We start from the raw sequence: 918161 nt of genomic DNA, 5'->3' as shown, positions 1-918161 counted from the left end.
TGGCCGAGACCGACGACAACTGGCGCGGCCGGCTGCGCGCGCTGCTGGTGACGCTGCTGTGCTTTGCTTTGGCGGCGTTTGCGGTGCAGGCCCTGTTTCCGCACCCCTGGCTGTTTGTGCTGGGCATGGTGCTGTCGACCTTCTGCCTGACCATGCTGGGCGCCATCGGCCCGCGCTACCAGGCGATTGCCTATGGCACGCTGATTCTGTCGATCTACACCACCATCGGCATGGACCAGCGCGCCAACAGCGACCAGGCCTTCTGGCTGGAGCCGGTGCTGCTGCTGGGCGGCGCCACCTGGTACGGCCTGCTGTCGGTGCTGTGGAGCAGGCTGTTCACCCACCAGCCGGTGCAGCAGAACCTGGCCCAGCTGTACCGCGTGCTGGGCGGCTACCTGCAGCTGAAAGCCTCGCTGTTCGAGCCGGTGCGCGGCATCGACCAGGAGGTCAAGCGCCTGGCCCTGGCCCAGCGCAACGGCCAGGTGGTGACCGCGCTGAACGCCACCAAGGAAAGCATCTGGAGCCGCATGGAAGCCGTGCCCAGCCACCGCATGCAGCATTACCTGCAGCTGTACTTCATCGCCCAGGAGGTGCATGAGCGGGCCAGTTCCTCGCATTCGCCGTATACCGAGCTGACCGAGACCTTCTTCCACAGCGATGTGCTGTTCCGCTGCCAGCGCTTGCTGAAGCTGCAAGGCCATGCCTGCGAGCGGCTGGCCCGGGCGGTACTGCTGCGCGTGCCGGTGTTGCCCGAAACCGCCAGCGCCCAGGCGCTGCAAGACCTGCAGGACGCGCTGGCCCATCTAGAGTCGCTGCAGCGCCCCCAGTGGCAGCGCCTGCTGGCCACGTTGACGGCGCTGGCCAAGAACCTGGGCACGTTGCAGGCCCGGCTGGCCCGCGCCAGCCAGCCCATCGCCGACACCGAGCCGCAGGACCTGAGCCTGCTGGACCGCTCGCCGCAATCGCTGCGCGAGGCCTTCGACCGGGTCTGGCTGCAGCTCACGCCGTCGACACCGCTGTTTCGCCACGCCGTGCGGCTGGGCCTGGCGCTGGCCATTGGCTATGGCCTGCTGCACTGGATCCACGCGCGCCAAGGCTACTGGATTCTGCTGACCACGCTGTTCGTCTGCCAGCAGAGCTTTGGCGCGACGCGCCGGCGCATGGTGCAGCGGGTGGTGGGCACCATGGCCGGGCTGGTGGCGGGCTGGGCGTTGTTCCGGCTGTTCCCCAGCCCCTTGCTGCAGGCCATGTTCGCGGTGGCGGCCGGGGTGGTGTTCTTCGGCAACCGCACGCGCCATTACGCGCTGGCCACTGGCGCCATGACCCTGGTGGTGCTGCTGTGCTTCAACCAGATCGGCGACGGCTACGGCCTGATCGTGCCGCGCATGGTGGACACGCTGCTGGGCAGCCTGATCGCCGGGCTGGCGGTGTTCCTGATCCTGCCCGACTGGCAGGGCCGGCGCATGCACGAGGTGGCGGCCCGGCCGCTGGCCGCCTGCAGCAAATACCTGCGCGAAATCATGGCCCAGTACCACAGCGGCAAGCGCGACGACCTAGCCTACCGGCTGGCCCGGCGCAATGCGCACAACGCCGATGCGGCGCTGTCCACCGCCTTGTCCAACCTGTTCCAGGAGCCGGGCTTTCTGCAAGGCCGGGGCGACAGCGGCCTGCGCTTTCTGCTGCTGTCGCATACCTTGCTGAACTACCTGTCGGCCCTGGGTGCGCACCGCGAGGCCTTGCTGGACCCGGCAGAAGATGCGGCCACGGCCCAGACCGCCGAGCTGATGGCCAGCGCGCTGGAACAGCTGGCGCGCAGCCTGGCCCAGCGCCAGCCGGTGCCGCCGGCCAGCGCGGACGAGCGGGCGCTGGTGGCGGCGCTGGAGGCCGAAACACCGGGTACGGATGCGGCCCACCAGGTGGTGCAGACCCAGCTGGCGCTGATCGGCCAGCTGCTGCCGCCGCTGCGGGTACAGGCCGAAAAGCTGCTGGGACTGGACCCTGCGGCAGCGGCATGAAACCGCTTTGTTCATTTAATGCATTTTTTGCATAGATTGGTTTGAAGCTGGCCTTGGACAGACGCGCTGAGGGCTTCTAAGCTTGCGGCTTCCAACTTCAATTAGGGAATTAAACCTATGGCTACCACCGCGCCTACAGCCCATGCGCTGCCCTCTTACCTCAATCCCGACCACGTAGGCCCCTGGGGTATTTTTCTCCAGCAGGTAGACCGGGTCGAACCTTATCTGGGCAATCTGGCCCGCTGGGTGGAAACCCTGAAGCGCCCCAAGCGCATCCTGGTGGTCGACGTGCCCATCCACCTGGACGACGGCACGGTACGCCACTTTGAAGGCTACCGCGTGCAGCACAACACCTCGCGCGGCCCGGGCAAGGGCGGCGTGCGCTTCCACCAGGACGTGACCCTGTCCGAAGTGATGGCGCTGTCGGCCTGGATGTCGATCAAGAACGCGGCGGTGAACGTGCCCTACGGCGGCGCCAAGGGCGGTATCCGCGTCGACCCCAAGACCTTGTCGCGCGGCGAGCTGGAGCGCATGACGCGCCGCTACACCAGCGAGATCGGCATCATCATCGGCCCGAACAAGGACATTCCGGCGCCCGACGTGAACACCAACGAGCAGATCATGGCCTGGATGATGGATACCTATTCCATGAACCAGGGCTCGACGGCCACCGGCGTGGTCACCGGCAAGCCTGTGGATCTGGGCGGTTCGCTGGGCCGGCGTGAAGCCACGGGCCGCGGCGTCTACACCGTGGGTGTGGAAGCCGCCAAGCACATCGGGCTGGACATCTCCACCGCCCGCGTCGCCGTGCAAGGCTTTGGCAATGTGGGTGGCGTGGCCGGCAAGCTGTTTGCCGAAGCCGGCGCCCGCGTGGTGGCGGTGCAAGACCATGGCGGCACCATCTACCGCGAAGCCGGGCTGGACGTGCCTTCCCTGCTCAAGCATGTGCAGGCCACGGGCAGCGTGGGCGGCTTTGACGGCGCCGAAGTCATCAGCAACGACAAATTCTGGGAAGTGCCTTGCGACATCCTGATCCCTGCAGCCTTGGAGCAGCAAATCACGGCGGCGAACGCCGGCCGCATCCAGGCCCGCATGGTGATCGAAGGCGCAAACGGCCCGACCACCCCCGAGGCCGACGACATCCTGCATGAACGCAACATCCTGGTGCTGCCCGATGTGATCGCCAATGCGGGCGGCGTGACGGTCAGCTACTTTGAGTGGGTGCAGGACTTCTCTAGCTTCTTCTGGGACGAAGACGAGATCAATGCACGCCTGGTGCGCATCATGAAAGAAGCGTTCTCTGCCGTCTGGCTGGTCGCGCAGGACAACAAGGTGAGCCTGCGCACCGCAACCTTCATCGTGGCCTGCAAACGGATTCTGCATACGCGCGAACTGCGCGGACTGTATCCCTGAGATTGGTACCCCCCCAGGCTGCAGTGCTATGCACGTTTCGCCCCCCTTGCAGGGGGCGATACCTGCAGCCCGGCAAAGCCGGTTCTGCGGTATCTCTGGAAGGGGAATCATTGCGCCGGTTTAGGGCCTTTTAGGCCGCTGGCGCTTATTTAGCATGCGGTAGCAGCTATTAAATATATAGCGCCGCTAATTTTTACTGCAGAGGGCGTTTGAGGGCCGCAGGAATAGGCAGGGGCAGCACATCTATACCCTCATCCAACAAGGCTTCGGTTTCTTCGGCCGTGGCCTCGCCCCGGATGTTGCGCTCCTTGCGCTCGCCGTAGTGGATCTTGCGCGCCTCTTCGGCGAACTGGCTGCCCACGTCTTCGGTGTTGGCGATCACATGGCGCACCATCTTCATCCAGGCGGCTTGCATATCGGGATCTGCCGGCGCTGCCGTTGCTGTTGCAGGCACACGGCTCGGTTCGGTTGGCGCAGCAGGTGCATCGGCCACGGCGGGTTGCACTGCGCCCAGATTCAAGCGCGGCGCGCTGAGCATCTTGGAAATATGGGTGTCGCCGCACATCGGGCATTCCACCAGGCCGCGGCCCAGCTGGCTCTGGAAATCATCTTCCGAGCCAAACCAGCCCTCGAACCGGTGCTGGTGTGCGCATTGGAGATCCAGAACCTTCATGGGCCGATTATCCCGCGGCTGCGTGGGTGGCTGCTGGTTGCCAGTCCAATGTCCATGCGCCGCTTGCCAGGTTTTGCAACCACAGAGCGGCGCTCAGCGTCTTGCCGTCGGTGACCTGACCGTCGCGGCACCAGAGCAGCAACTCGGGCAAGCTGGCGGTGAATACATCCAGAAACTCGCCCGCATCCAGGCGGCGCTCGCCCAGGCTGAGTCCACGCGCAAACCAGATCTCGATGAATTCGGTGGAATAGGCAATCACCGGGTGCAGCACGCCGGCGCGGGCCCACTCGGTGGCGGAATAGCCGGTTTCTTCCAGCAGCTCGCGCTGGGCGCAGGCAAACGTGGATTCACCTGCATCCAGCTTGCCGGCCGGAAACTCGACCATCACCTGCTGCAGCGGATAGCGGTACTGCCGCTCCATGACCAGTCGGCCATCGTCCAGCATGGGCACGACCATCACCGCACCCGGATGCTGCACATATTCGCGGGTCGCCATGCTGCCGTCGGGGAGTTGCACGGTATCGCGGAAGGCATGCAAAAAGCTGCCCTTGAGCAGCTCGGCGCTGTCCACTTTGCGTTCAATCAGGTGCTGGTCTTGGATGTGCATGGTGGGCGATGAGAAAAGACAAACGGGCTTGTCGCCCAAGCCAAGCCCGCAGCCGCTAGCTACGCTGCTTGAGCAGGTAGCGGACTACAAAGCCAGGGAATGCCAGGGTAATGAACAAGGTGCCGGTGATGGCATAGAACTCCCAGCCCTGGGGCGCGATCTGGCCAGCATGCTTTTCCAGCAGCAGGCCGAGGCCGCCTACGGCAAAGTAGTACACCACCAGCTCCAGCAGACGCCAAGCCAGCGATTTGGACTGCGACAAGGGCCAGACGGCAAACAACCGACTGCTCAGAAATGGCAGGTTGGCGGCGCATACCGCCACCAACAGGAGCAGGAATACGGAAACAGTCTGCGTCACTGAAGCACTGCCCTTGCAGGCATCAGGTACCCAGCGTCAAAACAATGGCGCGCGCGCAGAGGGTCATCAAACCGCCGGGCACAATGCCCAGGATCAAGACCAGGGCGCCATTGACAGTCAACACAGCCCGCACATCCAGCGGCGCAGACACGGTGCTGACGGTGATGGGCGCATCGAAGTACATGACCTTGACCACGCGCAGGTAGTAGAAGGCGCCAATCAGCGACATCACCACCGCGAATATCGCCAACGCGATGTAGCCGGTATAGCCCGAGGCGATCAGCGCCTGCAGCACCGACAGCTTGGCGTAGAAGCCGACCATGGGCGGAATACCGGCCATGGAGAACAGGCAGACGGCCATGACCGCTGCGTACAGCGGGCTGCGCTCGTTCAGGCCGGCCAGATCAGAGATCTCTTCGCTTTCAAAGCCTTCGCGGGCCAGCAGCAAGATCACACCGAAGCCTGCCAAGGTGGTGAGCACATAGGTGATCACATAGAACATTGACGAGCTGTAGGCATTGGCGGCCGACAAAGTGTTGCCGTTGACCACACCCGACAGCAGGCCCAGCAAGACAAACCCCATCTGGGAAATTGTCGAATAGGCCAGCATACGCTTCAAATTGGTTTGCGCCACAGCGGCCAGGTTACCGATCAGCAGCGAGCCAATCGACAGCACCACCAGCATTTGCTGCCAATCAATAGCCAGGGGCAGCATGCCCTCGACCAGCAAGCGGATGGTGATGGCAAAGGCCGCCAGCTTGGGCGCACCACCGATCATCAGGGTCACCGCGGTAGGAGCACCTTGGTAGACGTCTGGAATCCACATATGGAACGGCACCACGCCCAATTTGAATGCCAAGCCGGCCACCACAAACACCAAGCCGAATACCAGCACCTGGTGCTTGACCTGGCCCGAAGCGATGACCTTGAACACCTGGCCGACTTCTAGCGTGCCGGTAGCACCGTAGAGCATGGACAAGCCATACAGCAAGAAGCCCGAAGCCAAGGCGCCCAGCACAAAGTACTTCATTGCGGCTTCGCTGGCCGTCGCATTGTCGCGGCGCAAAGCCACCAGCGCGTAGCTGGACAGCGTTAACAGCTCCAGCCCCATGTAGATGACCAGGAAGTTATTGCCCGAAATCATCACCGACATGCCCAACAGCGCAAACAGGCTGAGGGTGAACATCTCGCCGCCCTGCAGCATGCCGCGGTCGCCCGCGTAGGGGCGACCGTACACCAAGGTCACCATGACCGAGATGGTGGCAAAACACTTCAGCCAGTTACCCATGGGGTCGCTGACAACCATGTTGCCAAAGCCGTACAAAGTGGTATTGCCGTTTGCGTAAAGGCCTTGCAGGAAGGCGACCACGCCCAGGGTCAGAAGCGTCAAGGCATAAGTGCCTGTGCGGCGAGGACTTTTCACGGCCAGATCTACCAGTGCAATGATGCAAGCCATCGCCAACAGGACGATTTCTGGGTAGACCGTGATCCAACTGATTGTGTCAATCATCTTATCGTTCTCAATTCAGTGGGTCAGTTCAGCTTGGAAACTGCAACATGCTTGATTAAATCGGCCACCGAAGCGTCCATTACGTCGGTGAAAGGCTTGGGGTAGAGGCCCATGGCGAGTACGGCGATCGCCAGCAGCAGCAACATCAAAAATTCGCGGGCATTGATGTCCTTCAACTCTTTCACGTCGTCGTTGGCCACCGGCCCCAGATAGACGCGCTTGAACATCCACAAGGTGTAAGCCGCGCCAAAAATCAAGGCCGTGGCGGATGCAAAACCAATCCAGAAGTTGAATTTAACCGCGCCCAGAATCACCATCCACTCGCCCACAAAACCTGCGGTACCCGGCAAGCCGCAATTGGCCATGGCAAACAGCAAGGCAAATGCAGCGAACTTGGGCATGGTGTTAATCACGCCGCCATAGCTGGCGATCTCACGCGAGTGCACGCGGTCGTACAACACACCAATCGACAAGAACATCGCGGCGGAGACAAAACCGTGGGCAATCATCTGCACGATACCGCCGGAAATCCCGAGGTCGTTGAAGATGAAGAAACCCAGGGTCACGAAACCCATGTGGGCGACGGAAGAATACGCCACTAACTTCTTCATGTCTTCCTGGACCATCGCGACCAGACCGACATACACCACCGCGGTCAGCGACAGCGCAATCATCAGCCAAGCCCATTCGTGGGCGGCATCGGGTGCAATGGGCAAAGAAAAGCGCAGAAAACCGTAAGCACCGAGCTTGAGCATGATCGCGGCCAGCACAGCGGAGCCGCCCGTAGGCGCCTCGACGTGCACATCCGGCAACCAGGTATGCACCGGCCACATCGGAACCTTGACTGCAAATGCCGCCAAGAAAGCGAAAAACAGCAGGGTCTGGGTAGGGCCGTCCAAAGGCAGCTGCTGCCAGGTGGCGATATCAAAACTGCCGCCCGACTTGGCATACAAGAAGATCAAAGCAACCAGCATCAGCAACGAGCCGAGCAAGGTATACAGAAAGAACTTGAACGCCGCGTAAATCTTGTTCGGACCACCCCAAATACCGATGATCAGGTACATCGGTATTAAGGTAGCTTCGAAGAACACGTAGAACAAGATGCCGTCCAGCGCGCAGAACACTCCGATCATCAAGCCGCTGAGGATCAAAAATGCGCCCATGTACTGGTTCACACGGCTGGTGATCGATTCCCAGCTAGCAATCACAACGATCACGTTGATGAAGGCCGTGAGGATTACGAACCACACCGAAATGCCGTCCACGCCAAGGTGGTAATTGACATTGAAGCGTTCAATCCAGCTGGTATTTTCTACAAACTGCATCGCCGAAGTTCCAAGCTGGAAGCCACGGTATAGCGGCAAAGTCACCAGCAGACTGACCACAGAACCAATCAAGGCGATCCAGCGGACCGCCCCTGCCTGCTCATCACGGCCTAAGGCCAAAAGTACAACGCCAAAGAATATCGGTATCCAGATGGCAAGGCTCAACAATCCCATTTTTCTTATTCCTCTACTTGTTGAGCCAAACGAAATACGTCATCAGCACAAAAATACCCACAATCATGGCCAAGGCATAGTGGTAAATGAAACCGGTCTGAACCCAACGCACTGCGCCGGAAATCCAACCCACGATTTTCCATGAGCCATTCACGACAGCACCGTCAATAATGGCGCGGTCACCGATTTGCCAAAGACCTGTACCCAAACCGCGTGCACCACGCGCCAAGACGTTTTCATTGAACCAATCGAGGTAGTACTTGTTTTCCAGCAAGGTGTAGATGGGCTGGCACGCGCGCTTGATCGCAGCAGGCAGCGCGGGATTGACCATGTACATGTAGTAGGCCGTGAGCACACCCGCCAGCGCCAAGATAAACGGCGCGGTCGTCAACGCATGGATGGCCATTTGCAGAGGTCCATGGAATGCGTGCGCAAGCTCTTCCATCGCGCCGTGCTTCTCATGGTCCACAAAAATTGCACCCTTGAAGAACTCGCCATACAGCATGGGTTCAATCGTCAGGAAACCCAATACCACCGACGGGATAGCCAGCAAGACCAAAGGCAGGGTCACCACCCAAGGTGACTCATGGGGCTTACCGTCACCATGGTGTCCGTGGTCATCATGGTGGTGATCGTCATGGTGGGCATCCGGATTCTGGTCGAACCGCTCCTTGCCGTGGAAGACCAGGAAGTACAAGCGGAACGAATAAAAGGCCGTCACAAAGACACCTGCCAACACGGCGAAGGATGCAAAACCGGCACCTGGCAGATGGCTCTCATGCACCGCCTCAATGATGCTGTCCTTGGAGTAAAAACCCGAAAACAACGGCGTACCGATCAAAGCCAAGGAGCCCAGCAACGAAGTGATCCAGGTAATCGGCATGTACTTGCGCAGACCACCCATCCAGCGGATGTCCTGGTTGTGGTGTACGCCCATGATCACGGAGCCCGCCGCTAGGAACAACAGCGCTTTGAAGAACGCATGCGTCATCAAATGGAACACCGCGACCGAATACGCCGAGGCACCCAAGGCCACCGTCATGTAACCCAACTGGGACAGAGTGGAATACGCGACCACGCGCTTGATGTCGTTCTGGATGATGCCCAGGAAGCCCATGAAGAGCGCGGTAATCGCACCAATCACCATGACGAAGTTGAGTGCGGTCTCACTGAGTTCAAACAGTGGCGACATGCGCGCAACCATGAAAATCCCAGCCGTCACCATGGTGGCTGCGTGGATCAGTGCGGAAATGGGTGTTGGGCCTTCCATCGAGTCCGGCAACCAAACATGCAGAGGGAACTGGGCTGACTTACCCATCGCACCGATGAACAGGCAAATGCACACCACGGTTACCAGCATCCAGTCAGTGCCTGGGAATGCCAGTTTGCTGAGGTCGTCGGCCTTGGCGAAAGCTTCAGCATAGTTCAGCGTACCTGCATATGCTGCAATCAAACCAATGCCCAAGATGAAACCGAAGTCACCGACACGGTTAACCAGGAAGGCCTTCATATTGGCGAAGATGGCCGTAGGACGGTTGAACCAGAAGCCGATCAATAAATAGGAGACCAAGCCAACAGCTTCCCAGCCAAAAAACAGCTGCAGCATGTTGTTGCTCATCACCAGCATCAACATCGAGAAAGTAAACAGGGAAATATAGGCAAAGAAACGGTTATAGCCGTCGTCCTCTTCCATATAGCCGATGGTGTAGATGTGCACCATCAGCGACACGAAGGTCACGACGCACATCATCATGGCGGTCAAGCCATCGATGAGGAAGCCGACCTCCATGCGCAAGCCGCCAACCACCATCCAGGTATAAAGGGTTTCGTTGAAACGCGCGCCATCCAGCACGACGCTCTTCAGCGTCATGGCCGACAAAATGAAGGCGACAAAAACACCCAGAATCGTGAGGCTATGGCTTGCGCGCCGACCGATGAGGTTGCCACCGAAGGCGGTTCCCAGAACACCCGCCAACAAGGCGCCTGCCAAAGGTGCCAGCGGTACCGCCAGCAAAGTAGAAGCTGTAAGGGTTTGACTCATTTTTATTAACCCTTGAGCGTATTGAGTTCATCCACATTGATGCTGGACTTGTTACGGAACAGGAGCACCAAGATAGCCAGACCAATTGCGGATTCGGCTGCAGCCACGGTCAAGATAAAGAACACAAAAATCTGACCATGCATGTCATTCAGGTAATACGAGAACGCTACGAAATTCATATTGACCGCCAACAGCATGAGCTCGATGGCCATCAGCAACACGATGAGGTTTTTACGGTTCAGAAAAATACCAATTACCGACAGAGCAAACAAAATCGCCCCCAGTGATAGAAAGTGTCCTAGCGTTAACGTCATGCTTTTTTCTCCACACCTGCAGCAGCAGCCACCTCTTCCACTGCGGGCTGGGTTACCTTCATCTTGATGATTTCCACGCGGTCCCGTGCCCTGACCCGCACCTGTTCGGATGGGTTGGTGTGTTTGCTATCTTTGCGCTGGCGCAAAGTCAAAGCGATCGCAGCCACGATGGCCACCAACAAAATCACAGCCGCAATTTCCAGCGGATACAGGTATTCGGTATACAGCAGCTTGCCCAATTCCTTGGTATTGGAAATCTGGGCACCGATAGGGGCCGCACCAGCCAAATTGCGCGACTCTTCACTGACCCGGAATCCACCCATCAGAACGGCAGCCATCTCAAGAGCGATCAAAGCACCTACAGCTGCGGCAAAGGGGAAATGCTTCCAAAAACCCTGGCGCATAGAGTCGATGTTGATATCCAACATCATCACCACAAACAGGAAAAGCACCATCACCGCGCCGACATACACCAGCACCAGGGCAATAGCCAGGAACTCTGCTTTGAGCAAAATCCAGATAGCTGCCGCCTGGAAGAACGCAAGCACCAAATATAGCGCTGCGTATACCGGGTTACGCGAGGTAATGACCCGAAATCCTGCAAACAGCAGAACTGTTGCAAAAAGATAAAAAAGGCCGGTTTTAACGTCCATGGATCAATTCTTGTTATAGGGGGTCGGGGGCTGTAAACAGTCGCACTTAACGGTACTTCGCATCTGCAGCACGGGCTGCGGCGATGTCTTTCTCGTACCGATCGCCAACTGCCAACAACATGTCTTTGGTGAAGTACAGATCGCCGCGCTTTTCACCGTGGTACTCGAAAACATGGGTTTCCACGATGGAATCGACCGGGCAGCTTTCTTCGCAAAATCCGCAAAAAATGCATTTGGTCAAATCGATGTCATAGCGGCTGGTACGGCGTGAACCGTCTGCACGCACGTCAGACTCAATCGTGATGGCCATGGCCGGGCAAACTGCTTCACACAGTTTGCAGGCGATGCAACGCTCTTCGCCATTCTCGTAGCGGCGCAAAGCATGCAGGCCACGAAAACGTGGCGAGATCGGTGTTTTCTCTTCCGGGAACTGTACCGTGATCTTGCGTCGGAAAGCATGCTTACCGGTAAGCGCCAAGCCCTTGAAAAGCTCCGCCAACATAAAGCTGGACAAGAAGTCTTTGAGCGAAAAGGCTGGAGAAGCCAATGTGGACATAAACGACTTTCCTTACTTCCAGATATTAAAAGGTGTTTGCATCCAAGCGCCCACCACGACCAGCCACACCAGGGTGACCGGTATGAAGATCTTCCAGCCCAAACGCATGATCTGGTCGTAACGGAAGCGAGGAAAACTAGCCCGAACCCACAAGAACATGGTCACAACAGCAAAGGTCTTGATGCCCAACCAGATCCAGCCCGGCACCCAGTTGAACAGCACGCTGTCAATCGGAGAAAGCCATCCACCCAAAAACATGATCACGGTCAAGATGGAGACCAGCCACATATTCGCGTACTCGGCCAAGAAGAACATGGCGAAACTCATGCCTGAATACTCAACCATGTGGCCGGCAACAATTTCCGACTCCCCTTCCACCACGTCAAACGGATGGCGGTTGGTTTCTGCCAGACCAGAGATGAAGTACACCAGAAATACCGGCAACAAAGGCAACCAATTCCAAGACAAGAAGGTCAAGCCCTTTTCAGCAAACATGCCTTTGGCCTGCCCCATGACAATATCCGTCATGTTGAGACTGGCAGAAACCATCAGCACGATCACCAGGCAAAAGCCCATGGCGATTTCGTAGCTCACCATCTGGGCCGACGCCCGCAATGCACCCAGAAACGCATACTTCGAGTTGGACGCCCAACCGGCGATGATCACGCCGTAGACTTCCAAAGAAGTGATCGCCATCAAGAACAGCAGACCTGCATTGATGTTCGACAACGCAATTTCAGGTCCAAACGGCACTACCGCCCATGCAGCCAAGGCCGGCATGATGGTCATGATGGGGCCAAGAAAAAACAGTCCCTTATTGGCTACGGTGGGAAGAATAATTTCCTTCGTCAACAGCTTCAGGGCATCTGCAATAGGCTGCAACAAACCCAAAGGGCCTACACGGTTTGGACCAATGCGAATCTGGGTCCAACCAATGGCCTTGCGCTCCCACAGCGTGAGGTAGGCGACGCAACCCATGAGTGGCAAAAGTACCAGCACGATCTTGAGCAGAGTCCAGATGACAGGCCAAACACCGCCCGTCCACCAGCCAGCACCCACCAAACCCTGGCCAAAACCAAAAATAGTGTCAATCATGCGGCCACCTCTTGTGCAGCAACTGCATTGCGCGCATCTGCCGTCAACTGCAAAGACGTTGCACGGCGAACAATACCGTCCAGCTGGTACAGGCTAGCCACCACAGGGGCAGCCTTCTCGGTATGGGAAAGCTTGATACTTGTTTGTGTCAAATTGTTCAATTTGTCCGCAGCAACATGCGTTGCATCTTCCGAAAAACCGGAACGCAAAGAATTCAATACATCTTGAGAAGATTCGAACTCAAATCCAGGCAGGTCCAACAAGTTGGCCAACACACGCAGTACTTTCCAGGCAGGACGGGCATCCCCCAAAGGCCGTACCACCGCATGGAAACCCTGCACCCGCGCTTCCGCATTGACAAAAGTTCCAGAGGTCTCGGAGAACGGCGCGATCGGCAACAGCACATCGCTAAAAGCCATATTCGCCTTGAAGGGGCTCAAAGTAACCACCATCTCGGCCTTGCCCAAGGCTTGCGCTGCCTGGACACCAGCGGCCGAATCGAACACCGGTTCGTTGTTCAGCAACATCACCGCCTTCAGCGCACCAGACAACATCTGGGCCGCATCTAAGCCACCTGCGCCCGGCTGTGCACCAGCCAGTTGCGCACCGACCGTATTGGCGGCTTCGGTCAGATAACCGACCGTCGCACCGGTTTGCGCAGCAATCCAATTCGCAACTGCCAGCAAGCTAGACGCCTCGGCGTGGTGGGCTGCCGCATTGCCCAGCAAAATAGCCTTGCGTTCGCCACCCAACAGCGATTTAGCAATCGCTTTCGCTGCAGCAGTCGCTTCGCCAGCCACTGGAGCTGTAACAGCTTTATCCTCGGCGACTGCAGCCGCCACGTCGGCCAAGGCCTGCAGCCATTGGGTAGCTGGAACCTGCACAGAATGCACCACACCCAGAGCCCAGGCATCAGGCTTCGCCAGTTCCACTACAGAATTAATAGCACTCACCGCACAGCCCTTGCGCACCGCCTGCCGAATTCTTTGTGCAAACAAGGGATGGTCTTTACGCAAGTTCGAACCCACTACCAGCACGCGCTGCAATTGGCTTAACGACGCAATCGAGGTGCCCAAATAGCGTATGCCTTCAGCCGGCACAAACTCGGCATTGCGCAAACGGTAGTCGATGTTTTCGCTACCCAAACCACGCACTAGCGCTGCAGCAAGGGTTAGCTCTTCCAAGGTGCTGTGTGGACTGACCAAGGCGCCAATGCTCGCCGCACCGTGCTGCGTCTTGATCTGCTTCAGACCATTGGCTACGTATTCGAGCGCGCTTTGCCAATCGACCGTCTTCCATTCACCGCCCTGCTTGATCATGGGGCTGGTAAGACGCTCTTCACTGTTCAAGGCTTCGTAAGAAAAACGATCACGGTCGGCAATCCAGCATTCGTTCACCGCTTCATTCTCCAGCGGTACCACGCGCATGACCTTGTTGTTCTTGACCTGCACCACCAGATTCGCACCTGTAGAATCATGCGGGCTGACAGACTTGCGACGCGACAGCTCCCAAGTCCGCGCGCTGTAGCGGAATGGCTTGCTGGTCAATGCACCCACCGGGCAGATATCGATCATATTGCCGGACAACTCGGAGTCGATGGTCTCCCCGAGAACTGTCGTGATCTCGGAGTGTTCACCCCGGTGGATCATGCCGAGTTCCATCACGCCAGCCACTTCCTGGCCGAAGCGCACGCAGCGGGTGCAATGTATGCAGCGGCTCATTTCCTCCATGGAAACCAGCGGCCCTACATCCTTGTGAAACACAACCCGCTTCTCTTCCTCGTAACGGGAAGAGGAACCACCATAACCTACAGCCAAATCCTGCAACTGGCATTCACCGCCTTGGTCGCAAATCGGGCAGTCCAAAGGATGGTTGATCAGCAAGAACTCCATCACCGACTGCTGGGCCTTGATGGCCTTATCGCTCTTGGTGCGCACAATCATGCCTTGCGTCACAGGAGTGGCGCAGGCAGGCATGGGCTTGGGAGCCTTCTCCACATCAACCAAGCACATGCGGCAATTGGCCGCGATGCTCAGTTTCTTGTGATAGCAAAAATGGGGGATATACGTCCCCGCCTTTTCGGCCGCATGCATGATCATGCTGCCTTCTTGAATGTCGACCTTCTTGCCGTCGAGTTCGATTTCTACCATGTGGTCCTACCTCGATCAGGCGTGCGCCGCAGCCCGTGGATTTTTGTTCTGGATCAACGCCTCAAATTCAGGGCGGAAATGCTTGATCATGGCGCGCACCGGCATAGCCGCCGCGTCGCCGAGCGCACAGATGGTGCGCCCCTGGATGTTGTCGGCAACGGAATTGAGCAGATCCAGATCGGCTGGACGTCCCTGCCCGTTCCAGATGCGGTCGATGACACGCCACATCCATCCCGTACCTTCACGGCACGGGGTGCACTGCCCACAAGACTCGTGCGAATAGAAATACGACAGCCGCAGCAAACTCTCCACCATGCTGCGGGAGTCATCCATCACGATGACCGCTCCCGAGCCCAGCATGGAGCCGGCCTTGGCGATGGAGTCGTAATCCATCGTGCATTGCATCATGATGTCGGCAGGCAGCACGGGCGCAGAAGATCCGCCCGGAATCACCGCCTTGAGGGTGCGGCCGGTGCGAACGCCCCCAGCCAGCTCCAGCAACTTAGAGAAAGGCGTACCCATGGGAATCTCATAGTTACCCGGACGCTCGACATCGCCGCTTACCGAGTAAATCTTGGTGCCACCATTGTTGGGCTTGCCGCACTCCAGATAGGCAAGGCCGCCATTACGGATGATCCACGGCACAGCCGCAAAGGTCTCCGTATTGTTGATGGTCGTAGGCTTGCCGTACAGACCGAAGCTAGCCGGGAATGGAGGCTTGAAGCGGGGTTGGCCCTTTTTACCTTCCAGTGACTCCAGCAAAGCCGTTTCTTCACCGCAGATGTATGCGCCAAAACCATGGGATGCGTGCAACTGGAACGAGTAATTGCTGCCCAGGATGTTGTTGCCCAGCAAACCGGCAGCGCGCGCTTCTTCCAGGGCTTCTTCAAACCGCTCATAGGTACCGAAGATTTCGCCGTGGATGTAGTTGTAGCCCACCGAGATACCCATGGCATATGCCGCAATCGCCATACCCTCAATCACGATATGCGGGTTGTACTGCATGATGTCGCGGTCTTTGCAAGTACCCGGTTCGCCTTCATCAGAATTGCAAACCAGGTACTTCTGCCCCGGAAACTGGCGCGGCATGAAGCTCCACTTCAGGCCAGTCGGAAAGCCCGCACCGCCTCGTCCACGCAAGGCAGACTCCTTGACGGTCGCGATGACCTGGTCCTGCGTCATGCCCTCGCCGCCATCCTGGCCGAGGATCTTGCGCAAGGCTTGGTAACCGCCGCGCGCTTCGTAAGATTTCAGATTCCAGTTGGTTCCATCCAGGCCCGCCAAGATCTGCGGATTGATGTGCCGGTCATGGAAACAGGTTTGGACACCGGTCGCCTTGAACTGCGACAGAATTTGCTCTGCAGACATTATTTGACCTCCGCAGATGCAACACTGGATGCACGCAAACCATCCACCAACTGGTCTAGTTTGTCGTTGCTCATGAAACTGCACATGGTGCGGTCATTCACCAGCATCACTGGCGAGTCGGCACAAGCCCCCAGGCATTCACTTTGCTGCAAAGTGAACAAGCCGTCTGGCGTGGTCTCGTTCATCGAGATACCCAGCTTGTGTTCGAGATGCTTCAGCGCTTTGGCGCCATCACGCAACTGGCATGGCAAATTGGTACAGACGTTGAGTTTGAAGCGCCCGGTCGGTGCCTGGTTGTACATGTTGTAGAAGGTGGTCACTTCGTGCACGGCGATGGGCGGCATGCCCAGGTACTCCGCAACGACGTTTTCACTTTCTGCACTGACGTAGCCCAACTCTTGCTGGACGATGGACAAACATGCCATCACGGCCGACTGCTTCTGGTCGGCCGGAAATTTTGCGACTTCGCGCGCAAAACGGGATTTGGTGGATTCAGAAATCATGCTTGCATTACCGGTCAATTTCACCAAACACGATGTCCATCGTGCCGATAACAGCGACAGCGTCCGCGATCATATGACCGCGTGACAATTCATCCATTGCAGCCAAATGGGCAAAACCTGGCGCGCGGATTTTCAGTCGATAAGGCTTGTTCGCACCATCGCTGACCAGATAGATGCCGAACTCACCCTTGGGGTGCTCCACAGCCGCATAAGCCTCGCCCAGAGGCACGTGGAAGCCTTCGGTGAAAAGCTTGAAATGGTGGATCAGCTCCTCCATATTGGCCTTCATGGATTCACGTGCCGGCGCCGCCACTTTGTGGTTGTCGGTGATCACAGGACCCGGATTGACGCGCAACCAGTCTACGCACTGCTTGATGATGCGATTGGACTCGCGCATCTCTTGCACGCGCACCAAGTAACGGTCATAGCAGTCACCGGTCTTACCTACAGGAATATCGAAATCCATCTTGTCATAGGCATCGTAGGGCTGCTTCTTGCGCAAATCCCAGGCCACACCGGAGCCCCGCAACATGGGGCCGGTAAAGCCCAGATTCAGAGCCCGCTCTGGCGTCACCACGGCGATGCCCACAGTACGCTGCTTCCAGATACGGTTCTCTGTCAGCAGAGTTTCATATTCATCCACGCATTTAGGGAAACGGCTGCTGAAATCGTCGATGAAGTCCAACAGGCTTCCTTGCCGGTTTTCGTTCAACTGCGCCATGGCCTTGGCATTCTTGATCCGGCTTGCCTTGTACTGGGGCATGGTATCCGGCAGATCGCGGTACACGCCACCTGGACGGAAGTAAGCCGCATGCATGCGTGCACCACTGACGGCCTCGTACATGTCAAACAGATCTTCGCGTTCGCGGAAGCAGTAAATCAGCACATTCATGGCGCCGCAATCCAGCCCATGCGCCCCCAACCACAGCAGGTGGTTCAGCAAACGGGTGATTTCCGCAAACATGACACGGATGTACTGCGCACGCACGGGCACATCGATGCCCATCATCTTCTCGATTGCCAAGCAATACGCCTGCTCATTGGCCATCATCGACACATAGTCGAGACGGTCCATATAAGGCAGTGACTGGATAAAGGTCTTGGTTTCGGCCAGCTTCTCTGTCGCGCGGTGCAGCAAACCGATGTGCGGGTCTGCACGTTGGATCACTTCACCATCCAACTCCAGCACCAAACGCAAAACACCATGCGCAGCAGGGTGCTGAGGCCCAAAATTGAGCGTGTAATTTTTAATTTCAGCCATGAGCCGTACTGCGCTTAATGCAGCCCCCCGTAATTGTCTTCCCGGATGATTCTTGGCGTAATCTCGCGCGGCTCAATGGAAACCGGCTGGTACACGACGCGCTTTTGTTCTGGGTCGTAGCGCATCTCAACATGTCCCGAAGTTGGAAAATCCTTACGGAAAGGATGACCAATAAAACCGTAGTCGGTCAGAATGCGGCGCAAATCGTTGTGTCCTTCGAAGATGATGCCGAACAAGTCAAAAGCCTCGCGCTCGAACCAGTTGGCAGCATTCCAGACGTCGTTGATCGAATCCACAACAGGGAAACCATCGTCGGCACATAGCACCTTGAGGCGCACACGCTGGTTCAGACTGACGGACAGCAACTGCAGCACAACGCCGTAACGCGGACCTTCGTAAGCACCATCTTGGTACGACGAGTAATCCATGCCACACAGATCAATCAGCTGCTCGAACTTCAGCCCCGGTGCATCACGCAGCAGAGTGGCAACAGCTGAATAGTTATCAGCAGCAACCAATACCTCGACTTCACCCAATGCCACCTTGACATGGCGCACCTGGTCACCCAGTAGACTGAGGAGAGTCTCTCGCAAAGCTTCCGGCTGGACAGCAAATACAGTCATCTCAAGCCCTCGCAATCGTGTTGGTGCGGCGAATCTTTTGCTGCAACTGGATCACGCCGTACAGCAAGGCTTCTGCGGTCGGCGGGCAACCAGGTACATACACATCCACCGGCACGATGCGGTCGCAGCCGCGAACCACCGAATAGCTGTAGTGGTAGTAGCCACCACCATTGGCGCATGACCCCATGGAAAGAACCCAGCGTGGCTCCGGCATCTGGTCATAGACCTTGCGCAGAGCAGGCGCCATCTTGTTGCACAGCGTGCCGGCCACAATCATCAAATCACTCTGACGCGGGCTAGGACGGAACAACATACCAAAGCGGTCTATGTCGTAACGGGCGGCACCAGCGTGCATCATTTCGACCGCGCAACAAGCCAAGCCAAAAGTCATCGGCCACAGCGAGCCGGTTTTTGCCCAATTCACCACCGAGTCGTATGACGTAGTGACGAACCCTTCTTTCATGACACCTTCAATCATCGCATTACTCCCAATCGAGGGCGCCTTTTTTCCACTCGTAGACAAAGCCCACGACCAGAATACCCAGAAAAATCATGACCGCCCAAAAACCAACCACACCGACCTCCTTGAGCGCTACGGCCCAGGGAAACAGGAAAGCGATTTCCAAGTCAAACAAGATAAACAAAATAGCCACGAGGTAGTAGCGCACATCGAATTTCATGCGCGCATCCTCGAAGGCTTCAAAGCCGCATTCGTAGGGAGAGTTTTTGGCGCTGTCAGGGCGGTTGGGGCCAAAAATATAGCCGAGCACCTGGGGTGCCACACCGACACCCACGCCGACCAGGATGAACAAAAGGACGGGGAGGTACTGGTCGAGGTTCATCTTGAGGTTCTGATCACCGCTAGAACCTGCCGAACGCGTGTTCGACAGGTTTTTATGTTGGTGCCGTCGGCGAGACTCGAACTCGCACAGCTTTCGCCACTACCCCCTCAAGATAGCGTGTCTACCAATTTCACCACGACGGCGGTTTTTCTGTACAGATGGCATGAGGAACCTTGCGGCTATGTGGCTTTCTGTACAGACATAGAGTTTACCCGAAACACCCCCAATTTCTGGAGGCGAAACGGAAATTCAGCACAGATTATTTGGTCGGAATCTGGCCTGCGCCCGAAGCCGCAACCGCAGGTGCAACCGGCGCTGGGGCGGCGCCAGAGGCTGCCAGCTCGGGGGCAGGTGCGCTGCTCGCAGCTCGCTCCAGCACACTGCCCGAACTGGTCGGACGTGCACTATTGAAATACGCCAGAGCCAAGGTGCAAACGAAAAACACAGCCGCTAATACACCGGTGGTACGCGACAGGAAGTTGGCACTGCCACTGGCACCAAACAGGCTGCCAGAGCTACCACTGCCAAAGGCCGCACCCATGTCAGCACCCTTGCCGTGCTGGACCAAAATCAGGCCAATCATGCCGATAGCGGCAAGCATCTGAACAGCCAGAAGAATGGTCAATAAAAAATTCATCTCAATACTCCTAAATCTAACGCACGAATGTTGAACAAGCACGACCCACGCCGCTGGCGCAGGTGCAAATAACTATTGGGCTGCAGCAATGATGGCCAGGAAGTCAGCCGCCTTCAACGCAGCCCCACCTACCAAACCACCATCAATATCAGGCTGGGCCAGAAGCTGCGCGGCATTGGCGGCGTTCATGCTGCCACCGTAGAGAATCTGGATGCGATCCGACTGGTTGCTGGCCGCATGCAGCTGTGCACGCAGCAAAGCATGCACCTGCTGGGCCTGCTCAGGCGTAGCGGTTTTACCCGTCCCTATCGCCCACACTGGCTCATAGGCCAGCACAATTTCGCTGATGCAGTGGCCATTGGTATGGACCACGGCGGCCAGTTGGCGCTTTACTACTTCTTCGGTATGGCCGGCTTCACGCTCGGCCAAGGTTTCACCTACACAGACGATGGGCGTAATGCCATTCGCCAGAGCAGCCTGGGTTTTAGCCGCCACAACCGCATCGGTTTCACCGTGGTAGAGCCGACGCTCCGAATGGCCAACGATGGCATAGCGCACGCCAAATTCTTTCAGCATGGCTGCAGACAGTTCACCCGTAAAGGCTCCCACGGCGTGCTGCGATACGTCTTGCGCTCCCAAATCAATAGCACTAGACGCAAGTAAATCCTGCGCCTGAGCCCAATATGGGGCAGGAACACAAACCGCGACACCACATGCCGGAGCACCCACACCAGCCAACAAAGCCTCGATCAAGGCCTGATTGGCAGCCAGGCTGCCATTCATCTTCCAGTTGCCGACAACCAGTTTCTTCTTCATAGATTCACCATGTCAAAACAATCTTCCCCACATGCTGGCCCGACTCCATCAAGGCATGCGCCTGCGCTGCCCCGCTGGACGCCTGTCCGCCATCCGCCGCAAACACACTGTGGACCACCGGCTTGATGCTGCGGTTTTCCAGCAAAGGCCAGACATGCAACTTCAAAGCCTGCGCAATCGCACCCTTAAACGCCACGGAACGGGCGCGCAGGGTTGACCCAGTAATGGTCAGGCGCTTGCGCAGCACCAAACCCGCATTGATTTCACTCTTGACGCCGCCCTGCACCGCGATGATCACCAGACGTCCATCTTCGGCCAAACATTGGACTTCACGCGCCACGTAGCTGCCGGCAACCATGTCCAGGATCACATCCACACCTGCGCCGCCGGTGATGGCTTGCACCGCCTCAGCGAAATCGCGGGTGTTGTAATTGATCGCGTGGTCCGCCCCAAGTGCAAGACAAGCAGCGCATTTTTCATCGCTGCCCGCAGTTGCCAGCACCGTCGCACCCATGGCTTTGGCCATCTGGATTGCCGTCACCCCAATGCCGCTTGTGCCACCCTGCACCAACAAGGTTTCACCCCTTTGCAGGCGCCCCCGGTCAAACACATTGCTCCACACCGTGAAGAAGGTTTCCGGCAGCGAGGCCGCCTCCACATCACTCAAACCGGCAGGGATGGGCAAACACTGGGCCACAGGAGCCACGCACATTTGTGCATAGCCACCGCCAGCAACCAAGGCGCAAACCCGATCCCCCACCTGAAAACCCGCTTGCGCCATGGCCAGGGCGTCACCGCCCTCCACCACGCCCGCCACTTCCAGCCCAGGAATATCGGATGCACCGGCCGGCACAGGATAGTTTCCCGTGCGCTGCAGCACATCCGGCCGATTGACCCCGCTGGCGGTCACGCGGATCAGCAACTCGCCCGGGCCAGGCACAGGCACAGGCCGCTGCACGACGCGCAAAACGTCGGGCGCACCAAAAGCGGTGATTTCTATGGCATTCATGGCGAGATCAATGGCATGCAGGCAACTTTCCTACTGCAAGGCCGCATCGCTGCAGCCCCGCAGATGGAATGGATCAGTGTTGCGCTTCTTGGGCGTAGCCAGCAGGTGCTGGACGGTCCAGCAAGGCCTTCATGGACAGCTTGATACGGCCTTTTTCATCCGTTTCCATGACCTTGACCTTGACGATCTGGCCTTCGCTCAAATAGTCGGTCACTTTTTCGACGCGTTCGTGGGCGATCTGGCTGATGTGCAGCAGGCCATCCTTGCCTGGCAGCAGGTTGACCAAAGCACCGAAGTCCAGAATCTTGGTGATTGGACCTTCGTAAACCTTGCCAATTTCGACCTCGGCCGTGATCTGCTCGATGCGGCGCTTGGCTTCTTCGGCCTTGGCTGGATCGCTGGAAGCGATGGTGATGGTACCGTCTTCTTCGATATTGATCTGGGTGCCGGTTTCTTCGGTCAGCGCACGGATCACCGCACCGCCCTTGCCGATCACGTCACGGATTTTTTCCGGATTGATCTTCATGGTGAACAGGCGTGGCGCGAAAGTCGAGACTTCGGTCTTGGCTTCCGACATCGCATCCATCATCTTGCCCAGGATGTGCAGGCGGGCTTCCTTGGCTTGCGCCAGTGCAACCTGCATGATTTCCTTGGTGATGCCCTGGATCTTGATGTCCATCTGCAGCGCGGTAATACCGTTGGTGGTACCGGCCACCTTGAAGTCCATGTCGCCCAGGTGATCTTCGTCGCCCAGGATGTCGGTCAGCACGGCGAAACGGTTGCCGTCCTTGATCAGGCCCATGGCGATACCGGCCACGTGGGCTTTCATCGGCACACCAGCGTCCATCAGCGACAGGCAGCCGCCGCAGACCGAAGCCATCGACGAGGAACCATTGGATTCGGTGATTTCCGACACCACACGCATGGTGTAGGGGAAGTCTTCCTTGCTCGGCAGCACAGCGACCAGAGCGCGCTTGGCCAGACGGCCGTGGCCGATTTCGCGGCGTTTCGGCGTACCCACGCGGCCGGTTTCGCCGGTGGCGAACGGAGGCATGTTGTAGTGCAGCATGAAGCGGTCTTCGTACTCGCCAGCCAAAGCGTCGATACGCTGGGCATCGCGCTCGGTGCCCAGGGTGGTCACCACCAAAGCCTGGGTTTCACCGCGGGTGAACAGGGCCGAACCATGGGTACGTGGCAGCACGCTGTTACGGATTTCAATGGCGCGCACGGTACGGGTGTCGCGGCCGTCGATGCGTGGCTCGCCGGCCAGGATCTGGCTGCGCACGATCTTGGCTTCAATGTCGAACAGCATGCCTTCAACCGCCACGCTGTCGAATGCAGCGCCGTCGGCCTTCAGGGCGGCCATGACTTCAGCGTAAGCTGCGCGGCAGGCTTGGGTACGGGCTTGCTTGTTGCGAATTTGGTAGGCAGCAGCCAGTTTGTCGCCAGCCAATGCACCGACCTTGGCAATCAGGGGCTCGTCCTTGGCAGGAGCCTTCCAGTCCCACACCGGCTTGCCGGCGTCACGCACCAGTTCATGGATCGCGTTGATGGCAATATTGCCTTGCTCATGGCCGAACACCACGGCGCCGAGCATGATTTCCTCGGACAGCTGCTGGGCTTCGGACTCGACCATCAGCACAGCGGCTTCGGTACCGGCCACGACCAGATCCATGATGGAATCCTTGCGGGCGGTCTGGCCAGGGTTCAGCACGTATTCGCCGTTGACGTAACCCACGCGGGCTGCACCAATCGGACCGTTGAACGGCACACCGCTGACCGACAGAGCGGCGCTCACGGCGATCAGGGCGGCGATATCGGCGTCGACTTCAGGGTTCAGCGACAGCGTGTGGACCACCACATGCACTTCATTGAAGAAGCCTTCAGGGAACAGCGGACGGATAGGACGGTCGATCAGGCGGCTGGTCAGCGTTTCGAATTCGCTGGGACGGCCTTCGCGCTTGAAGAAGCTACCAGGGATCTTGCCGGCGGCATAGGTCTTTTCCAGGTAATCCACAGTCAGCGGGAAGAAATCCTGGCCGGGCTTGCCTTCGGTCTTGGCGACCACGGTGGCCAGCACCACGGTGCCGTCCATGTCCAGCAGCACAGCGCCACTGGATTGGCGGGCGATCTCGCCGGTTTCCATGGTGACGGTATTGCTACCCCATTGGAAGGTCTTGCTTACTTTTTTAAACATAGTCATTTCAGTCTCCTGGAAGGAAGGCAGATCACAACGATCTGCCGGTGGTTTGCAGCCCGCACGGGCTGGCTAGGGACAAAGAGGGTTCGGCCATACGATGCCATTCCATAAAACACCACTAGCCCGGTGTTTTATGGAATGACACAGCGCGTACGGGGTAAACAGCCTCTGAGTGAAAAATCAAACAAAAACGCCTGAGCTAGTGAACTAACTCAGGCGCTTGTGCATTCGGAACAGGGATTACTTACGCAAGCCGAGTTTGGCGATCAATGCGGTGTAACGGTCGTGGTCCTTGGCGTTCAGGTAATCCAACAGCTTACGGCGACGGCTGACCATGCGCAGCAGACCGCGGCGGCCATGGTGGTCCTTGGCGTGGGTCTTGAAGTGGGGGGTCAGTTCGTTGATACGGGCGGTCAGCAGTGCAACTTGCACTTCTGGACTACCGGTGTCGGTTGCGCTGCGCGCGTTGGCCTTGACGACTTCGGCCTTGATAGAGGATGCGATCATGTTTTATCCGTTAAATGTGACTTGCGTTGGCAGAGGAAAATCCACCAACGTGCGCTCTGCGGTATGCAAAGCCTTGAAATTATAGCCCGGAACGCACAGCCGTCACAATTGGCGGGCACTGAAGGTGTCGCAGGACTTCACCACGCCGGTCTGAAAACCGGTGCTGAACCAGCGCTGGCGCTGGGCACTGGTGCCGTGGGTGAAGCTGTCGGGCACCACTTCGCCACCGCCGGCGCGCTGCAAGGCATCGTCGCCGATCTTGGCTGCGGCATTCATGGCCGACTCGATATCGCCGTTTTCCAGGATCTGGCGGGCGTTCTGCGCATGGTGGGCCCAGACGCCGGCAAAACAATCGGCCTGCAGCTCCAGCCGCACGCTCAAGGCGTTGTACTGGGTCTGGTTGACGCGGCTGCGCATGCCGTCGACCTTGGCGCTGATGCCCATCAGGTTCTGCACATGGTGGCCGACCTCGTGGGCGATCACGTAGGCCTGTGCGAATTCTCCCGGCGCGCCGAGTCGGTTTTTCAGGGTTTCATAGAAGCCCAGGTCGATATAGACCTTCTGGTCACCCGGGCAGTAGAACGGCCCCATCGCCGCCTGCCCCTGGCCGCAGGCCGTGCGGGTGGAACCGCGGAACACGACCAGCGTTGGCTCTTTGTAGGTGCCACCGGCCTTGGCGAACACGCCCGTCCAGACGTCCTCGGTATCGGCCAGCACCACGGAAACGAACTTCTTCAGCTGGTCGTCCTTGGGCGGCCGCTGCGCTGGCGCCTCCTGCACTTGGGCCGAAGGCACGCCGCCACCGCTGAGCAGGCTGATGATGGTCATGGGGTTGATGCCGAACATCCAGCCGCCCAGCAAGGCGATCACGATGGTGCCGATACCGACACTGCGCCCACCCAGCATGCCGCCACCCGAGCCGCCACTGTCCCCGTCGCGCCGGTCTTCGACGTTGCTGGACTCTCGATTGCCTTCCCACTTCATATCGCGCTCCCGGTGTACTAGGGCGCGATGGTACCGCGCCCCTGCCCCGTTAACGCAACATCGCAGACATGGCTGACAGGCTGTTGAGGGTACGCACCACATCCTGCACCGTCGGACCACCAAAACCCAGCGTCACGCCATCCAGGCGCTCCACCCCGGGCAACACCGCAAACAGGTCGGCCAGGCCCGGGCTTTGGGTCTGCAAACGGCAGCGCGCCGGCAAGGCCGCAGGCTGCGGCACGGGCAGCGCCTGCGCCAGCACCTCGCGCGCCGCTGCCTCGATGGCGGCGCAGGCAGCTTCGGGTGACAGCGACACGCCGCTCGCATGGCCTTGCGCGGTCTTGGTGACCACAAAGCGGGCCCGCGGAAACAGCGGCGCGGTCTCGGCCTGGAATACGTCGTCGCCGCTGGCCAGCAGCACTGGCACACCCAGCTCGGCCGCCAGCGCGCCGTACAGTCCGGCCTCGCCCAGCTCCTGGTCGTTCAGCCAGATGCGGGCAAAGGCGAAGCTGTTGATGGTGTGGGCTAGCACGCCGCGGCTCTGCGAACGCGCGTGGTAGCCCACCATGAACACGCCGTCGCAGCCCTGCTCCAGCCCGCCCATCATGCCCAGCACGCGGGGTTTGCCCCAGACAGCCTGGGCGCGCGGGTCCAGCACATCGGGCAGCAGATTGCGGAAGCCGCCGTGCGAATCATTGACCAGCACGCTGGTGGCGCCACCGGCAAACGCGCCGCGGATCGCCGCATTCGCCTCGGCCGTCATCAGCCGGCGCGCGCGCTCGTACTCGGTGTTGCCGGCCCGGGTTTGCTCGGCGTGGAAGACCCCGGCCACGCCCTCGATATCTACCGAAATCAGAATTCTCATACTGTGCAAATCCTAGTGGAAACCTCGTGGGACATCAGGGCACGCCAATCTGGCGCTATATCTTTAATAGCTGTTCGCACATGTCCACCATGCCCCAACACCGTTTCTGCTGCAAATAATGCGCGGACGATGGCCTGCTCGGTAGCCTGGGCGGCGGCGGCAAACAACGGGTCCAGTGCGCTCTCGTGCAGCAGCGCCTGCGGGTGCAGCGGCCCCGCGTCCAGCTGCGGCACGGTGTAGGCGGTGGAAAACGCCAGCGCGATGTCGCCGCTGCCGTGGCCAAAGTCCGAGCCAGTACGCGCCAGGCCGGCCCCGGCCCGCAGCGCCAGCCGCCGCAGTTGGCGTGCATCCAGCGGCGCATCGGTGGCCAGCAGCATGATGATGGAGCCGCGCTCGGCCACGGGCGGGCCTGCCTGCAGCCGCTGTGCCAGTACCGGGCCGATGCACTTCCCTGCCAGGATCAGCGCGTCCGGCCGGCCAAAATTGGCCAGCACCAGCGCCCCCAGGGTAAAACGGCCGGCGCGGGTGCTAGCTATCCTGGATGCCGAACCGATACCGCCCTTCAATCCAAAGCAGGACATGCCGCGGCCCGCGCCCACTGCGCCTTGCGCAAAGTCGGGGCTGCAGGCGGCATAGGCCTGCGCGTAATGGGCTTCGGCCACCGCAAAGGCCTGCAAGTCATTCAGATAACCGTCGTTGCACTCCAGCACCAGCGGGTTCACGGTCGGCAACTGGCGGCCAATTTCAGGGTTGGCGGCTACCGCCGCGCGGGTCAGCGCGGTGGCGATCGTGCCAACGGCAAAGGTATTGGTCAGCGCAATCGGCGACTCCAGCACACCCAGCTCCTGCAGCTGTACCAGGCCGGCGCTTTTGCCGAAGCCATTGATCACCGCCAGGCCCGCCGGCGTCTTGTGCAGAAACGGGTCTTGGGCATGGGTGCGGATGACGGTCACGCCGGTTTGCACCGCGCCCTGGGCCAACGTGCAATGCCCGACCCGCACGCCGGCCACATCGGCCATGCTGTCCAACGCGCCGCTGGGCAGGTCGCCGATACGCGGAGCCTCCAGCATGGCTAGTTGTCGAGCTTGGGGTCGAGCGCGTCGCGCAGGCCGTCGCCCAGCAGGTTGAAGGCCAGCACGGTAAAGAAGATGGCCAGGCTGGGGAACAGCGCGATATGCGGCGCGCTCATCATGTCGGCGCGGGCCTCGTTCAGCATCGCGCCCCACTCGGGCGTCGGCGGCTGGGCGCCCAGGCCCAGGAAGGACAGGCTGGCGGCGGTAATGATGGAGGTGCCGATGCGCATGGTGAAGTACACCACCACCGACGAGATCGTGCCCGGAAAGATGTGCCGGGTGATGATGGTCCAGTCGGACGCGCCGATGGAGCGCACGGCCTCGATATAGGTCAAATGCTTGATCGACAAGGTATTGCCGCGCACCAGCCGCGCAAAAGCCGGCACGCTGAACACCGCCACCGCGAAGATCACGTTCACCATGCCGCTGCCCAGGATGGCCACGATACCGATGGCCAGCAAGATGCCGGGGAAGGCGAACAGCACGTCGGAAATGCGCATCACGATGCGGTCCCACCAGCCCTCGTAGTAGCCGGCCAGCAGGCCCAGCACCGTGCCGATGACCGCGCCCACCGCCACCGAGATGAAGCCGGCGGCCAGCGAAATGCGCGCGCCCATCAGGATGCGGCTGAAGATGTCGCGGCCCAGCGAGTCCACGCCGAACCAGTGGGCGGCCGAGGGCGTGGCGTTCAGCGCGTCGTAGTCAAAGAAGTTCTCGGCATCGAAAGGCACGATCCAGGGTGCGAGCACCGCCACCAACACCAGCAGCAGCACAAAAAAGCCCGCCACCAGGGCCACGTGCTGGCGCTTGAACTTGCGCCAGAACTCGCTCCAGGGCGTGCGCACCCGCTCATTGGTCAAAACCGGGCTTGGCGCAGGTGAAGCTTGCATGGGTAGCTCTATTATGTATAGCGTTACTTGTAACGAATGGTCGGATTGATGACCGCATACAGCACATCCACAATCAGATTGATCAGGATGAATTCCAGCGAGAACAGCAGCACCTCGGCCTGGATGACCGGGTAGTCGCGCATCTCCACCGAGTCCACCAGCAGCCGGCCCATGCCCGGCCAGTTGAACACCTTCTCGACCACGATGGAGCCGCCCAGCAAGAAGCCGAACTGCAAGCCCATCATGGTGACCACCGGGATCAGCGCATTGCGCAGGCTGTGCTTGACCACCACCACGAACTCGTTCAAGCCCTTGGCGCGTGCGGTGCGCACATAGTCCTCTTTGAAAATATCGATGAACGACGAGCGGGTGAAGCGCGCCATCACCGCGGCCACGCCGGCGCCCAGGGTCAGCGATGGCAGGATGTAATGCCGCCAGCTGTCCGCGCCCACCGTCGGCAGCCAGCCCAGTTGCACCGAAAACACCTCCATCAGCACCATGCCCAAGGCAAATGAAGGGAAGGAAATGCCGGTGATTGCCAGGGTCATGCCCAGACGGTCCGGCCATTTGTTGCGCCACACGGCCGACACCGTGCCTATCACCAGCCCCAGCAGCACCGACCAGCCCATGGCCGCCACGGTGAGCCAGAAGGTCGGCATGAAGCGCTCGGCAATCTCGGTGGACACCGGGCGCTTGCTGCGCAGCGAGGTACCGAAGTCGCCCTGCACTGCATGGCTGATGAAGCGCCAGAACTGCTCATGCAGGGGCAGGTCCAGTCCCAGATCCTTGCGGATCATCTGCACCACCTCCTCGCCCGCCTCCGGGCCTGCCGCCAGCCGCGCCGGGTCGCCCGGCAACAAGTGGACGAACAGGAACACCAAGGCCGCCACGATCAGCAGAGTCGGCAGCAGGCCCAACAGGCGTTTGAGGATGAAATTCAGCATGGTGCAGTCAGCAAGGCGGCTTACTTCAATTCGACTTCATCGAAGTTGAAGGAAGCATCCGGCATCATGTAGAAGCCGTTCAGGTTCTTGCTGCGCGCGGACAGCAATTGCTCGGTCACCAGGAAGATCCAGGGTGCGTCTTTCCAGATACGCTGCTGGGCATTGGCATACAGCTTGGTTTTCTCGGTGGTGTCCACCGTAGCCAGCGCCTTGGCGATATCGGCATCCACCTCAGCGTTTTTGTAATACGCCGTATTGAATGCGTTGGGCGGGAAGGACTCGGACGCCAACAAGGGACGCATGGCCCAGTCGGCCTCGCCGGTCGATGACGACCAGCCCACGTAGTACATGCGCACCGGTGCGGTCGCCGGGTCTTGCCAGCTTTCGACGCGCTCCACACGTTGGCCAGCTTCCAGGGCCAGCACCTGGGCTTTCACACCCACCACACTCAACTGCTGCTGCAGGAACTGGATGATCTTCTGCCCGGTACTGTGGTTGTAGGCCGACCACAGCGTGGTTTCAAAGCCGTTCGGGTAGCCGGCTTCTTTCAGCAGTTCCCGCGCCTTGACCGGGTTGTAAGGCCAGGGGCCCAGCTTGGTGGAATAGGCCACATCCTTGGGCACCACACCTTCGGCGGGGATCGCATAGCCGCCAAACACTACCTTCACCAAGGCTTCCTTGTTGATGGCGTAGTTCAGCGCCTCACGCACCTTGGGGTTGTCGAATGGCTTTTGCTGGGTATTCAGCGAGACATAGCGGTGCACGATGGACGGCGCTGCCGTGATTTCCAGATTCGGCTTGGTCTTCAGCAGTTCGGCCTGCTCGGGCGGCACCGGATAGGTGAAGTTGGCTTCACCGGTCTGCATCATGGCGGCACGCGAATTGTTGTCGACCACCGGACGCCAGGTGATGGTGTCCACCTTGGGGTAACCCTTGCGCCAGTAGCCGGCAAATTTCTCCACCTTGATGTAGTCGGTCTGCTTCCATTCAACAAACTTGAAGGGACCGGTACCCACGGGGTTTTGACCGATGGTCTTGCCAAACTTTTGCAACGCCGCAGGCGAAATGATCACTGCCGATGGATGGGCCAAGGTGTTCACAAAAGCAGAGAACGGCTCCTTCAAGGTGAAGCGCACCGTGCTGGCGTCCACCGCCTCGGTCTTGGTGATGTTCTTGTACAGGGCGTAGCGCTTGAGCTTGTTGTCAGGGTTGGTCACGCGGTCGAAGTTGGCCTTGACCGCCTCGGCATTGAAGTCGGTTCCGTCCTGGAACTTGATGCCCTTCTTCAGCTTGAAGGTGTAGCTCAGCCCGTCTTTGCTGGCGGTATAGCTCTCGGCCAGCACGGGGGCCATTTTCATGTTCTTGTCAAAACCCATCAGCCCCTGGTAGAAGGACTTGGCGACCGCTTGCGACAAGGTGTCTTGCGAGTCATACGGGTCCATGGTGGTGAAGTTGGAGAACACCGCCACCACAACATCCTTGGCAGCAAAAGCGTGGGGCACGAACGCGGCGGACAAGGCCAGCGCGGCAGACAGTTTGGTCAAAGCGTGTTTCATACAAAAGCTCCAGGGTTACAAAAAATCCCGACCATCGGGAACCAGAAAATCAATAGATACCGCCCACTTTATGCCGGGCCACGAAATGGCCGGGCCCGACCTCGTGCAGCGGCGCCACTTGCGGCAGATCATTCAATGCGCGGATCGGGCTGGGTATCTCGCCGGCCAGCAGCTCGCGTTTGCCATGCCGGCGCGCCGGGTCGGCCACCGGCACGGCCGCCATCAGGCGCCGGGTGTAGGCATGCTGCGGGTTTTCGAACACCGCGCGGCGCGGGCCGATCTCGACGATCTGGCCCAGGTACATCACCGCCACCCGGTGGCTGATGCGCTCCACCACCGCCATGTCGTGCGAAATGAACAAGAAGGCAATGCCGAACTCGCGCTGCAAATCGAGCATCAGATTCACGATCTGCGCGCGGATCGATACGTCCAGCGCCGACACCGCCTCGTCGGCAATCACCACCTTGGGGTTCAGTGCCAGGGCCCGGGCAATCGCAATCCGCTGGCGCTGGCCACCGGAAAATTCATGCGGGTAGCGCTGCGCCGCTGTGGCCGGCAGGCCGACGCGGTACAGCAACTCGGTGACGCGCTTCTCGGCGTCCGCGCCCTTGGCCACGCCGTGCACCAGCAGCGGCTCCATGATGGCAAAGCCAACGGTCAACCGCGGGTCCAACGAAGCGAACGGGTCCTGGAAAATAAACTGCACATCGCGGCGCAGGGTTTGCAGCGCACGGCCTTGCAAGGGCGCAATCGGCCGGCCCGCCACATCCACAGCACCCGAATCGAACTGCACCAGCCGCGCCAGCGAACGGCCGGTGGTGGACTTGCCGCAGCCGGACTCGCCCACCAGCGCCAGCGTCTCGCCCGGCTGCAGGCTGAAGCTGACCTGCTCCACCGCGCAGACCTGGCGTGTGACCCGGCCAAACAAGCCGGTGCGCACCGGGAAACGGGTGGTCAGGTTCTTCACCCGCAGCACCGGCGGCATGGCGTGCTGCACGGTATCGCGCACCGGCCAAACCACGGCATCGGCCCCATCGGCAGTGTCCAGCAGCGGAAAGCGCGCCGGGATATCCGTGCCCTGCATCGCGCCCAGGGTCGGCACCGCCGCCAGCAGCGCCTGGGTATAACTGTGCCGGGGCGCGGCAAACAGCGCTGCGCAATCGCCCTCTTCCACCTTGTCGCCGCGGTACATGACCAGCACGCGGTCGGCCATCTCGGCCACCACGCCCATGTCGTGGGTGATGAAAACCACGCCCATGTGCATCTCGTCCTGCAGCATGCGGATGATGGCCAGCACCTGGGCCTGGATGGTCACGTCCAATGCCGTGGTCGGCTCGTCGGCAATCAGCAGGCTGGGCTTGCACGACAAGGCCATGGCAATCATCACCCGCTGGCGCATGCCGCCCGACAGCTGGTGCGGGAAGCGGTCCAGCACGTTCTTGGCTTCGGGGATGCGCACCAGGTCCAGCATGCGCAACGCCTCGGCGCGGGCGGCGTTGCGGCCCAGGCCCTGGTGCAGGCGGATGGATTCGGCAATCTGCTCGCCCACCGGGAACACCGGGTTCAGCGAGGTCATGGGCTCCTGGAAGATCATCGCCATCTCGGCGCCGCGGATGCCGCGCATGGTGGCGCTGCTGGCCCGGGCCAGGTCCAGGGTGGAGCCGTCGCGCCGGTGAAAGTCCATGCTGCCGCTGAGAATGCGGCCGCCGCCGTTTTCCACTAGCCGCATCAGCGCCAGCGAGGACACCGACTTGCCGGAGCCTGACTCGCCGACGATGGCCAGGGTTTCACCGGCATTCACGTGGAACGACAGGTCGCGCACCGCATCGACCACACGCTCCTTGGTCTCGAAGCGCACGCTCAGATTCTTGACATCCAGCACCCGCCGCGGGCCGGAACCCTGTGCCACCACGCCCTGGCTCATACCGCGACGCCCTGCACCGCGCGGATCGAGGTGGCGGTCGGCGGCTTCGGCCGGGCCGGCCGCAAGGGCCGGGGCGGCCGGGCGGGCAGGCTGGTGCTGCTCCAGACCTGGGCGCCTTCGACAAACACCTTGAGCTCACCCGGCTCGAACTTGGCCCAGGGCTCGTCGGCCGTCAGCGGCTCGGTGGCGATCAGCACCATGCGGTCACTTTCGCTATTGGTCTGGCGCAGGTCCAGCGTCATGTCGCAGTCGATCAGGCGCGCAGTCTGGAACGGATGCTGGCGCGACAGCCAGCTCAGTTGGGTCGAGCAATGCGCAAACATGGCCTCGCCATTGGACAGCAGGAAATTGAAAGTGCCATGGCTGGCGATACGCCGCGACAAATCGGCCAGCACCGGCGCCAGCTGCTTCCAGCTCGGCGGGCAGGCGTCCTTGAAGGCGCTGCGCAGCTCTTGCAGCATCCAGCAAAAGGCTTTTTCACTGTCGGTGGTGCCCACCGGCAGGTAGTTGCCGCGCAGCCGCGGGTGGTAGTTCTTCAGGTCGCCGTTGTGGCAGAACACCCAATGCTGGCCCAGCCATTCGCGCTGGAACGGGTGGCAGTTGGACAGGGTGACCGCACCCTGCGTCGCCTTGCGGATGTGCGCGAGCACCGACTTGGACTTGATCGGGTAGCTGCGCACAAAGTCGGCCAGGGCCGAGTCGCTGGCCCGACCGTCGTCTATGAACACCCGGCAGCCGGTGCGCTCGTGGAAGGCAATACCCCAGCCATCGGCATGCTCGCCGGTCTGCCCGCCGCGGGCCGAGAAGCCGGTGAACGAGAAGTTGATGCTGGCAGTGCTGTTGCAATTCATTGCAAGCATTTGGCACATGGTGGTTTCTTTCCTTGCTTTCCTAGGTCTAGCCGAATGCCCTGCAAGAATCAGGCCCTGGAACTGCGCAGCCCGGGCCTACGCTCTGGGCAGTGTCACGCCGCTCTGGCCCTGGTACTTGCCGCCACGGTCTTTGTAGCTGACCTCGCAGACCTCGTCGCTTTCGAAAAACAGCACCTGGGCGCAGCCCTCGCCCGCGTAGATCTTGGCCGGCAGCGGCGTGGTGTTGCTGAATTCCAGCGTCACATAGCCTTCCCATTCGGGCTCGAACGGGGTTACGTTGACGATGATGCCGCAGCGCGCGTAGGTACTCTTGCCCAGACAGATGGTCAGCACGTTGCGCGGAATGCGGAAGTACTCGACGGTGCGGGCCAGCGCAAAGCTGTTCGGCGGGATGATGCAGCTGTCGCCCGAGAAGTCGACGAAGCTCTTTTCGTCGAAGTTCTTCGGGTCGACCACGGTGCTGTGGATATTGGTGAAGACCTTGAATTCAGGCGCGCAGCGGATGTCGTAGCCGTAGCTGCTGGTGCCGTAGCTGATGATCTTGTGGCCTTCGCGTTCGCGGATCTGGCCGGGCTCGAAGGGTTCGATCATGCCGGTTTGCTCGGCCATGCGGCGAATCCATTTGTCGCTTTTGATTGTCATACGGAAATCTCTCAGTAAGGCGGGATTGTAACGCGCAGAAACGACATTTTGCTACCAAATCAATAGCTATATCGATATGACCTATCTGCAGCAAGGGCTTATTGGGCTTGGGAAATCACGGTGCGCTCGACGGCCCGGTCGTCGGCCAGGATGATCAGCGAGAACAGCAGCTCGTCCAGGCTCTGGGCGCGCGCCGTCTTGCGCGCCAGCAGCGGCGTGGCCTGCGGGTTCAGCACCAGGAAATCGGCCTCGCAGCCCACCGCCAGATTGCCCACCACCCCGCCCAGGCCCAGCGCCTGGGCCGCGCCGGCCGTATGCTGCCACCACAGATTTTGCGGGTTCAGCGACAGGCCGGGCTTGGTCTGCCCTTCCCGGCCCACATAGTAGGCCGCACGCATGGTGTGGAACGGGCTGAAGCTGGTGCCGCCGCCCACATCGCTGGCCAGGCCGTAGCCAAAGCCTATGCGGTCCGCGCCCTCGTAGTCAAAAAAACCGCTGCCCAGGAACAGATTGCTGGTCGGGCTGATGGCCGCCACCGTACCGCTGTCGCGCATCAGCGCGCGGTCGGTGTCGTCGAAATGGATGCAGTGCGCATAGACGGCGCGCGGGCGCAGCAGGCCGAAGTCTTCATACACGCTGAGGTAGCTGCGCGCATCCGGGTAGAGGTCGCGCACCCAGGCGATCTCGCCCAGGTTCTCGGCCACATGCGACTGCACCCAGACATCCGGGTAGCGCGCCGCCAGCTCGCCCGCGCCGCGCAGCTGGGCCGCGCTGCTGGTCGGCACAAAGCGCGGTGTGATGGCGTAGCCCAGCCGGTCCACGCCGTGCCAGCGCTGGATCAGCGCCTCGGTGTCCAGCAGGCTTTGCTCGGTCTCATCGCGCACGCCGTCGGGGGAATTCTGGTCTTGCAGCACCTTGCCGGTGATCAGGCGCAGCCGCTGCTGCTGGGCTTCGGCGAACAAGGCGTTGACCGAGCTGGGGTGCGAGGTGGCAAAGGCCAGCGCGCTGGTCACGCCGTTGCGCAGCAGCTCTGCTATGAAAAACCTAGCTACTTCCGCAGCGTATTCGGGCGCTACAAAGCGTTTTTCTGCCGGAAACGTGTAGTTCTCCAGCCAGGGCAGCAAGCCGTCGGCGGGCGAACCGATGATGTCGGTCTGCGGGTAATGGATGTGCATGTCGACAAAGCCCGGCGCCAGGATGCGGCCGGGCAGATGTTCGATGGCCAGGCCCGGGAAATCCTGGACCACGGTGCGGTAGGCGCCCACGGCCTGGACCACCTGGGTGCCTTGGCTATTCGGTCCGACCACCAGCAGGCCATCTTCCTCGTAGATGGCGGAACGGTCGGGGGCAAAACGGAGGATCGCGGCACGGTAAGCTTTCATACCCCCCGAGCTTACGCATAATTCAGCCCGTTTGACATCCACCCCGCATCCACCCCCATCGACCCCGCCCATGCCCGCTACCGCCCTGCCCCCTATTCCGACCCGCACTGCCGAGCTGGCCCACGTCACCCCCGCGCAGTGGGCCGCCGTGCTGGCCAGCCCGGCCGACCAGGCCGGCCCCTGGGTGCAGGCCGCCGCCCAGCTGGGCAGCGCCAATGCGCAGGCCGTGCTCGGCCAATGGCTGCTGGACGGCCACGGCCTGGAGCGCAATCCGGCGCTGGCCCTGCAATGGTTTCTGCGCGCCGCCGCCCAGGACCACCCCATGGGCATGAACATGGCCGGCCGCTGCCTGGAAAACGGCTGGGGTGCCCCCATCGACATGGCGCGCGCCGTGGCCTGGTACCAGAAGGCCGCCGCCACCGGCCTGGACGCCGGCCTGTACAACCTGGCCAACCAGCTGGCCGCCGGCAAAAGCATCGCCCAAGACCATGCCGCCGCGCTGAAGCTGTACCAGCAGGCCGCCGACCTGGGCCATGCCAAGTCCATGACCAAGATCGGCCTCTATTACGAAAACGGCCAGGTGGTGGAGAAGGACGAGGAAGCCGCCTTCTTCTGCTACCAGGAAGCCGCCCAGGGCGGCGACTTCCGCGGCCAGTTCAACTATGCGGGCATGCTGGCGGCGCGCGGTCGTCTGGCCGAGGCGCTGGAATGGCTGGAAAAAGTGCCTAAAACCGCCACCCCGGCCTATCTGCAGCAGGTGGGCGCGCTGCTGGAACGGTCCAGCTATGCGGAGTTCCGGCAGATAGGCGAACGCATGCGCGCGCTGGCCGACAGCAAGAGCGCCGCCTGACCCACAGGCCGGGGGTGACTACACTCCAGCCCTCCCCGCCTCTATTTACATACTCCCCCATGGACTTTTTCATCCTGGCGATCCTGGTCGCCATTGGCATCTTCGTACTCAACGGCCAGGACCAGCGCCGGCGCATCGCGCTGCTGGGCAGCCACCTCAGCCAGTACCAGATCGAAAAGCTGATGGAAGCCCTGACCCAGGGCTATCTGCGCGCGCTGGGGGAAAAAGACGAGGAACGCCGCACCCAGATCTGGAACCTGCTGAGCACCACCGAAACCCAGCTGTGCGACCAGTTCAGCCGCTTCGCCACCAGCTTTGCCCGGGCGCCGGCCGAGGAAACCCGGGTCAGCAAGATCGCCTTTGCGATTCCCTACATCGACAAACTGCTGCCCCAGGCCACCTTCGACCTGCGCCAGGCGTTCGCCATCCACGCCAAAGGCATGGCCGAAACGGTGCAGAACACCGCCCAGCGTTCGCCCAAGGACAAGGCCTTCACCATGTCGGCCGAGCTGTTCCTGATGCAGCACACCTGCCACTGGTTCTGCAAATCCAAGGTCGTGGCCTCGGCCCGCATGCTGGCCCGGCACCAGACAGCCTATGCGCAGCTGCTGGATGCCGTATCGCCCGCCACGCGCAAAGCCTATAGCAGCTTGATTGAGAGCTAACTGCTATCTAAAAAGTAGCTGCTTGCGCTGGTGGAATAAGCGCTAGAGCCCTAAAACACTTAGATCTCGTCGATGGCCGTACTGCGCGCCGCGGCCTGGGCCTCCAGCGCATAGCGCTCATTCGTCTTCACATAGAAGCTGGCGCCAAAGCGGCCCACCGGCTGGTAGTGCTGCAGGCGCACGCGCCAGTTCTCGGTGTCGATCAGCTCGTCGCGCGCATGCATCCAGCGCACCTGGCCGATGAAGATCTGCCGGCTGGTGGTTTCCAGCGTCTCCCACAGCGTGCACTCAAACGCCACCGGCGCCTCGGCGATGCGCGGCGGCGCCACCGATGACGAGGATGCCGTGGTCAGCCCCACTGCGTCCAGCTCGCTCACATGCACCGGAAAGTTCTCGCCGCAGCGGTGCATCTGCTCGGCTAGGTCTTCGTCGCACATGTGGACCACGAACTCTTTGCTGCGCTGGATGTTCGCCGCCGTGTGCTTGAGGTGGCCGTCTTTCAGGCGGTTGATGCTGAGCATCACGATGGGCGGCTCCTCGCCCAGCATATTGAACATGCTGAAGGGTGCGGCATTGACCACCCCGTCTTCGCCCAGGGTGGTCACCAGCGCAATCGGCCGCGGCACGATCAGGCTGGCCATCATCTTGTAGCGCTGGTATTCGGTGAGGGTGGCGAAGTCGATATTCATGGGACGCAATGGAGTAGTTGAGAGAGGGCCGGCGTGCCGACCGCGCCGGCCTGAGCGCAGCAATATGCATACCCGAACCTTGCCCGGCGCCCCCACCCTTCGCAAGACACGGCAACAGCCATCAATCTATCAAATATAGTTTTTCTATCAAATTAAAGAAAAATCTCCCACACAGTGGCTTTTTGGCCTTGGTACCAATAGTTCACAGCACGAACATTATTGAAAACACTGAAGACGAGGCACTGGAAAGTGCATTTCAGTCTATCAGATTCATTTTTACGTGTCATTTTTCACATTAACAATGAAATCAAATAAACCATTTTTATCAAATAAATCTAGAATTCACACGTCGCCACCCCACTCGGAAAACAACAATGAACACCTTAGCCACCGCTCCGGCCAGCATCGCCCCTACAGCGATAGGCGCTACCAGTGAATTCCTTTCCTTCCGGCTCGGCGCTGTGGAATATGGCATCGATATTTTGAAAGTGCAGGAGATCCGCTCCTACGCCAAGCCCACGCACATCGCCAATGCGCCCGACGAATTGCTCGGCGTCATCAATCTGCGCGGGGTGATCGTGCCGATCATTGATTTGCGCCTCAAGCTGCACTGCCGCACCGTCGCCTACACGGCATCCACCGTCGTGATTGTTTTGAACCTGCGCCACCAAGTCATCGGTGCGGTGGTCGACTCGGTCTCGGATGTGGTGCAGCTGGAGCCCGGCAGCATCAAACCGCCTCCCGATCTCCATGCCGGCACCAATGCCAGCTTCATCACCGGCTTGGCCAATCTGGGAGAGCGCATGTTGATCCTGGTGGATACCGAATCCTTCCTTGGCAACCCCGAACTCAGTCAGAACCCCACGGTTCACTAGCAGTAGCCCGTCATTTCCGAGCATTTCATCCTAAAGAGGCATCCAAATGAACTTCAAGAACTTCACCGTCAAAGGCCAGCTGAGCTTCGCCTTCGGCCTGATGGCCGCCCTGGTATTGGTCGTATCCCTCGCGGCGATGCACTCGCTCAGCGATACCAATGACCATTTCACGGACTACAGCCATGTCAATGTGGCGCAGGCCCAACTGGTTACGGATGTGCGAGCCGCGGTCAACCGCCGGGCCATCGCAGCACGCAACCTGGTGCTGGTGTCCGCCCCCGAGGATCTCGCTGCAGAGAAGCAAGCAGTGACCCAAGCCCACCAGGACACCCAGGATTCTCTGCTCAAGCTGAACACGGCCATCAAGCAAAACCCCCAAGTCAGCGCCGAAGAACGCCGCCTGGTGGATGAGATCAACCGGGTGGAAAGCCTGTACGGCCCTGTCGCGCTGAACATTGTGAAACTGGCCGTAGACGGCAAAAAAGACGAAGCCATTGCCAAGATGAACAAGGAATGCCGCCCCCTGCTGAACGCCTTGCTCACAGCCGCCAGAAGCTACCAAGCGTTCAGCACCAAGAGCGGCGCCGAAAGTATCGCCAAGGCGGAAGGCGACTACAACATGGCAAAGTTGCAGCTGATTGCCGCCAGCTTGCTGGCCATCATTGCAGCCGCAATCCTGGGCTTCCTCATTACCCGCAGCCTGGTAAGCGCCTTGGGCGGCGAACCCGGCACCGCGGCCGACTTGGCCCGTGCCGTGGCCCAAGGCGACCTGACCATGCCGATCACCGTCAAGCCTGGCGACAGCAGCAGCCTGATGGCCCAGCTCAAAGCCATGCAGGACAGCCTGGTGGGTGTGGTGTCCAATGTCCGTCAGAGCGCCGATGGCGTGGCCACCGCCAGCGCCGAGATTGCCCAGGGCAATAGCGACTTGTCCAGCCGCACCGAGCAGCAGGCCAGTGCCCTGGAAGAAACCGCCGCCTCCATGGAAGAGCTCTCCAGCACCGTGCGCCAGAACGCCGACAGCGCCCACCAGGCCAACCAGTTGGCCGTGAATGCATCGACCGTGGCCGTACAAGGCGGCGAAGTGGTCAGCCAGGTGGTGGACACCATGAAGGGCATCAACGACAGCAGCAAGAAGATTTCCGACATCATCAGCGTGATCGACGGCATCGCCTTCCAGACCAATATCCTGGCGCTGAATGCGGCCGTGGAAGCCGCCCGTGCCGGCGAACAAGGCCGCGGCTTTGCGGTGGTGGCCAGTGAAGTGCGCAACCTGGCACAGCGCAGTGCTGCCGCCGCCAAGGAGATCAAGACCTTGATCGACAACAGCGTGGCCCAGGTGGAGCAAGGCACGACGCTGGTGGCCAAAGCCGGCAGCACCATGACCGAAGTGGTCACGGCCATCCGCCGGGTGACCGACATCATTGGTGAGGTCAGCTCGGCCAGCAACGAGCAAAGCCAGGGCGTGGCCCAGGTCGGCGAAGCGATCACCCAGATGGACCAGGTAACGCAGCAGAATGCCGCCCTGGTCGAAGAATCGGCTGCCGCTGCCAGCAGCCTGCAGAGCCAGGCCGAGCATTTGCTGCAATCGGTGGCGGTGTTCAAGCTCGCCGCCAATACCGGTAGCTATGCCGCTCCGGCCGCCCGCCCCCAAGAACAGCGCAGCCCTGAGCGTGCCAAGAATGTGACCCGCCCTGTCTTCGGCGCCAGCAAGCTGGCCTCACCCAAGCTCGGCATGCCCAAGCTCGGCATGCCCAAGACCGCGCTGGCCGCAGCCGGCGGCGGCGACTGGTCCAGCTTCTGAAACCCCGGCGGCCGCCTGCGCGGTACGCCATCCCTAAACACCGATGTCCCTGCAAGCTGTTGAACCAGCAGCTTGCAGGGACATCGGTGTTTGCGCCGGGTGCACGCAGCGGATTTACTATCTATTTCATAGCTGCTAGCGCAGGTTTTATCTGCGCTACAGCCCTAAAAAGCTTGAAACTAGCCCTCGAACTGCGGGTGCAGCTGGCGGATCTTGGTCATGGCCACGCCCGCCGCCGCGGTGCGGGTTTCCACACCGAGCTTGACGTAGACGCGCTCCAGGTGCTTCTTTACCGTGGCCGGGCTGCTGCCCAGGATCTCGCCAATGTCGCGGTTGGTCTTGCCCTTGACCACCCAGTACAACACCTCGGCTTCGCGGGTGGTGAGCTTGAAGCTCAGGCTCATGGCCTCGATCACCGCCGCGTCCGACACCTCGCGCATCACGATCAGCCAGTCGCCGCCACCCTCGCTGTCGCCGGTCTGTTGGTGCAGGCGAAAACTGAGCCGGCGCGCGCCCTGCTCCACGCTGAGGCGTGGCGGCTCGACCTGCTGCTGGGCGGCCGGTAGGTGCTGCTGCAGCCAGTCGACCACCAGTTGGGGGGTCTGCGGAGCGCTGGTGCCGAAATAGTCCAGTAGTAAATCGCGGGCCAGCGCGGTCTGCCACATCAGCTTGCCGTCGCTGGCACGCACGGTGATGCTGGCGTAGCCAAACGCGTCCAGCGCATTGCGCGCCTGGCCGGCCTGGCGCACCTGCTGTCGCGCCTGGCGCGCGCCCTGCAGATGCACGTTCATGCGGGCCAGCACTTCTTTGGGCTTGATCGGCTTGGTCACGTAGTCCACGCCACCGGCCTCCAGCGCGGCCACCAGGTGCTCGGTCTCGGTCAGGCCGGTCATGAAGATGATCGGGATGTGGGCGGTGGCCGGATTCGCCTTGAGCTGGCGCGCCACTTCGAAGCCGTCCATGCCGGGCATCATGGCATCGAGCAGCACGATGTCGGGCAGAGCCTGGGCGGCACGCTGCAGCGCGGTTTCGCCACGGGTGGCGACCAGCACGGTGTAGCCGGATTCGTCCAGCGCGTCGTGCAGCACGGCCAGGTTGTCGGGCACATCGTCGACGATCAGCACCAGGTCGCTGTTGCTGCGGTCGAGCATGGCTTTGGGTTCAGGAAGCATGGGTGGTATCGGGGCTAGCAGGAGCCTCGGCCAGCAGGCGGCCTATGGCTTCGAACTGGAATTGTTGGGCCAGGCTGCGCACCTCTTGCGCCAGGCCCCGGCAGGCGGGCTGGTCGGCCTCAAGCGCGGCCAGCTGGTTGAGGATACCGCGGTAAAAGCCCAGCTCGGCCACCTCGCGCAGCGCACGCAGGCTGGCCGCGTCGGGCCAGACCCGCTGGGCCGCCGCTGGTGCGGCCGGTTCCTGGGTGGCGACGTCGGACCACTGCAGAGTCAGGCGGCGCTCCAGCCAGTCCAGCAACTCGCTGTGCCGCACTGGCTTGGTGATGAAGTCCTCGGGGCGGATGCCGACGTCGTTCTCCAGGCCCTTGTCGAAGGCGTTGGCCGAGACGATAGCCACGTGGGCACCGTGGTGGCCGTCGGCGCGCAGCCGGCGTATCGTCTCCCAGCCGTCGATGCCGGGCATGGCCAGGTCCATCAGCACCACGTCGGGCTGGTAGCCGGCGGCCAGCAGGTCCAGCGCGTCGTGGCCGCTGGCGGCGGTGCGCACCTCAAAGCCCAGGGGCTGCAGCAGCTGCACCAGCAGCTCGCGGTCGGGCTCTTCGTTGTCCACCACCAGCAGCTTGCGGCGCGGCCCCAGGTAGGCGCGGCGGGAGCGCGCGGCCTTGGGCCGCACGGCCTGCAGGTCGGCACCATGGACTTCGGGCAGGAACAGCTTGACGCGGAACACCGAGCCGCTGCCCGGCGTGCTGGCCACGGTCATCTCGCCGCCCATCAGATCGGTCAGCATCTTGGCGATGGTCAGGCCCAGGCCGGCGCCCGGACTGGTCGGCGCGGCCAGGGTGCCGCGGGCAAAGGGCTCGAAGATCTGCGCCAGCTCGTCGGCCTGCATGCCGGGGCCGGTGTCTTCGATCTCGATGAAGGCCATTTGCAGCGCATAGCGGGCGCGCAACCGCACCCGGCCGCTGGCGGTGAACTTGATGGCATTGCCCAGCAGGTTGATCAGGATCTGGCGCAAGCGTTTTTCGTCGGCCCGCACCTGTTCGGGCAGCACGCCCTGCGGGTCGAAATGGAAGGCAAGGCCCTTGGCGCGCGCCTGGGGTTCGAACATCTCGGCCATCTCGTGCAGCAAGTCGGCGAACGGCATGGCACGGGTGGCCAGGGTCAGCTTGCCGGACTCGATGCGGGCGATGTCCAGCGTACCTTCGATCAGCGACAGCAGATGCTCGCCGCCGCGCTTGATCACACTCACCGCCTGCTGCCGGTGCGGCGGCACGCTGGCATCCTCGCCCATCAGCTGGGCGTAGCCGAGGATGCTGTTCAGCGGTGTCCGCAGCTCGTGGCTGATGGCGCTGATGTAGCGGCTCTTGGCCTGGTTCGCGTGGTCGGCCTGGGCCCGGGCCTGCTCGGCCACCAGCCGGGCGGCTTGCAAGGCCTGGTCGGTCTGCTGGTGCGAGGCGATTTCGCGCTGCAGCAGATGGGTTTGGCGGTTCGATTCCTCCTGCGCGACCTGCCGGCTCTTGTGCGCCAGCACCAGCCACCAGGCGACGATGCCGGCGATGACGATCAAGGCCATATAGGCTTTGACGAAACCCGAGCGCAGCGACTGGCCTGTATCCACATCGGCATCCAGCGCAGACTGGGCCAGCGCACGCAGCTCTTGAAAATATAGCAAACCGAACAAGGTGGCCAGCACCGGCACCACCACCAGCATCAACAGGATAAAGTGCGCCAGGCCGGTGTCGAGGTACGGCCAGATGCGCTGCGGCAACAGCCATCGCAGGGCCGAGGCCCACTGCACCGACAGGCTCGCCTGCGGTTTGCACAGGTCGCCGCAGCGCGCATCCAGCGTGCAGCACAGCGAGCAGATGCTGCCCTGGTAGGCCGGGCAGTGGGCCATGTCGGGCGCTTCGTATTCGCGTTCGCAGATCACGCAGCGCTGCAGCCGCTGGTAGCCGCCCACGTCCAGCGGCTTACTGGCGCCGCGCTGCACCCAATCCGATTGCGGGCCGCGGGCGATGTAGTAGCGCCCCTTGGTCCACCAGGCCAACAGCGGCGAGGCCACTAACGCTGTGCCCAGTGCGATCAGTGCCGAAAACGCCTGCGCCATCGGCCCCAGCAGGCCCATGTAGGCGAGCATGGACAGGGCCGAGGCCAGGGCCATCGCACCGACCCCCACCGGGTTGACGTCATACAGATAGGCGCGCTTGAATTCGATGCCGGGCGGCGAAAGGCCCAGCGGCTTGTTGATCACCAGGTCGGCCACCACGGCCATCATCCAGGCGATGGCCAGGTTCGAATACAGGCCAAGCACATCGCCCAGCGCCTCGAACACATTCATCTCCATCAGCATGAAGGCGATCAAGGTGTTGAACACCACCCAGACCACCCGGCCCGGATGGCTGTGGGTGATGCGCGAGAAGAAGTTGGACCAGGCCAGCGAGCCCGCATAGGCATTGGTGACATTGATCTTCAGCTGCGACAGCACCACGAACAGCGCGGTGACCGCCACCGCCCAGCCGTACTGCGGAAACACGTATTCGTAGGCCGCCAGGTACATCTGGTTCGGGTCGACCGCGCGCTCGGGCGGCACCATGTGGGTGATGGCCAGGTAGGCCAGCAACGCGCCGCCCAGCATCTTCACCACCCCCAGCAGCACCCAGCCGGGCCCGCCAGCCAGCACGCCCAGCCACCAGCGGCGCCGGTTGTGCGCGGTCTGCGCGGGCATAAAGCGCAGGTAGTCGGCCTGCTCCCCCATTTGGGTGATCAGCGCAATGCCCACAGTCAGCGCCGCACCAAATGAGAGCATATTGAAGCTATCACCCTTGCCAGACACACCAGCGTAGTGCGTGACGGCCGCAAATGCACCGGGTTCGCGCATCCACACATAGACGAAGGGCACGACCAGCAACAGCAGCCACAGCGGCTGGGTCCAGACCTGCAGCCGGCTGATCATGGACACGCCGTGCGTCACCAGCGGAATCACCACCAGCGCGCAGATCAGATAACCCCAGCGCGGCGGTATGCCCAGCGACAGCTCCAGCGCATAGGCCATGACCGCGGCCTCCAGTGCGAAGAATATGAAGGTGAAGGACGCATAGATCAGCGAGGTCAGCGTGGAGCCGATGTAGCCAAAGCCCGCGCCGCGGGTCAGCAAGTCCATGTCCACCCCGAAGCGGGCCGCGTAGATGCTGATCGGCAGGCCGGCCAGGAAGATGATGAGGCCGGTGGCGACGATGGCCCAGAAGGCGTTCACAAAGCCGTGCTGCACCAGCAGAGTCGCGCCCACGGCCTCCAGGATCAGGAACGAGGCCGCGCCGAAGGCCGTGTTAGCAACCCGCCATTCCGACCACTTGCGAAAGCGCTGGGGTGCGAAACGCAGGGCGTAGTCTTCCAGCGTCTCGCTGGCCACCCAGCTGTTGTAGTCGCGCCGGACCTTCACCACATGCTGCGGTGCGTCGTTCAGAGGGGGGTTGTCGGGGTCAAACACCGGCTGATCTTCGCAGCTTTCAGGCCAGGCCTGGCCGCGCTCAGCAGCGCCGATCTGCGCCCGATGGCGTATGTGCAGGGCACATTGCTTGCTTAATAATGGTGATCGAACTTACGCCGTCTATCTAGCGAGCCTCCATGGAACTTACGCCCCGCGTTCGGCCAGCTTTTGCGGCCGCACGAGCTAACTAATCAACTATCGAGTGAAACGAGATGGAACTGACTCCTCGCGAAAAAGACAAGCTGCTGATCTTCACCGCCGCCCTGCTGGCCGAGCGCCGCAAAGCCCGCGGCCTGAAGCTGAACTACCCCGAAGCCATTGCCTTCATCAGCGCGGCGGTGATGGAAGGCGCACGTGACGGCAAGAGCGTGGCCCAGCTGATGAGCGAAGGCCGCAACATCCTGGGCCGTGCCGACGTGATGGACGGCATCGCCGAGATGATCCCCGACATCCAGGTCGAAGCCACCTTCCCGGACGGCACCAAGCTGGTCACCGTACACCAACCCATTGTTTAACCCACCGGACGCCCACACCATGCGCACGCCCTCTCTACGCACTATTGTTTTAATAGCTTCTGCCGCAGTATCTACGGGCGCTAGCGCCCATTTAGGCACAGATTCTGGCGTGCACCACTCGTTTCTGGACGGGTTGATGCACCCCTTGACGGGCATGGACCACATGGCTGCCATGCTGGCCGTGGGCCTGTGGAGTGCGATGACAGCGCGCCGGGTCTGGCTGGCACCGATCTCCTTTGCCGGCATGCTGATGGTGGGCGCGCTGCTGGGCCTGGGCGGGCTGCAGCTGTCGGGCGTGGAGCCGATGATCGCCGCATCGCTGCTGGTGCTGGGCCTGCTGGTCGCCACCCAGGCCCAGCTGCCCAGCCTGTTGGCGGCGGGCGTGGTCGGCGTGTTTGCCGTATTCCACGGCATCGCCCACGGCACCGAACTGGCCGGCGGCAGCAACGGCTGGGCACCGCTGGTCGGCATGCTGGTCGCTACCCTGGGCCTGCACCTGGCCGGCGTGGCCATGGGCTTGGCGCTGCGCAGCTACCCCGCCTGGATGCGGCGCGTGGCCGGCGGCCTGGTGGCCGTGGTGGCGGTTCTTCCCGTTCTGTAAGGAGCTACAGCATGACCCCAGGCGAATTCTTGGTTGATGCGGGCGAGCACGCCCTGAACACCGGGCGGCGCAGCCTCACCCTGGTGGTCAGCAATACCGCAGACCGGCCGATCCAGGTCGGATCGCACTACCACTTTGCCGAAACCAATGGGGCGCTGGGCTTTGACCGTGCCGCCGCCCAGGGCATGCGGCTGAACATCGCCTCGGGCAGCGCGGTGCGCTTCGAGCCCGGCCAGCAACGCACGGTGGAACTGGTGGATTTCGCGGGCGACCGCACGGTGTATGGCTTTCGCGGCCTCACGCAAGGAAAACTCTGATGGCAAGCATTGGTAAACGCGCCTACGCGGAAATTTTTGGCCCCACCGTGGGCGACCGGGTGCGCCTGGCCGACACCGACCTGCTGATCGAGGTCGAAAAAGACTACACACTGCTGGCCGGTGCCTACGGCGAGGAAGTGAAGTTCGGCGGCGGCAAGACCATCCGCGACGGCATGGCCCAAAGCCAGCGCATGAACAGCGAGGGCGCGGTGGACTGCGTGATGACCAACGCGCTGATCCTGGACCACTGGGGCATCGTCAAGGCCGACATCGGCCTCAAGGGCGGGCGCATCGTCGCCATCGGCAAGGCCGGCAACCCCGACGTGCAACCCGGCGTGGACATCGTCATCGGCCCGGGTACCGAGGTCATCAGCTGCGAAGGCAATATCGTCACCGCCGGCGGCATCGACAGCCACATCCACTTCATCTGCCCGCAGCAGATCGAGGAAGCCCTGGCCAGCGGCGTCACCACCATGATGGGCGGCGGCACCGGCCCGGCGACCGGCACCTTTGCCACCACCTGCACGCCCGGCCCCTGGAATATCGAGCGCATGCTGCAGGCGGCGGACGCCTTCCCCATGAACCTGGGCTTTCTGGGCAAGGGCAACGCCAGCCTGCCGGCCGCGCTGCACGAGCAGATCAACGCCGGCGTGATCGGCCTGAAGCTGCACGAAGACTGGGGCACTACGCCGGCCGCCATCAGCAACTGCCTGGATGTGGCCGATGCCACCGACACCCAGGTCGCCATCCATTCCGACACGCTGAACGAGAGCGGCTTTGTCGAAAACACCATTGCCGCCACCAAGGGCCGTGGCCTCTGCGCTTTCCACACCGAAGGTGCGGGCGGCGGGCATGCGCCCGACATTCTGCGGGTGGTGGGCGAGGCGAACTTCCTGCCCAGCAGCACCAACCCCACCATGCCCTACACCGTGAACACGCTGGACGAGCATGTGGACATGCTGATGGTCTGCCACCATCTGGACGCGAGCATCCCCGAAGACCTGGCCTTCGCCGAAAGCCGCATCCGCAAAGAAACCATTGCCGCCGAAGACGTGCTGCACGACCTGGGCGCCATCAGCATGATGAGCAGCGACAGCCAGGCCATGGGCCGGGTCGGCGAAGTCATCCTGCGCACCTGGCAAACAGCACACAAAATGAAGACCCAGCGCGGCTCGCTGCCAGAGGATTCCTCACGCAACGACAACTTCCGCGCCAAGCGCTACGTCGCCAAGTACACCATCAACCCGGCCATTGCCCACGGTATCAGCCACGAAGTCGGCAGCATCGAAGTCGGCAAATGGGCCGACCTGGTGGTGTGGAAGCCAGCCTTCTTCGGCGTCAAGCCGGCGCTGATCCTCAAAGGTGGCTTCATCGCCATGGCCGCCATGGGCGACCCGAATGCCAGCATCCCCACGCCCCAGCCGGTACATTACCGGCCGATGTTCGGCGCCTACGGCAGCGCCCTGGCCCGCGGCTCGCTGACCTTTGTGTCGCAAGCCGGGCTGCATGCCGGCATCAAGGAGCGCTTCGGCCTGGCCAAAACCCTGAGCGCCGTGCGCAACATCCGTGGCGTGCGCAAGCAGCACATGGTGCACAACAGCTATTTGCCGAAGATGGAAATTGACGCCCAAACCTATAGCGTGCGGGCCGACGGACAATTGCTGACCTGCGAAGCCGCAGTAAGCTTGCCCATGGCCCAACGTTACTTTCTCTTTTAATGCTCCAAACCTCCAAACTCATCTCCCAAGGCAAGGGCTTGGCCCCTGCCCTGCTGAAACGCGCCAGCACCGTCGAGCTCGACTGGGACGTGCGGCAGAAAAGCCGCTTCGACGCTACCGATTCGCTGGGCCGCCAGCTCGGCGTGTTCCTGCCACGTGGCACCCTGGTGCGCGGCGGCGACGTGCTGGTCGCCGAAGACGGTTCGCTGGTGCGGGTACTGGCCGCGCCGCAATCGGTGCTGTTGATTACCGCCTGCGCGGACCACGGCACGCCCTTCGACCTGACCCGCGCCGCCTACCACCTGGGCAATCGCCATGTCCCCATCGAGCTGCAACCCGACCATTTGAAGATCGAGCCCGACCACGTGCTGGCCGAGATGCTGCGCGCCATGCACCTGGACGTGGTGGAAGCCAGCGTGGCCTTCGAGCCCGAAGGCGGCGCCTACGCCTCCGGGGGGCACAGCCATGGCCACGAGCATGCGCACGCCGCGCCCAAGCCCATCACCATCCCGATTGCGGCCGCACCCCACGTCCACGGCCCCGGCTGCGGACACGACCATGGGCATGGCCATTCCCACTGATCCGATGATGGTGCGCAGAGTCCGCCCGCTGATACCACCACTACGCCGCCGCCCTGCCAGAACCGCTCAGCACAGCGCCAGTTCGCCAGAATCGGCCACGCCCAGCCTACTGCAGCTGATCTGGCTGGCATCGCCGGCCTTGCCCGTGGGTGGTTTTTCCTACTCAGAAGGGCTGGAAGCGGCCGTAGACCGTGCGGGAGTAGCTACAGAAAGCAGAGCATCGGACTGGCTGGTCGACCAGTTGCACATCACGCTGATGCGCGGCGATCTGGCGGCCATCGCCAAAGCCATCCCGGCCTGGCGCCGCGGTGCCATCGATACCGTGGCCGAGCTCAATGCCTGGGTGCTGCAAACCCGCGAGAGCAGCGAGTTCCGCGCCCAGGCCGAACAAATGGGCCGTTCCCTGCTGGACTGGCTGCGCAACCACAACACCGCCACGCCAGAGCATATTGCGGCCTGCGCCCAGATGCAGCCCACCTACCCCATCGCCTACGCCCTGGCCGCGGCCGCCACCCAGGCCCCGCTGCGCGACTGCCTGCTGGCCTACGCCTTTGGTTGGGCCGAGAACATGACCCAGTCGGCCATCAAATCCGTGCCCTTGGGCCAGAGCGCCGGCCAGCGCATACTGGCACGGTTGGCCGCCGACATTCCGGCCGCCGTAGACCAGGCCATCCAGCTTCCCGACAGCCAGCGCCAGGCGTTTTCGCCCATGCTGGCCATTCTTTCATCCCAGCACGAAGTGCAATATTCCAGACTGTTTAGATCATGAGCACACTGCACCACATCGCAAATCGCACCAAGAAACTGCCACCGCTGCGCGTCGGCATCGGCGGCCCGGTCGGTTCGGGCAAAACCACCTTGCTGGAAATGCTATGCAAGGCCATGCGCGACAAATACGATCTGGTGGCCATCACCAACGACATCTACACCAAGGAAGACCAGCGCCTGCTGACCGTCAGCGGCGCCCTGCCCGCCGACCGCATCATGGGCGTGGAAACGGGCGGCTGCCCGCACACAGCGATCCGCGAAGACTGCTCCATCAACCTGGAAGCCATTGACCGCATGCTGGTCGAGCACCCGAATGCCGACATCGTGTTTGTAGAAAGCGGCGGCGACAACCTGGCCGCCACCTTCAGCCCGGAGCTCAGCGACCTGACCATCTACGTGATCGACGTGGCGGCGGGCGAAAAAATCCCGCGCAAAGGCGGCCCCGGCATCACCAAGAGCGACCTGTTCGTCATCAACAAGACCGACCTGGCGCCGCACGTGGGTGCCAACCTGGACATCATGGAATCCGACACCCGCCGCATGCGCACCAGCGGCCAGGGCCTCAAGCCGTTTGTGATGACCAATCTGAAAACCCTGACCGGACTGGCCGAGGTGGTTTCCTTCATCGAGACAAAGGGCATGCTGGCCTCGTAAAATCAAGGGCTTAGCAAGTTTCACCGCTGACAGCGGTGCTCACACATGACCTATAGCGTCAAAGAGATTTTCTACACCCTGCAGGGCGAAGGCGCCCAGGCGGGCAGCCCTGCTGTGTTCTGCCGCTTTGCCGGCTGCAACCTCTGGACCGGCCGCGAAAGCGACCGCGCCACCGCAGTCTGCCGTTTCTGCGATACCGACTTTGTGGGCACCGACGGCCCCCTGGGCGGCAAATTTGCCACTGCCGACGCGCTGGCCGACCTGATAGAAGCCCAATGGCCGGCGGGCGAAACCCAGAACCGCTTGACCGTTTTAACCGGTGGAGAGCCGCTGCTGCAGGTCGACACCGAGCTGGTTACCGCCCTGCATGCGCGCGGCTTCCGCATCGCCGTGGAAAGCAATGGCACGGTACGCGCCCCCGAAGGCATAGACTGGCTCTGTATCAGCCCCAAGGCCGGAGCGCCCTGGATACAACAGCAAGGTCAGGAGCTGAAAGTGGTCTGGCCGCAATCGGACATGGACCTGGGCACACTGGCCAGCACCGGCCAGTTCACCCACCGCTTCCTGCAACCCATGGACGGCCCCGAGCAGGCGGCCAATACGGCCCTCTGCATCGACACCTGCATGCAGCACCCCGCGTGGCGCCTGAGCATCCAGACCCACAAGATCAGCGGTATCCGCTGATTTGCCTATCTTCATTTGCGAGTGACACCCATGCAGCTGACCATCAGCCAACGCTTCTACTTCGACGCCGCCCACACGCTTCAACGCGAAATTGAAACCGAAGGCAGCCGCCGCATCCACGGCCACACCTACCACGCAGAGGTCAGCGTGACGGGCCCGCGCGACCCGGTGAATGGCATGGTGCTGGATCTAGGCTTTTTGCGTCAACGTTTGCAAAGCGTGCGCGAGCAACTGGACCACCATCTGCTGGACGATGTGCCCAAGCTCGGCACACCCACCCTGGAGAACCTTTGTAGCTTTATTGCGGAGCAACTTTCCGATGTCCATCCCCCTGTCAGCCGGGTCCGGGTTTGGCGCGACGCCATTGGCGATGCATGCACTTTGGACATCCCCTAATTAGCGTACGTTTCGTAACGCTGGGGTAAATACCAAGGTTAGAATCGTGGGCTTGGAAGCGTGGCAGAGTGGTCGATTGCACCGGTCTTGAAAACCGGCGACCCGCAAGGGTCCGTGAGTTCGAATCTCACCGCTTCCGCCATATCTGGCATAACTCCATAGTGTGCAAGGAAAGCTAAATCTGCGTGACTTGCCCGTGGCGTCTTCACTTTCCTCATCAAGCATATCCTGCTCATTAGCGTGCCATATGGGTTTAATGAGCCATGCTCCAAAGCAGCCATAAACAAGCAAAAACAATATAGACACTGGATGTGCAGATGGTTGAATCCCATTCTCTTAAAGAAATTTCGCCGCAATGAGTCTTCCGCTATCCCGCACGCTTGAGCCCTTTTACCCAGAGCCCCCCACACCCATCCGCCCATCCGGCTTTCTCCCCTCTACGCCTAAGATGCCGCTTGTATGAATCCGCATGCTGCGCATCCCATCTCGCTTGCAGCTTTGGCACGCAGCCTCTGGCTTCATCGCCAACTCATTCTGCAAATGACCAAGCGCGAAGTGCTGGGCCGCTATAAAGGTTCAGCACTCGGTATGGCATGGTCGTTTTTCAATCCAGTGTTCATGCTGGTTGTCTACACCTTCGTATTCTCTGAGATCTTCAAATCCCGCTGGGGCGGGGAAGGCGGAAACGACAGCAAGACCCAATTCGCCGTATTGCTGTTTGTAGGCATGATTGTGTTGAACTTGTTCAACGAAGTCTTGAATCGCGCTCCGGGCTTAATAGTGGGCAACGTCAACTACGTCAAAAAAGTAGTTTTTCCCGTAGAAATTTTGCCCGTTGTCGCAACAGGAGCGGCCTTGTTTCATAGCCTAGTAAGCCTCGGCGTATTGCTCATGGCATTTGCTATTTTCAACGGCTACGTGTATTGGACTGCAGCTTTAACCCCGTTTGTGCTGCTTCCCCTCGTAATCCTGGCCACCGGTATTGCCTGGATGCTTGCATCTTTAGGTGTATTTTTGCGTGATATCGGCCAAACTATCGGCGTATTTACGACTGTTCTGATGTTCCTCTCGCCTGTATTTTTTCCGGTATCCGCTGTTCCGGAGCGATTTAGGCCATACATCATGGCCAATCCTCTGACATTCATAATCGAGCAGGCACGTGAAGTGCTGATTTGGGGACATATGCCAAACTGGGCGGGCTTAAGTGTGTACACCGCCGCGGCTACCGCGATAGCTTGGGCAGGCTACGCTTGGTTTCAAAAAACCAAGAAGGGCTTTGCGGATGTCCTCTAACAATATTGTGATTCGCGTTAAAAATCTTAGTAAATGTTACGAAATTTATAACGCGCCAAGAGATCGACTAAAACAATTTCTTCTACCCCGCTTACAGGCCCTAATCGGTCGCTTGGTCAAGCAGTATTTTCGCGAATTTTGGGCAATCAAGGACTTATCGTTTGAAATCAAAAAAGGCCAAACAGTAGGAATTATTGGGCGCAATGGTGCCGGCAAGTCAACCCTACTGCAAATAATTTGTGGAACGTTGGCGCCAACGAGTGGGTCGATTGAAATAATTGGTCGCGTCGCGGCTCTGCTGGAACTGGGTGCGGGTTTTAACGGTGAATTTACCGGTCGTGAAAATATTCAGATGTATGCCGGGGTTCTAGGACTGAGTTCTGAGGAGATAGCGGCACGCTTTGATGACATTACCGATTTTGCCGATATCGGTGATTTTCTGGATCAACCGGTCAAAACGTATTCATCGGGCATGTACGTCCGCTTGGCCTTTGCTGTAGTAATCCATGTGGATGCTGACGTGCTGATCGTTGATGAAGCATTAGCGGTGGGAGATATTGCATTCCAGGCAAAATGCATGATGGCGTTGAAACGCCTTATGGACGATGGGGCTACTGTTCTGTTTGTAAGCCACGATACCTCTAGCGTGCGGAACCTTTGCCAAAAGGTTCTGTGGTTGGACGCTGGAAAGTCCAAGGCTTTCGGCGATCCAGAACAAATTATTGGAAATTATGTGGCGGAAGCACATTTAACGATCAATAGCCACCTCGCTAAAGTGCGTCCGACAACGAATGAGCGCGTAGTAACTGAAACCGCCAAGCTCGAGGATCCATTGCTCTCTATGGAGCCGCATATCTCATTCGTCAAAGGCTGGCGTCGCTATGGAGATGGTAGAGCCCATATTAGAAATGTGTTGTTCTTGAATGAGCAGGGAAAGCCATTTGAGACGTTGCAACTGCACGAGAAATTTGTTATCAGGTTCTCTGTTTTCTCCGAAAGCTATATAGAGCGGCCGGTTTTTGGGTTTTCTTTTCGAGACCTAAAAGGCAATCAAGTCATCAGCTCTATGACCACCAACTACCGAAATTGTCACGTCCCTAGTCTGCCAGCCGGCCAGGCTTTCATCGTGGAAGTTTCCGGTGAAAATGTGTTGGCACAAGGTACCTACACACTTACATTGGGTATGGAAAATATGGTTGAGCGAAATTTGGCACATGAATATATTGATGTTATTGAAAATGCCATCACCTTTCAGAGTAGTTTTGGTAGTGACACTCACGATATTTTCCCCGGGCTAGTGTGGAAGCAAATGGAAATTCAAATAAAAAAAGCAGGTGTATTTTCGGCGTCAACTGATCATATTGCGCTTGCCTGAGATTATCTTGAATCTAGTAAGTTTTTTTTGGATTTTCCATGCCTAAGGACTATAAGTTTTTTGAAAATCTGACATATGAGGATTTTCAGGCAATGGCGCTGAATCAAGAATTATCGTCTTTCGAAAAGATAGGATTTCCTGACGCGTATCGCGATTTGTACGAGCAGCATATTTTTGAGGATGTGCAACTAAAAATGCCCGCCTTATTGCAGCGTGACTCGGTTGTTTTTGATATTGGCTGCGGCTGCAGTACTCTGCCAAATCTGCTGATTCAGAGTGCAAGTAAATTGAATCAGAAACTTATTTTGCTTGACTCGTTTGAAATGCTGAGTCAATTGCCGGAGAGTGGATCACCATTGATCAGGAAATTTCCCGCCCGATATCCAGACTGCCCTGACCTTCTGCAGGAGTTGAAGGGGCGTGTCGATGCTGCTATTGTTTATTCTGTCATTCAGTATGTATTTGCCGAGGGGAATATATTTGATTTCCTCGATCGGACGCTTGAGCTCTTAGCCCCGGGTGGTCGAATTCTGATTGGGGACATACCTAATATCTCTATGAGGAAACGTTTTTTTTCTAGTGAAACTGGAATTAAAAGCCATCAAGAGTTTACGAACTCAAATGATATTCCAAACATTGAATTCAATAAGATTGAAGCAAAGCAGATCGATGATTCAATCATGATGAGCATCGTGCAGCGGGCGCGTTCTGCTGGATTTCATGCATTCTTATTGCCACAGGCAAAAAATTTGCCTATGTCAAATCGAAGAGAAGATATTTTGATTGTCCGACCTTGAGAACAACATGGTGAAAACAAAAAAACTGATCATCGTTGGCGATTCCGCTTTTGCCGAAGTAGCACATGAGTATTTTGATGAGGACTCTGAGTACGAGGTAGTAGCATTTAGCGTCGAGCAGGCATATCTCAAGAACCAGGAAATGCGTGGTCTGCCTGTTGTGTCATTTGAGACCTTGGAAACCCGCTTCGATCCAGATACGCATGAGATTTACGTGGCCGTGGTGTATACCCAACTCAATCGCCTGCGTTCTCGGTTGGCGCAGGCTGCCAAAACCAAGGGTTTTAGGTTGGCGTCCTATGTCAGCTCTCGTGCCTTTGTCTGGAGAAATGTAAAAATCGGCGAGCATTGCTTTATCTTTGAAGACAACACAGTGCAGCCCTTTGTGTGCATTGGTGACAACGTTGTGCTCTGGAGTGGCAATCACATTGGGCACCATTCCAAAATAGGCAGTAACTGTTTTATCTCCTCGCACGTGGTGATTTCGGGTTTTTGCGATGTTGGTGAAAATTGTTTTATCGGCGTCAATGCCGCCATTGCCAATAACGTCGATATTGGATGTGACAATTGGATCGGCCCCAGTTCAACCATTATGAAAAGCACCGAAGCAGGTGCTTTGTTCGTGACGAAGCAGTCAGAGGTGGCTAAGGTGTCAGCCCCGCGCTTTTTCAAGCTGAGGGACTAAGGTATGCGTTGGGAAAAAATGGGACTGATTTATGGTCCTGATGGATCGTTACCGTGGGCTCACTCCCATGCCATGTTGCCCACGCCGATCCAGTTAAGTCCAGATGTCGTGCGTGTTTTCGTCACGTGCTGTGACTCTCTGGGCGTAGGACGGCCGGGTTACGTGGATATCAGTTCTAAGGATCCATTGAAGGTTTTGCGAGTGTCCCAAACGCCGCTACTTGATGTGGGAAAACCTGGAACCTTTGATGAGAATGGCGTTGCTGCCTGTTCTGTCGTTCGAATGGATGATGGCCGCATGCTGATGTACTACGCCGGCTTCGAGTTGGGTACCCGGATTCGGTATCGGTTATTAACTGGCTTGGCCATCAGTACTGATGGTGGTGAGTCCTTTGTTCGGCATTCGCAGACGCCTATTTTGGAGCGCACTGCGGACGAATTGTTTTTTCGATGTGGCCCCTATTGTATTCAGGATGCTGGGCTCTTTCGTCTTTGGTATATCGCGGGGAGCGCTTGGGCGGAAGTTGATGGAAAAGACATGCCGATTTACGACGTCCGTTATGCGGAGTCTGAAGACGGACTTCATTGGCCATCGAAGGGCGAGGTTCAAATGGAAATCACCGATCCAGACGAACATGGTTTTGGTCGGCCCCATGTTTCGAAAAAGGCGGATGGCACGTATCAAATGTTCTATTCGATACGGCGCAGATCTTTGGGGGCTTACCGCTTGGGTTATGCCACGTCTGTCGATGGTAGACATTGGCAACGTATGGACAAGCAGCTCAATCTTGATGTTTCGCCCACAGGCTTTGATTCAGAAGCCATCATGTACGCGGTGCCCTTCGAAATAGGTGGCGAGACCTATTTGTTTTACAACGGCAATAACTTTGGATCTCAAGGTTTTGCCGTGGCGCGCCTGGAGACCGCATGACGATCCAGGTGCGGCCTTTCGAGGCCAGGGATGCCGACGCATGGGATTCCTACTGCGGCCAAGCCTTGCAGGGAACCTTTCTGCATACTCGCCGATTTCTGTCCTATCACGGCGATCGCTTTGTCGATCAATCATTGATTCTGGAGTGCGACAAGAAATGGGTTGGTCTGTTTCCAGCAGCGTCTGACCCTGTCCGTCGTGAGTGCATCATTTCCCACCCGGGTATCACCTATGGCGGCCTGCTTCATTGCGGGCAGCTGCAGGGGAGCTCTGCCATGGAGTCTCTGCGGCAAATTCAGGCCTACTACCGGCAACAGGGTTTTCAGGAAATCTTGTACAAAGCTGTGCCCGCGATTTACCACAGAGCACCTGCACAGGACGACTTATACGCGCTGTTTCGGTTGGGGGCGGTCAGGGTGCGTGCTGATCTCAGTTGCACGATCGATTTGCAGCAGCGACTGCGAATCAGTTCCAGGCGAGGGCGCGGTCTAAGAAAGGCGCTTGCGGCCGGGGTTGAAATGGCAGAGGGGCACACCTTTCTGCCTGCTCTTTGGGAGGTGTTGGCTGACAATCTGCAGCGCAAACACCAAGCTGTGCCTGTTCATAGTTTGGCGGAGATCAGCCTTCTTGCGGAGCGTTTCCCGCAAAACGTCCGCTGCGTCGTCGCCCGTTGGCAGCAGAAAATCGTTGCTGGCGTGTTGTTGTTCAACACCCCCAGTGTGCATCACGCCCAATACATCGCCTCCAGTGCTGAAGGTTATCGATTGTCTGCGCTCGATGCCATTTTTGACAACTGCATCACCATGGCCATCGAGGCCGGGTGTCGTTGGTTTGATTTTGGTACCAGCAATGAACAGGGCGGGACGATCCTGAACAATAGCTTGTATGAATTCAAGTCAGAGTTCGGTGGGGGCGGTGTTGTTCATGAGTTTTATACATTGCGATCAGCTGAGGGATTGTGACCATGTCTATTCAACAATGTAATTTGATCGAACTTCCTAAAATCACTGATCCGCGTGGGAACTTGTCATTTATTGAAGGCGAAAAGCATATCCCGTTTGATATTAAGCGGGTTTTCTATTTGTACGATGTTCCCGGCGGGTCTGATCGCGGATCCCATGCGCATAAAACCTTGCATCAATTCATTGTCGCCATGTCGGGAAGCTTTGATGTGGTGTTAGACGACGGCTACCAGCAAAAAAGAATAACGCTTAACCGATCCCATTATGGTCTTTATGTATGCCCCATGATTTGGAGCTTTTTGGATAACTTCTCGTCAGGCGCCGTCTGCATGGTTTTGACATCCGCGTATTTTGATGAGGCTGACTACATTCGTGACCATACTAAATTTCTAGCCGAGGCCAAAAAAGCATGAGAGTTCCGCTGCTGAACATGAAGGCACCGCATGAAGAGCTGGCCGATGAAATGCAGACCGCGTTCACGCGGGTATTGAAATCCGGTTGGTACATCCTCGGTCAAGAGGTTTCAGCGTTTGAGGCCGAGTTTGCAGGGTACTGTGAGTCCCAGTACTGCGTCGGTGTCGGTAATGGCCTAGACGCTTTGCATTTGCTGTTGCGCGCTTACGATGTTGGCGCCGGTGACGAGGTGATCGTGCCGTCGAACACCTACATCGCCACTTGGCTGGCCGTTGAATATGCTGGTGCAACGCCTGTCCCCGTCGAGCCAGACGACCGAACCTACAATATCGACCCAGCCAAGATTGAGGCTGCCGTTTCGTCGAAAACCAAAGCCATCCTCGTGGTACATCTATATGGTCAGACGGCTGATATGGATCCGATTAATGCTATCGCTCAAAAGCACGGCTTAAAGGTCATAGAGGACGCGGCGCAAGCCCATGGCGCGAAGTACAAAGGTCGTCCTGCAGGCTCGCTGGGAGATGCTGCTGGTTTCAGTTTCTATCCGGGGAAAAATTTGGGGGCGTTGGGGGATGCCGGGGCCATCACCACCAATGACGCCGGAGTTGCCGAAAAAGTCAGAGTGCTGGCGAATTACGGCTCCGAAATAAAATACAAAAACAGTGTGAAGGGATTTAATTCGCGCCTGGACGAGCTACATGCGGCTTTTCTTCGCGAGAAACTGAAAGTTGTTGAGGCATGGAATACACGGCGTCTATTGGCCGCTGAACGTTATATCCATGCGCTGCAAAAAACAGCCTTGAAGCTGCCATATGTGCCGGAGACATGCAAGCCTGTCTGGCATCAGTTTGTGATCGAAGCGCCGCAGCGCGATGCGTTGCAAAAATATCTCACTGACGCCCAGATCGGCACCTTGATCCATTACCCCATTCCGCCCCACCTGCAAGAGGCATATGCCTCTTCGGGGTGGCGTCGCGGTGATTTTCCGCTTGCCGAGCGTATGGCTAAGCACGTTTTGAGCCTGCCCATGGGGCCGCATCTGGCGCCAAACGAAATTGACTACGTTTGCCAGAAACTGATTGATGCCATTTAAATGCAAGTCGTAGAACAGAGAAAAGGTCTGATTTCTGTGCTGAAATCGGATGTATATGCGAGTGTGGGGAAGAGGGAGTTTGGTAAAGCACTCGAAGCCGTTCGAACTTTTGCAGAAGACATCATCTTCGACCCTGCATCGGTGGCGAAGGTATTTGTTAGTCCCGAACTGGACCTCTTGTGCAAGCATATTGGTGAGGCCAAAGCCCGCAACTTAGTGACCGAGCAGGTAGAGGCACGGGCTGGCACGCTGATCCTGGCGAGCGAAATATCGAAAACCGGGGGACACAACGAACTTATCAAGGATATCGTTCGGCTACATCTCTTTGACAGCCCTGTCAGCCTCGTGCTGACCGACTGTTTTTCGCGACTGGATTCTAAGCTTTCTGCCGACTTCTCACTCGGACATCAGATCCCAGTGGACGTACTAACGGGCCGTGACGAAGAAGAAAAATTTTCGAATATTCTTCAACTGATTTACTCGCGACCAATTAAAAATCTGGTTCTGCTCACCCACAATCAAGATGCCCTGGGTGTTGCGGCTGCCTTTGCCGCAAAGACGTCGGGTTGGGCCCAGGAGGTGGTGTTTGTCCACCATGGTGATCACCATTTGAGTCTGGGTGCTGCGACCACGGAGTTCATTCATGTGGACCCACATCAGATGGGCTACTTCCACTGCAAGAATGAGCTGGGTCATGCGCGAAATCGTTACTGGCCCTTGACGGTGAATCTAGAGGCCGTTCGGCCGCGTAGCGTCCCTTTCATGAGCGAAGGCCGCTTGGTGACGTGCTCCAGCGGCCGACCAGAGAAGTTCGAGCAGGGTGCGTACCTGTATAGCTATTGGGCGCTGATTCCACAGTTGTTGGCTCGTAGCCGAGGTGTTCACGTTCACATCGGTGAAATGCATGAAGAGCAGCGGGAAAGACTACTCGCTGACCTGGTTGCGCTGGACGTGCCCGCCGAGAATTTCATCCATGTGCCGTGGGTAGACTCGGTAGCGAATGCGCTGGTGGAGCATAAGGTCGACCTCTACATCTCTTCGTTTCCTCTTGGCGGGGGCAAGGCGACGCTTGAAGCCATGGCGGTGGGCACACCTCTTCTTATGCACGAGAGCTATCGTTCGCGGTTTCACGGAGGCGTGGATATCGCTTACCCGGGCGCCTTGGTCTGGCGCGACGAGGCAGAGTTTTTGAACGCCATTGAAGGGCTCGATGCCGACGTATTGCGCTTGCATTCCGCAATGGCGAAATCTCATTATGAGAAATTCCATGATGAACAAGTCCTGGTCCGTTGTTGTGACTTCTCCCGACCCGTTGATGCACAGCTAATTCCACCACTGCGTGTCTACCGCGAAAATTTTTTTCAGCGCTTTCTGGACGAACTCAGAGTCAAGGAACTCGGGCTGCAATCCAAGGTGCGTTTAATCGATGCGCAGCGCGAGGAACTGGTCAAGTACGAAGTGCAATCGCAAACCTTGAGTGCGCAATGGGAGCAAGCGGAGCGGGGAGCGCGGGTGCTGGAGCTTGATCTTGGCATACAGCGCAGCCAGGTCGCACATTTGGAGACGCAAGTCGCCGCCATGGCAAATAGCATGCTTGCCGCCAAGGCCAAAGCACAGTCCGATGGCGAGCGTATTTATGGGCTGACCAGCGAGGTGTCGGCCCTACGCAGCTCGACGAGTTGGCGCATCACGAAACCGATCCGAATGCTATCGGACCTACGAAAAAAACGTCCAATAATCTTAAATATTCGCCATTTGATTTCGCGGGCCGGGATTGCGCGGGGGGTCAAAATGCGGGTGAAGCGCTATTTAGTGGCGGAAAAGAACCTACCACCAAGTTTCGATGGCGCAACCTATCTGAAGTTGAATCCGGATTTGGCTGCGGCCGGTGTCGACGCGGGTGATCACTTTTTGCTGCATGGCCGCAACGAAGGCCGGCTCTGGGCACTCCCCGCGGTTGATTTTTCAAAGAGCTCGCAGTTCGTAACAGGACGAGAGGCGGTGCTCGTGGTGAGTCACGAGGCATCGCGCACCGGCGCCCCTATCCTAAGCTTCAACTTGGTGCAATCGCTGGTCAGGAAGTACAACGTTGTGGCGCTACTGCTAGGAGGTGGAGACCTGCTCGACGCCTTTAAGGCCACTGGCGCAACGGTTTGTGTCGCGCCCTCAGTGCGTGGTAATCCTTTTGTGGCGCATCATGTAGGTAGTCAGTTATGCCAAGGGTTCGATTTCAAGTTTGCGTTGGTCAACAGCATCGAGTCGCGTTACCTGCTGCCGGTTCTGGCTGAGCATTTTGTGCCGACCATTAGCCTGGTGCATGAGTTTGCGTCATACACCCGGCCAAAAAGTGCTTTCGGAGACGCCTTGTTCTGGTCGAGCGAGGTGGTGTTTTCTGCCAACGTAACTAAGGAAAATGCGTTCTCAACCTTCCCCGATCTAGATGCGGTGGCGGTCCATGTCATGCCCCAGGGCAAGTGCTTGTTGCCGGCTTCAACGCAGAACACCGCAGCGGAGCAGCAAGAAACGACAAAACTACGCCGGCTGATGCGGCCTGGGGGGCTCGATGAGGGCACTCTGGTAGTGTTGGGCGCCGGTTTTGTGCAGTTGCGCAAGGGCGTGGACTTGTTTCTCGAATGTGCAGCACGTGTCCAGCGCCTAGCCGGAGTGCGCAAAGTTCGCTTTGTCTGGATCGGCAGCGGTTATGACCCAGACCATGACGTTGCCTATTCCGTCTACTTGCATGACCAGATCCGACGAGCCGGGCTAGAAAACCACGTCGCCTTTCTCGGTGAGACTTCTGCCATTGAGGCGGCCTACGACGAGGCGGATGTGCTACTACTTTCCTCGCGGCTGGATCCTCTGCCCAATGTGGCAATTGATGCCATGTCAGTCGGTGTGCCTGTGGTCTGCTTCGACAAAACCACAGGCATTGCCGACTTTCTGCAGGCCAGCGGGCTAGCGGAAACCTGCGTCGCCGCTTACCTGGATACCACCGATGCGGCCGAGAAAATTCTTCGTTTCGCTTCCGTGCCCGGTTTGCTCGAAGAGGTTGGTGCTAAATGCCGCGAAGCGGCGCTGCAGTATTTCGACATGGAGCGCTACGTTCAGAATCTTGAGGCGCTTGCCCATGCGGTTGGCCAACGCACGCTACGCGAAAAAAGTGACTACCAGGCTGTGCTTGCCGCAGAGGTGTTGCGCTCCGATGTGGCCTGCTACCCGGATGCACTCTCCTCATCACAGTTAGCGCGTCGTTACGTGCGCGCCTGGGCCAGCGGCATTGGGCGGCGCAAGCCGTTCCCCGGGTTCCACCCGGGCATCTACCAGGAACTGCATGGTCTGGCCGCGTCCGGCGCGGATCCATTGGCCGACTATTTGCAGTCTGGCCAGCCTGATGGGGCCTGGCGTTACCCTGTGATCACGCCCCTCGATGGGCCGGTCACCTTAGCCCACGATGGCCTGCGGCTGGCGCTGCACGTCCATGCCTACTATGTTGACCTGCTGCCAGAGATCATCCAGCGTCTGGGCCTGAATCAGCGACGGGCGGATTTGTTCATCAGCGTCAAAGATGAGGCAGCGCTCGAGCTGGCAAAGACATATCTGGCGACCTATCCTGGCCGCGTGGCTGCGATGCGGGTGGTGCCAAACCGTGGCCGGGATATCGGCCCATTTTTGACGGACTTCCTGCCGGAAATACTGACGTCCTACGACCTGGTGGGCCACATCCACACCAAGAAGAGCAAGGATGTCAAAGACGAAAACATGGGGAAGACCTGGTTCCATTTTTTGATGGAAAACCTGATTGGCGGCGCCTCCGGGCCGATGATGGACATCATCATCGGCCGTTTGCAGAAAGATGCGTCCATTGGCATGGTCTTTCCGGACGACCCATATATCACCGGCATCGAAAAGAATGGAGACATCGCGGTCGCCGTCGGCAAGAGCATGGGCATCACCAGCATTCCCATGCATTTTGTCTACCCTGTCGGAACCATGTTCTGGTCCAGAACGGCCGCCTTGAAGCCGATGGCTGATCTGCAATTGAGTTGGGAACACTATCCTGAAGAGCCGCTTCCTTATGACGGAAGTTTGTTGCACGCCCTGGAGCGCTTGGTCGCGCTGGCGTTGCCGTCTGGTGGCTGGAAAATCGCAGCCACGAACATCCACGGTGTATCACGATGAAGATTGCTATTTTTGGCGGCGGTGGATTCATCGGCTCGGCCATTGCGGACCGCCTGCTGCAGGATGGTCACGAACTGCGTGTGTTCGAACGCCCTCGCGTGGCGCCGTATCGCGCGTTCGCTGCCGATGAAAAGGTTGAATGGCTCACGGGCGACTTGATGAGTGTGCATGACGTCAGCACCGCTATCAACGGCGTGGATGTGGTTCTGCACCTGGTGTCGACCACGTTGCCCAAGAGTTCAAACGACGATCCGATCTACGACGTGCAGAGCAACCTGGTGGCCACCCTCCAGCTGTTGAACGCAATGGTGGCGCAGAAGATCAAGAAGATCGTTTTCATTTCATCGGGCGGCACGGTCTATGGCAATCCGAGCTACCTGCCGATCGATGAAAAGCATCCGACCGAGCCTCTGGTGTCTTACGGCATCACCAAATTGGCGATCGAGAAATACCTCCTGATGTACCAGGGCCTACATGGCATCAAGGCCAACATCATGCGGGTGTCCAATCCCTTCGGCAATCGGCAGCGCGTGGAAACCGCGCAAGGTGCGGTGGCAGTGTTTCTGAGTAGGGCCATCCAGGGTCAACCGATTGAGATCTGGGGCGATGGCAGCGTGTCGCGGGATTACCTATACGTCAGCGATGTGGCGGACGCCTTTGCAAAAGCAGTGACCTACAACGGTCCGAAATCCGTGTTCAACATCAGCTCGGGTCAAGGCACTAGTCTCAACGACGTCATTGGATTGATTGAGCAGGTATTGGGGACACCGATGGTGAGAAACTACCGCCCAGGGCGCGCGTTTGATGTACCCGTCAGCATTCTGGACAACACGCTGGCCCGCAACGAGTTGGGTTGGTCACCAAAGATCAGCCTAAAAGAAGGTATTGTGCAAACGGCGGCGTACATGCGGCGTTTGATTGAGAAATGAGTGTTTTCATGCCTTTTAAGGCCTCAATCGTCATCCCGACCAAGAATGCGGGTCTCCCCTTGAAGGCTGTTTTGGACGCCGTGGTGCGCCAGGAGATTGACGGTGCATTCGAGGTACTTGTCGTAGACTCCGGTTCTTCCGACGGCACTGTCGAATTGGTTCGGCAATATCCGCAGATTCGGCTGATCGAAATCGAATCGCGCGAATTTGGTCATGGCAAGACGCGTAATTTCGCCATCAGCAACACCACGGGTGAGTTCATCGCCATGATCACCCACGACGCACTGCCCTTGCATTCCCGTTGGCTCGCAGAGCTACTCAAGACGGCTGAAGCCGACGCGCGGATTGCCGGGGTCTTTGGCCGGCATGTGGCCTATCCTGAGGCAACAATCTTCACACAGCAGGAGTTGGTGACGCACTTTCAGGGTTTTTTGGCGCGGCCCGTGGTGGAACTCGATGACCCGGTGCGCTATGCAAACGAAGAGGGCTACCGGCAGTATCTTTATTTCTTCTCGGATAACAATGCCTTGCTGCGGCGGACAGTCTGGCAGGAAATCCCCTACCCCGAGGTCGATTTTGCGGAAGACCAGGCTTGGGCGCGGTTGATCATCGAGGCCGGCTACCGCAAGGCCTATGCGCCCGACGCCGTCGTAGCCCACTCCCACGACTATGGCTTTGTCGAGCGCTTTCAACGCAGCTTTGACGAATCGTATGCGCTGCGTCGACTGTTCGACTATCAGCACGGCACGGGCCTACGGCATGCGTTGCGTGCCTTTGTCGGCCTCACTCTGCGAGACGTTCGTTTTGCCTACAAAACAAAACTCTACAAGAGCCATTGGAGACAAGTTGCTGCCATGCCTGTGAGTAATTTCATGCGCGTGATGGGATACTTCTTGGGGAGTCAGGGTTCTCGCATACCAAGACCGATACAGCGTTGGCTGTCAAGAGACCAGCGACTTCTGGCCATATCGTCTCTGAAACACGCGGAATGAACGTTGTGTTGCGTAAATTTTTGGTAGCCGTTCGATACCGTAGACAAAACGGTTGGAGTGCGTTGGCACGTCTTATCCACATGCGCTTACTGCACGAGAGCAGATTGTTCGGTAGGGTTTTTAACCCTCCAAAGATCGAAGTTACTGAGGGTAATTTTAAAAAAGAGCGTGCGACTATTTTGATAGTCAGCCATGAGGCCTCAAGAACTGGAGCTCCGATATTGAGCCTGAACATCGTTCAGCATTGCATTAAACGCTACAACGTGGTCGCGCTGTGCCTAGAGCCAGGAATACTATCTGAGTCCTTTCGTCAGGCGGGAGCTATCACCATTATCTCGTCGGAGATACGGCGACATTCGGTGCTGGTCCAGGAGGTTCTAGAGGATCTATGTGGTCGGTTTAAATTCAAATATGCGCTAATTAACAGCATAGAGTCACGTGAAGTGTTGCCAGCGCTGGCCCAGCATTTCGTGCCAACAATCAGCCTGATCCATGAATTTGCGTCTTACACGCGGCCGAGATCTGCGTTCAGGGATACGTTGTTGTGGTCTACCGATGTAGTGTTCTCCGCTAGAGTCACCATGGAGAACGCGCTGATCGAATGCCCGGATTTTGGCAAGCGTTCGGCGCAGATCTTGCCACAGGGGCGATGTCTAGTGCCGGTCGGTGAGTTTGGCGCAGAGCATCAGCAAGTCGAGAGTATTCGTATTCGGCAGCTGATCAGGCCCACACATCTAGCCAAGGACACTGTTGTTGTGCTGGGGGCGGGGTTTGTGCAGTTACGCAAAGGGGTGGATCTATTCATCGAATGCGCCGCGCGAGTGCTGGGGTCACCAGATGGGGTGCAATACCGGTTTGTCTGGGTCGGCAAGGGTTACGACCCGGAGCACGATGTGAACTATTCGGTGTATCTGGCTGATCAGGTTCGGCGCGCTAATCTGCAAGATCACGTGGTGTTCATCGACGAGACAACGGCCATCGAAGCGGCTTACGAAGAAGCAGACTTACTGCTGCTGTCGTCAAGACTCGACCCTCTGCCTAACGTCGCGATTGATGCCATGGTGCATGCAGTGCCAGTTCTGTGTTTTGACAAGACGACCGGGATTGCAGACTTTCTCATCGAAAGTGGGTTGAAGGACGCTTGCGTGGCACGATACCTAGATTGCGGGGAGATGGCCGAAAAAATTCGAGCTTTAGCACGATCGCCCCAAGAGCGGGCGGCCGTGGCTGATCTCACGCGTATAGCGTCCAGTGCCTTCTTCCAAATGGAAGACTACGTAGCACGCTTGGAGTCATTGGCTCAAAACGTGTGCGAGCGCAACCGTCAAGAACAAGCGGACACGCAGACCATTTTGGATTCCGGGCTATTCCAGCGTGACTTCTGCTGCCCACCGCACGCACAAGGGCGAACGGTCGAAGCAGAGGTACGCGCTTACGTACGGGCGTGGGCGAGTGGGATTGGCCGGCGTAAACCACAGCCCGGATTTCACCCCGGCATCTACCTGGAGCAGCACGGATTGACTGCGAAGACGTCCGACCCATTTGCTGACTATTTAAGAGCTGGTCGACCTGAGGGGCCTTGGCACTACCAGGTGATCGAATCGGGCGTAGAGCAGCGACCAGTAGTGATGGGGCAATCACGTGTGGCCTTGCATCTGCACGTGCATTATCCGGAGCTCCTCGTCCAGATTCTCGAAAGGTTGAAGCACAACCACGTCCGGCCGGACTTGTTTGTGAGCGTCAACTCTGAGGAGGTACGTAATGCGGCCATTCAAGAGTTAAAGGCTTATGCAGGGAAGGTGGTAGCGGTGGAGTTAGTGCCCAACCGTGGGCGAGACATCGGACCGTTATTGACCACATTTGCATCGAAATTGCTGGGGCAGTACGACATCATCGGTCATTTGCACACGAAGAAAAGTGCAGACGTGAAGGATGTACGCATGGGGCAGTCGTGGTATCAGTTCTTGCTAGAGAACTTGCTCGGCAGCGCGGCGGCAGGATCGATGGCAGATGCTATTTTGGCGGCGATGCAAGCAGACACCTCTATTGGCATGGTGTTCCCAGACGATCCGCACATTCTGGGGCTGACGGTTAACCGGCAGGAGACTGAATTGCTCGCACCGAGGTTAGGTGTTCAGGCGCTGCCGGAACACTTCAACTTTCCAGTAGGGTCAATGTTTTGGGCTCAAACGGCGGCGTTGGAGCCGCTAATGCGATTGGGATGGACTTACGCAGACTATCCGGAAGAACCATTGCCCTACGACGGCACGAGGCTGCACGCAGTGGAACGGTTGTTTGCTTTGGGACTGACTCCGCTGCGGTTACGCAGTGCAAGTAGCCACGTGACGGACCTGACTCGATGAAGATCACGATATTTGACGACGGAGGCTTCGCTGGATCCCCGATCGCGGACCGGTTACTTCGCAATGGGCATGCGTTGCGCATCTTTGAGCGACCCCAGATGGCGCCATCCGGAGCGTTCACGACGCGCGATGACCCAATCTGCGACGCGCGGAGTAACTTGATGGCGATGCTGCCGTTGCCTAAGGTGATGTTGCACTACTTGAGGCAGCGCTGCGCATTCAACATCAGCTCAGAAACAGGGACCAAACGGCGTACGTTCATCAGTATGCAGGAGTTGGTGCTACAGCTGCAACGGCGCTACCTACCGGGACGCCGATTCGATATACCAATGAGCGTGCTGGACAACAATTTAGCGACTAACCAGCTGGGGTGGGCACCAGAGGTGGCACTCGAAAACGGGACTACCCGGACCGCTGCATACATGAAGCAGTTTTTAAGAAAATGAGCGCCGCCGCCAATATGTCGAGAAAATTAGTGCAAGCCGTACGGTATGGTCAGCAGAATGGGTGGGGCGCGTTAACCCGTCTTCTTCGCAGGCGCCTTAGAGAGGGAGGCAGGTTCTTAGGTAAAGCTTCTGTGACCCGTCCTTACGACGAGTTGTTGGGGGCGTTTTTTGGATTGGAGTCGTTAGCACAATGTGTGCCTCCGATGACCATCAACTGGTTTATTCCTCCCGTTGGCAAGGGATCGGGTGGGCACCTAAATATTCTTCGATTCATTAAGAATTTAGAGGATTTAGGCTATACGAATCGGATTGTCATCGTAGGCCAACCATCACCACCTTCAGCCGCAGCCGCGAAGCGGGATATCGAAAAATGGTTCTTCCCCCTTAAGGCCTCGGTACATCTTGGGGCCGATGACGCTACGCCAGCCGCATATTTTGCAATGGCCACATCCTGGCAGACGGCTTACTACGTCAGACGCTTTCAATCTTGTAAGCAGAGATGTTATTTCGTGCAGGATTACGAACCGTGGTTCTACCCCGCAGGCAGTAACGCGATGCTCGCGGAGGCTACGTACCGTTTTGGCTTTGCTGCTTTCACTGCAGGCGACTGGCTCGCACAGAAGTTGCACCAAGAGCATGGCGCTCGTACACGCTCTATTGGGTTCTCATATGATCGTGATTTATATCGCCCTATGCCAGAGCTACGCGGTGGCGATGGCTTTCACCGAGTCATGTTCTATGCTCGTCCACCGACACCTCGTCGTGCATTTGAGTTGGGCATTCTTGTACTAAGAGATGTGGCAAAGCGGGTGCCGCAAATGAGGGTTGTATTGGCAGGATGGGACGTGAGGGGTTATGACATCCCTTTTCCTTGCGAGTACGCCGGGTTGGTGGAAATCGACAAACTACCCGCGCTATACGCGCGCTGCGACGCGGCGTTAGTTCTCTCCTGCTCTAATCTTTCTCTGCTGCCGCTTGAATTAATGGCGTGTGGTGTGCCTGTCATTAGCAATCGTGCCCCCTATACACAGTGGTTGCTCAACGATGAAAATGCCAAACTAGCCGACCCCGATATCCAGAGCCTGGTAGACGCCGTGGTGGAGGTGCTGGAAACGCCGGCCGTGGCACAGCGTATACGGCACGCTGGCGCAGCGTTTGCGGAGGCGACATCGTGGGAGCGCGAAGCCGCCCGCATGGCCGAAGGATTGGCAGCACTGGCGGGTGGGCAGCCATGAAACGCGGGCGCATGTTGTGGCTCCTGGTGTCGGTCGTTGTGATGCTCCGCCTTTACCTAACGGGTGATCGAAATATCCTAGCGCTGAACTCGCCGCATGACGAGTATTGGTACATCGAGAACGCATTTAATCGGGTTTGGGGTGGTCACTACAACGAGATGACATTGATCCATCTCCCTGTATATTCGGCGTGGCTGACCATGCTGAAGATGTTTGGTATGCAAGCGCGACTGGCGATCGATGTCGGCTGGCTTCTGGCAGGCGGTTATCTGGCGTATGCCATTGGCCGGCTCACTCGATCCACATGGACGGGGTTTGTGCTGTTCGCCATCCTGGCGTTTCACCCCTACATCATCCGCATCTTCGACCGCGCGTTGGCAGAAACTCTGTTGACCGTGCTAAGCGCTGCGGTACTCGCGGCCGGCATCGAACTGTGGAATCGCCGGGCTGAGGCGCCATCGCCCGGCCGTCGCCTCGCCTGGGTGGTGTATGGCCTCGGCTTCTCGCTCGCATACTACACGCGCACCGAAGGCATCGTACTGTTAGCGCCCTTATGTCTGCTGGCCTGCTGGTCGCTCTATAAGCGCGACGTTTGGTGGAGCAGCCAGGGCCGTTCCACCCAGGTGGCACCTCTGCTGGCGTTGCCACTGGTCTCCATCCTTTTTCTGGGAGGTGTGCTGTCGGCAGGTAACTACTTGAAATGGGGTGTCTGGGTCAGTCAGGAGCTTGCCGCGCCGGGCTACAAAAGTGCAATGGAGGCGTTAAGTAGCATCGATACGGGACCGACACCCAAACAAATCACGGTCACGCGCGAGATGATGATGCTGGCTTTCCGTGAAAGTCCCACGTTCCGCGAGTTGCAGTTGGCCATGGAGGGAGACGTCGGTCAACAGTGGGTCGCCATTGCCAAGCCCTATGTGGCGGCTCCGGGCGAGGTCGGCAATGGCTGGTTCTACTGGGCGCTACGTGACGTGGCAGCGCATTCGGGCTGGCATCAGAACGCGCGGCTGGCAGAAAGCAAATATTCCTCGGTCGCAGCCGAGCTGCAACAGGCCTTCGTCGTTGGGCGGCTCAAAAAACGTCTGATGATCGCTTCATTCGTAGACCCAGATTACGCAAAATGGCTACCCGACCTGCCCGCTTCACTTGGCGGCGTTGCTCGGCTGCTGGTACAGCCTAAGTTCGAGTACGTCGAGACTCCGTCCGAAAATGCATCTGTAGATCAGTTCGACCGATATGCCGCTATGACAGGTCGCAGAGGGACCTTGCCGCGTACAGCGGTCACTGGTTGGGTGGTTGCCCCGCAAGGGACGCTGATCGGCTTGGCGGCGTCGAATGCTCCACCCGCTTGGCAGCCGCTTGGACCTTTGCGCTCAGATGTGCCGAATGCATTCAGCTTCAAACTGACGGAGCGCGGCTATCTGGCATTTAGAGAGCTAGTCGTGCAAATGCCAGATGGGCGCCAAGGCGCCGTGGATCTTGCAGCGCTTGCTGTAGGGAAGACTGCCACTATTCGGGGCCCCACGCCGCTGCTGCTGGGCGTTGACCAGTTAGAGGTCGATACCGTACAGCAACGTGCCAATCGGCTCCTCCCCAAGCTGGCGAGCGTCTATACCGTTCTTGGCTATTTGTGCTGCTTGTTCATTGCCGTCGTAGCCTGCTATGCGTTATTGGTTCGTCGACAGGCCCACGGCCTGACACCATTGGTGTTTCTGATGGGCGCCATGATCATCGCGCGCATTGGGCTACTGGCCATTCTGGATGCCAGTTCGTGGAATGGTACGCAGGCGAGATACCTGATGCCGGTTATTCCATCGTTTATGTGCGCCGGGGTATTGAGTTTTTTTGTTTTGTTAGGTAATTTAAAAAAGAAACTTTGAATTAAATTATTCAAAGAATTTGTACATGAAAAATATAAATATATTTCATTCTTTCTTCCTTGGCAAGGAGAAAGAAAGGAAGTCAAACGTTCTACTGTTGTTGGTTGGTGTATTCCTGGTTTTTTCGTATGTAAAGAATTCGGTCGTCATTTTCGATGACCTTTATATTCCAAGACACTATTCTGATATCGTGACCGGTGAAGGATGGCTCCGAGCTGCAGTGACAATTTTTACCGGAGGGGATCTTTCCCGAGAATATCGAACCTACGGACTCTCGAGATTGATGCAATTTAGTATCTGGAGTATTTTCGGGGGGAAAAGTTTAATTTATCCAGTTCTGATTTCAATATCGCAAATATTGACTTCACTTTTACTCATCCGCTTTTTTCGGAAACTCAAAACATCCGAGCCCATGGCTCTTTTTGTTGCGCTCGCATGGTTGGTTTCGCCATTTTTTATCACATGGACATTTCATCATTACTCCTACTTGATTTTTCCATTTCAAGTATGGATTTTTACAGTATATTTGGCCATATATGCGGGAGAGCGTAATTATTATTTTTGGATCCCTACTGGACTGGGGGTTGCCTGTGCGTTAACGGGTGAGATGCATCTCCCAGCAGCACTACTGTCATTGCTATTTCTATCTATTTTTCCCAAACAAACAGCCGTCAGGAAATTTGCGATTTTTGCATTGTTGGCTTTTTTAGCAGCGCTCTTTCTGCATCGATTAAATTGGGTATTTTTCATCCGGGACAATAATCTGCCGCAGCGATTTTCCTTTCAGGTCAATAATTTTGACATATCGAAAGTTTTCGACAGCGTGTGGTTGTCCATATACTCCATCTATCTGTCTTTCGCGCGACAGATCGCTGACATTTCAGGCGAAGGATTGTGGTGGGGAGGGCTCTTAGCAATATTCTTGGTCATAGCATTTCTGTTGTGCATTGCAAAAGAAAAAGATATCCCAGGCGAAAAAAAGATAGAAATACATATTGCATCAGGCTTGCTGCTTGTCGCTATTGCTTCATTTTCTCTTTATGTACTAATTTCGGTAACTTTGGGGGAAAAGGCACCGATCATGCCGCGGCGCTATGGCTACATACCATTAACATTAATTGCCATTGCAATATCCATTTTATTGGCAGAAGTCCTAAATCTGTTGTCATGGCCTTCGCGAGGTTATCAACGCATTGGGTATGCCATCGCCTTAGGGGCATTCCTAGCACTATCTGGGCAATTTCAGGCGGTTGTTCTGACGAAGCAGCGAAAAATTGATGCAAAACTAACCACGGCATTGCTGCAGGCGAAAATGACTTCTGAGAAGACAGAAAATAAAAATAAATCTGTTTTATTTTTTGTTGCCAGTGATTCAAAATACTGGGAAGGCCTGGGTGATGGCTCTGTTCTGGGGCCAAAAATGGAATCTTTTGAAAGACGAGAGTTATTTGAGTCGCCCTGGGGAATTTACTGGACAGCAAAGTCTTATTCTGTTGATTTTCTAGGATTTGAATACTCCGCTATGGTGAGTCATTGCAAATCTGACTCATTGAACGGTTTGATTCGGAGCTTGTCATGTGATTCTGAATGGGCCTATCCCATGGCAAAAAAAACCATTGATGCCAAAAACGTTATTGTTATGGCGAATTTAAGTCTAGAGAAATTTGATCCAAATGGAGAGTGGATCAAGATTTTTCATAATTATGCAGAATTTGAACCGAATAATTTTTCCCGTCGCATTGAGAGAGATGCCCTGAAGATCGCAACAACATTTTCAGAAGATTTTTCGGTGGATTTAGGCCAAAAAGACCCCTCCCTCGTAGTTGGGCGAGGTGTAGTTGTGGATAAGCTTTTTACCGATCATGTCGCGATACCAAGTGATTGGGTAGCCAATTATGGGTTGATCGATGGCGGTGACGCCGTTTATTCCCATCCTGACATCAGAAGCGATCTTGCTTCTTACAAAACTAATCGAAACGGTGCTTTTTCTTATGAAGTTGAATTCAAGAGACCAACCAACGTTGAGGTGAGTTTGGATTTTTGGGAGCAATGGGGGCGCAAACAGGGCGAGCGAGTGTTCTATCTTCAAGTGAGCTGGGATGGCGTTCGGTGGGCCGACGTCGGTGCCATTGATATGGCTGCTATTAATCAAGATGCACCATTTTCGATTATTCTAAAGAAAAAAGATATCACACTTTTTTCTTTCAGATTGAAGCCTGCAGAGGGAACCAAGGATGTTCCGGTCATTCAGAACATTCGGCTACGGAGGATTTAAATTGATAACTTTTTCGCTTTATAAGTCATTCGTCAAAAAAGGAAATAAATTTTGAAATATATATTGACGTGGCGGCGTGCATCTTCAATATTGTTGTTCGTTTTTTTTGTACTTTCCATCCGCTGGTCTTTGTTGGACAACAGTCCACCTGCCTGGGATCAAGGCTTGTATTTGTATCAGTCTGCCGGTTTGCACCATGTTCTGCAGGAAAGTGGTTTTTGGAATTTCTGTACCGCCGTTTTCAATGTCGATAGGGGGCGGGTTCCCTTAATACTCATGCTCGTGCAGCCCGCATTCTACTTTTTTGAAATAAGCCTGGATGCTGCAGTTATTAGTCTAAATTTTAGCTGGCTTATTTTGGCTTGGTCAATTCATGGGATTGTTCAGCGGATAGGTAGAAATATAAATACCGAAAAAGCATATTTTTTTGCCTTCGCTTTTTTCGGTTTCTATCCACTCACCGTGATGTTGTCACATAACTTCTTGGTTGAACTTTCACTTTCCGCATGGGTTTGTGCTTCCATTTACTCCATCTTGATGCTACAGCAGACAAAACAAGTCCGATGGTCGTTTACCGCAGGCTTATTCATTGGCTTGGGGTTGTTGACGAAAGTGACGTTTGTTGTTTTTGTATTTCCAATGGTCGGCCTTGTTTTACTACGCTTAATGAAAGAGATGACATATCGAGAATTGACAACATTAATTCTTCCAGCATGCGTAATCACGGCGATAATTTCGTGTCCCTATTATTTATATAATATCAAACCCATTTTTTCGATGACAACTTTCTTGTCATCCAAAGAACTGGCGAAATTGTATGGTTTTGGTGACGTATTTGATTTTTCAACCATCATTAATTATTGGAGCTCCGTTTTTATTTCTCCAGTTTTCTTGATTACAGCTTGTTTATTTATTTTCGGCAGCCTCAGGCTTTCCGGAAAAATAAAAGGATTTCTATATTTTTTCAAAAATTGGAATTTCCTTTTGATGTTGGCTTGGTTCTTTATCCCCTTTGTTTTGGCTACATTTGGAGAAATAAAAGATCCGCGTTATTTATTTCCGGCCTTGATCCCGATTTTTATTATCTCAGGCATCGCCGCCGCATATACTCTTGAATCCAATAGGATTCTTATTTTCGGTAGCGCTATCTTTTTGATCTTGTTGCTCCCGTCCTATTTGTACAGCAATGCCTTTCTGGGCGAGAGACAGTTCACTAATTTCGTGAACGTTTTGGGTATACATATGCTGAGACAGAGTGATCAACCCCCAGATCCTAGGGAGTGGAAAACGGATCAATTAGTACGCCACATCGGAGGCTATTTCGACAAAAAATGGGCAAACAACAAAGTTGTATTTTTGGGAGGAGGCAGATACTACCACCTAAGATTATTAGATTACGAGGGGTTAATAATTGGGGTAGCGCCTCATTATTTAACTTTGCCATATTACGAAGACCCTGATATGTCGTTAGAAAAAGCCCTGAACTTTATTTACACGAGTGGCTCCAGCGGCGTTCTATTTAAGAGCGGTGAGAATTGGCCAAAATTTTCGTCCCGACTTGATTTGAAAATCATAGAAATATTAAAAAACGATCCGAGGTATGCAGCTTATGACCTCGGTATCGAGCAGCCAGATGGAAGCCGGTTCACCTTCTTCCAGAACAAGGCTTTTCTCACCGTGCCAATCCATTCACCGTCCGAGGTAACTGGGGGTTGGAAAGTTGGCGGAGGTGTAGCAGCAATCGACGCGCGTGATGAAAAAACAGTCACGGTTACAACCGAAACGGGTGTTCGAGCCCTCGCCGTTATACGAGATGGCTCAATCTATGTCCAAGACTGGGGTGTTTCCGGGACGATTACGGCCGACGCTGAATCTATTCGCTGGAGCAATGGATCCATTTGGCGCAAGACGGCCGCGAGATGAGCTGCTGATACTCTAAAATTTAAGGTTTTTTGGTCGAAATTATGAAAAAAATTAAATATCTCATTCTGGGCGCCGGTCCCAGCGGGCTGACGCTCGCCCATTCCTTGGTCGATGCGGGTTGTCCACTTGATCAGATCCTCGTGGTCGAAAAGGAAGCCGTCTCCGGCGGCCTATGCCGGTCCGAAATGGTGGACGGCGCCCCGCTGGACATCGGTGGCGGTCACTTTCTGGACCTGAAGCGCAAAGAAGTGCTGGACTTCGTGTTCCGCTTCATGCCGCGTGAAGAATGGGACCTCTACGATCGCGTGTCGAAAATCCGCATCCGCGATGTCGAGGTGGACCACCCGCTGGAAGCCAATCTTTGGCAACTTCCTACTGAGGTTCAGGCTGACTACCTTGAGTCGATTGCGCAGGCTGGTTGCATCCGTGGTGAAGAGATGCCTGAGTCCTTCGCCGCATGGATCAATTGGAAGTTGGGTGATCGCATTGCGCAAGAATACATGTTGCCCTACAACCGCAAGATCTGGTCGATGGACCCCGACGCGCTGGGCACCTATTGGTTGTACAAGCTTCCCAACGTCTCTTTCCGGGAGACCTTGCTGAGTTGCCTGGAAGGTAAGCCGATGGGAGCGCTACCGGCCCACGGCACCTTCCTGTACCCAAAGAAATTCGGCTACGGGGAAGTGTGGCGCCGCATGGGCGAGGCGCTAGGCGATTCGCTGGTGAGCAATTGCACGGTGGAAACGATCGATCTGGGCACCCGCACGGTCAATGGCCGCTGGCAGGCAGAAACCATCGTGTCGTCCATTCCCTGGACGTTATGGCCAGGCTACTGCCCTATTCCTGAAGATGTCAAAGCGGCGATCTCTTGCCTGAAAAATGCACCGATCGACGTCGATTATCATCAGGAGACGTTGGACAGCAGGGCGCATTGGACTTACGAGCCAGACGAGTCGGTTCCGCACCATCGCTTGTTGCTCCGTTCTAATTTCTCAACGGGTGCGCGCGGTTACTGGACAGAGGCTAACGCCTCACGTTCGACTCCCGCCCAGGGACCTCGCTTTCATAACGAATTTGCGTATCCAATCAACACGCTCGGCAAGCCAGAAGCGGTTGAGAAGATTTTGACGTGGGCCAAAGCTAATGGTGTGATCGGACTGGGCCGTTGGGGCCGCTGGGAACACATGAATTCCGACGTCGCTGTGGCCGAAGCGCTGCAGATGGCCAATCAACTGAAAACTGGGTCGTAGTGTGAAAATTTCTTTGTGTTTGATAGTTTGGAATGAGTTACAGGGTTGTCAGGCTGACGTACCTAATCTGCCAATCAGTGAGTTCGATGAAGTATTTGCGGTTGATGGGGGCAGTACCGACGGCACCGTTGAATACCTGGAAAGCCAGGGCATCAAGGTTCATCGCCAACCCAAGCGTGGATTGAATGCCGCATACGTTCACGCTAATGAAGTGGCAACAGGGGACGCGGTAGTCGTCTTTTTCGCAAAGGGCACATTACCGACGGGCGACCTTCTCAAATTCCGGCCGCTTTTTGATAAAGGCAATGATCTCGTGATCGCCAGCAGGCAACTACCGGGGTCTGTGAACGAAGAAGATGCGCACTTTTTCCGCCCACGCAAATGGGCAGTCATGGGTCTTGCAGCTGCCGCCGCGTTGGTTTGGCGTCGCGAAGGCCCGTGGGTACGAGATGTATTGCATGGATTCAAGGGCTGGAAACGTGAGGCCTTTAAACGGATGAAAGTTCTCGATGTGGGGCTATCAATCGACATCGAAATGGTGGTTCGTTCCTACAAACTCAGAATATCGCGAGTTGAATTCCCAACGCAAGAAATCTCACGGGGTTACGGTGAGACACATTTCAAGATATGGCCGACAGGTAAACGCTTGCTGGGTTATTTGTGGTTTGAATTGCGACGAAACGATTAAGGAAGCATGTGAATAATCCCCCTAGCATGCTTCGTAGAATTTTAAACTCCATATGGTTTAAGTTAGCAATTGCATTTTTTATCATAGGATTGTTAATCTATTTCAATCGCATTGATATATCTGTAATCATTGCATTAACCAAAACCTGGCCATGGCTTGTGGGCGCACTGTTACTGACTTTACCGCCGTTCTGGATCGTCTCTTATCGCTTCAAGATCATACTTTCGAGCCAGGGTATTGATGTTTCTCACCCTCAAGCATTGCGCTGGACAATGATCGGTTCTTTTTTTGATCTTGCCATGCCAAGCTCCAATGGGGGCGATTTTGTGAAGGCCGGTTATGTGGCCGAACATGTTGGTGCAGGCTTGCGAACCCGTGCGGTCATGGCTGTAGCAATAGATCGCGTTGTAGGTTTATTGGGGCTTTTTTTACTTGCTGCGATAGTTAGTGTCATCGGATGGAATTTATTGGTAGACCTGCCTTCCCGTCTTTTAGTGGTAGGCCTGTCATTTTTAGCTGGAATTGGCCCCTTGATTTTTCTCCGGATTGCTGGAGCACGCCGTCTTTACAACAGCAGTCGCATTAACCGTTGGTTGATGGACCATTCATGGGGGCTTCGTTTAAAGCAAATGATTGGCTCTTTCAATGCATTACGCGAAAATCCTAAGGTACTTATTGCAAGTTTAGCACTTTCTATTCTGAATCATATTTTTTGGTGTACTGCATTGCTTTTTATTGCTTATGCAGTCGGAGACACCATAGATCCATTGAAAGGATTTATAGTTTTCCCACTCGCCATATTTGGTGGAATTTTTGGTGTTGCCGGGGGTTTTGGCTTGGGGACTGCAGCATTTGATTTTTTGCTGTCACATTTATTGCTTATTCAAAACGGGGCCGTTATCGGTCTGCTTTTTCAAATCATCGGAGCACTTTCCCGGCTACTCGGCCTACCGTACTTTCTAAAGAGTCACCATATCCCACATTAGTTGCTTAGTGGCGCACCAGTTCTGTGAAAAAGTAGTTTCTTTATTTCAAAAGCATTAGTTTGATAGCATCCGAAGCATCTAGCGGTTAAAATTTCAGGCTAAATTTAGCCGCCCTCCCGGCCGTTGCCGTACTTTAAAAATTGATTACCAGGAAATTAAATTGAACCACCCAAAAGTTGCACTGATTACCGGCGTCACAGGCCAAGATGGCGCTTACTTGGCCGAATTGTTACTGAAAAAAGGGTACATCGTGCACGGCGTAAAGCGCCGTTCCTCGCTGTTCAATACAGATCGTATTGACAACCTCTACCAGGATCCACATGTTGACAACGCAAAGTTCAAGTTGCATTACGGTGACCTGACGGACTCCACCAACTTAATCCGCATCATCCAGCAGGTGCAACCTGACGAGATATATAACTTGGCGGCGATGAGCCATGTTGCAGTGTCGTTCGAAACCCCTGAGTACACGGCCAATGCAGACGGTATCGGCACCCTGCGTATTCTGGAAGCCATCCGTATCCTGGGCCTGGAAAAGAAGACCCGCTTTTACCAAGCCTCCACTTCCGAGCTGTATGGCCTGGTGCAGGAAACTCCTCAAAAGGAAACCACACCGTTCTACCCACGCAGCCCGTATGCAGTTGCCAAAATGTATGCGTTCTGGATCACCGTGAATTACCGCGAGGCCTACGGCATTTACGCCTGTAACGGTATTTTGTTCAACCACGAAAGTCCAATCCGTGGCGAGACCTTCGTGACGCGCAAGATCACCCGCGCCCTGGCGCGCATCAAGCTTGATCTGCAGGACTGCCTGTATCTGGGCAATATGGACTCTCTGCGCGACTGGGGCCATGCCAAAGACTATGTTGAGATGCAATGGTTGATGCTGCAGCAGGATAAGCCTGAAGACTTCGTCATCGCCACAGGCGTGCAGTACAGCGTGCGTGACTTCGTCAATGCTGCAGCCTTGGAACTCGGTATCCAGATGCGCTGGGAGGGCCAGGGGGTGGACGAAAAGGGCTACGATGCATCCACAGGAAAATGCATTGTTCAAGTAGACCCTCGCTACTTCCGCCCCACCGAAGTCGAAACGCTGTTAGGCGATGCCACCAAGGCAAGACAGAAGCTCGGCTGGACACCGCAAATCAGCTTCCAGGAGTTGGTCTCGGAAATGGTGCGCTCCGACCTCAAGAGTGCACAACGCGACGAACTGGTCAAAAAGCACGGCTTCACAACATACGATTACCACGAGTGAAGCAAGCCTGCCATGGATAAAACTAGCAAGATTTATATTGCAGGTCATCGTGGTTTGGCCGGTGGTGCCATATTGCGTGCGTTGCAAGAACAGGGCTACTCCAACCTTGTAACCCGCACCCACGCCGAACTTGATCTGGAAGACGCTGCCGCCACGCAACATTTCTTTGAGCAAGAACACCCGGAGGTGGTCTTCCTGGCTGCGGCAAAAGTCGGCGGAATCCACGCCAACAATACCTATCCAGTTGATTTCTTGATGAGCAACCTGCTCATTGAAGCCAACATCTTCCGTGCGGCACATGCCAGCAAAGTGGATCGACTGATCTTCCTGGGTAGCTCCTGCATTTACCCGCGCGATTGCCCTCAGCCAATCAAGGAAGAATATTTGCTGACCGGTGTACTGGAAGCAACCAATCGCCCTTACGCCCTGGCCAAAATTGCCGGTATTGAGATGTGCTGGTCGTACAACCGCCAGTACGGTACAAAATGGTTGGCGGCCATGCCCACCAATCTGTATGGCCCTGGCGACAACTACGACCTGAACAACTCACATGTCCTGCCCGCGTTAATCCGCAAGATGCACGATGCCAAGCAGGATGGTCTCAAGGAAGTCGTACTCTGGGGCAGCGGTACGCCCAAACGCGAATTCCTGTACGTGGACGATCTGGCCAAGGCGCTAGTATTCCTCGCGAGCCTGGACGCTGCGCGATACAACGCGCTCACCCATCCTTCGCTGTGCCCTCTCATCAACGTGGGTTCTGGCGAAGACCTGAGCATCCGCGCGCTGGCCGAAACCATTGCAGAAGTGGTGGGTTACACCGGCGAGTTCGTACAGGACACCAGCAAGCCTGACGGCACGATGCGGAAAATCATGGATGTATCCAAAGTCCGTAATTTGGGATGGACGCCCACGATCGATTTGCGTACTGGCATCCAAAAGGCCTACGACAGCTATTTGTGCAGCCAGGCGTAAACGACGTGGCGGTTCGGATGTGAAGCCCTCTGTTTCTGTTGCCTTGTGCACCCACAACGGCGCGCGTTTCATCCTCGACCAGGTCAACAGCATTGGCCAGCAAAGCGTTTTGCCAGCGCAGATTGTGGTATCGGACGATGCATCCAGCGATCACTGCGTCGAAATCGCCCAGGCAGCCATTGCAGAGCTGCAATCCCAATCGGACTTGCAGCTACAGATATTGCGCAACAACCCACCCCTCAAGGTCGTCAAGAACTTTGAGCAGGCGGTGTCGGCTTGTACCGGCGATCTAATTGCCTTGTGTGACCAGGACGACGCCTGGCACCCAGACCGGCTGGAGCGCATGGTGGCTGAATTTGAGCGCCGCCCTGACCTGCTGCTGCTGCACAGCAATGCGCGGCTGATCGACGCCCAAGGGGCGGATCTGTCCGAGTCATTGTTTGATGCCATAGAAGTTCAGCCTTTTGAACTGGCATGGATACACGGCGGGCGCGCCATCGATACCTTGCTGCGCCGCAACGTGGTGACTGGAGCTACCACGGTATTTCGCCGCTCGCTGCTGCAGTACGCACTACCCTTCCCGCCCGAGTGGCTGCACGACGAATGGCTGGCTATGGTCGCAGCTGCGGTGGGCCGAGTCGATGTGCTGGAAGACCGGCTGATTGACTACCGCCAGCATGCGGCCAACCAAGTCGGGGCTCGCCGAGAAACCCTACTTGCGAAGATGCAGAAAGCGCTGTCCACGCGCGACCATACGCTGGCGGCCCGTGCCGTCAGGGTCGAGGTGCTGCTAGACCGCTTGCTGCAGTTCGGCGATGCGGTACCGCCCGAAACCATCGAGAAAGTGCGGAAGAAACTGGCACACCAGCGTTTTCGGGCCTCGTTACCGCAGCGCCGTATGGCCCGCTGGCTACCGGTAGTGGGTGAGCTTGTCACCGGCCGCTACAACCAGTTTGGCCGCGGCCTGCATTGCGTAGCGCGTGACTTGCTAGAGTCTGGCGGCGGGTGAGCCCTGCAAGCGCCACACCCGGTACGCACACCCAATAGCTATCAAACTCATAGCTAGTGACGCCCAGTAAACAAGCGCCAGGCCATACTTTGAGCTTAAATATCCGCCGGCAAGAGCCCCCAGCACACCCGGGCAACCGTAGCCGAGCACGGTGTACAGCGCCTGTCCTCTTCCACGCAACCGGCCAGGGAAGTGGTGCGACAGCAGGCTGATGCACACGCCGTGGTGTGCGGCAAAGGTCAAGGCATGCAGGGTCTGGGCCAGCACCAGCACCCACAGAACACTGGCACTGCTGGCGGTCAGCAGCATGCGGATGGCCATCGCCGCGGCGCTGAGCATCAGCCAAGCCGGTAGGCTGAAGCGCGACAGCCAGCGGCTTTGGGTGAAAAACCAAGCGACCTCGGCCACCACCGATACAGCCCATAGCAAACCAATAGTGGTTTTGCTGTAACCCAGAGAATCCAGGTACAGCGAAAAAAACACATTGATACCGGTATGCGACAGCACCTGGAAAAAGCAGCTGACAAACAGCCACTGCACCGGCCGTTCACGCAAGATGGGCCACACTGGCGGCCGCGGCTGGCGGGTGTGCACGGCGTCTTTGGTATTCGGCATCCAGGCAGTGCTGGTCGCCAGCATCAGCAAAGTCCCCCAAGTCAGCATCGGAAAGCTTTGCATGCCGAAGCGGTCGAACCACATGCCGAACAGCAGCACCGACAGCATGAAACCGACCGATCCCCACAACCGCACACGGCCATAGCGACGGGCGTTGAATCCGCCGTCCCGGCTGACCAGTTCGGCCAGGGCGGCCTCGCTCAGCGGTGTCATCGAACTGGTATGCGTGTAAATCAGCAACAGCACCGCCCCCAGCCAGGCATAGCCCCAGCCCAGCGCCAACCCCAGCGATGCCACCAAGGCGGCCACCGCGCAGTAGCGCAGCAAAGCCACCCGCTCACCCGTGTGGTCGCTCAAGGCACCCCAGGCATACGGCGCAAACAGGCGCGTCGTGGCTTGCACCGATGTCAGCACCGAAATCGCCAACAAACCCATGCCCTGGCTCTTCAGCCACAGCGGCAGGTAAGAGGTAAAGAAACCTACGTGGGCGAAATAGCAGGCCGAAAACAGTGCAAACGGGGCCAGCTGGCGGCGGCTAACCGCCTGCGCACTGGCCGCCGCGGGCATCAGATCGCCGAAGCAGCGATGGGTGCTACCGGCTGCACCACGTCAGCGTTCTGGGCGCGCTGGCGCAGGGCATGCTCCATCACCACCAGGGCCAGCAGCGCCTCCACGATCGGCGTGGCACGGATGCCTACGCAGGGGTCATGGCGGCCCTTGGTGACCACATCGACCGGCTGGCCTTGCGTGTCGATGGACTCGCGCGGCGTGATGATGGAACTGGTGGGCTTGATCGCAATGGAAACTTCCAGGTCCTGGCCGGTGCTGATGCCACCAAGCACGCCACCGGCGTTGTTGGACTTGAAGCCTTCTGGTGACAACGAGTCGCCATGCATGCTGCCGCGCTGGGCCACGCTGGCAAAACCCGCACCGATCTCCACGCCCTTGACGGCATTCAGGCCCATCATGGCAAAGGCGATGTCGGCATCCAGCTTGTCGTACAAGGGCTCGCCCAGACCGACCGGCACGCCGCTGGCCGTGACCCGGATACGCGCGCCGCAGGAGTCACCGGCTTTGCGCAAGGCATCCATGTAGTCTTCCAACGCCGATACATCGGCGACCGGCGCGTAGAAAGGGTTGTTCGGCACATGCTCCCAGCTCTCGAACGGAATGGGCAGATCCCCCACCTGGGTCATGCAGCCGCGGAAAGACACACCGTATTTCTCGGCCAGCCACTTCTTGGCGACGGCGCCGGCGGCCACCGTGGGCGCGGTCAGGCGGGCCGACGAACGGCCACCGCCCCGCGGGTCGCGGATGCCGAACTTGTGCCAGTAGGTGTAGTCGGCATGGCCAGGCCGGAAGCTCTGCGCGATGGCGCTGTAGTCCTTGCTGCGCTGGTCGGCATTGCGGATCAGCAGGGCAATCGGGGTGCCGGTGGTTTTACCCTCGTACACGCCGCTCAGTATCTCGACCGTATCGGGCTCGTTGCGCTGGGTCACGTGGCGGCTGGTGCCGGGGCGGCGGCGGTCCAGGTCAGCCTGGATGTCGGCCTCACACAAGGCCATGCCCGGGGGGCAGCCGTCAATCACGCAGCCAATGGCCGGGCCGTGGGATTCACCAAAGTTGGTGACTGCGAATAAGGTTCCGAAGGTATTGCCGCTCATAGCCTGAATTATCCCCCACGCGGCAGGAACAGTTCATGCTTATGCGGCTCTACACACTGCCGGTGTTTACGCACTTTTTTCAAGGAGAGGCCTATGCTGCAAGCAACCACGACCGAGTTCTCCCACGTCAAGCCAGAGGACACGCAGTATGTCAGCGGCGGTTTGCGCGACTTCTTTCTGTACCGCGATCTGGGTATTGCCGAGGCCACGCACGGAAAGGTGATTGCGCACCTTGTTAAAGCCAATATGGCGCCAGAAAAGGGCACGGGCTGGCACCGGCATGAAGCGGAATTTCAAATCGTGATCATGCTCAAGGGCTGGGCCCGCTTCATGTACGAAGACAAGGAAACCCTGGTGCAGGCGGGAGACTGCGTACACCAGCGCCCTGGCATACGCCACTACCTGTTCGACTACTCGCCCGACATGGAATACCTGGAAATCGTGTCGCCGGCGGACTTCAAATCGATCGACGTGGAGCCGGTATGCGACATCCCGGAGCCAACGCCCTGGAACTGAGCACTTGCAGGGGATGCTGAGTCCCCTGCCCTTCAAAACTCGGCGTCCAGTTCGTCGATATCGTCGGGCTCCTTCAGAGCCTCGGCGACCCACTCCTGCATGGCGGGCAGCTCCATGATGCGCTGGCAGTAGGCGGCACACACCGGATCCAGCGCCACGTTGTAAGTCAAAAAGCGGGTCACCACCGGCGCATACATGGCGTCGGCCAGGCCCACCTGCTGGCCAAACAGATACGGACCACCGTAGTTGGCCAGGCATTCCTTCCAGATTTCCACAATCCGATCGATATCGCTCTGGGCCCGCGACCAGATTTTGAAGTCGGCGAAATGCGCCTTGATGTTCATCGGCAAGGCCGTGCGTAAGGACGAAAAGCCCGAATGCATCTCACCGCAGATCGCCCGGCAATGGGCCCGGGCCGCCTGGTCGGCCGGCAGCAGGCCCGCCTTGGGCTTGATTTCGTTCAGGTATTCGCCAATCGCCAAGGTGTCCCACACCTTGATCTTGTTGTGCTGCAAAGACGGCACCAGCATCGACGACGACAGCAGCATCATCTCGGCCTTCATGGCCGGATCGTCCGGGGAGACCACTTTCTCGGTGAACTCCAGCCCCGCCAACTTGGCTGCCAACCAACCACGCAAAGCCCAGGCACCATAGTTTTTGCTGCTGATCGTCAACTCTGCTTTGCGCATGGATGCTCCTTGTGTGGTGAGCCTGTTGAGCAAGGGCTGTGCCAAAGCCGGCGCTGGTTTCATCCGCTTCCACACAAATGGGGATGGATGGCCCGTAACTTGCCTGCAGTGATGTATCTCGCTTCGAGCCAGGAACCTTCCCCATGCTTTACCAGGCCTATCAACTCCAATCCGACTTGATGTCGCCTTTTCGCCTGATGGCCCAAAGCCTCAGCGCCAACCTGTGGTTCAAGGACACCGACCGCAGCCCGGTGCGGCGTATCGCAGCGGCCTGCGACGTGTTTTCACGCCTGCGACTCACCCATACCCGGCCCAGCTACGGCATTGCTTCGGTGAAGGTGGGGGACAAAGAGGTCGAAGTGGTCGAGGAAGCCGCCCTCAGCATGCCTTTTGGCACTCTGCTGCACTTCAAAAAGCCCGGCGTCGCCGACCAGCCGCCGGTGCTGCTGGTCGCGCCCTTGTCGGGCCACTTTGCGACCTTGCTGCGCGAAACCCTGCGCACCCTGCTGCAAGACCACGATGTCTACATCACCGACTGGCATAACGCCCGGGATGTCGCCCTGACCCACGGCGCGTTTACGCTGGACGACTACGCCGAGCACATGATCCGATTTATTGAGGAAATCGGCCCCGGCAGCCATGTCGTCGCCGTCTGCCAGCCCTGCGTGGCGGCGCTGGCGGCCACCGCCATCATGGCCGAGGACAACCACCCCAGCCAGCCGCGCAGCCTGACGCTGATGGCCGGCCCGGTCGATTGCCGCGTCAACCCCACGGCCGTCAACACCCTGGCCATCAGCAAGCCAATCGAATGGTTCGAGAAAAACCTGATCAGCCACGTGCCGCTGCCGCACAAGGGCTTTATGCGCCGGGTCTACCCGGGCTTCATCCAGCTCAGCGCCTTCCTGAGCATGAACCCCGAGCGGCACAAGCAGCAGTTCAAGGACATGTACAAATATCTGCTGGAAGGCGATATCGACCAAGCCGACAAGATCCGCAACTTCTACGACGAATACCTGGCGGTGAACGACCTGCCGGCCGAGTTCTACCTGGAAACCGTGGCCAAGGTGTTCCAGACCTACGACCTGCCGCGCGGCGTGCTCAGCTACAAGGACCGCATCGTCAAGCCCGCCGCCATCCGCCGCACCGCACTGATGACGGTAGAGGGCGAGCGCGACGACATCTGCTCGGTCGGCCAGACCATGGCCGCACAAGACCTGGCCAGCAGCGTACGGCCCAGCATGCGCACCCACCACATCCAGACTGGCGTGGGCCACTACGGCGTGTTCAGCGGCAAGAAGTGGAACCAGCAGATCTACCCGCGGGTACGCGACATGATTTACGCCAACCAAATTTGATCACCCCCAGGCTCCAGTGCTACGCACTTTCCGCCAACCCCCTTGCTGGGGGCGATGCCAGTGGCCCGGCAAAGCCGGTTCCACGGCATCTCTGAAAGGTGAATGGTCCAGTTGGATGGGGCAAGATGCGTAGTTGACATCCAAAAACAAAAAAGCCCAGCTGTACCAGCCGGGCTTTTTTTATGCGCTGATGGGAAATCAGCCTTCTTTGTCTTCATCGCCCGCGGGCCAGTCGCGGATGTAGGCCTTGAGCATCTTGTTCTCGAAGTTCTGGCTGTCCACCACGGCCTTGGCCACATCGTAGAAGCTGATCACCCCCATCAGCATCTTCTGGTTCATCACCGGCATGTAGCGGGCGTGGCGCTCCAGCATCATGCGGCGCACTTCGTCGAGCTCGGTTTCGGGGGTGCAGGTCAGGGGGTGGTCGTCCATGGCGGTACGCACCAGGGTCGAGCCCAGGGCGCCGCCATTCTTCACCACCAGCTGGATCACCTCGCGAAAGGTCAGCATGCCGACCAGATCGCCGTGGAACATCACCACCAGGGAACCTATGTCCTTCTCTGCCATCAAGGCAACCGCGCTAGAGAGAAGCTCGTCGGGATTGGCGGTATAGAGCGTGCTGCCTTTCACACGCAGGATGTCGCTAACTTTCATGGGTTTCTCCTCGTAACACGGTAGGGGATGGATGTCGTTGCAATATAGCCCACAAAAGCCTGTTCTATGGCAACAAATGCCTGCCACCGGCATTGAAACAAGCTGTTACCGCTTTGGGCACCCCATCTGGGCCATGTTGCGCTGCAATAAAATCCGCGAATGGACTATTTCATCGCCAAAGCCCCGTACTGGATCACCCGTTTTGGCGAGATGGGCATCGTGCTGCCGATTGCGACCGCCCTCTGCCTGTGGATGCTGCTGTCGGCGCGCAGGCTGCGGCCGGTGCTGGCCTGGCTGCTGCCGTTCGGCGTAGCCATCTTCATCACCTCGCTGTCCAAGATCGCCTTCATCGGCTGGGGCCTGGGGATTGCGGCGCTGGACTTCACCGGTTTCTCCGGCCACTCGATGTTTGCGGCCGGGGTCTATCCGGTGCTGGCCTATACCTTGGCCGCGCAGTGGACGCAGTCCCGCCGCACCCAGCGCCTGGTCATGCTGGGCGGCTATGCGTTTGCCGCGCTGATCGCCTGGAGCCGGATCGAGATCCAGGTGCATTCCTGGTCCGAGGTAATTGCCGGCTTCGCCCTGGGTGCGGCCGCCAGCGCCTGGGCCATCGCCCACATGGGTGCGGTGCCTGCGCGCCCGCCGCTGCTGCGCCTGCGCTGGGCCCTGCTGGGGCTGGCCGGCTGGCTGAGCGTGATGCCGCTGCAGGCCGCGCCCTCGCGCTCGCACGACATGGTGACCCGGCTGGCGCTGGAACTGGCCGACCACGAGCGCCCCTTCCGCCGCGCCGATCTGCACAGCAGCACCCTGCCCGCCTCCTAAATTTAGCCCCACCATGACCACCGCTGACCAACGCTTCCAACACGCGGCCACCGCTCTCGGCTACTCCTTCGACGGTGAAATCAAGATCGGTGGCAACTATGTGCCGCTGCTGCGCAATGGCCGCGACGTCTACATCAGCGGGCAAATCCCGCGGGTCGACAGCACCGTGGTGGTCACCGGCCGGGCCGGCGCCGATGTGGACCTGGCCCAGGCCCAGCACGCGGCAAAGGTGTGCGCGATGCGGGCCCTGGCGCTGCTGCAGCGCGCCCTGGGCAGCCTGGACCAGGTAGCGGCCGTGCTGCGCATCACCGTCTATGTGCAATGCAGCGCCGACTTCACCCAGCACAGCGAGGTGGCCGACGGCGCCTCCGAAATCCTGTACCAGGTGCTGGGCCCTAGCGGCGCCCACACCCGCACCTCGGTGGGCGTGCTGCAGCTGCCCAAGAACGCCACGGTGGAGCTGGACATGGTGGCCTGCGCACGCTGATAGCTATATTTTTCATAGCTTCTGGCGCATGTATAGATTACGCTACAGGCACTTTCTTGCAAATATCTCACCAGCAAACAGCCCCTTCCCCCATTCATTGCAGCTTCATGCGCGCACGCTAAGCTGACCGCCATGGACATTGACCCCACCGTTTACAAAACCCTGCTCGAATCCACCAAGGCCATCCCCTGGAAGATCGACTGGAAGACCCTGAAGTTCGCCTACATCGGCCCGCAGATCGAGCAGCTGCTCGGCTGGTCGCCCGAGAGCTGGGTCAGCGCCCAGGACTGGGCCGAGCGCATGCACCCCGAGGACCGGGATGAAACCTTCAACTACTGCGTCAGCCAGTCGCAGGCCGGGGTCGACCACGAGGCCGACTACCGCGCGCTGACCAAGGACGGCGGCTATGTGTGGATACGCGACGTGGTACACGTGGTGCGCAAGGACGGCGAGGTCGAGGCCCTGGTGGGCTTCATGTTCGACATCAGCGAACGCAAGAAGACCGAAGAAGAGCTGATCACCCTGCAAAAAGAGCTGGAAGAGCTGTCCTTCAAGGACGGCCTGACCGGCATTGCAAACCGGCGCCTGTTCGACTCCATCATCGACATCGAGTGGACCAACGCCCGGCGCAACCAGCAGCCGCTGTCGGTAGTCATGCTGGATATCGACTACTTCAAGCAGTACAACGACCACTACGGCCACCTGAAGGGCGACGACACCTTGAAACAGGTAGCCCAGACCCTGGCGGCCGCGGCCACCCGCGCGCGCGACTTCGTGGGCCGCTACGGCGGCGAGGAATTCATCCTGGTGCTGCCCGAAACCAATGAAGCCTCGGCCCTGAAGCTCGCCGAGCGCTGCCGCACCATGGTCAGCCAGCTGCAGATTCCGCACGCCGGCTCTCCCCAGCAGCCTATCCTGACCTGCAGCCTGGGCGTGGCCACCACCGTGCCGGCGCCGGATGCGGACATCGCGGCGTTTATCGACAGCGTCGACAAACTGCTCTACCAGGCCAAGCAGAACGGCCGGGATCGGGTGGAAAGCGCCCCGCGCAGCCCCGCCGCACCCACGCCACCCGGACCCCGGACGCGCTAGTTATTTCATAGCACATCGCACAGGTACATGCTGCGCCGGTCGTTGTTTTTCCATAAATTTTCCAGCGCCGGGGCCGGGGTCAGCAGCAGCTGTTCGACCAGGGGCAGCAGCAAGGTGCGGTCGGGGTCGACCAGCAGCAGCCAGCGCGGCTCGCGGACGGTGGCCGAGCCGTCCAGCGGTTCCAGCTCTTCCAGCCGCCCCACCCAGTCCATCGCCGCCAGCACGTTGAGCACCGGCTCCAGCTGCAGTGTGTCGACCTGCACCGCTAGCTCCAGCTGCGGCATGCTCAGGCCCTTGTCGCCCGCGGCCCGCGCCCGGTGCAGTTGCTGCAGCACCTCGATGGCCAGCAGGAACGGCCAGCCGTGGGTGGTGGCGCGCCGGGCCACGCCTTGCAGCAAGCTGGGCATGTAGGCGGCAATCACCGCTCCCAGCAGCACCACCACCCAGGCCAGGTAGATCCAGACCAGCAGAATCGGCAAGGTGGCAAACGCGCCGTAGACCATGGAATAGGTAGGCACCATCGCCAGATAGGCGGTCAGCAAGCGCTTGGCGGCTTCGATGCCCAGCGCCACAAACACACCGCCAGCCCAGGCATGCGACCATTTGACCCGGGTATTCGGCACATAGCGGTACAGCGCGGCCATGCCAGTGGCCAGCAAGGCCATCTGCAGCAGGCTGAACAGCAGGCGCACGCCACCGGGCAGGCTGTCCACCACGCCCTGCGAGCTGGACACCAGGTACGAGGTCAGTGCCAGGCTGGCGCCCAGCAGCAACGGCCCCAGGGTGATGGCAGCCCAGTAAATCAGCACCCGCTGGCCCAGCGGCCGGGCCCGGCGCACGCGCCAGATGGCGTTCAGCGTGTGGTCTATGGTCAGTATCAGCGCCAACGCGGTGAACAGCACGATGGCCAGGCCCACCGAGCCCAGCTTGCTGGCCTGGCTGGCAAACTGCGTGAGGTAGCCCTGCACCTGGCGGGCAATGCTCTCAGGGATCAGGCTTTGCACCAGCCACTTCTGCAGCACCACCTGCACCTTGGCAAACATCGGGAACGCGGTAAAGATGGCCAGCGCCACGGTAAAGAACGGCACCAGGGCCAGCGAGGTGGTGAACGTCAAGCTGCTGGCTGTCAGGCCCAGGTGGTCCTCGCGAAAGCGCTCGCGCAGCGTGTGGGCGGTGGTTTTCCAGGGGAAGCGGGACAGGTCTTTCAGGAACAGGTCGAAGCGCTGGGACAAAGCAAAAAGGGACAAAGGCATGGCCGCTATGATGCCATCGCTATGCACCCCCTTAAAAATACCGCGAACGAAAACTCTGTGTCCTGGACCCGCACCCTGGCCGTCGGCAGCCTGCTGGGTCTGATCGGCCTGAGCCTGGCCTGGGAGCTGGTGCTGGCGCCGCTGCGCCCGGGCAGCGTGATCCTGGCGCTGAAGGCGCTGCCATTGTGCATTCCCCTGGTCGGCCTGCTGAAGAACCGCATGTACACCTACCGCTGGGTCAGCCTGATGGTCTGGCTCTATTTCACCGAAGGCGTGGTCCGCGCCTACAGCGATGCCGCACCCAGCCGCTGGTACGCGCTGGCCGAGGCCCTGCTGTGCGTGGTCTTGTTCGCCGCCTGCGCGCTGCATGTGCGGCTGCGCTTCAAGCACGCCAAAGCCGCGGCAGCCGCTGCGGCGATTTAACTGGGAGACACCACCATGCAAGCCCTGCTCGACAACCTGCGCCAGCTGATCGGCGCCCAACATGTACTGACCGACGGCGACCTCAGCGCCTATGAACACGACTGGCGCAAGCGCAGCCGCGGCAAATCGCTGGCCGTGGTGCGCCCCGGCAACACCGCCGAAGTAGCGGCCGTGGTCAAGGCCTGCGCAGTCACCGGCGTCAGCATCGTGCCCCAGGGCGGCAACACCGGCCTGGTGGTCGGTAGCACGCCGGACGACTCGGGCACGCAGATCGTGCTGAGCCTGCAGCGCATGCATGCGGTGCGCGCGGTGGACGCGGCCAACCTGACCATGACGGTAGAAGCCGGCTGCATCCTGCAAAGCCTGCAGGAAACCGCGGCCAACGCCGGCTTCCTGTTCCCGCTGAGCCTGGGCGCTGAAGGCAGCTGCACCATAGGCGGCAACCTGTCCACCAATGCCGGCGGCACCCAGGTGCTGCGCTACGGCAATGCGCGCGAACTGTGTCTGGGGCTGGAGGTGGTCACCGCCCACGGCGAGATCTGGAGCGGCCTGAGCGGCCTGCGCAAGGACAACACCGGCTACGACCTGCGCAACCTGTTCGTCGGCAGCGAAGGCACGCTGGGCATCATCACCGCCGCCACCATGAAGCTGTACCCCCAGCCCGCCGCCCAGCTCACCGCCTGGGCCGCCGTACCCAGCCTGGAAGACGCGGTTACCCTGCTGGGCCTGGCGCACCAGCACCTGGGCGCGGGCCTGACCGGCTTCGAGGTGATGGGCCAGTTCGCCCTGAGCCTGGTGGCCAAGCACTACCCGCAGCAACGCGTGCCGCTGTACCAAGACACGCCCTGGTGCGTGCTGCTGGAGAACTCGGACAACGAATCCGAAACCCATGCGCGCACCCAGTTCGAGAGCCTGCTGGAACTGGCGCTGGAGCAAGGCTGCGTGACCGATGCCGTGGTGGCCGAAAACCTGGCCCAGGCCCATGCGCTATGGCATGTGCGCGAAAGCATCTCCCTGGCCCAGGCCGAGGAAGGGCTGAACATCAAGCACGACATCTCCATCCCGGTGTCCCGCATCCCCGAGTTCGTGCGCAGCACCGATGCGCTGCTGCAAGCCAACATCCCCGGCGTGCGCCTGGTCAATTTCGGCCACCTGGGCGACGGCAATCTGCACTACAACGTGCAGGCCCCGGCCGAGGGTGACCCAGCCCAGTTCCTGCGTGCGCAGGAGGAGCGCGTCAATACCCTGGTGTTCGATGCGGTGATAGCGCATGGCGGTTCGATCTCGGCCGAGCACGGCGTAGGCAGCCTGAAGGTCGGCCACCTCGAACACTACAAATCCCCGGTGGCGCTGGAGATGATGCGCGGCATCAAGCAGGCGCTGGACCCGCAAAACCTGATGAATCCGGGCCGAGTCGTGCAGGTGGGGAACGCGGGGTTCTAAAATCGCGGGGCTGCGACTGCAGCTCTTTTTTTGATCTGACCCCGACATGACCCGCCCCATCCGCTCCCAGTACGAAGATTTCATGCGCCTGGTGCACACCACCGGCACCGCCAAGACCGACCGCACCGGCACCGGCACGCGCAGCGTGTTCGGCCACCAGATGCGCTTTGACCTGAACGAAGGCTTTCCGCTGGTCACCACCAAGAAGGTGCACCTGCGCTCCATCATCCAGGAACTGCTGTGGTTTCTGCAGGGCAGCAGCGACAACAACTGGCTGAAGGAACGCGGCGTCAGCATCTGGGACGAATGGGCGCGGCCCGACGGCAGCCTGGGCCCGGTGTACGGCGTGCAATGGCGCAGCTGGCCGACGCCCGATGGCGGCCACATCGACCAGATCGCCCAGGTGATACAGACCCTGAAGACCAACCCCGACAGCCGGCGCATCATCGTCAGCGCCTGGAACGTGGCCGAGCTGGACCAGATGGCACTGATGCCCTGCCATGCGTTCTTCCAGTTCTATGTAGCCGACGGCAAGCTCAGCTGCCAGCTGTACCAGCGCAGCGCCGATATCTTTTTGGGTGTGCCCTTCAACATCGCCAGCTATGCGCTGCTCACACACATGGTGGCGCAGCAGTGCGACCTGGCGGTGGGCGACTTCATCTGGACCGGTGGCGACTGCCACATCTACAGCAACCATGTGGACCAGGTGAACGAGCAACTCAGCCGCGCGCCCTACCCCTACCCGACCCTGCACATCAAGCGCAAGCCGGCCGACATCTTCAGCTACGAGTTTGAGGATTTTGAGGTGCTCGATTACCAATGCCACCCGGCCATCAAGGCACCGGTGGCGGTATGAAGCTGAACCTGATTTTTGCGCGTGCCGCCAATGGCGTGATCGGCGTGAACGGCGCCCTGCCCTGGCATCTGCCGGAGGACATGGCGCACTTCAAGCGCACCACGCTCGGCTGCCCGGTGATCATGGGCCGCAAGACCTGGGATTCGCTGCCGGCGCGCTTTCGGCCGCTGCCGGGACGCGTGAACATCGTGGTGACGCGGCAAGCCGATTGGCAGGCCGAGGGCGCGTTGCGGGCCGGCTCGATTGCGGAAGCTGCAGCACTGTGTCCGGCCGATACCGATGCCTGGGTGATAGGCGGCGCTGAGATCTATGCGCAGGCCTTGCCGTTGGCGCAATCCGCGGTGGTCACCGAGATCGGCCAGGCGTTTGATGGCGATGCGTTCGCGCCGAACTTCGGCCCTGAATGGGCCGAGACGGACCGCGAGGCGCACACCAGCAGCACGGGCTTGCCGTTCAGCTTTGTGCGCCTGCAGCGCGCCGCCTGAATACTAGGCTTTTGATAGCACCTCCCGCTTATTCCATAAGCGCCAGAGGCCTGTTTCATCTAAAGATCAGCGTGCAATAGTCTTGCCGCTGTCGTCCGACAGCACGATCTCCACGCGCCGATTCAGCTGGCGGTTGGCGGCCGTATCGTTGGCGGCCACCGGGTGGGCTTCGCCGTAGCCGCGGATGGCCACACGCTCGCTGCCAATGCCCATGCCCGCCAAAGCAGTGCGCACGGCGCCGGCGCGGCGGTCCGACAGTTCCTGGTTGTAGCCGGAGGCGCCGGTGCTGTCAGTAAAGCCTTCGACCAGCACCTTGCGCTGCGGGTTCTGCTGCAACACATCGGCCAGCTTTTGCGCGGTGCGCATGCCGTCCGGGGTCAGACGCGCCTGGTCGGTGCCGAACAGCACGTCGCCCAGGGTAATGACCATGCCGCGCTCGGTCTTCTTGGCGGCCAGGTCGGCGAGCTGGGCTTCGAGCTGGGCGTTGCGGGTCTGGGCTTCGGCGGCGATACGGCGGGCTTCTTCGGTCTTGCGCTGGGCATCGGCGGCATCGCCTTGGGCGACCAGGGCATTTTGCTGGGCGGCAATCGCATTGGCCTTGGCCTGGTCGGCTTCGTTCGAGCGTTGCTGCAGGCGCAGTGCATCGCTTTCCTTGCCGGCCTTCACGACCTCGGTTTCGGCCGCCTTCTGGACCGCGGCTTCACGTGCCAGCGCGATCTTCTGCTTGGCCAGGTAGGCCAGCTGGTCGACCTTTTCCGGCTTGTCCTTGTGGTCGGCAGAGGCATTGGCCTGGGCCAGCGCGTCACCGGCCTGCTTGAGTTCCAGCGGGGCGTAGCGGTTCACATCGGGATTGGCCTGGGCCATCCGGTAGTCGCTGCGGGTTTGCTCCAGCAGGCTGGTGCTGGTGGGCATGGAGCTGCAGGCGCCGAGCAATACAGCAAGGGCCAGGGCGATGGGGGTGGCGTAGAGTTTTTTCATGGTGTTCTTTCTTGGGATTTACTTGCTGGCGCGGTCGAGTTCTTCGCGCAGAACGCGCACGCTGTCTTGCAGCGCATCGGCTGCGGCCTGGGACTTGGCCGAGTTGGCCTTGCCCTGGGCCAGCTTGGCGTCGGCCTGGGCCTGGTTTGCCAGCACGGCCGCCAGCTTGTAGTCCTTGCTGGCCATGGCTTTCTGGGCGGCGGCCATCTTCTCGCGGGCCGAAGCCATTTCCAGCGGCGCAAATTCGGCCCCGCCGGCACCGGCCGCGCTGTCCACCGCGGCTTTGGATACCGCGACATCCGCGGTGGCCGGGGTTTTCATGCTGCTGCAGCCGACCAGCAATGCCAGGGCGGCAGCGGTCACGGCCAGGGGCCAGGTGTTTTTTGTCATAAAGATCTCCAGTGGAAAAAGGAATTCAGAAAGCCTGCGCCTGGCCGTCGGTGGACAGGCCATGCGGTACGTGCTGCGGCAAGACCAGCTTGCCGAGCGCATTGGGTATTGCCTCGATATGCACCACGGGCGCGCTGCTGGTCACGCCGCCAAACATGGTGGCAAAGGCCGAGTCGGCGGCGTCGCGGCCTATGCCCAGGCGCACAAAGCCCATGGGAATGGCCACGCCGGAGGCGTCAAAGATGTACCAGCGGTCGCCCAGGAAGACCTCCACATAGGCGTGGAAGTCGGTCGGGCCCAGCGCCGGGTCGGCGCCGTAGTCGATGCCGGTGGTGAAACGGGCCGGGATGTTGACGGCGCGGCACAGCGCGATCATCAGATGCGCAAAGTCGCGGCACACGCCGACCCGGTCCACCAGGGTGTCGATGGCGGTGGTGTTGCCATCGGACGAATTGGACTGGAAGTTGACCCGGCTCGTCACCCAGTCGTGGATGGCCTGCACCCGGCTGTAGCCCGGGGGCAGTTCGCCAAATTCATTGAGGGCCAGGCGGTGCAGGCGGTCCGACGGACAGTAGCGGCTGGGGTAGAGGTACTGCAGCACCTCGCCCGGCAGATCGGCCACACCGACCTCGGGGATGTTCTCGGGCAGCGCGGTGAAATGGCTGAGGTCCACCGTCGCTTCGTAGTGCACGCTCAAAGCGCCAGTGGCCGCGGTCAGCCGCAGATAGCGGGTCTGCGTCACCGGGTCGGTGTACAGAACATGGGGCACGGGCTGGCTGATCTTCAGAGCCTCGGATACCACGGTCTGGTGGGCAGTTTTGGCGGCGTGGATATTGAACACAAAATCGCAGGCAGGTGCTGTGATGTGGTAGTCCAGGTCGATCGAAAATTGGAGCCGCAGCGTAGGCGGCTTGGTAGAGGTTGGGGTGTTTTTCATAGCGAGGCGGTGGTGTAGGGCCAGTCTAGGTACCTGCCCCTCACCCGGTAAGCGGACAGCAACGCGGCCCGCGGTAGGACAAGCACAGCCACCGACCATGGCCATGCGCCTACAGGGTTTACATCCGATGGCCCAAAGTAGCTGCGCTCTAATTTCTATAGCTGCTCGCGCTTATAAAATCTGCGCTAGCGGCACGAAACGCATAAAAAAGCCACCCGAGGAAAAAACCAGGGGTGGCGGATGGGACAGAAACGCCAGAGGCTATTTCTTGATGGTCATTTCGTTGCTGACGCTGTGCACGTCTTCCGTGGCGCGGGCGACCTGCACTGCGCGGTCGATCTGCGCCTGGTTGTCGACAAAGCCGCTCAGCTGGACTTCTCCCTTGCGTGTCACCACGCCGATGTCCAGGCTTTTGATGCTGGCATCGGCCAGCAGCGCGGCCTTGACGCGGCCGGTCACAATGCCGTCGTCGACCTTGTTGCCGACGGTGGTATCGGCCACCTTCAGGCTGAGCTTGTTGTCCACGCTTTTCACGCCCGACACGCCTTGGACGATGGACGTGGCGCGATCGATCTGCGCCTGGCTTTCTACAAAGCCGCTGAGCTGCACTTCGCCCTTGCGGGTTTCAACCTTGAAGTCCAGGCTCTTCACATCGGGGTCGGCCAGCAGTGCAGACTTGACGCTGGCGGTGACGACCGTGTCGTCGATCTCGGTGCCGACGGTGGTGCCTGGGGCCGCAGCGCCGGTGGCATCCACCTGCTTGCTGCAGCCCACAACGGACAGGGCCAGCACGGCGGCGAAAATGATTCCCACTGAGCGGGATTCAAAATAGTTTGTCATAAATACTTCCTCCTTACCAACATGCGCACGGGGGTAAGCCCCCGGCGCTGACTGCTTGTTTCTTGCTTACTTCTTCTTGACGACTTCGTTACCGATCACGCCGCCGACAGCGGCACCGGCCGCTGTACCCAGCACACCGCCGCCGGCGGCTGCACCGGCAACGCCGCCAATCGCGGCACCGGTGGCGATACCCTTTTCTTGCCGGGTCATGCCGGCGCAACCGCTCAGAATGACCAGGGCAGCCGCTGCCAAAGCGCTAGCTGCATAGTGACGTGTGGTTTTCATAATGCTTCCTTGTGTTGGCTTTTCAAAAGGATCAAAAAGCTCAAGACTTACCGAACTTGACCTTGGCTGCGCTCACGCAGCTGGTCTTGGCATCGCCGGCCAGGGTGTCGCACTTCTGTACGGCCACCTTGTAGTCGGCATCGCGCTTTTCGTCGGCGTTTTCGGTTTTGGCTTCGCCAATTTGCTTGGCGGTGCGGGCATCGGCCAGGGCCTTGACCTCGACGGCCTTGGCTTCCTTCACGCAGACGGACTTGTCGTTGCCAGCCTTGTCATCGCACTTTTCCTTGGCAATCGCATAGTTGGCTTCGGCCTTGGCTTCCAGTGCCTTGGTGTGGTCGGCTGGCTTGCCGGAATGGGCGGCTTTCAGCTCGGCCGTGGCGATCTTTTCCTTGCCCTTGGCTTCTTCCATGCACACGTCCTTGGCGTTGTCGGCCAGCGATGCACAAGCCGCCTTGTCGGTCTTGTAGTCCGCGCTGATACGGGTCTTGCCCACCTGGTATTCGTCCTTGGACATGGTGGCGGCCTGGGACACCGAGGCCAACATCATTGCAGCGACGAGGGCAGAAGTTTTGAGATTGAAAAACATGTTCATGGAAATCCTTTTTTCGGTAAATGGGATAGTTGCAGTGTGCGTGGCCATGCCCGCAGCGCACAGCAGACAGTGCCGCCAATTGCCGTAGTAGATGTCCTACGCGATCCGCTCGGCGCCCTGCATGGCCCAGAAACAGCAACGGCCCCGAAGGGCCGTCTGAAGCTGCGCAGGCAGGCTTATGCGCGGGGTTCGCCGCGGCGGTTCACGGTGACCGTGCGTCCGGGTGGCGTGGTCATCTGGATGCGGTGCTCCTGGCCGCGGAAGTTGTAGGTCACGTCCCAGTACTCAGGGCGGGTCGACGCCGGCTCGGTGGCACAGCGTTGCACGTCCTGGGTGGTGGGCTGGCCGTTGCGGCCTACATTGGCACCCACGGCCGCGCCGGCAACAGCACCGCCGGCGGTGGCGATGTCCTGACCGCGCCCACCACCAACCTGGTGGCCCAACACGCCACCCAGCAGGGCGCCGACCACGGCACCGCCGATGTTGGCATTGCCGCGGCTTTGCACTTCTTCCTTCTCCATCCAGCAGCGCTGTTGGGGCGTACCCAACACAGCGCGTACCGAGGTCACATCGGCTTCGAACAGGCGCTCGTTGTTGCGCCGGCGGTTGTCGTAGACCGGCATGGGCGGCGGCGCATAGCGGTTGTCGTCCACCCGGGCATTGCGGTCTACCGTGCGCACTGACGACACGCGGTCGTTCAAGCCCATGGCACTCAATGAAGGGTAGCGCCCGGCACGCAAGACCACGCAGCGGCCGCGGAACTGCGAGTCTTCACAGACCTCCTGGCGTTCGCCAAACACAATGACCGATGAAGCACGGTCGTTGAATCCCGCACGGTCGAAGTTGCGGACCTCGTTCTGGGTTGTGAAGGACCGGCCTTCAAAATTTTCGTTCTCGTAAAAAGTGACCTGGGCGGCTACCTGGGCCGCGACCGCCATGGCACTGATGGCAAGTGTGGTTTTAAGTATATTTTTCATGCGTGTCTCCTGTGGAGTAGCGGAGCCCGCCAAGACGGCGAGCCCCTAAGGCAGCCACAGTGTGCGGCGGGGGTTTGGCCGGCACCAGCAGACGGCACCGCGGGCTACGGTAGTTGCTGTCCTACACGCAGCGCCCTGTAGGACAAATCTGACAACCGACCGCGCCTATGCCCGATGGATTTGTGCCCGCTTTCAATGCACACTGGTGTCCAATCTAGTGTTTAACACCTTACGTAGCGTGCATTGTTTGCACACAATACACGTTACCAACACAGGGCGGGGCCGCTGGCTCTGGACTCTCAGGAATTAGTGCCGCGCTCATGCCCCAGCTTAAAACCTATATCGTTGAAGACAGCCCGGTGATCCGAGAAAGCCTGATCGCTACGCTGGAAGAGCTCGTGCCGGTTGCGGTCATCGGCACCGCCGAAGATGAACTCAGCGCCGTACAGTGGCTGACCCGTCCCAGCAACCATGTCGATCTGGTGATCGTCGATATTTTCTTGAAAGCCGGCTCCGGCCTGGGCGTGCTGCGTGCAGCACATGGACTGCTGCCACCGCGCAAGCTGGTGGTGCTGAGCAATTACGCCACCAAGGATATGCGGCGCAAATGCCTGGACCTGGGAGCCGACCGGGTGTTTGACAAATCCAACGAGATTGACGCACTGATCGACTACTGCGGCGAGTTGGCCAACGGCCACTCGGGCAACACCGCTTCCGGTGCGCTGGCCTGAGCGCGGGGCCGTGCGGCCTACTGGATCAGGCCGTTTTTCAACGCGTAATAGGTCAGGTCGCTGTTCGACTCCAGCTGCATCTTTTCCATCACCCGGGTGCGGTAAGTGCTGACGGTCTTGACGCTGAGCGACATGCTCACCGCCATATGGCCTATGGTTTCGCCCTTGGCCAGCCGCAAGAAGACCTGCAGCTCACGTTCAGACAGCTGTTCATGAGGGGGTTTCTCGCCCCCGCCGCCCAGGCCATCGGCCAGCCGCTCGGCCATGCCGGGCGTGATGTACTTGCGCCCCCGGCAGACCGTGCGGATGGCCTTGACGATGTCCTCGGGATCGCAGTCCTTGTTCAAGTAGCCGCTCGCGCCCTGGCGCAGCAAGGTGGTGGCGTAATGCTCTTCGGCAAAGCCGCTGAGGATCAGCACCGGCAGATCGGGCGCACGGGCCTTGATGGCCACCAGTGCGTCCACACCGCTGTGGTCGGGCATGGAGATATCCATGATCATCACGTCAATTTCGCCTTTGCGGACAATGTCCAGCGCTTCGCGACCGTTGGTGGCTTCAGCCACCACCGCGAAGTCGATCTGGTCGGCAAAAAACTGGCGCAATCCAGCGCGGACCATGGCGTGGTCGTCAACAATAGCAATTCGGATCATGGTATTTGGCGGAACATTCTGCAGCATGTTCCCACACTTTCGGTTGAAGGCTGAAGATGAACTTTATCAACGTTGTCAAACGCAACCGTATCGTATTCGTACTGGCATGTACTGCGGCACTCTCGATTGTGCTGATCAGTGAGGGGTCGTACCTCCAGTCGGTCGCGATACTCGACAAATTGGGCAGCGTGGGAGAGGCCCGCACCACGATACAAAGCCTCACAAAAAATATTCTGGACGCCGAAACCGGCCAGCGCGGCTACCTGGTCACCAATCGCAAGGAATACCGTGAACCTTACGACACCGCGCTGCAAAAAATCGGCGAGTCACTGCAGTTTCTGGACGTCTACTACCGGGGCCAGCGCCTGCCCAACGATGTGCTGGGGAAGCTGCACAGCGTGACGGACACCCGCTTGTCCGAACTGGCCCTGACCATCAAGATGCACGACGAAGGCAAGGACGATGCGGTCAAGGACATCGTCATGTCCGATATCGGCAAGGAGCAGATGGACACCATCCGCAAGCTCACCGAAGAACTGCTCGAATACGAGACCCAGAACGTGACCAAAGGCCGCAGCGAAATCTACGGCATGCTGATGTTCAACCGCGGTGGGGTCGCTGCACTCACGGCCCTCAGCCTGCTGGCCTTGTTCATGTACTTCCGCCAGATCTTTTTGTTCCGGGAGCAGCAGCTAGAAATACAGCGCATGGTGCAGGTCGAACGCGACCGGCTGGAGGTGGAAGTGGTCCAACGCACGGCCCAACTCACCGAACTCACCCACCATCTGCAGACCGCCCGCGAGGACGAACGCCACCGCCTGGCGCGCAATCTGCACGACGATCTGGGTGCGCTGCTGACCTCGGCCAAGCTCGATGCGGCCCGCATCCGATCGCGGCTGGGCGGCACGGCGCCGGAAGCCCTGGAGTTGCTGACGCACTTGGTGGGCACCCTCAACTCCGGCATCGCACTCGGACGGCGCATCATCGAAGACCTGCGCCCCTCTGCGCTGAGCAACCTGGGCCTGGTCTCCACCCTGGAAATTCTGGCGCGCGAGTTCGCCGACCAATCCACCGTGCAAGTACATTGCTCGCTGGAACCGGTCGAACTGAAAACCACCGCCGAACTGATGGTCTACCGTCTGGTGCAAGAGGCCATTACCAATATCACCAAATACGCCAAGGCCCAGAATGTCTGGGTCACACTGGGCACGCGCGATGGCCAGGTGGAGGTGTCGGTGCGCGACGACGGTGTGGGCTTTGACACCAGCACCAAGCCGCAATCGGCGTACGGGCTGGTGGGCATGCGCTTTCGGGTCGAAGCCGAAGGCGGGGTGCTGACCATAGTGTCTGGCCCCGGTCGCGGCACCTTGATCCAGGCCCGGCTGCCGATTTCCGTGGCCACCCCCCCGGCCGCAGAAGCCAGCGCCTGAAATCCACCCGGCCGCGCCATGCGGCCGGTCTGTCGGCGCAGTCCTACGCCGGCTGGGGCCCTCTCCCGACAAGGCTACGGCAAAGCTGCCTATCGCCACGCCGTGCGCCAGAGCAGACACTGGGTCCATCGCAACCAAAGGCTTGCGAGCCCCAGAAACCAAGGATGGCATTCCATCCGCCAAGCAAGGAAACACCATGTTGCACTACGCCGTCGTCTTCTTCGTCATCGCTCTGATCGCCGCACTGTTCGGCTTCACCGGTATTGCTGCCAGCGCAGTGGGCATTGCCAAGATCCTGTTCATTGTGTTCGCCGTTCTGGCTGTCGCCAGCTTTCTGTTCGGCCTCATCAAGAAAAGCTAGGCCAGCCTGCTGGCCCCACCGATCCCAACCACTATCAAAGGAATACCCATGTTTGACAACCAACTTGAACAACCAACCAACAAGCTTGCCGACCAGGCCGCCGCATCTGCCGACAGCGTGATCAAATCCACCCAACGTGTGGCCAATGACACGCTGGACCACCTGGCCAACACCGTGCACGGCCTGCGCGCCCAGGCTGCGCCATTGCTGAACCGCGCCAGCGAACAAGCCAGTGCACTGCTGCAGCAAAGCAAGGAGGCAGTGCAGGACAGTTCGGCGAAGGTCAAGGCCCAGGCGCAACGCGCATCCGACTCGACCCTGAACTACATCAAGGACGAACCCGTCAAGGCCGTACTGATTGCCGCCGTGATTGGCGCCGGTCTGGCTGCCCTGGTGCACCTTGCAGGCCGTTCGCGTGATGACATCTAAAGCCCTGGCGTAGCCGCAGATCGCGCGCCATGGTGCCTCCCCTGCTTCGCCTGATAGCGACCCAGCCGCAGCTGCTACTGAACCACGCCGAGGCCTATGCCGAGCTGCTGTCCGAGGAGCTCGGCCAGGCGACCGGGCGCTGGAAACAGCGCACAGTATTGTTCAGCGTAGCCCTGGTTTGCATCGCCATCTCGGCAATGCTCGCAGGGGTGGCTCTCATGCTATGGGCCACCACGCCCATAGCGGATATCCATTCCCTGTGGGCTTTGCTGCTGGCGCCCATGCTGCCACTGGCGATCGCTGTGTGTTGCCTGATCGCCGCCCGCAGCTCTGCCAACACCAGCAGCTTTGGCAATGTGCGGCAGCAAATCAAGAACGATATGGCGATGTTGCGCGAGGTAGGCACGCCATGAGTACCCCGTCTACCGCATTCCTGGCACTGCCCACATCTTCAGCCGTTGAACGCCTGGATGTGTCGCGTGCCTTGCTGCGCCAAGCCCTCCTCAAAGGGACGTACACACCGCCCCCCGGAACAAGGGTGGATGCAGCCAGCCCCCCATCTGCTTGGCTGGACAGTCTGCGCTCCATTCCTTTGGCCAATGTGTTGATCGAGGCGATTGGCAGCTGGTGGACCCAGCATCCTCTGCGCATCGCCTGCATTCTTGCCGCCGACACCACCAAAGCCATCGTGCAGCCCATGGCCCGGCGCAACCCGCTGGGTCTGGCATTGGGTGCTGTGCTGGTGGGCGGCCTGCTGGTCTGGGGCCGACCATGGCGCTGGATACTGAAACCCGCACTGTTTGCCGGCCTGAGCACGCAACTGCTCTCCAAAGGCATCGCCCATCTGCCCCTGCAGTCCTGGATGACCACGCTGGTGACGGCGTTGCAAGCGCGCAAGCCAGAACCTGCGCCGCCGCCAACGGAAACGCGGGCCAACCGCCCTCCAATCCGCTAGTTTGCCCGCGTGGCTTGCCTGCACCATCAGGCCTTGCTACGGCCCAACACCCGCTTGCCGGCGGTGGCGGCTGCAGCACTCAGCAAGCTGCCCCACAGAATATCCAGCAGCGACAAGCCTACGGGCCAGTCGCGCAAGGTCGCGAGGTTGGACAAGTCGTAGGTGGCATAGGCCACGCACCCAAAAAATGCAGCCGCCAGCGCCGTACTGTGCCAGCCGGGCTGGGCCGCACGGGGCGCCACCGCAAACACCAGCAAACCTGCGGCATACACCAGGTAGAACGCCACAGCCGCCACAAAATTGGGCTGGGCGGCCATCAAATGTCCTATGCCTTGCTGGTACAGCGGCATGGCAAGCAGGCCCAACCACAGCCCGTCCAATACCAACAACACCACGATGGTGGCCAGGTAGGCCGCAAGGTACTTCTTCAATGCGGGCATCGCAGCGGCTACAGCCAGTACTCCCAGGCCCTTGAAAAAATCTCCTTCAGCCGCTGGTCGATTGGGCGGCGCAGCCACTGCTCCAGCGTCACCTCGTCGGAGGCCTCCAGATCTTTGGCGAACATGGCCTGCACCTGGCTGCCAAACTCGGCACCCAGCACCACCGCATTCAGCTCCTGGTTGTGCAAGAAGCTGCGCCAGTCCAGATTGGTCGAACCCACGGTCGCCCATACGCCATCGATCAGCGCTGTCTTGGAATGCAGGATCACACCGCGCCGCTGGTAGATCTTGATGCCCGCGCGCAGCAGCCGCTCGTAGTAGCCGCGCCCCGCATGGAACACCAGCCAGGAATCGGTCTGGCTTGGCAGTATCAGGCGTACATCCACACCACGCCGGGCCGCTGCCTCCAGCGCCTCCAGCAACTGCGGATCGGGGGCAAAGTAGGCATTGGTCAGGCTCACGCTTGTTTCGGCACTGCCAATCGCCGACAGCAGCGTGGCGTAGATATGGCTGAAGGGTTCACCGGGCGCGCTGCCAATCGCCCGCACCACCTGGTTGCCGGCGCGGGTGGGCGTTGGGAAGTAGTTTTTGGCGGCCAGCGGCGGGCCTTTCTGCTGTTCCCAGGTCGCGATGAACAGCTTCTGGAACTCGGCCACCACCGGGCCTGTCAGCTGCAGATCGGTATCGCGCCAGGCCAGGCGGTTTTCATCGGGTGGCTGGACGCTGCGTCTGCGCGAGCCCCCCGAGTACACGCTGCTGATATTGATGCCGCCCAGGAACGCGGTGCGGCCGTCGACCACCAGCAGCTTGCGGTGGTCGCGCTGGTTCAATTCCCAGGTGGTGCGCGCCAGCAAAGGATTCACCGGGTTGAACTCCAGCACCTGGATGCCGCTGTCTACCAGCCGCTGGAAGAAAGCCGCCGGCGTACCCAGCGTGCCCACACTGTCGCGTATCAGGTTGACCTGCACACCTTGCTGCTGCTTGGCGATCAGCACCTGGGCAAAGCGCTGGCCTACCTCATCGTCCTCCAGGATGTAGGTTTCCAGGTTGATGTGGTCTTGCGCGGCCTCGATGGCGGCAAACATGGCGCGGTAGGTGGCCGGGCCGTCCTGCAGCAGTACCACCGCATTACCTGCCGTCAACGGGCTGCCGACAATCGCTTCTTCCAGCGCCAGGTGGCGGTCGAAGATATTGGTTTCGGTGCCACGGCTGCGCAGACCGTCCAGAATGGCCTTGCTGCGCGCCGCCGACAGCGGTCCATGCGTGCCCTCCAGCTGGGGCGGTGGACCGCGCCGTTGCGCCAGGTCGGGGGTGATCCGCGGCAGGCTACTACAGCCCGCCAGACATACAAGGCCCAGGGCCAGGGCATAGCGCACACATTGGTTCAGCATGCGCATAGGCTACTGCCTCAAGGTGCAGAAGTCACGCGCCAAACCACATTTCCGACATCATCGGCCACCAACAGCGCACCGCGGGTGTCCAGCGCCACTCCCACCGGCCGGCCGGACGCATGGCCCTCGGCGGTCAAGAATCCGGTCAGCACGTCCACCGGCGGACCTACCGGTTGGCCGGCCTTGAAGGGCACAAAAATCACCTTGTAGCCACTGTGCGGTCGGCGGTTCCAAGAACCGTGCTGGCCGATGAACATGCCCACCGCAAACTCTGCCGGCAACGAGGTACCCACGGAGGACGCCAAACCGAGCGAGGCAGTATGCGGCCCCAGCGCATAGTCCGGCACCAAGGCCTTGGCCACCAGTGCAGGCTGGGGTGGCTGCACCCGCACATCGACGTGCTGGCCATAGTAGCTGTAGGGCCAACCGTAGAAGCCGCCGTCGCGCACCGAGGTCAGGTAGTCGGGCACCAGGTCGCTGCCGATCTCGTCGCGTTCGTTCACCACCGTCCACAACGCGCCTCCCTCGGGCGCCCAGGCCAGCCCGACCGGGTTGCGCAAGCCAGATGCAAAGACCCGGTGCGCACCCGACTGCGTATCCACCTGCCAGATCGCGGCCCTCTCGGCCTCGGCCTGCATGCCACGCTCGGCCACATTGCTGTTCGAGCCTACGCCCACATACAGCTGCTTGCCGTCCGGGCTGGCCAGCAGACTCTTGGTCCAATGGTGGTTGATCGGCCCGCCGGGCAACTCCACCAGGCGGCTGGCAGATGCCGTGATGCGGGTCTGGCCGGTGACGTATGGAAAGCGCAGCACGCCATCGGTATTCGCCACGAACAGGCTGTCGCCCACCAAGGCCATGCCAAACGGTGAATTCAGCCCGTCCAGCAGCACCGAACGCATGTCGGCCACGCCATCGCCGTTGGTGTCGCGTAGCAAGGTGATGCGGTTGGCGCTGGGCGTAGCCGCACCCGCTCGACCCATCACCCATCGCATGACCCAGCCCTTGATGCCCTTGCCATCGTCCGGCTTGGGCGGTGCATTAGTTTCGGCCACCAGCACATCGCCGTTGGGCAGTACATACAGCCAGCGCGGATGGTCCAGGCCGCTGGCAAATGCGTTCACCTGGGTACCGGCCGCAGCAATGGGCTTCGTCCCATCAGGCCAGGGCTTTGCGGGTGCAATGTTGACGGTGGGGATCAGGGTGGGATTGGGCGCAGGCAGGCTGGGCTGCGGCCCCGTGCCGGCCGAAACCGGCAGCTTCGCGACTTCGCCGCAGCCGCCCAGCAGCAAGGCCGCGGCGCTTGCGAGCAGCGCGATCCCACCGGCCCCATGCATGGCTATATCCGACCCATCAACAGCAGCACCACGATGATGACCAGCACCAGGCCGATACCGCCGGTAGGGCCATAGCCCCAGCTGCTGCTGTGCGGCCAGGTCGGCAACACACCGATCAGCATCAACACCAAAACAATCAGCAAAATAGTTCCTATACCCATGGCGTACTCCTAGTAGTTATAAAAATCGGCGCCTATCGCCCTGCATGCAATTTAGACGCCGGCCCGGCATCCATCGGTGCGATACCGCACATAGGCTTGGAACAGGTCTTTTAGGCCATATCGGTGCGGGTTTGCGCCAAAGCGGTCCGCGCGTCAAACAGCTCCAGCGCCAGGCGCTGCTGCGCGCTCCAGGCCTGGTTGTGTGTGGCGCGCAGTTGCTCCAAGGCTTGCAGGCAGTCGAGCACACAGGCGTCCAAGGCTTCGCCCCGTCCCGGCCGTAGTGGCGCAGATGCCACGGCACTACGCAGCCGGTCGGTCACGGCGCCAAACAGCAGGTCCCAGTCTTCCATGGCGACCACGGGCACGGGCAGGGACTGCTGCTTGCGCACCATCGGCGTAACGCGGGCCGTGTCTTCCTTGCCAGGGGGGCGGAACACCTGCGCATGGCCGGCCTGTGCCGGTGGACGCAGCCTTGCCGGCGATGGCGTGTAAAAACGGTATACCTTGGGCGCCATGGGGTTCGGGCCATGGGCCACAGGGAGGCATGTCGGCGCAGATCGGGGCATGTCAACAGTCTCGCTAAAAAGAAGGCGAAAACAGCCCATGCCCAGAGCTGCCAAGCGATAAGATCCCAGGCAGCTGCAACAGGCAGGGCATACGCCTGCAATGTACGAGTGCCCTGCCCCTGCAGTTGTGTCAAAAGACACAAGCGTCAAGCCACTAGAACCACGAGAAAGGCCAGCCATGACCGAAGTTCGCTGCAGCGCCTGCCCGCTGCGGCCACTGCCCTTGTTCCTGCGCAACGATGACGATGAAGTGGCCATCGTGCAGTCCCTGAAGCGGCGTGAAATGCAGATGGGCCCCGGCGAAACCCTGATCCACGAAGGGCAGACCAATGCCCCGCTGTACACGCTGCGCGAAGGCTGGGCCTTCCGCTACAAGACCTTGAGCGACGGCCGCAGGCAGATCCTCACCTTTCTGCTGGCCGGCGACTTCATCGGCGTGCAGCAGAAAATGGGCGACGCCGCGGCCCACGGCGTGATGACCCTGACCGATAGCCTGTTCTGCGTATTCCAGCGCGACTCCCTGTGGGAGCTGCACCGCCAGTCACCCGCCATGGGGTTCAACATCACCTGGCTGACCGCGCACGAGGAATCGCTGGTGGACGACACCCTGCTGTCGGTAGGCCGGCGCAGCGCCGAGGAGCGCATCGCCACGCTGCTGATACTGCTGTTCAAGCGGGCCGCTGCGCTGCAAGACGACGGGGGGGCGGCCGGCGTACCGTTTCCACTGACCCAGCAGCACATTGCCGACGGCCTGGGCCTGTCGCTGGTGCACACCAACAAAACCCTGCGCAAGCTGGAGCGGCGGGGCTTGCACCACATCGAAGACGGCCGGCTCTGGCTGCGCGACGTGAAGGCGTTGGTCCGCCTGGCCGACCTGTACGGCGACGGCCGGCCGCCGCAGCGCCCGCTGGTCTAGCGGCTTATTTTTTGACAGCCGGGGGCCGGGCGGCCGCCACCGCTGCCACGCGCTGTTTCAGGCCCCGGCAGCCGACTGCATCGCGCTCGGCTTCCTTGTTGTCGCCTACGTCGATGAATGGGATCAGCGCCGCAAACGGATTGACCAGGCCCAGCAAGACCGCAGCGGCAACCTTGGCGCCCAGCGGGCCTTTCTCCAGCGAGGTTTGTGGATCGCTGAAGCTGCCACGCACCCGCAAAGGGGTGCGCAAGGTCAGGGGGCTGAAGTCCTTGGGCACCACCACCGCCCGCAGATCCATCTCCTCGGTTGCCAGCGACAACGAACCATCGATCCAGACCGCCGAGTCCACGGTATCCACCACCATCGCCCGCGGCCGGAACACGCCGCCATCCACCGCCAGATCGGCCACCGCGCACTGCACCGGCAAGGCATCGTCGCCCTTGATCAGCATGCCCAGGCTCTCGGCCAGATCGATGCCGGCCAGCTCCACGCCCAGGTGCGATACCGCGCCGTCGCGCAGCTCGGTGCGGAACTGCCCTTTCAGGCTGGCCAGAATTTCAGCGGTCGAACGGCCCTGCCCTGTCAATACTGCGCGACCTTGCAGCTTGCCCGCCACATACGGCGGCAAGCCCTTGGCCCGGGTCTGCTGCAGCCATTGCTCCAGCCGCACGCCGTCCCAGCGCAGATCGGCACTCCACAAGGCGGTGGCCGCCCGGCCGTCCAGCGTCAGGTCGCCGCGCAGCTGCCCCTGGGCGGTGCGCGCCACCAGGTCGCGCAAGGTGAGCACGCCGCCCACCAGTTGCAGGTGCAGACTCAGCGGCTTCAAAGGCTGTAACAGCTTGGTGTTGAGATCGACTTCGCCGATGTCGATCAGCACATTCGCATCCATCGCCCGCATGGCCGGCAGATCGAATGGCCGGTCGGGCAAGACCTTGCCCTTGCCACGGGCCTTGACTTGCAGCGGTTCGGCCGTGTCGGCCGTGGCCGCAGGCGTGGTACCGACCACCGGCCCCAGGTCGGCCAGCAGCAAGCGGCTGCCGCCCAGCCGGCCCGACAGCAGCGGCGTGCTGCGCCCCGCATCATAGGTAAAAGCCCCCTTCAAACGGCTTGCACCGACGGTGGCATCGTCCACCACCACCTGCCAGTTGCTACCCTGCTTGACGAGGCTGCCCTCGCTGCGGAAAGCCGGCGTGGTGGGCAAGGTCACGCCCACCGGGTCGCCCACAGCGGCCAGCGACGGGCCTTTGATGCTGAAGCGACCGGCAAAGGTATCGGGCTTCAGCACATCCTTGGCGCTGCCCTTGAAGGTCAGCTGCGCGCGGCCCACGGTGGCGTCGAGCGCCAGCGCCACCGGCAAGGCCTGGATATCGTCGGTCTCGGTCGACGGCAGGACTGCCGTGGTCGCCAGCATGATCTTCAGCGGCTGGTTGCGGTAACGGCCATCGGCCTGCACCTTGAGCACGCTGGTGGGTTCCTGCGTCTGCGGCCCCACCGCATCACCCGGGGCCAGCTGCGCCAGCGATATGCTGGCCTGCAGGTCGGCACCCAGCGGCACGTCCTTGTAGCGCACCACCCCATCGTTCACCAACAACTGGCCAAACAGCGGCAAGCGGGTGCGTTCAGTGGGCGTATCGGAGGGTGGCTTGGAGCCAAACTGCCATGAGGCGCGGCCATCGGCCTGGCGCTCCAGGTTGCCATCCAGGGTACGGGCCTGCAAGCTCTCTATGCGCACCGGCTGGCCACGGTAGGCGCGCCACAGGTCCACATAGCGCAGCTTCAGCGCCACGCCCTGGGCGACCAGCATATGGGGCGTGGTGCTCCAGGCGGGTGCGGCAATTTCCAGCCGTGGCGTGGTCAGCCGCAGTCCACCCAGAAAGCGCACCTGAAAGCCGCTCGCATCCGGCGTTTCCGGGCTGGCGGCGGAATCAATGGTGATGCGGCGGTCCAGCGCGCTGGACAAAGCGTTCTGCAGCGGCGCCGCCAGAAACGGCCAACCCAGCCACTCGCCGACCCCGCCGGCCACCAGCACGCCCAGCAATACGGCGCCAGCGGTGCGCCAGCGGCGGCGGCGGGTGGTGGGCATGGCCAAGGGCTTCATACGGGCTGCGGGTAGCGGGCCGGCTCGGACAAATCGGTCAGCACCGCATGCTCACCCAGGGCCAGGGGCTTGCCCGCCACCGCCGAGGCGGCCATGGCAAACATGCGCACCATGCGGCTGTGCGGCGCATCCCAGTACTCGGCCTCGTGCGGCACGACCTTCAGCAGGCCCAGGTGGGTGGACTCCACGCCATCGGGAAACCAGGGCCGGGCCATGGGCGTCCACAGGCGCTCGATGCGAGCGGCATCGGTATGGATCTCGCCATGGCCAGAAATCGACACATAGGTGCTGTGCGGCACATCACCAAACGCCAGGTTCAGCACCTGCAGATGCTCGACCTTCTCCGAACGCAGGTCGGTGAAGAACCACAGCGCACCGGTCTCGTCCATCTCCAACGGCACCATGGGCTGGCTCACCAGGGCGCCATGGGTGTCAAACGTGGTCAGCATGGCGATCGTCATCGGTTCCAGCAACTGGCATAGCTGCGCCAACTCGGCAGTGGGTTGGGTTTCGGTTTTCATCGGTAGCTCCAGAGCGGGTAAGCGGCCATCATGGAGTTAAAGCAGGATACGCGCCATCGGTGGCAACCGGCTTTGTCTGTCGGCCACTTCCTACAACGTTACTACACGGTGGGCTGCGATCTTGGCAGAGACAAATCACTCAGCCATTGGCCACAAACCGGTCGGCCCGGGCCGCATCCAGCACGCCTGCCGCATCGCGGCCCAGCCGGTCCGCTGGCGTGGCGCCCTGCAACCAGGCGTTCGGCTCGGTAAACCACTCGGCCAGCTCCCATGCGCTGTACACGCCGGTCAGCTCGGCCAGCACCGGCCGCAGCTGCGGCAGCGGGCGCATATCGGCCGGATCGAACTGGAACAAGGGCATCCAGTTGTCGGTATGCCAGTCGAAGCTCAGCACATCGCGCTGCACCACCCAGCGCGCCAAGGTGGCGACATCGGGCCCGCCGCGGCGTACAAACAGCTCCAGCACCTCTTGCGCGCGCGCCAGCCCGCCGCTGCTGCGGTAGGCATTCATCAGGGCCACAAACTGCTGGTCGTCCTGCCAGCCAGCCGTGCTGCGGGGTGCGGCATGGCCGGCCCAGGTCATCTGCCGCAGAATGGCGCCGGCCATGGAGAGCCCGGGCCACTGCGCGGCCAACGGGGGGACAGAAGGCGGCACGAACTGCTGCATGGGTATCTCCGCGAGAAAACCAAAGCCGCACCTTAGTGAGCGCGCTGCAAGCCGGTCTGTGCGCTACCCCACATAAGACTGGAGGTACGGCAGCTGTTCATTCATTTTTAATAGCAGCTTGTGCAGGTGCTGCATGCGCAAAACCCATATTTCTCTTAAAAGTTGATGCACCAAAAAATGAGCGCAACAGCAGCAGACTCGGGTACATTCTGATTTCAAATCGGTGTGAGACAAAAACCGTCCCTCAGACGCCAGCGAGACAACAGCGCTATGGACCAACAACCGCCACCTTTTGAGCCCAGCGCAGCTGCGGCCAGCGCACTACCGGTGTTGCGCGCCGTGGCGGAAACCCTCGACAGCCTGGGCATAGGTACCTGCGTATTCGACGAAGCCGACCGCGCCCTGGTGTGGAACCGCACCTTCCTCAAGCTGTTTCCCGAACATGCGGCCCACATCCACGTGGGCGAACCCTACCAGGCCAATCTGCGCCGCTTCTACCAAAACCGCCTGGCAGCCGGCGAGCTGGCGGCGATGGAACGCTACGTGGCCGACGGCCTGGCCCGGCACCGCAACCAGCAACGCCCGTTCGCCTTCGAGCACCTGGGCGTGCGGCTGTGGGCGGCCTCCCTGCCGCTGCCCAAGGTGGGCCGCATCCGCATCTGGCAGGTGCGCACGCCGATTGCCGGGCCGCAGGGCGCGCAGATCCTCAGCGCCCTGGGTACAACGCCGATCCAGGACGACGCCCTGTTCGAACACGTGGCCGACGGCGTCATGGTCACCGGTACCGACGACCGCATCGACTGGGTTAACCAGTCCTTCGTGCTGATGTACGACCTGCCGGACCGCGAGGCGGCGCGGGGCCAGCAGTTCGAATGGGCCTACCGGGCCGCCTGGCAGGGCCAGATCACCGATGGCGGCGTACTCTTCGAAGCCGGCCTGGCCACCCTGGCCGACAGCATGGGCTTCGTCGGCGCACCGTTCGAGTTGCCGCTGCCGCGCGACCGCTGGAGCCGGGTCATCGCCCAGCGCAGCCCCGACGGCAAGGGCTATTTCGCCCATGTGGACATCAGTGCGCTCAAGCACCAGCAGCGGCTGCTGCAGGCGGCAGAGCGCCGGGCCCGCGAGAGCGAAGCCATCCTGAAGGAAAAATCCACCCTGCTGGAAGCCACGCTGCAGCGCATGGAGCAAGGCGTGCTGATGGTCAGCGCCGAGCGGGTGGTCGAAGTCTGCAACCGCCGGGCCCGCGAACTGCTCGACCTGCCCCAGGAGCTGATGGAGCGGCGCCCCACGGTGGACGAGGTGTTCGCCTACCAGGAAGCCAGCGGCGAATTTGCCCACACGCCGCCGCAGACCCTGTCCCTGGTCCGCGCGGTCGACGGGCTGCACGTGCCCCATGGCTACGACCGCAAGCGCCCGAACGGCCGGGTCATCGAGGTGCGCAGCGTGCCGGTCGAAGGCGGCGGCATGCTGCGCACCTATACCGACATCACCGAACGCCGGCTGGCCGAGGAGCGCATACGCCACGTGGCCAGCCACGACGGCCTGACCTCGCTGGTCAACCGCGAGGCCTTCCTGGAAAGCCTGGCCAGTACCGCACAAACCGCACGCAGCCTGGGCGTGGGCTTTGCCGTGCACTTCATCGACATCGACCGCTTCAAGCCCATCAACGACAGCTTTGGCCATGCCGTGGGCGACAAGGTGCTGGCCCTGCTGGCCGAGCGGATGCGCCGCATCGCCCGCGACGGCGACCTGGTGGCCCGCATGGGGGGCGACGAGTTCGCCGTGCTGCAGTACCCGGTAGAACAGCGCGACCGCGCGCTGGGCCTGGCCTACCGCCTGCTCGAAGGCATCAGCCAGGCGATGGAGATCGAGTCGCACAGCCTGCAGGTCGGCGCCTCCATCGGTATCGCGCTGTACCCGGAAGCCGGCGGCGACGCCGACACCCTGCTGCGCAATGCCGATGCCGCCATGTACGCGGCCAAGGCCGCCGGGCGCGACTGCGTGCAGGTCTACGACAGCGGCACCGAGCTCGACCCGGACCCGGATTAATCCTGATTTGATAGCAGCTTGCGCAGGTCAGATAAGCGCCAGCGCCCTTATTTCCTCTTAATAGCGTAAATGTGCGCCAGCGCACTGACGGGCCATTGCCTACCGTTTTAAGGTGCCTCCATGCCGCCGCGATTGACCCCGGCCTTCAGGAGACAGCCATGCCCACCCGCACCCGCAAACCCACCCCTGCCGTCCAGCCCGCCGTCAAATCGGTGGATACCAGCGCGCCGCGCCGCAAAGGCTCGGCACCCGACAGCCCACCGCCCGATACCCACCCCAAGCTGCCGCACGAGCGCGACCAGTCGGTAGAAGCCACCGACGGCACGCCCAGCGTGGAAGTCGAGCAGGCCTACCGCGATGTCAGCCGCGGCCTGCAAGACACCGACCGCGGCCCCGAGGCCGACCGCACCTACAAAAAACTCCAGCGCTGAGCCCGCATCCGGCCGCGCACCCGAATACCCAAGGACTTGACCATGGCACCCCGGACCCCCGCAAAAAACCAAAGCCCCAAAACCAAAACCCCAGCCGCCAAACCATTGGCCCAGGAACATGCCGACTTCACCGCCGAGGGCGCGCCGCCGCCAGGCAAGGTCGCCTTGGGCGAGCCCGTGACCCGCCGCAGCCACCAGCCCCGGCCCCCCGAGCCCACCGCCCAGAGCCTGACGACCAACCAGGGTCTGGCCCTGCCCGACAACCACAACTCGCTGAAGGCCGGGCTGCGCGGCCCGACTCTGCTGGAAGACTTCATCCTGCGCGAGAAGATCACCCACTTCGACCACGAGCGCATCCCCGAGCGCGCGGTGCATGCACGCGGCGCGGGCGCACACGGCTTCTTCCAGGTCTATGAAAACATGGCCGGGCTCACCAAGGCCCAATTTTTGTCCGACCCGGCGCTGCAGACCCCGGTGTTCGTGCGCTTCTCCACCGTGGCCGGCTCGCGCGGCTCGGCCGACACGGCGCGCGACGCCCGCGGCTTTGCCGTCAAGTTCTATACCGCCGAGGGCAACTACGACCTGGTGGGCAACAACATCCCGGTGTTCTTCATCCAGGACGCGATCAAGTTCCCGGATCTGGTCCACGCCGTCAAGCCCGAGCCGCACAACGAGATCCCGCAGGCCGCCAGCGCCCACGACACCTTCTGGGACTTCGTGACCCTGATGCCTGAGTCCACCCACATGCTGATGTGGGTTATGTCCGACCGCGCCATTCCGCGCAGTTTTCGCATGATGGAGGGCTTTGGCGTGCACACCTTCCGCATGGTCAACGCCCAGGGCGATGCCAGCTTCGTCAAGTTCCACTGGAAGCCGCTGCTCGGCACCCACGGCCTGGCCTGGGACGAGGCGCAGAAGCTGGCTGGCAAAGACGCCGACTTCCACCGCCGCGACCTCTGGGAAGCCATAGACAGCGGCAACTTCCCCGAGTGGGAGCTGGGCGTGCAGGTGGTGCCCGAGGAAGACGAGTTCCGCTTCAGCTTCGACCTGCTGGACCCGACCAAGCTGATCCCCGAAGAGCTGGTGCCGGTGCGCCGCATCGGCCGCATGGTGCTGAACCGCAACCCCGACAACTTCTTTGCCGAAACCGAGCAGGTGGCCTTCCACCCCGGGCATCTGGTGCCGGGCATCGATTTCTCGAATGACCCGCTGCTGCAGGGGCGCTTGTTCTCGTACACCGACACCCAGCTGTCGCGCCTGGGCAGCGCCAACTTCCACGAGCTGCCGATCAACCGGGCCCAATGCCCGATGCACAACTTCCAGCGCGACGGCATGCACCGCCAGCAGGTCAACACCGGACGCGTGGCCTACGAGCCGAATACCTTGGCCAGCGGTAATGAATTCCGCGTCGACGGCACGCAGGCCCAAGCCAAGGGCTTCAGCAGCGTGCACGAGGCCCTGGAGTCGCCCAAGATCCGCCAGCGCAGCCCCAGCTTTGACGACCATTTTTCGCAGGCCCGCATGTTCTGGCTGAGCCAGACCGAGCCCGAGCAGGACCACATCGTGGCGGCCTTCCAGTTCGAGCTGTCCAAGCTCGAAACCCCGGCCATCCGCCAGCGCATGGTCGACAACCTGGCCCATGTAGACGGCCAGTTGGCGGCAAGGGTGGCCGCGCCGCTGGGCATAGGTGCGCCCAACAAGCAGGCCGCCACCCTGTGGTCGGGCTTTCGCGCGGCGCCGCACCCGGTGGACGTGCAGCCCTCGCCTGCGCTCAGCATGGCGCAAGCGCCAGGCGGCAATATCGCCACCCGCACGGTGGCGATCCTGGTGGCCAATGGCGTGGACGCCACCAGCGTGCAGACCATGCAGCAGGCGCTGGCCGATGCCGGTGCCAGCAGCAAGGTGGTGGCAGCGGCGCTGGGCACGGTGCAGGCGGCCGACGGCACACCGCTGCCGGTGGACTGCAGCTTGCTGACCACACCCTCGGTGGTGTTCGACGCGGTGTTTCTGCCCTGCATGGGCCTGCACGCGGCGGCCATGGCAGCCGATGGCGACGCGGTGCACTTCGTGCTCGAAGCCTACAAGCACTGCAAGACGATTGGCGCCTGCGGCTCGGGCGCCGGCCTGCTGGCCAGCCTGGGCGCAGGCCAGGTGACCGAGCCCGGCGTGGTGCTGCCCTTGCCCGGCGTGGTGCTGGCGGCCGCGGGTGCGCTGCCGGCGGGTTTCGCGCCGGCCTTCATCCAGGCCATGGGCCAGCACCGGCACTGGAGCCGCAGCGGCCTGGCCACGGTACCGGCCTGAGCCATGGGGCGGTGCCGGCCCAGCGGGAGAAGTGCGGCCAAAATTTGGGTAAAAAGTGCTGCCAGCGCATATTCCACCTGCGCTAGCAGCTATATTTTTAGGAGTTTTTTACTTTGGACCATCCAGGGACTACACTGAAGTCCGCTGAAGCGCCCGCCTGACTCTTCGTCGTAACAGGAGAGAACCATGGCAAGCAAGGGACCCGGCTCCAAAAAGAGCCCCAGCACCGCAGCGGCACCCGCCACCCCCACTCTCCCTGGCCCGCAATTCCCCATCGTCGGCATTGGCGCGTCGGCCGGCGGGCTGGCGGCGTTCGAAGCCTTTTTCTCCGGCATGCCCGACCACAAGGACCCGGGCATGGCCTTTGTGCTGGTGCAGCATCTGGCGCCCGACCACAGCAGCCTGCTGACCGAGCTGATGCAGCGCCACACCCGCATGCAGGTGGTCGAGGTCACCGACGGCATGCTGGTGCAGGTGAATTGCGCCTACATCATCCCGCCGAACCGCGACATGGCCTTCCTGAACGGTGCGCTGCACCTGCTGGAGCCGAGCGCGCCGCGCGGCCACCGCCTGCCGATCGATTTTTTATTCCGCTCGCTGGCGCAAGACCAGCATGCGCGGGCCATCGGCATCGTGCTGTCAGGCACCGGCAGCGACGGCACGCTGGGCCTGCGCGCCATCAAGGACGAAGGCGGCATGGTGATGGTGCAGAACCCAGCCTCCGCCGAATACGACGGCATGCCGCGCAGCAGCCTGGCCACCGGCCTGGTGGACTACGAACTCCCCCCGGCCGAAATGCCCGCCCAGCTGATGGCCTATGTGGCCCACGCCTTTGGCCGGCCGCCCCGACCCGTCACCTCGACCAGCGCACCGCAGACCGAAAACGCCTTGAAAAAAATCTTCATCCTGCTGCGCACCCATACCGGCCACGACTTTTCGCAGTACAAGCCCAGCACCATCTACCGGCGCATCGAGCGGCGCATGGCGGTCCACCAGATCGAGGCGCTAGACGACTACGTCAAATTCCTGCAGCACACCACCACCGAGGTGGACGCGCTGTTCAACGACCTGCTGATAGGCGTGACCAATTTCTTCCGCGACCCCGAGGCCTTCGAGGTGCTGGAAGCCCAGGTGCTGCCCAAGCTGTTCGAGGGCAAGCCCGCGGGTGCCGTGGTGCGCGCCTGGTCGGCCGGCTGCTCAACCGGCGAAGAGGCGTATTCCATCGCCATCCTGCTGCAGGAGCGGCTGGAGGCCTTGAAGCTCAGCTACAAGGTGCAGGTATTTGCCACCGACATCGACAGCCGCGCGATTGCCACGGCCCGCGCCGGCCTGTACCCGGCCAGCATTGCCGACGACATCACGCCCGAGCGGCTGGCCCGCTTCTTCACCGCCGAGCCCGATGGCAGCGCCTACCGGGTGCACAAGAGCATCCGCGACATGCTGGTGTTCTCCGAGCACAACCTGGTGAAGGACCCGCCGTTTTCCAAGCTCGACCTGATCAGTTGCCGCAACCTGCTGATCTATATGGGCTCGGACCTGCAGAAGAAGGTGATGGCCTTGTTCCATTACGCGCTGCTGCCGGGCGGCATGCTGTTCCTGGGCAGCTCGGAGACCGTGGGCGAGCTGGGCGATGTGTTTGCCGTGCTGGACCGCAAGGCCAAGGCCTACCAGCGCAAGGAAGACTTCCAGGGCGCCCAGCGCGCCGCGCTGGGCCGGTTTCTGCCGCCCACGGCCATCAAGGACGTGGTGCTGCCGCCGGCCTCGGGCAAGCTGCCCACGCCGCTGAAGCTGTCGCTACGCGCACTCACCGAGCAGACCCTGCTGCAGCAGCTGGCCCCGGTGGCCGCGCTGGTGAATGCGCAGGGCGACATCCTCTACCTGCATGGCCGCACCGGCATGTTCCTGGAGCCGGCTCCCGGCGAGGCCGGCATCAACAACATCGTGAAGATGGCGCGCGAAGGCCTGCGCCGCGAGCTGACCACCGCGCTGCACAAGGCGGCCAACAGCAAGGAGCGGGTGCAGATTGCCAATCTGCGGGTCAAGACCAATGGGCATTTCACCCCGGTCAACCTGAGCGTCTGCCCGGTCGACACGGGCCCACCGTCGGCACTGGAATCGCCGCTGTACCTGGTGGTGCTGGAAGAAGCCCCGGCGCTGGAGCTGCCGGCACAGACTCCGCCGCTGTTGTCGGCCAGCAGCCATAGCCAGGATACGCAGGCGCAGATCGCCGAGCTGAACGAGGAGCTGCAGGCCAAGGAAGAGTACTTGCACGCCGCCAACGAGGAGCTGGAAACCTCGAACGAAGAACTCAAGTCATCGAACGAGGAGATGCAGTCCATCAACGAGGAACTGCAGTCCACCAACGAAGAACTGGAAACCTCCAAGGAAGAGCTGCAGTCCATCAACGAAGAGCTGGCCACCGTCAATACCGAGCTGCAAACCAAGGTAACCGACCTGTCGCGCGCCAATAACGACATGAACAACCTGCTGGCGGGCACCGGCATTGGCACCATCTTCCTGGACCACGGGTTGCACATCCTGCGCTTCACCCCGGCGGTGACGCAGATCATCCACCTGATACTCAGCGATGTGGGCCGCCCTGTCGCCCACATCGCCTCGAACCTGGTGGGCTACGACCGGCTGGTGGCCGATGTGCAGCAGGTACTGACCAGTCTGCAGGCCTACGAGATCGACGTGCAGACGGTTGACCGCAAGCACTACACCATGCGCATCCTGCCCTACCGCACGCAAGACAATGTGGTGGAGGGCGTGGTGATCACCTTTGTCGACATTACCGAGATGGTGCGTACCCGCGAGGCCCTGCGTACGGCCAATGCGCAGCTGCGCCTGGCGGTCGTGGTGCGCGACGCCTTCGATGCCATCACGGTGCAAGACCTGAACGGCAGCATCCTGGCCTGGAATCCCGGTGCGGTACGGATGTACGGCTGGAGCGAAACCGAAGCGCTGGCCATGAACGTCAGCGCCCGCATCCCGGCCGCAGAGCACGGCATTGCGCTGGAGCGGGTGCAACAGCTCAGCCAGGCCCAAACGCTGGAGCCGTATGTGACCCAGCGCCTGGCCAAGGATGGCTCGGTGATCGAAGTGTCCCTGACTTCCACGGCCTTGCTGAACGCCAGCGGCCAGGTCTATGCCATTGCCACGACCGAACGCGCAAAAGAGTTCGAAACCGGTCAGAAAAACGGAGGTGGACTGTGACCCCCAACAGTAAAAAAGAGAGCAGTGTTCGCCCGCCAGACCAAGCGGTAGAGGACTTGCGCCAACGGGCCGAAGACCAGGTGCAAGCCGCACAGCCAGGCCTGCACCACAGCCCGCATGCCATGTCGCTGGAGGCCATGCGCAAGACACTGCATGAGCTGCAGGTACACCAGATCGAACTGGAAATGCAAAACGACGAGCTGCGGCGCACCCAGGTGCTGCTGGATGTGGCGCGGGCCCGCTATTTCGACTTGTACGACCTGGCGCCGGTGGGTTACTGCACGGTAGATGTCAACGGCCTGGTGCTGGAGGCGAACATCGCCGCCGCCAAGCTGCTGGGCGTGGCGCGCAGTGCGCTGGTGGGGCAGCGCATCAGCCGCTTCATCGTCAAGGCCGACCAGGACAGCTACTACATGTGCCGCAAGCAGCTGTTCGACTCCGGCATGCCACAGACCTGCGAACTGCAAATGAGCCGCAGCGACGACAGTACCTGCTGGGTCGAACTGACCACCCGCGCCGGCCATGACGACCAGGGCGCGGCACTGCAACACATGGTGCTGCATGACGTGAGCGAGGCCAAGATCATGGCGGCCGCCATGCGCGAGAGCGAAGCCCGCTACCGGGCGCTGGCCGAGCAGCTACCGCCGGGCGACCATGCACCGAACGTTTGAGACTCAGGCAGCCAGGGCCAGAGGCGCAGGCAGCAGCCGGTCGTGCTCTTTTTTGGTGACCGCGTAGCACTCGCAGCTGCGTTTTTCCAGCTGTGCACGGTCTAGCACCATGATGTGGCCGCGCTGGTAGCGGATCACGCCGGCCAGCTGCAGCTTGTGGGCCGCGCAGGTCACGCCCTCGCGGCGCACCCCCAGCAGGCTGGCGGCCAGCTCCTGCGTCATGTCCAGTTCGTCGGACGCCACCCGGTCCAGCCCCAGCAACAGGCGGCGGCACAGCTGCTGGTCGATGGAGTGGTAACGGTTGCACACCGCCGTCTGGGCCATCTGCGCCATCAGCGACTGGGTGTAGCGCAGCAGCATCTGCAGTACCGGGCCGCCTTGCAGCATGGCGCTCTTGATCCACGAGGCGCGCAGCCGGTAGCCCTCGCCGGCGCTTTGCACCACCGCCTGGTTCGGCGTGGCACCTCCGCCCATGAACAGCGAAATGCCCACCACGCCCTCGTTACCCACCACGGCGATTTCGGACGACGCCCCCTCCTCGGTTCCGTACACCAGGGAGACGATGGCCGTGGTCGGGAACACCGCATAGACGGGCGCCTGGCCAGCCTCGCACAGCACCTGGCCCAGGCTGAGATCAACCGGCTCCAGGTAGGGCTCCCAACGCGCCAGGTCGGCAGCAGACAAGGCCGCCAGCAAGTGGTTTTGCTGTGGATCTGGGCTAAGGCGGGTCGGGATGTGCATACGGTTCTCTTGGTGTGTTGGGTACTCCTTATGGTCGGCGCTGGGCGCCCCACCCGGTATCGGCGGCGACCCGTTTCGACTGCCGGACCTGTCCTACAGTGATAGGCCTGCCCGATGGCCACTTAGATCTGAATAGCCGCCGTCCTACCCCGCGAGCGGCGCCCTGTCCGACAGACTTAAGCGCCCTCCCGACCTAGGATGCTTACACGGGGTTACTGCTTCGGCCGGCCCCCTGTAATCCTTTATTCATAACTCGGCTTTAGCCGTGCGGCAGGAGAAAACCCGATGCGCAACCCCATTATTCCAACTGCCTTTGCCGCTCCCAACTGGAGCACATCGTCGTTTGGCGATGCCACGGAGACCTCTCCCATGGAGCTGGCGGCGCTGAGCGACCATCTGAGCCTGTGCCAAGGTGCGAACCGCCGCCTGACCTACCTGCAATATGTGGGCGAAATCCTGCACCGCTTTGTGGCCACCCGCTTTGTCACCACCCTGGCATTGGCGACCCTGGTGATTGGCGCCGGACTGCTGGCGCTGTAAAGGATGGCTACATCCGAGCTGCTGCACCTGGTTCCCCGCGCCCCCCAGGCCCTGCGCGAGATTCTGGACGGTGCCCGCGGCCCGGTACAGCCCCCCATTCGGTCCGAGATCTTCGGCCTGCAGCGCTTTGCGCAACATGGCCGCAGCCTGGGTGAAACCCACCGTGCGGCCCGGCCCACCATCGGTGCAGCCCGCTTCTTCCCGCATCTGCGCAGCAATATCGCCACGCTGCGCGAAGCCCACCGCTATATCGGCCTGCAGGCCGCCACTGGCTACGACGTCAGCCCGGCAGCCGAATGGCTGCTGGACAACTTCCACCTGATCGAAGCCCAGCTGGAAGAAATCCATGCCGGGCTGCCGCGCAGCTATTTCCGCGCCCTGCCGGTGCTGCTGGACGAGCCGCTGGCCGGCCTGCCGCGGGTCTACGGCATTGCCTGGGCTTTTGTGGCGCATACCGATGGCGCTTTTTCGGAGCCCTTGCTGGAGCAGTTTCTCAGCGCCTACCAGGAAACCCGCGAGCTCAACCTGGCAGAACTCTGGGCGCTGCCCACCACCTTGCGCGTGCTGCTGGTGGAAAACCTGCGCCGCCTGGCCGAGCGCGTGGCTACCAACAAGGCCGCCCGCGAGGTGGCCAATCTCTGCTGCGACAAGCTGAGCGACTACAGCCTGGAATCGCTGGACCAGCTGCTGGCCCTGATGAACCAGCGCGGCGTGGGCCGCATGTTCCTGACCCGCATGGCGCTGCGTCTGCAGGACAGCCGCCTGCAGGTGGATGCACGCTACACCGCCTGGATGCAGGCCGCCCTGCCCGACTTTGCCGCCGCCCAAACCCAGCAAAACGCCGACCAGGCGGCCGACAACCTGAGCGTGAGCAATGCCGTGAAATCGCTGCGCGCGATCGGCGACGCCGACTGGCCCGACATGGTGGCCCGTACCAGTGTGCTGATGCAGCACATGCTGACCTCCTCGGTATTCGAAGCCGAACACCCGAGCACCCGCGACCAAACCCTGCACGGCATCGAACGCCTGGCCCGGCGCAGCGGCCACAGCGAAGCCGCGGTGGCACAAACCCTGCTCGGCCTGATGCAAGCCAATGCCGGCGAACACGGCGTGGCCAGCCACTGGCTGCGCGGCCCTGGCCGGCCGGCGCTGGTCCATGCCCTGGGCCTGCATGAAAACCCCTTGTTGCTGCTGTGGCGGGCCCGCAAGCGCCGCGCCGCGCTGCCGGTCTACCTGGGCGCACTGCTGTTCGGCAGCATAGGCCTGGTGGCCTGGATGTTGCCGCACCACACCGCGGCCGGGCCTGTGCTCTGGCTGGCCGCCGCGCTGATGCTGTTTCCCGCCTCCGAGGCGGTGGTGGCGGTCATCAACCGGCTCATCAGCGAGTCGGTGCGCCCCCAGCATCTGCCTCGCCTGGGCCTGCTGGACGGCATACCGCCCGCACACCGCGTGCTGGTGGTAGTGCCGGCCATGCTGACCGACAGCGCCTCCACCCAGGCGCTCGCGCACCGGCTGCACCTGCACCATATTGCGAACCCCGAGCCCAACGCCCAGTTCGCCGTGCTCAGCGACTGGGGCGATGCGGACAGCCAGCACATGCCCGGCGACGACGCACTGCTGGCCACGGCCAGCGCGCAGATCGACGCGCTCAACCTGCGCTACCCCAGCGGCCCAGGGCTGCCACAGCGCTTCATCCTGCTGCACCGGGCGCGGACCTTCAGCGATACCGAGCAGCGCTGGATCGGCTGGGAGCGCAAACGCGGCAAGCTGGAACAGCTGATCCAGGCCCTGGCCACGGGCGAACACACCGCCTTTCTGGACCTGGGTGAAAACTCGCGCATCGCCACGCCCACGCCCTACATCGTTACCTTGGACAGCGACACCCAGCTGCCCCCCGGCCGGCTGCGCGAGCTGGTCGGCGTGGCCGCCCACCCGCACAACCAGCCGCAGCTGGACGCCAGCGGCCGCCGCGTGGTGCGCGGCTATGGCATCCTGCAGCCGCATGTGGCGACCCCGCTGCCCGCGCGCAAAGAGGTCACGCTGTACCACTGGCTGTTTGCCGGCCAGTGCGGCATCGACCCCTACAGCGCCGCCAGTTCCGAGGTCTACCAGGACTTGTTTTCCGAAGGCACGTTCACCGGCAAGGGCCTGCTGAACGTGCAGGCCATGCACGCCGTGCTGTCGGGCCAGCTGCCCGAAGGCCAGGTGCTGAGCCACGATCTGCTCGAAGGCTCGCTGGCGCGCTGCGCCGCGGTGACCGACATCACGGTGATCGAAGACGCACCGTTCCACGCCGATGTGGCGGCCTCCCGGGTGCACCGCTGGACCCGGGGCGACTGGCAGCTGCTGCCCATTCTGCTGCGCCCCGGCCGCTATCCGCTGCGCGCCATCAACCGCTGGAAAATGTTCGACAATCTGCGCCGTTCGCTGGTGGCGCCGATGTCGCTGGCCTTGCTGGTGTTCAGCCTGTGCAGCAGCGTGCTGTCGCCCTGGGCCGCGCTGGTGCTGGTGCTGGCGGCGTTTTCTGCCGGTCCGCTGATGGGCGCGGTGGCGGGCTTTTCGCCCAGCCGCGACGACCTGGCCAAGCGCCACTTCTACCGCCAGGCCGGGGCCGACATGGCGCGCACGCTGTGGGCCGGGCTCTGGCATCTGGCGCAGCTGCTGGTGCAGGCGCTGTCGGCGGTGGATGCGGTGACGCGGGCGCTGTACCGCATGCTGGTCAGCCACCGGCACCTGCTGGAATGGACCACAGCCGCCGCCGCCCAGGCCCAGGCCAAGACCCATCTGCCAGCCCTGCTGCGCGCGCACTGGAGCCTGCCGGTGGTGGGCTTGCTGCTGCTGGCGGCCCTGCTCTACCTGGGCACACCGCACCCGGTGCTGGCCAGCGTGCTGTGCCTGCTGTGGGCCGCGTCGCCGGTCTGGACCTGGTGGGCCAGCCGCACGCACCGGGCCCATGAAGGCCATGCAGTGCCGGCCGATAAGCTGGCGCTGCTGGAAGGAGTTGCGCGCGACACTTGGCGCTGGTTCGAGCGCTGCATTTCACCGCAGGACAACTACCTGCCGCCGGACAATCTGCAGGTGCAGCCCTACGACATCGTGGCGCACCGCACCTCACCGACCAATATCGGCCTGTACCTGCTGAGCGTGGCCTGCGCCCGGCAGTTTGGCTGGATCGGCACGCAAGACCTGCTGACCCGCCTGGAGGCCACCTTGGCCACGCTGGGCCGTATGCAGCGCCATCGCGGCCACTTCTACAACTGGTACGACACCGAAACCTGCGCGCCGCTACTGCCGCTGTATGTCTCCACGGTGGACAGCGGCAACCTCTGCGGCCATCTGCTGGCGGCCGCCCAGGCCTGCCAGGAACTGGCCGCCGCGCCCTACAACACCACGGCCGCGCGCCGCGCCACCCGCAATGCCCGCGAGCGCCTGACACCGTTGCTGGCAGCCCGCAGCAGCCTGCCCCCCGAGCAGCGGGCCCAGCTGCGCTGGCGGCTGGCCGATCTGCGCGCCACCCGGCGCTCGGCTGCACTGGATACCCAGGCCCAGGCTGCGCGGATGACCGCCGCTACGGCGCAGCGTCTGCTCAGCCTGGCACAGGCTTTCGAAGCCCTGGCCTGGGAAGCCGACTTCCGCTTCCTCTACCACCGCAAGCGACATCTGCTGCACATCGGCTACCGGGTGGCCGAGCAGCAGCTGGACGCGGGCTTCTACGACCTGCTGGCCTCCGAGTCGCGCCTGACCAGCCTGCTGGCCATTGCCAAGGGCGATGTGCCGGTGCGCCACTGGGCCTCGCTGGGGCGTCCGTTCTTTGCCACAGGCGCGGATGCGGGCCTGCGCTCCTGGTCGGGCTCGATGTTCGAATACCTGATGCCGACCCTGGTGCTGGTCGAGCCGCCGGGCAGCGTGCTGCAACAGGCCTGCCGGGCCGCACTACAGGAGCAGATGGACTACGCCAAGGCCCACAAGGTGCCCTGGGGTATCTCTGAATCGGCGTACGCCGGGCAAGACCACACGCTGGCCTACCAGTACGCACCGCAAGGCGTACCGCGGCTGGCGCTGCGCCGCACGCCGGCCGACGAGCTGGTCATCGCCCCCTATGCCACCGGGCTTGCAACGCAGGTATCACCTGCGCTAGCAGCTACAAACTTTATAGCATTAGAGAAATTCGAAGCCTACGGCCGCTACGGCTTCATCGAGGCGCTGGACTTCACCCCGGCACGGCAGGCCGACGGCGACGCGTTCACACCGGTGGAAACCTATATGGCACACCACCAGGGCATGAGCCTGGTGGCGCTGGCCAATGTGCTGCTCGATGGCCCGGCCCAACGCTGGGGGATGGCGAATGCCTACATCGAAGCCGTGGCTTCGTTGCTGCACGAGCGCGCACCGCGCGAGGTGTCGGTGCTCAGCGCGCCCCCGGTGGGCCCGCCACCGCAGAGCATGCAACAGCGCGCTCCCGGTTTGCTGCGCGACGTGGTGCCCGGCGGCACCGCCGTGGAGCCCACGCATCTGCTGTCCAACGGGCGCTACCACGTGGCCTTGCGCGCCAACGGCGCCGGCTGGAGCCGCTGGGGCAATACCGGCATCACCCGCTGGCGCGACGACGCGCTGCGCGACGCCTTTGGCAGCTTCTTCTACCTGCGCTGGGCCCAGCAGCCACAGCTGGTGTCGACCACCCAGCACCCGGCACCCGATCCGGCGGCCCACTACCACAGCACCTACCACGCCGACCGGGTCTGCTTCGACGCCGAATGGCCGTCGGTACAGGTGCACACCACGGTCTGGGTCAGCCCCGAGGACGACATCGAGTTCCGCAAGGTGGAGCTGCGCAATATGGGCGATCAGCCGCTGGAGATCGAACTGATTTCGGCCTTCGAAGTGACCTTGTCTGACCCGCGGGCTGACGAAGCCCATCCGGCCTTCACCAACCTGTTCGTGCGCGCCACCTGGCAGGCCGAAGACCAGGCCCTGGTGTTCGAGCGCAAACCGCGCCTGCCCACCGAGCAAGGCATGCAGGCGGCGCACTTCCTGGTCGATACCGGCCCGCAGGTGCAAGGGGTGCGCATCCAAACCGACCGCCAGCTCTGGCTGGGCCGCAACCAGACCAGCAGCCAGCCGCTGGCATCCTTCAACGCCCTGCCCGAGCCCGGTACGCCGCTGGACACCGGCCTGGACCCGGTCTGCGCCATGGCGGTCAAGCTACTGATTCCGCCGCAGGGCAAGGCCTGGCTGACCTTCGCCACCGCCGCCTCCAACCACGACGCCACCCTGCAGGCGGTGATCGACAAATACCGCCAGCCCAGCCACGTCAAACGGGCCTCCCTGATGTCGGCCACGCTGACCGGCATCCGCCTGCGGACGGTCGGCCTGAACCCGGAAAACTTTGCCGCCATCCAGACGCTGACCAGCGCCCTGGTGCTGAGCCTGAGCCGCCCGCAGACCCAGACCGCGGCGGTCAGCGACAAGCGGCTGCTGTGGCGTTTCGGCATCTCGGGCGATCGGCCTATCCTGCTGGTCAGCATCGGCGCCATGGAAGGCATGGGCCTGCTGCGGGCCTTGGCCCAGGGGCTGCGCCAGTGGTCCTGGGGCGGCGTGGGCTGCGACCTGGTGGTGATCAATTCCGAACCGGCCTCGTACCTGATGTCTGTACAGCGCGAGGTCGGCATCCTGCGCGACCGCCATCTGTCCGAACGCGGCCCCGAATCCGTGCCCACCACCATGTACCTGCTGCGGGTCGAAGAGCTGTCGCCGGATGAACTCAGCACCTTGCATGCCCAGGCCCGGGTCCGCCTGCAGGCCGATGGGCGGCCGCTGTCACACCATGTGCAGGCCTGGACGGCGCTGCACGAACAGGCGCAAGAGACGCGGCACAGCCTGTCCACCCAGGATGTGCCGCTGCTGCCCCGGCCCAGTGGCCCCGTGCCCGCACCTGTGGGCCTGTTCCAGCCGAACGGCGAATTCCGCTTCAACGTCAGTCCGCAGCTGCGCACCACCCGGCCCTGGACCAATGTACTGGCCAACCCCGGCTTTGGTGCACACATCACCGAAGCCGGTGGCGGCTACAGCTGGGGGCGCAACAGCCGGATGAACCAGCTCACCGCATGGTCCAACGACCCGGTGGGCGACACGCCGTCGGAATGGTTTTTGCTGCAGGACTGCAAGACGCTGGACGTCTGGAGCGTGGCCCCGAATGCCTGGGGCGATCCGCTCGCCCAGTACCACGTATCGCACAGCCAGGGCAGCACCAGCATCCGGCACCGGCGCGGCGATGTCGACGTCAGCGCCACCTGGTGCGTGGACGCCGACACGGCGGTCAAGCAGGTGCGGCTGTACATCATCAACCGCGGCCACAGGAACCTGCAGCTGCGCGTCATCGGCATGGCCGAATGGATGATGGGCGCCAACCGCAGCGACCGCAGCAGCGTGCAGACCGCTGCGCTGCAGCAGGACCGCTTCACGGCCTTGCTCTGCACCCAGCGCGAGCGCTCGGCCGGCTTTGGCGAAGGCACGGCCTTTTTGGCCCTGACCCAGACCAGCGACGACTGGACCTGCGACCGCCGCGAGTGCTTTGACGCCCGCGGCCGGCTGGTGGTACCCGACCACTTTGGCCATACCAGCGGCGCCGGGCTCGACCCCTGCGCGGCCATCTCGACGCAGATGAACCTGGCCGCGGGCGATACCGCCGAGCGGGTGTTCCTGCTGGGCTATGCCGACAACCCCTTGCTGGCCGCGCGCCTGCTGGCCGAGACCACCACCCTGCCCGCCAGCAAGCGGCTGGAAACGGTGCACCAGCGCTGGACCCAGTTGCTTGGCGCTACCAGTGTGCAAACGCCCGACCCGCTGTTCGACGCCATGGTCAACCATTGGCTGATGTACCAGACCGTGGCCTGCCGCCTGTGGGCCAAAGCCGGCTTCTACCAGGCCGGCGGCGCCACCGGCTTCCGCGACCAGCTGCAGGATTCCATGGCGCTGGCCTGGGCCGCACCCGACATGCTGCGCCAGCAGATCATCGTCTGCGCCTCGCGGCAGTTTGCCGAGGGCGATGTGCAGCACTGGTGGCACGCGCCTACCGGTGCGGGCGTGCGCACCCATTTCTCGGACGACCTGCTGTGGCTGCCGCATGCCTGCGCGCACTATGTGCGCAGCACGGGCGACACCAGCTTGCTGGATGAACCCGTACCCTTTCTGGAAGGCGCGGCCATTCCCGCCGGGGCAGAGGATGCTTACTACACCCCGGGCACCAGCGCCGAAATCGCCTCGGTCTACGAGCATGCAGCCCGCACCATAGACCGCAGCCTGGCCGTGGGCATACACGGCCTGCCCTTGATGGGCAGCGGCGACTGGAACGACGGCATGAACCGCGTGGGCATCGAAGGGCGCGGCGAATCGGTCTGGCTGGGCTGGTTCATCTGCCAGCTGGTGGACGACTTTGCGCCGCTGGCCCGGGCCCGCGGCGACAACGCACGCGCCCAGGCCTGGGAGCAGGCCGCCGAGGGCTGGAAACAGGCATTGATAGGCCCCGCCTGGGATGGCCAGTGGTTCAAACGCGCCTTCTTTGACGATGGCCAGGCGCTGGGCTCGCATGCCAACCCCGAGGCCAAGATCGACCTGATCGCCCAGGCCTGGGCCGTGCTGTCCAAGACCGCGCCAGTGGCCTCGCAGCGCATGGCGCTGGCGGCGGTGGAAGAACATCTGGTCGACCCTGAGGCCGGACTCATCAAGCTGCTGGACCCACCACTGGCCCAAGCCGTGCCCAGTGCCGGCTACATCCAGGCCTACCCGCCGGGTGTACGCGAAAACGGCGGCCAGTATTCGCACGCCGGCGTGTGGGCATTGATGGCACAGGCCGAGTTTGCCAAGCAGCAGCCCGACTCCAGCGCAGCGGCCGACACCGCCTACCGCTACTTCACCTACCTGAACCCGGCGCACCGGGCCAACACCCCCGCGCAGGCAGCGGTCTACGGCATCGAGCCCTATGTGATGGCCGGCGATGTCTACACCCAGCCGCCATATGTAGGACGGGGCGGCTGGAGCTGGTACACCGGCTCTGCGGCCTGGATGCACCGGGCGGCCGTCGAGTCGATCTTCGGCCTGCAACAAGGCGCCCACACGCTGAGCTTCACACCGTGCCTGCCATCGCATTGGCCACAGGCCGAGCTGACATTGCGCCGCGGCGAGCGCAGCATGCGCTTCATCCTGGTCCGCGGCAATGCCGACGCGGCGCTGGCCCAGGGTGCTTCGGCCCAGGCCCAACTGCTGCTACCGGGCCAGCCATTGGCTTGGTCGGAGCTGCCTGCGCAAACCTGTTTCGTGGTTCCTCTGACCGATTACTCCCATGAAAAAACCGACTGATACGGCCGAAAAACTGCTGGGCCTGCGCTACGACGCAATGGATGAACGCACCCAGAAGGTGGCGCGCCACCTGGCTGGGCGCAAGCACATTGCGCGCAATATGGCCTCCGACCAGGACATCGACACCTCGAGGGGCGCCAAGGCCGCTGATGCGGTGGCGCGCTTTGGCGGCTCATGGACCTTCATCCTGATATTCGCCGCCGTCCTGGTGGTCTGGGTCGTCTTGAATACGCTGTTGCTGGTGCGCTTTGACGCGGTGTTTGACCCCTACCCCTTCATCCTGCTGAACCTGTTCCTGTCGATGCTGGCATCGGTGCAGGCGCCGATCATCCTGATGTCGCAGAACCGGCAGGCGAAGAAAGACCGGTTGAACGCCGAGCACGACTACGAGGTCAATCTCAAGGCCGAGCTGGAGATCATGCTGTTGCATGAAAAGCTGGACCAACTGCGCGAGAACCAATGGACCGAGCTACTGCAAATCCAGAAGCAGCAACTGGATCTGCTGGCCCACCTGATCGACAAGAACACGGCGGCACCGTCCACTCCGGCTCAGCCTTAGCCCACAGAGGCGCGCGGCATCCTCCTACACGCCGTAGCGGCGGATGCCGATGCCTTCCCAGAGCCCTCGGTTTTAAAGTTCAGTCATCGGTTTGTTGCACCCACGCAGCAGTTGAACCGGATAACCAAGGAACCCCGATGGTCGCTAACAACACAAGCAATAACGTCACGCAACTGCCTACCGCTGAAGGCGAACGCATGGTATTGAATGAAGCGGCCCTGGGTGCCGCCCGCCGCAGCCTGGACAAGGGCGCTGTGACGCCGAGTTCCGGCCCCTGGCGCGAAGACATCATCAAGCTGCTGAACGACTCACTGGCCACCGAGCTGGTCTGCGTGCTGCGCTACAAGCGCCATTACTACACCGCCGATGGCGTGGCCTCTGCCGGCATTGCCGAAGAATTCTTGGTCCATGCCAATGAAGAGTCGGCGCATGCCGACCGGCTGGCCCAGCGCATTGTGCAACTGGGCGGTGAACCGGATTTCTCACCCGACTCGCTGACCAAGCGCAGCCATGCGGCTTACGACGATTCGAAAGATCTGAAAGAGATGATCAAGGCCAATCTGGTGGCAGAACGCGTCGCCATCGAAGCCTATAGCCAGATGATCATATTGATCGGCGACAAGGATTCGACCACCCGCCGGTTGCTGGAAGACATCTTGAGCGACGAGCAAGAGCATGCCGACGAGCTCAAGGACTGGCTCGTAGCCTGACCCCGCGTTTCGCCCATGGATGGTGGGGCCTATCACCATCTATTGATTCACCCTTTTTTCTTACCAACTGGAGCTAAAAATGAAACTGACTATCCGCAACACCCTCGCCGCAACCGTTACCGCTGTAGCACTGCTGACCATCACCGGCTGTGCCGTCACCCGCGGCCAGGAAACCGTAGGCGCCTATGTGGACGACACCGCCATCACCACCAGCGTGAAGGCCCGCTTTGTCGACAACAAGGAAGTCGACGCATCGGCCATCAGCGTGGAAACCCTGAACGGCACCGTGATGCTGTCCGGCTTTGCCAAGAGCCTGCGCGAAAAGAGCACGGCCGAAAGCATTGCCCGCAACGTCAAGGGCGTGAAGGCTGTGAAGAACGAAATCTCTATCCGTCCTTAAACCGGACATCTGATTTTCAACCGCAAGTAAAGGAGATTTGCATGAACTGGGACACTATCCAAGGCAACTGGAAACAAGCCACAGGTAAAGTCAAAGAGCAGTGGGGCAAGCTGACCGATGATGACCTCGACGTCATCGCCGGAAAGCGCGACCAGCTCGCAGGCAAGATCCAGGAGCGCTACGGTATTGCCAAAGACGAAGCTGAAAAACAGCTGTCCGACTGGGAAAAGAAATCCAAAGACGACACCTGGTTCAAATAAAACCTGCTTCGCCTAGCCCCCAATGCCCCGCCCATCACACGATGCGCGGGGCATTTCAACGTGCGATGCGCGCTGCCTGGCGGATGGCATCCAGGGTCACCCGGCCCTGCGGCGCGCCGTGGGCATCGGCCACGTGGGCATCGCCCGTGCCCGCATCCAGCATGGCCGACAGCGCATCGCGCAACGGCGTGCTGGCCAGCAAAGTCGGAGCTTCGGCAGTTGCCGCTCCGGCTTGGGTGTAGGCTCCCACGGTCAACAGCGACAGCCGCTTCAAAGAGCGGTCGCCGCCAACAAAGGCCTGCACAAAGGCATCGGCGGGTTGCGCCAGGATGCGCTCAGGTGTGTCGTACTGCACCACCTTGCCAGCGCGCAGGATGGCAATGCGGGTGCCCATGCGTATGGCTTCGTCGATGTCGTGGGTCACGAACACAATGGTCTTGCCCAGCTCGCGCAGGATGCGCAAGAACTCGTCTTGCAGACTCGCGCGGGTGATCGGATCGATGGCGCCAAACGGCTCGTCCATCAGCATTACCGGCGGGTCGGCCGCCAGCGCGCGGGCCACGCCGACACGCTGCTTCTGACCGCCCGACAGCTCGCGCGGATAACGGTTGCGGTACTGGCCGGGCTCCATGTGTACCAAGGCCAGCAGCTCGTCCACCCGCTTGGCAATCCGCGCTGCATCCCAACCCAGCATTTTCGGCACCGTGGCCACGTTCTCGCCAATCGTCATGTGCGGAAACAGACCGACCTGCTGGATCACATAGCCGATGGAGCGGCGCAATTCCACCGCGTCGATCTGCATCACGTCGCGGCCGCCGACTTCGATGTGGCCGCTGTCGGGCTCGACCATGCGGTTGACCATGCGCATGGTGGTGGTCTTGCCACAGCCCGAGGGACCGATCAGCACACAGATCTCGCCGGTCTGCACGGTCAGGGACAAGCGGTCTACCGCGTACTGCCCGCTGCTGAATTGCTTGGTAAGGCTTTCAAGTGTGATCATGGTGCGCGAAGCCCTTGGGGAGTCATGCGGCGCTGCAAGGCGCCAAAAAGAAAGTCGCTGGCCAGCGCCAGCAAGGCCACCGGCACCGCGCCCACCAGCAGCTGCGGCACCGCCATCATGGCAACGCCGGCGGTAATGAAGTCGCCCAGCCCACCGCCGCCGATGAAAGCCGCCAGCACCGCACCCGAGATCACCTGTACCGCGCCCGTGCGCAGGCCCGCAAAGATCACCGGCAGCGCCATTGGCAACTCCACCTGCCACAGCAAGGCAGAGCGCGTCATGCCCATACCGATGGCAGCGTCCACCACATCCGCATCCACGCCGCGCATGGCAGTGATGGTGTGCGTGACGATGGGCGGCAAGGCGATCAGGGTCAACGCAAACAAGGCCGGCGCAAAGCCGGTGCCCAGCAGCGGCATGACCAGCGCCAGCACCGCCAGCGAAGGCAGGGTGCGCGCCACATTGGCGATGTTCACCACCGCCAGCGACCAGTTGCTGCGCCGCGCCACCGCAATCCCGGCGGGAATGCTGATGGCGGCGGCCAGGAACAGGGCCGAGGCCGACAGCGTGATGTGCACCCACAGCGCCCGGGAGAACTGGGCGGGGTGGGCGAGCAGGTAGTTCCAGGTATCGGCAAGCATGGGCATTCCTAGGGCGTCAGGCCGCGTGGCCGGCTTTAAGGCGGCGCTCGAGCCAGGCCAGCAGCAGGTCGACGGTCACCGCCAGTGCGCAGGCTGTGAGCGCACCGGCCCAGATCTTGGCCGGGTGGTCGCTGGCAATGCCGTTGAAGATCAGCGTGCCCAGCCCGCCGGCATTGACATAGGCGGCCACCACCGTCACGCTGATCACCGTCACCGCCGATACCCGCAGGCCGGCCACGATCAGTGGCAAGGCCAGTGGCAGCTCGATCTGGCGCAGGATCTGGCGCGGCGCCATGCCCATGCCGCGCGCCGCATCTATCACTTCGGCAGGCACTTCGCGGATGCCGGTGGCCACGCTGCGGATCAAAATCATCAGCGAAAAAGCCACCATGGTGATGATGGCGTTGCTGCGGCCCAGCCCCACCAGCGGAATCAGAAAGGCCAGAAAAGCCAGGGTCGGTATGGTGTACAAAACCCCCGACACCGTCATCACCGCGCCGTACAGCCGGGCACGCCGGGCCGCCAGCACGCCGATGGCCAGCGACAAGGCAAAGGCGATCACCAGAGCGGTGAAAGAGATCGCAATATGCTCCCACAGGGCATACAGCACATCCGGCCAGTTACGCAGAAACCAGGTCATGGCAATGTCACGCGGCCTTTGCTAGAGATAGGTTGAACAGGTTGAAGTGGCCCGCGGCCACCGCCTGGTAGACGCTGTCGATGTCCGGGCCCAGCGGCCGGTCTTCGTCCAGCACGGGCACGATGGCCCGCAGCCGGGTATAGGCCGCCAGCGCGCCCTCGCCCATCTCGGCCGTGGCCGTGCCGCGCAGGTCTACCGCCTGGGCCGCGACCAGCAGCTCGGTGGCGATCAGGTAGTGCACACGCTGCAGCAGCTCACCCAGCTTGTCTACCACAGTCCAGGCCATGCATGCATGGTCTTCCAGACCCTCGGAGATGGGGATGAAGTCCAGTGAAGCCGGGTTGGCACGCAGGCGGATCTCGGACCACAGCGCAGTCAGCGTCTTCTGCACCGCGGCAAAGCCGGAATGCGCAGGCCCATGCCGCGTCAACTGCAATGGCAGGTCAGTCAGCGCAGGCGACATGAAGCGCAGGCAGCGTGCCACCGCCATGCTGGAAGTTTGCGCCAGCGCCAGCGCGCAGGCATCGACCGACAGCGCCAGGGCCGGCAAATGGAAGTTGCCGTTGGACAGCATCAGGCCTTCGTCGGCCAGCACCAGCGGGCTGTCGGCCGCACTGTTCAATTCGATTTCGACCTGGGCCCGGGCCGATTGCACCATGCCCAGCGCCGCACCATGCACCTGGGCCACGACCCGCATGGACACCGGGTCTTGCACCCGGCGCGCCGCCCCCGGCAGCCACAGCACGCTGCCCTGCAGCAAGCTGCGCAACTGGCTCGCCACCTCGATCTGCCCGGTGGCTGGCCGGGCCGCTACCGCCGCGGCGTGCAGCGGCGACAGATTGGCCCGAAAACCCTCGAAGCCCAGCGCAATCGCCGCCAGCCAGCTGTGCAGCGCCGCACTCACATCGTGCAGCACCAGGGCTGCGCGCGCCGTGGTGGCAGCGTTGGCACTGATCAGCGCCAGGCCGTCCTTGGCGCCCAGCACCACGGGCTGCAGGCCGGCGCGCTGCAAGGCTATCGCGCCCGGCAGCACATCGCCCTGCCATTCGGCCTGGCCCTCGCCAAACAAGGGCAAGGCCAGGTGCGACAACTGGGGCAAATCGGCCACGCTGATGGACCCCATGCGGGGTACCTGCGGATGGACCTGGTGGTTCAGCAAGGCGATGCAAGCATCCAGCACCGCCGGCGAAATGCCCGAGCCGCCCCGCGCCAGGCCGGCAATCCGGGCGAACTGCATGGCGCGCACGGTCGCCGTGTCCCAGGCCGGCCCCACGCCCACTGCGCGCGCCCGCACGGCCCGGCGCTGGTAGGCTTCCAGGTCGCCATCGGCCAGCACCGCGCCAGTGTTCGCCCCCAGGGCCGAGTTCAGGCCGTAGACCGGCTGGCCCGATGCCGCCAGGCGCTCGACCACCTGGCGCGCAGCCACCACCCGGCCCCGCGCCCCCGGGGCCAGTGCCACCGGCTCGCGCTCGCGGGCTACCCGTACCAGCTCATCGATACCCAGCCACTGTTCGCCAACCTCGCATGCCATGGCCGACTTACTTGACCAGGCCCTTGGCCTTCAGGAAGTCGTGGGCCACGTCCTTGGGTTCGAGCTTCTCGCCGTCCACCTGGTAGTTCATCTGGGCCATGCTGGTTTCGTCCAGCAGCGCGCTCACGCGGTTCAACACTTCGCCGACCTTGGGGTTGGCGTCCAGCGCTTCGCGGCGGATCACCGGCACCACAAAATACGGCGGCCACAGACTCTTGTCGTCGCGCAGGCGCTTGAGCTTCATGGCGCTGATCAGGCCGTCGGTGGAGTAGCCGTTGACGACCTGGATCTGGTCGTTCTTCAGCGCCTGGTAGCGCAGGCCGATGGCCATTTGCAGGTCTTCGCCGAACACCATGTCGTACTTGGCTTTCAGGCCGGGCAGGCCGTCCTTGCGGTCACGGAACTCGGGGCCGGCGCCGATCTTCAGCTCCTTGGCCACCTTGGTCAGGTCGGAAAGGGTTTCCAGCTTGTACTTTTGCGCGGTTTCAGGCCGCACCACCATCACATAGCCATTGTTCAGGTTCGACTGGTTCAGCAGCACAAAACCCATCTTGGCGTAGGCCTCCTTGACCTTGTCGTACACCGCCTTGGGGTTGGTCATGGGCTCGGCCTTCAGCACGGCCAACAGCATGGTGCCGGTGTACTCGGGGTAGAAATCGATCTGCTTCTCCTCCATGGCTTTTTGCGCAATCAGCGTGCCGCCCAGGTTGAGTTTCTTCTCGGTCTTGATGCCCGCGGCTTCCAGGGCCTGGGCATAGATTTCCGCCAGCACAAACTGTTCGGTGAAGTTCTTCGACCCCACGCGCAGCGCCTGCTGGGCCTGGGACGCGAGCGGCAGCACGGCGGCCAGCGCCCATGCAGAGACAGCCAAAAGTTTCTTCAATCGCATGGTGAACTCCAGAAAAAGGTGAGAACAGAAAAAAAGCGAATACTACCGACACATCCAGCCGTGCCGGCCACGTCTTAAGTTAAAAAATCAACTTGTATATACAACATTGCGATAAGCACGCATGCAGAGTTCATGCCAAATTCGGCCCCGCAGTGCCAAAACACCCGGTAGCCGCTACAGCCTAGCGGAAACGCAGGCGCTGGCCCAGGCCCATGCGCTGGGCTTTCTCCAGCATGAAGGCGCCCAATGCAATGTCCGACAAAGAAAGGCCGCGGTGCCAGAACAGATTGGTCTCTGCGTCGCTTGCGCGGCCCGGCTTCAGGCCGGCGACGATCTGGCCGAGTTCGGCATGCAGAGTCTGCTCCGACAACTTGCCTGCGTCCACGTGGGCGCGCAGCGCGCCCAGCGGTCCGGCCTTGGCCTGGCCCCAGTCGTCCATCACCATCTTGTCCATGATGTCGGTCAGCGACAGCTCGACCGCGCTCATGGTGCCATAGGGAATCACGCAAGCGCCCTTCTTGATCCACTCGGTCTTCAGCAGGGGCTCGGGCTTCTCCAGCCGCGAGGCCTCGACCACGATGTCGGCGCCGCGCACGCAGGACTCCCAGTCGGTGGTCACGGTGATCTTCTTGCCCAGGTCTTTTTCCAGCTTGGCCGCAAACGCGTTGCGGCTCTCGGGCCGGCGCGAATGCACGCGGATCTCGTCGAAGTCGTAGATCGAATCCAGCAGCCGCACATTCCAGTACGAGGTGCCACGCGCACCGATATGGCCCAGGATCTTCGAGTTCTTGCGCGCCAGGTGCTTGGCGCCCAGGGCAGTGATGGCGCCGGTGCGCATATCGGTCAGGTCCGACGCGTCGATGATGGCGATGGGCGAGCCGTTCTTCGGGTTGAACAGGTTCAGCACCGCCAGCTCGGACGGCAGGCCGATCTCATAGTTACGGTAGAAGTCGCCCACCACCTTCACCCCGGCCAGGCCCATGGGGCGGATGTAGCCGCGCAGCACATTGAAATGGCCCGGGTAGTCCTTCTCGGGTACCAGGTGCATGCGCGGCTCGATGGTGGTCTGCTGGTTGCCCTGGGCATGCAGAGCCTGCTCCACGGCGGCCAGGATTTCAGCATCCGTCAGGGCCAGGGCCTGCACATCGGGATGGTTCAGATAAGTCAGGTAAATTTCGGCGGTGCTATCGGACATGGGGAGGGGCTTTCCAGATCGGGCGGTGGGGTGCTGGGCCGTAGACGGACGGGCCGCGCAAATCATAGCTGTATAGACAACCAGAATCAACGCCGCTGGCCGGGCATGGGGGTCAGTGCCATGAAACGCGGCCAAAACAGCGCACCGTGGGGCACGCACTGGTGGCAAATCCCCTCTGCCCGGCCTGAACGGCGCAGTGGTTGCAGCGGCATCGGATGTGCGCACGACGTGAAGCTGATGACGCCGCGCTTGACCATTTGATTTCGGTCGCTATCAACTCGCGAGGAATCCACCGTCAGCCGACAAAATATGGCCGACGATGTAGGAGGAGGCATCGGAAGCAAGCCAGATGACGGCCTCGGCCACCTCGTGAGGCTGCCCCATTCGGCGCAGGGGAAGGCCCGCTGCCACGCTCGCCATGTCGGCAATACCCGAAGCCAGCATCATGTCCGTCAACACCCGACCTGGCGCGACTGCGTTGATGCGAATACCCCGCGGGGCGTTTTCCATGGCGGCCGACCGCACCAGCGAAATCACAGCCGCTTTGGAGGCGGAATATAGACTGAGGCCGGGATTGGGGTTTCGAATACCGCTCACGGACGCATTCACCACAATCCGTCCGCCACCCTCTTGGAGCATCGCATCGATTTGGTGCTTCAGACACAAGAAGACCGAACCGACGTTCGAATCAAACACAGTCTTGTATGTTTCCATGCGCTGCGCCTCCAGGGGGGCTCGCCGTTCCTGTACCCCGGCGTTATTGAACGCCACGGTCAGACGACCAAACTCACCAACCGCAGTCTGCACCGCCCGTGCGACGTCTTCTTCTCGTGTTACGTCGGTCTGGACGTAGCGGGCTTTAGCTCCTAGCGAACGGCACTCGGCCGCAACCGCTTCGCCGTCTGTAACACGGCGACCAGCGATGACAATCCCGTCGGCGCCTTCGGCCGCCATCCGCAACGCAGTTGCCCTGCCTATCCCACTGCCACCGCCCGTGATAAGCGCCACATGGCCCGTCATTCGCCGCTCAAGAATGGCACATTCAGCGGCCGAAGTGCCACCTATTTCGGAGCCCATGTGCATAGATGTCCTTTGAAAATAAGTTGCATAATACAACTTATGAGCAAAAAAAGGACATCCGTCGCGTCGTCTGACGGCGTACTGGTTGACGCAATACGCGCCGCTTCGCGGCAGATGGTGCGCGAACTCGGTTTTCTGCAAACAACACTGGCGGCTACCGACTATCCGCCGTCGGCAGTGCACACGCTGATAGAAATTGGGGCCCGCCAGTCGATGACCGCCAGCGAAGTGACGGAATTCCTGGGTCTTGAAAAGTCCAGTGTCAGCCGCATGCTGCGCAAGCTCATCACTGCAGGGGAGCTTATGGAGTCGACGAGCGCGGCAGATGCCCGGATAAAGCACCTCAAGTTGACCCGCAAGGGCCAGAAGAGCCGCGCTGCGATCGAGGCATTCGGCCGTCACCAGGTCTCGTCGGCACTTGCCCATCTGACACCACCCGAGCAGGAGGCAGTGCGCATGGGCCTTACGATCTATGCCGGCGCCCTCGCGGGACGGCGAGAGAGGCATATGCCCGCAGCCGCGAAGCTACAGATTGCCCAGAGCTAGCCTCTCAGTCCAAGTGCACGCAGGCCCGCATCGACCTGCCTCAAGGCGTCCCGCTGCCACTGCTCCAGACTGCGGTCAGCGAGTACATTCGATTCTTCGAGCAAGCGGTGCGCACATGCTGGTCCGTCCCCCAGCGCGGTTCGGATTTTCCGGCAGTGGAGCCGTCACCTGCCGCACCGTGGATAAAAATTAAATTCTTTCAACACCAAGTTAGGAAAACAATGCGTCTTGCCACCTGGAACGTCAACTCCCTCACCGTACGCCTGCCCCAGGTACTGGACTGGCTGGCCGCCAACCCGGTCGATGTGCTGGTGCTGCAGGAAACCAAGATGACCGACGACAAGTTTCCGCACGCGGCTTTTGCCGCCGCCGGTTACCAGGCGCAGTGGTTCGGCCAGAAGACCTATAACGGCGTGGCCTTGCTCAGCAAGACCGAAGCCACCGATGTGGTGAAGAACATCCCCGGCTTCAGCGACGAGCTGGCCCGCGTGATCACCGGCACGGTGAACGGTGTGCGCGTCATCGGCGCCTACTTCCCCAACGGCCAGGCGCCCGGCACCGAGAAGTTTGAGTACAAGATGTACTGGCTGAAAGCCCTGCGCGACTGGATCAAGGCCGAGATGCTGCTGTACCCACAGCTGGTGCTGATGGGCGACTACAACATCACCTTCGACGACCTGGACGTGTGGGACCCGGTGCTGTTGAAAGACACCATCCACTGCACCGACGAAGAGCGCTACCACCTGCAGGCCCTGGTGGGGCTGGGCCTGACCGACACGCACCGCATGTTCCCCCAGCCGGACAAATGCTATTCGTGGTGGGACTACCGCGACTTCGGTTTCCGCCGCAACCGCGGCCTGCGCATCGACCACGTGCTGGTCAGCCCCGCGCTGAAACCGCGGGTGACGGCCTGCGTGATCGACACGCTGCCGCGCAAGAACGAGCGGCCCAGCGACCACGCGCCGGTCGTCATCACCCTTAGCTCACTATAGTTTTAATAGCTGGTTGCGCAGGTAGTACCTGCGCCAGCAGCCTATTTTTTATAAATTTCAGCCATGAGCACACCGCAGGCCCTTCAGGGCGTCAAAGTCATAGAGATGGGCCAGCTGATCGCCGGGCCGTTCGCTGCCAAGACACTCGGCGACTTTGGCGCCGATGTCATCAAGATCGAACCCCCCGGTAGTGGCGACCCGCTGCGCAACTGGCGCATGGTGCAGAACGGCACCTCGGTCTGGTGGCAGGTGCAGTCGCGCAACAAGCGCTCCATCGCGCTGAACCTGCGCAGCGCCGACGGCCAGGACATTGCCCGCAAACTGATCGCCGAAGCCGATGTGCTGGTGGAGAACTTTCGCCCGGGCACGCTGGAAGCCTGGGGCCTGGGTTGGGATGCATTGCATGCGCTAAATCCTGGCCTGGTGATGCTGCGCATCAGCGGCTACGGCCAGACCGGCCCGTACCGCGATCGGCCGGGCTTTGGCGTGGTCGGCGAGGCCATGGGCGGGCTGCGCCACCTGACCGGCGAACCGGGCCGGGTGCCGGTGCGGGTCGGCGTATCCATCGGCGACACGCTCGCGGCGCTGCATGGCTGCATCGGCGTGCTGGCCGCGCTACACCACCGCAAGGCCAACGGCGGCCTGGGCCAGGTGGTCGACGTGGCGCTGCACGAAGCGGTGTTCAATGTGATGGAAAGCCTGATCCCCGAGTACAGCGCGTTTGGCGCGGTGCGCGAGCCGGCCGGCAGCGCCCTGCCCGGCATCACGCCCAGCAATGCGTACAACTGCACCGACGGCTGCGTGCTGGTCGCCGGCAATGGCGACAGCATCTTCAAGCGGCTGATGCTGGCCATAGACCGTCCCGATCTGGCCCACGCGCCGGACCTGGCGGTGAACGCCGGGCGCAACCAGCGCGCCGCCGAGCTGGACGCCGCCATCGGCAGCTGGACGGCCCGCCATACGGTCGAGGAAGTCATCACCACCTTGCTGGCCGCCGACGTGCCGGTGGGCCGGGTCTACACCGCCAAGGACATTGCCGAAGACCCACACTACCGCGCGCGCGACATGCTGCTGCAGCAGACCACGCGCGACGGCGACACGCTGGAAGTGCCGGGTATCGTGCCCAAGCTGTCGGCCACGCCCGGCGCGATCCGCAGCGCGGCGCCGCATCTGGGCGGCGATACCGACGCGGTGCTGCGCGGCATGGGCTTGTCGGATGCGCAGATCGCCACGCTGCGCGCGCAGGGCGTGGTGGCCTGAGCTACAGCGCCACGTCGCAAGCAGAAAACGCTGGCGCAAAAAAAACGGAGGCTGAATGGCTTCAGCCTCCGTTCTTCAGCCAAGCCGTGGGTTTATTTGGCGGCGGAAGCAGCGGGAGTCGCTGGCGTAGCAGGAGTCGCTGGAACAGCGGCAGTCTTTTCCTCTTTCTTGGCGGCGGGCTTCTTCGCCACATGCTTTTTCACCGGCTTCTTGGCGTGCGATGCAGCATCTGCGGGTGCAGCGGCCGCAGGCGCGGCGGCGTCTTTGGTGGCAGCAGGTGCCTGGGCAAACGAAGCTGCAGCCAGGGTAGAAATCAGGGCAGCGGCGAAAAGAGACTTGATCGTGGTCATGGCAAATAATCCTTGTTAGCAACAGTCGCAGTGGGCTCCGACTTCGTCGAGCAAGTCCGATACATATTCAGACCTGTACCCACAACGCCGGCTGGAATTGCGCGTTGACCATCTATACATTTCTTTATACAAATGCAGCCCAACAGGCCTGCAGCGCAGTACTTTCTTGCGCAGCCTGCTATCAAAACAATAACAAGCCATACTATGCTGCGTAGCGACGTGACGGCCTAGGCGGCCTTCACCTCGTCCACAGAAGCCGGCTGCGCACTGCCCAGCACAAAGGCTTCAAACGCGGCCACCGGCACCGGCCGACTGAACAGATAGCCCTGGTAGACATGGCAGTGGCAGCGCGCCAGAAAGTCCTTTTGCGCTTCGGTTTCCACGCCTTCGGCCAGCACCTCGAGACCCAGGTTGTGCGCCAGCCCGACGACGGTGCGCACGATGGCTGCATCGCTGGGGTCGACGAGCACATCGCGCACAAACGACTGGTCGATCTTCAGCTCGTCCAGCGGCAGCCGCTTGAGGTAGGACAGCGACGAATAGCCGGTGCCGAAGTCGTCCAATGCAAAGCGGATGCCGTGTGCGCCCAGGGCCGCCATCTTCTCCACCATGTCGTCGAGGTTGTCGGCCAGCATGCTCTCGGTCAGCTCCAGCTTGAGCCGCCGCGGGTTGGCGCCGCTGCTGTGCAGCAGGGCCAGCACGCCGCTGGCGAAGTCCGGGTCGCGGAACTGCCGGGCGCTGACGTTCACCGCCAGCACCAGCCGCCCCAGCACCGGGTCCTGGGCCCAGGCCACCAGCTGGGCACAGGCGGTCTGCAGCACCCAGCGGCCCAGGGGCAGGATGTGGCCGGTTTCCTCGGCCAGCGGGATGAAGTGCACCGGCGGCACCATGCCGCGCGTGGGGTGCGGCCAGCGCAGCAAGGCCTCGGCGCCGGTGACCCGGCCTTGCGCATCCACCTGCGGCTGGTAGTACAGCAGGAACTGGCCGAGCGCCAGGCCTTGGCGCAGGTCGGCTTCCAGCGCGGCGCGCGCATTCACCACGGCCTGCATCGCCGGGTCGAAGAAGCGCAGGCCATCGCGCCCCTCGGCCTTGGCCTGGTACATGGCCATGTCGGCCTGCTTGAGCAGCTCCTCGGCCGGCGTGCCCTGGCCGCTGTACATGGCGATGCCCACGCTGGCCGTGCTGTTGTAGTCCAGGTTGCCCAAGCGGTACAGCTGGTGCAGCTGGGCCACGATCTTCTCGCTGACGGATTTCACGTGTGCGGCCGCATGGGCCGCTGCGGCGTCCAGGTCTTCCAGCACCACCAGGAACTCGTCGCCGCCCAGGCGGGCCACGGTATCACGGTCGCGCACGCAGGTCTGCAGCCGCTGTGCCACCTGCTGCAGCAGCAGATCGCCTTTTTCGTGGCCCTGGGTGTCGTTCAGGGTTTTGAAGTGGTCCAGGTCGACGAACAGCAGTGCCCCGGTGCGCTTGTTGCGCTCGCTGGCGGCCAGCGCGCGCTGCAGCCGGTCCATCAACAGGCGCCGGTTCGGCAGATGGGTCAGCGGGTCGAAGAAGGCCAGCTGGCGAATCTGCTCCTCGGCGGCCTTGCGCTGGGTAATGTCAACCAGGGTGGCGATGTAGTGGCTGACCCCGCCCGCCTCGTCATGCACCGCGTTGATGGTGACCCACTGTGGAAACTCCTCGCCATTCTTGCGCCGGCTCCAGATCTCGCCCGCCCATTGGCCCTGGCTGCGCAAGGCCTGCTGCAGTAGCTGGAAGCTGGTGGCGGTGTCCGGCCCGGCCTGCAGCAGCGCTAGCGTTTGCCCCACGGCCTCGGCATCGGTATAGCCCATGCTCTGGGTGAAGGCCCGGTTGGCGCGCAGTATGACCTGCTGCGGGTCGGTCACCAGCATGCCTTCGCGGGATTCAAACGCGGTGGCGGCAATGCGCAACTCGGCCTCGGCGCGCACCCGGGCCGACAGGTCGATGTCGATGCAAAACATCTCCGCCGGCCGGCCGCGCGCCTGCACATAGGCATGGCTGGAGAACACCGGCACCCGGCTGCCGTCCTTGTGCAGCAGCAACAGCTCGCCGGCCGGAATCGCCTGGCGGGTGCGGAACATCTGCTCCATCGCCTCGCGCACGCCTTCGCGCATTTCCTGTGGAATGATCAGGTCGCGCAGATTGCGGCCCAGGGCCTCCTCGGCGCTGAAGCCGTACAGCTGCTCGGAGGCCTTGTTCCAGTAGCGGGTGGTGCCGTCGGGTGCATAGGCCTGGACCGATACCGCCGGAATGTCCTGCAGCAGGCTGCGAAAGCGCGCCTCGGACTCGCGCAGCGCCAGGTCGATGGCGTCGCGCCGCTGGCCTTCTTGCAGCACGCTGCCCAGCAGCAAGGTGGCCGGCGTAAAGATCAGCAGCAGGGACAAGGCCATGGGCGTCCACTGGGCGGCGGGAATCGGCTCGGGCAGCAAGGCCAGGCAGGCCAGGTGGATCCACTGCAGCAGCATGCCGAAAGCCAGCAGCGGCAGCGCGCCCAGGGTGGCCCAGCCCCGCGCCACCGCGGCCCGGTACAGCAGGCCCAGCGTGGTGCAGGCCGCCACCAGTACCAGGCCCGCCAGCATGTCGGCATGGCCCAGCCACAGGCTGTAGCCGCCGGCCAGCAGCGCCGCAATGCCGGCCACCAGCAGGCCGCCAAACAGGCCGGCGATGCCCAGCACCACCGAACGCCCGTCCAGGGCCACGCCGGGCATGTCGATAAACGGGTCCATCATGCCCAGAATGCAGACGCCGCCGAACAGCAGACCACTGGCCCACTGGCCGGCCCGCCGGTGCTCGGTCCACAAGCGCAGATGCAGGCATTGCAATACGCCCAGCACGAGCATCCAAGCCACGTCCTGGGCCAGGTGAAGCACCATGGCGGACCCTCCCCGTGCGCCCCTGGCAGCGGCCGTACGGCCGGGCTACAGAGGTCAAGCTAAGGCGCAGCACCGGCAGGCCAGCGCGGCTGGCTCAGCATGTCGGGCGCCTTTGTTACAACTCGGGATGACTTTAGTACGCTTTGCGCGCGCCAGGCAAGAGAATTTTCGCGCCGCAGCCTGGGCGCGAAATCATCAAAAACAGTAGCACCCTGCGCTTATGGAATAAGCGCAGGGTGCTTATTTCATTCCAAACCCAGTTCCTGGATCTTGCGGGTGATGGTGTTGCGGCCTATGCCCAGCTTCTGCGCGGCCTCGATGCGCCGGCCACGGGTGTTGTGCAAGGCGGTCAGGATCAGCTTGGACTCGAAACGGCGCGACAAGATGTCCCACACGTCATGCCGGTCGTGGGCCAGCAGCTCCAGCGCCTCGGCCTCCAGGCCCAGCTCCCAGCCGCTGCTGGCAGCCAGCGGCGCCGGGCCGGCCACCGGTGCTTCCAGGCTGGGGATCTTCAGCATCGGTTCGTCTTCGGTGTCCAGCGTGGCCTCGGTCAGCGGCAGCGGCACGCCAACGATGCGGGTCGCCGTGGTGTGGCCCAGGCTGGCCGGCGGCACGGCCACGCCCACGATCTCGGGCGGCAAGTCCTTGGGCTCGATCACCTGGGCCGGCGCCATCACGGTCAGCCAGTGGCACAGGTTTTCCAGCTGGCGCACATTGCCAGGGAAGGAGAACAGCGCAATCTGCGCCAGCGCCGCATCGGAGATGCGCTTGGGCTCGACGCCCAGCTGCTTGGCGCTTTGCTGCAGGAAGTGCCGGGTCAGCATGGGCACGTCTTCGACGCGCTCGCGCAGCGCGGGCAGGCGCAGGCGGATCACATTCAGGCGGTGGAACAAATCCTCGCGGAACACGCCGTCGCGCACGCGCTGCTCCAGGTCCTGGTGGGTGGCGGCGATAACCCGCACCTGGGCCTTGACGGCATTGTGGCCGCCGACACGGTAGAAGTGGCCATCGCTCAGCACCCGCAGCAAGCGGGTCTGCAGGTCGAACGGCATGTCGCCGATTTCATCCAGGAACAGCGTGCCGCCATCGGCCTGCTCGAAGCGGCCGCGGCGCATGGTCTGCGCGCCCGTGAAGGCGCCGCGCTCATGGCCGAACAGTTCGCTTTCCAGCAAGTCCTTCGGGATAGCCGCGGTGTTGATGGCCACGAACGGGCCGTTGGCGCGCGGCGAATGCTTGTGCAGCGCGCGGGCCACCAGTTCCTTGCCGGAGCCGGATTCGCCGGTGATCATCACCGTCACATTGCTCTGGCTGAGCCGGCCGATGGCGCGGAACACGTCCTGCATGGCCGGGGCCTGGCCCAGCATTTCGGGGGCCGCGGCCATGCGCTCTTCGGCGACTTCTTCGCGCTGGCTTTCTTCGACCGCACGGCGGATCAGCTCGACCGCCTTGGGCAGGTCAAACGGCTTGGGCAGGTATTCGAAGGCGCCGCCCTGGAAGGCCGACACCGCGCTGTCCAGGTCGGAGAAGGCGGTCATGATGATCACCGGCAGGCCGGGATGCAGCTCCTTGACCTTCTCCAGCAGATCGAGGCCGGAGCCGCCAGGCATGCGGATGTCGCTGACCAGGATTTGCGGGCCGTCTTCGTCGGTGGCCTGTTCGAGTGCCAGCAGCACGTCGCGCGGGTTGGTGAAGCTGCGGGTCGGCAGGTCTTCTCTGAGCAGCGCTTTTTCCAGCACAAAGCGGATGGATTGGTCGTCGTCTACTATCCAGATCGGCTTCATGTCGGGGGTCACCTCGGGTCAGGCTGCCTTGGCTTTTTCAAGGCAGCGGTATCAATAATTTAAAGTCCGTGCGGCCCGGAACACTGTCGCATTCGATCAAGCCATGGTGTTGCTGGACAAAGGTTTGCGCCAATGTCAGCCCCAGCCCGGACCCGCCTTCCCTGCCCGACACCAGCGGGTAAAAAATACGGTCCTTGATCGACTCCGGTACACCCGGGCCGTTGTCGATGACATGCAATTCCAATGCCAATCGGTAGCGCTGCTTACCAAAGGTAACTTGGCGCGCAATCCGCGACAGAAAAGTGATCTGCGCATCGCCATCGGCAATCCGTTCGCTGAGGGCCTGGGTGGCGTTGTGGGCCACGTTCAGCACCGCCTGGATCAGCTGTTCGCGGTCGCCGCGGAACTCAGGAATCGACACGTCGTACTCGCGTTCGATCTTCAGCCCACGCGGAAATTCGGCCAGGATCAGGGAGCGCACGCGCTCGCAAATTTCGTGGATGTTCACGTCGCCGACCACGTGCGGGCGCCGGTGCGGTGCCAGCAGCCGATCGACCAGGCTTTGCAGACGATCGGCCTCGTGGATGATGACCTGGGTGTATTCGATGAGTTCGCGCGACTCGATCTCCATCTCCAGCAACTGGGCTGCGCCGCGGATGCCGCCCAACGGGTTCTTGATCTCATGGGCCAGATTCCGGATCAGCTCCTTGTTGGCCTGGGCCTGGTCGATCAGGCGTTCCTCGCGGTCCTGCTTAGCCTGCTGTTCCTGCGGCAGCAGCTCGATGATGACCTCGCCCTGCCGTTCGGTCTGGGCCAGGATCACATGCACCGGCACCGGGTCGTGGTTCAGGCGCTTGAGCCAGGCGTCGTAGCGCAAGGCCGCAAACTCGTTGCTGCCCGCCCCTTCCAGCGCGTTCTGCAGAATCAGCGGCTCGGTAAAGCAGTCGGGGAAATGCGAGCCTTCGATGGTGCGGCGCGAGGTGCCCAAGGCGTCTTCCAGCGCCGCATTGGCAAACAGCACCGCGCCATCGCTGCGCAGCACGGCCACCAGGGTGGCCAACAAATCAAACGCCTGGAAGCGCGCGATATAGGGGTTGGGAGGGTTGTGCGGCATAGTCGATGCGGAACCTGTACGGCGTAGGGATCAGGGGGTGGCGCGCGCCGGGGGCAAGCGGGCCAGTTCGCGCTTGAGGCCGGCGATATCGCTGTCGTTGCGGGCAATGCTGGCTTTCAGCTCGGCCACGCGGTCCAGGTACTTCTGGTAGTTGCGGGCTTCGCCGCCCTGCTTCTCCGGCTCGCCGCCGTTGTACTCTTTCAGCAGCTCGGCTTGCCGGGTTTCGGCTTTCTTCAGCTCCGACTCCAGGATCATGCGGGCATCCGAGTCGCGCGCGCGCTGCTCTACGCCATCGCTGCGCGGCGGCGCCGGCGCGCGCACCGGGGCCGGGCTGGCGCCATTGGGACGGGCCCCCTGGATCACGCTGACATTGCCGCCTTCGACCAGCTTGCAGCCGCGGGCCTTGGCCTCCTTGGCGTCCTTCACGGCATTCGTGTACTCGTTGCCGCAGCGGTACACCGCCGCGTCCTGCGCAAAAACAGACACTGCGGCAATTCCCAAAATCAGACCAGAAAGATATTTCATGCGTATCGGATAGGCCCTACAGGGCTTGAACAAATGGAATGAACACAACGGTACTCCGTTTCCACAGCATCTCATGGCCATAACGCAAAAAGGACGGCTTGCGCCGTCCTTGTGAGAGCTCTGGTACAGCAGTAAGTGCAGTCCCAGAACTGTATCCGCTATTACAGCGAATAGTACATGTCAAATTCCACCGGGTGGGTGGCCATGCGCAAACGCGTGACTTCCTGCATCTTCAGGTCGATGTACGCATCGATGTACGCATCGGTGAACACGCCGCCCTTGGTCAGGAACGCACGGTCTTGGTCCAGGCATTCGAGCGCTTGGTCCAGGCTGTGGCAGACGGTAGGGATCAGCTTGTCTTCTTCGGGGGGCAGATGGTACAGATCCTTGGTGGCGGCTTCGCCAGGATGGATCTTGTTTTCCACGCCGTCCAGACCTGCCATCAGCAGAGCCGAGAAGCCCAGGTAGGGGTTCATCAGTGGATCGGGGAAACGTGCTTCCACGCGGCGACCCTTGGGGTTTGCCACGAAGGGAATACGGATCGAAGCCGAGCGGTTCTTGGCCGAGTAAGCCAGTTTCACAGGCGCTTCATAGCCAGGCACCAGGCGCTTGTAGCTGTTGGTGCCGGGGTTGGTGATCGCGTTCAAGGCACGGGCGTGCTTGATGATGCCGCCGATGTAGAACAGCGCGTATTCCGACAGACCTGCATAGCCGTCGCCAGCAAACAGGTTCTTGCCGTCTTTCCACACGGATTGGTGCACGTGCATGCCGGAACCGTTGTCACCAACGATGGGCTTGGGCATGAAGGTGGCGGTCTTGCCGTAGGCATGGGCCACGTTCTGGATCACGTACTTTTGCAGTTGGACCCAGTCGGCGCGCTGGATCAGCGTGCTGAACTTGGTACCCAGTTCCATTTGGCCGGCGTTGGCCACTTCGTGGTGGTGCACTTCGACAGGAATGCCCAGCGATTCCAGCACCAGGCACATTTCCGAACGCATGTCCTGGAAGCTGTCGACTGGAGGCACGGGGAAGTAGCCGCCCTTGACTGCAGGACGGTGGCCGGTGTTGCCGTGTTCGTATTCCTTGCCGGTGTTCCAGGAAGCTTCTTCCGAATCGATCTTGGAATAGCAACCCGACATGTCGTTTTGCCAACGCACGCTGTCGAATACGAAGAATTCTGGTTCTGGTCCGAAGTAGGCGGTGTCGCCCAGGCCGGAGGCCTTCATGTAGGCTTCGGCGCGCTTGGCCAGCGAGCGAGGATCGCGCTCGTACGGCTTGCCGTCGGCTGGATCGACCACGTCGCAGGTCAGGATCATCGTCGTTTCTTCGAAGAACGGGTCGATGTTGGCGGTGTTGGCATCGGGCATCAATTGCATGTCCGAAGCTTCAATACCCTTCCAGCCAGCGATCGAAGAGCCGTCGAACGCGTGGCCCGATGTGAACTTGTCTTCGTCGAAGTGCGAAACCGGCACGGTGACGTGCTGCTCCTTGCCGCGGGTATCGGTGAAACGGAAGTCAACAAACTTGACTTCGCTTTCTTTCACCATCTTCATCACGTCTGCGACGGTCTTTGCCATCAAGAATCTCCTGGTAGGGTTGGTTGCGTTGGACTGAAATTAATCAACTTTATGGGGAATGCAGTTTCTGTGCCATCCAGCGGCACGCCCGGCAACTGCCTCCACCCGCCTATTTTGCCTTGGCTGGCAGCGGTATTCTGCGCCAAACGTCCATCAGACCGGCAACAGAATGCACCAAACTTGAGCGCAATGAAACCGCATCAATTTGGTGCATTTATGTACGCACCAATTCGGGACCCAGCTGCGCGCCGAAACCCTGCAGGCCTTCCAGCAGCGCCGGGTAGGCATGGTCTATCTGCGCGGGCGTACCTTTGACACCCAGCTCGATATGCCGGCCAAACTCCGGGTGGTCGACGCTGGGCAGGCTGAACACCTTGACGCCGTCAAAGCGCTGCTCCAGTGCCTGCATCAGCGGGGTCAGCGCAGCCTCCATGGAGCCAAACACGATGACTGACTTCTCGACCCAGGCCGCGCGCTGGAACCACTGCGCATACTGCTGGTCCAGCACCCACTCAACCATGGGCCAGGCCATGACCGGGAAGCCAGGCACGAAATGCACATGCTGGACGCTGAAGCCGGGGATCTTGTTATAGGGGTTGGGGATGATGCGCGCGCCCTGCGGAAACACGCCCATGTTCAGCCGGTGGATGTTGTCCGGATGGTTCGGCTCATACACCGTGCCCTGGTCGCGCGCCGTGTCCTGCATGCGCTCGCGTATCAAGGCCTCGGCCTGCGGGTGCAGGGCCAGCGGCAAACCCAGCGCCCGCGCCGCACATTGGCGGGTGTGGTCGTCGGGCGTCGCGCCTATGCCGCCGGTGGAAAACACCACGTCGCCCGAGGCAAATGCGCGCTGCAAGGTGGCGGTGATGCGCGCCGGGTCGTCCCCCACGTAGTCGGCATAGCCCAGCTGCAGGCCGCGGGCGGACAGCAATTCGATGACCTTGGGCAAATGCTTGTCGGCCCGCTTGCCGGACAAGATTTCGTCGCCAACGATGACCAGCCCGAAGGTGGGCGCACTCTCAAGGCGCGGGGAGGATGGAGTTTCCAGAGTCATAAGCAGGCTTTACGTGGAGGGGTTCCAGAAGGGTCACGGGCTCCTCGGCAGGGGTGCTGGGCGGCGTGGGCGCCACCGGCGCTACGGGCAATTCAGCCCGCAAGGCTTCCAACGCGGCCAGCACATAGTGGGCAAACCACAGCGACGAGAAAGCAAACACCAGGGTGTAGATCCAGATGGCCAGCGGCACCAGGATCACGAAGGCCGCGGCAAACAAAGCCCCCGAGGCCCAGACCAGGCTGGGCGCGGCGCCCAGGTAGCCGGTCAGGATGCCTATGCCCAGCAGCGACAAGCGGTGCCGGCGGAAGATCTCGCGCCGTTCGTCCTTGCTGGCATGCAGCGCCAGCGCGTCGTACGACATCACGCGGTAGGTCAGCCAGCCCCAGATCAGCGGCGGCAGCACCAGGATCAGCGGCGGCACCAGCCACAGCGGAATCGACACGATGATGGCCACCAGCGCCAGCAGGATCGAACCCAGCGACCAGAACAGGCCGCCCAGAAAGGTACCGCCCTTTTTCTTCTCCAGCTGGGGAAAGCGCCGTTCGGCGACCAGGGCCACCAGCGCCGGCGTCATCATCAAGGCCACCGCCAGCAGGGACAGCACCACCAGGAAGGGCGTGACCGCAAAAATCACCAGCAAGGGCGCGAGCGCCACCTTGAGCTGGCCGACACCGGCGGTTTCCAACCAGGTCCACAGCCGCGACACCCATTCCGACGCGTCCAACATGGTGCGCACCGAGTCCAGCGCCGGCTCCCAATAGAAGTAGCCCAGGCCTAACGACAGCGCGACCAGCAGCACCAGGGGCAGAAACGACAGCGCGATCACGCGCGGGTGCATGCAGTACGCCACCGCACGCCAAAAAGAGTTCAGAAGCAGTTTCATGGGCAGGAGGATACCCGCATCATGTCAACGCAGACTGCCCCACAGCCGGCGCACGCCCAGCCACTGCTGGCGCCAGAAACCCCGGCCGTAGTCGCGCCCGCCCTCCTCGGGCAACTGGTCGCGGATGCCCGTAGGGTCGTAGCGCAGCTCGAAGTTGGCGGTGCCGAACAGCATGTCCCACCAGGGCAGCAGGATGCCGAAGTTGTGCCCGCCCAGGGTGTTCTTGCCCGCCGACTCGTGGCCCAGGCCGATGCTGTGGTGCAGCCGGTGGAAGCGCGGGCTGACCCACAGGCGCTCGCCCACCTTGCCAAACCAGAGCCGCAGGTTCGCATGCTGCAGGCTCTCGCTGAGCTGGGTAAAGGCCACGATGGCGATGAACTGGCCGGGCGCCACACCGATCAGCTGCGCGGCCAGCACCACGATCACGTCGCCCAGGATGTCGTCGAGCAAATGGTTGCGGTTGTCGCTCCACAGCGTCATCTGGCGCTGCGAATGGTGTAGCGCATGCAGGCTCCACCACCAGTTGAAATGGTGCTGGCCGCGGTGCACCCAGTAGCCCAGAAAGTCGAACACCACCAGGTACAGCGCAAAACTGAGCACCGGCTGGTCGGTCACGCCCGGCCAGAGCGCATCCAGATGCCAGGTGCCCATGCCGGCCACCCGTAGCGCGCCAAACATCTCGTCCATCAGCGGATCGAGCGTAAAGAACAGCGCCAGACGGAACAGGCCCAGCCGGTGGATCAGTGTGTACAGCACATCGGTGCGGATGGCCGCCCGGTCGTGCACTGGCTCGGCCGGGCGCCAGCGCTGCAGCGGACCGAACACCGCCACCAGCACCACGAGCTGCAACACGCCCACCAGCAGCCAGCCGGTGGCGGTATAGGCGTCTTCCACCCAGCCGCCAAAACCCAGGCCAAACACCAGGGGCTGGATGAGCGCCTCAAACAGCCATTGCTGCGCGTCGGAAAACAAGTTAGTCAGAAAGTCGATCATGGGCAATTATTTGCTGTGGGCCGATATCCAGGCTGTGAAGTCAGGATGCTCGCGCAGGGTGCGGAAGCAGAAGCCGCGCTCCTTCAGACCGACGATCAGCGGCTCCAGCACCGCCGGCGCCCACGGGTCTTTGCGCGACCAGATGCCCAGGTGGGCCAGCAGGATGTCGCCGCTGCGGATGGTCTTGAGCGCCTGGGCCAGCAGCGCCGGGTTGCTGGCACGCTCGCTGGACAGCTCATCGCCCAGAAAACCGGCCGGGGCCCAGCCCACATGCGCATAGCCGCAGGATTGCGCAGCCGCCAGCAGCGCCGGCGAGGTCTTGCCGCCCGGCGCCCGGAACAGCGGCAGCGGCGCCTGGCCGGTCATGGCCTGCAGGCGCTGGCTGGCGCGGCGGATTTCCTCGCAGTACTGCGCGGCGGTCCAGGTAAAGGTCTTGTCGGCATCTGGGCCAGCCGAGGGCTTGACGCGGAACTGCGGCGGGTTACCGGGCTGACTTGGTATGTCGCCCTTCCAGTACACGTGGTCGTAGGTATGCGAGGCAAAGGCATGGCCTTCGGCGGCGCGGGCCTTCCACCAGGGGGCCCAGTGCTCGCCCAGGCTGCCGTCGCCCTCCTGGGTGCGCTCCTGGGCGCCGAAGAAGGTGACCTTGACCTGCTGCCGGTTCAACACATCGGCGATCAGCGGGGCCACGCCCATGTGGCCGGTGTCGAAGGTCAGGTACAGCGGCTTTTCACAAGGTTTTTGGGCTGTAGCGCTGATAGAACCTGCGCTAGCAGCTATTAATACCGTAGCAACAACGTATTTAACGGGGTGCGTGGTCCAGTGTCCAAACGCCATGGGGAGACCTTCCAACATTGATTTGCCGCACCACTTTCTTGGACTCCAGGTCGATCACTGTCAGCTTGCGGGCCCAGCGGGAAGTGACCATCAGCAGCTTGCCGTCGGCCGACACGTCCATGCAGTCCGGGCCGCCCGGCGCAGGGTAGGTAGCCACCGACTCCAGGGTCTGCAGGTCGATCTTGCTGATGGTATTGGCCACGCGGTTGCTCACGAATACATGGCGCTTGTCGCCCGCGGCGCGGAAGGCGTGCGAGCCCTTGCCGGTGGCGATGACCTTGGTGCGCACCGGCGTTTTGCCCGACACGTCGTACACCTCGACGCCGTCGCCGCCGGTCAGGCCGACCAGCAGGGTCTTGTCGTCGGCCGTGCCGTACACATCGGCCGGCATGGCGCCGGTGGGGGTGCGCCATTTGATGGTCTGGGTCGCCAGGTCCACCGCGACCAGCTCGTCGCTGTCCTGCATGGTGGAGTAAATCGTCGTGCTCTTGCTGTCTATCCACAAATGGCTGGGCGTCTTGCCAGTGGCCACGCGCTTGGCCAGCACAATGTCCTTGCCGTCCCAGCGGTAGATGTCGATGTGGTTCAGCCGGTTGGCAGCAGTCACAAACCACTTCATGTTGGGCGAAAAGCGCAGCTGGTACGGGTCCAGGATGTCGCGTACCACGTGCTGCACTTCGGCGGTCCTGGGGTCGATGAAGGTCAGCGTATCGGACAGCGCATTGGCGATGATCAGCGACTTCTCGTCCGGCGTCAGATACATGTGGTGCGGCTCTTTGCCGGTGGTGATCCGCTTGGTCTCGGTCCAGCTGCCGGGGTCGATCACGCTGACGCTGGCATCCAGCGAGTTCAGTACAAAAATCGGGGTGGACTGGGCCAGGGCCGCCGACGGGGCCGCCACAGCAAACGCAAGGGCCAAAACGGGGGCCAAGAAGGCAAAACTACGGACAAACAACTTCACGGCGCACCAGAGGTAGAAGGCTTGCGTCAGCCTTCAGCCCGGGGCTGAAAACTCTGTCTGGAGAAGGGCGCAAGCCGGAGTGACTGACAGCCCTCAAGTGTAGCCGCCGCAGCGGGACCACTCGGACAGCGCCGGTAAAGCAAATGCAAGCAAAGGAAACCCGCAGGCCGCAGACGGGGGCAAGCGCCAGCACCCGCAATTGATGCATAGCACACACCAATCGATTAAAAAAGTGCAATTTACTGCAAGCCCTGCAACACCAACAATCGCAGCTGTGGTGTGTACCACGCACTTTTGCCCCCTAGGAGACACGTATGTTGAAAAGATTGATTTCCGGTTTGCTGCTGCTCGGCAGCGCCAGCCTCGCCCTCGCCGCTAGCGACAAGCCCCTGACCATCGTGGTGCCCACTGCCGCTGGTGGCGGCAACGACGCCATGGCCCGCACCATAGGCCAAAAGCTCGGCGCCATCCTGAACCAGACCGTCATCGTGGACAACAAGGCCGGGGCCAACGGCGCCATCGCCGCCGAGCTGGTGGCCCGCGCCGCGCCCGATGGCAACACCATCATGTTCGGCTACGTGGCCACCCACGCGATGAACCCGGCGCTGCAAAAGCTGCGCTACGACCCAATCACCAGCTTCGAGCCCATCGGCCGGGTCGGCTATTCGCCCACCCTGATGGTGGTCAACCCCACGGTCAAGGCCAAGGACGTGAAGGAGCTGGTCGCCATGCTGAAGGCCACGCCGGAAAAATTCAGCATCGCCTCGGCCGGCAATGGCACGGCCCCGCACTTTGCGGCCGAACTGTTCAAGCTGGCCACCCAGACCAATCCTCTGCACGTGCCCTACAAGGGCTCGGCTCCGGCCATCACCGACACCATTGGCGGCCAGACCCAGATCATGTTCCCCAGCCTGTTTACCGCCCTGCCCTATGTCAAGTCCGACAAGCTCAAAGCCCTGGCCGTCGCCGGCGCCAAGCGCTCGGCTGCCCTGCCGAACGTACCCACGCTGAAGGAACTGGGCATAGACGGTGTGGAGGTCGACCAGTGGTACGCGTTCTTCGCACCGGCCAAGACCCCCAAGGAGGTGATCGTCAAGCTGAACGCCGCGCTCAACCAGGTGCTGGCCGACAAGGAAACCATCGCCCGCATCGAAGGCCATGGCGCGGACGTCGAGTCCAGCACGCCCGAGCAACTGGGCGAACTGGTCAAGTCGGACCTGGCCCGCTGGAAGCGCGTGGTCCAGCAGGCAAAACTCCAAGCCGACTGAAGACCGCCCCATGATTAATCGCAACATCCCCTGCGTGCTGATGCGCTCCGGCACCTCGCGTGGGCCGTTCTTCTTGCGCGAATGGCTGCCCGAGGGCACCGAGGCGCGCGACCAGGCGTTGATCGGCGCCATCGGCGCGTCCGACCCGCTGCAGCTCGACGGCCTGGGAGGCGGCAGCACGCTGAACAGCAAGGTCGCCATCGTCTCGCGTTCGCAGCAGCCGGGCTGCGATGTGGACTACCTGTTCGCCCAGGTCGGCGTGGGCCACCAGTCGGTCGACACCCGGCCCAACTGCGGCAATATGCTGGCCGGCGTGGTGCCGTTTGCCATCGAACAAGGCCTGATCGCCGCCCAGGACGGCCACACCACGGCCCGGGTCTACAACGTCAACACCGGCGCCTGCATCGACGTCACCGTCTGCACCCCGGGCGGCGTCGTTACCTACGAGGGCGATGCACGCATTGACGGCGTGGCCGGCACGGCCGCGCCCATCCTGCTGAACTTTCTGGATGCCTGGGGCGCGGTCACCGGCCATTTGTTTCCCACCGGGAATCGCATCGACAGCATCGACGGCATCGAGGTCACCTGCATCGATGCCGCCATGCCCTTGATGATCCTGCGCGCCGCCGACCTGGGCTTGACTGGCCGCGAGCGCCCGGCCCAGCTGGATGCCAATACCGCGCTGCTGGAGCGCATAGAAGCCATGCGCCGGGTGATGGGCGCGCGCATGGGCCTGGGCGACGTGTCGGACAGCGTGGTGCCCAAGCCGGTGATCGTCAGCCCCGGCGACGATGCGAACAGCATCACCTCGCGCTACTTCACGCCCCGCCGCTGCCATGCCTCGCATGCCGTCACCGGCGCGATTGGCGTGGCGACCGCCTTCGCCCTGCCTGGCACCGTGGCCAGCGGTGCCAGCACGCCCGCCGGCAAGCGCCCGCTGGTGGTGCTGCACCCGGCCGGCCAGATCGATATCGAAGTGGAAGTCGTTGGCACAGGCGAAGCCGCCCAGGTCGAACGCGCAGCCCTGGTGCGTACCGCGCGCAAGATTCTGCAAGGCCAGCTGCAACTGCCCAGTTACGTGTTCCCGCCAGAAGAACAGCGGCCCGCGCCAGCCGCTGCGGCCCCGGCCGCCAGCCAATCGATACGCATCATCGTGCCGACCAGTGCCGGCGGCGGCAACGACACCATGGCCCGCGCGCTGGCGCGCAAGCTGGCGCCGCTGCTCGGCCAGAACGTGCAGATCGACAACCGCGCGGGCGCCAACGGCAGCGTGGCCTGCGAATACGTGGCCTCAGCCGCCCCCAACGGCCAGACCCTGCTGTTCGGCTACATCGCCACCCACGGCATCTACCCGGCGCTGGAAAGCCTGCGCTACAGCCCATTGAAGGACTTCTGCCCGGTCGGCCTGATCGGCTATTCGCCGACCCTACTGGTGGTGAATCCCGCACTCGACATTACCGACGTGCGCGATCTGGTCCGCCAGGCGCGCGACACCCCGTTCAGCTATGCGTCGGCCGGCACCGGCACTGCGCCGCACTTTGCCGCCGAGCTGTTCAACCTGAACGCCGGTACCTCCCTGCAGGGCCGCACCTACCCGGGCGCGGCGCCGGCAATTGCCGACACGGTGGCCGGCCATACCCAGCTGATGTTCCCCAGCCTGTTCACCGCCCAGCCGTATCTGCAGAGCGGCAAGCTGCGCGCCCTGGCCGTGGCCGGGCCGGAGCGCCTGCCCAATATGCACGGCGTGCCAACCCTGGCCGAGCAAGGTGTGCCGGGGGTGGATGTGACCCAGTGGTATGCCTTGTTTGCCCCGGCCCATACGCCGCCCGAGCTGGTGGCCGAGCTGAACCAGGCCCTGAACACCGTGCTGCGCGACCCCGAGCTGGTAGCCCGCATGGCCGCGGACGGCGCCCGGGTGCAGACCAGCACACCGGCCCAGCTGCAGCAGATGGTGGGCGACGAGATCGCCAAGTGGGGCCGGGTCGCCCAGCGCGCCCAGATGCAGGTCGGTGGTGTGCTGGAAGAAGCCTAATTTAGGTATTAAATTGGCCTCCAGCGCAGTATCTACCTGCGCAAGCAGCTATTCTTTTTGAAGAAAATCGAGAGGCCTGGGGCTGGTCAGCGCATCGCGCAAATGCTGGTGGAAGGCTGCCGCCGCGGGCCGCAGGCTGGCGCCGTGCCGGGTCAGCAAGCCCAGCTTGCGCACGATGGGCGGATCGCGTAAAGCCACGCCGACCAGGCTCGCATGCTGGCGCGGCAAGGCCATGCGCGGCACGGCGGCCAGGCCCAGGCCGGCGTCCACCATGCCCAGCAGCGTGGCGATGTGGCTGACCTCGAACGCGAAGCTGGGGTTCACCCCGGCCTTGGCCAGCGCATCGTCCTGCAGCTGGCGGTTGCCGCTGCTGCGGGCCACCGAAATCAGCCGCTCGGCGCCCAGCTCGGCCCAGCGTATGGCTTTGCGCTCGGCCAGCGGGTGGCTGCGCGGCATGGCCAGCACAAACGGGTCGTCGTGGATGGACTCGAACGCCACCTCGGGCACCTGGGTGCTCATGAAGCCGATGCCGAAGTCGGACTCGCCCGAGATCACGCTGGACAAGGTCTGGTTCACGCTCTCGTCCACCACCCGGATGCGGATCGCCGGGTACTGCTGCAAAAAGCTGCGCAGCGCCACCGGCAGAAAGTACAGCGCAGCCGACGGCACACAGGCCACCGTGACCCGCCCGCCCCGGCTCGGCGCCAGGTCGGTGATGCCCAGCAGGGCCGACTCCAGGTCGTCCAGCGCCGAACGCGCACGCTCCAGAAAGACCCGGCCCAGGCTGGTCAGTTCGACCTCGCGGGTGGTGCGGTTGAACAGCCGGTGGCCGAGGATGGTCTCCAGCTTGTCGATGCGCCGGCTCAGGGCCGGGGGCGACAAATGGATCTGGTCGGCCGCCGCGCGGAAGCTGCCGCGCTCGGCCACGGCCACAAAAGCCTGCAGCTGCTGCAAATCGAAATTGATGCGTGACATGCAGCAATCATATTAAAAGTTGCACTTGGCGAACAGGGCCAGCCTGGGCACCATCACCGTATTCACACCAAGGATGCCGAGATGGAGACACAGCACATCAACCTGAGCGACTGGATTGGCCGCAGCGAGACGGTCACCGACATCGCCACCGCCACCCCCTACGCCGCGCTGTCGGCCACGCTGGACTGGCCCGCCGAGCGTCCGGCCGCCGGCACGCCGCTGCCCAGCCTGTGGCACTGGCTGTACTTTCTGCCACTGCACCGCCAGTCGGACATTGGCCCGGACGGCCATGCCAAGCGCGGCGGCTTCATGCCCCCGGTGCCGCTGCCGCGCCGCATGTGGGCGGGCAGCGACTTCGTGTTCCACAGCCCGCTGCGGGTCGGCGACACGCTGGAGCGCACATCCACCATCGCCGACGTGCAAGAGAAAACCGGCCGCAGCGGCAGCCTGATCTTCGTCAAGGTGCGCCATGAAGTACGGCGCAACGGTGCATCCGCCGTTGCGCTGACCGAGCACCACAACATCGTCTACCGCGCCGCGGCCTCGCCCGATGACGTAGCGCCACCACCCGCGCTGGCCCCGGCCACAGCCGCCTGGAGCCGGGCCATCGTGCCCGACGACGTACTGCTGTTCCGCTACTCGGCCCTGACCTTCAACGGCCATCGCATCCACTACGACCGCCAGTACGTCACCACGGTTGAGGGTTACCCCGGCCTGGTCGTGCACGGCCCGCTGATCGCCACCCTGCTGATGGACCTGTTGCGCCGCCAGATGCCGGATGCGCGGGTGCAGCAGTTCGCCTTCAAGGCGGTGCGGCCGACCTTCGACATCCACCCGTTCTCAGTCCACGGCCAACCATCGGCCGACGGCAAGACCATCCATCTGTGGGGGCGTGACCACGAGGGTTACCTGACCATGGATGCCACCGCGACCCTGGAGTAAGCACAGCATGCAACCCCTGCAAGGCATTACCGTCGTCACCCTGGAGCACGCCATCGCGGCGCCGTTTGCCACCCGCCAGCTGGCCGACCTGGGTGCCCGTGTGATCAAGATCGAACGCCCGGGCGTGGGCGACTTTGCGCGCGGCTACGACGAGCGGGTGCGCGGCCTGGCATCGCACTTCGTCTGGACCAACCGCTCCAAGGAGAGCCTGACCCTGGACGTGAAAGATGCCGAGGCGCAGAAAATCCTGCTGCGCCTGATCACCGAAGAAGCCGACGTGGTGGTGCAAAACCTGGCACCCGGCGCGGCGGCCCGGCTGGGCCTGTCGTTTGATGCCCTTCGCAAAGTGCGGCCCAACATCATCGTCTGCGACATATCCGGCTACGGCGGCGACGGCCCCTACCGCGACAAGAAGGCCTACGACCTGCTGATCCAGAGCGAGGCCGGCTTTGTGTCGGTCACCGGCACGCCGGACACGCCGTCCAAGGCCGGCCCGTCGATTGCCGACATCTCGGCCGGCATGTACGCCTATACCAACATCCTGGCCGCGCTGATGCAGCGCCAGCAGACCGGCCAAGGCCAGCACATCGACGTGTCCATGCTGGAATCGCTGACCGAATGGATGGGCTACCCGCTGTACTACGCGTTCGAAGGCGCGGCACCGCCACCGCGCTCCGGCGCCAGCCATGCCACCATCTACCCCTATGGCCCGTTCCCGGCCGGCGACGGCAAGACCGTGATGCTGGGCCTGCAGAACGAGCGCGAATGGAAGGGCTTTTGCGAGCAGGTGCTGCTGCAGCCGACGCTGGCCACGGACGAACGCTTCACCAGCAACTCCAAGCGCAGCGCAGCCCGCGCCGAACTGTCAGCACTGATCGTGCAGGCCTTTTCCACATTGACCGCCGCGCAAGTCGTCGAACGGCTGGAACAGGCCAGCATCGCCAACGCCCAGGTGAACAGCATGGCCGAGGTCTGGGCGCATCCGCAGCTGCAGGCCCGCAATCGCTGGACCGAGGTGGACACGCCCCAGGGCCGCGTGCCTGCCCTGCTGCCGCCCGGCTCCTGGCACACCGCAGCGCCGCGCATGGATGCGGTGCCGGCGTTGGGCCAGCACACCGAGGCCATCCTGGCCGGCCAGGGCTATAGCGCCGAACAGATCGCCACGCTGCGCAGCGCCGGCACGGTGTAGGCCATGGCCCAGACCTATCTGTTCGTGCCCGGCAACCGCCCCGAGCGCTTTGCCAAAGCGCTGGCCAGCGGCGCCGACTGCGTGATCGTCGACCTGGAAGACGCCGTGCTGCCCGCCGACAAGCCGCTGGCCCGCCGCGCGTTTGCCGAATGGCATGCCACGGCAGACACATCGCGGGTGCTGCTGCGCATCAACGATGCCCACAGCCCACACTACGCCGACGACATCGCCTTGCTGCAAGCCTGCGCCCTGCCTTGCGTGGTGCTGGCCAAGGCCGAGTCGCCTGCGCAGATCGCCGACTTGAAAGCCGTACACAGCGGCACGGTGCTGGCGCTGATCGAAACCGCGCGTGGCCTGCTGGCCGCCCAAGCCATTGCATCCGCACCCGGCGTAGCCCGGCTGGCGTTCGGCAGCATCGACTACGCGCTCGACCTGGATCTACCCGCCGACAGCCCGGCGCTAGACATGGCGGCGGTGCAGATTGCGTTGACCAGCCGCGCCGCCGAGCTGCCGCCTCCGGTGGCCGGGGTGACAGTGGCATTGGACGCCGCCGTGGTGGCGGCCGACACAGCCCTGGCCCGGCGTCTGGGCTTTGGCGCCAAGCTGTGCATCCACCCCAGCCAGATTACCGCTGTACGCAGCGCCCTGGCGCCCAGCGCCGCCGAGCTGGCCTGGGCGACCCGGGTGCAGGCGGCCTACAACGCCAACCCCAGCGGGGCGCTGCAACTGGACGGAAAGATGGTTGACCGGCCGGTACTTCTCAAAGCCCAGCGCCTGCTGGCCAACGCATCCCCCACTTCATAAGGAGAGACATCCATGGCATCCATCATCGACTCACGCATCTTCGGCGACATCTTCAGCGACGCTCGCATGCGCGCCGTCTGGTCCGACGAGAACCGCACCGCCAAATACCTGGACATCGAGCGCGCGCTGGCCAAAGTACAAGGCCAGTTGGGCATCATCCCGCAGGAGGCGGCGGACGAGATCGTCCAGCACTGCAATATCGAGATGATTGACTGGGCGCAGCTGAAGGCCAAGACCGAGCAGATCGGCTACCCCATCATCGCCGTGGTCAACCAGATCAACGCCAACTGCCGCGACAAGCTGGGCGAGTACTGCCACTGGGGCGCGACCACCCAGGACATCACCGACACCGCCACCGTGTTGCAGATGCGCGAAGGCCTGGCGCTGGTGGAGGCGGATCTGCAAGCCATCTCGGATTCGCTGGCCGATTTGTCCCGCACCTACCGCGACACGCCCATCATCGGCCGCAGCAATCTGCAGCAGGCAATACCCATCACCTTCGGCTTCAAGATGGCCAGCATCCTGGCCGGCATCGAGCGCCACCGCGAGCGGCTGGAGCAGCTCAAGCCCCGGGTGCTGATGGGCGAGTTCGGCGGCGCGGCCGGCACGCTGGCGTCCATCGAAAAAGGCGCGATGGAAACCCAGGCCGGGCTGATGGCCGAGCTAGGCCTGGCCTGCCCGCCCATCGCCTGGCATACGGTGCGCGACACGGTTGCCGAGGTCGGCGCCTTCCTGGCCCTGGTCGGCGGCTCGCTGGGCAAGATCGCCATGGACGTAAAGCTGATGATGCAAACCGAGGTGGCCGAGGTATTCGAGCCCTACGCCCCCGGCCGCGGCTCGTCCAGCACCATGCCGCAAAAGCGCAACCCCATCTCCTGCCTGTACATCCACGCCAACATCTCGGTGGCGCGCCAGCACGCCGCCGCGCTGATGGACGCGATGGTGGCCGACCACGAGCGCTCCACCGGCCCCTGGGAGATCGAATGGGTGTCGCTCCCCGAAATCTTCTGCCTGATGTCGGGCGCACTCAAGCAAACCAAGTTTGTGCTGGCCGGGCTGGAGGTGGACACGGTGCAGATGCGCCGCAACATCGACATGACCCACGGCCTGGTGATGTCCGAGGCGGTGATGATGGGCCTGGGCCCATTCATCGGCCGTGAATACGCCCACGATCTGGTCTACGAACTGTGCCGCGACGCGCTGAAACAGCAGCGCCCGCTGGTGGAGATCCTGGCCGAGCACCCCGAAATCAACGCCCATGTGAGCCGGGCCCAGTTGGATGCCTTCTGCGACCCGGCCAACTACCTGGGCCAGGCCGGGGTGATGGTCGACCAGGTGCTGGCGCTCAGGCGCGCCTGAGGGTCACACCAATTGCGGCGACGACAGCTGGGCCAGATCCTCGGCGCTCAGCCAGCGCCACTGGCCGGGCAATAGATCGGCGGGCAAGGCAAAACCGCCCTGCTGCGAGCGGTGCAGACCCTCGACCCGGTTGCTCACCGCGGCCAGCATGCGCTTGACCTGGTGGTACTTGCCCTCGGTCAGCGTCAGGCGCAGGTGGTGGCTGTCGATGGCCTCACAGGCCGCGGCGCGCACCGGCTTGGGGTCGTCGTCCAGCACCACGCCGGCCAGCAGGCGGCTGACCTGGGTTTCGTCCAGCGGGTGCTTGGTGGTCACCTCGTAGACCTTGGGCACATGCTTCTTGGGCGAGGTCATGCGGTGGATGAACTGGCCGTCGTCGCTGAGCAGCAGCAGGCCGGTGGTGTCCTGGTCGAGCCGCCCGACGGCCTGCACGCCTTGCAAAGCGCCCTTTTGCGGCCGCAGGCGCAGCGGCGACGGTAGCAAGGTGTAGATGCTGGGATAGGTGGACGGCTTTTGCGAGCATTCGGTGCCTGCCGGCTTGTTCAGCAGCACATAGGCCTGGCGCTGGTAGGGCCAGTCCACGCCCTGGACCCGGAAGCGCAGACCTTCGGCTTCAAAATCCATAGCTGACTCCGTACATAGGACGGGCGCCAGAGCCGTATTTTCTGTGTAAACCTCAACCAGGCCTTGTTGAACCAGGCCCGCGCACACACGGCGCGTGCCAAAGCCTTGCGAATAAAGAATGTCTTGGAGCTGCATGGCCCGAGTATCGCAAACGCCACGCCCCACCCCAGGCGCCCGGCGGGCGCCAAACATCCACAAGATGGCGCATAAACCGTGAACAACCACACGCAGATGTAAGGCTATTGCGGCTAAAAATAAGGCTTCACCGGAGCTTTACATGCGCGAATTGTTCACCACCCTGTTTGTCTTTGCCGCAGCCTTCATGCTGTGGCGCACGATGCGGCCGCAGCAACGCCACGACGTCTACCAGGTTGCCACCCCTTCCCGCCTGCCCGCCATCGACGCCACCGATGCCGACCTCTACAAATGGCCTTCGCTCGGCCTGTTCCACTTTCCGGTGGCGGACAGCAGCCGCTACCAGCAGGCCCTGAAACAGGTCGCCGACGGCACCCCCATCGGCCTGAACGGCACCCGCGTGGTGGTGCAGCTGCACACCGGCGTCAACAACCCCGACAGCTGGAAGCCGGTGGAAGTGCGAGCCCATGGCAAGCGCGTCGGCTTCCTGTCGCAAGGCGATGCCAGCCGCTTCCAGCGCCGCCTGGCCTACGAAGGCCGGGCCGGCCAAACCACCTGCTGCGACGCCCTGATCACCATGGTCGATGACAACTACGACATCCGCCTGGATCTGAAAGAGTTTCGGCACTGAGGGCACGATAAGGGCATTCGGCCCACCCCTCCCCGGCTGGGGCGTTTAAGAATCGCCTAAGCCAGCATCCCGATAGTTGGGGCATCTCCACTGCCCAACCCAAGGATGCTTCCATGAACGTACGCTCCCTAAACAACACCAAACTCGTGCTTGCCCTGGTCGCTGCCGGAGCCATCGGCGGCATGGGTGGATCGCTGGTGCACAACCTGGGCGAGGTCCACGCCGCCGCCCCGGTGGCTGCCCTGTCCAGCCCGGCCGCCGCACCCATGGGCCTGCCGGACTTCTCGCAAATCACCGCCCAGTACGGCCCGTCCGTGGTCAACATCAGCGTGACCGGCTCGGCCAAAGATTCGGACGACAGCGAAACCGCCCAGCGCGCGCCGCGCGACGACCCGTTTGGCAATGACCCGTTCTTTGAATTCTTCCGCCGCTTCCAGCAAGGCCAGGGCGGTGCCCAGGCGCAGAAGGAAGCGCCTACGCGCAGCCAGGGCTCGGGCTTCATCGTCAGCCCCGACGGCATCATCATGACCAATGCCCATGTGGTGAAGGGCGCCAAGGAAGTGGTGGTCAAGCTCACCGACCGCCGCGAATTCGTGGCCAAGGTGCTGGGCGCCGACCCCAAGACCGATGTGGCGGTGCTGAAGATCGACGCCAAAAACCTGCCCGTGGCCACCATTGGCAAGACCAGCGATCTGCGGGTTGGCGAATGGGTGCTGGCCATAGGCTCGCCGTTCGGCTTTGAGAACACGGTGACCGCCGGTGTGGTCAGCGCCAAGGGCCGCTCGCTGCCCGACGACAGCGCCGTGCCCTTCATCCAGACCGATGCGGCAGTGAACCCCGGCAATTCGGGCGGCCCGCTGTTCAACACCCGCGGCGAGGTAATCGGCATCAACTCGCAGATCTACAGCCGCACCGGTGGCTACCAGGGCGTGTCTTTCGCCATTCCCATGGACCTGGCCGGCAAGATCAAGGACCAGATCGTGGCCCACGGCAAGGTCGAACATGCGCGCCTGGGGGTGGCGGTGCAAGAGGTCAACCAGGCCCTGGCCGAGTCCTTCAAACTCGACAAGCCCGAGGGCGCGCTGGTCTCCAGCGTCGAAAAAGAAGGCCCTGCCGCCAAGGCCGGGCTGGAACCGGGCGACGTGATCCGCAAAGTCGACGGCCAGACCATCGTGTCATCCGGCGATCTGCCGGCCGCCATCAGCCTGGCCCGGCCCGGCGAGAAAGTGCGGCTGGACGTATGGCGCAAGGGCTCGGCGCTGCAGCTCGACGCCAAGCTGGGCAATGCCAATGACAAGCCGGTGCAGGTCGCCAGCAGCAAGGACGCCGCCTCCCAAGGCCGCCTGGGCCTGGCTCTGCGCCCCTTGCAGCCCGAAGAGCTGCGCTCGGCCGGGGTGGACAACGGTTTGCTGATCGAGTCCGCCGCCGGTGCCGCCGCCAATGCCGGCGTGGAAGACGGCGATGTGCTGCTGGCCATCAACGGCACGCCGGTGAAGAGCGTGGAACAGGTGCGTGCGGCGGTGGCCAAGTCCGACAAATCGATCGCCCTGCTGATCCTGCGCGGCGGCGACACGATTTTCGTGCCGGTGCGCATGGGCTAAACGCGGGTACGGCGGATGGCGGCCAACCATCCGCTGTGCCAAGCGGTGTAGGCCCTGTCCGACAGCGGCGCGTGGGCTTTTCCGCTAGCCCCGTGGCCGCCGGCCGCCGATCATGCAAGCTCCACCGACTCGATCCCCTATGGCATGTCCAACCCACTCGCCACTTCACTTGCCGACTATTGGGCCTTGCTGAAGCAGGTTGCGCAGTCCTGGCTCGACGACTACGCGCTCAGCATGGGCGCGGCCCTGGCTTACTACACCACCTTCTCGCTGGCGCCCTTGCTGCTGATCGCCATCTCGGTGGCCGGGCTGGTGTTTGGCGAAGATGCGGCCCGCGGCGAAATCGTGGCCCAATTGCGCGCGCTGATGGGCGAGCAAGGTGCCAGCGCGGTACAAGGCCTGCTGGTCAGCGTCCACAAGCCCACCGAAGGCACGCTGGCGACGCTGCTCGGCGTGCTCCTGCTGTTCATAGGCGCTACCAGCGTGCTGGGTGAACTGCAGAACGCGCTGAACCGCATCTGGCGCACGCCACCCCGCAGCCAAAACGGCGGCTGGATGTCGCTGGTGCGGGCCCGGCTGCTGTCCTTCGGCATGATTCTGGCCATGGGCTTTCTGCTCATCGTGTCCTTGCTGGTCAGCGCGGTGCTGGCCACCACCGGGCGCTGGCTGGAGCCCATCTTTGGCGAATGGGTGGTGGTGGCCGCCACCATCAACGCCGTCGGCGGCTTTCTGCTGGTGGCCACCATGTTCGCCCTGATCTACAAAGTGATGCCGCAGGCGCGGGTGGAATGGAAGGACGTGTGGATTGGCGCCATCTTCACCGCCCTGCTGTTCACCCTGGGCAAATCGCTGATCGGCCTGTACGTGGGCCGCAGCGGCGTGGCCTCGGCGTTTGGCGCGGCCGGCTCGCTGGTGGTGATCCTGGTGTGGGTCTACTACTCGGCACAAATCTTCCTGGTCGGCGCCGAATTCACCTGGTGCTACGCCAATGCCTTCGGCTCCCGCCGCCGGATGACCCCGCCAAAGCCTGCCGTGATGCCGCCGTGAAGTTCGGCCCGGTACGCAAATAGCACCACCTGGAATGCAGTTATCGCCCAGCAGCTGCTCGATACCACACTAAGATGGTGCTGCGGCATTTTTGAAAGGACAGGCTCCATGGCACGCTCTGCGACTCCTTACTTCCTGCGCTTTGGGCGCGCCCTGGCGGTAGTGGTACTGGCCCTGCTGGCGGTCTCGGCGCTGGCAGCGCCGGTCAGCGCGGCCGACGAGAAAAATGTGCGCGGCGTGGTGCAGGCCCAGCTGGCCGCCTTTGCCGCAGACGATGCCGACAAAGCCTTCTCCTACGCCGCCCCGAATATCCGCAAATCGGTGGCCTCGGCCGCCCACTTCATGGCCATGGTGCGCGGCCACTATGCGGTGGTGTATCGGCCGGCCTCGGTGGCCTTCATGAAGCCCGAGCGCGATGGCAATGAAATCGTCCAGCCGGTGCAGATGTCGGACGCCGAGGGCGCAACCTGGGTGGCCATCTACACCCTGGAGCGGCAAAAGAACAAGCTCTGGCGCATCACCGGCTGCTTTGTGCAGAGCACCAACGGCCGCATGGTCTGAAGCTGCCACGCAGCTCTTACTATACTTTTGATAGCTGCTTGCGCAAACTGTATCTGCGCCAGCGGCCTGTTTTTCTTATAAATCCGGCAAACCGATGGCTTGCGGCCACGGCCAGGTTCACGCGACCCGCGCCCCATGCTCGGCCAGCAGCGCGCGCAGCACCGAGCGATGGCAGTGCGCCTCGTGCTCGCAGTAGCAGCCCACCGAGAAATTGCTGCTGTGCGACAGCAGCGCCAGCAGTTCCAACGCATGCCGCGCATCCGGCTCAGCCATCTCGGCCCGGTACTTCTTGGCGAACGCAGCCCACTGGGCCGGCGTGCCGGCTTCCTGGCCCAGCTTCATGGTTTCCACACTGGGCGCAAGGTTCGGAAACCAGCTGTCGTACCAGTTCTGGGATGCGAACTCGGCCTTAGGCACACCGCGCGGCGGCCGGCGCACCGTGCCTATGCGCGGGCCTTCGCCCTCGGCCCGTGGGCTGCCTAATTTGACGATACGAACGACCATAGATAAATGACTCCGAATGAATGCACCGCTTCCCGTGTTGGCCAGGCAGGCCGCCCCGGTCCCAGAGCTAAGCCCCCGTCAGCCGTCGCGCGCCAACAAGCAGCCAGCCCAGGCAGAGCAATATTCCCAGCGACAGCAGGACAGCCTTGCCCCTGGGCCCGAAGGCGTCTTCCAGGTAAGACGTGCGCATCTTCTCGCCAAAGGACCAGATGTCCCACACCATGACGACGGTGAACACCACCATGCCAAGCGACAACTGCGCGAGAGTCAGATCGCCCAGTACGGCAGCGGATTTCCCCGACTCGCCCGCCAGGAGCTTGGCGATGGCGAAGGCGCCGCCGTGAACCGAAAATAGCAAGCTGTAGCGGCGATGCTTGCCGTCTTCGTAAAGATCGAACGCATCCTTCAGCGTCAGCTGTGCAGGCTCTTGAAGTTTCTGCATGCCATCCTCCTGTGGCTAACGGGCGTGGGAACCCGGTCTTCCAATGCAAGCGGTCCAAAATGCATGCTACTCCCCTTGCACTGGATCTGGCAAAGCCCGGCTTGCAGCGCGCTACCGGCGATGCAAGCAGGGATACCGGGGCGGACAAGCCTAGATATACTGGATGGATGAACAGTCGAAAACACTCCACGCCCGGTTGATTGCGCACGCAAACCACCGTGTAGCCCGCAATGAGCACCAGCCCCGTCCGCCGCATCGCCCACCTCGATATGGACGCATTCTTCGCGTCCGTCGAGTTGCTGCGCTACCCGCAGCTCAAGGGCTTGCCGGTGGTGATTGGCGGAGGCCGGCGCCAGGAGGACGATGCGCTGCGCCAGACCTATGGCCAGGACTTGTCGCAGATCCCGGTGGCCGCCTTCCCGCTGCTGAAGGACTATGTGGGCCGCGGCGTGATCACCACCGCCACCTATGCGGCGCGGCAGTTTGGCGTGGGATCGGCCATGGGGTTGATGAAGGCTGCCAAGCTGTGTCCGCAGGCGATCCTGCTGCCGGTGGACTTTGAGGAAATTCGCCGCTATTCAAAGCAGTTCAAGGCCATCGCCAGCGACATCGTGCCGCAGATGGAAGACCGCGGCGTGGACGAGATCTACCTGGACTTCACCGATGTGCCCGGCGGCCAGCGCGAGGGCGGGCGGGTGCTGGCCCGGCTGATCCAGAAAGCGGTGCTCGACGCCACCGGCCTAACCTGCTCGGTCGGTGTGGCGCCCAACAAGCTGGTGGCCAAGATGGCCAGCGAGTTCAACAAGCCCAACGGCATCTCCATCGTCCACCAGGGCGATGTGCCGGCCATGGTCTGGCCCCTGCCCTGCCGCAAGATCAACGGCATCGGCCCCAAGGCCAGCGAGAAGCTGACCGGCCTGGGAATCCACACCATAGGCGAGCTGGCCGCGTCCGACCCGCAGTGGCTGATCGCGCACTTCGGCAAAGCCTATGGCGCCTGGATGTACGAGGCTGCGCACGGCCGCGACGACCGCCCGGTGGTCACCGAGAGCGAGCCCGTGTCCATGAGCCGCGAAACCACCTTTGACCGCGACCTGCACGCGGTGCACGACCGGGCCGAGCTGGGCGCGGTGTTCACCCGACTGTGCGAACAGGTGGCGGCCGACCTGCAGCGCAAGGGCTATGTGGGCCGGACGATTGGCGTCAAGCTGCGCTATGACGACTTCAAAATCGCCACCCGCGACACCAGCCTGGCCCAGCCCACGGCCGACGCCGCGCGCATCCGCCAGGCCGCCGGCCAGAGCCTGAAGCGCGCGCCGCTGGACAAGCGCTTGCGCCTGCTCGGGGTGCGCGTGGGGGCGCTCAGCAAGCTGGGCGAAAGTTCAGATAAAAATACGGCTCCAGCGCAATCTACACCATCGCAAGCAGCTACATTTTTGGAAGCAAAAACCGGCTGGCTGTTTTAGGCGGCTACACGCAGCTCGCGGCGCAGCACCTTGCCCACCGTGGACTTGGGCAGTACGTCGACAAACACCACGCTGCGCGGGCGCTTGTAGCCGGTCAGTTGGGCGGCGCACACGGCCTGCAACTCGGCCAGCAGCGCGGCCTCGTCCAGGCTGGCGTGCTTCTTGACCACAAACAGCTTCACCGCCTCGCCGCTGGCCGCGTCGGGCACGCCCACGGCCGCGCATTCCAGCACCTGCGGGTGACCGGACACCACGGCCTCGATCTCGTTCGGGTAGACGTTGAAGCCGCTGACCAGAATCACGTCCTTCTTGCGGTCGATGATGCGGACGCTGCCCTGCGCGTCCATCACGCCGATGTCGCCGGAGCGGAAGTAGCCATCGGCCGTCATCGCCGCGGCCGTCTCCTCGGGGCGGCGCCAGTAGCCGGCCATCACCTGCGGGCCGTGGATGGCGATCTCACCGGCTTGGCCCAGCGGCACGGCATTGCCGGCGTCGTCGACGATGCGGATGTCCACCCCCGGCATCGGCAGGCCGATGTGGCCGGTAAAGGTATCGGCATCGGTACGGTTGCAGACCACGGCACAGGCGGTTTCCGACAGGCCGTAGCCCTCGGTGATCGGGCAGCCGGTGACGGCCAGCCATTTACTGGCCACGGTGGCCTGGATGGCGCTGCCGCCGCCATTGGACAGGCAGAGTTCGCTGAAGTCCAGCTGCGCAAAGTCGGGGTGGTGCAGCAAGGCGTTGAACAAGGTGTTGACCGCCGGAAACATGTGCAGCTTGTAGGGCTTGAGGAGCGCAATCATGGCCGTCTGGTCGCGCGGGTTCGGGACCAGGATGTTGCGCGCGCCGGCCCGCATGCCCAGCAGGCTGCAGACCACGAACGAGAACACGTGGTACAGCGGCAGCGCGCAGACGATGGTGAACTGCGTCGTGCGCGGCTTGCGCTGCAGACCCGGCTGCATCCACACCTCGGACCCCAGCAGGTTGGCCACCAGCGTGCTGTGCAGCAGGGTCGCGCCCTTGCTGACGCCGGTGGTGCCACCGGTGTACTGCAGCACTGCCGGGTCGCTGGGCGCAATCTGCGGCGGGCTGAACGGCAGGCCATGGCCCAGGCGGATCGCATCGGTAAAGCGCAGGCGCTCGCCGCCCGCCATGGGTGCGGCCAAGAGAGCGGGCAAGGCCGACCCGGCGGGCAGGCCCAGCAGGTCGGCGCCGGCCACCACCACCACGCTGGCGACTTCGGTGTGCGACACGATGGCATCCAGCGTGGGCAAGAAGGCATCCAGCACCAGGATGGCTTTGGCGCCCGAATCCTGCAGCTGGTGCTGCAGCTCGCGCGGGGTGTACAGCGGGTTGATATTGACCGCCACCAGGCCGGCGCGCAGCACCGCCGCCATGGCCACCGGGAAGCTCAGCAAATTCGGCAGCATGATGGCCACGCAGTCGCCCTGCTGCAGCGGCTGGGCCTGCAGCCAGGCGGCCAGCGCGCTGGATAAGGCATCGACATCGCCATAGCGCAGCGCATGGCCCATGAACACATAGGCTTCGTCGTCGCGGAACTGGGCAAAGCTGTGCTCCAGCAAGGCCACCACCGAGGGCATGGCCGAGGTGTCAATGGCGGCAGGAACACCGGCGGGGTAATGGGCAAGCCAGGGGCGCGGCATGGAGTACTCCTAAGACGGTGCGCAAGGGCTGGGGCATGTAGCAGCCCGGTGGCACACCAACGGTTTTTCAGGTATTTTCGATGTGTACAAATGTAGCTTTATGTTGCATTCACGGCACCAATCTCCCTTTACTTCCGGAGTCTTTATGCGCTTTCTCCCCCCTGCACTGGCCGCCGCCACGCTAGCCCTGTGCAGCCCCTGGGCCCTGGCCGACACCGGCAAACTGCTGCTGACCGGTGGCGTCAGCAGCATCGATGGCGCCGCCGGCGGCGGGCTCACGCCCTGGGCCGTGATCGGCAGCAATGCCACGGCGCGCGAAATCGGCGCCAGCGCCGCCGCCACCCGCGTCAGCACGCAGGACTACGGCCTGAGCGTGGTGGGCGCGGCAGTCGGCGTGTTTGAGCGGCTGGAGCTGTCGGCCGCCAAGCAGGACTTCAATGCCGGGCCGACCGCCGCCCTGGCGGGTTTGGGCGTCACGCCGGGCCAGCACATCAAGATGGACATCTTTGGCGCCAAGCTGCGCGTGGCCGGCGACGCCGTGCTGGACAGCGACAACTGGATGCCGCAAATCGCCGTGGGGCTGGAGCACAAGCGGGTGCACGCCGGCAGCATGGGTCCGGTGCTCAGCGCCCTGGGCGCCAAGGACCGCGGCACTGATGTGTATGCCAACGCCACCAAGCTGTTCCTGGCCCAGAGCCTGCTGGTCAACGGCACGCTACGCTATACCAAGGCCAACCAGACCGGCCTGCTGGGCTTTGGCGGCGCGCTGGGCAAAGACAGCTACCGGCTGATGCCCGAGCTGTCGGTCGCCTACCTGCTACGCAAGGACCTGGCCATTGGCGCCGAAGTGCGCTTCAAGCCGAACAACCTGGAGCCGGTGGGCAACGCGGTGTTCGGCGCCAATTCGGGCGCGCTGCGCGAAGACAGCTGGAAAGACCTGTTCGTCGCCTGGGCACCCAGCAAAAACTTCTCACTGACCCTGGCCTATGTGGACCTGGGCCGCATCGCGCCGGGCCTGGTGTCGGGGCGCAAGCAAACCGGCGGCTATCTGTCGGCCCAAATCGCATTCTGAGGACACGCCCCATGAAAACCCTTGCCATCTGGATCTCCGCCCTGCTGCTATGCGCCAGCGCCGCCCACGCCCAGACCGCTCCCGTGCCGCAGGCACCGCTGGCACCCCTTTACCAGGCGCTGGGCGAAAAGCCCGGCATCGCCGCGCTGATGGGCGACTTCGTCGACCGCATGAAGGCCAATGCGCGCATCGGCAAACTGTTCGACGAGATCAAGCCCGCCTATTTGAAGGAGCAGCTGACCGACCAGATCTGCGAGCTCAGCGGCGGCCCCTGCAAATACGAGGGCGAGGAGATGAAGAAGTCGCACGAGAAGCTGGGCATAGACAAAGCCCAGTTCAACCTGGTGGTCGAAATCCTGCAGGCCGCGATGGACGCGCGGGCGATTCCGTTCAGCACGCAGAACCAGCTGCTGGCCAAGCTCGCGCCCATGCACCGCGACATCATCACGGTGCAGTGACATATAGAAAACAGGGCTCTGGCGCATATTCCACCTGCGCCAGCAGCTACTGTTTTGATAGTAAACGCGTGTACATCCTCCAATTGAAGGATGTAGAAAGCCGGTACGCCTCCTAAATTGAACCTCAGCCGCGGGGCACACCGCCCCGCCCAGGAGGTTCCCATGGCCACAGCATCCAGCCCCGCCCCCACCCACGCCCTGCGCTACTGCGCCCAGCCGCTGCAGCGGCCGCGCGAATTTGCCGCCGATGTGTCGGCCAACCGCACGCGCGCCATCATCACTTTCAGCAAAAAATGGGTCAACGGCACCCAGCTCACCTACTACTGCTTCAAACCCGGCGACGCGGTGCCGGCCGCCTGGCAGGGATCGCCGGCCGATATCGCCGAGGTCGATGCGGCGTTCCAGAAATGGTTTGCACTGAACATCGGCATCAGCTTCAAGGCCGTGGCGCGGCCCGAGGACGCGCAGGTACGCATAGGCTTCGACCCCGACGATGGCTCCTGGTCGTACGTGGGCCGCGACGTGGCCTCGGTGCGCGACCCGGCCGAGCGCACCATGAACTTCGGCTGGCCGCTGAACACCGTCTACGGCCGCGACACCGCGCTGCATGAAATCGGCCACACCCTGGGCCTGGAGCACGAGCACCAGAACCCGTTTGCCGGCATCGTCTGGAACGAGGCCGCGGTGCGCAGCTACTTCCGCGGCGCACCCAACTTCTGGAACGACGACGCGATCAACCACAACATCCTGAACAAGATCGCCACCAGCTCGGTCAAGGGCACGAAGTGGGACCCGGACTCGGTGATGGAATACCAGTTCAGCGAAGGCCTGATCCAGGAGCCTGCACCCTACCGCGCCGGCCTCAAGCCGGCCGGCGGCTTGTCCACATTCGACCAGACCTGGATGCGCGAGTCCTACCCCGGCGTTGCGGTAGAGCAAATCCCGCAGCTGCAGGTGGCGGTGTCGCAAAAGCTCAACCTGGGGCCTGGCAAGACCCGGGTGTTCGCGTTCCAGCCGCCGCGCACGCGCACCTACCGCATCGGCACCTTTGGCGACTCGGACACGGTGCTGGTGCTGTTCGAGGCCACGCCCGGCGGCAATGTGCAGCTGGCCGGCGACGACGACAGCGGCGTGGACCGCAACGCGCTGATCAAACAGCGCCTGAGCACCGGCCGCAAGTACCAGATCGGCATCCGCCTGTACTACGCGGATTCCACAGCCGAAACTTCGCTGATGGTCTGGTAGCGGCCGCTCAAAACACCCGCTGCCAGACCCAGTAGCTGGCCAGCAGCAGCAGCGCGCGCGAGCCGCCGCGCACCACGATGCGCTCGTACCAGGGCTGGCGCACCACCAGCTGCGACAGCAGCACCCACCCGGCCACGGCGGTCAGCTGGCCGGCTTCCACCCCCAGGTTGAAGCCTGCCAGCGCCCAGGGCAGCAGGCCGGCGGGGGCCGCAGCTTCGATCAGCAGGCCGGCAAAGCCGTAGCCGTGCACCAGGCCAAAGGCCAGCGCCAGTCGCTCGGGGCGCAGCACCGGCACCGGGTACAGGTTCAGCAGCGCGGTGACGCCGATGGACGCGGCAATCACCGGCTCGACCCAGACGGGAGAGGCCTCGGTCACACCCAGGGTGGCCAGCACCAGGGTGATCGAATGGCCGATGGTGAAGGCGGTGATGGTGCGCAGCAGCGCCCACCAGGGATTCGTTTGGCCGGCCACACCGCGGGCCAGCCGCAGCTGCAGCGGCAACACCAGGGCCAGCAGAAAGGCCATGTGGTCGTAGCCCTCCAGCAGGTGGTGCATGCCCAGGGCCAGGTAGTCGAACATGGTGGCCAAGATGCCGCGCGGCGTGGCGGCGCTGGCCTGGCGCAACGGCAAGGGCGCTGTCTGCTGCGGCGAGGTGGTGGCCAGCAAGTCGCGGCCGTCCAGCTGGCCGGTGACGATGAGCCTGTGGTTCGCATCCTCGGCTTGGAACAGGCTGTAGCGCCAGCCGAGGGCCGCACCCGCTGCACAGTGGGCCGGGCTGCTGGCGCGCAGATAAGCGCCATCGCTGCGCCGCTCCAGGCCATCAAAGCGCCATTGCAGCGCGCAGCCCGGGGCCGGCGCGTCCAGGCCGGTGTGGGTCTGCAGCAGGGCCAGCACCGCCGGTGTCGCGGCCTGCACCTCGGCCCAGGTGAGCAGGCCGTCGGCATTCGCGTCAATGGGCAGCAGCAGGTCCAGGTCCTTCAGGGCCACCGACAGCTGCAGGTTCAAAGCGCCCTCGGTCTGGCGCACATCCAGGTAGGCATCGCTGCCCTTGTGGGCCCAGGCGGGGTTGGCTAGCAGCGCGGCGCAGAGAATGGCAAGCAGGTATTTCATGGGGAACTCCTGGCGTCGACCAGGCCGGTGGCCTGCATCTCGGTCTGCAGCTGCTGCAGGGCGCTGCTGTCCTTGGCCTGGCGGGCGCTTTGCAGGGCCACCCACCAGTCGATAGGTTCGCGCTGCAGGCCCAGGTTGCGCCGGGCGATGGCCAGCGCGGCCGGGGCGTCATCGTCCAGCCACAGCGCGACCAGGGCTTGCTCGCGGCCGTGCAGGCCCAGGTCGTCGCCACGCCGGGCCAGCTCGCCGTTCCATTCGCGCAAGGTGCTGCGCAGCGGCTTCCAGGCCGGGTTGCCGAGCCGGCGCATGGCGGCCGCCTGGCGCAGCAGCACCGCATCGGTCTGCGGCAGCGGCTGCAGCACGGCCAGGGCGTCGGCGGCCTTGCCGGTGCGCAGCAGCAGGTCGGCCAGGGCGATGCTGGTGTACAGGTCGGGCTCTTGCTGCAGGCTGCTCTGGTAGGCGGCCAGGGCGGCGGCGTCGTGGCCGGCGCGCTCCTCGCTCTCGGCCAGCAGCGAATCGAGCCAGCTGCGCTGCCCCGTGTCCTGGGTTTGCGCGCGCAGCGCGACCAGGCCTTTGCGGGCCGCGCCGGTCTGGCCTTGCAGCGACTGGGTCTCCAGCTGGCAGGCCTGGGCGTAGAAGTTCTGCCCGGCGCGGGCCACGGCCTCGCAGGCCCGCAAGGCCTGCGGGTACCGGCCGGAGAGCCGCTCCAGCGCGGCCAGGTTCAGCCAGCCCTGGGCATGGCCAGGGTCCCGCTGCAAAGCGGCCTGCAGCACGCTGCGCGCGGCCTGGAACTCATGCCGGCCCTGCTGCACCGTGGCCTGCAGCACAGCCAGCGCCACCGGCGCCTCGGCCTGGCCCCACCAGGGCGCCAGCGCGGCCTGGGCCCGGCCCCAGTAGCGGGTGTCGCCGGTCTGGCGGGCGGTGGCAATAAAGGCACGCGCCTGGGCCGCGGCCGCCGCCGGGTCGGCCATGGCTGTCTGCGCCAAGCGCACGCGGGTGATGGCCGGCAGCTGCTCGATGACTTCGTCGCCGCGGCCGGGACGCAGCTCGGTCACCGCCTGGGCCGCGCCGCACAGTAGCAAGCCGACCAGGCAGAGGAATGGGGTGGTGCGCATGGTGGGTACCGGTTGGAGTTGCGCTATATAAACAGGAGCTGCTCGCGCAGGTGAAATATGCGCTACAGCCCTTTTTTCTTTGGATTTCTCAGACTACCCCAGACTGCTGAACGCAGCCTGGGGGGTGTCCGTCAGATGTCAGTAGGTTCATCCGACTCGCTGGTCGCCAGCACCGCATCGCCGATCAGCACCGGGTCGCGGCTGTCGCTGGTGTCAGCGATCTGTGCCTGGCTGAAAGCAATCACGTCGCCGACCCGCGCTTCCACGCCGACCGGCAGGTCGGTGCCCGGCACGTACTGCGTGACCGGGGCGCCATCGCCCCCACCGCCGCCGCAAGCCACCAGCAAGCCCATCGCCACCGCAGCCGGCGCCGTCCATTGTTTGAAGTGCAACATGGTGGCTCCTTAGTAGCTGGCCGAACCGGAGTTCGGGGTGTTCAGGTAGGGGAAGCGGGTGAGGAAGGGCACGGTTGCCTGGTCCACCGCGTCGTGGATGTTGGCCGAGCTGGCGCCCAGCGGCACGCTGGAGGTCTTGCAGGCCGAAGCCAGGCTGGGTACGCCGGGTACGCTGTTCAGGCCCAGGCTGTTGTTGTCGTCGTTGATCACGCACAGGCCGCCGAGCACGGCCACCAGGGCAATGTCGACCACGTCGTCCTTGGGCCGGCGGCCGTTCGGAAAGCCGGCCAGGTCTACCGCCTGCGACAGATTCGCGGTGCCGCCTACGCGCAGCACTTCGCCCGCCACGCCGAGCCGGTTTTGCGAGGCAAACGGCACGGGCGCAATCGCGGTGTTCAGGCGCAGCACCTCGGACGGCGTGGGCGTGGCGGGCTTGTTCACGCCGGTGATGCCGGTGAGGAACACGGTGGCCAGGTCGGTGCGCGGCAGGTTGGTAGGCGCCACGGCAGTAGCGCTGCCGGCCAGCACCACGCCCAGCAGTGCGGGCAAGGTGGGGTTGGTCACGTAGCTGAGGAACTGGGTGTCGTCCTGCGGCTTGGAGGCGTTGAACTTGTCTTTGTCGGGCAGGCCGATAACCAGCTCGTTGACCAGCGGGTTGCCCAGGCGCGAGACCTGCACCCAGGCGCCGCCGGCCTTTTCAGTGGTCTGGTGGCCGGAGCCGGGTTTGCCGTTCAGCAGCCGCGCCTGGCGCATGCTGGCCGTGGTCCAGCCGCCGATCACCGGGTCGGTGCCAGCCGTCAAACAGTCCTTGTGCACTTCGAGCGAGATGGTGGTGACGTTGGCCTTCTGGATCACATGCTGGCCGCCGTTGCCGGCCGCGTCCTTGTTGGCCGGGTCGAGCAGGAAGGACGCAGGCGCGTTGACCAGATCGAACACCGTGCCCAGGTTCACCGCAAAGCCTTCCTGGCGCTGGCCGACGAAGACCTTGCCCATGTCCTTGCCGGCCGGGCAGCCGGGGATCTTGATGCTGTGGATGTGCTTTTGCGCGTAGGTCTCGTAGGCGTTGGCATCGCCCAGGGTCTTGCTGCCGATGTAGTCCACCGGCTTCTCGAAAGTCTTGCTGCCGTCGGCCTTGGTCACCGGCGCGCCATTGCCCTTGCGGCGGTCGCCGCGCACCAGGTTCACGGTATAGGTTTCGTTCAGGTTCAGGTTAGCGTCGTTCAGGTTCGCCACGGCGCCGGCCTGGATCAGCGGAATCGCCACGTTCGCGCCGCCGATCGGCAGGGCCACGTTGTTCAGCTTGTTGTTGAAGCGGAACTGGAAGGTCAGGTCTTCCTTGGCGTCGCCGTTGTTGTCCAGGTGGATCTCGTACAGCGCGTTCGGGTCGAGCGAGAAGTAGTTGGGGCCGCCGTAGGGCGACTGCAGCGGCTGGTAGTTGGCGATCAGGGTCACGTAGTCGGAGCGTCCGCCCGTGCCGTTGCTGGCCACGCCTTCGTAGCTGCGGAATATGTAGAAGTCGGTGCCGTCCACCTTCGGCGCCGTGGTGATGAAGGGCGCCTCGCGGTGGCTGGAGGCGAACGCCGCGCCGCCTATGGCTAAGAGCAGGCAGGCTGCGGTGACTGGGCCGGTTTTGAATTGCATGGTGAGCTCCTGTGGGTCATGTCCATTGGTGCCGATTGGCCAGACAGATACGCAGGCGGCTTTACGCCGGATTCACATTTCTTCAAACAGGCGCCGATTTATTTCTATTTGCTATGACTTGTGTAGCTGCTCGCGCAAGCACCACAAGCGCCAGGGGCATGTTTCAGTAAAAACCCTTGGGCTGGTAGCGAACCCGCGCCGTGGGGCCGCCGCCGCAGTGCCTGGCGGATTACTTGATCTGCATCAAGCAAGCCGCAAACAGGGGGCGCGCAAGCTTGATGCAGGCGGATCGCTGCGGCCTAATCGAGACTGTTACTGGATGTAGTTCTAGCCACTACAAAACTATGCGAACCAATCTACCTGTCACCCAACAAGAATACGACTACCCGTCCAGCGAGATGCTGGTGTCCACCACCAACACCCAGGGCGTCATCACCCACTGCAACAGCGCTTTCGTGCAGGTCAGCGGCTATGCCTACGAAGAGCTGATCGGCCAGCCGCACAACCTGATCCGGCACCCCGACATGCCGCCCGAGGCCTTCAAGGACATGTGGCAGACCATAGGCCGTGGCCGGCCCTGGACCGGCATGGTGAAGAACCGGCGTAAGGACGGCAGCTACTACTGGGTGCAGGCCCACGTCACCCCCATCATGGAAGGCGGCAAGCCGCGCGGCTATATGTCGGTACGCACCAAGCCCACGCGGCAGCAGGTACAGGATGCCGAACAGCTGTATGCGCGCATCCGCAGCGAGCGCGCGTCCGGCCGCCACAGCTTTGCATTGCAGGCCGGCGCGGTGCGTCTGCTGGGCTGGCGCGGCGCGCTGGCCAGCCTGGGCCATATCGGCTTCACCCAGCGCTACATGGTGGTGCTGGCCGGCATGATCGCCCTGGGCCTGCTGCCGCTGCTGCTGGGCGTGCAGGGCACGGGGGGAATGCTGCTGCAGGTGGGCCTGCAGCTGGCCGGGGCCACGGTGATGGTGTGGTGGTTCAAGCGCCATGTGTCGGACGTGATCGCCGAAGCCGAGCGCTTTGCCAGCGACCTGTCGGGCTGCAACCTCAACACCCGTATCCGCCTGGACCACCCGGCGCCGCTGGGCACGCTGATCCGCTGCCTGTGGCAGATCCAGATCAATCTGCGCGCCGTGATTGGCGATGTGCGTACCGAGATCCATGGCTTTACCCAGACGGCCGCCGAGATCGCCGCCGGCAGCCTGGACCTGTCGTCCCGCACCGAGTCGCAGGCCAGCAGCCTGCAGCAGACCGCCGCCAGCATGGAAGAGTTGTCCAGCACCGTGCAGCAGACCGCCGACACCGCCCAGCAGGTGGCCCAGCAAGGCGAAATCAGCAGCAGCGTGGCGACCCGCGGCGGCCAGGCCGTGCACCAGGTCGGCCTGGCCATGCAGAACATCAATGCCTCGTCGAAGAAGGTGCAGGAGATCATCGGCGTGATCGAAAGCATTGCCTTCCAGACCAATATCCTGGCCCTGAACGCGGCCGTGGAAGCCGCCCGCGCGGGCGAGCAAGGCCGCGGCTTTGCGGTGGTGGCCACCGAGGTGCGGGCCCTGGCGCAGCGCAGCGCCACCGCGGCGCGCGAGATCCGTACGCTGATTGCGCAATCAGCCGAGCAGATCGCCGCCGGCACCCACCAGATGGACGACGCCGGCCGCACCATCGACGAAGTGGTGGCTTCGGTGAAGCAAGTCGACACGCTGATCCGCCAGATCACCCAAGCCACCCAAGAGCAGTCGCTGGGCATCTCGCAGGTCAACGAGGCCGTGACGCAGCTGGATACGGTAACCCAGCAGAACGCCGCCCTGGTCGAGCAGTCGGCCGCCTCGGCCGAAGGCCTGAGCGACAGCAGCCTGAGCCTGGCGCGGGCGGTACAAGTCTTCCACCTGCCCTGAGGCGCAGTGCTAGCAAGATTTATACAAAACAGGCCGCCAGCGCATATTCCACCTGCGCCAGCAGCTCCTATTTAAATAGCACTACCAGTTCACCAGCGTGCCGTCGTGCTGCAGCCGGTTCACCGGCAGGTAGGCGCGCTGGTACGGGTACTTGGCGGCCAGTTCTTCGTTGATCTCCACGCCGTGGCCTATGGTCTCGCCGCAGTGCATGTAGCCGTCCTTGAAGCTATAGCTGTGCGGGAATACCTCATCGGTCAGCTCGGTGTGGCGCATGTATTCCTGGACACCGAAGTTCGGTACCCAGGTGTCGAAATGCAGGGCCGTGCCCATGCACACCGGTGACAGATCGGTGGCGCCGTGGCAGCCGGTGCGCACCTGGTACAGCGAGGCGAAGTCCGCAATCCGGCGCAGATGCGTGAGGCCGCCCGCATGCACGATGGTGGTACGGATGTAGTCGATCAGCTGGTTCTGGATCAGGTCCTTGCAGTCCCAAATGGTATTGAAGATCTCGCCCACCGCCAGCGGCGTGGTGGTGTGCTGGCGGATCAGGCGGAAGGCATCCTGGTTCTCGGCCGGGGTCGCGTCTTCCATCCAGAACAGGTGGAAGGGCTCCAGCGATTTGCCCAGGCGCCCGGCTTCGATGGGCGTCAGGCGGTGGTGCACGTCGTGCAGCAAATGGATGTCCGGGCCCACGGCCTGGCGCACCGCATCGAACAGCTTGGGCGCGTGCAGCAGGTATTTTTCGCTGCTCCAGTCGTGCTCGCTGGGCAGGTTGCCGTCGGCCGGCTCGTAGAACATATTGCCCTTGCCCACGCCGTAGACCGCTTCCAGGCCGGGCACGCCACTTTGCGCGCGGATCGCCTTGTAACCCATCTCCTTGTAGCGCAGCACTTCGTCCACCGTGTGGGCTATGTCCTTGCCGTTGGCGTGGCCGTAGACCATCACGCCAGAGCGGCTGCGGCCACCCAGCAACTGGTACAGCGGCAGGTTGGCGGCCTTGGCCTTTATGTCCCACAGCGCGGTGTCCACGGCGGCAATCGCGCTCATGGTCACCGGGCCGCGGCGCCAGTAGGCGCCCTTGTACAGGTACTGCCAGATATCCTCGATCTGGTGCGCATCGCGGCCGATCAGGCAGGGAATGACGTGGTCAGTCAGGTAGCTGACGACGGACAGCTCGCGGCCGTTCAGCGTGGCGTCGCCGATGCCGGTCAGGCCTTCGTCGGTTTCGATCTTCAGGGTGACGAAATTGCGGCCGGGGCTGCAGACGATCACGCGGGCGTTGGTGATTTTCATAAAGTGTGTGGGTGGTGAAAGAGTGGGTACGGGGTTGGAACCGGCCTCAGCCATTCCAGCCAAGGTGGCCTAAAAAGTCGCGGGTGCGCGCCACGGTGGGGTTGTCGAAGATCTGTGCGGGCGGGCCTTCTTCCATGATGGCGCCGTTCTCGAACACCACCACCCAGTTGGCCACGCGCTGGGCGAAGCTCATCTCGTGGGTGACGACGATCATGGTCATGCCCTCTTGCGCCAGCTTCTTCATCACGTTCAGCACCTCGCCCACGGTCTCCGGGTCCAGTGCCGAGGTCGGCTCATCAAACAGCATGACCTCCGGCTCCATGGCCAGGGCCCGGGCAATCGCCACGCGCTGCTGCTGGCCGCCGGACAGATTGGCCGGGTAGTTCTGCGCCTTGGACGCCAGGCCTACCTTTTCCAGCAGCTTCATGGCGCGGGCGCGGGCCTCGGCCTCCGGCATGCCGAGCACGGTGATCGGGCCCATGGCCACGTTGTCCAGCGCCGTCTTGTGCGGGAACAGCTCGAAGCTCTGGAACACCATGCCCATGCGCTGGCGCACCTTGCGCACCTCGGATTCCTTGGTCGGCAGCGGCACGCCGTCGAGCAGCACGCGGCCGCCGTTCAGCGTCTCCAGCGCATTGGTACAGCGCAGCAAGGTGGACTTGCCCGAGCCCGAGGGGCCGATCAGACACATCACCTCGCCCTTGTTGACCTGCAGCGAAACGCCGTTCAGCGCCACGAAGTCGCCGTACATCTTGCGCACGTTTTCATACACCAGCACGGGCGGCTGGTCGGCACCCTTGCGGGCCAGTGCACGGGGCACAGTCGTTGTGTTCATTCCTTGACTCCGTATTTCTTGTGAATCCAATCGACCAGCTTGGCCTGGGGGTAGCCCATCAGCCAGTACAGCGCGGCCATGGCGGTCAGCATCTCCAGCACGCGGAAGGTCTGCGCGCGGATCTGCATGGAGGTGTAGGCGAGTTCGCTGACGGCGATCACCGAGACCAGCGAGGTGTCCTTGAACAGCGATATCCAGGTGCTGGCCAGCACCGGCAGAATGCGCCGGCCGGCCTGCGGAATCACCACCTTGAACATCGCCTGGCGGCGCGACATGCCCATGGCCAGCGCGGCTTCCATCTGCCCCTTGCGGATCGAGTTGATGCCGGCGCGGAAGGTCTCGGCGTTGTAGGCCGAGATGTTCAGCACCAGGGCCACCAGCGCCGTCGTCAGGGCCGAGAACTGCACGTCAAACGCCATAGGCATCACGTAGAAGGCCCAGTAGATGACCAGGATCAGCGGCAGGTTGCGGAAGAACTCGACGAAGGCCAGCGAAACGTGGTTCAGCAGCTTGTTGTTTGAGAGGCGCATCAGCGCCAGCAGAATGCCGCCTGGCACGGCCAGCAGCATGGTCACGACCGTCAGGCCGACCGTCATCGCAGCGCCTTCCATCAGCGCGCTGCGGTGTGTCCATATGACGTTCCAGTCGAAGTTCATGAGCGCCCCAGGTGTGCGAGTTTGTGGTAAGCGCGGTCGACCACGCGGGTCACCGGGAACAGCAGCAGGAAGTACAACACCATCACCGCGGTGAACACCTCCACCGGCCGGTAGCTCTGGCCGGCCACGGTCTCGGCGCGGTGCATCAACTCGGGCACGGCGATCACGGTGGCGATGGCCGTGTCCTTGATGGCCATGGTCAGCACCGAGCCGAAGGCCGGCAGCATGCGTATCGTGGCCTGCGGCAGGATGATCTTGCGCAGAATCTGCGCCCGCGACATACCCAGCGCCAGTCCGGCCCGGGTCTGGCCGGGGCGGATGGACTCGATGCCCGCACGGATGATCTCCGACGCGTAAGCGGCAATGTGCAGGGTCAGCCCCACCAGCGCCGCCCAGAACGGCGGAAAGGTCACGCCGGCCAGGATCGGAAACGCGAAGTAGATCCACACCAGCACCACCAGGATGGGGATGGCGCGCATGGTGTCCACATAGAACACCAGCAGCCGGCTGAGCCAGCGCGGCCCGTACAGGCGCAGCAAGGCGATCACCAGGCCCGCCAGCAAGCTGGTGATAGCGCTGATGACGCTGAGTGCCACCGTGACGCCGAAACCGCTGGCGAAGAAGCGCCAGTTGTCGATCAGCGGGGAAAAGTCGACGTCCATGGGGCAGTCCTCAGGTTGCGCCGGCGCTTACTTCAGCGCTTGCGTCATGCGAACTTCTTCGGCGGCCAAAGCAGGCTCCATGCGCTTCTCGACCTCACGCAGCCAGTCCAGATAGACCTGCTCGTTCTTGTTCACGCCCATGCCGGTCTTGATCTCGAAGATCTTGCTGTCCTGGCAGTTGTTTTCCTTGGGGAACACCGCCAGGCCCTTGACCTTCTTGCTGATGTTGGGCCACAGCATGCGGTTCAGCGGCGCCACGTCGGAGCGGCCGGCCAGCACTTCTTCGATGGGCGCGACAGAGCCGGAATTGGTCACACCGCGCAGCTTGGCATTCGGGAACTGGGCGCGCACCATGGGTTCTTCGCCAGCGCCCGAGAAATAGGCCATGGTGATCTCGGGCTTGTTGAATTCTTCCAGCGTCTTCACATTGGTGAACCTGGGGTTGTCGGCGCGGCCGAACATGCAGACGCCGGTGCTGGAGAAGGTCACGAAGTCGATGATCTTGGAGCGTTCGGCGTTCTGGTTCAGCGGGCCGATCATGATGTCCATCTGGTTGGCGATCAGCGCCGGCACCTTGGTTTCATGGCTCACCGGCACGGGCTCGATCTTCACGCCCAGCAGCTTGGCGAACTCCTTGCCCAGCAGCCACGATGGGCCGGCCCAGGGTTCGCCCTCGCCGGTGGTGTTCTGTGCCAGCCAGGGCGGGTTGTTGACCACGCCGACGCGCAGCACGCCGGCCTTGCGGATCGCGTCGATGCGCGGGCTGGCACCGGGTGCCGGTGGGGTCTGGGCCAGGGCGGCGCTGGAAGCGGCAGCCAGTACCGCGGCGGCGGCGATGATTTGGGCCGCGCCAAGGCGGACAGCGTGTTTCTGCATGTTGTGTCTCCGATAGATGTGTGGATGCGGGAAACCATCGCGGTCCCGCGCCGCGGCTTACTGGGTGCGTGGCCGCACCCAGCTCACTTGATGTTGTCGATGACGCGCTTTTCGTCTGCGGTCAGCGTGGCCTGCAGCGTCTTTTCTACCTGGCGCAGCCAGTCCAGATACACCTGCTGGTTCTTGTCTACCGCCAGGCCCACGGGCGAGGCTTTTTCCTGGCTGCCCTGGCAGTTGTTGTCCTTGGGGTAGACCACCAGGCCCTTGACCTTCTGGTTCAGGTTCACCCAGGGCACGCGGTTGATCGGCGCCGCGTCGGCCCGCTTGGCCATGATCTCTTCCACCGGCGCGGTGGCGCCCGAGCTGGCCACGGCGCGCAGCTTGGCTTTGGGGAAGCGCTCCTTGACCCAGTTTTCTTCGGCGCCGCCGGTGAAATAGGCGATGGTGATGTCGGGGCTATTCAGGTCGTCCACCGAGTTCACCTTGGCCAGCTTTTCGTTGCCGGCGCGACCGAACATGCAGACGCTGGTGCTGGAATAAACAACGAAGTCCACCACCTTCAGGCGTTCCGGGGTTTCGCCCAGCGGGCTGATCGTCATGTCGACCTGGTTGGCCGCCAGCACCGGCACCTTGGTTTCATGCGACACGGCGACGGGCTGCAGCTTGACCTTCAGCAAGCGCGCGTATTCGGTGGCCAGCAGCCAGGCCGGGCCGCTCCAGGCCGGGCCATTGCCGGTGGTGTTCTCTACCAGCCAGGGCGAGTTTTGCAGCACGCCTACACGCAGCTCGCCGGCCTTCTGGATCGCATCGATGCGCGGGCTGGCGCCCGGGGCCGGCGGGGCCTGGGCCAGCAGCGCAGAGCTGCCGGCGGCCAGCAACAGGCCGGCCAGCCAGTGGCGGGCGGACGTGGAATGCAAGGGCTTGAATCTCATGTTGTCTCCTGTTGTTCTGTGCGCGAGAGGCCTAGCGCCAGGCCTGGGCAAATTCGCCGATCACGCGCTCCAGATGGGCGCGCATCGCCGCCCGGGCGGCGATGGGGTCGCGCGCCAGCAAGGCCTTGAAGATGCGCTGGTGGTCCGCATGGGAGGCCATACGCAGATCGGGGGTGTGGAAATGGTGTTCAATCTTGGTCCAGACCGGGCCGCGGGCCTGGGCCCACATGGCGGTCACCATCTGCAGCAGCACGCTGTTGCCGGTGGACTCGGCGATGCGCAGGTGGAACAGCTGGTCCGCCGCTTCGTTGGCCTCTTTGTCGTCCATGTTGTCGTGCATATCGGTCAGGGCCGAGAAGATCCGGTCCAGGTCGCTGTCCTTGCGGGTCTCGGCCGCCACCGAGGCGATTTCCGACTCGATCAGGCAGCGTGCGCGCAGCAGCTCGAAGGGGCCGGGGCCGGTCTCGGGCATGTAGGCCGGGGCGGCGCTGGTGCTGCTGGTCTGGGTCACATAAATGCCCGAGCCGCCGCGCACTTCGACCACGCCTTGCAGTTCCAGCGCAATCATGGCCTCGCGCACCGAGGTGCGGCTGACGTCAAAGCGCTCGGCCAGCGCGCGCTCGGACGGCAAGCGCTCGCCCAGCTTGAATTCGCCCTGCGCAATCAGCAGCAGCATTTGCGCTGCCAGGCGCTGGTAGGAGCGGTCCGAGCCGAGTTTCTCGGTTTTGTCGGTCTTTGGGGAGGCCGAGCCATCGTCGCTGGGTTGGATCAGTTGCAGTGCCATGGTGTTCTTCAAAGTGGTTGGACCAAATATTAATTGGTAAACCAAAATTTGGTTTAATGGTTTACCACTATGGGCTAATTGGTTGGTCCAGTTGTCCAATGACATCCTTTTTCGCTCTGTCCCTACCAGCCCATGCGCGCACTTTCCCAAGCCTCTCTTGCTACCTTGACCCCATCCCCCCCATCGCTGCAGCTGCCGCAGTACCAGCGCAGCCCCTTGCCGATAGGCTTGGTGCACCTGGGCCTGGGGGCCTTCCACCGCGCCCACCAGGCCGTCGTGTTCGACGCCTTGCTGGGCCAGGGCGACCCGCGCTGGGGCGTGCTGGGCGTGGCCATGCGCAGCACCGAGCTCGCCGATGCACTGGCCGCGCAAGACGGCCTGTACGCGCTGCAGATCGCCAATGCCGAGGGGCGCCGCTGGCAGGTGGTGGGCGCGCTAAGCCAGACCTGCGTGGCCGCGCGTGAACCTGGGCAGGTGGTAGCCGCCATCGCCGCACCCAGCACCCGCTGGATCACGCTGACAGTCACCGAAAAAGCCTATGGACCCGAACTCGCCACCCTGCTGGTCCAAGGCCTGGCCGCACGGCAGGCGGCGGGCCTGGGCGGACTGACCATCGCCTCCTGCGACAACCTCACCGGCAACGGCCACAAGCTGCGCCAGCTATGCCTGGACGCGGCGGAGAAAACCGACCCCGCGTTGGCGCAATGGATAGACCGCCAGTGCCGCTTCCCGAACAGCATGGTCGACCGCATCGTGCCAGCCGCCACCGCGCAACACCGCGCCGACGCCGCCCAGGTGCTGGGCCTGGAAGATGCCTGCGCGCTGGGCACCGAAGGCTTCTGGGAATGGGTGATCGAAGACAACTTTGTCGACCCACAAGACGCCGCCTTGCTGGCCTCTGCCGGCGTGCAGGTGGTGCAGGAGGTGCTGCCTTTCGAAGAGGCCAAGCTGCGCATGCTGAATGGCAGCCACACGGCCATCGCGCTGATGGGCGCGGTGATGGGCCTGCCCACCGTCTCCGACTGCGTGGCCCAGCCGGACATCCACTGGTTCGTCCACCACCTGATGACCGAAGTGGTGATGCCGCAGCTGCAGCGCCCGGGCTTGCCGGCCTACCGCGACGCGCTGCTGGCGCGCTTTGCCAACCCCGACCTGCGCCACAAGGTGCACCAGATCGCCTCCGACAGCTCGCTGAAGATTCCGCTGCGCTGGCTGCCGACCATCCAGGCCCGTCTCGCCGCCGGCGCGCCGGTCGAGCCCCTGGCCTTTGCCAGCGCCGTGTGGCTGCGCTACCTGCTGGCCGAAGACGATGCCGGCCAGCCGTATGCGATCTCGGACCCGATGGGCGCCATGCTGCAGGCGCTGGCGCAGCAGCACCGTGGCGACGCTGCAGCCACGGTCCAAGCCGTGTTGGCCCTGCCCTCCGTCTGGGGCGCCGACCTGCCCCGCAACCCGCAATGGACCGCCCGCGTGACCCACTGGCTGCAGCGCATCCAGACCGGCAGCGTGACCGCCGCACTGGCCGAGCTGCGCAGCAGCCTCCCATCCTGAATTTCCACCAACCCGAGTCTCACCCATGCTGAACAACACACCCCCTATCCAAGACCAGGTCGCCCTCGTAACCGGCGCCAACGCCGGCATGGGCCTGGCCACCGTCCGCGCGCTGCTGGAGGCTGGCTACCGCGTGGCCGCCACCGACCTGCACACCGAGCAGGTAGCCAGCAGCCTGGCCGCGCATGGCGACCGCCTGGCCTGCTTCGTCATGGACGTGAGCGACTACGCCCAGGTGCAGACCGCCTGCGACCAGATCGAGGCGCACTTTGGCCGCATCGATGTGTGCGTCAACAACGCCGGCTTTCTGCAGTACGCCAACTGCGAGCAAACCACGCCCGAGCTCTGGCACAAAACCCTGCGCATCAACCTGGACGGCGTGTTCTTCGTCAGCCAGCGCGTGGCGCCCGGCATGAAGGCGCGCGGCTTCGGCCGCATCGTCAACATGTCGTCGTACGGCGCCAAGACCGGCGGCCTGTCACCGCTGCCCGCCTATGCGGCCAGCAAGGGCGGCATCATTTCGCTGACCTTCAGCTTCGCCCGCGAGTACGCGCCGTTTGGCGTCACCTGCAACGCACTGGCGCCGACCTTCGTCAAAACCCAGATGCTGACCGAGCAGGTCAGTGCCGAGCGCCAGGCCGAGCTGCGGCAGAAGATCCCGGTCGGCCGCTTCTGCGAGCTGGAAGAGCTGGCGCACAGCGTGCTGTTCCTGGCCCATCCGCTCAGCGGCTTCATCACCGGCGAGGTGCTGGACCTGAACGGCGGTCTGCAGTTTGATTGAAGATTCAGCATAAAACCGGCCTCTGGCGCATATAGATCCTGCGCAGCAAGCTACCATTTATGTAGCATGCTGCCGCAAGAACCTCTGCTTACATCCTGGTGTAGACGCTGCCCGGCATCGGTTCTAGCATCGCTGCTGTGGATGCTTTCCACGCCCCACAGGAGACTTTATGCAAGTTCAACCCTATCTGTTCTTCAACGGCCGCTGCGAAGAGGCCCTGGCTTTCTACACCGAGGCGCTGGGCGCCGAGGTCACCATGCAGATGCGCTATGCCGAGAGCCCCGAGCCCTGCCCCGAAGGCATGCTGCCCGCGGGCTTCCAGAACAAGATCATGCATGCCAGCATGCGCGTCGGCGAAGCGGTGGTGATGGCATCGGACGGCAACAGCACCGAGCCGCCCAGCTTCAAAGGCTTCTCGCTGTCGCTGGACGCCAAAGATGGCACGCATGCCGAAAAGCTGTTCAACGCGCTGAGCCAGGGCGGCCAGGTGCAAATGCCCCTGGGCAAGACCTTTTACGCGTCCAGCTTCGGCATGGTGGCGGACAAGTTCGGGGTATCCTGGATGGTGATCGTCATGCCCTAACAACAACTTCGACAGGAGACTCGGTATGGTCTACACCGGCAACTGCCACTGCGGCAAGATCCGCTTCACCGTGGACGGCGAAATCAAAGGCGCCATGGAATGCAATTGCTCGATCTGCGTGCGCAAGGGTTCGCTGATGTGGTTCGTGCCGCGCGAGCAGCTGCAGCTGCAGACCCCCGAGGAAAACCTGAGCACCTACCTGTTCAACAAGCATGTGATCAAACACCACTTCTGCGCCAGCTGCGGCATCCATCCGTTTGGTGAAGGCACCGACCCCAAAGGCAATCGCATGGCCGCTGTCAATATCCGCTGCCTGGAGGGGCTGGACCTGGCGGCTATCCCGGTGCAGCACTACGACGGGCGGGCGGTCTGAGCTGGATTGCTGGCGCGGTGTGCAGATGTTGGGCGGCGGCGTACCGAGGTAGTTGAAGCGTTGCAGCCGGAGTGCACGGTGTCCGCTCCGCAGCGATTGCTGACGTTTAGCGTGCCGACCGCAAGGGGCAGGTTCCGCATAAAGGCTGCCACTTCCCATTTTTGAGGCTGGACGTTCAACGCCCGAGTTAACCGACGCCGGAGCGCGAAGCGCACAGGGCACCAACATTGGCCATCAAAATCGCGAAGCGATGGCCAATGTTAGCGTCCGCGTTGAACGATTCGTTAGGCGAGGGCGCGTAGGCAGGGTTTGGCAAGTTCACTCCAACTGCGTTAGGTTCAAGTGTCCACAAAAATGGGGCAACCGCCCAGGCGAGTAACTCATGAAGGAGACGATGCGGAGGTCGCGGGCATCGAAGGTCGCTGTCGCTTCAGGCTTTCATAGTCCAACGGGTGCGGACAACGTCGGGCATGGATTACGAACGGAACCTCACGACCGAGCTTTTCGTTAAAACGTGCGTCCGAACAGGTACTGTCAATGATGTGTTGCACGTTCTGGGCGGCATCCCCTTCGCCTAGGGTGTCAGCATAGGTGTCCCAGATGGTGGAATCGTCGTCGTCGACATAGACGAAACGAGCTCCCGTGATATCGGCCATTGCGATGCTGCGCGCCTCGATGGCGTTCACATCTATTGTCGCGAAGGCAAGGTTGGCACTACCGAGGTTGACGCCGCTTAAATCTGCTCCGCTCAGATCTGCATAAGAGAGGTTCGCCCCACTTAGATCCGCACCCGCAAGTCGCGCGTGGCGCATGTTCGCTCCGCTCAAGTCCGATCCTGCCAAGTTGGCCGCTTGCAGGTCAGCCTTTTCCAACTTCGCGTGAGCAAGGAAGGTTTGGTGCAGGTCTATTCGTGCCAGCGAGGTGTTGCTCCTAACAAGTCTTTCCATTGCGCTGACTTGGCCGCCATTGCTTTGCCTGCCCGACATCCGTACGACGACATCCCACGCCTTGGCAACACGATCCTCATCGGCTTTATGGTTGTCTTCGGTGTACTTTAAGTACGCAAGGGCGAATGCGATGGACGCAACAATCAGACTCAACACGGTCATCGACTGATTGATCCGAACCCAAAGCCGGACCGACGGCGACTTTTCGGCCCAAGTAGCCAGTCGCTCCGTGATGCTTGGTTTCGAAACAAGCGCTGACGCTTCATTTGATCGAGTCGATGTACTTTGGTTCAATTTTGGTTCCGTGCTTTTGAGATCTGATTGCACTGCGCTGAGAATGGAAGTGGTGCCAACAGGCGAGATGACAAGCTCGGTCGTGGTCATAGAGGGCCTAACGCCCAGGTTACCGGCGCAGCCAGGCGACGACTTCGACTCGCCTTTTCTTGCTGACTTCTTTTGGCGAAGCAAAAGAAGTTGGTCGCCTGCCGGGGCGACTACCCGGCCGAGGATGCGAGTGGCGTCAACAAACCCAAAGAACCTACAAGCCAAATCACCCGTCAACCCATGAAAACCCTGCGCGAGCAGCTATCGAATAAATAGCAACCTTCTATCCGGCCAGCACCATCACGCGTTGCGCCTAGCGGGATCGACCCGAGCCGCCTTACTGCCGCGCCGTGCGGATATTCCCCGGCAGTGCGCCCGGGTGGCTGGTTCGGTAGGGGTTGATGTCGAGTCCGCCGCGCCGGGTGTAACGCGCGTAGACGCTGAGCTTGATCGGCTTGCAGCGGGTCCACAGCTCCATGAAGATGCGCTCCACACACTGCTCGTGGAACTCGTTGTGGTTGCGGAAGCTCACCAGGTATTTCAGCAGGCCGGCCTGGTCGATCTGCGGGCCGCTGTAGCTGATCTGCACACTGCCCCAGTCGGGCTGGCCGGTGACCAGGCAGTTGCTTTTCAGCAGATTGCTGGTCAGCACTTCGGACACCGGGGCTTCGTCCAGCGCGGCGCTCAGCAGGCTGGGGTCGGGGCTGTAGGTATCGAAGTCCATGTCCAGACGGTCCAGGCTCAGGCCGTCCAGCTCGTGCACAGGCTCGCGGTCGAACATCTCGGGTAGCAGGATGCGCACGCCTACCGTCGACGGCGTATCGCTGCCGCGCCAGGCGGCTTCGCTGATGTCGCTGCGGATGCGCGCCTGCACCATGGCGGCGTCGGCAAAGCGGGTGTTGTTGAAGCTGTTCAGGTACAGCTTGAAGGACTTGCTCTCGACGATGTTCGGCGTCTCGCAGGGCACGGTGATGTGCGCCAGCGCCACCTGCGGCTTGCCGCGCAGGTTCAGCCAGCTGAGTTCGAATGCAGTCCACAGGTCGGCACCGAAGAACGGCGCGGCTTTGTCGGCCAGGCCGATCTCGGCGCGCTTGACGGCGCGCGGAATCGGGAACAGCAGCGAGGCGTCGTACTGGTCGATATAGGCCGACGACTTGCCGAGCTGCGATTGTTCAGGGGTGTTGGGGCTGGCCATGGGTTTGCTCTGTATTTGATAGCTACCAGCGCAGTTTATATATGCACCAGAGGCCTATTTGACTAATTAAATTCACGCTCGCGCAGCCACTTGGTGGCGATCCACTTTTCGCCGGCCAGCACCGGCGCGCCGCCGTGCAGGCTCTGGGTACTGGGGTGCGGCCGGTCGTAGCTGAAGAACACGGCGTTGCCGCGCTGCGGGGCCACTTCCAGGTGCACATCGGGGAAGATGGTGGCGCCGCCTTTTTCGGGCTCGCCCAGGTACATGATCAGGGTGGCGACGCGCTGGCCGCCGCGCTTCAGGATGGTCGGCGTGCCCGGCTCCTGCGGGTCGAAGTAGTCGTAGTGCGGCTTGTACTGCGCGCCGGGCTGGTAGCGCAGCACCTGCAGGCCCTCGCCGTTCTGCAGCGGCCAGTCCAGCAGGCGGGCGATGCGGGCTTCGATGCGCTGCACCAGCGGGTTTTCGCCGCGGGTGAAGAACATGCCGTCGCTGGTGCGGTCCACATGCACTTCTTCGCCGCCGCTCTTGGTTTCTACCGTGAGCGAGCGGCTCAGGCGCGGCTCGGCCAGGGCCACCAGCTCAGCGCATTCCTCGGCGCTCAGCAGGTTGCCGAACACCACCAGGTGCGGCCGCCGCATCACCGACAGCACCTGGACCATGCGGTCGCCGGCGTCCAGCAACAGGGGTGCGTCGTCCAGCGCGGGCCGAGGCACCGGCACGGCGGTGGGCAGCAGCTTGCGCTCCTGCGTGGCCTGCAGGTGCGCGGCCAGCGTGGTTTCCATGGCCTCGATGGCCACGTCTTCGGTCCAGCCCGAGGCCTGCATAGATTTGAGCACCACGTCCGGCGCAAAACCGGCTTCGGCCTGGTCGATGATCCACTGGCGCAGCGCGGGGGTGACGGTCTGCGTGGTTGCGGCCGGCTTCTGGGATTTGGCGGATTTTGCGGGCTTAGCCATGGGCAACTCCTGTGCGGCGGAACACCAGCCGGTCCGGCTGCGAGACGGCGGCGTCGAACGCATAGCCTTCGAGGTTGAAGCCCTGCAGCTGCTGCGGCAGGGTCAGGCGGTGGGTGGCCGCGAACCGGGCCATCAGGCCACGCGCCCGCTTGGCCATGAAGCTGATGATCTTGTACTGGCCGTTGCGCTGCTCTTCGAACACGCATTCAACCACCCGGGCCTTCAGGGCTTTGCGGTCGACCGCCTTGAAGTATTCCTGCGAGGCCAGGTTCACCACCACCGGCGAGGCATCGGCCTGCAGCCGCTGGTTCAGGTAGTCGGCAATCTGCGTGCCCCAGAACTTGTACAGATTGGCGCCATGCGGATTGGCCAGGCGCGTGCCCATCTCCAGCCGGTAGGGCTGCATCCAGTCGAGCGGGCGCAGCACGCCGTACAGGCCACTGAGGATGCACACATGCTCCTGCGTCCAGGCCAGGGCCTCGGCCGGCAGCGTGCTGGCTTCCAGGCCGCCATACACATCGCCGTTGAAGGCCAGCACCGCCTGCTTGGAGTTTTTGGCGGTGAACTTAGGACTCCAGGCCTGGTAACGCGCCACGTTCAGGCCGGCCAGTGCGTCGCTCAGGTGCATCAGCGCGGAAATCTGCTGCGGCGACTGGGTGCGCAGCAGTTCAATCAATTCGGCCGACTGCTTGGTGAATAAGGGCTGGGTGTGCGGTTGGCCCGTGGCGGGCGTCTCAAAGTCCAATGCCTTGGCTGGCGACAACAAAAACAACATGGGTAGGGCATCCTTTGATCCCGATTATCTTAGAACGTGTTCAAGGTCTTTTTGGGGCCACGTTGGGGTGCAATCGGGATGAATTGGTTGTCGGAGACCGCAGCATGGGCTCACTGCCCATGCAAGGGCTACGGCAGACAAATCGCCCGATTTCACCCCAACCCGAAGGGCAGGCAGCTTTTCGGGCGCTCTGCGTCGTTACAAAACCAGCCAAGGCACAAGCCTTGGCTGGTTTTGCGCCTAGCAGCGCATCCCGAAAAGATACCTGCGTGGCCCCAAAAAGACCTTGAACACGTTCTAAAACGACGGGGCGCGTGCACCCCAGTCGCCCGGTAAATCCAAAGGACTATGCCGCGCCGTAGCCGCAGCGGGGTTCAATGCACAAATTCTGCCGCTTTGCGGTTACGCTTGTTCTCGTACATCAGCACATCGGCACGGGACAGCAGGGCCTCTATGGGGGCGCTGGCGTCCAGCGCAATATGGATGATGCCAAAGCTGCAGACGATGGGGTAGCCGCTGCCGGTGAACTGGTTGCGCCGGTCCAGCGCGGTGCGCAGGCGGTCAACGATGGTCTGGGCCAGGCCGTCGGGACAATCCAGCAGCAGCGCCACAAATTCATCGCCGCCCAGCCGGGCCAGGATGTCGGCATCGCGGAAGCTGCGCCGCATCTGGTCGGCAAACGCCAGCAAGGCCTTGTCGCCCTCGGCATGGCCAAACCGGTCGTTGATGGCCTTGAACTTGTCCAGGTCAAAAAACACCAGCGAGCACGGCGCCTTTTTATCCCGGGCCAGGTCCAGGGCGGGCTGCGCCTGGTTCAGAAAGCCACGCCGGTTGTACAGCCGGGTCAGCTCGTCCACGGTGGCCATCTGGTAGGTGGAGATTTCTTGTTCGACGATGGCGGCCAGGTCGCTCAGCAGCTGGATGTCTTCGGCGCCAAACGCGCGCGGCTCGGGGTCGAAGATGCACAGCGTGCCCAACTTGCTGCCGTTGGTGGCATGCAGCGGACAACCCGCATAAAAACGCACATGGGGCGGGCCGGTGACCAAGGGGTTGTCAAAAAAGCGCGGATCAGCCAGCGCGTCGGGGATCACCAGCGGGGTATCCGCCAGGATCGCATGGCCGCAGAACGAGATGTCGCGCGGGGTTTCGGTATCGCTCAGGCCCTGCTTGGATTTGAACCACTGGCGGTTCTCGTCCACCAGGCTGACCAGCGCGGTGGTCACGCCAAACATGCGCCGCGCCATGCGGGTCAGGCGGTCGAAACGCTCCTCGGGCGGCGTGTCCAACAGGTTGAGCGCACGCAAGGTATTCAGGCGAAAAGCTTCGTCGAGAGGAAACGCAGGCTTGATCATGGACGGTCCTTGCACATAGCTGTCGATGGGAGGGCTCCAGAATGATTCTAGGACCGCATCCAAGCGCTGTCACAGGGATTTCATAGGCGGTGTTTACGCTGCGGCGCTGCATCCACTTTTAAAGCAGCTTCCATGTTCCGTTTTGCATTTACCACCGTGGCACGCGCTGCCGTGTTCGCCCTGGCCGCCGGTGCCGCACAGGCCCAAACCGAAGTCAGCGCCGTGCTGGCCGGCCATGCCGCCCTGCCCTCCAGCACCACGGTGGCCGCGCCCAAAGAGGCCGGCCCGTTGTTTGTCACCGCCGGCAAGTTCACCAACAACAACCGCCAGCGCAGCGATGCCCTGGGCAGCGTGGCCGGCGTGAGCTTTGTGGGCGACCCCAAGTACCCGCGCAACTCGGGCGGCAGCCTGCCGATCAAGGGCCAGTCGGTGCAAGGCTTCTCGGGCATCGTGTCGCTGGGCAAAGACCGGTTTCTGGCGCTGACCGACAACGGCTTCGGCAGCAAGATCAACTCGCAAGATGCGCTGCTGATGGTGCACCACGTGAAGGCCGACTGGGCCAGCGGCAAGGTCACGCGCCAGCACACCACCTTCTTGCGCGACCCGGACCGTAAGGTGCCGTTCTTTATCGAAAACGAAAACACCACCAGCCGCTACCTCACGGGTTCCGACTTCGACCCCGAATCCATCCAGGTGGTGGGCGACGAATGGTGGATTGGCGACGAATTCGGCCCCTATGTGCTGCGCGTCAACCACCAGGGCAAGGTGCTGGGCGTGGTGGAAACCGTGGTCGCCGGCAAGGCCTACCGCGGCCCCGACCACTACCTGAACGGCCGCCTGCCCAACTACCCTGGCGACTCCGGCTTTGAAGTGCGCCGCTCGGGCGGCTTCGAGCCCATGGCCAAGTCCATCGACGGCAAAACCCTGTACCCGATGTTCGAATGGCCGCTGTGGGATGCCCAGGCCAAGGCGCAAGAAAGCCGCAACGGCAAGCCCTTCACCCGCATTCTGGAACTCGACGCCGCCACCCAGCGCTACAGCGAACGCCAGTGGAAGTACCAGTTTGAAGAAGCCGGCAATGTGGCATCTGACTTCCAGATGCTGGACGCCAACACCGGCCTGGTGATCGAACGCGATGACGCGTCCGAAGGCGCCGACCCGGGCTGCCCGAACGAGCCGCGGGTCGACTGCTTCACCCGCCCGGCCAAGTTCAAGCGCGTCTACAAGATCGACTTCAGCCAGCTGGATGCCGACGGCTTTGTGAAGAAGGTGGCCTTCATCGACCTGACCAAGATCAGCAACCCGAAAATGCTGGCCAAGCGCGGCCCGAACGAAGCCAACTTCGTGCTGCCGCACCTGGGCCCCGAAGGCCTGACCGTGGTGGACGCGACCCACATCGTGCTGGTCAACGACAACAACTTCCCGTTCTCCTCCGGCCGCGAGATCGGCAAGCCGGACGACAACGAGCTAACCCTGCTGGACATCTCGGCGCTGGTCGACGCCAAGTAAGCCAAGCAAGCGGCGGCTAGACCACGGTGGGCGTAGAAGCGCCGTCCACCGTGATGTTGGCGCCGGTCAGGTAGCGGCCGCGCTCGGAGGCGGCAAACACCACGATGTCGGCAATCTCGCCGGGCTCGGCCAATCGGCCCTGGGCCAACTTCTTGATGGCCTGCACCTTGGCCGCGTCGACCGTGGTGCCGGCGCGCTGGGCCTCGGCCACCAGGCCTTCGGCCACGCGTTCGGTATTCGTCAGCCCCGGGTTCAGACCTACTACGCGCACGCCGCGCCCGGCATAGGTGTGGGCCAGGCCGGCGGTAGCCAGCATCAGCGCTGCATTGGCAGCGCCACCGGCCAGGTGCGTGGGCGAGGGAATCTTGCCGCCGTTGCCGATGATGTTGACGATGGCGCCCCGGCCGCGCGCGGCCATCAACTTGACCACCGGGTCGATCACATGGATATAGCTGAAGTACTTGGCGTCCATCGCCGCATGCCAGGCCGTGGGGCTCAGGTCCTCGGCATTGGTGCGGCGCGCGGCGCCGGCGCTGTTGACCAGGATGTCGATGGGGCCGAACTGCGCCTCCACCTCGGCCACCATGGCCGCAGCGGCGGCGGCATCCGTCAGGTCGGCAGCCACGGTATAGACATCGCCGAGAGCCACACGGGCCGCATCCAGGTTCGCCTGCGAGCGCGAGACCAGCGCCACGCGCGCGCCCTCGGCCAGAAACAACTGGGCGCAGGCCAGGCCTATGCCCTTGCTGCCGCCGGTGATCAATACGTTTTTACCGCCCAAACCGAGGTCCATGGATGTACTCCGTTGAAAAGTGGCTGCCAGCCTAACCCAGCACCTAAGCCCCCGCAGGCCCCGGGTATTTATATGAAAAACAGGGCTCTCGCGCAGATAACACCTGCGCCAGCAGCTACCAAAAACGTAGCAAATCCATATCTCTGTACCCGCCCGGTAAAATCGCGCCCTCCCTGAAAGAACCTGCTAGACCATGACCGACACCGCTTCCACTGCTCCCGCCCAGCCCGGCTTGCAATCCCTGTCCAAATCCTTCGAACCTGCCGCGCTGGAAGCGCACTGGGGCCCGGAATGGGAACGGCGCGGCTACGGTGTCGCCGGGCACCGGGGCACGGGCCAGGCGCAGGCCGGCGCGGAGTCGTTCGCCATCCAGCTGCCGCCACCGAATGTGACTGGCACGCTGCACATGGGCCATGCCTTCAACCAGACCATCATGGACAGCCTGACCCGCTACCACCGCATGGCCGGCCATAACACCGCCTGGATTCCGGGTACCGACCACGCGGGCATCGCCACCCAGATCGTGGTCGAGCGCCAGCTGCAAGAGCAAAAGATCAGCCGCCACGACCTGGGTCGCGAAGCCTTCACCGCCAAGGTGTGGGAATGGAAAGAGAAGTCCGGCAACATCATCACCGGCCAGATGCGCCGCATGGGCGACAGCGTGGACTGGAGCCGCGAGTACTTCACCATGGACCCGAAGCTGTCCAAGACGGTGACCGAAACCTTTGTGCAGCTGTACCAGCAAGGCCTGATCTACCGCGGCAAACGCCTGGTGAACTGGGACCCGATCCTGCAAAGCGCGGTGTCCGACCTGGAAGTCGAAAGCGAAGAGGAAGACGGCTTCCTGTGGCACATCGCCTACCCGCTGGCCGATGGCTCGGGCTCGCTGACGGTAGCCACGACGCGCCCCGAAACCATGCTGGGCGACGTGGCCGTGATGGTCCACCCTGAAGACGAACGCTACACCCACCTGATCGGCAAGATGGTCAAGCTGCCGCTGTGCGACCGCGAGATCCCGGTGATTGCCGACGACTATGTCGACAAGGCCTTCGGCACCGGCGTGGTGAAGGTCACGCCCGCCCACGACCAGAACGATTACCAGGTCGGCCAGCGCCACAAGCTGCCGATGATCTGCGTGTTGACCCTGGACGCCAAGATCAACGAGAACGCCCCCGCGGCCTACCAGGGCCTGGACCGCTTCGTGGCGCGCAAGAAGGTCGTCGCCGACCTGACCGAGCTCGGCCTGCTGGTCGAAACCAAGAAGCACAAGCTGCAGGTACCGCGCTGCGCCCGCACCGGCCAGGTCATCGAGCCCATGCTGACCGACCAGTGGTTCGTCGCCATGACCAAGGTCAGCGACCAGGACCCGACCGGCAAGAGCATCGCGCAAAAAGCCATCGAGGCCGTCAGCAGCGGCCAGGTGCAGTTCGTGCCCGAGAACTGGGTCAACACCTACAACCAATGGATGAACAACATCCAGGACTGGTGCATCAGCCGCCAACTGTGGTGGGGCCACCAGATCCCGGCCTGGTACGACGAAGACGGCAAGGTCTACGTAGCCCGCAACGAAGCCGAAGCCCAAGCCCAGGCGCCGGGCAAAACGCTCAAGCGCGACGAAGACGTGCTGGACACCTGGTACTCGTCGGCGCTGGTGCCCTTCAGCACCATGGGCTGGCCCGAGAAGACGCAGGACTACGACCTGTACCTGCCCTCCTCGGTGCTGGTCACGGGCTACGACATCATCTTCTTCTGGGTGGCCAGGATGATCATGATGACCACGCACTTCACCGGCCAGGTGCCGTTCAAGCACGTCTACATCCACGGCCTGGTGCGCGACGCGCAGGGCAAGAAGATGAGCAAGTCCGAAGGCAATGTGCTGGACCCGGTGGACCTGATCGACGGCATCGCCCTGGCGCCCTTGCTGGACAAGCGCACCACCGGCCTGCGCAAGCCCGAGACCGCGCCCGCGGTGCGCAAGAACACCGAGAAGGAGTTCCCCGAGGGCATCCCCGCCTTTGGCGCCGACGCATTGCGCTTCACCTTTGCCTCCCTGGCCAGCCTGGGCCGCAGCATCAACTTCGACAGCAAGCGTTGCGAGGGCTACCGCAACTTCTGCAACAAGCTGTGGAACGCCACCCGCTTCGTGCTGATGCAGTGCGAAGGCCAGGACTGCGGCGTACGCGACCACACCCCCGAGGAATGCGGCCCCGGCGGCTACCTGGACTTCAGCCAGGCCGACCGCTGGATCAGCTCCAAGCTGCAGCAAGCCGAGGCCGAAGTCGCCAAGGGCTTTGCCGACTACCGCCTGGACAACGTGGCCAACGCCATCTACGACTTCACCTGGAACGAGTTCTGTGACTGGTACCTGGAAATCGCCAAGGTGCAGATCAACATCGGCGACGATGCGCAAAAACGCGCCACCCGCCGCACCCTGATCCGCACGCTGGAAGCCATCCTGCGCCTGGCCCACCCGATCACCCCGTTCATCACCGAAGAGCTGTGGCAAAAGGTCGCGCCAGTGGCCGGCATTCCCGGTGACTCGGTGAGCATTGCGCCCTACCCGCAATGCCAGCCGGCCAAGATCGACCCGGCTGCCATCGCCCATGTGACCAAGCTCAAGGGCCTGGTCGACGCTTGCCGCAATCTGCGCGGCGAGATGAATGTGTCACCCGCCACCCGCATGCCGTTGTACTGCGTGGGCGACGCCGCCTTCATGCAAGAGGTGGCGCCGGTGCTGCAGTCGCTGGCCAAGCTCAGCGAAGTCAAGCTGTTCGACGACGAAGCCGCCTGGCAAGCCGCCGCGCAGGCCGCACCCACGGTAGTGGCCGGTGATGCCCGCCTGTGCCTGCACATGGAGATCGACGTGGCCGCCGAAAAAGCCCGCCTGGGCAAGGAAGCCGCGCGCCTGGAAGGCGAAATCGCCAAGGCCCACAACAAGCTGAGCAACGAAGCCTTTGTGGCCAAGGCGCCGCCGGCCGTGATCGCGCTGGAGCGCGGCCGCATCACCGACTTCACGGCGACGCTGGAACGCTTGAAAGAGCAGTTGGTGCGTCTGGGCTAAAAACCGCACGGGCCTGCGGTGACGCACCGGCGTCACAATCGCTGGCTAGCATGGGCGGCTTTACCATGGAGTTTTGCATGCGCCCTATCCTGGCCCGTTCCCTCTTGTGCTCTGCCATTGCCGCTGGCTTGGCAGCCTGTGCTTCCGTTCCCAGCCAGTACGGCGCGTTTCCCACCTTGAACGGCCAGCTGCCGCTGGTGGTGGCCCACCGTGGTGCTTCGGGCTACCTGCCTGAAGAAACCCTGGAAGCCTACAGCCGCGCCATCGAGCTGGGCGCCGACGTGATCGAGATGGACATTGTGGTGACCAAGGACGGCCAGCTCATCACCCGCCACGACCCGAACCTGGCGATCAGCACCGATGTGGCGCAACACCCCGAATTCGCAGCCCGCAAGAAGACCACCCAGGTCGACGGCGAGACGCAAACCGGCTGGTTCAGCGAAGACTTCACGCTGGCCGAAATCCAGACCCTGGGCGCCATCTCCACCGACGCAGAACGCCCGCAGCAGTTCAACGGCAAGTTCCGCATCCCCACCTTCCAGCAGGTGATCGACCTGGCCAAAGCCAAGTCCACGGAAACCGGCCGGACCATCGCCATCTACCCCGAAACCAAGAACCCCAGCTACTTCGCCGCGCTGGGCTTGCCGATGGAAGACAAGGTCATCGCCCACATCCGCGCCGCCGGCTGGGACAGCAAGACCGCACCGATCTACGTGCAGTCCTTCGAACCCGGCAGCTTGCAGTACATGAAAAACAAGGGCTTGCAGACCCGCTTGGTGCAGCTGATCGACGGCGACAGCGTGGATCTGGCCACGGGCAAGGTCACCTTCAAGCTGCCCAGCGACCGGCCGTATGACTGGACCCTGGTGGGCGACAAGCGCAACTTTGACGCCATGGTGACGCCGGCCGGCCTGGCGCAGATCAAGACCTATGCCGACGGCATCGGCCCCTGGAAGCGCTTCATCATCAGCATCAAGGGCACGATGGGCGCCGATGGCAAGCCGGTGGACGTGAATGGCGACGGCAAGATCAACGATGCCGATGCCAGCTCCATGGCCCCGACCAGCCTGGTGGCCGACGCACACAAGGCCGGCTTGTTTGTGCACCCCTTCACCTTCCGCAACGAGTCGCGCCGCCTGGCCAGCGACTACCAGAAGGACGGCAAGAACGAGTACACGGCGTTCTACAAAGCGGGGGTGGACGGCGTGTTCACCGACTTCACGGACACCGCGCTGGCGGCCCGCAACGCACTGGTCAAATAAGACCCGGCGTTTTTACCGGCGGCGCAGGACGTGGATGAAGTCCTTGCCCGCCGTCTCCTGCTCCACCAGCTCGTTGCCGGTCTGCTTGGCAAAGGCCTGGAAGTCACGCACCGAACCCGCATCGGTAGACACCACCTTGAGCAACTGGCCGCTTTGCATATCGGTCAGCGCCTTCTTGGCCTTGAGGATGGGCAGCGGGCAGTTCAGGCCGCGCGTGTCGATTTCTTTGTCTGTCTGCATGGGGCGGTGGTCCTTGGGTAGAGGCTGATTTTAGTGCGCGCTAGGCCAGATCGCGGAACTGCGGCTCATAGCCGCGCCGCCTCAAAAACTCCGCCAGCCCGTAGCCGGTGCCGGCGGGCCAGCATTTCACATCTTCGAAGTTGTACAGCCGGTAGTCCACCAGCTCGGGCGACAAACGCACCTCGCCATGCGCGACCGCGTGGTAGACGATCAGCAGCTGGTTCATGCGCTGGAAGTCGTACACGCCGATCAACTCCAGCTTTGAAGCCCTGAGGTTGGTTTCTTCCAGAATCTCGCGGGCAATGCCTTCCTCGGGCGTTTCGCCGGCCTCCATGAAACCGGTGATCAGCGCGTAGATCTCAGAGGTCCAGGCCGCGTTGCGCGCCAGCAGAATCTGCCCACCGTATTCGACGATGGCGGCCAGCACCGGCGTGGGGTTGTTCCAGTGGGTGAAGTCGCAGGCCGGGCAACGCAGGCGCTGCTTGGGGCCGCCGTCTTCTTCCTGGCTGATCCAGACCAGCGCGGTGGCGCACTGCGGACAGAATTTGAACTCAGTGGCCATGGCTTGGGTTACCCATCAAAACTATAGAAAACATAGCAGCCAGCGCAGACGAAATAAGCGCCAGCGGCCTATTCTTCATCAATTTCCGGCTACCGACTCAGGCCGGAAACACGCCCGTGGACAGGTACCGGTCGCCCCGGTCGCAGACGACAAACACCACGGTGGCATTGCTTTCGCGCTGGGCAATCTGCTGCGCCACCCAGCAGGCGCCGGCGGCAGAGATGCCGGCAAAAATGCCCTCTTCGCGCGCCATGCGGCGGCACATTTCTTCGGCATCGTCCTGGCTGACGTAGACCAGCTCGTCCACATTCGTAGGGTCGTAAATCTTCGGCAGATAGGCCTCCGGCCATTTGCGAATGCCGGGGATGCGCGAGCCTTCGCTGGGCTGGGCGCCGATGATGCGGATGGCGGGGTTCTTTTCTTTCAGGAAGCGCGACACGCCGGTGATGGTGCCGGTCGTGCCCATGGCGCTAACGAAATGCGTGACCCGGCCCTTGGTGTCGGCCCAGATCTCGGGGCCGGTGGTCTCGTAATGGATGCGAGGGTTGTCGGGGTTGGCGAACTGGTCGAGCACCCGGCCCTTGCCTTCGCGCTGCATCTGCTCGGCCAAGTCACGCGCGTATTCCATGCCGCCGCTCTTGGGCGTTAGGATCAGCTCGGCGCCAAAGGCCTTCATGGTCTGGGCGCGTTCGATAGACAAGTCCTCCGGCATGATCAACACCATGCGGTAGCCCTTGACGGCCGCGGCCATGGCCAGCGCGATGCCGGTATTGCCCGAGGTGGCTTCGATCAAGGTGTCGCCGGGCCGGATGTCGCCACGCTCCTGCGCGCGCTGGATCATCGACAAGGCGGGCCGGTCTTTCACCGACCCGGCAGGGTTGTTGCCCTCCAGCTTGGCCAGCACCACATTGCTGCGCTGGGCGTTGTCGGCTGCACCGATGCGCTGCAGCGCCACCATCGGCGTTTTTCCGATGACATCTTCAATCGTTGGATATTTCATACCCCACACTGTGCCATAATATCGGTCTTGCTTCTGCACATGCCCGGGTGGTGAAATTGGTAGACGCAGGGGACTCAAAATCCCCCGCCGCAAGGCGTGCCGGTTCGATTCCGGCCCCGGGCACCACATCCTGAAACCCCTTGATTCTTTTGGATCAAGGGGTTTTTTCATTGGCGGGCTGCACTTTGTTATCCAAACGTTAACTGGTTGGCAAAAGGCACAGGTCCCGACTAGAGTGGCCAGAATTTTGCTTTTGCAGAAATTTACAATCTCGGCCCCGTGTCGCCGGACGACTGGGTCCGTGCAAAAATTCTGGCCGCCAAGGATGTACCAATGCGCATAGCTGTCGTTGATGATGACCTCGCCCAACTGGACCTGATCCATGCCGTGATTGCGGCCATGGGGCACGACTGCCACGCCCTGGCTGACGGCGAGAGCTTTCTGCGCGCCATCGCCAAAGAAACTTTCGACCTGCTGATCATCGACTGGGAGCTGCCGGATATTGCCGGCACAGACATCATTCGCAAAGTGCGTGAGCGCGTGGCTTCGGCGGTGCCGATACTGATGCTGACCAACCGCAGCGATGAGCGCGACATCGTGACCGGCCTCACATGCGGTGCCGACGACTACATGGTCAAGTCGAACCGCGTGGTCGAGCTGCGCGCGCGCATCGCCGCGCTATTGCGCCGCGGCGGCCATATGCGCGCCACCGAAGAAGTCATATTTGGGCGCTATCGTTTCCATACCACGCAACGCAATGTCTGGGCGGCTGGAGAACCGGTGGCACTCAAAAACAAGGAATTCGATCTGGCACTCACCATGTTCAACAACCTCGGCAAGCTGATGTCGCGCGGCTACCTGATCGAAGCCCTGTGGGGCCAGAGTGCCGATGTGTCCTCGCGCTCGCTGGACGTCTACTTCTCCCACGTGCGCAGCAAACTGGGCTTGCGCGCTGAAAACGGCTACCGGCTGATGTCGGTCTACAACCACGGCTACCGGCTCGAAGAGGTGTCCCAGGTGACCCCAGCCACGGGAGCCAACGCCTTGCAGCATTCAGAATGAGCTTCGCGCCTCTTACACGGCTGCCGCTGCAAGCCAGCATCGCCGTGGCGGCAGCACTGCTGGGCGCGGCGCCCGCGGCGCATGCGCAAAACATCAGCTACACCTTGCAACCCGGCGAGAACCTGTATGGGCTGGCCAAACGCCTGCTGCATAAGCCCGAACAATGGAAACAGATACAACTGGCCAACAAGGTGCGCAATCCGCTGCGCCTGCTGCCGGGAACCTTGCTGATGATTCCCGTGCATCTGCTGCGCCCGCAACCGGCCCTGGTGACCATCCTGCATGCCATAGGCGACGCGCATGCCGCCCTGCCCGGCCAGGCCAAAGAGCTACCACTGCAGAAGGGCCAGCAGTTGCCGCAGGGCAGCCAGCTAACGGTGGGCGAGCAAGGTTTCGTCACCCTGCAGCTGGCCGATGGCTCGACCATCCGCTTACCGGCCAATACCCAAGTGCAGCTCAGCGAGGTGCTGTACGCGCCGGCGTCGAAAGACATCCAGGCCACCATCCAGCTGGACCGCGGCCGGGTGGAATCCAAGGTGGTTCCGCTACCGTCGGCCAACAGCCGCTTTGAAATACGCACGCCCCATGCCGTCGGCGGTGTGCGGGGCACCGATTTTGGCGTTGCAATTGGCGACAACGGCGCCTTCCTCAACGATGTGCGAGAAGGCGCGGTACAGGTCAGCGCGCTGGCATCGCACAAGCCAGGCCCGCATGCCCTGGTACATGCGGGCGAAGGCAGCCGCCTGGGGACGGCGGACGGCCAATTTACCATCGCCCCGCTGCTGCCCGCACCCGACCTGTCGCAGATTCCCTCGGTGCTGGAGGACGTGTCTTTCATCGAGCTACCTCTGCCTGGCAGCACCCAGGCAACGTCCTACCAGGTGATGATTGCCTCCGACAACACGTTCAACCAGGTGCTGCGCTACGGCAGCTTCGCGCCAGCGCTGGTCCGCTTTACCGGCCTGGACGATGGCGACTACCAGCTGGCTGTGCGCCCGGTGGACCCGCAAGGCATTGTGGGCCGCGAGGCAGTGCGCCCCATCCGGGTGAAAGCCCGCCCTGAAGCGCCCTTCATGCAACAGCCTCAGCAAGGCAGCCAGCTGTTCACTACCGCGGTAGACGTGCGCTGCACCGAGAACCCGGGTGTGCAGGGCTACCACTTGCAACTGGCACATGACCAGGGCTTTCAGAATCTGGCCGCAGACCTGTCCTATCTGCCCGCCTGCAGCCATACCGCCCACGACCTGGCGCCAGGTGCCTATTTTTGGCGCGTGGCGTCTGTAAAAAGCACGCCAGACGGGGCCCGTGACCAGGGCCCGTACAGCAAGCCCGCCAGTTTTACGCTGCTGCCCATTCCCCCCAAGCCGCCCACCCCCAGCATCCACGCCGACGGCGCCAGCCTGCTGTCGGTGCAATGGGGTACTAGCCAAACCCAGGGCCTGCGCTACCGCGTGCAACTCGCCCACGACATCGCATTCAACAATCTGCTGGACGATAGCGTGGTGGACACCTCACAGTATGTCCGGCCACTGCCGCCCGCCGGTGTGTACTACGTACGCCTGCAACAACTCGACCAGGAAGGCCGGGGCGGTGCATTTACCGCCGCCCAGTCGGTCATGGTGCCGGGCCGTCTGATGGCCTCGGACCAGCAGCCGGTAGTCAGCTCCGACGGCACGCCTCTGCGTCCAGGCAAGCCATGATGCATATGGCACTCAACGCCAGAGACTGCGCTTGAATAACCGCCTGCTCGATTGGGTTTCGCTGCAACGGGAAAGCGGGCTCGATGCCAGGCGCCTGCGCAAGCGTTGGATCGAGTGGGGACTGCTGACCCTGGTACTGCTGTCGGTGGTCGCCACCCTGAGCTGGCGCAACTCTCTGGAGCGGGTAAACCTGGTGATCGAAGACCAGACTACCCGCTTGGTAGAGCGGTCTGTATCCGACGATATCGTGCTGGTCACCATCGATGACAAAAGCCTGGCGGCGATTGGCCGCTGGCCATGGCGGCGTGGCTTCCACGCAGCCCTGCTCGATAAGATTTCCCCGGCCCAGCCGCGTGCCATCGGCTTGGATCTTATTTTTACCGAGCAAGATCCCGTCTACGCAGCAGACGACGTTTTGCTGGCCCATGCCATCCAACGCAGCGGCAAGGTCGTACTGCCGCTGGCACTGCAAGACAGCTACGGCACAGGCCATTACAAACCCATATTGCCCGTCCCCGCTCTGGCCAAAGCAGCTGCGGCCATAGGGCACATCCACCTCAAACTGGATGCCGATGGCATCGTGCGCACGACCTATCTGCGCGAAGGAGATGGCACGCGCTGGTGGGACCACTTTGGCGTGGCAGTGCTGCGGGCCGGCAGTTTTGCACTGCCTTCCGAACCACCCCCCAGCCCGAGCGACACCCAGTCAATGGACTGGACGCGCGAGCACCTGGTGCAGATTCCGTTCGTCGGAGCCCCGGGGCAGTTCCAGCAGGTGTCCTACGTGGACGTACTCAAGGGGCAGGTGCCGGCCACTACCTTCACCAACAAATTCGTGCTGGTAGGTTCCACCTCGGCCGGCATGGGCGACGCCTACGCCACGCCGCAATCGGGCAATTCGGAATTGATGGCAGGCGTAGAGATTTCCGCGAATCTGATGAATGCCGCGCTGGAGGGGCAAAAACTGCAGCGGGCTAGCGCTTGGCAGAACGTTATTTTCTGCACTGTGCCTGTCGCCCTCGGCCTATTCGCCATACTGTGGCTGTCGCCAACGGCGTCGCTACTGGCCAATGCCTTGTTGGTACTGTTCACACTTGCCACAAGCTGGCTGATGGCGCTGTACAGCGGCATTCTGTTAGCGCCCGCTGCCGCGCTGCTAGGCCTGCTATCGGCCTACCCCTTGTGGGTCTGGCGCCGCTTGAATGCCGCCATGTGGTACCTGCTGGAGGAATTCCAGCGCATGGAAATACGCCATGACCTACCCCGGATGCGCCCCATCCAGCACCGGGGCGATCCTTTGGAGCGCCATATCGGGGCGCTGCAGAACGCGTCGGAACAGCTGCGCAATCTGCACCGCTTCGTCAGCGACATTCTGAGCAATCTACCGGATGCCACCGTCATCACCGACCCCACGGGCCGGGTGTTGATGGCCAACCAAGCCGCGCAGCAGTACTTCCGCTTACTCGGCGTCGACCAGCCGACCAACCACCAGCTAGTCGAGTTGCTGCGTAAAGTAAACCCCGGCGGCAGCTCGCAAATGCAGGACACGGCACAGATCTGGACAGGTGAATCCAAAGACGATGCGGGCCGCGATGTGCTGATCAAGTGCGCACCCTGCTTCAACACCGATGGCGTGGCGACGGGTTGGATCACCAGCCTGGTCGATATCAGCCCGATCCGGCATGCAGAGCGACAACGGGACGAGGCATTGCGCTTCATCTCGCACGATATGCGCTCGCCACAGTCGTCGATTCTGGCTTTGCTCGAACTGCACAGAATGCAGGCCGACGCAGCCATGCCTGCGGAGACGCTGCAGCGCATCGAGCGCCATGCGCAGAAGACACTGTATCTGGCAGAGGAATTTGTTCAGCTGGCCCGTGCCCAGTCCAGCGAATACCGGCTGGAAGTCATCGACCTGGGTGAGCTGCTGCATGAAGCGGTAGACGAAGTCTGGCCGCAAGCCGTGCAGCGGCACATCACCTTCAAGCTGCAAACCCCAGAGGTATCCGCCTGGTGTAAAGCGGACCGCGGTTTGCTGACCCGGGCGATCGGCAATCTGCTCAGCAATGCGGTGAAGTACAGCCCGGAACACACCGAGGTGCAATGCACGGTGCAGGACCACCAGGGCCGTTGGCAGCTATCGATCGCGGATGCTGGGCCAGGCCTGTCGCCTGAGCAACAGCAGGTGCTGTTCCAGCACTTTGTACGCCTGCAGCCGAATGACCGCTCAGCACCGCGCGGCATCGGCCTGGGCCTGGTGTTCGTGCGCACCGTGGTGGAACGCCACGGCGGCAGCATCCAGCTGAGCAGCATGCTGGGGCATGGCACCACCCTGCGATTCTCTTTGGCGCAAGCCCTGGAATAGCGCCACACCTTGGATATTGGGTGGCGCCCAACAAGTCCTACCGCTTGCGGGCGATACCTTCGATGCGGATGTCTACCCGCCGATTCGATAACAGGCATTCGCGCAGACCGTCCTCGTGCGGGAACTTGGCGGTACATGCATCGACCGGCTGGGTGTCTCCTTTGAAGTCCGTCTGGATACGCTCCGCCACCACGCCCCGTGACAACAGCAAGTCCCGCACCGTCATCACGCGCTTTTGCGACAGCACCAGGTTGTAATCGCTGTGGCCGGTGGAGTTGAGGCGGTCGGCATGGCCCATCAGTTCCAGGTTCTTGATTTCAAGTTGATCGGCCCCCAGGCGCTGGAACAATTGCTCAAGCGATGCAAGGCTGGCCGCTCGGATATCGGCACGGCCAAACCGGTCAAATTCAAACACCACCTGGGCCGAAAGCTTCACCGCCTCGGGTGGCGCAGCCGGGGCCGTCACCGCAGGTAACGCGGCAACCAACGGTGCAGGCGGGTTGCAGGACGCCGCCAACGCATCGGCCTCGTTCAAACCATCTTCCACCATCTGCACGTACGGCTTTGCATGCCGCCACTGCTGCTGGTTCAGCTCGTTGCCGGCATGCACCAACTCGACTTCGGAACACGCCACGCGTTGCTGTGCGCAGGCAAATCCGCTGTGTGCATGCAGTGCGCGCGCCCGGTCCCACAGGTCCGGGCGAATCCGCGCCGCACTGTTTACCAACGGGGTGTCCGTGGAGATGGGGCTTTGCTTGCCCTCCAGCGCCACGACCAGCTTCTCTGACTCTGCCAGGGACTCCTGTACAAATGGGCTGCGGTCGTTGCGGGTGTATTCGTGGAAGGACACATCCAGCCAGCATTGCGCTTTGGACAGATAGTAGTTACGCACCGGCACACCGGTTTCGTTGATGGCATGGATACGCTCCTGCATCTGCGTATAGACCGCATGGTCCGCGTGTTGGGCTTCGTCGCTGATACGGTCATTGGCAGGTGTCAAAGCTGCCTGCGCATCTACGTCCAGCGCCCCCAAAGGCCCCAGGGCCACCAGCAAGGCAGCAGCCAACACACGTAATCTCAAACGGGAGCAAAAAATAGGGTTCATGGTGTTCACTCGGTTCATCATTGGTTTAATCAGCGGTCCAAGCTGGTGTTGACGCTGCGTTGGCTGCCCGCAAACAGGTCTTCGTCGAACTTGAAGCGCAGGCGTATGTAGAAGCCACTGCGGGTGTACTCATAACCGGCCAGGTCCCGGTCGGCCGAGAAGCCTGACTTGTTGTAGCCCACCGACAGCCACAGGTTTTGCTGCAGCAGGTAGCCGGTTTCGACGCCGTAGGCCCATTGCCGAGCCCGCTGCTGGCCGAACTGCACCGCGCTCATCACACCCACATCCCATTTCTCGGTCACGTCGTACACCAGGCGGCCCGACAGCAGCTGGGCGTGGAAGTTGTCGCGCACTCCGTTCTCCAGGCTGTCACGCTGCCACTTGGCGGCAATGCGGCCGGTCGTCCACCAGGGACGACTCGGGTGGTAGTCGGCGTGCGCCGAGACGATGTGGGCACGCGTGGCCAAGTTGCCGACAGCCGCATCGCTGGCATCGCGCTCGGTTTTTAGCTCGTATTTGGCCAGCGCATTCACGCGGTTGGTATCGGTCTCGCGGTACGCCACACCAATCTGCGCGCGGTTCTGCAGCACGTCGCCGCGGGCGTCGTACTTGGTGAGCAGCAAGTAGTTGCGCCCCAGCAGCGTCCAATCCCGGGCCATCTTGCGCGCCGCCATGACCTGCCATAGCGTAGTGTTGAAAGCCTCGTTGCTGGTCGTATTGGCGATATCACCGGAATGGCGGTATTCCACGCGGCTGGAACCACGCCACAAAGGATGGGCTGTGTAATCCACACCCGCCGATACCGCGTAGGCATCCGGCACATCACCCGAAAGTACCTGGACCCGCTCGACCGCCGTGTTCAAGCGCACACCCTGCGCGACATCCCAGGCATTGCGCACGCCCGAAGCCATCTGCAGATCTCTGCCGCTCACAGCATCGCGCAAGCGGTACTCGCTGAACAACTGGGTGTCCTTGATGTAGGCCGAATTGACGCCAAAAACAAAGGCATTGGCCTTGCGTTCGTCGGTGGTGATGGTATTCACACCCGACAGCCCGGTCTGCTGCTCGTAACGCCCGTACAAGCGGGTGCGCTCGGCAATCTGGTAGTCGCCACCGACAGCAAAGCGCCGGCGTGGGTCGCCGCTGATGTCATGCTCAACCTCGCCGCCCAGGGTGAACTTGTCGTTGACGCGAAAGCCCAAGCCACCGCGCACAGTCTGGCTGCTCAGCCCCGTGGTCTGATTCGCCAGCGTACCGGCAAGCGAGGTACCCGAACTGACCACCACCAGGCCGCTGATTGGATCAATCACCTGGTTGCCAAAGCCGACAGCACTGCCGCCAGATCCGGTAGCGATACTGCTGGTGAGACCGGCTGTGGAACTGAACGGGGTCGAATACAGCGCGGTCACGCTGCCTGCGGATTCATGCAGTGAGCGCAGGCCCACATCGGCGGTCAGGCGTTCGCTCAGTTTGAAGGCTGCGCCCACCTGGACCGAGCTACTGTCGGAAGCGCCCACGTTCAGATCCTCGCTGCGCTGTCCTTGCAAGTACAGCTTGGTGCTGTCGTCCAGCTTATAGGCAGCGTAAATGCTGGCCTCGCCGCGGCCGCCTGTCAGGGGCGCCGCCAAATTGTTGAAAGTGGTGTCGCTGCGGCCTACAAAAGCCCGCGCCGTGGTGCGCTCGGCCTCGTGCGCCACCTCAATCCGCCAGGCGTTACCCGACACATCGCCGATGCGGCCTGCCATGCCCGGCAAGACAGACACATTGGTTGCATTGGTATTGACCTCGCTCGTGGTGCGTGCGACTTCGGCCACCAGCATGGTGTGTTCGTCGATGCGCCAACCCAGGTTGGCGCTGCTCATGGCTTGCGATGCCAGCGGGTTGCTGTCCCGCATCACCGAGCCCCCAACCTCGACACTGCTGCCCAGACGCATCTGGCCATCGGCTCCCATCACCCAGAAGCTGTCTCCGCCCTGGTCGACCTCGTAGGTAATGCGCAGCGATACCGGGTTCAGATTGACATCTGCCGACGGCAGAAAGGTGTTGAGCAGAATGCGCCCACTGAACGGCTCGAACGTGTAGTCAGATAGCCGCGCCAATGCGGTGGTGCTCAGGATGCGCGAGGGCTGCTCGCGGTCGCGTACAACGATCTCCACTTTCTCGCTGCCTTCCAGCACCGCGCTATTGCGCAGTCCGTACGGGCCGCTACCTTGGCTGGAGAACTCTTCCACCACCTGCCGCAGCGAATCGCGGAAGGCAAAGACATTGCCCACAAAACCGCCATCCTCATGGTGGTAGCGCACGCCTGCTGCGCTGCGGTTGTAGTTGCCCAGGCTGCGCTGCGCGAGAGTGGCCACATTGCCGCCGCCGGTGCGCTGGCTGAAGCCGTCGCCTGTCGCGAAGTTGCCCCATAGCAGATAGCTTTTGTCTTTGTCGACCCGCACGTAGAGGCGGCTGTCCGACAGCGCATCCGTACCGCGCAGCGAGGAGTCGCCGTAGACCGGATAGAACTCTTCAGTCTGGATATCGCGCAGCAACCGCGCGCGGGTCAGCTTGTCGGAGTCGTAGGCTGCGGTCAGCAGGTATTTGCCCTGGATCGTGCCGCGCAGGAAGAACGCACTTCGCGCCTCCAGATTCGCCTTGCCGTTGTTGAATTCACGGCCCCAGGCGCGGATCTCACGCTCGAAGGCATCCTCGCGCTCAGGGCGCGCCAGCAGGCTGCGCTCCTTGCGCCCGAAATTGATGATGCCCTCCAGCAAACCGGCAGCGACCATCTCGCGCATCTCGGGTACGAAGCTGACCACGCCGGACGCTTCCTGTGCCCCCACGGTGATGCGCAGCTGCACATCTTGGGGCGCCATCGGCGCCAACAGGGAGAAACTGGCCACGCCATCCACCACGCGGACCTGCACACCCGGCGTCACCCGGTCTGCATCGCGCGCCATGGGGCCAGACTCATCCGTGCGCGCACCGGGCACCAGCACGCGGCCACCGCTGTGCTCAATGGTCGCCCATACCGGGCTTGCCAGCGGCTTGCCCTGGCCATCCAACACGCGGATGGTGACCGGCACGGCCGTCTGCCCATCGGCTGGCACTGCATTGCGGGCCACTTCCACCACGACCCGTTGGGCCGCCTGGTTCAGCGCGTAATCCACCTCGCCGACGGTGCCAGGGAAAACGGTAGCTGCCTGGCCAGGCACAGGCTGCCCAGGGGTCGCCAGCGGGTACAAAGGCTGTGCGACACCGGTGACGGAAGTGCGTTCCGCGGCAGTCAGCGGCGCAAAGCGGACATCTTCGGACTGCGCCCAGCCGGCCGGGGCCAGGATGGCGCCGATCAGCAAGGCAATAGCGCTGCGTTGGGGGCGATTAGCGTGCACCGTTGGCTCCTTCACGCGGCTGGACTATGGGTTGGTTGGCACTGTCGGTAGCCTGCTTCGGCATACGGACAGGCTTGCTTTCAAAACGCAATGCAGGCCCTTTCAGTTTTTCGGCTTCCACCGAGCGGATTTCCCCTTGGGCACGCCGTGCCTTGACCTGCTCCACGACCGGGTTGGAGCAACTGCCCTCGACAAAATCGGCGCGGTGCAGCTCTCCGTTCTTCAGGTCGATAAACAGGCTGTTGGCATCGCCCAGATTGCGGTTGCTGGAGGTCGTCAGGCGCGAACCGGTGGGCAAGGTGCGGGGGTCGACCTTCAGCACATGGCTGTTGGGTGTCAGCCCGCATTGGCTGTACTTGCCCTCGCTGTCGCTGACCAGGTACTGCCCCGACTCGAAGTACAGACGCACGCCGGAAATCCCCAGCTCCTCCGCGTCCTGGATGTGGTTTCCATTGCAGTCCACAAAAATCTTGCCCAGCACACAGGCCTGGTCGGTGAACACGCCACCCGTGACCTGCACCTGGTGCGCGCCTTCGTTCGAATCGATACTGCTCGCCACTGGTTGCAGTGCAGCCGTCAGGCAGCCCGCCGCGGTAGTGCAGCCATAGGCGCGGGCTGTATTGATGCCAGTGCCCTGCATGCTGCCAACACCTACGCGCACCCGGTAGGTCAGGGTTGTGCTCTGGTTCAAACTCAACCCGCCCACGGTGAAGCCAAGAACCGGCCCTAAACCGCCCGCAGGATCGGGGGCAGCCAAGCCGTTCACGCGCGCCGTACCACGGATGTAGGTAAAGCCGGCTGGCAACCGGTCACGCACCGTGACCTGTGGCAGCGAGGAGCCTGCCGTGCGGCGTACCACGATGGTGTAGAGCAAGGTATCACCTACTTCGGCCACACGGCGGCTACCAGTTTTAGACAACACAAAGCCGGTTGCATTCATAGGATCCACCGGAATATGGTTGTTCACCACATTGGCCGAGGCACCAGGGAACGCCGGGTTCAGGTTGAAACTGAAGTAGTACTGGGTCGTAGCCGCACCACTGGACAGACCAGCAGAAGTCGATGCACACGCACCCGGTGTCGTCAATGGATTGCCTGCCGCTGCAGTAGGCGCCGTATCGCTGGTCTGGACGATCGCCGGGTCGGGCGGTCCCGCCGAGACCGCCAAGGTGGCGGCGCACGCCGGGATCAGCGTAGAGGCGCCTGGCGCATAGCCGGCGGGCGCCGTCACGCTCAAGGTGTAAACACCGGCAGGCGCAGTCGAAAACAGCAGAAACTGGTAGCGGCCTGCGCTGCCGGTAGTTTGCGAAAGCGCCCCACCCAGCAGTTGGGATGCATCAAAACCTGGGGGGCCAGACAATGTGACCACGGCGCCTTGCACAGGCAAGCGGGTCACCGCGTCATACACCACACCCGCGGGATCCAGCGGCAGGCTTTGCTGCAGGATGTTGTCACCCGGAAGCAAATTGATGTTGTGCAGCACACCTTGAGAATTGTCTGCGCCACCGGGATTACCGGAACCCACCACGCCCGACGCATAGGACTGGCCAATTTCATTCGGCACAGGCCGGCCATACAAATAGTTGGTGCTGGGCTCGCGGAAGCGCACCTCGTAGCCAGCCCCTGGCGCTAGCGCCGTAAAGCTGTAGGCACCGTTGCTGTCGGTCTGGGTGGTCGCTACCAGCACCCCGTTGTTCAGCAGCTCGACCGTCCAGTCGGGCACCACGGACTCACCCAGATCCTTGACGCGGTCATGGTTGGCGTCGCGCCACACGCTACCGCTCACGGTTGCGGCGGACACCAGCACCACCGAATCGCTGGCGCTGTTATTGCCATCGAATCCGGCCGGCTCGCCGCCACCCGATACCAGGGCGGTATTGGTCAGTACCTGACCGGTGAGGCCACTGGCAACCGCAACGCGTACCACCACAGGGTTGCCGCTAGCGCCTGCCGCAATTTCGGTCGTACTGGTACAGCTGACGACGCTGCCGCCTACCGCGCCTGTACAGGTCCAGCCGGTACCGGTAGCCAAAGCCGCCACGGTCATGCCAGTCGGCAGGGTATCCGTGAGGGTAATAGTTCCACTGGTAGCGACCGTGCCGATGTTGCGCGGCGTCAGGGTGAAGTAGCCGGAGCTGCTGCCCGACGCAAAGTTGGATGGCGCATGGGTTTTAGCCAATGCCAGGTCGGGCACCGCACCCGGAATCTCGGCAAAGTTGTTCTCCGCAGACACCACATTGGCGCCCGACAAAGCAATGCCTGTGATACGGCTACTGGTGACAGTGGGATTGCTGGCAGCCCCTCCGGTGGAGCCCGCCGTTACCGTGCCATTGTTGGTGCCCGTAGGCTGGGACGCTTGCGTCAAGGTGTAGTTGCTGCCTTCGGGCACCGCACTGAAGCGGAAGCTTCCGTCGGCCGCTGTCGTAGTCGTCAGCGATACAGGGTTGCCGTTGATGTCGGTCCCTGTCAAAGCCACCGTCTGCCCGCCGATGCCGTGGTCCGGCGGGTTGTTCAACACGCCGTTGTTGTTGTAGTCCAGGAACACCCGACCCGAAACGCTACGACCGTTAGGAATCTCGGCGAAGTCATTGGCCACCGACTGCGTATTGGGTGGCAATACGATGCTACGGATCGCACTGGGCAACACCGCAGGCGTGGAAGCCGTTCCCGCGGTACCGCCATTCGGTACGCTACCTGCGGAGGTCACGCCATTGGATGTGCCGGCCGGCTGGTTAGGCTCACGCACGCTGTACGTGCCCGGCAACAGGTTGCCAAAGCTGTAGCTACCGTCGGCTGCCGTCGTCGTGCTGGCCACCACGGCGTTCGCACTGTTCAACAACTCGATCACCACGCCAGCCAAAGACGTATCCGCGCCATTGCGGATGCCGTTGTTATTGGTGTCCAGGAATACCGAACCCGCGATGGTCGATGGAACTATCTCGGCAAAGTTGTTCTGTGTAGAGCCGGTGATCTGGCCACCAGCACCGTCACCATTCAACACGATGCCCACGATCTGGCTGCTGGTGGCGCTCGGGTTCGACGCGCTGCCAGCGGTACCGGTGCTGCCACCGGTCAGCACCAGGCTGCCGGCCGTGGTGATGCCGTTAACGGTATTGCTGGGCTGCACGAGCTCGCACACCGAGTAGGTGGCAGCAGGAAGGCCGGCAAAAATGTAGTTCCCCAGCACATCCGTAGCCACCGGGTTAGCCAGACCACCCTGGGTCACCAAGGGGCCTGCGCAGGAATTGCCAGCACGCAGTTCCACGCTCACACCGCTGATCGGTGTATCCACGCCGGATTCAAACGTGCCGTTCGGCGTGAGGTTGTTGTCGCGGAACACACGGCCGGAGATAAAGCCCTGGGTACTGACTGTGAGCGGGGCATTTGCAGCCTGCTGGTTATTACCCAGGTTGGTTTGCAGCGCACCAGCCGCGATGCTGTTGGTATGCGTACCCGGCGTCGCCGCCGTCACCTGCACGCTGATGCTGCAGCCGCCTGCCGGAATCAGGGCGCCACTGGCATAGCTGACGGTGGAGGACGCAGCAGCCGCGGTCACCGTACCTGGGCAGGTAGTCTGCACATTCGGCGTCGCAGCAACCAGCACCGGGCCCGGGGCGGTAGGCAGGGTATCGACCAGCGCGGCCGTCAATGTCAATGCCGTCGGGTTGTCGTTGCCCAGAAATACCGTCAGCGTAGACGTGCCATTGGGCGGAATGACGGGCGGCGCAAACTGCTTGGAAACCACCGGCGGTGTGGAGACCTGCAAACGCGCGCTGGTAGGCTCCTCGTTGCTGATGCCCTCAAACGTCGTGATGGCACCTACGGCAATCGTGTTGGTGTACGTGCCCGAGATATTGCTGAGCACGTCCACCAACAGATTGCAGGATGCATTCGCCGCCAGCGTTGCACCGCTGATGCGTACCGAGGTACCCGATGCAACAGCCTGCACCGTGCCACCGGTACAGGTGGTCGAAGCGTTTGGCGTTATCGCCACAACCAGGCCGGATGGCAAGCTATCGGTCAGCGCAAGCGCCGTCAACGCGGTCGCGTTCGGATTGGTGATGCGGATGGTCAAGGTAGCAGCACTGCCGGCCGAGCGTGTGGCGCTGCCGGTGCTGAAGCCCGCTGGGTTGCCGGCATCCAGGGTTTGGCCGTCTATCGCCTTGTGCACCACCAGCGGTGCCTTGGCCCGTAGTACGTCGGTTGCGAGCTGGGAATTGCTCACGCCCACGCCGCTCGACGAAGCGGAAATCGCGCCTGCAGGAATCGTGTTGGTGTAGTCCCCTTGGGCGGCCACCAAGACATCCACTTCGGCATAGCAACTGGTCGAGATAGCGCCGTTAGCGGCCCCCAGGTTGCCACCGGCCACCTGCACCTGCCCGGCAGTTGGCGCACTCACGGTGGCGCCGGTACAGGTGGTGCTCGGGTTGAAGCCGCTGGGCACGGTGACTCCGGTCGGCAGGTTGTCGACAACGGAAAGATTCGACACCGGCTGCGCTGTCGCGTTGAAGAAGGTGATCCGCAAACGCGAGCGGCTACCGGGCTGCACCACTTTGGGTGTGAACTGCTTGGTCAGACCCAGATTACTCTGCGTCGTCAAGCTGGTGGTGGCCTGGCCGCTGTTGCTCAGTCCCTGGTCGGTTGCAATCGAACCCGCAGGGATGAAGTTGGTGATACCGCCCACCGCCACCGATGTGACGTTGACCACCACGGTGCAAGCCGTGTTCGCCGCCATCGCCGCGCCCGACAAGGACACAGACTCCGCACCTGCGACCGCCGTCACCACACCGCCCGGGCAGGTAGTGGCGGTAGCCGGATTTGCAGCCACGACCATGCCGTTGGTGCCCCCAGCGGCCGTTCCGTTGGCAGTGAAGTAGTCGGTCAGGCGCAGACCGGTGACGTTCTGCGTTCCGTTGTTCACCGTGATCGTCAATTGACTGACCTGGCCAGGGAATGTCAGTGTGCTGGGGTTGGTGGCCTTGGCCACCGTCAAACCCGAAGGTGCATTGAAAGCCAGGGTCGCACTCACCGCGGTCTGGTTGAACACGCCGCCTGCAGCGGTTATGTTGCCCGCAGGAATGCTATTGACCCAGTTCGCGCTGCCGGTGGCAACTACATCAAACACCAGGTCGCAGCTGCTGCCGCCAGCAATGGACGCGCCCGTCAGGCTGATACTGGAAGCTCCCGGCGTCGCCGTTACCGCGGTACTGCCTGCACAGGTGGTGTAGGCATTGGGCACCGGGGCGAGCAGCATGCCCGATGGCAAGGGGTCGGTCGCAGCCACCTGGGTCAACGCCACCGCACCGTTATTATTCAAGCGCACAGTAACTCTGGAGCTGCCGCCGGAAGATACCGACGTGGGCGAAAAGCTCTTGCTCGCTGCCAGCGACGAGGTGTAGACCAGCACGGCCGTGTTCGAGTTCTGCGGTGCCAGGGTGTGGGTCAGGCCATTGCCATAGGTTTCGGTACCCGTCACCGTCGCGGTATTGTTGAAGGTGCCCGCAGGGCCGACCACATCAAACTGCACCACGCACGAACCCGCGGCGCCCGCGCCGTTAGAGGCCCGGGCCGGCACGGTTGCGCCATTCAGCGAAAACGAAGTTGCATTCGGCGTGGCCGTCAACACCGGGCTGCCGGTACAGGTTGTCGCAGCATTCGCCGGATTCGCCACGCGCATCTGCCCGCCCCCGCTTACGGCCGCAGGCAGGTTGTCGCCCAGCGTCACATTGGTCAGCGGGTTGGCCGACAAATTGTCCAGCCGGACCGTGACCCGCGACACAGCGCCTTCCGACAGCGGACCCGCGGGGCTGAAGCTCTTAATGGCCGCCAACACCGCACCCGCGTGGATGCTGCCCGAGGCAGAAGTTGCGCTGCCGTAGCACACCTGCGGCCCGGAGCCATAGCAAACGGAGCCCGCAGCCAGGATGTTGTCAAAGCTGGCATTGGCGGCGGCGGCACTCGACACCATCGCCCAGAAAGTGACGGTACAGGTGCCGGGGCTGCTCACACTCGCCCGCGCCGGTACTGCGATGCTGCCAAACGTGATGGCGCTGGCACCCAGCACGGCGCCGTTGGTGACGCTCACCCCGCATCCGCTCGGCGTGTAGTTGATCCCGCCTATCGTGCCGGTCAGAAAGGTCTGCCCCTGCTGCAAGGTATCTGGAAAAACCAGGTCGGTGATCGCGGTGCTGGACCAGTTCTGCAGCGTGACCTGGTAGCGCACCGGATTGCCGGGCTCTGGATTGTTTGGCGACACCGTCTTGTTGACGTTCAGGTTCTGGTACACCGTCACCGTGGACGAGGCTGGCTGGCTCACGATGGCCGGATTGCCCACATCGACTGCGCCAACGGCCAGGGAATTGGTATAGGCCCTGGGGGTATTCGGCGACTGCACCGTGCCGGTGAAATCCACCGTGACCACGCAAGATCCACCGGCGGGGATGGAGCCCCCCGTCAACGCCACCCCGGTATTGTTGGTAGTGGCGACCACTGAGCCGCCACAACTCGTAGCCTGCCCGGTAACCTTCAGGCCGTAGGCATTCAAATTGCCCGCGGCGCCGCCATCGATCGCATCATCCACCAGACTGGAGATCGCCAGCGCACTGGTACTGCTATTGCCCAGGGTAATGGTGAAGCGCCCGGCGCCGCCGTTCGACAACGAAGTGGCGTCCACCGTCTTGCTCACCTGCAAGGGCGAACGCACCGTGATGTCTGCCGTCGCGTTATTGGCCGCCGGTATGCCCAGATCATTGCTGAACTGCGTGCTGCGGTTGATCGTATTGGTCTGGGTAATGCTGTAGCTGCCATTGGTGTGCGCCGCGACCACGTTGACGGTAAAGGTACAGCTGCCGTTCACCGCGCCCGAGCGGGCTGGCAGGGTTCCGATGGCAGAAAAGTTATTGCCACCGGAACTGGCCGTGACCACCGGCGAAGCGCCGCCGTTGTTGCAGCTTGCGATGGCACCCGAGGGTGACGCCACCTGGATCACAGCCGATCCGCCCAGTTGGGGAAACAAATCCGTCACCGTGAAGTTGGGAATCTCCACCGGATTGCTATTGGTCAGCGTGACGCTCAGTGAGGTGGACGCACCGCCCAGCACCACGGTGCCCGTACCAAAGACCTTGGACAAACCGGGTTGCACCAGGGCCACCACATTCACGCTCTGCTGGACCGCCCCCACGTTCTGCACCGCTGCACCGTCATTGCCCGTCACCGCACCGTCGGCGATGGTGTAGGAATAGGTGGCTGTATTGCCGGTAGATGTGCCCGCGGTCACCGGGACCACGATGGTGCAGCCCCCGTCGACCGAACCGGAGCGCGGCGGGATCACACCGCCGCTCAGGCTGATGCTTTGCCCCGTGGTAGTCAAAACACCCGTTCCGGCAAACGTGCTCGGACCGGCGGGATCGGTACAGGTATAGGTGGCAGCGCCCGTCACCCGCAGCCCGTTGGGCAGTGTGCCGGGCAGCAGATTGCTGAAGCCCACCGCAGTGATGGGCGCCAGGATGTTGTTGTTCGACAGCGTGATCTGCAGGCGCGTGGTTTGGCCTGGATAGATCTGGGTCGGATCGCCAGCCAGCAGGGTCACCGAAGCCCCCAAGGCTGCCAACGCCGAGCCCGCGAAGCCAAACGACACAACCGCCAGGCCCAGATTGCGCAGCCCGCAAGCCATGGCGCGAGGCGCAAGGCCCCAGCCCACAAGTCGACGTGCCAGCTGGATAAAACAGCGCTTGAACAGCGCCCGCTCTGCATTGCGAACCGCTTCGGTCCAGCCCCCCCGGTGTGTACTCCCCACGGCGCAATCCTTGAATAGTTGTAACAGCCGCGGAGTCTATTTTTTTGATGCTTACATCTACAACACAATTAACAAAGCATTAATAAATCTTCATAAAACCTGCCAGCGGCCCGGTCTCTCCAGTGAAACTGAGCAATTCCTGGGGTCTTTACCTTTCGGAATCCCATTTATTCCTGAATTTTCAGAAAATACTGAAAATTCAGGAAGACACAGATGAACCTCGCCCCCCTCACCCAGCGCTTCGTTTTGCACTTCGGCGAAATGGGCAGCCGCTGGGGCATCAATCGCACCGTGGGGCAGATCTATGCCCTGCTATTTGTCTCGGCCAAGCCGCTGAACGCCGACGACATTGCCGAAGGCCTGGGCTTTTCGCGCTCCAACGTCAGCATGGGGCTGAAGGAGCTGTCGTCCTGGAACCTGGTGCGGCTGCACCATTTGCCCAACGACCGGCGTGAATACTTTGAAACGCCCGAGGACGTGTGGGCCATCTTCCGCACCCTGGCGGCCGAGCGGCGCAAGCGCGAGATCGACCCCACGCTGTCCATGCTGCGCGACGCGCTGATGGAGCGGCCCATGCTGGCCGAGGACATCCACGCGCAGTCGCGCATGAAGGAGATGCACGACCTGATCGAGCTGGGCACCTCCTGGCTGGACGAGGTGCAGAGCATGGATTCCGCCTCCCTGGCCAGCCTGCTGAAAATGGGCGCTCAGGTGAAAAAACTGCTACAAGTGAAGGACCGGGTGAAGCAAGCCTTCAAGCCCACCAAGGCCGCCCCCACCGAAGGAGACGCATGATGGAAGCCCTCGATCCCGTCGCCCTGGCCCGCATCCAGTTCGCGGCGAATATGACGTTCCACATCCTGTTCCCGACCATCAGCATCTCCATGGGCTGGGTGCTGTTCTATTTCAAGATCCGCCACGCTGCCTCGCGCGAAGCGCACTGGATGGACGCCTACCAGTTCTGGGTGAAGATCTTCGCGCTGACCTTTGCGCTCGGCGTGGTCAGCGGCATCACCATGAGCTTCCAGTTCGGCACCAACTGGCCGGGCTTCATGCTGAAGGTCGGCAATATCGCTGGGCCGCTGCTGGCCTACGAGGTGCTGACCGCCTTCTTCCTGGAGGCCACCATGCTGGGCATCATGCTGTTTGGCCGGCACAGGGTAAGCGAGCGCGTGCACACCACCGCCACCTTTCTGGTGGCAGCGGGCACGACCTTGTCGGCGTTCTGGATTCTGGCGCTGAACTCGTGGATGCACACCCCCACCGGCTTTGTGATGATTGATGGCCAAGCCCATGTGACCAGCTGGTTCGAGGTGATCTTCAATCCGTCCTTCCCCTACCGCCTGACGCACATGCTGCTGGCCTCGGGGCTGACAGTCGCCTTTCTGCTGGCCGGCATTAGCGCCTTCCGCTGGCTGAAACACGACCGTGGCCTGGAAACCATGGCCGGGCTGCGCACCGGTTTGACGCTGGCCGCCTTACTGATCCCGGTGCAGATCGTGGTCGGCGACATGCATGGCGTCAACACCTTGCACCACCAGCCGGCCAAGATCGCCGCCATGGAAGGCATCTGGAAGACCGAAAGCGGTGCCGCCGCCGTGCTGTTCGGCATTCCCGACGCCGCCACGCAGAGCAACAAGTTCGAGATCGCCATCCCCAAGCTCGCGTCCTTCTACCTGACCCACGACTGGAACGGCGAGGTCAAGGGCATAGACGCTTTTGAAGGCAAACACCCGCCTGTAGCCCCGGTGTTCTTTGCCTTCCGCATCATGGTCGGCGTGGGCCTGCTGATGCTGGCCGCCAGTTGGCTGGGCGTATGGCAGCTGCGGCGCCAGGGCCAGCCGCAGCCCTGGCTGGCGCGCGGCCTGGTGGCCATGAGCTTCATCGGCTGGGTTGGCCTGATTGCCGGCTGGTATGTGACCGAAATCGGCCGCCAGCCCTGGCTGGTGTACGGCGTGATGACCACGGCCGAGGCCGCCTCGGCCATACCCGCCACCGCCATCGCCGCCACCCTGGTGATGTACCTGCTGCTGTACGCGGTGCTGATCACCGCCTACATCTCGGTGGTGTTCTACATGGCCCGCAAAGCCACGCTGTCCGCCAAACCCAGCTACCCCCGCATTGAACGCCGCCAGGAGACCCAGCATGCCTGATCTGATCAACGACTTTGGCCAGCCCCAGGTCTGGCTGCCCGTGGTGTTCGCCCTGGTGATGGCCCTGGCCATGCTGGCCTATGTAATTCTGGACGGCTACGACCTGGGCGTAGGCGTTCTGATGCGCAAGCCCAACAACGAACAGCAGGATGCCATGATCGCCAGCATCGGCCCGTTCTGGGATGCCAACGAAACCTGGCTGGTGCTGGGCGTGGGCGTGCTACTGGTGGCGTTTCCGCTGGCGCACGGCGTGATCCTGGGCGCGCTCTACCTGCCCGTAGCCTTGATGCTGCTGGCGCTGATGCTACGCGGTGTGGCCTTCGACTTCCGCGTCAAGGCCCACGACGACCACAAGCGGCTGTGGAACATGGCTTTCCATGTGGGCTCGGTGCTGGCCGGCTGGTCGCAAGGCTTCATGCTGGGCTCGATGATCACCGGCTTCCGGCACGACCTGGCGGGCATCTTGTTCAGCAGCCTGATCGGCCTGTGCCTGCTGGCCGCCTACGCCCTGCTGGGCGCGGGCTGGCTGATCATCAAGACCGAGGGCGAACTGCAGCTGATGGCCGTGGCCTGGGCCAAGCGCAGCCTGTGGCTGACCGGGCTGGGCGTGCTGGCGATCTCCATCGCCACGCCGCTGATCAGCCACAACATCTTCCTCAAATGGTTCGGCTTTCCGAACGTGATTCTGCTGCTGCCGATTCCCGTCGCCACCCTGGTGCTGTTCGGCACCATCTGGCGCAGCCTGGGGCGGCTGCCGGTGCGGCTGGAACAGGGCAACGAGTACGGCATAGGCGTGCCATTCGGCGCCACGGTGGGCATCTTTCTGCTGGCCTTCTACGGCCTGGGCTACAGCATCTTCCCCTGGCTGGTGATCGACAAAATCACCATCTGGCAAGCCGCCAGCGCGCCCGAGGCACTGATGGTGATCTTCTACGGCACGGCCGTGGTGCTGCCGGTGATCATCGCCTACACCGTGTTCGCCTACCGGGTGTTCTGGGGTAAATCTACAGAACTAAAGTACTAATGAAATAGACCCCTGGCGCAGGTACTATCTGCGCTAGCAGCTACTTATTCGATAGCAAACCAGTTTCTACCGTCGGGTAATGCAAACGCAACCGCAGCTCGGTTTTCATGCGCGTGTTGTCCAGGCGCCGGGACTCGGACATGAAGCTCAGCAGCATCAACGACAGCTGGCCCTGGGCCGCGCTGCGCGGCACACGCGGCGGGCGCGGCAGGCCGTACAGGTCGGCGGCGAAGTCAAAGTAGTCGCCCATCTGCAGCGCACTGTCGTCGTTCACGTTGTAGATGCGCTGCGGTTGGCCGCGCCACAGGGCCAGCACGCAGGCGCGGGCCAGGTCATCGGCGTGGATGTGGTTGGTGTACACATCATCGCCCCGCTCCAGCACTGGCGTGCCTTTGCGCAGACGCGCCTCGGGCGTGCCGCCTTCGCGGTCGGGTGCGTAGATGCCGGGGATGCGCAGGATACTGCTGCGCACCCGGCTCTGCCGGCGGCCCAGCAGGCGCACCGCGGCTTCGGCGTCGACTCGGCGCTGGGCCCGTGGCGTGGTCGCGGCCAGGGCCTGGGTTTCGTCCACCACCGCACCCTGGCAGTCGCCGTAGACGCCGCTGGTCGAACCGTAGACCAGCGCCCGCGGCGTGCCGCGCAGCTGCAGGGCGCGCAGCAGGTTGCGCGTGCGCGGGTCATCCCGGCCCTCGCCCGGCGGCGGCGCCAGGTGCAGTACGCGGGTCGCCAGGCCGGCCAGGCGCTGCAGCGTGCTGCGCTGGTCCAGGTTGCCGCACAAGGGGGTGACCCCTTGGGCGCGCAAGGCCGGCACGCGTTCGGGGCTGGAGGTTAGCGCCAGCACACGCAGCGCACGCGGCAACTGGCGGGCGGCGCGCTGGCCGACATCGCCGCAGCCGACGATCAGCACGCGCTCGCGGCGAAAGCGCGCAGGCAGCGCGCCAAGAGGGGTTTGGTTTGAGGGCAAAATCAGGCAGTTAAAAGACAGAGTCTCCGAGGATACCAATGACCCACCCCGCCCCCACACCGCAAGCCTTCAGTATCACGGTGCAGCCCAGCGGCCGCGTATTTGCCGCCACGGCCGACGAATCCATCCTGGCGGCCGGCATCCGCCAAGGCATAGGCCTGCCCTATGGCTGCAAGGACGGCGCCTGCGGTTCCTGCAAGTGCAAGAAGCTCGAAGGCATGGTGTTCCACGGCCCGCACCAGAGCAAGGCCTTGAGCGACGAGGAAGAAGCCGCCGGCCTGGTGCTGACCTGCTGCGCCATGCCGCTGACCGATGTGGTGCTGGAATCGCGCCAGGTCACCGACGAAAGCGCGTTTCCCATCAAGAAGATGCCTTCGCGCGTCACCACGCTGGAGAAGGTCTCCGACGACGTGATGGTCATCAAGCTGCAATTGCCGGCCAACGACACCCTGCGCTACCACCCTGGCCAGTACATCGAATTCATCCTGCGCGATGGCGCCCGGCGCAGCTACAGCATGGCCAATGCGCCGCATACCGGCCCGGCGGTGGAGCTGCACATCCGCCACATGCCGGGCGGCAAGTTCACCGACCATGTGTTCGGCACGATGAAGGAAAAAGAAATCCAGCGCATCGAAGGCCCGTACGGCAGCTTCTACCTGCGCGAAGACTCCGACAAACCCATCGTGCTGCTGGCCTCCGGCACCGGTTTTGCGCCGATCAAGGCCATCCTGGAGCACATGCGCCACACCGGCAGCAAGCGCCCGGCTACGCTGTACTGGGGTGGCCGCCGTCCCGGCGATCTGTATTTGAACGACTGGGTGCAAGCCCAGTTGCCCGAGATGCCCAACCTGACCTACGTCCCGGTGATCTCCAACGCCCTGACCGAAGACAACTGGACCGGCCGCACCGGCTTCGTCCACCAGGCGGTGTTGCAGGACCTGCCCGATCTGTCGGGCTTTGAAGTCTATGCCTGTGGCGCCCCCATCGTGGTCGATTCGGCCCTGGCCGACTACACGGCCAAGGCCGGCCTGCCACCCGAAGCCTTCTTTGCCGACGCCTTTACCAGCGAGGCCGACAAAGCCGTAGGCTGATCGGCCAAGGGCTTCACCCTGGGCATGTCATGGGTTCAACAATCCGATAAACACCTCTGCCGCTACCGCTTTGCTGAAATAAAAACCTTGCGCATCGGGGCAGCCGCGGGATAACAGGAAATCGATCTGTTGGGTCGTTTCGACGCCCTCGGCCACGACTTTCAGATCCAGACCATGGGCCATTGCAATGATCGCGGTGACCAACGCGGTGGCATTACGGTCCTGGCCGATCCCACGCACGAACGATTGGTCAATTTTCAACACCTGAATCGGAAAGCGCTGCAGATACGCCAGACTGGAGTAACCGGTTCCAAAGTCATCCAGCGTCAGCTGTATGCCCATCCGACAGAGCCGATTAAGAATGTCGAGGACGTCGTCGCTACGCTGCAGCAGGAGACTCTCCGTTATTTCCAACTCAAGGCTGGAAGCGCTCAGGCCGGTTTCTTCGAGAATCGCCGCAATCCGTTCGCAGAAGTGTGGCTGGTAAAACTGGCGTGCGGACAAATTGACCGCGACGCGCAGTTGCGAGTAACCGGCATCCTGCCATTGCTTTAGCTGGCGGCAGGCCTCCCGCAATATCCATTCGCCAAGAGGCAGGATCAAGTCGGTTTCTTCGGCAATCCAAATGAAATCTGGACACGAAACCGGCTCAGCACCCGGAAGGTGCCAGCGCAACAAGGCCTCGCATGAAAGGATGGCGCCGTTGCCCATATCTACCTGAGGCTGGTAGTGCATCACAAACTCGCCTTTAGCCAAGGCTTGCCGCAATTGGTTTTCCAACGCCAGGCGCTGCTGCGCGGCCTGATTGAGTGCGGGGGTGAAAAACTCGTAGTTCCCTCGACCGCGCACCTTGGCATGGTTCATAGCAGTGTCAGCCGCGCGCATCAAAATATGGACATCCGTGCCATCACCCGGATACAAGCTGATGCCGATGCTGGCACTCGCATGCAGTTCGTTACCATCCACTAAGACAGTTTGCCCCAAAACATCCAGTACCCTTTGGGCCGCGAGTGCGGCATCACCGGCGCCCGATAACAATGGCAAACACAACGCAAACTCGGCGCCGCCGGAGCGGGCCAGACTATCTCCTTCGCGCAAACTTGCTTGCAAGCGAGCCGCAACCAGTTGCAGGAAACTATCACCGCTCTTGTGTCCCAATGAATCGTTGATGTATTTGAAATAGTTCAGACCAATGAAAAGCACCGCCACCTGCGAGCGATTTCGGTGTGCATACGCAATCGCCTGCGTGATACGGTCCTCCAGCAACTCGCGGTTGGGCAACCCGGTCAATGCATCATGGTGGGCCATATAGCGGATGCGTTCTTCGGCTTGCTGACGCTCGGAGATCTCTATATGCAGGGCATCAATCGTGGCGGCTAATTCGGCGGTGCGCTCCAACACTCGGCGCTCCAGATCGTCATTGGCCTGGCGCAGTGCCTGCTTGGCCTGGCTACGCTCCATGGAATAACGTATGGCGCGCACCAACAAAGCAGAATCGACATGTCCCTTGACCAGATAGTCCTGCGCACCGGACTGCACGGCCTGAACGGCAATATCCTCGTCGCTCAGGCCGCTCAAAACGACCAAGGTGGGCACGGCTGGGACCCGCTCAAACACGGTTAACAAGGTGGCCAATCCACTGCTTTCAGGTAAACCCAGATCCAACAGCAACACATCCGTCGATTGGCTTTGGAGATGCGTTATTCCGTCGGTCAAGTTGTCGACCCAGGTCAATAGATACACGGGTTCTTGCAGCTGTTCGAGCATGCACTGGATCAACCGGGCATCGCCTGGGTTGTCCTCGATCAATAAAATTTTGGTGGGGCTAGTGCTCATCACGTTACCTTGGTGGCAGTGTCACGATGCTGAGCCAGAAGTCCTCAATAGTTCGCACGATCTTGGTGAACTGCGTGAAGTCGACCGGCTTGGTGATATAGCAGTTCGCATGCAGGCTGTACGCACGCACCACGTCTTCCTCGGCGTGTGAGGTGGTCAGTATGACCACCGGTATTAACTTCAAGTTTTCATCCCCTTTGATGTCTTCCAGCACTTCCCGGCCATTCTTCTTCGGCAGGTTCAAGTCCAGCAAAATCAAGTCGGGACGCGGGGCGTTGGCATAGTCACCCCGCCGATGCAAGTAGTCCAGCGCCGCCGCCCCGTCCTCCACTACCCGCAGCGTGTTCAATATCTTCGCATCCTTCAGTGCTTCCTGGGTCAGCCGGACGTCGCCCGGGTTGTCTTCGACCATCAGTATCTCGATCGGACGCACCCCTTGTATTTCGTTCATGGCGTCTATCCTGGTGCTTTTGGCAAAGTGAAGTTAAAAATAGAACCCCGTCCATGCTCCGACTCGACCCAGATTCGTCCACCGTGTCGTTCGACAATCTTCTTGCAAAGCGCTAGGCCAATGCCAGTGCCGGGATACTGGCGCCGGTTATGCAGACGCTGGAACATGACGAAGATGCGGTCGAAGTATTCCGGCGTAATACCGATGCCGTTATCCTTCACTTCAAAGCGCCAGAATTCATTCTCCGATTCAACCCGCACCTCGATCAGCGGCGCCTGCGCGCCGCGAAACTTGATCGCATTGGCCAGCAGATTCTGAAACACTTGCGTCAATTGAGCCGTGTCTCCTAATACCACGGGCATTGGGGCACACAAAATGTGTGTACCGCTTTCCTGGATTGCCATGCGCAAGCTCAGCAGTGCCGCTTTCAGCACCGCGTCGCAATTGATCGCCTGTAAGGATTTGGCCTTGGTGCCAACCCGCGAATAACTCAGCAAATCGTCAATCAATGCCTGCATGCGCTTGGCGCCGTCAACGGCAAACCCGATAAATTCATGCGCTTCGGCATCCAGCTTGCCTTCATAGCGCTGCTCTAGCAGCTGCAGGTAGCTCGCCACCATTCGCAACGGTTCCTGAAGATCATGTGACGCCACATAAGCCAACTGTTCCAGTTCCGCGTTGGAACGGGCCAACTCCTGCGAACGTTCCGCCAGCACCGCCTCGGCTTTTTGACGTACGGCTATTTCCTGTTGCAACTGCTGATTCTGCGATAACAGTTGCCGCCGCATAAGCTGCAAGCTCAGATGCGTATTGATACGCGCCAGCACCTCTTCGGCATGAAACGGCTTGGTCACGTAGTCGACCCCACCGAGCTTGTAGGCGGTAACCTTGTCACTGATGTCAGACAGGGCGGTCATGAAAATGACGGGTACATCCTTCGTGATGCCATGTGATTTCAACTTGCGGCAAGTTTCAAAGCCGCCGATTCCCGGCATCATCACGTCCAGCAAAATCAGGTCCGGTGGTGCAAATTGCGCACGCTCAATACCTTCTTCGCCATCCTGGGCCACCATCACCGAAAAACCATGGCTGACGAGATGCTCAGCCAGCACGGCCACATTAACCGGTGTGTCATCCACGATCAGAATGACGGGTCTTAGCGCCTCAGAACCCGTGCTGGTATTCATAACGGCCTGTTAAAAATAAACGTATTGACGACAAAAAGTATAGGCTTGTGCTCTTCGTTTGCAATAAGGGCAGGCACTAAGCGATCATGGCTGCTGAGATAACACTTTCGCAAGGTTTAGGATGGCCTTGGACTGATAGCCCTTGGCCAACACTCGCAATTGGTTGGTGAATGGTCGATAACGTTCATCAAGATCATCCAAATCGCTTGCCCAACGCAGAATATCCTGCATGTTCCCCATGCGCGCAAGTCGATAAAGATCGTCGATTTCCGGTTGTGGCGGCAGAGTGAGCGCACCGGTCGCAACGTCCATTTCGAAGCCTAGTTGATACAGCATGGCGCCCGCCACTGCCCGGCTGTCTGCGACATCAGCCACCACCCCCATTTTTTTACGCGGCCCCTGGTAGCCGGCGACCTGCAGCCCACTGGCCGCTTCTGTTTTTGACTCGATCCGTGGTAAATCCAGTTCAAACCAAAAGGTGCTGCCTTCGCCTACTTGGCTCTTGACGTAAATCTGCCCCCCCATCAATTTCACCAGTTGCCGACTGATGGCAAGGCCGAGGCCGGTACCGCCGGCCCGACGCTGTATATCCCCGGCTTGCTCGAACGGCTCGAAAATGGCGCCCAACTGGGTGCTATCGATGCCAATGCCGCTGTCACGGGCCTCAAAACATATTCGACCAGTTGCCAACATGCTCACACAAAAACTGACTGTGCCACGATCGGTAAATTTGACCGCATTCGATAGAAGATTGAGCAAGATCTGCCGCAGTCGCTTCTCGTCAGCCCTTACGCACATCGGCAAGTCAGGCGCCAAGTCGCAGCGGAAGTCCAAGTCTTTCTGCGCAGCTTTCACGGCAATCATCTCGGCAATCAAGCGCAAGAACCGAATGAATGGCATGTCGGTCAGATTGAGATCCAACTTGCCAGCGTCGATCTTGGCGGAGTCCAGAATGTCGTTGATCAGCGTCAACAAATGCTCGCCACTTTGCTGAATCACGTCGAGTGCCGAAATTTGCGATTCGTCCAACGTCTTGTTCCGCTGCAGTAGCTGCGTGTAGCCCAGAATCCCATTAAGCGGTGTGCGCAATTCATGGCTCATGTTGGCAAGGAAGACGCTCTTGGCGGCATTGGCTGCCTCGGCATTCTTGCGGGCGGTGCGCTCCGCTTCGGCCTGCTTACGCTCGGTCAGGTCGAGCACGTAAGCAACACCATGTTCTTGCGAGTCTTCGAAGAGCGTGGAGCCCACCAGCACCGAAACGTAGCGCCCGTCCTTGTGCAAATATTCCTTTTCGTACGGGGGGCAAGTACCGGTTCTTCGCAGCTCCACCGCTTTCTGTTCATCGAGCGCGTAATATGCCGGCGGCGTGAGGGTGGTCCACTGCATTGCCCCAGACAGCAGATCTCCGCGGTCATACCCCACAATATGCAAGAAAGCGTCGTTCGCCTCGCCGATTCCGCCCTGCATATCGAAAAAGAAGACACCAATGATGTTGGATTCGACAAGACGGCGGATACGCGAATTTCGTTCTTGTAGCGCTGCCTCCGCTCTTTTGCGCTCAGCATTTTCCTGTTGAAGAGCGGTAAAGAGCTGGGCATTTTCAAGCGAGATGGCAGCCTGGCTTGCCAACAGCTCCAGTACTTTTACACGGCTTGACGTGAAGGAATGGGTGGCAAGATTGTTTTCCAAGTAAAGCAAACCTATGAGCGCGGATTGCCGAAGGATAGGTAGGCACAGCACGGACTTGCGGCGCTCATGCATAAAGTAACGGTCTGTCGAAAATGGGTGCGGTGCGGCAGCGTCCATCAACAGCACCTGTTCCCGGCTGCGGCGGACGTAGTTGAGCATGCTTGCGGGCAAAGAGTCCTGCGCTTGCGTCTGTCCGGCGTACAACCGCACCTGTACCGTCTGTTGTTCGACGCTGGCATCGGCAGCAACTAACAGCTCTTCGTTGCGTACCAGCAGCAAGGTGCCGGTCTGGGCACCCGCATTTTCGATAACGATACGCAGGAGGGTCTCGACCAGTTCGTCCAGCACGATCTGGCCGGAGATGGCTTGCGAAGCCTTGGCGACCGACAGCAAATCGAGCTGGGTCACATCGGTAAGTGGCGTGCCAGAAGCCCCTGCGGTTTGCGCGCGCAACTGCGGATAGCGCTCATCGAGCTGCCCTACCTTGCCATCCGCACCCCAGCGCACATAGCAATCACGTGCTTGCCGCAGATAAGTGTCGGTAAAGGAAACGAATCCATGCGTGCTGCAGAACCCAGCGGCCAGTTCGCATGCGAGTCCCTCATTCTGGATAAAACCATGCTCGCGGGCTGACTGAATTGCTTGCTCGTAAAGATGCATCGCATCCAATTCTCGGCCGTCGATACGCGCGATCTCTGCAGAAACCAGTGCCGCCCGATTGCCAAAATTCCCGGGACAGTTTTGTGCCCATTCCTCCAATTGTTTGCAATAGCCGGTCAATGCTGCGCGGTGCTCAATGCGTTCCTCGGGATTGGTCTGGTTGTGGTGTGCAGCACATGCGAGTGCGCCATAAAAATGGTATTCAACCATCTCGATGTGCGACGGTGAGGTCCATAACAGGCGCTGCGCCTTCGCGGCTGCAGCTAGGGCGCCAACGTAGTCGCCAGCAAGATACCGTGCCTGCAATTTGCGTATCCAATACCAGCAGGCGGCGATCGCCAGGCGTGGATCCCTCTCCAGGTGCCGCTCAAATTGCTCTTCATTGAATTCGGCATCGTTGAAGGAGGCAAAACTGGGGGTTACGCCACGCAAAGTTCGGATCAGCTGCAGCTGTCCGGTCAGGATATCGGCCACCAGCCCGAAGCGGGCCTTGCGCGCAAAATCAAGCCCATTTTCTGCCTCACGCTGTATTTCGTCGAGCAACTCACCACCAGCAAGCAGATTGGTGATCAAGTGATTGCAACTGTACGACGAGAAGGTTAGATCGCCGTTTTCATTGGCAACATCAAAAGCACGCCGCACCCACGCGCAGCCGGTATGGAACGGCCGCGTCCACGGATTGACGACATTCCCAAAATGCACGTACACACGGGCCTTAAAACGGTCCAGTCCGCGCAGATCCACCAGGTCCAACCCCAATTTTCCAAAACGGAACCCGTCCTGATAATTGCCGAAACGTGGTCCCAAGAACATGCCGAGCCACGCATATCCGAGACATGACCCATCACTGTGGCCGTGCTCCAGGCTGAGGTTGGCCATGCGGCCCACGACCAGCCCCGATAGATTCTCGTCCGTGAACAAGGCCGGCGGTAAAAGGGTCGTGAGCACATCCATGGTCGCGCGTGAATGGGGATCATCCATCAAGGGCAAATCAATCAGCGCCTCGATCTCACGTTGACCGAGCTGCTGCCGGATGCGCTCGAATTCCTGCTGCACCTCGTCGCGGCTCGGATGGGACGACCATTGCACACCTACGCGCGACAGGTAGTCGAGACCCGCCTCGACTGCGCGGTCGCTGCGATCAATGGTTGTGAAGAGGTTGATGCGCGCGCAGGTGACGGCCGCCAAATCGGCGTGGTCTCCAGCGAAACCGGTCAGCGCCGCAAGGTGTTCGTCCGCCGCGGCCAGATCGCCTGTCAGGTACTCGCACTCGGCCCGGTGGAACTCGAGCCAGAAGGTCAGCCCATAGCACCGGTCCCAACTGTCTTGCACCAATAATGCACGACCTACCGCAAGGTACTTTAGCGCGGCAGAATACGCGGTCGCTTCCTTGGCGCGCCTACCTGCGAAGAGGTTGAGTTCGGCGAGCCGCTCGCGCTCGCCAGACAAAACAATCAGTTCGGTGCCACGGTTGAACTGGTTCACGATTTCGAAGATTTTTTCCTCAATCTCCTTCGGCGCCATTTTCGACGCGAGTAGCCTGCCGATTCTGAGGTGTTGCGCCGCGCGCTCACTGACCGGAATCAGCGAATAGGCTGCCTCCTGGATGCGATCGTGGAGGAAGGTATAACTGCCATCTGAGTGAAACACTAGCCCTGCACAAACCGCCTCCCAAAGCGCTGCATGGATGTCGGCCTCCGGTATCCCGCGAATCAGGCTCAAGTGGGCGGTCGTAGCGCTGCTGCCAAAGCAGCCGAAAAGTTTTAACGCTTCCTGCGCTGCGGAGGACAGACGATTCAGCTTGCCCACCATAAGGTCGACGACGTTGTCGGTAAAACCCTTGGCACGAATGCTGTCGAGGTCCCAGGTCCAGGTGCCTAAGCCTGGCACGAATGCAAGCATGCTCTCTTCCGCCAGCGCGGAAATGAACTGGATCGTGAAAAATGGATTGCCGCCGGTCTTCTCTTGCAGCAACTGCGCCAGGCTCCGCACATGTTCCTGCTCGCAGTGCAGGGTAACGGCCAGCAGCCGTGCTACGTCGCCCAGCGCCAAGGGTGTGAGCACGATTTCGTGCAACGCCACTTGCTTTGCCCGACGCATCGCGTCCAACGAGCGCACCAAAGGATGTAAAGGGTCAACCTCGTTATCCCGATAGGCGCCAATCAACAGCAGGTAACGCACTGCCGGATCAGCCAGCAATTGCTCAAGCAGCTCCAGCGTCGCCGCATCCATCCATTGCAAGTCATCCAGAAACAGCACAAGCGGATGCTCGGGTTGCGCGAATACGCACAGGAAGCGCCGCAGCACCGTTTGAAAGCGCGTGTGCGCCTCCTGCGGCGGCAGCTCTTTCGCAGCAGGCTGCTTTCCGATCAGGAACTCAAGTTCGGGAATGAGTGCTACGACCAACTGCCCATGCTTGCCCAATGCTCCTTGCAGCGCATCTCTCCATCGGCTCACCTCCGCTTCGCTCTGGCCGAGGATTTGCCGCACCAGCGTGCGGCAAGCCTGGGCCAGCGTGGCGTACGGAATGTCGCGCTGGTATTGCTCAAACTTGCCAGCCGCGAATAAGGCGTGCCGCAGTACCAGCACCTGGTGCAGTTCACCGACCAACGCCGACTTGCCGATACCAACATAGCCGGACAGCAGCACCAATTCTGGTGCGCCATCGACGGCGACCCGCTCAAAAGCCGCGGCCAGAAGCGCAATCTCAGCCTCTCGTCCATACAGTTGCTCTGGGATCAACAATTGGGCCGAGGCGTCGTGTCGACCAAGCGGAAAAATGTCGATTTTTCCTTTCGACTGCCATTGCAACAAGCAGTGACGCAAATCGGCATCCAGGCCGGCGGCGGTCTGGTAGCGCTCCTCTGCCGCCTTGGTCAACAGCTTCATGACGATGGCCGACAGCAGCTCCGGAACACCGCCCACACGCTCGGCGGGTGGCGTGGCCTGCAGAGCGAGATGGCAATGCATCCACGCAATTGGATCTGCGGCGGTAAACGGCAGTACTCCGGTCAGCATTTGGTAGAGCGAGACACCGAGCGCATAGAGGTCGCTACGGGAATCGATAGAGCGGTTCATACGACCGGTCTGCTCGGGTGCCATATAGGCCAGCGTACCGGCAAGATCCTCGGGCGACGCTAGCACTTGGCGCTCGCGCAGCAGGCGGCTAGCAATGCCAAACCCCATCAGATGGACCGCGCCGCTGCGCGCATCTACTAGAACATTGGCGGGCTTGACGTCTTTATGGATGATGCCCTGCGCATGCAAATGCGCCAGCGCCGTCGCCAGACCGCTCGCAATCCGCAAGAACAGGCCCGGCTCCATCGCTTGCCCGAGCAGACCTTCAAGCGGTTCCCCACCGGGGTCCTCCAACATGAGAAACGAGTGGCCATCTCGGCGAATCAACTCCAGAGGACAAACCGCCCACTGCGGATCGAGTTCCTCTCTCAAAGCATATTCATTAGCGAGTCGTCCAAGGCTCGCCAATGCCGGAGAATCGCCGGCCGGCGTCAACGCTAGCCTAGTTACGTCGACATCCGGCTGTTGCACCCTATACAGCACGAACTCTGCATCGCATCGCACGATCTCGGTTTGCCAGCCTGACGGTGTGCGAGGGAGAGCCATTGCAACATTGGTTCGAAATACAAAAGCGTCATCCCAGTCCACCGGCATCTTGTCCGGAACGACGGGCGCAACGAAAATCCGCCTTTTAGAGAGGATTTGACGAGGCTAGTATGTCAGTTTCAGCACAGCGTCGCAATCGTGGATGCCTGCCAAAAATTGGATGCCTGGATTGACGGATCGGCGGACATGCCGCACCATCGAACGCGAGCAACAGTGGTATTTCCTTCGCATTGACAGATGGATGAGAACAACCAATATGAAGCACGTCATGAAGAAAATTTCAACGTTGGCCATCAGCGTACTGTCCGCGTTTGGTGCACAAATTGCTGAGGCAGCGCCACTTTGCGAAAAATCGCAAATCCGGTTGGTCAATTCGATGCGCGAGATCGCGCAACCTTATCACGCCAATCTGGATAAAGGCGGCCGCCTGTTTGCACAATGGGCGGGGCTCGAGCAGCGCTACGTGCTGCAGCTCAACCAAGGCGATTCCGACAAGCAGGTATCGCTGATGCGGGGCATTTTGAGCACCAACCCCAAATGCACGATCTTCAATGTCGAACCGAATTCCGATCCTGTCATCAAGCCTATGGTCGACACCGCCAATCGGTCCGGCGTCTGGATCGTCACGCATTGGGCGCATGGTGAGGGACTGCATCCGTTTGACAGCAACCCGCAATGGGTTGCGCATGTGGCGGTCAACAGCCTCGATGCCGGCGTGGCGATATCGAAAATTCTGGTCGACGCGATCGGAGGCAAAGGCGGCATCGTAGCCCTGCAGGGTCGGCTCGATACCGATCCCGCACGCAAACGCTTTGCCGGCTTGCAGCAGGTGCTGAAAGACCAACCAGGCATCCAGCTTCTGGATCAGCAGACTGCCAATTGGGACCGCACGGCAGCCTTTCCGGTCATGCAGACCTGGCTGGCCAAATACGGCACCCAGATCAAGGCGGTGTGGGCAGCCAATGACGATATGGCCCTGGGAGCACTCGAAGCCTTGCGCGCAGTGGGCTTGGCCGGCAAGATTCCCGTGGTCGGAGTGGATGGCATTCCGGAGGCAATCGACGCCATCGCCAAAGGAGAGATGAGCGCCACGGTATCGAGCGATGCCTATTACCAAGGCAGCATCGGCTTGGCGATGGGGGTGTGCGTGCTCACCGGACAGGTGCCGCTGCCAAAGACCTGGCCAAAGGAGCGGCGCGAGTTTTACCTGAAGCTACAGATCATCACCAAAGCTAATGCTGGGCAGTTTCGCGGTGACCCGCAAGCATCGGCTTACGCGCCAGAATGGGATTGCGCCAATTTATGGAGCCGCAGCACCGGCAAGGCATTTTGAGGCTCACCCATTGGCAGCTCTGGGGACCCGGCCTCGCGCTGACCATCTTGTGTCTCGGCTTTAGCCTGGTCGAGCCACGCTTCGCTACGCTGGAAAATTTGCAAGTGATTGCGGACCGCGCAGCCATTCCACTGATCCTGGCAGTCGGGATGACATTTGTGGTGCTGCAGGGATCGATCGATTTGTCAATCGAAGGCGTCATGGCGGCTTGCTCGCTGACGGTCGCAATGCTGATCCTCAATAGCCGCAGCGGGCTCAATCTTGGGTCACTGGGCATCGCGCTGGCCTTGCTGCCGGGCCTACTTATCGGCTTTTTGAATGGCCTGCTGGTCACGCGACTGCGCGTACCTTCTTTCATGGCTACGCTGGGCGCCTGGTCGGTCGCCTTTGGACTGGCGATGCTGGTGTCCGGTGGCCAGCCACCGCTGATCCAGGAGCAATCGTTCCGCAGCTTCGGTCTCGGCAGGACCTGGGCGGTATCGAACCTGGCACTGGTCGCCATCGTGGTGCTGGCATTCGGTTATGTACTGCAGAATTACACGCGCTTTGGACGCTACAGCCTGGCAATTGGCGGAGGAGAAGAACTGGCACGCCTTTCCGGCCTGCCAGTCGATCGCTACAAAGTGGCGGCATTTGCCGTTTCCGGCCTATTGGCCGGCCTGGCCGGCGTTCTGGGGTCTGCACGGATTGGCCTCGGTCATGTCGACATCGGCCTGGGGCAGATGTTGTCCACGATCACCGCCGTGGTGATCGGTGGAACTTCGCTAAGCGGAGGCCGCGGCGGCATACTGCAATCGGCGCTGGGAACGCTGATACTGGCCGTGCTGGCGAATGGAATGATCTTCGTCGGCATCACACCCGACCTGCAGAAGGCAGTCGAAGGCGCCATCATTCTGTCTGCGTCACTGCTGGCAACCTGGCGCCTGCGCAGCCCCCTGCGGATTGTCCGGTGACGCACCCCGTGCTGCGCGTAGAGCAGGTGAGCAAGAGTTTCGGCGGTATCCGCGCGCTGAACGACGTATCCATCGAAATCCGGGCAAGCGAAGTAGTTGGACTTATCGGCGCCAACGGCTCCGGCAAATCGACGTTACTGAAAGTGCTGAGTGGTCTGTGCCAACCCGACTCCGGTCGCATCACGTTACGTGGCGAGATACTCAAACTGAAAGGGGTTGCCGACGCAGCCAAAGCCGGCATTGGTATGGTGTTCCAGGAGTTGTCGCTGCTGCCCAATCTAAGCGTCGCGGAGAACATCATGCTGGGCCACGAAGATGCTGCGCTACGCGCCGGCTTCTACGACTGGAAGGCGCTACGCGCGCTGGCTGCGGTGCAACTCGGCAAACTCGGCTCCCGCATTTCACCGTCGGCGCGAACCGACAGCTTGTCTTTCGCCGAACAGCAAGTAGTCGAACTGGCGAAAGTTCTGGCTATCGAGGAGCGCTCACATAACGAACCGGTCATCTTGCTGGATGAGCCCACTTCGATGCTGGACGCAGCGCACATCGAGGCGGTCCTGGAGCAGATCGAACGCCTGCGCGGGCGCTCCTCGGTGTTGTTCGTCACCCACCGGCTGGATGAGGCGCTACGCGTCTGCGACCGTATTTACGTACTGAGTGAAGGCCGCTGCGTGGCGCAACGTGATCGGGCAAACTTCGGCATCGCCGATCTGCAGCAGCACATGTTCGGGCACAAACTCGGTGTCGCCCGCTCTGATCCCGGGGAATCCCCGCACCCCAAAACAAAATCCGGTCTGAGCGTCCGCGCCCTCTGCCGCCTCCCTAGCTACCGCGACATCAACTTTGATCTGTCGAGCGGAGAAATACTCGGCATCGCCGGCGTGGCCGGATCTGGGCGTGAAAGCCTGTGCCGCGCGCTATTCGGTATCGAACCGCCCGATAGCGGCGAGATCGTGCTCGATGGACAGACTCTTCAACTTGGCGAACCTGCCGATGCGGTCCGGCTTGGAATCGGGTATGTACCGGCTGAACGCCGTATAGAAGGTATCGTCGCCGGTCTGAGCATTCTGGAAAACATGACACTGGTCCATCTCGGCGGTTTGTGTCGCGGTCCATTTCTAGACCATGCCCGCGAGAAAGCCTTGGTCACCCATTGGATCAAGCAGTTGCACATCACACCCGGCGCGGCGGCAACCCCGGCCCAGCATCTCAGCGGGGGCAACCAGCAAAAAGTCGTGCTTGCCAAGTGGCTGGTTGCAGGCGCGCCCAAAATTCTGATCCTGGACCATCCATTGCGGGGACTGGATGTGGGTGCCCAGAGGGACATCACACTTCTGATCCGCGAACTCGCCCAAAGTGGGATCGGCATTTTGCTGATTGCCGATACTTACGAAGAGTTGATCACACTGAGCGACAGCATCATTGTGATGAAAGACGGCGTGGTTTCTGGCCATTTCCCCGCAGCCACAACGAAGCCATCCGAACTTCAGATTCTGGAGCGGATGACCTAGCATGCGACGCGCCATCCGACCGTTCTTCCCACTGGGTGTTCTGCTCGCTCTTGTCGCTACCGTGGGCACGGTGGAGCCGTCTTTTCTTTCGCTTGACAACCTCAGCCTGCTGGCGGGGGAATCCAGCGTAATCCTGCTGCTGGCCACCGGTCAGACCCTGGTGCTTTTACTCGGCGGTATTGATCTGTCGATGGCCGCGCTCGCCGCGCTGGTGTCGGTGTGGATCGCGCTCACGTTGCCGACACTGGGGGCCGGTGTGGTGCTGGGCGCACTCGCCCTGAGTAGCCTGCTCGGTGCTGCACAGGGGTTTCTGCACGCACGTGCGCAACTGCCCTCGGTCATCGTCACGCTCGCCGGACTCGGTTTGTGGTCCGGCATTGCGCTGGCGATTGCCCACACCAGCGTCCCCATCAGTGCCGGTTATTCCGCCATCGGCTGGCTGGATGGCAACAGCTTTGGCGTCCCCCATGCATTCGCATTCGCAGCTACAGCGCTCGGCGTGCTGGCTACGTTGATGCATCGCTTACCGCTCGGGCGTACCGTTTACGCGATTGGCTTGAACCCGAAAGTGGCCATTCTCTCCGGCATCCGTGTGGGACGGGTGAAGATTTTCGCCTTCGCAGTGAGTGGACTGTTTTCAGGGCTGGCCGGCATGACGATGGCGGCGCGCACCTACAGCGGCAGCCCGTCGATTGCCGACAGCCTACTGCTACCCAGCATCACTGCAGTCCTGATCGGCGGCACAGCCATGACCGGCGGTGTGGGCGGATTCGCCCGCACCTTGATTGGCGTATTGACGGTTACGGTACTGCGCATCGGCATCGCCGCGATCGGCATCGACCCCGCATACGAACCCATCGTCTACGGCGTGCTGGCCGTCGCAGCCGTGGCGCTCAACACCGATCGCTCTACCCTCTTTGCAGTGAAGTAAATATTCCCAACCTGGGAGCGGCCAACCTGGTTTTGCAGCAAGGTCGGTCCGCTTCGGCTGGTAGTTAAACGGTGTGGGCCAACTTGTGGGTATGAACTACATGGCTGGTGTGGACATGCGCCGAGCGCACCGGCTGGTGCGCCACTTTGACGTGGTGCTTCACCACCTTTTTGGCGGTAACCCGGTGTACATGTTTGGCAGGATGGACGACCGCCTTCAGATGCGTAGGCTTTGCAGATTCCACTGCGGCCGTAACGGCCGGGGCTTGGGCAAAACTGGCGGCGCTGGCAGCGGTCAAAGCGAGGGCGGCAATCAGGGTCTTGGCTTGCATGGTAGCTCCTGGAAGGTAACGGTGGGTAAATGCATACGGATGGCAGGGCTGCATGGAGTGTTTATTTCCATAGCTATGCAACGCCCGCTGCCCTGCAACAGACAGACGTAAGTGTCTGCAAAGTTTTGTAATCCTGCGCCACAATGCCCGCATGCAACGCAGAAACCTCTTCCCCACCCTTCTCCCCGCCCTGTTCGCCGTCGCCCTGCTGCCCTGGAATGCCAGCGCCCAGACCGGCGCCCCGATCCGCCTGGTCGTGCCCTATGCGGCCGGCGGCCCCATCGACGCTACCGCGCGCATCCTGGCCGAAAAGGTCAAGGACACGCTGGGGCCGGTGATCATCGACAACAAGCCCGGCGCCGGCGGCAACATCGGCGCCGACCTTGTGGCCAAGGCCGCGCCCGACGGCCTGACCATCGGCATCGCTGCCACCGCCACCCACGCGGTGAACCCCTGGCTGTACCGCAAGATGCCGTACAACGCCGCCACCGACTTCGCGCCCATCACCCAGATTCTGCGCGTGCCGAATGTGCTGGTCATGAATGCTGACACCGCCAAGCGCCTGAACATCAACACCCTGGTCGATCTGGTGCGCTACGCCAAGGCCAATCCCGGCAAGCTGAACTTTGCCTCGGGCGGCAATGGCAGTGCCGGCCACCTGGCGGGTGAGATGTTCAAGGCCCAGGCCGGCATTTTTGCGGTGCACATCCCTTACAACGGCGGCAACCCGGCCCAGCTGGCCTTGTTGTCGGGCCAGGTCGATTTCAACTTTGACAACCTGGCCACCGCAGCCCCCAACATCCGCGCCGGCAAGCTGAAGGCGATTGCCGTCACCACGCTGCAGCGCAGCAGCTTCCTGCCCGATGTGCCGCCGATGGCCGACACCTTGCGCGGCTTTGCCATCGACACCTGGTGGGGCCTGGTCGCCCCCGTGGGCACACCCAAGGACACGCTGGCCCGGCTGAACCAGGCATTTGTCAGCGCACTGCAGTCGCCCGACACCCATGCCCGCTTCGCCAGCCTGCTGGCCGAGCCTGTGCCCACCACGCCGGACGCGTTTGGCGCCTTCATGGCCAGCGAGCGCAGCAAGTACGCAAAAGTAGTGAAAAACTCGGGTGCCCAAGTGGACTGAGGCAAGGTCCGGGTGTAGCATATTCTTACAAAGCATTTAGGCCGCTGGCGCATATTCAGCATGCGCAAGCAGCTACAGTATCAATAGCAAATCAGATTATTTGCCGAACCAACCTGTATGACTAATGCGATACCACCCTGCCCCGCGCTCCCGGCCCATCTCCCGCAAGCTATGGTGCAGCTGATACAGACGGCCGCGTTCTGACCGCCACCATGCGCTTTTCCACACCTACGGCCCTGCTGCGCACCTGGCTGGGCTGGATGGCGATGGCCGGCCTGCTGGCCCTGGTTTCCCTGTTCCATGCACCGGCTGCGGCGCAGGCGGCCACCAGCGTCGGCAACGCACCGGAGTACCTGCTCGGCCCTGGCGTGCAGATGCTCGAAGACCCGGGCCGCAGCCTGGTGCTGGAACAAGTCCTGCAAGCCGACACCCAGCAGCGCTTCACCCCCTTGGCCAGCCATGGCAATGCCAGCAATTTTGGCCTGACCCAATCGGCCATCTGGCTGCGCATCCATCTGCAGACCCAGGCCAGCACACCCGCAGCCTGGCTGCTGGAAGTGGCCTTTCCCTCGCTTGACCAGGTAGAGCTGTTCACGCCGCAAGACGGCGGTGGCTTCCTGCGCCAGGTCGCGGGCGACCAGTTGCCGTTCACCGACCGGCCACTGAGCCACCGCAACCATGTGTTCCCACTGCAGCTGCGCCCCGACAGCAGCAGCACCCTGTACCTGCGTGTGACGTCCGAAGGCACGTTGTCGATTCCGCTGCGGCTTTGGCAGCCGGACGCACTGGCCCAGGACGACCACGGCAGCTACACCGCACTCGGCGTGTACTTTGGACTGCTGGCCGGCCTGGTGCTGTACAACCTGCTGCTGTTCATCTCGATCCGCGAAAAGCTGTACCTGGCCTACATCGGCTTTGCGGCCGGCATGGGCCTGACCCAGCTGGGGCTGACCGGCTTTGGCGCCGAATTCCTCTGGCCCACCCATCCGCAATGGGGCAATGCCACCACCTTGTCGAGTGCCGCCCTGGCCGGCCTGTTCGGCCTGCTGTTCACGCGCCTGTTTCTGGACACCGCCGCCCAGGCACGCCGGCTCGACCGTTGGCTGCAAGGCCTGGGCTGGCTATTTGCCATCACCGCGGTCGGCACCCTGGTGCTGCCCTACCAGCTGACTGCCCGGCTGCTGAACCTGGCCGGCATTCTGTTCTCGGTCAGCATTGCCGGCACCGGCATCTACAGCCTGCTGCGGCGCCAGCCCGGCGCAGGCTACTTTCTGGGCGCCTGGCTGGTGCTGGTGGTCGCCATTGTGGTCAAGACCACGCACAACCTGGGCTGGCTGCCCTCGCATCCGCTGGTGGTCAACGCCATCCTCATAGGCTCGGCGCTGGAAATGCTGGTGTTGGCGCTGTCGCTGGCCGACCGCATCCGCATCAGCCGCAACGACGCCAGCAAAGCCCTGACCCGGGTGCACGAAACCGAACAGGCGGCCCTGGAAACCCTGCGCGAAAGCGAACGCCAGCTGGAAGGCCGGGTGCTGGAGCGCACCCAGGCGCTCGAGCAGGCCAACCAGCAACTGCAGCAGAACGAATACCAGCTGGCCCTGCAAGCCAACCACGATGCGCTGACCGGCCTGGCCAACCGCAAGCTGCTGGACGACCGCCTGGCCGTCGCCATGGCCCATGCCAAGCGCAACCAGCACGGCTTTGCGGTGCTGATGCTGGATCTGGACGGCTTCAAGCTGGTGAATGACGAATACGGCCACGGCGCCGGCGACACCGTGCTGCAGTCGGTCGCCCTGCGCCTGACCTCCACCGTGCGCGGCGTGGACACCGTGGCGCGGGTCGGTGGCGATGAATTTGTGCTGATCCTCGACGCGGTGAACAGCGCCGCCAGCATGATGGCGATTGCCCGCAAGATCCGCGAGGCGCTGGCCACCCCCATCACCCTAGACTGCGGCCATGTGGTGCAGATCGACACCAGCATAGGCCTGGCGATCTACCCGGTGGACGGCTCCAGCGCCGAGCAATTGCTGGCCGCCGCCGACCGCGCCATGTACGCCACCAAGTCATCCCACCAAGAAGCCGCCGCCAGCCAGCGCTAGCGGGCTAGCAGATGAGGCGCTAGAGCCTCAGGGCTTGGTTTTCACCGTCACGTCGGTCACGTCAGACAGGTCGCGGCTTGCCGCAGGCCGGCCCGCACCGGGGCGCCAGCGGTCGGCCGCCTGGTAGGCCCGGTTCCAGCCCGCGCCCGGGTTCACCCGCATCACCCAGGGGCTGACCGGCTGGCCGGTCAGCTTGGCCCAGGCGGCACGCACGCCCCAGAGCGCAGCCAAAACCAGCACCACACACAAGAGGCTGGCAAAAAACACCAGGCCCATCGCCACCAGCAACACCCGCACCACCAAACGGCTCAGGTTGGATAAAAGATCAGCCAAAAAGTCCTCCGTAAGCTACCGGGTCTTACCCCACAAAAAGTTGGGGCCCACAAAGATGCAGCCACTACTATGAAGCGCATGGCGACCCGAAGGTTCCCGCCCTCATTTCCGAAGGCAAGCCCTGAAGCCCCATATGGAGAACCCAACCATGGAATTCAAGGACTACTACCAAATAATGGGCCTGGCGCGCGACGCCACGCAGGACGACATCCGGCGCGCCTACCGGCAGCTGGCACGCAAAACCCATCCCGATGTCAACAAGGCCGCCGACTCTGAAAAACGCTTCAAGGAAATTGGCGAAGCCTACGCGGTACTCAAAGACCCGGAAAAGCGCGCCGCCTACGACGCCCTGGGCAGCCAATGGCGCGAAGGCCAGGACTTCCGGCCGCCGCCCGACTGGAACACTCAGCGCCCGCATCCACGCGATGCCGGCGCCGCCCCGGACGACTCTGACGCCAGCGACTTCTTTGACAGCTTATTCCGGCAAGGCTTTGGTGCAGGCCAGCCCGGCGGCCGCCACGCCCATTTCGAGGTGGATGGCGAAGACCAGTACGCCAAGATACTGGTGGACCTGGAAGACAGCTACCTGGGCGCCACACGGCGCATTAACCTGCGCGATGTGCAGCTGGATGTGACCATCCCCCGCGGCATACGCGCCGGGCAGCACATCCGGCTGGCCGGGCGCGGCGCGCCGGGGCTGGGCAAGGGCAAACCCGGCGACCTGTTCCTGGAAGTCGCCTTCCGCCCGCATGCGCACTACCGGGTCGATATGCGCGATGTCTACCTCGACTTGCCGCTCAGCCCCTGGGAAGCCGCGCTGGGCGCAGAGATCCGGGTGCCCACGCCCGGTGGCGAGGTCGACCTGACGATCCCTAAAGGCTCGGCGGCAGGGCGCAAGCTGCGCCTCAAAGGCCGCGGCATCCCCGGCAGTACACCGGGTGACTTCTACTTCGTGCTGCAAATCGCCCTACCCCCGGCCGACAGCGAAGCCACGGCCCAGCTGTACCGCGACATGGCCGCACAGTGCCCATCGTTCCAACCCCGCGCCCATCTGGGAGACAAGCCATGAACCCGCTAGCCCCTATCCACGAAGAAGAAACCGACCTGACCCTGGCCGAGCTGTGCCAGCACTGCAGCATCCAGACCGAGGTGGTGCTGGAAATGGTCGAAGAAGGCGTTCTGACACCCCAGGGCGACGCCCCCGCGCAGTGGCGCTTTACCGGCGTGCACGTACAGCGCGCGCGGGTGGCGGTGCGGCTGCACCGCGACCTGGGCGTGAACCACGCCGGCGCCGCGCTGGCCCTGCAACTGCTGGAAGAAATCGAAACCTTGCGCGCACGACTGCAAGCCCTCGGGCAGCAGGAATAGGCATAAAAAAAGCGGCTGGAATAGATCCAGCCGCTTTTCAGTTATGCCCGAAACAGGCTAGCCTGGAGCTTAGTCGCCAAAACTGAACTGCCCCGGCGCCTGGATCGGGTCCACATCCACAGGAATTACCGACTTGGGCGCAAATTTGCCCTCCAGCAGCAGCTTGGACAGCGGATTTTCGATGCGCTGCTGGATCGCACGCTTCAAAGGCCGGGCACCGAACACCGGGTCGAAACCGACCTTGGCCAGCTCGGCGATGGCGGCAGGCGATACTTGCAGCTCCAGGTCCATCTTCGCCAGCCGGGCCTGCAGCACCTTGATCTGGATTGCGGCGATGGCCTCGATGTTCTTCGCGTCCAGCGCATGGAACACCACGGTCTCGTCGATGCGGTTCAGGAACTCGGGGCGGAAGTAGTTCTTCAGCTCGTCCTGCACCGCGTCCTTGATGTCCTCGTAGTCCTGGCCCACCATGTTCTGGATGATGGGCGAGCCGATGTTGCTGGTCATCACGATCACCGTGTTCTTGAAGTCCACGGTACGGCCCTGGCCGTCGGTCAGGCGGCCGTCGTCGAGCACCTGCAGCAGGATGTTGAACACGTCGGGGTGGGCCTTTTCCACCTCGTCCAGCAGCAGCACGCTATAGGGCTTGCGGCGCACGGCTTCGGTCAGATAGCCGCCCTCCTCGTAGCCCACGTAGCCGGGCGGCGCACCGATCAGGCGGGCCACCGAATGCTTCTCCATGAACTCGCTCATGTCGATGCGCACCAGGTGGTCTTCGGAGTCGAACATGAAGCCGGCCAGCGCCTTGCACAGCTCGGTCTTGCCCACGCCCGTGGGGCCGAGGAACAGGAAGGAGCCGGTAGGCCGGTTCGGGTCGGACAGGCCGGCACGGGATCGACGGATCGCATTCGCCACGGCGGTAATCGCCTCGTCCTGACCGACCACGCGGTCGTGCAACTTGACCTCCATCTGCAGCAGCTTGTCGCGCTCGCCCTGCATCAGCTTGCTGACCGGAATGCCGGTGGCGCGTGCCACCACTTCGGCGATTTCCTCGGCTCCGACCTGGGTACGCAACAGACGGGGGGCACTTGCCACGCCCTTGCTGGACTCCTTGTCCTGCGCTTCCTTGAGCTGCTTTTCCAGCTCGGGCAGCTTGCCGTATTGCAGCTCGGCCACCTTGTTGAAATCGCCCTTGCGTGTCAACTCTTCGATCTGGAACTTCAGCTTGTCGATGGCCTCGCGCACATGGGCGCTGCCCTGGGCCTGGGCCTTTTCAGACTGCCAGATCTCGTCGTAGTCGGCGATCTCCTTTTGCAGCTTGACGATCTCTTCCTGGATCAGGCTGAAGCGCTTGATCGACGAGTCGTCCTTCTCGCGGCGCACGGCTTCGCGCTCGATCTGCAGCTGGATCAGCCGGCGGTCCAGCTTGTCCATCACCTCGGGCTTGGAATCCATTTCGATCTTGATCTTGGCCGCGGCTTCGTCGATCAGATCGATGGCTTTGTCCGGCAGGAAGCGGTCGGTAATGTAGCGGTGGCTGAGTTCGGCCGCAGCCACGATGGCCGGGTCGGTAATGTCCACGCCGTGGTGGACTTCGTACTTTTCTTGCAGGCCGCGCAGGATGGCGATGGTGGCTTCCACCGTCGGTTCGCCGACCAGAATCTTCTGGAAGCGCCGCTCCAGCGCCGCGTCTTTTTCGATGTACTTGCGGTACTCGTCCAAGGTGGTGGCGCCCACGCAGTGCAGCTCGCCACGCGCCAAGGCAGGCTTGAGCATATTACCCGCGTCCATCGCGCCCTCGGCCTTGCCGGCGCCGACCATGGTGTGCAGCTCGTCGATGAAGACGATGGTCTGGCCTTCGTCCTTGGCCAGTTCTTTCAGCACGGTCTTCAGACGTTCTTCGAATTCGCCGCGGAACTTGGCGCCGGCCAGCAAAGCGGCCATGTCCAGCGAGAGTACGCGCTTGCCTTTCAGCGACTCCGGCACCTCGCCGGCGACGATGCGCTGGGCCAGGCCTTCGACGATGGCGGTCTTGCCCACGCCGGGCTCGCCGATCAGCACCGGGTTGTTCTTGGTGCGGCGTTGCAGCACCTGGATGGCGCGGCGGATCTCGTCGTCGCGGCCGATCACCGGGTCCAGCTTACCCAGGCGAGCGCGCTCGGTCAGGTCCATGCAGTATTTCTTCAGCGCTTCGCGCTGGCCTTCGGCATCGGCGTTGTCCACGCTCTGGCCGCCGCGCACCGCGTCGACCGCGGCTTCCAGCGATTTGCGGGTCAGGCCGTTGGCGCGCACCTGCTGGGCAAAGTCAGATTTGCTGTCGGTCAGCGCCAGCAGGAACAGCTCGCTGGACACGAACTGGTCGCCGCGCTTGATGGCCTCCTTCTCGGCGCCCTGCAGCAGGCTGACGAAGTCGCGGCTGGGCTGCACCTGGTCCTGGCCGTGCACCGTGGGCAGCTTTTTCAGCGCGGCCTCGGCCACCGCCAGCAGGCTGGGCACGTTGACGCCCGCGCGCTGCAGCAACGCCTGCGGGCCGTCGTCCTGACGCAGCATGGCGGCCAGCACGTGGGCCGGTTCGATGTAGCCGTGGTCGGCGCCGAGCGCCAGGGTTTGTGCATCGCCCAGGGCTTCCTGGAACTTGGTAGTGAGTTTGTCTTGTCGCATAAGAATCTCCAATGCTGTGCCAGATGGGGAGGCTGACCGCATTTTCAAGGCTGCGCGCCGCACAGACTTTGCGCCAGATCAACCAATAAATTTATAAAAAATCGGGCTCTGGCGCAATCAACACCTGCGCCGGAAGCTACCAAAACGATAGCAAACCGGTGATACACCTCAAGCGTTGCCAAGGCCTAAAATTCGCGGCATGAATATCCACCAGCTATCGGCGCGCTACATCGAGGAGCAAGACCGCATTCTGGTGCGCATCAACACCAGCGAAGGCAGTGAAATGCGCCTCTGGTTCACCCGCCGCCTGACCTTGGCCCTGTGGCCCACGCTGAACAAGGCCGTGGTCGAACACATCGCCCGGCAGGACAGCTTCACCGCCCATCTGCACGACGAAGCCAGCAAGAAGATGCTGGCCGACTTCCAGCGCGAAGCCGTGCTCAAGAGCGCCGACTTCTCCACCCCCTACCAGGACCAGGATGCGGAAGCCTCCGTCACCCTGCCTCTAGGCACCGCCCCGCTGCTGGTGACCGAGGTGCGGATCACACCGGTGGCCAGCGGCCCCCTGAAGATCGCCTTCAACGAACAGTTGCCCGAGCAAAAATCCCCGCGCGGCTTCCAGGTCGAGCTGGCGCCACCGCTGGTGCACGGCCTGGTACAGCTGCTGGAGCAGGCCCTGGCCCAGTCCGCCTGGACCCAGGTCAGCGAAGTGCAGGAGGCGCTGGGCCGGTCCACCGGTAGCGCCGCCGCCGAGGACCGGCCCAAGTACCTGAACTAGACACGCGGGCCAAGCCCGTGCGTGCGTACAATCGGCCCATGCATCCCAGCGCCACACCCATGACCACGCAGTGCCTCGCCCTGCGTGGCAGCAGCGTGGCCGCCGGTGCATCCAAAAAACCCCAGCTCATCTGACCGGAGCTGCGGTTCCGTCCTCAGATGAGCGATGGAACCGACACTCTACCCCCCTCCCCGTCCGGTCCGCGCTCCTTTGAAGATGGTTCTCCATCGGTCTTTGTCAAAGGAAACAAGCGTGCATTCTCTCGATGATTTTTCTGGCCTGTGGATTTCCCTGGTCACCCCTTTCGCCGACGGTGCGGTAGACCACCCGGCCCTGGCGCGGCTGGTGCAGCGGCTGCGCGGCACGGGCATTGCCGGCTTCGTCGCCTGCGGCTCCACCGGCGAGGCCGCGTCGCTGGATGAAGCCGAGCAGCAAGCCGTGCTGGATACGGTGCTGGTAGCCGCCCAGGGCCTGCCGGTGGTGATGGGCTTGTCGGGCTACCACCTGCCCAAGATGCTGGCTGCGGTAAAAGCCACCAGCGCCCAGCCAGTCGCCGGCCTGCTGGTCACCGCGCCCTGCTACATCCGGCCCTCGCAGTCCGGCCTGCTGCGCTGGTTCACCGACCTGGCCGACGCATCCCAGGTGCCGCTGATCATCTACGACATTCCCTACCGCACCGGCGCCACCTTGGACCTGGCCACCCTGCTGCAGCTGGCCCGGCACCCGCGCATCCGCGCCATCAAGGACTGCGGTGGCGATGCGGCCAAGACCGCCGCCCTGGTCGCCAGCGGCGCGCTGCAAGTCCTGACCGGCGAAGATGCGCAGTTCTTCAGCACCCTGGCCCAGGGCGGCGCGGGTGCAATATCCGCCAGCGCCCATGGCCATACGCAACGGTTTGTAAAAGTGATGCAGGCGATTGCCGAGGGTGATCTGCCGCAGGCCCGGACGCTGTGGCAGCCGCTGCTGCCCTGGATCGCCGGCCAATTTGCCGAACCGAATCCCGGGCCGATCAAGGGCTGGCTGGCGCATTACGGGCTGATGCAGGCAGAGTTGCGGGCGCCGATGACGGTAGCCTCGCAAGCCCTGGTAGACCGGCTGGTCACGCTGGACCAGAACCTACCGCCCGTCTGAGCCGTCAGACGTTGGAGGCCTTAATGCCCCAGCGCTGCAGCGCGGCGTCGTCGCTGACCCGGGCGTCGACCCAGCGCGCGCCTTCCGGCGTCTGCTCTTTTTTCCAGAACGGCGCCTGGGTCTTCAGGTAGTCCATCAGGAATTCGCAGGCCTGAAAAGCCTCGCCGCGGTGCGCCGAACTCACGGCCACCCAGACGATCTGGTCCAGCGGCTGCAGCAGGCCGACGCGGTGGATGACCTGCACGGCATAGATGTTGAAACGGGCCAAAGCCGCGTCGACCATGGCTTCGATGGCCTTCTCGGTCATGCCCGGGTAATGCTCGAGTTCCATGCTCAGCACCTCGGCGCTGGCGTCCGGGTGCCAGTCGCGCACCGTGCCCAGAAAGCTGCACACCGCGCCCACACGCCGGTCGCCCTGGCGCAGCGCGGCCAGCTCGGTGCTGGGATCGAAGTCCTGGGTCTGGATGCGGACGCGCGGCGTGGTCATGCGTACATTTTGCCAGCCATGGCGGCCGCTGTTTATCATCCGGCCACCACCTGGAGACTGCCATGCCCTACATGCTTTTGATCTTGGAGCCGACCGAGCAAAGACGCAGCCGCAGCGAGGCCGAAGGCCGTGCGGTCTACCAGCGCATGCTGGACTTTGGCGCCGACCTGCAGGCCCGCGGCCTGCTGCTCGCCAGCGAATCCCTGGCCTCGCAGGCCAGCGCCACGCGCATCCAGCGGCAGGACGGCCGGGTGCAGCGCATGGATGGCCCGTTCGCCGAAGCCAAGGAGATGGTGGGCGGCTTCTTCCTGCTCGATTGCCAGAGCTTTGAGGAAGCGGTGGCGATTGCAGCCACCTGCCCGGCGGCCGAGTGGTGTACGGTGGAAGTGCGGGCACTCGCGCCCTGCTTCGAAGACGCGACCTGATCTGCAGCATCAGGGTTTGCACCTAGTATTTGTTTGTCGATTTCGCGTCTCCCCGTTCGTCGTGGGGATGAAGACCCGCAAAGTCTTCCATCCTTTTCACTACCCAGGAGAACCCCATGCGATTCATGGTCATTATCAAAGCCACACCCGACTCCGAAGCCGGTGTCGTGCCCCCCGAAAGCCTGATGGCCGCCATGGCCGATTACCACGGGCAGCTGGCCCAGGCCGGCGTGCTGCTCGACGGCTCGGGCCTGCAGCCCAGTTCCAAAGGCTGGCGCATCCGCTACAGCGGCAGCCAACGCCAACTGATCGACGGGCCGTTTACCGAAAGCAAGGAGCTGATCGCCGGCTACACGCTGATCCAGGTGCGCTCGCGCGACGAAGCGCTGGAATGGACCCGGCGCTACCCCAACCCCGTCGGTGAAGGGCTGGACGCCGAGATCGAGGTGCGCCAGCTGTTCGAGCTGGAAGATTTCCCACCCAGCGACACCCTGGAACGCTTTCGCGACATAGGCATGGGCGACAAGCCGCAATAAGCCGCACCCACCCAACACCCACCCACAAACCTGAAAGGAACCACCATGGCCCGCCAAATCTTCGTCAACCTGCCCATCAAGAACATGGAACGCAGCCAAGCCTTCTTCCGCAGCCTGGGCTTCGACTTCAACCCGCAATTCACCAACGAAAAAGGCGCCTGCCTGGTGATCTCGGAGACCATCTACGCCATGCTGCTGGTGGAGAGCTTCTTCCAGAGCTTCACCAAGAAGACCATTACCGATACGGCCACCAGCACCGAGGTGCTGATCTGCCTGTCTTGCGACAGCCGGGTCGAGGTCGACGCACTGGTGGCCAAGGCCTTGGCAGCCGGCGGCACGGCACCGAACGCACCGCAGGACCTGGGCTTCATGTACAGCCACGGCTTTGAAGACCTGGACGGCCACATCTGGGAGCTGGCCTATATGGACATGGCCGCCATGCAGAGCGGCGCATAACCCCGCGCTCCCCATGCATTCGGCCACCCACCAGGCGATAGACGCGGTGTGGCGCATCGAGTCGGCCAAGATCATCGCCGGGCTTGCGCGCATGGTGCGCGATGTCGGCCTGGCCGAAGAGCTGGCGCAGGACGCGCTGATGGCCGCGCTCGAGCATTGGCCGACCGAGGGCGTGCCCGACAAGCCCGCCGCCTGGCTGATGGCCACGGCCAAGCACCGCGCGCTGGACAGCCTGCGCCGCAGCAAGCTGCTGGGCGAAAAGCTGGAGCAGATAGGCCAGGATCTGCTGGCCCAAGAGGCGATGCTGGAACCCGACTTTGTGGACGCGCTGGACGCCGCCCGCGCCAACGAGATCGGCGACGACCTGCTGCGGCTGATCTTCACCGCCTGCCACCCGCTGCTGTCCACCGAGGCGCGTGTGGCGCTGACCCTGAAGCTGCTGTGCGGGCTGACGACCCACGAGATCGCCCGGGCCTTTCTGGTCGCCGAGCCCACCGTGGCCCAGCGCATCGTGCGCGCCAAACGCACGCTGGCCGAGGCCCGGGTGCCGTTCGAACTGCCACGCGGCGCCGCGCTGGGCGAGCGCCTGGCCTCGGTGCTAGAAGTGGTCTACCTGGTGTTCAACGAAGGCTATACCGCCACTGCCGGCGAAGACTGGATGCGCCCGGCCCTGACCCAGGAGGCGCTGCGCCTGGGCCGCATGCTGGCCGGGCTGGCGCCCCATGCCGCCGAGGTGCATGGCCTGCTGGCGTTGATGGAGTTGCAGGCCTCGCGGACCGCGGCGCGGGTGGATGCGGCCGGCCGGCCGGTGCTGCTGCTGGCGCAGGACCGCAGCCGCTGGGACCGCTTGCTGATCCGCCGCGGCCTGCTGGCGCTGGAACGGGCTACCGCCCTGGCTGCGGCCCAGCAGCAGCCATTGGGGTCGTATGCGCTGCAAGCCGCCATCGCCGCCTGCCATGCCCGTGCGCACCGCGCCGAGCAGACCGACTGGGCGCAGATTGCCGGGCTGTACGAAGCCCTGGCGCGCAGCGCGCCGTCACCGGTGGTGGAACTGAACCGCGCGGTCGCCGTGGGCATGGCCTATGGGCCAGCGGCCGGGCTGGCGATCATCGATGCGCTGCAGAACGAGACATCGCTGCAGGCCTACCAGTGGCTGCCCAGCGTGCGCGGCGATCTGCTGGAAAAACTGGGCCGCCGGGACGAAGCCCGGGCCGAATTCGAACGCGCCGCCAGCCTGGCGCTCAATACCCGCGAGCGGGCTTTGCTGCTGGAACGCGCGCAGGCGCTCCGCTAGCCGCGCCGTTTTTACTTTTCGGCAAACGCACGCTCGACCACGAAGTGGCCGGGCGTCGAGGTATTGCCTTCGTGGAAGCCGCGCGCTTCCAGCATGTGCTTTAGGTCGACCAGCATGCCGGGGCTGCCGCACAGCATCACGCGGTCGATGGCCGGGTCGAATTCGGGCAGGTCCAGGTCGGTGAACAGCTTGCCGTTGTGCAGCAGCTCGGTGATGCGGCCCATGTTGCGGTAGGACTCGCGGGTCACCGTGGGGTAGTAGCGCAGCTTGCTGGTGACCATTTCGCCCAGGAATTCGTGCGCCGGCAGATGCTCGGTCAGCATGTCGTGGTAGGCCAACTCTTCGACCTGGCGCACACCGTGGACCACGATGACCTGGTCGAAACGTTCATAGGTTTCGGGGTCGCGCACGATGCTCAGGAACGGCGCCAGGCCGGTGCCGGTGGACAGCAGGTACAGATGCTTGCCGGGCAGCAGGTAGTCGGTGACCAGGGTGCCGGTGGGCTTCTTGCCAACGATGATGGTGTCGCCGACCTTGATGTTCTGCAGGCGCGAAGTCAGTGGGCCGTCCGGCACCTTGATGCTCAGGAATTCCAGGTGCTCTTCGTAGTTGGCGCTGGCGATGCTGTAGGCGCGCAGCAGCGGTTTGCCGTCTTCCTTGCGCAGGCCGATCATGGTGAAGTGGCCGTTGCTGAAACGCAGCGATGGATCGCGGGTGGTCGTGAAGGAGAACAGGCGGTCGGTCCAGTGGTGCACGCTCAGCACGGTTTCTTCGTTGAAAGCACTCATGTCAGATGGAGGTTGGGATGGTGAAAATTGGCGCTATTTTCCTACAGCCGAGCACCCCACCCGGCGCGGGGCGCAGCCACCCTCTGCGCTCCAAGGTAAAACCAAAAGAAATAAGCACATACCGCATATCCCGCCTGCGCAAGCAGCTATTATTAATATAGCAACGCGGTTTTATGCAGCGGTGGGCGCAGGCTGCCGCCCCAGACGTAGCGCGAAAAATGCGAAGAAAAACAGCAGAAAAGCCACCCGCGGCACGTCCAGCACGCTGCTGACCAGGCCGACCAGCGCCACCCCGCTCAGCGACGCCGCCAGGTAGGGCGCCAGCGGCTGCTGCCGGGCCCGGCCCAACACCAGGCTCCACAGCGCAGCGCCCAGCACCGCCAGCGTGAGCAGCAGGCCGAGCAGACCGCGCTCGATCAACAGCTCCAGGTACAGGTTGTCGATATGCCAGGGCAGGTAGTACGAGCGCGCCACCGGGAACCAGCGGGCCGGGCCGTCGGCAAAGTCGGCGTTGGCCAGCAGCTCCTTGCCGCGCGAGGTCCGCAACTGTATGGACTGGAAATCCACATGTTCCCCGGCTCCCCAGATAGAGACCGCCAGCACGCCGAAGCGCGGCGCGTACCAGGGTCCGCCCGTGAAGTTGCGGCCCCGCAAGGGCACGCTCAGCTGTTGCCACACCTTGGTCGAGGGCCGCAGCTGCACATACCCGTCCTGGCAGCGCGCCGGGTAGAGCAAATGCCGCTCGCACAGCTGCAGATAGACGTCGACCGGCCGCTGCACCCGCACCTGCAGCGCCGCCTGGTAGCGCTGGCCGGGTACCAGCTGCACCCGCTGGGTGATGGCGTACAGGCCGTCCAGCTCGCTATCGGTATCGGGGCCGAACAGCTGCAGGTGGGCCGGTGACTGCAGCCCCGCTGGCTGCCACGCCACATGGCCGGACCACTCGCCCAACGGCGAACTGCGTGCGTAGTTGGCAGGCAGGCGGCCCAGGCCCTTGCCCAGCAGCAGATCGCCCGGGTCTTGCAGCAGGTCCAGGCCGCGCTGCCAATGCTCTACCCGGCTGCCGAAGTCGCGTTCGGTGTCGGCCAGGCGGTCGGCCATGAAGCTGCCACCCGTCAGCACACCCGCCACTTCGGCGACCAGCGCCAGGCTGAGCGCCCAGGCCGCCTTGGAACGCCAACCCACAGGCCGTCGGCGCTGCCACATGGCCCGCACCAGCAGCCGTGGGTCCAGGCCGGCTTTTTGCGCCCATAGCAGCAGGCCTAGCAGAAACAGCGGTGCCAGCATGGACAGGTAGACGCCGCGCGAAAACGTAGTCAGGCCCGCATAGGCCACCAGCAGGGCCAGCACCGCCCCCCAGGCCCATTGCCAGGGCCGCCGGGCCGTGCGCAAAGCCCAGACCACGAAGGGCGTAGACAAGGCCAGGTAGGCATCGATTGCCGCCCCGCCCACATGCATCTCCCAGAACAAGGCGGTAGTGCGGTATTTGGCGGTGAAGTTGAACCAGCCCGGAAACGCCGCGCGCTCCCACAGCACCACCAGGGTCACGCACACCAGGCCCGCCAGCATGCCCGCGGCCAGGCGCTTGCAGGCCTGCACGGGTGAGCGGCGCAAGTCCTGTTGCAGCAAGGGCATGCACAAACTGGCCCAGAGCAGGCTTTTGAAGATGCGCCAGCTGTTCAGCGGGTCCGCATAGCCCTGGAACCAGCCCCAGCGCCAACCACCTGCGTCCTGCACCCCGCGCAGCAGGGCCAGCAGGCCCGCGCTGGCCAGCACAACGATGGCCAGCGTAGAAAAGGAGAGCTTGCGACGCCAGAAGAACGGCTCCCCCATCGGCTGCCTTGCGATGCGGAAATAGCCCGCGGCCAGCACGGCCAGCATCAACAGGTCGAACTCGTCAAAGACCAGCCAGCCGGTCCAGGGGGCGAAGTTCAGAAACGGCAGGCCTGCCGGAACCGCAAACAGCCACAGGCTGGGCCGCCAGGCCGCGGTGACGCTGGCCGCGTAAAAACCCAGCAGTGCCAGCATGGGTGCCGCCGGATGGGCGGCTGCCAAGCCCAGACCGGCGCCGAAACAGATGAGCGCCAGCAGCGCCGAGACAGTCCTGCGCGGGTCCACCCCGGGGCGTGCCTAGACCAGCACTTCCACGCAGGCCGGATGGCCTAGAAAGCCTTGCGGGCTGGCACTGGCGCCATAGGCGCCCGACTGGAACACCACCACCAGGTCACCCTCTTCGGCCCTGGGCAGGACCATGCGGTCGCCCAGCAGATCCAGCGGCGTACACAGCGGACCGACCACCGAGGCCGGCTCGGTATCCAGCGCGCCCATGCGGTTGCCGATGGCCACCGGATAGTTTTTGCGGATCACTTGGCCGAAGTTGCCCGAGGCTGACAAATGGTGGTGCAACCCGCCGTCGGTGACCAAGAACACCTGGCCGCGCGAAACCTTGCGGTCCAGCACGCTGGCCACATACACGCCGGCTTCGCCCACCAGGTAGCGGCCGAGCTCGATGACGAACGCCGCCTGTGGCAGCTCGGTCTTGGCGCGCTCGGCCAGCGCTGCCAGGTTGTCGCCAATTGGCTGCAGATCGATGCGCTGCTCGCCTGGGAAGTACGGAATGCCGAAACCGCCGCCCAGGTTCAGAAAGCGCACCGGCTGCGGCGCGCTATCGGCCAGACGCACGGCCAGCGCATAGGACTTTTGCTGGGCTTCGCAAATCGATTCGGGGCGCAGGTTCTGCGAACCGGCAAACAGGTGGAAGCCTTCGAACGCCAGGCCCGCGGCGCCAATGGCGGCCAGCAGCTCGGGCATTTGCTCCACGTCCACGCCAAACTGCTTGGGGCCGCCGCCCATCTTCATGCCCGAGCCCTTGAGCTCGAAGTCGGGATTCACGCGCACTGCGACCCGGGCAGCCAGGCCCAGGTCTTGCGAAATCTGCGCCAGCAGGTGCACTTCGCGCATGGATTCCAGGTTCACCAGCACGCCCGAGGCCACGGCCTGGCGCAGTTCAGACTCGCGCTTACCCGGGCCGGCAAAGCTGACCTCTTGCGGATCGGCACCGGCGTCCAGCGCCACCTTGAGCTCGCCAGCGGAGGCCACGTCAATGCCATCCACCAAACCCGCCATCAGACCCACCACGGCCGGCATCGGGTTGGCCTTCATCGCGTAGTGCAGCTTGACACTGGCAGGCAAGGCGGTGCGCAGCTCAGCCACGCGGTTGCGCAGCTGGGCCCGGTCGTAGGCGTAGAACGGGGTCTGCCCCACCCGCGCCGCCAGCTGCGACAAGGGCATGCCGCCCACGACCAGCTCGCCGTCGCGAACAGGAAACTGGGACAGCGGAGCGTGGACGGGGATGGGGCGGTCGATGGCGGTCATATATAAAAGTTGCTCAGTTGGCGTGGCGCTCGGCCCAGTCGGTGGACAGCCATTTGCGGTCGATCTTGCCATTCGGATTGCGCGGCAAGGGCCCGGCCACCACCTCCACGTGGGCGGGCACCATGTAGGCGGGCATGCGGCTGCGGCAGTCGGCCAGCAAGGCCGCGGTGTCGAGTGGCGCGTCGTCCGGCGCAGTGGCAATCACCTGGATCGCCTGGCCCCAGGCCGGGTGTTCGACACCAAAGGCCACGCACTCGCCGACCCGCTTGGTGGCATACAGCACTTCCTCCACCTCGGTGGGGCTGACGCGGTAGCCCGAAGACTTGATCATTTCGTCGCGCCGGCCAATGAAGTACAGAAAGCCTTCAGCGTCCATGCGCACGGTATCACCGGAGAACACGGCGTACTCGGGCAGTTGCAGGCCGGCCTGGCGGCCGGGCGCATCTGCAGCCAGCAGCTTGTAGCGCTCGGCGGTTTTTTCAGCATCGTTCCAGTAGCCGAGGCCGACCAAGGCGCCGCGGTGCACCAGTTCGCCGGGCTCGTCCGGGGCACAAGGGCTGCCGTCTTCGCGCAGCACCAGGATTTCGGCATTCGGAATGGCTTTGCCGATGGAGTCGGGGCGGCGGTCCACCTCGGCAGGCGGCAGATAGGTGGAGCGGAAGGCTTCGGTCAGGCCGTACATCAGAAACGGCTGGCTCTTGGGCACGCGCTGGCGCAGCAGATCCAGGGTTTCGCGCGGCATGCGGCCACCGGTGTTGGCAAAGTAACGCAGCTTGTCGCCAATCGCGGCAGGCCATTCGAGCTGGGTCAGCTGGATGTACAGGGGCGGCACGGCGGTCAGGCCGGTCACGCCTTCGCGCTCCATGGCTTTGAGCACATCGCGCGGCATCAGGTAGTTCAGCAGCACGACCCGCGCGCCGACAAAGAACGCGGTGGTCAGCTGGCTGAAACCGGCATCAAAAGACAAAGGCAAGGCAGCCAACAAGGTGTCAGCGCTGGTATTCTCTAGATAGCTTGCTACACTTTTTGCACCAGCCACCATATTGCGGTGCGACAGCACCACGCCCTTGGGTTTGCCGGTGCTGCCCGAGGTGTACAGGATGGCAGCCATGTCGGTATCAATCACCCGGTGCCCGGCACGGGGCGGCGCGGCCAGCAGATCGCACCACACAGTTTGCGGCAGGCCGGGGCTGGGCTGCGGCGCGGGTTCGGTCACCACCACATGCCGGACATCGGGGCAATCGCCGAGCACTCCGGCCAGCAGCGCCAGGCGGTCGGGCGAAGTCACCAGCACGCGCACATTGCAATCGCGCAAGATGAAGGCCACCTGCTCGGGCTTGAGCAAGGGGTTGAGCGGCACAAAGACCGCCCCTGCGGCCGGCGCGCCAAAGCTGGCCACCACGGTTTCAAAGCGCTTCTCCAGGTAAATCGCCACCCGCTCGCCGCGCGCCAGACCCAAGCCCATCAAGCCTGCAGCAAAACCGGTGACGGCCTGCTGCAGTTCGCCATACCCCATGGATGCGGCGCCGTGGGTGAGCGCCCGGTTTAGCGGCGCCCGCTGGGCTGACTCGGCAATAAGTTCATGCAAAAGAGTGGATTCACGCATAGAGATAGAGCTGGCGCCGTAAAAATCAGGGATTCTCAAAAGTATCGCACAGGGATTCAGGCGCCAACTGTGTATGCGCCGCCTAGAATGCGGCCTACTTTTAGCAAATAAAACAGAGGTTTTCCATGGATGTGACACAGGAGGTCATTCGGGTGTTGGACGAGGTGCTGAGCCTGAATGGCCGCGGCGCTGCTTTTACCCGCGAAACCCATTTGCTCGGCGCCATTCCCGAGCTGGATTCCATGGCCGTTGTATCACTGATCACCAGCCTGGAAGAGCATTTTGGCCTGACGGTGGACGACGACGATATGGATGGCTCGACATTTGCCACGGTTGGTTCGTTGACCGACTTTGTCAGCGACAAACTTAACGCCTGAAACTTCCAACGTCGCATGCAAGCGTTCTTCCTGCCTCTGGGGTCTGGCCAGAGGTTTGCCATGTTCCACCCTTCGCAAAGTGCCATTACCCGTGGGCTGGTTGTCTACGTGCATCCCTTTGCCGAAGAAATGAACAAATCCCGTCGTATGGCGGCCTTGCAAGCACGGGCAATGGCGAGTGCTGGATACACGGTTTTGCAACTGGATTTAACGGGATGCGGGGATAGCTCTGGAGACTTTGGCGATGCGAGCTGGCAGGACTGGGTCGACGATATAGTCTTTGCCTGCCAATGGTTGCGCAGCAAGGGTGATGCGCCGCTGTGGCTATGGGGGCTGCGGGCAGGCTGCCTGCTAGCTGCACAAGCCGCCCAACAGCTGAACGAGACATGTAACTTTCTTTTTTGGTCTCCCACCCCGGCAGGCAAGCCACTCGTGCAACAATTTTTACGCCTCAAGGCAGCAGGTGATCTGGCCAGCGGCAATGCAAAAGCAGTAATGGACGGCCTGCGGCAGCAATTGGCGGCAGGCGCATCCGTCGAAATTGCAGGCTATGTGCTTTCCGCAAACCTGGCGTCGGGCATGGAGCTAGCCACGTTGACACCACCGACTTCAGCTGGCCGCCTTGAGTGGCTGGATGTATCTACCCAGGCAGGTGCTGAATTGTCGCCAGCTTCGACCAAACAGCTGCAGACATGGCAAAACGCCGGGGTTAGGGTGCGCAGCCAAGTGGTTGAAGGACCAGCCTTCTGGCAAACCAGTGAAATAGAAGAGGCTCCGAACCTGCTGATCGCCACACTGGCCGCATTGGATCAACCCGCTGCCGCCATGGTCGCCCAATGAGCACAACAGAACAAGCCGTGCTGTTCTCTTGCGCCCAAGAGACACAAGTTGGGATCCTCAGCTTGCCCGCAGAACAAGCGCAAGTGGGTGTGGTAATTGCGGTGGGCGGGCCTCAATACCGTGCTGGCAGCCACCGGCAATTTGTATTGTTGGCTCGCAGATTGGCCACCGCCGGCTACGCGGTGCTGCGCTTCGACTACCGTGGCATGGGTGATAGCAGCGGTAGTGCCAGAGACTTCCTAGATGCCAGCCCAGATATCGCGGCTGCGATCAACACATTGCACGAGCACGCACCAGAGATTCGCAGCACGGTCATCTGGGGTCTATGCGATGCGGCCTCCGCCGCACTGCTCTACCTGCAAGACACGAAAGATACCCGTGTGACCGGGCTATGCTTGCTAAATCCATGGGTGCGCTCCGAGACCAGTTTGGCGCGCACGCAGGTCAAGCACTATTACATTCAGCGCGTGATGCAGCGTACATTCTGGACCAAGCTGCTCAGTGGCCAAGTAGCCTGGGGCGCGTTGAAAGGTTTAGCCCGTAATATTCGCCTTTCCAAGGCGGCCTCGCCTTCACGAGGTGCAGGCGACCTGCCATTTCAGCAGCGTATGGCAAATGCATGGACGGATTTTGATGGTCGCATCCTGCTGCTGCTCAGCGGTAACGATTACACGGCCAAGGAATTTCTAGAGTACGCTGACGCGGACACCGCTTGGTCCAAGGCTCTTAAGCAGGCACGACTGGAAAGACACGATCTGGCCAACGCTGACCATACTTTTTCCAATCGATTGGCACAGACCACCGTAGAGAACCTGACATTGGATTGGCTAGCGACGACAAGTAATGCAATTAAATGATGGGGTTAAAGAAGGATGTTTCCAATGAAACTCAGATTATTTAATTATTTCTTTATCTTTTTGATACTGCTCAGCCCCTCATCGTTCGCACAAGTTGCAAGCGCGGAATGTGGCTCGCTGGAAAATGCATTTGGGCCATTCGACTATCGGGTTGAACGCGGCAACAATTTGCATCTGGTTGAAATCGCGCATTTCACTCCAGCCGTCGAAGCACTCATCAAGGGCAACGCTGGCTATCTGGGAGGAGATCTGGACTACACGCTACGGGCGTTTCCAAACCACCACCGGGCCTTGATGTCCGTGATGCGATATGGGGAGAGAAGTAAAACAGCGATTCCCAAAGATATGCGTTATTCCGTCGAATGCTATTTTGAGCGAGCCATCCGGTTTCGCCCAGATGATGCAATTTCACGCATGATTTATTCGATGTATTTGGCAAAAAATGGCCGCAACACTGATGCGGTTCGCCAACTAGACCTCGCAGCGGCAGGCGCAGAAGACAAGGAGAATGCATTTACCCACTACAACCTGGGTCTGAATTACTTTGACCTCAAAGAATATGGGAAGGCGCTTGCACAGGCCCACAAGTCCTATGCCTTAGGATTCATCCAACCCGCCCTGAGAGATAAGCTCAAGGAAGCAGGCAAATGGACAGACCCCGAAACGGTGGACGACGAAACCGGCAAGTCATCCACCGATATTGCCAAATAACCCCCAGAGAGTGTTGTTTGCAAAGTAACTCCAAAGAACTCAAGGCCACTCCACGCGCACTACCTCGAGGACCCGTACTCGACTGGTCCAGTTTCGGGCGCACGAACATGCCGAACATTCGCAGTGTCGAGTCGCTGCCCCACACAGTATTCACAACCAGTGGCCGAGCTGCCATCTACCAGGCGCTATTGCAGCTCAAACTACCTGCGAACAGTGCGGTACTTGTGCCCACCTACCACTGCCCGACCATGGTGGCGCCCGTGCTACTCGCCCATCTGAAAGTCTCCTATTTTGGCTTGCTGCCGAATGGACTTCCCCATCTTGATGCGATCAACCCTGCAACGCTAAATGAATGCAAAGCCATGTTGGTTCCGCATTATTTTGGTCTGGCCCAGTCACTGAATAAAGTCCGTAAATGGTGCGATGAGCACGGGATTGCACTTATTGAGGATTGTGCACACTGCTACTTTGGGGAAGCAGGAGAAAGAGCCGTTGGAGCTTGGGGCGACTTTGCGACCGCCAGCTTGTCCAAATTCTTCCCCGTACCAGAAGCCGGTCTACTCGCTTCAGCACACCGCCCTATTACGCCACTGCAACTAGAAAATCCATCCTTGAAGGCTCAGCTCAAAGGTTGGCTGGATGTGATGGAACTTGCCACACGCTACCAGCGTTTGCGCGGTGTCGGTGCCTTGCTGGCACCTTTGTTTCGTTTCAAAAATTTTCGCACGCAGACGCCCACTGCACAGGAGACCGCTGTGCAACCCATGGCAAGCACCATGATGCGGGAATGCGATATGTCGCGCATTCGGCAAACACCGTTATCGGCATCTATGGCATTGAAAGCAACGCTCCCCCGTGGCCGCATCATCGCCCGGCGTCAGCAAAACTTCGCCAGCTATGCTGCACACTTTGTTGATGTGTCAGGGGCGCGGCCCTTGTTTCCCGACACCCTCAATTCGGCAGCATCCACTGCCCCATATGTTTTTCCTTTGTGGGTGGACGAACCAGACGAAATTTACCAAGCATTGCGTTCGCTCAAACTTCCGGTTTTTCGTTGGGATCGCATCTGGCCGGGCACGCCGACCTTACCGCAAGATATGGGGCCCTTATGGAGCCACCACGTGCTACAACTGCTGTGTCACCAAGACCTCAGTACGGCAGATATTGATCACACGGCAGAAATGCTGTTGCACTTACTAAAAGCACAGCAAGCAACGCTGTGCCCAGCTGAAACATCGCGGTAAAGCCGCACACCCATACGCATGCACGCCTCCACACTTCACTGGCAAAATCTGCCCGCCAATGCACTCCAGCAAACCACTGGTTTAATGGACGAATGGGATCGCCTCAACGCCACCCGTGCCAATTTGCCCTTTATGACAGCCCACGCAGTGCAATTGGCGCTCTCCATATTTGGTTCGGGCGCGGAAAGACTGTTAGTTGCGAAGCAATTCGACTCAATTGTGGCCATGCTAGTGCTGGTACCCGATGGCTTGCTCCAATGGCGTACCTTCCAGCCGTCACAGTTACCTTTAGGTGTGTGGGTAGCGGCAAACACCCTCAATGCGACAGATCTCGCGCGCAGCTTAATCAACGGCCCCCTCGGCCTATGCCTAGGCTTCTCTATGACCCAAGTAGATCCCTTGATCGCGCCACGCGAACCCGACCAGGCGGACACCAAGCTTATCGATTACATCGACACCGGATGGATCGACATTACTGGCACATTTGATGACTACTGGGCAGCCCGTGGCAAAAACCTGCGCCAAAACATGCGCAAACAAAGAAACAAGCTTGCGGCAGAAGGTATTGTCACTAGCATGCGTGTACTGAGAGCGCCCGGAGAAATGGCCGATGCAATAGCACGGTACGGCGTGCTGGAGAGCTCCGGATGGAAGGCCTCTGAAGGCACGGCCATACATCCAGATAATGAGCAAGGGCAGTTTTATATACAGTTACTCAAAAATGCAGCCCAACACGATGGTGCAGTCGTCTACGAATATCTATTCAATGAAAAAACAGTTGCGCTGAACTTATGCATACAGCGTCAAGACACATTGGTCATTCTAAAAACAACCTACGATGAATCTATTCAAGCCTACTCGCCTGCATTCCTATTAAGTCAAGATGAAATTGAACATATATTCGGCGAAGGAAAAATACGGCGCCTAGAATATTACGGCAGAATGATGGAGTGGCATACACGATGGACTGAAAACAAGCGAACGCTATACCATCTAACATGCTACCGGTGGGGTTGGCTAAAAAAATTGGCCGAGCGTAGGCAAAAGAAGACTGATCATGTTACTGCTGCAATTCCACAGGCTGCAGCGGCCAACCATGCCAACGTATCCCCGCAGGAATCCAGTCCGTGATCACCGTTGTAATTCCCTACTACCAAAAGGAATCTGGAATACTCGCCAGAGCATTGGCCAGTATTGAAGCCCAGCAATCACCGGGCATGGCTGTACATGTTCTTGTAGTGGATGATGCATCCCCTATTTCTGCGGAATCGGAATTAGAAAATCTAAATCCCAAAAACCACACACTACAGATAATTCGACAAAGTAATGGGGGTCCCGGCTCCGCGCGCAATACAGGTATCAACAACGCACCGCCGCAGACCCGCTACATTGCTTTTCTGGATTCGGATGATGAATGGTCAACTGATCACCTGTTGCGCGCTGTAGCTGCAATGGGCGCCGGATTTGATTTTTATTTTGCTGATCACTATCAATTGGGTTCAACAATTGGTGCATTTTCAAGAGCTGGTCGCATTAAACCAATAGATCATCCAAAAATTGATATACCACAAGAAAATATACATGCCTACCAAGGAGATTTGTTAGACCAAATTATTCGAGGCAATGTAATTGGAACATCCACTGTCGTATACGACTTCGTACGTTTTCAGGACAAACGTTTTAAAGTTGAATTCACCAACGCAGGTGAGGACTATTTATTTTGGATGGATATAGCACATAGCGGAGCCAGAACATCTTTTTCAAACCAATCCGAAGCCACATATGGTCGAGGAGTAAATATATATGCCGGCACTGGTTGGGGAAGCGAAAAAAATCTATTGCGCATTCACAATGAAATAAAATACAAAAAATTAATCTGCAAAATTTTTCCAATCACACCATTTCAGCACTCTCACATTAACATTGACTTGAAAAATCTGCGGCTTTCATTTGGACAAGATTTGCTGCATCGAATTTTTCATCGTAAAAAATTACCTTATTCATTATTGCGGGAACATTTCCTCCTTGATCCCTCCAGTTTCCTATTACTTCCATTGGTTCTGGCAAGTTCGTTAACTCGGCGAAAAGGATACTGATCCTGCATGCTTTCATTGACGGTTAGATCCGCGCACCGGCACGGCCGAGGCGAGCGATACGGAACTATGCAAAACCTTGTGAGATTCGCTGCGCAAGCGGACTGGAGTGCGTACCGCAACCCATACGAACTGCGGCACAACATTGCCAGCCATCTGCTCAGTCAGGGCGAGAATCCAACCTATAGCGCTAAGCTACTAGAGCACAAAGATACGGAAATAGGAATCCGCACGTACGGGTGCAGGGTAGAGCAAAGCCCATCACTGGAGTTTGACAAGCCGCCAGCGAAGCACGGCACCGCATGCCTACCGGGCTTGCCCGAGATAGCCGACGGAGCCAACAAATGTGTGAAGAATGTGTGAGTACCTGGACGGCACTGGACGGTAGATGGAAACGTAAGTCGTTGATTTTTAACGACTTACGTATGGTTTTGTGGTGGAGCTGGGGGGATTTGAACCCCCGTCCGCAAGCCTTCTTCGAACAGTTCTACATGTGTAGCCGTCTGGTTTAAGTCTCGCCTTTTACATCGCGCAGTGGCACGCTATGCAAAACGCCAGTAACCTATTTTCTCGGAGCCCACTAAGTTACCCAGTGAGCGCCCAGCCAAATGAAGTTACCCCGCAGCCTGGACGGCAAAACCTTGCGGCTCCACCACCCTTGCCCAGCCTATTGGCTTGCTGTTGCGAGGCTCACGCGCAATTAAGCGGCGAGTGCGAAACGTTCGTCGTTTGCAGTTAGGTTTTTTCTGCTGTTTTACGAGGTGACAGAACCTCGACATGCCCTGCTGCGCGTCCGAACCCACGTCGAAACCAGTGCAGCCCCAAGCAATCATTTTAAGCCATTAAGTGCTTGGCCGTTGGGCAAGCACTTTAATAAGTCCAATGGCGAATGGATTGCCGCGTGCGCCCCCCACCGCGCAACATCCGTGTTGTGTCCCAAATACCCATACGCAGCAGCAACTGTAGCCATACCCGCAGCCCGACCAGCCACAATATCTCGCTCGTCGTCACCCACATATACGCAACGCTCTGGAGTCAGCCCCAGCCGCCTAGCGGCCTCCAACAAGGGTTCAGGGTGGGGCTTAGCATGCGGCGTGGTGTCCCCCCCGACCACAGCACCAGCCGTACCGAACAGTGGCATCGATTGCGTTAAGGGAATGGCAAAACGCTCAGACTTATTGGTTACCACCCCCCAAGACAACGATCGGGCCACCAACTGAGCCAATAGTTCTGGAACCCCTTCAAACGCATACGTTTCTTGGGTAAGCCGCCTTTCATAATTGACAAAAAACTCCTCTCGCATCGCAGCAAAGTCGGGATGATCGGGCTGCATGCCAAAAGCAATACCCAGCATGCCACGCGCTCCTGCACCCACCATCGGACGGTAGCGCTCAGCCGCATATGAAGACAAGCCTCGGTCCGTCCGCATTTTGTCGACTGCCCCCGCAAGATCGGGCGCGCTATCTACCAAGGTTCCGTCCAAATCGAACAATACCGCTTGTACGTTGTGAAAAACGGGATGTACGTTCGATGTCATAGCTTTTGCGTGGCAATCATGTAGTTCACACTGGTATCCGAACTCAACCAATAGCGCTGAGTCAAAGGATTGAACTCAAGTCCACGGGTGTGCTGCAACGTCAACCCCGCACTCCGGCAATGTGCCGCCAGCTCGCTAGGGCGAATCATTTTCTCGTACGCGTGGGTACCGCGTGGCAGCATGTTGAGAACATACTCTGCCCCTACAACAGCCAACAAGAATGCTTTCGCACTTCTATGGATAGTTGAGAAGAACACCCAGCCGCCCGGCTTTACCAGAGCGGCACATGCACGAACCACAGAAGCAGGGTCCGGTACGTGCTCCAGCATCTCCATACAGGTAACGATATCAAAGCTGCCCGGTTGCTCACTCGCTATCTCCTCTGCACTGACTTCCCGATACTTCAATGTCGGCGTTTGGGCCTCCAGGGCGTGGAGTTGCGCCACTCTCAATGCTTTCGTAGATAAGTCGATCCCCAATACATCTGCACCGCAACGGGCCATGGAGTCCGCCAGGATGCCGCCGCCGCAACCCACATCCAGCACACGTTGCCCATTGACGGATGCAATACTGTTAATCCAGCCCAGGCGCAGCGGATTGATTTGGTGCAGAGGCCGAAACTCGCTATCGGCATCCCACCAACGGTGGGCTAGGTCAGAGAATTTGGCCAGCTCGGCCGGGTCGGCATTCAGACTAGGGTTCATTGCTCCATTTTCTCAGATTACACAGCGTCAATCACTCCAGCCCCACGCACCGCAACACGTAAAAAAAAGCCCTCGGAACGTGAGTTCAGAGGGCTTCGGCGAACAGGCTCTGGAGCCTGTTCGAGACCATCACACCAAGCTAGCTCGGTGTTAGACCTTTTGATTACTTGTTGCGCGTGCCAACAACTTCGATTTCAACGCGGCGGTTCTTAGCGCGGCCTTCAGCAGTCTTGTTGTCAGCAACAGGTTGCTTCTCGCCCTTGCCTTCGGTGTAAACGCGGTTCTTTTCGATGCCGCTGGACACCAGATAAGCCTTGACGGACTCAGAACGGCGAACCGACAGCTTCTGGTTGTATGCATCGCTGCCCACGGAGTCGGTATGACCCACGGCAATGATCACTTCCAGGTTGATGCCCTTGACCTTGGCAACCAGGTCGTCCAGCTTGGCTTTGCCTTCTGGCTTCAGAACCGACTTGTTGAAGTCAAAGAACGCGTCAGCTGCGTAGGTTACCTTTTCTGCAACCATGGCAGGAGCCACGACAGCAGGGGCAGGAGCAGCAGCGACAGGTGCTGGTGCTGGTGCGGGAGCAGCAACCGGAGCTGGAGCAGCAACTGGAACAATAGCGCCGTCGCAGCCAGGAGCAGCCGTTGCGGGCGTCCAGTAAGCATCACGCCAGCACAGTTCGTTGGTACCGTTCTTCCAGACCAACTCGTTGGTGCCGTTCTTCCAGTTATCAACGGTTTGTGCGCCCGCGGCGGTTACAAGCGCTGCGGAGGCAAACATCATTGCCACTTTGTTCAATTTCTTCATGGTTCTCCTCTTGGGGAAAAAGCCGCAGCAGCGCTGCGAAACGGGACGCTTACAGTGACCATCACTGCAAACGTTCAAACAATTGTGCCACAGGGCTAAGGGGAAACGAGTAGGACGACAGGCATACCTAAATGTATGCACATCCATATAGGGCATGTGTTGCTGCGTAGCGACAGTCACTTGCCTCTAAAATGATGGACCTCCGCTGCACAACGTTTGCCTCTCATGACCCAGTTCGCCAAAGAAACCCTGCCCATCAGTCTTGAAGAGGAAATGCGCCGGAGTTACCTCGACTACGCGATGAGTGTGATTGTGGGCCGCGCCCTGCCCGATGCGCGCGACGGCCTCAAGCCCGTGCACCGCCGTGTGCTGTTCGCCATGCACGAACTCAACAACGACTGGAACCGTGCATATAAGAAGTCGGCCCGTATTGTGGGTGACGTGATTGGTAAGTACCACCCCCACGGCGACAGCGCGGTATATGAAACCATCGTTCGCATGGCGCAGGATTTCTCGCTGCGCCACATGCTGGTAGATGGCCAGGGTAATTTCGGCTCGGTCGACGGCGACAACGCCGCAGCCATGCGCTACACCGAAATCCGCATGTCCAAGATTGCCCACGAGCTGCTGGCCGATCTGGACAAGGAAACCGTCGACTTCGGCCCCAACTACGATGGCAGCGAGCAAGAGCCGCTGGTCATGCCGGCCCGCTTCCCTAACTTACTAGTCAATGGATCCTCCGGCATTGCGGTGGGTATGGCGACCAACATCCCGCCGCACAACCTGAATGAAGTGGTGGACGGCTGCCTGCACCTGCTACGCAACCCGCAAGCCACGGTGGACGAGCTGATGGAGATCATCCCCGCGCCCGACTTCCCCACGGCCGGCATCATCTACGGCATCAACGGCGTGAAAGATGGCTACCGCACCGGCCGCGGCCGCGTGGTGATGCGCGCCAAGGTCCACTTTGAAGACATCGACAAGGGCCAACGCCAGGCCATCATCGTCGACGAGCTGCCCTACCAATGCAACAAGAAGACCTTGCAAGAACGCATGGCCGAGTTGGTGCACGAGAAGAAGATCGAAGGCATCAGCCACATCCAGGACGAGTCCGACAAGTCCGGCATGCGCCTGGTGATCGAACTCAAGCGCGGCGAAGTACCCGAGGTGGTGCTGAACAATCTTTACAAACAGACCCAGCTGCAAGACACCTTCGGCATGAACATGGTGGCCCTGGTCAACGGCCAACCCAAGCTGTGTAACCTGAAGGACTTGATCGAAGTCTTCCTGGAACACCGCCGCGAAGTCGTCACCCGCCGTACCATCTTCAACCTGCGCAAAGCCCGCGAACGCGGCCATGTGCTGGAAGGGCTGGCGGTCGCGCTGGCGAATATCGACGACTTCATTGCCATCATCCGGAATGCGCCCACGCCACCGGTCGCCAAGATTGAGCTGATGGCCCGCCCCTGGGACAGCAAACTGGTGCGCGAAATGCTGACCCGCACCCGTGCCGACGGCGGCATGGTCAATGTGGACGACTACCGCCCTGACGGCCTGGAAAAAGAACTCGGCATGGGCAAGGACGGTCTGTACCGCCTGTCCGAAGTGCAAGCACAAGAAATTTTGCAGATGCGCCTGCAGCGCCTGACCGGCCTGGAACAGGACAAGATCGTTGCCGAATACAAAGAGGTGATGGCCGAGATCGAAGACTTCCTCGACATCCTGGCCAAGCCCGAACGCGTATCCACCATCATTGGCGAAGAACTGACCGCCATCAAGCTGGAATTCGGCCAGTCCAAGCTGGGCGCCCGCCGCAGCCTGGTGGAATACAGCTCGTTCGACCTCAGCACCGAAGACCTGATCACCCCGACCGATATGGTCGTGACTCTGTCGCACAGTGGCTATATCAAGAGCCAACCTTTGAGCGAGTACCGGGCGCAGAAGCGTGGTGGCCGCGGCAAACAAGCCACGGCCACCAAAGAAGACGACTGGGTCGACCAGCTGTTCATCGCCAACACGCACGACTACATCCTGTGCTTCTCCAACCGCGGCCGCCTGTACTGGCTCAAGGTCTGGGAAGTGCCGCAGGGCTCGCGCGGCTCGCGGGGCCGCCCCATTGTCAACATGTTCCCGCTGCAGGAAGGCGAGAAGATCAACGTGGTGCTGGCCCTGACCGGTGAGAAACGCAGCTTCCCGGCCGACCAGTATGTGTTTATGGCCACCAGCATGGGCACGGTCAAGAAGACCCCGCTGACAGACTTCAGCAACCCGCGCAAGGCTGGCATCATCGCCGTGGACCTGGACCCGGGCGACTTCCTGATCGGCGCCGCCCTGACCGACGGCAAGCACGACGTGATGCTGTTCAGCGACGGCGGCAAGGCCGTGCGCTTCGACGAAAACGATGTGCGCCCCATGGGACGCAACGCCCGCGGCGTGCGCGGCATGATGCTGGAAGAAGGCCAGGGCGTAATCGCCATGCTGGTTGCCGAAGACGAGCAACAGAGCGTGCTTACCGCCACCCTGAACGGCTACGGCAAGCGCACCAGCATCACCGAATACACCCGCCATGGCCGCGGCACCAAGGGCATGATCGCCATCCAGCAAAGCGAACGCAATGGCCGCGTAGTGGCCGCCACCCTGGTGCATGCCGACGACGAGATCATGCTGATCACCGACAAGGGCGTGCTGGTGCGCACCCGTGTCAGCGAAATCCGCGAACTCGGCCGCGCTACCCAGGGCGTCACCTTAATCGGCCTGGACGAAGGCTCCAAGCTCAGCGGACTGCAGCGCATTGTGGAAAACGACGCCATCGCAGCCGCTGCCGACGCCAGTGCAGCAGGCGAGGACGACGCAGCCGGCGGTGGCGATGACAGCACCAGTGGTACCCCTGAAGCGTAACCCGTCATCACTACATAATTCATAGCACCTCGCGCTTATTGAATAAGTGCGAGCGACCTATTTAACCTAAGAATTTGCATGACCCGACCGTTCAATTTCTCCGCAGGCCCCGCCGCCATTCCTGAAGAAGTGCTGACCCAGGCTGCCGCCGAAATGCTGGACTGGCATGGCAGCGGCATGGGTGTGATGGAGATGAGCCACCGGGGCAAAGAGTTTTTATCGATCTACGCCCAAACCAAAGCCGACTTCCGGGCCCTGATGGCGGTACCGCCCGAGTTCAAGATTTTGTTCATGCAAGGCGGTGGCCTGGGCGAAAACGCCATCGTGCCGCTGAACTTGTCGCGCGGCGGCAAGATCGACTGCGTGGTCACCGGCAGCTGGAGCCAGAAGTCGCAGAAAGAGGCGCGCAAATACGCCCAGGTGCACATCGCCGCCAGCACCGAAGCCAGCGGCTACACCCGCCTGCCCGACCCGGCCAGCTGGGACTTGAGCTCTGACGCCAACTACGTCCACATCTGCAGCAACGAAACCATAGACGGCATCGAATTCCAGACCCTGCCCGACCTGCAGGCACTGGGCTCGAAAGCCCCGCTGGTGGTCGACTTCTCGTCCCACGTCGCCTCGCGTCCGGTTGACTGGTCGAAGATTGGCCTGGCCTTTGGCGGAGCCCAAAAGAACCTCGGCCCTGCGGGCCTGACGGTGGTGGTGGTGCGCGAAGACCTGCTCGGCCACGCGCTGGACATCTGCCCCAGCGCCTTCAACTACGAGACCGTGGCCGACAACCAGTCGATGTACAACACCCCGCCCACCTTCGCAATCTACATCGCCGGACTGACCTTCCAGTGGCTCAAGCACCAGACCGAAGGTGATTTGCACGGCATTGCCGCCATGGAGCAACGCAATATCGCCAAGGCCGAGCTGCTGTACAGCGCCATCGACCAGTCGCAGCTGTATTTCAACAAGGTGGACGCCGATTGCCGTTCGCGCATGAACGTGCCCTTCTTCCTGCGCGACGAAAGCCGCAACGACGCTTTCCTGGAGGGTGCCAAGGCACGCGGCTTGCTTCAGCTCAAAGGCCACAAGTCGGTTGGCGGCATGCGGGCCAGCATCTACAACGCCATGCCGCTGGCCGGCGTGCAGGCGCTGGTGGACTACATGCACGCATTCGAAAAGAGCCAAGCCTGACCCATGACTGCTGTAACACCGCCCGCCGCCACCCCTGATCTGGCCGATTTGCGCGTCAAGATCGACCAGATCGACCAAGACCTGCTGAGCCTGCTGAACCGCCGCGCCAAAGTGGCCGAACAGGTGGGTGAAATCAAGCGCCGCGAAGGCTCGCCCTTCTTCCGGCCCGACCGCGTGGCCCAGGTGATCGAGAAAATCCAGCAGGCCAATACCGGCCCGCTGAAGAACACCCATGTAGCCGCCGTCTGGCGCGAAATCATGTCGGCCTGCCTGGCTCTCGAAGCACCGCAGCGCGTGGCCGTGCTCGGCCCCGAAGGTACGTTCACCGAACAGGCCGCCATCGAGTTCTTCGGTAGCGCGGCCGAGTTGCTGTACTGCGCCAACTTTGACGAAGTCTTCCACGCCACGGCCGCGGGCACAACCCAATACGGCGTGGTGGCAATTGAAAATTCCACCGAAGGCATGGTCGCCCGTTCGCTCGATCTGTTCCTGCACTCCCCAGTGCACGTCGTCGGCGAAGTCAGCCTGCTGGTGCGGCACAACCTGCTGCGCCAAACCAATTCGCGCGACGACATCGAAGTCGTCATGGCCCATCCCCAGGCGCTGGCCCAGTGCCAGGGCTGGCTGACCCAGCATCTGCCGCATGTGGAGCGCCGCGCCGTCTCCAGCAACGCCGAAGGCGCACGCCTGGCCGCCGCCAACCCATCCTGGGCGGCCCTGGCCAGCGAACGCGCAGCCGCCCAGTTCGGCCTGCACGTAGTGGCCCATGCGGTGCAGGACGACGCCTACAACCGCACCCGTTTCGCCGTCATCTGCCTGCCGCAGACCCTGGCCACGCCGCCGGCTTCGGGCAAGGACTGCACCAGCCTGGTGGTATCGGTACCCAACAAACCCGGCGCCATGCACGATCTGCTGGTGCCGCTGAAGACCAATGGCGTGTCGATGACGCGTTTCGAGTCGCGCCCGGCCCGTACCGGCCAGTGGGACTACTACTTCTACATCGACCTCGACGGCCACCCTTCGCAGCCCCATGTGGCCAAAGCGCTGCAGGAGCTGCGGGCCTTGTGCGCCTTCTACAAGGTACTCGGCACCTACCCGGTCGGCCCTTGATGTTCTGGAGCAAGACGCAACATGTTTGAACAATTGGGACTGATCGGTTGCGGCCTGATGGGCGGCTCGTTTGCGCTGGCGCTGAAAAAAGCCGGCCTGGTCAAGCAAGTGGTCGGCTACAGCAAATCCCCCTCCACCACCAGCCGGGCCCGGCAAATGGGCGTGATCGACATCGAAGCCCCGTCGGCCCTGCTGGCCGTATCGGGCGCGGACATCGTGCTGCTGGCCGTGCCGGTGGCCGCGACCGAAGCCACCTTCAAATCCATCAAGCATCTGATCAGCCCCACCACCCTGGTGATGGACGTGGGCTCGACCAAGCGCGACGTGGTCGACGCGGCCCGCCGCGCGCTGCGCGAGCAGGTCGGCTCCTTCGTCCCCGCGCACCCTATCACCGGCAAGGAAGTCTCGGGCGTGGAATTTGCCGACGCTCTGCTCTACAGCGGCAAAAACGTCATCCTGACCCCCATAGAACGCACGCTGACCAAGCAGCTGAGCCAGGCGGTGGACGTATGGACAGCGCTGGGCTGCAATGTGCTGCAGATGTCGCCCGAGTCGCACGACGCGACTTTTGCCGCCGTCAGCCATCTGCCGCATTTGATCGCTTTCGCCATGATGCACGGCCTGGTCAGCCAGCCGCAAGGCCAGGAATACCTGGCCCTGGCCGGCCCCGGCTTCCGTGACTTCACCCGCATCGCTGCGTCCGACCCGCATATGTGGCGCGACATTCTGCTGGCCAACAAGGAAGAGCTGCTGGCCCAGTCGCAGATCTTCCAGCGCACGCTGCAGGCCATGGAAGCCATGATCACCAGCAACAACATAGACGGGTTGACCGGCATGCTGGAACATGCCAGCGACAGCCGCGCCGACTGGAGCATGGCCTCCCTGAAACCCAAGACCTGATGTACGCCACCCCCTTCCTAGACCTCCCCCCGCTGGAAAGCGCCCAGGGCACCGTGGTGCTGCCGGGCTCAAAAAGCATTTCCAACCGCGTACTGCTGCTGGCCGCCCTGAGCGGTGGCACCACCCGGGTCCACGATCTGCTGGATTCCGACGACACCCGCGTCATGCTGGACGCACTGGCCCAGTTGGGTTGCGGCATCCGCCGTGACGGCAAGGTTCTGGAAATTGACGGACTGGCCGGGCAGCTGCGCAACAGCCAGGCCGATCTGTTCATGGGCAATGCCGGCACTGCGATCCGCCCGCTGACCGCGGCACTGGCCGTGCTGGGCGGCGACTTCAGCCTGCACGGCGTGCCGCGCATGCACGAACGGCCGATTGGTGACCTGGTCGATGCGCTGCGCCAACTGGGCTGCCAGATAGCCTACACCGGGCAGGACGGCTACCCCCCCTTGCGCATTGGCCAGCCCCAGCTGAAGCTGGATGCACCGATCCGCGTGCGCGGCGATGTGTCCAGCCAGTTCCTGACGGCGCTGCTGATGGCGCTGCCGCTGGTAGCCCAACAAGATGTGACGATTGAGGTCGTCGGCGAGCTGATTTCCAAGCCGTATATCGAGATCACGCTGAATCTGCTGGCACGCTTCGGCATCACGGTGCAGCGCAATGGCTGGGCCAGTTTCACGATTCCGGCTGGCAGCCGCTACCAGTCACCGGGCGACATCCATGTGGAAGCGGACGCCTCATCTGCTAGCTATTTCATAGCGCTTGGCGCACTTGCTACAAGCACTGGAGGCCAAATTCGTATCGAAGGGGTCGGTGCGGCATCGATCCAGGGCGATATCCGCTTTGTCGAAGCGGCAGAGCACATGGGCGCGCGCATCGTCAGCGGCCCGAACTGGCTGGAAATCAGCCGGGGCAGCTGGCCGCTGAAAGCCATCGACCTGGACTGCAACCACATTCCCGACGCCGCCATGACCCTGGCGGTGATGGCGCTGTATGCCGACGGCACGACCACGCTGCGCAATATCGCCAGCTGGCGGGTCAAGGAAACCGACCGCATCGCCGCCATGGCCACCGAACTGCGCAAGCTTGGCGCCACCGTCGAAGAAGGCGCGGACTACATCCGCGTCACGCCGCCCGCCGTGGTGGCTGACTGGAAAGCCGCCAGCATCCATACTTATGACGACCACCGGGTGGCCATGTGCTTCTCGCTGGCCGCCTTCAACCCGGCACGCTTGCCGGTACGCATCGAAGACCCGAAATGCGTGGCCAAGACCTTCCCCGACTATTTTGAAGCGCTGCTCGCCCTGGCCCGCACCGCCGACTGCCACATCCCCGTGATCTGCATCGACGGCCCGACCGCCTCGGGCAAGGGCACGGTGGCGGCGGCCCTGGCGGCCAAACTCGGCTACCACTTCTTGGATTCGGGCGCGATGTACCGGATCACAGCGCTGGCCGCCCTGCGCGCGGGTTTGAGCATCACCGCGGCCGACGAAGCGGCGATTGCGACCCTGGCCAAGACCCTGCCGGTGCGCTTCGACGCTGGCAAGGTCTGGCTCGGCGACTCCGATGTATCCGAGGCCATCCGCACCGAAGAGGCCGGCATGAACGCCTCCAAAGTCTCCGCCCTGCCCTCGGTACGCCTGGCTTTGGTCGACCTGCAGCACAGCTTCCAGCGCCTGCCCGGCCTGGTCGCCGACGGCCGCGACATGGGTACGGTGATCTTCCCGGACGCCCCCTTGAAGGTGTATCTGACCGCCACCGCCGCCCGGCGCGCAGAGCGCCGGTATAAGCAATTGATTTCAAAGGGAATTTCGACTACACTCGAAGACCTTCGTGCCGACTTGGAAGCGCGTGATGCCCGGGACTCATCCCGTAGCACCGCACCTCTGAAGCCGGCGCAAGACGCGCTGCTGCTGGACAACTCGGATATGACGATAGAAACATCGGTCGATCAAGTGTTGGGCTGGTGGCAGAGCAAGCAGCCATTCGGGATGAAGTAATTTTTTAACTAGAGGTGCTTTGCCCCTCTAGGTTACAAAAATTGTGCTTCCTGAAATAGCTGAACAAAGGCCCACCCTGCTGCTCCAGCAGCGTGGTTTTTAACCCTGTAACCCCGGTGGTCACACGACCGCCACACCGCCACGGCAGACCCCACGCAGGTGCAATCCCGCACCCGTATACCCCTGCTCCGTGGACTAGGAAACACATGTCAGAATCATTTGCAGACCTCTTTGCCGAATCGCTAACCCGCACGGAAACGCGCATTGGTGAAGTCGTCACCGCCGAAGTCATCCGTATCGAACACAGCTTTGTGGTCGTTAACGCTGGCCTCAAATCCGAAGCCTACGTGCCGCTGGAAGAGTTCAAGACCGACAAGGGCGAAGTTGAAGTCCAAGTTGGCGAATTCATTTCGGTCGCCATCGTTGCGATCGAAAACGGCTACGGCGACACCATCGTCAGCCGTGACACCGCCAAGCGCCTGGCTTCCTGGATGTCCCTGGAGAAATCCCTGGAATCCGGCGAATTCGTCACCGGCACCACTTCCGGCAAGGTCAAGGGCGGCCTGACCGTTTTGGTCAACGGCATCCGCGCATTCCTGCCCGGTTCGCTGATCGACACCCGCCCCATCAAGGACTTGTCTCCCTACGAGAACAAGACCATGGAATTCAAGGTCATCAAGCTGGACCGCAAGCGCAACAACGTCGTGTTGTCGCGCCGCGCTGTGGTCGAAGCGTCGATGGGCGAAGAACGCGCCAAGCTGATGGAAACCCTGAAAGAAGGTTCCGTGGTGCACGGCGTGGTCAAGAACATCACCGAATACGGTGCGTTCGTGGACCTGGGCGGCATCGACGGCCTGCTGCACATCACTGACATGGCATGGCGCCGCGTTCGCCACCCATCGGAAGTGGTCACCGCTGGTCAGGAAATCACCGCCAAGATCCTCAAGTTCGACACCGAAAAGAACCGCGTGTCCTTGGGTCTGAAGCAAATGGGCGACGATCCATGGATGGGCGTGAACCGCCGCTACCCACAGTCGACCCGTCTGTTCGGCAAGATCACCAACATCGCCGACTACGGTGCATTCGTGGAACTGGAACCCGGCATCGAAGGCCTGGTGCACGTTTCCGAAATGGACTGGACCAACAAGAACATCGCTCCCGCCAAGCTGGTTTCGCTGGGCGACGAAGTCGAAGTCATGGTTCTGGAAATCGACGAAGACAAGCGCCGTATCAGCCTGGGCATGAAGCAGTGCAAGGCCAACCCATGGCAAGAATTCGCACAAGACACCAAGCGTGGCGACCGCGTCAAGGGCCCGATCAAGTCGATCACCGACTTCGGCGTGTTCGTGGGCCTGGCTGCCGGTATCGACGGCCTGGTGCATTTGTCTGACCTGTCTTGGAACGAAACCGGCGAAGCCGCCGTGCGTAACTACAAGAAGGGCCAAGAAGTCGAAGCCATCGTGTTGGCCGTGGACGTGGACCGCGAACGTATCTCTTTGGGCATCAAACAGCTCGACAGCGATCCGTTCACCACCTTCACCACCATCAACGATAAGGGCCAGATCGTGACCGGCAAGGTCAAGACCGTGGACGCCCGTGGCGCTGAGATCGACCTGGGTGAAGACATCATCGGTTACCTGCGCGCTTCCGAAATCAGCCGCGACCGCGTTGAAGACGCACGTAACGTGCTGAAAGAAGGCGACGAAGTTACCGCTGTGGTGGTCAATGTGGATCGCAAGACCCGCAACATCCAGCTGTCGATCAAGGCCAAGGACGCAGCCGACCAAAGCGAAGCCATGGCTACGCTGAGCCAGGCTTCTGCCCGCGAAAACGCTGGCACCACCAGCCTGGGCGCTCTGCTGCGCGCCAAGCTGGACAACAACAATTAATTTGTTGCTGAAATAGCCTAGTGCCAGGCCGATCCGACTCGCAGGGGCGAGCGGGTCGGCTTGTTTCACTCCTGAGCAGGACTTATGCAATGCCTTCCATGCGCTTCTGGGGCGGCACCGAGAGCATTGCATAACTCCGACTGAAGTCTTTTTCCATGACCCGATCCGACCTTGTTGAAGAACTGGCCGCCCGATTCAGCCAGCTGACCCACCGCGATGCCGAGCATGCCGTGAAGACCATCCTGGATGCCGTCGGCGATGCGCTAGTGCGCGGCCACCGGGTCGAGATCCGCGGCTTTGGCAGCTTCTCCATTAACCGCCGTCCGCCGCGCATGGGCCGCAATCCGCGCAGCGGCGAAAGCGTGGCCATCCCGGAAAAACGCGTGCCCCACTTCAAACCCGGCAAAGCCTTGCGCGAAGCTGTCGACCAGCGCACCGCCGAGATCGAAGCCCGCGAGCTGCGCGAATCGCGCGAATGAGGCTGGTCCCTCGCTAGAATGTTCTGCTGATCGAGGACACCTATGAAAAATCTGGTCCGGCTGCTTAAGTGGATACTTAAAGCAGCCATTTTTTTTACCCTGTTCGCATTTGCCCTGAATAACCAGCAGGACGCGGTAGTGCACTTCTTCTTTGGCACACAGTGGCGTGCGCCCATGGTCCTGCTGGTGCTGAGCGCATTTGCCGCCGGGCTGGCGCTGGGCATTCTGGGCATGGTGCCGCGCTGGTGGAAGCACCGTGTCGTGGCCAAAAAGGCGCAGAAGCCCGTCGTTCCTGCCTCCGCAGCCCCGGCTGTCGACAACTCCCGTACGGAACCCCTGACCCCACCCCATGGACTTTGACCTCAGTTGGATTTTGCTGGGCCTGCCAATCGCCTTCGTGTTGGGCTGGCTGGCCTCCAGGCTGGACTTTCGGCAGCTGCGCCTGGACAACCGCCTGGCCCCCAAAGCCTATTTCAAAGGCCTGAACTACCTGCTCAACGAGCAGCAGGACAAGGCCATCGACGCCTTCATCGAAGCGGTGCAAAAAGACCCTGACACCTCTGAGCTGCATTTCGCCCTGGGCAACCTATTCCGCCGCCGCGGCGAGACCGAGCGCGCGGTGCGCGTACACGAGCACCTGCTGTCGCGCGGTGACCTGAGCGCGGCCGACCGCGACCGCTCGCAGCACGCTCTGGCCATGGACTTCCTGAAGGCCGGCCTGCTGGACCGGGCCGAAGACGCGCTGCGCAAGCTCGAAGGCACGGCCTACGAGGCGCGTAGCCGCCTGGCCCTGCTGTCGATCTACGAGCGCTCGCGCGACTGGGCCGATGCATCCGAAATCGCCCATAAGCTGGAAACGTCGGACCAGGGCAGCTTCAGCGGCCGCCAGTCGCACTACCTGTGCGAGCAAGCCGCCGCCCAGCCACCCGAAGCAGCCCAGGCTTTGCTGGAAAAAGCCATTGCCGTCGCCCCCCAGGCCGCCCGGCCGCGCATCGACCTGGCCATACTGCAACAGCAGGCCGGCGCCAACGATGAGGCATTCAAAACCCTGCTAGCGCTCTCTGAATCTGCGCCAGCCGCTATACCTTTAGTAGCAGATCGGATCGCCACCGTGGCCACCGCCGCCGGGCTTACCGACAGCGCCCTGGAACTGCTGGAGGCCAGTTACGCCCACACCGCCTCGCTCGACGTGCTGGAAGCCATCCTGGGCTTGCAAATCCGCTCGGGTACGCCTATTACCGATGTACGCATGCGCTACATCCAGCACCTGGAGCGCGAGCAATCCCTGGTCGCCGCCGCCCGCTGGATCGCCGGCGAGAAGCTGGAGCACGAAGAATTCCACCCCCAGATCCAGCGCGCGCTGGACCATGCCGCAAATCCCTTGAAGCGCTACCGCTGCGCTGCCTGCGGGTTTGAAGCCAAGCAGCATTTCTGGCAATGCCCGGGCTGCCAGGCCTGGGACAGCTATCCCGCCCGCCGGGTAGAAGAACTATGACAAAACTTTCTACGTTATCCCGTGAACAAATGGCCCAGGCCCAGGTGCTGGTGGTCGGAGACGCGATGCTGGACCGCTACTGGTACGGCGCGGTAGACCGCATCAGCCCCGAAGCGCCGGTGCCGGTGGTGCGCGTCACGCGCGAAGAAGAGCGCATGGGCGCGTCGGCCAACGTGGCCTATAACATCGTGTCGCTGGGCGCGCAGGCCTCGCTGCTGACGGTAGTGGGTGACGACGACGCCAGCCACAAGCTGGAAAAACTGGTCGCCCAGACCGGTATACGCCCGTACTTTGGCCGCGATGCGGAATTGCAAACCACGGTCAAGCTGCGCGTGATTGGCCGCCAGCAGCAGCTGCTGCGCATGGACTTCGAGAACACCCCAAAGAGCGAAATCCTGGCCTCGCAATCGGCTACCTTCGCCACCCTGCTGCCCACGCACCAGGCGGTGCTGTTTTCCGACTATGGCAAGGGTGGTCTGGCCCATGTGGGCGACATGATCGCGCTGGCCCTGGCCGGTGGCAAAAAGATCCTGATCGACCCCAAGGGCAGCGACTATTCGCGCTACAGCCAGGCCAGCGTGATTACGCCGAACCGGGCTGAACTACAGCAAGTGGTCGGTAGCTGGCACAGCGAAGAACAGCTGCGCACCAAGGCGCAAAATCTGCGCAAGGAACTCCAGCTGGAAGCCCTGCTGGTCACCCGCAGCGAAGAAGGCATGACCTTGTACGACGACGCCGGCGAAGTGCATGTCAGCGCCCAGGCGCGCGAGGTGTTTGATGTGACCGGCGCCGGCGATACCGTGATCGCCACCATGGCCGCACTGGTGGCCGCGGGCCTGAGCCTGCGCGACGCCATGCCCCTGGCCAACCGCGCCGGCAGTGTGGTGGTCGGCAAGTTCGGCACGGCCACTGTAAGCTACGAAGAACTGTTTGCTAAGGAGTTGCTATGACCCGCATCGTCGTTACCGGAGCCGCTGGTTTCATTGGCAGCAACATCGTCAAAGGCCTGAACGCGCGCGGCATCACCGACATCATTGCCGTCGACGACCTCACGCAAGGCGACAAGTACCGCAACCTGGCCGACCTGCAGATTGCCGATTACGTGGATGCCGACAGCTTCTACAGCCGCTTCGCCCAGGGCGGCTACGGCCGGGTCGAGGCGGTGTTCCATGAAGGCGCGTGCAGCGACACCATGGAGATGAACGGCAAGTACATGATGGAGAACAACTACACGCTATCGTGCAACCTGTTCCAAGCCTGCCGTAGCCAGGGCACACGCCTGCTGTACGCCTCGTCCGCCGCCACCTACGGCGGATCGGCCAGCTTCGTCGAAACCCCCGAGTTCGAGCGCCCGCTGAACGTCTACGGTTATTCCAAGCTGCTGTTCGACCAGCATATGCGCCTGGCCTGTGGCCCGGACTTCCAACGCACGCCCAGCCAGGTGGTGGGCTTCCGCTACTTCAACGTCTACGGCCCGCGCGAACAGCACAAGGGCCGCATGGCCAGTGTCGCCTTCCACCAGTACCACCAGTTCAAGGCCGACGGCAAGGTCAAGCTGTTCGGCGAATACGGCGGCTATGCGGCGGGCGGGCAGATGCGCGACTTTGTCTTCATCGACGACGTGGTAGCAGTGAACCTGTGGTTCTTCGACCACCCGGAAAAGTCCGGCATTTTCAACCTGGGTACCGGCAAGGCCCAGCCGTTCAACGACATCGCCCACGCCGTGGTCAATGTCCTGCACACCGCGCCCATCCGCCTGCATGACGCCGTCACCAGCGGCCTGATCGACTACGTGCCCTTCCCCGACGCGCTACGCGGCAAATACCAATGCCATACCCAGGCCGACCTGACCGCCCTGCGGGCCACCGGCTGCGACCACGTGTTTGCCGACGTGCACACAGGGGTCACGCGCTACATACACCAGCTGATGCAGGGCTGAACCTGTGTACGCCACCTCGGTACCGGTATTCCAGCGTTATCTGGGCCAGCTGGCGCAGATGCTAAAGCGGGCCGAAACTTCGGAGCTGGACCCGCAGCGTTTGCTGCAGGCGCGGCTGGCGCCCGACATGCTGCCCCTGTCGCTGCAGGTTGAAATCGCCACCAACTTCGCCGTGCGGGCCTGCGCCCCGTTGGCAGGGCTGGAAGTGCCGCCGTTCGGCGAACCCGGCCACTCGTTTGCCGCGCTGCACGCGCGAATTACCCGGGCCCAGCAGTTTCTGGCGGCGTTGAGCCCAGAGCAACTGGCCGACAGCGCCCAGCGCATCTGCACCGACCAGGCCGGCCAAGCCACGCTGGCGCTGCCCGGCGAGGTTTTTCTATCGCAGTACGCGTTGCCTAATTTCTTCTTCCACCTGAGCAGTGCCTACGCCCTACTGCGCCAGCAAGGAGTCCGGCTGGGCAAGGCGGATTTCGATGGCTGGCACGTGTACTGAACCACGCTAGCACGCAGATCAGGACATGAACATCCCACCGTCCACGTTAACGGTCTGGCCCGTGATGTAAGCCGCATCGTCCGAGGCAAAGAAACTGACCAGTCCTGCCACATCCTCCCCCGTGCCCGCGCGGCCCATGGGGATGGCCGCTACCCACTCGGCCATCAGCTCACCCGGCTGGTAGTCACCCATCAGCTTACCCCAAGCCGCATCGTTGTAGGCCCACATATCGGTGGTGATGATGCCCGGGCAAAAAGCATTCACAGTGATGCCCGTCTTGGCCAGTTCCTTGGCCAGGCTCTGGGTGATACCCACCACGCCGAACTTGCTGGCAGCGTAGTGCGGGGTGAAGATAAAGCCTTGGCGCGCCTGGCCCGAGGCCGTGTTGATCAAGCGCCCCTTCTTGCCCGCAGCACGCATGCGTAACGTAGCTTCTTGGCAGCAAAGAAACACGCCCTTGGTGTTCACGGCCATGACCTTGTCCCACTCGGCTTCGGTCAAGTCCTCCAGTCGAGCCACCGTGATAACACCGGCGTTCTGTACAGAAACATCCACCTCACCCAGCTCGCGCGCCACCTGCTCGTACATAGCCTTGACCTGCACCTTGTCCGTGACATCCAGCACCACGGAAATGGCTTGGGCACCGGCATCCCGCAAGGCCTGGGCAGTCTCGTGGACGAGGGCCTCATTCGCGGCCACGCAGATGCGCGCACCCTCGCGGGCAAAGCGCTCGGCAATACTCTTGCCTATGCCCCGGCTACCGCCGGTTACAACCACCACTTTGTCTTGGAATCTAACGGACATATCCAGCCCCTACCAGCAGACAAAACCACCGTCTACGATCAGGTCCACACCGGTGCAGAACGAGGCCGCCTTGCTGGACAGGAACACTGCGGGGCCGACCATTTCGTCCACCGTAGCCATGCGGCCCAGGGGCGTGTCTCGCTCAAAAATCTTGCACTGCTCGGCCACTTCGGGTCGGGCATTCATGGGTGTCATGGTGTAGCCGGGGCTGATGCTGTTGACACGCAAGCCGCGGTCGCTCCACTCCATGGCCAGGCTCTTGCTGAGGTGAATCACCGCCGCCTTGGAGCTGTTGTAGTGCGCCTGCAGCAACCCCCGATTCACGATGCTGCCCGACATGGACGCGATATTGACGATGCTGCCCCGGCGGCGCGGCAGCATCACACGAGCCTGGGCCTGGCAGGACAAAAATACGCCTTCCACGTTAATCTGCATCATGCGCTGCCATTGCTCAATCGGCATGTCCTCGGCCGCAGTCGCGTTGGCAATACCGGCGCAATTCACCGCTACCGTCAGCGCGCCCAAGTCCTTTTCGGTAGCAGCGACAGCAGCCTGCACATCTTCGGCCCGCGTGACATTCCCTTCCAGCGCGAACGCACGCCGACCCAAAGCTTGGATGCGCTCCACCGTAGACGACAAGCCGGCACTGCCCACCAAATCCAGGCAGGCCACGTCCGCGCCCGCCTCGGCCAGACCCACGGCGATACGCTGGCCAATGCCGCTACCTGCCCCAGTAACAAAAGCCACGTCGCCGCGCAATTCAAACAAGTCCATACATGCTCCTGTGCAATGCTGCCGGCCCCGTGGTCGGCAGGGTTAAGGTTGGTCCAGCAGTTGCTGGGCCGTGTGTAAATCGGTAATCAAAGTGGTCAGCCAGCCGCCACGCAGGGCAGCGCGTATGGCTTCGAATTTGCGCGCACCACCGGCCACGCCGATGCGGCGGCGCGTGCGGCGGATCTGGTCTATGCCTATGCCCAGTACACGCTCGCCAAACGGCGTGGTCACGTGCTTGCCATCGGCGTCGAAGAACTGCATGCAGACATCGCCCACGGCGCCGGCATCGCGCAGATCGGCTAGGTCCTGCTCGGTAAATACATTACCGCTCTCACGCAACATGCGTGACGGCGGAATGGCACCTATGCCCAGCAACAGGGCCGACAAATCGTCGAAACGCTCCAGGGCCTGGCGGCAGGTTGGGTCGCTCAGCATGGCGTTCTTGGCTTCCACGGTGCTGACCACGCCAGGCGCATTCATGAAGATGGCTTCGGCCTTGGACAGCTGCGCCAGCCGCTCCGTTAACCGGGTGGCAAATACCTGCGCCCCCGCAAAGCCCACGCCGCCCAGCACCTGCACGATGCTGCGCGTATGGCCTGGACCGGCAGGCCGCATCACGTTGACGGCTGCCAGCAAACTGGAACTCCAGGACGACACGCCGATCGCGCCAAAGGTCGGCACCATCAGCTCCAGATAGCGGGCAGTGGGGCCGGCCAAGGCCAGATTGGTACGCTCGTCATCCAGCACATCGGCTTCCTCGGCCTCGACCACGATGACTTCGTCCAGCCCGTAATGCGTTTCCAGACGCTCCTCCAGATCGGCATGCACGCCCTCGGGCACATGGACGGTGATGCGCACAATGCCCAGCTCCTCGGCCTGCTTGAGCAGGCGCGACACCCGCGTCTGCGACAAGCCGAGCTGTTCTGCTATGCGCGGTTGCCCGATGCCGCGTTGGTAGTACATGCTAGCGATCCGGGTGATGAGACGCTGCAGGTCGTGGGAGCCATATTGATGTTTTGCCATGGCGCGGATTATCACTACGGCTCTTAAGAGACCGCCAGCTCCATAACCCGGGAGGGCGTAGCTTCCTCACGCGTCAAAACGCCCTGGTTCTCGCCCCGCGCCAGCACCACCACACGGTGCGCCAGGCCCAGCACTTCATCCAGGTCAGAGCTAACCACCACCACGGCCATGCCGGCCCGCGCCAGCTCGGCGATCACCTCGTAGATGGCGGCCCGTGCGCCCACGTCGATACCGCGTGTGGGCTCGTCCAGGATGATGATCTTGGGGTCGTGCGCCACCCATTTGGCGATCACCACCTTTTGCTGGTTGCCGCCCGACATGCTGCTGGCCGGCAACTTGGGCTGGCCCTTCACGCCCAGGCGCTGGATCAGCTTACGTGCGAACTCTGCGGTGCGTGCGGGTTGCAACCAGCCGCTGGGTGCCACGCGGTCCAGGTTGTTGTACAGCAGGTTGTCCTCGATGCTGTGGGGCAGCACCAGGCCCAAGGCCTTGCGGTCGTCGGGTACCAGCACCAGATGGGCGCGGATGGCGTCCATCGGGCTGCGCATCACGATGGGCTTGCCGTCGACTTCTATGCTGCCCTGGGCGATGGGGTCTATACCCACCACGGCCCGCATCAGCTCGGTGCGGCCCGCGCCCACGATGCCGGCAAAGCCCAGCACCTCGCCCGCACGCACTTCAAACGATATGTTCTTGAACCGGCCATTCGGTGCATGCAGATTGCGCACCGCCAGCGCCACGGGCGCATCCGGTCCAGGTGCTGGAATGGAAGGAAACAACCGGTCCACACTGCGCCCCACCATGTCGCGCACCAGCTGCGCGGTAGGTACCTGTGCCGTGGCATGGGTGGCGACCTGCACCCCGTCGCGCAACACCAGGATGCGGTCGGCAATGCGCGCAATCTCGGCCAGCCGGTGGCTGACATAAATGAAGGAGACACCCTCTGCCTTCAGGCGATGGATCTGCTCGAACAGGCGGTCCGTTTCCTTGTCGCCCAGCGCAGCCGTGGGCTCGTCCAGAATCAGCAGCTTGGCGTTCAGGGTCAACGCCTTGGCAATCTCCACCTGCTGCTGTGCGGCGACGCTCAGGGTGCCGACTTTTTGGGTAGCGGGTACATCCAAGCCCAGGCGCTGCAACTGCACCTGGGCGCGCTGGACCATGCCATCGCGGTCGATGCGCCCGCCCTTCATGGGCAGGCGACCGACAAAAATATTCTCCGCAATCGTCAACTCGGGCAGCAGGCGCATTTCCTGGTGGATCAGACCAATGCCCACGTGCAGCGCATCCACAGGCGCCTGCGGCGCATAGGCCTGGCCTTGCCAGAACATGCTGCCGCCCGCGTCCGGTTGCACCACCCCGGCAATTACCGAGGACAGCGTGGACTTGCCTGCGCCGTTCTCGCCCAGCAAGGCCAGCAACTCGCCGGGCTGCACCTGCAGATGCACCCCGCGCAACACAGTGGTCGGGCCATAGGTTTTGCCGATGTTGCGCAGGACCAGGCCGGTAGAGGTATCGACGGAGGTGTCTGCTGAAGACGCAAGGGTGCTCATGGATGTACCAGGGGAAATAAATGCACGGCAGGCGCCAGGCCCCGTCCGAGGACGAGAGCCTGGCGTGCCCGCCTGATTAAGGATGTGCCTTCAGGAACTCTTCCACATTGGCTTGCGTGGTGACCTTGGCGTCGGTAGGTTGGTCCTTGGGCACGGCCTTGCCTGCGATCAGGCTGGTGGCGGCATCCACCGCCATGCGGCCCATGTTGAAGGTCTGCTGCGTGGCCGTGGCATCCAGCGAGCCGCTTTGCACGGCCTTCAGGCCGCCCACATCGCCGTCAAACCCGACGACCCAGATCTTTTGTGGCAGCTTGGCCAGCTTGACCGCTTGCGATGCACCCAGGGCAATGCCGTCAGCCTGGCCCAGGATGACATTGATGGAAGGGTCGCGCTGCAGCATGTCCTGGGCGATCTTGGCGCCTTCATCCGCCGACCAGCGCTCGGTCCACTGCTCTTGCTTGACCTTCAGGCCGCATTTGTCCAGGCCCTGCTTGAAGCCCTTGGTGCGGTCGACTTCCGGCGTGGTGCCGCGCTGGCCGTGAATCATCACCACCGTACCCTTGCCACCGGTCTTGTCGCAGACCATTTCGCCCAGTGCCTTGGTGGCGGCAACCGACTGGCCATAGATGAAGGTGTCGCCAGGCGCGCCTTCGGCGTTGCGGTCCACGTTGATGACCGGGATGCCTGCAGCGCGCGCGGCCTTCACCGGCACGGTAGCGGCGGTGGCACCGGCGGGAATGTAGATCAGCGCATCGATCTTTTGCGTGATCAGATCCTGGATCTGGTTCACCTGGGTGGTGGCGTCGCCCTTGGCGTCCACGGTGATGACCTTGTAACCCTTTTCCTTGCCGTAGGTTTCGACAGACTGCTTGATCATGTTGAAGAACTCTGCCTGCAGATTGGCCACGGCCAGGCCGATCTTCTTTTCTTGCGCAAAAGCGGCGTTGGATGCGACGAGGGATGCGGCCACACCGGCGGCGATGGCGATTTGCTTGAACTTAAACATGTTTGCTCCTAAATGATGTATTTGTAATTGCGGTCGGTTCCATCACGGCGCCACCAGACCATGCGGCGTCGGCTCAAGGGTTGAAAGGTATATGAATGGCGTTGGGCGGTAGGTCCTCCTCTGTGCGGCGCTAGCCAATGCGGCGTTTGTTGGAATCCACCGCCACCGCCAGGACAATCACCCCGCCGATGACCACTTGCTGCACGAAGGGCGATACGCCCAGCAGGTTCAAGCCGTTGCGCAGCACCCCGATGGTCAGCACGCCCATCAGCGTGCCCCAGATGGTGCCCACACCGCCGGACAGACTGGCACCGCCAATCACCACGGCCGCAATCGTGTCCAGCTCGTAACCCAGGCCGCCGCTGGGCTGGGACGAATCCAGCCGCGTGGACATCACCGCTCCGGCCAGACCGGCCAGCAGGCCGCATACGGTATAGACCGCCAACGTCACCTTGCGCACCGGAATACCGGCCAGCCGCGCCACCTCGGCACTGCCGCCAATCGCATACAGGGACCGCCCGGCTGCGCGGTATTTCATGAAGATGGCAGCCGCGATGGTCAACACGATGAACAGCCCCACCGTGATCGACAGAAAGCCGAAGTAGCGGTTGATCGACATGGCCGAGAACCAGTCGGGGTAGCCCACGATCTGCGAGCCGTCGGTCACCATGTTCGCCAGGCCACGGCAGATGGACATGGTGGCCAGCGTGGCGATAAAGGCCGGCAGGCGTGCATGGGTGATCAGCAGGCCCGAACCCAGGCCACATATGGCGCCCATGCCCAGCGCCGCCAGGATGGCCAGCGGCATGGGTATGCCCACCACGTTCGACAGCCAGCCCATCACCATCATCGACAAGGCCAGCACCGAACCCACCGACAGGTCGATGCCGCCGATCACGATCACCGCCGTCATGCCCAGCGCCATGATGCCCAGCACCGTCAGCTGGTCCAGCACATTCAGCAGGTTACGGAAGGAAAAGAAGGTGTCTGTCGCCAACGACAACGCCACGCACAGCACCAGCAGGCTCAGCTCGGGGCCGTGGTCCACCAGCGTGCGCGCCCAATGGACACGGTGCTGCGGTGCGGCGGTCGGGCGGGCCTTGTCAGGGCCGGCCGGGTTAGAAAGATCAATAGCCAAGATGCCTCCGGAAGATGGGCGTGAAATTGTGAAAACCTGGGTTCAGCCGCGCAGCCGTGCACGCGCCACCGCGTGCGACCAGTTGTGCCGACTGGCCGCCACCTCGGCCGCGGCCAGGGTGGACGGCACATCGTTTTGCGCGCGGGCCAGGGCCTTCAAGCCCGCCCAGTCCCACACGCCCGCCTGCAGCCCGGCCAGATGCGCCACGCCCAGGGCCGAGAGCTCGGGATCGGCACACTGCACTACGGGACGGGATATATAGCCAGCCAACATGTCCAGCAAACGCGGATTGCGCGAAGGGCCTCCGTCCAGATACAGCTTGCGCATGCCGGGCACGCTCTGGTCCATGGCATCGATCACATCGGCCACCTGGTGCGCAATGGATTCCAACCCGGCCGCCATCAGCGCAGACTTACCGGCGCTCAACGTCAAGCCGCTGACCAGGCCCACGGCCTGCGTATCCCACCAGGGCGCGCCCAGGCCGTTGAAGCCGGGCACCAGGCAGACGCCATTGCTGGCACTGCGGCTGGCCAACTCCACCGCGTCGTCCAGCGGCATCTCGAACAAATCCGCCAGCCAGCGCAACGTGGCGCCAGCGGCGCGGATATTGCCCTCCAGTGCCAGCACCGGGCCCTGGCCGGCGTCCCAGGCAATCGTGAGGCACATACCGGGGTGGTGCGCCACACCGCTGGGCGCCAGCGCCATCACCGACGAACCGGTGCCCAGCGTGGCCTTGACCTGCCCGGGCTCAAACCCGCCATGCGCAAACAGGGCCGAATGCGAATCGGCCATGACGGACAACACCGGCACGCCTTCCAGCGCGGGATGCAGTTTGTCCGCTGTGGCAAACACGCCGCGCGACGCATGGACACGCGGCAGCAACTGGCGCGGAATGCCGAACAACGCCAGCAAATCCGCATCCCAGTCGCCGGTATGCACGTTCAGCAGCTGGGTGCGGGATGCATTGCCCACCTCGGTCACAAAGTCTGCGCCCAGGCGTCCCAGCAAATAGGCGTCCACCGTGCCGGCGCACCAGTTGCCCGAGCGGGCCTGCTCGCGCTGCGGATCGAACTCGTCCAGCAGCCAGGCCAGCTTGAGCGCGGAAAACATCGGGTCCAGCGGCAGGCCGGAGCGCTCGCGCACCATTTTTTCGACAGCATCGGTGCTCAAACGGTCGCGCAGTGCCACCGTGCGCTGGTCTTGCCAGCTCAATAGTGGGGTCACGGCCCGGCCATCGCTGCGCTGCCAGACCAGGGCCGACTCGCGCTGCGTGCTGATGCCCACACCGGCCACCTGCACGCCGGGAACGCCGGAAACTTGGGCCAGGCAGGCCTGCACCGCCTGCAGCACGCTCTGCCAGATTTCCTCGGCGTCCTGCTCCACCCAGCCGGGCAGCGGCAGGTATTCGGACAAGGGCGCGGTCGCCTTTGCCACCATGCGGCCGGCTGCATCCACCAAGATGCATTTGGTGGCGCTGGTGCCCTGGTCGATCGCCAAAATATGCGCAGCCATGTGTCAGCCTTTGCGTGCAGCCACCAAAGCCCGGGCTTGCGTAGCAATGCCCTCGGCGGTCAGGCCAAAGTGCTGCAGCAAGAAGCTCGTGCTGCCCGTGGGCGCAAAGCCCGGCACGCCCATGATGCGCACCGGCACCGGGTGGTTCTGCACCACCAGCTCGGCTACGGCGCCACCCAGGCCGCCATGCACAATGCCCTCTTCCACCGTCACGATGGCGCCCGTCTCACGGGCGGCACGCAGCACGGCTTCGTTGTCCAGCGGCTTGACCGACGACGCATTGATCACCCGCGCCGTAATGCCTTCGCGGCCGAGTTGTTCTGCGGCTTCTAGCGCGCGCGAGACCATGGTGCCGATGGCGATCAGGGTCACGTCCTTGCCTTCATGCAAGGTGGCGGATTTGCCCAGCACGAAGTCCTGCCCGTCCGGCATCACCGCCGGCACTTTATAGCGGCCGATGCGCAGGAAGGCCGGGCCGCCCGAAGCGACGAACCAGCGCAGGGCCGCCCGCGTTTCCGCCGGGTCGGCCGGCACGATCACCGGCAGGTCGCCGATAGCACGTATCCAGGCCAAATCTTCGATGGAGTGGTGGGTCGGGCCCAGCTCGCCGTAGGCCATGCCGGGGCTCATGCCGCACAGCGCCACCGGGAAGTTGCTGTACGCCACGTCGGCCTTGATCTGCTCCAGCGCACGGCCGGTCAGGAACGGAGACGCTGCGCATACGAATGGCAGAAAGCCGCCGTTGGCCAGGCCTGCGGCCACGCCCACCATGTTCTGCTCGGCAATGCCGACGTTGACCAGACGGTCCGGAAACTCCTTCTTGAAAGCCCCCAGGTTGCTGGAGCCCACCGAGTCGTTGCACACGGCAACGATGCGCTTGTCGGTGCGCGCCAGGGCCGCCAGTTCTTCGGCAAAGGCCACACGGCAATCGAATGTGCCGGCGACGCTGTTGTCTTCTTTACTCATTGCTCCAACTCCTGCAAGGCTGCTTCATATTGCGCTGTGCTGGGCACTTTATGGTGCCATTCCACGCCGTTCTCCATGAAAGAGACACCCTTGCCCTTGACTGTGTTGGCAATGACAAAACGCGGTTGTCCGGGGTGCGGAGCGGTCAGGGCGGCCAGCAGCTCGGCATGGTTGTGGCCGTCTACCGTCACCACGTCCCAGCCAAAGGCGCGCCATTTGTCGGCCAGCGGCTCCAGCTCATTGGTGTCGGCCGTGGTTGCGCCCTGCTGCAGTCGGTTGCGGTCCACCACGGCGGTCAGCGAACCCAGGCGGCGGTGGGCGGCGCACATGGCGGCTTCCCAGTTGCTGCCTTCTTGCAGCTCGCCGTCGCCCAAGATGACGTAGGTTCGCCAGTCCTGCTTGGAAATTTGTGCAGCCGAGGCGCAGCCCACCGCCACCGGCAGGCCGTGGCCCAGCGGGCCGGTATTGGTTTCGACGCCGGGGATTTTTTGCCGGTTTGGATGGCCATTCAACGGCGACAGATTGGCCATGAAATGCTGCAAACGGTCGGGCGAGAAAAAGCCGCAGGCCGCCAGCGTGGAATACAAGGCCGCCGCGCAGTGGCCCTTGCTCAGGATGAAACGGTCACGCTCGGCCCACTGGGGCTGGGCCGGGTTGATGCGCAGCACGGCTTCGAACAGGGTGGTCAGCACATCGGTCACCGAGAAGTCGCCACCGATATGGCCCAGGCCGGCGCCATGGATCATGTGCAGCACCTGGCGGCGCGTGGCGCGGCTGGCCTCGGCCAGCAAAAGCGCCTGCTGCGCGGGCGAAGCCGCCGCCGCAAAGCGCGCACGCCGAGCCCGCCAGGCTTCAAGAGAAGAATGGTCCACGACAAGCGCTTGCGCTGGACCCTGGTTTGACTGTTCTTGCATATTTATTCATATGTGAATTTATAGTTTTAATTGTAGAAAGGATTTGGAATGCAGGTATCAGGGTTTTCACCGGGAGGCCGCCAGATCACGGCAATCCAGCATCCCAACCAGGCGCGGCACTACAGTGGCAACTCTGCAGATTTACATCCCACCCCAAGCGCTATGTAATTTGTAGCTTCTAGCGCAGTTACTATCTGCGCTAGCAGCCGATTTGACTCACAACCCGAGAGGTCTAGCAATGGATACGTTCACCACCCTGGCCAGCATCCTGGCCGTGCTGTTCATCGGCGTAATCAGCCCCGGCCCCAGCTTTGTGCTGGTGGCCCGCACGGCGATTGGCAACTCGCGCGCGGCCGGGGTGGCTTCGGCGCTGGGCATGGCGGCCGGGGCCTGCGTGCTGTGCATCGTGGCGCTGCTGGGACTCCATGCGGTGCTGCAGCAGGTGCCGCTGGCTTATTGGGGTTTAAAACTCGCAGGCGGCATCTATCTGCTGTACCTGGCCTACAAGATCTGGCAAGGCGCCAAGACGCCGCTGGTGCTTGCCGACGGTGCGCCACCCAGCGCTGCGGGCTGGCTGCGGCACTTTGTGATTGGCGCCGGCACCATGGTCAGCAACCCCAAGGCGGCGATGGTCTACGGCGTTATCTTCGCGGCCCTGCTGCCGGCGACGCCCTCCGCAGCGCTGAGTCTGGCGCTGCCGCCCAGCGTGTTCGTACTGGAAGGCAGCTGGTATGTGCTGGTGGCGCTGGCCCTGTCGTCGGCCCGGCCACGGCAAACCTATCTACAGGCCAAGACGGCCATCGACCGGGCCACAGGCGCCGTGCTGGGCCTGCTGGGGATCAAGCTGCTGCTGTCATCGCGTTAAAGCCGGTTGCTATTAAATAAATAGCTGTCTGCGCATGATCTATCTGCGCTAGCAGCCTATTTTCTTTGAGAATCGGCTAAGCCGGCGCCGCAGGATTCACGCACCACCAGCGGCATCAACGCGTCGGGCACGATGGTGCGCACCGGTGTTTCATTGCGCAGCAGCGCCACCAGCATGGCCATGGCGTCACGGCCCAGGCCCATGGTGTCGGTGCGCACCGTGGTCAACGGAGGGCTGGCAAATTCAGCCATGGGAATATCGTCGTAGCCCACGACGGCGACGTCCTGTGGTACGCGCAGGCCGGCCTCTTTCAACGCACGGATGGCGCCAAAGGCGATGGTGTCGTTGCCCGCGAACAGCGCGGTAAACGGTGCCTTGCGCGCCAACAGCTCCTGCGTGGCGCGGTAGCCGCTGGCCGCGCTGATGTCGGCATAGGCCACCCAGGCCGGGTCTATCGCGAAACCGTGATCGGCCATGGCTTCGCGCCAGCCGCGCTCGCGCTCGTTCACCGCCAGGTATTCGGGCTGGGCGAAGTTGACGAAGGCAATGCGGCTATGGCCCAGGCCGATCAAATGGTTGACCGCCATCTTGGACGACAAAGAGGTGTCGTTGCCGGTGGTGTGGAAGCGGTCCATATCTGGCAGACCCGCGCCAAACACCACCATGGGAATGCCGGCCTCCAGCACCCGGTCCAGGTACTCGCGCCCCGGCATGCTGGGGTTGACCACGATCAGGCCGTCGATGCGGCGGCTGCGCACCAGGTCCACAAAGGCACCGGGTTCACGTCCCTCGTCGTCGCTGGACTCGATCAGCATCTTCAAACCGTAGCGGTGGCATTCCTGGTTGATGCTGGCCACCAGCTGGGCCAGAAACACGTCCACATACAGATGCTCGGCCTTGGGGATGACCAGGGCCACGGTGCCGGTGGTGCCGCCGGCCAGGGTGCGCGCGGCGGCATTCGGCTCGTAGCCGATGTCGCGGGCGGCGGCCAGCACTTTTTCGCGCGTGGCTTCGCTGATGCCCTGGTCGCGCACATTGTTCAGCACGAAGGACACGGTGGTGCGCGATACGCCCGCACGGCGCGCGACCTCGCTGCTGGTGGGGGGAGATTTCAAGGAACTGGACATGTCGCCCTATCGTAGCCGAAACCTTTACTCTCGCGTTTTCCCTAGTACTAACGCGCGTTAATTAACTTAGTATCCGGTAACTAACTCGCGTTAGCAAATAAAAAGGAGACACGATGCAAGCCAAATTACCGCACGCACTCAGCGCCACGCGGCGCGCCGAAACCCTGACCGCCTGGGTGCTGGTGCTGCCGGCTTTCATCGGTTTCGCGGTGTTCTATGCCTGGCCCACGCTGCGCGCCATCGAAATCAGCCTGACCGACTGGAACATGCTGCGCAGCCCGAAGTTCGTCGGCCTGGCCAACTACGCCGCCATGGTGCAAGACGGCAAGTTCTGGCAGGGCATGAAGCTGTCGGCCATCTATGTGGTGCTGAACATCCCGCTGCAAATCGTGCTGGGCCTGTTCTTGGCGGTGGCGATGGACCGGCTGACCAAGTCGCTGTTCGTCAAGTCGCTGGTGCTGCTGCCCTATCTGCTGTCCAACGTGCTGGTGGCGATGATGTGGTTGTGGATGCTGGACCCGCTGCTAGGTCTGGTGAACTCCCTGATCGACGGCCTGGGCTTTGACCGCCAACCCTTCTTCGGCGGCGCCGACCAGGCGCTGCTCACCGTGGCCGCAGTCAATATCTGGCGCCACATGGGCCTGGTGGCGATGCTGTTCCTGGCCGGCCTGCAGAACATTCCGCGCCATCTATACGAAGCTGCATCGTTGGAGGGCGCGAGCGAATGGCAGATGTTCTGGCGCGTCACCCTGCCGCTGCTGCGCCCGGTGATGGTGTTTGTGCTGGTGACCAGCGTCACCGGCTCGTTCCAGATCTTCGACACCATCGCCGTGACCACCAACGGCGGCCCGCTGGATTCCACCCGCGTCATCGTCCACTACATCGTGCAGAACGCCTTCAGCTTCTACAAGATGGGCTACGCCTCAGCCATGTCGATGACGCTGTGCGTGGTGATGGTGCTCTACACCGTGTTCCAGATGCGGGTCATGAATGCTTCGCAAAACGACCTCGCCTGAAGGACGCAACACCATGAGCAACCACCGCCTGTTATCCCCCGGCCGCATCCTCGCCTGGGCCGGACTTCTCGCCATGCTGGCCATCACCCTCACCCCCTTGTGGATGGTGGTGAAGACGGCGCTGATGCAGCCCACCAACGTCTACACCGAATCGACGCAACTGCTGCCCAGCGACCCGACGTTGGGTAACTTCCAACGGGTGCTGGGCTTTATGACGCAAGCGGAAAGCGAGGCCATGGGCGGCTCGGGCGCCGAGATCAACTTCTTGCGCGCCCTGGGCAACTCGCTGCTGTTCACCACCATCATCGTGGTGCTGCAGGTGGGCTGCGCGTCCATGGCGGCCTATGCGTTTGCCCGACTGCGCTTCCCGGGACGCAACACGCTGTTTGGCCTGTTTGTCGGCTCGATGATGGTACCTAGCGTGGTGACCTTCATTCCCAATTTCATCCTGATCAAGGACCTGGGCCTGCTCAACACCATGACCGGCATGGTGGCACCGTTCTGCCTGATGCAGGGCTTCTCGGTGTTCTTTCTGCGCCAGTTCTTTCTGTCGATCCCGCGTGATCTGGAAGAGGCTGCGCTGCTGGACGGCGCCTCGTTCCTGTACATCTTTACCCGGGTGGTGATGCCGCTGAGCATCACGCCGCTGGCCACGATTGCCATGCTCACCGGCATCAATATGTGGAACGAATTCTTCTGGCCCTTCCTGGTGGCCAAGGACGAGATGCAGCAAGTCTTGCCGGTGGCACTGCAATCTTTCAAATCCCAGACACCCCAAGGCCAGCCCGACTGGACCGGGCTGATGGCGGCCACGGCCATCACGGTGCTGCCCACCATTTTGCTGCTGGTCGTATTCGGCCGACGCGTCGTGGAGTCCGTCCAATTCAGTGGCGGTAAGTAAGTTTTTTCAACCAACCATAACGGAGACAAGCATGAAATTCCCATTCACCACCCTGGCCGCAGCAGCACTCGCCTGCGTCGGAACCACCCACGCGGCGGAAGTCAAATACCTGCTGTGGGACGCAATGCAACTGCCCGCCTACAAGCAGTGCGCCGCCGACTTCGAGAAGAAAAACCCTGGCACCACCATCAAGATCAGCCAGTCCGGCTGGGACGACTACTGGGCCACCGTCTCCACCGGTTTTGTCTCGGGCACTGCACCCGATGTGTTCACCAACCACCTGGCCAAGTACCCTGAATTTGCCAAGAACGGCCAGCTCGTGGACCTTACCCCGCTGATACAGCGCGACAAGGTGGACACTGCGGCTTACGCCCCCGGCCTGTTCGAGATCTGGGGCCGCGAAGGCAAGCAGTATGGCCTGCCCAAGGACTGGGACACCATCGGCTTCGTGGTCAACATGGAGATGGCCAAGAAAGCCGGTGTGACGCTGGCCGACCTGCAGAGCATGACCTGGAACCCCAAGGACGGCGGCAGCTTCGAGCAGATCGTGCGCAAGCTCAGCGTAGACGCGGCCGGCAACAACGCCACCAGCCCCAGCTTCGACAAAAAGAAGGTCAGCGTCTACGGCTACCAAACCCCACGCGGCGCGCCCGGCATGATGGGCCAGACCGAGTGGAGCCACTTTGCACAGTCCAATGGCTTCAAGTTCCAGGACAAGCCCTGGGACACCAAGTTCTACTACGACGACCCCAAGCTGGTCGAGACCATTGCCTACATCGCCGGCCTGCCGGGCAAGGGCTTGTCGGCCAGCTTTGAAAACGCCAAGTCGCTGGGTTCGGACGCGATGTTCGTCGGCAAGAAGGTGGCCATCGTGCCGCAGGGCTCGTGGATGATCACCTACTTCAAAAGCAACGCCAAGTTCGAGAATGCCTGGGTACCGCTGCCCACCGGCCCTACCGGCACGCGCGCCACCATGTTCAACGGCCTGGCCGACTCCATCTGGGCCGGCTCCAAGGTCAAGGACGACGCCTGGAAGTGGGTCAAATACCTGGGCTCAGCCGACTGCCAGAGTGTGGTGGCCAACACCGGCGTGGTGTTCCCTGCCATCAAGGGACAGGCAGAACGGGCCATGGAAGTCCAAAAAACCAAGGGCATCGATTCCAGCGCCTTCCTCACCATGGCCAAGTCCAAGACCTTTCTGATGCCGATTGCCGACGGCGGCTCCGAGATCGACGAAGTCATGAAGTCCGCGCTGGAAGGCGTGCTGATGGGCAAGACCGATGCGGCCACCGCATTGAAAGCCGCAAATATCAAAGTCAATGAATTAGCCAAGAAGTAAGAAGTTCACCACCATGCAAGGCCGTATCAAGATCACCCTCATCGGGGCTGGCAGCATCGTCTTCACCCGCAATCTGCTGGGCGACATCTTCTCCTACCCAGAACTCGCAGACTGCGAAATCGCGCTGCACGACATCGACGAGCACCGTCTGCGCCTGGCCGAAATGGTGGCGCAGCGCCTGGCCGGCACGCTGGGCGTGTCGCCGACCATCACCGCCAGCACCGACCGGCGCCGCGCGCTGGCCGATGCCCGCTTTGTCATCAGCACCATCCAGGTCGGCGGCTACAAGCCAGCCACCGTCACCGACTTCGAAATCCCCAAGAAGTTTGGCCTGGAGCAGACGATTGGCGACACCCTGGGCATAGGCGGCATCATGCGCGGGCTGCGCACCATCCCCGTGCAGTTGGCGATGCTGAAGGACATGGAAGATGTCTGCGCACCCGGCGCCATCCACCTGAACTACGTGAACCCGATGGCCATGATCACCTGGGCGCTGAACCAGGCCAGCACGCGCGTCCCCACCGTCGGCCTATGCCACAGCGTGCAGCACACCGCGCACGAGCTGGCGCACGACCTGGGTATCCCGGCGGAGGAAATCGACTACCGCTGCGCCGGCATCAACCACATGTCGTTCTACACCAGGTTCGAGCACAAGGGTGTGGACCTGTACCCGCGCCTGCGGCAGCTCTATGCCGACGGCAAAGCCCCCGCCTGGAACCAGGTGCGCTACGAGATGCTGCACCAGTTGGGCCATTTCCCCACCGAATCCAGCGAGCACTTTGCCGAGTACGTGCCCTGGTTCATCAAGAAGGGCCGCGAGGATCTACTGGCCAAGTTCAACATTCCATTGGACGAATACCCGGGCCGCTGCCAGATTTTCGAGCATGCCTGGCCGTATATCGAGCGCGAGCTGCTGGCCCCTGGCACCCAGGACGCCAAGGCGCTCACGGCGCAACTGGAGGCCGCCAACATCCATGTGATGCCGCGCAACATCACCGAAGCCGCGCAGTTGCTCGAAGGCCTGAACAGCGTCACCCGCTCGGTCGAATACGGCGGGCAGATCATCCACTCCATGGTCAGCGGTATGCCGCGCGTGGTCTACGGCAATGTGCTCAACCACCAGTTGATCGACAACCTGCCCCAGGGCTGTGCGGTCGAAGTGCCCTGCCTGGTGGATGCCAACGGCGTGCAGCCCACACGGGTCGGCAAGCTGCCGATCCAGCTGGCTGCGCTGATGCGTACCAACGTGAACGTGCAAGAGCTGGTGGTCGCTGCGATCACCGAGCAACAGCGCGAGCACGTCTACCACGCCGCCATGCTGGACCCGCACACCGCCGCGGTACTCGACCTGTCGCAAATCCGCGCCATGGTCGACGAGCTGCTGCTGGCCCACCGCGCCTTCTTGCCCGAATACCTGCACGCCTGAAAGAGAGCACCACCATGGCCAGCATCGAACTCCGCTCCGTCCACAAAACCTATATGGACGACGTGGCGGTCATCCGCGACGTGGACCTGCACGTCAAGCAAGGCGAGTTTTGCGTCTTTGTCGGGCCCTCGGGCTGCGGCAAGTCCACGCTGCTGCGCATGGTGGCCGGGTTGGAAGACATCAGCAGCGGCGAGCTGCTGATCGACGGCCAGCGCATGAACGACACCCAGCCCGCCAAGCGCGGCGTGGCCATGGTGTTCCAGAGCTATGCGCTGTTTCCGCACATCAGCGTCTACGACAACCTGGCCTTCGGCATGACCCTGGCCAAGATGGACAAGGCGCTGATCCGCAAGAAGGTCACCGCCGCCGCCCAGGTGCTGCAGCTCGAACACCTGCTGGACCGCAAGCCCAAGGCCTTGTCCGGCGGGCAACGCCAGCGGGTGGCGATTGGCCGCGCCATCGTGCGCGAGCCCGGTGTGTTCCTGTTCGACGAACCCTTGTCGAACCTGGACGCATCCCTGCGCGTGCAAACCCGCTTCGAGATCGCCAAGATCCACCGTGACTTCGGCAAGGCCAGCACCATCTATGTGACCCACGACCAGGTCGAGGCCATGACCCTGGCCGACCGCATCCTGCTGTTGAATTCCGGCCCTGCGGTGCTGAAGGAAGGCAGCGTAGCCCAGTGCGGCTCGCCGCTGGAGCTGTACCACCGGCCGCGCAACCTGTTTGTGGCCGGCTTCATCGGTTCGCCCAAAATGAACTTCCTGTCCGCCCTGCTGCTGGAAGGCCATGCCGACCACGCGCGGGTGCAGCTGCCCAGCGGCGAGGTGCTGGACGCCCTGGTCGATGCCAGCGCGCTGCGCCCCGGCCAGCCCGTCACCTTAGGCATACGCCCCGAACACGCGCTGCTCGGCACTGCCACCCAGCCCATCGTGCGCGAGGTGCAGTGGCAGGAACGCCTGGGCGAATCCACCTACCTGTTCCTGGCCAGCGGCGTGGCCAACCAGCCGCTGGTGGTCAAAGCCCCGGGCCAGGCCCATGCCGACACCGGCCAGCGCGTCGCCATCTCCCTGCCCGCTGCCGCCCTGCACGTGTTCGACGAAAACGGCCACGCACTGGAGCGGCGCATTCCCATCGCCGATACTCAAATTCCCCACGCTGCGTAGTTGCGCACACCCCCAGGCTCCAGTGCGATGCACTGATCCCCAACCCCCTTGCAGGGGGTAACACCAGTGGCCCGGCAAAGCCGGTTCCACGGTGCTTCTGGAAGTGTCCGCTCTCGTTGGACGGTGGGGTTAGGTGTTCTCACGCTGCTTAACTTGATATGCAAACCTCATCCATGACTGTTGAATTTCTGATCCTGCACAGCCAGCACAGCACACTGGTGCTCGAATGCCCACCCGATGAAGCCCCGCTGTGGCGCTATTGGGGGCCGCGCCTTCCCGATGGCAGCACGCCCGGCCCAGCCTTGCGGGGCACCCGCCCGCTGCCTTCGTTCATGCTCGACTTCGACCAGCCTCTGACCGTGCTGCCCACCTTCGGCGTCGGCTGGTTTGGCCAGAGTGCGCTGCTGGCGCACCGGGCCGGGCTGGATTTCGCCCAGGCCATTACCGAGTGCCAGGTGGAATGGACGGTGCCCGACAGCGCCGTGGTGCTGCACCTGCTGGACGCCGTGGCCCAGCTGCGCTTCGATGTATCGCTGGCGCTGGACGTGGCCACCGATGTGCTCACCCTGCACACCCGCCTGACCAACCTGGGCGATGCCAGCATCGATGTGCAATGGCTGGCCGCCGGCACCCTGCCCCTGCCCGGCCATGCCGACAGCGTGCGCTCCTATGCGGGCCAGCACAACCACGAATTCCTGCTGCAGACCGATGCGCTCAGCCGCAGCCAGTGGCGGCGCGAAAACCGGCGCGGCCGCACATCGCACGACTGCTTTCCCGGCGCGGTGGTCACCACGCCCGGCAGTACGGCAGACAACGGCCTGGTGTTCGGCGCCCACCTGGCCTGGTCGGGCAACCACCAGCAAACCATAGAGTGGCTGCACGACGGCCAGTACCAGTGGCAGATGGGCGAATGGCTGGCCCCCGGCGAAGGCTGGCTCGCGCCCGGTGCCAGCCTGCAAACACCCGAGGTCATTGCCAGCTGCTCGACCCAGGGCCTGAACGGCCTGGCGGCCAACTTCCATGCGGCCCTGCGCCCGCGCATGGCCTGGCCCGGCGGCAGCATGCGGCCGCGCCCGGTGCACCTCAACACCTGGGAGGCTTTCTACTTCGACCTGGTGCCGGCCGATGTGATGGCGCTGGCCGATGCCGCCGCCGCCGTCGGCGTGGAGCGCTTTGTGCTGGACGACGGCTGGTTCCACCGCCGCCACCACGACCGCGCAGGCCTGGGCGACTGGTGGCCCGACAGCGACAAATTCCCGCAAGGCCTGGGCCCGCTGGTGCAACACGTCAACGGCCTGGGCATGGAGTTCGGCCTGTGGGTCGAGCCCGAAATGGTCAACCCCGACAGCGACCTGCACCGCCAACACCCCGACTGGGCGCTGCAGATCACCGGCCGCCCGCTAATCACCGCTCGCAACCAGCTGGTGCTGGATATTTCGCGCCCCGAGGCCGCCGACTACCTGTTCGGCAAGATCGATGCGCTGCTGGCCGCCCATCCCATCCGCTACCTGAAATGGGACCTGAACCGCGACCTGACCACCGCCGCCCTGGCCGGCGGCCTGGGCAGCGCCGGTTACCGCGCGCAGGTGCTGGCCGTCTACGCCTTGCTGGCGCGGCTGCGCACAGCCCATCCCGAGGTGGAGATCGAAAGCTGCTCGGGCGGCGGCGGCCGCATCGACTTCGGCGTGCTGCGCCACACCCACCGCGTCTGGGCCAGCGACTGCATTGACGCCTTGTCGCGGGTGCAGATACAGCATGGCTTTGGGCAGTTCTTCCCGCCGGAGATCCTGGGCTCGCACATAGGCACCGCCCCCGCCCACACCACCGGCCGCAGCCAGTCGCTGGCCTTCCGCGCCGCGGTGGCGATGACCGGCCATCTGGGTGTGGAGCTGGACGTGCGCCATCTGGACGAATCGACCCGCAGCGCGCTTACCACCTGGATCTCTCGCTATAAAAATTGGAGGGGCCAGCTGCACCACGGCCGCGTCTGGCGCGGCGAGGCGGCCGATGGCCTGGTCTGGCAGGCGCATGGCGATAGCGATGATTTGCTGCTGTTCGTCTACCGCTGCCAGCCCACCAGCCACCGCTACACGCCGCCGTTGCGCCTGCCCATGCTGGACCCGCAGGCCCGCTACCAGGTCGAGCAACTGGTACCCATCGCAGAAGACGGCGCCGTGCAGTCCCCTGCACCCTTCTTTGATCAGCTACAGGCCGGCGGCGTGGAGCTGCACGGCGCCTGGCTGGCCCAGGCCGGCCTGCCGATGCCGCGTGCTACGGCGGAGACCTGTTTTATTGTGCGGCTGCGGCGGGTGGAGTGATACTCGGATTGCTATTTAAATAGTAGCTGCTAGTGCAGGTTTCTTCTGCGCTCGCGGTCGATTAGGTTTGTGCTTTTTTTGCGTGTTGTGGATGTCACAGACATCCCCGGCCGGGTGTGCGCCCGGCAGCGCAGTCACCTTTCTTTGCTTCGCCAAAGAAACGTAACCCAAAGAAAGGCGAGCCGAAGTCGTCGCCCCCTTCGCTGCGCTACTCGCCGACGCCACAGGCGTGGGAACCAACAGCCAATACCCAGCCCGGCGCAGCCGGGCTGCAACCGCCTCGCGCCCTAGGCGCGATGTGGCGCACAGCGCCACCGATCCCAATCCCCGGGGTCCCCCTCTGGTTGCGCCTAGGAGCACAGCTTCAAGTGGATAAGGGCCCGCGACTGTTTGAGGCCAAAGGCCGAGTTTGAGCGGGACCCCACTTGAAGCGAACACCGCAGGTTCCCGTAGCGCCAGCGAAGGGCGCAGACAGTGGGGGCGCCATTCTTTTGGTGACTTTTCTTTTGCGCAAAAGAAAAGTTACTGCGCCGCCGGGCGTATACCCGGGCAAGGATACCGGAGACACCAAACACATCCCTCAAAAGGCTACGACATCGCTGAAAGCGAAATAAGTTGCTTGGAAACAGTAGTCTCAGCGGCAGCTATGGGCGGCACAAGCAGCTCTACGGCTTGCCGAGGTCAATGTCCGCATGCGGTATCAAGTAGTCTTAGCAACATCTTTCAAAATTCATAGCTGCATGAAGTCCCGCGATGATCCAGAATAAGATCAACTCCCTTTTGGGCATAAGAGAATTCCGAGAATATTGCCAATGTCGCTTTCGAACTTTTGCCCAAATTGCGGGACTTTTCTCTCGGCGAATAAAAGCTGCCGACGTTGCACACAGGTCTCCTCGCCACAAAAACCTAATTCATCGACACTAAGATTTTTAGTCCGCACTTCTGATGTGATTGTTGTTATGGCAGTGCTGTTGTGTGCCTATGGCTTCTTCATCGCGCCGAGCTTCCTCGGCGTCATTGCCATTTGGATAGCGCTGCCGTTTGCGCTTTTATCCGCAGTTGGTCGGGCGGGTCTTCGATAGTGCACAGGGCAAGGACAACTTTGGAGTGCATCGAAAGTCGGCTATCAGTCTTGTAGCAGTCGTATGGTCGTTTTAGGCGATTGTCTGCTGTTGGCCGATAGTACCCATTCGCCAAAAACCTGCCAACGGCAGCAACCAGCCTGAAGCCGCCTTCTGAGTAGTCGGCTTTGCAGCGAAAGCAGCCGGTTGGGCTATCGCTGCGAACGACTCGTTTGCATGGATAAGCCGACAACCGAGTGTCAGGGCACCGATGCCGGCCATCTCTTCAAAGCTCAGTCTGCTCTGACATTTCCAAGGCGTCCTCGACCTCTATGCCGAGATAGCGAACCGTACTTTCCAACTTGGTATGCCCGAGCAGGAGTTGGACGGCACGCAGGTTCTTGGTTCTACGGTAGATCAACGTAGCTTTGGTTCGTCGCATGGAATGCGTTCCAAACTCCGTTGTATCGAGGCCAATTTCATTGGCCCAACGATGAACAATGCGAGCGTACTGCCGCGTCCCAATATGAACCGAGGCGTGAAGCCTGCTGGGAAACAGATAGTCATCAGCCCGTAGATTTCCCTGGTGCACCCAGGCTTCAAGCGCGTCACGGGTAGCCAGAGTGAGTTCGAACTGTACGGGACGGTGCGTCTTCTGTTGCATGATGGTCGCCCTACTGGCAATTGCAGAGCCATGGCAAACATCGCGAACTCGAAGTTTTATAAGATCGCAACCGCGAAGCTTGCTATCTAGCCCTAGATTGAACATGGCCAGTTCGCGTTGCCTTGATTGCATCTGCAATCGAACCCGAATGGCCCAGATATCCCTGATCTTGAAGGGGGCCTTCTGGCCGACGATTTTCCCCTTATTCCATGGGGTCGCGTAACTGGTCGATTTATTATGGTCCATGATGTGCTCCTGTTGAAGGTGCGACGGCGCCGTCTTCGCGTTGACGGACGTCGCCACAATATGGTGCGATGACCCTCGATGGAGAAAAATCGGCCATTAGCGGTCGTCCAATTGGAGGAGGCAGAGAAAAATGAAGACTGAATCACAGCCCGAGCTAGAGGGCGGGACTGCCGATGCTTTTGGAATGACCGTGCGGTTTGTGTGCGGGGCACTACTGGGCTTGGTGTTCGGCGTGAGCGCGTGCGTCACCCTTTGGCCGCTGAGCATCTTTGGCGCGTGTACGCTTGTGGTATTTTTCGTCGCTGCCTGCGGCATATGCGCCGCTCATTTTGGCGACAAATTCTGGGCCAATCTTCGATGGCTGCTGTAGTGGCTAGCGCTGCGGCTATCGGCCAGAAGCGGACATAAGGAGCGTTGTTAAACAGCGCTTACATCACATGGGAATCCAAATAGACCGTTCGCAATGGTGCAAGCGTAGCCAGCGTACAACTGGGCACTATGATGAACAGGCGGTGGAGTACGAGGGCATTCGCTACCAATGCAGAAAATGTACTCGCTCATTTGTTTTTACCGCTGAAGAACAGCAGGCCGCATATGAAATTGAGAAGCGATTTGTCCAATATCTTCCGAAGTTCTGTAAGGATTGTTCGGGTCCTGAATAATCGGCGGTAGTCGGCCAAAAGCGGACGAGCCCAAAATTGCGCTGCACAATTTCCTCACACAGGATTTTTTAGAATGAGAAAAATACTCACATGGATTTTTTTGTTGCCGCTATGTCTTTTTGTGATTGTTTCGGGCTCAAAAGCGGCTCAGTCAGAGTGGTGGGGAGCTGCGCCAGCCGAGTTAACCGTGAATGATGAGCGCATGTGGTTTTCCGATTTGTTAGGTGTCCAACAATTGGGCGAACGAATCTGCGCCATTAGATATCAGAGTTTTATGGGTCATGAAACGGCGCATTTGTTTCGAGGCATCAAGCGCGAAGGCCGCACTGAGCTTGTCAAAATTCGCAGAATTCGCGGGGAAATGATAGAGGGGCCAACAATGGAGCTATACAGCGGTGTCACGGGTATTGCGCAAAGGATTTACGTTGGTGGAAATGAGGAGCCGAGGGTGTTCTTCTTAACCGCAGCGTCAGTTTCTGCGCAAATGCCTCAATCGATTGAGCTTTCTGCTGAATGCGCAGAATAGATTTTTGGTGGGGATATATTCAGAAATACGGCATCATTTGATGCTTTGTGACCAGGCTGCAAAAATAAAGTTAATGCCCGCTTCGGGCCCACAAGAGACGTTCCGTCAGCTCAAAAGCGGGCATTCCGCCGTTCCAGCTTGGAAGCATGCGGCACGCGCAACATTGTTAAACGCACGTTATGTCGGGTGCGTGGGTTTGAAAAACAACTTCCACGACGGATACATTGCGGCAGTCAGGCATGCCAATGCCACGATACCCAGCAGGTACCCCTCTATAGCAAATGCAAATATCATTTCAGCCGCGGCTACGATTGCAAATAGCCAGGTAAGCCCCATTGCCAATGTGCCAGCTACGAAAAAGAGTACTTTGGACAACATTTATACAGTTTTGCATATCACTGAGAGTCGCCCACGGCGGTCTGCTAGTGGCCGATATCGGCAGGTGTACACCGTGGAAGCTGGGTGACTGAATCAGTCAGTCTGTAGACCTCGTTGAACTATTTTTCGCAACCGAGGGCTAACTTCCTGATTTCTCAGAGGAACGAAGCGCCCCTCTTCCGCGGCTGCAAGAGCGCTTGCTATGCCTAGCCCCACCCCCATGCCAACTCCTGCTCCCAACGAGCTAATTCCAGTAGGCACGGAAGGAAAAGCCTCCAATGGTATCTCGGCCGGAGTGTCTTTCTGCCCGGCCACGCCAGTTGCATCAACGGCGTTCATCTGAGCCGTTGTCAAATAGGTTCCAACAATCGAGAACGCATATGGGAACACGGATTCATCTGAAGGAACGTGAATTCCACAATCAGCTATAGCCACGTGCTTTCCAGCACCGCCTTGCCGCCCCATCCAGCCCGGGTCAACATATACCGAGCGATAGCACAGCGGAGGCCCCACGTAATAAAAGCCGCTTTCATCCCGCGCGACCGCCACATAGCGTCCGGACGTTAGGGTTACTTGCATGCGCTGACTACCTGGAAAGTTCGCAATGTACTGATAAGGCTCTTCTAGGACGATAGATTGAACCTTACTCTCCGGCGCAAGTCGAGTCGGAGCTACTCCAACGCAGCCGCATAGAAGGCTAATTGTGCTGAAAACGACTGCATAAGCTAAGTTTCGTAAAATTTTCTCTTGCTCCATGGATTTCGTTCTTGAGTGTCGTACGTAGGTAAAAATGATAACCGCTCTAGTCAGCCGGATGACCGCAGTTGGCCGTTTACGGAATCGCGAGCATGGTGCTCGCCATTGAATCCAATTCCTCCGCTGCTTCGCTCGCAGTGGGGCATCTAGCCAATCGCTCGAGTTCTGGATGAAGTAGCCTCTTCATTTCGACTGACTCAGCAACGACTGTCTGTAGAAGAAAATATTTCCAAGTGTCATCGTTTCCGTTAAGAATCAGCCTGACGTGGGGGACAAGAGGGAGCCCGATAGCCGCCAGGAGTGGCGCCAGCACTCGAGCAACGGGCCAGTTGCCGTCCTGAGCCCATTGAAGGAGCTGTGGGAGTATCGGCTCGACTGCCGGATAACCCAGCAGAACCAAGGCTTCAGCGCGCTGCACATCGTGCTTGTCGCGTGGCAGCATTCTCAATAATTCAAGGCTCATTTTTTAGTGCACAGGGTAGTGCTACCCAACGTCCCTATGTTGGACCAACATTGGCGATGTCCGCTTCTGGCCGGGTGCAGTCATCGTATCAGGCAGCGTTCGTTTCGGATCGTGCATGCGTACATGTGCACGATCGAGGGGGCCTCCGGCGGCCTGGCAGGGGCCCGCTCAGTAAATCGGGGAATAGAAGTCAAATATTTCCTTCGTGCAAACTTCCGCAGCACGAATCTACGGAGGTAAATTAGTTACTTGAATAAGATGCAAAAATCATGCATGGAACATGTTTGCGAGAATCGTTCAGACTGTCCAAGGCACCGAACTTGATGCGCACAAGAACCGGAATACGCACTTCCATCACCACTCCATTCCTAAGAGAAAAAGGCGACGATAGGGAAATGGACCGTCGCATCTTGCCGCAGAAGCGGGGAGCGCGGAGCGAGGCAGCGCGGGTCATCATCAAAAATAGGGATAGGCGGAGGGCGGCAGGCAATGTCCTGCCTGCCGAATTCTGTCCCCACCATCTGACTGCTCGCCGTATAGCGGTCAGCTTTTAGTCGAACGCGGCCAATCCAGTGAACTAGGCCCCCGAGATTGCCACCGCTTAGTTCGCCACGTAAACTTGCACTGTCACCGCGGCAACAGCTCCACCACTATGCCCATCCAACGTAGCGAAATCACACCTCCAAAGCCCCGCGACCTTGTGTGCTTTGGATACGCAATCGAGAATTGGGAGGCGGAAGGCGAGGTCGCGAAACACTATGTCGGATCCACAAATGCACGAACTTGGTCGTCCAAAGTGCGGATCTACGTTACACGACGCCACGACTGGGTCTATGCGCATGGAAACTTCGTTTTTGAAGGCCATATCTATCCGACGAAGCTCCTAACCAGCGGCAAGTATCCACTCAGCACTCTTGTCGAGAACCTCGTTGCCATGCCGGATTCATTTAGCGTTCCTGGGCGCTATTCCGAGTTTCAGGGTGCTTTTTTCAATGAGTTTCGATATTTCGTTGATGAGGCAATGTTCTCTGGGGGCATGGATCACCTTGCATTTGATGGCCTTCGCCATTGCTCAGTCCTTGTTGGCTCGCCACCAGAAACCACTTCCTTTGACATTTTTAGGAAAAGGACTTCGGACCGTTTCGTATTTAATATTGGAAGGATCGATCATATGAGTACAAACAATTTCAACGTGTCGGGACAAGGGAACGTAGTTGGGCCGAACGCGAGAATCGACAACCAAACCAATACACAGCAATGGGCACAAGCGTCCGGCAATTTAGACTTAAACGCGCTCGCTAAAGAACTTGGGACACTTCGAGCAGCGCTCCGAGTTGAAGGCAAGGACCTAGAAAACGATCAAGCTCTTGCCAGCGTTGCGGCTGCCGAAGCGGCCGCAACGGTAAACGACGGAACCGCTGCACTTAAGCATCTCAAAGCGGCTGGAAAGTGGGCCTTTGACGTAGCTACCAAGATTGGTACAACCGTAGCCGCTAAGGCAATCGAAGGAGCGCTTCACATCCCGTAAGGCAGGGGGCCAACCCTTCCATCGAGCGGACGTCGCTCATGTCAAACGTTGAGGTTGTAAAAAAACCTATCCAGAGAAATTCCCTATGAATCGCACTAAAAGTCGACGCATCAGAACGGCGTATACGCCACGATCTCAGGCAAGGGAAGGGTTCGCGCCCCCCGAAATTGCGCTGCCGCTGCGCATGTGATAGTTTTTTTTACAGCCTCGTTGAGCGTCCGTTTTCTCAACCAGTCACTGACTGGTATTGGCCGTATTCTGCCGTACGGTCGGCCAATTTCGGACGTTCAAGGTCGAGCTCCAGCGAACCCAAAGCGGTCGGTCGCTTCTAAGCCAGAATACACCTATGGAAAACGCTAACCCTGCGGCTGCCCGCGCCTATGCGCTTCACATGCACGGCTCCCAACTGTATGGGACGCACCCTTACTCTTATCATCTTGATGCGGTCGCTGCAACACTCGCCCCTTATGGGCCAGGCGCTCAAGTCATAGGGTATCTGCATGATGTTGTGGAAGACACCGATGCCACGGTTGCTGAGGTACGTTCTCGCTTTGGAGACGAAGTCGCTGCATGCGTGGCGCTCCTCACCGATGAACCTGGCGCGAACAGAAAAGAACGTAAAGCAAAGACCTACGCGAAACTGGCCAAGGTGGCGGGGCTGGAGGAGCTTGCCTTGATTGTGAAGACGGCAGACCGGCTCTCCAATGTCCGGGCGTGCATAAAGGACGCTAACCGAGAGCTTTGGAACGTCTATTACAGCGAACAGCCCGTGTTCAAGGAATCCGCATTTAGGCCAGGTCTCTGTGATGAACTGTGGTCGGAACTTGGTGACCTGTTGAGCGTTGACAAGCTACCCTCCCCTGCGTGACTGAAATCGGCCACTTTCTGCCTTTGATTACTGCCGGCAGTCCCGCTGCGCCAGTTTTCCAGAATCAACTCGGCCGCGTCGCTCGCGCTGACGAGCGACGAATCAATGACTAGGCGGGCTGTGGTCCAGTCCTCGTATTCATGCTGGAGAACGGCTTCCCATGTTGGCAGAGTGAAGTCCGGAATGTCAGCTCTTCGGCCTTCCACACGCCTGCGGTGTTCGGCCAGGTCGGAGCACACGATTTCAACCTCAAGAATGTCTGAGCTTGTGCTGGCTGCCACAGCCTGCCACGCCTCGCGAGTGACCAAAAGTGGATTTACGCAATCGGCAATAACGGTCATTCCGAGCGCCAGATTGGACCTTGCAAGCTCGTACGCAACGACATAGCCGGCGGGGCCAACCTGCTCGAGCGAGCTCACTTTCTTTAGTGCCTGCTCAATGATGTCGATGCGAAGAAAGACAGAGGGCGAACGGATAGCGAGTTCGCGGGCTATGGCCGTCTTGCCAGTGCCCGGAAGCCCGCCGAGAACAATCAACATCGGCTTCTCCGTGGTGGATTTGATTGAACCCGAGTGATGACTAGGGAGGTCTGCCATTGGCCGACGGCCGTCGATGTGGACCGTTTCCGGGCATTCTGGTGCAGTCTACTGAAGCGGGGCAGCCCGGTCGATTCGCTCAAATAGTTGCACCATGGGGATGGTGACAGGAAAAGATTCAATTCGATAGCGCTCACAGATGCGCGTAACAACCCACTTGTCCCAATATACGCCGTAGGCTTCGTCGTCAAACGCTCGCAGGTCCTCCCGGTCGTCAAGACCACAGCCGCTGAAGTCTGACAGCGCAGACTCATCAGTCATCAACGCCCAAGGCAAGCCAAAAATCTCGCTCAAAAAGCGGTCAGCTAGCTCCTTAAAAGCATCTATACGGTCGCTTGAAGCAAAGACTAAAGGTGTGTCGCTCATGGGGAAACATTTTGCCGTGATTCGCTCAAAAATCCACGCTCAGACGATTGGGAGCTCCTGGTCGACCGCAAATTGGCCGCACTCCGCCTGAAGACTGGCAGGCTCAGATGGGCCCAATGCTGTCCTTCCCACCACTCGTTAGCCGACTTCTTCCCATAGGCAAAGAAGTTAAGCGAAGTAGGTCCAGCGGGAACTGCACACCGCCAGGTTGGAAATCAGGCTTGCGTACCCCCGTCATTCCAGGTTGATTTTCGCAACCCGCGTTGCATGACGTCCGCCTTCGAACTTGGCGCCCAGGAACGAGTCAACGATGTCGATTGCAGTGCCTATGCCCACGATTCGCGCCCCGATACAAAGCACGTTGGCGTCGTTATGCTGGCGAGACATCCGCGCAGTTAAGGGCTCGCTACACACCACCGCGCGCACCGCCTTGTGCCGATTTGCTGCGATAGACATGCCCACACCTGTCCCGCATACCAAAATTGCGCGCTCAATTTCGCCCGCTTGGATGGCATTCCCCACGGCGTGGGCGAAATCGGGATAGTCACACGAGTCGCTTGTTGTCGTACCGAACTCTCGCACGACGCAGCCACGCTTCTCAAGCTCTGCGACCAAGGTACGTTTCAGCTCCAATCCGGCATGGTCGGAAGCTACTCCCAATAGTTGTTTATTCATAACCGCATCCTCCTTGACGACTGATATTTGCTGAAACCCGTTAGCTAACTTGGGAAATTGGCATCAAGTTTCGCCCCGCTCGAGCCTGCAGGGGAAACACCTTTTTGTGCCAGTACATATGCGGTGCCGCGAACCAGCTTTCGTTTCCGTCGCTTCGGAATTGTGCGAGCTGGCGCATCGGTATGCCATAGCGGTGAAAGAGCGCAAGAAGGTCGCGCAGGCTTGCTTGAGAAATTCGTTTGGACCGGACGACCAGGGTGTCCTGCTCCCATCGTAGAACGCCAGGAATTTCCACCGCCCATTCAAACAGATGTTTTTCGTCTAGCTGTGAGCCAAACCTGATTCCTGAACAGTCCAAAAGAACCATCTATTAGTCCAATGCGGGTAGCTGGGTAAGTGTTCGACAAAGACTAACGGCGAATGTCGGCTCCTGACCAACTGTAGCCGAAGCTGTGCCCGGCACAACGGAGGCCATAGCGGCTGTTGGAATATGCCGCTAAGTTGGCAATTGCAACGCCTCCCATTGGCGTAGTAATTCGACCTGTCGGCGGAGTTGGTCGGTCGGTATTGCTTGGGAACCCCAGACCGGAACGCGTCCTGCGTACTCTCCCAGCAACCAAAATTGCCGCACCGCCATAAAGCGTGCGATGGCGGCAAGGTCGGCATCTGCGACCGGGCGTTTATCTCGGTAGGCGGAGATGTAATGCTTCCACCGCATTTCCACTTTATCGGAAGCCCTGCCGTCCGGTACGCGCGGATATAAGCTCCATGGGTAGACTGCCAGCTCATACGCCAGATAGCCCGGTCCGGCCTCGTCGAAATCGAAAAATACGGCTTGGCGTTGTCCTTCGGTGTCGGTCACGCCGAAGTTGTTCTGACCGTGTGCGTCACCGCTTAGAAATTTGGACCTCACTCCACCTCGCGCTTCAAGGAATCAAGTGAACTACCTGAAACAAGTTGGCGTTGCCTTGTTCATGGCTTTAATTGGTATTACGGCCAACGCCGGCACCTGGGGTGAAGGCCCGTTTGACAACGATGATGCGCAGGACTGGTTGGCCGAATGCTCGCGTTCCGCGACTCCTGCCGTGATTTCCCAAGCAATCGAATCGGCGTTGAAGCCTGGTCCGGTTGATGCCACAGAAGGTTCGATAGCCATCGCAGCGGCAGAGGTCGTCGCTGCGGCCCACGGGAAAGGAATAGACGCTTTAAATGCGCAGGTTGCTCCCTGCCTCGCAAAGAAACCAACCACTGAAATCCGTGCTCTCGCCCCTCAAGCCCGAAAAGTAGTGGCCCGTGTGGCTGACCCGAACTCTTCTGAGCTTGCGCAGCTGTGGGCGGAAGGTAAACCGAATAGATGGGCATTGGGACTGACTCGGCTTGCAGCGCGACTCCAGCCCTGACCACGTCTCAAACCATCAAAGGCGATAGACCCTCAAGGGAGCTAAAACGGCTGGTTCAACAGGCCAATAGGTCACCGCCGGACGCTCGGTAGAGGGATGGCAAGTTACGGCCAGAAGTAACATCTCACAGAACAGGCGAAATAGCAATGCAGCTGTCCTCTTCAAAGACGTGGTTCAAGATGGAAGGTGCATCGGCTCAGGCGCTCCGTATTCTTGCGGACGTGGTGACCGCAGGGCTTCCTCAGGAATATTTAGACCTGTTGGCATATAGCAATGGCGGCGAAGGCCAAGTTATCCATATTTCTGATGATTGCTTGAACGTCCGGCATTCCCAGCTGGGGCAACATACGGCCTGAAGCAGATATCCAAATCGGAGCTGGTGATGACAGTACATGCGTTGGGAAAAGCGCTCGCATCCGACCTTCATCGCGTTGCGCTAAAAGGACGGGGCTTCAAAAAGTCAGGGAACACGTTTAGCCGCGAACACGAGGACTACGTGGAAATGCTGCAGATTCGGGGCAGCGATTGGAACTCCGGCGCGGAACCATGGATGTTTTACGTCAACGTCAGCGTGCGCTTTACGAATTTGACGAATTCCTTCGCCTCACAAGGCTCCAAATACGACGCGGATGGCCGGATTGACCGAATCGTTTTAGAGGCTCCCGGCCGCTTTGAACTCACCAGGCAGAATCTCAACGAGGTGACATCGATGCTGGCAAGTCTTAGCGAAAAGGCCAGTCACCTACTGCCTGGCCTGCTTGTCCCCGTTCGTGAACGAGCGAGCCATGGGCTGTATTCGCCAATTCCTGTACCTGCAACATGGCTCGCTGGCCAGGCATAGCTGCAATACCTTGGCCCTAGGCTCTGGCGCCGTGCCGGTTCGGCCAGTGGGGCAGAATCCGGCCAGGACCAGAAATTTTCCTGTCGGTCCCAATCGCAGCATCCATGAAGACTTACAGCGAACGTTCCGGCCGACAGCCGGACTTTTTGGTCCAGTATCAGTTCCTCACCATCGAACAGGGTGGCCGAAAAGGGCCGCCTCACCAGCGAACGAGGTGGGATTTCATGTACGAGGGAGATGCCCCTTCGATAGAAGGAGTCAGCACGATTTGGCTCGAAGCGATAAGTGAGTCCGGCGAGCCGCTGCCCGAGGGAGAGATTCCAGCATCGGGAAAAGCCCACATGTTCATCGTAAACCACGACCGTAGGGGATTTCACAAGGCACGTATTGCTCCGGGAGTTCGTGGATTCTTTATGGAGGGCGCAAAACGAGTTGCAACCTGCCAGGTGCTAGAGCTTATGGCCCTCTCTGACCATGCGGCGAGCCCGTGAAAGTAGAAGCTTAACGTCACTACCTCGAAGTGGCGAGTGGCTATAGTCGGCCAGATTCGTCCCTATTTTTGAGGATGGGCTGAAAGGGTTGGGCCTCCAAGCTGCGGCAAGATGCTACTCTTGCCATACGTTGGACTAATAAAAGCTAGGCGCAGCTATGCAATATCAACCGGTTCACGAATTGGAAGCTTGGTCCAAGCCAGGAAAACTACTCCCGTTGGAATAAGCGCGAGTGATTTCGCCAACGCCTGCCTCAAGCATGGCGGCTACTAAGGCTCCTCCTACAGCATTTCCGACCACGTTCGCACCTGTACTTACACCCGGCTGAACCGGCTGGACTGTGGTGGAAATAGTTCGTTGAAGGACATATTGCTCAAGATTCTCGGCGCTATAGATGTCTGTTTCAAATGCGTAAATCATTTGCACCGGCTTAGAACTATCGTTGGGAAGATAAATTCCCCCCACCTTCATATCCAGGCGGTTCTTGTACATCTCAGCAATGACCACAATGGAGCGTCCGGGTCCATAGAAATAGACACCCTCAGCATCTTTGCGTTCGGCCTCATAAGTTCCTGGCAGAGCGACGAACTCCCAGCGCAAACCGATAGGAGAGTGCGCCACGTATGACACCTTATCCGTTAACACGATTTGCTCTTGGCTATCGGCTAAGGCAAGCTTCTCGCGGGTAGCACAACCACCGAGAGCAAGAAGTCCAACGATAGCCACACAGAACTGAAAAGCCGCGCGATGCCATTTGTTCAACTTCAAAGTTTTTGCTTGCTTTTCAATAAAAAAAATACGGTCGCTCATATTAAAAAGGCCAAAAGGATGACTATCGTTGTATCTTGCCGCAGCTTGGAATACTCGATGTTCAGTTCATCATCAAAAAAATGGACAACTTGCGGGCGGGGCTGAAGGTCCGCTACTGGCCGACTGTAGCCGAAAGCTAGGCTGCTCCATATGTTCGGTATGACGCTGCCTAAATGCGGCTATAGGGCTCTTCTGTTTTCGATTTTCGGATTGTGAGGCAGACAATTTCCAGCGCCCGATGCGCAGTATTTTTTACCGATGTCGGTGAACAATTCCAGGGTTGATTGGAACTTTGTTCCAGCCGCTGAACTACCAATTGCACGCGCTCCATTCCTTGGCTCAAACTCAAGAGCTAACGAACCCGATATAAGCCAAGTCTCTGGAAGCTTATATCCAGCCATAAGAGCCGTCAGAACGTGTGAATATGATTGCGTCCAATCGGAGATAGGTTCTGCGCTGCGGGGCATGGCGTGCGGCCAAATTCTCAAGTTTAAAGTGATGAAATTGTTCTGCTCGCAGAAGAGACGCAATTGCCCCACCGCCCAGTATCCGGCAACGTCATTGTTTCGACTTAAAAACCAATGCACGAAGTCGTTGGCTACACCTTGCAATTCAGCGCGACGTGGCATGTGAAGGGCTACAGTACAGCAGTGGTTTTAAGTTTCATGAGTGAAGGGCAAGCGTCTGCTTCTGGCCGTATTCTGTCTAAGGAAACCCGCTTTAAATGCGCATACCAAGCCAGATTACAGATTCAGTCGATGCTGAAACCACATGCCCAACCAATGCAGGCATTACCTGAACCTTGGACAGGTGGGACGCGGACTGGTCGTGATGGTGTTGCTCCTCTTCCACGATTGCTGAAATAACGGAAACTGCTCGGTCGTCGTGACCAGAAAGCTCTTGCAGCTGGGCTCGTAAATGCTTTAGGACGACCCGTTCAACGGCGACGGTTGTGGAAGCGATGAAATGGCGACCTAGTACCCCAGTCAACAAACCCAAAAGGAATCCTCCAGTTCCGCACAGCCAGTAGCTACGGCACCGTCGAACGCCACGAAGCTGAAGCTCTGCCCAAAAAAGCGCACGGTGTTTTTCTTCATGAGCCTTGAATTCGGCAAGCTCGGGGACAAGGGATGAAGCTGTCAGCCGTGCCGCCAAGATTTGGCCGGCATAAATATTGACCGCGCCATGTTCCCCAGCGTGGTTAACCCTCAACATTCTGCTACCCAGCGAAATGTCACTGCGCAAGTTAGCCATAATTTCCTTGCTCGGAGCGGTATGTAAATGGTGACGGACGCATGTCGGGTGCGGTTCGCATCTTGCCGCAGCTCTGATGCCCAGACCCTTCAAGCTATCCTCAAAATTATGGACAACTGGCGAGTTGGCTTGAACGGCCGCTCCTGGCCGGATTCTGCCTACCGGTTGAGACTGGTCAGACTTTGAGCCGAAACTCCTTCGTCCCTAGTCCCACCAGCAGAAAATTGGATTCCCAGACACACCATAGGCACCAAGGTTACTTTTGTCTGGACCCCAAAAACAGTAGTACTCATCTTCGTCAGGCTCATAAACTAACCAGTAGCCAACACCGTTCGAACTTTTCGCGAGTAGATACCCAACGACCGTTGAGCCCAATGCCCGATTTGGGAAGCCTGGCTCCTTAACCGTGGCAAACACTCGAATCGGCGGCGTGGCATTTTCCCGAATGCTGGTGCGTAAACTTTCAAAGTACTCCTCGTCGTCCAACCCTTTTGGAACAATGACCGGAGGTTCAGCCTTCATTGCCACCTCAAGTTTTGTCCAATACGGATTAATTTCAGTGTTGTCCATTACGCAATTACTTGGGTGTGCAAACCTCGACGGAATGTCCGCTTGTGGCCGATAACCGCCACAGGCCCCTATCCGCCTCACCCCTCCATCCGCAACCCCTTTGGCAGCGGAAACTTCACCGTCTCCTCGATCCCGTCCATCTTGCGCACCGACACCGCGCCCAGCGCGCGGATGCGGTCGATGACCTGCTGCACCAGCACCTCGGGGGCCGAGGCACCGGCGGTCAGGCCGACGCGGGACTTGCCTTCGAACCAATCGGCTTGCAGCTCTTCGGCGCTGTCGACCATATAGGCCTCAGTGCCCAGCTTCTCGGCCAGCTCGCGCAGGCGGTTGCTGTTGGAGCTGGTGGGGCTGCCGACCACGATCACGATGTCCACCTGCGGGCTCATGATCTTGATCGCGTCCTGGCGGTTCTGCGTGGCGTAGCAGATGTCCTGCTGCTTGGGCTCGCGGATCAGCGGGAAGCGGGCCTTGACGGCGGCGGCGATCTCGGCGGCGTCGTCCACGCTCAGGGTGGTCTGCGTGACCACCGCCAGCTTGGCGGTCTGGCTGGGCTGGACATGGGCCACATCGGCCACGTCTTCCACCAGGTGGATGCCACTGTCGAGCTGGCCCATGGTGCCCTCGACCTCGGGATGGCCCTTGTGGCCGATCATGATGAACTCATAGCCCTCTTTGTGCAGCTTGGCCACCTCGACGTGGACCTTGGTGACCAGCGGGCAGGTGGCGTCGAAGATCTGGAAGCCGCGCGCCTCGGCTTCGCGCTGCACCGCCTGGCTCACGCCATGGGCCGAGAACACCAGGGTCGCTCCGGGCGGCACGTCGTCCAGCTCTTCGATGAAGATGGCGCCGCGGGATTTGAGGTCGTTCACCACATAGGTGTTGTGCACGATCTCGTGGCGCACATAGATGGGGCTGCCGAACTTCTTCAACGCGCGCTCGACGATCTCGATGGCCCGGTCGACACCGGCACAAAAGCCGCGTGGCTCGGCCAGGATGATTTCTTGGGCCGTGCTCATAAGACGCCGATCAGTTGCACTTCAAAGGTCACCGGCTGGCCGGCCAACGGGTGGTTGAAGTCGAATAGCACGGCGTCCGGGCTGTCGGCATTGCCGACCTGCTGCACCGCGCCGGCGTAGTGCCCCAGGCCATCCGGCGTGGGGAATTGCACCACATCGCCCACGTGGTACTGCTCCAGCGGGTCGCCCATCTGGTTGAGCAGCTTGCGCGCCACCCACTGCTGCATATCGGCCTTGCGTTCGCCGAAAGCCTCGCCGGCGGGGATGCTGAACGCGGTGCGTGTGCCCTCAGGCAGGCCCAGCAGCCGCTGCTCGACCGCGGGCGACAACTGGCCGGTGCCCAGCGACAAGGTGGCAGGCTTGTCGTTGAAGGTATTGATGATGTCGCCCGTGGGGCCGCCCAGGCGGTAATGCAGGGTCAAAAAGGAACCGGGCTGAACCACGGGCAGAGAAGTAGAAGGCATAGGAGTCTCGGTAAACTGGGCTCTATTGTAAAAGTCTGCCATGCCGCTCAAAGATCTACCCCCCGATGCCCGTCCGAGAGAGAAGCTTTTGGCACGCGGCCCTGCGGCCCTGAGCGACGCCGAGCTGCTGGCCTTGCTGCTGCGCACCGGCATCCAGGGCAAGGGGGTTTTGCAGATGGCACACGAGCTGCTGCAGATCGTCCACCCGGATACCGACGGCTTCGGCGGGATTGCCGGCCTGCTCAATGCCACGGCCGACGACCTGAAAAGGGTCAAAGGCCTGGGCCCGGCCAAGCGCGCCGAGATCATCGCCGTGCTGGAGCTGGCACGCCGCGCCATGGCCCAGCGGCTGCAGGAGCGGCCGGCGTTCAGCGACCCGGGCGCGGTCAAGCACTATCTGCAGCTGCATTTGTCGGCCAAGCCGCACGAGGTGTTTGCCGTGCTGTTCCTGGACGCGCAAAACCGTTTGCTGGCGATGGAAGAACTGTTCCGCGGCAGCCTGACGCAAACCAGCGTCTACCCGCGCGAAGTGGTGTTGCGCGCCCTGCACCACCAAGCGGCGGCCGTGGTGCTGGCGCACAACCACCCCAGCGGCTCGGTCGAGCCGTCACGCGCCGACGAGGCCTTGACGCAGACCCTGAAGGCCGCGCTGGCCCTGGTCGACGTGCGGGTGCTGGACCACATCATCGTGGCCGCGGGCCAGGCCTGCTCGATGGCCGAGAAAGGCCTGGTCTGAAGCATGAAAATCACCTCGCTGCAGGATCTGAAGAAGATCCAGAAAACCATTGCCGACGCCGCCGCGCTGAAGGCCGCGCAGCAAGCGGCCGAGCTTGAAAAACAGCGCCGCCTGGCGGCCCAGAAGAACCTCTTTATCCATGCCGCAGGCGCCGTCCACCGCATACCAGACAAGCGCAAGGCGCTATTGAAAAAAGAGCAACCAGCGCCGGTGGCAACCCAGCTGAAACTGGACGAACAGGCGGTGCTGGTGGAAGCCATCAGCGACGGCTTCGACGCCAGCAGCCTGCTGGAAACCGACGAAACCCTGAGCTACCGCCGTCCCGGCATCGGCATCGACGTGCTGCAACGGCTACGCAAGGGCGAATGGACCATCCAGCGCCAGCTGGACCTGCACGGCCTGCGCAGCGATGCGGCGCGCGATGCGCTGTCGGGCTTCATCCGCGACGCCCACAAGCACGGCATACGCTGCGTGCGCGTGGTGCACGGCAAGGGCCTGAGCTCGCCCGGCAAGACCCCGGTGCTCAAAGCCAAGGTACGCAACTGGCTGGTGCAGAAGAACGAGGTGCTGGCCTTTGTGCAGGCCCGCCCCATGGAAGGCGGCGCGGGTGCGCTGGTGGTGCTGCTGCGGCCCAGCTGAAATTTAGTAACTACTCACCCCCCCAGGCTGCAGTGCTTCGCATCTTTCGCCAACCCCCTTGCAGGGGGCAACACCAGCAGCCTGGCTAAGCCAGTTCTGCGGTGTTTCTGGACGGCGTACGTTCCGCCTGCACGAGGGAATGAGTAATTACAAATTTATAAAAAGTGCTGCTAGCGCTTATTTCACCTGCGCCAGCAGCTACTGAATGCATAGCAAACCAGTTCAGACGGCGAGGCCCACCGTCAGGGTTGCCGCATAGCCGGCGCTGGCGCTGCCGGTCACCGTGGCCAGCTCGGTGCTGGTGCCGTCGCTGAATACGTTGTCGGTGGCAAACGTGATAGCCGCCAGATTCGCCACGCTGGCCGAGTAGCCGGTGGTGGCGTAGACCGCGCTGCACACGTCGCGCGGCAAGGCGATTTGCGAGGTGCGCACCTGGTCGCCGGCCGGCGTGGTGGTGGCCGCGGTCTGGCTGGCATACACCTCGAAATGGATGTGCGGCATGCGGCCGCTGTAGCAACCGGGGAAGATGGTGGTGAAGGTCACGCTGCCGTTGCTGTCGCTGATCTGCACGCCGCGCAGGTAGTTCTCGCCGGTCACGCCGCTGGAATACATGGAGTACAGGCCGTCGCGCGTGCAGTGCCACAGATACACCGCATAGCCCGACAGCACAGCGCAGCTGGAATTGGTGTTGACCAGCGTCAGGGTCACGGTCAACAGCACGCCGGCGGCGGTGGTGCTGGAGCTGACGATGCTGGAGCGGATGTCGCTGCGCACGATGCCGCTGAGGGTCAGGGCATTGACGGTGCTGCCATTCAGCGTGTTGGTGCCATCCGCAGGGTACGGGCCGTTGGTTTCGCTGGCGATGGTGGTGGTGTTGCCGCAACTGCCGGTGGTGGTCGTGGAAGTGCTGGTGGATGTATCGGTCGTCGTGGTGCTGCCCGTGGCCGTGCTGGTGCTGCTCGTACTGGTCGTGCTGGCCGAATCGCCACCTCCACAGGCCAGCAGGCCCAGCGGCGCCAGGCTGCCCACGCCCAGCCAGCGCAGGGCGCGGCGGCGTTCGGCGACCATCTGCCCCAGGACTTCCAGGTCGTGGGCCAGACCGTGGTGGTGGTTTTCATCGTGCATGCTTTTCTCCATGGAAGTGAACGTCAAAAAAAGGTTAGCCAAGTTAGGTGGCCGGGGAACACTGCACCCGGGTGGCGGTGACGGGCTGGCCGGGGGTCTGCACGCCGCCCTCCACCCGCACCGATATCGGGGTCGTCAGTGCCACCGACTTGCAGCTGGTGTCGATGACTGCAGCGGTGGCCTGGACCTGCACGCCGCGCAGGCTGAACTGCACGTTGCTGGCGTTCCAGTTGATGCCGCTGGTGTTGCCTATCAGCAGCGTCTTGCCGCCCAGGTCGTCGTTCGGGGCCGAGCCGCTGCGCACCTCGACGCTGCTGGCGACCAGCTTGTCGCCCACCCGCTGCACCTGCAGGCTGACGAATTCGCCCCGCGCCAGCGCGGCCTCGTCCACGACCAGCCCGGCGGCCAGCTGCACCGTCATGCCTTGCACGACCAGGGTGCGGGCGCTCGCATCGAACTGGCTGGCCAGCCCACCCAGGCGCAAGGCCTGGCCGGTCGCCAGATCGGCTGCACGGGTCTCGGAACGCAACACCAGGGTGGCCTGCAGCGCTACGCTGCTGGAGGCCGCGGCCCAGGCGCTTTGCGTGGCCCAGACCTGCACCACCGCGCCATCGGCCAGATCGGTGGGCACACTGCTGGCCTGCACCAGCGTACCGTTGCTGGCGTTCAGGCGGAAACTGCTACCCGACAAGCCCTGCACCACCCCGCCCAGCTGCACCAGCGCCGGGGCGGCGGCGAGGCGCTCCATGCGGGTGGCGACCAGCACCGTGGCCGACTTGCTGCCGTCCCAGACCCAGGAGCCGAACACCTCCATGGTGTCGCCGCTGGCGATGGCCGCCACGCCGCTGCAGCCATCCAACACCGTGGGCGTACTGCGCGTGGGGTCGCTGGTGTTGTTGACCACCCGCACCCACTGGCCCAGCACCTGCATCCAGCCGTTGTTGTCGGGCAGCGCCGTTACCGGGCCGACCAGTTGCGACAGCACCTCGATGCTTTGCGCGTTGTTGTTGCTGTCATACACCAGGCGGACCCGCTGGCCCAGCTTGACAGCGCTGCTCTGCAGCGCGCCGGCGCCATCGGGCCTTTGCACCGAGGCGCGGGTGTCTGCATATTCCACGCCGTCGACGATCACGCTGCCAAAGCCGCTGACCGTGCCGCTGGCTGTGCCCGAGCCGCCGCTGCCCACGCCGGCCACCTCGCCACCGCCGCAGCCATCCAGGACCAACGACAGGATGAGCACCAGCATGCCCATGGATATAGCGGCCATCCAGCCGCGCCAGCCGGCACGGCGCTCGTAGGCCCCTGGGCTAGCGTGTATCTTTTGCATGCGGGGCATCTCCATCTCCATCGGGTGGGTTGTTATTGGGTGCGTTGAGCTCCATCGGCGCGCTCAGGCAGAACATGCCCAGACGGATGCGCTGGTTGCCGCCGGCAGGTTCGTCCTGTTCGCACAGCGGCACGGCGGCTTGCACCATGGCGGCCAGCACGTCGCGCCACAGGCTGTTGGCCAGTTGTTCCAGCTGCTGCACCGAGGCCGGGCTCAGGCCGTCGGCAAACACGCTTTGTTCCAGATAGGTTTTGCCGTCGCTGGCACTCAGGTTGTGCACCCCGGCTTCAATGTGGTCGGCCACGCTGCCGGCCAGCAGGCGGCGCGATTCTTCAAGGGATGGATTCGGCACAAAGGCCTGGCGGCACAGGCGCACCTGGCCCTCCTCTTCCAGCACCACACCCAGACGCACCAGCTCCAGCAGCAGCGCGCGCGGGTGCATGTCTTTGGATACAGCGCGGGCCAATGCTTCAAATGAGCGTTCCAGGCCGCTGAACGGCAGGCTGTCGGGCCAGTCGGAGGCCAGCCAACGGGTCATCACCTGGCTGGCGGGTGTGGGCTTGCCCAGCTGGGCCCGCACGTCCACGGCCCGGGCGGTCTGGCCAAAAGCGCGCACGTCTTTGCGGTGCACGCCAGACAACAGGCTGACGGCCGAATCGGTCTGCTTGCCGCCGATGCGCGCCAGCTCGGCGCGCGCCGCCTCCAGGAACACCGGCTTCAGCGCCGCCGTCAGCTCGGTATAGCCGACACCCGAACGCAGCAGCCAGACCACCAGGGGCTGCAGCATGGCCAGCACCTGGGCCAATACGGCCTGACCAGGAGACGGGGTAGGTGTTTGCATGGCGCGATTATATATGGGAATTTTTCCCATAAAAAGAAAAATGCGCTATATTCGCCGCACCGCAGCCGCGCCCCACCCTGAATTACCGAGGAAACCCGATGACTCCCAGCGCCTCCGCTGCCGCCCTTGCCGCCACGCGCCCACTATCCAGCACCCGCTTGAACGATGACAGCTGCGTGCTCAGCAGCCTGGAGGTTGCCGGCCCAGCACTGTTCACCGTGGGCGGCACCCCGCTGCTGCGCCGCGACATTACCGAGGGCCGGCCCGGTATTCCGCTCACGCTGACGCTGCAGCTACGAGACTGCGACAACCAGGGTGAAGCCATCTGCGGCGCCGAGGTCTATGTATGGCATTGCGACGCCGAAGGCCAGTATTCGGGCGGCCACAGCGGCCCGGAGATCGCCCCCATCGGCGAAACCTATTTGCGCGGCGTGCAGTTCAGCAACCACGCGGGCAGCGTCGTGTTCCACACCATCCTGCCGGGCTGCCACCAGTGCCAGCTGGAGCACATCCATCTGCTGGTACTGCTGCCCAGTACCGTGCCGTCTTCGCGCACCGTGTGCACCGCCAGTGCACAGCTGCTGTTTCCGTATGCGGTAAGCACCGCGGCCTATAGCTGCTCCACGCTGTACCGCCCCTCGCTGGATATGCCGCCACCCGCCCACACCGACGAGCCGGCGGAGCACCCCAGCCAGCACATGCTGCAGGTCAGCGGCAACGCCAGCACCGGCTATGCCGCCAGCCTGGTGATCGGCATCACCAGCGTCTAAGAACGGGTTGTAAGCCACGCGCCCCGCCTGTAGGACGACGCCGCAAATTGCCTGGCCTCGGCGCCAGGCGGCCTAAGATGGAATATCTTCCAGGCCGCGGGCGCGGCCCTATCCCTACAACGAGACGAGGTGCCCCTATGTTGATCAAAAAAACCATGCTTGCCGCGCTGGCGGCGGGCGCATTGCTACTAGGCAGCGGAGCCCTGGTCGCCCATGCCGCGACCAGCACCACCGTCACAGCCAGCAAGCTGACCTCCAGCTACGCCAGCTTTGCCGGTTCGCCTGAAAATGCCCAGTCGCTGGTGGACGGCCTGCGCACCGGCAGCCTGATCACGCTGCAGCCCAACCCCCATGGCCCGTACGCGTCGGAGCCCGCGGCCAGCCTGGCGCCCAGCACCGGCAAGCTGGGCTACGGCAATATCAACATCGCCCTCGGGCTGGCCAAAACCTCGCTGGCCCAGCAGGGCATCACCAACCCGACGCCCACCCAGCTCGCGGCCGCACTCGGCGGGGTGCTGGGGCAGCGCAGCGAGGGCATGGGCTGGGGCCAGATCGCCAAGAGCATGGGCGTCACCCTGGGCTCGGTGGTCAGTGCTTCGCACACCGAGAAAAGTGGCAAGAAAGTGGCCAGCCTGGCCAAAGCCGACAACACCTCCACAGATGCCGGCAAGAGCAACCATGCGGGTGGCAACGGCAGCAACGGTGGCGGCAAAGGGGGTGGGAATGGCGGAGGGAACGGTGGTGGTAACGGCGGCGGCAATGGCGGTGGCGGCGGCAAAAAGTAAGGCCAGCGCCGCCTAGGCCTGCAGGCGCCCGGCTAGCCCGCGGCCATCAGCGCAGGTCGCCGGTCGGTACGAAGGCGGCTTTCTTCACGCTCTGTTCGCCCCGGCCCAGCATGGCCATCACCTGGTAGACCTGTTGCGGCGTCACCGGCGCGGCGGCCGCCTTGCCCTGCAGATAGTCCCGCAGGCCCGCGTAGTACTGCAGGTAGTTGCCCGCCACATCGGGCGTGGCTTCGGTCACCAGCCCGGCTGCGGCGTGGTGCACCAGCTGGCCGGTCAAGGGGTCGGCACCCCAGTCGCCCAGCGCGCCCAGTTGCGGGCGGCCGCCGGCCTTGAGCGCGTCTTCCTGCGTATCCAAACCAAACTTGGTGAACGAACCACCCGTGCCGTGCACTGCAAAGCGCGGTCCGGAGCTGGTCACGCAGGAGCTGGCATGCAACACCACGCGCAGGCCTGGATGGCTGGAGCCGTAACGCAGCTGGGCGTGGAAGTAGTCGTTGGTCTGGGTGTTCTCGCGCTGACGGGCCACGTCCAGCGACAGGTCGTCGGGCACGCCAAACAGCTGCAAGGCCTGGTCAACTAGGTGCGCCCCCAGGTCCAGCCAGAGATCGGAGCCGGGAATGTCCTGTTCGCGCCACTTGCCGGGCACCACGTGCCGGAAGCGGTCGAAGTGCGACTCGAAATGCGTGATGCGCCCCAGCTTGCCGCTGGCCAGCACCTGCTGCAGCAGCAGGAAGTCGCCGTCAAAACGGCGGTTCTGGTAGACCGTCAACACGCGGTTCTGCTGCCGGGCCACGGCCAGCAGGTCTTCGGTCTCGGCCAGGGTCACGGTGCAAGGCTTGTCCACCACCACATGCTTGCCCGCTAGCAGGGCCGCGCGCGCCAGGGCATGGTGGCTGGCATTGCTGGTGGCGATGACCACCAGGTCGATCGCCGGGTCGGCAAACGCCGCCTCGGGCGTGGGCACCACGCGTACCTGGGGCCAGTCCTTCTGCACCGCCTCGGGTTTGCTGGAGCAAATGCAAGCCAGCTCCAGGCCGGGCACGCCGGCCACCAGCGGCGCATGGAAGACCCGGCCGGCCAGGCCGTAGCCGATGACGGCCACCCGGATGGGGGCTGTGAAGGGGGTGAATTGGATGTGTGTCATGGCAGTAGTTGGTTTGTACAAAGGGATAGTCAGGCCGGGCGCAGCATCACACGCCCTGGTTGCGCATCCAATCGGCGGTCTGGAAAAAGCTGTCGCGCAGCCGGGCGCGCAGGGCCTCATCCACGCCGGTTTCGCCCATCGCCTGGTCCATGCAGGCCAGCCACTGGTCGCGCTCCAGGATGCCGATCTTGAACGGCATATGCCGGGCGCGCAGCCGCGGGTGGCCGAACTGCTCGGTGTAGTACTGCGGCCCGCCGAGCCAGCCGCAGAGGAACATGAACAGCCGCTGGCGCGCGTTCTCCAGCCCCGGACCGTGGGCGGCGCGCAGTGCGGCGTAGCCGGGCTCCAGGTCCATCAGGTCGTAGAAGCGGTCCACCAGCGCACGCACCGGTGCTTCGCCCCCTATCCATTCGAACGGGGTGGCAGCGGGTGGTTTTTCTTGGATCTGCATGGCAAAACGGTGAGGGAAGAAATTGATGAGAAATACGGTTCTGGCACTGATTCGACCAGCGCCAGGCGCTATCTAAATCGCAGCGCACAGGCGATCTGGGCAGGTAGGCAGTGTACGGTTTTACCGGTTATTTAATTAAAACTATCGATTAAATATAATCGATTGTCTTTACGCATGACTGGCTCTTCCATACCATTTGCCTGGCAAGCAACACTAACCTGGACTGGAGTAAAAGCATGAAAGAACTGAGAACCACCGCCGGCCTGCTGATCAACGCCTCGGGTCTGGTCATCCTGCTGTCCAACCTTGCGCAGTGGCACGCGGGTTGAAACAGCGCAGCAGCCGCCGCGGCCGATAAAAAGCCCGCCCCGGAATACCAGGGCGGGTTTTTTATTTTCAAGCAGAACCCGGCTCTAGCGCTGTATGGACTTACGCCAATAGCTACGAAAACGATAGCCTTGAAGCCGCTTGAAACCGGCCCAGCCCATCCAGGCATCGCGCGCCCTTGGTATTTGCGTGCACAACCCTCTCATCCTGGCGGCCGGAGTGCCTTACCATGCCGCGGACATGGCGATTGCCGAACCCCTGACCAGCCGGGGCACCGAACAACGACACGGCAACGAGACATCCATAACCAAGGAATCGGCGATGACGGAATCCACCACGGTGCAGACAGGCCCAAGCACCCAAGAACTGGACAAATCGGCCGAATCCGGCCAGCCGCGTCGCGTGGTGTTGCACATGCCGGTGGATGTACGCAGCGTTTCGCTGGGGCTCTTGGCCGTACTCGCCAGCGTTTACACCCTGCGCTGGGCCGGCGCGGTGTTTATTCCGGTCATGGTGGGGATTCTTTCCAGCTATGCCTTGTCACCCGTGGTCGACTGGTTCCACACGCGCAGGGTGTCACGGGCATTGAGCGCCGCCGTGCTGCTGATGGGCATTCTTGGCGGAGTAGGCGCCACGGCCTACTCGCTCAGTGACGACGCCAGCAAGCTGGTCGAGCAGCTCCCCGCTGCCACGCAAAAGCTGCGCAGCGCCCTGCGCGTGCTGCCCGGATCGCCGCGCAACACGCTGACCACGGTGCAGCAGGCGGCCTCGCAACTCGAGCAGGCCGCGGAAGAGACGGGCCGCTCCGTGCCCGCGGGCCCGGGCGTACAGCGGGTGCAGATCGTCAAGCCGCGGTTCGACATCCGCGACCATTTGTGGAACGGCAGCTTGGGCATCGTGGGCATGCTGGGCCAAGTCGGCACGGTTGCGCTGATCACCTTCTTCCTGATGGCGTCAGGCGACAGCTTTCGGCGCAAGGTGGTGAAATTGGCGGGCCCGACGCTCAGCCGCAAAAAGATCACCTTGCAGGCGCTGAACCAGATCAACGACCAGATTCAGCGCTACATGCTGGTCCAGCTGTTCACCAGCAGTTTGGTGGGTGTGGCCACCTGGCTGTGCTTCATGGCGCTGGGCCTGGAGCATGCAGCGGTGTGGGGCATTGCGGCCGGTGTGCTGAACCTGGTGCCCTACATTGGCAGCGTGGTGATTGCGGCGGGCTCCGCGCTGGTCGCGTTTCTGCAGTTCGGCTCGCTGGAGATGGTGCTGCTGGTGAGTGGCGGCTCCTTGGTCATCCACGCGATCGCAGGATTTTTGTTGACGCCCTGGCTCACCAGCCGCGCCAGCCAAATGAACCCCGTAGCCGTCTTTGTCAGCATGCTGGCCTGGGGCTGGCTCTGGGGTTTGTGGGGCCTGCTGTTGGGCGTGCCCATCATGGTTGCCATCAAGGCGGTGTGCGACCGGATCGACGACCTGAAACCGGTGGGGGAATTTCTGGGCAGCTAGGCCGCCGCCCGGCGCAGCGTATCCACCACCGGCCGCCGCAGCACATCGCGCAGGCCCCACCAGCCGGCCGCCAGCGCCAGCACCGCACCGGCCAGGGCGCCCAGCAGCGGCACCCACAGCGAGCCGTTCCAGGCGAACTCGAACACATAGCGGGTCAGCGCCCAGCCCACGGCCATGGCGACGATGCTGGCCAGGAAGCCGGCCAGCAGGCCCACGCCGGCCAGCTCGGCGCGCTGCACCTGGCGCAGCAGGCTGCCGGGCGCGCCCAGGGCCCGCATGATGGCGAACTCGCGGGCCCGCTCTTCGCGGGTGGCGGTGATGGCGGCAAACAGCACCACCAGGCCAGCCGCCAGGGTGAAGCCGAACAAAAATTCGACCGCGCGTATCACCTGGTCCAGCACCCGCTGGATCTGGCCCAGGGTGATGCCCAGGTCCACCGCCGTGATGTTCGGAAACTGGCGCACCAACTGGTTGTCAAAGCCCTTGGTGGCCGGCGCCTTGAACGCGCCCAGGTAGGTCACCGGCACATCGCCCATCTGGCTGACCGGGTAGATCACGAAGAAGTTGGCCCGCATCGAACCCCAGTCCACCTTGCGCAGCGAGGTGATCTTGGCCTCGCTTTGCTGGCCGCCGATGTCGAAGCGCAGCGTATCGCCCATGTGCAGGTTCAGGGTCTTGGCAATGCCTTCTTCGACGCTGATTGCGCCCTTCTCTTCGGCGGTCCAGGTGCCTGCAACCAGCGGGTTGTGGCCCGGGCGCTCGGCGCTGTTGGACAGGTTGAACTCGCGGTCCAGCAGGCGCTTGGCGCGGTCGTCCGTGTAGTTCTCGGGCACGGTAGGCTGGCCGTTGATGGCCACCAGGCGGCCGCGGAACATCGGGTACCAGTCGTAGTTCTTAACCCCGGCGTCGGCCAGGTTCTTCTGGAAGTCGGCGGCCTGGTCGGGCATGACGTTGATGACGAAGCGGTTCGGCGCGTCCGGCGGCGTGGCCTGGCGCCAGCTGTGGATCAGGTCGGTACGCAACAGCACCAGCAGGATCAAGGCCAGCAGGCCCACGGCCAGCGCGCTGACCTGCACCACCGCATACGCCGGCCGGGCCGACATCTGGCGCGTGGCCAGTACCAGCCAGCGCGGCGCGGTGGCCTCGTTGACGCTGCGGCGCAGCAGCTTCACCGCCACCCAGCCCAGGCCGGCAAACACCAGCACCGCACCGGCGAAGCCGCCGACTGCGATCAAGCCCAGGGTGATGTCGCTGCTGGCCGCCAGCAGCAGCGCGGCAAAGCCCAGCACGCCCAGGCCCAGCACGCCGATGGAGGTGGGCTTGAGCCCGCCCACATCGCGGCGTATCACCCGCAGCGGCGGCACCGAGGCCAACTGGAGCACCGGCGGCAAACCGAAGGCGAACAGCAGGGTCATACCCATGCCCATGCCCAGAGCGGCCGGCCACCAGGTGGCCGCAGGCAAACTGGAATCCACCAGGCCGGCCAGCAGCAGCACGAACAGGTAGTGCACGCCGAAACCTATGGCCAGGCCCAGCGCGCTGGCGAAGATGCCCACCAGCGCGAACTCGAACGCGTAGCTCAGCGCAATCGTGCGCTGGCTCTGGCCCAGCACCCGCAGCATCGCGCAGTCGTCCAGGTGGTTGGCCGCAAAGCCGCGCGCGGCCAGGGCCACCGCCACCGCGCTGAGCAGCGCCGACAGCAAGGCCACCAGGTTCAGGAACTTGTTGGCGCGGTCCAGGGTTTGGCGCATCTCGGGGCGGCCGCTTTCCAGCGACTCGATGCGCACGCCGCGGGTGTCGGGCTTTTTGACTTCGGCATCGGCCCACTGCACATAGCGCCGCACCGCCGGGTCGGCCCCGGCCACGGCAAAACGGTAGGTGACGCGGCTGGCCGGCTGGATCAGCCCGGTGGCCGCCATATCGCTCTGGTTCACCATGGCGCGGGGCGAGAAATTCATGAAGCCGCCGCCGCGGTCCGGCTCGACGGCAATCGTCTTGCGGATGCGCAGCCGGCTGTCGCCCAGCAGCAGGCTGTCGCCCAGCTTCAGCTCCAGCGCCTCCAGCAGCGACGGGTCGACCCAGACCTCGCCGGGCGCGGGGATCTCACGCGTGGCTGTGCCGGGCGCATCGGCGCTGTCCGATACCTGCAGATTGCCGCGCAGCGGGTAACCGGGCACCACCGCCTTCAGCGCCACCAGCTTGCTGGCGCCGCCCTGTGCATCCTCGGCCCGGCCCATGGTGGCCAGGGTCAGGGTGGTGACGGTCTGCAGGCCCTGGGCCTGGGCCTGCGCCAGAAAGGCGGGCGGCGTCGGGTTGTCGCTGGAGACCACGGCATCGCCCCCCAGCAGCTGCCGCGCATCGCGCTGCAGCCCGCCTTGCAAGCGGTCGGCAAAGAAGCCGACGGCGCTGAGCGCGGCCACCGCCAGGGTCACCGCGACCATCAGCAGGCGCAACTCGCCCGAGCGCACATCGCGCCACAGCGTGCGCCAACCTAAGGCGATAAAAGGGGATTTCAATGCAAGCTCCTGGACAGTGCGCAAGCGGCGATTATTCCCCCAGGCCGCTACCCCACGCCAACCAAAGGACATGCATACTGCGCGCTTCGAATAAAAAAGAGACTTCCATGTGGCAAGCCTGTGAACGTTATCCCGACCCGGCCATCACCGCGCTGGACCCGCGTTTCAACAAATACTGCCTGCACGCCGCCGCCGTGGAGCGCCTGGCTACCGGCATGCGCTGGGCCGAAGGGCCGGTGTGGTTTGGCGACGGCCGCTACCTGCTGTGGAGCGACATCCCGAACAACCGCATCATGAAGTGGGAAGAGCAGACCGGCGCGGTCAGCGTGTTCCGCCAGCCGTCCCACTTTGCCAACGGCCATACCCGCGACCGGCAGGGCCGGCTGGTGGGCTGCGAGCACGGCGGACGCCGCGTGGTGCGCACCGAATACGACGGTAGCACCACCGTGCTGGTCGACCAATTCAACGGCAAGCCGCTGAATTCGCCCAACGACGTGGTGGTCAAGTCGGACGGCACGGTGTGGTTCACCGACCCGCCGTTCGGCATTCTCGGCCATTACGAAGGCCACCAGGCGACACCCGAGCAGCCCACCTGCGTCTACCGCTTCGACCCGGCCAGCGGCCAGTGCACGGTGGTGACGGACGCGGTGAACCGGCCCAACGGCCTGTGCTTTTCGCCCGACGAACGCCTGCTGTACGTGGTCGAGTCCGGCACCCTGCCCCGGCGCATCCGGGTGTTCGAGGTGGACGGCTCCCACCTGCGCAACGACCGCGTGTTCCACACCTGCGCCGACGGCGTGCACCCGGATGGCTTCCGCTGCGATGTGGACGGCAACCTGTGGGCCGGCTGGGGCGGCGGCCCGGACCACCCCGAGCTGGACGGCGTGAGGGTCTTCGCCCCCGACGCCACACCCATAGGCCATATCGCCCTGCCCGAGCGCTGCGCCAACCTGTGCTTCGGCGGCCAGGCGCGCAACCGCTTGTTCATGGCGGCCAGCCAGTCGGTGTATGCGCTGTATGTAGATACCCAGGGCGTGGCCGGCGGGTAATTTATAGAAAACAGGCCTGTAGCGCAGATGCCACCTGTGCCAGAAGCTACGTTTTTAATAGCAAGAAGACACCAGCGGTCAGTTGACTTTCATCCGGGTCAACAGTGAAATGCGCTGCCGGTCCGATGTATCTGGTCACGCACCGGTAGCGCAACGCTCAACCACCAGGTGCTACTAGGAGATACCTCGATGGCCGCAACAGCCCCCACGCAGACGATCCACCCCAGCCTTGCATCCCTGTTCGACAACCGCAGCCAGTCCGACCTGGCGCTGATCGGCAGCGCCTACCTGGCGGGGCTGAAAACCGGGCTGGAGCAGGCCGCCAGCCGCACCGGCGATGACCGCAGCGAGCCGGCCACGCCCACCTGCATCCACAAGATTCCGCTGATGCCGGTGGCCATAGACGGCAAGCGCGCCGCGGTGGAATCGGTGAAAGACTTCGACGGCAAACCGCTGATCTACCTGCTGGACGAAGCCGCCCGCGACGGCGAGCTGCTGCGGGTGTTCTCGCAGGCCAGCAAAGCCCTGCGCCACCTGGAGGACAACCCCACCAGCCCCAAGCCGGCGAAGAAATCCAAGGCGCCGCCGGTGACGCTGGACACCTCTTCATCGCCGCAGCAGATCGCCAATGCCATCGGCGGATCGGTGTTCCTGTGGGAGAACAGCAACTTCGCGGGCTGGCTGTGGCGCTTTGGCGCCGGTACCACCAGCAGCTCCGGCGGGCGCCAGGCGGGCAACGGCAACATCAGCGACTTTCGCACCGCGGTGTTTTTGCAGAACATCAACGACAAGGTGTCGTCGGTGTCGAACCAGAGCGAGGTCTGGGCCAATCTGCGGCCGCAGCGCTCGTTTGCGGTGCTGCACCAGCACATCAACTTCGCCGGCGCCCAGCTGTGGGTGCCAGAGCGGCAGGGCTTCAGCGACCTGCGCCAGTTCGGCTGGAACGACGTGGCCTCGTCGCTGTCGTACACACTGACGCCGAACTGAAACCGTTCAGGCCGGCGCCCCGGAAGCCGGCGTCAACGCAATTTATAAAAATTAGGCCGCTAGCGCAGGTACTACCTGCGCCAGAAGCTATTGATTACATAGCAAACCCAATCTGACTCCAGGCCTCAGTGGTTGTGCCCGTCGCCGTGCGGGCTGCCTTTGACCACGGCATGGCCGGTGGAACCACGGGGGCTGAGCATGTCGCCGACGCTGAGCTTGCGGGCGCTGGCCTCCAAGGCGCTGCTGAAGGCGTCCAGGGCCAGCACAATCTTCCCGCCCACCATGGTGAGCAATACCTTGTTGCGGCCCAGCTCTTCTTCGGGAACGGTCAGAAAGTTCTTGTCCAGCACGATCATGTCGGCCAGTTTGCCGGTCTCCAGCGAGCCCACCGCCTTGTCCAGCCGTAGCTGGTAGGCCGCATCCATGGTGATGGCGCGCAGCACCTCGGCACGTGTCAGGCCCGGGTCATTGTTGATCTTGCCCTGGTAGATCGGCGAGCTGCTGGCGGCGCTGTTCGGGTTGCTGGGGTCGCCCGAGCGCGTCACGCCGATCTTCAGCGCCAGAAAGGTGTCAAACGGGTCGATAGGCCAGTCACTGCCGTGCACCACACGCGCCCCGGCATGGCGCAGGCTGCCGGACGGCTCCATGCGCGCAAAGCGGTCGGGGCCCAGGTGGTTCTCGGTTTCACCGATCGAATAGTTCGCACGTTGCGCCCACTGGAAGGACATGGTGGCCATCACATCCAACGCAGCGAAACGCGGGTAGTCGGCCACCGCCACGGTCTCGTCGTGGGCGATGGCCGGGCGGAAGTCGGCGTTGGCGCGCAGGCTGCGCAGGTTTTGCACGGCGTCCAGGGTCTGGCGCACGGCCCGCTCGCCGGTGGCGTGCACATGCACATCCATGCCCGCATCATTGGCGGCCAGCAGCAGCGGCTGGAGCACTTCCGGCGGGTAGTAGACCGAGCCCAGGTTCGTTCCGGGCTGCCAGTGGGGAGCGGCATCGGTGCCGGTGTTGGTGTAGTACGGCGTGAGCATGGCGCCCGTGTCACCCGGCGCATTCACCACACCGTCCATGAATATCTTCACGATGCGCGACTGCAAACCCGGCGCGGCCACCGGTGTGCCCTGGTCGATACTGCTGGCCAAGGCGCGTGCGGTGGCAATGGTGTTGGTCGCGCTGGCGGCCGCATCGCCGGGCTGCACGGTGAGGGCCAGGTTGGCACGCGCTGTCAGCTCACCCAGCTGCTGCAGCGACTTGAAGGTCTTGGCCTGCACCTCGCCCGACGCGGCATCCATGAACGCGGTAATGCCCTGGGCCCGCAGGGCAGCCAGTGCAGCACGCCCTTGCTTGAGCAGGTCGGCATCGGAATCCGCAGGAATGGCGGCTTTGAGTTGCCAGCCGCCGTTGTCTTCACAAATGCCCGTGGGCGTACCGTCTGCGCCGCGCAGAAAGCTGCCGCCGCTCGGGTCGGGCGTGGCGGCGGTGATGCCGGCCAGCGCCAAGGCGCGGGAGTTGGCCAGCACGGTGTGGAAATCGCTCGATGTCACCGCGATCGGGCGCTGGGTGTGCAAGGTGTCGAGCAGGGCTTTGGTGGGGTCGCCGCTGAGGGCCGAGGTGGACTGGCGGTCCCAGTTGACGGCCTCCAGCCAGCCGCCCGGCTCCTTGTCGGTGGAGGCATCCAGGCAGGACTGCAGCTTGCCGAGCAGCTGCGCATGCGACAGCGGCGCATAGGCCAGATCGCACTGCAGCAAGGCACGCCCGCCGGCCAGCGCATGCAGATGGGCGTCGATGAAGCCGGGCATCAGCATGCGCCCGCCCAGGTCCAGCACCCTGGTTTTGCTGCCGATCAAGGGGCCGGTGCCGGCGTCGCTGCCGACATAGACGATTTTTCCGTCGCGTACCGCGATGGCCTGCTGGATGGAGTTGCTTGCATCCATGGTCACGACCTGCCCGTTGCGCAGCACGGTGTCGGCCGGCCCGTCGTCAGAGCCATTGCAGCCGCCCACCATCGCCACCACGGCGGCCGCCAGCACAAGCAGCAGCACGCCTCCTGAATTCCTGATTCCAGCCATTTGTCTTCTCCTGTGGGACCTGTGCGTTATGTTTTTTTGAAACGGCACCGGTGTCGGGGTCACAGTGCCAAATGGACTGTAGGGACGCAAAGGCTGGCGCGGCCCTCTGCAGATGCGGAGGGTGCGGCGTGGAAAGACTTAGGCGCCCAGGGCGTTGCCCAGTTCGATCTTGTTGCGTACGCCCAGCTGCAGGTAGGCGCTGCGCAAGTAGGTGCGCACGGTGGCCGGGCTCAGGTCCAGCAAGCGGGCAATTTCCTTGTAGGAATGGCCGCGTGAATACAGCATGGCCGCGGTGCGCTCCCGGGGAGGCAACCCGGCGGGCCGGTGCCCCCGGTCCAGGGACAGAATGGTCAACTGCCCGCAGGGTTGCAGCGTCAGCCGGCGCGCACCCAAGGCCAGGCTGCACGGCAGCTGGCGCTGGGCCTCTGCCAATGCGCGCGGCAGCCGCGACCCGGACCAGTCGGGGTATTGCTTGTGGATGGCCGCGCCCAGACTGTCCCCCAGGTACAGCAGATCACCACAGCCGTCCGCCAGACCAAACCCGTTTGCCGTCAGCGCAGCGCTTGCGCCCAGCAGGTCTTGCACACGGGTACGCCAGTGGCCCAACAGGTGGACACAGAATTCCGCAAACAATGCGCTGTCCATATCGCTGAATGCCGGTGATGTTTCGCTGCGGTACAACGACACGAAGAACAGGGTGCCGCTGCCCGGTAGTTCGCAGGTCAGGGCCATGGCATGGAACAGATCATGCCGCCGGGAAAACTCCGTGATCTCGGGCACGGGGTCTTCGTGGCCGCTGACGCGTACCACGGTGCCACAGCTGCGCATGGAGTTGCTGGCGAATACATCTTTGACCGACAGATCGTTCCACTCCTGCGCGAAGCCAGCTTGCAGGTTGATGCGCCCATGCAGCCAGTTGCGCGGCGGTACGCCACCGTGCCCATCCGAACACTCGCCCCACCAGGCAGAGCGAAACGGCACGACCGACCGCAGCAGCTGCAATGCGTCGTGCAGCAAACACTCGGGGCTGGCATCGCGGGCGGTGCCGGCCATAGCCAGCAATGCGGCGCTAAATGACTGCAAGGTTTCCAAACTGAACGTGATCGGCCCCTGCAAGCCCAAGGTGGCTGAAGCATACGCAGCACTCTGCGCCAGCGGCATCCCCGGGTGGATAGGGTCAAAAACGGATTTCATGGAACAGGCTCTATTGCGGTCCGCGGACTCCATACCGACTTTACATGAGCCAAGCACCTTTACCGGGCTATGGCGCCGCAGCCGCGGCCACGGACCTAGGTGTAGCGCACCGCGCGCGGATCGCGGCACAGGCCCCAGAGCTGCAGGCCCGCCGTGTCGGCGATGCGGATGGCCAAGGCCGTGGGGGCCGAAATCGTTGCCAGCGCCACCACGTTCAGGCGCGCGCATTTGCGCACCAACTCGTAGCTGGCGCGGCTGGACATCACCACAAAACCCGGTTCACCCAGGCGCCCGGCCTGCGCCAGCTGGCCCAGCAGCTTGTCCAGCGCGTTGTGCCGGCCCACGTCTTCCAGCACGTCGGTCAGCACGCCATCGGGCGTGGCCCAGCCGGCCGCGTGCAGCGAGCCGCAAGCAGCATTCAAGACCTGCAGCGGCGGCATGGCCTGCAGCGCCTGCAGCACGGTCGTGGCCTGCAGCTGGGCGGCCCAGGCTTGCGGCGGCATAGGCGTGGGTTCCAGGTCCAGCGCGCTCAGGCTGTCGATACCGCAGACGCCGCAGCCGGTGCGGCCGGCCAGGCTGCGGCGACGCTCCTTCAGCCGCTGGAAGCAGCGCGAGGACACCTCGAGCTGCACTTCGCAGGCATCGCCGCTGGATTGCACTTCGATGCCATAGCAGTCGGCCACGCTGTCCAGAATGCCCTCGCTCAGCGCAAAGCCCAGGGCAAAGGCTTCCAGGTCTTGCGGCGTGGCCATCATCACCGCATGCGAGATGCCGTTGAACACCAGGGCCACCGGCACCTCGGCGGCGATCTGGTCGGTTTCCACCAGGTCGGCGGGGAAGCGCCGTACCGTGTGCGGCAGCAGCGGTGGCGGCAGCTCAGCCATGGGCCTGCTCCGCGCAGAAGCGCCGGCCGGCGTCGGTCAGGCTGACAGTCCAGCGCTCGTCTTGCAAGACCACCTGGACCCAGCCCGGGCCGGACTGGCCACCCAGGCTGGCGTCGCCCATCAGGGTCAGGGCGCGCATCAGCACACTCACGCCCAGACCCAGGCGCTTGCCCAGGCGTGGCAGCGACATGGGCTCGGTCTCTTGCTGCAATACCGCCAGAATCGCCTGGTTCAGCGCGGAGTCCACATTCACACCACGGCTTGGCTGGCACCGGCCCGGTGGGCCGCCACGGTCTGGGGCTTTTTGTGCGGCAGCATCAGCACCGGTATGCATTTGGAGGTCGGTGTACCCGCATTGGCAGCCACCGAGGACAGTGGCACCAGCGGATTGGTTTCGGGGTAATAGGCGGCCACGCAGCCGCGCGGGATGTTGTAAGCCACCAGCTTGAAGCCGTCGGCGCGGCGCTCTTCGCCGTCGTCCCAGACGGTGTGGAAGTCGATCCAGTCGCCGTCCTTCATGCCCAGATCACGGATGTCGTCCGCGTGCGCAAACACCACGCGGCGCTGGCCGTAGACGCCGCGGTAGCGGTCATCGGCACCGTAGATAGTGGTGTTGTACTGGTCGTGCGAGCGGGTGGTCATCAGCGCGAAAACGATGGCGTCGCCCTTGCGTTCGCGGGCACGCTGCAGCGCGGTGCCGGTGGGCACCTGGTGGGTTTTAAACACAGCCTTCTTGCTCGCGGTGTTCCACACGCGCTCGCTGGCGGTATTGCGCAGGCGGAAGCCGCCGGGCACTTTGACGCGCTGGTTGAAGTCCTTGAAGTCGGGGAACACGGCCTCGATCTTGTCGCGGATGCGGCTGTAGTCTTCCAGCAGCCAGAGCCAGGGCGTCTGGCTGCGCCCCGCCAGGGTGGTGGCAGCCAGCCGGGCCACGATGGCCGGCTCGGACAGCAGTTGCTCGGATGCCGGCGGGTTGATGCCCACCGACATGTGGACCATGCTCATCGAGTCCTCCACCGTTACGCCCTGCACGCCACCAGCCTGCATGTCGATCTCGGTGCGGCCCAGGCAGGGCAAAATCAGCGCGGCCTTGCCGTGCACGATGTGGCTGCGGTTCAGCTTGGTGGTGACGTGGACCGTCAGGTCGCAATTGCGCAGCGCCTTCCAGGTCTGCACGGTGTCGGGTGTGGCGGCAGCGAAGTTGCCGCCGAGTGCAAAAAACACCTTGCCACGCCCGTCGAGCATGGCTTGGATGGATTCGACGGTGTCGAAACCATGCGCCTGCGGTGGCGTGAAGCCAAAGACTTTTTCCAGGTTCTGCAGCAGCGCCACGGGTGGCTTTTCCCAGATGCCCATGGTGCGGTCGCCCTGCACATTGCTGTGGCCGCGTACCGGGCACGGACCGGCGCCGGGCCGGCCGATATTGCCGCGCATCAGCAGCAGGTTGGTGATCATCTGGATGGTGGCCACCGAATTCTGGTGCTGGGTGATGCCCATGCCCCAGCAGGCGATCACGCTCTTGGCTTGGCGGTACACCTCGGCGGCCGCGCGGATGTGCTCGGCGCTGAGGCCGCATTCGGACTCCAGCAAGGCCCAGGACTCGGTGCGCAGATCGGCCAGCATGGCGTCAAAGCCTATGGTGTGCTCGGCAATGAAGGCGTGGTCGAGCACGTCTTCACCCGCATCCTGCAGTTCGACCAGGTGCTTCATCATGCCTTTGACAAAGGCGAAGTCGCCGCCGATGCGCAGCTGAAAGTAATGGGTGCTGATGGGCGTGTCGCCCATGGTGGCCATTTGCAATTTGTCTTGGGGGTCGGCGAAGCGTTCGAGGCCACGCTCGCGCAGCGGGTTGATACTGACGATGCGGGCACCGCGCTTGGCCGCCTGGCGCAACTCGCCCAGCATGCGCGGGTGGTTCGTGCCGGGGTTCTGGCCGAAGATGAAGATGGCCTCGGCCTGCTCAAAGTCGTCCAGAGTCACCGTGCCCTTGCCTATGCCCACGCTTTCGCGCATGCCGCTGCCGCTGGGCTCGTGGCACATGTTCGAGCAGTCGGGGAAGTTGTTGGTGCCATATTCGCGCACGAACAGCTGGTACAGAAAGGCGGCTTCGTTGCTGGCCCGGCCCGAGGTATAGAAGATGGCCTGGTTAGGGTCCGGTAGGCCGTTCAGGTGCTGGGCGATCAATGTAAACGCGTCGTCCCAGGCGATGGGGTGGTACTTGTCATCGGCCGCGCGGTAGACCATGGGCTCGGTCAGCCGGCCCTGGTCTTCCAGGTAAAAGTCGCTCTGGGTGGCCAGGTCGGCAACCGTGTGCTGGGCGAAGAATTCGGCGGTCACGCGGCGCGAGGTGGCCTCGGCGGCCACGGCCTTGGCGCCGTTTTCACAGAACTCGAAGGTAGACGCGTGATTGCGGTCCGGCCAGGCGCAGCCAGGGCAATCAAAGCCATCGGGCTGGTTGGCCGACAGCAGGGTCTTGGCGCCTTTGAGCGCGGTGTCCTGGTGTATCAAGGCCTTGCCTACACTCTTCAACGCGCCCCAACCGCCGGCGGGGCCGGTATAAAACTCAATTTTTTGTTGGCTCATGGGAGTTCCTTGGTTCCTTCACGCTCTGTAACGCCTTATACGGCGTGGCGTGCTACCCCGCTCAGACAGGGGTTTTAAAGCTGTTCACGGCGGCACCCAGCAGCGCAGCCTGCTCGCGCATTTTCATGGCGGCAGCGGCCGACTCTTCTACCAATGCGGCGTTTTGTTGCGTCATTTCGTCAATCTCGCCCACGCTGCGGTTCACATCGGCAATCCCGACCCGCTGCTCGTTGCTGGCCAGCGCAATCTCGTCGATATAGCCGACCACCTGCTGGATGGAGCTGGTAATGTCGGTCATGGATTGCTGGGCCCGGGCCACCAGTTCACCGCCCGCATTGGCCGTGTCTACCGACGCGGCAATCAAGATGCGGATTTCTTTGGCCGCCGTGGCCGAGCGCTGCGCAAGGCTGCGCACCTCGGACGCGACCACCGCAAAACCCCGGCCCTGCTCGCCCGCGCGGGCGGCTTCTACTGCGGCGTTCAGAGCGAGGATGTTGGTCTGGAAGGCGATACCGTCGATCAGGCCCACGATGTCGTTGATGCGGTGCGCGCTGGTCTTGATCTGGCCCATGGTGTCCACCACCTGGCCCACAATGCCGCCACTGGTATGCGCAAGTTTGGCGACGGACCCCACCAGGCCATTCACCTGGTTGGCCTTGTCGGCGTTCTGGCTGACCGTGGAGGTCAGCTGCTCCATGGCAGACGCCGCGGAGTTGAGCTCACCGGCCTGCTTTTCGGTGCGCATCGCCAGGTCGTTGTTGCCATCGGCAATTTCACCACTGCCGTTGGCCATCTGCACCGCGGCCTGGCGCACATTGCCGACCAGGCCGGTCAAGCCAATGCTGATGCCGTTGATGGCCAGCAGCAATTTGCCCACGTCGTCGCGGTCCTTCACGTCCACCTGGTTGGTCAGATCGCCGCTAGCCAGGCGCAGAGCGGCTTCGCGGCCCTGGTTCATCGGCAGCGTGACATGGTTGTGGACCAGAAAATAGGTCAGACCCCAGATCAGCAGGATGGAGAAAACGGTAAACCCCAGCTGCCGCGGGTCGGTCAAACTGCCCATCGCAGCATGGAAGGCCAGAGCCACTGCTGCATAGGCCAGCGCCAGGGTCCAGGCCATGCGGGGCGCCACATGCACGGGCGCCATCTCGCTGACATCCAGGCCCACATACAAAATACCCACCACCTGGCCGGCAGCGTCGCGCACCGGGTCATAGCGGGTCATGCACTGCTTGCCAAAAATCGTTGCATAGCCCACATAGGGCTGGCCGGTCAAGGCGCTGCGGTAGGCGGGCTGGGAGCGGTCCAGCGGCGTGCCCACGGCCCGCTCGCCGTCCTGCTTGCGCACCGAGGTAGTGATGCGGATGAAGTCATCGCCCACGCGCGCAAAAATCGTGGCCCGCATCCCGGTCCGCTGGGTGAAGCTGTCGGGGATGGAAAAATCCAGATTCAGCACCCGGTTACCGCAGCGCAGCACCGGCGTGCTCTTGCCTTGAATATCCACCTGCTGCGACAGATCCAGCACAAAACGCTCGGGCAAGATCGCGGCAAATGTTTTGGCGGCAGACTCGATTCGCTGCTTCAAGGTTTTGAGTATTTGCATCGCATAAAGCCCTGGTATCTTATATAGGTAAAAAGCCTACCAGACACTGGTTGCTACAACACAGTGGCTGGCAGGCTTGATACAGCGCGGGGTCAGTTAAAGAACTTGGCTACGCTGAGCAAAGTACGGTAGATCCCCCAGGCCAGAGGCAGGCCGACGGCCACCCAAGCCAAGCCAACCAACACCGGACTGACCGCATGGTCGTCCACCACACCGCTAGTGCCAACTTCGGAGGCGGCGGCTTTTTCATGGGCCAGGCGCTTTTCATGGGCCAGTTCGTCGGGGGTCATGAAATGCTTGTCGGCCAAGGGGCGCACCATCAAATTGCATAGCAGCCCGATCACCAGCATGCCCACCAGGATGTACATGGTCTGGTTGTAGACCTGCTCACGCGGAATGCCCAGGCTGAGCTGGTATTCGCGCATGTAGTTCACCACCACTGGGCCCAGAATGCCCGCGGTCGCCCAGGCGGTCAGCAGCCGGCCATGGATGGCGCCGACCATTTGCGTACCGAACAGGTCGGCCAGATAAGCCGGCACGGTAGCAAAGCCGCCGCCGTACATACTCAAAATGACGCAGAACGCACCGACGAACAGCACGATGGTGCCGGCTGCCGCGCTGCCCGGCACGCTGAAATACATGACGCCGCCGAGCACGAAGAACACCACATAGGTCAGCTTACGGCCCAGCTTGTCGGACAGACTGGCCCAGAAGAAGCGGCCACCGATGTTGAACAGGCTCAGCAGCGCGGTAAAGCCCGCAGCCACCGTGGCAATCGCAGCCAGTTGGGTCTTGTCGAGCTCACCAAACTTCTGACCAACCCCTATCAGCGAACCGCCGAAGACTTCTTGCAGCATGGGCGATGCCATGCCGATCACACCAATGCCGGCACTCACGTTCATGCACAGCACCATCCAGATCAGCCAGAACTGGGGAATGCCCCAGACCTTCTTCACATGCACATGGCGCTGCGTGATCATGGCGTTGTTGGCCTGAGCAGGGGGCGGGGTCCAACCCGCGGGCTTCCAGCCGGTTTCAGGCACGCGGTAGGTCAAGGCGCCGGCCATCATGAACACAAAATAGACCAGGGCCATAACCACAAAAGTCTGGGCTACGCCTACATCGGTCGGAGTGGCAAAGTACTTCATCAGATCAGCAGCCAGCGGCGAGCCGATCATGGCGCCGCCACCGAAGCCCATGATGGCCATACCGGTCGCCATGCCGCGGCGGTCCGGAAACCATTTGATCAGGGTCGACACCGGCGAGATATATCCCAGCCCCAGACCGATCCCGCCGATGATGCCCGAGCCGACGATCATCAGCCAGAACTGGTGCATGTAGACACCCAGCGCCGACAGCAACATGCCGCCGCACCAGCATACCGCCGACACCACGCCGGCCTTGCGCGGGCCAGCCCGTTCGAGCCAGCCGCCCCAAAGCGCAGCCGAGGAGCCCAGCAGCACAAAGAACAAGGTGTACATCCACCCCAGGGTGGATATCTTCCAATCACAGTTGGTGGTAAACAGCTCGGCCCAGAAACCAACATCGGGGCCGCATTTCACCGCCTCCTTGATGCCCAAGGCCTTGGAAAGCGGTAGCCAGAACACCGAAAACCCATAGGCCATGCCAATGCACAGATGGATTGCGAGTGCGGCCGGGGGAACCAGCCAACGGTTAAATCCAGGACCCGCAATAGTGCGTTCCTTGTCCAGAAATCCTGCCATTCATTGCTCCTACGCGTTGAAAAACCCAAAGTAAACAGTTGCAGTCTACACAATTGTTTACAGGCCTGCATTCTACGAAGGAGAACAGGAATTATTTAGCCACTTCCATTCAGTGTTACTTAGGTGCCTAGACCCGCCTTTAAACGTCAGGTGTTCTTGGAAATCGTGATCGACGGAAACTTGGCGGAGAAGTCTTTGTTCTTTGCCGCAATCGCCACCGCCACCTGGCGCGCCACCGTCTTGTAGATGGCCGCAATATCCCCTTCCGGCTCGGCGACCACGGTCGGCTGGCCACCGTCGGCCTGCACCCGGATCTGCATGTTCAAAGGCAGCGAACCCAGGTACGCCATACCGAACTCGGCGGCCATCTTCTTACCGCCGTCGGCGCCAAAGATGTGCTCGGCGTGGCCGCATTGGCTGCATACATGCACGGCCATGTTTTCCACGATGCCCAGGATGGGCACGCCGACCTTCTCGAACATTTTGATGCCCTTGCGCGCATCCAGCAAAGCAATGTCTTGCGGCGTGGTGACGATGACCGCGCCCGTCATGGGTACGCGCTGGCTCAGGGTGAGCTGGATGTCGCCGGTGCCGGGCGGCATGTCGACGACCAGATAGTCCAGATCCTTCCAGTTGGTCTGGCGCAGCAGTTGCTCCAGCGCCTGGGTGGCCATAGGGCCGCGCCAGACCATGGCCTGGTCCTGGTCGACCAGAAAGCCGATGGACATGACCTGCACGCCGTGGTTTTCCAGTGGCTCCATGGTCTTGCCGTCGGCACTTTCGGGTTTACCCTGGATACCCATCATCATGGGCAGACTGGGCCCGTAGATATCGGCGTCCAGCAGGCCAACGCGTGCGCCCTCGGCCGCCAGGGCCAGGGCGATGTTCACGGCCGTGGTGCTCTTGCCCACGCCGCCTTTGCCCGATGCCACGGCCACGATGTTCTTCACGCCGGGCAGCAGTTGCACGCCGCGCTGCACTGCGTGGGCCGCAACCTTGGTGCTGATGCCGACCTGCACGCTGGCCACGCCCGCCAGGCCTTGCAGCGCTGCGGTCAAGGCCGCCTGCAGAGCCGGCTCCTGGCTCTTGGCGGGGTAACCCAGCTCCACGGCAAACGCCACATCACCGTTGCGCACGCTCAGGTTGCGGATGGCTTTGGTGGATACAAAATCATGGCCGGTGTTGGGATCGATCACGCTTTTGAGAGCGTCCAGCACCTGCTGTTCGGAAAGGGACATGCATAACTCCTATGGGGCGCGTAGTCTATTCTCAAAGCTGCGCGCCCGCCCCCGTGGGGGCATGCGGAGTTAGTCGTCGCTGCCGATCCCGAACAGGCTCAGCAAGCTGCTGAACAAATTGAAGATCGACAGGTACAGACCTACGGTGGCCATCACGTAGTTGGTCTCGCCGCCATTCACGATGCGGCTGGTGTCCATCAGGATCAGGCCGGCCGACAACAGGGCGACCATGGCCGACACCGCCAGGCTCAGCGCGGGGATCTCCAAAAACACCGCCGCTAAACCGGCCAAGATGGCAATCACCATGCCGGCAAACAGAAAGCCGGACATGAAGCTGAAGTCGCGCTTGGACGTCACCGCCCAGGCCGACAGCGCCAGAAAGGTCGCGCCGGTGGCCGCCAAGGCCATGGTGACAACCTGGGCGCCGCCAGGCATGGCCAGCGAACGGGCCACGACCGGGCCTAGCGCATAGCCCATGAAGCCGGTAAAGGCGAACACGGCGGGCAAGGCCCAGCCGCTGTTCTTCAGCTTATGCACTGCGAACAGCAGGCCGAAGCTGCCGACCAGCATGACGATCAGGCCGGGCGCAGGCGCCTGGAACACGATGCCCAGGGTGGCGACGGCGGCGCTGAACAGCAGCGTCATGGCCAGCAACGCATAGGTATTGCGCAGCACGCGGTGGGCGGCGGTGGGCAGGGTCGACGGGGTTTGCACGCCAAGCGCGTTGTCCGACCGGACGGGGCGGGAAATATGTTCCATGGATAACTCCAAAGTGAAAGATGGGGCCACCTTACGCGCGTATTGGTTTCCAAAAAAGCAGATAATTAAGAAACAACACTTCGTAAAAATCTGCTTATGGACACCTCTTTCAGCTACCGGCACCTGCACTACTTCTGGGTGGTGGCCCGCGAAGGCGGCATGGCCCGCGCCGCCGACCGCCTGGGCATGGCGGTGCAAACCGTCAGCACCCAGGTGCGCGAGCTGGAGCGCTCACTGGGCGTCACCCTGCTCAAGCCCGTAGGCCGCGGCCTGGTGCTGACCGAGGCCGGGGTCGCCGCCATGCGCCAGGCCGACCTGATCTTCCAGCTGGGCGAAGAGCTGCCCGCCATGGTCCACGATGCCGTGAGCGCGCCCTCGGTACGGCTGGCGGTGGGCATTTCTGAGGGGCTGCCCAAGCTGGTGGTGCGCCGCCTGCTGCAGCCGGTGATGCAGGAGCCGCATCTGCGCCTGCTCTGCCACGAAGACGAGTTCGACGACCTGCTGGGCGACCTGGCGCTGCACCGACTGGACGTGGTACTGGCCGACCGCCCGGCTGCCGCCAACCCCAACCTCAAGGTCTATAGCCACGCGCTCGGCACCTCGCCCATGGCCTGGTATGCGCCACCGGGTTTGGCCGAGGCCGCGCTGCAAGACTTTCCGCGCTCGCTGGCCAAGGTGCCGGTGCTGCTACCCACCACCCATGCCGCAGTGCGGCCGCGGCTCGACCACTGGTTTGAACGCCTGGGCACCAAGCCCCATACGGTGGGCGAATTTGAAGACAGTGCCTTGCTGGTGACCTTCGGCTCCAGCGGCATGGGCGTATTTGCCGCCGCCGAATGGGTGCACGACGAGCTGACTACGCGCTTCGGCGTGCAGCGCATCGGCGCCTGCGAGGGGGTGGAAGAGCGCTTTTACGCGATTGGCACCGAGAAAAAGGTCCAGCACCCGCTGGTCCAACGGCTGCTGCCCGGCAAACCGTAATCAGGCGGCGCCGACGGCCCCAGCCATGCCCAGACCCGTCCGTGCCATCCGCATGCGCGGAGCCCGGCGCACCACAGCAGCTTGCGCAATCTGGAAATCCACCGACGGCTCGGCACTGAGCCGCACGCTGACCGCCTGCGGTGCGGTCCAGCTGCCATGGGCCTGCAGCCACACGTCTTCGCAACGACCATCCTGCGTCAACCACAAGCAACCGGTGCTGACGCGGAGCACCGCACCGGCAGGCAAACGCAGCGCCACCACGTCCGGTGTGCGCAGTTCGAAATGTTCAATTCTGACCATCGCCGTCTCCTGAAATCCCCCACCACGGCTTGCGGTGGAGCGGCATTCACTGTAATCTTGCCACCTGTACAGTACCAGTACAGTTGAGCAAATAGATGCAGCCACTGGCCTGCTGAAGCCACCAATACAGTCCATGCCTACCACCGCCATCCCGCCTACCGACCATAGTTCCATCCTGGGCGCACAGACCACCCTGGTCGACCAATTAGTGCAATGGGCCGAGCAGCGCATCCAGCAGCAGGTGTTCCGCCCCGGCATGCGCATGCCCTCGGTACGCGAACTGGCGCAAGAGCGCGGCGTGTCGCGCTTTACCGTAGTGGCCGCCTACGAGCGGTTGGTGGCGCGCGGGCACCTGCTGGCGCGGCGCGGCGCGGGCTTTTTTGTGCGCGAGGCCACACCTCCGGCCAGCACGCGTGCCAAGTCGGCCCCGGCACGCAGCAAACCGCAGCAGGCCATCAACATGGGCTGGATGGTGCGCAACATGACCAGCGGCATTCCGGCCCATCTGTCGCCGGGTTCGGGCTATCTGCCGCCCGACATGAGTGGCGGCGACCTGCTCAAAATGGGCTTGCGCGCACTGGCCAACCACAGCACCAGCCTGCAACTGGCGCAGGGGGCATCGGCACAAGGCTACGCCCCGCTGCGCACGCAAATCCAGCGTACGCTGGCCGAACGCGAGATCCAGGCCCATCCGGCGCAAATACTCACCACCACCGGCGCGGCCCAGGCCATCGACCTGATTTTTCGCATGGTGCTGCGCCCTGGCGATACCGTGCTGGTGGGTGAGCCGGGCTGGTGCAATCCGTTGCTGTGGCTGCAGGGGGTGGAGGTGGTTGGCGTGCCCTACACCCCGCAAGGGCTGGACGTGCAGGCGCTCACCGCGCTGGTCGAAAAGCACAAGCCCAAATTGATGTTCCTCAATCCCGTGCTGCACAACCCCACCGGCACCCTGCTGAGTGCCGCCACGGCCTACCAGATTCTGCGGCTGGCCGAAGCCCACGACATCCTGGTCATCGAAGACGACATCTATTCCGACTTTCTGCCCCAGGGCATGGCCGTGACCCGGCTGGCCAGCCTGGACCAGTTGCGCCGCGTGGTGTACGTGAACAGCTACTCCAAAATGCTCGCGCCCAACATCCGCGTGGGCTATCTGGCCGGCCCGGCCGAGCTGGTCGACACCTTGACCACGCACAAGCTGTTAACCGCCCTGACCACCCCCGAGATCAACGAACGCATCGTCTACAAGGCGCTGACCGAAGGCAGCTACCGCAAGCACTGCCAGCGGGTCCATGCGGCCTTGGACAGCCTGCGCGAGCCGGCCTACAAACGCATGCAAGACCTGGGGCTGCAGGCTTTTTGCCAGCCACAGGCCGGTTTTCTGGGCTGGTTCGACACCGGGGTCGACACCAACCACCTGGCCGCCCTGGGCCTGGACGCGGGTTACCTGCTGCGTCCGGGCGCACTGTTCTCGCTGCGGCAAGCGCCCAGCACATGGATGGGCATCAACATCGCCACCAGCCAAGACCCCGGCATGCTGGCCTGGCTGGCCCAAACCCTCGACCAGCTGCGCCGACGTAGCGAAAAACCCTGATAACTCCCACGTAAAACACGCCCCGCGGCCTGGACCGCCCTTTCATAATCAGCCATGCCCATCCCTCCAGCCGCCACCTCGATCGCCGCGCCCGCTGCCGGCCTACTGCTCACCGGAGGCGGTGCGCGCGCGGCCTACCAGGTGGGCGTGCTGGAAGCCATTGCCGACCTGCGGCTGGCCAGCGGCGCGGGCCAGCAGGGCAACCCCTTCCCCATCATCACCGGCACCTCGGCCGGCGCCTTGAACGCCGCGGCGCTGGCCTGCGGGGCCGACGACTTCGACACCGCGGTACGGCGCATCGTCAACGTCTGGGAGAACATGGAGGCCGGCCAGGTCTACCGCACCGACCCGATCGGCGTGATGCGCAGCGGCGCACGCTGGCTGACGCTGCTGTCGGTCGGCTGGATGCTGGCCAAATGGCGCAAGGTGCAACCCCGCTCGCTGCTGGACAACCGCCCGTTGCGCGAGCTGCTGGGCAGCATGGTGCCGCTGGAGCGCCTGCCCAGCCTGGTCCAGCAAGGCCATGTGCAGGCCCTGGCCGTCACCGCGTCCAGCTACAGTTCGGGCGAGCACATGACCTTCTTCGAGGGCAGCGCCACGCTGCAGCCCTGGACCCGCTCGCAGCGCCAAGGCCAGCGCAACCAGTTGACCTTGGACCACCTGCTGGCCTCCTCCGCCATTCCCTTCGTCTTCCCGGCTATGCCGCTACCCGTCAACGGCCACCAGGAATACTTTGGCGATGGCTCGATGCGGCAATCTGCGCCTGTGGCAGCAGCTATTCATTTAGGAGCAGAGAAGGTATTGGTGATCGGCGCCGGCCGCATGCACGAGCCCAAGGGCGAGGCGCCGACCCTGGCCAACGACAGCTACCCCTCGCTGGCCCAGATCGCCGGCCATGCGCTGTCGAACATCTTTCTGGACGCGCTGGCGGTGGACGTGGAGCGGGCCCGGCGCATCAACCAGACCCTGGGCCTGATCCCGGCAGAGCTGCGCCACAACAGCCCGCTGCGGCCCATCGAGCTGCTGCTGATCGCCCCGTCGCAGCGCATCGACGCGATTGCCGCGCGCCATGTGCACAACCTGCCGCCCACCATCCGCACCATGCTTGGCGGCATGGGCATGTCGTCGCGGGCCGACGACGCCAAGGGCGCGGCCCTGGCCAGCTACCTGCTGTTCGAGTCCGGCTTCACCCGCGAGCTGATGGCGCTGGGCTATGCCGACGCCCGGGCCCAGAGCGCCGAGGTGTGCCGATTCTTCGACTGGCCCGAGGCCTCCCTGCCCGTCTAAAATCGTGGGCTGTTCTGAAAGCCCGCTCTCCATGCCACGCCAACTCTTCGTCACTACCGCCCTGCCCTACGCCAACGGCAACTTCCACATCGGCCACATCATGGAATACATCCAGGCCGACATCTGGGTGCGGTTCCAGCGCATGCAGGGCAATGCGGTGAACTTCGTCGGTGCCGACGACACCCATGGCGCGCCCATCATGATCGCCGCCGAAAAGGCCGGCAAGACGCCACAGCAGTTCGTCGCCGACATCGCCGCCGGCCGCAAGCCCTATCTGGACGGCTTCCACATCGCCTTCGACAACTGGCACAGCACCGACGCGCCAGAAAACCACGCGATGGCGCAGCAGATCTACCGCGAGCTGAAGGCCAACGGCCTGATCTCCAGCAAGGTGATCGAGCAGTTCTTCGACCCCGAGAAGAACATGTTCCTGCCGGATCGCTTCATCAAGGGCGAATGCCCCAAGTGCCACGCTAAGGACCAGTATGGCGACAACTGCGAAGTCTGCGGCTCGGTCTACGCGCCCACCGATTTGATCAATCCGTACTCGGCCCTGTCCGGCGCCACACCCGAGCTGAAGAGCTCCGAACACCTGTTCTTCCAGCTGTCCGACCCGCGCTGCGTGGCGTTTCTGGAGCAGTGGACACAAGACGGCCGCCTCCAACCCGAGGTGGCCAACAAGGTGAAGGAATGGTTCACCGTGCGCACCAACCCCGACGGCAGCACCAGCGAAGGCCTGGGCGACTGGGACATCAGCCGCGACGCGCCCTACTTCGGCATCGAGATTCCGGATGCGCCGGGCAAGTACTTCTACGTCTGGCTGGACGCGCCGGTCGGCTACCTGGCCTCGCTGAAAAACCTGCTGGACAAGCGCGGCGAGAGCTACGACGCCTACATGGCGAACCCGGATCTGGAGCAGTACCACTTCATCGGCAAGGACATCGTCACCTTCCACACCCTGTTCTGGCCGGCGATGCTGAAGTTCAGCGGCCGCAAGACGCCGGACTCGGTGTTCGTGCATGGCTTCCTCACCGTCAACAACGGCGAGAAAATGAGCAAGAGCCGCGGCACCGGCCTGGACCCGCTGAAGTACCTGGGCCTGGGCATGAACCCCGAATGGCTGCGCTACTACATCGCCGCCAAGCTGTCGGCCCGCAACGAAGACATCGACTTCAACGCCGACGACTTCATGGCCCGGGTGAACAGCGATCTGATTGGCAAGTACGTCAATATCGCTTCGCGCGCCGCCGGCTTTCTGACCAAGCGCTTCGGCGGAAAGTTAGGCACTATTTCGGCCGATGGCGCAGATTTGATCAGCACCATTAGCTCTCAAAAAGAGAGCATTACGGCTTTCTTCGATGCCCGCGAATACGCCAAGGCGCTGCGCGAAACCATGCTGTTGACCGACCGCGTGAACTCCTATGTGGACGCCAACAAGCCCTGGGAACTGGCCAAGCAAGAAGGCATGGACGCCCGCCTGCAGGACGTCTGCAGCACCTGCATCGAAGCCTTCCGCCTGCTCACCATCTACCTGAAACCCGTGCTGCCGGCGTTGGCCGCACAGGTGGAAGCCTTCCTGAACGTGGCGCCACTCGGCTTTGCCGACACCGGCACGCAGCTGGGCGCAGGCCACGCGATTGGCGACTACAAGCATTTGATGCAGCGCGTGGACATCAAGCAACTCGATGCACTATTTGAGCCTCCAGCGCAGGCAGAACCTGCGGTAGCAGCTACAGAAACTGTAGTACCTGGCGGCGAGGAGATTGCACCGACCATCACCATCGACGACTTCGCCAAGGTCGATCTGCGCATCGCAAGAATAGTGAACTGCGAGCCGGTCGACGGCTCCACCAAGCTGCTGCGCCTGACCTTGGATGCGGGCGAAGGCCGCATGCGCAATGTGTTCAGCGGCATTGCCGCCCATTACACGCCGGACCAGTTGGTCGGCAAGCTCACCGTGCTGGTGGCCAACCTGGCGCCGCGCAAGATGAAGTTCGGCATCAGCGAAGGCATGGTGCTGGCCGCCAGCCACGCCGACGAGAAAGCCCAGCCCGGTGTCTACGTGCTGGAGCCCTTCCCCGGCGCCCAACCCGGTATGCGCATCGGCTAACAGCCTGCTGCCATGACCTCGCCCCTCGCCCGCTTCCACCCCCGTCTGCTCGACGCGCTGCGGGGTTACAACCGGGAGCGGCTGGCCAAGGACGTGGGCTCGGGGCTGACGGTCGGCATCGTGGCCTTGCCGCTGGCCATGGCGTTTGCGATTGCCAGCGGGCTCAAGCCCGAAGCCGGGCTGTGGACGGCCATCATTGCCGGCTTCATCATCTCGGCCCTGGGTGGCACCACGGCGCAGATCGGCGGGCCGGCCGGCGCCTTCATCGTCATCGTCTACGGCATCGTCGAACGCTATGGCGTGGCCAATCTGCTGATCGCCACCGCCTGCGCCGGCGTGCTGCTGTTCGCGCTGGGCCTGTTCAAGCTGGGGACGCTGGTGCGCTATGTGCCGGTCAGCATCGTCATCGGCTTCACCAACGGCATCGCGGTGCTGATTGCGCTGTCGCAGGTGAAGGACTGGCTGGGCCTGGAAATCATCCACATGCCGGGCGACTTTTTCTCGCAGATCAAAACCATTGCCGCGCACATCGACACGGTCAACGTCTACGCGCTGGCGCTGGGCTCGGTCTGCGTGCTGGGGCTGTACATCTGGCCGCGGGTGTTTGTCGAGGGCTCGCCCATCATCCGCCTGCTGGAAGGCCGCAGGGTGCAGACCTTTGCCCGCGTGCCCGGCCCCATCATGGCGCTGGTCACGTTGTCCATGCTGGCCTGGGCACTGGACATGCCGGTGGAAACGCTGGGCAGCCGGTTTGGCAGCATCCCCGACGGACTGCCGGCGTTCGCCCTGCCCGACTTCAGCTGGGAAACCGTGCGCCTGCTGGTCACGCCGACCCTGACCATCGCCCTGCTGGGCGCCATCGAATCGCTGCTCTGCGCCCGCGTGGCCGACCAGCTGGCCAGCGACCCGCACTACGTCAAGCACGACCCGAACCAGGAGCTGATGGCCCAAGGCATCGCCAATATGGTGGTGCCGTTCTTCGGCGGCATGCCGGCCACCGGCACGATTGCCCGCACGGTGACGAATATCCGCTCGGGCGCAACCTCGCCGGTGGCCGGCATCGTCCACGCTTTGGTGCTGGCCGCGGTGGTGCTGGTGGCCGCGCCGCTGGCCTTGTACATCCCGCTAGCCGTGCTGTCGGGCATTTTGCTGTTTGTGGCCTGGAACATGGGCGAATGGCACGAGTTCGTGCGCCTGCGCCAGTTCAGCGGCCACTACCGCATGCTGTTGCTGGGCACTTTCTTCCTGACCGTGGTGTTCGACCTCACGGTGGCGGTGGAAGTCGGCATGGTGCTGGCCTGCGTGCTGTTCATCCGGCGCATGAGCTCGCTGTTCCGCGTAGCGCCGGTAGCGTTGGGTGAAGACGCCATGGTCTACAAGCTCTACGGTGCACTGTTCTTTGGCGCGGTGGCCAAGATCGATCCCATCGTGCAGGCGGTAGAAAACCACCCCCGTGGCGTGCGCGTGGTGCTCGACGCCTCGCAACTGATCTCGCTGGATGCCAGCGGCCTGGACGCGCTGGAGCAGCTGCTCAAAGCCATCGTGCACCGCGGCGGCCTGCTGTACATCAACGATGTGAACGAGCAGCCACGCAAGCTAATGGAAAGCTCGGGTTTTGCCGCCCGGCTGCAGGGCTTCCAGGCCGCGGCGGCCACGCCCTGATGAAAACCACCTTGGACGAACTGCAGGCCTTTGCCTGCGTCATCGATGCCGGCTCGATCACCGCCGCCGCCGAGCAGCTGGAGCAGACGGTATCGGCGATCAGCCGCTCGCTGGGCCGGCTGGAGAAAAAGCTCGACGTAACCCTGCTGCGCCGCACTACCCGCCGGCTGGAGCTGACCGAGGAAGGCGCGGTGTTCCTGGCCCAGGCGCGCAAGATTCTGGACTCGGTGGAGCAGGCCGAGGAGCAGATGGCGCTGCGCCGCAAGCAGCCGGCCGGCCGGCTGCGGGTGAACGCCGCCTCGCCCTTCATACTGCATGTGCTGGTGCCGCTGGTGGCGGGCTTTCGCGTCACCTACCCGGACATCGAGCTGGAGCTGAACAGCAGCGACCAGATCATTGACCTGCTGGAGCACCGCACCGATGTGGCCATCCGCATCGGCCCGCTGGTCGACTCCAGCCTGCATGCGCGGCCACTGGGCAGCTGCCTGCTGCGGGTACTGGCCAGCCCGGCCTATCTGAAAGCCGCGGGCAGGCCGCGCAACGTGGTCGATCTGGCCCGGCACAGCCTGCTGGGCTTTACCCAGCCCGAATCCTTGAACGCCTGGCCGCTGCGCAACCCCTCGGGCGAGCGCTACACCATCACGCCCGCACTGCGTGCCTCCAGCGGTGAAAGCCTGCGCCAGCTGGCGCTAGCGGGCGCAGGCCTGGTCTGCCTGTCGGACTTCATGACCGGTGCCGACCGGGCGCGCGGCGATCTGGTGCAGGTGCTGCCCAGCGCCACTGTGGAGGTGCGCCAGCCCATCCACGCGGTGTACTACCGCAACACCGCACTGGTGTCGCGCATCGCCTGCTTTTTGGACTACGTGGCGGCGCACTTCGCGCCGCGCTAGGGATCAACGGCTGCGCTCGGCGCCCGGGTCGGTCACCGACTGGGTGCGCAGCACGCGGTAATCCGGGTCGAACACCACGGTGAAGACCATGGACTTGTTCGGCGGCTCCAGATAGCGCCAGTCGTACTCGACCTCGTTCTTCAGCTTGAAAGGCGTGGTCTTCATCGGCTTGCCCAGCAGCTTGCGCACGTCTTCCATCATCATGCCGGGCTGCACCTTGGCAAAGTTCAGCGGGGTCAGCACCTGGCGCAGCGCGCTCATCTTGCCGTCCGTGCCGATGGTGATCATGTAGTTCTGGTGGCCCTGGGGCTGGCGGCTGTATTCGAAGGTGCGGCCGCCCTCCGGCGCATCCCAGATCTTCTCGGGTTCGCCAAAGCGGGCGCGCACATCGGCCTCGGTGGAAACACCTTCTTCCAGCTCACTGATGCGCTGCGGATCGCAGCCAGCCAAGGCCAGCACCGCCGACAAACCACCCAACCACAGCATTCTTTTCAATAGGTACATAGGTATGAATATTCCAATCGAGGCCACTCAATGCTGCCGGCCAAACATCCGGTGGTGCAGGCGCCGCAGCGACCACCACACGCCGCCCGCCACCAACGGGATCGCCACCGCAGCCGTACTTTCGGGGCTCCAGGGCCAGCCAATCGCATGCGCACCTTTGGCCAGATAACTCACCAGGCCGACGATGTAGTAGGTGATCGCCGCCACCGATAAGCCTTCGACCGTGGCTTGCATCTGCAGCTGCAGGCCCTGGCGCGTGTTCATGGTGGTCAACAGCGCCTGGCTGCTCTGCTGCTGCTCGATCTCCACCCGCGTGCGCAGCAGATTGCTCATGCGCGACACCCGTTGCGACAGGGCGTCCTGCCGGCGCGTGGCCCACTCGCAAGTGCTGCGCGCAGGCGTCAGGCGGCGGTCCATGAATTCGCGGATGGTCTGCATGCCGGCCAGCCGCGACTCGTTGATGTCGGTGATGCGTTTGTCTACCAGTTCGAAATACGCCGCGCTCGCGGAGAACCGCGAATGGGTCGCCGCGTACTGGCTTTCCACCTGGCCCGCCAGCCGGGTCAGACGGTCCAGCAACTGGGGTTCATCGTCGCGGTTGGCACTGCGGATGGCTTCGGCCAGCGATGCCAGCTCGAGCTCGGCAAAGGCCAGCACATCGGCGGCATCCCGGGCTGCGGGCAAACCCAGCAGCGCGGCCATGCGGTAGGTTTCTATCTCCAGCAGACGCTGCACCAGACGGCCAAGACGGCGCGGCGACAAGCTTTCCACGTTCTCAGCCTCCGTTTTTGCCATGCCTCCGGCCAGCAAGACGATGCGCGAAAAGCCGTCGGCATGGATGGCGAAGTCGGTATACACCTCGCCATGCCCGCCCGCCACGCTGGAAGCAACCAAGGAATCCTCGAACAACACCTGCCGCACCAGGGCATCGCCACCCTGCACCGCGGCCGCTGGCAGAGCCCACAGATGCAGGCTCACCAGGCATTGGCCGGGCAAGGCGGCAAACCAGTCCTGCGGCACAGCCTGTGCGGCTGTCACAGGGTCGCGCTCGAACACCTGCGCACCGGCCAGCGCGGGCTCCAAAGTACGCATGAAGGTGTAGGTGACGAACTCGGTATGCATTTCCCAGCGCAGCCGGAATGGCCCCACGTCCATACGGATATGCGTGGAATGGGCATCGGGCTGGGCCAGGTGGTGGTCGCGCAGCAGCGCCGCCACATGGGCGCGGCTGGCCTCACGCCCTGCCGCGTCGCAGACCATCACCACATGGGAGATGGCCAGCGGCGCAGTCATGGCTTCGGGCGGCCGGGCGTGGATTTCGTTGTGCAGCGCCGTGCGCTGCGGGTGTTGCAAGGGGTGGGTGGGAGTTGCCATAGTTGGCCGAGATTGTGACGCAGGCACAACGCAATCCCACCCCATCGGCTTTATCACCCGTTCAAAATTGCCCCTGCTGACCCATGCGCATTAATCGGCCGGGAGCCTTGGTGAATCAATCCCGCAGTTCAGCAGGAACCTTGCCGCCATTTTCGGCCAGCTTGGTCATCACCTGCTTGTGCAGCCACAGGTTCATTTCAGCGGACCCGTCTTTCGCCCCTGCGTACCCCAGCTCGGTCGCCAGTTCCTTGCGGGCGTTCAGGCTGCTGTCCAGGCCGAGCAATTTCATCAAATCGACAATCGAGGTCTGCCAGTTCAACTTTTCGGTGTTCTTTTTCGCGAGGTCGTTCATCACAGCCTCGACATCCACGGACTGCGCCGCAACCGCCGTGGCGGTAGCCGCGTTTTGCGCCGCGGCGCCTGCTGCAGCGGCGTCTGCGCCGCTCGGCATCGCGGGCGAGTCGGTAGGTGCCTGCCCGTGGTGAAAAATCTTGTTGAGAATGCTGCTGAAAATACCCATGAGAACTCCTTGTTGGTGAATGCCATGTTCCGCCAGAAACGGGGGCATGGCTGTCAGACGTTGCCCCGATGTACCGATTATTTAAAAAACTTAGGTGTCTGCGGCCCCCCAATGTCCCCCGTAAAATCAGGCTAACAAAAGGTTATGTCTATGTCCATCTTTCGCCGCCCCGATTACACATCCGAAGCCACCCAGTTCATCGAGCAACTGAAGCAACAAAAGCCCAGCCTGGAAGCCGAACAGCTCGCCGGCCGCGCCCTGCTGTGGGACAAGAGCGTAGACCGCAGCGCCCAGGCTGAATTCCGCGAAGGCCGGGTCGCACAGAAGCCCTACGTCTACCAGACTGGCAACAAGTAAGTAATCAAATAGGCCTCTGGCGCACATCCTACCTGCGCCAGCAGCTACCATTTAAATAGCAAGAACAGTGGTTGAAGCGCTCGCCTCGCCCGAGGCCACAGAAGCCCTGGACCCGGTGGCCCGTGCCCGCCTATACGGCGAGCCCATGTTCGCCATGCCGCTGGACCTGTACATCCCGCCCGACGCGCTGGAAGTGTTTCTGGACGCTTTCGAAGGCCCGCTGGACCTGCTGCTGTACCTGATCCGCAAGCAGAACTTCAACATCCTCGACATCCCGATGGCGGCGCTGACGCGCCAGTACCTGGTCTACGTGGACGAAATCCGCAGCCGCAATCTGGAGCTGGCGGCCGACTACCTGCTGATGGCTGCGATGCTGATCGAGATCAAGTCGCGCATGCTGCTGCCTCCCAAGAAGGCAGCGGAGGGCGAGGAAGCCGAAGATCCACGCGCCGCCCTGGTGCGACGGTTGCTGGAATACGAACAGATCAAGCTGGCGGCGGCCCGGTTGAATGCCCTGCCACAGTTCGGCCGCGACTTCCTCAAGGCCCAGGTGTATATCGAACAGGCCTTGCAGCCGCGCCTGCCCGAGGTGCACCTGGCCGATCTGCAGGAAGCCTGGCGCGACATCCTGCGCCGCGCCAAGCTGATCCAGCACCACAAGATCAGCCGCGAAGAACTGTCGGTGCGCGAGCACATGAGTTTTCTGCTGAAGACCCTGCAAGGCCGCAAGTTCGTCGAGTTCGAAGAACTGTTCGACCCGGGCAAGGGCATGTCGGTGCTGGTGGTGACCTTCATCGCCCTGCTGGAGCTGGCCAAGGAAACCCTGGTGGAAATCGTCCAGGCCGAGGCCTTTGCACCGATCTACGTGCGGCTGGCCTACTCGCCTGTCGCGAAGGTCTAGCCGCCGAAGTGCTTGCGGTAGCGGGCCGGTAGATCGGCAATCCGCAACAGCATCGGCAGGTCGGCGGTATTGAAATCCGGGTCCCAGGCCGGCGCGCCCAACACCTTGGCACCCAGGCGCAAATAACCTTTGATCAACGCCGGCGGCTCGATTGCCAAGCTGCTGTCAAACTGCTCTATCGGCAGCGGCAGGCGCGGCTGCACGTGGTATTCAATCGGCGCCATGTGGGTCTGTTGCAGCTGCTGCCAGATGCTGGCCGCCGCATCGCCGCTGACCACGCCGTTGTGCAACATCGGAATGCTGGCGCAGCCGACCATGGTGTCGAGCTGGTTGCGCTGCATGAATTCGGCCAAAGCCCCCCACAGCGCCAGGATCACGCCACCGTGGCGGTGATCGGCGTGCACGCAGCTGCGGCCCAGCTCCACCATGCGGCTGCGCAGGTTGCGCAAGCGCACCAGGTCGAACTCGGTGTCGCTATAGGTGCTGCCGACCCGCTTGGCCTGCACCGGCGTGAGCACCCGGTAGGTGCCAATGACTTCGCGCGTTACGGCGTCGCGCACCAGCAGGTGCTCGCAGAAATCGTCGAACAAATCCACGTCATGCCCCGGCAGCCGGGTCGCCAAGCGGGCGCCCATCTCCACCGCGAACACCTGGTATCTCAGGCGCTGGGCTTCACGGACTTCATCCTGCTGCCGCGCCCAGGAGACCACGATACCGGCCGCAGGCCGCGCATCCTTGCCAATGCTCGGCGCTTCCACCCGTTCTTCGCGTCGATGAAGTGCCCCCCGAAGCATGGACGCCGGCGTGAACGGCGACAGTGGCGACAGCGCGAAAGTAGGGGTTGGCAGTTCTTTCATGGACTTCTCCTGTGTGTTGCAGGGAGTCTGAAAGCCGGGCATGACAGGCGTGTGTAGGCTGAATGGCATTTCCATGACATCTAGCCCGTGAGACCTGGCAACAAGAAGCCTGTTTCGCAGGAGTGGGCGGGGCAGTCTGGCTTACAAGCCCCACGCACTGCCCAGATGCAGCCAAGCAGGGAGGGCTTCGTGGCGTGGACTGGATACCTTCAATATCCAGGCAGGGTCAGGAGAAAACTCCGAGGGTGCGGCAATCAAGCCCGCACGGCGTGCGTATGGTGCGCAGTATCAGACTTGGGCATGCCGCTTTGTATTGCGGATCAGCGCGCACTCTCGCTCGCGGTCGGCCACCGTGGCCGCAGAAGATGCGGCCGGTTCGGTAGTTTGGTTGGCCACCACACAGCTGGCGGGAGCCGTATTGTCTTTAGCCAGATCGCCATCATCGTCGGCGTAATAGGCCACGACGCATGCAATCGTGATGACGGTGAGGCGCCATTTTGTACTTTTCATTCCGCAACCCCATCTGCTTGTTTCCGGTCACGTTCCTGTAACGAACCGTAAGCAAATTGTGGCTCCATTGGCTGGATTGCATACTATCGCTTGTGCTTACGTAGTACTACGCGGTTTCCACAATGGCGGACTCGGGTGGCACCCGATGAATACAACACCGGTGACGACATCCATGCCCCAAGAATGCAAAAAGCCTGCTATCTATCAGATAGCAGGCTTTTTATTTACTTGGGGTGGCTGAAGGGGCTCGAACCCTCGACAACAGGAATCACAATCCTGGACTCTACCAACTGAGCTACAGCCACCGTAGACTCAAATTATACCCTGAAATTGTGGGCCAGGTCTGATCAACCTGCATCAACACCAATTTTGGCAATCGGTTTCGCCACATTGATCTTCACCTTGAAGCGCTCCTTGAGCAGCTGGTAATAGGCACGGCTCTCTGCACCCGCCCAGCCCTGCGCGTACTGGTCGCGGCCCTGCTTCAACGCAGCCTCGACAGGCGCATCGCGTGGCACCAGCTTGTTGATCTTGATGACGGCGTAGCCTTGCTCACCCAGATCCGCCGCGGTCCATGCGGGCAGGCTGGACGCATCGGCGCGCAATGCAGCATCTACCACCTTCGCAGGTTGCTGCTGGGTGTTCTCGCGCGAAACCAGCACGGCGGCCGGCAAGGTGGCCGTGCTGGGGTTGGCCTTCCACGCGGCCAGTTTCTCCAGGCCTTCTTTCTTCGCCATTTCGGTCGCACGCGCGCCCACCAGCTGGATGCGCACCTGCTCTTTCACTTCCGCAAACGGCCGGGTGTGGGCGGCGGTGTACTGGGTGATGCGCCCGGACGCCAGCTGGTTGGCTGCGATTTCGATGGCTTCGGTATTGCGCTTCTTCTCGATGGAGTCGGAAGAAAAAATCGCATTCAGGAACTTGGCATTGGCCAGCACGCCCTTGGCGCCGGGCGCGGGTGTGCGGGACAGCGGTGCGGTTTGAACTTCCAGCTTCAGACGTTCAGCAACCGGCTTGAGGCTGTCTGCCTGTTCGTACACGCCATTGGTGAAGGACTCGGCCACTTCGGCAAACTTGCTCTGGGCTTGCTGGTTCTTCAGCTCGGTTTCCAGCTCTGGGCGCATTTCTTCAAAGCTGCGCTGCTTGGGGGCGCGGATATCGGTCAACTGGATGATGTGGAAACCGAAGTCCGACTCCACGATGTCGCTGATGTCACCTTTCTTTAAGGCAAACGCAGCATCTTCAAAAGGCTTGACCATGGCACCGCGGCCAAAGTAGTCGAGGTCACCACCATTGGCAGCAGAGCCGGTATCTTGCGAATTCTTCTTGGCGACTTCGGCAAAGCTGGCAGGGGTCTTCTTCACCTGGGCCAGCAATTCCTCGGCTTTCGCGCGGGCCTTCTTGCGTGCATCGGAGGACGCATCCTTGGCTGCGTTGATCAGGATGTGGCTGGCGCGGCGCTCTTCCTTGCCGGCCAGGCGGTCGGCATTTTCTTTGTAGTAGGTGCGCAGATCCTGCTCATTCGGCACGATGCTTTTCTTCACAGCATCCAGGTCCAGCACCACATATTCGATCGTGGCTTGCTCAGGCGCTTGGAACAATGCAGCGTGGTCTTTGTACCAGGCTTCCAGATCGGCATCACTGGGGCTGACCTTGGCGGCGAAATCGGCCGACCGGAACAGGCTGACCTGTACTTCACGCTTTTCAAACAGGGCGTTCAGTGCCAGATCGGCTTCGGCAGCCGAACTGAAAGACGTGCCAATAACGCCGCTCACCACTTGGCGCTGCGACAGGTCGGAGCGCACCCGGGCTTCAAACATTTCCGGCGTCATGCCCTGAGCAGCCAATAGTTGGCGGTAGCGTTCGATGTCCAGAGACCCATCGGGCTTGCGCAGCGAGGCGATCGATGGATCTTCTTGCAGATTGCGCGCCAAACGGCTGTCACTGGTCACCAGACGGGACTTGTCGGCGGCGGCGGCCAGCACCCGTTCCTGCACCAGGTTTTCCAGCGTGGCGTAACGCGCCTCGGCGGAATCCAGCACCTTGGGATCGATGCCCGGCTGCGACGCCATCACGCGCTGCACCTGGGTGCGGTGGGCCGCGTCCCAGTCGGTTTGCTTGATGTCCTTACCCGCGACGGTCGCTACCGTATCGCCACCTTCGTTGAAACGCCGAAAACCCTCGCTGCCACCGACGACGATGAAGGCGGGAATGATCAGCAAGAACATCAAGCCCATCATGATCTTGCTGTGCTTGCGGACGAAATCAAACATGGAAGAACTCTTTTAAAACACGACCGATACAGACCCCGCCACCCGGGCACTGCGTCAAATCCACAAAAACAAAAAGGCGAACAATCTGTTCGCCTTTGCTGGGTGGGGTTGGTGGGTGCTGACGGGCTCGAACCGCCGACCTACGCCGTGTAAGGGCGCTGCTCTACCAACTGAGCTAAGCACCCCCACCTGAAACAGAAAACTCAGTTCAAGGCATCTTTCAATGCCTTGCCCGGACGAAACTTTGGAACCTTTGCCGCCTTGATTTTAATCGCAGCGCCGGTGCGGGGATTACGCCCGGCACGTGCAGCGCGTTTGCCCACTGCAAAGGTACCGAATCCTACCAGCGAAACGGTGCCGCCTTTTTTCAAGGTGGTTTTCACCGCCCCGATGGTGGACTCCAGAGCGCGCGTCGCAGCGGCCTTGGAAATATCAGCATGCTTTGCGATGTGTTCAATCAATTCGGTTTTGTTCACAAGGAGCCCCTCGCTCAAATTTATTCAGACAAGCAATGTTCGAAAATTTTTCCCTGCCTTGTCGCTCTGCAGCGCGCAAAAAACAAGCCTTGGAAAAACATAACTGTGTAGCAACCGCTACGCGACCGATTAAAACCAGGGTCTTCCAAGGTGTCAATCGGAGCAAGCGCTTTCAAGCGGCGCGGAGGCGGATTCTAGACCGTTTTCGGCCAACTCCTGAAGCCTACCTCTACTTTTTAAATCTCCATAAAAACGGTGCAGCATCTGCACCGTTTTGGGGCCGGCTTGGCCCACCCATTTCAACCTACTATTTCGTCCGCGCCCGAATTTCGGGCAGGGCTTTTTGCAGATAGTAGACCATAGACCAGATCGTCAAAATCGCTGAAATCCAAATCAGCCACACGCCCCATTGGTGGGTATCGATGATGCCTAGCAGCTGGCCGTCATACAGCAGGAACGGAATCGCCACCATCTGCGACACGGTCTTCAGTTTGCCTATCATGTGCACCGCCACGCTCTTGGATGCGCCTATCTGCGCCATCCATTCGCGCAAGGCAGAGATCGCGATCTCGCGGCCGATGATGATCAAGGCCACAAACACATCGGCGCGGCCTAAATGCACCAGCACCAGCACGCAGGCGCAGACCAGGAACTTGTCCGCCACCGGGTCCAGAAAGGCCCCGAAGGACGAGGTCTGGTTCAGCCTGCGGGCCAGGAAACCATCCAGCCAGTCGGTGGCGGCAAACACCACGAACATGACGGTGGCCACCAGGTTGCGGTGGGGCTCGCTGATCGGCAGGTAGAACACCCCGATGATCAGCGGTATCGCGACAATGCGCGTCCAGGTCATGATGGTGGGTATGGTCCAAAACATAGCTGGATTGTGTCATGCCGTTACAGCACCGGGATCAGCGCAGGGCGCGGTAGATTTCTTCCGCCAACTCGCGTGAAATGCCGTCAACTTTGGCGATATCGTCCACACCGGCTGCGGCCACGCCACGGATACCCCCAAAACGCTGCAGCAGGCTGGCGCGTTTCTTCGGACCGATGCCGGCAATATCTTCCAGCTTGCTGCCACCCACGCGGACCTTGGCGCGCTGGGCACGCATGCCGGTAATCGCGAAACGGTGCGCCTCGTCGCGGATCTGCGCGACCAGCATCAGCGCCGCCGAATCGCGTGCCAGCGTGGCCTTGGTACGGCCATCGGCGAACACCAGTTCCTCGAGGCCCACCTTGCGGCCCTCGCCTTTTTCGACCCCCACGATCAGCCCCAGGTCCAGACCCAAAGCCTCGAACACCGACTTCGCCATCGACACCTGGCCCTTGCCGCCATCGACCAGTACCAGGTCCGGCATGCGGCCCGAAACGGTGGCCAACGGTTCGGCAGCAGGCTCGGCCTGCACGCCAAACTTGCTGTAGCGCCGCGTCAGCACCTGGCGCATGGCCGCGTAATCGTCGCCCGGCGTAATGCCTTCGATCTTGTAGCGCCGGTATTCCGAGTTCTGCATCTTGTGCTGCTGGAACACCACGCAGGACGCCTGGGTCGCCTCGCCCGCCGTATGTGAAATATCGAAACACTCGATACGCAAGGTATCCAGATCGTCGGGCGCCAGGTCCAGGGCATCGACCAGGGCCCGGGTTCGGGCCTGTTGCGAACCCTCTTCGGCCAGCAGCCGCGCCAGCTGCAGGCCGGCATTCTTCTGCGCCATCTCCAGCCAGACGCGGCGCTGCTCGCGCGGGTTGTGCACTGCCGTCACCTTGGTACCGCTTTGCGACGACAAGGCGTCGAGCAAGGCCTTGCCTACCGGTGCGCTGGTGATCAGTGCCGGCGGGATCGCCACGTCGATGTAATGCTGGGCGATGAAGGCCTCCAGCACCTGCACTTCCACCGCCTGGGCGACCTCCTCGCCTTCCACCTCGACCGCACTCATGAACACCGCGTCTTCCACATGCGTAGGGTAGTAGGCCCTGTCGCCAAGGTGACGACCGCCCCGCACCATGGCCAGATTCACGCAGGCCCGACCACCCTGCACCTTCACCGCCAGGATGTCCACATCCTTGTCGGACACGTTGTCCACCGACTGCTGGTGCAACACCGTCGACAGGGCGCTCATCTGGTTCCGCAGCTCGGCGGCCTGCTCGAATTCCAGCTTGTCGGCGTGGGCCATCATGCGGAGCTCCAGCGCCTTCAGCACCTGCTGGGTTTCGCCGTCCAGAAACTTCTCGGCGTTCAGCACGTCCTGCGCATAGTCTTGCGGCGAAACGAAATTCACGCACGGGCCGGAGCAGCGCTTGATCTGGTACAGCAGGCAGGGCCGGGTGCGGTTGTTGAACACCGTGTCCTCGCAGGTGCGCAAACGAAAGACTTTCTGCAGCAGCTGGATCGATTCCTTCACCGCCCAGGCGCTGGGGAAGGGGCCGAAGTAACGGTGCTTCTTCTCCACCGCGCCGCGGTAGTAGGCGACGCGCGGAAAGGTCACGGCGCTGGGTTCAGCCGCCACATTCGGCATGGCCGGCAAGGCGGTGATCTTCAGATAGGGGTAGCTTTTGTCGTCGCGGAACAGGATGTTGTACTTGGGGTGCAACGTCTTGATCAAATTGTTTTCCAGCAGCAGCGCCTCGGCCTCGGAACGCACCACTGTGGTCTGCATGCGCGCAATCTTGCCGACCATGTGGCCGATGCGGGTGCCGCCGTGGTCACGCTGGAAATAGGTGGTGACGCGCTTCTTCAGGTTCTTGGCCTTGCCCACGTACAGCACCGTGCCGTCGGCATCGAAATAGCGGTACACACCGGGCAAGGCGGGCAAGGCGGCGACTTCGCTCAGCAGTTGCTCGGAATGCACGGCTTCGACAACCGGCGCTGCGGCTGGAACGGCAGCCACCACCGGTGGCTCAACAGGATTAATCTCGGACATACGTGTATTGTGGACAATCCAGGCTTGCGTCCGCCTGCTCCACCCATGATCCCCCTGAAATACCTGTCGGCATATCCGGCCCACGTCACCGCCCAGGTGCAGCAGCTGCTGGCCGACGACAAGCTCGGCCCCCTGCTGCTGAAAAAATACCCGAGCGCCCACGGCGTGCGCACCGACAAAGCCTTGTACGACTATGTGATGGACCTGAAAACCCAGCACCTGCGCAACGCCGCGCAGATCAACAAGGTCGGCTTTGACGCCAAGCTGCACGTCTACCACCATGCGCTGGGCACCCACACCACGGTGTCGCGGGTGCAGGGCAACAAGCTCAAAGCCAAGCACGAAATCCGTATCGCCACCCTGTTCAAGGACGTGCCCGATGCCTTCCTGAAAATGATCGCGGTACACGAACTCGCCCACCTGAAAGAGCGCAACCACGACAAGGCCTTCTACCAGCTGTGTACCTATATGGAGCCCGACTACCACCAGCTGGAATTCGACGTGCGCCTGTACCTGACCCACATCGACGTGGCCGGCAAACTGGATTGGCCCACATGAAGCCGCAGCGCTGGGACATCTTCTGCCAGGTGATAGACAACTTCGGCGACATCGGCGTCTGCTGGCGCCTCAGCTGCGGCCTGGCCGCGCGCGGCGTGCAGGTACGGCTGTGGGTCGACGATGCCTCGGCCCTGGCCTGGATGGCGCCCGAGGGCTGCCCCGGCGTAGAAGTGCGGCCCTGGACCCAGCCGCTGGAGCTGCAGAACCTACAGAACCTGCAGCCGAGCGATGTCTGGGTCGAAGCCTTCGGCTGCGATATTGCTCCTGAATTCGTAGCTGCTTGCGTAGGATATACCTGCGCCAACGGCGCAAAACCCTTGTGGATCAACCTCGAATACCTGTCGGCCGAGCGCTATGTGGAACGCAGCCACGCCCTGCCCTCGCTGCTGCGCGACGGCCCGGCCGCGGGTCGGCAGAAATGGTTTTTCTACCCCGGCTTCAGCGGCAAAACCGGCGGCCTGCTGCGCGAAACCAATCTAGCCCAGAGGCAAACCAGCTTCGACCGCAGCGCCTGGCTGCAAGACCTGTGGCCCCGGCTGCAGCACGGTTTCGGCGCCCCGCAGGCCGTCGACGGTGAGCAACTGGTCAGCCTATTCTGCTACGAGCCCCCGGCCCTGCAGGTCTGGCTGGAACAACTGGCCAGCGCCCCCCGGCAAACCCGGCTGCTAGTCACCGCCGGCCGGGCGAGCCGCGCGGTGCAGGCCTTGCTTTCAGATGAAAACTGCCTGCAGCGCTTATCCCACCTGCAGGGGCAGCTATCGATTTCATACCTACCCGCATTGACCCAGCGCGACTTCGACCACCTGCTGTGGGCCGCAGACTGGAATCTGGTGCGCGGCGAAGACTCGCTGGTGCGGGCCATCTGGGCCGGCAAACCCTTCGTCTGGCAGATCTACCCGCAGCACGATGCGGCCCACCACGTGAAGTTGGAAGCCTTTCTGGACATGGCCCAGGCGCCGGACTCGCTGCGCCAGTTCCAGCGCGTCTGGAACGGGCTGGAGGCCGCTGCGCTGCCTGTGCTGGACCTGGAAACTTGGGGCCAAAATGCGCGGGATTTGCGGGCCCGGCTGCTGCAGCAAGCCGATCTGGTCAGCCAGCTGCTGACCTTTCAGTCGGAAACACGCTAAAATTCAGGGCTTTGCCCAACAGGGCACTTTGGCATACGCACATGCGTAGCCCTAACTGCCGCAGTCATGCTGTCTCAAGCGTTGCGCGGCCCTCACTCCAGAGAATGCTATGAAAATCGCCCAAGAAATCCGCGCTGGCAACGTCATCATGCACGGCAAAGACCCGATGGTCGTCCTGAAAACCGAATACAGCCGCGGCGGCCGCAACTCCGCCACCGTGCGCATGAAGCTGAAGAGCCTGATCGCCAACTTCAACACCGAAGTGGTGTTCAAGGCCGACGACAAGATCGACCAGATCGTGCTGGACAAGAAGGAGTGCACCTACTCCTACTTCGCCGAACCCATGTACATCTGCATGGACACCGAATACAACCAGTACGAAGTCGAAGCCGAAAACATGGGCGACGCACTGAACTACCTGGAAGACGGCATGGAACTGGAAGTCGTGTTCTACGACGGCAAAGCCATCTCGGTCGAACTGCCCACCAGCGTGCAGCGCGAAATCACCTGGACCGAACCCGCCGTCAAGGGCGACACGTCCGGCAAGGTGCTGAAGCCCGCCAAGATCGCCACCGGCTTTGAATTCGGCGTGCCGATCTTCGTGGCCCAGGGCGACAAGGTCGAGATCGACACCCGCACCGGCGAATACCGCAAGCGCGTCTAAACACTGCCGCTGCAAAAAAGGCTCCTTAGGGAGCCTTTTTTATGTCCGCCCCCAGCAAACGCTCAAGTCCAGCCGGCAAACCGCCGATATAAATCTGTTAACCCAGGAGCGCCGTATGAACATTGCCAGCACCCCCGCCGTGCAGACCGCCACCGCGGCCGCCCAAACTCCGACATCCGACAGCCTGCACATCGCGGTGCTGAAGAAAGCCCTGGACGTACAGGCCGTGGCCGCGCTGGGGCTGATCCAGGCCCTGCCGCAGCCGCCGGCGCTGGCCACCGGCGGCAGCCTGGGCACCCAGGTCAACACCTACGCCTGAACCTCAAAATTTATAAAAAATAGGCCTCTAGCGCAATCTGTACCTACGCCAGCAGCTACGCTATTTATAGCGAATCCGCACCATCCAGCAGCTCCGGGTAGCAGACCTGGTTGCGGCCCCGCTGCTTGGCCTCGTAGAGCATGGCGTCGGCGCGCGACAGCAGCTCGTCCAGCGAAGTGTCCAGGTCCGACAAAGCCAGGCCAAAGCTGGAACTGATGGGCACGCGCTGCCCGCTGCCCACCGAGATCACCGCGTTGAACACGCCCAGCCGCATGCGCTCGGCCGCCGCCACCGCGCCCGCCAGGTCAGTATCCACCGCCACCACCACGAACTCGTCGCCGCCGATGCGGCCAAACAGGTCGGTGCCGCGCAGGCCTTGCTTGCAGGCCTCGACCACCGAGATGATGGCGCGATCTCCCACCGCGTGGCCATAGCCGTCGTTGACCAGCTTGAATTTGTCGATGTCGAAGGCAATGATGGCGACCTGCGCGCCGGCGCGGCGGGCCCGCTTCAGCTCGTGCTCGGCCCGTTCCAGCAGGCAGCGCCGGCTCAGGATGCCGGTCAGCGCGTCGGTATTCGCCAGGTCGCGGAACTTCTCTTTCAGCTGCACCACCTCGGTGATGTCGGTGGAGATGCCCACATAGGCGTCAACATGGCCGTGGCTTTCTATCGGCACCTTGATCGACCAGTAGTGCCGGTCCACGCCGTTCACGTCGACAAAGGTTTCCTCGCCTATCGATTTCTCGCCGCTGCCCAGCACCCGCTGGTCCATGATGCCGAAGCGGTCGGCCTCGGTCTGCGGGATCATTTCGGCGTCCGACTTGCCCACGATGCTGGCCTGGGTCTGGCCGAACAACTGGGCCGCATTGGCGTTGGCGTACAGGTAGCGGCGCTGGTGGTCCTTCATGTAGACCAGGGCATCCAGGCTGTTCAGGACCGTGTCCAGCAGGCGCTTTTGCTCGCGCAGCTGGGTCTCCAGCCGCCGCCGCTCGGTGATGTCGGTGGACACGCCGCACATGCCGACCACCGCGCCTGCGGCATCGAACAGCGGCTGCTTGACCGACCAGTAGACCCGCTCTTCGCCGCTGTGGCTGAAGACGTTGACCTCTTCCATCTCGACCCGCTGGCCTTGCTGCAGCACGCGCTGGTCGCTGAGCTGGATCTGTATGCTGGCCGACAGGTCAAAGAAATCTGCCGCCGAGCGGCCTACCAGTTCCTGCAGGCTACAGGCAAACAGCTCGCACACCATCTGGTTGCCATAGGTGTAGCGACCCTGCAAATCCTTGGTGAAAACATAGGCCCCCACCTGGTTCAGCGTGGCGTGCAACTGGGTGACCTGGGCGATCAACGCTTCGGCGGAAGAGTCCAAGCGCATCTCCATCGTTCGAAATGACAAATAACTGGAATCCAGTTTAAGGCCGGATGGCCGTTTCTTCCGGCCGGCGCCGGTACCAGCGCGTCAATTCGATACTGGCAATGCACACCGCCAGCCAGGCCGTGCCGGACGCCAAGCCGGCCAGCACATCGCTGGCAAAGTGCACGCGCAAGAAAATCCGGCTCACGCCGATGGAGAACGCCAACGCCGCCGCGCCCAGCACCAGGGGCAAGTGCCACCGGGCCGGCAGGAAACGGGTCAGCACATAGGCCAGCATGCCGTAGGCCACCACCGAACCCGAGCTGTGCCCGCTGGGAAAGCTGAAGCCGCTGGCCATCACCGGCCCGTCGTCATGCAGCGGCCGCACCCGCGCAAAAACCGCCTTCAGCGTGGTGTTCAGCACGCCGTTGCCGGCCACCGCCAGCACCCAGCCCAGGGCCAGCCAGCGCCGGCCGCGCAATGCCAGGGCCAGCGCCACCAGAATGCACAGGCCCGCCAGGGTGGCGGTATCGGCCAGACGCGTCAGCAGGGCAAACGCCTGCAACGCCGCGGGCGGCAGGCTGGTGCGCACCGCATCGGCCAAAGCCTGGTCGGCCTGCCCCATGGAGGCCCCTGTCGTGCCCAGCTCTTCGGCGATCTCGGCAAACACCCAGGCTGCAGACACAATCAGCCCAAAGCCCGCGGCCAGGCGCACGGCCAGATAGGCCAGGGGGGGCAGCGCGCTCTGCCCATGCGGCACGTGGTAGCGCCGCACCAGCCACCAGCAGGCGGCGGACGACGCCAGCAGCAGCGCCAGCAAAATCCCGTACACCGCCAGCGGATGCTGGCCCGCAAATTGGGCCCAGTGCAGGAGCACATCGGATTCAGTCGCCATGGCTTTCTCTTGAAGGTTGGATTTGGGTCAGGCGCGCGCACTCAAAAGCCCCTGCGGCGGAGGCGAAATCCCATTGTTCGACCCGGCACTGGCCGTCCTCGGCCGGCCAGCGCAGCAGATTCACCGAATTCGGCACACCAGAGCGCACCCGCGACGACACTGCCGTGCCCGCCTGTACCGCCCACATGGGCCGGGCCAGGCCGGATAGCGCCGCCACATACGGCAGGTGGATGTGGCCGCCCAGCACCAGGTCGGCACCGGCCGCAGCCCAGGCGCGCTGGGCCTGGGCATGGCCGTGCAAACGGTTGGGCTCGTCCACGGCGCGGACCACGGCAATCGGCTGGTGCACCACCACCACCCGCAGCTGCGCGGCGCTGGCCTGGGCCAGCAGGCCGGCCACCCGGTCGACCTGGGCGGCGGAAATCTCGCCGTCCTGGTGCCGGTAGGCCCGCGTGGTGTTGACGCCGATCACCAGCAGCTCGGGCGAACGGAACACCGGCTCCAGCTCCGGCCCGAAGGCCGCGCAATGCCGCGCATACGGATGGCGCAACCGGGCCCAGAGGTCGAACAGCGGAATATCGTGGTTGCCGGGAATCGCCAGCAGCGGCGCGCCCAGCTGGTCCATCAACGCCCGCGCCGTGCGGAACTGCGCCGGCCGCGCGCGCTGGGTGATGTCGCCCGACAGCACCAGCAGATCGGGCCGCTGGGCCGCCACCAGCGCCTGCAGCGCCGCCACCACCGGCGCCTGCTCGGTGCCGAAATGCGGGTCGGAGATTTGCAGCAGCACGCTCATGCCGGGGCCGCCTCTGCGGCGCTGGGAGCCGGCTTCAGCAGGTACAGCGGCCGGGCCGCCACCCGGAACTCCAGCGGCGTGCGCATGCGCGTGACCTCGCCGTCAAAGGCCACCTTGATCGTGCGCCGGCCATAGGCCAGCCGGGGTTTTACCTGCATGCGCTGGAAGGCAAAACTCTCCACGCTGTCGGCCTCGCCCAGGGTGCCGACGGCGCCGCGCAGCATCAGCCAGGCCATGGTCAGCGTGCCTATGGGCCGGAGCATGACGGCGGCGATGCGGCCGTCGTCCAAGGCCCGGGCCGGATGGTCGCTCAGGTTCAGGCCGACCTGTTCCAGCTGGAGCCGGTTGTTGCCGACGAACAGCGTGGGCGTGCGCACCTCGCGCAGCACACCGCCCTCGTCGATCTGCAGCCGCAGCTGGCGGTGCGCGCGCAGCAGGGTCATGCAGGCCGCGCCCAGCGCCACCCAGCGGCTGCGGCCAAAGCGCGCCTTGTAGGTTTCGCGGTCTTCCAGCAGGTCGGGGTACAGGCCCAGGCTGGCGTTGACCAGGAACACATGGTCGTTCACCGTGCCCACCTGTACCGGCACCGGCTGGGCCTGCATCAGCATCTGCGCGGCCTCGGCCGGTTCGGTGGGGATGCCATGGGTGCGGGCGAAATAGTTGAAGGTACCCAGCGGCACCACGCCCATGGGGCAGCCGGCGGCATGCGCGGCCTGGGCCACGGCGTTGATGGTGCCGTCGCCACCCACCGCCACCACGGCCGAGCGCGTGGCCAGGGCATCGGCCGCCGCCTGCTGCGCCACCCGGGCCAGTGCGTCCGGCTTGGCAAAGCGCAGCTCGCCCGGGCGGCCAGCGGCCTGCAGTGCGTCTTCGAGCACCGCCCGCTTGGCATCTCCGGCGCTGCTGCCCGAGGCCGCGTTGATGATGAAGATCAAAGGCGAGGCGGTATCCACCGTGGGGCTATAGGGCATACCGGCATGCTAGCAGCCAGCCCTATAACCCCACATTGGGCTCCCGCCTGCAGGATTTAAGCCAAAACCGGCTCCAGCGCAGCTACCACCTGCGCAATCAGCTATAAAATAAGTAGCAAACACACCCTACCCTGGAACACATGCTTATGTACGACCTTGCCAAACTGCTCCATCTGGTGTCCGCCATCGTCTGGATGGGCGGCATGACCTTCATGCTGTTCGCACTGCGGCCCGCGGCCCTGGCGCTGCTGGAACCACAACCGCGGGCACGGCTGATGGGCGCGGTGTGGCAGCGCTTCTTCCGGCTGGTGCTGGTGGCGGTGGTGGTTCTGTTCGCCACCGGCAGCCACCTGTACACCACGGCGTTCAAAGCCGCCAAGGCGGCGACCGGCGTGGGCAGCGTGCCGCTGGGCTGGAACCTGATGCTGGGCCTGGGCCTGCTGATGATGCTGGCCTTCGGCCACATCTACTTTGCGGGCTTCGCCAAGTTCCGCCGCGCGGTAGCTGCCGCCGAATGGCCGCAGGCCGCCCAGGCCGCGGGCCAGATCCACAAGCTGGTGGTGCTGAACTTCGTGCTCGGCTGGCTGGCCATCGCCTCAGTGCGGCTAGTGCACTGAGGCGCCAAGCCATCAGGTCGCTTGCAGGAAAGCCAGCAGGTCGGCGTTGAGCCGGTCCTTGCTGGTGGCGGGCAAGGCATGGGAGCCGTCTTTGTAGACCTCCAACCGGGCGTTCTTCAGCAGCTTCATGGCGGCCATGGCCGAGGCAGCAATGGGCACGATCTGGTCGTCGCCGCCGTGGACCACCAGGGTGGGGATGGTCATCTTCTTCAGGTCTTCCGTGAAGTCGGTTTCCGAAAACTGCTTGATGCACTCGTAGGCGCCACGCAGGCCGGTTTGCATACCGATCATCACAAAGGTGTCGCGCAGGCCTTGCGAGTCCTTGGCGCCCGGGCGGTTGAAGCCGAAGAACGGCGTGGTGAAGTCCCGGAAGAACTGCGCGCGGTCGGCCTGCACGCCAGCGCGGATGCCGTCGAACACGCTCAGCGGCAGGCCGCCGGGGTTGGCCGGTGTTTGCAGCATCAGCGGCGTGACCGCACCGACCAGCACCGCCTTGGCGACCCGGGCCGTGCCATGCCGGCCGATGTAACGGGCGACCTCGCCGCCGCCGGTGGAGTGGCCCACGAAGGTGGCGCCCTTGAGGTTCAGCGCATTCACCAGCTCGGCCAGGTCGTCGGCGTAGGTGTCCATGGTGTTGCCGTCCCAGGGCTGGCTGGAACGGCCATGGCCGCGCCGGTCATGGGCGATGACGCGGTAGCCCCTGTTGGCCAGGAACAACATCTGGTCCTCCCAGGCATCTGCACTCAACGGCCAGCCGTGGCTGAACACCACCGCCGGGCCGCTGCCCCAGTCCTTGTAGTACAGCTGCGTGCCGTCCTTGGTGGTGAACATATTGCTGCGCAGAAAGCCGGACGCGCCAGCATGCAGCTTGGACGGGGCCGCGCTGCCCGCGGCCCGGGCGCTGACCGCCCCTGCGCTGGCAACCACTGCAGCGCTGCCGATGAGCAGCGTGCGGCGCGAGGAAGAGGCTGCGGAATGTGCGTTGACTAAGGACATGGAATGGTCTTTCAAGAACGGGTTGGGGGGCAAAACAAGAATGTGCAAATTTAAATCTCGCAATTTAATTTTGCACAATTGAATTTTACACAATTTAATTAAACCCCGTGCTGCAGCGTGCCGACATCAGGGCATTCCATGGCAACGCACGGGCTGCAGAAACCCCACAAGCCCGCAGTCAGCCTCTATCATGGCCACACCCGGTTACACATCCCACGCCACACTCCCCCGCCGCTGATACATGCCCGACCACACTCCCGCCGACTGTGATCTCCCCAGCCTCCAGCGCTGGCTGCAGCACCTGCCCGTACCGGTGCGCGTCAAGGACGGCCAAGGCCGCTGCCTGTTCCGCAACCAGGCGTTCGAAGCGCTGTTCGGCAGCGACGTACCGCCCGCCGGGCCGGACAACCTGGCCCACGACGCCCAGGTGTTTGCCCACGGCAACAGCCTGGAGACCGAGGCCACGCTGTGGAGCGCCCGGCACGGCGGACCGCGCCAGGTGCACAGCCTGAAGACTCCGCTGTACGACGCCGCGGGCCAGCCGCAGTTCCTGCTCGAAGTGCTGCAGGACATCAGCGAACGCAAGCAGGAACAGGCGGCCTTGCAGGCCAACGACCAGCGCTTCCGCGACCTGGTGGACTTCACCGACGGCATCGTCTGGGAGGCCGACGCCACCACCTTCAACAACAGCTTCATCAGCAAGAGCGCCGAGCGCCTGCTGGGCTACCCGCTGGCCGACTGGCTGACCCCGAACTTCTGGGCCAACCACATCTACCCCGAAGACCGTGCGCAGGCCATGCAGTATTCGACCGACTGCATTGCGCGTGGCGAAGACCACGAGTTCGAATACCGCTTCGTCACCCAGGATGGCCGGGTGGTGTGGATCCACGACAGCACCAAGATCGCCATGCAGGACGGCAAGCCCAAGTGGCTGCGCGGCCTGATGGTGGACATCACCGCGCGCCACCAGGAGCAGCAGTTGCTGCGCGTTAGCCACCAGTCGCTGAAGGCGATCTCGCAAGGCGTGGTGATCGCCGACCCGCAGCAGCGCATCGTGTCGGTCAACGACGCCTTCACCACCATCACCGGCTACCAGCCGGACGAGGCGCTGGGCCAGACCTGGAACCTGCTGCAAGGACCCGATACGTCGCTGCAGGCGGTCGACGCCATGCGCATGAACATGGCCTACGGCTCGCACTACTACGGCGACATCCTGCACTACCGCAAGGACGGCAGCAGCTTCTGGAACGAGCTCACCGTGTCGCCGGTACGCGATGCCCAGGGCGCGCTGACCCACTTCATCGGCGTGATCCGCGACAACACCAAGCGCCACCAGAACGAAGAGGAAATCCGCCGCCTGGCCTTCTTCGACGCCCTCACCGGCCTGCCGAACCGGCGCCTGCTGCTGGACCGGCTGCGCCATGCCCAGCTCAGCACCACCCGCACCCTGCAGCATGCGGCCGTGCTGTTCCTGGACCTGGACAACTTCAAGCAGCTCAACGACACCCTGGGCCACGATGTCGGCGACGTGCTGCTGCAGCAGGTGGCGGACCGGCTGACCTCCTGCGTGCGCGAAGGCGACAGCGTGGCGCGCCTGGGCGGCGATGAATTCGTGCTGCTGCTGGAATCCCTGAGCAGCCACAGCCTGGAGGCCGCGGCCCAGGCCGAGATGGTGGCCAGCAAGATCCTGCAGACCCTGGGCCAGCCCTATACCCTGGGCGCGCACAGCCACCACAGCACACCCAGCATCGGCATCGTGGTGTTCGTCAAAGACCAGGAATCCATCGACGAGTTGCTCAAAAAAGCCGACATCGCCATGTACCAGGCCAAGGCCGCTGGCCGCAATGTGGCGCGCTTCTACGAGCCGGCCATGCAGGCCGCGGCTGCCGCCCATGTGCAGCTGGAGAAAGACCTGCGCCTGGCGCTGGCCCGCGGCGAGTTCGTGCTGCACTACCAGATCCAGGTGGAGACCAATCTGCGCGGCGATGCGCGCACCATAGGTACCGAAGCCCTGGTGCGCTGGCAGCACCCGACACGTGGCCTGGTGCCGCCGGCCGCCTTCATCCCCGCGGCCGAAGAAACCGGCCTGATCCTGCCGCTGGGCCAGTGGGTACTGGAAACCGCCTGCGCCCAACTGGTGGCCTGGGCCGGCAACCCGGAGACCGCCCACTGGACCGTAGCCGTCAACGTCAGCGCCGCGCAGTTCTCCAAGGCCAACTTCGCCTCCACCGTACGCACCGCGCTGGACAGCACCGGCGCCAACCCCTCGCTGCTGAAACTGGAGCTCACCGAGAGCATGCTGATGCAGGACGTGGAGGAAGTGATCGCCAAGATGAACGAGATCAAGGCCTATGGCGTGCGGCTGGCGCTGGACGACTTTGGCACCGGCTACTCTTCGCTCAGCTACCTCAAGCGCCTGCCGCTGAGCCAGCTGAAGATCGACAAGTCCTTTGTGCGCGACCTGCTGACCGATAGCAGCGACGCCATCATCGCCCGCACCATCGTCGCCCTGGGCCACAGCCTGGGGCTGCGGGTGGTGGCGGAGGGCGTGGAAAACATCGGCCAGCACGACTTCCTGGCCGACATAGGCTGCGATGCCTACCAGGGCTATTACTTCGGCCGGCCGGTGCCCGCCAGCCAGCTGGCGGTACGGGAGGCAATGCCCACCGGCAGCCTCTGAATTTATAAAAAATACGGCTCTGGCGCTTATTCCACCAGCGCCAGAAGCTATGCATTCAATAGCATGCAGGCACCCCCGCCAGGGCCATGCGCAGCGGCCACACGCCGGACCGCAAAAAGGCCTAACATCCGCGCTTTGCCACCCGCACGGAGACACCCATGACCCAAGCCCAAGGCTACGCCGCCACCTCCCCCAGCAGCCCGCTGGCACCGTTCAGCTTCGAGCGGCGCGCGCCGAATCCGCAGGACGTGGCGCTCGACGTGCTGTACTGCGGCGTCTGCCATTCCGACCTGCACACCGCCCGCAACGAGTGGAAGAACACCGTCTACCCCTCCGTGCCCGGCCACGAGATCGTCGGCCGCGTGACCGCGGTGGGCAACCTGGTCAGCAAGTTCAAGGTCGGCGATCTGGTCGGCGTGGGCTGCATGGTCGACAGCTGCCAGCACTGCAGTGCCTGCGCCGAAGACCTGGAGCAGTACTGCGAAAACGGCTTCACCGGCACCTACAACGGCCCCGAGCAGGGCACGGGCGCCAACACCTACGGCGGCTACTCCAGCCACATGGTGGTGCGCGAATCCTTTGTGCTCAAGATCACCCACAGCGACGCCGACCTGGCCGCCGTGGCACCGCTGCTGTGCGCGGGCATCACCACCTATTCGCCGCTGCGCCAGTGGAAGGTTGGTCCTGGCCAGAAGGTCGGCATCGTCGGCCTGGGCGGGCTCGGCCACATGGGCGTGAAGATCGCCGCCGCCATGGGCGCGCACGTGGTGCTGTTCACCACTTCTGAGAACAAGCGCGCCGACGCGCTGCGCCTGGGCGCCAAGGAGGTGGTAGTGTCCAAGAACGAAGCCGAGATGGCAGCGCACACCAATAGCTTCGACTTCATCCTGAACACCGTGGCCGCGGCGCACAACCTGGATGCGTTCCTGGCGCTGCTGAAGCGCGACGGCACCATGACCCTGGTGGGCGCACCCGACAGCCCGCACCCCTCGCCCAACGTGTTCGGCCTGATCATGAAGCGCCGCCGCCTGGCCGGCTCGCTGATCGGCGGCATCAAGGAAACCCAGGAGATGCTGGACTTCTGCGCCCAGCACGGCATCGTCTCGGACATCGAATCCATCCGCATGGACCAGATCGAAACCGCCTACAGCCGCATGCTGAAGAGCGACGTGAAATACCGCTTCGTGGTGGACATGGCAACGCTCTGAGTCCGGGTACCGGTTTGCTATCCATTCAATAGCTTCTGGCACATATCCAATAAGCGCCAGCGGCCTAAAAGGCTTGTAACCCGGCCTACTTGCGACCGACCAGATATTCCACGCCTTGGGGGCCGTATTGCTCGGCATGCGGCACCTGGGCGCGCAGGTGGAATACCTGGCCGGGCTCGTACAGGCTCTCCACGCCGTCGACGCTAATGCTGATTTCGCCGCTCAGCACCAGGGCCTTGGCCTCGAACGCATGGGTGTGGGTGCCCATGTGGCCGTTGGGTTCGCGGGTGATGGTCAGCGGCGGCTGGAATCCTTCTTGGGCCAGGATCACGGCAAAGTCTTCGGGTTGCATGGCGGCTCCTTGCACAGCGGCAGATAGACGGAATTGTGGGCGCGGTACAGTCAAGCAATGAGCTTGCCAACCTATTCCCCTGCCGACCGCACCGCCGTTCCACTCGACAAAGCCTACCGCCTGCTGAACCACGGCCCGGTGGTGCTGGTGTCGTCCGCCCACCAGGGCCGCTCCAATGTGATGGCCGCCGCCTGGTCTATGGCGCTGGACTTTGCGCCACCGAAGATCAGCGTGGTCATCGACAAAGCCACGCTGACCCGGCAACTGGTCGAGGCCAGCGGCGTGTTCGCCCTGAACATCCCCTGCCAGGCGATGGCCGCCCAAACCCTGGCCGTGGGCACCGACAGCGCGCTCAACGTGCCCGACAAGCTGGCGCTGCACGGTGTCAGCACCTTCGCCGCCCAGGAAATCGACGTACCGCTGGTGCAGGGCTGCGTGGCCTGGCTCGAATGCCGGCTGATCCCCGAGCCGCACAACCAGACGGCCTACGACCTGTTCATCGCCGAAGTGGTGGCCGCCTGGGCCGACCCGCGGGTGTTCAGCGACGGCCGCTGGCACTTCGACGCCGCGCCCGACAGTCTGCGCACCCTGCACTATGTGGCGGGCGGCCAGTTCTATGCGACCGGGGCCTCGGTGCTGGTGCAGAAGTAGTTAGGCCGGCGCCAGCAGCTGCGCGAACTTGAGCGCCAGGAAGTCCACCAGCGCCCTGACCCGCTGCGGCACAAAACGCCCGCTGGGCAGCAGCGCGTGCAGCGGATAGGGCTCGGTATCCCAGCCCGGCAGCAGACGCAGCAGGCTGCCGTTGGCCAACTCCTGGCGCACGTCCAACTCCGACTTGAGCACGATGCCCACGCCAGCGACCGCCCACTCGCGCGCCAGCGAGGCATCGTCGACGCCGCGGTCGCCCTGGACCCGCACCTCCGTCCACTGGCCGTGCTGGGCAAAGCGCCAGAGCCGGTGCTGGCGGCCAGCGCGGTCGAAGGTGATGCAGTTGTGCTGCAGCAGATCCTGCGGCGTGGCCGGTGTGCCGCAGCGTGCCAGGTAGGCGGGCGCGGCGCATAGCACCGGCCGGGTCTGCGCCAGCGGGCGGGCGATCAGGCGTGAATCGGCCAGCGTGCCGTAGCGCAGCGCCACGTCGACCTCGTCGCGCGTCACGTCCAGCGGCCGGTCGCCCACCGACAGCGCCAGCTGCAGCCCGGGATGGGCAGCCAGGAATTCGCTGAACCAGGGCAGCAAGGTATTGCGCGCCAGGTCGGATGGGGCGGCGACCCGCAGCGTGCCGATCAGCGCGCCGCTATCGGCCGCCACCATGGACTCGCCCTCGGCCAGCAGTTCGAACGCGCGGTTCGCGTAGTCCAGCAGGATCTGACCTTGGGTGGTCAGCCGCATGGCCCGGGTCGAACGCTCGAACAGGCGCGAACCGAGCTGGGTTTCCAGCCGCTTCAGGGCGGCGCTGGCCGCCGCCGGCGTCATGCCCAGCGCCCGCGCAGCCGCCGTCAAAGTGCCGCCGCGGGCGGTATGGACCAGCACCTGCAGGTCCGCGACATTTTCAATTTTCATTTGAAACTGATTGTGGTTTAAGCCATCTTATCAATTCAAGCTTGGCGCTCTACAGTAGCCTCTTCTTCTCAAGGAACCTGTATGAAAGCCATTGGATACCACCAGAATCTGCCCATCGACCACCCCGAAGCCCTGCTGGACCTGGAGCTGCCCGCCCCCGTGCCGGGCGAGCGTGATCTGCTGGTGCGGGTCAGCGCGGTGTCGGTCAACCCGGTGGACACCAAGGTCCGCAAGGGCACGGCGCCGGTCGCCGGCCAGGCCAAGGTGCTGGGCTGGGATGCTGTCGGCACGGTAGAGGCCATCGGCAGCGGCGTCAGCCTGTTCCAGCCGGGCGACCGGGTGTATTACGCGGGCTCGATCGCCCGGCCGGGCGCCAACAGCGAGCTGCATGCGGTGGACGAACGCATCGTGGCGCTGGCGCCGCGCAGCCTAGACGACGAACAGGCCGCGGCCCTACCGCTGACCAGCATCACCGCCTATGAATTGCTGTTTGACCGGCTGGGCGTGCCCCAGGGTGGCGGCGCCGGGCAGACGCTGCTGGTGGTGGGCGGCGCGGGTGGCGTGGGCTCTATCCTGGTCCAGCTGGCACGCCAGCTGACCCAGCTGAAGGTGATTGCCACCGCTTCCCGGCCGGAAACCCGGCAGTGGTGCCTGGACCTGGGCGCGCACGCGGTGATCGACCATTCAAAACCGTTGGCGGCCGAGCTGGTCGCCGGCGGCCATGGCACGGTAGACCTGGTGGCCTGCCTGACCCAGACCGCACAGCACTACGCGCAGATCATCGACAGCCTGAAACCGCAGGGCCGGCTGGGGGTGATCGACGACATGCAAGGACTGGACATGATGCAGCTCAAGTCAAAATCGATTTCGCTGCACTGGGAGTTGATGTTCACCCGCTCGCTGTACACCACGTCCGATATGGGCGAGCAAGGCAGGCTGCTGGCCGAGGTGGCGGCGCTGGTCGATGCGGGCCGCATCCGCTCCACTGCCAATACCCGTTTCGGCCGCATCAGCGCAGCGAATCTGCGCCAGGCGCATGCGCTGGTCGAAAGCGGCAAGGCGCAGGGCAAGGTGGTGCTGGCCGGCTTCTAAGAACCTGTTCGAGATCTTTTTGAACAGGTTCTAAGCCGGCGGCAGGTCAGTCTTCGAACTTGCGGTTGCCGTGGCCACGGCCCTTGCCATGGTCATCGCGGCCATGCTTGTCGTGTTTGTCAAACTTGTCGCGGCCGCGGTGCTCGTCATGCCGGCCATCCCACCAGCGGTTTTGCTCGTTCACCTGCACAAAGTAGACCGGGCGGCCGCAGGCGTTGTAATGCCGGCAATGCTTGCCCCAGTTCTTGGCATGGCCGGGCGGCACATACAGATACAGGGGCGGGCCTTGCACCGCCTGGCGCTGGATGATTACCGGCTGGGCGTACAGCACCGGCGGCGGTGGCTGCGAGCCAAAGTTGATTTGCCCATAGACGCCCGGGGCGATGGCGCCACCCACGGTCGCGTTGATGTACAGGTCTTGGGCCTGGGCCGCACCAGCGCCGAGGCCGGCGGCCAGCACCAGCAACGCTGCCGCCTTGCGGACACGGGCGCCCTGGAAGGCGCGGGAAAACAAAGCCAGAGAAGTAGTCATGCGGGTGTACTCGTTGGTATCAATAAAAGCCAGCTTACAACGCCTGGGCAGTGCCATACGCCGACACGGATTTCAAATGGGTAAAAATTTGCTACAGAATCAGTAGCTTCTCACGCTTTCTCTATCTGCGCTGAAAGCCGATTTCATGCAAAATTTTAAACCAACGTATTTAGCAACCCATCGGTCTCAGACCAGGAACATCACTGCGGCCACCACGGTGGGCGCCGCCGCCCCGGCCAGCAGGCCCAGCGCACTGATCGACTCATCGTTGAAGCCGCGCCGCAATAAAGCCACGCCGGCCGGATTCGGCGCATTGGCAATCACCGTCAGGCCACCGCCGGCAACCGCACCGGCCACCAGCATGTACTGCGACTGGGGCGAGATGCCCTGGATCAGCGAACCCAGGTAGGTCAGGGCTGCGTTGTCGGTAATCGCCGTCAGCCCCAGCGCGCCGAAAAACAGCGCGGTCGGTGCCAGGCTGGAGACGATGGGTTGCAACCACCACTGCTGCATGCCGCCCAGCACCACCAGCCCGGCCAGAAAGAAGCCAACCAGCAAGCCCTCCTTCAGGATCAGCGGGCTCTGGAAGCGCTCGTAGGCCTGGGTGTAGCCGATGAAGAACAGAAACAGGCCGATGAACACCACTGGATGGTGGGCAAACACCACTACCGCGGCCAGAAAGCCCAGGTGGATCAGGCTGACCACCAGCGGCACGGCATGCGCCGGCCGGCGGCTGGGGGCCGGCGCCACCCGCAAATGCTTGCGCAGGCAGAACACCATCACCGTGGCATTCACCAGCACTGCCACCGCAGCGCGCCAACCGAAGGTGGAGGCCATGAAGCTGCTGTCCCACTGCCAGGCCGCGGCCACCATCAGCACCGGCGGCGCCGCATACGAGGTCAGCGTGCCGCCTATCGATACATTGACGAACAGCACGCCCAGCGCCGCGTACTTCAGCCATTCGGGCGGGCCCTGGCGGAACACCAGCGGCGCCAGGATCAGCGCGGCCAGCGTCATGGCCGCGGGCTCGGTGATCAGCGAACCCAGCAGCGGCACCAGGGCCAGGCCGAGCCAGGTCAATACCAACGGCGTCGGCAGAGGCAAGACCCGGGCGATGGCCGACAACAGGCTCTGCACCAGCTCCAGCACCGGGCGCGAGGCGGCCACCACCATCACCACAAAGACGAACAGCGGCTCGGTGTAATGCCGCGACTCGGCGTAGTCCAGCGCCTCTTTGCCGCTGCCCAGCAGCGCCATGGCCACCACCAGCACAAAGGCCCACAGGCCGAACACCACCTCCACCTCGCCCAGGATATGGAACAGCCCCGCATGCCGCGGATGGCGGTGGGCCAAGGTTTCAAACCACTTGGCGGCGAAGGTGTGGACGAGCGCCAGCGCAAACAGGATGGCAGCGGTGGTTTGGAGAACGGTGGCTTGCATGGGTAGATAGGTGGAGGTTTGGCGCAAGGATACGGGACGCGGGCCTGTCGGCCGAGCACATCGCTCAATCTGATGAAGCCTGCGGGCAAGCCCTATTTTCTCTTCCGTTACAGCGCGTTACCATGCCGCACCAAAAGTGGGCCTGTACACAAGTACATGGAAGCGCCAAAAAAAATAATGAGGCAACAGGGTACTTCCCTTGAAAAGATCAAGAACGCTGGACATCTGCCGTGGGCTGCTGTTTGCCATGATGGCCAACACCCATGCGCTTTCCCTCGCGGGAGTTCCGCATACACACTGGTTGTTCGCAGACTACTGGCTACCGAACGGCTGGGCAACAGCTGCTTTCGTCGTGCTTTCGGGCTACGGCATAGGCTGGATTTTCTCCGCCACCTACGACGAGCCCGAACGCAGCCGCTTGCTGCGCCGCCGTAGCGCCATCGTCTTGGCGGTGATGTTTGCCTCCAACGCTTTTTTTGCCGCCGTCAAATCGGTGTTGCTGGGCCACGGAGCACAGACATTGACAAGCCAGTGGTGGTTGGGATTTTTCACCTTGGACACCGAATGGACCATTTCGGGCGTGCTGCTGCCCACGGCTCTGGTGCTGCTGTGCGGTTCCGCGGTGATTCGGTGGATCAGGGATGCGCCGTGGCAAACGCTGCTGGCGATCGTACTCGGCCATCTCGCCGCATCGATGTTTGCAGAACAGCTTGCCACTTCAGACGCAGCGCGTAGCTGGCCGGTCAGGTTCTTTTTGCTGGAAGGCTTTGGGGGCTACCCGGTGCTGCCGTTCATGGCCAATGGTTTTATGGGTATCTGGCTGGGCGTACAACGCCACCGCGACAAACAACTATGGCTCAACATCGTGGTCGTGCTCATGGGCTTGCAATTAGCCGCCTACTTGTCGACCTTGGAACCCCATGGCCAGGCGTGGTCGCTGTTTCGAGCGAACGTCGGCGCCTTCGGCAAATTTGCCTGGGTGCTTTTTTGCGCCAGCCTGCTGTCACGCCTGCCATTGGCCCCGCTCACGCTGCCGGTGGCATTGATTGGCAAATATGCACTCGCTTCTTTTATCCTGCACCGGGTAGTGATGCAGGCGCTGAGCTTGGGAATCAGCGATCTGGGGTTTGTCCAGTTGCCGGTTGAACTGCACTTTGCCACCCTGTGGTTGGGCACGTTGGCAACGACCTGGGTCGCCTGCATCTTCTGGCAACGACGAAACTTGTCCATGCCCACGTTACAGCGAGAACAGCTGTTCCCGCGCGATGACTACCGCACCCGCCAAGCATCGCTGCAGGATCTGCAGCCCTTCGCCTCCCCCCAAAAACATTGCATTGCGCGGCTCCGCCGCTTTATGGCGCTACGCTAGCGCTGCCCGACGGAGAGCGTGGCAGAACACAGCGGCTCTGTCTTCGTAAAGCTATACACAAGCCACACATTGCCGGCACACAGGCCGCGCAAAATGCGGCAGCCACCGCCCCACATGGCTCGGGGCGACCCGTCCTTCCCGCTCCGCTGCCGCCCTGAGTGGTCTCTCTGCTCCAGCCTTTTCCCGATGAAATTTCTCCCCAGCTTCTACCATTTTTGGATTCTTACGATGCTGTGCAGCCTGGGCATCCAGACCCCCGCCTCGGCCAGCGGCAAACCGCCGTCGAACACCGTCACTCTGAACTTCGCCAATGCGGATATTGAAGGCGTTGCGCACACCTTGAGCGTGATTACCCGGCGCAACATCGTGGTGGATGCACGCGTCAAAGGAACCTTGTCGCTGAGCACGGAAAACCCGGTCACGCCGGCGCAGGCCTGGGAGCAGTTTCTGGCGGCACTACGCCTGCAGGGCTACACCGTGGTGGAGACGGGGGGCCTGTACAAGATACTTCCCGAAGCCGACGGCAAACTGCAATCCGCTTCGGTGCAGGTGGATGCGGGCAAACTGCGCGGCGACCAGATCGTGACCGAGATATTTAGGCTCAGCCATGAAAACGCCAACAACCTCGTCCCCATCCTGCGGCCACTGATCAGCCCGAACAATGTGCTCAACGTCAACACCGGCAACAACTCGCTGGTGATCACCGACTACGCCAACAACCTGGGACGCTTGCGCACCATCATCGCCGCGCTGGACACGCCCAGTGCCACCGATGTGGAAGTCATGCCTTTGCAATATGCAATAGCGGCCGATATGGCAGTGAAGGTGCAGCGCCTGGCCGAAACCGCCAGTACCACGGCGAGTCCAGCCGCCAGTACGACAGCGGCCACGCCCGCCAGCGCAGGCGGATCGACGGCCAATGGCAGCAGCACTGGCGCGTCCATCGTGGCCGACACCCAGAGCAATAGCCTGCTGGTGCGGGCACCCAACCCCGTGCAGCTGGCCTTCATCCGCTCGCTGGTGGCGCGGCTCGACCACCCGCGCAAGAACGCCAACGTCCACGTGGTCTATCTGAAGAATACCGATGCCACCCGCCTGGCCCAGGTACTGCGGGCGGCGTTTCCCGCCGAGACCGCCAGCAGCAGCCCTGCCAGCGCGTCGGCTGGTGCTGCGGCGTCCAAAGCCACGGCCAGCCCCTCCACCAGCACCTCCACCAGCAGCACCGATAGCAGCGCCAGCACATCCCAAGCCACGGCCGCTGTATCTGCCACCGCGCAGCCATCCACCGGTGGCGGCATCCAGGCCGACCCGGCCAGCAACGCACTGATCATCACCGCGCCCGAGCCCAAGTTCCAGGAGATGCGCCAGATCATCGAACAGCTGGATTCCCGCCGCGCCCAGCTGTATGTGGAGTCGCTGGTGGTCGAGGTGGACGCCAGCAAGAGCGTGGACCTAGGCGTGCAGTGGACCAAGATTTTCGACATCAGCAGCAGCACCTCGCTGACCCTGGGCACGGTGGCCACGGCGCTGGAGGCGATGTCGGGCACCAATATCCTGTCCACCGCCAATCTGGTGACACTGGACAACGAAGAGGCCAAGATCGTGGTCGGGCAAAACGTGCCCTTCATCACCGGCTCGTACACCAGCACCAGTAGCAGCAGCCCCTTCCAGACCGTGGAACGCAAGGACGTGGGCATCACGCTGCGCATCAAGCCGCAGATCGGCCAGAACGGCAACATCCGCATGACCATCTACCAGGAGTCCTCGTCGGTCGCATCGACCAGCAGCACCCTCGGGCCCACCACCAACAAGCGCTCGATCGAGTCCAACGTGATGGTCAACAACGGCAAGATCATCGTGCTGGGCGGGCTGATCGAGGACAGCTACACCGACAGTGCCGCCCAGGTACCCGCGGTGGCCGATATTCCGTTGCTCGGCGCCCTGTTCCGCAGCATCAGCCGCTCGCGCAAGAAGACCAATCTGATCGTCTTTCTGCGGCCGCTGGTGATGGCCGACGAGAACGCCAGCAACGCACTGTCGCTGGACCGCTACGACTACATGCGCGCCCAGCAGCAGGAACTGCCGGCCGACATCCACAATCTGCCCAAGGATCCCAGCCCGCCGCTGTTGCCGCACAACCCCAGCGATTGGAATCGAGCGCAGACCCCTGAATTGCCATAAGCCTAGGCGCCACGCCTGGGCCCCTGTTACGAAGGCAAGGCAACTATAAAATAGATAGCAGCCTACGCAGATAAAACCTGCGCCAGCATTGCTTTTCTCTACATAAAATCGAAGAACCGAACAGACATTGCAACCAGACTCGTTTACTCGAGCACCGGCGCGCGCAGAAACTTCTGCTCGAACACTTCGGCAGGCACCGGCCGGCTGAACAGATAGCCCTGCATCTCGTTGCAGTTCAGCAGGCGCAGCAGGCGCGCCTGCTCCTCGGTTTCCACGCCTTCGGCCACCACCTTGAGCTTGAACGCATGGGCCAGGTTGATGATGGTGCTGACCAGCGCCAGGCCTTGCGAGCCCGACACCATCTCAATCACGAACGCGCGGTCGATCTTCAGCGTATCCACCGGCAGCCGCGACAAATGGGCCAGCGAGGAATAGCCGGTGCCGAAGTCGTCAATCGCCACCGTCACCCCCATGGCGCGGATTTCCGCCAGGCTGGCGCTGCTGCGCTGCACGTCCTCCATGATCAGGCTCTCGGTGACCTCCAGCTCCAGCCCTTGCGCGACCTGCGGGTCGGTACCGATGACCTGCGCAACCGCCGCAATGAAGTTGCGGTGCCGCAGCTGCAGCGGCGATACGTTGACGGCGATGCGCACCGGCTCCAGGCCTGCGGCACGCCAGCGCTGGTAGTCCTCCAGCGCCTTGCGCAGCGCCCACAGGCCGACTTCGTAGATCAGGCCGGTCTCTTCCAGGATCGGAATGAACTGGCCGGGCGGCACCAAGCCGGTTTGCGGGTCGTTCCAGCGGATCAGGGCCTCGGCGCTGGTGATCTTGCCGGTGACCAGGTTCACCTTGGGCTGGTAGTGCAGCACGAACTGCTCCATATCCAGCGCAGTGCGCAGGCGGCTTTCCAGGTCCAGCGCCGCCGCGACCCGGGTGTCCATCTCCGGGGCATAAAACAGCATGTTCTCGGCCGAGCCCTTGGCCCGCTTGAGCGCCGCCTCGGCGTTGCGCAGCAGGGTTTCGGCGTCTTCTCCGTCCAGCGGGTACAGCACCACGCCGATCTTGCCGGCGATGCGCAGGTCGGTCCCCTGCAACCGAAAGGACTGGGCAAAGCAGTCGCGCAACAGCTGCTCCAGCTCCAGCGCCACCCGGCCCACATCGCGCGGCCCCTGGAGGATCACGCCAAAGCAATTCACGCCGACCCGCGCCGCCGCATCCAGCCCAACGCTGCTGGACTGGATGCGCTTGGCCACCAGCTGCAGCAGCTCGTCGCCGGTGGCACGGCCCAGGGTGTCGTTGACGATGCGAAAGCGCTCGATATCGACCAGGGCCAGGGCCAGGCTGCTGCGGCCCCCGTCGTAACGCCGTACATGCTGGCCCACGTGCTCCAGGAACAGCGTGCGGTTCGGCAAGCCGGTGATCTCGTCGTAGTAGGCCAGGTAGTTGAGCTTCTCTGCCTTCTCCAGATGGTCCAGCGCGAAGCCGATGTCGCCCGCCAGTTCGGTCAGCAGCTTCATTTCTTCGTCGTCGAAGAACCGGGCCTCGTTGGTATACAGGGCCAGCAGCCCCACCACCCGGTCCGCCACCATCAAGGGCAGCACCGCAATCGAGCTGATGTCCGGGTCCATCAGAGCCCGCAGCTGCGTGCCGCCGGTGAATTCCAGCATGTCGTTCAGCACCACCGGCTTCCTTTCGATCACGGCGCGCACGCACATGGCATTCATCATGGGCGAGCCCTCGACCAGCGAAAAGCGGTCTTGGATGAAGGCCAGAAACTCGGGCGTTGCGCCCGACGCGGCAATCGGCACGATCTGCATCGCGCTCCAGTCGGCCACGCCGATCCAGGCCATCCGAAACTGGCCTTGCTCCACCGCAACCCGGCAGGCTTCCTGGAACAGCTCGTCGCGGTTGCTCACCCGCACGATCAGCGTGTTGATGCCGCTGAGCACCGCATACACACGGTTCAGCCGCTTGATGCGGGTTTCGGCTTCTTTCTGCACGGTGATGTCTTCGCCGATGCTGGCCGTGCCTATGACCTCGCCCGACAAGGAGCGCAGCAAAGTGTGGTTCCAGCGTATCAACCGGCGGCTGCCGCCGCGGGTGAGAATTTCGCTTTCGAAATGCTGGGCCCCGGGCTGGCTGGTCAGCATGGCCTTGAAGCGGGCCCGGCCGACTTCGGGCGGCGAAGCGATAAAACTGGCAAACCAGTCCCGCCCCAGCGCCTCCTCGCGCGACCAACCGGTGAGCCGCAACAGGTAGTCGTTGCAGTAGGTCAGATGGCCGTTGCTGTCGAGCATCATCGAGACCATTTCCATATGCCCGAGCATGTCGCTGAAGCGCCGGTTGCTCTCGTGCAAAGCCTCCTCCGCCCGCCGCTGCTCGGTCACATCCTGGATGGTGTGGAACCAACGGCCACGGCCCTGCACGGCCGCCAGATCGAACAAGGGCTCGACCACCTGCTGCACATGCAGCCAGACCCCATCGCTGCGCCGCAAGCGGTAGGCCAACTCCACCCGCACGCCCTGGGCGCTGGCTTCCAGCGCCGTGCCACGGAACACGGCACGGTCTTCGGGATGGATCAATTGCATCCATTCACGCAAGTTCCTGACCATGTGCTCCGCATCCACTCCAATCATCTGCGGCATGGTTTCGGGCCAGCTCTCGAAGTCCCCATTCGGCCCGCTGACCACGTGGGTCAGCTTGGCCAACACCTGGGCCCGGTGCAGCCCGGCCTCGCTGGCCCGCAGCTCCTCGGCCGCACGCTGGCGCTCGGCCACTTCCACCTGCAGTTGCTCGGCGTGTTGGCGCACCTCGGCATACAGGCTGCCGTTCTCGTAGATGCGGCCGACCTGGGCCGCCAGCACCGACATGATCTGCTCGTCCTCGTCGCTGAAACCATCGGCCCCCAGCTTGTCCACCAGGCAAATCCAGCCATAGCCGTAGGACAAGGACATCACCGGCACCACCAGACAGGCATGCAGCGGCGGGTAATTGGCTGGCAGGCCTGCCACGCCCGGGTTGCCGTTCTGTCCGCGCATGCGGCGCGACTGGCGCTCGGCACGCACCTGCCCCACCAGGCCCGCATCGATCTGCGGGCGCTCCAATGACTCCATCAGCATCGCGTCGATGCCGCTGGAGAACAGCAGCACATCCCCATTCGACTTGCCCTTGACGCACAGCACCGCATACTTGGCGCCCATCAGCTCGCGGGCACCACGGCATACCTTGTGCAACAGCAACTGCGGGTCGCGCTCGGAAGCCAGATGCAGGTTCAGGTCGGTCAGCGCGGCCATGCGCTGGTTGGTGGCCCGCAGCGCGTCCATTTTTTCCGACAGCTTGTCGGTCATCACACGCAAATGCTCGCGGTCAAACTCCTCCAGGTTCGGTGCCGGCGAAGGCTGCGGCACATGGGCCAGGGCCTGGTCGATGGCCTGCAGAATCGCCTCTGGCTCGCAGGGCTTGACCAGCACCCGCGACACGCCGCAGGTCTGGGCCAGGTTGCGCGCCTCGCGCTCGCGGTAATGCGCGCTGTAGAAGATCACCTCGGTGGCGGCGATGGCCGGGTCGGCGCGCAACTGGCGCACAAACTCATAGCCGTCCATGGTGGGCATCAGGATGTCGGAGATCACCAGGGCAGGATGCTCCTGCCGCACCAGGGTCAAGGCCTCCGCACCATCGGCCGCCTCGAACGGTTGGTGGCCCCGGTGGCGGATCAGTGTGACCAGCAACTCACGGTTATCTGCCACATCGTCAACGACCAATATTTTTGCCATAAACCGTATGTGATCCTTTTATAAGGCCGACTTGCGGGGGGCTCTGAGTTCGGGGGGCAAAAACGACTCCATGTCGGGGATGAAGGTCTCGGGGGTAATCGGCTTGGTGACATGGGCGTCAAAGCCCGCGGCCAGCGCGGCCTCGCGGTCGCCGGCCATGGAGAAAGCCGTCACCGCCAGCACCGGCACGCGGTGCCAGTCGGGGCTGGCATGCAGGCGCCGCACCACTTCCTTGCCATTCAGCACCGGCATCTGCAGGTCACACAGTACCAGGTCGGGCCGCTCCTGCAAGGCCATGTCGACGCCGGTGCGGCCGTCCTCTGCGCCCATCACGGTATAGCCAGCTGTCTGCAGCAAATACATCGCCAGTTCGCGGCTGAAATAATCGTCTTCAATGATCAGTATCCGGGCTGCCATGGCTTATGTCCCTGGTAGTTCAAGTGTAAATATAGAACCGCGGCCGTATTCGGTACTGAAGACGATACGCCCTCCCAAAGCAGTGGCCAGTTTGCGGCTGAGATGCAACCCCAGCCCGGCGCCTTCCGACTTGCGCCGATTCGCGGCTTCTACTCTGGAAAATGCCTCGAACAAGCGCTCCTGGTCTTCATGGGCAATGCCGGGTCCGGTGTCCTCGATATGGATCAGCACTTGCTGGCGCCCATTGCTGGCGCGCTGTTGCAGCTGCAGGCGCACGCTGCCGCGCTCGGTGAATTTGATGGCGTTGCCAACCAGGTTGAGGATGATCTGGCTCAGGGCACGGCGGTCGGTTTGCAGCATGGCCGCCTTATCGGTCAGGTTGACGGTGAAATGAAGCCCCTTTTTCTCGGCGTCGGGCCGCAGAATGGCCGCGACTTCTTCCAGCACGCCATTGCAGTCCAGGAGCTCCAGTTTCAGGTCCAGCTTGTTGGCGCCAACCTTGGCCAGGTCCAGCAGGTCATTGATCAGCGACAGCAGGTGCCGGGCGCTGGTCTGCACAATGCGCAGCTGCTTGTCCTGCTCTTCGTTCAAGGGTCCGGGCAGTTTCATGCGCAGGGTGCCGGTGAATCCGATGATGGAATTCAGCGGGGTGCGCAGCTCGTGCGACATGCTGGCAAAAAACCGGTCCTTGACCATGGCCGCGTTCTCCAGTTCCTGGTTTTTATCCCACAGCGCCTGCTCAAACTGCTTGCGCTCGGTCACGTCGCGGATGGCGCTGGACACAAACAGCCCCTCCTCGGTCTCCAGCGGGCTGAGGCTGATCTCTACCGGAAACTCCGATCCATCCTTGCGCCGGCCAAACAGGTCCAACCCCGCCCCCATGGCACGCGCACGCGGCTGCGCAAAGAACCCGCCGCGGTGGCCCGGGTGCTTGCCGCGAAAACGCTCGGGTACCAGGATTTCGATCTTCTCGCCCAGCAGTTCCTCGCGGGTCCAGCCAAACAGCTGTACCGCCTGGGAGTTGACCAGCACCATCACCCCTTCGCGGTTCACGATCACCATCGCATCGGGCGCGGATTCCAGCAGATCCTTGAACTTCTGGTCGGCCTTTTTGCGATCAGAGGTATCGCGGATGGCGCTCATCACCATCGTGCCCTCTTCGGTGGCAATCGGGCTCAGGCTGATCTCCACCGGAAACTCCACCCCACCATTGCGCAGACCATACAGATCCAGCCCCGCACCCATGGTGCGGGTGCGGGGCTGCTCAAAAAAACCACCCCGGCGCGCCAGGTGACCCGTGCGGAAGCGCGGGGGCAGCAGCACTTCGATAGGCTTGCCCAGCAGCTCGGTGCGCAGATAGCCGAACATCTTTTCAGCCTGCCCGTTCACCAGCACGATGCGCCCGGTCACGTTGACCATCACGATGGCATCCGGGGTGGACTCCAGCAAATCACGGAAGCGGGCCTCGACCAATTTGGCGTCGCGCAGCACCTTCAAGTGGGTCACATCTTTTTTATTGGACAAAAAGTAGGCCAGCTGACCGTCGGCGCCATAGACCGCCTTGGTCGATACGCTGACATGCACCAGGGTGCCGTCCTTGCGCCGGCGCACCGCTTCGCCCACAGACAGCCCGCCACGCAAGGCCTCGTTCTGCATGCGCCTTACGTCTTCCAGTTGGTCGGGGGGCACGATCAGTTGGAACAAGGACTGGCCCATAACTTCGGCCTCGGTGTAGCCAAAAATCGCCACCGCCGCAGGGTTCCAATGCAGCACCAGGCCGTCGGGGGCCATTGCCACCAATGCATCGGGGTTTTGGGCCCATAGGACCTCGGGAGATGCAACCGTCATGCGGCGCTCCTACCATGCGCCGCGCCGGGCTGCTGCGGCACACATGCATTTGCTGCTAGCACTGGCGTAGGGACCATCAACTCTGCCTCCTGGTTGCGTGTCACGGGCTCGCCTTTAGCATGGTGGTAGACCCGCCGCACCGGATTGAAACCGCATGTAACACCATCGTACGGCAGCTTTCCAGCCCCTGCCGCGCAAAAGATCATTCAATTGAATGAAGATTCGTACGAAATTTGAAATGCCACAACATCCGCGACCCCGACAATCCAGCCCCCACGCCCTCAAAATACAAGCTTTTTAGGGCTCTAGCGCATATCTATTCAGCGCCACCAGCTACTATCTTGATAGCAAACTACAAATAGGGTGGCGTGCAGGCCGAAACGATCTCGGCCGGCTCGCTGCCTGTGTTGCGAAAGCGGTGCGGCAGGCTGCTGTCGAACAAATATGCGTCGCCCGGTTTGAGCACCCGCACCTGCTCGCCCACGGTCAACTCGATCTCGCCCGACAACACGATGCCACCCTCGTGCGAGGCGTGCTCCAGCATGTCCACCCCGGTGTCGGCCCCTGGCTCGTAACGCTCCTGCAGTATCTGCAGGTTGTGCGCGCGCGCATTGCCGACCTGGCGCAAGGTCAAGGTGCGGTCGCCGCTGGCGCCGGGGGCGTGCTGCGTCAGGCGGGACGTCAGGTCCACCAGATCGGCCGGGCTATGGAACACGCTGTCGGTCGGTGTCTGGTCGGGCTCGAAGAATTCCGCCATGGTCAGCGGAATGCCGTTCAATATCTTGCGCAGCGAGGCCACCGAGGGGCTGCTTTTGTTCTGCTCAATCGTGGATATCTGGCTGGACGGAACGCCGGCCCGCTCCGCCAGTTGGCGCTGCGACCAGCCCGCCTGGCTGCGCACTTGCCGCAAGCGGCTTCCCACATCAAACTGGGCATCTGCCATGAATATTTCCTAAATTGTTACCCGCTTGCTCAATATTATGAGCAAAATATACGCTTATACCGATCACCCGAGCGTTGCCATGCCACTAGACCACACCACCGCCCCGTCCGACAAGCCGCCGGTCACCATCTTCGGCCCCGATTTTCCCTTCGCTTTCGACGACTGGATCCGCCACCCCGCCGGCCTGGGCAGCCTGCCCGCCGAGCACCTGGGTGCCGAGGTGGCCATCGTCGGCGCCGGCATGGCCGGCATGGTGGCGGCCTACGAGCTGATGAAGCTGGGGCTGAAGCCCGTGATCTACGAAGCCTCGAAAATGGGCGGCCGCCTGCGCTCGCAGCCCTTCGAGGGCGGCCAGGGCGTGATCGCCGAGCTGGGCGGCATGCGCTTCCCGGTGTCCAGCACCGCGTTCTTCCATTATGTGAACCAGCTAGGGCTGGCGTCGCAGCCCTTCCCGAATCCGCTGACCCCCGCCTCCGGCAGCACCGTGGTGGACCTGGAAGGCCAGACCTACTACGCCGAAAAACTGGCCGACCTGCCGCCCATGTTCAAGGAAGTGGCCGACGCCTGGAGCCAGGCGCTGGAAGACGGCGCCAGTTTCCAGGCCGTGCAGGACGCCATCCGCAGCCGCGACGTGCCCGCGCTCAAGGCCCTGTGGAACAAGCTGGTGCCACTGTGGGACGACCGCACTTTCTACGACTTCGTGGCCACCTCCAAGGCCTTCGCCGGCCTGTCGTTCCAGCACCGCGAGGTGTTCGGCCAGGTCGGCTTTGGCACCGGCGGCTGGGATTCGGACTTCCCCAACTCCATGCTCGAAATCTTGCGCGTAGTCATGACCAACTGCGACGACGAGCAGCGCCTGATCCAAGGCGGTGCCGACCAGGTACCGCTGGGCCTGTGGCAGCACGCGCCAGACAAGATGGCGCATTGGCCCGCCGACACCAGCCTGGCCAGCCTGCACGGCGGCGCCCCGCGCGCCGGCGTCGCCGCCATCCACCGCCAGGCTGATGGCAAGCTGGCCGTGACCGACCGCTGGGGCGACACGCGCAGCTATGCGGCCGTGCTGACCACCTGCCAGAGCTGGCTGCTCACCACCCAGATCGCCTGCGAGGAATCGCTGTTCTCACACAAGATGTGGATGGCGCTGGACCGCACCCGCTACATGCAGTCCAGCAAAACCTTCGTCATGGTGGACCGCCCTTTCTGGAAGGACAAAGACCCCGTCACCGGCCGCGACACCATGAGCATGACGTTGACCGACCGACTCACGCGCGGCACCTATCTGTTCGACAACGGGCCAGGCAAGCCCGGCGTGATTTGCCTGTCCTATGCCTGGATGGGCGACGCGCTGAAGATGCTGCCCCAGCCACCCGAAAAGCGCGTCAAGCTGGCCCTGGATGCGCTGAAGAAGATCTACCCGAACGTTGACATTGCCAGCCACATCATCGGCGACCCGATCACCATTTCCTGGGAGGCCGACCCGCACTTCCTGGGCGCCTTCAAAGGCGCCCTGCCCGGCCACTACCGCTACAACCAGCGCATGTTTGCCCACTTCATGCAGGACGGCATGCCCGCCGCCCAGCGCGGCATCTTCATTGCCGGCGACGATGTGTCCTGGACCCCGGCCTGGGTCGAAGGCGCGGTGCAGACCTCGCTGAACGCGGTGTGGGGCATCCTGCACCACTTCGGCGGCCGCACGCATGCCGAAAATCCAGGCCCTGGCGATGTGTTCAAGGACATAGGCCCCATGGAGCTCCCCGAATGACCGATCTGAAACTGGCCCTGCTGCAATGCACATCCCAGCCCGGTGACGTGCTGGGCAACCTGCAGCGCCTGGACCACGCCGCCGCCGATGCGGCAGCAGCCGGCGCCCACCTGCTGGTCACGCCCGAGATGTTTTTGACCGGCTACAACATTGGCGCCACCCAAGCCAAAGTCCTGGCCGAAGCCACCGACGGCCCGCGCGCCCAGGCCGTCGCCGCCATCGCCCGCCAGCACCAGATCGCCATCGTCTTCGGCCATCCCGAACACGATGCCGCCGACCACATCTTCAACACTGCCCAGTGCGTGGATGCCCAAGGCCACACGCTGGGCACGTACCGCAAGACCCATTTGTTCGGCGCGCTGGACCGCAGCATGTTCGCCCCCGGCGCGGGTGACGAACCGCTATTCGAACTCCATGGCTGGAAGCTCGGCCTGCTGATTTGCTACGACGTGGAATTCCCCGAAAACACCCGCCGTCTGGCCCTGCAAGGCGCCGACCTGGTCGTCGTGCCTACCGCCAACATGGCCGACTTCGACTTCGTCGCCCAGCACCTGGTGCCGACGCGGGCCTACGAGAACCAGCTGTTTGTGGCCTATGCCAACTTCTGCGGACGTGAGGGTGATCTGGCCTATGGCGGACTCAGCTGCGTGGCGGCACCGGATGGGGCTGGGCTGGTACAGGCCGGGCGCGATACCGAGCTGTTGCTGGCGGATGTGACGCAGGCCGGCTTGGCGGCTGGACGGGCTTTGAATGGGCACTTGGCGCAATGCCGGATGGGCGAATAAATGCTCTTAGTCGTATATTTGGTGAGCCGACCATCCTAGAAAAGCGTTGCACTCAAGTATTCTGACTTCATGCATATTTGCCCTTATTGCCGTACCCAGGCTGTATCGAATCTCGCGACCCGGTGGTCCAGCCGTGGATCGCCCGCAACCTGCCGCCACTGCGGGAAGCTGTCGCACGTTTTGGCCAGTACCGCCAATACGATCTTTGTTTTAACTGTCGCGGCCTTGGGCATCCCCGTGCTGGTTTGGTTGGTTTCCGGCTCGGTGATTTGGACTCTGGCGTCTTGCAGCCTTCCGGTTCTTGGAAACATCGGTTCCTGGCGGCAAGTAGAACTGGTACCGATTTCCTCGCAAGGTTCCAAAGTGGCCGCAGCCGTGGACTGGGGTGTCACTCTATTGCCCTTCTTCACGGGTTTGTTCTCGTAGGTTTATCGCTTCCCGCGGGGCTACCTGGTGTTGGCGCTATCCACCTGTTATTGCAGCGACCTGTACCGCAAGACGGCGCGGCTGCAGATTTTTTGGACTGCAAGACTGGATGCCTCCCCCAAATGGGGGATAAACCGCATCCAAGCATTCCTCACTATCAAAAAGAGAGCTGCTAGCGCAATAAAAATAAGCGCTAGCGGCTCTTTATATTTAGAAACCAGCGAACCCAGACGGGTGCACCCACAGCAGCAATAGATGGGAAAAGCACACCCGCCCGCCTACAAAAAAGCCTTTGTTTTTGTCTTGATTGCCGTGGTGAGCGGCACCTTGATGGACACCTTGCTCAAGGTGGCCGGCGCCCATGTCGGCACCTGGCAACTGCTGGTGTTGCGCTGGTCGTTTGCCTTGCTGGTGCTGTTGCCGATCATCCTCACGGGCTCCGCGGGCAGCATGCACATCCAGTCGTGGCGCGTGCACATTGCGCGGGGTCTGCTGAATTGCCTGGGCTCCTACGCCTTGTTCTACGCATTGGCCACGCTGCCACTGTCGGTGGTGATCACCATTCTGTTTGCCGAGCCGCTGTTTGTGATTCCGTTTGCGGTGCTGATCCTGCATGAACGGGTCGACACCAAGGATGTGCTGGCCGCCCTGCTGGGTTTGGTGGGTGTGGTGGTCATGAGCCAACCCGATGTCAGCCAAGGAGATTGGAAAATGTTGCTGCCCCTGGTGGCTGCTAGCAGTTTTGCGCTGCTGAACGTGCTCACCAAAAAATGGGGTGCCCAGGAAAGCCCGGTCAGCTTGATGCTCTGGATGGCCGTATCGACCTTGTTGATCACCATTCCTTTTGCGGCCAGCCAATGGGTTGAGCTACGTTGGCAGGACTACGGCATGGCCCTGGCAATTGCCGTACTCGGCTCCGTCTACAGCTACTTCTGGATTGTGGGTCTGCGCTTGGGCAATGTGGCCAAACTGACGCAGTTGAGTTTTCTGTCGCTTCCGCTGGCCTTTGGTTTGGGTTGGGCTTTCTTCCATGAAAAGCCCGGCGCCGTCACCGTATGGGGCGCTTTGATCATTGCCGCGGCAGTCATGCTGCTGTCGATGAATATGGCCCGGGTGAAGACTGCCCACGTATTCTTGAGGCGCCTCTTCAAACCAGCAAAATCGTAGCCGGCCGGGAGCGATAAACTCCAACTCCGTCCACCTCTTGCCGGATGGCTCGCGAGCGCCGGCAGTCCTACCCCGCCCATGCCCGCTACCGAATCCTTTGTCCGCCGCGTCCGCACCCAGCTCGATGGGCTGTCCACCGCGGAGCGTCGGCTGGCGGATTTTGTACTGGCTTTCCCGGGTGAACTGGCTAGCTATGCGGCCAGTGAACTGGCCCGCCTGGCGGGGGTGTCGAACGCTACGGTGACGCGGCTGATACAGCGCCTAGGCTATGCGAGTTACGAAGATGCGCGGCGCCATGCCCGCGAGGAGCGACAGTCGGGGTCGCCGCTGTTCCAGGCCTCCACCGGCAAAGAAAAAAGCGCCCGACTGGTGGCTACCCACCTGCAGCAGTCGCAGCTGAACCTGGCCCGCACCTTCGAGCAACTGCCGGACGAAACGGTCAAGCAGATGGTCGCGGCTCTGCTGGCGGCGCCGCAGGTGCTGGTCTTTGGCAGCCGTAGCAGCCATGCGTTTGCCGTCTACCTACGCTGGCAGATCATCCAGGTGCTGCCACGGGTGACGGCGATTCCGGGTGCGGGCGAATCGCTGGGTGAGTACCTGGCCGACCTGTCGGCGCGCGACTGCGTGGTGGTATTTGGCGTGCGTCGGCAAACCCGGCAGATGCGCCAACTGCTGGACGGCGCCAGCCAGGCCGGGGCCAAGATCATCTTCATCAGCGACCAGTCATCGCCCGACTACCCGGCCGCCACCTGGTCGATCCAATGCAAATGCGCCGGCCCAGGCCCGCTAGACAACCACGTGGCCGTGATGGCGCTGTGCGACATGCTGGCCACGCTGGTGATCGAAGGCGCTGGCCCGGCCGGCCGCAAGCGCCTGGCGGCCATCGAACTGGCGCACGAGGCGCTCGACGAGCTGTAGCACCGCAGCCACCAGCCTGGTGCGCTGTTGCACCAGGCCAGCGCAACATGGTCGTTTCTGGGCTGCCATAAAGCGCCATATCCACTCAAATTTCAGTGCCGCTCCCTGGCGTTCAGATGCCGCCTCTCCCTGCTTTTCCTCTCTGAAAAGTCCCGCGCAACCAACTCTTTTTCGCCACTTACCGCCAGCTTGGCACAAGCATTGCTTAAAGTCGCCTATCTGAAAACAAATTTTCAGATAAATTTAAAACTGTAAATTAGCTACCGCTTGCAGGCTCGTACCGGATGGCCTCTCTGCGTTAGCCCAACCTGAGCACTGGAGCCACGCCATGACCTCCTTCACCCGCCGCCTCACCTTCACCCTGGGACTCACCTTGGGCCTGATCACCAGCACGGCAGTCCACGCGCAGAACGCGCTGCAAGACATCACCAAGTCGAAAAAAGTAACCATCGCCATCCCGAACGACTACCCGCCCTACGGCTTCGTCGGCAAAGACCTGCAACCCCAAGGGCTGGACATCGACATGGCCAACTACGTGGCCTCCAAGCTCGGCGCCAGCGTGGAGCTGATTCCGGTGACCAGCGCCAACCGCATCGCCTACCTGCAGACCCGCAAGGCCGACATCGTGATCTCCACCCTGGGCAAGACGCCTGAGCGAGAAGAGGTGCTGGACTTCACCCACGCGTACTCGCCGTTCTTCCAGGCCATCTTTGCGCCCAAGTCCATGGCCATCAAAAGCTGGGCCGACCTGGCGGGCAAATCGGTATCCGTGACCCGCGGCGCCATGGCCGACTCGGAGCTGGGCAAGGTGATTCCCGCCAATGTGGACGTCAAGCGCTTCGAAGACCATGTGGGCACCGTATCGGCCTACACCAGCGGCCAGGTGCAGGTGATTGCCACCAGCGCGGGCGAAGGCGGCACCATCATGTACCAGAACCCAAAGCTCAACACCGAATACAAGCTGACCTTGAAAGACAGCCCCAACTTCATAGGCGTGGCCAAGGGCGAGACCGCACTGAAAAACCGGCTGAACGAGATCATCCTGGAAGCCAAGCGCAACGGCACGATCGAAAAGCTGTCCACCAAATGGCTGGGCCGTACCGCCGGTGAACTGCCTCTGTGAGAAGCGCATTTTCTAACGCCCAAGCCCATGCCGAACATCCTTCTGATCAATCCGAACACCTCCACAAGCACCACCGAGATGATGGTGGCGATTGCCACGTCGGCACTCGGCAGCGGCCGGCCTGTGACAGGCTACACCGCGCAAACGGGCGTGGGCATGATCGTCCAGGCAGAAGAGCTGCTGGCAGCCGCCCAGGAAGTGCAGCACACCTGGCGGCGCGCCGGAGCGGATTGGGCCGGCATCATCGTCAGCGCGTTTGGCGACCCGGGCATGGAGCAGCTGCGGGCCAGCACCAGCGTGCCGGTCGTGGGCATTTGCGAGGCCTCCTTGCTGGAAGCCGCCCAGGGCGGCCGTCGCTTTGGCATCGCCACCGTGACGCCCGCGCTGGCCCAGCTGATCCAGCAGCGCGTCGACGCGCTAGGCCTGGCCGCACAGTACACCGGCATCCGCCTGACCCCCGGCGACCCGCGTGTGCTGGCGACCCACCCGGCCCAGCTGGAGGCTGAGCTGGCCATGGCCGTCAACGCCTGTATCGGCCAGGACGGCGCCCAGGCCGTGGTGATTGGCGGCGGGCCGCTGGCCCAGGCGGCGGCCCAGCTGCAGGCCCGCACCGGCGTGCCCATCATCGAACCGATTCCGGCGGCGGTGCGCCAGCTGCTAGGCCGGCTGCAGGCCCGGCCCATTGCAAAATCACTAGCAAATAGATAGCTGCCAGCGCAGGCCGATATCGCACCAGCAGCCGATTGGAGGCCTGAGCCTCACTCGAGCGTAATACCCCGCTCCTTCACCACCCGGGTCCACAGCGCAATTTGCTGGCGCACAAATTTCTGCGCTGCATCCGGGCCGCCGGGGGGAATCTCGCCGCCCAGCTGGGCGATGCGGGCTTTCACGTCAGGTGCTTCCAGGGCTTTTTGCAGTGCGGCGGAGAGCTTGGCCAGCACCGGCTCGGGCACGCCGGCGGGTGCAAACAGCACGTTCCATTCGTAGACTTCGGCACCGGGCACCTGGGCCTGGGCCAGGGTCGGCACATTGGGCAGAATCGCCGCGCGCTGCGCGCTGGTCACGGCCAGCGCGCGCAGCTTGCCCGACTGGATGTGCGGCAAGGTCGAAGCCAGGTTTCCGAAGAACACCGGCACCTGCCCGCCCAGCACGTCATTGAGGGCCGGGCCACCGCCCTTGTAGGGGATGTGCACCATCTCCACCTTGGCGGCGGATTCGAACAGCACACCGGCCAGATGCTGGGCCGAGCCATTGCCCGACGAGGCGAACGACACCGCGTCCTTGCTGGCACGGGCGGCGGTGATCAGCTCGGCGACCGATTGGGCCGGGAACTTGGCGTTGACCAGCACCACGTTCGGGAACAGCGCCACCACGCCCACCGGGCGGAAGGCCTTGTCGGCGTCGTACGGCAGGCGCGGGTACAGGGCCGGGTTCACCGCGAACGAGGAGGCATCGAACATCAGCGTGTGGCCATCGGGCACGGCCTTGGCCACGGCGGCGGCGCCGATCTGCCCGCTGGCGCCGGGCTTGTTGTCGATCACCACCGGCTGGCCCAAGGCCTCGCCCAGCTTGGGCGCAATGAGCCGGGCCATGGCATCGGCGCCGCCGCCGGGCGGATAGGTGACCACGATGGTGATGGGCTTGCTGGGCCAGGCGGCGGTTTCCGCCAGGCCGGCGACTGGTGTGGACAAAGCTGCACTTGCTATGACAAACATAGCTGCTCGCGCAATGGACATCTGCGCTACAGGCACTTTTTTCATAAATCTATCCTCGGTAAAAAATGGAATGGAACGGGGGCCGGCTCAGCGCACATGGGCGGTGTAGCGGAAGGCGAAGGCATCGCCCAGCGTGGTGCGCAGCTCCACGCAGCGGCCAGCCAGGTCGAAAGCCCGCCGATCCACCTGGGCGCAGGGGTGGCCGGCGTCCAGCCGCAGCAGGCTGGCCTGCTCGGCTGTCAGCAGGCCGAAGCCCAGGCTGTCTTCGGCGCGGTGGATGGTGGCGCCGCAGACCCGCTGGTACATGGGATAGAGCAGGTCATCCCAGGCGGCCAGGTCCGACTGCGCCAGGGCCTCGAACAGCGGCAGCGGCAGCACGATGTGCTCCAGCAAACAAGGCTGGCCCTGCAGGCTGCGCAGGCGCTGTAGCTGCAGCACGCTGGCCCCGGCGGGCAGGCCCAGGCCGTCGGCCTCGTCGGCGCTGGCCAGCCGGAGCTGGCGGCCCAGGATGTGCGACTGCGGCGTGCCCGGCGCACCATCTTCGGTGGCAAAGCGGAAGAAGCGCAGCATCGACGCGCCGCCCAGCCCCTCGCGCACAAAGGTGCCGCGCCCGTGCTGGCGCACCAGCAGCCCCTGGGCGACCAGCAGCGCCAGCGCCTGGCGCAACGTGCCCAGGGCTACGCCATGCTCCTTGGCCAACGCGGCCTCCGCCGGCAAAGCGGTGCCGGGCACCCATTCACCCTGGGTGATGCGGGCCCGCAGGCTGGCCGCCAGCCAGCCGTAGCGGCTTTGGCCGGGACTGGGCTGGTCGGCGGGGAATGCCGGGTCGGAGAATATGCTTTCATCCATTGATTTAGTCCTCTAGATGACTAGAATGTACGCCATGACCATCCCAACGCCACAAAGTGTTTTCCCTAGGTCTGCCGACTTGCCGCCGGTAGACACCCACTTCCACGTGTTCCCGGCCCACCAGTCCACGCCCGGCGCGCGCTACACCCCGGCCTACGCCGCACCGCTGCAGGCCTGGCAGACGGCCGCCGCAGCGGTCGGCCTGCGCCATGGCGTGCTGGTGCAAACCAGCTTCATGGGCACCGACAACCGGCTGCTGCTGGCGCAACTGGCACAACACCCCGACACGCTGCGCGGCGTGGCCGTGGTCTCACCCGATGCCAGCCTGCCCGCACTGCAAGCCCTGCATGCGCAAGGCGTGCGCGGCATCCGGCTGAACCTGGCCGGCCAAAGCCACGACATGGCGCCCTGGGCCGCCGCCAGCCCTCTGTGGGACGCCCTGCTGGCCCTAGGCTGGCATGTGGAACTGCACACCGACCGCGGTGCACTGGCCCCGGTGCTGGCTGCCCTGCCCCAGGCCGTGCCGGTGGTGGTAGACCATTTCGGCAAGCCGGAGCGCGCCTCGTTGCACGACGCCGGCATTGCCGCCGTGCTGCAGCGCAGCCGCCAGGCCGGTGCCGCCACGGTCCACGTCAAACTCAGCGCCGCCTACCGGCTGGCGCCGGCCATGGATGCCACGGCTTTGGCCCAGCTCTGGTTGCAGGAACTGGGGCCGCAGGCCTTGTTGTGGGGCAGCGACTGGCCTTGCACCAACCACGAAGACAGCGCCAACTACCCCGCGCTGTACGCCGCCCTGGCCGGCTGGCTGGGGCCGGAAAACACAGAGACGCTGGAAGCCATACGCTGCACTACGCCGTGGCGCTTGTACTGGGGGATTCCGCAGCCTGCCTGAGCAGCCAGTCCTCAAACGCCGCCAGTGCAGGCGGCGCATGGTCCACGGCCGTCACGGCCGGCACCACCAGGTAATAGTTACGCTCGCCGCGCAGCGCCCGGTCGCAGGCGACCACCAGGCTGCCGCGCTGCAACTCGTCCTCCACCAGGATGCGCGGCACCAGGGCCACGCCCAGGCCGACGGCGGCGGCCGTGGCCGTCATGGAAAACAGCTCGTAACGCGGGCCACTCAGCGGCTGGTCGGCGGCCACGCCCATGGCGTCGAACCACTGGCGCCAGCCCTCGGGCCGGGTGCTTTGCTGCAGCAGCGGCAGCGTGGCGATGGCCTGCGGCTCCAGCGGGGTCTGGCCCTTCAAAAGTCGCGGGCTGCAAACCGGCACCACTTCTTCCGCCATCAAGGCCACGGCGCGGGTGCCGGGCCAGTTCGCCACCTGCTCGGCGGTGCCGGCAAACAAGGCGGCGTCGAAACCCTGGTCGGCAAACAAAAAGGGCCGGGTACGGGTCTCGATATGCACCACGATGTCGGGGTGCAGCGCGGCCAGGTCGGGCAGGCGCGGCATCAGCCATCGGGTGGCAAAGGTGGGCACGGCCGCCAGCGCCAGCGCGCCGCCGGTGCCCAGGCTGGCCATGGCGTTCAAGGTGTCGAGTTCCAGGCCGTCCAGGCGCCGCGCCACCTGGCGCGCATAGTCGCGGCCCTGCGCGGTCAGCGCCACGCCGTGCCGGGTGCGGCGGAACAGGGCCAGACCCAGGAATTCCTCCAGCGCCGCGATCTGGCGGGATACCGCGCCCTGCGTCAAGGACAGCTCTTGTGCGGCCCGGGTATAGCTCTCGTGGCGGGCGGCGGTGTCGAAACACACCAGGGCTTGGGTGGAGGGGATTTTGCGGCGCATAGTATGCGCAATGTACACATTCAGCAGATCGAATGGAGCTTAATTGACTGAAATTCCCCTCAAGATATGCGCCATATTCATACCATTGTGAAAAACTGTGGTTTGCCGCGGCACCGATCCAGGGCTACGATCGGTCCACCTATCCGCATTCATTTGCCATCTACCGACTGGAGACCCGCATGGCCCACGCCCGCTTTCAATGGGAAGACCCTTTTCTGCTCGACCTGCAACTGACCGAGGACGAACGCATGGTGCGCGACGCGGCCAACGCCTACTGCCAGGGCCAGTTGGCGCCGCGCGTGCTGAACGCCTTCCGCTCCGAAAGCACCGACCCGGCGATCTTCCGCGAGATGGGCGCTTTAGGCCTGCTAGGCCCGACCATCCCCGAGCAGTACGGCGGCCCGGGCCTGAACTACGTGGCCTACGGCCTGATCGCCCGCGAGGTCGAACGCGTGGATTCGGGCTACCGCTCCATGGCCAGCGTGCAGAGTTCGCTGGTGATGGTGCCGATTTTTGAATTCGGCACCGAGGCGCAGAAGCAAAAATACCTGCCCAAGCTGGCCACCGGTGAGTGGATTGGCTGCTTTGGTTTGACCGAGCCCGACCACGGCTCCGACCCCGGCTCCATGGCCACGCGCGCCATCAAGACCGCGGGCGGCTACACGCTGCGCGGCAACAAGACCTGGATCTCCAACAGCCCGATCGCCGACGTGTTCGTTGTCTGGGCCAAGGAGGTGGACGCGGCTGGCAATGTGGGGCCGATCCGCGGTTTTGTGCTGGAAAAAGGCATGGCCGGACTGACGGCTCCCGCCATCCACGGCAAGGTCGGCCTGCGCGCTAGCATCACCGGCGAGATCGTCATGGACGGCGTGTTCTGCCCCGAAGAAAACGCCTTCCCCGAGGTGCAGGGTTTGAAAGGCCCGTTCACCTGCCTGAACTCGGCCCGCTACGGCATCGCCTGGGGCGCACTCGGCGCAGCCGAAGCCTGCTGGCACACCGCGCGCCAGTACACGCTGGACCGCAAGCAGTTCGGCCGCCCGCTGGCCGCCAACCAGCTGATCCAGAAGAAGCTGGCCGACATGCAGACCGAGATCGCACTCGGCCTGCAAGGCTGCCTGCGCCTGGGCCGGATGAAGGACGAAGGCACGGCCGCGGTGGAAACCACCTCGCTGATCAAGCGCAACTCCTGCGGCAAGGCACTGGACATTGCCCGCATGGCGCGCGACATGCTGGGCGGCAACGGCATCAGCGATGAGTTCGGTGTGGCCCGGCATCTGGTGAACCTGGAAGTGGTGAACACCTACGAAGGCACGCACGACATCCACGCGCTGATCCTGGGCCGGGCCCAGACCGGCATTGCCGCCTTCTCCAACTGAAATCACGCGCTACATATTTAATAGCTACTCGTGCAGGTATTACCTGCGCGAGGGCACTAAAAAGCTTAAACCATGGAATCAGGCATGCCACCCACCTCCCTGCACGGCCTGCGCGTACTTGACCTGTCGCGGGTGCTGGCCGGCCCCTGGTGCACGCAGATCCTGGCCGACCTGGGCGCCGATGTGGTGAAGGTGGAGCGCCCGGTGGTGGGCGACGACACCCGCCACTGGGGCCCGCCGTTCCTGCAGGATGCGGACGGCAAGGACACAGACCAGGCCACCTACTTCACCGCCTGCAACCGCAACAAGCGCTCCGTCACCATCGACATGGCGACCACCGAGGGCCAGGCGCTGATCCGCCAGATGGCGGCCGACAGCGACGTGCTGGTGGAGAACTTCAAGGTCGGCGGATTGCAGCAATACGGGCTGGATTACGCCAGTTTGAAGGAGCTGAATCCCCGATTGATCTACTGCTCGATCACCGGCTTCGGCCAGGACGGGCCGTATGCCGAGCGTGCCGGCTACGACCTGCTGATCCAGGCCAGCAGCGGCATGATGAGCATCACTGGACGGGCCGACAGCGAGCCCGGCGGTGGTGGTATGCGCGTAGGCGTGGCGCTGACGGATCTGTTTACAGGGGTTTACGCCAGCACCGCCATCCTGGCCGCGCTGAACATGCGCCACAGCACCGGCCAGGGCCAGTACATCGATATGGCGCTGCTGGACGTGGGCATGGCCATCCTGGCCAACCAGGGCGCGGGCTTTCTGAACACCGGCAAGGTGCCGCAGCGCCAGGGCAATAGCCACCCCAGCCTGGCGCCCTACCAGGACTTCCCCACCGCCGACGGCGCCATGCTGCTGGCCGTGGGCAACGACGGCCAGTTTGCCCGCTTCTGCCAGGCCGCCGGCCAGCCCGGCTGGGCCAGCGACCCGCGCTTCGCCACCAATACCCAGCGGGTGCTGAACCGCACGGCCCTGGTTGCTGCGATGGAGGCGGTGACCCGCACCCGCAGTACCGCCGAATGGACCGCGCTGCTGGAAGACAAGGCCGTGCCCTGCGGCCCGATCAACAACCTGGCGCAGGCCTTTGCCGACCCGCAGGTGCAGGCGCGTGGTTTGCGCGTGGAACTGCCGCGCGATGCGGGTGACGGGATTGCGCAGATCGCCAGCGTTGCCAGCCCGCTGCGCCTGGCCGATGCGCCGCCGGTGCTGCGCCATGCACCGCCCGCGCTGGGCCAGCATACAGACGAGGTGCTGCGCGGGCTGGGCATGGATGTAGAGCGGATTGCGGCGCTGCGCAAAGCCGGCGTGGTGTAAGCAGGCTAGCCGGCGTCGGTCTTCAGCACCGTTGCGCCGGCGCGGTCGAAGCGCAGCGACACTTCGTGCAAAGTGCTGCGCAATTCGGCGCTGGCATTGGGCGGGAGGATCACGAAGCCCTCTTGCTGCTCGCTGCGCGCCAAGCCCAGCTTGAGCTTGAGTTCACCCTCGGCCAGCCGCAGGGTCGGCATGCCGGTTTCCAGCTGCTGCAAAAAGCCGCCCATCAAATGGCCCACCTGGTCGGGTGCCAGAACTTCGAGCTTGCCGCTGCCACCCAGCTGGGCCGACAAGGCCGCGATGCGTGCGGTGCCCAGGCGCAGCTTTTCCTCCACCGCCTTGAGCTTGCCTTCATGGGCTGCGGCAGTGGCCTGCACGGCGGCCGTCACCGCCTCCTTCTCGCGCACAGCGCTTTGGTCGAGGCGCTGGAACAGCGTGCTGTTGTCGGCCTGCGCGGTGTCGCGCTGCTGGGCCAGGCGCTGGTTCTCGGCCAGCAGGCCGTCGATCTGGCTCTTCAGCTGCTTGATCTGGGCAGGGAAATCCTCGGTTTCGGGTTCGGGCGCGCGCAGCTGGGCTTGCAAGGCCAGGTTCTGCTGGCGCAGCGCGTCGGCCTCGCGGCTGGCCTTGATCTCGCGGTCGCTGGCAGCCGCTGCGGCCAGCTTGAGGCGCGACAAGGCATCGGCCGCGTCGGCCAGGCTTTTGCGGGCCGTAGCCTCGGTCTCGGCAGTCTGGCTGCGCGACACCGCCAAGGCTTCCTGGGCGGCTTGCAACGCCGCCTGCAGCTGTGCCGTGGTCTGTGGTTTGCTTGCCATGTCGTGCCTCTTGGTCAGCTAATCCGATAGCAGTTGCTCGCGCACCAGGCGGCCATCGGCATCCACAGCATTCACCAGCCAGCGCTGGCTGCCGGCTAGAAAGCTCGCATTGACCTGCAGCGGCCCGAGCACACGCTCCAGCGCCAACAGGTCGTCGCGCTGGCGGAAGTTCTTGATGATCTCGTCCCGGTTCTTGACCGGCGTGGTCGTGCCGTCGCTGCCGCTGGCAGCATTTGGCGTGGCCGCCGTGGCCACGAAGTTGACGCGGATGGTCGATACCGCCGAGGCGTTCAAGGCGCCGGCCAAATGGGCCGACGACAGCGGCTCAATCTCCAGCTCGCCAGTGCTATTACGCGACACCGCGGCCTTGATCTCTAGCGTGGCCTCGGACATCACCATCCCGCTGGCCAGGCCCACGCCCAGGCCCAGATCGGTTTGGGCGCTGGTTAGAGACGCACCGGCCTTGCCAAGCAAGGCACCCAGCGGCGCACGTTTGGGGTCGGTAGCAAGGGCCATGGTCGTATGGAGCGGTAGCGGCTAGCCCGTGACTGTACGGCGGGGAATCTCCAGACGCAACGGCGCGGGCACGGGCACCAGGGTGGCCGTGATCTTGGAGTGCACCGACACATCGCGGTTGAGCTTGCGCTCAAAGCGGATATTCGAGGTTTCGGCAAACAGGCCCAGCCCGCCTTTCTTGCGCGTGCCGTCTTCGTTGAGTTGCTCGACCAGCTTCAAGTCCATGCTGACCTCAACCGTGGCCTGCGAGAACTGGTAGAAGGTGGGCTTGACGCCCAACTCCAGCAAGGAAACGCTTTGCGGCTTGCCCTGCTCAAAGGTGACCGTGCCATCGGCCGCCACCTGTTCGGTGATGCTGGGGATGATGTTCACCCGGGTCTCGGCCAGCTCGGTCACCATGGCGGCGGCGCTGCGGTCCAGGGCCAATTGGGCATCGGCAATGCCTTCGGCCATCAGGCGCACCAGGTCGGCGAACGAGGTGGACGCGGTCTCTTGTACCGCGGTCTCGGGGGCATACAAGGGCGCGCGAAAAACCTTGGTTTTATCGAGCGTGGCCATGGTCAGGCGGGCACCTTGGGTGGGCGGTTGTCCACGATGTTCAGCTGCGGCGCCAGGCGCGGTGGGGGCGGTACCGGCACCATGCGCGTCAGCAGGCGGCTCGTGCCGTGCACTTCTTTGCCAAACTTGCGGTTATGCGACACATCGACCGACACCGAAGCACTCCAGCAGGCAAAGCCGGCCTTGGCCTTGACGCCGACTTTGAGGCTGGTTTCCACCGAGGTGGTGGTCTTGATGTCCATCGTGACCTCGATAGTGGCCTCGGCAAACTGGTAGAAGGTGGGCATCAGGCCAATCTGTATCAAGGACACATTGACCGGTGCCGCATTCACGTACGTCACATCGCCGTTGGCGGCAATGGTCTGGGTGACGCCCATGACCAAGGGCATCTCGGTTTCGGCCAGGGCTTTGGCGGTTTCCACCGAGTTTTCGTCGAGTGCTTTTTGTGCCTCTGCAATGCCGAGCGCCAGCTTCAGCACCATATCGGGAAGGGGTACGTCGAGTAATTCCTGTCCAACACTACCGGCCATGGCCATCTCCTTGAAGTAGGCTGCAGCCCCGTTGGGCCGCAGCAGTTACGAAACCAAGGGCGGCGGTGTTTGGTACGCCGCCATCACCGTCGAAAACCGCTGCTGGTCGATGCTGACCGGGCCGATAAACCGCAATACCCTGGAGCCCCGCAGCCCCATGTAGGACGCCAACCCCATGACCACCAAGGCACGGCAAGCATCCAGCCGGGCAACGATGCGACCACCCACGCCTTGCACCAAGGCATCCAGGCCACCAGGCTCCACGGCCACCAACAAAAATAGGCCGCGCCCTGGCAGGGCGACGGAGACTTTGGCACCAAAGCGTTCAGCGACTTGCATGGCTCAGACGGGAGAGTTCATGTCTTCATCTTGGTTGATGGCACACCAAACTGCATCATCAAGTTTGAGGATGCGTTTACACAGTAGGCATGGGATTTTCTGTACGTCTATCTGGCAGCATTGATCAAGATCGGCAAGGCCACCTTAACAGCCCGTAGTGGCAACATGATGCCCATAAAAAAAGCCTCCATAACGGAGGCTTTCAATGGCTACGCAGCAACAAAAAAGGCACCGAAACGATGCCTTTTAAGAAGTGGCTGCAAGCAGCCTGCCAACGCGGAATTAGACGGCCGAAGCCTTGCGACGGCGGGTGGTGCCCAACAGGCTCAGCAAACCCATACCCATCAGAGCCAAGGAGCCTGGCTCAGGGACTTTGCCGTCCGATGGAGGACGGGTGTGGCCAGCCACCGACATCAGCTTCACGTAATCCGAGATGCTGTCCATCGCGCCGCCACCATAGCCCGAGTTGTAGGCGCTGATCAGCCACCAGCTAGAGTACGTAGTGGTGTCTGTGGTGTTCATAGACTTATCAGTATTGGTGCCGCTGGTGTTGGTTGCCGCTGCGGTGCCAGATGATCCGTAGTTCTTCACCGAGGTCCAACCGTTGGCAGCAGTGAACCAACTCAGGGCTTTGCCGATTATGGTGGGGGTACCAGAACCGGTATATGCCAGCACGGTAATGTCGTAGTCATTGGCCCACCAACCGACAGTCACTTGGCTCAAATTCACATCTGCGCCAAACTTCAATGCGATCAAATCAGTGCCGTTGCTGTTATCCGTAGCATGGTTAGGGCTACCGGAAATTTCACCCGAATACTGCACGCCCAAACCAGAGCCTGCACCCCAATTGGTAACCGGGGCAGTGGCAAAGGTAGAACCCGTACCGGTGGAGTAAGCCTGGGCAGAAACGGTGGTGCCACCATTGGTGCCAGAACCGCAGGTCGTGACGCCAGCGGACGAACCGCAGTTCGCGCTCAGATCCCAGGTGCTTTCTGCCCAGCTAGCGGAACCCATACCCAGCAATGCACAAGCAGCTACTGCTTGGAGGGCGCGTTTCAAAGATGTGTTTTTCATGTTCTTGGTCCAATTCAACGTAGCGTTATGGGATGCGACTACCTTTTACAAATCATTACTAGCTAAATCCATGCCAGCAATTTTTCTATATATATATCAATAACTTAGCTTGCAAAAATGTCGTTACCGATACATACATGTAAGAAAAATCGACATTGTGAAAGGGTGTTTAGCGCAGGGTTTTCAGCAGCGTCTCAGCGGCTGCACTGCTCTCAAATGGACGACCAATCTTCAAGGCGGCTTCCACCTCATCCCGGGCTTCGGTTTTTCGACCACTCTGGGCCAGCACGGCGGCGAGGTGGTAACGGATACTGGGATTGGCCGGTTCCCGCAAGCGGGCATCCCGCAAAAGCTGCAAGGCGCGGTCGGCCTGCTCGGCTTGGCCCCCGCGGAACAGCGCCCAGCCCAGGGTGTCAATCGCGTTGGCATTGCTTGGATCCTTTACCAAGGCCCGTTCTGCCATGGCTACCGCAGACGGGTCTTTGAGACGCAGCAATACGTTGGCCAAATTGTTCAAAACCTCGGCGTCATCCGGAAGCGCTTGCACCAAGCTTTCATAGTTGACCCGGGCCGCCGCATAGCTGCCGTTCCGGGCGTAGGCATCAGCGAGCGCCCGGCGTACCAACAGGTCTTGCGGGCGCGATTTCACCCATTGCTCTCCCAGCTGCAGCGCCGGCTTGCCGCCGTCCTGGCTGGACAACGCGCGGAACAAGCGCAACAAGGTCTCGGAACTGGGCTCGGCCTGGTGGGCCTTGCGGTAGGCGTCAATCGCCGCGGCGGTCTGGCCACGGGCTTGGGCCACATCCCCCAGCAAGCTGTAGCCGATGGCCCGTTTCGGAGCCAATGCCAATACCTGGCGAGCGCGTTGCTCGGCTTTGGCGGGAGTCCCCTGGCGCAGCTCCACATCGGTCATCAACGCCAGTGCAGGCAAAAACTCAGGGCGGCTGGAAAGGGCTTTTTCCAGGCTATAGGCCGCACCCGCCACATTGTTGGCCGCCATTTGCAGCGCGGCGATCTCGGTTTGCTGGGGAGCGTTGAAATCGGCAAAACGGGTGGCACCGGAGAAAGTGGATTTTGCGCCCTCCACGTCACCATTGGCCAATTGGGCTCGGCCATACATCAGCAAGGCAGAGAGATTGTCCGGCGCCTTGGCGTATAGCCGTTTGGCGGCGTCCAAAGCCAGTGTGGGGGCACGGTTGCGCAAATGCAGTTCGACCAGCGAAATTCCTGGCCGCAGCTCGCGCGGGCCCGCAATGTCGTTGGCCTTTTCCAGCCAGCGCAAGGTTTCAGCGGCCTGACCACGGCGGTCGGCAAGATTGGCCATCTCGTAGGTGGCGTCCACATTTTTGTCGTCGGCCTTGAGCACCTCCGTCAGGCGGGCGGCAGCAGCGTCGTAGTTCTTGCTGGCCATGTCTAGGCGGGCAAGATTGAGCTTGGCCTGCAGCAAACTGGGGTCGGTCTGCAGCGCCCGCTCAAAGGCCGTTTTGGCGGCCACCAGATTGCCGGACTGGGCTTGCGCCATACCTAGCAAATTGTTGAAACCGGCATTCGCAGGTTGCTGCTTGAGCAGCTTGTTGATCACGGCAATGGCTTTGGCAGACTGGCGGTCGCGCAGATACAGGCCCGCCAGCGCGGCACCGGCCTGGATCTGGTTGGGGTCTTTGAAAGCCGCTTCAAGCTGCGCCACGCCCTCACCGATTTGGCCGCCCCCCACCAGGCTCATACCCAGGGTCGCGCGAAATTCTGGCACATCCTTCAAGGCCAGGGCCTGCTGCATCAGGGCCGTGGCTTTGGCGTTGCGGCCTTGGGCCATGTGCGCCCCCGCCAGCAGGGTCATGGCTTGACCGTCGCCGGGCTGCGCCTTGATGTATTCCTCCAGCACCTCAATGGCCCGGCCAAAGTTTTCTTCCGACAAGAAAATTTGCGCCAGCAGCTTGGACACCGGGCTATTGCTTTGTATCCGCTGATAAGACTCAAGATAGGGTTTGGCCTTCTCGCGTTCGTTCAACCCCAGGTGCGCCAAGCCGTTGAGCATCAGCAGCTGGGGACGGTACTGGATGAAGGCAACCGGTACGGGGTCGAGAAAACCCGTCACTTCCGCCAGTGCGGTACGCGTGGCGGCTGCGTTGCCATTGCGCTCGGCCAGCAAGGCTTTCAAGTAAGCTGCCCGTGGCTCGCTCGGCGATAAACGCTGCACTTCGGCCACGTCCTTGGCCGCATCCGCATACTTGGCCAAATCGATAGCAATACCCGCACGCGCCACGCGCGCTTCAATGTGTTTTGCATCCAACTGCAGGGCTGCATCGTAGGCCGCCAGTGCAGCACGGATATCGCCCTGCACATGCAGCAGCGAGCCTTTTTGGTACTGCACTTCGGCAGAACTGGGCGCCAGACTGACGGCGCGTTCGACAGCGGTTTTAGCCTCGGCAAACTGGCGCGCCCGGATGCGCACCGGAACTTCTGCCAGCCATACATCGGGCGACCGGCCATCGATCACCCGCGCTTCCTCAATCATTTTCAAGGCACTGCGCACGTCGCCCAGGTCGGCACTGGCAGACGCACGCAACAGCAAGAGTTGCACCTGGACTGCCGGCGGCAGACCAGTTGGACTGAACTGCGCTTGCTCCAGTACCAGCTTGTGCTTACCCTGCCCGATGAAAGACTGGGCCAGTGGCACCACCACCTCGGCACGGTTTACCCCCAAACGCAAAGCCTCCAGCAAAGCAACTTCGGCCGTGGCGGCCTCGCCATTGGCCAACAATGCCTTGCCCAGCAAGACCTGCACCGGCAGCATGTTCTTGTCAATTTGCAGCGCATTTTTCAGCTGGATGATGGCCCCGGGCATATCGTGGCGCTCGTAACGGCCCAAAGCGTCTTCGTAATAGCGGGCGGCCTTGCTGTCAGTGACAGCATGGCTGGCCAGGCTGGTGGCACACGCCAGAGCCAACAGGCCCACACGCCCCACATGGGCGGCATGGCGGGAAAGAGGAAATAGCTTCATGGGGAGGTCCGGAGGCTGAAAGTGCGTACAAGGGCTGCACACATCCGGGGAATGTTAGCGCACGCCTCCCACGCGCCCTAGGCCCAAAGCGGCCGAGCGCATAAGGAAAACCAGTAAGGGTGAATTTCTTCACAGGTCCGTGTATACAACGGACCCATTTGGTCTTGAGCCGGCGTCAGGTCAACGCGGTAAAGCGCTCAAAACCGCGTGCCCGCAGCTCGCAGGCCGGGCATTGGCCGCAGCCATAGCCCCATGCGTGGCGGTGCACGCGGTCGCCCAGATAACAGGTGTGCGTGTCTTCGACGATCAAATCCACCAGGGCCTGGCCACCCAGCTGGTGCGCGAGCTGCCAAGTCTGGGCTTTGTCGATCCACATCAGCGGGGTCTCGATCAGGTAGCGTTTGTCCATGCCCAAGGACAAGGCCAGCTGCATGGCTTTCATGGTGTCGTCGCGGCAATCGGGGTAGCCCGAGAAATCGGTCTCGCACACGCCGGTGACGATGACTTCGAGATTGCGCCGGTAGGCCAGCGCGGCCGCCAGCGTGAGGAACAGCAGGTTGCGGCCCGGCACAAAGGTATTGGGCAAACCGCTCTCTTCCATCTTGAACACCATGTCGCGTGTCAGCGAGGTTTCGCTGACCTGGCCCAGCACCGACAAATCGAGCAAATGGTCTTCTCCCATCTTGCCCGCCCAGTGCGGAAACTGCGCCTTGATATGGGCCAGCACCTGCAGGCGGGCTTGCAGCTCCACATGGTGGCGCTGACCGTAGTCGAAGGCCACGGTTTCCACGTGGTCGTATTTAGACAAGGCCAGGGCCAGGCACGTGGTGGAGTCTTGGCCACCAGAAAACAGAACGAGAGCGCGGGAATGCATGGTTTAAGAACAGATTCAGACAGAAGGGTAACAATCGGGCCCGCCGGTGCAGCACCGGGACCCACAGCGCAATTTACCATCGAACGCCGACCCCGCCTACCGGGCCGGCGCCCACTCCCAACCGGCCGCCCTGGCCCAGCACATGCACTTCTTAAAGCGCTTTCTGAAGACCCTGCTCCACACCACATTGGCGCTGCTGCTCATCTTTGAAGAATGGGGCTGGGAGCCGTTGGCCCGGGCGATGGACCGGCTGGCCCGGCTGCCGCTGTGGTCGCAGCTGGAAAAGCTGGTGCGGCGGCTGCCGCCTTATGCGGCCTTGTTGGTGTTCTTTGTGCCCATGCTGGCCCTGCTGCCCATCAAGCTGCTGGCCGTCTACTGGATCACCCAGGGCCATACCGTGCTGGGACTACTGGTGGTGCTGGCGGCCAAAGTGCTGGGCACAGCCATCGTGGCGCGGCTGTTCCAGCTGACCCAGCCGGCGCTGATGCGGCTGGCGTGGTTCAGCCACTGGTATGGGCGCTGGCTGGTGTGGAAGAACGGGATCATGGCGCAGGTCCGGGCTGCGCGCTCCTGGCGGCTAGCCCATGCAATTGCCCGCCGCGGCCACCGCATGGCCCAACGCGCCCTGCAGGCGTTACGCCAGGCCTTTCGGCCTTAGCGTGAAACTTCCAAGCCTTTTAGGGCTCTGGCGCAATAGCTACCAGCGCGACCAGCTATCAAATAGATAGTATTACGCCCAGCGCAGCACCAGTGGGTCCAGCCGCTTGGCGGTCTCGATCAGGCCGGCGCGGACATCCGGATGCATCTCCGGCCAGGGATGGCGCGGCGCTTCGCAGGCGATGACACCGCCCTCGGCCATCAGCGACTTGGCGGTGAGGATGCCGCCCTGGCGGTTCTCGTAGTTGATCAGCGGCAGCCATTGCTGGTACAGCGCGTAGGCCTTGTCGCGGTCGCCCATGCGGTGCGCTTCGATGATGGGCCGGATGCCGTCGGGAAAGCCGCCGCCAGTCATGGCGCCAGTGGCACCCGCGTCCAGGTCCGGGAACAGGGTGATGGCTTCTTCGCCGTCCCACGGTCCTTCAATCGCATCGCCGCCCAGGCGGATCAGCTCGCGCAGCTTGCTGGCGGCGCCGGCGGTTTCGATCTTGAAATACGCCACATGCTCGATCTCCTTGGCCATGCGGGCCAGGAAGGCGGCCGACAGCGGCGTGCCGGCGGCCGGCGCGTCCTGGATCATGATGGGAATATTCACCGCATCGGACAGCTTGGCGTAGAACTCGTAGATCTGCGGCTCGCCGACGCGGAAGGTGGCGCCATGGTAGGGCGGCATCACCATCAGCATGGCGGCGCCCATGTCCTGGGCGCGGCGGCTGCGCTGGGCACAGACCGTGGTGCCAAAGTGGGTGGTAGTGACGATCACCGGCACCCGGCCGGCCACGTGCTCGAGGATGGTCTTGGTCAGGATCTCGCGTTCGTCATCGGACAGCAGAAACTGCTCGGAGAAGTTGGCCAGGATGCACAGACCGTCGGAACCGGCGTCGATCATGAAGTCGACGCAGCGCTTCTGGCTGGGCAGATCGAGTTCGCCGCTGGCAGTGAAGGTGGTGGGGACGACCGGGAAGATGCCGCGGTAGCGGGCGTTGGATGCGTTGTACATGGACACTCAAAACCTTTCAGAATTAAACAAATCTGGGAGGCTGACAACAGCCCCTTCCAGAAACACCACGGAACCGGCTCCGCCGGGCCGTAGGTGTTGCCCCCGGCAGGGGGTTGGCGCAGCGACACGCAGTGCGCGCAGCCTGGGGGCGTACTTAATGCGAATGGCGGGGCACCGTGGAGCCACGGCAGCCAACCAGGAAGTCGAAATCGCAACCGTCGTCGGCCTGCAGCACATGGTCCACGTACAAACGCGCGTAACCGCCGGACAAAGGCTTGGGCGCATTGCCGGCCAAAGCCGCCAAGCGCTCGGCCAGCTCAGCGTCGCTGATGTCCAAATGCAAACGTCCCTGCTCGCAATCGAGCTCGATGAAATCGCCATCGCGCACGGCAGCCAGCGGGCCACCGGCAGCAGCCTCGGGCGCCACATGCAGCACAACGGTGCCGTAGGCCGTACCGCTCATGCGGGCGTCGGAGATGCGCACCATGTCCTTCACACCCTGGCGCAGCAGCTTGGGCGGCAGGCCCATATTGCCGACCTCGGCCATGCCGGGGTAACCCTTGGGGCCGCAGTTCTTCATCACCATCACGCAGCTGGCGTCGATGTCCAGGTTTTCGTCAACGATGCGTTCCTTGTAGTGCTCGAGGTTTTCGAACACCACGGCGCGGCCGCGGTGCTTGAGCAGCGCGGGCGTAGCTGCCGATGGCTTGAGCACCGCGCCGCGCGGCGACAGGTTGCCGCGCAGGATGCAGATGCCGCCGTCGGCAATCAGCGGGTTGTCGATGGGGCGGATCACTTCGTCGTTGTATTGCGGGGCTTCGCGTACGTTGTCCCACATCGACTTGCCATTGACCGTCAGCGCATTGGGGTGTGGCAGCAAGCCGTTCTCCCCCAGGCGCCGCAGCACGGCGGGCAGGCCACCGGCGTAGTAGAACTCCTCCATCAGGAAGCGGCCCGAGGGCTGCAGATCGACGATGGTCGGCGTGCCGCGGCCGATGCGGGTCCAGTCTTCCAGGTCCAGCTGCACACCGATGCGGCCGGCGATGGCTTTCAAATGGATGACGGCATTGGTCGAGCCGCCGATGGCGGCATTGGTACGGATGGCGTTCTCGAAGGCTTCGCGGGTCAGAATCTTGGACAGGGTCAGGCCTTCGCGCGCCATCTCCACAGCGCGCGAACCCGACATATGGGCCAGCACGTAGCGGCGCGAATCCACTGCGGGAATCGCGGCGTTATGCGGCAGCGAGGTGCCCAGGGCTTCTGCCATGCAGGCCATGGTAGAGGCCGTGCCCATGGTGTTGCAGGTGCCGGCCGAGCGGGACATGCCGGCTTCGGCGGCAAAGAATTGGTGTTCGTTGATCTCGCCAGCTTTCAGCGATTCATGCAGCTGCCAGACGGCCGTGCCGGAGCCGATGTTCTTGCCATCCAGCTTGCCGTTCAGCATGGGGCCGCCGGTGACGACGATGGCCGGGATGTCGCAGCTGGCCGCGCCCATCAGCAAAGCAGGCGTGGTCTTGTCGCAGCCAGTGAGTAGCACCACCGCGTCGATGGGGTTGCCACGGATGGCCTCCTCCACGTCCATGCTGGCCAGATTGCGGGTCAGCATGGCGGTGGGGCGCAGATTCGATTCACCGTTGGAGAACACCGGAAACTCGACCGGGAAGCCTCCAGCCTCGAAGATGCCGCGCTTCACATGCTCGGCGATCTTGCGGAAGTGGGCGTTGCAGGGAGTCAGCTCCGACCAGGTATTGCAGATACCGATGATGGGGCGACCGTCGAACTCATGGTCGGGAATACCCTGATTCTTCATCCAGCTGCGGTACATGAAGCCGTTCTTGTCGGCCGAGCCAAACCACTCCGCAGAGCGCATTTTTTTAGGTTTATCAGTCATAGTAGGTTTTCAGAAAATCAAGCGTGGGTGGATTTACGCGCAGCAAATACGCGCTGGAGCAGACAAAACAGGAACAGCAGCGCACCAACGACGATGCGGGTCCACCAGGAGCTCAAGGAGCCGTCAAAGGAAATCAGGGTCTGGATGATGCCCAGCATCAGCACGCCAAACAGCGTGCCCAGCATGTAACCCGAGCCACCGGTCAGCAGCGTGCCGCCGATCACCACGGCGGCAATCGCGTCCAGCTCCATGCCCACGGCATGCAGGCCGTAGCCCGACAGCATGTAGAAGGTGAACACCACCCCGGCCAGTGCCGAGCAAAAACCCGACAGCGTGTACACGCCAATCAGGGTGGAGCGCACCGGCAAGCCCATCAGCAGCGCCGAGCTTTCGCTGCCGCCCACCGCATACACGGTGCGGCCGAAGGGAGTGCAATGCGCCACAAACACCGCTGCCAGCAGCACCACCAGAGCGATCAGCGCGCCAATCGACACCGAGGCATCGCCCCATACCGGAATCCGCATTTGCGAGACTTCGGAATAGAAGGCATTGGTCATGCTGATCGAGTCGATGCTGATCAGATAGCACAGGCCGCGCGCCAGGAACATGCCGGCCAGCGTGACGATGAAGGGCTGCAGGCGAAAGCGTTCGATCAGAAAGCCCATGAAGGCACCAAACGCCGTGCCCATCAGCAGCACCAGCGGAATCACCAGCGCCGGGCTCCAGCCGTGGTTTTCCACCAGCGAAGCCGAGACCATGGTGGTGAAAGCGATCACCGAGCCCACCGACAGATCGATACCGCCAGACAGCACCACGAAGGTCATGCCCACCGCCACGATCACCAGAAAGGCGTTGTCGATCAACAGATTCAAGAACACCTGCAGCGAGAAGAAACCGTCGTAGAACACCGACCCCAAGGTCGCCATGGCTAGGAACAACGAAATCGTCGCCACCAGCGGCAGGAACTTGGGATTGATGCGGGCCACCGGACGCGGAGCCGATACGGATGACGGTGTTGGCATATTGCCAGGTAGAACGGTGCTCATTGCATAACCTTCGTGCTGCGCACTGCGGTGCGAGCTTGCTTGGGGCGGCCCGGCGCGGCACTCATGCGCGGCTCCCGGTAACGGCTGGGCGGTGGACCCACACGCCGACAGTGGCGCGGAACTCGGCCGACTGCAGCAGCATCACGGCGAACACCACCACGGCTTTCACCACCAGGTTGATCTCGGGCGGTACGCCCAACGAATAAATGGCATAGGTCAGGGTCTGGATGATCAGTGCGCCGATCACGCTGCCGACCAGGCTGAAGCGCCCGCCGGTCAGCGCCGTGCCGCCCAGCGTCACGGCCAGAATTGCGTCCAGCTCCAGCAGCTGGCCAGCGTTGTTGCCGTCCGCACTCTTGACGTTGGAGCTGATCAACAGCCCGGCCACGCCGGCACAGAAACCGCAGAACGCATAAACCCACACCGTCAGGCTGCGCGCCTGGATGCCGACGCCGCGCGCCGCCACCGGGTTGATACCGACGGACTGGATGAACAAGCCTAGCGCGGTGCGCGTCATCGCCGCATGCAGCACGCCGAACACCAGGGCGACGATGAACAGCGAGAACGGCAGGCCCAGCCAGTAGCCGCTGCCCAGGAAGAAGAACGGCGCGTAGTAGATGGTGATGATCTGCCCGCCGGTGATGAGCTGCGCAATGCCGCGCCCGGCCACCATCAGGATCAGCGTGGCAATGATGGGCTGCATGCCGATGCGGGCCACCAGCACACCGTTCCACAGCCCGCAGACCACGGCCACGCCCAGCGCCGCCAGAATCGCCAGCGGCATGGGGAAGCGGCTGGCATGCACGGCCACCCCGTCCTGTACCACCAGCGATCCGCCGATCATCCAGGCGGCCAGGGCCGCCGCAATCGCCACCACCGCACCGACCGAGATGTCGATGCCGCGGGTGGCAATCACCAGCGTCATGCCCAAGGACACCAGCACCAGCGGTGCAGCCCGGTTCAGGATGTCGATCAGGCTGCCGTACAGATGGCCATCGCGCCATTCAATATGCAGAAAGCCCGGGTTGAAAACCACGTTGACTATCAAAAGTAATAGCAGCGTCAGCAATGGCCACGCCAGGCGGTGCCGCATTAGATTATTAAGCATGCCCAGCCGCAATCATTTCGTAAACTTCGTCTTCGGTACTACCACCGGGTAGTTCGCCCGCCTTGCTGCGGTCCCGCAGCACGGCGATGCGGTCGGATACGCGCACCACTTCACTCATCTCGCTGGAGATAAACAGCACAGCCATGCCGCCGCGCGCCAACCGCAATATCTCTTCCATGATTTCCTGCTTGGCCGCCACGTCGATGCCGCGGGTCGGCTCGTCCAGAATCAGCAGGCGCGGGTCGGTGGCCAGCCAGCGGGCAATCACGGCTTTTTGCTGGTTGCCGCCGGACAGCAGGCCTATGGGGGTCTCGATGCTGGCGGTCTTGATGCCCAGCGTCTTGACGAAATGCTCGGCCAGTGTGGTCTGCTCAGCCAGCGACAGGAACTTGCGCAAGCCCAGCCGAGCCTGCAGTGCCAGGGCAATGTTTTCGCGCACCGACAATTCGGCAACGATGCCGTCGGTCTTGCGCTCTTCGGGGCAGAGTGCGATGCCATGCTGCACCGCATCGGCCGGGTTCGAGAACTGCACGGTCTGCCCATCGATCTGCAGCTTGCCACGGTCGGCCGTGTCCAGGCCAAACAGCAAACGCGCCAGCTCGGTGCGTCCCGCGCCCAGCAGGCCGGCCAGGCCTAGCACCTCGCCCGCATGCACGCGCAGGTCCACCGGCTGCAGGCGCCCGGCCTGGCCCAGGCCCTGGGCATCCAGCAACACCACGGCATCTTCGACGCCCTCGCGCTGCTGCGCAGAACGCGCAGCCTGGGCCGCAAATTCGCGCCCCAGCATGGCGGAGATCAAAGCCTGCGGCTCCAGTGCACTGGCCATCCACTCACCGACCCAGGAACCATTGCGCAGTACCGTGATGCGGTCGGAAATGGCATACACCTGGTTCAGGAAGTGCGAGACAAACAGAATCGCCAGGCCCTCGCCGCGCAGGCGGCGCAGCACGGCAAACAGCTTCTGTACTTCGTCCTCATCAAGGCTGGAAGTCGGCTCGTCAAGAATCAAAACCTTGGACTCCACGCCCAACGCACGCGCAATCGCCACCAACTGCTGCACCGCCACCGGGTAGCTGGACAGCAGCTGCGTTACGTCAATATCCAGCCCGATACGCGCCAGCAGTTCGCGCGCCCGGCGGTGCACCGCGGCCCAGTCGATGCGGTAGCCCTGGGACATGCCGCAACGCGGATAACGTCCTGCAAACACGTTCTCGGCCACCGACAGATTCGGGCAGAGGTTCACCTCCTGGTACACCGTGCTGATACCCAGCTTCTGGGCCGCCAGCGGAGAATCGGGGCGGATAGACTGGCCCTGCATGACCATCTGCCCGCCGTTGGACTCCAACACGCCAGTCAGCACCTTGATCAGCGTGGACTTGCCCGCGCCGTTCTGCCCCATCAGCGAATGGATTTCGCCGGGATACAGGCGCAGCTGCACATCGCGCAGCACCTGGTTCCCCGAGAAGGATTTGTCGATGCCCGTGAGCTCCAGCACGGGCAGAGCGCCGGCGCTGGTCATCCCTTGTTCTTGTTGTAGACGTCGACGAACACGGCGGCCAACAACACCAAGCCCTTGATGATCTGCTGGTAGTCGATGCCGATGCCCATGATGGACATGCCGTTATTCATCACGCCCATGATGAAGGCGCCGATCACAGCACCCATCACCTTACCTACACCGCCCGAAGCCGAGGCGCCGCCGATGAAGCAAGCGGCAATCACGTCCAGCTCGAAGCCCAGGCCCGCCTTAGGGGTGGCGGTGTTCAGCCGTGCGGCAAACACCAGGCCGGCCAGCGCCGCGAGCACGCCCATGTTGATGAAGGTGTAGAACGCCAGGCGCTCGGTCTTGATGCCCGACAACTTGGCGGCCTTCTCGTTGCCGCCCAAGGCATAGATGCGCCGACCAATGGTGGTGCGGCTGGTGACGAAGTCAAACACCGCAATCAACAAAGCCATGACGATCAGTACGTTCGGAAGGCCTTTGTAGGACGCCAGCAGGTAGCTAAAGGTGATCAGGATCGCCGAGAAGATGGCCATCTTGCCCAGGAAGAAGGCCAAGGGTTCCGACGCGATGCCGTGCTGCAACTGGTTGGAGCGCGCACGCACGCCGCCCACCACCAGCGCCAACGCCACACCGATGCCCAACAGCAAAGAGGTCAAACGCAATGATTCACTGCTGAACAGGTCGGGAATAAAGCCCGAACTGAGCATCTGGAAGGTTTCAGGGAAAGGGCCGACCGACTGCCCTTGCAGCAACGCCAGCGCCAAACCTTTGAACACCAGCATGCCCGCCAACGTGACGATGAAAGAAGGGATACGGAAGAAGGCCACAAAGTAGCCTTGTGCCGCACCGATGATGCCGCCGACCAACAGGCACACCAAGGCGGTGGGCAGGTAATGCCATTCGTAGTTGACCATCAGCACGGCAGCCAGGGCGCCGACGAAGCCGACCACCGAGCCCACCGACAGGTCGATATGGCCCGCCACAATCACCAACAGCATGCCCAGCGCCATGATGACGATATAGCTGTTTTGCAATACCAGATTAGTCAGATTCAAGGGCTGCATCAGCGTGCCGTCGGTCATGACCTGGAAGAAAGCCATGATGGCCACCAAAGAGATCAACATGCCGTATTCGCGCAGGTTGTTCTTCAGGAAGCTGAGGCCGGACTTAACGGCCGGTGCGGCAGGTACAGCGGGGACAGGGGTGGTGTTTTCCATGATTCAAAGCTCTAGTTCGCGCTCACAATGGCGCGCATTATTTTTTCTTGGCTGGCATCGGCCGTGGGCATTTCGGCCACGAAACGGCCCTCGTTCATCACGTAGATGCGGTCGGACAAGCCCAACAGTTCGGGCATTTCCGACGAAATCACGATCACGCATTTGCCTTCGGCGGCCAGTTGCGCAATCAAGGTGTAGATCTCAAACTTGGCCCCTACGTCGATACCGCGTGTGGGTTCGTCGAGGATCAACACTTCGGGGTTGGTGAACAGCCATTTGCTGAGCACCACTTTTTGCTGGTTGCCACCCGAAAGGTTGACCACCTTCTGGTCTACGCCCGAGCAGCGGGTGCGCATTTTTTCGCGGTAGCTCTGCGCCACCGCGAACTCGCGCCCGTCATCGATCACCCCTGCATGCGACACGCCGTCCAGGTTGGCCAGCGAGGTATTCCATTGGATGTCTTCGCTGAGTACCAGGCCGTTGCCCTTACGGTCTTCGGTGACGTAGGCCAGGCCGTGGCTGATGGCTTTTTGCACCGTGGACACATCGATCTCTTTGCCGTGCAGCAGCGCCTTGCCGCTGATGCGCTGGCCCCAGGAGCGGCCAAACACACTCATCGCCAATTCGGTCCGGCCGGCGCCCATCAGGCCGGCGATGCCGACGATTTCGCCGCGCTTGACGGTCAGGCTGATGTTCTTGACGACTTCGCGGTCCGCATGCTGCGGGTGGTAGGCACGCCAGTCGCGCAGCTCGAATACAGTTTCGCCGATATGGGGTGTGCGCTTGGGATAGCGGTCGGCCATTTCTCGGCCCACCATGCCACGGATCACGCGGTCTTCGCTGATAGATTCGGCCCGGCAATCCAAAGTCTCCACCGTAGTGCCGTCCCGCAGGATGGTGATGGAGTCGGCCACCTTGGCAATCTCGTTGAGCTTGTGCGAGATCAGAATGCAGGCAATGCCATGGGCCTTGAGCTCCAGCAGCAGGGCCAGCAAGGCGTCGCTATCGGTTTCGTTCAAGCTGGCGGTGGGTTCGTCCAGGATCAGCAGCTTGACCTCTTTGGACAGCGCCTTGGCGATTTCCACCAGCTGCTGCTTGCCCACGCCGATATTGGTGATCAGCGTGGTGGGGGATTCTTTCAGTCCGACCTTCTTCAACAGCGCCTGGGTCTGGCTGTGCGCAGCCATCCAGTCGATCACACCATTGCGGGCGGTCTCGTTGCCCAGGAAGATGTTCTCGGCAATCGACAGCAGCGGCACCAGTGCCAGCTCCTGGTGGATGATGATGATGCCTTGCTGTTCACTGTCGTGTATGCCCTTGAAGCGACGCTCTTCACCCTGGTAGTGGATTTCACCGGTGTAGGAACCATGCGGGTACACGCCCGACAAGACCTTCATCAGGGTCGATTTGCCCGCGCCGTTCTCGCCGACGAGAGCATGTATTTCACCCGCGCGGACGCGCAGGTTCACCTTGTTCAGCGCAACCACTCCGGGGAATGTCTTGCGGATGTCGTGCATCTCTAGGATCGTTTTCAACGCCTATTCCTTCTGCTGAAAGCAGCTTCAAACCTCAACCGAAAAATGGTCCTGCGCCTTGCGGCGCAGGACCATGGCTACCGCACAGGTTTACTTGACCTGCGATTCCTTGTAGTAACCGCTGCCGATCAGGATTGGGTTCCAGTTGGATGCGTCCACTGCCACGGGCTTGAGCAGGTAGGCAGGTACGACCTTCACACCGTTGTTGTAGGTCTTGGTGTCGTTGATTTCAGGCTGCTTACCGGACAAGGTGGCATCCACCATGTTGGCGGTGACCTTGGCCAGTTCACGTGTGTCCTTGAAGATGGTCGAGTACTGCTCGCCGCGCAAGATGGACTTGACGGATGGCACTTCTGCATCCTGGCCGCTCACTACAGGGCAAGGCTGGGTCTTGGTGCAATAGCCCACGCCTTTGAGCGACGAGAGAATACCGATGGAGATGCCGTCGTAAGGCGACAGCACGGCGTCCACCTTGTCTTTGGTGTAGAAGGCGGACAGCAGATTGTCCATGCGGGCCTGGGCCACAGCACCGTCCCAACGCAGCGTACCAACCTTGTCCATGCCCATTTGCTTGCTGCGCACCACCAGCTTGCCGCTGTCGATGTAAGGCTTGAACACGCTCATGGCGCCGTCATAGAAGAAGAAGGCGTTGTTGTCGTCTGGCGAACCGCCGAACAGTTCGATGTTGAACGGACCCTTGCCCTGCTTCAAGCCCAGCTTGTCGACGATGGTGCCGGCTTGCAATACGCCAACCTGGAAGTTGTCGAAGGTGGCGTAGTAATCCACATTCTTCGAACCCTTGATCAGGCGGTCATAGGCAATGACCTTGACCCCCTTGTCGGCAGCGTTTTGCAATACCTTGGACAGCGTGGTGCCGTCGATGGAAGCAATCACCAAGACCTTAACGCCCTTGGTCACCATGTTTTCGATCTGGGCCAGTTGGTTAGGAATGTCGTCGTCGGCGTACTGCAGATCGGTCTTGTAGCCGCGGTCTTTCAGCACCTTGACCATGTTGTCGCCGTCAGCGATCCAGCGAGCAGACGACTTGGTTGGCATCGAAATGCCGATGGAGCCCTTGTCCTGCGCAAAGGCCTGGGGGGCGACGCCAAGAGCCGCCAAGGCCAGGCTGGCCAACATGGTTTTGATAAAGGTACGTTTCATAGGATTGTCTCCGTAGGGTTTAAAAAGGCGTGCCCAGTGTCAGGCACGCCGTGGGGGTCAGGATCAGTACTTACGCGAAGGAAACTCTTTGGCGGCAACTTCCATCGGGAAAATGCCTTCTTCGGTGACGATGCGTTTTTGCAAGGTCTTGCCAGCCTTCAGGTCTTTGACAGCGGCCATCAACTGTGGGCCCAGCAGCGGGCTGCATTCCACCGACACATTCAGCTTGCCGGCAATCATGGCTTCGAACGCGCCTTTGACCGCATCAATAGAGATGATGATGATGTCCTTGGCGGGCTTGATACCGGCTTCTTCGATCGCCTGGATCGCGCCAATCGCCATATCGTCGTTGTGCGCATACAGCACATTGATCTTCTTGCCCTCGGCCTTGAGGAAGGCTTCCATCACTTCCTTGCCCTTGGCACGGGTGAAGTCGCCGGTTTGCGAACGGATGATCTTGAACTTGGGATCGGCCTTGATGATTTCTTCAAAGCCCTTCTTACGGTCGATCGCCGGTGCAGAGCCCACGGTGCCTTGCAGCTCGACAATGTTGACATCGCCCTTTTGGTCCTTCATTTTTTCGACCAACCAGCGGCCCGCCTTGCGGCCTTCTTCGGTGAAGTCCGAACCCATGAACGAAACGTACAAGGAATCATCTTTGACGTTTACCGAACGGTCGGTCAACACCACAGGGATCTTGGCGGCCTTGGCTTCGCGCAGCACGGTTTCCCAGCCGGACTCGACCACGGGCGAGAACGCAATCACGTCCACTTTCTGGGCGATGAAGGAGCGGATCGCCTTGATCTGGTTTTCCTGTTTTTGCTGTGCATCGGAGAACTTCAGCTCGATACCGGCTTCTTTGGCCGAAGCCTTGATCGAATCGGTATTGGCGGTACGCCATTCACTCTCGGCGCCCACCTGGCTGAAACCCAGCACAATTTTCTTCTGGGCAAACACGGTGCCTGGCAGCATGCCAGCCAGTGGAGCGGCGGCCAGTGCGATGGCCAGGTTACGACGGTTGATTTGCATGATGTCTCCTAGTTGGTTTAGTTGTTGCCCTGCCCATCCAGTCAGGCCAGCATGTAGCCGGTTTTGACGGTGGTGTAGAACTCTGCGGCGTAACGCCCTTGTTCGCGTGGACCGTAACTCGATCCTTTGCGTCCCCCGAACGGTACGTGGTAATCAACGCCCGCGGTAGGCAGGTTGACCATGGTCATCCCTACCTCGGCGTGGCGCTTGAAATGCATGGCGTGTTTGAGCGAAGTGGTGCAGATACCCGCACACAGCCCGAACGGCGTGTCGTTTGCCAGGGCCAGCGCGTGCTCGTAGTTGTCGGCGCGCAGCACGCAGGCGATGGGACCGAACACCTCTTCGCGGGCTACCCGGTGCTCGGGCTTGGCCAAAAACAATGCGGGGCTCATGTAGTGGCCTGGGGTGGGTCGCTTCAGCAGGTCGCCGCCCACCACATGCTCGGCGCCTTCGGCCTTCGCAATGGCGATCCAGGCCAGGTTTTCGTCCAGCTGGCTCTGGTCCACCACCGGACCGATCTGGGTATCGCGGTCCACCGCATGGCCGACCTTCAGGCTTGCCATGCGCTGGCGCAGACGTGCCACAAAGGCATCATGCACGCTGGCTTCGACGATCAGGCGGCTGGAGGCAGTGCAGCGCTGGCCGGTGGAAAAGTAGGCGCCTTGCAACGCGCAATCCACCGCCTGCTCCAGATCGGCGTCGGCCAGCACCACCAGCGGGTTCTTGCCACCCATTTCCAGCTGCACCTTGGCGCGGCGTGCGGCAGCGGACTGCAAAATCCGTTCTCCAGTGGCGGCGGAACCGGTAAAGCTGATGGCCTGCACGCGTGGGCTATCCACCAGGGTCTGGCCAACCTCGCGGCCACTGCCCATCACCAGATTGAAGACGCCTGCAGGCAGCGCAGCGCGGCTGATGATTTCGGCCAGCGCCCAACCACAGGCGGGTACCAGCTCAGCAGGCTTGAAGATCACGCTGTTGCCATAGGCCAACGCCGGCGCAATCTTCCAGGCCGGAATCGCCAGCGGAAAGTTCCACGGCGCGATGATGCCCACCACACCCACGGGTTCACGCGATACATCGACATGCACGCCGGGCCGTACCGAGGCCATGGATTCACCCGGGGTACGCAGCGCCTCACCGGCAAAAAACTTGAATATCTGGCCGGCCCGGGCCACTTCAGCTACCGCTTCGGGCAGGGTCTTGCCCTCTTCACGTGCCAGCAGCAGGCCGAGCTCGGCCTTGCGGGCCAGGATTTCGCTGCCGATCTGGTCCAGTACGTCGGCCCGGCGCTGTGGCGTGCTGTAGCCCCATTGAGGCTGCGCCTCGGCGGCGGCGCGGATCGCCAACTCGGTCTGGCTGCGGTCGGCACGGGCGTACTCGGCCACCACCTCACGGGTGTCAGACGGGTTATGGCTGATCCCCGTGGTGACACCGGTGTCCCAGCGGCCGTTGATGTACTGCCGGGCGTTCTGCGGTAACTCGCCGAATTTCATGAATGCTTTATTACGAAAGTTGGCGAGAGTCTATGAACAAAACTGGTATCAATCCAATTGATTTTTGGACAAAATACATATCAATGTTCACATTCTGGAAAACCCCATGACCAATTACACCCACTGGTTCATCCGCGCACGCCTGAAAACCAGGCAGCTGCTTTTGCTGGTGGCCTTGGCCGAAGAAGGCAATATCCACAGGGCGGCGCAGGTGCTGAACATGACCCAGCCCGCTGCCTCCAAGCTGCTGAAGGACCTGGAGGATGTGCTGGAGGTGCCGCTGTTTGACCGCCTGCCGCGCGGCATGCGCCCCACCTGGTATGGCGAAACCATGATCCGCCATGCCCGCGTGGCCCTGGCCAGCCTGAACCAGGCGCACGAGGAGCTGACCGCACTCAAGGCCGGGCGCTTCGGCCAGGTGAGTGTGGGCGCCATCACCTCCCCCGGGCTGACGCTGCTGCCCACCGCGGTGGGCATGGTCAAGCAGGAGCAGCCCACGCTGCGCATCGCCCTGGAGATCGAAACCAGCCCGGTGCTGATCGAACGGCTACAGCAAGGCAAACTCGACATCCTGGTGGCCCGGCTGTTTGCCGAGCACGACAAGACCAATCTGCGCTACGAGCCGCTGATCGAAGAGCCGGTCTGCGCCATCGCCCGCACTGGCCACCCCATGCTGGGGATTACCGGTCTGACCCTGCGCGACGTGGTGGCCACGGGCTGGATCGTGCCGCCGGCCGGCAGCGTGCTGCGGCACCGGTTCGAGCTGATGTTCCAGGAAGAAGGGCTGGCGCCGCCGATCAATGTGATCGAGTCGGCCGCGCTGCTGTTCATCACCCGCATGCTGCAGCAAAGCGACATGCTGGCGGTGATCGCCGCCGACGTGGCCCGCTACTACGCGGCCCACGGCATCATTTCCATCGTGCCGCTGGAGATCCCCTGCCATATGGATGCCTTTGGCCTGATCACCCGCACCGACCGCCTGCCCTCGCCAGCAGCCAAGGTGATGCTGAAGGCGCTGAAGACCGCCAGCCTGTCGCTGTACGGCTGCAAGCTGGAGATCGAATAACGCGCAGAAAATGGATTAAGACCAGCCTGCGTCGACCTTGAACTCTTGCGCGGTGCACATGGCGCCGTCGTCCGAGGCCAGAAACAGCACCATGCGCGCAATATCGTCGGGCCGCAGCTTGTCGGGCAGGCACTGGTTGCGCTTGATCTCTTCTTCGCCCGAAGCGTCCAGCCAAAGCTTGATTTGCCGCTCGGTCATCACCCAGCCGGGCGACACGGTGTTGATGCGGATGCGGTCCTGGCCCAGGGTTTTGGCCAGCCCGCGGGTCAGGCCGTTCACCGACGACTTGGCAATCGCGTAGCAGGGGTAGCCCGCGCCCTTGCCCTGCCAACCGGTAGAGCCCAGGTTGATCACCGAACCCGCACCCAGCCGGCGCATGCCCGGCACCACCGCCTGGATGGCAAAAAACGCCGGCCGCTCATTGATCGCCATACGCTGGTCGTAATAGTCGGGGGTGACCGACTCCAAGGTATGCCGGTCGTCGCTGGCAACGTTGTTCACCAGTACCGAGAAGTCGCCAAGCGCACTGGCCGCATCGGCCACCGCCGACTGCAGGGCCACCACATCGGTGACATCGCATTTACGCCACCAGGGCGCGGCATGGCCGGCAGCCGCCAGCTGCTGGGCCAGCGCCTGGCTGGCGGATTCGGCCACGTCGACAAAGGCCACGCGGGCGCCCTGCGCAACAAACGCGGCCACCATGGCCGCGCCTATACCGCTGCCACCGCCTGTCACGAATACAGACTTGCCGCGCAGACTGGGGTACACGGAGGGCGCGGAGGATTGGTTTTCTATCATTGCAATATATATATCAGTTAATACAAAATCTAAGTAATTTTGTTATTACTATGCCTTGCAACCCGTGTCCACGTCAAGCACAAAGTGGCAGGCAGGTCGGCACGCGGCTGCGGCCATGCCGCCAGCAGATCTGCCAGCCAGGTTTCAAGGATGTATGAAAAATCAGGCTCTGGCGCTGATTTCATCAGCGCCAGATGCTATTACATCAATAGCAATCGCAGCCTAGGCAGGGCGCAGGCCTTGCAACACGCCATGCAAGGCGACCAGGGCCTGGGTCAGCTTGTGCTGCGGGTCCAGATAGACCATGGGCAGAGACTGCTCGTGCGACTCGCGGATCTTCACCGACGACGGCAGATACGGCTGCAGCACCGGCAGGCCCTCGCCCACCAGTTCGTTCACCATGCGCTGCGGCAGGTTGGCGCGCGGCTGGAACTGGTTGACCACGATGCCGTCCACCACCAGGCCGGGGTTATGGTCGGCGCGGATTTCGGCCACGTTGTCCAGCAAGGTGTATAGCGCCTTGCGGGCGAACTCATCGCAGTCGAACGGAATCAGGCAGGCCCGGGCGCCCATCAGGGCCGAACGGGTGTAGAAGTTCAGCGCCGGCGGCGTGTCGATGTAAATGCGGTCGTAGCCGGCCGCCAGCTGCTGCAAGGCTTCGCGCAGCTTGTATAGCTTGTGGCGCGACTCCAGCTTGCTCTCCAACTCGCCCAGCATCGGGCTGGACGGCATCACGTGCAGGTTTTCGTGCGGCGTGGCCACCACGAAATCGGTTGGCAATACCGTGCGCAGGCTGTAGCTCAGGCAGTGTTCAAAAAACCCGGCCACCGTCGGCTGGTCGTCGCGCGCCTGGGCACCCAGCAGGTAGCTGGTGGAATTGCCCTGCGGGTCCAAGTCGATCACCAGGGTACGCAGTCCCTGGCTGGCACTGATCGCGGCCAGGTTGCAGGTGATGGTGGACTTGCCCACCCCACCCTTTTGGTTAAACACAACAAGTGGCATGGCACGGTTCCTTGTACGAAGAGGCAGGGACTGAAACTCGGACTATTGTCTACGCCCTGTGCAGGCCAGCAGCAAATCACGTGCCCGCCGTCGCAGAAATAATCTGCGGTAACGGCGGTGCAGTGATTTGGTAGCATGAAGCCATGTCCACACGCGCCAGCATCCGGCCACGGCGCATCGCCGCCAGTCTCGCCCTCACCTTTCTTGCATGCAGCTCCGCCTTTGCCGGCAATGCCCATACCTTCGCAACCCCGGAGGCAGAGAAATTTGTACGGAACATGCTGGCCGAAGCGGATGCCGGCAAGACCATCCGCCTGAATGGCCAGACACTGATGCAGGCCTATAAGTCCAGCGAAACCGCCGCCGACAAAAAGTACAAGAGCAAAACCCTGCTGGTGGAAACCGCAGTGGACCTGGTATCGCGCGATATGTTCGGTGCCCTGGTGGTCTACCTTAAATCAGGCTCTTTCATGCCCATCGCCGCCCGGTTCGACAAAAAGGTGACCCTGGTCGAAGGCATGGAAAGCGATAACGGCCTCGTCAAAATCCGGCAACTGCCCGCAGAAGAAGCCGCCGCCTTGCTCAAACGGGGCCAAACCATCCACCTGGTCTGCAAAGGCGATGGCTACAACCTGGGCTCGCCCGGGCTGGAGCTGTGCAATATGGTCAGTTTGTGAGGGTTGGGTTTTGAAGCCTCGCAGCATGCCATAGACGTAAAAAAACGCGCTACCCATAGTGGATAGCGCGTTTGTTCTTGGCGGAAAGGGTGGGATTCGAACCCACGGTACCTTGCGGTACGCCTGATTTCGAGTCAGGTACATTCGGCCACTCTGCCACCTTTCCTGATTCTGTACTTGCCAAAAACTGCAACTGCAATATTTGGCAAGCCTGCAATTCTAGCAGGCCTTGGTGCGACTCTGCGCGCCGACTCAGCCCAATTGCGCCAAACCGCCCAAATAAGGCCGCAGCACCTCGGGCACGGTGACCGAGCCATCGGCGTTCTGGTAGTTCTCCAGCACCGCCACCAAGGTGCGGCCCACTGCCAGGCCGGAGCCGTTCAAGGTGTGCAGCCACTCGTTCTTGCGCTGCGCATTTTTAAACCGAGCCTGCAGGCGCCGCGCCTGGAAGGCTTCGCAGTTGGAGACCGAGCTGATTTCGCGGTAGGTGTTCTGCGCGGGCAGCCAGACTTCCAGGTCGTAGGTCTTGGCAGCGCCAAAACCCATGTCACCGGTGCACAGCGCCATCACACGGTATGGCAGGCCCAGCTTTTGCAGAATGGCTTCGGCGTGGCCGGTCATCTGCTCCAGCGCGTCGTAGCTGGTGTCGGGATGGACGATCTGCACCATCTCCACCTTGTCGAACTGGTGCTGGCGGATCAGGCCGCGGGTGTCGCGACCGGCGCTGCCCGCTTCGGAGCGGAAGCACGGTGTGTGCGCAGTCAGCTTGATCGGCAGATCGGCCTCGGCAGCGATGGTGTCGCGCACGAAGTTGGTCAGCGGCACTTCGCTGGTCGGGATCAGGTACAGCGCACTGTTGTCCGGCACGGCTTCGCCGTCTTGCCCACCCTTTTTGGCGGCGAACAGGTCGCCCTCAAACTTGGGTAGCTGACCGGTGCCGCGCATCGAGTCGGCATTGACGATGTAGGGTACATAGCACTCGGTGTAGCCGTGCTCGGTGGTCTGCACATCCAGCATGAACTGCGCGAGCGCACGGTGCAATCTGGCGATAGGGCCTTGCATCACGGTAAAGCGCGAACCGGTGAGCTTGACGCCCATTTCAAAGTCCAGGCCCAGGGGCTCGCCCAGGTCCACATGGTCTTTAGCTGCGAAATCCATAGCACCAGGCGCACGATCAGTGGGGCTCCAGGTCCGTACCACCACATTGCCACTCTCGTCCGCGCCGACCGGCACGCTGGCGTGCGGCAGATTCGGTACGGCCAGCAACAGGCTTTGCAGCTCGGTTTGCAGATGGTCGAGGCGGACGGCCGAGCTTTCCAGCTCGTCCTTGATGCCTGCGACGGCAGCCATCACGTCGTCCACGCTCTCGCCCTTGGCCTTGCGCTGGCCAATCTGCTTGCTCAGGCTGTTGCGCTGGGCCTGCAGTTCCTCGGTGCGGGTCTGGATGGTTTTGCGTTCAGATTCCAGCGCGCTGAAGGCTTCCACGTTCAAAAATGCCTGGGGGTTCTTGCGCGTCTGCAGGCGGGCAACGACGGCGTCGAGGTCTTTACGGAGATAGGTGATGTCTAGCATGTAAGTATTCTAATTTCAGCCCAAACCGGCCGGATCGACGTTGCCGCCGCACAGGATCAGCGCCACTTTCTCGTCGGCGCGCGGCTGGTAGACGCCGGTTTGCAGGGCCGCCAGCCCGAGGGCCGCTCCCGGCTCCACCGCCAGCCGCAGCTCTTTCCAAAGCCAGCGCTGGGCCGCCACGATCGCCTCGTCGGACAGCAGCAGGCTGTCGCGCACCTGGCGCTGGGTGACTTCCCAGCCCAGCTGACCTATGCGTTTGGCACCCAGCGAGTCGGCAGCAATGCCACCGACGGCCACATCCACCGGCTCGCCGGCCTGGCGGGCGCTGTGCAGGGTGGGCGCGCGCTCCGGCTCCAGGGCCACGACGCGGCTGCGCTGTTCGAACCAGCCGGCAATGCCACCGATCAGGCCACCTCCGCCGACACTCACCAGCACGCTGTCCGGCAATCCGCCCTGGGCCTCGATTTCTGCGGCCAGCGTTCCAGCACCGGCCAATACTTCGACCTGGTCGTAAGCATGGGTCAACAAGGCCCCGGTGGCTTTCTGGCGCGCCATGCAGGCCTCGAAAGCCTCGGCATAGACCGCGCCGGTGACCACGACGTCGGCACCCAAGTCGCGCAGCCGGGCCCGCTTGGTTTCGGGCGACACCGTAGGCACGAACACTTCGCACCGTACGCCCAGCGCCTGGGCTGCAGCGGCGGTGGCGATGCCTGCGTTGCCGCCGGAAGCAATCACTACCCCCGCATCCGGAATCGGATTGGCCAGCAAGCGGTTCAGCATGCCACGGGCCTTGAAGCTGCCGCCGACCTGCAGATGTTCGAGCTTGAGCCAAACCTCGGCACACGCCAGTCCCAGTGAGGCGCCGGACAGCTTCCACAACGGAGTTGTACGTAAAAACTGGCCTTGGTGCTTATCCAACGTGCGCAGGGCGCTATCAATTTCAGAGCGATTCATATTTCTGTTTCTGCAGCCGGGGGGTTTAATAGTCCCCGCCACCGCTGGCCAGGCTTTCAAACTTGGTGATGTTGCGCAGGAAGGCCAGCTTGACCGTGCCGGTCGGGCCGTTCCGCTGCTTGGCAATGATGATTTCGGCGACGCCCGGCTCCTTGCAGGCGTCTTTGGTGTAGTACTCGTCGCGGTAAATGAACATGATGATGTCGGCATCCTGCTCGATAGCGCCGGATTCGCGCAAGTCGCTCATCATCGGCCGCTTGTCGGGGCGCTGCTCCACGCTGCGGTTCAGCTGCGACAGGGCAATCACCGGGCATTGCAACTCCCGGGCCAGCATCTTCAAACCGCGGGAAATCTCGCCCAGCTCGGTGGCGCGGTTGTCGCCACCCCCACTGCTGCCCGAGCCGCTCATCAGCTGCAGGTAATCGACCACGATCAGGCCCAGCTTGCCGCACTGGCGCGCCAGCCGGCGGGCGTTGGCACGCAGCTCGCTCGGGCTCAGGCCCGGGCTTTCATCAATATGCAGCGACACGGTGCGCAGCTTCTCGACGGCCTCGGCCAGGCGCGGCCATTCGTCGTCGGTCAGGTTGCCGGTGCGCAAATGGCCCTGGTCGATGCGGCCGATCGAACCGACGATACGGATCGCCAGCTGGGAGGCGCCCATTTCCATGGAGAACACCGCCACCGGCAGGCCTTCTTTCAGCGCCACATGCTCGGCGATATTGATGGCGAAGGCGGTCTTACCCATGGACGGACGGGCGGCCAGCACGATCATGTCGCCGGCTTGCAGGCCCGAGGTCATGCGGTCCAGGTCGTAGAAGCCAGTAGGCACACCGGTCACATCGTTCTGGTTGTCGGCCATCTCCTGGACCCGGTCCAGCAGGTCGACGACCAGGGTTTCCATCGCCTGGAAGCCCTGCTTGTTGCGCGCGCCCTCCTCGCCGATGTTGAAGATCTTCTGTTCAGCTTCGTCAAGGATCTTGTCGACGGGTCGGCCCTGGGTATTGAAGGCGTTGGTGGCGATTTCATCACTGGCCGTCACCAGCTTGCGCAGGATGCCGCGCTCGCGCACGATCTCGGCGTAGCGGCGGATATTGCTGGCGCTGGGCACGTACTGGGCCAGCGAGTTCAGATAGGCCAGGCCGCCGACCTCTTCCGACTTACCTATGCTTTGCAGCCGCTCGAACACGGTAATCACGTCGGCCGGCTTGCTGGCGTTGATTAGCTCGCGCACCGCGGCAAAAATCAGCCGGTGCTCGTAACGGTAGAAATCATCGTCCTTGAGCAGGTCGCCCACGCGGTCCCAGGCATTGTTGTCGAGCAACAGGCCGCCCAGCACGCTGGATTCGGCTTCTATGGAATGGGGGGGAATGCGCAGCTGCGCAATTTGACGGTCCTGGCCATAGGATTCGTCCAAAGCGGGGAAAACAGCAGACATGGGGAGTGGGATTCCTGGGGTGAGGCTGGATGCTACGCGGCGAACCTGGCTACGTCGAGGCACAAGTCTGGGGGCAAACCGTGGATAAGCCTGGGGACAACCCCGGCATAACCTTACGGCCCAAAGGAAAAGGCCGCCAGGATTTGCACCCTGGCGGCCTCTTACAGAGAAACGCTGATTAAGCGGTTTCGCCGTAGACGGAAACGGTGATTTCCACAACCACGTCGGTGTGCAAAGCCACGTTCACGGTGTTGTCGCCGGTGGTCTTGATCATGCCGTTAGGCAGGCGGACTTGGGCTTTGGCCACTTTGTAGCCTTGCTTGGTCAGCTCTTCGGCGATGTCGGCGTTGGTCACGGAACCAAACAGACGGCCATCCACACCGGCTTTTTGCGTCAGCTTGATGGTCGTGCCGCCGAGCTTTGCGCCCAGGGCTTGCGACTCAGCCAGCTTGGCTGCAGCAGCTTTTTCGAGCTCGGCGCGCTTGGCTTCGAACTCTTGCTTGGCCTTTTCCGTGGCGCGACGGGCGCGGCCAGAAGGGATCAGGAAGTTACGGGCGTAGCCGTCTTTGACCTTAACGATTTCGCCGAGGTTGCCAAGGTTCAAAACCTTGTCGAGCAGAATGATTTGCATGTTCGTACTTCCTTAGATGCGGTGCTGGTCGCTGTACGGCAGCATGGCGAGGAAACGCGCACGCTTGATAGCGGTGTTGAGCTGGCGCTGGAAAATCGCGCGGGTGCCGGTCAGGCGTGCGGGGATGATCTTGCCGTTTTCAGCAATGAAATCGCGCAGCGTGTCGATGTCCTTATAGTCGATCTGTTCTACACCGGTCACGGTGAAGCGGCAAAAGCGCTTGCGCTTGAACAGCAGGGACTGGGTATTGCGCTTGGGGCGCTTGTCTTTGTTATTGAAACGTTTTGGTCCGGCCATGATGGACTCCTGATTTAATCTGGTTGAAACTCTTGGATATGAAGTACGGGGTTCTTGCCCAAACGGGGAGAGGCCAAAAATCCGGTGAACTGCCAGTTGCTGCCCAAGGGCTGCTGCTGGATTCGCTCGGCGATGGCGCCAAAGGCGATTGCCTTGACCACCAGTTTGACTTGCCGTATTTGGCCTGCTTGCTCCAGACTGGACTCGTGTTCGAGCACCATATCCAGGGCGGGCAGTCCGGCGGGCGTGTAGCGCAGGTTTTTAACTTCTGCAAGACAGGCCGTCAAAACTACGTGGTTCACTCCGTGTGGGAACTCCGCTTAGCAAGCCACCTTAGTGGGCTGCGTACTCCGCCTGTTGCGTCTTGCGGGCTTCTTCGCGCTCGACGGTCTTCATCATCGACGAAGGGCCGGTTTCGGCCTTCTTCATCACCACGGTCAGGTGGCGCAGCACGGCGTCGTTGAACTTGAACGCGTGTTCCAGTTCAGCCATGATGGCTTGGTCGGCTTCGATGTTGACGCACAGGTAGTGGGCCTTGGCCAGCTTGTTGATCAGGTACACCAGTTGACGGCGGCCCCAGTCTTCCACGCGGTGGATCTTGCCGCCGCCGGCGGTGATCATGCCCTTGTAGCGCTCCAGCATGGCTGGAACCTGTTCGCTTTGATCCGGGTGGATCATCAAAATGATTTCGTAATGACGCATATTTCTCCTTAAGGATGTAAAGCCACCCACTGCGTCTGTAGTGGTGTAGCAAGGGCAAAGCCAGCGATTATAGCCCGCTATTCTGATTTTTGGATGGCTGGGGTGCAAATTGGCTCAACAGCCAGATCACCAGCGCGCCCGCCGGCAGGCCAAACACCCCTGCGGAGATGGGTTGGATACCCCACCACAGCCCGCTTCCACCCAGCCCCAGCGCGGTACGCACCATGGGTGCATTCACCAGCATGTACCAAAGCGTCACCCCCAACCCTACCAGCATGCCAGCCACCGCCGCCCGGCGCGTGGTGCGCTGCCAGAACAGACCGGCCACCATCGCCGGGAAAAATGCCGCCGCGGCCAGCGAGAACGAGGCGGACACCAGGGCCAGAATGTCGGCCGGTTTCTGCGCCGCCACATAAGCGGCGGCCAACGCGAGCAGCAGCAAGGCAAATTTCGACAGCAGCACCCGCACCATGGGGTCGGACTCGCGCCGGGCACCACGGAAATACAGGTCGTGGGCCAGCGCATTGCCCATGGTCAGCAGCAGGCCGTCGGCGGTGGACAAGGCCGCCGCCAGGCCGCCCGCAGCCACCAGGCCCGACACTACATAAGGCAGGCCGCCCAGCTCGGGTGTGGCCAGCATCACCAGGTCGGCGCCGAGCCGCAGCTCGGCAAACTGCAGGATGTGGTCACCATTCACATCGGTCACCTGCAGCAGGGTCGGGTCGACCTGGGCCCATTGCGCCATCCAGGTCGGAAGATTGTCAAAGCTCTGCCCCACCACATGGCTCATGACCTCGAACTTCACCAGTACCGCCAGCGCCGGCGCGGCCAGGTACAGCAGCGCAATGAACAGCAGCGACCAGGCGACCGAGCTGCGCGCCTCGGCCACCGTGGGCGTGGTGTAGAAGCGCGTAAGCAGGTGCGGCAAGGCCGCCGTACCGGTCATCAGACAGAACATCAGGGCCAGAAAGTTCAGCCGCGCGGCGTTGAAGCTATCGCGCTGCTCGGGCGATCCCTCCGGGTCGCCGGCAAACACCAGGGTGTGCGGCGACATACCCGCCAGCGGCTGGGCCCGCTCCAGATTGTCCTGTCGGGCCCGCGTCCATTGCTCACGCGCCGCGGCCTCATCCTGGGGCAAAGCCGCCAGCTCGCGCGCCGCCTTGCGCACCGCCGAGGCGTCGGCACGGTCCATCTTCAGCTGGCGCAAACGGGCTTGGGCGGCCGCCCGCTCGCGCGCCAGGGTGGCCGGCACGTCCTGCAGCATCGCGCCATAGGTGGCGGCCCGCTGGCTGTACTCGGCCAGCACCGAGATCTCGGCCGGCGACTCGGTCAGCTGTTTTTCCAAGGCCGCAATCTTGGGCAGCTGCTGGCCATAGACCAGCGGCGCCAGCGGGTTGCCCAGCTGCTTGTAGGCCAGCCACGACACCGGAATCAGGAAAGCCAGAATCAGGATCACATACTGCGTGACCTGGGTCCAGGTCACGGCGCGCATGCCGCCCAGGAACGAGCACACCAGCACGCCCCCCAGCCCCAACAGAATGCCGATCTCGAACTGCACCCCGGTCAGGCGCGAGGTGATCAGGCCTACCGCGTAAATCTGCGCCACCACATAGGTAAACGAGCACAGCACCGCCGCCCCGGCGGCAATCCAGCGCGGCCAGCGCCCGCCAAAGCGCGCGCCAAAAAAGTCGGGCACGGTATACAGCTGCATGCGGCGCAGGCGCGGGGCGATCAGCAGGGCCACCAGGCAAAACCCGCCGGTCCAACCCATGATGTAAGCCAACCCGCCCGGCTGTCCGTTCGAACCCGAAAACCCATGCAGATACAAGCCCCCGGCCAGGCTGATGAAGGAGGCCGCGCTCATCCAGTCGGCGGCAGTGGCCATGCCGTTGTAAATGGGCGGAATGCGGCGCCCGGCCACGTAATACTCGGCCGGGTCCGAGGTACGGCAGTAAATGCCGATGCAGGCATACAGGGCAAAGGTGGCAAACAGAAAAATCCCGCCAATCCAGTAGCGCGACAAGCCGCGCTGCTCGGCCCAGGCCATCAGCCCCAGGAACACCAGCAGGCACACCACGTACAGGCCAAAGTTACGGTGCAGCCGGCGCCGGTAGGGCCCTTGCGGGGCTTGGACCGTATCGGTTTCAGCACCCGAGTGGCGCCGCCGCCACGCATACACCGCCACGATCAGCAAAAAGCACAGCACCGCGCCCTGGGCACAGAACCAGTAGTTCAGCGGCCAGCCAGCCACCACCCAGGTCATGTCGCGCGCAAAGAACACCCCGCCGAAAGACAGCACCGCCCAGACCACAAGCAAGGTCACACGCAAGGTGGATCGGGGAGGCACAAGAGCGGTAGGCAAGGCGGACATGTAACCCGAGAAATAGGAGCCATGGAGACTGCGCGAGCAAGTTGCAGCGTCGGCATCCTAGCCCAGCCCCCGCAGAACAAGATCCCGTGTTTACCCATTGCCCAGACCTGGGCAACAGCACACCACACGCAAACGGCGTAGTAGCATGCTCCCGGGAGACACCAGGATGACATACATCAAAACCGAATTGGGCCAGCAGGCATTCAAGGAGCGCGCCCCTGCGCTGATCAAACTGCGTGCGGCCTTCATCCTTATCGATGGCAAGCGGACGCTGCAGGATGTACTGCGCGCGACCGCCGGCATGGGCATAGTTGAAGCCGACATTGCGCAGCTGCTCGCGCTGGGATACATCGCCGAAGACGCTGCATCCGAACCCACCTCTGCAGCAGCCACACCACAAGCCCATGCCCCACAGGCAAATCCGAATGAACTCTACCTGCGCGGTTATGCAATTGCCACCCAGCTCACGGCCGGGCTGGGCCTGCGCGGTTTTCGGTTGAACCTGGCGGTGGAGTCGGCCTCGGGCTACCAGCAGCTGGTGGCGCTGGTGCCCAAGATCCGGGAAGCCGTAGGCGCCGACAAATGCCGGCCCCTGGAAGAGGCGCTAGGCCTCTAAACCAGCGCCGCGATCAGCCACCCGCCAACTGTTTCCAGGTAGCCACCACGCTGTCCGGGTTCAGCGAGATCGACTCGATGCCCTGGTCGGCCAACCACTGGGCAAAGTCCGGATGGTCGCTCGGGCCCTGCCCACATATGCCGACGTACTTGCCCTGGGCCTTGCAGGCCGTGATCGCGCGGCTCAGCATGGCTTTGACGGCAGGGTCGCGCTCGTCGAAGTCGGCAGCCAGCAGCTCCAGGCCGGAATCGCGGTCCAGGCCCAGGGTCAGCTGGGTCAGGTCGTTCGATCCAATCGAGAAACCGTCGAAGAACTGCAGAAACTCATCGGCCAAAATCGCATTGCTCGGCACTTCGCACATCATGATGACCTTCAAGCCATCCTGGCCGCGCTGCAGGCCGTGCTGGGCCAGCAACTTGGTGACCTTCTCGGCCTGGCCCAGGGTGCGCACAAAGGGCACCATGACCTGCACATTGGTCAGACCCATCTCCAGGCGCACGCGCTTCAGTGCCGCGCATTCCATGGCGAAGGCTTCGCCAAAGTCGGCGCTGATGTAGCGCGCTGCACCGCGGAAGCCCAGCATTGGGTTTTCTTCTTCCGGCTCGTAGCGGCTGCCGCCGATCAGCTTGCGGTATTCGTTGGACTTGAAGTCCGACAGGCGCACGATGACAGGCTTGGGCCAGAAGGCCGCCGCAATCGTCGCCACACCTTCGGCCACCTTGTCGACATAGAAGGCGCGCGGCGAAGCGTGGCCGCGGGCTACCGATTCGACGGCCTTCTTCAGGTCGTTGTCGATGTTCGGATAGTCCAGGATGGCCTTGGGGTGCACGCCGATGTTGTTGTTGATGATGAACTCCAACCGCGCCAGGCCCACGCCCTGGTTGGGCAGCTGGCAGAAGTCGAACGCCAGCTGCGGATTGCCCACGTTCATCATGATCTTGGTCTTGATCTCGGGCATGGTGCCGCGCTCGACCTCGGTAACCTCGGTTTCCAGCAGGCCGTCGTAGATGAAGCCGGTGTCGCCTTCCGAGCAGCTGACTGTCACCAGGGTGCCGGTCTTGAGCTTCTCGGTCGCATCGCCGCAGCCGACCACCGCCGGGATACCCAGCTCGCGCGCAATGATGGCCGCGTGGCAGGTACGGCCGCCACGGTTGGTCACGATGGCGCTGGCACGCTTCATCACCGGCTCCCAGTTCGGGTCGGTCATGTCGGTGACCAGCACGTCGCCGGGCTGGACTTCGTCCATCTGGCTGATGTTGTGCACCAGGCGCACCGGGCCGGTACCGATCTTCTGGCCAATCGCGCGGCCTTCGGCCAGCACGTTGCTCTTGCCCTTGAGCTTGTAGCGCAGCTCGGCCTTGCCCAGCTGCTGGCTCTTCACCGTCTCGGGCCGGGCCTGCAGGATGTAAAGCAGGCCGTCGGTGCCGTCCTTGCCCCATTCGATATCCATGGGCCGGCCGTAATGCTCTTCGATCACCAGCGCGTACTGGGCCAGCTGCTCGACGTCGGCGTCGCTCAGCGAATAGCGATTGCGCTGCTCGGTCGGCACATCGGTGGTCTTCACCAGCTGGCCGGTGGCGGCTTTCTCGGCGGCGGTGGTGAACTCCATCTGCACCATCTTCGATCCGAGGTTGCGGCGGATCACGGCGCGCTTGCCAGCTTTCAGCATCGGCTTGTGCACATAGAACTCGTCGGGGTTCACTGCGCCCTGCACCACGGTTTCGCCCAAGCCGTAGCTGCTGGTGATGAAGACGACCTGGTCAAAACCGGACTCGGTGTCGATGGTGAACATCACGCCGGCCGCCCCCAGGTCGGATCGCACCATGCGCTGCACGCCGGCACTCAGGGCCACGATGTCGTGGGCAAAACCCTTGTGCACGCGGTAGCTGATGGCACGGTCGTTGTACAGCGAGGCAAACACCTCTTTCATCTTGTGCAACACGGCCTCGATGCCGACCACGTTCAAGAAGGTTTCCTGCTGGCCGGCAAAGGATGCGTCGGGCAAATCTTCGGCGGTGGCCGAGGAGCGCACGGCGAACGAGGCCTCGGGATTGCCAGCGCTCAGCTTGGCAAAAGCCTCGGTGATCGCAGCTTGCAGGTCGGCAGGGAAAGGCTGGGCTTCGACCATGCCGCGGATCTCGGCGCCGGCAACCGCCAGCGCGCGCACGTCTTCCGTGTCCAGCCGGGCCAGCCGGGCGCTGATCTTGTCGGCCAGGCCGTCGTGGGCCAGAAATTGGCGGAACGCATGGGCCGTGGTGGCAAAGCCGGTGGGCACGCGTACGCCCGAGGGCAGCTGTGAAATCATCTCGCCGAGGCTGGCATTTTTGCCACCCACCGACTCGACGTCGTCCATTCTCAGTTGTTCAAAGGGTACGACCAGGGCGGTCGGGCTGAATAGTGCAGACATGGGAAGGCTCCGAAGGTTAAAACCAGGTCTGCGCGCCGGGGGACTGGCCCCAGGGCGACGCTAAGCATGCCAGCCGTGCGACGGTGTTGTTGTTGTTCGGTGAAGCAACGGGGCATGGTGGGGTACGGGTTGGGGTCGAATCGGGTTCGAATCGGGTTCGAATGGCGCGATTGTAGAGAACTTGGCAACGCCCGGGTACGAGTTACCAGCAAGTTACCAGCCGCCCGACGCGCCACCGCGACACAATCCACACCCTGCCTGGATATTCTGCATATGACCGAACCCACCCTCTCCTTCGCCGAAGCCCTGAAGTTCTGGTTCAAGCTGGGCTGCATCAGCTTTGGCGGGCCGGCCGGCCAGATTGCCATCATGCACCGCGAGCTGGTCGAGCAAAAACGCTGGATCAGCGAGAAGCGCTTTCTGCACGCGCTCAACTACTGCATGCTGCTGCCCGGCCCCGAGGCCCAGCAGCTGGCCACCTATATCGGCTGGCTGCTGCACCGCACGCGCGGCGGCGTGGCGGCGGGCGCGCTGTTTGTGCTGCCCTCGCTGCTGATTCTGATAGCGCTGAGCTGGGTCTATGTGGCCTTTGGCAACGTGCCCTGGGTCGCCGGCCTGCTCTACGGGATCAAACCCGCGGTCGCTGCGCTGGTGGTGCAGGCGGTGCACCGCATCGGCAGCAAGACACTCAAAAAACCGGCCACAGCGCCCGTACTCTGGGCGATAGCAGCTAGCAGTTTCATAGCAATCTACGCCTTTGCCGTACCCTTTCCGGCCATCGTGCTGGCCGCGGGCCTGATCGGCTGGCTGGGCGCACGCTGGGCCCCGGGGCAGTTCACCGGCGGCAGCGGCCATGGCGCGGCCAAAGCCAGCTACGGCCCGGCACTGATCGACGACGACACGCCGACCCCGGCCCACGCGCGCTTCAGCAAAATCCGGCTGCTGCAGGTACTGGCCGTAGGCGCCCTGCTGTGGCTGCTGCCGATGGCCGCGCTGGTGGCAACCAGCGGCTGGCACGGCACGCTGGCGGCCATGGGCTGGTTCTTCAGCAAGGCGGCGCTGCTGACCTTTGGTGGCGCCTACGCGGTGCTGCCCTATGTCTACCAGGGCGCGGTGACGCAGTTTGGCTGGCTCAGCGGCACGCAGATGATCGACGGCCTGGCCCTGGGCGAGACCACGCCCGGCCCGTTGATCATGGTGGTGGCTTTTGTCGGATTTGTTGGTGGCTGGGGCAAGGCGGTGCTGGGGCCGGACGCGCTGTTCCTGGGTGCAGCGCTGGCGGCCACGGTGGTCACCTGGTTCACCTTTCTGCCGTCCTTCATCTTTATTCTGGCCGGCGGGCCGCTGGTGGAGAGCACGCACGGCAAACTGCAGTTCACCGCCCCGCTGACCGCCATCACCGCCGCCGTGGTCGGGGTGATCGCCAGTCTTGCTCTGTTTTTCATAGCACACATCGCCATCAGGTCGGGCACCAGCGGCATATTTCCTGCGAACATCGACTGGGCGGCGCTGCTGCTGGCGCTGGCAGCGGGCGTGGCCTTGATACGCTACAAAATGGGCGTGATCCGGGTGATCGTGCTGTGCGCGCTGGCCGGCTGGGCGCTGCGCGTGCTGGGCTGGGGCGGCTAGCCCACAGACCGTCCGTATACTGCCGCCATGCAAACCACCCGCAGCCTAGACGCCCTGACCGCCACCGCGCAAGCCCATGGTGCGGCCGCCGCCCTGCAATATCTGAACGCTGGCGTGCCACACCGCTTCAGCGCCATGTACCGCCTGGAGGGTGACATCCTGCGCAATCTGCTGCTGCACGACAAAAGCGGCGAAATCCGCCCCGCCTACCTGGCGGAAGTGCCGCTGGACAGCAGCTTTTGCCAGTTTGTGCTGCGCGACGGGGTTTTCAAAACCAGCGATTCCGCGGCCGACAGCCGGCTGGACGGCCACCCCTACCAAGGCGTGATGGTCTGCTACCACGGCGTGCCCTGGCAAACCGCCAGCGGTGAGATCGGCGGCACGCTGTGCCACTTTGACCTGCTGCCGCTGGGGCTCAGCGACGCAGAATTCGCCTTGCTGCAGCAGGCGGCCCAGCTATTGCCGGCTTATCTGCAAGCCGATTCGGCGGCCTGAAACGCTACTTTTTCAATAGCTATCTGCGCAGGCTCCAGCAGCGCTAGAGCCGTATTTTCCATTCAAGCAAAATCGCCGGCCTCGTCCGGGCGGGTCCATTCGATCGGGTTCTCCGAGCGCAGGCGTTCGCCGTCGGTGAAGCCAATCGCATCGGCTACGCGCTGCGGGTACTGAGCGAACAGCGCGGGCGCATCCAGGTCCAGTTCGTGGGCATGGCCGCCCCAGGAGGCGAGGTACAGCACGCCGGCCAGGGTATCGGCCTCGACATCGTCCTGCGGATCGGGGTGGTTCTGGATCGCGTCCACCAAGGCCTGCGGAAAACGCCATTTGCTGGCAAACGCCGCCCCCACGTCGGCGTAGGAATAGCCAAGCTCGGCGGTCTGCTTGGCGTGCCGGTCGCTGTCGGTGGCAAAGGCGGCCTGTAGACAGGGCTGGTTCGGCATGGCCTTCTTCATGATCAGGTCGCCCACGCCGTGCAGCAGGCCGGCGGTAAAGGCCAGGCCTTGGTCCAGCTTCAGCGAGGCGGCCAGCGACTGGGCGATCTTGGCCACATCCAGGCTGTGCCGCCAGAACTCAGTCATGTCCACCCCCGGCACCAGTTTGAAGGCACCACCCACCGCCGCGGCGCTGACCAGCTGCTTGATGGCCTTCAGGCCCAGCAGCGGAATCGCCGCCTCGACCGTGCCGATCTGGCCGCCGCTGCCATAGCGGGCTGAATTGAGCAGGCGCAGCACCCGCACCGTCAGCCCCACCTCGCTGGACAGCAGCGCGGTGATCTTGCGCATGTCCGGCTCAGGCTGCTGGAACTCGCTGAAGATCTGCGCCACCGTCGTGGGCAAGGACGGGATCAGGATGTCCGATGCAATGATTTGTTCGAATTTCATGGGGCTCCTCTAAGAACCTGTTCAAGGGAAGTTGCCGCGGCCGAAGGGCTCTCAATATAGTCCATAGTCCATTTCCGGCCTACATGACCTCCATCCACGGTACCCATCTATAACCGTGCAACAACTTTACCCCCTCTTGACCTGAAACAAAGCGCAGCCACGGGAACTGTGGACACTTATGTAAGCTCGATAAAACTTGGCCGTTGGAACATTGGAACATTCTTCATGCATCTGTTTATGCTCCGCACCCGCCGCGTCTTGGCTTGCACGGCCCTGCTGCTGGTGACGCAAGCCAGCTTTGCACAACCCCCCAGAACCGTATTTCTGGAAGACCTGACCTGGACCGAACTGCGCGACCAGTTGCAGGCCGGCAAAACCACGATCCTGATCCCCATCGGCGGTACCGAGCAAAGCGGGCCTTACGTGGCGCTGGGCAAGCACAACGCGCGGGTCAAAATACTCTCGCAGCGTATCGCCGAGGGCCTGGGTAACGCGCTGGTGGCACCGGTGATCGCCTATGTGCCCGAGGGGGGCACGGCGCCGACGTCGTCGCACATGCGTTTCCCTGGCACCATCACCGTGCCCGACGAGGTGTTCAAGAAAACCCTGGAATCGGCCGCCAACAGCTTCAAGGTGCATGGCTTCAAGAACATCGTGTTTCTGGGCGACCACGGCGGCTACCAGAAGGACGTGCAGCAAGTGGTGGCCCAGCTGAACAAGAGCTGGGGCGCCACTGCGCAGGCCCTGGTGCCACCGGTGTACTACGCCACCAGCTCAGACGGCTACGCCCAGATCCTGCGCCAGCACGGCATACGCGACGATGAAATCGGCACCCACGCCGGCCTGGCCGATACCGCGCTGCTGCTGGCCGTCGCGCCCCAGATGGTGCGCCAGGACGCCATGCGCAGCGGCGCCAAACCCGGCCTGGCCGATGGCGTCTACGGCGGCGACCCGCACCGCGCCACGGCTGAGCTGGGCCAGTTGGGCGTCGACGCCATCGTCACCAAAACCATCCAGTCCCTTAAAGCCAACACGGCCGCGCACTGAAGCGTACGGGAACGCAAACAGGAAAAACACTCCATGCATTTAAAAGCCTCTCTTACTCTTCTGGCTGTCATAGCCTGTGGCAGCGCCTCGGCCCAGCCGATCAAGACCGCGCCCGGCATGCCGCCGGTGGTCAACGCCGGCAATCTGTACAGCGAAGCCGGCACCAACCGCCTCAGCCCGGGCGTAGCCGGCGCCCTACCGCGCATCTACGTGCCGAATCTGCGCTCCAACAACGTGTATGTGATCGACCCGGCGACCATGAAGGTGGTGGACAAATTTCCGGTCGGCAAAAGCCCGCAGCACGTGGTGCCCAGCTGGGACCTGCAGACGCTGTGGGTGGCCAACAATGCCGAGGGCAAGAACGACGGCAGCCTGACGCCCATCGACCCGAAGACCGGCAAGCCGGGAAAAAGCGTGGCAGTGGACGACCCATACAACATGTACTTCACGCCCGATGGCAAGCAGGCCATCGTCGTCGCTGAAGCCCATGCGCGTCTCGACTTCCGCGACGCCCATACGATGGCGCTGCAGTCCAGCCTGGAAGTGCCGGAATGCAAAGGCATCAACCACGCCGACTTTTCCATCGACGGCAGCTACGCGCTGTTCACCTGCGAATTCGGCGGCAAGCTGGCGAAGATCGACATGGTCAACCGCAAGGTGGTTGGCTACCTGGAGCTGAACAAAAAAGGCATGCCGCAAGACATCCGGGTCTCGCCCGACGGCAAGGTGTTCTATGTGGCCGACATGATGGCCGACGGCATCTACTTGGTCGATGGCGAGAGCTTCACCAAGCTCGGCACCATCCCCACCGGCGTGGGCGCGCACGGCCTGTACCCGAGCCGCGACGGCAGCAAGCTGTACATCTCGAACCGGGGCAGCAATATGGTGCACGGTGGCCGCCACGGCAAGGGCAGCGTCTCGGTGCTGGACTTCGCCACGCGCAAGGTATTGACCACCTGGCCAATTCCCGGCGGCGGCAGCCCGGACATGGGCAACGTCAGCGCGGATGGCAAAGTGTTATGGCTGTCTGGCCGCTTCGATGATGTGGTTTACGCTTTTGATACCGACACCGGCGCCGTGAAATCCATCCAGGTCGGCGCCGAGCCGCATGGCCTGACGGTCTGGCCGCAGCCGGGCCGCTACTCGCTCGGCCACACCGGGAATATGCGTTGAGCCTGCAGGGCTAAGCCCTGGAATTTGCTGTAGTTTTGATAGCTACTGGCGTAGGTGGTTACTGCGCCAAAGCCGTATTTTCCCTCAAACCTCTATGCAAGGGCATCGCGGCCAACGGCTGCGCCGTGCCCGGCATGCCTGACACAATGGGCGGCCCGCCACCACCGTCCCTATGACGCCCACCTTCCCGCCCCTGGCTTTTGTCGATATTGAAACCACCGGCGGCAGCGCCGGACGCGACCGCATCACCGAAGTCGGCATCGTCGAGGTCGATGGCCACCACGTGCGCCGCTGGAGCCAACTGATCCAGCCGGGCACGCGCATCCCGCCCTTCATCCAGCAGCTGACCGGCATCGACGACGCCATGCTGGCCGACCAGCCACGCTTCGACGCAGTAGCCGCCGAGATCCTGGACCGGCTGCGCGGCAAGCTGTTCGTGGCGCACAACGCGCGCTTCGACTACGGCTTTCTGCGTGCCGAATTCAAGGCCTGCGGCATCGCCTGGCAGGCCCCGGTGCTGTGCACCGTGCAGCTCTCGCGCCGGCTATTCCCCCAGCAGGCCCGGCACAACCTGGACACGCTGATCGCGCTGCACGGCCTGCAGATGCCCGAGCGCCACCGTGCGCTGGCCGACGCCGATGCGCTGGCGCAGTTCTGGCAGATGCTGCAAACCCGCTTCGACCCGGCCAGCCTGCTGGACGCGGTGAACAGCCTGTCGGCCCGGCCGGCCGTGCCGCCGCAGCTGGACGCCGAGCACATCGACCGGCTGCCCGAAACACCGGGCGTCTACCTGTTCTTCGACGCCCAGCGCCGCCCGCTCTACATCGGCAAAAGCAAGAATCTGCGCAGCCGCGTGCTGGCCCACTTCAGTGCCGCGCTGTCGCAGCCCAAGGAGATGCGGCTGAGCCAGCAGGTGGCCGACATCGACTGGATAGAAACCGCCGGCGAGATCGGCGCCCTGCTGCTCGAAGCCCGGCTTGTCAAACACCACCAGCCCAGCCTGAACGTGCAGCTGCGCCGCCAGCGTGACCTGCATGCCTGGCAGCTGGACGACACCCGCGCGCTGCACACGCCGCTGACGCCGCGCCTGGTCAACGGCCCCGACATCGCGCTGGGGGTGCAGGACAACTTGTTCGGCCCGTTCCGCTCCAAGCGCGCCGCACTGCAGCTGCTGGAAACCCTGGCCACCGAGCAGCGCCTGTGCCGCGGCGTGCTCGGGCTGGAAAAGATCGCCGCCGGCAAACCCTGCTTCGCCTACCAGGTGCGCCAGTGCGCAGGCGCCTGTGTCGGCGCGCAAAGCATGGCCCAGCACAACCTGGCCCTGCTGTCCGCGCTGACCCGCCACAAAGTGCAGCGCTGGCCCTACCCCGGCGCCATCGGCTTGCGCGAAGGCGAAGCCCTGCATGTGCTGCACGAATGGCGCTACCTGGGCACGGCCGAGCGCGAGGACGAGGTGGCCGAGCTGCTGGAGTCCGGCCCGCCGGCATTTGACTTCGATACCTACAAGATCCTGCACAAGGCCGTGGCACAAGCCCGTGCGGGGCAGATTGTGCGTTTGCAGCAAAGTGTGAAAAATTCCTATTTTGATAGCGCCTAGCGCAGGTACTACCTGCGCCACAGGCCGATTTGGCTTGAAATTTCTGCAAACTTGGCGCAGCTGCAGTACATTCGCCGCTATGGTCGAAATCCCCCCCAGCGCCGCCCCCGTGGTCGCCGCGCCATACCGCACCGAGCCCCTGCCCGATCTGGCCGCCTGGACGCGCTATTTCGTCGACGCCGAGATCCCGGTGCTGGCCGCCACCGCCCAGGCACTCGAGCAGCTGCGCGCCATCGAAGACGACGTGGACGCCGCCATGCTGGCCAAGGCCATCCAGACCGACCCGCTGATGTCCATCAAGCTGCTGGCCTTTGTGGCCGGCAAGCGCAAACCCAGCATCCTTAATGACGAAGGCGCCGACGCCAAGACCGACACCGTCACCAGCGCCCTGGTGATGCTGGGCATCGCCCCGTTCTTCCGCCATTTCGGCCCGCAGCCCACGCTGGAAGACCGGCTGCGCGACCAGCCCCAGGCGCTGGACGCCATGCGCGAACTGCTGCGCCGGGCCGAACGCGCACGCATGTTCGCCCTGGGCTTCGCAGTGCACCGCGCCGACCTGGATGTGGACGTGATACTGCAAGCCGCGTTCCTGCACGACTTCGCCGAGATGCTGCTCTGGTGCCACGCGCCCACCCTGGCGCTGGCCATCCACGATGCGCAAAGCGCCGACCCCACCCTGCGCAGCGCCACCATCCAGCGCAGCCTGCTGAACATCGAACTCGACGACCTGGCCCAGGCGCTGATGCAGCGCTGGCGCTTATCCACCCTGCTGGTCCGCCTCAGCGACACCCGCCACGCCGAGCAGGCCGCGGTGCGCAATGTGGTGCTGGCCGTGCGCGTGGCCCGCCACACCATGCAAGGCTGGGACAACGCCGCCTTGCCCGACGACGTGGACGCCATCGCCGAACTGCTGAACGCCCCGCCGCGCATCGCACTGGCCTACCTGCACAAAATCGACCGCGGCGGCTGATGCGCCAGCGGCAAGACCGCTAAAAATAAATAGCAGCAACGCGTGAACCCGGGCCGGTTTCGGCGTACAACCACGGCATGGGTGGCATACCACGCCACCGCCTCCCTCAAGCTCAGGCCGCGCCATGGAAACACTGAACCACCTGCCCTGCCCCGTTCTGGTGACCGACCACCTGGGCTATATCCAGTCTGCCAATAGCGCACTCTGCGCGCTGATCAACCGCAGCGAAGCGCAGCTGCAGCTGGGCGCTATGGACGCCTTGTTTCCGCTGGCCAGCCGCATCCTGCTGCAGACCCAGGTCTGGCCGCTGCTGCGCAGCCAGGGCAACGTGGCCGAAGTGCAGCTGAGCCTGCTCGGCCCCGGCACGGCCGAGCTGCCGGTGGTGGTGAATGGCCAGCGCGGCAGCCTGGGCGACGTGGCCTGCTACTACTGGGTGTTCTTTGTGGCGCTGGAGCGCAACAGGTTCGAGTTCGAACTGCGGGGCGCCCGCCAGCATGCGGAAGACGTGGCGCGCGAGCTGGTGGACAGCGCACGCTTCATCCAGACCATTACCGACGCCTTGCCCAGCCTGGTCGCCTACTGGGACAAGGACGAGCGCTGCCACTTCGCCAACAAGCCCTACCTGGAATGGTTTGGCATCCACCCCGAAGACGTGATCGGCAGCACTTTGATGGACCTGCTGGGCCCGCACAGGTACGCGCTGAACGAGCCCTATCTGCGCGCGGTACTGGCCGGCGAGCCACAGCGGTTCGAGCGCAGCCTGAGCAAGGCCGACGGCAGCACCGGCTACACCCTGGCCCACTACATGCCGGACCGGAACGCGGCCGGCGCGGTGGTCGGCTTCTTCGTGTTGATCAACGACATCAGCTCCACCAAGGCGGCGGAAAACGAGCTCAAGCTGGCCGCCAGCGTGTTCCGCAACACCGTGGACGGCATCATGGTCACCGATGCCGATGGCGTCATCCTGTCGGTGAACCCGGCCTTCAGCAGCATCACCGGCTACAGCGCCGAGGACATGCTGGGACGTACGCCCGCGCTGCTGCAGTCGCAGCACCACGACGCCGCCTTTTACGCCGCCAAAGCCCAGGCCCTGGCGCGCGACGGGCACTGGGCGGGCGAGCTATGGAGCCGGCGCAAAAACGGTGAGGCCTTTCTGGAATGGCAGACCATCACCTCCATCCCCGGCTCGGCCGAGACCCCAACCCGCTTTGTCACGGTGTTCAACGACATCACCGAGCGCTGGCACAAGGACGAGCGCATCCGCCACCTGGCCTTGCACGACCCGCTGACCGACCTGCCGAACCGCCAGCTGCTGATGGAACGGCTCGGCCAGTCGATTGCCAAAACCGAGCGCGAGCCGCGCCCGCTGGCCCTGATGTTCCTGGACCTCGACCAGTTCAAGCAGGTCAACGACACGCTAGGGCATGACAGGGGCGACGAGCTGCTGGTGCGCGTAGCCCAAAAGCTGCTGTCGCAGGTACGGCAGAACGACACCGTGGCCCGCCTGGGCGGCGACGAATTCGTCATCCTGCTGGACAACCCCTTGAGCCAGGACTATGTGGCCCAGATCGCCGCCCGCATCGTCGACGCCTTGCATGCACCGCTGACGCTGGGCGACCAGCAGGTGCAGCTGGGCGCCTCCATCGGCATCGCCATGCACCCCCGTGCCGGTGCCACCCCGGCCGAGCTGCTGAAGAACGCCGACGCCGCCATGTATACGGCCAAGCGGGCGGGCAAGAACACCCACCGCTTCTTCAACGCAGAAAGTTAATTCGGCACCTGGATAGCACCGCCGGAGAAGACGATCTGGTCGGCCACTACCGGGGCTGCGCTGATCGCAGGTACCTGGGCCGCGGTAATGGTGGGCGCCGCGCCGGGCAGCCCGCCGCGCGGCGTGGTCCGCACCACCTGGCTGGCCGGCAAGGCGGTGCCGGACTTCAAACGCGCGTACATGGCATTCATCGCCTGGTTGAAATAGGCGTGCAAGGGCACATAGCGGGTATCGAAGCCGGAGAAGCCCAGAAAGCCGTCGAAATGCTGGGCGTTCGTCACCTCCACATAACGCAGCTGGCTGGCACTGGCTTCGACCGCGCGGTTGTAGGCGGTATAGGCGCGGGCCGAGTGGTTCACCGGGATCAGCGCGTCGCTGCGCCCGGCCACCACCAGCGTGGGCTTGCCGCGCAGGTTGGCGCTCAGCAGGGTCTCGGCCATGCCGGCGCGCACCGCATCGCTCTGGGCCTTGGTCGGCGTGCTGCTGGCCGTCAGGGCGGCACCGCTGGCGGTGTCCACGCCCGTCACCAGTGCCCGCTGGCACAGGGCCGCATCCAGCGCGAAGTCGGCCAGGCCGCTGCCCGGCGACACCGCGGTCTGCCAGGAATGCGCGCCGCCCACGGCGTCGTTATAGACCGGTGTGGCCGGCGTGCCATTGGCCGTGCCATTGCCAGTGGCATAGCTGGCGGCTTTGGCGTTGGCGCCTATGGCCACCGGCGCACCACCGGCATCCACGGCCGCCAGGCTCATACCGCACAGGTTATCGGCCACCGAGAAACGGCCGTAGGCCATGGGGTACATGGTGGCCAGGATCGGCTGGTTACCCAGGCCGTAGTGGGCGTTGTGCATGCTGTCGTTGTCGCTGGTCCAGCCGTAGGCGCGCAGCCGGGCTAGGGCGTCGGCCGACTGGTCGGCCAGTGTGGCGCCATTCAGCAGGCCCAGGGCTGCCAGCGCGGTGCAGCGGTTGGTGGCGCGCGCCGTCATGGATGCAAACGGGATGTAGTTGAAGAGCGAGGTCTCGGCCATGGCCACGCTGCTGGCGAGGGCGGCGCAGGGCTGGTACAGGTTGGCGTAGGTCACGTAGTCGGCCAGGGGCTTGCCATAGGCCGCCACCGCGGCGCCGCCGAACCGCACGCCATAGCCGCTGGTGCTGGCGGGCTGGGCATTGGGCTCGAAGGCCACCACGCCGTCGATCAGGCCGCTGCTGTCCTGCTCGGCTGCGCGCAATACCGCCGAGCCGCCGTTCGACACCGAGGCGGCGATCACCAGGGTATTGGCCGGCGTGAACCGCACCGCCTTGCCGCCGGACACCGTGTCGGCGTATTCCTGGTTCAAGGCGTACAGCGCATAGCGGGCGGCGGCCAGTGTGTCGTTGCCCCAGTCCTTCTCGGGGTTCTGCTGCGAATGGGCTTGCTTCAGCGCCAGCCGGTTTGGAAACGCGGTGTTGAAGGCGGCGCGGGCGCTGTCGCTCAGCGCGGCCGCGAAATGCGCGAGGCTGCCCGCCGCCGCGCGGGTGGCGCGGGTGCCGTCGATGCGGTGCACCGTGTCGTCGGTCGGGTCGTACAGACCCATGCCCTTGCCCGCGTCGGTCAGCGCCACCGCGCAGCCGCGCTTCAAGCCCCATTCGGCGCCGGTGCCGATGGCGCCGTACACGCCGCGCGAACCCGAGGACGGCGCCAGCACCACGCAGGGCGCGTTCACATCAAAGCTATCGGGGATCTGCACCGCCAGGGTGACGCGCTTGGTGCCGGCGGCGTTGTCCAGCACGCCCAGGTATTCGAGGCCGGGCACCAGGCCTTCGCCCGCCGTGGCATTGCCGGCCAGGTCGACATTCGGGCCGAACAGGCTGCCAAAGCCGCCCTTGGCCGTCACATCCACCAGGCCCCGGTAATTGGACAGCACGGCGTTGCGCCGCAGCTCGTCGGCGGTAGGCTGGGCCGGGTCGGCGTAAGCCGGTACGGCCGAGGTGCTGAGCAGGCCGCTTTTACCCAGACCGGCCGTCAGCAGATCTTGCGTGGCCGCCGTGCTGCCGCTGCCCACGCTGGTGGCAGGGTACGCGGTGCGGCTGAGCTGCGACACCCCCGCGGGCAGCGTGTTGGTGGGGTCGCTCGAGCCCCCGCAGCCGCCCAGCAAGGCAGCCCCCAGCCCCAAGCATGCCGTGCGCTGCACGGTCAATAGAACGTGTTCTAAAAATCCATTACGTGTCTGGTGCATAGGTGTGACTCCCGGTGTGTGCGGCTCGGGCCGATCCGCAGGCGGCAAGGATCGCCGTTTACCGCTTTTGCGTGCCAAGGAAATACCCTTGGCGCGCAACGATAAGCCAACAGCACCCGTCCCGTCTGCAGGGCATTTCCTACACGGCCGGGCGGCCATTTCCTGCGGACGCCGGCCAACCGGTGTACCAAACTGGATGCATCGCCGTTGGAGTGTGTAGCCGTCCTAAGCGATCTGCCACGGGTGCTACCACGCCGACATCCATCCACGGATTGAAGGAGTTAGCCCATGTTCCATACCTCTACCCCCCTGCCTACGCGGATGGCCGCGCACAGCCACATCAAACAGGCCCTGGTGGCCGGCGGCATCTGCGCGCTGGCACTGGCCACGGCCGCCGCCTGGTCGCAAACCACCCCGGCACCCGCCATGGGCACGGCCTCGGCCAGCGCCCCCGCCGATGCCAGCAAGCTGGTCAGCGCCGACAGCCGCATGCTGGGCAATCTGGCCCAAGCCAACCGCGCCGAAGTCGAAGCCGGCAAGCTGGCGTTGGAGAAATCGCAGAACCCCGACATCAAAAAGTTCGCCCAGACCATGGTCGACGAACATGGCAAGGCGCTGAGCGAAATCGAGCAGTTGGGCGCAGCCAAGAACGTCAAGCTGCCCGATGGCGTGGGCGTGATGCACAAGGCCAAGGAAACCGCGCTGAAGGCGCTGTCCGGCAAGACCTTTGACAACCAGTATGTGAAGCGCGTCGGCGTGGGCGATCTTGAGAGCACGGTCAAGCTGCTGCAGGACATCCAGAAGAACGGCAAGGACGCCGATCTGAAGGCCCTGGCCGACAAGATGCTACCCACCGTGCAAAGCCACCTAGAGATGGCTAACCAGATGGCAACACAGATTGCTGCGGCCAAGTAAGCGAGGCTTTCGCGCAAGCGCAATGCTGCTATTTTTATAGCAGCTTGCGCTTGTGTTGACTGCGCCAGACCGTGCTTAGCAGGCGCGCTGCCAACAATCTCACTCTGCGCAGTTCAGCATCCACTGAACCCCAAAACGATCGGTCAATTTGCCATAGTAGTCACCCCAGGCCTGGAGGCCCAAGGGGGTTGTGATGGTCCCGCCCGCACCCAGGGCCTGGAACAGTTGGTTCGTGGAAGCTCGGTCGTCCATCGCCAGCAAGTGCGCAGAACCCCGCATAGGCTCAGCATCGTCGTTGTCCGAGGCATGGAAGAGCAAACCTGGTCCTTCAAACCTGGCGTGCATGACCTTGCCGCGCATGGCCTCGTTCTTCACGGGCATGCCGTCGACTCCGTAGCGCAGCACCTCGACGACGCGGCCAAGACCGCACTGCGCATAGAAAGCCAAAGCCTGGTCACAGCAGGTGGTGAAAAACAAATAGTTCGAAAGTTGCATGATCGTTTATCTGGATGTGAGCGGGTTACGACGCCGCCCCTTGACCGAGTTGCGCATTGGTGAGGGCCAACCCGGCAATGCCCCAGGCCCCGTCCACCGCGTGTACCACGTTGACCCATATGCGCTCCTTCGGGTGCTGAGCGCCAGACAGCCCATGGATGATGCTCGTGGCCTCTTCGATGTAGCCGACCTGAACCTCCCGGCTGGCGAACGCGAAGGATGGCACCTTCCATTCGACGAAGGCCACGGAAGCCTCCTCCGACCCGGAATACGTGTGCTCCTTCGGCAAGACGTGGATCGAGCCAACGATGTTGGGCGTCATCGCCTTGTTTCCTGCCAGGCCGTGCCACTTGAGCATGGCATCGGACAGGCGGCTAAAGGCGACTTTTTCCTGGCCTTTGGGGAGAACGCCCTCGGTGAGGGTAAGCGTAAGTGGCATAGGTACTCCAAGTAGAAAGAACGGCGTCGACCCATACGCTGCGATCCGCAGAGCATTTCAAGTAACGATCGTTATTTCATAATACATAACGATCGTGTTTTGAACAACTAAAATCGTTAGCTTCACATGGCGAAGGAGCCCCTCGTGTCAAGGTCCGAACAGAAGCTGCAGACGCGGCAACGCATCCTGGAGGGCGCCGGTCGCGGGTTTCGCAAGGCTGGATTCGGCGGGATCGGGGTGGACGGCCTGGCCAAGGAAGCGGGCCTGACATCGGGCGCCTTCTACGTCCATTTCGACTCCAAGGCCCACGCGTTCCGAGAATCGGTCGCCCAGGGTATGGCCGAATTGCGCGGTGGCGTGCTGTACTTCCAAGAAAAACACGGACGCGCGTGGTGGCCGGAGTTTGTGCGCTTCTACCTCAGCGCCAAGCGCACCTGTGACTTGTCCGAGAGCTGCACGTTGCAGACGATGCCGGCGGAAGTGGCGCGATCGGACGAAGCCTCGCGTACAACCTTTGAGGAGGCTTTGCGCGCCGTGGCGCAGGCGATCGTCGATGGTCCCGCCTCGCCCAGTGCACCGCGGGACATGGGAGCCGCTTGCGCCGCACTCTCGTCGCTGGCGGGCGCCGTCACGCTCGCACGTGCTATTGGGAGTAGCGCTTTCGCGGACCAGATCGCGGCAGGGATGGAACAGGCCTTGCTCGGTGTACCAGACGAAAAGAGCCGGTCCAAGCCACCTGAGGGTGACCTATAGGGTTGCCGGCAGGCGAACGGGTCGGGGGCCTACGGCTAACCCGCTCACCAGGCCCGCGGACGCGCAAACTCCCCCGCCAGAAAATCCACCAGCGCCCGCACCTTGGGCGCTACGTGTTTGCGCGTGGGATAAACCGCGTAGATGCCCATCTCCATGGCCTGGTAGCCGGGTAGCAGCTGCACCAGGCGGCCGGCGGCCAGGTCGGCGCCGACCAGGAAGCTGGGCTGCAGGATCACACCCTGGTGCGCCAGCGCGGCGGCGCGGCAGGTGTCGCCGCTGTTGGTGTGCATGCAGGCCCGAGTGCGCACGCTGACCGGCCCGGCCGGGCCGTCGAACTGCCAGTCGTCCTTGCTGGCCCAGTAGCTGTAGGCGATGACCGCGTGGCCGGCCAGATCGGCGGGGACTTGCGGCGTGCCGTGCGCGGCCAGGTACTGCGGCGAGGCGCAGACCAGCATGCGGGTGCTGGCCAGGCGCTTGCTGACCAGGGTCGAGCTGGGCAGGGTGGCGATGCGGATCGCCATGTCATAGCCCTCCTCCACCAGATCGACCAGCCGGTCGGCCAGGGTGATGTCCAGCGACACCTGCGGGTGCTGGCTACGGAACAGGCCCCATAGCGGCGCCAGGTGCAGGATGCCGAAGGTCACCGGCGCGTTGATGCGCAACAGGCCGCTGGCGGCGGCGCTGCGCGAAGTAATTTCCATCTCGGCCTCGTCCACCCCGGCCAGCAGCTCCTTGCTGCGCACGTGGAACACCTGGCCCTCTTCGGTCAGCGACAGGCGGCGCGTGGTACGGTGCAGCAGGCGCACGCCGAGCCGCGATTCCAGCTCGCCCACGTAACGCGACACCGCGGCCTTGGACAGGCCCAGCGTCTCGGCGGCCTTGACGAAGCTGCCCGCGTCGACCACGGCGCAAAAGGTCTGCATTTCCAAGAAACGGTCCATTGTGCTACTCATTGGAACAATGAATCTTATTTTAGGCCGTTTATCTCTTTATCAGCAGCTTATACAGTGGAGCCCAACCCCTTTTTGGACACCACCATGGCTAGCACTCCCCTCGCCCCCGTACTCTTCATTTCCCACGGCGCGCCCACGTTCGCGCTGGAACCCGGCCTGCTCGGCCCGCAGCTGACCGCGCTCGGCGCCCAGCTGGCCGACATCCGCGCAGTGCTGGTGGTGTCGCCGCACTGGCAGACCCGCGGCGTCAAAGTGATGGCCACCGCCCAGCCCGAGACGGTGCACGACTTCGGCGGCTTTGCCTCGGCGCTGTACGACCTGCACTACCCCGCCGCCGGCCACCCGGCGCTGGCCGCCGAAGTCGCCCAGCTGCTGGCCGATGCCGGCTGGCCTGTAGCCGTGGATGGCCAGCGCGGCCTGGACCACGGCGCCTGGGTGCCACTGCGCCATCTGCTGCCCGATGCCCAGCTGCCGGTGTTCCAGGTATCGCTGCCGCACGACCTGGACACGGCTGGCGCGCTGCGCCTGGGCCAGGCACTGGCGCCACTGCGCGCGCGCGGCGTGCTGGTGGTCGGCTCGGGCAGCATGACGCACAACCTGTATGAGTTCCGCCACGCCCAGGCAGCTGCGGCCGACTACGCGGTGGAGTTCACCCACTGGATTCGCCAGGCGGTCAATAGCAATGCGGTCGACAAACTGGTGGACTACCGCCAGCGCGCCCCGCACGCCCTGCGCGCGCACCCGACGGAAGAACATTACCTGCCGCTGCTGGTTGCCATGGGCGCACGCAGCGGCGACGAGCCGGCGCACGTGATCGACGGCGGCATCACCAACGGTGTACTGTCGATGGAGTCGTACGCCTGGGGCCTGCCCGCCACCGCCCATTGAACCCAAGAAAGCACAGCATGAACACCCTGCACACCAGCCCCGACTTCGCCATCAGCTTCCGCGTATTCCAGCCGCAGCCTGCCCAGCCCACCGCCCTGGTGGTCTTGCTACACGGCGTAGGCGGCTCGGAAACCAATCTGGCCGACATGGCCGCGGCCATCAGCGCACAAGCGCCCAATACGCTGGTGGTATTGCCGCGCGGCCCGCTGGCCCTGGGGCCGGGGCAGTTTGCCTGGTTCCGCGTGGCCTTCACGCCGCAGGGGCCGCGCATCGAAGCGGCCGAAGCCGACAGCAGCCGGCTGGCGCTGACGCGCTTCGTCGAACAGCTGCAACTGGCCCATGGGATTGCGCCGCAGCGCACCGTGGTGGCGGGCTTCAGCCAGGGCGGCATCATGAGCGCCAGCCTGGGGCTGACGGCGCCCGAGCGGCTGGCCGGCTTTGGCATCTTGTCAGGTCGCATCCTGCCCGAGCTGGAGCCGCAGCTGGCCGAGCCCGCGCGGCTCGCCGCAGTGCAGGCCTTCGTCGGCCACGGCGAGCTGGACAGCAAGCTGCCCGTGGCCTGGGCCGAACGCTCGGACACATGGCTGACCGCGCTGGGCGTGCGCCACCAGACCCGGCTCTACCCCATAGACCACGGCATCAGCGCGGCGATGCAGGCCGACTTTCTGGTCTGGCTTAACTCCTGTATTGATAGCAGCTTGCGCTGATAGAACCTGCGCCAAGTGCCGATTTGGCTGTTAATCGTCGACCGGAGTGCGCAGCCACTGCACCAGGCCGTCGGCGGTGCGCGGCCGGCTGAAGATATAGCCCTGGCCCTTGTCGCACTGCAGCTCCCGCACCACGGCGGCCTGGGCCGGGGTTTCTATGCCTTCGGCCACCGTGGCCATGCCCAGGCTGTGGGCCACGCGCACTGTGGCTTCGATCAGCACCCGGTGGTGCTGGCTGGTGTCGGCCTGGCAGACGAAGGAGCGGTCGATCTTCACGGTATCCACCGGCAGCAGGTGCAGGCTGGCCAGCGAGGAATAGCCGGTGCCGAAGTCGTCCAGCGCCAGGGTCAGGCCCAGGGCCTTGAGCTCGTGCAGCCGGGCCTGCACGTTCTCGTCCTGCGCGGCCAGGCTCTCGGTCACTTCCAGCTGCAGCTGCGCCGCGTCCATGCCGGTGCTGTGCAGCAGCTCTTGCACATAGACCACCCAGCCCGGCTGGTGCAGCTGGGCGCGCGACACATTCACCGCCAGCAGCCGCGGCGCTTGCGGCCCCAGCGCGGCCTGCCACTGCACGAACTGCCGGCAGGCCGCGGCCAGCACGAAGTCGCCCAGCGCGCCGATCAGGCCGCACTCCTCGGCCACGCCGATGAACTCATACGGCAGCACCACGCCGCGCGCCGGGTGGTGCCAGCGCACCAGGGCCTCGACCCCGCTGGTCCGGTCCACCGCCCCCTCCGTCGGTTCAGCGCCCAGCAGGCCGACCACCGGCTGGTAGACCACAAACAGCTGCGCCTGGTCCAAGGCCCGGCGCAGCTCGGCTTCGATCACCGCGCGCCGGGCTGCGCGCACCTGCATGGCGGGCTCGAACACCACATAGCGGGCACCGCCCGCGCGCTTGGCCTCGACCATGGCGATGCTGGCGCTTTGCAGCACCGCATCGGCATCGCCGCTGGCCTGCGCCCGCAGCACGATGCCCATGCTGACGCTGCAGTGCAGCTGGTGCGGGCCTATGCCATAGGGTTTGGCCAGCACATCGAGCAGGCGCTGCGCCACGGCGTGCACATCGTCGGCCTGCGCCAGGTCGTCGACCAGCACCACGAACTCGTCGCCGCCGATGCGCGCCGCCACCAGCTCGCTGCCGTTGCCCTGGTCGAAGCGGCTGCGCGAGCGCAGGGTGGCGCGCAGCCGGTCGGCCAGCAGCGCCAGCACGCCGTCGCCAGCCGCATGGCCTACGGTGTCGTTGATCTGCTTCAGGCGGTCGCAATTCATGAACAGCACCGCGAACTCCGGGACTGCTTCGCCGGCATTGCGTGCCAGGACCCGCTGCAGGTGCTCCAGCGCCACGCTGCGGTTCGGCATGCGGGTCAGGTTGTCCACCCGGGCCGCGGCATTCAGCCGGCGCGCCAGGCCCTGCTGCTCGCGCTGCACATCCAACGTGGCGTCGTTCAGCACGGCCATCAGCCGGGTCGGGTCGAGCTTGAACAGGCTGAACGACAGCACCTGGGGCTGCGCCGACAGCCCCGGGCCGGTCTGCAGCGGAATCCGCAGCGATTCGCAAATCACACCGGTAGCTGGGGTGAAGGCCTGCGCCAGCGCACGCAGACTGGGGGCCACCTCGGCCAGCGCGGCAAACAGGTTGTCCAGGTTGCCGTCGGGCGACACCGGCAGCAGCAGCCGGGCCGACATGGCATTGAGCAGCACGACCTCGCCGTCCAGCGTGGTCTGCACCAGGCCGACCGGCACCAGGTACAGGAACTGGACCAGCGCCTCGTATTCGCTGGCGGTGTGCAGGTCGGTGCCGGACATCTAACCCCGCCGCTGCACCAGCACGTAGCGCATGGCCTGGCCGGGCTGGGCCAGCAGGCGCAGCAAGACCTTGATGGGCCGCATGCGCAGGGTCAGCACGTAGTCGATGGTGGCGTCCAGCGCCTCGGCCTGGGCCGCGGCATCCTCAAAACGCTGGGCCACCATGAAGTTGTTCATGCAGGGCGCGACCACCGTGAACATGCGCTTGCCCAGCACCCGTTCGGGCGCCAGGCCACTCAGCTGCGACTCGGTCTGGCTATAGATGCGCACCACCGTATCGGTATCGAAGCCGATCACCCCGAATTCCAGCGCATCCAGCTCCGCCGGGCTGCACACGGCCAGGGGGGCCCACATATCGGCATCCTGAAACAGCAGTGATTTGAGTGCAACCACGTCCACGACTCCTGGGTTGTGTCCAAGCATCCACGCACAGAATACTTATACCCCACGAGAAATGTATACACAGTATATTTTTTGAACGCTTTGTCTATTTTTTGAAAGCACCCGCCATGCACGCCCTGATCCAACACCACTACCGCACCGCACGCCAAGGCCTGGCGGACGGGATGCCCATCACCCTGCTGCATATCGGCGAGGAGCAGACCGCCGTGGCCGTGGGCAGCGGCCCCGAGCTGGACACGGTGCTGCTGCTGGCTCTGGGCACGCGCGCCACGGCCGCGCAGTTCTACCGGCATAACCCACCCACGCCTGGCGAGCTGGAAAACGCCATCCAGTGGGTGGAAGATGAGGTGAACCGGGCCCGCGCCCTGGTGGCCGGCCATGCCAGCCTGTTCAGCAGCGACCCTGCCGTGCAGCAGATGGCGGGGCTGGCTGGCGTGGTGGGCCCCAGCCTGTCAATGGAGGCCGTAGAGCGCCTGTTCGACCTGCTGGCCAGCCTGTCGCTGGGCCGCCCCGCCAGCAGCGCCGGCATTCCCAACACGCCGGCATTTGCCGCTGACCTGCTGATCCTGCGCGAGTTCATGCACCACCTGGGCTTTGCCGAAATCCGCTGGCAAACCTAGGCGGCCACTTCTTCTGGCAGCAACAGCGCCAGGCGCTCGCGGATGGTGTCGGCGCGCTCGGCCCCGGCGCTGCTGGCAATTTCTTCCAGCATCTCCTGGCTGACGGCCAGCATGGAGGCGCGGTCCCGTGCATGGCGCAGCGATTCGCGGAAGGATTCGGCCAGCGCCGGCGCGCGCCGGGCAAACATGCGCTCGCAAATGTCGAACAAAAACATGCGGGTACTGGCCAGCGAGCGCCTGCCGTCAAATGCATCCACCGCGCCCTGGCGGGCTATCAGCAGGCTGGGCAGGCTGGCGGCCCCGGCCTCGCTCAGGTAGCCGTCGCGCACCAGCTGCAGCACCAGCAGCTCGCCCTCGTGGCCAAAGTAGGCGGCGACTTCGCGGGCGCTCTTGTGCCCGTCAGCCAGCAGCAACAGCGAACGCTGGCGCAGGCCCAGGCTGCGGCAGCCCGGTTGCAGCTCGGCACGCGCTTTATCGGTTTTTTGAAGCCCCATGGTCGCCCATCCAATGCAAATGGCGATTGAAGCAACATTTTGTTACTGACGTGTGACGCCCAAAGGAGTTTGCATGGCCACCGCATACAGCTCGGCCACCACCGGCCGGCTGAAATAGAAGCCCTGGCCCTCGGCGCAGTTCTGCGACTGCAGAAACACCAGCTGCTCGCGGGTTTCGATGCCCTCGGCAATCACCCGCAGGTCCAGGCTGCGGCCCATGGCGATGATGGCGCTGACCAGCTTGGCCTCGCCGTTGCCGGATTGGATGTCGCGCACAAACGACTGGTCGACCTTCAGCGTGTCGATAGGAAAGCGCCGCAGATAGCTGAGGCTGGAATAGCCGGTACCAAAGTCGTCGATGGCGATCCGCACGCCCAGGTCCTTCAGCGCCCGCAGGGTGGTCATGGTGGGCTCGTTGTCCTGCATCAACCCGCTTTCCGTCAGCTCCAACTCCAGCGCGCATGGGTCCAGCCCGGTTTCCTCCAGCACGGCCCGCACGCCCGACAGGAAGTCTTTGCCGTGCAGCTCCACCGCCGACACATTCACCGCCATCTGCCCAAACGGCAGCCCGGCCCGCCGCCAAGCGGCAGCCTGGTTGCAGGCTTCGCGCAGCACCCATTTGCCCATGGGCACGATCAGCCCGCACTCCTCTGCCACGCCGACAAAATGCGCGGGGTACATCAGCGGCTGCTCGGGCCGCTGCAAGCGCAGCAAGGCTTCGGCGCCGATGATGGCGCCGGTGTCCAGATTCACCTTGGGCTGGTAGTGCAGCACGAAGCCACCATGGTCCAGCGCATGGTGCAGCACCACCTCGATGGTCTGGCGCGCCACCGCCCGCACGTTCATGTCGCGGGAAAACACCTGGTAATTGTTGCGGCCATTCTTCTTGGCCTGGTACATGGCGGTATCGGCGTTGCGCAACAGGGTTTCCACATCGCTGCCGTCGTCCGGGTAGATGCTCAGGCCAATGCTGGCAGACACATGGAGCCGGTGGTCGCCCACCAGATAAGGCTGGGACGCCGCCTCGACCAGCATGGCGGCCGTGCGGGCTGCGTCTTCCGCGGTATCAATCTCGGCCAGCAGCAGCACGAACTCGTCGCCGCCGAGACGGCATACCGAATCCGACTGGCGCACGCTGTCATTCAAGCGCTTGGCCACGGCCTGCAGCAGCTCGTCGCCCACCGCATGGCCCAGCGAGTCGTTGATGTGCTTGAAGTTGTCCAGGTCCAGGTAGACCAGGGCGACCTTCTGCTCGTGGCGCAGCGCCAGCGCAATCGACTGCTCGAGCCGGTCGGTCAGCAGCGAGCGGTTCGGCAGGCCGGTCAGGATGTCGTGCTTGGCCATGTAGGACATCTGGGCGGTTGCGCCCTCGGCGGTCTCGGTCATGGTTTGCGCATGCACCGTGGCCACCACCAAGCGCTCGTTCGCCTCGCGCAGCTGTGCGGCGGCCTGGGCGGCCAGCTCGGCCTCGGCATGCAGCGCATCTTCCCGCGCCAGCACGGCTTGTTCGCGCGCAGCGACAGCCGCTTCCCGCTGCTCCAGCATGCGCTGGATCTGTTCCGGCGTCTGCGGCCGTTCCGGCCCGAGGTTGTCGTCCTTTTGTTCCAGAAAAGCGGTTCGGTACATCATCGCAGGCCTCCGTTGACGGTGCGGGCTTCCACGGTACGCATGGGGCGGCCGCCAAACAGCCCCTCGTAGTGCAGGATGGGCTTGCCGATGGCGATGCCGTCATCATTGATTTCATAGCGCCGGATGTCGTTGCTGTGGGCGCTGCCGCGCACTTTGACCACGGCCATCACGCGCTGCAGGCTGCTTTCGACCTCGATGTAGCGCTGCACCACGATGGCATCGGTCAGGAACGCCGAGCCATACGGGCTGAAGCGCAGGTCGGTGTAGCGGTCTTCCAGCTCGGAAGTCAGCAGCACCGTCACCCCCAGGCCGGACAGCACCGCCACCAGGCGGAACAGCGACTCGCGGAAGTCCTCGCGGAAGGTTGGCGCCACGGCCAGCTCGAAGCCGGACAGCGAGTCGATCACCACCCGGGTGGCCTTCATCTCGTGGACCAGCTGCACCAGCTGCTGCACGATCTCGTCGACCGACAGGTCCATCAAGCGGGTGTTGATCAGGCCCAGGCAGCCGGCCCGCACCATGTCGTCGATGGTGTGGGTGCGCGAGCGGCTGGGCGTCTGTTCGAAGGCCACGATCACGCCGGCCTCGCCGCGGCGCACGCCTTCGGACAAAAAGCTGGTGGACAGAATGGTCTTGCCCGAGCCGGACGGCCCGGCCACCAGCATCGAATAGCCGCTGGGCAGGCCGCCGCCCAGCATGTCGTCCAGCAGCGGCACCCCCATGGCGACCCGGCCTGCGCTGTGCGCCGACAGCTTTGCGGGTGCAACATCGCCGCTGTCGTCGCGCACCGTCGCCGATGGAAACACGGTCAATCCGGCATCGGTAATGCGCATGGTGTGCATGCCGGGACTGGTGGCCTGGCCGCGCATCTTCAGCACCTGGATCTTGCGCACCATGGAATTGCGCTGCACGCTCTGCTCCAGGTTCAGAATGCCGTCGGCCACGGTGAACACCGGGTGTGGATCGCTCAGCGGCGAATACTCGCCAATCAGAAAGCTGGTGGTCTGCCAACCGGCCAGTGTGATACCCAGCTGCTGGGTGAACATCCGCAGGCCGGAGCCGTCGCCATGGGGTGGCTGCGGTGCCTGCGCCAGCACCGAGCGAAAGGAGTCGACGAACACAAATGCCGGTCCAAAGGCCTGGACCTCTTCGCTTATCCGCGCCAGCACCCGGGCGAAATCGCCGGCCGCCAGCTCTTCGTTCAAATGCACAAAGCGGATGCAGCCGCCGATCTTGTCCAGCGCAAAGAAGGCAAACTGCTGCTGGTAGCGCAGCATCTTCCAGGGTGGCTCGCCCAGGGCGGTAAAGAACAGCGCGGGCTGCTCGGGCGTGGCCAGGGCAAACATCAGCTGGTGCGCCAACGTGGTTTTGCCGGCGCCTGGCGGCCCGGTCACCAGGTTGAAGGAAAACTCGGGCAGGCCGCCACCCAGAATCGCGTCCAGACCGGGTACGCCTGTGGCAAGCCGGCGGATCGCAACGTGCTCAATCATGGTGGGTGTCCTGTTCAAAAGGTGGTGAAGGGGCTTGCCATACGCAGGCCAAAAGGCGTTCGGTCAAAGACTCGCCGATCAAGCTGGCCAGCAGCTCGGTAAAGGTGACCAGCAGCGCGCAACCGGCTTCGGAGGCTTCCAGCGCAGTGCGATCGGCAAAGCGCAGCTTCAGGTTGTCCATGGGTTCGGCCGCCTCCTGCGCGTTGGTGGGCTTCATCCAGGGATAGCTCTTGACCGTCAGGTACAGGGCACGGTTCAGCAGCACACTGACGCCGCGCGCGCCAATTACCGGTTCCAGCTGGGCGGCCATGGTCTGCCAGGTGCTGACCACTGCGTCCAGCACGGCACCCACATCGGGTGCATCGCCGGCACGCTGGGTCAGCGTTCCCTGTATCGATCCGTGGGCTGTGGAATGCGCCGCCGTAGTCATCTGAAGGCTCCAGCGCCAGTGCGCTGCGCATGCGGCCAAAGTGACCCCAAGCGCAGTGCAGGTTGATAAATGGCGTTGAATCGAAAGTCCGTACGGCAAGGCCTGCAGGCCCTGCAGGTTCTACCCAGGCTTCGTCAACCTATGGGCGCCAGCTTCGTCCCATTGGATTGCGCTGTCTGTGCGGCAGCCCACATAGGTAGGCAGGTCAGCGCATGGCCGAAAAACTACTATTTTGATAGCAGCTAGCGCACTACTTGACTGCGCCAAAGCCCTGTTTGGCACTTGATTTATCGGCGGACCCATGGCGGCCCAGGATGGCTTCGAAATCCGCAATCGGCAGCGGGTGGGCCATCAGATACCCCTGGTAGGCATGGCAGCCGCTGTTGGCGAGAAAGGCCCTTTGCGCCTCCAGCTCCACGCCCTCGGCCATCACGCACAGGCCCAGGCTTTCGGCCAGGGCGATCACCATGCGGGCGATGGCGGCGTCGTTCGGATCGACCAGGATGTCTTTGATAAAGCCCTGGTCGATCTTCAGCTGGTCCAGCGGCAGGCGCTTCAGGTAGGTCAGCGAGGAATAGCCGGTGCCGAAGTCGTCCAACGAAAAGCCCACGCCGTGGGACTTCAGCGCGTCCATCTTGCGGATGGTGTTCTCCACATCGGCCACCAGCACGCTCTCGGTCAGCTCCAGCTTGAGCCGCTGCGGCGGGGCGCCGGTGTCGCGCAGCAGCGCCAGCACCTGCGCTACAAAGTCGTCCTGCTGCATTTGCTTGGCGCTGACGTTCACCGCAATGCCGAGCTCGGCGGTTTCTGGGCGCAAGGCCCACAGCGCCAGCTGGGCGCAGGCCGTCTGCAGCACCCAGTAGCCCAGCGGCACGATCAAGCCGGTCTCCTCGGCCAGGGGAATGAAGTCCAGCGGGCTCACCTTGCCGCGCTGCGGGTGCAGCCAGCGCAGCAGCACCTCGGCCCCGGTGATCTGGCTCTGGCCCACCACCTGCGGCTGGTAGTGCAAGACGAACTGCTGCAGCCGCAGGGCTTCGCGCAGGTCGGATTCCAGCACCGCGCGCTCAGTCACCGCGGCCTGCATCGCCGCATCGAAAAAACGCAGGGTGTTGCGGCCGGCGGTCTTGGCCTGGTACATCGCCAGGTCGGCCTGCTTGAGCAGTTCGTCGATGGCGTTGCGCGGCCCGTCGAACAGCGCGACGCCGATGCTGGGCGTGCTGCGCACATCGTGGCCGGCCAGCGGGTAGGACAGGTTCAGCGCCGTGAAGATCTTCTCGCCTACGGCCCGGCAGTGCGTGGCCACCTCGTCCGGGTTGTCGCCCAGGTCTTCCAGAATCACCACGAACTCGTCGCCGCCCAGGCGGGCCACGGTATCGCCCTCGCGCACACAGGTCACCAGGCGCCGGGCCACCTGCTGCAGCAGCAGATCGCCCTTGTCATGGCCCAGGGTGTCGTTCAAGGTCTTGAAGTGGTCCAGGTCGATGAACAGCAAGGCGCCGCACTTGGCGCTGCGGCAGCTGGCCACCAAAGCCTGCTTCAGCCGGTCCATCAGCAGGCGGCGGTTCGGCAGCAGGGTCAGCGGGTCGTAGAAAGCCAGGCTGTTGATCTCGTCCTCGGCGGCTTTGCGCGCGGTGAAGTCTTCGATCACCCAGATGCTGCCGGCCTGCGGCAGCAGCGGGTCCAGGCTGCGCTTGCGCAGCTGCGCCCAGAACTGCGTGCCGTCCTGGCGCTGCAAGAACCGCAGTTCCTCGTCCAGCCCGGTATCGGGCAGCGGTCCGCCTGCGGGGTACAGGGTGCTGGCCGGCAAGCCTGCCATCGCGCCGGGGCCGTAGCCAAAAATCTGCTCGGCATAGCGGTTGGCGATGTGCAGGCTGCCGTTGCGCACAAACAGCACGCCGACCTGCACATTGCTCAGGATCACCTGCTGCTCGGCGAACGAGGTTCTCAGGTCCTTGCGCATGCGGTCCATCTGCTGGGCCAGGCGGCCGATTTCGTCCGGCCGCTCCCAGCCTATGGGCTGCTCGAAGTTGCCGCCGGCCAGCCGGTTGGAGAACAGCGTCAACTTGTGCAGCGGCCGCAGCACGCGCAGGTGCAAGGCCACCAGAATGCAGCCCAGGGACAGCACGAACTGGCCCAGCAGGATGAACGCATAGGCCCGGCGGTCCCGGGCAAACTCCTGCTGCTTCAGGCCGTCGTCGACCTCGATCTCGACAAAGCCCGCCAGCTCTTCGGTGCCATCGCTGCGCATCAGCAGCGGCCGCTGGACCACCTGGGACTTGCCCAGCCGGCGCTGAGGCTGCTCCAGCACCACGATAGGCGCCTTGTCGGAATCGCTGACCGTGATCCGCACCACCTGCGGGTCCAGCAGGGCCGATTGCCCGATGGTGCGCACACCGCTGGTGTTGTAGTTCCACACCGGAACTGCCAGGCTGTTGGACAGCTGCAAAGCCCTTTCGTCCAGGTAGGCCGACAGTTCCTTGTTGATCTGCGCCTGGCGCAGGTAGCTGAGGGTCATGACGCCGATCAGCGCGGGCACGAACAAACCGGCCGCCATGGCGACCACCATGCCCACGCTCAGGCTGCTGAGCCGGCCGCCCGGGCTAAACATAGGCCCGCATCCCCGTGGCACTGATCGGATACATCTGGTGGGTCATGGGCCTGGGTTTCAACACCGGCTGCACATCAGCTTCTGGATCTCGGGGGTCTTGTAGTTGGCGCGGGTCACCATGGTGATGTCGGTAAAAATGGTTCGGTTCTGGATCGCCTGGTTGCGGGCCGCGGCGGCGGCGGCCTGTATGCCCTTGTAGCCCATCTGGGTGGGATTCTGGATCACCAGCCCGTGGATCTCCTGCTGCTCCAGGCCGGCGAGCAGAAAGTCGGTGGCGTCAAAGCCGATGAAGCGCAGCTTGCCGGCCAGGCCTTTGTCGCGCAGGGCGCGCAGCATGCCGTCGGTGGAAGATTCATTGACCGCAAACACGCCGTTGATGCCCGGGTGCGTCGCCAGCAACTGGACCGCACTGTGCCGCGCCTTGCCGATCGAGCCGCCGCCATACACATCGGCCACCAGCGTGATCTTCGGGGCCTTTTCCTTCAGGTAATCGACAAAGCCCTGGGCCCGGTCGTCGGTGGACGCGCTGCCGGCCACGGTCCGCAACATCGCCACCTTGCCCTGGTTGTGCAGCAAGCCCGCCAGGGTCTTGGCCGCCAATTGCCCGCCCGCGTAGTTGTCGGAGGTGACAAAGTTGAGGTGCTGGTTGCCATCCAGCCCCGAGTCGACAGCAATCACCTTGATACCCATGGCCACGGCCTTTTGCACCGATCCGACCAGGCGTGCCCGGTCGGTGGGGGCGATCAGGATCGCATCCACCCCGGGCTTGGTGTAGAGCTGGACGATCTTGATCTGGGAGTCGGTGTCGTCGTTGTGGGCCGGGCCGCGCCAGGTGAGCTTGACGTGGCCATCGTCCTGCACGGCTTTGTCGACCCCGATACGCATCAGCTCCCAGAAGACCTGGTCACTGGACTTGGGGATGAAAACGATGTTGACATCCTTTTCGGCCGCCTGTGCCGTGCACAGCAGCAGGGATACACAGCCAACCAACACGGTACGAAAGAACTGGTTCATTTGTGTCCCCTTGGTGGTGTTCGCCGCGCACTTCTGCGTACCCAAGACGGGCCCTCAATGCGCGCCTTGTAAGCTGAAGATAAACGATTCGAACATAAGCACCGCAAGAACATACCCTTGCCTGCCGATAGCCCGGTACAACGCCAACAGGGCGCACCCGGCGCCCTGTTATTTGGATAGCACCCTGCGCTGCATCTATCAGCGCTAGAGCCCGATTTCGCCTGTAAATTAATGGGCTACGGTAAAGCGCTTCTGCACGTGCTTGGGGGTTTCGATCTCGTCGACGATGGCCACAGCCAGGTCGGCGGCCGAAATGCCGGAAGGCGCGTCGCCCACGCCAGGCAGCGGCGTGTCGGCACCCACGCGGTACTGGCCGGTGCGCTCGCCGGGTGCCAGCAGAATGGGCGGCGAGAGGAAGGTCCAGTCCAGCGTGGTTTCCCGCTGGATGCGGTTCAACAACTCGCGGGCCGCCAGCGCGCCCTGCTTCCATTCGGCAGGGAAATGTGGCGTGTCCACCAGCTGCACACCGGGGGCCACAAACAGGCTACCCGCGCCACCCACCACCAGCACGCGCTTCACGCCCGCCTGCTTGGTGCCGTCCAGAATCGCCTGGCTGCCTTGCAGGAACAGGTCGTGGATCTGTGGCTCGGTCCAGCCCGGGTTGTAGGCGCTGATGACGGCGTCCACGCCGGCCACGGCCTTCGCCACTTGCGCGGCATCCAGCACGTCGGCGGCCACCACGGTCAGGCCGGGCTGGGCGGCAAACTTGCCAGGGTTGCGGGCCAGGGCCGTCACCTGGTGGCCGCGGCCTAACAGTTCGGTCAATACGGCGCTGCCGACGAAGCCGGTGCCGCCAATCAGTGCGATGTGCATAGCAATATCCTGTGGTTTGAAAGAAGCGTCTAGTGTCTTTTCTTCATACACATCTGACTAGATGGCCAAATTCGCTAATACTATGAAGTACTGCTTATGAATACATCCACAGACCAACTCAAACGCATGGGCATATTTGCCGAGGTGGTGGCCGCCGGCTCGCTCACCGCGGCGGCCAAGCAGCTGGGCATGACGCCATCGGCCGTCAGCCAGCACCTGCGCCAGCTGGAAAAAGCGCTGGGCCTGGCCTTGCTGCACCGCTCGACCCGCAAGCTGACCCTGACCGAGGCCGGCGCCCGCTACCACGTGGGCTGCGCGGCCATGGTGGCGGCCGCCCGCTCGGCCGACCAGGCGCTGGCCCGGCTGCGCGACGAGCCCGAGGGCGAGCTACGGCTGGCCGCACCCATCGGCTTTGCCAGCCTGCTGGCCAGCGCACTGCAGCCGCTGCGCAGCCACCCCAAGCTGACCTTGCGCCTGCTGCTGGACGACGCGGTGATCGACCTGATCGAGGCGCGGGTCGACATCGCGCTGCGGGTCGGCAACCTGGCCAATTCCAGCCTGGTGGCGCGCAAGATCGGCCGCATGGGCCGCCAGCTGTGCGCCGCACCCGCCTACCTGGCCGAGCACGGCTGGCCCCAGCAGCCGCAGGATTTGCTGCAGCACGCCTGGCTGGGCAGCGGCGCCGACAACACCACGTTCGACACGCTGGAACTGCACGGCGCCGACGCTGCGCTGCAGGTGGTGCAGCTGGAAGGCCGGGTGCAGGCCTCCCAGGTATCGGCCCTGCATGCGCTGTGCGTGGCCGGCTGGGGCATTTGCATGGCGGTGCGCAAAGAGGATTTCCAGGCCCTGGCCGATGGCCGCCTGATGCCGGTGCTGCCGGGCTGGCAGCTCAGCGACCTGCCGGTCTACGCGGTCACGCCGCGCCGCGGCGAGCAGCCGGCCAAGGTGCGGCATACGCTGGACCTGCTGGCCGCCTACTTTGCCGAGGTTTATGCGGCCTAGTTAAAACTACTGTTTTGATAGCAGCTGGCGCCGGTAGAACCTGCGCCAGAGGCCGATTTCGTCAATGGTCGTCATGCAGGTACGTCGCCTGGCGCGGCAGCAGCAGGCTGACGGCAAAGGCCAGCACCATCATGCCGGTGACATACCAGTAGAAGTAGGACTCATAGCCCATAGTCTTCAGGCCCAGCGCCACGTACTCGGCACTGCCGCCGAAGATCGCATTGCCCACCGCATACGACAGGCCCACGCCCAGCGCGCGCACCTCGGGCGGGAACATCTCGGCCTTCACGATGCCGCCTACCGAGGTGTAGAAGCTGACGACCGCCAGCGCGACGGTGATCAACACCCCGGCCAGCAGCGGGCTGGTCACGCTCTGCAGCGTGGTGAGGATGGGCACCGTCATCAGCGTGCCCAGCGCACCGAACAGCAGCATGTTGTTGCGCCGGCCGATGCGGTCCGACAGGGCGCCGAACAGCGGCTGCATGCACATGTAGAGGAACAGGCAGGCGGTCATCACATTGCTGGCGGTCTTGATCGACATGCCGGCCGAGTTCACCAGGTACTTCTGCATATAGGTGGTGAAGGTGTAGAACACCAGCGAGCCGCCGGCGGTATAGCCCAGCACCACCAAGAGCGCACGCTTGTGGTTCTTCAGCAGCTCGGCCACGCTGCCGGCGCCCTTGGAATTGCGCGTCTGCGCGGTGGTGGTTTCGTGCAGCGTGCGGCGCAGCATCAGCGCCACCACGGCGGTCAACGCGCCCAGCACGAACGGAATACGCCAGCCCCAGCTTTTCAGCTCGACCTCGTCCAGCAGTTGCTGCAGGATGACGACCACCAGCACCGCCAGCAACTGGCCGCCGATGAGCGTGACGTATTGGAAAGACGAGTAAAAGCCGCGCTGGCCGCGCATCGCCACCTCGCTCATATAGGTGGCAGTGGTGCCGTATTCGCCGCCCACCGACAGGCCCTGCAGCAGGCGTGCCGTCAGCAGCAGCACCGGTGCCATGGCCCCGATGCTGGCATAGGTGGGCAGGCAGGCGATCAGCAGCGAGCCGGCGCACATCATCACCACCGACACCACCATCGAGGTCTTGCGGCCCTTGCGGTCCGCCAGCCGGCCAAAGATCCAGCCGCCGATGGGGCGCATCAGGAAGCCCGCGGCAAACACGCCGGCGGTGTTCAGCAGCTGGGCCGTGGGGTCGGACTTGGGGAAGAACGCCGGCGCAAAGTAGATGGCGCAGAAGGCGTAGATGTAGAAGTCAAACCACTCCACCAGATTGCCCGAGGACGCGGCAACGATGGCGAAGATGCGTTTGCGCTTTTCTTCAAAGGTATAGGGTGTGGATGCGCTGGCCGCCGAGGCGGCGTGCTGCGGGATTGCACTCATGGTGGAGGTCCTTGTCTCCGGCCACGGCCTGCGGCGGCCGTTCGAACCGATGGAGCCAGTGTGCGTCGGCCCAACCGGGCTGTCGTCCGTAGCAATCCACGTGCCGCCTGCGTAGCTTTACGCAGGGGTAATTACCTAAGTCCATGCTGATCAAGGTCCAGGACGGCAAGCGGGCCGAAGGCCCGAAAACCCGGCCCCAACCTCAAGCTTGTCGACGGCCCTGACTTCTGCCTGGACAAGTGATCCGCTACTCAGCCCATGCCACGATCCGTTCCGCGATCGCTTGGGGCCTCGATGAGCAGGATGTTCATCGTCGTCAGACCGGCAATCCGTACTGCTTTCGAAGACTCTTGTCGAACGCGGATTCAGGGACGAAACGGCGCAAAAGACTGACCCGTCGCGCCATTGTTCCCGCCGCGTAGCGTGTCTTTGGAACGATCGTGGTCGCCGCTTCGACAATCGTCCTGGCGACGACTTCCGGGGCGTCGCCGGCTTCTATCGCTTTCTTATTGATCACATCCATGCTGGCGCGCGTGGCGTCATAGATGTCAAGCAATAGGTCTGGCTTGGCGAGGTTGTCTTCAAATGCCGTCCTTGTATAGGCGGGTTCGACCAACACGACACGAATGCCAAAGGTGCGAAGCTCGTGGTCAAGCGATTCAGAATAGCCTTCGATGGCATGCTTGGTCGACGCATACACGGCGGAATAGGGAGCCGGGATCAAGCCCAGCACCGAACTCACATTGATGATTCTGCCTTTTCTCTGCTGGCGCATGGCCGGTAGCACCGCCCTGGTCACGCGTAGAACCCCAAAGACATTGACGTCGAATAGCGCCTGCGCCTGGGCCGTCGAGGACTCCTCTGCGGCGCCAAGCAAACCCATGCCGGCATTGTTGACGAGCAGATCGATGCGGCCGGCCTCGGCCAGGACCCGCTCGACCAGTTTCGCCACGGACCCATCGTCGGTAACGTCACAGGCCAGCATAGTAATACCGTCGGATCTCTCCGCGGCGGCGCGGCGGCTCGTTCCGAACACCCGAAAGCCCGCATTCCGCAAGGCTTTGGCAGTGGCGAGACCGATGCCAGAGGATGCGCCGGTCACCAGGGCGACGCCAGGATTAGTCGTATTCATAAGGATTGCTTCCTTTTTCTTTACTTTCAGAGGGATGGACGTTTCTTTGGTGAGGCCGAGCATCAGCCCGGTCACTTCCCGTCGTGGAGGGGCTTCGTTCGAGGCTTCTTTTCGCAGGGCTGAAAGGACACTACTCGCCCCATGCCGCGATCCGTTCCGCGATCGCCTCGGGGGCCTCGATGTGCAGGAAGTGACCGACGTCGGGGACGACTTCCAGCGCGTGCGATGCGGCGAACCGATGTCGGTCGTCGACCTGCTGGGGGAGGATGCAGCCGTCGTCTGCACCGTGGAGCTGCAGCAGGGGCACCGCGATCGGCTGAGACAGGCGGCGCATCGCCCCAAGCATGCCAGGCCGCAGCAGCCCTCGGTAGTAGCGCAAGGGCGCAGGCATGCTCGCCCGCAGGGTCTCGTGCAGCTCCGCCTGGAGAGCTGGATCGAGCGAGAGGCCGGGCGACCACTGACGCCATAGGTGGTCGATGAGGGCGAGATCTCGGGCGCTGGCGATCCAGCCGCTTCCCGGCAGCTGGAAGAGCCCCATGTACCAGCTCCGGCGTAGCTGAGCGAGGCGCGGCTGGCTCAGAAACGTCAGTGGGTGGGGAAATGCCAGCGTGACTGCGCGTTCGATCCGCTCCGGCGCGGTGACGCAGACATCGTATGTGATCGCACCACCCCAGTCGTGGCCAATCAACTCGACGGCTCGCCCGGGAGACCAGCGGTCGATCAGCGCTAGCACGTCGCCGGTGAGGGCCGCCATGTCGAACGGCCCCGCAGTCGGGGACGGGGCGTAACCGCGAAGCCAGGGGGCGACGACGCGACGTCCACGGCGACCGAGCTCGGCAAGGAAGGGCTTTGCGGTCGGCGGATGGTCCGGGAAGCCGTGCAAGACAAGCGTCGGCCGACCATGGGGATCACCACCCTGCAGCGCGTGAAAGCTGCCGTGCGGCAGGTCGAAGGTGACGTGTTCGAACTCCATGTGTGTCTTCTCAAACCAGCATCGACTGCTGGGCGAAGATGCCCGCCATCGCACCCTGCGAGGATGCCTGGGTGACCGAGGGCAAGAAGGGCGTCGTAAGGTCGCCGGCGGCATAGATGCCGGGCATGCTGGTCTGGCGGCGCTCGTCGATCTTGAGGACGATGCCGGTGGGCGTATCGACCGTGGCCAGGCCCAGTGATGCATGCACGCTTGCGGACGGCTTGTTGCGCGGATGGGCGAACAGGATGTCGACCGCGATATTGCGGCCGGTATCGAGATTGACGGTGGCGATATGGCCCTTGTGATGGGCGATCTCCACGATCCGTCCATCGACCACAGGGATGTTGCGGCCAGCCAGATCGGCCCGGATATCGGGCGCAATGTCGTGGCCATCGGCGAAGACAGTCAACTTGTCGGTCCAATCGCGGAACAGCCTGACGGATTGGTGCGACTGCGGGCCGGACCAGAGGACGCCCCAATGCTGGCCGGCGACTTCAAAGCCGTCGCAATAGGGGCAGGGCACGATGGACGTGCCCCAGCTTTCGGCAAAGCCCGGAACACTGGGCATCTGGTCGACGACGCCATAGCTCAGAATCAGGCGACGTGCCCTTAGGCATTCGCTATCGTCAGTAACGACGGAGAAATCGTCGATGGCGCCAGAGACGCTCTCGGCCCGGGCATTGACCAGCCTGATCGTTGGATAGCGCGCCAGTTGCTGCCGTGCCTCGGCCAGGATGTCCAGCGGTGGCTTGTGATCGTGGCCTAGCAGGCCATGCGAGTGGCCGGCGAAACGATTGCGTGGCCGGCCGGTATCGAGAACGGTGACCTTGCGGCGGGCACGGCCGAGCTGCAGGGCGGCGGCGAGGCCGGCAAAACTGCCGCCGATGATGATGACGTCATTCATGGTGATGGACTCCTTGTGGGCTGATTAAATATTGTACTAATGAGTACAGTAATGTAGGGCTCATATAATAAACTGTCAAGTCCACTAAATCCACCCATGGCCCCAGCCCCCACTCCCAAGCCCCAACGCGGGCGGCCGCGCGATCCCGAGCGCGTGCGGCGCGTCCTGGAAGCGGCGCAAAGGCACTTCAACGAGCATGGCCTGGAGCGTGCCAGCGTGGATGCCATCGCCGCGGACGCCGGTGTGTCCAAGATGACCGTGTACAACAACTTCGGCTCCAAGGAGAAGCTGTTCCAGGCGGTCGTGCGCGACAGGACGGAGCCGGTGGTGGCTGGCGTACCGGGTGCCAGGGCGCTGGACCCAGACCAGCCTGAAGAGGCGCTGCTGGCGATCGGCACACGGTTTCTCGCACTAGCGCGCGGGGACGCCCTGGGCGCGTTGCGCGCTGTCTACGGCGTCGCGGGAGCGCAGCCGGAAGCCTGCCGTGCGTTCTACAAGGAAGGCCCGGAACGGGCGAACAACGAGCTGGCTGCATACCTGCGCCGTGCCCACTCTACGGGCACGCTCAAGGTGCAGAACCCGCTTCAGGCAGCGGACCTGTTCCTGTCGATGTTCCTGGGCTCCGGGCACATCCGCGGACTGCTGAAGCTCGAGATGCCGGATTCGCGGGAAAACAAGGCTCTTCTGCGCGAAGCCGTACGGGTCTTCCTGGCGGCCTACGGCGCGTAGGCTCCACAATGCGGCCTGAGGTCGCGATGAGGACGGCAGGCGGGCCGAAAGGCCCAAAAATCCGACCCAAAGGGCCACAGCAGAGGTTCTTTGGCCACCTAGCTGTATGGGTCAAATCGCTCGGTCGTCAACACCGGTGGGTGCTTTGAGGGAGCTTATTCAGCGTAGCCCTAAGAACGTGTTCAAGGTCTTTTGGGGTCCCCAAAGACCTTGAACACGTTCTAAAGCGCGTGCTCGCGCAAAAATCGCTCCAGCTCGTGGCTGTTCGACAGGCCCAGTTTGGCGAACACATGGGCGCGGTGCGTCTCCACGGTGCGCAGCTCCAGCGGCGCCAGGTCCAGCGCGATGCGCTTGTTCGGCTTGCCCTCGGCTACCAGGCGCGCGACCTGCATCTCGCGCGGCGTCAGCTTGCTCCACAGTGCTTGCGCGGCCTGTCGGGCTTGCTGCTCGGCAGCAATGGCGCTGGCCTTCTGCAGGGCCTGGGCCACGCTGGCCAACAGGCGCTCGTCGTTGCAAGGCTTCTCCAGCCAGCCGAAAGCGCCCTGCTGCACCGCCTCCACCGCCATGGCGATATCGCCATGGCCGGACAAAAACACCACCACCAGCGGGCTCTGCTGCGCGCGCAGCGTCTCGAACACCTGCAGCCCGCTGATATCGCCGAGACGCAGATCGAGGATCGCGCAGCCTGGCCGCTGCGGGTCGACACCGGCCAGAAATGCCTCGCCGGAAGCAAAGGCCTGCACCGCATGGCCACGCGACAACAGCAACAGACCGAGCGAGCGGCGCACCGCTTCGTCGTCGTCGACGACGTACAGGTTCAGGGGGAGAGGGTTCGGCTTCATGGGGGCAGAAAACAGGGAGTGGAGTCTGTGAAGACTAACCGAGACCAAGGCGCACCGTTCGCCGCAAGTCCTGGCTAGGGCTCGCTTCGAAGTGCCTCAGATGTCAAGACGATCCGTGCCGGCGCACCGGTAAAAGTTGCAGTGAAAGGCAATCAGAGGGGGCGGAAAGGTTTGAAGACAGCGGAAGCCCCCTTATCGCACTAGAGGCCGCTCATGGGGGACGTTGAGTGCCGGAACCTTCGAAAATGCTTCGGCGATGAAATCCATGAAGACGATGGCCCGCTTCGGAAGAAGTCTGTTCGCCACATAAATGATTTGTATCGGCACAGGCGGGGCGTCATATTCTGTCAGCAGCAATTGCAAATTACCGTTCTTCAGCCCGTCTTCGAACAACCATTCCGGGCCAAGGCCGACCCCTAGCCCCGCGTTGACAGATTCGCGTGCGGCCTCGGGTGAGCTGACCCGAAGCCTGCCTGTGACCGGAACTTCGGTATCCCTGAAACGCCAGGTGGCACCAGACGACAGCAGGGTGTAGACCACGCAATCGTGCCCGCGTAGATCGTCGGGAGCAGCGGGGACTCCACGTTTGGCCAGATATCCTTTGCTGGCAACGCACACGCGTTTGAACAAACCTATGCTGCGCGCACGCAGTGCGCTGTCTTCCAAATGCCCGATCCGAATCGCGAGTTCAGCCCCCTCATCGACCAGATTCACGTAGCGGTCATTGGTCTGGAGGTCCAGCGTCAATCCTGGATAGCGCTCCAGGAAGGCGGGCACATGCGGCAACACAAATGCATAGCTCAGCGCGGTCGGACAGGCAACACGCAGCAATCCGGAGGGGTTGACGTTCTCCCTGAACGACGACTCTGATTCTTCCACGGCGTCAAGAATTCGCCGGGCTTCCGCGTAGTAGCGTTCCCCCTCAGGCGTGAGGGCAAGCTTGCGCGTCGACCGGTGCAGCAGCCGCGTTTGCAGATGGTCTTCCAGTGCCGCCACATAGCGGCTGACGTTTGGCTGTCCCAAGCCCAAGTCGCGGCCCGCAGCGGAGAAGCTGCCCGTCTCAACGGCACGGGCGAAGCATGTCATCAACAAAAAGCGGTCCACGTGAAATCCTTTATTCATGCAACCGAAGCATGAAATATATTCAAATATACGATCTTATTAAATTTTAGGCATGAGTGCATAGTTCTCCCCACGGCAGGTTAGCCAAGGTTGGTTGACCCCGAATCATCTACAGGAGAACTTTCATGTCCCGCTTGCAAGGCAAACGTACTCTCATCACCGGCGGCACCAGCGGCATTGGCCTGGAAACGGCCAAGCAGTTCCTCGCCGAAGGCGCCCGCGTCATCGTCACCGGTGTCAACCCGGACTCCATCGCAAAGGCCCAAGCGGAACTGGGTAGCGAGGTCCTGGTGCTGCGCGCGGACTCAGCCAGTGTGGCCGCGCAGAAGGCGTTGGCGCAAGCCGTCCAGGCGCACTATGGTCAGCTCGACATCGCCTTTCTCAACGCCGGCGTCTCCGTCTGGTTGCCGATCGAAGCGTGGACGGAAGAAATGTTTGATCGCTCGTTCGACATCAACGTCAAGGGGCCCTACTTCCTGATCCAAGCACTGTTGCCTGTTTTCGCGAACCCCGCATCGGTGGTGCTCAATACGTCGGTCAGCGCGCACGTCGGCGCGGCGCATTCATCGGTCTATGCCGCGACCAAGGCTGCATTTCTGAACATGTCGAAGACGCTTTCGGGTGAATTGCTTGCGCGTGGCATTCGCGTCAACGCCGTCAGTCCTGGCCCGGTTGAAACGCCGCTGTACGACAAGATGGGCATTCCTGAGGCCTATCGCGATCAGCTCAACAAGGACATTGCCGCAAGCATTCCGTTTGGTCGCTTCGGCACGCCGGAGGAAGTAGCCAAGGCGGTGCTGTATCTGGCTTCCGACGAGTCCCGATGGACGGTCGGCTCTGAAATCATCGTTGACGGTGGTCGCACTCTTAACGGCTGATTGCAGACGACACCTGAAGGAGCGCTCTCATGACGACTCCTTCTGCCAGCCTTTGGGCTATCGCCCTCGGCAGGATTGCTCGAAGCCACACGGGTAAATCAGCCGCGATGCGCCCGCCCCACATGCGTGGGATGGCTTCATTTTTACAGGGAGCATTCCTATGCCACAAACGCAATTGACACTCATCAGCCACCCTCTATGCCCTTTCGTTCAACGGGCAGCGATCGTCCTTCTGGAAAAAGGCGTGCCCTTCGACAGGATCGACGTCGATCTCGCCGCCAAGCCGGACTGGTTTCTGGCGCTTTCGCCGACCGGCAAGGTGCCATTGCTCAAGGTAGGCCAGCCGGATGGGCCGGACGCCGTTCTCTTCGAAAGCATGGCCATCTGCGAGTATCTGGAAGAGACACAGCCCGGCGCAGCGCTGTATCCGGGCGACCCGGTGCCACGCGCACAGCACCGCGCCTGGATCGAGTTCGGCACGGCGACCCTCGCCGAAGCCTGGCAGTTCCTCAACGCCAAGGATCGCCCGACCGCAGATGCAAAGCAGGCGGCGTTCCAGAGCCGGCTACAGCAGCTGGAAACGGTGCTCGTGGAAGGGCCCTATTTCGGCGGTGCCGCCTTCGGCATGGTCGATGCAGTGTTCGCGCCCCTCTTCCGCTATTTCGACATCCTCGATCCGACGGTATCGCAGCCGATCTTCGAGAACCTTCCCCGTGTCACAGCGTGGCGGACGGCGCTGGCGAGACGACAAAGCGTCGCCGCCGCGGTGGCAGGGGACTACGCCCAGCGCTTCCAGCAGCACCTTCGCCAGCATCAGGCGCTCCTCGCGCACTGATTGCTGCTCGCGGCCTCAACAACTGAAACATTGTTAAGAATAAGGAAGCCTAGCAATGAACACGCTTCCTGGTAGCAATCCCACTCGCCAAAGCGCGCTGATCCTCATCGAATATCAGAACGACAGATTTCTTCCCCGGCTTCGCGCGGAAAGTGACAGAGTACGGACATTCGACCCCTCGGTGCTGGCACTTAACGGTGGCAAGTCACAGCATGGGCGCCCCAGTGAACTCAAAACGAAGTCGGCAACGTCGGAACGAGAGCCCTGAAGTTGCCGCGAGCGTTGCCTAAGCCTGGGGCTTGAGCCCGGTAAGCCAGAGCCGTCTCTCGCCTGTCGTACATTCTCTTTCTTCGCTCACAAAGGACCACCCGTGCCCCCACTTGCCCAGCCACTCCGCGCCACGCTTGCCTTCGCCCTGGCGCTGTTTTCGCTGGCCGATGCCTATGCCGTCACCCCGGCTGAAAAGCCTTACGTGGGCGGCTACATCCAGGGCTCGGTGGATTCGCGCGCGGAGCTGATGCTGCTGGATGACAACACGTTTTGCTTTAGCTTCACGGGCGGCTCGCTCGACATGCTGGCCGGCGGGCACTGGAAGGCCGAGGGCGACGGTGTGCGTCTGCAGGAAGTACGGGAAACCGGCTCCGTCTTCCCCGCCTTTGGCCAAACGGTGGCTGAGCAGAAAGAAAGCGTGACGTTTGACTTTCATGGCCGTTCACTTTCCGACGCAACGTCAGCGGTGTTTGCCACCTCTAACAACGAGGCGCTGCCCACCACGATGCGCCCGCTGTTCGAGGCCGACCATAACGGCTGGTCTTCCAGCTACAAGCTGCCGCCCTTGCCGGCGGCGCGGGTGCGCTACTTCTACATGGGCGACGTGGAAGGTGACGACATGCGCCAGCCCAAGCGGCTGCGTGTGGTGCAGTACCGGCGTGGCGATGCAAACGCGCTGCGCGTGGGCTACAACCGGGTGTTTGGCAACCCGCCGCTGAATCTGGCTGCCACGCTAAAAGACGACGAGCTGCATGTGGATGGTCGCCGCTTTGGTACGCGCAAGGATCTGCCGGAAAAAAACCTGAGAGGCATACGCGTGGCCTGCATATGGCCGGCGCTGGCACAAGCCGCAGCGGCCGAAAGCTCGGCGAACGTGAGGCCGCCACCGTTGGTGCCCGTGAAAACTTTTTATCTGCCGCTGACGGCGATACAAGGCGCGCCGTACTTTCCCGGCACGGACAAGTAGGGCAACTGGTAGACAGTCCGCTTGCTTCACGGGAATGCAGATTGGGATAAACCCAGGCCATCTTTGGCGCATGGGAACCGTATTGTGCGGACTGGCTGCGCGCATCTCCATGGAGAGTCGACGGTGATTTCCTGATGGAACCGCCATCCAGATGGCGGCCATATTCACCTTTTACGGACTCTACCAAGGCCAACCAGAAAAGCTCTCACCCTGCGACTTCCAGCTCCAACGTAAAAACCGTCCCGCCATCCACCCGGTTGGCAAACGTCAATCGCCCACGGTGGCTTTCGACAATCGTGCGGCAGATGTTCAGACCCAGGCCCAGGCCGCCGTCCTTGGTAGTGAAGAACGGCGCGAACACCTGCTCGGCGATGGCGGCATCGATGCCCGGCCCGCGATCCGCCACGCGGATGTGCATGCGGCTGGCGACCACGGCCGCGTCGATCTCCACCAGCCGGCGCTCCGTGGGTGTGGCGTGCATCGCCTGCAGGCTGTTCAGCACCAGGTTCAGCAGCACCTGCTCCAGCAGCACGCGGTCGCCGCGCACGGCCGGCAACGTGGAGGGAATGCGCAGCACGGCGCGCGCTTGCTGCGCCCTGATCTCACCCTGCAGCAAGGCCAGCACGTTCGCCACCAGCGTGACGACCCCGCAGTCCTCGGCACCGGCGGTGCGCTGGCGCACAAAGCCGCGGATGCGGCGCACGATCTCGGCGGTGCGCTGGGCCTGGGCCATGGTCTCGTCCAGGCTGCTGACCAGCAGGTCGGAGCGGCCCTGCTCGGCAAAGGCCTTGGCGGCGCTGGCGAAATTGCTCAGCGCCGCCAGCGGCTGGTTCAGCTCGTGCGCCAGGGTAGAGGCCATCTCGCCCAGGCTGGCCAGGCGCTGGGCGTGCTGCAGCTGCTCGTCGTGCTGGCGCTGGCGCAGCTCGGCGCGCTTTTGTGCGGTGATGTCGACCACCGAGCTCATCCAGCCGCTGTGCTGGCCGTGGGCGTCGATCAGCCGCGCGGTGTAGACCATGGTCAGCACGTCGTGCCCATCGCGGTGCCGCACGCGGGACTCGAAGCCCGACAGCGCGGCCTGGCCGCTCATGGTCGCGTCATTGTTCTGCCAGTGCTGCTCTACATCGTCCGGGTGCCAATAGGGGTACGGCGGCAGCCGGCCCAGCAGCTCGTCGGCACGGTAGCCGGTCATCTCGCAGAGGGCCGGGTTGACGTAGATGATGTGGCCGTCCAGATCCCGCGCGCGCATGCCGACCAGCAGCGAATCTTCCATGGCTTTGCGAAAAGCGTGGGCTTCGTCCAGCTCGGCGGTGCGCTCGCGCACGCGCACTTCCAGCTCGCGCCGGGCATCGCGCTGTTCGGCAAAGCGGCGCTCGCGCAAACGCCAGTACAGGCTGCCCAGCAGCAGCAGGCCGGCGCACAGCAGGCCCAACATCCAGCTGCGCTGGCGGGCGCGGGTGACGGCGGCGTAGTCGGCCATCACGGTCAGGGTCCAGCCCAGGTCGGGCAGGGCTTCGTCCACCGCCAGAAACTCGCGGAGGCGGCCGTCGATGGTGGTCTGCACCCGGTAGCCGGGTTGGTCCGCATCGCGCTCCAGCGTCCACGGCAGCAGCGGAAAATGTTGCCGCCCACCGTATTGCAAATGGCTTTGCACCCAATCCAGGTCCGCGCGGTCCAGGGGGCGGGTGGCCTGGTACATCCAGGGCGCCACCGAGCCCAGAAACACAATGCCCCGCGCATCGGCCAGCAGGATGGGGTCGCGCACAAAAGCCCAGGTGTCCTGGATCTGCCGCAGGCTGACCTTGACGGTGACCACGCCCACCACCGCCCCGCCCTGGCGCACCGGCGCGGACAAGAAAAGCCCCGGCTCGCCGGTGGTCTGGCCTACGCCGTAGAACAGGCCGTTGCGGCCCTCGCGGGCGTCTGTGAAGTACGGGCGGTTCGCGTACGACTGGCCGACAAAGCCCTTGGGCTCGTTCCAGTTGCTGGCCGCCAGGGTCAGGCCTTGCAAGTCGATCAGGTACAGCGCGTCGGAGCCGGCACTGCGGTTCACGGCTTCGATATAGCGGTTGGCGCGCTGCTGCAAGGCGGCGTCCTGCGGATGCGCCAGCGCCGCCAGCACATCCGGGTGCTGGGCCACGGTGAACGGCAGATAGCTGTACTTGGCCGCCGCGCCGCGCAGGCCCAGCGCATGGACTTCGATGGCGCGGTGGATGCTGTCCGCCTGGAAGCTGGCCTCGCGCCGCGCTGCCCACTGGCCGGCTGCCGCAATCAGCAGTAAGGCCAGCAGCGCAGCTGCGGCCCAGAGCCAGGGCGCGCGGCGGACAAAAGGGTTTGGGGGCATGGAAGCAGGCGGATCGGACGGGAAGAAGTGCCCGAACATTTTGCATGAGCGGCTGGTGGCGACGATGGCAGCATCGGGCCTTTTTCCTATTTTGATAGCAGCTGGCGCAGGTGGAATCTGCGCCAGAGCCCGATTCAGCTTGCAAACTGCAGCACGGCCACCGGCGGCAAGTCCTTGCTGATGCAGTGCCATTGCTCGCCCGCATGCTCGCTGGTCCAGAGCCCGCCGGTGGTGGAAGCCAGGGCCAGGGTGCTGCCGTCGGCGCTGATGTCCAGCCCATGCCGGTACACCAGGTGGTAGGCATGCTGGGCCGGCAGGCCGTCGCCAAAGGCCTGGAAGCTGTGGCCGCCGTCGTCGGTGCGCGTGACCAGCATCTGGCCCTGCACCGGAATCCGGCAGGCATCGGCCTGGGCCGGCACAAACCAGGCGCGCAGCGGGTTCTGCGGGTCGCAGGCCACGGCAAAACCAAAGCCGGATGGCATGGGCGCGGCAATCTCCTGCCAGCGCTGGGCCGCGTCGGTAGAACGGTAAATGCCGCCGTGGTGCTGCACCCACAGCGCATCGGGCTGGGCCGCGCACTGCACCATACGGTGCACGTCCTGGATGTTGCCGTCCTCCACCCGCTCCTCAGGCATGAAGTCGGCGCGCATGCCGCTGGCGGTCAACTCCCAGCTCTGGCCGGCGTCATGGCTTTGCCAGACGCCGCCGCAGGAGATCGCCACCGTCAGGTGCGCAGAGTCGCGCGGGTCGACCAGCACCGAGTGGATGCCCGCGTGGTCGTAGCCGCCGCCCATCCAGTCCTTGCGCCGGGGCTCATCCCACAGCGCGCTATTCAAGACCCAGCTGGCACCGCCATCAGGCGACTCGAACAGCCCCGCCGGCAGGCAGCCCGCCCACAGCCGGCCCGGCTGGTCGGCACCGCCGGCTTCCAGCGCCCAGACCATGTCGACGCTCCAGGGTGTCGGATCGTCGGCCCAGGGGCCGGTGGTCGGCTTGGTGGGGAAAGCCGGCGCGGCGATTTCGGTCCAGTGCGCGCCCTGGTCCGTGCTCTTGCGCAGCTTGACGCCGAAGTGGCCCATGCGCAGCGCCGCGTACCAGCTGCCGTCGCGCGGGTCGGCCAGCAGCTGGGTGACGGGTTCACCGGCGAAATGGTGGGCCGCGATGTGCCAGCTGCGGCCCTGGCCGCGCACCACAAACAGGCCCTTGCGGGTGCCTACGAGCAAGCTGAGCATGGGATACCTTTCGGGTTAGCCGCCGGTCAGGGCCTGGATCACCAGCACCTTGTCGCCGGGGTGGAGCGCCAGGTCGAGCCGGCTGCGGTCGTGCACCATCAGCTGGTTCACAAACACCGCCACGTGCTTGCGCACCGCGCGCTGGTCGTCAAACACATAGGGGGCCAACGCCGGCCCGGCCTGCAGGGCCGCCTCCAGCACGGCGCGCAGGCTGCCGGCGGGCACGCTCTGCGGCGCCAGGTCCACATGGCGGCGCAGGCTGGCAGCAAATTCCACGGTGACCATGGCGCCATTGTGCGAAGCAGCCCGGCGGCGTCAAGCCGGTACAAGCCCAGGCTGGAAACAGAGTATTGTTTTTTGCCATTTTTGTATGCGAAATTTCTGCAGCCTGCGCCACTGCGCCCACCTTAAAACACTACTATTTCCATAGCTGCCTGCGCAATCAGAATAAGCGCTAGAGGCCTAAAACATGCATAAACCTACCGCCCCCATCGGGCCTGCCCGCCACGGTAAGATCGAGACACATCCGGCACTCGCCTGCACGCACGCACAACAAGAGGCAAACACACCATGCAACCCATCCGCATTGCCATCGTCGGCGAATCGCTGATCGACTTCACCGCCACCAGCGGCCTGAACTTTGAAGGCCACGAAGGCGGCGCCCCCACCAATAGCGCCATCGCCACCGCCCGCCTGGGCCAGCCTATCGGCTTTATCAGCCAGCTGTCCACCGACCTGTTCGGCGAACGCCTGCTGCAGCACCTGCAGAGCAATGGCGTGAACACCGACTGGGTGCTGCGCAGCGACGCGCCATCGACCCTGGCGTTTGTCGAGCGCACGCCGCAAACCAACCGCTACGCCTTCTACACCCAGGGCACGGCCGATACGCAATGGGCGCCCGCCGTGCTGCCGGCCCTGCCCGACAGCTGCCGCTTTCTGCAGTTCGGCTCGATCGCCCTGCTGCACGAGCCCGCCGCCAGCCGCATCGCCGATCTGGTGGAGGCCCAGCAGGGCCAGCGCATCGTCTTGTTCGACCCGAATGTGCGCCTGAGCCTGATCAAGGACCTGCCGGCCTACCGCGCCAACGTGCAGCGCTGGGCCGCCGCCAGCAACCTGATGAAGTTCAGCGACGAAGACGCCGCCGCCCTGGCGCCCGGTCTCAGCCTGGCCGAGGTGGCCGCCAGCTTCATGGCCAGCGACAGCAGCGGCCCGCGCGCCGTGGTCATCACCCGCGGTGGCGACGGCGCCACCCTGTTCCGCCGCGGCAAGGCGCCGCTGGAAATTGCCGCGCCCAAGATCACCGTGGCCGACACGATTGGCGCAGGCGATACCTTCGACGCCGGCCTGACCGTCGCCCTGCTGGAACACGGCGTGGAACAAGTCGCCCAGCTCGACGGCCTGCCCGACGCTACCTGGCTGGCGGTGCTGCGCTTTGCCGCCCATGCGGCCGCCATCAACTGCACCCGCGAGGGTGCGAACCCGCCCACCCGCGCCGAACTGCAAACCGCGCTGGACGCAGGAAACTAGACCATGCAAGCCTTCCACCTCTACCTCGACAGCGCCGACCTGGCCGAGCTGAAAACCTGTTTGCCGCACCCCGCCGTCCACGGCGTGACCACCAACCCGACCCTGCTGCGCCGCGCCGGCGTCAGCCGCAGCGCCCTGCCCCAGCTGCTGCATACCTGCCTGCAGCTGGGCGCACGCCAGGTGCAGGCCCAGGTGCATGCCGCCGATACCGACGGCATCCTGGCCGACGCCCGCCAGCTGCTGGCCGAGTTCAACCCCGGCCAGCTGGTGGTGAAGATCCCCGCCACCCGCGACGGTCTGCGCGCCGGTGCCGAGCTCAGCGCAGCCGGCTTTCCCGTCACCTACACCGCGGTCTACGCGTTGGAGCAGGCCCACTTTGCCGGCCAGCTGGGTGCCAGCTATGCCGCGCCCTACCTGGGCCGGCTGGAAGACGCAGGCGTGGACGGCCTGGCGCTGATCGCCCAGATGCAGGCCGCGCTGACCCGCAGCGGCGCCAGCACCCGGCTGCTGGTGGCCAGCGTGCGCTCGCGGGCTGCCTACCTGGCGCTGCTGGAGCTGGGCGTGGGCTCCATCACCATCCCGCCCAAGCTGTTCAGCGAGCTGTTCGACCACCGCGCCACGCTGGACGCCGAAATCGGCTTTCTGGCCGACGCTGCCGCCCTGGGCTGAGGCCCGCGGATTCAAGTTTTCGGCGCAGCGGCCGATGGAATGGTATCTACCACGCCAGGCGCCGCACCATGCAAATCCCTGCCACCACCCTGTCCTGGGATGCCAGCCTGGCCAGCAACAGCAGCAATCTGCGCAGCAACATTGAGCCGGAGCTGGACGACCCGGCCATCGCCTCGGCGGTGCTCAGCCTCTCGCCCGCCATCACCACCAGCCCACTGACCTACGAGCCCCCGGCGCGCAGCGCAGTACAGGAGGTGCAGGCCTGGCTGAGCCGCTCCGAAGACACTGTCAGCAAGCTGATGGCGCGCAATTTCTCGTCCAGCGGCAATACCAGCCGGCTCACCGGCCTGGGCGGCGCGCTGCTGGAGCGCTTTGCCAGCAGCGCCAGCGACTTCAAGCAGTCGGTGGTCAACTTCGTGCCCAAGAACAATGCCACAGCCGCTCTAACGGGCCTGTCGCAGGCCGCGCTGGCCAATGTGGGCAGCAATGCCTCGGCCGAGGTCGCACTGAACATACGCACCCGCTCGGGCACGGTCGTCAGCCTGGTGCTGACCAACCAGAGCACCGGCCTGGGGGTTGAAATCCACAGCAGCCGCCCCCTGAGCAGCGCCGAGCGCCAGGCCCTGACCCAGCTGGCCGGCGGCTTCGAGAAAGCCGTGCAGAGCATCACCGCCGAGCCGCCACGCATGGACATTGCCGACCTGGGCGCCTACGACAGTAGCGTGCTGTCCAGTATTGCCCTCAGCGCCAAGGTCGACCGCAAGGGCGAGAAAGTGCTGCTGGAGTTCCGCGCCGAAGACGGCCTGCGCAGCCTGCAGCTGCAAACGCCGACCGACCAGATCGATCTGAAGCTGGACCTGGGCAACCCTGCGATGTGGGGCCCGGCGGCGCAGCGCGAACAGTCGATTGCACGCTACCTCGGGCAGATCGAGCAGGCCGGGCAGCGCGGCCAGGCCAGCGCCGAATGGATTGCCTCGGTGCAGGATGCGTTCAGCGCGCTGCAGCATTCTTACGGCAGCAGCACGGGTTCTACATCAGTCGCCACCCCTCTGCTGACCGGCCTGGCCGACTTCGACCTGCACATCCAGACCAGCGCCCAGGCCCCCAACCCACTGCGCCCGGACGAGCTGGACCGCTTCGACTACCGCACCCGCCAGAGCACCCAAACCAGCGGCCCGGCCGACCAGCCCGACAGCATCCGCCAGCTGCAGACCTCGGCGCTGAAAGCCAGCTTCCACAGCGCGCTGACCTCGGCCGGCCCGCCGACCTTGAGCAGCGAAAAGAATTCGCAAAACTACCTGTACACCCAGGTGGACGACCAGGCCCACAGCGAGGTGGCGCTGCGCTTCGAACGCGATGCCACCACCGAGGCCAACGGGCAGAAGTCGGCGCACCAGTCGACCCATGTGCAAAAGTACGAGTTCGCGGTGCAGGTGGAAGAGCGCACCACGCCCAAGGACTTCTATGTCCAGCAGAACCTGATCGAACACCTGTTGGACTTCCAGCAGCAGCCCAGCTTCGACATCGCCGACCGCGCCGAAAAAGACCGGCTGCGCAGCACCGGCATCCAGGCCATCCTGCTCGAAACCGACCCGGCCCGCCTGGCCGAGCAGCTGCGCTAAGCCGCCGCCAGCGCCCGCTGGTAGACCTGCGGTGTCACCGCATGCCGGCTTTTGAAATGCCGCTGGAAGTGGCTCTGGTCGGCAAAACCCAGCTGCAGCGCCACGTCGGCCAGCCCCTGGCCCTGCTTGAGCAGCTGCTTGCCGCGGTTGATGCGCTGGTCCAGCTGGAACGCATGCGGCGTCTGGCCATAGGCCTGTTTGAAGCTGCGGATCAGGTGGAAGGGGCTGAGCCGGGCCTCGTGGGCGATGGCCTCCAGCGTCAGCTTGTCGGCCAGCTGGTCGAGTATCAGCGCCCTGGCACGTTGCAGCGCCGCCCCCGGTGGGCCGCCTTCTAGCCGGGGCGCAGGCGTGTCAAAGCAGTCCATCAGAAAGCACACGAGTTGCTCCTCGGCCGCCAGCCCATCGGCGTCCTGCGCCAGGGTCTGGAACAACCGGTCAAACCGCCGGTACAGCAGGGGTTGGGCGCTGCTGTGGGTGGCAAACGCCGCGTAGTCGCGGCCGGCCAGCGGCAGGCTGTCGGCCTGCAGGCGCGCCAGCCAGGGCGTGTCGATGAACAGCATGCGGTACGACCAGCTCTGGCCCGCGGTCGCGTTGCAGGAATGGGTATCGCCAGGGTTGACCATCACCAGCATGCCGGGGTGCAGCGCGTCCTGCCGCTGCCGGTTGCGGTAGACGGCGCTGCCCGCATCGACCACGCCCACCGAGAACTCGTCGTGGGTATGCGGCTGGTAGCAGGCCGCTGCATGGCCGGCCTGGCGCATCTCCACATGCGGCAAGCGCCTGCTGCGCTGGAAGGATTGCGAAGCCGCGGGGACCGGGGTCATAGGGTCTAGCACCTTTTGTCTGCTCAGGGCATCAGCATACTGGCAACCGACAGCGCCAGGGCCAAAGCCATGCAGCGGTTGAACAGAACCTGGTACGGCGGATGCGCCAGCCAGCGGCGTATCCAGCGGCCCAAAGCCGCCCAGGCCGCGACCGCTCCAAAGCAGACGCCGCCCGAAATGCCGCAAAACAGCAGCAAGCTGGCCGACGCCTGCGGCCCGGCACCGACGAACAGGCTGACGCCCGACAACGCGACCAACCAGGCCTTGGGGTTCAGGGTTTGCGCGCCTATGCCCAGCACCAGGCCCTGCAGCCAGTCCGGCGCCGCACCGGCGGGCCCAGCCTGCTGCACCGGCGGGGCCATGGCGATCCGGGCCGACAGGTAGAGCAAATAGGCGGCGCCCGCGTACTGCATCCACTGGCTGGCCCACGGATAAGCCAGCAGCACGCCCTGGAAGCCACTGCCCATCAGCCAGACGATGGCCGCGTAGCTGAGGCTGGCGCCGGCCACATGCGGCAAGGCGCGGTAAAAGCCCGCACTGGCCCCCAGGCTGGCGGCCACCAGGTTGACCGGGCCGGGCGAAATGGCGCCGGCCAGGGCGAATAAAAACATGGGCAAGACGAGAGAGGGCATGCGGCTCCTGCGCGACAAAGGGGGAAGTCGGCGCAGTGTCGGATGCCGGGGCGCGGGCGTATTGAACGAAATTGCGGTGCTGTCTGTTGCCGGCCCACCGTATACAGATAAAAATGGCCGCTAGCGTAGGTAAATACTGCGCTAGCAGCTATCTATTTAGGAGTATTTGCTGGTGGCCGACTCAGTGCCAGACCCGCTGCGCCGCCACGGCATCGCTGGGCCGGTAACGGCGGAAAGCCTCGCGGATGTTCTGCCGCAGCTGGCCGTCGTCCCAGGGTTTGGTCAGAAAGCGGTAGATCTCGGCGCGGTTGACCACATCCAGCACCGACTGCAGCTCGGTATAGCCGCTGAGCACGATGCGCATGGTGTCCGGGTACAGCTGGGCGACGATGGTGAGAAAGTCCACGCCCGTGGTCTTGGACAGGCGCTGGTCGCACAGCACCACCTGCACCGAATGGCTGGCCAGGAGCTCCAGCGCTTCCAGGCTGCCCTGCGCGGTCAAGATGCGGTAGCCCTCGCGGCGCAGCGCGCGGTTCAGGGCGGACAAGGTGGATTCCTCGTTGTCCACGATCAGCAGGGTGGGCTGCTCGGCATTCAGCTCCAGCGCCATTTCCAAGTGCTTGTCGCCGCGCAGCATGGCCGCGAAATCCTCTGCCAGTACCGGGCGGCTGAAGTAGTAGCCCTGCATCTGGTCGCACTGGCGATTGCGCAGAAACTTCAGCTGCGACTCGGTTTCCACGCCCTCGGCAATCACGTTCATGCGCAGGCTGTGGGCCATGCCGATGATGGCGGTATTGATGGCCGCATCGCCGGGGTTGCGGGTCACGTCGGTCACGAAGGCGCGGTCGATCTTGACGGTATTGAAGGGAAAGCGCTTCAGATAGGCCAGGGACGAATAGCCGGTGCCGAAGTCGTCCAGCGACAGCGACAGGCCCAGGCCGCGGAACGAGCGCAGGGTTTTCTCTGCCCCTTCCGGGTCTTGCATGACCAGGGACTCGGTGAGCTCCAGCTCCAGCCAGGTCGGGTCCAGGGCATATTCGGTCAAAGCCTCGCGCACGACTTCCAGAATATTGCTCTCGCGGAACTGCAGCGCCGACAGGTTCAGCGCAATCGGCACCACCGGCAGGAAGTCGCGCAGCCAGGCCGCCTGCTGCGCACACACGGTACGGATCACCCAGGCACCGATGGGGCCGATCAGCCCGGTTTCCTCGGCCAAGGGGATGAACTCGGCCGGCGACACCATGCCGCGTTCCGGGTGCTGCCAACGGATCAGCGCTTCGGCGCCGATGATCTGGCCGGTGCCCAGGTCGACCTTGGGCTGGTAGTGCAGCACAAACTGCTGCTTCTCCACCGCGGCCTTCAGCAGGTTTTCCATGGCGAACTTCTCCGCCATCCTGGCATTGAGCTGGGGCGAATAGAACAGGTAGCGCGTCTTGCTCGACCGGGTCTGCTTGAGCGCCACCTCGGCGTTCTTGAACAAGGCCTCGGCGGTGTCCGCGTCCGCCGGAAACAGCGCGACACCCAGCCGGGCCGATACATGTAGCATCACGCCATCCACCACCATGGGCGCCATCAAGGCGCTGGTGATTTTTTCACACAGGATGCTGACCTCTTTGCTGCCCACCTGTTCGCCCAGCAGCGCAAAATTATCGGCGCCCAGACGGGCAACGCTGTAGGAGGAAGAAACCGTTTCCTCCAGGCGTTTGGCGACCAGCCTGAGCACCTGGTCGCCCACGTGGCGACCGAAAGCGTCATTCAGCTGCTTGAAACGGTCCAGGTTCAGCGCCATCACAAAAGCGCCGCTGTTCGCCCGTGCTGCGGTCTTGACCAGCTGGTCCAGCCGGTCCAGGAACAGGCTGGTATTGGGCAGCGCCGTCAGCGGGTCGTAGTAGGACAGAAAGCGTGCGCGTTTTTCGTATTCGATGGCTTGCAGAGCGAAGGAAATGTCGCCGGACAGCTCATTCAGCAGCTTCAGTTCCTCCTCGTCAAAGAAGCCGCGTTCGCGCGCGTACAGCACCATCACGCCGACGACTTTTTCCTCCACGACCAGGGGCAGGCCGACGATGGACAGATAACCCCGGCTCAGCGCGTCCTGGCTGCTGCGATCCTCCAGCGCGGTGGTGCGCACATCGTTGCAAAACAGCAGCTTGCCGCGGGCCAACACCTGCGCAGGAATGCCCAGTCCCGCGGCAGTCACACCCGCCTCCAGGCCCAGCGAGCTGGCCAGCAGGCCAGGCTCTGCACCCTGGCTGGCGGCCAGAGTCAGCACAGTGCCCTCCTCTTCCGCCAGGCCAATCCAGGCCAAACCAAAGCCGCCCAGCTTGACCACGATCAGGCAGGCCTCTGCCATCAACGCCTGCGGCTCGCGGATTCTGACGATGGCCGAATTGGTGCCGCTCAGCACCGCGTGGATGCGGCTCAGCCGCGCCGTCTTGGCCTGCTCGATTTCCAGCTGTTTGACGTAGCGTTCCAGCGTGGTGGCGCGCACCAGCGACAAATGGGTGCGCACCCGCGCCAGCACCAACGCCGGCGACACCGGCTTGATGATGTAGTCCACGCCGCCGCTGTCAAAGCCCGCGGCCTCGGCACCGGTTTCGCCGAGTGCCGACACAAAAATGACCGGCGTGCTTTCGGTCAATGGGTCGGCCTTGAGCAGGCTACAGACCGCATAGCCGTCCATGTCGGGCATCTGGATATCCAGCAGGATGAGTATCGGCCTGTGCTTGCGGGCTGCTGCCAGGCACTCGGCCCCGTTGCGGGCAAAGGCCAGGGGATAAACCGGCCCCAGGATTTGCTTCAGCGTCGCCAGGTTGCTCGGTTCATCGTCAACGATCAGGATGGGTGAGGTGCTCATTTGTGTGCCTCCAGGCCAATATCAAACTTTTCGGCCAGGAGTCGAACCTCGGCCTCGGCTTTTCGAAAGTCGAAATCGGTAATGCATGCCTGCAGAGCCTGCAGGGCATCGGGGGGCAACAGAGGCGCCAATACCTCCGACAGCTGACTGGCCCCGTCCGGGTTGTCGGTATCCAGCGCCCCCAGCAACTCGACCAGCAGCGGGGCCACGCGCTGGGCGTCAACCTGCACCTCGGCGGCGGCCGTTGCCGCCGGTCTCTCGGAGGTGAACAAGGCGATGGAGGCCAGCGCGGTCTCCAGCGCCGCACGCAACTCCACCAATGCCGGGCCGGGATGGACCCCGTCCCCAGCGGCTTCGACAGCGGCGGCGCAGCGGGCCACATCGGTCAGTGCCAGGTTGCCCGCCGCACCATGCAGCTTGTGCACCAGTGCCCGGGCGGTGCGCACATCTGCTGCGTACTGCGGGCTGAGCTGTGCCCCAAAACCGGCGTAATCCGCAGCGAAGCGGGACAAGAACCGGCGATACACCGCCAGGTCCCGCCACACATGCAGGCCCTTGCCGACGGCGATGCCCGGCATGTCCAGTGCCGCAGAGGCCGCTGGCGGCAGGGGCAAAGGCAGGGGCAGGGTCACCTGGCCAGGCTCCACCAGGCGTGGCTGGAAGTGCGTCAGGCGTTGGATGGTCAGCATCAACTCTTCCACATCGAAGGGTTTGGCCACGAAGGCGTTCATGCCGGCCTGCAGGGCGGCATCCTGCTGCGCCTTGAACGCGCCCGCCGTCAGAGCCACGATAGGCAAGACCGCAAACTGCGGTAGGGCCCGCAGCTGGCGGGTGGCCTCGTAGCCATCCATCAGCGGCATCTGCACATCCATCAAGACGATGTCCACGCCTTTCGGGTTGCGCTGCAACCAGTCGAGCGCGGCCTGGCCATCGTTGGCCAAATGCACCACCGCCCCATCGGCCAGCAGGATGCGCATCGCCACCTCGCGGTTGATTTCGCTGTCGTCCACCACCAGCACGCGCACGCCTTCCACCCGCTGGGTCGTGCGCCCCAAGGGGCCTGCCGCAAGCCTGGCACTGCCATGGCCGCGACGGTGCAGCGCTTCAGACACGGCGTTGTACAGGGTGGAGCTGGTCACAGGCTTGCTGAGAATGCCGTCCACTCCCTCTATGCCAGGCTGTCTGAGCAAGTCATCGCGCGAGAACGCAGTCACCATCAGCACGATGGGCGAGGTGGCGTCCTTGAAGGTCTGGCGGATCTTGGCGGCCGCCGCCAGACCGTCCATGCCAGGCATCTTCCAGTCGAGCAAGAGCACGTCGTAGGTGTTCTTGCTGTCGAACTTGTTCTGTATCTTGCGGATGGCGGCTTCGCCCGACTCCGCCTGGTTGGCCGTCCAGCCGATGGAGCGGGCGGTGAGCGACAGGTTTTCGCGCGCAGCATCGTTGTCGTCGGCGATCAGTACATCCAGCGAGGCCATTTCCGGCAGCGCGTAATCGGTGGACGCAGACCATTCAAACGGAATGGTGAACCAGAATTCGCTGCCCCGGCCGGGCTGGCTGGTCACCCCAATCTCTCCGTTCATCTTGGCCACCAGATGGCGGCAGATGGTCAGGCCCAGCCCGGTGCCGCCAAAGCGCCGTGTGGTGGACACATCGGCCTGGGCGAATGCGGCAAAGATGTTGGCCTGCTTGTCCAGCGGAATGCCGATCCCGGAGTCGCTGACCGAAAACCGCAGCTTGACCGTCTTTTCGTCGCGGGACAGCAGCTGTATGCCCACGGTGATGCTGCCATGGTCGGTAAATTTGATGGCGTTGCCGGTCAAATTGATCAACACCTGCTCCAGCCGGAGCGCATCGCCGAGCACCTGGCCGGCGATGTCGGGCAGCGGTGCAATCACCAGCTCCAGGTCCTTGTCGCCGACATTGGCCGCCATGATGCCGGCCAGGTTGTCGAGCACGTCGGCCAGGCGGAATGGCGCATGTTCGATCTCCAGCCGCCCCGCCTCGATTTTCGAAAAATCCAGGATGTCGTTGATGATGGACTGCAGCGAACGCCCGGCGCCTCGGATCTTCTTCACCAGGTCCGACGCGTCTGCGCTCAGCTGGCTGCGGTCCAGCAGATAGGCCAGCCCGAGAATGGCGTTCATCGGCGTGCGGATCTCATGGCTCATATTGGCCAGAAAGTCGGCTTTGGCCCGGTTGGCGGTTTCTGCTTCTTCGGTGCGCGTCACCAGCGTCTGGTTGGCGATCTGCAGTTCGGTGGTGCGGCCGGCGACACGCTGTTCCAGCTCGGCATTGAGGTTGCGCACCGCGGTTTCGGCCCCACTGCGTTCGGCGATCTCGTGCTCCAGCGTCTGCAGCATGCCGTTGAATGAATCGGCCAATTGGCCAACCTCGTCTTCCGTGGTTTTATCGGCGCGCAGCTGGTAGTTGCGCTGCTCCATGACCCGCTGCGCCACCGTGCTGACCGCCTGGATCGGGCCGGACACCCATCGCTGCAGCCACGCAGAAATCAGCAAGCCCAGCGCCAGGCTGCCAAGCAGGACCGAGCCCAGAATGAACAGGTAGTCCCGCAGCCAGGTCGCCAACTCGTAGCGCTCCTTGAGATAGATGGTACCCACCGTGGTGCGCTGGATCTGGATGTGCTTGAACGCTACCAGCTCGCCGCCTTCAAAACGAAAACCCTCCGGCTCTGGCGTTCCGGGGATAGCACCTTCACCGGCGGAGTTGTCAACGTAGTGGGCAAACAAAGCGCCGGTCGCGGTGTAGATGGCGGCTGCAACGATATTTGGATTGGCGCGCAGCTGGGCCAGGTTTTCGTGCGCCACCTTGGGATCGTCGAACTCCAGCGCTGCCGCACTGCCCTGGCCCAGGATGCCGGCCAAGGTCGTCAACTCCGCGGCTGTCTTGGTGCGGTTTTCCATCAGATCGTGGTAGAACAGCGCAGCCCCCGCGGCCATGAGCGTAAAGAAATTGGCCACCAGCACCATCAACAGCAGCTTGTGGCGAACCGACCTGAGCCGTAGCCTGAACATCATGGCCTCCGCGGCTCTATCTTCTGCGCCACGCTGAGCAGGCGCGCGCTGATCTTCAAGCCGCTGCGCTCAGCGTTCTGGACCGACACCTCAAAACGGATACGGTCGCCTACCGGCAAGAAGTTGATGACGCTACCCGCATCGAGCGCCCCCGCCGACTCCGTGACCACCAGCACGGACTGCGACTGGATGCTGTCCAGCAACGACTTGAGTCGCCCGTTTTCCTGGCGTCCAATGAACAGGATCTGTACCCCCGTCAAGGCTTCGCCGGGTTTCAGCCGCTTCACCTCCAGCGCCCGGTTCTGCATAGGCTGGGCATTCTTGAGATTACCCAGCTCTGCGGCTATGGCTTCCGCCCCCAGGATGCCGATAGCCAGCGGCGTATCGGCTTGCACGAAGACGGCGGCCGGCCATTCGACATACGAGGCAAACTTGTACAGATACGCCGCCTTGACCTGGCTTTCTATTTCATTGGCACTGCCTGCCGCGGCCCAAACACCCGCCGCAAAAAACGGTACCGCCAGCAGGAGCGCCATACGTCGGGTACGGGCCATCAGAACCTCACCGTCAGCGCAATGTCGATCGCGCGTTCGACCTGGACGGGATTGGGCTGCGTGCTGCTGGTTGCAAACTCCTGGTGCCGCCGGTCGAACAAATTCCGCCCGGTCACCGCCAGTTCCACCGATTTGGAAACCCGCCAGCCGTAGCGTGCATCTACCGCGGTATAGGCCGGCACCAGGGGCGACGGCAGCTTGCCCACGTGGCGCAACGACACGTTCAGCTGCTGGCTATCCCCCAGGTTCCAGGTAGAGCCCAGCCGCCATTGCGCACGCGGGTCGTTGCCGGGCGAGGACAAGGCCAGATTCGGACCGCTGAAACGCCCGTGCAACAACACCGCGCTGGCCTCCAGCGACCACGACTTGCTTGCCTGGTAGCTCGCTGAAGCTTCCAGCCCATCCATCCGGCCCTTGATCTGGTTGCCAACCACAAATACCCCGCTGGGCAACACATCCAGGCTGCGCAAATAGTCGTAGGTACTGCGGAAGACAACCAGCGCATACGACAGCGCAGGCCCATGGCGCGAGCGCAAGCCCAGCTCCAGCGTATTGGCGATCTCGGAGCGGAAGTCGGGCCCACCCGCCAGTGCCAAGGGCGGCGTTCCGAGCACATACAGATCGGAATCGATGCGCGACGGCGCGCGCACGGCGCGGGACAGGCCCGCCCACAGCAATTGGTCGGCCGAAGGCTTCCAGGCCAGCTTCAGGTTGGGCAGGAAATCAACGCCGGAATAGCTATTGCTTTCCAGCTTGCCCCCGGCGATCAGCCGCAGGTCCGGCTGCAGGGTCCATTCCTGCTGCGCGAACAGATTGGCCCAACGCAGTTGACGGTGCGCGGGCAAGAAAGAGAGCAGGCCCAGGTTTTCCACCCGGTCGTCGCTCATGCGCAAGCCACCGCCCCAGATCAACTGCCCCCCGCCGGCTTCGGGCATGACTTGCTGGATGTCCAGGTCCAGCGTGTCGAGCTTTTCGTTGATGGTGCCCGGCATCTCGCGGCTGGTGTGGTCCCAGTAGGTTTGGACCCGCAGTTGGGAGCCGTCGGCCAGCTGCTTACTCCATCGGGCCAGCAGATTGGCACCGCTGGCCTTCTGCTGTGCGGGTAACGCCTGGTCGGTAGAGCCGCGGTAGAGATCTCCCTGGACAGTGACGTCGCCATCCGCGGCACGCAGGTCTGTGCGAAAGCCTATCTGGCTGCGCTCCCAGGCGTCCGGCACGGCCGCACCATTGGCGCGGATACTGTGCCGCCCGCGGTCAGATTTGCCATACACCCGGTAAGCGCCGCTATTTCCGTCCAGCACGCCGCCATGGCGAAACGCCACGCCAGAGCCCGAACTCCCCCCCGAGGCGTGCACCAGGTTGCCCGTGGTATCGGCAGCCTCCTTGGTGATGATGTTGATCACGCCGTTGACCGCATTCGCGCCCCAAAGGGTGCCGCCCGGACCGCTGATGACTTCGATGCGCTCCACATCTTGCAGCAGCACATCCTGTGCATCCCAGAACACCCCCGAATACAGCGGGGTATAGACCGTGCGCCCGTCCACCATCACCAGCAACTTGTTGGCCGTGCTGGAATTGAAACCGCGGGCGCTGATGGCGTACTGGTTGGCGCTGATTTGCGCGACCTGCAGATTCGGTGCCAGGCGCAAGGCCTCGGGCAGGCTACGCACCCCGGCGCGCCGAATCGCATCGTCGGTCACCACATAGATAGAGGCTGCAGCATCCGCCAGGCGTTCCTCCTTCTTGGAAACCGAGGTAACCTGCACGTCCCCCAGTTCTTCCAGGGACAAGTCGATAAAGGCATGGGACGGACTCTCCGCACCGTAGCAGCTGCCTACGGCCAGAAAGGCGCAGATGGCATGGCGGGCCACAGGGTCCAGCGGATAGACCGAGCGCCGGGCACGCCGGAACAGCCCCCGTCCAAAGCCGTCGATAGCGTGGTGGACAACCGATAGCGCCATTGTGTGCCCTCCGCCTGCCAGGCTCTTGTCTATGCAGTAGCGCCTGCTCCCTCCCTTCGCCGAGAGCGGCGATATACCCCTCACTCCTGATTGAGACAGTTGTTGCGTAAACAAACAGCACAACTGTTAACAAAAAGTAGCAATGTCCCATTCTGGACTGCAACAAGGAACGACGGCATCCCCAAAAAGGGGGATGACCGATAGCAAAAATCCATGCACCCGGCACGCCATGGACCGCGCCATCCAAGCCGCGCTGGTCGGCCAGGGGATGGCGCTGCAGCCTACCTCCAGGCTGCGTGGCGCAGGCTCTACCTGCTCTACCTGGGCCGGCAGCACCTGCCGCGCGCCGTAGCCAGCTTCATTGCGTTTACGATGCACAAAGTTCAGACCCCCGCGATGGCCGCCCAGCCTGCCCAACCGATCCCTTCCACCCGCAGAATGCCCTTATGACCGACCGCACCGTCTTCTTCATCTCCGATGGCACCGGCATTACCGCCGAGACTTTTGGCAACGCCATCCTGGCGCAGTTCTCCATGGCGCCGCGCCATGTGCGGTTGCCGTTTACCGACACGGTGGACAAGGCCCACCAGGCGGTACGCCAGATCAACCACACGGCCGAGCTGGAGGGCAAGCGGCCCATCGTTTTCACCACCCTGGTGAACATGGAGGTGCTGAAGGTGATCACCGAGAACTGCAAGGGCATGCTGCTCGACATGTTCGGCACCTTTGTGAACCCGCTGGAGGCCGAACTGGGCATCAAATCGAACCACCGCATCGGCCGCTTCAGCGACGTGAGCAAAAGCCAGGCTTATACCGACCGCATCGAGGCCATCAACTTCAGCCTGGAGCACGACGACGGCCAGACCCACCGCGACCTGGGCCAGGCCGATGTGATCCTGGTCGGCGTCAGCCGCAGTGGCAAGACCCCGACCACGCTGTACCTGGCCATGCAGTACGGCCTGAAGGCCGCCAACTACCCACTGATCCCCGAAGACTTCGAGCGCCGCCAGCTGCCGCCGGCGCTGGTCGAGCACCGTAAAAAGATCTTCGGCCTGTCGATCCAGCCCGAGCGCCTGAGCGAAATCCGCAACGAGCGCCGGCCGAATTCCAAATACGCCTCGCTGGAGAACTGCCGCATGGAGGTTAACGAGGCCGAGGCCATGATGCGCCGCAGCGGCATACGCTGGCTGTCCAGCACCACCAAGTCGATCGAAGAGATTGCGACCACCATCCTGCAGGAGATCCGACCCGAGCGGCTGGTCTACTGATTACTATGGTTTTGATAGCTACTGGCGCTAGTGGAATAAGCGCCAGAGCCTGATTATTCATACATCCGCCAGACAGGCGGCAAAGCTCAGATGCTCAGGGTGTAGACCTTGGCCTCGGCCCGCTCGCTGGGGTTGTGGCCTTGCAGGGCCACGTCCCACTCGGTGCCGGCGGCGCCGGTTTCCGGCACCAGGCCATCGATCATGTGCGTGACCTCTTCGACGCTGGCATCGAACTCGGCCACCGGCTCACGCGAGGCAAGGAACAAGCGCGCCACCATCGACCCGCCGGAGTCGATGACCACCAGGTAACGGGTGGGCTGGCGGTGCGCAGACAGGCCGTGCGCCGACGGAGTTTCCATACCGAATGTTTGGCTCATGAAACCATCTTGCCACACATGCGCCGCCAGGGGTAGTGCGATTTACGCACACCGAAACGTCCCGCCGCAACGAGAGGCCCCCATGCCTAAACCACCTCACCCGACAGCTGGTCAAACAGGTGAAAGTGGTTGGGATCGAGCGCAATCGACAGCCGGGTTCCGGCAGAAGGCCGCACATCGGGGGCCAGCCGGGCCTTGAGTTCGTACGCACCCAGCTTCAGGGTCACCAGGTTTTCCGCCCCCAGCAGTTCCACCAGTTCAACCTCCGCCTCGATCACCGGCCAATCGCTGTGCTGCGGCGCCAGGCTCAGGTTCTCCGGACGGATGCCGAACTCCACCGGGCGCCCTGCATGCGACTGCCAACGCCGCGCCAAGGCATCGGGCAGCACCAGCGGCTGGGCATTGGCGATCTGCAGCTGCACCTGGCCGTCATGCTGCAGCAAACTAGCGGGCAGGAAGTTCATCGGTGGCGAACCGGTAAAGCCGGCCACAAAGCGGTGCTGCGGGCTGCCATAGATCTCGTCGGGCGTGCCCACCTGCACGATGCGCCCGGCCTGCAGTACGACGATGCGGTCAGCCAGGGTCATGGCCTCGACCTGGTCGTGGGTCACGTAGATCACGGTTTCGCGCACCCGGCGGTGCAGCTTCTTGATCTCGGCGCGCACCTGGTTGCGCAGCAGCGCGTCCAGGTTCGATAACGGCTCGTCGAACAGAAACACCTGCGGCTGGCGCACGATGGCGCGGCCCATGGCCACGCGCTGGCGCTGGCCGCCCGACAAGGCCTTGGGCAGGCGGTCCAGCAGATGGGTAATCTGCAATGTCTCGGCAGCGCTGTTGACGCGGCTGTTGACCTCGGCCTCAGAAAACTTGCGCAGACGCAGGCCAAAGGCCATGTTGTCGCGCACGGTCTTGTGCGGGTACAGCGCGTAGTCCTGGAACACCATGGCGATGTCGCGGTCGCGCGGCGCCAGGTCGTTGACCCGCTTGTCGCCGATGAACATGTCGCCATCGGAGATGGTTTCCAGCCCCGCGACCATGCGCAGCAAGGTGCTTTTGCCGCAGCCCGACGGGCCGACGAAGACCACGAATTCGCCACTGCGGATGTGCAGGTCGATGCCGTGGATGATTTCCAGGCTGCCGTAGTTCTTGCGGATCTGCTTGAGGGTGACGTCTGCCATGCCCGCCCCTAGCGCACCACGGGGACGCAGGCCCCCGGACGCGCAATCCCCTCCAGCATGGCGGCCATCACGCGCATGGCTTCCACGCCATCGGCAATCGTCGGCAGGTCGGTGTTCGCACCGCCGAGCTGGGCGAAGAAGGCCTTGAACAAGGCGTTGTAGCCCTTGAAATCCTCGTTGGCGGCGGCGGTGAAGTTCGGCTTCCAGCTGAGGTTGTCCACGCCATCGGCCAGGGTTGCGTCCAGGTCGTCGGCCTTGAACGGCGGGTTGCGGAAATGCGTGACCTCGATCACGCCGTTGACTTCCACACGCTGGTGGTCGCCCATGATCTGCAGTCGCTCCATCGGCGTGCCGCGCGACTGGATGGTGCCCATCACCACGGTGCCGATGGCGCCGTTCTCGAAGCCGAAATGCACATGCAGCAGCTGCTTGCCCGGCGCGGTCTCGTTGCGGAACACCGTGACGTTGAGCACCGGCGCGACGAAGTAGCGCACCAGGTCCATGTAGTGCACACAGTGGTGCAGGTAGAAGCCGGTGTAGTCCACATTGCCGCTGAAGTAAGTGGGCGCGGTCATGTATTCACCAAAGAAGCCCGCCACCGGGCCGAACTCGGCGCTCTTCACCACGTTGTGCGCCATGCGGTTGGCGGTGGCAAAGCGCTTCATGAAGCCCACACCCACGGTCTTGCCGGCCTGGGTGGCCGCAGCCTGGATGGCCAGCGCATCGGCCACGTTGGCGCCCGTGGGCTTTTCCATGAACACATGGCAACCGCGCTCCAGGGCCGCAATCGACATGTCGCGGTGCTGGGTCGGGCCCACCGCCATGCCCACCACGTCGAGGCCCGGCACATCCAGCAGCGCGCGAAAGTCAGTACCGGTATGGGCCACGCCGTAGCGCCGGCCTATCTTCTGCGCGGTCTCGGCGTTCAGATCGCAGACCGCCACCAGTTCCACATCGTGGCGCGCCAATTGCGGCAGCAGCATTTGCTCGGCATGCCGGCCGCAGCCTATCCAACCTACGCGGTACGTCATTTCCGGCCTCCGTTCAGGGTGATCAGGTTCTTCAGGAAGGCGCAGGCGGCGCTCAGCTCTTCGGTCTCATCCTTGACAGGAGGCTTCCACTGCGCAAAAGGGATACCGATGCGCTCATCGCGGCGGCGAAAGGGTTCCAATGAAATGCTGCCGGTGTAGCCGATCTCGGCCAGCGTACGCACCACCGGGTTCCAGTCGATGTGGCCGGTGCCCAGGTAGCCGCGGTGGTTCTCGTTGGCCTGGAAGTGGACCATGTGGGCCGCGCCCTCGCGCAGCGCGCTGCAGATGTCGTCGTCCTCCATGTTCATGTGGAAGGTGTCGAGCACCAAGCCGACGCTGGCGTGGTTCACTAGCTGCATCAGCGCCACGCCTTGGCGGGTGGTGTTGAGGATGTCGGTTTCGAAACGGTTCAAGGGCTCGACGCCGAAGCGGATGCTGCAGCGGGCCGCCGCGTCACCGCCCTTCACCAGCCCTTCCACACACCAGTCGACGCGCGCCTGGCGCAGCGACTCGGGCACGGCATGCGGTGCGCGCCCGGCGAACACCAGCGGGTTGCCGTACAGCGGCCCGCCGACGACTTTGGCGCCCAAGGCCTCGGCGGTTTCGGCGCAATAGGCCAGGTAGTCGGCCCCGGCCTGGCGCTTGGCGGCTTCGTCGCTGGTCAGGTTGCGGTCCAGGTTGACGCGCGCCGCCAGCACCACGCCCAGACCCGCATCGTCCAGTGCACGGCGGGTGGCGGCCAGGTCCAGCTCGCCGGGCTCGGGCACCAGCAGCTCGGCGAAGTCGTAGCCCGCGGCCTTCCAGCGGCCCAACTGGGCGAAGTCCGCGGCGACGAATGGGCGGTTGTATTGCATCGAGATGATGCCAATGGGGTTCATGGAATACGTCTCCTTTTGGAATGGGGAATCAACCCTTCACCGCGCCTTGGGTCATGCCCGCGACGAGCCGCTTTTGGATCAGCATGAACAGCAGGGTGACGGGCAAGGCCCCCACCACGCCGCCCGAGGTCAGCAGGCCCCAGGCGATTTCGTATTCACCCACCAGGGTCTGGATGGCGACGGTGAGCGTGCGCACGTTCTGCCCGGCCAGGATCGAGGCGTACAGGTACTCGTTCCACGAGGTGATGAAGATGTAGATGCCGGTGGCGATGATGCCGGGCACGGTCAGCGGTATCACCACCCGGAACATGGCGCCTATGGGCGTGCAACCGTCGACCATGGCAGCCTCGTCCAGGCTGCGCGGGATGGCGTCAAAGTAGCTGATCATCATCCAGGTAGCGAACGGGATCGAGAAGGTCGAATGCGCGAGGATTAGGCCCAGGTGCGTATCCAGCAGGCCCAGGCTTTTCATGATGATGAACAGTGGAATGATCAGCAGCACGATGGGGAACATGTTGACCAGCAGAAACTGCAGCATCAGCGCGCGCCGCCCGGCAAAGCGGAAGCGCGAGAACGCATAGGCGGCGGTGATGCTGACCGACAGGCCCAGCAGCATGGTGCCGCTGGAGACAACCAGGCTGTGGCCCAGGTTGCTCAGGAAGGTGGTCTTCTGGAACAGCCGCAGGTAGTTCTCCAGCGTGACTACCGTGGGCAGAAAAGTGCGCTCCGGGGAGAACAGCGTGGACTCCTGTTTCAGCGAGGTCAGCAGCATCCACAGATACGGCCCCAGGGCGAACAGCACGATGGCCAGCATTGGCAGGTGCAGCGTGAAAATGCGCCGCAGGGGCTGGTGTTTGACGACACTCATTCGATGCCCTTCCCGACCCGGCGCAGGTAGACGTAGATCGCGCCGAGCAGCAGCAGCGAAAAGCTCACCGCCAGCGCCGAACCGTAGCCGAAGTCCATGCTGGCGTAGGTGCGCTTCAGCGCGTACAGCGGCAGCGTATGGGTGGCATAGCCGGGGCCGCCGCCAGTCATCACGTAGATCACGTCGATGGAATTGGCCACCCAGATGATGCGCAGCATCACCGCCGTGACCAGCACCGACTTGAGCGCGGGCATGGTGATGTGCCAGAACTGCTGCCAGTCGGTAGCGCCGTCGATGTCGGCCGCCTCGTACAGACTGTGCGGAATGGTCTGCAGCCCGGCCAGGATCATGATGGCGAAGAACGGAAAGCCCTGCCACACCAGCGCGGCGATGATGGCGTACAGCGAGGTATCCGGATTCGCCAGCCAGGGCATGGCTGTCTGCAACAGGCCCAGGCGCAGCATCAGGTCGTTCAGCAGGCCGACCTGCGGGTTGTAGATCCACGACCACATCAGGCCGATGACCACGCTGGGCAAGGCCCAGGGGATCAAAATCAGGCTGCGCGCCAGGCCGCGCCAGCGGAACTGCTGGTTCAGCAGCAGAGCCGTCACCAGGCCCAGCAGCAGCTGCAGCGGCACGGTCAGCCCGATCCAGATCGCCGTGCGCCCCAGCGAGGCCCAGAACACAGGGTCATGCCAGATGGCGATGTAGTTGTCCAGCCCGATGAACTTTACCGCGCGCGGCTTCCACAGGATGTTGTTGTACAGGCTCGTGATGAGCGCCTGCAGCATCGGGTAGAACACCACGATCACGGTGGCCAGCACCGCCGGTGACAGCAGCACGTAGGGCAGGATGCTGGTGCGGGATTTCTGGCTCATGGCGCTTCGTGCCGAACGTGGCTGTCCATTGCCTGGCCTTGATTACTTGGCGTTGAAGTGCTTGTCGATGGCGTCCATCATTTGCGCGGAGCTGATCTCGCCATTCAGCGCGCGCTGCATGGTGGTGGGCCAGACCGAGGACACGAAGTCCGCGGTTTGTGGCACCAGCGGCAGTGGCTTGGCAAAGGCCAGCGAATCCATGGTCGCCTTCACGAAGCGCGCGGGTTGCGGCACCTTGAGCGCGCCACTCTTGGTCACCGTCAACTGGCCGGTGGCTTCGTTGAACTTCAGGTTGTTGTCGCTCTCGCTCAGAAAGCTCATCCACTTCCAGGATGCCTCCTTGACCTTGGAGGTCTTGAACATGGTGGTGGACTCGTCGCCGAAATAGGTCCAGCGGCCGCCGCCGCACGAGGGCACGGGCACGGCCGAAACCTTGTCGCCCAATGCGTCGGCCATGCTCTTGGCCGAGCCGATGTGGTGGAAGATCATGGCCGTGCGGCCGGCCTTGAAGGCGCTGATGATTTCGTTGAAACCATCGTTGGGCGCCGAGGGCGGCGCCACCTTGTGCTTGCGCAGCAGGTCGATGTACCAGCTGTTGGCGGCCACGGCCTTGGGTGTATTCATGGCGCCCGGCGCGAAGCCGGTTTGCGACAGCACGAAGGGCCCCCAGTTGTCGTGCCCGCCCTTGCCGCCGCGCATGCCAAAGCCATACAGCTCGGTGCCACCATTGGCGGTGGCCGGCAGGGTCAGCTTCTTGGCGGCCTCCAGAAAGTCTTCGCAGGTAGCCGGCGGCTTCAGGTTGTACTTAGCGAACAGGTCGGTGCGGTAGTAGAGGTAGATGGCCACGTACTGCAGCGGCATGTAGTAGTACTCGCCGTCCGAGGCTTTGTTGATGTCCAGCAGGTTGTTGGCCAGGTCGGCCTTGCCGGGCCAAGCGGCCAGGCGCTTGGTGATGGGCTCGATGGCGTCCATCTCCAGCAGCTGCGGCTGCAGCGCCAGCCGGGTCACGGCCACGTCGGGCGCCTTGCCGCCGGCGATGGAGATGAACAGCTTGTCGAAGTAGTTGTTCCAGGGCACGTTCTCGGCCTTGATACGGATGTCGGGGTTCTTGGTCTCGAAGCTCTTGACCAGCTCGTCCATCAGCTTGGTGTTTTCCGCGTTGTCCACGTGGTACCAGAAGTTCACGGTCTGCTGGGCGGCAGCGCTGGCGCTGAAGGCCAGGGCCAGCGCGCCGGCAAAGGCGCTGGCAAGGGCGCTGGCGAGCAAGGGGCGGCGTAGGATCTGCATGCTGTCTCCTGTAGGTTTTCTGGGGCAGGGAAAGTGATCACCAGGACCGGGTGAACGCGGCGGCATCCTGGAAGGCGGCCTGGGCTTCGGGCAACTCGCTGCCCATTTGCATGAAGCCGTGCACCACGCCTTCGACCACCTTGAGCTGGCAGGGCACGGTGGCCTGCGCCAGGCGCTGGGCCAGCAGCAGGCTGTCGTCGCGCAGTGGGTCCAGCCCGGCGGCATTCAGGAAGATCGGCGGCAGGCCTTGCAAATCTGCCAGCAATGGCGAAACCCGCGGGTCAGCCGGGTCACGGCGGGTGCCGCTGAGGTAGTGCGCGCGGTACCAGGCCATTTTTTCGGTGGTCAGGCCAAACTGGCCCTGGCCGCAGCGCAGGTGCGACTCAGTCTGGTGGTTGGCGTCGAACACGCCATAGAACAGCAGGGCTGCATCGGGCAAGGCTTCGCCCGCGTGGCGCAGGTCCAGCATCGTGGACAAAGCCAGGTTCGCTCCGGACGAGTCGCCCGAAATAAACCACGGTGCGCCCAGGCCACGCGCAGCCTGCTCGGCGCGCAGCCAGTGCCAGGCCCAGACAGCATCGTTCAAGCCGGCTGGAAACGGCGCGTCGGGTGCCAGGCGGTAGTCGATGCCGACCACGGTCAGGCCGCTGAGTGCCGCCAGCCGGGCCATCGCCCCCAGATGGGTGTGGATGGAGCCAAAGACCCAGCCGCCGCCGTGCAGATACAGCAGCGTGCCCTTGCGCCCACCGGCCTGGGGCGCTATGCGCACGGCCGGCATCTGGTGCGTCGGGCACGGAATAGTGAAGTAGTCGATGGCGAAGACGGCGGTGTCTATGTGGTTCCAGCGCGCATTGCTGGCGTTGAAATTGGTGCGCGCCTGGTCCAGCGGAATCTGCATCGGGTTGGGCAGGTGCGCATCCTCTTTTTGCAGGCGCTGGAAGATGGCGGCCATGGCATCGGACATGCGCAGTTCTGGCGCGGCCTTGCTGGCGCCATCGGCATCGCCAATCACACTCGATACATGGTGGAACAGCACGCGCTCCAGCTCGGCGGCACTGCCGGACTGCACGGCCTCGACAATCTTCCAGTGCCGCAAAGCCGTATCGCGCAAGGTGCGGCGTGTGGTGGACTGGGTGATCTTGTAGCGGTGGCTGCACAGCGAGCAGCGGTCCAGAATGGGCATCAGCGCCGGCAGGTTGGCGGCCTCGTAGAGCGTGTGGTGGAACTCCTGGTCCAGCTCGAACAGGCCGTATTCATCGCCCTGCTCGGCCAGCACTTCCATTTGCTGCACCAGCGTGCTCAGAGCCGCAATGTGCGCAGAGCTGAAGTTCCCCATGGACAGCGCCGCCGCCCGCGACTCGATACGCGCCCGGATGTCCAGAGACTCCTGGCCCTCGGTGGCCGACACCGACGACACCAGGGTACCCCGGTAGCCCTGGCGCACGATCAAGCCGTCCTCCTGCAAGCGCATCAGCGCTTCGCGCACCGTGCTTTGGCTGCAGTTCATCTGCTTGGCGACTTCGAGCTCGACCAGTTGCTGGCCTGCGGGCAACTCGGCCAGCACGATCTGCTTGCGCAGGTCGCGGTAGACGCTGTTGCTCTTGCGGCCGGAAGAAGAGGTATTTGGCTTCATGACAAGCCAAATTTTATTATCGATAGTCTTTCTTCAAACTATCGATAACCCTATCAAGCACCCTTACCAAACCATAAGCACTCTCTTTTCAATAGCTACTTACGCAATAACTGTGAGTGCCAGAGGCCAAAATCATTTGTTTTTTGGCCGGCCCGCTTCCCTTAGAAGCTGGTCCAGTCGTCTTCGTTGATGGCGGGCTTGGGAGCGCTCAACTTGACCACCGGCTTGGCGGCTGGCTTTGTCGCGGGCTTGCCAGCTGCTACGGGTGGACGGGCAATGGCAGCAGGCTTGGGAACCGCTGCGGCGCGGGGCGTATTGAGCTTGGCGGCAGCGGGACGGGGCGCTGCGGCACGCTGGGGCGCCGGCACGGCGGCACGCACGGGTGCGCGCGCAGCCGGCGCGACCTGCTGTACAGCACTGCCGTCCAGCTTGAACACCGCCACCACCTGCACCAGGTCCTGTGCCTGGTTGCGCAAGCCGTTCGCCGCGGCGGCCATTTCTTCGACCAGGGCCGCGTTCTGCTGGGTCGCCTGGTCCATCTGGGTGACGGCTTCGCCGACCTGGGCCACGCCCAGCGACTGTTCGGTGCTGGCGGCGCTGATCTCGCCCATGATGTCGGTAACCCGGCGGATCGAGCTGACCACCTCGGTCATGGTGACGCCGGCCTGGTCGACCTGGGCCGTGCCCTGGGCCACGCGCTCCACGCTGGCATTGATCAGGTTCTTGATTTCCTTGGCGGCTTCGGCCGAGCGGCCGGCCAGATTCCGCACCTCGCTCGCCACCACCGCAAAGCCGCGGCCTTGCTCGCCAGCACGGGCCGCTTCCACCGCGGCATTCAGCGCCAGGATATTCGTCTGGAAGGCGATACCGTCGATCACGCTGATGATGTCGGAAATCTTCTTGCTGCTGTCGTTGATGCCTTTCATGGTCTCGACCACCTGGGTCACCACATCACCACCCTGGATGGCCACGGTAGAGGCGCTCATGGCCAGCTGGTTGGCCTGGCGGGCGTTGTCGGCATTCTGTTTGACGGTGGAGCTGAGTTCTTCCATCGAGGCTGCGGTCTGCTCCAGCGCGCTGGCCTGGCTCTCGGTGCGGGCGCTGAGGTCGTCGTTGCCCTGGGCGATTTCGGCACTGGCAGTGGCCACGCCTTCGGAGCCGGAGCGCACATTGGCCACCACGCGTACCAGGCTGACCTGCATATCGTGCAGGCTGGACAGCAGCTGGCCCACTTCGTCGCTACGGTCGTTGGGGATATGCGCCGTCAGGTCGCCGGAGGCCACTTGGCGGGCCACGGCCGTGGCTTGCGCCAGGGGCCGGGTGATGGTGCCCGACAACAACCAGGCGATCAGGGTGCTGAGCGCGATGCTGACCACGCCCAAAGCCACCATCAGGCTGCGGCTGGCGGTGTAGTTGGCCTGGATGTCCTTCGCCACGGTGTCGATTTCGTCGCGCTGCTGTTTCACCAGGGCCTCGACCTTGGCGATGTAGGCCTTGGAAGCCGGCACGAACTTTTCGTCCAGCACCTTGCCGGCCTCTTCGGTTTTGTCTTCCTTCTTGAGAGCCAGGATTTCGTCACGCGCGGCGACGTAAATCTTGCGCTGCGCGCCGATTTCGGCGAACAAGGCTTTTTCCTTGTCGGTCGTCAGCAGCTCCTCCAGGGCTTTTTGCAGCTCGGCCGAGCTCTTGGACGAAGCTGCCTGGTCTTCCGCAAAATAAGCGGCCACCGAAGGGTCGCTGCTCTTGGCGATGGCACCGGTGCGGCGCACACCAGTGTGGATGTTCCGGTACCAGTCGCTGACCACCCGCTCGGTCTGCACCGGGCTCGCCACCATGTCCTGCGTGGCCTGGGCCACCGAACTCAGGCGCGACAGCCCCATGACGATGCTGATCAAGGACAAGATGAGCACCAGGGCAAAACCCAGGCCTAGGCGTTTGGCGGTGGACAGATTGGTAACAAAATTGGGCATAGCGTGTGTCTTCGGCAGTGACGACGAAGAAATGTGGAACAAAACAGGGTTATCGGCAGTTCTGCGGCACTCTCAAGCCATAGATAGGACTCTTCGCACCCCAGACCACCGCGCCAGAGGAAATCTGGTGCAATTATGCAGACACTATATTTTCAATAGCATTACACGCACGCAAGATATGCGCCGCAGGGTCTTTTTATCCCTACCCAGCGCACAAGCTGTGTAGGTTTAGGCTTGGCCAGCCGCGGCGGCGCGCAGCTTGTCCTTCTTGCTGGGCCGCTTGCCCTTGATGCCGCCGTTGGACGGCGCTGCCGGGGCCGCGTCGGCGCTGGGCAGCTCCACCGACTCAAAGCCCGCAATTTCTTCGCGCGACAGGCTCAGGCCTTGGCGCTTCTCGATCAGCGCAAAGTGGGCCGCCATGTCGGCGGTGACGAAGCTATAGGCCTCGCCGCTCTGCCCGGCCCGGCCGGTGCGGCCGATGCGGTGGATGTAGTCCACGGCCGAGCGTGGCAGGTCGTAGTTGACGACGACTGGCAGCTCGGTCACGTCGATGCCGCGGGCCGCCAGGTCGGTGGCCACCACCACATGCACGCGGCCGGCCTTGAAGTCGTCCAGCACCTGGGTGCGTTTGCCCTGGCTCAACTGGCCGTGGAAGGGCTCGGCCAGGATGCTGGCCTTGCGCAGCTTGTCGGCCACGATTTCGGCAGAGAACTTGGTGGCCACAAAGACCAGCACGCGTTCCCACTTGTTCTGTTGCACCAGATGCCGCAGCAGCTGGGTGCGTCGGCTGGCATCCACCGCAATCGCGCGCTGGGCAATGGCCGGAGCCGCCAGGTCGGTGGTGGGCGCAGCCGCCAGTTCGATGCGCACCGGCTCGCGCAGCAGCTGGGCGGCCAACGCGTCGATGGCGGGTGGGAAGGTGGCCGAGAACAGCAGGTTTTGCCGCTGTGCCGGCAGCAGGGTCAGCACACGGGCCAGCTCGTCGGCAAAGCCCAGGTCGAGCAGCCGGTCGGCCTCGTCCAGCACCAGGGCAGCCACGTTGGACAACTGCAGCGCGTTGTGGTCCACCAGATCGAGCAGGCGGCCCGGCGTGGCGACCACGATGTCGGCACCGCCGCGCAAGCCCATCATCTGCGGATTGATGGAAACGCCGCCAAAGATCACAGCGATTTTCAGCGGCTGCGGCAGGTGCTGGGCCAGGCCGCGGAACACCTCGGCCACCTGGGCCGCCAGTTCGCGCGTCGGCACCAGCACCAGCACGCGGGTGCGGCGCTTGCCGTCGGCACGCGGGGCTTCGGTCAAACGCTGCAGCAGGGGCAGCGCAAAGGCCACTGTCTTGCCGGACCCGGTGGGCGCTGCGGCCCAGACATCGGCACCGCGTACAACCGCCGGAATGGCCGCAGCCTGGATGGCGGTGGGGACGGTATAGCCCTGTTCGCGCACGGCGCGCAGCAAGGCGGGAGCAAGTCCCAGGGAGGCAAATGGCATGGAGGATGCGTCGGGCAAGACGTCGAAGAAGGGGTAGGAGTTTACCCCCACCCCCCAGGCGCTCAACGGCGCAGTGCCAGCAGACGGCGCGGCAGCCGGTTCAACAGCCCCACCAGCCAGCGCATCTGCCAGGGGAACACCCGCACCGCCTCGCGGCGCTGGATGGCCTGCGCGATGTGGGCCACGGCCTGGGCCTCGGACTGGACAAAGGGCTTGTGGCTGGCATCGCCATGGTTCAGCACGCGCAGCTTTTCGGTATCCACATAGCCGGGCACGATGGCGGTGACGGCGATGCCAAATGGCTGCAAGGCAATGCGGTAGCTCTCGCAAATGCCCAGCACGTTGCGCTTGGTCGCGCTGTACAGCGAGGCGCCGGGGTAGTCCTTCAGCAAGCCGGCAATCGACGAGACCGCCACCAGCTGGCCCGACTGCTGGGCCAGCATCTTGGCAGCCGCCAGCTCGAACGCATGGGCCAAGCCGCTGATATTGGTTTGCAGCATGCGCTGCGTGGTGGCGGCGTCCAGCACATGCTGCCGGGTGTTGAAGTAGAAGCCGGCGGCCACCACCACCAGGTCCAGGCGGGGCACGGCGAATTGATCGACCAGCTGGGCCAGCGCCGGCCGGTCGCTGATGTCCAGCGGAAATGCCTGCAACCGTGGATGCTGCTCCATCAACCCGGCCGGCAAGCGCGCCAGATCGCGCCCGCAGACCGCCACTTCGTCGCCCTGCTGCAGATAGTGCAGCGCCAATGCCAGGCCGATGCCGCTGGTGCCGCCGATGATCAGGACGCGCATGGCTGGGCCTGGTTGTAGCGGTCGGGGTTGCGCATGGCCGAGATGTCGTTCGGCTGGCGCCGGCGCAGCGCCTCCATGCCGCGCTGGTAGCCGTACTGCCACTGCGCGTCCATGTACTGCACATAGGTGGCGTAGCTGGCGGGCACGTTCAGCACGATGCGGTTGTGCAGCCAGTCCAGCCGCTTGCCGATCTGCTGGATGGGCAGCGCCGCGGTAATGTCCGAGGTATCGAACCACACATCGGCAAACTCGCCGTTGACCTGGCGCATGCGCTGGTTGCCATCCAGGCCCAGCACGGTGCGCCAGGCGGGGATAGAGAAGGTCTGGTCAAACGACTCCTTGAATTCGATCATCACCTCGTCGGCCAGCCGACGCGCCACTTCGATGGGGAACAGATCGACCACGCCACCCAGGTAGTTGTTAGCGCCATGGCTGTAGCAGGGGAAGTAATAGAAGTCGATGATCGACATGCAGGCCGCCGCATCCAGCGGCATCGTGGTGTCGGTCAGCACCGCATCGGCCAACGCATGGTTGCCCCATCGCGGGTCGGCAAACGGCGAAACCATGCCTTGCAGCAGCGCCGCCGCCCGCGGCTCGCAGAACACGGTCTGCGCAAATAGCTTGCGCGTGCCGCGCGCCTGCCCTACTTCACCAGGCCCGTACAGCAGCTTGCCGCCGATGGTGGCCACCGCCACCTCGGACGCAGCGGCCGGCGTGGGCAGCGGCAGATGGTGCGGCACTTCGAACAGGTAGTCGTTGAACAGATCCGGCAGCACCGGCGCCGGTGCCCGCGATAGCTTGCGCCGGGCCGCCTGCAGCAAGGTGCGGCTGATGCGCGCCCGCGGTGCCGGCTGCAGGCCTTGCCAGAACGCGTACATCTGCGGCGAGCTGAGCCAGGCCTTGCGCTGTGCGTCGTCGGGCAGCGCCTGGATGATGGCCGCCGCCAGCGCACCGCCGCAGGTGGCCAGCAGCAGATCGGGCGGACGGCCCGCATCCCGCGCCGCCGCATACATGCCCAGATAGATGCCGAAGCGGAAGCCACCGCCGGCGAACACCATGCAGCGTTGGTACTTTTGTGCCTGATTCATGCGGCTAAGATAACCCAAACAACGCAGCAAGGTAGCGCATGGACCCGGGGAGCGAGGTGAGAGTACGGCAGCGCCTGCTGCACCTGGGGCTGAACAGCCTGGTCTTTGGCATCTGCTATCTGCTGGCCAACCGGCTCGCGCAGCAGCAGGATATCCATCGCCATGTAGCGCTGGCGCTGGACGCGCAGATCCCGTTCTGGCCCTGGATGCTGCTGCCCTACCTGAGCAGCGGGCTCTGGCTAGGCGCCGCATTCTTTGCGCTGCGCAGCCGCGATGGCTTGCGCGTTTTCAGCCAGCGGCTGCTGCTGGCCACGGTGCTGGCAGCCCTGGTGTTTGTGCTGTATCCGCTGCGCTTCAGCCTGCCGCGGCCCGCGGTAGACACCCCCTGGCTGGCCGCCCTGTACGACATGCTGGCCTGGGTGGACCGGCCTTACAACCAGCTGCCATCGCTGCACGTGGCGTATTGCCTGCTGCTGTGGGTGTCCTTGCGCGATCTGCTGGCGCCGCTGTGGGCGCGCAGCCTGCTGGCCGGCGGCTTGCTGCTGACGGCGGTGTCTACGCTGTTCACCTACCAGCACCATCTGCTGGACCTGCTGGGCGGGGTGGCGCTGGGGAGCTTGTGCGTGTACGCGGTCCGGCCGGGGCGCAGCGCGCCGCAGGTGGCCTTGTACTACCTGGTAGCGAGTGGCGTGGCTGCCGTCGTGGGCCTGGCCACCTGGCCGGCGCTGCTCACGCTGTATGCGGTGCTCAGCCTGGGACTGGTCAGCCTGGCCTATGCCCGCGGCGACCGGCAGTTTCTGCACAAGCGCGATGGCCGGCACCCGTGGTGGATCGCCATTCTGTATGCGCCCTATCTGCTCGGCTACCGGCTGAGTTGGCGGGCCGTGGCCTGGCACGAGCGACACCGCCCCACTATCCAGCAAATGGCACCCCAGCTGTGGATAGGCCGCCGCCTCAGCGAGGCCGAAGCCCGGCTGCTGCCGACCGGCTGCAGCGTGTTCGACCTGTGCTGCGAGCTGCCGGAAACCCCGGCCCTGCGCCCATCGCAACACCAGCGCTACCGGCACTTTCCCCTGCTCGACATCGTGGCGCCACCGGCCGAGGTGGTGCAGGCTATCGTCGCCGCCCTGCGCCGCGAAACCGCGGCCGGCCATACCGTCTACCTGCACTGCGCCATGGGCTACCGCCGCTGCGTGCAGATTGCCAAAGCCTTTACCGAATCCACCCCATGAGCTTCTCAATCTACCAACTCAAGTCCCGCTTCCAGCAGCTGTTGCGCCCAGTGCTGGCCCAGCTCGCGCGCTGGGGCATCAGCCCCAACCAGGTGACGCTGCTGGCCATGGCCTTGTCGCTGCTGTACGGCGTGGCGCTGGCGCTGTGGCCGGGCGACTGGCGGCTGTGGGCTGGGTTGCCGCTGTGCATGCTCTTGCGCATGGCCTTGAACGCCATCGACGGCATGCTGGCCAACTTCACCGGGCAAAAGAGCCGCCTGGGTGCCGTGCTGAACGAGCTGGGCGACCAGGTATCCGACGCGGCGCTGACCCTGCCCTTCGCCCTGGCCGCCGGCGTCTACGCGCCCTTGCTGGTACTGGTGGTGCTGGCCGCGCTGCTGGTCGAATTTGCCGGCGTGCTGGCCCTGCTGGTGGGCGCACCGCGCCGCTTCGACGGCCCCATGGGCAAGAGCGACCGCGCGTTTGCGTTCAGCCTGCTGGCGCTGCTGCTGGCGGTTGGCGCCGGCAGCCTGTGGCTGAACGGCCTGCTCAGCCTGGTGTTGTTGCTGCTGGGCTGGACGCTGCTGAACCGCTTGCGGGCTGCGCTGCGGCTTCCCGCTGCGCCACCGACACCGTAAAGATTCCGGCGATCCCCACCTCGCTGCGCAGCTTGCGGCAGCCCACGCTGGCCACCAACGCGTCCATCTCGGCCTGCGGCCGTGGCCGCATCTGCCAGGCCCGGCCCAGGTGGTTGTTCAGGGTCTTGGCGATCATCAGCAGCTGCGGGTGCCAGGGCTGGCCGGTGTAGACCAGATGCCCGCCCACCTTGAGCTGCTGGGCGATACCCTGCAGCGACTGCAGCACCCGCTGGTTGTCGCTGAACAGCTCGTACAGGCCGGAGACGATGACGATGTCGTACGGCGCCTCGTCTTCGGGGTAGCTGTCGGGGTCGAAGGCGTCGCGGCGCTGGAAGGCGATGTGGTTCTTCAGCTGCAGCTCCATGCTGAGTTCCTGCGCCTGCTCCAGGTTGCGCGGGTTGATTTCACGCAGGGTGATTTCCAGCGGCCGGTCCTGGAAGCGCTTGGCGGTTTCCAGCACGTAGCGGCCGCTACCGGCGGCGATATCGAGTATGCGCAGCGGCTGGTCGGCCGGGTACTGGGCAATCAGCTCGCCCAACAGCCCCTGCAGCTGCACCTTGCGCTGGCGGATGCCGCGCCAGCCGATGGCGTCCAGATAGCCCTGGTCGATCACCGCGCCCACGCCCAGGCGGCCGCCGGCCTGGTTGCGGTACACGTAGTCGAGCGAGGCACCGGAATCAAAGCCCTGGCTCAGGCCGATCTGCATGCCGTTGCTCAGATGGCCCAGACGGTCCAGCATGGCTTTTTGCAGGCCGAAGAAAGCCTTTTCCCAGGCGCTGCCCACCATGTCCTGCTGCAAGGCCTGGTAACGGTGGGCGCTGGGGCTGTGGGTATGGGCCAGGTGGTAGTCGCTCAGCGGCGGCAAGGGCTGCGCAAAGCATTCCTCGATAAAGGCCTGGCTGGCCTGCAGCGCTTGCTGGGCCTGCGGCTCGTCTTCATAAAAGATAGCGTGGTGACAATCGGGGATCAGCACAAAGCGCTTGAAGCGCGAGGCCAGGCCGTCGAAGAAGCGGCGCTGCGGCGCCTGCTTGACCACGTAGTCCTTGTCGGCCGCCAGCATCAGCACCGGGGTGTCGATGGCGTGGGCATCGTCGACCACCCGCTGGGCGGTGTCGGCCAGATCGATCAGCACCCGGGCCGAGATGTTGCGGGTGATCAGTGCGTCGCTGTCGTACAGCAGGGCCTGGCCCGCGGAATGCGTGAGCATGCGCGAACGGATGTAGCTGGTAACGCGCAAGCCCGGCTTGAAGCGCAGCGCCAGCCGCAGCGCAGGCTTGGCCAGCGGCACATACAGGTTGATGTCGAAGGCAGCGGCCGCCATCACCACGCCGCGCACCCGCGGCGCAAAGTCGTGCAGCCAGGTGGCGGCGATCACCGCGCCCACGCTGTTGGCCACGATGAAAATGTCTTCCGCGGCAATGCCATGGGTGGCCTGCAGATGCCGGACGAAGGCCTCAAAGTCCTGCACCAACGCATAAAAGCTGGGCGCATCGCCGCGCTCGCCGGGCGAATGCCCGTGGCCGCGCGCGTCCCAGGCAAACGCCCAGTCCTGGGTAAAGCCCAGCTGCTCGACCAGCGGCTGGATGCGGCCCGAATGCTCATGGCCGCGGTGCAAAAACACCAGGGCCCGCGGCGGCCCGTCGACCCGCGGCTGCACAGGCTGCCAGCTGCGGTAGAACAAGCGGGTACGGTCAAAACTGTCGAAGCCAGACTCTTGGGTGGTCCAGGCGGTAGGTAAAGAGGGGGTCATGCCAAAGTCTCAAATTAAATGGTCATAGCATCAGGCCGCAGTACAGCAAGGGCGCGGTCAGCACCAGGCTGTCCACGCGGTCCAGAATGCCGCCATGGCCGGGGATCAGCTGCGAAAAATCCTTGATGCCCAGGCGGCGCTTGGCGGCAGAAAACACCAGGTCGCCGGCGACACCGGCCAGCGACAGCAGCAGGCCCAGCGCCAGCAGCAGCGGCAGGCCGGCCAGTTGCAGATACAGGCCCAGCGCCACCGATACGGCCAGGCTGGCCAGCACACCACCGACCAGGCCCTGCCAGGTTTTGTTGGGGCTGATGTGCGCCGCCAGCCGGTGTTTGCCAAAGCATTTTCCGCTGACGAACTGGGCAATATCGTTCAAGGCCGTCAGCGCAAACAGGTAAAAGAACCAGGCCAAATTCACGGTGCTGGAAGGCGTCAGCTGCAGCAGGCTCGGCAAAAAGCTCAGCCCCGCGCTGAGCAGCAAAAACAGCAGCAACAGGATCTGCGCAGGCTGGCGACGCAACCCGCAGTACACGGCCTGCGCCAGCAGCAAGGCCAGCAGCAGCGCGGTAGCCATGGCCGTGCTGTGCAGCGCCAGCGCGGTCTGCAGCAGCAGCACCGCCACGCACACAGCCTGGAAGCGCCAGCGCGGCCCAACATAGTGCGTGCTCAGCTCGCGCAGCGCCAAGCTGGCGATCAACAGCGACAGCAGCACCGGCCCCACCGGGTACAGCAGCATGCTCAGGCTGACCACCGGAAAGATGCGCCACCAGGCATTGATCTGCTGGCGCAGCGCGCTGTCGGGCGCGGTCCAGCGGCCGGCACCCAGGCTGGCCAGGGCCAGCACACCGTACAGCAGCAGCATGGCCACCCAGATGCGCGGCGCCATGGCGGTGCCGGCCAGCGTGGCTACAGAAGAATCAGACATCGGAAAAATGGGAGCATACGCAACTCAGCATGCTACAACTAATATAGCTACCCGCGCCGATGAAACCTGCGCAAACGGCTTGGTTTATCCACATTTTCAATTACAAAATGTAAGTATCCCACGGGCGGCTACCCGGCCCCATCTGGGCCAGCCAGGCCCCGGGCGACAGGCCGAAGCTACCTTTGAAGCGCCGGTTGAAATGGCTTTGGTCGGCAAAGCCCGCAGCCAGCGCCACCTGGGCCAGCGGCTGGCCCGCCAGCAGCGCGGTCTGGGCCTGGCGCAGGCGCACAGCATTCAGGTACACATGCGGCGGTACGCCAAAGCGCTTGGCAAAGGCCCGGCTCAGATGGACCCGCGACAAGCCCACCTGCTGGGCCAGCCGCTCGACCGTCAGATCCTCGGCAAAGTAAGTGGCGATGTAGTCGCGCGCCTGTTCCATCCGGTCGCGCCCGGCGTCCAGGCAGTCGGATACGTCGCCAGTGTGTTCACCGTAGCGTTGCAACAGGCCGATCAGCGCGGCGCTGGCCAGCGCCTCGGCGCGCAGCCGCTCCTGCGGCTGGGCGGCGGCGGCCAGGGCCTGGTGCAGGGCCTGGGCGGCCTGCGGGTCATGCGCCAGCGGCTGCCGAAAGTAGGCGGCCACCCGGGTGCCGGCCGCGCCGTCGCGCCAAGCCTGCAGCACGGCCGGCTCCAGGTACAGCATGGAATAGCCAAAGCCTGCGTCGGTGCCACGGCTGCCGTCGTGCGGCTCGTCGGGGTTGAACAAAATCACATCGCCGCGCTGGCTCGCATGGCGAGCGCCGCGGCACTGGAAGGTCTGCACGCCGGTATGGGTCAGGCCGACGGCGTAGGTGGGATGGCTATGGCGCTCGAACGCATGGGCGGTGAAATGGGCTTGCATCAAGGTCATGCCCGCGCCAGCGCCGGGCTGGAAATGGGCCCAGTCGGTACGGGTGTGCGTCAAATGGCCGTCCATGCAACATTTGTCCAATACGAAGATGCGCTGCGCGCGCAGACTGCGGATTTTTGATTCAACAGGAATACCGCATGCCTTTGCAGACTATCGATCTTGCCAGCAAACTAAGTCAGTTCAGCGGACATTTTGCACCGCGCACCGTCGCCTTGTTCAACGGCCACGACGTGATGGTGGCCAAAATCCTGGGCAGCTTTTCCTGGCACTCGCATGCCGACAGCGACGACTTCTTTCTGGTGCTGTCTGGCCGGCTGTTCCTGGACCTGCCCGACGGCCTGAGCCTGCAGCTGGACCCGGGCCAGATGTTCGTCGTACCCAAGGGCATGGAGCACCGGCCGCGGGCCGATGTGGAGACCCATATCCTGCTGATCGAGCCCACCGGCACGCCCAACAGCGGCGACCCTGCCACCGCCGCACCGCGCCGCTTACTCTGACGGACCGCCGTGCCGGGCCCGGCTGTCGGCCGGCGCCTGTTCGCGTTCGTGCAGGCCGTAGTCGCGCAGCACCGAGGCAATCCGCAAACGGTAGTCCTGGAAGATGGACGCCCTGCCCTTGGCCTGGGCCGCGCGGTGCGCCTCCAGCTGGCGCCACTGCTGGACCGCGGCCTCGTCGCGGAAGAAGGACAGCGACAGCAGCTTGCCCGGCTGGCTCAGGCTCTGGAAGCGCTCGATAGAGATAAAGCCGTCGATCTGCTCCAGCAGCGGCCGCAGATCGGCGGCGATGTCCAGATATTCCTGCTGGTGTTCGGGCTGGGGGATGACTTCAAAAATGACGGCGATCATGGGGTCTCCTTGGAAGTGGAAAAGACGGGAATGCGCGCGTTCAGCGACGGGCGGTAGTGCCAGGCCAGCCGCGCGTTGTCCAGAAGAGGCAACAAAGCCTGCACGGCTGCGGACGCAATGCTGCAGGCCAGGGCCTGGCCTGGGCAGGCATGGGGGCCGTGGCCGAAGCCGTAGTTGCGGTAGCCCGCGCGGTCCAGCTCCAAGGCGTCCGGCCGCGCATGCAACGCCGGGTCGCGGTTGGCGGCCGCCAGCAGCAGCAAGATGGTGTCGCCCGCCGCCAGCTGCACACCGGCTACGCGGGTCGGCTCGGCGACGAAGCGGCGCGTGTTCTGCACGGCAGGGTCCAGGCGGCTGACCTCCTGCACCAGGGCCGCCATGCGCTCCGGCGCGGCCCGCAGCGCATCCCGCAGGCCGGGCTGGGCCTGCAGGGCGACGACGCTGTTGCCGATCAACCCCGCGGTGGCGTCATAGGTTTGCGACAGCAGGCCGACCAGATTGGCCCACAGCGCGTCGGCCTGGTTCCAGCCTACGGCCTCTACCTCCTGCTGCACCCGGGCGGCGAGGCTGTGGGCGGGGGCCGGACTCTGCTGGAACAAGCTCCGCAGCGCCTGCGCGGCCACCGAGGCCTGGGCCAGCTGCACGGGCGTGCCCAGCGGCGACAGGCAGGCCACGAAGTCGGCGGTCCAATCGGTAAGCTGGGGCCAACTGGCAGCGTCCAGCCCCAGCAGGCGGGCCAGCACCTGGCTGGGCAGGCGATGGCTGGCCGCGTGCAAGGCCTCGGCCAGCGGTGCGCCCGGCACCACGCCCAGGGTCGCAGCAGCTTCCAGCGCATAACGCTGCACGGTGTGCAGCGGCACCGCGGCCAGGGCGCGCTGCAAGGCCAGCTTGGGGCGGGCGTGCGGGTCGCCGTCGTTCATGCGCACCAGCTGGCCGAACAGCCTGCCGGCCGCCGAGCCGGCGATGGCCTGCGGCACGGGCTCGGCCAGCGGGCGGACCCGGCAGAGCGGGTTCAGCAAAACCTCGTCGACCACCGTGGCCCGCGCCGCGGTCCACAGCCGCAGTTCGGTATCGAACCGCAGCGGCGGGCCGGCACGCAGGCTGGCGTAGTACGGATAAGGATTGGCATGGGTCGGGGCGGCGAGAGCGTGCATGGTGGGCATGGCGGCTTGTGGGCGGATAGAGGCTGCAGTATGCTGGCGCCGCCGCCACAACGATTCGCTCACCACCGCAGCATGCTTGTAGAACTTGCCCCCACCGACAACGCCGATAACCAGTTAGCCCGCGTTGCCGCCGCGATTGCCGAGCCGGCCCGCGCGCGCATGCTGTGCTGCCTGATGGACGGCCACGCGCGCACCAGCACCGAGCTGTCGGTGGTGGCCGAGGTCAGCCCGTCCACCGCCAGCGCGCATCTGGCCAGGCTCAAGGACCAGCAGCTGGTCACGCTGGTCTGTCAAGGCAAGCACCGCTACTACCGCCTGGCCAGCAGCGATGTGGCCAGCGCGCTGGAGGCGCTGCTGGTCATCGCCGGCACGCCGCGCAGCCGGTTTGTGCCGCCCACGCCCAGCAAGCTGCGCCATGCGCGCACCTGCTACGACCATATCGCCGGCGCGCTGGGTGTGGCGCTGGGCGACCGCATCCTGGCCCATGGCTGGCTGCTGCCGCAGGTGGCGGACGAAGGCAGCTACGCGCTGTCGGCCCGCGGCGAGCAGGTGTTCGAAGGCCTGGGCATCGACGTGGCCGCCACCCGGCAGCTGCGCCGCCGCTTTGCCTGCGCCTGCCTGGACTGGAGCGAGCGCAAGCCGCACATCGGCGGCGCGCTGGGCGCAGCGCTGCTGCAGCTGAGCCTGCGCCGCGGCTGGGTGCGGCAAGACCTGGACAGCCGGGCGCTCAGCACCACGCCGCTGGGCCAACGCGAGCTGCCCGCCGTGTTTGACCTGCGGGAGCCCGCCCATGGCTGAGCCGCTGGACATCACCACCGAACGCCTGCGGCTGCGCCCCTGGCAAGACAGTGACCGCGCGCCCTTCGCCGCCATGTGCGCCGACCCGGCGGTGATGGAGTTCCTGCTGCCGGTGCCCGACCGCGCTGCCAGCGATGCACTGCTGGACCGCGTGCAGGCCGGCATCACCGCGCGCGGCTGGGGCTTCTGGGCCGTGGAGCTGCGCAGCACGCAGACCTTCATCGGTTTCATCGGCATCCAGGTACCGGGCGCGCAGCTGCCGTTTTCGCCCTGCGTGGAAATCGGCTGGCGCCTGGCCGCCGCCCACTGGGGCCGGGGCTACGCGACCGAAGGCGCGCGGGCCGCGCTGGCCTATGGTTTCGAACGACTGGGGCTGGATGAAATCGTGGCCTTCACCACCGTGCACAACCAGCGCTCGCGCGCGGTGATGCAGCGCCTGGGCATGCAGGCCGACCCCGACACGTTCAAGCACCCGGCCGTACCCAGCGGCCACCCGCTGCAGGAGCATGTGCTGTACCGCCTGCCACGCAACCGCTGGGGTCCGGCATAAATACTATGGTTTTAATAGCTGTCAGCGCAGGTATCTATTGCGCCAGAGGCCTAAAACACTCACAATTTTAGCCATGACCCTTGACACGCCCCAGCCTCCTGCACACGACGCCGGCCTCCAGGCCCAGACGCTGGTGGAAAGCTTTTTGCGAACCATCATGGTCCCCGACCCTGAGGGCGCACGGGCCTTTGTGTCGCCCGCGCTGCGCATCCGCTTCACCGGCGGTCGCGAGATGCGCGACCCCAGCGAATGCAGCCGCTTCAACGCCGGCCGCTATGCCTGGGTGAAGAAGCGCTTCGAGCAGACCGATGTGGTGGCCGGCGCCACCGATGCCGAGGCCATCGTCTACAACATCGGCACGCTGTACGGCACCTGGCCCGACGGCACCGCCTTCGAGGGCAACCGCTATGTAGACCGCTACATCGTGCGCGACGGCCTGATCGTGCAGATGGATGTGTGGAACGACAGCGCCGAATGGCTGCTGCAGCGCGCAGGGCTGGCGGTATGACGCACAGCACCACCTCTACAAAAGGCATGGTCACCAGCCCGCATGCGCTGGCCACCCAGGCCGGGCTGGACGTGCTGGCCGCTGGCGGCAACGCGATCGAGGCGGCGATCGCCATCACCGCCTGCCTGTGCGTGACCTACCCGCATTTCGCCGGCCTGGGCGGCGACGCCTTCATGCTGATCGCCGACAAGAGCGGCCAGGTACAAACGATCTCCGGCATCGGCCAGGCGCCGCAGCATCTGCCCCACTACAGCGGCAGCATCCCGGTGCGCGGCCCGCAGTCCATGCTGACCAGCGCGGCCCTGGTCGATGTGCTGGGCCAGGCCTACGGCATCAGCCGCGACGGCTGGGCCGGCCAGCACAGCTGGCAGCAGCTGCTGGCGCCAGCCATAGGCTTCGCCCGCGACGGCTTTGCCATGTCCGACTCCGAGCGCTTCTGGCTGGAGCTGCGCCTGCCCGACGCCGCCAGCCTGCCCGACATCTATGCCAACTTGCTGGTCAACGGCGAGATCCCCGCACCGCACAGCGTGCGCCAGCAGCACCCGCTAGCCAGCACCCTGGAAACCCTGGCGGCCCGCGGCCCACGCGACTTCTACGAAGGCCAGCTGGCCGCGCGCGTCGCCAAGGGCCTGGCCCAGGCCGGCTCGCCGCTGACCGCGGCCGACCTGGCCCAGACCCGGGCCCGCATCGAAGCCCCGCTGCGCACTGCCTACCGCGGTGGCACTCTGCTGGCGCACCGCCCACCGACCCAGGGTATCACCACGCTGGAGACCATGGGCATCCTGCAGCGATTCGACCTGCGCAGCATTCCCGAGGGCAGTGCCGACTACTACCATCTGCTGGTCGAAGCGGTGAAGCAGGCCTTCATCGACCGCAACCGCCATGTGGCCGACCCCGAGCAGGTAGAGGTGCCCATCGAGCGCCTGCTGTCGGCCGCGCACCTGGACCACAAAGCCCAGCAGATCCGCATGGACCAGGCCCTGCCCTGGCCGCACCCCTTCCAGACCGGCGACACGGTGTACATCGCCGCGGCAGACAGTGCGGGCAATGCGGTGTCGATGCTGGCCACCATCTACTTCGACTGGGGCAGCGGCGTGCTGGTGGGCGACACCGGCCTGCTCTGGCACAACCGCGGCTCGGCCTTCTCGCTGGACCCCAAGCACCCCAACTGCCTGGCGCCGGGCAAGCGGCCGTTCCACACGCTGAACCCCGGCATGTACCTGCAGAACGGCAAGCCGACCATCCTGTACGGCACCCAGGGCGCCGACGGCCAGCCGCAAACCCTGGCAGCCATCCTGACGCGCATGATCGACTACGGCATGGACCCGTACACCGCGCTGGCCCGGCCGCGCTTTCTGCTGGGCAAGACCTTCTCCGACGCGCGCGACTCGCTGAAGCTGGAACAGGACGTGCCCGACGAGGTGTTCCAGGAACTGGCCCGGCGCGGCCATGCGCTGAGCCCCATCCCCGCCCAGAGCCCGCTGATGGGCCATCCGGGTGCGATCCGCATCGACCAAGCCACGGGCCAGATGCAAGGCGCCCACGACCCGCGCAGCGATGGGCGGGCCATGGGCTTGCCGGCCCGTGCATGATGCTCTTGCTATTTATTATGTAGCTGCTTGCGCAGATGAACTATGCGAAAGCAGCCGAAAAGCCTGCAAAATGCGGCGTCACGGAAGTGCGCACCCGCCCCCCGGAACCGCAAGGAGGCCAGGGTCAAGGCGCCGGAGTTCACTTATTTGGAGCAGTTGGAAGCGGGGACGCTGTAGTGGCGGTCAAACTGCCCACGAGCCGCAATGCGGAGACAATCCAGCCATGACACAAGGCAAGCGAATCTCTCCCCATATTGGTAACGATGCAGTGCAGTCCATCAAGGACATGGGTGCCGCGGCCAAGTGCGCCCGTGTGGCCGCAGGCGATGGGCAGTCCGCTGCCGCGACCCGTCTAGGCGTTCACGTCCAAACCATTGCCCGCATCGAGTCGGGAGAGCCGGGCGTGGCCATTGGACATGTGCTTGGCATGCTTGCGCTATACGGTATCACCGTGCAATTGCAGTCGCCGGAAGCCGCACCGCATCATTAACATCGCCATCCGGTGTACAGGAAAATAGGAGCATGAACGGTGAAGTATGTTTTCAACGTGTTCGGCCGCATCATTGCCATGGAGCGAAGCCACGGTGCGTGGACGGGCTTCCAAATTAGCCCCGAAGGGAAACGTCGGCCGGTGGAGCTCGCCGTCCCTTCGGACATTGACCACAGCGAGCTTGCCCAGTATTTGTACGACGTCTACCACGAGGATGCGACGCCAACCAACGGCGACGTGTTCGAGATTCTTCCCCAATGAACCTGGCTTAGGCCAACGACAGTTCGGCTTAGACGCATACATCGCGAACTAGATGCCGCCGACATGAAGTGTCAGCGGGCAGCCGCCGGCCAGGAGTGGGCATTGTGGAGAGGAAATGCCCGGGTTGCGCTAGAGTGACCTGCGGGGCCAAGAGGTCTACACTGAGGACGCCGCGGCGGCTGACCCGGCGCGCACCCTGCAGCGGCGGTGCTCCGGGGCCGCCACAGGGCGCGTGTCCTCCGGCCGGGCAGGTCATGTCGATGTGGCTTCCTGTCATGCGTCGAAGGGATACGAGGCGCTTTCAAGCGAGCGCACCGACTCGTCAACCCAACAGGAGTGAAGACATGTCATACATCGATGGTTTCGTGATCGCGGTCCCCACCGCCAACAAGCAGAAGTTCATTGAGCACGCGCGCCAACTCGACCCGATATTCATCGAGCTGGGCGCACTCCGTGTGATCGAGGGTTGGGGCGATGACGTCCCCGACGGCAAAGTCACCGATTTCCGCCGCGCAGTCCAGGCGACGGCCGAGGAGTCGGTGGCCTTTTCGTGGATCGAATGGCCGGACAAGGCCACGCGCGACGCCGGCATGAAGAAGATGATGGAAGACCCGCGCATGGATCCGTCCACACCCGGCAACCCGCCCATGCCCTTCGACGGCAAACGCATGATCTTCGGCGGCTTCGAACCGGTGGTCGAAGTGAAAGCTTGAGCGGCGGGGCGCGCGCCGCCCCTCGACCCGCCTCGCGCCACGGCGGGCGCCTGGTGCAAACTCTCGGCCCGCAGGCAGGCGGCCCCGGGACTTCGCGCAGCGCCCCGCGCTCCGGGCACCATCAAAACGCCGAACACATCCCCTGGTGCAGTCGCCGTATGTCGCCTCCCGAATTGAGCTAATGCACGTCATCACCTGGAATTGCAACTTTGAGTCAGATGTTGATTGAAGGTTATACCGTCGACGAGGTTCTTCAGTTCTCCAACGAGGAAATGAGAATGCTCATACTCCGAGACGAACCACTTGTTTTTGAAGTCGGGAGCGCCAATCTGCTGGGCCGATTCAAGGTGGCGGACGATGCGCTCGTGATGGAGCTTGCACATGTCGACGGTGGAGGTGACGGTGCTCTTCCGAGCCTTGCGTCACTGGCATCCAGCTATGCGAAGCGCGAAGGCCTCGCCTTCGTCGAATGGCGAGTGCATGCGGTTCATTGCGCTATGCCCAATCTAAAGCTCCGACGTGTACTTGAGCGACGAGGGTTCATCGTCCGCCACATTGATACTGTGGGCGAGTGTTACTGGGCGAAAATGCCGCTCAATACGGAGTAACGGCAGACTGTACCCGGCCAGGAGCCGACATTCGCGGCTGTCATCAAACCTCTCATTAGCGGACGTTCGGGACATCGGCCAAACACCTTAGCCAAGCCGTATGAGCAATCAAACAGATTTCGACAAGCTTGTCGCGTTCTTGAAGCGTGTCCCAGCGATACCACCTTCAGCATTTGGCACCGGCAAATTCGACGATGGGAATTGGTGGGTCAAATTCTCGATTGATATCACCCACCCCCTAGCTTGGCACGTGGTGCAAGAGTTTGGCGGCGTCCTTAACTATCTGTCCCTCAACGAGCGGTTGCCCACAGTCTTCATGCCGGTGTCCCCGGCACCATATCTCAACGGCGGGCCAGATGAGTTCTTGTCGTGGGTCATCGAGTCCAAAGACCCAAAGTTCAACCCAGACACGGCCGCAGAATGGTTGGAGAGCCGTCTTCCCAGGCCCGTGGAAGAACCCGCGCAGTGGATAGCGGAAGACCACGGCTAGCCTGCTAGCAGATTGCGACCAGAACAGGACGTTCAAGCCGGCCTGCCAGTTGTCCATAGTTTTGATGATGGCCGGGGCGGCCGGCATTCCATGCTGCGGCAACATACGGCCAAGAGCTGAATTGGCCACATTTTCTTTCCCCACATGGAAGTCCGAGCATTTAAGCGTGCGGGTCCTGGAAGGACCGGCTGGCAGTTGCGGGCATGACTTAATCTGAGGAACAGCTGACCATGGGACTCTCTTTCGCTTGGACTGCGGTTAAAGGCCTACCGGCTGCGGATGCACTTTCGCGGCTTTTACTCGGTCCCACCGAGGAGACATGCGATTTTCCTTTCAATGCCGTAGCTAGCCATGTCTTGCCGAACCAATGGTTGATGGTGGCGGCCGGAACCTGCAATCACCGAATCATCAGCTCGGACAGCATGGCCGCGTTGTCCAAAGGGTGCCAAGCTGTCGCCTGCGCCATCGAAGAGCACGTAGGGTTTTCGATGGCCGAACTCTGGCTCGATGGTGAGCAGGTCTGGCAGGTTGAGTATTCTGCCGACCGTCCAGATGTATTGTGTTGGTCCGGCACGCTTCCGGACCGGTTTGAAACCCTGCACGCTTCTGCAGAACCCGACGACAGCGACAATCTTGAAGGCTTCTTCCTGATGGACATTCCGGTCATGATGGCCAAAGATATCGCGGGCTATCGCCACGACGAAGACAACCCTGACTTTGACGCTACGCCGTTCCAGCTTCTGGATGATTTGCGGCCAAAGAGGCCTTGGTGGAAGCTCTGGCCCTAAGGGCATGAAAAAAGCCAAAAAGCGGCCAATACCGGACAGTTCTCGCTATCTCGCAAGCTCGGCAATAAGCGGTCCAATGTTGCGGGCGTTTGCTAATCGCTAAACATTAAAAAAAGCCACGTATGAGTTACCACCTCACAATTCTCCGGACCGCAAACGGAAAGCTCCACAGCATTACGCTTGATGAAGCTCGTGCGGCCGCGTCGCAGCGGGGTGGTTGGATTTTCAACGGGGCGCAAAACTCATTTGAATTGACGAATAGTGAGGGCTCCGTCACTCTTTGGTTTCAAGATGGACAGTTGTGGACTAATTCTGCTGAAGCCTGGTTATTTGCACCTTTGTTAGCACTCGCTGAGCTGCTTGGTGGGAGGGTACGAGGCGATGAATTTGAAACGTATCAGTCGGCGGAGGTCACATTTTTCCACCCCGATGATGTTCCTCTAAGAAGAGAGGCTGAGGCCGCCTCAAAGCTGCTTGTCGAGAAAAACATCCGGCAGGAAAAACGCATTCGAAATGGGATTGTCGGTTTCTTCGTAATCTTGGGTTTTTTGGGGTTTGCGATTGGTAAATGGTTTGAAGGCAGATGATGGCGAACCGCTTGACCTCCACGCACTAAACTGCAAGATGGTCGGCTCATTGCCGCTGCCGGCCAAAAGCCGTCATACGCTAGGCGCGTTGATTGAGGAGATTTCGTATGAAGCTGGTATACAGGTTCGCGTTGCTCATAACCATGGCGATTGCTAGTTTTCCGAGCTTTGCCGAGCTGGTCGGTGTTGTCATCACGCCTGATGGCTATGAAGTTGGAGAAATCAAATCAAAACTGGCGACGCCCGCGGTGGATGAGGTTGTTCGCTTGAGTCCATCGCGAGTCTTGATGCTGGTTTGCCTCGCTACGCCGCCAGCCAAAATTATTCAGTTTGAGAGGGAGTTCAGAGCGCGGCACAAGGCACCCCTTCAGCTCGCAACTTCGGACAAAGCGTGTCCAACCAAAGGCTCGCGCGCGTAATGTCCGCGTTCGCCGCCAGAAGCGGACATTGACTGCAATTAGTACATGAATGGCTTCTGATGAAAGAGAACGACCATGCAGAACAAGACGACATCACGCCGCGAATTTGTTGCCGGCAGTCTCGCTGCCGCGCTCGGTGGCGCAATTCCTTTCAACGGGAGCTCCGCCGCTGAAAAACCCGGTGATTGGGCCGAATCGAAGGATTCCGGCGTTGATCAGGCCGGCGTTCAGAAAGTCTTGGATGACGCCCGGTCCTTAAAGGCACTTAGGAGTGTCGTTGTCATCAAGAATGGCTCTCTGGTGGCGGAACAATATTATGGGGGCGTGGCCGCGACTGATCTACAGGCAGTCAACTCAGTCACCAAAAGCATCGCCTCAATACTCGTCGGGGCTGCCATCGAGCAGGGAAAGATCAAGAGCCTTTCCGAGACGGTCGGCTCGCTCTTGCCCGCGGCAGCTGAGAGGGCACCTCACAGCGCCGTGCTCGCGATTACGCTTGAGCAAATTCTCAGCGATACCTCTGGCTTGGTCTACGACTTTCAAACCGGCGTGCGTGCCTTGGAGGCAGCGGAGGATCCTGTCTCGTTTGTTCTCGGACTTCCGGTTGATCCGCAACAGGTGGGAAAGTGGGTGTACAACGACGCTGCGATTTCGTTGCTATCCCCCATCCTTGTCCAGGCGCAAGGCATGTCCGTTGACCAACTTGCACAACGCGATCTCTTCAGTCCGTTGGGGATCGAAAAGATTGCTGCGGCCAAAGATCGGGCAGGAAACTTCCTGAGCTATCGCGGGCTTCGGCTGCGCGCTCGCGATCTTGCCAAGGTCGCTTGGACAATGACCAACGGTGGCCGATGGGGCGACAAGCAAATCGTTCCACTTGAGTGGGTCAAGGAGAGCACCCGCCCTCACGTCCTAACCACTTGGGGTGCGACACCGATGCGCAGAACCGGCTACGGCTATCTGTGGTTCACGGGTGACTTGGGTGAGCGCCCTGTGGTGTGGGCCTGGGGTTACGGCGCTCAATTTGCGCTTGTCGTTCCGTCGCTTCGGCTCGCCGTGGTGACCACGGCAACTAACCCGAGTCCTGCCGACTTGGTTGCACAAAACAACGCAGTGATGACTATGGTGGCGCAGATCGTCGCGGTTGCTGAATGACAGCTTTCGAGTTGCATCAAAGTCAACTTTGGGCCCGCTGGAGCCGGGCCAGATAAGGCAGAATTCGGCCAGAACCGGACTTACGATTGCTCCATCCAACCAAGTGACCTTGAGGAACATTTTGAGAGTTACTCTCGCCGACGGGCGTTTCGCGGAAATCGATACCGAGGGCCAATCCTTAAACGTCTTCGAACCGGACGGTTCGAAGCTCTTCATGGTGGCCCCGCCCGAGCATGCAGGGTTTTATCAGTTCGCGCGCCATGCTGTGCACGGCGAATGCCCAATCGTGTCGTTTGAACCCGGCCATGCCATCAATGGCTGGACGGACTGGTACTACAGAGTCGATGTCAGCGGTCAGTTCGTCGAAAGGCTCAATCCTTGGCGATAACCTTGAACAACGACAGGACCCGGCCAGGAGCAGCCATCCTATGAGTGCTTCACAAATCAGGTTCGTGGTTTACCTTGTCGGCGTTGTGGCGCTTGGACTATTTCAGCAAAGCGTCAGGGAGAGTCTTGGTTCTGACGGATGGGCCTTTGCCGTTGTCGTTGTTTATCTCGTCTGCCTTCGTATTCTGGGCTCTCTTCTGGCTCGTTTGATGAAAGCCAAGTGACCGCTTCGGAGACAAGCGCACTTCCGCTTCGGGCCCAAACCCAACTTTCACCCTACCCTAAAGCAGACGCTCGACTTGCTCACCGATAGCGCCGTTGCGAAGGTACATATTGCCACTCTGTGCTGAATGACTTGGGTTCATGGCTTCTTGCATTTCCATTCGACGCATTCCCGAGCACCCCGCCAGCAGCTTGGGTTTGCCCCGACGATTGGCGTCAGCGGGGGAAGGGACGGATGGCAATGTCCGGCCCCTGCTGCACACGCCGCACCACACCCGCTGGATCGAAGTACACCCAGAACCACATGTCCTCCGTGTCTCTCCATCGGTAGGACCAGATATCGCCGTTCCACGACATCACGCCGTCCACCTTGGCGGGCGGGCCGAAGGCCCACAGGATGTCGGCACGCGTAGTGCTGCCCGATAGGTCAACCTTGGCGAACTCGCTGGGTTTCAGCACCTCGCGCGACTGCAGAACGCGTCCATTCGCGTCGAGGTCGACCATCACCACCGACTGCCCCATCGGCTGGCGCGAATACTGCAGCCGGTGTATGCCATTGCGGTCCAGTTCGGCCGTGGGGCGGCCCCAGGACGACAGGACTTCATCGCGGCTCATGCCGGGGGTGATGGCGCAGCCGGCCAGGGCGAGCAGCAGCAATGAAAAAACAGCGAAAGCGAAACGGCGCATTGCAGCAATCCTTGAAGAACGGTGGGATATGTCTGCCAGACCCAGCAAGCAGTGCAGACCCGATTGGAGACTCTACCCTGCGAGGGTAAAGCGCTTGCGAAATGGCCGAATCACCCTGCTTGGCGCTGGGTTGAGACGCGCAGAATGCACGTCGGCCGCTGGCCTACTACTTTTTTAATAGCTAACAACGCAGACACCACCTGCGCTAGCGCGGTATTTCGACCTTGACACCGTCCATGGTGCAGCTTTTGCCGGTGCGCCGGCACTGGTCGTCGTCGCGCCAGTAGTTACCGTGGCTGACGCAGCCGGTCTGGCAGATCACCCGGTCGGCGGCATCGGCGTGCGGCGCCAGGTCTTCAGCGGCTTCTGGCTCCAACCGTGCCAGGCTTTCGCGCAGCCAGGCCAGCATGGTGTCGCGCAGGATGGCGCGGCCGCGCAGGCGCACGATCTGGGCTTGCAAGGCGGCGATCTGTTGCGCGTGGTCACTGACCAGCACCGACACCCGCGCCTGGGCGCCGGCCAGCATGCGCACCAGCGCCGCGTGTTCGCAGGCCACGTCGGACAGGGCCGGTGCAACCGGCTTGCGGATGAGATGGATACGGGCTTCCTGGATCAGCATCAATGTCTCCTCTTCAGGTTCAGGCCATGAGTAGTTGCAGGTTGCCGTCGGCATCGCGCACCGGGTGCACGTCGACCTGCCAGATGCGGCGCACGGTGGCTTCGCTCAGCACGTGGGCCGGCGGGCCATCGGCCTGGACCTGGCCGTTTTGCAGCAGCAGCACCTGGTCGGCGTAGCGCAGCGCCAGGTTCAGGTCGTGCAGCACCGCCACCACGCCGACGCCGTGTTCATGCGCCCAGCGGCGCGCCAGGCGTAGCACCGCGTGCTGGTGGTGCACGTCAAGCGCGGCCGTGGGTTCGTCCAGCAGCAGCCAGCGGCTGTGGCCGGGCACGGGCTCCCAGATTTGCGCCAGCACGCGGGCCAGCTGGGCCCGGGCCCGTTCGCCGCCGCTCAAGGTGTTCAGCACGCGCTGCGCCAGGGCCTGCACGCCGGTGGCCTGCATGGCGCGCTGCACGATCTCGGCCTCCTGCGAACTGGGCTGCTGGCGGTGCGGATAGCGGCCCAGCTCGACGACATCCTGCACGGTGTAGTCAAAGGCCACCGACAGGTCTTGCGGCAGCAAGGCGCGGCGCCGCGCCATCAGCAGCGGCGGATACGCATCCAAGGCCTGGCCATCCAGCAGCACCCTGCCCTGGCTGGGCTTGCGCTGGCCGCACAGCAGCGACAACAGGCTGGACTTGCCCGCGCCGTTCGGCCCCAGAATGGCCGTGAACTGGCCTGCGGCAAAGCGTGCCGACACCGAATCCAGCAGAGTCGCGCCGCCGACGCGGCAGGACGTAGCCCGGGCTTCGAGATAGGCGCTCATACCCGGCCCTTGAACTGGCGCAGCAGCAGCAAGAAGAACGGCACGCCGACAAAGGCCGTCAGCACGCCCAGCGGCAGCTCGGCCGGCTGCACCACGGTGCGCGCCACGCTGTCGGCCAGCAGCACCAGGGCCGCGCCCAGCATGGCCGAGCCCGGCAGCACGATGCGGTGGTCGGGCCCGGCGACCAGACGCACGCAATGCGGCGCCAGCAGGCCGATGAAGCCGATCATGCCGGTGGTGGCCGTCACCGCGCCCACGGCCAGCGCGGTGATGGCGATGGCGCGGCGCTTGGTGCGCTCCACGTCCACGCCCAGCAGGGCTGCCTGGGCTTCGCCCAATGCAATGGCATTTAAGGGCCTGGCGCAGGTAATACCTGCACCAACAGCTATCAAAACAATAGTAAACACCAACATCACCGCACTCCAGCGCGCGCCGCCCAAGCTACCCAGCAACCAAAACTGGATGCTGCGCAGCTGCTCGTCGCTGGCCAGAAAGGTCAGGTAGCCCAGGCCGGCCCCGGCCAGCGCGTTGATGGCCACGCCGGCCAGCAGCATCAGGCCGACGCGGGTGCCGCCCTCGGACTGGGCCAGCAGGTAGATCAGCACCGTCACCGCCAGGCTGCCGGCAAAAGCCATGGCCACCAGGGTCCAGCTGCCCAGGGTGCGCGGCAGGTCCGGGAAGTAGCGGCTGCCCAGCACGATGGTGATGCCGGCCGCCAGCGCCGCGCCGCTGCTGACGCCGATCAGGCCGGGGTCGGCCAGCGGGTTGCGGAACAGGCCTTGCATCAGCGCACCGGCCATGCCCAGGCCCGCACCCGCCGCCAGGCCCAGCAACAAGCGCGGCAGGCGGATGTTGAGAAACACCAGCTGCTCGGGCGAACCATCGAGCCCGCCGAAGGCCGCGGCCCACAGCGTCTTCAGGATGTCGGCGAGGTCGATCGCATAGGCGCCGCGTGCGCTGGCGTTGAGCAGACTCAGCAGCACCAGTGCGCCGCCGAGCAGCAGCACCTGCGGCCCGGCGAGCCGACGGGTATGCAGGTTCATGCGAGCACGATGCGCTGGTGTAGCGCACGCACGGTGGCCGGCATGCGCGGGCCAAAGCCCAGCAGCTCCAGCGCGTCCAAGTGCACCAAGGCCTTGGTCTTGAACGCCGGGGTCAGCGCCAGCTCGGGGCGCGACCAGAACTTGTCCAAGCCGCCCTGCGCTTCTATGCCCTGGGTGCTGGTCAATATCAGATCGGGCGCTGCGGCGGCCATGGCTTCGGCGGTCATGGGCCGATAACCATTGAAACCGACCATCACGTTCTGCGCGCCGATGAAGCGCAGCATGGCGTCGGCCGCGGTCTTCTCGCCCGCCACCTGCACCGTGGCGGAATGCGACAGGATGAACAGCACCTTGGGCTTGCGGCCCTTGAATTGCGCCACCACTTGCTGCGTGACCGCCCAGTCGGCATCCAGCCTGGCCTGCAGCGCGCGCGCCTGGGTTTCGCGGCCGGCGCCGCGGCCCACGGCCTGCAACTTGCGCTGCACCTCGGCCCAGCTGTGGTCGGACGCGATCAGATCGACCTTGACGCCGGCGCTGCGCAGCTGGGCCATCACCACCGGCGGGCCGGCCTCGGTGGTGCCGATCACCGCGTCAGGCTTCAACGCCAACAGGCCTTCGGCCGACAGGCTGCGCATATAGCCGACCTTGGGCGTGTTCTGCGCGGCCAGCGGGTACAGGCTGGTGGTGTCGGTGCCGACCAGTTGGGCTTCAGCGCCCAGGGCGTAAACGATTTCGGTAATGGCGCCGCCCACCGTCACCAGGCGCGGCAGTTTGGCCGTCTGCGCCTGGAGCACAGCAGGTGCAAGCGTAGCGCTGGCGGCCCAGCAAAGAACCTGCCTGCGACCTATTCGGGGCCGCGCAGCTGCCTTTTCGGGAGGGGCTGGTAGGCGCGGCTCGCCGCCAATAGCCCCGCTATTGGCAAGAGTCGCAACGCCCCAGACTGCCCGAAAAGACAACTGCCCTACGGGTTGGGGAGAAATCGGGCGATTTGCCCGCCATCCCCCTTGCATGGGCAGGGAGCCCATGCTGCGGGTGCTGACAGCCAACTCATCCCGATTGCTCTCCAACGCGACCCCGAATAGGTCGCAGGCAGGTTCTGGTACGGCGCGGCGGCGGAGTGTGGGGGGTGTCATGGGCGGAGTCATTGGATAGAGGGGAATCGTTGGGGAGATCGGAATTCATGTAGCAGCAGTCCGCCCCACAGGCACAAAGCCCGGGATGTTCTGCGCAATGCGCCAGCAAACGCCGCTGGGGTCGGCAATCGCGAAATCGCGCATACCCCAGGGCTGGTCCACCAGCGGGGTGGGTGCACGCACGCCGTAGCGGGTCGGCAGGTCCAGTTGCTGCACATGGTCGAACCAGGCTTGCGCGTCCTCGACCTGCAGGTGCATCTGCAGGTTCTCGGCCAGGGCGGCCACATAAAAGTCCTGCAACAGAAAGGCCGAGCGCCCCCCAAAGTGGAAATAGGCCACGCCGCCGCCCACCGAGGCCATGGTGAAGCCCAGGTCGCGGTAGAACTGCTGCGATACCGCGAAATCATGGGCGGGCACAAAGGCCTTGGTCTCTACCGTCGTCAGATTGCTCATGCGGGTACGGCCTCCAGCACCGGCAGCTGGGCCACCAGGTCGCGCCAGCTTTGCAGCTCGGGCTGGCCGGGTTTGCGCGCGCCAAAAAACATGGCCATCAGTTCGCCCGCCTGGTCGAAGGCTTCGACCGAGGTGACCACCCCGTCGGCCGTGGGCTTCTCGACCCGCCAGACGTGGGCGATGGCGTCTTCGCACAGGTGCAGGTTGAAGCTGGGGTCGATCACGTTCAACCATTGCACGCCGCGGATGTCCATGGGCTCGATGCGCTTGACCGGGCCGGTGTGGATCTGGATGCAGCCACGGCTGCCGACGAACACCATGATGGGCACGCCATCGAAGGACGCGGAGTGCAGCACATCGCGCAGCGCACTGGGCGCCAGGCGCTGGGTGAAGCGGCCCTGCATGAGGCGCAGGCTTTGCTGGCGTTCGACCTGGAATTGCTTGAGCAGGCCGAAGAATTCATGCGTGTCCTGCATCGCGGCCCAGGCCTGGCCCAGGCCATCGACCTCGATCTGCGCATCCGGCAAAGGCGCAACAGCAGCCGCGGCCGGCGTGAACACGGCATTGCAGGCCGGTGCGGTGAAGCGCTGCACCACGGCCTCGAAGGCCGCACGGTCGGTCGCGTCGCGCTGGAAGATCTTGTGCACGGCCTTGCCATGGGCATCGAAGAACTGCAGGCTGACGTTCGGCCGGTTCTGCGGGTTGGCGGCCAGCTCGGTCACCGCAAAGCCCGCATGCCACTGGCTGAAGAACAGGCGCAGATCGATGTCTTCACCCAGCGCCAGGCCCATATGGCCGTTCGGCCCCATGGCCGACAGCTTGCGGTAAACGCCGGTTTTCTCGTGCACGGTGCTTTCGTTGCGGGTCAGGGCCAGCAGCGGACCGCAAGGCTCCAGCGCCTGCAGCAAGGCGATCCACGGGCCGGCCAGGGGCACGGCCTTGGGCGGGTAGCTGTGCTCGCCGCAGTGGGCGGCCACGGCCGCGCCTTCGCTGCTGCCAATGGACTCGGCCGCATCCTTGGCGCGCTTGCCGCTGGCGCGGGCCGCGGCAAAGGCTTCGCGCAGCGCGGCAGGTTCCCAGACGCGGGCGCTCATTGCAGCACCTCATGGGTTTTGTGCCACAGGCTGGCGTTGGGCGGATCGGAGGGCGGCAGCATCTCGGCAGCACTGTCCAGCCGCAGCTGCTGCAGCCAGCGGGTGTGCAGATTCCAGAGCATGGTTTTGAAGTCGGGCGACAGCATGGGGTGCTGCGACAGGCTAACCAGTTGCTGGACGATCTTCTGCGCCATCAGCGTGCGGTGGTCGTCGCAGCAGCCCTGCACATAGCCGGTCATCAAGGCCAGCGAGCTGGCCAGCAGCGCCTCGGCGCAGGGCATGGCGTATTCCTCGTCCTGGCAGGCGTCGGCGGCTGGGTCTTGGCGGGGGTGGTTCATCACACTCTCCTTTGGAAATCGGTTGGGGTTAAAACTCTGCGACCAGGGACACTTTGAGGCTGCGGCCGGGCTGGCTGAAGGCGTCGATCACCGCGACCTGGGCGGCAGTGGCGCTGCGCACATCGCTCCAGTTCCAGTACTTCTTGTCGGTCAGATTGGTCACGGCCACGTTCAAGCGCAGGTCTTTCTGGATGCGCCACTGGCCGCCCAGGTCCAGCGTGGTGGCCGCCGGGGTCACAAACAAGGCGGCGTTGGTATCGCCCTGCTTCTTGGCCGCGTGGTGGGCCAGGTCCAGGCGCAGGTCCCAGGCGCCAGTGGCGTACTGCACGCCCAGGCGCAGCTTGGCGGGATCTATGGAGTCCAGCGGCTTGCCGGTATCGCTGTCCTTGCCGCGCGCCATGCCGTAGGTGAAGGGCGTGGTCAGCTGCCCGCCGGCTACGCGGCCCCAGTCCCAGTTGCCCTTGACTTCAAAGCCGCTGATGCGCGCGTTGCCGACATTGATGGACTGGAACACCGTGGGATTGGCCGCCGTACCGGCGCCGCCAACCTGGACCGAGTCTTCGATCAAGTCCTTGAAGCGGCCGGTGAAGGCGGCCACGTCCAGGGTGAGCGCGTCAAGGCGGCCGCGGGTGCCGATCTCGAAGTTCTGGCTTTTCTCGGGCTTGAGATTCGGGTTGGGAATGGTCTTGTAGAACTGGGTGACGTTCTCGAAGAAGGCGTTCACCTGGCCGGCATTCGGCGCCCGGAAGCCCGCCGCCATATTGCCGAACACGCTCCACTGCGGACTGGTGCGGTACAGCAGGCCGAGCTTGGGCGACACGGCCGAATCCGACATGGACACCGCCGTGCCGCTGAAGCCGTCCTGGCTGGCATCGATGCTGAAGCGGTCCAGGCGCACACCGGGGGTGATGCTCCAGTTGCCGTGCATCACCTCGTCTTGCAGGTACAGCGCGGCACTGCTCTCCACCGTATCCGGGAAGCGCTTGAGCGGGAAGGTTTCGCCGGCCGGCGGGGTCACGCCGGTTTGCAGGGTTTTCACCGTGGAGCGCACATAGTCCACACCGTAGGTGAGCTTGTGCGCGGTGTCCGAGCCCAGGCGCAAGGTCTTGTTGGCTTGCAGGCCGAGCTGCCAGGTGTCTTCGTCGTAGCTGGTGTCGCGCGCCCGGTCGGCCGCGGTGTTGCGGTCCTCGGTGGCGGCTTCGCGGGAGGCGGATGCCTGGTAGCTGAGCACGGTTTGCAAGCTGTCGGCCCAGGCCGCGCCCAGCTGGTAGCGCGCGTCCCAGGTCAGGCGGTCGCGCTGCATATCGGTGTTGGCGGTAGAGGCCAATACCGAGGTCGAGGCGGTGGCAGCGGCAGCTACGGCCGACAGCAGGTTGTAGTCGACCTTCTTCTCTACGTGCTCGAAAGTCAGCACATGCTTCTGGTCGGCGTTCGGGCGCAGCACCAGCTTACCGAGCAGCGAGTTGCCGCGGTCGGTTTCAGGATTCGGCTTGGTGCGGGTCAGGTTCGGGGCATCGTTGGTGCCCATGTTCTTCAGACCGTCGGCACGGCTGGCGTTCACGCCAATCAACCATTCCGCCACTTCATTGGCGCGGCCGGCCAGGGTGGCCCCCAGGCCCACGCCGTTGTCGTCGCTGCTGGCCGAGGCACTGACCCGACCGCCAAAGGTCTTGCTGGCCGTCAAGAAGTCCGAAGGTTCATAGGTGATGAAGTTGACCAGGCCGGCCACGCCGTCCGAGCCGTACAGCACCGAGGCCGGGCCGCGTACCACTTCCACCCGCTTGACCAGGCCGATATCGAAGTAGTCGCGGCCAAAGGCATTGGCGCTGAAGACGTAGCTGCGCGGCATGCGGATGCCGTCGGTGAGCAGCAGCACGCGGTTGCCATCCAGCCCGCGGATGTTGAAGCCCGCGTTGCCGTCACGCCCGGTGTTGCCTGAGGCCATGCCGAAGCGCGCTGGCGCCCGCTTGACCGACACGTTCGGCAGGTCTTTGGCCAGGTCGCGGATGTCTTGGATCTGCTGGCTCTCGATATCCTGGCTGCGGATCACATCGATGCTCATGGGCAGCTCGTCCGGGTCTTGCTCGGAGCGCGAGCCGCTGACCACCACCTCGCGCAGGCTGCCGACGGCGGCCACTTGGACGGTTTGGGCCTGCACCGACAGGACCGAACCAAAAGCCAGGCCGATCAGCCAGGTGAGTTCGCGCACAGCGAAAAACGAAGGGGAACAAGAAGAGGAAGGGAGCGCCACAGTGGAACCTGACAACAGTTGAAAAAGGTCAACGGCTGGCTGGTGGCGGGCGCAGACGGCTGGTTTGAGAGCCTGCGCCGGCCCGGGTGGCTAGCTGGAATAGGGGTTTACTATATGCGAATAATTCTCATTTGTCAAAATCCCTGACACAACTTGTGACATACAGATTGCTACCGTGGCTATCGAATGAATACAAATTTTCTATCGATTGTAATTAATTAATAGCTTATCATGCAGTCTGGTAGCCAGCGCATTCCGCACCTAGCCACCTGCAAGTTACTAACTTACATAGGAAACCACCATGTCTTTGATCAATACCCAAGTCCAGCCTTTCAAGACCGAAGCCTTTCACAACGGCAAGTTCGTGACCGTGAGCGATGAAACGCTGAAGGGCAAATGGTCTGTGCTGATCTTCATGCCGGCCGCCTTCACCTTCAATTGCCCCACCGAAATCGAAGACGCTGCTGAAAACTATGGCGAGTTCCAAAAGGCCGGCGCCGAGGTTTACATCGTCACCACCGACACCCATTTCTCGCACAAGGTGTGGCACGAAACCTCGCCCGCCGTCGGCAAGGCCAAGTTCCCACTGGTGGGCGACCCTACCCACACGCTGACCAACGCTTTCGGCGTGCACATCCCTGAAGAAGGCCTGGCACTGCGCGGCACCTTCATCATCAACCCCGAGCTGGTGATCAAGACGGCTGAAATCCATTCCAACGAAATCGCCCGCGATGTCAAGGAAACCGTGCGCAAGCTGAAGGCCGCCCAGTACACCGCCGCCCACCCAGGCCAAGTCTGCCCCGCCAAGTGGAACGAAGGCGCAGCCACCCTGACCCCTTCTTTGGACCTGGTCGGCAAGATCTAAATCTGCGCAATGGACTAAACCCGCCGCCGGCTCACGAGGCTGGCGGCAGTATTGACTGAAAGAAAAGTATGTTGGACGACAACCTCAAAGCACAACTGAAAAGCTACCTGGAACGGGTCACAAAGCCGTTCGAGATCACAGCTTCGCTGGACGACAGCAAAGGCGCTGTCGAAATGCGCGGCTTGCTGGAGGACATCATCGCGTTGTCCGACAAGATCACCCTGAAGACCGACGGCACGGATGCGCGCAAGCCCTCGTTCAGCCTGAACCGCATCGGCAGCGATATGAGCCTGCGCTTTGCGGCCATTCCCATGGGCCATGAATTTACCTCGCTGGTGCTGGCCCTGCTGTGGACCGGTGGCCACCCGCCCAAGGTCGAACCCGGTGTCATCGAGAGCATCCAGGCATTGGACGGCGACTTCAATTTCGAGGTCTACATGTCACTCAGCTGCCACAACTGCCCGGACGTGGTGCAGGCGCTGACGCTGATGTCGGTGTTCAACCCCAAAATCAAAACGGTCATCATCGACGGCGCGCTGTACCAGGATGAGGTCAATGCCCGCGAAATCATGGCCGTACCCAGCATCTACCTGAACGGCAGCCATTTCGGCTCGGGCCGCATGACGGTGGAAGAGATTGTGACCAAGCTCGACACTGGCGCAGGCGACAAAGACGCCGCCCGGCTCTCCGCCAAGGAAGCCTTCGACGTGCTGGTGGTCGGCGGTGGCCCCGCAGGCGCAGCAGCGGCCGTGTATGCGGCCCGCAAAGGCATCCGCACCGGCATCGCCGCCGAGCGCTTTGGTGGACAGGTGAACGACACCATGGCCATCGAGAACTTCATCTCCGTGCTGGAAACCGATGGTCCGAAGTTCGCCATGGGCCTGGACGCGCATGTGAAGGCCTACGGCGTGGACGTGATGAATCTGCAACGCGGCGACAAGCTGATCCCCGCCGCCACGCCCGGCGGCCTGGTCGAGGTGCAACTGGCCAATGGCGGCTCGCTGAAATCCAAAACCGTGATCGTGACCACCGGCGCGCGTTGGCGCAATGTCAACGTACCCGGCGAGCAGGAATACAAAAACAAGGGCGTGGCCTACTGCCCGCACTGCGATGGCCCGCTGTTCAAGGGCAAGCGCGTGGCGGTGATCGGCGGTGGCAACTCGGGCGTCGAGGCGGCCATCGACCTGGCCGGGCTGGTGGCGCATGTGACCCTGATCGAGTTCGGCGATACGCTGCGGGCCGATGCCGTGCTGGTCAAAAAGCTGCACAGCCTGCCCAACGTGACCGTGCATGTATCGGCGCAGACCACCGAGCTGACCGGCGACGGCAACAAGCTGAACGGCCTGACCTACACCGACCGCACCAGCGGACAGAGCCAGCACATCGAACTGGAAGGCTGCTTCGTGCAGATCGGCCTGGTGCCCAACACCGAATGGCTCAAGGGCACGCTGGAACTCAGCAAGCACGGCGAAATCATCGTGGACAACCGGGGCCAAACCTCGGTGCCAGGTGTGTTCGCTGCCGGTGATGCGACAACCGTGCCTTTCAAGCAGATCATCATCGCGGCCGGCGATGGTGCCAAAGCGGCCCTGGGTGCGTTTGACCACCTGATCCGGTCGGCTCCGGCAGCGGTCGCGGCCTGATTACGGACGGGGCCGTTTGGCTGGTTGCGTGTAATCGCTGACCAGGCATTCCGGCCCCTTCGGGTCTTGGCAGCAGGCGGCCAGCAGGCGCACGCTCCTGGCAAAGGTTTCATCCCACTGGGCCTCGCTGTGCAGATTGCCGGGCGGCATCCAGTGCGACTGGGGGAATTGGGTTCCCCACTTGTCTAGCCCCGGGCTGCGCAGCAGGCCGGTCGACTCAAACATCGCCACATTGCAGCTGTTCATATTGCCGATGCGGTGGCAGGTGGTGCAGGCATTGCCCCGGGTGCTGATGGCCAGGGGCTTGGGCCAGCGCTGAAAGTCCCGGCCAATCTCGTTCTTGTACGGCCCCCACGGGTCACCGGGCAAAGCCTTGGTCTGGGCAATGAAGGGGCTGTACATGAAGGGGCCGCTGTCGTGGCATTGCACGCATTTACCCGCCGCCGTCTGGCTGGGTCGGTTCCAGAAAGTTTGCGCCGCCGGGTAGCCCGGCAAACGCTGGACCTGGTTGGGCGGCGGCACATAGCGGCCATCGACGCCGCGGTCGGCGCGCAAGGGCTGGGGCGCGCTGGCCTGGAACCAGCAGGTGCTGCCGGTGCGCACGTTGTGCGCCACGATGTCGATCTCGTCGAACAAATGCGTGCCGGCGGGGCGGATTTTCTTCTGCCGGCAGAAGGCGCTGATCTGCGCACGGTCGTCGTCGCGCAGCACCAGGGCCCGCGAATTCGGTACGCACTGCCCATCGGTCTTGACGCCCTTCTCGCGCAATAGCGAGGGCCGGTCGCACAGCATTTGTGGCGTGTAGTTCGCCGGCGTGCGGCCATCCACCGTGATCGGCACGGGCACACCAGCCTCGCAGCTGAACGCCGGAATCGGCGCCACCTGGTCGGCACAGGCCTGGCCGTACTGGGTGATGGTTTCGGCAGATGCCACCGTGGCCAGGGCCAGCAGCATGCTCAACACATGGCGCTTCATTGCAGCAGCCCTTTCTCGGCCACGACCAGCGCACGGATCGCCTGGTAGTAGCGCACATAGCCGGTGCAACGGCAGATATGGGCGCCACAGGCATCGGCGATCACCGCGTCCAGCTGGGTCTCTGGAATCGGCGCCAGGCGCAGGCGCTCCAGCAGCATATGGGTGGCCATCACAAAGCCCGGCGTGCAGTAGCCGCATTGAAAAGCGAAGTGGTCCAGGAACACCTGCTGGATGCGGTCCAGCTGCGCGGGCTGGCCTATGCCTTCAATCGTGGTGATGCTCTCGCCGTCCAGCAGCACTGCGGGTGTGGAGCAGGCCAGCAACGGCTGCGGCAGGCTCTGCGGTGTGCGCCGCACCGCCACCGTGCAGGCCCGGCATACGCCGATGCCGCAGCACAGCTTGGTGCCGGTCAGGCCCAGGTCTTCCTGCAAAAAGTCGATCAAGGCCAGGTCGTCCGGCACATCACGCTGGACCTTCTCGCCGTTGATGTGGATGGTGATGGATTGCTTCATGCGTGCAAGGCCTTTCTGACCTTTTCGGGGGTGATGGGCAGTTCGCGGAAGCGCTTGCCGGTGGCATGGGCGACGGCATTGGCAATGGCCGGCGCAATCGGGCACAACACGGCTTCGGCAATGCCTTTGGCCGTGCTCTCCTGGCTCGGCAGAATGGTCAGGCCGAGCTTGTGGAGTGGCACATCGCTGGCCAGGGCCACGTGGTAGCTGTCCAGGTTCCAGCGGCCATTGCCGCCACCCTCGCCCAGCAAGGGAATGTTTTCCAGCAAGGCATAGCCAATGCCCATGACCACGCCGCCTTGCGACTGGCCCTGCAGCAGATCGGGTTGCAGCACCCGACCGGCATCCAGGAACGACTCGATCTGCAGTACCTTGACCTTGCCGGTGCGGCGCTCCACCTCTACCGCCGCCAGCGCGCCGGAGGGCGCAAACAGGCTGCGCCCGTACAGGCTGGCGTTGGGCGGCGGAGCTACGGTGTTGAAGCGATCATGGCGCAGCCAATCTGTGCGGTTCGCCAGCCGGGTGGACAAGCCATCCAGGGCTAGGCTGGCCCGCCATGGCCCTACCTGGTAGTCCGCCACCACCCATTGCCCCTGGTACACCGCATGGGCCATTGCGGCCGCCGGCAGGCCCAGGGCATAGAGCTGGCGGGCCAGTTGCAGCATGTCCAGAGCGGGCAGACCCGGCGCAGTCAAATGGTTGTCACGCCACTGCGTATGGCCGCGCACCGCATCCGGGGCCACGCCCCACAGCTGCGCAGCAGCCGGCAGCAGGCCGGTTTCGAACAGCACCCGGCTGGCCTGCTCGGCCACATGCACTTGGTGAAAGGCTGTCAAGCAGGCGCTGGAGGACATGGCAAAGCTGGCGGTCCAGCGCGGGTTGTTCCAGTCAGGCGCGGTCTGGGTACTGGTGAAGCCCAAGGGCGCCACAAAGTAAGCGGCTTCGCCCATGTCGGCCAGCCTAGCGTTGGCGCCAGCGTACCTGGCGGTGCTGATGGCCAGCGTGGTGGCCGAGCCATTGCCCATGTCCACGCAGTTGCTGCGCACGGTCAACTGGCCGTCTTGCGCAATCGACACCTCGGCCATCACGCCGTCGGTGCCGGTGCCGTAGGCCTGGTTGGCCAATGCAAACCCCACGCCGTACAGCAGGCCAGCTGCCGGCTGGTGCTGGTGGCGCTGCTGCCACAGCGGGTGCTGACGCGCCAGGCGGCAGATCTCCGCCAGCTGCATCGGCTGCTCCAGCGGCGCGCCGGTGACGGTGCGGTCGCCCTGGCGCAGCACATTGCGCTCGCGCAGCCGGATCGGGTCGATCATCAAACCCGCGGCCACCTCGTCTACCAGGCTCTCCACCGCAAAGCTGGCCTGCGGCCCACCGAAGCCGCGCATCGACCCGGCGATCACGCCGGATGTCGGTACAGCCCGCGCATCCACCGCCGCCTGGCCGATGTTGTAGCCCCCGACGCCGCAGTAGGCGGCCAGCTCGGCGACAAACTGGCTGTAGTTGTTGTTGCCGCCCGAGCGCAAATCCTGCTGGCTCTGGAAGGCCACAAAGTAGCCGTCTGCGGTAACGGCAATGCGCTGGCGCATGGTCGAGTCGAGCTGCTTTAGGCCCGACTGGAACTGCTCATAGCGGTCTTGCGCAATCCGCACCGGGCCGTCGGCATAGGCCGCAGCCAGTGCCAGCAGAGGCGGGAAAGTGGAGGTATCGCGCCCGCCAAAACCGCCGCCCGGATAGCAGGAGTTCAACACCACCGTGTCGATCTTGATCGGACAGGCAGGATCGACAAACAAGCCCAGGGTGGTCGACAAATCGCCATTGGTCGCCTGCGTACCCAGCACCAGTTGCAGGCTGCTGCCATTGCGCCAGGCCAGGCCCGCCTCGGGCTCCATGAACAACGGGTCCAGCACCTGGGTGGAATAACGGCCTTCAAAGCTGCGAATGCCCGGGCGTTTGAAGCTTGCATCGATCTTGTCGCGCAGTTGGCGGGCTTCCAGGTCCACCTTTTTCGGCGGGTGGGCAAACGGGTTGCTCCTGCCGCTTTGCACCTGCGAGAAGCCGGCCTCGGCCACCCGCGTCAGCTGGGTGGTGGGGTCATAGCCTTGCGTCACCACAGGAATCGTGGCTTGGGCACCATAGCGCACCACCTGCGGGTTGAACTGCAGCAGGCGCTTGGCTTGCCGCCAGGACTCGAAATCACGGAACAGCAGCAAAGCCAGAGGCTGGCCAAAGAAGATGGGACGCTGGCCGGCCGCCACCAACAGGCCGCTGGGCCAGGCCTGCGGCGGCGTGGACGCATAGGGCAGGATCACGTGGTCTTGCTCCAGGTCGGCCTGGGTCACGATGCGCGTCGGCTGCCATTGCGCTGGCAGCATGGACAGATCCAGCCCTTCAAACAGGCGATCCACCACGGTGGCCCGCAACACCATGGCCAGTTGCTCCTGCGCGGGCCAGCCCGGCATGTCGCGGGCGCGGAAATCGCGTGCGTAGATTTTCTGCCCGGTGACCTTGGCCACGCCGTCGATCCGGAAGCGGGCCTTGCCCGGTGTATCGCCCCAGGCCGGCTGGGCCCGGGCATCCTGCGCAACGGCCGACTGTGCGGCGTTGACCGAAAGCCGGTTAAACACGACGCACAGGCCGGTGGCCCCCGCAGCCTGTATGAAGGTACGGCGCGAGAGCGCAAACGGGTGGTTCACATCAGATCCTTTTCACGCGCCTCCATGCGCGCAAGAATGGGCATGCAAGGTCTGGAACACGAGCCCAGAGTGTTACACCTTGTATCATCAACACGTGGCGCCTGCAATATATCAAACAGGCGCTTTTACCCGCCACCGCACCTCGATGGCTGGTAGATACTTACTGTTCGGAGGTGGAGAGCATGTCGGTTCCAAACGCGGTCGTTGATTACGAAAACATGTTCGAATGGGCGCCGGTCTCTCTGTGGCTGGAAGACTACAGCGCCATCAAACAGTTGTTCGATGGCTGGCGCGCGCAAGGGGTGGTCGATTTGCGTGCCCACTTCCGCCAGTTCCCCGATCTGCTGCTGCAATGCTCGCGCAGCCTGCAGGTGATACGGGTGAACCGCCAGACCTTGCTGCTGCTGGCCGCCAAGAGCCAGACAGAGCTGGTGACCCGGCTGCCGGAGATATTTGGTGCGGACACCCTGGTGGCCCTGACGGCCGAGCTGGATTACCTGTGGCAGGGCTGCCTGCATTTCTCCAAGGAAACCGTCAATTACGCGCTGGACGGCCGGCGCATCCATGCCGAGATCCATGTGCGGGTACTACCCGGCTACGAAGACACCTGGGACCGCGTGATGGTGACGTTTGACGACATCACTGCCCGCAAGGAAATTGCCGCCAACCTGGAATACGTCAGCACCCACGACGCGCTCACCGGCCTGTACAACCGCGCGTTCTACGCCGCCGAACTGAAGCGCGTCGCCCAGCATGGCCTGTGGCCGCTGTGCGTGGTGACCATGGACCTCAACGGGCTGAAACGCATCAACGATGCGCATGGCCATGCGGCGGGCGACGCGGTGTTGAAGCGGGTGGGCGAGGTGCTGCGCCAGGCCCGCACCGATGCCAACTGGTCCATGGTGCGCACCGGGGGCGACGAGTTTGTGGCCTTGCTGCCGGGCTGCAACGAAAGCATGGCACAAACGCTGATCACCCGCATCGAGTCGCTGGTCGCCGCGTCCAATGCATCCCAGCCCGACCATGCGCTCAGCCTGTCCATGGGCATGGCCTCCTGCGATGCCAGCGGGCAGGTCGACGAAACCTTGCACCAGGCCGACCAGCGCATGTTCGCCGCCAAGACCCTGTTCTACGAAATGGCGCACCTGGAACGGCGCCGGTTCTAGCTGGGGACGACCTCAGCGCTGCTCCATCAGCCGCTGCAAGGTGCGCTGCAGCAGCCGGGCATCGCTGCTGGCGCGGTGCCGCTGCTCGCCCAGCTCTTCGCCGACCTGCTGCTTGAGGTCATGCCAGCGGTCCACCTCGTCTTCGCGCAACAGCGAGCGCAGGTTTTCCAGTTTGAAATAAGGGCTCAGGTCGGCCACCTCGTACAGCGCGCTGATCCAGGTGAAGTCGTTGGCCCAGCCGTCGGAATACACGGTTTGCCCGCGCAGCTGGGTGTTGAGCAAATGGGCGACCTCTACCGCGGACCGGCCTTTGTCCACCACCAGCCCGCGCGGAATGCGGTGCAGCAGCTCGGCTTCCGGGTCCCAGTGGGTCCATTCGGGTTCGGGGCGGATCAGGGTACAAAAGCTCTTGCCATCGGACAGCACGCAACCCACTTCAATCGGATAGCTGCTGCGCCCAAAGCCCGAGGCTTCAATGTCGAGCACGGCGGGCATGGGGGTGGTCAAAAGCATTTGTTCGATTGTGCCGGCCAAGTAACCGGGGTCAATGTGTGTTTCCCTCATTTCTATGAAATTGCTGCACGCGCAGGCGCGACCTGCTAGCGGTGCATACAGGGCTTGCGAATGCCTATCACGCGTGTTCGCACTCTGACCGAAAACCTGGGGGCATAGACCATTCTTTTTTGATTTCCCGGAGGGTGTCGCCGACAATGCACGCCGAAGCAATCTTGCCAACACATACAAAGGACGGCCACCATGAAGGGCGACCCACAAGTCATCGCGCATCTGCAAGCGCAACTCAAGAACGAACTCACCGCCATCAACCAGTACTTCCTGCACTACCGCATGTACAAGCACTGGGGCCTGGACAAGCTGGCCAAGAAGGAATACGAAGAATCCATCGGCGAAATGAAGCATGCCGACAAGCTGATGGACCGCATCTTCATGCTGGACGGCCTGCCCAATCTGCAAGACCTGGCCAAAATCCTGGTCGGTGAAGACGTGCCCGAATGCCTGGCCTGCGACCTGAAGGCCGAGTACGGCGCACAAGCCACCATCAAGGACGGTATCGCCTACTGCGAAACCGTGCGCGACTATGTGTCCCGCGACCTGCTGCAAGGCATCCTCGACGACACCGAAGAGCACATCGACTTCCTGGAAACCCAGATCGACCTGCTGGGCAAGGTCGGCATCCAAAATTACCTGCAAAGCCAGATGGGGGAACTGGGCTAACCCCCAGGCTCCAGTGCTGCGCACTTTCCGCCAACCCCCTTGCAGGGGGCAACACCAGCAGCCTGGCAAAGCCAGTTCTGCGGTGTTCTGGGCTAAGGTCCGTTGCGTCTGAAAGTGAAGTACGTCACAGCGGCTTAGGGCCACACCATCGGAGCATAGCGGCTGAGAGCAATCTCAGTCGCTATTTTTTTGATAGCTACTTGCGCAGAATCTAACTGCGCTGCAGCCCTTTTTTTCTATAAATAGTGGATGGCGAGCGCCTCTGCTGGCAAAGCTGCCTGGGCCACCTGCACCAGATGCTGGTGGTGGGTGAACAGCAGCACCTGGCCGCCCTGGGCGAAGCGGGCCAGGGCCTGGAACACCTGGGCGGCGCGGGCGTCGTCGGAAGTCATCAATACATCGTCCAGCACCAGCGGCATGGCTTTGCCGGCCTCGCGCTGCAACTCCAGCGCAGCCAGGCGCAGCGCCAGGTACAGCTGGTCGGCCGTGCCCTCGCTCATGGCTTCGACACCGATCACCCGGCCGTCGGCGCCTTCGGCCTGCAGCACCGGCTTGTCGGCGGAGGCATCGACCAGCAGCTTCGGGTAGCGGCCACCGGTGATCAGCCCAAAGTACTCGGACGCCAGCCGCAGCATGGGCGCCTGGGCGCGTTCGCGAAAGCGCCTCAAAGCCTCTTGCAGCAGGGTCTCGGCCAGCCGCAGCTGGGCCCAGGGCCGGACAGCGCCGCGCAGGCGGGCGACAGCCGACTCCATCTGCTCGCGCGCCTCGGCAGCGGCTGCCGAGGTGTCGATGGCCTGCAGCGCGCGGCGGGCATTCTGCGCGGCCTCGGTGGCCTGGGCGATGTCCAGGTCCAGCTGCGCGACGCGGGCCTCGCAGGCGCTGCGTTCGGCGTCGATATCCACCACATCCACGCCGGCCACCGCCGCCCGCAGTTCGGCCAAGGGCCGTGTCGCTGCCTGCTGCAGCTGGCCTTCCAGAGTGCGCAGCTGCTCTTGCAGCGCGCGCTTGGCGTGGGAGCGCTCCTCGGCCTCCGGCAATTCGGCCGCATCGTTTACCGATGCCGCCGCGCACAGAGCTTGCAGCACGCTCTGGCTGGCCGACTTCTGCTGGCCCGCCGCCGCCTGCTGGCGCAGGGCCACATCGAGACGCCGCTGCAGCTCGGTCGCTTGCGTGGCATGCGCCTGGGCCAGGGCCACGCGGGTGCCGAGCCCGTCGACAAAATCGTCCACGTGCTGCACCGACGGCTCCTGCAGCAGCGCGGCCAAGGCCTGGGCCTGGGTCTGCAGCGCGTCCTCGCGGGCCTGCAGCTGGGCAATCGCTTGGACACGCCGATTCTGCTCTGCCTGGGCCTGGTCCAGCGCCGCCAGTTCGGCCAGGCGGGCCTTGATGGTCGCCGCGCTGCTGGCCGCCGGCAGGAACAGGCGCGCGGTCCAGCCGGCTTGGGTGGCCGCCTGCACGTCCAGCGCCTGCTGTTGCGCAGCCAGGCTGGCCTGCAGCGTGCTGCGCTCGGCCTGCAGCAGGCCGCGCTGCCGGCTGCGCTCACGGATGCGGGTGTCGGCTTCCAGCGCACTGCGCAGCCAGGTCACGGCCTGCGGCAGCAGCGCCGCTAGGTCGGCCGATGCGCCCTGCCCAACCGCTTGCAGCGCCGCGACCAAAGCCTGGGTTGCTGCCTGCGCACGGCCTTGCAGATCGGCCAGCTCACGCTGTAACGCGTCGTGTTGTTCGCACAGGGCCAGCGCGTTCTGGCGCTGGCCTTGCCACTCGCGCAGCGTCGCTGGCGGGTACGGCGGCAGGCCGGCCTGGGCCAGGGCGGCCTGCCAATCGCTTTGCTGCTGCGCGGTCTGGGCGGCGCAGGCGCTGCGCTGCTCGGCAATCGCGGCGCGCCGGCTCTGCGCCTCGCTGGTCTGCAGCGCGCATTCGGCCGCCTGGGCGGCCCGCTCGGCGCCGGCACGCAGCAGATCGGCCTGGCGGTCGGCCTCGGCCTGGTCCTGTTCAAAAATCGCCAGCAGCGCCGGGTCGGCGGCCGGGTTGGCATAGGCATGCTTGAGCTGCAGCCAATGGCTGTCGCGCTGCTGGCGTGCGGCCTGCAGGCTCTGCGCGGTGACCAGTTCGCCGACGGCCGCGAGCTGCTGCTGGCGCAGCTGGTAGGCCTGCAGCGCGCGTTGCAGGCCGGCGTCCTCCTGCTGCAAGGCATCGCTCAGCGCGGCCAGCGCGGTCTGGGCCTTTTCGGCCTCGGCGATCTCGGCCAGCAGCAGCGGGCGCACCGCGTACAGGGCAGCGGTGTCGGGCAGACGCAGCCCGGCCAGGGCCTGGTGCAGACGGGGGGCCACTGCATCCAGCCCGCGCTGGGCCTCGGCCAGGCGTTTGGGCGTATCGCCGAGCGCCTGGGCCTGCTGCACAGCCGCGTCCACGGCGGCTTGCAGCGGCGGGGCCACGCTGTGTACCTCGCCATCGGTGGTGTCGGCCAGTTGCGCGTCGATCTGCGCCAGCCGCGCCTGCTGCTGCGCCAGCGCCTGGGTCTGGCGCGCCAAGTTGTCGAGCAAGTCGTCCAGCGCGACCCGGTCTGCCGTGCCCGGTACGGCTGCCAGCACCGTGGCCAGATCCTGCTGCGGGGCGATGCGCTGGGCCATGGCGGCCAACGCGGCCGCGCCCTGCTCTACCTGGGCCTGGGTCTGCAGGCGTTCGCTGCGCTGCTGGCGCACGGCCGCGCAGTCGCGCAGCAGGCGTTCGATCGCCGGCGCGTGGGCCAGCAAGGCCGGCTCCAGCCGCAGGCCGGACTGGGCCTGGGCGCACTGGTCGATCTCGGCCTGGGCGGTATCCCACTGGCTGTGCGCGCTGTGCATGCTGTGTTGCGCGGCCAGGCGCTGCTCGCGTGCGTCCAGCGCCAACAGCTTTATAGTGTTTTGTGCCTCTAGCGCTGAATCTACCTGCGCATGCTGCTGCAATAAAGGTAGCACGGCGCGCAGCTCGGTCAGCGCGTGGATGCGCTTGGTCTGGATGGCCAACTGCTGCTTCAGGTCGACCAGCTGTGCATTGGCCGACTCCAGTGCGCGCTGCCGGTCCTTCCATTCGGCAGGTCGCACCAGCGCGGCCTTGAAGGCGGCTTTGTGTTCTTCGATTTGGCGTAGCGCCTCGGGGATGGTGGCCTGGGTGGCGCGCGGGCTGTAATAGCTTTTGGCGTCGTCCTGCAGGCTGGCCAGCAGCGCCTTCACGCCTTGCAGGCCGGCACTGGCTTCGAACAGTGCCGCCCCCAGCTCACCCTCGCCTTTCAGCAAATCTTCGCCACCCTGGCGCAGGCGCGTATGGTCCAGGCCAAAGCTGCGCTCGAAGCCCGCGCGGTCCAGGCCGCCCGTCAGCGCCTGGGCGATGGCGGCCGACGCGGGTGTGGCCAACGGCAGGCCGGTGGCGGGGTCGGCGGCGGTCAGCGCATCCTTGTTCTTCTTGCGCCGGGCCACGGCCACCGGCTGGCCACCGGCATCGGCGAACACGCCGGCCAGCAGCAGCTTGCCGCTGTCGTGCACAAAGTTGTCGGCACTGCGCAGCGGAATGCCGAAGCGCAGGTCGGCCATGGCGCGCAGGGCAGAGGACTTGCCGGCCTCGTTCGGACCGTACAGCAGGTGCACATTGGCCGAGGTAGCGCTGAAGTCCAGCTCTTTGCCGGTGAATGGGCCGAAGGCGCTCAAGAAAAGTTTTTGCAGCTTCATGCGGCGCTCCCCAGCCGGGCCAATAGCGTGGCTTCGGCGTCCAGCAACAAGGCTTGCATGGCGGCGGGCGTGCTCCAGTCGGCATCGGTTTTGGCCTCGGCCGGCAGCTTGTGCAGCACGTCGCCACAGGCCTTGGCCGTCCAGGCGGCCAGCGCCGCGGGGTCGGCAGCCAGTTCGTCGACCAGGCGCAGCAGCTCGGCCACCGCGTCCTCGCCCTGGGCCAGCCGGGCGCGGTCGATGGGGCTGGCCAGGCGCAGCTGGACCTGCTCTATCCAGAGTTCGGCGCCGGCCACGTCCTGGGCGGCGGCATGGACCGCCGCTTCCAGCGTGCCGGGTTGCTGGGCCTCGGTGCCGTGCAAGGCACTGCGGCCGGTGAGCACCACACGCAGCGCGTGCAGGCGGTCGCCTGCGCCGCGGGTGGCGTCGGCCAGCGTGGCGGCGATCAGCTGGGTGGCTTGCGCCAGGCTGTCCATGCCGTCCAGCGCCAGCTGCAGCTGGTGCCAGCGCACGACGTCCAGCGGCACGAAGCGCGCCTCCATCTGCCCGCCTACCACCGTCACCAGTTCGCAGCCCTTGGGCCCGGTTTCGTTCGCATGCCGGCCCTGCAGATTGCCGGGAAAGACGACGCGCGGCGACTCGCAAACGACGTCGCGGGTATGCACATGGCCCAGCGCCCAGTAGTCGTAGCCCTTGGTCTTGAGCACCGGCAAGGTCGTGGGCGCGTAGGTATCGTGGATGCCGCCGCCAACCGTCAGGCTGGTGTGCAGCATGCCGATGTTGAACTGGCCGGGCACGGCATCCGGGTAGTCGGGCACAAAGTCTTCGTCCACCGCACGCTGCGGAAAGCTGCGGCCGTGGATGGCGACGCCGAGCGCGTCGATGCGCATGGTTTCCGCACTGCGGCTGGAGAACACTTTTACGTGCTCGGGCAAAGGCAGTTCGCGGGTGATGGTGCCCTGGGCGTCGTGGTTGCCCTGGACGATGTAGACGCCAATCTGCGCCCGGCCCAGCCGCACCATCTGCTCGCGAAAGAACAGGCCTGTGTGGAAGTCGGGCCAGTCGCGGTCGTACAGATCGCCGGCCAGCAGCACGAACTGCACCTGCTCGGCCAGCGCCAGATCGACCAGGTTTTCCAAAGCGCGCCGCGTGGCGTTGCGCAGGCGCTCCACCGGCGCACCCGCATAGCGGCTCAGGCCACGCAAGGGGCTGTCGATGTGCAGATCGGCGGCGTGGAGGAAGCGGAAAGTGCCAGGGTTGGCTACTACGTTATTCATAGCACCTAGTGTAGGTGGTATGTGCGGCGGGGCCTTGTTTTCTATAAATTCCACACCTTCTCCCGCGCCGCAGGAGAAGGTGCTTTAGGGCTTACTCGCCCAGATACGCAGCGCGGACCTTGGGGTCGCTGAGCATCTGCTTGGCATCGCCGCTCATGGTGACGAGGCCGGACTCCATCACATAGCCGCGGTCGGCAATGCCGAGGGCCCGACTGGCGTTCTGCTCGACCAGCAACACGGTCACGCCCTGGGCGTACACGTCTTTGACCACTTCAAAGATCTTGTCGACCATGATGGGCGACAGACCCATGGAGGGCTCGTCGAGCAGCAGCACCTTGGGGCGGCTCATCAGCGCACGGCCCATGGCCAGCATCTGCTGTTCGCCGCCGGACATGGTGCCGGCCAGCTGGTCCTTGCGCTCGCGCAGACGCGGGAAGATGGTGAACATCTTCTCGATGTCCATGGCGATCTCGGCCTTGTCGTCGCGAATGTAGGCGCCCATCTGCAGGTTTTCGGTGATGGTCATGCGGGTGAACACGCCACGGCCTTCGGGCACCATGACCAGGCCCTTGTTGACCAGCTCCCAGGCGCCCTGGCCCTTGATGCTCTGGCCCAGGTACTCGATGTCGCCGCCAACAATCGGCAGGGTGCCGGTCACGGCCTTCATGGTGGTGGTCTTGCCCGCACCGTTGGAGCCGATCAGGCTGACCAGTTCGCCTTCGCGGACTTCGAAGTCCACGCCCTTGACGGCCTGGATGCCGCCGTAGGAGACCTTCAGGCCGCTGATCTTCAGCAGCACCGGGCCGATTTTTTTCGCTTGTGTTTCAGCCATCTCAATGTCCTCCGGTACCGAGATAAGCCTCGATCACTTTTTCATTTTTCTGCACTTCGGCAGGGGTGCCTTCGGCGATCTGTTTGCCGTAGTCGAGCACGGTCAGGCGGTCGCACAGGCCCATGACCAGTTTCACGTCGTGTTCGATCAGCAGAATCGTGCGGTTGTCCTGGCGGATCTTGCTGATCAATTCGCGCAGCATGACCTTTTCGGTGGCGTTCATGCCGGCGGCCGGTTCGTCCAGCGCGATCAGCTGCGGGTCGGTGGCCAGGGCGCGGGCGATTTCCAGCCGGCGTTGGTCGCCGTAGCTCAGCGTGCGGGCCTTGTAGTCGGCCAGCTTGCCGATGCCTACGTAGTCCAGCAGCTCCTGGGCGCGCTGGGCAATCTCCAGCTCTTCGCGCTTGAAGCCGGCGGTGCGGAAGATGGCGCCCATCAGACCCGTATGGGTGCGGATGTGGCGACCGACCATCACGTTTTCCAGCGCCGTCATTTCGGCGAACAAACGGATGTTCTGGAAGGTGCGGGCAATGCCGGCCTTGGCGACTTCATGCACCGCGGTAGGCGAATACGGCTTGCCGGCCAGCTCGAAGCTGCCGCTGTCCGGGGTGTAGAGGCCGGTGATCACGTTGAAGAAGGTGGTCTTGCCGGCGCCGTTCGGGCCGATCAGGCCATACACCTGGCCACGCTGGATGGTGATGCCCACATCGCTCAGGGCCTGCAGGCCGCCGAAACGCTTGGAGATGCCCGCCACCCGCAGGACCACATCGGTAGTGCTTGTATTTGTCATGTGTGTTCCTTACTTGGCCTTGAGCGATTTGCCGTGGTCGGGCGCGGGCCAGAGACCACGGGGGCGCAGCAGCATCACCACAATCATGGCGACAGCGATCAGCAGCTGGCGCAGGATGGCCGAGTCGAGCCGGCCGCCGGTCATGGCCTGCAGCGGACCTGCCAGGTAGCGCAGCACTTCGGGCAGGGCCGACAGCAGCACCGCACCCAGGATCACGCCGGGCAAGTGGCCGATACCGCCGAGCACCACCATGGCGACGATCATCACCGACTCCATCAGGCTGAAGGATTCGGGCGAAACGAAGCCCTGGAAGGCCGCGAACAGCGTGCCAGACACGCCGCCGAAGGTAGCGCCCATGCCGAAGGCCAGCAGCTTCATGTTGCGGGTGTTGATGCCCATGGCCTTGGCGGCGATTTCATCTTCGCGGATGGCCATCCAGGCGCGGCCGACGCGCGACAGTTCCATGCGGTGGCACAGCACCACGCTGATCACCACCAGGGCCAGGAACAGGTAGTAGTACAGGCTGACCGAGGCCAGCTCGAAGCCCAGCACTTCCAGCGGCTTGCCCAGGTTGATGCCGAAGAACTTCAGCGTATCGATCTGGTTCAAGCCCTTGGGGCCATTGGTGATGTTGACCGGGTGGTCCAGGTTGTTCAGGAACACGCGGATGATTTCACCAAAGCCCAGGGTCACGATGGCCAGGTAGTCGCCACGCAGCTTGAGGGTGGGCGCCCCGAGCAGCATGCCGAAGAAGCCGGCGATGCCCGCCGCGATGGGCAGGATCATCCACAGCGAAATGTGCAGGCCCTCGGGGAACATGGCGGCCAGCGCCGGGAAGGTGTCGGTCAGGTGGGGCGAAGCCGCCAGGCCGTAGACATAGGCGCCGACGGCGAAGAAGGCCACATAGCCCAGATCCAGCAGACCGGCAAAGCCGACCACGATGTTCAGGCCCAGGGCCAGCATGACGTAGATCAGCGCCATGTCGGCGATACGCACCCAGGCATTGCCGAAGCTTTGCAGGACCAGCGGCAGGATCAACGCCAGGATGGCGCCGATGATGAAATTTGTTTTGTTCAGTTTCATGGTGATGCTCTTTGGTTCGCCCATCAGGCCCGGTCGGCCACCCGTTCACCCAGCAAGCCCGAAGGCCGCAGCGTGAGCACGATGATCAGCACAATGAAGGCAAAAATGTCCGAGTAGTTGCTGCCCATGACACCGCCGGTCAGCGCGCCGATGTAGCCCGCGCCGATGGATTCGATCAGGCCCAGCAAAATGCCACCGACCACCGCACCGGCCAGGTTGCCGATGCCACCGAACACCGCCGCCGTAAAGGCCTTCAGGCCGGGCAGGAAGCCCATGGTGTGCTGCACCGTGCCGTAGTTCGACGCGTACATGATGCCGGCGATGGCCGCCAGCACGGCGCCGATGATGAAGGTGGCCGAAATCACCATGTCGGGCTTGACGCCCATCAGGGCCGCGACGCGGGGGTTTTCGGCCGTGGCGCGCATGGCGCGACCGAGCTTGGTGTAGTTGACCAGCCAGACCAGCACCGCCAGGGAAACCGCCGTCAGGCCCAGGATCAGGATCTGGGTGGGGGTGATCACCGCGCCACCGATGTTGTACGGCGTGGCCGGCAACAGCGTGGGATAGGGTTTGTAGTTGGGCTTCCAGATGATCATGGCCAGCGTTTGCAGCAGGATGGACATGCCGATGGCGGTGATCAGGGGAGCCAGTTTGGGGCTGTTGCGCAACGGCCGGTAAGCCACTTTTTCGATCACGAAGTTCAGTGTCGCCGCCACCACGCAGGCAATGATCAGCGAGATGAACAGGATCAGCCAGCCCGGGGTGGTGGGCATGGCGTCTTTCATCAGGCCGATGATGGTCCAGCTGGTCAGTGCGCCGACCATCAAGACTTCGCCGTGCGCAAAGTTGATCAAGTTGATGATGCCGTACACCATGGTGTAGCCCAAGGCGACCAAGGCATACATGCTGCCCAGTACCAGACCGTTGATGATCTGCTGAAGCAAGATATCCATAAAGTTTTCTCCGTTTTGTGGTGCATCCACACACTGCTGGCTGCCCTGGGTCGACGACCCAAAGCGGCTTTGTGGGCCCAGCAGCTATCTATAAAAAAACCCGCCATGTCCAAAATGGTGCGGGTTCTGTGGCGCATTGTATCCAGCACGAAACGGGCCAAAACCTCGGGTTTAGGTCGTGTTTACCCTTGAAAATGCCGAAATAAGCGGCTTTACAGAAGTATTAGCGTTTCTGATTGTTGAGCCGCTTCAGCTCTTCCAACTTATCCGCAATGCGGATTTCCAGACCGCGCGGCACCGGGCGGTAAAAGTTGGGTGGCGCCATGCCGTCGGGCAAATACTGCTCGCCGGCGGCAAAACCGCCCTCCTCGTCGTGCGCATAGCGGTAGCCTTTGCCGTAGTCCAGCTCCTTCATCAGCTTGGTCGGCGCATTGCGCAAATGCATGGGCACGGGGCGGGTGCCGTCCTTCTTGACGAAGGCCTTGGCTTCGTTGAAAGCCTTGTAGACGGCGTTGGATTTGGCGGCGATGGCGAGGTAGACCACGCAGCCGGCCAGCGCCAGCTCGCCCTCGGGCGAACCCAGGCGCTCGTAGACATCGGCCGCATCCAGCGCCTGGCGCAGCGCCCGCGGGTCGGCCAGGCCTATGTCTTCGCTGGCCATGCGCACCAGGCGGCGCGCCAGGTAGCGCGGGTCGGCGCCGCCATCCAGCATGCGCACAAACCAGTACAGGGCCGCGTCCGGGTCGGAGCCGCGCACCGATTTATGCAGCGCGCTGATGGTGTCGTAGAACTGCTCGCCGCCCTTGTCGTAGCGGCGCATGCGTTCGCCCAGCACCTTGAGCAGCCAGACGTCGGTTATCTCGGCCTGCTTCTCCTGGGTGGCGGCCACGGCCAGGGTTTCCAGGGTGTTCAGCAGCCGCCGGGCATCGCCGTCGGCATAGGCGAGCAAGCGATCCACTGCTATTTTTTCTATAGCTGGTACCGCTTGTATTTCCTGCGCGTGCAGCACTATTTGCTCTAAATCTGCGGGCGCCAGCGGCTGCAGCACATAGACGGCGGCACGCGACAGCAAAGCCGAGTTCACCTCGAACGATGGGTTCTCGGTGGTCGCGCCGACAAAGGTGAACAGCCCGCTCTCCACATGCGGCAAAAACGCGTCCTGTTGGCTCTTGTTGAAGCGGTGCACCTCGTCGACAAACACGATGGTGCGCCGGCCCTGGGCTTGCGTCACCAGCGCCTGCTCGACCGCCTCGCGGATGTCCTTCACCCCGCCCAGCACCGCGCTGATGGTGATGAAGCGGGCCTCGAAGGCATCGGCCATCAGGCGCGCGATGGTGGTCTTGCCGGTGCCCGGCGGGCCCCACAGGATGCAGCTGTGCGGCTGGCCCGACTCGAAGGCGATACGCAGCGCCATGCCCTCGCCCAGCAGGTGCTGCTGGCCAATCACTTCGCCCAGGGTCTTGGGGCGCAGGCGCTCGGCCAGCGGGGCATCGGTGGAGAGGGAGGTACGGGTCATGGAGTGGGTGGATAGCCTCGCCAAACGGGCAAATAGGCGGTGTTTGATTCTGCCATGGCGGGTTTAACAACTGCCGCCATACCTTATCCTTCTGTCCTTCGCATTTTCAATGCCCCCGTAGCGCCCGGCCCCACGATGATTTACACCTCTGTGCCCATTAGCAGAATCGAGCTCGGCCGGCCCCTGCCCATCCATATCTGGGATGCCAAGGGCAATCTGCTGCTGCGCAAAGGCCAGGCCATCGTCTCGGAGCACCACCGCGAACACCTGGCAGCCCATGGCGCCTGCGCCACCCAGGCCGACTACAAAGCCTGGGTGCACAGCTACGACCGCCTGGTCTACGCCATGCTGCGGGAGGGCAAAAGCATCCACGAAATCTCGCAGGCCACCATGCCAGCCGAGATTCTGGAGCTGGACTACACCGTGGGCGAGGACATCACCGGCGGCTGGGTCGATGTGCAGACCGTGCTGACCCAGCTGCTATATGCGGGCGTGGCAGCCAAGAACCCGCTGGGCAGGCTGCAGGGCGTGCAAAAGCGCGCCATGGATTTACTGGACCAAGACCCGAACGCCAGCCTGTTCAGCCTGTTCCAGGCGCTGGGCGACAAGGCCCTGGGCTACTGCGCCACCCATGCGCTGCTGTGCGCCGTGGTCTGCGAACTCACCGCCCGCAAGCTGGGGCTGGACGACACCATCCGGCCGGTGCTGGTGCAGGCCGCACTGACCATGAACCTCGGCATGGCCAAGCTGCAGGATGCCCTGGCCACGCAGCGCCCCCCGCCCGATGCAGAGCAGAAGCAGCTGATCCACGACCACCCCCAAGCCAGCGCCGACCTGCTACGCGCTTGGGGCGCGGTGAATGCCGACCTGCTGGACATCGTGGCCCTGCACCACGACCGCGACGCCAGCAAGGGCCTGGCGCGCAACCTCGCATGCCGGCGCATCCTGCACCTGGTCGACGTGTATGTGGCCAAGACCGCGGCCCGCTCCACCCGTGCCGGCCTGTCGCCGATGCAGGCTGCCAAGTCCAGCATCGTCGGCGCGTTGCGTGACGACGCCCAGGTGGCTGCCGCCATCACCACGGTGCTCGGCTTCTACCCGCCGGGCACCTATGTGCTGCTGGCGAACGGCGAAAAAGGCGTGAGCGTGCAGCGCGGCGCGGCCGCCAACACGCCGCTGGTGGTCAGCACCGTGACGCCGCAAGGCCTGCCGCTGGGGGTCTACGTGGCCCGCGACACCCGGGAAAAAGCCTTTGCCATCCAGGCGCCGGTGGCGGCCGACAGCTTTAAGGTGCACCACGAGCGGGTGCACCGTGCCGCTGGCAAGCAGCCCTCGCTGGCAGCGGTGCAGGTCTAGGCGCTACTACAGGCCTGCAAGCGCTGGCGCAAGGCCATCGCCGCCGCCGGTGCCCGTTCCTTGGCGCCGCTGATGAAGAACATGAACACATCACGGGCTGGCGCGGGCGTCGCGGCCTCCTCTATCCGTGGCAAGCCGGACGGCTCATGCCCGTCGCGCCAAGCCTGGCCGCAAGCTGCCAACTGGTCCAGCACCTCGGCGGTGCAACCTTCGGGCAGCGCGCTTTGCGTGCGCATCATGCGGGCGTAGACAAAGCTGCCGGTGATGTCGGCAAACGACGGGTAATCGTCGGAGTCGGTGAACACGGTGGCCATGCCGTGGCTGCGCGCCAAGGCCAGGTATTCACTGCACTTGAAGCTGGCATGCCGCACATCCAGCACATGGCGCAGTGGCACGCCGTCCACCGCCTCCGGCAGCAAGCGCAGAAACGCCCCGAAGTCCGCCGCATCAAACGGCTTGCTCGGCGCAAACTGCCAGACGATGGGCCCGAGTTTGGGCCCTAATTCGGCGATGCCGCTACCCACAAAGCGCTGGACCGACGCACCAGCGTCCGCTAGCACCCGGCGGTTGGTCGCAAAGCGGGACGCCTTCAGGCTGAACACAAAGCCCTCCGGCGTGGCATCGCGCCACCTGGCAAAGGTGGCGGGCTTCTGGCTGCTGTAGTAGGTGCTGTTGATCTCGATCACATCGAGCCGGCGGCTCGCGTATTCCAGTTCGCGGCTGTGCGGTAGATCGGCAGGGTAGAAGTTGCCGCGCCACGGCTCAAAACTCCAACCACCGATGCCGACCCGTATCGCCGGGGTGGGTGTGTTGCTCTCCATCGGGCCTCCTTGATGCAAAGCAGGCCGCCGGGCACAGCCGACGGGCTTACTGCTTGACCACGTCGGCGCCCGCAGGCGGCTTGAACTGGAAGGTCTCGGCGGCCAGCGCGGGGTTCACCTCCACCTTGGCAAAGCTCATCAGCGAGCGCTGGCCAAAGCTGTCCAGAATCTCCAGTGCCGCCAGCTCGGTGGACTGGGCCTCCACCTTGAAGCCGACCTTGACGGTTTGCAGCTGGCCGTCCTTGGCCTTAGGCGTGGCCGTCACCCATTGCAGGCCGTCCTTGTCCGGCGCGGCCTGCAGCGTGAAATCGGCCTGCAAGGCTTTCAAATCGGGCGCTGCGGCAATCAGTGCCGCAGGCGTCGAGCCCAGCACGCTGGACTGCTTGCGCGAGGTCACCTGGTTCAGGTCCACGTCGTACAGCCACAGGGTCTGGCCGTCGGCGACGATGCTTTGCTCGAACGGCTTCTTGTAGATGAACTTGAATTTGCTGGGCCGCTGGAATTCGAAGCTGCCGCTCGAAGTCTTGCTGCGCGCCGCCTGCCCGTCCTTGGGCGGCGAGGTCACCACCTGGGTGAACTCGGCCCGGCCGGATTTCACCGTCTTGACGAAGTTTTCCAAGCTTTCTAGGCCGTCAGCGCAGGCAGTACCTGCACTAGCAGCTATCAATACAGTAGCAAACAGTTTTTTCATTCAGCTCATTCCGCCCTTGCAGGCACTAGGATTTCGCGTTGACCGGCACCGCTCATGGCGCTGACCAGGCCGGCCTTTTCCATGTCTTCCACCAGACGGGCGGCGCGGTTGTAGCCGATCTTCAAGTGGCGCTGCACCAGCGAGATGCTGGCCTTGCGGTTCTTCAGCACCACTTCCACCGCCATGTCGTACATCGGGTCCTTCTCGCCGCCGCTGCCACCCAGGCCGTCGACGCCTTCGCCGTCCTCGCCATCGACCGTGCCACCTTCCAGCACGCCTTCGATGTAGTCGGGCTCGCCCTGGGTCTTCAAGTAACTTACAACGCGGTGCACCTCTTCGTCGCTGACAAAGGCGCCGTGTACCCGGGTCGGCATGCCGCTGCCGGGCATGTACAGCATGTCGCCCAGGCCCAGCAGGGCTTCGGCGCCCATCTGGTCCAGAATGGTGCGGCTGTCGATCTTGCTGCTGACCTTGAAGGAAATCCGGGTCGGGATATTCGCCTTGATCAGGCCGGTGATCACGTCCACGCTGGGCCGCTGGGTCGCCAGAATCAAGTGGATGCCGGCCGCCCGGGCCTTTTGTGCCAGGCGGGCAATCAGCTCTTCGATCTTCTTGCCGACCACCATCATCAGGTCGGCCAGCTCGTCGATCACCACCACGATGTGCGGCTCGCGCTTCAAGGGCTCAGGGCTATCAGGCGTCAGACTGAACGGGTTGTAGATGAACTCTTCGCGCGACGCAGCTTCGTCGATCTTGGCGTTGTAGCCGGCCAGATTGCGCACGCCCAGCTTGCTCAGCAGCTTGTAGCGGCGCTCCATCTCCGCCACGCACCAGGTCAGGCCGTGCGCGGCCTGGCGCATGTCGGTGACCACCGGCGCCAGCAGGTGCGGAATGCCTTCGTAGACCGACATTTCCAGCATCTTCGGGTCGATCATCAGCAGGCGCACATCGCGCGCTTCGGCCTTGTACAGCAGGCTGAGAATCATGGCGTTGATACCCACCGACTTGCCCGAGCCGGTGGTACCGGCGACCAGCACGTGCGGCATCTTGGCCAGATCCACCACCACCGGGTTGCCGATGATGTCCTTGCCCAGGCCCATGGTCAGCATGGATTTGGCTTCGTGGTAGACCTGCGAACCCAGGATTTCCGACAGCGTGATGGACTGGCGCTTGGCGTTCGGCAGCTCCAGCGCCATATAGTTTTTGCCGGGAATGGTTTCCACCACCCGGATCGACACCAGGCTCAAGCTACGCGCCAAGTCCTTGGCCAGGCCGACGATCTGCGAGCCCTTGACGCCGGTGGCCGGCTCGATCTCGTAGCGGGTGATCACCGGGCCGGGCGAGGCCAGCACCACGCGCACCTCGACGCCGAAGTCCTTCAGCTTTTTCTCGATCATCCGGCTGGTCATCTCCAGCGTCTCGGGGGCCACGGTTTCCTGGCGCAGCTGCGGGCCGTCGAGCAGGTCGACCTGCGGCAGCTTGGTATCGGGCATTTCGCTGAACAGCGGCTTCTGGCGCTCCTTGGCGACGCGCTGGCTCTTGGGCGGCTCGGCCATGGTCGGCTCGATCATCACCGGCGTCGGGTGGTGGGCTTCGATCTCGACGCGCTCCTCGCGCACCACGGCTTCACGCTTCTTGGCGGCCTTCTTGCCCACGGCCAGGTCCTCGGCCACTTCGCGCTTCTCGCGCCGGGTTTCGACCAAGGAATAGGCCCAGGCACCGAGCCGCTCGGCCACCTGGCTCCAGGAGAAGCGGAACACCGCCGACACGCCGATCACGCCCAGCGCAATCCACACCAGGCCCGAGCCGGTAAAGCCCAGCCATTTGACGCCGAACGGGCCGACCAGATAGCCGAGCACCCCACCGACCTGGCCGGGCAGCTGCGGCTCCAGCCGGTACAGCCGCGACCATTCGAGTGCGCTGCTGGAGCACATCAGCAAAGCCAGGCCGACCCAGAAGCCCCAGACGCTGCCGACCAGGCGGTTCGCCGGCGGCCGGGCGGAGCTGTCTTCGGCATGGGCGCGCATCCAGTCGGCCAGGCCGGCCAGCCAGGCGCGCACGCCGGCGGCCACGCACCACCAGACCGAGAAGCCGAAGCAGAAGTAGCTCATATCGGCCATCCAGGCGCCGAGGCGGCCGCCCCAGTTGTGCACCTTGACGGTTTGGCCCGAGGTGGACCAGGCCGCGTCCTGCAAGGAGTAGCCGAGCAGCGACATGAGCCAGAAGACCAGCACCAGCAGGCCCAGGATCAGGCCGATTTCGCGGGCAAAGCGGTTGATGCCGGAGCGCATGGGCGACACCACCGGACCATTGGAATTGAGGGTATTGAGTGAATAAGTCATGGGCAGAAAAATCTGCCGCAAGCTTACCCCATGGCCCGCACGATTATGTAAGCGAGCCCAGCACCGACTGGATGTGGGTCGAGCCGTTCTCCTGGCCCTTGATGTAACCACGCTCCTCCAGGTCCTTCATCACCCGGCTGACCATCTCGCGCGAGGCGCCGACCATCTTGGCCACGTCCTGGCGCGAAATCTTGTCGCGGATCACCATCTGGCCATCGGCGTCGTGGGTGGCGGAGTCCAGCAGCACATGGGCGACACGGCCGTACACGTCCATCAAGGCCAGCGACTCGATCTTCTGGTCGGCCCGGCGCAGGCGCTTGACCAAGCCCGACATCACGGCCCGGGCCATGGCGGTATTGCCGTCCAGGCAGTGGTCGAACTCGGCGCGCCCCAGCACCAGGCAGTCGGTGGGCACATCGGCCTGCACCGTGGCCGAATGCGGCTCGTTGTCGATCAGGCTCATTTCGCCGATGTAGTCGCCGACCTGCAGGGTCGCCAGGATCACCTCGCGGCCCCGGCTGTCGGTGGTCAGCACCCGGGCCCGGCCGCTGAGCACGATGAACAGCGCGTTCGACTTGCGGCCCTGCTCGACAATCACCTCGGCGCGCTTGAAGCGCTGCTTGGTCACCGCCTTGGCCACCACGTCGGCCTGCTCGGGCGTCATGCTGGAAAACAAAGGCACACGTAGCAAAAGCTCTATGTTGGACAACATTGACATCGGAATTTCCTCTTACGTTTGGACCCTATAAGCCATGGGTTCTTACAATCTGGGGCAAAATTTCCACACAGGTCTCGCACCAACTGCAGCGCGCTTGCATTTTTGTAACACAACGCAAACTGTACACGGCTCCTTGTTATTTTCATCACGGGTTTTTATTTAATGTCAACCAACAAACACGCAAAAGTCCTGGTTTTAGGCTCCGGCCCTGCCGGCTACACCGCCGCCATCTATGCCGCCCGAGCCAACCTGAACCCGGTGTTGATCACCGGCATTGCCCAGGGCGGCCAACTGATGACCACCACCGAGGTGGACAACTGGCCCGCTGACGTGATGGGAGTCCAAGGCCCGGAACTGATGCAGCGCTTCCTGGAGCACGCCGAGCGCTTCAAGACCGAAATCATCTTCGACCACATCCACACGGTGGATTTCAGCAAGCGCCCGTTCACCCTCACCGGCGACAGCGGCACCTATACCTGCGACGCGCTGATACTCTGCACCGGCGCCTCGGCCCAGTACCTGGGACTGGACTCTGAAACCGCCTTCATGGGCCGCGGCGTGTCGGGCTGCGCCACCTGCGACGGCTTCTTCTACCGCGAGCAAGAGGTCTGCGTGGTCGGTGGCGGCAATACCGCGGTCGAAGAAGCGCTGTACCTGTCGAACATCGCCTCCAAGGTCACCCTGGTGCACCGCCGCGACACCTTCAAGGCCGAGGCCATCCTGGTCGACAAGCTGATGGAAAAGGTCGCCGCCGGCAAGATCGAACTCAAGCTGTTCCACACCCTGCAAGAAGTGCTGGGCGACGCCTCCGGCGTGACCGGCATCCGCCTGAAAAGCACCAAGAGCGACGAGACTACCGACATCCACCTCAAGGGCTGCTTCATCGCCATCGGCCACAAGCCGAACACCGACATCTTTGCCGGACAGCTGGAGATGAAGGACGGCTACATCGTCACCCAGGCCGGCTTAAACGGCTTTGCCACCATGACCAGCGTACCCGGCGTGTTTGCCGCCGGCGACGTGCAGGACCACATCTACCGCCAGGCCATCACCAGCGCCGGCACCGGCTGCATGGCGGCACTGGATGCCCAGCGCTTTCTGGAGCAAGGCGCCCACTAGGCCTTTCCGCCGCTACATATAAAAATAGCTGCTGGCGCAGGTACTACCTGCGCCAGCAGCTATTTTTTTGATAGTAACGGGTCAGGGTTGCTGGCGGGGCTGCAGGGTGATGCGCAGGCCCTCGGGCGTCACATCGATGGCGCCGGGCTCGTAGCCCCAGCCCTTGATGGTTTCCATGTCTTTGGCGCGGATCTGGTGCAGGCTGAGGTCGCCCAGCATGCGCCCGGCCAGCTGCTGCGCATAGTCTTGCACGATGGCCTGGTAGCGCTCGGGCACGCCGGTAAAGTTGAAGCTGTTCACATGCACATCGGCCATGCGGATGCTCTGGTCGCTGGGCTCGAAGCGCACGCCATAGTCCACGTCCAGCAGGCCATTGAAAGTCGCGCGCCCCAGCCGGTCCGACACCTGCACCTGTATCGAGGTACCAATGCGGTTCTGCTCGGGCATCAGCCGCACCTGGGGCGCCTGGGCTTGCAGCTCGAACAGCGCGCCGAGCTTGCCGGTGTAGGGAAAGCGCGCGGCCAGCAGGGTCTGCAGCCGTTCCTGGCTGATGGTGGTGGTACGCGGGCCAGGCGCCGCGCAGCTGGCCAAGGCCAGCACACCGGCCAGCAAGCACAATCGTCGGGTTCTTTGCATCACAACAAGGCTTCTTTCTTCACGCCGCTGCGGCCCAGCTGGACACGCAGCTTGCGCAGGGCTTCGTTCTGGATCTGGCGCACCCGCTCGCGGGTCAGGCCCAGGCGGTCGCTCAAGGTGTCCAGGGTTTCGGGTTCGCGGTGGTGCAGGCCAAAGCGGCCGTCCAGCACTTCGCGCTCGCGCCGGGTCAGGGTGGCGGTCCAGGTTTCCAGCAGGCGCTCGACCTCGTGGGTGTGGGTGCTGGCCGACGGGTCCAGGGTGTTTTCGTCGGTCAGGGTGTCGACCAGGGTCTGCCCGTCTTCCGAGCGGTCCATGGACGCATCCAGCGAGCGTGGCGATTCGGCCAGCGCCAGCAGGTCGGCAACTTCGTTCACATCGCGGCCCATCAGCCCGGCAATGTCGTCGACCCGCACGCCGTCGGGCCGCAATTCGGCAAAGGCGGAGTCATGCTCCAGCGTGCGCCGGGCCCGCAGCACCTGCTGCAGCTCGCGCACCACGTGCACCGGCAGGCGGATCACCCGGCCCTGCTGCATCACCGCGCGCTCCACCGACTGGCGTATCCACCAGGTAGCGTAGGTGGAAAAGCGGAAGCCGCGCTCGGGCTCGAACTTGTCGATGGAATGCATCAGGCCCAGGTTGCCCTCTTCGATCAGGTCGCTCATGGGCACACCGCGGCCCAGGTAGGTCTTGGCAATGCTGACCACCAGACGCAGGTTGTGCTCGATCATGGCCTGGCGGGCTGCAAAGTCGCCGGCCCGGGCCCGGGTGGCCATGTCGAATTCTTCGGTGGGGGTAAACAGCTCGGTACGCCGCACATCGCGCAGGTACATGCTCAGGGTGTCGTGGCCATCGCCGCCAGCGGCCAGCCAGCCAGGCCCGCCGGGCGGCAGCGGGCCAGCGCCGTCCACGATCTCGCCCAAAGGCATGGGCAGGCTCTCGTCGCCCAGCGCGTCCACAAGCACAGTTTTGCCGGACGCGTTGGGGGTTTTCATGGCAGTTACCGGTTGGGTAGGTATTTGGCGGGATCGACGGGCTTGCCCTGGCGGCGGATCTCGAAGTGCAGCTTGACGCGGTCGGCATCGCTGCTGCCCATCTCGGCGATCTTCTGGCCCTTGCGCACCGCCTGGTCTTCCTTGACCAGCAGGGTCTGGTTGTGGGCGTAGGCCGTCAGGTAGGTGTTGTTGTGCTTGAGGATCAGCAGATTGCCGTAGCCGCGCAGGCCGGCACCGGCGTAGACCACGCGGCCGTCGGCGGCGGCCAGCACCGCGTCGCCGGTCTTGCCACCCAGGTCCAGGCCCTTGTTCTTGGCTTCGTCAAAGCCCGCGATCAGGCTGCCGCTGGTGGGCCAGATAAAGGCCACATCATCCTCACCGATAGCCGCTGGCGCCACCACGGGGGCGGGCTTGCTGGCCGCAGCACTGGCGGCGCTGCTGGGAGCGCTGGCGGCACTGGCCGTGCTGGCGGGTGCACTCGCGGCCGGCACAGGTGTGGCGGTGACCGTGCTGGAGGCCACCGGGCGGGTGGTCACGCCGTTCTCGGTGACCGTGGCGTTCGGCGACACCACGCGCAGCACCTGGCCGACTTCGATCAGGTTCGGGTTGTCCAGCCCGTTCCAGCGGGCGATGTCTTTCCAGCTCTGGCCCGAATCCAGGCCGATGCGGATCAAGGTGTCGCCGGGCTTGACCGTGTAGTAGCCGGGGCGGCCCGCGTTCTCGGCGCCGGGCAGCGGCTTGGCGGGCACGGTCTCGGCCGGTGCGGTGGCGACCGGCGACTGCGAGCGGCTGGTGCCACGGTCTTCTACCGGGGCCTTGTGTGCATTCGGGCCCGCGCAGCCCGCCAGCAGCACGACCGCTACCAGCGCGAGGGCATTCTTCCAATCCTGATGACGCAACGCGTGCATGTGTATTTCCTGTTGGACCCAAGCAATTCCTGTCCGAAGGGACCGGCCACTGCTTGCGTCATATCTCTGTTTAAGCAATGCCCGATTTTAGAGGGACAAAATGTACCGCTTCGAGCAATTGCTGTTTCAGCCCCTGGGCGGTTTTATCCACCACCACCAGGGCCTGCTTGCCGCCGCTGGTCACCATGGGTGCCACCAGCCGACCGCCGACCGCCAGCTGGTCCAGCCAGGCCTGGGGAATCGCGTCGCCACCGGCCGCGGCGATGATGCCCGCATAGGGCGCCCCCTTGGGATAGCCCAGCATGCCGTCGCCAAACAGCAGATGCACATTCGGCAGGCGGAACGGACGCAGATTGGCGCGGGCCTTGTCGTGCAGTCCACGCAGCCGCTCTATGCTGTAGACCTCGCGCGCCAGCACCGCCAGCACGGCAGCCTGGTAGCCGCAGCCAGTGCCGATCTCCAGCACCCGGCCCAGCGGCCCGGCCTTGCCCAGCGGAGAGTCCAGCAGCAGCTCACCCATGCGGGCCACCACATTGGGTTTGGAGATGGTCTGGCCCAGGCCGATGGGCAGGCTGGTGTCTTCGTAGGCCTGGTTGACCAGCGCGGAATCGACAAAGCGGTGCCGCTCGACAAGGCCCATGGCCCGCAGCACGGGGGCCGAGGCGATGCCCATGGCAGCCAGCTTCTGGACCATGCGGGCGCGCACCGCGGCCGAGTCCATGCCATGGCCGGGCGCGGGCGTGGGCGCCGCCGCTGGTTTCAAGCTTTTCAGGCCGCTAGCGCTTATAGATACTGCGGTAGAAGCTACGTTTTTAATAGCAACCCGCTTGGCCGATGGCGCACCCGCAGAGAAGTCCAGCCGGGCTGGAAACGGAGGCCGCTGCGACATCAGGCTTGCGCCGCCGGTCCAGCCGCCAGCCGGGACGCGGTTTGCGCCCAGTAGCCCAGGTGGTCGTGGTCGGTCAGGTCCACCTTCAGCGGCGTCATGGTCACATGGCCTTGCAGGCTGGCGTGGAAGTCCGTGCCCTCGGCATCGTCCTTGGCCACGCCAGCGCTGCCGATCCAGTACATGGTGTCGCCGCGTGGGCTGTCCATGGTGATGACTTTCTCAGCCGTGTGGCGGCGACCCAGGCGACAGACCTTCATGGGCTTGAGTTCTTCCAGCGGCAGATTCGGGATATTCACGTTTAGCAGCCAGGGCTGGGTGCCGACCAGCTGCTGCTGGGTCATGCGCAGCACCAGGTCGCGGGCGGTCTGGGCGGCGGCGTCCAGATGGCCCCAGCCCTTTTCGGTCTGCGAAAAAGCGATGGCCGGAATGCCGAACAAATAGCCTTCCATGGCCGCACCCACGGTGCCCGAGTAAATCGTGTCGTCGCCCATGTTGGCGCCGTTGTTGATGCCGGAGATCACCAGGTCCGGCCGGTAGTCCAGCAGGCCTGTGAGCGCGATATGCACGCAGTCGGCCGGCGTGCCGTTCACATAGCGGAAGCCGTTGGCCGCCTGGTGCACGTACAGCGGCGCGTACAAGGTCAGCGCATTCGACTTGGCGCTGTTGTTGTGCTCGGGCGCCACCACCTCGACCTGGGCCACGTCCTTCAGGGCTTCGTACAAGGCGACGATGCCCGGCGCCTGGTAGCCGTCGTCGTTGGAGATCAAAATTTTCATAGAGCATGCCAAAGTGTTACCAGATTGTAGGGGCCGGGTTACAGACTCCCTAGGCGCAACACTAGACCGGCGGGATAGACAAGCCCTGTTGCAAGGCAAACACTTCAGGCCGCAGCGGGCGCGCAAAGTGGTAGCCCTGGGCATAGGTGCACTGCAGGTGGCGCAGGCGCTGGGCGATTTCTTCGGTCTCCACGCCCTCGGCCAGCACCCGCAGGCCCAGGCTCAGCGCCAGCGAGATGATGCCGCGCACGATGGCGGCGTTGTCGGGGTCGTCGATCAGGTCGCGCACAAACGACTGGTCGATCTTGATCTTGTCGAACTTGATGCGCCGCAGGTAGGCAAAGCTGGAATAGCCGGTGCCGAAGTCGTCGATCGACAACTTGACGCCCAGGGCCTGCAGCCGGCGCAGCACCGCGGTCACGGCCTCGCCGTCGTGCAGCAGCACGCTCTCGGTCAGCTCCAGCTCCAGCCTATCGGGTGCAATGCCCGACACCGCCAGCGCTTCTTCGACCTGGCGCAGCACCACGCCGCGCTGGAACTGCCGGGCCGACAGGTTCACCGCCATCATCAGCTCGGGCTGGCCGGCGTCGTGCCAGGCGCGCAACTGCAGGGCCGCAGTCTTCAGTACCCAGCCGCCCAGCGCTTCGATCAGGCCACAATCTTCGGCAATCGGAATGAACAGACTGGGCGGGATAGCGCCGCGCTCGGGGTGGTCCCAGCGGCACAGGGCTTCGGTGCCGACCACCCGGCCACTGGGCAGGTGGATGAGTGGCTGGTATTCGAGCCGCAGCGCGTTGTTCTCGATCGCCAGGCGCAGCGCGGACTCGAGCCGCAGGCGCTCGAGCGCCACCTCGTTCATGGTGGCATTGGCGAACTGGTAGGTGCCGCGGCCACCGCGCTTGGCTGCGTACAAGGCCGAATCGGCGCGGCCAAACAAGGCATCGAACTGGTCGCCATCGGCCGGGAACATGGCGATGCCGGCCGAGATCGACACATTCACCGGCATGTCGGCCAGCACCATGGGCTGGCCCACGGCGTCCATCAGTGCGGTGACCATATGGGCGGCGTCGGCCGTGCCCTGCACATTGCGCAGCAGGATCAGAAACTCATCGCCACTGAGTCGCCCAACCACCGAGCGCTCGTCGGCAAACTGGCTGAGCCGCTGGCCGACTTCGCGCAGCATCTGGTCGCCGGCCGCATGGCCTAGCGAGTCGTTGAGGGTCTTGAAGTTGTCCACGTCGATCACGATCATGGCCACCTGCTCGTGGGTGGTCTTGGCGTGCTTGAGCACCAGAGTGGAACGCAATGCCACATGGGCCCTATTCGGCAAACCGGTGATCACATCCTGGCTGGACAGGTAGGCGATTTTTTCTTCCGCTGCCTTGCGCGAGCTGAGGTCGGAGAAGGCCGCCACATAGTGCGTCACCTCGCCGTGGGCCCGCTGGTGCAGCGCCGACAGGCTCATCCATTGCGGGTAGACCTCGCCGTTCTTGCGCCGGTTCCAGATTTCGCCGGCCCAACGCCCCTCTTCCGCCAGCACCTTCCACATGTGCTGGAAGAAGCTGGGATCGTGCTGCCCGGAGGCCAGGATGTGCGGGTCGCGGCCCAGCACCTCGTTCGACTGGTAGCCGGTGATCTCGGTGAACGCGCCGTTGACCATGATGATGCGGTTTTGCTCGTCGGTCACGATGATGCCGTCGGTGCTTTGCTCCAGCACCCGGCCGGCCAGCTCCAGCTTGGTGGCGGCGATGCGCTGGTCGGTGATGTCGCGGCGCACCATCAGCAAATGCAGGCGCTGGCCGCGCCGGCCAAAGGTCGGCACGCGGATCACGTCCAGCCAGCGCAGATTGCCCTGGCCGTCGTCGGCGACTTCCTGCATGTGCGATGCCCGGCCCGACTGCCAGGTGGCTTCGTCGGTCAAGGCGCTCTGGCGCAGGCTCTCACCCTGCGGATGGTTGCGGTCGGCAATCTCCAGGTTGGTATAGCCGTAAGCCTCCTGCTCGCTCAGGCCCAGCACGGCGCGGGCCGCGGGGTTGGTCAGCAGCCAGCGGCCTTCACCGTCCTTGAGGTAGACCATGTCGGGCAAATGGCGGAACACCGAACCCAGCAGCTTGTCGCGGTCGCGCAGCAAGCGGTCGGACTCTGAGCGTGCCGTCACATCCAGGCCGACGCACCATACCGCATACTGGCCTGGGCCAGACTGCAGACCGTCTATCGTCGACCAGGCGATACGCCGCTTCTCGCCGGACTTGGTGGTCAGCGTCCACTCCAAATCCCGGAAATGCGGGCCTAGCTCCTGGAAATCAGCGGTCTTGCGCGCCAGGTACAGAGGCTCAGGGTACAGCCATTGCAGGGCTTCCGGGTGGTCGACCAGCTCTTCGCTCGCATAGCCGGATACCGCCTCGCACTCGCGGTTCCAGTAGGTGATGACTTGCCGGTGGCGCAAGTCGATGGCGCTGACCAGCACCGGCAGGCTGTCGAGCACCGCCAGGATCTGCGGCGATACGCCGGCATGCGCCACCAGATCCACCACGCCATCCACCACCGCCCGCTGCCGCGCAGCCCCGTCTCCCAGTAGGGCGTGGTCCACGAGGTGGCTCAGGCGTTTGGTTTCCACACAGGTTTCCTACAGGTATGGCAAGCGGGGATAGATAAAAATTTGTCCTCAAACTGTATGCGATTCAGCGGTCCATATTAGTGCATACCAGCTTGATTTTGGGAACTTTGTATAGAAACACTGCTGCCCAAATATCCGCCTACAAATCCGCAAAACGCGGGGTCGAAGGCGTCTAGCGCAGGGTCGCGGCGATACGCTCCGCACAGGCCTGGGCCTGGGCCGCATCCCGGGCCTCGACCATCACGCGGACCAGCGGCTCGGTGCCACTGGCGCGTATCAATACCCGGCCGTTGTTGCCCAGCTCGGCTTCGGCCGCCTGGGTGGCCAGCGGCAGCTGGGTGTTGGCCTTCCAGTCCTGCCCGGGCTGCAGGCGCACATTGATTAAGGTTTGCGGAAACAGGGTCAGGTCGGCCAGCAGCTCGGCCAGGGTCTGGTCAGTGCGGACGCAGGCTTGCAGCACCTGCAAGGCGCTGACCAGACCGTCGCCGGTGGTGTGCTTGTCCAGCGCCAGCAGATGGCCAGAGCCCTCGCCGCCCAGCAGCCAGCCGCGCTTTTCCAGCTCTTCCAGCACATAGCGGTCGCCAACCTTGGCGCGCACCAGCTCGACGCCTTTTTCGCGCAGGGCCAGCTCGACCGCCATATTGGTCATCAAGGTACCCACCACGCCCGGCACGGCGTCACCCGCACGTTTGCTGGTGACCTTGCCGCCGCGCGACAGCCGCTCCTTGACCATCAGGTACAGGATCTCATCGCCGTTGAACAAGCGGCCATCGGCATCGACCATCTGCAGGCGGTCGGCGTCGCCGTCCAGCGCCACGCCGTAATCGGCCTGGTGCGCTTTGACGGCCTCGACCAGGGCCTGCGGATGGGTGGCGCCGACTTTGTCGTTGATGTTCAGGCCGTCGGGCGCGCAGCCAATCGCAACCACTTCCGCGCCCAGCTCGTGGAACACCTTGGGGGCGATATGGTAGGCCGCACCATGGGCGCCATCGACCACGATCTTGATGCCTTTGAGGGTCAGCTGGTTGGGGAAGGTGCTTTTGCAGAATTCGATGTAGCGGCCGGCGGCGTCGTCGAGCCGGCGGGTCTTGCCCAGCGAGGCGGAATCAGCCCAGACCGGTGGGGTGTCCAGCGCAGCTTCGACCGCCAACTCCCAAGCGTCGGGCAGCTTGGCGCCCTGCGCACTGAAGAACTTGATGCCGTTATCCGCAAACGGATTGTGGCTGGCGCTGATGACCACGCCCAGGCTGGCCCGCTGGGCCCGCGTCAGATAGGCCACGCCGGGGGTCGGCAGCGGGCCTAGCAGCACCACATCCACGCCCGCCGAGTTGAAGCCGGATTCGAGTGCGCTTTCCAGCATGTAGCCGGAGATGCGGGTGTCTTTGCCGATCAGCACCGTGGGACGGGCTTCGGTCTGCTTCAGCACCCGGCCCACGGCGTGCGCCAGGCGCAGCACGAAATCAGGGGTGATGGGCGCCTGGCCTACGGTACCGCGGATGCCGTCGGTGCCGAAGTAGTGTCGGGTCATGTATCTATCCTCTTGGTGGAATTGTGCTGCGCATTGTCGGCGCTGGATGGGCGCCATTGTGACAAAGAAGGCTAGGCCTGCGCGGCCAACCAGACCTTGACGGCCTGGGCGGTCTGCAACACGTCGTGCACACGCACGATGCGGGCGCCGCGCTCTATCGCCAGCAGCGCAGCCGCCACGCTGGGCACCAGGCGTTGCTGGGCATCCAGCGTGCCGGTCCCAGCTGCCATACCGGCCAGTGAGGATTTGCGCGACCAACCGACCAGCAGCGGATAGCCCAGCGCCAGGAACTCGGACTGGCGGGCCAGCAGCGCGAAGTTCTGCGCCACAGTCTTGCCGAAGCCCACGCCGGGGTCGAGTGCAATACGGGTTTTTTCGACCCCTAGCGCATGCAAATCCTGCGCAGAGCGCTCTAGAAAATGTAGCACCTGGGCCACGGCATCACCCTGCATGGGCGCGGCCTGCATGGTTTGCGGTTCGCGGTGCATGTGCATCAGACACACGCCACAAGAGGGGTGCTGCGCCACGACGGCCGAGCCCGCCAGCGGATGCGCGGGGTCAGCCCAGCGCAGAGCCCAGATGTCGTTGATGATGTCCACGCCCACATCCAGCGCCGCCTGCATGACCTGGGGCTTGTAGGTATCGACCGAGATGGGCACGCCCAAAGTCACCGCCGCCTGCAGCACCGGCAGCAACCGGGCCAGCTCCTGCTCCACCGGCACCGGCTGGGCCCCGGGGCGGGTGGACTCTGCGCCGATGTCCAGCATCTGCGCGCCATCGCGCAGCAGCTGTTCGCAATGCGCGAGCGCCGCGGCGGTATGGGCATGCTGGCCACCGTCGGAGAAGGAATCGGGCGTCACGTTGACGATGCCCATCACTTGGGGCTGGGCCAGGTCAATGCGGAAGCGGGTGGTTTGCCAGAACATGCGCGTAGAGGAAGTCATGGTGCAGAAAAGCCAGAAATGAAAACGGGGCCCTTGCAGGCCCCGTAGTCGATATCACAGCAGCTTAGGCGGCTGTGGGTGCGGGTTCGGTGGTCACCGCTGGTGCGCCACCACTGCCGCCGTTGCTACCACCACCCGTGGGGGTGCGAGGCGTCCAGTCCTTTGGTGGACGGGGCTCGCGGCCGGCCATGATGTCGTCGATCTGTTCGATATCGATGGTTTCCCATTCGAGCAAGGCCTTGGCCATGGCGTGCATCTTGTCGCTGTTGTCTTCGATCAGCTTGCGCGCCAGAGCGTACTGCTGGTCGATGATACGGCGCACTTCGCTGTCGACCTTTTGCATGGTCTGCTCGCTCATATTGGTGGTCTTGGTCACCGAACGGCCCAGGAACACCTCGCCCTCGTTTTCGGCATACACCATAGGGCCCAGGGCATCGGTCATGCCGTAACGGGTCACCATGTCGCGGGCGATGGCAGTAGCGCGCTCGAAGTCGTTGCTGGCACCGGTGGTCATCTGGTGCATGAACACCTCTTCGGCGATACGGCCACCGAACAACATGCTGATCTGGCTCAGCATGTATTCGCTGTCGTAGCTATAGCGGTCTTGTGCCGGCAGGCTCATGGTCACACCCAGGGCGCGGCCACGGGGGATCACGGTAACCTTATGGACTGGGTCGCATTTGGGCAAGAGCTTGCCGATCAACGCATGGCCGGACTCGTGGTAGGCCGTGTTGCGGCGCTCTTCCTCGGGCATGACCATGCTCTTGCGCTCCGGGCCCATCAGGATCTTGTCCTTGGCCTTTTCGAAGTCCTGCATTTCCACGACGCGGGCACTGCGGCGGGCGGCCATCAGCGCGGCTTCGTTGCACAGATTGGCCAAGTCGGCCCCCGACATACCGGGGGTACCGCGGGCAATCACATTGGCGTTCACGTCCTGGCTGACCGGGATCTTGCGCATATGCACCGTGAGGATCTGCTCGCGGCCACGGATATCGGGCAAGGTGACATAAACCTGGCGGTCGAAGCGGCCTGGGCGCAGCAAGGCTGCATCCAGAATATCCGGCCGGTTGGTGGCAGCCACCACGATCACGCCGAGATTGGTTTCAAAGCCGTCCATCTCGACCAGCATCTGGTTCAGGGTTTGCTCGCGTTCGTCGTTACCACCGCCCAGGCCAGCGCCACGCTGGCGACCAACGGCGTCGATTTCATCGATAAAGATGATGCAAGGCGCATTCTTCTTGGCGTTCTCGAACATGTCGCGGACCCGGGCTGCGCCCACGCCGACGAACATTTCCACGAAGTCCGAACCGGAGATCGAGAAGAAAGGTACCTTGGCCTCGCCAGCAATGCTCTTGGCCAGCAGCGTCTTACCGGTACCCGGAGGGCCGACCAGCAGCAGGCCGCGGGGGATACGGCCGCCCAGCTTCTGGAATTTTTGCGGGTCTTTCAGGAAGTCCACGACTTCCTTGACTTCTTCCTTGGCCTCGTCGCAGCCGGCCACGTCGGCAAAAGTCACCACATTGTTGTTTTCGTCCATCATGCGGGCTTTGCTCTTGCCGAAGCTGAAGGCTCCGCCCTTGCCGCCGCCTTGCATCTGGCGCATGAAGTAGACCCACACGCCAATCAGCAGCAGCATCGGGCCCCAGCTGACCAGCAAGGTCATGAGCAAGGAGCCTTCTTCACGGGGTTTGACGTCAAACTTGACGTTGTTGGCAATCAGGTCACCCACCAAACCACGGTCGAGGTAGGTGGCGTTGGTACGGATGCGGCGGTCATCGTTGGTGATGGCCACAATCTCGGTACCGCCCTGACCTTCCTGGATGGTGGCAGTTTTGATGTGTTTGCTGCGAACTTCATCCAGGAACTCAGAGTAACCGAGATAACCAGAACTCACGCCAGCGCGGGTGTCGAACTGTTTGAACACAGTGAACAGCACCATCGCAATGACGAGCCAAACGGCAATTTTGGAAAACCACGGATTTTTCAAGCAAGGCTCCGGTAGAAAGACTTCAACGTAAGTGCGTACTATTTTAGGCGTTTCAAGAGCCCGCCCGGCTTATCTTGGCTATCGCAGCCATAGGAGCAACAAGGGTTTAACCCAAAAACTAGGCGTTTTCAGGGTCTACCAGCGCGGCCTTGGGCGCGACCTTCAGGCCTATGCCGACCAAAAACGTCTCGGTGGACTTGTCCCGGGAAGCCTTGGGCTTGACCGGTTTGACGGTATGGAACGACTGCCGAAACAGTTTGACCAAGGGATCGTAGGCCCCGCCGTGGAACAATTTGGCCACCAAAGCCCCCTGGGGCTTCAAATGCGTCTGGCAAAAATCCACAGCCAATTCCACAAGGTTCTCCACCCGCGCCGCATCGGCCGCATGGATGCCCGACAAATTAGGCGCCATGTCGGAGATCACCACATCGGCCAAACGCCCGGCCATGGCCTCGGAGAGCCGGCCCAGCATCTCGGGCTCACAGAAGTCTCCCTGCAGGAACGTAACCCCTTCGATGGGCTCCATGGGCAACAGATCGATGGCGATGATGCTGCCATTCAGCGCCCCCACGGCCGCGCCACCGCCGGCGGCGGTCTTGGGCGACAGCTTGCGCCGCACATACTGGCTCCAGGCGCCAGGCGTAGACCCCAAATCCACCACCAGCTGGCCGGGTTTGATCAGATGGAAGCTTTCGTCAATTTCCTTTAACTTGTAGGCTGCCCGTGCCCGATAGCCCTCGCGTTTAGCCAACACGACATAGGGGTCGTTGACGTGGTCGTTAAGCCACGCCTTGTTGACTTTTTTACTTTGTGTTTTAACTTTCATCTTGGCCTTGATAATACGCACATGTCTCAAATACAACTTACCCCTGCCCAGCGCAAGGTTCACCGCGCCGATGCCCACCATTTAAACCCGGTGGTGCTGGTCGGCAGCGATGGCCTCACCCCCGCTGTCATCAAAGAAGTCAACCTGGCGTTGAACTCCCACGGCCTGATCAAGGTGCGGATTTTTTCGGACGACCGCGTCGCCCGGGAAACCATGTACCAGCAATTGGCCGACGAACTCAGCGCGGCGCCTATCCAGCACATCGGCAAGCTGCTGGTGCTGTGGCGCCCCCAGCCCGAAATCACCAAAGAGCGCAAAGTCGACGAAGACCGCATGCCCGGCCCACGCGACTTCAAGGTGCTCAAACATAGCACGCGTGGTGGCCAGCGCCCCGAGGTCAAGACCTTGCGGGTACTCGGCAACCAGCGCCTGACGGCCGGCGGCAATGTGAAACGCGCAAAGCCCAAGCCAAAGACCAGTCTGAAAAAGCGCAGCCAGACCTGATTCAGCGGCGCGGCGCCGACACCTTCCACAGTGTCGCGCCGGCGGCCAGCCATTGCAGCAGATACAGGCCTGTGCCCAGGCCGTGCCAAAGCTTCAGATTCTCCCGCGCCACGATGTGCGGGGACACGGCAAACTCCACCAGTACCGCGGCGAACAAGCCGAAAGCTATAAAAATAGTAGCTGCTGGCGCATGTTTTACCTGCGCCAGAGCCTCATTTGACCTGGAAATCAGCAACAGCAGCAAGGTACAGGCCATCGACAGCCAGGTTTGCACCGTAAACAGCTTCGCCGCCGTACTGCCGGCCAAGGCCGGGGTCGGCAGCACCATGAACAGCAACGGCACCACCATGAAACCCAGCGTGGTCAGGCTGCCCCACCACAGGGCCGCCAAACCGATGGGCAAGCGTTGGCGCATGGCTTAGATGTAGCTGACCGCCATCACTTCATAGCGCTTGATGCCGCCGGGCGCATTCACCTCGGCGGTATCGCCGACTTCCTTGCCGATCAGGGCGCGGGCAATCGGGCTGGACACGTTGATGCGGCCCAGCTTCAGGTCGGCCTCGTCTTCACCGACGATCTGGTACTGCACGGCCTGGCCGCTGTCTTCGTCTTCCAGATCGACCGTGGCGCCGAACACGACGCGGCCGCCCGCGTCCAGGCTGGCCGGGTCGATGATCTGGGCCACGGACAGCTTGCCTTCGACTTCCTGGATCCGGCCTTCGATGAAGCCCTGGCGGTCTTTGGCCGCCTCGTACTCGGCGTTTTCACTCAAGTCGCCCTGGGCCCGGGCTTCAGAGATGGCACCGATGACAGAGGGACGCTCGACCGTCTTGAGCTTGTGCAGCTCGGCTTTCAGGGCCTCGGCCCCGCGTTTGGTAATAGGGATAGTGGACATGTGAGGTTCCAGAGTTCTTTAAGCCGCGAGCTGCGCGTGCATTTCTTGTACCGAGATGACACCGAGGTCGTCCAGGTACTGCATGCCTTCCACCGCCGCTTCGGCACCAAAAATGGTGGTGAAGGTGGTGACGCGGGCCAGCAAGGCCGAAGTGCGGATATGGCGGGAATCGGCGATCGCATTGCGGCGCTCTTCCACGGTGTTGATGACCAGGGCAATCTCGTTGTTCTTGATCATGTCCACGATATTCGGTCGGCCTTCGGTGACCTTGTTCACCACGTTGCAGGCAATGCCCGCCGCCTGGATCGCCGCCGCCGTGCCCTTGGTGGCCAGCAGGCTGAAGCCCAGAGCGGCCAAACCGCGCGCGACTTCCACCGCACGCGCCTTGTCGTTGTTCTTCACCGACACAAAGGCCACGCCGGAACGCGGCAGCTTGGTGCCCGCACCGATCTGCGACTTCACAAAGGCTTCGCCAAAGGTCTTGCCCACGCCCATCACCTCGCCGGTGGACTTCATCTCGGGGCCGAGAATCGTGTCCACACCGGGGAACTTGACGAAGGGAAACACGGCTTCCTTGACGCTGAAATACGGCGGCGTCACTTCCTTGTGGATGCCTTGCGCGTCCAGCGACTGGCCGACCATGCAGCGCGCCGCCACCTTGGCCAGCTGGATGCCGGTGGCCTTGCTGACGAAGGGCACGGTACGGGATGCACGCGGGTTCACTTCCAGCACATAGATCACGTCCTTGCCGTCCACGTTCTGGATGGCGAACTGCACGTTCATCAGGCCGACCACCTTCAGCGCATGCGCCATGGCCGTGGTCTGGCGCTTGATCTCGGTCACCGTCTCGACCGACAGGTAGTAGGGGGGCAAGGAGCAGGCCGAGTCGCCGCTGTGCACGCCGGCTTGCTCGATGTGTTCCATCACACCGCCGATGAACACGCGCTGGCCGTCGCAGATCGCGTCCACATCGCACTCGATGGCGTCGTTCAGGAAGCGGTCCAGCAGTACGGGCGAGTCATGGCTGACCTTGACGGCTTCGCGCATGTAGCGCTCCAGATCGCGCTGCTCGTGGACGATTTCCATGGCCCGACCACCCAGCACGTAGCTGGGACGCACCACCAGGGGGTAGCCCAGGGCAGCAGCTTTTTCCAGCGCTTCGGGCTCGGTACGGGCCGTGGCGTTCGGTGGCTGGCGCAGGTCCAGCGCGTGCAGCAGCTTCTGGAAACGCTCGCGGTCTTCGGCCGCGTCGATCATGTCGGGGCTGGTGCCGATGATGGGCACGCCGTTGGCTTCCAGGTCCAGCGCCAGCTTCAAGGGCGTTTGGCCGCCGTACTGCACGATCACGCCGAAAGGCTTTTCCTTGTCGACGATTTCCAGCACGTCTTCCAGCGTCAGCGGCTCGAAGTACAGGCGGTCGCTGGTGTCGTAGTCGGTGGACACGGTTTCGGGGTTGCAGTTGACCATGATGGTCTCGTACCCGTCTTCGCGCATGGCCAGCGCGGCGTGCACGCAGCAGTAGTCGAACTCGATGCCCTGGCCGATGCGGTTCGGTCCACCGCCCAGCACCATGATCTTCTTCTTGTCGGTAGGCGCGGCTTCGCACTCGCCGCCTTCTGCCTCGTAGGTCGAGTACAAGTAAGCGGTGTCGGTGGCGAACTCGGCTGCGCAGGTATCGACGCGCTTGTAGACCGGGCGCACGCCCAACGCACGGCGGGCATTGCGCACCGCGGTGTCGGTGGTCTTCAGCTGCTTGGCCAGGCGGCGGTCCGAAAAGCCTTTTTGCTTCAGCGCGCGCAGCGTGGCGGCGTCAATGTCCTCCAACGACTTGGTTTCCAACTCCAGCTCGATCTTCACGATCTGCTCGATCTGCACCAGGAACCAGGGGTCGATCTTGGTCAGCGCAAACACTTCGTCCACGCTCATGCCCTGGGCAAACGCGTCGCCCACGTACCAGATGCGCTCGGGACCGGGCTCGCCGAGTTCTTTTTCCAGCACTTCGCGGTCCTGGGTCTTCTCGTTCATGCCGTCCACGCCGACTTCCAGGCCGCGCAGGGCTTTCTGGAAGGACTCCTGGAAGGTCCGGCCCATGGCCATGACTTCGCCAACCGACTTCATCTGCGTGGTCAGGCGCGCATCGGCGGTGGGGAATTTTTCGAACGCAAAACGCGGGATCTTGGTGACCACGTAGTCGATGCTGGGCTCGAAGCTGGCCGGCGTAGCGCCGCCCGTGATGTCGTTGCGCAGCTCGTCCAGCGTGTAGCCGACCGCCAGCTTGGCCGCCACCTTGGCGATGGGGAAACCGGTGGCCTTGGAAGCCAAAGCCGAGGAACGCGAAACCCGCGGATTCATCTCGATCACCACCATACGCCCGTCTTGGGGGTTGATGGAGAACTGCACGTTGGAGCCGCCGGTGTCCACGCCGATTTCGCGCAGCACCGCCAGGCTGGCGTTGCGCAGCAGCTGGTATTCCTTGTCGGTCAAGGTCTGGGCGGGTGCCACGGTGATGGAGTCGCCGGTGTGCACGCCCATGGGGTCCAGATTTTCGATCGAGCAGACGATGATGCAGTTGTCGGCGGTGTCGCGCACCACTTCCATCTCGTACTCTTTCCAGCCCAACAGCGACTCTTCGATCAGCAGCTCGTTGGTTGGCGAGGCTTCCAGGCCGCGCTTGCAGATGGTTTCAAACTCTTCGGCGTTATAGGCGATGCCGCCACCGGTGCCGCCCAGGGTGAAGCTGGGGCGGATGACCGTGGGGAAACCCAGGGTCTTCTGCACGTCCCAAGCTTCCTGCATGCTGTGGGCGATGCCGGAACGGGCCGAGCCCAGGCCGATCTTGGTCATCGCGTCCTTGAACTTCAGGCGGTCTTCGGCCTTGTCGATGGCTTCAGGCTTGGCGCCGATCAGCTCGACTTTGTACTTCTCGAGCACGCCGTTGTGCCACAGGTCCAGCGCGCAGTTCAGCGCGGTCTGGCCGCCCATGGTCGGCAGGATCGCATCGGGGCGCTCCTTGGCGATGATCTTCTCGACCGTCTGCCAGGTGATGGGCTCGATGTAGGTGACGTCGGCCGTGGCCGGGTCGGTCATGATCGTCGCGGGGTTGCTGTTGATCAGAATGACTTTGTAGCCTTCTTCGCGCAGCGCCTTGCAGGCTTGCACGCCGGAGTAGTCGAACTCGCAGGCCTGGCCGATGATGATCGGGCCAGCGCCAATGATCAGAATGGATTTGAGGTCGGTCCGCTTAGGCATTTTTTGTTTTCTCCATCAGTGCGGTAAAGCGGTCAAACAGGTACGAGATATCGTGCGGGCCGGGCGAGGCTTCAGGGTGGCCCTGGAAGCAGAACGCCGGCTTGTCGGTACGGGCCAGGCCTTGCAGCGTGCCGTCGAACAAGGACACATGGGTGGCGCGCAGATTGGCTGGCAGGCTGGCCTGGTCCACGGCAAAACCGTGGTTCTGGCTGGTGATGCTGACGCGGCCATCGTCCAGGTCTTTCACCGGGTGGTTCGCGCCGTGGTGGCCGAACTTCATCTTGAAAGTCCTGGCGCCACTGGCCAGGGCCATGATCTGGTGGCCCAGGCAGATGCCGAAGGTGGGGATGCCGGTTTCGATCAGCTCGCGGGTCGCGGCAATCGCGTAGTCGCAGGGCTCCGGGTCGCCAGGGCCGTTGGACAGGAACACGCCATCGGGCTTCAGTGCCAGCACGTCTTTGGCGCTGGTCTGGGCCGGCACCACGGTGATGCGGCATCCGCGGCTGGCCAGCATGCGCAAGATGTTGAACTTGACACCAAAGTCATACGCCACCACGTGGAAGCGCGGCGCGGTCTGGTCGCCATAGCCTTGGTGCAGCTGCCATTCGGTCTGGGTCCAGGCGTAGGACTCCTTGGCCGACACCACCTTGGCCAGGTCCAGGCCGGCCATGCTGGGTGCGGCCTTGGCGGCAGCCACGGCTTGGGCGATCGCCTCGGGGGTGACGTCGTGGCCAGCGGGCAGCGCCAGGATGCAGCCGTTCTGCGCGCCATGGGTACGCAGGTGGCGGGTCAACTTGCGGGTGTCGAGGTTGGCGATGGCGACCGTCTTCTGCTGGACCAGGTAGTCCGACAGGCTCAGGTGGCTGCGGAAGTTGGAGGCAACCATCGGCAGGTCTTTGATGACCAGGCCGGCGGCATGCACGCGGGCGGCTTCAACGTCTTCCACATTGACACCGTAGTTGCCGATGTGGGGGTACGTCAGGGTGACGATCTGCTGGCAGTAGCTGGGGTCGGTGAGGATTTCCTGGTAGCCGGTCATGGCGGTGTTGAACACCACCTCGCCCACGGTGGAGCCGGGGGCTCCAATGGAATTGCCAACAAAGACCGTGCCGTCTGCGAGCGCCAGGATGGCGGATGGGAAGGTTCCCTGAAGAGACAAAAGCACTGGGTTCTCCGAAATAGTTACGGGTACGCCCAAGCGGTCCAAGAGAAAACTCTTGCAAATGCTCTGGAAGGGGGTTCGGTAGGACCGGCGCTAGGCGTACGTGGATGCGGGAAAGCCCACGATTATATCGCCGCCGGCCAAGGCTCCGACCAAGCGACTGTACTTTCCCCTGGCCTGGCAGCCAGGTTTTACATCTGCTGGCTGGGCGGTGAATCTGCCGGGCGCGGATGCCGCGCGGTTGATCTGCACCGGCAGTCGAGCCGCTGGATAGCAAAAGTTTAAACAAAATCAGCCTCTAGCGCTTATGCATCCAGCGCAGGCAGCTATCAATAGCAGAGCAAGCACTGCATCCCACCGCCACGATTTCACCCAGCCACTCCACATGCAAATACAATTGCGAATTATTCGCATTACTTAAACTGGATTTCCTGCCCTCCCGCGGGCCGCACCATGCTTGCCGCCGAAACCCATTTCCAGGACATTGCCGCGCTCTACCGCCAGCACCATAGCTGGCTGAACGCGTGGCTGCGGCGCAAGCTGGGCTGCTCCGAGCAGGCGGCCGACCTGGCCCACGACACCTTTGTGCGCATCCTGAACGCCCGCGCACCGGCCCAGGGCCTGGCCAGGCTGGACGCGCCGCGCGCCTACCTCAGCACCACCGCCCAGCGCCTGCTGGTCGACCGGGCGCGGCACCTGCGCATCGAGCAGTCGTATCTGGCCGGCCTGGCCGCCATGGCAGGCACGCTGGACGGCGCGCCCTCGCCCGAAGCCGTGCTGATCGCCCTGCAATCGCTGCAACAGCTGAGCGCCGCGCTACAAAGCCTGCCGGTCAAGGGCCGCGAGGCGTTTCTGCTGCACTACCTGGAAGACGCCAGCCAGCCGGTGATCGCCGCACAGCTCGGCGTCTCGGTGCGCATGGTGCAGAAATACCTGGCCCAGGGCCTGCTGCGCTGCCACCAGGTACTGGACCATGGCTAGCCTGTCCATCCCCGACACGGTTGCCGCCCAGGCCGCCGACTGGACGGCGCGCCTGAGCGCCGCAGACCCGCTGGAGCGCGACAACGCCCGCGCCGGCTTTGCGGCCTGGCAGCAGCAAGACCCCTTGCACGCCGCTGCCGCCGAGCGCATGCAACAGGTGATGGACCGCATGGCCAGCCTGCGCAGCGCCAGTGGCGGCCACCCCGGCCCGGCGCGCGCGGCCTTCCAGGCGGCGTTCAACCCGACCAAAAACCCTCCCACTGGCCGCCGGTCCAAGCGCGTGGCGGCCGTGCTGGCCCTGGTCTTGGCGCTGGTGCTGCCGGGCTGGCTGGTGTGGCAGGCCTACCCGCCTAGCTATATCGCGGCCGACCTGCGCACCGGCACCGGCCAGTGGCAGACGCGGACCCTGGCCGACGGCAGCCGTATCACCCTGGGCAGCGGCAGCGCCGTCAACCTGCACTTTGACCCGTAGCGCCGCAGCCTGGTGCTGCTGCAGGGCGAGATCCTGGTCGAAGTGGCCCCCGATGCGCAGCGCCCGTTTGTGGTCGAAACCGCGCAGGGCCGTATCCGCGCGCTGGGCACGCGCTTCAGCGTGGAGTCCCAGCCCGACTCCACGCTGCTGACCATGCTGGAGTCCAGCGTCTGGGTGCAAACCGCGGCGCAAACCGGCAACGAAGGCACTGCCATCGAGGCCGGCCAGCGCGTGCGCATCCGGGCCGACGGCCTGGGGCCCGCCGAGGCGGTGGATGTGCGCAGCGTGCAAGACGCCTGGAAGTTCCACCAGCTGGTGGCCCGCGACCAGCCGCTGCCCGAGGTACTGGACGCGCTGAACCGGCACCGGCCGGGCCGCATCGTCTATGACCGCGCCCAGCTGCAGGACATCCGCATGCTCGCCGTGCTGCCGCTGGACGATACCGACCGCGCGCTGCAACTGCTGACCGACAGCCTGCCCGCGCTGCGCGTGCGCCGCCTGACGCCGTATCTGGTGCTGGTCGATGCACCGAGCCAGCCCTAGCCCCAGGCCCGCCATGCAGACCCACTGCCCCAAATATTTTCGAACACAGGTTCGTGTTTCAGCGTCTCATGCGTCAAGGCAGGGGTACGCGACGAAAAACGGACCGCCAGGCCGCCTGGATGCACACCATCCCCTTCCAGGCACATGCGTTAGCTGGTTCCCGGTTTCGTTTTTTCTACAAAACGGCCACAACGAGGACCTCTCACCCATGCAGCCCCTGACCCCGAACACCGCCCGCCGCCACCCCCTGGCCCTGGCCATCCAACTGGCCCTGGCCGCCACCCTGGCCACCGGCGTGCACGCCCAGACCACCACGCCACCGGCCGCCACGTCCTACGACATCCCGGCCAGCAGCCTGGTCGACGCGCTGAGCCGCTTTGCCCAGCAGTCGGGCGTGGCCATCGCCATCGAGGCCGACAAGCTCAAGGGCCTGCAAACCCCCGGCCTGCGCGGCAGCTATGGTGTGGAAGAAGGCTTTGGCTTGCTGCTGCGCGGCAGCGGCTATGCGCTGGGCAAGACCACCGCCGGCTATCTGCTGCTGCCGGCGCCCCAGTCCACACCATCCCATAGCCCGGCGGCCACACTGCCGGCGGTCACTGTCACCGCCGCGGCAACGCCCGAGGCGCCAGGCCTGCAAGCCCGGCTCAGCGCCGGCGCCCTGGGCACGCGCAGCCAGCTGGAAACACCGCTGTCCACCACGGTGGTAACGCGCGACGAACTGTCACAGCGGCAAATCTCCAAGCTCGGCGATGTGTTCGCCCTGGACGCCGGCGTGACCGACAACAGCGGCGCCTACAGCAGCTGGGCCAGCTATGTGACGGTGCGCGGCCTGGACCTGGACTGGCAAAACGCCTACCGCATCGACGGCAAACCCTTTCTCAGCTACGCCATCACCCTGCCCTACGAGCACTTCGAACAGATCGAGCTGCTCAAGGGCTCATCCGGCTTTCTGTACGGCTTTGGCTCGCCGGGCGGGCTGATCAACTATGTGAGCAAGCGGCCCACCGACGAGCCGCTGCGCAGCATCGAGCTCGGCTACAAAACCAATAGCATCTGGAGCCAGAGCGTCGACCTCGGCGGCCGCTTCGGCAACGACAACAAGCTCGGCTACCGCCTGAATGCCGTCAACGAAAACGGCAAGACCTTCAACGACGGCACCATAGACCGGCAGTCGCTGTCGCTGGCACTCGACGCGCGTCTCACGGCCGACCTGGTGTGGAACTTCGATTCGCTGTACCAAAAGCGCAAGACCGAAGGCCAAGGGCCATCGATCTCGGCCGCGCAACTCAGCGGCAGCAGCCTGCCCAACAGCGTGCTCGGCGACAGCCAGCAGCTTCTCAGCGGCGGCCAGTTCCTGGACACCGATTTCCTGTTCACCTCCACCGGCCTGAAGTACCAGTTCGCCCCCAACTGGACGGCCAGCACCCACTACAGCTACAGCACCTCCAAGCGCAGCCGCAACGAAAGCATCCTGTACCTGCAGGACGCGGCCGGCAACTACAACGAGAACCGCTCCGACACCCGCGAAGGCCACCGTTTCGACCAGTGGCAGCTGATGCTGGAGGGCCAGGCCCGCACCGGCACCGTGGCGCACCAGCTGGTATTCGGCGCCGCCTGGCAAAAGCAGTTGAACGACTACAGCAGCAACGGCGTCTGGGCCACGCTGGGCACGGGCAACATCTTCTCGGCCAACAGCAATAGCTACACCAGCCTGGGCAACCTGAACCTGTACCGCGCGGGCGACATCAGCCAGAAAGCCGTGTTCGCCAGCGACACGCTGAGCCTGTCCGAGCGCTGGTCGGTGCTGGCCGGCCTGCGCCACACCCGCTATGCGCAAAACGACTACAACCTCGACGGCAGCAGCCTGAGCCGCTACGCCGACAGCGTGACCACCCCGACCCTGGCGCTGATGTTCAAGCCGCAGGCCCACACCATGGTCTACACCAGCTACATGCAGTCGCTGGAGCCGGGCAAGACCGTGGGCAGCACCTATGCAAATGCCAATCGGCTGCTGGACCCGCTGACCAGCAAGCAATACGAGATCGGCGTCAAGTCCGAACAGGAGCGCTGGAGCGCCACCGCCGCGCTGTTCCGCATCGAGCGGCCCAGCGAGTATGCGAACGCCAGCAATGTGCTGGTGCAGGACGGCGAATCCCGCTACCAGGGCCTGGAGCTGGGCGCCAGCACCCGGGTCGGCGCGCAATGGCAGCTGGGCGGCAACCTGATGCTGCTGGACACCGCCTACAACAAGGGCATTGCGAACATCGGCAAGCGCGTGGCCGGCGCCCCCGAGTGGATGGCCACCGCCCGCCTCGCCTACAAGGTGGCGCAGGTACCCGGGCTGGACCTGACGGCGGACGCCAAGTTCACCGGCAACGTGATGCTGAATGCCGCCAACAGCGTGCAGGTCGGCGGCCACACCGTGCTGAACCTGGGCGCCAGCTACAGCCTGAACCTCGGCGGCTACGCCACCACCCTGCGGGCCAGCGTCAACAACGCCGCCAATGCCCGCTTCTGGGAATACCAGTACGCCAACTGGATCAAACCCGCGGACCCGCGCAGCCTCAGCCTGAGCGCCCGCTTCGACTTCTGACAAGGTAAACCCCGCATGCGTTCGCTACTCGTTCTCGTCCACCGTTGGTCCGGGCTGTTCATCGCCGGCTTCCTGTTCATCTCGGGCCTGACCGGCGCGGTGATCTCCTGGGACCACGAACTCGACGGGTGGCTGAACCCGCACCTCACCGAGGCCCATAGCGTTGGCCCGGCGCTGCCGCCGCTGGAGCTGGCGCGCCAGATCGAAGCCCGCCACCCGACGGTGCAGGTCGGCTTCGTGCCGCTGGCGGTGGAGCCCGGCCATTCACTGGCCTTCGGCGTCGAACCCCGCGTCGACCCGGCCACCGGCGAACTGTTCCATCCGGGCTTCAACCAGGTGTTTGTCGACCCGGTGACGGGCGCCGAGCTGGGCCGGCGCGAATGGGGCGCGGTCTGGCCGATCCAGAAGGACAACTTCATCTCCTTCCTCTACGTGCTGCATTACAGCCTGCACATGCCGGCCTTCTGGGGCATAGACCGCTGGGGCGTGTGGCTGCTGGGCGTGGTGGCTCTGGTCTGGACGGTGGATTGCTTCACCGGCTTCTACCTGACGCTGCCGCCGGCCAAAACCGGGCCAGTCGGGCCGGCCGCGCCACGCAAAGCCTGGTGGCAGCGCTGGAAGCTGGCCTGGAAGGTCCGCTGGAAGAACGGCGCCTACAAGCTGAACTTCGACCTGCACCGCGCGGGCAGCCTGTGGACCTGGGCGCTGCTGTTCATCGTGGCCTTTACCGCGTTCTCGCTGAACCTGTACCGCGAGGTGTTCTTCCCGGTGATGTCGCTGGTCTCCAACGTCACACCCTCGCCTTTCGACACGCGCCAGCCGCGCCCCGAGAACCAGCCGCTGGTGCCGCAGCTCGGCTACGCCCAGGCGCTGGACGCGGCGCGCCTAGAAGCCAACCAGCGCGGCTGGGCCGAGCCCACGGGTTCGGTGTTCTATGCGCGCAGCTTCGGCATCTACGGCGTGGCCTTCTTCCAGCCCGAGGACGACCATGGCGCGGGCGGCGTCGGCCACCGCACCCTGTACCTGGACGGCCAGGACGGCCGCATCCTGGGCGAGCGCGAACCCTGGAAGGGCACGGCCGCCGACATCTTCGTGCAGGCCCAGTTCCCCCTGCATTCGGGCCGCATCCTGGGCTTGCCGGGGCGCATCCTGATCTCGCTGATGGGCCTGGTGGTGGCCATGCTCAGCGTGACCGGGGTGTATATCTGGCTGAAGAAGCGCCGGGCGCGGGTGAAGGCCGGTGCAACAGCCGCGGTACGCAGCTACCCGGCGTCCACGGCATACAAGTAAAAAGTGGCTCTGGCGCAGGTAGCACCTGCGCCAGCAGCTACGATAACAGTAGCAAACCGGGTATTTAGCGCTGGCCTATGGCCGAAGCGTGCAGGCAGATCGCCGCCGCCGCCGCCACGTTCAGCGATTCCTCGCCGCCCGGCTGGCCGATGCGCACCGCGATCTGGGCGCGCGCCTGCAGGGCCGGGCCCACGCCCTGCCCTTCGTGGCCCATGGCCCAGGCGCAGGGAAAGGGCAGCTTCTGGTCTTGCAGCAGCGCGCCCTGGTGCGAGCTGGTGACCACCAGGGGCACGGCCAGCGCCTCCAGCGCCTCGGGCTCCAGGCCTTCGATCAGCCGCAGGCCGAAATGCGCGCCCATGCCGGCGCGCAGCACCTTGGGACTCCACAGCGCCGCCGTGCCCTTGAGGGCGATGATCTGCTTGAAGCCAAAGGCACCGGCGCTGCGCAGGATGGAACCGACGTTGCCGGCGTCCTGCACCCGGTCGAGGATGACGCTGGCCGCCGTCGGGTCCAGCGCGGTGGCACTGGGCAGGTCGATGACAAAACCCATGGGCGCCGGCGATTCCAGGCTGCTCAGGTCGGCCAGCAGTTTGTCGGCCACTACTATGGTTTTAATAGCTGCTTGCGCATATTGCGCCTGCGCCTGAGGCCAAAAAGACTCTGAAAATACCGCCAACGCCGGCTTCCAGCCGCGGGCCAGCGCGGCCCGGCACAGGTGGTCGCCTTCGAGCCAGACCCGGCCCTGCTTGCGGTAGGCCGTGCTGTCCTGCGACAAGCGGCGCAGTTCTTTCAGCAGCGGGTTGTCGCGCGACTGGATGTGGGTGATGGGGTCGGAGCTCATCGAAGTACCTGCGTTGAACCTAGAGTGCCTTTCATGCTTCGGGACGGCTCTGCCGCCCAAGCATGGAAGTCACGGGGGCAAAAGTTTTTCGGTGCAGCGGGCAGGCGCCATGGGCTTGCAGCGCCGCCAGGTGCGCGGCCGTACCATAGCCCTTGTGGCCGGCAAAGCCGTACTGCGGGTAGTCCAGATCGACCTGGGCACACCAGCGGTCCCGCGTCACCTTGGCCAGGATGGAGGCCGCCGAGATCGCCGGCACTAGGGAGTCGCCTTTGACGATGGCGTCGCTGGTCATGCTCAGCGTGGGCAGGCGGTTGCCGTCGACCAGCACATGGCCGGGCTTGAGGCGCAGGCCGGTGACGGCGCGCTGCATGGCCAGCATGGTGGCCTGCAGGATGTTCAGCTTTTCGATTTCTTCCACGCTGGCTTCGGCGATCGAGCAACACAAAGCCTTGGCCAGGATTTCGTCGAACAGCTGCTCGCGCCGTTTTGCCGTGAGCTTCTTGGAATCGGCCAGGCCGCGGATGGGGCGCAAATCGTCCAGGATCACCGCCGCGGCCACCACCGGCCCGGCGAGCGGCCCGCGCCCGGCTTCGTCCACGCCGGCGACCAGGCCGCGCGGGCTCCAGGCCAGCGGAACCTGTTCAGGCGCGGATGATTTTTTCGATGGCATGGGTGGCAAGCTGGGCGGTATCGCGCTGCAGCGTGTGGTGCAGCGCGGTGAATTTTTCTTCAAGAGCGGCGATTTTCGCAGAGCCCTTGGCGTCCAGCCACTGCAGTGTGGCCTTGGCCAGGGCCTGCGGCGTGGCCGCGTCCTGCAGCAGCTCGGGCACCACAAAGTCGGCGCACAAGATGTTCGGCAGTCCGACCCAGGGCTGCAGCTGCTTGCGCTGCATCAGCTTCCAGGACAGCCAGTGCATGTTGTAGGCGATGACCATGGGCCGCTTGAACAGCGCGGCCTCCAGCGTGGCCGTACCGCTGGCGATCAGGGTCACGTCGCAGGCAGCCAGCACGGTGTGCGACTGGCCGGCGACGATCTGCACGCGCCCGGCCATACCGGCCTGGGCGGCGATGGCTTCGATCCGCTCTTTTAACGAGGGGATCGCCGGCACTACAAATTTAATAGCTGGCCGCGCAGGCAGGATCTGCGCTGCAGCCTGAAAGAACCGCAAAGCCAGGTATTTGATTTCGGACTGCCGGCTGCCGGGCAGGATGGCAACCACATCGTCAGCAGCGTCCAGGCCCAGCTTCTGCCGTGCGGCTGCGCGGTCGGGGTTGAGCGGGATCACGCTGGCCAGCGGGTGGCCGACATAGGTGGCGGCAATGCCATGCTCGGCCAGCAGGGCCGGCTCGAACGGAAAGATGCACAGCACATGGTCGGCCGCGCGGCGGATCTTCTCTACCCGATCCGCGCGCCAGGCCCAGATCGACGGGCAGACGAAATGCACGGTGGGCACGCCCTGGGCCTTCAGCGCGGCTTCCAGACCCAGGTTGAAGTCGGGCGCATCCACGCCGATAAACACCGCCGGGCGCTCTTGCAGCAGGCGTTCGCGCAGCTGCTTGCGGATGTTGATGAGCTCGTACAGACGCAGAAACACGTCCATGTTGTAGCCGTGCACAGCCAGCTTGTCGCTGGGCCAGGCCGCCTGGAAGCCGCGCTTGGCCATCTGCGGACCGCCTATGCCGGTGGATTGCAGCTCGGGCCAGCGCGCGCGCAAGCCGTCCAGCACCAGACCCGCCAGCAAGTCGCCAGAGGCCTCGCCGGCCACCATGGCGATACGGGGAGCGGACATCAGCGGGCGATGCCGCTGACGGAAGAGCCGAGGAAGTCGTCCATCAGCGCGATGTCCGCCGCGGCTTCGGGCATCTGAGCCGTCAGGGCCTGGATCGCGGCACGGGCTTCGTCCAGGGTCTTGCCCTGGCGGTAGATCAGCTTGTGCATCTCGCGGATGGCCTTCAGGCTCGCATCCGAAAAATCGCGCCGCTTCAGGCCCACCAGATTGACTGCGCGTACCTCCAGCGGATGGCCATCCACCACCATGAAAGGCGGTACATCCTTGTTCACATGGCTGGCAAAGCCGACCATGGAGTGGGCGCCGATGCGCATGCGCTGCAGCACGCCAGTGAGGCCACCGATGGTCGCCCAGTCGCCTATCTGCACATGGCCGGCCAGCGTGGTGTTGTTGGCCATGGTGATCTGGTTGCCGAGCTGGCAGTCGTGCGCGACGTGCACGTAGGCCATGATCCAGTTGTCATCGCCAATACGGGTCACGCCGGCATCCTGTACCGTGCCGAGGTTGAAGGTGCAGAACTCGCGGACGATGTTGCGGTCGCCGATCACCAGTTCGGTGGGTTCGCCTGCGTACTTCTTGTCCTGCGGCACTGCGCCGAGAGAATTGAATTGGAAGATCCGGTTGTCGCGGCCTATCGTGGTGTGGCCTTCGATGACACAGTGCGGGCCGACCGTGGTGCCGGCGCCGATCTTCACATGCGGGCCGATCACGGTGTACGGGCCGACGCTGACCGTAGCGTCCAGCTGGGCCGACGGGTCCACCAGGGCAGTAGCGTGGATAGCGGTCACACGCAGTCCTTAGGCGATGGTGCGCATCGCGCAGGTCAGCTCGGCTTCGACCGCCAGCTCTTCACCCACGGTGCCCTTGCCCTTGAATTTGAAGATGCCGGACTTCATGCGCACCAGCTCCACGTCCAGCATCAGCTGGTCGCCGGGTTCGACCGGGCGCTTGAAGCGGGCGTTGTCGATGGCCGCAAAGTAGTAGACGGTATCGTCGTCGGGCGATTTATTCAGCGCGTCAAAGGCCAGCAAGGCGGCGGCCTGGGCCAGCGCTTCCAGCATCAGCACGCCGGGCATGACCGGACGGCGCGGGAAATGGCCCTGGAAAAACGGTTCGTTGATCGTGACGTTCTTGAACGCGCGGATGGACTTGGATTTGTCGATGCTCACCACCCGGTCCACCATCAGAAAGGGGTAACGGTGGGGTAGCTGCTTGAGGATTTGGTGGATGTCCATCATGGTTTTTCTAGGCTCTTCAAATGTTGTTCTAGTGATTTTTCAACCGCTTTCAGGCGGTCACGCAAACTGTGCAGCTGTTTCAGGGAAGCAGCATTCTTTTCCCACTTGCTGTTTTCATCGATCGGAAACATGCCGGTGTAGTGGCCGGGTTGGGCTATGGAACGGGTCACCACCGTGGCCGCAGAAATGTTGACACGGTCGGCCAGCGTCAGATGGCCCAGCACGATAGCCCCGCCGCCCACCGTGCAATGCGCGCCGATGTGGGCGCTGCCAGCCACACCGACACAGCCGGCCATGGCAGTGTGTTCGCCGATCTGCACGTTGTGGCCGATCTGGATCAGGTTGTCGAGCTTGACGCCGTTGCCAATCACGGTGTCGTCCAGCGCGCCCCGGTCTACGCAGGTATTGGCGCCGATTTCCACGTCGTCGCCGATGCGCACCGCGCCCAGCTGCTCAATCTTTTCCCAGGCGCCGGCGTTCGGCGCAAAGCCGAAGCCGTCGGCACCGATCACCACGCCCGCATGCAGCAGGCAGCGCGCACCGACGCTGCAGTCTTCACCCAGGGTGACGCGGGACTTGAGCACCGTATCGGCGCCGATGCGGGCACCGCGCTCGACCACGCACAGCGGGCCGATGCGGGCGCTGGGGTCGATCTGGGCGCTGGGGTCGATCACCGCGCTGGGGTGGATGGCCGGGCCGGCCACGGCAGCGCGCTGGCGCTTCCACAGCTGGGTGACTTTGGCAAAGTAAAGATACGGGGCATCGGCCACGATGCAGGCGCCGCGCGCCAGGGCCAGCGCGCGCTGGGCCGGACCGACGATCACGCAGCCCGCCCGGGAACTGGCCAGCTGCTGCTGGTACTTGGGGTTGCTGAGAAAAGCCAGCTGCGACGGGCCCGCCGATTCCAACGGCGCGATGCCGTCGATACCCAGTGCCGCGTCGCCGTGCAGCTCGCCCCCCAGGGCTTCCACGATTGCGCCTAAACGCAGCGCCATGTTGGAGCCCCCTCTTGGCGAATTACTTGGTGCCGACGCCGTTCAAGGCCTTGATGACCTTGTCCGTGATGTCGTACTTGGGGTTGATGTACACGGCCTCTTGCAGCACGGCATCGTATTTTTCAGTTTCGGCAACCTGCTTGATGACCTTGTTGGCCTTTTCCAGCACTTGTTGCAGCTCTTCGTTTTTGCGGGAGTTCAGGTCTTCCTGGAATTCGCGGCGCTTGCGCTGGAATTCGCGGTCTTGGTCGACCAGCTGCTTCTGGCGCGACGCGCGTTGGCTTTCGGCCAAGGTCGAGGCTTCACGTTCGAACTTGTCGGAGGCAGCTTTCAAGACGGCTCCAGCATCGCTGAGCTCTTTCTCGCGCTTGGCAAATTCTTGCTCCAGCTTGGCCTGGGCCGTCTTGGCCGCCGCCGACTCGCGGAAGATGCGGTCCGTGTTGACAAATCCAACGCGGAACTCGTCTGCCTGCGCGTGTGCCGACAGAAGCATGGCTCCCAGCACAATGCCGGAGCCCCAGTTGCGTAGAAAATTCTTCATTAGAAAGACGTACCTATTTGGAATTGCAAGGGTTGGATTCTATCGCCAGCGAATTTACGCACGGGTTTGGCATAAGCCAAACGCAGCGGGCCCACGGGAGATATCCAGCTCAGACCCACGCCGACCGAAGCCCGCGTTTCGTTGAGGCGTACTTTTTCGGTATCGCCGTACACATTGCCGACGTCGGCAAAAGCGAACAGGCGCAAGGTGCGGTCGTTACCGGCGCCGGGGAATGGCGACTGGATTTCGGTATTCAGGGTGAACTTCTTGGGGCCGCCAATCACCGAACCGGTGACGTCGCGCGGGCCCAGCGTGCCTTGCTCGAAGCCCCGCACCGAGCCCAGGCCACCGCCGTAGAAGTTCTTGAACACCGGGAAGGGATTGCTCCCCAAACCCTTGCCCCAGCCCGCTTCGCCGTTGAAGGCCAAGGTGAACTGCTTGGTCAGGGGCACGTACTGCTGGTACTGGTAGTTGGTACGGGTGTAGCGTGCATCGCCGAAGACACCCAGCTCGCTATTCAGACGCTGGTAGACACCGCTGCTGGGCGCCAAGGTGCTGTCGCGGTCATCGCGCGACCAGCCAATCGACAAGGGTGCTGCCGTGCTGGTGTAGCCGAATTCGGCCGCATAGGCCAGGTAGGCAGCCGGGATATTGGTGCCGGGCTTGATGGTGGTGCGCTCCAGGGCGGCACCGAAGTACACGGTATCCAGCTCGCTGAACGGCACGCCGAACTTCAGGCCTGCGCCCTGGGTCACCAGCTGGTAATTGCCGCCCTGGTCGTTGTAGGGCTTGGTGGCACGGTGGTAGACGTCGATGGAGCGCGAAATACCGCCGGTGGTGAAGTACGGGTCTACCGTGCTGACCACAATCGCCTGGTTGTACTTGCTGGTGTTGACTTCCAGGCCCAGGTAGTTGCCCGAGCCGAAGGCATTTTCCTGCTTGATGCTGAATGACAGCGAAACCTTTTCTGCGCTGGAGAAACCCGCGCCCAGCTGGATGCTGCCGGAAGACTTTTCTTCCACATTGATCTGCACATCGACCTGGTCGGGCGAGCCCGCCACATCCTGGGTTTCCACGCCGACTTCCTTGAAGTAGCCGAGCCGGTCGACCCGGTCGCGCGACAGCTTGATCTTGTCACCGTCGTACCAGGACGATTCGAACTGGCGGAATTCGCGGCGGATCACTTCGTCGCGGGTGCGGCTGTTGCCGGCCACATTCACCTTGCGCACATAGGCGCGGCGCGAAGGCTCGGCCTGCATCACCAGTACCACGCGGTTGGTCGTGCGGTCGATCTCAGGACGGGCTTCGACCTGGGCAAAGGCAAAGCCGAAGCTGCCGAAATTGTCTTTGAAAGCCTTGGTGGTCTTGGCCACCAGGTCGGCGTTGTAGGCCTCACCCGGTTTGATGCTGACCAGCGACTTGAACTCGTCTTCCTTGCCCAGGAAGTTGCCTTCCAGGCGCACCGCGGAGACCACGAAACGCTCGCCTTCGGTGACGTTCAAGGTAATGGAGATGCTTTGCTTGTCCGGAGAAATCGCCACCTGGGTGGAATCGACCTTGAACTCCAGATAGCCGCGCGACAGGTAGTACGAGCGCAGCGTCTCGATATCGGCATTCAGCTTGGCGCGGGTGTAGCGGTCCGACTTGGTGTACCAGCTGAGCCAGCCGCCGGTATCCAGCTCGAACAGGTTGCGCAGCGTGGATTCGCTGAAAGCCTTGGCACCCACGATGTGGATGTCCTTGATCTTGGCCGGCTCGCCTTCGGTGATGGTGAAGGTCAGGTTCACACGGTTGCGCTCCACCGGGGTCACGGTGGTCACCACATCGGCGGCGTACAGGCTCTTGTTGATGTACTGGCGCTTGAGTTCCTGCTCGGCGCGGTCGGCCAGGGCCTTGTCGAAAGGCCGGCCATCGGCCAGCCCCACATCGCGCATCGACTTCTTCAGCACGTCCTTGTCGAACTCCTTGGAGCCCACAAATTCCACGTCGGCAATCGTCGGACGCTCTTCAACCACCACCACCAGCACATCACCGCTGACCTCCAGGCGCACGTCCTTGAACAGGCCCAGGGCAAACAGCGTACGGATGGCCGCCGAGCCCTGGTCGTCGTTGTAGGTATCACCCACACGGAACGGCAAAGAGGCAAAAACAGTACCCGGCTCGACCCGTTGCAGGCCTTCGATACGGATGTCTCTTACTGCGAAGGGGGTGACGGCCCAGGCGGTGTTGGCCGCAAAAACCAGCGCTACGGCCGCAGACAAGGTGCGTAAGCGAAAGCAAGTAAAGTGATTTTTCATGAATTAGGGTGTTGCTGGGCCGGCAGGGCAGCCCCGCGTTTGAGTGTTAGCCAAAGAGGCGGTTGACATCGTTAAACAGCGCAATGGACATCATGACCAAAAGCACCGCACCACCTCCGCGTTGCAGGCGCTCCATCCAGGCGTCGGATACGGATTTGCCTGTCACGGCCTCCCAAAGATAATACAACAGGTGTCCACCATCGAGCATGGGCACGGGCAGCAGGTTCAACACGCCCAGACTAACGCTGATCAGGGCCAGAAACACCAGGTACTGTGTAAAGCCCAGGCTCGCCGACTTGCCCGCGTACTCGGCCACCGACAAGGGGCCACTCAAATTCTTGATCGAGGCTTCGCCAACCAGCATGCGGCCCATCATGCGCAGCGTCAGGCCCGACACCTCCCAGGTGCGCTCGACACCGCGCCAAATGCCGTCCCACACGCCGTAGCGGATGGTCAGCATGGCTGGCGGCGCCCCCACATAGGCGCCAATACGGCCCACCGACTGCAGGCCCTCGGGTTTGGCATCTGGCGTCACGCTCAGGTCCAGCATGCGGCCGTCGCGCTCGATGCGCCAGACCTGGGCTACAGGCTGGCCGTCGATCAGCGACCCACGGATGGTTTCGCGCAGCTGCTGGCCATCGACGATGCGCACCGCACCCACCTGCTGCACCAGGTCACCCCGCTGCAGGCCGGACCGGGCACCCGCGCCGTCGGCGACCAGATCGCCGATCAGCGGGCGGGTCCAGGGGCCGAGCACGCCGATGGTGCGGAACAACTGGGCATCGGCCTCTGCCGCCTGCAGCGTGGCCAGCGGCATCAGCACTTCGCGGCGCGCGCCCTGCTCGGAGGTGACCAGCTCCAGCCGCACATCGCGGCCGTCCAGCGCACCCCGGGTCAGCAGCCAGCGCAGGTCGTCGAACGACATCACCTCGTCCAGGGCCTCGCCGTCCCAGCCTGCGCGGGTCACGGTTTCGCCGCCTTGCACGCCGGCCTTTTCAGCGATGGAGCCGATGCTGGGGCTGGCCAGAATCGCCTTGGGTTCTTCCACCCCGCTCCAGTTGACGATGGCGTACAGCAGCACGGCCAACAGCAGATTGGCCAGCGGGCCAGCCGCCACAATCGCGGTGCGCTTGGGTAAAGTTTGGGTATTGAAGGCCAGATGCCGCTCTTCCGCCGCCACCGGCGCTTCGCGCTCGTCCAGCATCTTGACGTAGCCGCCGAGCGGAAATGCGCCCAGCACGAATTCGGTGGGAGAGCCCTTGGGCTGCCAACGCAGCAACGGACGGCCAAAGCCGACCGAAAAGCGCAGCACCTTGACGCCGCAGGCTACCGCCACCCGGTAGTGGCCGTATTCATGGATGGCGATCAGCAATCCCAGCGCTACGACAAAAGCCACAATGGTCAGCATGGCAATCCTTTATTCAGCGTGCAGGCGGTCAAGCGCGCAGACCCGCCATGGCCTGCAGCGCTGCGGCGCGCGACTGCGCGTCCAACGCCAGCAAATCCTCCAGCGTCTGCGGCTTGGAGGGGCTGACCGCCTCTAAAGTTGCAAGATTGATCTGGTGGATCTGGTCAAAGCGGATGCGCCGGTCCAGAAAAGCCGCCACCGCCACCTCGTTGGCCGCATTCAGCACCGCGCAGGTGCCCGACGGCGCGCGCAGGCTCTCCCAGGCCAGCTGCAGGCAGGGGAAGCGTTGCAGATCCGGCACTTCGAAGGTCATGGCCGCCATCTGCGAGAAATCCAGTCGCGCCGTGCCGCTTTCAATCCGCTCGGGCCAGGACAGGCCGTAGGCAATCGGCACCCGCATGTCCGGCGTGCCCAGCTGGGCCATCACCGAGGCGTCGTGGAACTGCACCATCGAATGGATGATTTGCTGCGGGTGGATCACCACCTCGATCTGCTCGGGCGTGACGCCGAACAGGTACTTGGCCTCGATCACCTCCAAGGCCTTGTTCATCATGGTGGCCGAATCCACGGAGATCTTGCGGCCCATGGCGAAATTTGGGTGGGCACAGGCCTGCTCGGGCGTAACCTCGCGCAGGGTGGCCGGGTCGCGGGTGCGGAAGGGTCCGCCCGACGAGGTCAGCATGATCTTCTCGATGCGCCGCGGCCAGACCGCCGGGTCTTCGGGCAGCGACTGGAACACCGCCGAATGCTCGCTGTCGATAGGCAGCAGCAGCGCACCGCCCTGCTTGACCGCCGCCAGGAACACCTCGCCGCCCACCACCAGCGCTTCCTTGTTCGCCAGCAACAGGCGCTTGCCGGCGCGGGCCGCGGCCAGGCACGGAGCCAGGCCGGCGGCGCCGACGATAGCCGCCATCACCGCATCCACATCGGTATGCGACGCTACCATTTCAATAGCTTCTGGCGCAGACAGTACCTGCGTTGGAAGGCTGTTTTGCTTGATTTTTTCAGCCAGCAACGCGGCATGCGGCGCACTTGCCATCACGGCGAATTTGGGCTTGAACTGCGCACACTGCTGCAGCATCAGGTCCACCTGTGTGGCCGCCGTCAACGCGAAAATTTCAAACCGGCCCGGGTGGCGTGCCACCACGTCCAGGGTACTGGTACCCACCGAACCGGTGGAGCCCAAAATCGTCAAAACCTGTTTCATACCGTCTTCAGCCTACGATGGATGCCAACATCATCGCCAGCGGCAGCGTGGGCAAGAGCGCGTCCACCCGGTCCAACACGCCGCCATGGCCAGGCAGCAGGCCGCTGCTGTCCTTGACGCCGGCGCTGCGCTTGATCAGCGACTCGACCAGATCGCCGACCACGCTCATCGCCGCCATGAACAAGGCGGCCAGCAACAACAGCAAGCCGCTTTGGTGTGCGAGACGGGTGTACAGGCTGGGCACTGGTGCCTGCCAGGCACCGTCGGCCCAGACCCACACCAGGGCCAGCACAACTACACCCAGCATGCCGCCGCACACACCCTCCCAGCTTTTGCCGGGGCTGATGGCGGGGGCCAGCTTGTTCTTGAAAAATTTAGTGCCAAACGCGCGGCCGGCAAAGTAGGCGCCAATATCCGCCACCCAGACCAGCAGCAGCACCGACAGCAGAAAATTGGTGCCGACCACCCGGGCCTGGCAGATCGCCAGCCAGGCAGCCCACAGGGCCATAAAGCCGACCAGGCCACGCAAGGCGCCGGAAATCCGGGCCCAGCCGTCCACACCGCGGCGCAGCAGCCAGGCACCGACCAGCACCCAGGCCGCGCCGACCACGGTCCACAGGGTCGGCGTGTGGGCGGTCAGCAAGCCCATGATCCAGGACAGGGCGCAGGCCAGAACCATCAGCATCGCCAGGCCCAGGGCCTTGGGCTGCGACAGGCCGTTCATCTTGCCCCATTCCCAGGCAGCGGCGGCGATAGCCAGCACCGCCAGCAGGCACAGCGGTTCAGGAGCCGGATAGAACAACGCAGGCAGAAGAAAGGCCAACAAAACGATGGCCGTGATGACTCGTTGCTTCAGCATGGAAGGCGGCTCAGGTAGCCGAAGCAGCCGAGGTGACCTGCTCCGAGGTTTTGCCAAAGCGGCGTTCGCGGCGGCTGTAGACGGCAATCGCCTCGTCCAGCGCGGCCTCGTCGAATTCGGGCCAGAGCTTGTCGCTGAAAACCAGCTCGGAATAGGCGACCTGCCAGAGCAGGAAGTTGCTGATGCGGAACTCGCCGCCGGTGCGGATCAGCAAATCGGGGTCGGGCGAATGGGCCAGGGCCATGGCCCGGTCCATGCTTTTTTCGGTGATGGCTTCGCCGGCAGCAGCCAGCTTTTGTGCAGCCTGGGCGATGTCCCAGCGGCCGCCGTAGTTGAAGCAGATGTTCAGCACCAGCTTGCTGTTCTCGGCGGTCTCCTTCTCGGCTTCCAGCAGGCCGTTGCGGACCTTGTCCGACAGAGCCGACAGGTTACCCACAAAGTGCAGCTGCGCGCCGTTTGCTTTCAGCTTGACGACTTCCTTGGCCAGCACGCTGACCATCAGCGACATCAGGCCGGAGACTTCCTCGGCCGGACGGTCCCAGTTCTCCGACGAGAACGCAAACACCGTCAGCACGCCGACGCCACGGTCCAAGCAGGCCTGGACGCAGCGCCGCAGCGCATCCACGCCCTGGTGGTGGCCGGCCAGGCGCGGCATGAAGCGCCGGTTCGCCCAGCGGCCGTTGCCATCCATGACGATGGCGATGTGGTGGGGAACAGCGGTGGGGAGAGCGGCCATCGGGGCAGTCAGGACAACAGCCTCAAACGGCCATGATGTCGGCTTCTTTGGCGACTACCAGTTGATCCACTTCCGCGATGTGACGGTCAGTGATCTTCTGAATATCGGCTTCCGCACGCTTCTGGTCGTCTTCCGAGGCCAGCTTGTCCTTGACCAATTTTTTCACGGCTTCGTTGGCGTCGCGGCGTACATTGCGCACCACGATCTTGGCGCTCTCGCCTTCGGTACGGGCCAACTTGGTCAGTTCCTTGCGGCGCTCTTCGCTCATCGCCGGCATGGGCACGCGGATCAGGTCGCCCATGGACGCGGGGTTCAGGCCCAGATGGCTGTCGCGGATGGCTTTTTCCACCTTGGCGGCCATGCTTTTTTCCCAGGGCTGGACGCCGATGGTGCGCGAGTCGATCAGCGACACATTGGCCACCTGGCTGATCGGCACCATGGAGCCGTAGTAGTCGACCTGCACGGTATCCAGCAAAGCCGGATTGGCGCGGCCGGTGCGGATCTTGGCCAGGTTGTTTTTGAAGGCCACGATGGACTGATCCATCCTGGCTTGTAGATTGGTTTTAACGTCGGCGATGGTCATATTTTTCTCCTCAAGGACCGGATCAGGCGTGGACCAGGGTTCCTTCGTCTTCGCCCATGACCACGCGTTTCAGCGCGCCGTGCTTGAAGATCGAGAACACCTTGATCGGCAGCTTCTGGTCGCGGCACAGCGCGAAAGCCGTGGCGTCCATGATGCCCAGATTTTGCGACATGGCCTCGTCGAACGACAGGCTGGCGTAGCGGGTGGCGCTAGGGTCTTTCTTCGGGTCGGCGGTATAGACACCGTCCACCTTGGTGGCCTTGAGCACCACCTGCGCACCGATTTCGGCGCCGCGCAAGGCTGCCGCCGTATCGGTGGTGAAAAACGGGTTGCCGGTACCGGCAGCGAACACCACGACCTTGCCCTCTTCCAGGTACTGCAAGGCCTTGGGCCGCACATAGGGCTCGACCACCTGGTCGATGGCAATCGCCGACATCACGCGGGCGGTCAGGCCGGCCTTGTTCATCGCGTCAGCCAGCGCCAGTGCATTCATCACCGTGGCCAGCATGCCCATGTAATCGGCGGTGGCGCGGTCCATGCCGACCGAGCCGCCGGCGACACCGCGGAAGATGTTGCCGCCACCGATCACCACCGCCACTTCCACCCCCAGGCGGGTGACCTCGGCCACCTCTTCCACCATGCGCACGATGGTGTCACGGTTGATGCCGAATTGGTCGTCCCCCATTAACGCCTCCCCCGACAGCTTGAGCAAGATCCGCTTGTAGGCTGGTTGGGATTGGGTCATAGGAGTTCCTCGAATAGATGGATGAAAGTGGAGAATGGTAGGGGCAAAACAGGTCGCTACAGTGTCAGTAGTGCGTCTGCGCGGTTAAGCAGCGGTTTTAGCCGCAGCCACTTGGGCAGCCACTTCGGCTGCGAAATCGTCAACCTTCTTCTCAATGCCTTCACCCACCACAAACATGGTGAACGCCTTCACGGTGGTGCCGGTGGCCTTGAGCATTTGCTCGACGGTCTGCTTGTCGTTCTTGACGAAAGACTGGTTGAACAACGAGACTTCCTTCAGGTACTTCTGCACGCCGCCTTCGATGCGCTTGGTCACGATTTCGTCGGACTGCACAGGCTTGCCGGCGGCCACAGCCACGGCAGCGTCTTCAGCGGCCTTGGCGGCAGCCACCGAACGCTCTTTGGCGATCAGCTCGGCAGGCACGTCGGCGCTGGTCAGGGCCACGGGCTTCATGGCGGCGATGTGCATAGCCACGTCCTTGGCAGCCACGTCGTCACCTTCAAACTCGACCACCACGCCGATGCGCGTGCCGTGCAGGTAGCCAGCCAGCTTGGAGCCAGAGAATTGCTTGAAGCGGCGGAAGGTCATGTTTTCGCCGATCTTGCCGATCAGGCCCTTGCGCACGTCTTCCAGGGTCGGCCCGAAACCGTCTTGCGAGTAGCTCAGCGCACCCAGGGCTGCCACGTCGGCAGGGTTGTGCTTGGCGACCAATTGCACTGCACCTTGGGCCAGGGCCAGGAAGCTGTCGTTCTTGGTCACGAAGTCGGTTTCGCAGTTCACTTCGAGCAGAGCGCCAACGCCGGCATCAAAGTAGCTGGTGACCACGCCTTCGGCGGTGATACGCGAAGCGGCCTTGCCAGCCTTGCTGCCGAGCTTGACGCGCAGCAGTTCTTCGGCCTTGCCCATATCGCCTTCGGCTTCGGTCAGGGCCTTCTTGCATTCCATCATGGGGGCGTCGGTCTTGCCACGCAGTTCAGCGACCATGCTTGCGGTAATTGCAGCCATATATTTCTCCGTCTTCAATAATCAAAAATGTGTAAAAAAAAGGGGGCTTGCGCCCCTCTTTGATCGCAGCGGTACGCCGCGCCATGGGAGCGCTTAGGCTGCAGCAGCCTCGTTCACTTCCACGAATTCGTCGGCGCTCTCAGCCGCTACGGCCTTGACCACGTCGTTACCAGCACTGTTGCGGCCTTCGATGATCGCGTCGGCGATGCCACGGGCGTACAAAGTGACAGCCTTGGAGGAGTCATCGTTGCCGGGGATCACGTAGTCAATGCCTTCGGGCGAGTGGTTGGTGTCGACCACGCCGATCAGCGGGATGCCCAGCTTGCGGGCTTCCAGGATGGCGATCTTGTGGAAGCCCACGTCGATCACGAAAATCGCGTCAGGCAGAGCGGTCATGTCTTGGATGCCGCCAATGTCTTTTTCCAGCTTGACCATTTCGCGGGCGAACATCAGCTGTTCTTTCTTGCTCATCGCGTCCAGACCGGCTTCTTGCTGGATCTTCATGTCTTTCAGACGCTTGATCGAGGTCTTGACGGTCTTGAAGTTGGTCAGCATGCCGCCGAGCCAGCGTTGGTCGACGTAAGGCACGCCAGCACGCTGGGCTTCACCGGCGACGATTTCGCGGGCTTGGCGCTTGGTACCCACCATCAGGATGGTGCCACGGTTGGCAGTCAGTTGCTTGGCAAACTTGGCTGCTTCCTGGAACATCGGCAGCGATTTTTCCAGGTTGATGATGTGGATTTTGTTGCGGTGACCGAAGATGAACGGAGCCATCTTGGGGTTCCAGAAACGGGTTTGGTGGCCAAAATGGACACCAGCTTCGAGCATTTCGCGCATGTTGACGGACATGGAGTTTTCCTTAAGGTTGCGTCTAAAATTCAGTCCGATTTGCCGCTGAAGTCGGGTACCTTGAGTACCTCGCTTCAGAGCAACACCTTGAATGGACTGGTTTGCGATTTGTTTTCCTGCAACAGTCAATACGTGTCTGACCGATCAGCAAAACCCAAGGAGTGTAGCACGCTCCTTCCCACCCCGCCTGGACACCATGCGCCCTGACCTGATTAGCACCCGCCAAAGCCTGTTGTCCCAGCAGAGCCACCCCGCCACCGAAATCGACCACTGCATCGCTGTGGCCCAGTCAGATGCCTGCCGCGCCGCCTTTGTGCAACCCACATTCGACCTCGCCCGGGCCGCCGCCGCGCAGCCAGGCGTGCTCGACACCCCGCTGGCTGGCCTGAGCGTGTCGGTGAAGGACTTGTTCGACGTCGAGGGCCAGGTCAGCAAAGCCGGCTCCACGCTGCTGGCCGACCACGCCCCGGCCCGCGCCGATTGCCCGGCTGTATCCCGGCTGCGGGCCGCAGGCGGTGCGCTGATAGGCCGCACCCATATGGTGGAATTCGCCTTCTCGGGCGTGGGCGTAAACCCACATTTCGGCACGCCTGCGGCCTGGGACGGCCGCTACGACCAGGTCGCCGGCGCGCGCATCTACGGTCCGGTGCCACGGGTGCCGGGCGGCTCGTCGTCGGGCGCCGCGGTGTCCGTGGCCACCGGCGCGGCCTTTATTGGCCTGGGCTCGGACACTGGCGGCTCGATCCGCATCCCGGCCGCGCTGAACGGCATCGTCGGCTTCAAAAGCACGGCCCGGCTGGTGCCCACCGTGGGCGCGATCCCGCTGTCCAGCACGCTGGACACCGTCTGCGCCATGACCCGCAGCGTGCGCGACGCGGTGCTGGCGCATGAAATCCTGGCCCAGCGCAGCGTGCTGCGCAACGACGCGCCGCTGTCCGCGTACCGCATCGCCGTCGCCCAAAGCGGCTTTCTCGACAACCTGGACAGCACCGTCGCCAAGGCTTTCGAGCGCGCGCTGCAGCGCCTGCGCGATGCCGGCGCCACCCTGGTCAACCTGCCGCTGGCCGAAGTGCGCGAACTGACGACCATCCAGGCCACTGGCGGCTTTTCGGCCGTCGAGGCCTATGCCTGGCACCGCCCCATGCTGGCACGCGGGCCCAGCATCCGCTCGACCTACGACCCCCGGGTGCTGGCGCGCATCGAGCGCGGCGCGCAGATGCGGGCTTTTGAATACATGGAGCTGGTCGAAGCCCGCCGCGCCTGGATAACCAAGATGGAGCTGGCGCTGCAGGGCTTTGACGCCGTGGTCTCGCCCACCGTGCCCATCGTCGCCCCGCCCATCGCCAACGTAGCGCCCGGCGTGGCCCGCGACGACGCGTTCTTCCACGCCAACGGCCTGCTACTGCGCAACCCCAGCGTGGTCAATATGCTGGACGGCTGCGCGATCTCCCTGCCCTGCCACACCGCCGACGAACTGCCCGTCGGCCTGATGCTGTGGCACGCCGGCCTGCACGACGACAGCCTGCTGAACATCGCCCTGCAAGCCGAGAAAGCACTACAGTTCTGATAGCTTGCTGCGCAGGTTCCATCTGCGCTAGCGGTATTTTTCTTATATAAAAACAAGGTTTCCATGTTGAGTGTGAAGATGCGGGTGTTTGCCGCATGAAAGTTGCCGTCATTGGCGCCGGCGTGGTCGGCGTGAGCACTGCATATGAATTGGCCGCCGACGGCCACGAGGTCACCGTCTTCGAGCGCCGCAGCGCTGCCGCCGAGGAAGCCAGCTTTGCCGGCACCGGCATCCTCGCCCCCGGCCTGCAAGCCCCTTTGGCCGGTCCCGGCCAGCCCGGCAAGGCCTTCCGAGGCCTGTTCAGCCGCAACGCCCCGCTCCAGCTCGGCGGCAGCCTGGGCGGCAGCGAACTGGCTTGGCTGTGGAAATGGCGCCGCGCCTGCAAGCCCGACAGCTACCAGACCAACCGCGCGCGCCTGCAGCGCCTGGCCTTGTACAGCCGCGAGCGCCTGCACAGCCTGAGCCAGCAGCTGCACCTGGAATACGACCGCAGCGACGGCTGCCTGCTGCTGCTGCGCACCGAGCGCGATGCCAAGCGGGCCGAAGCCCAGCTGCCGGCGCTGACCGAGGCCGGCATCCTGTTCCGGCACATCGCCGGCGACGACGCCCGCAAGATCGAGCCCGCGCTCAGCCCCGAGACCGCCTTGCACAGCGCCATCCAACTGCCCGACGACGAAGTCGGCAACTGCCGCCAGTTCACCATGCTGCTCAAGACTGCAGCCCAGCAGCTGGGCGCAAAATTTGAGTTCAATCGCACGGTAGCGCAGATAACGCCTGCGCCAGCAGCTACGCTATTGATAGCAGGCGAAACCACGCCGCGGCGCTTCGACGCGGTCGTGGTCTGCGCCGGCCTGGCCTCGGCGGCGCTGCTCAAGCCGCTGGGCGTGCAGATCCCGCTGGCCGCGGTCTACGGCTATTCGCTGTCGGCCAATATCCGCGAACCCCTGAACGCCCCGGTCAGCGCGGTGGTGGACGGGCACCACCAAGTCGCCATCACCCGCATGGGCCAGCGCGTGCGGGTGGCGGGTGGTGCCGAAATCGGTGGCCGCGCCGATGCCAAAAACCCGGCCGCCATCGCCACCCTGTACAAGGTGCTGTACGACTGGTTCCCCGGCGCGGCCCAGCTGGCCAGCAATGTGCAGATCTGGAAAGGCGCGCGCCCCATGCTGCCCGATGGCCCGCCCCTGCTCGGCCCCAGCGGCCTGCCCGGCGTCTGGCTGAACCTGGGCCACGGCGACCATGGCTGGGCCCTGGCCTGCGGCAGCGCCCGCGCCAGCGCCGACCTGCTGGCCGGCCGCACACCGGAACTGGATCTGGACGGCCTGGGGCTGGAACGCCTGCGCCGATAAACCCAGGAAACCGAAGATAAGCGCCACAATCCGCCCATGCAACGCATCACGGCAGACCACAGCCACCCACTTTTCACGACCGCCGCCACGCGCCAGATCGAACAGGCAGCGATGGCCGGCCTGCCGGCAAATGCCTTGATGCAGCGCGCCGGCCTAGCCGTGGCCCGGCTGGCCCTGGCACTGGCACCGCATGCCCGTTGCGTATGGGTGGCCTGCGGCCCCGGCAACAACGGCGGCGACGGGCTGGAGGCCGCAGCCCAGCTGCAGCAGCGTGGCAAACAGGTGGTGGTAACCTGGCTCGGCCAGGAAGCCAGCGCCCCGGCGGACAGCCTGGCCGCCCTGGCCCGCGCCCGGGCCGCCGGCGTACTGTTCGCCGACACACCGCCCACCGACCTGGCGGCGCACGACTTGTGCATAGACGCCCTGCTCGGCCTGGGCCAGAGCCGCGCGCCCAGCGGCAGCATGGCCGCCTGGATCAGCGCCATGAACGCCAGCCCCGCACCCACGCTGGCGGTGGACCTGCCCACCGGCCTGCAAGCCGACACCGGCAGTTTTGCTATGCATTCAATAGCTGCTAGCGCAGGCAAAGAAAGCGCCAGCGGCGTTATTCATGCACAAAATACGCTATCACTTCTGACCCTCAAGCCCGGCCTGTTCACCGGCCACGGGCGGGACGCGGCGGGCCAGGTCTGGCTGGACGACCTGGGTATCACCAGCCCGGCCCCGCCCAGCGCCCAGCTGGTCGGCGCACCGCCGCCAGCCCTGCGCGCCCATGCCAGCCACAAGGGCAGCTATGGCGACGTGGCGGTCATCGGTGGTGCGCCGGGCATGGCGGGTGCAGCGCTGCTGGCGGCCTCGGCCGCCCTGCACAGCGGGGCCGGCCGGGTCTTCGTCGGCCTGCTGGACGGCGGCAGCCTGGGCCTGCACCTGCAGCAGCCCGAGCTGATGGTCCGGGCGCCGGGCGCGCTGAAGCTGCATGCGCTGGCCGTGGTCTGCGGCTGTGGCGGCGGCGAGGCAGTGCGCTCCCTGCTGCCCCGGGTGCTCGGCGAAGCGGCGCGCCTGGTGCTGGATGCCGACGCGCTGAACGCCATTGCCACCGATACCGCCCTGCAAGCCCTGCTGCGCTACCGCGCCGCCCAGGGCCTGCCGACGGTGCTGACGCCGCATCCGCTGGAAGCCGCCCGCCTGCTGGGCTGCAGCACGCAGCAGATCCAGGCCGACCGGCTGGGCGCGGCCCAGCAGCTGGCCGACCGCTTCGTCTGCGTGGTAGTACTCAAGGGATCGGGCACGGTGGTCGCCGCGCCGCACCAGACGCCGGCCATCAACCTGACCGGCAACGCCCAGCTGGCCACCGCGGGCACCGGCGATGTGCTGGCCGGCATGCTGGGCGCCGGCCTGGCCGCCGGCCAGTTTGCGATGCGCGCCGCCTGCGAAGCCGTCTACCGGCACGGCCTGGCAGCCGACCGCTGGCCCGCAGGCCAGCCGCTCACCGCCAGCGCGCTGGCCAAAAGCTAGCCGCGCCCCACGAAGGGCATCTTGGTGGCCATCACCGTGTGGAACAGCACATTGGCCTCCAGCGGCAGGCTGTCCATGTAGAGCACGGATTTGCCGACGATGGCCACGTCCATCACCGGCTCCACCACCATCTCGCCATGGGCTTGCAGGATGCCAGTGGTCATGCGCTTGGTCATATTGGTGGCGGCGTTGCCGATGTCGATCTGGCCGACGGCAATGTCGTACTTGCGGCCATCGAGCGCCGCCGCCTTGGTCATGCCGCGTACGCCATGCTTGGTGGCGGTGTAGGCAATCGAATTCGGCCGCGGTGTGCTGCTGGAGATCGAGCCGTTGTTGATGATGCGGCCGCCTTGCGGGCTTTGCGCCTTCATCACCCGGAACGCCTGCTGGATGCACAGGAACATGCCGGTGAAGTTGACGTTCACCACGCTGTGCCACTGCTCCAGCGCCATGTCTTCGAGCAGCACGCCGGGTGCGCTGGTACCGGCATTGTTGAACAGCAGATCGACGCGGCCAAAAGCGGCCAAAGTTGCGTCAAACAAGGCCTTGACCGCTGCCGGATCGGTCACATCGGTGGGTACGGCCAGCGCCCGCTCGGCTGCGCCGGATTCGGCCGCCACGGCTTGCAGCGGCTCGGCCCGGCGCCCGGCCAGAGCCACCCGGTAGCCGTCGGCCAGCAGCGCCAGGGCCACCGCCCGGCCAATGCCTGTGCCGGCACCGGTCACGATGGCGGTTTTGGAATGCTTGTCCATGCTCGGTCTTCCGGTTAGCGGCGGGTACGGGTTTTCTTCTTGGCGGCGCCGTTCTTGGCCGGTGCCTTGGCAGCGGATTTCACCGCCTGGATGGGCGAACGCGGCGCCCGGTCGCGCGGCGGAGAGTCTTTGCGGCCGGAGCGCTTGGACGGTGCGGGCTCGGTATTCGAACGGTTCGGCCCGTCGCGCTGCACGCCCTTGTCCTTCATGGCCCGGTTCACCAGTTCTTCGCCTTCGCGGATCAGGCGGAAGTCGATCTTGCGGCCATCCAGGTCGACGCGGCTGACTTGGACCTGGACCCGCGTGCCGATCGCGTAGCGGATACCGGTGCGCTCGCCGCGCAGCTCCTGCCGAGCTTCGTCGAACTTGAAGTACTCGCCACCGAGTTCGGTGATGTGGACCAGGCCTTCGACATACATCGCATCCAGCGTGACGAAGATGCCGAAGCCGGTGGCCGCAGTGACCACGCCGCCATATTCCTCGCCCAGATGCTCCCGCATGTATTTGCACTTCAGCCAGGCTTCGACATCGCGGCTGGCCTCGTCGGCGCGCCGTTCATTGGCGCTGCAGTGCAGGCCGGCCGCCTGCCAGGCCAGGGTTTCCGGGCTGACCTTCTTGGGCTTCTGGTCGGGCTCGCCAACCTTGCCTTGCAACCGGGAATTGGCGCCCTTGCTCAGACGCTTGGCCAGCTTGGCATGGGCCTCGCCCGGCGTGGGCAGGGTCGGCAGCTGGTATTTGCGGTGCGCCAGGATGGCCTTGATCACGCGGTGCACCAGCAGGTCCGGGTAGCGCCGGATCGGGCTGGTGAAATGGGTGTAAGCGTCGAATGCCAACCCGAAATGCCCGCCGTTGGCCGGCGTGTAGATGGCTTGCTGCATAGAGCGCAGCAGCATCGAATGGATTTGCTGGGCGTCGGGTCGGTCCTTGGTGGCCGCAGCGATGGCCTGGAACTCGCCTGGCTTGGGATCGTCGCTGATCGACATGCCGACGCCGGTGGCTTTCAGGTAGTTGCGCAGGATTTCGATCTTCTCTGGCGTCGGGCCTTCGTGCACACGGAACAGGCCCGGGTGCTTGCCCTGGGCGATGAAGTCGGCACTGCAGACATTGGCGGCCAGCATGGCTTCTTCGATCAGCTTGTGGGCTTCGTTGCGGGTGCGCGGCACGATCTTTTCGATACGGCCGGACTCGTCGCAGACGATTTGCGTCTCAGTGGTTTCAAAGTCCACCGCACCGCGCACCTTGCGTGCCACCAGCAGGGCCTGGTAGACGTCGTGCAGGTTTAGCAGGTCGGTGACGCGGTCTTTGCGGCGCACGGCCTCGGGGCCGCGGGTATTGCCCAGAATCGCCGCCACTTCGGTATAGGTGAAGCGCGCGTGGCTGTACATCACCGCCGGGTAGAACTGGTAGGCGTGCACATCGCCCTTGGCGGTGACCAGCATGTCGCAGACCATGCACAAGCGCTCCACATCCGGGTTCAGCGAGCACAGGCCATTGGACAGCTTCTCGGGCAGCATGGGGATCACACGGCGCGGAAAGTACACGCTGGTGGCGCGGTCGTAGGCATCGACGTCGATGGCCGAGCCGGTTTCCACGTAGGTGCTGACATCGGCAATCGCCACCAGCAGACGCCAGCCCTTGCTGCGCCCAACCTTGGCAGGTTCGCAGTAGACAGCATCGTCGAAGTCGCGCGCGTCTTCGCCGTCGATGGTGACCAGCGGCACGTCGGTCAGGTCGACGCGGTTTTTCTTGTCCTGGGGGCGCACCTTGTCGGGCAGGGTGCGGGCCAGCGCGATGCAGGCGTCGGAGAACACATGCGGCACATCGTATTTGCGCACCGCGATTTCGATTTCCATACCGGGGTCGTCGACCTCGCCCAGCACTTCCTTGACCCGGCCTACCGGTTGGCCAAACAGCGCGGGCGGCTCGGTCAGCTCGACCACCACCACCTGGCCGGCCTTGGCGCTGCCGATGGCGGCCTTGGGTATCAATACGTCCTGGCCATAACGCTTGTCTTCGGGGGCGACGAGCCAGATACCGCTTTCTTGCAATAGGCGGCCAATGATGGGCTGCAAGGGGCGTTCCACGATTTCGACAACCCGGCCTTCGGGACGACCTTTGCGATCGCTGCGCACGATGCGGACCTTGACCCGGTCCTTGTGCAGCACGGCACGCATTTCATTGGAAGGCAGGTAGATGTCGGACTCGCCATCGTCGCGGAGTACAAACCCATGTCCATCACGGTGACCCTGGATGGTGCCTTCGATCTCGTCCAGCAAGCCGCTGGTATGACTGGTCGTTTTGATAAGCTTTCTCTCTTTCTGGTTTGCCCAAAGGGTAGCAGAGCGCGGCATAGCTCGGAAAAACAGCTGTTTTGAACAAGCCTCAGGCCTACGAGTCCAAAACGCTGTTTTTCCCATGTTATACTTTAACTCGTGGGCCCAGATGGCGAAATTGGTAGACGCACTGTGTTCAGGTCGCAGCGCCGCAAGGCGTGCTGGTTCGAGTCCAGTTCTGGGCACCACACCTTATCTCGAACAAAAACCGCTAAGCAGTTAGCGGTTTTTTTCTGGTTAAAAATCTGCAAAATACCAATTGCAGACCGTGAGAGTTTCGTGGGCCCAGATGGCGAAATTGGTAGACGCACTGTGTTCAGGTCGCAGCGCCGCAAGGCGTGCTGGTTCGAGTCCAGTTCTGGGCACCACAATTTACTCGAGAAAAAGCCGCTAAGAACTTAGCGGCTTTTTTTTGCCCATTTTCCCCGCGCTGCTTGCGCAACGCGGGGAAATCGGATTTAGATTTAGATGGGCAGCGCCACCAGGTCGTGGCCTTGGGTTCCCACAATGCGCGCCTTGGTGAACTCACCCACCTTCAAGGTCTTGCTGATTTTCTCGGGCGGCAGCAGGCGCACGATGCCGTCGATCTCGGGCGCATCCGCATAGCTGCGGCCCACACCGCCCTTTTTGCCCAGGCCCGGTGCGGAATCCACCAACACCTGCATGGTGCTGCCTACACGTTTGAGCAGCTTGTTCGCCGACACCTCTTCGGCCACGGCCATGAAGCGGGCGCGGCGCTCTTCGCGCAGCTCCAGCGGCAGCATGCCCGGTATATCGTTGGCAACAGCACCATCTACCGGGCTGTAGGCAAAGCAACCCGCGCGGTCGATCTGGGCTTCGCGCATGAAATCCAGCAGGTGCGCAAATTCCTCCTCGGTTTCACCCGGGAAACCGGCAATGAACGTGCTGCGGATCACCAGCTCGGGGCAGGCTTCACGCCAACGCTGGATACGCTCCAGGTTTTTCTCACCACTGGCCGGGCGCTTCATGCGCTTCAGCACATCGGGGTGGCTGTGCTGCAAAGGCACATCCAGATACGGCAGCACCCGGCCAGTGGCCATGAACGGGATGATCTCGTCCACGCTCGGATACGGATACACATAATGCAAACGCACCCAGGCGCCATAGGGCTCGGCGATGTCGGCCAAGGTTTGCACCAGCTCCAGCATGCGGGTCTTGACCGGCTTGCCATCCCAGAAACCGGTGCGGTACTTCACATCTACGCCATAGGCCGAAGTGTCTTGACTGATCACCAGCAACTCTTTCACGCCTCCTTCAAACAAGGCTTTGGCATCGCTCAGCACATCGCCAATCGAGCGCGACACAAGGTCGCCGCGCATGGACGGGATGATGCAGAAAGTGCAGCGGTGGTTACAGCCTTCGCTGATCTTCAAATACGCGTAATGGCGCGGCGTGAGCTTGATGCCGGCGCTGCCAAACGCATTGGGAATCAAGTCCAGAAACGGGTCGTGCGGCTTGGGCAGATTCGCATGCACCGCATCCATCACCTCCTGGGTGGCGTGCGGACCGGTGACGGCCAGCACACTGGGGTGCATTTGCCGCACCAGGTTGCCACCGGCATCGCCGGCTTTGGCGCCCAGGCAGCCGGTGACGATGACGCGGCCGTTGGCAGCCAAGGCTTCGCCGATGGTGTCCAGGCTTTCCTTGACCGCGTCGTCGATGAAACCGCAGGTGTTGACGATCACCAGATCGGCGCCTTCGAAGGTTTTGGAGGTCTGGTAGCCCTCGGCGCTCAGCTGGGTGAGAATGAGTTCGGAGTCGGTCAAGGCCTTGGGGCAACCCAGGCTGACGAACCCGACTTTCGGTGTTTTATGGGGGACTGATGTGGGGGATAGTGCTTCGATCATCCCCATATTGTCGCCGCCCTGGGCAAATTCAGGGTTTTAGCCCGAAGGTACCCAGCATTTGCGCCGTCTGTTTCTGCATTTGCTCCTGCATTTGCACGAAGATATTTTTGGACTGCTCGACGTAGCTGCCCATCATGCCCTGCATCGCCGGCGACTGCATTTTCAGCATTTGCGCCCAGGCTTCGGGCGTCATGCCCTTGGCCTGCTCGCCCATGGTGGACTGCAGATCCATGAAGGTCTGCACGTTCTTTTCCAGATACGGCCCCAGAAAGCTTTGCATCGTATTGCCGTAGAAACGGATCATATTGGCCAGCGCCTGCTCGGTAAACAAAGGCGCTCCGCCAGCCTCCTCTTCCAGAATGATCTGCAGCAGGATGGCACGGGTCAGGTCCTCACCGGTCTTGGCATCCACCACCCGCACGGGCTCGCGCACCATGACCAGTTTTTTGACCTCGGCCAGCGTAATGTAGGTCGAGGTATCCGTGTCGTACAGCCGGCGGTTCGGGTACTTCTTGATAACGCGGTGCGTGGTGTTCGCACTATCGGGGGAATTGCTGGGCACTGCGGTCCTTGGTGGTATAGATTGCACTTTACTGCACTGCAGCAAATTGTAAAAACCCAGCAAGAACAGTGTTTCAAGGATTACCCTGAAAACACACACAAAACGACCCGCCACAAAACCAAAAGCCCTGTAAATCTAAGATTTACAGGGCTTGAATTTGGTAGGCGCGATTGGACTCGAACCAACGACCCCCACCATGTCAAGGTGGTGCTCTAACCAGCTGAGCTACGCGCCTAAGGATGCATTCGAGACCACGAGTATAGCATGGGTTTTTGGCGTTTTTGAAATCTTGCGTTTATCTGCGCCGAGCCGAGCGCACGCCAGCTACTTCGGACACCACGCCCAGCACCTTGTTGAGCCGCGCGGCATCCGCCACTTCCACGGTAAACGTCATCCAGGCCGTGCCTTTGACCGACTGGGTCTGCACGCCGATCACGTTCATCTTTTCCTTGGTAAAGACTTCGGAAATGTCGCGCAACAGGCCCTGGCGGTCGGCCGCCTGCACCGCCACATCCACCGGGTACACGGCCGCGGACTCCTTCTTGCCGTTGCCCCACTCCACCGGGATCACGCGCTCACCATTGCGCACCGACATTTCACGGAAATTGCTGCAGTCGGCGCGGTGGATGCTGACGCCCTTGCCGCGCGTGACGAAGCCCAGGATCGCATCCGGCGGCGCGGGCTTGCAGCACTTGGCCAGCTGCGTCATCAGCGAATCCACGCCCACCACCAGTACGCCGCCGGACGGCGATTTCTCGGTGTTGCGGGATTTCTTCAGCAGCAGGAAATCATCGGGCGCCAGCACCGGCTCAGGCGGGCGCAGCAGGGTCTCGATGGTGCGCAGCGAAAACTCGTCCTTGCCGACCACTTCAAACAAATCATCGGCCGACTTGAAGCCCAGCCGGGCCGCCAGGTCGTCGAGCTTCATCGCGGTCTTGCCTTCGCGCTGCAGCAGCTTTTCCACCGCCTCGCGGCCGCGCGCCACCGTGGTGTGCACCGCCATGGCATTGAACCAGGCGCGGGCCTTGGCGCGCGCGCGGTGGCTGACCAGATAGCCGAGCTCGGGATTCAGCCAGTCGCGCGATGGCCCGCCTTCCTTGGCAGCAGTGATCTCCACCGTCTGGCCGTTTTGCAGCGGGGTATTCAGCGGCACCTGCACGCCGTCCACCTTGGCGCCGCGGCAGCGGTGGCCGAGGCTGGTGTGCAGGCTGTAGGCGAAGTCGACCGCAGTGGCGCCGGCGGGCAGCTCGACCACAGCGGCATCCGGGGTCAGCACATAGATGCGGTCGCTGAGCACGTCCACCGGGCCGTTCTGCGGCGCCGCGCCCGACATGTCGCGCTCCCAGGCCAGCAGCTGGCGCAGCACGGCGATCTTGGCGTCGTACTCGCCGCTGGCCGACACACCCGCATAGCCCTTGGTACCCGCCTCCTTGTACGCCCAGTGCGCGGCCACGCCGTGCTCGGCATGGTCGTGCATGGCCTGGGTGCGGATCTGGATCTCGATCGGCAGGCAGGCCACGCCATCGACCATTTGCTGGACCACGGTGTGCAACGACTGGTAGCCATTGCCCTTGGGCTTGGCGATGTAGTCGTCGAACTCCTCGGCCATGGGCACGAAGCGCGAATGCACCCAGCCCAGCACCGCGTAGCAGTCGGGCACGCTGGGCACCACCACCCGCAGCGCACGGATGTCGAACAGCTGGTCAAAGCCCAGCGACTTGCCGCGCATCTTCTTGACGATGCTGTAGATGTGCTTGGGCCGGCCCTGCACCACGGCCTGGATACCCTGGGCGTTCAGCTCGGCCTCCAGGCTGGCGCGCAACTGTTCCATATTGGCTTCGCGCTCGACCCGCTTTTCGTCCAGCAGCTTGGCGACCTGCTTGTAGGTATCGGGCTCGATGAAGCGGAACGACAGGTCTTCCATCTCCCACTTGATCTGCCAGATGCCCAGGCGGTTCGCCAGCGGCGCAAATACCTGCAGCGATTCGCGCGCCAGCCGGGGCTCGACCGGGGTCTTGCTGGCGGCGCAGAAGCGCAGGGTCTGCAGCCGCGAAGCCAGGCGCAACATCACCACCCGCAGGTCGCGCGAGAAGGCCAGCAGCATCTTGCGCACGTTTTCGGTCTGCGCCGCCGAATCATCGACCAGATTCGCCGAGCCCTGGGCGCCGCGCGACAGGCGCTGCACCCGCATCAGCTGGGTGGTCTCCACCGCCAGCGCGGCGAAGTTGGCGCCAAAGGCCTTGGCGATCACCTCCTGCGGCTTGTTCAGGTGCACGCAGGCGTGGACGAGGTAGCTGGCCGCCTGCATGGCCTCGGAGCCGCCCACCGAGCGCAGGATGGCGGCTACGGCATCGGCATGGACCAGGGTGTTCTCGCCGGTGTCCAGCATCTCGTCGGCGATCAGCGGCTCGGCAAAGGCCCGGGCCCGCGCCAGGGCGTTGATCTGCTCGGGCACGGTCTGGTGCGCGGTGGCGGCCACCACATCCGGGAGCCGCTCCTCCAAGGGGGCCGCCAGGGGTTGGGCGGTCTGCAAACTTTTCATCCAACAGTCTTTCTCAGGGCTGTAAAAAACCCACGACTTCGGCCACCTGCGGGCCGGCAATCAGGGTTGGCGCATGGCCTACACCGGCAAATTCGACCAGCCGCGCCTTGGGGCCGCGCTGGGTCATGGCCTGGGCGGTCTGCGCCGACAGCAGGTCGGACTCGGCACCCCGCAGCAGCAAGGTCTGTGCCGTGATCGCGTCATACAGCTGCCACAGCGCGGCCTCGCCTTCGGCCGCAGAGGCGGCGCTAAAGCCGCGAAACGACTCGGCCAGCGCCGGGTCGTAGTGCAGGGTCAGCGCCGGCTCACCCGGCACCAGGGGCTTGACCATGTGGCGCGACAGCTCCAGCCACTGGGCCGGGGTGTGCGGCCCGAAGCTGGCCGAGATTGCCCACATCGCATCGGCCGCCTGCTGCAGCGTCTCGAACCGGCCGGTGTTGCCCAGATAGGTGCCGATGCGCTGCAGCGCCGTCCACTCCAACGCCGGGCCTACATCGTTCAGCACCAGGCGGCGCACCGGCACCGGCAAGGGCAGACCGGGCGTACCCAGCACCCCCATCCCGATCAGCCCGCCCATGCTGGTACCCAGCCAGTCCAGGGTCTGGATAGGCGCCTGGGCGTGCAGCTGGGCCAGCAGAGCCAGCATGTCGCCGCCGTAGGTGGCCATCTGGTAGGCCAGCGGGTCGCGCAGCCAGTCGCTGTGGCCGCGGCCCACCACGTCGGGACAAATGACACGGGCAAACCGGCTCAGCGCCTGGGCCAGCACGTCAAAGTCGCGGCCCTGGCGGGTCAGGCCGTGCACGCACAGCACCACGTGGGGATTGGCCGGGTCGCCCCACTGCCAGTAGGCCATGCGGTGGCCGGTCTGGTCGGGCGCATTGGTGGTGGCGGCAACGCCCGGGCATGGGACGAAATGGAGGGTGGGTTCGGTCATGGTGTGGGGCGGCTGTGGGCGGAGGATGGAGTCATCCTAATCCATACAGCGCATATCCCCAGCCCTAACCGGGACATCTGCGCCAGTGCGTGAAATTTATAAGAAATCAGCCTCTGGCGCAGGTAGTACCTGCGCCGCCTGCTACTTTTTACATAGCATGACAGGCGTACGACGGGCTCAGGACAGCAGCCGGTCGCAATGCTCGCGGGTGTTGGCGGCGTAGGCGGGGGAGCCCGGCGTTTCGGCTGCGTCATTCGCACCGGCGAGGCGCTGCCAGGTGGAACGCATGATGTCGTAGTCCTGCCCGCCATCGGCCATGCTCTGCAACTCACGGATACGACGCAGATCGGCCGCGCACAGAGGCTCCTGCTCGATCTGGGCGACCAGCAGGTCCAGCCAGTGCTGGGCCGGCCGCCATTTACCGATCATCGGGTTGTACAGGCGTGCGGCCATACCGTCGCGGCAGGCCAGGAAGCGGTTGACGCGGTCGGTGTTGTAGGGGACGTGGATGGTCGGCAGCTGCAGCTTGCCGGTCAGCGCCAGGGCTGCGCAGCCGCGGGTCAGCGCCGCCAGCGACACGCCTTTTTGCATGCGCAACGGGGTGTCGAAGACCCGCACTTCGACGGTGCCGAACTCGGGTTTAGGCCGCACGTCCCAGTAAATGTCCTTCAGCGACTTGGCCAGGCCCGAGGTAAAAATCTCGTCGGTGATGCGCTCGAACTCGGCCCAATCGGCCATCTTGGGCATGGGACCGCCGTAGGGATAGACCAGCGTCTCCAGCGGCCGGGCCGAGCAAAAGCCGGTGTCCGCGCCCTGCTGGAACGGCGACGCGGCCGACAGCGCAATGAACAGCGGGGTCAGGCTTTGCAGCACGTTCGCCACCTGGATCGCCTCGGCCTTGCCCGGCATGCCGATGTGCACATGCATGCCGTAGGTGGAGAAGCGCTTGGGCAGGAAGCCGTATTTGGACTCCAGCTCCCGGGCCCGCTTGGTCGGGGTGAATTCGCGCTCGTTCCAGAACTGCAGGATGTGGGTGCCGCCGCCGCGCAGGTTCAGGCCCTTGGCCTGGGCAATGTCCTTCAGCGTGCCGACCAGCTTGCGCGACTCGACCTCCATCTCGTCGGAGTCTTCGTGGATGGAGGTGGTGACTTCGATGGTCGACTGCGTGGCCTCCAGCGCATAGCGCTCGATCTCGGGCAGTTGCTTGAGCTCGCTCCACAGCTCGCCACTCGACGGGGCGAGTGAACCGGTGGCATCGTCCACGATTTGCAGCTCGAGCTCCATCCCGAAGGTGAGTGCTTTTGAACGGTGGAAATGCATGGTCATGCTCCTTTGGAAGACTTGCGGGGTGCAGGGAGAGTAGGCCGATGGCCGTTCACGCCAGCTGCGTGCAAGCCGTGGTTTTGAAAGCGGTGGCTGGGCTGGGCCAGCACACCGCGCGCAGACTGCGTGCAAAAAAGCGCACACAGTGTCACTGCCGAAGCTGCATGTTACTTGGTGATGGAGGGCTTGTTTGCACCCCAGATGGCAGCATTTTTTGCAACAAAATGTTAGCAACCAAACAGGCCGCTAGCGCTTATAAATACTGCGCATGAAGCTATATTAAATATAGCAACTAGATGGCACACGAACGGAAGCCGACAAACCGCACGTCGTCGCCCGGCAAGGCGAAGCCGCGGAACTTGGGGTGCTTCATGCGCGCGCGGGTGGCAAACGAGGCGCCGCGCAGCACCCGGGCCCGGCCAAACCAGGGCACGGAATAGGCCATCCACGGGTCGGCGCTGAAGCCCGGCCAGGGCACCAGGCTGCTGGCCGTCCATTCATGCACATCGCCCCAGCGAAAGCCCTGGCTGGCGGCCCCCAGCGCCGCCCGCTCCCACTCCTGCTCGCTGGGCAGGCGCCTACCGGCCCAGCGGCACCAGGCGTCGGCCTCCCACCAGGCCATGTGCATGGCCGGCTGCTGGCCGGCCAGCCGCGTGCGCGCGCCAAACCGCGTCTGCAGCACGGCGCCGCTGGCCACACCGATCTGGTCCACATAGCGCGGGCCGCGCCGCCCCTCCCCTTCGGCCAGGGTTTGCAACCAAACCCAGCCGGCCGGATGCCACCAGTCGGCGTTGTCATAACCGCCATCGTCGACAAACTCGACGAACTGGGCCCAGCTCACCGGCTGGGCGTCGATCTCGTAGTCCGGCACCGCCACCGGGTGCGCCCATTTTTCGTTGTCGAACACAAAGCCGCCGCGCTCCGAGCCCAGCTGCCACTCGCAGGCCGGCAGCGACAAGGGCGGGCGCAGCTGCATGCTGCCGGGCAGGGGCAGATGCAGCGGGATGCCGTGGATCTGCGCCAGGGTGATCAGCTGCTCGCCGCGCAGGTCTTCGTGGAACAGCGCCAGGCGGTAGAAGTACAGGGCCTCGTCGGTTTCCGGGGTCTTCTCCAGCAACTCCAGCGTGCTCTCCAGGGTATTGAGCAGAAACTGCTTGGTGGTGGCCAGATCGGGCCCGGCCAGGGCCACCCGGCGCTGCATCTGCTCGGCGTTCCACCACTGGTCGGCATGCGGTTCGATGGAAGCCAGCCGGGTCGGCTGGAACGCGCAGGCCGTGCCGCGGCTGCGCTGGGTGTTGCGCCCCAGCCAGGCCTCGGCCATCCAGCCGATATGGCCAGCCAGCCAGCGCGGCTGCAGCCCGCCCTGGGCAATCGGCGGCGCCGACTCGAACTGGTCCAGCAGATGCAGCGTGTGGTTGCGCGCATCCATCAGCGCCAGCGACAGCAGGTCGCGGCCGGCCTGGCGCATGGCGGGCGAGTCGATCGAGGCCAGAGGGGTGGAAACAGGAGGCATGGACATTCCGGAAAGCGGTCTCCAGCAGTTCAGGGGCGCTATGCACATCTCACCACAGCTTGGGCCGCGTCCGCAAGGGTAAACCCAAGCTTTTCAGGCGCCGGCGCCGCTGGAGCGAAGGTTATCATCTTGGGCCTCAGCGCCACGGTGCGGCATGCGCTGCGTGGCCCTCGTTTTCACCCCGTTTCCCGGAGATCTACTGTGTCCGTACTTCTCAAACTCGCACTCGGCATGGATTGGATCAGCCAGCAGATGGGCCGCCTGGCCTCCTGGACGGTACTGGCCGCCGCGCTGATCTCGGCCGGCAACGCCTTTGTTCGCTACGGCCTGGACATCAGCTCCAATGGTTGGTTGGAGATCCAGTGGTATATGTTTGCCGCCACGGTGATGCTGGGCGCACCGGTGGTGCTCAAGCTCAACGAGCATGTGCGGGTCGACATCTTCTACGGCAAGCTCAAGGGCAACGGCCCGGTGTATGTGGACCTGTTCGGCCTGATTGTCTTTTTGCTGCCGGTGATGGCCACGATTGCCTGGCTCAGTTGGCCGCTGTTCATCGGCATGTTCCGCTCGGGCGAAATGTCGAACAACGCCGGCGGCCTGATCCGCTGGCCGGCCATGATGCTGCTGCCGCTGGGCTTCGCCCTGATGTTCCTGCAGGGCCTGTCCGAGGTCATCAAGCGCATTGCCTACCTGCAAGGCAAGTTCCAGATGGACATGCACTACGAAAAGCCGGTGCAATGAATAGGTTCCCCCCCGTTTCTTGCTCACTGCGTGTAGCCGCATCCCCCCCCAAGGGGGCAACACCAGTGGCCCGGCGAAGCCGGTTCCACGGTGTTCCGCGCACCGCCCGCGTCACCACCAATTGAAGCAACTGGACAGAACGATATGCTGATGGAAAATTTTGCGCCGATGATGTTCGGCGGGCTGGTGCTGATCATGCTGATCGGCTTCCCTGTGGCCTTTTCGCTGTCCGCGCTGGGCATGGCCTCGGGCCTGTTCGCGATCCAGATGGGCTGGTTTCCGGCGGTGTTCATGGAGAACCTGCCGATCAACATCTTCGGCATTTTGTCGAACGACCTGCTGCTGGCGATTCCGTTCTTCACCTTCATGGGTGCGATCCTCGAGAAATGCGGCCTGGCCGAAGACATGCTGGATTCGATGGGCCAGCTGTTCGGCACCGTCAAGGGCGGTCTCGGCTATTCGGTGATCATCGTCGGCTTCATCCTGGGTGCGATCACCGGCACGGTGGCTGGCCAGGTGATCGCCATGGCGCTGATCTCGCTGCCGGTGATGATCCGCTACGGCTACAACATGCGCTACGCCACCGGCGTGCTGGCGGCCTCCGGCACCATCACCCAGCTGGTGCCGCCCTCGCTGGTGCTGATCGTGATGGCCGACCAGTTGGGCCGCTCGGTGGGCGACATGTACCGCGGCGCCTGGGGCCCTTCCATCCTGCAGGTGCTGATCTTTGCGGCCTATACCTTCATGCTGGGCATCTTCAAGCCGCACCACATCCCTGGCATCCCCAAGACCGCCCGCACCCTGAGCGGCGCCAAGCTGTGGGCCAAGTGCCTGCGCGGCATCATTCCGTCGGCGATCCTGATCTTCGCAGTGCTGGGCTCGATGGGCGGCCTGCCGGGCATTGATACCGCCATCGCCACGCCGACCGAAGCCGGCGCCATGGGCGTGGTCGGTGCGCTGGTGCTGGCCGCCATCCACAAGCGGCTGACCCTGGCGCTGATCTGGGAAGCCATGGTCGGCACCATGCGGCTGACCGCCATGGTGGTGTTCATCCTGATCGGTGCGCGGGTGTTCTCCATGGTGTTCCAGGGCGTGGACGGCGCCAAGTGGGTCGAGCACCTGCTGACTGGCCTGCCCGGCGGCCAGATCGGCTTCCTGATCGTGGTCAATCTGTTCATCTTCTTCCTGGCCTTCTTCCTCGACTTCTTCGAGATCGCCTTCATCATCTTGCCGATGCTGGGCCCGGTGGCGGCCAAGCTGGGCATCGACCTGGTGTGGTTCGGCGTACTGCTGTGCGTGAACATGCAGACCAGCTTCATGCACCCGCCGTTCGGCTTTGCGCTGTTCTATCTGCGCGGCATTGCCGACACGCTGTTCAAGGAAAAGCGGATCGAGAAACCCATCAAGTCCAGCGACATCTACATGGGCGCCATCCCCTGGGTGCTGATGCAGGTGATTCTGGTGGCCATCGTGATCTTTGTGCCGCAGACCGTCACCATGTTCCTGCCCAAGGAGGTGAAAATCGACACCGAGCAGATCCAGATCGATGTGCCCGACAACGACATGCAGCAGCAGTCGGGCAGCAGCGGCGAGAACCCGTTTGGCGACGCGCCCGCAGCCGATGCGCCTGAGGCCGCGGCCTCGCAGCCCGAAGCCGAGAAGAAATAAGCTTGGGCCCCGCTCCTTTCCGCTTCGTGCCGGGCCCGGGCCGCCCGGTGGAAGCCGCCGCCTTCTCCCCGCTGTTCAAGCTGCTGGCCACGGCCATCGTGGGCGGCTGCGCCGTCTGGCTCACCCAGCTGCTGACCAGCGGCGTGCTGGGCACGGCGCGCACCACCGGCGTGGTCTGGTTTGTCGCCGGCCTGGCGATGATGGGCTGGACCTGGTGGCACATCCTGCGCAGCCGCACCCGCATCAGCAGTGAAGGCCTGTTCCAGGGCTGGATCTGGGACAAGCAGATGCCCTTCGACGACCTGGCCTACGGCAAGCTGATCCGCATACCCGGCCTGGACTGGCTGATCGCGCCGCGCCTGTATGTGCGCACGCTGATGGGCAAGTTCATGGTGTTCTACGGCGCCAGCCCCGAACTGGTGGCCGAGTTCGAGCGCATCGTCAAAGAGCTGAAGGCCTTTCGGCAGCTCTAAGTCACCGCGATACCCACAATAAAAAACCGCGCCGAGGCGCGGTTTTTTATTGCCAGAGCAGGCGCAGCACGCTGCGCCTGGGCAAGCCTACAGCTTGATGCTTTGCATGTAGCTGTCGAAACGGCCTTCGGCGACGCGGAACCAGGCCACCTGGTTGCGCTGGAAGGCACGGAAGTCGGCGAAGATCTTCTTCCACTCGGGGCTCTTGGCGTCGTTCTCTTCGTAGACCTGTTGCGCCGCCTTGAAGGAGGCGTCTAGGATTTCCTTGGAGAACGGCAACAGCTTGACCTTGGCGCCGATCAGCTGCTTCAGTGCTTCGGGGTTGCGGGCATCGTACTTGGCCAGCATGTCGACAGCGGCCACGGTGGTGGCAGCCTCCACAATCGCCTTGTTCTCGGGCGACAGTGCGTCAAATGCCTTGCGGTTGATGAAGAAGTCGACCTCGGGACCGCCCTCCCACCAGCCGGGGTAGTAGTAGTGCGGCGCAACCTTGGCAAAGCCGAGCTTCTGGTCGTCGTACGGCCCCACCCATTCGGCGGCGTCGATCGTGCCTTTTTCCAGCGCCTGGTAGATTTCGCCACCGGGAATGCTCTGTGGCACCACACCCATCTTGGCCATCACCTCACCCACCAGGCCGCCACCCAGGCGCATCTTCAGGCCCTTCAGGTCGGCCACGGTCTTCACTTCCTTGCGGAACCAGCCACCCATCTGGGTGCCGGTATTGCCGCCAGCGTAGCTGAGCATGCCGTAGTTGCCATAGAACTCGTTCATCAGCTTGCGGCCGTTGCCGTGCATCATCCAGGCGTTCATCTGGCGCGCGTTCATGCCGAAGGGAATGGCCGCACCGATGGCGAAGGCCGGGTTCTTGCCGTAGAAGTAGTAGGGCACGGTGTGGCACATCTCGACCGAGCCTTGCTGCACGCCATCGACCACGCCGAACGGAGGCATCAGCTCGCCGCCGGCATGCACCGAGATTTCAAACTTGCCACCCGACATGGCCTTGACCGCGTTGGCAAACACCTCGGCAGCGCCGTAAATCGTATCCAGCGGCTTGGGGAAGCTGGAGGCCAGGCGCCAGCGAACGGCGGCCTGGGCATGCACTGCGGGCGCCATGCCCGCGGCGAGCACGCCTGCGATGCCCGAGTGTTTGATAAGGGAACGACGGTCCATTTGAATTAACTCCCGTAGATAGATTGAAATCCACCGCTCAGAAGGAACGGCAGAGACTGCAAGTCAGCGCCGATTGTAAGAAGTCGCTACTACCGAATTCCTGCGGGTTTTCCCCCGCGCCGATGCGGCTCTATCGCTACAAATTAAATAGCTGCCTGCGCTTGTCCTGCTTGCGCAGAACGCCTCTTTTTCTTGAATCCAGCCGCCTGCAACAGCGCTTGTCCACGGGCTTCATATTTGTTCGTAGTTAACAAACTCCGAATCAATCGTTCCCTTTGCGCCCTACCCCCTCTACATTCGCCGACTTGCCCGGCCGCGATGCAGCGCCAGGGCCGACAGAAAGTGAAACCATGACGACTTTATTCGATGCAGAGGCCCCCAGCGCCGTGCAGGCACTGGAGATCCGCCCCTTCGATGCCCCACTGGGCGCCGAGGTGCTGGGCCTGGACCTGTCGCGCCCCTTGGCGGCCGATGACTTTGCGCGCATCCACCGCGCCCACCTCGCGCACCACGTGCTGGTGTTCCGCGACCAGCGCATCACGCCGCAGCAGCAGGTGGACTTCAGCGCCCGCTTCGGCCCGTTGCAGATCCATGTACTGAAGGGCTTTCAGCTGCAACACCACCCGGAAATCCTGATCGTCTCCAACATCAAGGAAAACGGCCAGCCCATAGGCCTGGGCGACGCGGGCGCCTACTGGCATTCCGACCTGTCGTACAAAGAGAAACCCAGCCTGGGCTCGCTGCTGCACGCGCAAGAGCTGCCCAGCGAAGGCGGCGACACCTTGTTCGCCAACCAGCACACCGCCTGGGACACCCTGCCCGCCGCGCTGCAAAACGCCGTGGCCGGTCTGCGCGCCGAGCATTCCTACCTGGCCAAATACGAAGAGCTGCGCGCCCGCAACCCCTGGCGCCCCAAGCTCACGCAAGCCCAGCTGGACGAGGTGCAGCCTGCTGTGCACCCCGTTGTGCGCACGCATCCCGAGAACGGACGCAAGGCGCTGTTCGTCAGCGAACACTTCACCACCCGCATCGTCGGCATTCCCGAAGACGAAAGCCGCGCGCTGCTGGATGAATTGTTTGCTCACACCTCGCGCGCCGAGCTGGTGTACCGCCACGCCTGGCAACCGCACGACATGGTGTTCTGGGACAACCGCTCTGTGACCCACCTGGCCGCCGGTACCCCCGACCACCTGCGCCGCAAGCTCTACCGCACCACCATCGAAGGTAGCGCCCCTTTTTAATTTTGAACGACAAGACCACCATGCAATTTCCCCTCACCCGCCTCGTAGCCGGCCTGGCTCTCGCCAGCGCCACCCTGCTCGCCCAGGCCGAAGGCCGCATCAGCATCGCCCAGCAATTCGGTATCGGCTACCTGGTGCTCGACGTGGTGCAAGACCAGAAGCTGATCGAAAAACACGGCAAGGCCCAGGGCCTGGACATCGATGTCGACTGGAGCCAGATCTCCGGCGCCACGGCGATGAACGAAGCCCTGCTGGCGAATGCGCTGGACGTGGTCTCGGCCGGCGTGCCGCCGATGCTGACGCTGTGGGACCGCACCAAAGGCCGGCAGAACGTGAAGGCCGTGGCCGCACTCGGCTCGCTGCCCAACTACCTGATCAGCAACAACCCCAAGGTCAAAACGCTGAAGGACCTGAGCGACAAGGACCGCATCGCCGTGCCGGCAGCAGGCACCGGCTTCCAGTCGCGCACCTTGCAGATCGAGACCGCCAAGCTCTATGGCAAGGACGACTTCAAACGCTTCGACAATATCTCGGTGAGCCTGGCCCACCCCGATGCCACCGCCGCGCTAATGGCCGGCGGCTCGGAGATCAACACGCATTTCTCCAGCGCGCCGTTCTACTACCAGGCGCTGGAGAACAAGGCTGTGCACAAGGTCATCAGCTCCTACGACATCCTGGGCGGCCCAGCCACCTTCAACGTGCTGTACACCACGCAGAAATTCCACGACGAGAACCCCAAGACCTACAAGGCTTTCTACGCCGCGCTGGTCGAGGCCTCGCAGTGGATCAAGGCCAATAAGCCCAAGGCGGCCGAGACCTTCATCCGCGTGCAGAAGTCCAAGCTGCCGCTGGACTTTGTGCGCAAGATCGTGGAAGACCCGGAAAACGACTTCACCATCTCGCCCTTCCGCACCTATGTGTACGCCGACGAGCTGAACAAACTGGGCGTGCTGAAGAACCGCGCTGCTTCGTGGAAGGACTATTTCTTCGAAGAAGCCTACGCCCAGCCAGGAAGCTGAAATGGCCACCGTGACCGCCTTGAAATCCGCCCCTGACACGCCGCTGCTGGAAGTCGACGGCGTCAGCCTCGAATACCGCACGCCGGCCCGCGTGGTGCGCGCCACCCACCAGGTCAGCCTGAACGTGTTCGAGGCCGACCGCTTTGTGCTGCTGGGTGCCTCCGGCTGCGGCAAGTCGACCCTGCTGAAAGCCATGGCCGGCTTCATCGCACCCGTGGAAGGCGAGATCCGCATCGCCGGCCGCAAGGTGACACAGCCCGGGCCCGACCGCATCGTGGTGTTCCAGGAATTCGACCAGTTGCCGCCGTGGAAGACCGTGCTCGACAACGTGGCGTTTCCGCTGCTGGCATCGCGCACCCTGGGCAAGCAGGAAGCCCATGAGCGCGCGCTGCACTACCTGGACAAGGTCGGCCTCTCGGCCTTCGCCAAGGCCTACCCGAACACCTTGTCGGGCGGCATGAAGCAGCGCGTGGCGATCGCCCGCGCGCTGGCCATGCAGCCCAAAGTCTTGCTGATGGACGAGCCCTTTGCCGCGCTGGACGCACTGACCCGGCGCAAGATGCAGGAAGAGCTGCTGGCGCTGTGGGACGAGGTGCGTTTCACCCTGGTTTTCGTCACCCACTCGATCGAGGAAGCACTGGTGGTGGGCAACCGTATCGGCCTGCTGTCGCCGCACCCGGGCCGGGTCCGCGCCGAGATCAACAGCCACGACTTCGGCATGCACAGCCAGGGCGGCGCCGAGTTCCAGGCCGCCGCGCAGCGCATCCACCGCCTGCTGTTCAACGAAGAAGTAGACGGCAGCCCGACCCCCGCCAATGAATTGCCCCGAAAGATTGCATGACTGCGCTGAACCCGCCCATCCGGGCCGAATACGAACGCGTGCTCGAGGCCCTGCCCGACACCCATGTGGAGCGCCTGCTGCCCTGGACGGCCCGCGTCTGGGAGCAGGCCTGGCTGCGCCGCGGCCTGATCCTGCTGGCGCTGCTGATCCTCTGGGAAATCGTGGCCCGCATCCAGAACAACGACCTGCTGCTGCCCACCGCGCTGCAGACCGCGCACGCGCTGGTCGACGGCCTGGCCAGCGGCGAACTCATTACCAAGACCCGCATCTCGCTGAGCCTGCTGCTGCAAGGCTATATCGGTGGCGTCATCGCCGCCTTTGTGCTGACCACGCTGGCGGTATCGACCCAATTCGGCCGTGACTTGCTGGCGACGCTGACGGCCATGCTGAACCCGCTGCCGGCCATCGCGCTGCTACCGCTGGCCCTGCTGTGGTTCGGCCTGGGCCAGGGCAGCCTGGTGTTTGTGCTGATCCATTCGGTGCTGTGGCCGCTGGCCTTGAACACCTACGCCGGCTTCCAGGCCGTGCCTGAGACCCTACGCATGGCCGGGCGCAACTACGGCCTGAAGGGCTTGCGCTATGTGCTGCAGATCCTGGTGCCGGCCGCCCTGCCGTCCATCCTGGCCGGGCTGAAGATCAGCTGGGCGTTTGCCTGGCGCACCTTGATCGCAGCCGAGCTGGTGTTCGGCGCATCCTCAGGCAAGGGCGGTCTGGGCTGGTTCATCTTCCAGAACCGCAACGAGCTGTTTACCGACCGCGTATTCGCCGGCCTGGTGATGGTCATTGCCATCGGCCTGCTGGTCGAAAGCCTGGTGTTCCAGACGCTGGAGCGCGTCACCGTGCGCCGCTGGGGCATGCAGCGCTAAGCCATGGCAACTACACCCTACTTTCCTCCGCTGTTCGCGGAAGATTTTGGCGCATTCACGCCCACCGTTCTGTCCGTCGCCACAGCGCTGGCGGCCACTGCTGCGGTGCGCGACAAGGCCGGTGGCACGGCGCTGGCCGAACGCCAGCTGCTGCGCGACAGCGGCCTGCTGACTTTGGCTGTGCCGCAGGCCTTCGGCGGCCAGGGCGCGGCATGGCCGTTGATTTTCCGCATGGTGCGGCGTCTCGCGCAGGCCGATAGCTCACTCGCCCATCTGTTCGGCTTCCAGCAGCTGCAGGTGGCCAGCGTGCTGCTGTTCGGCTCGCCCGCGCAGCAAGACCGCTGGCTGGGCGCGACCGTGGGCCAGAACTGGTTCTGGGGCAATGCGGTGAATGCGCGCGACACCCGGCTGCAGGTCACGCGTACCGAGGGCGGCTGGCTGCTGGACGGCATCAAGGCCTTCTGCTCGGGCGCGCAGGACTCCGACGTGCTGAACGTCTCGGTGGCCACCGGCCCGGAGCCCAAGGACCGGCTTTACCTAGTGCTGCCGACGGGCCGCACAGGCATCCAGGTGAATGCCGACTGGGACAATATGGGCCAGCGCCAGACCGACAGCGGCACGGTCGAATTCCGCCAGGTATTTGCCGCCGACCACGAGGTGCTGGGCCCGCCCGGTGCGGCCTCCAGCCCGCGGGCGACGCTGCGCAACACCATCGGGCAGACCATCCTGACCGAGATCTACCTGGGCAACGCCCAGGGCGCGCTGATCGAAGCGATCGACTACACGCGGACCCAGGCCCAGCCCTGGGTGATGGCCGGCGTGGACCGGTCTGTAGAGGACCCGTTGCTGCAGCTGCGCACCGGCGAGATGTGGGCCACGCTGCGCGCCGCGGTGGCGCTGGCCGAAGAAGCCAACACAGCGTTCCAGCAGGCCTGGGAACAGGGACTGGACCTGAACGAAACCCAGCGTGGCGAAGTCGGCATGCTGGTGGCAGCCGCGCGCACCACGGCAGCCCGGGCGGCGCTGCAGATCACCTCGCAGATTTTTGAATTGATGGGCGCGCGGGCCACGACGGCCCGCTATGGCTTTGACCGCTACTGGCGCAATGTGAGGGTGCACACCCTGCACGACCCGCTGGACTACCGCAGCAAGGAGATGGGCCGCTGGCTGTTTACGGCAGAGCCACCCAACCCTTACGGCTACGGTTGAAACTGGCTACGCTACCAATTTAAGAGCAGACTTCGCAGTACTTACCTGCGCGGGAAAGCGTTTTTCTATAGAAGCTTCGATACCGGTGGCGTCCAGGCCTTGCATGGCCATCAGCTTGACCGGGTCACCGTGCTCGATAAAGGTATCGGACAGGCCGAGTTGCAGCACCGGCACGGTAATGCCCGCGGCCTGCAGCGCCTCCAGCACCGCGCTGCCGGCGCCGCCCATCACGGCTCCGTCTTCCACCGTCACCAGCGCGGCATGGCTGGCGGCGACTTGCAGCAGCAAGTCCACATCCAGCGGCTTGGCCCAGCGCATGTTCACCACGGTCGCGTCCAGCTTCTCGGCCACGGCCAGCGCCGGGTACAGCAAGGTGCCGAAAGCCAGGATGGCGATACCCGAAGCCTGTTTGCTGTGGCGGCGGATTTCGCCCTTGCCGTAGGGCAGCGGCTGCAGGCCGGCTTCCATGGCCGCACCGGCCCCTGCGCCCCGCGGGTAGCGCACGGCGACCGGGTTGGGCTGGGCAAACGCGCTGCTCAGCAGGCGCCGGCATTCGTTCTCGTCGGCCGGGCAGGCCACGCCCATGTTCGGGATGCAGCGCAGGAACGGAATGTCGTAAGCCCCCGCGTGGGTGGCGCCATCGGCACCCACCAGGCCCGCGCGGTCCAGCGCGAACACCACCGGCAGATTCTGCAAGGCCACGTCGTGGATCAGCTGGTCGTAGGCGCGCTGCAAAAAGGTCGAATAAATCGCCACCACCGGCTTCAGGCCTTCGCAGGCCAGGCCGGCGGCAAAGGTCACTGCATGCTGCTCGGCGATGCCTACGTCGTAGTAGCGCTGGGGGTAGCGCTTCTCGAACTCCACCAGGCCCGAGCCTTCGCGCATCGCGGGCGTAATGCCGACCAGCCGCTGGTCCTGCGCCGCCATGTCGCACAGCCAGTTGCCGAACACCTGGGTGAAGGTGGGCTTGCCGGCGCCGCTGGCCTTTTGCAGGCCGACGGCCGGGTCGAACTTGCCCGGGCCGTGGTAGGCCACGGGGTCGGCCTCGGCCAGCTTGTAGCCCTGGCCCTTCTTGGTGACCACGTGCAGGAACTGCGGACCGGTCAGGTGCTTGATGTTTTCCAGCGTCGGGATCAGCGACTCCAGGTCGTGGCCGTCGATAGGGCCGATGTAGTTGAAACCGAACTGCTCGAATAGCGTGGCCGGCACCACCATGCCCTTGGCATGCTGCTCCAGGCGCCGGGCCAGCTCGAACAGCGGCGGCGCGCCCTTCAGCACCTGCTTGCCGACGTTCTTGGCCGCGGCGTAGAACTGCCCACTCATCAGCTGTGCCAGGTAGCGGTTCAGCGCGCCTACTGGCGGGCTGATGCTCATGTCGTTGTCGTTCAGGATCACCAGCAGATTGCAGTCGCAGACGCCGGCGTTGTTCAGCGCCTCGAAGGCCATGCCGGCGCTCATCGCACCGTCGCCGATGATGGCCACGCTGTGGCGCTTGTCGCCCTTTTGCTTGGCTGCCATGGCCATGCCCAGGGCGGCGGAGATCGAGGTGCTGGAATGCGCGGTGCCGAACGCATCGAACGGGCTTTCCGAGCGGGTCGGGAAGCCCGACAAACCGCCCAGCTGGCGCAGCGAAGCCATGCGCTCGCGCCGGCCGGTGAGGATCTTGTGCGGATAGGTCTGGTGGCCCACGTCCCAGACCAGCCGGTCTTCGGGGGTGTTGAACACGTAGTGCAGCGCCACCGTCAACTCCACCGTGCCCAGGTTCGAGCTCAGGTGGCCGCCGGTTTTGGACACGCTGTCGATCACGAAGGCGCGCAGCTCGTCGGCCAGCGGCTTCAGCTCGGCACGCGGCAGGCGGCGCAGATCGGCCGGCTCGTTGATGGTTTCCAGCAGTGGGTAAGACGCAGGGTTCATAGTTTTTTCTTCAGGCAGCCACCGTCTAGCTAGACCGGTTGACCACCATATCTGCCAGCGCGCGCAGCGCCTGGGTGTTGGGTAAGTCGCTGGCATCCAGCGCGTGCAGCGCCTGGGCCAGCAGTTCCTGGGCGTAGGCCAGCGAACGGTCGAGGCCGAGCAGCGAAACGTAGGTGGGTTTGTCCTGGGCGGCATCCTTGCCGGCGGTTTTGCCCAGGGTGGCGGAATCGGCGGTCACATCCAGGATGTCGTCCACCACCTGGAAGGCCAGGCCCAGGGCCGCGCCGTAGGTTTGCAGTGCGGTATGGGTGGCCTGGGGCAGAACACGGGCGGTGCAGACCGCACCCATCATCACGCTGCCCTGCAGCAGGGCGCCGGTCTTCAGGCGGTGCATGCAGCGCAGCTCGTCTTCGGTCAGCGCCAGGCCGATGCTGGCCAGGTCGATGGCCTGGCCACCGGCCATGCCCTGGTAGCCCGCAGCCTGGGCCAGCAAACGGCACAGCGTGGCCTGCACACTGGCCGGAGCCTCGCTGTCGGCCGGGGTCAGCAGTTCGAACGCCAGAGCCTGCAGGGCGTCGCCGGCCAGCAGGGCCTGGGCTTCGCCGAACTGCACATGCACCGTGGGCTTGCCGCGGCGCAGGATGTCGTTGTCCATGCACGGCATATCGTCGTGCACCAGGGAATAGGCGTGGATCAGTTCGACCGCGCAGGCGGCGCGCAGCGCGGCATCGTTCAGCCCCACGGTCGCGGCAGCCGGCTCGCCAGCGGCCACGGCTTCGCGCGCGGCCAGTACCAGCAAGGGCCGCAGGCGCTTGCCGCCGTCCAGCACCGCGTAGCGCATGCCTTCGCGCAAAGCGGCCGGAGCCGGGTGTTCGGCATCGACCACGCCGCCGGCGGCGACCCAGTCGCTCAGCGCCTGTTCGACCCGGGCCAGCTCGGTCGCGCTCCAGCGCGGCAAATCAAATACCGCGGGGGTCATTCTTGGGTCCAGGGTTTGAGCACGCCTTGGTCCAGCACCTTGATCTGCTGTTCCACCGCCTCCAGCTTGTCACGGCAGAACTGCAGCAGCTGGGCACCCCGCTGGTAGCCGCTGAGCAGCTGCTCCAGCGGCAACTGGCCCGATTCAAGCTGACCGACCAGCTGTTCCAGCTCGATCTGGGCGGCTTCGTAGCTGGTGGGCAAGGCCTCTGTGGAAGCGGTCTTATCAGGTTTGGCGGCGGCCTTGGGCATGGATGAGGCGGTCAATCGAATGTAAAGGGAGCGTAGATTTTACGGGCTGGCACCGATATGGCGCCGCCGGCCGACCAAAACCACCCCGGCAGCTACAATCACCCCTCTTTTCGCCAACGGTTGGTATGCCCATCCAACCCTGCCGAAGCCTTTTCCCGCGCGAGTTTCTCGCGTCTAACCTGCCCCTTCATAGGGGGAGTCTCTAGGTCAGGACAACCATGTCTGATTTAAGTCTTCAACTGCAGCAGGCCGCAAGCCAACTACCAGTTTCAAGCTATTTTGATGACGCGCTGTTCCAGCGCGAAGTCGCCACTATCTTCCAGCGGGGGCCACGCTATGTCGGCCACACACTGGCCGTGCCCGAGCTGGGCGACTACTACGCCCTGCCCCAGGAGGGCGACGGCCGGGTGCTGACCCGCACGCCGCGCGGCGTGGAGCTGGTGTCCAACGTCTGCCGGCACCGCCAGGCGGTGATGCTCAAGGGCCGGGGTTCGCTGAACACCACCCAGCAAGGCAGCGCGGGTGGCAATATCGTCTGCCCGCTGCACCGCTGGACCTACAGCGGCGGTAATGGCAGCCCCACCGGCACCCTGCTGGGCGCGCCGCATTTTGCGCAAGACCCGTGTCTGAACCTGAACCAGTACCCGCTGCAGGAATGGAACGGCCTGCTGTTCGAAGGCGCCAGGGACGTCAAGGCCGACCTGGCGGGCATGGGGCCCATCGCCGACCTGGACTTCAGCGGCCACGTGCTCGACCACGTGGAGCTGCACGAGTGCGACTACAACTGGAAGACCTTCATCGAGGTCTATCTGGAGGACTACCACGTGGGCCCGTTCCACCCAGGCCTGGGCGGCTTTGTCACCTGCGACGACCTGCAATGGGAGTTCAAGGACCAGTATTCGGTACAGACCGTCGGCCTGGCCCAGCGCCTGGGCGCGGCCGGCAGCCCGGCCTACCAACGCTGGCAGGATGCCCTGAAAGCTTACAACCAGGGCGCGGCCCCCAAGCACGGCGCGATCTGGCTGACCTACTACCCGAACGTGATGGTCGAGTGGTATCCGCATGTGCTCACCGTGTCGACCCTGCACCCCATCGGCCCGCAGAAGACGTTGAACATGGTGGAGTTCTACTACCCGGAAGAAATCGCCGCTTTCGAGCGCGACTTCGTCGAGGCCCAGCAGGCCGCCTACATGGAGACCTGCGTGGAAGACGACGAGATCGCCCTGCGCATGGACGCCGGCCGCAAGGCCTTGCTGCAGCGCGGCGACAACGAGGTCGGCCCCTACCAAAGCCCGATGGAAGACGGCATGCAGCACTTCCACGAGTGGTACCGGCGCGCAATGGACGCTTCTACGCTATAACTTCCATAGCTGCTTGCGCGGTGAGTGCCTGCGCTAGCGGCCTATTTTTCATAAATTTCTAGAAAGCGCGCCCATGCAGGCACTTTGGATGGTGTTAGCGGCCTTTGTGTTTGCCAGCATGGGGGTCTGCGTGAAGATCGCCTCCGCCGACTTCAACTCGGCCGAGCTGGTGTTCTACCGGGGCCTGATCGGCATGGCCTTCCTGGCCACCCTGGCGCGCGCCCAGGGCGTCAGCCTCAAGACCCGCTACCCCGGCATGCACGCCTGGCGCAGCACCATCGGCGTGGCCTCGCTAGGTGCCTGGTTCTATGCGATCGCCCACCTGCCGCTGGCCACGGCCATGACGCTGAACTACATGAGCAGCGTGTGGATCGCCGCCTTCCTGGTCGGCGGTGCGCTGCTGGCCTGGCGCCCGGGCAGCGGCGCCACCCCGCTGCAGCAAGGCCCGCTGGTGCTGACGGTGATGGCCGGCTTTGTCGGCGTAATCATGGTGCTGCGCCCCAGCCTGGACCAGAACGAGATGTTTGCCGGCCTGATCGGCCTGCTGTCGGGCCTGGGCGCAGCCTTTGCCTATATGCAGGTGATGGCCTTGTCGCGCATCGGCGAGCCCGAGGCGCGCACCGTGTTCTACTTTGCCGTGGGTTCGGCCGTGGCCGGGGGTGTGGGCATGCTGGTGGTCGGCCTGCAATCGGACTGGGACTGGATGGCCGCGGCCTGGCTGCTGCCGATTGGCCTGCTGGCCGCCCTGGGCCAGCTGTTCATGACGCGCGCCTACTCGGGTGCCAAGACCGAGGGCGCGATGCTCACCGTGGCCAGCCTGCAGTATTCGGGTATCGTATTTGCAGCCATCTACAGCCTGGTGCTGTTTGGCGACCGCATCACCGCCATGGGCTGGGCCGGCATGGCGCTGATCACGGCCAGCGGCATCGCCGCCACCGTGCTGCGCTCGCGCGCCGCCCCCAACGCCCCGGCCGAAGAACATTGAAAGGACGACTATGTACACCACCCTCATTTCGGTAGAGCAACTGCAGGCTCTGGAACACAGCGGCCAGCCCTACATGGTGTTCGACTGCAGCTTTGACCTGGTGCAGCCCGACGCGGGCGAACAGCAGTACCGCGCCGCCCACATCCCCGGTGCGGTGTACGCGCATTTGAACGACAACCTCAGTGCGCTGCACGGCAGCGCGGCCGAATCCGGTGGCCGCCACCCGCTGCCGCTGATGGAAGCCTTTGCCACCTGGCTGTCCAGCGTGGGCTTCTCCAACGACATGCAGGCCGTGGTCTACGACCGCAACGGCGTTAACTACGCGGGCCGCCTGTGGTGGATGCTGAAGTGGGCCGGCCATGCGGCCGTGGCGGTACTCGACGGCGGGCTGCAGGCCTGGCAAGCCGCCAGCGGCGCGGTCAACACCGGCACCGAGCCCTCCAAATTCACAACAAACTTCGTTCCTGCGCAATCCCTGGCTGCGCTGGTAGCTACAGAAACCGTAGCAGACAACCTGGGCCGCCCGACCCAGACCATCATCGACGCCCGCGCCACCCCGCGCTTCAAGGGCGAGGTCGAGCCGCTGGACCCGGTAGCCGGCCACATCCCCGGCGCGCTGAACCGCCCGTTCAGCCAGAACCTGGGCCCGGACGGCAAATTCAAGCCCGCGGCCCAGCTGCGCGCCGAGTTCGAAGCCCTGCTGGGCAACCGCGACCCGGCCAGCGTGGTCCACCACTGCGGCAGCGGCGTCAGCGCCAACCCGAACCTGATCGCCATGGAAATCGCCGGCCTCGGCACTACCGGCCTGTATGCCGGCAGCTGGAGCGACTGGTGCAGCGATCCGTCGCGGCCCGTGGCAAAAGGGTAGCCAAAGGCTAAGCAAAGTAAAGCCGGTCATCGGCAAAGGCTGGGCAGGCGTTGCACACTCTGTGTGCCACACAACAGGAGTCTCGCCATGGGAAATCCGCCAATCCGTTGGGCTCCGCCCGCACTCGTGCTCAGCCTGCTACTGGGCGCCTGCGCCAACCCGGGGCCTGCGAAGCCAGTCGCCAGCAACAGCGCGCGGCCGGCCCCGGTGGAGGCCTACAAGCTCACCAACCGCCTGACCTGGGGTGCCAATCTGGCGGCGGTGGACCAGGCCGAATCCCACGGCCTGCCCGACTACCTGGCCCAGCAGCTGCATCCCCAAGCCGCCGTCCTGCCGCCATCGGTACAGCAGCAAATCGCCGCCATGACCATCAGCCAGCGCCCGCTGGACCAGCTGGCGCCCGACATGGAGCAGCGCAACAAGGCTGCCAACGCCACCTTCGACAAAGACGAAGACAAAAAAACCGCCCAGCAGGCCTACCAGCAGGAAATGAACCGCCTGGCCCGCGAGGCCGCCACCCGGCACCTGCTGCGCGCGCTGTACTCGCCGAACCAGGTGCAGGAGCAAATGACCTGGTTCTGGCTGAACCACTTCAACGTCCACATGTACAAGGCCAACCTGCGCGCGATGGTGGGTGACTACGAGGACACCGCCCTGCGCCCCTACGCCTTGGGCAAATTCCGCGACCTGCTGGGTGCCGTGGCCCACCACCCGGCCATGCTGCGCTACCTGGACAACGAGCAGAACGCCGCGAACCGCATCAACGAAAACTACGCGCGCGAGCTGATGGAGCTGCACACCCTGGGCGTGGGCGCTGGCTACACCCAGCAGGACGTGCAGGAAATGGCCCGCGTGCTGACCGGCGTGGGCGTGAACCTGGGCAGCGAGACCCCCAAGGTGCGCAAGGAGCTGCAGGCCGACTATGTGCGCCAAGGCCTGTTCGAGTTCAACCCGAACCGGCACGACTACGGCGCCAAGACCTTGCTCGGCCAACCGATCAAGGCCCGCGGCCTGGCCGAGCTGGACGAGGCGCTGGACCGCCTGGCCCGCCACCCGGCCACCGCGCACTTCATCAGCCGCAAGCTCGCGCAGTACTGGCTGAGCGATACGCCGCCACCCGCATTGGTGGAGCGCATGGCGCAAAGCTTTCTGCGCAGCGACGGCGACATCGCGGTCACCCTGCAAACCCTGCTGTCCTCGTCTGAGTACGCGCAGGGTGCGGGGCAGAAGTTCAAGGACCCGATCCACTACGTGGTGTCGGCCGTGCGGCTGGCGTATGACGACAAGCCCATCCTCAACGTCGGCCCCATGCTCACCTGGCTGAACCGCATGGGCCAGCCGCTGTACGGCCGGCAAACGCCCGACGGCTATGCGCTGGACACCGCAGCTTGGTCCAGCCCTGGCCAGATGGCCACTCGCTTCGAGATCGCCAAGGCCATAGGCTCGGGCAACGCCGGCCTGTTCAAGACCGAGGGCCCGCAGCCCATGGAGCAGCCGGCATTTCCGCAGCTGGCCACCGCGCTCTACTACCGCGCCGTGGCCCAGACCCTGGGCCCGAACACCCAGACCGCGCTGGCCCAGGCCACCTCGCCGCAGGAGTGGAACAGCTTCCTGCTGTCGTCGCCTGAGTTGATGCACAGGTAAAGGAGACCCCATGCAACGCCGCCACCTACTCCAATCGCTCACCGCCCTGCCCTTGCTGAATGCCGGGCAGTTGTTTGCCGCGCCCGCCGCGCAGTCGCGCCTGCTGTTCGTCTTTCTGCGCGGGGCTTACGACGCGGCGAACCTGCTGGTGCCGACCTCCAGTGACTTCTACTACGCGTCCCGCCCCGACATCGCCGTGCCCCGTCCGGGTGCCGACCTGAACAGCGCCATCGCGCTGAACGCCGACTGGGGTCTGCACCCGGCGCTGCGCGACACGGTGTATCCACTGTTCCAGAAGGGCGAGGCCAGCTTCATCCCGTTCGCCGGCACCGACGACGTATCGCGCAGCCACTTCGAAACCCAGGACAGCATCGAGCTCGGCCAGCCGCTTACCGGCCCGAAGAACTACCGCTCCGGCTTCATGAACCGGCTGGCGTCGGTGATCAACGGCGCCGAGCCCATGGCCTTTACCGACAGCCTGCCGCTGGTGATGCAAGGCAGTGTGCAAGTGCCCAACACCGCCCTCAAGTCGCTGGCCAAGCCCGCGGTAGACCCGCGCCAGACGGCCATCATCGCCGCCATGTACAAAGGAACCGAGCTGTCCAGCCGCGTCACCGACGGCTTTGCGGTGCGCGACGAGGTGGCCCGCGAACTCAGCAGCGAAATGATGGCCGCCAGCCGCGGCGCCATCAACGCCAAGGGCTTCGAGCTGGAGGCCCAGCGCATCGCCCGGCTGATGAAGGAGCGCTACAACCTGGGCTTTGTCGACGTGGGCGGCTGGGACACGCATGTGAACCAGGGCGGTGCCAGCGGCTACCTGGCCTCGCGTCTGGAAGAGCTGGGCCGCGGCCTGGCCACTTTTGCGCAGGAGATGGGCCCGGCCTGGCGCAACACCACGGTGGTGGTGGCCAGCGAGTTCGGCCGCACCTTCCGGCAGAACGGCAACCGCGGCACCGACCACGGCCACGGCTCAGTCTACTGGGTGCTGGGCGGTGGACTGCACGGTGGCAAGATCGCCGGCGAGCAGCAGAAGGTGGAGCAAGCCAGCCTGTTCCAGAACCGCGACTACCCGGTGCTCAACGAATACCGTGCGGTGATGGGTGGCCTGTTTGCGCGGCAGTTTGGCTTGAACAGCAAACAGCTGGAGCAGGTGTTTGCGGGCGTGAAGCCGATAGACATCCGGCTGGTGTGAGCCAGCAGCCGGGTGCCATCGAAAGTCACTTCTTCACGGTATCTTCCAGGAAGAAGCGGCCCAGCGGATTTTGGTAGAAGCCAGTGATGTTTTTACGGCTGACGTTGCGGTAAGGGCTGTAGTACAGGTCGATCCAGTTCACATCGGCTTTGGCCATCTTCTGCAAATCGATGTACATCTGCTCGCGCTTCTTGGCATTCATTTCCAGACGCGCGGCTGCCACCAGGGCTTTCACCTTGTCGTTCTGGTAGCGCGTCATGTAGTTCAGGTTGGAGTCATGGCCCAGCGTGAAAGTCGTTTTCTGGTCGGGGTCGAGAATGTCATTGGTCCAGTACATCACCGAGATGTCGTAGTCACCGGCCACCAGCATGTCCCAGCTTTGGCTGGGGTCCACCTTTTGCAGATTGATCTTCACGCCCACTTTGGACAACTGCTGCTGTAACAGCACGGCGATCTGCTCGTCCACCTCGTCGCCTGCATTGACGATGTATTTCAGGTTCAGATTGGTAGCACCCGCATCAGCCAGCATTTTTCGGGCTTTGTCGGGGTCGTAGGGGCGGCGCAGGTTGTCGGCATAGTGGAAGAGCGCGCCTTTGGGAATATAGGAGTTGGCAACCTGGCCATAACCAAACGAGACCGTCTTGACGATGGTGTCTTTGTCGATCGCCATGTCCAACGCTTGCCGCACCGCAACCTTGCCCAGCGCGCCATGCGAATGGTTGATCAACAGGTGGTCTTCGCGGGTGGATACGTCCAGCGCCACTTTCAAATTCGCATCTTTCTGCAGGGATGCAATCCGCGAAAACGGCACGCTCAATGCTGCGTCCAGTTCACCCGCCTGGACCTTCAGCATGCGGGTGTTGTCATCGGGGATAGTGAGCCAATCCACGCCGTCCAGTTTGACCTTGTCGGCCTGCCAGAAATACGGGTTTTTGACCAAGGCGATTTTTTCACCACGGGTCCATTTCTTGACGCTGAAGGCGCCAGAGCCGACGGGACTTTCCGCAAACTTCTCCTCTCCTGCCGCCTTCATGGCTTTCTCTGAAACCACGGACGCATTCGGCAAGGCCAGCTGCGACAAGAACGGCGCGGAAGGCGACTTCAGGGTGATGACCAGGGTGTGGGCATCTGGCGCTTTGGCGGTGTCGATGATGCTGTAGGAGTCGCGCCAGAGCGAGCCCTCGTTGTCACGGATGCGCAGCAGGCTGAAGGCGGCGTCGCCAGCCGTCACGGGTGTGCCATCGGAGAACTTGGCGTTGCGGATTTTGAGGGTGTAGACCTTGCCGTCTGGCGAGACCGTCCAGCTCTCGGCCACACCGGGCTCCAGCTTGGTGCCGGTTTTATCCACCCGCACCAAGGGATCGAAAACGTTGGAGAACACCCAGTTGTCGGCGTTCTGGGCCGACTTGATCGGGTCAAAGGTGGTGCTGTCTTCACGCCGGCCAATGCTCAACACGCCCGCTGCCTGCGCAGCCTCGTTGGCCAAGCAAGCCAGCAATAGCAGGCCCACAGCGGCCGTCTTAGTCAGTCTTAGTTTCATTTCACAACTCCTTGGTTAACGAACTCGCCACCACTGCGATCCAGGACGCAGGCGTAGCCATGGTCGGCAAAATGCCGGGTTTCGGGGGCATTCCCACTGCGGCATTGCACCTGGGCTACCGGACAGCGGGGGTGGAAAGCGCATCCCGCAGGCCGCGCAATCGGGCTCGGTGGCTCGCCCACCAAGGCACTGCCAGCCAGGGTTTTGTGGGGGTCAATTTCAGGGATCGCCGCAATCAACCCCGCGGTGTAAGGGTGGCGCGGCTGGCTGAACACGGCTTCTACCGGCCCTTCTTCCACGATGCGGCCCAGGTACATCACCGCAACGCGGTCGCACAGGCGGCGCACGATCGCGAGGTCATGGGCGATGAACAGAATCGTCAAACCCTTTTTTTCACGCAGGCTCATCAGCAAATTGATGATCTGACCCTGGATCGACACGTCCAGCGCCGACACGCATTCGTCCGCAACAATCAGTTGGGGTTCAATGGCCAAGGCCCTGGCAATGCCGGCACGTTGGCACTGGCCGCCGCTGAGCGCGTGCGGGCGGCGCTTGCCATGCTCGGGGCGTAAGCCAACCTCGGCCAATAGCTCGTCCACCCGCGCGGGTATGCGGTCTTTGGGCACCTTGCGGTGGACGCGCAGCACTTCTGCAATGCTTTCGCCAATGGTCTGCCTGGGATTGAGCGAGGCAAAAGGGTCCTGAAAAACCATCGCCATTTGCTGGCGCATGCGCGCCATATCGCTTTTCAAACCACCGGTGATGGGCCGCCCCTCAAAGCGGATGCAGCCGCCGCTGATGTTCTCCTGCGGCAGGATGATGGCGCGCCCCAGTGTGCTTTTGCCACTGCCGGACTCGCCCACCAAACCGAGAATTTCCCCCTTGCGCAGTTGCAGATGCACGTCGCTCAGCGCGTGCAGCCAACGCTTCGCCCCAAAGAGCGCACCCGCGACCGGGAACTTGACCGACAGCGCATCAACTTCCAACAGAGGCCATTGGGCATTCAGCATGGCGCCTCCGGTGTGTGCAAATGGCCTAGAGGATGGTGGCAGGCGGCGAGGTGCGTGGCGTCCGTGGGTGTGGTGCGTATGGTGGGCTGTTGTGCCTGGCAGTTTTGCGTGGCGCGCTGGCAGCGTGGATGAAAACGACAACCTGCCGGAAAGTGTTCTGCCACGGGTGGTTGGCCATCGATGGTGACGAGCCGGCCGCGCCCCCCTTCGCTGGCGGGCTGGCAGTCAATCAAGCCTTGCGTGTAGGGGTGGAGCGCGCCCGCCAGCACCTGGTGTTTGCCGCCGGTCTCGCACAAGCGCCCGCCGTACATCACGGCGATACGGTCGCAGGTTTGGGCCACCACACCCAGGTCGTGGGTGATCATCACGATGGCAACACCCAGTGTGTCGCGCAATTCCATCAGCAAACGCAGGATTTGCAGCTGCACCGTGACATCCAGCGCAGTGGTGGGCTCATCCGCAATCAGCAGCTTGGGCTCTGGCGCGAGCGCTACCGCAATCATTGCGCGCTGGCGCATGCCGCCCGAGAACTCGTGCGGGTAGCTCTTCACCCGCTGCGCAGGATCGGGGATGCCCACCTTGCGCAATAGCTCTACGGCGTCGGCCATCGCCTGGCGCGCACTCGCTCCAAAATGCAGGCGCCGACTTTCCGCGATCTGCGCACCGATGCTCATGATCGGGTTCAGATGACTGGAAGGATTTTGAAAAATCATCCCGATCTCACGCCCACGTATCTTCGCCATCTGGCGTTCGGTCATGGCCAGAATGTTCTGCCCCTGCAGCAGAACTTCCCCACCCGCAATCCGCAGGGCATCCGGTGGGAGCAGGCGCATCAAGGCGCGGCAACTCACAGTCTTCCCGGAGCCACTTTCGCCCACCAATCCGAGCATCTCGCCTGCGTTCAGGCTGAAAGAAACGTCGTCGACCAGAGCAATGCCTTGCCGATTGGCGACACTGAGATGGGAAACCTGCAGCAGCGTCATGCGCGCTCTCCCAGTTTTTCGCCAATGCCGTCGGCCAGCAGGCTGAAGCCCAAGGCCAGCACCACAATCGCCAATCCAGGGAAAGCCGTGATCCACCAGGCCGTGGTAATGAAACTTTGCCCCTCGGCCACCATCACGCCCCACTCGGCCGTGGGCGGCTGCACGCCCAGGCCGAGATAGCTGACGGCTGCACCGCTCAACAGCACCAGCACGCAGTCGGACATGGAAAAAACCAGTGCACTGGCCAGCGCGTTGGGCAACAGATGGACAAACAGAATCCGCAGATGGCCGTAGCCCAGGCTGCGCGCGGCCAGAATGAAGTCCTGGTGCTTCAGCATCAACACCTGGGAGCGCACCAGACGCGCATAAGACACCCAGCCCACCAATGCCATCGCAATATAAAAACTGATCAATCCCGGGCCCAGAATGGCGATGATGGCAAGCATCAGCACCAAAAAAGGGAATGCCAGAACGATGTCGATACAGCGCATCACCAAGGCATCCACGGCGCCGCCCACATATCCCGAAAACGCGCCGAGTGTGGTTCCCAGCATGAAGGGAAAGATGACACCGACCACGCACATCTGCAGGTCGACCCGCGCACCCCAGACCACCCGGGAAAAGATGTCGCGGCCAAAGTTGTCGGTACCGAAGAGATAGTTGCCCCCTGGCGCCAGCAGGCTGGCGGCGGGGTCCAGCGCGACGGGGTCAAAGGGGGCAATCCATGGCGCAAAAACGGCCAACAACAGCCACAACACGATGATGGCAGCCCCAAAAACCAAGGTATTCTGGCGCGGCAGCCAGCGCCGGCCAACACCCTGCAGTGCATTTTTCGTACTCATAGCTTGACCCGTGGATCGAGCGAAACAGTGGCCAGGTCGGCCAGCAAATTCACCAGCACGGTGGCCAGCGCGAACACCAATACGACACCTTGCACCACCATGTAGTCGCGGCTGAAGATGGCCTTGACCAGCAACTGCCCCATGCCGGGAATGGCAAACACGCTCTCGATCACCACGGTGCTGCCGATCAACCATCCGACATTGACTGCCAGCAGGTTGATGGTGGGCACCAAAGAATTGGGCATGGCGTGGCGCCAGAAAATGCGCGACACAGGCTGCCCTCGGGCCCGCGCCGCCGTGGCGTAGTCGCTGCCCATTTCCGCGATCAGGCTGGCCCGCAGGTTGCGGATCAGCACCGCAGCCAATGCCAGCGCCACCGTCAGGCACGGCAGCACCATGTGGTGCAGTTGCTCCAGCCAGGTATCGCCATAACCGGATACCGGAAACCACCCCAGCGTGATGCTGAACAGCAGAATCATCATGATGCCCAGCCAGAAGGCAGGGAATCCCAGCCCGCCCGTGGAGAGCAGCCGTATCAGGTGGTCCGCCAGCCTGCCTTGTTGGCGCGCGGCGATCGCAGCCAGCGGTATGGTCAGCAGCACCGCCAGCAGTACGCTGCCGCCAATGAGCCACAGGGTCGGCTCCATGCGCGAGAAAATCAGCTTCAGGGTATCGACCCGGTAAATGATCGATTTGCCCAATTCACCGTTGAGCAGGTTGCGCAAGAAGTAAAAGTATTGCAGCCACAAGGGCTCATCCAGGCCGAACTGTGCCCTCACCCGGGCCAGCGCAGCGGGTGTGCTGCGCACGCCCAGCAGTATGCGGGCGGGGTCGCCGGGAATGCTGCGCACCATCACAAAAGTCAGCAAGCTGATACCCAATAGCACGGGCAATAGCTGCAGCGGTCGAAACAATAGAAAACGATATCGGTGCATATTCATTCTTTCGCGGCAAGCAGATGGCCCAAGCCTCGGTGCGCTATCGAAGTCATGTTCCGTGCCAGCATGCTATGCATGCTGTTGGTGCAAGGCCGCTGCAGCCGCAGGCTGAACGCACCAAGAGCGATCACACAAATGAATCCTGACTAGCTGCACACGCATACACCTCCCGGCTCGCAGAGGCCACCAGCGGCCCCAGACTTACAGCCAATGTACTGGCGGCCTGTGCCGTGGGGTAGATAGCAAAAATGCTAGTTTTCCGCTTGGATGAAGCGGGCGGTCACCGTGGATTGGCACCTGAATTGCATGGGCAGCAGTACTCTTGCTCCGCCCATTTAAGAACTGTTGTCCATGATGTGTTTTGGAAGATCGCCATGAGTATCAGAATCACCCATAGCCCCGCCACACAGGCCCATACGCTGCGCCAGTCATTCGCTGAGCTGTACCAGCAGACGTCCCGGCTGGGGTATGACGCGATGATTTACGACTTCACTCCTGTGCCGTTCTCGATGGAGGGCGACTTGATCACCCCCTCCTTGCTGCACATGAACAATGTGCCTACCGACATGCTGTCTCTGTGGAGCGAGCACGGGTATTACCAGGCCGACCCGGTGCAGACCTATGCACTCAAAACCTGCGCCCCCTTCGTCTGGTCGTACCAGCGACCGGAGGAATCCGCGTTGCGCGTGGTGCTCACCGAGCGGCACCAGCCCGTGCTCGACTACATGCGCGACAACCAGATGCCCTGCGGAGCCACGGTGCCCCTGCATTTGCCCGGTGGAGGCTTTGGCACCATCACCGGCATCACGATTGGCACGCAACAGGAGAGTGCCCTGGCCGAGACTCTGGCCGAGCTGAGCTTTATTGCGCACTCCTTCCAGGAGTCGGTCTTCCCCTTGTTCGACAGCGAGATGCTGACCTGCCAGCATGTGCGCCTGAGCAAGCGGGAGCGTGAATGCCTTGCCTGGTCGGCAGAAGGCTTAACCGCCAAAGAAATCGCCCGCAAGCTATGCCGCTCCGTGGCGACCGTGAGCCTGCACCTGAATACCGCCACCCGCAAGCTGGGTGCCAGCAACCGGGTACAGGCCGTGGTGCGGGCCATGCACTACCGCCTGCTCGAACACTGAAAATCTATCAAATTTGCTAGCTAGCCCCATGGTCTGCGCTGTTTTATCTTGCTGCTATCCATACGCACAGGAAAAAACATGTACTCCATCAGTGAAGGCTATGCCGCGTTTCAAAACTACCAGACCTGGTACCGCATCTGCGGCGATCTGCGCAGTGGCCTGACACCTTTGGTCGTAGCCCACGGCGGCCCGGGTTGCACCCACGACTATGTGGACGCTTTTCGGGATATCGCCGAGACCGGCCGCGCAGTCATCCACTACGACCAACTGGGCAATGGGCGCTCCACCCACCTGCCGCGCAAGCCGGCCGATTTTTGGCAAGTGTCCTTGTTTCTGGACGAGCTCAACAACCTACTGCAACACCTGGGCATTGCCGACAACTACGCACTCCTCGGCCAGTCCTGGGGTGGCATGCTGGCCGCAGAGCATGCGGTGCTGCGCCCCACCGGCCTGAAGGCCGCCGTGATTGCCAATTCTCCTGCGTCCATGGCCCTGTGGCTGCAGGCTGCGGCCCGCCTGCGCGCAGCATTGCCACCCGACGTACAGAATAGTTTGCTGGAACACGAAGCCGCAGGCACTTTGACCAGCGAAGCCTACCGCGCGGCCAGCCAGGTGTTTTACCAGCGCCACGTATGCCGCCTGGTTCCCTGGCCCGCAGAAGTCCAGCGTACCTTTGACGCCATGGATGCCGACCCCACGGTCTACCACGCCATGAACGGCCCCACGGAGTTCCATGTCATCGGCTCCATGAAGGACTGGAACATCATTGACCGGCTACACGCAATTGCCGTGCCGACCCTGCTCATTTCTGGCCGCTACGACGAGGCGGCCCCCGAAGTCGTGCAACCCTTCGCCGACCATATTCCGGAGAATGAATGGGTCATCTTCGAATCCTCCAGCCATATGCCGCATGTAGAGGAGCGAACGGCATGCATGAAGACTGTGACCAACTTCCTGGCGCGCCACTGTTAAGACTACGGCTCAGCCCAGCAGCTTGCGGTACTGCACAAAGCCGCTCTTGTCGGCGATCCGGTCGTACAGCTGCATGGCCTGCTGATTGCTCTCATGGGTCAGCCACCAGACGCGGGATGCATGGTCATGCTCGGCGCTCGCATACACATGCTCGATCAACGCACGCCCCACGCCCTTGCCGCGCAGGCCGGGCTGGGTAAACAGGTCTTGCAGATACACGTAGTCGCCCGCTGTCCAGCAGCTGCGGTGAAAGATGTAGTGCACCATGCCGACCAGCACGCCGTCGATCTCGGCTACTGCGCAATGCATGGGCTGGCTGGCGTCCAGAAAGCGCGCCCATGTCAGTTCGGTCACTGCATCGGCAATCTCCGCCTTGTAGAAAACCTGGTAGCCCTTCCACAGGGGCAGCCATTGCGCGTAATCGGCCGGCTCGGCCATTCGGATGTTCATGCGGGTACTCCAGATTAGATAGGCCAAGCCTACGCCCAAGCTGGCACCATGGGTAGATCCAGAGTTGGCATGAAAGATGGAGCCACGCACTGCCTACATTCACACCGCACGCCGGCGCAGCAGCCACGGCCACAGGCGCAAGCCCAGCGCCGCCAGCAAAATCAGCACAGGCACTGCATAAGCCCCCGACTGCGGCAGCCGTTTGCCGAAAGTCACCATGAAACTCACCCATAAAAAATACATGCCGCCCAGATGCAGCCAGCGCCAGGCGCGCGGCCCCAGCCAGGCGGCGCTGCGGTCGAACGAGGTGGCGGCCATCGCCACGATGAAGGCGTAGCCGATAGTCCCCGGCACCGGGTTGCTCTGCACCAGATGGATCTGGAAGGCCAGCGGGTCGAGCAGCGCAAAACCAGCAATCGCGCACGCATGGATGGCATGCGACACCGCCATCGCCAGCCCCAGCTGCCGGCGCTGGCTACACAGCCACTGCGACCAGGCGCCCGGCCACAGCCGCGCCTGGGCCGACGCGGTAAACGCCAAGACGAACAACAGCAGCGAGCTGCGCGCCGTGGCACGGATCAACTGGCGCATGCCGGACGCATCGGGCATCAAAACCAGAATCAGCGCCGCCATGGCCAGCAGCGCCAACGACAGGCCGGCCAGCAGGCCCCAGCGCGGCCCTTGGGTTCGGTATGCGCTAGCAGAAAGTCCCACCAGCGGGGAAAGAGGTTGGGTCATCACAGTCCTTTGTGCCCGGCACAGTGCCGAGCTGGGCCGCAGACTAAGGGCTTTGCCGCGTGCAGTCGAACCGCGTTACAAGCTGCTCACATTGCAGTGCTAGTGAATACTGGCTTCTGGCCATATGATGAAAAACGCTCACACATTGGAAGCCACCATGCCCACGCCCCGCGCCTACCACCACGGCAACCTGCGACAGACCCTGCTGAATGCGGCCGTGCAGCTGGCCGAAGAGGTGGGGGCCGAGCACCTCAGCCTGCGCGAACTGGCCCGCCGTGTCGGCGTGGCGCCCAGCGCGCCGTACCGGCATTTCGCCTCGCGCAAGGCCTTGTTGACCGCGGTGGCCGAAGAAGCCACCGAGCGCTTGCGCATCGGTATGGTCACCGGCGCGGCCGCCCACCGGCAGCAGGGCCTGGAGCAGCTGCAGGCGCTGGGCGAAGCCTATCTGGACTGGGCTGAGCAGCACCCCATGCACTTCCGCGTGGTGTCGGCGCGCGACCAGATCGACTACGCCGCAGCCAGCGGCATGGCGCAGCGCAACCAGGAACTGCGCGACCTGACGCTGCAGGCCCTGGAACTGGCCCAGCAGCAAGGCGCCGCCCAGCGCTGCGACCCGCAAACCCTGGCCGTGCTGGCCCGCGCCACCGTCTACGGCCTGGCGCGCATGCAGACCGACGGCCATTTCGCGCAATGGGGCTTGGACCCGGCGACCGGCTGGCAGAGCGCGCGGGAGCTGCTGGGGGTGTTTGTAGGCTTACTAAGGCCAGCGACGCAAAAAGGCTGAACCGCCCAACCCGGAGGCCTACACCCCCGCCACGATCCAGCGCGCCGCCTTCTCCGCAATCATCAGCGTGGGGCTATTGGTATTGCCGCTGGTGATGCTGGGCATCACGCTGGCGTCGACCACGCGCAGGCCACGCACGCCGTGCACCCGCAGGTGGCTGTCGACAACGGCATAGGGGTCGCTGGCGCGGCCCATCTGGGCGGTGCCTACGGGGTGGAAGATGGTGGTGCCGATGTCGCCGGCCAGCCGGGCCAGTTGTTCGTCGGTCTGGTACTGCACGCCGGGCTTGAATTCCTCGGGCTGGTAGCGGGCCATCGCGGGCTGGGCAGCGATGCGGCGGGTGAGGCGCAGCGAGTCGGCGGCGATCTGCCGGTCCTCAATAGTAGCCAGGTAATTGGGCGCGATGCGCGGTGCGTCCTCGAAGCGCGGGCTCCGGATCTGCACGCTGCCGCGGCTGCTGGGGTTCAGGTTGCAGACGCTGGCGGTGATCGCCGGAAAGGCGTGCAAGGGCTGGCCAAACGCCTCCAGGCTCAGCGGCTGCACGTGGTACTGCAGATTGGCATGGGCGCGCGACGCATCGCTGCGGGTGAAGATGCCCAACTGCGACGGCGCCATGCTCATGGGGCCGCTGCGGTGCAAGGCGTACTCCAGCGCAATCTGCGCCTTGCCCCACAGCGACGACGCCAAGGTGTTCAGGGTGCGCACGCCCTGCACCTGGTACACCGAGCGGATCTGCAAATGGTCTTGCAGGTTGCCGCCCACGCCCGGCAGGTGGGCCAGCACCGGCACGCCCTGCGCCTGTAGCAGGCCAGCGTCGCCCAGGCCGGACAGCTGCAGTAGCTGCGGCGATCCCACGGCGCCGGCGCTCAACACCGCCTCGCGGCGCACGCCCACAGTACGGCGCACGCCATGCTGCACCAGCTCGACTCCGTTGCATACGGGCGCGCCATCTGCGCCGGTGCTGAACAGCAGGCGGCACACCTGGGCGCCGGTCCACACCGTCAGGTTCTGGCGCTGCTTGCGTATGGGGCGCAAAAAGGCTTTGGACGCGTTCCAGCGCCAGCCCTTGCGCTGGTTCACCTCAAAGTAGCTGACCCCATGGTTGTCGCCGCCATTGAAGTCCGCCACCGCCGGAATACCCGCCTGCTGCGCGGCCAGCGCGAAAGCATCGAGCACATCCCAACGCAGGCGCTGCTTCTCCACGCGCCATTCGCCGCCGCTGCCATGCAGTGCGGCAAAAGCCTCGTTGTCTCCCTGCTGCACAGCATCCAGCCGGTAGTGGTCCTCATGGGCGCGGAAGTCGCTCAGGCAGCTGTCCCAGTTCCAGACATCGTCGCCGGTCACGCTGGCCCAATGCGCGTAATCGCGGGCCTGGCCGCGCATGTAGATCATGCCGTTGATGCTGGAGCAGCCGCCCAGCGTCTTGCCGCGCGGGTACAGCAGCGCGCGGCCGTTCAGCCCCGGCGCCGGGTCGGTGCGGTAGCGCCAGTCGGTGCGCGGGTTGTCGATGCAGTACAGATAGCCCACGGGGATGTGGATCCACGGATAGTTGTCCGGCCCACCGGCTTCCAGCAGCAATACGCTGCGGCTCGCGTCCGCACTGAGCCGGTTGGCCAGCAGACAGCCAGCTGTGCCGGCGCCTATGACTACGTAATCGAAAACCGTATCGCCCATGTGCTCGACCTGCCTCCAAATTGAACCCCAACGCCCGTCCCCGCAAGAGGCTCGCGCCTGGCGAAAACCGTTCGACTCAGCCTGGGCAGCCAGCCCGCGCCGCCTCTATGGCTGCGATGTCGATCTTCCGCATCGTCATCATCGCGTCAAACACGCGCTTGGCCACTGCAGGATCGGGATCGGATATTCCCTCTATGAGAACACGCGGGGTGATCTGCCACGACAGGCCCCACCGGTCCTTGCACCAGCCGCACTCGCTTTCCTGGCCGCCGTTGCTGACGATGGCGTTCCACAGGCGGTCGGTCTCCGCCTGGTCTTCGGTAGAGATCTGGAACGAGAACGCCTCGCTGTGCTTGAACTGCGGGCCGCCGTTGAGCCCGATGCAGGGGATGCCGACCACGGTGAACTCGACCGTGAGCACATCGCCTTGCTTGCCGTCGGGGTAGTCGCCCGGCGCACGAAAAACCTTGCCCACCGCGCTATCGGGAAAGGTTTCAGCATAGAACTGGGCGGCATCGGCGGCGGTGCCGTCGTACCACAGGCACAAGGTGTTTTTAGGGACCATGGTGTTGCTCCTGGATGTAAGACTCCCATTTAAGCCGATACCGACGGTGGATAGCAACCGTGGCACGGCCGAGCCGCTCAGGGCAAGGCCGATGTAGGCTTGGCGGCCCCCTGGATCCAGTCCCGAAACGCCCGTACCAGTGGCGCCTCGGCCCGCGACTCGGGGTAGACCAGGTAGTAGGCGTCGCTGCTGTCCAGCGCCTGCGCAAACAGCTGTACCAGCGCGCCCGATGCGATCTCGGCCTCGACCAGAAAGCGCGGCAGCAGCGCAGCCCCCAGGCCCGATACCGCCGCCTGGGCAATCATGGCGAACTGCTCGTAGCGCGGGCCGCGCAGGGCGTGCACGCCGTCGGCGCCTACCTGATCGAACCAGTCGGCCCATTGGGTCGGGCGGGTGGTTTGCTGCAGCAAGACCACGGTGGACAAATCCTGCACCTGGTTCACGCCGTGCTGGCGCTGGTAGGCGGGGCTGCAGACGGGCACGACCTGCTCGTGCATCAGGTATTCACACACCGCGCCGGCCCACAGCGGTGCCCCGAAATGGATGGCGGCGTCCAGCGGCTCCTGGGCAAAATCAAAGGGCTCGCTGCGGGCGGCGATGTTGACGGTGACATCCGGGTGGTGCGCCGCAAAGTCGCCCAGCCGGGGGATCAGCCAGCGGGTGCCGAAGGTGGGCAGCACAGCCAGGTTCAGCAGGCCACCGCCGTCGGAATAGGCCATGGCCTTCTGCGTGGCGCCAGCCAACTGCTGCAGCACGGCGCGCACGTCGGCCGCGTAGACCCGGCCCGCGTCGGTGAGCACCACGCGCTGGCGCACCCGGTGGAACAAGGCCATGCCCAGCTGCAGCTCCAGCTGGCGGATCTGGCGCGACACCGCGCTCTGCGTCAGGTGCAGCTCTTCGGCGGCGCGCGAGATGCTGGTGTGGCGGGCGGCGGCCTCGAAGGCCAGCAAATCCGCCACCGGCGGCAGAAAGGTTTTACGAAACATGGTTATGCCTCTGGGGAATGAAGCACGGCTGATGCTTTCAATTAATTTCAGGCTCTTGCGCAGATTTCTCCTGCGCAAGCAGCTAGCATCTTTGCAAGCACTTAATTCCATTTTCGCATCAAGTCCTTCGAATTTGTCGCTATGCAAGCGGGCGGTATTGGAGGATATTGGGGCCACTTTTCCATACCCGTCCATCGCACCATGTCCGAAGCCATTACCTCCCTCCCTTCTGAAGTCGACCAGCTGCTGCAACGCCTGGGTGTGCCGCGCGCCGCCTATACCGGTGGCACCCTGGCCGTGCGCTCGCCGATCTCGGGCGAAACGATTGCCAACCTGTCGCAGACCTCACCCGCCGAAGTTACGGCCGCCATCGCCCGTGCCCACACCGCCTACCAGGCCTGGCGCAACGTGCCCGCGCCGCGCCGCGGCGAGTTGGTGCGCCTGCTGGGCGAAGAGCTGCGCGCCGCCAAGGCCGACCTGGGCCTGCTGGTGACGCTGGAAGTCGGCAAGGTGCCCAGCGAAGGCGCGGGCGAAGTGCAGGAGATGATCGACATCTGCGACTTCGCCGTCGGCCTGTCGCGCCAGCTCTACGGCCTGACGATTGCCACCGAGCGCGCCGAGCACCGCATGATGGAAACCTGGCATCCCATGGGCGTGGTGGGCGTGATCTCGGCCTTCAACTTCCCGGTCGCCGTGTGGTGCTGGAACGCCGCACTGGCCCTGGTCTGCGGCAATGCCGTGGTGTGGAAGCCGTCGGAGAAAACCCCGCTCACCGCCCTCGCCACCGTGGCGATTGCCCAACGCGCACTGGCCCGCTTCGGCGATGCGCCCGCAGGCCTGCTGGAGCTGCTGGTCGGCCAGCGCGACATCGGCGAAGTGCTGGTCGACGACGAGCATGTCAAAGTGCTGTCGGCCACCGGCTCCACCGCCATGGGCAAGGCCGTGGCGCCGCGCCTGGCCGGCCGCTTTGCGCGCGCGATCCTGGAGCTGGGTGGCAACAACGCCGCCATCGTCACCCCGTCGGCCGACCTGGACCTGGCGCTGCGCGGCATCGCCTTTGCCGCCATGGGCACGGCCGGCCAGCGCTGCACCACACTGCGCCGCTTGTTCGTGCACGACAGCGTCTACGACACCCTGGTGCCGCAGCTGGCCAAGGTCTACGCCAAGGTACAGGTGGGCGACCCGCGCACGGCAGGCACCCTGGTCGGCCCGCTGATCGACCGCGCCGCTTTTGACGGCATGCAAAAAGCCCTGGCAGAAAGCCGCGCCCAGGGCGCCACAGTGCACGGAGGTGCGCGGGTGGAAGACATTGCCGGCGGCGCGGCCTACTACGTGCGCCCGGCCCTGGTCGAGTTGCAGGACCACGCCGGCCCGGTGCTGCGCGAAACCTTTGCGCCCATCCTGTACGTCGTACGCTACCAGTCGCTGGACCAGGCGATCGACTGGCACAACGCCGTGGGCGCCGGCCTGTCCTCGTCCATCTTCACGCTGAATATGCGCGAGGCCGAGCGCTTCATGGCCAGCAATGGCTCGGACTGCGGCATTGCCAACGTCAACATCGGCCCGAGTGGTGCTGAAATCGGCGGCGCCTTTGGCGGCGAGAAGGAAACCGGCGGCGGCCGCGAATCGGGCTCGGACAGCTGGAAGGCCTATATGCGCCGCGCCACCAACACCATCAACTACTCGACGGCACTGCCGCTGGCGCAGGGCGTGAAGTTCGACATTTAGCGCGCAGTTCAACCAGCATGGCTCCCAAGCCCATCGTGGTCATCGGCGGCGGCGTGATCGGCAGCGCCATCGCGTACTTCCTCACGCTGCAGCAACCGGGCTGCCCGGTGGTGGTGTTGGAACGCGACCCGACGTATGCGCAAGCGTCGTCGGCGCTGTCGGCCAGCTCCATACGCCAGCAGTTCTCCACCGACATCAACATCCGCATCTCGGCCTACGGCATCGACTTTTTGCGCCAGGTGGGCACACTGCTGGCCTGCCATGGCGACACGCCGGACATCGGCCTGCACGAAGGCGGCTACCTGTACCTGGCCAGCGCCGCGGGCGAGGCCACGCTGCGCGAAAACCACGCACTGCAAATGCAGCATGGCGCCGACATCGCGTTGCTCAGCACCGCACAGCTGCAAGATCGCTTTCCGTGGCTGGCGCTGCACGACGTCGTGCTCGGCTCGCTGGGCCTGTCGGGCGAGGGCTGGTTTGACGGCTACCTGCTGCTCACCGCGCTGCGCAAAAAGGCGCAAAGCCAGGGCGTGCGCTACATCGCCGACGAGGCCGTTGGGCTGGATATGGCCCGCAGCGACGGCGTGCAGCATGTGTCTGCCGTGCGGCTGAAAAGTGGCGGTACGCTGCCCTGCCGCTTTGCCGTGAATGCGGGTGGCCCCTGGGCAGCGGCCATTGCCGGCTGGGCGGGCATTGCGCTGCCCGTGGTGGGCAAGCGCCGCACGGTGTTCAACCTGTCCAGCCCGGCCCCATTGCCGCACTGCCCGCTGCTGATTGACACCAGCGGCATCTGGTTGCGCCCCGAAGGCAAGGGCTTCATCGCCGGCTTTGCGCCGCCCGCCGACCAGGACGCCGACTTCGCGCCGCTGGAGCCCGAGTACCACGCCTTTGAAGACCACGTGTGGCCCACGCTGGCCGAACGCATACCGGGCTTTGAAGCGCTGCGCCTGCAAAGCGCCTGGGCCGGCTACTACGAGATGAACACCTTCGACCACAACGCCATCGTCGGCCTGCACCCCCGCTGCGACAACCTGGTGTTCGCCAACGGCTTTTCCGGCCACGGCCTGCAGCAGTGCCCGGCCGTGGGCCGGGGCATGGCCGAGCTGATGCTCACCGGCCGCTACAAGAGCCTGGACCTGTCACCCATTTCCATCCAGCGCATCGTCGACCAGCGCCCGCTGCTGGAAAAGAACGTAATCTAAGCGCTGCTGCACCTCTTACCTACCCTCTTGCCCTGTACTGCCATGACCACACCCCACAGCCGCACCGGCGGCCAAATCCTTGTTGACCAACTGCTGGTCCACGGCGTACAGCAGCTGTTCTGCGTGCCCGGCGAAAGCTTTCTGGCCGTGCTGGATGCGTTGCACGACGCGTCGATCGCGGTGTCCGTGTGTCGCCAGGAAGGCGGCGCGGCCATGATGGCCGAGGCCCAGGGCAAGCTCACGGGCAAGCCCGGCATCTGCTTTGTGACGCGCGGCCCGGGCGCGACCAATGCCGCAGCCGGCGTGCACATCGCGCACCAGGACTCGACGCCGATGCTGCTGTTCGTCGGCCAGGTGGCACGTGAAGCACTGGGGCGCGAGGCTTTTCAAGAGCTCGACTACGGCGCGGTGTTTGGCAGCATGGCCAAGTGGGTGGTGCAGATCGACGACCCCAAGCGCCTGCCCGAGCTGGTGTCGCGCGCCTTCCACGTCGCCACCTCGGGCCGGCCTGGCCCGGTGGTGATCGCGCTGCCCGAAGACATGCTGACCGAAGCGGCGACGGTGGCCGACGCCCTGCCCTATGCGGTCACCGAAACCTACCCTGGCCCCAGCCAACTGGTAGAGCTGCAGCAGCGGCTGGCAGTGGCACAGCGCCCGGTCGCCATCCTGGGTGGCAGCCGCTGGAATGACGCTGCCGTGCAGCAGTTCACAACCTTCGCTGAAGCATTCTCGCTGCCGGTATTCTGTTCGTTCCGCCGCCAGATGCTGTTTGACCACAGCCACCGCTGCTACGCCGGCGACCTGGGCCTGGGCGCAAACCCGCGCCTGCTGGAGCGCATACGCCAGTCGGATCTGGTGCTGCTGGTCGGCGGCCGCTTGTCCGAAGTGCCGTCGCAAGGCTACGAACTGCTGGGCATTCCCACGCCGCAGCAAGCCCTGGTGCATGTGCATGCCGACGCCGATGAGCTGGGCAAGCTGTACCGCGCCACCCAATCCATCCACGCCACGCCGCAGGCCTTTGCCGAGGCTGTCGGCGGGCTGCGTCCCGCATCGCCACCAGCCTGGCTGGCCGAAACCGAAATCGCCCATGCGGACTACCTGCGCTGGAGCGACCCCGCGCCCATCCGCATCCCCGGCCCACTGCAAATGGGCGAGGTCATGCAGCACCTGCGCGCCGTGCTGCCGGCCGACACCATCTTCTGCAACGGCGCAGGCAACTTCGCCACCTGGGTGCACCGCTTCTGGCCGTTCACCACCTATGCGAGCCAGCTGGCACCCACCAGCGGCTCCATGGGCTACGGTCTGCCGGCCGGCGTAGGCGCCAAGCGCCTGTGGCCGCAACGCGAGGTGGTGGTGTTTGCCGGCGACGGCGATTTCATGATGCACGGCCAGGAGTTCGCCACCGCCGTCCAATACGGCCTGCCCATCCTGGTGGTGCTGCTGGACAACGCCATGTTTGGGACCATCCGCATGCACCAGGAGCGCCACTACCCGGGCCGCGTCAGCGCCACCCTGCTGAAGAACCCCGACTTCTGCGCCTATGCCCAGGTATTTGGCGGCCATGGCGAAAAGGTCAGCACCACCGAAGAGTTCGGCCCGGCCCTGGCCCGCGCCCGGGCCAGCGGCAAGCCGGCGATACTGCACTGCCTGCTGGACCCGGAGGCCATCACGCCGAGCAGCACGCTGCAAAGCATACGTACCGCGGCCATCGCCGCCCGATGATGCACACATAAAAAAAAGCCACCTGTTGAGGTGGCCTTTTTGCATCAGGCTGCGGCGCTTAACGTTCAATCGTCTTGTTCCAGCGCGCATTCCAGGCCGGGCGGTTGGCGTTGACACTGTCCCAGTCCAGGGTCACGGCGTTCTTCATCCACTTGGTGATATCGGCCACCTGGGTCGCACCCTCGCCCACGGCAGGTGCCTTGGGGTTGGTCGGGATCTGCGCGCCGAACTGCAGCACATTCGCCTGTGCCAGAGGGCTCAGCAGGAACTCGGCCAGCTTCTGCGACAGCTCGGGTTCGCTGTTGTTGGCGATCACGCACTGGCCGACCATCAGCACCACCGAGCCTTCCTTGGGCTGGGCGTATTCCACCGGAATACCCTTGACCTTCAGCGCAGCTACGGCAGTGGGGGTCAGCGGGAAGATCGCCGCCTCGCCGGTCTGCACCATTTCCGACAGCTTGGCCGAACTGGGGATGTACTCCAGCACGTTCGGGCCGATCATGGTTGGCCAGGCCTTGAAGCCGGGTTCGACGTTCTTGTCGTTGCCGCCCTGGATGCGGTTGAACATCAAGAAGCCGTGCAGACCGAAAGACGAAGAAGATACCGACTGGAATACCACCTTTCCCTTGAACTTGGGGTCGGCCAGGTCCATCCACGAGGTGGGTGCGGCCCAGCCCTTTTCCTTGAACATCTTGGCGTTGTAGGCCAGGCCGGTCATGCCCAGGCTGACGCCGCTGGCCATGTCGTCCTTGAAGTGGGCGGCCGGGTAGATCTCGGCCAGCGAGGGATTGGGCCGCTGCTTCTGGCACAGGCCCATGCCGATGGCGCGCACCATGATGCCGTCGTCTAGGAACATCACATGCATCTGTGGCTTGTCCTTGTTGGCCTGGGCCTTGGCCAGGATGTCGGACGAAGTGCCCGGCACCACCACCACCTTGACGTTGTGCAGCTTCTCGAACGCCGGGAACACGTACTGCGTATACGCCTTCTCCATAGTGCCGCCGTTCATGCCTATGTACAACGTCTTGGTCTGGGCACTGGCGAGGCCGCTGCCGAGCAGCGCGGTGGCGACCGCAGCGGCGATCAGCCCCCGGCGCAAAATGCGTGAATGGAATGCATGGGACATGGTGAAATCCTTTCAATGGGTGGTGGGGGCAGGAAGAAAACGGTCAATGGAAAAAGCGTCTATCGGCGTGCTGCTGCGGCCATCGCGGGCCAGTTCGGCCAGCACCTCGCCCACCGCCGGACCGATCTGGAAACCGGCGCCGGCAAAGCCGAAGCCGTGTACCAATCCGGGCGTGGTCCGGCTCAGGCCCAGCACCGGTTGGCGATCCGGCAAATAGCCTTCGGTACCGCTCCAGGTGCGGATGAAATGCGCATGGCGCAGCGCGGGCAACAGCTCGACGGCCTGCACCGACAAGGCGGCGATGGCTGCGCGTTCGGAGCGGGCCCGGTCGGCGTCCAGCGCCACACCGGCACCGCCGCCCAGCACCAGGTTGCCGCGCGCGACCTGGCGGCAGTAGATGCCGCCGCCCTCCACGCCCAGGCTCCAGTCCATGAAGAAAGGCAAGGGCTCGGTCACCGCCATCGCCGGATGGCCGGACTGCAGGGGCACGGGCTCGCCAAACTGGGCCGCCAGCTTGCCGGCCCAGGCCCCCGCGCAGTTCAATAGCACCGGGGCGGTGACTTCCAAAGCCTGGCCCGAGCGCAGCATGAAGTGCTGGCCATCGTGCAACACCTCGTCCACCGAGCTGCGTTCAAAAATCTGCGCACCGGCACGCCGGGCGGCCTGGGCAAAGGCCGGCGACACCAGGCGCGGATTGGCTTGGCCGTCTTCGGCACACAGCGATCCGCCCACGGCCTTGCCGCCCAGCCACGGACAGTGGGCGCGCAGGCGCGGGCCGGTCAGCAGCTCGATGCCCAGGTCGAAGTCGCGGCTCAGAGCGCGGTAGTTCTCCAGCGCAGCCAGGTCGACCTCGCTGCGCGCAATCTTGAAGTGGCCGCTGCGCTGGTATTCGCCGTCGGTGCCGATCAGATTCGGCAAGTTGGCCCAGATGCGGTGCGCGCGCTGGGCCAGCGGCAACTGGCTGACCGGCCGGCCCTGGCGCCGCACGCCGCCGTAGTTGACTCCGCTGGAGCGCGAGCCGCACAGGTCGCGCTCCAGCAGCGCCACCTGCAAGCCCATGCGCCGCAAGGCCAGCGCCGCAGACGCGCCGACGATGCCGCCGCCCATGATGGCCACATCGGCCTGGATGCGCTGGGCCGTCATGCCTGCACCTCCACCGAGGCGTGCACCAGGTGGATGGGAATCGGCTTGATCGGTGCCTGGCCGCGCAGGCGGCCCACCTGCTCCACCGGCTTGCCCGTGGCATGGGCCAGGATTTCGGCCGCGGCCACGCCGCAGCTGCGGCCCTGGCAACGGCCCATGCCGACGCGCGACAAGGCCTTAAGGCGGTTCATTTCATCGGCACCGGTGGCTTGCACGGTACGGCGCAATTCGCCGGCAGTGATGTGCTCGCAGCGGCAGACCACCAGCTCGTCGGGCGCCTGGGCGGCCCAGCCGACGGGGAACGGAAACGCCCGCTCCAGGCCGGTACGGAATGTCTGTAAACGCTGGAGCTTGTGCTCCAGCAACCCGGCGCGGGCGGTATCCACGGCCACGCCGTGGTCGGCGAGCAAGGCCAGCGCTGCGCGCTCGCCCGCCCATTCGGCCGCCTCCGCGCCCATGATGCCCGCGCCGTCGCCCGCCAGGTACACGCCGGCGACGCTGGAGCGGCCCGCCGCATCGCGCTCGGGCAAATGGGCGCGCTGCTGTGGCGCAAAGGCGAAACGGCAGCCCAGCAGATCGACCAGCTGGGTCTCGGACCGCAGGGCGTAGCCGAAGCCGATGGCGTCGCAGTCCAGCGAGTGCTCTTGCCGGCCGTCATGCCAGACCACGGCCCGCACCCGGCCATCGCCGAGCACGCGCAGGGGGCGCACGCCGCTGTGCAATGCCACGCCGTGGGCGCGCAGCCAGGCCACAAAATACAAGCCCTTGGCCAGCACCGCCGGCTGGGTCAGCATGGCGGGCAGCGCGGCCAGCTGGTCGCTGAAGCAGGCCGTGTCCAGCACCGCCGCCACCTCTACGCCGGCCTTCGCATACTGGTAGGCCACCAGGTACAGCAAGGGGCCGGTGCCCATGAAGACCACGCGCTGGCCAATCGCACAGCCCTGGTACTTGAGCGCCACCTGGGCACCGCCCAGGGCGTAGACGCCGGGCAGGGTCCAGCCGGGAATCGGCAGCACACGGTCGGTCGCACCGGTGGCCACGACCAGTTGCTGGTAGGGCAGGCTTTGGGTGGTCTGGGTAGGGCCGTGCAGCACATCCAGCAGGCCGCCCTGGGCGTTCCAGACCAGGCTGTCGGGGCGGTAGTCGATCTGACTTTGCAAACTGTCGAACGCGCTGTGCACGGCCTGGGCACGTGCGGCTTCAAAGCCGTACAGGGTCTGCGCCGTGCGCTGGAAGTGCGCGGGTGGCCGGCGGTAAATCTGGCCGCCGGCGCGCGGGGCTTCGTCCAGCACCACCGGGCGCACGCCATGCGCTACCAGGGTCTGGGCTGCCCGCACACCGGCCGGACCGGCGCCGACGACCACGGGCTGTAACTGGCTTTTCGTCATGCCGATACTCCACCAGTGCACAAATCCATGCCCGCGGTAACGAAGGTCGAGCAGGCCCGGAAGCGCTCGCCATTCGCCGCCTGGACCCAGCAGTCCTGGCAGGCGCCCATCATGCAAAAGCCGGCACGCGGCTCAAAGCTGAATTCGTTACGGCGCAGCTGGCCACAGTGGGTCAGCACCGCAGTCAACACCGTATCGCCCTCCAGCGCGCTGGCGGCTTGTCCATCCAAGGTAAAGGGCACAGCGGCACGGTCAGATTCCGCGACGCGGTGCAACAGGGGTTGCCATGCGCTCATGTTCAGCGTCCCACCAACACACGGTCCAGGCCGTAGACCCGGTCCAACACAATCATTGCGCAGGCCGTGACGGCCACCATCAAGGCCGAGACTGCCGCCATCAGCGGGTCAATCGATTCGGTGGCATACATGTACATGCGCACCGGCAGAGTCACGGTGCTGGGCGAGGTCACGAAGATCGACATGGTCACTTCATCGAAGCTGTTGATAAAAGCCAGCAGCCAGCCCCCCGTCACGCCCGGCAAAATCATCGGCAAGGTGATGCGGCCAAACACCTGGGCCTGGCTCGCACCCAGCGACAGCGCGGCCTGCTCGGCGCTGCGGTCAAAGCCCACCAGCGCGGCCACCACCAGGCGCAAGGTATAGGGCGTGACGATCAACGCGTGGGCGAACACTAGCCAGCCAAAGCTGCCGCCCCCTCCGACCAGCGCAAACAGGCGCAGCAGGGCCACGCCCAGCACCAGGTGCGGAATGATCAGCGGCGACAGAAACAGGCCGTTCAGAAAGCCGCGCCCCGGAAAGTTGTAGCGGGTAATCGCCATGCCCGCAGGCACCGCCAACAGTGTGGCCAGCGTCGCCGATGCCAGGGCCAGCCACAGGCTGTTCCAGAACGACTGCATGAAATCCGGATGGGCAAACACTGCGCGGAACCAACGCAGCGAGAACTCGGTGGTCGGCAGGCTGAGCGTGTTCTCGGGCGTGAACGCCACCACGCAGACCACCAACAGAGGGGCCAGCATGAAGAGGATGACCAGGGCATTGAACGCCAGAGCGAGAGGGCCGTTTTTACGCATCGTGTTTACCCGAGTGACTTTTTATAGCGGCCTTCAACCAAGCGGTTGTAGCTCAGCATGACCACCAGGTTCGCCACCAGCAGGATCAGGGCGATGGCCGCACCCAGCGGCCAGTTCAGCTCGTGCAGGTACTCGTCGTAGACCACGGTGGCCACCATCTTCAGCCGCCGCCCGCCCAGCAGGCCGGGGATGGCAAACGAGCTGGCCGCCAGGCCGAAGACGATCAGGCTGCCCGACAAGATGCCGGGCATGACCTGCGGCAGCACGATGCGGCGCAAGGTGGTGAAGGGCGTGGCCTGCAGCGACAGCGCGGCGTTTTCCACGCCCGGGTCCAGCTTCTGCAGCGAGGTCCAGACCGGGATCACCATGAAGGGCAGCATCACATGCACCAGGGCCACCACCGCCGCGATTTCGGTGTACAGCATCTTGACCGGCCCCAGGCCCAACAGCTTCAGCGTGCCATTGACCAGACCCTCAGGTCCCAGCAACATGCTCCAGCCAAAGGCCCGCACCACCACCGACACCAGCAGCGGCGCCAGCACCACCAGCAGCAGTACCGAGCGCCAGGGATTGCCCATGCGGCTCAGGATGTAGGCCTCGGGCGCCCCCACGGCCACGCAGATCAGGGTGACCAGGCCGGAGATCCAGAAGGTGCGCCAGAAGATGCCGTAGTAATAGTCGTCGCTGAACACATGGGCGTAGTGCGCCAAGGTGAACTCGCCAGCCTTGACGCCGGTGACCGGGTCATAGGCATTGAAAGACAGCACGGCCGTCAGCCCCAACGGCACCAGCAGCAGCGCCACGAACAGAACCAATGCGGGGCCGGACAGCCACCAGGGCGTGGCCTTGCTCATGCGGCCTCCATGGCCGACAGCGCGGCCTCGTCGGCAGGCAATAAGCGGGTGCAGTGCATGGGCCAGTCGATGCCGACGGCATGGCCTTCATCCAGCGCCGGACGGCCATCGTTGGGGCTGAGCACCATCAGCTCGCCCACGGCCGTGGTCAGCGCATACAGCCACTGGCTGCCCAGGAAGAAGCGCTCGCGTACCGTACCGTCCAGCCGGCCGCGTCCGGCGTCCACCAATTGCAGCTTCTCTGGCCGCACGCTGAGCAGCACGGCCACACCGGGGCGGAAGCCCACATCGTCCACATCCACCGTGATCGGCCCCAGGTCCACGCGGGGCTGCGCACCACCGGCCACCATGCGCCCGGTCAGCAGATTGGCCTTGCCGACAAAGGTGGAGATGAAACGGGTGCTGGGGTGCTCGTAGACCCGGTGCGGGTGGTCGATCTGGGTGGCGCGGCCGCCCTCCATCACCACCACGCGGTCGCTGATGGACATGGCCTCGCTCTGGTCGTGCGTGACCATCACCGTGGTGGTGCCCACCTTGCGCTGGATCTTGCGCAGTTCGAACTGCATTTCCTCGCGCAGCTTGGCATCCAGATTCGACAAAGGCTCGTCCAGCAGCAGCACCGGCGGCTCGATCACCAGGGCACGGGCCAGGGCCACGCGCTGGCGCTGGCCGCCCGACAACTCGCGCGGGTAGCGGCTGGCATGGGCTTCGAGGTGCACCAGGGCCAGCGCCTCCTTGACGCGTTCGAGGCGCTCAGCCTTGGGCATCTTGCGCATCTCCAGGCCGAAGCTCACGTTGTCGGCCACCGTCATGTGCGGGAACAGTGCGTAGGTCTGGAACACGATGCCCAGGCCGCGGCTATTGGCCTTGGCATGGGTGATGTCGCGCCCGTCCAGCTCGATGCGCCCGTTGCTCACGGCCTCGAAGCCCGCGACCATTTGCAAGGTGGTGGTCTTGCCGCAACCCGAGGGGCCGAGCAGCGACACGAACTCGCCCTTTTCCACCGTGAGGTTCATGGCCGACACCGCACAGGTGCTGCCGTAAAACTTGGTCACGTTGCTGAGCTGGAGGAATGACATACGCGGGCCTTTCTTCTCGGTTCACAAGCAGCCGGGGCCTTGCGGAGCCCCGCTGTATGCCAGGTCTGCGGACGGGCGCACCCAGGTGGTGCGAGCAGCCATCCGCTTCGGATTGTTTGGCAATATCAATTCACTCTATTGCAATAAGCAAACCAACTTTCAGCGGGTATTCCATTAATCAGAATTTTTCTTTAATTTATTCCGTTCAATGAAATACTTATCGTAAACTCACAGAAAATTATTCCGCAGGAGAGTACTATGGAAACCCCTTCAACCGCCACCGGCGGGGTGCCGCGGGTCTTTGCCGTCATCCGGGCGCTCACCGCAGTGCAGGCCGAAGGTGGGCGCGTCACCCAATTGGCGCGCGCCGTCGGCCTGACGCAAGCCACCACGCACCGTTTGCTGCAGTCGCTGGTGGCCGAAGGCATGGTCGAGCAGGACGAGCGCAGCAAGCTGTACCGCCTCAGCATCGACTTCTTTGCGCTGGCCGCGGTTGCCGGCAACCCCGGCGATCTGCGCAGCCTGTGCCGCCCGGTACTGCTGCGCCTGTGTGCCAGCCTGGGCGACAGCATCTTTCTGCTGGCCCGCAGCGGATTTGATGCGGTGTGCCTGGACCGCAGCGAAGGCCCGTTCCCGATACGCTCGTTCACCGGCGACGTGGGCGGCCGCATCGCCCTGGGCGTGGGCCAGGGCGCGCTGGCCATATTGGCGTTTCTGCCCGAGGCAGAGCGCGAAGAGGTGATCCGCTTCAATCTGTCGCGGGTGCGCGAGTACGGCGTCTACGACGAGGTCTATCTGCGCACCGAGATCGAGCGCGTGCGCCAGCTCGGCTATGCGGGCCGCAACACCGGCCTGCTCGAAGGCATGGCCGGCGTGGCCGTGCCGATCTGCGACCGCGAAGGCCGGGCCGTGGCCGCCCTCAGCGTGGGCACGATTGCCGACCGCCTCAACGCCGACCGCATGCCAACCGTGGTCGAGCTACTGAAGCGCGAAGCCGCCAGCATCAGCCCCAAGATCCACCCCTTCGACGCCAGCCTGCGCCGGCCCGCACAGAGTTTGACCGGCTCCTCCTCCGGGCAAAAAATCCCCGCCCCCGGCTGATGGGCTGGCCCCGCCGCGCAAATAAATGTAAAACTCGTCGGCATGCCCCAGTGGGCAGGCGTTGCACAGCCCGGCGCTGTACGGCCTGCAGCCTGGCAGCGCCTACACTCTTTCGACTTACTGCCACCGGAACACCCCCATGAACTTGTTGAAACTCACGCCCATCGCCGTGTGCCTGGCCGCATCCGCCCTGCTGTTTTCTGCCAGCGCTGGCGCCCAAACGGCTGCTCCGGCGGCCCCGGCCAAGGCCACGCCGGAAATTACCGCCAAACAGGCCGAAGGCCAGCTCGCCGCAGCCGCCTGGCTGACCATGCTGGACCAGGGCAACTGGGGCGGCGCCTATGAGGCCTCCAGCCAGATCTTCCGCAACATGGTGCAGATCGGCCAGTGGATGGACAGCATTCCCGGCGTACGCAAGCCCTTCGGCGGCTACCAAAGCCGTACAGCGTCCGACGTGGTCTACAAAACCACGCTGCCAGGCCGACCCGATGGCGAATATGTGACGGCCATTTTCCAGACCGACTTCACAGAGAAAAAAGGCGTGGAAGAGCTCGTCACCACCGTCCGTGAAGCCGACGGCAAATGGCGGGTGATTGGCTACGCACCGCGCTAAACAGCTGCCTTCCGCCATGCTGCAACTGCTGGGCAAATCGCCCTCCATCAATGTCCGCAAAGTGCTGTGGCTGTGCGCCGAAATGGAATTGCCATACACACAGCAGGAATGGGGCACGGGCTTCCAGTCCACCGACACCGCGGATTTCCGCGCGCTGAACCCGAACGCCATGGTGCCCGTCATCCGCGACGGCGACTTTGTGCTGTGGGAATCGAATGCGATCTGCCGCTACCTGGCCGCACAGCACGGGCGTACCGACCTGCTGCCGACTGCGCCGCAGCCGCGGGCCCTGGTCGAACAATGGATGGATTGGCAGGCCACGGAGTTGAACAACGCCTGGCGCTACACGTTCATGGCCTTGGTGCGGCACAGCCCGGCCCACACCGACCCTGCAGCGATTGCCGCCAGCACGCAAAGCTGGAACCTGCACATGCAAATACTCGAAGGCCAGCTGCAGAAAACCGGTGCCTATGTAACCGGCGCCGACTTCACTCTGGCCGACATCGTGCTGGGGCTGGCGACCCACCGCTGGTGCATGGCGCCTATCGAGCGGCCCGAGCTACCCGCGGTGCACGCCTACTACGACCGCCTGAGCCTGCGCCCCGGCTTCCGCCTGCATGGTCGCAACGGCACACCCTAAGAAGCACTCCCCATGCCCACCTACGACTACGACTGCACCGCCTGCGGCAGCTTTGAAGCCTTTCGCAGTCTGGGCCAGCGCAACGAGCCGCTGGACTGCCCCGGCTGTGGCCTGGCCGCAGCCCGGCTCATGACCCTCAGCGCCGAACCCCGCCGGGCGGGCAGCGCGCATGCGCAAAGCGTGGAAAACAACTACAAGCGCTTGAGCCACCGCGCGGGCTGCGCCTGCTGCTAGGGCTTACGCCGCTCCAGCCGCGTCAATGCCCATGGGCCAGGCCGCTGACCAGGGTCACCAGGCCAATCCCCAGCAGCAGCCAGGCAATCTGCGCGGCGGTTTCGCGCGCGCTCAAGCGTTTTTGCAGCTGGGGAATCAGATCCGCCAGTGCCACATAGATGAAGCTGCTGGAAGCCACCACCAGAAAATACGGCAGCCAGTCGTGCAGCATGTCGACCAGGGCATAGCCCACCATGCCGCCCAGGGCCGTCACCGCACCGGCCAATGACACCTTGACCAGGGCCGCCCGGCGGTTGCTGGAACTGCCGCGCAGCACCACCAGATCGCCCATGTGGTGCGGTACCTCGTGCACCAGCACCGCCAGCGCCGCCACAAAGCCCAGCCGCATGTCGGCGATGAAGGCCGATGCAATCAGGATGCCGTCGCCAAAGGCATGCACACTGTCGCCGGTCAGCACCGCCCAGCTGCCGCCCTGGCGCGGTCCATGGGCGTGGCCGTGGTGATGGTGGTGCCCATGGTCATGGCCGGCATGCGCATCGGCCTGCGGCCCCTGGTGGTGCTCGTGGCCGTGGTGCCAGAGCTCGGCCTTGTCGAGCAGGAAGAAGAACACCAGCCCGACCAGCAAGGTGCCGAACAGCTCTTGCGCACCGGACTGGCTTTCAAACGCCTCGGGCAGCAGGTGCATGAAGGCGGTGGCCAACAAGGCGCCGGCCGCCAGACTCAGCATGTGCTGGGTGTACCGCGCCAGAATCCCGAAACTCAGCATGGCAGCCACCCAGACGCTGCCGATACCGGCGCACAGCGTGCCCAGCAATATTGCTACCAAAATCATAGCTACTTACGCCCGCCGAATATGCGCGGAGTGGTTGAAAAGTTATTAATAAGAACCGGCCGCAGCGGCCCCATCTGCAGGGCGCCCGAAGGTATCGATCTTAGCAACCCCGCCCGCCCACCATGCCACCTTGTGGATTACCGGCAATAAGGTCTGCGGAACTGCTCACAGCGGCGGCAGGCGCTGCTAGACTTTACAAAACAACCCGCTAGACACCGGGCCTTGCAGGCTTTACACATGATGGGCTTAGCGAATGGAAGCACCCCGGACTCTCCGCACATGGCCCACTTGGCTGGCGGTCGGCGCGCTGGTCGCCGCCGAGGCCGCGCTGGTCGGCCTGCTGGCCAGCCAGCCACTGGGCTGGCCGCTGGTACTGCTGCAGGCCGCGCTGACCGCCATCGCAGTGGCCTGGTGGCTGGCGCAGCGCGATGCGGCCCGGCTGTACCACCTGCAGCAGCACATCGGCGCCCAGCTGGGCGAGGCGCTGGACATCCTGCCCGACGACGCCACCTTTGCGCTGTTCGATGACCAGGAACGGCTGGTCCTGGTCAACCAGCGCTGCCGCAGCCTGCTGCCGCGCACGGCCGCGTTCATGCAACCCGGCATCACCTTCGAAGCCCTGCTGCGCCGCGCTATTGAGCTAGGCGAAATACCCGAGTCGGGTGGCAGAGAAAGCTGGGTCCAGAAGCGGCTATCCAGCTTCCGCACGCCCGGCGCGCCTTACACCCAGGAGCTGCCCAACGACCGCTGGATACGCATCAGCCAGCGCCGCCTGTCCGACGGCAGCACCGTGGTGCTGCGCGCCGACATCACCGATGCGATCCGCAAGGAACGGGCGCTGGAGCAGGCCCGGCTGCAGACCCAGCGCGCCCAGTCCCAGCTGTACGAGGCGCTGGAGGCCATGCCCATCGGCATGGAGCTGTTTGATGAACACGACCGGCTGGTCTACTTCAACCACAAGATGGGCCAGCTGCGGCCCTGGTTTTCACTGGACGAAGGCCGTGGCCAGACCTACGAGGCCCTGCTGCGCATCGGCCTGCGGCAAGGCTTTCCGCCCGACGCCATGGGCAACGAGGAAGCCTGGCTGGCCCAGCATCTGGCGCAGCGCGGCAAGCGCTGCCTGCCCGAGGTGCGCGGCTACCCCCACGGCCAATGGATGCACGCCTACGAGACCCGCACGCCCTCCGGCCACATCGTCGCCGTGCGGCTCGACATCACCGAGCTGGTACAGCAGCGCCAGGCCCTGGAGCAGGCCAACCAGCGGCTGGCCCTGCTGTCGGCCACCGACGGCCTGACCGGCATCGCCAACCGCCGGCATTTCGACGAAGTGCTGGCCACCGAATGGCTGCGCTGCGCGCGCCAGCACGAGACGCTGGCGCTGCTGCTGATCGACATCGACCACTTCAAGCTCTACAACGACCATTACGGCCATCTGGCCGGCGATGCCTGCCTGCGCCGCGTGGCCGAGCTGCTGGCCGGCTGCGTACGCCGTGCCGGCGAGCTGGTGGCCCGCTATGGCGGCGAAGAGTTCGTGCTGCTGCTGCCCAGCACCGACCGCGATGCCGCCCGCCTGGTAGCCCAGCACTGCATGGAGGCGCTGGCCCTGGAGCAGATTCCGCACCCGCGCTCGCCCACCGCCGGCCATGTGACGCTGAGCATAGGCATCGCCTACACCGTGCCGCAGCCCGAGCGCCTGCCCGAGACGCTGGTGGACGCCGCCGACACCGCCCTGTACCGCGCCAAGAACAGCGGACGGCAGCAGTTTGAGGTGAGCAGGGTCTAGGCCTTTTTAGGCCGCTGGCGCTTATTTAGCCTGCGGTGACAGCTATTGATTGCATAGCAATCAATGCGCTTTGTCCCAGTTCGGCCCCACCCCCACCTCGGCCAGCAAGGGCACCTTCAGGTCGGCCACGCCGGCCATTAGGCGCGGGATTTCGCTGCGCAGCCAATCGACCTCGCCCTCGGGCACTTCGAACACCAGTTCATCGTGCACCTGCATGACCATCTTGGTGCCGCGCTTTTCGTCGTCCAGCGTCTTTTGCACCGCCACCATGCTGAGCTTGATCAGGTCGGCGGCCGTGCCCTGCATGGGCGCATTGATGGCGGCGCGCTCGGCACCGGCGCGGCGCGGGCCGTTGGGGGAGTTGATCTCGGGCAGGTACAGACGCCGGCCCAGCACGGTTTCCACATAGCCCTGCTCCTTAGCCAAGGCCTTGGTTTCGTCCATATAGGTTTTGACGCCGGGGTAGCGCTGGAAGTAACGGTCGATGTAGTTCTTGGCCGCCGTGTTGTCTATGCCCAGATTGCGCGCCAGGCCATAGGCGCTCATGCCGTAGATCAGGCCGAAGTTGATCACCTTGGCGTAGCGGCGCTGCTCGCTGCTGACCTGCTCCACCGTCACGCCGAACACCTCGGCGGCAGTGGCGCGGTGCACGTCTATGCCTTCGTGGAAGGCGCGCAACAGCGACGCATCGCCGCTGATGTGGGCCATGATGCGCAGCTCGATCTGCGAGTAGTCGGCGCTGGCGATCACGCTGCCGGCGGGCGCCACAAAGGCCTCGCGCACGCGCCGGCCTTCGGGCGTGCGGATCGGGATGTTCTGCAGGTTGGGGTCGTTGCTGCTGAGCCGCCCGGTCACCGCCACCGCCTGCGCGTAATGGGTGTGCACCCGGCCGCTGCGCGGCAGGGTCAGCAGGGCCAGCTTGTCGGTATAGGTGCCCTTGAGCTTGCTCAAACCGCGGTGCTCCAAGATCTTGGCCGGCAGCGGATAGTCTTCGGCCAGCTTTTCCAGCACTTCTTCGTCGGTGCTGGGCGCGCCGGTCGCGGTCTTCTTGACCACTGGCAGGCCGAGCTTGGTGAAGAAGATTTCACCGATCTGCTTCGGGCTGCTGAGGTTGAACGGCTGGTCGGCCAGCACATGGGCTTCGGCCTCCAGCTGCAGGATGCGCGCACCCAGCTCGCCGCTCTGCTTGGCCAGCGTGGGGGCATCGATCAGCACGCCGTTGCGCTCTATGCGGTACAGGGCTTCGCTGGAGGCAATCTCCAGTTCGTAGATGCCGCGCAGCTTGGCGTCGGCCTCCAGCTGTGGCCACAAGAAGCGGTGCACGTCCAGCGTCATGTCCGCGTCTTCGCAGGCATATTCGGCGGTCTTTTCCACGTCCACCTGGTTGATGGTGAGCTGGTGCACGCCCTTGCCGCACAGGTCTTCGAAGCTGATGCCGCTGCGGCCCAGATGCCGCTCGGCCAGGCTGCTCAGGCCATGCGGCTTGTGCACTTCCAGCACATAGCTTTGCAGCATGGTGTCGTGGGCATAGCCCTGCACTTCGATACCGTGGTTGGCGAACACATGGCGGTCGTACTTGATGTTCTGGCCCAGCTTCAGCTTGGCCGGGTTTTCCAGCCAGGGCTTGAGCCTGGCCAGCACCTCGTCGCGCGGCAGCTGGGTGGGCGCGTCAGGGTAGTTGTGCGCCACCGGCACATAGGCGGCCTCGCCCGGCGTCACGCTGAAGCTGATGCCGACGATCTCGGCCACCATTTCATCGATGGAGTTGGTTTCGGTATCCAGCGCCACCAGCTCGGCGGCTTCCAGCTTGGCCAGCCAGGCGTCAAAGGCCTCCCAGCCCAGCACATTCTCGAAGCCTGGCGTGCGGCCAGGCGCTGCGGCGGGTTCGGCCGGCTCATCGAACAAGCCCGGCTCGGCGGGTGCGGCGGCCTTGGGTGTTTTGGCCGGCTTGGCGGGTGCCGGCTCGGCGGCGGCACCGTCCAGCTTGCTGGCCAGACCCTTGAAGCCGTATTGCTCGTAAAAAGCCTTGAGTGCGCCCGTATCCTGTGCGGTGTACGCTAGCAAATCGAGAGCAGGCAGGCCGTCGATGTGCTCCACCAAATCGCAGTCGGTCTTGATGGTCACCAGGCGGCGGCCCTGCGGCAGCCAGTCCACGGCGGCGCGCAGGTTCTCGCCGGCCACGCCCTTGATCTCGGTGGCGCGCTCCATCAGCGCGTCCAGTGAGCCGTATTCCATCAGCCACTTGGCGGCCGTCTTGGGGCCGACCTTGGCCACGCCGGGCACGTTGTCCACGGTGTCGCCCACCAGGGTCTGGTAGTCGATCATCAGGCTGGGCGGTACACCGAATTCGCTGGTCACGCCCGCCACGTCGCGGCGCTTGCCGTTCATGGTGTCGATGATGGTCACATGCTCGTTCACCAGCTGGCTCAAGTCCTTGTCGCCGCTGGAGACAATGACCTCGATGCCCTGGTCGCCGGCCACCCGGGCCAGCGTGCCGATCACGTCATCGGCCTCCACGCCCGGCACGGCCACCACCTTCCAGCCCAGCAGGCGCACCACTTCGTGCACCGGCTCGATCTGCGTGCGCAAGTCGTCCGGCATGGGGCTGCGCGTGGCCTTGTAGGCGGGGTACCACTCGTCGCGGAAGGTCGGGCCCTTGGCGTCGAAGATGCACACCGCGTAGTCGGCGCGCACTTCCTTGCGCAGGCTGGTCATCATGTTGACCATGCCGCGGATGGCGCCGGTGGCCGGGCTTTTCGGGTCGCCGGGTACGGCGCGCAGGTCGGGCATGGCGTGGAATGCGCGGTACAGGTAGCTGGAGCCATCGACCAGCAGCAGGGTTTTCTTGTTCGTCATGGGGGCATTTTGCCTGCGGGGGGCGCGGGCTTGCAGGCAGGTAAAGCCCGCCGCCAGGCTTGCTATTTAAACCATAGCTGCTAGCGCAGGCTTTACCTGCACCAGCGGCATAAAAGATATGCAAACACTGCGGTAGCCTCTCCACAAACCTTAATTACAATCAATTCTTATTACCATTTGCATTTGAGAATTCCAGCATGCCTTTCACCCGCTGCCGCCGCAGCATCCTGGCCTTGCTGCTCTGCGGGCTGGCCGCCAGCGCTGGCGCAGCCGACAAGGGCTCGGCCAAGCCCGCCGCTCCGCGCAAGCTGGCCGCCGACCTGGGCAGCGGCGCGGCCGATGGCGTATTCCCGCGCACGGTCGCGCACTACCAGGGCAAGACCGTGCTGGCCCGGCAACCGCTGCGCGTGGCCGTGCTGTCCACCGGGCAGAACGACGGCCTGCTGACACTCGGCCTGGTGCCCGCAGGCACGACCCGCGACGACCAGGGCCGGCTGTATGCCGACTACCTGGCCCAGGGCTTTGCATCGCGCCAGGCCGAGATGCGCCGCACCGCCGACCTGGGCGTGCGCAGTGCGCCCGACCTGGAGGTGCTGGCCGCCCTGCGCCCCGACCTGATCCTGGTCAACAAGGCCATGCTCACGCCGCAGATGCATGCCCTGTACCAGCGCATCGCGCCCACCGTGGTGACGCGCGGCAACGGCGTGAACTGGAAGATCGACTTTCTGCTGCTGGCCGACGCCCTGGGCCGCAGCGAGCAGGCCCGCGCCTGGCTCAAGCAGTACCACGCCGATGCCAGTGCCCTGGCCCAGCATTGGCCGGCCGATACAGCCCCCAGCGTGTCCTTCGTGCAGGCCAACGCCCAGCGCAACCGCATCATGGGCGTGCGCTCGTTTGCCGGCAGCATCGCCGAAGACGCCGGCCTGCAGCGCCCGCCCAGCCAGCGCTTCGCTGGCAATTCGCAGGACATCAGCGGCGAGCTGCTGGACCAGGCCGATGCCGACTGGGTCTTCTACGCCGCGCGCGACAAATCCCTCGGTGGCCTCACTGGTTCGCCGCTGTGGCCGCGCCTGCGCGGCGCGGCCCAGGGCCACGCCGTGCGCGTGGGGCTGGACCCGTTTTATCTGAACGCCGGCCCGCTGGCCGCGCGCACCGTGCTGGATGCGCTGGCGCGTACCGCAGCCACTGCATTGCCCAATCCATGACCGTCTTCCTCTCCACCACCCCGGCCCGCCGCGCCGCCCGGGGCCTGGGCCTGCTGTTGCTGCTGGCCGCGCTGCTGGGCCTGGTGCTGGCCAGCATTTCATTCGGCTCGCGGCCGATTCCACTGGCCCGTCTGTGGCAGCTGCTGTGGCAGCCGGACGGCAGCGTGGAATCGGCCATCGTCTGGCAGATGCGCATGCCACGTACCGCGCTCGGCCTGGCCGTGGGCGCGGCACTCGGCGTGGCCGGCGGCCTGATGCAGGCGCTGACGCGCAACCCGCTGGCCGACCCCGGCCTGCTGGGCATCAACGCTGGTGCGGCGCTGGCCGTGGTGCTGGCCATGTCGGTGCTGGGCATAGGCAGCTACATCGGTTATGTGGGCTTTGCGCTGCTGGGCGCGATGCTGGCCGCCGTGGGCGTGTATGTACTGAGCAGCGGTGCCGCGCCCAGCGCGCAGCGCGTGCGCCTGCTGCTGGCGGGCATGGCCATCAGCGCCAGCCTGGGTTCGTGCACCGGCATCGTCACCTTGTTCGACAGCAATACCTTTGACGCCTACCGCTTCTGGGTGGTGGGCGCGCTCGATGGTCGCAATGCCGACGTGCTGTGGCCCATGCTGCCCCTGGTGCTGGTGGGCTGCGCGATTGCGCTGTGGCAGGCTCGTGCGCTGGATGCCATTGCGCTGGGCGACGAGTTCGGCCAGGCCCTGGGCCTGCGGCTCAAGCCGGTACGCGTGTGGAGCTTCATCGCCATCGCCCTGCTGTGCGGCGCGGCCACGGCCGCGGCGGGGCCGATTGCGTTTGTGGGCCTGGTGATTCCGCATGCGGTGCGCCTGCTAGTGGGGCCGCACTGGCGCTGGATACTGCCCTACGGCCTGCTGGCCGGGCCCGTGCTGGTGCTGGGCAGCGACATCGTGGGCCGGCTGATCGCCGTGCCCAGTGAGATCGAGGTGGGCATCGTCACCGCCTTCATCGGCGCGCCGGTGCTGCTGGCCCTGGTGCAGCGCAGCCGGCGCGGGAGCGCGGTATGAACCTGCATCTGAACAGCGGCATCTGGGCCGAACTCGCACACCGCCGCACCCGCTTCACGCTCGGCGTTTTACTGATAGCCGGCCTGGCCGTCACCCTGCTGGGCCTGCGCCTGGGCAGCTACAACCTGCCCTGGGGCCGCCTCTTCAGCACCTTGTGGGGCGGCGGTGAAGACATGGGCCGCATGGTGTTGATCGACCTGCGCCTACCGCGCGCCCTGGTGGCCCTGGGCGCGGGCGCGGCACTGGCCACGGCCGGCGCCATCTTCCAGAGCCTGTCGCGCAACCCGCTGGCCAGCCCGGACATCATCGGCCTGACCACCGGTTCGGCCACTGGCGCACTGGTGATGATTCTCTGGCTCGGTGACCAGGCACTCAACGTGCCGCTGGGCGCGCTGGTCGGCGGCCTGGCCACGGTCGCGCTGGTCTATCTGTTCAGCCTGCAGCGCGGCATGCAGGGGCAGCGGCTGGTGCTGATCGGCCTGGCGGTCGCCGCCATGCTGGCCTCGGTCAACGACTTCCTGCTGACCCGCGCCGAGCTGGACCAAGCGCTGCAGGCCAAGATGTGGCTGCACGGCAGCCTGCAAGGCAGCGGCTGGCTGCAGGCCCAGCGCCTGGGCCTGGGCTGCGCCCTGCTGCTGCCGCTGGCCTGGCTGCTCAGCCCGCGCCTGCGCCTGCTGGAGATGGGCGATGAACTGGCCACCAGCCTGGGCCTGAACGTAGGCCGCAGCCATGCCTATCTGACCCTGGTGGCCGTGGCCTTGACCGCGCTGGCGATTGCCTGCGCCGGGCCGATCGGCTTCATCGCGCTTGCCGCGCCGCAGCTCGCGCGCCGCCTGTGCCGCGCCCCCGGCATCGGCCTGTGGAGCGCCACCCTAGTCGGCGCCGTGTTGTGCGCCAGCGCCGACCTGCTGGCAAGGCTGGTGCTGGCGCCTTTCCAGATTCCCGTCGGCCTGGTTACCAGCGCACTGGGTGGCGCCTACCTCATTTATTTACTCGCCCGCGAGTGGCGGCAGCACGACCTCTGAGCCCATGTACACATCCACTGCCTCCCGCCTCCGGGCCGAAGACCTGACCCTGGCCTACGGCGACACCCGCGTGGCCGAGCACCTGAGCGTGGCGATTCCCGACGGCGCGTTCACCGTCATCGTCGGCCCCAACGCCTGCGGCAAATCCACCCTGCTGAAAGCCCTGGCGCGGCTGCGCACACCGCAGGCCGGCCAGGTGTATCTGGACGGCGCGCTGATCGGCAACTACCCCACGCGTGAAGTGGCGCGCCGCCTGGGCCTGCTGCCGCAAACCGCCATCGCCCCCGAGGGCATTCGCGTGGCCGAGCTGGTGGCGCGCGGTCGGCACCCGCACCAAAGCCTGTTCGGCGGCTGGACGGCCGAGGACGATCGCATCGTCGCCCAGGCCCTGCGCGCCACCGCTATCGAAGACCTGGCCGACAGGCTGGTGGATGAACTCTCCGGCGGCCAGCGCCAGCGCGTCTGGGTGGCTATGGTGCTGGCGCAGGACACGCAGTTGCTGCTGCTCGACGAGCCCACCACCTATCTGGACCTGGCGCACCAGATCGACCTGCTGGAGCTCTTCCGCGACCTGAACCGGCAACAGGGCCGCACGCTGGTGGCCGTGCTGCACGACCTGAACCACGCCTGCCGCTACGCCGACCACCTGGTCGTCCTGCGCCAGGGGCAGCTGGTGGCACAAGGTGCGCCAGGGGACATCATTACCGCGGCGCTGGTGGAGCAGGTGTTTGATCTACCTTGCAGGATCATTGAAGATCCGGTGTCGGGGACGCCGCTGGTGATACCTGAGGGGCGTGTGCGGGTGTGATGGATCAGCGATTACTCTCATATTGATAGCTGGCTGCGCAGGTAACTCCTGCGCTAGCGGTTGATTTGGCTTGAACCTTTGTCTTGGGTTATGGCCGCCAGCCTCCCCGGCCGGGAAGTGCGCCCGGCGGCGCAGTCACTATTTTTGCGTGGCCAAAAATAGTGACCACAAAAAAGCCAGCCGAAGTCGTCGCCCCTGCGCTGCGCTCCGGGTACGCTGCGTTGCTCGGTCTGTGCGGGGTCCTGCTCGAACTCGGCCTACGGCCTCAGACAATCGCAGGCCCTGATCCGCCCAGCCCTGCGCTACTCGCCGACGCCACACGGCATGGGGAGCCAACAGCCAATACCCAGCCCGGTGCAGCCGGGCTGCAACCTCCTCGCGCCCTAGGCGCGATGTGGCGCACAGCGCCACCGATCCCGCATTCGGGGTCCCCCTCTGTATGCGCCGAGGAGCGCAGCGCCAAGTGGATCAGGGCCCGCGACTGTTTGAGGCCAAAGGCCGAGTTCGAGCGGGACCCCACTTGGCGTGAGCACCGCAGGTTCCCGTAGCGCTAGCGAAGGGCGCAGACAGTGGGGGCGCCTTTCTTTTGGTGACTTTTCTTTTGCGCAAAAGAAAAGTTACTGCGCCGCCGGGCGCACATCCCGGCCGGGGATCGTATAAACGCCACGAACAAATCACACCACCACCAACACACCATTGAAGTCGTTGAAGCCCAATCCCGCGCCAGCAGCTACGGAAAATAGAGCAAAACGCTCTCCATGTTTTAAAGGGCAGCCAGCCCTATACCCAGCTGCCACTCTGTTACGCCGGGCTATAGTGGCCCATGGATAAACGTGCGGTAATTATCGAAACTTTTATACCTGTATAAAAAACAGTCCTACCCACGAAAAACCAGTCTGCAAGCCACATTCAAGGGATTTCTTGGATGATTTAAACCTCAGCAACCGTTTTATCCCGCAGGTTTTACGGTGTACATCCCGTTAGGCACCATAAATGCATCCACTTTCTCTCTTCATCAGTTCAACCTGCTACGACTTGAAGTCGTTGCGAGAGCACTTGCGTTCGGAGCTTAAATCGTGGGGTCATGATCCAGTACTTAGCGAATTTCCATCCTTCCCAGTATCTCCCGAACTTTCGACGGTCGAGAACTGCAAACGTGTCGTAAGGGAGCGCGCCGACCTGCTCGTGTTGATCATTGGTGGCAAACGTGGATCACTCGATCCAAACACAAAGAAATCGGTAGTGAATAGCGAGTACCAGGAGGCTCGCCTCAATGGTCTGGACTGCGTAGTGTTCGTAGACAAGCAGGTTTGGGACCTATTGCCAATCTATCGCAAGAACAAGGAAGTTGACTTTGCACCGACAGTCGATAACCCCGCAGTCTTTGCATTCATTGAGCAGATCATTGAGGACACCAAGTGGGTCTTCCCGTTCAATCGCACGGAGGAAATCCTAGAGACCTTACGAGTACAACTTTCTACAAGATTTCGTGACCTACTGCTTCGATCAAGACAGAACAGGCTTAGCGTTCCTCCCGCTTTTGCTGCGGAACCAGGGCATATCACCCGCATCGCCGTCGACAAGCCTGAACTTTGGGAGTACCGACTAGCCTGCGCACTTTTGAAGGACCGCTCCAGACGAATTGACGAACGTTTCGGAGAACTCGAATCTGGTTTTGTTGTTCGCCGAACCAAATTTCTACCTGGACCGGATACGCTCAATTACATCCAAGACCTTCTGGATGATCTGGTAAACATCGTGCAGGCAGTCTCGAAGGTCTTGGCCGAACAACTAACTCCTTCGTTTGGCCCGCCAGGCGTACCTGGAAACGCTGAGAATATGAAAGCCGCATGCGACAACTTGTACTTATTGTTCCTCACACTGTTTGAATGGGAACTGGATGTTCGCTTCGTCCGACCACATGAGGCTTGTGCGGACCTATTCCCCAAGATGCATGGATGGACGACAGAGATGCGGGCCAAACTCAAACGCCTTATCGATGAATTCGAAACGCTGCTCTCCACTTCAGACCTAAGCGGGAACCACACGATTACGATGACTATCAACGCCCCGGCAGGGCTGCAATCGCTCGTGGAAGAATTCCACCGTATGGCAAAGGATCCCAAAGTCTTGGCCGCATTCGCGCCTGGTGCCTAACTATTCCTTCAAGCGGACTGGCCTACGGCCTGCCGCTTAAGTCAAACTTAGGTGTCAATTGCTGTACCACTGCCCGAATTGCCGAGCGACGGTCACGCTCTCTGCGGAGAAGTGTGATTCTTGCGGCGCTGCATTTACTGGCTCTGCCTCATGGCGTCCGGTTCCCGATGATGGCGTAATCATGAGCCCCAGTGCGACACATGCTTCTGCGAGTCGATTAAGCGACCTGGTAAACGGCGTACTTCTCCTTTTCCCCGTGTGGGGAACTCTCGCTGCGTTGGCACTCGCCAGTCTTGTTCCCAAAAGTGCAAGCAGTGTGTCCGGGGCCCTCCTGTTTCTCTGGGGCATTGGCATGCTCTTGGCCGTCAAGCCTATTGTCGGCATGCAGAAATCGGGTGTCTTTCTTAAGACTTTCATGGTCATCGTGTACTACAGCGTCTCTACTCCCGTGGTGTTCTTGCTGGGTTGGTGGGGTGCTTGCGCGTTTCTCAAAGCCTGCCACTGATGGCGACTACCCAAAGGACACGGTCACTAACAAGTTCATCACAAGTGCTAGCAAGTGACAAAATGTCGCCCCACCTGCTACACAAAAAGTAGCTACCTGCGCATATCCCATAAGCGCCACAGCCATATATCGCGGCAAAACACGCTAGCACCCCGCTGCGCTTTGGTTACGTTTCCCCAGCCCCGCGCATAGATAATTCGCCGGCCCTCTCTCCCTGCTCTACTCCCTACCCATGTCCAACCTCATCGTCCACGGCGGCACGCCTTTGCGCGGCCGCATCACCCCTTCTGCCAACAAGAACGCCGTGCTGCCGGTGCTATGCGCCACGCTGCTGACCTACGAACCGCTGCGGCTGCTGGGCGTGCCCGACATTACCGACGTGCGGAAGATTCTGGACATCTTCCGCCTGCTGGGCAGCGAGGTGCAGATGGACTACGCCACCGGCACGCTGGAGCTGCACCACCGGGAGACCGTGTTCGACGCGGCGCGGCACCGGCTGCCGGAGGAGATGCGCTCGTCCATCATGCTGGTGCCGCCGCTGCTGGCGCGCTTTGGCGTGGCGCGGCTGGAAGACAACGTGAAGGGCTGCACGCTGGGCGTGCGCGAGATAGACCCGCACATCGATGTGTTCCGCCAGTTCGGCGGCCTGGTGGAGCGCAGCGAAGGCTCGCTGCTGGTGCGCTGCCGCGGCCCGCTGACACCGACCGACCACTGGCTGGACTACGCTTCCGTCACCACCACCGAAAACTTTGTGCTGTGTGCGGCAAGCGCCAGCGGTGTCTCCACGCTGACGAATGCCGCGTCGGAGCCGCATGTGCAGGAGTTCTGCCGCTTCATGCAGATGATTGGCGTGAAGATCGAGGGCATGGGCACCTCGCGCGTGACGGTGCACGGAGGCGGCACGCTGGGCGGCGGCGAATACCGCTTTGACGAGGACTTCCACGAGATCACCACCTTTCTGGCGTTGGGCGCGATCACCGGCGGCGACGTGGTGGTGCGTAACAGTGCGCCCGAGAACTTTCCGCTGATCGACCGCACCTTTGCCAAGTTCGGCGTGCACATCACGCACGAAAACGGCTGGTCGCGCGCCGACTGCCCGGGCGCGTTGAAGGTGCAGACGCCGTTCACCAGCAATGTGCTGACCAAGGTGGAGGCCGCGCCCTGGCCCTACTTCCCGGTGGACCTGCTGCCGATCTTTGTCGCGCTGGGCGTGCAGGCCCAGGGCAATGCGATGTTCTGGAACAAGGTGTACGACGGCGCGATGGGCTGGACCACCGAGCTGTCGAAGTTCGGCGCCCACGTGTACCAGTCGGACCCACACCGCATCGTCAGCTTTGGCGGCAGCCCGCTGACGCCTGCGGTGGTCGAAAGCCCCTACATCATCCGCGTGGCGATCGCGCTGTTCATGGTGGCCGCCAGCGTGAATGGCCGCTCCGAGATCCGCAACGCCACGCCGATCCGCCGCGCGCACCCGGGTTTTGTGGAGAACCTGCGCAGCCTGGGCGCGCAGGTGGAATGGACCAGCGAGGAGTAACTTGCTCCTGAATCCATAGTTTCTAGCGCAGGCAGCACCTGCGCTAGCAGCCTATTTCTTATAAATCCAGCTTAAAAGCCAGCTTGGCGGTGCGCGGTGCACCGGCAGCCAGGCGGGTGCCGCCGGCGGCCCAGTATTCCTTGCCGGCCACGTTGTCCACGTTCAGCTGCCAGCTGGTCTGGTAGCCGGCCAGGCGGGTGGCGTAGCGCGCGCCCAGGCTGTACAGGGTGACGCCGCCCAGCCAGGCCTGGTTCAGGTCGTTCACCGGGCGGCGGCCGGTGTAGTAGGCGCCGCCGTTGACCGACAGGCCGGGCACGCTGGCCAGCGCATAGGACAGGAACACGCTGCCGGTCTGCTTGGCGGTGTTTTCCGGGCTCTTGCCGTTGTAGCTGGCGTTGATGTTGCGGAACTCGGCATCCAGCCACTGGGCCGAGGTCTGCCAGGACAGCTGCGACGTCAATTGGCCCTGGGTGGACAGCTCCACGCCGGTGTAGTTCTGCCGGCCGTCGGCCGTGTAGACATTGCTGCTGTTGGTGTAGTAGCCGGGGCGGCTGATGTGGAACAGCGCGCTGGACAGCAACGTGCCGCCGGCCGTGCGCCAGCGCATGCCCAGCTCTTTTTGCTTGCTGACACCCGGTGCCATGCGCTCGCCCACGTTGGCGGTGCCGGTGGGTGCTGTGTCGCCCTGCTCCAGGCCGTTGGCGTACGAGGTGTAGAGCGACACGGCGGGCGACAGCTTGTAGACCAGGGCCGCCATCGGCGTGGTCTTGCTGGCGTCGTAATGGGCGCTGCCCTGGTCGCTCTGGTAGCGGCTGTGGCGCAGGCCCAGCATCAGCTGCCACTGGCTGGACAGCTGCAGTTGGTCCAGCGCGTACAGGCCGGTGTCCTGCGTGTCCAGCGCGGCGGTGGTGGCCGTGGTCGGCACCGCGCCAAAGGTCACCGTGGTGATGGGCAGCGGGTTGTACAGGTTCTGCGATGCAATGGTGTAGTTTTGCTGGTAGATCGGGCTCTGGCTGAAGCGGGTGCGGGTCGCGCCCAGGGTCAGGCCGTGCTGGATGCCGAAGGTGGCGAAGCTACCGAACAGCTCGGCGCGCAGCAGGTCGGTCTGTGCCTCCAGGTTCTGGATATTGCCGCGTATGCTGCCCGCGCCCGAGGCCACGCCGGCATCGTTGGCAAAGCTGAAGATCGCCAGCTGGCGGCCGCGCTCCACGTGCGACTGGCCGGCCTCTACGGTCAGCGCCCAGTTGTCGCTCAGGGTGTAGTCGGCGCGCAGCTGGGCATTGCGGGTGTCGGCGTCGAAGCTCGACCAGTTGGGGCCGACCAGCTTCTTGGCATCGACCGGGTTCGGCAAAGTGATGGCGCCGTTGACCGCGGTGCGCAGGGCCACGCCGACCTGCTCGGTGGTCTTACGGTGGTCGTAGTCCAGGTCGGCCTTCAGGCTCAGGCGGTTGGTCACGCGCCAGTCGAAGGCGGCGGATGCAAAGCTGCGTCCGCCGTTGCCCACGCCGTCCAGGTACGAGCCCAGAGCACCGCCGGCGGCATTCACGCGCAGGCCGTACTGCTGCTCGTCGCCCAGGCGCCGGCCCACGTCTACGCTGGCCAGGGCCTTGCCATACTGGTCGACCACCAGGCCTAGCGAAGTCACCGGCTGGGCACTGGCGCGCTTGGTCACCAGGTTGACGATGCCGGCGGGCGAGGTAAAGCCGTAGTACAGCGCCGACGCGCCCTTCAGCACTTCGACGCGCTCCTTGTTCTCCATCGGGATCTGCGAGAAGTTCAGCACCGGCACCGAGCCGTTAAGCCGGTAGTTGGTGCGGTTTTCCACGCCTATGCCGCGGATCACCAGTTGGTCCCAGGTCTCGCCGCCGTTCTGCTGGCGCGTCACGCCCGCGGTGTTGCGCAGCGCGTCGTACAGGCCGGCCGCACCCTGCAGCTCCAGCACCTCGCGGGTGACCACGTTGACGGTAGACGGCACGTCCATGATGTCCGAGCCGCGGAAGCTGCCGGCCTCTACCGTGTTCGGCACAAAGCCCTGGGCCGTGGCGGCCCGCACGGTGACGGCGCTGAGAGCAGGCGTATCGGCCGGCTGGGCGGGCTGGGCTTGTTGCGCCACGGCGGCGTGGCTACCGTAGGCCAGGGACAAAACAAAGGGCAGATGGCGCAGGGGAAAGGAGCGGGGCATGGTGCGGTGCAAGTCCAAAAGTAGAAAACCGGGTAATCCCCAATTCTACTAATGCAAATGCAAACTATTTGCATTTGCACAACACCGAGCCCACGATTTCCCTCAGCAGCAGCGCCCGATCCGCCCCTTGCCGCCGTAGCGCGCCTCCTGCCGTTCGCGGAAGAAGGCTTCGTAGCCCATCACCGGCTGACCCGGGTGCTCACGGCGCTGGTGGGCGACGTAGGTGTCGTAGTTGGGCACGCCGACCATCAGCCGGGCGGTCTGGCCCAGGTAGCTGCCGACCGATTGGCCCAGGCTGGCGAGGTCTTTCAGCATGGCAAGCTCAGGCCGTCAGCAAGGAGCCACCGGCTTCCTGCACCGTGGGCCGGCTGGAGCGCCGGGCCACCAGGCAGGCGCGGATGCCGAACACCAGCACGCTGATCACCACGAACATGAAGAACACGCACAGGCTCGCGTCCAGGTAGTCGTTGAACACCACGCGCTGCATCTGCAGCAGCGACTTGGCGGGGGCCAGCAGCTCGCCCTTGTCCAGCGCGGCCTGGTACTTGTTCGCATGGGCCAGGAAGCCGATTTTCGGATTGGCGTGGAACACCTTTTGCCAGCCGGCGGTCATGGTGCAGGCCAGCAGCCAGGCGGTGGGCAGCAGGGTCACCCAGGCAAAGCGCTCGCGCTTCATCTTGAACAGCACCACGGTGCCCAGGATCAGCGCCACGCTGGCCAGCATCTGGTTGGAGATGCCGAACAGCGGCCACAGGGTGTTGATGCCGCCCAGCGGATCGACCACGCCCTGGTACAGAAAGTAGCCCCAGGCGGCAACGCATAGGCCGGTGGCCAGGCCGTTGCTGATCCACGAGTCGGTCTTCTTCAGCGCTGGCACAAAAGTGCCCAGCAGATCCTGCAACATGAAGCGGCCGGCGCGCGTGCCCGCGTCCACCGCGGTCAGGATGAACAGCGCCTCGAACAGGATGGCGAAGTGGTACCAGAAGCCCATCATGGCTTTGCCGCCCAGCATCTGCGAGAAGATGTGCGCCATGCCGACAGCCAGCGTGGGGGCGCCGCCAGCGCGGGCGATGATGGTGGTTTCGCCCACATCCTTGGCGGTCTGCAGCAGCATGTCGGGTGTCACCACAAAGCCCCATTGCGAGATCACCTGTGCGGCGCTTTCGGCCGTCGGGCCGAGCACGGCCAGCGGGCTGTTCATAGCGAAGTACACGCCTGGCTCGATGATGGACGCAGCCACCAGCGCCATGATGGCGACGAAGGATTCGACCAGCATCGCGCCGTAGCCGATGAAGCGCGCATGTGCTTCGTTCTCGATCAGCTTGGGCGTGGTGCCGGAGGAGATCAGCGCATGGAAGCCGGACACCGCACCGCAAGCGATGGTGATGAACAGGAAGGGGAACAGGCTGCCGGCCCAGACCGGGCCGCTGCCGTCGATGAAGCGCGTGGTCGACGGCATTTTCAGATCGGGCGCCACCATCACGATGCCGATGGCCAGCGCCACGATGGCGCCGATCTTCAAAAAAGTCGACAAATAGTCGCGCGGCGCCAGCAGCAGCCACACCGGCAACACCGATGCCACAAAGCCGTAGCCGATCAGCATCCAGGTCAGCTGTTTGCCGTCGAAAGTGAACAGCGGCGCCCACTCGGCGCTCTGCGCCACCTGGCCGCCCATGACGATGGAGAGGATGAGGAACACCACGCCGATCACCGACACCTCGCCGATCTTGCCGGGGCGGATGTAGCGGGTGTAGATGCCCATGAACAGCGCCAGCGGAATCGTCGCCGCCACGGTGAAGGTGCCCCAGGGGCTGTCGGCCAAGGCCTTGACCACGATCAGCGCCAGCACCGCCAGGATGATGACCATGATCATGAAGGTGCCGAACAAGGCGATGACGCCGGGAATCGGCCCCAACTCGGACTTGATCAGGTCGCCCAGCGAACGGCCATCGCGCCGCGTCGAGATGAACAGCACGATGAAGTCCTGCACCGCGCCGGCAAACACCACGCCGGCCAAGATCCACAGCATGCCCGGCAGGTAGCCCATCTGCGCGGCCAGCACCGGGCCGACCAGCGGGCCAGCACCGGCAATCGCCGCGAAGTGGTGGCCGAACAGCACGAACTTATTGGTCGGCACATAGTCCAGGCCGTCGTTGTGGCGCATGGCGGGCGTGGCGCGGTTCGCGTCCAGCGACAGCACATGCTTGGCGATGAACTGGCTGTAGAAGCGGTAGGCGATCAGGTAGACCGCCAGCGCGGCCACTACCACCCACAGGGCGTTGATGGTTTCGCCGCGGTGCAGCGCGATGGTGGCCAGGGCGCCGGCGCCGCCGAGGGCGATCAGCGCCCATAGCGCTGTGCGGGCCAGGGGATGTTTGGTGAGGGTGTCCATTGTCTCTTTGCTCTTGTGGGTGGAATGGAGGGGTGAACCGGCAGTGTCCAGCCCCGGGCGTGGCGCCGCATCTGTGTGCTTGCGGGGCCGCCGCCGTGTCATTACGTAATGGTTTTCCCGAGGCGGAGGTAGTCCAAAATCTCCCCATGGGCGAACACGGTTTCAGACTGCATTTACGGGCGATGGTGCTGCTGCTGGCAGCCGTGCCGCTGGTGCTGGCGATCGCCGCCGTGGTCTGGGTGGTGCGCCAGCAGTCCGACCAGTTGGCGCAGGCGCAGATCTCCGCCATGCAGCCCATCCTGCTACAGGCGCGCAAGGACGAGCTGCAGCACTTTGTGCAAAGCGGGCGCCGCGCCGTGGCGCACTTGTACGAGCAGCGGGCCGGCAACCAGGTCCAGGCCCAGCAGCAGGCGCTGGAGCTGCTGCGCCGCATGGACTTCGGCAACGACAACTACTTCTTCGTCTACGACCTGCAGGGCAATAGCCTGATGCACCCGCGCCTGCCCGATTTCGAAGGCCACAGCCAGTGGACGCTGCGCGACAGCGCGGGCGCGCCCATCATCCAGCAGCTGGTGCGCCAGGCCCAGGCCGGCGGCGGCTTTGTCGACTACATGTGGAACCGCCCCTCCACCGGGCGCGACGAGCACAAGCTCGGCTATGTGGAGCTGGTGCCCGAATGGGGCTGGGTGATGGGCACCGGCCTGTACCTCGACCATCTGCAGGAAACCCAGGCGCTGATCACCCGCTCCACCGCCGCCGCGGTGCGCAAGACGCGGCAGCAGATTCTGTGGATCGCCTCGGCCGCGCTGCTGCTGGTGGCGGCTGGCGGCCTGGCGCTGAACTGGTACGAGCAGCGTGCCGCCGATGCCAAGCTGCGCGCCATGGCGCAGAAGGTGGTGCATTCGCAGGAGGACGAGCGTTCGCGCGTGGCCCGCGAGCTGCACGACGGCATCAGCCAGCAGCTGGTGTCGGTGAAGTTCGTCGCCGAGTCGGCCCTGCTGCAGCTGGAGCGCGGCAACGCCGACGCGGCCGGCACGTTGCGCCAGGGCATAGGCCTGCTGCAAGGCCTGGTGCGCGATGTGCGCCGCATATCCCACGACCTGCGGCCCACCCTGCTCGACGACGTAGGCCTGGCCAGCGCGTTGGCGCAGACCGCCCGCGAATTCGGCGAGCGCAGCGGCATCCAGGTCGAGGCCCAGGTGGCCGAGGTGCCGCCGATTCCCGAGGCCGCAGCCACCGCCATGTTCCGCGTGGCGCAGGAAGCGCTGGGCAATATCGAAAAGCACGCGGGCGCCCGCCATGTGCAGCTGCAGCTGAGCTACGGCGCCGCCGGCCTGGGCCTGCAGCTGCGCGACGATGGCGCTGGCTTCGACGTACAGGCCACACTGCGCCAGGCCCGCTCCGGCCTGGGCCTGACGAATATGCGCGAACGCATCGAGATGCTGGGCGGCACGTTCAGCCTGGCATCCGCCCCCGGGGCCACCGTGCTGACGGCACAGCTGCCCGCCGCCGTGCTGAAATCGGGATGACCATGTCCAACTCCACGCCCGCCTCCATTCGCCTGCTGATCGTTGACGACCATCCCATCGTGCGGCAAAGCCTGAGCGCCCTGCTCGGCGCCTTCGGTGCGCCGATGCAGGTCGTGGCGACGGCCGGCAGCGCCGAAGAAGCGCTGGTGCTGGCCGAGCAGCAGCCGCCCGACATCGTGCTGACCGACCTGCAGATGAAGCCCAGCAGCGGCATCCAGCTGATCCAGCAGCTGAGCCAGCGCCAGCCCGCGATCCGCTACGTGGTGTTCACGGCATCCACGCAGGACGAGCACATGCTGCAGGCCTTCGACGCCGGTGCGCAGGGCTTTGTGGTCAAGGAGTCCGAAGCCGGCGAACTGGTGAAGGCCATCGAAGCCGTGATGGGCGGCGCCACCCACTACCCCGCCGGGTTAAAGCGCGCGCTGGACCGGCGCCAGCAGCAACCCGCGCTGACCGCCCGCGAAACCGAGGTGCTGGCCCTGGTGGCCCAGGGGCTGACCAGCAAGGCGATTGCGCGGGCGCTGGACATCGATTCGCGCACCGTGGACGCGCACCGAGCGAATATCCGGCAACGCTTTGGGCTGGACAGCAGTGCGGCTTTGCTGCGGTTTGCGATGGAGAACTGCGGCGGGAAGCCATAGCGCTGCCATTGCCCAACACCGCTAGCAAGGTTTGCATGGCGGCCCGTCGATCCACCACTTGATCGATTCAAGCAACATTAATGTGCAGATTCATGGGTTTATCTGCACGATTATAGAAATTACAGTGCACTCCAACGCACCGGGCGTTACTTAAACCCACAGGAGTTCACCATGATCCGCACCACCATCGTTGCCGCCTCCCTGGCCATCGCCTTCACTGCAGCCCACGCTGCCCAACCGCTCACCGTCAAGGTCTACAACGCCGACGGCAACAGCTTCAACGTCAATTCGACCCTGGTCTATGGCGAGAAAGAAGCCATGGTGATCGACGCCGGCTTCACCCGCGCCGATGCGCTGCGCATTGCCGCCAATGTGCTCGACAGCGGCAAACAGCTGAAGACCATTTACGTGAGCCAGGCCGACCCTGACTACTACTTTGGCGTGGAAACACTGAAAGAAATCTTCCCCCAGGCCGACGTGGTGACCACGCCCGCCGTGCTGGAAAAGATCGTGTCCAAGATGTCCGGCAAGCTGACCTTCTGGGGCCCCAAGATGGGTGCCAACGCGCCCCGCACACCCGTAGTGCCGCGCGCCTTGCAGGGCACCACGCTGACGCTGGAAGGCCAGAGCATTGAAATCCGTGGCACGACCGGCCTGCTGGCGCACCGCCCCTATGCCTGGATTCCATCCATCCAGGCCGTGGTGGGCAATATCGGCGTATTCGGCAACATGCACGTATGGACCGCAGACTCGCAGACAGCGCAGGAGCGTGCTGCCTGGGTTGCCCAGCTCGACGAGATGGCGGCCCTGAAGCCGGTGCTGGTGGTACCCGGCCACATGAAGGCAGGCACGCAGGTCGATGCCAGCGCCATCGGCTTCACCAAGAACTATCTGCAGACCTTCGAGAAGAACCTGGCGGCCAGCAAGAACAGCGCCGAGCTGGTGAACGCGATGAAGCAGGCCTACCCGCAAGTGACCGACGGCGCCATGTCCTTGGACATTGGTGCCAAGGTCAACAAGGGCGAGATGAAGTGGTAATGCAAGACGCCTGACCCGGCTCAGGCATGGACCGCCCTGCCCGCTTGCTGGCAGGGCGGTGTTCAAGCGTTCTTCATCCCATCCACAGGCCCGCCATGAAACCCACTTTGATCCAACTGAGCCTTGCGGCTGCGGCGTTCGTGTCCGTCAACGCATTCAGCCAAGCCCTGCCCTACGGCGCCCCCATCAGTCTCGATGTTGCCAAAAAGGCCGCGCAAGCCGCATCCCACGAGATGCGCAAAAACAAGCTGGAAATGACCATCGCCGTAGTCGACTCCGGCGGCAACCTGGTCTATCTGGAAAGGTCCAACCAGGCAGGCCTGGGCACCATTGAACCCGCGATCGGCAAAGCCAAGGCGGCCAATGGCATCAAAGCCCCCACCAAGCTGATCGAAGACTTGATCGTCAAACAGCAGTTGGTGAATCTGATCGCGGTGCCGGGTGCCTTTCCGGTAGAGGGCGGAGTACCCCTGGTGGTCAACAACCAGGTGGTGGGCGCCATTGGTGCCAGTGGCGGCATGCCCGCCGATGACGGCGCAGTCGCCAATGCGGGCGCAAAAAGCCTGCTGCCTTGATAAAGGCACAGACCTGTTCACTAACTACCGAGGATGAATATGGGCACTAACTACGACATCGTCAGAGACCATTACGCGGCGTCTGGCCGCCAGGATTTCGCTGGCATGTTCGCCAACGTCTCCGACACCGTCGAGTGGACTGAAATGGCGGGCTTCCCCTGTGCCGGTACGTGGATCGGCCCGCAAGCGGTGATCGACAATGTTTTCAAGGTGCTGGGAAGCACCTGGGACAACTACCGCTTTGACCTGGGGCAGCTGGTGGATGCTGGCGACGTGGTCGTCGGCATCGGCACATACTCTGGTAGCTACCGTGCCACGGGCAAGCCCATGCAAGCCAGGGTCGCGCACGTGTGGCACATCGCGTCTGGCAAGGTCGTTAAATTCGAGCAATTTACGGACACACTGCTGGTCGCGGACGCGATGTGTTAATCCATTCAAGGAGCTTTCGATGGATGTTCTTCAACAAGTCCTGGTGCATATGCGCTCAGGGCGCTGGATCGAGGCCCACAACCTGGTACAGACCGACGACGCGCCCCTGGCCGCCTGGCTGCACGGCATCTTGCACATCCAGGAAGGCGATCTGGAAGATGCCGAGTACTGGTACGGCAAAGCCAACCGCCATTTCCGCAGCCGCGGGACTTTGGATGAAGAACTCGCAGGTTTCGAGGCCGAATTGCTGAAGCGCGACGGTCAGGCATAGCCAGCAGAACCGGGCCTGGGCTGGAGAGCAGCGGTTGCTATCTTAAAAATAGCTGATAGCGCAGGTATTGATTGCGCTGGAGGCCTAAAAGGCTTGAGATGTACCCGCGCCTCAATGCAGACGAAAAACATCGGCAGCTACCGCGCTGTCTCCCAACTGCCGCTCCACAGAAGCCGAGTCGTAAACCACCAGAAGCGCGCGGGCTGGGCCCCCTTCGGCGGAGAACAAAGTCATGCCCTCGGCATGGTCTACGCCCCGGCCATGGGGGATGTCCAGAACCCGCTCCAAGCCATCCGCTGGCACCACGCACTCGCCCTTGGGCGCCGTACCGCCTGGCCACCGGAAGACGGTAGTCGGGCCGTCCAGCGCCATGCTGGGGCCGGCCAGAATCAGCAGGTCCTGGCCTTGCACACACATATCGCGGATACCCAGGCCGCCCAGCTGCAGGAAATGCTTTCGGTACAGGCGCTGCTTGGGTCCGATGGGCTGCAAGCGCAGCGTTGACGCCTGCTTTTTATCTTGCTTGAGCTCCACCTCCAGCACCACAGCCCAACCGCGCAAGACCGGCCCGCGCAGCCCAAGGAAGATGCGCTTGCCCACCACGGCCAGGCCCTCGATATCGAAACCGTTGTCCTTGCCGGGGATGGAGAGGAACGGCCCCAGATGCTTGTCCTGTTTCAAGGCCTGCGTCAGCTCATTGCCCTTGGCGTCGCCACCCAGTTGCGCGGCGTGGCGCTTTTTGCCCTTCTCCTTGGCTTCTTTCGCCAAGCTGCACATGCCGTCCTCATCGACCACGGGGATGCGGGCCAGCAGATAGCGGTTGCCATCTGCCCGCACCTCGGCCAACTGCTTGGAGGCCGCCTTGGCGTCATCGCCCACATCCGGGCTCTTGCGCTTCAGGCTGTGCGAGCCCACCAGCCAGAGATAGCCGTTGTCAAAGGCCAAGCCCTCCACGTCCACCTCTTCCAGGTCGGCGGGGTCGTCGGCCAGCCCCGCCGGCAGCCGAAGATAGTCGCCCAAAGGAAACTGTCTGTGCTCGCGGCCATACCGGTAGTTACCGCTGCGGCCTTTACCTCCCACCAGGGACAGCCGCTCCAGGCTGGTCGATTCGTCATTGGCAACCCAGAGGGTGCGACCGATCTGCAAAGCAACGGACAGCCCGTCTCTCAGCTTTTTGTTCGTGCCCAGATCATCGCGGTCGGGATGGAACTCCAGGTCGACAGTACGCGTTGGATGCATGGTGAAACTCCCTGTAAGTTGAAAGAACGCGTTCACACCGCCGAAAGCATGCTACCTACTTGCCCGCGGCCTGCTGCTCCCGCGTTGTCATCAACACCCCCACCGCGACCACCACCGCCCCGAGCCAGGTCAACAGCCCGTAGTGCTCGCCCAGCACAAAAGTCCCGGTGCCCAGCCCCACTGCCGCCGCTACGTAGCCGATCTGGCTCAGGTACACCGGCCCGCCCACGCGCTGCAGACGGAAGAACACGGCGAACATGGCGGCGGTGATGGCGATCTGGGCCAGCAGCAGGCCGGGCACAGCCTGCACCGCGGTCACGGACAGGCTGCCGGTCCACAGCAAGGACAACACGGCCAACACCGCAGCCGCGCCCAGGTTGGTGCCCGCAGCCAGGGCCAGGCCGCTGGTGCCGGCCGGCCAGGCCAGGGTGCGGTAGACGTTGCCGCAGGCCAGCAGCAGCGGGATCAAAAAAGCCAATGCCAGCCACAGCACTGGCGCGCCGCCGGGGCTGTCCACGCCGCCCTTGGACAGCACGATGACCAGCGCGCCGGCAAAGCCCAGCGCGATGCCCGCCGCACCCAGCAGACTGGGCCAGCGCCCTTGCAGGATGCTGTGCAGCAGCAGCGTCAGTATGGGCGAGAACGCCAGGTAGATCGAGGTAAAGCCCGCCCCCAGGTGCGGCATGGCGCTGAACACCAACAGGTTGGGCAGTGCGTTGGACACCGCGCCCGTCACCAGGTAGTAGCGTAGGTGCTGCCGGTCCCACGGCAGGCGGTCGCGCAAGGCCCACAGTGCCAGGGCCAGCACCAGGCCGGCGCCGGCCGACATTAGCAGCGACCAGAACAGCGGCGTGATGCCTGCAGCCCCGGCCAGCTTGCCCAGGGGGAAGTTCAGGCCCAACAGGCCGCCGGTGGTCAGCAGCAGGGGCAAGGGGCGGTTCAGCATGGGCGGTGGGGAAGATGGTTCCAATCACCCATTTTGCTATATAAAAAGTAGCTGGTGGCGCAGGTTTTATATGCGCCCACAGCCTATAAGAGCCTGATCGAACCTTTTAGTCGCTGCTGAACTCCATGGCCGACACCAGGCTGCGTTTGAAGTGGTACTGGCGCAATGTGCTGAGCAGCACCATGCTCCCCACCGCCGTGACGGCGATCAGGCCCAGATAAATAGACAAAACGTACTGGAACGAAACCGTGTTGTTCCAAGAGCGGGCAATCCCCAGGAATGCGGCAAACAGCCAGGAAACCGATGACATGCTGGCAAACAAGCTGAGGCCCAGCATGGTGCGAAAAGGCAGGGCCAGAAAGGGTGTTGTGCGCAGCATGTGCGGGAAGGCGAAGCGGTGCATCAGCACGCCATTGAGGGTCAGCGCGCTGACGGTGACGAACTTCATCCAGAGTTTTTCATTCTCCAGATAGTGCGGGTTGCTGGCGTAGCCCAGATAGACCAGTCCCACGCCTGTGAGCCACAGGAACTGCAAGGCATGGGTCATGGTGGTCTTGGTGCGCAGCAGCTCTGCGGTGCGTTCGGCTGTGGGGGACAGGTGCGCGAAGCGGAGAAAACGGAAGTCGTACTCCAGCATTTTGCCGACGGCCACAGCCATGGCGAGAAGGTGGAGGTACACGAGAATATTCTTGATCAACATATGTGGCGTTCCTAAGGTTGGACTCAGTCGTGCTGTAGTCATGTCCGTAGGTGCCAAGCGCGCGGCGGCCGGTTGCAAGCGGGCGAAGAAGTTTTAGAAAAAAACCATCTCCATAGAAAAAATCAATACTGTCGCGCCCGGGCTTAACGGTTCAGGGCTTGCGCCTGGCGTGAGCGCAGGTTGAGCAGCGCGCGCTCCGCGTCGACCTGGGGTGTGCTGCTGCGGGCCAGAATATCCAGAATGTCGGTACGTTCCAACTGGGGTGCCTGGGACCATAGCAGGGCAACCAAGCCACTGACATGGGCCGCGGCCATCGACGAGCCGCTAGCAAAGTCGTAGCGGCCACCGGGCTCCAGGGTCAGGATGTCACGCCCTGGCGCGCACAACGCATCGTTAGGCGGTGCCAGCATGCCATTCACGCCGTTCATACCCACCACGACCACGCCCGCCACACCGGACGGGAAGCCGCTCAATTGCTGGTTGGAGGGCAAGGCTGTCACCACCAACCGGCCTTGCTTCAAGAGTTGCGCCAGCAACTGGTTGAGCAACTCATCGGGTGGCCCGCCCAGGCTCATGTTGATGATTCTGGCGTCGGATTGCAGCACCTCGACCAGCGCCTTGGCCAGGGTGAACGAGTTGCAGCGGGCGCCGGTTCCCGCAGGGGGATACCAACATGCCTTGTACAGCCTGAGTCTGGCTCCGGGGGCCATGCCGACAATGCCCTGGCCGTTGTTGCCTGCAGCCCCAATGATGCCCAGCACTTCGGTGCCATGCCGGTCCTGCAAGAAGGCAGCTTCGTTTTTATCCACCAGGTTGCTGCTGGAGTCGATGCGGCCTTGCAGGTCGGGGTGTTTGGTGTTGGCGCCGGTATCGATGACGGCAATGCGTACATCCTTGCCCACGCTGATCTGGTGGGCCTGGGCTGCATGGGTTTCCACAAAGCCCCGTTGCAACAGCACATAGGGATCGTTGTAGGAGACACCCGACAGAGGTTCGGAGTGGGTTTCAAAGTCCTGTAGCGCCTGCACCAGACTGACCCGCTTGTCGCGGGACAAAACGGCCATCAACTCTTCGCGCTGGGCACCGGGCGGTATTTCAAACACCACGCAATGCAGCCCCAGCGAGGGAATGGGCCAGCCCGAAGCTTCGCGCAGCGCGTATTCCTTGGCCAGTGCGGCCATGGTTTGGGCGGCCCTGCTGCCTACGACGTAACGTGGTGGCGTGCCATAGCCTGACAGGCTGGTGCCCACACGGCTGGAGATGCTCTCCAGCGGATTGGCTACCGCCAGCACAATGTAGCGGCTGCTGTCCCGGCGCATGCGGGCTTCTTCGGCAGCCGGGTCGGGCAGCGCTGCACAGGCTGACAGCAGCAGCGCTATGCCTGCGAACAGAACCCAGCGGAACCACGCGCCAGGCTTCATGGCCGTCCCTCGGTCGGCTCGGCCATCACGATGCCCGGTAGCTTGCGCAGACGCTTCAGGGTATCGGCACTACTGCGCTTGTCGGCCAAAGCCAGGGTGTAGGCCCCGACGGCATTCGGGCCATCCACGACCTGCAGTTGCTCGGTGCGTAGCAGCTCGCCCCATTGGGCCAGCGTGGTGTGCGGGTCGGGTACCACCCGGATGCGCACCGCCGTGGGCGCGGTAGCGCCAGTGGCCGCTGGCACCGTCTGGCTGAGGGTGCGGTAGTTTTCATCGTGCGCCGACCAGGGAGAGGTGATGCTCCCCCACCAGCCCAGCACCGGCAGCAACACGGCGGCAGCCATGGCCGCCCCCCACCAGGGGGCGCTGCGCCGACGCGGTGCCACGGCCGGCTGCGCTGCGGCCGCCGGACTGGGTTGGTCGCACAGTTGGTCCAGATCGATGCGGTTGAGCAGGCGCTGCAGGCCCGCGTCGATATCCGGGGCGGCTGCCGGGGCCAAGGCCACGGCCTGCTGTAGCTGTTGCTGGTACGCCCATTCACGCTGGCAGTCTTCGCAATGCGGCATATGCTGCGCCACGGCCTCTTCTTGCTCGCGGGTGGCTTGCCCGTTCAGCACCCAAGGCAAAGCGTCCCAGGCTAGGAAATGGTCGCGTTCTTGGAGGGGTTCTTGGTTCATACGATGGCTCCGTCGCCGGTTCGCCCGGCATGGGGGGTAGCTAAGGTGGGTAGCAGATTGCGCAGCTTGACGCGTGCATGGAACATGCGCGCCTTCACCGTGCTGACGGGGCACTGCATGATGGCCGAGATTTCTTCCAGCGAATGGCCGCTGCCATAGGCCAGATCCAAGGTCAACGCCTGCTCCGCATTGAGGTGCTCAAGGCCTTTGTCCAGCCAGTTGCGCAACTCTCTATCGGCCTGGGGGTCCGTGCTTTCCTGCGCCAGGCGGGGCTCCCCGTCGTCCACGGTATCCAGCCCACCCTCCTGGCGCAGGGCCTTGAGAGTGCAGCGGTAGGCAATGCCCATGATCCAGGTGGACACACGCGATTCGCCGCGAAACTCGGCCGCCTTTTGCCAGACGATCCAGAAACAGTCGTTGATGACTTCTTCAATCAAGTCGTTGCGCCGTGTCAAGCGCGACAAGAACCGGCTGAGCCGCCGGTGGTAGCCGCGGTACAAGCCGGCCAAAGCGGCGCGATCGGCAGCCGCCACCTGGCGCACGAGGAGGATGTCCTCGGCGTCTGTGTCGGCGTAAAGAGAGGGAGGCATGGACTTGCTGGGGTTGGTGTGTAGACCCGTGAGTGCACTTTGGCGCCCAAAAAGTTACGCCACCAGAGGGAAAATCTTAAATCCAGGCCAAATAAGTCCGGCCGTGCGGGCTGTGCGCCCCCCCGCCAGCCTCAAAAAGACCGTGCCAGCAGCACGGACCAGTGCCGTGCGGCGTTGTTGCCAAATACCGTGACTGCCCGCCGGTCGGTATGCAGATAGCTGACTTCGGCCCGCCACGGCCCCTGGCTCCAGGCGGTGCCAACCTGCCCATAGAGGTAGCCGCCGTCGTGGTCCAACTGGGCCTGCCCTATGCCTGACAGCAGCGAGACATGCTCTGCCAAGGGCCAGCGCAGGTTCAGTTCAGCCGTCCAGTGCGGACGCGGCCGGCCCGGCGCCGGAATTCTGTACTGGTGGCCGGTCAGGCTCAGGGCCAGCATATCGCGGTAGCCCCAGGAGGCGCCGGCTTCGAGGTGGTCAAACATCTTCAAACCGGGATCGGAGGGGTAACAGTAATACAGCGCATTGGCCTGCATTTGCCAATCGTTGCTCAGCAGCCATTCATAGCTGCCGCGCACCAACACCTGGCTGGGATTGGAGGCCCCGGCCTGCACACCGACAGCCAGCCCGGTGGACCAGCCCGATGTGTCGTACAGCGTGACTTGCGCCTGGGCGATGGGACGATGCGGCCCGATCACGATACCCCGGTCGACCAGGCTGGAGCTGACGCCGACTTCGCCCACCACACTGCGCGTCTGCGCCGATGCTGCAAAACCGAGCAGTTGCAATGCCGAGATCGCGCACTGAGCAGCGAGCTTGTAGCGATGGGGGAGCGTCGTCATGGACCGAGTTTACAAAAGCCCCGATTTGAAACCTGTTCAGAGCGGGCTTAAAAATCTGCGTACTGGCGTCAGAGGCTAGGCTGCGCATCGCGCAGGAACACTGGCAGGTCCATCACCGGCGGGCGGGCACCGGCCTGGTACAGCATGTCGGCCACATAGCCGCGGTGGTAGGTCTTGTGGTTGACCACGTGCAACAGCATGTCGCCACGGGCCATCGCCCCGGCGCCACCATCAACGAAGCGGAACTGCAGCACTTCCTCGTGCGCGGTGTCGGACAAACCATCGGCATAGCCGATGTACCAGCGGTCGATGGCGGCTTGCGCGTCGCGCAATGCCGGCAGCGCGGGCTCGGTTTCGGTGATGCGCGCGGTAAAGCCGTGCGGCTGGCCCTGCAGATGGGCCTGCCAGATCTGGTCCACCACGTAAGCGTGGTTCAGCGTGTTGACCATATTGCGAAAGCCCGTGGCCCGGACCGCAGTGGCCTGGCCCTCGGGCAGCGCCAGCAGCGCATCAAACAAACGGGTATTGGCCCAGGCGGTGTAGCGCGTGAGCATGCGGATGTGGCGGGTCAGTGCCATGGTGTTTTGCCAGCAAGTGGGCCGCAAAGCCTGCGGCGAAGGCTGGCAAAAATATAGCACCGGCCCCGCTGGCGGCGCGGGCCGCCAGCACGGGCTGGTTGCGGGCTAGTTTCAGGCCTTGGCCGCGCCCGCCGGGTCCATCAAATGGGCGCGGGCCGAGTCGTAGGCCTTCTTGGGCACGGGCACGGCGTTCGGGTTGCCCAGGTCGACCATGTGGACACGGTAGGTTTCACGCGCGGTGAAGGCGGCGATGGCGGCGATCACCGTGACCGCCAGGGTGATGGCACCCACGGTGAACGGGATGTCCATGGCTCCGGGAGGCGCCACATAGGTGAACAGCGCCGGCAGCATGGCGGTGACCAGGGTGCCCAGGTTCTGCGAAATCGCCATGCCCGAAACCCGGGTGCGGGTGGGAAACATCTCGGGGTAGAAGCTGGGGAACACGGCGTTATAGCCCTGGTAGACGATGCCCCACATCAGGATCGACATGCAGATCGCCAAAGGCACGCTGTGGATGCTGATGGCGTACAGGTAGACGTAGGCCAGCAGGCCCGATGCGATGGCGCCGATGATGATGGGCGGCTTGCGGCCGATCTTGTCCGACAGATTGCCGACAAACGGAATCACCAGCACGGCCACGATATTGCCCAGCACCGGAATCCACAGGTAGATGTCTTTCTCGAAACCGATACCGTAGCCGGGCTGCACCGCGTAGGCCGCACCGAAGATGGTGGTGACCACCGGTATCACATTCATCAGCGAGCAGCACATCACCCGCAGCATGTCGCGCCAGCTCTCGGTGATGGCCTGTACGAACGGCGCCTTGGGCACGGTGCCCTGCGCGTCTTCTTCGGTGAAGGCCGGGGTTTCATCGACTTCACGGCGGATGATGTAGCCGGCCACGATGACCAAGAAGCTCAGCAGGAACGGAATGCGCCAGCCCCAGCTATTGAACTGCTCGGCCGGCATGTAGTGGGCCAGGGGCAGGAACACCGCCGCCGCCAGAATCTGCCCGGCCTGCACGCCTTGCAGCGTAAAGCTGGCATAAAAGCCGCGCCGCCCGAACGGCGCGTGCTCCAGGATCATCGAGCTGGCGCCCGAGATCTCGCCGGCCACTGCAAAGCCCTGGATCAGCCGCATCAGCACCAGCAGCGCCGGCGCCCACAGGCCGATCTGGTCGTAGGTGGGCAGCAGGCCGACGGCCACGGTCGAAAAGCCCATCAGGAACATGCAGATGATCAGCACCTTCTTGCGGCCCTGGGTGTCGCCCCAGTGGCCCAGAAAGAAGGCCCCGATGGGCCGTGCCACATAGCCCACCCCATAGGTGGCCAGCGAGGCGATGATGGCGGTCTTGGGGTCGCCCTTGGGGAAAAAGATTTGCGGAAAAATCAGCGCCGCCGCGGTGGCGTAGATGAAGAAGTCGTAGTACTCCAGCGCCGAGCCGATCCAGCCACTGGCGGTGGCTTTCTTCGACTGCTCGTGACGGTGGGACGCACCATTAGGGGTGTCGGCCATGCATGTCTCCTGTGTGGGTAAGCGCTTGTCTGCAAGCGGACCATGCAGGACAAACACGTTCTAAGGCTGCCGTCACACCGTATTCCGCTGGCAAGTGTTCCGTCAACGCGGCCGTGTTTCGGCCGCGGCACGAATGTAGTGGTGGACGCGGGTATTCCCGCTGACTTTACCCGGCACAGCGATCGATGATTGATCGCCTACGTACACTATGCACACAAAATGCGGGTAAGCCCTAGGCTTGGCCGCGCTTCTTGCCCTCCCCCATGACCGATACCGAAGCCCCCACCATCGATCGCAAACTGCTGATAGAAGGCCTGGGTAAGGGCTTGCGGGTGATAGAGGCGTTCTCCGACGACCGGCCGCGCATGACGGCCACCGAGGCCGGCGCCCACGCTGGGCTGACGCGCACCGCCGCCCGCCGCTACCTGCTGAGCCTGGTGCACTACGGCTACGCCGCCACCGACGGCAAATACTATTGGCTGCTGCCGCGCGTGCTGCGCCTGGGCCAGGCGTTTCTGGACGGTGCGCGCATCCCGCGGCTGGTCCAGCCCTTCATCCAGCGCGCGTCCATGCAGTGCGGCGAAACCCTCAACGTCGGCTCGCTGGACGGGCACGAGGTGGTCTACCTGGCGCGCAGCAATGCGCCGCGCATGGTGTCCATCGGCTTCCACCCCGGCGCCCGCGTGCCCGCGCATGTGGTGGCCCAGGGCTTCAGCATCCTGTCGACTTACGACGACGCGGCCCTGGACGCCTGGATCGCCAGCCACGATTTCGCCAGCTTCACCGGCTCCACCCCGGTCGACCCGGTCGAGTTCCGCGACAGCGTGGTCGCCGCCCGCACCCTCGGCTACTGGCACGCCGACCAGTACCTGAACTTCGGCCTCTGCGGCCTGGCTGTCGCCTTGAAAGACCGCAAAGGCCGCTGCCAGTACGCGCTGAGCGTCACCGCCCAGCGCCAGATGTACCCCGACGACCAGCTGGTCAGCAAGCTGCTGCCGGTGCTGCGCGAAGTGGCCGAGGCGCTGCGGCCGGTGCTCTAAGGTTTGCTATGCAATCCATAGCTGGTTGCGCAGGTACTGCTTGCGCTATAGGGCTAAAAGGCTTGAAAACTGCCGTCGCGTTGCATGGTATTGGCCAGCACCGCGACGCCGGAGTAGGTCGCCTGAAACTCGCCCACCACCTGAAAGCCATACTGCGCATACAGCCGCTTGGCAAGGCTGTTCGACTTGGCCACGTTCAAACTCACCGTACCCGGCATGCGGCGCAGCATGAACTCCAGCAGGTATTTCCCCACGCCCCGGCCCCGGGCCTGGGGATGCACAAACAGAAAGCGGATGCTGCTGCCGAAGCTGGCAGCAAATCCGACGACGCCGTCCATCTCGCACACATAGGCATCCGACTCCTGGAACCGCGCCAGCCGCGGCGGGTCCTGGTCCAGCGGCACCAGCGTAAACGCCTGGTCTTCAAACCGGAGCTCGTCCAGCTTGGACAGGGCGTAGATCTCCAGAATGGCGGGGAAGTCGCTGCTGTGGAAGGGGCGGATTTGCATGGGTCTAGGCGTTTAGCGCGTATTGCACCGGCGTCAGAAGCTACGTATTCCCCTGCATTTTCACGGACTGTTGGTTTGTCGCCGTTGCCGGATCGCGACGACCGACTCGCCGCCTTCCCCCCAGTTCTCGGGGTCCACCTCATCGATGATGACCACCACGCTCTCTCTGCGCTTGGAGAGCACTCTGTGCATGAGATCGGTGATGCCCTCAATCAGCGCCGCCTTCTCTGAAGCGGTGGTAGGGATGTCTCGGCGTGCGAGGCGGATGTTGACTAGTGGCATTGCGTCCCCCGTTGGATCATGTGGCCTAAGCCACGATCGTACCGAATGGCGCGCCATCTGCTCTTGAAGCATCCAGCGCTGATCCAACCAGTGCCACCAGCTATTCTTTAAATAGCAAAAACACAAAGTTACCCATCCCGGCAGCCGCGCTTTACAACCCCTTCACAAGCCGCCGCTAAGCTCCAAAACCGCCGCCTCCCGGGGTGGTCCATAATTTGCCCGACCCAGCCCGGGGGCCCAGCGGCCGTCCCGGGTGCCCCCGCCCCGCCCTTGCGGCAGGGCGGCTACACCGCCAGACCCGCGCCCCCGCCGCCTGTCTCCAACACCGGCACTGCGCGCCACCACACACATGACACAAGCCCCCATCTCCCCCGACACTCCCAGCCCCCAGCCCCGCCCCCTCTGGCGCACTGCGCTGTGGACGCTGGCCGCCATGGCGCTGGCCGGCGCCCTGACCTTGGGCATCGCCGTGGCCTGGCTCTACCCCGGCCTGCCCGAGCTGGACAAGGTCACCCGCTACCAGCCGCAGCAGGCGCTGCAGATCTTCACCAGCGACGGCGTGGAGATCGCCCAGTTTGGCTCCGAACGGCGCGAGTTCCTGCCGATTGCGCAGATCCCGCAGCAGATGCAGGACGCGGTGCTGGCCATCGAAGACGCGCGCTTCCGCGACCACAGCGGCATCGACCCGATCGGCGTGCTGCGGGCCATGGTGGCCAATGTCACTGGCGGCCGGCGCCAGGGCGCGTCGACCATCACCCAGCAGGTGGCGCGCACCTTCTTTTTGTCGAACCGCAAGACGGCCGAGCGCAAGCTGAAGGAAGCCATGCTGGCGCTGAAGATCGAACGCTCCTTGAGCAAGGACGAGATCCTCGAGCTGTACATGAACCAGATCTACCTGGGCCACCGGGCCTACGGTTTTGGCGCTGCCGCCCAGGTCTATTTCGGCAAGCCGCTGGCCGCACTGTCGCTGGCCGAGAGCGCCATGCTGGCCGGCCTGCCGCAGAACCCGGCCTTCGCCAACCCCATCACCAACCTGGAGCGCGCCAGCCGCCGCCAGCAGTTGGTGCTGGGCCGCATGCGCAGCCTGGACATGATCACCCAGGCGGAATTTGACGCCGCCACCGCGCAGAAGCTGGCGATCCGTTCGCCCCTGCAGGTGCCGGTGCATGCCGAGTACGTGGCCGAAATGGCGCGCCAGGCGGTGTTCGAGCGCTACGGCCAGCAGGCCTATTCGCAGGGCATCAAGGTGACCACCTCGCTGATCGCCGCCGACCAGCAGGCGGCCTACGCAGCGCTGCGCCGCGGCGTGCTGGCCTACGACCGCAAGCAGGCCTACCGCGGCCCCGAGGACACCGAAGACCTGCCCAGCGACCCGGCCGAAGAAGACGCGGCCGCTGCGCTGGCGCTAAAGGATTACAACGACGACGAAGACCTGCGCGTGGCCATCGTGCTGCTGGCCAGCCCGCAGGCCATCGTGGCCCGCCTGGCCACCGGCGAGACCTTGCAGATCAAGGGCGACGGCCTGCGCTGGGTGCAGAACGCGCTGAGCGCCAAGGCCAGCCCGCAGCTGGCCATCCACCGGGGCGCCATCATCCGGGTGCAGCGCCAGGACAGCAAGGCCGGCCCCAGCTGGGCGGTATCGCAATGGCCCGAGGTGCAGAGCGCGCTGGTGGCGCTGACCCCCGGTACCGGCCGGGTGCGCGCGCTGGTCGGCGGCTTCGACTTCTCGGAGCAGCAGTTCAACCACGTGACCCAGGGCTGGCGCCAGCCGGGCTCCAGCTTCAAGCCCTTCATCTACTCGGCAGCGCTGGACCAGGGCGTGATGCCGTCCACCGAGGTCAACGACGGCCCGCTGACCATCGCCGGCGCCGCCGGTGGAGCCGACTGGACGCCGCAGAACGACGACGGCCAGTTCCTCGGCGCCATCAGCCTGCGCCAGGCGCTGGCCAAGTCGCGCAACCTGGTCAGCGTGCGCCTGGTGCAGATGCTGGGCGCGCAGAACGCCCGCACCTGGGCTGGCCGCTTTGGCTTCGACATCGACAAGCAGCCCGACAACCTGACCCTGGCGCTGGGCGCGGGCAGCACCACGCCGCTGCAGCTGGCCTCGGCCTACGCGGTATTCGCCAATGGCGGCTACCTGCTGCCGCCGGTGGTGATAGAGCGCATCACCGACGCGCAGGGCAAGGTGCTGTTCGAAGCGCCACCGGCCGCCGCCTTGGCCGATACCGAGCGCGTGGTGCCCGAGCGCAATGTGTTCATCACAAACAGCCTGCTGCAGGAAGTCACCCGCAGCGGCACCGCGGCCAAGGCCCAGGCCACGCTGAAGCGACCCGACCTGTACGGCAAGACCGGCACCACCAACGACGCGTTTGATGCCTGGTTCGCCGGCTTCCAGCCTAGCGTGGCGGCCGTGGTCTGGACCGGCTACGACAAGCCGCGCAGCCTGGGCCGCGAGTCGGGCAGCAGCGTGTCCCTGCCGATCTGGATCGACTACATGGGCCATGCGCTGAAAGGCGTGGCGGTGGCCAACGCCCCGGCGCCTGACAGCGTGATGCGCGACGCGCTGAACGACTGGACCTTCAGCCAGCCGCCCGAGAACGGCGAGCTGATCCGCTTCGGCTTCGACCAGCCCACCCAATAAGCACAAGAGACAAGCAAAGGAAAGCCCATGAAAGCCGTCCGCATCCATAGCTATGGCGACCGCAGCGTGCTCGCCTACGAAGACGCGCCCCTGCCCACCATCGCCGCCGACGAAGTACTGGTGCGGGTGGTCGCCGCATCGGTGAACCCGGTGGACTGGAAGATCCGCGAAGGCCATCTGCAGTCCATGATCCCCTACCCGCTGCCCCTGACCCTGGGCTGGGATGTGTCGGGCGTGGTGGCCGCCGTGGGCACCGAAGTCACGGCCTTTGCGGTGGGCGACGCGGTGTATTCGCGGCCCGACATCCAGCGCAACGGCACGTATGCCGAGTACGTGGCGATCCGCGCCAGCGAAGTCGCGCACAAGCCCAAGACCATTTCGCACATCGAGGCTGCCGCGCTGCCGCTGGCCGGCATCACGGCCTGGCAGTCGCTGTTCCACGCGGCGCAGTTGGCTGCCGGGCAAAGGGTGCTGGTGCATGCGGCCTCGGGCGGCGTGGGCTCGCTGGCGGTGCAGCTGGCCAAGTCCCATGGCGCCTATGTGGTGGCCACCACCTCGGGCAAAAACAGGGCCCTGGTGCAGTCGCTGGGCGCCGACGAGGTGGTCGACTACCAGACGCAGAACTTCGCCACGCTGGTGAGCGACATGGACGTGGTGTTCGACACCCTGGGCGGCGCGGTGCAAGAGGCGTCGTGGGAGGTGCTCAAGCCCAGCGGCATCCTGGTGTCCATCGTCAGCCCGCCGCCCGAAGAACAGGCTACTCTGCGCGGCCTGCGCAGCGCCTTCGTGTTTATCGAACCCAACGCCCCGGTGCTGGAGCAACTGGCCTGGCAGGTCGATGCCGGCAAGCTGCGCCCGCTGATCGGCGCCGAATTCGCGCTGCAAGACCTGGCCCAGGCCCATGCGCTCAGCGAAACCGGCCGCGTGGTGGGCAAGATTGTTTTATACGTAGGCCAGCCCTGAATCTCAAGGCGCGTGCAGTAGCCTACGCTTTGTAGGTGTACGGGGAGGCCTGTGTCGCCCCATACACCTACAATCCAGGTATGCGCGCGCTCCACATCCTCACCCCCGTCCTTTCTCTTACGCTGCTCGGCCTGTCGCCGGCCTGGGCCCAGACCCCTGCGGCTCCGGCAGCACCGATTGACCAGCGCATACAGCGCATCGAAGTGCAAGACTCCGGCGCGCGCATCAACGAGCTGCGCGTCGGCGGCGAAACCCAGAACATCACCGTCCAGCCCAGCAACGGCATGCCTGCGTATGAGGTTGTGCCCGCCAACGGCTCGCGCCGGGCGATGGACGAGCGCGACGGCGGCTCCGGCAGCGTCGGCCAACGGGTCTGGAAACTGCTGAGCTTCTGACGATGGCGGTCTACACCAAGGTCTCTTTGAAAGAGGCGAAAGCGCTGCTGCGCCAGTTGGACCTGGGCGATACCACGGCCTTGCGCGGCATCGAAGGCGGCATCGAGAACACCAATTACTTCGCCACCACCGAGAGTGGCGAATACGTGCTCACCCTGTTCGAGCGCCTGAGCTTCGAGCAGCTGCCGTATTACCTGCAGCTGATGAAGCACCTGGCCCAGCGCGGTATCCCCGTGCCCAACCCCATGGGCAACAAGGCCGGCAACATCCTGCACACAGTCAAGAAGAAACCCGCCTCGGTGGTCAGCAAGCTGCGCGGCAAAAGCGAGCTGGCTCCCGAAGTGGCGCACTGCGCGGCCGTGGGCGATATGCTGGCGCGCATGCACCTGGCCGGGCGCGACTTCGACATGCAGCAGCCCAATCTGCGCGGCCTGGCCTGGTGGAACGAAACCACGCCGGTGGTGCTACCGCACCTGGAGCCGGCCCAGGCCCAGCTGCTGCAAAGCGAGCTGGCCTACCAGAACCACATCGCCGAATCCAGCGCCTATGCGGCCCTGCCCCAGGGCGCGATCCACGCCGACCTGTTCCGCGACAACGTAATGTTCGAAACCGTAGACGGCCAGCCCAAGCTCAGCGGCTTCTTCGATTTCTACTTCGCCGGCACCGACACCTGGCTGTTCGACCTGGCCGTGTGCCTGAACGACTGGTGCATAGACCTGGCCACGGGCGCCAACGACGCCGCCCGCTGCGACGCCTTTCTGGCCGCCTACAGCGCGGTGCGCCCGCTGACCGCCGCCGAACGCCAGCTGCTGCCGGCCATGCTGCGCGCCGGCGCGCTGCGCTTCTGGATCTCGCGCCTGTGGGACTTCCACCTGCCGCGCGAAGCCGCCATGCTCAAGGCCCACGACCCGAGCCATTTCGAGCGCGTGCTGCGTGAGCGCGTGGCCCACCCCATCACGCCCTGACCACCCGCGGCCTATTCCATGAAACTCCAAATCGTCCCGGCCCGCACAGGCTTTCTGTGGGTCAAGCTGGGCATCCAGGCCTATTTCAAGCAGCCGCTGGCCATGACCGGCCTGTTCTTCCTGTTCATGGCGGCGCTGTCGGTCATCAACCTGGTGCCACTGCTGGGCAATTTCGTCGCACTGGCCCTGCTACCCACCATGGCCCTGGGCCTGATGATGGCCACGCACGAGGCCAGCCAGGGCCGCTTCCCCCAGCCCACCGTGCTGTACAAGGCCTTCCGCGCCGACCCGCAGCGTCTGCGCGGCATGCTGGTACTGGGGGTCATGTACGCGGCCGGCTTTGTGCTGCTGCTGGGCATTACCTCGCTGGTGGACGGCGGCGAATTCGTGCGCCGCTTCCTGGGCCTGGGCGGCAGCGCCAGCCAGTCCGACAGCCCGCTGGAGCTGCAGCAAGGCATGCTGGTCTTCATGGCCTTGCATCTGCCGCTGTCGCTGGCCTTCTGGCATGCGCCGGCGCTGGTGCACTGGCACGGCATTACGCCGGGCAAGAGCGTGTTCTTCAGCCTGGTGGCCTGCTGGCGCAACAAGGGCGCCTACATGGTGTTCGGCTTCACCTGGTTTGCCCTGGTGATGGTCGGCGGCCTGGTGGTGCAGATCCTGGCCATGCTGCTGAGCCTGCCGGCGCTGATGGGCGTAGGCATTCTGGTGCTGACCCTGCTGACCACCAGCATGTTTTTGACCTCGATCTACTTCACCTTCCGCGACAGCTTCACCGCCGACCCGGCGGAAGAAGCTGTACCGATCGCTATCGAATAAATAGCTGCCTGCGCAGGCAGCATAAGCGCTGAGGCCGTATCAGGGCATTATCCGCCGCCCCTGGGCGTTGACGACTTTTTCGCCATCTTCCTTGGCAAAAGCACCCTGCTGCGGGTGGGGCAGGATGTCCAGCACCGCCTCGGATGGCCGGCACAGCTTGGCGCCCAGCGGGGTGATGACGATGGGCCGCTCCAGCAGGATGGGGTGGGCCACGATGGCGTCGATCAAGGCGTCGTCGCTGAGGGCCGGGTTGTCCAGCCCCAGCTCTTCATAGGGCGTGCCCTTCTTGCGCAGCACGGCGCGCACCGGCAGGCCCAGTTGGGCCAGCAAGGCCAGCAGCCGCTCCCGGCTGAGCGGGGTTTTCAGGTACTCGACTACGGTGGGCTCTACGCCCGAGTTGCGGATCAAGGCCAGCACATTGCGCGAGGTGCCGCAGGCCGGGTTGTGGAAGATGGTGGTATCGGTCATAGAGTGCTTTCTAAGGAGGTTTCAAAAAGACCGGCCAGCCACAGGCCGGCCAGAGCGCCCGCGCACTGCGCGAGCACAAAGCCGGGCGCGCTGGCCGGGGCGATGCCGGCAAAGCTGTCGCTCAGCATGCGGCCCAGCACGGCGGCGGGGTTGGCGAAGCTGGTGCTGGCGGTGAACCAGTAGGCCGCGCCGATATAGCTGGCCACCAGCGCGCTGGCCTTGCCCGCCGGGGCGCGCAGGATGACCAGGACCAGCCCGGCCGTGGCCACCGCCTCGGCCAGCCACTGGCCGCTGCCGGTGCGTAGCTTGGCGCTGGTTTGCAGGACGGGCAGGTCGAACATCGCATGCGCGAGCCAGGCCCCGAGCACTGCGCCCAGCAGCTGGAATACTATAAAAAGCGTAGCTGCTCGCGCAGGCTCCCTCTGCGCTAGCGGCTGTTTTGACCACAAAACCAGGGTCACCAGCGGATTGAAGTGCGCACCACTGACCGGCCCCAGGGTTTCGATCAGCACATACAGCGCCCACACCGTGGCCAGCGTATTGGCCAGCAGGGCCACCGCGGTGTTGCCGCCCGCCAGCCGCTCGGCCATCACGCCCGAGCCGATCACCGCGCACAGCAATGCGGCCGTGCCCGCGCACTCGGCCAGCAGCTGCTGGGAAAGCCGGGGTCTAGCAGTCGGCACAGACCACCTCCACCGCACAGCTTTCGCCCTGGCAGCAGTGCTCGCTCAGGTAGCCGAGCAAGGCGTTCATCTGGTCGAAGTTGGCGCGGTAAATCAGATTGCGGCCGCGCGGCTCGCTGCTGACCATGCCGGCGTGGGCCAGCTCCTTCAGGTGGAAGGACAGCGCGCTGGGCGCCACACCCAGCTGCTCGGCCATGGCACCGGGGGTCAGGCCCTCGGTACCGGCCACCACCAGCGCGCGGAACGCCCGCAGGCGCTGGGCCTGGGCCAGGGCCGCCAGGGAGCGCACAGCGGAGGTTTCGTCCAGATAATTTGATTTCATATTTCAAGTTTAGTTGAAATATTGAATTAAAAAACCGCAGGCCGATCCGTTTACTTTTGTCATGGGTATTTCACGGTTTTGTCACATGGCACAAGGATGATCGCGCGGTTTACATACCAACCCACGACCATGACCACAGACACCCGCATCGACTTCAACGACGAAGACTCCAACCGCTCGGCCAACCCGCATTTCGACGCGGTGCTCGACACCCGCCTGAGTCGCCGCAAGCTGCTGGGCGGCGGTGTCGGCACGCTGGCCACCGGCCTGCTGGGCGGCGTGGCCCTGACCGGCTGCGCCACCGACGGCGCGGTACACAGCATGGGCGCGGGCAACGAGCGCTTGCTGGCCTTCAATGCCGTGCCCAAGGGCCTGGCCGACGTGGTGACGGTGCCGGCCGGCTACAAGGTGGAGATCATTTACGCCCTGGGCGACCCTATCCTGGGCGGCGCCGCGGCCTTCAAGAACGACGGCACAGATACCGATTTCGACAAGCGCGCCGGCGACCACCACGACGGCATGGAATGGTTTGGCCTGGACGCTGGCGGCAAGCCCTCACGCAACGCGGTGAACCGCGGCCTGCTGGCGGTGAACCACGAAGCCACCACCGATGAAAAGCTGTCCTCGCACTTCCTGCACGCCAACGGCGGCAAGACCAGCCTGCCCCGCCCCGCGGCAGAGGTCGACAAGGAACTGATGATCCACGGCCTGTCGGTGGTCGAAGTGGCCGCTGCCGGTGGCGCCTGGAAGTACCAGCCCAGCTCAGCCTTCAACCGCCGCATCACCACCATGACCGAAGCTGTGGTGCACGGCCCGGCCCGGGGCAGCGCGCACCTGGTGACCAAGTTCAGCCCTGACGCCACCCGCTGCCGCGGCACCCTGAACAACTGCGGCACCGGCAAAACGCCCTGGGGCACGTTCGTGTCGGGCGAAGAAAACTGGTACGGCTACTTCTTCCGCGATGCCAAGGACGACGACAAGCGCGGCAAGAAAGACCCGTCGGTCGCCGGCCTGCAGCGCTACGGCCGGATCGCCGGCGCCGCCAGCCGCCACGGCTGGGAAAGCGGCGGCACGGCCGACCAGTACGTGCGCTGGAACAACAGCGCCAGCGGCGCCAGCGCCCGTGACGACTACCGCAACGAAATGAACACCTTCGGCTACGTGGTCGAGCTCGACGCCTACACCCAACAGCCGCTGCGCAAGCGCACCGGCCTGGGCCGCTTTGCCCACGAAAGCGTGAGCTTCGCCAAGCCGGTGGCCGGCCAGCCCGTGGTGGCCTATATGGGCGACGACGCACGCGGCGAATACATGTACAAGTTCGTCTCCGCCGCCAAGTGGGATGCAGCCGACGCGAATCCCGCCGACCGCCTGGCTGCTGGCGACAAATACCTGGACCAGGGCACGCTGTTCGCGGCCAAGTTCAAGGCCGACGGTACGGGCGAATGGCTGGAGCTGTCGCTGAACAACCCGTTCATCGCCGCCAACCCCGACTTTGAATTCAAGACCGCGGCCGACATCGCCATCTTCACCCGCCTGGCCGCGGACGCCGCCGGCGCCACCAAGATGGACCGCCCCGAGTGGGGTGGCATCAACCCGCGCACCGGCGAGTTCTACATGAGCCTGACCAACAACGCCAACCGCACGGTGGACGGCGAAATGGCCACCGACGCCGCCAACCCACGCAGCTACAGCGACATGAAGGACGGCAAGGAAAGCAAGGGCAACGTCAACGGCCACATCATCCGCACCGCCCAGGCCACGCCAGCGGCCACGGCCTTCAAGTGGGACGTCTACCTGTTCGCCGCCGAAGCCGATGCCGACAAGAGCCTGGTCAATCTGTCCGGCCTGACCGACGAGAACGATATGTCGGCCCCCGACGGCCTGGCCTTTAGCGAAGCCACCGGCCTGTGCTGGATCCAGACCGACGACAGCGCCTACACCGACAAGACCAACTGCATGCTGCTGGCCGGCATGCCCGGTAAGGTGGGCGATGGCGGCAAGAAAACCCTGGCCTACAAGCGCACCGACGGCAGCGAAAAGCGCATCGACACCTATGTGGGCCGCGCCGCCACCCCGGCCACGCTGAAGCGTTTTTTGGTGGGCCCGAAGGACTGCGAAATCACCGGCCTGTGCGAAACGCCGGACGGCCGCGCGCTGTTCATCAACATCCAGCACCCGGGCGAAACCACCAAGATGGCCGATGTCAACGACCCGGCCAAGTACACCAGCCAATGGCCGGCCAACGCCGGCTACGGCGCCGGCAAGCGCCCACGCTCGGCCACCATCGTGATCACCAAGATCGACGGCGGCCGCATCGGCACCTGAGTGGGCATATCCCCTGCTGGGACTGCACAGCAAAAAGCCCGCTGGCGCGATGCCAGCGGGCTTTTTTATGGCAAGTTGTGCCGATCTAGGCCGAGGCCCGCCCCGACAGTTCAGGCCAGCCCGAACGTCTTCCGTAGACCCTTCTCGACCGGGCCGGCTGGCATGAAGCGGCGCAGCTTGGCCAGCAGAGAGGCCTCGCCTTTGGGTGTACGCCGCATCTTCCATGCACCCAGCGCGGCTTCGACAATCGTGGCGGCAACCCCATCCGGCCCGGGCGCTTTTTGGACATTGTTTTGGATTGCCTTGGAGACGATGCCAAGCTCCCTGCTGTAGTCAGCGATTCTGGCCACGGTCTGGGGCGCGTTGAGATCCAGATTGGTCTTGGTAAAGGATGGTTCGACAAGTGCCACGCGGATGCCGAACTGGCGCACCTCGTGATCCAGGGTCTCGGACAGGCCTTCAACGGCATGCTTGGAGGCCGAATAGAGCGCCATGTACGGCGCAGGCAGAAAGCCCAGCACCGAGCTGACGTTGACGATGCGGCCAGAACGCTGCTCACGCATCTGCGGCAGCACGGCCTTGATCGTACGCAAGAGGCCGAAGAGATTGGTGTCAAACAGCGTCTGGGCTTCGGCAATCGAGGTTTCTTCCGTCGCGCCCAGCAGGGTCACACCCGCACTGTTGACCAGCACATCGATGCGCTGGGCTTGGGCGATGATGGTCTGGATTCCGCGCTCAATCGACGCTTCGTCACGGATATCCATCTCAATGAGTGCAACGCCCGGTATGGGCTGTGCTTTTGCCATGCTGCGCACAGTGCCGAATACCTGGCAACCTTGCTGGACACATTGGATGGCGGTGGCGCGTCCGATGCCCGATGACACGCCGGTAATAACGACAACTTTAGAGTTCGACATAGTTGTTCCTTGTTTGCTTTATTGAATAGAGATAAATCACTGCTGCGATGGGGTTGGTCGGATCTTGAACCAGATGGAATACATGGCCGGCAGGAACACTAGCGTCATGACGGTTCCCGCCAAGGTGCCTCCGATCAGCGTGTAAGCCAGGGTGCCCCAGAACACCGAGTGCGTCAGCGGCATGAAGGCGAAGATGGCGGCCAAGGCAGTCAAGATGACGGGTCTGGCGCGTTGCACCGTGGCCTCGACGATGGCCTGGAACGGCGCCAGCCCCTCCTGCTCGTTGTGGTGGATTTGTCCGATGAGAATCAGCGTGTTGCGCATCAAAATGCCGGACAGTGCAATCAGCCCCACCAGCGCATTGATGCCGAACGGTTGCTGGAACAGCAACAGCGTTGGTACCACGCCAATCAGGCCCAACGGACTGGTCAAGAAGACCATCACCATTGCGGACATGGACCGCACCTGCAAAATGATGATCAGCAAAGTGATCGCCAGCATGAGGGGAAACAGCGGCAACATGGCTTGGGTTGCTTTGGCGGATTCTTCAATGGAGCCAGCCTCCACTATGTGATAGCCACTCGGCAGCTTGTCCACGATGGGCTGCAGTTGTTTGGTGATGGCGGTCGACACGTCTGGCGGCTGCAAGCCATCGGCAATGTCGCCCCGCACGGTGATTGTCGGCACGCGGTCGCGCCGGCGCACGATAGGTTCCTCCATGCGCACTTCCACCTCACCCACTTGTGACAGCGGAATGCGTTGTCCATTGGCGCCGGCCAGTGTGAAGTCCCCAATCTTGGCCGGGTCGAGCCGGATATTTCCAGCCGAACGGACCACCACCTGCACGGTACGAATGTCTTCGCGCACCGCAGTCACTGGCACACCGGTCAACAAGAATTGCAGCTGTTGCGCTACCGCGCTCGAGCTCAGCCCCATCGCCTGCAAGCGGTCTTGCTGCAAGCGGAAGTGCAGCGTGGGTGTACGTGTGCCCCAGTCAGAGTTGACCGTGCGCATCATCGGGCTGGCCGCCATGACTTGTTGCACTTCGGCAGCTATGCCACGCAACTTTTCCGGGTCTGGACCCGTCACACGGTAAGCCACAGGGAATGGCGAATACGGGCCGAATACCAGCTGGGTGACGCGAACCCGTGCTTCGGGCGCCAGTCCGTCGGCAACGGCCTGGCGCAGCCGGGTTTTCAGTGCATCACGCTCGCCCTGGTTGTCCGTACGGATGACGATCTTGGCAAACGACGGGTCGGGAAGCTCCGGCCCCATCGAGAAGAAGAATCGCGGCGCGCCCTGGCCGATGTAGGAGGTGACGATCTTGGCTTCCTCTTGCTTGGCCAGCCAGGCTTCCACCTTCGCCGAAGCATCGCTGGTTTGCGTGATGGCCGTGCCATAGGGCATTTGTACTTCGACCAGCACTTCTGGCCGGTCGGAGATCGGGAAGAACTGCTTCTTCACCACACCCATACCCAGCACGGACAGGACAAACAGAGCCACAACCGAACCAGCGACCAGCCATTTGCGGGCGATGACCTGCCCCAGTATCCGGCGGAAGCGGTTGTAACGTGGCGTGTTGTACAGAGCCTCGTGTCCACCTTCGACCTTTTTGACGTCCGGCAGCATCTTCACGCCCAGGTAGGGCGTGAAAACCACAGCCACCACCCAGGACGCGATCAGGGCAATGCCGACGATCCAGAACATATTGCTGGTGTATTCACCCGCAGACGACGGTGCGAAACCATTGGGCATGAAACCGACCGCCGTCACCAGCGTGCCCGAGAGCATGGGCGCCGCGGTGTGGCTCCATGCATAGGCAGAGGCGGCAACACGGCTGTAACCCTCTTCCATCTTCACCACCATCATTTCGATGGCGATGATGGCGTCGTCCACCAGCAGGCCCAGCCCCAGAATCAAAGACCCCAGGGTGATGCGGTCAAAGTTTTTGCCAGTTGCCATCATCACCATGAATACCACCGCCAGCGTCAACGGTACGGCCGCGGCGACCACGACACCGACGCGCCAGCCCATGCTCACAAAGCACACCACCATGACCACCAGCAGCGCGGCAAAGAACTTGACCATGAACTCATCGACCGCCGACTTGATATTGACGGATTGGTCCGTCACTTTGGTCAGGCCCATGCCCAGTGGCATCTCGGCGTTGATGGCGCCTACCTCGCTGTCCAGCGCCTTGCCCAAATCAAGCCCGTTCCAGCCGTCGCGCATCACGACGCCCAACAGCAAGGCTGGCTCGCCGCCGTTGCGCACCAGGAAGGTTGCCGGGTCTTCGTAACCACGCTTCACGGTGGCGACGTCCGACAGCTTCAGCGTGCGGCCTTGTGCAACTACTGGCGTATCGCGGATCTTTTGCAGTGCATCGAAAGCGCCATCCAGGCGAATGAATACCTGCGGGCCCTTGGTTTCGACCGACCCGGCCGGCGTCAGGGCATTCTGGCTATTGAGCGCGGTGAACACATCCTGCGGGCTGACCCCCAGCGTTGCCAGGCGTTCATGCGAGAACTCGACATAAATGCGCTCAGGCTGTTCGCCGATGATGTTGACCTTCTTGACACCCGCTACGTGCAGCAGCCGCTGGCGCAGCGTCTCTGCATCGCGTACCAACAAGCGTTGCGGCTCGCCCTTGGCCTTGAGTGCGTACAGCCCAAAGGTGACGTCCGAATATTCGTCGTTCACCATGGGTCCGATCACACCGGACGGCAGGTTGCCTGCCTCGTCGCCGAGCTTCTTGCGGGCCTGGTAGAACTCCTTTTCGACCTCCGCAGGGGGGGTGCTGTCCTGCAAGTTCAGGATAGTGAAGGCTAAACCCGGTCGCGTGAAGGTTTCGGTACGGTCGTACCAGCGCAATTCCTGCATGCGCTTTTCAAGCTTCTCAGTGACTTGGTCCTGCATTTCCTGCGCCGAAGCTCCAGGCCAGGCGGTGACGATGGTCATCGTCTTGATCGTGAAAGACGGATCTTCTGCCCGCCCCAGCTTGAAGAATGAAAAAAGCCCCGCAAGCGAGATCAGACAGATCAGAAACAAGGTGATGGAACGCTCGCGTACAGCCAGCGCGGAGAGGTTGAAGCGGCCTTCGCTCATGGCCGCGCTCCCGCAACGGAGGTGCCTTGACCCGCCACGCGCACCTGCTCACCGTCGCGCAACAGGTGCGTGCCGAGCGCGACTATGCTGTCACCCTGCTTGAGCGAGCCCACGACACGGGCACTATCGTCATCCAGACGCTGGATTTTGACCGGCCGCCAGAACACCTTGGCTGGCTCTCCCTTGATGACCCAAACCCCGGGTCCATTGCCTGCATCGAACAGCGCGCCCATCGGTACCCGCAAACCGTCTTGCACAGCGGCCTGTGCCTCCGGAATCTGGATCGTGACCGTGCTGCCCAAGGGGGCGTTGGACAGCTCTCCCTCGAGCACATACCTGGCTTCGAAGGTGCGGGTCTGCCGGTCTGCGGTATCCGACAACTGCCGGAGCTTGCTTGGAACGGTCACACCTTCTTTGCCAAAAAGCGCGGCCTGGCCGACGGAGCCGACCGCAGGGCGCAAGGTTTCTGGCAGCTGGACGATGGCTTCGCGGCGTCCGGCATGGGCCAGGCGTACCGCCACTTGTCCCGCACTGACGACCTGGCCGGGTTCGACCAGCGTTTCCATGACGACACCATCGGCATCCGCCAGCAGTTCGGTGTAGCGGCTCGCGTTGCGCGCAACTTCGGCCTGGGCTTCCGCCGCATTCAGCTGGGCTTTGGCGGTATCCGCTGCCGCCTTGATCTGGTCGTAGGCTGACGCCGATATGGCACCGGTGCCGCGCAGATCGCGGTAGCGGGCCTCGTCCTCCGCTGATTGCTGCGCCCGCGCCCGGGCGGCAGCGACAGCCTCCTGCTGCGCATGGACTGCCAGCTTCAGATCGACCGGGTCGATGCGCATGAGCAGCTGCCCGCGCTTCACGGTTTGCCCGGCATCCACCAACCGCTCCAATACCTTGCCGGCGACGCGGAAGCCCATATCGCTTTGCACCCGGGCGGCAACGCTGCCGGTGAACGCACGGGACGCGGAGACCGCGTTTTGCACGCTAGCAGCGCGCACCAGCGGGACTGCAGTGCGTGGGTCAGGTGGCGTCTTCTCGTTGCATGCGATCAATGCAAACGGCAACGCGGAGACAAGAACAGTGAAAGCGAGGCGGCGGCGCATAGAAATCCCGTAAAAAAACTAAACAGGATTTCATTGTGTTTCTAGTGACTAATATTGTCAATAGTCACAAACAATTTAGTCTTCTTATGGCGACAGACTGCGCAGCACCAAGCTGGAAAGTTGGGTCGGTGCGCCTGCGGCGTAATCCAAGCTGTGCTGCAGCAACACCGGATTCAGGTAGGGCCGCAGGACCAATTGGATGGCCATAGCGGTCTCATCCAGCGGCGTTTTGCGCTCGAACTCCTCGCTCTCGCGCCCTTGGCGCAGGATGTCTTGCAGAATGGCCTGGATGCGTCCCTCGAACACGCGTACCGCCTCCCAGTGTTCGCTGGCGGCCGAGGCTGCAATGTCATGCAGCTTGCGGTTTTCAAAGAACAGGCGAAGGCTGGACTCGACCACGGCTTTGAACATACGCCTCAGCTTTTCGGGGGCGCGGTCGGCCCCGTCCACCGCCGCCATGACATCTGCTTCGATCTGTTGCAGGCAATTTGCACAAATCACTTCGCCGATGGCTTGCTTGGATTCGAAGAACTTGTAGATGTAAGCCTTGGAAAACCCGATGGCTTTGGCGAGATCGGAGACTGTCGTCTTCTCGTAGCCATACAGGCGGAAGTGGTCGGTGGCCGCGGTGACGATCTGGTCCCGCACATCGTGATCGACCGGGCCGCGCCCCGTGCTCGCCGCAGTAGTTGCTTTATTCATATCCAACAGCTTAACCCTTGTCGTAAACTTGCACAACCAGTGACCATATTGTAATATAGTCACAATCCATTTATCCAATCCATCCACTTCGCGGAAGATGCCCATGCTAAAACGCACTCTCCTCATGCTGGCCATCGCCAGCCTTTCAGCCGGTTGCGCCGTCGGGCCAGACTATGCCCGACCCGACACGCCCATGCCAGATCGCTACCTGGGTGAAACGGCAGTCGCGCAACGGCATGCCAGCACGACAGCTGACCTGATTGTGTGGTGGGAGGGCTTTGGCGACCCGCAATTGACCCGCTTTGTCACGCTGGCACTGGAGCAGAATCTGGACCTCGCGCAGGCGTCTACCCGCGTCGCCCAGGTCCGCGCCGGGCTCGGCGCCGCGAATGCCGCGTTGCTGCCTTCCGGCACCATCAGCGCCCAGGGTGCCCGGGCTTACCAATCGGTTGAAACGCCATTGGGGCAGGTCTTGAATGCAAGGCCTGGGTTGGACCGTTATGGCAATGCCTATGAGGCCAACCTGGGCCTCGGATGGGAGCTGGACCTGTTCGGTGGCCTGCGCCGCGAACGGGAGGCGGCCGTTGCCGAATACCAGGCATCGGAAGCCGGCGCGGCGGCAACACGCCTGGCGGTGGCGGCACAGACCGCCGATGTCTATATCGGCATCCGCGGACTGCAAACCCGCCTCGGGATTGCCCGGAAGCAGGTGCAGACACAGCAAGACCTGCTGTCCACCCTCCAACTGCTCTACAACAAGGGGTTGGCCGCCGAGCTTCAAGTGCGCCAGGTCGAAGGTGCTCTGGCCCAGGTACGGGCATCTATACCGGTGCTCGAAGCGGGATTGGATACGGCGATGAACGCGCTGGATGTGATGTTGGGTAAGTCGCCCGGTACATACCGGGCCGAGCTTGCCAATACAGGCGCTATCCCCAGCGCCCCGCAGATCGCGTCCACCGGCTCGCCGGGCGATCTGCTCCGGCGCCGGCCCGACCTGATCGTGGCCGAACGCCGCCTCGCTGCGTCCAACGCGCGCATCGGCGTGGCGATTGCCGAGTATTACCCCAAGCTCTCGTTGAGCGGGTTGATAGGCAGCGCAACCTCGGTGTCCAGCGGCAACCTGTTCACCAGCGGCGCAAGCCAGGCCGCCGGTGTGCTGGGCCTTCGCTGGCGCCTGTTCGACTTTGGCCGCATCAACGCGCAGATCGATCTGGCCAAGGGCCGCGAGGCCGAGGCGCTGGCCGGCTATCGGCTGGCCATCCTGCATGCGACGGAAGATGTGGAAAACGCGTTCTCAGCCCTGGTAAAACGCGAGGACCAGGCCGGCATACTGGCTGGGGGGGTGGATTCGTTCAGCCGAGCCCGGGGGGCATCGTTTGCGGCGTACCAGAAAGGCGTGGTCAGCATTGTCGAAGTCCTGCAAGCCGACGAGAGCCTGCTGCGTGCCTCCGACATGCGGGCGCAAGCGCAAACCGAATCCGCACGCGCGGCGGTTGCAGCCTTCAAGGCGCTCGGCGGCGGCTGGCAGCCCCAAGCCACCGCAACGGTAGCAACCAGATAACCGCGCATTACCCTATGGCAGCGCTACGCCACGGTGGATGGGCGGAGGGCCTCAAGCCGCCATTTGCAGATAGGCCACCGGGTCGCGCGCCATGCGCATGCCCTGCTCGCGGGCGTGGGCCAGGGCCGTGTCTTCGGAGGTGAACGGGTTATCGAAGCTGAACACGCGTTCGCTGGGGATGGGCATGCCGTAGTGCAGCGCGATGCCGACCTTGGCCAGCCAGGTGCCGTCGATCATAGGTTTGGCAAACAGCGACACAACACAGTCGCCAACGTGGAATTCTTGCAGGTCTGACATGGCGGGCTCCTTGGGTTGGGTGCCCACCATGCTGCACGCTGTGTATGACGCTATGAAGACAAAGCTGTTACGGCACCGGCGTCAGCTTGGCCACGCTCAGCGCCAGCCACTTCACGCCGTGGCGCGGGAAGTTGATTTGCGCGCGCGCATCGTCGCCCTTGCCTTCCAGCAGATTCACCTTGCCTTCGCCGAACTTGGTGTGGAACACCTTCATGCCAACGCGCAGGCCGTGGCTGGGCGCCTCTTTCTGCGGTGGCACGGGCGGGCTGGCGAAGGGTGCATCCTCCTTATTAAATCGGCCTCCAGCGCTGTATCCACCAGCGCCAGCAGCTATGGATTTAGGAGTAAAGCTGGACGACCCGTAACCCGAGGTCTTGGAGGTAATCCACTTCAGCGCCGATTCGGGCAGCTCCTCGAAGAAGCGGCTGCGCGGGTTGTAGCGGGTCTGGCCGTGCAGCAAGCGGCTTTGCGAGAAGCTCAGGTACAGGCGCTGGCGCGCACGGGTGATGGCCACGTACATCAGGCGGCGCTCTTCTTCCAGGCCCTGCCGGTCGCTGAGCGAGTTTTCGTGCGGGAACAAACCCTCTTCCATGCCGCCGACGAACACCGCGTCGAACTCCAGGCCCTTGGCCGAATGCACGGTCATCAGCTGCACCGCGTCCTGGCCGGCCTTGGCCTGGTTGTCGCCGGCTTCCAGCGCGGCATGGGTCAGAAAGGCGGCCAGCGGCGACAGGGTTTCGCCGCTGTCCTGGTCGATAAAGCCCTCAGTGGCCGGGGTGTTCGGGTCCAGGCCCTGGCTGGCCGGCGACTGGGTCAGGGGCACGCCCAGCTCGTCCACCGGCAAGGCCACGGCGTCGCGGCCAAAGCCTTGCTGCGAGACAAAGCTTTCGGCGGCGTTGACCAGTTCTTCCAAGTTCTCGACGCGGTCTTCGCCTTCGCGGTCGGCCTTGAAATGGGCCAGCAGGCCGCTGTGGTCCAGCACCAGGTCGATGATCTCGCGCAGGCTCAGGCCCTGGCTTTGCTCGCGCAGCACGTCGAGCTTGGCCACAAAGGCGCCGAAGTTGGCGCCAGCCTTGCCCGGGATCGCGCTCACTGCATCGTGCAGCGAGCAGCCGCTGCTGCGGGCCGTGTCCTGCAAGATCTCCAGGCTGCGCGCACCAATGCCGCGCGGCGGGAAGTTGACCACCCGCAGAAAGCTGGTGTCGTCGTTCGGATTCTCCAGCAGGCGCAGATAGGCCAGCGCGTGCTTGATTTCGGCGCGCTCGAAGAAGCGCAGGCCGCCGTAGACGCGGTAGGGAATGGCGGCGTTGAACAGCGCAGTCTCGATGACACGGCTTTGCGCATTGCTGCGGTACAGCACGGCGATTTCCTGGCGCGCCATGCCATCGCGTACCAGTTGCTTGACCTCGTCGACGATCCACTGGGCTTCGTCCAGGTCGCGTGGACTCTCGACCACCCGCACCGGCTCGCCCGGGCCCTGGTCGGTGCGCAAGTCTTTGCCGAGACGGTTGCTGTTGTGGCTGATCAGCTGGTTCGCCGAGTCCAGGATGTTGCTGAAGCTGCGGTAGTTCTGCTCGAGCTTGATCTGCTGGGTGACGCCGAATTCGCGCACGAAGTCGGCCATATTGCCGACCCGCGCGCCACGGAAGGCATAAATGCTCTGGTCGTCATCGCCCACCGCCAGCACGCTGCCGCCGGGGATGGACGTGCCGGCCGCCAGGTCCTTGGCGCCATAGCCGCTGAGCATCTTGATCCAGGCGTATTGCAGCTTGTTGGTGTCCTGGAACTCGTCGATCAGGATGTGGCGAAAGCGCCGCTGGTAGTGCTCGCGCACCGAATCGTGGTCGCGCAACAGTTCGTAACTGCGTAGCATCAGCTCGCCAAAATCGACCACGCCTTCGCGCTGGCACTGCTCTTCGTACAGCGCATAGATTTCGACCTTCTTGCGGGTCTGCGGGTCGTGGCCCTCGACCGCGTCGGGGCGCAAACCCTCTTCCTTGCAGTTACCAATGAACCACTGGGTTTGTTTGGCAGGGTATTGCTGGTCGTCTATATTGAATTGCTTCATCAGACGTTTGATAGCGCTGAGCTGGTCCTGGGTGTCCAGAATCTGGAAGGTGGATGGCAGGTTCGCCAGCTTGTAGTGGGCGCGCAGCAGGCGGTTACACAGGCCGTGGAAAGTGCCTATCCACATGCCGCGCACGTTCACCGGCAGCATGGTGCCCAGGCGAACCACCATCTCCTTGGCCGCCTTGTTGGTAAAGGTCACGGCCAAGATGCCACCAGGAGTGACCCGGCCGGTCTGCAGCAGCCAGGCAATGCGGGTGGTGAGCACGCGGGTCTTGCCGGAGCCCGCCCCGGCCAGAATCAGCGCATGCCCGGTCGGCAAGGTGACCGCCGCCAGTTGCTCCGGGTTCAGGTTGTGTAAGAGCGGAGCGTTGTCTGCGACGAAGTTAGTATTTGCTGAAAACATCACCCGATTGTAGGAACCCCCATGTCTGGCACCCCTCCCCTCTGGAAAGCCGCCCTGCTGCTGGCCTTGAGTCCCGCGGCCTGGGCCCAGCAGGCCTGCTCCAGCGACGGCCAGCCCGCACCCATCGCCTTGCTGGAACGCTTTACCAGTGCCGAATGCGAAGCCTGCTGGTCCGACCCGCAAGCGGCGCAGCCGGGCGCAGACACCGTGGCGCTGGACTGGATCGTGCCCAGCGCCCAGGGTGACGAAGCCCCCTTGTCCGCCGCAGCCCGCCAGGACGGGCTGGACCGGCTGCAAGCCTTGGGCCAGGCCGAGCTTCCAGATGCCCCGCTGCAGCCCAGCAAGGCCCTGCTGCGGGTAGCCCGCGGCCCGGCACTGGGCGGCTACATCGGCACCTCCATCGAGCTACAGCCCGCCGGGCCTATCGACGGCCCGCTGACAGCCTGGCTGGCGCTGGTGGAAACCATTGCCCCCGGCACCGACGGCACGCCGGTAGAGCGCAACCTGGTGCGCAACACCCTGGTGCTGGACTGGAACGCGGCCGCTGGCAGCTGGAAGGAAATCCGCCCCCTGGCCGTGCCCGAAGGCGCGCAAGCCGCCCGGCTGCGGGTGATCGGCTGGGTCGAGGATGCGAGCGCCCGGGTGCTGGTCGCCGCCCAGTCGCAATGCCTGCCCGAGCCGGACTAAGCTAGCCCCAGCGCGGCCGTTGTGGTAATTTGCGCCAGCACAGGAGGGCTTGGTCCATGTTTTCGGTCTACGGGGTTACGGGTCGGGTGTTTACCGGCACCATGGAACAGCTGCGGCACATCGACAAAGTCCATGCGATTGCGCGCATGCGCCGCATCGAACCCAACGATATGGAGTTGCTGCCGGAATTGCAGAACCCTCCGGTAGAACCGGCCACGTCCGCGCCCATGCCGCTGCTGCCCAGCACCGCCGTCGCCGCCTATGCCCAGACCAGCCAGCCTGACACGCCACGCCAGCCGCTGGACCGGGTCGGCCTGCTGATGACCCAGCCGGCCGTCACCACCCGCGCCGACACCTCGCTGGCCGAAGCAGCCGACCTGATGGCGCAACACCGGATTGCCCAGGTGCCGGTGCTGGACGCAAATGCCCGCCTGGTGGGCATCCTGCTGCGCGCCGATCTGTTCCGCCCCGGCCGGGTCGTCGCATCCACACCCGACGCTGCCGTGCCCTTGGACGCCAACGACTGGGCGGTACGTATGGCCCAACCGGTGTCCGGGACCATGTGGACGCCGGTAGCCAGCGTTTCGTCCGACACCGACATCCGCCGCGTCGCCCAGGTGCTGCTCGACACCGGGCTGCCCGGCCTGCCGGTGGTGGATGAAGGCGGCACGGTCATCGGCTTTGTGTCGCGCACCGACATCTTGCGGGCCGTGGCCACCGAGCCGCCGCTGGACGTGTGGGGGTAATAGGCTCACCCCCAGGCTGCAGCGCTGCGCGTCTTTCGCCACCCCCTTGCAGGGGGGCAACACCAGCGGCCTGGCGAAGCCGGTTCCGCGGTGTTTCTGGAAATGTAAAAAGCCCGCTATTGCGGGCTTTTTACATGGAGAGTCGTGAACTCGATCAGGCGTGGGCGGCACGCAGTTTCATCGAGAACTTTTGCAGCGCTTCGATACCGCTGCTTTCGGCGCGGTGGCACCAGGCTTGCAGGTCGGCGGTCAGCTGTTCACGCGACTGTGAGGTGTTGAGCCACATCTGGCGCAGTTCTTCGCGCATCACCACCATCTTGTCAAGCACGGGGTGGGCGGCGCGGGCCTGGGCCAGCTGCGGTTGGGCGGCTGCGGGCACCTTTTCGGCATCGCGGTGCATCCAGCGCTTGGCGGCTTGCAGGGCCGACAGATCACCCTTGCGGGCCTTGATGGTTTCCAGCTCGGCCTTGCAGGCCTGGCGCATTTCGCGGGCGAAACCGGCCATGACTTCGTAACGGTTGGCGATCAGCGCTTCCAGCGTTTTTTCGTCGGCCACGGGCTTGATAGCGCCCAACTGCAGCTTGGGTGGGGTCTTCTTGACCTTGGCCAGTCCGACTTTTTCCAGGGCACAGATGTACATCCAGCCAATATCGAATTCGTAGGGCTTCACCGAGAACTTGGCCGACGTGGGATAGGTGTGGTGGTTGTTGTGCAGCTCTTCGCCACCAATGATGATGCCCCAGGGCGAAACGTTGGTGCTGGCATCAGGAGCTTCAAAGTTGCGGTAGCCAAAGTAGTGGCCAATACCGTTGATGACACCGGCAGCCCAGAAGGGGGTCCACACCATCTGGATGGCCCAGACGGTCAAACCGGCGGCACCAAACAAGGCCAGGTTCAAAATCAGCATCAGGCCCACGCCTTGCCAGCTAAAGCGGCTGTACAGGTTGCGCTCAATCCAGTCGTTCGGGCAGCCATGGCTGAACTTGGCGATGGTTTCCAGGTTCTTGGATTCCTTGCGGTACAGCTCGGCACCGGTCCAGAACACGGTCTTGATGCCGTGCGCAACGGGGCTGTGCGGGTCGTCCTTGGTTTCGCACTTGGCGTGGTGCTTGCGGTGGATAGACACCCACTCCTTGGTCACCTGGCCGGTAGCCAGCCAGAGCCAGAAGCGGAAAAAGTGGGCCGGCAGCGCGTGCAAATCCATCGCCCGGTGCGCCTGGTGGCGGTGCAGGTAAATGGTGATGCTGGCAATCGTGATGTGGGTGGTGACCAGCGTGTACAACACGATTTCCCACCAGGACAAGTTCAACAGTCCGTTGGAAAGCCAGTCAACAGCTGCATTCAACACAGCCCAATCGGGTAACAACATAGGTAAAAAGCCTCAATGTTTTAATAAAGCCGGAGCTGTACAAAAATGCCGGCAAGCCTTCTATTCTAAGTTAGAGGGCTGAAATTACCTAGTGCCCCGCCCCTAGTTGCACACCGGTTAACGTGTTATTTCTTCTGCCAAACCGCCGCAAAGAAGCCATCCGTGCCATGCCGGTGCGGCCAGAGGCGCAAAAATTCACCGCCGCTGACCGGACCGCTGCACAGGCTGGCCGCGTTCTCCACCTTTAGATGGGTCAGTACTTCGGCGGTTTCAAGGGGTACGAAATCTGGATTCGCGGCCGAGAACGCCAGCGCGATCTCTTCGTTTTCCTGCGGCAGGATGCTGCAGGTGGCATACACCAAGCGCCCGCCAGACTTCAGCAGGCGCGAGGCGCTTTGCAGAATCGCGGTCTGCTTGACCACCAGCTCTTCCACCGCCTTGGGCGATTGGCGCCATTTCATGTCCGGGTTGCGGCGCAGGGTGCCCAGGCCGGAACACGGTGCGTCGACCAGCACGCGGTCGATCTTGCCGCTCAGGCGCTTGATACGGTCATCGCGCTCATGGGCGATGGCGGCCGGATGCACGTTCGACAGGCCGCTGCGCGCCAGACGGGGCTTGAGCGCGTCCAGCCGGTGGCCCGAGGTATCGAAAGCGTACAAACGCCCGGTATTGCGCATGCCCGCACCGATGGCCAGGGTTTTGCCCCCTGCACCGGCACAGAAATCGACCACCATCTCGCCGCGCTTGGCGTCGAGCAGCAGGGCCAGCAGCTGCGAACCCTCGTCCTGCACCTCGATGGCACCGCGGGTGAAGGCATCGAGCTTGGTCAGCGCGGGCTTGTCGGTCAGGCGCAGGCCCATGGGCGAATACGGGGTGGCAACCGACTGGATACCGGCCTTGGCCAGCTCTTTTTGCACATCGTCGCGCTTGGCGTTCAAGGCGTTGACGCGCAAATCCAGGCCAGCGCCATGGACCAGGCTCTCCACCAGCGGCCAGAACTCGTCTTTCAACTGCTCCTTCAACGGCTGCACCAGCCACTCGGGCAGGTTGTGGCGGTGCCGGTCCAGCAGGTCTTCGGTCTTGACCTGGTCGCAATTCTCCAGCCAGGTCTTTTCTTGGTCGCTCAGGGCCGCGTACAGGAAGTCGCGCGGGCCATGGAAGCCCAGGATCGCCAGCCGGCGCTGCTTGGAGCCACTGCCCGAGGGTGCCAGGTGGTCGAACAGCAGTTTCTTGCGCAACACCGTGTACACGGTTTCGGCCAGGGTGGCGCGCTCGCGTGGGCCCAACGAGCGGTTGTCGCGGAAAAACCGCGAAACCACCGAGTCGGCGGGGTGTTCAAATTGGAGTGCGAGGCGTACGAGTTCAGAACACTCGTCGAGGAAGTCTTTAGGATGCATAACCCCGATTGTCCCACGCCGCCCTTTCCAAGCCCGCCTTTGCCATGCCCGACACCACCCTGCCCCCACTCATCACCACCCCTCCCGGGCGCTACCGCCACTACAAAGGCATGCTCTACGACGTGGTCGGCACGGTACGCCACAGCGAGACCCTGGAACCCATGACCCTGTACCGCGCGCTGTACGGTGAACACGGCCTGTGGGTGAGGCCGGCGGCCATGTTCCTGGAAGAAGTGGTGGTTGACGGCCTGCGCCAGCCGCGCTTTCGCCGCGTGGCGGACGAACCAGCGAACGATCAAGCCGGCTGACGCGGCAGCTGCAGGCTGGCTACCAACCCGGCAGTCTCGCCATTGCGCAGTAACAGCGTGCCCTGGTGCCGGCGCGCAATGTCGTGCGCAATCGACAGGCCCAGCCCCACGCCGATATCGCGGCCAACCGGGCCGCGCTGGCCGTAGCGCGGCAGCTCGAAGCGGTAGAACGGCGCCAGCACCTTGCCCAGCTCCGACTCGGGCAGGCCCGGCCCGCGGTCGTGGACTTCGATGCACAGCTGCTCGGCACTGTCCAGCAGCTGGATATGGGCCGCACCGCCATAGCGGATGGCGTTATCCACCAGGTTGCCGATGCAACGGCGCAGGGCTGACAACTGCGCCGGCAGCGGCGCGGCCGCCCCACCGACACTGACCTCGTGGCCCACGGCCAGCTGGTCGTCGGCCAGGCATTCGACCAGGGACTGCACATCCAGCTGTACCAAAGGTTCTTCTTGTGCCGTACCGCGCAGATAGTCCAGCGTGGCGGTGATCATCTGGTCCATCTGCACGATGTCATGCTGGAACGCATGCTTTTGCGCGCAGTCGCCCAGCGCCTCGGCGCGCAGCCGCAGCCGCGTCAGCGGCGTACGCAGGTCATGCGATACCGCCGCGACGAAGCGGTCGCTCTCGTTCAGCTGCTGGCGGATCTGCGACTGCATCTGGTTGAACAAACGGCTGGCATCGCGGCATTCCGACGGCCCTACCTCCGGCAGCGGCGGGTGGTCGATATCCTGGCCCAGGGCCTTGGCGGCGCAGGCCAACCGCCGAATTGGCGCCGACAGCCAGCGCGCGCCAATCCAGGCCGCCACCACCAGGGCCGCCAGGCGCACGCCAATATCCAGCCATACACCGGGCAGACCAAGCACCGCACCCTCCGGCGGACGCGGCGGTGGCGGTTGCCGGTGGAACTCGATGAAAGGCTTGGACACCGGGCGCATCAGCGGCGCCGCAGCGGGGGGCGGCTCCATGCGCAGGTCCGGCGGAGGGCCCAGCTGGAACAGCATGGTCAATGCCAACCCATGGCTGGCCAGCGCCGCGACCGACAGCAGCAAAGCCAGCCGCCCGAACAGGCTGGACGGCAACAGGCGCCGGAGTAAACGCCTCAGAGCGGCCACGCGGGCTGGCCCTGCACCGACCTGGCGTTGAACATATAACCCGCGCCGCGCACGGTTTTGATGATGGACGGCGCATCCGGCGATTCACGCAGCTTTTGCCGTAGCCGCGACACCAGCAAGTCGATGCTGCGCTCGAACGCGTCCATGGCCCGGCCCCGCGCCTGCTCCATCAGCTGGTCTCGGCTCAGCAGGCGGCGCGGCCGGCTCAAGAAGGTACAGAGCAGGCGGAATTCGGCATTCGACAAGGGCACAACCAGGCCGGTGGGCGAGGTCAGGCGCCGCTCGTGGCGGTGCAGCACCCAGTGGTCGAAGTGCACCACGTCGCTGCCCACCTCCTGCAGTATCCGGTCGTGCACCGTGGCCGCGCGGCGCAGCACGGTCTTGATGCGGGCCACCAGCTCGCGCGGTTCGAAGGGCTTGCTCATGTAGTCGTCGGCGCCCATCTCCAGCGCCAGCACCCGGTCGTGCGAATTCGAGCACGCCGTCAACATGATGATGGGAATGCGGGAACGCTGGCGCAGCTCGCGGGTCAGGCTCAGACCGTCGATGCCGGGCAGCATCATGTCCAGCACCACCAGGTCGATGGGCTGTGCGGCCAGCTGCATGCGCATGCCGGGTCCGTCGTGTGCCGTGTGGGTACAAAACTCAAAACCCGACAGGTAATCCTGTAACAAGCTGGTGATGCCGTGGTCATCATCCACCACCAAAATTTGCCGAGAGGGCTTCATATATCGTCCATTTCGCCGAAAAGTGTAGGTAGACAACACCCCCTTGAAGACATAAACAGGCATGTCTTTACCTTTCTTTTCCGGCGCTTAAACCGCGATTTGTACCAAGCCGGATACATGCCGGACAAACCCCGTTTACAGCAAGGCGGAAGAATCAGATAGCCACCTAGCGCTGCGCACCCAGGTGGCAGCCCCTTCGATGTGCGCTTGAAAAGGAACCATGATGTCCAGCATCAGCAGTGTCAGCAACAGCAGCAGCGCATGGGCCGCCGCCAACGCCCCGCGCAGCGGCAACAAAGACAAACTCTTCGCCAAGGTGGATGTGGACAGCAGCGGCGGCGTCGACAGCAACGAGCTGCAAACCCTGCTCGACAAGGTGTCGGAGCGCACCGGCATCACCAACACCAACACCGCTGCGGGCCTGATGACCCAGCTCGACGGCAATGCCGACGGCAGCCTGAACGCCGACGAGCTGGTCAACGGCATCACCAGCATCGTGCCACTGCCCTCCACCATGGAGTTCGCCCAGACCCGGGCCAGCAACGACAGCTTTGCCAGCCTGGACGCCGACGGCGATGGCAAGCTGAGCGAGGCCGAATTCAATGCCGGCCGCCCGCAAGGCGCCGGTGACCCGCCCCCCGCCGGCCCGCCACCGAGCAGTAGCAGCTCCGACACGACCTACGACCCGCTGGACACCAACAAAGACGGCATCGTCTCGGCTGCCGAAGCCGCGGCCGGCGCCGCCAACGGCACGACCAGCGCCACCGGCACGATGGAAGCCCTGCTGCAGGCCATCGACAGCAACCGCGATGGCCAGCTCAGCGACAGCGAGATCGACACCCTGGCCCAACAGGTCGACAGCGCCATGGACACCCTGCAAAAAGCCTCTGCCAGCAGCAATGGCTCGGACAGCATCGACCTGAACCAGTTGGCGCAGCAACTGCTCAAGCAATACACCAACATGGCCGCGGGCAGCGCCAGCGCGGCCACTGGCTCCACCGTCAGCGTTACAGCATAAAAACAGGCTCCAGCGCTTATTCAACGTGCGCAACCGGCTACATATTCAATAGCATTGATAGCGGCAGCTGCACGCCGGGCCAGCGCTCCCCGGGGAGCTGCATGCCTGCGGGCTTGTTACGGCTACCATCGCGGCTATGACCGAGACACCGCCGCCCATCCAGCCCCCCGAACGCAAACGGCGCAACGCCAGCGTCACGGTGAACGACGTGGCCCTGCTGGCCGGCATCTCGGCGATGACGGTTTCGCGTGCCATCAACACCCCGGACCGGCTGCCGCCGGCCACCCTGGCCAAGGTGCAGGCCGCCATCGCCGCCACCGGCTATGTGCCGAATCTGCTGGCCGGCGGGTTGCGTTCCAACAAGAGCCGGCTCGTCGCAGCGCTGATCCCCACCCTGGTCAGCCCGGTGTTCAATGAAACGGTGCAAGCCCTGACCTCGGCACTGCGTGGCTACGGCTACCAGCTGATGCTGGGCCAAAGCGGCTATGCCGAGCCGCTGGAGGACGAACTGCTGGGCGCCATCATCGGCCGCCGGCCGGACGGCATTGTGCTGACCGGCGTGGTGCATTCCGCCGAAGCGCGGCGCCGGCTGCTGGCCTCCGGCATCCCCGTGGTGGAAACCTGGGATCTGAGCCCCGAGCCCATCGACATGCTGGTGGGCTTCTCGCACAGCGCGGTGGCCGAGGCCGTGTGCCGGCATCTGCATGCGCACGGCCGGCGCCGGCTGGCGGTGATCGGCGGCGACGACGAACGCGCGCAGCGCCGCAGCCAGGCCTTTGTCGCCACCGCCCTCAGCCTGGGCCTGGCCGAACCATGGGTGCAGGAAGTGCCGGCGCCCACCACGCTGGGCAGCGGCCGCAGCGCTCTGCGGGATTTGCGGGCCCAGAGCACCGACTTTGACGCGGTGTTCTGCAGCTCCGACATGCTGGCCCTGGGCGTGCTGACCGAAGCCCAGGTGCTGGGCATCGCCGTGCCCACAGAGCTGGCGGTGATGGGCTTTGGCGACCTGGCTTTTGCCCGCGACCTGCACCCCGCGCTCACCACCGTGCGCATAGACGGCATGCAGATCGGCATTGAGGCCGCACGCTGCATCGTCGACCGCGTCGAAGGCCGCGCCGTCCCCCAGCGCACCATCGACATCGGTTTCACGATCATCGAACGCGCCAGCGTTTAGGCAAACGCCAACCTAGGGATAACTCTGAGTTATTTGCATTGACCTCCAAATTGTTAACGATAACAATAAAAGTTAACGTTACCAAACCAGGGATCGACACCAGTCCCACTCCTGCTTTGGGTTCCGCTTTCACAACCAGGAGACAAAAATGCGTACAAAACAGCGAGCCGTTGCACACCTTCCCTCGTCCAACCAGAGCCTGGGGCAAGTCCTGCTCCCCCAAAAAACCGCACTCGCCCTGGCCTTGGGAACAGCTCTGGCCGTTGGACTCGTCGCCTGTGGCGGCTCCGACAGCTACAACGGCAATCCGTGGATGAGGCCCTCCCTTGTCGCCCAGCAAACCGCCGCCAGCACCGATGCGGCCAAGGAGGCCATCGCCAACCAACGGGCGAAGCTGCTGGTGCAAGCCATGACCACCGAGCAGAAGATGCAGCAGTTGACCGGCAGCATGCCCGAGCTGTTGCCCGAGTTGCCAGAATGCTATGGCGCGCGGCATGTGAGCGGAATCGCGGCACTGAATATTCCGACCTTCCGGATCACCAATGGCCCGGTCGGCCTGGGCCAGAACGACTGTGTATCGAAGAGCGTGTACGACGAGGTCAAAGCCGGTACCAAGTCTTTCACCGCGGCCTATTCCCACCCCACGTCGGCCAAAGCGACGGCGCTGCCCTCGGCCATTTCCGCTGCAGCTTCATTCGATCCAGGTGTTGCCACCGCCTACGGCGATGTGATCGGTACCGAAATGAACAACCTGGCGCTGCATGTGTTCGAGGCGCCGGGTGTCAACATGGCCCGCCTGCCCATCCTCGGACGCAACTTCGAGTATTTCGGTGAAGACCCGTACCTGACCGGCACGATGGGTGTGGCCGAGGTCAAGGCCGTCCAGGCCAAAGGATTGATCGGCATGCCCAAGCATTTCGTTGGTAACGAGCAGGAAACCAACCGCATGAAGATCCAGGAAACCATCGACCCGCAGGTGTTGCGGGAAATCTATTTGCTGCCGTTCGAAATGACGGTCAAGGACGGCAAGGCGGCATCCATCATGTGCGCGTACAACTCGGTCAACGGCCTCAATTCATGCGAAAACAAGGCCTTGCTCACGGGCGTGTTGCGCGATGACTGGGGTTTTACCGGCTACGTACAGTCTGACTTCTTCACGGTGAAAAGCACGGTCGGGCCCATGCTGGGCGGGATGGACCACGAAATGCCGATTCCGCAGTTCTGGTCCAAGACCAACCTGACGGCGGCACTCACCGCCGGCACCATCACGACAGCGATGTTCGACAAATCTCTGGAACGCCGCTACACGCAGATGTTCAAGTGGGGCATCTTTGACCGCCCGCTGAAACAAACTCCTATCGATTTCGCCAGCAACGGCCAGACCGCACGTGACATTGGCACCAAGGCGGCGGTGCTGCTGCAAAACAACGGTGCGTTGCCGTTTGCATCTTCCGTGGCCAAGCTGGTGCTGATTGGCAAGGCTTCGCAGGTCTATGCCCAGCAGGCGGTGGCGGGCGGTGCCATGGTCGGCAAGGCCATGGGCGGCGGCGGCGGCAGTTCCGACGTGGTACCCAACTACACCGTGGCGCCGCTGGAGGGCATCCAGAATATGCTCAAAACTCTGGGCAACACCACGGCATCGGTACAGCTGATCCTCGTCGACGACGCCAATGCAACGGCCACCATCGACGGCGTGTCCGCGTCCTTTGCGGATGTGACAGCCGCTGCCGCAGGCGCCGACGCCGTCATCGTGATGGCCGGCACCATCGCCGAAGAGGGCGCAGACCGCGCCACCACCAAAGACGGCAGCTCGCTTTCCTCCACCACCGTGCCCCTGGCTGCGGGCGCCAGCGCTGCCGACGGCAGCAGCCTCGATTGGTATGCATCGTCTTCGCTTACCACTCCCGCCACGGCCACCGGCACGAATGCGGTAAAGAACAGCAATACCGTCGCCATGCTCAAGGCCATCATGGCCGCCACCTCGACCACCGCCAAGGCCATGGCCCAAAAGACCGCCCTGGTGCTGAAGGACAACGCCGGCGTTGCCATGGACCCCGCTCTGGTGGGCGCTTCCGGCCCTTCCATCCTGGAAGTCTGGTTCCCAGGCCAGGAAGACGGCAACATCGTCGCCGACCTGCTGTTCGGACGAAAGAACCCTTCGGGCAAACTCCCGGTCACCTTTCCCTATGTTGGCAAGGGCTTCCTGGACAACCTGACGACACAGCAGTTCCCGGGTGTGGTGGCGGCCGACGGCGTAACCCAGACCGTCACCTATTCGGAGCAGTTGAACATCGGCTACCGCTGGTACGACAGCAACGTCAGCGGCCAGTGCGCGGTGGTGAATGGCAGCAATCCCTGCGTTGCGTTCCCCTTCGGCCACGGCCTGTCCTACACGAGCTTCAACGTGGGCGCCTCCAGTGTGACGCGCAACGCCACCACCGGCTCCTATGAGGTCAAGGCCACGGTCACGAACACCGGCTCGCTCGCCGGCTCCGAAGTCGTCCAGGTCTACCTGTCCTTGCCCGCCAGCGCCAGCAGCGTGGGTGCAGCCCAGCCACCCAAGCGGCTCACCGGGTTCCAGAAAGTGGAATTGGCACCCGGCGCGTCCAAACAGGTCGTCATCTCGATCGATCCGTCGGGCGCCAACCATCCATTGAGCGTTTGGAGCACGGCAAGCAATGCCTGGGTCATACCGGCTGGCCAGTACACGGTGCACGTGGGCAAATCGTCATCCCCCAAGGATCTTGCGCAAGCAGGCAACTTCAACCGCTGAGCTCGCCGCTGGCCTGCATGCTGAAATTTATAGAAAACAGGGCTCCAGCGCAGATAACACCTGCGCTATAAGCTATATTTTCTGTAGCAAATCAGCAATCACCCGCGGATACAGCAGGTGCTCCTGGGTCAGCACCCGGGCCGCCAGGGTCTGGGCGGTATCGCCAGGCAGCACCGGCACCACGGCCTGGCCCAGGATGGGGCCGTGGTCCAGCTCGGCCGTCACCTGGTGCACGGTGGCGCCGGCAAAGCAGCAGCCCGCGTCCAGCGCCCGTTGGTAAGTATCCAGGCCGGCAAACGCCGGTAGCAAAGACGGGTGGATGTTGACCATCCGCCCCGCATAGCGCTCCACAAAGCCCGGCGTCAAAATGCGCATGAAGCCGGCCAGTACCAGCAGCGCGGGTTCATAGCGGTCGATCACCTGGGCCAGCTGCGCATCGAACGCGGCGCGCGGATCGGCCGCATCGGCGAACGCCTTGTGCTCCACCACCTCGGCCGCAAGCCCCTGGGCCCGGGCAAAGTCCAGCCCGCCGGCCGTGGCCTTGTTGCTCACCACCGCCACCACTTTGGCGCCGAAACGCCGCGCCCAGTCGTCGCGCAGCGAGGTGCGGACGATGGCCGCCATATTCGAGCCGCCGCCAGAGATCAAAATAACAATGTTTTTCATACTGACCGGAATTATCCCTGTGACCACCACCCTCCTCTCGCCCACCGAAGCCCGCGTGCTCGCCACCTTGATGGAAAAAGCCCGTACCGTGCCCGACAGCTACCCGATGTCGCTGGTCGCACTGCTCAGTGGCTGCAACCAGAAAACCAGCCGCGACCCGATCATGACGCTCAGCGAGGCCGAGATCGCCGAAGCCCTGGGCACATTGAAAGACCTGGCCCTGGTGCGCGAATCCAGCGGCAGCCGGGTCACGCGCTTCGAGCACAACTTCCAGCGCGGCATCGGCGTGCCCGAGCAATCGGCCGTCATCCTGGGCCTGCTGATGCTGCGCGGCCCGCAGACCGCCGGCGAACTGCGGCTGAACACCGAGCGCTGGTACAAGTTTGCCGATATTTCCTCGGTCGAGGGTTTTCTGGACGAAATGCTGGAGCGCAGCGAAGAAAAAGGCGGCCCGCTGGTGGTCAAACTCGCGCGCGCACCGGGTGAGCGCGAGCAGCGCTGGGCGCATCTGCTGTGCGGGCCGGTGGACATCAACGCAACCGCAGCCCCCGCAGGCAGCGGCAACACCAGCCGGCTGGAAGCCCGGATTGAAACCCTGGAAGAAGAAGTGGCCCAGTTACGGGCCACGGTGCAGAAGCTGTGCGCTGAGCTGGGGATCGGCTAAATCAGCAGCCTTGACGACTTCGGCACGTGCGCCATCAGAAACTCCATCTGGTCGGCCAGGATGCGGCGGTTGCGCAGGATGAAGTCTTCCCACAGGCTGGGCACGTAGGGCGTGTACAGCAGCGGCATATGGGCCTGCTCGGGCGTGCGGTTGCTCTTGCGGTGGTTGCAGGCACGGCAGGCGGTGACCACGTTCATCCAGGTGTCGGCGCCCTTCTGGCCCAGGGGCTTGATGTGTTCGCGGGTCAGCACTTCCTCGTGGAAGCGGTTGCCGCAGTAGGCGCAGACATTGCGGTCGCGGATGAACAGTTTGGCGTTGGTCAGGCTGGGGCGCAGGTCGAAGGGGTTGATATTCGGCACGCCGCGGGTGCCGATGATGCTGTTGACAGTGATGATCGACTGCTCGCCCGTGATGGCGTTGTGCCCGCCATGGAACACCGCCACCTGCGCGCCCATCTCCCAGCGCACCTCTTCGGCAGCGTAGTGGACAACGGCTTGCTCCAGCGAAATCCACGACTGGGGCAGCCCTTGGGCTGAGAGCTTCAAGACCTTCACGAAAACGCCTCCTGGATCCACGAACCGGCCCTTTAGGGGCGCGGAGCGCGCCGAAAGGAGCTGGTTCTTTCAATATTGAACGACCACTTACCGGAAATGCACCCAAGGCTTTGCTGCCTTGTATCTGTCTGCTGCGTCACAATATACATTGTTTCTATGAACATTGAGCTGACAGCGCTTATTACACGGGCGCAATACGCTATCAAAAAGATAACGATACATGCTGGTTTTCCGCGGCTTCCAACACCCTGGCATCGCGCCCCAATGCGCCCTCACGATTGGCAATTTTGACGGCGTGCACCGTGGCCACCAGGCCATGCTGGCGCTGCTGATCAACGAAGCCCGGCACCGCGGCATCCCCAGCTGCGTGATGACCTTCGAGCCGCACCCGCGCGACTACTTCGCCAAAGCCACCGGCCAGCCCGATCTGGCGCCGGCCCGCATCGCCACCCTGCGCGACAAACTCACCGAGCTGCACCGCTGCGGCGTCGACCAGACGGTGGTGCTGCCTTTCGACGCCAAATTCGCCGCCCAGTCGCCCCAGGCCTTCATCGACGACGTGCTGGTGCGCGGCATGGGCGTGCGCTATGTGCTGGTGGGCGACGACTTCTGCTTCGGCGCCAAGCGGGCCGGCGACTACGCGATGCTGGACGCGGCAGGCGAAGCCCTGGGCTTCGACGTGGCGCGGATGAACAGCTACGAGGTGCACGGCACCCGCGTCTCCAGCTCCAAAGTGCGCGCCGCCCTGGTCGAAGGCCGGATGGAAGACGTGGCACGGCTGCTGGGCCGCCCCTTCAGCATCAGCGGCCATGTAGTGCACGGCCGCAAGCTGGGTCGGCAGCTAGGCGAGTCCGCCGCCGGCCGCGAAGACGGCTTTCGCACCCTGAATCTGCGCTTTGCCCACTGGAAACCCGCCGCCAGCGGCATCTTCGCGGTACTGGTGCATGGCCTGGATGCCAAGCCTTTGGTCGGCGTGGCCAACCTGGGCATCCGCCCCTCGCTGGACCCGAACGACATCAACGGCGGCCGGGTGCTGCTGGAAACCCATTGCCTGGACTGGCCCGCCGCGCTGGGCCCCGAGGGGGCCTACGGTAAAATCATCCGCGTGGAACTGCTGCACAAACTGCATGACGAACTGAAATACGACAGTCTGGACGCCCTTCAAATCGGCATCGCAAAGGACTGCGACGAGGCACGCGCGTATTTCAAGACCTTGCACGCCGAAACCAGCCGCCAGACGACGCGCGACCGAATTTAGACGATCGAGTTGCTGTCAGCAGACAGCCTGCCGATCTTGCAGCCCGCCTCTTTGTGTACGCCAGCTGCCTCCCCAACGTGCCATTCGAAAATCCCATGACCCAATCCGAAGCCTCCACCGCTCCTGACTACCGCAGCACCCTGAACCTGCCCGACACCCCCTTCCCAATGCGCGGCGACCTGCCCAAGCGTGAATCCGGCTGGGTCCAGGAATGGGAAGACAAAGGCCTGTACAAGCGTTTGCGCGACGCCCGCCTGGGCGCGCCCAAGTTCGTGCTGCACGACGGCCCGCCCTATGCCAACGGCAACATCCACATCGGCCACGCCGTCAACAAGATCCTGAAGGACATGATCGTCAAGGCGCGCCAGCTGAAAGGCATGGACGCCACCTATGTGCCAGGCTGGGACTGCCACGGCCTGCCGATCGAGAACGCCATCGAGAAACTGCACGGCCGCAATCTGCCGCGCGACGAGGTGCAGGCCAAGAGCCGCGCCTTCGCCACCGAGCAGATCGCCGGCCAGATGGCCGACTTCAAGCGCCTGGGCGTGCTCGGCGAATGGGACAACCCGTACCGCACGATGGACTTCGGCAACGAAGCCAACGAAATCCGCGCACTGAAACGCATCATGGAACGCGGCTTCGTCTACCGCGGCCTCAAACCCGTGTACTGGTGCTTCGACTGCGGCTCGTCGCTGGCCGAATTCGAGATCGAATACGCCGACAAGAAGTCACAAACCCTGGACGTGGGCTTTGAATGTGCCGAGCCCGAGAAGCTGGCCGCCGCCTTCGGCCTGGACAAGCTGGCCCAGCACGCTTACGCCGTGATCTGGACCACCACCGCCTGGACCATCCCCGCCAACCAGGCGCTGAACCTGAACCCGGCTCTGACTTACGCGCTGGTGCAGACCGAGCGCGGCATCCTGCTGCTGGCGGCCGACCTGGTGGAAAAAGCCATGGCCCGCTATGCGCTGAACGGCACGGTGCTGGCTACCGCCCTGGGCGAGAAGCTGGAACGCATCAACTTCAAGCACCCGTTCTACGATGTAGACCCCGGCTACCAACGCCTGAGCCCCGTCTTCCTGGCCGACTACGCGACAGCCGACGACGGCACCGGTATCGTCCATTCCTCGCCCGCCTACGGCGTAGAGGATTTCAACTCCTGCATCGCCAACGGCTTCAAGACCGACGACATCCTGAACCCGGTGCAAGGCAACGGCCGCTATGTGGACGAGCTGCCGCTGTTCGGCGGTCTCAACATCTGGAAGGCTGCGCCGCTGGTCATCGACAAGCTGCGCGAACACGAGCGCCTGTTCGCCACCGAGACCATCACCCACAGCTACCCGCACTGCTGGCGCCACAAGACGCCGGTGATCTACCGCGCCGCCGCCCAGTGGTTCATCCGCATGGACGAAGGCCAGGGCGTGTTCACCCAGGACAAGGCGCCGCAAACCCTGCGCCAGCTGGCCCTGAACGCCATCGAGGAAACCAGCTTTTACCCCGAGAACGGCAAGACCCGGCTGCGCGACATGATCGCCGGCCGGCCCGACTGGTGCATCAGCCGCCAGCGCAACTGGGGCGTGCCCCTGCCCTTCTTCATCCACACCGCCACCGGCGAGCTGCACCCGCGCACCATGCAGATCATGGACCAGGCCGCGGCCATGGTGCAGGCCGGCGGCGTCGAAGCCTGGAGCAAGGCCACGGCCGAATCCATCATCGGCGCCGATGCGGAGCACTACACCAAGGTGAACGACATCCTGGACGTGTGGTTCGACTCCGGCACCACCCACGAACACGTGCTGCGCGCCAGCCACGCGGCCCAGTCGCAGTGGCCGGCCGACCTGTACCTCGAAGGCCACGACCAGCACCGTGGCTGGTTCCACAGCTCGCTGCTCACTTCGTGCGCGATGTACGACCACGCGCCCTACAAGGGCCTGCTGACGCACGGTTTCACCGTCGACGGCCGCGGCCGCAAGATGAGCAAGAGCGAAGGCAATGTGATCGCACCGCAAGAGGTCAGCGACAAGATGGGCGCGGAGATCATCCGCCTGTGGTGCGCGTCCACCGACTATTCGGGCGACCTGGGCATCGACGCGAAGATCCTGGCCCGCGTGGTCGATACCTACCGCCGCATCCGCAATACGCTGAAGTTCCTGATGGCCAACGTCAGCGACTTCGACCCGGCGACCGACGCCGTGCCGTTTGATGAACTGCTGGAAATCGATCGCTACGCACTCAGCCGCGCGGCCCAGCTGCAGGCCGACATCCTGGCGCACTACGAGGTGTACGAGTTCCACCCGGTGGTCGCCAAGCTGCAGGTGTATTGCTCGGAAGACCTGGGCTCGTTCTACCTGGACGTGCTGAAAGACCGGCTCTACACCACCGCGCCCAAATCGCTGGCCCGCCGCAGCGCCCAAACCGCGCTGGCGCAGATCACCCACGCCATGCTGCGCTGGATGGCGCCGTTCCTCAGCTTCACGTCGGAGGAAGCCTGGAAGATCTTCGGCAGCAGCGAATCCATCTTCCTGGAAACCTATGCCGAGCTGGCTGCGCCCAATGCCGCGCTGCAAGCCAAGTGGGGCCGCATCCGCGAGATCCGCGACGCGGTCAACAAGGACATCGAAGTGCTGCGCGCCAATGGCGAAGTCGGCGCCTCGCTGCAAGCCAATGTGGCGCTGACCGTGCCGGCCGACGACTACGCCCTGCTGTCCAGCCTGGGCGCCGACCTGAAGTTCGTGTTCATCACCTCTGCTATCAACTTGGTAGCTGGTGACGCACATAGCATCAGCGTCAAAGCCAGTTCTGATGCCAAATGCGAGCGCTGCTGGCATTACACGCCGGACGTGGGCAGCGATGCCGCCCACCCGACGATCTGCGGCCGCTGCAGCAGCAACCTGTACGGCGCCGGCGAAACCCGGGTGTTTGCGTAATGGCGACCCGCGGCAAAACCAGCTTCGGCAAGTCCAGCGCCAGCTGGCTCCCCTGGCTCGGCCTGGCGCTGATCATCCTGATCCTGGACCAGTTCACCAAGGTGCTGATCACTGGCTACTACCAGCTCGGCGACAGCACGCGGGTCACCGGCTTCTTCAACATCGTGCGCGCCCACAACACCGGCGCGGCCTTCTCCTTCCTGGCCGGTGCGGGTGGCTGGCAGCGCTGGTTCTTTACCGGCATAGGCGTAGCGGCTGCGCTGTTCATCATCTGGATGCTGCGCAAGCATGCAGGGCAAAAGCTGTTCTCGTTCGCCATGGCCTGCGTGCTCGGCGGCGCCATCGGCAATGTGATCGACAGGATGATGCACGGCTATGTGGTGGACTTCCTGGACTTCCACTGGCGCGGCATGCACTTCGCGGCCTTCAACCTGGCCGACGCCGCCATCACCCTGGGCGCGATCTGCCTGATCCTGGACGAGCTGCTACGGGTCAAGCGCGGCAAATAGGTTCTCGATAGGCCCTTCGCCCTGTTCCTGAAGCCCGCGGATGCGGGCTTTTTTTTGCCCCGCGTTTGCGCCGGTGCTCCTGTCATCACGGTGTCACGCCCAGCTTGTCCAATGAAAACGTTTTCAGTCAGGACAACAACGTGAGCATCCGAGAAGTAGCAGAGCAGGCCGGCGTATCCATGGCCACCGTATCGCGGGTTTTCAACCGCCCCGACACGGTGAATGCCGTGACGCGCGCCCATGTGCTGCAGATGGCGCAAACCCTGGCCTATTTACCCAATGCCAGCGCCCGCAGCCTGCGCACCCAGCGCAGCCGGGTGATTGGCGTGGTGTTGCCCACCCTGCTGAACCCGGTGTTCGCCGAATGCCTGGACGGCATTGCCAAGGCCGCCAGTAGCGCCGGCTACGCCATCCTGCCCATCACCACCGACTACCGGCTGGAAAGCGAAGAACTAGCCGTACAGCAGCTGCTGGCCGGCAATGTGGACGGCATGCTGCTGGTGGTATCCAACCCGGCCACATCCAGCGCGCTGGCCCGGCTGCGCACGGCAAACCTGCCCTATGTGCTGGCCTACAACCAGCACCCCGACCACCCTTGCGTGTCGGTGGACAGCGAGCGGGCCGTGCACGAGCTGGTGGCGCGGCTGGCCGCCCTCGGCCACCGCCGCATCACGCTGATCAGCGGCCAGCTGGCCGCATCCGACCGGGCCCAGCAACGCCAGCGCGGCTTTAGCGCCGGCATGCAAGCGCTGGGGCTGGACGGCACGCAGTGGCTGGAAGTGCCGTTTGTCGAAACCGCGGTGCAGGACATCTGCGCACTGCTGCAGCGCAGCCCCCGCCCCAGCGCACTGGTGTGCTCAAACGACCTGCTGGCTATCCGCAGCATCCGCGCCGCACATCTGGCCGGCCTGCGCGTGCCGCAGGACATCAGCGTCACCGGCTTCGACGGCATTGCGCTGGGCGAAGACCTGACGCCGATGCTCAGCACTATCACCCAGCCGAATGCCGAGATCGGCCGCCACGGCGTGCAACTGCTGGTGGCCGCTATGGCCGCCGGCGAAGCGGTATCGCCCGCCTCCAGCGTGCTGCTGGCCCATGGTTTCCGTGCCGGCGAGTCCTGCGCACCCCTTTCTTAAATCCCCCTTCCCAGCAACTTTCTCAACGGAGTTTTTATGCGTAAACCCTTCCAAACCCTGGCGCGCGCCGCGCTATTGGCACTCGGCCTGGCCGGTGCCAGCGCCTTCGCCCAGAATGCCATTTGCTACAACTGCCCGCCCGAATGGGCCGACTGGGCCAGCCAGATCAAGGCCATCAAGGCCAAGACCGGCGTGACCGTGCCGCCCGACAACAAGAACTCCGGCCAGTCGCTGGCACAGATGGTGGCCGAGAAAGCCAGCCCGGTGGCCGACGTGACCTACTTGGGCGTGACCTTCGCCATCCAGGCACAAAAAGAAGGCGTGGTCGCCGCCTACAAACCCGCCGGCTGGGCCGATATCCCCGACGGTCTGAAAGACCCGCAAGGCCACTGGTTCAGCATCCATTCCGGCACCATGGGCTTCATGGTGAATGTGGACGCGCTCAAGGGCAAGCCGGTGCCGCAGTCCTGGGCCGACCTGCTCAAGCCCGACTACAAAGGCCTGATCGGCTACCTGGACCCGGCCTCGGCTTTTGTGGGCTACGTGGGCGCCGTGGCGGTGAACCAGGCGCGCGGCGGCACGCTGGACAATTTCGGTCCCGGCATCGACTACTTCAAGGCGCTGCAAAAGAACGAGCCCATCGTGCCCAAGCAGACGGCTTATGCGCGCGTGCTGTCGGGTGAGATCGCCATCCTGCTGGACTACGACTTCAACGCCTACCGCGCCAAGTACAAAGACAAGGCGAACGTGCAGTTCGTCATCCCCGCCGAAGGCAGCTTGGTGGTGCCCTATGTGATGAGCCAGGTGGCCAACGCGCCGCACGCCGACAACGCCCACAAGGTGCTGGACTTTGTGCTGTCCGACGAAGGCCAGGCGCTGTGGGCCAACGCCTATCTGCGCCCAGTACGCGCCACCGCCATGCCCAAGGAAATCCAGGCCCGCTTCCTGCCCGCCAGCGAGTACGCCCGCGCCAAGACTGTGGACTACGGCAAGATGGCTGCGGTGCAAAAAGCCTTCTCGGACCGCTACCTCAAAGACGTGCAGTAAATCTGCAAAGAATCTGCAAACGAGCGCCCCACATGACTTCCCCCTCCCGCCTACTGGGCGCCTGCGCGGCGCCGGCCGTGGCCTTCTTCGCCGCCTTCTGGCTGCTGCCGGTGGTGCGCCTGTTCGCACTGCCGGCAGACAAAGGTTGGGCCACCTATTTCGCGGTGCTGACTGACAGCCGCTATCTGCGCAGCCTGCTGAACACGCTGGGCCTGTCGCTGGCCGTCACCTTGGCCACGCTGCTGCTCGGCGGCCTGGTCGGCATCACGCTGGCGCGGCAGCGCTTCAGGGCCAAGCCGCTGCTGCTGTCGCTGCTGACCTTGCCGCTGTCGTTCCCCGGCGTGATCATCGGCTTCTTCATCATCCTGCTCGGTGGCCGCCAGGGCCTGGTGGCCGATCTGACCGAGTGGCTGGGCCTGGGCCGTACCACCTTTGCCTACGGGCTGACCGGCCTGTTCCTGGGCTATCTGTATTTCTCGCTGCCGCGTGCCATCGCCACCTACACCGCCGCCGCCAGCGCCATGGACGCGCAGCTGGAAGAAGCCGCGCGTTCGCTGGGCGCGTCCCGCTGGCGCGTTGCCAGAGATGTATGGATTCCTGAGCTGGCGCAGACCACGCTTGCGTGTGGCGCTATTGTTTTTGCTACATCCATGGGCGCCTTCGGCACGGCCTTTACCCTGGCCAGCAAGTTTGAAGTGCTGCCCATCACGCTCTATAACGAGTTCACCAACTACGCCAACTTCGCGCTGGCCGCCAGCCTGTCGATCACGCTGGGCACCATCACCTGGCTAAGCCTGTTCCTGGCGCGCCATGCGGCCGGCCCGGCGGCGGCGGGAGCCTGACACCATGGCCCATCCACGACAACTCCCCTTCCTGCTGCCGGCGCTGACCGCGCTGGTCAGCGTCTTCATGGTCGCACCCATCGCCTTGTCGGTGCTGGCCGGCCTGGTCAACAACTACAGCACCGGCCTGGCCAGCGGCCTGACCCTGCGCTGGATCAGCGAGGTGTTGGACGTGTACGGCGGCACCGTGGCCGCGTCGCTGCTGCTGGCCCTGCTCAGCGTGGTTGGCTGCCTGCTGCTGGGCCTGCCCTGCGCCTATGCGCTGGCGCGCAGCACATCGCGCTGGGCGCGGCTGTTTGAAGAGCTGCTGACCCTGCCGGTGGCCGTGCCCGGCCTGGCCACCGCGCTGGCGCTGATCCTGGCCTACGGGCAGCTCAGCAGCTTCCGCCAGAGCTTTGCCTTCATCCTGGTCGGGCACCTGGTGTTCACCCTGCCCTTCATGGTGCGCACCGTGGGTGCCGCGTTCCGCCGGCACGAATTGCTGGCGCTGGAGGAAGCCGCACGCTCGCTGGGCGCCAGCTTTACCCAGCGCTTCATGGGCGTGCTGGTGCCCGCCGTGCTGCCCGCCATCGTCGCCGGCAGCCTGATGGTCTTCACCCTGTCGGTGGGTGAATTCAACCTGACCTGGATGCTGCACACGCCGCTGACGCGCACCCTGCCGGTCGGCCTGGCGGACAGCTATGCGTCGATGCGCATCGAAATCGGCTCGGCCTACACCCTGGTCTTTTTGCTGGTCATCCTGCCCGTGCTGTGGGGCCTGCAATGGCTGGGACACTTTATTGAGAAACACCATGAACTTTGAACGCACGCGCGTCGATGTGATCGACTGCGCCAAGACTTATGCGGACGGCACACGCGGCCTGCAACCCACCACGCTGGCCATTGAGCCCGGCGAGGTGCTGGCCCTGCTGGGCCCCTCCGGCTGCGGCAAAACCACCTTGCTGCGCCTGATCGCCGGGCTGGAAACGCCGGACGCCGGCAGCCGCATTCTGTTCGGCGGAGAGGACGTGACGGCGCTGGCCATCGAGCGGCGCGGCATCGGCATGGTGTTCCAGCACTACGCGCTGTTTCCGCAAATGTCGGTGGCGGCCAACATCGGCTACGGCCTGCGCATACGCGGCGTGAGCGCCGATGAACAGCGCAAAGCCGTCGGTGAACTCATCGACCTGGTGCGCCTGAACGGCCTGGAAAACAAGCGCCCGGCCGAGCTGTCTGGTGGCCAGCGCCAGCGCGTGGCCCTGGCGCGGGCCGTCGCAGTGCGCCCGCGCGTGCTGCTGCTCGACGAGCCGCTGACCGCGCTCGACGCCAAGCTGAAGGAGTCGCTGCGCGACGAACTGGCGGAGCTGCTGCGCCGCCTGCACATCACCGCCATCCACGTGACCCACGACCAGCAAGAAGCGCTGGCGATTGCCGACCGCCTGGCGGTGATGCAGGCCGGGCGCATCGTGCAGGTGGGCGACGGCGAAACCCTGTACCGCCGCCCTGGGCATCCGTTTGTGGCAGCGTTCCTGGGCCGGGTAAATACGCTGAAGCGAGACAACCCGGCGCTGCTGCGGAATCTGCTGCCACTCGGTGGCCTGCTGCTGGAATGCCCACCGGCCCGCGCCGGCCAGACGGCACTGCTGGTGCGCCCGGAAGACATCCAGATCGGCCCGGTCCATTCCGGCGCCGGCCAGGCCGTGGTGCAGCGCCGCAGCTTCCTGGGCGACCGCTTGCAGCTCACGCTGGCGCTGGCCGACCAGGCGCCGCTGCACGCCGAAGTGCCGCGCGACCACCCGGCCAAGGTGGGCGACACCGTGGGCATACACATCGCCCCCGAACGCCTGATGTCCTGCGAGGAGATGGCATGACCACTCTGCTGCTGCAACTCTCCGACCTGCACATCCGCGAACCTGGCCGCCTGGCCTATGGCCGGCTGGACACCGCGCCGTACCTGCAACAGGCGGTGGACAGCATCCTGCGGCTGCCGCAGCAGCCCGATGCGGTGGTCATTACCGGTGACCTGACCGACTTCGGCCGCGCCGCCGAGTACGCGCACCTGCGCAGCCTGCTAGCACCGTTGGCCATGCCCGTGTATCTGATGCCCGGCAACCACGACGACCGCGAACAGCTGCGCGCCAGCTTTGCCGACCACGGCTATTTGGGTAGCAGTGGCTTCGTGCAGTTCAGCGTGGCGGTGGGCGATTTGCAGCTGGTCGCGCTCGACACTGTCGTACCCGGTGCCAGCCATGGCAGCCTGTGCGAGCAGCGCCTGCAGTGGCTGGCCGACACGCTGGACCAGCACCGCGACCGCCCGGTGGTCATCGCCATGCACCACCCGCCATTCGCCACGTTGATCGGCCACATGGACGACATCGGCCTGCTGCAAGGCGCGGCCGCGCTGGAAGCGCTGGTGGCGCAACACCCGAATGTGGAGCGCATCATTTGCGGCCATCTGCACCGCAGCATCCATGTGCGCTTTGGCGGCAGCATCGCCATGACCGTGCCCTCGCCAGCGCACCAGGTGTGCCTGGATCTGGCGCCCGATGCGGCATCGGCCTGGATGCTGGAGCCGCCCGGCTTTGCGCTGCATGCGCTGGGCGATGGCGGGCAGCTGGTCAGCCACCTGGCGGCCAGTGGCGTGTTTCCCGGCCCCTACCCGTTCCACGACGGCGGCCAGTTGATCGACTGAAACCACTTGCTATTGAAAACATAGCTTCTAGCGCAATGAGTACCTGCGCCAGCGGCCTGTTTTGTATAAATCCACCCAGCACCAGCCCGTAAAAAATCCCTTGCCATGGCATCCGTGGCAAGGGATTTTTTACGTCCACACCCAAACCCAAACAAGAACCACAAAGTCACACAAACGTAACTTTGAACACATAGCATCGACTGACCTGACCGGGCAGCGGATGCCATCCAAGCCGTGCTTTACGCCACGTCGCTGCGCCTGGGTCAGGCCATTTTTTGACCTCCACCTTGGAACCCACCATGCACGCAAGCCAATCCCCCCGGCACAGCCGCTCTACCGCGGCGCAGCCTCTTTCCACACGCCCTCGCGCTTCCCGTCTGCTGCGCTGGGGCCAAGTCCTTGCCGGCGGCCTGGCGGTATGCCTGGCGCTGAGCGGCTGCGGCGGCGGCGACAACAACGGCTCCGACGGCAAGGCCCGCGACGTGCGCTGCGCCCGTTGATCGGCATTTCCACAAACAAACACATTCCCACACACCATGACACTCAATCGCCGTAACTTCCTGCGCACCGCCGCCACCGCTGCAGGCTCCAGCGCCGCACTCGCCATGTTCCCGCCCGCCATCCAGAAGGCCCTGGCGATCCAGGCCAACAATGCCACCGGCACCATCCGGGACGTAGAGCACATCGTGGTGCTGACGCAGGAAAACCGCTCGTTTGACCACTACTTCGGCAGCCTGAACGGCGTGCGCGGCTTTGCCGACCGCTTCCCTATTCCGGTGGCCACGCGCAACGGCGTCAGCGGCAAGACCGTCTGGTTCCAGCCGAATGCCACGCCCGGCGCCAGCCCCGCGTGGATTGCACCGTTCCACCTCAACACCACGCAGAACTTCGAGTACATGCGCGTCGAGGGCACACCGCACAGCTGGTCCGATGCGCAGCAGGCCTGGGACCTGGGCCGCATGGGCCAGTGGACCGCTGCCAAGCGCAACCATTCGATGGGCTACTTCGACAAGACCGACATCCCGTTCCAGTACGCGATGGCCAACGCCTTCACCCTCTGCGACGCCTACCACTGCGCCAGCCAGACCGGCACCAACACGAATCGCCTGTTCCTGTGGACCGGCACCAACGACCCGCTGAAGCTGGGCAACGGCCCGGCCATCTCCAATGTGTACGACTGGTTCGATGCGGACGAAGGCGACGGCGGCTACAGCTGGACCACCTACCCCGAGCGCCTGCAGTCTGCCGGCATCAGCTGGCAGGTGTACGAGGACATGGACGACAACTTCACCGACAACTCGCTGGCCGGCTTCCAGGTGTTCCGCACCGCCTGGAACCAGACGCCGGGTTACTCGGAGGCGCTGCGCCAGCGCGGCATCAGCACCCGCAAGCTGGACTTGCTCAAACAAGACGTGCTGAACGGCACCCTGCCGCAGATCAGCTGGATCGTCGCCCCCGCCGCCGACTCCGAACACCCCGGCCCGTCCAGCCCCGCACAAGGTGCCGACTACACCGCCCGCGTGCTGGATGCACTGACCGCGAATCCCGACGTGTGGAGCAAGACCGTGCTGTTCATCAACTTCGATGAGAACGACGGCTTCTTCGACCACATGCCGCCACCGGCCGCGCCCTCGTATGAAACCTGGAACGCCGACCCCGCCAGCGCCGTGCTGGCCGGCGACTCCACCGTCAGCCTGGTGGGCGAACACCACAACAACATCCAGAGCTACGACGACACCCCCAGCCAGCAGCAGTGGAAGCACCGGCCCTACGGCCTGGGCCCGCGCGTGCCCATGTATGTGCTGTCGCCCTGGAGCAAGGGCGGCTGGGTGGATTCGCAGGTGTTCGACCACACCTCGGTGATCCGCTTCATGGAAGCCCGCTTTGGCGTGGCCGAGCCCAACATCTCGGCCTGGCGCCGGGCCGTCTGCGGCGACCTGACCAGTGCCTTCAACTTTGCCGACCCGAACAACACGGCCTTCTTCAGCAACCTGCCCTCGACCCTGGCTGCGGCCGATCGGGCGGCTGCCCTGCCCGGCAGAACCACGCCGGCCCTGCCCGGCACCACCGCCATGCCGGTGCAGGAGCAAGGCACCCGCCCCTCGCGCGCACTGCCCTACGAACTGCATGTGACCGCCGTCTGCGTACCCGGCACCCAGCAGCTCAAGCTCAGCTTTGGCAACACCGGCCAGGCCGCAGCGGTGTTCCATGTGTACGACCGCCTGCACCTGGACGGCCTGCCCAAACGCTACACCGTCGAAGCCGGCAAGCAGCTCAGCAACAGCTGGTCGCTGGCCGATGACAACGGCGCCTATGACCTGTGGGTGCTGGGCCCGAATGGCTTCCACCGCCACTTCACCGGCAACGCCAAGACCTTGGCCGCGGCCGGCCAGCCGAATCCCGAAGTACAGGTCTGCTACGACATCGCCAATGGCGACCTGATGCTCAAGCTGCACAACACCGGCGCGGCGGCCTGCAGCTTCAGCGTGGTGGCCAACGCCTATGTGGGCAACGCAGCCCAGACGCAGTCGGTGGCGGCGGGCGGCGAAGGCGCACTGAGCTGGGCGCTGAAGAGCAGCGGCTACTGGTATGACTTCACGGTCACCGTGCCCGCGCTGAAAGGCTATACCCGCCGCTTTGCCGGGCGCCTGGAAACCGGCAAGCACTCGATCAGCGACCCGGCGATGTTCGGTGCGGCGCAGGCGGACCAGTTGGTGATCGCCCTCTGACCTGCTGGAACGCAGCGTCCTAGAATGGCCAGCCGGCACGCGGCTGGCCATTCCTCTGTTTGCAGAGCTCTGTTTTTGACATGACCCTCCACGCTTTGCCATGCTTCCAGACCAACGCTACCAGCGCATACGCGCCCTGCTGAGCAACTTTCAGCAGGTCACCACCGAACGCATCGCCACCGACCTGGCGGTATCCCGCGAGACCGTGCGCCGCGATGTGGCGGCGCTGGAATCGCTGGGCGAACTGCGCCGCATCTACGGTGGCGTGGCGCGCACAGACCCCGAACCCGAGGCACCACTGAAAGAGCGCGCCAAAGCCCAGCGCGAAGAAAAGCGCGCCATCGCCCGCGTCGCCGCCCAGCTGCTGCTGCCCGGCCAGGCGGTGTTCATTGACGCGGGCAGCACGGTGTCGCTGCTGGCCGAAGAGCTGGCCTCGCTGCGCGGGCTGACGGTCATCACCAATTCCTTCGACGTGGCGCTGAAGCTCAGCGTGCCCGACAGCCAGGGACAGCAGCGCCACAGCGTGCATGTGCTGGGCGGCACGCCCACCGCCAGCATCGCCGCCAACTACGGCGCCAGCACGGTGGCAGAAATCCTGCGCTGGCGCGTCGACTGGGCGATGCTGTCGCCGGTAGCCATCGCCGCCGACCACGGCGCCAGCAACTACGAAACCGGCGAAGCCGAGGTCGCCCGCGCCATGGCCGGCCAGGCGGGGCACACCGTCATCCTGGCCGACCACAGCAAGATCGGCCAGCGCAGCCGCGTGGGTTTTTGCCCGGTGGGCGGCATCTACCAGCTCATCACCGACAAACGCGCGCGCAAGCTGGCGGCACTGACCGCCTTGCAAGACGCCGGCTGCAGCGTGGTGCTGGCCTGATACAGCGCGCAGGCTTACTATGTGCCCACCCGGCTGATGTGCCTGCCCTCCAGAAAGAACCACCATGGCTAAGGAATACGGCGCCGAGCCACCCCGCACTGACATCGACAGCGCCACAGGCGCGATGGTGCTGGAGTTTGGCGACGCCTACTGCGGCATCTGCAGCGCCGCCCGCCCGGCCATCGAACAGGCGCTGGCCCTGCGGCCCGATGTGCGGCACCTGAAGATTGCCGACGGCCGCGGCCGCCCGCTGGGACGATCCTTCGGCATCAAACTCTGGCCGACCCTGGTGTTCTTGCAGGACGGCCGCGAAGTGCAGCGGCTGGTGCGGCCCATGGCGGCCCAGCCGATTGCGCAGGCGCTGCAGGCCTTGAAAAGCAAGTAGCACAGCAATTGCTATTGAATAAGTAGCAGCTAGCGCAGAACTTATAAGCGCCAGAGCCCTAAAAGGCTTGTATATCCCGCCATCCGACGGCGCCCGTTGCCACAAACTTTCGCCCGGAAAGTCGGCAGTAAGAGAGGTGTACGCACAATGACCGGCATGCACAGCCCCGTCCACCCCATACCCCGCTTTGCGGCCTGACACCATGGGCCGCATCGCACTCGTTGAAGACCATGAACGCCTGGCCCTGCTGGTCTGCAAGGCGCTGGCCCAGGTGGGCATTCTGGTGGACGCGTTTCCGCGCATCGACGCCGCCTGGCCGGCCCTGCGCGACGGCGACTACGAGGCGGCAGTGATCGACCGCGGCCTGCCCGATGGCGACGGCATCGACCTGGTGCGGCGCCTGCGCCAGGCCAAGCAGCCGATTCCCTGCCTGATGCTGACGGCGCGCGACGCGCTGCACGACCGGGTCGATGGCCTGGAATCGGGCGCCGACGACTACCTGACCAAACCCTTTGCCATGGAAGAGCTGGTGGCCCGGGTGCGCGCGCTGACGCGCCGCCCGGCCCAGCGGCTGGATGCAGTGCACGGCTTCGGCGACATCCAGGTGCGGCCCGACGGCGGCATGCTGGTCTGCGGCCAAGAGGTCGTCACCCTGGCGCCGGCCGAGATGCAGATCATGCTGGTCCTGCTGCGCGCCGGCGGCAAGACCGTGCGCCGCAGCAGTCTGGAGCTGGCTGCCTGGGGCCTGGCCGAAGCCGTCACCCCGAACGCGCTGGACGTGGCCTTGCACCGGCTGCGCCGCAAGCTGCTGGCCATCGGTTCGACGGTGCGCATACTCAACACGCGGGGCCATGGCTATGCGCTGGTCGAGGTGTAAATGGTTCCGCAGCCTGCGCGGGCGCCTGCTGGCCGCCTATGCGGTGGGCGTGCTGATCGTTGCCGCGGTGCTCAGCGGCTTGTTCGTGCTGATCTTCGTATCGCAGGACGAAGGGGTCTCCCGCCACCGCATGCTGCAGGACATCGCCGCCAAGACAGCCGACCATCTGCAGCGCCATCCTGACGGCACGCCCCGCGGCATCGAGCAGCCGCCTGAACTGCAGTGGCTGTACAACGCGTTTCCGCGCGATATCGAGTTCCGCGTGGTGGACGCGCAAGGCCAGGTCGTGCTGCGCGTCTATCCCCACGAACAGCTGCTGCCGGTGGACTTCCACCGCCTGCCCGTGGTCGGCGTAGTCGATCTGCAGGTGCATGACGCGGCCGTGCAACTGGCCACGGTACCAGTGGCCGACACACCGTCCGGCCATCTCTACTACCTGCAGGCCGTCGCCAGCGAACGCATTCTCGCGCTGGCCCAGTTGGCGGCCCGCAAACCGGTGGGCGGCAGCCTGGTGGTGACGCTGCTGGTGTCGATCCCGGTGCTGATCGGACTGATGCTACTGGCACTGAAAAGCCTGTTGCGCCCGCTGCGCGAAACCTCCGAGGCGGCGGCCCACATCGATCCGCGCAATCTGTCGGCCCGCTTGCCGATAGACAACGTGCCCACCGAGCTGGTGCCTTTGATCCACGCCTTCAACCAGGCGCTGCAGCGGCTGGAACAGGGTTTCCGGGTGCAGCAGCAGTTCCTGGGCGCGGCCGCCCATGAGCTGAAAACCCCGCTGACCCTGATGCGCGGCCAGATCGAACTGGACGGCACGGCCGACCGCGAATCCCTGCTGATGGACATCGACGTGATGGCCCGCCAGGTGCACCAGCTGCTACACCTGGCCGAAGCCAGCGAAGCCCATAACTACAAGATTGGCTCGATTCCGGTCGTCGAAGTGGCGGTGGAAGCCGTGGGCTTTCTGACGCGCCTGGCCGACCGCCATGCGGTGCAGCTGGACCTGCAGCTGCCCGCCGAGGCCGTGCACTGGCCCGGCGACAAGAGCGCGCTGTTCACCCTGCTGAAGAACCTGCTGGAGAACGCCATCCAGCACTCCGAGGCCGGTGGCGTGGTGACCCTGGCGGTGCATGCGCTCGGCCTGAGCGTGCGCGACGAAGGCCATGGCATCGCCGCCGAACACCGGCCCCATGTGTTCGAGCGCTTCTGGCGCGGCCCGGGTCGCCCCAGCACCGGCAGCACCACCGGCGCACATACCACGCCACAGGGCGCCGGCCTGGGCCTGCCGATCTGCCAGGAAATCGCCCTGGCCCATGGCTGGCGCCTCAGCCTTGGCGACACCGAAGTGGGCGCGCTGTTCCGCCTGAGCGTCCAAACCCCTCCACCGATTCACTCTTGAAAGGACATGCACCATGCCGACCTTCCCTCTGCACCGCCAGGCCCATTGGATCGCCCTCGCCACCCTCTGCGCCAGCGCCTTCATGGGCCAGGGCGCACTGGCGCAGGAAGCCAGCGACAGCTGGAAGTTCAGCGCCGGCCTGGGCCTGATGACCCAGCCCAAATACCCGGGTAGCGCTGACAACAAAACCTCGCTGCTGCCCATGCTCAGCGCCAACTACGGCCGCTACTTCATCGGCGGCCTGCCCGGTGCGGGCGTGCCGGCGGGTGTGGGCGCCTTCCTGGTGCAGGACCCGCGCTGGCGCGTCGGCGTTGGCCTGGGGCTGAACCTGGACAAACCGCGCAAGGAATCCGACTCGGCGCGCCTGCAAGGCATGGGCGACATCGACGCCACCGCGCTGGGCTCGGTGTTCGCCAGCTACAGCGACAGCTGGTGGAAGCTGGGCGGCAATGTGGTCACCGACCTGGGCGGCAAAGACCAGGGCACACGCGTCTCCATCGACCTGGAGGCCCGGTACAGCCCGATGGACCGGTTGCAGCTGACCGCCGGCCCCGGCCTGACCTGGGCCGACAGCAAATACACGCAGACCTTCTTCGGCGTGGACGCCGCGCAGAGCACCCGCTCGGGCCTGCCGGGCTACACAGCCAAGTCGGGCATCAACGCGCTGAGCTTCAACATCGGCGCCAGCTACCAGCTGACGTCGCAGTGGGGCCTGGGCGCGCGCTTCACCGCCAGCAGCCTGCGCGGCGACGCGGCCGACAGCCCGATCACCGAAAAGAAGTCGCAAAACAGCTTTGGCGTGTTTGCCAACTACCGCTTCTGATTGCTATTTAAATAATAGCTGCCTGCGCACTATCTGCCTGCGCCAGGCAGTGTATTCACTAAGCAACCGAGTGGACACAAATGATTGACACTCGCCACCTACCATCGGGTTTTACATCGCGGCACCCAGCCCAGCCGCCCCGAACGTCCATGCCATCCCCCCCTCTTTTTTCCGGTCGCTCCGGCCTGGTGCTGCTGCTCTGCGCGGCACTGTCGGGCTGCGCCGCCGTCGGCCCCAGCTACCGGGCGCCGGCCTCCGAGCAACTGTCCCTACCCAGCCAATGGCAGGCCGCCCTGCCGCATGCGGGCGACACCCAGCGGTTGCTGGCCTGGTGGGACCGCTTCAACGATCCCGCGCTGACACGCCTACTGCAGGCCGCCGAAGCCAGCAATCCGTCGCTGCAAAAAGCCAGCGCCAACATCGCCTCGGCCCGGGCCAGCGTCACCACTGCGCGTGCCTCCGGCCAGCCCACGCTGAGCGGCTCGGCATCGGCCAGCCGCAACAACACCCTGGGCAGTGCCCAAACCACCACCACCGGCGGGCTGGATGCGAGCTGGGAGATCGACCTGTTCGGCAGCGTGCGCCGTGCTGCCGAGTCGGCCGACGCCACGCTGCAGGCCCGCCAGGCCGACTGGCACGATGCGCGCGTTTCGCTGGCCGCCGAGGTGGCCACCGACTATGTGACCTACCGCGCCTGCCAGCTGACCCTGCAGGCCAGCCAGGCCGACGCCCGCTCCAGCCAGACCACGGCCGACGTCACGCGCCGCTCGCTGCAGGCCGGCATGACGGCACGCGCCGATGCAGCCCTGGCCGATGCCAGCGCCGCCAGCGCATCGGCCACCGCCATCTCCCAGCAAGCCGAGTGCGATATCACCGTCAAAGCCCTGGTAGCACTCACCGGCCTGGCCGAGCCCGCGCTGCGCCAGCAGCTGGACAGCCAGCCTGCGCAATTGCCGGCGCCTACCGGCTTCCTGGTCAACACCATGCCGGTCGATCTGCTCAGCCAGCGGCCCGACCTGGTGTCCACCGAGCGCGCACTGGCCGCCGCCAGCGCCCAGATCGGCGTGGCCGAGGCCGACCGCTATCCGCGCCTGTCGCTGTCCGGCTCGCTGTCCGGCAGCCGCAGCGCCGGTGTCAACACCACGCCCTGGTCGTTCGGCCCCAGCCTGTCGCTACCGCTGCTCAACGGTGGCGCCAAGCGCGCCGCGGTGGACAGCGCGCAGGCCGCCTACGACCTGGCGCTGGCCAGCTACCAGCAGGCCGTGCGCAGCGCGGTGCAAGAAGTCGAGCAAAGCCTGGTGCGGCAAGACAGCGCCGAGCGCCGCAGCGCCGATGTGCAGCGCAGCGCCGCCGGTTACCGCAGCTATGCCAACGCGGTAGAAGCCCACTGGCGCGCCGGTGGCGACAGCCTGCTGAACCTGGAACTGGCCCGGCGCAACGCGATTGCCGCCGAGCAAAGCCTCATCACCGTGCAGCGCGACCAGCTTCTGTACGGCATCGCCTTGTACAAAGCCGTGGGCGGCGGCTGGACCGTATCGACAGGAGACACGCCATGACCTTCTCCCCCAAACTTACCCGCAACCGCATTCTTGCCGTGGCCGCCGCAGTCCTGCTGCTGGCCGGCGGCGCCTGGATGCTGAAATCGCGCGCCGCACCCGCCAGCGCCGTGCCGTCCACCGCCAATGCCGGCCTGTCGGTCAGCGCCGTGCAGCCGCAGCAGGCCAGCTGGGGCCGCAGCCTGCAGCTGTCGGGCGGCCTGTTTGCCTGGCAAACCGCCACCATCGCCAGCGAAGAAGCCGGCCTGCGCCTGACCGAGGTACTGGTCGACGTCGGCAGCGTGGTCCAACGCGGCCAGCTGCTGGCCCGATTGGCCGACAACACCATCATGGCCGACCTGCGCGCGCAAGACGCCGCCGTGGCCCAGGCCCGCGCCAAGCTGGCCCAGGCCAAGGCCGAGGCCGACCGCAGCCGCGCCGTCAAGGACAGCGGTGCCCTGTCGGAGCAGCAGGTCACCTCGTATGTGATCGCCGAGCAGACCGCCCAGGCCAGCCTGGATTCCGCGCTGGCGACCATGGAGGCGCAGCGCATCAAGCTGGCCCACACCCGCATCCTGGCGGTGGACGACGGCGTAATCTCATCGCGCAGCGCCACCCTGGGCAATGTGGTGGCCTCCGGCACCGAGCTGTTCCAGCTGGTGCGCCAGCGCCGCGTCGAATGGCGCGCCGAAATCACCGGCAAGCAGCTGAGCGCGCTCAAGCCCGGCCAGACCGCCAAGATCACCCTGCCCGACGGCCAGCAGATCAGCGGCCGGCTGCGCCTGGTCGGCCCCACCTTGGACAGCAGCACCCGCAACGGCCTGGCGTACATCGACTTACCGGTGGGTAGTGCGGCCAGCCCCGGCATGTATGTGCGCGGCGAGATCGATACCGGCCAGGCCCCGGCCCTCACCGTGCCCAGCAGCGCCGTGGTGCAGCGCGACGGCAACAACTATGTGTTCGAAAAAGACGGCGCCAACAAGGTGGCCCAACGCCAGGTGCAGACCGGGCGCCGCCAGGGCGACCTGGTGGAGATCACCAGCGGCATCGGTGCCCAAGCCCAGCTGGTGCGCAGCGGCGGCGCCTTCCTGAAGGACGGCGACCCGGTGCAGTGGGCTGCTGAAGCCAGCACCAGCAAGGCCACGCCATGAACTTGTCGAGCTGGTCGATACGCAACCCCGTCCCGGCGATCCTGCTGTTCATCATCCTCACCGCGGCCGGGCTGTTCAGCCTGCACAAGCTGGGGATACAGAACTTCCCCGACCTGGATGTGCCGACCATCCAGGTGTCGGCCACGCTGGAAGGCGCGGCCCCGGCCCAGCTGGAAACCGAGGTGGCCCGCAAGATCGAGGACAAGCTGGCCTCGGTGACCGGCCTGGACCACATCACCACCACCATCACCGACGGGGCGGCCGTCATCAGCGTCAGCTTCGACATAGACAAAGACAGCGAAGTGGCGCTGAACGAGGTACGCAACGCCGTCGACGGCGCACGCGCCGACCTGCCTACCGAGATGGCCGCACCGGTGGTGTCCAAGGTCACGCGGGGCTCGGCTGCACTGCTGACCTACACCGTGGCCGCGCCGCACCTCAGCGAGTCCGACCTGTCCTGGTTTGTCGACAACGATATCAACAAGGCCTTGCTGTCGGCCAAGGGCGTGGGCGCGGTGAACCGCGTCGGCGGCGTCGAACGTGAAATGCATGTGACCCTGGACCCGGCGCTGATGGCCGGCCTGGGCGTGACGGCCAGCAGCGTGTCCAGCCAGATCAAGGCGGTGCAGACCGACGCCTCGGGCGGCCGCGGCACCCTGGGTGGCAGCAACCAGTCGGTGCGCACCCTGGGTCGGCTCGACCAGCCCGAGCAGCTGGCCGGCATGGCCATCCCCGTCACCACCGCCGCCGCCACGCAAACCAGCGTGCGGCTGGACCAGATTGCCACCGTCAGCGATACCGCCGAAGAGCGCTTTGCCTATGCGGCGCTGAACGGCAAGCCGGTGGTCGGCTTCCAGGTGACGCGGCAGATCGGCAGCAGCGAGGTGTCGGTAGCGGCGGCGGTGCGCGCGGCGGTCAAGACCTTCAGCGCCAACCACCCGCAAGTGCAGATCACCGAGGTGATCGAAACCGTGAGCCCCACGCAGGACAACTACGACGGCTCCATGCACCTGCTGTACGAGGGCGCGATCCTGGCGGTGGTGGTGGTCTGGCTGTTCCTGCGCGACTGGCGGGCGACCTTTGTGTCGGCCGTGGCGCTGCCGCTGTCCATCATCCCGACCTTCATCGTGATGTACCTGCTCGGTTATTCGCTGAACCTGATCACGCTGCTCAGCCTGTCGCTGGTGGTGGGGGTGCTGGTGGACGATGCCATCGTCGAGGTGGAGAACATCGTGCGCCATCTGCGCATGGGCAAGACGCCGATGCAAGCCGCGCTCGAAGCCGCCGACGAAATCGGCCTGGCGGTGGTGGCCACCACCTTCACCCTGGTGGCGGTGTTCCTGCCCACCGCCTTCATGGGCGGCATACCGGGCAAGTTCTTCCGGCAGTTCGGCATCACCTCGTCGGTGGCGGTGCTGGCCTCGCTGCTGGTGGCGCGGCTGCTGACGCCGATGATGGCCGCCTACATCCTCAAGCCCAGCCCGGCCCACGTGGAGCAGGACGGCCCGCTGATGCGCCGCTACCTGGCCATGGTGCACTGGTGCCAGACGCACCGGCGCAGCACGGTGCTGCTGGCCGGCCTGTTCTTCATCGCCTCGATCAGCCTGGTGCCGCTGCTGTCCACCTCGTTCATCAACGCCTCGGACAATGCCCAGACCACGATTTCGCTGAAGCTGCAGCCCGGTAGCACGCTGGTACAGACCCGCGCCAGCGCCGCCCAGGCCCAGGCGCTGATCGCCAAAATGCCCGAGGTGACCCAGGTGTTCACCGTGATCGGCGACACCAGCAGCGATGCCAGCAGCAGCACGGTGAACGAGGCCTCGCTGACCGTCAGCCTGACGCCGCGCGGCACGCGGGCCCGCTCGCAGTCCGACGTGGAAGCCGCCATCCGCCACAGCCTGGGCGTGCTGCCCGGTACCCGGGTTGGCGTGATGGGCGCAGGCAACGGCCAGTCACTCGATGTCACCCTGGCCAGCGACGACGCGCTGGCGCTGAACCAGGCTACCGCCGCGTTGATCAAGGACCTGCGGACGCTGCAAGGCATAGGCAACATCACCGACAGCTCCAGCCTGCAGCGGCCCGAAATCCATGTGCGGCCCGACCCGGTGCGCATGGCCGAGCAAGGCGTGACCACCGACACCCTGGCCAGCGTGGTGCGCGTGGCCACCTATGGCGACTACGCCACCAGCCTGGCCAAGTTCAACCTGCCCCAGCGGCAGATCCCGATCCGCGTGCGCTTTGACGACAGCACCCGCTCCGACCTGGACGCACTGGGCCAGCTGCGCGTAGCCGGCCGTACCGGCGCCGTGCCGCTGGAAGCCGTGGCCGACCTGTCGCTGGGCGCCGGCCCGTCGCAGGTGGCGCGACTCGACCGCATGCGCAACGTGACCCTGAGCATCGAACTCGGCAGCCTGAGCACCGGCGAGGTCGACAAGATGGTGAAGGCGCTGCCGTCCATCCAGAACCTGCCCAGCGGCGTGCAGCAGATCGCCACCGGCGACGCCCAGCGCATGGCCGAGCTATTCACCAGCTTTGGCGGTGCCATGCTGATCGGCATCTTGTGCATCTACGCGGTGCTGGTGCTGCTGTTCCACGACTTCATGCAGCCCGCCACCATCCTGGCCGCCCTGCCCTTGTCGATCGGCGGCGCGCTGATGGCGCTGCTGATCACCGGCAGCGGTTTCTCGATGTCGTCGGTGATCGGCCTATTGATGCTGATGGGCATCGTCACCAAGAACTCGATCCTGCTGGTCGAGTACGCGGTGGTCGCCTACCACCAGCAAGGCATGGGCCGCTATGAAGCCCTGGTCGACGCCTGCCACAAGCGCGCCCAGCCCATCCTGATGACCACCATCGCCATGGTCGCCGGCATGCTGCCCATCGCCCTGGGCTGGGGCACCGATTCCAGCTTCCGCGGCCCGATGGCGGTGGTGGTGATAGGCGGCCTGGTCACCTCCACGGTGCTGAGCCTGCTGGTGATTCCGGTGGTGTTTACCTATGTGGATGACCTGTTGCTGTGGATGCGCAAGCATTTGAAGCGGCGGGGTCATATTGCTACATAAATAATAGCTGCTAGCGCAGTATTTGTATGCGCTAGCGGTCGATTTGGCTTGTATTTTCTCTAGGCGCTATGGGTGCCACTGGCATCCCTGGCCGGGCGCACACCCCGGCCAGCAGCGCACATAAAACCCACAACCTACCCCCGAAAGCGCACCAACCGCAAGCCATTCGCCACCACCAGCAAGCTAGCCCCCACATCGGCAAACACCGCCATCCACATCGTTCCCTGGCCGGTCAGCGTCAAGACCAGAAACACCGCCTTGATGCCCAGCGCCAGCACGATGTTCTGCACCAGCAGCGCATGGGTTTTGCGCGACAGGCGGACAAAGCGCGGCAGCTTGCGCAGGTCGTCATCCATCAGGGCTACGTCGGCGGTTTCGATGGCCGTGCCGGTGCCGGCGGCGCCCATGGCAAAGCCAATGTCGGCGCGCGCCAGGGCCGGCGCATCGTTGATGCCGTCGCCGACCATGCCGACCGCGCTGTCTTGGCCCAGCTTGCTTTCAATGGCCTTCAGCTTGTCTTCGGGCAGCAGATCGCCGCGGGCTTCGTCGATGCCCACCTGCTCGGCAATCGCCTTGGCCGTGTGGACGTTGTCGCCCGTGAGCATGATGGTCTTGATGCCGAGCGCATGGAGTTCTGCAATCGCCTGGCGGCTGCTGTCCTTGACCGTATCGGCCACGGCGAACAGGCCGACAACACCTATTTCAGCGCCGTTATCCGCGTCGGCCCGGGCCAGCAAGATGACGGTCTTGCCCTGCTTTTCCAATTCCGACAAACGCGCTTCCAGCGCGTCGGAGCACAGGCCCAACTCATGCACCAGGCGGTGGTTGCCCAGGTAGTACAGATTCCCGTCGATCAGCCCCTTGGTGCCGCGTCCGGGCAGCGCCTCGAAAGCCTCCACCGTGTGCAAGGGAACGGCATCCCGTTGGGCGGCTTCGGCCACGGCACGGGACACCGGGTGGTCCGAGCGGCTGGCCAGGCTGGCGGCAAGGCTGCGGACTTCGGCATCCACCCCGCCATTCAGCACCGCAAAATCTGTCTGCGCGGGCTTGCCGTGGGTGATGGTGCCGGTCTTGTCCAGCGCCAGCCAGACGAGCTTGCGCCCTTCTTCCAGGTACACACCGCCCTTGACCAGGATGCCCATGCGGGCTGCCGCTGCCAGGCCGCTGACGATGGTGACCGGCGTGGAGATCACCAGTGCGCAAGGGCAGGCAATCACCAGCAACACCAAGGCCTTGTAGACCCAGGTGAACCAGTCGCCGCCCATCAGCAGCGGTGGCAGGATGGCAATGGCCACGGCAATGGCAAACACCACCGGGGTATAGACCTGGGCAAACCTGTCCACAAAGCGCTGTGTCGGTGCGCGCGCGCCCTGCGCCTCTTCCACCGCATGGATGATGCGGGCCAGCGTGCTGTCACCCGCTGCGGCCGTCACAAGGTACTCGAACGAGCCCGATGCGTTGATGGTGCCGGCAAACACCGTATCGCCTTCGGCCTTCTCCACTGGCAGGCTTTCCCCCGTGATAGGAGCCTGGTCGATGCTGGAGCGGCCGTTGACGATCTGGCCATCCAGCGCGAGCCGCTCACCGGGTTTGACGCGTACCCGCGCGCCGACGACCACCGCCTTGGCGGCGACATCGCTCCAGCTGCCATCGGCCTGCTGGACGGTGGCACGCTCTGGCGCCAGCTGCAGCAGGCCCTGGATGGCATTGCGGGCCCGGTCCAGGGACTTGGCCTCGATCAGCTCGGCCACGGTGAACAGCACCATCACCATCGCGGCTTCGGGCCACTGGCCGAGCAGCAGCGCGCCAGTGACCGCAATGCTCATCAGCGCGTTGATGTTGAGGTTGCCATTGCGCACCGCGATCCAGCCCTTTTTGTAGGTGGTGGTACCGCAGGCCAGCACCGCCGCCAACGCCAGCACGGCCGCCACCCAGCCGGGCAACCCGGCCCAGTGCGCGGCTTCGGAGGCGATGGCCGCCGCACCGGCCAGCACCAACGGCCACCAGGGCTTGGCGGGCTCGGGCGTGGGCGCGGCCTGGGCCGCGGCGCTGTTGGCGATCTCGGGCGTAAAGCCGAGGGAGCGCACCGCCTGCAGGATGGGCTCAATGGCGCTGGGCGCGTGGGTGACCGTCAGCACGCGCTGCATCAGGTTGAAGTCCATGCCCGCCACACCGTCCATGCCGGTCAGCTTCTTGCGCAACAAGGCCTCTTCGGTCGGGCAGTCCATCTGCAGGATGCGGATCGGGGTTTGCATGCCCTGGGCGCTAGTGCTGGGCGCGGCGGGCAGGGCCAGCGGCACCGCGCTGGCCGCGCAGCAAGCGCCCGCGCCATGGTCATGGCCGTGCCCATGGTCCGAGTGGTCGTGACCATGGGGGTCATGGGCGTGGTCGTGCTTGGCAGGGGTAGGCATAGGGGCTTTCAGAAGACTTGCAACGATTACACAACCTGAAGCTACTATAGAGTCAACCGCTTTCTGGAGTACCCTTATGAAGATCGGTGAATTGGCCCAGGTCGCGCAATGCACGGTGGAGACGGTGCGCTACTACGAGAAAGAAGGCCTGCTGCCCGCCCCGGCCCGCACGGCGGGCAACTTCCGGGTCTACGGGCCCGAGCATCTGGAGCGGCTGCGCTTCATCCGCAACTGCCGCGCGCTGGACATGAGCCAGGAAGAAATCCACACCCTGCTGCGCCTGGCCGACCAGCCGGCCGAAGGCTGCGGCGCCATCAACGCGGTATTCGACCAGCACATCGCCCATGTGGACGAGCGCATCCGCGAACTGGTGCACCTGAAGGAGCAACTGGGCAGCCTGCGCCAGCGCTGCTCCAGCGAACAGGCGGTGGACGCCTGCGGCATCCTGCAAGGCCTGGCGGCCATGGAAACCGAGGAACGGCCCGAGCGGCACACCCACCTGGGCTGAGGCAAGCGTTCGGAGGTTTGACGCCGCTTGCCGGGCGCCGCAGAATCATGGGCTGCTTCGGGAGCCGCTTATGTTCAGCCTGCACCGCCGCACGACTCTGGCCTACCTCGGCAGCCGCCCCGCGCTATACACGGTACTGGAGCAGGCGCGGGGCGATGAACTCAGCCCGCTGCAGGCCCGGTTTTCAGAGACGCCGACCCATACACCGGCAGCCTGAATCCAACCGCCACACACAAGGACAAGACCACGGACAACTTGGCCCACGCCTAGAGCCCGTTCCGCCAGGAGGCACCTGGTCTTCTACACATACAGAGACCCGCATGCCTGGCCCCACCACTGGCTGCAACAGTAACGCTGGCATGTTGCGCGCCGCCGGTCTGGCCGATGTCAGCCTGGTCGACTGGAATGCCGTTCTGACGGCAACGCCTACGTGAATTAATCCACCAAATGGGGATTTAAACAGGGGTTACTAGATAGAAACCTCCATAGGCCGGCAACACAACGCAGGCTACCCTTGTAAGCGTTCGTAACCGCACAAGCGCTAAACCATAAAAGTCTGTCGTACTACGATAAGTTTTACCGAACGAGCACACAAAAAATATAAAGCAACTGGAGAGCAATATTGTCGTATGAACCTCGGCCCATTGATTGCATACAAAACAACTCTTGGGCTTACAGCTTAATTAACAGTGTCGCCTTTCACCCCAGCGAGGATTTATTTTGTGCGGCATTTTCATCGGTTAATCAATTGATTAACTTCAAGGTTGACAAATTCGGGCAAGCACGCGTTACCCAAGTTATCAAGCACCCCGATGCACTTCTCCATGCACCACAGCATGTTGTTTTCTCGCCAGATGGGAAAAAAATCATTGTTATTAATTGGAGCAGCACAACATTCACCATTTACCAGCGCGGAGAAGATGAACTGTATGCATCGCTTCCGATTGCTTGCATCCCATTTCCTGCTCCCTTGGCGGCCTTGAAGCCCCATGGCATGGATATTTCGCCATCGGGTAAATTTTTAACCGTGGCTTTCGGTTGGATAAATACCCATCAAAAAGCTATCGGCCTTTTCAGCTTTGATGACGAAGGCCCAGAGATTCGCCTTCTTGACTGGATACCAGACGAAAGTTTACCGGGTGTTCCGAAAGGAATTGCATTTTCCCCGGACGAAACTTGTTTACTCGTCACCTATTCAGATCTGAATTGCATCTGCATTTACGATTTTGATCGCCAGACAGGTCGCATCAATCCTGTTCCCACACAGACTTTCGAAGGCGAAGCAACCCGTTTGGCTAGACCGGAGGATATCAAGGTGTCGCGCGATGGGAACAGCATCACCGTATCTAACAGCGAAGCAGATTACGTCACGTCGTATTCTTTTGATTGCACAAATAACCGCATCACGGAAAAACGACCGACCCAGGCACTCGAGAATCCTGATGCACACATGCGGTTTCCACACGGCATCGCATATTCGCCCAATGGTGCCCTGCTGGTCGTAAGCCAATTTGGCCCACTTCCGGTGACCAGCAATGGCGATATTGTTTTTGGCAGACAAACTCCCCGCAGACAGGCAAAAATTAATATCTACCGGCAGCAGCATTCCCATCCGGCTTTAAAGAGCTCCCATTGGAGACGGTCTTGGTCGTCGCTGATGCGCTTGATAGGCCCCAGATAGGCATCGCCCGCCTTCCACTGCGCCGTAGCGGGCTCCATACGTTGTCTGTTTGGGCCGTATGCAAAAAATCAGGCTTGGGTAGCCTGGATATCAAGCAGAGTGCGGCTGGCGGCAAGGCATTGGCGGGACCAGTCGGCGGGAGGCATTTGCGCCATACGCTGCAGGTGCACCACCTCTACGCTGACAGGCAGGTCATTCGGCAGGGCAGAAAACAAGGCTTGCAAGGCGATACCGCCCTCGCCAGGTTGTAGGCGCTCACAGCGCGCGGTGTGAACCATTTCGTCCACCGTGAAAGCCCGACCCATCGGAGTCCATGGGGCACGGGTGGGCGCATCGCACACTTGTGCGTAGTGCAGCAGATCGCGCGGCAAGGCGCGGATATCGTCCAACGTGGTGCCAGAGCGGTCGAAGTGCAGGGCATCCACCAGAATGCCCGCACTGGCCGGGCGGCCCGCGGCTATGACAATGCGCAGGGCGGCATTGGCATCGGGCACGGCCGTCCAGGGCATGAACTCCAGGTCAGCAGTCAGACCGTAGGGACGCACCAATTCGCACAGGCGGGCATACGCATCGGTCAGACGTGGCTCGTCGGTATCGTCCCCTGCGACCAGCAAGGCCCGGGCTTTGAGCGCAGCGCCGGCCTCCAACAACGGCAGGTAGGTGCGGGGGTCAAAGCCCGCGCCGATACGGATGATTTCCAGATCGAACACGCCCACGCCGGTGTCGCGCTGCGCCGCCAAGGTTTCGCGCAGTACCGCGGGCTGGCCGATCAAAAACTGCTGCGGTGCACCTGCCGCGTTGGGCCATAGGCGCAAGCCCACGTCGCTATAGCCCAGCGCAGCGGCCTGGCGTATGGCCTGCGGCGGCGTCAGGGCGCAAGCGGTGAGGTAGGCCTGGGAATAAAGCCGTGGCATCGGGTTCTCCGGGCTTTTATTTGAGAGGCGATACCGCCGTCGGCAGCGCAATGGTGGACACCATATTCGTCGTCAGGTGCGCCGGCCCGCCCTTGGGCGGCCAGATGCCTTGGACCACGGCGTCGGCGCGGGCCTTGCTGCGTGCGTCCAGAGTCGGGTAGGACCAGATGTTGGTGAAGCGCAGCGGGCCGTCCAGCGCCACCATGGCCACGACGCAGGGCGACAGCGCTTCGCGCGGTGGCACGTACTGCTCCCACAGATCAATCGTGGCCTGCACGCCGCCGGTCTTGATGCCGTAGGTGCGGATCTCGTACACCGGGCCGCGGATGCCGGACTCTGCAGACGGCCGCACCGGCTTCATCCACGGAAAGCCCTGGTAGCTGTGCTGCTCCAGGCTCTGGAAGATGCCGCCGCAGCCGAACGGGTCGGCGCTCTTTTGCGTGCGCGCCCGCTCGGTTTGCAGCGCGCCCAGGTCGGCAAAGCCGCGCAGCACGATCATCTGGTTCAGCTGGCCGATGTCTGTAAACCAGCAGCCCAGCAGTTCACCGCCCGCTTCGGGCGCGGTGGTGTAGGTCTGCACGTGGGTGGCGGCCTGCCCGGCGGTGCCGAAGGGCAGGGTCATGGTGGCGAGTTCGTAGTACATGGAGATTCCTTTTGCTATTGAATTAAGAGCTGCTTGCGCAGGTATTGATTGCGCTGGAGGCCGATTTCTTATAAATCCACACCGGCGGCGTGGTGCGCAGCGATATAGCCAAACGTCATCGCCGGCCCCAGGGTGATGCCGCCGCTGGGGTAGCTGCCGCCCATCACGCTGTGCATGTCGTTGCCACCGGCGTACAGGCCGGGGATGGGCTGGTTCCGCGCGTCGAGCACCTGTGCGCTGGCGTTGGTGCGCAGGCCGGCGAAGGTGCCCAGGCTGCCGGGAACGACCTTTACCGCATAGAACGGGCCTTGCGCCAGAGGCGCCATGCAGGGGTTGGCCAGGCCCGCCTCGGCGTCGCCCTGCACGCGGTTGTAGGGGGTCTCGCCCTTGGCGAAGTCAGCGTCACGGCCTTCCAGTGCTTGCTGGTTGTAGCGCTGTACTGTGGCGTGCAAGTTCGCTGCAGCTATGCCGCAGGCCAGGGCCAGATCTGCCAAGGTGTTGCCGCGTTGCAGGTAGCCGTTACGCAGCATGGCGCCCATGGGCATGGGGGCGGGCTTCACCGCGCCCAGCCCGTAGTGGCGGATGAAAGCGTGGTCGCAGACCAGCCAGGCCTGCACCGGTGCCCCGGCTGGCGTGGCGGCCAGCATGCCACGCACAAAGTCATAGTAGGAATCGGCTTCGTTGGTGAAGCGGCGCCCGTTCGCCGTCACCGCGATCAGGCCGGGTTTGGCGCGCTCGATCAGGTGTGGGAAGTGCGCGAAGCTGCCGTCTTTTTGCGGCACCAGCGATACCGGCGCCAGCGCTGCGGCCTGCACCGCGTCACACGCGACCTGGCCGCCGGCCGATTCGCCCAGGCGCAGGCCGTCGCCGGTGTTGCTGCGCGAGGCGGCCGACCAATGTGCGTGGCCCAGCAGTTCTTGCTTGCGTGCCGCATCAAATGGAAAACCGCCGCAGGCCAGCACCACGCCGCGACGGGCGCGTATCTCGCTGCCATCGACCACCGCGCCGAGCACGCAGCCATGTTCGAACAGCAGGCGCTGCGCCGGGCTATTGGTGCGTATCTCCACGCCTTGGGCAAAGGCCGATGCGGCCAACCCGGCGACCAGCGCATTGCCGTTGACCAGGCGCATGCCGCGCCGGTAGCGCAGCAGATCGGCACAGTGGCGTAGCACCCTTTGGCTCACATACCAGAGCGATGCAGGCTTGCGCATGGCGTTGAAGAAATGCCGCAACTCCGCACCGGACGCAATGCCCATGCCCCACAGCGTGGTCTCGGCCAGCGGCGGCTTCAGCTGCTGGATGTGTGCGCCCAGGCGGCGGCCATCAAAGGGTGCTGCGCAGATCGACCGGCCGCCCTTGGCCGCAAACGGGTTGCGGCCGTGAAAGTCGGGCACGCTGTTGCCGTCGATGAACTGCAGTGCAGTCTGGCTGCGGAAGAACTCCACCATGCGCGGCCCTTGTGCCAAGAAGGCCTGGACCCGCTCTGCGTCGAACTGCGCGCCCAGCTCCTGCCGCAGATACGCCGTGGGTTGGGCGATGTCCTCAAAGATGCCGGCGTCAAGCGCCAGCGGGTTGCGCGGCACCCACATCCAGCCACCGGACCAGGCGGTGGTGCCGCCATACTGGGCCTCTTTCTCCACCACCAAGACCTTCAAGCCCAGGTGGGCGGCGGTGACGGCGGCGGACAAACCGCCAGCGCCGGAGCCGATCACCAAAAGATCGCAGGTTTCAGTGGCGGCCATGGATCAGGCGGCGTAGATTTTTTTCAGGCTAGCAGTGGCGGTGGCGCGCGGCTGGTTGAAGAAAGGCGATGCGCCGCTGGCGGCGGCCAGCTGCGCGGCCAGCGACACCAGGTCGGCGCCCAGGGCCTGCATGCGTTCCAGCGTGAAGCGGGCAGACGGGCCGGCGATGCTGATGGTGCCCAAGGCGGGCTGGCCGTTCAGGCGCACGGGCGCGGCCATGGCGTTCAGGCCGGGGGTGTAGGTTTCCAGCGTCAGGCTGTAGCCGCGTTCGCGTGTGGCGTTTACTTGGGCCATCACCTCTTGCAGGGTCTTGGGTGCGTTCGGGCCGAATTCTTCCACCGGGCCGACGCCCTGCTGGGCCACCAGGGCCAGTGCCGCGTCGTCGTCCATGGTGGACAGCCAGGCCAGGCCCGAGGACGAACAGGAGATGCGCGCATCGCTGCCCATGTCGGGGTCGTAGCGCAGGCCTTGGCGCGCGCCTTGGGCGCGGGCCACCCAGGTCAGGCGGTTGCCGTCCACCACGGCCAGGCGCACCAGTTCGCCGGAGATTTCGGCCAAGCGGTCGAGCAACGGCTGGGCAATGTCGACGATGCCGGTGTGGCTGAGAAAGCTCAGGCCCATGGACACCAGCTTGGTAGTCAGCAGGTAGTCGCCGTGGTCGCGCGTTTGCCGCACATAGCCACAGCGCACCAGGTCGGCCAGCAGGCGGTGTACGGCGCTGCGGGGGATGTCAAGCTGGTCGGCAATGGCAGCCAGCTCCAGCCCGCCGCCGTGCTGGGACAGCAGCTCCAAGATGCCCAGGGTTCTTTCCAATACGCCATTCATGCGGGTCGCTCCGTCGGTTCAATGGCTGGCATCTTAGCAAAATCAGAATTAAGTTCAATACTGGAATAGTATTCCATTTTTACTTATGATTGCGCCATCGAGCAGTCCCACGGAGAACTTCAGCATGTCAGAACCCTTGAACGGCGCCACCCGCGTCCACTACATCGTCGGCGACCCGATCGCCCAGGTGAAATCGCCGGCCGGGGTGAGCCAGGCGCTGCAGCAGCGCGGCCACAACGCCTATGTGATGCCCGCCCACGTGGCGCCGGCCCAACTGGCCGCCTGGCTGGCCGGGGTATCGCTGGCGCAGAACGTGGACGGCGTCATCGTCACCGTGCCGCACAAGTTCGCCTGTTTTGAGCTGTGCAGCACCACCTCGGAACGGGCCAGGTTCTTGCACGCCGTCAACACCATGCGCCGCAACCCTGATGGCAGCTGGCACGGCGATATGTTCGACGGCCTGGGCTTCGTCTCGGCGATGCAGGACAACGGCTGCCAGCCGGCGGGCAAGAAGGCCTTGCTGGTCGGTGCCGGCGGCGCCGGATCGGCGATTGCCCACGCGCTGGTGGTGGCCGGGGTCAGCCAGCTGGCCATCTTCGACGCCGATGTGGCCCGCCGCACCACCCTGATCAACCGTTTGAACGGCCTGGGCCGCTGCCCGGTCATCCATGGTTCGGCCGATCCCACAGGCTACGACATCGTGCTCAACGCCACCCCGGTCGGCATGCGGGCCGGCGACCCGTATCCGTTGGATGTGGAGAAACTCAGCGCCGCCATGTTCGTCGGCTGCGTGATCACCGCGCCCGCCATCACGCCGCTGATCGCCGCCGCCCGCGCCCAGGGCTGCCAGACCATGACCGGCGCCCACATGTTCGGCCGCGTGCGCGACCTGATGGTCGATTTCCTGCTGGAACGCTGAGATGCAGCTGCTGTCTTCGCTCAGCGCTCTGCCCGAGTCCTCCAGCTATGACCTGGTCGTCATCGGCGCCGGCGGCGCGGGCCTGGCAGCGGCTTTGTTTGCGGCCATTGCCGGGCAGAAGGTGTTGCTGGTGGAGCGCACCGAATATGTGGGCGGCACAACGGCCTGGTCGGGTGGCACGACCTGGATTCCCGGCACGCGGCATGCGGCCAGCGTCAACCCGCAGGACACGCTGGCAGACGCCAAACGCTACCTCGACAACGCCATCGGCGCGCGCAGCCCGGCGGCATTGCGCCAGGCCTTTCTGGACCACGGCGCGCAAGCGGTGGAGCTGCTGGAAAGCCGCAGCGAGGTGCACTACCGCGCCTACCCCAAGCACCCAGACTACATCTCCGAGCTGGGCGGCTCCACCCTGAACGGCCGCGCGCTGGAGCCGCTGCCGTTTGACGGCCGCCTGCTGGGCGATCTGTTCGCTTTGATCCGCCCGCCCATCCCCGAGTTCACCGTGCTCGGCGGCATGATGGTGGACCGCACCGACATCAACCACCTGCTGGCGCTGGGCAAGTCGTTCCGCTCGTTTCGGCACGCGGCCAAGCTGCTGGCCCGCCATGCGCTGGACCGGCTGCGCCACCCGCGCGGCACGCGGCTGGTGATGGGCAATGCCCTGGTCGGGCGGCTGCTGTATTCGCTGTCGCGGCACGCGAATGTCACGCTGGCGCTGAACACCTCGGTGCGGCGCATCCACCGCGAAGCCCAGGGCATTGCGGCCGTAACCCTGCTGCAAACCGGCCAGCACCGCACGGTGGGCGTGGGGGCTAGCCTGGTGCTGGCCAGCGGTGGCTTCAACCGCAACGCCCAGCTGCGCGCCGACCTGCTGCCCGGCGTGCCGGCCGACTGGTGCCCGTCTGCGCCCGGCCACACCGGCGAGGCCCACGGCCTGGCCCAGCACGTGGGTGCCCACTATGGGCAAGGCGACCTGAGCCCGGCCTTCTGGGCGCCGGTGTCGAAACGCCTGCGCGCAGACGGCAGTACGGCCGTGTTCCCGCATTTCATGATGGACCGCGCCAAGCCCGGCATGCTGGCGGTGAACCAGGCGGGTCAGCGTTTTGTCAATGAAAGCACCTCGTACCACCTGTTCGGCCTGACCCTACAACAGCCAGGCAATCTGCCGGCCTACCTGGTGTGCGATGCCGTGGCTCTGCGCAAATACGGCATCGGCATGGTGCGCCCCGGCGGCAAAGGGCTGGAGCCCTTCCTGGCCGACGGCTACCTGGCGCAGGCTGACACGCTGGATGCGCTGGCGCACAAGCTGGGCATCGATACGCAAGGCCTGCAGGCCAGCGTGGCGCAGATCAATGCTTATGCCGAGACCGGTGTGGACCCGGACTTCCAGCGCGGCAGCACCGCCTATTCACAGAACATGGGCGACCCCGCTGCTGGCGGCAAGAACCCCAACCTGGGCCCGCTGCGCCAAGCGCCGTACTACGCGGTGCGCCTGTACCCCGGCGATATCGGCGCCGCCACCGGCTTCGCCACCAATGCCGACGCGCAGGTGCTGGGCGAAGACAACACCCCTATCCCCGGCCTGTACGCTGTGGGCAATGACATGCAGAGCATCATGGGCGGGGTGTACACCGCGCCTGGCATTACCCTGGGCCCGGGCGTGGTATTTGCCTACCTGGCAGCGCGCCACGCTGCTGCGCGTAACAGCCGCTGAGCCCGCGCGGGCCGCCGCCGGATAGGTGGCGAAACCTTGGAGATGCACAAAGCCGCAAACCGTGCTACCGTAAAAACTCTGCGCCAAACCCTGGCGTGTACGAGCAAAGGTGACAGGATGCCCCGGCCCGCTCTCTACAGCAGTTCTCGCCACGCCCGCCCCCAGCCGGCGGCCGTGCCCGCAGCAGACGCAGCTGCGCCCCTGACTGCTGCGCCGGCCACGCCAGCCTCTGCATCCACACCCCCTTCCGCTGTGTCTAAACACAGCCTGCGCGCACTCTGGACCGCCATCGTGGTGCTCACCGCCTTGCTGCTGACCAGCCTGTGGCTGCACCAGCGCCCGGCGGCCCGCAAGATCACCCAGGACGACATCGATGCCGCCGTGCTGCGCACCCTGGAAACCAACACCTTGCCGTCCGCCGCCGCCCGTGCGGTTGAGACTGTCGCACCCTCGGTGGTCCGCGTGGTCGGTTATTCCAGCAGCAGCACCGGCAAGAAGGAAGTCGGCCGCAGCGTGGGCACCGGGGTGGTGATCGTGGACAAGGGCATCATCCTGACCAATCTGCATGTGGTGCAGGGCGCAGAGCGCATCACCATCACCTTCCATGATGGGCTGGAGACCACGGCCAGCATCACCGGCATGCAAGCCGAGAACGACCTGGCCGTGCTGCAAGCCCACAAGGTGCCCGACGACCTGCAGGCGGCGGCCCTGCGCTCCACCCAGGACCTGCGCCCGGGCGACCAGGTGGTGGCCATCGGCTTTCCGTTCGGCATCGGGCCGTCGGCGTCGGCCGGCGTGGTGTCGGGCCTGAAGCGCGAATTCACCTCGCCCGAAGGCAAGCAGCAGATGAGCAACCTGGTCCAGTTCGACGCCGCGGCCAACTCGGGCAACTCGGGCGGACCGCTGGTCACCATGGACGGCGAGGTGGTGGGCATCGTCACCGCCATCCTGAACCCCACACCGGCCCGCACCTTCATCGGTATCGGCTTTGCCGTACCCATAGAGAACGCGGCATCCGCGGTCGGCATGTCACCCTTCTGAGTCCGCCTATCTTTGCGAGGAGCCCTATGGAACCCCTGTCTAGCCCCGTCGTCCCCACCGCCACCCTGATGGAGCAGGTGCTGTTCGAGGTCAAGCGCGTCGTCGTAGGGCAGGACCGCTTTCTGGAGCGGGTGATGGTGGCCATCCTCGCGCAAGGCCATCTGCTGGTCGAAGGCGTGCCGGGCCTGGCCAAGACCCTGACCATCAAGACCCTGGCCAGCAGCATCCAGGGCAGCTTCAAGCGCATCCAGTTCACTCCCGACCTGGTGCCCGCCGACCTGGTGGGCACGCGCATGTACAACCAGAAAACCGGCGAATTCAGCACCAGCCTGGGCCCGGTGTTTGCGCACCTGCTGCTGGCCGACGAAATCAACCGCGCGCCGGCCAAGGTGCAGAGCGCGCTGCTGGAAGTGATGCAGGAGCGCCAGGTAACGATTGCCGGCGAGACCCACAAGGTGCCCGAACCCTTTCTGGTGATGGCCACCCAGAACCCCATCGAAACCGAAGGCACCTACGCCCTGCCGGAAGCCCAAGTCGACCGCTTCATGATGAAGGTGCTGCTCGGCTACCCCAGCGAGGAAGAAGAATTCGTCATCGCCCAGCGCGCGCTCGATCTGCCGGTGCAGGTGCTGCCGGTGGCCACCACTGCCCAGCTGGCCGCGCTGCAGGCCGAGTGCCGCACGGTGTATGTGGACCCGTCTATGCTGCAGTACGCGGTCAAGCTGGTCGCCGCCACGCGAGCGCCGGCCCGCCATGGCCTGCAGGAGATCGCCCACTACATCAGCTGCGGCGCCAGCCCCCGCGCCACCATCCACCTGGCCGAAGGGGCGCAGGCCCTGGCCATGCTGCGCGGTCGCAACTACGTGCTGCCCGAAGACATGAGCGATCTGGCCGCCGATGTGCTGCGGCACCGGCTGGCGCTGTCGTATGAAGCGCTGTCCGAAGGCCTGGACGCCGATGCGCTGATCGTCAAAATCATGGCCAAAATACCGGCGCCCGCGCGCCCCCTGCAACATGAGCAACGTGCAGCCTGATCCTGCCACAGCCAAGGGCACAGCCCGCCCGCTGCCCACCCTGCCTGGCCAGGCCGACCGCCTGCTGCGCCAGCTGGAATGGAACGTGGTGCGCAAGCTCGACGGCCTGCTGCAAGGCGACTACCGCACCCTGATGCGCGGCAGCGGCCTGGACCTGGCCGATCTGCGCGAATACCAGCCACACGACGACGTGCGGCATATCGACTGGAACGTCACCGCCCGCCTGAACGCACCCCATGTGCGGGTGTTCACCGAAGACCGCGAGATGTCGGCCTGGTTCCTGCTCGACCTCAGCCCCTCCATCAACTTCGGCCCGCCGGGCAATGCCAAGCGCGACATCCTCACCGGCTTTGTGGCCGTACTGGCGCGCCTGCTGACCCGCCACGGCAACCGGGTCGGCGCCATGCTGTACGGTACCGGCGGCGGCCCGGAGCGCGTGGTGGATGCGGTGCTGCCGCCGCGCAGCAGCCGCGCCCATGTGCTGCACCTGGTGCACCGCCTGCTGCAGCCCGCGCCGGCCCAGCAAGCCGGCGCCACCCAGCTGCAACTGCTGCTGCAGGCCGCCATCGGCAATATCCGCCGCCGCTCTACCGTGCTGGTGGTGTCCGACTTCATCAGCACCCCGGGCTGGGAAAAGCCCCTGGCGCAGCTGGCGCGCCGGCACGACGTGGTGGCCGTGCGCCTGCTCGACCCGCTGGAGCTGAACCTGCCCGATGTCGGCCTGGTCACCCTGTTCGACCCCGAAACCGGCGAGCACCTGCAGGTAGACACCAACGACAAAGGCTTCAGATACCGCTTTGCCCGCCTGGCCGCCGAGCGCGAGGCAGCGCTGCGCGCAGGGCTGACCCAGGCCGGCGCCGACACGCTGGAGCTGTGCACCGACGACGACCTGGTCGACGCGCTGCTGCGCTTCATGGACCTGCGCCAGCACCGGGTGCGCCCCGCGTTCATCCCTCCCAACCACCCGACGGCCGCGCAGGCTGCATGAGGACACGCCACCATGGTTTTTCTCTGGCCCACCCTGCTCTGGCTGCTGCTGGCCGTGCCGCTGCTGGTGCTGCTCTACCTGTGGCTGCTGCGCCGGCGTAAAAAAACCGCGCTCAGCTATTCCAGCATGGCTTTGGTACGCGAGGCCATGGGCCCGGGCTACCGGCTGCGCCGGCACATTCCGCCGGCCCTGTTCCTGCTGGCACTGGTGGCGTTACTGCTGGCCGCCGCCCGGCCACTGGCGGTGATCACCCTGCCCTCGCAAGAGCAGACCATCATGCTGGCCATGGACGTGTCGGGCAGCATGCGCGCCACCGATGTGCAGCCCGACCGCATCACCGCTGCGCAGAACGCCGCCAAGGCCTTTCTGGCCGAGCTGCCGCGCAATGTCCGGGTCGGCATCGTGGCCTTTGCTGGCAGCGCGCAGCTGGCCCAGCTGCCGACCCAGAGCCGCGAAGACCTGGTCAAGGCCATAGACAGCTTCCAGCTGCAGCGCGGCACGGCCATAGGCAACGGCATCATGCTGTCGCTGGCCACGCTGTTCCCCGACGCCGGCATCGACATCGCCGCCCTGGGCGGGCGCCAGGCCATGCGGCCGCGCTCGATGGACGAAGTCACTAAGCAGGACCCGGCCAAGACCTTTACCCCGGTCGCGCCCGGCTCCTACAACTCGGCTGCCATCATCATGCTGACCGACGGCCAGCGCACCACTGGCGTCGACCCGCTGGAAGCCGCCAAATGGGCGGCCGACCGCGGCGTACGGGTCTATACCGTGGGTGTGGGCACGCTGCAGGGCGAAACCATAGGTTTCGAAGGCTGGTCGATGCGGGTGCGGCTGGACGAAGAAACCCTCAAGGCCGTGGCCTTGCGCACCAATGCCGAATACTTCCATGCGGCCACCGCCGCCGATCTGAAGAAGGTTTACGAGACCCTGAGCTCGCGCCTCACGGTGGAGAAAAAAGAAACCGAAATCTCGGCGCTGCTGGCCCTGGTCGGCGCCACGCTGGCGCTGCTGGCCGCCGCTTTGTCGGTGTGGTGGTTTGGCCGGGTGATGTAGGAGCCCGCCACAGCTTGGGGCCGCCATGGCGGATGCTGGCCAGTCAGGGACGCGTGCATAGAAATTGCAGGCCGGGGTCAGCGTATAGTTAGTGGCTACCCTATGAAGCATTTACTTAATTTATTGGCAGCCATCGCGCTGCTCGTGTGGGGCACCCATCTGGTTCGTACCGGCGTACTGCGCGTGTTCGGAGCCAATCTGCGCCAGATCCTGGCCAGCAGCATGGGCAACCGCTTCACCGCGGCCCTGTCGGGCATAGGCGTTACCGCCCTGGTGCAGTCCAGCACGGCCACCTCGCTGATGACCTCGTCTTTCGTCGGCCAGGGCCTGATCACCCTGCCGGCAGCGCTGGCCATCATGCGCGGCGCCGACATCGGCACCAGCCTGATGTCGGTGCTGTTCTCGTTTGACCTGTCCTGGCTGTCGCCGCTGTTCATCTTCATCGGTGTGGTGCTGTTTCTGTCCACCAAGGACGGCACGGCCGGGCGCATAGGCCGGGTACTGATCGGCCTGGGCCTGATGCTGCTGGCCCTGCGTTTGGTGGTCGACGCCACCGAGCCGCTGCTGGCCTCGCCAGCGGTCAAGGCCTTGCTCGGCGCCGTCAGCAGCGACGTGCTGCTGGAAATCTTCCTGGGCATGGTGCTGGCCATCCTGGCGTATTCCAGCCTCGCCGTGGTGCTGCTGATTGCCGCGCTGGCCGCATCGCACGTGATCCAGCTGGACGTGGCGCTGGGCCTGGTGCTGGGTGCCAATCTGGGCAGCGGCGCGCTGGCGGTGCTGACCACGGCCAAGTCGGCCCTCGAGGTGCGCCAGGTCACCGTGGGCAACCTGGTGTTCAAGCTGATGGGCGTGGTGCTGGTCGCCCCCCTGATCGGCCTGTGGCTGCGCCATGTGCAGCCCTCGCTGCCCGACGCCACCCACGGCGTGGTGCTGTTCCACCTGGCATTCAACATCAGCATGAGCGTGGCCTTCATCGGCCTGACCCAACTGGTCGCCAAGGCCATGGAAAAGCTGCTGCCCAAGCCCACCCAGGCCGCCGCCGCCCAGACGCGGCCGCACCACCTTGACCCCTCGGCCCTGTCCACGCCCTCGCTGGCCATCTCCTGCGCGGCCCGCGAAGCGCTGCACCAGGCCGATGTGGTGGAGACCATGATGCTCGGCCTGATGACCGTCATCAAGGAAGGCGACCTGCAGCTGGCCGAAGACCTGCGCAAGCTGGACGACACCGTGGACCGGCTCTACTCGTCCATCAAGTACTACCTGACCAAGATCTCGCGCGAAGCCCTGTCGGAAGAAGAAAGCCGCCGCTGGACCGACATCATCAGCTTCACCATCAACATGGAGCAGATCGGCGACATCATCGAGCGCGTGCTGATCGACGTGGAAGACAAGAAGATCAAGCCGGGCCGCAACTTCTCCGAGGCCGGCATGCAGGAAATCAGCGAACTGCACGCCCGCCTGGTGGACAACCTGCGCTTGTCGATGAGCGTGTTCCTGAACGGCAATGTGCACGACGCCAAGAAGCTGCTGGAAGAGAAAGCCCGCTTCCGCGACCTGGAGCATGCCTACTCGCGTTCGCACCTGGTGCGGCTGACCGACAACACCTTGTCGAGCATAGAAACCAGCTCACTGCACATCGACCTGATCAGCGAACTGAAGCGTATCAACTCGCACATCTGCTCCATCGCCTACCCTATCCTGGACTCGGCCGGCGCGTTGGCACCGAACCGGCTGCGCAGCTCAAAGCTGGCTGATCTGAACTAGCCGCCAGTGACGGGCGGAAAGAACGCCACTTCCGCCCCATCCACCAGCACAGCCTGGCCATCGACCATCACCTGGTTCAGCGCGGCACGCACGGCACGCCCTGGCGCCAGGCTCACGGCATAGGCGCCGCCGCGCGCCACCAGCTCGCCGCGCAGGTCTTGCACCGTGGCAGCATGGGTTTCCACCGCCTCCTGGCCGGTGCCGAGGGCTTCGCGGATCGAGGCGAAGTACTTCACAGTGAGCTTCATGCCTGCAACTCTGCCAATGAAATGAAACGCACCATGTCGCCATGGGCAATGGTCTGGCCGGCCGGGTTGTCCACCACGCCGTCGCCCCAGGCGGCGGAGGTCAGCACGCCAGAGCTTTGGTTGGCGAACAGGTCCAGGCCGCCGGCCGCGTTGCGCCGCACGCGCAAAAATTCGCGGCGCTGGTCGGCGCGGGGCCAGTTGAAATGCGCGGGCAGTGCCATGGCCTGCGGCACCAGCTGGGTCGCACCCTGCAGCCGCAGCAGGAAGGGGCGCACCAACACCAGGAAGGTGATGTAGCTGGACACTGGGTTGCCCGGCAGGCCAATAAAGTGAGCACCGCCCACCCGGCCACAGGCAAACGGCTTACCGGGCTTGATGGCGATCTGCCACAGATTCAGCTGGCCCAGGGCCTGCACGGCGGGTTTGACATGGTCTTCCTCACCCACCGACACGCCGCCGCTGGTCAGTATCAGGTCGTGCGCCTGGCTGGCATCGCGCAGCGCTTGCTGGGTAGCGGCGCGCTGGTCCGGCACGATGCCGTAGTCGGTCACCACGCAGCCCAGACGCTGCAGCAGGGCACGCAGAAAGAAGCGATTCGAGTTGTAGATGGCGCCGGGCCGCATAGCCTGTGGCGCCACTTCGCCGGGCATGACCAGTTCGTCACCGGTGGAAAACAGCGCCACCCTTGGGCGCCGTGCCACCGGCAGCTGGTCCATGCCAATACTGGCCGCCAGCGCAATAGATGCGGGCGTGAGGCGCTCACCTTTCGATAGCACCACGGCATGCTTGGCAACATCCTCGCCGGCCCGACGCAGCCACTGGCCGGGCTGGGGTGGGCGCAGCACGCGGATGCTCTGGTCGGGCAGGACTTCGCAGTCTTCCTGCATCACTACCGCGTCGGCCCCGGCGGGGATGGGCGCACCGGTAAAGATGCGTGCCGCCGTACCTGCCTGCAGGGCCAGCGCCGGGCTGCCGGCGGCTACACGCTGGGAAACCGGCAAGCTGGCCGTGCCCGCCAGGTCCGCACAGCGCAGGGCGTAGCCGTCCATGGCGCTGTTGTCGTGCGCGGGCACCTGCAATGCCGACACCAGGTCTTGCGCCAGCACGCGGCTGTCGGCATCGAAGGTGGACACCTGCTCCACCCCGGCCAGGGGCTGCGCCTGGGCCAGCAGCTGGGCCAGGGCGTCGTCCAGCGGCATCAAGGGCGTGCGGGGTCGGGTCATGTCGGGGCCTTGTAGACAAACAGAGAGGCGTGCTGCAGCAGCCAGGCGACTACAGCGTCGGGGTCGTTCAGGTCCAGCACGGGGTGCGGGCTGGGCACGGGCAATGCGTCGGCGGCCCCGTCGGTGGCAATGGCCACGATGTGCGGATCCGCCGGGTACTGCACCGGCTGCTGCGCGGCGGCGCGCCAGACTTCGATCTTGGGCAGGTCGCTGGACTTGAAGCCCTCGACCAGCACCCAGTCCACGCTGGGGCTGAGTTCGGCGATCAGCGCATGCACCGACAGCTCTTCGGGTTGTTCGAATTCGCGCACCAGGGCCAGGCGCCGGTCGGAGGCCACCACCACCTCGAAGGCGCCGGCCTGGCGGTGCCGCCAGCTGTCCTTACCCGGATGGTCGATGTCGAATTTGTGGTGCGCATGCTTGGCCACAGACACCCGCAGGCCCAGCTGCTTGAGGCGGGGAATCAGCTGCTCCACCAGGGTGGTTTTACCCGACCCGGAAAAGCCCGCGAAGACGACCGCCTTCATACCCATGTCCGCACCATACTATGTTTTTAATAGCTGCCAGCGCAGGTAGAACCTGCGCCAGAGGCCTATTTAGCTACAAGTCTTCTCGATCAGCGCCTTCACCAGCGTCACATCGGCGGGCAGGTTCAGCACGCGCTTGGGCAGGGCTTCGATGCCTTCGAACTGCGCGGGGCGCTCGGGTTCGCGGCCCAGGGCTTCGACAATGGTGGCGGCGAACTTGATGGGCAGCGCCGTCTCCAGCACGATCATCGGTGTGCCGATTTGTAAGTGCTCCAGCGCCACCTTCAGGCCGTCGGCCGTGTGCGTGTCGATGACCATGCCATGGCGGTCGGCGGTGTCGCGGATGGTGGCCAGGCGGTCGGCATGCGTGCTCTTGCCGCTGGCGAAGCCGTAGCGCGCAGCCGCGTCCTTGAAGGCCGGGTCGGCGCTCAAATCGAAGCTGCCGGTGGCCGACAGCTGGGTGCTGAACAAGTCCTTGGTGCGCGCGCCATCGCGGCCCACCAGGTCGAACACAAAGCGCTCGAAGTTGGAAGCCTTGGAGATGTCCATCGACGGGCTGGAGGTCTCGTGCGTATCGGCGCTGCCGCGCACGCGGTAGACGCCGGTACGGAAGAACTCGTCGAGCACATCGTTTTCGTTGGTCGCCACCACCAGCTGCGCCACCGGCAGGCCCATCATGCGGGCTACATGGCCGGCGCAGACGTTGCCGAAGTTGCCCGAGGGCACGGTGAAGCTGACCTTCTGGTCGTTGGTCTCCGTGGCCTGGATGTAGCCGGCAAAGTAGTACACCACCTGGGCCAGCAAGCGTGCCCAGTTGATGCTGTTGACGGTGCCGATCTTGTACTTGCGCTTGAAGTCCAGGTCGTTGGACACGGCCTTGACGATGTCCTGGCAGTCGTCGAACACGCCTTCCACGGCGATGTTGATGATGTTCGCGTCCTGCAGGCTGAACATCTGCGCCTGCTGAAACGGGCTCATGCGGCCGGCTGGCGAGGTCATGAAGACGCGCACGCCCTTCTTGCCGCGCATGGCGTATTCGGCCGCGCTGCCGGTGTCGCCGCTGGTGGCGCCGAGGATGTTCAGCTCTTCACCGCGCCGGGCCAGCTCGTACTCGAACAGATTGCCCAGCAGCTGCATCGCCATGTCCTTGAAGGCCAGGGTCGGGCCATTCGACAGGGCTTCCAGGTAGACGCCGTTTTCCACATGGCGCAGGGGCACGATCTCGCCAGTGCCGAACACCTGGGCGGTATAGGTCTTGCGGCACAGGGCGCGCAGGTCGTCGGCCGGGATGTCGTCGATATACAGCGAAAGGATTTCAAACGCCAGCTCGGCATAGCCTTGCTCATGGTAGACCTTGCGCCAGCGCGTCAGGGTGGTGTTGTCCACCTGCGGGTACTGCACCGGCAGGTACAGGCCGCCATCGGGCGCCAGGCCTTCGAGCAGGATTTCACAGAACTTGCGCGGCGTGGCATCGCCACGGGTGGAAATGTAGTGCATGGTGTGTGTCCTTTGCAGCAGCCGGGATCAGGCCAGCTCTTCCTTGCGGATGCGGGTGATGGGCGCGAGCACGGTGGGCAGGGCCTGCATCTGCGCCAGGGCGGCGTTCATGCGCGACTCGGTGCAGTCGTGGGTCAGGATGATCACATCGGTTTGCGTGGCGCCTTCGCCGCCGATTTCATCGGCTTCGCGTTGCAGCACCGCGTCGATGCTGATGTCGGCCGCGGCCAGCAGGCCGGTGACGGTCGCCAGCACGCCGGCCTGGTCGGCCACGCGCAGGCGCAGGTAGTAGCTGGTGATCACGTCGCCCATGGGCAGCACTTGCAGATCGCTCAGGGCATCGGGCTGGAAGGCCAGGTGCGGCACGCGATTGGTCGGGTCGGCTGTGTGCAGGCGGGTGATGTCCACCAGGTCGGCGATCACCGCGCTGGCGGTGGGTTCGCTGCCCGCGCCCTTGCCGTAGTACAGCGTGGTGCCGACGGCATCGCCCTGCACCACTACCGCGTTCATCGCGCCTTCGACATTGGCGATCAGGCGCTTGGCCGGCACCAGGCTGGGGTGCACGCGCAGCTCCACGCCCTGCGGCGTGCGCTTGGTGATGCCCAGCAATTTGATGCGGTAGCCCAGTTGCTCGGCGTACTTGATGTCTTGCGAACCCAGCTGGGTAATGCCTTCAACATAGGCCTTGTCGAACTGCACCGGGATGCCAAAAGCGATGGCCGACATCAGGGTCAGCTTGTGCGCGGCGTCCACGCCTTCGATGTCGAAAGTGGGGTCGGCCTCGGCATAGCCCAGGCGCTGGGCTTCTTTGAGCACCACGGCAAAGTCCAGGCCCTTGTCGCGCATTTCGCTGAGGATGAAGTTGGTCGTGCCGTTGATGATGCCGGCCACCCACTGGATGCTGTTGGCGGTCAGGCCTTCGCGCAGCGCCTTGATGATGGGGATGCCACCGGCGACGGCGGCTTCGAAGGCCACCATCACGCCCTTGGCGTGGGCTGCGGCGAAGATCTCGGTGCCGTGCACGGCCAGCAAGGCCTTGTTGGCGGTGACCACGTGTTTGCCGGCGGCAATGGCTTCCAGCACCAGCTCTTTGGCCAGGGTGTAGCCGCCGATCAGCTCGACCACGATGTCGATGTCGGGGTTGGCGATGATGGCGCGCGCATCGGCCACCACCTGGGCCCGGTCGCCCACCAGGGCTTGGGCCTCGGCCACGTTGCGGCGCGACACCATGGTGACCTCAATGCCACGGCCGGCCCGGCGCTTGATTTCTTCCTGGTTGCGCTGCAAAACGTTGAACACGCCGCTGCCGACAGTGCCGATGCCGAGGATGCCTACTTGGATGGGTTTCATAACAGATATTTAAGTAAAAAGTGCCGATAGCGCAGGTAGTACGTGCGCTAGGCGCTACGTTTACGATAGCTTTCAAGGAATTTGGCAACGCGGCCAATCGCTTCGCGCAGGTCGTCTTCGTGGGGCAGGAAGACGATGCGGAAGTGGTCCGGTTGCTGCCAGTTGAATCCGGTGCCCTGCACCAGCATGACGCGGGTTTCGCGCAGCAGTTCCAGGAAGAATTGGCGGTCGTCGGCGATCGGGTAGACCACCGGGTCCAGCCGGGGAAACATATACAACGCCGCTTGTGGCTTGACGCAGGTGACGCCCGGAATGGCGGTGATCAGCTCGTAGGCCAGATCGCGCTGGCGGCGCAGACGGCCGCCTTCGCAGACCAGGTCGTTGATGCTCTGGTAGCCGCCCAGGGCGGTCTGGATGGCCCACTGGCCGGGCACGTTGGAACACAGCTTCATGTTGGAGAGCATGTTCAGGCCCTCGATGTAGTCGGTGGCCACCTTTTTGTTGCCCGACACCACCATCCAGCCCGCGCGGTAGCCGCAGGACCGGTAGCTTTTGGACAGCGAATTGAAGGTCAGGGTCAGCACGTCGGTCGACAGGCTGCCCATTGCCGTGTGCTTGACGCCGTCGTACAGCACCTTGTCGTAGACCTCGTCGGCCAGGATCACCAGGCCATGCTCGCGGGCGATGGCGACGATCTCCAGCAGCAGCGCGTCGGTATACACCACGCCCGTGGGGTTGTTGGGGTTGATTACCACAATGCCCTTGGTGCGCGGCGTGATCTTGGCGCGGATGTCGTCCAGGTTGGGCATCCAGTTGTTGGCCTCGTCGCACAGGTAGTGCACCGGTGTGCCGCCGGACAGGCTGGTCGCAGCCGTCCACAGCGGATAGTCGGGCATGGGCAGCAACAGCTCGTCGCCGTTGTCCAGCAAGGTGTTGGTCGCCATGGTGATGAGTTCACTGGCGCCGTTGCCCAGGTAAATGTCGTCCAGCGTCACGCCCGCAATGCCTTGTTGCTGGGTGTAGTGCATGACCGCCTTGCGCGCGCCAAAAATGCCCTTGCTGTCCGAATAACCTGCCGAATTGGGCAGGTTGCGGATCATGTCCTGCTGGATTTCTTCCGGCGCGTCGAAGCCAAAAACCGCCAAATTGCCAATATTGAGCTTGATGATCTTTTGGCCTTCGTCCTCCATCTGGCGCGCTGCGTCCATGATCGGCCCGCGAATGTCGTACAGCACATTGGCCAGTTTGCTGGATTTTTGGATGGTCTTCATGGTGGCCTAAGGGCGCTAAGTGGGCTGGTATGCGAGCTGCCTGCTCCCGGGCGGCCCGCAAGGATGGAAACCTATAATTGGACCACATTTGCCGCCCCCTTCCAGGGCCTGGCCACATCCACCCCAGGCACACCACTCCATGAAACTGCAACCCGATAAATTCGACGTCCAATCCATCACCGGCTACGGGCCGGGCTGGGTCGGCATCAATACCGAAAAAGTAGTCCACAGCGTGGTCGTAGGCTCGCGCGGCGAGCGGCTGGACTGGAACTGCAACCGCTTCGAAGACCTGACCGCCGAGCATTTCGCCCAGTTGGCGGCCCTGGCGCCTGAGCTGGTCATTTTTGGCAGCGGTCAGCGCATTCGCTTCCCGCAGCCGGTATGGCTCAAGCCCATGATGGCCCAGCGCGTAGGCGTGGAAACCATGGATACCCAGGCCGCCTGCCGCACCTACAACATCCTCGCCCAGGAGGGCCGCCACGTGGTGGCCGCACTGCTGCTGGAGCCCGCAGCCTGAGCTCCTGGGTTTTCAGAGTAAAATCGAGGGTTGCAGTTAGAAGCAGCCAGTGGTCCAGCCACAGTGAGTTGGACAGTAATTGGTTACTGTGCGCGCATCGCCTCCACCAAGCCACTTCCTACTTTCGACGACCACACCCCAGTCACAAGAGACCCCAAGCACTATGGCGATCGTTGTCAATAAACTTATCCCCGAATTTGAAGCCAACGCCACAGGTGGCGTCAAGGTCTCCAACACCACCCACCTCGGCAAAGTGGTGATTTTGTACTTTTACCCCAAAGACAATACCCCTGGTTGCACCACCGAAGCCATGCAGTTTCGTGACAAGCACAAGGAATTTGTCAAAGCCGGCGCCACGGTCTTCGGTGTGTCCCGCGACAACATGAAGTCGCACGATGAATTCAAAACCAAGCTCGAATTGCCGTTTGAATTGATCGCCGATACCGAAGAAAAGATGTGCCACATGTTTGGCGTGGTCAAGAACAAGATCATGTACGGCAAGAAGGTCAAGGGCATCGAGCGCAGCACCTTCCTGATCGGCGCCGACGGCGTGCTGAAGAACGAATGGCGCGGCCTGAAGGTGCCCGGCCATGTGGATGACGTGCTGCAAGCCGTCAAAGACCTCAAAAAAGCGGTTTAACCGCGACGCAGTCACCGCCACAGGGCTCATGCATAATGAACCCATGCTGTTGGTAAACATGACTGCGCTCCCCCCTCAAAAGCCGCCCGGCCTCCTGGCGGCTTTTTCGCTTTTTGATTTCCTTTTTTAGCGAGCCCACGACCTATGCCATTGCCTCCCGCCCCCACCAAGCGCGCTGCCACCTTGGCCCGCGAAGCCTATGACGTGGTCGCCAAGCCCGTCAAAAAAACGGGGACCAGCCGGGCACCTAAAGCCTCCGCCAACGCGGCTGCGCTGCAAGAGAAGCCACAGGCCCGCAATCTCCCCGACGCCCCGGTAGACCTGCGCCGCGAAAAACCCGCGCAGCCGCCGCAAGAATCGCCCAAATCCACGCCCGCCAGCGACAAGCCCTCCGAAGCGCCCGCCCGCAACCGTGGCGTGGCCTTGCTGCAGGAGCCTGCAGCCAAGCGCAAAGCCCCCAAGAGCAGCGGCCCGGCCAAGTTGTTTGTGCTGGACACCAATGTGCTGATGCACGACCCGATGTGCCTGTTCCGCTTCGAAGAGCACGACATCTTCCTGCCGATGATCGTGCTCGAAGAGCTGGACAGCAACAAGAAGGGCATGACCGAAGTCGCCCGCAATGCACGCCAGACCAGCCGCTCGCTGGACGCGCTGGCCGGTAGCAATGGTGCCGACATCGGCATCGGTCTGAAGCTGGACGCCACTGGCCACCCAGAAGCCGGCGGCAAGCTGTTCTTCCAGACCCAGACCCTGGACTACACCCTGCCCACCAGCCTGCCCCAAGGCAAGGCCGACAACCAGATCCTGGGCGTGGTCGAGGCCCTGCGCCCGCTGCACCCCGGCCGTGAAGTGGTGCTGGTGTCCAAGGACATCAATATGCGGGTCAAGGCCCGGGCCCTGGGCCTGGCCGCCGAGGACTACCAGAACGACAAGGCGCTGGAAGACGGCGAGTTCCTGTACTCGGGCGCGCTGGCGCTGCCGCCCGACTTCTGGACCAAGCACGGCAAAACGGTGGAAAGCTGGCAGCAAGGCCTGTATACGTTCTACCGCATCTCCGGCCCCATCGTGCCCGAGATGATGGTCAACCAGTTCGTCTACTTCGAAGCCCCGGGCGAGCCCAGCCTGTATGCGCGTGTGACCGAAATCCGTGCCAAGACCGCAGTGCTGAAGACGCTGAAAGACTACAACCACCTCAAGCATGCGGTCTGGGGCGTGACCACCCGCAACCGCGAACAGAACTTCGCGATGAACCTGCTGCTCGACCCCGAAGTCGACTTCGTCACCCTCACCGGCAACGCCGGCACCGGCAAGACCTTGATGGCCTTGGCCGCCGGCCTGACCCAGGTGCTGGACGAACGCCGCTACACCGAGATCATCATGACGCGAGCCACGGTCAGCGTGGGTGAAGACATCGGCTTCCTGCCCGGCACCGAGGAAGAAAAAATGGGCCCCTGGATGGGCGCACTGGACGACAACCTGGAAGTGCTGGCCAAAACCGAGACCAGCGCAGGCGAATGGGGCCGCTCGGCAACCAACGAGCTGATCCGTTCGCGCATCAAGATCAAGAGCATGAACTTCATGCGCGGCCGCACCTTCTTGAACAAGTACGTGATCATCGACGAGGCGCAAAACCTGACGCCCAAGCAGATGAAGACGCTGATCACCCGCGCCGGCCCAGGCACCAAGATCATCTGCATGGGCAACCTGCAGCAGATCGATACGCCTTACCTGACCGAAGGCTCATCCGGCCTGACGTTCGCGGTGGACAAGTTCAAGGGCTGGCCGCACAGCGGACACATCATGCTGGCGCGCGGCGAGCGCTCAAGGCTTGCCGACTTCGCCAGCGAAGTCTTATAAATTTACTGAGTAACCAACATGATTCTGGAAATTGCCGATATCCGTATCCGCCCCGGCGAACAGGCTGCCTTCGATGAGGCCATCACACGTGGCCTGCAAACCGTCATCAGCAAGAACGCTGAATGCAAGGGCTACAAGGTCAACAAGGGCATCGAAAGCCCCGAGCGCTATGTGCTGCAGATCTTCTGGACTTCGGTAGAAGCCCACAACGTCGGCTTCCGCGAAAGCCCGGCCTTCGCCGAATGGCGTGCCATCGTCGGACCGTTCTTTGCCAGCCCACCGGTGGTGGAGCACTTCGACTTGGTGACCAAGTCGGACTAGGACAGCAGACGTAAAAAGGCCCGTGGAACCAATGGTTCCACGGGCCTTTTTTATCGGAGAAATTTACTGCTGCGCGCGTTCGGCCAGGTAGATCTCGACGCGGCGGTTGCGGGCCCGGCCGGCATCGCTGCTGTTGTCGGCAATGGGCTCGTACTCGCCACGGCCGGCCACCGCCACACGGCGCGAATCCACACCGCGTGCGCTCAGGTAGTCACGCGCGCTTTCGGCGCGGCGCAAGGACAGCGGGTTGTTGACGGCGTCGGAGCCGGTGTTATCGGTGTGGCCAATGATGCGCACCTCGGTATTCGGCTGGTTCTGCAGGCCGTTGGCAAACTGGTCGAGGATGGGGCGCAGGTTTGGCTTGATATCGGCACGGCCGGTATCAAAGGAAATATCGCTGGGGATGTTCAGCTTGAGCTGGTTGTCCGCGGTTTGCGTTACCGCCACGCCGGTGCCGGCGGTGGCCTGCTCCATCGCGGCCTTCTTGTCCTGCATGTGCTTGGACCAGACATAGCCGCCGAGCGCGCCGACCGCACCACCGACAGCTGCACCGGTTTTATTGCCGCCGATCAAGGCACCGGCGACCGCGCCGATACCGGCGCCTATGCCCGTGCCCTTTTGCGTTTCGCTCATATTGGCGCAACCACCCAGAGCCAGTGCGGCAACGGTACAGGCGATGACGGAGGTGCGGAGAGTGTGTGATGTGTAGGCCATGGTGTCCATTCTTTTTCAGTAGTACAACAACGTAAGAAACTGCTGCCTGTTGACAGCGCCCCTTGGTTATACGCCAGAAAAATTGCTACCGGATGTGAACGGGATATTTGCCTACACAGCGCTGCGATGGCGGCTGACGCAGGTATCCAGCACCTCTTCTCCAGGCCGCTGCCACCAGTCAAGCTCCGAGAAAATCTCGACCTCGCTATAGCCCTGGTAGCCGGCGTCTTCCACCCAGCCGCGGATCTTTTTCAGCTCGACCACGCCGTCGCCCATCATGCCGCGGTCGTTCAGCAAATCGCGGGTGGGCAGCAGCCAGTCGCACACATGGTAGGCCAGCAGCCGAGCCGCGCCGGCGCGGGCAATCTGCTGCTGCAGCTTCGGATCCCACCACACGTGGTAGATGTCCAGGGCCACACCGAGCGCGCCGGTCTGCTGCGGGTCCAGCGCGTCGCAGATATCCAGCGCATGCTCCAGCGTGTTGACGCAGGCCCGCTCCGCCGCCTGCATGGGGTGCAGCGGCTCGATGGCCAAGGGCATGCCGACCTGGCGCGCGTATTCCAGCGCAGCGGCGATGCCGTCAAACACCTCGGTGCGGGCGCGGGCAATGTCGGTATAGGCCGGCTTGCCGGTCAGCGCGCCGGGCAGGCTGCCGACCACCAACACCACGCAGGGCGCGCCCAGGGTTTTGGCCTCGTCGATGGCTTGGCGGTTGTCCAGCAGCGCAGCCTGGTGGCCGGCAGCGTCGGCGGCCGGGAAGAAGCCGCCGCGGCAGTAGCCGGAAAGCACGATGCCGGTGTCGCGCAACTGCCGCGCCACTTTCTCCAGCCCCACGGCCGCCACCTGGTCGCGCCAGGGGCTGATGGCACGGATGTCGCGGCGCGCGCATTCTTCGATGATGCGGTCCAGCTTCCACTGCTTGCGGACCGTGGCGGTGTTGAGGGACAGCCAGCGGTGGTCTTGGGAGAAGTCGCGCATTGCTTATTCGATCCCGTGCAACGCCAGCAGCGTGCGCATGCGGCGCACCGCCAGGTCCGGCTGCTCCAGCAGATTCGCCGCATCGGCCAAGCGGAACAGCTCGGCGAAGTGCGCCAGCGAACGCGTGCTCTGCTGTCCGCCGACCATGGTGAAGTGGCTTTGGTGGCCGTTCAGCCAGGCCATGAAGACCACGCCGGTCTTGTAGTAGCGCGTGGGCGCGGCAAAGATGTGGCGCGACAGCGGCACCGTCGGGCCCAGGATGGCGTGGAACCGCGCGCTGTCACCCTGGGCCAAGGCGCTGAGCGCGGCGCTGGCGGCGGGCGCGATGGCATCGAAGATGCCCAGCAATGCGTCGCTCTGACCGTGCGTCACCTGCTTGCCGAAGCCGTCGCCGGCGATCAGCTCGGCGTAGTTGAAATCGTCGCCGGTGTACATGCGGACACCGGCGGGCAGGCGCCGCCGCATGGCAATTTCCTTGTCCTTGTCGAGCAGCGAAATCTTGATGCCATCGACCTTGTCCGGGTGCGCGGCGATCACGGCCAGCGCCGTATCCATGGCCACATCCACATCGAGCGAACCCCAGTAGCCTTTGAGCGCCGGGTCGAACATATCGCCCAGCCAGTGCAGCACCACCGGCTGCTGCGCCTGGCGCAGGATGCGGTCGTAGACGCGCTCATAGTCGGCCGGGCTTTGGGCCACGCGGGCCAGCGCACGGCTGGCCATGACGATCAGCTTGCCGCCGAGCTTTTCGATGGCCGCCATCTGCTCCTCGTAGGCGGCGATCACCTGGTCGACGCTGCGCACGTCCTCCAGCACCAGGTGGTCGGTGCCGCAGCCCGAAGCCACCAGCGCACCGGGCACGTCCTTGGCGGCGTCCAGCGAGCGGCGGATCAGCTCCAGCGAGGTCGGCCAGTCCAGGCCCATGCCGCGCTGCGCCGTGTCCATGGCCTCGGCCACGCCCAGGCCCAGCGACCACAGGCGCTGGCGGTAGGCGATGGTGGCGTCCCAGTCCACCGCGCATTGCAGCCAGGGGTCGATGGCGGCGCGCGGGTCGGCCACCACATGGGCGGCGGAATAGGCGATGCGGTTGAACGGCACGCGGGTGCTGGACGCCAGCGGCGGCGTGCCGCGCAAGGTATAGGGTTGCAGCGCCCCGGCGGTGGGCAACAAAAGGGTATGGGCCATGGTCATCTCACCATTTTTAAAGAAAATCGGGCTCTAGCGCAGGTAGTACCTGCGCCAGGAGCTATCAAATGTGTAGTGCGGGCACATCCACCCAGCGCCGTTCCTTCCAGGACTGCAGGGCCACTTCGACCAGTTGCACGCCCTTGGCGCCTTCGGGCAGGGTCCAACGGTAGGGCTCGTTTTCCACCACGTGGCGGATGAAGTGCTCCCACTGGATCTTGAAGCCGTTATCAAAAACCTGTGAGTCCGGCACTTCCTGCCACTGGTCGAAGAAGTCCATGGTCTGCTTCTGGTCCGGGTTCCACACCGGGCGCGGTGTGGTCACGCGGCTTTGCGCACGGCAGTCGGTCAGGCCGGCGACGGCCGAGCCGTGCGTGCCGTCGACATGGAAGGTGACCAGGTCGTCGCGGCGCACCCGCGTGGCCCACGACATATTGAGCTGGGCAATCACCGGCTCGCCGTTGTGGCCGATAAGCTCGGCCGTGGCGTAGGCGGCGTCGTCGGCCGTGGCCTTGTAGGGCTTGCCGGCCTCGTCCCAGCGCTCGGGGATGTGCGTGGCGCCTATGCACGACACGGACTTGACCTCGCCGAACAGATTGTCCAGCACATAGCGCCAGTGGCACATCATGTCCAGGATCATGCCGCCGCCGTCCTCGCTACGGTAGTTCCAGCTCGGGCGCTGGATGGGCTGCAGATCGCCCTCGAACACCCAGTAGCCAAACTCCAGGCGCACCGACAGCATGCGGCCGAAAAAGCCAGCGCGGCGCAGCATGTCCAGCTTGCGTAGGCCGGGCAAAAACAATTTGTCTTGCACCGCACCGTGCTTCAGGCCGGAGGCCTCGGCCAGGCGGGCGATCTCCACCGCCTCATTCAAATTGGTGGCAATCGGCTTTTCACAGTACACATGCTTGCCCGCGCGGATCGCCTTGGCCAGCAGGGTTGGGCGCATCTGGGTGGTGCCGGCGTCGAAGAACACGGTATCGGCCGGGTTCGCCAAGGCCGCGTCCAGATCCGTGCCCCAGCGGGCAATGCCGTGGGCCTGGGCCAGGGCCTGCATCTTCTCGGCGTTGCGGCCTATGAGGATGGGGTCGGGCATGACCTTGTCGCCGTTGCTCAGGGTCACGCCGCCCTGCTTGCGGATGGCGACGATGGAGCGGATCAGATGCTGGTTCATGCCCATGCGTCCGGTGACGCCGTGCATGATGAGACCGAGGGTGTGTGTCGTCATGGCTGGTACTTCAAGTGGGTGGGTTAATGGATGGGGTCCAGGCTGTCCCACAGCGGGGCCGCCGCCGTGGCAAAGCCGGGCACATACAAGGTCGCCAGCTGCAGCTGGCCGCTGTGCACGCGCAGCCGGGGCCGGCCCTGGGGCGCGTGGTAGAAGCCCGCGTGGGCCTGGGCAAAGGCATCGGATTCAGCCGCAGGTGCGGTGCCGAAGCCGTCCACGTAATGGTGGCCGTTGCGCTCGATATGGGTGACGCCCAGGCTGGCCGCCAGCAGCGTGTCCTGCTGCACCGCCAGCCCGGCCTGGCAGGTCAGGTCCTCGCCCGACAGCAGCAGGCGCTGCGGCTCCTGGGCCACGCGCCAGGCGCTGTGCAGCGAGCGGTAAATACCTTTGCAGGCCTTGCTGGAAATGCCCCGATAGCCGAGCGCAATGCCCTGGGCCAGCACGCCGGCCTGGTCGTCGGACTCGTCCAGAATCACCGGCAGGTCTATGCCCAGCCCGGCAATCGGCTCGACCAGGGCCAGGTGGCGCGGCAAGGGCTGCTCCAGCAGCAGAGTGCGCGCCAGCAGGTCCTGCAGCGGAGCCTGGGCCTGCAGGGCGCGCCAGAACGCACCCAAGGCCTCGGCACTGGCAAAGGTTTCATTCCCGTCCAGCGTGGCACGGTAGTCGCCGGCCGTGCGCTGCAACAGGCCGGCAATCCGCTGCAGGCGCTCCAGATCGGCCTCCAGCTGGCCGCTGAGCTTGATCTTGAAGTAGCGCAAACCGTAAATGGCAATCGCGTCCTCCAGCGTCTCGGGCAGGCCATCACCGGGGCTGGCACCCGCATCGCTGGCCAGGATGCGGTCCGCCAGGCCCACGGTATGGCGCAGCCAGACATGGCCTTGTGCCTGCAATTGCAGCTGGGCGGACCAGGGGTCGCCCAGCACGCCGGCTGCCACGCCGCGCACCCAGTCAAGTTCGGAAGCGCGCAGCACGGCATCGGCCACCGCCTTGTCCAGCAAGGCCGGGCCGAACTGCGCAGCCAGCCGCGGCAGGCCACGGGCCACGGCCACACCTATCGCCGCCTCGCCCTGGGTCTGCGACAGCGCGAACGGTGTCAACGCCACACCGGCCTCCAGATACGCAGCCCGTGCCGTGCGCAAGGCCCCGCGCAGCTGCTCGAAGTTCTGTTCGTGGGTCAGGCCCGGCGACTTGTCAAACCACTTGGGCACCATCAGCTCGGCCGCCATGCCCTCCCAGGTGCGGCCATTCACCTCCAGCTCCAGCCGCACAAACGCCTGAGGGCATTGGGTGACGGTGGCGGCGCCGAAGCGGAACGGCAGGCGCAGCGTGACATCGCGCTGGTACAGCGTGATGGAGCGCAGCCGTACCGGCATGGCCTTGGTGGAAGCGTGCATGCCCGGGTCCTCAGGGCGCCAGGCCCGCGGCCTTGACCAGGCGGGCATTGCTGGCCACCTCGTCGCGGATGTAGGCATCGAACTGCTCGGGCTGCAGGGTCCAGGCGTCGGCGCCCAGGCTGGCAAAGCGGGCCCTGACCTCGGGCGTAGCCAAAGCTTTGGCAACTTCGTCGTGCAGGCGGCGCACGATGTCGCGCGGGGTCTTGGCCGGGGCCATCATGCCGATCCAGAAGTTGAACTCGGAGCCCGGCACGCCGGCCTCGGCCGTGGTCGGCACATCGGGCAAGGCACTGGCGCGGCGCGGCGAACCCACGGCCAGCGCCAGCAACTGGCCGTCGCGGATCTGGCCGATCACCGGAGCGATGGGACTGAAGTAGTAGTCGACCCGGCCGGCCAGGATCTCAGTCACGGCCTCGGCCGAGCCCTTGAACGGGATATTGGTGGCGTCGATGGCCGCGGCCATCTTGAACTTTTCGGCATTCAGGTGCGTGGCGCTGCCCTGCCCGGCCGATGCGTAGTTCAGCTTGCCGGGCTGGGCCTTGGCGGCGGCCAACAGGGCCGGTAGCGTCTTGATGTTTTTGGATGGCGCAATCACCAGCACATTTGGCGTACTGGAAATCGGGGTGATGCCGGCGAAGTCGCTCAAAGTATCGAACGGCAGCTTGGCGAAGGTGGACGGGCTGACGGTATGCGAAGACGAATGGACCATGATCGTGTAGCCATCGGGCGCAGCCGCCGCCACCAGGGCCTGGCCGATAGTGCCGCTGGCGCCGCCCCGGTTGTCTATCACCAGGGTCTGGCCCAGGCTGGCGCCCATCTTGTCGGCAATGGCCCGGGCAATGATGTCGGTGGTGCTGCCCGCGGGGAACGGCACGACCACGCGGATGGGCCGGTTCGGGTAGTCGCTGGTCTGGCCATGGGCCGGTGGCTGGGTGAAAGCCGCCAGCCACGCGAGGGTGGCCACGGCAGCACAACGCAGAACTTGCATGCTGTCTCCTTGCTAACGTAAAACAACTTGTCTGACCCGGGGTGCTCTACCCCAAAGTGCATCAAAGTTGGGCCATCACTGGCGGGCCAGGGTCAAACCGTTCTCGGCAAAGCCATGGCAGCTGGCGGGTGGCAGAGCTACATGTACGGTGTCGCCGCGCTTGAACTGGCTCTGCCCCACCACCTGCACCACCAGCGGCTGCTGAGCACCCAGGCTGCCGTAGAGCACGGTGTTGCCGCCCAGCTGCTCGGTCAGGCTGACGTGCATGGGCAGACCCTGCTCTGCCAGCTCCGCATGCTCAGGGCGGATGCCAACGCAGACCGGCGCGCCGTCGGCCATGCCGTTGGCCCGTACCGGCAGGTGCACGATCTCGCCACCCAGCAGGCGCACGTCAAGGCCCGTGGCGCTGCGGCCGGCCACCACGCCGTCCAGAAAGTTCATCTTCGGGCTGCCGATGAAGCCGGCCACGAAGCGGTTCGCGGGGTGGTTGTACAGCTCCAGCGGCGAGCCAGCCTGCTCGATGCGGCCGTCCTGCAGCACCACGATGCGGTCGGCCATGGTCATGGCCTCGACCTGGTCGTGGGTCACATAGATCATGGTGGTGCCCAGATCCGCGTGCAGCTTGGACAGCTCGACCCGCATCTGCACGCGCAGCTCGGCGTCCAGGTTCGACAATGGCTCGTCGAACAGAAACAGCTTGGGCTCGCGCACGATGGCCCGGCCTATCGCCACCCGTTGGCGCTGGCCGCCGGACAAGGCCTTGGGCTTGCGCTGCAGATAGCTGTCGATCTTCAGCATCTTGGCGGCGTGCTGCACGCGGCGGTCGATCACATCCTTTTTCTCGCCCGCGGTTTGCAGGCCGAACGCCAGGTTGTCGTAGACGCTCATGTGCGGGTACAGCGCATACGACTGGAACACCATGGCGATCTTGCGCTGGGCTGCTGGCACCTCGTTGACGCGGTCGCCGTCGATGCAGAACTCGCCATCGGAGATTTCTTCCAGCCCGGCGATCATGCGCAGCAAGGTGGACTTGCCGCAGCCCGAAGGGCCGACGAAGACCACGAACTCGCCGTCGCGGATGTCCAGGTCCACACCGTGGATGATCTCCACGTTGCCGTAGCGTTTGATGATGCCCCGCAGTGACAGCTCAGCCATGGTGCGCCACCTTGTTGAAGCTGCCGCCAGTCGGCGCCCAGCTGTTGTACTTGGCGTGGCCGGGTGGAATAGGCAGACTCACCTGCGTACCGGTTTCGGCCGAATGGTAGATCGCCGTGATCAGCTCCAGCGACTGGCGCGCATCGTGCAAGCTCACGGGCGTGGGGGCGCCGCCGGTCACGGTGGCGTGGATCAACGCGAACTCGCCCTCGAAGGATTCCAGTGCCGGCACAAAGTCGGCCAGCGCGGCGCTGATGGCGGCATCAATCGCAGGTGTCTTGCCCTGGAAATGCCAGGGGTCCTTGCCCGGTCGATACGGTTCGGTGCTGCGGCTTTCCACCGTCAGGTCGGAGAACATGAAGCGCAGGCGCGACAGCTCTTCGGCCGCGCCCAGGGTGACCGACAGCGTGGCCACCGAGCCGTTTTCCATGCCGATAGAAATGGCGGCACAGTCTTCCACCTCGATAGGGTTCACGCGGGTCGCCAGGTGCGCGAACACCGTCTTCACCGGGCCGTTCACATACGACAGCATGTCGTGCGCGTGCAGGGCCTGGGTCAGGCAGCAGCCCCCCATTTCGGTCGCCCATTTGCCGCGCCACTGGACCTCGTAGTAGTCGGCATCTCGGCGCCACGAGGTCTCGATGGTGGTCAGGAACGGCGTGTGCGCAAAGCCCTTGGACTGCAGATGCTTGAGCTTTTGCAGGCCGTGGCCAAAGCGGTACTGGAAGATGGGAAACAGAGTGCCCTTGGCAACTTTTTGTGCAGCAGCAATCGCATCGGCCTCGGCTAGCGAGCCGACCAGGGGCTTCTCGCAGACCACATGCAGACCGGCGGCCAGCGCCTGCTCGATCAGGGCGCGGTGGGTGTACGGTGGCGTACAGATGTCGACAATATCCAGCTTGCCCTGCTCGGCGCTTTCCAGCAACTCGCTGAACTGGGTGGTATGCCAGGGCACGCCGAACTCGGCAGCAGCGGCGCTGGCCTTGGCCGTGTCCAGGTCGCACACCGCGGCAATATCGTACAAATCGGGGATCGCGGCGTAGGCTTGCAAATGGCCTTTGCCTACGCCCAGGCCGACCACGGCAACACGTAATTTTTGCAGTTTCTGTAATTTCTGCACCATCACGCAACTCCTCCTACACGGGTGGCCAAGGCTTCGGCTTTCAATGCCAGTTCGGTCGCCAGGAAGCAATGGGCTTGCGGCATGGCGGTCTCGGTACGGTTCAGGATGTCCTGGATCAGGCGCGGGCCATAGGGCAGAACTTCGGCCTTGCAGTCCATGTGCTGCGTGCCCTTACCATCGACCAGGAACAGGTGGTCGCCGCCCGGGCGGCCGGCAATGTCCACGTATTTGCGCAGCTCGATATAGCCCTCGGTGCCCAGAATGGTCAGCCGACCGTCGCCCCAGACACCCAGGCCTTTGGGCGTGAACCAGTCCACGCGGATGAAGCCGGTGCCGCCATTGCCGCGCAGCAGCACTTCGCCGAAGTCTTCCAGCTCAGGCGTCTCCGGGTTGCCGAAATTGCCAATATGCGAGGCCACGACTTCGGCCCGCGTCGAGCCGGTGAAGTGCAGAAACTGGTCGCACTGGTGGGCCGCGATGTCGCACAGAATGCCGCCGTAGCGCTTGCGCTCGAAGAACCAGTCGGGGCGCGGGTTGTTGCGCAGCGCGTGCGGCCCCATGCCCATGGTCTGCACCACGCGGCCGATGGCGCCTGCGGCTACCAGCTGGCTGGCCTTCTCGGTGGCACGATTTTCGAAACGTTCGGAAAAGCACACCGAGAAAATCCGCCCGGTCTCGGCCTGCACCTTGCGCACCGCGGCCAGTTCATCCAAGGTGATGACACCGGGTTTGTCGACCATCACATCCTTGCCATGGCGCATGACGGCGATGGCGGTAGCGGCCCGCACATCGGGAATGGTGGCGCTGACCACTAACTGGATGCTGGCGTCTTCCAGAATTTCGCGCTGGTCGGCCACGCGGCGGGCCTGCGGAAAAGCCTTGGCGTAGTCGGCGGCCAGGTCGTCCTCGACGGCGTAGAAGCTCACCAGTTCGCCCCCGGCGTCCAGCACGGCGCGGGTCTGGCCGTAGATATGGTTGTGGTTCAGGCCGATGGCGGCAAAGCGTATCGTAGGAGATGTCATCGTTTCATTCCAGATTGGGCAACGCCTTCAATGATCAGACGTTGGAAGCAGAGAAAAAACAGGAAGATCGGCAGGATGGCCAGTACCGACATGGCGAACAGCTGGCCCCAGGCCGATTGGCCGGTGGAGTCGACAAACGAGCGCAGCGCCAGCGGTACGGTGTAGTTGCTGGCCTCGTTGAGGTACACCAGCGGGCCCAGAAAGTCGTTCCAGGTCCAGAGGAAGGAGAAGATGGCGGTGGTGGCCAATACCGGCATGGACAGCGGCATGATGATCTTCCAGTAGATGCGCCAGGGGCCGCAGCCATCCAGCACCGCGGCCTCGTCCAGCTCACGCGGAATGCCGCGGAAGAACTGCACCATCAGGAAGATGAAGAACGCATCGGCGGCCAAAAACTTGGGCACGATCAGCGGCAGAAAGGTGTCGATCCAGCCCAGCTTGAGGAACAGCACGTACTGCGGAATCAGGGTCACGTGGTAGGGCAGCATCAGCGTGCCCAGCATCACCACGAACCAGATACGCCGGCCGCGGAATTCCAGCCGCGCAAACGCATAGGCGGTGATGGAGCAGGAGATGGTGTTGCCTACCACCACCAGCACCGCCACCAGCACCGAGTTCTTGAAGAACACGGTGAAGCTCTCCTGCAGCGCCGTCCAGCCCTGCACATAGTTGCCGAAGTCAAACGCGTGCGGCCAGATCGACAGGTCGGTGAAGATGATGGACTCGGGCTTGAACGACGAGGCCACCATCCACAGCAGCGGGTACAGCATCAGAAAGGTCGCGCCGATCAGCACGGCGTGGCGGGCCAGGCCCCCGGCCAGCAGGCGCAGCACGCCCGGCCCCCGAGGTTGCTTAGCGCGGATCGTCTTCATAGTAGACCCAGTATTTGGAGGTAAGGAAACTGATGCCGGTGAAGGCTCCAATGATCAGCAGCAGCACCCAGGCCAGCGCCGAGGCATAGCCCATGCGGAAGTAGGAAAAGGCTTCCTGGTACAGGTACAAGGTGTAGAACAGCGTGGAATCGATAGGGCCGCCGGTGCCGCCCGACACCACATAGGCCGGGGTGAAGGCCTTGAAGCCTTCGATGATCTGCAGCACCATGTTGAAGAAGATCACCGGCGCCAGCAGCGGCAAGGTGATCTTGCGGAACTTGCGCCAGGTGCCGGCGCCGTCCATGGACGCGGCTTCGTACAGGTCCTGCGGAATCTGCCGCAGGCCGGCCAGGAAGATGATCATCGGCGAACCAAACTGCCATACCGCCAGCAGCACCAGGGTGTAGATGGCCGTGTCCGGGTTGGCGATCCAGCTCGGCCCCTTGTAGTTGAAGAGCCATAGCAGAATCTGGTTCAGCGTGCCATTGCCTTCGAACAGCTGCCGCCACAGCACGGCAATTGCTACCGAGCCGCCCAGCAGCGACGGAATGTAGAACAGCGCCCGGTACAGGGCACCGCCGCGTATCGCCTTGTCCAGCACCACCGCCACCAGCAGCGCGAATGCCAGCTTCAGCGGTACCTCCATCAGCATGTAGCTGAAAGTGACCTTGAGCGACTGCCAGAACCGGGCGTCCGCCGTAAACATCCGCACATAGTTGTCCGCGCCTATCCACTGGGCCGGACGCAACAAATCAAACTTGGTGAACGACAGATACAGCGACGCCAGCACCGGCCCCAGCGAGAAGCAGACGAAGCCGATCAGCCAGGGCATCAGGAAGGCATAGCCCACCAAGTCCCTGCGCCAGGCTGCACGCGACTGCCCTCGCCGCGCACGGGAGGTTTTTTCATCAACGGTTGACACGTAGTTTGCCTTCCAGGCTAGACAGCAAAAAAGCGGAAGTGAAGCGCCCCCTGCGGTCGCATGCAGTGACCCTCAGGCCCTGGCGAGGATGCCTTCGACTTCGGTATGGAACTGCTGGGCACCGTCCTTGATGCTGGTGCGGCCGAAGGCCACGGCATCGGCAACCCGGCGCAGCAGGTTCTCCACCTCGCCCGCGCCTTTGGGCGGCGGCGGCGGCAGGGGTACGGCGACCTTGGTGACGGCGGCCACATAGTCGAGCTGCATCTTGCCCAGGGCGTCCAGATCGGGCGCCAGTGCGGCACGTGCGGCAGCAGAGCACGGCACGCCGCGCTCGATGCCCAGAATCTTCACGCCCTCGGGGTCGTTGACCATGAAGTTGATCACTTTGGCCGCCTCTTCCGGCGCCTTGCAGCGGGCCGACACGCTCATCATCTGGGAGGGCTTGATGTAGTGGCCCGACGAGCCGGTCTTGGCGCGCGGGAACACACTGATGGCCAGCTTATTCTTGTTGATGCCCTGGAAGGCCACCACCTGGTTGGAGTTGACGAAGCTCATGGCCGCCAGGCCGCGGGTCAGCTCGTATTCCTCGACTTTGCCGTTGTTGGTGGCGCCCACATCGGCCGGCGGAATCGCGCCGGCCTTGCGCAGCTTGTCCCACAGGTCGAACCAGGCCGCCACGTCGTCGCGCGTGAAGGCGGCTTTGCCCTCGGCGGTGTAAAGCATCTTGCCGCGCTGGTTCAGCCACTGCTCGAAGCCCTGCTCCCAACGGCTGTTGTCGCTGGCGCCCCAGTACTTGCCGGGGTTGATCTTGGAAATGTCGGTGGTGATCTTGGTGAAGTCGTCCCAGGTCCAGTTGATGTCGATGGACTTGACGCCGACTTTCTCCAGCATGGCGATGTCGTAGACCATGGCCTTGGAGTTGGAGCCCAGGTTCACGCCATACAGCTTGCCGTCCACCTTGCCGCCGTCTTTTTCCTGTGGGCTGAAATCGGCCAGGGGCAGCAGCTTGTCGAGCGGCAGCAGGGTTTCACGGCGCGCGTATTCGAACAGATAGCGGTAGTCCATTTGGATCAGATCGGGCGCATTGCCGCCAGCGGTCTGGGTGCCCAGCTTGGTCCAGTAATCGCCCCAGCCCAAGGACTCGGCCGCGATCTGGGTGCCGCTCTTCTTGCTGTAGGTATCCAGCAGCAACTTGGTGCGCTTGTCGCGGTCCGGATTGCCCCACCAGAAGCAGCGCAGGCGGGTGGCCTGCGCCTGCGCCTGCGCCAGCAGGGGATTCAAACCGAGTGCAGCCGTTGCCGCAGCGGCAGTGGCTCCAAATTGACGACGGGTGAAAAGTGCCATAACCGCTAGCTCCTATAAAACAGGGAATGCGCGAATAGTTAACTCACTGGTGAATTATGAAATCGCACATCTACCCTGTAAATGGGCTGCATCCGTCAATCTCTCAGGACATACCCTAGGACCACATCGCAGATGTGGGACAGCCGTTCACTGTGCGCCTTGGTGGCCATCAGGTCACGGCCGAAGATGGCTGATAAGGTGTAATGGTTGGACAGGTAAAAGTACGACAGGCTGGCAATCGAGATATAGAGCTGCACCGGGTCGATACCGCCGCGGAACACCCCGTCGGCCCGGCCGCGCTCCAGGATGTCGCCCAAGTCTTGCACCAGAGGCGAATTCAGCTCGCGAATGCGGGAGGACTGGGTCAGGTGGCGCGCCTGGTGCAGGTTCTCGCTGTTCAGCAAAGTGATGAACTCCGGGTGGGCGATGTAGTATTCCCAGGTGAATTCGGTCAAGCGCCGGATGGCTTTGGCGGGGTCCAGATCGGCCAGGTGCAGTTGGCGCTCGGCATCGCGGATATCGGCATAGGTGCGCTCCAGCACCGCCAGAAACAGCTCGTCCTTGCTGGTGAAGTAGTAATAGATCAGGCGCTTGTTGAGCTGGGCGTTTTCGGCAATGCGGTCGACCCGCGCACCGGCAAATCCATAGCGCGAAAACTCGTCGCGGGCGGCCGCCAGAATGGCCAGCTGCGAGCGGTCGGCATCGCGGGAACGGGGCTCTACCGTGGTTATTGGAGTGTCTGCCATAAGGTCCAACCAAGGGTAAGGTGGGGTGGATATCCGCCCGCTGCGCAGCGGCTAGGAACGTCGTTTACCAGGATTCTATTCACTATCCAGTTAAATGCAGCTATGATTTGAGCGCAATCTTCCGTCCTTGGGTGCGCCAGCACACCGGTCCACCGCAAAGGTTTATCCACCCGCTGCAGCCACGCTGCGGCAGCACACCCTTTTTTGCACCATGGTCAAAAAACGCCACGCGTTTGTCGGCACCGGCGGACGCGCTCTGAGCTTCATCGAACCGCTGGTCACGGCCTATGCCGAGCAGAACGAGCTGGTCGCCATCTGCGACCTCAGCCCGGCCCGCATGGCCTATTACAACCAGCTGCTGGCCGGCGAAATCGGCTACCACGCGGTACCTGCCTATACCGCCGACCGCTTCGACGCCATGCTGCGCGAGCAAAAGCCCGACGAGGTCTTCGTCTGCACCCAGGACTCAGCCCACCACGATTACATCGTGCGCGCCCTGCTGGCCGGCTGCGACGTGATCACAGAAAAACCCATGACCACCGATGCCGCCAAATGCCAGGCGATTCTGGAGGCGGTCAAAGCCAGCGGGCGCCGGGTGCGGGTGGCCTTCAACTACCGCTGGGCACCGTTCCGCACCAAGGTCAAGGAGCTGATTGCCAGCGGCGTGGTCGGCAAGATCCATTCGGTCAACCTGGAATACCTGCTGGACACCAACCACGGCGCCGATTACTTCCGCCGCTGGCATGCGCAGATCGAGAATTCCGGCAGCCTGCTGGTGCACAAGAGCACGCACCACTTCGACCTGGTGAACTGGTGGCTGGACGCGATTCCGCAACAGGTGTTTGCCTATGGCGACCTGGTGTTCTACGGCAAGCAAAACGCCATCGCCCGCGGCGACGAAAAGCTGACCCGCTACGCACGCTACACCGGCGTGCCCGAAGCCAAGGACGATCCTTTCTACCTGGACCTGAACGAGAGTGAGTCCTTCCGCGATCTGTACCTGGCGGGCGAGGCGGATTCGGGCTATCTGCGCGACCAGAACGTGTTCCGCGACGGCATCACCATCCCCGACCAGATGTCGCTAAACGTGCGCTACCGCAGCGGCCAGGTGCTGACCTACTCGCTGGTTTGCTACAGCCCGCGCGAAGGCATGCGCGTGACCTTCAACGGCGACCGCGGCCGCATCGAGTACCACGAATTCATCGGCACCCACATGAACCGCGCCGTCAGCCCGAAGAACTGGAAGATCGAGGAGAAGCCCGGCGCCGAAGCCGAGGGCGAATGGATACGCGTGTTCCCGCACTTCCAGAACAGCTACATCGTGCCCATGCCGGAAATCCGTGCGGCCCACGGCGGCGCCGATGAAATCCTGAACGCCCATTTTTACGGCCCACCGCAAGCGCCCGACGTCTGGGGCCGCACCGCTGGCCACGAGCAGGGCGCGGCCTCCATCGCCGTGGGCATTGCCGGTGTGCAGTCCATGCAGTCCAATCTGCCGGTGAACATCAACGACGTGGTGGCCCTGCCACCCCAGGCGCGGCGCCTGTCTGAGCTTACATAGCCAAACACGCCTCTAGCGCAGATACAACAAGGGCCTGCAGCTATCTAAACAATAGCTGCAGGCCCTTGTATGAAATCAGCAGGAGAGCTGTTACCAACCCTCCCTCGCCAAACCGTTTAAGCGGCGGCGGTGTCTTTCACCGTGTCGGCCAGATCCGTGTAGTCCTTCACCTGGTCGAAATTCAGGTACTGGTAGATCTTGGCGCTGTCTTTGGTCAGCACGCCCATGTCGGCCATGTATTCGGCCTTGGTGGGGATGCGGCCCAGCTTGGAGCAGATGGCGGCCAACTCGGCCGAACCCAGGTAGACATTGCTGTTCTTGCCCAGGCGGTTCGGGAAGTTGCGGGTCGAGGTGGAGAACACGGTTGCGCCCTCTTTCACCTGCGCCTGGTTGCCCATGCACAGGCTGCAGCCTGGCATTTCCATGCGCGCGCCGGCCGAGCCGAGCACGCCGTAATGGCCTTCTTCGGACAACTGCTTGGCATCCATCTTGGTGGGCGGTGCCATCCACAGCTTGACGGGGATGTCGCGCTTGTTTTCCAGCAGCTTGGAGGCTGCGCGGAAGTGGCCGATGTTGGTCATGCAGGAGCCGATGAAGACTTCATCGATCTTGCTGCCTTCGACTTCGGCCAGGGTCTTCACGTCGTCCGGATCGTTCGGGCAGGCCACGATAGGCTCGTGGATGTCGGCCAGGTCGATCTCGATCACGGCAGCGTATTCGGCATCGGCATCGCCTTGCATCAGCTCGGGGTTGGCCAGCCAGGCTTCCATCGCCTTGATGCGGCGGTTGATGGTGCGCACATCGGAATAACCGGTGGCAATCATCCACTTCAGCATGGTGATGTTGCTGTTGATGTACTCGATGATCGGCTCTTTGTTCAGGTGCACGGTGCAGCCGCCAGCGGAACGCTCGGCCGAGGCATCGCTCAATTCAAATGCTTGCTCAACCTTCAGGTTCGGCAGGCCTTCGATTTCCAGGATGCGGCCCGAGAAGATGTTCTTCTTGCCTTGCTTGGCCACGGTCAACAGACCGGCCTTGATGGCGTACAGCGGAATCGCGTTCACCAGATCACGCAGGGTGATGCCAGGCTGCATTTCGCCCTTGAAACGCACCAGCACGCTCTCGGGCATGTCCAGAGGCATCACGCCCGTGGCCGCGCCAAACGCTACCAAGCCGGAACCAGCAGGAAAGCTGATGCCAATGGGGAAACGGGTGTGGCTGTCGCCGCCGGTGCCGACGGTATCGGGCAGCAGCATGCGGTTCAACCAGCTGTGGATGATGCCGTCACCGGGACGCAGGGGCACGCCGCCACGGGTGCTCATGAAGTCGGGCAGTTCGTGGTGCATCTTCACGTCCACCGGCTTGGGGTAAGCGGCGGTGTGGCAGAAGGATTGCATCACCAGGTCGGCGCTAAAGCCCAGGCAGGCCAGGTCTTTCAGCTCGTCGCGGGTCATCGGGCCGGTGGTGTCCTGCGAGCCCACCGAGGTCATCTTGGGTTCGCAGTAGGTACCAGGGCGCACGCCTTGGCCAGCAGGCAGACCGCAGGCTCGGCCCACCATCTTCTGGGCCAGGGTGAAACCCTTCTTGGTGTCGGCCGGGTTTTGCGGCAGGCGAAACAGGGTGCTGACGGGCAGGCCCAGGGCTTCGCGCGCCTTGGCGGTCAGGCCACGGCCGATGATCAGCGGAATGCGGCCGCCGGCACGCACTTCGTCGAACAACACTTCGCTCTTCAGCTTGAACTCGGCAATCACCTTGCCGTCTTTCAGGGCCTTGCCTTCATAGGGCAGCAGTTCGACCACGTCGCCCATGGCCATCTGGCTCACGTCCAGCTCGATCGGCAGTGCGCCCGAGTCTTCCATGGTGTTGTAGAAAATCGGGGCGATCTTGGCACCCAAGCAGACGCCACCGAAACGCTTGTTCGGCACGAAGGGGATGTCTTCGCCGGTGAACCACAGCACCGAATTGGTGGCCGACTTGCGGCTGGAGCCGGTGCCGACCACGTCGCCCACATAGGCCACCAGGTTGCCCTTGGCGCGCAGCTCTTCGAGGAACTTCACAGGGCCGCGCTTGCCGTCTTCTTCGGGTGTGACACCGGGGCGGGCATTCTTGTGCATGGCCAGGGCGTGCAGCGGAATGTCGGGGCGGCTCCAGGCGTCGGGGGCGGGCGACAGATCGTCGGTGTTGATTTCGCCGGCCACCTTGAAGATGCTGACGGTAATGCTCTTGGGTACTTCAGGGCGGCTGGTGAACCACTCGGCATCGGCCCAGCTTTGCAGCACGGCCTTGGCGTAGGTATTGCCCTTTTCGGCCTTTTCCTGCACGTCGTGGAACTGGTCGAACATCAGCAGGGTTTTCTTCAGGCCATCGGCAGCGGCTGCGGCCACCGAGGCGGCGGAGTCGTCCAGCAGGTCGATCATCGGGCTGATGTTGTAACCGCCGAGCATGGTGCCCAGCAGTTCTGTGGCTTTTTCACGCGAGATCAGCGGGCATTTTTCGGTACCGTGGGCCACGGCAGCCAGGTAGCTGGCCTTGACCTTGGCAGCATCGTCTACACCGGCCGGGATGCGGTGGGTAATCAGATTCAGCAGGTTGGCCTCTTCGCCAGCGGGCGGGTTCTTCAGCAGCTCGATCAGCTCGCCGGTCTGCTTGGCAGACAGTGGCAAGGGCGGGATGCCGAGCGCAGCGCGTTCGGATACATGGGCGGCATAGGCTTGCAACATGGTTTTCTCCTGGTTCAAAAATCGTGGGGGCAGCGGGTGGATTCGTTTTATGGGGTGGTCGCCGCAGCCGGTGCCGAGGCCGCGTCTGCCGGCAGCTTGGCAGGTGCGTCGAACATGCTCTGGGCGGGCTTGGTCTTCAACATTTCGGCCACCGCGACTTGCTCGGGGCTCTGGCATTCGTCGGCCAGGCGCTGGCCCAGCTTCTGGTTCATCAGCATGGATTTATTGCCCAGCTGCAGCCAGACGGCACCGGCCTTTTTGTCTTCCAGGCGGATGGCGCCGGTGCTGGTGGTCACCGGGAACATGCGGTATTTGAGGTTTTTCACCTGCACATTGAAATAGCCGGGGTACTTGGCATCGGCCACCAGGGTGACCGAGGTGCCGAGTTCGCAGGGTACGGTACCGACCTGCACGCGCTCGGCAATCGCCATTTCGGCCGGAGTCAACGCCTCTTCGGCGGCCTCAATCCCTGCGGCCACGTTCTTGGCGGCGCTCTTGAGCTGGATGCGGCTGCTGGTGGGCTTGGACGCCTCTTTGGGCGCGGCTTTGGCAGCAGCGGCCTTGACAGGAGGTTTCTTGGGCGCGTCCTGCGCCATTACCAGGCCAGAAGCCAGAGCCCAGACGGCGGCGGTCAAAATCAGTTTCATAGTGTCTCTGTGGTTGGTAGCGGTACAGCTGCTGCAGGTTGGAAATACACCGCCATCTCAGGCGGTAGTGCGCGCCCGGTTTGTTGGGCACGCTCCAGCAGTTGCCAAAAATAACGGTAGCTCGCACGGTCGTGCAGCTGCCCGGCGAAAGCAATCGGCGCCCAATCGGCGCGTATCGCGGCGGCGATGATCTGGGCAGCAGCCTCCACCTCGGATTCGGCGGGGGAAAACGCTGCCAGAATCGGCCGGATCTGCCCCGGGTGGATGCTCCACATGCGGGTGAAACCCAGCGAGCGGGCGGCGCGCTCGGCGGCAGCCTGCAAGGCCTGGGTATCGTTGAATTCAGTGACCACGCAGTGCGACGGCACTTTGCCGTGCGCGTGGCAGGCGGAAGCAATCTCCAGCTTGGCGCGCAGCACCAGCGGGTGGCTGAACTGCCCGGCCACGCCCATGGCATCGGCCGGAATCGCGCCGCCATGGCTGGACACAAAGTCCATCAGGCCAAAACTCAGGGATTGCACCCGCGGCTGCGCAGCGATCTCGAAAGCCCGGTGTACGGCCGCCGGCGACTCTATCAAAACATGTAGCGGCAAATGCAAGGCAGATGCGCGCTGCAAGGCTTTTTCGACCTGAAGAATATCGCGCACCGACTCGATCTTCGGCACCATGATGTGGGTCAGGCGCTGCCCGGCCTGGCCGGCGATGACGGCAATATCCTGCTCGAAAGCCGGATGGTCGACCGGATGCACGCGCACCGCGACCCGGGCTTCGGGCGCGGCGGCCAGCGCTAGGGCCACCACCATTGCGGCATGCTCGGCCTCGCCCCCGACAGGTGCGCCGTCTTCGCAGTCCAGGGTCACGTCGAACACGCAGGCCCCGAACTCCTCGGTCATTTCGGCCTGCAATTGCAGGCTTTTGCGCATCCGCGCTTCAACGCCGCTGTAATGGTCGCAGACCGGGAGGACAGCCTCCGCAGCCTGGGCACCCAGCAGAATTTCGCGTGGATGCTGCATGGCTTACAGCAGGTGGGCGACGCCGGCTTGCTCGTCTTGCAGTTCTTTGAGGGTGATGTTGATGCGCTCTTGCGAGAAGGCATCGACTTCCAGTCCTTCGACCACCTTGTATTCGCCGCCTTCGCAGGTCACAGCAAAGCCGAACATGGTGTCCTTGGGGATGCCGTACTGGCCGTCCGACGGGATGCCCATGGTGACCCACTTGCCGTTGGTGCCCAGAGCCCAGTCGCGCATGTGGTCGATGGCGGCGTTGGCGGCCGAAGCAGCCGAAGACACGCCACGGGCGGCGATGATGGCCGCGCCGCGCTTGCCCACGGTGGGCAGGAAGGTGTCCTTGTTCCAGACTTCGTCGTTGATCAGGGTCTTGACGCTTTCGCCGTTGATGGTGGCAAAGCGGTAGTCGGCGTACATCGTAGGCGAGTGGTTGCCCCAGACGGTCAGCTTTTCGATGTCAGCCACAGCCTTGCCGGTCTTGGCGGCGATCTGGCTCAGAGCACGGTTGTGGTCCAGGCGCAGCATGGCGGTGAAGTTCTTGCGTGGCAGGTCCGGCGCGCTCTTCATGGCGATGTAGGCATTGGTATTGGCAGGGTTGCCGACCACCAGCACCTTGACATTGCGGCTGGCCACGGCGTTCAGAGCTTTGCCCTGGGCGGTGAAGATTTCAGCATTCACGGCCAGCAGTTCAGCGCGTTCCATTCCGGGGCCGCGGGGGCGCGAACCGATCAACAGTGCGTAGTCCACGTCCTTGAACGCAGCCAGAGGGTCGCTGTGTGCTTCGATGCCCACCAGCAGGGGGAAGGCACAGTCTTGCAATTCCATGATCACGCCCTGCAGCGCTTGCTGGGCTTTTTCTACCGGCACTTCCAGCAGGCTTAACACCACGGGCTGGTCTTTGCCCAGCATTTCGCCAGAAGCGATACGGAACAGGATGGCGTAACCAATTTGACCTGCGGCACCGGTAACGGCTACGCGAACGGGCTTTTTGCTCATGGGGAAAACTCCAGGAAGTGTTGAAAAGGGGATGTAAGTGCGTCCTAGCCAGTCGCCGGGCAGCAGAAAACAGCCTAGGAGTTTACTCTCGAAAACCCGTAAGCGTCAATTTGTCTTATGTCTTATATAAGATATGATTCGGGTCACATTAAGTTACCGTAGCCATACCCCTGCCTGCCCCGCCTGACCATGGCCCACATCGTCCCATCCTCTGCAGATACCCCGCTGACAGGTGCTGAGCCTGCCGCCAGTCCCACCGCATCTGCATCGGCGCTGACACCGGCCTTCAGTCCGCTGTACCAGCAGATCAAGGGGCTGATCCTGCAAAGCCTGCAGTCCGGCGAGTGGAAGCCCAGCGAGGCCATCCCCAGCGAGATGGACCTGGCGGCCCGCTACCGGGTCAGCCAGGGAACGGTCCGCAAGGCCATCGACGAGCTGGCGGCCGACAACCTGCTGGTGCGCCGCCAGGGCAAGGGCACGTTTGTCGCCACCCATGCTGCACAGCACATGCCTTACCGCTTCCTGAAGCTGATGCCCGACCAGGGCAACACCACCAGCGAAGGCCCGGCACAGCGCGACATCATCGACTGCAAACGCCTGCGTGCCAGCGCCGATATTGCCCGGGCCCTGGCCTTGCGCACCGGTGACGCCGTGCTGCAGGTACGCCGCGTGCTGTCCTTCAAGACCAACGGCGTCTTCGTGCCCACGATTCTGGAAGACCTGTGGCTGCCCGGCGGCCCGTTCAAGGGGCTGACGGCCGAGCGTCTGTCCGCCTACCAGGGCGCAATGTATGCGCTGTTTGAAACCGAATTTGGCGTGCACATGGTGCGGGCCGAAGAAAAGATCCGTGCCGTGCACCCCGATGCCAGCCAGGCCAGCCTGCTGAAAGTCGGCCCCAGCGCCCCGCTGCTCAGCGTAGAGCGCATTGCCTACACCTACAACGATGTTCCCATGGAGTTACGGCGCGGCCTATACAACACCCACAGCCACCACTACCACAATGAACTAAGTTGAAGCCTATTTTGCTGTGGCTTAAACCCGATTGCTGCATTGCAATAGAATTTTGGGCTGCAGCCGTACGAAGAATTACAACGCAGTAACACACCACGAAAGCGCATCTATGTCAGAGCTAGCCTCCACCACCCGCACCAAACGGCCCGAATTCCGCAACATCCATGCCATCAAAGACCTGACCACCTACCGGATGGCGCCCGCTGCCTGGGTGTCCATCCTGCACCGCGCCGCCGGCGTCATCATGTTCCTGCTGATGCCCTTCATCATCTGGATGTTCGATGCCTCGGTCTCCAGCGAAATCTCGTTTGCCAAGTTCAAGGCGGTGTTCAACATCGGCGCCGGTTTTGTGCCCGGCTTCCTCTTCAAACTGGTGGCTCTGGCACTGATCTGGGCTTATCTGCACCACTTCATCGCCGGTCTGCGCCATTTGTGGATGGACACCAACCACGACGCAGTGACCAAGGAATTCGGCGCCTCCAGCGCCAAGTTCACCCTGGTGCTGAGCATCGGCCTGACCCTGGTGCTGGCAGCCAAGCTGTTCGGCCTGTACTAATTTACCCCGGAGCATTTGAACCATGTCGGTTAATTACGGATCCAAACGCGTCGTCACCGGCGCCCATTACGGCTTGCGCGACTGGCTGGCGCAGCGCGTTACCGCTGGCATCATGGCCTTGTTCACCGTGGTCGTGCTGGCCCAGCTGCTGCTGGCCAAAGGCCCGATCGGCTACGACATCTGGGCCGGCATCTTCGCCGCCCAATGGATGAAGATCGTTACCTTCACAGTGATCGTCGCCCTGCTGTACCACGTGTGGGTGGGCATGCGCGATGTCTTGATGGACTACGTGACCTCGATGGTCTGGCTGCGTTTGCTGCTGCAAATCTTCACGCTGGTGTGGCTGGTCGGCTGTGCCGGCTGGGCGATCCAAGTGCTGTGGCGCCTGTGATCTACGTTTGACACTAGAAACAACAAAATGACCTATACCAAAGCCCACATTTCCAAGCGTAAATTTGATGTCGTGATCGTCGGAGCCGGTGGCTCTGGCATGCGCGCCGCACTCGAATTGTCCAAAGCCGGCCTGAACGTGGCCTCGCTATCCAAAGTCTTCCCCACCCGCAGCCACACCGTGGCCGCCCAAGGCGGCGTCAGCGCCTCGCTGGGCAATATGTCGGAAGACAACTGGCACTACCACTTCTACGACACCATCAAAGGTTCCGACTGGCTGGGCGACCAGGACGCCATCGAATTCATGTGCCGCGAAGCCCCCAAGGTGGTGTATGAGCTCGAACACTTCGGCATGCCGTTCGACCGCAACCCCGACGGCACGATTTACCAGCGCCCGTTCGGTGGCCACACCGCCAACTACGGCGAGAAGCCCGTGCAACGCGCCTGCGCCGCGGCCGACCGCACCGGCCACGCCATGCTGCACACGCTGTACCAACAAAACGTCAAGGCCAAGACCAACTTCTTCGTTGAATGGATGGCCCTGGACCTGATCCGTGACGAAGCCGGCGACGTAGTCGGCGTGACCGCCCTGGAAATGGAAACCGGCGACCTGCACATCCTGCAAGCCAAGACCGTGCTGCTGGCTACCGGCGGCGCAGGCCGCATCTTCGGTGCATCCACCAACGCCTTCATCAATACCGGCGACGGCCTGGGCATGGCCGCACGTGCCGGCATTGCGCTGCAAGACATGGAATTCTGGCAGTTCCACCCCACCGGCGTGGCCGGCGCCGGCGTGCTGCTGACCGAAGGCTGCCGCGGCGAAGGCGCGATTTTGCTGAACAGCAATGGCGAACGCTTCATGGAGCGCTATGCGCCCACCCTGAAGGACCTGGCACCGCGCGATTTCGTGTCGCGCTGCATGGACCAGGAAATCAAGGAAGGCCGTGGCTGCGGTCCCAACAAGGACTACATCCTGCTCAAGCTGGACCACCTGGGCGCCGACACCATCCACAAGCGCCTGCCCTCGGTGTACGAGATCGGCGTCAACTTCGCCAATGTCGACATCACCAAGGAACCGATCCCTGTGGTGCCTACCATCCACTACCAGATGGGTGGCGTACCCACCAATATCCACGGCCAGGTCGTGGAGCAAAAGGACGGCATCAACAATTCCGTGGTCAACGGCTTGTACGCTGTGGGCGAATGCGCCTGCGTCAGCGTGCACGGCGCAAACCGCCTGGGCACCAACTCGCTGCTCGACCTGCTGGTGTTCGGCAAGGCCGCCGGCCGCCACATCGTCGAATTCAACCAGCGCAACAAAGAGCACAAGCCGCTGCCAGAAACCGCAGCCGACCGCACCCTGGCACGCCTGAACCAGCTGGACGAGTCCACCGACGGTACCTACTCGCAAGACGTGGCCGGCGACATCCGCGCGGCCATGCAGCTGCATGCCGGCGTGTTCCGCACCCAGGAAAGCATGGACCAAGGCGTGGAGAAGATCGCCGCCATCCGCAAGCAAGTGGCCAACATCACGCTGAAGGACAAGTCCAAGATCTTCAATACCGCGCGTATCGAAGCCCTGGAAGTGGACAATCTGATCGAAGTCGCCCAGGCCACCATCGTGTCGGCCGCCGCCCGCCGCGAATGCCGTGGCGCGCATACGGTGTACGACTACGAGCACCCAGCCGACCACGCCGAATTCCCGTTGGGCCGCAACGACAAGGAATGGATGAAACACACCCTGTGGTACAGCGCCGAAAACCGCTTGGACTACAAGCCGGTCAACCTCCAGCCCCTGACGGTTGCCAGCGTGCCGCCCAAAGTCCGGACTTTCTAAGCCCAGCCGCCCCACGAGAACAAAACCATGACCAAACGTACCTTCCAAATCTACCGCTACGACCCGGACAAGGATGCCAAGCCCTACATGCAGACCATCGAGATCGAACTCGACGGCCACGAACGCATGCTGCTGGACGCACTGGTCAAGCTGAAGCAACAAGACCCGACGCTGTCGTTCCGCCGCTCCTGCCGCGAAGGCGTGTGCGGCTCGGACGCGATGAACATCAACGGCAAGAACGGTCTGGCCTGCCTGACCAATATGCTGACCCTGCCCGGCACCATCGTGCTCAAGCCGTTGCCTGGCCTGCCCGTCATCCGCGACCTGATCGTCGACATGACCGACTTCTTCAAGCAGTACAACTCGATCAAGCCTTACCTGGTGAACGAAAGCCTGGCGCCCGAGCGCGAGCGCCTGCAAAGCCCGGAAGAACGCGAAGAGCTGAACGGCTTGTACGAGTGCATTCTGTGTGCCAGCTGCTCGACCAGCTGCCCCAGCTTCTGGTGGAACCCGGACAAGTTCGTCGGCCCCGCCGGCCTGCTGCAGGCCTACCGCTTCATCGCAGACAGCCGCGACGACAGCACCGCGGCCCGCCTGGACAACCTGGAAGATCCGTACCGCCTGTTCCGCTGCCACACCATCATGAACTGCGTGGACGTCTGCCCCAAGGGCCTGAACCCCACCAAGGCCATCGGCAAGATCAAAGAGCTGATGGTTCGGCGCGCCATCTAAGGATTCTGGGTGCAGCTACCGATCGACCCCACCGAAACCGCAGCCCCCGCGGGCTCGGATCTGCTCGGTGAACGGGCTCTGAGCAAACTGCGCTGGCGCTGCCGCCGCGGTTTGCTGGAGAACGATATCTACATCGAAACCTTCTTCCAGAAGTTCGCAGCTACCCTGACCGTCAGCCAGGGGCAAGCATTAAGCGATCTAATGGAACTGAGTGACAACGATTTGCTAGACCTGCACCTGGCACGCAAGCCGCTTGCGCAGGTGGAGCCCGCGCTGGACCGCAGCGACGTGCATGAAGTTTTAAGTATGTTGAGAAACCGCTGAAAGGGCAATGAAATGAAGTTAGCAGATAACAAAGCCACCCTGTCGTTCAGTAACGGCAGCCCCAGTGTGGATCTACCGGTGTACCAGGGCAACGTGGGGCCGGATGTCGTGGATATCCGCAAGCTCTATGCCCAGACCGGCATGTTCACCTACGACCCGGGTTTCCTGTCCACCGCCTCGTGCCAATCCGCCATCACCTACATCGATGGCGACAAAGGCGAGCTGCTGTACCGCGGCTACCCCATCGAGCAGTTGGCCACCAACTGCGACTTCATGGAAACCTGCCACCTGCTGCTGTACGGTGAGCTGCCCAACCCCACCCAAAAAGCCGACTTCACCAAGCTCGTGACCAACCACACCATGGTCAACGAGCAGATGCAGTTCTTCCTGCGCGGCTTCCGCCGCGATGCGCATCCGATGGCCATCATGACCGGCCTGGTCGGCGCGCTGTCGGCCTTCTACCACGACAGCACCGACATCACCAACCCGCAGCACCGTGAAATCGCCGCGATCCGCCTGATCGCCAAGATGCCGACGCTGGTGGCCATGGCCTATAAGTACACCATCGGCCAGCCCTACATGTACCCGAAGAACAACCTGAGCTACGCAGGCAACTTCTTGCACATGATGTTCGCCACGCCTTGCGAAGAATATGTGGTCAGCCCGGTGCTGGAACGCGCGCTGGACCGCATCTTCACCCTGCACGCCGACCACGAGCAAAACGCCTCCACCTCCACCGTACGCCTGTGCGGTTCGTCGGGCACCAACCCGTTCGCGGCGATTGCTGCGGGCGTGGCCTGCCTCTGGGGCCCGGCCCACGGCGGCGCCAACGAAGCCTGCCTGAACATGCTGACCGACATCCAGAAGATGGGCGGCGTGGCCAAGGTTGGCGAGTTCATGGAAAAGGTCAAGGACAAGAACTCCGGCGTCAAGCTGATGGGTTTTGGCCACCGCGTGTACAAGAACTACGACCCACGCGCCAAGCTGATGCAAGAGACCTGCAAGGAAGTGCTGGCCGAGCTGGGCCTGGAAAACGACCCGCTGTTCAAGCTGGCCATGGCGCTGGAGAAGATCGCCCTGGAAGACGACTACTTCGTCTCGCGCAAGCTCTACCCCAACGTGGACTTCTACTCCGGCATCGTGCAGCGCGCCATCGGCATCCCGACACCGCTGTTCACCGCCGTGTTCGCCCTGGCGCGCACTTCCGGCTGGATCGCCCAGCTGAATGAAATGATCGGCGACCCCGAGTACAAGATCGGCCGCCCACGCCAGCTGTTCACCGGTTCGGTCAAACGCGACGTCAAGCCCATCGCCACGCGCTAAGCCGCACTGCCCCAAGAACCCGCCCGCAGCAATGCCGGCGGGTTTTTTCATGCCCGAACACATTGCTACATTTTAAATAGCTGCTGGCGCAGACAGTATCTACACCAGAGCCCTAAAACTTATAAAGTTTCCGATTACTGGCAACGATGACGGACATCTCCATTTCAGATGACAAACACCGATTAAAAGCGGGAAAATAGCCAAGCCATCGCCCCAGACGATGACCCACCCCGATGCAACCCACAGAACGCAATTTCGCCCGCCGCATGGACCTGACCTCGCTACAGCTGTTTGTCGCGGTGTGCGAGCTCGGCAGCATAGGCCGGGCGGCGGAGCGCGAGTTCATAGCGGCATCAGCCGTCAGCAAGCGCCTGAGCGACCTGGAAGCCACGCTGGCCACCCCGCTGCTGGTACGCCACACCCGCGGTGTCGACCTGACCCCGGCCGGCGAAAGCCTGCTGCACCATGCGCGCTCCATGCTCTACAGCCTGGAGAAGATGCAGGGTGAGCTCAGCGAATACGCGTTCGGCGTGCGCGGCCATGTGCGCATCCACGCCAGCATCTCGGCTGTGGTGCAGTTCCTGCCCGAAGACCTGGGCGCCTTCATCCGCGAGCACGCGCAGGTAAAGATCGACCTGGAGGAGCACCTGAGCTCCGAAGTCGTGCGCGCAGTCCAGGAAGGCGCAGCCGACCTGGGCATCTGCAATACCGCCGACGGCGTGGGGGCGCTGCAGACCCGCCCCTACCGGCAAGACAATTTGGTACTGATAGTGCCTGCAGCGCATATTCTGTCTGCGCAAGCCGCTATACATTTTGAAGAAACCCTGGATTTCGACCATGTGGGACTGCAGGCCACCAGCTCGATCTACCTGGCGATGCACCGCGCCGCCGCCGAACAAGGCCGCAGCATCAAGCTGCGCATCCATGTGGCCGGTCTCGACGCCATGTGCCGCATGATTGCCAACGGCCTGGGCATAGGCGTGATGCCGCAGCGCGCCTTCGAGCTGATGCACGGTACCGGCCAGTTGGTCGCCGTGCCCTTGAAAGACCCCTGGGCGACGCGCCAGATCGAGCTGGTGGCGCGCGATTTTTCAACCCTACCGGTCACAGCACGGCTGCTGCTGGACCACCTCAGCCCCCGCCCAGAAGCATAAAATTGAATTCCACGAAAGAAGCACCCATGGCACGCACTCTGTACGACAAGATCTGGGACGAACACGTCGTCCACACCGAAGACGATGGCACGACCATCCTCTACATCGACCGCCACCTGGTCCATGAAGTGACCAGCCCGCAGGCCTTCGAAGGCCTGCGCCAGGCCGGCCGCAAGGTCTGGCGCATCAGCTCCATCGTCGCCACCGCCGACCACAACACGCCGACCACCGGCTGGGAACTGGGCTACGACGGCATCACCGACCCGATCAGCAAGGAGCAGATCACCACGCTGGACGCCAATATCGCCGAATCCGGCTCGGCGGCCTACTTCCCGTTCATGTCCAAGCGCCAGGGCATCGTGCATGTCATCGGCCCTGAAAACGGCGCCACCCTGCCCGGCATGACCGTGGTCTGCGGTGACTCGCACACCTCCACCCACGGCGCTTTCGGCGCGCTGGCCCACGGCATCGGCACCAGCGAGGTCGAGCACGTGATGGCCACGCAAACCCTGCTGGCCAAGAAGGCCAAGAACATGCTGGTCAAGGTCGAAGGCACCCTGCCCAAAGGCTGCGGCGGCAAGGACATCGTGCTGGCCATCATCGGCAAGATCGGCACCGCCGGCGGCACCGGCTACACCATCGAATTCGGCGGCGCAGCGATCCGCGCGCTGAGCATGGAAGGCCGGATGACGGTCTGCAACATGGCCATCGAAGCCGGCGCCCGTGCCGGCCTGGTGGCGGTGGACGAAAAGACTGTCAATTACGTCAAAGGCCGTTTGCTCGCGCCCACCGGCGTCGAATTCGATGCCGCAGCCGCCTACTGGCGTACCCTGCACAGCGACCCCGGCGCGCACTTCGACGCCGTGGTCGAGCTGGACGCCAGCCAGATCATTCCGCAGGTCACCTGGGGCACCTCGCCCGAGATGGTGCTGGGCATCGACGGCCGCGTGCCCGACCCTGAGAAGGAAAAAGACAGCAACAAGCGCGGCGCCATCGAGCGCGCGCTGACCTACATGAACCTGGAACCCGGCAAGGCGCTGAACGACATCTTCGTCGACAAGGTGTTCATCGGCTCCTGTACCAATAGCCGCATCGAAGACATGCGCGAAGCCGCGGCCCTGGTGAAGAAGCTGGGCCAGAAGGTTGCCAAGAACATCAAGCTGGCCATGGTCGTGCCCGGCTCCGGTCTGGTGAAAGAACAGGCCGAACGCGAAGGCCTGGACAAGATCTTCATCGCCGCTGGCTTCGAGTGGCGCGAACCCGGCTGCTCGATGTGCCTGGCCATGAACGCCGACAAGCTGGAGCCCGGCGAGCGCTGCGCCTCCACCAGCAACCGCAATTTCGAAGGCCGCCAGGGCGCCGGTGGCCGCACCCATCTGGTGAGCCCGGCCATGGCCGCCGCCGCCGCCGTGCACGGCCATTTTGTCGACGTCCGCCAATTCGCTTAAACCTCTGGGAGAACCTGATGAAAAAGATCGCAACCTTGCTCGCTACCGTGCTGGCCCTGGGTCTGGTGGGCTGCAATACCGTCAAGGGATTCGGCCAGGACGTGCAAAAAGCCGGCGAGAAGCTCGAAGGCGCAGCAAAGAAATAAGATGCAGAAATTCACCGTACTCCAGGGCCTGGTGGCCCCGATGGACCGCGAGAACGTCGACACCGACGCCATCATCCCCAAGCAGTTCCTGAAATCGATCCGCAAGACCGGCTTCGGCCAGAACCTGTTCGACGAATGGCGCTACCTGGACCCGGGCTTCCCCGGCCAGGACCCGGCCAGCCGCAAGCCCAACCCCGACTTCGTGCTGAACCAGCCGCGCTATGCGGGCGCTTCCATCCTGCTGGCGCGCAAGAACTTCGGCTGCGGCTCGTCGCGCGAACATGCGCCCTGGGCCATCGACCAATACGGCTTCCGCGCCATCATCGCGCCCAGCTACGCCGACATCTTCTTCAACAACTGCTTCAAGAACGGCCTGCTGCCGATCCAGCTGCCCGAAGCCCAGGTGGCCGAGCTGTTCGACGCCTGCCTGGCCTTCCCCGGCTACCAGCTGACCGTCGACCTGGAGCGCCAGGTCATCGTCAAGCCGCAGGGCGAAGAGCTGCCCTTCGAGGTGCAGGCCTTCCGCAAATACTGTTTGCTGAACGGCTTTGACGACATCGGCCTGACCCTGCGCCAATCCGACAAGATCAAGGCCTTCGAGGCCGAACGCCTGGCCACCAAGCCCTGGTTGGCCCACACCACGGTGACCGGCGCCTAAACCGATTCACTACCAAATCCATAGCTACTGGCGCAGGCAGTATCTGCGCCAGCGGCCTGTTTCTTCTAAATTTCTATGACTTCTATGAAAATCGCAGTATTGCCCGGTGACGGCATCGGTACCGAAATCGTCGCCGAGGCCATCAAGGTGCTGGAGGTGCTGGACCTGCCGTTCGAAATGGAATCGGCGCTGGTCGGCGGTACCGCTTTTGATGCCCACGGCCACCCGCTGCCCGAAGCCACACTGAAACTGGCCAAGGAAGCCGATGCCGTACTGTTCGGCGCCGTCGGCGACTGGAAGTACGACAAGCTGGAGCGCCAGTTCCGCCCCGAGCAAGCCATCCTGGGCCTGCGCAAGAACCTGGGCCTGTTCGCCAACTTCCGTCCCGCCATCTGCTACGAACAGCTGGTGAGTGCGTCCAGCCTCAAGCCCGAGCTGGTGTCCGGCCTGGACATCCTGATCATCCGCGAACTCACCGGCGACATCTACTTCGGCCAGCCGCGCGGCCGCCGCATCGCCGTGGACGGCCACTTCCCCGGTGCGGAAGAAGCCTTCGACACCATGCGCTACAGCCGCCCAGAAATCGAACGCATCGCCCACGTCGCCTTCCAGGCCGCCCGCAAGCGCAACAAGCGCGTGACCAGCGTGGACAAAAACAATGTGCTGGAAACCTCGCAGCTGTGGAAAGACGTGATGGTCGAAATCGGCACCCAGTACCCCGACGTGGCGCTGGACCACATGCTGGTCGACAACGCCGCCATGCAGCTGGTCAAGGCGCCGAAGAGCTTCGACGTGATCGTCACCGGCAATATGTTCGGCGACATCCTGTCCGACGAGGCGTCCATGCTCACCGGCTCCATCGGCATGCTGCCTTCCGCCAGCCTGAATGCGCAGAACCAGGGCCTGTACGAACCCAGCCACGGCAGCGCGCCGGACATCGCCGGCAAGGGCGTGGCCAATCCATTGGCTACAATACTGTCCGCCGCCATGATGTTACGTTTCTCCCTCCAACAAGCCGACGCTGCCGACCGTATCGAGTCCGCAGTGCAATCCGTGCTGGCTGCAGGCCTGAGAACACCGGACATCTACTCGGCAGGCACGACCAAGGTCGGCACCCAGCAAATGGGCGATGCCGTCGTGGCTGCCATTACCAAGACGACCATTAAAGGCTAAGACTTAGCCCGGTTCGTCACGCCCCTCCCGGCCCGACGAGCCGGGAGAAGAGAAATCAATTTTTCTGAAAGGGCAATGTGATGAAGGTAGGTAATCTCGTAGGTTTGGTGGGCTGGCGCGGCATGGTCGGCTCGGTGCTGATGGACCGCATGCAGGCCGAGGGCGATTTCGGTCTGATCGAGCCGATGTTCTTCTCGACATCCAACGCCGGTGGCAAAGCCCCCGCGCAGGCCAAGAACGAAACCACGCTGCAAGACGCGTACAACCTCGACGCACTCAAGCGCTGCGACATCATCCTGACCGCCCAGGGCGGCGACTACACCTCCGAGGTCTACCCCAAGCTGCGCGCTGCCGGCTGGAACGGCCACTGGATCGACGCGGCCTCCACCCTGCGCATGAACGACGACGCCATCATCGTGCTGGACCCGGTGAACCTGCCGGTGATCAAGAACGCCTTGGCCAAGGGCGGCAAGAACTGGATCGGCGGCAACTGCACCGTCAGCTGCATGCTGATGGGCGTGGGCGCGCTGTACAAGGCCGGCCTGGTCGAATGGATGACCAGCATGACCTACCAGGCCGCATCCGGCGGTGGCGCCCAGCACATGCGTGAGCTGTTGACGCAGTTCGGCACGCTGAACGCCGAAGTCCGTACCCTGCTGGACGACCCCAAGTCGGCCATCCTGGAAATCGACCGCAAGGTACTGGCCAAGCAGCAGAACCTGAGCGCTGCCGAGATCGCCAACTTCGGCGCGCCGCTGGGCGGCTCGCTGATCCCCTGGATCGACAAGGACCTGGGCGACGGCTCCAGCAAGGAAGAATGGAAGGGCGGCGCCGAAACCAACAAGATCCTGGGCCAAGGCCCGGGCTTCGGCACCGCCATCACGCCAGTCGACGGTTTCTGCGTGCGCGTGGGCGCGATGCGCTGCCACAGCCAGGCTCTGACCTTCAAGTTGAAGAAGGACGTGCCGCTGGCCGACATCGAAGCCATGATCGCCCAGGACAACGAGTGGGTGCGCGTGGTGCCGAATACCCGCGAAGCCACGGTGAAAGACCTGACGCCGGTGTCCGTCACCGGCACCATGGGTATCCCGGTCGGCCGCCTGCGCAAGCTGGCGATGGGCCCCGAGTACCTGGGCGCGTTCACGATTGGCGACCAACTGCTGTGGGGTGCGGCCGAACCGTTGCGCCGCATGCTGCGCATCCTGCTGGACGCGTAAGATCGGGTACCGACGCTTTACAACCTGCCACCATTGGCAGGTTGTTGTCGTTTGGTAACATGTAACCCATTGCAACACCGCCGAAATGCGGTGCTCAACCGTGAAAGCCTACATCAGCTTGTCAGCCTAAGACATTGATGCTATGGTACTTTTTCCTATCTTAGTGTCGTAGTGCATGCCCGAATGATGAACAAGAATTTGCCGGTTGACCGCGCCCCAAGCCCTCTTCGTTGCATGACAGCGTTGCGTGGCTGGAAGACATCTGCCGTGACTGCAGCGGTAACTGCGACACTTCTTGGCCTGGCCAGTAGCCAGGCCATGGCGCTTTCGCTGGGACGCATGACCGTGCTGTCTGGCCTGGGCGAGCCCTTGCGGGCCGAGATCGAACTCCCCGACATCACCCCCGAAGAAGCCAGCAGCCTTAAACCCGAGGTTGCGCCGGCAGAGGCCTTCCGCGCTGCAGGCCTGGAATACAACTCGGCCTTGGCCGACCTGCGCATCGTGCTGCAGCGCCGCCCCGATGGCCGCTCGCTGTTGCGCATCAATACCAACCGGGCCGTCAGCGACCCGTTTCTCGACTTGATCTTGCAGGTCAACTGGTCGTCCGGCCGCATCGTCCGCGACTACACCATTCTGCTGGACCCGCCCAGCATGCGCCAACCGCCGGCAGCCGTCACCACGGCCCCGCAAGTCCCCCTGCCCGCACCACCCCCCGCAGCCCGACCCGCAGCGCCCGCGGCTCCCGTGGCGGCAGCCGAGGCTCCAGCGCCACGCACACCGCCGACACCACGGGCAGTTCCTGCACCGACTCCAGCAACCAAGCCCGCCGCCAACAACGGACAGGTCACGGTCAAGCCTGGCGACACCGCAAGCAAGATCGTTGCTGCAGCCAAGCCCGCCAATATCTCGCTCGACCAGATGCTGGTCGCGTTGCTGCGCGCCAACCCGAATGCCTTTATCAACGGCAACGTGAATCGCATGCGCACCGGTGCGGTGCTGGACCTGCCCGATGGCAGCCAGGCTGGCGCCACCCCTCCGGTTGAGGCAACGCAGATCATCAACGCCCAAAGCCGCGACTTCAACGCCTTCCGTGGCAAATTGGCCGGCAGCGTGCCGTCGGTGCAAACCGCCGGTGCCGACCGTAAAGCCAGCGGCAAAGTGCAAGCCGAGATCGACGAGAAAAAGCCCTCTGCAACCACGCCCGACAAGCTGACCTTGTCCAAAGGCGCGCTCAAGAGCAAAGCCGCCGAAGACAAGATTGCCCGCGAAAAAGCCGACCAAGAGGCTGCTACCCGGGTGGCCGAACTGTCCAAAAACATCAATGAGCTGAACAAGCTGGGCGCCTCCTCCGCCGCGGTTGCGGCCAGCGCGGCAAGCGCTCCTGTGGCGGCGCCGACGATTCCTGTCGCCGTAGCGCCACCGCCGGCCGTGGCCAGCGAACCCGCACCTGTGGCACCCGCCGCAGCAGTTGCATCCGCCGCAGCATCCGCACCAGCCATAGCCGAGCCTGCCGTTCCCGCCGCCCCGATCGCCTCGGCACCGGCCAGCGCAGTCCCTCCTCCGCCTCCACCACCGCCTGTCGATGACTCCACCGACTGGATGGATATGCTGCGCGAAAACCAGTTGGTGCTGGCTGGTGCCGGCCTATTGGCTCTGCTGGGTGGCTTCGGCCTGTACAGCGCACGCAAACGCAAGCAATCGGCCGCCGCTGACAGCTCCTTCCTGGAAAGCCGCATGCAGGCGGACTCGTTCTTTGGCGCCAGCGGTGGCCAACGCATCGACACCAATGCCGACGACGCGCCCGCTTCATCCATGTCGTATTCGCCCAGCCAGCTGGATGCCGGCAGCGACGTCGACCCGATTGCCGAAGCCGACGTCTACCTCGCCTATGGCCGGGATTTGCAGGCCGAGGAAATCCTCAAGGAAGCCCTGCGCACCAACCCTGACCGCGTGGCGATCCACGCCAAGCTGTTGGAGATCTACGCCAAGCGCCGCGATGTCGCCAACTTTGCTGGCCTGGCCGCTGTTGCCCACGAATTGACCGACGGCCAAGGCCCGGAATGGGAGCGGATTGCCGCCATGGGCCGCGACCTGGACCCGGACAACCGTTTGTTCCAATCCAGCGCGCAAGGCTTGGCTGCCGCTGCGGTTGCCAGCCCAGCCTGGATGGAAGACCTGGAAGCCGGCAATACCACCCAGCAGGCCGATCCAGACTCCGAACTCCCGGCCAACAACCTGGACCTGGATCTGGACCTCGATTTCCTGAACAGCGGACTGCCTGCAGATGCAGCGCCCACCGCGCAGGATGCACCGATTCAGCCTATCCAACCCACTGTCGACAACGTCGCCTCGCTGACGGTACCGGCCGCCCTGGACCTGCCCGGTTCCGGTGCGGAAATGGATTTTGACGGACTGGACTTCGACCTGGATCTCAGCACGGCCGCCAGCCCGCTGGCAGCGCCTGCTGCAGCCCCGGCAACGCCTGCCACACCAGCAGCGGCACCCGCCAATGACACGGGCCCCATCGAGTTCGACCTGGGCTCTTTGTCGCTCGATCTGGACGAGGCGCCACCGGCTGAAGCTGCTGCAGCCCCCGTGGAAGAAATCGACGAAGGCGATCCTTTGGCCACCAAGCTGTCGCTGGCGGAGGAGTTCAACTCCATCGGCGACGAAGACGGTGCACGGGCCTTGGCCGAAGAAGTGCTGGAAGAAGCTACCGGCGCCCTGCGCGCCAAAGCCCAGAAATTCCTGGCCAGCCTGTCTTGATGTGGCGCCCCTTCTTGCTCTGGACGCGGAGCGTCCCGGAGCAAGGGGCTTATTCCATACCTGCCGTGGGAGCATGCTGTGCGTCTGGCCCTAGGCGTTAGCTACAACGGCCAACCGTACGAAGGATGGCAAAGCCAGCTGTCTGGCAACACGGTACAGGACAAACTGGAAGCGGCTTTGGCGGCCTTCAGCCAGCAAAAAGTCTCCACCCTGTGCGCTGGCCGCACCGATGCCGGTGTGCACGGGCTGATGCAGGTAGTGCACTTCGACACGCCGCTACTGCGCCCGATTGCCTCCTGGGTGCGCGGCGTGAACGCATTCCTACCCCGCGATATTGCTGTGCAATGGGCCCAGGAAGTACCCGCCAGCTTCCATTGCCGAGCCAGCGCCGTGGCGCGGCGCTATGTCTATGCCCTGCTGGAATCGCCGGTACGCCCCAGTGTCGAAGGTGGCCGCGTGGGCTGGGTGTACCGCCCGCTGGATCTGGTCGCCATGCAACAAGCCGCAGCCCATCTGCTGGGTGAGCATGATTTTTCGTCCTTCCGGGCCGCGCGTTGCCAGGCCCTGTCGCCGGTCAAAACCATGACCCGGCTGGAGATTTCGCGGCGCGGTGTGTACTGGCGCTTTGAATTTGAAGCGAATGCGTTTTTGCACCACATGATCCGCAACCTGATGGGCTGCCTGGTGGTGATAGGCCAGGGCTTCCAGCCCCCCGAATGGATACTCGAAGTGCTGGCCGCGCGCGACCGGAATGCCGCAGCCCCGACCTTCTCGCCCGACGGTTTGTACTTCATGGGGCCGGTGTATCCGGCGCACTGGGGCCTGCCCGACCGGACTCCGGCCTATGATTGGCTGCCATGACGAACTACCAAACGCGCACGCGCATCAAAATCTGCGGCCTGACCCGTGAACAAGACGTGGATGCCGTCGTGGCCGCCGGTGCCGACGCTGTCGGTTTTGTGCTGTATCCACCCAGCCCCCGCTATGTAACACCCCAGCGCGCAGCGGAACTGGCCAAACGCCTGCCGCCCTTCGTCACCCCTGTGCTGTTGTTCGTGAATGCACTTGCTACAGATGTGATAGCTGCCTGCGCAGATATGCCCTGCGCCATAGTCCAATTTCATGGTGAAGAGACGCCAGCGCAGTGCTGGGAAGCCAGCGCACAAGGCCGACGCCCGTTCCTGCGCGCAGCGCGTATCCCCCTGGGTGACAGTGGCGGCTTCGACTTGGTAAAATTCGCGTCCGATTACGCAAAAGCCCAAGCCATCCTGCTCGACGCCCACGTCGATGGATACGGCGGCGGCGGAAAAACATTCAATTGGTCACGTCTTCCTCCAAGCGTCAACTCTCACCTCGTCTTAAGTGGTGGACTCACGCCTGCAAACGTGACCGATGGTATTTTGCAGGTCCGGCCACGCGCTCTGTCGCTGTCCGTTGATGTGAGTTCCGGCGTCGAGATTTCCAAGGGAATCAAGGACGCCGAAAAAATCCACCAGTTTGTCGCCGCTGTGCGCACGGCAGACGCCCAACTTGCAAAGTCACACCATGTCCACTTACCAGCAGCCTGATGCTTCAGGCCATTTCGGCATTTACGGCGGCAGTTTCGTCTCTGAAACGCTGACCCATGCCATCGAAGAACTGAAAGACGCCTACGCCCAATACCAGCACGACCCGGCCTTTCTGGCCGAGTTCGCCTCGGAACTGGCGCACTTCGTCGGTCGCCCCTCGCCGGTCTACCACGCAGCCCGCACCAGCCGGGAAATGGGCGGCGCGCAGATCTTCCTGAAACGTGAAGACCTGAACCACACCGGCGCCCACAAGGTCAACAACACCATCGGCCAGGCCATGCTTGCCAAGCGCATGGGCAAGCCGCGCATCATTGCCGAAACGGGTGCAGGCCAGCACGGCGTGGCCACGGCCACCATCTGCGCCCGCTACGGCCTGGAATGCGTGGTCTACATGGGCAGCGAAGACGTGAAGCGCCAGAGCCCCAACGTCTACCGCATGAAGCTGCTGGGCGCCACCGTCGTCCCAGTGGAAAGCGGCAGCAAAACCCTGAAAGATGCACTGAACGAAGCCATGCGCGACTGGGTCGCGAATGTGGACAACACTTTCTACATCATCGGTACCGTGGCCGGTCCACACCCCTATCCGATGATGGTGCGCGACTTCCAGAGCGTCATTGGCAACGAATGCCTGGTGCAGATGCCTGAGATGCTGGCGGCGGCCGGTTGCACTGGCGAGCAGCCCGACGCAGTCATCGCCTGCGTGGGTGGCGGCAGCAATGCCATGGGCATCTTCTACCCTTACATCGACCATGCGACAACCCGTTTGATCGGCGTGGAAGCGGCTGGCGAAGGCCTGGAGTCGGGCAAGCATTCGGCATCGCTACAAAAAGGCAGCCCTGGCGTGCTGCACGGCAACCGCACCTATTTACTGCAGGACGCCAACGGCCAAGTCACCGAAACCCATAGCATCAGTGCCGGCCTGGACTACCCCGGCGTCGGCCCAGAGCATGCCTTCCTGAAAGACATTGGCCGCGCCGAATACGTCGGCATCACCGACGCAGAAGCGCTGGAAGCCTTTCACTACCTGTGCCGTACCGAAGGCATCATCCCGGCGCTGGAATCCAGCCACGCCTTTGCCTACGCGATGAAATTGGCCAAGACCATGCGACCCGACCAGTCGATTCTGGTGAATCTGTCCGGCCGGGGCGACAAGGATATTGGCACAGTAGCTGATCTGTCGGGTTCTGACTTTTACGACCGACCGTCGATGCGCGGCCTCACCGTCAAAGGTGCTGGCGCCACGCTGAAGGAGGCCGTATGAGCCGTATCACCACGACCTTTGCCCAACTCAAAAAAGACGGGCGAAAAGCACTGATCCCATACGTCACCGCGGGCTTCCCGTTTGCTGACATTACACCCGCGCTGATGCATGGCATGGTCGCTGCTGGGGCCGACGTGATCGAGCTGGGGGTGCCCTTCAGCGACCCGATGGCCGATGGGCCAGTGATCCAAAAGGCCGGCGATGTCGCTTTGTCCTTCGGCATTGGCATGGCACAGGTGCTGGACATGGTGCGGGAATTCCGCAAGCAAAACGCCCACACGCCGGTGGTACTGATGGGCTACGCCAACCCGGTTGAGCGCTATGACCAGGCACACGGCCAAGATGCATTCATTGCGCATGCATCACAAGCCGGTGTGGATGGCGTGCTGGTGGTGGACTATCCACCCGAGGAATGCGTGGATTTCGCGGCCAAGCTAAAAGCCCACGACATGGACCTAATCTTCCTGCTGGCGCCCACCTCCACCGAGAAACGCATGCAGCAGGTAGCCCATGTCGCCAGCGGCTATGTGTATTACGTGTCGCTCAAAGGCGTCACCGGTGCCGGCACGCTGGACACGGCGGCTGTTGAAGCCATGTTGCCGCGGATCCGCGAGCATGTGCACATCCCGGTCGGCGTGGGCTTTGGCATCCGGGATGCCCAAACCGCCCGCGCCATTGGCCAGGTGGCCGATGCGGTGGTGATTGGCAGCAAGATCATCCAGCTGATCGAGAACCAGCCACACGACCAGGTCGTGGCTACTGCCACCCATTTTTTGCGGGACATCCGCACAGCGCTAGACGCATAATCCCCGGCGCGCCCATGGACGGCCATGGCGCGCCGACTGTATAGAGGAACCCAACATGTCTTGGCTTGAAAAACTGCTCCCCACCAAAATCCAACGCTCCGACCCGGCCGACCGGCGCAGCGTACCCGAAGGGCTGTGGATCAAATGCCCAAGCTGTGAAACGGTTCTGTACAAAACCGACCTGGAACAAAACCAGAACGTCTGCCCTAGCTGTGGCCACCACCACCGCATTGGGGCGCGCGCCCGGTTGAATGTGTTTCTGGATGCCGAAGGCCGATACGAGCTGGGCCAGGAAGTGGTCCCCGTCGACCCGCTCAAATTCAAGGACAGCCGCAAATACCCCGAGCGCATCAAGGAGGCGATGGAAAACACGGGCGAAACCGATGCGCTGGTGGTGATGGGCGGTGCAGTCCACGGCATCAACGTGGTGGTGGCATGCTTCGAGTTTGAATTCATGGGCGGCAGCATGGGCAGTGTGGTTGGCGAACGCTTTGTGCGTGCCGTGCACGCCGCCATCGAGCAAAAAGTACCCTTCATCTGCTTTACCGCGACCGGTGGCGCGCGCATGCAGGAAGGCTTGCTGAGCCTGATGCAAATGGCCAAGACCAATGCATCTTTGACCCGTCTAGCCAAAAAGGGCCTGCCCTATATCAGCGTGTTGACCGACCCCACCATGGGCGGCGTAAGTGCTGGTTTTGCGTTTGTAGGCGACGTAGTGATTGCCGAGCCCAAGGCGCTGATCGGCTTTGCTGGACCGCGCGTGATCGAGTCCACCGTGCGGGTCACCCTACCCGAAGGCTTTCAGCGTGCCGAGTTCCTGCAGCAAAAGGGAGCGATCGACCTGATCTGCAACCGCAAGGATTTGCGCAAGACCATTGCACACACATTGGCCATGCTGCTGAAGCAGCCGGTGGATGCGGTGGTTTAAAGCTGTGCGAGCACCGCAGGTAGGGCGTATCCGATCACGATAGCGACTACCTGCAGCAGCACCAATAGCACCAGGGCGGACAAATCAAGCCCACCTATGGGTGGCACGATGCGCCGTACGGGCAATAGCAGCGGTGCGCACAAACGCTCCAGCACGTCCGACAGCGGGGAGCGGGTTTGCATCCATGACAGTACGCTGTAAATCAGCAGCATGCCTGTCAAGCCCGAGATGGTCATGGACACCACACCAAACAACGCCAGAACCGGTACCGCCAGCCATCCGGCCTCCCGGCCTGCCAACAACCACAGCAGCAAAAATTGCAGCAACTTCAACAAGAACGGCGCCAGCAGACTGGCCACATCCCAACGCCCCACCGCAGGCAAAACCCGCCGCAATGGCAAGATCAGCCAGTCGGTCAAGGCAAAAACCAGGTTGCCGACCGGATTGCGAAATGGAATCCGCTGGTATTGCATATAGAGGCGCAGCAGACACGCGCTACCGACCAGCCCGGTGGCGACTTCCAATAAAAACGAGATGATTTGGTACAGCATGCAAAGCGCCTATTCAGGTCATGGGATGATAGCGCCTGTCCTTGCTTGTACAGATACCGCCTTGTCCACACCCCGCGTCCTATCCCAGCTCCCGCTGTTCCCCTTGGAAACCGTGCTGTTTCCCGGTGGCGCGCTGCCCTTGCGCATTTTTGAGGTGCGCTATCTCCATATGGTGGAGCAATGCCGCAAGACAGGAACACCGTTTGGCGTAGTCTCGCTGGTACAGGGCTCGGAAGTCCGCCGCCCCGGCGTGCCTGCGGACAGTTTCCACCCCGTGGGTACGCTGGCCCGCATCACCCATTTCGAGGCCCCGCAACCTGGGTTGATGATGATCGACTGCCTGGGTTCGGAGCGTTTCCGCCTGGTTAGCAGCCACCAGCTCGCCCATGGCCTATGGATGGCCGATGTGGAACTGCTGGATGCGGATGTGCCAACGCCAGTGCCTGAAGATCTGGGTCGTACCTCCGCTGCGCTTGGCCAATTGATCGAAACATTGCGTGAGCAGCATGTGGCTGAGAATAGATTTCCTATCTTGTCCCCACTACAACTGAATGATTGCGGCTGGGTGGCCAACCGCTGGTGCGAGGTACTGCCCCTGCCCTTGTCTTTAAAGCACAACCTGATGGCACTGGAAAGCCCCCTGGTACGTTTGGAGCTGGTAGCGGATGTATTGGCCAAAGCCCATCCCGCCGACCAACGCCCCGAGTAATGCCAGTTTTCTTATTGAACCACCAGACCATACTGGACTGGTCTCGCTCCACCAAACGCCTGGTCGTGGTCTCGCTCGATGTCGTCCTGGCGCTGATGGCCATGTGGCTGGCGTTCACCTTGCGACTCGACAGGCTGCATTGGCCCGAAGGTATCCAATGGGTGGTGTATGCGCTGGGGCCGGTGTTGTCCGTGCCCATCTTCATTCGCTTTGGGCTGTACCGCGCCATTTTTCGCTATACCGGCATGGCGGCCCTGACAGCCACGGCCAAGGCCGTGGGCATCTACACCCTGTGGTTTTTGGGCACTTTGCTGTGGATGCAATGGATGCAGTGGGAGGTGATCCCCCGCAGCGTGGGTATTTTGCAACCCCTGATCTTCTTGCTGCTGGTAGGAGTCAGCCGCTCCATCGCCCGTTTCTGGTTGGCCGGACTGGGCAATGATGCGCGACACGCCGATGCGCGGCTGCTGATTTATGGTGCGGGTGAAGCCGGTGCACAAACCGCTGCTGCATTGGGAAGCACGCGTACCTATTCGGTGCTGGGGTTTGTGGACGACGACCCAGCCAAAGCTGGTCGTAGCATCAATGGCGTGCGCGTGTATGGCCCGTCGCAAATCCCCAACCTGGTCAGCCAGGAGAACATTACCGACATCTTGTTGGCCATTCCCAGCGCGAGCCGGGAGCGCCGCAACGAAATCCTTCAAACGCTGCAAACGCTGCCAGTCCATGTGCGCACCCTGCCCAGCATGTCCGACCTGGCCAGCGGGCGGGTGACGGTACAGGACATCCGTGAACTGGACATAGAAGACCTTTTAGGTCGAGAGCCGATTCCCCCCAACCCCGCATTGTTGGCCCGGAATCTGACCGGTAAAACCGTGCTGGTCACCGGGGCCGGTGGCAGTATTGGCAGCGAACTGTGTCGGCAGATTGTGTTGGAGCGGCCCACGTGCTTGCTCCTGCTAGACCATAACGAGTTTGGGCTTTACAGCGTCCATGCCGAGCTGCAAACTCTTTGCTCGGCAATGGGACTGGCCGTAGAGCTGGTGCCGTTGCTTGGCAGCGTTGCAAGCCATGCCCGCGTGGCCGGCATCTGCAGCCAATACAGGCCCGCCACGGTCTACCATGCAGCGGCTTACAAGCATGTGCCGCTGGTGGAAAGCAATCCTGCGGAAGGCATTCTGAACAATGTATTCGGTACACTGAACATGGCGCGTGCCGCCATGGAGAACGGGGTTGGCCATTTTGTCTTGGTCTCCACCGACAAGGCAGTGCGTCCTACCAATGTCATGGGCGCTAGCAAGCGGATCGCTGAAATGATTCTGCAAGCCCTGGCGGCCAGCACAGTAGTGCAGTTCTGCGAAAAATCAGCACCCTCAGGGGTATCCAACAACACCATCTTCGCGATGGTTCGGTTTGGCAACGTACTCGGCTCCAGCGGCAGTGTTGTTCCCCTATTTCGACAACAGCTTGCGCAAGGTGGCCCACTAACCGTGACCCATCCGGAAGTGACCCGCTACTTCATGACCATCCCGGAAGCCGCTCAACTGGTATTGCAAGCAGGTGCCATGGCCCATGGCGGCGACGTGTTCGTGCTGGAAATGGGCCAGCCAGTGAAGATTCTGGACTTGGCACACCGCATGGTGGCGCTATCAGGCATGAGCGTTCGCGATGCCCATAGGCCAGATGGAGACATTGAGATTGCCATCACTGGTTTGCGCCCCGGTGAAAAGCTATATGAAGAGTTGCTGATTGGTCACAATCCAGAAGTGACGGAGCACGCACGCATCATGAAGGCTCGGGAAGAGTTTGTGGTGTGGGCAGCGCTTGAAAAACGACTAGAAGAATTGAAGCAGGCATCCAGTAGCAACGACCTAGAACTTATCAAGACATTTCTACAAAATTTGGTACAAAACTATCAACCAGCGCTGATTGATGTCTCTAATTAATCGATTCCAGAATGTTGATACCGCCTCGTTCAGAAATCTAGCCTGCACCTCCACTTCGCAATCCACCCATGAGCTACGAAAACTATGAAATTACTCAGGGCTGGGATGAAGCTGCATTTGGCTCCTTCACGTCAGAACAGGCGGCTTACTACAGCGCAGAACTAAGGCGATGCGGATTGGCCTCATCACAGCATCTACATGTGCTGGACATTGGATTTGGTAACGGTACATTTTTAGGATGGTGCCGCAATAAAGGTTGGCAATGCGATGGGGTCGAAATTAACGACCGACTAATTACCCGAGCATCCAAGCATGGTTACATAACCAAGAATAATGTCAGCGACTTCTCTTTCGACTCGCTACAAAAACCATACGACTTAATTACAGCCTTTGACGTACTGGAGCATATCGACCGCAACTCACTCGTCCCTTTCTTAAGTTCTTTGGACAAGGTCTGCAGCCCACAAACATTGCTGATGTTGCGGTTCCCGAATGGCGACAATCCATTTTCCATGCCCATACAAAATGGGGATGTAACCCACGCAACGGCGATCGGCCAAATGATGCTCAGGCAAGTCGCCCAACTAGCTGGTTTCGAAGTCATCGCACTAGGTGGCCCATGCCAGCCACTGCGAGGAACCAGCATGTCCCGGCGCCTTCTCCTTGCAGTTGGAAATCCCATTCGCTGGGCCATTGGTACGATCATCAAGCACCTTTTCATGGGCGGAATGCCCGTAACCTTCTCCGCTAATCTCTTGGCTGTGCTGCGAAGAAGCAATGCAACAACGGCATCCACATGTCTCGATTAAACAATTACGGACGGTGGATATACGGGCTACCTGGATCTCTACAAAACTATCTTGCAAAACGCCCCGGTGCGTCCCTGTTTGCAGCCAATTCGCTTTGGCTCCTATTCGACAAATTAATCCGCTTGGTACTCGCACTCACCGTAGGTGCCTGGGTAGCCCGCAGTCTTGGTCCGCATGCCTTCGGAGAACTGGTCTACGCCATCACCTTCATCGCACTCTTCCAAGGAATTGCCAATTTAGGATTGGACGGAATCGTAGTCAGAGACCTCGCACGCAATCCGGGTCAGGCAGCACTCATACTGGGAACAGCCTTCCGACTAAGGTTATTAGCAGGCCTGTTGTGTTGGTTTATTGCCATCGGCAGTATCTGGGTATTGCGCCCCGACGACAACACGGCGCTTCAAATGGTTGCGCTTATCGGCATGAGCCTGGCATTTCAAAGTGCAGACACTGTCGACTTGTGGTTTCAATGCCAAGGCAAAAATAGCCGCACCGTTGCAGCAAAACTTGCCTCATATGCGATAGCCAACTCGGCACGCATCGCATTCATTGTGTTGGATGCACCCTTGTGGATGTATGCCCTGGCAACCCTGTTGGATGCTGTCTTGTTGGCCATCGCCCTTGCGGGTATCTACAGAAGATTTCCAACCGCCCAGCGCTGGCATTTCAACCTTCACATTAGCAAAGAGCTTTTGAGTCAATCTTGGCCATTCATGCTGAGCGGATTGGCTGCATTGCTATATATGCGAATCGACCAAGTCATGATTCGTGAAATGCTCGATGAAACCCAGCTTGGTTTTTATTCGGCAGCAGTTTCTTTATCTCAAATATGGAATGTCATTCCCATTACCTTGGCCACAGCGCTTGCACCCTACATTGCGAGAAAAAAACTCGACAACGAAGATGCGTACATGCGCGCCATATTCTTGATTTTTCGCGTCTTCGCCGCCCTGTCTACTGCAATCGCACTGACCATAGCCCTATTATCCGGCGTCATCATTGAACTGATGTATGGATCCAGATACGCAGCTTCAGCTCACGTTCTCACCATCCACATATTCTCCAATATATTTATATTCATGGGAGTCGCACAAGGTTTATGGCTAATCAATGATGGCAGAGGCAAATTAACCCTTTACCGAACGGCTTTAGGAGCGGTCGTCAGCATAGTGGGCAATTTCCTATTAATCCCCACAATGGGCATACAAGGTTCGGCCTTCATCACAGTACTAGCGCAATTTTTCTCTGTAGTGGCATCGAATGCATTCTTTGCTCCGCAGATACTTAAATTGCAACTACAGGCTTTTTGGCCTACGCGACGGCGAACGCCCTCTGCATAGCAAACAATCACAGCCATCTTGCGCTGCTATGGCGTGAAAGAAGCCATCGTGTACATCCACAACACCCTGGACCTATCTAAGTGACCGATATATCCGCACTGACCAAGCCATCCGACTTGCGCCCCTTGATATTCTGGGAAGGATTCCCCCCCTGCGGTCTGATGACCAAACAAGTGGTTGACCTGTTCGGAGACCAGTTGGTCTTGTTAGGAACCCGCGCAGCCGTTCCATTCGAAGGGCTTGAAGACCTACTTGGCCACCAGGTTGAATGGCTTGCAAATCCCGACGACATCTGGGAGCGAAGGCATGAGTTCGCCGACCGCAATCTCATCATTCACACCGGCTGGGCACACAAGGGTTGGCTGCGTTTTGACCGATGGATGCGCCAACGCGGAGCCAAGGTTGTCGTTGCAGTCGACAACAGTTTCAAAGGCAATCTGCGCCAAATCGGGGGCGCACTGTGGTTTCGCCTCTGGCTAAGGCAGCACTTCGATGCGGCCCTGGTTCCCGGGCATTCTGCGACCAAGCTAATGCGTTTTCTGGGCATGCCCGCCAATCGCATTTTTACGGGTTATTACGGAGCATTCGAAAGCATATACACAGCGGGCCCGCCGATATCGAATCGGCGAGAAGAGTTCCTGTTCGTGGGCCAGTTGATTCCCCGCAAAGGGGTTGACATATTGCTGGAAGCATTTAGCCAATACCGACAGTCCGGTGGAACTTGGACGTTGCGCATCTTGGGAAACGGCCCCATGCGGAACCAATGCCAAGGGGATGGCATCGTTTTTGAAGGATTTGCGCAAGCCAGAGTGACAGCCCAACGCATGCAGGAAGCCCGCTGCCTAGTACTGCCCAGCAGAGAGGACCACTGGGGTACCGTCGTTTGTGAAGCGGCCGCCAGCGGCAGCTTACTCATCACCTCGCGCTGGGTTGGCGCATCAGACGACCTGGTTCGCTCGGGTATCAATGGATTTGTTTTCCACGACATGTCCGCCAAGTCTCTGGCCCAGGCGCTGCGACAGGTCGCGAGATGGGACCACGCCAGGCTGCAATATGCGCAGAACGTGTCTCTGGGTTTGGCACAGGGGTACACCTCCGCCGCTTATAGTTCGGCTTTCCACACCCTGGTTGCGCTGCTGCAGACGAAATCTCCAGCTTGATTTCAGAGCGATACGAGTCGGCAGCGACGCACTCCCCATCTCCAAAGTAACCTTTAGCACCTGACTTCTCAGCCGTACTTATGCGCGTGAATTTCGACTCGCAAATCTTTTGCTCCCAGGCAGTTGGCGGCATTTCTCGCTACTTTGCCAGTATCGCCAAGGAGATGCACGCACGCGCCGACGTACAAGCCCAAATCTTGGCGCCCTTGCATTGCAACGAGTATCTAAAGGCCTTGCCCGATGGTCTGCTGTGCGGGACAACAACCCTTGCAACCCATGCACCCAACCCGCTATTCCGAGCCGCCAGCTTACTGGGCGCCGGATTGATACAGCGCTGCACCCCCTCCGACATCCTGCACCGAACCTACTACTACCCCTATTGCCACCTACCGGGGCCGGCTAAGAACGTACTCACAGTCTACGACATGATCCACGAGAAGTACCCACAGCACTTCTCCCAACGCGACCCGATTGCCCGCTGGAAAAAGCGCGCGGTGGCCCATGCCGACAAGATCATCTGCATCTCCGAAAACACCCGTAAGGATCTGCTAGAGCATTACGACAACGTGCATCCCGAGCGCGTAGCGGTTACCCACCTCGGCTTCGATGCGCTCGACCAGTTGCTGCCGAACGAAACCACCCAGAGCTTCCGAACCCGCGCACTCGGAGCCGATGCGCCCTACATCCTCTTTGTAGGACACCGTGCAGGCTATAAAAATTTTTCTGCTCTACTCAAGGCCTACAGCGCGTCACCCTGGCTCACCCGTAATTTTGATTTGATGTGCTTTGGCGGCGGCGCTTTCAGCGAAGCGGAACAAGCCTTGATTGCCAGCACACCCGCCGCACACCGCGTACGACAAATGGGCGGCTCCGATGCCGTCCTGGCATCGTGCTACCGACATGCGGCCTTGTTCGTCTATCCATCGTTGTATGAGGGCTTCGGTATTCCGCCGCTGGAGGCCATGTCCATGGACTGCCCCGTGGCCTGCAGCAACACCAGTTCCATTCCCGAAGTAGTCGGAAATGCCGCGGCATTTTTTGACCCTAGCGACATTGACTCCATCCGCCAAACCCTGGAGGGCGTGCTCAATTCAGATGCCACTTCCACCCAGTTGATCGAACGTGGGAAAGTGCGCCGAAAGCAGTATTCATGGCATCGCTGCGCCGAGGAAACGGTTGGCATCTACCGGGCAACACTTGCCCAATGAATCTGCCGTTGCCTCCATGAAAATCAGCATCATCACCGTCACCTACAACAGCGCCGCCACCATCGCCGATACGCTGCACTCTGTAGCCAGCCAGTCCGATGCCGAGATTGAACATATCGTGATTGACGGGGCATCCAAAGACGACACGGTGGCGCAAGTCCATAGGCATGGCGGCCATGTGCAAACCCTGGTGTCCGAGCCCGACCACGGCATCTATGACGCCATGAACAAAGGTATCGCCGCAGCAACCGGCGATATCGTGGGTTTTCTGAACGCGGATGACCGCTATGCCCACCCGAACGTGCTGGCCACCATCCAGCAGATGTTTGGCGACGCAGCACTGGATATTGTTTTTGGCGACGTGGCCTTCTTCCACCCCGCCCATCCTGACCAGCTCATTCGCCGCTACCGCTCCGACCGGTTCAGACCTGGCTTGATTGGATGGGGCTGGATGCCGGCCCATCCGTCCATGTTTGTGCGCCGAACTCTTTTCGCAGATACCGGCGGCTTTAAAAAGAACTATCGGATTGCTGGCGATTTCGAATGGGTGGCACGCACATTCCAGCGTCCCGACCTGCGCTACCACTACCTGCCGGAGGTTCTGGTCCACATGCAGACGGGTGGCGTCAGCACGCGGGGCTGGCGCAGCACGCTGTTGTTAAACCGCGAAGTCATGCAAGCCTGCCGGGAAAACAACATCCCCACCAATTGGTTCAAAATTCTGTCTAAATATCCGTTCAAATTACTGGAGTATGTTCGCCCGTGAAAGTACTGGTTACCGGTGCCACCGGACTGATAGGCCGCGCCTTGCTGGCCCAGCTGCAAACTTTGCCGCAGTTCATGCCGCGTGCAGCAGTACGCCAGCTGGCGTCCGACCGCATCCATGCAGGCATAGAAACGGTCTTGGTCGCTGACCTCAGCGCTGATACCGACTGGCATGCAGCCTTGGCCGGCGTCGATACCGTGGTCCATCTGGCGGCCCGTGTCCATGTTGTCAACGAGCAAGCAAACGACCCCTTGCTAGCCTTCAGGCAGGTCAATGTTGCCGGCAGCATGCGCCTGGCGCAGATGGCCGTGGAGGCCGGCGTCAAGCGCCTGGTCTACATGAGCTCGGCCAAGGTGAATGGCGAAGCCACCGCTGTCGGGCAGGCCTTCAGCGAAAGCAGCCCTTTGGCACCCCAAGGACCTTATGGCATCAGCAAACTGGAAACCGAACAAGGCTTGCTGAAAATCGCACAAGCTACCGGCTTGGAGCTGACTATCCTGCGTCCACCCCTGGTCTACGGTCCAGGAGTCCAGGCCAATTTCGCGGCATTGGCAGCAGCCGTTGCCCGTGGCATTCCTTTGCCGCTGGGTGCCATGGGCAACCAGCGCAGCCTGGTATCGGTGGACAACCTGGTAGATCTCATCACCACCACCCTGAACCACCCTGCGGCCGCCAACCAGATATTCATGGCCAGCGATGGCGAAGACCTGTCCACCAAAGAGCTGGTGCAACGCATCGCCCAGGCCATGGAGCGCCCAGCGCGCTTGTTGCCAGTGCCTGCCTGGATGCTCATGGCCAGCGCCGCCATGCTCGGCCAACAGGGTGCGGCCCAGCGCCTGTGCGGCAACCTGCAGGTCGACATCACCAAGGCCCGTACCGTGCTGGGCTGGGCGCCGCCTGTCAGTGTTGACGAGGGCCTGCGCCGCGCTGTGGCCGGATACCGCAAATGAAGCGGGCTTTCGATCTGCTGCTGGCCTTGCTGGCCTTGCTGGTGCTAGCGCTACCGCTGCTGTTGGTGGCCCTCGCAGTACGGCTTAGCTCGCCGGGTCCCGTGCTCTACTGGTCCAACCGCGTCGGGAAAAACAATCGCATTTTCTCCATGCCAAAGTTCCGCTCCATGCAGATTGGAACGCCGGCAGTAGCTACACATTTGCTAGCAAATCCTGACAGCTACCTGACGCCCATCGGCAGCTTTTTACGCAAAAGCAGCCTGGATGAACTACCCCAGCTATGGAGCATCCTGAAAGGCGATATGGGCTTCGTCGGACCACGCCCTGCCCTGTTCAACCAGCACGATCTGGTGGCCCTGCGCACGGCCCAGGGCGTCCACACCCTGGTGCCGGGCCTGACCGGCTGGGCGCAGATCCATGGCCGTGACGAGCTGCCGATTCCGGCCAAGGTGGAACTCGACGCCTACTACCTGCAGCACCAATCTTTCTGGCTGGATCTGCAAATCCTGGCCAAGACATTCTTCAAGGTGGTACGCCGCGACGGCATCACCCATTAAAGCCGGGCGGCCGGCGTTTTAGAATCATGGGTTCGGCGCAACCCGCCCTTTTCCATTCCAAACGCCTCCCATGTCTGAAAACACCACCCCTGCCGTAGCCCAAGACGAAAACCAGCTGATTCTGGAACGCCGCGAAAAGCTCAAAGCCATTCGCCAGCAACAGGTCGAGGGCAAGGGGGTTGCGTTCCCCAACGACTTCAAGCCGACCGACAACGCGGCCAGCCTGTTTGAGCGCTTCAACAGCCAGTCTACCGAAGAGCTCGCGGCGCTGGGCGTGACCGCCAAGGTCGCCGGCCGGATGATGCTCAAGCGCGTGATGGGCAAGGCCAGCTTCTGCACGCTGCAGGATGCGTCGCTGGGCGACACCGGCGGCCGCATCCAGATCTACGTCAAGGGCGAAGACGTGGGCGCCGAGCTCTACGCCAGCTTCAAGCATTGGGACCTGGGCGACATCGTGGCCGCCGAGGGCACGGTGTTCAAGACCAAGACCGGTGAACTGTCTATCCACGCCACCAGCGTGCGCCTGCTGACCAAGAGCCTGCGCCCCATGCCCGACAAGTTCCACGGCATGGCAGACCAGGAAACCAAGTACCGCCAGCGCTACGTCGATCTGATGACCGATGTGGAGGCCCGCAAGCGCTTCCTGGCACGCAGCAAGGCCGTCAGCGCGCTGCGCGAATTCATGGTGGGCCACGACTTCCTGGAAGTCGAAACGCCGATGCTGCACCCGATCCCGGGCGGCGCCAACGCCAAACCGTTCAAGACGCACCATAACGCGCTGGACCAGGAAATGTTTCTGCGCATCGCGCCCGAGCTGTACCTGAAGCGCCTGATCGTTGGCGGATTCGACCGCGTGTTCGAAATCAACCGCAGCTACCGCAACGAAGGCATCTCGGTGCGCCACAACCCCGAGTTCACCATGATGGAGTTCTACGCGGCCTACTGGAACTACCAGGACCTGATGGACTACACCGAGAAGCTGATCCGCGACGCCGCCCAGCGCGCCACCGGCTCGCTGCAGCTGACGTACGCCGGCAAGCCTGTCGACCTGGGCCAGCCGTTTGAGCGCCTGACCATCGTCGAAGCCATCCAGAAGTACACCGAAGCCGGCGACAACGTGTTCGACGCCACCTGGCTGACGAATGCGGTGAAGAAGCTGGGCCTGACCGAAGCCAAGAACAAGCTCGCCGGCCGCAGCCTGGCCAGCCTGCAGGTGCTGTACTTTGAAGAAACCGTGGAAGAAAAGCTCTGGCAGCCGACCTTCATCATGGAACACCCGACCGAGATCTCGCCACTGGCCCGCGCCAACGACGATCGCCCGGAAGTCACCGAGCGCTTCGAGCTGTACATCACCGGCCGCGAATTCGGCAACGGCTTCAGCGAATTGAACGACGCCGAAGACCAGGCCGCGCGCTTCCAGGCCCAGGTCACTGCCAAGGACAGCGGCGACGACGAAGCCATGCATTTTGATGCTGACTTTGTGCGCGCCCTCGAATACGGCATGCCCCCCACTGGTGGCTGCGGCATCGGCATTGACCGCCTGATGATGCTGCTGACCGACAGCGCCAGCATCCGCGACGTCATCCTGTTCCCGGCGCTGCGCCGCGAGTCTTGATTTCCACCTTGCATAGAGCGCCAGCGCATATAGTATCTGCGCTGGCAGCTATCAAAATCGTAGTAAGCATGTGGGTACGACCCACCGCATAAAGATGCGATGAACGGGAGCTAGCGCATGGCTTGCACCGTGTGCGAATCGCCCATAATTCCCCATCCTACATTCGGAGCATTTATGAAATTTTTGACTTTGGCTTCGCTGGCTGCAAGCCTGGTTTTCTCGGCGCAGTTTGCCCACGCGGATGACACCGACAGCTGCGACAAGTTCAAGACCAGCTACGACAAAACTTATTGCGTCGCCAAGTTGTTTTTAGAGTCCGACAAAGAGCTGAACGCTGTGTACACCGAGCTGCGCAAACCGCTCAAAGACAACGTCAAACAGCAACTGACTGCGACACAACGCGAGTGGATTAAATACCGGGATGCGTCTTGCGAGCGCTCTGGCTCCATCGACGTCAGCTGCAACTACAAACTCAACCGTGAGCGCGCCGAGTACCTGCGCGACCGTGCCCGCGAGTGCAAAACCGGCACGTGCAACGACACCGCCATCGCCAAAAAATCGTGGGAATGAGCCGCTTGAACGAGTAGACGGAAACACATGTTGCCGCGCTATTTACAAGCACGCAGCGCACAGGCCTTTTTGTGTCTGTGCGCTTTTTTCATGGGCGCCGCACCCTGCGATGCAGCTGATGCAGCGCGCACCGCAGACAAACCATTCGTCATCGTCATAGACCCCGGCCACACCCCCAAGCAACCCGGTGCTTTGGGCATCAAGGGCATCCACGAAGTCACCTACAACGATGCACTGAGCGCAAAACTGGCCAAGGCCTTACAAGCCCCTGGCGTACAGGTGGTGCTTACGCGCGTGCCCTCCGAAGAAATCAGCCTGGACGGACGCGCCGAACTGGCAAATGCTCGACAGGCAGATTTATTTTTAGCGTTGCACCACGACTCGGCGCAACTGAAATACCTGACCAAGACCGAAGTCAACGGCACGCCCGCCTACCAGACGGTTCAGCCGATTGCCGGCTATTCGATCTTTGTGTCCCAACTCAATCCCAGGTTTGCGCAAAGCCAGCAGTTTGCCAAGCTACTGGGGCAGGAATTGCGCGCACTGGGTCGCCATCCCACGCTGCACCACGCCGAACCCATTGCAGGCGAAAACCGCGAACTGCTCGATGCCCAATTGGGCATTTACAAATTTGACGAGCTACTGGTTTTGCGAAAAACCACGGTCCCCGCAGTGCTGCTGGAGGTGGGCGTGATCGTGGACGCGGAGGACGAAAAATACGTGGCCGACAACGCCAAGCAAGATGCCATCGTGCAGGCGATCGTGGCCGCTGTCGACAAATTTCAGCACTGGGTTTTTACCCCAACACCAAATTAAGCTCTAGCGCATAGCCTACCTGGGCTAGCAGCTACAAAATTAACAGTATCTCAGGGCACCAGCCACAGCGCCTGCATGTAGGTGGGATGCGTCATCAGGTGCTCCCAGTCGGGTGCCGGGCTGGTGGGCAGCAAGGCCTGGCGGCGGGCTTCGCTGGCCTCGTCGGGTTGCCAGCGGCCTTTGAGCTGGGCTTCGGTCATGCCGGCCAGCAGGACATCCACTTCCTGGCCATCGCCCAGGCTCTGGTTGCACAGCAACACCAGGTCGCAGCCGGCCTGGAGCGCGGCGATGCCGGCATCGGTATAGCTGACGTCGCGGCCGTCGATCTGGCGGGCGCCGGCCATGCTCAAGTCGTCGCTGAAGATTGCGCCCTGGAAGTCCAGCGTGCCGCGCAGAATCTCCTGCAGCCACTTGGCCGAGAAGCCGGCCGGGCGCTGGTCCACCTTGGGGTAGATCACGTGCGCGGGCATCACGCTGCTCAGGCTGGTGTTGAGCCAGCCGTAGGGCGCGGCGTCGTCGGCCAGGATGGCTTTCAGGCTGCGCGTGTCCACCGGGATGTGGGTGTGCGAATCGGCGGTGACGAAGCCGTGGCCGGGGAAGTGTTTGCCGCAATTGGCCATGCCGGCACGCAGCAGGCCGTGCATCAGGCTCTTGGCCAGCATGCTGGTGACGCGGGCGTCGCGGTGGAAGGCACGGTTGCCGATCACACTGCTCTCGCCAAAATCCAGGTCGAGTACCGGGGTGAAGCTGAAATCCACGCCGCAGGCGCGCAGTTCGGCGGCCAGCACGTAGCCGCAGGCGGTGGCGGCGTTGGTGGCCTGCAGCGCGTCGCGCATCCACAGCTCGCCCAACACGCTCATGGGCGGCAGGTGGGTGAAACCATCGGTCTTGAAGCGCTGCACCCGGCCGCCTTCGTGGTCCACGCAGACCAGCACGTCCTTGCGGATCTTCTTGATATCGCGGCACAACGCCGTCAGCTGGTCGCGGTCCTGCCAGTTGCGGGCGAACAGGATGATGCCGCCGGTCAGCGGGTGCTTGATGCGCCGGCGGTCCGCCTTGGTGAGGCTGGTGCCGGCGATGTCGATGATCAGGGGTGCGTGTTGGTGCATGGCTTAAATATATAAAAATAAGGGCTGTAGCGCATATGTTTCCTGCGCCAGCAGCTACAAACAATATAGCAAACTAGTGCGTCGGCATGGTCGGTGGCGCTGGCTGTTCGACCACCACAAAGCTGGCGGCATAGTCGGTCTCGTCGGTCACGGTGACATGCGCCGTCAGTTGCCGGGCTTCGAACCAGGTTTTCAGCTCGCCGTGCAACACGATGAAGGGCTGGCCGCTGGCCATCTTGTTGATCTCGCACAGGCGCCAGGTCATCGGCATACGCATGCCCATGCCGATGGCCTTGCTGAAGGCCTCCTTGGCGCTGAAGCGGGTCGCCAGATAGCGTATGCCGCGCTCGGGCCAGCGCGCGCTGCGTTCACGCCAGGTGCGCAGCTCGCCTTCGGACAGCACCTTTTCGGCGAAGCGGTCGCCGTGGCGCTCCAGGCTGGCACGGATGCGGCGCACGTCGCAGATGTCGGTGCCGATGCCGTAGATCACACCTAGGCTCCGGTGGTAAAGGCTGCATCGATGCAGCGCAGATAGTCTTGCACCGTGGCAGCGTAGCCCAGCTCCAGCGCGTCGGCCACCAGCGCGTGACCGATCGACACCTCTTGCACCATGGGGCAGCCGCGCAGGAAGGTGGTGAGGTTGTCGCGGTTCAGGTCGTGGCCGGCGTTGACTCCCAAATTGATAGCTGCTGCCGCCCGCCCCGTCTGCACGAACTGCTCAAAAACCTCTTGAAAATTAGGCTGGCCAAAGGCGCTGGCAAAAGTCTCGGTGTAGAGCTCGACTCGGTCGGCGCCCACGGCCTTGGCCAGCGCCATGGACTCGGGCACCGGATCCATGAACAGGCTGACGCGCACGCCCAGGCTCTGCGCTTCTTGGATCAGCGGGCGCAGGCGTTCACCGTCTTGCGCCAGGTTCCAGCCGTGGTCGCTGGTGAACTGGTCTTCGCCATCCGGCACAAAGGTGCACTGCTGCGGACGGCACTGGCGCACAAAGTCCATCAGGTTCTGGAACGGATTGCCTTCGATGTTGAACTCGCGGTCCGGCCAGGCCTTGAGCAGTGCCGACAACTCGGTCACATCGTCCGGGCGGATATGCCGCGCATCGGGCCGCGGGTGCACGGTAATACCCTGGGCACCGGCCTGCAGGCACAGCGTGGCGGCGCGGGCCACGCTGGGGATGCCCAGGTGCCGGGTGTTGCGCACCAGCGCGACCTTGTTGACGTTGACGGAAAGCGCGGTGTGCGCAGAAGAGTTACTCATAGGGCTTGCAGGTCCATCATCAGTTGCCGCGTATGCAGCGTTGCCATACCGCAATGGTAGTGCAGCACCGCGCGCAACTGGGGCTTCAGTCCGTTCAATACCTCGGCGCAGGCGCGCAAAGTGGCTGTGAAGGGCGCGCCGGGCTGCAGCGATTGCTGCAGCGACAGCCACTGCGCGCCGCTCAGGCTGGCCCGGTCGTCCGCCTGGCTCTGGCGCAGGCCGCCTTCGGCGACCAGGCTGTAGCGGCCCTCGGGCTGCAGCGGCTCGAAGGTCATGGTCTGCACGTCCAGCAAGGGCAGCAGGCCAATCTCGCGCAGCAACAGCAGCTCAAACGCCCGCAGCGCCGGTTGCAGCGCTTCCCCATGCTCAGAGGCCAGCACCTGCACCGCAACGCCGTAGGCGTCGAACAAAGCCGTGTGCGGGTCGTCGCGCGCCAGCAGGCGCATCAGCAGCTCGTTCAGGTAGTAGCCGGACAACAGCGCATCGCCGGTCGGCATCACATGGCCGCCCACCCACTCGGCCGCCTTGAGGTTGCGGATTTCCGCATCGCCGCCAAACGACAGGCGCAGAGGCTGCAGCGGCAGCAGGATGGGACGGAAGTTGGAAGTCGGCTTCTTCACCCCCTTGGCCACAATCGCCATGCGGCCGTGGTGGCGGGTGAAGACCTCCAGGATCAGGCTGGACTCGCTCCAGTCGTAGCGGTGCAGTACGTAAGCAGGCTCGTCATGGAAGCGTTTTGACGCCACGAATCACTCGTAGCCAAAACTGCGGACGCGCGCCTCATCATCGGCCCAGCCGGAACGGACCTTGACCCAGACCTCGATGAACACCTTGGCGTCCATCAGTTTTTCGAGTTCGACACGGGTTTCCATGCCGATGCGCTTGATACGCTCGCCCTTGTCGCCGATCACCATGGCCTTGTGGCCATCGCGCTCGACCACAATGGTGGCGGCGATCTTCAGCAGGCGCTTCTGGCCTTTGCGGGCGGGAGGTTCTTCTTCGAACTTGTCGATGATGACGGTGGAGGTGTAAGGCAGCTCATCGCCGGTCAGACGGAACAGCTTTTCGCGCACGGTTTCGGCCGCCTGGAACTTCTCGCTGCGGTCGGTCAGTTCGTCCTCGGCGTACCACCAGCCTTGTTCGGGCAGGTACTTGGCGCAGATGGCGAACAGGCGCTCCACGTCCTTGGCGTTCTTGGCCGACATGGGCACGAATTCGGCGAATTGGTGACGTTCCTGCATGGTTTGCAGCCAGGGCGCGATTTCGGCGCGGCGGTGCACATTGTCCAGCTTATTGGCGATCAGCAGCACCGGGATGTCTTGCTTGAGCAAGGACAGCACCTTGGCATCGGCCAGGGTGAAGCTGCCGGCCTCGACCACGAACAGGATCAGATCCACATCACCGACCGCGCCGAGCACGGTCTTGTTCAGCGAGCGGTTCAGTGCATTGTTGTGGTGGGTCTGGAAGCCAGGCGTATCGACGAACACGAACTGGGTGTTGTCGCGCGTGCGGATGCCGGTGATGCGGTGCCGCGTGGTCTGGGCCTTGCGCGAGGTGATGCTGATCTTCTGGCCCACCACGGCATTCAGCAGGGTGGACTTGCCGACGTTGGGCTTGCCGACGATGGCAACCAGGCCGCAGCGCTGGCCGGTGGTGTCGGTGGTGCCGGGGGAGGATTTTTTCAGGTTCGCCAGCATGCCTTCCAGCGAAGACAGGTCGTCTGGCGCATCGGAAGGCTCGGTCGCCGGAACGGGAGGAGAAGAAGGGGTAGCGGTCATTTGAGGAGCTTTCACGGCGACGGCTTGAGATTCAGTTTTACCAGCATGGCAGCGGCCGCCGCCTGTTCGCCAGCGCGGCGCGAGCCGCCAATGCCGCGCTCGGTTTGGCCGAGCTCAACAATTTCACATTCCACATCGAAGGTCTGCCGATGGGCAGCCCCCAGGGTGCTGACCACGCGGTAGGCGGGTACTTTCATTTTGCGACCCTGCAGCCACTCCTGCAACTCGGTTTTCGGGTCTTTGCCAATGGCCTGCATCTGCGGGTTGATTTCCACCGCCTTGAACAGGCGCTGGACCAGGGCTTCTGCGGCCCCATAGCCGGCGTCCAGATACACCGCGCCAATCACGGCTTCCAGGGCATCGGCCAGGATGGACGGACGCTTTTGTCCGCCGGAACGGGCCTCGCCCTCCCCCAGGCGCAGCACGCTGGGCAGATCCAGCCCGACGGCAAGCTGGTGCAAGGTGTCCTGCTTGACCATGTTCGCGCGGACGCGGGACAGGTCGCCCTCGGGCAGATCCTTCAGCCGGGTGTAGAGCATGCCCGCGACGGACAGGTTCAGGACCGAATCGCCCAGGAATTCCAGCCGCTCGTTGTGGTCGGCCGAAAAGCTGCGGTGGGTGGTGGCACGCACCAGCAGCTTGCTATCGGAAAAAACATGCTGCAGACGTTGCTGCAGTGCTAACAGGCCATCGTTCACGCTATTTGCTGGATCCGGTGTACTTGATCAGCAAATACGCAGGGCCGACCAGTTCGATTTCTTTGTTGTATGCCACCTTGACCACGACTTTCTCGCCGTTCTTGGTCACTTCCAGGTCTTTGCCGGACACCGACGAAATATCGTCAATGGTGGCGGCCTTGTCGAAAATGGCGCGCACTTCGGGCACGGTATTGCCGCCCTGGGCTTTGTTCAGCGCTTTCAAAATCGCCTGGTGTTCGATCACGGTCGGCACCAGCTTGGCACCCACGATGAACACCGAGACGATCAGTGCCGAGGTCAGCACCAGTCCAATGAAAGACAGGCCGCGTTGTTTGGATTTGAGAGGATGTTTCATGCTGTGTCCTTACGAGCTGTATCAGGCTAGTTGAATCCGCCAATGCGCTTGAGGCTGCCGAAATTCATCCAGACAAAGAAGGCCTTGCCCACGATGTTCTTGTCCGGCACAAAGCCCCAGTAGCGCGAATCGAGCGAATTGTCGCGGTTGTCGCCCATCATGAAGTACTGGCCTTCGGGCACTTTGCAAACCACGCCTTCGACGCTGTACTGGCAGTTTTTGCGGAACGCAAAATCGTCGGCCCCCTGCACAAAGGCCGGACGGTCGTCGTCATTCAGCAGACGATGCGGTTTGTCGCCGAGCTTTTCTTCAAACTGCTTGAAGTAGCGCATCTGGTCTTCGTCGAAAAAGTCGGGCAAGGCCGTGGTGTCGATCGCCTTGCCGTTGACGGTCAGGCGTTTGTTGATGTAAGCCACCTCATCACCCGGTACGCCGACCACCCGCTTGATGTAGTCCAGGCTGGGCTTGGGGGGGTAACGGAACACCATCACGTCGCCACGCTGGGGCGGCGTGCCCTCAGTAATCTTGGTATTGAGCACCGGCAGGCGCACACCGTAGTGGAATTTGTTCACCAGGATCAGGTCACCGACCAGCAGCGTGGGAATCATCGAACCGGACGGAATCTTGAACGGCTCAAACAGGAAGGAACGCAGCAGAAACACCGCCACGATCACCGGGAACAGGCCGGCCGTCCAGTCCAGCCACCAGGGTTGCATCAGCAAACGCGCCTGGGCATCGGGTACCACCTGGTCGACCTGGGTGATACCCATCTTCTTGAGCTCTGCCAAGCGCAACTCGGAGGCTTTTTCGAGGTCCAAAGCCGCCTGTTTGCGGCGTGGCAGGAAATAAAACTTCTCGGCCAACCAGTACAGGCCGGTGACCAGGGTTGCCAAAAACAGCAGCAGGGCAAAATTCCCTTCCAGCAATCCCATGTACCAGGCGCCTCCGTAACCTACAAAAGCCGCCAAAATCATCGCCGTCAAAACTTGCATCAATCTTCCACCTGGAGAATAGCCAAAAACGCCTCTTGCGGCACTTCGACGGAGCCGATTTGCTTCATGCGTTTTTTACCGGCCTTTTGTTTTTCGAGAAGTTTCTTCTTGCGCGAAATATCGCCGCCATAGCACTTGGCGATCACGTTCTTGCGCAGCGCTTTGATTGTCTCACGCGCAATAATGCCGGAGCCGATAGCCGCCTGGATCGCCACGTCGAACTGCTGGCGCGAAATAATCTCGCGCATTTTGGCCACCACGGCCCGGCCCCGGTACTGGGACTGGCTGCGGTGCACGATGATAGACAGCGCATCGACCTTCTCGCTGTTGAGCAGAATGTCGACCTTGACCACATCGGCTGCGCGGTACTCTTTGAACTCGTAGTCCATCGAGGCATAACCGCGGCTCACCGATTTGAGCTTGTCGAAGAAATCGAGCACGATCTCGGCCAGCGGCATCTCGTAGGTCAGCACAACCTGGCGGCCCTTGTAGGCCATGTTCATCTGCACGCCACGCTTCTGGTTGGCCAGCGTCATCACTACGCCCACGTACTCTTGCGGCATGTACAGATGCACGGTCACGATGGGCTCGCGAATCTCCTCCATGCGGCTGGAATCCGGCATCTTGGAGGGGTTTTCCACCATGGTGATGCTGCCGTCAGAGCGTGCCACCTGGTAGACCACGCTGGGTGCGGTGGTGATCAGGTCCTGGTCGAATTCGCGCTCCAGGCGCTCCTGCACGATCTCCATGTGCAACAGGCCCAAAAAGCCGCAACGGAAACCGAAACCCAGCGCCTGCGATACCTCGGGCTCGTAGTGCAGCGATGCATCGTTGAGCTTGAGCTTTTCCAGCGCATCGCGCAACGAGTCGTACTCGCTGGCCTCGGTCGGATACAGACCGGCAAACACCTGGGGCTGGATTTCCTTGAAACCTGGCAAGGCCTCGGCCGCAGGGCCCTCATTGTTGGGCAGCTTTTTTTCCAGGGTGACGGTATCGCCCACCTTGGCCGCTTGCAGCTCCTTGATGCCCGCAATGATGAAGCCCACCTCGCCGGCCTCCAGCGATTGGCGTACTTCGGTGGCCGGTGTGAACACGCCCAGGTTATCGGCGTTGTAGACCGCGCCCGAGGCCATCATGCGGATGCGCTCGCCCTTGCCCAAACGGCCATCGACCACCCGCACCAACATCACCACACCGACGTAAGAATCAAACCAGCTGTCGATGATCATGGCGCGCAAGGGTGCATTCGGGTTGCCCTTGGGGGCCGGCACCTTGGCCACGATGGCCTCCAGAATCTCGTCAATACCCACACCCGTTTTAGCCGAACAGGGGATGGCATCGGTCGCATCGATACCGATCACGTCTTCGATTTCAGCCCGGGCGTTGTCGAGATCTGCATTGGGCAAATCGATTTTGTTCAGCACAGGCATCACCTCGACGCCGAGGTCGAGCGCGGTGTAGCAATTGGCCACAGTTTGTGCTTCCACGCCCTGGCTGGCATCGACCACCAGCAACGCGCCTTCACACGCAGACAGCGAGCGACTCACCTCGTACGAGAAGTCCACATGGCCGGGCGTGTCGATCAGATTCAGGTTGTAGATCTGACCATCCTTGGCCTTGTAGTGCAGCGCTGCCGTCTGCGCCTTGATAGTTATCCCACGCTCTTTTTCGATGTCCATCGAGTCGAGCACCTGGGCCTCCATTTCGCGTTCGGCCAGGCCGCCGCAGCGCTGAATCAAGCGGTCTGCCAGCGTGGATTTGCCATGGTCAATATGCGCAATGATGGAGAAATTTCTGATGTGATTCATCAACGGGAAGCTTTAAGTGGTTGAATTAAAAAGACGCAGAAACGAAAAAAGGGCGCGTCGATAACGAACGCGCCCTGAACCAACAATCTTTGGCAACTGCGATAGCTGGAACTTCATTGTAGGCAAAAAGGCGGCTTAGCAAAGCCCGCACACGGGCACAGGTCAGGCGTTGCAAGGCCACAACAGGAATCTTATGCACAACTTATTAACAGCATCGGTGGATAGGTTTCTGGACAACTTGTGGACCGCCTGTGCACCACAGGGCTTCGTCCCGCATTGTGGTTTCCAGCATTTTTGATATGTCCAAAACCTATAGAGCGCGCGGTGGATTCTATCCAAAATCGTTACTAGCCGATTTTGAAGTTAGTGATCACAAACATTAAAGCCCCGCTTTTAAGCTCCAAGAAATTTTTGTGACACCCATTTTTGGGGGTTTGTGCTCCGCTAAAAGCCCCAAACCCGACTCGGGAGGGGGGCTTTTAAGCACTGCGGCGCTTATTTAGCCGGCCGGATCAACGCATACTGCGCCCATTCACCACGGCGGAACAACAGGTTTACCGGCTTGGATTTGTCCATCTTGGCAACGGCGGCCTCGAACTCCTTGACGTTATTGACCTCGGTATTGGCAATCGCCACGATCACATCGCCCTCTTTCACGCCCGCACGGGCAGCGCCCTCTATCGCGCTGTCCACCTTGACGCCGCCCTTGATCTTCAGCTCTTTCTTCTGCGCATCGCTGAGCTCACTCACCGCCAAGCCCAGCAATTGACCAGCAGACGAGGCCTTGGGTTTGTCTTCTTTGGAGGAAGCCTTCTTGACTGGCTTGTCGTCCTCAATCTCGGCGATCAACACATTCAGGTCTTTGGGCGCCCCACGGCGAAACACGGTCAGGCTGCTTTTGGAGCCTGGCTTGGTATTGCCCACCAGGCGTGGCAGGTCCGACGATTTCTCGATCGCCTTGCCGTCGAACTTGGTGATGATGTCGCCGGCCTCGACACCGGCTTTTTCGGCGGGCGAACCGGTTTCCACGCCGCGCACGAATGCGCCCTGGGCCTTGCCCAAGCCCACCGACTCCGCCACTTCCTTCGACACGGATTCAATCTGTACACCGATACGGCCGCGCGACACCCGGCCCGAAACCCGCAGCTGCTCGCTCACGCGGGTCGCCTCGTCGATCGGGATGGCAAACGAGATGCCCATGAAACCACCTGAGCGGGAGTAGATCTGGCTGTTGATGCCCACCACTTCACCACGCATATTGATCAGCGGCCCGCCCGAATTGCCGGGATTGATCGCCACATCGGTCTGGATGAACGACAGATAGTCGCCCGTATCGCGTTGTTTGGCGCTGACGATGCCAGCGGTGACGGTGTTCTCCAGGCCGAAGGGCGAGCCAATCGCCATCACCCATTCACCCACCTTGAGGCGCCCCACGTCACCTACCTTCACGGCAGGCAGTCCGGTAGCATCGATCTTGACCACGGCCACATCGCTGCGCTTGTCGTAGCCCATGATTTTGGCCTTGAACTCGCGCTTGTCGGTCAGGGTCACAAGCACTTCGTCGGCACCCTCCACCACATGGGCATTGGTCATGATCAGACCGTCGGAACTCAGAATAAAGCCCGATCCCACACCGCGCGGGGTTTCTTCTTCGGGCTGCTGCTTGGGCTGGCGCGGAGTCTGGCGCGGCACATTGGGCACGGGTACGCCGAAACGCTTGAAGAACTCCAGCATGTCTTCGTCAATACCGTTGCCCGCGGCCGCCTGGCTGGAGACTTTTTCCAGTGTGCGGATGTTCACCACCGATGGGCCTACCTGCTCGACCAGATCGGTGAAGTCGGGCAAGGTACGGGTTTGCGCCCATGTCGGTGCAATCGGTGCCAGCATGCCGACAGAAATGACTGCCATGGAGCAGGCCACCGCATAGGAACGCATATTTTTCAAGCTGAGTTGAAACATCGTCGTGCTTTCTTCAAAAACCAAGAGAGAAAAACAGAGAAATAGTCGGGCCTGCGCTTATTTCTTGCGCTCTAGCCCATGGGCAAATGCTTTGAGAGTGGCCTGCGGAACTTCGCCTACAGCGGTCAGCCACCAGTCGCCGATACGGCGGGTCAACGACTGGGTTGCGCCCATCGCCGTGCTGCCCTCCTGCAGATGGCGCTGCAACTCGAACGCCTCGACGAACAGCGAAACTGACGCCAGTCCATCCGAGAAAACCCATTGCACCATGCCGTCCGCAGCGGTACCCGTACCTACCGAGCGCCGGAAGCAGCTCATGGGCTGGAAGCCGGGCACGCCATTCTTCAGCACCCAGCCTTCGGACAAGGCCGTGGTCTTCACCATGGCCGAGGTTTCGACCCGGTAGCCTGCGGTATTGGCCATCATCTGGCCGAGTTTCTCCATCTTCACCGGGGCATCTAGCTGCAGCTCGGAGAAGGCAGCCTGCTCGAGCACCCGGCCCTCTGCATCCAGGGTTTGCAGCTTGACCACCAGGCCGGATTTCTTCTCGCTCCAAATCCGGTAGCCATAGCGCAGACTGTCCTTGGGCTTGAGCACCACCACATCGGCATCAAAGCCGGCTACGCGGTCGCTGCCGACCTGCTTGGCGCCGTAAAACGCCGGAATCGCCGAATCGCCGGTTTGCAAGAGGTTGGGAAACAGTCCCAAAGATTCGCGCGTTTCCGTCACCGCGACCTTGCTGTCCGGCAAAAAGGTGATGACTTGGTCGTTGCGGCGGAAGATCGAACGCGGCGCGCCGGTCAGGGACTCGACCCGTTCCATTTGCTGGGCGCCATCGCAGGCATGCCAGATGCGTGCGCTGGACAGGCTGCCAGTACCCGACGACACCACGAACGTACCCACATAGGTACGCTTGCGCGACGCCTCGTGCATGCGCATCAACCACTCGCTCACCGTGCGCTCGACCACCGCAGGCTCGCTGGACGATGCGACAGGCTGCGCGCGCACCGCCTGCTGGGCCTGCGCCAACGGCAGCAGCATGGCCGCGCACAGCGCGGCCAGCAGGGCGGGATAGGTTCTAACGTGCATATCGCGTGCTTTCCTGGCCTTTTGCCCTCAAGGGGCTGGGCTTTCAAAGGTGGCGTTGCGCAAGAAGCCCGCCGGCATCTGCAGGGCCGAGGTACCGCCCACCTGCTTGTGCGCGGCCATCAAGGCATCCAGACGTGCATCGCGCAGCATCACCTGGGGTTCGCCGCCGGCCAGAGCCACGGTCTGCTGCACCTGGGCTACCGGCGCGGTCACCGCCTGGGCCAGCTGGGCCGCAGGCGGCGTGGCACCCAAACCGCCCAGCACATTCCAGCTGACGGCAACGACCGCCACCAAAGATGCCACGCCGGCGACCAGCTTCCAGGCGAAACGCGGTTCGTTGGCCGCCACATCCACCGGCTCATTCTCAGCATCAAATACAGCTTCTGCGCTACTCGCATATGCCTTGATAGCTATTAAATTCGCAGCATTCACCGTAGGTACCAGCGCAGGCTCTTGCGCCAAGCGACTCTGGAACCGGGCGAGGAAATCCATATCCCCCGCACATTCGGCGAATTCATGCGAGCGCAGCACATCACCCACTACGTGGTAGGCGTGCCAAGTCGCCTGCGCCTCGGGCTGGTTCGCCACCTGTTCTACCGCCTGGGCAAAAGCCTCCCCGCGCAACTGCCCGTCGGCCAATGCCGAGAGCGTGTCTTGCGGGTCGAAAGCATGTTCCGTTGCCATGTGCGTCACCTTGTATCCTGTTACCACGTCTTCAATCTATTGCCTGGCTCACCAGCGCTTGCCGGACTGGCTCTCCAGCAAGGGCTTGACCCGCGCTGAAATCGCCTCCCGGGCCCGAAAAATGCGCGAACGCACCGTGCCGATCGGGCACTGCATCATTTCTGCAATGTCTTCGTAGCTCATGCCTTCTATCTCGCGCAAAGTCACCGCCTGGCGCAAATCTTCGGGCAGCGCCTCCATGGCTTCGTTCACTGCGGTCGAAATCTGCTTGGCTGCCAGCACGGTGTCCGGGGTTTCCGAGCTGGTTGGTTCGTTTTTCCGGAAGTAAGTTTCATCTTCGTCATCCGAAGGTCGCATCGCGGCTTCAGAGACCGTGGGGTCGCGCTTGAAATCCATCAAGGTCTTCTTGGCGGTGTTGATCGCAATCCGGTACAGCCAGGTATAGAACTGCGCGTCGCCGCGGAACTTGGGCAAGGCACGGTAGGCGCGGATAAAGGTTTCCTGGGCAATGTCTTCCACCAGGTCCACATCTCGCACCATGCGGCCTATCAGGCGCTGGATGCGGCGCTGGTACTTGACCACCAGCAGCCCATAGGCGCGCTGGTCCCCCGCGACCGTGCGCTCGACCAGCATCAAATCGCTATCGGTCGCCGTGGCCGGCGTGTTGAGAACAGGGGGGGGAAGTGAGGTCATGGTTCAGACAAAAGCACGCTATCGGGCGCCGCATGTGCTCTGGCGGGCGAATATACCGCACGCCGCAGGTCACGCCAGCGCTGCGGTTGGCTGGCCTGCTCGACCCAGCACCAGCGCAGCGCCGCACCCGGTGGCTGGCAACTGAGCAGCATATGCCGCTGCCAGTCCAAGTGGAGCTGCAGGGTCACGGCCAGAGGCTCGCCGGCACCGGTCCAGAACCACTGCTGGCCATCCCAGCGCAGCCCGCCTACCGGCATCCGCCGCCAGCCCCGCCAGGCAAAAGCCCCAGTGCATACCAGGCTGGCCAAGGCCAGCGCCTGGCGCCATCCCAACATATCCACCTGTGCGCACCAGGCTGCCACCGTGGCCGCGCCCAGCAGCCATAAGACTAGCTGTACATGGGCCAGAAAACGCGAACGCCCCACCGGATAACTCACCGACGGGGCGCTGTGCATGGCTGGAAAACGCTCAGAAATACGATCTGTGTAGCCTGGATACGGATCAAATCCGCTTGAACACCAGCGTACCGTTGGTACCGCCAAAGCCGAAGTTGTTCTTCACCGCCACATCAATCTGCATATCCCGCGCGGTATTGGCACAGTAATCCAGATCGCATTCAGGGTCTTGGTTGAAGATATTGATCGTGGGCGGGCTCTTCTGCTGGTGCAGGGCCAACACGGTGAACACACTTTCGATGCCGCCCGCGCCGCCCAGCAAATGGCCGGTCATGGACTTGGTGGAGTTGACCACCAGTTTCTTCGCGTGGTCGCCGAACGCGAGCTTGATCGCATTGGTTTCGTTCGCGTCACCCAAAGGCGTAGAGGTGCCGTGGGCGTTCAGGTAATCCACCTGGTCAGGATTCACACCTGCATTCTTCAGCGCCATCTGCATCGAACGGCGGGGGCCGTCGACATTGGGCGCCGTCATGTGAAAACCATCGCCGCTCATGCCAAAGCCGACGATCTCGGCGTAAATCTTGGCGCCACGGGCTTTGGCGTGTTCGTATTCTTCGATGACCAGCACGCCAGCGCCTTCGCCGAGCACAAAACCGTCACGGTCCTTGTCCCAGGGGCGCGAAGCGGTGCGTGGGTCGTCATTGCGGGTGCTCAGGGCGCGGGCTGCGGCAAAGCCGCCCAGACCCAAAGGCGACATGGTGGACTCGGCGCCACCGGCGACCATCACGTCGCAATCGCCGTATTCGATCATCCGGGCCGACACCCCAATAGCGTGCAAGCCGGTAGTGCAAGCCGTTGCCACCGCGATGTTCGGGCCTTTGAAGCCGAATTTGATCGACACATGGCCCGAGATCATGTTGATGATCGAGGCCGGTACAAAAAACGGCGAAATCCGGCGTGCACCACGGCTGGCGTATTCGGCATGGGTTTGCTCGATCATCGGCAAACCACCGATACCCGAACCAATATTGCAGCCTATGCGCATGGCGTCTTCTTCGCTCAGCGCATCGCCCGTCGCCAGTCCCGCGTCGGCGACCGCTTCGATGGCGGCGGCCAGTCCCAGGTGGATGAAGCGGTCCATGTGGCGCGCTTCTTTTTCGGGAATCAGCGCATTGATGTCAAAGCCCTTGACCTCCCCCGCAAACTTGCAGGAGAACGGACTGGCATCAAACGATTTGATCAGGTCAATGCCCGACTGACCGGCCAGCAAAGCCGACCAGGCATCGGCCACCGTGTTACCCACGGGGCTGACGCACCCTAAACCTGTGACGACAACACGACGACGGGACATAATTAAATTTGTGTGGTTAGCAGCACAGATGCTGCAGATGCTGCAGTCCTATTGCGGCCCTGTGGGTTCACACAATAGAGACGCTGGCAGCGTGAAAAAACGGCGCGGCAGGCGTATGGCAACGCCTTGTTCCAGCCGGGTACGGACACCCAGACACCACGCGCCGGAGTTTTACGCCTTTTGGTGGCTGGTTGCGTAGTCGATCGCGTTTTGCACGGTGGTGATCTTCTCGGCATCTTCGTCGGGAATCTCAATACCAAACTCATCTTCCAGAGCCATCACCAGTTCCACGGTGTCCAGCGAGTCGGCACCCAGATCGGCCACAAAAGACTTTTCGCTGGTGACTTGGGTTTCTTCCACGCCAAGTTGTTCGGCAATGATTTTTTTAACGCGTGCTTCGATATCGCTCATAGTTCCCTCTGAGGGTTGTAAAAGAATCCGTGATTTTAGCCGGGCTGCAGAAGATCCCCTGCCCAGACTGCCGTACGGATAGAACGGCTGGATTTGGTTTGGCGCAATGCCAAGGCTACATATACATGCCGCCGTTGACGTGCAGTTCCTGCCCCGTCACATAAGCCGCCTGCGGCGAGGCCAGATAGGCCACCGCATGTGCGATATCCGCTGGCAAGCCCAGGTGGCCCAAAGGAATTTGTCCCAGCAGGGCTTTTTGCTGCTCTTCCGGCAGGCTGGCAGTCATATCGGTGTTGATAAAGCCAGGCGCCACGCAGTTCACCGTGATGCCGCGCGAGCCCAGTTCGCGTGCCAAAGCGCGGGTCATGCCGGCCACACCGGCCTTGGCAGCCGCGTAGTTGGCCTGGCCGGGGTTGCCAGACGCGCCCACCACCGAGGTGATGCTGATGATGCGGCCATAGCGTTGTTTCATCATTGTGCGCATCACGGCCCGGCTCATGCGGAATACGGCTTTCAGGTTGGTGTCCAGCACCGCATCCCAGTCGTCGTCCTTCATGCGCATGGCCAGGGTGTCGCGGGTGATGCCGGCGTTGTTCACCAGCACCTGCAGACCGCCGTGCTCTTTGCTGATGCTGTCGATCAGCGCCTCGGCCTCGGCGGCATTATTCACATCCAATTTCTTGCCGCTGCAACCGGGGAAAGCCGACAAGGCCTGGCTGATGCCTGCCGCGCCGGCTTCGCTGGTCGCGGTGCCTATGACTTTCAGACCACGCTGCGCCAATTCCAGCGCAATCGCGGCGCCGATACCGCGCGATGCGCCCGTGACCAGGGCCACCTGGCCTGCAAACTCGACTGCGCTCATGCTGCGGCTCCCGCAAGACTGGACCGGACCTCGGCCATGCTGGCCGGGTCAAACAAGGGCAGACCCGTCAGGCTGCCGTCGATACGCTTGACCATGCCGGCCAACACCTTGCCCGGGCCGCATTCGACCAGGGTGGTGACGCCGCGCGCCTTGATGGCCGCCACGCATTCCACCCAGCGCACCGGGCCAAAAGCCTGGCGCACCAGGGCGTCGCGGATACGGTCGGCATCGGTTTCCACCGCCACGTCGATATTGTTGACCACCGGAATCTGGGCCGCAGCAAAACTGACCTGGGCCAGTTTTTCGCGCAGCTTCTCGGCCGCAGGCCGCATCAGGCTGGAATGGAAAGGTGCGGACACCGGCAAAGGCAGGGCGCGCTTGGCACCATGGGTCTTGAGGACTTCGCAGGCCTTCTCGACCGCCGCCTTGCTGCCGGCGATCACGGTCTGGCCGGGGTCGTTGAAGTTCACCGCCTCCACCACTTCGGCTGCAAATTCAGAGCCCAAAGCACGCATAGCGCTCGTCACCTCTGCGCAACCAGCTATTACTTTAGTAGCATCAAGGCCCAAAATCGCCGCCATGGCACCGACGCCGACCGGCACCGCGTCCTGCATGGCCTGGGCCCGGAAGCGCACCAGGGGCGCCGCCTGCGCCAGGCTCAGTACACCCGAAGCCACCAGGGCCGAATACTCGCCCAGCGAATGGCCAGCCACCACCGAAGGTGCCAGCCCAGTCTCGGCGATCCAGGCGCGGTAGGCGGCCACGGCCGCCACCAGCATCACCGGCTGGGTGTTGGTGGTCAGCGCCAAGGCTTCTTTCGGGCCTTCCTTGATCAGCTGGCCGACGTTTTCACCCAGGGCGTCCGAGGCTTCCTGCAAGGTCTGAGCGATCACCGGGTGGTCGCCCCAGGCGTCGAGCATGCCCACAGACTGCGAGCCCTGGCCCGGGAACACAAATGCAAAATTATTCATGGAATTTATGAGTCAAATATGCTGTTAGCGCTTATTGGACAAGCGCAGCATGCTACAAATTCAGCAGCACTGCACCCCAGGTGAAGCCGCCGCCCACGCCCTCCAGCATCAGCGTCTCCCCTTTTTTGATCTTGCCGCTGCGCACACCGCTGTCCAGCGCCAGCGGAATCGAGGCTGCCGAGGTATTACCGTGCTGGTCGACCGTGACCATCACCTTGTCCATCGACAGCTTGAGCCGCTTGGCCGTGCTTTGCATGATGCGGATGTTTGCCTGGTGCGGCACCAGCCAGTCAATATCTTCCTGGGTCTTACCGGCTTTGGCCAAGGTGGCCCGGGCTGCGTCTTCCAGCACGCCCACCGCCAGCTTGAACACCGCGGGGCCGTCCATCTTCAACAGCGGATGGCCCGAAGCCGCTCCACCCGATACATGGCCTGGTACGCACAGAATGCCGACGTGCTTGCCATCCGCATGCAGGTCGCTGGCCAGGATACCCGGTGTATCCGAGGCTTCAAGCACCACGGCACCCGCACCGTCGCCGAACAGCACGCAGGTCGTGCGGTCCGAGAAATCCAGAATCCGGGAGAAAACTTCGGCACCGACCACCAAGGCCTTGGTCGCCGTGCCGGTGCGTATCATCGCGTCGGCCACCGTCAGCGCGTAGACAAAACCGCTGCACACGGCTTGCACATCGAACGCCGGGCAGCCAGCAATGCCCAGCTTGTTCTGCAGAATGCAGGCCGACGAAGGGAAGACCATGTCCGGGGTGGAGGTGGCCACAATGATCAGGTCAATGTCCTTGGCCTCTACGCCGGCGGCCTGCAAGGCATTCTGGGCCGCATGGAGGGCCAGATCACTGCAGGCCACGTCGGGCGCCGCAAAGTGGCGGGCGCGGATGCCGGTGCGCTCGACAATCCAGTCGTCTGAAGTCTCCACGCCCTTGGCCGCCAATTCGGCGACCAGATCGGCATTGCTCAGGCGGCGGGGGGGAAGATAGCTACCGGTTCCGGTGATACGGGAATATGGTCTCGTCATGCGCTCATGGGTGCGGTGGTGTCCAGCGCATAGTCCGCCGGCACCGCCAAAAGCGGGGCCGCATGGGCAATGCGGGCTTGGACACGGTCCAGCAGGTTGTTTCGGGCTGCATCATACGCCCGGTGCAAGGCCTGCTCAAACGCAAAAGCGTCGGCCGAACCATGGCTTTTAAACACCAGGCCGCGCAGGCCAAGCAAGGCCGCGCCGTTGTAGCGCCTGTGGTCCATGCGCTTTTTAAGCGCTGTTAGCACCGGATAAGACAAAATTGCCGCAAATTTGGTGAAAAGATTGCGCGAAAACTCGACCCGCAAGAAATTCACGATCATGCTGGCCAGGCCTTCGCTGGTCTTGAGCGCCACATTGCCGACAAAACCATCGCAGACCACGATATCCGTGGTGCCCACAAATATGTCATTGCCTTCGACGTTGCCATAGAAGTTCAGGTCGCCAGCCTGCGCGGCCGCGCGCAGCAGCTCGCCCGAGCGCTTGATGGTTTCGTTGCCCTTGATGGCTTCTTCGCCAATATTCAGCAGGCCGACCGTGGGATTTTCGTTATCGCTCAGCACCGACACCAGGGCCGAGCCCATGACCGCAAACTGCAGCAAATGTTCGGCCGTGCAGTCCACGTTCGCCCCCAGATCGAGCACGGTGGTGGCGCCACCTTTGGCATTCGGGATCTGCCCGGCAATCGCGGGGCGATCGATGCCATCCAGGGTCTTCAGCAGATAGCGCGCAATCGCCATCAGGGCGCCGGTATTGCCAGCGGACACCGCCGCCTGGGCCGTACCCTGCTTGACCTGGCTGATCGCCACGCGCATCGAAGAATCCTTCTTCTTGCGCAGGGCTATCTCGATGGAATCGTCCATGCCCACCACCTCGCTGGCGACCACCACGGTCGCACGCGGGTGCGCAAACTCAGCCAAACTGGCAGGCAAACCCACCAACAGCAAAGCAGCATCCGGATAACGGTCCAGGAAATGGCGGCAGGCGGGCAGGGTCACGCGCGGACCATGGTCGCCGCCCATGCAGTCCACAGCAAGTGTGATCATGGCGCGCCAACCTTGGAGTTAACGCTGCAGGGGGCGCAAGAAACCAGAATTGCAGACATCAAAACAAAGGCCCGTGGCTACGGGTTGCGTAGCACCGGGCCCAGGATTCAAAGCGCAGCTTAGGCTTCGGATTTGTTCTTCAACACCTGGCGGCCACGGTAAAAACCGTTGGGGCTGATGTGGTGGCGCAGGTGAACTTCACCGGTGGTGGGCTCCACTGCGATACCGGGCACGTTCAGTGCGTTGTGCGAACGGTGCATACCGCGCTTGGAAGGGGACTTTTTGTTTTGCTGGACGGCCATGGTCGGCTCCTAAGTAAATGCGTTTAAAGCTAAACGCTTAAGTAATTACACAAACACGAAAACGAAGGAAGCGCGAAGCAGTCAGATCCGAGGCATCCTCGGCTCATTGATTAAACATCAACCAAAAGCACACAGGCCTTTTCGCGCGAAGCCTTAGATTATAGCCCAAGGCCGTGACTTGACGCCAGCCCTCAGTCCGAGCCCTCGCCCCGCAGCTGGGCCAGGGAGGCAAACGGCTTGGGTTTCTCGGCCAAAGCGACCTCGAATGCCGGGTCTACCACCTCCAGCTTGACCTCTACCGGGCATTCCTCGTGGCGCGGCACCAGGGGGATTTCCATCAGCAGCTCGTCTTCCACCAGGGTGGCCAGGTCAAACTCCGGGTCCAGCGCCAGTACATCGTCTTCGGATTCGTCATCCAGCGCAGCGGCCGTTTCTTCGTCCGCCACAAAGCGGAACGAGCGGTCTACCGCCAAAGCCACGTCCACCGGCGTCAGGCAGCGCTGGCAGGTCAGGGGCAGTACGGTGTCGGCCTGCACATGCAGCCAGACCTCGGGCTCGCCGCCGGGTACAGCGCGCAGCTCGCCCTGCGCGCTCCAGTTAAGAGTCAAATCGACCGCTGGTGCAGATACCTCCTGCGCGAGGCGCTCGTATTTCTGTAGCAGATCCTGCTGGGCGCGGCTACCTGCGGACTGCGCGAAGGCGCGCACGTCCAGGGGGGTGGAGGCAATCTCGGTTTTCATGCCTGCAGTGTAAGAGAATCCCGGCATGCATTCTTCCCCGCCCTCCCCCATCCGCCGCGCCCTGGTCCTGGGCTCAACCTCGCGCTACCGGCGCGAACTGCTGCAGCGCCTGCAGATTCCGTTCGAGGTCGCCTCCCCCGAGGTCGACGAGACCCCGCTGCCTGGCGAATCTCCGCGCGACCTGGCTTTGCGCCTGTCGCTGGCCAAGGCCCAGGCCGTGGCGGCCCGCTTCCCGCAGGCCGTGGTGATCGGCTCCGACCAGGTGGCCGATCTGCACGGCACGCCGCTGGGCAAGCCCGGCAACCACGAGCGCGCCGTGGCCCAGCTGCGCCAGATGCGCGGCCAGACCGTGGTGTTCCAGACCGCGCTGTCGGTGGTCTGCCTGGAAACCGGCTTTGCCCAGACTGCGCTGGCACCGGTGCGGGTGCAGTTCCGCCAGCTCAGCGATGCCGAAATCGAGGCCTATCTGCGTGCCGAGCAGCCCTATGACTGCGCAGGCAGCGCCAAAAGCGAAGGCCTGGGCATCAGCCTGCTGGACGCCATCGACAGCGACGACCCGACCGCGCTGGTCGGCCTGCCGCTGATCCGCACCTGCCAGCTGCTGCGCGCCGCCGGAGTCGCCCTGCTATGAAGCCCGGCAAACTCTACCTGGTACCGGCGCCGCTGGACTTCGGCTGCAGCAGCCAGACCCCGCTGGAAGACGTGATGCCGCTGGGCACGCTGCGGGTGGCAGCCCGCCTGCAGCACTGGATCTGCGAGAACGCCAAAACCACCCGCGCCTACCTGAAGCGGGTGGACGCGCTGCAGCCCCTGGCCCAGCCGATCCAGGCACTGCAGATCCAGGAACTGCCGCGGGAAGTGCATAAAAAAGGCGACCACAGCGGCCAGTTTGACGCCAAGCCGCTGCTGGCCGCCGCCCTGCAAGGCGCGGACATCGGCCTGGTCAGCGAAGCCGGCATGCCGGCGGTGGCCGACCCGGGCTCGTCGGTGGTACGCGCCGCCCACGAGCTGGGGTTGGAGGTGGTGGTGCTGGTCGGACCGGTATCGCTGCTGCTGGCGCTGGCGGCCAGCGGTTTGAACGGGCAAAGCTTTGCATTTGTCGGCTATGTGCCGCAGGCCGAGCCGGAACGCGGCCAGCGCATCCGCGAGCTGGAGGCCTTGGCGCTGAAGACCGGGCAAACCCAGATTTTCATAGAAACACCGTACCGCAATGCGTCCTTGCTGCAGGGACTGCTACAGACTTTGCAGCAAAACACACGCCTGGCGGTCAGCAGCGGCATGACCCTGGCCGAGCCGCGCACCCTCAGCGACACGGTCAAAGGCTGGCGCCAAAAAAACAAGGCGGGCCTGGTCTCTGACCAGCCCGCCGTGTTTGCGATAGGACGTTAACGCACGCTGGCGCGATCAGCGCAGCGCGGGAATGCTCTTCAGGGCCCGCACCGAACCCTCGCCAATCGCCGCACCAAAGCGCTTGGCCAGGCGTTCGGCCACATTCTCGCGGCGGGTGTAATCGATCAGCTCTTCGGCCTTGACCACTTCGCGGGCCACGTAGTCGAGGTTGCCCAGGTGGTCGGCCAGGCCCATTTCGATGGCTTGCTGGCCGCTCCAGAACAGGCCGCTGAAGGTTTCCGGGGTTTCCTTCAGGCGCTTGCCACGGCCGGCCTTCACCGCATCGATGAACTGGGTGTGGATCTGGTTCAGCATGTTTTGTGCAAACGCGCGCTGGGTGTCGCTTTGCGGGCTGAACGGGTCCAGAAAACCCTTGTTTTCACCGGCCGTCATCAGGCGGCGCTCGACACCCAGCTTGTCCATCAAGCCAGTGAAGCCAAAACCGTCCATCAGCACGCCAATGCTGCCGACGATGCTGGCCTTGTCGACATAAATGGCGTCGGCGGCCACGGCGATGTAGTAGGCGGCCGAGGCGCAGGTCTCTTCCACCACCGCGTACACCGGCTTCTTGTGCAGCACTTTGAGCCGTCGGATCTCGTCGTTGATGATGCCGGCCTGCACCGGGCTGCCGCCTGGCGAGTTGATCAGCAGCACCACGGCCTGGGCGCCCTCGTCTTCAAACGCACTGCGCATGGCGGCCACCACGAACTCGGCGCCGGCATCGGCCCCGGAGGCGATTTCGCCCTTGATCTCGACCACGGCGGTATGGGCGGTGGATTTATCGGTCGTCGGCGCAGCGCGGTTCAATCCGATCCAGGCCACGGCGATAAAGAAGACCAACCAGGACAAACGCACAAAGGTCTTCCAGCGGCGCGTGGCTTTTTGCTCGGCCAGCGCAGCGAAGGCCAGCTTTTCCAGGGTCGCGCGCTCCCAGCCGCTGGCCTCGCTGGTGCTGCGGGCAGGCGTTGGCGGGGTCTCGGGGGTCCCAGGAAAAATTGGGTCGGTCATGGTTAAAACTCAACAGGTTGCAATTGGTGGCGAGTATGCCAGTGCACTACGCCGTCCTGCTCGGATAGCGCGATCTTCACCAGCCCGCCACGGCAAGGGCCGCCGCCGCAGTCGCCGGTGTCCGGCCGGTAGGCGGCGCCGTGGGTGGCGCACAGCAGCCATTCGCCGGAGTCGTCGAAGATGCGGTTCGGCTGGTAGTCCAGCTCCATAGGCACATGGGTGCAACGGTTCAAATAGGCGTAGGCCTGACCGTTGTAGCGGATGGCAAAGGCCCGGCAGGACTCGCCCAGGTACATGACATCGAACGGCACGGCATCGCCGCCATCGTGCAAATCGCCTGCATTGCACAAAGGTATGGCTTGCACGGGCAAGACCTCCCGAAAAATCAGCGGGGACTCAGCCATGCTGCCTCAGCCAGTCACGCAGCTCGGCCACCGAATGGGCGATGAAACGCGGCTGCAACGCGTCAAAGGCATCGGTCGGGTGTGCGCCATAGCCCACGCCCACGCTGGCGCAGCCGGCATTCAGCGCCATCTGCAGGTCGTGCGTGGTGTCGCCGACCATCAGGGTGCGCTCAGGCGCCACGCCAAACTCGCGCATCAGCTCGTGCAGCATGCGCGGATGCGGCTTGCCCTGGGTTTCATCGGCGGTACGCGAGCCATCGAACACGCCTTGCAGCTCGACCGCATGCAAAGCCTCGTCCAGGCCGCGGCGCGACTTTCCGGTAGCCACAGTCAGGCTGTGCTGGCGCGCCTTGAGCTCGGCCAGCATAGGCAAGACCCCGTCAAACAAGACAATGTCGTGCTGGTGCGCAATGTAGTGGTGGCGGTAGCGCTCGCCCAGCTCCGCGTGTTTGGATACAGGCACATCGGGGGCGGCATGCGCGAGGGCTGGCATCAAGGCCATGCCGATCACGTAGGACGCGGCCACATCGCTGGGCACGGTGCCCCCCACATCGCGCACCGCTTCCTGGATGCTGCGGGTGATGATGGCGGTCGAATCGAACAGCGTGCCATCCCAGTCAAAAGCAATCAGATCAAATTGTCTAGCGGCCATATACATCTTCAAACCGGACAATATCGTCCTCACCCAGGTAGCTGCCCGACTGCACTTCGATCATTTCCAGCTCGACGCGACCCGGGTTCTCCAGCCGGTGGGTGGTGCCCAGCGGGATATAGGTGGATTCATTCTCGGTCACCAGGAATACCTCTTCACCGCGTGTGACCTTGGCCGTGCCCGAGACCACGATCCAGTGCTCGGCGCGGTGGTGGTGCATTTGCAGCGACAAAGTGCCACCCGGTTTGACCACGATGCGCTTGACCTGGAAGCGTTTGCCGTTGTCCACGCTGTCGTACCAGCCCCAGGGCCGGAACACCTTGCGGTGCAGCTGGCCTTCGGAGCGTCCCTTCTGCTTGAGGCTTTCCACGATCTTCTTCACGTCCTGGGTCTGGTCCTTGTGGGCCACCAGAATGGCGTCGGCAGTTTCCACCACCACGATGTCGTCCACGCCCACGCAGGCGATCAAGCGGCCTTCGGACAAGGCCAGGGTGTTGCGGCAGTTGTGCAGCAGTACGTCGCCCTGGCTCACATTGCCCGCTGCATCCTTGGGCAGCACCTGCCACAAAGCGTCCCAGGCGCCCACATCCGACCAGCCGGCGGCCAGCGGAATCACCACGCCGGGCGGCAAGCCGGCCTGGCCGGAGGCAATCCGCTCCATCACCGCATAGTCGATGGAATCGCTGGGGCAGGTCGAAAAAACCTCTTTGCCGACGCGGACGAACTCGCCATCGGTCTGGCCGGCATCCCAGGCGGTCTGGCAGGCCGCCAGGATGTCGGCCCGGCACACACCCATGGCGGCAAGCCAGACCGAGGCCTGGACCATGAACAAGCCGCTGTTCCAGGAATAGGTGCCCGCATCCAGGTAGCTCTGCGCCGTCGCCTGGTCGGGTTTTTCGACAAACCGGGCGATGGTGGCCGCGCCGCTGTCGCCATAGGCGGCACCGGCCTGGATATAGCCGTAGCCGGTTTCCGGGCTGTCGGGGGTGATGCCGAAGGTGACGATGGCACCGCCGTCCGCCAGCAATGCACCCTGGCGCACCACGGCCTGGAAAGCCGCCTTGTCGACAATCACATGGTCGGCCGGCATCACCAGCAGCACCGGGTCGGCGCCGCCGCGCAGCGCCGCCAGCGCGGCCAGCGTCAGTGCCGGCGCGGTATTGCGGCCGGTGGGCTCCAGCACGATGCTGCCGGGCTGGCCCATCAGGCGCAGCTGCTCGGCAATCACAAAGCGGTATTCCTCGTTGCACACCACCATGGGTGCCGCGATCGTGCCCAGACCCAGGCCTTCGACCCGGCGCACCGTGGCCTGCAGCAGCGAATCGTCGCCTATCAGCGGCAGCAGCTGCTTAGGGTATTTTTCACGCGACAGCGGCCACAGGCGGGTGCCTGAGCCACCAGAAAGCACAACGGGTTGGATCAGCATAAGACTCCACAAGATGAAAAACCAGGGGCCATGCATCGGCCATTGCTTTCATTATTGCAGAGCAACATGCTGAGCTGGCGCGCTTTTACCCCGTATTACGCAAGGCAGCCGCAATGCCGTTGATGGAGATATGGATGCCGGTCTGTACCCGCTCGTCACCCTGGCCAGCCCGGTAACGCCGCACCAGCTCGACCTGCAGATGGTGCAGCGGGTCGATATACGGGAAGCGGTGGCGGATCGAGCGCTGCAGCGCCGCATTGCCCGACAGGCGCTGCTTCTCGCCGGTGATCTGCGACAGCGCAGTCGCCGTGCGATGCCATTCGGACTCGATGCTGCTGAAGACACGCTTGCGCAGCCGTGCATCGCTGACCAGCTCGGCATAGCGCGAGGCCAGCGCCAGGTCGCTCTTGGCCAGCACCATGTCCATATTACTCAGCAGGGTGCGGAAGAATGGCCACTGGCGATACATTTTTTGTAGCACGCCCAGCGCGTCCTTCTTGCCTGCAGCGCCGTTTTCGTTCAAGAACGCCTCGACCGCCGAACCAAAGCCGTACCAACCCGGCAGGGTCAGGCGGCACTGGCCCCAGCTAAAGCCCCAGGGGATGGCACGCAGGTCTTCGATCTTTTGCGAAGCCTTGCGCGAGGCCGGGCGCGAACCGATATTCAGCTCGGCGATCTCGCGGATCGGCGTGGAGTCGAAGAAGTAGGAGGTGAAGCCCGGTGTCTCATAGACCAGCGCGCGGTAGGCCGCCATGCTGGCTTCGGACAGCTGGGCCGCCGTCTTCAGGAACGCCGGCGTGGCCGACTTGGTGGGCTGCAGCAGGGTGGCTTCCAGGGTGGCGGCCACCAGGGTTTCCAGGTTGCGCCGGCCGATCTCGGGATTCGCGTATTTGGAGCCTATGACTTCGCCCTGCTCGGTCAGGCGGATCTGGCCGCGCACCGTGCCCGGTGGCTGGGCCAGGATGGCCTGGTAGCTCGGACCACCGCCACGCCCCACCGTGCCGCCGCGGCCGTGGAACATGCGCAAGGTGATGTTGTGGCTGTTGGCCAGCTGGTCGAACAGGTCGACCAGCGCGATCTCGGCACGGTACAGCTCCCAGTTGCTGGTGAAGATGCCGCCGTCCTTGTTGCTGTCCGAGTAGCCCAGCATGATGTCCTGCTCGGCGCCGCTGCGCTGCACCAGGTCGGCCACGCCGGGCAGGTCGTAGAACTCGCGCATGATGGGCGCGGCATTGCGCAGGTCTTCAATGGTTTCGAACAGCGGCACCACGATCAGGTCCACCGTGGCCTTCTGGTCCAGCGTGCCGTGCATCAGGCCCACTTCTTTTTGCAGCAGCAGCACTTCCAGCAAGTCGCTCACCGTCTCGGTGTGGCTGATGATGTAGTGGCGGATGGCCTGCACGCCATAGCGGGCGCGGGTCACACGGGCGGCCTCGAAGATGGCGATTTCCTTGCACGCGTGCTCGGAATACGGGGCGCCGACCACGCGCAAGGGCCGCGCGTCGTTCAGCAAGCCCATCAGCAGCTTGCGCTTGGCCATTTCATCCAGCGCGGAATAGCTGGACTCGATGCGCGCCACCGACAGCAGCTCGGCCACCACCTCTTCGTGCTTGTCCGAGCTCTGGCGCAGGTCCACCGTCGCCAGGTGGAAGCCGAACACCTCGACCGCGCGGATCAGCGGGTGCAGGCGCTCGGCGGCCAGGGTGGCGCCGTGGTTGGCCAGCAAAGAGGCCTGGATGGTGCGCAGATCGGCCAGGAAATCCTCGGCCAGCAGATAGGCGTTCTGCGGTGCCACCGCATGCCGGGCCGCGTCGCCACCGGTCAGGCTTTTCAGCGTGGCGGCCAGGCGGGCGTACATGCCGGTCAGCGCCAGGCGGTAGGGCTCGTCCTGGCGGTGCACATTGGTGTCGGGTGAGCTTTTGGCCAGGGCCTGCATGGCCGGCGTCAGCCCGACCAGGCCGGCGGACAGCGACAGCTCGCCGCCCAGGTAGTGCACCTCGGTCAGGTAATGGCGCAGGGCCACATCGGCCTGGCGGCGCAAAGCGTATTCCAGGGTTTGCGCGCTGACGTTGGGGTTGCCATCGCGGTCGCCGCCGATCCACTGGCCCATGCGCAGAAAGCTGTGTACCGGGTGGTTGCCCAGCGCGCCTTCCAGCTCGGCATACAGCTTGGGAATCTCGCGCAGGAATGTGGCTTCGTAGTAACTCAGCGCGTTTTCGATCTCGTCGGCCACCGTCAGCTTGGACATGCGCAGCAGCCGGGTCTGCCACAGCTGCATCACCCGGGCCCGCAATTGCACCTCGTTGGCGGCCAGTTCGCGCGGCGCCAACGCGTCCTTGACGCTGAGTGCGCCACGTTCGCGGATTTCGTCACGCAGCGTCAGCAGCCGGGCGATGTCGCGCTCGGCGTCCAGAATGCTCTTGCGCTGGACTTCGGTGGGGTGGGCTGTGAGCACCGGCGACACATAGCTGTGGGCCAGGGTCTGCGCTATTGTTTTAGGAGCTATACCCGCCCATCGCAAGCGCGCCAGGGCCACTTCTATGCTGCCTTCTTGGGTATCGCCGGCACGCTCGTGGACGGCGCGGCGGCGGATGTGGTGGCGGTCTTCGGCCAGGTTGGCCAGATGGCTGAAATAGGTAAACGCGCGGATCACGCTGACGGTCTGGTCGCCGGTCAGGCCTTTGAGCAGCTTTTTCAGCGCCTTGTCGGCATCGGTATCGGCATCGCGGCGGAAGGCCACCGACAGCTTGCGCACCTGCTCGACCAGCTCGAATGCGGGTGCACCCTCTTGCTCGCGAATCACATCCCCCAGGATGCGGCCCAGCAAGCGAATGTCTTCCACCAGAGGGCGCTCATTGTCCTTGGCACGGGCCGGACGGGCGGGTTGGGACGGGCCTGGCGGGACGCGTTTGGGGGCGCTGGAGCTGGGGGAATCTGCCGTTGACATACGTAAACTTCCTAGGTGGGCGAAACAAAGAGGCGGGCAGGCCGCATGCTAGCATCGACCTCCCCCCGAAACGCCCGCTATTTCTTCCAAAAATTACCAACAGGTTACCGGTTTGAGTACACCGTCCACGTCCTCTTTGGACTCCTTGAAGATCGTCATCGCCACCCGCGAAAGCCGGCTGGCCCTGTGGCAGGCCGAGCACGTCCAGGCCCTGCTGCAACAGCGCGGCCATACGGTCACCCTCTTGGGCATGACCACCCGCGGCGACCAGATCCTCGACCGCTCGCTGAGCAAGGTCGGCGGCAAAGGCCTGTTCGTCAAGGAGCTGGAAATCGCCCTGGAGGAAGGCCGCGCCGACATCGCCGTGCACTCCCTGAAAGACGTGCCCATGGACCTGCCCGAAGGCTTTGCCCTGGCCTGCGTGCTGGAGCGCGAAGACCCGAGCGATGCCTTTGTCTCGAACCGCTACGCGACCCTGGCCGATGTGCCGCAGGGCGGCGTGGTCGGCACCTCCAGCCTGCGCCGCACCGTACTGCTGCGCGCGCTGCGGCCGGATCTGCAGATCGCCCCACTGCGCGGCAACCTGGACACCCGGCTGCGCAAGCTCGACGAAGGCCAGTTCGACGCCATCGTGCTCGCGACTGCTGGTCTGCTACGACTCGGCCTGCCGGAGCGCATCCGCAGCCGCTTCGCGTCCAGCCGCATGCTGCCCGCCGCCGGCCAAGGCGCGCTGGGCATAGAAATCCGCGCCGACCGCACCGATCTGGTCGCCGCCCTGGCCCCGCTGGCGCATACCGCCACCTGGCAGGCCGTGGCCGCCGAGCGCGCCGTCAGCCGCAGCATGGGCGGCAGCTGCTCCATGCCGCTGGCCGCCTATGCCACCTGGCAGGGCGACCAACTGCACATAGACGCGGCCTGGGGCGATGCCGAGCAGCCCGCCCCCCTGGTGACCGCCAGCGCGCAGGCCGCCATCACCGACCTGGCCAGCGCCACCGCGCTGGGGGAGCAGGTCGCCGCCCAGCTGCGCGCCGGCGGCGCCCGCTAGCCGCCACCCGTCCCTCAGGCCATGCACGCCATCGTCACCCGCCCCGCGCAGGACGGCCTGCGCTGGGTCCGCGAGCTGGCGGCCCTAGGGATACGCAGCACCGCCCTGCCCCTGATCGATATTGGCCCGGCCGCCGATGCGCAGCCGGTGCGGCAGGCCTGGCAGCAGCTGGCCAGCTACCAGGCGGCCATGTTTGTCAGCGGCAATGCGGTCCAGCATTTTTATGCATTAAATCGGCCTCTAGCGCAATCTATGCCATCGCAAGCAGCTATTAAAACAAGAGCATGGGCTACCGGCCCCGGCACCGTGGCTGCATTGCGCCAGGCGGGCGTAGAACCTGCGCAGATCGACGCGCCGGATGCCGCTGCCGGGCAATTCGACTCCGAAGCCCTGTGGCACATCGTTGCCCCCCGCGTGCAACCCGGCAGCCGGGTGCTGATCGTGCGTGGCGGCGACCACACCGGCGAAAGCGCCGGCCGCAGCTGGCTGGCCGAGCAGTTGGCCGCCGCCGGCGCACAGGTCGACACGGTGGTTGCCTATGAGCGCCGCCTGCCGGTGTTCAGCGCCGCCCAACTGGCCCAGGCACACCAGGCCTGTACCGATGGCAGCGTCTGGCTGTTCAGCAGCTCCGAAGCCATAGCCCATCTGCAAACCCTGCTACCGGGCCAGGATTTCCGCCCGGCCCGCGCCGTCGCTACCCACCCGCGGATCGCACAGGCCGCACGGGCTGCGGGTTTTGGTGTTGTTTGCGAGTCACGCCCGACTCTGGCCGAGATAGTGGCCTCGATAGAATCACTCGCATGAATGCCGAGCTGCCCCCTGAATCTGCCGCCCCGCCAACCCCACCGGTGACACCACCGGCCAAGGGCTCCAGCAAATCCACGCTGGTCGTGGCGGGCGTGGCCGTGCTGGCCCTGGCCAGCAGCGGCCTGCTGTGGCAAAAGCTGTCCAGCATCCAGGAACACCTGGCGCGCCAGAGCGCCGACGCTGGCGCGCAAGCGGTCGAGGCCCGCACCATGGCCCGCCAGGCGCAAGACCAGGCCCGCGAGACCGCCGCCCGCCAGGCCGTTACCGATGCGCGCATCAGCGAAACCACGCTGCAGCGCTCCCAACTCGAAGACCTGATGCAAAGCCTGTCGCGCTCGCGCGACGAGAACCTGGTGGTCGACATCGAATCCTCGGTGCGGCTGGCCCAGCAGCAGGCCCAGCTCACCGGCAGCGTCGAGCCCCTGCTGGCCGCCCTGAAGACCGCCGACGACCGCGTCAGCCGCGCCGCCCAGCCGCGCCTGGCGCCGCTGCAGCGCGCTATCGCCCGCGACACCGACCGCATCAAGTCGGCCAGCACCACCGACACCCCGGGCCTGCTGATCAAGCTCGACGAACTGGTACGCCAGGTCGACGAACTGCCCACCGTCAACGCTGTGGTGGCAGCCTCCGCCGTAGGCGCGGGCACAAGCGCCAGCGGACCGGCGGCCAGCGAGTGGTGGCAGCGCTGGCTGGACCTGGTGCACCAGGAAGCCCGCAAACTGCTGCGCGTCAGCCGCATCGAGCAGCCCGAAGCCGCGCTGCTGTCGCCCGAGCAAACCTTCTTCCTGCGCGAAAACCTCAAGCTCAAGCTGCTGAATGCCCGGCTCGGCCTGCTGGCCCGGCAGCTCGAATCCTCGCGCACCGACCTGGCCGCGGCCACTGCGGCGCTGAACAAGTACTTCGACCCCAGCTCGCGCAAAACCCAGAACATGGCCACCTTGCTGCAGCAGGTTCAAAGCCAGATGAAGAGTGCCGAGTTGCCGCGGGTGGATGAAACCCTGGCCGCCCTGGCCACTGCGGCGGCGGGGCGCTGAGCATGCGCGCGATTGCCTGGCTCCTGGCCCTGTTCGGTGTGGCCGTTGCGGTAGCGCTGCTGGCTGGCAACAACCAGGGCACCATCACCGTCTTCTGGCCGCCTTACCGGGTGGACCTGTCCTTGAACCTGGTGCTGGTGCTGACGGCCGCGCTGTTTGTGGTGCTGCACCTGGCCTTGAAGGCCCTGTCGGCACTCTTCTCCATGCCGCAGCAAGCCCAGCGCTGGCGCCTGCAGCAAAAAGAGCGGGCCACCCATACGGCCCTGCTGGACGCTTTCTCGCACCTGCTGGCCGGCCGCTTTCTGCGCGCCCGCAAAGCCGCCGAAGCCGCCTTGCGCCAGGAAAAAGCCTTGCTGACCAGCGGCCATCCGCTGGCCCATGGCGACAAGCTGCGCGCACTCGCCCATCTGATCACCGCCGAAAGCGCCCAGTCGCTGCAAGACACCGCCGTCCGCGATACCCATATGCAGCTGGCCCTGGACAGCACGGCGCAGCGCAACACCCTGGAAACCCAGGAAACCCGCGAAGGCGTGCAGCTGCGCGCCGCCCACTGGGCCCTGGCCGACCGCGACGCCGATGCCGCGCTGCAATGGCTGGACGCCCTGCCCCAGGGCGCGGCCCGCCGCACCCTGGCTTTGCGCGTGCGCCTGAAAGCCAACCGTCTGGCACGCCAGACCCTGCCGGCGTTGGAAACCGCCCGCCTGCTGGCCAAGCACCGGGCGTTCTCGCCAGCCGCGGCCCAGAGCATTCTGCGCGGCCTGGCACTGGAACTGGTCAGCAGCGCCCATGACCCTGCGCAACTACAGCGTGCCTGGGCCGAGCTGGAAAGCACCGAACGCCTGATGCCCGATGTAGCCATCCAGGCCGCACACCGCCTGGCCACCCTGCAGGGGGATGCCGGCCTGGCCCGCCAGTGGCTGCTGCCGATCTGGGAACAACTGGTGGCCCACCCCGAGCAAGAGCACGCCTACAGCATCAAGCTGGTGCGGGCGCTGGAAGCCGGATTTGCAGTGTCCGACAACGCGGTAGACCTGCCCTGGCTACACCGGATTGAAGCCGCCCAGCAGCGCAACCCACGGGATGCGAATCTGCAGTACCTGGCGGGCATCGCCTGCCTGCGCCACCAGCTCTGGGGCAAGGCCCAGCAACTGCTGACACAAGCGGTGCACCAGCTGGGCGACGCCGGGCTGCAGCGCAGCGCCTGGCGCGCACTGGCCGACCTGGCCGAACAACGCGGCGACACGGCCGCTGCGCAAGAAGCCTACAAGCGCGTCGCCGCAACCTGATAGTTAACCCCAGACCCCGGGACATGCCCCCTGGTCTACTAGGCTGACAGAGATGGTGACCTGCCCACCACATCCGGCGACCAGCCCCTAGGCCCCGCGTCAGACCAGTCGGCATCCACTCCGTACAAGCCAAAAAAATGGACCCGAAGGTCCATTTCTTGTTGGCAGGCTGAACTGCTTAGAACGGCAGATCCATGCTGCGCAGATCGCGCTTGGTTTCCACCATCACCAGTGGCTCGGCTTGCGCTACCACGATGGGAGGACGCACCCGCGGCACGTGCACCGGCTGGGGTTCAGCAGCGATCGCGGCCTGGACGGCAGCGGCGCGCTCCGGGTGGGTACCCACCCATTGCAGACCCGAACTCTGGGCCAATTGGTCCAGCTCCGCCGTAGGCAGAGAGAAAGCCGGCATCTTGGGCGCTGCTGCTGGTGCTGCTACCGGTGCGACGACGCTCACAACCACTTCAGCGGCTGCGGGCGCGACGGGCGCACGTTCCTGCACCACTTCCGCCACCTCAGGGGCAGCGGCCGGAGCCACGGCCACCGAGCGCTCCACCAGGGATTCGGCTTGCGGCTCCACAGGGTTGGGCACGAAAGCCGCAGGCTCACCCGCGTTGTCGCGCGGCGCACGGTCCTTGCGGTCACGGCCATAGCGGTCGCGTGAACGCTTTTCACGGCGCTGGGGCTCTTCACCTTCGGGGCGGGCTTCATTGCCAGCTTCGCCAGCCTCGGCCACCACCGGGGCGCCTTCAGCGTCGGCAACCGCCGGCTTGGCGGCTGCGAAGTAGGAAGGACGCTCTGGGCGCTCAACCGCCTCAACTTCTGGCGCACGGGGTTCACGCTCGGCACGCGGTTCGCGGTCCTGGCGAGGCTCACGCTCCGCACGGGGTTCGCGTTCAGCACGCGGCTCACGCTCGGGGCGGGGGGCACGGCCCGATTCGGCTTCGGCGGAAGGTTCGCGCAGGTCGGGACGCGGCTCGTCCTGGCGGTCCCGGCCGGCTACGCCGTCTTCTCGGTTGCCACGGCCGCCACGGCCACCACGCGAGTTGCGTTCACCACGCTCACCCGCATTGCGGGGGGCGCGCTCGGCACGGGGCTCTGAACCCGTAGCATCAACGCTGACGGCACCGGCTTCGGTCACTACGCCGGCTTCGCCCTGGGACACCAAGGCCTGGCTGTCTGCCTCGGAACGCTCACGCGGACCCTGCTGGCGGTCGCCACGACCACGGCCACCGCGGCCACGGCCTTGGGCATCGGCAGCACCTTCGACACGCTCCGGGCGCTCGGCGCGCTCAGGACGGTCTGCGGCATTGCGCGGACCACGGTCCGGACGGGCTTCCTGGCCCTCACGGGCTTCGGCATTACGGGGACCACGGCCACCGCTGCGGCCCTCGCCACGCTCAGTACGACCTTCACGACTTTCTGGCGCTTCATCGCGGCCGCCACGGCCACCGCGACCGCCGCGGCTGGAGCCCTCGCCGCGTGCATTGCGGCCTTCACGGCGCTCTTCGGTCTTGGCTGCTACCGGCGCTGGGGCGGGTGCTGGAGGCACGACGACCGGCGCAGGCGCGGCACCAAACAGACCTTTGAGCCAGCCAAAGAAACCTGTCTCGACCGGTGCTGCCACCGGTGCGGGCGCGGCCACCACGGGCGCAGGTGCTGGGGCCACGGCTTTGGGCACGGCTTGCGGTGCGGGTGCATCGGGCAGTACGCCCTTGATCACCGGGGTTTGCTTATTGGTCGGCTCTTGCGAACGGCGCGTCACCGAGGTGGCATCGTCCACCACGTCGGCCATCTTGTAGCTGGCTTCGATGTGGTCCAGGCGCGGATCGTCGTGCTTCAGGCGTTCCAGCTTGTAGTTCGGCGTTTCCAGCGTCTTGTTCGGCACCATCAGCACGTTGATGCGCTGCTTGAGCTCGATCTTGGCGATTTCGGTGCGTTTTTCGTTCAGCAGGAACGAAGCCACGTCAACCGGCACCTGGCACATCACCGAAGCGGTGTTGTCCTTCAGCGACTCTTCCTGGATGATGCGCAGGATCTGCAGCGCCGAGCTTTCGGTATCGCGGATGTGGCCCGAGCCGCCGCAGCGTGGGCAAGGAATCGAAGCGCCTTCGCTGAGCGCCGGGCGCAGGCGCTGGCGGCTCATTTCCATCAGACCGAATTTGCTGATGGTGCCGAACTGCACACGCGCGCGGTCCTGGCGCAGCGCGTCGCGCAAGCGGTTTTCCACGTCGCGGCGATTGCGGCTTTCTTCCATGTCGATAAAGTCGATCACGATCAGGCCGCCCAAGTCGCGCAAGCGCATCTGGCGCGCCACTTCTTCGGCGGCTTCCAGGTTGGTGCGGGTAGCGGTTTCCTCGATGTCGCCGCCGCGGATGGAGCGGGCCGAGTTCACGTCCACCGAGACCAAAGCCTCGGTGTGGTCGATCACGATGGCGCCACCGCTTGGCAGCTGCACAGTGCGCGCGTAGGCCGATTCGATCTGGTGTTCGATCTGGAAACGGCTGAACAGCGGCGCGTCGTCGCGGTAGCGCTTCACGCGGGCGGCGTGCTCAGGCATCACATGGGCCATGAACTGCTGGGCCTGTTCGTACACGTCGTCGGTGTCGATCAGGATGTCGCCGATGTCGTTGTTGAAGTAGTCGCGGATGGCACGGATTACCAGGCTGGATTCCTGGTAAATCAGGAACGCGCCCTTGCCCGACTTGCCGGCACCGTCGATCGCGGTCCACAGCTTGAGCAGGTAGTTCAAGTCCCACTGCAGCTCAGGGGCGCTGCGGCCGATACCGGCGGTGCGGGCAATGATGCTGGAGCCGTTCGGGTATTCGAGCTGGTCCATGGCTTCTTTGAGCTCGGCCCGGTCGTCGCCTTCGATGCGGCGCGACACGCCGCCGCCGCGCGGGTTGTTCGGCATCAGCACCACGTAGCGGCCGGCCAACGACACAAAGGTGGTCAGGGCTGCGCCCTTGTTGCCGCGCTCTTCTTTTTCGACCTGGACCAGCAGCTCCTGGCCTTCACGGATCACATCGCTGATGCGCGCCTGGTTGACCGGCACGCCCTGGGTGAAATACTGCTTGGAGATTTCTTTGAAAGGCAGAAAGCCGTGGCGGTCTTCGCCGTAGTCGACGAAACAGGCTTCCAACGAAGGCTCGACGCGGGTGACGACGGCCTTGTAGATATTGCCCTTGCGCTGTTCGCGCCCCTCGATTTCAATTTCGTAGTCGAGCAGTTTTTGCCCGTCCACAATCGCTAGCCGACGTTCTTCCGACTGCGTTGCATTAATCAGCATCCGTTTCATGGTGCGTTTCCTTTGACTGGACCACAAAGGGTCCAGAAATGTTCTTCAATTCAATATGGCCCAAATTGAGCCTTTTGATGCCTGAACAGACGCATGGAAACAACCGGAATGACCGCAAGACTGCACTAGGTAAGCGTTGGCTTACAGGGTGACAGAGGGGGTATGGGGACGAAAGCGAGGAAGGTGGTGGGCAGAATAGCTATTGAATTCATAGCTACTCGCGCATAGTAGATGTGCACTAGGGGCGATTCCATGCCAAAGACCGGGGCTATGAGCCACCGCCAGCAGGTTTGAACCATCACCATCAGCACAAGAGTTCTCGTTTCGATCCGTTGAGCCACCTGGGCACTACGTAGAACGTATTGGCACAGGTCGACAATTTGGGGGTATTCCGTATCCGTATTTCCATCGCGTCAGCCCGCCTCATCAGCGTTTGCGGCCACCGGCGCTAGGTTCGCGCGGCTTGGCAGCAGACAGCCTGGAGTGGCATCGACCTCGCAGCGTTGTCGGTGTTGTGCTCTAAACTGTGGTGAATCAAGCACTTACGACGCGACGCTGGTGAAAAATATTATAGGTGCTAACCACCCACCCCCCATGCCTGAAGTCAAATTCATTACGGTGGACCCCGACGATGCCGGCCAACGGCTCGACAACTTCCTGATGCGCCACCTCAAAGGCGTTCCCAAAACCCATGTTTACCGCATCATCCGCAGCGGCGAAGTACGGGTCAACAAAGGCCGTGCGGCTGCCGACACCCGCATTGCCGGTGGTGACGTGGTGCGGCTGCCGCCGACCCGGATTTCCGAACGGGTCGCCGAAAAGGCCGAAGCCATGGCCAGCGCCCCAGCCCCCGCGCGCGAATTCCCGGTGCTACTAGAAGACGAACACTTGCTGGCCATCGACAAACCGGCCGGTGTGGCCGTGCATGGCGGTAGCGGAGTGAGCTTTGGGGTCATCGAACAGTTGCGCATGGCCCGCCCCAAGGCGCCCTTTCTGGAGCTGGTGCACCGGCTGGACCGGGAAACCTCGGGCATCCTGCTGCTGGCCAAAAAGCGCAGCGCACTGAAGAACCTGCAAGACCAGTTCCGCGAACGCGAAACTGGCAAGACCTATCTGGCCCTGGTGCTCGGGCACTGGCCGGTCAATAAGAAGGTATTGGACAAATCTTTACACAAGTACCTGTTGGCGAACGGGGAGCGCCGGGTCAAGGTGGTGGCCCGGGACGACCCGGACGGCATGCGCTCGCTCACACTGGTGAAGGTGGCCCAGCACTTTGCCGGCTTCAGCCTGCTGGAGGTGACCATCAAGACCGGCCGCACCCACCAGATCCGCGTGCACCTGGCTTCGGAGGGATTTCCGATTGCCGGTGACGACAAGTATGGCGACTTTGAGGCCAACAAGGCCTTGGTGAAGCAAGGGCTCAAACGCATGTTCCTGCACGCCTGGCGTTTGCAGTTGAGCCACCCCGCAAGTGGGGCGAGTGTGGAGCTCAACGCCGCGCTGCCCAGCGAGTTACAAAGCTTTATCAGCACCCAATCTGATAGCAGCAGCCCCTGAATAGGTGCGGCTGCGCCATTTACAGCCGCCACTGAATCGGTGATGATCCGGTTACCTTTTGCTACCTGCTACATTTTGGGCTTATGGCCGCTGTTGAACCCTTCACCAAAGAAACCTCTACCGTAGCGCTTCCCGGCCTGGGAAGGGTTTTGATTTCTGCCGGAAAGTTAGGGCAAAAGTCGGCCGAGGACATTTACCGCAAAGCCCAGAGCAACCGTACCAGCTTTATTGCCGAGCTGATGACCTCGGGCGTGGTCTCGGCATCGGACCTGGCACATACCATGTCCACCGCGTTCGCAGCCCCCTTGCTCGACATTGATGCGGTAGACCGGGAACGCCTGCCCAGAGACCTGCTGGACGGCAAAATCTGCCAAGCCTACCGCGTGGTGGTGCTGAGCAAGCGCAACAACCGCCTGATCGTTGCCACCGCCGACCCGTCCGACCAGGAAGCCGCGGAAAAGATCAAGTTCTCGACCCAACTGGGGGTGGACTGGATCATTGCCGAGTACGACAAGCTGTCCAAGATCGTGGACGCCAACTCCGTCTCTGCCAATGAAGCCATGGGCAACATCATCGGCGGTGATTTTGACTTCGACGACACCAATATGGGTGTGCCGGAAGAAGCCGCGGAAATCAATGCGAACGAGGTCGAGGATGCCCCGGTCGTCAAGTTCCTGCACAAGATGCTGCTCGACGCGTTTGGTATGCGGGCTTCGGACTTGCACTTTGAGCCCTACGAGCACAACTACCGTGTGCGCTTCCGGATCGACGGCGAGTTGCGCGAAATCGCCTCGCCACCGGTAGCCATCAAGGACAAGCTGGCTTCGCGCATCAAGGTGATCTCGCGACTGGATATCTCCGAAAAGCGGGTGCCGCAAGACGGCAAGATGAAGCTCAAGATCGGCCCTGACCGGGTGATCGACTTCCGCGTTAGCACCTTGCCCACCCTGTTTGGCGAAAAGATCGTGATCCGGATTCTGGACCCGAGCAGCGCCAAGCTGGGTATTGACGCACTGGGCTACGAGCCCGAAGAAAAAGAGCGGGTCATGCATGCGATTGGCCGGCCCTACGGCATGGTACTGGTCACCGGCCCCACGGGTTCGGGCAAAACCGTGTCGCTCTACACCTTCCTGAACTTGCTGAACAAGCCTGGCGTCAACATTGCCACGGCAGAAGACCCGTCCGAAATAAACCTGCCGGGGGTCAACCAGGTCAATGTCAATGACAAGGCGGGCCTGACGTTTGCCGTCGCGCTGAAATCCTTTCTGCGCCAGGATCCGGACATCATCATGGTCGGCGAAATCCGGGATCTGGAAACTGCCGATATCTCCATCAAGGCCGCGCAAACCGGCCACTTGGTGCTGTCCACTCTGCACACCAACGACGCCCCCACCACATTGACGCGGATGCGCAATATGGGTATTGCGCCGTTCAATATCGCGTCCAGTGTGATCCTGATCACGGCCCAGCGCCTGGCGCGGCGCTTGTGCCCGGTGTGCAAGGCGCATATCGAGATTCCACAGAAAACCCTGCTGGAGTCTGGCTTTGAAGCCGAAGAACTGAATGGCTCCTGGAAACCTTATGGCCCGATAGGCTGCAATGCCTGCAATAACGGCTACAAAGGCCGGGTCGGTATCTACCAGGTGATGCCGATTTCAGACGAAATCCAGCGCATCATCCTGCGCGATGGCAGTGCCATGGATATTGCCGAACAAGCCAGAATCGAAGGCGTGCGCACTCTGCGCCAGGCCGGTTTGCACAAAGTCAAGCTAGGGTTGACCTCGCTGGAAGAAGTGCTCGCCGTGAGCAATGAATAGACCACGACGGACGTACAAGGCATTCCATGGCAACTGCATCGCCCAGAGACGTTAAAGAGTTTGTCTTCGAATGGGAAGGCAAGGACCGCAATGGCAAACAGGTGCGCGGCGAAACCCGCGCTGCGGGCGAAAACCAGGTTCAGGCCTCCTTGCGCCGCCAGGGTGTGTTCCCGACCAAGATCAAGAAGCGCCGCATGCGCTCGGGCAAAAGCATCAAGCCCAAGGACATCGCCATCTTCACCCGCCAGTTGGCCACCATGATGAAAGCCGGTGTGCCCCTGCTGCAGGCCTTTGACATCGTGGGACGCGGCAATGCCAACGCCAGCGTAACCAAGCTGCTGAACGACATTCGCCAAGATGTGGAAACCGGTAGCTCGCTAAGCGCAGCGTTTCGCAAGTACCCCCTGTACTTCGACAGTCTGTACTGCAATCTGGTCGAAGCCGGCGAGGCCGCCGGTATTCTGGAAGCCCTGTTGGACCGGCTGGCGGTCTATATGGAGAAAACCGAGGCGATCAAGTCCAAGATCAAATCGGCGCTGATGTACCCGGCGTCGGTGGTGGTGGTGGCGTTTGTGGTGGTGGCGGTGATCATGATTTTTGTGATTCCGGCATTCAAGGAAGTGTTTACCAGTTTTGGGGCAGATTTGCCCGCCCCCACGCTATTTGTGATGGCTATCAGTGAAGTATTCGTGCGCTATTGGTGGCTTATTTTCGGCGGTATCGGTGCAGGCTTCTACTTCTTTATGCAAGCTTGGCAGCGCAACGTCAAGATGCAGCAAGTAATGGACCGTATCATGCTCAAGCTACCGGTATTCGGCGTTCTGGTAGAGAAATCGTGTATTGCCCGTTGGACCCGCACACTGTCCACCATGTTTGCCGCGGGTGTGCCTTTGGTCGAAGCGCTGGACTCGGTGGGCGGAGCCTCGGGCAATTCGGTGTTTCAAATCGCCACCGAAAAGATCCAGCAGGAAGTCTCCACCGGCACCAGTCTCACGACGGCTATGGGCAACGCCAAAATCTTTCCGTCGATGGTGCTGCAGATGTGCTCCATCGGCGAGGAATCGGGCTCCATCGACCACATGCTGGGCAAGGCAGCGGACTTCTACGAAGCCGAGGTGGACGACATGGTGGCAGGCCTGTCCAGTCTGATGGAGCCCATCATCATCGTGTTCCTGGGCACCTTGATCGGTGGCATCGTGGTTTCCATGTACCTGCCGATCTTCAAACTGGGCCAAGTTGTCTGATGCCGGAACTGCAGTGGATGGTGGCCCTGCTGGGCGGCCTCTTCGGCCTGATGCTCGGCAGTTTCCTGAATGTGGTGGTGCACCGCCTGCCGAAGATGATGGAGCGGCAATGGGCGGCCGAATACGCTGAAATGCAGGGCACCGAGCCGGTCACCGCAGAGCCATTCAATCTGCTACTGCCGCGTTCGCGCTGCCCGCACTGTGGGCACCAGATCCGCTGGTTCGAGAACATACCGGTCCTTAGCTACCTGTTCTTGCGCGGCAAATGCTCTGCATGCAGCGCCAAGATCAGCCCCCGCTATCCGGCCGTGGAATTGGCGACCGGCGCACTGTTTTTTCTCTGCTTATGGCAATGGGGCCCCACCATCACGGGACTGGCCTGGTGCGGCTTTGCCGCAGCGCTGCTGACGCTGGCGCTGATCGACTGGGACACCACACTGTTGCCCGACGACATTACCCTGCCGCTGCTCTGGGTCGGACTGATAGGCTCGGCATTGCAATGGACTGCGGTACCCCTGTTTGCGGCCTTGTGGGGCTGCGTTGCCGGCTACATGTCCTTGTGGATCATTTACTGGGCCTTCAAACTACTGACCGGCAAAGAGGGCATGGGCTATGGCGACTTCAAGCTGTTCGCGGCGCTGGGTGCCTGGTTTGGCTGGGAAGCCCTGGTACCAATGATTCTGATGGCGTCGGTAATCGGCGCAGTGGTGGGCATCGCCATGAAGTTCAGCTCCGGCCTGCGCGAGGGCGGCTACATACCCTTCGGTCCATTTCTGGCGGGAGCGGGCCTGACCGCCATGGTCTTCGGACCCAACGCCATCCTGCACGCCATTGGTTTGTAAAAGTATGCAACCGTGCCTTCGGATCGGGCTCACCGGTGGCATCGGCAGCGGCAAGAGTACGGTCGCGCAGATGCTGCAAGACCTGGGTGCCACGGTCATCGACGCCGATGCAATTTCGCGCGCCGCCACGGCGACTGGCGGCTCCGCCATTGAGGCCATCCGAACCGCTTTTGGCGCACAGTTCATCGCGCCAGACGGCGCCATGGACCGCGACCGGATGCGGGCCCTGGCCTTCTCGGAGCCCGATGCCAAAAAGCGCCTGGAAGCCATCGTCCACCCTCTGGTAGGCCAGGCGATCGAAGCCCAGTTCCATGCCGCCCAGGCCACGGGCGCCCGCTGTGTGGTGTTTGATATTCCCCTGCTGGTGGAGTCCGGTCACTGGCGCCACCGGCTCGACCAGATCCTGGTCGTGGACTGCCTGGAGGACACGCAAGTCGCCCGGGTACTGGGCCGCAACGGACTAGACGAAGCCACCGTGCGCAAGGTGATCCAGACCCAGGCCAGCCGCGCCGAACGGCTCGCCGTTGCCGACCTGGTGATCTTCAACGACGGCCTGACGCTGGACCAGTTGCGCAAGGAGGTCCGCCAAATCGCCCCCCACTTCGGGCTATGATGCCGCCACTGGAAAAACAGCGTGATCCTCTACGAATACCCATTTAACGAACGCATCCGCACCTACTTGCGGCTGGAGCATCTGTTTCGGCGTTTAGGCGAATTGGTGCCCAGAGAACACGCGCTGGACCACCATTACGCGCTGACGACCATTTTTGAAATCATGGACGTGGCGGCCCGCGCCGACCTCAAATCGGACGTGATGCGGGATTTGGAAAAGCAGAAAACCATCCTCAACGGCTACCGCGGCAACCCGTCCATCGCCGAAGAAGTGCTGGACGACGTGATCGCCCAGCTGGACCGCTGCTACACCGCGCTGCATGAACAACCGGGCAAGGCCGGCCATGCACTCACCGAAAACGACTGGCTGATGGGCCTGCGCAGCCGTGTCAGCATTCCAGGCGGCACCTGTGGCTTCGATCTGCCCGCCTATTTTGCTTGGCAGCATAAGCCCGCAACGGTACGCCGCAACGCCATCGAACACTGGGCATCCACTCTGGCGCCGCTGGCCGAATCCATCCACCACCTGCTGAAGATGTTGCGCGATTCGGGCGCACCGCAAAAAGTAATTGCGATCGCCGGCCAGTTCCAGCAGAACTTGCCGCAGGGTCGCACCTACCAGCTGCTGCGCCTGCGCATCGATCCCGAATTGGGCCTGATACCCGAGATCAGCGGCAACCGGCTGATGGTCTCGGTGCGCATGATGCGCCACGAAGCCGACGACCGCCTGCACGCCTGCAGCGAAGACGCTTCGTTTGAACTGACACTGTGTGCATGAGCATGACCGACACCGACGCCGCTCTTCCCAAAAAATGGGTCGTCTGCCCGACCTGCAAAGGCAAAAGCCTGTATGCGGCCAGCAATGCGTACCGGCCGTTCTGCAGCGAGCGCTGTAAAAACGTGGACTTTGGCGCCTGGGCCAGTGCCAGCTTCAGCCTGCCGGCCGACGCACCACCGGACGACATCGTCTTCGGCGATGCCCGGCTGCAATAGATTTATAAGAAATCGAACGCTGGCGCAGGTAGTACCTGCGCATTAAGCTACAGAATGTGTAGCGCCCGAAAAATCACGCTCTTCTGCCAGCCAGGCCAACACCGGCACGGTGCCAGGCAGTACCGGCGCCACCTGCAGCGGGAGCGATTGCCAGGCACTGGTCTGGCCTTCGCGCATCTCCAACGCGCCGGCCCAGTCGACCACCTTGCAGAAATGCAGGCGCACCAGCGCGTGCGGATAGTCCACCAGCTCGATCTTCCAGGGATGGGCGGCGCCGATGGTGATACCCAGCTCTTCCAGCAGCTCACGGCGCAGCGCCTGCTCCACCGTTTCGCCAGCTTCGAGCTTGCCGCCGGGGAATTCCCAGTAGCCCGCATACACCTTGCCCTCGGGCCGCGAGGTCACCAGGAAGTCGCCATTGGCCTGCACCAGCACCCCCACGGCCACGTCGACCGTAGCCCGGTCCGGCCCGCCTTCGCGGGGGCGGTCGGCATCGGCCACCAGGGGCTGGCCGCTCATGCGGAAGCTGCCTTAGCGGCGTGCTGGCCCGCGTAGTCGCGCGCAAACTGGTAGGCCACACGGCCGCTGCGCGAGCCGCGCTCCAGCGCCCAGACCAGGGACTCGGCACGCGCGGCCTCAATCGCCGACGCAGCCACGCCAAACGACTGCAGCCACTGGGCCACGATGGCCAGGTACTCGTCCTGGCTGAAGGGGTAAAAGCTGACCCACAGGCCAAAGCGCTCGGACAGGGAAATCTTCTCTTCCACCACTTCGCCCGGATGCACTTCGCCGTCATCGGTATGGGTGTAAGTCAGGTTTTCCTTCATGTACTCGGGCAGCAGATGGCGCCGGTTGCTGGTGGCGTAGATCAGCACATTCGGCGTAGAGGCAGCCACCGAGCCGTCGAGTATGGACTTCAGCGCCTTGTAGCCGGGCTCGCCGTCTTCAAAGCTCAGGTCGTCGCAGAAGACGATGAATTTCTCCGGCCGGTCGGCCACCACATCGACGATGTCGGGCAAATCGGTCAGATCGCCCTTATCGACCTCGATCAGGCGCAGGCCCTGCTCCGCATAGGTGTTCAGGCAGGCCTTGATCAGCGAGGACTTGCCGGTGCCGCGGGCGCCGGTCAGCAGCACATTGTTGGCCGGCTTGCCTTCAACGAACTGCAAGGTATTGCGCTGGATCTTCTCCTTCTGGAGATCGATCTCTTTCAGGTCGCTGAGCGCCATGCTGCCGATGTGGCGTACCGGCTCCAGCACGCCGTGGCCGTTGCCGCGGCGGCGGTAGCGGTAGGCGATGGCCGCCTTCCAGTCAGGCGCGGACACCGGCTGCGGCAGGGCCGCTTCGATGCGCTGCATCAGCTGCTCGGCGCGGTCGATCAGGCGTTCAAACTTCTCGTTCATGAGCGGACTCCCGCCGGGCCGCCCCAAGGGAGGCCAACCCCCTCGGGGGGCAGCGAATACATGAAGTGATGAGCGTGGGGGTTCATGATCGGTAGTCAGCGTTAATGGTCACGTATTCGTGGCTGAAGTCGCAGGTCCACACCGTGTCCGCCGCCGTACCCCGGCCCAAACCAACGCGCACCGTGATCTCGCTCTGCTTCATCACGCGCTGGCCGTCTTCTTCGCGGTAGCTGGGGTTGCGCCCGCCGTTGATCACTACGTGCACGTCGTCCAGGAACAGGTCGATCTTGGTCTGGTCTAGGTCGGTAATGCCGGCATATCCGACCGCGGCCAGGATTCGGCCCAGATTCGGGTCGCTGGCAAAGAAGGCGGTTTTGACCAGCGGCGAATGGGCGATGGCATAGGCCGCCAAGCGGCATTCCTCGGCGGTCTTGCCGCCTTCCACCCGCACGGTGATGAATTTGGTTGCGCCTTCGCCGTCGCGCACGATGGCCTGGGCCAGTTGCTGGGCGACCTGCTGCATCGCCGCCTTCAGCGTGCGGCCATCGGCGCTGTCCATCGAAGTGATGGGCGCATGCGCGGCCTTGTTGGTGGCAATCACCACAAACGAGTCGTTGGTCGAGGTGTCGCCGTCGATGGTGATGCGGTTGAACGAAGCATCGGCCAGGTCTTTGGCCAGTTGCCCCAGCAGGGCCTGGTCAACGCATGCGTCGGTGGCCATGAAGCCCAGCATGGTCGCCATGTTTGGGCGGATCATGCCCGCGCCTTTGCTGATGCCGGTGACGGTGACCGTCGCGCCGCCGATCTGCACCTGGGTGCTGAAGGCCTTGGCGATGGTGTCGGTGGTCATGATGGCCTCTGCGGCGCGGCCCCAGTTATCGGCGCGGGCATCGGCCAGAGCTGCGGGCAGACCGGCATTGATGCGGTCGTGCGGCAGGGTTTCCATAATCACGCCGGTCGAGAACGGCAAAACCTGCTCGGGCGCCAGATCCAGGTGCTGGGCCAGGGCGATACAGGTCGATTTGGCGCGCATCAGGCCATCGTCGCCAGTGCCGGCATTGGCGTTGCCGGTATTCACCAGAATCGCCCGTATGCCCAGGCCACGCGCCAGATGGTCGCGGCAGATCTGCACCGGGGCAGCGCAGAAACGGTTCTGGGTGAAAACACCGGCCACCGAGGCGCCTTCTTCCAGCAGCACCACGGTCACATCTTTGCGGTTGGCTTTGCGCACGCCGGCTTCGGCAATACCCAGCAATACACCAGGGACGGGATGCAAGCCAGCAGGATCAGGGGCGGACAGATTGACAGGCATGGTGGGCTTTCAAAAAAATGTTGGAAGCGTAGAAAAATGAATCAAAAAACGGGCCGAAGCCCGTAGTGCCGATACGCTGCGTATTAGGCCAGTTTGCCGTGACACAGCTTGTATTTGTTGCCACTGCCACAGGGGCAGGGGTCGTTGCGGCCGACGCGTGGGATATTGCCTGCAGCGGGCGGACGGGTAGATCCGGCATCGACACGGGTTTCCACTTCGCCGGTCTCGGTGGGCGCGGTGTAGGTCACGTTGGCAATGCTTTCTGCCCGGTCTTCCATGGCGTCTGCGGCTTCGCCCAGCTGTTCGCTGGACTGCACCTTGACGGTCATCAGCACCTTGGTGACATCGTTCTTTACGGCGTCCAGCAACTGGCCAAACAGCTCGAAGGCTTCGCGCTTGTATTCCTGCTTGGGCTGTTTCTGCGCATAGCCACGCAAATGGATGCCCTGGCGCAGGTAGTCCAGCGCGCTCAGGTGTTCACGCCAATGGGTGTCTATGCTTTGCAGCAAGACCATGCGCTCGAACTGGGTGAAGTTGTCACCGCCGACCTGCTCCACCTTGGCGATGAAAGAGGCGTTCGCCGCCGCCAGCACTTTCTCCAGGATGTCTTCGTCGGTAATTGCGCTGGCAGACTCCACTTGTGCACGCAGGGGCACGTCCAGCTGCCATTCGTCGAGCATGGCTTTCTCCAGCCCGGCGATGTCCCACTGTTCTTCCACCGACTCGGCGGGCACAAACTGGCGCACCAGATCATCCACACAGCCCTCGCGCAGGGAAGCGATCTGGGCTGTCAGGTCGGCAGCGTCCAGAATCTCGTTGCGCTGCTGGTAGATCACCTTGCGCTGGTCGTTGGACACGTCGTCGTATTCCAGCAATTGCTTGCGTACATCAAAGTTGCGCGCTTCGACCTTGCGCTGGGCGCTCTCGATGCTGCGGGTCACGATGCCGGCCTCAATCGCCTCGCCATCGGGCATCTTGAGCCGGTCCATAATGGACTTGACGCGGTCACCGGCGAAGATGCGCATCAGCGGATCATCCAGGCTCAGGTAAAAGCGCGAAGAACCTGGGTCGCCCTGGCGGCCGGAACGACCACGCAACTGGTTGTCGATACGGCGCGACTCATGGCGCTCGGTGGCGATGATGCGCAAGCCACCCAGGCCCTTCACCAGCTCATGGTCCTTGGCCCACTGGGCGCGCACGCGCTCCATCTCGGCCGCCTTTGCGGCTTCGTCGAGTTCGGTATTCAGCTCAACGTATTCCAGGGCTTTTTCCAGATTGCCGCCCAGCACAATGTCGGTACCACGGCCGGCCATATTGGTGGCGATGGTGATCATCTTCGGCCGTCCGGCCTGGGCCACGATGTCGGCTTCCCGCGCATGTTGCTTGGCGTTGAGCACCTGGTGCGGCAGCTTGGCATCGTTCAGCAAGCGGTCGATGATTTCAGAGTTTTCGATCGATGTCGTGCCCACCAACACGGGCTGGCCGCGCTCGTAGCATTCGCGGATGTCCTTGATCGCTGCTTCGTATTTTTCGCGCGTGGTTTTGTAGACGCGGTCCAGCTGGTCTTCGCGGCGGCTCACGCGATTCGGCGGAATCACCACCGTTTCCAGGCCGTAGATTTCCTGGAATTCGTAGGCCTCGGTGTCCGCCGTACCGGTCATGCCCGACAGACGGCCATACAGGCGGAAGTAGTTCTGAAAGGTGATGGATGCCAGCGTCTGGTTCTCGGCCTGGATGGCCACGCCTTCCTTGGCTTCGACCGACTGGTGCAAACCTTCGCTCCAGCGGCGGCCCGACATCAGGCGGCCGGTGAATTCATCGACGATGACAATCTCACCGTTCTGCACCACGTAATGCTGGTCCCGGTGGTACAGATGGTTGGCACGCAGAGCCGCGTACAGGTGGTGCATCAAGGTGATGTTGGCCGGATCGTACAGCGACGCGCCCGCGGGCAGCAAGCCCTGCTCAGTCAAGATGCGCTCGGCGTTCTCGTGGCCGTCTTCGGTCAGGAACACCTGGTGGGATTTCTCATCCAGCGTGAAGTCGCCGGGCTTGGTCACGCCTTCGCCCGTGCGCGGATCGGCCTCGCCTTCCTGGCGGGTCAAGAAGGGAATGATCTTGTTGATGGCGATATACATCGCCGTGTGGTCTTCGGCCTGGCCGCTGATGATCAGCGGCGTGCGGGCTTCGTCGATCAGGATCGAGTCCACCTCGTCGACGATGGCGTAGTTCAGGCCACGCTGGACCCTGTCCCGTACCTCGTAGACCATGTTGTCACGCAGATAGTCGAAGCCGAATTCGTTGTTGGTACCGTAAGTGATGTCGGCAGCATAAGCGGCCTGCTTTTCCTCACGCGGCATATTCGGCAAATTGACACCGACGGTGAGGCCCAGGAAGTTGTAGAGCCGCTCCATCCAGCGCGCATCGCGGTTGGCCAGGTAATCGTTGACCGTAACGACATGCACGCCCTTGCCAGACAATGCGTTCAAATACACGGGCAGAGTCGCGGTCAAGGTCTTACCTTCACCGGTACGCATTTCGGAAATCTTGCCGTTATGCAGCGACATGCCACCCAGCATCTGCACATCGAAATGGCGCATCTTCATGATACGTTTGGAGCCCTCGCGCACCAGTGCAAATGCCTCCGGCAAGATGGCATCCAGCGATTCACCTCCGGCCACCCGCTCTTTGAAAGACAAGGTCTTTTCACGCAAGGCCTCGTCAGACAGTTTTTCAAACTGCGGCTCCAACGCATTGATGACTTCGAGGGTCTTACGGTACTGTTTCAGCAGGCGTTGATTACGGCTGCCGAAAATTTTGGTCAAAAAGTTGGTGGTCATGAATGCGAGACCGCCACCGCAGGAAAACAGCGGTAGGGCGATCGAAATCCCTAAATTAGCTTGGAGTCAGATGAGGCTTTGACAGCAAAAGTCAACCCATAGGGGCCCAGTTTGCAATCCATAGCCGACGGATTTTACCCATCTGCCAGCGCGCGCCCAAAACCCCGCCATCAGGCTACTGCCGAACACAACGGCTGTGATAATCCATGGCTATGCGCCTCCGCAACCAATCCTTCACACTCCTGCAAGCTGCAGCCGATTCGCCGACCTTGGCGCGGCTCACGGCCTTGGCGCAAGAGTCCAACGACCGGCTCAAAGCCGTCAAAGGCCTGATGCCCGAAGCTTTGTGGTCGGCCATCAAGGCCGGACCGATTGAGGGTACCAGTTGGTGCTTGCTGGTCAACAGCAATGCCGTATCGGCCAAGCTGCGACAGCTATCGCCCGCACTCCTCGCGCATTTGCGCAGCAAAGGATGGGACGTAACGGCTATCCGCCTCAAAGTACAAATGAAGGCGAAAGCGTAAGAAATGGTGCCGATTGTCGGAATCGAACTGACGACCTACCGCTTACAAGGCGGTTGCTCTACCAACTGAGCTAAATCGGCGAAAAATGTATTTTACTGAATCGATGGGCGCATTTTGAGCGCCCGCGATTTTTACTTTACCCGCTTCAACGCAGGGCGGGGCCCGGCAGCCGGACGTGGTGGCTCTGGCGGCTCTTCATCGCTGCTCTCAACCGGTGACAGCTGCACAATCCTGGGCGATGCCGCATCGGTCGCCGGTGCCCCAGCCACGGGCTTGGCAGGCTCATCGGCTGGCGCAGCAAGCACCGGCGACGGGAAAGCCATGCCCTGCCCGTTCTCACGCGCATAGATGGCAATCACCCGCCCGATCGGCACCAGGATTTCACGCGGGGTGCCCGCAAAGCGCGCTTTGAATTCGATGAAATCGTTGCCCAGCTTGAGCGAACTGGTCGCATCAAAGCTGATATTGAGAACGATCTCCCCGTCCTTCACATATTCGCGCGGGACTTGCACGGAATCGTCCACCAACACCGCCACATACGGTGTGAAACCATTGTCCGTACACCACTCGTAGAGCGCACGGATCAGATAAGGGCGGGTGGAGGTCGAGTCCAGGGCTTGCATGATTGACAACAGTAGCTCCGACTTACTTGCGCATCACTTTTTCAGACGGGGTCAATGCTTCAATATAGGCGGGACGCGAGAAAATACGCTCGGCATACTTCAGCAAGGGCGCGGCATTCTTGCTCAGGTCAATGCCGTAGAAATCCAGACGCCACAACAACGGCGCAATCGCCACGTCGAGCATGGAGAAGTTCTCTCCCAGCATGTACTTGTTCTTCAAGAACACAGGGGCCAGCTGGGTCAGGCGGTCGCGGATATGGGCGCGGGCTTTTTCCAGGGCTTTCTCGTTGCCTTTGGAAGCACGTGACTCCAGCAAGCCAACATGCACGAACAGCTCTTTCTCGAAGTTGAGCAAGAACAGGCGCACGCGCGCACGGTCCACCGGGTCGCCGGGCATCAGCTGGGGATGCGGAAAACGCTCGTCGATGTACTCGTTAATGATGTTGGATTCATACAGAATCAGGTCCCGCTCCACCAGGATAGGCACCTGGCCGTAGGGGTTCATGACATTGATGTCTTCGGGCTTGTTGTAGAGATCCACATCGCGGATCTCAAAGTCCATGCCTTTTTCGAACAATACAAAGCGGCAGCGGTGGGAAAAAGGGCAGGTCGTTCCTGAGTACAACACCATCATGGCAAGGGCTCCTAAAAATCAAAAAGAGTGGGATGCATCGTGCGCAAGCCCACTCTGTAAATCCCGGGCAGCTTGCCCGGGCCATCGGCTATGTATATGGGGCTTACTTGACGTCTTTCCAGAATGCCGCATTCAAGCGCCACGCAATGAAAGTAAACACCAGCAAGAACAGCAGCACCCACACACCGACGCGCACGCGGGTATTTTGGGCCGGCTCCCCCATCCACTGGACATAGCTCACCAGATCACCTACCGCCTGCTCGTACTGCAGCGGTGTCAGGGTACCAGGGCTTACCTGCTCCCAACCCTTGAAAACCTTGACCTCATGGCCATGCTCTTCCACCGCGGCATACACCGGCTTGCGGTTGCCTTGCAGCTCCCACAACACATGCGGCATGCCGACATTGGGAAACACCAGATTGTTCCAGCCGGTCGGCTTGGTTTCATCGGGGTAGTAGCTGCGCAGGTAGGTGTACAGGTAATCGGCACCGGTGCCGCCGTGGCCTGAACGCGAACGGGTGATCAGAGTCAGGTCCGGCGGATTGGCGCCAAACCAGTCTTTGGCCTGCTTGGGATCGATCGAGGCCTTCATGGTGTCGCCCACCTTGTCGGTGGCGAACAGCAGGTTGTCCTTGATCTGCTGTTCGGTCAGGCCGATATCGCGCAGGCGGTTGTAGCGCATGAAGGCCGCCGAATGGCAGCTCAGGCAGTAATTGACGAACAGCTTGGCGCCGTTTTGCAGGGCCGCCAGATCGTTGGTCTTGTTAGGCGCCTTGTCCCATGCAATTTCGTCGCCACCAGACGCGTGAACGGCTGTGGTAGCGCCCAAGGACAAAGTCAACGCAGCGAGTACACCGAGGATAATTTTTTTCATTCTGAGTCTCTTCCGCTTAGTGCGCAGCAAAAGTCACGCGGCTAGGTACAGGCTTGGGCGTACCCAAGGCGCTCCACCACGGCATCAACAGGAAGAAGCCAAAATAGAACAACGTACCGATCTGCGACACGCGTTCGCCAATCGGCGATGGCGGCTGCACACCCAGGTAACCCAGTACCAGGAAGTCGACGACAAACACGGCATACACATACTTGTGCCAGCTGGGACGGTAGCGGATGGACTTGACCGGGCTGTTATCCAGCCAGGGCAGGAAGAACAGAATCACCACCGCGCCGCCCATGGCGACCACGCCCCAGAACTTGGCGTCGATGCTCAGCATCATCGCAACCACGGCGGCAGCCACCGCCACGATGATGGCCTTGACGAACACCGGCAGCTTGAACTTGAAAACGCCCAGCGCCGCAGCACCGACCACGCAGGCAATCAGCGCATACATCATCTCGCTGGTGATGGCCCGCAGCATCGAATAGAACGGTGTGAAGTACCAGACCGGCGCAATGTGCAACGGTGTCTTCAGCGAGTCAGCGGGGATGAAGTTGTTGTACTCCAGGAAGTAGCCGCCAAACTCAGGTGCGAAGAAGATGATGGCGGTGAACACCATCAAGAACACGCTGACGCCGAAGATGTCGTGCACCGAGTAATACGGGTGGAACGGAATGCCGTCCAGAGGATGGCCTTGGGCATCCTTGGGGGCGTTCGGGCCCTTGATTTCCACGCCATCGGGGTTGTTCGAGCCGACTTCGTGCAACGCAATGATGTGCGCCGCCACCAGACCCAGCAGCACCAGCGGCACGGCGATCACGTGGAAGCTGAAGAAGCGGTTCAGGGTCGCATCGCCGACCACGTAGTCGCCGCGGATCAGCAAAGCCAGATCGGGGCCGACAAACGGAATCGCCGAGAACAGGTTCACGATCACCTGGGCGCCCCAGTAGCTCATCTGGCCCCAGGGCAGCAGGTAGCCCATGAACGCCTCTGCCATCAGGCACAGGAAGATCGCGCAACCAAATACCCAGACCAGTTCGCGCGGCTTGCGGTACGAGCCGTACAGCAGGCCACGGAACATGTGCAGGTAGACCACCACGAAGAACGCCGAAGCGCCAGTGGAGTGCATGTAGCGGATCAGCCAGCCCCAGGGCACATCGCGCATGATGTACTCGACCGAGGCGAACGCCAGGTTCGAGTCGGGCTTGTAGTGCATCACCAGGAAGATGCCGGTGACGATTTGCAGCACCAGCACCAGCAGCGCCAGCGAACCGAAGACGTACCAGAAGTTGAAGTTCTTCGGCGCGTAGTACTCCGACATGTGCTCTTTGTAGAGCTTGCTGGCCGGGAAACGGTTGTCTACCCAGTTCAACAGCTTTTCAGGGGCACTGGCGTTGGGGGAGATTTCTTTGAATGTAGCCATATGTCCCTCAAGCCTTCTTGTCTTCGCCGATCAGCAACCGGGTATCCGAGAGATACATGTGCGGCGGCACCGGAAGGTTGTCGGGAGCGGGTTTGTTCTTGAACACACGGCCAGCCATGTCGAAGGTCGAACCGTGGCAGGGGCACAGGAAACCGCCCTCCCAGTCGTTCGGCAGCGAAGGCTGTGGGCCTGGCGTGAATTTGTCCGACGGCGAGCAGCCCAGATGGGTGCAGATGCCGACCACCACCAGAAACTCTGGCTTGATGGAGCGGCCGTCGTTACGGGCGTATTCCGGTGTGAACTCGGAAGGATTGCGCAAGGATTTTGGATCAGCCAATTGCGCATCCAGCTTGGGCAACTCGGCGACTTGCTCCGGAGTGCGGCGCAAGATCCACACAGGCTTGCCGCGCCACTCCACGGTCATTTTTTCGCCCGGCTTGAGCCCCGAAATGTCGGCCTCTACCGCTGCGCCGGCGGCTTTTGCACGCTCTGAAGGCTGAAACGTACTCACGAAAGGGATGGCGGTAGCTACGCCACCCACTGCACCGGCACAACCGGATGCGATCAACCACGTTCGCTTGCTGGTGTCGACTGGGGTGTCACTCATGGGGGTCCTCAAAATCATCACTCGTTTGGGGTCAACCGACGATTGTAGCTGAGCGCTCTAGCCCAACTTAACGCGCCAGCAACACTTTAAGCGAAGAACCATAATGATTTTGTGGACAATACAAGCCACTATTTAACAACCGGGACAAAGCCATGGGCACGATGAAAGAGTTCAAAGAATTTGCCGTAAAGGGCAATGTGATCGACCTCGCTGTCGGTGTCATCATCGGCGGTGCATTCGGCAAGATCGTTGATTCGGTGGTGGCTGACCTGATCATGCCGGTGGTGGGCATGGTGTTTGGCAAGCTCGACTTCTCCAGCCTCTACATCGTGCTGGGCAATGTGCCCGCCGGCACCGGCACCGCGCTGGCCGACCTGAAGAAAGCCGGCGTGCCGGTGTTCGCCTACGGCAACTTCATCACCGTGGCGGTGAACTTTGCGATTCTGGCATTCATCATCTTCCTGATGGTCAAGCAGATCAACCGCCTGAAGAAGGAAGCCCCCGCCCCCGTCGAAGCCGCACCCGTGGTGCCAGAAGACGTGCTGCTGCTGCGCCAGATCCGCGACAGTCTGCAAAAGTAAACGCTACGCTATTCGTAGCAGCCACCGCCCTCTGCGCTTGCGCCAGAGGGCTTTTTTATGCCTGAACCTGGCTGAGCCGCCGCGCCATGCGGATGGCCGCCACCAGGCTGGAGGCATCGGCCACGCCGGTGCCCGCAATGTCGAAAGCCGTGCCGTGGTCCGGGCTGGTGCGCACCAGCGGCAGGCCCAGGGTGACGTTCACACCCTGCTCCACCCCCAGGTACTTCACCGGGATCAGGCCCTGGTCGTGGTACATCGCCACCACCACGTCAAACTCTCCCGCCTGGCCGGGCTTGGCGCGGGCCCGCATGAACACCGTGTCCGGCGCATACGGGCCGTGCACGTCCAGGCCTTCGGCTTGCGCGGCCTGGATGGCGGGGATGATGGTGTCGATTTCCTCAAAGCCAAACAGCCCCCCCTCGCCCGCATGCGGATTCAGCCCGGCCACGCCTATGCGGGGCGCCCGGCCCAGCGCAGCCCCGACCGAGCGGTGGGTGATGCGCAGGGTCTGCAGCACATTGTCGAAAGTCACGGCTTCGATGGCATTGCGCAGCGACATATGGATGCTGACCAGCACGGTGCGCAGCTCGTCGTTGGCCAGCATCATGCGCACCGGCACCTCGGCCAGCGGCTTGTCCAGGTGCGCGGCCGCCTCCGCCTGCAGCAGCTCGGTATGGCCGGGGTATGGCAGGCCCGCGGCGGCCAGCGCCTCCTTGTGCAGCGGCGCAGTCACCAGCGCGGCAATCTCGCCACGCAGTGCGGCGCGGCTGGCCCAGAGCACGCAATCGGCCGCCACCTTGCCCGCCAAAGCGCTGATCTGGCCATGAGGTACGGGCGCCAGAAGCTCTGTGATTTGCAGCACCGGAATGCAGCGCGGCGGCACGGCCCAGACCTCGGCGGACGCGCCGATCAAGGCCACCGGCAACCCCGGCTGGCCCAGCAGCTGGGCCGCCCGGCGCATAGTGCCGACGTCACCGGCCACAAAGCAGCCCTGCGTGGCATCCGGCGCGTCGCGGAAGGCTTTGGCGATGGTTTCCGGGCCGATCCCGGCGGGGTCGCCCAAGGTGATGGCGATGGGTTGCATCATGCGGGGTTATCTATGTCGATGAACAGGTGCTCCAGCCCCAGTTGCGCGGCCACGTGGGCGGCGACAGCCGGCGCGCCGTAGCGCTCGCTCGCGTGGTGGCCGCATGCGATGAAGGCCACGCCGCACTCGCGGGCGTAATGGGCTTGCGGCTCGGAAATCTCACCGGTGATGAAGACGTCGGCACCCGCCGCGATCGCGGCTTCAAAGTAGCCCTGCGCACCGCCGGTACACCAAGCTATATTTTTAATAGCTACTCCTGCACCAGGAATCAGCGTCACAGGCCGATTTAGCTGTTTTTCTACATGCGCTGCCAGGGCCTGGGCCGAAACGAATCCGCTGCCATCGGCACGCTGCCCCAGGAAGCCCAGTGCGTTGTCGCCAAACTGGCCAGCGCCCACCAGCCCCAGCTGCAGACCCAGCTGCGCGTTATTGCCCAGCGTGGGGTGCGCGTCCAGCGGCAAATGGTAGGCGTAGAGGTTGATGTCGTGGCGCAGCAGCAAGGCCAGGCGCTGCTTCATCCAGCCGGTAACGGTACCCGACTGGCCGCGCCAGAACAGGCCGTGGTGCACAAAGATGGCGTCGGCTTCTGCGGCCACCGCCGCCTCGATCAAGGCCAGGCTGGCGGTGACGCCCGAGACGATTTTGCGCACCCCGGCCTTGCCTTCGACCTGCAGACCATTCGGCCCGTAGTCCTTGAAGCGGGCGGGCTCCAGCAGGGTGTCAAAGGCTTGCAGCAGTTCCAGACGGGAGGTGGTCATCTCCGCATTGTCTCAAGCTTTGCGCGCGACGAAACCCCGGCTCGAAAGCGGCACCAGCGCCAGCAGCATGCCCAGCACGGCCAGGCCACCCACGTAGTAGGCGGGCGCCAGCGGGTCTTTCTGCAGCCACAGGGTCAGCACGATGGGCGTCATGCCGCCAAAGATCGCGTACGACAGGTTGTAGGCAAACGACAGGCCCGTGAAACGCACCGCCGCCGGAAACGCCCGCACCCCGACGATGGGCACGGTGGCGATTACGCCGACGAAGAAGCCCACCAGGCCATAGCTCCAGACCAGCGACGCGGGCGTGCCCGGCAGGCCGGTATAAAACAGGTAAGAGGTGAGCAGCAGGCCGCCGAAGCCGATCAGCATCACGGCCCGGGTGCCGATGCGGTCGCAGGCCCAGCCCATCAGCACGCAGCCCAGGGTCAGCGTCAGCGTAGCCACGGCATTGGCTTCCAGCGCCAGCGCGGGGGCGATGCCGTGCACCTTCTGCAAATAGTTGGGCGTAATCAGCACTACCACCACGATGGCGGCCGACAGCACCCAGGTCAGGCCGCCAACCAGCAGGCAGGCCGCGCGGTGCTCGCGCAAAATCGTCTTCAGCGGCAGTTCGCGCGCCTGTTCTTTAGCGATTAGGCGGCGCTGTGCCAGCTGCTGGAACACCGGCGTCTCGTGCAGAAAGCGGCGCAGATACACCGACACCAGGCCGAACACGCCGCCCAGGATGAAGGGGATGCGCCAGGCGAAATCGGCCACGTCGGCCGGGCTGTAATGGGTGTTGATGCCCACCGCCACCAACGAGCCCAGCAGGATGCCGCCGGTGATGCCCGCCGTCAGCGTGCCCACGCCCAGGCCGTAGCGGTGCGGCGGCACGTGCTCGGCCACAAACACCCAGGCGCCCGGCATTTCGCCGCCGATGGCCGCGCCCTGCAGCACGCGCATGGCCAGCAGTAGCAAGGGTGCTGCTACACCGATGCTGGCGTAGGTGGGCAGCAGGCCGATCACCAGGGTCGGCACGGCCATCAGAAAGATGCTCAGGGTGAACATGCGCTTGCGGCCCAGCAGGTCGCCAAAATGCGCAATCACGATGCCGCCCAGCGGGCGCGACAGGTAGCCGGCCGCAAAGATGCCGAAGGTCTGCAGCTGGCGCAGCCAGTCCGGCATGTCAACCGGGAAGAACTGGTGGCTCAGCACCGCAGCAAAGAACACGTAAATCACAAAGTCGTAAAACTCCAGCGTGCCGCCCAGGGCGGACAGGCCCAGGGTTTGCACATCCTGGCGCGACAGCGAGGGGGACGGCGCAAGCGCGCCAGCGGACAAAGGGACGGAGGTAGTTGGCATCGGGATTCTCTTTGCAGCACAGGCTGCACCTACAGGGCTGCAGCCAGGCCCAGAAGCGGCTGGCGAGCGCGAGGCGGCATTTTAGGGGTATACCCTTAACCCCATGGAGCCAGGCAGATACGGGCGGGAGTGCCATGGGAGACAATCAGCAGCTTCACCCGCCTTTTTTCGTATACACCATGAAGCGCCTCTGGCTCCTTTTCGCCCAAACCGCCACCGTTCTGCTGGCGGCTTATTTCGTTGTGGGCACCCTCAAGCCCGAATGGCTGGGCAAGCGTCCGTTCTCCGGCTCGTCGATTTCGCTGATCGAGGCGCCGGCCGTTTCGTCCAGCATCCCCGTGGCCGGCAGCTTTAGCGCCGCCGCCAAAAAGGCCTCGCCGGCCGTGGTCAGCATCAACACCAGCAAGATGGCCGAACGCGATCCGCGCAGCGACGACCCCTGGTTCAAGTTCTTCTTCGGCGAGCGCGGCGCACAGGCCCAGGCCGGCCTGGGCAGCGGCGTGATCGTCAGCCCCGACGGCTACATCCTGACCAACAACCACGTGGTCGAAGGCGCGGACGCCATTGAAGTCATCCTCAACGACAGCCGCCGCGCCCAGGCCCAGGTGATCGGTACCGACCCCGACTCCGACCTGGCCGTGCTGAAGATCCAGCTCGACAAGCTGCCGGTAATGGTGCTGGGCAGCTCGGACGGGCTGCTGGTCGGCGACCAGGTACTGGCCATCGGCAACCCCTTCGGCGTGGGCCAGACCGTCACCAGCGGCATCGTCAGCGCGCTGGGCCGCAACCAGCTGGGCATCAACACCTTCGAGAACTTCATCCAGACCGATGCGGCTATCAACCCCGGCAACTCGGGCGGCGCGCTGGTCGACTTGAACGGCAATCTGATGGGCATCAACACGGCGATTTATTCGCGCTCCGGCGGCAGCATGGGGATTGGCTTTGCGATTCCGGTGTCCACCGCCAAGCTGGTGCTGGAAGGCATCGTCACCGACGGCCAGGTGCGGCGCGGCTGGATCGGCGTCGAGCCCAGCGACCTGTCGCCCGAGCTGGCCGAAACCTTTGGCGTGAAAGCCGAACACGGCGTGATCATCACCGGCGTGCTGCAGAACGGCCCGGCTGCGCAAGCCGGCATCCGGCCCGGCGATGTAATCGTTGGCGTGGCCAACAAGCCGGTGGGCAATGTGACGGAATTGCTGGCCAGCGTGGCCATGCTGAAGCCCGGTACGCCAGCCCCGTTCAGCGTGCTGCGCCAGGACAAGCAGATGGCATTGGACGTGACCCCGGGCCTGCGCCCCCGGCCAACGCGGCCTGCGCGCTGATCCACAATTTGCTACCAATTAAATAGCTGCTAGCGCTTACACAATAAGCGCTAGCAGCCTATTTCATCAGGATTCTGCGGGTTTGGCTTCGTCGTCCGGCGCCTGGGTGTGCTTGATGAAGATCTGGGCCGCCCAGATGCCGACTTCGTACAGCAGGCACATGGGAATGGCCAGCGCCAGCTGCGACACCACATCCGGCGGCGTGACGATGGCCGCGATGATGAAGGCCAGCACCACGAAATAGCCGCGGAAGGCCTTCAGCTTCTCGATGCTGACCAGGCCCATGCGGGCCAGCACGATCACCACGATGGGCACCTCAAAGGCCAGGCCGAAGGCCAGGAACATGGTCAGCACAAAGCTCAGATAGGCTTCGATGTCGGGCGTGGCCTTGATGCTTTCGGGCGCAAAGTTCTGGATGAACTTGAACACCTGGCCAAACACGAAAAAGTAGCAAAACGCCACGCCGATAAAGAACAGCAAGGTGCTCGACACCACCAGCGGCAGCACCAGCTTCTTCTCGTGGCTGTACAAGCCTGGCGCCACGAAGGCCCAGACCTGCCACAGCACCACCGGCAAGGCGAGCATGAAGGCCGCCATGAACATCACCTGCAGCGGCACCAGGAAGGGCGAGATCACCGAGGTGGCGATCAAGCTGCTGCCTTTGGGCAGGGTGGCTACCAGGGGCGAAGCCAGCAGGTCGTACAAGGCCGCAGGGCCGGGGTACAGCGCCAGCACGCCAGCGGCCACGGCGACCGCGATCAGCGCCTTCATCAGCCGGTCGCGCAGCTCCACCAGGTGCTGCACAAAAGGCTGCTCGGTACCGGCTAGCTCGTCGTCTTGGCTTTTTTGAGAATCGGACATGGAGGACATTCGTTCGGGTCATGCCCAGACAGACACGCGTACCCACAGGGCACGGGTCAATTGATTTTTTGGGGCCGATAGCGCGCCACCCGGGCGGCACCGGACAGGGCTTTGGTGCGCACACCGGCGCGGGCTTTGTACCACTGGGGCGTAGCCCCTTGCTTGACGCGCCAACGCTTCTTGGGCAGCTTGTACTCAGGGTAGTGCACGTAGGCGTCGTCGGGCGTGGTCAAGGCGGTGGAACCGTCTTCGGCCCACTGCTTCTCGAAATCGCTGGCATTGGTCTGGATGGACTGGTGCACGTCGCGCGCCGCACCCTCCATCGTTTCCTTCATTTTCTTCAGCTCATCCAGGTCCATGGACCGGTTGACCTCGGCCTTCACATCGGCGACATAGCGCTGCGCCTTGCCCAGCAAGGTGCCTACCGTGCGCGCCACGCGCGGCAGCTTCTCTGGCCCGATGACGATCAATGCCACCGCGCCGATCAGCGCCATTTTCGAAATACCGAGATCAATCACAGGCGTTCAACCGGCTCAGGACTTGGTCTTGGCTTCCACGTCGATGGTGCCTTTTTGGGCTGCACCAGCGGCATGGCTAACCTGGTCTGCAGGCTTGTCGGCATCGGCCGCGCCGTCTTTCATGCCGTCCTTGAAGCCTTTCACCGCGCCACCCAGGTCGCTACCCATGTTCTTCAGTTTCTTGGTACCGAAGACCATCACCACGATCAACAACACGATCAACCAATGCCAAATAGAGAAAGAACCCATGGAATACTCCTAACAATGTATGTTTGATTTTAGTCGGCGGTCATGACAATACCAGGCCGCCACCTGGAAGGCCTTAGCCCTTGAGCCAAGGACGGGGCCCGCCAATCACGTGGAGGTGCAGATGGTGCACTTCCTGGCCCCCATCATCCCCGGTATTGACCATCACCCTAAAGCCACCCTGCGGGTAAGGCCGGCAGCCTTCCTGTGCCGCCAATTGCGGCGCCAGCACCATCATGCGCCCCACCAGGCCCGCATGCTCGGGCTGCAGCTGCGCCATGGACGGAATATGCTGTTTAGGCACCATCAGGAAATGCACCGGCGCCCAAGGATGGATGTCGTGGAAGGCGAAAAGTTCTTCGTCTTCGTAGACTTTTTTGGACGGAATCTGGCCGGCAATGATCTTGCAGAACAGGCAGTTGGGATCGTGGAGAGTCATACGGCGCTTTCTACGGCCTGGCTGGCGTTCATGGCGACCATGCCACGCACGATACGGTACAAGAACCACAGCGAAATCAGGCCCCAGGCAATCCAGCCCGGCAGGATGAATAGAAACCACAGCGGTGCGGTCAGCACATACAGAATGCCAGCCCAGACCACGGAACGGATGCGCCAGGAAAAATGGCTCGCCTGCCAGGTGCCTTCGGCCTCGCTCTTTTTCACCAGGTCGATCACCAGGGCCACGATCAGCAGCACGGCGCCGGGCTGGGCGCCCGGAATCACCGCCCCCACCGCCACCACCAGATGCAGCAGGTAGCTGACCCAACCCACGGTTTTCAGCGCCTGGGCTTTTTCGCTGTCAATGGCTTGCACGTCAATGATGTCGCTCATGGCGCCTCCGATTCCCGCGCCAGTACTTTGCGCAGGGCTTTTTCTTCGATGCCGCTGGTGCCTTCACGGCGCTCCAGCTCGGCGATCACGTCGGCCGGGCCCAGGTCGAAATGGGCCAGAGCCACCAGGGAATGGAACCATAGGTCGGCCACTTCGCCGACCAATTTGGCCTTCAGCACATCGGTATTGCCGCCGTATTCGGCATCCTTGGCGGCCATGATGGCTTCGGCGGCTTCTTCGCCGATCTTCTTGAGAAACGCGTCCGGCCCCTTGTGCAGCAGGCGCGCCACGTAGCTGGAAGCCGGATCGCCGCCATTGGCCGCCTTGCGGCTTTCAATCGTGGCAGCCAGTTTGGCAAGTGAGTCGTTGGAAGTCATAGCCGTTATTTATAGATGGATTCAGGGTCTTTCAAGACCGGATCGGTCGCTTCCCAGGCCACCGCGCCCGCGGCATCCGTCTTCAGGACGCTGAAAAAGCAGCTATGGCGGCCAGTGTGGCAGGCAATCCCGGGCGTATGGCCGAGCTGGGTAACCTTGAGCAAGACCACGTCGTTGTCGCAATCCAGCCGGATTTCATGCACGGTTTGCACATGGCCGGATTCTTCGCCCTTGAACCACAGGCGGTTGCGCGAGCGGCTGAAGTACACCGCACGCCCCAAGGCTGCGGTTTGCTCCAGCGCCTCGCGGTTCATCCAGGCAAACATCAACACGTCGCCGCTGCTTGCCTCTTGGGCAATCACCGGGACCAGCCCTTGGGCGTCCCATTTCACATCGTTAAGCCAGTTCATAGCCGTATTGTCAGCGATTGCAAGAACCGCCCTCCGCATACCGTAACAAGACCGCCGCCGTACGGTCAAATATAGAATGTGCCATTTTTTTGATAGCCCACAAGGCGCGAACACACCATGGACTACCCTGGAAATTTGATTGTGGTGGCAGCCCCCAGCGGTGCCGGGAAGTCCAGCCTGGTCAAGGCCTTGATGGAACTGGATGCCAAGGTGCAGCCCTCGGTGTCGCACACCACCCGCGATCCGCGCGGACAGGAAAAACACGGGCGCGAATACTTCTTCGCTTCGCAATCCGAGTTCGACGCCATGGTGGCGGCCGACGCCTTTGTCGAGTGGGCCGAAGTCCACGGCAACCGCTACGGCACCTCCAAGAAGGCGATTGAAGAACGCATGGCCCAGGGCGCCGACGTGATTCTGGAAATCGACTTCCAGGGCGCAATCCAGATCAAGCAGATTTTTGCCAACGCGGTGCTGATCTTCATCCTGCCACCGAGCTGGGAAGAGCTGCGCTCACGGCTCGAACGCCGAGGCGAAGATGCCCCCGACGTGATCGAATTGCGCCTCGCCAATGCCGCGATTGAGATGGCGCAAGCCCATAAATTCGACTTCGTTATAATCAACGAGCTATTTGACCGGGCAGTTTTCGACATGAAAACCATTGTTCATGCCCAGCGGCTCAAATTTGCGGCACAGCGCCGTGCCCGAGCCGACACCTTCAAATCCCTGAACATTGCTTAGTTTTCTGGAGAAATTCATGGCCCGTATTACCGTCGAAGATTGCCTGGTGCAAATCCCTAACCGCTTCCAGCTGGTGCTGGCGGCCACTTACCGGGCCCGCATGCTGAGCCAAGGCCACGCCCCGAAGATCGAAAGCAAGAACAAGCCCGTAGTCACCGCCCTGCGCGAAATCGCCGCCGGCAAAGTGGGCCTGGAAATGCTGAAAAAAGTACCCAACTGATCGACCAGACTGGTACACCTCCTAAAAGGCACCGCATTGCGGTGCCTTTTTTATTGCGCGCCTGATGGATGCGGCAGCCACGCTATATTCAAGCCATGAGTGACATGCTTCCCCCTGCTGCTGGCTTGCCGCCAAAACCCCATTCCAAGAAAAGCGGGCACGCGCCCAGTCCGGCCGCGGTGAATGCAGCCGCCGCCAGCTTTGCCGCCCTGACCGCGAATCTAGACTACCTCGACGCCGCCAGCGTAGAACAGGTGCGCCAAGCCTACCGTTTTGCCGACGAAGCCCATCTGGGACAGCTGCGCAACAGCGGCGAGCCCTACATCACCCATCCGATTGCCGTGGCCGCCCAATGCGCAGCCTGGAAGCTGGACGCCCAGGCTTTGATGGCAGCCCTGCTGCACGATGCCATGGAAGATTGCGGCGTGACCAAGCCGGAGCTGATTGAACGCTTTGGCGCGCCAGTGGCCGAACTGGTCGACGGGCTGACCAAACTCGACAAGCTGCAATTCAACACCCGCGAAGAAAACCAGGCCGAGTCCTTTCGCAAGATGCTGCTGGCCATGGCGCGCGATGTGCGGGTGATCTTGATCAAGCTCGCCGACCGCACCCACAATATGCGCACCATGGGCGATATGCCACGCTCGAAATGGGCGCGCATCGCGTCCGAGACGCTGGATATCTATGCACCCATCGCCCACCGCCTCGGCCTGAACCAGACCTACCGCGAACTGCAGGATCTGTCGTTTCGCTATCTGCGGCCGTGGCGCTACTCCATCTTGTCCAAAGCAGTGAGCAAAGCACGCAACCGCCGCCGCGATCTGGTGCAAAAAGTGCAGCAAGAAGTCGAGGCGGTATTTGCGCAAACCGGCATGCAGGTGCGCATAGCCGGACGCGAAAAGACGCTGTACTCCATCTACCAAAAGATGGACGACAAGCACCTGACCTTTGCCCAGGTGACCGACATCTACGGCTTCCGGGTCATCGTTTCCAGCGTCACCGACTGCTACACCGCCCTGGGCATACTGCACCAGCTGTACAAGCCGGTACCCGGCAAGTTCAAGGACCATATTGCGATTGCCAAGCTCAACGGCTACCAGTCGCTGCACACCACGCTGGTCGGCCCCTCCGGCGTGAATGTGGAATTCCAGATGCGCACCGAGGCCATGCACCTGGTGGCCGAATCCGGCGTCGCGGCACACTGGCTGTACAAGACCAATGACGCAGACAGCGCCACCGCCGAACGGCTGGGTACCAAATGGCTGCAGTCGCTGCTCGACATCCAGGACGAAACCCGCGACGCTGCCGAGTTCTGGGACCACGTCAAAGTGGATCTCTTCCCCGATGCCGTCTACGTTTTCACGCCCAAAAGCCAGATCATGGCCATGCCGCGCGGCGCCACCGTGGTGGACTTTGCCTACGCCATCCACAGCAATGTGGGCGACCGCACTGTCGCCGCCAAAATCAATGGCGAACAAGTACCGCTGCGCACCGAGCTGCGCAATGGCGACATCATCGAAGTCATCACCGCCCCGGTATCGGCACCGAACCCGGCATGGCTGGGCTTTGTGCGCACCGGCCGCGCCCGCTCCAAGATCCGCCACCACCTGAAAAGCATGGCGCAGACCGAGTCCGAAAGCATGGGCGAAAAGCTGCTCACCCAGGCCCTGCGTGCCGAAGGACTGGGGAAACTACCCGAATCCACTCCGGAGAGCCAACCGATCTGGGACAAGCTGCTGCGCTTCACCGGTAACCGCACGCGCGCAGAACTGCTGACCGACATCAGCCTGGGCAAGCGCGTAGCCAGCATCGTCGCCAAGCGCTTGGTCGTCTTGTTGTCCGAAAACGGCGAAAAACCCGATGCTCTGCTGCTGACCCGCGAACGCTACACAGCCCACGAAAGCCTGTCGCAAGGCGCCGTGGTGCTGGATGGCAGCGAAAACACATCAGTGCAATTTGCCCGCTGTTGCAGGCCGATCCCGGGAGATGCCATCGTCGGCTACCTGGGGCGCGGCGAAGGCCTGGTGGTGCATACCGATGACTGCGCGGTCGCCAAGCGCCTGAAGTACAAGGACAGCGAGCGCTTCATTGCCGTGGACTGGGCCGACGAACCGGTGCGCCAATTCGAGACTGGCGTGGTGGTAACAGTCAAAAACAGCAAAGGGGTATTGGCCCGGGCCGCTGCCGCTTTGTCGGTCGCCGAAGTAGACATCACCCATGTGGACATGGGCCAGGAAGGCGAACAAGACGCTACCGATCTGCGCTTCCTGATCTCGGTCCGAGACCATGCCCATCTGGAAGTCGCGCTACGCCAGCTAAAGCGCACGCCTTCGGTGTTGCGGGCCGCACGGGCCAAGCCTGCGTCTTAGGCCGCGCCAGGGGCTGGGTAGTCGACCCGCAGCACTTCGATATCTTGCGGCCCCACCGGAGACTGTAGCCGCACCACATCGCCCACCCGTGCCTTGAGCAAAGCGCGGGCGATGGGCGACACCCAGCTCACCTGCCCCTGGGCCGTATTCGCCTCGTCAATACCGAAAATGGTGACGGTGCGCTCTTCGCCCGCAGCATCTTCGTAGGCCACCGTGGCGCCGAAGAATATCTGGTCGTTGCCGTAGTGCACGCTGGGGTCCACCACCTCGGCAATCTCCAGCCGCTTGGTGAGAAAGCGGATCCGCCGGTCGATCTCCCGCAGGCGCTTTTTGCCGTACAGGTAGTCACCGTTTTCGGACCGGTCCCCGTTGCTGGCCGCCCAGTACACCACGTCCACGATCTTGGGACGCTCGGTTTCCAGCAGCTCGGCAAATTCCGCGCGCAAGCGGGCGTAGCCTTGGGGGGTGATGTAGTTTTTGCTGCCTGCGGGCAAGGGCGCCGATGGCAGGTCGTCTGCATCGTCGTTGTCCGCATCGGTTTCGCGGGTGAAGGCTTTGCTCATGGAACGCCTATTTGAAAACCCAAAGTAGAAAGCCCGCAATCTTACGATTGCGGGCTTTTACATTTTGGTGCGGCTGGCAGGAATTGAACCCACGACCCCTTGGTTCGTAGCCAAGTACTCTATCCAACTGAGCTACAGCCGCGCAGCCTTGCATTCTACAATGGTTTCGAGCCTATTTATCCAAATGGACAGAAAATACGCGTAAAAAAACCCGCAATCTTGCGATTGCGGGTTTTTACATATGGTGCGGCTGGCAGGAATTGAACCCACGACCCCTTGGTTCGTAGCCAAGTACTCTATCCAACTGAGCTACAGCCGCTAAGCTTTTAATTCTACAACGGATTCTCAGGCCTCGTAAAGCTGCGTGAGAAAAATGCGGCCTGCCCCAAAATTTCTTCAGTCCGCACCCTGGCCAAGCCCGCTAGCATCCAGGGCATTCAGGAGAACCACTTGTCCAACGTCATTACCAATATCGAAGATCTGCGCGTGCTTGCGCAAAAACGCGTGCCCCGCATGTTCTACGACTATGCCGACTCCGGCTCGTGGACCGAGGGCACCTACCGCGCCAACTCGGCCGATTTCCAGAAGATCAAGCTGCGCCAGCGCGTGGCGGTCAACATGGCCAACCGCAGCACCCGGGTGAAGATGGTGGGGCAGGACGCCGCCATGCCGGTGGCGATCGCCCCCACCGGCCTCACCGGCATGCAGCATGCCGATGGCGAGATCCTGGCAGCACGCGCTGCCGAGAAGTTCGGCATCCCATTCACGCTGTCCACCATGAGCATTTGCTCTCTGGAAGACATCGCCGCCCATACCAAGGCTCCATTCTGGTTCCAGCTGTACTGGATGCGTGACCGCGCCTTCATGGAAGCGCTAATGGACCGTGCCAAAGCAGCCGGTTGCTCGGCCCTGGTACTCACCCTGGACCTGCAGGTGCTGGGCCAACGGCATAAAGATTTGAAGAACGGCATGACGGCCCCCCCCAAACCTACGCTGGCGAATATCCTGAATCTGATGACCAAGCCACGCTGGTGCCTGGGCATGGCGGGCACGCGCCGCCATACTTTTGGCAATCTGGTGGGCCACGCCAAGAATGTCAGCGACATGTCTTCGCTGAGTGCCTGGACCAAGGAACAGTTTGACCCCCAACTCGACTGGAACGACGTGGAATGGATCAAGAAGCGATGGGGCGGCAAGCTGATCCTGAAAGGCATCATGGACGTGGAAGATGCCCAACTGGCAGCCAACAGTGGCGCCGACGCCATGGTGGTGTCCAACCACGGCGGGCGCCAGCTGGACGGCGCCCCCAGCGCCATCGAAGCCTTGCCCGCCATCGTCGACGCAGTAGGCTCCCGCATCGAAGTCTGGATGGACAGCGGCATCCGCTCTGGCCAGGACGTGCTGAAGGCCTGGGCCCTGGGGGCGCGCGGCACCATGATCGGACGCAGCTTTCTGTATGGCTTGGGTGCCATGGGCGAGGCCGGTGTCACCAAATGCCTGGAAATCCTGCACAAGGAACTCGACGTGACCATGGCGTTTTGCGGCCACACCCAAATCGGCACCGTGGACAAAAGCATTCTGTTGCCCGGCAGCTTTTAAGCCGCGCGGCCCGCAGCCTTGGCGGCATAATCAAAATACAGCGTGTAACGGTTATGCCACTCTCAACAAGGATTGACGCCATGGGCACAGAAAAATTTCGCTTGGTCACCCGCAGTGATTTCGACGGCCTGGTATGCGCAGTGCTGCTCAATGAGCTGGACATGATTGATGAGATCAAGTTCGTCCACCCCAAGGACATGCAGGATGGCAAAGTGGCGATCACCGAGCGCGACATCACCACCAACCTACCCTATGTGGCGGGCGCGCATCTGGCGTTCGACCACCATCTGTCGGAGACCATCCGCAACCAGAGCGGGCTGAAGAACCACGTGATCGATGCCAAGGCGCCATCGGCTGCACGCGTGGTGTACGACTACTACGGCGGGGCCAAGGCCTTTCCGAACATCACCGTCGACATGATGGACGCGGTGGACAAGGCCGATTCGGCCCAGTATGTGCGCGACGAAATCATGGAACCCACGGGCTGGGTGCTGCTGAACTACCTGATGGATGCGCGCACCGGCCTGGGCCGCTTCCGCGAATTCCGCATCAGCAACTACGCGCTGATGATGGATTTGATCCAGTACTGCCGCAACCACGGTATTGACGACATCCTGGCCCTGCCCGATGTCAAGGAACGCGTCGAGATCTACCAGGAACACGCTGTGAAGGCCAAGGCCCAGATCGAGCGCTGCGCCACCGTACACGGCAACCTGGTGGTGCTGGACCTGCGCAACGAAGAAACCATCTGGGCCACCAACCGCTTCATGATTTACGCCCTGTACCCACAAACCAACATCTCCATCCATGTGATGTGGGGCGTGCAAAAACAGAACACCGTATTCGCCACCGGCAAGTCGATTCTAGACCGCAGCAGCAAGACCAATGTGGGCGAACTGATGCTGGCCTACGGCGGCGGTGGCCACCATGCGGCCGGCACCTGCCAGGTCGAAAACGAGCAGGCGGCCGCCGTACTGCAAACCCTGATCACCAAGATCAACCAGGACGGGTAAAGTTCATCGGCGCATACTCCGTATCGAGAATCAATCTCATTACAATGGGGCTTTGATCCACCCGCGTCAATAGTGAAATCCTTGCTGTTCGCGGACCGGAGTACAAAGGACCTGCGCCGTGAAATCTCTTCTGTTGAGTGCTGCATTGCTGACGGCTTTTGCCGCCACCGCCCAAACCACCACCCCTGTCACCGCCGCGGCAGTCGCCGCCGATTACAGCAAACTGGTCTATGCCAGCTACGAAGACACACTGAGCACGGCCCAGGCGCTCAACACCGCCATCACCGAATTCAACGCTGCCCCCAGCGCCGAAGGCCTGGCCAAGGCCCGCAAAGCCTGGATCGCCGCACGCGAGTTCTACGGCCAGACTGAAGCCTTCCGCTTCTACGCCGGCCCCATCGACGACAAGAATGGCCCCGAAGGCCGCATCAACGCCTGGCCCATGGACGAAGCCTATGTGGACTACGTCGTCGGCAAGCCCAAGGCTGGCATCATCAACAACCCCAAGGCCAAGATCACCGCCAAAAGCCTGTCGGCTCTGAACGAGCGTGGTGGCGAAGAAAACATCGCTACCGGCTGGCACGCCATCGAATTCCTGCTGTGGGGCCAAGACCTGAGCGAAACCGGCCCCGGCAACCGTTCGTTTGAAGACTTTGTCGACGGCAAGACCCCCAACGCCAACCGCCGCCGCGAGTACCTGAAGGTGGTCACCGACTTGCTGATCAGCGACCTGGAGGGCCTAGCCAAAGCCTGGGCTCCCGATGCCAAGAACTACCGTGCCAAATTCGAAAAATCCGGCACCAACGCACTGCGCAATATGCTGGTCGGCGTAGGCTCCTTGTCGCGCGGTGAACTGGCCGGCGAACGCATCGAGGTTGCGCTGGCCTCCAAGAACCAGGAAGACGAACACTCCTGCTTCTCCGACAACACCCACCGCGACATCGTGGCCAATGCCACCGGCATTGAAAACGTCTGGCTCGGCCGCTTCAAACGCGCCGACGGCAGCGTCTTGCAAGGCGCTTCGCTGCGCGACCTGGTGGCCGCCAAGGACGCAGCCACCGCCGAACGCACCAGCAACCACATCGCTGCCAGCGTAAAGGCAGCCGAAGGCATCCACGCTCCGTTTGACCGCGAAATCGTCGACGCCGAGGGCCGCAAGCGCGTGCAGGCCGTGGCCGATGCGCTGAAGCTGCAAAGCAAGGACTTCCTGGACGCCGCCAAGGCCGTGGGCATCACCAAACTCACCTTGGTAGACCCGGCCAAAGAATAAGTCCATGCGTCAGCCGATCCAGAATAAAAATCGCTGGCGCACTCCATGCACGCTGACCCTGGCTGCGGCCGGGGTTGCTGCGGCATGGCTGGCCCTGGCCTCCCCCTCGGTACCCGATACCTCTGAAGAAAAACCCGGTGGCGACACCACGGTGTTTGAAGAGGGTTTGAACGCTTTTTCCTTCCCTGCGGCCAACCTGGACGAAGAGGCCCGCACCAGCTTTGCCATCGGCAACTCCTTCTTCCGGCGCAACTGGGTGGAAGCTCCGTCGTCCACCTCCGCGCGCGATGGCCTGGGCCCGCACTTCATTGCCCGCTCCTGCGGCGGCTGCCACACCCAAGACGGGCGCGGCGCACCGCCCAATAGCTTCAAGAACGGCATCACCGCCGAGCAACCCATAGGCCTGCTGTTCCGGCTGTCCGTCATGGGGCCAGACGGCAAACCCTTTCCCGAGCCGACCTACGGCGAACAGTTCACCAACTCGGCCGCACAAGGCGTCAAACCCGAAGGCCAGGTCCGCATCCGTTACACCGAGCAACCCGGCCAGTTTGCCGACGGCAGCCGCTACAGCCTGCGCCAGCCGCACTACAGCTTTACCCGGCTGGGCTATGGCCCCATGCAACCCGGCACCATGGTCAGCCCGCGCATTGCGCCGCAGATGCCCGGCGTCGGCCTGATCGACGCAATTGCCGAGGCCGACATCCTGGCCAATGTGCAGCAGCAAAGCCAGCGCAGCGACGCCATCAAAGGCATCAGCAACCGCGTGTTCGACCCGTTCGCCGGCAAAGAAGTCCTAGGCCGCTTTGGCTGGAAGGCCAATACGGGCAGCCTGGCGCACCAGTCGGCCGCCGCCTTCAATGGCGACATTGGCATCACCTCCGAGCACTTCCCCCGCGAGGACTGCACGCCCAAGCAAAAAGACTGCGCAGCCGCCCCGCGCGGCGGCGAAAAAGGCGGACCGGAAATCGACAACGCCACCCTCACCAAGGTAATCCAGTACCAGGCCACCCTGGCGGTGCCGGCCCGGCGCAATTACGACAGCGTGGACGTACGCCGCGGCCAGGCCTTGTTTGCCCAGGCGCAGTGCGCCGTCTGCCACCGGCCCAGCTACACCACCGGCGCCTCGCCTTTCCCCTCGCTCAGCGGCCAGAAGATCACGCCCTATACCGACCTGTTGCTGCACGACATGGGCAAGGGCCTGGCCGACAACCGACCGGACGGCCTGGCCAATGGCCAACAATGGCGCACTCCGCCGCTGTGGGGCATTGGCCTGATTCCCGATGTCAACGGCCACAGCTTCCTGCTGCACGACGGCCGCGCCCGCAACACGCTGGAAGCCATACTGTGGCATGGTGGCGAAGCCGAAGCGTCACGCCAGCAAGTGCTGCAAATGCCCAAAGCCGACCGCGACGCGCTGGTGAAGTTTGTCAATTCGCTCTAATGGAAAGTGCCGCAGTGAGACTTCTGATTGACCGCCGTCGTTGGCTCACACTGGGCGCCGGCGTACTCTGCCACGCTGCCTGGGCAGCGCCCTTGCCGCCCCGCATCGCCAGCCCGGCGCTCACCCAGTCCGACTTTGTCCGCAACGGCTTGCAGCTGCACTTCATCCCCGCCGCGCAGGCTTTTGCCCAGTCCACGGCCGCCCTGCGCGACCAGTTGGCCACAGGTTGCAACCTCCAACCCGTACGCAATGCCTGGCGCACCGCCATGCTCGATTGGGAACGGCTGTCGGCCGTTTCCGTCGGCCCGCTGCTGGAGCGGCGCAGCGCCCGCACGCTGGACTTCTGGCCCACCCGCCCCGCCATGGTCAGCGCCGCCGTCCAGGCTCCGCCAGCCGACGCCGCCGGGCTGGAGCAACTCGGCGCCCCGGCCAAAGGCCTGCCGGCGCTGGAATGGCTGCTCTGGCAGCGCGCCCCGGACGCCGCCCAATGCGCCTACGCCGCCTTGCTGGCCGAGGCCTGCGCCGTCGAAGCCCAGTCCATCCTGGCCGATTTCCAGGCCCTGGCCCGGCAGAACTGGACGCCGGAAACCGCACTCAGCGTATTCCACGAATGGTTCAGCCAGGCCGTGGGTGGCTTTGAGCAACTGCGCTGGAAGAAGATGGGCAAGCCGGCACGCAGCGGCCGGGCCAGCGACTGGCCGCGCGCCACCAGCGGCAACACCCGGGCCGCCTGGCAGGCCGCATGGGGCGGGCTGCAACACTTCCTGGTCGGCACCGGCCGCGCCCAGGAACAAGGCAGCCTGAACGGCTACCTGGCCGGCGACAACCAGCTGGACCTGTCGGCCCAGCTGGAATCGGCGGTAGCGCAGCTGCAGACCCGCCTGCAGGCCGCGGACCCGGCACGTAGCACTACCGTGACCACCGCCATGCAAGCCCTGGCCAAAACCAAGCAGCTGATGGAAGACAAGATCGCCCCCGAGCTAAAAACCATGGTCGGATTCTCGGAGTCGGACGGTGATTAGCCGTCGCGACTGGCTGGTACTGGCCGCCGCCAGCGCCGCCGCCATGCCCCTATACGCGGCTTCCGCAGCCCGCCCCGGCCTGCTGACCTCCTGGACCAGTGGCGACGACAACCAGGCCTGGGCCGGCGTCTGGCAGCTGGGCAGCAGCCCGCGCGGCGTGGCCCTGCCCAAGCGCGCCCACGAGGTGCAGATGCTGCACAGCGCCCTGGGCCAGCCCACGCAGGCGCTGGCCGTGGCCCGCCGCCCCGGCGAATACCTGCTGCGCTTTGACACCCGCACCGCCCGCGCCGTGCTGTGGCATGACATCGAAGACGACCGCGTGCTCTGCGGCCACGCCAGCTATGCGCTGGACGGCAGCGCGCTCTACACCACCGAAACGAATACCGACACCGGCGCCGGCATGGTCGCCGTGCGCGACCCGCTGAGCCTGGAAAAGCGCGCCGAATTCCCCAGCGGCGGGCTCGATCCGCACATGGTGCTGGTTGAACCCGATGGCAGCCTGCTGGTGGCCAACGGTGGCCTGCTCAGCCTGCCGGAAACCGGCCGTACCAAGCTCAACATCGGCCGCATGGATTCGTCGATCGCCCGGCTGGACGCCAAGACCGGCGCCCAGCGCCAGGTCTGGCGCGTCAACGACCCCTTCCTGAGCCTGCGCCACCTGGCCCGCGCGCCTGACGGCACCGTCGCCGTCGCCATGCAGGCAGAGCACACCGACCTGCAGGCCCGCCGCAGTGCGCCACTGCTGGCGCTGCTGGATGGCTCGGGCCTGCGCAGCGTGCCCTTGCCGCCGGCCCTGGCCCTGGGTGGCTATGCGGGCGACGTGGCCTATGTGCCCGGCAGCGGCCCGCAGGCCGCCGACCGCTTCGTCATCAGCGCCACCCGCGCCGGGCAACTGGCCTGGTGGTCGGCCCAGGGCGAGGCGCCCAGCCAGCTGCCCTTGCCTGAGGCCGGCGCCCTGGCCGTGCACGGCACGGACTGGCTGGCCAGCGGTGCCCAAGGCGACCTGCGCGGCATGCTGGACACCCATGCGCTGGAGCGCCACCTGGACAACGTGCGCTGGGACAACCACGGCAAGTGGCTGGTCTGAGAATCTGCAGCGACTATCAAAATAGTAGCTGCTCGCGCTGATGGAATAAGCGCCAAGGCCGTATCAGGCTTATATTTCTGAACGGGCTGGGTTGTAAGTTGCGTTGCAGGCCTGCAACAAAACGTAGAGGAATGCTGCGTTTTCAGGCCCTGCCGGCGGTGTTTGCACCGCCAACGCAACAAGAATGATTCGCATTAATTTACAATTATGCGGTAATTCTTCATCCAGCCAGCCACGCCCTGCGGCCCCTCCTCAAGGGCCCATGCGCCAGCCAGCCATCGTTCAAACCCCTTAGGCTGACTTCCATGTCCCGACGCAAAAATTCCAAACAAAATACGGCTCCAGCGCACATTCAACCAGTGCAAGTAGCTATCAAAACTGCAGCACCTTACGCCATGCTACCCCTGGGCGCCATGCTGTTGGCCGGCTCGATGGGCGCGATGGCGCAAACCGAGACCAAGACCCTGGCACCTGTCGTGGTGAAGGAAAAGGCCGAAGCAGCCCAAGGCAAAGACACCATCAAGGTGGAGCGCACCACCATCGGCAAGGGCAACCAGGAACTGCGCAATATTCCCCAGTCGATCACGGTTCTGACCGAAAAGCTGATCACCGACCGTAACTTCGATACCGTTCGAGACGTGCTGCGCAATACCGGTGGCATTTCGTTCCTGGCGGCTGAAGGTGGCGAAGAAGACATCAAACTGCGTGGCTTCAGCCTGCAAGGCTCTGGCGATGTGTTCGCGGACGGCATCCGCGACCCCGCCTTCTACGAACGCGACACCTTCAACAATGACCGGGTTGAAATCCTGCGGGGCTCGGCGGCCCTGCTGTTCGGCCGCGGCTCCACCGGCGGTGCGGTCAACCAGGTCAACAAGCAACCGCTGCTGATTGACCAGAACGAAGTCAACGTGACCGCGGGCAGCCACAAATACCGCCGGGCCACGGGCGACTTCAACATCAAGACCGGCGACAGCTCGGCTTTACGCATCAACGCCATGGCCAACACCGCCGACAACAACGGCGCAGGCAGCAGCATCGACAAGCGCGGGATTGCTGGCGCCTACCGCTTCGGCATCGGTGAAGTCGACGAATTCTCGGTGGGCTTCTACCAGTTGGAAAACCGCAACGGCATCAACTACGGCATCCGCTGGGCCAGACCAACCCCAGCCGATGTGGGTAACTCGGCAGCGCAAGTCGCCACATCGCAACTCAACACAAGCCTTGATCCAGATGCCTATTACGGCATGGACAGCGACTACAACCATGGCCGCGCCACCTACGGCACGCTGGGCCACATCCACCGCTTCTCGGCCGACACGGAACTGAAAACCACCATCCGCAAGGGTTCTTACTCACGTGACCAACGCGCAACGCTGTGGAACTTCGCGGGCGCCGCATCCCAGCCAGGTGGTCAAGCGGCGGCACTGAGCACCTACGGCCCCGGCACGGTTTTGACACGTTCCGCACAGAACAAGGTGCAGGACATGAACAACCTGTATGGCCAGTCCGACCTAAGCAGCAAGTTTGAGGCACTCGGCTACAAGCATGAACTGCTGGCCGGCATCGACTACGCCCATGAAGAGCGCACCGTCTATGGAGCCCAGACGCTGAGCACCGCGCAGGCGGCAGTGCTGAGCCGCCCTAACACCACGCTCGGCACGCCCGACGACGGAGCCTCCATCCCTGAAGGTACCCGTCCTTTCGGCGTGTCCAACAACTACACCTCTAACGGCTACGGTATCTACGGCCAGGATGTGGTGCAGCTGGCGCCCAAGTGGAAGCTTTTGGGTGGTCTGCGCTTTGACCACATGACAGCGGGCTACAGAGCCTACAACGCGACCTCCGGGGCAGGCACGGGCACCTACTTCATGAACATTGCCAAGTGGAGCAAACGCGCAGGCGTGCTGTTCCAGCCGAACGAACTGCAGTCGTTCCACGTCGCTTACGGCACCTCGTTCAACACCTCTGGTGACGCTTATTCGCTGGGTGCCACGAACGCCGAAACCCCACCAGAAGAGAGCCAAAACCTGGAACTGGGCGCGCGTCTCGACTCGGCCGACAAGCGTTTCACCACGCGCCTGGCCTTGTTCCGCACGACCAAAATGCATGAGCGCAACACCGATCCCCTGATCCCGATAGCGGTGCTGTCCGGCAAACGCCATGCCCAGGGTATCGACCTCGACTTCACCGGCCGTATCACGCCGCAGTGGGAAGTGTTCGGCTCCTATGCATGGATTCCAGTGGCGCGCATCGACGTAGGCGCACAAGGTGCTGAAGGCCAAGGTCAACGCCCATCGCTGACGCCCAAGTACAGCGGCACGGTGTGGACTACCTACCAGATCACGCCGCAAATCCGCGTCGGCGCGGGCCTGAACTTCAAGGGCGAGCAAACACCTAACCGCAACCCCGGCTTCTCGTCGCCAAGCTATGTCACGGCCGACCTGTTGGCCGAATACACGGTGATTGAAGACAAATTCACCGTCAAGGCCAACGTGACGAACGTGACGAACAAGCTGTACGGCGACGCGCTGTACACCGCGTTCTATGTGCCGGGTGCGGGCCGCACCATGCAGGTCACAGCCAAGTACAAGTTCTAAGCTTGCTGCTTGTGTGCTGATCGCTACAAGCCGCCCTTCGGGGCGGCTTTTTTCATGTACAGGCCATCGCCCTGCGCATACACCACAATCTCCTCCCATGCTGCTGCACATACCCCACATCCTGAGCCCCGAAGAAGTCCAACACGCCCGGCACCTGCTGGCGACAGCACCCTGGGCCGATGGCCGCAGCAGCGCCGGCAGCCAGGCGCGGGCCGTCAAAAACAACGAACAACTGCCGCACGACTGCGATGCGGCGACCGAGATCCGCGCCATGCTGCTGCGCGGACTGGACCGCAATCCGACCTTCTTCTCGGCCGCCCTGCCCAAGCGCGTCTACACGCCACAGCTCAACCGCTACCAGGGCGGCAGTAATTTCTACGGCAACCATGTGGACAACGCGGTGCGCTTTGCGCCCGACACCGGGCTGCGGGTACGTACCGATATTTCCTGCACCCTGTTCCTCAGCGAGCCAGCCGACTACGACGGCGGCGAGCTGGTGGTGCAGGACTCTGCTGGCGCGCAACGGGTCAAGCTGCCGGCCGGCGATATGGTGCTGTATGAGGGCACCAGCGTGCACCAGGTGGAACCAGTCACGCGCGGCGCCCGCCTGGCCTGCTTTTTCTGGATCGAGAGCATGGTGCGCAGCGGCGAGCAGCGCCGCCTGCTGTTTGATATGGACATGGCCCTGCTGGGGCTGCGCCAGCAGCACGGCGAAACCCCGGAAACGACTACGCTGACGGGCACGTACCACAACCTTTTGCGTATGTGGGCCGACACTTGAGCACACCCCCAGGCTGCAGTGCTGCGCACTTTCCGCCAACCCCCTGGCAGGGGGCAACACCAGCAGCCTGGCAAAGCCAGTTCTGCGGTGTTCCTGGACGGCATGCACCCTGGCTTCAACGGAGCGATACGCTATGGCCATGATTTCACCCGTCGTAGCCCAAATCCCGCCCGGCGTGGTCACGCTGGAAGACCATGCGAGCCACGCCCACACCGTGCTGGACGCCAACGCCTGGGCCTACTTCAGTGGCGGCGCCGGTGACGAGATCACCCTGCGCGCGAATCGCTGCGCCTGGGACGCCCAGCTGTTGCAGCCCCGCGTACTGCAAGCCCTGGCCGGCGGCCATACCCGCACCACGCTGCTGGGCCGCACCCTGGCACACCCGATTCTGCTGGCACCGGTGGCCTACCAACGCATGGCACATCCGGATGGCGAGTTGGCCAGCGCCTACGCTGCAGCCGCCCTGGGCGCAGGCATGGTGCTCAGCACGCAATCCAGTATTGCTCTGGAAACCATAGCGGCTGCCGTAATACCCGAGAGCGCCAGAGGCCTTTTATGCTTCCAACTCTATCTGCAGCATGACCGCGGCTTCAGCCTGGACCTGGTACGCCGCGCCGAACAGGCCGGGTACGACGCACTGGTGCTGACGGTAGACGCCCCCACCAACGGTGCGCGGGACCGCGAACGCCGGGCCAACTTCCGGCTGCCGCCCGGCGTCTCGGCGGTGAACCTGGCCGGACTAGCCGCCGCCCCGGCGCCGGCCCTGCAACCCGGCCAAAGCGCCTTGTTCGACGGCTTGCTGGCCCACGCCCCCACCTGGGACGACGTGGCCTGGCTGCAGGCCCACACCCGCCTCCCCATCCTGCTCAAGGGCATCCTGCACCCCGACGATGCGCGCCAGGCCGCGGCATTGGGGTTGGCCGGGGTGATCGTCTCCAACCACGGCGGGCGCACGCTGGACACCACGCCCGCCACCGCCGCCGTGCTACCGCGCATCAAGCAGGCGGTGGGCGACATGCCGGTGCTGGTCGATGGTGGCATCCGGCGCGGCACCGATGTGCTCAAGGCCATGGCCCTGGGCGCTAGCGCGGTGTTGGTGGGGCGGCCGTATGTTTACGGGCTGGCGAATGCGGGTGCTGTGGGCGTGGCCCATGTGCTGCGCCTGCTGCGCGACGAGCTGGAAATTGCCATGGCCTTGTGCGGCTGCGCGACCCTGGCGCAGGCCGGTCCGGCCCTGCTGTTTGCGCAAAATCCAGGGAATTCCACGATAGGCATTGCAAATGCGACGGATTCGTATTTATAATCACCTATCTTCAATAGCCAGCCACCCTGCTTGCCGCCATGATCGTCTGTGTATGCAACCGCGTTTCTGACCGTGACATCGCCCGCCATGTGCGTGCGGGCTACGGGTTTGACGACATACAGCTCGAACTCGGCGTGGCCACCCAGTGTGGCCGGTGCGAAAGCTGCGCCCGCGATGTGGTCGCGCAGTGCAGTGCCTCCCACCCGGTTGCAGCGATTCAGCTCGCCAGCTCCATTTTGGAAAGCAGGGCATGGAACTCCTCGGCACACTTGGCGGCAGCCTGATCCTGGTCGTAGGTTCGGCCTGGTGGATCTTTCGTAAATAAATTTTCAGGCTGCGGCCCTCAGCTCTGCCCTCGCAAGGCGGCAGGGATTGTTTGCGCCCACACTCTATGAACAGCACTGCGCCTTTATCCCCCTCTTTCTCCCTACCGCGCTTCAGCCGCAATGCGGTGATCGTCAGCAGCGTGCTGGTGTTCCATGGCCTGGCGATCTGGGCCTTGCAAAGCGGATTGGTCCGCAAGGCGATAGAAATCGTTGTGCCGGTCGAGATGCTGAGCGAATTCATCGAAGTGCCCCAGCCCAGGGTGGCACCGCCGCCACCGCCCCCCGCGCCCATCAAGCAGCCGGTGGTAAAAACCAAGGCTCCCACCCTGCCGCCAGCACCGCAGCCGCTGGCCATCGCCGACCCGACACCCGCGCCGAACGCCCCTACCGGCGTCACCACGCCGCAGCCTCCAGCACCGCCTACTCCTGCGCCAGTCGCGGCGGCACCGTCCACGCCTCCGGCTGCACTGCCCATACCTACGCCAGCAAAAGCTCAGACTCTTACTGAAGCAGACTATCTATACATGCCTCCGCGGACCTACCCTGTAATGAGCAGGCGTCTACAGGAACAAGGCACCGTGATTGTGAATTTGGAAGTTAATGCAAATGGCATACCGGTCAATGCAGTCGTTACAACTTCTAGCGGCTTTGACCGCTTAGACAAGAACGCCTTGGCCTTCTTCATGAAGTGCCGATTTGTTCCGTACAAGGTGGATGGCGTAGGTCAATCTAGGCTCTATTACACGTCCTACGTTTACCTCCTTGACCTTGATTAACTAACGACTTGCCCCAGCCCTCGGTAGCAATCTAAGTAAGTCACCTACTTCCCCCCCTTTTTTGGAGTATTTATGGAATCGCAATTCGGCATCGCCAACGTCTGGACCCAGGGCGACTTTGTCACCAAGTCCGTGGCCATCATCCTGCTGGCCATGTCGCTAGCCTCGTGGATCGTCATCCTCCTGAAGGCACTGGACATCTTCAAGTTCAAGAAGCTGGCCGGCAACGCCGCCGACTTCTGGCACAGCGAAGACTTCGCCACCGGCCTGAAGAAGCTGGGCGATGACCCGACCAATCCCTTCCTGCAAATCGCCCTGGAAGGCCGCGAAGCCACAGCCCACCACCGCAACACCAAGGCCCATTTGCACGACAGCCTGGACGTCAGCGACTGGGTCACGCGCTGCCTGCGCAATAGCATCGACGAGTTCACCGCCAAGCTGCAAGCCGGCCTGGCGATCCTGGCATCCGTGGGTTCTACCGCTCCCTTCATCGGCCTGTTCGGCACCGTCTGGGGCATCTACCACGCGCTGCTGAGCATTGGCCTGTCGGGCCAATCGACCATCGACAAGGTGGCCGGCCCGATCGGTGAAGCGCTGATCATGACCGCGCTGGGCCTGGCCGTGGCGATTCCTGCGGTGCTGGGCTACAACGCCCTGGTGCGCGGCAACAAGTCCATCCTGATCAAGCTGAACAGCTTTGCCCACGACCTGCATGCCTTCTTCGTCACCGGCGCCCGTGTCGCCACCGGTACCGCTGCCAAAGTGGTGCCGATGAAAAAAGGGAGCTAAGCCATGGCCTTCGGAACCCAGGACGAACCCGATGAAGTAATGAACGAGATCAACATGACACCCCTGGTGGACGTGATGTTGGTGTTGTTGATCATCTTCATCATCACCATCCCGGTGATGAAGCACGCAGTCAACATCGACTTGCCCCGCGCCACCAACCAGGTGCAGGACGTCAAGCCGGAAACCATCCGCCTCAGCGTGAATGCACAGGGCGAGTACTACTGGAACGAAAACAAGGTTGCCGATGCCGACTTGGTGCCCATGCTGCAGGCCGAAGCCGCCAAGGAGCCCCAGCCCGAGCTGCACATTCGCGGTGACAAGGAAGTGCGCTACGAGCGCGTGGCGCAAGCCATGGCGGCGGCCCAGCAGGCCGGCGTCAAGAAGATCGGCTTCATCACCGAACCCAAGGCGCCCTGAAGATCTTTTTTACAAATATCTTTGAAAAGCGCTTGCGATTTAATTGAGAATAGTTATCATTAACACATCGCATACTTCTTCAGGAGCACACCATGTACGCTAACCTAGCCGCCCGTCCTCTGTTCAACCCCACCTCGGGCGAGAACGCGAACAGCGTGCTCCAAGGCATGGACATGGGTGCTGCCGCAGCCAAGGTGTTGTCGGTAGAAAGCCGGGATCTGCTCAAGGGCCAGAAGGCCGTGGAGATCATGCACAACGGTTCGGTTTACCGCTTGCAGAACACCAAGCTGGGCAAGCTGATTCTGACCAAGTAAGAGTTTTGATTTCGTCCTGCCCTGGGCTGGAGCAGGACGAAAAGAGTTTCATCGTGGGGCGACTCCCAAGACTTCACCATGGAGTCTGCAAGGGTCGTTTTTGCTAGCCAACGGAGGACGGACTTGTCCGGCATCCGACTAGCCATGCTTTTTTTCCCACACAGTCCCTGGCCTCAATTCTGGGCCAGCATTTTCTTCACCGCGGCCAGCCCATCTTCGCCGCCATAGGTCTTGACCCCGGTCAGCCAGGTCTCCACCAGCTTAGGATTGGCCTTGAGCTGGCGTATGCCCGCCGCTTTGGCGTCGATCTTCTGCTCCAGCACCTCGGAGATCGCCTTGTTCTCGAAGTCCACGGTAAATTCCATCTGGCTGAACAAGCGCCCCACATTCGGGCACTGGGCCGCATAGCCCTTGCGCGACACGGTATTGACTGTGGCACTGCCGAAGTTGGGGCCGAAATACTCCTTGTCGCCATCCAGGTAATTGACCTGGAACTTGGTGTTCATCTGGTGCGGCTCCCAGGCCAGGAACACGATCCAGTCCTTGCCGCGCTCCTTGCGCGCCACCTGGCTGAGCATGCTTTGCTCGCTTGATTCCACCAGGCTCCAACCCTCCAGGCCGTAGCTCTTGGCTTCCAGCATCTTCTTGATGTTCTGGTTCGCCGGCGCACCCGACTCGATGCCGTAGATCTTGCGGTCAAACTTGTCGGCATATTTGGCCAGGTCGGCAAAGGTCTTCACGCCCGCATCGGCCACGTAGCCGGGCACGGCCAGGGTGAACTTGGCGTTCGGCAGGTTGGCGCGCACCACCTCCATGCCGCCGTCCTTCAGGATGGGTTCGACCAGCGGCTTCTGCGCCGGCATCCAGTTGCCCAGAAACACGTCGATCTGCGACTTCTGCATGCCCACATAGGTGATGGGCACCGACAGCGACGACACCTTCTGCTCGTAACCCAGCGCGCCCAGCAGTACCCCGGCGACCGCATTGGTGGCGGTGATATCGGTCCAGCCCGGATCGGCCATGCGCACCTGCTTGCAGGCCTCGGGCTCGGCGCTAATGGCGTTCTGGCCCACCAGCAAAGCGCCTACGACCACGCTGGCCGATGCCAGCAAAACACGTTTACTTCCCATGCTGCACTCCTGAGGTTAAAGGTTGACTTCCACTGACACGCGGTTGGGTTACCGCTTCACGACCGGGTAGCGGGCACGCGCTTCCAGCGTGTCCAGAGCTATGTGGTTGCGCATATAGCGCTGGCTGGCCGCCTGGTAGGGCTGGTGGTCCCAGGCCTGGCGTGCGCCGTGGTTCTGGGCTGCGAAGTGGAAGCGGCGCCGGCGCTGGCTGGCCACCACCTGGGCGCGCAGCCCGTCCATGTCCCACCGGGCCGCGACCTCGCTGCGAAAGCCCTGCAGCAACTCGGCCGCAGCCGGGTCGGCCGCCAGGTTGTGCAGCTCGTCGGGATCGGTATCCAGCCGGTACAACTGGTCCGGATCGCCAGGCGAATGGACGAACTTGTAGGCGCCGCGGCGCAGCATGACCAGCGGCGCCACCGCGCCCTCGCCCAGGTATTCGCCCACCACCTCGTCGTGCCCGCCCGTGCCGCGCAAGTGCGGCAGCAGGCTGCGGCCGTCCAGCGGCTCCGGGTAGGCTGGCGCAGCGCCGTCAAACGCCATATCCACCAGGGTTGGCAACACATCTACCAGCGACACCGATGCCGCCACCCGGCGGGGGCTGAACCGGCCCGGTGCATGCACGATCAGCGGCACGCGGCAGGCGTTCTCGAAAAAGTTCATCTTGTACCAAAGCCCGCGCTCGCCCAGCATGTCGCCGTGGTCGGACAGCAGGACGATGATGGTGTTGTCGGCCTGGCCGGTCTGCTCCAGGGTGCGGCGGATCTTGCCGATCTGCTCGTCCACGTACGACACCGCGCCGTAGTAGGCATGGCGGGCGTTGCGGGTCTGCTGGTCGCTGATGGGCGTGCTGTCCATGTCGCTCACATGGCGCAGGCGTTGTGAGTGCGGGTCCGGCGGCGCGGCGTCGGCGCTGACGCGCGGCATGTCGATATCCTCGTCGCGGTACAGGTCCCAGTATTGCTGCGGGATCGCATACGGGTCGTGCGGATGTGTCATCGACACCAGCATGCAAAAGGGACGCTCATCGTCGTCGCGCACCATGTCGAACAGCTTTTGCTGTGCCAGGAACACCACCTCTTCGTCGAAGTCGAGCTGGTTGCTGCGGATGCAGGTGCCGGCATCCGTCACCGAACCCATGTTGTGGTACCAGCTGGGGCGGACTTCGGGCTGCTCCCAGTCGGGGGTCCAGCCGAAGTCGGCCGGGTAGATATCGGTGGTCAGGCGCTCCTCAAAGCCGTGCAGCTGATCGGCTCCGCAGAAATGCATCTTGCCCGACAGAATGGTGTGGTAGCCCGCATGCCGCAGGTGGTGGCCAAAGGTCAGCACCTCGGACGGAAGCTCGGCCGAGTTGTCGTAGGCGCCAATCGCCGACGGCAGCTTGCCGGCCATGAACACATAGCGCGACGGCGCACACAGTGGGCTGTTGGTATAGGCCGATTCGAACACCACACCGGCCGCGGCCAGCGCGTCGATGTGCGGGGTTTTGCTGACCGTGTTGCCATAAGCGGCCAACGCCGAGGGCGTCAGCTGGTCGGCCATCAAGATCAGAATATTCGGCTTCCTGGCTTCCATGGGTCTTTCCAAACATAATGTGGATTTATGCAACGAATCCAGTCTACGTAGGTGTTAATTGCGCGTGAAGATGGTCAATTCTTATACATACATAAATTTTCGTTATGGCAAGCACACGACGACTTCCCCCGCTGCACAGCCTGGTGTTCTTTGAAGCGGCGGTCCGGCATCTGAGCTTTACCGCCGCCGCGCAAGAGCTGGGCACCAGCCAGCCAGCGGTCAGCCAGCGCATCGGTTTATTGGAAGAAGATTTGGGTGTACCGCTGTTCAAGCGCGAGCACCGCGGCGTGTCGCTTACCGCCGACGGCGTGCAGCTCTTCAATGCGGTGCGCGACGGCCTGGCCGACATCGGCGACGCCGCAGCCAAGATCCGCGCGCGGCGTGCCCGCCAGGTGCTGACGGTGGCCACCGACTTCGGCTTTGCCGCCTACTGGCTGATGCCGCGGCTGGGCGCGCTGCGCGAACTGGTGCCCGACCTGGACGTGCGCATCGTCACCACGCAAAACGAGTTCGACATCCGCGGCGAATCGGTGGACGTTGCCATCGCCTTTGGCAGCGGCCCCTGGCCGGGCTGCGCGGCAACGCGGCTGTTCCCGGAAATCGTCATCCCGGTCTGCAGCCCGCAGTTCCAGAGCCGGCACGGGCTCAACGGCCAGCCGTCGGCACTGGCGCGGCTACCGCTGTTGCACCTGGAAAGCGCCGAACCGCTGCGCTGGCTGGGCTGGGACAACTGGTTTGCGCTGCAAAGCCTGTCCACCAGCGACGAAAGCCACGGCCTGACGCTGAACAACTACCCGCTGGTCATCCAGGCGGCGATTGCCGGGCAAGGTGTGGCGCTGGGCTGGGTGCCGCTGGTGGATGAGCTGGTGCGCAGCGGCCAGCTGGTGCCGGCGGTGCAGCACGCGGTAAAGACGGCGCGCGGCTACTTTCTGGTCGAGCCGCATGCGCAGCGGGCCTCAGAGCCCTTGCGCCGCTTCCGGCAATGGATCATCGGCGAATGCGAGAGCGCCCTGCTGCAGAGCCCGTTTTACACACAAAACAAGGCGGTAGCGCAAGAACCATAAGCACCAGGCGCTACCAAAACAAGAGCAATTACAGGCCGATGGCGGCGATGCCGGCCTTGGCAATCTGCACGTCTTCGCTCGACTTGACGCCGCTCACGCCGACCGCGCCAATGCACTGCCCGTCCTTGATGATCGGCACACCACCTTCGAGCAAACCCTTCACATCGGGCGCAGTCAAAAAGGCGGTGCGGCCGCCGTTGATGATGTCCTCGTACGCCTTGGTTTCGCGGCGGCCCAGGGCGGCCGTGTGGGCCTTGGCAGGAGCGATATGCGCGGTCAGCGCGGCCGCGCCATCTAGGCGCTGCTGCCACAGCAAATGGCCGCCGTCGTCGACGATGGCAATAGACACAGCCCATTGGTTCTTCAGCGCCTCGGCTTCGGCGGCAGCGGCAATAGTTTTAACGTCGGCGAGTTCCAGTACGGATTTGGTTTTCAAGGCAGCATCCCTGTGAGTTGGTAAAGGCCGCAAGCATACCAATTGGCCCCGGGCTTTTGCGGCGCTGCAGCATGGGAATCACCGCCCCGGGGCAGTACCCCCATGAAAAATAGGTCGGCCATCCGGTGTTATTTAGGCTTTGGCCTTGAATCCACCTAGAATTTCCCCACCTGCTATTGCAGATCTTCAAGGAGGTACCGATATGAACGACCGTTTAACCAGCATTGCCACCGGCCAACCCAGCGACTACAGCTACGGGGTAGTCCAAGAGCAGCGCCAGCGCGTGATGCGCAACACCTATTGGCTGCTGGCCCTGAGCCTGGTGCCCACGGTGCTTGGCGCCTGGCTGGGCGTGGCCACCGGCATCACCCAAAGCCTGGGCGGCGGTTTGGGCCTGATCGTCTTCATGGGCGGTGCTTTCGGCTTCATGTACGCGATCGAAAAGACCAAGAACTCGGCTGCCGGCGTACCGGTGCTGCTGGGCTTCACCTTCTTCATGGGCCTGATGCTGTCGCGCATGATCGCCATGATTCTGGGCTTCAAGAACGGCCCGGACCTGATCATGACGGCCTTCGGCGGCACCGCCGGCGTGTTCCTGGTGATGGCCAGCGTGGCCAGCGTCATCAAGCGCGATCTGTCGGGCATGGGCAAATGGCTGTTTGTCGGCGCCATCGTGCTGCTGGTCGGCGGCATCATCAATGTGTTTGTCGGCTCCACTGCCGGCATGATGGCCTTGTCGGTGGCCGCCATCGGCATCTTCAGCGCCTACATGCTGTACGACCTGAAGCAGATCATCGACGGTGGCGAAACCAACTACATCAGCGCCACCCTGGCCTTGTACCTGGACCTGTTCAACATCTTCCAGAGCCTGCTGGCCTTGCTCGGCATCATGGGCGGCGAGCGCGACTAAACCGCGCATACCCCTTTCCACACCAGGCCCTTCGGGGCCTTTTTGTTTGGCCGGTTGAAACTAAGCCTCAATGCATGTAGTCTTTAGCCGATAACCATGTATCTGTTGGCTACTTTGGGCACCATGTCACCCCGCTATCTTCTCGCCTCTTGCGTAGTCCTGCTGTTGTCGGGCTGCGAAATCCCGGGGGTCTATCCCGACCCCAAGATAGCTGCGCGCGAAGCCGATGCCAAAGCCACCGGAGGCGCCTGCCGCCACGCCTTGCGCGGCATCGAAGACTGCTACACCCTGAACCCCAAAGCCTCCAAGGCCCTGGTATTCGCCGGCTGGAAGGAAATGGACACCTATATGCGGGAAAACAAGATCGAAGGCGTGGCCTCGGTCGTCAAGATCCCGATGGACGGCTCTGCGCCCGTAGAAGAAGCCGTGGCCAGCAGCAAAGAAAAAGCCGCCCCGGAAGCCAAGGAGCCCCGCAGCGGCAAGGCCAAAGCCTCTTAGTTTTAGGCTTCGAGTTCGAACACCGCCATGCTTTCCACATGCGCGGTATGCGGAAACATATTCACCATCCCCGCCGATAGCAAACGATACCCCGCCTGGTGCACCAGCACGTCGGCATCGCGCGCCAGGGTTGCCGGGTTGCAGCTCACGTAGACGATGCGCCGCGGCGGCGTCCAGCCCCCGCGCAGTGCAGGGTCCTGGTGCAAAGCCGCCAGGGCCTGGACCAACGCAAAAGCCCCTTCGCGCGGTGGATCGACCAACCATTTGTCGGCACTGCCGTC

General features: G+C 63.2%; 842 protein-coding genes, 12 tRNA genes, 1 other RNA gene and 3 pseudogenes (2 of these 858 only partly in view). 396 read left to right on the top strand and 462 right to left on the bottom strand.

Features of this window, described 5'->3' with window-relative positions; genetic code table 11:
* Together yccS and J2X19_RS05105 are read left to right on the top strand one after the other, a co-directional pair.
* Positions 1-2015: the 3' portion of a YccS family putative transporter gene (yccS, locus tag J2X19_RS05110; protein WP_310371220.1), read on the top strand. Its footprint begins 169 nt before the window's first position; only the last 2015 of its 2184 coding nucleotides appear in the window; its start codon lies beyond the left edge, outside the window; the stop codon is at positions 2013-2015.
* A gap of 117 nt (positions 2016-2132) precedes the next feature.
* Entirely contained in the window at positions 2133-3428 is a 1296-nt protein-coding gene (locus J2X19_RS05105) for a Glu/Leu/Phe/Val family dehydrogenase (RefSeq protein ID WP_116604489.1), read from the top strand.
* Between the two features lie 193 nt (positions 3429-3621).
* Here J2X19_RS05105 and J2X19_RS05100 read toward each other — a convergent pair whose 3' ends face one another.
* From J2X19_RS05100 to guaD, 33 genes are all read right to left on the bottom strand, one after another.
* Positions 3622-4101 carry a DUF1178 family protein gene (locus tag J2X19_RS05100; RefSeq protein ID WP_310371217.1) on the bottom strand — a complete coding sequence of 160 codons (480 nt, stop codon included), beginning with the start codon at positions 4099-4101 and terminating at the stop codon, positions 3622-3624.
* 7 nt (positions 4102-4108) lie between these two features.
* Complete coding sequence (locus tag J2X19_RS05095; protein WP_310371216.1) at positions 4109-4708, bottom strand: NUDIX domain-containing protein; 600 nt, start codon at positions 4706-4708, stop codon at positions 4109-4111.
* A gap of 55 nt (positions 4709-4763) precedes the next feature.
* Positions 4764-5066: a DUF2818 family protein gene (locus J2X19_RS05090; RefSeq protein WP_116604492.1), complete on the bottom strand. Its 303-nt coding sequence runs from the start codon at positions 5064-5066 to the stop codon at positions 4764-4766.
* Between the two features lie 22 nt (positions 5067-5088).
* Positions 5089-6576: an NADH-quinone oxidoreductase subunit NuoN gene (nuoN, locus tag J2X19_RS05085; protein WP_116604493.1), complete on the bottom strand. Its 1488-nt coding sequence runs from the start codon at positions 6574-6576 to the stop codon at positions 5089-5091.
* 23 nt (positions 6577-6599) lie between these two features.
* On the bottom strand, positions 6600-8075 hold the full coding sequence (locus tag J2X19_RS05080) for an NADH-quinone oxidoreductase subunit M (protein ID WP_116604494.1): 1476 nt from the start codon (positions 8073-8075) through the stop codon (positions 6600-6602).
* A 13-nt stretch (positions 8076-8088) separates the two neighbouring features.
* Positions 8089-10116, bottom strand: coding sequence for an NADH-quinone oxidoreductase subunit L (nuoL, locus tag J2X19_RS05075; RefSeq protein ID WP_310371213.1), 2028 nt, complete (start codon positions 10114-10116; stop codon positions 8089-8091).
* A gap of 5 nt (positions 10117-10121) precedes the next feature.
* Positions 10122-10430 (bottom strand): NADH-quinone oxidoreductase subunit NuoK, encoded by a 309-nt coding sequence (nuoK, locus tag J2X19_RS05070; RefSeq protein ID WP_092758808.1) that lies wholly within the window; start codon positions 10428-10430, stop codon positions 10122-10124.
* Positions 10427-11083: an NADH-quinone oxidoreductase subunit J gene (locus J2X19_RS05065; protein WP_310371211.1), complete on the bottom strand. Its 657-nt coding sequence runs from the start codon at positions 11081-11083 to the stop codon at positions 10427-10429. The genes nuoK and J2X19_RS05065 overlap by 4 nt, the downstream gene beginning before the upstream one ends.
* Before the next feature lie 46 nt (positions 11084-11129).
* A complete protein-coding gene (gene nuoI / locus J2X19_RS05060; protein ID WP_092758812.1) occupies positions 11130-11639 on the bottom strand; it encodes an NADH-quinone oxidoreductase subunit NuoI in 510 nt (169 codons plus the stop codon).
* Positions 11640-11651: 12 nt separating this feature from the next.
* A complete protein-coding gene (gene nuoH, locus J2X19_RS05055; RefSeq protein ID WP_116604497.1) occupies positions 11652-12734 on the bottom strand; it encodes an NADH-quinone oxidoreductase subunit NuoH in 1083 nt (360 codons plus the stop codon).
* Complete coding sequence (gene nuoG, locus J2X19_RS05050; RefSeq protein ID WP_310371208.1) at positions 12731-14884, bottom strand: NADH-quinone oxidoreductase subunit NuoG; 2154 nt, start codon at positions 14882-14884, stop codon at positions 12731-12733. The genes nuoH and nuoG overlap by 4 nt, the downstream gene beginning before the upstream one ends.
* A gap of 15 nt (positions 14885-14899) precedes the next feature.
* A complete protein-coding gene (gene nuoF / locus J2X19_RS05045; RefSeq protein WP_092759182.1) occupies positions 14900-16255 on the bottom strand; it encodes an NADH-quinone oxidoreductase subunit NuoF in 1356 nt (451 codons plus the stop codon).
* Entirely contained in the window at positions 16252-16755 is a 504-nt protein-coding gene (nuoE, locus tag J2X19_RS05040) for an NADH-quinone oxidoreductase subunit NuoE (protein WP_116604499.1), read from the bottom strand. Before nuoE ends, nuoF begins: the two co-directional genes overlap by 4 nt.
* Positions 16756-16762: 7 nt before the next feature.
* Positions 16763-18016 (bottom strand): NADH-quinone oxidoreductase subunit D, encoded by a 1254-nt coding sequence (locus tag J2X19_RS05035; protein WP_116604500.1) that lies wholly within the window; start codon positions 18014-18016, stop codon positions 16763-16765.
* A 14-nt stretch (positions 18017-18030) separates the two neighbouring features.
* Positions 18031-18639 (bottom strand): NADH-quinone oxidoreductase subunit C, encoded by a 609-nt coding sequence (locus tag J2X19_RS05030; protein WP_310371205.1) that lies wholly within the window; start codon positions 18637-18639, stop codon positions 18031-18033.
* 1 nt (position 18640) lies between these two features.
* The gene (locus tag J2X19_RS05025) at positions 18641-19117 is read right to left on the bottom strand and encodes a NuoB/complex I 20 kDa subunit family protein (protein WP_092758824.1); all 477 of its coding nucleotides are present in this window, start codon (positions 19115-19117) and stop codon (positions 18641-18643) included.
* 4 nt (positions 19118-19121) lie between these two features.
* The gene (locus tag J2X19_RS05020) at positions 19122-19481 is read right to left on the bottom strand and encodes an NADH-quinone oxidoreductase subunit A (RefSeq protein ID WP_092758826.1); all 360 of its coding nucleotides are present in this window, start codon (positions 19479-19481) and stop codon (positions 19122-19124) included.
* Positions 19482-19539: 58 nt separating this feature from the next.
* Positions 19540-19624: transfer RNA gene (locus J2X19_RS05015), tRNA-Leu, on the bottom strand.
* Between the two features lie 116 nt (positions 19625-19740).
* Entirely contained in the window at positions 19741-20118 is a 378-nt protein-coding gene (secG, locus tag J2X19_RS05010; protein ID WP_116604502.1) for a preprotein translocase subunit SecG, read from the bottom strand.
* Positions 20119-20190: 72 nt separating this feature from the next.
* Positions 20191-20934, bottom strand: a complete 744-nt coding sequence (gene tpiA, locus J2X19_RS05005; RefSeq protein WP_310371201.1) for a triose-phosphate isomerase — start codon at positions 20932-20934, stop codon at positions 20191-20193.
* Between the two features lie 4 nt (positions 20935-20938).
* A complete protein-coding gene (locus J2X19_RS05000) occupies positions 20939-21943 on the bottom strand; it encodes an NAD(P)H-quinone oxidoreductase (RefSeq protein ID WP_310371199.1) in 1005 nt (334 codons plus the stop codon).
* 73 nt (positions 21944-22016) lie between these two features.
* Complete coding sequence (gene pnp / locus J2X19_RS04995) at positions 22017-24146, bottom strand: polyribonucleotide nucleotidyltransferase (RefSeq protein ID WP_116604505.1); 2130 nt, start codon at positions 24144-24146, stop codon at positions 22017-22019.
* A gap of 237 nt (positions 24147-24383) precedes the next feature.
* Positions 24384-24650, bottom strand: coding sequence for a 30S ribosomal protein S15 (rpsO, locus tag J2X19_RS04990; RefSeq protein WP_116604506.1), 267 nt, complete (start codon positions 24648-24650; stop codon positions 24384-24386).
* A 102-nt stretch (positions 24651-24752) separates the two neighbouring features.
* Positions 24753-25634 carry a KPN_02809 family neutral zinc metallopeptidase gene (ypfJ, locus tag J2X19_RS04985; protein ID WP_310371195.1) on the bottom strand — a complete coding sequence of 294 codons (882 nt, stop codon included), beginning with the start codon at positions 25632-25634 and terminating at the stop codon, positions 24753-24755.
* Between the two features lie 49 nt (positions 25635-25683).
* Positions 25684-26499, bottom strand: a complete 816-nt coding sequence (locus J2X19_RS04980) for a M55 family metallopeptidase (RefSeq protein WP_310371192.1) — start codon at positions 26497-26499, stop codon at positions 25684-25686.
* Positions 26496-27569 (bottom strand): DmpA family aminopeptidase, encoded by a 1074-nt coding sequence (locus J2X19_RS04975; RefSeq protein WP_310371190.1) that lies wholly within the window; start codon positions 27567-27569, stop codon positions 26496-26498. Before J2X19_RS04975 ends, J2X19_RS04980 begins: the two co-directional genes overlap by 4 nt.
* A 2-nt stretch (positions 27570-27571) precedes the next feature.
* On the bottom strand, positions 27572-28462 hold the full coding sequence (gene gsiD / locus J2X19_RS04970; RefSeq protein ID WP_310371188.1) for a glutathione ABC transporter permease GsiD: 891 nt from the start codon (positions 28460-28462) through the stop codon (positions 27572-27574).
* Positions 28463-28485: 23 nt separating this feature from the next.
* Positions 28486-29406 carry a glutathione ABC transporter permease GsiC gene (gene gsiC, locus J2X19_RS04965; RefSeq protein ID WP_116604511.1) on the bottom strand — a complete coding sequence of 307 codons (921 nt, stop codon included), beginning with the start codon at positions 29404-29406 and terminating at the stop codon, positions 28486-28488.
* A gap of 20 nt (positions 29407-29426) precedes the next feature.
* A complete protein-coding gene (gsiB, locus tag J2X19_RS04960; protein WP_310371185.1) occupies positions 29427-30962 on the bottom strand; it encodes a glutathione ABC transporter substrate-binding protein GsiB in 1536 nt (511 codons plus the stop codon).
* Between the two features lie 49 nt (positions 30963-31011).
* Entirely contained in the window at positions 31012-32886 is a 1875-nt protein-coding gene (locus J2X19_RS04955) for a dipeptide ABC transporter ATP-binding protein (protein ID WP_116605566.1), read from the bottom strand.
* A complete protein-coding gene (locus tag J2X19_RS04950; RefSeq protein WP_116604513.1) occupies positions 32883-33755 on the bottom strand; it encodes a class II glutamine amidotransferase in 873 nt (290 codons plus the stop codon). Before J2X19_RS04950 ends, J2X19_RS04955 begins: the two co-directional genes overlap by 4 nt.
* A 78-nt stretch (positions 33756-33833) precedes the next feature.
* Entirely contained in the window at positions 33834-34400 is a 567-nt protein-coding gene (gene dcd / locus J2X19_RS04945; protein WP_092758854.1) for a dCTP deaminase, read from the bottom strand.
* 98 nt (positions 34401-34498) lie between these two features.
* On the bottom strand, positions 34499-35782 hold the full coding sequence (gene guaD, locus J2X19_RS04940) for a guanine deaminase (protein WP_310371180.1): 1284 nt from the start codon (positions 35780-35782) through the stop codon (positions 34499-34501).
* A gap of 70 nt (positions 35783-35852) precedes the next feature.
* Between guaD and J2X19_RS04935 the strand changes: the two genes are divergently transcribed.
* Complete coding sequence (locus J2X19_RS04935) at positions 35853-36632, top strand: tetratricopeptide repeat protein (protein WP_310371178.1); 780 nt, start codon at positions 35853-35855, stop codon at positions 36630-36632.
* Positions 36633-36691: 59 nt separating this feature from the next.
* Positions 36692-37297 carry a hypothetical protein gene (locus J2X19_RS04930; RefSeq protein WP_310371177.1) on the top strand — a complete coding sequence of 202 codons (606 nt, stop codon included), beginning with the start codon at positions 36692-36694 and terminating at the stop codon, positions 37295-37297.
* A 59-nt stretch (positions 37298-37356) separates the two neighbouring features.
* Here the strand turns inward: J2X19_RS04930 and J2X19_RS04925 are convergent, their stop codons facing one another.
* A complete protein-coding gene (locus tag J2X19_RS04925; protein ID WP_310371175.1) occupies positions 37357-37986 on the bottom strand; it encodes a flavin reductase family protein in 630 nt (209 codons plus the stop codon).
* A gap of 374 nt (positions 37987-38360) precedes the next feature.
* On the opposite strand from J2X19_RS04925, the gene J2X19_RS04920 reads away from it, so the two are divergent.
* Positions 38361-38861: a chemotaxis protein CheW gene (locus J2X19_RS04920; RefSeq protein WP_310371173.1), complete on the top strand. Its 501-nt coding sequence runs from the start codon at positions 38361-38363 to the stop codon at positions 38859-38861.
* Positions 38862-38907: 46 nt separating this feature from the next.
* The gene (locus tag J2X19_RS04915) at positions 38908-40665 is read left to right on the top strand and encodes a methyl-accepting chemotaxis protein (RefSeq protein ID WP_310371171.1); all 1758 of its coding nucleotides are present in this window, start codon (positions 38908-38910) and stop codon (positions 40663-40665) included.
* A gap of 179 nt (positions 40666-40844) precedes the next feature.
* Here the strand turns inward: J2X19_RS04915 and J2X19_RS04910 are convergent, their stop codons facing one another.
* Both J2X19_RS04910 and J2X19_RS04905 read right to left on the bottom strand, forming a co-directional pair.
* Complete coding sequence (locus tag J2X19_RS04910; RefSeq protein WP_310371169.1) at positions 40845-41837, bottom strand: response regulator; 993 nt, start codon at positions 41835-41837, stop codon at positions 40845-40847.
* Complete coding sequence (locus J2X19_RS04905; protein ID WP_310371167.1) at positions 41827-45324, bottom strand: hybrid sensor histidine kinase/response regulator; 3498 nt, start codon at positions 45322-45324, stop codon at positions 41827-41829. The genes J2X19_RS04910 and J2X19_RS04905 overlap by 11 nt, the downstream gene beginning before the upstream one ends.
* Positions 45325-45536: 212 nt before the next feature.
* On the opposite strand from J2X19_RS04905, the gene J2X19_RS04900 reads away from it, so the two are divergent.
* From J2X19_RS04900 to J2X19_RS04740, 33 genes are all read left to right on the top strand, one after another.
* Positions 45537-45839 (top strand): urease subunit gamma, encoded by a 303-nt coding sequence (locus tag J2X19_RS04900; protein ID WP_092758872.1) that lies wholly within the window; start codon positions 45537-45539, stop codon positions 45837-45839.
* Positions 45840-45858: 19 nt separating this feature from the next.
* Entirely contained in the window at positions 45859-46440 is a 582-nt protein-coding gene (locus J2X19_RS04895; protein ID WP_310371164.1) for a HupE/UreJ family protein, read from the top strand.
* Positions 46441-46451: 11 nt separating this feature from the next.
* Positions 46452-46757 carry an urease subunit beta gene (locus J2X19_RS04890; RefSeq protein WP_092758876.1) on the top strand — a complete coding sequence of 102 codons (306 nt, stop codon included), beginning with the start codon at positions 46452-46454 and terminating at the stop codon, positions 46755-46757.
* Positions 46757-48475 (top strand): urease subunit alpha, encoded by a 1719-nt coding sequence (gene ureC / locus J2X19_RS04885; protein ID WP_310371162.1) that lies wholly within the window; start codon positions 46757-46759, stop codon positions 48473-48475. The genes J2X19_RS04890 and ureC overlap by 1 nt, the downstream gene beginning before the upstream one ends.
* Positions 48475-49056: an urease accessory protein UreE gene (gene ureE / locus J2X19_RS04880; RefSeq protein ID WP_116604523.1), complete on the top strand. Its 582-nt coding sequence runs from the start codon at positions 48475-48477 to the stop codon at positions 49054-49056. Before ureC ends, ureE begins: the two co-directional genes overlap by 1 nt.
* Positions 49040-49825 carry an urease accessory protein UreF gene (locus J2X19_RS04875; RefSeq protein ID WP_405048619.1) on the top strand — a complete coding sequence of 262 codons (786 nt, stop codon included), beginning with the start codon at positions 49040-49042 and terminating at the stop codon, positions 49823-49825. Before ureE ends, J2X19_RS04875 begins: the two co-directional genes overlap by 17 nt.
* Positions 49822-50478, top strand: a complete 657-nt coding sequence (ureG, locus tag J2X19_RS04870; RefSeq protein WP_310371157.1) for an urease accessory protein UreG — start codon at positions 49822-49824, stop codon at positions 50476-50478. Before J2X19_RS04875 ends, ureG begins: the two co-directional genes overlap by 4 nt.
* Before the next feature lie 45 nt (positions 50479-50523).
* The gene (queE, locus tag J2X19_RS04865; protein WP_310371155.1) at positions 50524-51162 is read left to right on the top strand and encodes a 7-carboxy-7-deazaguanine synthase; all 639 of its coding nucleotides are present in this window, start codon (positions 50524-50526) and stop codon (positions 51160-51162) included.
* A 30-nt stretch (positions 51163-51192) separates the two neighbouring features.
* A complete protein-coding gene (locus J2X19_RS04860) occupies positions 51193-51558 on the top strand; it encodes a 6-carboxytetrahydropterin synthase (RefSeq protein ID WP_310371153.1) in 366 nt (121 codons plus the stop codon).
* Between the two features lie 54 nt (positions 51559-51612).
* A tRNA-Ser gene (locus J2X19_RS04855) sits at positions 51613-51700 on the top strand.
* A 317-nt stretch (positions 51701-52017) separates the two neighbouring features.
* Positions 52018-52851 carry an ABC transporter permease gene (locus J2X19_RS04850; RefSeq protein WP_310371151.1) on the top strand — a complete coding sequence of 278 codons (834 nt, stop codon included), beginning with the start codon at positions 52018-52020 and terminating at the stop codon, positions 52849-52851.
* Positions 52841-54226: an ABC transporter ATP-binding protein gene (locus J2X19_RS04845; RefSeq protein ID WP_310371149.1), complete on the top strand. Its 1386-nt coding sequence runs from the start codon at positions 52841-52843 to the stop codon at positions 54224-54226. Before J2X19_RS04850 ends, J2X19_RS04845 begins: the two co-directional genes overlap by 11 nt.
* 38 nt (positions 54227-54264) lie before the next feature.
* Complete coding sequence (locus J2X19_RS04840) at positions 54265-55023, top strand: class I SAM-dependent methyltransferase (protein WP_310371147.1); 759 nt, start codon at positions 54265-54267, stop codon at positions 55021-55023.
* A gap of 7 nt (positions 55024-55030) precedes the next feature.
* Positions 55031-55708 carry an acetyltransferase gene (locus tag J2X19_RS04835; protein ID WP_310371145.1) on the top strand — a complete coding sequence of 226 codons (678 nt, stop codon included), beginning with the start codon at positions 55031-55033 and terminating at the stop codon, positions 55706-55708.
* Between the two features lie 3 nt (positions 55709-55711).
* Positions 55712-56638, top strand: coding sequence for a glycoside hydrolase family protein (locus J2X19_RS04830; RefSeq protein WP_310371144.1), 927 nt, complete (start codon positions 55712-55714; stop codon positions 56636-56638).
* The gene (locus J2X19_RS04825) at positions 56635-57600 is read left to right on the top strand and encodes a GNAT family N-acetyltransferase (protein WP_310371142.1); all 966 of its coding nucleotides are present in this window, start codon (positions 56635-56637) and stop codon (positions 57598-57600) included. Before J2X19_RS04830 ends, J2X19_RS04825 begins: the two co-directional genes overlap by 4 nt.
* Positions 57601-57602: 2 nt before the next feature.
* Positions 57603-58013, top strand: a complete 411-nt coding sequence (locus J2X19_RS04820) for a sugar 3,4-ketoisomerase (RefSeq protein WP_310371140.1) — start codon at positions 57603-57605, stop codon at positions 58011-58013.
* Positions 58010-59107: a DegT/DnrJ/EryC1/StrS family aminotransferase gene (locus J2X19_RS04815; protein WP_310371138.1), complete on the top strand. Its 1098-nt coding sequence runs from the start codon at positions 58010-58012 to the stop codon at positions 59105-59107. The genes J2X19_RS04820 and J2X19_RS04815 overlap by 4 nt, the downstream gene beginning before the upstream one ends.
* Positions 59108-63286, top strand: a complete 4179-nt coding sequence (locus J2X19_RS04810) for a rhamnan synthesis F family protein (RefSeq protein ID WP_310371136.1) — start codon at positions 59108-59110, stop codon at positions 63284-63286. It begins immediately after the preceding gene.
* The gene (locus J2X19_RS04805; RefSeq protein WP_310371134.1) at positions 63283-64215 is read left to right on the top strand and encodes an NAD-dependent epimerase/dehydratase family protein; all 933 of its coding nucleotides are present in this window, start codon (positions 63283-63285) and stop codon (positions 64213-64215) included. The genes J2X19_RS04810 and J2X19_RS04805 overlap by 4 nt, the downstream gene beginning before the upstream one ends.
* On the top strand, positions 64212-65207 hold the full coding sequence (locus J2X19_RS04800) for a glycosyltransferase family 2 protein (protein ID WP_310371132.1): 996 nt from the start codon (positions 64212-64214) through the stop codon (positions 65205-65207). Before J2X19_RS04805 ends, J2X19_RS04800 begins: the two co-directional genes overlap by 4 nt.
* A 221-nt stretch (positions 65208-65428) precedes the next feature.
* On the top strand, positions 65429-67570 hold the full coding sequence (locus tag J2X19_RS04795) for a rhamnan synthesis F family protein (protein WP_310371130.1): 2142 nt from the start codon (positions 65429-65431) through the stop codon (positions 67568-67570).
* Complete coding sequence (locus J2X19_RS04790; protein ID WP_310371128.1) at positions 67567-68016, top strand: Rossmann-fold NAD(P)-binding domain-containing protein; 450 nt, start codon at positions 67567-67569, stop codon at positions 68014-68016. Before J2X19_RS04795 ends, J2X19_RS04790 begins: the two co-directional genes overlap by 4 nt.
* Before the next feature lie 203 nt (positions 68017-68219).
* Positions 68220-69251, top strand: a complete 1032-nt coding sequence (locus J2X19_RS04785; protein WP_310371126.1) for a glycosyltransferase family 4 protein — start codon at positions 68220-68222, stop codon at positions 69249-69251.
* A gap of 11 nt (positions 69252-69262) precedes the next feature.
* Positions 69263-71131 (top strand): hypothetical protein, encoded by a 1869-nt coding sequence (locus tag J2X19_RS04780; protein ID WP_310371124.1) that lies wholly within the window; start codon positions 69263-69265, stop codon positions 71129-71131.
* A 25-nt stretch (positions 71132-71156) separates the two neighbouring features.
* Positions 71157-73406 carry a hypothetical protein gene (locus tag J2X19_RS04775; protein WP_310371122.1) on the top strand — a complete coding sequence of 750 codons (2250 nt, stop codon included), beginning with the start codon at positions 71157-71159 and terminating at the stop codon, positions 73404-73406.
* A gap of 51 nt (positions 73407-73457) precedes the next feature.
* Positions 73458-75329 (top strand): ArnT family glycosyltransferase, encoded by a 1872-nt coding sequence (locus tag J2X19_RS04770; protein WP_310371120.1) that lies wholly within the window; start codon positions 73458-73460, stop codon positions 75327-75329.
* A gap of 41 nt (positions 75330-75370) precedes the next feature.
* Positions 75371-76579, top strand: coding sequence for an NAD(P)-binding protein (locus J2X19_RS04765; RefSeq protein ID WP_310371119.1), 1209 nt, complete (start codon positions 75371-75373; stop codon positions 76577-76579).
* A 1-nt stretch (position 76580) separates the two neighbouring features.
* Positions 76581-77267, top strand: a complete 687-nt coding sequence (locus J2X19_RS04760; RefSeq protein WP_310371117.1) for a glycosyltransferase — start codon at positions 76581-76583, stop codon at positions 77265-77267.
* Between the two features lie 8 nt (positions 77268-77275).
* Positions 77276-78253 (top strand): lysylphosphatidylglycerol synthase transmembrane domain-containing protein, encoded by a 978-nt coding sequence (locus tag J2X19_RS04755; RefSeq protein WP_310371115.1) that lies wholly within the window; start codon positions 77276-77278, stop codon positions 78251-78253.
* 154 nt (positions 78254-78407) lie between these two features.
* Positions 78408-79508: a GDP-mannose 4,6-dehydratase gene (gene gmd / locus J2X19_RS04750; RefSeq protein ID WP_369821609.1), complete on the top strand. Its 1101-nt coding sequence runs from the start codon at positions 78408-78410 to the stop codon at positions 79506-79508.
* A gap of 12 nt (positions 79509-79520) precedes the next feature.
* Positions 79521-80480 (top strand): GDP-L-fucose synthase family protein, encoded by a 960-nt coding sequence (locus J2X19_RS04745; RefSeq protein WP_310371111.1) that lies wholly within the window; start codon positions 79521-79523, stop codon positions 80478-80480.
* A 19-nt stretch (positions 80481-80499) separates the two neighbouring features.
* Positions 80500-81489, top strand: coding sequence for a glycosyltransferase family 2 protein (locus J2X19_RS04740; RefSeq protein WP_310371109.1), 990 nt, complete (start codon positions 80500-80502; stop codon positions 81487-81489).
* Here the strand turns inward: J2X19_RS04740 and J2X19_RS04735 are convergent.
* Complete coding sequence (locus J2X19_RS04735; protein ID WP_310371107.1) at positions 81469-82671, bottom strand: MFS transporter; 1203 nt, start codon at positions 82669-82671, stop codon at positions 81469-81471. The genes J2X19_RS04740 and J2X19_RS04735 overlap by 21 nt on opposite strands.
* Positions 82671-83768, bottom strand: a complete 1098-nt coding sequence (gene aroC / locus J2X19_RS04730; protein ID WP_310371104.1) for a chorismate synthase — start codon at positions 83766-83768, stop codon at positions 82671-82673. The genes J2X19_RS04735 and aroC overlap by 1 nt, the downstream gene beginning before the upstream one ends.
* A 93-nt stretch (positions 83769-83861) precedes the next feature.
* On the opposite strand from aroC, the gene J2X19_RS04725 reads away from it, so the two are divergent.
* Positions 83862-84284: a cupin domain-containing protein gene (locus J2X19_RS04725; RefSeq protein ID WP_116604536.1), complete on the top strand. Its 423-nt coding sequence runs from the start codon at positions 83862-83864 to the stop codon at positions 84282-84284.
* 32 nt (positions 84285-84316) lie between these two features.
* On the opposite strand, the gene J2X19_RS04720 is transcribed toward J2X19_RS04725, so the two are convergent.
* On the bottom strand, positions 84317-84973 hold the full coding sequence (locus J2X19_RS04720; protein ID WP_116604537.1) for a glutathione S-transferase: 657 nt from the start codon (positions 84971-84973) through the stop codon (positions 84317-84319).
* 143 nt (positions 84974-85116) lie between these two features.
* On the opposite strand from J2X19_RS04720, the gene J2X19_RS04715 reads away from it, so the two are divergent.
* Positions 85117-86328 carry a polyhydroxyalkanoate depolymerase gene (locus tag J2X19_RS04715; protein WP_310371100.1) on the top strand — a complete coding sequence of 404 codons (1212 nt, stop codon included), beginning with the start codon at positions 85117-85119 and terminating at the stop codon, positions 86326-86328.
* A gap of 198 nt (positions 86329-86526) precedes the next feature.
* Here the strand turns inward: J2X19_RS04715 and J2X19_RS04710 are convergent, their stop codons facing one another.
* Positions 86527-86982 (bottom strand): CBS domain-containing protein, encoded by a 456-nt coding sequence (locus J2X19_RS04710; protein WP_116604539.1) that lies wholly within the window; start codon positions 86980-86982, stop codon positions 86527-86529.
* A 159-nt stretch (positions 86983-87141) separates the two neighbouring features.
* Here J2X19_RS04710 and J2X19_RS04705 point away from each other — a divergent pair, with 159 nt between their 5' ends.
* From J2X19_RS04705 to J2X19_RS04695, 3 genes are all read left to right on the top strand, one after another.
* Complete coding sequence (locus J2X19_RS04705) at positions 87142-87804, top strand: phosphatase PAP2 family protein (protein WP_310371097.1); 663 nt, start codon at positions 87142-87144, stop codon at positions 87802-87804.
* Positions 87805-87817: 13 nt separating this feature from the next.
* Positions 87818-88291, top strand: a complete 474-nt coding sequence (locus J2X19_RS04700) for a RidA family protein (protein WP_310371095.1) — start codon at positions 87818-87820, stop codon at positions 88289-88291.
* 132 nt (positions 88292-88423) lie between these two features.
* Positions 88424-89383: a sensor domain-containing diguanylate cyclase gene (locus J2X19_RS04695; RefSeq protein WP_310371093.1), complete on the top strand. Its 960-nt coding sequence runs from the start codon at positions 88424-88426 to the stop codon at positions 89381-89383.
* 5 nt (positions 89384-89388) lie between these two features.
* On the opposite strand, the gene J2X19_RS04690 is transcribed toward J2X19_RS04695, so the two are convergent.
* Complete coding sequence (locus tag J2X19_RS04690; RefSeq protein WP_310371091.1) at positions 89389-90636, bottom strand: YihY family inner membrane protein; 1248 nt, start codon at positions 90634-90636, stop codon at positions 89389-89391.
* A 21-nt stretch (positions 90637-90657) separates the two neighbouring features.
* Here J2X19_RS04690 and J2X19_RS04685 point away from each other — a divergent pair, with 21 nt between their 5' ends.
* From J2X19_RS04685 to J2X19_RS04670, 4 genes are read left to right on the top strand one after another with little or no spacing between them, the layout of a single operon-like run.
* A complete protein-coding gene (locus J2X19_RS04685; RefSeq protein ID WP_310371090.1) occupies positions 90658-91059 on the top strand; it encodes a DUF2069 domain-containing protein in 402 nt (133 codons plus the stop codon).
* 15 nt (positions 91060-91074) lie between these two features.
* Positions 91075-92502, top strand: coding sequence for an FAD-binding oxidoreductase (locus J2X19_RS04680; RefSeq protein ID WP_310371088.1), 1428 nt, complete (start codon positions 91075-91077; stop codon positions 92500-92502).
* Between the two features lie 46 nt (positions 92503-92548).
* On the top strand, positions 92549-93358 hold the full coding sequence (locus J2X19_RS04675; protein WP_092758953.1) for a thymidylate synthase: 810 nt from the start codon (positions 92549-92551) through the stop codon (positions 93356-93358).
* Positions 93355-93843: a dihydrofolate reductase gene (locus J2X19_RS04670; protein ID WP_310371085.1), complete on the top strand. Its 489-nt coding sequence runs from the start codon at positions 93355-93357 to the stop codon at positions 93841-93843. The genes J2X19_RS04675 and J2X19_RS04670 overlap by 4 nt, the downstream gene beginning before the upstream one ends.
* A gap of 66 nt (positions 93844-93909) precedes the next feature.
* On the opposite strand, the gene J2X19_RS04665 is transcribed toward J2X19_RS04670, so the two are convergent.
* From J2X19_RS04665 to J2X19_RS04635, 7 genes are all read right to left on the bottom strand, one after another.
* A complete protein-coding gene (locus tag J2X19_RS04665) occupies positions 93910-94821 on the bottom strand; it encodes an OmpA family protein (protein ID WP_310371083.1) in 912 nt (303 codons plus the stop codon).
* A gap of 18 nt (positions 94822-94839) precedes the next feature.
* Entirely contained in the window at positions 94840-95211 is a 372-nt protein-coding gene (locus J2X19_RS04660) for a DUF4398 domain-containing protein (protein ID WP_310371080.1), read from the bottom strand.
* 25 nt (positions 95212-95236) lie between these two features.
* Positions 95237-96148, bottom strand: a complete 912-nt coding sequence (locus J2X19_RS04655; RefSeq protein WP_116604550.1) for a transglutaminase-like domain-containing protein — start codon at positions 96146-96148, stop codon at positions 95237-95239.
* A 261-nt stretch (positions 96149-96409) separates the two neighbouring features.
* Complete coding sequence (locus J2X19_RS04650; RefSeq protein WP_310371078.1) at positions 96410-96988, bottom strand: BON domain-containing protein; 579 nt, start codon at positions 96986-96988, stop codon at positions 96410-96412.
* Positions 96989-97054: 66 nt separating this feature from the next.
* Positions 97055-97273, bottom strand: a complete 219-nt coding sequence (locus J2X19_RS04645; RefSeq protein WP_116604552.1) for an osmotically-inducible lipoprotein B — start codon at positions 97271-97273, stop codon at positions 97055-97057.
* 40 nt (positions 97274-97313) lie between these two features.
* Positions 97314-97865, bottom strand: a complete 552-nt coding sequence (locus J2X19_RS04640) for a hypothetical protein (protein WP_116604553.1) — start codon at positions 97863-97865, stop codon at positions 97314-97316.
* Positions 97866-98041: 176 nt separating this feature from the next.
* Complete coding sequence (locus J2X19_RS04635; RefSeq protein WP_116604554.1) at positions 98042-98842, bottom strand: beta/gamma crystallin-related protein; 801 nt, start codon at positions 98840-98842, stop codon at positions 98042-98044.
* Positions 98843-99162: 320 nt separating this feature from the next.
* Between J2X19_RS04635 and J2X19_RS04630 the strand changes: the two genes are divergently transcribed.
* Positions 99163-99573 (top strand): response regulator transcription factor, encoded by a 411-nt coding sequence (locus J2X19_RS04630; RefSeq protein WP_116604555.1) that lies wholly within the window; start codon positions 99163-99165, stop codon positions 99571-99573.
* Positions 99574-99590: 17 nt separating this feature from the next.
* Here the strand turns inward: J2X19_RS04630 and J2X19_RS04625 are convergent, their stop codons facing one another.
* The gene (locus J2X19_RS04625) at positions 99591-100223 is read right to left on the bottom strand and encodes a response regulator (RefSeq protein WP_092759190.1); all 633 of its coding nucleotides are present in this window, start codon (positions 100221-100223) and stop codon (positions 99591-99593) included.
* Between the two features lie 56 nt (positions 100224-100279).
* Between J2X19_RS04625 and J2X19_RS04620 the strand changes: the two genes are divergently transcribed.
* The 5 genes from J2X19_RS04620 to J2X19_RS04600 all read left to right on the top strand — a co-directional run bounded on the left by J2X19_RS04620 (position 100280) and on the right by J2X19_RS04600 (position 103398).
* Positions 100280-101653, top strand: coding sequence for a CHASE3 domain-containing protein (locus J2X19_RS04620; protein WP_310371066.1), 1374 nt, complete (start codon positions 100280-100282; stop codon positions 101651-101653).
* Positions 101654-101849: 196 nt separating this feature from the next.
* Positions 101850-102014 (top strand): DUF1328 domain-containing protein, encoded by a 165-nt coding sequence (locus J2X19_RS04615; RefSeq protein ID WP_092758995.1) that lies wholly within the window; start codon positions 101850-101852, stop codon positions 102012-102014.
* A 48-nt stretch (positions 102015-102062) separates the two neighbouring features.
* Positions 102063-102443 carry a hypothetical protein gene (locus tag J2X19_RS04610; RefSeq protein ID WP_116604557.1) on the top strand — a complete coding sequence of 127 codons (381 nt, stop codon included), beginning with the start codon at positions 102063-102065 and terminating at the stop codon, positions 102441-102443.
* A 29-nt stretch (positions 102444-102472) separates the two neighbouring features.
* On the top strand, positions 102473-102856 hold the full coding sequence (locus J2X19_RS04605; protein WP_310371063.1) for a phage holin family protein: 384 nt from the start codon (positions 102473-102475) through the stop codon (positions 102854-102856).
* On the top strand, positions 102853-103398 hold the full coding sequence (locus tag J2X19_RS04600; protein WP_310371061.1) for a hypothetical protein: 546 nt from the start codon (positions 102853-102855) through the stop codon (positions 103396-103398). Before J2X19_RS04605 ends, J2X19_RS04600 begins: the two co-directional genes overlap by 4 nt.
* Before the next feature lie 26 nt (positions 103399-103424).
* On the opposite strand, the gene J2X19_RS04595 is transcribed toward J2X19_RS04600, so the two are convergent.
* The 5 genes from J2X19_RS04595 to J2X19_RS04575 all read right to left on the bottom strand — a co-directional run bounded on the left by J2X19_RS04595 (position 103425) and on the right by J2X19_RS04575 (position 107242).
* Positions 103425-103838 (bottom strand): DUF2177 family protein, encoded by a 414-nt coding sequence (locus J2X19_RS04595; protein ID WP_310371059.1) that lies wholly within the window; start codon positions 103836-103838, stop codon positions 103425-103427.
* A gap of 8 nt (positions 103839-103846) precedes the next feature.
* Complete coding sequence (cls, locus tag J2X19_RS04590) at positions 103847-105235, bottom strand: cardiolipin synthase (RefSeq protein WP_310371057.1); 1389 nt, start codon at positions 105233-105235, stop codon at positions 103847-103849.
* An 11-nt stretch (positions 105236-105246) separates the two neighbouring features.
* A complete protein-coding gene (locus J2X19_RS04585; RefSeq protein ID WP_310371055.1) occupies positions 105247-106566 on the bottom strand; it encodes a PQQ-dependent sugar dehydrogenase in 1320 nt (439 codons plus the stop codon).
* A 2-nt stretch (positions 106567-106568) separates the two neighbouring features.
* Positions 106569-106727: a DUF3309 family protein gene (locus tag J2X19_RS04580; protein WP_092759009.1), complete on the bottom strand. Its 159-nt coding sequence runs from the start codon at positions 106725-106727 to the stop codon at positions 106569-106571.
* Between the two features lie 110 nt (positions 106728-106837).
* Positions 106838-107242 (bottom strand): hypothetical protein, encoded by a 405-nt coding sequence (locus tag J2X19_RS04575; protein WP_310371051.1) that lies wholly within the window; start codon positions 107240-107242, stop codon positions 106838-106840.
* A gap of 229 nt (positions 107243-107471) precedes the next feature.
* Here J2X19_RS04575 and J2X19_RS04570 point away from each other — a divergent pair, with 229 nt between their 5' ends.
* A complete protein-coding gene (locus tag J2X19_RS04570; RefSeq protein WP_310371049.1) occupies positions 107472-108209 on the top strand; it encodes a Crp/Fnr family transcriptional regulator in 738 nt (245 codons plus the stop codon).
* 4 nt (positions 108210-108213) lie between these two features.
* Here the strand turns inward: J2X19_RS04570 and J2X19_RS04565 are convergent, their stop codons facing one another.
* From J2X19_RS04565 to J2X19_RS04555, 3 genes are all read right to left on the bottom strand, one after another.
* The gene (locus tag J2X19_RS04565; RefSeq protein WP_310371048.1) at positions 108214-110292 is read right to left on the bottom strand and encodes an AsmA family protein; all 2079 of its coding nucleotides are present in this window, start codon (positions 110290-110292) and stop codon (positions 108214-108216) included.
* 11 nt (positions 110293-110303) lie between these two features.
* Positions 110304-110828 carry a pyridoxamine 5'-phosphate oxidase family protein gene (locus J2X19_RS04560; RefSeq protein WP_310371047.1) on the bottom strand — a complete coding sequence of 175 codons (525 nt, stop codon included), beginning with the start codon at positions 110826-110828 and terminating at the stop codon, positions 110304-110306.
* A 139-nt stretch (positions 110829-110967) separates the two neighbouring features.
* On the bottom strand, positions 110968-111495 hold the full coding sequence (locus J2X19_RS04555) for a hypothetical protein (RefSeq protein WP_310371046.1): 528 nt from the start codon (positions 111493-111495) through the stop codon (positions 110968-110970).
* A 270-nt stretch (positions 111496-111765) separates the two neighbouring features.
* Between J2X19_RS04555 and J2X19_RS04550 the strand changes: the two genes are divergently transcribed.
* The 5 genes from J2X19_RS04550 (at position 111766) to J2X19_RS04530 (ending at position 120163) form a co-directional block, all read left to right on the top strand.
* Positions 111766-113544 carry a diguanylate cyclase domain-containing protein gene (locus J2X19_RS04550; protein ID WP_310371045.1) on the top strand — a complete coding sequence of 593 codons (1779 nt, stop codon included), beginning with the start codon at positions 111766-111768 and terminating at the stop codon, positions 113542-113544.
* Positions 113545-113702: 158 nt separating this feature from the next.
* On the top strand, positions 113703-113975 hold the full coding sequence (locus J2X19_RS04545; protein ID WP_310371044.1) for a hypothetical protein: 273 nt from the start codon (positions 113703-113705) through the stop codon (positions 113973-113975).
* Positions 113976-114017: 42 nt separating this feature from the next.
* Positions 114018-116276, top strand: coding sequence for a catalase (locus J2X19_RS04540; RefSeq protein WP_310371042.1), 2259 nt, complete (start codon positions 114018-114020; stop codon positions 116274-116276).
* A gap of 186 nt (positions 116277-116462) precedes the next feature.
* Entirely contained in the window at positions 116463-119492 is a 3030-nt protein-coding gene (locus J2X19_RS04535) for a chemotaxis protein CheB (protein WP_310371040.1), read from the top strand.
* Positions 119489-120163, top strand: a complete 675-nt coding sequence (locus J2X19_RS04530) for a PAS domain-containing protein (RefSeq protein ID WP_310371037.1) — start codon at positions 119489-119491, stop codon at positions 120161-120163. Before J2X19_RS04535 ends, J2X19_RS04530 begins: the two co-directional genes overlap by 4 nt.
* A 3-nt stretch (positions 120164-120166) precedes the next feature.
* Here the strand turns inward: J2X19_RS04530 and J2X19_RS04525 are convergent, their stop codons facing one another.
* Positions 120167-120904, bottom strand: coding sequence for a Crp/Fnr family transcriptional regulator (locus J2X19_RS04525; RefSeq protein ID WP_310371035.1), 738 nt, complete (start codon positions 120902-120904; stop codon positions 120167-120169).
* 285 nt (positions 120905-121189) lie between these two features.
* On the opposite strand from J2X19_RS04525, the gene J2X19_RS04520 reads away from it, so the two are divergent.
* The 6 genes from J2X19_RS04520 (at position 121190) to J2X19_RS04495 (ending at position 131728) form a co-directional block, all read left to right on the top strand.
* Positions 121190-121444: a hypothetical protein gene (locus tag J2X19_RS04520; RefSeq protein WP_116604573.1), complete on the top strand. Its 255-nt coding sequence runs from the start codon at positions 121190-121192 to the stop codon at positions 121442-121444.
* A 3-nt stretch (positions 121445-121447) separates the two neighbouring features.
* Positions 121448-129799: a glycoside hydrolase family 94 protein gene (locus tag J2X19_RS04515; RefSeq protein ID WP_310371032.1), complete on the top strand. Its 8352-nt coding sequence runs from the start codon at positions 121448-121450 to the stop codon at positions 129797-129799.
* The gene (locus J2X19_RS04510) at positions 129783-130358 is read left to right on the top strand and encodes a DUF1003 domain-containing protein (RefSeq protein ID WP_310371030.1); all 576 of its coding nucleotides are present in this window, start codon (positions 129783-129785) and stop codon (positions 130356-130358) included. Before J2X19_RS04515 ends, J2X19_RS04510 begins: the two co-directional genes overlap by 17 nt.
* 197 nt (positions 130359-130555) lie before the next feature.
* Positions 130556-131068, top strand: coding sequence for a ferritin-like domain-containing protein (locus tag J2X19_RS04505; RefSeq protein ID WP_310372635.1), 513 nt, complete (start codon positions 130556-130558; stop codon positions 131066-131068).
* Positions 131069-131147: 79 nt separating this feature from the next.
* Positions 131148-131468: a BON domain-containing protein gene (locus J2X19_RS04500; protein WP_116604577.1), complete on the top strand. Its 321-nt coding sequence runs from the start codon at positions 131148-131150 to the stop codon at positions 131466-131468.
* A 41-nt stretch (positions 131469-131509) separates the two neighbouring features.
* A complete protein-coding gene (locus J2X19_RS04495) occupies positions 131510-131728 on the top strand; it encodes a CsbD family protein (protein WP_116604578.1) in 219 nt (72 codons plus the stop codon).
* Positions 131729-131783: 55 nt separating this feature from the next.
* Here the strand turns inward: J2X19_RS04495 and J2X19_RS04490 are convergent, their stop codons facing one another.
* The 7 genes from J2X19_RS04490 to J2X19_RS04460 form a co-directional block, all read right to left on the bottom strand.
* Positions 131784-132728, bottom strand: a complete 945-nt coding sequence (locus tag J2X19_RS04490) for an ABC transporter ATP-binding protein (RefSeq protein WP_310371025.1) — start codon at positions 132726-132728, stop codon at positions 131784-131786.
* Positions 132725-133369 carry an ABC transporter permease gene (locus tag J2X19_RS04485; protein ID WP_092759044.1) on the bottom strand — a complete coding sequence of 215 codons (645 nt, stop codon included), beginning with the start codon at positions 133367-133369 and terminating at the stop codon, positions 132725-132727. Before J2X19_RS04485 ends, J2X19_RS04490 begins: the two co-directional genes overlap by 4 nt.
* 16 nt (positions 133370-133385) lie before the next feature.
* Positions 133386-134009 (bottom strand): ABC transporter permease, encoded by a 624-nt coding sequence (locus J2X19_RS04480; RefSeq protein ID WP_310371021.1) that lies wholly within the window; start codon positions 134007-134009, stop codon positions 133386-133388.
* 7 nt (positions 134010-134016) lie between these two features.
* Positions 134017-135540 (bottom strand): HAL/PAL/TAL family ammonia-lyase, encoded by a 1524-nt coding sequence (locus J2X19_RS04475; protein ID WP_310371019.1) that lies wholly within the window; start codon positions 135538-135540, stop codon positions 134017-134019.
* Between the two features lie 7 nt (positions 135541-135547).
* Entirely contained in the window at positions 135548-136429 is an 882-nt protein-coding gene (locus J2X19_RS04470; protein ID WP_310371017.1) for a glycine betaine ABC transporter substrate-binding protein, read from the bottom strand.
* Positions 136430-136610: 181 nt separating this feature from the next.
* The gene (locus J2X19_RS04465; protein ID WP_310371015.1) at positions 136611-137624 is read right to left on the bottom strand and encodes an ornithine cyclodeaminase family protein; all 1014 of its coding nucleotides are present in this window, start codon (positions 137622-137624) and stop codon (positions 136611-136613) included.
* Positions 137625-137897: 273 nt separating this feature from the next.
* Positions 137898-138707, bottom strand: a complete 810-nt coding sequence (locus J2X19_RS04460) for an SDR family NAD(P)-dependent oxidoreductase (RefSeq protein WP_310371013.1) — start codon at positions 138705-138707, stop codon at positions 137898-137900.
* 36 nt (positions 138708-138743) lie between these two features.
* On the opposite strand from J2X19_RS04460, the gene J2X19_RS04455 reads away from it, so the two are divergent.
* The 3 genes from J2X19_RS04455 (at position 138744) to J2X19_RS04445 (ending at position 141502) form a co-directional block, all read left to right on the top strand.
* Positions 138744-139250 carry a MarR family winged helix-turn-helix transcriptional regulator gene (locus tag J2X19_RS04455; protein WP_310371012.1) on the top strand — a complete coding sequence of 169 codons (507 nt, stop codon included), beginning with the start codon at positions 138744-138746 and terminating at the stop codon, positions 139248-139250.
* A gap of 221 nt (positions 139251-139471) precedes the next feature.
* Positions 139472-140242, top strand: coding sequence for an exodeoxyribonuclease III (gene xth, locus J2X19_RS04450; protein WP_310371010.1), 771 nt, complete (start codon positions 139472-139474; stop codon positions 140240-140242).
* A gap of 63 nt (positions 140243-140305) precedes the next feature.
* Positions 140306-141502: a CaiB/BaiF CoA transferase family protein gene (locus J2X19_RS04445; protein WP_310371007.1), complete on the top strand. Its 1197-nt coding sequence runs from the start codon at positions 140306-140308 to the stop codon at positions 141500-141502.
* 92 nt (positions 141503-141594) lie between these two features.
* On the opposite strand, the gene J2X19_RS04440 is transcribed toward J2X19_RS04445, so the two are convergent.
* The 11 genes from J2X19_RS04440 to J2X19_RS04390 all read right to left on the bottom strand — a co-directional run bounded on the left by J2X19_RS04440 (position 141595) and on the right by J2X19_RS04390 (position 154432).
* Positions 141595-141852 (bottom strand): hypothetical protein, encoded by a 258-nt coding sequence (locus J2X19_RS04440; protein ID WP_310371005.1) that lies wholly within the window; start codon positions 141850-141852, stop codon positions 141595-141597.
* Positions 141853-142079: 227 nt separating this feature from the next.
* On the bottom strand, positions 142080-144749 hold the full coding sequence (locus J2X19_RS04435; protein WP_310371003.1) for an EAL domain-containing protein: 2670 nt from the start codon (positions 144747-144749) through the stop codon (positions 142080-142082).
* 245 nt (positions 144750-144994) lie between these two features.
* Complete coding sequence (ntrC, locus tag J2X19_RS04430; protein ID WP_310371001.1) at positions 144995-146530, bottom strand: nitrogen regulation protein NR(I); 1536 nt, start codon at positions 146528-146530, stop codon at positions 144995-144997.
* Between the two features lie 37 nt (positions 146531-146567).
* Positions 146568-147644, bottom strand: coding sequence for a nitrogen regulation protein NR(II) (gene glnL, locus J2X19_RS04425; RefSeq protein WP_116604589.1), 1077 nt, complete (start codon positions 147642-147644; stop codon positions 146568-146570).
* A gap of 30 nt (positions 147645-147674) precedes the next feature.
* The gene (locus tag J2X19_RS04420) at positions 147675-148169 is read right to left on the bottom strand and encodes a hypothetical protein (protein WP_310370998.1); all 495 of its coding nucleotides are present in this window, start codon (positions 148167-148169) and stop codon (positions 147675-147677) included.
* 161 nt (positions 148170-148330) lie between these two features.
* The gene (glnA, locus tag J2X19_RS04415; RefSeq protein ID WP_116604591.1) at positions 148331-149746 is read right to left on the bottom strand and encodes a type I glutamate--ammonia ligase; all 1416 of its coding nucleotides are present in this window, start codon (positions 149744-149746) and stop codon (positions 148331-148333) included.
* A gap of 214 nt (positions 149747-149960) precedes the next feature.
* On the bottom strand, positions 149961-150800 hold the full coding sequence (locus tag J2X19_RS04410; protein WP_310370993.1) for a competence/damage-inducible protein A: 840 nt from the start codon (positions 150798-150800) through the stop codon (positions 149961-149963).
* A complete protein-coding gene (locus J2X19_RS04405) occupies positions 150766-151683 on the bottom strand; it encodes an EI24 domain-containing protein (protein ID WP_310370991.1) in 918 nt (305 codons plus the stop codon). Before J2X19_RS04405 ends, J2X19_RS04410 begins: the two co-directional genes overlap by 35 nt.
* A gap of 24 nt (positions 151684-151707) precedes the next feature.
* Entirely contained in the window at positions 151708-152676 is a 969-nt protein-coding gene (locus tag J2X19_RS04400; RefSeq protein ID WP_310370989.1) for a sterol desaturase family protein, read from the bottom strand.
* Between the two features lie 6 nt (positions 152677-152682).
* Entirely contained in the window at positions 152683-153513 is an 831-nt protein-coding gene (locus J2X19_RS04395) for a polysaccharide deacetylase family protein (protein ID WP_310370987.1), read from the bottom strand.
* Positions 153479-154432, bottom strand: a complete 954-nt coding sequence (locus J2X19_RS04390; protein WP_310370986.1) for a YVTN family beta-propeller repeat protein — start codon at positions 154430-154432, stop codon at positions 153479-153481. Before J2X19_RS04390 ends, J2X19_RS04395 begins: the two co-directional genes overlap by 35 nt.
* 356 nt (positions 154433-154788) lie before the next feature.
* Between J2X19_RS04390 and J2X19_RS04385 the strand changes: the two genes are divergently transcribed.
* Positions 154789-155742 carry a Bug family tripartite tricarboxylate transporter substrate binding protein gene (locus J2X19_RS04385; protein ID WP_310370983.1) on the top strand — a complete coding sequence of 318 codons (954 nt, stop codon included), beginning with the start codon at positions 154789-154791 and terminating at the stop codon, positions 155740-155742.
* Positions 155743-155752: 10 nt separating this feature from the next.
* Positions 155753-157774, top strand: coding sequence for a 4-oxalomesaconate tautomerase (locus tag J2X19_RS04380; protein ID WP_310370981.1), 2022 nt, complete (start codon positions 155753-155755; stop codon positions 157772-157774).
* A 48-nt stretch (positions 157775-157822) separates the two neighbouring features.
* Here the strand turns inward: J2X19_RS04380 and J2X19_RS04375 are convergent, their stop codons facing one another.
* On the bottom strand, positions 157823-158749 hold the full coding sequence (locus J2X19_RS04375) for a LysR family transcriptional regulator (RefSeq protein ID WP_116604597.1): 927 nt from the start codon (positions 158747-158749) through the stop codon (positions 157823-157825).
* An 81-nt stretch (positions 158750-158830) separates the two neighbouring features.
* On the opposite strand from J2X19_RS04375, the gene J2X19_RS04370 reads away from it, so the two are divergent.
* Genes J2X19_RS04370 through pcaB form a run of 4 tightly spaced genes read left to right on the top strand, consistent with a single transcriptional unit; the run spans position 158831 to position 163043 of the window.
* Positions 158831-159691 (top strand): HTD2 family dehydratase, encoded by an 861-nt coding sequence (locus J2X19_RS04370; protein ID WP_310370977.1) that lies wholly within the window; start codon positions 158831-158833, stop codon positions 159689-159691.
* A gap of 7 nt (positions 159692-159698) precedes the next feature.
* The gene (locus tag J2X19_RS04365) at positions 159699-160880 is read left to right on the top strand and encodes a CaiB/BaiF CoA transferase family protein (RefSeq protein ID WP_310370975.1); all 1182 of its coding nucleotides are present in this window, start codon (positions 159699-159701) and stop codon (positions 160878-160880) included.
* 3 nt (positions 160881-160883) lie between these two features.
* Complete coding sequence (locus tag J2X19_RS04360) at positions 160884-161684, top strand: HpcH/HpaI aldolase/citrate lyase family protein (protein WP_310370972.1); 801 nt, start codon at positions 160884-160886, stop codon at positions 161682-161684.
* Between the two features lie 12 nt (positions 161685-161696).
* Entirely contained in the window at positions 161697-163043 is a 1347-nt protein-coding gene (gene pcaB, locus J2X19_RS04355; protein ID WP_310370970.1) for a 3-carboxy-cis,cis-muconate cycloisomerase, read from the top strand.
* Between the two features lie 3 nt (positions 163044-163046).
* Here pcaB and J2X19_RS04350 read toward each other — a convergent pair whose 3' ends face one another.
* Positions 163047-163802, bottom strand: coding sequence for a 16S rRNA pseudouridine(516) synthase (locus J2X19_RS04350; RefSeq protein ID WP_310370969.1), 756 nt, complete (start codon positions 163800-163802; stop codon positions 163047-163049).
* A 142-nt stretch (positions 163803-163944) separates the two neighbouring features.
* On the opposite strand from J2X19_RS04350, the gene J2X19_RS04345 reads away from it, so the two are divergent.
* The 4 genes from J2X19_RS04345 to J2X19_RS04330 all read left to right on the top strand — a co-directional run bounded on the left by J2X19_RS04345 (position 163945) and on the right by J2X19_RS04330 (position 167642).
* The gene (locus tag J2X19_RS04345) at positions 163945-164433 is read left to right on the top strand and encodes a hypothetical protein (RefSeq protein WP_310370968.1); all 489 of its coding nucleotides are present in this window, start codon (positions 163945-163947) and stop codon (positions 164431-164433) included.
* A 113-nt stretch (positions 164434-164546) separates the two neighbouring features.
* The gene (locus tag J2X19_RS04340) at positions 164547-166034 is read left to right on the top strand and encodes a Do family serine endopeptidase (RefSeq protein ID WP_116604603.1); all 1488 of its coding nucleotides are present in this window, start codon (positions 164547-164549) and stop codon (positions 166032-166034) included.
* A gap of 144 nt (positions 166035-166178) precedes the next feature.
* Positions 166179-167081 (top strand): YihY/virulence factor BrkB family protein, encoded by a 903-nt coding sequence (locus J2X19_RS04335; protein ID WP_310370966.1) that lies wholly within the window; start codon positions 166179-166181, stop codon positions 167079-167081.
* A 108-nt stretch (positions 167082-167189) separates the two neighbouring features.
* Positions 167190-167642, top strand: a complete 453-nt coding sequence (locus J2X19_RS04330; protein ID WP_116604605.1) for a DUF4864 domain-containing protein — start codon at positions 167190-167192, stop codon at positions 167640-167642.
* Positions 167643-167759: 117 nt separating this feature from the next.
* Here J2X19_RS04330 and J2X19_RS04325 read toward each other — a convergent pair whose 3' ends face one another.
* A complete protein-coding gene (locus tag J2X19_RS04325) occupies positions 167760-168146 on the bottom strand; it encodes a DUF488 domain-containing protein (protein WP_310370964.1) in 387 nt (128 codons plus the stop codon).
* Between the two features lie 67 nt (positions 168147-168213).
* Entirely contained in the window at positions 168214-168588 is a 375-nt protein-coding gene (locus tag J2X19_RS04320) for a hypothetical protein (protein ID WP_310370962.1), read from the bottom strand.
* A 230-nt stretch (positions 168589-168818) separates the two neighbouring features.
* Here J2X19_RS04320 and dinB point away from each other — a divergent pair, with 230 nt between their 5' ends.
* Positions 168819-170054 (top strand): DNA polymerase IV, encoded by a 1236-nt coding sequence (dinB, locus tag J2X19_RS04315; RefSeq protein ID WP_310370959.1) that lies wholly within the window; start codon positions 168819-168821, stop codon positions 170052-170054.
* Here the strand turns inward: dinB and J2X19_RS04310 are convergent.
* Positions 170051-171718 carry an AMP-binding protein gene (locus J2X19_RS04310; protein ID WP_310370957.1) on the bottom strand — a complete coding sequence of 556 codons (1668 nt, stop codon included), beginning with the start codon at positions 171716-171718 and terminating at the stop codon, positions 170051-170053. The genes dinB and J2X19_RS04310 overlap by 4 nt on opposite strands.
* Before the next feature lie 145 nt (positions 171719-171863).
* On the opposite strand from J2X19_RS04310, the gene J2X19_RS04305 reads away from it, so the two are divergent.
* From J2X19_RS04305 to J2X19_RS04295, 3 genes are all read left to right on the top strand, one after another.
* Positions 171864-172790, top strand: a complete 927-nt coding sequence (locus J2X19_RS04305; RefSeq protein ID WP_310370955.1) for a DUF3034 family protein — start codon at positions 171864-171866, stop codon at positions 172788-172790.
* An 11-nt stretch (positions 172791-172801) separates the two neighbouring features.
* Positions 172802-173248, top strand: coding sequence for a group I truncated hemoglobin (locus J2X19_RS04300; protein ID WP_116604612.1), 447 nt, complete (start codon positions 172802-172804; stop codon positions 173246-173248).
* 162 nt (positions 173249-173410) lie between these two features.
* Positions 173411-174493, top strand: coding sequence for a M12 family metallopeptidase (locus J2X19_RS04295; RefSeq protein WP_310370952.1), 1083 nt, complete (start codon positions 173411-173413; stop codon positions 174491-174493).
* A gap of 7 nt (positions 174494-174500) precedes the next feature.
* Here J2X19_RS04295 and J2X19_RS04290 read toward each other — a convergent pair whose 3' ends face one another.
* From J2X19_RS04290 to J2X19_RS04275, 4 genes are all read right to left on the bottom strand, one after another.
* Complete coding sequence (locus J2X19_RS04290) at positions 174501-175604, bottom strand: HupE/UreJ family protein (protein ID WP_310370950.1); 1104 nt, start codon at positions 175602-175604, stop codon at positions 174501-174503.
* Positions 175601-176719, bottom strand: coding sequence for a tetratricopeptide repeat protein (locus J2X19_RS04285; protein ID WP_310370948.1), 1119 nt, complete (start codon positions 176717-176719; stop codon positions 175601-175603). Before J2X19_RS04285 ends, J2X19_RS04290 begins: the two co-directional genes overlap by 4 nt.
* A 131-nt stretch (positions 176720-176850) precedes the next feature.
* Positions 176851-177114: a hypothetical protein gene (locus tag J2X19_RS04280; RefSeq protein ID WP_116604615.1), complete on the bottom strand. Its 264-nt coding sequence runs from the start codon at positions 177112-177114 to the stop codon at positions 176851-176853.
* Between the two features lie 9 nt (positions 177115-177123).
* Positions 177124-178755 carry a DUF4331 domain-containing protein gene (locus J2X19_RS04275; RefSeq protein WP_310370945.1) on the bottom strand — a complete coding sequence of 544 codons (1632 nt, stop codon included), beginning with the start codon at positions 178753-178755 and terminating at the stop codon, positions 177124-177126.
* Between the two features lie 344 nt (positions 178756-179099).
* Here J2X19_RS04275 and J2X19_RS04270 point away from each other — a divergent pair, with 344 nt between their 5' ends.
* Positions 179100-180659, top strand: a complete 1560-nt coding sequence (locus J2X19_RS04270) for a methyl-accepting chemotaxis protein (protein WP_310370943.1) — start codon at positions 179100-179102, stop codon at positions 180657-180659.
* 81 nt (positions 180660-180740) lie between these two features.
* Here the strand turns inward: J2X19_RS04270 and manD are convergent, their stop codons facing one another.
* From manD to J2X19_RS04235, 7 genes are all read right to left on the bottom strand, one after another.
* A complete protein-coding gene (gene manD / locus J2X19_RS04265) occupies positions 180741-181952 on the bottom strand; it encodes a D-mannonate dehydratase ManD (RefSeq protein ID WP_310370941.1) in 1212 nt (403 codons plus the stop codon).
* A gap of 46 nt (positions 181953-181998) precedes the next feature.
* On the bottom strand, positions 181999-182787 hold the full coding sequence (locus J2X19_RS04260; RefSeq protein WP_310370939.1) for an amino acid ABC transporter ATP-binding protein: 789 nt from the start codon (positions 182785-182787) through the stop codon (positions 181999-182001).
* Positions 182784-183443: an amino acid ABC transporter permease gene (locus J2X19_RS04255; RefSeq protein ID WP_116604619.1), complete on the bottom strand. Its 660-nt coding sequence runs from the start codon at positions 183441-183443 to the stop codon at positions 182784-182786. Before J2X19_RS04255 ends, J2X19_RS04260 begins: the two co-directional genes overlap by 4 nt.
* Complete coding sequence (locus J2X19_RS04250; protein WP_116604620.1) at positions 183440-184105, bottom strand: amino acid ABC transporter permease; 666 nt, start codon at positions 184103-184105, stop codon at positions 183440-183442. The genes J2X19_RS04255 and J2X19_RS04250 overlap by 4 nt, the downstream gene beginning before the upstream one ends.
* A gap of 27 nt (positions 184106-184132) precedes the next feature.
* Positions 184133-184981, bottom strand: a complete 849-nt coding sequence (locus J2X19_RS04245) for a transporter substrate-binding domain-containing protein (protein WP_310370935.1) — start codon at positions 184979-184981, stop codon at positions 184133-184135.
* An 83-nt stretch (positions 184982-185064) separates the two neighbouring features.
* Positions 185065-185913 (bottom strand): substrate-binding periplasmic protein, encoded by an 849-nt coding sequence (locus J2X19_RS04240; RefSeq protein ID WP_310370933.1) that lies wholly within the window; start codon positions 185911-185913, stop codon positions 185065-185067.
* A gap of 31 nt (positions 185914-185944) precedes the next feature.
* On the bottom strand, positions 185945-186697 hold the full coding sequence (locus J2X19_RS04235) for a FadR/GntR family transcriptional regulator (RefSeq protein WP_310370931.1): 753 nt from the start codon (positions 186695-186697) through the stop codon (positions 185945-185947).
* 132 nt (positions 186698-186829) lie between these two features.
* Here J2X19_RS04235 and J2X19_RS04230 point away from each other — a divergent pair, with 132 nt between their 5' ends.
* From J2X19_RS04230 to J2X19_RS04215, 4 genes are all read left to right on the top strand, one after another.
* A complete protein-coding gene (locus J2X19_RS04230) occupies positions 186830-188248 on the top strand; it encodes a mannitol dehydrogenase family protein (protein WP_310370929.1) in 1419 nt (472 codons plus the stop codon).
* Between the two features lie 25 nt (positions 188249-188273).
* Positions 188274-189029 (top strand): SDR family NAD(P)-dependent oxidoreductase, encoded by a 756-nt coding sequence (locus J2X19_RS04225; RefSeq protein ID WP_310370927.1) that lies wholly within the window; start codon positions 188274-188276, stop codon positions 189027-189029.
* Between the two features lie 169 nt (positions 189030-189198).
* Positions 189199-189612: a VOC family protein gene (locus J2X19_RS04220; RefSeq protein ID WP_310370925.1), complete on the top strand. Its 414-nt coding sequence runs from the start codon at positions 189199-189201 to the stop codon at positions 189610-189612.
* 25 nt (positions 189613-189637) lie between these two features.
* Complete coding sequence (locus tag J2X19_RS04215; RefSeq protein ID WP_310370923.1) at positions 189638-189985, top strand: GFA family protein; 348 nt, start codon at positions 189638-189640, stop codon at positions 189983-189985.
* Between the two features lie 380 nt (positions 189986-190365).
* Here J2X19_RS04215 and J2X19_RS04210 read toward each other — a convergent pair whose 3' ends face one another.
* The 5 genes from J2X19_RS04210 to J2X19_RS04190 form a co-directional block, all read right to left on the bottom strand.
* Positions 190366-191316, bottom strand: coding sequence for a pentapeptide repeat-containing protein (locus J2X19_RS04210; RefSeq protein WP_310370921.1), 951 nt, complete (start codon positions 191314-191316; stop codon positions 190366-190368).
* A gap of 277 nt (positions 191317-191593) precedes the next feature.
* On the bottom strand, positions 191594-192451 hold the full coding sequence (queF, locus tag J2X19_RS04205; protein ID WP_116604630.1) for an NADPH-dependent 7-cyano-7-deazaguanine reductase QueF: 858 nt from the start codon (positions 192449-192451) through the stop codon (positions 191594-191596).
* 62 nt (positions 192452-192513) lie between these two features.
* Complete coding sequence (locus J2X19_RS04200) at positions 192514-193407, bottom strand: 2OG-Fe(II) oxygenase (protein WP_310370919.1); 894 nt, start codon at positions 193405-193407, stop codon at positions 192514-192516.
* Complete coding sequence (gene yaaA / locus J2X19_RS04195; protein WP_310370917.1) at positions 193400-194182, bottom strand: peroxide stress protein YaaA; 783 nt, start codon at positions 194180-194182, stop codon at positions 193400-193402. The genes J2X19_RS04200 and yaaA overlap by 8 nt, the downstream gene beginning before the upstream one ends.
* A gap of 374 nt (positions 194183-194556) precedes the next feature.
* Positions 194557-195534, bottom strand: coding sequence for a sensor domain-containing diguanylate cyclase (locus tag J2X19_RS04190; RefSeq protein ID WP_116604633.1), 978 nt, complete (start codon positions 195532-195534; stop codon positions 194557-194559).
* Between the two features lie 132 nt (positions 195535-195666).
* Here J2X19_RS04190 and J2X19_RS04185 point away from each other — a divergent pair, with 132 nt between their 5' ends.
* On the top strand, positions 195667-197043 hold the full coding sequence (locus tag J2X19_RS04185) for an esterase-like activity of phytase family protein (protein ID WP_310370913.1): 1377 nt from the start codon (positions 195667-195669) through the stop codon (positions 197041-197043).
* Positions 197044-197059: 16 nt separating this feature from the next.
* Here the strand turns inward: J2X19_RS04185 and J2X19_RS04180 are convergent, their stop codons facing one another.
* Positions 197060-197836 (bottom strand): SDR family NAD(P)-dependent oxidoreductase, encoded by a 777-nt coding sequence (locus tag J2X19_RS04180; protein ID WP_310370911.1) that lies wholly within the window; start codon positions 197834-197836, stop codon positions 197060-197062.
* A gap of 193 nt (positions 197837-198029) precedes the next feature.
* On the opposite strand from J2X19_RS04180, the gene J2X19_RS04175 reads away from it, so the two are divergent.
* Complete coding sequence (locus J2X19_RS04175) at positions 198030-200897, top strand: valine--tRNA ligase (RefSeq protein ID WP_310370909.1); 2868 nt, start codon at positions 198030-198032, stop codon at positions 200895-200897.
* Positions 200898-200974: 77 nt separating this feature from the next.
* A complete protein-coding gene (locus J2X19_RS04170) occupies positions 200975-202159 on the top strand; it encodes a glycerophosphodiester phosphodiesterase (protein WP_310370907.1) in 1185 nt (394 codons plus the stop codon).
* 12 nt (positions 202160-202171) lie between these two features.
* Here the strand turns inward: J2X19_RS04170 and J2X19_RS04165 are convergent, their stop codons facing one another.
* The 3 genes from J2X19_RS04165 to cysM form a co-directional block, all read right to left on the bottom strand.
* Positions 202172-202399 carry a sulfurtransferase TusA family protein gene (locus J2X19_RS04165; RefSeq protein WP_116604637.1) on the bottom strand — a complete coding sequence of 76 codons (228 nt, stop codon included), beginning with the start codon at positions 202397-202399 and terminating at the stop codon, positions 202172-202174.
* Between the two features lie 40 nt (positions 202400-202439).
* Positions 202440-202961 (bottom strand): NUDIX domain-containing protein, encoded by a 522-nt coding sequence (locus J2X19_RS04160; RefSeq protein WP_310370904.1) that lies wholly within the window; start codon positions 202959-202961, stop codon positions 202440-202442.
* A gap of 97 nt (positions 202962-203058) precedes the next feature.
* Positions 203059-203961 (bottom strand): cysteine synthase CysM, encoded by a 903-nt coding sequence (gene cysM / locus J2X19_RS04155; RefSeq protein WP_310370902.1) that lies wholly within the window; start codon positions 203959-203961, stop codon positions 203059-203061.
* Between the two features lie 41 nt (positions 203962-204002).
* Between cysM and J2X19_RS04150 the strand changes: the two genes are divergently transcribed.
* The 4 genes from J2X19_RS04150 to J2X19_RS04135 all read left to right on the top strand — a co-directional run bounded on the left by J2X19_RS04150 (position 204003) and on the right by J2X19_RS04135 (position 209088).
* Positions 204003-204087: transfer RNA gene (locus tag J2X19_RS04150), tRNA-Leu, on the top strand.
* A 153-nt stretch (positions 204088-204240) separates the two neighbouring features.
* Positions 204241-205023 carry a response regulator transcription factor gene (locus J2X19_RS04145; RefSeq protein ID WP_310370900.1) on the top strand — a complete coding sequence of 261 codons (783 nt, stop codon included), beginning with the start codon at positions 204241-204243 and terminating at the stop codon, positions 205021-205023.
* The gene (locus tag J2X19_RS04140; RefSeq protein WP_310370898.1) at positions 205020-206723 is read left to right on the top strand and encodes a FecR domain-containing protein; all 1704 of its coding nucleotides are present in this window, start codon (positions 205020-205022) and stop codon (positions 206721-206723) included. The genes J2X19_RS04145 and J2X19_RS04140 overlap by 4 nt, the downstream gene beginning before the upstream one ends.
* 31 nt (positions 206724-206754) lie before the next feature.
* Positions 206755-209088 carry a CHASE2 domain-containing protein gene (locus J2X19_RS04135; protein WP_310370896.1) on the top strand — a complete coding sequence of 778 codons (2334 nt, stop codon included), beginning with the start codon at positions 206755-206757 and terminating at the stop codon, positions 209086-209088.
* A gap of 37 nt (positions 209089-209125) precedes the next feature.
* Here the strand turns inward: J2X19_RS04135 and J2X19_RS04130 are convergent, their stop codons facing one another.
* Genes J2X19_RS04130 through J2X19_RS04120 form a run of 3 tightly spaced genes read right to left on the bottom strand, consistent with a single transcriptional unit; the run spans position 209126 to position 221365 of the window.
* On the bottom strand, positions 209126-210193 hold the full coding sequence (locus J2X19_RS04130) for an OmpA family protein (protein ID WP_310370895.1): 1068 nt from the start codon (positions 210191-210193) through the stop codon (positions 209126-209128).
* A 29-nt stretch (positions 210194-210222) separates the two neighbouring features.
* Positions 210223-213570, bottom strand: a complete 3348-nt coding sequence (locus J2X19_RS04125) for a hypothetical protein (RefSeq protein ID WP_310370894.1) — start codon at positions 213568-213570, stop codon at positions 210223-210225.
* Positions 213560-221365 carry a DUF7933 domain-containing protein gene (locus tag J2X19_RS04120; RefSeq protein ID WP_310370892.1) on the bottom strand — a complete coding sequence of 2602 codons (7806 nt, stop codon included), beginning with the start codon at positions 221363-221365 and terminating at the stop codon, positions 213560-213562. Before J2X19_RS04120 ends, J2X19_RS04125 begins: the two co-directional genes overlap by 11 nt.
* 213 nt (positions 221366-221578) lie before the next feature.
* Between J2X19_RS04120 and J2X19_RS04115 the strand changes: the two genes are divergently transcribed.
* Genes J2X19_RS04115 through J2X19_RS04105 form a run of 3 tightly spaced genes read left to right on the top strand, consistent with a single transcriptional unit; the run spans position 221579 to position 224542 of the window.
* Positions 221579-222160, top strand: a complete 582-nt coding sequence (locus tag J2X19_RS04115; RefSeq protein WP_116604646.1) for a GbsR/MarR family transcriptional regulator — start codon at positions 221579-221581, stop codon at positions 222158-222160.
* A complete protein-coding gene (locus tag J2X19_RS04110; RefSeq protein ID WP_310370889.1) occupies positions 222157-223518 on the top strand; it encodes a cytochrome ubiquinol oxidase subunit I in 1362 nt (453 codons plus the stop codon). The genes J2X19_RS04115 and J2X19_RS04110 overlap by 4 nt, the downstream gene beginning before the upstream one ends.
* Positions 223511-224542 carry a cytochrome d ubiquinol oxidase subunit II gene (locus J2X19_RS04105; RefSeq protein WP_116604648.1) on the top strand — a complete coding sequence of 344 codons (1032 nt, stop codon included), beginning with the start codon at positions 223511-223513 and terminating at the stop codon, positions 224540-224542. The genes J2X19_RS04110 and J2X19_RS04105 overlap by 8 nt, the downstream gene beginning before the upstream one ends.
* A 40-nt stretch (positions 224543-224582) precedes the next feature.
* Here the strand turns inward: J2X19_RS04105 and J2X19_RS04100 are convergent, their stop codons facing one another.
* Positions 224583-225506: an SDR family oxidoreductase gene (locus J2X19_RS04100; RefSeq protein WP_310370886.1), complete on the bottom strand. Its 924-nt coding sequence runs from the start codon at positions 225504-225506 to the stop codon at positions 224583-224585.
* Between the two features lie 38 nt (positions 225507-225544).
* Here J2X19_RS04100 and J2X19_RS04095 point away from each other — a divergent pair, with 38 nt between their 5' ends.
* A complete protein-coding gene (locus J2X19_RS04095; protein ID WP_310370884.1) occupies positions 225545-226597 on the top strand; it encodes a CDP-6-deoxy-delta-3,4-glucoseen reductase in 1053 nt (350 codons plus the stop codon).
* Between the two features lie 27 nt (positions 226598-226624).
* Here the strand turns inward: J2X19_RS04095 and J2X19_RS04090 are convergent, their stop codons facing one another.
* The 5 genes and pseudogenes from J2X19_RS04090 to J2X19_RS04070 form a co-directional block, all read right to left on the bottom strand.
* Entirely contained in the window at positions 226625-228433 is a 1809-nt protein-coding gene (locus J2X19_RS04090) for an EAL domain-containing response regulator (protein ID WP_310370882.1), read from the bottom strand.
* A 4-nt stretch (positions 228434-228437) separates the two neighbouring features.
* The gene (locus J2X19_RS04085; RefSeq protein WP_310370880.1) at positions 228438-228884 is read right to left on the bottom strand and encodes a response regulator; all 447 of its coding nucleotides are present in this window, start codon (positions 228882-228884) and stop codon (positions 228438-228440) included.
* Between the two features lie 5 nt (positions 228885-228889).
* Positions 228890-229630, bottom strand: a pseudogene (locus J2X19_RS04080) (sensor histidine kinase); the annotation flags it as partial.
* Between the two features lie 78 nt (positions 229631-229708).
* Positions 229709-230071 (bottom strand): annotated as a pseudogene (locus J2X19_RS04075) (response regulator); the annotation flags it as partial.
* Between the two features lie 84 nt (positions 230072-230155).
* Entirely contained in the window at positions 230156-236086 is a 5931-nt protein-coding gene (locus J2X19_RS04070; protein ID WP_310370878.1) for an AAA family ATPase, read from the bottom strand.
* A gap of 214 nt (positions 236087-236300) precedes the next feature.
* Between J2X19_RS04070 and J2X19_RS04065 the strand changes: the two genes are divergently transcribed.
* From J2X19_RS04065 to J2X19_RS04050, 4 genes are read left to right on the top strand one after another with little or no spacing between them, the layout of a single operon-like run.
* Positions 236301-237377 (top strand): sugar ABC transporter substrate-binding protein, encoded by a 1077-nt coding sequence (locus J2X19_RS04065; RefSeq protein WP_310370876.1) that lies wholly within the window; start codon positions 236301-236303, stop codon positions 237375-237377.
* Complete coding sequence (locus tag J2X19_RS04060; RefSeq protein ID WP_310370874.1) at positions 237347-238330, top strand: ABC transporter permease; 984 nt, start codon at positions 237347-237349, stop codon at positions 238328-238330. Before J2X19_RS04065 ends, J2X19_RS04060 begins: the two co-directional genes overlap by 31 nt.
* On the top strand, positions 238327-239841 hold the full coding sequence (locus tag J2X19_RS04055; RefSeq protein ID WP_310370872.1) for a sugar ABC transporter ATP-binding protein: 1515 nt from the start codon (positions 238327-238329) through the stop codon (positions 239839-239841). Before J2X19_RS04060 ends, J2X19_RS04055 begins: the two co-directional genes overlap by 4 nt.
* A gap of 1 nt (position 239842) precedes the next feature.
* The gene (locus J2X19_RS04050; protein ID WP_310370870.1) at positions 239843-240772 is read left to right on the top strand and encodes an ABC transporter permease; all 930 of its coding nucleotides are present in this window, start codon (positions 239843-239845) and stop codon (positions 240770-240772) included.
* Between the two features lie 64 nt (positions 240773-240836).
* Here J2X19_RS04050 and J2X19_RS04045 read toward each other — a convergent pair whose 3' ends face one another.
* Positions 240837-241103 (bottom strand): hypothetical protein, encoded by a 267-nt coding sequence (locus J2X19_RS04045; RefSeq protein WP_310370868.1) that lies wholly within the window; start codon positions 241101-241103, stop codon positions 240837-240839.
* 151 nt (positions 241104-241254) lie between these two features.
* Between J2X19_RS04045 and J2X19_RS04040 the strand changes: the two genes are divergently transcribed.
* Entirely contained in the window at positions 241255-242235 is a 981-nt protein-coding gene (locus J2X19_RS04040; protein ID WP_310370866.1) for a Bug family tripartite tricarboxylate transporter substrate binding protein, read from the top strand.
* Positions 242236-242447: 212 nt separating this feature from the next.
* Positions 242448-244334, top strand: a complete 1887-nt coding sequence (locus tag J2X19_RS04035; RefSeq protein WP_310370864.1) for a 7TM diverse intracellular signaling domain-containing protein — start codon at positions 242448-242450, stop codon at positions 244332-244334.
* Between the two features lie 27 nt (positions 244335-244361).
* Here J2X19_RS04035 and J2X19_RS04030 read toward each other — a convergent pair whose 3' ends face one another.
* Positions 244362-244667, bottom strand: coding sequence for a hypothetical protein (locus J2X19_RS04030; protein ID WP_310370862.1), 306 nt, complete (start codon positions 244665-244667; stop codon positions 244362-244364).
* A 148-nt stretch (positions 244668-244815) separates the two neighbouring features.
* Between J2X19_RS04030 and J2X19_RS04025 the strand changes: the two genes are divergently transcribed.
* Positions 244816-245736: a DnaJ C-terminal domain-containing protein gene (locus J2X19_RS04025; RefSeq protein ID WP_116604660.1), complete on the top strand. Its 921-nt coding sequence runs from the start codon at positions 244816-244818 to the stop codon at positions 245734-245736.
* Entirely contained in the window at positions 245733-246035 is a 303-nt protein-coding gene (locus J2X19_RS04020) for a chaperone modulator CbpM (RefSeq protein ID WP_116604661.1), read from the top strand. The genes J2X19_RS04025 and J2X19_RS04020 overlap by 4 nt, the downstream gene beginning before the upstream one ends.
* Before the next feature lie 69 nt (positions 246036-246104).
* On the opposite strand, the gene clpB is transcribed toward J2X19_RS04020, so the two are convergent.
* Complete coding sequence (gene clpB, locus J2X19_RS04015; RefSeq protein WP_310370857.1) at positions 246105-248696, bottom strand: ATP-dependent chaperone ClpB; 2592 nt, start codon at positions 248694-248696, stop codon at positions 246105-246107.
* 199 nt (positions 248697-248895) lie between these two features.
* Between clpB and J2X19_RS04010 the strand changes: the two genes are divergently transcribed.
* A complete protein-coding gene (locus tag J2X19_RS04010) occupies positions 248896-249474 on the top strand; it encodes a hypothetical protein (RefSeq protein WP_310370855.1) in 579 nt (192 codons plus the stop codon).
* Positions 249475-249690: 216 nt separating this feature from the next.
* Positions 249691-250605: a 4-hydroxy-tetrahydrodipicolinate synthase family protein gene (locus tag J2X19_RS04005; protein WP_310372633.1), complete on the top strand. Its 915-nt coding sequence runs from the start codon at positions 249691-249693 to the stop codon at positions 250603-250605.
* A 4-nt stretch (positions 250606-250609) separates the two neighbouring features.
* Here the strand turns inward: J2X19_RS04005 and J2X19_RS04000 are convergent, their stop codons facing one another.
* Positions 250610-251092: a molybdenum cofactor biosynthesis protein MoaE gene (locus J2X19_RS04000; RefSeq protein ID WP_310370853.1), complete on the bottom strand. Its 483-nt coding sequence runs from the start codon at positions 251090-251092 to the stop codon at positions 250610-250612.
* Positions 251093-251154: 62 nt separating this feature from the next.
* Here J2X19_RS04000 and J2X19_RS03995 point away from each other — a divergent pair, with 62 nt between their 5' ends.
* From J2X19_RS03995 to J2X19_RS03980, 4 genes are all read left to right on the top strand, one after another.
* Positions 251155-251517 (top strand): YciI family protein, encoded by a 363-nt coding sequence (locus J2X19_RS03995; RefSeq protein ID WP_310370851.1) that lies wholly within the window; start codon positions 251155-251157, stop codon positions 251515-251517.
* 116 nt (positions 251518-251633) lie between these two features.
* Positions 251634-252053: a YciI family protein gene (locus J2X19_RS03990; RefSeq protein ID WP_310370849.1), complete on the top strand. Its 420-nt coding sequence runs from the start codon at positions 251634-251636 to the stop codon at positions 252051-252053.
* 45 nt (positions 252054-252098) lie between these two features.
* Complete coding sequence (locus J2X19_RS03985; RefSeq protein ID WP_310370848.1) at positions 252099-252509, top strand: VOC family protein; 411 nt, start codon at positions 252099-252101, stop codon at positions 252507-252509.
* A gap of 13 nt (positions 252510-252522) precedes the next feature.
* The gene (locus J2X19_RS03980; protein ID WP_310370846.1) at positions 252523-253803 is read left to right on the top strand and encodes an RNA polymerase sigma factor; all 1281 of its coding nucleotides are present in this window, start codon (positions 252523-252525) and stop codon (positions 253801-253803) included.
* Positions 253804-253814: 11 nt separating this feature from the next.
* Here the strand turns inward: J2X19_RS03980 and J2X19_RS03975 are convergent, their stop codons facing one another.
* The 4 genes from J2X19_RS03975 to J2X19_RS03960 all read right to left on the bottom strand — a co-directional run bounded on the left by J2X19_RS03975 (position 253815) and on the right by J2X19_RS03960 (position 259572).
* Entirely contained in the window at positions 253815-254591 is a 777-nt protein-coding gene (locus J2X19_RS03975) for a ferredoxin--NADP reductase (RefSeq protein ID WP_092761431.1), read from the bottom strand.
* 171 nt (positions 254592-254762) lie between these two features.
* Complete coding sequence (locus J2X19_RS03970) at positions 254763-256619, bottom strand: hypothetical protein (protein ID WP_310370843.1); 1857 nt, start codon at positions 256617-256619, stop codon at positions 254763-254765.
* 102 nt (positions 256620-256721) lie between these two features.
* A complete protein-coding gene (locus tag J2X19_RS03965) occupies positions 256722-257966 on the bottom strand; it encodes a pyridoxal-dependent decarboxylase, exosortase A system-associated (protein ID WP_310370841.1) in 1245 nt (414 codons plus the stop codon).
* Positions 257967-257979: 13 nt separating this feature from the next.
* Complete coding sequence (locus tag J2X19_RS03960; protein ID WP_310370839.1) at positions 257980-259572, bottom strand: acyl-CoA ligase (AMP-forming), exosortase A system-associated; 1593 nt, start codon at positions 259570-259572, stop codon at positions 257980-257982.
* Between the two features lie 125 nt (positions 259573-259697).
* On the opposite strand from J2X19_RS03960, the gene J2X19_RS03955 reads away from it, so the two are divergent.
* The 7 genes from J2X19_RS03955 to J2X19_RS03925 all read left to right on the top strand — a co-directional run bounded on the left by J2X19_RS03955 (position 259698) and on the right by J2X19_RS03925 (position 265697).
* Entirely contained in the window at positions 259698-259949 is a 252-nt protein-coding gene (locus J2X19_RS03955; RefSeq protein WP_310370837.1) for an acyl carrier protein, read from the top strand.
* 15 nt (positions 259950-259964) lie between these two features.
* A complete protein-coding gene (locus J2X19_RS03950; protein WP_310370835.1) occupies positions 259965-260789 on the top strand; it encodes a hydrolase 2, exosortase A system-associated in 825 nt (274 codons plus the stop codon).
* A complete protein-coding gene (locus J2X19_RS03945) occupies positions 260786-261646 on the top strand; it encodes a hydrolase 1, exosortase A system-associated (RefSeq protein ID WP_310370832.1) in 861 nt (286 codons plus the stop codon). The genes J2X19_RS03950 and J2X19_RS03945 overlap by 4 nt, the downstream gene beginning before the upstream one ends.
* 24 nt (positions 261647-261670) lie before the next feature.
* Positions 261671-262357, top strand: coding sequence for an ABC transporter permease (locus J2X19_RS03940; protein WP_310370831.1), 687 nt, complete (start codon positions 261671-261673; stop codon positions 262355-262357).
* A 107-nt stretch (positions 262358-262464) separates the two neighbouring features.
* Positions 262465-263601, top strand: coding sequence for a DegT/DnrJ/EryC1/StrS family aminotransferase (locus J2X19_RS03935; RefSeq protein ID WP_310370829.1), 1137 nt, complete (start codon positions 262465-262467; stop codon positions 263599-263601).
* Between the two features lie 18 nt (positions 263602-263619).
* Positions 263620-264732 carry a GNAT family N-acetyltransferase gene (locus J2X19_RS03930; protein ID WP_310370827.1) on the top strand — a complete coding sequence of 371 codons (1113 nt, stop codon included), beginning with the start codon at positions 263620-263622 and terminating at the stop codon, positions 264730-264732.
* A complete protein-coding gene (locus J2X19_RS03925) occupies positions 264729-265697 on the top strand; it encodes a glycosyltransferase family 2 protein (protein WP_310370825.1) in 969 nt (322 codons plus the stop codon). The genes J2X19_RS03930 and J2X19_RS03925 overlap by 4 nt, the downstream gene beginning before the upstream one ends.
* 431 nt (positions 265698-266128) lie before the next feature.
* Here the strand turns inward: J2X19_RS03925 and ssrA are convergent.
* The 4 genes from ssrA to ompA all read right to left on the bottom strand — a co-directional run bounded on the left by ssrA (position 266129) and on the right by ompA (position 268746).
* Positions 266129-266517, bottom strand: a transfer-messenger RNA (tmRNA) gene (gene ssrA, locus J2X19_RS03920).
* Between the two features lie 6 nt (positions 266518-266523).
* Positions 266524-267231 carry an HAD-IA family hydrolase gene (locus J2X19_RS03915; protein WP_310370823.1) on the bottom strand — a complete coding sequence of 236 codons (708 nt, stop codon included), beginning with the start codon at positions 267229-267231 and terminating at the stop codon, positions 266524-266526.
* A complete protein-coding gene (ubiG, locus tag J2X19_RS03910) occupies positions 267228-267935 on the bottom strand; it encodes a bifunctional 2-polyprenyl-6-hydroxyphenol methylase/3-demethylubiquinol 3-O-methyltransferase UbiG (protein ID WP_116604692.1) in 708 nt (235 codons plus the stop codon). The genes J2X19_RS03915 and ubiG overlap by 4 nt, the downstream gene beginning before the upstream one ends.
* Before the next feature lie 163 nt (positions 267936-268098).
* A complete protein-coding gene (gene ompA / locus J2X19_RS03905; protein ID WP_116604693.1) occupies positions 268099-268746 on the bottom strand; it encodes an outer membrane protein OmpA in 648 nt (215 codons plus the stop codon).
* 225 nt (positions 268747-268971) lie between these two features.
* Between ompA and gyrA the strand changes: the two genes are divergently transcribed.
* The 12 genes from gyrA to J2X19_RS03845 all read left to right on the top strand — a co-directional run bounded on the left by gyrA (position 268972) and on the right by J2X19_RS03845 (position 283134).
* Positions 268972-271644 (top strand): DNA gyrase subunit A, encoded by a 2673-nt coding sequence (gene gyrA / locus J2X19_RS03900; protein WP_310370819.1) that lies wholly within the window; start codon positions 268972-268974, stop codon positions 271642-271644.
* A gap of 78 nt (positions 271645-271722) precedes the next feature.
* Entirely contained in the window at positions 271723-272829 is a 1107-nt protein-coding gene (gene serC, locus J2X19_RS03895; RefSeq protein ID WP_310370817.1) for a 3-phosphoserine/phosphohydroxythreonine transaminase, read from the top strand.
* A 3-nt stretch (positions 272830-272832) separates the two neighbouring features.
* The gene (gene pheA / locus J2X19_RS03890; protein WP_310370815.1) at positions 272833-273939 is read left to right on the top strand and encodes a prephenate dehydratase; all 1107 of its coding nucleotides are present in this window, start codon (positions 272833-272835) and stop codon (positions 273937-273939) included.
* Between the two features lie 21 nt (positions 273940-273960).
* Positions 273961-274839, top strand: coding sequence for a prephenate dehydrogenase (locus J2X19_RS03885; protein ID WP_092761515.1), 879 nt, complete (start codon positions 273961-273963; stop codon positions 274837-274839).
* Positions 274839-276839 carry a bifunctional 3-phosphoshikimate 1-carboxyvinyltransferase/cytidylate kinase gene (locus J2X19_RS03880; RefSeq protein WP_310370812.1) on the top strand — a complete coding sequence of 667 codons (2001 nt, stop codon included), beginning with the start codon at positions 274839-274841 and terminating at the stop codon, positions 276837-276839. Before J2X19_RS03885 ends, J2X19_RS03880 begins: the two co-directional genes overlap by 1 nt.
* 206 nt (positions 276840-277045) lie before the next feature.
* Positions 277046-278728 (top strand): 30S ribosomal protein S1, encoded by a 1683-nt coding sequence (gene rpsA, locus J2X19_RS03875; RefSeq protein ID WP_116604698.1) that lies wholly within the window; start codon positions 277046-277048, stop codon positions 278726-278728.
* A 155-nt stretch (positions 278729-278883) separates the two neighbouring features.
* Entirely contained in the window at positions 278884-279207 is a 324-nt protein-coding gene (locus J2X19_RS03870) for an integration host factor subunit beta (protein ID WP_092761521.1), read from the top strand.
* Between the two features lie 42 nt (positions 279208-279249).
* Positions 279250-279567 carry a LapA family protein gene (locus J2X19_RS03865; protein WP_310370808.1) on the top strand — a complete coding sequence of 106 codons (318 nt, stop codon included), beginning with the start codon at positions 279250-279252 and terminating at the stop codon, positions 279565-279567.
* Complete coding sequence (lapB, locus tag J2X19_RS03860) at positions 279557-280702, top strand: lipopolysaccharide assembly protein LapB (RefSeq protein WP_310370806.1); 1146 nt, start codon at positions 279557-279559, stop codon at positions 280700-280702. The genes J2X19_RS03865 and lapB overlap by 11 nt, the downstream gene beginning before the upstream one ends.
* Complete coding sequence (gene rfaE1 / locus J2X19_RS03855) at positions 280699-281652, top strand: D-glycero-beta-D-manno-heptose-7-phosphate kinase (protein ID WP_310370804.1); 954 nt, start codon at positions 280699-280701, stop codon at positions 281650-281652. Before lapB ends, rfaE1 begins: the two co-directional genes overlap by 4 nt.
* On the top strand, positions 281649-282641 hold the full coding sequence (gene rfaD, locus J2X19_RS03850) for an ADP-glyceromanno-heptose 6-epimerase (protein WP_310370802.1): 993 nt from the start codon (positions 281649-281651) through the stop codon (positions 282639-282641). Before rfaE1 ends, rfaD begins: the two co-directional genes overlap by 4 nt.
* 4 nt (positions 282642-282645) lie before the next feature.
* A complete protein-coding gene (locus tag J2X19_RS03845; protein ID WP_310370800.1) occupies positions 282646-283134 on the top strand; it encodes a DUF1993 domain-containing protein in 489 nt (162 codons plus the stop codon).
* Between the two features lie 18 nt (positions 283135-283152).
* Here the strand turns inward: J2X19_RS03845 and J2X19_RS03840 are convergent, their stop codons facing one another.
* The 9 genes from J2X19_RS03840 to J2X19_RS03800 all read right to left on the bottom strand — a co-directional run bounded on the left by J2X19_RS03840 (position 283153) and on the right by J2X19_RS03800 (position 292779).
* Positions 283153-283938, bottom strand: coding sequence for an SDR family oxidoreductase (locus J2X19_RS03840; protein WP_310370798.1), 786 nt, complete (start codon positions 283936-283938; stop codon positions 283153-283155).
* Positions 283939-283947: 9 nt separating this feature from the next.
* On the bottom strand, positions 283948-284712 hold the full coding sequence (locus J2X19_RS03835; RefSeq protein WP_310370797.1) for an SDR family oxidoreductase: 765 nt from the start codon (positions 284710-284712) through the stop codon (positions 283948-283950).
* Between the two features lie 42 nt (positions 284713-284754).
* Positions 284755-285735, bottom strand: coding sequence for a sugar-binding transcriptional regulator (locus J2X19_RS03830; protein WP_310370795.1), 981 nt, complete (start codon positions 285733-285735; stop codon positions 284755-284757).
* A gap of 23 nt (positions 285736-285758) precedes the next feature.
* Positions 285759-287285, bottom strand: coding sequence for a sugar ABC transporter ATP-binding protein (locus J2X19_RS03825; protein ID WP_310370793.1), 1527 nt, complete (start codon positions 287283-287285; stop codon positions 285759-285761).
* A gap of 76 nt (positions 287286-287361) precedes the next feature.
* Positions 287362-288291: a sugar ABC transporter substrate-binding protein gene (locus tag J2X19_RS03820; RefSeq protein WP_116604708.1), complete on the bottom strand. Its 930-nt coding sequence runs from the start codon at positions 288289-288291 to the stop codon at positions 287362-287364.
* 130 nt (positions 288292-288421) lie between these two features.
* On the bottom strand, positions 288422-289429 hold the full coding sequence (locus J2X19_RS03815; protein ID WP_310370790.1) for an ABC transporter permease: 1008 nt from the start codon (positions 289427-289429) through the stop codon (positions 288422-288424).
* Positions 289430-289471: 42 nt separating this feature from the next.
* Positions 289472-290941, bottom strand: a complete 1470-nt coding sequence (locus J2X19_RS03810) for an FGGY-family carbohydrate kinase (protein ID WP_310370788.1) — start codon at positions 290939-290941, stop codon at positions 289472-289474.
* 3 nt (positions 290942-290944) lie between these two features.
* On the bottom strand, positions 290945-291907 hold the full coding sequence (locus J2X19_RS03805; protein ID WP_116604710.1) for a transketolase family protein: 963 nt from the start codon (positions 291905-291907) through the stop codon (positions 290945-290947).
* Positions 291904-292779: a transketolase gene (locus tag J2X19_RS03800; RefSeq protein ID WP_310370785.1), complete on the bottom strand. Its 876-nt coding sequence runs from the start codon at positions 292777-292779 to the stop codon at positions 291904-291906. Before J2X19_RS03800 ends, J2X19_RS03805 begins: the two co-directional genes overlap by 4 nt.
* Before the next feature lie 280 nt (positions 292780-293059).
* Here J2X19_RS03800 and J2X19_RS03795 point away from each other — a divergent pair, with 280 nt between their 5' ends.
* On the top strand, positions 293060-293686 hold the full coding sequence (locus J2X19_RS03795; RefSeq protein ID WP_310370784.1) for a LysE family translocator: 627 nt from the start codon (positions 293060-293062) through the stop codon (positions 293684-293686).
* A 56-nt stretch (positions 293687-293742) separates the two neighbouring features.
* On the opposite strand, the gene J2X19_RS03790 is transcribed toward J2X19_RS03795, so the two are convergent.
* Positions 293743-294813: a LacI family DNA-binding transcriptional regulator gene (locus J2X19_RS03790; RefSeq protein WP_310370781.1), complete on the bottom strand. Its 1071-nt coding sequence runs from the start codon at positions 294811-294813 to the stop codon at positions 293743-293745.
* A 113-nt stretch (positions 294814-294926) separates the two neighbouring features.
* On the opposite strand from J2X19_RS03790, the gene J2X19_RS03785 reads away from it, so the two are divergent.
* The 6 genes from J2X19_RS03785 (at position 294927) to J2X19_RS03760 (ending at position 302979) form a co-directional block, all read left to right on the top strand.
* A complete protein-coding gene (locus tag J2X19_RS03785; RefSeq protein ID WP_310370779.1) occupies positions 294927-295829 on the top strand; it encodes a carbohydrate ABC transporter permease in 903 nt (300 codons plus the stop codon).
* 13 nt (positions 295830-295842) lie between these two features.
* Positions 295843-296730, top strand: a complete 888-nt coding sequence (locus J2X19_RS03780; protein WP_310370777.1) for a carbohydrate ABC transporter permease — start codon at positions 295843-295845, stop codon at positions 296728-296730.
* Between the two features lie 31 nt (positions 296731-296761).
* Positions 296762-298069: an ABC transporter substrate-binding protein gene (locus J2X19_RS03775; RefSeq protein WP_310370775.1), complete on the top strand. Its 1308-nt coding sequence runs from the start codon at positions 296762-296764 to the stop codon at positions 298067-298069.
* Positions 298070-298082: 13 nt separating this feature from the next.
* A complete protein-coding gene (gene melA / locus J2X19_RS03770; RefSeq protein WP_310370773.1) occupies positions 298083-299495 on the top strand; it encodes an alpha-glucosidase/alpha-galactosidase in 1413 nt (470 codons plus the stop codon).
* A gap of 14 nt (positions 299496-299509) precedes the next feature.
* On the top strand, positions 299510-300661 hold the full coding sequence (locus J2X19_RS03765) for an ABC transporter ATP-binding protein (protein ID WP_116604718.1): 1152 nt from the start codon (positions 299510-299512) through the stop codon (positions 300659-300661).
* 173 nt (positions 300662-300834) lie between these two features.
* The gene (locus J2X19_RS03760; protein WP_310370770.1) at positions 300835-302979 is read left to right on the top strand and encodes an alpha-galactosidase; all 2145 of its coding nucleotides are present in this window, start codon (positions 300835-300837) and stop codon (positions 302977-302979) included.
* 1347 nt (positions 302980-304326) lie between these two features.
* Here J2X19_RS03760 and J2X19_RS03755 read toward each other — a convergent pair.
* Positions 304327-304950: a tyrosine-type recombinase/integrase gene (locus J2X19_RS03755; RefSeq protein ID WP_310370767.1), complete on the bottom strand. Its 624-nt coding sequence runs from the start codon at positions 304948-304950 to the stop codon at positions 304327-304329.
* Between the two features lie 130 nt (positions 304951-305080).
* On the opposite strand from J2X19_RS03755, the gene J2X19_RS03750 reads away from it, so the two are divergent.
* From J2X19_RS03750 to J2X19_RS03745, 3 genes are all read left to right on the top strand, one after another.
* Positions 305081-305320, top strand: a complete 240-nt coding sequence (locus tag J2X19_RS03750; RefSeq protein ID WP_310370765.1) for a hypothetical protein — start codon at positions 305081-305083, stop codon at positions 305318-305320.
* 67 nt (positions 305321-305387) lie between these two features.
* Complete coding sequence (locus J2X19_RS25900; RefSeq protein WP_405048589.1) at positions 305388-305612, top strand: zinc-ribbon domain containing protein; 225 nt, start codon at positions 305388-305390, stop codon at positions 305610-305612.
* Positions 305613-305685: 73 nt separating this feature from the next.
* The gene (locus J2X19_RS03745) at positions 305686-306138 is read left to right on the top strand and encodes a hypothetical protein (RefSeq protein WP_310370763.1); all 453 of its coding nucleotides are present in this window, start codon (positions 305686-305688) and stop codon (positions 306136-306138) included.
* 1210 nt (positions 306139-307348) lie between these two features.
* Here J2X19_RS03745 and J2X19_RS03740 read toward each other — a convergent pair.
* Positions 307349-307735 (bottom strand): DUF5071 domain-containing protein, encoded by a 387-nt coding sequence (locus J2X19_RS03740; protein ID WP_310370761.1) that lies wholly within the window; start codon positions 307733-307735, stop codon positions 307349-307351.
* 652 nt (positions 307736-308387) lie between these two features.
* On the opposite strand from J2X19_RS03740, the gene J2X19_RS03735 reads away from it, so the two are divergent.
* Together J2X19_RS03735 and J2X19_RS03730 are read left to right on the top strand one after the other, a co-directional pair.
* Positions 308388-309263: a hypothetical protein gene (locus tag J2X19_RS03735; RefSeq protein WP_310370759.1), complete on the top strand. Its 876-nt coding sequence runs from the start codon at positions 308388-308390 to the stop codon at positions 309261-309263.
* A 346-nt stretch (positions 309264-309609) separates the two neighbouring features.
* Complete coding sequence (locus J2X19_RS03730) at positions 309610-310131, top strand: HD domain-containing protein (RefSeq protein ID WP_310370757.1); 522 nt, start codon at positions 309610-309612, stop codon at positions 310129-310131.
* On the opposite strand, the gene J2X19_RS03725 is transcribed toward J2X19_RS03730, so the two are convergent.
* The 4 genes from J2X19_RS03725 to J2X19_RS03710 form a co-directional block, all read right to left on the bottom strand.
* Positions 310017-310670 (bottom strand): P-loop nucleotide/nucleoside kinase family protein, encoded by a 654-nt coding sequence (locus J2X19_RS03725; RefSeq protein ID WP_310370755.1) that lies wholly within the window; start codon positions 310668-310670, stop codon positions 310017-310019. The two genes, J2X19_RS03730 and J2X19_RS03725, sit on opposite strands and share 115 nt — an antisense overlap.
* 105 nt (positions 310671-310775) lie before the next feature.
* Positions 310776-311093, bottom strand: a complete 318-nt coding sequence (locus J2X19_RS03720; protein ID WP_310370753.1) for a hypothetical protein — start codon at positions 311091-311093, stop codon at positions 310776-310778.
* 234 nt (positions 311094-311327) lie between these two features.
* A complete protein-coding gene (gene rpiB, locus J2X19_RS03715; protein WP_310370751.1) occupies positions 311328-311768 on the bottom strand; it encodes a ribose 5-phosphate isomerase B in 441 nt (146 codons plus the stop codon).
* A 496-nt stretch (positions 311769-312264) separates the two neighbouring features.
* Positions 312265-312630, bottom strand: coding sequence for an aminoglycoside phosphotransferase/kinase family protein (locus tag J2X19_RS03710; RefSeq protein ID WP_310370749.1), 366 nt, complete (start codon positions 312628-312630; stop codon positions 312265-312267).
* Positions 312631-312706: 76 nt separating this feature from the next.
* Here J2X19_RS03710 and J2X19_RS03705 point away from each other — a divergent pair, with 76 nt between their 5' ends.
* From J2X19_RS03705 to J2X19_RS03690, 4 genes are all read left to right on the top strand, one after another.
* Entirely contained in the window at positions 312707-313168 is a 462-nt protein-coding gene (locus J2X19_RS03705) for a DUF4259 domain-containing protein (RefSeq protein WP_310370747.1), read from the top strand.
* Positions 313169-313314: 146 nt separating this feature from the next.
* A complete protein-coding gene (locus tag J2X19_RS03700; protein WP_310370745.1) occupies positions 313315-313524 on the top strand; it encodes a hypothetical protein in 210 nt (69 codons plus the stop codon).
* Between the two features lie 26 nt (positions 313525-313550).
* Complete coding sequence (locus J2X19_RS03695; RefSeq protein WP_310370743.1) at positions 313551-314009, top strand: DUF4304 domain-containing protein; 459 nt, start codon at positions 313551-313553, stop codon at positions 314007-314009.
* A 104-nt stretch (positions 314010-314113) separates the two neighbouring features.
* Positions 314114-314500 carry a hypothetical protein gene (locus J2X19_RS03690; RefSeq protein WP_310370741.1) on the top strand — a complete coding sequence of 129 codons (387 nt, stop codon included), beginning with the start codon at positions 314114-314116 and terminating at the stop codon, positions 314498-314500.
* A 174-nt stretch (positions 314501-314674) separates the two neighbouring features.
* Here J2X19_RS03690 and J2X19_RS03685 read toward each other — a convergent pair whose 3' ends face one another.
* The 6 genes from J2X19_RS03685 to J2X19_RS03660 all read right to left on the bottom strand — a co-directional run bounded on the left by J2X19_RS03685 (position 314675) and on the right by J2X19_RS03660 (position 318617).
* Positions 314675-315310, bottom strand: a complete 636-nt coding sequence (locus J2X19_RS03685; RefSeq protein WP_310370739.1) for a hypothetical protein — start codon at positions 315308-315310, stop codon at positions 314675-314677.
* Positions 315311-315489: 179 nt separating this feature from the next.
* On the bottom strand, positions 315490-315939 hold the full coding sequence (locus J2X19_RS03680; RefSeq protein WP_310370737.1) for a hypothetical protein: 450 nt from the start codon (positions 315937-315939) through the stop codon (positions 315490-315492).
* Positions 315940-316030: 91 nt separating this feature from the next.
* Complete coding sequence (locus J2X19_RS03675; RefSeq protein ID WP_310370735.1) at positions 316031-316564, bottom strand: demethoxyubiquinone hydroxylase family protein; 534 nt, start codon at positions 316562-316564, stop codon at positions 316031-316033.
* Between the two features lie 204 nt (positions 316565-316768).
* Positions 316769-317134 carry a hypothetical protein gene (locus J2X19_RS03670; protein WP_310370733.1) on the bottom strand — a complete coding sequence of 122 codons (366 nt, stop codon included), beginning with the start codon at positions 317132-317134 and terminating at the stop codon, positions 316769-316771.
* 77 nt (positions 317135-317211) lie between these two features.
* Positions 317212-318153: a 4-hydroxy-3-methylbut-2-enyl diphosphate reductase gene (gene ispH / locus J2X19_RS03665; protein ID WP_310370731.1), complete on the bottom strand. Its 942-nt coding sequence runs from the start codon at positions 318151-318153 to the stop codon at positions 317212-317214.
* Positions 318150-318617, bottom strand: a complete 468-nt coding sequence (locus J2X19_RS03660) for an FKBP-type peptidyl-prolyl cis-trans isomerase (RefSeq protein WP_116604723.1) — start codon at positions 318615-318617, stop codon at positions 318150-318152. The genes ispH and J2X19_RS03660 overlap by 4 nt, the downstream gene beginning before the upstream one ends.
* 40 nt (positions 318618-318657) lie before the next feature.
* On the opposite strand from J2X19_RS03660, the gene radC reads away from it, so the two are divergent.
* Both radC and J2X19_RS03650 read left to right on the top strand, forming a co-directional pair.
* Positions 318658-319353: a RadC family protein gene (gene radC, locus J2X19_RS03655; protein ID WP_116604725.1), complete on the top strand. Its 696-nt coding sequence runs from the start codon at positions 318658-318660 to the stop codon at positions 319351-319353.
* A 3-nt stretch (positions 319354-319356) separates the two neighbouring features.
* Complete coding sequence (locus J2X19_RS03650) at positions 319357-319992, top strand: Smr/MutS family protein (protein WP_310370728.1); 636 nt, start codon at positions 319357-319359, stop codon at positions 319990-319992.
* Between the two features lie 222 nt (positions 319993-320214).
* Here J2X19_RS03650 and J2X19_RS03645 read toward each other — a convergent pair whose 3' ends face one another.
* From J2X19_RS03645 to J2X19_RS03635, 3 genes are read right to left on the bottom strand one after another with little or no spacing between them, the layout of a single operon-like run.
* Complete coding sequence (locus J2X19_RS03645) at positions 320215-321117, bottom strand: dioxygenase family protein (protein WP_310370726.1); 903 nt, start codon at positions 321115-321117, stop codon at positions 320215-320217.
* A 43-nt stretch (positions 321118-321160) separates the two neighbouring features.
* Entirely contained in the window at positions 321161-322444 is a 1284-nt protein-coding gene (locus J2X19_RS03640) for a DUF5666 domain-containing protein (protein ID WP_310370724.1), read from the bottom strand.
* Positions 322425-323285: a DUF6502 family protein gene (locus J2X19_RS03635; protein ID WP_310370722.1), complete on the bottom strand. Its 861-nt coding sequence runs from the start codon at positions 323283-323285 to the stop codon at positions 322425-322427. Before J2X19_RS03635 ends, J2X19_RS03640 begins: the two co-directional genes overlap by 20 nt.
* Before the next feature lie 98 nt (positions 323286-323383).
* Here J2X19_RS03635 and J2X19_RS03630 point away from each other — a divergent pair, with 98 nt between their 5' ends.
* Positions 323384-324055 (top strand): dioxygenase family protein, encoded by a 672-nt coding sequence (locus J2X19_RS03630; RefSeq protein ID WP_310370720.1) that lies wholly within the window; start codon positions 323384-323386, stop codon positions 324053-324055.
* Between the two features lie 137 nt (positions 324056-324192).
* Complete coding sequence (locus J2X19_RS03625) at positions 324193-324840, top strand: hypothetical protein (RefSeq protein WP_310370718.1); 648 nt, start codon at positions 324193-324195, stop codon at positions 324838-324840.
* A 46-nt stretch (positions 324841-324886) separates the two neighbouring features.
* Here J2X19_RS03625 and J2X19_RS03620 read toward each other — a convergent pair whose 3' ends face one another.
* Together J2X19_RS03620 and J2X19_RS03615 are read right to left on the bottom strand one after the other, a co-directional pair.
* Positions 324887-325984, bottom strand: coding sequence for an oxidoreductase (locus J2X19_RS03620; RefSeq protein ID WP_310370716.1), 1098 nt, complete (start codon positions 325982-325984; stop codon positions 324887-324889).
* Between the two features lie 46 nt (positions 325985-326030).
* Positions 326031-326435: a group II truncated hemoglobin gene (locus J2X19_RS03615; RefSeq protein ID WP_116604742.1), complete on the bottom strand. Its 405-nt coding sequence runs from the start codon at positions 326433-326435 to the stop codon at positions 326031-326033.
* Between the two features lie 516 nt (positions 326436-326951).
* Between J2X19_RS03615 and J2X19_RS03610 the strand changes: the two genes are divergently transcribed.
* Complete coding sequence (locus tag J2X19_RS03610; RefSeq protein WP_310370714.1) at positions 326952-328265, top strand: AI-2E family transporter; 1314 nt, start codon at positions 326952-326954, stop codon at positions 328263-328265.
* Here the strand turns inward: J2X19_RS03610 and J2X19_RS03605 are convergent.
* Complete coding sequence (locus J2X19_RS03605; protein WP_310370712.1) at positions 328262-330781, bottom strand: ABC transporter permease; 2520 nt, start codon at positions 330779-330781, stop codon at positions 328262-328264. The two genes, J2X19_RS03610 and J2X19_RS03605, sit on opposite strands and share 4 nt — an antisense overlap.
* 107 nt (positions 330782-330888) lie before the next feature.
* Here J2X19_RS03605 and J2X19_RS03600 point away from each other — a divergent pair, with 107 nt between their 5' ends.
* On the top strand, positions 330889-331830 hold the full coding sequence (locus J2X19_RS03600; RefSeq protein ID WP_310370709.1) for an SMP-30/gluconolactonase/LRE family protein: 942 nt from the start codon (positions 330889-330891) through the stop codon (positions 331828-331830).
* Positions 331831-332019: 189 nt separating this feature from the next.
* Positions 332020-332817, top strand: coding sequence for a hypothetical protein (locus J2X19_RS03595; protein WP_310370707.1), 798 nt, complete (start codon positions 332020-332022; stop codon positions 332815-332817).
* 125 nt (positions 332818-332942) lie between these two features.
* Here J2X19_RS03595 and J2X19_RS03590 read toward each other — a convergent pair whose 3' ends face one another.
* From J2X19_RS03590 to J2X19_RS03550, 9 genes are all read right to left on the bottom strand, one after another.
* The gene (locus tag J2X19_RS03590) at positions 332943-334889 is read right to left on the bottom strand and encodes an amidohydrolase (RefSeq protein WP_310370705.1); all 1947 of its coding nucleotides are present in this window, start codon (positions 334887-334889) and stop codon (positions 332943-332945) included.
* Positions 334890-335027: 138 nt separating this feature from the next.
* Complete coding sequence (locus J2X19_RS03585) at positions 335028-336083, bottom strand: helix-turn-helix transcriptional regulator (RefSeq protein WP_310370704.1); 1056 nt, start codon at positions 336081-336083, stop codon at positions 335028-335030.
* A 95-nt stretch (positions 336084-336178) separates the two neighbouring features.
* Positions 336179-336967 (bottom strand): formate dehydrogenase accessory sulfurtransferase FdhD, encoded by a 789-nt coding sequence (gene fdhD, locus J2X19_RS03580; RefSeq protein ID WP_310370702.1) that lies wholly within the window; start codon positions 336965-336967, stop codon positions 336179-336181.
* The gene (locus J2X19_RS03575) at positions 336960-337220 is read right to left on the bottom strand and encodes a hypothetical protein (RefSeq protein WP_405048588.1); all 261 of its coding nucleotides are present in this window, start codon (positions 337218-337220) and stop codon (positions 336960-336962) included. The genes fdhD and J2X19_RS03575 overlap by 8 nt, the downstream gene beginning before the upstream one ends.
* On the bottom strand, positions 337217-339550 hold the full coding sequence (locus J2X19_RS03570; protein WP_310370700.1) for an FdhF/YdeP family oxidoreductase: 2334 nt from the start codon (positions 339548-339550) through the stop codon (positions 337217-337219). Before J2X19_RS03570 ends, J2X19_RS03575 begins: the two co-directional genes overlap by 4 nt.
* A gap of 61 nt (positions 339551-339611) precedes the next feature.
* Entirely contained in the window at positions 339612-341153 is a 1542-nt protein-coding gene (locus J2X19_RS03565) for a Cache 3/Cache 2 fusion domain-containing protein (RefSeq protein WP_310370698.1), read from the bottom strand.
* 92 nt (positions 341154-341245) lie between these two features.
* Positions 341246-342877, bottom strand: coding sequence for an OFA family MFS transporter (locus tag J2X19_RS03560; protein ID WP_310370696.1), 1632 nt, complete (start codon positions 342875-342877; stop codon positions 341246-341248).
* Positions 342878-343023: 146 nt separating this feature from the next.
* The gene (apbC, locus tag J2X19_RS03555; protein WP_310370694.1) at positions 343024-344115 is read right to left on the bottom strand and encodes an iron-sulfur cluster carrier protein ApbC; all 1092 of its coding nucleotides are present in this window, start codon (positions 344113-344115) and stop codon (positions 343024-343026) included.
* Positions 344116-344184: 69 nt separating this feature from the next.
* Positions 344185-344874: a Bax inhibitor-1/YccA family protein gene (locus tag J2X19_RS03550; protein ID WP_310370692.1), complete on the bottom strand. Its 690-nt coding sequence runs from the start codon at positions 344872-344874 to the stop codon at positions 344185-344187.
* Positions 344875-344970: 96 nt separating this feature from the next.
* Between J2X19_RS03550 and J2X19_RS03545 the strand changes: the two genes are divergently transcribed.
* Positions 344971-345855, top strand: a complete 885-nt coding sequence (locus J2X19_RS03545; RefSeq protein WP_310370690.1) for a LysR family transcriptional regulator — start codon at positions 344971-344973, stop codon at positions 345853-345855.
* Here the strand turns inward: J2X19_RS03545 and J2X19_RS03540 are convergent, their stop codons facing one another.
* Positions 345856-346155, bottom strand: coding sequence for a DUF2917 domain-containing protein (locus J2X19_RS03540; RefSeq protein ID WP_310370688.1), 300 nt, complete (start codon positions 346153-346155; stop codon positions 345856-345858).
* 124 nt (positions 346156-346279) lie between these two features.
* Between J2X19_RS03540 and J2X19_RS03535 the strand changes: the two genes are divergently transcribed.
* From J2X19_RS03535 to J2X19_RS03515, 5 genes are read left to right on the top strand one after another with little or no spacing between them, the layout of a single operon-like run.
* Positions 346280-347746: an aminotransferase-like domain-containing protein gene (locus J2X19_RS03535; protein ID WP_405048618.1), complete on the top strand. Its 1467-nt coding sequence runs from the start codon at positions 346280-346282 to the stop codon at positions 347744-347746.
* 54 nt (positions 347747-347800) lie between these two features.
* Complete coding sequence (locus J2X19_RS03530; RefSeq protein WP_310370684.1) at positions 347801-349033, top strand: patatin-like phospholipase family protein; 1233 nt, start codon at positions 347801-347803, stop codon at positions 349031-349033.
* Positions 349034-349064: 31 nt separating this feature from the next.
* Positions 349065-351143 carry a methionine--tRNA ligase gene (gene metG, locus J2X19_RS03525; protein WP_310370682.1) on the top strand — a complete coding sequence of 693 codons (2079 nt, stop codon included), beginning with the start codon at positions 349065-349067 and terminating at the stop codon, positions 351141-351143.
* 12 nt (positions 351144-351155) lie between these two features.
* Positions 351156-352805: a SulP family inorganic anion transporter gene (locus J2X19_RS03520; RefSeq protein WP_116604773.1), complete on the top strand. Its 1650-nt coding sequence runs from the start codon at positions 351156-351158 to the stop codon at positions 352803-352805.
* Entirely contained in the window at positions 352805-353695 is an 891-nt protein-coding gene (locus tag J2X19_RS03515) for a LysR substrate-binding domain-containing protein (RefSeq protein WP_310370680.1), read from the top strand. Before J2X19_RS03520 ends, J2X19_RS03515 begins: the two co-directional genes overlap by 1 nt.
* A 3-nt stretch (positions 353696-353698) precedes the next feature.
* On the opposite strand, the gene bamE is transcribed toward J2X19_RS03515, so the two are convergent.
* The 3 genes from bamE to J2X19_RS03500 all read right to left on the bottom strand — a co-directional run bounded on the left by bamE (position 353699) and on the right by J2X19_RS03500 (position 356093).
* Entirely contained in the window at positions 353699-354199 is a 501-nt protein-coding gene (bamE, locus tag J2X19_RS03510) for an outer membrane protein assembly factor BamE domain-containing protein (protein WP_310370678.1), read from the bottom strand.
* 27 nt (positions 354200-354226) lie between these two features.
* A complete protein-coding gene (locus J2X19_RS03505) occupies positions 354227-355573 on the bottom strand; it encodes a DUF3422 family protein (RefSeq protein ID WP_310370675.1) in 1347 nt (448 codons plus the stop codon).
* Positions 355574-355688: 115 nt separating this feature from the next.
* A complete protein-coding gene (locus J2X19_RS03500) occupies positions 355689-356093 on the bottom strand; it encodes a DUF3597 domain-containing protein (RefSeq protein ID WP_310370673.1) in 405 nt (134 codons plus the stop codon).
* Between the two features lie 150 nt (positions 356094-356243).
* On the opposite strand from J2X19_RS03500, the gene J2X19_RS03495 reads away from it, so the two are divergent.
* Together J2X19_RS03495 and J2X19_RS03490 are read left to right on the top strand one after the other, a co-directional pair.
* Positions 356244-356450: a DUF3460 family protein gene (locus J2X19_RS03495; protein WP_092761934.1), complete on the top strand. Its 207-nt coding sequence runs from the start codon at positions 356244-356246 to the stop codon at positions 356448-356450.
* A gap of 67 nt (positions 356451-356517) precedes the next feature.
* Positions 356518-357351 carry a segregation and condensation protein A gene (locus J2X19_RS03490; protein ID WP_310370671.1) on the top strand — a complete coding sequence of 278 codons (834 nt, stop codon included), beginning with the start codon at positions 356518-356520 and terminating at the stop codon, positions 357349-357351.
* Here J2X19_RS03490 and J2X19_RS03485 read toward each other — a convergent pair.
* From J2X19_RS03485 to uvrC, 8 genes are all read right to left on the bottom strand, one after another.
* On the bottom strand, positions 357348-358208 hold the full coding sequence (locus tag J2X19_RS03485; RefSeq protein WP_310370669.1) for a GNAT family N-acetyltransferase: 861 nt from the start codon (positions 358206-358208) through the stop codon (positions 357348-357350). The genes J2X19_RS03490 and J2X19_RS03485 overlap by 4 nt on opposite strands.
* Before the next feature lie 288 nt (positions 358209-358496).
* Positions 358497-358718, bottom strand: a complete 222-nt coding sequence (locus tag J2X19_RS03480) for a hypothetical protein (protein WP_310370667.1) — start codon at positions 358716-358718, stop codon at positions 358497-358499.
* 229 nt (positions 358719-358947) lie between these two features.
* Positions 358948-359023, bottom strand: a tRNA-His gene (locus J2X19_RS03475).
* Between the two features lie 42 nt (positions 359024-359065).
* Positions 359066-360991: a peptidylprolyl isomerase gene (locus tag J2X19_RS03470; protein WP_310370665.1), complete on the bottom strand. Its 1926-nt coding sequence runs from the start codon at positions 360989-360991 to the stop codon at positions 359066-359068.
* Positions 360992-361100: 109 nt separating this feature from the next.
* Positions 361101-361176, bottom strand: a tRNA-Val gene (locus tag J2X19_RS03465).
* Between the two features lie 18 nt (positions 361177-361194).
* Complete coding sequence (locus tag J2X19_RS03460) at positions 361195-361467, bottom strand: HU family DNA-binding protein (protein ID WP_076201061.1); 273 nt, start codon at positions 361465-361467, stop codon at positions 361195-361197.
* A 307-nt stretch (positions 361468-361774) separates the two neighbouring features.
* Positions 361775-362341, bottom strand: a complete 567-nt coding sequence (gene pgsA, locus J2X19_RS03455; protein ID WP_092761638.1) for a CDP-diacylglycerol--glycerol-3-phosphate 3-phosphatidyltransferase — start codon at positions 362339-362341, stop codon at positions 361775-361777.
* Between the two features lie 34 nt (positions 362342-362375).
* Positions 362376-364382 carry an excinuclease ABC subunit UvrC gene (gene uvrC, locus J2X19_RS03450; RefSeq protein ID WP_310370661.1) on the bottom strand — a complete coding sequence of 669 codons (2007 nt, stop codon included), beginning with the start codon at positions 364380-364382 and terminating at the stop codon, positions 362376-362378.
* A 45-nt stretch (positions 364383-364427) separates the two neighbouring features.
* Here uvrC and J2X19_RS03445 point away from each other — a divergent pair, with 45 nt between their 5' ends.
* The 4 genes from J2X19_RS03445 (at position 364428) to J2X19_RS03430 (ending at position 367050) form a co-directional block, all read left to right on the top strand.
* Positions 364428-364940, top strand: a complete 513-nt coding sequence (locus J2X19_RS03445) for a M48 metallopeptidase family protein (RefSeq protein WP_116604790.1) — start codon at positions 364428-364430, stop codon at positions 364938-364940.
* The gene (gene earP, locus J2X19_RS03440; RefSeq protein ID WP_310370658.1) at positions 364937-366067 is read left to right on the top strand and encodes an elongation factor P maturation arginine rhamnosyltransferase EarP; all 1131 of its coding nucleotides are present in this window, start codon (positions 364937-364939) and stop codon (positions 366065-366067) included. The genes J2X19_RS03445 and earP overlap by 4 nt, the downstream gene beginning before the upstream one ends.
* 109 nt (positions 366068-366176) lie before the next feature.
* Entirely contained in the window at positions 366177-366731 is a 555-nt protein-coding gene (gene efp / locus J2X19_RS03435) for an elongation factor P (protein ID WP_092761646.1), read from the top strand.
* A 115-nt stretch (positions 366732-366846) separates the two neighbouring features.
* The gene (locus J2X19_RS03430) at positions 366847-367050 is read left to right on the top strand and encodes a YjfB family protein (protein WP_310370655.1); all 204 of its coding nucleotides are present in this window, start codon (positions 366847-366849) and stop codon (positions 367048-367050) included.
* A gap of 64 nt (positions 367051-367114) precedes the next feature.
* Here J2X19_RS03430 and J2X19_RS03425 read toward each other — a convergent pair whose 3' ends face one another.
* The 4 genes from J2X19_RS03425 to J2X19_RS03410 are packed head-to-tail and all read right to left on the bottom strand — an operon-like array spanning position 367115 to position 371063.
* Positions 367115-368419, bottom strand: coding sequence for a sensor domain-containing diguanylate cyclase (locus tag J2X19_RS03425; RefSeq protein WP_310370653.1), 1305 nt, complete (start codon positions 368417-368419; stop codon positions 367115-367117).
* A gap of 43 nt (positions 368420-368462) precedes the next feature.
* Positions 368463-369299, bottom strand: a complete 837-nt coding sequence (locus J2X19_RS03420; protein WP_310370650.1) for a phosphatase PAP2 family protein — start codon at positions 369297-369299, stop codon at positions 368463-368465.
* Positions 369289-370092, bottom strand: a complete 804-nt coding sequence (locus tag J2X19_RS03415; protein ID WP_310370647.1) for a metallophosphoesterase family protein — start codon at positions 370090-370092, stop codon at positions 369289-369291. Before J2X19_RS03415 ends, J2X19_RS03420 begins: the two co-directional genes overlap by 11 nt.
* A complete protein-coding gene (locus J2X19_RS03410) occupies positions 370089-371063 on the bottom strand; it encodes a diacylglycerol/lipid kinase family protein (protein WP_310370645.1) in 975 nt (324 codons plus the stop codon). The genes J2X19_RS03415 and J2X19_RS03410 overlap by 4 nt, the downstream gene beginning before the upstream one ends.
* 146 nt (positions 371064-371209) lie before the next feature.
* Here J2X19_RS03410 and J2X19_RS03405 point away from each other — a divergent pair, with 146 nt between their 5' ends.
* Positions 371210-371680: a CopD family protein gene (locus J2X19_RS03405; protein ID WP_310370644.1), complete on the top strand. Its 471-nt coding sequence runs from the start codon at positions 371210-371212 to the stop codon at positions 371678-371680.
* A gap of 12 nt (positions 371681-371692) precedes the next feature.
* On the opposite strand, the gene J2X19_RS03400 is transcribed toward J2X19_RS03405, so the two are convergent.
* On the bottom strand, positions 371693-372676 hold the full coding sequence (locus tag J2X19_RS03400) for an alpha/beta fold hydrolase (RefSeq protein WP_310370642.1): 984 nt from the start codon (positions 372674-372676) through the stop codon (positions 371693-371695).
* A 241-nt stretch (positions 372677-372917) separates the two neighbouring features.
* Here J2X19_RS03400 and J2X19_RS03395 point away from each other — a divergent pair, with 241 nt between their 5' ends.
* Positions 372918-375356, top strand: a complete 2439-nt coding sequence (locus tag J2X19_RS03395; protein WP_310370640.1) for a sensor domain-containing protein — start codon at positions 372918-372920, stop codon at positions 375354-375356.
* Between the two features lie 158 nt (positions 375357-375514).
* A complete protein-coding gene (locus tag J2X19_RS03390) occupies positions 375515-376564 on the top strand; it encodes an NAD(P)-dependent alcohol dehydrogenase (RefSeq protein ID WP_310370639.1) in 1050 nt (349 codons plus the stop codon).
* Positions 376565-376649: 85 nt separating this feature from the next.
* On the opposite strand, the gene J2X19_RS03385 is transcribed toward J2X19_RS03390, so the two are convergent.
* Complete coding sequence (locus tag J2X19_RS03385; protein WP_310370637.1) at positions 376650-376916, bottom strand: cupin domain-containing protein; 267 nt, start codon at positions 376914-376916, stop codon at positions 376650-376652.
* A 57-nt stretch (positions 376917-376973) separates the two neighbouring features.
* Between J2X19_RS03385 and J2X19_RS03380 the strand changes: the two genes are divergently transcribed.
* Complete coding sequence (locus J2X19_RS03380) at positions 376974-377567, top strand: flavin reductase family protein (protein WP_310370635.1); 594 nt, start codon at positions 376974-376976, stop codon at positions 377565-377567.
* Here J2X19_RS03380 and J2X19_RS03375 read toward each other — a convergent pair whose 3' ends face one another.
* Positions 377568-378476 carry a LysR family transcriptional regulator gene (locus J2X19_RS03375; protein WP_310370633.1) on the bottom strand — a complete coding sequence of 303 codons (909 nt, stop codon included), beginning with the start codon at positions 378474-378476 and terminating at the stop codon, positions 377568-377570.
* 81 nt (positions 378477-378557) lie between these two features.
* On the opposite strand from J2X19_RS03375, the gene J2X19_RS03370 reads away from it, so the two are divergent.
* Positions 378558-379568: a zinc-binding alcohol dehydrogenase family protein gene (locus J2X19_RS03370; RefSeq protein WP_310370631.1), complete on the top strand. Its 1011-nt coding sequence runs from the start codon at positions 378558-378560 to the stop codon at positions 379566-379568.
* Between the two features lie 46 nt (positions 379569-379614).
* Here J2X19_RS03370 and J2X19_RS03365 read toward each other — a convergent pair whose 3' ends face one another.
* A complete protein-coding gene (locus J2X19_RS03365; protein ID WP_310370629.1) occupies positions 379615-380100 on the bottom strand; it encodes a hypothetical protein in 486 nt (161 codons plus the stop codon).
* Positions 380101-380286: 186 nt separating this feature from the next.
* Positions 380287-381540: a putative Na+/H+ antiporter gene (locus tag J2X19_RS03360; RefSeq protein WP_310370627.1), complete on the bottom strand. Its 1254-nt coding sequence runs from the start codon at positions 381538-381540 to the stop codon at positions 380287-380289.
* 199 nt (positions 381541-381739) lie between these two features.
* On the opposite strand from J2X19_RS03360, the gene J2X19_RS03355 reads away from it, so the two are divergent.
* Together J2X19_RS03355 and J2X19_RS03350 are read left to right on the top strand one after the other, a co-directional pair.
* A complete protein-coding gene (locus tag J2X19_RS03355) occupies positions 381740-382909 on the top strand; it encodes an acyltransferase family protein (RefSeq protein WP_405048587.1) in 1170 nt (389 codons plus the stop codon).
* A 186-nt stretch (positions 382910-383095) separates the two neighbouring features.
* The gene (locus J2X19_RS03350) at positions 383096-385090 is read left to right on the top strand and encodes a secretin N-terminal domain-containing protein (RefSeq protein WP_310370623.1); all 1995 of its coding nucleotides are present in this window, start codon (positions 383096-383098) and stop codon (positions 385088-385090) included.
* Between the two features lie 143 nt (positions 385091-385233).
* Here J2X19_RS03350 and J2X19_RS03345 read toward each other — a convergent pair whose 3' ends face one another.
* From J2X19_RS03345 to J2X19_RS03330, 4 genes are all read right to left on the bottom strand, one after another.
* Entirely contained in the window at positions 385234-388863 is a 3630-nt protein-coding gene (locus J2X19_RS03345; protein ID WP_310370621.1) for an EAL domain-containing protein, read from the bottom strand.
* An 18-nt stretch (positions 388864-388881) separates the two neighbouring features.
* The gene (locus J2X19_RS03340; RefSeq protein ID WP_310370619.1) at positions 388882-389280 is read right to left on the bottom strand and encodes a response regulator; all 399 of its coding nucleotides are present in this window, start codon (positions 389278-389280) and stop codon (positions 388882-388884) included.
* Positions 389281-389283: 3 nt separating this feature from the next.
* Positions 389284-391128 (bottom strand): PAS domain S-box protein, encoded by a 1845-nt coding sequence (locus J2X19_RS03335; protein WP_310370618.1) that lies wholly within the window; start codon positions 391126-391128, stop codon positions 389284-389286.
* Between the two features lie 352 nt (positions 391129-391480).
* Positions 391481-392071, bottom strand: coding sequence for a cupin domain-containing protein (locus J2X19_RS03330; protein ID WP_116604830.1), 591 nt, complete (start codon positions 392069-392071; stop codon positions 391481-391483).
* 79 nt (positions 392072-392150) lie between these two features.
* On the opposite strand from J2X19_RS03330, the gene J2X19_RS03325 reads away from it, so the two are divergent.
* The 6 genes from J2X19_RS03325 to J2X19_RS03300 all read left to right on the top strand — a co-directional run bounded on the left by J2X19_RS03325 (position 392151) and on the right by J2X19_RS03300 (position 398960).
* Positions 392151-393833, top strand: a complete 1683-nt coding sequence (locus tag J2X19_RS03325; protein WP_310370616.1) for a flavin monoamine oxidase family protein — start codon at positions 392151-392153, stop codon at positions 393831-393833.
* Positions 393830-394618, top strand: a complete 789-nt coding sequence (locus J2X19_RS03320; RefSeq protein WP_310370614.1) for a carbon-nitrogen hydrolase family protein — start codon at positions 393830-393832, stop codon at positions 394616-394618. The genes J2X19_RS03325 and J2X19_RS03320 overlap by 4 nt, the downstream gene beginning before the upstream one ends.
* 681 nt (positions 394619-395299) lie before the next feature.
* Complete coding sequence (locus J2X19_RS03315; RefSeq protein WP_310370612.1) at positions 395300-396211, top strand: DMT family transporter; 912 nt, start codon at positions 395300-395302, stop codon at positions 396209-396211.
* 78 nt (positions 396212-396289) lie between these two features.
* Complete coding sequence (locus J2X19_RS03310; protein WP_116604836.1) at positions 396290-397129, top strand: MurR/RpiR family transcriptional regulator; 840 nt, start codon at positions 396290-396292, stop codon at positions 397127-397129.
* A gap of 328 nt (positions 397130-397457) precedes the next feature.
* Positions 397458-398252, top strand: coding sequence for a transporter substrate-binding domain-containing protein (locus J2X19_RS03305; protein WP_116604838.1), 795 nt, complete (start codon positions 397458-397460; stop codon positions 398250-398252).
* 27 nt (positions 398253-398279) lie between these two features.
* On the top strand, positions 398280-398960 hold the full coding sequence (locus tag J2X19_RS03300; RefSeq protein WP_310370603.1) for an aspartate/glutamate racemase family protein: 681 nt from the start codon (positions 398280-398282) through the stop codon (positions 398958-398960).
* 50 nt (positions 398961-399010) lie between these two features.
* Here J2X19_RS03300 and J2X19_RS03295 read toward each other — a convergent pair whose 3' ends face one another.
* Together J2X19_RS03295 and J2X19_RS03290 are read right to left on the bottom strand one after the other, a co-directional pair.
* Positions 399011-400012: a tripartite tricarboxylate transporter substrate binding protein gene (locus tag J2X19_RS03295; RefSeq protein ID WP_310370602.1), complete on the bottom strand. Its 1002-nt coding sequence runs from the start codon at positions 400010-400012 to the stop codon at positions 399011-399013.
* A 42-nt stretch (positions 400013-400054) separates the two neighbouring features.
* On the bottom strand, positions 400055-400816 hold the full coding sequence (locus J2X19_RS03290; RefSeq protein WP_310370600.1) for a GntR family transcriptional regulator: 762 nt from the start codon (positions 400814-400816) through the stop codon (positions 400055-400057).
* Between the two features lie 34 nt (positions 400817-400850).
* Between J2X19_RS03290 and J2X19_RS03285 the strand changes: the two genes are divergently transcribed.
* Entirely contained in the window at positions 400851-401708 is an 858-nt protein-coding gene (locus J2X19_RS03285; protein WP_310370599.1) for an amidohydrolase family protein, read from the top strand.
* On the opposite strand, the gene J2X19_RS03280 is transcribed toward J2X19_RS03285, so the two are convergent.
* Positions 401665-402597 carry a LysR substrate-binding domain-containing protein gene (locus J2X19_RS03280; protein WP_310370598.1) on the bottom strand — a complete coding sequence of 311 codons (933 nt, stop codon included), beginning with the start codon at positions 402595-402597 and terminating at the stop codon, positions 401665-401667. The genes J2X19_RS03285 and J2X19_RS03280 overlap by 44 nt on opposite strands.
* A gap of 179 nt (positions 402598-402776) precedes the next feature.
* Here J2X19_RS03280 and J2X19_RS03275 point away from each other — a divergent pair, with 179 nt between their 5' ends.
* Positions 402777-403973 carry an acyl-CoA dehydrogenase gene (locus J2X19_RS03275; RefSeq protein WP_310370597.1) on the top strand — a complete coding sequence of 399 codons (1197 nt, stop codon included), beginning with the start codon at positions 402777-402779 and terminating at the stop codon, positions 403971-403973.
* An 84-nt stretch (positions 403974-404057) separates the two neighbouring features.
* Entirely contained in the window at positions 404058-405290 is a 1233-nt protein-coding gene (locus J2X19_RS03270) for a CaiB/BaiF CoA transferase family protein (RefSeq protein WP_310370596.1), read from the top strand.
* A 5-nt stretch (positions 405291-405295) separates the two neighbouring features.
* Here the strand turns inward: J2X19_RS03270 and J2X19_RS03265 are convergent, their stop codons facing one another.
* The 8 genes from J2X19_RS03265 to queC form a co-directional block, all read right to left on the bottom strand.
* Complete coding sequence (locus J2X19_RS03265; RefSeq protein ID WP_310370594.1) at positions 405296-406099, bottom strand: hypothetical protein; 804 nt, start codon at positions 406097-406099, stop codon at positions 405296-405298.
* Between the two features lie 18 nt (positions 406100-406117).
* Positions 406118-406615 (bottom strand): hypothetical protein, encoded by a 498-nt coding sequence (locus tag J2X19_RS03260; protein ID WP_092761708.1) that lies wholly within the window; start codon positions 406613-406615, stop codon positions 406118-406120.
* 21 nt (positions 406616-406636) lie between these two features.
* Positions 406637-407173 (bottom strand): hypothetical protein, encoded by a 537-nt coding sequence (locus J2X19_RS03255; RefSeq protein WP_116604852.1) that lies wholly within the window; start codon positions 407171-407173, stop codon positions 406637-406639.
* A gap of 2 nt (positions 407174-407175) precedes the next feature.
* A complete protein-coding gene (locus tag J2X19_RS03250) occupies positions 407176-407703 on the bottom strand; it encodes a hypothetical protein (RefSeq protein ID WP_207776267.1) in 528 nt (175 codons plus the stop codon).
* Between the two features lie 45 nt (positions 407704-407748).
* Entirely contained in the window at positions 407749-408042 is a 294-nt protein-coding gene (locus J2X19_RS03245; protein ID WP_310370590.1) for a hypothetical protein, read from the bottom strand.
* A gap of 282 nt (positions 408043-408324) precedes the next feature.
* Entirely contained in the window at positions 408325-409116 is a 792-nt protein-coding gene (gene xdp1, locus J2X19_RS03240; RefSeq protein WP_310370588.1) for an exosortase-dependent surface protein XDP1, read from the bottom strand.
* A gap of 169 nt (positions 409117-409285) precedes the next feature.
* Positions 409286-412117 (bottom strand): XrtA/PEP-CTERM system TPR-repeat protein PrsT, encoded by a 2832-nt coding sequence (gene prsT, locus J2X19_RS03235; protein WP_310370586.1) that lies wholly within the window; start codon positions 412115-412117, stop codon positions 409286-409288.
* A 175-nt stretch (positions 412118-412292) separates the two neighbouring features.
* On the bottom strand, positions 412293-412991 hold the full coding sequence (gene queC / locus J2X19_RS03230; protein ID WP_116604863.1) for a 7-cyano-7-deazaguanine synthase QueC: 699 nt from the start codon (positions 412989-412991) through the stop codon (positions 412293-412295).
* A gap of 142 nt (positions 412992-413133) precedes the next feature.
* Between queC and J2X19_RS03225 the strand changes: the two genes are divergently transcribed.
* Complete coding sequence (locus J2X19_RS03225; protein WP_310370584.1) at positions 413134-413649, top strand: hypothetical protein; 516 nt, start codon at positions 413134-413136, stop codon at positions 413647-413649.
* A 72-nt stretch (positions 413650-413721) separates the two neighbouring features.
* On the opposite strand, the gene J2X19_RS03220 is transcribed toward J2X19_RS03225, so the two are convergent.
* From J2X19_RS03220 to J2X19_RS03175, 10 genes are all read right to left on the bottom strand, one after another.
* Positions 413722-414648 carry a dihydrodipicolinate synthase family protein gene (locus tag J2X19_RS03220; RefSeq protein ID WP_310370582.1) on the bottom strand — a complete coding sequence of 309 codons (927 nt, stop codon included), beginning with the start codon at positions 414646-414648 and terminating at the stop codon, positions 413722-413724.
* A 154-nt stretch (positions 414649-414802) separates the two neighbouring features.
* A complete protein-coding gene (locus tag J2X19_RS03215; protein ID WP_310370580.1) occupies positions 414803-416539 on the bottom strand; it encodes an IlvD/Edd family dehydratase in 1737 nt (578 codons plus the stop codon).
* 17 nt (positions 416540-416556) lie between these two features.
* Positions 416557-417585, bottom strand: a complete 1029-nt coding sequence (gene yjfF, locus J2X19_RS03210; RefSeq protein WP_310370578.1) for a galactofuranose ABC transporter, permease protein YjfF — start codon at positions 417583-417585, stop codon at positions 416557-416559.
* Between the two features lie 61 nt (positions 417586-417646).
* Positions 417647-418678, bottom strand: coding sequence for an ABC transporter permease (locus J2X19_RS03205; RefSeq protein WP_116604871.1), 1032 nt, complete (start codon positions 418676-418678; stop codon positions 417647-417649).
* A gap of 7 nt (positions 418679-418685) precedes the next feature.
* Entirely contained in the window at positions 418686-420212 is a 1527-nt protein-coding gene (locus J2X19_RS03200) for a sugar ABC transporter ATP-binding protein (RefSeq protein WP_310370576.1), read from the bottom strand.
* Positions 420209-421414, bottom strand: a complete 1206-nt coding sequence (mmsB, locus tag J2X19_RS03195; RefSeq protein WP_116604875.1) for a multiple monosaccharide ABC transporter permease — start codon at positions 421412-421414, stop codon at positions 420209-420211. The genes J2X19_RS03200 and mmsB overlap by 4 nt, the downstream gene beginning before the upstream one ends.
* Positions 421415-421425: 11 nt before the next feature.
* Positions 421426-422931 carry a multiple monosaccharide ABC transporter ATP-binding protein gene (mmsA, locus tag J2X19_RS03190; protein WP_116604877.1) on the bottom strand — a complete coding sequence of 502 codons (1506 nt, stop codon included), beginning with the start codon at positions 422929-422931 and terminating at the stop codon, positions 421426-421428.
* Positions 422932-423039: 108 nt separating this feature from the next.
* Positions 423040-424110, bottom strand: coding sequence for a multiple monosaccharide ABC transporter substrate-binding protein (chvE, locus tag J2X19_RS03185; protein WP_116604879.1), 1071 nt, complete (start codon positions 424108-424110; stop codon positions 423040-423042).
* Positions 424111-424173: 63 nt separating this feature from the next.
* Positions 424174-425139 carry an ABC transporter substrate-binding protein gene (locus J2X19_RS03180; protein WP_116604881.1) on the bottom strand — a complete coding sequence of 322 codons (966 nt, stop codon included), beginning with the start codon at positions 425137-425139 and terminating at the stop codon, positions 424174-424176.
* Between the two features lie 41 nt (positions 425140-425180).
* Positions 425181-426632 carry an aldehyde dehydrogenase family protein gene (locus J2X19_RS03175; protein WP_310370571.1) on the bottom strand — a complete coding sequence of 484 codons (1452 nt, stop codon included), beginning with the start codon at positions 426630-426632 and terminating at the stop codon, positions 425181-425183.
* Between the two features lie 106 nt (positions 426633-426738).
* Between J2X19_RS03175 and J2X19_RS03170 the strand changes: the two genes are divergently transcribed.
* Positions 426739-427698, top strand: a complete 960-nt coding sequence (locus J2X19_RS03170) for a LysR family transcriptional regulator (RefSeq protein WP_116604885.1) — start codon at positions 426739-426741, stop codon at positions 427696-427698.
* A 15-nt stretch (positions 427699-427713) separates the two neighbouring features.
* Here the strand turns inward: J2X19_RS03170 and J2X19_RS03165 are convergent, their stop codons facing one another.
* On the bottom strand, positions 427714-428496 hold the full coding sequence (locus J2X19_RS03165; RefSeq protein ID WP_310370568.1) for an SDR family NAD(P)-dependent oxidoreductase: 783 nt from the start codon (positions 428494-428496) through the stop codon (positions 427714-427716).
* A 222-nt stretch (positions 428497-428718) separates the two neighbouring features.
* Entirely contained in the window at positions 428719-429498 is a 780-nt protein-coding gene (locus J2X19_RS03160; protein WP_116604889.1) for a ParA family protein, read from the bottom strand.
* A 143-nt stretch (positions 429499-429641) separates the two neighbouring features.
* Here J2X19_RS03160 and J2X19_RS03155 point away from each other — a divergent pair, with 143 nt between their 5' ends.
* Positions 429642-430175 carry an OB-fold protein gene (locus J2X19_RS03155; RefSeq protein WP_310370564.1) on the top strand — a complete coding sequence of 178 codons (534 nt, stop codon included), beginning with the start codon at positions 429642-429644 and terminating at the stop codon, positions 430173-430175.
* A gap of 78 nt (positions 430176-430253) precedes the next feature.
* Here J2X19_RS03155 and J2X19_RS03150 read toward each other — a convergent pair.
* From J2X19_RS03150 to J2X19_RS03110, 9 genes are all read right to left on the bottom strand, one after another.
* Positions 430254-430341: transfer RNA gene (locus J2X19_RS03150), tRNA-Ser, on the bottom strand.
* 86 nt (positions 430342-430427) lie between these two features.
* Positions 430428-431747, bottom strand: coding sequence for a serine--tRNA ligase (gene serS, locus J2X19_RS03145; RefSeq protein WP_310370562.1), 1320 nt, complete (start codon positions 431745-431747; stop codon positions 430428-430430).
* A 15-nt stretch (positions 431748-431762) separates the two neighbouring features.
* On the bottom strand, positions 431763-432701 hold the full coding sequence (locus J2X19_RS03140) for a threonine/serine dehydratase (RefSeq protein ID WP_310370560.1): 939 nt from the start codon (positions 432699-432701) through the stop codon (positions 431763-431765).
* Positions 432702-432726: 25 nt separating this feature from the next.
* Positions 432727-434136, bottom strand: coding sequence for a replicative DNA helicase (gene dnaB / locus J2X19_RS03135; protein WP_116604896.1), 1410 nt, complete (start codon positions 434134-434136; stop codon positions 432727-432729).
* Positions 434137-434314: 178 nt separating this feature from the next.
* Positions 434315-434767 (bottom strand): 50S ribosomal protein L9, encoded by a 453-nt coding sequence (gene rplI, locus J2X19_RS03130; RefSeq protein WP_092761759.1) that lies wholly within the window; start codon positions 434765-434767, stop codon positions 434315-434317.
* 12 nt (positions 434768-434779) lie between these two features.
* Positions 434780-435064 carry a 30S ribosomal protein S18 gene (gene rpsR / locus J2X19_RS03125; protein WP_092761761.1) on the bottom strand — a complete coding sequence of 95 codons (285 nt, stop codon included), beginning with the start codon at positions 435062-435064 and terminating at the stop codon, positions 434780-434782.
* Between the two features lie 14 nt (positions 435065-435078).
* Positions 435079-435366 (bottom strand): primosomal replication protein N, encoded by a 288-nt coding sequence (gene priB, locus J2X19_RS03120; protein ID WP_116604899.1) that lies wholly within the window; start codon positions 435364-435366, stop codon positions 435079-435081.
* Between the two features lie 31 nt (positions 435367-435397).
* Positions 435398-435766 carry a 30S ribosomal protein S6 gene (rpsF, locus tag J2X19_RS03115; protein ID WP_092761765.1) on the bottom strand — a complete coding sequence of 123 codons (369 nt, stop codon included), beginning with the start codon at positions 435764-435766 and terminating at the stop codon, positions 435398-435400.
* A gap of 67 nt (positions 435767-435833) precedes the next feature.
* Entirely contained in the window at positions 435834-438128 is a 2295-nt protein-coding gene (locus J2X19_RS03110) for a VC_2705 family sodium/solute symporter (protein ID WP_310370553.1), read from the bottom strand.
* 175 nt (positions 438129-438303) lie between these two features.
* On the opposite strand from J2X19_RS03110, the gene J2X19_RS03105 reads away from it, so the two are divergent.
* Positions 438304-438753, top strand: coding sequence for a hypothetical protein (locus J2X19_RS03105; RefSeq protein ID WP_116604903.1), 450 nt, complete (start codon positions 438304-438306; stop codon positions 438751-438753).
* A 13-nt stretch (positions 438754-438766) separates the two neighbouring features.
* Here J2X19_RS03105 and ppsA read toward each other — a convergent pair whose 3' ends face one another.
* Positions 438767-441160, bottom strand: coding sequence for a phosphoenolpyruvate synthase (gene ppsA / locus J2X19_RS03100; RefSeq protein ID WP_310370550.1), 2394 nt, complete (start codon positions 441158-441160; stop codon positions 438767-438769).
* A gap of 273 nt (positions 441161-441433) precedes the next feature.
* On the opposite strand from ppsA, the gene chrA reads away from it, so the two are divergent.
* Together chrA and J2X19_RS03090 are read left to right on the top strand one after the other, a co-directional pair.
* Positions 441434-442789 carry a chromate efflux transporter gene (gene chrA / locus J2X19_RS03095; RefSeq protein WP_310370547.1) on the top strand — a complete coding sequence of 452 codons (1356 nt, stop codon included), beginning with the start codon at positions 441434-441436 and terminating at the stop codon, positions 442787-442789.
* 27 nt (positions 442790-442816) lie between these two features.
* Positions 442817-443284, top strand: a complete 468-nt coding sequence (locus tag J2X19_RS03090) for a guanylate cyclase (protein ID WP_116604909.1) — start codon at positions 442817-442819, stop codon at positions 443282-443284.
* A 62-nt stretch (positions 443285-443346) separates the two neighbouring features.
* Here J2X19_RS03090 and J2X19_RS03085 read toward each other — a convergent pair whose 3' ends face one another.
* Positions 443347-444168, bottom strand: coding sequence for an HDOD domain-containing protein (locus J2X19_RS03085; protein ID WP_116604911.1), 822 nt, complete (start codon positions 444166-444168; stop codon positions 443347-443349).
* A 237-nt stretch (positions 444169-444405) separates the two neighbouring features.
* On the opposite strand from J2X19_RS03085, the gene J2X19_RS03080 reads away from it, so the two are divergent.
* From J2X19_RS03080 to J2X19_RS03060, 5 genes are all read left to right on the top strand, one after another.
* Positions 444406-445215, top strand: a complete 810-nt coding sequence (locus J2X19_RS03080) for a creatininase family protein (protein ID WP_310370545.1) — start codon at positions 444406-444408, stop codon at positions 445213-445215.
* Positions 445216-445248: 33 nt separating this feature from the next.
* On the top strand, positions 445249-446388 hold the full coding sequence (locus J2X19_RS03075; RefSeq protein ID WP_310370543.1) for a YVTN family beta-propeller repeat protein: 1140 nt from the start codon (positions 445249-445251) through the stop codon (positions 446386-446388).
* A 172-nt stretch (positions 446389-446560) separates the two neighbouring features.
* Positions 446561-447985: a 3'-5' exonuclease family protein gene (locus J2X19_RS03070; RefSeq protein ID WP_310370540.1), complete on the top strand. Its 1425-nt coding sequence runs from the start codon at positions 446561-446563 to the stop codon at positions 447983-447985.
* A gap of 79 nt (positions 447986-448064) precedes the next feature.
* Complete coding sequence (locus tag J2X19_RS03065) at positions 448065-448955, top strand: HDOD domain-containing protein (RefSeq protein ID WP_310370538.1); 891 nt, start codon at positions 448065-448067, stop codon at positions 448953-448955.
* Positions 448956-449079: 124 nt separating this feature from the next.
* Entirely contained in the window at positions 449080-450726 is a 1647-nt protein-coding gene (locus J2X19_RS03060; protein ID WP_310370536.1) for a sensor domain-containing protein, read from the top strand.
* On the opposite strand, the gene J2X19_RS03055 is transcribed toward J2X19_RS03060, so the two are convergent.
* Positions 450723-452939: a 3-hydroxybutyrate oligomer hydrolase family protein gene (locus J2X19_RS03055; protein ID WP_310370534.1), complete on the bottom strand. Its 2217-nt coding sequence runs from the start codon at positions 452937-452939 to the stop codon at positions 450723-450725. The genes J2X19_RS03060 and J2X19_RS03055 overlap by 4 nt on opposite strands.
* 288 nt (positions 452940-453227) lie before the next feature.
* Here J2X19_RS03055 and J2X19_RS03050 point away from each other — a divergent pair, with 288 nt between their 5' ends.
* Positions 453228-453854 carry a DUF4142 domain-containing protein gene (locus tag J2X19_RS03050; RefSeq protein WP_310370532.1) on the top strand — a complete coding sequence of 209 codons (627 nt, stop codon included), beginning with the start codon at positions 453228-453230 and terminating at the stop codon, positions 453852-453854.
* Positions 453855-453953: 99 nt separating this feature from the next.
* Here the strand turns inward: J2X19_RS03050 and J2X19_RS03045 are convergent, their stop codons facing one another.
* Positions 453954-454349 (bottom strand): VOC family protein, encoded by a 396-nt coding sequence (locus J2X19_RS03045; RefSeq protein ID WP_310370530.1) that lies wholly within the window; start codon positions 454347-454349, stop codon positions 453954-453956.
* A 25-nt stretch (positions 454350-454374) separates the two neighbouring features.
* Entirely contained in the window at positions 454375-454788 is a 414-nt protein-coding gene (locus J2X19_RS03040) for a 4-oxalocrotonate tautomerase (RefSeq protein WP_310370529.1), read from the bottom strand.
* 144 nt (positions 454789-454932) lie between these two features.
* On the opposite strand from J2X19_RS03040, the gene J2X19_RS03035 reads away from it, so the two are divergent.
* Positions 454933-455541 carry a TetR/AcrR family transcriptional regulator gene (locus J2X19_RS03035; protein ID WP_310370527.1) on the top strand — a complete coding sequence of 203 codons (609 nt, stop codon included), beginning with the start codon at positions 454933-454935 and terminating at the stop codon, positions 455539-455541.
* A 44-nt stretch (positions 455542-455585) separates the two neighbouring features.
* Here the strand turns inward: J2X19_RS03035 and J2X19_RS03030 are convergent, their stop codons facing one another.
* The gene (locus J2X19_RS03030) at positions 455586-456482 is read right to left on the bottom strand and encodes a LysR family transcriptional regulator (RefSeq protein WP_310370525.1); all 897 of its coding nucleotides are present in this window, start codon (positions 456480-456482) and stop codon (positions 455586-455588) included.
* A 96-nt stretch (positions 456483-456578) separates the two neighbouring features.
* Between J2X19_RS03030 and J2X19_RS03025 the strand changes: the two genes are divergently transcribed.
* Together J2X19_RS03025 and J2X19_RS03020 are read left to right on the top strand one after the other, a co-directional pair.
* Entirely contained in the window at positions 456579-457382 is an 804-nt protein-coding gene (locus tag J2X19_RS03025; RefSeq protein ID WP_310370523.1) for a DODA-type extradiol aromatic ring-opening family dioxygenase, read from the top strand.
* A 17-nt stretch (positions 457383-457399) separates the two neighbouring features.
* Positions 457400-458089: an alpha/beta hydrolase gene (locus tag J2X19_RS03020; RefSeq protein WP_310370520.1), complete on the top strand. Its 690-nt coding sequence runs from the start codon at positions 457400-457402 to the stop codon at positions 458087-458089.
* A gap of 30 nt (positions 458090-458119) precedes the next feature.
* Here the strand turns inward: J2X19_RS03020 and J2X19_RS03015 are convergent, their stop codons facing one another.
* The gene (locus tag J2X19_RS03015; protein WP_310370518.1) at positions 458120-459892 is read right to left on the bottom strand and encodes a putative bifunctional diguanylate cyclase/phosphodiesterase; all 1773 of its coding nucleotides are present in this window, start codon (positions 459890-459892) and stop codon (positions 458120-458122) included.
* The gene (locus tag J2X19_RS03010) at positions 459893-460285 is read right to left on the bottom strand and encodes a PAS domain-containing protein (protein WP_310370517.1); all 393 of its coding nucleotides are present in this window, start codon (positions 460283-460285) and stop codon (positions 459893-459895) included.
* A gap of 116 nt (positions 460286-460401) precedes the next feature.
* Between J2X19_RS03010 and J2X19_RS03005 the strand changes: the two genes are divergently transcribed.
* Positions 460402-460914 (top strand): hypothetical protein, encoded by a 513-nt coding sequence (locus J2X19_RS03005; RefSeq protein WP_310370514.1) that lies wholly within the window; start codon positions 460402-460404, stop codon positions 460912-460914.
* Here the strand turns inward: J2X19_RS03005 and J2X19_RS03000 are convergent.
* The 7 genes from J2X19_RS03000 to J2X19_RS02970 all read right to left on the bottom strand — a co-directional run bounded on the left by J2X19_RS03000 (position 460911) and on the right by J2X19_RS02970 (position 469452).
* A complete protein-coding gene (locus tag J2X19_RS03000) occupies positions 460911-461408 on the bottom strand; it encodes a hypothetical protein (protein WP_310370512.1) in 498 nt (165 codons plus the stop codon). The genes J2X19_RS03005 and J2X19_RS03000 overlap by 4 nt on opposite strands.
* A gap of 42 nt (positions 461409-461450) precedes the next feature.
* The gene (locus J2X19_RS02995; RefSeq protein ID WP_310370510.1) at positions 461451-463037 is read right to left on the bottom strand and encodes a putative bifunctional diguanylate cyclase/phosphodiesterase; all 1587 of its coding nucleotides are present in this window, start codon (positions 463035-463037) and stop codon (positions 461451-461453) included.
* Positions 463034-464527: an ATPase domain-containing protein gene (locus tag J2X19_RS02990; RefSeq protein ID WP_310370509.1), complete on the bottom strand. Its 1494-nt coding sequence runs from the start codon at positions 464525-464527 to the stop codon at positions 463034-463036. The genes J2X19_RS02995 and J2X19_RS02990 overlap by 4 nt, the downstream gene beginning before the upstream one ends.
* Entirely contained in the window at positions 464520-464957 is a 438-nt protein-coding gene (locus J2X19_RS02985) for a hypothetical protein (RefSeq protein WP_310370507.1), read from the bottom strand. Before J2X19_RS02985 ends, J2X19_RS02990 begins: the two co-directional genes overlap by 8 nt.
* Positions 464958-465207: 250 nt before the next feature.
* Positions 465208-467565 carry a putative bifunctional diguanylate cyclase/phosphodiesterase gene (locus J2X19_RS02980; protein ID WP_310370505.1) on the bottom strand — a complete coding sequence of 786 codons (2358 nt, stop codon included), beginning with the start codon at positions 467563-467565 and terminating at the stop codon, positions 465208-465210.
* A 57-nt stretch (positions 467566-467622) separates the two neighbouring features.
* Positions 467623-468579, bottom strand: a complete 957-nt coding sequence (locus tag J2X19_RS02975; protein ID WP_310370503.1) for an ABC transporter substrate-binding protein — start codon at positions 468577-468579, stop codon at positions 467623-467625.
* Between the two features lie 228 nt (positions 468580-468807).
* Positions 468808-469452 carry an NAD(P)-dependent oxidoreductase gene (locus tag J2X19_RS02970; RefSeq protein ID WP_310370502.1) on the bottom strand — a complete coding sequence of 215 codons (645 nt, stop codon included), beginning with the start codon at positions 469450-469452 and terminating at the stop codon, positions 468808-468810.
* Positions 469453-469548: 96 nt separating this feature from the next.
* Here J2X19_RS02970 and J2X19_RS02965 point away from each other — a divergent pair, with 96 nt between their 5' ends.
* Complete coding sequence (locus tag J2X19_RS02965; protein ID WP_310370500.1) at positions 469549-470457, top strand: LysR family transcriptional regulator; 909 nt, start codon at positions 469549-469551, stop codon at positions 470455-470457.
* A 61-nt stretch (positions 470458-470518) separates the two neighbouring features.
* Here J2X19_RS02965 and J2X19_RS02960 read toward each other — a convergent pair whose 3' ends face one another.
* The 4 genes from J2X19_RS02960 to J2X19_RS02945 all read right to left on the bottom strand — a co-directional run bounded on the left by J2X19_RS02960 (position 470519) and on the right by J2X19_RS02945 (position 474853).
* Positions 470519-471844, bottom strand: coding sequence for an MFS family transporter (locus J2X19_RS02960; protein WP_310370498.1), 1326 nt, complete (start codon positions 471842-471844; stop codon positions 470519-470521).
* A gap of 316 nt (positions 471845-472160) precedes the next feature.
* Positions 472161-473039 carry an oxidoreductase gene (locus J2X19_RS02955; protein WP_310370496.1) on the bottom strand — a complete coding sequence of 293 codons (879 nt, stop codon included), beginning with the start codon at positions 473037-473039 and terminating at the stop codon, positions 472161-472163.
* A gap of 67 nt (positions 473040-473106) precedes the next feature.
* Positions 473107-473949 (bottom strand): alpha/beta fold hydrolase, encoded by an 843-nt coding sequence (locus tag J2X19_RS02950; RefSeq protein WP_310370494.1) that lies wholly within the window; start codon positions 473947-473949, stop codon positions 473107-473109.
* Positions 473950-473959: 10 nt separating this feature from the next.
* Positions 473960-474853, bottom strand: coding sequence for an NAD(P)/FAD-dependent oxidoreductase (locus tag J2X19_RS02945; RefSeq protein WP_310370492.1), 894 nt, complete (start codon positions 474851-474853; stop codon positions 473960-473962).
* Between the two features lie 96 nt (positions 474854-474949).
* Here J2X19_RS02945 and J2X19_RS02940 point away from each other — a divergent pair, with 96 nt between their 5' ends.
* The gene (locus J2X19_RS02940) at positions 474950-475582 is read left to right on the top strand and encodes a TetR/AcrR family transcriptional regulator (protein ID WP_310370490.1); all 633 of its coding nucleotides are present in this window, start codon (positions 474950-474952) and stop codon (positions 475580-475582) included.
* Positions 475583-475803: 221 nt separating this feature from the next.
* Here J2X19_RS02940 and J2X19_RS02935 read toward each other — a convergent pair whose 3' ends face one another.
* Positions 475804-476424, bottom strand: a complete 621-nt coding sequence (locus J2X19_RS02935) for a response regulator transcription factor (RefSeq protein WP_310370488.1) — start codon at positions 476422-476424, stop codon at positions 475804-475806.
* Positions 476425-476616: 192 nt separating this feature from the next.
* Positions 476617-477546, bottom strand: coding sequence for a LysR family transcriptional regulator (locus J2X19_RS02930; RefSeq protein ID WP_310370485.1), 930 nt, complete (start codon positions 477544-477546; stop codon positions 476617-476619).
* A gap of 125 nt (positions 477547-477671) precedes the next feature.
* Here J2X19_RS02930 and J2X19_RS02925 point away from each other — a divergent pair, with 125 nt between their 5' ends.
* The 3 genes from J2X19_RS02925 to J2X19_RS02915 all read left to right on the top strand — a co-directional run bounded on the left by J2X19_RS02925 (position 477672) and on the right by J2X19_RS02915 (position 480496).
* Entirely contained in the window at positions 477672-478424 is a 753-nt protein-coding gene (locus J2X19_RS02925; protein ID WP_310370483.1) for an SDR family oxidoreductase, read from the top strand.
* Between the two features lie 160 nt (positions 478425-478584).
* Entirely contained in the window at positions 478585-479259 is a 675-nt protein-coding gene (locus J2X19_RS02920) for a glutathione S-transferase family protein (protein WP_310370481.1), read from the top strand.
* Positions 479260-479629: 370 nt separating this feature from the next.
* Positions 479630-480496: a hypothetical protein gene (locus J2X19_RS02915; RefSeq protein ID WP_310370479.1), complete on the top strand. Its 867-nt coding sequence runs from the start codon at positions 479630-479632 to the stop codon at positions 480494-480496.
* Between the two features lie 205 nt (positions 480497-480701).
* Here J2X19_RS02915 and J2X19_RS02910 read toward each other — a convergent pair whose 3' ends face one another.
* The 3 genes from J2X19_RS02910 to J2X19_RS02900 all read right to left on the bottom strand — a co-directional run bounded on the left by J2X19_RS02910 (position 480702) and on the right by J2X19_RS02900 (position 484354).
* Positions 480702-482837 (bottom strand): ATP-binding protein, encoded by a 2136-nt coding sequence (locus J2X19_RS02910; RefSeq protein ID WP_310370477.1) that lies wholly within the window; start codon positions 482835-482837, stop codon positions 480702-480704.
* 134 nt (positions 482838-482971) lie between these two features.
* A complete protein-coding gene (locus J2X19_RS02905; protein ID WP_310370475.1) occupies positions 482972-484069 on the bottom strand; it encodes a WD40/YVTN/BNR-like repeat-containing protein in 1098 nt (365 codons plus the stop codon).
* 15 nt (positions 484070-484084) lie between these two features.
* Positions 484085-484354, bottom strand: a complete 270-nt coding sequence (locus J2X19_RS02900) for a MoaD/ThiS family protein (RefSeq protein WP_116604967.1) — start codon at positions 484352-484354, stop codon at positions 484085-484087.
* Positions 484355-484648: 294 nt separating this feature from the next.
* Between J2X19_RS02900 and J2X19_RS02895 the strand changes: the two genes are divergently transcribed.
* The 3 genes from J2X19_RS02895 (at position 484649) to J2X19_RS02885 (ending at position 487887) form a co-directional block, all read left to right on the top strand.
* Positions 484649-485596, top strand: a complete 948-nt coding sequence (locus J2X19_RS02895; protein WP_310372624.1) for a carbohydrate kinase family protein — start codon at positions 484649-484651, stop codon at positions 485594-485596.
* Between the two features lie 3 nt (positions 485597-485599).
* Positions 485600-486265 (top strand): transaldolase family protein, encoded by a 666-nt coding sequence (locus J2X19_RS02890; protein ID WP_310370472.1) that lies wholly within the window; start codon positions 485600-485602, stop codon positions 486263-486265.
* Positions 486266-486333: 68 nt separating this feature from the next.
* The gene (locus J2X19_RS02885; RefSeq protein ID WP_310370470.1) at positions 486334-487887 is read left to right on the top strand and encodes a hypothetical protein; all 1554 of its coding nucleotides are present in this window, start codon (positions 486334-486336) and stop codon (positions 487885-487887) included.
* Here the strand turns inward: J2X19_RS02885 and J2X19_RS02880 are convergent.
* The 6 genes from J2X19_RS02880 to J2X19_RS02855 all read right to left on the bottom strand — a co-directional run bounded on the left by J2X19_RS02880 (position 487884) and on the right by J2X19_RS02855 (position 497747).
* A complete protein-coding gene (locus tag J2X19_RS02880) occupies positions 487884-488711 on the bottom strand; it encodes an AraC family transcriptional regulator (protein ID WP_310370468.1) in 828 nt (275 codons plus the stop codon). The genes J2X19_RS02885 and J2X19_RS02880 overlap by 4 nt on opposite strands.
* Positions 488712-488734: 23 nt before the next feature.
* On the bottom strand, positions 488735-489343 hold the full coding sequence (locus J2X19_RS02875; protein WP_310370466.1) for a LysE family translocator: 609 nt from the start codon (positions 489341-489343) through the stop codon (positions 488735-488737).
* A 181-nt stretch (positions 489344-489524) separates the two neighbouring features.
* Positions 489525-492197, bottom strand: a complete 2673-nt coding sequence (locus J2X19_RS02870) for an EAL domain-containing protein (protein ID WP_310370464.1) — start codon at positions 492195-492197, stop codon at positions 489525-489527.
* Complete coding sequence (locus tag J2X19_RS02865) at positions 492194-495235, bottom strand: sensor histidine kinase, YfiR-like protein-associated (protein WP_310370462.1); 3042 nt, start codon at positions 495233-495235, stop codon at positions 492194-492196. The genes J2X19_RS02870 and J2X19_RS02865 overlap by 4 nt, the downstream gene beginning before the upstream one ends.
* Positions 495232-495786, bottom strand: coding sequence for a TOL_0243 family YfiR-like periplasmic protein (locus J2X19_RS02860; protein WP_116604979.1), 555 nt, complete (start codon positions 495784-495786; stop codon positions 495232-495234). Before J2X19_RS02860 ends, J2X19_RS02865 begins: the two co-directional genes overlap by 4 nt.
* The gene (locus J2X19_RS02855; protein WP_310370459.1) at positions 495786-497747 is read right to left on the bottom strand and encodes a TOL_0244 family TonB-dependent receptor; all 1962 of its coding nucleotides are present in this window, start codon (positions 497745-497747) and stop codon (positions 495786-495788) included. The genes J2X19_RS02860 and J2X19_RS02855 overlap by 1 nt, the downstream gene beginning before the upstream one ends.
* 193 nt (positions 497748-497940) lie before the next feature.
* Here J2X19_RS02855 and J2X19_RS02850 point away from each other — a divergent pair, with 193 nt between their 5' ends.
* On the top strand, positions 497941-498099 hold the full coding sequence (locus tag J2X19_RS02850; RefSeq protein ID WP_310370457.1) for a hypothetical protein: 159 nt from the start codon (positions 497941-497943) through the stop codon (positions 498097-498099).
* A 94-nt stretch (positions 498100-498193) separates the two neighbouring features.
* Positions 498194-499015: a posphoenolpyruvate synthetase regulatory kinase/phosphorylase PpsR gene (gene ppsR, locus J2X19_RS02845; RefSeq protein WP_116604983.1), complete on the top strand. Its 822-nt coding sequence runs from the start codon at positions 498194-498196 to the stop codon at positions 499013-499015.
* 86 nt (positions 499016-499101) lie between these two features.
* Here the strand turns inward: ppsR and J2X19_RS02840 are convergent, their stop codons facing one another.
* From J2X19_RS02840 to J2X19_RS02785, 12 genes are all read right to left on the bottom strand, one after another.
* Complete coding sequence (locus J2X19_RS02840; protein ID WP_310370453.1) at positions 499102-499392, bottom strand: hypothetical protein; 291 nt, start codon at positions 499390-499392, stop codon at positions 499102-499104.
* 86 nt (positions 499393-499478) lie between these two features.
* On the bottom strand, positions 499479-500570 hold the full coding sequence (locus J2X19_RS02835; RefSeq protein WP_310370451.1) for an ABC transporter ATP-binding protein: 1092 nt from the start codon (positions 500568-500570) through the stop codon (positions 499479-499481).
* A gap of 8 nt (positions 500571-500578) precedes the next feature.
* The gene (locus tag J2X19_RS02830) at positions 500579-501601 is read right to left on the bottom strand and encodes a Gfo/Idh/MocA family oxidoreductase (RefSeq protein ID WP_310370449.1); all 1023 of its coding nucleotides are present in this window, start codon (positions 501599-501601) and stop codon (positions 500579-500581) included.
* Positions 501598-502479 carry a sugar phosphate isomerase/epimerase family protein gene (locus J2X19_RS02825; RefSeq protein ID WP_310370447.1) on the bottom strand — a complete coding sequence of 294 codons (882 nt, stop codon included), beginning with the start codon at positions 502477-502479 and terminating at the stop codon, positions 501598-501600. Before J2X19_RS02825 ends, J2X19_RS02830 begins: the two co-directional genes overlap by 4 nt.
* Positions 502480-502507: 28 nt before the next feature.
* Positions 502508-503347 (bottom strand): carbohydrate ABC transporter permease, encoded by an 840-nt coding sequence (locus J2X19_RS02820; protein WP_310370445.1) that lies wholly within the window; start codon positions 503345-503347, stop codon positions 502508-502510.
* Positions 503344-504225, bottom strand: coding sequence for a carbohydrate ABC transporter permease (locus J2X19_RS02815; RefSeq protein WP_310370443.1), 882 nt, complete (start codon positions 504223-504225; stop codon positions 503344-503346). The genes J2X19_RS02820 and J2X19_RS02815 overlap by 4 nt, the downstream gene beginning before the upstream one ends.
* A gap of 42 nt (positions 504226-504267) precedes the next feature.
* Positions 504268-505512, bottom strand: coding sequence for an ABC transporter substrate-binding protein (locus J2X19_RS02810; protein ID WP_310370442.1), 1245 nt, complete (start codon positions 505510-505512; stop codon positions 504268-504270).
* Positions 505513-505549: 37 nt separating this feature from the next.
* Entirely contained in the window at positions 505550-507145 is a 1596-nt protein-coding gene (locus J2X19_RS02805; protein WP_310370440.1) for an alpha/beta hydrolase fold domain-containing protein, read from the bottom strand.
* 161 nt (positions 507146-507306) lie between these two features.
* Entirely contained in the window at positions 507307-509115 is a 1809-nt protein-coding gene (locus tag J2X19_RS02800; protein WP_310370437.1) for a methyl-accepting chemotaxis protein, read from the bottom strand.
* Positions 509116-509343: 228 nt separating this feature from the next.
* Positions 509344-510603, bottom strand: a complete 1260-nt coding sequence (locus tag J2X19_RS02795; RefSeq protein ID WP_310370435.1) for a DEAD/DEAH box helicase — start codon at positions 510601-510603, stop codon at positions 509344-509346.
* Positions 510604-510665: 62 nt separating this feature from the next.
* Positions 510666-511397, bottom strand: coding sequence for an SDR family NAD(P)-dependent oxidoreductase (locus J2X19_RS02790; protein ID WP_310370433.1), 732 nt, complete (start codon positions 511395-511397; stop codon positions 510666-510668).
* Positions 511385-512485 carry a patatin-like phospholipase family protein gene (locus J2X19_RS02785; protein WP_310370431.1) on the bottom strand — a complete coding sequence of 367 codons (1101 nt, stop codon included), beginning with the start codon at positions 512483-512485 and terminating at the stop codon, positions 511385-511387. Before J2X19_RS02785 ends, J2X19_RS02790 begins: the two co-directional genes overlap by 13 nt.
* Positions 512486-512523: 38 nt before the next feature.
* On the opposite strand from J2X19_RS02785, the gene J2X19_RS02780 reads away from it, so the two are divergent.
* Together J2X19_RS02780 and J2X19_RS02775 are read left to right on the top strand one after the other, a co-directional pair.
* Positions 512524-513717: a phosphatase PAP2 family protein gene (locus J2X19_RS02780; protein ID WP_310370429.1), complete on the top strand. Its 1194-nt coding sequence runs from the start codon at positions 512524-512526 to the stop codon at positions 513715-513717.
* Positions 513714-514334: a CDP-alcohol phosphatidyltransferase family protein gene (locus tag J2X19_RS02775; protein WP_310370427.1), complete on the top strand. Its 621-nt coding sequence runs from the start codon at positions 513714-513716 to the stop codon at positions 514332-514334. The genes J2X19_RS02780 and J2X19_RS02775 overlap by 4 nt, the downstream gene beginning before the upstream one ends.
* Here the strand turns inward: J2X19_RS02775 and J2X19_RS02770 are convergent.
* From J2X19_RS02770 to J2X19_RS02760, 3 genes are all read right to left on the bottom strand, one after another.
* A complete protein-coding gene (locus J2X19_RS02770; RefSeq protein WP_310370425.1) occupies positions 514246-516084 on the bottom strand; it encodes a bifunctional alpha/beta hydrolase/class I SAM-dependent methyltransferase in 1839 nt (612 codons plus the stop codon). The two genes, J2X19_RS02775 and J2X19_RS02770, sit on opposite strands and share 89 nt — an antisense overlap.
* 22 nt (positions 516085-516106) lie before the next feature.
* On the bottom strand, positions 516107-517009 hold the full coding sequence (locus J2X19_RS02765) for a phosphatidate cytidylyltransferase (protein WP_310370423.1): 903 nt from the start codon (positions 517007-517009) through the stop codon (positions 516107-516109).
* Positions 517010-517109: 100 nt separating this feature from the next.
* The gene (locus tag J2X19_RS02760) at positions 517110-517982 is read right to left on the bottom strand and encodes an AraC family transcriptional regulator (RefSeq protein WP_310370421.1); all 873 of its coding nucleotides are present in this window, start codon (positions 517980-517982) and stop codon (positions 517110-517112) included.
* A 71-nt stretch (positions 517983-518053) separates the two neighbouring features.
* Here J2X19_RS02760 and J2X19_RS02755 point away from each other — a divergent pair, with 71 nt between their 5' ends.
* The gene (locus J2X19_RS02755) at positions 518054-518413 is read left to right on the top strand and encodes a cupin domain-containing protein (protein ID WP_310370419.1); all 360 of its coding nucleotides are present in this window, start codon (positions 518054-518056) and stop codon (positions 518411-518413) included.
* Here J2X19_RS02755 and J2X19_RS02750 read toward each other — a convergent pair.
* Complete coding sequence (locus tag J2X19_RS02750; protein ID WP_310370417.1) at positions 518405-518761, bottom strand: antibiotic biosynthesis monooxygenase family protein; 357 nt, start codon at positions 518759-518761, stop codon at positions 518405-518407. The two genes, J2X19_RS02755 and J2X19_RS02750, sit on opposite strands and share 9 nt — an antisense overlap.
* The gene (locus J2X19_RS02745; RefSeq protein WP_310370413.1) at positions 518758-519912 is read right to left on the bottom strand and encodes a cytochrome P450; all 1155 of its coding nucleotides are present in this window, start codon (positions 519910-519912) and stop codon (positions 518758-518760) included. The genes J2X19_RS02750 and J2X19_RS02745 overlap by 4 nt, the downstream gene beginning before the upstream one ends.
* 81 nt (positions 519913-519993) lie before the next feature.
* Here J2X19_RS02745 and J2X19_RS02740 point away from each other — a divergent pair, with 81 nt between their 5' ends.
* From J2X19_RS02740 to J2X19_RS02670, 15 genes are all read left to right on the top strand, one after another.
* The gene (locus J2X19_RS02740; protein WP_310370411.1) at positions 519994-520719 is read left to right on the top strand and encodes an ArsR/SmtB family transcription factor; all 726 of its coding nucleotides are present in this window, start codon (positions 519994-519996) and stop codon (positions 520717-520719) included.
* Positions 520712-521269 (top strand): GNAT family N-acetyltransferase, encoded by a 558-nt coding sequence (locus tag J2X19_RS02735; RefSeq protein ID WP_310370409.1) that lies wholly within the window; start codon positions 520712-520714, stop codon positions 521267-521269. The genes J2X19_RS02740 and J2X19_RS02735 overlap by 8 nt, the downstream gene beginning before the upstream one ends.
* 73 nt (positions 521270-521342) lie before the next feature.
* A complete protein-coding gene (locus J2X19_RS02730) occupies positions 521343-521777 on the top strand; it encodes a nuclear transport factor 2-like protein (protein ID WP_310370407.1) in 435 nt (144 codons plus the stop codon).
* On the top strand, positions 521744-523369 hold the full coding sequence (ggt, locus tag J2X19_RS02725) for a gamma-glutamyltransferase (RefSeq protein WP_405048585.1): 1626 nt from the start codon (positions 521744-521746) through the stop codon (positions 523367-523369). Before J2X19_RS02730 ends, ggt begins: the two co-directional genes overlap by 34 nt.
* A gap of 223 nt (positions 523370-523592) precedes the next feature.
* Positions 523593-523859, top strand: a complete 267-nt coding sequence (locus tag J2X19_RS02720; RefSeq protein ID WP_310370403.1) for a helix-turn-helix domain-containing protein — start codon at positions 523593-523595, stop codon at positions 523857-523859.
* A 39-nt stretch (positions 523860-523898) separates the two neighbouring features.
* Positions 523899-524120 (top strand): DUF7661 family protein, encoded by a 222-nt coding sequence (locus J2X19_RS02715; RefSeq protein ID WP_473198103.1) that lies wholly within the window; start codon positions 523899-523901, stop codon positions 524118-524120.
* Positions 524121-524464: 344 nt separating this feature from the next.
* On the top strand, positions 524465-524833 hold the full coding sequence (locus tag J2X19_RS02710) for a DUF1428 domain-containing protein (protein WP_310370401.1): 369 nt from the start codon (positions 524465-524467) through the stop codon (positions 524831-524833).
* 218 nt (positions 524834-525051) lie between these two features.
* Positions 525052-525441, top strand: a complete 390-nt coding sequence (locus J2X19_RS02705; RefSeq protein ID WP_310372622.1) for a hypothetical protein — start codon at positions 525052-525054, stop codon at positions 525439-525441.
* 100 nt (positions 525442-525541) lie between these two features.
* Positions 525542-525931, top strand: coding sequence for a hypothetical protein (locus tag J2X19_RS02700; protein WP_310370399.1), 390 nt, complete (start codon positions 525542-525544; stop codon positions 525929-525931).
* A 230-nt stretch (positions 525932-526161) separates the two neighbouring features.
* Entirely contained in the window at positions 526162-526719 is a 558-nt protein-coding gene (locus tag J2X19_RS02695) for a hypothetical protein (RefSeq protein ID WP_310370397.1), read from the top strand.
* A gap of 122 nt (positions 526720-526841) precedes the next feature.
* On the top strand, positions 526842-527306 hold the full coding sequence (locus J2X19_RS02690; protein ID WP_310370395.1) for a hypothetical protein: 465 nt from the start codon (positions 526842-526844) through the stop codon (positions 527304-527306).
* A 107-nt stretch (positions 527307-527413) separates the two neighbouring features.
* Positions 527414-527725: a hypothetical protein gene (locus J2X19_RS02685; protein WP_310370393.1), complete on the top strand. Its 312-nt coding sequence runs from the start codon at positions 527414-527416 to the stop codon at positions 527723-527725.
* 75 nt (positions 527726-527800) lie between these two features.
* The gene (locus J2X19_RS02680) at positions 527801-528880 is read left to right on the top strand and encodes a serine hydrolase domain-containing protein (protein WP_310370391.1); all 1080 of its coding nucleotides are present in this window, start codon (positions 527801-527803) and stop codon (positions 528878-528880) included.
* A gap of 121 nt (positions 528881-529001) precedes the next feature.
* Complete coding sequence (locus J2X19_RS02675; protein WP_310370390.1) at positions 529002-529268, top strand: hypothetical protein; 267 nt, start codon at positions 529002-529004, stop codon at positions 529266-529268.
* Between the two features lie 40 nt (positions 529269-529308).
* Entirely contained in the window at positions 529309-529491 is a 183-nt protein-coding gene (locus J2X19_RS02670) for a hypothetical protein (protein WP_310370388.1), read from the top strand.
* Between the two features lie 214 nt (positions 529492-529705).
* On the opposite strand, the gene J2X19_RS02665 is transcribed toward J2X19_RS02670, so the two are convergent.
* From J2X19_RS02665 to J2X19_RS02625, 9 genes are all read right to left on the bottom strand, one after another.
* Positions 529706-530176: a hypothetical protein gene (locus tag J2X19_RS02665; protein ID WP_310370386.1), complete on the bottom strand. Its 471-nt coding sequence runs from the start codon at positions 530174-530176 to the stop codon at positions 529706-529708.
* Positions 530177-530381: 205 nt separating this feature from the next.
* Positions 530382-530795, bottom strand: a complete 414-nt coding sequence (locus J2X19_RS02660; RefSeq protein WP_310370384.1) for a hypothetical protein — start codon at positions 530793-530795, stop codon at positions 530382-530384.
* A 19-nt stretch (positions 530796-530814) separates the two neighbouring features.
* On the bottom strand, positions 530815-531600 hold the full coding sequence (locus tag J2X19_RS02655; protein WP_310370382.1) for a heme ABC transporter ATP-binding protein: 786 nt from the start codon (positions 531598-531600) through the stop codon (positions 530815-530817).
* Complete coding sequence (locus J2X19_RS02650; protein ID WP_310370379.1) at positions 531597-532643, bottom strand: FecCD family ABC transporter permease; 1047 nt, start codon at positions 532641-532643, stop codon at positions 531597-531599. The genes J2X19_RS02655 and J2X19_RS02650 overlap by 4 nt, the downstream gene beginning before the upstream one ends.
* The gene (locus tag J2X19_RS02645) at positions 532640-533491 is read right to left on the bottom strand and encodes a heme/hemin ABC transporter substrate-binding protein (RefSeq protein WP_405048616.1); all 852 of its coding nucleotides are present in this window, start codon (positions 533489-533491) and stop codon (positions 532640-532642) included. Before J2X19_RS02645 ends, J2X19_RS02650 begins: the two co-directional genes overlap by 4 nt.
* Positions 533492-533821: 330 nt before the next feature.
* On the bottom strand, positions 533822-534229 hold the full coding sequence (locus tag J2X19_RS02640) for a VOC family protein (protein WP_310370375.1): 408 nt from the start codon (positions 534227-534229) through the stop codon (positions 533822-533824).
* Complete coding sequence (locus J2X19_RS02635) at positions 534226-535323, bottom strand: hemin-degrading factor (RefSeq protein ID WP_310370374.1); 1098 nt, start codon at positions 535321-535323, stop codon at positions 534226-534228. Before J2X19_RS02635 ends, J2X19_RS02640 begins: the two co-directional genes overlap by 4 nt.
* Entirely contained in the window at positions 535320-535661 is a 342-nt protein-coding gene (locus J2X19_RS02630; protein ID WP_310370372.1) for a hypothetical protein, read from the bottom strand. Before J2X19_RS02630 ends, J2X19_RS02635 begins: the two co-directional genes overlap by 4 nt.
* 28 nt (positions 535662-535689) lie before the next feature.
* The gene (locus tag J2X19_RS02625) at positions 535690-537870 is read right to left on the bottom strand and encodes a TonB-dependent hemoglobin/transferrin/lactoferrin family receptor (RefSeq protein WP_310370370.1); all 2181 of its coding nucleotides are present in this window, start codon (positions 537868-537870) and stop codon (positions 535690-535692) included.
* A gap of 343 nt (positions 537871-538213) precedes the next feature.
* Between J2X19_RS02625 and ahpC the strand changes: the two genes are divergently transcribed.
* Positions 538214-538777, top strand: coding sequence for an alkyl hydroperoxide reductase subunit C (gene ahpC, locus J2X19_RS02620; protein ID WP_116605483.1), 564 nt, complete (start codon positions 538214-538216; stop codon positions 538775-538777).
* A gap of 68 nt (positions 538778-538845) precedes the next feature.
* Positions 538846-540420: an alkyl hydroperoxide reductase subunit F gene (gene ahpF / locus J2X19_RS02615; RefSeq protein ID WP_310370368.1), complete on the top strand. Its 1575-nt coding sequence runs from the start codon at positions 538846-538848 to the stop codon at positions 540418-540420.
* Here the strand turns inward: ahpF and J2X19_RS02610 are convergent, their stop codons facing one another.
* The 3 genes from J2X19_RS02610 to J2X19_RS02600 are packed head-to-tail and all read right to left on the bottom strand — an operon-like array spanning position 540421 to position 544600.
* Positions 540421-541395 (bottom strand): hypothetical protein, encoded by a 975-nt coding sequence (locus J2X19_RS02610; RefSeq protein ID WP_310370365.1) that lies wholly within the window; start codon positions 541393-541395, stop codon positions 540421-540423.
* Positions 541392-541907: a (2Fe-2S)-binding protein gene (locus J2X19_RS02605; RefSeq protein WP_310370364.1), complete on the bottom strand. Its 516-nt coding sequence runs from the start codon at positions 541905-541907 to the stop codon at positions 541392-541394. The genes J2X19_RS02610 and J2X19_RS02605 overlap by 4 nt, the downstream gene beginning before the upstream one ends.
* Positions 541904-544600: a xanthine dehydrogenase family protein molybdopterin-binding subunit gene (locus J2X19_RS02600; RefSeq protein WP_310370362.1), complete on the bottom strand. Its 2697-nt coding sequence runs from the start codon at positions 544598-544600 to the stop codon at positions 541904-541906. Before J2X19_RS02600 ends, J2X19_RS02605 begins: the two co-directional genes overlap by 4 nt.
* Before the next feature lie 182 nt (positions 544601-544782).
* Between J2X19_RS02600 and J2X19_RS02595 the strand changes: the two genes are divergently transcribed.
* On the top strand, positions 544783-545766 hold the full coding sequence (locus tag J2X19_RS02595) for a GGDEF domain-containing protein (protein WP_125473917.1): 984 nt from the start codon (positions 544783-544785) through the stop codon (positions 545764-545766).
* Between the two features lie 12 nt (positions 545767-545778).
* On the opposite strand, the gene J2X19_RS02590 is transcribed toward J2X19_RS02595, so the two are convergent.
* Positions 545779-546279 carry a 3'-5' exonuclease gene (locus tag J2X19_RS02590; protein ID WP_116605641.1) on the bottom strand — a complete coding sequence of 167 codons (501 nt, stop codon included), beginning with the start codon at positions 546277-546279 and terminating at the stop codon, positions 545779-545781.
* 243 nt (positions 546280-546522) lie between these two features.
* Here J2X19_RS02590 and bfr point away from each other — a divergent pair, with 243 nt between their 5' ends.
* Positions 546523-546999, top strand: a complete 477-nt coding sequence (gene bfr / locus J2X19_RS02585; protein WP_116605495.1) for a bacterioferritin — start codon at positions 546523-546525, stop codon at positions 546997-546999.
* A gap of 236 nt (positions 547000-547235) precedes the next feature.
* On the opposite strand, the gene J2X19_RS02580 is transcribed toward bfr, so the two are convergent.
* The 7 genes from J2X19_RS02580 to J2X19_RS02550 form a co-directional block, all read right to left on the bottom strand.
* Positions 547236-550703 carry an AAA family ATPase gene (locus J2X19_RS02580; RefSeq protein WP_310370358.1) on the bottom strand — a complete coding sequence of 1156 codons (3468 nt, stop codon included), beginning with the start codon at positions 550701-550703 and terminating at the stop codon, positions 547236-547238.
* Positions 550700-551977 carry a metallophosphoesterase family protein gene (locus J2X19_RS02575; RefSeq protein WP_310370356.1) on the bottom strand — a complete coding sequence of 426 codons (1278 nt, stop codon included), beginning with the start codon at positions 551975-551977 and terminating at the stop codon, positions 550700-550702. Before J2X19_RS02575 ends, J2X19_RS02580 begins: the two co-directional genes overlap by 4 nt.
* 91 nt (positions 551978-552068) lie before the next feature.
* Complete coding sequence (locus J2X19_RS02570; RefSeq protein WP_310370354.1) at positions 552069-552809, bottom strand: ABC transporter ATP-binding protein; 741 nt, start codon at positions 552807-552809, stop codon at positions 552069-552071.
* Between the two features lies 1 nt (position 552810).
* Positions 552811-553596, bottom strand: coding sequence for an ABC transporter ATP-binding protein (locus J2X19_RS02565; RefSeq protein WP_116605502.1), 786 nt, complete (start codon positions 553594-553596; stop codon positions 552811-552813).
* A gap of 9 nt (positions 553597-553605) precedes the next feature.
* On the bottom strand, positions 553606-554679 hold the full coding sequence (locus tag J2X19_RS02560; RefSeq protein ID WP_116605642.1) for an ABC transporter permease subunit: 1074 nt from the start codon (positions 554677-554679) through the stop codon (positions 553606-553608).
* A gap of 23 nt (positions 554680-554702) precedes the next feature.
* Complete coding sequence (locus J2X19_RS02555) at positions 554703-555632, bottom strand: branched-chain amino acid ABC transporter permease (RefSeq protein WP_092757911.1); 930 nt, start codon at positions 555630-555632, stop codon at positions 554703-554705.
* Positions 555633-555855: 223 nt separating this feature from the next.
* Positions 555856-557148 (bottom strand): replication-associated recombination protein A, encoded by a 1293-nt coding sequence (locus tag J2X19_RS02550; protein WP_310370347.1) that lies wholly within the window; start codon positions 557146-557148, stop codon positions 555856-555858.
* A gap of 150 nt (positions 557149-557298) precedes the next feature.
* Here J2X19_RS02550 and J2X19_RS02545 point away from each other — a divergent pair, with 150 nt between their 5' ends.
* Complete coding sequence (locus tag J2X19_RS02545) at positions 557299-558504, top strand: HD-GYP domain-containing protein (RefSeq protein ID WP_310370346.1); 1206 nt, start codon at positions 557299-557301, stop codon at positions 558502-558504.
* Here the strand turns inward: J2X19_RS02545 and J2X19_RS02540 are convergent.
* Genes J2X19_RS02540 through J2X19_RS02525 form a run of 4 tightly spaced genes read right to left on the bottom strand, consistent with a single transcriptional unit; the run spans position 558501 to position 563076 of the window.
* Positions 558501-559325: a DUF72 domain-containing protein gene (locus J2X19_RS02540; RefSeq protein WP_310370344.1), complete on the bottom strand. Its 825-nt coding sequence runs from the start codon at positions 559323-559325 to the stop codon at positions 558501-558503. The genes J2X19_RS02545 and J2X19_RS02540 overlap by 4 nt on opposite strands.
* A gap of 46 nt (positions 559326-559371) precedes the next feature.
* Positions 559372-560016: an outer membrane lipoprotein periplasmic chaperone LolA gene (gene lolA, locus J2X19_RS02535; RefSeq protein ID WP_310370342.1), complete on the bottom strand. Its 645-nt coding sequence runs from the start codon at positions 560014-560016 to the stop codon at positions 559372-559374.
* Positions 560017-560021: 5 nt separating this feature from the next.
* On the bottom strand, positions 560022-562358 hold the full coding sequence (locus J2X19_RS02530) for a DNA translocase FtsK (RefSeq protein WP_310370339.1): 2337 nt from the start codon (positions 562356-562358) through the stop codon (positions 560022-560024).
* A gap of 43 nt (positions 562359-562401) precedes the next feature.
* Positions 562402-563076, bottom strand: coding sequence for a Crp/Fnr family transcriptional regulator (locus J2X19_RS02525; protein WP_310370337.1), 675 nt, complete (start codon positions 563074-563076; stop codon positions 562402-562404).
* Between the two features lie 162 nt (positions 563077-563238).
* Here J2X19_RS02525 and trxB point away from each other — a divergent pair, with 162 nt between their 5' ends.
* Entirely contained in the window at positions 563239-564195 is a 957-nt protein-coding gene (trxB, locus tag J2X19_RS02520) for a thioredoxin-disulfide reductase (protein WP_116605514.1), read from the top strand.
* Between the two features lie 81 nt (positions 564196-564276).
* Here trxB and J2X19_RS02515 read toward each other — a convergent pair whose 3' ends face one another.
* From J2X19_RS02515 to J2X19_RS02470, 10 genes are all read right to left on the bottom strand, one after another.
* Positions 564277-564831, bottom strand: coding sequence for a DUF1439 domain-containing protein (locus tag J2X19_RS02515; RefSeq protein ID WP_310370334.1), 555 nt, complete (start codon positions 564829-564831; stop codon positions 564277-564279).
* Complete coding sequence (locus tag J2X19_RS02510) at positions 564831-565823, bottom strand: sigma-70 family RNA polymerase sigma factor (protein WP_116605518.1); 993 nt, start codon at positions 565821-565823, stop codon at positions 564831-564833. Before J2X19_RS02510 ends, J2X19_RS02515 begins: the two co-directional genes overlap by 1 nt.
* 5 nt (positions 565824-565828) lie before the next feature.
* Positions 565829-566731 carry a peptidoglycan DD-metalloendopeptidase family protein gene (locus J2X19_RS02505; RefSeq protein ID WP_116605520.1) on the bottom strand — a complete coding sequence of 301 codons (903 nt, stop codon included), beginning with the start codon at positions 566729-566731 and terminating at the stop codon, positions 565829-565831.
* A gap of 70 nt (positions 566732-566801) precedes the next feature.
* Complete coding sequence (locus J2X19_RS02500) at positions 566802-567620, bottom strand: protein-L-isoaspartate(D-aspartate) O-methyltransferase (RefSeq protein WP_310370328.1); 819 nt, start codon at positions 567618-567620, stop codon at positions 566802-566804.
* A complete protein-coding gene (gene surE, locus J2X19_RS02495; protein ID WP_310370325.1) occupies positions 567620-568396 on the bottom strand; it encodes a 5'/3'-nucleotidase SurE in 777 nt (258 codons plus the stop codon). The genes J2X19_RS02500 and surE overlap by 1 nt, the downstream gene beginning before the upstream one ends.
* Positions 568397-568457: 61 nt before the next feature.
* Complete coding sequence (locus J2X19_RS02490; RefSeq protein ID WP_310370323.1) at positions 568458-571013, bottom strand: EAL domain-containing protein; 2556 nt, start codon at positions 571011-571013, stop codon at positions 568458-568460.
* Between the two features lie 172 nt (positions 571014-571185).
* A complete protein-coding gene (gene glmM, locus J2X19_RS02485) occupies positions 571186-572541 on the bottom strand; it encodes a phosphoglucosamine mutase (protein ID WP_310370321.1) in 1356 nt (451 codons plus the stop codon).
* A gap of 71 nt (positions 572542-572612) precedes the next feature.
* Positions 572613-573467, bottom strand: a complete 855-nt coding sequence (gene folP / locus J2X19_RS02480) for a dihydropteroate synthase (protein WP_310372620.1) — start codon at positions 573465-573467, stop codon at positions 572613-572615.
* 82 nt (positions 573468-573549) lie between these two features.
* Positions 573550-575472, bottom strand: coding sequence for an ATP-dependent zinc metalloprotease FtsH (gene ftsH / locus J2X19_RS02475; protein ID WP_092757926.1), 1923 nt, complete (start codon positions 575470-575472; stop codon positions 573550-573552).
* A gap of 118 nt (positions 575473-575590) precedes the next feature.
* Positions 575591-576298, bottom strand: a complete 708-nt coding sequence (locus J2X19_RS02470) for an RlmE family RNA methyltransferase (protein WP_310370317.1) — start codon at positions 576296-576298, stop codon at positions 575591-575593.
* A gap of 21 nt (positions 576299-576319) precedes the next feature.
* Between J2X19_RS02470 and J2X19_RS02465 the strand changes: the two genes are divergently transcribed.
* On the top strand, positions 576320-576802 hold the full coding sequence (locus J2X19_RS02465; protein WP_310370315.1) for a YhbY family RNA-binding protein: 483 nt from the start codon (positions 576320-576322) through the stop codon (positions 576800-576802).
* A gap of 1 nt (position 576803) precedes the next feature.
* On the opposite strand, the gene J2X19_RS02460 is transcribed toward J2X19_RS02465, so the two are convergent.
* Genes J2X19_RS02460 through carA form a run of 4 tightly spaced genes read right to left on the bottom strand, consistent with a single transcriptional unit; the run spans position 576804 to position 582111 of the window.
* On the bottom strand, positions 576804-577217 hold the full coding sequence (locus J2X19_RS02460) for a DUF4149 domain-containing protein (protein WP_310370313.1): 414 nt from the start codon (positions 577215-577217) through the stop codon (positions 576804-576806).
* A 3-nt stretch (positions 577218-577220) separates the two neighbouring features.
* A complete protein-coding gene (gene greA, locus J2X19_RS02455; RefSeq protein ID WP_116606087.1) occupies positions 577221-577697 on the bottom strand; it encodes a transcription elongation factor GreA in 477 nt (158 codons plus the stop codon).
* An 18-nt stretch (positions 577698-577715) separates the two neighbouring features.
* Positions 577716-580946, bottom strand: coding sequence for a carbamoyl-phosphate synthase large subunit (gene carB, locus J2X19_RS02450; RefSeq protein WP_310370310.1), 3231 nt, complete (start codon positions 580944-580946; stop codon positions 577716-577718).
* Positions 580939-582111 carry a glutamine-hydrolyzing carbamoyl-phosphate synthase small subunit gene (gene carA / locus J2X19_RS02445; RefSeq protein WP_310370309.1) on the bottom strand — a complete coding sequence of 391 codons (1173 nt, stop codon included), beginning with the start codon at positions 582109-582111 and terminating at the stop codon, positions 580939-580941. Before carA ends, carB begins: the two co-directional genes overlap by 8 nt.
* A 450-nt stretch (positions 582112-582561) precedes the next feature.
* Here carA and J2X19_RS02440 point away from each other — a divergent pair, with 450 nt between their 5' ends.
* The 5 genes from J2X19_RS02440 (at position 582562) to J2X19_RS02420 (ending at position 587987) form a co-directional block, all read left to right on the top strand.
* The gene (locus J2X19_RS02440; protein WP_310370307.1) at positions 582562-583089 is read left to right on the top strand and encodes a sigma-70 family RNA polymerase sigma factor; all 528 of its coding nucleotides are present in this window, start codon (positions 582562-582564) and stop codon (positions 583087-583089) included.
* Positions 583082-583561 carry a DUF4880 domain-containing protein gene (locus J2X19_RS02435; RefSeq protein WP_310370304.1) on the top strand — a complete coding sequence of 160 codons (480 nt, stop codon included), beginning with the start codon at positions 583082-583084 and terminating at the stop codon, positions 583559-583561. Before J2X19_RS02440 ends, J2X19_RS02435 begins: the two co-directional genes overlap by 8 nt.
* Positions 583562-583573: 12 nt before the next feature.
* Positions 583574-584104: a FecR family protein gene (locus tag J2X19_RS02430; RefSeq protein WP_310370303.1), complete on the top strand. Its 531-nt coding sequence runs from the start codon at positions 583574-583576 to the stop codon at positions 584102-584104.
* 208 nt (positions 584105-584312) lie between these two features.
* Positions 584313-586697, top strand: a complete 2385-nt coding sequence (locus tag J2X19_RS02425; protein WP_310370301.1) for a TonB-dependent siderophore receptor — start codon at positions 584313-584315, stop codon at positions 586695-586697.
* Positions 586698-586712: 15 nt separating this feature from the next.
* Entirely contained in the window at positions 586713-587987 is a 1275-nt protein-coding gene (locus J2X19_RS02420) for a PepSY-associated TM helix domain-containing protein (RefSeq protein ID WP_310370299.1), read from the top strand.
* A 64-nt stretch (positions 587988-588051) separates the two neighbouring features.
* Here the strand turns inward: J2X19_RS02420 and J2X19_RS02415 are convergent, their stop codons facing one another.
* The 16 genes from J2X19_RS02415 to rpsB all read right to left on the bottom strand — a co-directional run bounded on the left by J2X19_RS02415 (position 588052) and on the right by rpsB (position 603081).
* Positions 588052-588828: a TrmH family RNA methyltransferase gene (locus J2X19_RS02415; protein ID WP_310370297.1), complete on the bottom strand. Its 777-nt coding sequence runs from the start codon at positions 588826-588828 to the stop codon at positions 588052-588054.
* Positions 588829-588859: 31 nt separating this feature from the next.
* Positions 588860-589498, bottom strand: a complete 639-nt coding sequence (rnhB, locus tag J2X19_RS02410; RefSeq protein WP_310370296.1) for a ribonuclease HII — start codon at positions 589496-589498, stop codon at positions 588860-588862.
* On the bottom strand, positions 589470-590618 hold the full coding sequence (gene lpxB / locus J2X19_RS02405) for a lipid-A-disaccharide synthase (protein ID WP_310370294.1): 1149 nt from the start codon (positions 590616-590618) through the stop codon (positions 589470-589472). Before lpxB ends, rnhB begins: the two co-directional genes overlap by 29 nt.
* On the bottom strand, positions 590618-591406 hold the full coding sequence (gene lpxA, locus J2X19_RS02400) for an acyl-ACP--UDP-N-acetylglucosamine O-acyltransferase (protein WP_310370292.1): 789 nt from the start codon (positions 591404-591406) through the stop codon (positions 590618-590620). The genes lpxB and lpxA overlap by 1 nt, the downstream gene beginning before the upstream one ends.
* Positions 591407-591415: 9 nt before the next feature.
* Positions 591416-591856: a 3-hydroxyacyl-ACP dehydratase FabZ gene (gene fabZ, locus J2X19_RS02395; protein WP_116606077.1), complete on the bottom strand. Its 441-nt coding sequence runs from the start codon at positions 591854-591856 to the stop codon at positions 591416-591418.
* The gene (lpxD, locus tag J2X19_RS02390) at positions 591853-592851 is read right to left on the bottom strand and encodes a UDP-3-O-(3-hydroxymyristoyl)glucosamine N-acyltransferase (protein WP_310370289.1); all 999 of its coding nucleotides are present in this window, start codon (positions 592849-592851) and stop codon (positions 591853-591855) included. Before lpxD ends, fabZ begins: the two co-directional genes overlap by 4 nt.
* Positions 592852-592873: 22 nt before the next feature.
* Complete coding sequence (locus J2X19_RS02385) at positions 592874-593392, bottom strand: OmpH/Skp family outer membrane protein (protein ID WP_310370287.1); 519 nt, start codon at positions 593390-593392, stop codon at positions 592874-592876.
* Positions 593392-595689 (bottom strand): outer membrane protein assembly factor BamA, encoded by a 2298-nt coding sequence (bamA, locus tag J2X19_RS02380; protein WP_116606074.1) that lies wholly within the window; start codon positions 595687-595689, stop codon positions 593392-593394. The genes J2X19_RS02385 and bamA overlap by 1 nt, the downstream gene beginning before the upstream one ends.
* Positions 595690-595735: 46 nt before the next feature.
* The gene (gene rseP / locus J2X19_RS02375; protein WP_310370284.1) at positions 595736-597097 is read right to left on the bottom strand and encodes an RIP metalloprotease RseP; all 1362 of its coding nucleotides are present in this window, start codon (positions 597095-597097) and stop codon (positions 595736-595738) included.
* Between the two features lie 28 nt (positions 597098-597125).
* Positions 597126-598304, bottom strand: coding sequence for a 1-deoxy-D-xylulose-5-phosphate reductoisomerase (gene ispC, locus J2X19_RS02370; RefSeq protein ID WP_310370282.1), 1179 nt, complete (start codon positions 598302-598304; stop codon positions 597126-597128).
* Between the two features lie 7 nt (positions 598305-598311).
* Positions 598312-599163, bottom strand: coding sequence for a phosphatidate cytidylyltransferase (locus J2X19_RS02365; protein WP_310370280.1), 852 nt, complete (start codon positions 599161-599163; stop codon positions 598312-598314).
* A 10-nt stretch (positions 599164-599173) separates the two neighbouring features.
* The gene (gene uppS, locus J2X19_RS02360; protein WP_116606070.1) at positions 599174-599899 is read right to left on the bottom strand and encodes a polyprenyl diphosphate synthase; all 726 of its coding nucleotides are present in this window, start codon (positions 599897-599899) and stop codon (positions 599174-599176) included.
* A 22-nt stretch (positions 599900-599921) separates the two neighbouring features.
* The gene (frr, locus tag J2X19_RS02355; protein WP_092757947.1) at positions 599922-600482 is read right to left on the bottom strand and encodes a ribosome recycling factor; all 561 of its coding nucleotides are present in this window, start codon (positions 600480-600482) and stop codon (positions 599922-599924) included.
* A 22-nt stretch (positions 600483-600504) separates the two neighbouring features.
* Positions 600505-601227: a UMP kinase gene (pyrH, locus tag J2X19_RS02350; protein ID WP_116606069.1), complete on the bottom strand. Its 723-nt coding sequence runs from the start codon at positions 601225-601227 to the stop codon at positions 600505-600507.
* Positions 601228-601311: 84 nt separating this feature from the next.
* The gene (gene tsf / locus J2X19_RS02345; protein ID WP_116606068.1) at positions 601312-602232 is read right to left on the bottom strand and encodes a translation elongation factor Ts; all 921 of its coding nucleotides are present in this window, start codon (positions 602230-602232) and stop codon (positions 601312-601314) included.
* 93 nt (positions 602233-602325) lie between these two features.
* Complete coding sequence (gene rpsB, locus J2X19_RS02340; protein ID WP_092757950.1) at positions 602326-603081, bottom strand: 30S ribosomal protein S2; 756 nt, start codon at positions 603079-603081, stop codon at positions 602326-602328.
* 196 nt (positions 603082-603277) lie between these two features.
* Here rpsB and J2X19_RS02335 point away from each other — a divergent pair, with 196 nt between their 5' ends.
* The 3 genes from J2X19_RS02335 to J2X19_RS02325 all read left to right on the top strand — a co-directional run bounded on the left by J2X19_RS02335 (position 603278) and on the right by J2X19_RS02325 (position 607512).
* Positions 603278-604648 carry an amidase gene (locus J2X19_RS02335; protein WP_310370273.1) on the top strand — a complete coding sequence of 457 codons (1371 nt, stop codon included), beginning with the start codon at positions 603278-603280 and terminating at the stop codon, positions 604646-604648.
* Between the two features lie 95 nt (positions 604649-604743).
* A complete protein-coding gene (locus tag J2X19_RS02330; protein ID WP_310370271.1) occupies positions 604744-605997 on the top strand; it encodes a D-amino acid dehydrogenase in 1254 nt (417 codons plus the stop codon).
* 36 nt (positions 605998-606033) lie between these two features.
* Positions 606034-607512: an NAD(P)H-hydrate dehydratase gene (locus J2X19_RS02325; RefSeq protein ID WP_310370269.1), complete on the top strand. Its 1479-nt coding sequence runs from the start codon at positions 606034-606036 to the stop codon at positions 607510-607512.
* Here the strand turns inward: J2X19_RS02325 and J2X19_RS02320 are convergent.
* On the bottom strand, positions 607509-608264 hold the full coding sequence (locus J2X19_RS02320; protein WP_310370267.1) for an SDR family oxidoreductase: 756 nt from the start codon (positions 608262-608264) through the stop codon (positions 607509-607511). The two genes, J2X19_RS02325 and J2X19_RS02320, sit on opposite strands and share 4 nt — an antisense overlap.
* A 14-nt stretch (positions 608265-608278) precedes the next feature.
* Positions 608279-610615, bottom strand: coding sequence for a ribonuclease R (gene rnr, locus J2X19_RS02315; RefSeq protein WP_310370265.1), 2337 nt, complete (start codon positions 610613-610615; stop codon positions 608279-608281).
* A gap of 85 nt (positions 610616-610700) precedes the next feature.
* Between rnr and J2X19_RS02310 the strand changes: the two genes are divergently transcribed.
* A tRNA-Leu gene (locus J2X19_RS02310) sits at positions 610701-610785 on the top strand.
* A 95-nt stretch (positions 610786-610880) separates the two neighbouring features.
* A tRNA-Leu gene (locus J2X19_RS02305) sits at positions 610881-610965 on the top strand.
* A 96-nt stretch (positions 610966-611061) separates the two neighbouring features.
* On the opposite strand, the gene rimO is transcribed toward J2X19_RS02305, so the two are convergent.
* From rimO to J2X19_RS02270, 7 genes are all read right to left on the bottom strand, one after another.
* Positions 611062-612465, bottom strand: coding sequence for a 30S ribosomal protein S12 methylthiotransferase RimO (gene rimO, locus J2X19_RS02300; RefSeq protein ID WP_310370263.1), 1404 nt, complete (start codon positions 612463-612465; stop codon positions 611062-611064).
* Positions 612466-612493: 28 nt separating this feature from the next.
* Positions 612494-613027: a polyhydroxyalkanoate synthesis repressor PhaR gene (gene phaR, locus J2X19_RS02295; protein WP_116606061.1), complete on the bottom strand. Its 534-nt coding sequence runs from the start codon at positions 613025-613027 to the stop codon at positions 612494-612496.
* Between the two features lie 158 nt (positions 613028-613185).
* Positions 613186-613262: transfer RNA gene (locus J2X19_RS02290), tRNA-Val, on the bottom strand.
* A 60-nt stretch (positions 613263-613322) separates the two neighbouring features.
* Complete coding sequence (locus J2X19_RS02285; protein WP_116606060.1) at positions 613323-615569, bottom strand: RelA/SpoT family protein; 2247 nt, start codon at positions 615567-615569, stop codon at positions 613323-613325.
* Between the two features lie 13 nt (positions 615570-615582).
* On the bottom strand, positions 615583-616503 hold the full coding sequence (locus tag J2X19_RS02280) for an alpha/beta fold hydrolase (RefSeq protein WP_116606059.1): 921 nt from the start codon (positions 616501-616503) through the stop codon (positions 615583-615585).
* A gap of 177 nt (positions 616504-616680) precedes the next feature.
* Positions 616681-617823, bottom strand: a complete 1143-nt coding sequence (locus J2X19_RS02275; protein WP_310370258.1) for a carboxylate-amine ligase — start codon at positions 617821-617823, stop codon at positions 616681-616683.
* A gap of 295 nt (positions 617824-618118) precedes the next feature.
* Positions 618119-619339 carry an SUMF1/EgtB/PvdO family nonheme iron enzyme gene (locus tag J2X19_RS02270; protein WP_310370256.1) on the bottom strand — a complete coding sequence of 407 codons (1221 nt, stop codon included), beginning with the start codon at positions 619337-619339 and terminating at the stop codon, positions 618119-618121.
* A 201-nt stretch (positions 619340-619540) separates the two neighbouring features.
* Here J2X19_RS02270 and J2X19_RS02265 point away from each other — a divergent pair, with 201 nt between their 5' ends.
* The 3 genes from J2X19_RS02265 (at position 619541) to J2X19_RS02255 (ending at position 622221) form a co-directional block, all read left to right on the top strand.
* Positions 619541-620080: a TRAP transporter small permease subunit gene (locus J2X19_RS02265; protein ID WP_310370254.1), complete on the top strand. Its 540-nt coding sequence runs from the start codon at positions 619541-619543 to the stop codon at positions 620078-620080.
* Between the two features lie 144 nt (positions 620081-620224).
* Positions 620225-621748: a TRAP transporter large permease gene (locus J2X19_RS02260; RefSeq protein WP_116606056.1), complete on the top strand. Its 1524-nt coding sequence runs from the start codon at positions 620225-620227 to the stop codon at positions 621746-621748.
* Between the two features lie 2 nt (positions 621749-621750).
* Positions 621751-622221: a hypothetical protein gene (locus J2X19_RS02255; RefSeq protein ID WP_310370251.1), complete on the top strand. Its 471-nt coding sequence runs from the start codon at positions 621751-621753 to the stop codon at positions 622219-622221.
* Positions 622222-622308: 87 nt separating this feature from the next.
* Here J2X19_RS02255 and J2X19_RS02250 read toward each other — a convergent pair whose 3' ends face one another.
* Positions 622309-623391, bottom strand: coding sequence for a TRAP transporter substrate-binding protein (locus J2X19_RS02250; protein ID WP_116606054.1), 1083 nt, complete (start codon positions 623389-623391; stop codon positions 622309-622311).
* A 350-nt stretch (positions 623392-623741) separates the two neighbouring features.
* On the opposite strand from J2X19_RS02250, the gene J2X19_RS02245 reads away from it, so the two are divergent.
* From J2X19_RS02245 to J2X19_RS02225, 5 genes are read left to right on the top strand one after another with little or no spacing between them, the layout of a single operon-like run.
* Entirely contained in the window at positions 623742-624632 is an 891-nt protein-coding gene (locus J2X19_RS02245; RefSeq protein ID WP_310370247.1) for a TauD/TfdA dioxygenase family protein, read from the top strand.
* A 20-nt stretch (positions 624633-624652) separates the two neighbouring features.
* Positions 624653-625651, top strand: a complete 999-nt coding sequence (locus tag J2X19_RS02240) for an ABC transporter substrate-binding protein (protein WP_116606052.1) — start codon at positions 624653-624655, stop codon at positions 625649-625651.
* 1 nt (position 625652) lies between these two features.
* On the top strand, positions 625653-626492 hold the full coding sequence (locus J2X19_RS02235; protein ID WP_310370244.1) for an ABC transporter ATP-binding protein: 840 nt from the start codon (positions 625653-625655) through the stop codon (positions 626490-626492).
* Positions 626489-627358: an ABC transporter permease gene (locus J2X19_RS02230; RefSeq protein ID WP_310370242.1), complete on the top strand. Its 870-nt coding sequence runs from the start codon at positions 626489-626491 to the stop codon at positions 627356-627358. The genes J2X19_RS02235 and J2X19_RS02230 overlap by 4 nt, the downstream gene beginning before the upstream one ends.
* 3 nt (positions 627359-627361) lie before the next feature.
* On the top strand, positions 627362-628567 hold the full coding sequence (locus J2X19_RS02225; protein WP_310370240.1) for an acyl-CoA dehydrogenase family protein: 1206 nt from the start codon (positions 627362-627364) through the stop codon (positions 628565-628567).
* A 6-nt stretch (positions 628568-628573) separates the two neighbouring features.
* On the opposite strand, the gene dxs is transcribed toward J2X19_RS02225, so the two are convergent.
* From dxs to J2X19_RS02210, 3 genes are read right to left on the bottom strand one after another with little or no spacing between them, the layout of a single operon-like run.
* Complete coding sequence (dxs, locus tag J2X19_RS02220; protein ID WP_310370238.1) at positions 628574-630481, bottom strand: 1-deoxy-D-xylulose-5-phosphate synthase; 1908 nt, start codon at positions 630479-630481, stop codon at positions 628574-628576.
* A 25-nt stretch (positions 630482-630506) separates the two neighbouring features.
* Positions 630507-631460 (bottom strand): polyprenyl synthetase family protein, encoded by a 954-nt coding sequence (locus tag J2X19_RS02215; RefSeq protein ID WP_310370236.1) that lies wholly within the window; start codon positions 631458-631460, stop codon positions 630507-630509.
* On the bottom strand, positions 631457-631711 hold the full coding sequence (locus tag J2X19_RS02210; protein ID WP_310370234.1) for an exodeoxyribonuclease VII small subunit: 255 nt from the start codon (positions 631709-631711) through the stop codon (positions 631457-631459). The genes J2X19_RS02215 and J2X19_RS02210 overlap by 4 nt, the downstream gene beginning before the upstream one ends.
* A 218-nt stretch (positions 631712-631929) precedes the next feature.
* Here J2X19_RS02210 and J2X19_RS02205 point away from each other — a divergent pair, with 218 nt between their 5' ends.
* From J2X19_RS02205 to J2X19_RS02185, 5 genes are all read left to right on the top strand, one after another.
* Positions 631930-633072, top strand: a complete 1143-nt coding sequence (locus J2X19_RS02205; RefSeq protein ID WP_310370232.1) for an aromatic ring-hydroxylating oxygenase subunit alpha — start codon at positions 631930-631932, stop codon at positions 633070-633072.
* A 73-nt stretch (positions 633073-633145) separates the two neighbouring features.
* Complete coding sequence (locus J2X19_RS02200) at positions 633146-634057, top strand: DMT family transporter (protein ID WP_310370230.1); 912 nt, start codon at positions 633146-633148, stop codon at positions 634055-634057.
* A 10-nt stretch (positions 634058-634067) separates the two neighbouring features.
* Positions 634068-634925 (top strand): sulfurtransferase, encoded by an 858-nt coding sequence (locus tag J2X19_RS02195; protein WP_310370228.1) that lies wholly within the window; start codon positions 634068-634070, stop codon positions 634923-634925.
* A gap of 87 nt (positions 634926-635012) precedes the next feature.
* Entirely contained in the window at positions 635013-636569 is a 1557-nt protein-coding gene (locus J2X19_RS02190; protein WP_310370226.1) for a DUF1800 domain-containing protein, read from the top strand.
* 10 nt (positions 636570-636579) lie between these two features.
* Positions 636580-637761 carry a DUF1501 domain-containing protein gene (locus tag J2X19_RS02185; protein ID WP_310370224.1) on the top strand — a complete coding sequence of 394 codons (1182 nt, stop codon included), beginning with the start codon at positions 636580-636582 and terminating at the stop codon, positions 637759-637761.
* Between the two features lie 25 nt (positions 637762-637786).
* Here J2X19_RS02185 and J2X19_RS02180 read toward each other — a convergent pair whose 3' ends face one another.
* From J2X19_RS02180 to J2X19_RS02160, 5 genes are read right to left on the bottom strand one after another with little or no spacing between them, the layout of a single operon-like run.
* The gene (locus J2X19_RS02180; RefSeq protein ID WP_310370222.1) at positions 637787-639301 is read right to left on the bottom strand and encodes an ABC transporter substrate-binding protein; all 1515 of its coding nucleotides are present in this window, start codon (positions 639299-639301) and stop codon (positions 637787-637789) included.
* On the bottom strand, positions 639298-640311 hold the full coding sequence (locus J2X19_RS02175) for an ABC transporter ATP-binding protein (RefSeq protein ID WP_310370221.1): 1014 nt from the start codon (positions 640309-640311) through the stop codon (positions 639298-639300). The genes J2X19_RS02180 and J2X19_RS02175 overlap by 4 nt, the downstream gene beginning before the upstream one ends.
* Complete coding sequence (locus J2X19_RS02170; RefSeq protein WP_310370219.1) at positions 640305-641294, bottom strand: ABC transporter ATP-binding protein; 990 nt, start codon at positions 641292-641294, stop codon at positions 640305-640307. The genes J2X19_RS02175 and J2X19_RS02170 overlap by 7 nt, the downstream gene beginning before the upstream one ends.
* Entirely contained in the window at positions 641291-642136 is an 846-nt protein-coding gene (locus tag J2X19_RS02165; RefSeq protein WP_310370217.1) for an ABC transporter permease, read from the bottom strand. The genes J2X19_RS02170 and J2X19_RS02165 overlap by 4 nt, the downstream gene beginning before the upstream one ends.
* Complete coding sequence (locus J2X19_RS02160; RefSeq protein ID WP_310370215.1) at positions 642133-643071, bottom strand: ABC transporter permease; 939 nt, start codon at positions 643069-643071, stop codon at positions 642133-642135. The genes J2X19_RS02165 and J2X19_RS02160 overlap by 4 nt, the downstream gene beginning before the upstream one ends.
* A gap of 377 nt (positions 643072-643448) precedes the next feature.
* Between J2X19_RS02160 and J2X19_RS02155 the strand changes: the two genes are divergently transcribed.
* On the top strand, positions 643449-644201 hold the full coding sequence (locus J2X19_RS02155) for a helix-turn-helix transcriptional regulator (protein ID WP_116606035.1): 753 nt from the start codon (positions 643449-643451) through the stop codon (positions 644199-644201).
* A gap of 78 nt (positions 644202-644279) precedes the next feature.
* A complete protein-coding gene (locus J2X19_RS02150) occupies positions 644280-645173 on the top strand; it encodes a proline iminopeptidase-family hydrolase (protein ID WP_310370210.1) in 894 nt (297 codons plus the stop codon).
* Positions 645174-645182: 9 nt separating this feature from the next.
* Here the strand turns inward: J2X19_RS02150 and J2X19_RS02145 are convergent, their stop codons facing one another.
* Positions 645183-645623, bottom strand: a complete 441-nt coding sequence (locus J2X19_RS02145; protein WP_310370208.1) for a GNAT family N-acetyltransferase — start codon at positions 645621-645623, stop codon at positions 645183-645185.
* A gap of 99 nt (positions 645624-645722) precedes the next feature.
* The gene (locus J2X19_RS02140) at positions 645723-646361 is read right to left on the bottom strand and encodes a hypothetical protein (protein WP_310370206.1); all 639 of its coding nucleotides are present in this window, start codon (positions 646359-646361) and stop codon (positions 645723-645725) included.
* 157 nt (positions 646362-646518) lie between these two features.
* On the opposite strand from J2X19_RS02140, the gene J2X19_RS02135 reads away from it, so the two are divergent.
* Entirely contained in the window at positions 646519-647145 is a 627-nt protein-coding gene (locus J2X19_RS02135) for a TetR/AcrR family transcriptional regulator (RefSeq protein WP_310370204.1), read from the top strand.
* 18 nt (positions 647146-647163) lie between these two features.
* Here J2X19_RS02135 and J2X19_RS02130 read toward each other — a convergent pair whose 3' ends face one another.
* The 3 genes from J2X19_RS02130 to J2X19_RS02120 all read right to left on the bottom strand — a co-directional run bounded on the left by J2X19_RS02130 (position 647164) and on the right by J2X19_RS02120 (position 650370).
* Entirely contained in the window at positions 647164-648819 is a 1656-nt protein-coding gene (locus J2X19_RS02130; protein ID WP_310370203.1) for a GMC family oxidoreductase, read from the bottom strand.
* Between the two features lie 76 nt (positions 648820-648895).
* Positions 648896-649384, bottom strand: a complete 489-nt coding sequence (locus J2X19_RS02125) for a VOC family protein (protein WP_310370201.1) — start codon at positions 649382-649384, stop codon at positions 648896-648898.
* A 77-nt stretch (positions 649385-649461) separates the two neighbouring features.
* Positions 649462-650370 carry a LysR family transcriptional regulator gene (locus J2X19_RS02120; RefSeq protein ID WP_116606028.1) on the bottom strand — a complete coding sequence of 303 codons (909 nt, stop codon included), beginning with the start codon at positions 650368-650370 and terminating at the stop codon, positions 649462-649464.
* A gap of 201 nt (positions 650371-650571) precedes the next feature.
* Here J2X19_RS02120 and amaB point away from each other — a divergent pair, with 201 nt between their 5' ends.
* Genes amaB through J2X19_RS02105 form a run of 3 tightly spaced genes read left to right on the top strand, consistent with a single transcriptional unit; the run spans position 650572 to position 655022 of the window.
* Positions 650572-652098 (top strand): L-piperidine-6-carboxylate dehydrogenase, encoded by a 1527-nt coding sequence (amaB, locus tag J2X19_RS02115; protein WP_310370198.1) that lies wholly within the window; start codon positions 650572-650574, stop codon positions 652096-652098.
* Positions 652099-652115: 17 nt separating this feature from the next.
* Positions 652116-653300, top strand: coding sequence for an NAD(P)/FAD-dependent oxidoreductase (locus J2X19_RS02110; RefSeq protein ID WP_310370196.1), 1185 nt, complete (start codon positions 652116-652118; stop codon positions 653298-653300).
* Between the two features lie 42 nt (positions 653301-653342).
* Positions 653343-655022: a thiamine pyrophosphate-binding protein gene (locus J2X19_RS02105; RefSeq protein WP_310370194.1), complete on the top strand. Its 1680-nt coding sequence runs from the start codon at positions 653343-653345 to the stop codon at positions 655020-655022.
* Between the two features lie 58 nt (positions 655023-655080).
* Here J2X19_RS02105 and J2X19_RS02100 read toward each other — a convergent pair whose 3' ends face one another.
* Genes J2X19_RS02100 through J2X19_RS02070 form a run of 7 tightly spaced genes read right to left on the bottom strand, consistent with a single transcriptional unit; the run spans position 655081 to position 661702 of the window.
* Positions 655081-656148 carry an ABC transporter substrate-binding protein gene (locus J2X19_RS02100; RefSeq protein ID WP_310370192.1) on the bottom strand — a complete coding sequence of 356 codons (1068 nt, stop codon included), beginning with the start codon at positions 656146-656148 and terminating at the stop codon, positions 655081-655083.
* A gap of 12 nt (positions 656149-656160) precedes the next feature.
* Complete coding sequence (locus J2X19_RS02095) at positions 656161-657291, bottom strand: NAD(P)/FAD-dependent oxidoreductase (RefSeq protein WP_310370191.1); 1131 nt, start codon at positions 657289-657291, stop codon at positions 656161-656163.
* Positions 657288-658679, bottom strand: a complete 1392-nt coding sequence (locus J2X19_RS02090) for an FAD/NAD(P)-dependent oxidoreductase (protein WP_310370189.1) — start codon at positions 658677-658679, stop codon at positions 657288-657290. The genes J2X19_RS02095 and J2X19_RS02090 overlap by 4 nt, the downstream gene beginning before the upstream one ends.
* Entirely contained in the window at positions 658676-658975 is a 300-nt protein-coding gene (locus tag J2X19_RS02085; protein WP_310370187.1) for a (2Fe-2S)-binding protein, read from the bottom strand. Before J2X19_RS02085 ends, J2X19_RS02090 begins: the two co-directional genes overlap by 4 nt.
* A 2-nt stretch (positions 658976-658977) precedes the next feature.
* Complete coding sequence (locus J2X19_RS02080; protein ID WP_092757996.1) at positions 658978-659769, bottom strand: ABC transporter permease; 792 nt, start codon at positions 659767-659769, stop codon at positions 658978-658980.
* Positions 659770-659774: 5 nt separating this feature from the next.
* Positions 659775-660623, bottom strand: coding sequence for an ABC transporter permease (locus J2X19_RS02075; protein WP_310370184.1), 849 nt, complete (start codon positions 660621-660623; stop codon positions 659775-659777).
* Positions 660620-661702 carry an ABC transporter ATP-binding protein gene (locus J2X19_RS02070; protein WP_310370182.1) on the bottom strand — a complete coding sequence of 361 codons (1083 nt, stop codon included), beginning with the start codon at positions 661700-661702 and terminating at the stop codon, positions 660620-660622. The genes J2X19_RS02075 and J2X19_RS02070 overlap by 4 nt, the downstream gene beginning before the upstream one ends.
* A gap of 258 nt (positions 661703-661960) precedes the next feature.
* On the opposite strand from J2X19_RS02070, the gene J2X19_RS02065 reads away from it, so the two are divergent.
* From J2X19_RS02065 to J2X19_RS02050, 4 genes are all read left to right on the top strand, one after another.
* The gene (locus tag J2X19_RS02065) at positions 661961-662803 is read left to right on the top strand and encodes an IclR family transcriptional regulator (RefSeq protein ID WP_310370180.1); all 843 of its coding nucleotides are present in this window, start codon (positions 661961-661963) and stop codon (positions 662801-662803) included.
* 139 nt (positions 662804-662942) lie between these two features.
* Positions 662943-663416 (top strand): DUF4019 domain-containing protein, encoded by a 474-nt coding sequence (locus J2X19_RS02060; protein WP_116606014.1) that lies wholly within the window; start codon positions 662943-662945, stop codon positions 663414-663416.
* 16 nt (positions 663417-663432) lie between these two features.
* A complete protein-coding gene (locus J2X19_RS02055) occupies positions 663433-664056 on the top strand; it encodes a glutathione S-transferase family protein (protein ID WP_310370177.1) in 624 nt (207 codons plus the stop codon).
* 12 nt (positions 664057-664068) lie between these two features.
* Positions 664069-664290 carry an FmdB family zinc ribbon protein gene (locus J2X19_RS02050; protein WP_310370175.1) on the top strand — a complete coding sequence of 74 codons (222 nt, stop codon included), beginning with the start codon at positions 664069-664071 and terminating at the stop codon, positions 664288-664290.
* A 22-nt stretch (positions 664291-664312) separates the two neighbouring features.
* Here J2X19_RS02050 and J2X19_RS02045 read toward each other — a convergent pair whose 3' ends face one another.
* On the bottom strand, positions 664313-665122 hold the full coding sequence (locus J2X19_RS02045; protein ID WP_310370173.1) for a ZIP family metal transporter: 810 nt from the start codon (positions 665120-665122) through the stop codon (positions 664313-664315).
* Between the two features lie 253 nt (positions 665123-665375).
* Here J2X19_RS02045 and J2X19_RS02040 point away from each other — a divergent pair, with 253 nt between their 5' ends.
* Positions 665376-666905 (top strand): GGDEF domain-containing protein, encoded by a 1530-nt coding sequence (locus tag J2X19_RS02040; protein ID WP_310370171.1) that lies wholly within the window; start codon positions 665376-665378, stop codon positions 666903-666905.
* Between the two features lie 60 nt (positions 666906-666965).
* Here the strand turns inward: J2X19_RS02040 and polA are convergent, their stop codons facing one another.
* Positions 666966-669761 carry a DNA polymerase I gene (polA, locus tag J2X19_RS02035; protein ID WP_310370169.1) on the bottom strand — a complete coding sequence of 932 codons (2796 nt, stop codon included), beginning with the start codon at positions 669759-669761 and terminating at the stop codon, positions 666966-666968.
* Between the two features lie 197 nt (positions 669762-669958).
* Between polA and J2X19_RS02030 the strand changes: the two genes are divergently transcribed.
* The 6 genes from J2X19_RS02030 (at position 669959) to J2X19_RS02005 (ending at position 678020) form a co-directional block, all read left to right on the top strand.
* Positions 669959-670966 (top strand): iron-siderophore ABC transporter substrate-binding protein, encoded by a 1008-nt coding sequence (locus tag J2X19_RS02030; RefSeq protein WP_310370167.1) that lies wholly within the window; start codon positions 669959-669961, stop codon positions 670964-670966.
* On the top strand, positions 670963-671991 hold the full coding sequence (locus J2X19_RS02025; protein WP_310370165.1) for a FecCD family ABC transporter permease: 1029 nt from the start codon (positions 670963-670965) through the stop codon (positions 671989-671991). The genes J2X19_RS02030 and J2X19_RS02025 overlap by 4 nt, the downstream gene beginning before the upstream one ends.
* Positions 671988-673016 (top strand): FecCD family ABC transporter permease, encoded by a 1029-nt coding sequence (locus tag J2X19_RS02020; RefSeq protein ID WP_310370163.1) that lies wholly within the window; start codon positions 671988-671990, stop codon positions 673014-673016. Before J2X19_RS02025 ends, J2X19_RS02020 begins: the two co-directional genes overlap by 4 nt.
* A gap of 4 nt (positions 673017-673020) precedes the next feature.
* The gene (locus J2X19_RS02015) at positions 673021-673824 is read left to right on the top strand and encodes an ABC transporter ATP-binding protein (RefSeq protein ID WP_310370161.1); all 804 of its coding nucleotides are present in this window, start codon (positions 673021-673023) and stop codon (positions 673822-673824) included.
* Positions 673825-674817: 993 nt separating this feature from the next.
* Positions 674818-675981: a DUF4062 domain-containing protein gene (locus J2X19_RS02010; protein ID WP_310370159.1), complete on the top strand. Its 1164-nt coding sequence runs from the start codon at positions 674818-674820 to the stop codon at positions 675979-675981.
* Between the two features lie 737 nt (positions 675982-676718).
* Positions 676719-678020 (top strand): UDP-N-acetylglucosamine 1-carboxyvinyltransferase, encoded by a 1302-nt coding sequence (locus tag J2X19_RS02005; RefSeq protein ID WP_116606003.1) that lies wholly within the window; start codon positions 676719-676721, stop codon positions 678018-678020.
* A 58-nt stretch (positions 678021-678078) separates the two neighbouring features.
* Here J2X19_RS02005 and J2X19_RS02000 read toward each other — a convergent pair whose 3' ends face one another.
* The 3 genes from J2X19_RS02000 to J2X19_RS01990 form a co-directional block, all read right to left on the bottom strand.
* Complete coding sequence (locus tag J2X19_RS02000) at positions 678079-680202, bottom strand: TonB-dependent siderophore receptor (protein ID WP_310370157.1); 2124 nt, start codon at positions 680200-680202, stop codon at positions 678079-678081.
* A 102-nt stretch (positions 680203-680304) separates the two neighbouring features.
* Positions 680305-680517, bottom strand: coding sequence for a YbdD/YjiX family protein (locus tag J2X19_RS01995; protein ID WP_310370155.1), 213 nt, complete (start codon positions 680515-680517; stop codon positions 680305-680307).
* A gap of 7 nt (positions 680518-680524) precedes the next feature.
* Positions 680525-682594, bottom strand: coding sequence for a carbon starvation CstA family protein (locus J2X19_RS01990; RefSeq protein ID WP_310370153.1), 2070 nt, complete (start codon positions 682592-682594; stop codon positions 680525-680527).
* Between the two features lie 146 nt (positions 682595-682740).
* Between J2X19_RS01990 and J2X19_RS01985 the strand changes: the two genes are divergently transcribed.
* The 6 genes from J2X19_RS01985 to J2X19_RS01960 all read left to right on the top strand — a co-directional run bounded on the left by J2X19_RS01985 (position 682741) and on the right by J2X19_RS01960 (position 687077).
* Complete coding sequence (locus J2X19_RS01985; RefSeq protein WP_310370151.1) at positions 682741-684123, top strand: cache domain-containing protein; 1383 nt, start codon at positions 682741-682743, stop codon at positions 684121-684123.
* A 2-nt stretch (positions 684124-684125) separates the two neighbouring features.
* Entirely contained in the window at positions 684126-684764 is a 639-nt protein-coding gene (locus J2X19_RS01980) for a response regulator transcription factor (RefSeq protein ID WP_310370149.1), read from the top strand.
* Positions 684765-684935: 171 nt separating this feature from the next.
* Entirely contained in the window at positions 684936-685802 is an 867-nt protein-coding gene (locus tag J2X19_RS01975) for an MBL fold metallo-hydrolase (protein WP_310370147.1), read from the top strand.
* A gap of 95 nt (positions 685803-685897) precedes the next feature.
* Positions 685898-686377 carry a GlcG/HbpS family heme-binding protein gene (locus J2X19_RS01970; RefSeq protein WP_310370145.1) on the top strand — a complete coding sequence of 160 codons (480 nt, stop codon included), beginning with the start codon at positions 685898-685900 and terminating at the stop codon, positions 686375-686377.
* Positions 686378-686416: 39 nt separating this feature from the next.
* Complete coding sequence (locus J2X19_RS01965) at positions 686417-686806, top strand: nuclear transport factor 2 family protein (protein WP_310370143.1); 390 nt, start codon at positions 686417-686419, stop codon at positions 686804-686806.
* 19 nt (positions 686807-686825) lie between these two features.
* Positions 686826-687077 carry a hypothetical protein gene (locus J2X19_RS01960; RefSeq protein ID WP_310370141.1) on the top strand — a complete coding sequence of 84 codons (252 nt, stop codon included), beginning with the start codon at positions 686826-686828 and terminating at the stop codon, positions 687075-687077.
* Between the two features lie 111 nt (positions 687078-687188).
* On the opposite strand, the gene J2X19_RS01955 is transcribed toward J2X19_RS01960, so the two are convergent.
* From J2X19_RS01955 to J2X19_RS01915, 9 genes are all read right to left on the bottom strand, one after another.
* Positions 687189-688316: a DUF3616 domain-containing protein gene (locus J2X19_RS01955; protein WP_310370138.1), complete on the bottom strand. Its 1128-nt coding sequence runs from the start codon at positions 688314-688316 to the stop codon at positions 687189-687191.
* A 55-nt stretch (positions 688317-688371) separates the two neighbouring features.
* Complete coding sequence (locus J2X19_RS01950) at positions 688372-689262, bottom strand: DMT family transporter (protein WP_310370136.1); 891 nt, start codon at positions 689260-689262, stop codon at positions 688372-688374.
* 106 nt (positions 689263-689368) lie between these two features.
* Complete coding sequence (locus J2X19_RS01945) at positions 689369-689920, bottom strand: hypothetical protein (protein WP_310370134.1); 552 nt, start codon at positions 689918-689920, stop codon at positions 689369-689371.
* 185 nt (positions 689921-690105) lie between these two features.
* A complete protein-coding gene (locus J2X19_RS01940; protein WP_310370133.1) occupies positions 690106-691383 on the bottom strand; it encodes a S8 family peptidase in 1278 nt (425 codons plus the stop codon).
* Complete coding sequence (locus J2X19_RS01935) at positions 691380-692060, bottom strand: hypothetical protein (RefSeq protein WP_116605991.1); 681 nt, start codon at positions 692058-692060, stop codon at positions 691380-691382. Before J2X19_RS01935 ends, J2X19_RS01940 begins: the two co-directional genes overlap by 4 nt.
* Entirely contained in the window at positions 692057-692650 is a 594-nt protein-coding gene (locus J2X19_RS01930) for an RNA polymerase sigma factor (RefSeq protein ID WP_310370130.1), read from the bottom strand. Before J2X19_RS01930 ends, J2X19_RS01935 begins: the two co-directional genes overlap by 4 nt.
* Before the next feature lie 131 nt (positions 692651-692781).
* Entirely contained in the window at positions 692782-693489 is a 708-nt protein-coding gene (locus tag J2X19_RS01925; RefSeq protein WP_310370128.1) for a TorF family putative porin, read from the bottom strand.
* Positions 693490-693557: 68 nt separating this feature from the next.
* Positions 693558-694067 (bottom strand): DinB family protein, encoded by a 510-nt coding sequence (locus tag J2X19_RS01920; RefSeq protein ID WP_310370126.1) that lies wholly within the window; start codon positions 694065-694067, stop codon positions 693558-693560.
* 111 nt (positions 694068-694178) lie between these two features.
* Positions 694179-695582: an MFS transporter gene (locus J2X19_RS01915; RefSeq protein ID WP_310370124.1), complete on the bottom strand. Its 1404-nt coding sequence runs from the start codon at positions 695580-695582 to the stop codon at positions 694179-694181.
* A gap of 263 nt (positions 695583-695845) precedes the next feature.
* Between J2X19_RS01915 and J2X19_RS01910 the strand changes: the two genes are divergently transcribed.
* A complete protein-coding gene (locus J2X19_RS01910; protein WP_116605987.1) occupies positions 695846-696622 on the top strand; it encodes an IclR family transcriptional regulator domain-containing protein in 777 nt (258 codons plus the stop codon).
* Positions 696623-696675: 53 nt separating this feature from the next.
* On the opposite strand, the gene J2X19_RS01905 is transcribed toward J2X19_RS01910, so the two are convergent.
* Both J2X19_RS01905 and J2X19_RS01900 read right to left on the bottom strand, forming a co-directional pair.
* Positions 696676-697131, bottom strand: coding sequence for a GNAT family N-acetyltransferase (locus tag J2X19_RS01905; RefSeq protein WP_310370116.1), 456 nt, complete (start codon positions 697129-697131; stop codon positions 696676-696678).
* A gap of 60 nt (positions 697132-697191) precedes the next feature.
* A complete protein-coding gene (locus tag J2X19_RS01900) occupies positions 697192-697413 on the bottom strand; it encodes a tautomerase family protein (RefSeq protein ID WP_310370114.1) in 222 nt (73 codons plus the stop codon).
* Between the two features lie 349 nt (positions 697414-697762).
* Between J2X19_RS01900 and J2X19_RS01895 the strand changes: the two genes are divergently transcribed.
* The 5 genes from J2X19_RS01895 (at position 697763) to J2X19_RS01875 (ending at position 703193) form a co-directional block, all read left to right on the top strand.
* Positions 697763-700054, top strand: a complete 2292-nt coding sequence (locus J2X19_RS01895; protein ID WP_310370111.1) for a penicillin-binding protein 1A — start codon at positions 697763-697765, stop codon at positions 700052-700054.
* A 27-nt stretch (positions 700055-700081) separates the two neighbouring features.
* Positions 700082-701017, top strand: a complete 936-nt coding sequence (locus J2X19_RS01890; protein ID WP_310370109.1) for an NADP-dependent oxidoreductase — start codon at positions 700082-700084, stop codon at positions 701015-701017.
* 80 nt (positions 701018-701097) lie between these two features.
* Positions 701098-701412: a hypothetical protein gene (locus J2X19_RS01885; RefSeq protein WP_116605983.1), complete on the top strand. Its 315-nt coding sequence runs from the start codon at positions 701098-701100 to the stop codon at positions 701410-701412.
* Between the two features lie 2 nt (positions 701413-701414).
* The gene (locus J2X19_RS01880) at positions 701415-702377 is read left to right on the top strand and encodes a homoserine kinase (protein WP_310370106.1); all 963 of its coding nucleotides are present in this window, start codon (positions 701415-701417) and stop codon (positions 702375-702377) included.
* Positions 702378-702395: 18 nt separating this feature from the next.
* Positions 702396-703193 (top strand): BPSS1780 family membrane protein, encoded by a 798-nt coding sequence (locus tag J2X19_RS01875; protein WP_310370104.1) that lies wholly within the window; start codon positions 702396-702398, stop codon positions 703191-703193.
* Between the two features lie 39 nt (positions 703194-703232).
* Here the strand turns inward: J2X19_RS01875 and arsC are convergent, their stop codons facing one another.
* From arsC to J2X19_RS01860, 3 genes are read right to left on the bottom strand one after another with little or no spacing between them, the layout of a single operon-like run.
* Positions 703233-703661 carry an arsenate reductase (glutaredoxin) gene (arsC, locus tag J2X19_RS01870; protein WP_310370102.1) on the bottom strand — a complete coding sequence of 143 codons (429 nt, stop codon included), beginning with the start codon at positions 703659-703661 and terminating at the stop codon, positions 703233-703235.
* Complete coding sequence (locus J2X19_RS01865; protein WP_310370100.1) at positions 703658-704344, bottom strand: aquaporin; 687 nt, start codon at positions 704342-704344, stop codon at positions 703658-703660. Before J2X19_RS01865 ends, arsC begins: the two co-directional genes overlap by 4 nt.
* Positions 704331-704666, bottom strand: a complete 336-nt coding sequence (locus J2X19_RS01860; protein ID WP_310370098.1) for an ArsR/SmtB family transcription factor — start codon at positions 704664-704666, stop codon at positions 704331-704333. Before J2X19_RS01860 ends, J2X19_RS01865 begins: the two co-directional genes overlap by 14 nt.
* Positions 704667-704795: 129 nt before the next feature.
* Between J2X19_RS01860 and J2X19_RS01855 the strand changes: the two genes are divergently transcribed.
* Positions 704796-706991 carry a PhoX family protein gene (locus J2X19_RS01855; RefSeq protein ID WP_310370096.1) on the top strand — a complete coding sequence of 732 codons (2196 nt, stop codon included), beginning with the start codon at positions 704796-704798 and terminating at the stop codon, positions 706989-706991.
* 110 nt (positions 706992-707101) lie between these two features.
* On the opposite strand, the gene J2X19_RS01850 is transcribed toward J2X19_RS01855, so the two are convergent.
* The 4 genes from J2X19_RS01850 to J2X19_RS01835 form a co-directional block, all read right to left on the bottom strand.
* A complete protein-coding gene (locus tag J2X19_RS01850) occupies positions 707102-707908 on the bottom strand; it encodes an oxidoreductase (protein WP_310370094.1) in 807 nt (268 codons plus the stop codon).
* A 36-nt stretch (positions 707909-707944) separates the two neighbouring features.
* Complete coding sequence (locus J2X19_RS01845) at positions 707945-711013, bottom strand: efflux RND transporter permease subunit (RefSeq protein ID WP_310370092.1); 3069 nt, start codon at positions 711011-711013, stop codon at positions 707945-707947.
* The gene (locus J2X19_RS01840) at positions 711010-712116 is read right to left on the bottom strand and encodes an efflux RND transporter periplasmic adaptor subunit (protein WP_310370090.1); all 1107 of its coding nucleotides are present in this window, start codon (positions 712114-712116) and stop codon (positions 711010-711012) included. The genes J2X19_RS01845 and J2X19_RS01840 overlap by 4 nt, the downstream gene beginning before the upstream one ends.
* 84 nt (positions 712117-712200) lie before the next feature.
* A complete protein-coding gene (locus J2X19_RS01835; RefSeq protein WP_310372618.1) occupies positions 712201-712818 on the bottom strand; it encodes a TetR/AcrR family transcriptional regulator in 618 nt (205 codons plus the stop codon).
* 103 nt (positions 712819-712921) lie between these two features.
* Here J2X19_RS01835 and J2X19_RS01830 point away from each other — a divergent pair, with 103 nt between their 5' ends.
* Positions 712922-714379: an efflux transporter outer membrane subunit gene (locus J2X19_RS01830; protein ID WP_310370088.1), complete on the top strand. Its 1458-nt coding sequence runs from the start codon at positions 712922-712924 to the stop codon at positions 714377-714379.
* A 51-nt stretch (positions 714380-714430) separates the two neighbouring features.
* Here J2X19_RS01830 and J2X19_RS01825 read toward each other — a convergent pair whose 3' ends face one another.
* Both J2X19_RS01825 and J2X19_RS01820 read right to left on the bottom strand, forming a co-directional pair.
* Positions 714431-714676, bottom strand: a complete 246-nt coding sequence (locus J2X19_RS01825; protein ID WP_125473925.1) for a hypothetical protein — start codon at positions 714674-714676, stop codon at positions 714431-714433.
* Positions 714677-714743: 67 nt separating this feature from the next.
* A complete protein-coding gene (locus J2X19_RS01820) occupies positions 714744-717149 on the bottom strand; it encodes a UvrD-helicase domain-containing protein (RefSeq protein ID WP_310370085.1) in 2406 nt (801 codons plus the stop codon).
* 21 nt (positions 717150-717170) lie between these two features.
* On the opposite strand from J2X19_RS01820, the gene J2X19_RS01815 reads away from it, so the two are divergent.
* Both J2X19_RS01815 and J2X19_RS01810 read left to right on the top strand, forming a co-directional pair.
* A complete protein-coding gene (locus J2X19_RS01815; protein ID WP_310370083.1) occupies positions 717171-717836 on the top strand; it encodes a hypothetical protein in 666 nt (221 codons plus the stop codon).
* Between the two features lie 56 nt (positions 717837-717892).
* Positions 717893-718582: a CBS domain-containing protein gene (locus J2X19_RS01810; RefSeq protein WP_310370081.1), complete on the top strand. Its 690-nt coding sequence runs from the start codon at positions 717893-717895 to the stop codon at positions 718580-718582.
* A gap of 154 nt (positions 718583-718736) precedes the next feature.
* Here J2X19_RS01810 and J2X19_RS01805 read toward each other — a convergent pair whose 3' ends face one another.
* Both J2X19_RS01805 and J2X19_RS01800 read right to left on the bottom strand, forming a co-directional pair.
* Positions 718737-719951, bottom strand: a complete 1215-nt coding sequence (locus tag J2X19_RS01805) for a DesA family fatty acid desaturase (protein ID WP_116605971.1) — start codon at positions 719949-719951, stop codon at positions 718737-718739.
* A 125-nt stretch (positions 719952-720076) separates the two neighbouring features.
* Entirely contained in the window at positions 720077-721348 is a 1272-nt protein-coding gene (locus J2X19_RS01800; protein WP_310370079.1) for an RsmB/NOP family class I SAM-dependent RNA methyltransferase, read from the bottom strand.
* A 44-nt stretch (positions 721349-721392) separates the two neighbouring features.
* On the opposite strand from J2X19_RS01800, the gene J2X19_RS01795 reads away from it, so the two are divergent.
* Complete coding sequence (locus tag J2X19_RS01795; RefSeq protein WP_116606125.1) at positions 721393-721656, top strand: DUF1653 domain-containing protein; 264 nt, start codon at positions 721393-721395, stop codon at positions 721654-721656.
* On the opposite strand, the gene J2X19_RS01790 is transcribed toward J2X19_RS01795, so the two are convergent.
* Entirely contained in the window at positions 721644-722771 is a 1128-nt protein-coding gene (locus J2X19_RS01790; RefSeq protein WP_310370076.1) for an ATP-binding protein, read from the bottom strand. The two genes, J2X19_RS01795 and J2X19_RS01790, sit on opposite strands and share 13 nt — an antisense overlap.
* Positions 722759-723499 (bottom strand): response regulator, encoded by a 741-nt coding sequence (locus tag J2X19_RS01785; RefSeq protein WP_116605968.1) that lies wholly within the window; start codon positions 723497-723499, stop codon positions 722759-722761. Before J2X19_RS01785 ends, J2X19_RS01790 begins: the two co-directional genes overlap by 13 nt.
* A gap of 223 nt (positions 723500-723722) precedes the next feature.
* Between J2X19_RS01785 and xopAW the strand changes: the two genes are divergently transcribed.
* The 3 genes from xopAW to J2X19_RS01770 all read left to right on the top strand — a co-directional run bounded on the left by xopAW (position 723723) and on the right by J2X19_RS01770 (position 728464).
* Positions 723723-724517 carry a XopAW family type III secretion system calcium-binding effector gene (xopAW, locus tag J2X19_RS01780; protein WP_310370073.1) on the top strand — a complete coding sequence of 265 codons (795 nt, stop codon included), beginning with the start codon at positions 723723-723725 and terminating at the stop codon, positions 724515-724517.
* A 136-nt stretch (positions 724518-724653) separates the two neighbouring features.
* Positions 724654-725691, top strand: coding sequence for a LacI family DNA-binding transcriptional regulator (locus tag J2X19_RS01775; RefSeq protein WP_310370071.1), 1038 nt, complete (start codon positions 724654-724656; stop codon positions 725689-725691).
* A 148-nt stretch (positions 725692-725839) separates the two neighbouring features.
* Entirely contained in the window at positions 725840-728464 is a 2625-nt protein-coding gene (locus J2X19_RS01770) for a beta-glucosidase family protein (RefSeq protein WP_310370069.1), read from the top strand.
* A gap of 72 nt (positions 728465-728536) precedes the next feature.
* Here J2X19_RS01770 and purN read toward each other — a convergent pair whose 3' ends face one another.
* Positions 728537-729130, bottom strand: a complete 594-nt coding sequence (purN, locus tag J2X19_RS01765; protein ID WP_116605964.1) for a phosphoribosylglycinamide formyltransferase — start codon at positions 729128-729130, stop codon at positions 728537-728539.
* Between purN and J2X19_RS01760 the strand changes: the two genes are divergently transcribed.
* A complete protein-coding gene (locus J2X19_RS01760) occupies positions 729120-729794 on the top strand; it encodes a YceH family protein (RefSeq protein ID WP_116605963.1) in 675 nt (224 codons plus the stop codon). The two genes, purN and J2X19_RS01760, sit on opposite strands and share 11 nt — an antisense overlap.
* Here J2X19_RS01760 and J2X19_RS01755 read toward each other — a convergent pair.
* On the bottom strand, positions 729791-730348 hold the full coding sequence (locus J2X19_RS01755) for an HNH endonuclease (RefSeq protein WP_092758048.1): 558 nt from the start codon (positions 730346-730348) through the stop codon (positions 729791-729793). The two genes, J2X19_RS01760 and J2X19_RS01755, sit on opposite strands and share 4 nt — an antisense overlap.
* Positions 730349-730568: 220 nt before the next feature.
* Between J2X19_RS01755 and J2X19_RS01750 the strand changes: the two genes are divergently transcribed.
* From J2X19_RS01750 to J2X19_RS01660, 19 genes are all read left to right on the top strand, one after another.
* Positions 730569-731606 (top strand): bifunctional riboflavin kinase/FAD synthetase, encoded by a 1038-nt coding sequence (locus J2X19_RS01750; RefSeq protein ID WP_116605962.1) that lies wholly within the window; start codon positions 730569-730571, stop codon positions 731604-731606.
* 95 nt (positions 731607-731701) lie between these two features.
* Entirely contained in the window at positions 731702-734533 is a 2832-nt protein-coding gene (gene ileS / locus J2X19_RS01745) for an isoleucine--tRNA ligase (protein WP_310370064.1), read from the top strand.
* The gene (gene lspA / locus J2X19_RS01740; RefSeq protein ID WP_310370062.1) at positions 734533-735042 is read left to right on the top strand and encodes a signal peptidase II; all 510 of its coding nucleotides are present in this window, start codon (positions 734533-734535) and stop codon (positions 735040-735042) included. The genes ileS and lspA overlap by 1 nt, the downstream gene beginning before the upstream one ends.
* Positions 735043-735182: 140 nt before the next feature.
* On the top strand, positions 735183-736178 hold the full coding sequence (locus tag J2X19_RS01735; RefSeq protein ID WP_310370060.1) for a LacI family DNA-binding transcriptional regulator: 996 nt from the start codon (positions 735183-735185) through the stop codon (positions 736176-736178).
* Between the two features lie 36 nt (positions 736179-736214).
* Positions 736215-737225 (top strand): ABC transporter substrate-binding protein, encoded by a 1011-nt coding sequence (locus J2X19_RS01730; protein ID WP_310370059.1) that lies wholly within the window; start codon positions 736215-736217, stop codon positions 737223-737225.
* A 32-nt stretch (positions 737226-737257) separates the two neighbouring features.
* Entirely contained in the window at positions 737258-738067 is an 810-nt protein-coding gene (locus J2X19_RS01725; RefSeq protein WP_310370058.1) for an ABC transporter permease subunit, read from the top strand.
* 4 nt (positions 738068-738071) lie between these two features.
* A complete protein-coding gene (locus J2X19_RS01720) occupies positions 738072-738869 on the top strand; it encodes an ABC transporter permease (protein WP_310370056.1) in 798 nt (265 codons plus the stop codon).
* Positions 738859-739917: an ABC transporter ATP-binding protein gene (locus J2X19_RS01715; RefSeq protein WP_310370054.1), complete on the top strand. Its 1059-nt coding sequence runs from the start codon at positions 738859-738861 to the stop codon at positions 739915-739917. The genes J2X19_RS01720 and J2X19_RS01715 overlap by 11 nt, the downstream gene beginning before the upstream one ends.
* The gene (locus J2X19_RS01710; RefSeq protein ID WP_310370052.1) at positions 739914-740738 is read left to right on the top strand and encodes a phosphodiesterase; all 825 of its coding nucleotides are present in this window, start codon (positions 739914-739916) and stop codon (positions 740736-740738) included. The genes J2X19_RS01715 and J2X19_RS01710 overlap by 4 nt, the downstream gene beginning before the upstream one ends.
* Positions 740739-741037: 299 nt before the next feature.
* Positions 741038-741238, top strand: coding sequence for a hypothetical protein (locus J2X19_RS01705; protein WP_310370051.1), 201 nt, complete (start codon positions 741038-741040; stop codon positions 741236-741238).
* Positions 741239-741274: 36 nt separating this feature from the next.
* Positions 741275-743467, top strand: a complete 2193-nt coding sequence (locus J2X19_RS01700) for a phosphocholine-specific phospholipase C (RefSeq protein ID WP_310370049.1) — start codon at positions 741275-741277, stop codon at positions 743465-743467.
* Positions 743468-743567: 100 nt separating this feature from the next.
* On the top strand, positions 743568-744344 hold the full coding sequence (locus J2X19_RS01695; RefSeq protein ID WP_310370047.1) for a DeoR/GlpR family DNA-binding transcription regulator: 777 nt from the start codon (positions 743568-743570) through the stop codon (positions 744342-744344).
* Positions 744345-744408: 64 nt separating this feature from the next.
* Positions 744409-744729, top strand: a complete 321-nt coding sequence (locus tag J2X19_RS01690; protein WP_310370045.1) for a thioredoxin family protein — start codon at positions 744409-744411, stop codon at positions 744727-744729.
* A 202-nt stretch (positions 744730-744931) separates the two neighbouring features.
* Positions 744932-745606: a response regulator transcription factor gene (locus tag J2X19_RS01685; protein ID WP_116605951.1), complete on the top strand. Its 675-nt coding sequence runs from the start codon at positions 744932-744934 to the stop codon at positions 745604-745606.
* Positions 745581-747005 (top strand): sensor histidine kinase, encoded by a 1425-nt coding sequence (locus J2X19_RS01680; protein WP_310370041.1) that lies wholly within the window; start codon positions 745581-745583, stop codon positions 747003-747005. The genes J2X19_RS01685 and J2X19_RS01680 overlap by 26 nt, the downstream gene beginning before the upstream one ends.
* Before the next feature lie 13 nt (positions 747006-747018).
* Positions 747019-747828 carry a MipA/OmpV family protein gene (locus tag J2X19_RS01675; RefSeq protein WP_310370039.1) on the top strand — a complete coding sequence of 270 codons (810 nt, stop codon included), beginning with the start codon at positions 747019-747021 and terminating at the stop codon, positions 747826-747828.
* Between the two features lie 149 nt (positions 747829-747977).
* Complete coding sequence (locus J2X19_RS01670) at positions 747978-749384, top strand: efflux transporter outer membrane subunit (RefSeq protein WP_310370036.1); 1407 nt, start codon at positions 747978-747980, stop codon at positions 749382-749384.
* Positions 749381-750514, top strand: coding sequence for an efflux RND transporter periplasmic adaptor subunit (locus J2X19_RS01665; protein WP_310370034.1), 1134 nt, complete (start codon positions 749381-749383; stop codon positions 750512-750514). The genes J2X19_RS01670 and J2X19_RS01665 overlap by 4 nt, the downstream gene beginning before the upstream one ends.
* Positions 750511-753576, top strand: coding sequence for an efflux RND transporter permease subunit (locus J2X19_RS01660; RefSeq protein ID WP_310370033.1), 3066 nt, complete (start codon positions 750511-750513; stop codon positions 753574-753576). Before J2X19_RS01665 ends, J2X19_RS01660 begins: the two co-directional genes overlap by 4 nt.
* 134 nt (positions 753577-753710) lie before the next feature.
* On the opposite strand, the gene J2X19_RS01655 is transcribed toward J2X19_RS01660, so the two are convergent.
* A complete protein-coding gene (locus J2X19_RS01655; RefSeq protein ID WP_310370031.1) occupies positions 753711-755987 on the bottom strand; it encodes a heavy metal translocating P-type ATPase in 2277 nt (758 codons plus the stop codon).
* Positions 755988-756063: 76 nt separating this feature from the next.
* Here J2X19_RS01655 and cadR point away from each other — a divergent pair, with 76 nt between their 5' ends.
* The 3 genes from cadR to J2X19_RS01640 all read left to right on the top strand — a co-directional run bounded on the left by cadR (position 756064) and on the right by J2X19_RS01640 (position 758176).
* Positions 756064-756495 carry a Cd(II)/Pb(II)-responsive transcriptional regulator gene (cadR, locus tag J2X19_RS01650; RefSeq protein WP_116605944.1) on the top strand — a complete coding sequence of 144 codons (432 nt, stop codon included), beginning with the start codon at positions 756064-756066 and terminating at the stop codon, positions 756493-756495.
* A gap of 70 nt (positions 756496-756565) precedes the next feature.
* Complete coding sequence (locus J2X19_RS01645; protein ID WP_310370029.1) at positions 756566-756712, top strand: hypothetical protein; 147 nt, start codon at positions 756566-756568, stop codon at positions 756710-756712.
* A gap of 405 nt (positions 756713-757117) precedes the next feature.
* Complete coding sequence (locus J2X19_RS01640; RefSeq protein WP_310370027.1) at positions 757118-758176, top strand: beta-propeller fold lactonase family protein; 1059 nt, start codon at positions 757118-757120, stop codon at positions 758174-758176.
* A 68-nt stretch (positions 758177-758244) separates the two neighbouring features.
* Here J2X19_RS01640 and J2X19_RS01635 read toward each other — a convergent pair whose 3' ends face one another.
* From J2X19_RS01635 to J2X19_RS01620, 4 genes are all read right to left on the bottom strand, one after another.
* On the bottom strand, positions 758245-759090 hold the full coding sequence (locus J2X19_RS01635; RefSeq protein ID WP_310370025.1) for a sugar phosphate isomerase/epimerase family protein: 846 nt from the start codon (positions 759088-759090) through the stop codon (positions 758245-758247).
* A 16-nt stretch (positions 759091-759106) separates the two neighbouring features.
* Positions 759107-759733, bottom strand: coding sequence for an NIPSNAP family protein (locus J2X19_RS01630; protein WP_310370023.1), 627 nt, complete (start codon positions 759731-759733; stop codon positions 759107-759109).
* 68 nt (positions 759734-759801) lie between these two features.
* Positions 759802-761475, bottom strand: coding sequence for an FAD-dependent oxidoreductase (locus tag J2X19_RS01625; protein WP_310370020.1), 1674 nt, complete (start codon positions 761473-761475; stop codon positions 759802-759804).
* Positions 761476-761478: 3 nt separating this feature from the next.
* Entirely contained in the window at positions 761479-762300 is an 822-nt protein-coding gene (locus J2X19_RS01620) for an IclR family transcriptional regulator (RefSeq protein WP_310370019.1), read from the bottom strand.
* 124 nt (positions 762301-762424) lie between these two features.
* Here J2X19_RS01620 and J2X19_RS01615 point away from each other — a divergent pair, with 124 nt between their 5' ends.
* From J2X19_RS01615 to J2X19_RS01585, 7 genes are all read left to right on the top strand, one after another.
* Complete coding sequence (locus J2X19_RS01615; protein ID WP_310370017.1) at positions 762425-763219, top strand: shikimate dehydrogenase family protein; 795 nt, start codon at positions 762425-762427, stop codon at positions 763217-763219.
* A gap of 1 nt (position 763220) precedes the next feature.
* Positions 763221-764936 (top strand): FAD-dependent oxidoreductase, encoded by a 1716-nt coding sequence (locus tag J2X19_RS01610; RefSeq protein ID WP_310370015.1) that lies wholly within the window; start codon positions 763221-763223, stop codon positions 764934-764936.
* Between the two features lie 117 nt (positions 764937-765053).
* Positions 765054-765977 carry a S1C family serine protease gene (locus J2X19_RS01605; protein ID WP_310370013.1) on the top strand — a complete coding sequence of 308 codons (924 nt, stop codon included), beginning with the start codon at positions 765054-765056 and terminating at the stop codon, positions 765975-765977.
* Between the two features lie 26 nt (positions 765978-766003).
* Entirely contained in the window at positions 766004-767011 is a 1008-nt protein-coding gene (locus J2X19_RS01600) for an AAA family ATPase (RefSeq protein ID WP_116605938.1), read from the top strand.
* Positions 766992-767999 carry a DUF58 domain-containing protein gene (locus J2X19_RS01595; protein ID WP_310370010.1) on the top strand — a complete coding sequence of 336 codons (1008 nt, stop codon included), beginning with the start codon at positions 766992-766994 and terminating at the stop codon, positions 767997-767999. The genes J2X19_RS01600 and J2X19_RS01595 overlap by 20 nt, the downstream gene beginning before the upstream one ends.
* 12 nt (positions 768000-768011) lie before the next feature.
* Complete coding sequence (locus J2X19_RS01590; RefSeq protein WP_116605936.1) at positions 768012-769055, top strand: VWA domain-containing protein; 1044 nt, start codon at positions 768012-768014, stop codon at positions 769053-769055.
* 102 nt (positions 769056-769157) lie between these two features.
* Positions 769158-770819: a Na/Pi cotransporter family protein gene (locus tag J2X19_RS01585; RefSeq protein ID WP_116605935.1), complete on the top strand. Its 1662-nt coding sequence runs from the start codon at positions 769158-769160 to the stop codon at positions 770817-770819.
* Here the strand turns inward: J2X19_RS01585 and J2X19_RS01580 are convergent.
* The 6 genes from J2X19_RS01580 to J2X19_RS01555 form a co-directional block, all read right to left on the bottom strand.
* Positions 770816-771067 carry a MoaD/ThiS family protein gene (locus tag J2X19_RS01580; RefSeq protein ID WP_310370007.1) on the bottom strand — a complete coding sequence of 84 codons (252 nt, stop codon included), beginning with the start codon at positions 771065-771067 and terminating at the stop codon, positions 770816-770818. The two genes, J2X19_RS01585 and J2X19_RS01580, sit on opposite strands and share 4 nt — an antisense overlap.
* Positions 771064-772290 (bottom strand): molybdopterin molybdotransferase MoeA, encoded by a 1227-nt coding sequence (locus J2X19_RS01575; protein WP_310370006.1) that lies wholly within the window; start codon positions 772288-772290, stop codon positions 771064-771066. The genes J2X19_RS01580 and J2X19_RS01575 overlap by 4 nt, the downstream gene beginning before the upstream one ends.
* Positions 772287-772817: a molybdopterin-guanine dinucleotide biosynthesis protein B gene (mobB, locus tag J2X19_RS01570; RefSeq protein WP_310370005.1), complete on the bottom strand. Its 531-nt coding sequence runs from the start codon at positions 772815-772817 to the stop codon at positions 772287-772289. Before mobB ends, J2X19_RS01575 begins: the two co-directional genes overlap by 4 nt.
* A 69-nt stretch (positions 772818-772886) precedes the next feature.
* The gene (gene thrC / locus J2X19_RS01565; protein WP_116605931.1) at positions 772887-774314 is read right to left on the bottom strand and encodes a threonine synthase; all 1428 of its coding nucleotides are present in this window, start codon (positions 774312-774314) and stop codon (positions 772887-772889) included.
* Positions 774315-774341: 27 nt separating this feature from the next.
* A complete protein-coding gene (locus tag J2X19_RS01560) occupies positions 774342-775664 on the bottom strand; it encodes a homoserine dehydrogenase (RefSeq protein ID WP_116605930.1) in 1323 nt (440 codons plus the stop codon).
* Between the two features lie 47 nt (positions 775665-775711).
* A complete protein-coding gene (locus tag J2X19_RS01555) occupies positions 775712-776935 on the bottom strand; it encodes a pyridoxal phosphate-dependent aminotransferase (RefSeq protein WP_092758086.1) in 1224 nt (407 codons plus the stop codon).
* Between the two features lie 139 nt (positions 776936-777074).
* On the opposite strand from J2X19_RS01555, the gene J2X19_RS01550 reads away from it, so the two are divergent.
* From J2X19_RS01550 to J2X19_RS01535, 4 genes are all read left to right on the top strand, one after another.
* The gene (locus tag J2X19_RS01550; protein ID WP_116605928.1) at positions 777075-777452 is read left to right on the top strand and encodes an Mth938-like domain-containing protein; all 378 of its coding nucleotides are present in this window, start codon (positions 777075-777077) and stop codon (positions 777450-777452) included.
* Between the two features lie 163 nt (positions 777453-777615).
* Positions 777616-778092 (top strand): peroxiredoxin, encoded by a 477-nt coding sequence (locus J2X19_RS01545; protein WP_092758088.1) that lies wholly within the window; start codon positions 777616-777618, stop codon positions 778090-778092.
* Between the two features lie 144 nt (positions 778093-778236).
* The gene (locus J2X19_RS01540; protein WP_116605927.1) at positions 778237-779949 is read left to right on the top strand and encodes a PhoH family protein; all 1713 of its coding nucleotides are present in this window, start codon (positions 778237-778239) and stop codon (positions 779947-779949) included.
* 18 nt (positions 779950-779967) lie between these two features.
* Positions 779968-780270 carry an antibiotic biosynthesis monooxygenase family protein gene (locus J2X19_RS01535; protein WP_092758090.1) on the top strand — a complete coding sequence of 101 codons (303 nt, stop codon included), beginning with the start codon at positions 779968-779970 and terminating at the stop codon, positions 780268-780270.
* Positions 780271-780333: 63 nt separating this feature from the next.
* On the opposite strand, the gene J2X19_RS01530 is transcribed toward J2X19_RS01535, so the two are convergent.
* From J2X19_RS01530 to J2X19_RS01470, 13 genes are all read right to left on the bottom strand, one after another.
* On the bottom strand, positions 780334-780993 hold the full coding sequence (locus J2X19_RS01530; RefSeq protein ID WP_405048583.1) for a YiaD family glycine zipper/OmpA-like lipoprotein: 660 nt from the start codon (positions 780991-780993) through the stop codon (positions 780334-780336).
* A gap of 102 nt (positions 780994-781095) precedes the next feature.
* A complete protein-coding gene (locus tag J2X19_RS01525) occupies positions 781096-781962 on the bottom strand; it encodes a sugar phosphate isomerase/epimerase family protein (protein WP_310369998.1) in 867 nt (288 codons plus the stop codon).
* Between the two features lie 3 nt (positions 781963-781965).
* A complete protein-coding gene (locus tag J2X19_RS01520) occupies positions 781966-783147 on the bottom strand; it encodes a dihydrodipicolinate synthase family protein (protein ID WP_310369996.1) in 1182 nt (393 codons plus the stop codon).
* 64 nt (positions 783148-783211) lie between these two features.
* Positions 783212-784375 (bottom strand): Gfo/Idh/MocA family protein, encoded by a 1164-nt coding sequence (locus J2X19_RS01515; protein ID WP_310369994.1) that lies wholly within the window; start codon positions 784373-784375, stop codon positions 783212-783214.
* Between the two features lie 23 nt (positions 784376-784398).
* Entirely contained in the window at positions 784399-785769 is a 1371-nt protein-coding gene (locus J2X19_RS01510; RefSeq protein WP_310369991.1) for an enolase-like domain-containing protein, read from the bottom strand.
* A 10-nt stretch (positions 785770-785779) separates the two neighbouring features.
* Positions 785780-786757, bottom strand: a complete 978-nt coding sequence (locus tag J2X19_RS01505) for a tripartite tricarboxylate transporter substrate binding protein (protein WP_310369990.1) — start codon at positions 786755-786757, stop codon at positions 785780-785782.
* Between the two features lie 75 nt (positions 786758-786832).
* Positions 786833-787912: an ABC transporter ATP-binding protein gene (locus J2X19_RS01500; protein ID WP_116605921.1), complete on the bottom strand. Its 1080-nt coding sequence runs from the start codon at positions 787910-787912 to the stop codon at positions 786833-786835.
* On the bottom strand, positions 787905-789035 hold the full coding sequence (locus J2X19_RS01495) for a Gfo/Idh/MocA family protein (protein ID WP_310369988.1): 1131 nt from the start codon (positions 789033-789035) through the stop codon (positions 787905-787907). The genes J2X19_RS01500 and J2X19_RS01495 overlap by 8 nt, the downstream gene beginning before the upstream one ends.
* Positions 789035-790057 (bottom strand): Gfo/Idh/MocA family protein, encoded by a 1023-nt coding sequence (locus J2X19_RS01490; RefSeq protein ID WP_310369987.1) that lies wholly within the window; start codon positions 790055-790057, stop codon positions 789035-789037. Before J2X19_RS01490 ends, J2X19_RS01495 begins: the two co-directional genes overlap by 1 nt.
* Positions 790054-790929, bottom strand: a complete 876-nt coding sequence (locus J2X19_RS01485) for a carbohydrate ABC transporter permease (RefSeq protein ID WP_310369986.1) — start codon at positions 790927-790929, stop codon at positions 790054-790056. The genes J2X19_RS01490 and J2X19_RS01485 overlap by 4 nt, the downstream gene beginning before the upstream one ends.
* Positions 790910-791851, bottom strand: coding sequence for a carbohydrate ABC transporter permease (locus J2X19_RS01480; protein ID WP_310369985.1), 942 nt, complete (start codon positions 791849-791851; stop codon positions 790910-790912). Before J2X19_RS01480 ends, J2X19_RS01485 begins: the two co-directional genes overlap by 20 nt.
* A gap of 72 nt (positions 791852-791923) precedes the next feature.
* Positions 791924-793195 (bottom strand): ABC transporter substrate-binding protein, encoded by a 1272-nt coding sequence (locus J2X19_RS01475; protein ID WP_310369984.1) that lies wholly within the window; start codon positions 793193-793195, stop codon positions 791924-791926.
* 95 nt (positions 793196-793290) lie between these two features.
* The gene (locus J2X19_RS01470; protein ID WP_310369983.1) at positions 793291-793941 is read right to left on the bottom strand and encodes a TetR/AcrR family transcriptional regulator; all 651 of its coding nucleotides are present in this window, start codon (positions 793939-793941) and stop codon (positions 793291-793293) included.
* Between the two features lie 211 nt (positions 793942-794152).
* Between J2X19_RS01470 and J2X19_RS01465 the strand changes: the two genes are divergently transcribed.
* The gene (locus J2X19_RS01465) at positions 794153-795502 is read left to right on the top strand and encodes a Gfo/Idh/MocA family oxidoreductase (protein WP_310369982.1); all 1350 of its coding nucleotides are present in this window, start codon (positions 794153-794155) and stop codon (positions 795500-795502) included.
* 116 nt (positions 795503-795618) lie between these two features.
* On the opposite strand, the gene acnB is transcribed toward J2X19_RS01465, so the two are convergent.
* Genes acnB through J2X19_RS01445 form a run of 4 tightly spaced genes read right to left on the bottom strand, consistent with a single transcriptional unit; the run spans position 795619 to position 800872 of the window.
* Positions 795619-798222, bottom strand: a complete 2604-nt coding sequence (gene acnB / locus J2X19_RS01460; protein WP_310369980.1) for a bifunctional aconitate hydratase 2/2-methylisocitrate dehydratase — start codon at positions 798220-798222, stop codon at positions 795619-795621.
* Positions 798223-798269: 47 nt separating this feature from the next.
* Positions 798270-798869 carry a hypothetical protein gene (locus J2X19_RS01455; protein ID WP_310369978.1) on the bottom strand — a complete coding sequence of 200 codons (600 nt, stop codon included), beginning with the start codon at positions 798867-798869 and terminating at the stop codon, positions 798270-798272.
* A complete protein-coding gene (locus tag J2X19_RS01450; RefSeq protein WP_310369976.1) occupies positions 798866-799882 on the bottom strand; it encodes an HpcH/HpaI aldolase/citrate lyase family protein in 1017 nt (338 codons plus the stop codon). The genes J2X19_RS01455 and J2X19_RS01450 overlap by 4 nt, the downstream gene beginning before the upstream one ends.
* 3 nt (positions 799883-799885) lie before the next feature.
* Positions 799886-800872, bottom strand: a complete 987-nt coding sequence (locus tag J2X19_RS01445; RefSeq protein ID WP_310369974.1) for a malate dehydrogenase — start codon at positions 800870-800872, stop codon at positions 799886-799888.
* Between the two features lie 189 nt (positions 800873-801061).
* Between J2X19_RS01445 and J2X19_RS01440 the strand changes: the two genes are divergently transcribed.
* The 19 genes from J2X19_RS01440 (at position 801062) to accD (ending at position 820170) form a co-directional block, all read left to right on the top strand.
* Positions 801062-801886 carry a GntR family transcriptional regulator gene (locus J2X19_RS01440; RefSeq protein WP_310369972.1) on the top strand — a complete coding sequence of 275 codons (825 nt, stop codon included), beginning with the start codon at positions 801062-801064 and terminating at the stop codon, positions 801884-801886.
* Positions 801887-801992: 106 nt separating this feature from the next.
* On the top strand, positions 801993-802439 hold the full coding sequence (gene sdhC / locus J2X19_RS01435) for a succinate dehydrogenase, cytochrome b556 subunit (protein WP_116605909.1): 447 nt from the start codon (positions 801993-801995) through the stop codon (positions 802437-802439).
* Between the two features lie 22 nt (positions 802440-802461).
* Complete coding sequence (sdhD, locus tag J2X19_RS01430) at positions 802462-802830, top strand: succinate dehydrogenase, hydrophobic membrane anchor protein (protein ID WP_116605908.1); 369 nt, start codon at positions 802462-802464, stop codon at positions 802828-802830.
* 27 nt (positions 802831-802857) lie between these two features.
* Positions 802858-804666 (top strand): succinate dehydrogenase flavoprotein subunit, encoded by a 1809-nt coding sequence (gene sdhA, locus J2X19_RS01425; RefSeq protein ID WP_116605907.1) that lies wholly within the window; start codon positions 802858-802860, stop codon positions 804664-804666.
* A 27-nt stretch (positions 804667-804693) separates the two neighbouring features.
* Positions 804694-805398, top strand: coding sequence for a succinate dehydrogenase iron-sulfur subunit (locus tag J2X19_RS01420; RefSeq protein WP_116605906.1), 705 nt, complete (start codon positions 804694-804696; stop codon positions 805396-805398).
* Positions 805399-805407: 9 nt separating this feature from the next.
* Entirely contained in the window at positions 805408-805722 is a 315-nt protein-coding gene (locus tag J2X19_RS01415; RefSeq protein WP_310369967.1) for an FAD assembly factor SdhE, read from the top strand.
* A 12-nt stretch (positions 805723-805734) separates the two neighbouring features.
* Positions 805735-807045 (top strand): citrate synthase, encoded by a 1311-nt coding sequence (gene gltA, locus J2X19_RS01410; RefSeq protein ID WP_116605905.1) that lies wholly within the window; start codon positions 805735-805737, stop codon positions 807043-807045.
* A gap of 233 nt (positions 807046-807278) precedes the next feature.
* Positions 807279-808199, top strand: a complete 921-nt coding sequence (locus J2X19_RS01405; protein ID WP_310369964.1) for a LysR family transcriptional regulator — start codon at positions 807279-807281, stop codon at positions 808197-808199.
* Positions 808200-808225: 26 nt separating this feature from the next.
* The gene (gene leuC / locus J2X19_RS01400) at positions 808226-809647 is read left to right on the top strand and encodes a 3-isopropylmalate dehydratase large subunit (RefSeq protein WP_116605903.1); all 1422 of its coding nucleotides are present in this window, start codon (positions 808226-808228) and stop codon (positions 809645-809647) included.
* Positions 809648-809664: 17 nt separating this feature from the next.
* Positions 809665-809793, top strand: coding sequence for an entericidin A/B family lipoprotein (locus tag J2X19_RS01395; RefSeq protein WP_116605902.1), 129 nt, complete (start codon positions 809665-809667; stop codon positions 809791-809793).
* A gap of 1 nt (position 809794) precedes the next feature.
* Complete coding sequence (leuD, locus tag J2X19_RS01390) at positions 809795-810451, top strand: 3-isopropylmalate dehydratase small subunit (protein WP_116605901.1); 657 nt, start codon at positions 809795-809797, stop codon at positions 810449-810451.
* A gap of 84 nt (positions 810452-810535) precedes the next feature.
* Positions 810536-811624 (top strand): 3-isopropylmalate dehydrogenase, encoded by a 1089-nt coding sequence (gene leuB / locus J2X19_RS01385; RefSeq protein ID WP_310369959.1) that lies wholly within the window; start codon positions 810536-810538, stop codon positions 811622-811624.
* Positions 811625-811704: 80 nt separating this feature from the next.
* Positions 811705-812841, top strand: coding sequence for an aspartate-semialdehyde dehydrogenase (asd, locus tag J2X19_RS01380; RefSeq protein WP_310369956.1), 1137 nt, complete (start codon positions 811705-811707; stop codon positions 812839-812841).
* 267 nt (positions 812842-813108) lie between these two features.
* Positions 813109-815607, top strand: coding sequence for a FimV/HubP family polar landmark protein (locus J2X19_RS01375; RefSeq protein ID WP_310369954.1), 2499 nt, complete (start codon positions 813109-813111; stop codon positions 815605-815607).
* Positions 815608-815685: 78 nt separating this feature from the next.
* On the top strand, positions 815686-816468 hold the full coding sequence (gene truA, locus J2X19_RS01370; RefSeq protein WP_310369952.1) for a tRNA pseudouridine(38-40) synthase TruA: 783 nt from the start codon (positions 815686-815688) through the stop codon (positions 816466-816468).
* The gene (locus tag J2X19_RS01365; RefSeq protein ID WP_310369950.1) at positions 816465-817175 is read left to right on the top strand and encodes a phosphoribosylanthranilate isomerase; all 711 of its coding nucleotides are present in this window, start codon (positions 816465-816467) and stop codon (positions 817173-817175) included. Before truA ends, J2X19_RS01365 begins: the two co-directional genes overlap by 4 nt.
* Positions 817153-818436 (top strand): tryptophan synthase subunit beta, encoded by a 1284-nt coding sequence (gene trpB, locus J2X19_RS01360; protein ID WP_310369948.1) that lies wholly within the window; start codon positions 817153-817155, stop codon positions 818434-818436. Before J2X19_RS01365 ends, trpB begins: the two co-directional genes overlap by 23 nt.
* The gene (trpA, locus tag J2X19_RS01355; RefSeq protein WP_310369946.1) at positions 818433-819242 is read left to right on the top strand and encodes a tryptophan synthase subunit alpha; all 810 of its coding nucleotides are present in this window, start codon (positions 818433-818435) and stop codon (positions 819240-819242) included. The genes trpB and trpA overlap by 4 nt, the downstream gene beginning before the upstream one ends.
* A 55-nt stretch (positions 819243-819297) precedes the next feature.
* Positions 819298-820170: an acetyl-CoA carboxylase, carboxyltransferase subunit beta gene (gene accD / locus J2X19_RS01350; RefSeq protein ID WP_092758123.1), complete on the top strand. Its 873-nt coding sequence runs from the start codon at positions 819298-819300 to the stop codon at positions 820168-820170.
* Here accD and J2X19_RS01345 read toward each other — a convergent pair.
* Positions 820167-820721, bottom strand: coding sequence for a YggT family protein (locus J2X19_RS01345; RefSeq protein ID WP_116605893.1), 555 nt, complete (start codon positions 820719-820721; stop codon positions 820167-820169). The two genes, accD and J2X19_RS01345, sit on opposite strands and share 4 nt — an antisense overlap.
* Positions 820722-820782: 61 nt before the next feature.
* On the opposite strand from J2X19_RS01345, the gene J2X19_RS01340 reads away from it, so the two are divergent.
* From J2X19_RS01340 to J2X19_RS01285, 12 genes are all read left to right on the top strand, one after another.
* Positions 820783-821430, top strand: coding sequence for an LON peptidase substrate-binding domain-containing protein (locus J2X19_RS01340; protein ID WP_310369942.1), 648 nt, complete (start codon positions 820783-820785; stop codon positions 821428-821430).
* Positions 821430-823376: a polysaccharide biosynthesis protein gene (locus tag J2X19_RS01335; protein ID WP_310369940.1), complete on the top strand. Its 1947-nt coding sequence runs from the start codon at positions 821430-821432 to the stop codon at positions 823374-823376. The genes J2X19_RS01340 and J2X19_RS01335 overlap by 1 nt, the downstream gene beginning before the upstream one ends.
* Before the next feature lie 68 nt (positions 823377-823444).
* The gene (locus tag J2X19_RS01330) at positions 823445-824185 is read left to right on the top strand and encodes a class I SAM-dependent methyltransferase (RefSeq protein ID WP_310369938.1); all 741 of its coding nucleotides are present in this window, start codon (positions 823445-823447) and stop codon (positions 824183-824185) included.
* Positions 824173-825525: a flippase gene (locus tag J2X19_RS01325; protein ID WP_310369936.1), complete on the top strand. Its 1353-nt coding sequence runs from the start codon at positions 824173-824175 to the stop codon at positions 825523-825525. The genes J2X19_RS01330 and J2X19_RS01325 overlap by 13 nt, the downstream gene beginning before the upstream one ends.
* 80 nt (positions 825526-825605) lie before the next feature.
* A complete protein-coding gene (locus J2X19_RS01320) occupies positions 825606-826685 on the top strand; it encodes a glycosyltransferase family 4 protein (protein ID WP_310369934.1) in 1080 nt (359 codons plus the stop codon).
* Positions 826686-826765: 80 nt separating this feature from the next.
* Positions 826766-827893: a glycosyltransferase family 4 protein gene (locus tag J2X19_RS01315; RefSeq protein ID WP_310369932.1), complete on the top strand. Its 1128-nt coding sequence runs from the start codon at positions 826766-826768 to the stop codon at positions 827891-827893.
* A 16-nt stretch (positions 827894-827909) separates the two neighbouring features.
* Positions 827910-828659, top strand: a complete 750-nt coding sequence (locus J2X19_RS01310; protein WP_310369930.1) for a glycosyltransferase family 2 protein — start codon at positions 827910-827912, stop codon at positions 828657-828659.
* Complete coding sequence (locus J2X19_RS01305; RefSeq protein ID WP_310369928.1) at positions 828656-829609, top strand: UDP-glucose 4-epimerase family protein; 954 nt, start codon at positions 828656-828658, stop codon at positions 829607-829609. The genes J2X19_RS01310 and J2X19_RS01305 overlap by 4 nt, the downstream gene beginning before the upstream one ends.
* Positions 829606-830166, top strand: coding sequence for a sugar transferase (locus J2X19_RS01300; RefSeq protein ID WP_310369926.1), 561 nt, complete (start codon positions 829606-829608; stop codon positions 830164-830166). The genes J2X19_RS01305 and J2X19_RS01300 overlap by 4 nt, the downstream gene beginning before the upstream one ends.
* A gap of 70 nt (positions 830167-830236) precedes the next feature.
* Positions 830237-831781 carry a lysine--tRNA ligase gene (gene lysS, locus J2X19_RS01295; protein WP_310369925.1) on the top strand — a complete coding sequence of 515 codons (1545 nt, stop codon included), beginning with the start codon at positions 830237-830239 and terminating at the stop codon, positions 831779-831781.
* Positions 831782-831955: 174 nt separating this feature from the next.
* Complete coding sequence (locus J2X19_RS01290; RefSeq protein ID WP_310369923.1) at positions 831956-832351, top strand: lysozyme inhibitor LprI family protein; 396 nt, start codon at positions 831956-831958, stop codon at positions 832349-832351.
* A gap of 27 nt (positions 832352-832378) precedes the next feature.
* Positions 832379-833167: an N-acetylmuramoyl-L-alanine amidase family protein gene (locus J2X19_RS01285; RefSeq protein ID WP_310369921.1), complete on the top strand. Its 789-nt coding sequence runs from the start codon at positions 832379-832381 to the stop codon at positions 833165-833167.
* Positions 833168-833217: 50 nt separating this feature from the next.
* On the opposite strand, the gene nagZ is transcribed toward J2X19_RS01285, so the two are convergent.
* From nagZ to J2X19_RS01175, 22 genes are all read right to left on the bottom strand, one after another.
* Entirely contained in the window at positions 833218-834276 is a 1059-nt protein-coding gene (gene nagZ / locus J2X19_RS01280; RefSeq protein WP_310369919.1) for a beta-N-acetylhexosaminidase, read from the bottom strand.
* Positions 834277-834349: 73 nt separating this feature from the next.
* On the bottom strand, positions 834350-834766 hold the full coding sequence (gene acpS / locus J2X19_RS01275; protein ID WP_310369917.1) for a holo-ACP synthase: 417 nt from the start codon (positions 834764-834766) through the stop codon (positions 834350-834352).
* 2 nt (positions 834767-834768) lie between these two features.
* A complete protein-coding gene (locus J2X19_RS01270) occupies positions 834769-835536 on the bottom strand; it encodes a pyridoxine 5'-phosphate synthase (RefSeq protein WP_310369915.1) in 768 nt (255 codons plus the stop codon).
* Complete coding sequence (gene recO, locus J2X19_RS01265; RefSeq protein ID WP_116605877.1) at positions 835533-836282, bottom strand: DNA repair protein RecO; 750 nt, start codon at positions 836280-836282, stop codon at positions 835533-835535. The genes J2X19_RS01270 and recO overlap by 4 nt, the downstream gene beginning before the upstream one ends.
* A 3-nt stretch (positions 836283-836285) precedes the next feature.
* The gene (gene era, locus J2X19_RS01260; protein ID WP_116605876.1) at positions 836286-837233 is read right to left on the bottom strand and encodes a GTPase Era; all 948 of its coding nucleotides are present in this window, start codon (positions 837231-837233) and stop codon (positions 836286-836288) included.
* A 92-nt stretch (positions 837234-837325) separates the two neighbouring features.
* Positions 837326-838012, bottom strand: coding sequence for a ribonuclease III (rnc, locus tag J2X19_RS01255; protein ID WP_116605875.1), 687 nt, complete (start codon positions 838010-838012; stop codon positions 837326-837328).
* 1 nt (position 838013) lies between these two features.
* Complete coding sequence (locus tag J2X19_RS01250) at positions 838014-838367, bottom strand: DUF4845 domain-containing protein (RefSeq protein WP_116605874.1); 354 nt, start codon at positions 838365-838367, stop codon at positions 838014-838016.
* Between the two features lie 26 nt (positions 838368-838393).
* Positions 838394-839359 (bottom strand): signal peptidase I, encoded by a 966-nt coding sequence (lepB, locus tag J2X19_RS01245; RefSeq protein ID WP_116605873.1) that lies wholly within the window; start codon positions 839357-839359, stop codon positions 838394-838396.
* A complete protein-coding gene (lepA, locus tag J2X19_RS01240; RefSeq protein ID WP_116605872.1) occupies positions 839359-841167 on the bottom strand; it encodes a translation elongation factor 4 in 1809 nt (602 codons plus the stop codon). Before lepA ends, lepB begins: the two co-directional genes overlap by 1 nt.
* 495 nt (positions 841168-841662) lie before the next feature.
* Entirely contained in the window at positions 841663-843075 is a 1413-nt protein-coding gene (locus J2X19_RS01235) for a DegQ family serine endoprotease (RefSeq protein ID WP_405048582.1), read from the bottom strand.
* Between the two features lie 108 nt (positions 843076-843183).
* On the bottom strand, positions 843184-844215 hold the full coding sequence (locus J2X19_RS01230; RefSeq protein WP_310369906.1) for a MucB/RseB C-terminal domain-containing protein: 1032 nt from the start codon (positions 844213-844215) through the stop codon (positions 843184-843186).
* 27 nt (positions 844216-844242) lie between these two features.
* Positions 844243-844899, bottom strand: coding sequence for a sigma-E factor negative regulatory protein (locus tag J2X19_RS01225; protein ID WP_310369904.1), 657 nt, complete (start codon positions 844897-844899; stop codon positions 844243-844245).
* A 48-nt stretch (positions 844900-844947) separates the two neighbouring features.
* Positions 844948-845592, bottom strand: coding sequence for an RNA polymerase sigma factor RpoE (gene rpoE, locus J2X19_RS01220; RefSeq protein WP_310369902.1), 645 nt, complete (start codon positions 845590-845592; stop codon positions 844948-844950).
* Positions 845589-846047, bottom strand: coding sequence for a hypothetical protein (locus J2X19_RS01215; RefSeq protein WP_310369900.1), 459 nt, complete (start codon positions 846045-846047; stop codon positions 845589-845591). The genes rpoE and J2X19_RS01215 overlap by 4 nt, the downstream gene beginning before the upstream one ends.
* 46 nt (positions 846048-846093) lie before the next feature.
* Positions 846094-847338: a beta-ketoacyl-ACP synthase II gene (gene fabF / locus J2X19_RS01210; protein WP_116605867.1), complete on the bottom strand. Its 1245-nt coding sequence runs from the start codon at positions 847336-847338 to the stop codon at positions 846094-846096.
* A 171-nt stretch (positions 847339-847509) separates the two neighbouring features.
* A complete protein-coding gene (acpP, locus tag J2X19_RS01205) occupies positions 847510-847749 on the bottom strand; it encodes an acyl carrier protein (protein ID WP_092758151.1) in 240 nt (79 codons plus the stop codon).
* Between the two features lie 115 nt (positions 847750-847864).
* Entirely contained in the window at positions 847865-848611 is a 747-nt protein-coding gene (fabG, locus tag J2X19_RS01200) for a 3-oxoacyl-ACP reductase FabG (protein WP_310369895.1), read from the bottom strand.
* Positions 848608-849582 (bottom strand): ACP S-malonyltransferase, encoded by a 975-nt coding sequence (gene fabD / locus J2X19_RS01195; RefSeq protein WP_310369893.1) that lies wholly within the window; start codon positions 849580-849582, stop codon positions 848608-848610. The genes fabG and fabD overlap by 4 nt, the downstream gene beginning before the upstream one ends.
* 52 nt (positions 849583-849634) lie before the next feature.
* On the bottom strand, positions 849635-850615 hold the full coding sequence (locus J2X19_RS01190; RefSeq protein WP_310369891.1) for a beta-ketoacyl-ACP synthase III: 981 nt from the start codon (positions 850613-850615) through the stop codon (positions 849635-849637).
* Positions 850612-851664, bottom strand: coding sequence for a phosphate acyltransferase PlsX (plsX, locus tag J2X19_RS01185; protein ID WP_310369888.1), 1053 nt, complete (start codon positions 851662-851664; stop codon positions 850612-850614). Before plsX ends, J2X19_RS01190 begins: the two co-directional genes overlap by 4 nt.
* A 119-nt stretch (positions 851665-851783) precedes the next feature.
* Entirely contained in the window at positions 851784-851966 is a 183-nt protein-coding gene (gene rpmF, locus J2X19_RS01180; RefSeq protein WP_066086119.1) for a 50S ribosomal protein L32, read from the bottom strand.
* A 191-nt stretch (positions 851967-852157) separates the two neighbouring features.
* Positions 852158-852706, bottom strand: a complete 549-nt coding sequence (locus tag J2X19_RS01175) for a YceD family protein (RefSeq protein ID WP_310369875.1) — start codon at positions 852704-852706, stop codon at positions 852158-852160.
* A 25-nt stretch (positions 852707-852731) separates the two neighbouring features.
* Here J2X19_RS01175 and J2X19_RS01170 point away from each other — a divergent pair, with 25 nt between their 5' ends.
* Together J2X19_RS01170 and J2X19_RS01165 are read left to right on the top strand one after the other, a co-directional pair.
* Positions 852732-853337, top strand: a complete 606-nt coding sequence (locus tag J2X19_RS01170; RefSeq protein WP_310369874.1) for a Maf family nucleotide pyrophosphatase — start codon at positions 852732-852734, stop codon at positions 853335-853337.
* Positions 853334-854095 (top strand): SAM-dependent methyltransferase, encoded by a 762-nt coding sequence (locus J2X19_RS01165; RefSeq protein ID WP_310369872.1) that lies wholly within the window; start codon positions 853334-853336, stop codon positions 854093-854095. The genes J2X19_RS01170 and J2X19_RS01165 overlap by 4 nt, the downstream gene beginning before the upstream one ends.
* Positions 854096-854110: 15 nt before the next feature.
* Here J2X19_RS01165 and J2X19_RS01160 read toward each other — a convergent pair whose 3' ends face one another.
* From J2X19_RS01160 to ppc, 5 genes are all read right to left on the bottom strand, one after another.
* The gene (locus J2X19_RS01160) at positions 854111-855103 is read right to left on the bottom strand and encodes a S49 family peptidase (protein ID WP_310369870.1); all 993 of its coding nucleotides are present in this window, start codon (positions 855101-855103) and stop codon (positions 854111-854113) included.
* A gap of 2 nt (positions 855104-855105) precedes the next feature.
* Entirely contained in the window at positions 855106-855507 is a 402-nt protein-coding gene (locus tag J2X19_RS01155; RefSeq protein WP_310369868.1) for a Rieske (2Fe-2S) protein, read from the bottom strand.
* Positions 855500-856159 carry an HAD family hydrolase gene (locus J2X19_RS01150; protein WP_310369866.1) on the bottom strand — a complete coding sequence of 220 codons (660 nt, stop codon included), beginning with the start codon at positions 856157-856159 and terminating at the stop codon, positions 855500-855502. The genes J2X19_RS01155 and J2X19_RS01150 overlap by 8 nt, the downstream gene beginning before the upstream one ends.
* Positions 856149-857585 carry a mannose-1-phosphate guanylyltransferase/mannose-6-phosphate isomerase gene (locus J2X19_RS01145; protein ID WP_310369863.1) on the bottom strand — a complete coding sequence of 479 codons (1437 nt, stop codon included), beginning with the start codon at positions 857583-857585 and terminating at the stop codon, positions 856149-856151. The genes J2X19_RS01150 and J2X19_RS01145 overlap by 11 nt, the downstream gene beginning before the upstream one ends.
* 85 nt (positions 857586-857670) lie before the next feature.
* On the bottom strand, positions 857671-860532 hold the full coding sequence (gene ppc / locus J2X19_RS01140; protein WP_310369861.1) for a phosphoenolpyruvate carboxylase: 2862 nt from the start codon (positions 860530-860532) through the stop codon (positions 857671-857673).
* Between the two features lie 112 nt (positions 860533-860644).
* On the opposite strand from ppc, the gene hemC reads away from it, so the two are divergent.
* Genes hemC through J2X19_RS01120 form a run of 4 tightly spaced genes read left to right on the top strand, consistent with a single transcriptional unit; the run spans position 860645 to position 864704 of the window.
* Complete coding sequence (gene hemC, locus J2X19_RS01135) at positions 860645-861577, top strand: hydroxymethylbilane synthase (RefSeq protein WP_310369860.1); 933 nt, start codon at positions 860645-860647, stop codon at positions 861575-861577.
* A gap of 21 nt (positions 861578-861598) precedes the next feature.
* Positions 861599-862381 (top strand): uroporphyrinogen-III synthase, encoded by a 783-nt coding sequence (locus J2X19_RS01130; RefSeq protein WP_310369858.1) that lies wholly within the window; start codon positions 861599-861601, stop codon positions 862379-862381.
* Positions 862378-863418 carry a uroporphyrinogen-III C-methyltransferase gene (locus tag J2X19_RS01125; protein ID WP_116605853.1) on the top strand — a complete coding sequence of 347 codons (1041 nt, stop codon included), beginning with the start codon at positions 862378-862380 and terminating at the stop codon, positions 863416-863418. The genes J2X19_RS01130 and J2X19_RS01125 overlap by 4 nt, the downstream gene beginning before the upstream one ends.
* A gap of 2 nt (positions 863419-863420) precedes the next feature.
* Positions 863421-864704: a heme biosynthesis HemY N-terminal domain-containing protein gene (locus J2X19_RS01120; protein WP_310369854.1), complete on the top strand. Its 1284-nt coding sequence runs from the start codon at positions 863421-863423 to the stop codon at positions 864702-864704.
* A gap of 178 nt (positions 864705-864882) precedes the next feature.
* Here the strand turns inward: J2X19_RS01120 and J2X19_RS01115 are convergent, their stop codons facing one another.
* On the bottom strand, positions 864883-868002 hold the full coding sequence (locus tag J2X19_RS01115; RefSeq protein ID WP_310369852.1) for an Rne/Rng family ribonuclease: 3120 nt from the start codon (positions 868000-868002) through the stop codon (positions 864883-864885).
* A 558-nt stretch (positions 868003-868560) separates the two neighbouring features.
* Here J2X19_RS01115 and J2X19_RS01110 point away from each other — a divergent pair.
* The 7 genes from J2X19_RS01110 to J2X19_RS01080 all read left to right on the top strand — a co-directional run bounded on the left by J2X19_RS01110 (position 868561) and on the right by J2X19_RS01080 (position 875067).
* Positions 868561-869559: an RluA family pseudouridine synthase gene (locus J2X19_RS01110; protein ID WP_405048581.1), complete on the top strand. Its 999-nt coding sequence runs from the start codon at positions 868561-868563 to the stop codon at positions 869557-869559.
* Between the two features lie 83 nt (positions 869560-869642).
* Positions 869643-871376: a type IV-A pilus assembly ATPase PilB gene (gene pilB / locus J2X19_RS01105; protein ID WP_092758170.1), complete on the top strand. Its 1734-nt coding sequence runs from the start codon at positions 869643-869645 to the stop codon at positions 871374-871376.
* A gap of 26 nt (positions 871377-871402) precedes the next feature.
* Positions 871403-872620 carry a type II secretion system F family protein gene (locus J2X19_RS01100; protein ID WP_310369849.1) on the top strand — a complete coding sequence of 406 codons (1218 nt, stop codon included), beginning with the start codon at positions 871403-871405 and terminating at the stop codon, positions 872618-872620.
* Entirely contained in the window at positions 872620-873462 is an 843-nt protein-coding gene (locus tag J2X19_RS01095; protein ID WP_310369847.1) for a prepilin peptidase, read from the top strand. Before J2X19_RS01100 ends, J2X19_RS01095 begins: the two co-directional genes overlap by 1 nt.
* Positions 873463-873466: 4 nt before the next feature.
* Positions 873467-874075: a dephospho-CoA kinase gene (gene coaE, locus J2X19_RS01090; RefSeq protein ID WP_310369846.1), complete on the top strand. Its 609-nt coding sequence runs from the start codon at positions 873467-873469 to the stop codon at positions 874073-874075.
* 21 nt (positions 874076-874096) lie between these two features.
* A complete protein-coding gene (zapD, locus tag J2X19_RS01085) occupies positions 874097-874852 on the top strand; it encodes a cell division protein ZapD (RefSeq protein ID WP_310369843.1) in 756 nt (251 codons plus the stop codon).
* The gene (locus J2X19_RS01080; protein WP_116605845.1) at positions 874849-875067 is read left to right on the top strand and encodes a DNA gyrase inhibitor YacG; all 219 of its coding nucleotides are present in this window, start codon (positions 874849-874851) and stop codon (positions 875065-875067) included. Before zapD ends, J2X19_RS01080 begins: the two co-directional genes overlap by 4 nt.
* Before the next feature lie 42 nt (positions 875068-875109).
* Here J2X19_RS01080 and J2X19_RS01075 read toward each other — a convergent pair whose 3' ends face one another.
* From J2X19_RS01075 to secA, 4 genes are all read right to left on the bottom strand, one after another.
* Positions 875110-875586: an NUDIX domain-containing protein gene (locus tag J2X19_RS01075; protein ID WP_310369840.1), complete on the bottom strand. Its 477-nt coding sequence runs from the start codon at positions 875584-875586 to the stop codon at positions 875110-875112.
* Complete coding sequence (locus J2X19_RS01070; RefSeq protein WP_310369839.1) at positions 875583-876470, bottom strand: ATP-binding protein; 888 nt, start codon at positions 876468-876470, stop codon at positions 875583-875585. Before J2X19_RS01070 ends, J2X19_RS01075 begins: the two co-directional genes overlap by 4 nt.
* An 82-nt stretch (positions 876471-876552) precedes the next feature.
* A complete protein-coding gene (gene argJ, locus J2X19_RS01065) occupies positions 876553-877782 on the bottom strand; it encodes a bifunctional glutamate N-acetyltransferase/amino-acid acetyltransferase ArgJ (RefSeq protein WP_310369837.1) in 1230 nt (409 codons plus the stop codon).
* Between the two features lie 83 nt (positions 877783-877865).
* Positions 877866-880622 carry a preprotein translocase subunit SecA gene (secA, locus tag J2X19_RS01060; RefSeq protein ID WP_116605841.1) on the bottom strand — a complete coding sequence of 919 codons (2757 nt, stop codon included), beginning with the start codon at positions 880620-880622 and terminating at the stop codon, positions 877866-877868.
* Between the two features lie 212 nt (positions 880623-880834).
* Between secA and J2X19_RS01055 the strand changes: the two genes are divergently transcribed.
* Complete coding sequence (locus tag J2X19_RS01055; protein WP_310372615.1) at positions 880835-881146, top strand: hypothetical protein; 312 nt, start codon at positions 880835-880837, stop codon at positions 881144-881146.
* A gap of 4 nt (positions 881147-881150) precedes the next feature.
* Here J2X19_RS01055 and J2X19_RS01050 read toward each other — a convergent pair.
* The 6 genes from J2X19_RS01050 to petA form a co-directional block, all read right to left on the bottom strand.
* A tRNA-Thr gene (locus J2X19_RS01050) sits at positions 881151-881226 on the bottom strand.
* Between the two features lie 51 nt (positions 881227-881277).
* Positions 881278-881769: a ClpXP protease specificity-enhancing factor gene (locus J2X19_RS01045; RefSeq protein ID WP_310369834.1), complete on the bottom strand. Its 492-nt coding sequence runs from the start codon at positions 881767-881769 to the stop codon at positions 881278-881280.
* 22 nt (positions 881770-881791) lie between these two features.
* Positions 881792-882403 (bottom strand): glutathione S-transferase N-terminal domain-containing protein, encoded by a 612-nt coding sequence (locus tag J2X19_RS01040; RefSeq protein WP_092758180.1) that lies wholly within the window; start codon positions 882401-882403, stop codon positions 881792-881794.
* A 103-nt stretch (positions 882404-882506) separates the two neighbouring features.
* Positions 882507-883277 (bottom strand): cytochrome c1, encoded by a 771-nt coding sequence (locus tag J2X19_RS01035; protein ID WP_310369832.1) that lies wholly within the window; start codon positions 883275-883277, stop codon positions 882507-882509.
* A gap of 16 nt (positions 883278-883293) precedes the next feature.
* Positions 883294-884703, bottom strand: a complete 1410-nt coding sequence (locus J2X19_RS01030; protein ID WP_310369831.1) for a cytochrome b — start codon at positions 884701-884703, stop codon at positions 883294-883296.
* Positions 884704-884710: 7 nt separating this feature from the next.
* Complete coding sequence (petA, locus tag J2X19_RS01025) at positions 884711-885310, bottom strand: ubiquinol-cytochrome c reductase iron-sulfur subunit (protein WP_116605837.1); 600 nt, start codon at positions 885308-885310, stop codon at positions 884711-884713.
* Positions 885311-885462: 152 nt separating this feature from the next.
* Here petA and mscL point away from each other — a divergent pair, with 152 nt between their 5' ends.
* Positions 885463-885891 (top strand): large conductance mechanosensitive channel protein MscL, encoded by a 429-nt coding sequence (gene mscL / locus J2X19_RS01020; RefSeq protein WP_310369827.1) that lies wholly within the window; start codon positions 885463-885465, stop codon positions 885889-885891.
* A 55-nt stretch (positions 885892-885946) separates the two neighbouring features.
* On the opposite strand, the gene pdxA is transcribed toward mscL, so the two are convergent.
* The 3 genes from pdxA to J2X19_RS01005 are packed head-to-tail and all read right to left on the bottom strand — an operon-like array spanning position 885947 to position 889080.
* Positions 885947-886978 carry a 4-hydroxythreonine-4-phosphate dehydrogenase PdxA gene (gene pdxA / locus J2X19_RS01015; RefSeq protein ID WP_310369825.1) on the bottom strand — a complete coding sequence of 344 codons (1032 nt, stop codon included), beginning with the start codon at positions 886976-886978 and terminating at the stop codon, positions 885947-885949.
* Positions 886975-887736 (bottom strand): Nif3-like dinuclear metal center hexameric protein, encoded by a 762-nt coding sequence (locus J2X19_RS01010; RefSeq protein ID WP_310369823.1) that lies wholly within the window; start codon positions 887734-887736, stop codon positions 886975-886977. The genes pdxA and J2X19_RS01010 overlap by 4 nt, the downstream gene beginning before the upstream one ends.
* Positions 887737-887748: 12 nt before the next feature.
* Positions 887749-889080 carry an MFS transporter gene (locus tag J2X19_RS01005; protein ID WP_310369821.1) on the bottom strand — a complete coding sequence of 444 codons (1332 nt, stop codon included), beginning with the start codon at positions 889078-889080 and terminating at the stop codon, positions 887749-887751.
* A 179-nt stretch (positions 889081-889259) separates the two neighbouring features.
* Between J2X19_RS01005 and J2X19_RS01000 the strand changes: the two genes are divergently transcribed.
* Entirely contained in the window at positions 889260-890402 is a 1143-nt protein-coding gene (locus J2X19_RS01000) for a S1C family serine protease (protein WP_310369819.1), read from the top strand.
* 66 nt (positions 890403-890468) lie between these two features.
* On the opposite strand, the gene tatC is transcribed toward J2X19_RS01000, so the two are convergent.
* The 7 genes from tatC to hisI form a co-directional block, all read right to left on the bottom strand.
* Positions 890469-891263 (bottom strand): twin-arginine translocase subunit TatC, encoded by a 795-nt coding sequence (gene tatC, locus J2X19_RS00995; RefSeq protein ID WP_092758449.1) that lies wholly within the window; start codon positions 891261-891263, stop codon positions 890469-890471.
* 56 nt (positions 891264-891319) lie between these two features.
* Positions 891320-891781 carry a Sec-independent protein translocase protein TatB gene (tatB, locus tag J2X19_RS00990; protein ID WP_092758189.1) on the bottom strand — a complete coding sequence of 154 codons (462 nt, stop codon included), beginning with the start codon at positions 891779-891781 and terminating at the stop codon, positions 891320-891322.
* A gap of 15 nt (positions 891782-891796) precedes the next feature.
* Positions 891797-892030: a Sec-independent protein translocase subunit TatA gene (gene tatA / locus J2X19_RS00985; protein WP_092758190.1), complete on the bottom strand. Its 234-nt coding sequence runs from the start codon at positions 892028-892030 to the stop codon at positions 891797-891799.
* 73 nt (positions 892031-892103) lie between these two features.
* On the bottom strand, positions 892104-892466 hold the full coding sequence (locus J2X19_RS00980) for a histidine triad nucleotide-binding protein (RefSeq protein ID WP_116605831.1): 363 nt from the start codon (positions 892464-892466) through the stop codon (positions 892104-892106).
* Positions 892463-892858 (bottom strand): DUF4870 family protein, encoded by a 396-nt coding sequence (locus J2X19_RS00975; protein WP_310369814.1) that lies wholly within the window; start codon positions 892856-892858, stop codon positions 892463-892465. The genes J2X19_RS00980 and J2X19_RS00975 overlap by 4 nt, the downstream gene beginning before the upstream one ends.
* Positions 892855-893235, bottom strand: a complete 381-nt coding sequence (locus J2X19_RS00970) for a phosphoribosyl-ATP diphosphatase (RefSeq protein WP_116605829.1) — start codon at positions 893233-893235, stop codon at positions 892855-892857. Before J2X19_RS00970 ends, J2X19_RS00975 begins: the two co-directional genes overlap by 4 nt.
* Before the next feature lie 5 nt (positions 893236-893240).
* Complete coding sequence (gene hisI / locus J2X19_RS00965; RefSeq protein ID WP_116605828.1) at positions 893241-893645, bottom strand: phosphoribosyl-AMP cyclohydrolase; 405 nt, start codon at positions 893643-893645, stop codon at positions 893241-893243.
* 117 nt (positions 893646-893762) lie between these two features.
* Here hisI and gmk point away from each other — a divergent pair, with 117 nt between their 5' ends.
* The 3 genes from gmk (at position 893763) to J2X19_RS00950 (ending at position 896972) form a co-directional block, all read left to right on the top strand.
* Entirely contained in the window at positions 893763-894383 is a 621-nt protein-coding gene (gmk, locus tag J2X19_RS00960) for a guanylate kinase (protein ID WP_092758195.1), read from the top strand.
* 16 nt (positions 894384-894399) lie between these two features.
* Positions 894400-894603, top strand: coding sequence for a DNA-directed RNA polymerase subunit omega (gene rpoZ, locus J2X19_RS00955; RefSeq protein ID WP_092758196.1), 204 nt, complete (start codon positions 894400-894402; stop codon positions 894601-894603).
* Between the two features lie 104 nt (positions 894604-894707).
* A complete protein-coding gene (locus J2X19_RS00950) occupies positions 894708-896972 on the top strand; it encodes a RelA/SpoT family protein (RefSeq protein ID WP_405048614.1) in 2265 nt (754 codons plus the stop codon).
* Here the strand turns inward: J2X19_RS00950 and greB are convergent.
* From greB to J2X19_RS00935, 3 genes are all read right to left on the bottom strand, one after another.
* Positions 896969-897535, bottom strand: a complete 567-nt coding sequence (gene greB / locus J2X19_RS00945) for a transcription elongation factor GreB (RefSeq protein ID WP_310369807.1) — start codon at positions 897533-897535, stop codon at positions 896969-896971. The genes J2X19_RS00950 and greB overlap by 4 nt on opposite strands.
* A 65-nt stretch (positions 897536-897600) precedes the next feature.
* Positions 897601-897677 (bottom strand) — tRNA-Arg (locus tag J2X19_RS00940).
* A 100-nt stretch (positions 897678-897777) separates the two neighbouring features.
* Positions 897778-897854, bottom strand: a tRNA-Arg gene (locus J2X19_RS00935).
* 131 nt (positions 897855-897985) lie between these two features.
* On the opposite strand from J2X19_RS00935, the gene J2X19_RS00930 reads away from it, so the two are divergent.
* From J2X19_RS00930 to hemP, 14 genes and pseudogenes are all read left to right on the top strand, one after another.
* Complete coding sequence (locus J2X19_RS00930) at positions 897986-899134, top strand: alpha-hydroxy acid oxidase (protein ID WP_310369805.1); 1149 nt, start codon at positions 897986-897988, stop codon at positions 899132-899134.
* Between the two features lie 80 nt (positions 899135-899214).
* Positions 899215-900147, top strand: coding sequence for an exopolyphosphatase (locus J2X19_RS00925; RefSeq protein WP_310369804.1), 933 nt, complete (start codon positions 899215-899217; stop codon positions 900145-900147).
* A 118-nt stretch (positions 900148-900265) separates the two neighbouring features.
* A complete protein-coding gene (locus tag J2X19_RS00920) occupies positions 900266-901417 on the top strand; it encodes an imelysin family protein (protein ID WP_405048580.1) in 1152 nt (383 codons plus the stop codon).
* Positions 901418-901421: 4 nt separating this feature from the next.
* Positions 901422-902858: a di-heme oxidoreductase family protein gene (locus J2X19_RS00915; protein ID WP_310369803.1), complete on the top strand. Its 1437-nt coding sequence runs from the start codon at positions 901422-901424 to the stop codon at positions 902856-902858.
* Positions 902858-903736: pseudogene (locus J2X19_RS00910) on the top strand (imelysin family protein); the annotation flags it as partial. The gene J2X19_RS00915 and the pseudogene J2X19_RS00910, both read left to right, overlap by 1 nt.
* A gap of 136 nt (positions 903737-903872) precedes the next feature.
* On the top strand, positions 903873-904967 hold the full coding sequence (locus J2X19_RS00905) for a DUF1513 domain-containing protein (protein WP_310369800.1): 1095 nt from the start codon (positions 903873-903875) through the stop codon (positions 904965-904967).
* A 395-nt stretch (positions 904968-905362) separates the two neighbouring features.
* Positions 905363-907564, top strand: coding sequence for a TonB-dependent receptor (locus tag J2X19_RS00900; protein ID WP_310369798.1), 2202 nt, complete (start codon positions 905363-905365; stop codon positions 907562-907564).
* Between the two features lie 97 nt (positions 907565-907661).
* Positions 907662-908345 carry a Fe2+-dependent dioxygenase gene (locus J2X19_RS00895; protein ID WP_310369796.1) on the top strand — a complete coding sequence of 228 codons (684 nt, stop codon included), beginning with the start codon at positions 907662-907664 and terminating at the stop codon, positions 908343-908345.
* A 139-nt stretch (positions 908346-908484) separates the two neighbouring features.
* Positions 908485-909648: an alpha-hydroxy acid oxidase gene (locus J2X19_RS00890; RefSeq protein WP_405048579.1), complete on the top strand. Its 1164-nt coding sequence runs from the start codon at positions 908485-908487 to the stop codon at positions 909646-909648.
* Positions 909649-909686: 38 nt separating this feature from the next.
* On the top strand, positions 909687-909932 hold the full coding sequence (locus tag J2X19_RS00885) for a (2Fe-2S)-binding protein (RefSeq protein WP_092758208.1): 246 nt from the start codon (positions 909687-909689) through the stop codon (positions 909930-909932).
* A 107-nt stretch (positions 909933-910039) separates the two neighbouring features.
* Entirely contained in the window at positions 910040-910750 is a 711-nt protein-coding gene (locus tag J2X19_RS00880) for an energy transducer TonB (RefSeq protein ID WP_310369791.1), read from the top strand.
* A gap of 72 nt (positions 910751-910822) precedes the next feature.
* A complete protein-coding gene (locus J2X19_RS00875) occupies positions 910823-911539 on the top strand; it encodes a MotA/TolQ/ExbB proton channel family protein (protein ID WP_310369789.1) in 717 nt (238 codons plus the stop codon).
* A 3-nt stretch (positions 911540-911542) separates the two neighbouring features.
* The gene (locus tag J2X19_RS00870) at positions 911543-911956 is read left to right on the top strand and encodes an ExbD/TolR family protein (RefSeq protein WP_310369787.1); all 414 of its coding nucleotides are present in this window, start codon (positions 911543-911545) and stop codon (positions 911954-911956) included.
* Between the two features lie 92 nt (positions 911957-912048).
* The gene (gene hemP / locus J2X19_RS00865; RefSeq protein ID WP_092758212.1) at positions 912049-912270 is read left to right on the top strand and encodes a hemin uptake protein HemP; all 222 of its coding nucleotides are present in this window, start codon (positions 912049-912051) and stop codon (positions 912268-912270) included.
* A 173-nt stretch (positions 912271-912443) separates the two neighbouring features.
* On the opposite strand, the gene choX is transcribed toward hemP, so the two are convergent.
* Positions 912444-913400, bottom strand: coding sequence for a choline ABC transporter substrate-binding protein (gene choX, locus J2X19_RS00860; RefSeq protein WP_310369784.1), 957 nt, complete (start codon positions 913398-913400; stop codon positions 912444-912446).
* A gap of 48 nt (positions 913401-913448) precedes the next feature.
* Positions 913449-914972, bottom strand: coding sequence for a choline-sulfatase (gene betC / locus J2X19_RS00855; protein ID WP_310369782.1), 1524 nt, complete (start codon positions 914970-914972; stop codon positions 913449-913451).
* Between the two features lie 104 nt (positions 914973-915076).
* Between betC and J2X19_RS00850 the strand changes: the two genes are divergently transcribed.
* A complete protein-coding gene (locus tag J2X19_RS00850; RefSeq protein ID WP_310369780.1) occupies positions 915077-916036 on the top strand; it encodes a choline sulfate utilization transcriptional regulator in 960 nt (319 codons plus the stop codon).
* A 28-nt stretch (positions 916037-916064) separates the two neighbouring features.
* Here the strand turns inward: J2X19_RS00850 and J2X19_RS00845 are convergent, their stop codons facing one another.
* Entirely contained in the window at positions 916065-916472 is a 408-nt protein-coding gene (locus J2X19_RS00845) for a GlcG/HbpS family heme-binding protein (RefSeq protein ID WP_116605810.1), read from the bottom strand.
* A 202-nt stretch (positions 916473-916674) separates the two neighbouring features.
* Between J2X19_RS00845 and J2X19_RS00840 the strand changes: the two genes are divergently transcribed.
* Positions 916675-917382, top strand: coding sequence for a Bax inhibitor-1/YccA family protein (locus J2X19_RS00840; protein WP_116605809.1), 708 nt, complete (start codon positions 916675-916677; stop codon positions 917380-917382).
* A gap of 123 nt (positions 917383-917505) precedes the next feature.
* On the top strand, positions 917506-917880 hold the full coding sequence (locus tag J2X19_RS00835; RefSeq protein ID WP_310369775.1) for a hypothetical protein: 375 nt from the start codon (positions 917506-917508) through the stop codon (positions 917878-917880).
* Positions 917881-917882: 2 nt separating this feature from the next.
* On the opposite strand, the gene rlmD is transcribed toward J2X19_RS00835, so the two are convergent.
* Positions 917883-918161: the 3' portion of a 23S rRNA (uracil(1939)-C(5))-methyltransferase RlmD gene (rlmD, locus tag J2X19_RS00830; protein WP_310369774.1), read on the bottom strand. Its footprint extends 1134 nt past the window's final position; only the last 279 of its 1413 coding nucleotides appear in the window; the start codon falls outside the window, past its right edge; the stop codon is at positions 917883-917885.

This window comes from Rhodoferax ferrireducens (assembly GCF_031458075.1).
Taxonomy (GTDB): domain Bacteria; phylum Pseudomonadota; class Gammaproteobacteria; order Burkholderiales; family Burkholderiaceae_C; genus Rhodoferax_B; species Rhodoferax_B ferrireducens_A.
Note: the sequence above shows the minus strand (reverse complement) of the source record. Positions and strands in the feature narration are given on the sequence as shown.

Coding starts and splice junctions, on each gene's coding strand:
- J2X19_RS01995 (WP_310370155.1), bottom strand. CDS start 680,517: ATGCTGAAAGACCTCGCCAGCCTGGGCCAATCGGTCGGCAGCTACCTG.
- J2X19_RS03285 (WP_310370599.1), top strand. CDS start 400,851: ATGACCATCCCAACGCCACAAAGTGTTTTCCCTAGGTCTGCCGACTTG.
- fdhD (WP_310370702.1), bottom strand. CDS start 336,967: ATGGCTGAGCTGCCGCCACCGCTGCTGCCGCACACGGTACGGCGCTTC.
- J2X19_RS01875 (WP_310370104.1), top strand. CDS start 702,396: ATGAAACTCCAAATCGTCCCGGCCCGCACAGGCTTTCTGTGGGTCAAG.
- J2X19_RS01175 (WP_310369875.1), bottom strand. CDS start 852,706: ATGAAAACCGAGATTGCCTCCACCCCCCTGGACGTGCGCGCCTTCGCG.
- J2X19_RS02190 (WP_310370226.1), top strand. CDS start 635,013: ATGGGAAATCCGCCAATCCGTTGGGCTCCGCCCGCACTCGTGCTCAGC.
- J2X19_RS01620 (WP_310370019.1), bottom strand. CDS start 762,300: ATGAATGGCGTATTGGAAAGAACCCTGGGCATCTTGGAGCTGCTGTCC.
- J2X19_RS01495 (WP_310369988.1), bottom strand. CDS start 789,035: ATGGTGCAGAAATTACAGAAACTGCAAAAATTACGTGTTGCCGTGGTC.
- J2X19_RS01730 (WP_310370059.1), top strand. CDS start 736,215: ATGCGTAAACCCTTCCAAACCCTGGCGCGCGCCGCGCTATTGGCACTC.
- J2X19_RS03750 (WP_310370765.1), top strand. CDS start 305,081: ATGAAGACTGAATCACAGCCCGAGCTAGAGGGCGGGACTGCCGATGCT.
- J2X19_RS03300 (WP_310370603.1), top strand. CDS start 398,280: ATGCCGAACATCCTTCTGATCAATCCGAACACCTCCACAAGCACCACC.
- J2X19_RS02000 (WP_310370157.1), bottom strand. CDS start 680,202: ATGCCCCGCTCCTTTCCCCTGCGCCATCTGCCCTTTGTTTTGTCCCTG.
- J2X19_RS01590 (WP_116605936.1), top strand. CDS start 768,012: ATGGTTTTTCTCTGGCCCACCCTGCTCTGGCTGCTGCTGGCCGTGCCG.
- J2X19_RS03430 (WP_310370655.1), top strand. CDS start 366,847: ATGAACATTGCCAGCACCCCCGCCGTGCAGACCGCCACCGCGGCCGCC.
- J2X19_RS02440 (WP_310370307.1), top strand. CDS start 582,562: ATGCTTGCCGCCGAAACCCATTTCCAGGACATTGCCGCGCTCTACCGC.
- J2X19_RS04140 (WP_310370898.1), top strand. CDS start 205,020: ATGAGCTTCGCGCCTCTTACACGGCTGCCGCTGCAAGCCAGCATCGCC.
- J2X19_RS01610 (WP_310370015.1), top strand. CDS start 763,221: ATGCAGCTGCTGTCTTCGCTCAGCGCTCTGCCCGAGTCCTCCAGCTAT.
- J2X19_RS01535 (WP_092758090.1), top strand. CDS start 779,968: ATGATTCTGGAAATTGCCGATATCCGTATCCGCCCCGGCGAACAGGCT.
- gsiC (WP_116604511.1), bottom strand. CDS start 29,406: ATGCTGAATTTCATCCTCAAACGCCTGTTGGGCCTGCTGCCGACTCTG.
- J2X19_RS04705 (WP_310371097.1), top strand. CDS start 87,142: ATGGACTATTTCATCGCCAAAGCCCCGTACTGGATCACCCGTTTTGGC.
- J2X19_RS02865 (WP_310370462.1), bottom strand. CDS start 495,235: ATGATGTTCAGGCTACGGCTCAGGTCGGTTCGCCACAAGCTGCTGTTG.
- J2X19_RS01330 (WP_310369938.1), top strand. CDS start 823,445: ATGAGCTACGAAAACTATGAAATTACTCAGGGCTGGGATGAAGCTGCA.
- efp (WP_092761646.1), top strand. CDS start 366,177: ATGAAAATCGCCCAAGAAATCCGCGCTGGCAACGTCATCATGCACGGC.
- J2X19_RS04325 (WP_310370964.1), bottom strand. CDS start 168,146: ATGGTCGTTCGTATCGTCAAATTAGGCAGCCCACGGGCCGAGGGCGAA.
- J2X19_RS03070 (WP_310370540.1), top strand. CDS start 446,561: ATGACGCCCACCTTCCCGCCCCTGGCTTTTGTCGATATTGAAACCACC.
- choX (WP_310369784.1), bottom strand. CDS start 913,400: ATGGGAAGTAAACGTGTTTTGCTGGCATCGGCCAGCGTGGTCGTAGGC.
- J2X19_RS04365 (WP_310370975.1), top strand. CDS start 159,699: ATGCAACCCCTGCAAGGCATTACCGTCGTCACCCTGGAGCACGCCATC.
- J2X19_RS03670 (WP_310370733.1), bottom strand. CDS start 317,134: ATGGACAACACTGAAATTAATCCGTATTGGACAAAACTTGAGGTGGCA.
- J2X19_RS04785 (WP_310371126.1), top strand. CDS start 68,220: ATGACCATCAACTGGTTTATTCCTCCCGTTGGCAAGGGATCGGGTGGG.
- J2X19_RS01580 (WP_310370007.1), bottom strand. CDS start 771,067: ATGAAGCTCACTGTGAAGTACTTCGCCTCGATCCGCGAAGCCCTCGGC.
- J2X19_RS01550 (WP_116605928.1), top strand. CDS start 777,075: ATGAAACTGCAACCCGATAAATTCGACGTCCAATCCATCACCGGCTAC.
- J2X19_RS04410 (WP_310370993.1), bottom strand. CDS start 150,800: ATGACTCTGGAAACTCCATCCTCCCCGCGCCTTGAGAGTGCGCCCACC.
- J2X19_RS03825 (WP_310370793.1), bottom strand. CDS start 287,285: ATGAGCACCCTTGCGTCTTCAGCAGACACCTCCGTCGATACCTCTACC.
- J2X19_RS02150 (WP_310370210.1), top strand. CDS start 644,280: ATGTACTCCATCAGTGAAGGCTATGCCGCGTTTCAAAACTACCAGACC.
- J2X19_RS03175 (WP_310370571.1), bottom strand. CDS start 426,632: ATGAAATTCGGCGAGTTACCGCAGAACGCCCGGCAGTACATCAACGGC.
- J2X19_RS02505 (WP_116605520.1), bottom strand. CDS start 566,731: ATGCACGCGTTGCGTCATCAGGATTGGAAGAATGCCCTCGCGCTGGTA.
- J2X19_RS03935 (WP_310370829.1), top strand. CDS start 262,465: ATGCCGAACATTCGCAGTGTCGAGTCGCTGCCCCACACAGTATTCACA.
- J2X19_RS03695 (WP_310370743.1), top strand. CDS start 313,551: ATGACAGTACATGCGTTGGGAAAAGCGCTCGCATCCGACCTTCATCGC.
- J2X19_RS01235 (WP_405048582.1), bottom strand. CDS start 843,075: ATGGCAGTCATTTCTGTCGGCATGCTGGCACCGATTGCACCGACATGG.
- J2X19_RS02460 (WP_310370313.1), bottom strand. CDS start 577,217: ATGCGCCAACGCTTGCCCATCGGTTTGGCGGCCCTGTGGTGGGGCAGC.
- J2X19_RS01990 (WP_310370153.1), bottom strand. CDS start 682,594: ATGGACACCCTCACCAAACATCCCCTGGCCCGCACAGCGCTATGGGCG.
- J2X19_RS02780 (WP_310370429.1), top strand. CDS start 512,524: ATGGACCCGGGGAGCGAGGTGAGAGTACGGCAGCGCCTGCTGCACCTG.
- J2X19_RS01960 (WP_310370141.1), top strand. CDS start 686,826: ATGGATGTTCTTCAACAAGTCCTGGTGCATATGCGCTCAGGGCGCTGG.
- carB (WP_310370310.1), bottom strand. CDS start 580,946: ATGCCTAAGCGGACCGACCTCAAATCCATTCTGATCATTGGCGCTGGC.
- J2X19_RS02670 (WP_310370388.1), top strand. CDS start 529,309: ATGAGTGCTTCACAAATCAGGTTCGTGGTTTACCTTGTCGGCGTTGTG.
- J2X19_RS04605 (WP_310371063.1), top strand. CDS start 102,473: ATGGTGCCTCCCCTGCTTCGCCTGATAGCGACCCAGCCGCAGCTGCTA.
- J2X19_RS02120 (WP_116606028.1), bottom strand. CDS start 650,370: ATGTTTCGTAAAACCTTTCTGCCGCCGGTGGCGGATTTGCTGGCCTTC.
- J2X19_RS01475 (WP_310369984.1), bottom strand. CDS start 793,195: ATGGCACTTTTCACCCGTCGTCAATTTGGAGCCACTGCCGCTGCGGCA.
- J2X19_RS04235 (WP_310370931.1), bottom strand. CDS start 186,697: ATGGCACTGCAACTGATCCAACCCAGCGACGATGGCTCGGCCTCCCCA.
- J2X19_RS03000 (WP_310370512.1), bottom strand. CDS start 461,408: ATGGGGCTTCAAAAAACCGATAAAGCGCGTGCCGAGCTGCAACCGGGC.
- J2X19_RS04765 (WP_310371119.1), top strand. CDS start 75,371: ATGAAAAAAATTAAATATCTCATTCTGGGCGCCGGTCCCAGCGGGCTG.
- J2X19_RS01770 (WP_310370069.1), top strand. CDS start 725,840: ATGCGTACAAAACAGCGAGCCGTTGCACACCTTCCCTCGTCCAACCAG.
- J2X19_RS00880 (WP_310369791.1), top strand. CDS start 910,040: ATGAACAGCACTGCGCCTTTATCCCCCTCTTTCTCCCTACCGCGCTTC.
- J2X19_RS01035 (WP_310369832.1), bottom strand. CDS start 883,277: ATGAAAAAAATTATCCTCGGTGTACTCGCTGCGTTGACTTTGTCCTTG.
- J2X19_RS04505 (WP_310372635.1), top strand. CDS start 130,556: ATGGTATTGAATGAAGCGGCCCTGGGTGCCGCCCGCCGCAGCCTGGAC.
- J2X19_RS03445 (WP_116604790.1), top strand. CDS start 364,428: ATGATCCCCCTGAAATACCTGTCGGCATATCCGGCCCACGTCACCGCC.
- J2X19_RS03030 (WP_310370525.1), bottom strand. CDS start 456,482: ATGGACCGTTTCTTGGAAATGCAGACCTTTTGCGCCGTGGTCGACGCG.
- J2X19_RS02850 (WP_310370457.1), top strand. CDS start 497,941: ATGACCGATAGCAAAAATCCATGCACCCGGCACGCCATGGACCGCGCC.
- J2X19_RS03295 (WP_310370602.1), bottom strand. CDS start 400,012: ATGAAAAAAGTGCCTGTAGCGCAGATGTCCATTGCGCGAGCAGCTATG.
- J2X19_RS04840 (WP_310371147.1), top strand. CDS start 54,265: ATGCCTAAGGACTATAAGTTTTTTGAAAATCTGACATATGAGGATTTT.
- J2X19_RS04845 (WP_310371149.1), top strand. CDS start 52,841: ATGTCCTCTAACAATATTGTGATTCGCGTTAAAAATCTTAGTAAATGT.
- J2X19_RS01825 (WP_125473925.1), bottom strand. CDS start 714,676: ATGTCAGACCTGCAAGAATTCCACGTTGGCGACTGTGTTGTGTCGCTG.
- J2X19_RS04460 (WP_310371013.1), bottom strand. CDS start 138,707: ATGCACATGGGCTCCGAAATAGGTGGCACTTCGGCCGCTGAATGTGCC.
- J2X19_RS04660 (WP_310371080.1), bottom strand. CDS start 95,211: ATGACAAAAAACACCTGGCCCCTGGCCGTGACCGCTGCCGCCCTGGCA.
- J2X19_RS03680 (WP_310370737.1), bottom strand. CDS start 315,939: ATGCCACGTCGCGCTGAATTGCAAGGTGTAGCCAACGACTTCGTGCAT.
- J2X19_RS05000 (WP_310371199.1), bottom strand. CDS start 21,943: ATGAATGCCATAGAAATCACCGCTTTTGGTGCGCCCGACGTTTTGCGC.
- J2X19_RS03340 (WP_310370619.1), bottom strand. CDS start 389,280: ATGGCAGCCCGGATACTGATCATTGAAGACGATTATTTCAGCCGCGAA.
- J2X19_RS04085 (WP_310370880.1), bottom strand. CDS start 228,884: ATGAACGAAATACAAGGGGTGCGTCCGATCGAGATACTGATGGTCGAA.
- J2X19_RS01965 (WP_310370143.1), top strand. CDS start 686,417: ATGGGCACTAACTACGACATCGTCAGAGACCATTACGCGGCGTCTGGC.
- J2X19_RS02270 (WP_310370256.1), bottom strand. CDS start 619,339: ATGCCTCCTGTTTCCACCCCTCTGGCCTCGATCGACTCGCCCGCCATG.
- J2X19_RS01450 (WP_310369976.1), bottom strand. CDS start 799,882: ATGCAGCATCCACGCGAAATTCTGCTGGGTGCCCAGGCTGCGGAGGCT.
- J2X19_RS01345 (WP_116605893.1), bottom strand. CDS start 820,721: ATGCTGTACCAAATCATCTCGTTTTTATTGGAAGTCGCCACCGGGCTG.
- pilB (WP_092758170.1), top strand. CDS start 869,643: ATGGCCGCTGTTGAACCCTTCACCAAAGAAACCTCTACCGTAGCGCTT.
- J2X19_RS04000 (WP_310370853.1), bottom strand. CDS start 251,092: ATGACCACGCCGCGCGTCCGCATCCAGACCCAGGACTTCGATCCCAGC.
- sdhD (WP_116605908.1), top strand. CDS start 802,462: ATGTCGGTTAATTACGGATCCAAACGCGTCGTCACCGGCGCCCATTAC.
- J2X19_RS04400 (WP_310370989.1), bottom strand. CDS start 152,676: ATGATCGACTTTCTGACTAACTTGTTTTCCGACGCGCAGCAATGGCTG.
- hisI (WP_116605828.1), bottom strand. CDS start 893,645: ATGAACTGGCTTAACGATGTGAAATGGGACGCCCAAGGGCTGGTCCCG.
- J2X19_RS03725 (WP_310370755.1), bottom strand. CDS start 310,670: ATGTTGATTGTTCTCGGCGGGCTTCCGGGCACTGGCAAGACGGCCATA.
- J2X19_RS02665 (WP_310370386.1), bottom strand. CDS start 530,176: ATGCGCCGTTTCGCTTTCGCTGTTTTTTCATTGCTGCTGCTCGCCCTG.
- tpiA (WP_310371201.1), bottom strand. CDS start 20,934: ATGAAGAAGAAACTGGTTGTCGGCAACTGGAAGATGAATGGCAGCCTG.
- J2X19_RS02820 (WP_310370445.1), bottom strand. CDS start 503,347: ATGAGTGTCGTCAAACACCAGCCCCTGCGGCGCATTTTCACGCTGCAC.
- J2X19_RS04575 (WP_310371051.1), bottom strand. CDS start 107,242: ATGGCGCCCAAGGTATACCGTTTTTACACGCCATCGCCGGCAAGGCTG.
- J2X19_RS04610 (WP_116604557.1), top strand. CDS start 102,063: ATGTTTGACAACCAACTTGAACAACCAACCAACAAGCTTGCCGACCAG.
- J2X19_RS02875 (WP_310370466.1), bottom strand. CDS start 489,343: ATGCCCTCTCTCGTCTTGCCCATGTTTTTATTCGCCCTGGCCGGCGCC.
- petA (WP_116605837.1), bottom strand. CDS start 885,310: ATGAGTGACACCCCAGTCGACACCAGCAAGCGAACGTGGTTGATCGCA.
- J2X19_RS02020 (WP_310370163.1), top strand. CDS start 671,988: ATGAACCTGCATCTGAACAGCGGCATCTGGGCCGAACTCGCACACCGC.
- J2X19_RS04850 (WP_310371151.1), top strand. CDS start 52,018: ATGAATCCGCATGCTGCGCATCCCATCTCGCTTGCAGCTTTGGCACGC.
- greB (WP_310369807.1), bottom strand. CDS start 897,535: ATGAGCAAAGCCTTCACCCGCGAAACCGATGCGGACAACGACGATGCA.
- J2X19_RS02510 (WP_116605518.1), bottom strand. CDS start 565,823: ATGAAAACCCCCAACGCGTCCGGCAAAACTGTGCTTGTGGACGCGCTG.
- J2X19_RS01845 (WP_310370092.1), bottom strand. CDS start 711,013: ATGAGCGAAGGCCGCTTCAACCTCTCCGCGCTGGCTGTACGCGAGCGT.
- queE (WP_310371155.1), top strand. CDS start 50,524: ATGACCTATAGCGTCAAAGAGATTTTCTACACCCTGCAGGGCGAAGGC.
- tatC (WP_092758449.1), bottom strand. CDS start 891,263: ATGTCCGATTCTCAAAAAAGCCAAGACGACGAGCTAGCCGGTACCGAG.
- radC (WP_116604725.1), top strand. CDS start 318,658: ATGCCGCTCAAAGATCTACCCCCCGATGCCCGTCCGAGAGAGAAGCTT.
- J2X19_RS05105 (WP_116604489.1), top strand. CDS start 2,133: ATGGCTACCACCGCGCCTACAGCCCATGCGCTGCCCTCTTACCTCAAT.
- folP (WP_310372620.1), bottom strand. CDS start 573,467: ATGTTCTGGCAAACCACCCGCTTCCGCATTGACCTGGCCCAGCCCCAA.
- J2X19_RS01470 (WP_310369983.1), bottom strand. CDS start 793,941: ATGGCAGACACTCCAATAACCACGGTAGAGCCCCGTTCCCGCGATGCC.
- J2X19_RS01545 (WP_092758088.1), top strand. CDS start 777,616: ATGGCGATCGTTGTCAATAAACTTATCCCCGAATTTGAAGCCAACGCC.
- J2X19_RS01970 (WP_310370145.1), top strand. CDS start 685,898: ATGAAACCCACTTTGATCCAACTGAGCCTTGCGGCTGCGGCGTTCGTG.
- J2X19_RS05080 (WP_116604494.1), bottom strand. CDS start 8,075: ATGGGATTGTTGAGCCTTGCCATCTGGATACCGATATTCTTTGGCGTT.
- J2X19_RS01655 (WP_310370031.1), bottom strand. CDS start 755,987: ATGCCTACCCCTGCCAAGCACGACCACGCCCATGACCCCCATGGTCAC.
- J2X19_RS01950 (WP_310370136.1), bottom strand. CDS start 689,262: ATGCTGAACCGCCCCTTGCCCCTGCTGCTGACCACCGGCGGCCTGTTG.
- frr (WP_092757947.1), bottom strand. CDS start 600,482: ATGACCATCGCCGACGTTAAAACCAATCTACAAGCCAGGATGGATCAG.
- J2X19_RS02045 (WP_310370173.1), bottom strand. CDS start 665,122: ATGATTTTGGTAGCAATATTGCTGGGCACGCTGTGCGCCGGTATCGGC.
- J2X19_RS04500 (WP_116604577.1), top strand. CDS start 131,148: ATGAAACTGACTATCCGCAACACCCTCGCCGCAACCGTTACCGCTGTA.
- J2X19_RS02195 (WP_310370228.1), top strand. CDS start 634,068: ATGTACACCACCCTCATTTCGGTAGAGCAACTGCAGGCTCTGGAACAC.
- J2X19_RS01005 (WP_310369821.1), bottom strand. CDS start 889,080: ATGCCAACTACCTCCGTCCCTTTGTCCGCTGGCGCGCTTGCGCCGTCC.
- J2X19_RS04025 (WP_116604660.1), top strand. CDS start 244,816: ATGGAATTCAAGGACTACTACCAAATAATGGGCCTGGCGCGCGACGCC.
- rnhB (WP_310370296.1), bottom strand. CDS start 589,498: ATGCCATCGAAAAAATCATCCGCGCCTGAACAGGTTCCGCTGGCCTGG.
- J2X19_RS00915 (WP_310369803.1), top strand. CDS start 901,422: ATGCGTCAGCCGATCCAGAATAAAAATCGCTGGCGCACTCCATGCACG.
- J2X19_RS04790 (WP_310371128.1), top strand. CDS start 67,567: ATGAAGATCACGATATTTGACGACGGAGGCTTCGCTGGATCCCCGATC.
- xopAW (WP_310370073.1), top strand. CDS start 723,723: ATGTCCAGCATCAGCAGTGTCAGCAACAGCAGCAGCGCATGGGCCGCC.
- J2X19_RS00850 (WP_310369780.1), top strand. CDS start 915,077: ATGGCAAGCACACGACGACTTCCCCCGCTGCACAGCCTGGTGTTCTTT.
- J2X19_RS04860 (WP_310371153.1), top strand. CDS start 51,193: ATGCAGCTGACCATCAGCCAACGCTTCTACTTCGACGCCGCCCACACG.
- J2X19_RS03650 (WP_310370728.1), top strand. CDS start 319,357: ATGAAAATCACCTCGCTGCAGGATCTGAAGAAGATCCAGAAAACCATT.
- arsC (WP_310370102.1), bottom strand. CDS start 703,661: ATGACCGATACCACCATCTTCCACAACCCGGCCTGCGGCACCTCGCGC.
- J2X19_RS01540 (WP_116605927.1), top strand. CDS start 778,237: ATGCCATTGCCTCCCGCCCCCACCAAGCGCGCTGCCACCTTGGCCCGC.
- J2X19_RS05030 (WP_310371205.1), bottom strand. CDS start 18,639: ATGACTGTATTTGCTGTCCAGCCGGAAGCTTTGCGAGAGACTCTCCTC.
- J2X19_RS02030 (WP_310370167.1), top strand. CDS start 669,959: ATGCCTTTCACCCGCTGCCGCCGCAGCATCCTGGCCTTGCTGCTCTGC.
- J2X19_RS04485 (WP_092759044.1), bottom strand. CDS start 133,369: ATGCTTGCCGATACCTGGAACTACCTGCTCGCCCACCCCGCCCAGTTC.
- ahpC (WP_116605483.1), top strand. CDS start 538,214: ATGTCTTTGATCAATACCCAAGTCCAGCCTTTCAAGACCGAAGCCTTT.
- J2X19_RS01420 (WP_116605906.1), top strand. CDS start 804,694: ATGACCAAACGTACCTTCCAAATCTACCGCTACGACCCGGACAAGGAT.
- J2X19_RS02800 (WP_310370437.1), bottom strand. CDS start 509,115: ATGCCCAATTTTGTTACCAATCTGTCCACCGCCAAACGCCTAGGCCTG.
- serS (WP_310370562.1), bottom strand. CDS start 431,747: ATGCTAGACATCACCTATCTCCGTAAAGACCTCGACGCCGTCGTTGCC.
- J2X19_RS01440 (WP_310369972.1), top strand. CDS start 801,062: ATGGCCCACATCGTCCCATCCTCTGCAGATACCCCGCTGACAGGTGCT.
- J2X19_RS04455 (WP_310371012.1), top strand. CDS start 138,744: ATGAGCAAAAAAAGGACATCCGTCGCGTCGTCTGACGGCGTACTGGTT.
- J2X19_RS04810 (WP_310371136.1), top strand. CDS start 59,108: ATGCAAGTCGTAGAACAGAGAAAAGGTCTGATTTCTGTGCTGAAATCG.
- J2X19_RS02075 (WP_310370184.1), bottom strand. CDS start 660,623: ATGAGCAAGGCCACGCCCTGGTGGCTGTCCGGCCCCGCATTGGTTCTG.
- J2X19_RS01635 (WP_310370025.1), bottom strand. CDS start 759,090: ATGCCACGGCTTTATTCCCAGGCCTACCTCACCGCTTGCGCCCTGACG.
- J2X19_RS03470 (WP_310370665.1), bottom strand. CDS start 360,991: ATGTTTGATTTCGTCCGCAAGCACAGCAAGATCATGATGGGCTTGATG.
- J2X19_RS01705 (WP_310370051.1), top strand. CDS start 741,038: ATGCACGCAAGCCAATCCCCCCGGCACAGCCGCTCTACCGCGGCGCAG.
- nuoL (WP_310371213.1), bottom strand. CDS start 10,116: ATGAGTCAAACCCTTACAGCTTCTACTTTGCTGGCGGTACCGCTGGCA.
- J2X19_RS01225 (WP_310369904.1), bottom strand. CDS start 844,899: ATGGCAACGGAACATGCTTTCGACCCGCAAGACACGCTCTCGGCATTG.
- J2X19_RS01465 (WP_310369982.1), top strand. CDS start 794,153: ATGGTCAAAAAACGCCACGCGTTTGTCGGCACCGGCGGACGCGCTCTG.
- J2X19_RS02105 (WP_310370194.1), top strand. CDS start 653,343: ATGACCACACCCCACAGCCGCACCGGCGGCCAAATCCTTGTTGACCAA.
- J2X19_RS02695 (WP_310370397.1), top strand. CDS start 526,162: ATGGGACTCTCTTTCGCTTGGACTGCGGTTAAAGGCCTACCGGCTGCG.
- J2X19_RS04825 (WP_310371142.1), top strand. CDS start 56,635: ATGACGATCCAGGTGCGGCCTTTCGAGGCCAGGGATGCCGACGCATGG.
- J2X19_RS02525 (WP_310370337.1), bottom strand. CDS start 563,076: ATGTCAATGTTGTCCAACATAGAGCTTTTGCTACGTGTGCCTTTGTTT.
- J2X19_RS00875 (WP_310369789.1), top strand. CDS start 910,823: ATGGAATCGCAATTCGGCATCGCCAACGTCTGGACCCAGGGCGACTTT.
- rpiB (WP_310370751.1), bottom strand. CDS start 311,768: ATGAATAAACAACTATTGGGAGTAGCTTCCGACCATGCCGGATTGGAG.
- J2X19_RS02245 (WP_310370247.1), top strand. CDS start 623,742: ATGACGACTTTATTCGATGCAGAGGCCCCCAGCGCCGTGCAGGCACTG.
- J2X19_RS02605 (WP_310370364.1), bottom strand. CDS start 541,907: ATGAAGCAATCCATCACCATCCACATCAACGGCGAGAAGGTCCAGCGT.
- J2X19_RS02810 (WP_310370442.1), bottom strand. CDS start 505,512: ATGCAGATCCTACGCCGCCCCTTGCTCGCCAGCGCCCTTGCCAGCGCC.
- J2X19_RS02685 (WP_310370393.1), top strand. CDS start 527,414: ATGAAGCTGGTATACAGGTTCGCGTTGCTCATAACCATGGCGATTGCT.
- J2X19_RS01935 (WP_116605991.1), bottom strand. CDS start 692,060: ATGAACCAAGAACCCCTCCAAGAACGCGACCATTTCCTAGCCTGGGAC.
- J2X19_RS02815 (WP_310370443.1), bottom strand. CDS start 504,225: ATGAGCCAGAAATCCCGCACCAGCATCCTGCCCTACGTGCTGCTGTCA.
- J2X19_RS02730 (WP_310370407.1), top strand. CDS start 521,343: ATGACCCTTGACACGCCCCAGCCTCCTGCACACGACGCCGGCCTCCAG.
- J2X19_RS02825 (WP_310370447.1), bottom strand. CDS start 502,479: ATGAACCCCATTGGCATCATCTCGATGCAATACAACCGCCCATTCGTC.
- ispH (WP_310370731.1), bottom strand. CDS start 318,153: ATGAGCACGGCCCAAGAAATCATCCTGGCCGAGCCACGCGGCTTTTGT.
- ispC (WP_310370282.1), bottom strand. CDS start 598,304: ATGAAACAGGTTTTGACGATTTTGGGCTCCACCGGTTCGGTGGGTACC.
- J2X19_RS05020 (WP_092758826.1), bottom strand. CDS start 19,481: ATGAACCTCGACCAGTACCTCCCCGTCCTTTTGTTCATCCTGGTCGGC.
- J2X19_RS02230 (WP_310370242.1), top strand. CDS start 626,489: ATGACTGCGCTGAACCCGCCCATCCGGGCCGAATACGAACGCGTGCTC.
- J2X19_RS02175 (WP_310370221.1), bottom strand. CDS start 640,311: ATGCTGAATGCCCAATGGCCTCTGTTGGAAGTTGATGCGCTGTCGGTC.
- J2X19_RS04330 (WP_116604605.1), top strand. CDS start 167,190: ATGGCACGCTCTGCGACTCCTTACTTCCTGCGCTTTGGGCGCGCCCTG.
- J2X19_RS04680 (WP_310371088.1), top strand. CDS start 91,075: ATGCAAGCCCTGCTCGACAACCTGCGCCAGCTGATCGGCGCCCAACAT.
- J2X19_RS00895 (WP_310369796.1), top strand. CDS start 907,662: ATGCTGCTGCACATACCCCACATCCTGAGCCCCGAAGAAGTCCAACAC.
- J2X19_RS02630 (WP_310370372.1), bottom strand. CDS start 535,661: ATGAACCACCCCCGCCAAGACCCAGCCGCCGACGCCTGCCAGGACGAG.
- J2X19_RS02530 (WP_310370339.1), bottom strand. CDS start 562,358: ATGACTTATTCACTCAATACCCTCAATTCCAATGGTCCGGTGGTGTCG.
- nuoG (WP_310371208.1), bottom strand. CDS start 14,884: ATGGTAGAAATCGAACTCGACGGCAAGAAGGTCGACATTCAAGAAGGC.
- J2X19_RS03795 (WP_310370784.1), top strand. CDS start 293,060: ATGGATACGTTCACCACCCTGGCCAGCATCCTGGCCGTGCTGTTCATC.
- J2X19_RS01120 (WP_310369854.1), top strand. CDS start 863,421: ATGCGCGCGATTGCCTGGCTCCTGGCCCTGTTCGGTGTGGCCGTTGCG.
- greA (WP_116606087.1), bottom strand. CDS start 577,697: ATGTCCACTATCCCTATTACCAAACGCGGGGCCGAGGCCCTGAAAGCC.
- J2X19_RS02740 (WP_310370411.1), top strand. CDS start 519,994: ATGCTTGTAGAACTTGCCCCCACCGACAACGCCGATAACCAGTTAGCC.
- rpsA (WP_116604698.1), top strand. CDS start 277,046: ATGTCAGAATCATTTGCAGACCTCTTTGCCGAATCGCTAACCCGCACG.
- J2X19_RS04490 (WP_310371025.1), bottom strand. CDS start 132,728: ATGATCACACTTGAAAGCCTTACCAAGCAATTCAGCAGCGGGCAGTAC.
- rpoE (WP_310369902.1), bottom strand. CDS start 845,592: ATGACCTCACTTCCCCCCCCTGTTCTCAACACGCCGGCCACGGCGACC.
- J2X19_RS02575 (WP_310370356.1), bottom strand. CDS start 551,977: ATGAATAACGTAGTAGCCAACCCTGGCACTTTCCGCTTCCTCCACGCC.
- J2X19_RS02165 (WP_310370217.1), bottom strand. CDS start 642,136: ATGAGTACGAAAAATGCACTGCAGGGTGTTGGCCGGCGCTGGCTGCCG.
- J2X19_RS04020 (WP_116604661.1), top strand. CDS start 245,733: ATGAACCCGCTAGCCCCTATCCACGAAGAAGAAACCGACCTGACCCTG.
- J2X19_RS01130 (WP_310369858.1), top strand. CDS start 861,599: ATGCACGCCATCGTCACCCGCCCCGCGCAGGACGGCCTGCGCTGGGTC.
- J2X19_RS03280 (WP_310370598.1), bottom strand. CDS start 402,597: ATGCGCCGCAAAATCCCCTCCACCCAAGCCCTGGTGTGTTTCGACACC.
- J2X19_RS02465 (WP_310370315.1), top strand. CDS start 576,320: ATGTCTCAAATACAACTTACCCCTGCCCAGCGCAAGGTTCACCGCGCC.
- J2X19_RS04210 (WP_310370921.1), bottom strand. CDS start 191,316: ATGACCACGACCGAGCTTGTCATCTCGCCTGTTGGCACCACTTCCATT.
- lpxD (WP_310370289.1), bottom strand. CDS start 592,851: ATGGCGCTGCGTTTAGGCGCAATCGTGGAAGCCCTGGGGGGCGAGCTG.
- J2X19_RS01530 (WP_405048583.1), bottom strand. CDS start 780,993: ATGGACACCATGGCCTACACATCACACACTCTCCGCACCTCCGTCATC.
- J2X19_RS02215 (WP_310370236.1), bottom strand. CDS start 631,460: ATGACCCCCGCGGTATTTGATTTGCCGCGCTGGAGCGCGACCGAGCTG.
- J2X19_RS03635 (WP_310370722.1), bottom strand. CDS start 323,285: ATGCAAACACCTACCCCGTCTCCTGGTCAGGCCGTATTGGCCCAGGTG.
- J2X19_RS01325 (WP_310369936.1), top strand. CDS start 824,173: ATGTCTCGATTAAACAATTACGGACGGTGGATATACGGGCTACCTGGA.
- J2X19_RS03420 (WP_310370650.1), bottom strand. CDS start 369,299: ATGGCGACTGAATCCGATGTGCTCCTGCACTGGGCCCAATTTGCGGGC.
- J2X19_RS02765 (WP_310370423.1), bottom strand. CDS start 517,009: ATGTCTGATTCTTCTGTAGCCACGCTGGCCGGCACCGCCATGGCGCCG.
- J2X19_RS03395 (WP_310370640.1), top strand. CDS start 372,918: ATGCCCGACCACACTCCCGCCGACTGTGATCTCCCCAGCCTCCAGCGC.
- J2X19_RS00900 (WP_310369798.1), top strand. CDS start 905,363: ATGCTACCCCTGGGCGCCATGCTGTTGGCCGGCTCGATGGGCGCGATG.
- J2X19_RS02885 (WP_310370470.1), top strand. CDS start 486,334: ATGCAAATCCCTGCCACCACCCTGTCCTGGGATGCCAGCCTGGCCAGC.
- J2X19_RS05100 (WP_310371217.1), bottom strand. CDS start 4,101: ATGAAGGTTCTGGATCTCCAATGCGCACACCAGCACCGGTTCGAGGGC.
- J2X19_RS03570 (WP_310370700.1), bottom strand. CDS start 339,550: ATGAGCCAACAAAAAATTGAGTTTTATACCGGCCCCGCCGGCGGTTGG.
- J2X19_RS04130 (WP_310370895.1), bottom strand. CDS start 210,193: ATGAACCCTATTTTTTGCTCCCGTTTGAGATTACGTGTGTTGGCTGCT.
- clpB (WP_310370857.1), bottom strand. CDS start 248,696: ATGCGACAAGACAAACTCACTACCAAGTTCCAGGAAGCCCTGGGCGAT.
- J2X19_RS02760 (WP_310370421.1), bottom strand. CDS start 517,982: ATGGACGGCCATTTGACGCACACCCGTACCGACTGGGCCCATTTCCAG.
- J2X19_RS04470 (WP_310371017.1), bottom strand. CDS start 136,429: ATGCGATTGAAGAAACTTTTGGCTGTCTCTGCATGGGCGCTGGCCGCC.
- ahpF (WP_310370368.1), top strand. CDS start 538,846: ATGTTGGACGACAACCTCAAAGCACAACTGAAAAGCTACCTGGAACGG.
- J2X19_RS02570 (WP_310370354.1), bottom strand. CDS start 552,809: ATGGCTGAAACACAAGCGAAAAAAATCGGCCCGGTGCTGCTGAAGATC.
- J2X19_RS01575 (WP_310370006.1), bottom strand. CDS start 772,290: ATGACCCGACCCCGCACGCCCTTGATGCCGCTGGACGACGCCCTGGCC.
- leuB (WP_310369959.1), top strand. CDS start 810,536: ATGAAAATCGCAGTATTGCCCGGTGACGGCATCGGTACCGAAATCGTC.
- J2X19_RS01810 (WP_310370081.1), top strand. CDS start 717,893: ATGTTTTCGGTCTACGGGGTTACGGGTCGGGTGTTTACCGGCACCATG.
- J2X19_RS03215 (WP_310370580.1), bottom strand. CDS start 416,539: ATGACTGATAAACCTAAAAAAATGCGCTCTGCGGAGTGGTTTGGCTCG.
- J2X19_RS01150 (WP_310369866.1), bottom strand. CDS start 856,159: ATGGCCGCTAGACAATTTGATCTGATTGCTTTTGACTGGGATGGCACG.
- J2X19_RS01895 (WP_310370111.1), top strand. CDS start 697,763: ATGACACAAGCCCCCATCTCCCCCGACACTCCCAGCCCCCAGCCCCGC.
- J2X19_RS04230 (WP_310370929.1), top strand. CDS start 186,830: ATGCGCGCACTTTCCCAAGCCTCTCTTGCTACCTTGACCCCATCCCCC.
- J2X19_RS03310 (WP_116604836.1), top strand. CDS start 396,290: ATGCCCGCTACCGAATCCTTTGTCCGCCGCGTCCGCACCCAGCTCGAT.
- J2X19_RS01125 (WP_116605853.1), top strand. CDS start 862,378: ATGAATGCCGAGCTGCCCCCTGAATCTGCCGCCCCGCCAACCCCACCG.
- J2X19_RS01600 (WP_116605938.1), top strand. CDS start 766,004: ATGGAACCCCTGTCTAGCCCCGTCGTCCCCACCGCCACCCTGATGGAG.
- J2X19_RS03265 (WP_310370594.1), bottom strand. CDS start 406,099: ATGGCAAGCAAACCACAGACCACGGCACAGCTGCAGGCGGCGTTGCAA.
- J2X19_RS01555 (WP_092758086.1), bottom strand. CDS start 776,935: ATGAAGACCATCCAAAAATCCAGCAAACTGGCCAATGTGCTGTACGAC.
- J2X19_RS03155 (WP_310370564.1), top strand. CDS start 429,642: ATGTCCACACGCGCCAGCATCCGGCCACGGCGCATCGCCGCCAGTCTC.
- J2X19_RS02580 (WP_310370358.1), bottom strand. CDS start 550,703: ATGAAGCTGCAAAAACTTTTCTTGAGCGCCTTCGGCCCATTCACCGGC.
- rpoZ (WP_092758196.1), top strand. CDS start 894,400: ATGGCCCGTATTACCGTCGAAGATTGCCTGGTGCAAATCCCTAACCGC.
- melA (WP_310370773.1), top strand. CDS start 298,083: ATGCAAGGCCGTATCAAGATCACCCTCATCGGGGCTGGCAGCATCGTC.
- J2X19_RS01930 (WP_310370130.1), bottom strand. CDS start 692,650: ATGCCTCCCTCTCTTTACGCCGACACAGACGCCGAGGACATCCTCCTC.
- J2X19_RS02015 (WP_310370161.1), top strand. CDS start 673,021: ATGTACACATCCACTGCCTCCCGCCTCCGGGCCGAAGACCTGACCCTG.
- J2X19_RS02515 (WP_310370334.1), bottom strand. CDS start 564,831: ATGCAAAGAACCCGACGATTGTGCTTGCTGGCCGGTGTGCTGGCCTTG.
- J2X19_RS04515 (WP_310371032.1), top strand. CDS start 121,448: ATGGCTACATCCGAGCTGCTGCACCTGGTTCCCCGCGCCCCCCAGGCC.
- lolA (WP_310370342.1), bottom strand. CDS start 560,016: ATGAAAAAACTGTTTGCTACTGTATTGATAGCTGCTAGTGCAGGTACT.
- J2X19_RS03385 (WP_310370637.1), bottom strand. CDS start 376,916: ATGCAACCCGAAGACTTTGCCGTGATCCTGGCCCAAGAAGGATTCCAG.
- J2X19_RS00885 (WP_092758208.1), top strand. CDS start 909,687: ATGATCGTCTGTGTATGCAACCGCGTTTCTGACCGTGACATCGCCCGC.
- J2X19_RS03780 (WP_310370777.1), top strand. CDS start 295,843: ATGAGCAACCACCGCCTGTTATCCCCCGGCCGCATCCTCGCCTGGGCC.
- rplI (WP_092761759.1), bottom strand. CDS start 434,767: ATGCAAATCATTCTGCTCGACAAGGTTTTGAACCTTGGCAACCTCGGC.
- J2X19_RS04695 (WP_310371093.1), top strand. CDS start 88,424: ATGGACATTGACCCCACCGTTTACAAAACCCTGCTCGAATCCACCAAG.
- earP (WP_310370658.1), top strand. CDS start 364,937: ATGAAGCCGCAGCGCTGGGACATCTTCTGCCAGGTGATAGACAACTTC.
- J2X19_RS01880 (WP_310370106.1), top strand. CDS start 701,415: ATGGCGGTCTACACCAAGGTCTCTTTGAAAGAGGCGAAAGCGCTGCTG.
- J2X19_RS04510 (WP_310371030.1), top strand. CDS start 129,783: ATGAAAAAACCGACTGATACGGCCGAAAAACTGCTGGGCCTGCGCTAC.
- pyrH (WP_116606069.1), bottom strand. CDS start 601,227: ATGACCCAATCCCAACCAGCCTACAAGCGGATCTTGCTCAAGCTGTCG.
- J2X19_RS04535 (WP_310371040.1), top strand. CDS start 116,463: ATGGCAAGCAAGGGACCCGGCTCCAAAAAGAGCCCCAGCACCGCAGCG.
- J2X19_RS01170 (WP_310369874.1), top strand. CDS start 852,732: ATGCATTCTTCCCCGCCCTCCCCCATCCGCCGCGCCCTGGTCCTGGGC.
- J2X19_RS04830 (WP_310371144.1), top strand. CDS start 55,712: ATGCGTTGGGAAAAAATGGGACTGATTTATGGTCCTGATGGATCGTTA.
- J2X19_RS02260 (WP_116606056.1), top strand. CDS start 620,225: ATGCTGATGGAAAATTTTGCGCCGATGATGTTCGGCGGGCTGGTGCTG.
- J2X19_RS03060 (WP_310370536.1), top strand. CDS start 449,080: ATGGAAACACTGAACCACCTGCCCTGCCCCGTTCTGGTGACCGACCAC.
- J2X19_RS01945 (WP_310370134.1), bottom strand. CDS start 689,920: ATGGCTGTGGCCGTCGGCAAAATGCTGGAGTACGACTTCCGTTTTCTC.
- J2X19_RS01445 (WP_310369974.1), bottom strand. CDS start 800,872: ATGAGCAAAAAGCCCGTTCGCGTAGCCGTTACCGGTGCCGCAGGTCAA.
- J2X19_RS03325 (WP_310370616.1), top strand. CDS start 392,151: ATGCCACTAGACCACACCACCGCCCCGTCCGACAAGCCGCCGGTCACC.
- J2X19_RS04275 (WP_310370945.1), bottom strand. CDS start 178,755: ATGCAATTCAAAACCGGCCCAGTCACCGCAGCCTGCCTGCTCTTAGCC.
- J2X19_RS03270 (WP_310370596.1), top strand. CDS start 404,058: ATGCCACCCACCTCCCTGCACGGCCTGCGCGTACTTGACCTGTCGCGG.
- J2X19_RS04065 (WP_310370876.1), top strand. CDS start 236,301: ATGAAGCACGTCATGAAGAAAATTTCAACGTTGGCCATCAGCGTACTG.
- J2X19_RS04725 (WP_116604536.1), top strand. CDS start 83,862: ATGCTGCAAGCAACCACGACCGAGTTCTCCCACGTCAAGCCAGAGGAC.
- J2X19_RS04615 (WP_092758995.1), top strand. CDS start 101,850: ATGTTGCACTACGCCGTCGTCTTCTTCGTCATCGCTCTGATCGCCGCA.
- J2X19_RS03940 (WP_310370831.1), top strand. CDS start 261,671: ATGAAACTCAGATTATTTAATTATTTCTTTATCTTTTTGATACTGCTC.
- J2X19_RS04290 (WP_310370950.1), bottom strand. CDS start 175,604: ATGAAATACCTGCTTGCCATTCTCTGCGCCGCGCTGCTAGCCAACCCC.
- J2X19_RS04180 (WP_310370911.1), bottom strand. CDS start 197,836: ATGGACCTCGGTTTGGGCGGTAAAAACGTATTGATCACCGGCGGCAGC.
- J2X19_RS01215 (WP_310369900.1), bottom strand. CDS start 846,047: ATGCACAGCGCCCCGTCGGTGAGTTATCCGGTGGGGCGTTCGCGTTTT.
- J2X19_RS01850 (WP_310370094.1), bottom strand. CDS start 707,908: ATGTCGAACTCTAAAGTTGTCGTTATTACCGGCGTGTCATCGGGCATC.
- J2X19_RS02860 (WP_116604979.1), bottom strand. CDS start 495,786: ATGGCCCGTACCCGACGTATGGCGCTCCTGCTGGCGGTACCGTTTTTT.
- J2X19_RS01855 (WP_310370096.1), top strand. CDS start 704,796: ATGACCACAGACACCCGCATCGACTTCAACGACGAAGACTCCAACCGC.
- J2X19_RS03840 (WP_310370798.1), bottom strand. CDS start 283,938: ATGTCCGTTAGATTCCAAGACAAAGTGGTGGTTGTAACCGGCGGTAGC.
- J2X19_RS02750 (WP_310370417.1), bottom strand. CDS start 518,761: ATGATCGCCGTCATTTTTGAAGTCATCCCCCAGCCCGAACACCAGCAG.
- J2X19_RS01985 (WP_310370151.1), top strand. CDS start 682,741: ATGGGCGAACACGGTTTCAGACTGCATTTACGGGCGATGGTGCTGCTG.
- J2X19_RS02055 (WP_310370177.1), top strand. CDS start 663,433: ATGCTGCAACTGCTGGGCAAATCGCCCTCCATCAATGTCCGCAAAGTG.
- J2X19_RS01510 (WP_310369991.1), bottom strand. CDS start 785,769: ATGCACGCTTCCACCAAGGCCATGCCGGTACGGCTGCGCTCCATCACG.
- J2X19_RS02910 (WP_310370477.1), bottom strand. CDS start 482,837: ATGCCCCCAAACCCTTTTGTCCGCCGCGCGCCCTGGCTCTGGGCCGCA.
- J2X19_RS04115 (WP_116604646.1), top strand. CDS start 221,579: ATGAACCTCGCCCCCCTCACCCAGCGCTTCGTTTTGCACTTCGGCGAA.
- sdhC (WP_116605909.1), top strand. CDS start 801,993: ATGTCAGAGCTAGCCTCCACCACCCGCACCAAACGGCCCGAATTCCGC.
- J2X19_RS01335 (WP_310369940.1), top strand. CDS start 821,430: ATGCCAGTTTTCTTATTGAACCACCAGACCATACTGGACTGGTCTCGC.
- J2X19_RS04920 (WP_310371173.1), top strand. CDS start 38,361: ATGAACACCTTAGCCACCGCTCCGGCCAGCATCGCCCCTACAGCGATA.
- J2X19_RS02540 (WP_310370344.1), bottom strand. CDS start 559,325: ATGGAGAGCAACACACCCACCCCGGCGATACGGGTCGGCATCGGTGGT.
- lpxB (WP_310370294.1), bottom strand. CDS start 590,618: ATGTCCGCTCCCCGTATCGCCATGGTGGCCGGCGAGGCCTCTGGCGAC.
- J2X19_RS03700 (WP_310370745.1), top strand. CDS start 313,315: ATGCAGCTGTCCTCTTCAAAGACGTGGTTCAAGATGGAAGGTGCATCG.
- J2X19_RS04300 (WP_116604612.1), top strand. CDS start 172,802: ATGAAAACCCTTGCCATCTGGATCTCCGCCCTGCTGCTATGCGCCAGC.
- J2X19_RS03765 (WP_116604718.1), top strand. CDS start 299,510: ATGGCCAGCATCGAACTCCGCTCCGTCCACAAAACCTATATGGACGAC.
- J2X19_RS02095 (WP_310370191.1), bottom strand. CDS start 657,291: ATGACGGCCCAGCGCATCCAGGCCGATGTGGCCATCATGGGCGGCGGC.
- J2X19_RS00970 (WP_116605829.1), bottom strand. CDS start 893,235: ATGACTTCCAACGACTCACTTGCCAAACTGGCTGCCACGATTGAAAGC.
- cadR (WP_116605944.1), top strand. CDS start 756,064: ATGAAGATCGGTGAATTGGCCCAGGTCGCGCAATGCACGGTGGAGACG.
- argJ (WP_310369837.1), bottom strand. CDS start 877,782: ATGCCTGTCAATCTGTCCGCCCCTGATCCTGCTGGCTTGCATCCCGTC.
- J2X19_RS04560 (WP_310371047.1), bottom strand. CDS start 110,828: ATGAAAACCGAAACCCAACCCACTGCCGAGTTGGCGCAGCTATGCCAG.
- J2X19_RS04595 (WP_310371059.1), bottom strand. CDS start 103,838: ATGCCCGCATTGAAGAAGTACCTTGCGGCCTACCTGGCCACCATCGTG.
- J2X19_RS04060 (WP_310370874.1), top strand. CDS start 237,347: ATGGAGCCGCAGCACCGGCAAGGCATTTTGAGGCTCACCCATTGGCAG.
- trxB (WP_116605514.1), top strand. CDS start 563,239: ATGTCAACCAACAAACACGCAAAAGTCCTGGTTTTAGGCTCCGGCCCT.
- J2X19_RS03760 (WP_310370770.1), top strand. CDS start 300,835: ATGACTGTTGAATTTCTGATCCTGCACAGCCAGCACAGCACACTGGTG.
- J2X19_RS03775 (WP_310370775.1), top strand. CDS start 296,762: ATGAAATTCCCATTCACCACCCTGGCCGCAGCAGCACTCGCCTGCGTC.
- uvrC (WP_310370661.1), bottom strand. CDS start 364,382: ATGTCCGAGATTAATCCTGTTGAGCCACCGGTGGTGGCTGCCGTTCCA.
- J2X19_RS01395 (WP_116605902.1), top strand. CDS start 809,665: ATGAAAAAGATCGCAACCTTGCTCGCTACCGTGCTGGCCCTGGGTCTG.
- mobB (WP_310370005.1), bottom strand. CDS start 772,817: ATGAAGGCGGTCGTCTTCGCGGGCTTTTCCGGGTCGGGTAAAACCACC.
- queF (WP_116604630.1), bottom strand. CDS start 192,451: ATGGCCAGCCCCAACACCCCTGAACAATCGCAGCTCGGCAAGTCGTCG.
- J2X19_RS03065 (WP_310370538.1), top strand. CDS start 448,065: ATGGTCGAAATCCCCCCCAGCGCCGCCCCCGTGGTCGCCGCGCCATAC.
- J2X19_RS01490 (WP_310369987.1), bottom strand. CDS start 790,057: ATGACATCTCCTACGATACGCTTTGCCGCCATCGGCCTGAACCACAAC.
- J2X19_RS03595 (WP_310370707.1), top strand. CDS start 332,020: ATGGCCGCAACAGCCCCCACGCAGACGATCCACCCCAGCCTTGCATCC.
- J2X19_RS03005 (WP_310370514.1), top strand. CDS start 460,402: ATGCACGCCCTGATCCAACACCACTACCGCACCGCACGCCAAGGCCTG.
- J2X19_RS03810 (WP_310370788.1), bottom strand. CDS start 290,941: ATGGCTGCGCATATTTTGGCGATCGACCAGGGCACCAGCGCCACCAAA.
- J2X19_RS02955 (WP_310370496.1), bottom strand. CDS start 473,039: ATGCTCGGCCTCACCAAAGAAACGTCCATCCCTCTGAAAGTAAAGAAA.
- J2X19_RS03625 (WP_310370718.1), top strand. CDS start 324,193: ATGTTGATCAAAAAAACCATGCTTGCCGCGCTGGCGGCGGGCGCATTG.
- J2X19_RS04890 (WP_092758876.1), top strand. CDS start 46,452: ATGACCCCAGGCGAATTCTTGGTTGATGCGGGCGAGCACGCCCTGAAC.
- J2X19_RS02880 (WP_310370468.1), bottom strand. CDS start 488,711: ATGACCCCGGTCCCCGCGGCTTCGCAATCCTTCCAGCGCAGCAGGCGC.
- gyrA (WP_310370819.1), top strand. CDS start 268,972: ATGACCCAGTTCGCCAAAGAAACCCTGCCCATCAGTCTTGAAGAGGAA.
- aroC (WP_310371104.1), bottom strand. CDS start 83,768: ATGAGCGGCAATACCTTCGGAACCTTATTCGCAGTCACCAACTTTGGT.
- J2X19_RS02275 (WP_310370258.1), bottom strand. CDS start 617,823: ATGCATTTCCACCGTTCAAAAGCACTCACCTTCGGGATGGAGCTCGAG.
- J2X19_RS04435 (WP_310371003.1), bottom strand. CDS start 144,749: ATGGTGCTTCACCTGGCCCAGGACGTGGCTTGGATGCTCGTGCTGGGC.
- J2X19_RS01715 (WP_310370054.1), top strand. CDS start 738,859: ATGAACTTTGAACGCACGCGCGTCGATGTGATCGACTGCGCCAAGACT.
- ureC (WP_310371162.1), top strand. CDS start 46,757: ATGGCAAGCATTGGTAAACGCGCCTACGCGGAAATTTTTGGCCCCACC.
- bfr (WP_116605495.1), top strand. CDS start 546,523: ATGAAGGGCGACCCACAAGTCATCGCGCATCTGCAAGCGCAACTCAAG.
- J2X19_RS03370 (WP_310370631.1), top strand. CDS start 378,558: ATGAAAGCCATTGGATACCACCAGAATCTGCCCATCGACCACCCCGAA.
- J2X19_RS03055 (WP_310370534.1), bottom strand. CDS start 452,939: ATGCACCAGACACGTAATGGATTTTTAGAACACGTTCTATTGACCGTG.
- J2X19_RS03600 (WP_310370709.1), top strand. CDS start 330,889: ATGTGGCAAGCCTGTGAACGTTATCCCGACCCGGCCATCACCGCGCTG.
- polA (WP_310370169.1), bottom strand. CDS start 669,761: ATGACGAACAAGAAAACCCTGCTGCTGGTCGATGGCTCCAGCTACCTG.
- J2X19_RS02235 (WP_310370244.1), top strand. CDS start 625,653: ATGGCCACCGTGACCGCCTTGAAATCCGCCCCTGACACGCCGCTGCTG.
- gltA (WP_116605905.1), top strand. CDS start 805,735: ATGAAGTTAGCAGATAACAAAGCCACCCTGTCGTTCAGTAACGGCAGC.
- J2X19_RS03590 (WP_310370705.1), bottom strand. CDS start 334,889: ATGGCTGGAATCAGGAATTCAGGAGGCGTGCTGCTGCTTGTGCTGGCG.
- J2X19_RS03930 (WP_310370827.1), top strand. CDS start 263,620: ATGCACGCCTCCACACTTCACTGGCAAAATCTGCCCGCCAATGCACTC.
- J2X19_RS01310 (WP_310369930.1), top strand. CDS start 827,910: ATGAAAATCAGCATCATCACCGTCACCTACAACAGCGCCGCCACCATC.
- J2X19_RS03200 (WP_310370576.1), bottom strand. CDS start 420,212: ATGACCAGCGCCGGCGCTCTGCCCGTGCTGGAGCTCACGGGCATCGAC.
- J2X19_RS04170 (WP_310370907.1), top strand. CDS start 200,975: ATGCGCCCTATCCTGGCCCGTTCCCTCTTGTGCTCTGCCATTGCCGCT.
- rpsO (WP_116604506.1), bottom strand. CDS start 24,650: ATGATCGCATCCTCTATCAAGGCCGAAGTCGTCAAGGCCAACGCGCGC.
- J2X19_RS04335 (WP_310370966.1), top strand. CDS start 166,179: ATGTCCAACCCACTCGCCACTTCACTTGCCGACTATTGGGCCTTGCTG.
- J2X19_RS02940 (WP_310370490.1), top strand. CDS start 474,950: ATGGCCCCAGCCCCCACTCCCAAGCCCCAACGCGGGCGGCCGCGCGAT.
- J2X19_RS01645 (WP_310370029.1), top strand. CDS start 756,566: ATGTTCAGCCTGCACCGCCGCACGACTCTGGCCTACCTCGGCAGCCGC.
- J2X19_RS03140 (WP_310370560.1), bottom strand. CDS start 432,701: ATGAATCGCTCTGAAATTGATAGCGCCCTGCGCACGTTGGATAAGCAC.
- J2X19_RS01665 (WP_310370034.1), top strand. CDS start 749,381: ATGACCTTCTCCCCCAAACTTACCCGCAACCGCATTCTTGCCGTGGCC.
- J2X19_RS03540 (WP_310370688.1), bottom strand. CDS start 346,155: ATGGTCAGAATTGAACATTTCGAACTGCGCACACCGGACGTGGTGGCG.
- J2X19_RS02285 (WP_116606060.1), bottom strand. CDS start 615,569: ATGAAAAGTTTGCAGACCGCCCAACCCCTGGCGGCCCCCTTGGAGGAG.
- J2X19_RS01680 (WP_310370041.1), top strand. CDS start 745,581: ATGGCTATGCGCTGGTCGAGGTGTAAATGGTTCCGCAGCCTGCGCGGG.
- asd (WP_310369956.1), top strand. CDS start 811,705: ATGAAGGTAGGTAATCTCGTAGGTTTGGTGGGCTGGCGCGGCATGGTC.
- J2X19_RS03090 (WP_116604909.1), top strand. CDS start 442,817: ATGCAAACCACCCGCAGCCTAGACGCCCTGACCGCCACCGCGCAAGCC.
- J2X19_RS02225 (WP_310370240.1), top strand. CDS start 627,362: ATGGCAACTACACCCTACTTTCCTCCGCTGTTCGCGGAAGATTTTGGC.
- J2X19_RS01040 (WP_092758180.1), bottom strand. CDS start 882,403: ATGATGGTGTTGTACTCAGGAACGACCTGCCCTTTTTCCCACCGCTGC.
- J2X19_RS03345 (WP_310370621.1), bottom strand. CDS start 388,863: ATGGCAAAAATATTGGTCGTTGACGATGTGGCAGATAACCGTGAGTTG.
- J2X19_RS02420 (WP_310370299.1), top strand. CDS start 586,713: ATGCGTTCGCTACTCGTTCTCGTCCACCGTTGGTCCGGGCTGTTCATC.
- J2X19_RS03485 (WP_310370669.1), bottom strand. CDS start 358,208: ATGAAAGAACTGCCAACCCCTACTTTCGCGCTGTCGCCACTGTCGCCG.
- J2X19_RS03330 (WP_116604830.1), bottom strand. CDS start 392,071: ATGGCAGATGCCCAGTTTGATGTGGGAAGCCGCTTGCGGCAAGTGCGC.
- pheA (WP_310370815.1), top strand. CDS start 272,833: ATGACTGCTGTAACACCGCCCGCCGCCACCCCTGATCTGGCCGATTTG.
- xdp1 (WP_310370588.1), bottom strand. CDS start 409,116: ATGAAAAACACATCTTTGAAACGCGCCCTCCAAGCAGTAGCTGCTTGT.
- J2X19_RS02185 (WP_310370224.1), top strand. CDS start 636,580: ATGCAACGCCGCCACCTACTCCAATCGCTCACCGCCCTGCCCTTGCTG.
- J2X19_RS01835 (WP_310372618.1), bottom strand. CDS start 712,818: ATGAATAAAGCAACTACTGCGGCGAGCACGGGGCGCGGCCCGGTCGAT.
- J2X19_RS03585 (WP_310370704.1), bottom strand. CDS start 336,083: ATGAAATCCGTTTTTGACCCTATCCACCCGGGGATGCCGCTGGCGCAG.
- J2X19_RS02970 (WP_310370502.1), bottom strand. CDS start 469,452: ATGCACATCGCACTGATTGGCGGCACCGGCTTCGTCGGCAGCGCCGTA.
- J2X19_RS04910 (WP_310371169.1), bottom strand. CDS start 41,837: ATGCTTCCTGAACCCAAAGCCATGCTCGACCGCAGCAACAGCGACCTG.
- J2X19_RS04190 (WP_116604633.1), bottom strand. CDS start 195,534: ATGATCAAGCCTGCGTTTCCTCTCGACGAAGCTTTTCGCCTGAATACC.
- ureG (WP_310371157.1), top strand. CDS start 49,822: ATGAGCACACTGCACCACATCGCAAATCGCACCAAGAAACTGCCACCG.
- J2X19_RS03075 (WP_310370543.1), top strand. CDS start 445,249: ATGCATTTAAAAGCCTCTCTTACTCTTCTGGCTGTCATAGCCTGTGGC.
- J2X19_RS04320 (WP_310370962.1), bottom strand. CDS start 168,588: ATGCAGAAACTTCAAGAGCCTGCACAGCTGACGCTGAAGGATGCGTTC.
- rpmF (WP_066086119.1), bottom strand. CDS start 851,966: ATGGCCGTCCAGCAAAACAAAAAGTCCCCTTCCAAGCGCGGTATGCAC.
- J2X19_RS03640 (WP_310370724.1), bottom strand. CDS start 322,444: ATGCAAAAGATACACGCTAGCCCAGGGGCCTACGAGCGCCGTGCCGGC.
- J2X19_RS03685 (WP_310370739.1), bottom strand. CDS start 315,310: ATGAGCGACCGTATTTTTTTTATTGAAAAGCAAGCAAAAACTTTGAAG.
- nuoE (WP_116604499.1), bottom strand. CDS start 16,755: ATGATTTCTGAATCCACCAAATCCCGTTTTGCGCGCGAAGTCGCAAAA.
- J2X19_RS04815 (WP_310371138.1), top strand. CDS start 58,010: ATGAGAGTTCCGCTGCTGAACATGAAGGCACCGCATGAAGAGCTGGCC.
- J2X19_RS04520 (WP_116604573.1), top strand. CDS start 121,190: ATGCGCAACCCCATTATTCCAACTGCCTTTGCCGCTCCCAACTGGAGC.
- J2X19_RS04950 (WP_116604513.1), bottom strand. CDS start 33,755: ATGTGCCAAATGCTTGCAATGAATTGCAACAGCACTGCCAGCATCAAC.
- J2X19_RS01890 (WP_310370109.1), top strand. CDS start 700,082: ATGAAAGCCGTCCGCATCCATAGCTATGGCGACCGCAGCGTGCTCGCC.
- J2X19_RS04095 (WP_310370884.1), top strand. CDS start 225,545: ATGACCCACCCCGCCCCCACACCGCAAGCCTTCAGTATCACGGTGCAG.
- J2X19_RS01710 (WP_310370052.1), top strand. CDS start 739,914: ATGACCACTCTGCTGCTGCAACTCTCCGACCTGCACATCCGCGAACCT.
- J2X19_RS02905 (WP_310370475.1), bottom strand. CDS start 484,069: ATGCTCAGCTTGCTCGTAGGCACCCGCAAGGGCCTGTTTGTGGTGCGC.
- J2X19_RS04045 (WP_310370868.1), bottom strand. CDS start 241,103: ATGCAAGCCAAGACCCTGATTGCCGCCCTCGCTTTGACCGCTGCCAGC.
- J2X19_RS03180 (WP_116604881.1), bottom strand. CDS start 425,139: ATGCAAATCAACCGTCGTAACCTGGCCATCGCACTGGCCGCCGCTCCA.
- J2X19_RS01155 (WP_310369868.1), bottom strand. CDS start 855,507: ATGGCTGAGTCCCCGCTGATTTTTCGGGAGGTCTTGCCCGTGCAAGCC.
- J2X19_RS01525 (WP_310369998.1), bottom strand. CDS start 781,962: ATGCGCGACTTCTCCCAAGACCACCGCTGGCTGTCCCTCAACACCGCC.
- J2X19_RS02435 (WP_310370304.1), top strand. CDS start 583,082: ATGGCTAGCCTGTCCATCCCCGACACGGTTGCCGCCCAGGCCGCCGAC.
- J2X19_RS04820 (WP_310371140.1), top strand. CDS start 57,603: ATGTCTATTCAACAATGTAATTTGATCGAACTTCCTAAAATCACTGAT.
- J2X19_RS04650 (WP_310371078.1), bottom strand. CDS start 96,988: ATGACAAACTATTTTGAATCCCGCTCAGTGGGAATCATTTTCGCCGCC.
- guaD (WP_310371180.1), bottom strand. CDS start 35,782: ATGAAAGCTTACCGTGCCGCGATCCTCCGTTTTGCCCCCGACCGTTCC.
- J2X19_RS03660 (WP_116604723.1), bottom strand. CDS start 318,617: ATGCCTTCTACTTCTCTGCCCGTGGTTCAGCCCGGTTCCTTTTTGACC.
- J2X19_RS03050 (WP_310370532.1), top strand. CDS start 453,228: ATGTTCCATACCTCTACCCCCCTGCCTACGCGGATGGCCGCGCACAGC.
- J2X19_RS03205 (WP_116604871.1), bottom strand. CDS start 418,678: ATGCGGCACCGCCTGGCGTGGCCATTGCTGACGCTGCTATTACTTTTG.
- J2X19_RS02775 (WP_310370427.1), top strand. CDS start 513,714: ATGAGCTTCTCAATCTACCAACTCAAGTCCCGCTTCCAGCAGCTGTTG.
- nuoK (WP_092758808.1), bottom strand. CDS start 10,430: ATGACGTTAACGCTAGGACACTTTCTATCACTGGGGGCGATTTTGTTT.
- J2X19_RS04175 (WP_310370909.1), top strand. CDS start 198,030: ATGACCGACACCGCTTCCACTGCTCCCGCCCAGCCCGGCTTGCAATCC.
- J2X19_RS01230 (WP_310369906.1), bottom strand. CDS start 844,215: ATGCACGTTAGAACCTATCCCGCCCTGCTGGCCGCGCTGTGCGCGGCC.
- J2X19_RS04285 (WP_310370948.1), bottom strand. CDS start 176,719: ATGCGCACCACCCCATTCCTCTGCCTGGTCGGCTTGCTACTGTGCGGC.
- J2X19_RS02050 (WP_310370175.1), top strand. CDS start 664,069: ATGCCCACCTACGACTACGACTGCACCGCCTGCGGCAGCTTTGAAGCC.
- J2X19_RS04340 (WP_116604603.1), top strand. CDS start 164,547: ATGAACGTACGCTCCCTAAACAACACCAAACTCGTGCTTGCCCTGGTC.
- J2X19_RS03350 (WP_310370623.1), top strand. CDS start 383,096: ATGAAATTTCTCCCCAGCTTCTACCATTTTTGGATTCTTACGATGCTG.
- J2X19_RS02770 (WP_310370425.1), bottom strand. CDS start 516,084: ATGACCCCCTCTTTACCTACCGCCTGGACCACCCAAGAGTCTGGCTTC.
- nagZ (WP_310369919.1), bottom strand. CDS start 834,276: ATGCACCAACACGCACCCCTGATCATCGACATCGCCGGCACCAGCCTC.
- J2X19_RS03025 (WP_310370523.1), top strand. CDS start 456,579: ATGGCTAGCACTCCCCTCGCCCCCGTACTCTTCATTTCCCACGGCGCG.
- J2X19_RS01820 (WP_310370085.1), bottom strand. CDS start 717,149: ATGTTTTCAGCAAATACTAACTTCGTCGCAGACAACGCTCCGCTCTTA.
- coaE (WP_310369846.1), top strand. CDS start 873,467: ATGCAACCGTGCCTTCGGATCGGGCTCACCGGTGGCATCGGCAGCGGC.
- J2X19_RS01670 (WP_310370036.1), top strand. CDS start 747,978: ATGCCATCCCCCCCTCTTTTTTCCGGTCGCTCCGGCCTGGTGCTGCTG.
- J2X19_RS04245 (WP_310370935.1), bottom strand. CDS start 184,981: ATGCAGAAACACGCTGTCCGCCTTGGCGCGGCCCAAATCATCGCCGCC.
- J2X19_RS04305 (WP_310370955.1), top strand. CDS start 171,864: ATGCGCTTTCTCCCCCCTGCACTGGCCGCCGCCACGCTAGCCCTGTGC.
- J2X19_RS02125 (WP_310370201.1), bottom strand. CDS start 649,384: ATGGTCCCTAAAAACACCTTGTGCCTGTGGTACGACGGCACCGCCGCC.
- J2X19_RS03630 (WP_310370720.1), top strand. CDS start 323,384: ATGACTCCCAGCGCCTCCGCTGCCGCCCTTGCCGCCACGCGCCCACTA.
- J2X19_RS00840 (WP_116605809.1), top strand. CDS start 916,675: ATGAACGACCGTTTAACCAGCATTGCCACCGGCCAACCCAGCGACTAC.
- J2X19_RS01300 (WP_310369926.1), top strand. CDS start 829,606: ATGAAGCGGGCTTTCGATCTGCTGCTGGCCTTGCTGGCCTTGCTGGTG.
- J2X19_RS02065 (WP_310370180.1), top strand. CDS start 661,961: ATGGAAACCCCTTCAACCGCCACCGGCGGGGTGCCGCGGGTCTTTGCC.
- J2X19_RS03565 (WP_310370698.1), bottom strand. CDS start 341,153: ATGCAAATACTCAAAACCTTGAAGCAGCGAATCGAGTCTGCCGCCAAA.
- J2X19_RS01270 (WP_310369915.1), bottom strand. CDS start 835,536: ATGAGTAACTCTTCTGCGCACACCGCGCTTTCCGTCAACGTCAACAAG.
- J2X19_RS02205 (WP_310370232.1), top strand. CDS start 631,930: ATGTCTGATTTAAGTCTTCAACTGCAGCAGGCCGCAAGCCAACTACCA.
- J2X19_RS04035 (WP_310370864.1), top strand. CDS start 242,448: ATGCGCTTTTCCACACCTACGGCCCTGCTGCGCACCTGGCTGGGCTGG.
- J2X19_RS02005 (WP_116606003.1), top strand. CDS start 676,719: ATGTCCAACCTCATCGTCCACGGCGGCACGCCTTTGCGCGGCCGCATC.
- ileS (WP_310370064.1), top strand. CDS start 731,702: ATGACCCAATCCGAAGCCTCCACCGCTCCTGACTACCGCAGCACCCTG.
- J2X19_RS03260 (WP_092761708.1), bottom strand. CDS start 406,615: ATGGCCCTTGCTACCGACCCCAAACGTGCGCCGCTGGGTGCCTTGCTT.
- J2X19_RS01075 (WP_310369840.1), bottom strand. CDS start 875,586: ATGAGCGGCCAGCCCCTGGTGGCCGATGCCGACCGCCCCCGCGAAGGC.
- J2X19_RS02085 (WP_310370187.1), bottom strand. CDS start 658,975: ATGAGCGCATGGCAACCCCTGTTGCACCGCGTCGCGGAATCTGACCGT.
- J2X19_RS01760 (WP_116605963.1), top strand. CDS start 729,120: ATGTTTTTCATACTGACCGGAATTATCCCTGTGACCACCACCCTCCTC.
- J2X19_RS02080 (WP_092757996.1), bottom strand. CDS start 659,769: ATGCGTAAAAACGGCCCTCTCGCTCTGGCGTTCAATGCCCTGGTCATC.
- J2X19_RS03560 (WP_310370696.1), bottom strand. CDS start 342,877: ATGGCAGGATTTCTGGACAAGGAACGCACTATTGCGGGTCCTGGATTT.
- J2X19_RS02855 (WP_310370459.1), bottom strand. CDS start 497,747: ATGGCGCTATCGGTTGTCCACCACGCTATCGACGGCTTTGGACGGGGG.
- J2X19_RS04160 (WP_310370904.1), bottom strand. CDS start 202,961: ATGGCCACTGAGTTCAAATTCTGTCCGCAGTGCGCCACCGCGCTGGTC.
- J2X19_RS04010 (WP_310370855.1), top strand. CDS start 248,896: ATGAATATCCACCAGCTATCGGCGCGCTACATCGAGGAGCAAGACCGC.
- uppS (WP_116606070.1), bottom strand. CDS start 599,899: ATGGCCGCTCTCCCCACCGCTGTTCCCCACCACATCGCCATCGTCATG.
- J2X19_RS03040 (WP_310370529.1), bottom strand. CDS start 454,788: ATGCCACTTACGCTTACCCTCACCGAGGGCGTTCTCCCCAAAGGCCAG.
- J2X19_RS00835 (WP_310369775.1), top strand. CDS start 917,506: ATGTCACCCCGCTATCTTCTCGCCTCTTGCGTAGTCCTGCTGTTGTCG.
- J2X19_RS01010 (WP_310369823.1), bottom strand. CDS start 887,736: ATGACCACCTCCCGTCTGGAACTGCTGCAAGCCTTTGACACCCTGCTG.
- J2X19_RS01145 (WP_310369863.1), bottom strand. CDS start 857,585: ATGCTGATCCAACCCGTTGTGCTTTCTGGTGGCTCAGGCACCCGCCTG.
- J2X19_RS04720 (WP_116604537.1), bottom strand. CDS start 84,973: ATGCGCAAAGCAGAGTTGACGATCAGCAGCAAAAACTATGGTGCCTGG.
- J2X19_RS02100 (WP_310370192.1), bottom strand. CDS start 656,148: ATGTCCCATGCATTCCATTCACGCATTTTGCGCCGGGGGCTGATCGCC.
- pdxA (WP_310369825.1), bottom strand. CDS start 886,978: ATGATGCAACCCATCGCCATCACCTTGGGCGACCCCGCCGGGATCGGC.
- J2X19_RS04665 (WP_310371083.1), bottom strand. CDS start 94,821: ATGAAAAAACTCTACGCCACCCCCATCGCCCTGGCCCTTGCTGTATTG.
- J2X19_RS03880 (WP_310370812.1), top strand. CDS start 274,839: ATGTACGCCACCCCCTTCCTAGACCTCCCCCCGCTGGAAAGCGCCCAG.
- J2X19_RS04350 (WP_310370969.1), bottom strand. CDS start 163,802: ATGCAGCTCCAAGACATTCTTTATTCGCAAGGCTTTGGCACGCGCCGT.
- J2X19_RS02210 (WP_310370234.1), bottom strand. CDS start 631,711: ATGCCCAAGGCCGCCGCCAAACCTGATAAGACCGCTTCCACAGAGGCC.
- J2X19_RS04090 (WP_310370882.1), bottom strand. CDS start 228,433: ATGAGCACTAGCCCCACCAAAATTTTATTGATCGAGGACAACCCAGGC.
- J2X19_RS02900 (WP_116604967.1), bottom strand. CDS start 484,354: ATGGTCACCGTGGAATTTGCTGCCAGCCTGCGCCGCCATGTGGACCTG.
- J2X19_RS01805 (WP_116605971.1), bottom strand. CDS start 719,951: ATGTTGTTACCCGATTGGGCTGTGTTGAATGCAGCTGTTGACTGGCTT.
- J2X19_RS02980 (WP_310370505.1), bottom strand. CDS start 467,565: ATGTTTAGCCCGGGCGGCCGGCTCAGCAGCCTGAGCGTGGGCATGGTG.
- lepA (WP_116605872.1), bottom strand. CDS start 841,167: ATGAATCACATCAGAAATTTCTCCATCATTGCGCATATTGACCATGGC.
- J2X19_RS03375 (WP_310370633.1), bottom strand. CDS start 378,476: ATGAAAATTGAAAATGTCGCGGACCTGCAGGTGCTGGTCCATACCGCC.
- J2X19_RS04875 (WP_405048619.1), top strand. CDS start 49,040: ATGGCCATTCCCACTGATCCGATGATGGTGCGCAGAGTCCGCCCGCTG.
- J2X19_RS02790 (WP_310370433.1), bottom strand. CDS start 511,397: ATGCGCGTCCTGATCATCGGCGGCACCAGCGGCATCGGCCTGGCATTG.
- J2X19_RS02700 (WP_310370399.1), top strand. CDS start 525,542: ATGAGCAATCAAACAGATTTCGACAAGCTTGTCGCGTTCTTGAAGCGT.
- xth (WP_310371010.1), top strand. CDS start 139,472: ATGCGTCTTGCCACCTGGAACGTCAACTCCCTCACCGTACGCCTGCCC.
- J2X19_RS03960 (WP_310370839.1), bottom strand. CDS start 259,572: ATGCGTGAATCCACTCTTTTGCATGAACTTATTGCCGAGTCAGCCCAG.
- J2X19_RS04050 (WP_310370870.1), top strand. CDS start 239,843: ATGCGACGCGCCATCCGACCGTTCTTCCCACTGGGTGTTCTGCTCGCT.
- cls (WP_310371057.1), bottom strand. CDS start 105,235: ATGCGCATGCTGAACCAATGTGTGCGCTATGCCCTGGCCCTGGGCCTT.
- J2X19_RS02565 (WP_116605502.1), bottom strand. CDS start 553,596: ATGACAAATACAAGCACTACCGATGTGGTCCTGCGGGTGGCGGGCATC.
- J2X19_RS03985 (WP_310370848.1), top strand. CDS start 252,099: ATGGCCCGCCAAATCTTCGTCAACCTGCCCATCAAGAACATGGAACGC.
- J2X19_RS03690 (WP_310370741.1), top strand. CDS start 314,114: ATGAAGACTTACAGCGAACGTTCCGGCCGACAGCCGGACTTTTTGGTC.
- J2X19_RS00980 (WP_116605831.1), bottom strand. CDS start 892,466: ATGACTCTCCACGATCCCAACTGCCTGTTCTGCAAGATCATTGCCGGC.
- J2X19_RS01165 (WP_310369872.1), top strand. CDS start 853,334: ATGAAGCCCGGCAAACTCTACCTGGTACCGGCGCCGCTGGACTTCGGC.
- J2X19_RS03015 (WP_310370518.1), bottom strand. CDS start 459,892: ATGTCCGGCACCGACCTGCACACCGCCAGCGAATACGAGGCGCTGGTC.
- J2X19_RS02330 (WP_310370271.1), top strand. CDS start 604,744: ATGAAAGTTGCCGTCATTGGCGCCGGCGTGGTCGGCGTGAGCACTGCA.
- J2X19_RS04545 (WP_310371044.1), top strand. CDS start 113,703: ATGCCCACCCGCACCCGCAAACCCACCCCTGCCGTCCAGCCCGCCGTC.
- J2X19_RS03400 (WP_310370642.1), bottom strand. CDS start 372,676: ATGTCCTTAGTCAACGCACATTCCGCAGCCTCTTCCTCGCGCCGCACG.
- hemP (WP_092758212.1), top strand. CDS start 912,049: ATGTACGCTAACCTAGCCGCCCGTCCTCTGTTCAACCCCACCTCGGGC.
- J2X19_RS03505 (WP_310370675.1), bottom strand. CDS start 355,573: ATGGCAACTCCCACCCACCCCTTGCAACACCCGCAGCGCACGGCGCTG.
- ureE (WP_116604523.1), top strand. CDS start 48,475: ATGCTCCAAACCTCCAAACTCATCTCCCAAGGCAAGGGCTTGGCCCCT.
- J2X19_RS02280 (WP_116606059.1), bottom strand. CDS start 616,503: ATGACCGAACCCACCCTCCATTTCGTCCCATGCCCGGGCGTTGCCGCC.
- J2X19_RS00870 (WP_310369787.1), top strand. CDS start 911,543: ATGGCCTTCGGAACCCAGGACGAACCCGATGAAGTAATGAACGAGATC.
- J2X19_RS02090 (WP_310370189.1), bottom strand. CDS start 658,679: ATGACGAAAAGCCAGTTACAGCCCGTGGTCGTCGGCGCCGGTCCGGCC.
- J2X19_RS01700 (WP_310370049.1), top strand. CDS start 741,275: ATGACACTCAATCGCCGTAACTTCCTGCGCACCGCCGCCACCGCTGCA.
- J2X19_RS04635 (WP_116604554.1), bottom strand. CDS start 98,842: ATGAAAAATATACTTAAAACCACACTTGCCATCAGTGCCATGGCGGTC.
- J2X19_RS01115 (WP_310369852.1), bottom strand. CDS start 868,002: ATGAAACGGATGCTGATTAATGCAACGCAGTCGGAAGAACGTCGGCTA.
- J2X19_RS01885 (WP_116605983.1), top strand. CDS start 701,098: ATGCGCGCGCTCCACATCCTCACCCCCGTCCTTTCTCTTACGCTGCTC.
- J2X19_RS04445 (WP_310371007.1), top strand. CDS start 140,306: ATGAGCACACCGCAGGCCCTTCAGGGCGTCAAAGTCATAGAGATGGGC.
- J2X19_RS02025 (WP_310370165.1), top strand. CDS start 670,963: ATGACCGTCTTCCTCTCCACCACCCCGGCCCGCCGCGCCGCCCGGGGC.
- J2X19_RS04895 (WP_310371164.1), top strand. CDS start 45,859: ATGCGCACGCCCTCTCTACGCACTATTGTTTTAATAGCTTCTGCCGCA.
- J2X19_RS04385 (WP_310370983.1), top strand. CDS start 154,789: ATGTTGAAAAGATTGATTTCCGGTTTGCTGCTGCTCGGCAGCGCCAGC.
- J2X19_RS03380 (WP_310370635.1), top strand. CDS start 376,974: ATGAGCTTGCCAACCTATTCCCCTGCCGACCGCACCGCCGTTCCACTC.
- J2X19_RS04165 (WP_116604637.1), bottom strand. CDS start 202,399: ATGCAGACAGACAAAGAAATCGACACGCGCGGCCTGAACTGCCCGCTG.
- J2X19_RS01940 (WP_310370133.1), bottom strand. CDS start 691,383: ATGAAGCCTGGCGCGTGGTTCCGCTGGGTTCTGTTCGCAGGCATAGCG.
- J2X19_RS04250 (WP_116604620.1), bottom strand. CDS start 184,105: ATGGACGTCGACTTTTCCCCGCTGATCGACAACTGGCGCTTCTTCGCC.
- nuoI (WP_092758812.1), bottom strand. CDS start 11,639: ATGTCCACATTGGCTTCTCCAGCCTTTTCGCTCAAAGACTTCTTGTCC.
- J2X19_RS00975 (WP_310369814.1), bottom strand. CDS start 892,858: ATGAGCGACATCATTGACGTGCAAGCCATTGACAGCGAAAAAGCCCAG.
- ubiG (WP_116604692.1), bottom strand. CDS start 267,935: ATGAACCCTAGTCTGAATGCCGACCCGGCCGAGCTGGCCAAATTCTCT.
- J2X19_RS04440 (WP_310371005.1), bottom strand. CDS start 141,852: ATGACCACGATCAAGTCTCTTTTCGCCGCTGCCCTGATTTCTACCCTG.
- glnA (WP_116604591.1), bottom strand. CDS start 149,746: ATGGCAAAGACCGTCGCAGACGTGATGAAGATGGTGAAAGAAAGCGAA.
- plsX (WP_310369888.1), bottom strand. CDS start 851,664: ATGATCACACTTGCTGTGGACTGCATGGGCGGCGACCATGGTCCGCGC.
- metG (WP_310370682.1), top strand. CDS start 349,065: ATGCCACGCCAACTCTTCGTCACTACCGCCCTGCCCTACGCCAACGGC.
- rimO (WP_310370263.1), bottom strand. CDS start 612,465: ATGATCGAAGCACTATCCCCCACATCAGTCCCCCATAAAACACCGAAA.
- J2X19_RS02470 (WP_310370317.1), bottom strand. CDS start 576,298: ATGAAAGTTAAAACACAAAGTAAAAAAGTCAACAAGGCGTGGCTTAAC.
- J2X19_RS02010 (WP_310370159.1), top strand. CDS start 674,818: ATGCATCCACTTTCTCTCTTCATCAGTTCAACCTGCTACGACTTGAAG.
- trpA (WP_310369946.1), top strand. CDS start 818,433: ATGAGCCGTATCACCACGACCTTTGCCCAACTCAAAAAAGACGGGCGA.
- bamE (WP_310370678.1), bottom strand. CDS start 354,199: ATGTACCTATTGAAAAGAATGCTGTGGTTGGGTGGTTTGTCGGCGGTG.
- J2X19_RS01725 (WP_310370058.1), top strand. CDS start 737,258: ATGACTTCCCCCTCCCGCCTACTGGGCGCCTGCGCGGCGCCGGCCGTG.
- J2X19_RS04955 (WP_116605566.1), bottom strand. CDS start 32,886: ATGAGCCAGGGCGTGGTGGCACAGGGTTCCGGCCCGCGGCGGGTGCTG.
- J2X19_RS02805 (WP_310370440.1), bottom strand. CDS start 507,145: ATGAAGCCAAATACCTCTTCTTCCGGCCGCAAGAGCAACAGCGTCTAC.
- J2X19_RS03950 (WP_310370835.1), top strand. CDS start 259,965: ATGCAAGCGTTCTTCCTGCCTCTGGGGTCTGGCCAGAGGTTTGCCATG.
- J2X19_RS04570 (WP_310371049.1), top strand. CDS start 107,472: ATGACCGAAGTTCGCTGCAGCGCCTGCCCGCTGCGGCCACTGCCCTTG.
- J2X19_RS04260 (WP_310370939.1), bottom strand. CDS start 182,787: ATGAACACAACGACTGTGCCCCGTGCACTGGCCCGCAAGGGTGCCGAC.
- ggt (WP_405048585.1), top strand. CDS start 521,744: ATGGCTGCTGCAGCGCGCAGGGCTGGCGGTATGACGCACAGCACCACC.
- ppc (WP_310369861.1), bottom strand. CDS start 860,532: ATGTCAACGGCAGATTCCCCCAGCTCCAGCGCCCCCAAACGCGTCCCG.
- J2X19_RS02180 (WP_310370222.1), bottom strand. CDS start 639,301: ATGAAACTAAGACTGACTAAGACGGCCGCTGTGGGCCTGCTATTGCTG.
- J2X19_RS01365 (WP_310369950.1), top strand. CDS start 816,465: ATGACGAACTACCAAACGCGCACGCGCATCAAAATCTGCGGCCTGACC.
- J2X19_RS02160 (WP_310370215.1), bottom strand. CDS start 643,071: ATGCACCGATATCGTTTTCTATTGTTTCGACCGCTGCAGCTATTGCCC.
- J2X19_RS03495 (WP_092761934.1), top strand. CDS start 356,244: ATGTCCATCTTTCGCCGCCCCGATTACACATCCGAAGCCACCCAGTTC.
- J2X19_RS04600 (WP_310371061.1), top strand. CDS start 102,853: ATGAGTACCCCGTCTACCGCATTCCTGGCACTGCCCACATCTTCAGCC.
- J2X19_RS04005 (WP_310372633.1), top strand. CDS start 249,691: ATGGTTCTCCATCGGTCTTTGTCAAAGGAAACAAGCGTGCATTCTCTC.
- J2X19_RS01045 (WP_310369834.1), bottom strand. CDS start 881,769: ATGCAAGCCCTGGACTCGACCTCCACCCGCCCTTATCTGATCCGTGCG.
- J2X19_RS04360 (WP_310370972.1), top strand. CDS start 160,884: ATGGCCCAGACCTATCTGTTCGTGCCCGGCAACCGCCCCGAGCGCTTT.
- J2X19_RS00890 (WP_405048579.1), top strand. CDS start 908,485: ATGATTTCACCCGTCGTAGCCCAAATCCCGCCCGGCGTGGTCACGCTG.
- J2X19_RS01315 (WP_310369932.1), top strand. CDS start 826,766: ATGCGCGTGAATTTCGACTCGCAAATCTTTTGCTCCCAGGCAGTTGGC.
- J2X19_RS04620 (WP_310371066.1), top strand. CDS start 100,280: ATGAACTTTATCAACGTTGTCAAACGCAACCGTATCGTATTCGTACTG.
- J2X19_RS01925 (WP_310370128.1), bottom strand. CDS start 693,489: ATGACGACGCTCCCCCATCGCTACAAGCTCGCTGCTCAGTGCGCGATC.
- J2X19_RS04630 (WP_116604555.1), top strand. CDS start 99,163: ATGCCCCAGCTTAAAACCTATATCGTTGAAGACAGCCCGGTGATCCGA.
- J2X19_RS03290 (WP_310370600.1), bottom strand. CDS start 400,816: ATGGATGAAAGCATATTCTCCGACCCGGCATTCCCCGCCGACCAGCCC.
- J2X19_RS03990 (WP_310370849.1), top strand. CDS start 251,634: ATGCGATTCATGGTCATTATCAAAGCCACACCCGACTCCGAAGCCGGT.
- secG (WP_116604502.1), bottom strand. CDS start 20,118: ATGAATTTTTTATTGACCATTCTTCTGGCTGTTCAGATGCTTGCCGCT.
- fabZ (WP_116606077.1), bottom strand. CDS start 591,856: ATGATGGACATCCACCAAATCCTCAAGCAGCTACCCCACCGTTACCCC.
- J2X19_RS02140 (WP_310370206.1), bottom strand. CDS start 646,361: ATGACCCAACCTCTTTCCCCGCTGGTGGGACTTTCTGCTAGCGCATAC.
- J2X19_RS04225 (WP_310370927.1), top strand. CDS start 188,274: ATGCTGAACAACACACCCCCTATCCAAGACCAGGTCGCCCTCGTAACC.
- J2X19_RS04200 (WP_310370919.1), bottom strand. CDS start 193,407: ATGGCTAAGCCCGCAAAATCCGCCAAATCCCAGAAGCCGGCCGCAACC.
- J2X19_RS03160 (WP_116604889.1), bottom strand. CDS start 429,498: ATGCCACTTGTTGTGTTTAACCAAAAGGGTGGGGTGGGCAAGTCCACC.
- J2X19_RS01905 (WP_310370116.1), bottom strand. CDS start 697,131: ATGCAAATCCGCCCCTTCCACAGCAGCGACTTCCCCGCCATTCTGGAG.
- pcaB (WP_310370970.1), top strand. CDS start 161,697: ATGGCATCCATCATCGACTCACGCATCTTCGGCGACATCTTCAGCGAC.
- J2X19_RS04270 (WP_310370943.1), top strand. CDS start 179,100: ATGCGAACCAATCTACCTGTCACCCAACAAGAATACGACTACCCGTCC.
- J2X19_RS03080 (WP_310370545.1), top strand. CDS start 444,406: ATGCTCCGCACCCGCCGCGTCTTGGCTTGCACGGCCCTGCTGCTGGTG.
- J2X19_RS04930 (WP_310371177.1), top strand. CDS start 36,692: ATGGACTTTTTCATCCTGGCGATCCTGGTCGCCATTGGCATCTTCGTA.
- J2X19_RS03980 (WP_310370846.1), top strand. CDS start 252,523: ATGCATTCGGCCACCCACCAGGCGATAGACGCGGTGTGGCGCATCGAG.
- leuC (WP_116605903.1), top strand. CDS start 808,226: ATGGCACGCACTCTGTACGACAAGATCTGGGACGAACACGTCGTCCAC.
- lapB (WP_310370806.1), top strand. CDS start 279,557: ATGGACTTTGACCTCAGTTGGATTTTGCTGGGCCTGCCAATCGCCTTC.
- J2X19_RS03870 (WP_092761521.1), top strand. CDS start 278,884: ATGACCCGATCCGACCTTGTTGAAGAACTGGCCGCCCGATTCAGCCAG.
- J2X19_RS01070 (WP_310369839.1), bottom strand. CDS start 876,470: ATGAACGAGAAGTTTGAACGCCTGATCGACCGCGCCGAGCAGCTGATG.
- J2X19_RS03045 (WP_310370530.1), bottom strand. CDS start 454,349: ATGCAACTTTCGAACTATTTGTTTTTCACCACCTGCTGTGACCAGGCT.
- J2X19_RS04040 (WP_310370866.1), top strand. CDS start 241,255: ATGCAACGCAGAAACCTCTTCCCCACCCTTCTCCCCGCCCTGTTCGCC.
- J2X19_RS01595 (WP_310370010.1), top strand. CDS start 766,992: ATGAGCAACGTGCAGCCTGATCCTGCCACAGCCAAGGGCACAGCCCGC.
- J2X19_RS04480 (WP_310371021.1), bottom strand. CDS start 134,009: ATGACCTGGTTTCTGCGTAACTGGCCGGATGTGCTGTATGCCCTGTGG.
- J2X19_RS04900 (WP_092758872.1), top strand. CDS start 45,537: ATGGAACTGACTCCTCGCGAAAAAGACAAGCTGCTGATCTTCACCGCC.
- J2X19_RS05065 (WP_310371211.1), bottom strand. CDS start 11,083: ATGGACGTTAAAACCGGCCTTTTTTATCTTTTTGCAACAGTTCTGCTG.
- J2X19_RS04585 (WP_310371055.1), bottom strand. CDS start 106,566: ATGCATGGGGCCGGTGGGATCGCGCTGCTCGCAAGCGCCGCGGCCTTG.
- rseP (WP_310370284.1), bottom strand. CDS start 597,097: ATGCTGACCATTGTGGCTTTTGTCGTAGCGCTGGGATTGCTGATCGCC.
- J2X19_RS04800 (WP_310371132.1), top strand. CDS start 64,212: ATGAGTGTTTTCATGCCTTTTAAGGCCTCAATCGTCATCCCGACCAAG.
- J2X19_RS01485 (WP_310369986.1), bottom strand. CDS start 790,929: ATGAAGACGATCCGCGCTAAGCAACCTCGGGGGCCGGGCGTGCTGCGC.
- J2X19_RS01830 (WP_310370088.1), top strand. CDS start 712,922: ATGCTAAAACGCACTCTCCTCATGCTGGCCATCGCCAGCCTTTCAGCC.
- J2X19_RS02870 (WP_310370464.1), bottom strand. CDS start 492,197: ATGAGCACCTCACCCATCCTGATCGTTGACGATGAACCGAGCAACCTG.
- nuoN (WP_116604493.1), bottom strand. CDS start 6,576: ATGATTGACACAATCAGTTGGATCACGGTCTACCCAGAAATCGTCCTG.
- bamA (WP_116606074.1), bottom strand. CDS start 595,689: ATGAAAAATCACTTTACTTGCTTTCGCTTACGCACCTTGTCTGCGGCC.
- J2X19_RS04110 (WP_310370889.1), top strand. CDS start 222,157: ATGATGGAAGCCCTCGATCCCGTCGCCCTGGCCCGCATCCAGTTCGCG.
- J2X19_RS04475 (WP_310371019.1), bottom strand. CDS start 135,540: ATGGCATGCGAGGTTGGCGAACAGTGGCTGGGTATCGATGAGCTGGTA.
- J2X19_RS01160 (WP_310369870.1), bottom strand. CDS start 855,103: ATGACCGACCCAATTTTTCCTGGGACCCCCGAGACCCCGCCAACGCCT.
- J2X19_RS01920 (WP_310370126.1), bottom strand. CDS start 694,067: ATGGCACTGACCCGCCACATCCGCATGCTCACGCGCTACACCGCCTGG.
- J2X19_RS03970 (WP_310370843.1), bottom strand. CDS start 256,619: ATGCTGGCACTGCTGGGTTTTTACGCGGCCAGCGTCACCGCGGCCTGG.
- J2X19_RS04555 (WP_310371046.1), bottom strand. CDS start 111,495: ATGCAGCAGTTCGTGCCGCCTTCTGTCCCCCCGTTGGCCGCGCAGTGG.
- J2X19_RS01285 (WP_310369921.1), top strand. CDS start 832,379: ATGTTGCCGCGCTATTTACAAGCACGCAGCGCACAGGCCTTTTTGTGT.
- J2X19_RS01840 (WP_310370090.1), bottom strand. CDS start 712,116: ATGCGCCGCCGCCTCGCTTTCACTGTTCTTGTCTCCGCGTTGCCGTTT.
- J2X19_RS01910 (WP_116605987.1), top strand. CDS start 695,846: ATGACCGATACCGAAGCCCCCACCATCGATCGCAAACTGCTGATAGAA.
- J2X19_RS02925 (WP_310370483.1), top strand. CDS start 477,672: ATGTCCCGCTTGCAAGGCAAACGTACTCTCATCACCGGCGGCACCAGC.
- rpsF (WP_092761765.1), bottom strand. CDS start 435,766: ATGCGTCATTACGAAATCATTTTGATGATCCACCCGGATCAAAGCGAA.
- J2X19_RS01900 (WP_310370114.1), bottom strand. CDS start 697,413: ATGCCACTAGTCAACATCCGCCTCGCACGCCGAGACATCCCTACCACC.
- J2X19_RS02745 (WP_310370413.1), bottom strand. CDS start 519,912: ATGCACGCTCTCGCCGCCCCGACCCATGCCAATCCTTATCCGTACTAC.
- J2X19_RS03785 (WP_310370779.1), top strand. CDS start 294,927: ATGCAAGCCAAATTACCGCACGCACTCAGCGCCACGCGGCGCGCCGAA.
- J2X19_RS03740 (WP_310370761.1), bottom strand. CDS start 307,735: ATGAGCCTTGAATTATTGAGAATGCTGCCACGCGACAAGCACGATGTG.
- J2X19_RS03520 (WP_116604773.1), top strand. CDS start 351,156: ATGACCTCGCCCCTCGCCCGCTTCCACCCCCGTCTGCTCGACGCGCTG.
- J2X19_RS01980 (WP_310370149.1), top strand. CDS start 684,126: ATGTCCAACTCCACGCCCGCCTCCATTCGCCTGCTGATCGTTGACGAC.
- J2X19_RS04420 (WP_310370998.1), bottom strand. CDS start 148,169: ATGAAATATCTTTCTGGTCTGATTTTGGGAATTGCCGCAGTGTCTGTT.
- J2X19_RS03405 (WP_310370644.1), top strand. CDS start 371,210: ATGTACGACCTTGCCAAACTGCTCCATCTGGTGTCCGCCATCGTCTGG.
- J2X19_RS01685 (WP_116605951.1), top strand. CDS start 744,932: ATGGGCCGCATCGCACTCGTTGAAGACCATGAACGCCTGGCCCTGCTG.
- J2X19_RS02325 (WP_310370269.1), top strand. CDS start 606,034: ATGCAACGCATCACGGCAGACCACAGCCACCCACTTTTCACGACCGCC.
- J2X19_RS03545 (WP_310370690.1), top strand. CDS start 344,971: ATGGACACCTCTTTCAGCTACCGGCACCTGCACTACTTCTGGGTGGTG.
- lspA (WP_310370062.1), top strand. CDS start 734,533: ATGGCGACCCGCGGCAAAACCAGCTTCGGCAAGTCCAGCGCCAGCTGG.
- J2X19_RS02655 (WP_310370382.1), bottom strand. CDS start 531,600: ATGAGCGCCTATCTCGAAGCCCGGGCTACGTCCTGCCGCGTCGGCGGC.
- J2X19_RS03755 (WP_310370767.1), bottom strand. CDS start 304,950: ATGGACCATAATAAATCGACCAGTTACGCGACCCCATGGAATAAGGGG.
- J2X19_RS03305 (WP_116604838.1), top strand. CDS start 397,458: ATGACCTCCTTCACCCGCCGCCTCACCTTCACCCTGGGACTCACCTTG.
- J2X19_RS01675 (WP_310370039.1), top strand. CDS start 747,019: ATGCCGACCTTCCCTCTGCACCGCCAGGCCCATTGGATCGCCCTCGCC.
- J2X19_RS04220 (WP_310370925.1), top strand. CDS start 189,199: ATGCAAGTTCAACCCTATCTGTTCTTCAACGGCCGCTGCGAAGAGGCC.
- J2X19_RS03835 (WP_310370797.1), bottom strand. CDS start 284,712: ATGGACTTGTTTGAATTGCGCGGCGACGTGGCTTTTGTTACTGGGGCA.
- J2X19_RS02710 (WP_310370401.1), top strand. CDS start 524,465: ATGTCATACATCGATGGTTTCGTGATCGCGGTCCCCACCGCCAACAAG.
- J2X19_RS01720 (WP_310370056.1), top strand. CDS start 738,072: ATGGCCCATCCACGACAACTCCCCTTCCTGCTGCCGGCGCTGACCGCG.
- dinB (WP_310370959.1), top strand. CDS start 168,819: ATGAGCACCAGCCCCGTCCGCCGCATCGCCCACCTCGATATGGACGCA.
- J2X19_RS03275 (WP_310370597.1), top strand. CDS start 402,777: ATGGCCCACGCCCGCTTTCAATGGGAAGACCCTTTTCTGCTCGACCTG.
- mmsB (WP_116604875.1), bottom strand. CDS start 421,414: ATGGAAAACACCACCCCTGTCCCCGCTGTACCTGCCGCACCGGCCGTT.
- J2X19_RS01030 (WP_310369831.1), bottom strand. CDS start 884,703: ATGGCTACATTCAAAGAAATCTCCCCCAACGCCAGTGCCCCTGAAAAG.
- J2X19_RS02070 (WP_310370182.1), bottom strand. CDS start 661,702: ATGTCATTCCTCCAGCTCAGCAACGTGACCAAGTTTTACGGCAGCACC.
- J2X19_RS01405 (WP_310369964.1), top strand. CDS start 807,279: ATGCAACCCACAGAACGCAATTTCGCCCGCCGCATGGACCTGACCTCG.
- J2X19_RS02060 (WP_116606014.1), top strand. CDS start 662,943: ATGAACTTGTTGAAACTCACGCCCATCGCCGTGTGCCTGGCCGCATCC.
- J2X19_RS02130 (WP_310370203.1), bottom strand. CDS start 648,819: ATGGGCGATACGGTTTTCGATTACGTAGTCATAGGCGCCGGCACAGCT.
- J2X19_RS04735 (WP_310371107.1), bottom strand. CDS start 82,671: ATGCCCGCGGCGGCCAGTGCGCAGGCGGTTAGCCGCCGCCAGCTGGCC.
- J2X19_RS02965 (WP_310370500.1), top strand. CDS start 469,549: ATGAATACATCCACAGACCAACTCAAACGCATGGGCATATTTGCCGAG.
- accD (WP_092758123.1), top strand. CDS start 819,298: ATGTCTTGGCTTGAAAAACTGCTCCCCACCAAAATCCAACGCTCCGAC.
- J2X19_RS03255 (WP_116604852.1), bottom strand. CDS start 407,173: ATGGCCACGCTCGATAAAACCAAGGTTTTTCGCGCGCCCTTGTATGCC.
- J2X19_RS03085 (WP_116604911.1), bottom strand. CDS start 444,168: ATGAAATTCGAACAAATCATTGCATCGGACATCCTGATCCCGTCCTTG.
- glmM (WP_310370321.1), bottom strand. CDS start 572,541: ATGACCCGACACTACTTCGGCACCGACGGCATCCGCGGTACCGTAGGC.
- J2X19_RS02170 (WP_310370219.1), bottom strand. CDS start 641,294: ATGACGCTGCTGCAGGTTTCCCATCTCAGTGTCGCCAATCGGCAAGGC.
- J2X19_RS01515 (WP_310369994.1), bottom strand. CDS start 784,375: ATGACGACACACACCCTCGGTCTCATCATGCACGGCGTCACCGGACGC.
- J2X19_RS01660 (WP_310370033.1), top strand. CDS start 750,511: ATGAACTTGTCGAGCTGGTCGATACGCAACCCCGTCCCGGCGATCCTG.
- J2X19_RS02555 (WP_092757911.1), bottom strand. CDS start 555,632: ATGGATATCTTGCTTCAGCAGATCATCAACGGTCTGGTACTGGGCAGC.
- J2X19_RS01605 (WP_310370013.1), top strand. CDS start 765,054: ATGCCCCGGCCCGCTCTCTACAGCAGTTCTCGCCACGCCCGCCCCCAG.
- J2X19_RS02590 (WP_116605641.1), bottom strand. CDS start 546,279: ATGCTTTTGACCACCCCCATGCCCGCCGTGCTCGACATTGAAGCCTCG.
- J2X19_RS04280 (WP_116604615.1), bottom strand. CDS start 177,114: ATGTTGCACTTCAAACAATGGACGGCGCCGGCTGCGGTGGCGATGGGC.
- J2X19_RS03720 (WP_310370753.1), bottom strand. CDS start 311,093: ATGAGCGACACACCTTTAGTCTTTGCTTCAAGCGACCGTATAGATGCT.
- J2X19_RS04345 (WP_310370968.1), top strand. CDS start 163,945: ATGCGCGAATTGTTCACCACCCTGTTTGTCTTTGCCGCAGCCTTCATG.
- ntrC (WP_310371001.1), bottom strand. CDS start 146,530: ATGAAGCCGATCTGGATAGTAGACGACGACCAATCCATCCGCTTTGTG.
- queC (WP_116604863.1), bottom strand. CDS start 412,991: ATGCATTCCCGCGCTCTCGTTCTGTTTTCTGGTGGCCAAGACTCCACC.
- J2X19_RS02500 (WP_310370328.1), bottom strand. CDS start 567,620: ATGTCGCAGCGGCCTCCGTTTCCAGCCCGGCTGGACTTCTCTGCGGGT.
- J2X19_RS02660 (WP_310370384.1), bottom strand. CDS start 530,795: ATGCTGATCCAGGAAGCCCGTATCCATCTCATCCGCAAGCCGGTTGCA.
- J2X19_RS03955 (WP_310370837.1), top strand. CDS start 259,698: ATGGATGTGACACAGGAGGTCATTCGGGTGTTGGACGAGGTGCTGAGC.
- J2X19_RS02690 (WP_310370395.1), top strand. CDS start 526,842: ATGAGTTACCACCTCACAATTCTCCGGACCGCAAACGGAAAGCTCCAC.
- J2X19_RS03500 (WP_310370673.1), bottom strand. CDS start 356,093: ATGGGTATTTTCAGCAGCATTCTCAACAAGATTTTTCACCACGGGCAG.
- acpP (WP_092758151.1), bottom strand. CDS start 847,749: ATGAGCGATATCGAAGCACGCGTTAAAAAAATCATTGCCGAACAACTT.
- J2X19_RS01455 (WP_310369978.1), bottom strand. CDS start 798,869: ATGAAACTGATTTTGACCGCCGCCGTCTGGGCTCTGGCTTCTGGCCTG.
- J2X19_RS03220 (WP_310370582.1), bottom strand. CDS start 414,648: ATGTACAACGCATCCAACGCCCGCTACCGCGGCATCTTCCCGGTCGTC.
- fabD (WP_310369893.1), bottom strand. CDS start 849,582: ATGAATAATTTTGCATTTGTGTTCCCGGGCCAGGGCTCGCAGTCTGTG.
- J2X19_RS03805 (WP_116604710.1), bottom strand. CDS start 291,907: ATGAGTAAAGAAGACAACAGCGTCGCCGGCACATTCGATTGCCGTGTG.
- J2X19_RS02990 (WP_310370509.1), bottom strand. CDS start 464,527: ATGATTGAGCACGTTGCGATCCGCCGGCTTGCCACAGGCGTACCCGGT.
- manD (WP_310370941.1), bottom strand. CDS start 181,952: ATGAAAATCACCAACGCCCGCGTGATCGTCTGCAGCCCCGGCCGCAAT.
- J2X19_RS02945 (WP_310370492.1), bottom strand. CDS start 474,853: ATGAATGACGTCATCATCATCGGCGGCAGTTTTGCCGGCCTCGCCGCC.
- J2X19_RS03915 (WP_310370823.1), bottom strand. CDS start 267,231: ATGACATCGAACGTACATCCCGTTTTTCACAACGTACAAGCGGTATTG.
- J2X19_RS04835 (WP_310371145.1), top strand. CDS start 55,031: ATGGTGAAAACAAAAAAACTGATCATCGTTGGCGATTCCGCTTTTGCC.
- dnaB (WP_116604896.1), bottom strand. CDS start 434,136: ATGTCTGCTGTTTTCCCCGCTTTGGACGAATCCTATGGCCAGGACCGT.
- J2X19_RS03965 (WP_310370841.1), bottom strand. CDS start 257,966: ATGACCGCCATCGACCGCCCCATCCCCGTCCACGCTCCGCTGTCCCAG.
- J2X19_RS01585 (WP_116605935.1), top strand. CDS start 769,158: ATGAAGCATTTACTTAATTTATTGGCAGCCATCGCGCTGCTCGTGTGG.
- J2X19_RS03945 (WP_310370832.1), top strand. CDS start 260,786: ATGAGCACAACAGAACAAGCCGTGCTGTTCTCTTGCGCCCAAGAGACA.
- J2X19_RS04805 (WP_310371134.1), top strand. CDS start 63,283: ATGAAGATTGCTATTTTTGGCGGCGGTGGATTCATCGGCTCGGCCATT.
- J2X19_RS01775 (WP_310370071.1), top strand. CDS start 724,654: ATGACCGAGACACCGCCGCCCATCCAGCCCCCCGAACGCAAACGGCGC.
- ppsA (WP_310370550.1), bottom strand. CDS start 441,160: ATGTCTGCACTATTCAGCCCGACCGCCCTGGTCGTACCCTTTGAACAA.
- rpsB (WP_092757950.1), bottom strand. CDS start 603,081: ATGTCCGTCAACATGCGCGAAATGCTCGAAGCTGGTGTCCATTTTGGC.
- secA (WP_116605841.1), bottom strand. CDS start 880,622: ATGACCACCAACTTTTTGACCAAAATTTTCGGCAGCCGTAATCAACGC.
- J2X19_RS04655 (WP_116604550.1), bottom strand. CDS start 96,148: ATGAAAAACACCCCAACCTCTACCAAGCCGCCTACGCTGCGGCTCCAA.
- J2X19_RS02735 (WP_310370409.1), top strand. CDS start 520,712: ATGGCTGAGCCGCTGGACATCACCACCGAACGCCTGCGGCTGCGCCCC.
- J2X19_RS04775 (WP_310371122.1), top strand. CDS start 71,157: ATGAAAAATATAAATATATTTCATTCTTTCTTCCTTGGCAAGGAGAAA.
- J2X19_RS01190 (WP_310369891.1), bottom strand. CDS start 850,615: ATGACGAGACCATATTCCCGTATCACCGGAACCGGTAGCTATCTTCCC.
- J2X19_RS05095 (WP_310371216.1), bottom strand. CDS start 4,708: ATGCACATCCAAGACCAGCACCTGATTGAACGCAAAGTGGACAGCGCC.
- J2X19_RS02680 (WP_310370391.1), top strand. CDS start 527,801: ATGCAGAACAAGACGACATCACGCCGCGAATTTGTTGCCGGCAGTCTC.
- J2X19_RS01695 (WP_310370047.1), top strand. CDS start 743,568: ATGCTTCCAGACCAACGCTACCAGCGCATACGCGCCCTGCTGAGCAAC.
- J2X19_RS04240 (WP_310370933.1), bottom strand. CDS start 185,913: ATGAGATTCAAGCCCTTGCATTCCACGTCCGCCCGCCACTGGCTGGCC.
- J2X19_RS01975 (WP_310370147.1), top strand. CDS start 684,936: ATGATCCGCACCACCATCGTTGCCGCCTCCCTGGCCATCGCCTTCACT.
- J2X19_RS03365 (WP_310370629.1), bottom strand. CDS start 380,100: ATGACTACTTCTCTGGCTTTGTTTTCCCGCGCCTTCCAGGGCGCCCGT.
- J2X19_RS01100 (WP_310369849.1), top strand. CDS start 871,403: ATGGCAACTGCATCGCCCAGAGACGTTAAAGAGTTTGTCTTCGAATGG.
- J2X19_RS03975 (WP_092761431.1), bottom strand. CDS start 254,591: ATGAGTGCTTTCAACGAAGAAACCGTGCTGAGCGTGCACCACTGGACC.
- J2X19_RS02385 (WP_310370287.1), bottom strand. CDS start 593,392: ATGAAGAATTTTCTACGCAACTGGGGCTCCGGCATTGTGCTGGGAGCC.
- J2X19_RS04495 (WP_116604578.1), top strand. CDS start 131,510: ATGAACTGGGACACTATCCAAGGCAACTGGAAACAAGCCACAGGTAAA.
- J2X19_RS05025 (WP_092758824.1), bottom strand. CDS start 19,117: ATGATTGAAGGTGTCATGAAAGAAGGGTTCGTCACTACGTCATACGAC.
- J2X19_RS04715 (WP_310371100.1), top strand. CDS start 85,117: ATGCTTTACCAGGCCTATCAACTCCAATCCGACTTGATGTCGCCTTTT.
- J2X19_RS02200 (WP_310370230.1), top strand. CDS start 633,146: ATGCAGGCACTTTGGATGGTGTTAGCGGCCTTTGTGTTTGCCAGCATG.
- trpB (WP_310369948.1), top strand. CDS start 817,153: ATGTCCACTTACCAGCAGCCTGATGCTTCAGGCCATTTCGGCATTTAC.
- sdhA (WP_116605907.1), top strand. CDS start 802,858: ATGACCTATACCAAAGCCCACATTTCCAAGCGTAAATTTGATGTCGTG.
- J2X19_RS02930 (WP_310370485.1), bottom strand. CDS start 477,546: ATGAATAAAGGATTTCACGTGGACCGCTTTTTGTTGATGACATGCTTC.
- J2X19_RS02840 (WP_310370453.1), bottom strand. CDS start 499,392: ATGAGCCAAACATTCGGTATGGAAACTCCGTCGGCGCACGGCCTGTCT.
- tatA (WP_092758190.1), bottom strand. CDS start 892,030: ATGGGTTCTTTCTCTATTTGGCATTGGTTGATCGTGTTGTTGATCGTG.
- J2X19_RS04645 (WP_116604552.1), bottom strand. CDS start 97,273: ATGAAAACCACACGTCACTATGCAGCTAGCGCTTTGGCAGCGGCTGCC.
- J2X19_RS01080 (WP_116605845.1), top strand. CDS start 874,849: ATGAGCATGACCGACACCGACGCCGCTCTTCCCAAAAAATGGGTCGTC.
- J2X19_RS00925 (WP_310369804.1), top strand. CDS start 899,215: ATGGGCACAGAAAAATTTCGCTTGGTCACCCGCAGTGATTTCGACGGC.
- J2X19_RS03480 (WP_310370667.1), bottom strand. CDS start 358,718: ATGAAAAGTACAAAATGGCGCCTCACCGTCATCACGATTGCATGCGTC.
- J2X19_RS01290 (WP_310369923.1), top strand. CDS start 831,956: ATGAAATTTTTGACTTTGGCTTCGCTGGCTGCAAGCCTGGTTTTCTCG.
- J2X19_RS04370 (WP_310370977.1), top strand. CDS start 158,831: ATGGAGACACAGCACATCAACCTGAGCGACTGGATTGGCCGCAGCGAG.
- J2X19_RS02920 (WP_310370481.1), top strand. CDS start 478,585: ATGCCACAAACGCAATTGACACTCATCAGCCACCCTCTATGCCCTTTC.
- J2X19_RS02250 (WP_116606054.1), bottom strand. CDS start 623,391: ATGGACCGTCGTTCCCTTATCAAACACTCGGGCATCGCAGGCGTGCTC.
- J2X19_RS05035 (WP_116604500.1), bottom strand. CDS start 18,016: ATGGCTGAAATTAAAAATTACACGCTCAATTTTGGGCCTCAGCACCCT.
- J2X19_RS03105 (WP_116604903.1), top strand. CDS start 438,304: ATGACATACATCAAAACCGAATTGGGCCAGCAGGCATTCAAGGAGCGC.
- J2X19_RS01955 (WP_310370138.1), bottom strand. CDS start 688,316: ATGCATCCAACGCGTACTGTCGACCTGGAGTTCCATCCCGACCGCGAT.
- J2X19_RS02425 (WP_310370301.1), top strand. CDS start 584,313: ATGCAGCCCCTGACCCCGAACACCGCCCGCCGCCACCCCCTGGCCCTG.
- pnp (WP_116604505.1), bottom strand. CDS start 24,146: ATGACTATGTTTAAAAAAGTAAGCAAGACCTTCCAATGGGGTAGCAAT.
- yaaA (WP_310370917.1), bottom strand. CDS start 194,182: ATGTTGTTTTTGTTGTCGCCAGCCAAGGCATTGGACTTTGAGACGCCC.
- J2X19_RS04375 (WP_116604597.1), bottom strand. CDS start 158,749: ATGTCACGCATCAATTTCGATTTGCAGCAGCTGCAGGCTTTTGTGGCC.
- J2X19_RS03320 (WP_310370614.1), top strand. CDS start 393,830: ATGACCGATCTGAAACTGGCCCTGCTGCAATGCACATCCCAGCCCGGT.
- J2X19_RS02155 (WP_116606035.1), top strand. CDS start 643,449: ATGAGTATCAGAATCACCCATAGCCCCGCCACACAGGCCCATACGCTG.
- J2X19_RS02135 (WP_310370204.1), top strand. CDS start 646,519: ATGCCCACGCCCCGCGCCTACCACCACGGCAACCTGCGACAGACCCTG.
- yjfF (WP_310370578.1), bottom strand. CDS start 417,585: ATGAGCACCGTTCTACCTGGCAATATGCCAACACCGTCATCCGTATCG.
- J2X19_RS02320 (WP_310370267.1), bottom strand. CDS start 608,264: ATGGACAAGCATTCCAAAACCGCCATCGTGACCGGTGCCGGCACAGGC.
- J2X19_RS02705 (WP_310372622.1), top strand. CDS start 525,052: ATGTTGATTGAAGGTTATACCGTCGACGAGGTTCTTCAGTTCTCCAAC.
- J2X19_RS04625 (WP_092759190.1), bottom strand. CDS start 100,223: ATGATCCGAATTGCTATTGTTGACGACCACGCCATGGTCCGCGCTGGA.
- J2X19_RS02635 (WP_310370374.1), bottom strand. CDS start 535,323: ATGAGCGCCCGCGTCTGGGAACCTGCCGCGCTGCGCGAAGCCTTTGCC.
- J2X19_RS03335 (WP_310370618.1), bottom strand. CDS start 391,128: ATGACGGTTGCATCTCCCGAGGTCCTATGGGCCCAAAACCCCGATGCA.
- J2X19_RS01795 (WP_116606125.1), top strand. CDS start 721,393: ATGCCCGACACCACCCTGCCCCCACTCATCACCACCCCTCCCGGGCGC.
- J2X19_RS02830 (WP_310370449.1), bottom strand. CDS start 501,601: ATGACGTACCGCGTAGGTTGGATAGGCTGCGGCCGGCATGCCGAGCAA.
- J2X19_RS04465 (WP_310371015.1), bottom strand. CDS start 137,624: ATGTCCGATAGCACCGCCGAAATTTACCTGACTTATCTGAACCATCCC.
- acnB (WP_310369980.1), bottom strand. CDS start 798,222: ATGTTGCAAGCCTATGCCGCCCATGTATCCGAACGCGCTGCGCTCGGC.
- J2X19_RS04405 (WP_310370991.1), bottom strand. CDS start 151,683: ATGAAACTGCTTCTGAACTCTTTTTGGCGTGCGGTGGCGTACTGCATG.
- J2X19_RS04935 (WP_310371178.1), top strand. CDS start 35,853: ATGCCCGCTACCGCCCTGCCCCCTATTCCGACCCGCACTGCCGAGCTG.
- J2X19_RS03865 (WP_310370808.1), top strand. CDS start 279,250: ATGAAAAATCTGGTCCGGCTGCTTAAGTGGATACTTAAAGCAGCCATT.
- J2X19_RS01815 (WP_310370083.1), top strand. CDS start 717,171: ATGTCTGGCACCCCTCCCCTCTGGAAAGCCGCCCTGCTGCTGGCCTTG.
- J2X19_RS01750 (WP_116605962.1), top strand. CDS start 730,569: ATGCTGGTTTTCCGCGGCTTCCAACACCCTGGCATCGCGCCCCAATGC.
- purN (WP_116605964.1), bottom strand. CDS start 729,130: ATGAAAAACATTGTTATTTTGATCTCTGGCGGCGGCTCGAATATGGCG.
- J2X19_RS02550 (WP_310370347.1), bottom strand. CDS start 557,148: ATGACCCGTACCTCCCTCTCCACCGATGCCCCGCTGGCCGAGCGCCTG.
- J2X19_RS03645 (WP_310370726.1), bottom strand. CDS start 321,117: ATGCACGATGAAAACCACCACCACGGTCTGGCCCACGACCTGGAAGTC.
- nuoH (WP_116604497.1), bottom strand. CDS start 12,734: ATGATTGACACTATTTTTGGTTTTGGCCAGGGTTTGGTGGGTGCTGGC.
- J2X19_RS03620 (WP_310370716.1), bottom strand. CDS start 325,984: ATGACACACATCCAATTCACCCCCTTCACAGCCCCCATCCGGGTGGCC.
- J2X19_RS01800 (WP_310370079.1), bottom strand. CDS start 721,348: ATGCATCCTAAAGACTTCCTCGACGAGTGTTCTGAACTCGTACGCCTC.
- ompA (WP_116604693.1), bottom strand. CDS start 268,746: ATGAAGAAATTGAACAAAGTGGCAATGATGTTTGCCTCCGCAGCGCTT.
- J2X19_RS02335 (WP_310370273.1), top strand. CDS start 603,278: ATGCGCCCTGACCTGATTAGCACCCGCCAAAGCCTGTTGTCCCAGCAG.
- rnr (WP_310370265.1), bottom strand. CDS start 610,615: ATGCCGCGCTCTGCTACCCTTTGGGCAAACCAGAAAGAGAGAAAGCTT.
- J2X19_RS04640 (WP_116604553.1), bottom strand. CDS start 97,865: ATGAACATGTTTTTCAATCTCAAAACTTCTGCCCTCGTCGCTGCAATG.
- J2X19_RS02145 (WP_310370208.1), bottom strand. CDS start 645,623: ATGAACATCCGAATGGCCGAGCCGGCCGATTACGCGCAATGGCTGCCC.
- J2X19_RS04215 (WP_310370923.1), top strand. CDS start 189,638: ATGGTCTACACCGGCAACTGCCACTGCGGCAAGATCCGCTTCACCGTG.
- J2X19_RS04380 (WP_310370981.1), top strand. CDS start 155,753: ATGATTAATCGCAACATCCCCTGCGTGCTGATGCGCTCCGGCACCTCG.
- J2X19_RS01250 (WP_116605874.1), bottom strand. CDS start 838,367: ATGAAACATCCTCTCAAATCCAAACAACGCGGCCTGTCTTTCATTGGA.
- J2X19_RS03830 (WP_310370795.1), bottom strand. CDS start 285,735: ATGGCAAAACATCAATATGGCTCCCACGACCTGCAGCGTCTCATCACC.
- J2X19_RS03360 (WP_310370627.1), bottom strand. CDS start 381,540: ATGCAAGCCACCGTTCTCCAAACCACCGCTGCCATCCTGTTTGCGCTG.
- J2X19_RS04540 (WP_310371042.1), top strand. CDS start 114,018: ATGGCACCCCGGACCCCCGCAAAAAACCAAAGCCCCAAAACCAAAACC.
- J2X19_RS03675 (WP_310370735.1), bottom strand. CDS start 316,564: ATGGCTAACTTGCGCAGTGACATTTCGCTGGGTAGCAGAATGTTGAGG.
- surE (WP_310370325.1), bottom strand. CDS start 568,396: ATGAAAATTTTGATCTCCAACGACGACGGCTACCAGGCGCCGGGCATC.
- J2X19_RS04690 (WP_310371091.1), bottom strand. CDS start 90,636: ATGCCTTTGTCCCTTTTTGCTTTGTCCCAGCGCTTCGACCTGTTCCTG.
- J2X19_RS01000 (WP_310369819.1), top strand. CDS start 889,260: ATGAAGCGCCTCTGGCTCCTTTTCGCCCAAACCGCCACCGTTCTGCTG.
- J2X19_RS01630 (WP_310370023.1), bottom strand. CDS start 759,733: ATGTACTACGAACTCGCCACCATGACCCTGCCCTTCGGCACCGCCGGG.
- rpsR (WP_092761761.1), bottom strand. CDS start 435,064: ATGGCCGGACCAAAACGTTTCAATAACAAAGACAAGCGCCCCAAGCGC.
- J2X19_RS02975 (WP_310370503.1), bottom strand. CDS start 468,579: ATGAACCAGTTCTTTCGTACCGTGTTGGTTGGCTGTGTATCCCTGCTG.
- J2X19_RS04670 (WP_310371085.1), top strand. CDS start 93,355: ATGAAGCTGAACCTGATTTTTGCGCGTGCCGCCAATGGCGTGATCGGC.
- J2X19_RS02890 (WP_310370472.1), top strand. CDS start 485,600: ATGCAAGCCTTCCACCTCTACCTCGACAGCGCCGACCTGGCCGAGCTG.
- thrC (WP_116605931.1), bottom strand. CDS start 774,314: ATGCACTACATTTCCACCCGTGGCGATGCCACGCCGCGCAAGTTCTGT.
- J2X19_RS04925 (WP_310371175.1), bottom strand. CDS start 37,986: ATGAATATCGACTTCGCCACCCTCACCGAATACCAGCGCTACAAGATG.
- J2X19_RS04255 (WP_116604619.1), bottom strand. CDS start 183,443: ATGAACTTCGACTGGAACGTCATATGGACACACCGCAGCGCGCTGATG.
- apbC (WP_310370694.1), bottom strand. CDS start 344,115: ATGTCCCTTTCCGAACAGCAGGTGCTGGACGCTCTCAAAAGCGTGATC.
- J2X19_RS04710 (WP_116604539.1), bottom strand. CDS start 86,982: ATGAAAGTTAGCGACATCCTGCGTGTGAAAGGCAGCACGCTCTATACC.
- J2X19_RS04565 (WP_310371048.1), bottom strand. CDS start 110,292: ATGCCCACCACCCGCCGCCGCCGCTGGCGCACCGCTGGCGCCGTATTG.
- J2X19_RS03530 (WP_310370684.1), top strand. CDS start 347,801: ATGCCCATCCCTCCAGCCGCCACCTCGATCGCCGCGCCCGCTGCCGGC.
- J2X19_RS03615 (WP_116604742.1), bottom strand. CDS start 326,435: ATGCAGATCCAAGAAAAACCACCCGCTGCCACCCCGTTCGAATGGATA.
- J2X19_RS01615 (WP_310370017.1), top strand. CDS start 762,425: ATGTCAGAACCCTTGAACGGCGCCACCCGCGTCCACTACATCGTCGGC.
- J2X19_RS02110 (WP_310370196.1), top strand. CDS start 652,116: ATGGCTCCCAAGCCCATCGTGGTCATCGGCGGCGGCGTGATCGGCAGC.
- prsT (WP_310370586.1), bottom strand. CDS start 412,117: ATGAAGCTATTTCCTCTTTCCCGCCATGCCGCCCATGTGGGGCGTGTG.
- cysM (WP_310370902.1), bottom strand. CDS start 203,961: ATGAAATATCCAACGATTGAAGATGTCATCGGAAAAACGCCGATGGTG.
- J2X19_RS02785 (WP_310370431.1), bottom strand. CDS start 512,485: ATGAATCAGGCACAAAAGTACCAACGCTGCATGGTGTTCGCCGGCGGT.
- mmsA (WP_116604877.1), bottom strand. CDS start 422,931: ATGCACGACATCCGCAAGACATTCCCCGGAGTGGTTGCGCTGAACAAG.
- ppsR (WP_116604983.1), top strand. CDS start 498,194: ATGACCGACCGCACCGTCTTCTTCATCTCCGATGGCACCGGCATTACC.
- J2X19_RS04525 (WP_310371035.1), bottom strand. CDS start 120,904: ATGCACATCCCGACCCGCCTTAGCCCAGATCCACAGCAAAACCACTTG.
- J2X19_RS03735 (WP_310370759.1), top strand. CDS start 308,388: ATGCCCATCCAACGTAGCGAAATCACACCTCCAAAGCCCCGCGACCTT.
- ypfJ (WP_310371195.1), bottom strand. CDS start 25,634: ATGAAGTGGGAAGGCAATCGAGAGTCCAGCAACGTCGAAGACCGGCGC.
- fabF (WP_116605867.1), bottom strand. CDS start 847,338: ATGTCCCGTCGTCGTGTTGTCGTCACAGGTTTAGGGTGCGTCAGCCCC.
- J2X19_RS02720 (WP_310370403.1), top strand. CDS start 523,593: ATGACACAAGGCAAGCGAATCTCTCCCCATATTGGTAACGATGCAGTG.
- dxs (WP_310370238.1), bottom strand. CDS start 630,481: ATGAACCCTGCGTCTTACCCACTGCTGGAAACCATCAACGAGCCGGCC.
- J2X19_RS02560 (WP_116605642.1), bottom strand. CDS start 554,679: ATGAAACTGAACAAAACAAATTTCATCATCGGCGCCATCCTGGCGTTG.
- serC (WP_310370817.1), top strand. CDS start 271,723: ATGACCCGACCGTTCAATTTCTCCGCAGGCCCCGCCGCCATTCCTGAA.
- J2X19_RS03415 (WP_310370647.1), bottom strand. CDS start 370,092: ATGAGCGTGCTGCTGCAAATCTCCGACCCGCATTTCGGCACCGAGCAG.
- J2X19_RS03550 (WP_310370692.1), bottom strand. CDS start 344,874: ATGGAACATATTTCCCGCCCCGTCCGGTCGGACAACGCGCTTGGCGTG.
- mscL (WP_310369827.1), top strand. CDS start 885,463: ATGGGCACGATGAAAGAGTTCAAAGAATTTGCCGTAAAGGGCAATGTG.
- J2X19_RS25900 (WP_405048589.1), top strand. CDS start 305,388: ATGGGAATCCAAATAGACCGTTCGCAATGGTGCAAGCGTAGCCAGCGT.
- J2X19_RS04395 (WP_310370987.1), bottom strand. CDS start 153,513: ATGGCGTTTGGACACTGGACCACGCACCCCGTTAAATACGTTGTTGCT.
- J2X19_RS04310 (WP_310370957.1), bottom strand. CDS start 171,718: ATGCCGCGCCCCTGGCTTGCCCATTACCCCGCCGGTGTTCCTGCCGCC.
- pgsA (WP_092761638.1), bottom strand. CDS start 362,341: ATGTTTTGGACCATACCCACCATCATGACCTGGACGCGCATTGTCGCG.
- J2X19_RS04685 (WP_310371090.1), top strand. CDS start 90,658: ATGCACCCCCTTAAAAATACCGCGAACGAAAACTCTGTGTCCTGGACC.
- chrA (WP_310370547.1), top strand. CDS start 441,434: ATGACCGAACCCACCCTCTCCTTCGCCGAAGCCCTGAAGTTCTGGTTC.
- J2X19_RS04675 (WP_092758953.1), top strand. CDS start 92,549: ATGACCCGCCCCATCCGCTCCCAGTACGAAGATTTCATGCGCCTGGTG.
- J2X19_RS01055 (WP_310372615.1), top strand. CDS start 880,835: ATGCGCCTCCGCAACCAATCCTTCACACTCCTGCAAGCTGCAGCCGAT.
- J2X19_RS04105 (WP_116604648.1), top strand. CDS start 223,511: ATGCCTGATCTGATCAACGACTTTGGCCAGCCCCAGGTCTGGCTGCCC.
- J2X19_RS01500 (WP_116605921.1), bottom strand. CDS start 787,912: ATGGCTGAGCTGTCACTGCGGGGCATCATCAAACGCTACGGCAACGTG.
- J2X19_RS02040 (WP_310370171.1), top strand. CDS start 665,376: ATGGAAGCACCCCGGACTCTCCGCACATGGCCCACTTGGCTGGCGGTC.
- amaB (WP_310370198.1), top strand. CDS start 650,572: ATGTCCGAAGCCATTACCTCCCTCCCTTCTGAAGTCGACCAGCTGCTG.
- rfaD (WP_310370802.1), top strand. CDS start 281,649: ATGACCCGCATCGTCGTTACCGGAGCCGCTGGTTTCATTGGCAGCAAC.
- J2X19_RS04980 (WP_310371192.1), bottom strand. CDS start 26,499: ATGAGAATTCTGATTTCGGTAGATATCGAGGGCGTGGCCGGGGTCTTC.
- J2X19_RS01625 (WP_310370020.1), bottom strand. CDS start 761,475: ATGGCCGCCACTGAAACCTGCGATCTTTTGGTGATCGGCTCCGGCGCT.
- J2X19_RS02935 (WP_310370488.1), bottom strand. CDS start 476,424: ATGAAGCCGAACCCTCTCCCCCTGAACCTGTACGTCGTCGACGACGAC.
- J2X19_RS02365 (WP_310370280.1), bottom strand. CDS start 599,163: ATGCTGAAGCAACGAGTCATCACGGCCATCGTTTTGTTGGCCTTTCTT.
- J2X19_RS03020 (WP_310370520.1), top strand. CDS start 457,400: ATGAACACCCTGCACACCAGCCCCGACTTCGCCATCAGCTTCCGCGTA.
- J2X19_RS03885 (WP_092761515.1), top strand. CDS start 273,961: ATGTTTGAACAATTGGGACTGATCGGTTGCGGCCTGATGGGCGGCTCG.
- leuD (WP_116605901.1), top strand. CDS start 809,795: ATGCAGAAATTCACCGTACTCCAGGGCCTGGTGGCCCCGATGGACCGC.
- J2X19_RS01915 (WP_310370124.1), bottom strand. CDS start 695,582: ATGGCCGACACCCCTAATGGTGCGTCCCACCGTCACGAGCAGTCGAAG.
- J2X19_RS02985 (WP_310370507.1), bottom strand. CDS start 464,957: ATGACTACGGCGGCGCATTCCACAGCCCACGGATCGATACAGGGAACG.
- J2X19_RS03250 (WP_207776267.1), bottom strand. CDS start 407,703: ATGGCCGGTAGTGTTGGACAGGAATTACTCGACGTACCCCTTCCCGAT.
- J2X19_RS03315 (WP_310370612.1), top strand. CDS start 395,300: ATGGGAAAAGCACACCCGCCCGCCTACAAAAAAGCCTTTGTTTTTGTC.
- J2X19_RS02640 (WP_310370375.1), bottom strand. CDS start 534,229: ATGAGCAATCTGACGACGGTAGAGACCAAGGCCTTTGTGCCCGCCCAT.
- J2X19_RS03995 (WP_310370851.1), top strand. CDS start 251,155: ATGCCCTACATGCTTTTGATCTTGGAGCCGACCGAGCAAAGACGCAGC.
- J2X19_RS02650 (WP_310370379.1), bottom strand. CDS start 532,643: ATGAACCTGCATACCCGTCGGCTCGCCGGGCCGCAGGTGCTGCTGCTC.
- J2X19_RS02960 (WP_310370498.1), bottom strand. CDS start 471,844: ATGAGTGCAATCCCGCAGCACGCCGCCTCGGCGGCCAGCGCATCCACA.
- J2X19_RS03515 (WP_310370680.1), top strand. CDS start 352,805: ATGAAAACCACCTTGGACGAACTGCAGGCCTTTGCCTGCGTCATCGAT.
- lysS (WP_310369925.1), top strand. CDS start 830,237: ATGTCTGAAAACACCACCCCTGCCGTAGCCCAAGACGAAAACCAGCTG.
- J2X19_RS04580 (WP_092759009.1), bottom strand. CDS start 106,727: ATGGGTATAGGAACTATTTTGCTGATTGTTTTGGTGTTGATGCTGATC.
- chvE (WP_116604879.1), bottom strand. CDS start 424,110: ATGAAACGTACCTTTATCAAAACCATGTTGGCCAGCCTGGCCTTGGCG.
- gsiD (WP_310371188.1), bottom strand. CDS start 28,462: ATGCAAGCTTCACCTGCGCCAAGCCCGGTTTTGACCAATGAGCGGGTG.
- J2X19_RS02610 (WP_310370365.1), bottom strand. CDS start 541,395: ATGAAGCGCCATGTGTTGAGCATGCTGCTGGCCCTGGCCACGGTGGCA.
- J2X19_RS03790 (WP_310370781.1), bottom strand. CDS start 294,813: ATGTCCAGTTCCTTGAAATCTCCCCCCACCAGCAGCGAGGTCGCGCGC.
- fabG (WP_310369895.1), bottom strand. CDS start 848,611: ATGAGCGCAGTCGAGTTTGCAGGCCAGGTGGCCCTGGTCACGGGCGCA.
- J2X19_RS01690 (WP_310370045.1), top strand. CDS start 744,409: ATGGCTAAGGAATACGGCGCCGAGCCACCCCGCACTGACATCGACAGC.
- J2X19_RS01520 (WP_310369996.1), bottom strand. CDS start 783,147: ATGGCCCATACCCTTTTGTTGCCCACCGCCGGGGCGCTGCAACCCTAT.
- J2X19_RS04185 (WP_310370913.1), top strand. CDS start 195,667: ATGTTCCGTTTTGCATTTACCACCGTGGCACGCGCTGCCGTGTTCGCC.
- J2X19_RS02795 (WP_310370435.1), bottom strand. CDS start 510,603: ATGCCATTTGCCTCCCTGGGACTTGCTCCCGCCTTGCTGCGCGCCGTG.
- J2X19_RS02755 (WP_310370419.1), top strand. CDS start 518,054: ATGCCTTTGCAGACTATCGATCTTGCCAGCAAACTAAGTCAGTTCAGC.
- J2X19_RS02415 (WP_310370297.1), bottom strand. CDS start 588,828: ATGAGCTCCGACCCCATCACCCACATCCAGTCGCGCGACAACCCGCTG.
- J2X19_RS02995 (WP_310370510.1), bottom strand. CDS start 463,037: ATGATGTACCGAACCGCTTTTCTGGAACAAAAGGACGACAACCTCGGG.
- J2X19_RS04780 (WP_310371124.1), top strand. CDS start 69,263: ATGTTGTGGCTCCTGGTGTCGGTCGTTGTGATGCTCCGCCTTTACCTA.
- J2X19_RS03245 (WP_310370590.1), bottom strand. CDS start 408,042: ATGCAAGTCGCTGAACGCTTTGGTGCCAAAGTCTCCGTCGCCCTGCCA.
- J2X19_RS04550 (WP_310371045.1), top strand. CDS start 111,766: ATGGACCAACAACCGCCACCTTTTGAGCCCAGCGCAGCTGCGGCCAGC.
- dcd (WP_092758854.1), bottom strand. CDS start 34,400: ATGACAATCAAAAGCGACAAATGGATTCGCCGCATGGCCGAGCAAACC.
- J2X19_RS03165 (WP_310370568.1), bottom strand. CDS start 428,496: ATGATAGAAAACCAATCCTCCGCGCCCTCCGTGTACCCCAGTCTGCGC.
- era (WP_116605876.1), bottom strand. CDS start 837,233: ATGCTGGCGAACCTGAAAAAATCCTCCCCCGGCACCACCGACACCACC.
- tsf (WP_116606068.1), bottom strand. CDS start 602,232: ATGGCTGCAATTACCGCAAGCATGGTCGCTGAACTGCGTGGCAAGACC.
- J2X19_RS04295 (WP_310370952.1), top strand. CDS start 173,411: ATGGCCACAGCATCCAGCCCCGCCCCCACCCACGCCCTGCGCTACTGC.
- J2X19_RS01785 (WP_116605968.1), bottom strand. CDS start 723,499: ATGAAGCCCTCTCGGCAAATTTTGGTGGTGGATGATGACCACGGCATC.
- J2X19_RS03730 (WP_310370757.1), top strand. CDS start 309,610: ATGGAAAACGCTAACCCTGCGGCTGCCCGCGCCTATGCGCTTCACATG.
- J2X19_RS04915 (WP_310371171.1), top strand. CDS start 38,908: ATGAACTTCAAGAACTTCACCGTCAAAGGCCAGCTGAGCTTCGCCTTC.
- J2X19_RS03745 (WP_310370763.1), top strand. CDS start 305,686: ATGAGAAAAATACTCACATGGATTTTTTTGTTGCCGCTATGTCTTTTT.
- J2X19_RS04700 (WP_310371095.1), top strand. CDS start 87,818: ATGACCACCGCTGACCAACGCTTCCAACACGCGGCCACCGCTCTCGGC.
- J2X19_RS04745 (WP_310371111.1), top strand. CDS start 79,521: ATGGATAAAACTAGCAAGATTTATATTGCAGGTCATCGTGGTTTGGCC.
- J2X19_RS02240 (WP_116606052.1), top strand. CDS start 624,653: ATGCAATTTCCCCTCACCCGCCTCGTAGCCGGCCTGGCTCTCGCCAGC.
- J2X19_RS03170 (WP_116604885.1), top strand. CDS start 426,739: ATGACCAATTACACCCACTGGTTCATCCGCGCACGCCTGAAAACCAGG.
- J2X19_RS03390 (WP_310370639.1), top strand. CDS start 375,515: ATGACCCAAGCCCAAGGCTACGCCGCCACCTCCCCCAGCAGCCCGCTG.
- rfaE1 (WP_310370804.1), top strand. CDS start 280,699: ATGACAAAACTTTCTACGTTATCCCGTGAACAAATGGCCCAGGCCCAG.
- J2X19_RS03225 (WP_310370584.1), top strand. CDS start 413,134: ATGCACTTCTTAAAGCGCTTTCTGAAGACCCTGCTCCACACCACATTG.
- J2X19_RS03410 (WP_310370645.1), bottom strand. CDS start 371,063: ATGCCCTATAGCCCCACGGTGGATACCGCCTCGCCTTTGATCTTCATC.
- J2X19_RS01860 (WP_310370098.1), bottom strand. CDS start 704,666: ATGAAATCAAATTATCTGGACGAAACCTCCGCTGTGCGCTCCCTGGCG.
- gsiB (WP_310371185.1), bottom strand. CDS start 30,962: ATGAAACACGCTTTGACCAAACTGTCTGCCGCGCTGGCCTTGTCCGCC.
- J2X19_RS01560 (WP_116605930.1), bottom strand. CDS start 775,664: ATGAAACCCATCCAAGTAGGCATCCTCGGCATCGGCACTGTCGGCAGC.
- gmk (WP_092758195.1), top strand. CDS start 893,763: ATGGACTACCCTGGAAATTTGATTGTGGTGGCAGCCCCCAGCGGTGCC.
- J2X19_RS03820 (WP_116604708.1), bottom strand. CDS start 288,291: ATGTTTAAGTTCAAGCAAATCGCCATCGCCGCCGGTGTGGCCGCATCC.
- lepB (WP_116605873.1), bottom strand. CDS start 839,359: ATGCAAGTTTTGACGGCGATGATTTTGGCGGCTTTTGTAGGTTACGGA.
- glnL (WP_116604589.1), bottom strand. CDS start 147,644: ATGCCGCACAACCCTCCCAACCCCTATATCGCGCGCTTCCAGGCGTTT.
- J2X19_RS01095 (WP_310369847.1), top strand. CDS start 872,620: ATGCCGGAACTGCAGTGGATGGTGGCCCTGCTGGGCGGCCTCTTCGGC.
- J2X19_RS04975 (WP_310371190.1), bottom strand. CDS start 27,569: ATGCTGGAGGCTCCGCGTATCGGCGACCTGCCCAGCGGCGCGTTGGAC.
- betC (WP_310369782.1), bottom strand. CDS start 914,972: ATGGAAGCCAGGAAGCCGAATATTCTGATCTTGATGGCCGACCAGCTG.
- J2X19_RS01505 (WP_310369990.1), bottom strand. CDS start 786,757: ATGCAAGTTCTGCGTTGTGCTGCCGTGGCCACCCTCGCGTGGCTGGCG.
- J2X19_RS02835 (WP_310370451.1), bottom strand. CDS start 500,570: ATGGCAGACGTCACCCTCAAGCAGATCCGCAAGAACTACGGCAGCCTG.
- J2X19_RS00950 (WP_405048614.1), top strand. CDS start 894,708: ATGCTTCCCCCTGCTGCTGGCTTGCCGCCAAAACCCCATTCCAAGAAA.
- J2X19_RS02595 (WP_125473917.1), top strand. CDS start 544,783: ATGTCGGTTCCAAACGCGGTCGTTGATTACGAAAACATGTTCGAATGG.
- J2X19_RS02950 (WP_310370494.1), bottom strand. CDS start 473,949: ATGGAGTTCGAACACGTCACCTTCGACCTGCCGCACGGCAGCTTTCAC.